Here is a 914,096-nt window from a genome sequence, read left to right on the forward strand (position 1 = left end):
CGCCTGACCATGCTGCGCTACGGTGTGAATGACCTGCGCCTGTTCTTTGACGGCGACATCCGCTTCCTGTCCCAGTTCCAGTCATAACAACAAGAAAAAGAACAAGGTAAGACCATGCAATTCCCAGAATCCTGGTTGCGCGAATTCTGCAATCCGCCGCTCAATACCCAGCAGCTCGCTGAAACCCTGACCATGGCCGGTCTTGAAGTTGAAGAGCTCAAGCCGGTGGCGCCGCCTTTCACCAAAATCGTCGTGGGTGAAATCAGGGAAGCCGCCCAGCATCCCAACGCGGACCGCCTTCGCATCTGCCAGGTGGATGTGGGCCAGGGCAGCCTGCTCACTATCGTCTGCGGTGCGCCCAATGCCCGTGTGGGCATCAAGGTGCCATGCGCGCTGGTCGGTGCTGAATTGCCGCCCGGCGAAGACGGCAAGCCTTTCCTGATCAAAGTCGGCACACTGCGTGGCGTGGAAAGCCAGGGCATGCTGTGCTCGGCGCGCGAACTCAAGCTTTCGGAAGACCATGGCGGTTTGCTCGAGCTGGCCGCAGATGCGCCCCTGGGTCAGGACATCCGCGAGCACCTGCAACTCGATGACACGTTGTTCACCCTCAAGCTCACGCCCAATCTGGCACATTGCCTGAGCGTCTACGGCGTCGCGCGTGAAGTCGCTGCCTTGACGGGTGCGCCCCTCAAGGCGCCGGCTTTTCCCGCTGTGCCGGTAGCCGATGCGACCCAATTACCCGTCAAAATCAGTGCGCCGGATTTGTGTGGCCGCTTCTCGGGCCGCGTGGTGCGTAACGTCAATACCCAGGCTGCCACTCCGTCATGGATGGTGGACCGCCTGGCGCGTTGCGGCCAGCGCAGCGTGACGGCATTGGTGGATATTTCCAACTATGTGATGTTCGAGCTGGGCCGTCCCTCGCATATTTTTGACCTCGACAAGATCCATGGCGGGCTTGACGTCCGCTGGGGCAAAGCCGGCGAGACGCTGAAGCTGCTCAATGGCAACACGGTGACGGTGGACGAGAAGGTCGGCGTGATTGCCGATGACGTACAGGTCGAATCCCTGGCCGGCATCATGGGCGGCGATGCGACCGCCGTGTCGGACGACACGAAGCATGTGTATGTCGAGGCCGCCTTCTGGTGGCCCAAGGCCATCGCCGGCCGTTCACGCCGCTACAACTTTTCCACCGATGCCGGCCACCGCTTTGAACGCGGTGTGGACCCGGGCTGCACCGTGGAGCACATCGAACGCATCAGCCAGCTGATCATCGACATTTGCGGCACGCCCGAGACGGTGTGCGGCCCCATGAACGATGCGCAGGTCAACCTGCCCCAGCCCACGCCCGTGACCATGCGCGTGGCGCGCGCGGCCAAGGTGATTGGTATGCCGCTCACGCAGGCGCAATGCCTGGATGTGCTTCAACGCCTGGGCCTGCCGGTGGCGCAAGGCGAGGGTACGCTGACGGTGACACCGCCCAGCTATCGCTTCGATCTGCAGATCGAGGAAGACCTCATTGAAGAGGTGGTGCGCATGGTGGGCTACAACGAGTTGCCCGAGACGCCGCCGCTGGCGCCCATCACGGCCCGGATCCGGCCGGAAGCCGAACGCAGCCCGTTTGCCGTGCGCCGCGCGCTGGCTTCGCTGGGCTATCAGGAGACGATCAATTTCAGCTTTGTGGAAGAGCGCTGGGAGCATGAGCTGGCCGGCAACCCCAACCCCATCAAGCTGCTCAATCCCATTGCCAGCCAGATGAGCGTGATGCGCTCCTCGCTGCTGGGCTCCCTGCTGCAGGTCCTCAAGTTCAACCTGGACCGCAAGGCTCCCCGGGTGAATGTTTTTGAGCTGGGTCGGGTGTTTCTGCGCGATGCGCAAAGCCTGAACACCGACACGACGGTGGCCGGCTTCCACCAGCCCATGCGTGTGGCAGGCCTGGCTTATGGCCCGCGCGCCGCGCTGCATTGGGGCCAGCCGGACAAGGCGGCGGACTTCTTCGACGTCAAGGGTGATGTCGAGGCCTTGCTGGCGCCATTGCAGGCTGTTTTTGTACCCGCAACCCACCCCGCCATGCACCCTGGCCGTTGTGCCAGCGTGTCGGTGGCGGGCCGGCATATCGGCTTCGTCGGAGAACTTCATCCGCAGTGGCGGCAAGGTTATGAAGTGGCCCAGGCGCCCCTGTTGTTTGAGCTGGAGCTCGACACCGTACTGCTGCGCCAGGTGCCTTCGTTCACACCGGTCAGCAAGCTGCAGCCCGTCGAGCGCGACATCGCCGTGATCGTTCAGGAAAGCGTCACGCATGCGGCGCTCATGGCGGCCGTTCATGGTGCCGACACGCGAGGCTTGCTCAAGGGTGCTACGCTGTTTGATGTCTATCGGCCGCAGCAGGCCAGTGCCGGCATGCTGCTGGGCGAGAAGAGCCTTGCTGTGCGCTTGGTGCTTTCCAGCGATGCCGCTACACTGACCGATGACGATATTGAAGCAGCCGTCCAGGCAGTGCTTGCCAATCTGCAGCAACAACTGCAGGCCCGTCTTCGTGCTTGAAGCGCGCATGCAGCCGCCACAAAAACAATAGCCGACTGGAGGATCGCCTCATGGAATTTTCTGTTGAAAGTCTGGAAACCCCAGCGCTGACCAAAGCGCATCTGGCTGAGTTGCTGTTTGAGCAGATAGGGCTTAACAAGCGTGAATCGAAAGACATGATTGACGCGTTTTTTGACCTGATTTCCGACAGCCTGGTCGACGGCAATGACGTGAAGATTTCCGGGTTCGGCAATTTCCAGATCCGTACCAAGGCGCCGCGTCCCGGCCGCAACCCGCGAACGGGTGAGGCCATTCCCATCCAGGCCCGCCGGGTGGTGACTTTTCACGCCAGCCACAAGCTTAAAGACCAAATCCAGGGCGACAGCGCTGCTGATATTGCAGAATAAATCATGCTTGCGTGGCTTTTAACGGCCTGTCAACTGGGTTTTTTCAGGGAAGCATGGGTTGTAACTAAATGTCATATTTGTGACATAACAACACATTTCAAAAAACTGCTATAACCCTTTGCGCTTACTTTCTACTTAGAGTAGATTTGGAGGTTTCCTCCTTAGCGCATTGATTTAATTGGAGAAAACCCTTCCCCCCATCCCCGCAAAACGCTACTTCACCATTGGTGAGGTCAGTGATTTGTGCGGCGTCAAGCCTCATGTTCTCCGTTACTGGGAGCAGGAGTTCACGCAACTGCGTCCGATGAAAAGACGCGGTAACCGCCGCTATTACCAGCACCATGAAGTGCTGATGATCCGCAGAATTCGCGATCTGCTGTATGACCAGGGTTTCACCATCAGCGGTGCCCGCAACAAGCTGCAGGAAATTGTTCAGGCTGAACGAGACAAACGACGCAACGGCGAAGTCATGCTGGAGGGCCTGGAAGTTCTCGAAGTGAGCGACTCCGTACTGGAGGATTTTGGCGACTCTATTGACTTTCAGGACAGCGAAGCCGAGAACACTGACCTGTCCACCGCCAGCGCTGCGCTGCAAAGACTTCAACTGGTGCGACGCGAACTCTTCGAAATACGCGATCTACTTAGCTCGACCAGCTAGAAGCTGTCTGGGCCGCGTTATAATCTAAAGCTTGTCGGTGTGTGGCGCAGCCTGGTAGCGCACTTGCATGGGGTGCAAGGGGTCGAAGGTTCGAATCCTTTCACACCGACCAATGACAGCAATAAAAGCCGGTTAGCGAAAGCTAACCGGCTTTTTTCTAGCCTGCAATCGCCACACTGCTGACGCGAACTGCGCTGGGGTTTGCTGGTCTTCGTTGGTGTCAAGCCCGCGACTCTTCACGCAAGCCAGGGCCATGGTGGCCGCCCCCTAAAACATCAAGAACTCAGGCCATCCACCGCCTGGAACAGCGACTGGCGTGCCTGGCTGACGATCTGGCCCTTCCACTCGTCGGTGTCCACGTAAAACGCATCCAGCATCTGCTGCTTGATCTGCTTGGCCAGTGCCGGCGGCGCGTCGCGGTGTAGGTTGAGCCAATGCTCGGCGCGCAGCGCCTGCATTATCTCGAACGGCGGCAGCGTGCCGTATTCCATCGCAATGCCGGTGTATTCGGCGTCGGGGCATTCCTCGTAGATCGAAGTCCACATCAGGCCGGTCAGAAACGCCGAGCTGGACGAGCCGTCGTAAATGGAAGTAACGGGTGTCGCGCCGCCGCCGTCCCACCAGGCCCGTGCCCGCGCCAATGTCGCCTGGTCGTCCCGGCAGGCACAAATGCGTTCGCCGACACCGCTGGGCCCCAGGCCGGTGTGGATGTCAATCCAGGCCACGCGTTGGGTGCGGCCGGCGTAGGTCCGCAGCACCTTGCGCAGGGTCTGGTTGCTCCAGGTCGGCGCGGTGCCGCCGTAAAACAGGCCCTCCGCAAATTCATGCTGGCCCCGCGTGATCGCGGTCTGGTAAGCGTCCATGCCTTTGTCGCCGATGTATTGGCCGGTTGCCGCAGCGTTGGCTTCGGTGGGCGGCCACTCATCGGGCAGCAGCAGGGGCTGCAATTCCCGGTAGGCCTCGTTGACCGGCAGCGCCTGGGAGAAGTCCTGGAAGTTGCGGTTCAGGTCCACGTTTTCATGCGTGGTGCGCCGGATATGCGAAAAGCCGTAGGGGTTGAGCGCATGCACGTAGAGCACCGCCACGCCCTGCGCTTTGGCCTTGGCGCGCCACTCGTCATCATGCAATGCAAACACCTGCACCCCGGAGCCGCAGTAGCCCTCGACGCCGTGGCAGGCGCTGGTCACGATCAGCAGCGACTTCGCATCTAGCGAGCCATCGAGCACCACATCCATCGCCAGAACCTCGCCATCGCGTCCCGGCTCGGGATGCAGGTGTGAGTCCACCTTCAGGCCGGCAGCAGCAGCGGCCTCCAGGAACTTGACACGGGCTTGCGCGTAACTGCTTGAAAAAGCCTCTGTAACGCCCATCATGCAGCGTCCTTGGCCAGCCAGCTTTCAGCCAGCCGCACCCAGAAGGTGGCGCCCAGCGGGATCAGGTCGTCATTGAAGTCGTAACTCGGGTTGTGCAGCATGCATGGCCCCCCGCCGTGACCCATCTCGCGGTGGGTGCCGTCGCCGTTGGCAATAAAGGCATAGCAGCCTGGTTTGGCCTGCAGCATGTAGGAGAAGTCTTCCGCTCCCATGGTCGGCTCCTGCTCAATCACGTTGTCCGCACCAACGATCTCGGCCATGACCTTGCGCGCAAACTCGGTTTCTTTGGCGTGGTTGATGGTGGGCGGGTAGTTGCGCACAAACCTGAACTCGCACTCGGCGTCATGCGCGGCGCAAATATGCTCGGCGATCTGTTTCATGCGTTTTTCGATCATGTCGAGCACTTCGATCGTGAAGGTGCGCACTGTGCCCTGCAGCTCGCAGCTGTCGGGAATCACGTTGGTGGCCTCACCGGCATGGATCATGGTGACCGAGATCACGCCGGCATCCACCGGCTTCTTGTTGCGGCTGATGATGGTCTGGAAGGCCTGCACCATCTGGCAGGCGATGGGCACCGGGTCAATGCCGTTGTGCGGCAAGGCGGCATGGCCACCCTTGCCGCGAACCGTGATCTTGAACTCATTGCTCGACGCCATCACCGGGCCGGTGCTGGCGGCAAACTTGCCGACCTGCGTGCCCGGCCAGTTGTGCATGCCGAACACGGCGTCCATGGGGAACTTGTCAAACAGGCCGTCCTTGATCATCTCGCGCGCACCGCCGCCGCCTTCTTCTGCCGGCTGGAAAATCAGGTAAACGGTGCCGTCAAAATTGCGGTTTTTGGCAAAGTGCTGCGCGGCTGCCAGCAGCATGGCCGTGTGGCCATCGTGGCCGCAGGCGTGCATCTTGCCCGGGTGCTGGCTGGCATGCTCGAAGGTGTTGAACTCCTGCATCGGCAAGGCGTCCATGTCGGCGCGCAGGCCGATGGCGCGATTCGAGCTGCCGTTTTTGATGATGCCCACCACGCCGGTGGTGCCCATGCCGCGATGCATGGGAATGCCCCATTCGGTGAGTTTTTGCGCCACCACATCGGCCGTGCGCACTTCTTCAAAGCACAGTTCCGGGTGGGCGTGAATATCGCGGCGCACAGCGGCAATGCCGGCGGCCTGCGTGACGATGGAGTCAATGACTTTCATGAAAACCTCTTGGTGGTCAGGCCTGCCGCTCTGCTAGTTCGCAGATGCTTTGCAAGCCCGGGGTTGGCTTTTGTACCACGCGTAGTCTGCCAGATTTAACCGCGGAACGTCGTCGAGGGAATCACCCTGAGCATGCCGGGTTGTCTGCGCACGCAGGCTGCGCGTCATTAATCTCAGAGCCTTGAATTGGTGCCCGCAAGCGCGCTTGGGTGAGGTGCTTTTTTTCTTTAACCCTAAAGTAAACCCTTGTGTCGGCACGGCACTTGCTCTGCTAGTATCCACCGGAACTTTTCTATTGACTGATGCTTGCTTTTATTTTGCGCCGCCTGATTCAGGCCGTGATCGTGATGATCGTGGTTGCCTTTATTGCCTTCATGCTGTTTCAGTATGTGGGCGATCCCGTGGTGTTCCTGCTGGGGCAGGATGCAACGCCCGCGCAAATCAAGCAGCTGCGCACCGATCTGGGACTCGACCAGTCGTTCTTCGTGCAGTTCTGGCATTTCCTGCTCAATGCCGCACGAGGCGAATTTGGCCTGAGCCTGCGCCAGGGTGCGAAGGTGTCGCGACTGATTTCCGAACGCTTTCCCGCCACGCTGGAACTTGCGCTGGTCGCAGCCCTCATGGCGCTGCTGATCGGCATCCCCATGGGTGTTTATTCGGCGCTGCGCCGCGGCTCGTTCCTGAGCCAGATGTTCATGACGATCTCGCTGCTCGGCGTCTCGCTGCCGACCTTCCTGATCGGCATCCTGCTGATCCTGGTGTTTTCCGTGGGCCTGGGCTGGTTCCCGAGCTTCGGCCGCGGCGAGACGGTGCAACTCGGCTGGTGGAGCACCGGCCTGGCCAAGGCCGATGGCTGGCATCACGTCGTGTTGCCGGCCGTGACGCTGGCGATCTTCCAGCTCACGCTGATCATGCGGCTGGTGCGCGCCGAGATGCTCGAAGTGCTGCGCACCGATTACATCAAGTTTGCCCGCGCTCGGGGTCTTTCCAATCGGGCCATTCACTTTGGCCATGCACTCAAAAACACGCTGGTGCCGGTGATGACCATTACCGGCTTGCAACTGGGCGGCCTGATCGCTTTCGCCATCATCACCGAGACCGTGTTCCAGTGGCCCGGCATGGGCCTGCTGTTCATCCAGGCCGTGACCTTTGCCGACATTCCGGTGATGGCGGCCTATCTGTGTCTGATTGCGCTGATTTTTGTGCTCATCAACCTGGTCGTTGATCTCTTGTATTTTGTGGTGGACCCCAGGCTGCGCGTTGGCCATGCTGGGGGCCACTGATGCTGGCCTGCCACTGAATCATTGAGCCGACAATTTTTACCCACCCCAAGCCCTCATCTCTTCCATAAGGAGTTCCCGATGAAATTCAAGCCAAACCTGCTCTCGGTCGCCGTGTTTTGTGCGGTAGCTGCTACAAGTTTTGCAGCGTCAGCGCAGACCCTGCGCGTCGCCAACCAGGGTGACGCGCTGTCCATGGACCCGCATTCGCTCAACGAATCGATGCAGCTCAGTGTGACGGGCAATGTTTACGAAGGCCTGGTGATTCGCAACAAGGACCTGAGCCTGGCCCCGGGCCTGGCGACCGCCTGGAAGCAGACCTCGCCGACCGTGTGGCGTTTTGAGCTGCGCAAGGGCGTGCAGTTTCATGACGGCACGCCTTTCACGGCCGATGACGTGGTGTTCAGCTTCCAGCGCACGCAGGTCGAAGGCTCCGACATGAAGAGCTACACCAACGACTTCAAGGAAGTGCGTAAGGTCAACGACCACGTGGTCGAAATCGAAACCAAGACGCCTTTTCCCATCCTTCCTGATGTGATCTCGCTGGTCTACATGATGAGCAAGAAGTGGTGCGAGACCAATCAGGCAGCCAAGCCGGTGGACCGTCGCAAGGGTGTCGAGAACGCCGCCTCGTTCCGCGCCAACGGCACGGGCCCGTTCCGTGTGCGCGAGCGCCAGCCCAATGTGCGAACCACCTTTGTCCGCAACGGCAACTACTGGGGCAAGATCGAGGGCAACGTTCAGGAGGTGGTCTTCACCCCGATCGGCAATGACGCGACCCGCGTGGCTGCCCTGCTGTCGGGCGAGATCGACGTCATGGAGCCGGTGCCGGTTCAGGATATCGACCGCGTCAACAGTGCCCCTGCCACCCGCGTGCTGGCCGGCCCCGAGTTGCGCACCATCTTTTTGGGCATGGACCAGAAGCGCGACGAGCTGCTGTATTCCAGCGTCAAGGGCAAGAATCCGTTCAAGGACAAGCGCGTGCGCCAGGCCTTCTACCAGGCCATCGATATCGAGGGCATCAAGAAGACTGTGATGCGTGGCGGCTCGAACACGACCGCGCTGCTGGTGGGCCCCGGCATCAATGGCTTCCAGGCCGATCAGAACAAGCGACTGCCGTATGACCCGGAAGCAGCCAAGAAGCTGATGGCGGAGGCCGGTTACCCGAACGGCTTCGAGGTCTCCATGAACTGCCCGAACGACCGCTATGTGAATGACAGCCGGATTTGCCAGACCGTGGCCGCCAACCTGTCGCGCATCAACGTTAAGATCAACCTGCAGGCTGAGACCAAGGGCAGCTACTTCCCTAAGGTGCTGCGCCGCGACACCAGCTTCTACATGCTGGGCTGGACGCCCAGCACCTACGACGCGCACAACGCGCTCAACGCGCTGCTCGCCTGCGTCGACGACAAAGGTGCCGGCCAATTCAACCTGGGGGCTTATTGCAATCCCAAGGTCGACGAGCTCACCAAGAAGGTGCAGGCCGAGACCGACAAGGCCAAGCGCAACGCCATGATCAAGGAAGCGTTCGAGATCCATTCGGCCGACATCGGCCACCTGCCGCTGCACCAGCAGGCGCTGGCCTGGGGCATGAGCAAGAAGGTCGAGTTGGTCCAGCTGGCCGACAACTTCATGTTCTACAAGTGGGTGAGCGTCAAAAAATAAGGGCGTAATGTCTTGGGCGCCGGCGGATCACACCCGCCAGCGCCCTCTTGGCTTTCGTACCTCTCTATCTCGCACCTCACGATGAAAAAAATCTTTGCCCGCTGGCTCGACAGCGATGTTGGTCACAGCTTTCGCACTTCGCCCGTAGCGATCACTGCCACTGTGGTCGCCTTCATCTGTATTTTTTGCTCGGTATTTGCCGGCTGGGTGGCGCCCCACAACCCGTTTGACTTGAGCACGCTGGAGTTGAGCGACGCCCGTTTGCCGCCGGCCTGGAGTGCGCAAGGTAGCTCAAAATTCCTGCTCGGCACCGATGACCAGGGGCGCGACATTTTGTCTGCTCTGATCTACGGCGCGCGCATCTCGCTGGTGGTTGGCGTGGCCTCGGTCATCCTGTCCATGATCGTCGGCGTGGCGCTGGGCCTGCTCGCGGGCTTTCGCGGCGGCTGGATTGACACCGTGCTGATGCGTCTGTGCGATGTGATGCTCAGCTTTCCCGCCATCCTGGTGGCGCTGCTGATCGCTGGCGTCGGGCGCGCGCTCTTTCCCAATGCCCACGACTCCGTGGCTTTCGGCGTGTTGATTCTCTCGATCACTCTGACTGGCTGGGTGCAATACGCACGCACCGTGCGCGGCTCCACGATGGTGGAACGCAGCAAGGAATACGTGCAGGCGGCCCGCGTCACCGGTGTGGCGCCGCTGCGTATCATGCGCCGCCATGTGCTGCCCAATGTGCTGGGCCCGGTGCTGGTGCTGGCGACCATTCAGGTGGCCACCGCCATCATCACCGAAGCCACGCTGTCGTTTTTGGGCGTCGGCGCACCGCCCACCTCGCCCTCGCTGGGCACCCTGATTCGCGTGGGCAACGACTACCTGTTCTCGGGCGAGTGGTGGATCACGGTGTTTCCGGGCTTGATGCTGGTGCTGATTGCACTGAGCGTCAATCTGCTGGGTGACTGGCTGCGCGATGCTTTGAATCCGCGGTTGAGATGATGGCCCCCACGTTTGTCACTTCGTGTACTGCACGAGGCCTTGCAGGCCGCGGCTCGCAGGACGCTTCACCTCTGTCGCCTGTCCAAACCTGCTCAAGCAGGTTTGGAGCCGCAGGCTCCAGCCCCTCGGGGGCGCAAGTCGCCTTGGGGCGGCCCGGCGGCGACCTGGTCGCCGGAGAAAGCATCGTATGAGTCTTTTGCAAGTCAAAAATCTGGTCGTTGAATTCCCTAACCGGCGTGGCACGCTGCGTGCGCTGGACGATATTTCGTTTGACATCGCGCCCGGCGAAATTCTCGGCGTGGTTGGCGAATCGGGCGCGGGCAAGTCGCTCACAGGCGCTGCCATCATCGGCCTGCTGGAGCCGCCGGGGCGCGTGGCCAGCGGGCAAATCCTGCTGGAAGGCCAGCGTATCGACAATCTGGGCTATGAGCAGATGCGCCATATTCGCGGCCGCAAGATCGGCGCCATCTTCCAGGACCCGTTGACCTCGCTGAATCCGCTGTACACCATTGGCCGCCAGCTCATCGAAACCATCCAGACCCATCTGCCGGTGAATGCCGGGGAGGCCCGCAAGCGCGCCATCGGCCTGCTGGAGGACACCGGCATCCCGGCGGCGGCCCAGCGCATCGACCATTACCCGCACCAGTTCTCGGGCGGCATGCGCCAGCGCGTGGTGATTGCCCTGGCCCTGGCGGCAGAGCCCAAGCTGATCGTCGCCGACGAGCCGACCACCGCGCTCGACGTGTCGATTCAGGCGCAGATCATCACGCTGCTCAAAAACATCTGCAAGGACCGCGGCGCCGCCGTGATGCTGATCACCCACGACATGGGCGTGATTGCCGAAACCTGCGACCGCGTGGCCGTGATGTATGCCGGGCGCATTGCCGAAATCGGCCCGGTGCACCAGGTGATCAACCAGCCGGCCCATCCCTACACCGACGGCCTGATGGCTGCGATTCCCGACATGTCAATTGACCGCGAACGCCTGAACCAGATTGACGGTGCCATGCCGCGCCTGAATGCCATACCGACCGGCTGCGCCTACAACCCGCGCTGCCCCAGGGCCTTTGACCGCTGCAAGGTCGCGCGCCCCGAGCTGCTGGAGGCAGGCGCCACGCGCGCGGCCTGCTGGCTGCATGATGCGGCAGGAGGTGCAGCATGAGCGTCGCCTGGCCGTCCCAAGGCGCGAAGGTCCCCGAGGGGCTGAGCCCCGCCGACTCTGGCGGCGGCCTGTCCAGCGCAGCACACGAAGTGGCAAGCGTGGGGGCACGTTCTGCACTTGTTCAGGCGCACGACCTCGCCAAGACCTTCGACGTCTCCGCTCCCTGGCTCAACCGCGTGCTCGAGCGCAAGCCGCGCACCCTGCTGCACGCCGTCGATGGCGTGAGTTTCGAAATTGAAAAAGGCACAACCCTGGCCCTGGTTGGCGAGTCAGGCTGCGGCAAGAGCACCGTGGCCCGCTTGCTGGTGGGGCTGTACGAGCCGACGCTGGGCGGCTTGACCTTTGATGGTCAGGATGCGCACGCTGCGTTCAAGACGCCAGCGGGCGGGCAGTTGCGCCGGCGCATCCAGATGATCTTTCAGGACCCGTATGCCAGCCTCAATCCGCGTTGGATTGTCGAAGACATCGTGGGCGAGCCCCTCAAGGAACATGGCCTGATCACCGACAAGGCCGAGCTGAAAGAACGGGTGGGGACGCTGCTGGAGTCGGTGGGCTTGTCGCCGCTGGACATGGTGAAGTACCCGCACCAGTTCTCGGGCGGGCAGCGTCAGCGCATCTCGATTGCCCGCGCGTTGGCCACCGAGCCCGAATTTCTGGTCTGTGACGAACCCACTTCGGCGTTGGATGTGAGCGTGCAGGCGCAGGTGCTCAACATCATGAAAGACCTGCAGCGAAAGCAGGGCCTGACTTACTTGTTCATCTCGCACAACCTCGCAGTGGTGCGCCATGTGAGCGACCAGGTCGGTGTCATGTACCTAGGCCGGCTGGTGGAACTGGCGGACAAGCAAACGCTGTTTGCCACCCCGCGGCACCCGTACACCCGGATGTTGCTCGATGCGATTCCGAAGATGCACGACACGGGCCGGGCCCGCACCCCTGTGCAGGGCGAAGTGCCGAATCCTTTGAACCCGCCCACGGGCTGCACCTTCCACCCGCGCTGTCCGCTGGTGAATGAGCGCTGCCGGGCGGAGCGGCCCCGGCTGCTGGACATCAAGGGCGTGAAGATCGCCTGCCACGCCGTGGAAGAAAATCGCATTTGAAATGCGGTTGACCTGGCGCAGGACCGCCAGGCGGGTATAGAAAACGATGCTCAGATCAGTGTGATCAAGCCGGGCAAGAAAAGGCGAGGACCCCCGGCCTGGGGACGGCAATCCTGTGCCGTCATTCCATTTCTAATTCAATGCGAGAGTAGGCGCTCCGCCGCAGACAGTGCTGTAGCACGGCAAGGTGGGGCAACGACCTATCGCTTTGAAGTAGCAATGGAATCAGGCGATGTCGACGGTGTGAATGCCGAATTTCCCCGTCCGCCGGTCTGCAAAGTAATGCTCCAGCGTTGCTTTGACTGTCTTGAAGGCAATCTCGTCCCAGGGAATTTCCGACTCGGTGAACAGCCTGGCTTCCAGGGTTTCATGGCCGGGCTTGAACTCGGTGCTTAGCAGGCGGGCGCGGTAAAACAGGTGGACTTGGCCAACGCGCACCACGTTCAGGACGGTGAAGAGGCCCTGCATTTCAAACTGCGCGCCGGCTTCCTCGTCGGTCTCGCGTGCGGCGCCCTCTGAAGTGGTTTCGCCCAGTTCCATGAAGCCCGCAGGCAGCGTCCATTTGCCCCAGCGGGGTTCGATATTGCGCTTGCACAGCAGCACCTGCCCGCCGTCTTCGCCCCAGATGGGCACGGTGCCCACCACATTGAGCGGGTTTTCATAATGCACGGTGTGGCAGGCCGGGCAGACAGCCCGCTCCTTGGTATCACCATCATCGGGGAGGCGGTAAGCGACAGCGGTACCGCAAACGCGGCAGTGTTTCAGGGGAGGGCGGTGCATACAAATAAGTGTAGCGGCTTTGCCTCTGACGGGCACCGCCCGCAACCCTGTCGGCCGAAGTGTTTGCTATTAAAAAAATAGCGTACGGCGACCAGCCAGTTAGGTTAAGGAGCTTAAAACAAAACGCCTGAGAAGCCGCCGCGGTCACTCCGGCTTGATGCCTGCGGTCTGGATGGTTTTGGCCCAAAAGTCGGTGTCCTTTTTGACCAGGGCTTCCAGCGCCGCCGGCGGGAGGTAGCGCAGTTCAACGCCGGCGCCATCGGCGCGGGTCTTGGTTTCCGGCAGCTCAAGCGCAGTCTTGATCTGGCCACTGAGTTTGCCCACAACATCGGCGGGTGTACCGGCCGGCGCGAAGATGCCGACCCAGGCCTCCAGCTCAAAGCCCTTGAGGCCTGCCTCCGCCGTGGTTGGCACGGCAGGAAGGCCGGAATGGCGGCTCTTGCCGGCCACGGCCAGTCCCTTGAGCTTGCCGACCTGCACCTGGCCCATCACCGAGGGCGGCGTGGTGATGAACACCTGCACCTGGCCTGAGAGCACGTCCTGAAGGGCGGGGCCGGAGCCGCGGTAGGGAATGTGCACCATGCTGGTCTGGGTTTGCAGCTTGAACATTTCGGTGCCGATGTGCGACAGCGAGCCGTTGCCCTGGCTGGCATAGCTGAGCTTTCCGGGGTTGGCCTTGAGGTACGTGATGAATTCACCAAGATTGTTCGCCGGTACCGACGGGTGAACCGTGATGACATTGGTGGCGACCGTGATCAGCGCCACGGGCACAAAATCCTTTTGCGCCCAGGGAAGCTTGGGTGTGAGGTTGGGGTTGCCAACGTGATAGGCCGAATAAGAGTTGAGCAGCGTGTAGCCATCGGGATTGGCGCGTGCCACGAACTGGTAGGCCACATTGCCGCTGCCGCCGCCGCGGTTGTCAACCACCACAGCCTGCCCCGTGACCTTGGCCAGCGAATCCGACAGGATGCGGGCCGAAGCGTCGACGAAGCCGCCGGGCGGGTTGGGCACCACCAGGGTCACCGGCTTCGAAGGGTAGCCCTGGGCGAGGGCAGCGCCCGCGAGCATGGTTCCGAGCACGGTGGTGGCTGCACCTGCCAGCATCCGGCGTAGCGGCACGTGTTGGGTAAGAGTGATCATGGGGAAAGTCTCCTGTATTAGTTGTGTGCTTGTATTGTTACTCGAGGGGTTGTGCGGGGGCGTCGGCTAGTAGCGGCCCGACAGCAAGGCGCCGGCGCCGGGCACGCGGCGCTCCAGCCCGAGGCTCTTGAGAATGGCATAAGTCGTGCAGACGGCGCTGGACACCACGGGCAGGCCGCTCGCAGCCTCGATGAGTGGCACAGAAGCGAGCGAAGGCATCTGCACGCAGGCCGAAGCGACGATGGCATCGGCGCCCTTGATGTTGAGCTGCTTCCACAACTCGGCCGGTGCCTTCGGGTCGCGCGCACCGACCGCGAGGTTGTCGTGGATTTCCAGCGAAATGCTGTCAATCACTTCAATCCCTTCGTTTTCGATGTAGTCAATGACGAGGCGGGTCAGCGGTTTCATGTACGGCGCGATGATGGCCACGCGCTTGGCGCCCATGGCCTGCAGGCCCTCGACCAGCGCGCCTGCGCTGGTGATCACCGGTGTGGGTGCGCCGTTGGCCACGGTGGCTTCGTGCAGACGACGCTGGGATTCACGGTGGTAGCCCTTGCCCATGCTCATGATGGCCACCAGGCAGGCGTAGCCCATGGCATCCATGCGGGCGTCTGACAGCTCGAGCGCACAGCGGTCCGAGTCGCGGTCCATGGCTTCCAGCTCTTCCTTGGTGACCGATTTCATGCGCATGCGGCTGGAGTGAAACGTGAAACGTTCGGGCAGCACCTGCTCGCGGGCGCGCAGCATGGCCGGGATTTCCGTCTCCATGGTGGTGTTGGAGCTCGGCACGATCAGGCCGACACGGTAATTGCTGGCGGCGGGCAGGGGGGCGGCTTGCGCTGCGGATGGCATGGACTTGTCTCCTGGGTGGCTGGGGATTTGCCTATTCTTGGTGGTTTGATCCATACTGGCAAATACATAATCAAGATAAATCCATACCTGAAACAGATCGATCATGGAACTGCGCCAGATTCGCTACTTCACCGTTCTCGCCGATGAGCTGAGCTTCACGCGGGCGGCGCGCCGGCTGCATGTGTCGCAACCGCCCCTGAGCTTTCAGATTGCCAGCCTGGAGGCCGAACTCGGTGCGCGCCTGTTTAACCGTACCAGCCGCAGTGTCGCGCTGAGCGAGGCGGGCAAGGCCTTTTTGCCGCATGCGCAAGCCGTGCTTGCGCGCCTGGAGGAGGCCCGCGGCCACGTGCAGCGTGTGGCCAGCGGCCTGCAGGGACGGGTGCAGGTGGGCCTGGCGGGTTCGCACTTTCTGGGGCCATTTCCGCAATTTATCCAGCAATTTCGCTTGCAGCGTCCCGCCGTCGAGATTGCGCTGCACGAGATGAAACCGTCCGACCATCTGCAAGCCCTGCGCGACGGCCGGCTGGACCTGTGCGTCTCGCGCAATCCGCTGGAGGACGCGCAGATCAGCGCCGCGCTGTTATGGCGTGATCCGGTCGTGGTGGCCCTGCCGCCGGGTCATCGGCTGGCGGCGCGCAGCCGCCTGCGGCTGGCCGAGCTGAAAGATGAAGAATTTGTCTTTCTGCGTCTGGACTCCTCGCCCTTCGCCGCACGCTTGTTCGAGGCTTGTGTGCAGGCGGGATTTGCTCCGCACATCGCACAACAGGTGGTCGAGGTGCCGGCCGCGCTCAACCTGGTGGCGGCGGGCCTGGGCGTGGCCCTGGTGCCGGCTTCATTGGCGCAGCTGCGTGCCGATGCGGTGGGCATATGCAGCCTCAGCCCATCCATGCCCAAGCGCGCACAGGCGGAAGGCAAGGCGAAAATGACGGGCGGCCTGAACGGGAACGCTCCGGGCGCCATCAATGGTGATGTGTACGTGCTGTGGCGTCGCGAGGACGCAGCGCCTGCGGTGGCGACGTTCAGGACGCAGCTGCTGGACTGGGCACGCGCTTTACCGCCGTAGACGGGGCGTTGATGGCCTGCGCTGATTTGCTATCAAGTTAATAGCTAATTGCCCCGTTTTTTTGGAAGCTGGGCGGCAAAAACCATAAAAAAAACCGGGCCACAGCCCGGTTCTTCTCATGTCCCCTTCACCGGGCGGGGGGTCAGGCCTTGGTGGCCTTGGTGTGCTTTTCAATGAGGCTGCGTGCCGTGTCCAGCAGTTTCTTGCCGTCAAAGCCTTTCTTGTTCATGTCTTCCACCCACTCGACTTCCACCGCACGCGACTTGCGGCGGAATTCCTGCGCCTCGGCCGCACTCACAGTGTAGATGGTGTTGCCGCGGTCGCTGGCGCTCTTGCGGCCGGCAGCGTCGTTGCCCTGCTGCACCTTGCCGAGCCAGGCCGAGGTGGCCATGCCCGAATTGTTGTCGATGACTTTCTTGAGGTCGGGCGGCAGTGAGTTGTACTTGGCCTTGTTCATCGCCATCACAAACGTCAGGGTGTACAGGGCACCACCGGCCGGGTCAAATTCCGCATGGAATTTGGTGAGCTCATGGACCTTGACCGAAGGCACCACTTCCCAGGGAATCACGCAGCCTTCGATGGTGCCTTTGCTCAGCCCGTCCGGAATTTGCGGCAAAGGCATGCCGACGGGGATGGCGCCCAGCACGCCCATCAATTTGGTGACCTGGCGGGTCGGTGCGCGCAGTTTGAGGCCGCGCATGTCATTGATGGACTTGACCGGCTTGTTGACGGTATGAATCACGCCGGGGCCGTGCACATGAAGCGCGAGGACCTGGGTGTCCTTGAACTCGTCAACGGCCACGGTCTGCACATATTCCCAGTAGGCTTTGGATGTGGCCTCGGCGTTGCTCATCATGAAAGGCAGGTCGAAGACATCGACGCGCGGGAAGCGGCCGGCGGTATTGCCGGGCAGGGTCCACACCACGTCAACCACGCCGTCCTTGACCTGGTCATAGAGCTGCACCGGCGTGCCGCCGAGTTGCATGGCGGGGTAGGCTTCAAACTTGATGCGCCCACCGGACTCTTTCTCGACTTTTTCCATCCAGGGCTTGTGCATGGACTGCCAGACGTTGGACTGCGGGGACATGAAGGTATGGAATTTGAGGGTGACGACCTGCTGGGCCAGGCCGCTCAGGGCAGGTGCGCCCAGGGCCACGGCGGCACCGGATTTCAAAAGGGTGCGGCGTTGAATCATGATGAAGTCTCCTTGTATCGGGATAGTTATTGAAATTAACGGTAAAAGCGGCCGGTGGTTTTCAGGACTTACCCGCGGATTTCACTTGATAAAGCCCACCAGCCACAGCGGAATGATGGGGAAGAACAGGAACAGCATGGTGCGCAGCACGTCGCTGAACAGGAAAGGCATCACCCCCCGGTAGGTTTCGCTCATGGGCACATTTTTGGCCAGGCCATTGACGATGTAGACATTCAGCCCGACGGGCGGTGCAATCAGGCCGAACCCCACGGTCATCAGCACCATGATGCCAAACCAGATGGCTACTAAATCTTTTGCCATGCCAAAGTCGAGCGCCATGACCATGGGGAAAAAGATGGGAATGGTCAAGAGCAGCATGGAGAGCTCGTCCATGACGGCGCCGAGCAACACATAGAAAAGCAGGATCGCGACCACCACCACCAGCGGCGAGAGTCCCCAGCCGCCGACCAGCGCGGCCAACTGGTTGGGAACCTGCGTGAGCGCCAGCGCCGAGTTCATCAGGTCGGCGCCGATGAAAATCAGGAAAATCATGGCGGCACTTACCGCCGTGCCGTAAAAGCATTCCTTGAATTTGTCCAGGGTCATCTCGCCCTTGAGCAGGGCGGTCAGAAACGTCGAAGCCGCCCCCACGGCAGCACCTTCGGTAGGGGTGAAAAACCCGCCGTAGATGCCACCAAAGACCAGCAGAAAAATCACGACAATGGGGGTCACGCCGATCAGGGAGTGCATCGTCACGCCCTGACGGTCTGCCTGAACCTCAGGTGCGTGGCCTGGCACAACGCGCACATAAATCGCCACTGCGATCATGTAGCCGCACATGGCAATAATGCCGGGAATTACCGCAGCAGCGAACAGCTTGCTGATGTTCTGCTCGGTAAGAATCGCGTAGATCACCAGCACGATGGAAGGTGGCAACTGGATGCCCAGCGTGCCGCCTGCAGCCAGCGTTCCGGTGGCCAGCCGGCCCGAATAGCCGTGGCGCTGCATTTCAGGCAAGGCAACCCCGGTGATGGTGGCCGCGGTCGCCACCGAGGAACCGCTGATTGCGCCGAACGCTGCGCAGGCCAGCAGGGAGGCCATGGCCAGCCCGCCCTTGAAGCGCCCCATGACACCTGCGGCAAATTCAAACAGCGACTTGCTGATACCGCCCTTGGTGGCAAAGTGCCCCATCAGGATGAACAGCGGAATCACCGAGAGGTCGTAGCCGGCAAAGCGTGCAAAAGCCTGGGTGTTCAGGAAACTTGCAAAAGGCGCCCAACCCGTTTGCGTGACATAGCCGATGGCACCCGCCCCGAACATGCTGACAGCGATGGGCACGCGCACGGCCATCAGGGCCAGCATGCTGCCAAAGATCAGCAGCGTCAAACTCAGTGAACTCATATCGTGGTCTCTCCAGCTTCTTCGGAGCCAAAACCAAACAGTGTCTGGCGCAGGGCAATCAGCCCTGTCAGGATAAAAGGCGGCACCATCATGGCGTAGACGATCCACTCGGGAAACCCCATGATCTGGGTTTCGGAATGCGCCGAATAGACATTGAGCCCGCCCAGCGTGGTGCGCCAGGCCAGCAGGCTAAAAATCAGCGCCAGCAGCAGGGTGCCGAAGCGGTCTAGTTTGTCGTTGACGGCGTCGCTCATCTTCGACGTGAAAAAATCAACAATGATGTTTCCGCGGCGCAGTTGGCACAGCGGCATGAAGAGCGCAATAGCCGCGCCAGCGGCGACACCTGTCAACTCGAATGCTCCGACGATGGAGTCGCCGGTGGTGTTGCGGCCTATCAGGCTGGCGCAGGTCATCAGGGTGATGCCGGTCAACAGCACGCCCGCGATGATGGCGCACAGTTTTGCGAGGTTTTCAAGAATCTTCAAACTTGTCTCCAGCCGGTGGATTCATGGGTTGAACAGAGGCGTTGCAAAGGCGTTGAGGTGAAGGTCGCAGCCCCCGGTGCCTTGCATTTGGCGGATTATGAAGAAACCCGCCGCGGCGGGGCAGGCGGGTTACCCCGAGCGGGCCGGGTATTTGCGCGATGATCGAAGCGGCTGCGCGTATACCGCACAAACTGCCCGCGAACGCCGCCCTGCACAACGCAGGTGCAAGGCGCTTGCCCGCAGGCAGTCGGGCTTACGCGACCTTGACGGTCAGCGTACCCAGGCCGGCCACGCCGCCGACCATGGTGTCGCCAGACACCACCGCCGCCACACCCTCGGGGGTGCCGGTGTAAATCAGGTCGCCGGGCTGCAGTTCCCAGGCCACGGACAGGTGTTCTATGGTTTCGGCAATGTTCCAGATCAGCTTGGAGACATTGCTGCGCTGGCGGTCTTTTCCGCCGACCTGCAGGTAGATCTCGGCGTTGCTCACATCGCCGGCCTGGGCGACGGGCGTGATGGGGCCGATGGGCGCGGAGTGGTCATAGGCCTTGCCGATGCACCAGGGACGGCCCTGTTTTTTCATCTCGCCTTGCAAGTCGCGGCGTGTCATGTCCAGGCCCACAGCGTAGCCGTAGATGTGCTTGTGGGCATCGGCGGCCTTGATGTTTTTGCCGCCCGTGCCAATCGCCGCGACCAGCTCGATTTCATGATGCAGGTTGTTGGTGAGACTCGGGTAGGGAATGGTGCCCGTGCTACCGGCGTCAATCACCACGAGGGCGTCTGCCGGTTTCAGGAAGAAGAAGGGTGGTTCGCGGCCAGTGAAGCCCATCTCCTTGGCATGCTCTTCGTAGTTGCGGCCCACGCAGTAAATGCGGTGGACGGGAAAGCGTTCTTTGACTCCCACAACGGGTACGGAAACCGTGGCGGGCGGGGTAAATACAAAACTCATGACAACCTTTCCTCTTTGTGTATGCCCAAGGCCTGATGCACCGGGCGGTCTGAAAAACTGAACAGCACACAACCTTGCTGCGAGTGCAGTTGGGCAGTGTGCCACGACGGAATCACAAAATGGTCGCGCGGGCCAAAGTCGAATGTCCAGGATTGGCCATTGCGCTCGATGGTGACGCTGCCGTGGCCTTCCACCACGCTGAATACGGCCCCATCGGTCTGGCGCCAGGGCTTGCCTTCAAAGCCCGCCGGCAGGCGCTGCATGAAGGTGGCCATGGTCGGCATGGGCGAGCCGCCCGTGGCCGGATTGACATAGCGCAGCTTGGTGCCGTCCCAGGCATCGATCTCGGCATGGGCTTCCAGCTGGTGCAGGGCCTCGCGTGTGCGCTCATAGGGGTAGCTGAAGATCGGAGAGGTCTGGCCAAAGGGCGCGTCGTAGCGCACCGGCAGCATGTTGGCGCCGTAGCGCTGGTAGCTGATGCCTTCAGCCTTGGTCACGGCTTGCTGTTTGGCGCTGCCGTTTTCCGCAAAGCCGGCGTCAAAGAAGCGCAGCATGGGGATGTCCAGGCCATCCAGCCAGACCACGGGTGCATCCGATTCCACATGGCCGGGGTGGCCATGGTCGTGCCATGTCCAGCTCGGGGTGATGATGAAATCGCCTGGCTTCATCTGTGTGCGCTCGCCGTCTACCGCGGTGTAGGCGCCCTGGCCTTCGACGACAAAGCGCAGTGCGCTTTGCGTGTGCCGGTGGCTGGGCGCGACTTCGCCCGGCATGATGACCTGCAGGCCGGCATAAAGCGACTGGGTCACGCAAGACTGCCCGCGCAGGCCGGGGTTTTCCAGGATCAGCACCCGGCGCACCGCCTCTTCGGCGGTGATAAGCTGGCCCGCCTGCATCAGGAACGGGTGTACCTCGGCGTATTTCCAGAGCGCGGGCTGGCATGGCGTCGTGGGGGACGGTGGCACCAGCGCGTGCAGCACCTCCCACAGCGGCGTCATGCTGTGGGACGAGATGGCGTCATAGAAGGCCTTGCGCGCCGCGTTGTCGGCGCGGGCCGGCTGGCCTGGTTTGGGGGGAGGTGTCATGTCCATGAGGGGGTTCCGCCGCTGATTTAATCCTGTTGACTCTCTGGCCGATGGCCGCTCAGTCGGCGCTTTCGTCGAGGTAAACGCCGTCCTGCCTGAGCAGTTGCTGAAGTTGCCGGATGTCGACGTCGGCAAAAGTCTGGTCTTTAGTCTGGTCTTTATTCAGCCGCGCCGCCGCCGTGCCCGCCGCCTGGCCCATCACAAAGCAGCCACCGCTGGCGCGGGCCGCAGACTGGCCTTCGTGGGTCATGGAGGCGCAGCGTCCGGCCACCAGCAGGTTGCTCACGGTGGTGGGCACCAGCATACGCCAGGGCAGGTCGTTGTAGGCGCGTCCTTCGGCCGCATCCACGTTGCGCGGGAACTGCCAGTCGATGCGGCCATCGGCATGCAGTTCCATCGGCCAGGCATTGATACCGATGGTGTCGTCAAAGCGGGCCGACGAAAGGATGTCTTCGCCACTCAGCGCGTACTGGCCCTGAATCCGCCGTGTTTCGCGTATGCCCACCTGCGGCGCAATGTCGACGATGGCTGATTGCTCAAAGCCCGGCACTTCGTTGCGCAGGAAGCGGAAATATTCCGTGATCTGGCGCCGGCCCTCCATCTCGCCGTCGCTGAGCTGGCGCGCGTCAGTGGCGTCCATGGCCGTGCCCTGGGCATTGCGGATTTGCGTGACGTTGGCACGCCATTCGGCCGGGTTTTTCTGGGGGCGAAGAATGGCGCCTTCGCGCGGGAATTTGTAGCGGCCTGGTTCGCGCACCTGGCTTTGCGCCATCAGCGCGTTGATGGCCTTGAAGTCACCCACTGCTGCCAGTGCGCGTGGTGCATCTACATGGCCAACGCGAAACATGGTCGAGGGAAACAGCGCACTGCCATGCCCGTCGCCCAGCTCAAACGGCACACCGGCAAAGTGCGCCACGTCGGCGTCGCCCGAGCAGTCGATAAAGCACCGCGCGCGAATCGCCTGGCGGCCGGATTTGGTTTCCACTACCAGCGCGCAGATCTGCCGGTCTTGCATGACCACAGCCGCAGCCCAGGCGTGAAACAGCAGCTGCACACCCGAGGCCAGCAGCAACTGATCGGCTGCGCATTTGTAGGCCGATACATCATAGGAGCGAACCCGGATGCGGCCCTGCATGCCGTCCTGCGGCGCGTTGAGGCCGCCCAGCGCGTCGATGCGCGCCAGCAGGTCATCGACCACGCCATGCACCACCTGCTGCATGGCGCCATTTTTGCGACCATACAGGCCCGCAAAATTGGTGACGCCGCCCGCCGTGCCCATGCCGCCCAGGAAGCCGTAGCGCTCCACCAGCAGGGTGCGTGCGCCATGCTTTGCGGCACTCACGCTGGCCGCCAGGCCGGCAGGGCCGCCGCCCACCACGACCACGTCAAATTCGCCATAGACGGGCAGGGTGCGAGCGGGTTCGGTGATGAAGTTCAAGTTGGACCCCCGTCCAGGCTCACTGCGTGTAGCCTGTTCCCCCCTCGAGGGGGCGGTGAATTAGCCCACCCCTGTCCAAGCTCACTGCGTGTAGCTTGTTCCCCCCTCAAGGGGGCGGTGCCTGCGGTCTGGCAAAGCCAGTCCCGCGGCACCCTGGTTGTGCTCCCTGAAGTCTTTAACCCAGCATGGACAGGCGACAGAGGCGGAGCGTCTCGCGAGCCGCGGCCTGCAAGGCCTCGAGAGCTACACGCAGTGAGCGAACGTGGGGGCTCTCCAACCCAGCAGGGGCCGCGGAACCGGCTTTGCCGGGCCGCAGGCGCAGCGGCCCCCTCGGGGGGCAGAGAGCTACACGCAGTGAGCGAACGTGGGGACTCTCCACCCCAGCAGGGGCCGCGGGACTGGCTTTGCCAGACCGCAGGCGCAGCGGCCCCCTCGGGGGGCAGAGAGCTACACGCAGTGAGCGAACGTGGGGGCTCTCCAACCCAGCAGGGGCCGCGGAACCGGCTTTGCCGGGCCGCAGGCGCAGCGGCCCCCTCGGGGGGCAGAGAGCTACACGCAGTGAGCGAACGTGGGGGCCTCATTTACTCGATCCTGATGCCGCGCGTCTGGATGATGTTGCCCAAAATGGCGGCCTCATCCCTGACGCGGCTCTTCAAGCCGTCGGGCGAGGTGCCAACGGCCTGCCAGCCCTGGTTGAAGAGTTTTTGCCGCGTGTCCGTGTCGCGGATGATGCGAGGCACTTCCTGCGCCAGCCGCGCCTGGGCGGCTTTGGAAAGGCGGGCCGGGCCGATCAATGCTGTCCAGACTTCCAGGTTGACGTTCTGCAAGCCTGCCTCCGAGAGCGGTGGCACGTCGGGCACCAGCGAGGAGCGCCCACCCGCCAGACCAATGGCCCTGAGCTTGCCGGAACGCACATGCGGCATGGCCACACCCGGCGGGATCAGCGCCATCTGGATCTGCCCGCCCAGCATGGCGGTCACCACCTGCGGGTTGCCCGGAAACGGCACATGCACCGGCAGCACGCCCGGCGCGCGGCTTTTGAGCAGTTCCATGCCCAGATGGGCGACCGAGCCGTTACCCACCGAGCCGTAGTTCCACTGCCCGCCACCCTCGCGGGCGGCTGTGAAGAACGCGGCCCCACCAGGCTGGCCGGCCGGCGCCACCAACACCAGCGGCGCGGTGGTCAGCAGCGAGATGGGGGCAAAGTCTTTGGCCGGGTCGTAGGGCAGCTTGGGGTACAGCAGCTTGGCCGAGGTCAGGTTGCCGTTGATGACGACTCCCAGCGTATGGTCGTCGGTGGCCTTGGCCACCTGGTCGGCGGCAATGTTGCCGGAAGCGCCGGGCTTGTTTTCAACAACGACTGGCTGGCCCAATGCTTTGGCCAAGGGCTCGGCAAGGGTGCGCGCGGCCATGTCGGGCGTCGAACCACCGGGAAAACCGACCAGAATACGGACCGGCCGGGTTGGCCAGGGGTTGGCAATCTCTGCTTTTTTTGAGCTATTTTGTGCTCCAACCCAGGCGGGAATGGTGCAGGCGGCTATCAAAAGTGTAGCGCGGATGGCGGCGTTGGAGAGCGCGGCAAGCGTTTTCATGGGATTCTCCGGAAGCTGTAAAACTTTCATTGGAACAGTTTTGACGGCTCGATTCCGTCGTACATCCACTTCAACCCGGCAAAACCGGCGCTCTCCGTTCCGCTCTGGAACAACTGGTTGCGCAGCTCGCGCTGTACCCCCGCCGCATGGTAAATGTCACCATAAAAGCGGGCTGTGAGCTGCACCCGGCCGGTGCGCAGGTAGCGGGCCTGCTGGTACTTCAAAAAGGCCTTCTGGATGTCGCCGCGGGTAAAGCGCAATGCTTCGCGCAGCACCACGGCATCTTCGATCGCCTGGCCGGCGCCCTGGGCCAGGTATTGCAGCATGGGGTGGGCCGCATCGCCGAGCAGCGTCACGCGCCGGTCGGTCCAGTTCTTCACGGGTTCACGGTCGCACAACACCCACATCTTCCAGGTTTCGATCTTGCCCAGCAGTTCCCTGACCTGCGGGCAGGCCTCGGCAAAACGCTCGTTCAGCTCGGCCGTGTCGCCAAAGGTGTTCCAGCCTTCGTCGTACTTGTTGCTGTGGAACACCGCCACCAGGTTGAACAGCTCGCCCCGGCGAAGCGGGTAATGCACCAGGTGGGTTTTTTCGCCGCCCCACAGCAGCACGTCGTCACTCCACAAATGGGCAGGCACGTCTTCGCGCTTGAGCACCGCGCGGTAGGCGATGTGGCCCGACACGCGCGGCTTGCCGTCACCCACAACGACTTCCCGTATCCTGCTCCAGAGGCCGTCGGCGCCAATCAATGCGCTGCCGTGCACGGTTTCGCCATCGGCCAGGCGCACGCTGACACCCCCTTCGGACTGGTCGAAGGACTCGACCTTGGCATGGGTGCGCAGGGTCACATGGGGCTGCGCCCGGCAGGCATCCAGAAACACCTGGTGCAGGTCAGCGCGGTAAATCACGCCATACGGAAAGCCATAGGCGGCCCGGGCCATGTCGCCCAGCGCCACGCGAATGACCTTCTCGCCGGTGCGCACATCGTTCATGCCCAGGCCCGCCGGGAAAAATGCCACGCGGTTGACGACTTCGGTCAAACCCAGGTAGTCAAACATCCGGAAGATGTTGGGACCGAGCTGGATGCCGGCACCGATTTCGCCGAACGCGGCGGCTTGCTCCAGCACGGTGACGGGGTGGCCATCCTGCGCCAGCACCAGCGCCGCCGCCAGGCCGCCGATGCCGCCGCCCGAGATGATGAGGGGAGATGTTTGTGCCATGATTTTTACAGGATGAAAATCGGGAAGGGTTCGGGAGAGGTTCGGGAATAGCCCGGGAAATACCAGGGCGCCCCTAAATGATAAGTATACATATCATTTATCGACTTGGTATTTACCCTGAACGTTTAAACTCCGCACATGGCAAAAAGCTTTGATTTCAGCGACGCCCCGGGGCACCTCATTCGCCGGGCACAACAACTTGCAGTGGCGATCTTCATGGAGGAGACGGCGGGTTTTGACGCGACGCCGGTGCAGTTTGCCATCCTGAACGCGCTGATGGATGACCCTGGCGAAGATCAGATCACGCTGTCAGGGCGGGTGGCGTTCGACCCGGCCACTTTTGGCTCGGTGATCGGGCGGCTTGAAGCCAAAGGCTGGGTCAAGCGCGAGGCGGATCCGGGCGACAGGCGCCGCAAACTGCTGTGGATCACGCCCGAAGGGGAGAAGGTTGCGCTGCAGATGAAACGCGCGGTGAACCGGGCCCAGCAGCGCATTGTGGGCCCACTGGATCCTGACGAGCGGGCACAACTGGGCGCGCTGCTCGGCAAGATGATCGCCGGGCACGAAAAAGCTGCCAGGCAATGATGGCATCTCAATGATGGCATTCTGAAGGCAGTAAATAAGAAAGACAAAGAAAAGCGGGGCAGAACAACCCCGCTTTTTTTGGTCGAACGGTTGGCTCAGGCCGATTTGGCCAGCAGGTCGAAATGCTCCACGGTGGGCGGGCCGGCAAAAAACGGCCCGACAATGGCACGCCAGTCGGCAAAGGCCGGGGACTGGCGGAAGTCGACGGTGTGATTTTCCAGCGTCTCCCAGAAGATTTGGAGGATGTAGCGCTCTGGGCTCTCAATGCCTTTGTTGACTTTGAAACCCTGAAAACCTTTGGCGTTCTGGATGACGGTGGTCAGGCCGCGCTGGATGGCTTCGTCAAAAGCGGCTTGCTGGCCGGGATGGATACGGATGTCGGCGAGTTCGAGAATCATGAAAAGTCCTGTTTTTGTGGCACTTGAATTAATACTGGGTGATCGGTAACTCTACCGTCAAACCGTTGAGCGCGTCGGTGAGTTTGATCTGGCAGCTCAGGCGGCTGTTGGGCCGGCTGGGTGTGGCGGTAAAAGCCAGCATGGCCAGTTCTTCGTCATCGGGTGGTGGCAACCGGGTGGCAAAGGGCTCGTGCACGTGGACATGGCAGGTAGCGCAGGTCATCAGCCCGCCACAGTCGGCGGCAATTCCCTCGATACCCGCGGCCAGGGCGGCCTGCATCAGGCTCTTGCCCGTTTGGGCTGTAGCCCCTGTCAGTTGTCCGTCGGAAGCTATGAAGTTAATGGTAATCATGAAGTGTTGAAGAAGGCGTTCAAATCCGGCTGAAATATTCACGGCGCTGCCAGTCGTCCTTGTCTTCAGCTTGCGCATAGCGGTCCAGCTCGGACCGCTTGACGCGCACGAGGTAGTCGACAAAGGCGCTGCCAAAGGCCTTGACCAGAATCGGGTCCGTTTGCAGGGCCTCCAGCGCTTCGCCCAGGCTGGTGGGCAGCAGGGTGCCGCTAGCCCCATAGGGTGCATCGGTGGCGGGCGGCGCCTTCAGCCGGCGCGTGATGCCGTCGAGCCCGGCATGAATCTGCGAGGCCAGGTACAGGTAGGGGTTGGCGGCGGGCTCGCCGATGCGGTTTTCAATGCGCGTGGCGCCGTCACCGCACTGGCCCACCACACGCAGCATGGCGCCGCGGTTGTCGCGGCCCCAGAGCACAGCCTGCGGCGCCAGCGCATTCGGGCGGTAGCGGCCAAAGCCGTTGATGGTGGGCGTGCAGAACACGGCCATGCCACGCGCATGCGCCAGCAGGCCGGCCAGGTAGTGCTCGCCCGTCTCCGACAGCGTGTGCCGGGCATCGGCTGCCGTGCTGCCCGGGGCCGGCGCTTCGCGCTGAAACACATTGCGGCCGGTTTCACTGTCGACCAGCGACTGGTGCAGGTGCCAGCCGCTGGACATGATGTTGGCAAACGGCGGGCGGCACATGAAGCTGGCGTGGTAGCCCGCCCGGCGCAGCGCCTGCTTGACCGCATTGCGAAACAGCACCATGTTGTCGGCAGCTGTCAGCGCGTCGGTGGCTTCGAACACTGCTTCCACCTGGCTGGGGCCCAACTCGATCTCGAGCGACAGCAAGGGCAGGCCCAGCGCCTGCGCCGTGTGCTGCACGATGCGCAAGGGCTCTTCGGCCAGGTCGTACCAGCCCTCGGTCAGCATGTTGTAGCCCGGGTGAACCAGGCTGACCTGCGGCGGCAAACCGGGCCAGCCGGCCTGGTTGGGGTCCAGCTGGTCCCGGGTGCCTTCCTCGGTGATCTTGTAAATGTGGAATTCGACTTCGAGCCCGCACTTCATGCCGTAGCCGGCCCGCGCCAGGCCGGCGAGCGCCTGCTGCAGCACGCGGCGCGTGTCCAGCTCCACCGGCTGGCCGTTTTGAAACCAGAGCTGGCCCTGAACCCAGCCGGTGGCGGGCGTCCAGGGCAGTTGCCGAAAGCTTGACGGGTCGGCCAGCAGCAGCAGGTTGCTGGCGAACTCGAAGCCCGGCAACCCGGCGGGGCCGCCACGCTCGAATACTTTGAATGCCGTGCTGCGGTCCGAGGTGTCCTTGAGGACCAGGGTGCTGACCAGGCCCACGCCTTCCTGCATGGCCTTTGCGGCGGCGCCGGCCACCAGGGTTTTACCGCGTGTGACACCGTGCAGGTCGCACCACGCAAAACGCACCAGCTCCAGGTCGCTGGCAGTGATCAGCCCGGAGGTGTGTTCCAGCGCTTGCTGGCGTGCGGCATCGCGGATTCCGCAGAGCTGCGCGAAGGTGGGCACGGCCCTCACCCCAGCCTGCTCCCAGAGGGAGAGGGAATGAAAGCAGGAATCTTGGCTCCCTCTCCCTCTGGGAGAGGGTTGGGGTGAGGGCTGCCCGTCCAAGGCGCACCGTCACGCTTGGTCCGCACCTGCTCGCGCCACCAGTCGGGCCACGCACCGGCTGGTGCAATGCCGTCCACCGTGTCCGGCCCGGTCATGGCTGCGGCCTGTGCTGCGTCGGCGATACCCGGCGCAACACCGCCGGCCTGCACCGTGGCGATGGCCTTGATCAGCACCCGCCGGTTGACCATGATGACCTTGTCGGTGGTGCCCAGGTGCTCGCGCGTGCGGTCGGCAATCGGGCCCATGCTTTCCACGGCCCACTGGTCATGCACGTTGATATCGTCCTCGCCCATGCCCAGATAGGTCTGGCTCAACTGTTCCTCGGCATCAAAGCCCCACCGGTTATGGCTGCCGGCCTTGGGGATGTAGTCGGGTAGCGAGATGAACTGCTGGCGCTGCGCGCGCATGCTCTCCTTGTCCAGCGGCCCGGCAAAGCTGGTGAAGAAGGAATACCAGTAGGTATGCGTGTCGTCCACGGGCAGGTGCATCTGCGTGATCGTCATGGTTTCCGACAGCGGAATCACAAAGGTGGCCGGGAAGATGGCCTGGGTCACGCGCACATGGGTCAGCTTGTCGGTCATGGGCCGCAACGCGGTGAGCTGCATGCCCCACGGTCTGGTTTCAAAGCTGATGTCGGGCTGCGCAAATTCGCGCATGATGCGCGTCATCGGCCATTGCTCGCCATCCATGGCGCCGGCGCTCGCACTGCGGAACTGTTTGCCCGCTGCGTTCTGGCCGATCTCGTCCAGCGGCTCGTCCTGCAGAAAACGGTGCAGGAAGGAGGGATGCGCCGGGTCAATGCCTACTTCAAAGGCCTGCAGCCAGTTGGCGTTCCACAGGCCCTTGAAGGCAAAGCTGTGGGTGGCCGGTGCGGCAAAGCAGTCAAACGCCGGGAAGGGCGGGGGTGTGCTGCCCTCGTCACCCAGCCAGGCAAACAGCACGCCGCTTTTTTCGATCACCGGGTAGCTGCGCTGTCTGATGCGTTCGCACAGCTTGCTGCCCGTGGGCTCGGCCGGCGTCTCCAGGCAGCGGCCATCAGCTGCAAACTTCCAGCCGTGAAACGGGCAGCGCAGGCCACCACCCTGTTCAAGGCTCTCGCGCCGGCCAAATGACAGGTCGGCCCCGCGGTGCGGACAGTCGCGGTCCAGCAGGCCCCAGGTGTTGCTGGCGTCACTGAACAGCACCAGGTCCTGGCCCAGCACGCGCACCGCCTTGACCGGGCGCTTGTCCATGCGCGGGTCCTGGCTGGGGTTGAATTCGTCGACCAGCGCCACCGGTTGCCAATACTGGCGCATCAGCTGCCCGCAGGGAGTGCCCGGGCCGATCCGGGTGATCAGTTCGTTTTGTTCTGCATTCATGGATGTCCTGCGGGATGGGGGTGATCAGGTGGGGGGTGTGAAAACGGTATACCGAAATTTGAATTCAGTGTACAGTCATCATCATGAGCTTGCAAGAAACGGTTTTGATGCAGTTACGGGACCTGATCCTGCGCGGGGAATTCGCGCCCGGCCAGCGTCTGGCCGAGCAGCAACTGGCTGAGCGCCTGGGTGCCTCACGCACGCCGGTGCGGGCCGCGCTGGTCACGCTGGAGCAGGAAGGGCTGGTGGAGGCCAACGACACGGGCAAATACCTGGTGCGCCAGTTCACACCGCGCGAAGTGGCCGATGCGATTGCCGTGCGCGGCCATCTTGAAGGCATGGCCGCGCGCCTGGTGGCTGAGCATGGGGTTTCTCGCCAGCTGCAGCTCGACCTGCAGTCCTGCCTCGACGAAGGCGACCGCGCGCTGGCGCCCAATCCGCTGGCTTATGAAAACTACGCGGCCTATGCCGTCATGAACGACCGCTTCCATGCGCTGATCCTGGAGGCCAGCGGCAACCGCGCCCTGCAGCGTGCCATCGAACTCAATGACAAGCTGCCTTTTGCTTCAGCGTCGGCCATGCTGCCGATGCAATCCACATTGGAGCAGGACCGCGACTGGATGCATTACGCGCACCGCCAGCACCATATGCTGTTTGCCGCCCTCAAGGCCGGCGAAGGCGCGCGTGCCCAGGCCCTGGCCGTGGAGCATACGGAAGTGGCCCAGATGAACATGCGCATGGCGCTGGAGCGGCGGGCCGAAACCGAACACCTGATGCCGGGCCTGCGTCTGGTGGTGGGGCGGTAAGCTAGGTCAGAGGCTGCTCCCAAGGCGGTGCGCCTGGTCCGCGCAGGCAAGTAGCCGGCAGGCAGGACGCGCAGCGCGTTTACCTGCTTACTCTTTGGCGACCTGCAGCACCAGCTTGCCAAAATTTTCCCCATTGAAAAGCTTGAGCAGCGTCTCGGGAAAGGTGTCCAGGCCGACCACCACGTCTTCCTTGCTTTTCATGGTGCCGGCTTTCAGGTAACCCGCCAGTTCAGCCACGGCCAGGTGGTAGCGGTCGGCGTAGTCAAACACGACAATACCTTCCATGCGCGCACGGTTCACCAGCAGCGACAGGTAGTTGGCGGGACCCTTGACGGGCGTGGTGTTGTTGTACTGGCTGATCGCGCCGCAGATGATGATGCGTGCGCCGCGTGCGAGTTTGGCCAGCACCAGGTCGAGAATTTCGCCGCCCACGTTGTCAAAATAAATATCGACGCCTTTGGGGCAATGTTCTTTGAGGCCGGCCCGCACGTCGCTGTTTTTGTAGTCGATGCAGGCGTCGAAGCCCAGTTCGTTGACCACCCAGTCGCACTTGGCCTTGCCGCCGGCAATGCCGACCACGCGGCAGCCCTTGAGCCTGGCGATCTGGCCCACGGTCTGGCCCACGGCGCCGGCTGCGCCGGACACCACCACGGTTTCGCCCGCCTTGGGCAGGCCGACTTCGAGCAGGCCGAAGTAACCGGTCATGCCCGGCAGGCCCAGCACATTGAGCCATGAGGTGAGCCCCAGGCGCGGATCGATCTTGAACATGCCGCTGCGCTTGATCTGGTCCGCCGGAATCAGGCAGTACTCCTGCACATCCAGCCCGGCATTGACATAGTCGCCCACGGCAAACGCCGGGTTTTGGGAGGCGATGACCTTGCCCACGCCGCCGGCGCGCATGACCGCGCCCAGCTCGACCGGCGGGATATAGCTTTTGGCGTCGTTCATCCAGCCACGCATGGCTGGGTCCAGCGAGAGGTAAAGGGTTTTGACCAGCACGCCGCCGGGGCCGGGTTCAGCCACCGGCTCGGTGGTGAAGTTCCAGTTGGCGCGGGTGGGTAGGCCCGCCGGGCGGCTGGCCAGGCGGACCTGGTGATTGACTAATTCGGTGATGGCGCTCATGAGGTGTCTCCATGGAAGGCAGGTTGCAGGTGACCGCTTTTTGCGGCAGCTGGGCATGGTAGCCGCGCCGGGCCGGGCGGAGAGTCGCGCAGGCGATTCGGCGGAACAGGTCGGCAACACTTTTGCAGCCTGTGCGGATGGCCGGCGCACGGCGTTTCAGTTTATGCTTTCGGTCATGAAGCTTCACAACTATTTCCGTTCTTCCGCCTCCTTCCGCGTCCGGATTGCGCTTGAACTCAAGGCCCTGGACTATGAGTACATTGCGGTGCACATTGCCCGGGGTGACCATAAAAAAGAGCCTTATGCAGCCCTTTCTGCCGACACTTTGGTGCCGCTGCTGGAAGTGGACGGTGAAAAGCTGTCGCAGTCGATGGCCATCATCGAATACCTGGACGAAAAGCATCCGTCGCCGCCGCTCCTGCCCGCCGATGCGGCAGGCCGCGCCAAGGTGCGTGCGCTGGCCCAGTCGATTGCCTGCGAGATTCACCCGCTCAACAACCTGCGCGTACTCAAGTACCTCGTGCGGGAACTCAAGGTGGAAGAAGAGGCCAAAAACACCTGGTACCGCCACTGGTGCCGCGAAGGGCTGGAGGCCTTCGAGCGGCAGCTGGCCCAGTTGCCGGCCTCCACCTATTGCTATGGCAATACCCCCACCCTGGCAGACTGCTGCCTGGTGCCGCAAATCTTCAACGCCAAACGCTTCAATGTGAACTTCGACGGCTTGCCCCGTACGATGGCGGCGTATGACGCCTGCATGGCGCTGCCGGCGTTCCAAAAGGCCCAGCCTTCGGCCTGCCCCGATAACGAAGCCTGAAAATGTGGCCCCCACGCTCCCCACTCCGTGTGGTTCGCTGCCCCCCGAGGGGGCTAATTTTCCTAGGGGCGGCCCGTCGGAAAATTGCTCTGCAGACCAGGTCGCTATGGATGCACGCTGGCTGATTCCTGACTGGCCCGCGCCACCGGGCGTGCGGGCGGTCTTCACCACCCGGCAGGGCGGGGTGTCAGACGTGCCTTATGACAGCATGAACCTGGGCGACCATGTGGGCGACCTGCCTGAGCGCGTGGCCGCCAACCGCTCGCTTTTGCAGCGTGCCACCGGCGCCCGCTCCATATTCCTCAAGCAGGTTCATGGCAGCGAGGTGCTGGAGCTTGGCCCGGACACCGCCGATGGCCAGCTGGCCGATGCCTGCGTCACGGTGCAGTCCGGGCTGGCCTGTACCATCATGGTCGCTGATTGCCTGCCTGTGCTGCTGGCCACGGAAGACGGGGCCGTGGTGGCCGCGGCGCATGCCGGCTGGCGGGGGCTGGCGGGGATCGACGGGCCGGGCGGGCAGGGGGTGCTGGAGTCGGTTTATCAGCATGTCAAGGCTATAACTCCCGAAAATACAGAAGATGACGCTACTAAAATGGTAGCGTGGCTGGGCCCCTGCATAGGGCCCTCCGCCTTTGAAGTTGGCCCCGAGGTGAAAGCGGCATTTGAAGCGGGACAGCCCGGTGCGGACCGCTTCTTTGTGCCGTGCGGGGCGGGCAAGTACCTGGCCAATCTGCCTGCACTGGCCCGCCTTCGGCTGCAGGCGCTGGGCGTCACGCAAATTTATGGCAACGACGGCAGCCTTCCCTGGTGCACGGTGAGCAACCCTTCAAGGTTCTTTTCTCATCGGCGCGATGCGGGCGTCGGCGGCAACGGCTTCGGTACCACGGGCCGCATGGCCGCCTGCATCTGGATGGAGTGATGGGGCAGCCGGGTCCGCGATCGCACCAGTGGCGGCAACATCATCACCTGCATCGGTGCGCGTTCGCTGCGCGAACTCTTCGGCATCGCGTTTTTTGATCGCCCTGCTGCGTGCCGGCGCACCCATTAGGTAAACCACCAATGCCGCAGGCCCCATTCCATAGAGTACAAAGGTAATAAGCGCCCCCAGCACCGTTCCGTTGCTGTTGGTGGCTTCAGCAACACTCATCATGAGCACGACGTAGATCCAGGCGATGACAATCAAATACATATAAAACTCTGAGTTCGGTCAGCAATTTAGAAGAAAACCCTACGATACTGAAAGCCTGTTTAAAAAGGCGAAAAAAGGGTCTTCAGGACTCCATACCGAGAAGGAGGCAAGATGAATTCTGACGCACAGTGGTCCCAGGCGGCCCAACAGATGCAGGAAACCTTTGGCGCGGGCTTCCAGCAGATGCTGGGCGCATTCGGAACAGGCAGCCCTCCGGCCGGTTTGCCGCAAATCGATCTGTCCACGTTCCAGCAGGCCCTGCCGTCCCTCCGCTTCGATCCCGTCAAGCTGCAAGAACTGCAGCAGCAATACATTCAAAACGCCTCAGTGCTCTGGAACCAGGGGGTTCAGGCTGGTGTCGACGCAGCCACCGCATCCGACCGGCGTTTTGCCGCCGAAGCCTGGAATGCCAATCCTGTCTCCAGGTTCTCGGCCTCCACCTACCTGCTCAATGCCCGTACCCTGATGGGGCTGGCCGAAGCGGTGGAGGGCGATGCGAAAACCAAGGCACGTCTGCGATTTGCGGTTGAGCAGTGGATGGCGGCAACGGCGCCCAGCAATTTTCTGGCGCTGAATGCCGAAGCCCAGCAAAAGGCCATCGCCAGCAAGGGCGAGAGCATTGCGCGTGGCATCCAGAACCTGCTGCACGACATGAGACAGGGCCATCTGTCGATGACCGACGAAAGTGTGTTCGAGGTGGGCAAGAATGTTGCCACCACGGAAGGCGCGGTGGTCTTTGAAAACGAATTCTTCCAGCTGCTGGAATACAAGCCGCTGACGGCGAGGGTCTATGAAAAACCCTTCCTGCTCGTTCCGCCCTGCATCAACAAGTTTTATATTCTGGATCTGCAACCCGACAATTCGCTGATCCGCTACGCGGTCAGCCAGGGCCAACGTACCTTCGTGGTGAGCTGGCGCAACCCTGACGAGTCCATGACCGGCAACACATGGGATGACTATATCGAGCACGGTGCCATCAAGGCCATCGAGGTGGTGCAGGAAATCACCGGTGCCAAAACCATCAATGCGCTGGGTTTTTGCGTTGGCGGCACTATTTTGGGAACGGCGCTTGCCGTGCTGGCTGCACGCGGCGAGAAGCCGGTGACCAGCCTCACGCTGCTGACTTCACTGCTTGACTTCACCGACACCGGCATCCTGGATATTTTCATTGACGAGAATTCCGTCAAATACCGTGAGGCGGAGATGGGGAAAGGGGGCTTGCTCAAGGGGCAGGACCTGGCGGCTACCTTCAGCTTTCTGCGACCCAACGATCTGGTCTGGAATTACGTCGTGGGCAATTACCTGAAAGGCGAAACACCGCCGCCGTTCGACCTGCTCTACTGGAACAGCGACTCCACCAACCTGCCGGGCCCGTTTTACGCCTGGTACCTGCGCAACACCTATTTTGAAAACAACCTGGTCAAACCTGGCAAAACCGTGGTGTGCGGCCAAAAGGTTGATCTGGGCAAGCTCGACATGCCCGTTTATATCTACGGCTCGCGCGAGGACCATATCGTGCCCATTGGCGGAGCCTATGCGTCAACGCAGCAGCTGCCGGGCAAAAAGCGTTTTGTGATGGGCGCTTCCGGCCATATTGCCGGCGTGATCAATCCGCCGGCCAAGAAAAAACGCAGCTACTGGACCAACGATAAGCTGCCGCAGGGCAAGTTTCCCGCGGAGCAGGCTGAGTGGCAGAAAAATGCCACAGAACACCCCGGCAGCTGGTGGACGGACTGGTCCGACTGGCTCGAGGGCCATGCCGGCAAGCAAATTGCCGCGCCCAAGGGCTACGGCGGTCGCCAGCACAAGAAGATCGAGCCCGCGCCGGGCCGGTACGTCAAGGTGAAGGCCTGAAGATGAGCGTCTCAATCTTCACCTCAAGCCTCCATAAAAGCGTGAAAAGCATCCAATAATTTACAGGGCTCAGGTATCGAAAAGCCCATGGCAGACGCTCAACCGACGGGTACCTCCGGGAGAGCGTCACAACAAGATTTCGCAACAAGACTTCACCACAAGGATAGACATCATGGAAGACATTGTTATCGTTTCAGCAGGCCGCACGGCCGTTGGAAAATTTGGCGGTTCCCTGGCGAAAATGCCTGCAACCGAACTTGGCGCGGCCGTGATCAAGGCGGTGCTCGAGCGTTCCGGCCTGAGCGCCGAACAGGTGGGCGAAGTCATCCTCGGCCAGGTTTTGGCCGCCGGGGTGGGACAGAATCCGGCGCGCCAGGCCGTGATCAAGGCGGGCTTCCCGCATGGCATTCCGGGACTGACGATCAATGCCGTTTGCGGCTCCGGCCTCAAGGCGGTCATGTTGGCGGCGCAGTCTGTGGCGACTGGTGACAGCGAAATCGTCATTGCCGGTGGTCAGGAGAACATGAGTGCGGCGCCGCACGTGTTGAACGGCTCGCGGGACGGCCAGCGCATGGGCGACTGGAAGATGATCGATTCGATGATTGTGGATGGCCTGTGGGACGTCTACAACCAGTACCACATGGGCATCACCGCCGAGAATGTCGCCAAGAAATACGGCATTGACCGTGAGTCGCAGGACGCGCTGGCGCTGGCCAGTCAGACCAAGGCCGCCGCTGCTCAGGACGCCGGTAAATTCAAGGACGAGATTATTCCGATTTCCATTCCGCAGAAAAAAGGCGACCCGCTGGTGTTTGCGGCCGACGAGTTCATCAACCGAAAAACCAATGCAGAGGGCCTGGCCGGCCTGCGCCCCGCCTTTGACAAGGCCGGTGGCGTCACGGCAGGCAATGCCTCGGGCCTGAACGACGGTGCGGCGGCGGTGATGGTCATGACAGCCAAAAAGGCTGCCGCGCTCGGCCTGAAGCCGCTGGCGCGTATTGCAAGCTACGCCACGACCGGCCTGGACCCGGCCTACATGGGCATGGGCCCGGTTCCGGCATCGACCAAGGCGCTGAAGCGCGCCGGCTGGAAGGCGCAGGATCTGGACTTGCTGGAGATCAATGAAGCCTTTGCCGCACAGGCCTGCGCAGTGAACAAGGAAATGGGCTGGGACACCAGCAAGGTCAACGTCAATGGCGGTGCTATTGCCATCGGCCACCCGATTGGTGCCTCCGGTTGCCGCATCCTGGTGACGCTGCTGCACGAGATGGCGCGACGCGATGCCAAAAAAGGTATTGCCAGCCTGTGTATTGGCGGTGGCATGGGGGTGGCACTCACACTGGAGCGCTGAGTCCCAGCTAAAACAGTCTGATGCCGGCGCAATTACCCCGCTGAAGGCTATTGAATAGATAGCCGATCGGAATGGAGCAAAGTAGATTAGGGTAAACAAGAGCAACTCAGAGCAAAGCAGAACAATTTCGCAAAATTGCATATCAAGGAGAGAACGACATGAGCAAAAAAGTAGCGTATGTGACCGGCGGCATGGGCGGTATTGGAACTGCCATTTGCCAGCGGCTGTCCAAGGATGGCTATACCGTGATTGCCGGATGCGGACCCACGCGTGATTTCACCAAATGGCTCGACGAACAGAAGGCGTTGGGCTACACCTTCTATGCGTCGGTCGGCAACGTGGGCGACTGGGACTCGACGGTGGCGGCTTTCGATAAAGTCAAGGCTGAGCATGGGCCGGTGAGTGTGCTGGTGAACAATGCCGGCATCACGCGCGACGGCCAGTTCCGCAAGATGAGCAAAGCCGACTGGGATGCGGTGATTTCGACCAACCTGGACAGCATGTTCAATGTGACCAAACAGGTCATCGAAGGCATGATTGAGGCGGGCTTCGGCCGCATCATCAACATTTCATCGGTCAATGGCCAGAAAGGCCAGTTCGGCCAGGTGAACTACTCCACCGCCAAGGCCGGCCTGCACGGCTTTACCATGGCGCTGGCGCAAGAGGTGGCGAGCAAAGGCGTGACGGTGAACACCGTCAGTCCGGGCTATATCGGGACGGACATGGTCAAGGCCATACGCCCTGATGTGCTGGAGAAAATTGTGGCCGGTGTCCCCGCCAAGCGCCTGGGCCAGCCAGAAGAGATTGCCTCCATCATTGCCTGGATTGCGTCTGAAGAAGGTGGTTATGCTACCGGTGCGGACTTCTCGCTCAATGGCGGTTTGCACATGGGCTGAGTGCCCGCATGCCTCATGAAAAAACCCGCTCCGGCGGGTTTTTTTATTGGGCACTTGACTTGATGGCTTGATGACTTGAGATCGGATCGGTCACGGTCAAATTTTTAGCGGAGGTTCAATCAGGCTTGATGCGCGCCTGCCGCACGATGTCCTTCCAGATGGCCTGTTCACCGCGAATGAAGGCCGCAAATTCTGCCGGCGGCTGCCCGCCGATGGTCGCGTTGTCGCCCGCAAAGCGCTCAGCCGTTGCGGGTGAATGCAGCGCCTTGGCCGACTCCAGCTGCAGACGCTGGACAATCTCGACGGGTGTGCCGGCCGGGGCCAGAATGCCGTACCACTGCACCGACTCGAAGTTGCGGTAGCCCATCTCGGCCACGGTGGGGACGTCCGGCAGGGCAGGCAGTCTGGCCGGCGTTCCCACGGCAATCGCGCGCAGGCGGCCACTGCGGATATGCGGCAGAAGCGCCGGTGTTCCGGCTGAAAAAACCTGCGTCCGCCCTGCCAGCAGGTCGGTCAGCGCCGGTCCGGTGCCGCGGTAGGGGATATGTGTCATGAAGGTGCCGGTGACCAGCTTGAGGTACTCCATGGCCAGGTGGCCAGCGCTGGCATTGCCGGCCGATGCGTAATTCAGCTTGCCGGGGTTCTTCCTGGCGTAAGCCACGAACTCGCGGAAGTCCCGGGCGGGCACATCGGGGTGGATGACAAAGAGGCTGGGGATTTTGGCCAGAAGCGTCACAGGCATGAAGTCCCGGTTCACGTCGTAGCCTGTGTTGGCAAAGATGTAAGGGTTGACCGCCAGTGAACCCACATGGCCGAGGATGATGGTGTGGCCGTCCGGGGCCGCCCGGGCCACTTCCTGCATGGCGGGCACGCCACCGCCGCCGGCCTTGTTGTCAATCAACACCGGAACGCCCAGCTGCCGGGTGAGCTCGTTGGCCACAGCGCGGGCCACGATATCGGAGGTGCCGCCAGGCACGAAAGGCACGACGAAGCGGATGGGCTTGCTGGGCCACGTCGACTGCGCGCGGCCTGGCCAGGGAGAAACCATTGCCGCCGAGACCATGGCCGTGCGTTGGAGCCAGTACCGGCGTTGTGGGGAAACGATGTTGTGCATGCTACGTCCCTGATTTTGTGGTGTGGCTGCCGGGCAGTACTTTGAACATGCTGCGAACCGTGTGGGTGAAGTGCGGCCTCATGCGGCTGCTCCAGTCTGTGGCACGTACCGCCAGCCAGGGTGCCGAACCCAGTGTTTCTTCGGTCACCAGGTCGTAACAGGCCAGCGACAGGGGGCCGTGGTCGTGGTTAAGAAAGCGTGCAGCGCGGATGCAGCCCGGCACCGCGGCCAGGCCGGGCATGTGCTCGGTGTCGTACCACTGCGCCAGCTCGGGCATCCAGCCGCTTTCGGGGTCCATCTCGACCACGTAATGAAACACGGGCTTGCTGCCGGCAGAAGCCCCTCTGGCCTCAAACACCTTTTGCAGCCGGGACACGCATACCTGTTGTAGCTGGGGCCATTCCCTTTCAAGCGCCAACTCCAGCGTGGTGGCGACGGCTTTGTCGAGTGGCACGCGCTCCGGTAAATGCAGATAGATGTACAGCATTTTGTGTGCGGCAGAAAAAGCGCTGTGCAGCTCTGCCGGTGATGGCTTCAGGGCGCCTCGCAAGTGCTGCATGATGGCCGGCAGGCAGTCGGGCAGGTGGTCGTTATTACCCGGAGACAGTGTGGCTTTCACCAGCAAGGCGTCCGTCGGGATGGTTGTGGCAGCGCTCATTGGGTAACCTCTGCGCTGCGCGTTGCGGTATTCGCCTTGGTAACGGCCGGGCGGCTCATGTCAGTGCCCAATCCTGAGGGCCACCAGAAAACGCGACACCATGTTGTAGGCGGCCACGGTGGCCACCAGGTCGATCAGCTGCTGCTCACTGAAGCAGGGCTTGATCGGGTCAAACACACTGTCGGGCACATCGATGTCGCGTGTCATCGCGTCGGTCAGCGCCAGCACCCGGCGTTCCTGATCTGAAAATCCCGTCAGCCCCTCTGGCCGCTGCAAGTCACGCAGGGCGTCGATTTTTTCCTGTGGCATACCCGCCTTGAGTGCATGCGGGACATGAGCCTCAAACTCGTAGGGCGCGCGGTTCAGCACCGCAACGCGCAGGATAATCATCTCGCGCAGGTCGGCGGGCAGGCTGCTGCGGTTGCGTACAGCGGTCAAAAGGCCCTCCCAGCCCTGTGCCAATGTCGGGCTGTTCAGCAGCACCTGGTACAGCAGCGACACGCGGCCGCGTTCGGCCTGAATGCCGGCTTCAATAGCCGCCAGCTCGGGCCGGGTGCCCGGTGCAATCGGTGAGATTCTCATGAGCGGGTCTATTCGGGTTTGATCTTTTTGTCACGAATCACCCGGCCCCATTTGGCCGTGTCATTTTTCAGCAGCAACGCGAGCTCAGCCGGGCTGGATGCCGCAGGCTCAGCGCCCGAGGCCTGCAGCCTGGCACGCACGCCTTCATGGGCCAGCGTGCGCCTGATGGCCTGGTTGAGGCGCTCTATGTCAGCCGCCGGCGTGGCTTTTCCGGCAAAAAGCGCGTACCAGTTGTCAGAGTCCACACCCGCCATGCCCATTTCCTGAAAGGTTTTAACGTCGGGCAGCAGCGGGTGGCGCCTGGGCGATGCGATGCCAATGGGCTTGAGCTTGCCTGCCTTGATAAAGCCGACGAGGCCGGGAATGTCGCCAAAAAAGCCATCCACATGGCCCGCAATCACGTCGGTGATGGCTGGCGCGGCACCCTTGTACGGTACATGCACCAGGTTGGTTTTGGTGGCGTCGGCCAGCAGCTCCATGGCCAGGTGCGGCACGCTGCCCGTGCCGGAAGACGCCATGGTGACCCCCTCTTTGCGCAGTTTGGCATTGGCGATGAATTCAGCGCCAGTCTTCGCCGGGTTGTTGGCGCCGACCACCAGCAGCTCCACGTTGTTGGCCACCAGCGATATCGGGGCCAAATCGCGTACCGGGTCGTAGGGCAGTTTTTCATACAGCGGTGGGTTGATGGCCACCGCGCCGACGCTGGTGAGCCAGATGGTGCTGCCGTCGGGCGCGGCCCGTGAGACAAAGTCGGCGGCGATGGCGCCGTTGGCGCCAGCCCGGTTTTCCACAATCACCTGGGTGCCCAGCTCCTTGCCAAGCTGTTCGCTGATGCTGCGCGCCACAAAATCCACCGGTCCGCCAGGCGGGAAGGCCACCACCAGCCGGGTGATGCTGGTTTGCGCCATGGCGCTTGTTGTCGTGAAGCCCCCGGAAAGGGCCAGCAGGACGCCTGGTAGCAGGCTGAGGATATTTCTGCGGAGCTTGTCTCGTGTTTTCATGATTTTTCCTTCATTCCTTCATTCCGTTAATCGCATCGAACCGACATGCCCCCATCGACCACCAGCTCGGTACCGGTGACGAAGCGGGCTTCATCAGAAGCCAGAAACAACGCCGCATTGGCGGTATCGCGGCCGTCACCCATGAAGGGCAATGGAATGCGCGACTGCCGCTGCTGCAGCAAGGCGCTGACGTCGCCCTCTGTGCGCTGTTTGGCCAGACGCGCGTCCACCATGGGGGTGTAGAGCTGGCCGGGCACCACGGTGTTGACGCGTATGCCCGTCTTGGCGTATTGCACGGCCACCACGCGCGAGAACTGGATCACGCCGGCCTTGGTGGAGGCGTAAGCCACCTGCGCCGAGCCCGTCCAGCGGATGCCCGACGTGGAGGCGATGTTGACGATAGCCCCTGAGGCACGCTCTTCCATGAGGGGCAGCACATGCTTGCAGGTCAAAAACACACTTTTCAGGTTGTGGTCAACCTGCGCGTCCCAGACTTCTTCCGTCATTTCTACCGGACCGCCCGCCGCCGAACCGCCGACGTTGTTGACGAGTATGTCGATGCGCCCGAAGCGCTCAAGGCAAGCCGTCACGACGGCGGCAACCGAATCGGATTGGGTCACGTCGCAGGCCGCCGTTTCGATCTCGCCGCCCGCTTCCTTGACCAGTCTCACGGTCTCCTGCATACGTTCGACATCGCGGTCTACCGCAAATACCCGGGCACCTTCCTGTGCAAAGCGCACGGCAATCGCACGGCCATTGCCCCAGCCCGGGCCGACGGACCCGGCACCGGTTACCAACGCTACCTTGTCTTGCAAACGTCCATTCACGGGGAGATCCTTTTGATGACGCTTCAGGCTGGAAATTGATAAAAGCGTTGCGGGTTTTGAACCAGCAGGCGATCCAGCAGCTCGGGCGTGGGGGCGATGTCGCGCAGCAGGTCCACCAGCACGCCGTCGTCGGGCACATGTGTGTGGTTGGGGTGCGGCCAATCGGTTCCCCACAAGCAGCGATCGGGAAAGGTTTGTACCAATTGGCGGGCAAGTCGCGCGCCTTGGGTGTAGGGCGGGGCGGGCGCAATGCGGTCCGCACCGCTGACCTTGACGTAAAAACGCGGGTCTTCCATCAAGCTGCAGAGCGCGCTGAAATCGGCGTGGTCAGGCCCCAGCGTGGCGTCAACGCGGCCCATATGGTCAATCACCACCGGTACGGCCGAGGTTTTGAGAATTGGCGCCAGCTCATGGATCAGGCTGCTTTCAAAATGCACCTGCAAATGCAGGCCCAGCGGCGCCAGGCGGTGCGTCAAATCCGCCACCTGCTGCGGCGTGGCGCCTTGCCCCAGGTGTGCCATGAAGTTGAAACGCACGCCGCGAAAACCGGCGGCCTTCAGGCGCCGCAGTTCGGCATCGGGCACGGTGTGCGGCACCAGCGCCACACCGAGGTAACGGCCTCCGCCTGCAGCAATCGCGTCTTCCACCACCGAATTGTCAAAACCGTGGCAGGCTGACTGCACGATCACGCAGCGGGAAATTCCCAGAAACCGATGCAGGGCAAACAGCGTCTCTTTCGGCGCATCTGCCGGGGTGAAGCTGCGAGTGTCAGCAAACGGAAAGCGCGCGGCGGGGCCGAAGACATGGACGTGGCTGTCGCAGGCCCCCACGGGTAGCTGCAGGCGAGGCCGCGACGGCCGCGGATTGAAGGTAAGGGTGGGTGTTGATGTCGTCATGGTGCTTGTCCGTATTCTGGCGGCGATGCCTCTGTTTTGGTTGGATGATTTTCAGATATCAGCTATTTGAATATTCAATATCACTGGGTACACTGTCGGGTACATCGGTCACCCGGATCCTCAGGATCCGTTCAGCAGGAGCCCATCATCGATTTACGCCGTCTTGAATATTTTGTGGCCGTTGCCGAGGCCGGCAGCTTCAGCAAGGCTGCAGCGGCGCTGGTGATGTCGCAGCCCGCGCTCAGCCAGCAGGTGGCCCTGCTCGAACAGGAAATCGGTCAACGCCTGCTCAACCGCACAGGGCGCGGCGCCGAGCCCACCGACGCGGGGCTGGCGCTGCTGACGCACGCGCGGGCGATTTTTGAGCTGGCGGAACGGGCCCGTGCTGACATGCAGGAGCGCAAGCTCATCCCCAGCGGCCGCATCACCATCGGCCTGCCGCCGCGCGTCGCCCACGCCATGACGGCGGATTTGGTGGAGCGCTTTCGCGCCGAGTTCCCTGATGCCGCCATCAGCGTGGAAGAGGGGCTCAGCATTCGTCTGCGTGAATGGCTGGTGGCCGGCCGCCTTGATGTGGCGGTGCTGTTTGACCCACCCGCGTCGCCGCTGCTGAATATTGAAACCATCGTGCGTGAGCCGTTGGTGCTGATGGCATCAACCCCCCTGCCACCACGCATCCGGCTGGCCGAGGTGGCGGCACTGTCATTGGTCCTGCCCAGCAAGCCCAATTCCTTGCGACAACTGCTTGAAAGCGAGGTCAAGCCCCGAGGTTACCTGCTCAAGGTGGTGGCGGAGGTGGATTCGATAAAAACCGTGCTGTCGCTGGTTGCGCGCGGCGTGGCCGCAACCGTGCTGCCGGCCAGCGCCATACGGGAATGGACGCATGACACACCGCCTTTCATGGCTGCCATCCATGCGCCGGTGATTCGCAACCGCCTGTGTGTTGCGGTTCCCAAGGCGCGCCCGGCTACCCGGCTGAGCCGGTTTCTCGTGAGCCTGACGCGGGAGCTGTGCGAACAGTATTACGGCGATGCTGTGCACCAGCGAAAGCCCTGAACCCGTTGCTTCAGAACGCGCACTATCACGCACTGTCGCGGACTATCGCGCACTATTTTTGCTTCACCTTGTTTCCTTCTGACTGTAGTAAATTAGATCGGCGCACTGCCTTGCGCGGCTTTCGTTCGCGCCCGCCTCTTCGCCTCTTGTTGAAGGAACCCCTCCCGCATGCCCCATAGCGTCTCCCTCATCAGCACTATCGCCGCCGGCCTGGGTCTGGCTTTGATCTTTGGCTTTGCGGCTGCACGGCTTCGCTTGCCCGCCATCGTTGGCTATCTGCTGGCAGGGGTGATCATCGGGCCCTTCACGCCGGGTTTTGTGGCCGATACCGGGATTGCCAGCCAGCTTGCCGAGATTGGCGTGATGCTGCTGATGTTTGGTGTCGGTCTGCATTTTTCGCTGGATGATTTGCTGGCGGTACGCAAGATTGCCGTGCCCGGCGCTGTGGTGCAGATGACTGTGGCGACTGCGCTGGGTATGGGGCTGGCGCACTGGTGGGGCTGGAACCTGGGCGGCGCGCTGGTGTTCGGGCTTTCGCTGTCGGTGGCCAGTACGGTGGTGTTGCTCCGCGCGCTTGAGAGTCGGGGGATTCTTGATTCCGTCAACGGGCGCATTGCCGTGGGCTGGCTCGTGGTGGAAGACCTGGCCATGGTGCTGGTGCTGGTCTTGTTGCCGCCGCTGGGCAGCTGGCTATCTGGTAAAACCGATGCCTCCGCCGATGTCAACATGCTGTGGAAAACGCTGGGCATGACGATGTTGCAGGTCGGCGGTTTTGTCGCGCTGATGCTGGTCGTGGGGCGGCGGTTTTTTCCGTGGGTGCTGTGGCATGTACAGCGCACGGGTTCGCGTGAGCTCTTTACCTTGTGCGTGGTGGCGGCAGCCGTCAGCATTGCGTTTGGTGCGACGGCGCTGTTTGGCGTGTCGTTTGCGCTGGGCGCATTTTTTGCCGGCATGGTGATGCGCGAGTCCGAGTTCAGTCACCGTGCCGCAGAAGAGTCGCTGCCGCTGCGTGACGCTTTTGCGGTGCTGTTCTTTGTTTCGGTCGGCATGCTGTTTGACCCCTGGGTGCTTCTGGAGCGTCCGCTGCAGGTGCTGGCGGTGGTGGGCATCATCATTGTCGGCAAATCGCTGGCGGCCGGCCTGCTCGTCGTGGCGTTTCGCTACCCGCTCAATACCGCGCTCACGGTGTCTGCCAGCCTGGCGCAGATCGGTGAATTTTCTTTCATCCTGGTGGCCCTGGGTGCGTCGCTTGGACTGCTGCCGCCGGAGGGGCAAAGCCTGGTGCTGGCCGGGGCGCTGATCTCGATTGCGCTGAACCAGCTGGTCTTCAAGGCGGTTGAACCTTTTCAGCAATGGATACTGGGCAAGTCCGCACTGGCGCGCAAACTGGAAGCACGTGACGACCCGACGGCCCAGCTGCCGGCCAGCACTGAAGCGAAGTATCTCTCGCACCATGTGGTGCTGGTCGGTTATGGGCGGGTAGGGCGGCGCATCGCGGAGGCGCTTGGGGCCCACCACATCCCTTTTGTCGTGGCCGAGCAAAACCGCGAGGCGGTTGAACGGCTGCGGGAGCAGGGGCTGCCTGCGGTCTCAGGTGATGCGTCGGAGCCTGATGTGCTGATTCAGGCGCATATCGCGCAAGCCCGCATGCTGGTGATTGCCACACCTGACACGCTCGATGTGCGGCAGATGATTGCGACGGCCCGGGCGCTTAACCCGGCGATTGAAACAGTGGTGCGCACACACAACGAGGCGGAGGCCAAGCTGCTGGATCAGGAAAATGCTGGTAAGGTGTTTCTGGGGGAGCATGAGTTGGCACAGGCGATGACGCGCCATGTGCTGGAGCGCTCCGCCGCCAGTGCTGCACATTAGCGGAGGCTTTTAAGCCCGCACACGAACGAAGCGCGGCGGATCACACCGCTGAACGCACCAGGTCCCTGCAGACGTGGGGTTGCTCATGAAGCAGCGTGGTCAATGAAGACCGAGAGGTGAGGGTGCTCACGCCTGATCAACTGGGCCTCGTGGCCGTCGGCCTGCATCATCTGGAAATCAGAAAAATCGAAGCCCGGTCCGACCATGCAGGCCACCAGGGTGAAGCCATCCGGGTGACCGGCCAGGGGTCTGGCGGCCTGCCAGAGGCCTGCCGCAATGACGTGTTGGGGTTGACGCGGCAGCGGCCCATCGAGGTTCTCTGCAACACTGACGGGACCCAGCGGGATACAGCTTGCCTGGTGAGTGGTGGCATCCCACGCCCAGAGGTCAAGCGGTGCGCCTTCGAGGTATACCCAGACCTCATCTGAAAGCACCTTGTGCCAACGGGAATGCTGTCCGGCCTCCAGCAGGAAGTAAATGGACGTGAGGGCATGCCGCGCCGGCCGCCCGTCCGCAGGTTGCACCTGCAGGTCCGAGCGGAAGACTTCGCGGTACCAGCCGCCCTCGGGATGGGGCCGCAGTTGCAGGTGCGCAACCAGCTGGCGGGCACGTTGCAGGCAGTCGGGGCGGTGCGCGGTCATGGGGCGAAGTTTGCCTCAAATCCGCAGGGGCCTTCACCGACCCTCATAGAGGTCCCACGGAATAAAGCCAGAGGCTATTCCAGATCCTCCATGGCCAGCGAGTGGTATCTCTGGGCATAGGAAAACGGCACCGTGCGCACCACGGCCATCACGCGCTCGGTGTCCTCCCCGGAGTGCACGGGAATCATCAGTCCATAGTGGCCTTCCCGTGCCAGATCGCCGAATTTGTGGACGGTCGCCCCCTCGGTACCCACGGACGGCAGATGTACATCTGAATGTCCATCGGCCGGGCTGATTTCCTTGAGAATGGTTTCCGGGCTCAGCAGCATGACGCCGTCGTTGCCTGCCTCGAGTTCGCTGGCGACCTTGCGGACGTCCGCGGCATCCGGAAACATGATGACCGCGTAGCCCGTCGGGTAAAAAACACCGCCCATATTCAGCATTTTTTTGGTCAGTTCAAAGTCTTTCATGGCCTGTCCTTTTTGCATCAACCTGATCATTAAGGCGCGAAAATCCTCTGCGCCCGGTCAGCCATGACATCCTCTTCCTGTCAGACACGAGCGTCAGGACCGTGGGCTGCCGGCTGGTGCACCGCTAATGGCTCAAGGCAGGTCCTCGAATTTGATGGCCGGCTCTGCCATCACGCGCACGGTGCTTTGCAGGCCATCCAGGATCTGGTTGGCAAAATAGCTGCTCTGTGTGTCGGGCTCCAGCGCGGCAAGCACGAGGTTGCCCAGAGGCTGGTTGAGCGGCACGTAGTAGCTGCCGCGCGGCACATCGACCACACCGCGCAGCAGGCTCACCTGTGCTTTGATGACCGGTGCGCCGCCGGCGATCGTGCCGCGCACGTCCTGCCGCTCGCCTGTCGTGCGCGAGCTTTCCCGGTAGCTGTCGCCCAGCAGGGAGCCGGGCTCTGCCACACGCAACACCTGTACGCCGTGCAGGCGCAGCCGGTCCACGGCTTTGCCCGAGTCTGCGGACAGCCAGTACCCGCAGGGACGTGCGCGCACCTTGACCTTGCGCAGCGCGAGCGCCGAGTCCCAGTCCACCGTGACGGCCTTGTCGGCACCGCTTACCGGGTCCAGCATGAGCAGCTCGTACTGGGCGGGCGTAGCTGCCGCTTCCACAATGGCTTCGTCCCTGCAGGCCTGGGCGCTGACTTCCTTGTCGAGGTAGGGGCGCAGCTGGTTCAGGTCGCTGGCGCGCTGGGCGGTGCTGGCGAGCACGCTGGTGATGGCCGTGACGTGGGTATGCACGCGCCGCTGTATGTGCAGCCGCCCGATGCCCACGCCGCGTGTTTCGATCAGCAGGCTCACGGAATTCTTCAGGCCGTTCACATTGCGGCCCGTATCAGGTTGGGTGCTGCCCATGGAGATCTTCCTGTCGGCCAGGTCGGTGGATGTGGTGTAGTACCACTCGGTGCTCAGGCCCTGGGTCTTGAGGGCTGCCAGCAGGGGGCGGCGGTACCACTCCTCGGCGGCTTTGGTCAAAAACTCGGGGATATTGGCGGTGGTGGCGTATTGCAGCAGCGTGTCGAACTTCTGCACCGTGCCAAACTTTTGCAGGAAGCGGCCCACCACGGTGTATTCGTGCGCATCCACGACCACCGTGGGACGGTAGTCCCGTGTGAGTTGAGCCAGCGCCTGGGTCTCGGGCGTGTTGAGCAGCAAATGATCGCGGTTCATGTCCAGCCCGCCGCTGGTCACACGCTGGTCAGTGGCTGCGCCGTCGGGGTTGGCGCGCGGAACAATGACCACATTGATGTGTTCCAGCACAGGCCGCAAACGGCCCTGTGCAAGCTCCCTGGCAATGATCAGCAGCGCCTCGCTACCGGCAGGCTCGTCGCCATGCTGCTGCCCGACCAGCAACACCGTCGGCCGGCCCGTAGCCTGGAGGGCGGACGGGTCTGTGCCGCTGGCATGGGTCAGGACCAGCGCCTCAAGGGGTTCGCCACGCTGGGACCTCCCGATGGGTAGAACGGCAGCTTTAACGCCAGGCGCTTGCGATGCGACCATCGCCTGATCGCGCAGCCAGGCCTGGATTTCCGCCAGGGTGGTGAAGCTGGTGCGGCCGGCTTGCAGGCCCGGTGTGTCGTAAATCACCGAAGGTGCCGGAAACCGGGCGGCGACAGCCGCGCTGTAGGGTGCTGGCGGGTCAGCGGGCGCTGAGGAGGGTGTTGCAGGTAGCCGCGAGGGCGGGGCAACCGGAGATATCTGTACCGCGGCCGGGGGCGCAGCCGGTCGTGGTGCGGTGACTACAGATGCGGGAGGGCTGGCGGGTGCACGCGCGACCGGCGGTGACGAGGAAGGTGTCCAGGGTGGCAGGGGTACCGATGTGCATGCCGCCAGCAAGGCCGCCAGTGGAATCGCCACCATGATTCGCCCGGTCCAGGGCCGGTTGTCTGGCGGCTGGGTGCCGGATGCGTGGGGTGGTGCCGCGGGTCTGCTCATCGCTGTCATTCCTTTGTTGTCTTGCGCGCTGGGCGTTTGTCGCCTGGCCGGGCCCGGGCTTGGGGCCGGCAGGTTCAAGGCATGTTACCCGGCTTGTGTGGCGGCTTGCCTTGGTGACTTCCCCCTGGCTGCCCATGGGCCAAGAGAAACACTGGGTTTTACTCTGCTGGGATAATTGGACTCATGTCAACGCCCGTTCCCGGCTCAGCCGGCTCTTTGCATTCTGTCACCGATAACCGTGCGCATTCGCCGTGGCGCCTGAGCGTGGCCCCGATGATGGACTGGACGGACCGGCATTGCCGCCACTTTCACCGCCTGCTGTCTGGCCACGCCTTGCTGTATACCGAGATGGTGACAACCGGTGCCCTGATACATGGCGACGTGGCGCGGCATCTTCGTTTTGGCGTGGAGGAGCACCCGGTGGCCCTGCAACTGGGCGGCAGCGAGCCGGCCGAACTGGCCCAGTGCGCCACGCTGGGCGAGCAGTGGGGCTATGACGAGATCAACCTGAACTGCGGCTGCCCCAGCGAGCGGGTGCAGCGCGGCTCCTTCGGCGCCTGCCTGATGGCCGAGCCGCAACTGGTGGCCGATTGCGTCAAGGCCATGGTCGACGTGGTGTCCGTTCCTGTGACGGTGAAGCACCGTATCGGCATCGACAAGGGCGAAAGCTACGGTTTTGTGCGTGATTTTGTGGGCGCGGTCAGCGAGGCGGGGTGCAGCACCTTCATCGTCCACGCGCGCAACGCCTGGCTCAAGGGCCTTTCCCCGAAGGAAAACCGCGAGGTGCCGCCGCTGCGCTATGAACTGGTGCACCGGCTCAAGGCCGAGTTTCCGCAACTCACCATCGCCATCAACGGCGGCATCACTACCAGCACGCAAGTGGCCGAGCAGCTGCAGCAACTCGACGGCGTGATGATTGGCCGCGAGGCTTATCACAACCCCTGGTGGCTCAGCGTTTGGGATGCGGCGTTTTACGGTGTGGCGGATGCTGGGCGGACGCGCGAATCCGTTGAAGCGCAGATGGTGGACTACATGGCACGCGAAGCCGCCGAGCATGGCACGCCCTGGAGCAGCATTGCACGTCACATGCTGGGTTTGCGCCACGGCCTGCCTGGGGCGCGGCGCTGGCGGCAGGTCTGGAGCAACCACAAGCTCAAGGCCCTTCACCCGCGCGACGTGATGGCGCTGGCGCATGAGGCTGTGCTGGAGGCGGCATAGGGCGGCTGCCTCGGGGCGCGTCCGGGCTACCCGGGCTATAGGGCTATAGGGCTATAGGCCGACGGCGCTGCGCCGGTCAATCTTGCGGCTAAGGACGATGGACGTCTGGGTGTGGTTCACGCCATCAATCAGGCCGATACGGTCCAGCAGCGCGTTGAGCTGTTCATGGGTTTCACAGCGCAGGAAAACCAGGTAGTCGAACTGCCCGCTGACGGCCGATACCTCTTCAATCTCGGGCATCTGGGCGAGCTCCTTGAGCACTGATGCGGTGGTCTTGGGCAGGATGCTCAGGCTGCAGTAGGCGCGCACGGCGGTGCTGTCCAGCCTTTGGCCCAATCGCACACCATACCCGGCCACCACACCGTCGCGTTCGAGTCGTGCAAGGCGCGCCACCACCGTGGTCCGCGCCAGCTTCAGCTTGCGCGCCAGAGTGGCTGCAGGCTCGCGCGCATTGGCCTGCAGGAGACTCAGCAGGCGCCGGTCAGTGTCATCCAGATGCATGCTCATATAAATTGACTATGAGTTATGTCGTTATGACCAATATAAAAACTCTTTTTGACGGAATTGTCAATACACATTGACATGGATGACGCATACGATAGAACCAAATGAGGCCAGGATTGCGCGTTGATAAAGGGGCGGAAATGGGGGGGTGGCCCCTAGTGCAGTGTTGCATGCTTGATGGGACGAATAAAAGCGATGGATTTTGGGTCAGGGCAAGGCGCAAACCACAGCGATACCCGCAGGTATCGCGCGGATTTGCAACGCCGCCATGGCGCAAAAGACGCGGTTTTATGTTCCAGATAGCGTGCAACACTGCACTAGCCGCAGGGCATGAAAGGAAAGGGTATGGTCACCAGCGTCAGGCCCATCACCATTCTGGGTGCCGGGCACATTGGTTTTGCCATGGCCGTGCTGCTCAGGCACGTCGGCGACTATGAGATCCTCGTGGCCGACCGAGACTGCAAGCGGCTGAAACCCCTGGCCGCCTTGGGCCTGGATGTGATGGTGGTGAATGACGAGGTCTCGCTGGCCCGTGCCGTGGCTGGGCGTTACGCCGTGCTGAACGCGTTGCCCTTTCATCAGGCCATTACCGTCTCCGGCCTCTGCGCCAGGGAGCATGTCCATTATTTTGACCTGACCGAAGACATCGGGAGTGCGCAGGCCATCCGCGGACTGGCGGCGGATGCCACCAGCGTGCTGATGCCCCAGTGCGGGCTGGCGCCGGGTTTCATTGGCATCGTGGGCCATGATCTTGCGCGCCGGTTTGACCGGCTGCTGGACCTGCACCTGCGCGTGGGTGCCCTGCCGCGCTATTGCCTCAACAGGCTGCGCTACAACCTGACGTGGAGCACCGAAGGACTCATTAACCAATACTGCAATCCGTGCAACGCCATCGTGGACGGCGAGCCCACGCAGGTCATGGCGCTGGAAGGCTACGAGACCTTTGCGCTGGACGGCGTCGAATATGAGGCCTTCAATACATCGGGCGGGCTGGGTACGCTCATGGAGACACTGCACGGGAAGGCGCGCAACGTGGACTACAAATCGGTTCGCTATCCCGGGCACTGCGCTGTCATTAAGTTGTTGCTGAACGATTTGCGTTTACGGGAACGCCGGGACCTGCTCAAGGATATTCTGGAGGCAGCGATCCCGGCAACGCGTCAGGACGTCATCGTGGTGTTTGCCTCGGCCTCGGGCTATCGCAATCAACGCCTCGTTGAGGAGTCGTATTTCTCGCGAATGGCGGGCGCCGAGATTGACGGAAACTCCCTGACCGCCATACAGTTGACGACGGCTGCCGGCATTTGTACTGCACTGGACCTGGTTGCGAAGGGGGCCTTGCCGCAATCCGGTTTTATTGGACAGGAGCAGATAGCGCTCGACGAATTCTTGCAGAATCGGTTTGGCCGCATCTGCACCGAAAATTTGACGGAGGCAAGACCTGCATGAAGGCAAGTGACGCTGAAACCAGAAGGCTGAAACTTGCGTGCAGGTCGCGCTGTCGAGCCGTTGCTGGCCAGCGATCTTCAAGCCGTTCCCGAAACAACGTGAAACTCTTTCGGAGCTATTTTTTTCGGGGGGTGCGCCATCTTGCTGTATGCCGGGGTTACGCTGCGCGCATCTGCTGTTGCATATTTGAAAAAAAGGAGAGCGCAGCAAGCGATGCCCTTTACCGGAACTTTTATCTGACCTTAAAATCTACCAAGCAATAAGATTTGAGGTATACATTCAAGTCATAGCGCAGTAAGCAAAGAAATTCTTTGCCGCCGGCCGAGAACCTTCATTTGCTGCGCACATAGGAGGTCCTATGGATGTCGTTCGAAATTTCCTGACGCGGTATGAGCAAACGCGGGAGGAGGAGTTGTCCATCGAGGAATACCTCGAGGCGTGCAAACACAACCCCCTCGTCTATGCAACCGCGGCTGAGCGAATTCTCGCAGCCGTTGGTGAGCCCGAGATGCTGGACACCCGGCATGATCAGCGCCTGTCACGCCTGTTTGGCAACAAGGTCATCAAGATCTACCCGGCATTCCGGGACTTCTACGGACTGGAAGATCCGATCGAGCAGGTGGTGTCCTACTTCCGCCATGCCGCACAGGGCCTGGAGGAGAAAAAGCAGATCCTGTATTTGCTGGGGCCTGTGGGCGGCGGCAAGTCGTCAATCGCCGAGCGGCTCAAACAACTGATGGAGCAGGTGCCTTTCTATGCATTGAAAGGCTCGCCCGTCAATGAGTCGCCGCTCAGCCTGTTCAACAATGCCGAAGACGCCCCGGTGCTCGAATCCCAGTACGGCATTGCGCCGCGCTATCTGCAGCGGGTGATGTCGCCCTGGGCGGTCAAGCGGCTTGACGAGTACGGGGGGGACATCCGCCAGTTCCGTGTGGTCAAGCGTTTCCCCTCCATCCTGAAGCAATGTGCCATTTCCAAGACCGAGCCTGGCGATGAAAACAACCAGGACATTTCTTCGTTGGTGGGCAAGATCGACATCCGCAAGCTGGAAACCTACGCCCAGGACGACCCGGATGCCTACAGCTATTCCGGCGGGCTGTGCCTGGCCAACCAGGGTCTGCTTGAATTTGTCGAGATGTTCAAGGCCCCCATCAAGGTGCTGCATCCGCTGCTCACTGCAACCCAGGAGGGCAACTTCAAGGGTACCGAGGGGTTTGGCGCCATCCCGTTCGATGGCATTGTGATGGCGCACTCCAACGAAAGCGAGTGGAAGGCTTTCAAAAACAACAAGAACAACGAAGCTTTCCTGGACCGCATCTACATCGTCAAGGTGCCGTACTGCCTGCGCGTGTCGGAAGAAGTCAAGATCTACGAAAAGCTGATCCGCAACTCTTCCCTGATCAATGCGATCTGCGCCCCGGGAACGCTGAAAATGATGGCGCAGTTTGCGGTGCTGACGCGCCTGAAAGAGCCAGAAAACTCGAGCCTGTTCAGCAAGCTGCAGGTGTATGACGGCGAGAACCTGAAGGACACTGACCCCAAGGCCAAGAGCTACCAGGAATACCGCGACTACGCGGGTGTGGATGAGGGCATGAGCGGCATCTCGACGCGTTTTGCCTTCAAGATCCTGTCCAAGGTGTTCAATTTCGATTCCACCGAAATTGCAGCCAATCCGGTGCACCTGATGTACGTTCTGGAGCAGCAGATCGAGCGCGAACAGTTCTCGCCCGAAACCGAGCAGCAATACCTGGCCTTCATCAAGGAAACCCTGGCGGTGCGTTATGCCGAGTTCATCGGCAAGGAAATCCAGACGGCTTACCTCGAGTCGTATTCGGAATATGGCCAGAACATTTTCGATCGCTACGTCACCTACGCCGACTTCTGGATTCAGGACCAGGAGTACCGGGATACCGATACCGGCGAAATCTTCGACCGTTCTGCGCTCAATGCCGAACTGGAGAAGATTGAAAAACCGGCAGGCATCAGCAACCCGAAGGATTTCCGCAACGAAATCGTCAACTTCGTGCTGCGCGCGCGGGCCAACAATGCGGGCAAGAACCCGATGTGGACAAGCTACGAGAAGCTGCGCAGCGTGATTGAGAAGAAGATGTTCTCGAACACCGAAGACCTGCTGCCCGTGATCTCGTTCAATGCCAAAGCCAGCGCGGACGAGCAGCAAAAACACGAGGACTTTGTCAACCGGATGGTCGCCAAGGGGTACACCACCCGCCAGGTCCGGTTGTTGTGTGACTGGTACCTGCGCGTTCGCAAGAGCTCCTGAAGTTCGCGGCCTGTGCCTGTAGTACGGGCGCGCCATTTAGCATCAGACCGGAGATCACTGTGCTCCAGCAAGTTATCGATCGGCGGTTGTCGGGGAAGAACAAGTCTATCGGCAACCGCGAGCGCTTCCTGCGCCGCTTCCGCGGGCAGATCCGGGAAGCCGTTCGCCGCGCCGTGGCGGGCCGCAGCATTCACGACATCGAGCAGGGCGAGGACATCACACTGCCACGGCGCGACGTGTCCGAGCCTGTGTTTGGGCACGGATCCGGCGGCATTCGCGAGACTGTCCACCCCGGTAACCGCGACTATGTGCGCGGCGACCGGATCGATCGGCCATCGGGCGGTGGCGCTGGTGGGTCGGGTCCGGGTGCCAGCCAGGACGCCATCGGCGAAGACGATTTCGTGTTCCGCATCACGCGCGAAGAGTTCATGCAGTACTTTTTTGATGATCTCGCGTTGCCTCATCTGGTGCGGACCCAACTCCTGCCCGATGCGCCGGAGTGGAAGTCCCGGCGTGCCGGTTTTATTTCTGAGGGAACGCCGACCAACCTGCATGTGGTGCGTTCGATGCGGGTGGCCCTGAGCCGGCGTATCGCCCTGGGTGGGGATACCCGGCGGCGGCTGCATGAACTGGAACTGCAACTGGCCGAAGCCATGCGCCAGACGCCGCCAATGCCTGGGGAGATTCATGCGCTGACAGTGCAAATTGAAATGCTACGCCGCCGGCTTGGGAAGATTCCGTTTTTTGATCCGTTTGACCTGCGTTACCGCAACCGGGTCAGGGTGCCCCTGCCCACCGCCAAGGCGGCGATGTTCTGCCTGATGGATGTCTCGGGCTCGATGGATGAGGCGCGCAAGGATATCGCCAAGCGTTTTTTCATTTTGCTGTACCTCTTCCTGAGACGCCATTACGAGAGAACCGACGTTATCTTCATTCGCCACCATACGCAGGCCACCGAGGTCTCCGAAGAGGAGTTCTTCCAGTCCACTGAAACCGGTGGCACGGTGGTGTCCAGCGCCTTGACGCTGATGCACCAGATCATCCAGGCCCGCTACCCGCCGGGCGAATGGAACATCTACGGAGCCCAGGCTTCAGACGGCGACAACTGGCATCAGGACTCGGCCAAGTGCCGTGAACTGCTGACTGGCAAGCTGCTGCCGGTATCACGGTACTTCGCTTATGTGCAGGTGGGCGAGGAAGACCAGAACCTGTGGGAAGAGTACACCCAGGTGCAAGACAGCAGCCCCAATTTCGCCATGCGCAAGATCAGCGATGCCGCGGAGATTTATCCGGTGTTCAGGGAGCTGTTCAAGAAAGGCGTCAGTACATGAGCCGGACAAAGCCGCGCCTGCGCTCCGGGACGTCGCAGGCGGAACTGCCGGCAAGCGAGCGTCGGCCTGCGCGCCTGCCCAGTCCGCCGGACTGGTCCTTCGAGCTGATAGAGACTTACCACACCGAGATCGCGCGGACCGCCCGGAACTTCGGCCTGGACACCTACCCGGTGCAACTTGAGGTGATCACGGCCGAGCAGATGATCGATGCCTATGCATCCGTCGGCATGCCGGTCAATTACCGGCACTGGTCGTTTGGGAAGCAGTTCATTTCCACCGAAAAAAATTACCGTCGGGGCCAGATGGGGCTGGCCTACGAAATCGTGATCAATTCGGACCCCTGCATCGCTTACCTGATGGAAGAAAACACCATGCCGATGCAGGCGCTGGTGATGGCTCACGCCTGCTATGGCCACAACTCCTTCTTCAAGGGCAACTATCTGTTCCGTATGTGGACGGACGCCAGCTCGATCATTGACTACCTCGTGTATGCCCGCAGCTACATCGCCGAGTGCGAGGAACATCACGGCTGGGAAGCGATTGAGGAGCTGCTGGACTCCTGCCACGCCCTGATGAGCCACGGTGTGGACCGCTATCGGCGGTCGCAGAAGCTCTCGCTGGCGGAAGAGGAGGCGCGGCGCAAGGACCGCGAGGCCTATTTGCAGCAGCAGCTCAATGATCTGTGGCGCACCGTGCCCAAGTCAGCGGACAAGCAGGTTGAAAAAACCAGCCGCCGCTTTCCGATAGAGCCGGAAGAAAATATTCTTTATTTCATCGAGAAGAACGCACCGCTGCTGGAGCCCTGGCAGCGCGAGGTGGTTCGCATCGTGCGCAAGATCGGCCAGTATTTTTACCCGCAGCGGCAGACCCAGATCATGAATGAAGGCTGGGCCACGTTCTGGCATTACACGCTGCTCAATTCCATGTACGACGAGGGCCTGCTGACCGATGGCTTCATGATCGAGTGCCTGCGGTCGCACACCAACGTCATTTACCAGCCGCCGGTCACACACCCGGCCTACAGCGGGATCAATCCCTATGCGCTGGGCTTTGCCATGTTCAGCGACCTCAAGCGAATTTGTGTTGCGCCGACCGAGGAAGACCGTCAATGGTTCCCCGACATCGCCGGAACCGACTGGCTCAAGACGCTGGATCACGCCATGCGGCACTTCCGGGACGAAAGTTTCATCGGCCAATACCTCTCGCCTCATTTAATGCGTGAGTTCCGGCTTTTCTCCATATTGGACGATGCCGCCGAGACAGAGCTGGAAGTAGCGGCGATCCACGACGAGGCGGGTTACCGGCGGGTGCGCGAAGCGCTGTCGCGCCAGCACGACCTGAATCACCGCGAACCCAACATACAGGTCTGGAATGTGGACGTTCGTGGCGACCGCTCCCTCACTCTGCGCCATTCGCGCAACAACGATCGTCCGCTCACTGACGAAGCCCAGGAAGTGTTGAAGCATGTTGCCCGCCTGTGGGGCTTTCGGGTGTTGCTCGAGAGCGTGGACAAGCACGGGAAGGTGCTGCAGCACTGGGAAGCACTGCCACACGTCTGAGACTTTGTGATCGGGACGCCACCCAGTGGTGGCTTCCTAGCCTGCCGCTTCCAGGCCATTCCTGAAATGTTCGCGCATGCGTTGCGCCGTGCCCTCGGCGTCGTGCGCCGCCAGCGCCTGCATGATGGCCCGGTGCTCCTGCAGCGATTCTTCAATGCGCCCGCTTTTGAGCAGGGAATTGTGGCGATTGAGCTTCATCACCTTGCGCAGGTCGGCGACCATCTGATCGCGCCAGCGGTTGTTGGCAATTTCGAGCAGGCGCATGTGAAACGTTTCATTGATCTGAAAAAAGCGTTCGCGGTCGACCACTGCTTTTTCCAGTTCCTGGTGCAGGCCCTGCAGTTCCTTGAGTTGGGCCTCGGTGGCGGTGGTGGCCACGACGCCTGCGGCATCGCTTTCGAGCAGGGCCAGCAGGTGGTAGACGTCCGCGAGGTCACGCTCGGATACCTCGGTGACATAGGCGCCGCGCCGCACTTTCATGGTGACCAGGCCTTCGGTGGCGAGCACCTTCAGGGCTTCACGCAGGGGAGTGCGGCTGATGCCGTATTCCTCCGCCAGCTTGAGCTCGTCTATCCAGCTTCCCGGGGCCAGTTCGCGATTGAAAATGCGCTGACGCAAAAGTTCGGCGACTTCCTCGTAAAGCGCTCGGGGGGTCAGGGACGTTGCTGCCATAGGGTGACTGGTTGGGTGCTGACGTGACGCTGGTTGGCGTCGGATTTTACATCTTACGTCAAACTGAATTTTGCATCAATAATTATAAATAATGTAAACTAGCCGAATTGTTAAAAAGCAAGGTAACAAGGTAAAGTGGATCGATAGCGTGCTTCGATCCTCTTGCCGCACATCCGTCATGAGCTCCAAAAAACCTTTCCCCCAGCCGGATTTCAATCCCGCCAGCCTCGAAGCATGGGCCAAATCGGCGGCCAAATCAGCGCCCGGCGGCAATGTGAACGCGCTGAACTGGCAAACACCCGATGGCATCAGCGTCAAGCCGCTTTATACCGCCGAGGATATCGAGGGCCTGCCCTACACCAACACCTTGCCGGGCTTTGAGCCCTTCATCCGCGGTCCACAGGCCACCATGTATGCCGTGCGTCCCTGGACGATTCGCCAGTACGCCGGGTTTTCCACGGCGGAAGAATCCAATGCGTTCTACCGCAAGGCGTTGGCTGCCGGCGGGCAGGGGGTCTCTGTCGCCTTTGACCTGGCCACGCACCGCGGCTATGACAGCGACCATCCGCGGGTAACCGGCGATGTCGGCAAGGCCGGCGTGGCGATCGACAGCGTGGAGGACATGAAGATACTGTTCGACCATATCCCGCTGGACAAGGTCAGTGTCTCGATGACGATGAACGGCGCGGTGCTGCCGGTGCTGGCCGGCTATGTGGTGGCCGCTGAAGAGCAGGGCGTCTCGCAGGACAAATTGAGCGGAACCATCCAGAACGACATCCTCAAGGAGTTCATGGTCCGCAATACCTATATCTACCCGCCCCAGCCCAGCATCCGCATCATCGGCGACATCATCGAGTACACGGCACAGAACATGCCGAAGTTCAATTCGATTTCAATCTCGGGCTACCACATGCAGGAAGCCGGCGCCAACCAGGCGCTGGAGCTGGCCTTCACGCTGGCCGACGGAAAAGAGTACGTGAAAACCGCGCTGGGCAAGGGCCTGGACGTGGATGACTTCGCCGGGCGCCTGAGTTTCTTCTGGGCCATCGGCATGAACTTTTACCTCGAAGTCGCCAAGATGCGAGCGGCGCGCCTGCTGTGGTGCCGCATCATGAAGGGCTTCAACGCCAGGAGCCCCAAATCACTCATGCTGCGCACGCACTGCCAGACCTCCGGCTGGAGCCTGACCGAGCAGGATCCCTACAACAATGTGGTGCGCACCACCATCGAGGCCATGGCGGCCGTGTTCGGCGGCACGCAGAGCCTGCACACCAATTCGTTTGACGAAGCGATTGCGCTGCCCACCGAGTTTTCGTCGCGTATCGCCCGCAACACCCAGCTCATCATCCAGGAAGAAACCCACATCCCGCACGTGATCGACCCCTGGGCCGGCAGCTACATGATGGAAAAACTCACCCAGGACATGGCTGATGCGGCCTGGGCCATCATTGAGGAAGTCGAAGCCATGGGCGGCATGACCAAGGCGGTGGACAGCGGCTGGGCCAAGCTCAAGATTGAGGCGGCCGCGGCTGAAAAGCAGGCGCGCATCGACAGCGGCAAGGACGTGATCGTCGGTGTCAACAAATACAAGCTCACAACCGAAGACGCCATCGAGTCGCGCGACATCGACAACGTGGCCGTGCGCGACGGGCAGATTGAGCGCCTGAAGGCCATCAAGGCCGGGCGCGACGGGGCCGCCGTGCAGGCCGCGCTGGACGCATTGAGCGCCGCGGCTGAAAATAACCACGGCAACCTGCTGGACCTGAGCATCAAGGCCGTACGCCTGCGCGCCACTGTGGGCGAGGTCAGCGATGCACTGGAGAAAGTTTACGGGCGCCACCGCGCCGATACGCAAAAGGTGACCGGTGTGTACGCTGCTGCCTATGACTCGGCCGAAGGCTGGGAAAACCTCAAATCTGAAATCAACGCTTTTGCCGAGGCGCAAGGCCGCCGGCCGCGCGTGATGATTTCAAAACTGGGCCAGGACGGCCACGACCGCGGCGCCAAGGTGGTGGCCACGGCCTTCGCCGACCTGGGTTTTGACGTCGATATGGGGCCGCTGTTCCAGACACCCGAGGAATGCGCCCGCCAGGCGATTGAAAACGACGTGCATGCGGTGGGCGTCTCGACGCTGGCCGCAGGCCACAAGACGCTGGTGCCGGCCATCATCGCCGAACTCAAGAAGCAGGGCGCCGACGACATCATCGTGTTTGTCGGCGGTGTGATCCCGCGGCAGGACTACGAAATGCTTTACGAGGCAGGCGTCAAGGGCATTTACGGCCCGGGTACACCGATTCCGGCCAGTGCCAAGGATGTGCTGGAGCAGATCAAGGCGGCGGTGAAGGCTTGATCCCGGTCATGCTCTCTCTTGCCCCCGTTGCTGCCTGCGATTTCGAGGAGATGCTAGCAATTCGCATGGAGACCCTGCGCGAAAGTCTTGAGCGCTTGGGGCGCTTTGACCCGGCCCGTGCACGCGAGCGCCTGGAGGCTGGATTTGCGCCGGAATACATGCGACACATTGTGCAGGATGACCAGCGTGTGGGCTACATCACGCTGCGTCCGGCATCCGGGCAGGTGCCGCGCACTTTGCAGCTGGATCACTTGTACATCCGGCCCATTTTCCAAAGCGGTGGCATAGGCGCATGGGCGCTGGATTGGGCCAAGGCGCAGGCTCTACTGCAAGACTGTGACATTACATTGTCTGCACTGAAACAAAGCGCAGCCAATCGCTTTTATCTGCGCCACGGATTCATTCAAGTTGGCGAAAGCGAGTTTGATCTTGATTACCGCTGGTCCCAATCACGCGGAGTGCCGGCGTGAGCACGCTTGAATCGATCATTCACGGCGCGGCGCTGGCCCAGCGTCGCGCCATCGCCAAAGCTATTACCTTGTTGGAGTCCACCCGCGCCGACCATCGAGCGCAGGGCGACGAACTGCTCACCGCCTTGCTGCCGTACACCGGCAAGGCGTTTCGCCTGGGTATCAGCGGCGTGCCGGGCGTGGGCAAATCGACCTTTATTGAGGTGCTCGGTCTGTACCTGATAGCGCAGGGCCACCGCGTCGCCGTACTCACCATCGATCCGTCTTCTACCGTCTCCGGCGGCTCCATCCTCGGAGACAAGACCCGCATGGAAAAACTGTCGGTCCACGAGCGCGCCTACATCCGCCCCAGCCCGTCCAGCGGCACGCTGGGCGGCGTGGCCGAGAAGACACGCGAGGCCATGCTGGTCTGCGAGGCGGCAGGCTATGACGTGGTGATTGTCGAAACCGTGGGGGTAGGCCAGAGCGAAACCGCCGTCGCCAACATGACCGACATGTTCGTGCTGATGCAGCTACCCAATGCCGGCGATGACCTGCAGGCCATCAAGAAGGGCGTGATGGAGCTGGCCGACCTGGTGATCATCAACAAGGCCGACCTGGATGCCGACGCCGCCATGCGTGCCGAGGCGCAAATCACCTCGGCCATGCGCCTGTTTGGCCTGGTCAACAACGCCATGGGAAGTGCACAGGCCGCACAGGCCGGTGAGTTTGACAAACACTGGCATCCCCGGGTCATTCAGCTCAGTGCGCTGCACAACAAGGGCGTCGACGCCTTCTGGGCGGCGGTGACACAGTTCAGAAACCTGCAAACCAGCGATGGCAGGCTCGCGGAACGTCGCCGCCACCAGTCGCTGTCGTGGATGTGGGAGCGCATTGATGCCGGGCTCAAACAGGCTTTCAGGCACGACCCGGCCGTCAGCGCGATGCTGCCCGCACTGGTGGCCCAGGTGGAGAACGGCAGCATTCCCGCCTCAACCGCAGCACGGAATCTGCTTGCAGCCCAATTGGGGCGTGCGCCGGCGGCCATCAAATAAAGAGCATTTCAAAGGGTACAGAAAGTAAATCATGCAAGACATCCTCGAACAACTCGAAAAAAAGCGTGCTGCAGCCCGCCTCGGCGGTGGCCAGAAGCGCATTGACGCCCAGCATGGCAAGGGTAAGCTCACCGCGCGTGAGCGCCTGGAGCTGCTGCTTGACGAAGGCACCTTTGAAGAATGGGACATGTTTGTCGAGCACCGCTGCACCGACTTCGGCATGGCCGACAACAAGATTCCCGGCGACGGCGTGGTCACCGGCTACGGCATGATCAACGGCCGGCTGGTGTTTGTCTTCAGCCAGGACTTCACGGTGTTCGGCGGTGCGCTCAGCGAAGCCCATGCCGAGAAAATCTGCAAGGTGATGGACCAGGCCATGAAGGTCGGCGCGCCGGTGATTGGCCTGAACGACTCGGGTGGTGCGCGCATCCAGGAAGGTGTGGCTTCGCTGGGCGGCTATGCCGACGTGTTCCAGCGCAACGTGATGGCCAGCGGCGTGATCCCGCAGATCAGCATGATCATGGGGCCCAGCGCCGGCGGCGCGGTGTATTCGCCCGCCATGACCGACTTCATCTTCATGGTCAAGGACAGCTCCTACATGTTTGTCACCGGCCCCGAGGTGGTGAAGACAGTCACGCACGAAGAGGTGAGCGCCGAGGAGTTGGGCGGTGCCATCACGCACACCACCCGCAGTGGCGTGGCCGACCTCGCCTTCGAGAATGACGTCGAAGCGCTGTTGATGCTGCGCCGCCTCTACAACTACCTGCCGCTGAACAACCGTGAGAAAGCCCCGGCGCGCCCCAGCGCCGACCCGGCCGGGCGCATGGACCTGAGCCTGGACACGCTGGTGCCCGAGAACCCCAACAAGCCGTATGACATGAAGGAGCTGATCGTCAAGACAGTGGACGACGGCGATTTCTTCGAGATCCAGCCCGAGTACGCCAAGAACATCGTCATTGGTTTTGCGCGCATGGAAGGCCAGTCGGTGGGCATCGTGGCCAACCAGCCGCTGGTGCTGGCAGGCTGCCTCGATATCAAGAGCTCGATCAAGGCCGCGCGCTTTGTGCGGTTTTGCGATGCCTTCAATATTCCGGTAATCACCTTTGTCGACGTGCCCGGCTTCATGCCCGGTACCAGCCAGGAATACGGCGGCATCATCAAGCACGGCGCCAAGCTGCTGTACGCCTATGCCGAATGCACCGTACCCAAGATCACCGTCATCACGCGCAAGGCTTATGGCGGCGCCTACGACGTGATGAGTTCCAAACACCTGCGCGGCGACGTCAACTTTGCCTGGCCCAACGCCGAGATCGCCGTGATGGGCGCCAAGGGCGCGGTGGAGATCATCTTTCGTGAAGACAAGGGTGACCCGGCCAAGCTGGCGGCCAAGGAGGCCGAATACAAGGCCCGCTTCGCCAACCCCTTTGTCGCGGGCGCTCGCGGCTTCATCGACGACGTGATCCTGCCGCATGAAACGCGTAGACGCATTTGCCGCTCGCTGGTGATGCTGCGTGACAAGAAGATTGAGAACCCGTGGCGCAAGCACGGAAACATTCCGTTGTGATGCAAATTGCCAAACCCATGAGCGTTCCTTTGACATGGCTAGCCTGAGCACCTGGCTTGACGCCAAACTGGCCGCAGGGTCCGTCAAGCAACATCGTCAAATTCAACCACCCGAGCTAAACACGCGGTGGCTGCAGACGCCCGCCGGCACGATTCGCGTATTTGACTCTGGTGGTGACAAGCCTTGCGTTGTCATGGCCCCCGACGGCCCGAACGTGCTTGAACATTACCAGGGCTTGTTCGCCTTGTTGGCGCCGCAGGTGCGCGTGGTGTGTTTTGACATGCCGGGCTTTGGATTTTCAGCGCCGAGTGCAGCTTATGACCACTCGCTGGAACAAGGCGCAGCGGCCATCCTCTCGGTTCTGGATCAGCTGAATATCGCCAAAGCGACGCTGGCCTTGAGTTGTGCCAATGGGTTCTACGCGATGCGGGTGGCGCAGCGTGCGCCGCATCGTGTCGCCAGTCTTTTGCTGTCACAAACGCCATCAGTCGAAGCCATGCACCGCTGGACCGAGCGGGTCGTGCCACGGCCTTTGACGTTGCCCGTGCTGGGGCAGGCGGTGAGTTGGGTATTTCGGCAAAAAATGGCGAAGTCCTGGTACCGCATTGCATTGCCCAAGACGACCGACGGCGCACCATTTCAACAAACGGCGCGCCATGCCTTGCGCTGCGGCGGCTGCTTCAGCCTGGCTGGTGTGGTGCAAGGTTTGATACGCGAGTCCGTCAATGCCACCCAAGGTATCAGCACACCCTGCACCGTGCTGTGGGGCAGTCAAGACCGTTCGCATCGGCTGACTGACCCACTGGCTATCCTGCGCGATGCACCGCATGCCGAGGTCGTTCGGTTTGACGGTTGCGGTCATTTTCCTGATCTGGAAAACCCGCAACTGTTCGTTCAGACGCTTTTGTCACAGATGGCCCGCTACACGCACGCTTGAAGTTGCCCGGCCCAACAACTCACCATGCCCAAAGCCGAAACCGCTGCCCTCGCCAAAGTCTTGACGGACATTCCGAACATTGGCGCGTCGATTGCGCAAGACCTGCATTCAGTCGGTATCAACACGCCGGCGGATGTGGCACACATGGACCCGCTGGCGGTGTTTGAAGCCCTGCGCACCCCCATGGGCCATCGCCATGACCTCTGTGTACTCGATACCTTTATGGCAGCCAAAAAGTTCATGAACGGTGGTCCACGCCAACCTTGGTGGGACTTTACGGCAGAGCGCAAGGCGCTGCTGGCAAAACACGATAGGAGATAAACATGTTTACGAAAATACTGATTGCTAACAGGGGAGAGATCGCCTGCCGCGTCATCCAGACCGCCCGCAAGATGGGCATCAAGACCGTCGCGGTCTATTCCGATGCCGACAAGGACGCCCGCCATGTGGAGCTCGCCGACGAAGCCGTCAATATCGGCCCGGCGCCCAGCCGCGAGAGCTATCTGCAGGCCGACAAGATCATTGCGGCCTGCAAGCAGACGGGGGCGCAGGCCATACATCCCGGCTACGGCTTTTTGAGCGAGAACGCCGAGTTTTCGAAGCGGGTGGAGGAAGAGGGCCTCGTCTTCATTGGACCCAAGCACTATTCGATTGCCGCCATGGGCGACAAGATCGAATCGAAAAAGCTGGCGGGAGCCGCTGGCGTGAACTGCATTCCCGGCGTCAACGACGCCATTGAAACGGCCGAGAAGGCGGTGGAGATCGCCAGGGGCATCGGTTACCCGGTGATGATCAAGGCCAGCGCGGGCGGCGGCGGCAAGGGTTTGCGGGTGGCCTTTAATGATAAGGAGGCGCTGGAAGGTTTTACCAGTTGCCGCAACGAGGCGCGCAGCAGCTTTGGCGACGACCGCGTTTTTATTGAAAAATTTGTTGAAGAGCCGCGGCATATTGAAATCCAGTTGCTGGGCGACAGCCACGGCAACGTGGTGTACCTCAACGAGCGCGAGTGCTCGATCCAGCGCCGCCACCAGAAGGTCATCGAAGAGGCGCCGTCGCCCTTCATCAGCGACGCCACGCGCCGGGCCATGGGCGAGCAGGCGGTGGCGCTGGCCAAGGCGGTGAAGTACCAGAGCGCCGGCACCGTGGAGTTCGTCGTTGGCAAGGACCAGAGCTTTTACTTTCTGGAAATGAACACCCGCCTGCAGGTGGAGCATCCGGTGACGGAGTGCATCACCGGGCTGGACCTCGTGGAGCTGATGATTCGCGTGGCAGCCGGCGAGAAACTGCCGATCGAACAAAAAGACGTTCAGCGCAATGGTTGGGCCATCGAATGCCGCATCAACGCGGAAGACCCATTCCGCAGTTTCCTTCCGAGCACCGGGCGGCTGGTGCGGTTCCAGCCGCCCAGGCAAACCATGTTTTCAGCCGACCCTTCGCAGCTTTTCGGCGTGCGGGTCGATACCGGTGTGCAGGATGGCGGCGAAATCCCGATGTTCTATGACTCGATGATTGCCAAGCTCATCGTGCATGGCAGGGACCGGAATGACGCCATTGCCAGGATGCGCGAGGCGCTCAACGCGTTTGTGATCCGCGGCATCAGCAGCAACATCCCGTTCCAGGCGGCGCTGCTGGCGCACCCGAAGTTTGTCGCGGGGGATTTCAATACCGGATTTATCGCGGAAAACTATGGCAAAGGTTTTCGTGCCGAGGATGTGCCACATGACGACCCGGACTTCCTGGTGGCGATGGCAGCCTATGTGAATCGCCGCTTGCTAGGCCGGGCTGCGGGCATCAGCGGCCAGCTGCCGGGCCACAGGTTGACGGTGGGGGAAGAGTTTGTGGTCATCAGCCTGGGGGCGGACGGGCAGAACAGCCCGCGTCCGGCGCTGGTTCGGGATTATCAAGCGGAGTCTGGCTCCAGCGTTGTGGAAACGGGCGACAAGTGCTATGAAATCTGTAGCGGTTGGCATCTGGGCGGCGCCCGCATCCGTGGCACGGCGAACGGCCAGCCCTTCGCGGCCCAGGTTGAGCGCGGCGTGGGCAAAAACCCGTTGGCCATCCGCATTGCGCACAACGGCACACGGCTGGATGCCCTGGTGCTGTCGCCTCGTGCCGCACAGCTTCATGCCCTGATGCCCTACAAGGCGCCTCCCGACATGAGCCGCTATGTACTGTCGCCCATGCCTGGCTTGCTGGTCGAAGTCGCCGTGCAGCCGGGGCAGAAGGTGCAGGCCGGAGAGCGCGTGGCGGTGATTGAAGCCATGAAGATGGAAAACGTGCTGTTTGCCGTGGCTGACGGCGTGGTCGGCAAGGTGCTTGCAGCCAAGGGTGAGTCGCTGGCAGTGGACCAGCCTATTGTGGAGTTCGCATGAATGTGGCCCCCACGGTCGCTCGCTTTGCGTAGCTTCCTGCCCCCCGAGGGGGCCACTGCGCCTGCGGCCCGGCGAAGCCGGTTCCGCGGCCCTTGCTTGGATAAGACCGCCCGCGCCTGTCACCTCGGGTTGATCGGTGGCGATGATTGTTCGTTGAGGAAAATAATATGACGCGTCCCTTTAAAGTGCTGGGCATCCAGCAAATCGCCATAGGCGCAACCAGCAAGGAGCGTCTGCGCACCTTGTGGGTGGACATGCTGGGCCTGGAAGTCACAGGCAATTTCGTCAGCGAACGCGAGAATGTCGACGAAGACATTTGCGCCATCGGCAGCGGCCCCTTCAAGGTCGAGGTGGATCTGATGCAACCACTGGACGTGGAGAAAAAGCCGGCCGTGCACACCACACCGCTCAATCACGTCGGGCTCTGGATTGACGATTTGCCCAAGGCGGTGGAATGGCTGACGGCGCAGGGCGTACGTTTTGCCCCCGGTGGCATACGCAAAGGGGCCGCCGGCTTTGACATCTGCTTCCTGCATCCGAAATCAAGCGACGAGTTTCCCATCTCCGGGGAGGGCGTACTGATCGAGATGGTGCAGGCGCCGCCGGAAGTCATCAAGGCCTTTGCCGCTATGGGCTGAACAGCCCCCATGCCGGCGGGCGGATCGGGCGGGCGGCACAATACAAGCTGCCTTTCTTACAAAAACCGATTCGTCTGGAGCATCGTTTCATGGACCTGAGCCGCTTTCCTCGTCGCCGTTACACCCAGGGGCCGACCCCGCTGGAGTTCCTGCCCCACTTCACTGAAGCACTCCGCGCCACCTGCCCCGAGGGCAGCGGCCCCAATATCTGGATCAAACGCGACGACATGCTGGGCCTGACGCCCGGCGGCAACAAGACGCGCAAGCTGGAGTTCCTGGCTGCTGACGCACTGGCCCAGGGTGCCGACACGCTGATAACCTGCGGCGCGCCACAGTCCAACCACTGCCGCGCCACACTGTGCGCGGCCATCAAGGAAGGGCTCAAATGCCGCTTCGTGATTGAAGAACGGGTGCCCAACAGCTACCGGGAAAATGCCAGCGGCAACAACTTTCTTTTCCGCCTGCTGGGCGTCGAGGCCATCACCGTCGTGCCTGCGGGCACCAACATGATGGAGGCCATGCAGAAAGTCGCCGCCGACCTGGCCAAAGAAGGCCGCAAGGGCTACATCGTGCCGGGCGGTGGTTCCAACGCCATTGGCGGTCTGGGTTATGTGGCCTGCGCGCAGGAGCTGCAGCAGCAGTTTTTCGAGCAGGGCGTGCAGATCGACAAGATCGTCGTGGGCTCGGGCAGCTCGGGCACGCACGGTGGCCTGCTGGCCGGCTTCCTGGGCAACCACATCCATATTCCCCTGATCGGCATTGGTGTGAGCCGCGACCCGGTGGACCAGGATCCCCTCGTGCACAAGGAGGCCCAGGCCGTGGCCGACCTGCTGGGCCTGAATATGACCATTCCGCGCGAAGCGGTCGTGAGCTATGGCGACTGGTGGAGGCCCAAGTATTCGGTACCCAACCAGGCCATGGTCGAAGCCGTGCAGATGCTGGCGCGCACCGAGGCCATTCTGCTGGACCCGGTGTACACCGGCAAGATCATGGCCGGGCTGATCGGACTGGCGCGCAAAGGCCATTTCCGCCGTGATGAAAACGTGCTGTTCATTCACACCGGAGGGGCACCGTCGCTGCATGCCTACGAAGCCGAGGTGCTGGGCCTGACCGAGCTGCCGGCCTGACCGTTTGCAGGACGGAGCCCGGGGCGAGCCCCGGGTAGCCGGTCTTTCTGTCAGGGCTTGTGTTGGCGTTGTGCCCGGGCGCGGGCCAGCGCCGCTTCAATCACCGCGCGCTTTCGCTCCACGATGGCTGTGTCTGATTCGGAGCGGGCAGGCCGGCCTATCACCGGGAGGTCTGCTTTCTTCTCCGGGTCTGCAGGTTTTTTAGCTTGCCGAGTCCCATCTTTTTCCAGTCGAATGCTATGAAAAGTATAGCGATGGAGGGCTGTGTCGGCAGCTTCCTGAGACCAGGCACTCCAGCCGGTGCGCGTGCCCGAGACATTTTCGAGGCTGATGCAGTCAACCGGACACACGGGGATGCAGAGCTCGCAGCCTGTGCAGTAAGGCTCAATCACGGTGTGCATCATCTTGTTGCTGCCCACAATGGCATCGGTCGGGCAGGCCTTGATGCACAGCGTGCAGCCTATGCACCAGGCTTCGTCGATGATGGCCACCCCGCGCGGGCCTTCGGTGCCGTTGGCCGGGTTCAGTGGCAGCACGGGCAAGCCGGTGATGTCTGCCAGCCGCTGGATACCCTCCGCGCCGCCCGGGGGGCACTGGTTGATGGCGGCGTCACCATGGGCAATGGCCTGTGCGTAGGCCGCGCAGTCAGGATAGCCGCAACGGGTGCATTGCGTCTGCGGCAAGGCAGCGTGGAGGCGTGCAGTTAAATCGTTCATGGGGAGTTTGCAGCGGCCGGTGATGATAAGCCGTCGTTGAGGCCGGCGCGCGAATTGGTTCAGGAATGTCGGGCTACTGCTGCGCCGGAAGGGAAATCACGCGTTGGCCGTCGGGCATGGTTTTGACCTGTGCCGGCTTGACGGTCTTTTTCGTTTTGCCGACTTGCACCGGGATGGCCAGCGCTTCAGCCATGCCACCGGAGCGCAGGTAGACATGGATGTAGTGCAGCCCTTCGCCTTGCGGCACCAGGTCCAGCACATAGTCCGCGGACGGCACTGTTTGCACCGCATGACCCCCCGGCAGTTTGCTGCCCAGGCGCAGGCCACCGCTGGGTGCCAGTTCGATTGTCAGTGGCGGCCCTGAGAAAGGGCGCTGCACGCTCAGGCGCACCTGGCTCCGACCGCCCACGGCAGGACTGTCGACCGTATAGCGGATGCGAACGCCCATGCTGGTTTTGGCAGTACGCGCCAGCCCGGTGATGGCCTGTGCCGGCTTCCTGGCGCCTGGCTGTTGGGCCGGCGTGGACTGGTCGGCTGCGATGCCGCCATTGGCGAGGGCCGGTGAGGACAACATGCAAGCCAGTACACAGAGCGGTATGAAGGGGGAAAGCAACTGGCTATTTTTCATGGCGAATTTCATGGTGAACTCCTGGTCCACGGCGTCATGGTCACTGGACCGTCAGGCTGAAGCAGGCGCTGGTATTGCCGCCGCTGGACGTCGGCCGGAAAAGCCGGAAATCGGTGATGGCCAGTACGTAGTCACCGGCCGGCAGACTCCAGCTCGCCGTTTCTGAATTTGACACGATCCCATTGGCCTCAAACAGTCGGCCCGCGTTGTTGTGCAGGACGAAATCAGGATCGCTCACATTGGTGGTGCTGCTGCTTTGCGTGACCGTGAAGGTGCGGTTGCCGGCCGGCAGCGTCAGTCGGACGTGGCGATATTCACCGGCCTTGTTGGCGTCAAGGTAGGGATCGACCGCATTGTCCACACACACATTGGTGAGGGCGGTATTGAGCGAGCCATAGGTCAGGTAGATCGGATTGATGTTGGCAATCGCCGGATTGCCGAAATTGGTCTCATTGTCGGCATAGGGCGTAGCGGGTAGAGCGATGCTCTGCGTGGCCAGAATGCTGGCGACGAGGGCGTTGTTGGATGTGTCGTTGGCAAGCGCCCGGGCAAATGAGTGGATGCTGGAGAGGGCCGCTGAAACCGTCAGGCCCGTCTTCAGGGTGCTCCAGACCTGGCTGAAGCCAATCGACGCGTGGTTGCTGAAATCCCAGAATATTTTCTCCACGCTGTGTTCCCTGAACCAGCCCGGGTTGGTGCTTTCGCCGACGGACACATTGAAGCTGCCGCCGCTGGCCTGGCTCGGCCCGATGGTGTCTGAGTAAATCGGGTTGTTGAGCGCAATGCCCGACCAGCCATTGCTCCAGCCTTCCGAAAATGCCACCCGCAGGTCAAGCAGGTCGTCCGGGCCGCCATGCAGGCCACCCACCGAGTCGTCGCGCGCGAAGGCTTCCTGCAGGTAGTGCCCGAGTTCATGCGCCACCACATGCCTGTCGTATTCGTCGGTGTCGTTGTCGGCAAATCCCAGGAAATAGAGGTTGCGGATCACCGTGCCACCGCTTGTTGTACGCTGGTAAAAAGACGTTCCTATTTGCCCCAATGCAATATCAATATCGCCACCTGACGCAATATTGTTGGGACTCCAGTTCGCATTCAATTTGGGAAAGCTGACGGCCGGATCTACCGAGATGATTTTCTGGGCGGCCTGGTAAATCGTATCCAGAATCGCGAACGGCCCGGCGGCACGTTCGGCGTCGATGTAGGTGCTGCCATTCCAGCCTGAAGCTGCGTTGAGGTTTTGGGTCAAGGCGGGGGTGACGCCGGTGACAAAGGGGGCACCGTCAATGGCCCATTGCGCACCGGCACTGGTGTTGTCGATCACCGATATGTCGGCCGCGTTGCTGCCGATCGCCTTCATCGCGGCTTTGGCACGGATAAATGCCGTTCGTCCCGCTGGCAGGGTCAGGGTGTAATCGCCTGCGGCATTGGTACTGACTGTGGCCAGGACTGACTGGGCGGCTGTGTCGACCGCTTCAACCACGACAGAACGCGCAGGCCGGCGGGCCGTGTTGTCATAGTCGAGCCGCGGCAGCGCGCCGGTGAGTGCGACGGGCACAAAATCGAAGGTGACCTTGCCGCTGACCACCGTCGGGCCGCCGGTGCCGGAGGACCCGCCGCCGCCGCCGCCGCAGGCAGCCAGCAGGAAACACAGCACACAGGCACCCGCCAGTTGTCGCATTTTTTCTCGTCCTCGAACGAAGTATTCACAGGCGCCACGACAAGCTTCGCCGTCATGGCGCGACCCGTCATGCCGGGGCCTCATGCCATCCACTGTTTAAGCGGCCCGGCGGGCATTGCGTGAACCCAATCCTTGACCCATGCCCGCACCGGCAACCGCTACCCAGGTTTAGGGTGATGCGGCTCCGTAAAGTTCAACCACCAGCTCAGCTTGTTTTGCGAGCCGTCTTTGCGGTCCCACGGCCTGACGGTTTTGCTGCCGGTTTTGCGACCGCTTTTGCTGGCGCTTTTGCCTTGGGGGCAGCTACTACGGCCACTTTGCCGGCATTGCGTTTCGTCGTGCCGGTTGATGGCGCGGCTGGCTTTGCCGGTTGCACTGCCAGAGGAGGCAATGTGTTGGTGGCCTTGCGCTGGCCGTGTTGCTCAAAAATAAAGGCTTTGACCTGCGGGTAAACGATCTCGCGCCAGCGACGGCCGCTGAAGATGCCATAGTGCCCGGCACCTTTGACTTCCAGGTGTTTCTGGCGGGCCTTCGGGACGTTGTAGCAAAGGTCGTGGGCAGCTTCGGTCTGGCCAGAGCCGGAAATGTCGTCCAGTTCACCTTCAATGGTGAAGTGGGCTGTCGTTTTGATGTCTTCGGGGCGCACGCGTTCGATCTTGCCGTCCACGCCCACGACATCCCAGGTACCGTTGACCAGCTTGAATTCCTGGAATACGGTGTTGATGGTGTCGAGGTAGTAGTCCGCGTCCATGTCGAGCACCGCGTTGTACTCGTCGTAAAACTTGCGATGGGCTTCCGCGCTGGCATCGTCGCCCTTGAGCAGATCCTTGAAATAGTCGTAGTGGCTGCTGGCGTGGCGGTCGGGATTCATCGCGACAAAGCCGGTATGCTGCAAAAAGCCGGGGTAGACCCGCCGTCCCGCGCCCGGGAAGTTGCTGGGCACCCGGTAGATTACGTTGTTTTCAAACCACTCAAAGCTCTTGTTCATTGCCAGGTTGTTGACCGCCGTTGGCGACTTGCGGGCATCAATCGGGCCGCCCATCATCGTCATGCTCAGGGGCGTCAACTCGCCGCGCGAAGCCATCAGCGACACGGCGGCCAGCACCGGCACCGTTGGCTGGCAAACGCTGATGACATGGCAGTTGCCGTAACTGCCCTGGATATGACGAATGAATTCCTGAACGTAATTGACATAGTCATCCAGGTGGAACGAACCCTCGGACAGAGGGACAGTGCGGGCGTTTTTCCAGTCGGTGATGTAGACCTTGTGGTCCTTGAGCATGGTTTTGACGGTGTCGCGCAGCAAGGTGGCGTAGTGGCCCGACAGCGGCGCCACGATCAGCACCGCCGGCTCGCCCTTCAGGCCGGTCAGCGTGGCGGGGTCGTCGGTGAAGCGCTTGAAGCGGCGCAGCTCGCAAAACGGCTTGTTGATTTCCACCCGTTCGTGGATGGTCACATCCGTGCCGTTCACATCGACGGTCTTGATGTCGAATGTTGGCTTTTCGTAGTCTTTGCCCAAGCGGTAAATCAGGCTGTAGCCGGCGGCCACACGCTGCGCAAAAGGGTTCTGCCCCACTGGCGACAAGGGGTTGCTGAAGAGTTTCGCAGCCGCCTGCGCAAAGTCAACAAAGGGCTCCATCAGTGTGCGCTGGGCTTCATAGACTTGGTAGAGCATGGGACAAACCTTCGTAATTTCTGGATTAATTTGGGGCGAGATCTGGGCGAAATCGGTGCATGTTGCAGTGCAATATAACAGGCATTGACCCTCTGGGTCTAAGGAGTACTACCCATTTTTGGGCCGTTTTAACAGGGATTCGGCCAAAGCGCTCCTGTGGGGCTGCTGACTCCACCCGGTGGCGCGGCTCTGGCCCCAGTAGTCCCGATTCCCCAAAAAGAACTGGCCGCTTCGCCCGCAGGCGACAAGTCCCTGTTTGCAAGGCTTAATATCTGGGCTCAGCAGTGAGCCAGTTCGGGCCGATGCCGTAACCCCCCTCGCAGGAGAAGCCCATGCTCCCCATCCCTGATGCCGCCACGCTGGACCGGCTCGCGTCCCTGAAGAAATCAGAAAGAATGCCGGTGCTTTTTCTCGGCCATGGCAGTCCCATGAACGCGCTTGGCGACAACGAATACCGGCGCAGCTGGCAGGTGCTGGGCGCCGAATTTGGATCGAAACTGCCCCGTCCGCAGCTGATTTTGTGCATTTCCGCGCACTGGCTGACCGAGGGCTGGTGGCTAACGGCCATGGCCCAGCCCAAGACCATCCATGACTTTGGCGGTTTTCCGCAGGAACTCTTTGACCAGCAATACCCGGCGCCAGGCGACCCCGCAGCGGCGCAGGCGCTCAGCCTGCTGGTGCGGCAGCGCGCCTCGGAACCGCTGGGGCTGGACGTGGGTGAATGGGGGCTGGACCACGGTAGCTGGTCTGTGCTCAAGCCCATGTTTCTGGGAGCGGACATCCCGGTCATCCAGCTCAGCATGGATTACAGCCGGGCACCCGACGAACACTATGCGCTGGCGCGACAACTCAAGGCCCTGCGCGACCGGGGCGTGCTGATTGTGGGCAGCGGCAACATCGTGCATAACCTGCGCCAGATGCAGCGGGGGGCCACTGGCAGCCAGGCCTACGATTGGGCCCTGGAATTCGACCAGACGATTGGCGGCTACCTGCAGCAGGGCAACCTCGCCGCCTTGCCTGGCTTCCAGAAACTCGGACAGGTGGCCAAAATGGCCCACCCGACCCACGAGCACTATCTGCCGCTGCTATACGCGGCAGGCGCTGTCGAGGCCCGGGAGCCGATGCGGTTTTTCAACACCAGCTTTCAGGGCGGCTCGATCTCGATGCGTTCGGTGGTCTGGGGCTAGGGCCTGGGCGGCGCCAGTCTTACATCACCTTCGCGATGGAGGCGCAGACGTAGTCGATGTTTTTGCTGTTCAGCGCCGCCACGCACATGCGGCCGGTGTCGGTGCCGTACACGCCAAACTCGTTGCGCAGGCGCACCATCTGGTCTTTGGACAGGCCCGAGTAGCTGAACATGCCGATCTGGGTGGTGATAAAGCTCATGTCCTGCTTGACACCGGCGGCCTTCAGGCCATCGACCAGTTTCTGGCGCATGGCCTTGATGCGCACACGCATCTCGCCCAGTTCCTGTTCCCACAGGGCGTGCAGCTCGGGGTTGTTCAGCACCGCAGCGACCACCGCACCGCCATGGATGGGCGGGTTGGAATAATTGGTGCGGATCACGATCTTGAGCTGGCTCAGCACGCGGGCTGCTTCTTCCTTGCTCTCGCACAGCACGCTCAAGGCGCCCACGCGTTCGCCGTACAGGCTGAAGCTCTTGGAGAACGAGGTCGAGACAAAGAAGTCCAGGCCCGCAGCCACAAATTTGCCGATGACCGCGCCGTCTTCGGCAATTCCATGGCCAAAGCCCTGGTAGGCCATGTCGAGGAAGGCGACGAGGTCTTTGGCCTTGACGGCGGCAATCACCTGGTCCCACTGGGCGGCGGTGATGTCGTAGCCGGTCGGGTTGTGGCAGCAGGCGTGCAGCACGACGATGGTGCCGGGCTCGGCGGCGTTCAGGCTGGCCAGCATGCCGTCAAAGTTCACGCCACGTTTGGCTGCATCGTAGTAGGCGTAGCTGTCGACCGTGAAGCCTGCATTGGTGAACAGGGCACGGTGGTTTTCCCAGCTCGGGTCGCTGATCAGCACCTTGGCGTTGGGGTTGAGGTGTTTGAGGAAGTCTGCGCCTATCTTCAGGCCACCGGTGCCGCCAATGCCCTGGACGGTGGCAATGCGGCCGGAAGTGACGGGTTCGCTGTCAGCGCCAAACACCAGGCCCTTGACAGCCGCGTCATAGGCGGCAATTCCGTCAATCGGCAGGTAACCACGCGGCGAGGGCGTGGCCATCATGGTTTTTTCAGCGGCCTGCACGCATTGCAACAGGGGCAGCTTGCCGTTATCGTCAAAATAAACGCCCACGCCGAGGTTGACTTTGGCCGGGTTGGTGTCGGCATTGAACTGCTCGTTCAGACCCAGAATCGGATCGCGCGGGGCCATTTCGACAGCGGTAAACAAAGACATGAAAAAATCCTCAGGAAGTAATGAAAGAAAGAATCAGCGGAAGAGAGCGGAAGAAGCAATCAATGCAGGCAGGCCGGTTTTACGGGGTGTTACTGCGGAGCGGGCATTTCGGGGGTTTTGAGCTTGTTATTTCAGATTTCGTCCGAATGTCGTATTCTGTTTAGTTGCCCCTGATTTTAACGGGCCCAGATTGAGGTTCTATGCCAGAAGTCACTGAAGTCATTACGGATTTGCCTGATTTATCCCCTGCCGGAGAATTTGTCAGCTTTCCCGATTCGCCCTTTGAGCTGTTCATGCCTTACCCGCCGGCAGGTGACCAGCCGACCGCGATTGCCCAGCTGGTGGAAGGCGTCAACGATGGCGAAGTGTTCCAGACCCTGCTGGGCGTCACGGGTTCGGGCAAGACCTTCACCATGGCCAACGTGATCGCGCGCCTGGGGCGCCCGGCAATCGTATTTGCGCCCAACAAGACCCTGGCAGCGCAGCTTTACAGCGAGTTCCGGGAGTTTTTCCCGAAGAACGCGGTGGAGTATTTCGTCAGTTATTACGACTACTACCAGCCCGAGGCCTACGTGCCGCAGCGCGATCTTTTTATCGAAAAAGACTCCGCCATCAACGAGCACATCGAGCAGATGCGCCTTTCAGCCACCAAGAGCGTGCTGGAGCGCCGGGACACCATCATCGTCGGCACCGTGAGCGCGATCTACGGCATTGGGGCACCCGAGGATTACACCCAGATGCGCTTCATCGCGCGTACTGGCGACAAGATGGGACAGCGCGACGTCATTGCCCGCCTGATCCGCATGCAGTACACCCGTAATGAACAGGATTTTGCGCGCGGCACCTTCCGGGTACGCGGCGACGTGATCGATATCTTTCCGGCCGAGCATTCCGAACTGGCCATCCGCATCGAGCTGTTTGACGACGAGATCGAAAGCCTGCAGCTGTTTGACCCGCTCACCGGGCGTATCCGGCAAAAAGTCCCGCGTTTTGTCGTGTATCCCAAAAGCCACTACGTGACGCCGCGTGACAAGGTCATGGCGGCGGTGGAGACCATCAAGCTGGAGCTGTCCGAGCGGGTGGGGCAGTTTGTGGCCGACGGCAAGCTGGTGGAGGCCCAGCGGATCGAGCAGCGCACCCGGTTTGACCTAGAGATGCTCAGCGAGATCGGGCACTGCAAGGGGATTGAAAACTACACCCGCCACCTGAGCGGATCGGCGCCGGGTTCAGCACCGTCAACCCTGTGCGACTACCTGCCCAAGGATGCGGTGATGTTCCTGGATGAGAGCCACGTCATGATCGGTCAGCTCAACGCCATGTACAACGGCGACCGGGCGCGCAAGACCACGCTGGTGGAATACGGCTTCAGGCTGCCCAGCGCGCTGGACAACCGGCCGCTCAAGTTTGACGAGTTCGAAGCCAAGATGCGCCAGGCCATCTTTGTGTCTGCCACACCGGCGGCCTACGAGCAGGAACACGCGGGCCAGGTGGTGGAGCAGGTTGTCAGGCCCACCGGGCTGGTGGACCCGCAGGTGGAGGTGCGGCCGGCCACGCATCAGGTCGATGATGTGCTGCAGGAAATCCGCATCCGGGTCGACCGGAACGAGCGGGTGCTGATCACCACCTTGACCAAGCGGATGGCCGAGCAGCTCACCGATTACCTGGGCGACAACGGAGTGAAAGTTCGCTATCTGCACAGTGACGTGGATACGGTCGAGCGCGTGGAAATTTTGCGCGACCTGCGGCTCGGTGCATTTGACGTGCTGGTCGGCATCAATTTGCTGCGCGAAGGCCTGGACATTCCCGAGGTCTCGCTGGTGGCGATTCTGGATGCGGACAAGGAAGGTTTTTTAAGGTCGGAGCGTAGCCTGATTCAAACCATTGGCCGGGCGGCCCGAAACCTGAACGGCCGTGCCATTCTGTATGCCGACCGCATCACCGATTCCATGAAAAAAGCCATGGACGAAACCGAGCGCCGCCGCAACAAACAAATTGCATTCAACCTGGAGCATGGCATTACGCCGCGAAGCATTGTCAAACGAATCAAAGACCTGATTGATGGCGTTTACAGCGAAAAATCCGGCAAGGAAGCTGAAAAGCTTGAAATGCAAAAGGCGCTCGTGGAAGACATGAGCGAGAAAGACATCGCCCGTGAGATCAAGCGGCTGGAAAAGCAGATGGTTGAACACGCCAGGAACCTGGAGTTCGAAAAAGCCGCCAGGATTCGAGACCAGCTGCACACGCTCAAGGAACAGGCTTTTGGCGCACCGGGCGCGGACAATGTGGAGGTTATTGCGGCTTCGGGTGCGGGGTCGCGCTAGCTTTCGGCGCGGGCACGCCTGTGCTTTCGCACCATGGCGGTGCATTGAGTGGGCTGGCGCCCCGGGCAGCGGGCCAGGGTGGGAAAACCCGGCCTGTGGTATACTTGACGAAAACAGTCAGGAACAACCTGACAGCAAAAAGAGCCCCCCGCGACATCCCGTTGACTGACTTGGGCTGCTGGAGGACGAGTTCCCTGAGGGTCACAAGCTTTCAGGGTGAAAACGACAGTCAAGCCAACTTAAAGGAGCTTGTTATGCGCCTCACAACCAAAGGCCGCTTTGCGGTCACTGCGATGATTGATTTGGGACTGCGCCAGAACAGTGGGCCGGTCACCTTGGCTGCGATCAGCCAGCGTCAGCAGATTTCCCTGTCCTATCTTGAACAACTCTTTGGCAAGCTGCGTCGGCATGAGCTGGTCGAGTCCACCCGTGGACCCGGTGGCGGTTACACCTTGGGCCGCAAGGCGTCTGAAATCACCGTTGCCGACATCATTGTGTCGGTGGACGAGCCGATTGATGCGACCCAATGCGGTGGCAAGGAGAACTGCCTGGGCGACGGCGGACGCTGCATGACGCATGAGCTGTGGGCCTCCCTGAACAGCCGCATGGTGGAGTTCCTTGATTCCGTGACTTTGCAGAAACTGGTGGATGACCAGTTGGCCAAAGGCGTGGTGGTCGAGAATACTCCTCAGGTGAAAAAGGCCGTTTTTGCTGCACCGGTGGTCAAACCCATCCGTGTCAATGCGCCCAACTCCGTGTTCGCCTTGGGGAACGCATTTTCCAAATCCTGAGGGCCTGAACGCAGTATTTTGCCGGGTTCGACCTGCGGATGAATCGAGGTCGTTGTTTTGAGCTGCCAGCCAACCTGTGAACTAAAAAAGCTAGCTAAATAAATGGATACCCCACACTTTCCGATTTATATGGATTACAGCGCCACCAATCCTTGCGACCCGAGGGTGGTGGATGCCATGATTCCCTGGTTGCGCGAGCATTTCGGCAACCCGGCTTCCCGCAGCCATGCCTGGGGCTGGGAGGCAGAAGCTGCGGTTGAAAATGCGCGCGAGCAGGTTGCCGCACTGATTGGCGCCGATCCGCGCGAAATCGTCTGGACCAGCGGTGCGACCGAATCCAACAATCTGGCGCTGAAAGGCGCCGCCCATTTTTACAAGACCAAGGGCAAGCACCTCATCACGGTCAAGACTGAGCACAAGGCTGTGCTTGATACCTGCCGCGAACTGGAACGCCAGGGTTTTGAAGTCACCTATTTGGATGTGCAGGCCGATGGCCTGCTTGACATGGAGGCCCTCAAGGCCGCCATGCGGCCCGACACCATTGTGGTCAGCGTCATGTACGTCAACAACGAAATTGGCGTGATCCAGGACATCCCCGCGATTGGCGCCCTGTGCCGCGAGCGGGGCATTATTTTCCATGTGGACGCTGCGCAGGCGACCGGCCGTGTGGACATCGACCTGGCGACACTGCCGGTGGACCTGATGAGCTTGACTTCGCACAAAACCTACGGCCCCAAAGGCATTGGCGCGCTGTATGTGCGCCGCAAGCCCCGCGTGCGCCTGGAGGCCCAGATGCACGGCGGAGGCCACGAGCGCGGCATGCGCTCCGGTACCTTGCCTACGCATCAGTGCGTGGGCATGGGCGAGGCCTACCGCATTGCCAAAGCAGAGATGCACGAAGAGAACAAGCGTATCGCCGCCCTGCACGAGCGCATGCTCAACGGCCTCAAGGATGTGGAGGAAGTGTTCCTCAATGGCCATGCTGAAAAGCGCGTGCCGCACAACCTGAACATGAGCTTCAATTTCGTCGAGGGCGAGTCGCTGATCATGGGTATCAAGGGCCTGGCTGTCTCCAGCGGTTCTGCCTGTACCTCGGCCAGTCTGGAGCCCAGTTATGTATTGCGCGCGTTGGGTCGCAGCGACGAACTGGCGCACAGCAGCCTGCGCATGACGATCGGCCGCTGGAGCACGGAAGAAGAGATCGATTACGCGGTTGAAACCATCAAGGAAAATGTGGCCAAGCTGCGTGAACTGTCCCCGCTGTGGGAGATGTTCAAGGATGGGGTTGACCTGTCCACCATCCAGTGGGCTGCCCACTAGACCGGCAGATCCAGCAGATCAGCAGACAAGACAGCTTTAAGAGGTAAACAAAATGGCATACAGCGAAAAAGTGGTAGACCACTATGAAAATCCCCGCAATGTCGGCTCTTTTGAAAAGGGCGACGACTCGGTAGGTACCGGCATGGTGGGTGCGCCCGCTTGTGGCGACGTGATGAAGCTGCAGATCAAGGTCAATCCGGCCACCGGTGTGATCGAAGATGCGCGTTTTAAAACCTATGGTTGTGGTTCTGCGATTGCTTCCAGCTCGCTCGTGACCGAGTGGGTCAAGGGTAAAACGCTGGACGAAGCGGCAAGTATCAAGAACAGCGCCATTGCTGAAGAACTGGCTTTGCCGCCGGTCAAAATTCACTGCTCCATTCTGGCGGAAGACGCCATCAAGGCTGCCGTGAACGACTACAAGCAAAAGCACGCACACTGATAGTCCTGCCTAATTTTTGAGTCATTGAAATGTCCGTTACTCTCACCGATGCTGCTGCCCGTCACGTGACCCGCTATATGGCCAAGCGCGGGAAGGGCGTGGGCGTGCGTTTGGGCGTCAAGACCACAGGCTGCTCGGGTCTGGCATACAAGCTTGAATATGCCGACGAGATCGCGCCTGAAGATGTGGTGTTTGAAGACAACGGCGTCAAGGTGCTGGTGGATCCCAAAAGCATGGCCTACATCGACGGCACCCAGCTTGATTTTGTGCGCGAGGGTCTGAACGAAGGCTTCAAGTTCATCAATCCCAACGAGCGTGATCGCTGTGGTTGCGGTGAAAGCTTTCGCGTTTGACGGGCGCACTTGCGCTAGCCCCGACATCCAGTACAGCCGTTTTTGCAGAGCCGCCTTCACTGACTGTGCTGGCGGCTTTTTCTTGACATGAACCTTCACTCCACCGATTTCGAACTGTTTGGCGTGCCTGTGCAGTTTGCGCAGGATCGTGCCGTGCTTGATGCTCGCTGGAAAGAGCTGCAGCGTGAGGCACATCCGGACAAGTTTGCAGTCCAGGGCGCGGCCGCCCAGCGTGTGGCCATGCAATGGTCGGTACGCATCAATGAGGCTTACCAGCGGCTCAGGGATCCCTTGAAGCGCGCCAGCTACCTGCGCGAGTTGCATGGGGCTCCGATCCAGGCCGAAAAAAATACGGCCATGCCACACGATTTTCTGGTCCAGCAAATGCAGTTGCGTGAAGCGCTGGATGAAGCCCAAACCGTTGAGGATCTGGAGGATATTGCCTCCGAGTCCCTATTGACTGCGGAAAAGCAGCTATCAAAAATAGAGCGCGCTCTTGACATCAACAAGGACTTTGCCACTGCGGCGCAGCAGGTCAGAAGCCTTATGTTTATTGAGCGTTTTGCCAGCGAGGTGGATGCGCGCATCGACCAGCTGGGACAATGAAGAATCATCCGAAGAACGACATGGCACTCCTGCAGATATCCGAACCCGGCCAGACGCCAGATCCGCACCAGCGGCGCATTGCCGTTGGCATCGACCTGGGCACGACGCACTCCCTGGTTGCCAGTGTGCGCAATGGTGTCTCTGAGTGCCTGCCTGACAACGAAGGCCGCGTGATTTTGCCCAGCGTGGTGCGCTATCTGGACGCCAATCGGCGCCAGATCGGTTTTGAGGCGCTGGCGGCACAGGTTGAAGACCCCGGCAACACCATTTCGTCGGTCAAGCGCCTGATGGGGCGGGGCATTGACGACATTGGCAGCCGCGCGCAGTTGCCCTACCAGCTCAACGACAAGCCGGGCATGGTCACGCTGCAGACTGTTGCGGGAGAAAAGAGCCCGGTCGAGATCAGCGCTGAAATTCTGGCTACGCTGCGTTATCGCGCCGAAGACACCTTCAATGATGATATTTACGGTGCCGTGATCACGGTGCCCGCGTATTTCGACGAGGCCCAGCGCCAGGCGACCAAGGACGCGGCGCAACTGGCCGGCCTGAACGTGCTGCGTCTCATCAACGAACCCACGGCGGCTGCAATCGCTTACGGCCTGGACAATGCCAGCGAAGGCGTCTATGCCGTCTACGACATGGGCGGGGGGACGTTTGATATTTCCATCCTGCGCCTCACGCAGGGCGTGTTTGAGGTGGTGTCCACCGGTGGCGACTCTGCGCTCGGAGGCGACGATTACGACCGCGCGCTGGTGGACTGGGTGCTGGCCAAAGCCGGCCTGGCGGCCGACGTCCTCACGCCCTCGGACAAGGCGGCCCTGCAACGGGCAGCGCGCGCCTGCAAGGAGGCCTTGTCTGCCGCAGATTCGGCCCCGTTTTCCGTGCAGCTGGCTAAGGCGCTGGTCAATCTGGAGATGAAGGCGGAAGATTTTGAGGCGGCAACCGCTCATCTGACGCAGCGCACACTGTCGGCCGTGCGCAAGGCCTTGCGCGATGCCAAACTGGGCAAGGATGAGATTCACGGCATTGTGCTGGTGGGCGGTTCCACGCGCATGCCTCAGGTGCGCAAGGCGGTGGCCAGTTTCTTTGGCCGTGAGCCTTTGACCAACCTCAATCCCGACGAGGTGGTGGCCCTCGGCGCTGCCATTTCTGCCAACCAGCTGGCTGGCAACCATGGCGGGAGTGATTTGCTGCTTCTCGATGTGATTCCACTCTCGCTGGGTATTGAGACCATGGGCGGACTGGTCGAGCGCATTGTGCCGCGCAACCAGACCATACCGACGGCGATGGCGCAGGACTTCACCACCTACCAGGACGGCCAGACCGCGCTCGCCCTGCATGTGGTGCAGGGCGAGCGTGATCTGGTGGCTGATTGCCGCAGCCTTGCCCGCTTCGAGTTGCGCGGCATACCCCCCATGGCCGCCGGTGCTGCGCGCATCCGTGTGACCTTCACCGTGGATGCGGACGGCCTGCTCAGCGTCAATGCCAAAGAGCAGGGCAGCGGGGTGGAGGCGCGCATTGATGTGAAGCCTTCCTACGGCCTGTCTGATGACGAGATTGCCCGCATGCTGCAGGAGAGTTTTTCCACCGCCCAGCAGGACATGCAGGCGCGTGCCCTGGCCGAGGCGCAGGTCGACGCCGACCGCATGATTCTTGCCACCCAGAGTGCGCTGGCGGCGGACGCGGACCTGCTGAGCCCCAATGAACGGGCGCAGATTGACAACCTGGTCGTCGGACTCACCGATGCGCGTGCCCATGGCGACGCCGCCACCATTGAAGCCGCCACCCAGGCGCTGGCCAAAGGCACCGAGTCCTTCGCGGCGCAACGCATGAACCGCGGCATTCGACAAGCCCTGGCGGGGAAAAACATCGAGGCGGTCTGAGCGAGCGTCTGCGCCAAGCCCCAACAAGTCAGGTTGACACCATGCCCATCATCAAAATATTGCCCCATTCCGAATACTGCCCCGAGGGCGCTGAAATTTCGGCGCCCGCAGGAACGTCCATCTGCGAGGCCTTGCTCGACAACCAGATCAATATTGAGCACGCCTGCGACTTGAGTTGCGCCTGTACCACCTGCCATGTGATCGTGCGCGAAGGTTTCAACTCCCTCAACGAGCTCGACGAAAGCGAGGAAGATCTGCTCGACCGCGCCTGGGGACTGGAGCCCAATTCCCGCCTGAGCTGCCAGGCGTTTCTGGCGCAGACCGATGTGACGGTTGAAATACCGAAATATTCCATCAATCACGCCAAGGAAAACCATTGACAGTGCGGCTGGCCTGAAGTGAAAAACCGGGTCTTCGGACCTGAAGGCGGCACTGCTGAAGAGCGATAATCCAGGCCATGCGACAAATCGTTCTAGACACAGAAACTACGGGTCTTTCCGCTGAAAACGGCGACCGCATCATTGAAATCGGCTGCGTGGAGCTGGTGGGTCGCAAGCTCACGGGCAACAACCGGCATTTTTACCTGAACCCCGAGCGCGACAGCCATGAGGATGCGCTCAAGGTGCACGGCATCAGCAATGAGTTTTTGAAGGACAAGCCCAAGTTTGCTGCCGTGGCCGACGAACTGCTGGAGTACCTGCAGGGCGCCGAGATCATCATCCACAACGCGCCCTTCGACGTGAGCTTCCTCAACAAGGAACTGGAGCTCATCGGTCGGGACCCGATCCGGCACTGCGTGGCCAAGGTGACGGACAGCCTGATGATGGCCAAGGAACTGTTCCCGGGCAAGCGCAACTCGCTCGACGCGCTGTGCGACAGGCTGGACGTTGACAATTCGGGCCGGACGCTGCACGGGGCTTTACTCGACGCCGAACTGCTGGCCGATGTGTACATCAATCTCACGCGGGGGCAAAACTCCCTGATGATGGACGTGGGTGGTCCGGCGCAGGACGGCGACACGCCCCCGCTGATTGACCTGAGTGCTTTTGCTTTGCCACTGCTGTTGGCCAATGACCAGGAAATTGCCGCGCATGAAGTATTGCTGGCCGATATTGACAAGGCCAGCAAGGGGAAAACAGTTTGGCGTGCCGCCACGGTCTAGGCCGGAAAATCACCCAAAAACAGCCTATAATCGAAGGCTGACCAAATAGGGCGGTTAGCTCAGGGGTAGAGCACTGCATTCACACTGCAGGGGTCGCAGGTTCGAAGCCTGCACCGCCCACCAGAATTCTTGAATTCAAAAGACTTGCGCTGACCGCAAGTCTTTTTTTTGCCTGCGTGAAGCAGTCACCAACCGGGCCAAAGACCGCTATATCGCTGCAGCATACGCTATCGGGCAAACCCGTCTGGTCTTCTTGCTGCTGCCTCCCGTGTTCCCCACGCTTGAAAAGCGTGCCCGGAGCAAATCAGGCGTCAGCCTCTTTGTTTGCGTGGCGGCTTTCCGGTTGCCGAGCTGCCGTCCGCTTCACCGCTGGTTCGGGACTGGTTCGAACGGTCCGGCTCGGCTGGCAGCGAGATATTTCCCAGGGAGGCGGCCACATCGGCATCTTTATCGGGGTCCTTGGCCGCAATATCGCCCAGGGAAATAATTCCGACCAGCCGATCCTGATCATCAACCACCGGTAACCGGCGAATCTGGCTCTCAGCCATCTCGCTGAGAACTTCGTCCACGTCCTCGTTCTCGCGCGCCGTGCGCACGTTCGTGCTCATCAAGTCCGACAGGTCTGTGGTCTTTGCATCGAGTTCCTGCGCCACGCCGCGCACGACAATATCGCGGTCGGTCACCATGCCCACCAGCTTCTCGCCGTCGCAGACCGGAATGACGCCCACGTTGAGTTCATCCATGGCCCGCGCGGCGGATGTCACGGTATCGGCGGGCGTCAAGGTCCGCACGCCGCGAGTCATAAGGTCGGAAACTGTTGTCATCTCGAACTCCTTGAGTCAGGCCGGCACAGCGCCAGCGCGTGATTCAAGCCTAATAGGACTATCAGTCGAGCCTGTCGGCAAGCTCGCAAACCGGCGTAGGACTGGCGCTAAGACGGCAAGGGGCATGTCTTTCGGCGGGGGCCTGAGGGGGCCAATGCGGCATCGCGGCATCGTGTTGTACGACGGGAACTGGCGCTGCGGGAAGTTCAGGCTTAACCGGGGCCGTATTTTCAGGACTGAATTTCGGACGTAAAAAAGGCCAGGTCATGCAACCTGGCCTTTTTACTTTTTACGTTTCCCGATTCGCTGTCGCGTTGCCCCGGCGGCTACAGCACCTCACTGGCAAAGTCGGCCAGCCGTGAGCGTTCCCCTCGCGCCAGCGTGATGTGCCCGCCATGCGGCCAGCCCTTGAAGCGATCGACCGCGAATGTCATTCCCGAGGAGCCTTCGGTGAGGTAGGGGGTGTCGATCTGCGCCAGGTTGCCCATGCAGATGATCTTGGTACCGGGGCCGGCTCGGGTGATGAGGGTCTTCATCTGCTTGGGTGTCAGGTTTTGTGCCTCGTCGATGATGACGTACTTGTTGAGGAAGGTGCGGCCGCGCATGAAGTTCATGCTCTTGACCTTGATGCGCGAACGGATCAGCTCGTTGGTGGCTGCGCGTCCCCACTCGCCGGAACCACTGTCGGTTTTACCCAGTACTTCCAGGTTGTCGTCAAGCGCGCCCATCCATGGACCCATTTTTTCCTCTTCGGTGCCCGGCAAAAAGCCAATGTCTTCACCGACCGAAACGGTTGCTCGCGTCATGATGATCTCGGTGTAGCGGCGGTCGTCAAGCACCTGCGTGAGACCGCTGGCCAGCGCCATCAGTGTTTTTCCGGTACCCGCCGTACCAGCCAGCGTCACGAAATCCACTTCAGGGTCCATCAGCAGGTTCATCGCAAAGTTTTGCTCGCGGTTACGCGTGGTCACGCCCCAGACCGCATTTTTCAAATGGTTGTAATCCTTGAGGGTTTTCAGCACAGCTGTTTTGGCCCGGATTTCCGTGACTCTGGCATACAGCGGGGGCTCTCCAGGGGCCTCAAAAAAGACAAACTGGTTGATCAGCAGGCTGGCCACGATAGGGCCGGTGATCCGGTAAAAAGTGTGGCTGCCCTGCTGCCAGCTTTCAATCGTCTTGCTCTGCCGTGTCCAGAAGTCAGCCGGCAGCGCGAGCGAACCGGCATAGAGCAGGTCGCCGTCTTCCAGCGTCTTGTCGTTCTGGTAGTCATCCGTGGCCAGGCCCAGCGCACGCGCCTTGACGCGCATGTTGATGTCCTTGGACACCAGCACCACTTCACGCGGCGCATATTCCTTGCGCAGGGCCTCGACCACGCCCAGGATCTGGTTGTCGGCCTTGCCCTGCGGCAGGCTCATCGGCAACGTGTAGTCCATCGGTTTGGTCTGGAAAAACAGGCTGCCGCCTGCCTCCGGGTGGCCGGTGGTGTCCAGTTTGAGGCCCTTGCCAATGTCGGCGCCTTGGGCGCCGGCCAGTGCATCCAGCGTGCGGCTGGTCTGGCGCGCATTGCGGGCCACCTCGGTCATGCCTTTTTTGTGCCCGTCCAGCTCCTCGAGCACGATCATCGGCAGAAAGATGTCGTGTTCTTCAAAGCGGAACAGGCACATCGGGTCGTGCATCAGCACATTGGTGTCGAGCACAAACAGCTTGGCGGGACCGACATGTTTGGTCTTTTTGGGTTTGAGTGCTGGCTGGGGCAGTGGAATGCTCTCTTTTTCATAGCTGTCTTCGCCAGTTCTTCCGGGGCGGGGAGGCTCTTTGCCTTTGTAAGCGACGGGATGATCGCCACCGCCGGCCGTGACTGTACGGTTGTCAAACAGATCCAGCACCGGGGGTTTGCGGCCTGAGTCGGCGTTGTCCGTCTTTCGTGCAGCCTTGGAGGGTGAACGGGCGGGAGCATCCAGGACGTCGGTGGAGAGCAGGGCGGCACGTTTGGTCGGGGCGGGGGGCAGGGGCATGGTGCTTAAAACTCTCTTGAAAGGTGGTTCCAGAAGCAAAAAAGCCGCCTCAAGGCCGGGGCGGCTTTTTGTTTTGACGCAGTTGCGAAGGTCAACAGCATGAGTTCATTATGCACAACTGATGTGGCAGGGCAATCCAGTGTTGCCGGGCACTGTTGCGAACTGGCGTCAACAGGCTTTCAGGCAGCCTTTTTAAGGGCTTTGACGGCCTTGAGGACATCGTCGACATGGCCAGGCACCTTGAGGCCGCGCCATTCTTCCTTCAGCTGTCCATCGGCGCCAATCAGGAAAGTGCTGCGCTCAATGCCCTTGACCTTTTTGCCGTACATGATCTTGTTCTTGACCACGCCGAACATGTGGCACATTTTTTCTTCGGTATCTGCAATCAGCTCGAAGGGGAGTTCCAGCTTGGACTTGAATTCGTCATGCGATTTCATGTTGTCGCGCGAGACGCCAAAGACGGTGGCGCCGGCTTTGACGAAGTCCTTGTAGTGGTCACGGAACTGCATGGCTTCGGTGGTGCAGCCGGGGGTGTTGTCCTTGGGGTAGAAGTACAGCACGACGACTTTTCCCAGATGGGACTGGTTGGACACCTTGATGCCACCCGTGGCGTTCGCTTCAAATTCGGGGAGTGGTTTATTGACGACGACTGCCATACTGAGTAGACCCTGACGAAAGTAGTTGTAATTAGCCGTGGCTATAGGCAATGCTTCATGCTCACAGCCGCGGTGTTGATCCCGACGGTCTGCGACCAAACGCAACCCTAGATTTTACCCTGAAAGAGCCGGTCTTTCAGTCGGCCGTCCCTTCTCTTTCAATCAGCAGGGCCGCGATGACCTGGCGGCCTTCGCCTGCGAGGATGTTGTAGGTACGGCAGGCTGCCAGCGTGTCCATGGTTTCAAGGCCTATGCGCTTGTCCATCAAAGCCCGTAAATAGGCCGGAGGCGGGAAGCGCAGGCGCGTACCGCTGCCGAAAATCACCAGTTCGGGCTGGGTTGTTGCAAGCAGCGCGAAATGCTCCGCGGTGAGTTCGTCAAAGCTTGCGCAATTCCAGTCGAATTTCTCGCCGCGCGAGCCAATCACGATGCTGTGTTCGATTTTTTCAGCCACGCCGTTGTGCCCCAGGCCAACCCATCCGGGGCCATAGCCGAGGATGGCTTGCACGTCGAGACGGTCTGGTTGAAGTTTCATGCGGGATTGGAGGGTTCAGGGATTCAGGGATTCAGAAGTTCAGGAAGACCTGTAGCGCTGGAAAATGGGCGGCGGGCAAGGGCCATTTGCCTGTGAAACGCGGGCGAAATACGCGTTTTATGTGGTCAAATTATAGATTCCGCCCGAATTTCCCGTTTTCGCACTGACCTTGCCCCGCCTGCCAGTGTGTTTGTCGGCCTGTTTGACGGTGTGGCCCCGGCCGCCTATCCCACAATGCAACATGAAACCGATCACTAAATCTGCCAAATTGGCCAACGTGCTCTACGACATCCGCGGCCCCATCATGGACGCCGCCAAGCAGATGGAAGAAGAAGGGCACCATCTCATCAAGCTCAACCTGGGCAATCTGGCAGTGTTCGGTTTCGATGCGCCCGAGGAAATCCAGCAGGACATGATCCGCAACCTGCCCTCGTCTGCCGGCTATTCAGACAGCAAGGGTATTTTTGCGGCGCGCAAGGCGGTGATGCACGAGACCCAGAAGCAGGGCATCAGCGGCGTGACGCTCGATGATATTTACCTGGGCAATGGCGCCAGCGAGTTGATCGCGATGGCCACCAACGCGCTGCTCGACGACGGCGATGAACTACTGCTGCCGACGCCTGACTATCCGCTATGGACCGCCTCCACCAGCCTGTCGGGCGGCAAACCGGTGCACTATCTCTGCGATGAGGACAACGGCTGGATGCCCAACCTTGACGATATTCGCGCCAAGATTACGCCCAAGACCAAGGGCATTGTGGTCATCAATCCAAACAACCCGACTGGCGCGCTGTATTCCGACGAACTTCTCAAGCAGATCGTGGAGATCGCCCGCACCCATGGCCTGGTGATTCTGGCCGATGAGGTCTACGACAAGGTGCTGTATGACGGGGCCCACCATACCGCCATCGCCAGCCTGTCGACGGACGTGCTCACGCTGACTTTCAATTCGCTGTCCAAGAGCTACCGCTCCTGCGGCTATCGCGCAGGCTGGCTGGTGGTGTCCGGCCCCAAGAAGCGGGCGGAGGACTACATCGAGGGCCTCAACATGCTGGCCAACATGAAGCTGTGCTCCAACGTGCCGGGCCAATGGGCCATCCAGACGGCCCTGGGTGGCTACCAGAGCATCAACGACCTGACGGGCGAGGGCGGGCGTCTGCGGCGCCAGCGCGATCTGGCGTACGAACTGATCACCGCCATCCCGGGGGTGAGCTGCGTGAAGCCGAGCGCTGCCCTCTACATGTTCCCCAAGCTCGATCCGAAGGTTTATCCGATCAAGGACGACCGGCAGTTCTTCCTCGAGCTGCTCAAGGAAACCAAGGTGATGCTGGTGCAGGGCACCGGCTTCAACTGGGCATCGCCGGATCACTTTCGCATCGTCTTTCTGCCCCATGAGGAAGATCTGCGCGAGGCCGTGGGCCGGATTGCAAAATTCCTCGAGAATTATCGAAACAACAACATCTGAGCCGGTACTGGCAAGGACTGCAGATATTTTTGACTATTGAGCAACATGAAACCGAAATCGACAAATCTCAAATCCATCCAGGTCGGCTTGCTGGGCATAGGCACCGTAGGCGGCGGCGTGTTCAACGTATTGCGGCGTAATCAGGAAGAGATCCTGCGCCGCGCCGGCCGCGGCATTGAAATCACCATGGTGGCAGACCTCGACACCGCCCGCGCCCGGGCGGCCGTGGGCGACGGCGTGCAGGTGGTGGCTGATGCCCGCGCGGTGATCGCCAACCCGGAAATCGACATCGTGGTTGAACTGATCGGCGGGTACGGCATTGCCCGTCAGCTGGTGATGGAAGCCATTGAGGCAGGCAAGCATGTCGTGACCGCCAACAAGGCCTTGCTGGCGGTGCACGGTACCGAAATCTTTGCCGCAGCGCACCGCAAGGGCGTGATGGTGGCCTTTGAAGCTGCGGTGGCCGGTGGCATTCCCATCATCAAGTCGCTGCGCGAAGGACTGACGGCCAACCGCATCGAATGGATCGCCGGCATCATCAACGGTACGACCAATTTCATCTTGAGCGAAATGCGTGACAAGGGCCTGGACTTCGACGTGGTGCTCAAGGAGGCGCAACGCCTGGGTTACGCCGAGGCTGATCCGACCTTTGACATTGAAGGCGTGGACGCGGCGCACAAGGTCACGCTGATGTCGGCGATTGCCTTCGGCATTCCGGTGCAGTTTGACAAAGCCTATGTCGAAGGCATTACCCGGCTAGGTGCGCAGGACATCAAGTACGCCGAGCAGCTCGGCTACCGCATCAAGCTGCTGGGCATCACCAAGAATACCGCCAAGGGCATCGAGCTGCGTGTGCATCCCAGCCTGGTGCCGATGAAGCGCCTGATTGCCAATGTGGAAGGCGCGATGAACGCCGTGATGGTGCATGGTGACGCCGTCGGCACCACGATGTATTACGGCAAGGGCGCGGGCAGCGAGCCCACCGCCAGCGCCGTGATTGCCGACCTGGTGGACATTGCCCGCCTGCACACCGCCGACGCGGCGCATCGCGTGCCGCATCTGGCGTTCCAGCCCGATTGGATGAGCGACGCGCCGGTGCTCGCCATGGGTGATGTGGTCACCAGTTATTACCTGCGTCTTAAAGTGGCTGACGAAGCCGGTGTGCTGGCCAAGGTCACTGGAATTCTGGCTGACGCCGGCATCAGCATAGACGCCGTGTTGCAGCGTGAAGCCGACGAAGTGGGCGGCGAGGGCTCCACGCAAACCGATCTCATCATCCTCACGCACGATTGTGCGGAGGCGAAGATGAACGACGCGTTGGCGCAGATGCAGGCACTGCCCACGGTGCTGGCACCGATCACGCGTATCCGCAAGGAGGAACTGGCTTAAATGAAATTCCCCCACGTTCACTTTGTTCTCGCCCCCCCGGGGGGCGCATCGGCCTTCGGGCGGCCGGGCGGTCGATGATGCGCTACATCTCCACCCGCGCCGCATCCGGCGATATGGCTGACCGCAAGCGCTTTTGCGAAATCCTGCTTGAAGGTCTGGCGCCTGATGGCGGTTTGTACCTGCCGGAGCGCTATCCGCAGGTGGACGACGCGACGCTGACGAAATGGCGCGGCCTGTCCTATGGCGACCTTGCGTTTGAAGTCCTGTCGCTCTATGTCGACGATATTCCGCCGGCGGACCTGAAGGCGATCTGCGAGAAGACCTATACCGAAGAGGTTTTTGGAACGAAAGAGATCGTTCCGCTGAAAAAACTGCAAGAGGGCCTGTACCTCGAAGCCCTCTCGAACGGCCCCACACTCGCCTTCAAGGACATGGCCATGCAATTGCTGGGCAACCTGTTCGAGTACGAACTGGCCCGCCGCGGCGAAGAGCTGAACATCTTGGGGGCCACCAGCGGCGATACCGGCAGTGCGGCCGAATACGCGATGCGCGGCAAAAAGGGCGTGCGGGTTTTCATGACCTCGCCGAATGGCCGCATGAGCCCGTTCCAGCAGGCGCAGATGTTCAGCCTGCAGGACCCGAACATCCACAATCTCGCGCTGGAAGGCGTGTTTGATGACTGCCAGGACATCGTCAAGGCGGTGTCCAATGACCTGGATTTCAAGCGCCAGTACAAGATTGGCACGGTCAATTCCATCAACTGGGCGCGCTTGATGGCGCAGGTGGTGTATTACTTCGCCGGCTATTTCGAAGCCACGACATCGAACACCGAAAAAGTCAGCTTTACCGTGCCGTCGGGCAACTTCGGCAATGTCTGCGCCGGCCATGTGGCCCGCATGATGGGTTTGCCCATTGCCAAGCTGGTGGTGGCGACCAACGAGAACGACGTGCTGGACGAATTCTTTCGCACCGGGGTCTACCGCGTGCGGGCCGGCGCCGACACGCATGAGACCTCCAGCCCGTCAATGGACATTTCCAAAGCCTCGAACTTCGAGCGTTTTGTGTTCGACCTGCTGGGCCGGGACGCGACGCGCATCGCCGAACTGTTCGGAAACCGGTTGTCGGCACAGGGCAGTTTTGACCTGAGCGGCGATGCCGCCTTCCAGGCAGCCGCGCAGCGCTACGGGTTTGCCAGCGGCACGAGCACCCACGCCGACCGGTTGCAGACGATTCGCGACACCTTCCAGCGCCTGGGTACCATGATCGATACGCATACCGCCGACGGCCTGAAGGTGGCGCGTACGCACCTGCAGGTGGGTGTGCCCATGATCGTGCTCGAGACGGCCCTGCCGATCAAGTTCGCCGAAACCATCGAAGAGGCGTTGGGCCGCTTGCCGACCCGGCCCGCAAAGTTCGAAGGCATAGAGGACTTGCCCAAGCGTGTGCAGGTCATGCCCGCCGATGTTGACCTGGTCAAGGCCTATATCGCCAACAATGTGCATTGAGTGGCTCTCCAGTCCTTTTCGGACGGGCATTACCAGCCATTGAATCAGTAGCAAACCAGGATCGGTGAAAAACTGTTTATGAACGTGGTTGCATTTGCCGGCTATTCCGGCTCGGGGAAGACGACGCTGGTGGAAAGGCTGATTCCCGCGCTCAAGCTGCGTGGCCTGCGTGTCTCGGTCGTCAAACATGCGCACCACAAATTCGACATCGACCACCCGGGCAAGGATACCTACCGTCACCGGGAGGCCGGGGCCTTCGAGGTGGTTGTCGCGTCGGAAAACAGGCTGGCGCTGATCCGCGAATTCGAGCAGCCCAAGACCCTGTCGGTGCACCACCTGATTGCCGAACTGTACGAGGGTGTGGACTGGGTGCTGGTGGAAGGCTTCAAAAGCAGCGACCTGCTGAAAATAGAAGTCTGGCGTGCATCGTCCGGCAAGCCTGCACGTTATCCGGACGACGATTTTGTGGTGGCCATTGCGACCGATTCGCCGGAGCAACTGCCGCAAACCACCCTCAGGCCGGTGCTGGATTTGAACGATGTTGATGCCCTGGCGCAGTGGTTGATTGACAATCAGGAACGCTTTGCCTACCGCCCCGAGTCGTATGCATGAACACCTCCCGAGCCACCCCTACATCCAGCCCCGCTGCACCAGCTGCCCGTCCCGCGCTCAGGCCGCTTGACGACGCGCTGGCCGAACTGCTGACCCCAGCCCTGCCGCTGGCTGGCCCGGAAACGGTCTCGACGTTCGAGGCCGATGGCCGCGTGCTGGCCGAAGATGTGGTTTCCGCGCTGCAGGTGCCGCCCGAAGACAACAGCTCGATGGACGGATACGCCGTGCGCGCAGCTGAAGTACAGCACGCCGGCACGGCTTTGCGTGTGTCGCAACGCATTCCCGCCGGCAGTGCAGGCAGTGCGCTGGAGCCGGGCACGGCCGCGCGCATCTTCACCGGCGCGCCTATCCCGGCCGGGGCCGACGCGGTGGTGATGCAGGAAGACTGCGAAGTGCTGGCGGACCCGCAAGGTTTTATCCGCATCACGCAGGCGCCCAAACCCGCGCAGTGGATTCGCCGTGCCGGCGAGGATGTCATGCGCGGCGCCGTCGTGCTATCAAAAGGGGAACGACTAACGCCTGCCGCACTTGGGCTGGCAGCCGGTATTGGCAGGAATTTTCTGCAAGTGGCACGTCGGCCGCGGGTGGCACTGTTTTCCACCGGCGATGAGCTGGTCATGCCCGGCGAAGTTGCTCCAGAGCAGATGCGGCCGGGCGCCATCTACAACTCCAACCGCTTCTTCCTGCGCGCCTTGCTGTCGCGTCTGGGCTGCGAGGTGACCGACATGGGCATCGTGCCGGACCGGCGCGATGCCACGCTGGACGCGCTGCGCAGCGCCAGCCAGGCGCACGATTTGATCCTGACCAGCGGCGGCGTGTCTGTCGGTGAAGAAGATCACATCAAGCCTGCGGTGCAGCAGCTTGGGTCACTCGATCTCTGGCAGATCGCGATCAAGCCGGGCAAGCCGTTTGCCTATGGCAAGGTCGGGCCGGCGCACTTCATCGGCCTGCCGGGCAACCCTGTTTCCAGCTTCGTGACCTTCCTGCTACTGGTGCGGCCCTTTCTGCTCAAGCTGCAGGGTGCGAGCCAGGTGGCCATGAAATCAGTCACTGTTCCCGCTCATTTCAGCTGGCCCAGGGCCGACAAGCGCCGCGAGTTCCTGCGGGTGCGACGCAATGCTGCCGGCGGGCTGGACCTGTTTGCCAATCAGAGTTCTGGCGTACTGACCTCGGCGGTCTGGGGCGACGGCCTGGTGGACAACCCGGCGGGGCAGACCATCGCGCACGGCGACAGCGTACAGTTCATCCCGTTTTCGGAGCTTCTCTCGTGAAAGCCCATTCATGAAAGTCACGGTCAGGTATTTTGCGTCCATCCGTGAGGCCATCGGGCGGGGTAGCGAGTTGCGCGAAACCGCCGCCGGCACGCTGGCGGCCCTGCGCGACGAACTGCTGGCCGCCAGCCCCGCGCATGCCGACAGCCTGGCACGCGGCAAGTCTGTGCGCATGGCGCTGAACCAGGTCATGAGTGACGAGTCGGCCGTTTTAAGCGAAGGCTGCGAAGTCGCTTTTTTCCCGCCCGTCACCGGCGGCTGATTTACCCGATCAACCCATCCAGCCGCTGCAGGCGTTCAACCAGCGCGCCAGAGGCCGGGGTCATGGGGCTGCGAAGTTCTTCGCGAACCAGTCCCCGGCGCGCGAGCAGGGCTTTCAGCGGGCCTGGGCTGGGTTCGGCGAACAAGCCTTCAATCAGCGGCAGCAGCGGCTCCCACAGCGTGCGGGCCTGCGCCTCATCGCCGGTCCTGATGAGATCCATCCCCTGGACGAAACGCCGCGTGTGCACATGGGCCGCCGCCGCAATCGCACCATGGCCGCCTTGCGCCAGGGTGGAGAAAATATGGCCATCCTCGCCGCACAAGACCTGCAGGCGGCCGTCCCTGATCAGCGCTTGCGTTTTGTCTGCGTCGCCACCGCAGTCCTTGATGGCGCAGATGCGTGGATGGCTGGCCAGCGCCCTCAGGGTCTCCAGTTCGATCTTCACACCGGTGCGGTAGGGAATGTCATACAGGATGACCGGCACGGCACTGGCGTCGGCCAGCTGGGTAAACCACTCGATCAGGCCGGCTTGGGCAGGCCGGATGTAGTGGGGCGCGGGCAGCAGGATGCCGGCAATGCCCAGCTCGCCCAGCACTTTGATGCGCGCCGCGGTTTTCCCCAGGTGGTAGCCCGACAGGCCCATGACCACCGGCAGTTCAGGTGCTTCCCGCATGACGGCCTGCAGCACGGCCAGCTGCTCTTCGTCGCTCAAGGCTGCTGCTTCGCCCGTGGAGCCGCAGGCCACCAGGCCGGCAATGCCGCTGCCGCGGTAGTGCGCCACCAGGCGCTTCAAGGACGCATGGTCAACCTGGCCGTGGTCAAAAGGGGTGACAAGCGGGATCCAGAGCCCCGAGAAATCCGGAGTTACCGGGGTTACCTGGTTTGCATTGCGCGCTGTTTGCATGAAGACACATCCTTAAAAACTGACCGGCTTGGAAGGCCATCGTCAAAACAAGAGGTGGTGCACGCAGGAAAGACCTGAAAGTAACTGGCGGCTCCATCGCTCATTCGACGACGGAACCGCAGCCCCGGTCAAATGAGCAACGGTTTTTTTGACTTGCTGGCGCACGCCTCATGGCCACGGCTGCCGTTGGGCATCCAGGCGGTGAGGAGGTTTGTGCAGCCAGTCATGCGACAAATCTTACGGTATGTATCCGGCTTTTGGGGGCTGGTGGCAAAATTGCAACTATGGCTCTATCCCGCGTTCTGATCACGACCGAAGACTTCAACCTGGCCGATGAGGTGGCTGTTCTGCGCGCGAATGACAGCCGGGTCGGCGCCGTATGCACTTTCACGGGCACCGTGAGGGACCGCAATATGGCCCCCACACTTGCCACTGCGTGTGCTGCGCTGCCCCCCGAGGGGGCTGAACTTGCTAGGGGCGGCCCGTCGCTGCGTTCGTCGGCCCAGCAAGGGGAGGTGCTTTCGATGGAACTGGAACACTACCCCGGCATGACCGAAAAAGCCATTGAGGCCATGATCGACGAGGCGATGGTGCGCTTCGATATTTTTGGCGTTCGGGTGATCCACCGTGTCGGACTTTTGCAGCCGCTGGATCAGGTGGTCATGGTGGCGGTGACTTCCGCTCACCGCGGTGAAAGCTTCAAGGCCTGTGAATTTTTGATGGACTACCTGAAAACCCAGGCGCCGTTCTGGAAAAAAGAGCAGACGCCAGAGGGCGCGCGCTGGGTCGATGCGCGCGTGAGCGACGATGCCGCACTGGCCAAATGGGGCATACAAGCCACCAATGGCTAGTACTTCTGGGTCGGAGTACCAAACATTACTTCGCCCCCGGCATACCCCTGGGCTCGTCCGTATCTTGCGCTGGAGGCACAAAAGGGGCCCGCGCCTCGTCTTCCAGCCCGGCTGTCAGCAACTGCAGCAGCTGGACCAGCTGGTTTTGCTGCGTATTGTCCAGCGGCGCCATCAGGCGGCTGTAGGCGCGCTCGGCGGGTTCCTGTGCCTGTTTCAGCAGGGCGAGCCCCTCGGGTGACAGGGAAATCGACAAGTTGCGCCGGCTCGAAGGTGCGGGCACGCGCTCTATCAGTCCCCGCGTTTCCAGGCCGCGCAACACGCGCAGCACCGTCACCTTGTCAAAACCCAGCGCGCGTGCCAGCGTGGACTGGTCCAGGCCAGGGCTGGCGCGCAGCACACTGAGCACGCCGAACTGCGCGGGTGTCAGCCCGACACTGCGGCATTCGTCTTCGAAAACGGCGGCCGAGATCTGGTGCGCGCGACGCAGCAAAAAACCGGGGCGCGCGTAAAGTTTGGAAAGGTTATGGAAGGCAGGCACAGTATCTGGTCAGAGCCGGTCAACTCAGGGGCTAAGGAAAGACTACGGTATCCAAGTATTCGGGGGCTCAGGGAATTCATGGATTGTGCCCTGTTGATTTTGCCAAATACTGGTTAGCATACAAACCAAATAAGACTTGTTGATGACGATTACCTTTTCGTGCCGTCGCCAGCTGGTGCTCAGGCTGGGCATGCTGCTGGCTGCGGCGGCCACCGGTGCAAATGTGCTGGCGCAGACCGCGGCGCTGCCCCAAAGCCCCATTCGCCTGATCGTTCCTTTCACCCCGGGCACCGGCATCGACCTGATTGCCCGCACCGTGGGCCCCCGGCTGTCCGAGCGCCTCGGGCGGCCGGTGGTGGTGGACAACCGCGCCGGGGCCTCCGGCAACATCGGCACCGAAGCCGTGGTGCGCGCGGCGCCCAACGGTGCCACCTTGCTGGTAACCGTCAATACGCTGGTGATGAATGCCAGCCTGTACCCGCAACTCCCGTTTGACCCGGTCAAAGACCTGACACCGGTCTCGCTGACCAGCTGGGGACAGCTTCTGCTGGTGGCAAACCCGAAAACCGGCTTCAAAACCGCGACGGACCTGGTCGCCGCCGCACGTAGAGCCCCCGGACGCATCAACTATGGCTCGCCCGGTGTTGGCACGCCGCACCACCTGGCCATGGAACTGCTCAAGACCACGGCTGGCGTGTTTGTCACGCATATTCCCTACCGCGGCACCGGCCCTGCGGTGACGGATCTGATCGGTGGCCAGATCGACGCCATGTTTTTACCCATCCATGTGGCCTTGCCGCATGTCAGGGCGGGCAGGCTGCTGGCACTGGGCCTTGGCAGCGACAGGCGCCACCCCTTGCTGCCGGAGCTTCCCACCTTGGCTGAAGGCCGGACCGGTAACGTCAACGTGGACATGTGGTACGGCATCTTCGCGCCCGCCGGCACGCCACCGGATCTGGTGGCCGTGCTGAACCGTGAGATCAGGGACATCCTGTTGAGCGACGAGGTGAAGAAAGCCTTCCAGGCCCAGGGCATGGACCCCGGCAGCAGCACGCCGGCGGACTTCCGGCGTCTGGTTGAAAAAGATGCGAAGCGCTGGGCCGAACTGATCAAGACACAGAACATCGCCGCGGACTGAGTCTGCTGCAAGCTCAATATGCTATCAAATGTGTAGCATAACTGTTTCGTATTTAAAAGACCGGTCTCTGTTCACCCCATAAGAGCCACTAACCGACGAGAACACCATGAAGATTGCAATAGTTGGCGGCGGCATAGGAGGCTTGAGCCTGGCGCTGGCAGTCAAACAACGCGGTCTGGCATGCGATGTCTTTGAAACCGTCCCGGAGGTCCGGGAGGTCGGTGTCGGTATCACCCTGTTGCCGCACGCGATGCGTGAATTGGCGGCGCTGGGCCTGCAGCCGCAGCTCGAAGCTGCCGGTATTGAAAACGAGGAAAGCGTGTTTTTCAACCGCTTCGGCCAGTTCATCTACAAAGAGCCACGCGGGCGCCATGCCGGCTATGACTTGCCGGAAATTGGCATCCCGCGCGGCAAGCTGCACCGGCTGCTGTACGAAGCGGCGCTGGAGCGCCTGGGCAGCGGCGCCGTTCACACCGACCACCGTTGCACCGGCGTGGACCAGGACGACAGCGGCGCCACGGTTCATTTCACGCAGACGTCAAGCGGTGCAGACTTGCCCTCCCGGCGAGCCGACGTGGTGATTGCCTGTGACGGTGTCAACTCGACCGTGCGCCGCCAGTTCTATCCTGACGAGAAGGTCGCTTTTGCCGGCATCAACACCTGGCGCGGCGTCACGCGCCACCAGCCCATTCTGACGGGCAAAAGTTATCTGCGCGTGGGCTCCCTCCACACCGGCAAGATGGTGATCTACCCCATCGTCGACCGGGTGGATGATGAAGGTACCCAACTGATCAACTGGGTCGCTGAAATCCGGCGTGACAACGCGGCGATGAACGACTGGAACCGCCCGGGCGACCTGAAGGACTTTCTGGACATCTTCAAGGATTGGCGTTTCCCCTGGCTCGATGTCGCCGCGTTGATTACCAGTGCCGGGCAGATCCTTGAATACCCGATGGTGGACAAGGACCCGGTGCCCCAATGGACGTTTGGCCGCGTCACCCTGCTCGGTGATGCGGCGCATCCGATGTACCCGCGCGGCTCCAACGGTTCGGCCCAGGCCCTGATTGACGCGCGGGTGCTGGCTGAACAGCTTGCGGCCCACGCGGGCGGCGATGCGCGCGCCGCGCTGCAGGCTTACGAGGAACTGCGGCTGGCTCCGACGGCACAGCTTGTGCTGACCAACCGCTCGGTGCCGCCCGACTTCATCAACATCAAGGTCGATGAGCTGAGCGGCGGCAAACCCTTTGCGAACATCGACGAGCTGATCAGCCAGCAGGAACTGCGCAGGATTTCAGAGTACTACAAGAAAGTCGCCGGCTTCTCGCTGGATATGCCCAAGGCGGGTTGAATAACCCACTGATCGAGTCCGCGAAGACAATGCACGCGGTCAGCGTGAGACACCCACCCAGACCAGCGTGCCACTGTCTGTCGCTGTCTGCCGTGGTCTGCTGTCATTCAGTTCAGGTACCTGGGCTTGGCGGGCTCAATGGCCAGCTCGGGCACCTCGGAGCTGCCGGCTGGCGTGAGGTTGGCGGGCGCCACAGGCTCCAGCCACTGTGAGGCGTTCAGGCTCTGGTGCAGCAGGTGCAGCAAGCCGTTGGTCAGCTGCCCATCCATCATGACCTGAAAATTTCGTACGGTGTCACTGCCTGGCAGTTTTTCAAGCATCTGCAGGCGCAGCTGACCACTGCTCATCAACGTGACCTTGACTTCGGTCAGCAGCAGCGGCTCGGGGCCCAGCACGGCATTGGCGGGCTGGCCCTGCCGGTCTTCGTAGGGCGTCTTGAAGTCGCCGGTGCGCAGCAATGCCTCTTTCTGGAAGGTGTCCAGCAGCTGGTCGCGCTGTTCGTCCAGGCTGGCCGCGGGCGCCGCGGGACCCGCGAGCTTGGTCATTTGGGCGGTTGCCGATTGGTTGAGTACTGGCAACAGGGCCAGGGCCAGGCGCCGGGTCAGCCAGGCGCGCAGCTCGCCGCCTTCCTTGCCATTGATCCGTATCAATAAACGGTCCTGTTCCGGCGCGTAATTGACCGAAACCTGATGTATGTTCATGTCAATGATTCTAGTCCGCTGCCCGCATGCCGGGGGGCCTCGGGGTAGCCGCTGGCCAGACCCGCCGGTTGTCGGCGCTATTGAAAAAGCTTTGGTCCAGCCCCAGATCAACAGCAATCAAATTCGAAGGGACGCCTCATGCGCCAGGACAAACTCACCACCAAATTTCAGGAAGCGCTCAGCGATGCACAGTCGCTGGCACTCGGCAACGACAACGGCTACATCGAGCCTGCTCATTTGCTGGCGGCCATGCTGCGCCAGGATGACGGCCCCCGCGCCTTGCTGGAGCGGGCCGGCGTCAATGTCAATGGGCTGACCCAGGCGGCCGATAGCGCCGTCAAAAAACTGCCCCAGGTGCAGGGTCAGGACCAGATCCAGGTCGGCCCCGAGCTGGCCCGGTTGCTGCAGGCCACCGAAAAAGAAGCGATCAAGCGCAATGACCAGTTCATTGCCGGTGAGCTTTTTTTGCTGGCCGTGGCCGACAGCAAGGCCGACGTGGGCAGGATCGCTCGCGAAAACGGCCTGACCCGCAAGTCGCTGGAAGCGGCGATTGACGCGGTACGCGGCGGGCAGGGCGTGAACAGCGCTGATGCGGAGGGCCAACGCGAAGCCCTGAAGAAATACTGCATGGACCTGACAGAGCGCGCACGCCTGGGCAAGCTCGATCCGGTGATTGGGCGCGACGATGAAATCCGGCGTGCCATCCAGGTGCTGCAGCGCCGCACCAAAAACAACCCGGTGCTGATTGGTGAGCCCGGCGTCGGCAAGACCGCCATCGTCGAGGGCCTGGCCCAGCGCATCGTGGCTGGCGAGGTACCCGATTCATTGAAGGGCAAGCGCGTGCTGTCACTCGACATGGCCGCCTTGCTGGCCGGGGCCAAATTCCGTGGCGAGTTTGAAGAGCGCCTGAAAACCGTGCTCAATGAATTGGCCAAGGATGAAGGCCAGACCATCGTCTTTATCGACGAGCTGCACACCATGGTCGGCGCCGGCAAGGCAGAAGGCGCCATGGATGCCGGCAACATGCTCAAGCCCGCGCTGGCGCGTGGCGAGCTGCACTGCGTGGGTGCCACCACCCTGGACGAATACCGCAAGTACATTGAAAAGGACGCCGCCCTGGAGCGTCGCTTCCAGAAGATACTGGTGGACGAGCCCACGGTGGAAGCCACCATTGCCATCCTGCGCGGGCTGCAGGAAAAATACGAAGTCCACCATGGTGTGCAGATCACCGACCCGGCCATCGTGGCTGCGGCCGAACTCAGCCACCGCTACATCACCGACCGCTTTTTGCCCGACAAGGCCATCGACCTGATTGACGAGGCAGCGGCCAAGATCAAGATCGAGATGGACTCCAAGCCCGAGGTGATGGATCGCCTTGACCGGCGCCTGATCCAGCTGCAGATCGAGCGTGAAGCCGTGCGCCGCGAAAAAGACGAAGCGTCGCAAAAGCGCTTTGGATTGATCGAAGTGGAGATCGCCAAGCTGCAGAAGGAGATATCCGATCTCGACGAAATCTGGCAGGCCGAAAAAGCCCAGGCGCTCGGCTCCAAGGACGTCATGGAAGAGATCGACCGCATCCGCTTCCAGATTGAAGAGTTCACCCGCAAGGGCGACTTCAACAAGGTTGCCGAGCTGCAATACGGCAAGCTGCCCGAACTTGAAAAACGCCTCAAGGCCGCGCAGGACACCGAGGCGCAGAAGGAAACCAGCGATGTGCCCAAGCTGCTGCGTACCCAGGTCGGCGCCGAAGAGATTGCCGAGGTTGTCGCGCGTGCCACCGGTATTCCGGTCAGCAAGCTGATGCAGGGCGAGCGCGACAAGCTGCTGCTGATGGAGGGAAAACTGCATGAGCGCGTGGTCGGCCAGGACGAGGCCATAGGCGCAGTCGCCAACGCGATCCGCCGTTCGCGTTCGGGTCTCAGCGATCCGAATCGGCCGACCGGCTCCTTCCTGTTCCTTGGCCCGACGGGTGTGGGAAAGACCGAGCTGTGCAAGGCGCTGGCAGGCTTCCTGTTTGACAGTGAAGACCACCTGATCCGCGTTGACATGAGCGAGTTCATGGAGAAGCACTCGGTCGCCCGCCTGATTGGGGCGCCTCCCGGCTATGTGGGTTACGAGGAGGGCGGTCATCTCACCGAGGCCGTGCGCCGCAAACCCTACAGCGTGCTGCTGCTCGACGAGATTGAAAAGGCTCACCCCGATGTGTTCAACGTACTGTTGCAGGTGCTTGACGATGGGCGCCTGACCGACGGCCAGGGCCGCACCGTGGACTTTAAAAACACCGTGATCGTGATGACCAGCAACATCGGTTCACCCATTATCCAGTCCATGGTTGGCCAGCCGGCCGAAGACATCAAGGACGCGGTGACCGACGAGCTGAAGAACTACTTCCGCCCGGAGTTCCTGAATCGCATTGACGAGACCGTGGTGTTTCATGCGCTCGACGCGAAGAACATCGAGTCGATCGCGCGTATCCAGCTCAAGGTGTTGATGGAGCGCCTGCAGAAAATGGACCTGGCGATGGAAGTCTCGGAGGCGGCAATTGCCGAGCTGGCCAAGGTCGGCTTCGACCCGGTGTTTGGCGCACGGCCACTCAAGCGCGCCATCCAGCAGCGCATCGAAAATCCGCTGTCCAGGCTGTTGCTGGAAGGGCGCTTTCCGCCCAAGAGCGTGATCCCGGTCGAGGTGGATCCCGTGCGCGAGCCGGGCGTTTTCAAGTTCGAGCGAGCCGCCCACTAGGCCCTGGTGCCCCAGGGTGCCATGGAGTTTGTAGCTTCCGGCGATCGCCATTTTCAATGGCTACGCATGTTTTGTCGCTGAGGATAAAACCCGATCCTGCGCAGACAGGATGCGGGTGCGGTGAGCGAGGCTTCAGTGAAATGCGCAGAGTGTTTGTGTAACCATGTGCTCGTTTGTGTAAAAGCCTTGAGGCCCGCGTCGAGTACTGCGCATTTCTGCCAGTGTTCGAGCCCTGGTGCGAAGGCAAACCAATCGTGAGCCCCCTGAGCACGAATGCCACCGTCTGCCGGCAAGGGCTTTTGGGCGATAAAAACAGGTACCGCCTGCGTGATGCCTGTACGGGCCGGTTGCACATGCTGAAAGCAGGACCCTTCAGCATCGTACGGAGTCCTGCGCCACAGCCTGTGCAGAGGCAGTGCAGGGTGTGGCAGTACCTGCCCACCTCGCACAAACGTGAACGAGCACCTCATTACATAGGGTTACCGCCGGGGAGCTCATGAGCGATAGAGTGGCTGCGTGCGCAACCGCTTTGGTCGAGCTTCTCACCATTTCACACGCGGTCGCACAAATGGCTGGCAAGTGCGCTTGCTTTTCCGATGCGCGTTGAATGTGCGACTGCACCCGTGACCTTTGTCCGGCGTGCCCTCCGGCATTCACCGTATTCCTTTTTACACACGGAACGTCAATGCCTTATTCTTACTGTGTTATAAATCAAGGCATTATCTGCACATCTTCAACTGAAAGGTGAGCCTTGATGGACGAACTGCAAGAGTTTGATCGCTACATGGCGCATCTGAGCGAAGGTCTGGGCCATGCGGACCGGCACGCCGGACTGCGTGGGTACTGCACCGGCCTGATGTCGCCGCTGCAGCGCAAGAGCGTCGAGCCGATGGCCGCGCACATGGACCCGCTGAAGGTGCGCTCGCGGCACCAGTCGCTGCATCACTTCGTGGCCGATGCGAACTGGTCGGATGGGCAGATGCTGCTGCGTGTGTGCCAATGGGTGGTGCCGCTGATGGACCTCAAGGACGGCGGCTGGTGGATCATCGACGACACGGGTTTCCCCAAGCAGGGCCGGCACTCGGTGGGCGTGGCACGCCAGTACTGCGGGATGCTGGGTAAGCAGGACAATTGCCAGGTGGCCGTGAGCGTGTCGCTGGCGTGCGAGGCGGCCAGCGTGCCGGTAGCGTGGCAGTTGTACCTGCCGCGCGAGTGGGCCGACGACCCGGCGCGCCGCGACAAGGCCGGCGTCCCCGAGGCACTGCAGTTCGCGACCAAGCCGCAGATCGCATTGCAGCAGATCGAGCATTTGATGGGTCAGGGTGCGCCCCGACACTGTGTTCTGGCCGATGCCGGCTACGGCGTGGACACGGCATTTCGCGCACGCCTGAGTGAGTTGGGCCTGCGCTATGCGGTGGGCGTCACCGGCAGCGTCACGGTCTGGCCGCCCGGGCGCGAGCCCTTGCCGCCGGCGGCCTACGGGGGGCGCGGGCGCCTGGCCAAGCGACTGCGCCTGGGCGGCACCGCTTTGCCGCAACACCATCCGCAATCGATCAAGGAACTCGCCCTGGAACTTGGAGCCAAGCATTGGCACACCGTCACCTGGCGCGAAGGAACGAACGCCAGGCTGCGTTCGCGCTTCGCCCGCGTGCGGGTGCGCGCAGCGCACCGGGACAACCTGCGCGAGGAATTGCGCGAACCCGAGTGGCTGCTCATCGAGTGGCCCAAGGGTGATGCAGAGCCGCTCAAGTACTGGCTGTCCACACTGCCCGAGGACACACCGCTGGCGCGCATGGTGTTTGAAGCCAAGATGCGTTGGCGTATCGAGCGCGACTACCAAGACCTCAAGCAGGATCTCGGCCTGGGCCACTACGAGGGGCGGGGCTGGCGGGGCTTTCATCATCACGCCAGCCTGAGCATCGCCGCCTACGGTTTCTTGCTCGCTCAGCGGTTGACCCACCCCGATGAAGCCGGGGGTAAAAAAAACGGCGCAAAACGCCAAGAGTCTGCCCTACCCACGCATTACAAGCCTCGGGGAAGCCCAGCGCACGCAGCGCCACGTCCCATCCTCGATCACCACCTTGCGGCTGCGCATCGGCGCGCTACTGGCTCGCAGTCTGCCTCGATGCCCTTGTTGCCTTCGAGTTCGGGACGGACCAATTAACTAACACAGTAAGATTATCGCCCTGTCATGAAATCCCGAAATCAGTGTCCCGGCTGCCTGTCGGATTCGCTGTCTGTCGTTTACGAAGAGTCGTATGGCGGCCCGGGCATCAGGAGCTATATGGCGAGGCACTACGAAGGCAATGCCAGCAGCGCTGCTGATGCCTGTTCCTATGAGCTGGTGCGCTGCAACAGCTGCACCCTGGCCTTTCAAAAGCAGGTGCCTGATGACCGATTGCTGGATGAAATCTACAACGGCTGGGTTCCTGGCACCGAGCTGGACCGGACCCATCGGAACTACAGTCTTGACGACTACCGCTACCTGGCTGAGCAGGTTCAGTATGTCATTCAATACTTCGGCGTTCCACCGGGCGAATTGAGTGTTCTGGACTTTGGGTTCGGATGGGCACACTGGTCCCGCATGGCCATGGCGTATGGCTGTGATGTGTATGGTGTTGAGCTGTCTGAAGAACGCATCCGGCATGGCCGATCGGTGGGAATCAAGGTTGTCGAGCTCGCCGATCTGCCCGCCAAAAAATTTCATTTCATCCATACAGAACAGGTCTTCGAGCACCTGACTGAGCCTCGGGCGGTTCTTGAGCGCCTGGCGCAGGCGCTGGCTGCGGACGGGCTCATCAAAATCAGCGTGCCCAACGCAGGGCCGTCGCTGAAAAAGCTGGCCCGGCACGGTGATTTCGGCGCGCTTTCGCCAGCGCATCAAATGCCCATCGCGCCGCTTGAACACGTCAACGCCTTCAATCACGATTCGCTGGTTGCGTTCGGTAAAACGCTGGGCCTGAAGCCGGTGCGACCCAATTTTTTCAAGCTGTACAACAGCGCATCCGGCATGCTCGCGGCCAAAAACCTGGCGCGTGTTCTTGCGCGCCCCTTCTATCGGCACATCTTTCCGCGCAGCACGTTCGTCTACTTTGCGCACGCCTAGTTTCTTGCTGAGGCCCAGGTGAAGTGCTGCGCGCTATAAAAAGTGTGTGTGCGGCCGCATGGATTTTGCAAAAGGGCTGATTGGCTAACCAGCTGCCCGCATCGGGGAGATTACCTGGCGACCTGGCTCATCAGGGCCGCAACGTCTGCGCGTGCCGGAATGCCGTCGATCGCGCCACGCCTGGTCACTGACAGGGCCGCCGCGGCATTGGCCCATTGCATGGCGCTCGCGAGTGGCTCGCCGCGTGCCAGGGCCGCTGCCAGCGTACCGGTGAAGGTGTCGCCTGCGCCTATGGTGTCCAGCACGGGCATGCTGCGTCCGGCCAGGCCGATCGGGGTCTGTCTGCCTTGATAAAGGCGACAGCCGGCAGCGCCCAGCGTCACCAGCACCGCACCGGTTCCGCCTGCCAGCAGGTGATTTGCGGCGGCGTCCAACGATCCTGAGTGCTCCGCACCGGCGAGCTGATACAGCTCGCTTTCGTTCGGCGTGAGAACGTCGACCAGTGCCAGCAACTCCTCAGGCAGGGGACGTGCCGGCGCGGGGTTCAGCAGGGTGATGGCCCCGGCTTCGCGGGCCAGCCGGAAGGCCTGCAGCGTGGCCTCTACAGGCACCTCGCAGGACGCCATCACGACGCGGCAGCTGCGCAGCACACCATGGGCCGCCTGTACCTGCGATGCGCCCAGGCCGGAGCCGGCGCCGGGGCAGACAGCAATGCTGTTGTCGCCATCGTCATACACCAGGATCTGGGCCACGCCGCTGCATTCGCCGGCGGCGTGCTCGACATGGTCGGTGGCGACGCCTTCGGCATGCCACAGCGTCATGCCCATACGCCCGAAGTCGTCGTCGCCGATGCGGGCGATGAGCGCTACGCGCGCGCCCTGGCGGGCGGCAGCGACGGCCGCATTGCTGCCTTTGCCGCCGGGGCTGATGCTGAATGCACTGGCCATCAGCGTCTCGCCGCGAGCGATAGGCCGTGCCACGTGCGACACCAGGTCGGCATTCCAGCTGGCCACGCAGACCACCTCGGCAGGCGCTTCGGTGGCTGTTATTGCTACGGGCTCTGCGGCGCCGGCGGGGCTATCCGGGTGGCTCACTATTTGCCTCCGTAGCCCATGGTTTGCGGCAGCCACAGCACAATTTGTGGAAAGCAGGTCATGGCGAGCAGCAAGAGCAGCAGCATGACCAGGAAATGCCAGCCTTCTTTCATCATTTCGCCAATCGGGATGCCGGTCAGCGCCTTGGTTACGAACAGCAGCATGCCAAAGGGCGGGTGGATCAGGCCGATCATCATGTTGAGCACCACCAGCACGCCAAAGTGCACCAGGTCCACGCCCAGCAGCTTGGCCGCGGGCAGCAGCATGGGCACAAACACCAGCAGCAGCACCGACACATCCAGAAAGCAGCCCAGCACCAGGAACATCACGTTGACCAGCAGCAAAAACTTGATCTGCGAGAGCTGCATGCTGTCGACCCACGTGGCCATGGCTTGCGGCACGCCTTCGGCGGTGAATGCGTAATTGAGCATGAAGGAGCCGGCCAGGATCATGGTGATGACGGCGCTGCCGCGGGTGGACTCCATGATCACGCCCCAGAAGGTGCGCCAGGTCAGCGCGCGGTAAACCACCCCCGCCAGCACCAGCGCATGAAAAGCAGCCACCGCGGCGGCTTCTGTGGGCGTGAAGGCGCCGGAGTAAATGCCACCGAGCAGCACGATGGGCATGGACAGCGGCAGGGCGCCGCGAAAGATGATGCTCGGCCATTCACTCAGCGGAATTTTGTCTTCACGCGGCATGTTGCGTTTCACGGCAATGAAATGCACCACTGCCATCATCAAAAATGCCATCAAAAAGCCCGGCACCACACCACCCAGAAACAGCGCCCCCACCGAAGCGCCCGACACCAGGGCGTAAATCACCATGGGAATGGAAGGCGGAATGATGGGTCCGAGTGTGGCGCTGGCCACCACCACGGCACCCGCAAAGCCGCGTGTGTATTCCGGCTTCTTGAGCATCTGGCGAATGGTGACCAGGCCGGGCCCGGCGGCGTCGGCAATGGCGCTGCCGCTCATGCCCGAGAACACCACGCTCACCAGAATATCCACTTGCGCCAGGCCGCCGCGCACGCGCCCGACCAGGATGCGGCAGAAGTCAAAAATGCGCTCGCTCACCGTGCCGGCGTTCATGATGTTGGCCGCAAACACGAAGAGCGGCACGGCCAGCAGCACATAGCTGTTGTAGAGGCCGTTGCCCACCTGCTCGGCCACCAGGCCGATGTCCTGCCCCTTGACCATCAGGTAGGCAATGCCCGAGGCCAGCATCGAAAAACCGATGGGCATGCGCAGCAGCATGCCGGCCACCAGCACGAGAACAAGAACGAGGATTCCGGATGTCATATGCGCAACTCCGCTTCAAGACCAACACCCCGAATCGCGTTCCAGATGGCCCACGCAGAGCGAACAACCAGTGCCGCCAGCAGCAGCACAAAAGGCAAAAACACCCACATGAAGGACAGGCCCAGCACGGGTGTTCCTTCCCGGGCCATGAAATGCACATAGTCCCAGCTGGCCGGAATGCCGCACAGCGCCAGCCCGCCAATCATCAGGTTGCCTGCGATCTGCATCACCTGCCGGGCGCGTCGGCTGACGCTGTTCCAGACCAGGTCGAACACCACGTGTTCACGCTCGGGCACGATAAAAGCAGCAGCCCACAGAATGACCCAGACATACAGGATCACGGCGGCTTCGTCGGTCCATGCCATCGGTTTGTTGAACCCGAAGCGTGCCGTGACCTGGATCACAAACACGATGAACAGAGTCAGGAATAACCCGCCGCCGATCAGGTCGGCAGCCTTTTTAGGCCAGGTTTTCATGGGGATGTGGCGTGCCGGATTTACTTGGTGGCGTTGATGCGCTCAAGCAGGCCTTTGGGCCAGGCTTTGGCGTACTCCGAGTTCAGGTAGGTGGCCTGCACCGACTTGCGGAAGGCATCCACATCGGGCGTGGTGACCTGCAGGCCCTGTTGCTTGAAGAAATCAACCAGCTGCGCTTCTTCCTTCAGGCGGTTCTCGTTGTTGTAGCTTGATGCCGCCTGCGCAGCCGCCTTGACCTTCTGCTTTTGCGTTGCGTTCATGGCGTTGTACGCCTTGTTGGAGATCGCAATGAAGATGCCGTCCACCAGATGGCTGGTCAACACGATCTGCTTGGTCACTTCATAGAACTTGGCGGCGCGCACGGAAGGCAGGGGATTGTCCTGACCATCGATGGTGCCGGTCTTCAGGCCCAGGTAGACCTCGCCAAAAGCCAGGGGCGTGGCGGTGGCGCCCAGCGCTTCACCGAGGAACAGCCATTCCTTGGAGCCGGGCATGCGCAACTTGATGCCCTTGAGGTCGGCAGGGGTCTTGACATTGCGCGCCTCACGCAGGTTGACCTGCCGGGTGCCGAGGTACACGGTGGACAGCGGCGTCACGTCCATTTTTTCAGACACCGTCTTGAACATCTCGGTGCCAATGGGGCCGTTGAACACCTTTTGCTGGTGGTCCGGGTCGCGCACGATATAGCCTGCAGTGAAGACCGAGAACTCGGGAATCAGCTTGGCAATGTCAAAGGCGGAGATCGAGGAGAGCTCCAGATTTCCGCGCGCCATGGCCGCCGGCTCGGTTCCCTGCTTGAACAGCGACGCGTTCAGGTTGATCTGCACGTCGAATTCGCCGGGCGCGCTTTTTTCCAGGTTGTCCTTGAAGACTGTCCACATCTTGGCATGCCAGTCGTCGGGAACGGCCGGGGTGGATATGCGCAGCACCATCTTGTTTTGCGCCTGTGCCTGTACCGGGATGCTGTGCAGCAGGGCACCCATCAGCATCACGGCGGAAGCGGTGGCCAGCAGGCTGCGGCGAAAAATGTTGTTCAGGGAAGTTTTCATGGTGTCTCCTTTGTCGTTAAGTCGCTTGCAAACTCGTTGAATGCGGATCAGGCTTGCCTGATGCGGGTCAGTCGGATTTTGTATCAATACCGAAAGCGGTGATGCTCTTTTCGAGGGCCTTGAACTCGTCAGGTGTCAGAGCAACCAGCGGCGCACGCACACGCAGCCAGGTCTGGTCACCGCTCAACATGGCCATGATGCCCTTGAGCGCCGGCATCAATGAGTAGCCTTCGAGCAGGCCAAGCAACTTGATGATGCGCTCGCGTTCGGCAGGCGTTGTTGCGGCGTCGGGCTGGGTCACCAGGCGCTTGACCACACGCGGCATGAAGTTGGCCAGGCCGCTGATGGCGCCGGTGCTGCCGCGCCGGCCCATTTCCGGCAGGTCCGGCTCGAAGCCGACGTACACCGTCAGGTCTTTCATGAACGCATTGGCCAGGCCGACGGAATGCTCTGTGCTGCAGGCGCTGTCCTTGATGCCCAGAATGGTATTGGGGTACATGTTTTTCAGCGTGCTGATCACGTGGTGTGACAGGCCGACGCCGGTGACCTGCGGAATGTGGTACAGGTAAAGCTTGAGCCTGTCATCGGCCAGCCCGTCAATGACATAGCGGTAGCAATCGATGACTCCCTGGTCTGAAACACCCTTGAGGAAGAAGGGCGGCAGCATCAGGCAGCCGTGCACACCGGCGTTCACCGCGTGGCGCGTGAGCTCCAGGGTTTCGGGCAGGGCCGCGCAGCTGGTGGAGACCATGATCTGACCGGCAGGGATGCCGTTTTTAATCAGCTGCTCAATCGCCTCCTTGCGCTCGGCCAGGGAAAACGAGGGCCCTTCGCCGGTGGTGCCAAAAGCAGTGACGCCGGGGCAGCCGCTGGCGATCAGCGACTTGCAATGGGCTGCCAATTTGGCGTGGTCAATGCTCAGGTCGGCATGCAGCGGCGTGAGCAGGGCGGGCCAGATGCCACGGAATGCCAGCGATTTGGTGGAAGTTTGGGGTTCGGTCATAAAAGTTTCTCCAAAGACCACGGCATGTCCGGCCGCGGCAGTCCGAGTACGCGACGGTGCGCACTCTCGATGTGGTGGCTCAGGCGGTCGACCACGGCTTGCGGGTCGCGCCGCTTGAGGGCGTCTATAAACCAGAGGTGCTCTTCCATGGCGGGAATCAGCACTTCGGGTGAAAGGGTGGAGCCTTCGAGCTTGATGAGGCGCACGCGCAGGCTGTTGATGCGGTAGACCTCGGAAATCAGCTCGTTGCCCAGTGCGTCAATCATCAGGTCGTGCAGGCCCCAGTCCACCGCGGTGGCGTCCTTGAGCAGGTCGTCGTCGATCGCCGTCAGGCGTGCGCGCCGCACGATGTCGAGGTGGGCCTGCTCGATGGCGGCCAGGTCGCGATCGGACACGGTGGTGACAAAGCGGCTCGCCGCCTCGCGCTCAAGCAGCCGGCGCAACTGGAAGGCGTTGTTGATCAGCTTCAGGTCGACATGGGCGACCTGCAGGCCGCGCTGCGGCACGGTCTTGAGCAGGCCTTCGGCCTCCAGGCGTGGAATCAGCTCGCGCACCGCGCCCAGCGGCATGCCCAGCAGCTGCATCAATTCGCGCTGCGAGATGAACTGGCCGGGCCGGATATTGGCATCGACGATCTGCTGCTGAAAGCTCTCGTAGGCCTGCGCGCGCAGGCTGGTGGGAGCGGGGTGGTGGGTGGTGGTGCTCATGCCTTGGTCATTCGTCGTCGCTGGCAATGACGCCTTTGCGCAGCACGATGTTGCCGTACTTGCGCTGCTCGCCGGTCTGCAGGATCAGGTAGGCTGACTGCGCGCGTTCGTAAAAATCAAAGCGCTCCAGGGAAACCGCAGGGCGCTCGCCGGCCTGGGCCAGCGCCGATGCAAATTCGGCCACCGGCGCGGGGATGGCCGTGGCATTGCCGACCACCTGCATGGTCCAGGCGGCATCGGGCACAAAATCGTCCAGCGGAAGCAACTGCAATACGGCGTTGAGAACTTGCGGTGCGCTGGTTCCGGCAAGTTGTACCAGGCGGGCGCCGCTTTGCTGGGCCACGCGGGCTGCCGGAAAGTTGGCATCGACAATGGCCACATCATCGCCATGGCCCATGCTGGCCAGCGCGTGAAGTGCGTCGGGCGTGAGGAGGGGCGGAATGTTTTTCAGCATGGCAGGGACAGGATGCGCAGGGGCGGGCGGGTTGTGGTCAGCTGTGGATGGTGGCTTGTGGACTTGTGGCTGGTGTTGACGTGCGCGGTGCTGCTGGAAGTTAATTAATTGCCAAACCACGGGATTTCCCCGTGTTGATGACTGACATGTTAGCTATACCATAGCTGAACTTTTATCGGGATTTACCCTGCCATGCCACCAGTTTTTCCTCCCTGCGCTGCCAGCCAGCTACGCCTTGGTCTCGGCGGTGCGCCCTTGGGCAACCTGTTTAGTGCCGTCACGGATGACGACGCCCAGGCGCTGGTTGACGCCGCCTGGGCCAGCGGTTGCCGCAGTTTTGATACCGCACCTCATTACGGACATGGCCTGTCGGAACGCCGGCTGGGCGATAGGCTGCGCCGCCATCCGCGTGATGATTTTGTGCTGTCGAGCAAGGTGGGGCGCGTCTTGGTGCCGGATGCCGGCGCGCCCCGCGCCCAGCATGGCTATGTCGATATTCTTCCTTTTCGCCAGGTTTGGGACTTCAGCGCGGCGGGCACGCGCCGCAGCGTGGAGGACAGCCTGCAGCGCCTGGGTCTTTCGAGGCTGGACGTGGCGTATGTGCACGACCCGGATGCGGCGACCCACGGCGCGCGCGCGCCCGAAGTGCTCAGGCAGGTGATTGATGAAACCCTGCCGGCGTTGCGCCAGCTCAAACAGGAGGGCCTGGTACGCGCCATCGGCCTGGGCACCAACGACGTGGATGTGGTGCTGCAGGTGCTGCGTGAGGCCGATCTGGATGTGTTGATGCTGGCCGGACGCTACAGCCTGCTGGACCACAGCGCGCTGCCCGAACTGTTGCCGCAATGCGTGGCGCGCGGCGTGCGCATTGCGCTGGGCGGCGTCTTCAACTCCGGCATTCTTGCCACAGGCACCCGGCACGGTGCGGCGACGTTCAACTACGCGCCGGCCGCAGGGACCTGGGTGGAGCGCACGGCAAGGATCGAAGCGGTGTGCGAGGCATACGGCGTGCCGCTGCGCGCGGCGGCGCTGCAATTTCCGCTGGCGCATCCGGCGGTGGAAATCGTGATGCTGGGCGCCCGTCAGGTCGCTGAATGGGAGGATGCGCTGGCCATGCTGCAGCACCGGATCCAGCCCGGCTTCTGGACGGCGCTGCGTGAGCAGGGCCTGTTGCCCGCCGAGGCACCTACGCCATGAGCATTGACGCGCACTTTCATTGTTGGCAGCTGGCGCGCGGCGACTATGGCTGGTTGAACCCCGCGCGAGATCCGGCGCTGGCACCCATCTGCCGTGATGTGGCCGTGACGGACTGGCAGGCCCAAGCTATGCCGCACGGCGTCACCGGCGGCGTGCTGGTGCAGGCCGCGCCGACGGAAGCTGAAACGCATTTCCTGCTGGCGCAGGCCGATGCGCATCCAGCGGTGCTGGGGGTGGTCGGCTGGGTGGATTTTCTGGCTGCTGATGCGCCTGCCCGCATGGCAGCGTTGGCAGGTCATCCGCGCCTGAAGGGCTTGCGCCCGATGTTGCAGGACATTGGCGACCCCGCGTGGATACTGCAACCGGCGCTGGCGCCCGCATTGCGCGCCATGTCCGATGGCGGCCTGGTGTTCGATGCCCTGGTCAAGCCAGTTCACCTGCCGCACATCCTGACGCTGGCGCTGCGCTACCCGGATTTGCGCCTGGTGATAGACCATGGAGCCAAGCCGGCGATTGCCGCCAACGAATGGCAGCCCTGGGCCGATGGGATGGCCCGGCTGGCTTCGCAAACGCAGGCCATGTGCAAACTCTCCGGGTTGATGACCGAGGCCGGCCCGGCACCGGCGCCCGGAGCGGTACGACGATGGGCTGAGCATGTGCTGGCGTGCTTTGGCCCCTCCCGCGTGGTGTGGGGCAGTGACTGGCCGGTACTGGAACTCGCCGGCAGCTATGGCCAGTGGTGGCGCGAAACGCAGCACCTGCTGACCGGGCTGGGCGTGCAGGAGCAGGCGGCCATCATGGGTGACAACGCAAAACGCCTCTATCGCCTCTGACTCGTTTCCGACTCGCCGGTGGCTGGCACAGCATCTGGAGGGGGTCTTTAAAATCACCTCATCATTTGTTGACCGGAAGAACCCCGCGTGACTGAATTTGCCTCCCCCAACCTGCACATTTGCCGGGCCGACTACGCCCATCCGGTACACGCCCGCGCAGTGGTCGAGTTGCTGGATGCCTACGCACGGGACGGAGCCGGTGGCAGCAAGGCCCTCAGTGACTTTGCAAAGACCCACCTGGTGAAAGAACTGGCTGCGCGCCCCCAAGCCTTCAGCGTGCTGGCTTTTGCTGGTGACCAGCCCGTGGGCCTGATCAACTGCATCGAGGGTTTTTCCACCTTTGCCTGCCGTCCGCTGGTCAATATCCATGACGTGGCCGTGCTGCCCGGCCACCGCGGGCAGCGGGTGGGCGAGCGCATGCTGGCGCTGGTCGACCAGATTGCCCGCGAACGCGGCGCCTGCAAGCTCACGCTGGAAGTCCTGCAAGGCAACCAAAGCGCCATCAGGCTCTATGAGCGCGTGGGCTTTGCCGGCTACCAGCTGGACCCGGCCATGGGGCAGGCGCAGTTTTTCCAGAAGTGGCTGGAATGATGGCCACCTGAGGCCATCGGCATACCTGAGGATTGATCAAGGGTGCTGCACTCCGTCCGCGTGGGGTTGCGCGCCGGTGGCACCCAGCCATCGACTGAGCAGCACACCTGCCACCGCCCCGGCGGCCTCAGCCACCGCAAAACCTGGCGCACTGATGGGCGCAATGCCAGCAAAGCTGTCTGACAGCATGCGCCCGAGCACAGCGGCCGGATTGGCGAACGAAGTACTCGCCGTGAACCAGTAAGCCGCGCCGATGTAGCAGGCCACCAGCGCCGCTGCCTTGCCTTTGGGCGCGCGCAGCACCACCAGAATCAGCCCGGCAGTGGCCACGCCTTCGGCCAGCCATTGACCCCAGCCGCTGCGCAGCTTGCTGCTGAACTGCAGCACGCTCATGTCGAACATGGCATGGGCCAGCCAGGCGCCTGACACCGCACCCAGCAATTGACCCGCTATAAGAAAGAGGGCGGTTGGCGTCCGTCCGCCATGGGTTGGGGTGCTTCTTGACCATAAAACGAGGGTTACCAGCGGGTTGAAGTGGGCGCCGCTTACGGGGCCCAACACTTCAATCAGCACGTAGAGGGCAAACACGGTGGCCAGCGTGTTGGCCAGCAGGGCTATGGCGGTGTTGCCGCCGCTCAGGCGCTCGGCCATGATGCCGGAGCCGATCACGGCGCACAGCAAGGCGGCGGTACCGAAAAACTCGGCCAGCAGCTGGTGCTTTAAACGTGGCGGGGCGGCCTGGGAATGCGCTTGACGGTCCGGGCTGGTCGACAGCTGGCTCATGAATCCGCCAAATTACGTGCGCTGTTTTGCAGCATCAATTTGCCAAGGCTGGCTGGCGGCAGATTGACCAGCAGTTCCAGACGGCGGTGGATCGCATGCAATGTCTGTCGGAAAGCCTCCAGCTTTTGCGCATCGTTGCCGTCGCCCGCTGACGGGTCGGCATAACCCCAATGGACGGTAGCGGGGTGACCTGGCCAGAACGGGCACGCTTCGCCTGCAGCGTCGTCACAGACAGTAATCACCAGGTCCATCACGGGGGCACCGGGCAAGGCAAACTCATCCCAGCTTTTGCTGCGCAGCCCCTGGGTCGGGATGCCCGCAGTTTCCAGAACCTGAAGCCCCAGTGGGTTGGGTTGCTGATTTTCCCGCGGCCTGCTGCCGGCTGAAAACGCCTTGAAGCGGCCTTGGCCGATATGGTTCAGCAGGGCTTCGGCCAGAATGCTGCGGGCCGAATTGTGGGTGCATAAGAACAGGACGTTGAGGGGGTGCTCGGGCATGAGAATTCTCCAGCGGTTTATGTTTTTTTCAGCAGACCGTGCCTGGGGCAGCAACGCATGCGCTGTCGCTTGCGGGCATGGTTGATCGGGGTGGGGGCAGGCGGCTGTCCAGGGCGGATAACACCACCACCGGGGAAAAACCGCCGCCGGCCGTTCGGAAGTTGGTGGTCTGGCCGGTGTAGGTGCGCGCCGCCAGCAATTGCACCTGGCCGCGCCAGGTGTAGGCGCGCAGGTCCAGCTTCAGGCGGGTGGCCACACCATCGACGTCCACCAGGCGCTCGCTGGGCGGCACCAGCGCCTGGGCCACAAAGCCGCCGGCCAGGATATCGCCCCAGACGCCGCGCGTGAGCTTGTCGCCGCGGTAGGCGGCTTTTGCGCCATAGCCCGCCACGGGTTTGAAGAACAGCTGGCGCCGTCGGGCCCAGAGTGCTTGGGCATGGTCGGCGGTGACCAGTTCGGTGTGCGGAATGGCGGCCTGCAGAATCCGGCGGTCCTCATCGGACACCCCCCACGACGCAAGCAGTGCGTCGTTGCCGAGTGTGATGAGGTTGCGTTTGTCCGCATACAGCGCATGGGCACGCGGATGCGGCGTGACGACCGCTGCACCCGCCACATAAGCGTCGTGCAGGGCCGCATGGGTCGGGTCGGACAGGCTGAAGTCGGTCAGGCGGTTGTAGACCAGATCCACCGGCTGGCCTGCAGGAAGGGCCGGGTGCCACAGGGCGTCGTCCTTCCACTGCAATTCGCGCGCATCTCCCACGGCGGCAACGAGGCCATGGGCGAGGAACAACTGCCGTGCCAGCGCAAACTCGGGCGCGAGGTACTGGGCGTGCGGCGCGTCATCGATGATCAGGATGGTGCGCAGCGGCCGTGCTCCGCGCTGGGCTTGCCACTCGGCGCGGAACATGTCCACAAAGCTCTGGTTGACCCGCGTCAGATCGGTTGACGCATCCATCAGGCCCTGCATGGGTTCGCAGCAGGCCCGGTGCGCGCGCGCCAGCGCTGCGTTCAGCAGGGCGCCACCAGCGTTGGTGTTGATTTCAATCAGGCGTGGGCCGTCGACGCCGAGGTGAAAGTCATAGCCCATGAACACGCCTGCGGGCCCGAAATCATGGCGGGCAATCTCGGGGGCGCAGGCCAGGGCCAGTTGCTGGTAGGCGGGCAGGGCGATCACGCGCTCGATGGCGGCGATGGCCTGGCCCAGCGTCGTGCGGATCGCGGGGTCCAGAAAGACGGCGGTTTCGGAGAACAGGTGGGGATGCGTGGTGGCCAGCCCGGCCACCATGCCTTCCAGGCTGGGGTCGGTCTCGAGCTGCTCGCGCAGCTGGTCCGGGTTCAGGGTGCGGCACAGGCACCCCAGGTTCAATGCCTCTGCGAGGTTCATGAGAGCTCCTGGGCGTTGTGAGTCAGCAGGCCCCGCAGGATGCGGTGTTGGTTACCTCACAGGCCTCGCCTTGGCAGCAATGCTCGGTCAGGTAAGTCAGCAGCGCGGTCATCTGGCCGAAGTTTGCGCGGTAAATCAGGTTGCGACCGCGCGCTTCGCTGCGGACCAAACCCGAATAAGCCAGCTCTTTCAAGTGGAACGACAGCGCGCTGGGCGCCACACCCAGTTGCTCCGCCATGGCCCCCGGCGTCAGGCCATCGGGCCCAGCCGCCACCAGGGCCCGAAAAGCCCGCAGCCGTTGGGCCTGGGCCAAGGCGGCCAGCGCCTTTACGGCGGCACTTTCGTCCAGTGGGGTCAGCTCAATGGGGTGTGCTAAATATTCCATAGTTCAAATATAATTGAATCATTGAATTGAAGCAACCCCGCAATCCACCCATTCCTTCAGGAGTCAAAGCGCATGTCTTCCGTCACGATCTATCACAACCCCCAATGCGGCACCTCGCGCAACGTACTGGCGCTGATCCGCAATACCGGCGTCGAGCCCGAAGTCATTGAGTACCTGAAAACACCGCCTACGCGGGAAAAACTGCTGGAACTGATCGCGCAGATGGCGGTGCCGGTGAGGGAGGTCATCAGGCAAAAAGGAACGCCGTATGGGGAGCTCGGCCTGGACGACCCAGCGCTGCCGGATGAGGCCCTGATCGACGCCATGCTGGCCCACCCCATCCTGATCAACCGGCCCATCGTGGTGACGCCGCTGGCCACGCGCCTGTGCCGCCCCTCGGAAGCCGTGCTGGACATCCTGCCCCTGCCGCAGCGCGGCGCGTTCGCCAAGGAAGACGGCGAACAGGTCGTCAATGAGCGGGGAGAGCGTGTTGCAGGCCGTTAGTCCCTCGCCGATGGATCTGCCGAACATCGATCCGGCGCTTTTTGTACAGCCGGTAACCGGGCTGCGAGGCCCAGCGCCCGGCATGCACGCGCCGCGCATCCTGCTGCTTTACGGTTCGGTGCGCGAGCGCTCCTACAGCCGCCTCGCCAGCGAGGAAGCGGCGCGCCTGCTGCAGGCCATGGGCGCGCAGACCCGGACCTTCGACCCCAGCGGCCTGCCGCTGCCCGACGATGCACCCGACACGCATCCCAAGGTGCAGGAACTGCGGCAATTGGCGCAATGGGCTGAGGGCATGGTCTGGTGCTCGCCCGAGCGGCACGGCGCCATGACCGGCATCATGAAGTCGCAGATCGACTGGATACCCCTGGCCGACGGCGCGGTGCGGCCCACGCAGGGCAAGACGCTGGCGCTGATGCAGGTCTCGGGCGGCTCCCAGTCCTTCAACGCCGTCAACCAGATGCGGGTGCTGGGCCGCTGGATGCGCATGCTGACCATTCCCAACCAGTCGTCAGTGGCCAAGGCTTTTCTCGAGTTTGACGAAGCCGGGCGCATGAAACCCTCGGCCTACTACGACCGCGTGGTGGACGTGATGGAAGAGCTGGTGAAGTTCACGCTGCTGACGCGCGATATGTCGGCCTGGCTGACGGACCGCTACAGCGAGCGCAGGGAGAGCGCGGACGCGCTGGCCAAGCGGGTCAACCAGCGCGCGCTAAGTGGACTCTGAGCTTCCCCGGGAGTGCGAAAAAACTATTTCCCTACAGCAACAACATCGCTGCCGCGATGATGGTTGGCAGCAGCGCACCGAGCAATAGCCCGCCGGCGCCGATGGATTCATCGTTAAAGCCCTGCTTGAGCAAGGCAATGCCGGCCGGGTTGGGAGCGTTCGCAATCACGGTCAGACCTCCGCCCGCGACGGCACCGGCAACCAGCATGTACTTGGCCGAATCACTCATGCCTTCAATCAGCGACCCCAGATAGGTTAGTGCAGCGTTGTCTGTGATGGCGGTCAGACCGAGGGCGCCAAAGAACAGGGCGGTTGGCTCCAGGCCGGACACGATGGGCTGCAGCCACCACTGCTGCATGCCCCCGAGCACCACCAGACCGGCAAGGAAGAAACCCACGAGTAAAGCCTCCTTCAGGATGAGGGGCGTCTGGTAGCGGGAATAGGCCTGCGTGAAACCGAGGAAGAGCAGGAACAGGCCGAGGAATATCACCGGGTGGTGGGCGAACGCCACGACGGTCGCGAGGAATGCCAGGTGAATCGCGCTGACGAGGGCTGGAATGCGCCGCTCACGGTCTTCGGGCGATGCTGGCTCAGCATCATCAAGATGCCGACGCAGCACCAGCGTAACAGCCGTGGCGTTGATAACGACAGCGATGACGGCCTTCCAGCCGAAGTGTGTCACCATAAAGGCACTGTCCCAGTTCCAGGTGGCGGCCACCATGAGAACAGGGGGTGCAGCGAAGGAGGTCAAGGTGCCGCCCACGGAGATGTTTACGAACAAGACCCCGAGTGCGGCGTACTTTAACCACTCCGGAATGCCGGCGCGGAACACCAGGGAGCCGAGCATCAGCGCAGCAAGCGTCATTGCCGCTGGCTCGGTAATCAAGGAGCCGATCAGGGGCACCAGAGCCAGGCAAAGCCAGACTTGAGCGACGACGGTTCGAACCGGTGCGAACCTGGCGAAAGAGGCCACCAACGCCTTGATGACTTCCACAACTGGCCGTGATGCAGCCACCACCATGATGACGAACACAAACAAAGGTTCGGTGTACTGCCGGGACTCGGCGTACTCGATGGCTTGTGAACCTCCGACCACGAGAGCCATAACGGTGATGAGCACGACGGCCCAGAAGCCGAAGACGACCTCCACTTCACCGAGCAGATGGAATAGGCCAGCATGGCGAGGGTGGCGGTGTGCCAGCCGCTCAAATAACTTTGTCGAGAAGGTGTGGACCAACGCGAATGCAAAGAGAATGGCTCCGATGATGTCGATATTTGGCATAGTGATTGACCTCGGAGCCAATCATACGGGGCGAATCAGCCTTCTAGACGCGGCTGCACAAGAGGCTCCTCAGCCAAGGAAATCTGGTCCACCGATTGTGGACGCGGCGATCAGTAAGGTTGCGCAATATGCTTCTGATGAAGCAAGGCACCTACTTGATCAGGATAACTGGCACCTCGACCAAGTGCACGACGCGAGTGGCGACAGAGCCGATCATGACGTTGGCGATCGGTCCCATGCCGCGTGTCCCCATGACTACCCCATCACAGCGTGTTTCACGCACTTGCGCTGCGATTTCGCTGGCGGCCGCGCCAACGCGGTAGTGTGCCTGATAGGGAATACCAGCTTGGTCGAGAATCTGTCGTGCCGGCTGAAGCACCTGATCCGCCTCACTCGCATACAGGTCATTGACCTCTATGTTGGTCAAGGTGGCGTGGGATCTGAGTGACATGGGATCAAGCACGTGCAGCAGTTCAAGTTCCAGGGTGGATTTTTCTTGCACCGCTGTGGCTGCATAGCGCACTGCGCGCAATGCATTGGGAGAGCCATCAAAAGGAATAAGTATTTTTTGCATGCTATTTTCCAAAAGGTTCTCGCTGAACCCGCATGTCGGCGCGCGCATCGCACAAGCCGCACCATTGCCAAGCTGTTCCTGCGAAGGATACTGCGACCGTGCAAGTTCTCTATTTGGTGCAGATCAAATCAATTCATACTGAGGCCAAGCACGGCCTTTCGTGTATGTATGGCCCCGACACCTTTTGCAAGATTTTTTTGGTGACTGGAAACAGTTTGCATGCATGTATACGGCTTGCTAATGAGCAAGTGCACACACGCCCGCAGCCTCGATGAGATTTGCACACCCAGTCCTCAGCAAATTGGCGGCTTGATCCCGAGGGACACCATCGCTGTGGCGGAGATGGGCTCAACGCCGTCGATTGCGGAGATCTTCTTGCACAGGGCCGAGCGTTTCATGAACGCTTTGATCCAGCCTTCAGCGCGCTTGACGCGTTGTTCCAATTCCTGAATCTGCTGCACCAACTCCAAGAGCATGGCTTGGCAAACGCTGGTCACCTTGCCTTCGCAATTGGCCAGAATCTGCGGCGCAGCACGCTTGAAAGCCTCTGGTGACTTGGCAATCGTCACGCCTCGCTTCCCCGGCAAGCCCTGAACTGACTGAGCGCGGTGCGCTGCTGGACCAGCAGCTCGCGTACGCACGCAATGGACCGCCTGTATATCCTGTTGCTCGACCGACTTCACCGTGACGAAGCGCATCGCCGGCCGGCTGGCAACCGTTGGTCAGTCACGAGGTGATCGTTCAGTTGATCGCCAACACGACCACCCAGGCCGGACTGAAAATTCGCGCCGAACTCGACACGGGCCATTACCCTACAGGCATCAGCGTCACCGACGCCGAGTTGGCCGCGTTGAATCTCAAGCGCGCCAACTTCCATGGTGACTGGAACTACACGTTGCTGCCGCTCTGGAAAAAATAATAGTCAACTTATTTTGCCGCGACTCCTTACCCCTGAACTCGCCGGGCTTCAATCCGCTAGAAATTTGCTAAAGGATGGAAAAGGACGGCAAGGCGGTCACCGATGCCGATGGGCAGGCAGGAGGCGGATTGTGGTAGTGCCTCCGGCATCGAGTCGTCACGGCCCGCTACAGGCGTCCTCCTTTGTAGTGTGAAACCTGTTCCAGTTGCGACATATCGCCAGAGGAAGTTGTGGTCTTTCCGCCCATGCCTATGGAAGAACAGCCGGCAGAAATAAGAACCACGACCACGAGGGCAATCGATGCGAGCTTGCTCATGAAAGTCTCCTTGCGATTCCAGGGATAAGGGAGTGCGGAATTCGCCGGGAACCAGGACGGCGAGCCCTGCAGAGCAGCAAAGGCAACCGCGACGCTCAAGGAACCAGCAAAGTTGGCCGCTTTTTGTGCAATTGCGAGTGAGACGCTCTAAACAGAAATTCGCTTGAAAGCGCCCGCCGGTTACGGGCCAGGGCAAAATTTGCAGAGGTATTTTTTTTGACCTCCTTGTAACCAACCCGCACCATGGAACGAATACGAGGGTTGGCCGTGATCATGGTGGCACTCCTCCAGGCTGGCAGTGAAGCTCAAACTGTCCTGTCTCGACCGCCTGCACCAGTTGCGTCGCTGTTCATCCGGCTGGCTGGGAAACGGTCACGATCTTCCCTTGAAGGCCCGCAGCAGTCGTGCCACTGAAAGGCCGAATAAGCCGGTCAGCGCAATGGCTGCAACAACCCAGTGCTCCCCTATGAAAGCACCAGCGGTCGTTCCGGCCAGCACGGCGGCGAGAACGGGTAGATGACAGGGGCAGGTCAACACGGCAAGCGCACCCCACAGGTAGCCAGAAAGTGGCTTGCGTGTCTCAACGGGAATACGCTCAGGACTGCTCATGGCGAAATCTCCGTATCGCGTGCCAGTTCGGTTAGCTGACAGGCCAGCTGCGCTTCCAAGCCTGCTGCGCCTGACGCCGGCGCTCCACGAGCTGGCGCAGATCAGTAAGATACGCCAGCGCTTCATCGCCGTCTGCGGCATCCAGCGCCCGACGCAGCCGCGTTAGCGTGTCGAGGCCGATGTCTGCTTCGAAAGCGGCCCGCACGAAGCACAGCCGCTGCAAAGCATCCGCATCGAGCAAGCCGTAGCCGCCTGCGGTGCGGTCCACAGGCCGCAACAACCCACGCAGCATGTAGTCGCGCACGACATGCACACTCACACCGGCATCCAGGGCCAGATGGGACACCGTGCAGGCGTTCATCGAACACCTTCTTTTCTTCATCCGGCGCAGCAGGAAAGCTGCGTTACGTCCTTGCTGAAGGTCTGTGCCGCGAGCTTCAGCCCCTCGACCATCGTCAAGTATGGGAACAACTGGTCAGCCAGTTCTTGCACCGTCATGCGGTTACGTATGGCGAGCACCGCCGTCTGGATCAGCTCGCCCGCTTCCGGGGCCACCGCCTGTACGCCGATGAGTCGTCCGCTACCTTCCTCAATAACCAGCTTGATAAAGCCGCGCGTATCGAAGTTGGCGAGCGCACGTGGTACGTTATCCAACGTGAGCAGCCGGCTGTCCGTCTCGATGCCGTCATGGTGCCCTTGCGCTTCGCTGTAGCCCACGGTGGCGACTTGCGGGTCGGTGAACACCACTGCCGGCATAACGCTTAGATCAATGGCAGCTTCGCCACCGGTCATGTTGATCGCTGCACGGGTGCCGGCCGCCGCTGCCACATAGACGAACTGCGGTTGGTCGGTGCAGTCGCCGGCAGCGTAGACGTGCGGGGTACTTGTGCGCATGAACTTGTCGATGACGATGGCACCCTGCGCATTAACGGTGACGCCCGCCGCTTCCAGTGCCAGGCTGTGCGTGTTCGGCGCCCGGCCGGTGGCGACCAATAGCTTGTCGGCACGTACTTCGCCGTGTCCCGTGGTAAGCAGGAATTCACCGTCCGCATAAGCGACGTGGCTGGCTTGCGTGTGTTCCAGCACCTTGATCCCTTCCGCACGGAAGGCGGCTGTGACGGCCTCGCCGATAGCCGGGTCTTCGCGGAAGAACAGCGTGCTGCGCGCCAGGATAGTGACCTGGCTGCCCAGTCGGGCAAAGGCTTGTGCCAGCTCCACCGCGACCACCGACGAGCCGATCACAGCCAGCCGCTGAGGAATCGTGTCGCTGACCAGCGCCTCGATGGAGGTCCAGTAAGGTGTGTCTTTCAGGCCGGGAATCGGCGGGACTGCCGCGCTGGCGCCGGTGGCGACCAGGCAGCGGTCGAACACCACCGCGCGCTCGCCGCCATCGTTCAAACCGACGGCAAGGCTTTGGCCGTCTTTGAAACGCGCTTCACCCTGCAGCACATTGATGGCCGGGTTGCTGTCCAGAATGCCCTCGTACTTGGCGTGGCGCAGTTCATCGACGCGAGCCTGCTGCTGCGCCAGCAGTTCGCGGCGGTCAATCGCAGGCACAGTCGCCTCGATACCGTCGTCGAATGGACTTTCACGGCGCAGATGGGCGATATGGGCGGCGCGGATCATGATCTTGGACGGCACGCAACCGACATTGACGCAAGTGCCGCCGATGGTGCCGCGCTCGATCAGCGTGACCTTCGCGCCTTGCTCGGCGGCCTTTAGCGCCGCCGCCATCGCAGCGCCGCCGCTACCGATGACGGCAATATGCAGTTTGCCTCCATCGCCGACTGATTTGTCGCCACCACTCAGCCATCCACGCGCTTTATCAAGCAGACCGCCGCGCTTCTCGGCTGTCGGTGCATCCGCGAGCGTGGCCTTGTAGCCGAGTCCGGCAACGGCGGCAGTCAGCGCATCCGGCGACGTGCCTAGCTCGGTGGCGAGCTGCGCAGTGCCCTTCGCGTAGGACACGACCGCAGAAAACACACCCGGCACCTTCTCCAAGGCTTCCTTGACATGCGCAGCGCACGAGTCGCAGGTCATTCCGGTGATCTTCAAGTCGGTCATGCAATAGTTCCTTTTTCTGTTTCGGCAACGGCCAATGCCGTCAGCCACGCCGGGGCGGCAGTGCGCAGCCGTCCGGTCCGCCGCGGCGCTTCGCTGGCGAGACGAAATCCCAGATCGATACGCTGAACATGAAGGCCAGGCCAACATAGAGCAGCAATTCGCTGCGCCAGCCAAAGGTCAAATACACCGCGGCCAGCACCAAGGCTGGACCGATCAGGCCGAGTGTTGTCCGTCGCCACTGCCGATGGCTGAACCAACCGAGCGCATTGGCGAGCAGTGCGATGCCGGCGAACAGCGGCAGCAGAATGCGAATGAATAGCCCTTCGTACTGGCTCAAGAAGCCCAGCCCGATGGCGGCGCCGAGGCTGGCGATGGCGGGAAAGCAGCTCGCGCAGCCCATTGCTGACACGATGCTGCCGAGGCCACCGGCCCTATCGGCCGCGCGTGCGATGAGTCCCATGTGTCGCTCCCGAGTCAGATCCAGCGGCTTACCGCTTGACGCTGGACGGATAGCCCGCATCTTCGGTCGACTTGGTCAGCTTCTGGACGCTGGTTTTGGCATCGTCGAAGGTGACGACGGCCTCACGCTTGTCGAAACTCACGTCGGTCTTGCTTACACCCGCTACTTTCGAGATGGCCTTTTTGACAGTGATTGGACAGGCAGCGCAGGTCATGCCCGGCACCGACAGCGTAACGGTCTGGGTGGAGGCCAACACGGGGGCAACGACGGCGACAAGTGCGAGGGAGGCAAACAGTTTTTTCACGGTGAACTCCTGATTAGTAGAAAAATGGCATGACATAGGGAAAACCGAGCGCGACCAAGACCAGCACGGCCACTATCCAGAAAATGAGCTGGTAGGTAGTCCGCACCTGCGGGATTGCGCAAACCTCGCCCGGCTGGCATGCCTGTACGGGCTGGAAAATGCGCAGCCAAGCGAAGGACATCGCCACCAGTGCCGCGCCGATGAAGATCGGGCGGTACGGCTCCACCGCCGTTAAATTGCCGATCCAGGCCCCACTGAATCCCAGTGCGACCAGTACCAGCGGCCCCAGGCAGCAAGTGGAGGCAAGGATGGCGGCCAGCCCGCCGGCGAAGAGGGCACCACGAACATTTTGTGGTTCAGACATGTGTTTGTGCTTTCGAAACTGGAATGAATGGCGTAACCTTATTTCCGTAGTAATGTACGGAGTCAAGCGATATGCAAAATATTTTTGGGAATTTGACCATTGGCGTTTTTGCCAAGGCGGCCGGGGTCAACGTGGAGACCATCCGGTTCTATCAGCGCAAGGGCCTGCTGCCGGAGCCAGACAAGCCTTACGGCAGCATTCGCCGGTATGGCGAGGCGGATGTAACGCGGGTGCGGTTTGTGAAATCGGCCCAGCGACTGGGCTTCAGCCTGGACGAGATCGCCGAATTGCTCAGATTGGAGGATGGCACCCACTGCCGCGAAGCCAGTAACCTGGCCGAGCACAAGCTCCAGGACGTGCGCGAAAAGATGGCTGACCTGGCGCGCATGGAAACCGTGCTATCCAAGCTTGTGTGCGCCTGCCATGCACGGAAGGGGAACGTTTCCTGTCCGCTGATTGCGTCGCTCCAAGGGGAGAAAGAAACTTCCAGCTCCGGGGCGAAATAGTTGAGGAACACGCGGGCCTTAGCGTGCTTTATTTTCCGTTTTTGAGGCGCCCCGAGAAGTTCGGTTGAACCGAAGCGTTCAGGTAGGTGCGGAGAGGGCTACCCTCGTTTTGCAGCCCTTGCTTTTGAGATTTCACGCCGACGGAGGCCAGTCGACGGTGGAGGTAACCCACGTCATGGGCAGGGTCGAACCTAAACGGCTTGACCTTCCCATGGGGGCAAGCACTATCTTCATGTTCATGGCTTGTTGTTCCCCCATGAAGACTATTGCACTTGAGCAACGCCTGCTGAGCGTCTATAAGCAGGCGGTCCGTCAACACAATTGGCTCGTCGCCGACCATCTGCTATCGGCCATCGAGGCCTGCGCACCGCCCGGCGCCGAACTGAGCGAGACGGTGGCCGAAGCCTACCGCGCCCTGGCCGCGCAGGCCACTGCGCCGGGCGAACGTCAATGACAGGGCAACGCCAGGCACTTGACCTTCGCCTTAGGACGAAGGTTTGCAGTTGTTCTTTTAAACCCTGTTTAAAGCACCGCTTCCCATGCTTACGATCGGCAAACTTGCGGCACTGGCGGGTACCACACCCAACACTTTGCGCTATCACGAGCGCGAGGGCTTGATTCCGCCAGCGTCCAAAGGCGACAACGGCTATCGCCTCTACGCGCAAGACGCGGCGCAACGTGTCCACTTCATAAGGCAAGCGCAGCAATGCGGCTTCGCGCTCGCGGAGATTCGAGCGCTGCTGACTATCCCGCGGCAGGCATCGGCCGGCTGCTCCGACGTTCGTACCTTTGCTATCGAAAAGAAACTCGCTCTGGAAGCAAAGATCAAACTGATGAAAGCAATGCCGGCGGAACTCGACCAATTGATCGGTGACTGCGTTGATGACAAACGCCCGCTGAATGATTGCCCTATTTTGAATGCGCTGAACCGCGTGCCCGTGGAGATAACACATTGAAGATCGAAGTCTTTTATGCCGATGGCTGCGGCAGTTGCAGCGCGGCCAGGCAAGAATTGAAGCAGGCGGTGCTTGAAGCGTTCCCCACCGGCGCAGCCTGGAGCGAAATCGATATTGTCAAAAATATTGACTATGCGGTGGAGCTGGGTGTACTCACCGTTCCGGCCGTTGCGATTGACGGGGCACTCGCGTTTGCCAAGCTGCCAACAGCGCAGCAGCTTGTCTCTGAGCTGGCGGCACGCGTGGAAAGCAACTGAATGAACACCGAAGTCTGGCTGCAGCTAGTCCAACAGGGCGGCATGACGGCGGTCATCGCTGCGTTTCTGACCGGTCTGGTCTCGAGCTTCAACCCCGTGGCGATGGCAGCCGTGCCAGTGGCGCTTGCGTATGTGACCAAGGCCCGGGAAACCCGACAGGCGGTGCTGTATGGCGCCATGTTTGTGGCCGGCATGCTTGTCACGCACACGGCACCTGGATTTTTGGCGGGCCTGGGCGGCAGCTGGGTCCAGGGCTTGCTGGGGCGGTTTTGGGGTCTTTTATTGGGCCCGATCCTGATCCTGCTTGGTCTGGTCTGGACCGGCTGGGTCCGGATTCCCTTGCCTGTCTTTGCCCTGCGAGACTCCCCCGCTAACAAAGCCATTTCCCTTCTTAAATCGCTGATGCTTTGACTTGTTTCTGGGGCAACCGTATCCATCTTCACGAAAAATGCGATGACCGCATGTCGAGAGACATTGAGATTTAATGATTAACTTATTTGCCAATCGTTGCATGGTGTCGCAATGTTCTGTCAACTCTCGTCGGACGCCAGGGTTTCGTTGTCGGGTTTAATATTGGTTGTCGTTTTCTGCCGATTTTTCCTGGAGCTTTTTCATGGTCCACCATTCCCGATCCGTTGCCCTCAGGGTCTTGGCAGCGTGCGTTGTGCTGGCTTTTGCGGGCGTGTCGCACGCGCAATCTGTTTTTCGCGTGACCACCATTCCCGAAGAGGCGGCGACCGAGCAGATGCGAAAGTTCGGCCCCATTGTGAAATACCTGGAGCAAAAGCTCGGAATGAAAGTCGAGTTCACACCCGTGAGCGACTACCCGGCTGCCGTCGAAACGCTGGTCAACAAGAACATCGATATGGCCTGGTTGGGCGGATTTACCTTTATCCAGGCGCAAAACCGCTCCGGCGGCAAAATCATTCCTATTGCCCAGCGGGAAGAAGACACGAAATTCCAGTCGGTGTTCATTGCCAAAACCAGCTCGGGCATCAAGACTCTGGCTGACCTCAAAGGCAAGCAGGTCAGTTTTGGCTCCCAGTCCAGCACCTCCGGTCACTTGATGCCGCGCAGCTTTTTGCTGCAAGCCAATATCGACCCCGACAAGGACTTCAAGCGGGTGGCCTACTCCGGCGCGCATGACGCCACGATTGCCTCGGTGGTGAGCGGCAAGGTTGAAGCTGCTGCGCTTGATATCACGGTGTGGAACAAGTTCGTCAAGGAAAACAGGGTCGATACCAAAGACGTCAATGTCTTCTACACCACGCTCGGCTACTTCAACTACAACTGGGCCGTGCATGCCGACATGCCGGCGGCCTTGCGTGAGAAGGTCACCAAGGCCCTGATTGATATCGACCCGGCCACCGCACAAGGCAAGGAAATTCTCGACCTCAACCGCGCAACGCGCTACATCCCGACCCAGGCGGGCAATTACAGAGGCATTGAGGCAGCCGCCCGCAGTGCCGGTTTGCTCAAGTAAAAATGCTATCAAATAAGTAGCCTCTCGCGCCCATCAATAAAGGGCTAGAGGTCGTTTTTGTATATGAATATCAAGCTAGACAAGGTATCGGCGCGGCATCCTGCGGCAAAACGCGATGCCGCGGCGGCGCTGCGCGGTGTGTCGCTGGAGGTGTCTGCTGGCGAACAGATCGCCGTGATCGGGCCTTCCGGCGCTGGCAAGACCACGCTGCTGCACGTACTGGGCTGTGCCCTGCCGCCGTCGTCCGGCAGCCTGCAGCTCAACGCGCGCGATCCCTGGCGGCTGCCCCGCAGCAAGCTGCAGCTTTTGCGCGGCGAGCTGTTTCTGGCACCGCAGGTGCCGCCCCTGCCGCCGCGTCAGCGCGTCGTCACCTCGGTGCTGGCCGGTCGCCTGCCGCATATCGGCCTGTGGCAGAGCTTGCGCAGCCTGTTTTACCCGACGGCGATTGCCCAGGCCGACGCCGCGCTGGCCCGGTTTGACTTGAGCGACAAGTTGTTTGCCCGGGTGGACCGGCTGTCGGGCGGTGAGCGTCAGCGCGTGGGCCTGGCCCGCGCGCTGGTCACCGAGGCCAGCTTGCTGCTGGTCGACGAGCCACTCTCTGCGCTGGACCCGACGCGCGGGCAGCAGGCCATTGCTTCTTTGACGCAAGCGGCACGCGAGCGTGGCGCCACGCTGGTCAGCACCCTGCACCATGTCGAGATGGCGCTGCAGAATTTTCCGCGCATCATCGGTCTGCGAGACGGAGAGCTGGCCTTCGATCTGCCGGCAGCCCAGGTGACGCCCGAGCGCCTGCAGGCGCTGTATGCGCAGCATTTGCATGAGCTCACTGGGCCAGCGCATGAGGCGTTCGATCTGCCTGCGGCAGCAACGCCTCCTGCGGTCATGCATTGCCGCTGACCGGCCCGACACTCCCATGACCAGTGCGACCGCCCGCCTGCCCATGCGCCCCGAGCTGCGCGACCCGGCCTGGCGCGGCCGCATTTTCTGGGCACTGGCTGGTCTGCTGTTGCTCTGGCCCGCGCTGGTGCTGACCGAATTCAAGCCCTGGGTGATGGTCGAGCCCGGCACGCTCAAATCAACGCTGAAGTTTCTCAGCGATTTTGTCCCGCCCAAGGTCGAGCCGGACTTTTTGCTGCTGGTGGCGCGGGAAACCTGGCGCACGGTGGCCATCGCCACCGCCGGCATGGCGCTGGCGCTGCTGCTGGCCCTGCCGCTGACCTTGCTGTCGGTGCGCGTGTTGTCAGTGTCTGCCTTGAGTGGGCGCATGGCGCCGGTGCCGGCCGCGCTGCGACAGCTGGTGCGCTGGCTGCTGATTGTGTTGCGCAGCGTGCCCGAGCTGATCTGGGCGCTGATTTTTGTGCGTGTGGTCGGGCTGGGCCCGACCGCCGGCGTGCTGGCCATTGCGCTGACCTACAGCGGCATGCTTGGCAAGGTGTATGGCGAAATCCTCGAAAGCGGGGAAAGCCACGTCACTGTTTCGCTACTGCGCAACGGATCGGGCCGCCTGCAGGCTTTCTTTTATGGCTTGCTGCCGCAAAACGCGGCCGAGCTGACCAGCTACAGCGTCTATCGCTGGGAGTGCGCCATCCGCTCGTCGGCGGTGCTGGGTTTTGTCGGTGCCGGCGGCCTGGGGCAGCAGATGGACGCCTCGATGAAGATGTTCACTGGCGCCGAGGTCAGCACCATGCTGCTGGTCTTCATGGCGCTGGTTTGGCTGGCAGACCAGGCCAGCGCCTGGCTGCGCAAGGCCCTGGGTTGACAGCCGGCTCTGGACACTGCCATGAATGAGCCTCGCCCGTCTGCACCTGCGGCCAACGAGGTCTATCGCCTGCCACCGCCACTTTTCGGTGCGCGTTGCAAGGCCTGCTGGCTGGTGGCTGGGGTGCTTGTGCTGGTGGTCCTGAGTTTCTTGACGCTGGACTTGAAGTGGGCGCAGTTCTTGTCCAGCGATGCATTGCGCAAGATGGCACGCTTTGTGGGCGAGCTGCTGCATCCCACGGGCGAGGCCGCTTTCCTGCAAAAGCTGCTGAAGGCCACGCTGGAAACCTTGGCCATGTCGGCCCTGGGCACCCTGATTGCGTCTGTGTCCGGCCTGCTGCTGGCTTTGCCTGCGAGCCGCACGCATGCCCACGACAGGGCCCGCTTCAAAGGAATCACGCGGCTGCTGCTCAACGCGCTGCGCAGCATTCCCGAGCTGGTGTGGGCGGCCCTGCTGCTGATTGCCGCCGGCTTGGGCCCCCTGGCCGGCACGCTGGCGTTGGCTCTGCACACCACGGGCGTGCTCGGACGGCTGTTTGCCGAGGCGGTTGAAAACGTTCCCGAAGGGGCCGGTTTCGCGCTGCGGATGCGCGGTGTGGGCGAGGGCCGGGTATTTTGCTACGCCACCTTGCCGCAGGTGTTGCCGCAGCTGCTGAGTTACACGCTGTACCGCTGGGAAAACAACATTCGTGCTGCCGCCGTGCTCGGCGTGGTGGGCGCGGGCGGCCTGGGGCAGATGCTGGCGTTTCACATGGGTTTGTTCCAGATGTCCGAAACCAGCGCCATTTTGCTGTCGATGATCGGGCTGGTGGCGCTGGTCGATGCCTGCAGCTACCTGGTGCGGCGGCTCATGGCACGCTGACAGAGCAGCACCCAAGTATTATTTGCCATATTGCATGGGTGCATATCACGACCAAAAAAAGGCCGAAGCCCGCATAAGCATTGGGTTGCGGCCGGATCGAGGGTCAAAGTTCGGTTTAACCGGACACTACTGACGATGCATATCTATTTCAACCTGCCGCACCTGAGACGTATGCCATCGTCAATTTATTCCGTGGCGTTTCGAAAAGGTTTCCGCACTGGCCAAACTCGATCAACTTTCCTACGCGCTCCGTCATCCAGAAGAATGCTGCGTAATTGGCGATGCGGCGGGCCTGCGCGAGGTTGTGGCTCATGGTGTTTCAGAACGCAACAATGGGCCATGATATATGTCAGCAACCAACGTCACGATGGCCGAATTTACGTTCGGTCAACCGGCAGGCACGCTGGAAGTGGTAGCAACCAAGACGCATCAGCGGAAATATTTCCTCAGCGAAGCACGAGAACCGGCACCGGGCTGGTCCGCAGCAAGGTGGTGGTGCTGCCCGCAATAAATTGGCGGATGCGGGAGTGCCCGGAAGCTGCTGCCACCAGTACCGGACGCCGCACCGAACGGATGGCCCGCTCGACCTTGTGGTCCAGATGGCGTTTTCCGCCCTGTTCGGCGTGGTGGTGTTGCCCGAGCACGAACAATCTGCCTTCAGGCTCCATGTCCAGGAGCGCTTCGACCAGGTTGCCGTGGCGCTGGCGGCTCTCCACCGCGGTCAGGCCCGCATCCATCACACGGCGAACCACGCCATCGAGCAGTTCGCGGCCATGACGTTGAGCCAGCGCGCTGCGTTTTTCATCCAGTGCAGCCAGTTCCTGCAACGACGACTCCTCGGGACCCAGGCCGATGTTTCCCCGCTGTAGTCGGTGACCGGCGCCGGTTCCGGTTCCGGATGCCGGTCAGGCACAAGTAAAAATTCCAGCGGAACAGCCAGCCGCTGCGCGGCCCAAGATTGTGCAGTCGCACACGATGAGCGTATAGGCCGCTCCATCTACACAGGCATGACGTAAATCATGGCACCGGACCGTTCGGGGCGAACGGTAATACGGCACTTGTCGCTATTTATGAAACGCTCAATGGGCAGGCGGTGATTCGGGCGATCCATGATCAAGAGGATCTTTTACTGGCTCTCGGTTGCCAGGGACGCGAAGTCAGCGCGGTGCGCTGTCATACAACTGCCATCGAACTGACACGAGCACGTCACCCCCGGCTTTCAGAATCACGCCATGACCAGCATGACGGAGCACGCGATGGAACTGTATTTGAACCACGCCCCTGAACAGGGCAAGCACGAGCAGGGCGCCGCCAGCGCCCTGAGCGCCGGCATCCATGACCTCAACCAGCAGTGCCTGCGCATCCTGCGCTGCACGGCCCAGGCGCTGGCCAACAGTCCGGGCGGATTGCGCTTCAAGGCGGGTACCCGGCCCTGGCTCGAAGGCCTTTCAAAAGCGCGGCCGGCGCTGATCACCGGCTTGGGGCGACGGGACGACGCGGTGTCGCTCGTCGTCGGCGATTGACAGAGTGAGAGCCGGAGCCCCCTTTATTGGGGCTTTTTTATAGCGCGCCTGATTTGAGTCGTGGAGTTGCTGAAGTTGTTGACACAAGGAACCAAGGAGTTAGCCATGAAAGAACTGCCCAATCCCACCTTTGCATTGTCGCCCGTCGCAATGCCACGGGGGTCACTTCATCAAAGCGGTCATGCTGTCAGCCAGCCCTCTACTCATGGGGTTCAAGGGTCTCAAAGGCCTTCAGTGGGGAAAATCCTGGTCAGCTGGGCCCGGCACCAGGACGAGGTCCGGCAGGCGCAACGCCTGAGGTACCAGGTGTTTGCTCTTGAAATGGGCGCCACCCTGTCCAGGACCTTGCCGGGTCACGACATTGACCTGTTTGACGATTATTGCGAACACCTGCTGGTGCGCGACGAGGCCAGCGGCGACGTGATTGGCACCTACCGCGTGCTCACCCCGACCCAGGCCAAGCGCGTGGGCAGCACCTACAGCGACACCGAATTCGACCTGACCCGGCTGCGCTCCCTGCGCGAGCGCATGGTGGAGCTGGGGCGCAGCTGCGTGCACGCAGACCACCGGCATGGCGGCGTGATTCTGGCACTCTGGGGCGCGCTGGCCGAGTTCATGGCGCGCAACCAGCTCGACACCATGATTGGTTGTGCCAGCATCCCAATGCAGCACAACGGTGTCTCCAGTGGGCAGGCGGCTGCCAGCATCTGGCGCCAGGTGCGGCAAACCCACCTGGCCGCCATCGAATACCGCGTGACGCCGCGCCTGGCCTTGCCGGTGGAGCAGCTCGACGACTCACTGGATGTGGAGCCGCCGGCGCTGATCAAGGGTTACCTGCGCCTGGGCGCCAAGGTGCTCGGGGCGCCGGCCTGGGACCCGGACTTCAACTCGGCCGATTTGCCCATGATGATGCGCATCGCCGACTTGCCGCCGCGTTACCTGAAGCATTTTTCGGGCAAGCCCCTTCCTGCCAATTCCGCGGAGGCTTGATGCGGCACATGTTTGACGCCCTCGCATCGTTCGGCAACGGGAATGTGCCGGGCCAGGACGACAGCGACGATGAGTCGTTGCGCAAGCGTTACCGCACGATTTTCATCTCTGACCTTCATCTGGGCACGCCCGGCTGCCAGGCGGCGGCGCTGCTGGACTTCCTGAAAGCCCATCCCAGCGACAACCTGTACCTGGTGGGCGATATCGTTGACGGCTGGCAGCTGCGCCGCAAGTGGTACTGGCCGCAGTCCCACAACGACGTGGTGCAAAAGCTGCTGCGGCGCGCCCGCAAAGGCTGCCGCATCATTTATGTGCCGGGCAACCATGATGAGTTTGCGCGTGAATTTATGGGCCACCAGTTTGGCGGCATTGAAGTGATGGAAGAAGCGGTGCACACCACGGTCGCCGGCTTGCAGTTGTGGGTGATCCACGGTGATTATTTCGATGCGGTCGTGCAATGCGCCAAATGGCTCGCCTACGTGGGCGACAACCTGTATGAATTCACGCTCAAACTTAACCGGCATCTCAACAGCCTGCGCGCCCGAATGGGTTTGCCCTATTGGTCGCTGTCGGCTTACCTGAAGCAAAAGGTCAAGAGCGCGCTGAACTACGTCACCGACTTCGAAGTGGCCGTGGCCAGCGAAGCGCGCCGCCGCGGCCACCAGGGTGTGGTGTGCGGCCATATTCATCGTGCCGAGATGCGCGACATCAACGGCGTCCTGTACTGTAACGACGGCGACTGGGTCGAAAGCCGCACGGCCTTGGTTGAAAATTTTGACGGCAGCCTGGAACTGGTGCATTGGGCGCCGGCCCATGAAACCCAGGGCCGTGGTCATGCCGTGCAGGCGGTGACCGCATGAAGATTGCCTTGGTCACGGACGCCTGGGGGCCCCAGGTTAACGGTGTGGTTACCACGCTTGTGGAGTTGGTGCGCGAACTGGAGCAACTGGGGCACGTGGTTGAGGTGATCCACCCAGGTCTTTTCAAGACCCGGCCTTGTCCCGGCTATGCGGGCATTGACCTGGCGATTCGCCCGGGCCGGGGCCTGACTGAAAAGCTCGATGCTTTTCAGCCTGACGCCATTCACGTCGCGACCGAGGGCCCGTTGGGCTGGGCGGCGCGCAGCTATTGCGACAAACGCGGCCTGAAGTTCACAACGGCATTTCACACCAAGTTTCCTGAAATCCTCCATGCGGCGCTCAGGATCCCGCTGTCGTGGGGCTACGCGCTGTTTCGTTACTTTCATAAACCATCATCCGGCGTGATGGTGCCCACGCAAGGCGTGTTGCGCATGCTGGAGCGGCGGGGCTTTCGCAATTTGCGCGGCTGGACGCACGGCGTGGACACGCAGCTTTTTGAATTTCAGGATGCGCCGCGTGTGTATCCGCCTGTGGGCACGCTGGTTCGACCGGTTTCGCTGTTTGTGGGGCGGCTGTCGTATGAGAAGAACATCGAGGCGTTTCTCAAGCTGGACATTCCCGGCACCAAGGTCGTTTGCGGCGTGGGGCCGCTGGAAGTCGCACTCAGGGAGCGCTATCCGCATGTGCGATGGATGGGTGTGATGCCCCGCAGTGAACTGGCCAAGGTGTACGCGGCCGCCGATGTATTTGTGTTTCCCAGCCGGTCGGAAACGTTCGGCCTGGTGATGCTGGAGGCCATGGCGGCGGGCACACCTGTGGCGGCCTACCCGGTGGATGGCCCGCTGGAGGTGCTGGGTAGCGAGGAAGGGAACTGTCACGGCGGTGTCATGAATACCGATTTGCAGCAGGCCTGCTACAGCGCGCTGGCGGTACCGCGGCATCAAGCCCGCAGGCGGGCATTGGACTTCAGTTGGGAACAGGCGACACAACAGTTTGAAAGTTACCTGGTTCTGGCCGTGAAAAGCACCTCTTGCAAGCCGGTCAGTGGGGGAATAGCATCAGTCAAAAGTACTGTCACGCCTTTGTCATCAAACCGGTAAACACTTGGATTGCCTTTGATTACAAAGACTTGTGTTGTTGATGTCCGATTTGCTCCCTTCATTTATTTTGTCCGCTCAATCCTCGGATGCTGCGCGACCTGTCAGGTTTCTCGACCGTGACCACAGTATTCTCGCTTTCAACGAGCGGGTGCTGGACTGGGCCAGGCGCCCGGATGTGCCATTGCTGGAGCGCCTGAGGTTTTTGTGCATTGTGTCGTCCAACCTGGACGAGTTTTTTGAGGTTCGCGCCGCGCCTCACCTGACGGCGGCCCAGGGCAACGAACAAAAAGGTCTGTACACCGTAGAGTCCTTCGCGGCGCTGTCGGCTGCGGCGCATGACATGGTGGCGCGCCAGTATTCCCTTTATAACGATGACCTGCTGCCGGAGTTTGAACGGCAGGGCATTCGCATCGTCTCGCATGGCGAGCGCAACGCCGCCCAGCGACGCTGGGTGAAGGCCTATTTTGAACGGGAAGTCCGGCCGCTGCTGATTCCGGTCGGTCTCGACCCTTCCCATCCTTTCCCGCAGGTGGCCAACAAGTCGCTGAACTTTATTGTGAGGCTCGGTGGCCATGATGCCTTCGGCCGCCAGAATGAAGTCGCGATTGTCAAGATTCCGCGTGTATTGCCGCGCATGATCCACATGCCGACCTCCGGCGACAGCAAGGGCAGGCTGTTTGTCTCGCTGTCCAGTGTGGTCCGGGCCCACCTGGCCGAGCTGTTTCCGGGCCGGGAGGTCGGGCAGTTTTCCCAGTTCCGCGTGACCCGGCACTCCGATCTGGCGGTGGATGAAGACGATGTGAAGAACCTGCGCACGGCCCTGCGCCAGGGCCTGGAGCAACGCCATTATGGCCAGGCTGTCCGGCTGGAAGTCGCGGCCGGATGTTCGGAATACCTGGCGAACTTTTTGCTCAAGCAGTTCGACCTGCCGGCGCTTTCCCTTTACAGGGTCCAGGGGCCGGTCAATCTGGTGCGGTTGACCCAACTGGTGGACCTGGTCAACGACCCCAAGCTGCTGTTTTCGCACTACAGCGCCAGCTATCCCACGCAGCTGCAACCTGGGCAGTCATTTTTTGAACGGCTCAAGCAGGGCGATGTGTCCATTCACCAGCCCTTCGAGAGTTTTGACGGTGTTCTGGCTTTTTTACGCGAGGCGGTCAACGACCCGCAGGTCCTGGCGATCAAGCAGACCATTTACCGCACCGGCACTGATTCGGAGCTGATGCTGTTGCTGCGGGAGGCTGTTCGGCGCGGCAAGGAGGTCACCGTCGTGGTGGAGCTCAAGGCACGGTTCGACGAGGAAGCCAATATCAATTGGGCGGAGATGCTGGAGTCGATTGGTGCGCAGGTGGTTTATGGGGTGGTGGGCCTGAAGACCCACGCCAAGATGCTGCTGGTGACCCGGCGTGAGGGTCGGCATCTCGTCCGCTATGCACATCTGTCCACCGGCAATTACAACCCGCGTACGGCGCGCCTGTATACCGACATCAGCTACCTGACAGCCGATCCCTTGCTGACGCTGGACATTGACAATGTCTTTGTGCACCTGGCCAGCCAGAGCCGGCTGCCCAAATTGCATCACCTCTGGCTGGCGCCGTTTCAGCTGCAGCGCAAACTGATTGAAAAAATCGATGCGGTAGGCGAAGCCGCCCTGCAGGGCAAGGATGCCCGCATTGTGGTGAAGATGAATGCGCTGACTGATGAAGACTTGATGCTGGCCCTGACCAGGGCCGGGCAGCGTGGCGTCAAAATTGACCTGATCGTGCGCGGCGCCTGCATGCTGCCCGCCGGTGTTCCGGGCGTGACAGACAACATTCGGGTCCGCTCGGTGATTGGCCGGTTTCTGGAGCACTCGCGGGTGTTTTATTTCCGCAGTGCCGAGGAAGAAACGCTCTACCTCTCCAGCGCCGACTGGATGAACCGCAACATGCTACGCCGGATAGAACTGGCCTGGCCGGTCAACGATCCCGTCATTCGCCAGCGCATCATCGACGAATGCCTGGTGGCCTATTTGCACGACGGTCGCGACGCCTGGGACCTGCAGCCTGACGGTACCTACCTGCGGGTGGATCAACGTGCCAAGACCGCGGGTCATGGCGCTCAGGCGGCCCTGATGGCGCGTTATTCACCACTCCACCACAGGGAAAAATAGCCATGGACCTCATCTTGTGGCGCCATGCGGAGGCAGAGGACTGGCCCGGAGGTGATCCCGAGGGAGGCAGTGATCTGGACCGGTCTCTCACACCGCGGGGAGAGAAGCAGGCGGCCCGCATGGCCGGCTGGCTGGACCGGCAGCTCCCGGAAGGCACACGCATTCTGGTAAGCCCGGCGCGGCGCTGTGAGCAGACGGTGCTGGCGTTGGGACGCAAGTACAAGATACGGACAGAACTGGCACCTGATGCAACGCCTGCGCAGTTGCTGGAACTGGTGCAATGGCCGCAGAGCCGGTCGCCGGTTTTGGTGGTGGGGCATCAACCCACACTGGGACAGACCATTGCCAAGCTGCTGGGGCTGCAGGAGAGCGATTGCCCGGTCAAAAAGGGCTCGCTCTGGTGGCTTCGCAGCCGAGAACGCGACGGACATACCCAGACCATTGTGGTCACCGTGCAGTCGCCTGAAGTGCTCTAGTGTGGTGTTGCATGCTTGACGGCACCAATAAAACCGATGGATTTTTGGTCAGGGCAAGGCGCAAACCACAGCAATAGTCCCGCTATTGCGCGGATTTGCAACGCCGCCATGGACGAAAAGACGCGGTTTTAGGTGCCGGATAGCGTGCAACACCACACTAGGTGTGGGGGGCTTCCATAAATCCAATTCTCGGGCGCATGGCCGCGTTGCGCGGTGCTCGGAATCCTCATGCACCCAAGTGCATTCCGGTTCCTGCGCTTCGTGCGCCTTGCCCTGCATCCCGATAATTGAATTTCTGGAAGCCCCCGGTAAAAACCTCTTTTGCTGTGGCTATATTTTTAGGGCAGGGCGGCCAGTCTTGATGGCTGGAACCTGCTCCAGCGCCATCAGGAAGGCGGCATCGGACAGGGCTGCCAGGGCTTTGATGCCGGCACGCAGCACTTCGCTTTTTTTGGCCGGGCGGGTTAATTGGGCTGCACGCTGTTTGAGACCCTCAAGCACCAGGTATTCGGCTTTGGGAATGGTAAAGCTGTCGCGTACCAGTTTGGGTTTCTTGGGCTTGGCTGCCTTTTCAGGCGTCGTTGCCGGCAGGACCTTGGGCAGCGGCGCTTTGGCGCCCGCTTTTTTGGCAACGGGCGTGGGGGAGGGGGCCTTGCCCGTGACGGCTTTTCGGACGGGTGACTTTTTCAGTTCAGGTTTTGCTGCGTTTGGCTTGGCCGGGGTTTTTCGCGCCGGGGCGGGCGAGGCTTTCTTTGTGGTTGCCATGAGAATGTCCTTTTCAATAAACGATATAAACCGTATATATAGTTTATATCGTTTGAAAATGAACCGTCAAGCCTCCTGGCTGCCACAGGGTTCCTGCTGTCTACAGACCGGAGACAATCAGGGTCCATGGCGTTTTTTGCCAGGCCAGCACTTCTTCGCGCAGCAAGTGCGCCGATTGAGGAAAGGCTTCAGCCCAGCCCGGCCTGCAGTTCAGCACAAAAATCCTGCCGGGTTCCGCGCTGCATTCGAGTTGCAGTCCCTTGAGGTCAGGGTCTCGCCGGGCGTGGCACAAAATGACCGCCATGCGCAGGCACAGCAGTTGCTGGACAAACACCCGGTCTTCGAAGTCAACTTCCAGCTTGCGCAGTTTCCCGCGATGACCCAGCACGAGCAGGCTCAGCCGGTGCAGCTCGGGGAGCGCAAAACCGGGCGCGTCGGCGTTGTCCAGAATATAGGCGCCATGCTTGTGGTAGTCGCTGTGTGAAATCTGGCTGCCAATCTCATGAAGCTGCGCAGCCCACTGCAGCTTGCGCTGGAAACGCTCCAGTGCCTCGCCTGGGAGGCCTGCGCCAGCCATCCGGAACAGGTGCTGCGAAACTCTGCTGACCCGCTGGGCCTGTGCTGCATCTGAGTTGAATTTGCTCGCCAGGCGCTGGACGCTGGTTGAGCGCAAATCGGTGGAGTCCTGCTCCCGGTCGAGGAGGTCATAAAGAACGCCGTGGCGCAGCGCGCCCTGGGCGGCTTCCATCTGTTCAATGCCCAGCAGCCCGAACACAGCCCTCAGCACGCTGACGCCACCGCCAATGACGGCGCGCCGGTCATCTTTCATGCCGTCGAGCTTCACGCGGTCGGCATGTTGCGCCTTGAGCAGGCGATCGAGCAGCCAGTCGAGGCCATCACGCGTGACAAGGCCGGCAGGCCAGCCCGCGGCAGTCAGTACATCGCTGACGGCGCCAATCGTGCCGGACGAACCATAGGCGACATCCCAGACGCCCGGCTGGTAGGCATTGACCGCTTCATCAAGCACCGCTTTGGCCGCAATTTCAGCCATCTCGAAAGCCCGCGGCGTGAACTGGCCGTCCGGAAAGTACTTCATGGACCAAGCCACGCTGCCGACGCGGTAGGACTCCATCGTGCGTGCATCGAAGCCCTTGCCCAGGATCATTTCTGTGGAGCGGCCCCCAATGTCCACAACCAGCCGGCGCTCATCCGACTGGGGCAGCAGATGGGCCACACCCTGGTAAATCAGTCGGGCTTCTTCGCTGCCTGAAATGACATCAATGGGGAATTCCAGAATCCGGAAGGCCTGCGCCAGAAATTCTTCCCGGTTGCGTGCCTCCCGCAAGGTTTGCGTGGCGACGGCCCTGACCTGCGTTTTTTTGAACCCGGCCAGCCGTTCGGCGAAGCGGGCCAGGCAGTCCCAGCCGCGCTGCATGGCGTCCGGCGTCAGGTTGCGGTCGCCGTCCAGTCCGTTGCCCTGGCGGACCGTTTCCTTGATGTATTCCGTGCGGTGGACCCGGCCATGATCAAGGCGGCCAATTTCAAGGCGAAAACTGTTGGATCCCAGATCTACAGCCGCGAGCAGTGTTCCGTTTTGCATGTCTGAGTTTCTTTGTCCGGGCCCAGCATAGCATTCACGCGGGCATCGGCACTCACCCCGGCATTCCTGCTGCTTAGCCAATCAGCCGGCCATCTATCGTCATCATGCTTTGCGTGACATAGCTGCCGCTCCTGCGCTGCGGGTTGAAACTGACGCGAAACCCGCCGATGTCCAGGCTGGAGCGCCGCTGAAAGGCGGCCAACGCGCTTTGGCGTGTCAGCGGGCCATCCATGTCATTGAGCACTTCATAGGTGTATCTGGCGGCAATGAAGCCGGCCAGGCTCAGCGGGGCCGGGGGCTCATCAAACAGGCGTGCCAGTGTTTCGCGGTAGCTTCTGACCACCGGGAGGCTGGCATTGACCAGCGGCACCGGCTGGGTCGCAATGACCGGCGTGCTGCGCGCCGCCCCCATTTGCAGCATGGTCTGCAGGTTGACGTCGGCCAGCGCGACGACGTAGCGCTGGCGCGCCTGCTTTTCCAGTCCTTGCGTGAAGGCGGCAAGTTCGGGCGTGCCACCCACAAAAAGAAGTACAGCCGGCGTGCCGGGTGTCAGCTTCTGGCCGAGCAGACGCAAGTCCCCGTCGCCCTGAAACGACTGCAGCTTGAGCTGCATGCCGGCAGCAATGCGTTCGACCTCGACGCGGTAGGCCGCGTGGTCCTTGGCCGTCGCATAAATCGCGCCCAGCTCTTTCAGACCCATGACCGACAGGGTTTTAAGCGCGTAGGCGATCTGTTCCTGGCGCGCCGCGAAAATCGGGAACGTCTTGTCATCGATTTCGAGGCTGGAGTTTTGCAGCCAGGGCGCTGCGTGAGCAATATCCAGACCCCCCTGGCGCGACGGGGTGGCGATCTGGCTGGCGATCTGGTCGCCGACACTGCCGGAGAGGACAACGCAGGATGGATTGTCCCGGACCGAGTCGAGGGCCGCGCGCAGGCTGGCTGGTGTGCCGTCCGTTTCGAGCGCAAGATGCTGCACCTGTCGGCCGCGTATGCCCCCCCGAGAGTTGATGTCCTGCCAGGCGGCGCGTGACCCGATCAGGAAATCTTTTGACACGTCCTGTTGCGCTTGTGAGAAGTCAACAACCTGCGCAACGACGACAGCGCGTGATGCAGCCGCTTTGCCAGGCTGCGCCCAGCCTGGTGCTACAGCACCGGCAGTCAGCATGCTGGCACCTTGCAGCAGTTGGCGACGGCTGATGGCTGGACTTTGTAAAGGCATGAATGAATCCCCAGGCGGTGCAGTTCCCGCCGTCCGGTTTAAAGTGCTATTGAATTTGTAGCGGTCAACGCGCTTCAGAAAGGGCGTTGACCTGAAAGAGCCGTGATGCAGGGCCCTGAAGCCTGGTAGTGGCTTAGCGCTTCGCAGGAGGAATCAAAACGCTGTCGACGATATGCACCATACCGTTGGTCGCAGAAATATCAGCGGTTTGAACCATGGCTTCTTCCACCGTGACAAAATCGCCCGCTCTGGAGATTGCCACATTGGCGCCGTTGACGGTTTTGCTGTTGCCATTCTTGACGTCGGCGGCTATGACCTTGACGGGCAGTACGTGGTAGGTCAGCACGGCCTTGAGTTTGGCCGGATCCTTGGCAAGATCGTCCATGGTTTTTGCCGGAACCTTGGCGAAGGCCTCATTGGTAGGCGCGAAGACGGTAAAAGGGCCCGTACCCTTGAGGGTGTCCGTCAGTCCTGATTTGGCGACCAGGCTGGTGAGGGTGCTCAATTGCGGTTTGGCGGCGATGGTGTCCGCTACCGATACCGGGGCGCTGGAAGTAGCGCAGCCGGCGAGGGCGGCAACGGTTGTGGCGACGAGAAGAATGCGGAATTTGGGCATGAAAATTCTCCTGATTAAGACAGCGCCAAGCGTAGGAGGTGTCGATGACAGATCCGTGACGAAAATTTGAAGGTTTTATGACAACCCTGTGGATTTCCATGCATTGCCCCGGGAGGGTGTCTGTCACATCGTTGTCACACAAGTTTTTTACAGTTCGTGCATCTTTCCTACCAACCCCAAAGGTGTTCCGATGAAATTGAGTTTCAAAGCTTCTGCGACTGCTGTGATGGGTGTTGCCATCATGTCGTTTGCCACGTTGTCGGCCGCGCAGGATGTCACGGGCGCTGGAGCCAGTTTCCCCGCTCCGCTGTATTCCAAATGGGCTGCTGACTACAACAAGGCCACCAGCATCAAGATTAATTACCAGTCGGTCGGCTCTGGCGCGGGTTTGCGGCAGATTGAGGCCAAGACCGTGGACTTTGGCGCATCAGACGCTCCCCTGAAGGATGAAGAGCTCGCCAAAAAAGGGCTGGTGCAGTTTCCGACCGTGATTGGTGGCGTGGTTCCTGTGGTCAATATCAAGGGCGTCGCTCCGGGCCAACTGAAGCTGAGCGGTCAGGTCCTGGGTGACATCTACCTGGGCAAGATCACCAAGTGGACCGACCCCGCCATCAAGGCGATGAATCCTGCACTGGCCTTGCCGGATGCGGCCATCGCGCCGGTCCGCCGAGCTGATGGTTCAGGTACCAGCTTCATTTTCACCAATTATTTGAGCAAGGCCAACGCCGAGTGGAAGGCCAAAGTGGGTGAAGGTACGGCGGTGAACTGGCCGGCGGGTGCTGGCGGCAAGGGTAACGAGGGCGTCGCGGCGTTTGTCGGTCGCCTGCCCAACTCGATTGGCTATGTGGAGTACGCCTATGTCAAGCAGAACAAGATGACGTTTGTCCAGCTGAAGAATGCTGCCGGCAATTTCGTGTCGCCGGATGATGCGGCATTCAAGGCTGCTGCTGCAGGCGCCGACTGGTCCAAGAGTTTTTACCAGATACTGACTGAGCAGCCCGGCAAGGATGCATGGCCTATCACGGGCGCCACCTTTATCCTGATGCAGAAGGCGCAGGACAAGCCCGCGCAGGCCGCTGCCTCGCTCAAATTCTTCGAGTGGGCCTATAAGAACGGCGACAAGATCGCTGACGACCTGGACTATGTGCCCATGCCCGCCAGCGTGAAGACGATCATCGAAAAATCGTGGGCTGACATCAAGGACACGTCGGGCAAGGCTGTTGCTTACAAATAAGCCTGCTGCTTGGCCTGTTTTCCCTGAAAGTGACGACGAATCATGGGGGTTTTATAAGTGTCCTCTACACTTCCGGCTAGCCGGGCCGCTTTTGATCACCCGGCGGATGCGACCGGACGTGACATGACCAATCCTCCTCCTGTAAATGGTATACGCAGAAGCTCCCTGGCAGACCGGCTTTTCGGCTGGGCCGCCCAGGGGGCGGCACTGCTGACGCTCGGTTTGCTGATCGGTATTTTGTTGTCGTTGATCGTCGGAGCGTGGCCAGCCATCAGCAAGTACGGACTCGGTTTTTTGACCAGCAGCGTCTGGGACCCCGTCAAAGACGAGTACGGCGGACTGATCATGATCTATGGCACGCTCGCCACGTCGCTGATTGCCCTGGTGATTGCCGTGCCCGTGAGCTTTGGTATCGCGCTGTTCCTGACCGAGCTGTCGCCCGCCTGGCTCAAAAGGCCTTTGGGCACCGCTATTGAACTGCTGGCCGCCGTGCCGTCCATCGTGTACGGCATGTGGGGCTTGCTGGTGTTCGGGCCCATCCTCGCCACCTACGTGCAGCAGCCGCTGCAAAGTCTGTTCAGTAATGTGCCTTACCTGGGGGCCCTGTTTTCGGGGCCGCCGGTGGGCATTGGCATATTGTCGGCCGGCATCATTCTCGCGATCATGATCATTCCGTTCATCGCTTCGGTGATGCGCGATGTGTTTGAGGTCACGCCGGTGCTGCTGAAAGAATCGGCTTACGGCCTCGGATCCACCACCTGGGAAGTGGTATTCAAGGTGGTGCTGCCCTACACCAAAGCCGGTGTGGTGGGCGGCATCATGCTGGGCCTGGGGCGTGCGCTGGGCGAGACCATGGCGGTGACCTTCGTGATCGGCAACTTCAACCAGCTCGATTCCCTGAGCCTGTTTCAGGCAGCCAACAGCATCACGTCGGCACTGGCCAATGAGTTTGCCGAGGCGGCTGACGGCTTGCATCAGGCCGCATTGATCTACCTGGGCCTGGTGCTGTTCTTTATCACCTTTGTGGTGCTTTCGCTGTCCAAGCTCCTGTTGGCCCAATTGAGGAAAAACGAGGGAGCCAAATCATGAGTGCCGTGATGCAGGATGCGCGCCTGGCCAAGTTTGCCCGCCGCAAACGTGTCAACCAGATTGCGCTGGTGCTCTCCCTGGCGGCCATGTCGTTCGGGCTTTTCTGGCTGTTCTGGATTCTGTGGGAAACGATACGCCTGGGCATCGGCGGCATTGCACTGGCGACCTTCACCGAAATGACGCCCGCGCCCAATGAATCCGGCGGCATTGCGAATGCGCTGTATGGTTCGTTCCTGATGGTGCTGCTGGCGACGTGCGTCGGCACACCGATCGGCATCATGGCCGGTATTTACCTGGCTGAGTACAACACCAAGGGTTGGTTGGCATCGGTCACACGCTTTGTGAACGATATTTTGCTCTCGGCGCCCTCCATCGTGATCGGCCTGTTTGTGTACGCTGTGGTGGTGTCGCGCTTCAAGTCCTTTTCGGGATGGGCCGGCGTGATAGCGCTTGCATTGATTGTGATTCCGGTGGTGATCCGGACCACGGAAAACATGCTTCAGCTGGTTCCGGCCGGGCTGCGCGAGGCTGCCTACGCGCTGGGTGCGCCCAAATGGAAGGTGATCACCAGCATTACGCTCAAGGCGGCCCGCTCGGGTGTGGTGACCGGCATCCTCCTGGCCGTAGCGCGCATCGCGGGTGAAACAGCGCCTTTGTTGTTCACGGCGCTCAACAACCAGTTCTGGACTTCGGACCTGAGCCAGCCCATGGCCAGCTTGCCTGTGACGATTTTCAAGTTTGCCATGAGCCCGTACGAGAACTGGCAGCAACTTGCCTGGGCTGGCGTGTTCCTGATCACGCTCGCGGTACTCGGCCTGAATATTCTGGCGCGTGTATTGACGCGCACCAAACACTGATGGGCTGACCGACGGTCGACCCACATACCAAGACAAGGTCAAAAGATGGATACCCTCACTGCGTCACGCGAAAAGCTGGCCGAGAAATCGAAAATATCGGTCAAAAACCTCGACTTCTTCTACGGAAAATTTCACGCCCTCAAAAGCATTAATCTGGAAATTCCCGAGAAAAAAGTCACAGCCTTCATTGGCCCCTCGGGCTGCGGAAAATCCACCCTGCTGCGGATCTTCAACCGCATGTATGAACTTTATCCCGAGCAGCGTGCGGAGGGGGACGTTACGTTTGACGGGGAAAACCTGCTGACCTCCAAAAAGGACGTGGCGCTGATCCGCTCCAAGGTCGGCATGGTCTTTCAGAAGCCCACGCCATTTCCCATGTCGATTTATGACAATATTGCTTTTGGGGTCAAGCTGTTTGAAAGCCTCAACGCCTCGGATATGGACGAGCGGGTCGAGTGGGCACTGCGCAAGGCGGCTCTCTGGGGGGAAGTCAAGGACAAGCTGAACCAGAGCGGTTCCAGCCTGTCCGGAGGCCAGCAGCAACGGTTGTGCATTGCCCGCGGCATTGCCATCAAGCCCGAGGTGTTGCTGCTCGATGAGCCTTGCTCGGCGCTGGACCCCATTTCCACGGCCAAGGTGGAGGAACTGATTGCCGAGCTGAAAAACGACTACACGGTGGTGATCGTCACGCACAACATGCAGCAGGCCGCCCGCTGCAGCGATTACACGGCCTATATGTACCTGGGCGATCTTGTTGAATTTGGTGCCACGGAAGACCTCTTCTTCAAACCCAAGCGCAAAGAGACGGAAGACTACATCACCGGCCGTTTCGGATGAACAAAGCTTCCCCCTGTCTCGGCTCACTGCGTGTAGCCGGAATCCCCCTCCGGGGGACGGCGCCTGCGGCCCGGCGAAGCCGGTTCCGCGACGCCCGCTGGCTCGGCACTGAGCGTCTCATGCGTTGCGGCTCCGATTGCAGCGGCAAATAAACCCAAAGGGAACAACATGCCTGATAAACACCTCTCGACCCAGTTTGACAGCGAACTCAACGGCGTGTCCTCGCGTGTGATGGAGCTCGGCGGCCTGGTTGAATCCCAGATCCGTCTGGCCATCTATGCGTTGTCGCAATTCAGCACCGAGAGCGCCAACCAGGTGATAGAGACTGAGGCGCGTGTCAACGCGATGGAAATCGACATTGACCGCGAGCTGTCTTCCATCATTGCCCGCCGCCAGCCTACTGCCCGCGATTTGCGCCTGCTGATCGCCATTTCAAAGACCACGGCCAACCTGGAGCGTGCCGGCGATGAAGCCGAAAAAATCGCGCGCATGGTCAATTCGATCATCAACAGCGGTTCGGCACGCGTCCTGCCGTCGTCCGATCTTCGCGTTGCCGCAGAACTGGCTTCCGGCTTGCTGCGCAAGGCGCTGGACGCCTTCGCCCGGCTGGATACCGCTGCGGCGGTATCCATCCTCAAGGAGGACGACCTGATTGACCAGGAGTTTGACGGTTTTGTGCGCAAGCTGATCACCTACATGATGGAAGATCCACGCACCATTTCAGCCAGCCTGGACTTGCTGTTTGTCGCCAAGGCCATCGAGCGTGTGGGCGACCACGCCAAGAATATCGCCGAGTTCATCATCTATATCGTCAAAGGCGCGGATGTCAGGCATACCTCCATGGACCAGATCGAGTCCGCCGTCAAGTAAGGCCGCATGAAACACCAAGCCCGCATACTGATTGTTGAAGACGAGCCAGCGATTGCCGAACTGATTGCGGTCAACTTGAGGCATGGTGGGTTTGAGCCCGTCGTGGTTCAGGACAGTGTGGCGGCCCAGCGCGAACTCGACGCGGTGCTGCCCGATGCCATCCTGCTCGACTGGATGCTGCCGGGGCAGAGCGGCTTGGCGCTGGCGCGTCATTGGCGCAAGCAGGTACGCACCAAGGCCATTCCCATCCTGATGCTGACCGCCCGCGGCGATGAGCCTGACAAGGTTGCGGGCCTGGATGCCGGTGCCGACGACTACATCACCAAGCCGTTTTCAACGCAGGAGCTGCTCGCGCGCATTCGTGCCGTGCTGCGCCGCCGCGCACCGGAGTCGGTGAACGACAGTGTGACAGTGGGTGCGCTGGTACTGGATGCAGGCACCCATCGCATTTCGTTCCAGAACCAGGAACTCAAGCTGGGCCCGACGGAGTTCAAGCTGCTGCATTACCTGATGAAACATGCGGAACGTGTGCACAGCCGCAGTACCTTGCTGGACAAGGTGTGGGGTGACCATGTGTTCATTGAAGAACGTACGGTAGACGTTCACGTCAAGCGCCTGCGTGAGGCGCTGGGCGCCGCCGGTACCATGGTTGAAACCGTTCGCGGGGCGGGTTACCGTCTGACTGCTGCGGCTGCCGCTACCACTCGGGTAACTGCTGCGGCACAATCCGGCACATGATCAACCGCTGGATCGCTTTTACCGCCTGCATGTTGGCCGGTGGCGCATTGGGATGGTTGACGACTGCGAAGGGTGGACCCGCATGGAGCCTGGGTGTGGGTCTTGGACTGGGCGCCTTGATATGGCTGATGATCGACAGCCTCTACCTGGCCCGGCTCCTCCGGTGGCTGCGCGCCGAGCAGGGCCGCGAAGCGCCGGCCATGGTGTCCAGCCAGCTACCCCGCTTGCCCGGTGTATGGGAGGAAGTGGTCGACCGGACCCGCAGGCTGCTGAAGAACCGCGACCAGCAGTTGCAGGAAAGCCAGGCACGACTGGACGAGTTTCTGGCGGCCATGCAGGCTTCCCCGAGCGGGGTGGTGCTGCTGGATACGCAGGGGCGCATCGAGTGGTGCAATCAGATGGCGACCCAGCATTTTGGTTTTGACGTGCAGCGCGATGTGATGCAGCATATTGCCAACCTGGTTCGCGAGCCTGCCTTCAAGGCCTACCTGGCGTCGGGTAACTATTCGCATGACGTGGTGATTCCCGGCAGCCTCAGCACACCGGCGCGACCCGTCAAGTTGTCAGTGCATGTGCATTCGTATGGCAAAGACCGCAAGTTGCTGCTGTCGCGGGACATCACCGCCGTCGAGCTGGCGGAAGCCATGCGCCGGGATTTTGTGGCCAATGTGTCGCATGAGATCCGTACGCCGCTGACGGTGTTGTCCGGCTTCATCGAGACGCTGCGAACCCTGCCTTTGGAGGAGCCCGAGCGCGCACGTTACCTGGCGCTGATGGCGCAGCAATCCCAGCGCATGCAGACGCTGGTGAATGACTTGCTGACACTGTCACGCCTGGAGGGAAGCCCGTTCCCCGGCGCCAATGACTGGATCACCACCAGTGCGCTGCTGGTGCAGTGCGAGCAGGAGGCCCGGGCCTTGTCGGCTGTGATTGCGCCGCGCGGGCATCGGCTGGAGTTTGACGCCGGGCCGGCCAGCGAAATCGCAGGCGTGCAAACGGAGCTGTACAGCGCCATGTCCAACCTGGTGACCAATGCGGTCCGCTATACACCGGAGACGGGCCTGGTCAGCGTCAGCTGGAAGCTGCTCAAGGATGGCCGCGGCCAGTTTGAGGTCAGGGACACCGGACCGGGTATAGAGCCCGAACATTTGCCTCGCCTGACGGAGCGCTTTTATCGCATTGACCGCAGTCGCTCGCGTGAAACTGGCGGAACGGGTTTGGGCCTGGCCATCGTCAAGCATGTCGCCCAGCGCCACGGTGCCGAACTGCATATCGACAGCCAGCCCGGGCACGGTTCGCGCTTTTCACTCATTTTCCCCGCGGCACGCATCCGCCCGGCTCACGCTGCCTGAGTTTTCCCCGGGATGGCCCGCTGGCTCTGCCAAACCACGCGCCACAGCAACCCCAGGAGGCAGGCGGCTGCCAGTCCGATCGCGATGGTGCTGGCAGCCCAGAAGCTGCTGGCCGATTGGGTGGCGGCACGGCCCGCGATACCTTCGTAGGCCAGCAGGTAACCGCCAAACAGGCCCAGCCCCCACAGGAAAATTCCATACAGTACCAGTGGCGTGAGCGTGATGCGGTAGCAGCGCAGCAAGAAGGCGCACAGTGCCTGGGTGGCATCGGCGACGTGGTAAAAAGCCACCCACACCAGCAGGGACGACGCCAGGGAAATGATCGCTGGGCTGCCGGAATACCAGCTTGCCAGCAGCTTCCCTGCTACCGAAATAGTCGCAGCCAGTACCAGGGCCGCCAGCCCTGTGAGTTTCAGGCCCAGCACGACCACCCGCCTGGCGTAGTCCGGCCGTTCCGCACCCAGCCAGAACGATACGCGCGCACTGCAGGCAATGGCCATGGACAGCGGCATCATGTAAAGCACCGCCGCCACGCTGGCCGCGATCTGGTGGCTCGCCGAGGCCGTCGTTCCCAATCGCGCGATGAACAGGGCCATCAGTGTGAAGGAGGTCACTTCCACCAGATAGGCCAGCCCACCGGGGATACCCAGCCGGGCAAAGCCGCGAATCTGCGGCCAGTCGGGACGCTCCATGCGCCGCCAGATGCAAAACGGCCTGTATAGCGCTTGTGAGCGCAGCATCACCAGCGCCAGCACCAGAAGCAGGTAGTTCACGATCAGCGTGGCCAAGGCGCAGCCGGCGACACCCATGGGCTCCACGCCGCCACCGCCAGCCACCAGCCAGATGGACAGCGGGATTTTGAGCGCCAACGCGCCTACCTGCAGCCAGGTGACCAGCAGCGGTTTTCCCAGGGACTGGTTGAACGTGCTGTAAACCCGGAACAGCAGCGAGGGAACAAACCCGAAGGCCAGAATGGCGAGGTAGTGCCGCACGTCATCCTGCATCAGTTCGGGCACCTGTGCCCAGCGCAGCAGCGGGCCGGGAAACAGCAGGGCAGCCATGCCGGCGGCCGTGATGAAGCTGCACAGGTAAAGACTTTGCCGCAAGGATTGTCCGACCGCCTCATACTGTCGGGCACCCCGCATCTCGGCCCAGATGGGGAGCAGGGCCTGGACAATGCCAATCAGCCCGACGTAAACACTGATGTAGATGGCGGAGCCTACCGACAGCGCAGCCAGGGCCTCGTCGCTGTAGCGCCCGGCAATCACGGTGTCTGCCACGCCAAAGGCCATCACGGCCAGCTGACCCACCAGCACCGTACCCGCGTGCTGGCTGATGATTTTGAGTTCGCTCAAGGGCGGGCGGGCAGACCGTCTCGCTTTGCCGCCCGGGCCTGGTTATCCGTGCTGACCCGTTTGAAAACCAGGACGTTCTCATTTTTGTCCGTCGGTCTGCGCACGGTGGCCAGGAACGCCCAGTCCGGCAAATTGACGGTGTTGCTGAGGGTCGACTGGGCATCGACATCGACGACCAGATAAGGACAGCTTGCATGGGAGGTCGCCTGGCGCAGTTCCAGCCGGCCGTGGTACTGCAGCGCAGCAGCCTGGGCGCTGTCCACGCCATAGATCTCGACACAGGCATTTTTGTCAACCAGGCTGGCGATCTGCCGCGACATCGGCGCATAGCTGCGCGCATAGTCGAGCAGGGGCATCCAGAGTGTCATCAGCAGCAGCCAGCAGAGGGTGGCGCCGCCGGCCGGCAGGACCAGCGACTTCCAGATGGCTGCGCGCTGTGCGCCGGCCCGCCACTTGACGAGCCAGGTCCAGGCCAGCGTGGCGGCCACCGCTGCCAAAAAAGCAAGCCACGAAAAGCTCGGTTCGAAGCCCGGCGCCAGCTTGGCAACATTGGCCGCGGGCTGCCGCGGCACGCCGGTCTGCATGGCAATCCAGACGACCCAGATGATGATGGCGCAGCCCGTAAAAAAGAGCAGGGTGAACCAGTCAATCAGCGAGGCCCAGCTACGCTTGAGCGTTGGCAGGGCAAACGCGGCCAGTGCCGCCAGCGGCGGCAAGCTCAGCAGCAGACTGCGGTCGGAGGCAGTGGTGGTCAGCGTGGCGGCGACAGCCATGCCGGCAAACCACAAGGGCAGGGCAACGTGGCGGCTGGCCAGTTGCCTGCGCCAGCGCCACAGCGTCCACAGCGCCAGCGGCCAGGTTGGCCAGGTAAACCACAGTAGCAAACGCCCTAGCCGGCGCCAGTCTCTCCAGGCTGGTTGATCACTGGCGCCGGGCAGCTGAATTCGCCAGCGCCACAGGTCCAGCGCATACGCCAGCAGTGCGGCCAGTAGCGTGGCGCCGGCAATCAGCAGCACCCAATGCCAGGACTGCCGTCTGCTGTCAGTGTTGGCCTGACTGCCCTGGCCATCCTGGTTGTAGCCCCAGTGAAGTTGAGCCCCTTCGACCAGTACGCCGCCCACACCCAGCAGCAGGGCCAGTGTGGGCGCGCCACTCAGGGCAAGTCCTGCGAGACCAATCAACAAGCCCAGTGCCGGACCCACAATTTTGGTTGCCCGGCGATAGGGGCTGGCAGACATCGCATAAAACACCAGGGCCGTAAAGCCCAGTTGCGCCAGCGCGGGCGTCGTCTCGTGTGACAACTGTGCCAGGCCCAGGCTGGCAATCAGCGCCAGCAAACCGGCGTCTGCAATGGCCCGGGCGTAGTCCACCGGGCTGGCTTCGCCGCCAAAGGCAAAGGCCACGGGCTGAGCCTGCGGGCTGCGGGCCAGATAGTAGATGGCGTACCAGGTGGTGATCAGCGTCATCGCCAGCAGCAGGCCAAACGGAATGCGTACCGCAAAAGCCGGGTCCAGGAAGGGCAGGCCCTTGATGGCGACGGCCCCCAGCCAATAAGGCACCAGCGCCTCAAACCCCGTGATCTGGCCGAGCAATTGAGGCTGCAGCCAGTTGGCCGCGGAGGTCGTCAGCTCCCGCATGACGCCGAAGGCGGCGATGTCCTCGTATTTCCAGGGGCCGCGGCCAAAAAATCCGGGCAGCACATAAGCCAGGCAAAACAGCAACAGCGCCAGCCGCGGCAGGCGGCGCACGGCAGACTGGGCAATGATGGCGGGCGAAGGCTTGTTCAAAACGGCTTGGTGATCAGGAGAGATGCCCGCAGGAGGGCTGGATAGCGATTTTCGCGGCAACCAGTGGCAGTTTTAGCCGAAAAAAAAGCAGCCTGAAATTCAGGCTGCTTCTTGCAGGCTGGCGAAAGAATGTTTCGAAGCTTACTCGGCAGCTGGTGGAGTGGCCTCTTTCGCAGCGGTTTTGCCGAAGCGGTTGCGGAATTTCTCAACGCGACCACCCATGTTGTCCACGGACTTTTGCGTACCGGTGTAGAAGGGGTGCGATTCGCTGGACGTATCGAGCTTGTACAGGGGCAGCTCGCGGCCGTCTTCCATTTTCACCATTTCTTTGGTGTTCACGCAGGAGCGGGTCACAAACTTGAAGTTGTTGGACAAGTCCAGGAAGCAAACTTCGCGGTAGTTGGGGTGAATGCCTTCTTTCATGATCTTTCCTTATTCGTTGCGGGAGCCACTCAAGCCAGTCTTGGGCACTTTCCGCTAAGCCTATGATTATGGCATAAATCAGGTATTTACAGCGGTTTTTAGCCCCCGTGAGGGCGAATTTGTGGCGAGGCCTCCCGAGGAGCCCGATTCAAACTCAGCCGGGGCCGCGGAACCGGCTTAGCCGGGCCGCAGGCGCAGCGGCCCCCTCGGGGGGGCAGGGAGCTACACGAAGTGAGCGACCGTGGGGGCTCTATTTCTAGCCGCCTCGCCGCATCATGTCGAAGAATTCGTGGTTGTTTTTCGTCGCTTTCATGTTCTTGAGCATGAGCTCCATGGACTCGATTTCGTCCATGTTGTACATGAATTGACGCAAAATGCGCGACTTTTGCAGGATTTCGGGCGCCAGCAGCAGCTCTTCCTTGCGGGTGCCGCTGCGGTTGAGGTGGATGGCCGGGAACACGCGTTTTTCGTAGAGGCGGCGATCCAGGTGAATCTCGCAGTTGCCGGTGCCCTTGAACTCCTCAAAAATCACTTCGTCCATGCGGCTGCCGGTATCGACCAGCGCTGTGCCAATGATGGTCAGGCTGCCGCCTTCTTCGATCTTGCGGGCCGCACCAAAGAAACGCTTGGGGCGCTGCAGTGCATTGGCGTCGACACCGCCGGTCAGCACCTTGCCTGACGAGGGCAGCACGTTGTTGTAGGCACGGGCGAGGCGGGTGATGGAGTCCAGCAGGATCACGACGTCCTTGCCGAGTTCGACCAGGCGCTTGGCGCGCTCGATCACCATTTCGGCCACATGCACGTGGCGCGCTGCGGGTTCGTCGAAGGTGGAGGAAATCACCTCGCCGCGCACGCTGCGCTGCATCTCGGTGACCTCTTCAGGGCGTTCGTCCACCAGCAGGACCATCATCACCACTTCGGGATAGTTGGCCGTGATGGCGTGGGCGATGTTCTGCATCATCACCGTCTTGCCGGATTTGGGGGGCGCCACCAGCAGGGCGCGCTGGCCTTTGCCGATGGGGGCAATGATGTCGATGATGCGGCTGGTCAGGTTTTCCTCGGCCTTGATGTCGCGCTCGAGCTTGAACTGCTCGCGCGGGAACAGCGGCGTCAGGTTCTCGAACATGACCTTGTGCTTGTTGTCTTCCGGCGCACCGTCGTTGACTTTGTCGAGCTTGTTCAGTGCAAAGTAGCGCTCGCCGTCTTTGGGGGTGCGCACTTCGCCTTCGATCATGTCGCCGGTGTGCAGGTTGAAGCGGCGGATCTGGCTTGGGCTGATGTAGATGTCGTCGGTGCTGGCGGTGTAGCTCGAGTCGGGCGCACGCAGAAAGCCAAAACCGTCCGGCAGCACTTCCAGCACGCCATCGGCGACGATGGTTTCGCCGGTTTTTGCCCGCTTCTTGATGATGGCAAACATCAGCTCCTGCTTGCGCATGCGGCCAACGTTTTCGATCTCCAGGGCTTCGGCCTGCTTGAGGACTTCAGACACGTGCAGTGCCTTGAGTTCGTTTAAGTGCATGGAATTACTCCTTGCGGAGTTCATTTAAAAAAACGGGGGAGGTTTGAAAAGAAGCCGCAGAGAGGGAAGGCTTACAAACCGGGAACTCGAACCAGCCGGTAACAACTGGCTGGTGAATAAAGCGCATTATGACAGGAAATTCAGGATGTAAATCGGGGTGCCAGGGCTGGCCCGGCGGGTGCCCGGCATGACGGGTTCAGCGGGCAGGGCAGTTGCGCGGGGCAGTCATCAAGGCGGTGCCGGATCAGGAAGCCGGGGTAATCCGGTTCCTGATGGCACGGCGACAGGTCCAGTCTCAGTGGCGCTCAGGCCAGTTGCTGGTCAATGAATGCGGTCAACTGGGCCTTGCTCATGGCGCCGACCTTGGTGGCTGCCAGCTGGCCGTCCTTGAACAGCATCAGCGTGGGAATGCCACGAATGCCGAATTTGGCGGGAATGTCGCGGTTTTCATCGACATTCATTTTGGCGATCTGCAACTTGCCGTCATAGCCGGTGGCCACTTCGTCCAGGATGGGGGCAATCATCTTGCAAGGGCCGCACCATTCGGCCCAATAGTCCACCAGAACGGGTGTTGAAGATTTCAGCACGTCGGCTTCAAACGTGGCATCGGTGGTATGTTTGATCAATTCGCTCGCCATGACGGCTCCTTTGGTCTAGTTACTAGATTAGATACGGCTAAAGTTGCAGTCATTGTGTCAGAAAGCAAGTAACCGGGTCGCTCATGCAGCCGCTATGGGCCCGATAGCCGTCTTCTGAAACACGCCCCGCGTCCCGCTTGCCATCCGTTTTTCCTGTTTCCGAGTTCCCTCATCAATCCATGCCGCCAGAGACCCTTGAGATCCCTGAGAACGCTGTACTGTCCCCGGATGTGCTGTGCTGGCAGCGCGTCATGGCGCAGCTGGCCGCGACGCTCAAGACGCGAAATGTGCACCCCGCCGAGGCCGTTGTCCTGCTTCCGTATGCGCAGTTGATCCAGCAGGCGCGCCGGGCCTGGGCCGGGGTTGCGGGCGAAACATTTTTTGTACCGCGATTTGAGACCACCATGAACTGGGCCAGCAGCCTGGGCGGCACGCTGGGGCTTTTCACGCCATCGGGTGATGATTTGCGCATGGACATGGCGGTCGACATGCTGACCGCCGCATCGCTGCTGGAACGGGCCGGCCTGGGCGCGCAGCAGGATGCCCTGGCCGGGCGCCTTGTCGAGGCGGCGTGGAGTCTGGGGCGTGTCGCGGCGGCGGTGCTGCCGGCTCAGCGCCAGGTCTGGAGCGAGCGCCTGGCGGTGTCGCTGCAGGCGGGCCTGGATTCTCCGGTGCTGGCTCTGGAAGCCGCAGTGGGTCAGATCGCGCTGGCCTGGGCCGCGGCTTCGGCCTATCCGTCAGATCGCCTGTTCCAGGCCACACCGGCGTTGCTGGCCGTGCTGGAAGGGTTTCAGGCTGAACCGCTGACCGATGCACTGAAGGCGCACTTCGGCGAGCGTTCCATCTCCATTGCGCTGTGCCTGCCGCAGGACCTGCGGGCTCCCGCGGAATTGCCCCTGCCGTCGCTGCACGCCGCGATGGACGCCGAGGATGAGGCCGGCCGTGCCGCCGCCTGTGTGCTGGCGCACTTGGCCCAGGGGCGCAGCCCGGTCGCGCTGATCGCCCAGGACCGGCTCCTGACACGCCGGGTGGGCGCCATGCTGGCCGGGCGCGGCATTGCGATGCGCGACGAAACAGGCTGGAAGCTGTCCACCACGCGTGCTGCGGCCAGCCTGATGGGCCTGCTGCGCGCCATGCCGTGGGACGCCTCCACCGACGCCGTACTGGACTGGCTGAAGAATGCACCCGGCGTCAGTCCGGGCGAGGTCACCGCAGCGGAAACCGAACTGCGCAAGGCTGGCCTGCGCGCCTGGCGCGATCTGCCGGCGACCCCGCAGCCGGCCTTCGCTGCGACCCAGCAACTCGCCTTGCAGGTCGACGCATTGCGCAAGGCCCTCGGGCGCACACGCCCACTGGCCTCGTGGCTGCGCGACCTGCGTGCTGCCTTGCAGTCGGCAGGGCAGTGGGACGCGCTGGAAATCGACAATGCCGGCCAGACGGTGCTGGAGGTGCTTCGCCTGCATGAGGGCGCCGAGGCGGAGTTCGACAGCGCACCCACGATGGCGCTGGCCTCGTTCACCAGTTGGGTGAACCAGGCCCTGGAAGGCGGCAAGTTTTCTCCCGAGCACCCGCAGGGGGAGCAGGTGGTGATCCTGCCGCTGGCACAACTCCTGGGGCGGCCCATGCAGGCGGTGGTGTTGCCCGGCTGCGATGAAATCCGCCTGCCGGTTTCGCCCGAGCCTGCGGGTCTCTGGACGCCCGGACAACGCGAAGTTCTGGGCCTGCCCTCGCGTGACATGCTGGCCAGCGCCAACCGGGCTGCCTGGCACTATGTCCTGCAACTGCCGCATGTGGACCTGCTTTGGCGCACCAGCGAGGCCGGTGAGCACCTGATTCCCAGCGGTTTTGTGCAGGAGCTGCTGCTCGCGCAAGCCGGGCACGGCGACAGTCCAGCCTTGGCGACTGACTCCCGCCGCTTGCGCCCGGTCGCGATCCAGCCCACGCCGCGTCCCATGCCCACCGGCGAGGCCTTGCCGGTGACCCGGCTGTCGGCCAGCGCCTATGAAGACCTGCGCCGCTGTCCCTACCGTTTTTTTGCACTGCGCCAGTTGCGCCTGCAGGAGTCCGGCGAGCTGGACAGCGAACTGGACAAACGCGACTTCGGCAATTGGCTGCACAGCGTTCTGCGCTATTTCCATGAGGCACTGAAAGCCGCGCCAACCCCCGAATTGTCTGCGCGTGAAGCCATGATTAACCTGGCGGCTGAACGGGTCACGCAGGCGATGGCCCTGAGCGACAGCGAGTTCCTGCCGTTTGCCGCGATCTGGCCGCGTGTGCGCGAGGGCTACCTGGCCTGGCTCACCGATCACGAGGCGGAGGGCGCCCGTTTTGAGGAGGCGGAAGCCGAGCGTGAAATGCCCCTGGGCAAGCTGCAGTTGATCGGCAAACTGGACCGCATCGACCGCCAGGCCGATGGCCATACGCTGCTGATTGACTACAAAACCGAGCCACGCACAGTGACGGTCGAGCGTATCAAGGACGGGCAGGAAGACACCCAACTGGCGTTCTATGCCGCGCTGATGCACGACGACACGCTGGCGGCGGCCTACGTCAACCTTGGCGAAAAAGAAGCCACCCGCACCTACGCGCAGCCCGGGATCGTGGGCCTGCGTGACGCGCTGATCGAAAGCATCCTGACCGACATGGACCGCATTGCGCGCGGCACGCCGCTGCCCGCGCTGGGCGAGGGCAAGGCCTGCGAATACTGTGCGGCGCGCGGCTTGTGCCGCAAGGATTTCTGGAATGAGTAGAGCCCCCACGCTTCTCGCTTCGCGTACTACGCTTCCCCCCGGGGGGGCCGCTGCGCCTGCGGCCCGGCGAAGCCGGTTCCGCGGCCCCTGCTGGTATGAAGAGCCCCCACGGTCGCTCACTTCGCGTAGTGCGCGAGGTCTTGCAGGCCGCGGCTCGCGAGACGCTTCGCCTCTGTCGCCCGTCCCAAGCTGGGCAGGCAGCTTTGGAGCCGCGGGCTCCAGCCCCTCGGGGGCCGCTGCGCCTGCGGCCCGGCCCTTTGACAGGCTCAGGGCAGGCCAAGGCCGGTTCCGCGACCCCGGGATGCCTGCGCCCGTCAGGAGGTTAGTGCGATGAAGGTCGTCCACTATGCCGCCTACGAGTGCAACGGCGAACCGATTTCCGCTGACGCGTTCTACGCCATCGCTTGCAACCCACGCCGCAGCGTCGCGGTCGAGGCCTGTGCCGGTGCCGGCAAAACCTGGATGCTGGTGTCGCGCATCGTGCGCGCCCTGCTGGATGGTGCAGGAGGCGGCCCTGATGCCCAGGTTCGCCCCCACGAAATCCTGGCCATTACCTTCACCAAAAAGGCCGCCGGCGAAATGCGTGAACGACTCGACGACTGGCTCAAGGCCTTTGTCCACGCCGACGACGCCACGCTGCAGCGCGAGCTTGAAATGCGCGGCGTCAGGTTCGGAGATTCAAGCGAAAAAGGCCTGAAAGCCGCGCTTGAAATGCGTAAGCAGCTCTCAAATTTATACCGTTCCATCCTGGCCAGTGGCCGGTCGGTGCAGATACGCACCTTCCACAGCTGGTTCGCCGCCCTGCTGCGCAGCGCGCCGGTGGCTGTGCTGCAAAGGCTGGGGTTGCCGGTCAATTATGAGCTGCTGGAGGATGATGCCCCCGCCCGGGCGCTGGTGTGGCGGCGCTTTTACGCCACGGTGGCGGCCAGTGATTCGCTCAAGGCGGATTTTGAGGCTGTCGTGCTGGCACATGGCCGCTTCCAGGCCGACAAGGCCCTGCAGACCGCACTCGACAAGCGCACCGAATTCACGCTGGCCGATGAGCTGGGCGTGGTCGATGCCTCGGTGCTGCCCTTTGGCGTGCAGTACCCCGACTTTGACGGGCTGGCTGCGCCTGGGGAATGGCTGGCCCATCCGGCCCGCCGCCAGACTTTGCTGGAAGCGGCGAAGGCGTTGGGCCGCGCCAGTGCGCCCACCTTCTCGGCCAAAGGCGTGGAGCTGGAGCAGGCCCTGACGGCGGGTGACATGTCCGCCGTTTTCAGTGCGCTGTTGACCGACAAAGGAAGTCCGCGCAAGTTTGGCGAGAAGATCGCCGGCATCGACATCGTGCGGCAGGCGCAGGACCTGGCGCTGCGCGCGGTGGCGGCCTGCCAGCAGCACGAGGCCTGGACCCACCAGCAGCGTATGGCCCGCCTCACCCGCGCGCTGATCGCGCAGTTCACCGGCCTCAAGCGCGAGCGCGGCTGGGTTGACATGAATGACGTCGAGCGCGCGGCGCTCGTCATGCTGGGCGACCCGGTGCTGTCGGGCTGGGTGCAGGAGCGGCTGGATGCCCGCATCAAGCATTTGATGATCGACGAGTTCCAGGACACCAACCCGCTGCAGTGGCAGTCGCTGTACGCCTGGCTGATCGGCTATTCCGGCGCCGGATCGGCGCCCAGCGTGTTTCTGGTGGGCGACCCCAAGCAAAGCATTTACCGCTTCCGGCGCGCCGAACCCCAGGTGTTCCGCGCCGCGCAGGCCTTTGTTGTGGAGGGCCTCGGCGGTGACCTGTTGAGCTGCGACCACACCCGCCGCAATGCCGAAGCGGTGATCGACACGGTGAACGCCGCCATGGCCACGGCCCGGGCCGCCGATGGTTATGAGGGCTTTCGCGAGCACACCACGGCGTCTGGCCGAATTGGCGCAGCGGGGCGGCTGCCGCCCATACCGCGGCAAAAAGACACGGATGAAGCGGCTCTGGCCGGTCCGGAATCGGGCTGGCGAGACAGCCTTACGACGCCGCGCGAGTTGCCTGAGGAAACCCTGCGCACGCGCGAAGCACTGCAGGCCGCTGCATGGATTTCCGGGCAACTGGCCAGCGGCCTCAAGCCGTCAGACATCATGGTGTTGTCGCGCAAGCGGGCCGGCCTGCTGCCCCTGCAGGACGAATTGCGGGCCTTGCATATTCCTGCCCAGGTGGGTGAAAAAACCGACCTGATCGATTGCTGCGAGGTGCTGGACGTCGTGGCGCTGCTGGACGCGCTGGTGTCGCCGCAGCACGATCTGTCGCTGGCCCGTGCCCTGCGCTCGCCGCTGTTTGGTGTGGCCGACGCCGGCCTGGTGCAGCTGGCCTTGTTGCAGCGTGAACTGCGGATGCCGTGGTATCAGGTGCTGCAAAAAACAGAGCTGCTTGCGCCTGAACTGCAAGGGCCGGGCGCCGTTTTGACCCGATGGAAAGGCTGGCTGGACCAGCTGCCGCCGCATGATGCGCTGCAAAGCATTTACGACGACGGCGATGTGCTGGCGCGCTTTGTGGCCGCTGCGCCGGCCGCCCAGCGCGGCACCGTGCTGGCCAATCTGCGCGCATTGCTGGGTGTTGCGCTGGACCGCGACGGTGGGCGCTATGCCACGCCCTATGCCTTTGTGCGTGCGCTGAAGGCGGGCGGCACGCTGGCGCCTGCGGCCGTCAGCAACGACGCCGTCCGGCTGCTGACCATTCACGGCGCCAAGGGCCTGGAAGCCGAAGCGGTGCTGCTGCTGGACACAGACACGCTGGAGCGCAATGCCGACAGCATGGGCGTGCTGGTCGACTGGCCCGGCGAAGCTGTCGCGCCGCATAAGTTTGTATTTCTGGTCAGCGAGAGCCGGCCACCCGCCTGCGCCGAAAAAGTGCTGGCCGACGAACTGCTGGCGCGCAAGCGTGAGGAGCTCAATGCCTTGTACGTCGCGCTGACCCGCGCGCGCCATACGCTGGTGATCTCGTCGATTGAACCGCACCGCGAGACCAGCGAGAGCTGGTGGCAGCGGCTGTACGGACTGGTTGGCGAGTTACCGGCACCGGTGGTTGAATCGATTGGCCCAGCCGCCGCTTCCGCAGCAAAGAGCCAGATTTTCTACCTGCCTGAACTGCCCGTCTTGCCGGACACAGCGATCCACAAGGTGTTGCCAGACACGCCTGAGGACGAGGACAGTACCGTCGCCCGAGTCGGCAAGGCCATGCACCGACTGCTGGAGTGGGGCGGCCCGTTTTCCGCCCAGCAGTTGGCGGCGGTGGCGCGCGAGTTTCGCCTCAGCCCGGCGCAGGCCGCGCGCGCCGGCGGGCTGGCGGAGCGCATCCTGACGGGTGAGGGTGCCTGGGCCTGGAATCCCAATGCGGTGGCCTGGCAGGGCAACGAAATTGATCTGGTGTACCAGGGCCAGCCCTTGCGGCTGGACAGACTGGTGCAGCGCAAGGACGCCGGCCATGAGGGCCACTGGTGGGTGCTGGACTACAAATCGGCTGGCGCGCCGCAGTCGCAACCGGCGCTGCTGGCGCAGATGCAGACCTACCGCGCGGCGGTGCAACAGATTTACCCGGCGGCCACGGTGAAGGCCGCTTTCCTGACGGGATCGGGAGCGGTGGTGGAGCTTTCCTGACCGGGCCGGCGCATTGCGCAGGTGGTGCGCGGCCAGCCTGCAATAATTGGGGTACCGTGTTGGCCGGCTGCGCGCCTGCCAGACCTGAATGGCCGGCTTTTTTACGCTGCTGATTTGTGGAAGACGCCAGCCGTCAAAAACAGCGCAACATGACATGCGTGCAGCACCCAAAAACCTCTGATACCGTGACTGCAGGTTTTGAGCCCACTTCTTGCAACGTACCCCAAACGTACCCCAACGTAGCCATTAGGCAGACGGAATTTCCTTGAACGACTCGACTCTTCCTGTTAAATCGCTGCAGTCCACGCAGCACTCCCCATTGCGGGTTGCCGTCATCGGGGGCGGCCCGGCGGGCCTGATGGCTGCGGAAGTGCTGGCCGGCGCCGGCGCTGCCGTGTCGGTCACGGTCTACGATGCCATGCCCTCGGTCGGCCGCAAGTTTTTGCTGGCTGGCAAGGGTGGCCTCAACCTCACGCATTCAGAAGAGCCGCCGGTTTTCCTGGGCCGCTACGGCGAGCGCAGCGGCGAGCTGCAGCCTTTGCTGGCGGCCTTTGGCCCGACCCAACTGCGGGTCTGGGCCGGGGCATTGGGTGTGGAAACCTTTGTCGGCAGTTCGGGCCGGGTGTTCCCCAAGGACATGAAGGCCGCGCCGCTGCTGCGCGCATGGCTGCATCGCCTGCGTGGCGCGGGCGTGCAATTTTCCATGCGGCATCGCTGGCTGGGCTGGACCGACGACAGCGAGCCCAAGGGGGCTTTGAAATTCTCAACACCCTCCAGTGAAATGCAGGTACAGGCCGACGCCGTGGTGCTGGCGCTGGGTGGCGCCAGCTGGGCGCGTCTGGGATCGGATGGCGCATGGGTGCCGATATTGGCGGAGCGCGGCATCGCGATCGCGCCCCTGAAGCCGTCCAATTGTGGTTTCGATGTCTTTGCCCCGCTGGCTGCCCTGGCGGCGCCGGGCATGCTGGGGTCGGGCGAGAGCCGCCGTGAGTTCCTGAAAGAACTGATTGGTCAGGCACCCCCACCCCGCGTGGGCTGGACTGAGCATTTCACCAGCCGCTTCGCCGGTCAACCCTTCAAGTCGGTTGCCATCCACTTCACGGATTCACGCGGCCGCACTTTTCACCGGAAGGGGGAGTTCGTGGCGACCGCAACGGGCGTCGAGGGCAGTCTCATCTATGCCGTCTCAAGCCTGCTGCGCGATGAGATTGCCATGCATGCCAGTGCCACCTTCACGCTCGATCTGCTGCCGGACAAGTCGCCCGAGCAGGTCCTGGTTGAGGTGCGGCACCCGCGCGGCTCACGCTCGCTTTCCAGCCATCTGAAAAGCCGCCTGAACCTTGATGGCATCAAGGCCGCCATTCTTTATGAATTGCTGGGCAAGGACGCCATCAACGACCCCATCCAGCTTGCCCACGCCATCAAGGCCTTGCCGGTGACGCTGCTGGCTCCCCGGCCGATCGATGAGGCCATCAGCAGCGCTGGTGGCGTGCCCTTCGAGGCGATGGATGCGCACATGCAACTTCGAGCATCAAAAGGTACAGCCCAGCCCGTGTTTTGTGCCGGCGAAATGCTTGATTGGGAGGCGCCCACGGGTGGCTACCTGCTCACCGCCTGTTTTGCCAGCGGGCATGCTGCCGGCCAAGGTGTCATCAATTATTTTGGCCTTTAGTTCAAGCGGGACGGGTGGAAGAAGTGATTGATTTGGCAGAAAAATTTGACTGAAAATATTTTCAGCCGGCATTTGTAAAAAAGGGAAAACCATGATCGTGCGTTTCAACATCGATCCGATTCAGCAGGACCAGTACGAATACCGCGTGACCTACGAAGGTGAGGATTTGTACGGCGACTCCGGCCTGGACAGCATGGAGGCCTGCATAGTCGCTGCCACCGAAGGCCTGGGACAGGATGCGATTGCGGCGGAAGTGGCTTACAAGGGCATCATCAGCGGCACCTATGCATTGGCGTCGCTGGCGCTGGTGTCTGCGCAGATTGCGGAGCATGCGCTGCAGACGACGGAGGCGATTGAAGAGGCCGGCAAGTAGCTGTGGCGCGCTCTCCTGCTATGGCCTGTTTGAATAAGGTGACGAGCCTTGACCCCGGCACTGACTCCACAGTTAGGGCTGCTTGGTTCCCCACCTGACCCGGTTGGCCGCTTTGTCATGCGGGAAGGCCCGTCACCGGTGATTGTAAAGGAGAAGGGACTCACCTTGCTGCGTGTTGTAGGCTGCGGTACCCATAAAACTGTCTTTCACCTCCCGTTTACGCAAAGACCCGAGGCGGCCCGCAAAAATGGCCTCAGGTGTCGTCCTGAATTAAAAAACTATCTGCCAAGCCATCGGGGCAAGGGCTGATGCCTGATGCGCGCCGCCTCGGCAGTGTCTACCGCCTCGTTCCGCGTCAAATTAGAATGGGTGAATGTCCTATCTAGTTCTTGCCCGCAAATACCGTCCCCGAAATTTCTCTGAAATGGTGGGTCAGTCGCATGTGGTGCAGGCACTTGGCAATGCGCTGAGCACGCGGCGCTTGCACCATGCCTATCTCTTCACCGGCACGCGGGGCGTCGGCAAGACCACCGTGTCGCGCATTCTCGCCAAGTCGCTCAATTGCACGGGTGTCGATGGGCAGGGCGACATTACCGCCGAGCCCTGCGGCGTTTGCCAGGCATGCATCGACATCGACAGTGGCCGCTTCGTCGACTACACCGAGCTCGATGCAGCATCCAACCGCGGGGTGGATGAAATTGCGCAGTTGCTGGAGCAGGCGGTTTACAAGCCGGTGGTGGGCCGCTTCAAGGTCTTCATGATCGACGAGGTTCACATGCTGACGAACACGGCGTTCAACGCCATGCTCAAGACGCTGGAGGAACCGCCCGAGTACCTCAAATTTGTGCTCGCCACGACCGATCCGCAGAAGGTCCCCGCCACCGTGCTGTCGCGCTGCCTACAGTTCAACCTGCGCCCCATGGCGCCTGAGACGGTGCTGGAACACCTGGCCCAGGTGCTGGGCACCGAAAATGTGCCGGCCGAACCACAGGCCTTGCGTCTGCTGGCACGTGCGGCCCGAGGCTCCATGCGCGATGCGCTGTCGCTGACCGACCAGGCCATTGCCTTTGGTTCGGGCCAGTTGCTGGAGGCCAGCGTGCGCACCATGCTGGGCAGCGTGGACCGCAGTTATGTGTTTCGCCTGCTGGATGCGCTGGCGCGCGGCGACGGCAAAACCGTGGTGGAAACCTCCGAAGCCTTGCGACTCAATGGCCTGAGCGCCGCTTCCACGCTCGAAGAGATGACGGCCGTGCTGCAGCGCATGGCGGTGCTGCAGGCTGTGCCGGACAGGGGGGGCGTTGATGATGCCGACCCCGAAATCGCCGAGACGGCCCGGCTGGCCCAGACCTTGCCGGCCGACGAAACCCAGTTGCTCTACAGCCTGTGCCTGCATGGCCGCGGCGAGCTGGGTCTGGCGCCCGACGAATATGCGGGCCTCACCATGGTGCTATTGCGCTTGCTGGCGTTCAAGCCTTCGTCCGCCATGGTGCCAGCCGTGCAGGCCAGGTCGCCGGCCTCCTCGCTGGGGAGCGCCGCCGAGCCCGCAAAAAAGCCGCAGCCTGAGTCGGCCATTGCCGGCGCGCGTGCGGTTCCTGAACCGGCGGCGACGGCATCGGTAGCCCAGCCGGTGCCTGTCGCTGTGCCGGAACGCTCCTCAAGCCAGAACCAGGGGAGAAAAGATGCTCCAGCCCATGTAAATGCTGAGTCTGTTGCTATTAATTCAGAAGCACCGGTTGGGCTGCCTGGCGTGCCGGCGCCCGCACCGCGGATCTTACCGACCGCGCCCGCACCCCTGGCGACCACGCCGCTGGGCGATGCATGGAGCCAGACCGTTAATCAGCTGGTGGTGGCCGAATTGGTTGCCGCGCTGACGCGTGAGCTGGCGCTGCAGTCAGAGCTGCGCAGTCAGGATGAGGGCATGTGGACCCTGCGCGTGGAGCGGGAGTCATTGAACCAGGCCGCCGCCCGCGAGAAATTGCAGGCTGCGTTGCAACAGGCGCTCGGCGACACGGCCATCAGGCTGACCGTGGAAATAGGCCCCGTGAGTGATACCCCGGCACGCCGCAATGCTGCCGCGCTGGCGGAGCGTCAGCGGGCCGCCGAAGAGATGATTCAGAACGACCCGTTTGTGCAGGACATGATTCGGGATTGGGGTGCCAGGATTGTTCCGGGCAGCATCAGGCCCCTTGCCCCCAAGCCGATATGATAGCCACCCGTTGTAAAGCCGGAATTTAAAGGAAAGAACCATGTTCAACAAAGGACAACTCGCAGGCCTCATGAAACAGGCGCAGGCGATGCAGGACAACCTCAAAAAAGCGCAGGAAGAACTGGCTTTTGTCGAAGTGACGGCGGACGCCGGCGCCGGCCTTGTCAAGGTCACGATGACCTGCAAGCACGACGTCAAGCGCATTGAGATCGACCCCAGCCTGCTGGCCGATGACAAGGATATGCTCGAAGACCTGGTGGCGGCCGCTTTCAACGCGGCCGTACGCAAGGCCGAGGAAGTCAGTCAGGAAAAAATGGGCAAGTTGACAGCCGGCATGCCGGGACTGCCCGGGGGCATGAAGTTTCCATTCTGATCGCCACCGTTCTGGCTGAGGCTGCCATTGCAGGCATGTAGCCGGGTATTCCTGCAAACCCAACACCCACGGCGGACGCGCATTTTCAATGGCTGACTCCAATGCCCTCGAAGGCCTGACCCAGGCGTTGCGCAAGCTGCCGGGGGTGGGGGTCAAGTCGGCTGCGCGCATGGCTTTTCATCTGCTGCAGCACGACAAGCCCGGCGCCCTGCAGATCGCGCGGGCCCTGGAGCATGCGGTGAACAGCGTCAGGCATTGCACCCTGTGCAACACACTGACCGAGCAGGAGGTTTGCGCCACCTGCGCCAATCCGCAACGCGACCGAAGCAAGCTGTGTGTGGTGGAAACCCCCGCGGACCAGGCAGCACTGGAGCGTACGCTGGCCTACAGGGGTCTTTACTTCGTGCTCATGGGCAAGCTCAGCCCGCTGGACGGCATTGGCCCCAACGACATCGGCCTGCAAAAACTGTTTGACCGGGTCGTACCCCGGGACGAGCATGGCGAGCCGCTGCCGCCGGCCTCGCGTGAGGTGCAGGAGGTCATCCTGGCCACCAACTTCACCGCCGAGGGGGAGGCCACGGCGCACGTGATTGCCCAGGCGCTGAAAAGCCGCGGCGTGCAGGTAACGCGCCTGGCCCGAGGCGTTCCCGTAGGCAGTGAACTGGAATACGTGGATTTGGGCACGATTGCCCACGCGCTGGTGGACCGCCGATGACGGCGGCGATACTTGCAGCTTAAAGCGCGGGCAGGCAAGCCGCTATCATTTTCATAGCCTGCGGGATGCATTGAATAAAAGCTGGGCGAAAGCCGGGAAAAAGCTGAGCCAAAAAAAACTGGACGAGGGATTCATCATGACGTTTGCACGTTTCACCATTGCCTACTGGTGTGTTCTGATCGCGGCCCTGTTGCCATTGGCCTGCGCCGGACTCGCGAAGTACGGCATGATGACGACGCCCAGACGCCAGGGTGGCTATGACAACAACAACCCGCGCGGCTGGCTGGCCCGGCAGACTGATTGGCGCGGCAGGGCCAACGCAGCACAAGCCAACACCTTTGAGGCTCTGCCCTTCTTCTTTGCGGCGGTCATCATTGCGCACCTGTTGCAGGCCGGGCAGACAAGCCTGGATATTCTGGCCCTGCTGTTCATCGTGCTGCGTATCGCCTACATCATGATGTACATCGCCGATTTGGCCCAGGCCCGCTCTGCGATCTGGGCCCTGGCGATGCTGGTCAATATTGGAATTCTTTTTTCCGGCTATCGATGAAACCAGGCGCGTCCGGCGCGCCGGACCTGTTCTGCCGGGCCATGGGCTGGTAACCACTGGTAACCGTGAGTCGCCGTTCGGTAAAAACCCGCACGGGATCACCCCGATGCGGGTTTTGTAACGTCCCGATATCCTTCTTTCTATATAAAAAGAGAGGATTTCGAATGACACGCCCCCCCTTGATTTCGCGCCGGATCTTTGCCGGTGGTGCCGCGCTGGCCGCGGCGACGTTGTCATGGCCGGCCCTGCGTGCGCAATCCAGGCTTGAAAAAACAAAAATCGCCCTTGCCGTGGGCGGCAAGGCTGCTTTTTATTACCTGCCCCTGACAATTTCCGAGCAGCTTGGCTACTTCAAGGCCGAAGGCCTGGATATCGAGATCAGCGATTTTGCGGGTGGCGCGCGTGCGCTCCAGGCTGTAGTGGGGGGTTCGGCCGATGTCTGCTCGGGTGCCTTCGAGCACACCATCAACCTGCAATCCAAGAACCAGATGTTCCGGGCTTTCGTGCTGCAGGGCAGGGCGCCGCAAATTGCGTTTGGCGTCTCCACCAAGAATATGCCAAATTACAGATCAATTGCCGACCTGAAGGGCAAGAAGATCGGTGTGTCGGCGCCCGGCTCATCCACCAACATGATGGCCAACCTGGTGCTGTCGCGCGGGGGCCTCAAGGCCGCCGACGTGAGTTTCATCGGCGTGGGAACCGCTGCAGGGGCGCTCACAGCGTTTCGCTCCGGCCAGATTGATGCCATGAGCAACACCGACCCGGTCATGACCATGCTGGAGCAAAAAGGCGAGGTCAGGATCATTTCCGATACCCGCACGCTCAAAGGGACGCTTGACGTGTTCGGAGGCCCGATGCCGGCAGCATGCCTTTACGCGCCGGTGGAATTCATCCAGAAAAATCCGAATACCTGCCAGGCGCTGGCCAATGCCATCGTCCACGGCCTGAAGTGGTTGCAGACCGCCGGCCCGGGCGACATCATCAAGACGGTGCCTGAAAGCTACCTGCTGGGTGACCGCGCGCTGTACCTCGCTTCATTCAACAAGGTGCGCGAGTCGATTTCGCTCGATGGCATCATTCCTGAGGACGGTGCACGCACGGCCCTGAAGGCCCTGGCCAGTTTTGACCCCAACATCAAAGCCGACAGGATCGACCTGACCAAAACCTACACCAATGAGTTCGCACGCCGGGCGAAAGACCGGTTCAAGGCTTGAGCAACACCCTGCAGATGCACCGCCGGCTACCTGCTGGACGGATAGCCCCGGGTAGGCTCACGCCATGGCAGACTTAGCCCACGTCTGTGCGCTGGAACTTCGCGACATCACCTGCACCTTCGTGTCGCAGGATGATGCCGGCCAGCGCTATACGGCTGTGAGTGACACCACGCTGCGCATCAAAGCGGGCGAGTTTGTCTCGGTAGTCGGTCCAACGGGCTGCGGCAAGTCCACGCTGCTCAATATTGGCGCGGGCCTGCTGCAACCTTCATCGGGTGAGGTGAGGGTGTTTGGCCAGCCGCTGCAAGGCATCAACACGCGCGCAGGCTATATGTTCCAGACGGAGGCCCTGATGCCCTGGCGCAGCGCCATCGGCAATGTCATGATGGGCCTGCAATACCGTGGTGTACCCGACAACGAGGCTCGCACGCGGGCGCAGGCCTGGCTGGAACGGGTTGGGCTGGGGGAATTCGGTGACCGCTATCCGCATCAGCTTTCAGGCGGCATGCGCAAACGTACGGCGCTGGCGCAGGTGCTGGCGCTGGACCCCGACATCATCCTGATGGATGAGCCCTTCAGTGCACTCGACATCCAGACGCGGCAGCTCATGGAGAACGAGGTGCTCGATTTATGGGCGGCCAAAAAGAAAGCCGTCCTCTTCATCACGCACGACCTGGACGAAGCCATTGCCATGAGCGACCGCGTGATGGTGCTCTCTGCCGGCCCAGGGACGCACCCCATCGGCGAATTTGTCATTGACCTGCCACGCCCCCGCGATGTGGCCGAGGTCCGTAGCCAACCGCGTTTTGTTGAACTGCACACCCAGATATGGAATGTGCTGCGCGACGAAGTGCTCAAAGGCTATGCGCAGCAGCTGAAGAAAGCCGCCTGAGCCCTTGTATGTGGCGCCATATCAAGCCCTCCGGAAAAAATCTGCGCATCTGGCAAGCGGGCTTGCTGGTATTCATGCTGGCGGGCTGGCACCTGGCCTCGCGTGACCAGCAAATCGCGTTTTTTCTCGGAGAACCCATCAAGGTCGCCGGCCGCGTCTGGAGCTGGTTCATGCCTTTCGGTTTTGGCGGCAGCCGCCTGTTTCCCGACGGTCTGCCTGGCAATGCCGATATTTATCTCCACCTTGGCACCACCTTGCTGGAGACCGTGCTGGCGTTCGGCATTGGCACCGTGCTCGGTTTGGTCTGCGGCCTCTGGCTGGCCCTGGCCCCCACGGCAAGCGCCATCCTCGATCCGTATATCAAGGCTGCCAATTCCATGCCCCGGGTGATTTTGGCGCCCATTTTTGCGCTGTGGTTTGGCCTCGGCATCTGGAGCAAAGTCGCGCTGGCGGTCACGCTGGTATTTTTCATCGTATTTTTCAATGTCTATCAGGGCGTGAAGGAAGTCAGCCCGGTGGTCCTGGCCAATGCCCGCATGCTGGGCGCCAACCACCGCCAGCTGCTGCGTACCGTTTACCTTCCCAGTGCCACGAGCTGGGTGTTTTCCAGCCTGCACACATCGGTGGGCCTGGCGTTTGTGGGTGCGGTGGTGGGCGAGTATCTTGGCTCGGCGCGGGGCGTGGGTTATCTCATCTTGCAGGCCGAAGGCACGTTTGATGTGAACACCGTGTTTGCCGGCATTGCGGTGCTCACCGCTTTCGCGCTGGTGCTCGATGGCATTGTGGGCAAGCTCGAAAAGCGGCTCATGAAGTGGCAGCCGCGTTCGGGCGAGACTGAAAAACTGTAGATATGGAATTCATTTGAACAAGCTCTCACCCCGCATTGCCGATGGCCCACGACATGATTGGCCTGTACTTCGCGGTCGGCAACGCCAACCACCTGCCGCCCTGGGGCGGACTGGACATGCTGCTGCCGACCAACCCGATTGCAGTGGCCGTACCTGCGGGTGAGGAGCCGCCCGCGGTGCTGGACATGGCTACCACGGTGGCCGTCTACGGCAAGGTCAAGGTCAAGAAGGCCAAGGCCCAGCGCGGCGCGGCGAAATGATGCCCCCCCGGCTGGATGATTGACCGGCTGGGCCAGCCCCTGCTGGACCCCAAGCGCGCCGACGAGGGCTTCCTTATGCCTATCGGCGGTTACAAGGGCTATGGCCTGTCGTTGATCTTGGGTTGCTGGCCGGCACGCTCAACAGAGCGGCTATGGGCTCCGAGGTGATTGATTTCAATCACGACGACACCACGACCACCAATACCGGCCAGGCCGTCATGGCCATTGACCTGAGCGCCTTTGGCGAGGTGGCCGGCTTCAAGGTGCGCGTCGACCCGACCAACTGGTGCGCGAGCTGCGCGGCAGCGAACGCATGCCCGGGGTGGACCGCATCTGGCTGCCGGGCGAACAAAGCCACGAGCGGCGCGCATTGTGGCGCAGAAGATGGGACAGAACATGGGGCAGGCGATCGTGATCGAGAGCCAGCCCGGCGCGGCCGGCCTGATCGGTGCGGGTAGTGTGGCCAAGGCCGCGCCCGATGGCTACACCCTGGGCGGGTTCAACGACAGCATCATGACCCTGCTGCCCAACCTTCAGGCCAAAATGCCGTGGGACATTTTGCGGGATTTCGAAGCAGTGTCGCTGGTGGCTACCGTCGAGTGGGGGCTGGTGGTGGGCGCTGACGCGCCGCAGCGCAGCGCAGCGGAACTGCTGGCGAGTGCCCGCAAGGCGCCTGGCCAGATCAACTACGGTTCGGGTGGCAACGGCAGCCCTCAGCACATTGCCATGGCCCTGTTCGCCTCGCAGGCTGGCGTGTCCATGACCCATGTGCCCTACAAGGGGGCCACCCAGGCGGCCATGGGCGTGGCCGGCAATGAAGTGCATGCAGCGTTCCAGGGCATCGCTACCGTCAACTCGCTGGTGCGCGCCGGCAAGGTGCGGCTGATTGGCGTGACCACGCCGCGCCGCATGCCGCAGTTTGCAGATGTACCCACGGTGTCCGAGTCCGGTCTGCCCGGTTTCGAGTTCAACTCCTGGTTTGCGTTGATGGCACCCGCTGGTACGCCCAAAGCCATTGTGCAGACGCTGCACAGCGAGATCAGCAAGGCCCTGGCTGACCCGGAGGTGCGCGAAAAATTGATCGGCCAGGGCCTCACACCGCGCGGCACCTCGCCGGATGAGCTGGCCAGAGACATGCGCACCCAGCTGGCTCGCTATGGCGCGCTGATCAAGCAGGCCGGTAGCACGGCAGAGTGAATCCGGTTCCGGCCGGCGTCCTGGTAAGCCCGGGTGCCTGCCAGGTTTGTGAAGCTCATCCTGCCGTCCTACAGCGGTGACCCGTGTGCTTCAGTACAGTCTAGGGTGTGCCCTCTGGCAATGAGCTTCGTAAGGACGGAGACTGCCACGAGTTGGCCGTAAAACCACAGGAGACACCATGAACGCCTCAATCAGCATCGGCCCGATCGTCTCCCTGACAGCCGGCATTCTGATCCTGCTCATTCCACGCCTTTTGAACTATATCGTGGCGGTGTACCTCATCGTCATCGGGCTCATTGGCCTGTTTGGGGTGGGGACTCTCAGGCTTTAAACCCCGCTGAGTCCAGCGCGCGGAAAACAGGCTTTATAGATGCGCCGCGTCACAGGGACGATGCGTCGGTGAGGGCTGCAGCGGTCAATCTTCAGGCCACCAGCGCTTGAGCCAGGATGGCGGCTGTTTTCCGGGCTCGGTCAGCGTCTTCGCGACTTGACAATGGTCTTGCTGGTGCTGCGCTTGACGGCTTTGACATTGCTGCGCCCGGAGGAAGCACGGCTCTTGACCGGCAAGAACACAACCACCTGTTGCCCCAGCTTGAAGGCGGCAGAAGCACTGACGCCATTCCATTCAGCCACGCTGGCCGCGCTCAATTTGTAGCGCCTGGCGATGGTGGCGACTGATTCACCTTTGCGTGCCTTGACGGTGGTACGCCGCGTGACCATTTCAGGCGCCAATGAAACCTGAGCGCTGTCGGCCAGGTGGCCTGTCACGTCATTTTCCATTTTTGCCGATCGCGGCACCAGCAGGGTGGAGCCTGCCTTGATCAACATGCGCGGTGGTATGTTGTTCACGCTGCGCAGATCGGTCTCGCTCATTCCGGTGCGTCGCGCTGCCTCGGCCGGACTCATGGTTGTCGGGGCTGTCCATGCGGTCCAGCTGGCATATTGGCCCTGGGTGTAGGCGTCAAAATTGCGTTGAAAGACGATGGCATTGTCCCAGGGCAGCAAGATGTGGGGCGTGCCAGCCGCGATGATGACCGGGCGATGGGCCGAGGGATTGAGCGCCTTGAAGTCTTCAAGCTTGACATCGGCCAGCCGTGCGGCCAGGGTCACATCGATGTCGCGCGTGATCATCACCTGCTGGAAATAGGGGTGGTTTTCGATCAGCGGCAGTTCCGTGCCGAACCCCTGCGGGTTCGCCACGATGTTTTTCACGGCCTGCAGCTTGGGCACGTAAAGCCGGGTCTCCGCCGGCATGTTGAGGTCGAGGTAACTGGTGCCCAGGCCGGCCCTCTGGTTTTTGGCGATCGCGCGGCCCACGCTGCCTTCACCCCAGTTGTAGGCGGCCAGCGCCAGGTGCCAGTCACCAAACATGCCGTAGAGCTTTTGCAGGTAATCCAGCGCCGCCCGGGTCGAGGCCAGAACATCGCGGCGGTCATCGCGAAAAGCGTTTTGCTTCAGGTCAAAGTACTTGCCCGTGGCGGGCATGAACTGCCACATCCCGGCGGCCTTGGCGCTGGAAACGGCCTGGGGGTTAAAGGCGCTCTCAATGAAGGGCAACAGGGCCAGTTCGGTAGGCATCTGGCGGCGCTCCAGCTCTTCAACAATATGAAAGAGATACTTGCTGGAGCGCTCGGTCATGCGCTGGATGTAGTCGGGCCGGCTGGCATACCACTGCTCACGGTCAGTCACCAGTTCGTTTTGCAGGTTGGGCATGGCAAAGCCGCGGCGAATCCGGTCCCACAACTCCCTGGGCGGCTCGGTGGACGCAATCTGGTGCGAGCCGGCTTGGCCCGGCGTGATGGCCTGCAGTGGACCGTTGGGGATCAGCGGCTTGAGGTCGGGCTCCTGCGCCGGCGCAGGCGCTTGCCCCGTCATGAGCACCGGATCACCCGGCATGCCCGGTGGGCTGGCGCAACCGGCCAGCACTGCGACCACGAGCAAGAACGCAAGCGAAACGAGGCGGGAGTGCAGGATGAAAGATCGGGGAGCAGCCGTAGTGCGTGGGGAGGGCATCATTTGAATTGGTTTTTCTAGTGCCTGATGGCAAACAGCGTGGTGTCGTCATGGGCCGGCGCGTCGAAGTGGCGGGCAGTTGCCATGATAGTGGCTTGCCGGGTGTGCAGAAACGGGTTTGCGTGCAGTTCCCGGCCGATGGACGCGGGCCTGGGTAAATGCTCGGGAAGGTACTCAGCGGCAGAACCAAGGACCCTGGCGCCGGTGTCGTCTCGCAGAGCGTCCACGCCTCCGGTATGGTCCGCAGGGTGGTGCGTGACTAGAATCGACTCTAATTGCAATGCGTGCTGCTCCGGTGCGCGAAGCACCGGCCCGGCATCACCTGGATCCACGACCAGGGCGCGCTTGCCGTCATGCAACAACCGCAGGTAGTTGTCGGTAAACGCGGGAATGGGAATCAAATACATGCAGTGGTTTCGATGAACTCGGAAATTATAGGATTGACCGACTGGCTGACGACTCCGCCTGGCGGATACCTGTTGCGCTGGGAACGGGCACATTTTGACCAGACGGTCAGTGATATTTTTGGCTTCCATGCCTTGCAGCTGGGCCTGCCCGAACTCGATGCCCTGCAAGCCAATCGCATGCCGCACAAGTGGCTGGCGCAAGAATCCCCCCTGATCGCAACCCCTTCGCCACCTCTGGCTGACAGAGCCTCTTCTGCGACCCCCGCGGCCACGGGAAGTTCCCCGCGCGCTGCCCTGATCACTGATTCTGCGGCACTGCCGTTTCCGGAAAGCAGCCTTGACCTGGTGGTCCTGCCGCATACGCTGGAGCTCAGCGGTGACCCCCACGCTACGCTGCGTGAAGTGGAGCGGGTCCTGGTGCCGGAAGGCCGCGTGGTCATCAGCGGGTTCAACCCGACCAGCCTTTGGGGTTTTCGCCAGTCGCGCGGCCATTTTTACCAGCGCCTGGGTTATCAGGACCTGTTCCTGCCAAAAACCGGTGAATTCATTGGCTACTGGCGTTTGCGCGACTGGCTCCGACTGCTTAATTTTGAGGTAGAGTCGGGGCGTTTTGGCTGCTACCGACCGGCGCTGACCAGCCAGAAATGGCTGGACCGCTTCGACTGGATGGATGCGGCCGGCGAGCGCTGGTGGCCCATCTTTGGGGCGGTTTACTTCCTGGTCGCGGTCAAGCGCGTGCGGGGTGTCCGCTTGCTGGAACCCGCCTGGAAGACCCGCAAAAACCCGGCTGCGGCGCCCACCGCCGTGGCCAACAAGCAGCGGGCAACGCGCTCCGGGCCGCAGGCCTGACTTTTTCAACCCCCGGGGCCAGACCTTCGCGTCTCCCCGGAATTCACGACAACCCATGACCGACACACAAGCAGGCACAACAACACAGACACAGGTGGTGATTTACACCGATGGCGCATGCAAGGGTAATCCCGGGCCCGGTGGCTGGGGGGTATTGCTGGCGATGGGCGATACCGAAAAAGAGCTGTTTGGCGGTGAACCCGTCACCACCAACAACCGCATGGAAATGACCGCTGTGATCGAGGCGCTGGCCGCACTCAAACGGCCCTGCCGTGTCACGCTGTACCTGGACAGCGAGTACGTCCGCAAGGGCATCACCGAGTGGATCCACGGCTGGAAGGCCAGGGGCTGGCGTACCGCCGCCAAGGCACCCGTCAAAAACGTGGATCTGTGGCAACGGCTGGATGCACTGGTGACTTCCAGCGGCCACAAAATCGATTGGCGATGGGTCAAGGGCCACAATGGCGACCCCGGCAACGAGCGCGCCGATGCGCTGGCCAACCAGGGTGTCGAGCGCGCGCTGGGCCGTCGCTGACTTCCTTGAACTGCCACGGATCATCCTGGGCATGAGAGGAAAAAGGAAGAATTCGCACCATAAGTAAGCGTACATAGCATTGTCGCAAGCGCGGTGCTGCGACGGTTTGGTAAAGCCGTTGTAAAGCTGTCCACAACTTCGTGGTCAAGGACCTGGATAGGCTGCGCCCGGCGCCGCGTCCTGCTACATTGAAAGCTTGTTTCTTTTCATAACAAGTTACTTCTTTCATGGCATCCAAAGCAATTTACACGGCGGTCGCGGTTGTGGGCATTGCGGTTGCCTCGGGCGCTGCATGGTGGTACCAGAAGCCCAAATCCAATGAGGGCCGCGCAGGGGGATCGTCCGCGGCATCACCTGCGGCTTCGCCGGTTCAGGGGGCTGCCAGCGCAAATGCAGGCGGCAAGCCGCCGAGCGTGGAGGTCGCCAGTGTGGAACTCACCCGCCTCGTGGACGATACCCAGGCCGTGGGGACTCTGCGTTCGCGCCGGGGGGTGGTGCTGCGTCCGGAGGTCAGCGGGCGTATTACCCAGCTCAATTTCGTTGATGGGCAGCGCGTGCACAAGGGCCAGGTGCTGGTGCAGTTTGATGACCAGCTGCCGCTGGCGCAAGTCCAGCAAAGCCTGGCTGAGCTGTCGATTGCCCGGGCCAACCAGAAGCGTAACCAGGAACTGGTGGCACAAAACTTTATCAGCCAGCGCTCTCTCGATGAAAGTGCCGCCAACCTGCAGGTCGCTGAGGCCAAGCTGGCGCTGGCCAGGGCCACTGCGGCACGCCTGAAAATCGTGGCACCGTTTGACGGCATCGTCGGTATCCGGCAGGTCAACGTCGGCGACTACCTGAAGGACGGTGCGGACATCGTAAATATTGAAGACATTGAAGCCATCTATGTTGACTTCAGGCTGCCGGAGCGTTTTCAGAGCAAGATCAAGCGCGGCCAGACGGCGCTGCTGGACATCGATGCCTTGCCAGGTCGACCCTACACGGCACAGATTCAGGCCATTGATCCACTGATCGACGCCAATGGCCGCTCAGTGGGGGTTCGGGGATGCATTGACAATCGCCAATTGCAGTTGCGACCGGGCATGTTTGCGCGCGTCAACACGGTCTTTGGCGTGCGCGATAACGCCAGGGTGATTCCGGAAGAGGCCATTGTGCCGCTGGGCGGCAGACAGTTCGTCATCAAGCTGCTGGGTAAACCGAACGATCCGACCAGGACGACCCAGCGCGTTGAAGTCAAGGTAGGTTTGCGCAGCCCTGGCAAGGTGGAAATCCTCGAAGGGCTGGAGCCCGGAGACACTGTCGTGACGACGGGCCAGCAGCGCGTGCAGCGTGACGGTACTGCCGTCGCTGTGGTGGATATGGCGAACACCCGATCGGCCCGCCCGGCGGCAGAGCGGCCCGCCACAGGCGCAGCATCCGCAGCCGCTGCAGCTCCGGCTGCAGCCAGCGCGGCATCATCGGCCGCTCCTCGTCCAGGCCGTGCAGTGGCCAATGCCCCGGCGGCGCTGTCGGGCCCCAACCCCTGTGGCGTGCTGGTCTCCGAGGCCGCCCCGGCGGCGCCTGCACCCATCCGCAACGCTGCAACACCCGAGCGTCGACCTGCCAGCCCGGCGGGCCGCGACCCGGCCTGAGCGTGAACCCCGGTGATTGACGCCATCAAGCCTTATGCAACTCGCTGAAGTCTCCATACGCCGCCCGGTATTTGCCACCGTGCTGTCGCTGCTCATCGTGTTGGTTGGCGCTGTGAGTTTCAATCGCCTCACGGTGCGTGAATACCCCAAGATCGACGAGCCCGTGGTCACCGTGAGCGTGCGCTACGCCGGGGCCTCCGCCGAGGTGATCGAGTCGCAGGTGACCAAGCCGCTGGAGGACTCCATCGCGGGCATTGATGCGGTGGATGTGATCACCTCCATCAGCCGGGCCGACCAGGCGCAGATCAGCGTGCGCTTCCGGCTCGAAAAAGACGCCGACTCAGCGGCCGCCGAGGTGCGCGACCGCACCTCGCGTGTGCGCAACCGCCTGCCGCAAGCGATTGACGAGCCCGTCATTGCAAAGGTCGAGGCTGACGCCTTCCCGGTCATTCAAATCGCTTTTTCCAGCGAGTCGATGACGCCGCTGCAGATCAACGACCTGGTCAACCGCATTGTCAAGCCACGCCTGCAGACCGTGACGGGTGTGGCCGATGTCCGCATTTTTGGGGAGCGCAAGTACGCCATGCGGGTCTGGCTGGACACCGACAGGCTGGCGGCCTACCGGCTGACCACCCAGGATGTCGAGGATGCGATCCGCCGCAGCAACCTGGAGTTGCCTGCCGGCCGGATCGAATCGCAGCAGCGCGAGTTCAGCGTGACCTCGCAAACCGACCTTGTGAAGCCTTCGCAATTTGGCGAGATCGTGATCAAGAACGTCAACGGGTTTTCCGTCAAGGTCCGCGATGTGGCCCGGGTGCAGGAGGGCCCGGCAGACGAGCGCACCGCCGTCCGGCTCAACGGCCGCTCGGTGGTGGCGGTGGGCGTGATTCGCCAGGCGACAGCCAATCCGCTCGACCTGTCCAAGGGTGTACGGGACGTCATTCCCAGGCTGCGGGCTGACCTGCCACCGGGCATGCTGATTGATATTGCCAATGACAATTCGGTCTTCATTGACCGTTCGGTCAGGAACGTCTACCGCACGATTGCCGAGGCGGTGGGACTGGTGGCCTTGGTGATTTTTGTGTTTTTGCGCACCTTGCGCGCCTCTCTCATTCCCATCGTCACCATTCCTGTCAGTCTGATTGGCACTTTTGCCCTGATGGCCCTGGCCGGTTTCACCATCAACACCCTGACGCTGCTGGCCCTGGTGCTGGCGATCGGCCTTGTCGTGGATGATGCCATCGTGATGCTGGAAAACATTTTTCGCCACATTGAAGAGGGCATGGATCCCTTCTCGGCCGGGATCCGGGGTGCGCGCGAAATCGGTTTTGCGGTGGTCACCATGACCGCCACGCTGGTCGCTGTGTATGCGCCGCTGGCCTTCACACCGGGGCGCACCGGGCGCCTGTTTGTGGAGTTTGCACTGGCGCTGGCCGGTGCCGTGGTGGTGTCCGGTTTTGTGGCGCTGACGCTGACGCCCATGCTGTGTACCCAGCTGCTCAGGCACAACCCCAAGCCCAATCTGTTTGACCGCACGATGGAACGCGTGCTGACGGCCACCTCTGACCGCTATGGCGCTGTGCTGCGCTGGCTGGTCACCATGCGCTACCAACCCGCGGCCGCTGGCGGCATGGGGCAGCGGATCAAGGGCTGGGTATTTCAGGCGCGCTGGTTGGTGGTGGGGGTGATGCTGCTCAGCGGACTGGCGATCGCGTTGGTTTTCCCGTCCATGAAGCAGGAACTCTCGCCCATCGAAGACCGCGGCGTGATCCTGGCCAACGTCAATGCGCCCGACGGCGCCACCCTGGACTACACCAACCGGTATGCCCAGGCGCTTGAGAAAATGGGGCAGTCCTTCAAGGAGTTTGACCGCATCTTCGCCAACGTGGGTAATCCGACGGTTGCGCAGGCCAGTGTGGTGTATCGGACGGTGGACTGGGACGACCGCAAGCGCACCACCATGGAGATGGCGCGTGAGTTGCAACCGAAATTCAACGCGCTGCCTGGCGTTACGGCCTTTCCGATCACGCCGCCTTCTCTCGGCCAGGGCTTTCGCGAGCGGCCCCTCAATTTTGTGATCCAGACCTCGGACAGCTACCAGAACCTGAACACGGTCGTGCGCCAGATGCTCGATGAGATTGCCAAAAATCCCGGCATCGTCTCTCCCGATGTGGACTTGCGCCTGAACAAGCCCGAACTGCGCATCGAGGTGGAGCGCGACAAGGCGGCTGATTTGGGCGTGAGCGTCGAAGTGGTGGCCAAGGCGATTGAAACCCTGCTGGGTGGACGCAATGTGACGCGCTACAAGCGTGATGCCGAGCAGTACGATGTGATCGTGCAGACCCAGGCCAGCGGGCGCAGCACACCCGAAGACATTGACCGCATATACGTGCGCGGCCGCAACGACGTGGTGATACCGCTGTCGGCCTTGGTGAAAGTGCATGAAAGCGTGTCACCACGCGAGCTGAACCACTTCGGCCAGCGCCGGTCGGTGTCGATTACCGCCAGCCTGGCGGCCGACTACTCGCTGGGTGAGGCCCTGAAGTTCATGGACCAGACCGCAGCCAAGGTGCTGAAGACGGGCTACAGCACCGACTTGAACGGCACCTCCCGCGAGTTCAGGAACTCCCAAGGCGCGCTGGCGATTGTTTTCGTGCTGGCGCTGGTGTTTATTTTCCTGGTGCTGTCTGCACAGTTCGAGAGCTTTATCGACCCGCTGGTGATCATGCTGTCGGTCCCGCTGTCCATGATTGGCGCGTTGCTGGCCCTGAAATGGAGCGGCGGCTCGCTCAACGTGTATTCGCAGATCGGGCTGATCACGCTGGTGGGGCTGATCACCAAGCACGGCATCCTGATTGTCGAGTTCACCAACCAGCTGCGCGGGCAGGGCATGGAGATGGTTGATGCGCTCGTGAAGGCGTCGTCGCAGCGTTTGCGCCCGATCCTGATGACCACCGGCGCCATGGTGCTGGGTGCCGTGCCCCTGGCGCTGGCGGATGGCGCCGGCGCTGAAAGCCGCATCCAGATCGGCTGGGTCATTGTGGGCGGCATGTCGTTGGGCACCTTGCTGACCATTTTTGTCGTGCCAACCATGTATTCGCTGTTTGCCCGCGCCAAAATCCCGGGTGCCAACAAGGCCGTGGTCAAGGATGCGGGAGCGCACCACAAGGGCGATCTGGTAGCAAAATAGGGCTGTCATGCCCACCGTTGAGTTCGCCCCGGCCCTCACACGCCATGCTGCATGCCCACCCCAGCAGGTGGCTGCAGCCACCTTGGGTGCGGCCCTCAATGCTGCATTTCTTGCGGCACCTGCCTTGCGCAGCTATGTACTTGACGAGCAGGGCGCGATACGCAAGCATGTAGCTGTTTTCATCAATGCGCACCAGATAGCCAGCCGGACGCAACTGGACGTTGCACTGCAGCCGCAGGACAAGGTGATGGTGATTCAGGCGCTTTCGGGAGGTTAGACATGGCAACCCCGACCCTGGCGGCGCAAGCCACCCCCGTGACTCCTGTGACGGCACACAGCGTCTGGGTGGGCACGCGCAAAGGCCTGTTTGTGGTGCGTCGGTCTAGTGCGGGCTGGCAGATCGGCGAGCCGCACTTTCCCGGCGAGCCGGTCACCCAACTGCTCATAGACCCGTATGACGGGGCCTGGTATGCGGCGCAGCGTCTGGGGCACTTCGGTGTCAAGCTCTGGAAAAGTGTCGATGCCGGTGTTCAATGGCAGGCCATCGCGGCGCCCGCGTTCCCGCCCAAACCCGACCATGGCTTCTGGAAGGACGACCCTACGCCGTGGAGCGTGGACATGGTGTGGGGCCTGGAAGCCGGGCCCGGCATTCTTTGGGCCGGCTGCCTGCCGGCGGGGCTGTTCAGCTCCACCGACGGCGGCACCAGCTGGCAACTGGCTGAAAACCTGTGGCTGCGGCCTGAGCGCAAGGACTGGTTTGGCGGGGGTTATGACCATGCCGGCATCCATTCGATATTGGTCGACCCGCGCGACCCCCAGCATCTGACGGTGGCCATCTCCTGCGGCGGGGTGTGGCAAAGCAGTGACGGCGGCGCCAACTGGCGCAATACCTCAGAGGGTCTGGAGGCCGAATACATGCCGCCGGAGCGCCGCACTGACCCCAACATCCAGGACCCGCACCGCGTCGTGCACTGCGCAGCCCAACCGGACGTGCTGTGGTGCCAGGACCACTGCGGTATCTGGCGTTCGACCAATGGCGGGGAGTTCTGGGACGCGGTCGCCGCGCCGCAACCCAGCGGCTTTGGTTTTGCCGTGGCCGCGCATCCGCTTGATCCCGCGCGCGCCTGGTTCGTGCCTGCGCATTCGGATGCCCAGCGCATACCCGTTGGGGGACGGCTGGTGGTGAACGAAACCCGCGATGGTGGCGTCACGTTCACCAGCCATGGCGAAGGACTGCCGCAGCAGGGGGCTTTTCATCTGGTGTATCGCCACGCCCTGGTGGCCAGCGAGGACGGCCAAACGCTGGCGATGGGTTCTACAACGGGCGGCCTGTGGGTCAGCGAAGACGCCGGGGTCTCCTGGCAGTGCCTGTCACGGGACTTGCCGCCGATCGCCGTGCTGCGGCTGGTTTAGTGGGCGGGTTAGAGGACGCCCTCGAACATCATCACATCAACCTCGTCACCCACCGCCACGCTGCCCTGACCGTGGTGCAACATGATCAGGCCGTTGGCCTCGGCCATGGAGCTGAGCACACCGGAGCCCTGGTTGCCGGTGGTCCTGACCTGCAGCGAGCCGTCGGGCGCTGTGGACACCCAGCCGCGCTGGTACTCGGTGCGCCCCGGTTTTTTGCGGATGGCTTCCGTGCTGCGCGCCCTGAGTAGCGGTGGTGCTGCCGCATTCGCGCCCATCATCTGCAGCAAGGCAGGGCGCACAAACGCCAGAAAAGTGACCATCACCGCCACGGGGTTGCCTGGCAGGCCAAACAGGATCGCACCGTGAGGGTTGCCATGTTGTTGATCGCCATCTTGCCCGGTTGAGTCTGGGCTGAGTGCGGATTTTGCCGGCAGGATGCGCCCGACCGCCATGGGACGGCCTGGTCGCATGGCAATGCGCCAGAAGGCGACGTCACCCAGTTTTTTCATCATGGCCTTGGTGAAGTCGGCCTCGCCCACACTGACGCCGCCCGAAGTGATGACGGCATCGGCCTGTGCCGCTGCGCGGGAAAATGTCGCTTCGAGCAGCGCCGGGTCGTCACGCACCACACCCATGTCTATCACCTGGCACCCCAGGCGGCTCAGCATGCCGAAGACGGTGTAGCGGTTGCTGTCGTACACGGCGCCTTCACGGGGTGCTTCGCCCAGCGACAAAATCTCGTCGCCAGTGGAAAAGTAGGCGACCCGCAGCGGCCGCCAGGTTTTCAGGGTTTCAAGGCCCAAGGAGGCCGCCAGCCCAAGGCGGGCGGGGGTCAGCAGCTCGCCTTTGCGTAGCGCGGGTTTGCCCCGAATCAGGTCTTCGCCGCGCAGGCGGCGGTTGTCACCGGCGCTCAACAAGCCGGGCGGAATGCTGGCGCGGGCGTTTTCAGCGGATTCGCGGCCAGGCTGCAGCTTGGTGAACTCCTGGGGCACCACGGTGTCCAGCCCCGGCGGCATGATGGCACCGGTCATGATCTTGACGCACTGGCCTGGCAGAACGCTGCCTTGCCAGGCCTTGCCCGCCAGCGCCGTGCCCACCACCTCGAGTTCAAGCGCGGCATTGGCTGCCAATTGGCGGCCGTCAAACGCGTAGCCGTCCATGGCCGAGTTGTCATGAGGCGGCACGTCAAACGGCGAAATCACATCGTCCGCCAGCACCCGGCCGAAGGCTTCGAACAAAGGCAACTCGACAACATCCTGAACGGGCACGGCCAGACGGGACAAAAATGCCAGCACATCGGCGGCCGACATGGCCTGCGGGTCATAGCCCTGCAGTTCGGTGGCAATCTGCTCCAGTGTTTTCACGGCAGGCGGGATTCCAGCTGGTGCAGCTCAGCCAGCGTGTTGGCATTGAAAAAGCCGCGCGCGTCGTCCGTGGGCCGGTCAAACGGCACAAGGACTGTCTTGTGCTGCGCGGTCCAGGCATCGATTTTTCGGCCACCATCTTTGGTGAATTGCACCAGGCTTTCGAGCATGCCGGTGCGCATCAGGCAAAACACCGGCTGCGGCCTCAGCTGCCCATCTTCTTCGGGCGCGCAAGCGACTGCAAAGTCGGCACCTTCCCGTACAAACGCTTCAGCCATGCGCGCCACCAGATCTTCCGGAAACAGCGGGGTGTCGCAGGGCACGGTGAGCATGTAGGGTGTCTCGCAGCGCTCCAGGCCGGTCAGGAAACCGGCCAGTGGCCCGGCGTAGTCGCCCAGGCCGGTGCTGTCGGGCCACACTGGAACACCAAACGACTCGTAAGCCGCCAGGTTGCGATTGGCGTTGATCATGATGTCGCCAACCTGTGGACTCAGCCGCAGCAGGGTGTGCAGCGCCAGCGGAACGCCGTTGAAGTTTTGCAGGCCCTTGTCAACGCCCCCCATGCGCGAGCCGCGCCCGCCTGCGAGGATCACGCCGGTAATGGCTTCCACATGGAGTGGGGCGGTGATGTCAGGGTTTGCCAAATCTGGCTCCGGTAGAAGGTGATGAAGAACGAGCGCAGTCACACTCAAGCCAATAATTTTCCGCGGGGACTCCCAGGAAAAGCAGTCCCACAGCAGGGTAGTGCATTATCCGCCGTGGAAAGCATGGCGGTCATATTTCCGCGGTCCTGGGTTCAGCCCCCGATGTAGCTCATTTCAACCCGCTTGAGCGTGCCATCGGGCGGGCTGGCGTCTGCCGGCAGGGCCGCGCGCAACTCCGAATAACGGTCGGTGCGGGCCTGCCAGATGTGGCTGACTGCCGCGGCGATCTGGTCGTCGGCAAAACCACCGCGCAGCAGGGCGCGCAGGTCATGCCCCTGACTGGCAAACAGGCACAGAAACAGTTTGCCTTCGGTCGACAGCCGTGCCCGGTTGCAGTCGCTGCAAAAGGCCTGGGTAACACTGCTGATCACGCCGATCTCGCCCGCGCCGTCGGCATAGCGCCAGCGCTCTGCCGTTTCGCCGGTGTAGTTCGGGTCGATGGCGACCAGCGGGAATTCGGCGTTGAGACGTTCAATCACCTGTGCCGACGGCAGCACCTCGTCCATGCGCCAGCCGTTGGTGGCGCCCACGTCCATGTATTCAATAAAGCGCAGCACTGCGCCGGTGTTCCGGAAGTGCCGCGCCATGGGGAGTATCTCGGCATCGTTGGTGCCGCGCTTGACCACCATGTTGATCTTCAGGGGGGCCAGGCCCACGTTCTGGGCCACTTCAATCCCCTTGAGCACATCGGCCACAGGAAAGTCCACATCGTTCATGCGGCGGAACGTGGCATCGTCCAGCCCGTCCAGGCTCACAGTGACGCGCTGCAGGCCGGCATCCTTGAGCGCCTGCGCTTTTTTGGCGAGCAGCGATGCATTGGTGGTCAGCGTGATGTCCAGCGGCCTGCCATCCGGTGTTTGCAGTTTTGCCAGCATCTCGATCAGCACCTCGAGGTGCTTGCGCAATAGCGGCTCGCCACCGGTCAACCGGATTTTCTCCACCCCATGTGCCACAAAAATTTTGGCCAGCCGGGTGATTTCCTCAAAGCTCAGCAGGGAGCTCTGCGGCAAAAAAGCGTAGTCCTTGTCAAAGACCTCGCGCGGCATGCAGTAGCTGCAGCGGAAGTTGCAGCGATCCGTCACGCTGATGCGCAAATCGCGCAGCGGCCGGCCCAGGGTGTCGCTCAACAGGCCCGACGGGGCCTGCAGACGGGCAGGGATATGCGGCACGCGGCTTGCGTAGCGGATATCTGCCAGCGGAATGATTTTGTCTGTCGTCATCGTGGTGGGCCCAAAGGGAGAATTTACTCCATTGGCCCGCCCAAGCGGCAAAGTTCCGCCCTTATCCCCAGGCGCTGAGCGTTATTGACCCTGACTTTGCGAGGAGGACGGCAATTTTCCGTCGGGCCGTCCCACCCTTGCATGGGGCTCTCTCCTCCCAGCAGGGGCTGCAGGCGACACGCAGTGGGGAGCGTGGGGCCAAGACCACACCAGCAGGGGCCGCGGAACCGGCTTAGCCGGGCCGCAGGCGCAGCGCCCCCTCGGGGGGCAGCGAACCACACGCAGTGGGGAGCGTGGGGGCTTTATACGAGCGTGGGGGCTCTATACACAGCGCGCGCCATCCACCTCGATGCAGACGCCACTGATGAAATCGGCCTCGTCGCTGGCCAGGTAAAGGGCCGCATTGGCCACATCCAGCGCCGTGGAAAAACGGCCCAGCGGGATGCTGGCGCGAAACCGCTCGCGGCGTTCTTCATCCAGTGGCCCCCCGGCAAATTCGGCCGACAGGCCGGTATCGGGGTTGAACACCGGGTTGATGCAATTCACCCGGATGTTGTCGGGCCCGAGTTCCGCCGCCAGGGATTTCGAGGTGGTGATGACCGCGCCTTTGGAGCCGTTGTACCAGGTCAGGCCCGGACGCGGGCGCACACCTGCCGTGGAGGCGATATTGATGAAGCTGCCGCCACCCTGGCGGCGAAACACCGGCGTTGCATGAATGGTGGCCAGGTAAATGCTTTTGACATTGATGGCGTAGCACTTGTCGAAGTCATCTTCACTCACGTCAAGCGCGGGCTGGTTGCGGTGCGTCCAGCCTGCGTTGTTGACCATCACGTCGAGCTTGCCGTAACGCTGCATGGCCGCATCGACCAGCGCCTTGACTTCTGCGGATTTCGTGACATCGGCGGCAAAAAATGAAGCGGTGCCACCGGCCTTGGTGATGGCTGCCACGACTTTTTCACCCATGGCCACGTTGATGTCATTGACGATGACCTTGGCGCCCTCGGCGGCCAGCCGTCTGGCAATGCCTTCGCCGATACCGCCGCCAGAGCCGGTGACGATGATGGATTTGTCTTTCACCCTCATTGGGTTGTCTCCAGGTTTTTATTGATACGTAAGCTTAGTACATCTGGCGGGCCGGGGAGCCTGTCAGCCATGCCGCACCGCCACGGTCTTCAGTGTGGTGAAGCCATACAGGGCTTCGAATCCCTTCTCGCGCCCATAGCCGGATGACTTCACGCCGCCAAAGGGCAGCTCCACGCCGCCGCCGGCGCCGTAGTTGTTGATGAACACCTGCCCGCTCTTGACACGCTGGGCCATGCGGAACTGGCGGGCGCCGTCGCGGGTCCAGATGCCTGCCACCAGGCCGAAGCGGGTGGCGTTGGCCAGTTCAACCGCATGGTCTTCGCCCTGAAAGCTCATGGCGCACAGCACCGGGCCAAAAACCTCTTCTTGCGCCAGCCGGTGCATCACCGGTACGTCGCGCAGCAAGGTGGGTGCCTGGTAAAAACCGGTATCGGGCGCTTCTTCCACGATCTGGCCCTGCGCCACCATGGGGATGTTGGCGACCTGCGCGTCGCTTAGAAAATCCCACACACGCTGCTGCTGGCTTTGCCGGATCAGCGGGCCGACGTCCAGGTCCATCGAGGCCGGTCCGACACGCAGGTTCTCGAAGGCCTGTCCCAGCCGCTCCAGCAGGGGCTCGTAGATGGCCTGCTCCACCAGCAGGCGGGAGCCGGCCGAGCAGGTTTGCCCGGCGTTTTGCACAATGGCGTTGATGATTGTGGGAATGGCCTCATCGAGGTTGGCATCGGCAAACACGATTTGCGGGCTTTTGCCGCCCAGCTCCAGCGTCACCGGGCAATGGCGCTCGGCCGCCACCTGCTGGATCAGCGTGCCCACCGAAGGACTGCCGGTGAAGCTGATGTGGTCGATGCCGGGATGGCGGGCCAGCGCGTCGCCGACCTCGTGGCCATAGCCCGTCACGATGTTGATCGCCCCTGCCGGAAAACCAACCTCGGCCGCGAGCTGCGCCACGCGGATCAGCGACAGACAGGCGTCTTCAGCCGGCTTGACGACGCAGACATTGCCGGCCGCCAGTGCGCCGCCCACGCTGCGCCCGAAAATCTGCATCGGGTAGTTCCAGGGTATGACGTGACCCGTGACGCCATGCGGCTCGCGCCACGTCATCACGCTGTAGCCGTCCTGGTAGGGAATGGTCTCGCCGTGCAGCTTGTCGCAGGCGCCGGCATAAAACTCGAAGTAGCGCACCAGCGCGGCCGCATCGGCCCTGGCCTGTTTGACGGGTTTGCCGCAGTCGCGCTGCTCGATCAGTGCCAGCTCATCGGCATGCTGTGCCACCTTGGCCGACAGGCGCATCAGCAGCCGGCCACGCTCTGCGGCGCTGAAGCGCCGCCAGACCAGCTCCAGGCAGCTGCGGGCGCTGCTGACGGCCGCATCAATATCGTAGGCATTGCTGCGCTGGATGACGTCAAAGACCTGGCCATCGGACGGGTCGAGAACGGGAATGGTTTTGCCGGAAGACGAGGGGACCGACGCGTTGGCAATGTAATTGAGTTGCATGGGTATGATTTTGCGTGAAAAGCACATGCCCCGGTCAAACCTCCATGGGTTATTGCCGGGACGGCGCATCCCGTTGCAAAAATGTATACATCGCTGCGCCCGCCTCGCCCGCACCCGCTCAGCGGAACCCGGGGACGAAGCTTAGGCTGGCAGCGGAACGCTGGCCCGTAGCTTGCCGGTCGCGTAAAAAGCGTCCAGGTTGTCCACCACCAGCTCGGCCATGGCCTGGCGTGTCTCATTGGTGGCGCTTGCCAGGTGCGGCAGCAATACCACTTGGTCCAGTGCCAGCAGCCGCTCGGGTATGCGTGGCTCATCCGCATACACATCCAGGCCGGCGCCGGCGATGGTGCCTTCTTCCAGTGCCTGAATCAGGGCGTCTTCGTCGATCACCGAACCCCGCGACACATTGATCAGAAAGCCTTGGGGGCCCAGTGCGCGTAGCACGCTGGCCGTTACCAGGTGGCGGGTTTCGGGGCCACCGGCGCTCACGACCACCAGAAAATCCGCCCAACGGGCCAGTGACTCGATGGACGATTCGTAGGTGTAGGGAACCGCCGGATTCGGGCGACGATTGTGGTAGCGCACTTCCATGTCAAAACCGCTGGCGCGGCGCGCGACGACCTGGCCAATGCGACCCAGCCCGAGGATGCCCAGCTGCTTGCCGCTGACCCGCGTGGCCAGCGGATAAGCGCCCTGCAGCCAGCGCCTGGCACGCACGAACCGGTCTGAGGCACTGAAGCGGCGCGCCACATCCATCACCAGTCCAAAAGCCGTGTCGGCCACGCAGTCATTCAGGACATCCGGTGTGTAGCCTACCGCGATGCCGCGGGCCTGGGCGGCCTCCAGAGGCAGGGTTTCAGTGCCCACGCCGAAGCTGGAAATCACCTTGAGGTTGGGCATCGCCGCCAGGGTGGCATCGTCCACACCAAAGCGCGCGCTGGTCACGTAGCCGGTGAATTCATGGCCATGCCGGGCGAGGAAGGCTGCGGGGTCGGCCTCCTTCCAGAGGGGATGCGCGTCATAGCGGGTGTTGAATTCGGTCGCGAGCAGGGGGGGTATGGCTACGTGCTGCAGGAGTCTGGGTTTCATGGGTTTGTAAGAGGGAGTCAAGGAGGCCGGGAGTCAAACAGTCAGTGGTTTGGGGTTTGGGGTTTTGCTGGCCTGGCGCAGCAGCAGGCGTCAGGCCCCAGCGTCAAATTGCCAGATCTGGCTGACCTGTACGTCAGATGTGCCGGGCTCGCCCCGGTTGAAGGTGTCGTAGAGGGCACGATGACTCACCAGCGCAATCTCGCCCGCCAGTTGCACGGACACATAGCACGGCCGCTTCTCGGCCGTGGGTTCGCGTGAGCCATTGGCCAGTACCTGGGTACTTGCCGGGGTGGTGTTGTGATTCATGCCGTGGTTCACGTATCAGTCCTCAGGCTATCTCGATAGCTATCCGGGCCTTACTCGGGCTGGATGTCGGCGTCCTTGGCCACCTTGGCCCACTTGACCATTTCAGACTGGATGAAGCTGCTGAATTGCTGGGGCGTGCCGCCGCCCACTTCAATCCCGGCTTCCTGCAGGCGCTGGCGCACGTCCGGCGCGCTGAGTGCCTTGTTGATTTCCGCGTTCAGCTTGGCAACGACGGCCTTGGGCGTGCCGGCGGGCGCCAGAATGCCGCCCCAGGTGCTGGTCTCGTAACCCGACATGCCCGCCTCGGCCATGGTGGGGACATCAGAGGCAACAGCGGACCGCTTGGCCGTGGTCACGGCCAGCGCGCGGACCTTGTCGCTCTTGACCTGGGTGTTGATGGCTGCCACCGTGTCAAACATCAGGGACGTGCGGCCGCTGATCAGGTCCGGATGGGCCAGCGTGCTGCCCTTGTAAGGCACGTGCACCATGTCGATGCCGGCCATGGTCTTGAACAGTTCGCCGCTGAAATGGGGCGCACCGCCCAGACCGCTGGAGGCAAAAGACAGCTTGCCGGGGTTGGCTTTGCCATAAGCCACCAGTTCCTTCAGGGTCTTGACCGGCAGCGTTGGCGACACCACCAGCATCAGCGGCACGACGTGCGTGATCACCACCGGCTCAAAGCTCTTGAGCGTGTCAAATGGCAGCACTTTCTTCATGCTCGGATTGATGGCGTGGCTGCTGGCTACGAGTGCCAGGGTGTGGCCGTCGGGAGCGGACTTGGCCACGAAATCCGTGCCGATGATGCCGGTGGCGCCGGCCTTGTTGTCAATCACCACCGGCTGGCCGGTGGACTCCGTCAGCTTCTGGCCGATCAGCCGAGCGGCCAGGTCAATGGCGCCACCGGGAGAGGCTGGCACGACGATGGTGATGGATTTGCTGGGGAAGGTTTGCGCATTCAGCGCGCTGCTGACTGACAGGGCAGAGACGGCAATGGCGGCAAGAAGTTTTTTCATCTGGATTCCTGGGGCTATAAAGGGGATGCGGTTGCTGTGGGGGTTGGAGAATCTTTTGGTTGTTCAAGCTATTCGATCGTGATGCCGCTTTCACGGATGATGCGACCGTAACGCTGCCGGTCTGCATCGATGCGTGCCTGGAAGGCTGCGGGTGTGAGCCCCAGGGGCGTGGCCCCCTGCATGATCAGGGTCTGGCGGGTATCGGGCTGGGCCAGCACTTCGCGGACATCGGCAGAGATTTTTTCGACGATGGCGGGTGGCGTGCCTGCCGGAGCCAGCATGCCGATCCAGGAGCCGGTGTCAAAGCCTGGCAGGCTTTCCCCAACGGTGGGCATGTCGGGCAGGGCGGGCGACCGGCTGGCGGAACTGACAGCCAGGCCGCGCAGCTTGCCCGACTTGATATGGCCGATGGATTCCAGCACCGTGGCAAACAGGATGTCGACGTGACCGGCCATCAGGTCGGTCACGGCGGGACCACCGCCTTTGTAAGGTACGTGCAGCATGTTGACGCCGCCGGACTTCCTGAATATTTCAGCCGCCAGGTGGGGCGCGCCGCCACTGCCGGAGCTGGCATAGCTGAGCTTTCCGGGCTCCGATCTGGCGGCAGCCACCAGGTCCCGGATCGACTGGTAGGGCAGGGACGGCGTGATCAACAGCACCAGCGGCAGCTCGGCGATCATGCTGACGGGGGCAAACGCCCGGTCCGGGTCGTAGCTCATTTTTTTGTACAGCGAGGGATTGACCGACTGCGTGCCGACATTGCCGACCAGCAGTGTGTAGCCGTCCGGCTTGGCCCTGGCGACGACATCGGCGCCGACCATGCCTGAGGCGCCGGCCTTGTTGTCGACCAGCACCGGCTGTCCCCATTTGAGCGAGAGTTTTTGGGCCACGAGACGGGCGCCGACATCGGTGCCGCCGCCGGGCGGAAAGGGCACCACCACCGTGACGGGTCGGGTAGGAAAGGGCTGCGCTGCGGGCGCTTGCGCCTGGGCGGGTGCTGCAGACCACGCGGCCAGCGTGGCGAGCAGGACGGACAGTAGGCGTTTCATGGTGTCTCCTCGCGGTGGGTAGGTCCTATCCGCTTTGGGCGGATGGATGGTTTCTCGGGTTATCGTACCGAAATTTCTTTGTAGTATTCTAGTATGCCAGAATACTACGAAAATCCAAGCAGTAAACTCACCCCATGGCCCGCTCACGACTGCAACTCCCTGAAATTCCTGCCAATTCCGCATTGACTGACAGGTCGGGCGGCCGGGGAATGATCAGCCAGGAAGCCTATGAAAGCATCCGCACGGCGATCCTCAACTGCTCATTCACACCGGGCATGGCGCTGTCGGAGCTGGCCGTGTCAGAGGAGTTGGGTGTGAGCCGGGCACCGGTGCGCGATGCGTTTCGCCGCCTGGTTGGCGAAGGCCTGCTGGAGGTCACGCCCCAGCGTGGCACGTTTGTCACGCGGCTGAGCCGGGCGCGCATTGAAGATGCCATCTTTGTGCGAGAGGCCATTGAATGCCTGGCGGCGGAACTGGCCTGCGAGGCGCCACTGGCGGAGCGCAAGAAGCTGCATGACGTGCTGGAGCGGCAGATTGCGGCTTCAGACCAGAAGGATTTTGGGGGCCACCTGAAAGCGGACGAAGACCTGCATTACCAGATACTGGTGCTGGCGCGGCATCCGCATGCCTGGAATCCGCTGATGCTGGCACGCACGGGCATGAACCGGATCCGCCACATCGCCATCCCGGAGCTGGGCGGCAACCGGATTGCCATTGAGCAGCACCGCCAGCTGGTGCGTGCGATTGTGGCCGGCGACCGCGCCAAGGCGCGGGAAACGATGCTGCTGCACATCCGCTCGCCGCTGCGCTTTGTGGACACCATCAGCGAGCGGTACCCGGAGTACTTTGTGCAGGAGTGAGATGAGGTTCTATCGCCCCTTGGCCTTGCGCCAGGCGGCGAAGTCGTCCTTCGATTGCTGCTCGGTGGGTGGATACAGGCCAATGATGGGCCGGCCCTTCAGGACTTCCTCGGAGACGAAGTCTTCAAAGGCGGTCATCTCCACCGCTTCGTCGGCAATTTCGTCGGCCAGGTGGGCCGGAATCACAAAGACGCCTTCCTTGTCGCCGACGATGACGTCGCCGGGAAACACCGCCACATCGCCGCAGCCAATGGGCACATTGATGTCCAGCGCCTGGTGCAGCGTGAGGTTGGTCGGCGCCGAAGGGCGGTGGTGATAGGTTGGGAACGGCATCGCAGCGATCTCGGGTGAATCCCGAAAGCCGCCATCGGTGACGATGCCGGCGGCGCCGCGCACCATCAGGCGGGTGATCAGGATGGAGCCGGCCGATGCGGCGCGAGCATTTTTGCGGCTGTCAATCACCAGCACCGCGCCTTCGGGGCATTGCTCGACCGCCACGCGCTGCGGATGTTTGGGGTTCTGGAACACCGTGATGGGGTTCAGGTCTTCGCGCGCCGGGATGTAGCGCAACGTGAAGGCCTCGCCCACCATGTTGGGCAGGTTGGCGTTGAGCGGGTGCACGTCCTGGATGAACTGGTTGCGCAGGCCGCGCTTGAAGAGGGCCGTGCACAGCGTGGCGGTGCTGACGGTTTTGAGCTTGTCGCGGGTTTCGGCTTTGAGGGTCATGGGAGTCCTTCCTATCACTTCGTGTTGTTCGTGTCTGTTCGTGTCAGTAAATGTCGGGCTCGCCCACCGGCGCGCCAAACGAGGTTTCCAGAAAATCAAAATCACAGCCCTGGTCGGCCTGCTGGATATGGCGCGCGGCCATCCAGCCGTAGCCGCGTTCATAGCGTTTGGGCAGCGGCGTCCAGGCGGCCCGGCGCTGCGCCAGTTCTTCGTCGCTGACCTCCAGGTGAATGCGCCGGCCTGGCACGTCCACCGAAATCAGGTCGCCGGTTTTGACCAGTGCCAGCGGGCCGCCGATGTAGGCTTCAGGCGCCACATGCAGGATGCATGCGCCGTAGCTCGTTCCACTCATGCGGGCGTCTGAAATGCGCACCATGTCTTTCACGCCCTGCTTCACCAGCTTCAGGGGAATGGGCAACATGCCCCACTCGGGCATGCCCGGGCCGCCCTGCGGGCCGGCGTTGCGCAGCACCATGACATGGTTTTCTGTGACGTCAAGGTTCTCGTCGTCAACGGCTGCCTTCATGGATGGGTAGTCGTCAAACACCAGGGCCGGGCCAGTGTGCTTCAGGAACTTCGGGGCGCACGCGCTGGGCTTGATCACGCAGCCGCCGGGCGCCAGGTTGCCGCGCAGCACGGCGAGCGCGCCTTCGGCATAAATGGGATTGTCCAGTGGCCGGATCACGTCGTCGTTGTAGACCTCGGCACCTTCCAGCGTTTCGCCCAGGGTGCGGCCGCTGACCGTCATGGCGTCCAGCTTCAGATGGCTGGTCAAGCGGCTCATCATGCCGCGCATGCCACCCGCGAAGTAGAAGTCTTCCATCAGGTAGGTGTCGCCGCTGGGCCGGATATTGGCGATCACGGGCACCTTGCGGCTGGCGGCGTCGAAGTCGTCCAGACCCACGGCGCAGTGCTCGCCGGCGCGGCGCGACATGGCCACCAGGTGAATGATGGCGTTGGTCGAGCAACCCATGGCCATGGCGATCACGATGGCGTTTTCAAACGAGGCGCGGCTGAGCATTTTGGCCGGAGTCAGGTCTTCCCAGACCATGCTGACCACGCGGCGGCCACATTCGCTGGCCATGCGGATGTGGTTGGCGTCCACTGCGGGAATGGACGATGCACCCGGCAGCGTGAATCCGCAGGCCTCGGCAATGCCCGTCATGGTGCTGGCCGTGCCCATGGTCATGCAGTGGCCGTGGCTGCGGGCAATGCCGCCTTCGACTTCCAGCCATTGGGCCGCGCTGATCTTGCCGGCGCGCCGGTCGTCCCAGTATTTCCAGGTGTCTGAACCCGAGCCCAGCACCTTGCCCTTGACGTTGCCGCTCAGCATGGGGCCAGCCGGCAGGTAGATGCAGGGCATGCCCGCGCTCATCGCACCCATCAGCAGGCCGGGCGTGGTCTTGTCGCAGCCACCCATCAACACCACGCCGTCGATCGGGTGGCTGCGCAGCAGCTCTTCGGTTTCCATGGCCAGCATGTTGCGGTAGAGCATGGTGGTGGGCTTGACGATGGATTCCGACAGCGAGATGGCCGGAAGTTCAATCGGGAAACCGCCGGCCTGCAGCACGCCGCGCTTGACGTCTTCCACGCGCTGCTTGAAGTGGCCGTGGCAGGTGCCGATGTCGCTCCAGGTGTTCACAATGGCGATCACCGGCTTGCCGACCCAGTCTTCGGGGCCATAGCCCAGCTGCATCACGCGCGAGCGGTGGCCAAAAGAGCGCACATCGTCGGGGGCGAACCAGCGCGCGCTGCGCAGCGATTCGTAGGTTTTTTTGCTCATGTCAATCCTTGGGTCTCGGGGTTCACAGCGTGTAATCCACCGCCGCCCATTCAAAGTAGGGCTTGAGGTCGGCGATCAGGGCCTGGTGCAATGGGTGGAACAGATAGTCGTTCAGGCCTCAACGTCCCGTTTGCGGCGGAACGGCGGAACATCACGAGGTGGTTCAGCATGGCTGTCCCTTGCGTGCCAGCAGCCAGGCTGGCGCGTCCTGCAGGGCCACGGGACGCAGAAAGCGCTCCATCGCCGCGTCACCCACCGAGGTGGTCATGGGCTGGGTCGACGAAGGCCATGGGCCGCCGTGCTGCTGCGCGGCCGTGACGGCCACACCTGTGGGCACACCGGCGAACAGCACGCGTCCCGCAATGGCTGTGGCGCCGCGCACCAGTGCGCGGGTGTCGGCATTGTCGTCTTCCGCACCCCAGAGGGTCACCGTCAGGCTGCCACCCACGGCGTGCAGCACGTCGAGCACCTGCGCGATGGAATCGGCACGCACGATCAGGCTGGAGGGGCCGAACACTTCTTCGCGCAACTCGGTCTTGGCGATGAAATTCACGGCGTCCACCTGGGCCAGGAAGGGCCGGGGCGCCTCGGCGCTGCCGGCTTCCTGCAGCAAGGGCTGCGCACCGGCGGAGGCCATGTGGGCTACACCGGCATCGAAGGCGCTGCGCATGCCCGGGGTCAGCATGGCATGGGGTTTTTGTGTGGCCAGGGCGCTTGTCAGTTGCTGCACAAACGCGTCGCTCGCAGGGTCCTTGAGCAGCACGATCACACCGGGGCTGGTACAGAACTGGCCGCATCCGAGGGAAATCGATCCGGCGAGCACGCCGGCCAGCTCGGCGCCGCGCGCAGCAAGAATGCCGGGCAGGGCGACAACGGGGTTCGTTGACCCCAGTTCGCCATAAAACGGAATCGGGCGTGGCCGCGCGTTGGCCTCGGCCTGCAATGCCGCGCCGCCGCGCGTCGAGCCGGTGAAGGCGCCGGCGGCCATCGCCGGGTGGCGCACCAGACGCACGCCCACATCGGAGCCGCCGCCCTGGATCATGCCGATCAGGCCTGCGGGCAGGTTTTGGGCCTTGAGGACTTGCTGGACCAGGCCAAATGCCCGGTTTGACAACACCAGGTGGCCCGAGTGGGCCTTGACGACCACCGGGCAGCCGGCAGCCAGTGCCGAAGCGGTGTCGCCACCCAGCACCGAGAACGCGAACGGGAAATTGCTGGCCGAGAACATGGCGACAGGGCCCAGCGGCACGCGCAGGCGGACCATGGCCGGGTGACCGGCGGGCGGGGGGCCGGCCACGGCGGGATCATCCGTGGTGGCAAAGGGCACGCCGCGCTCGGCGATATCGGCAAAGCGGCGCAACTGGAAGGCGGTGCGGTCGAGTTCGCCGTTCAGGCGCACCGGACCCAGCGCAGTCTCCTCGTCTGCCACGGCTACCAGTTCGTCCCGGTCAGCTTCCAGCGCTGCGGCCAGCGCGCGCAGCAGTGCTCCGCGGGTGGTGCCGGTACTGGCAGACCAGCTGGCGAAGGTGGCTTGGGCGGCAACGGCCGCGGCGTTGACCTGCTCCGGGGTGCTGGCGGGAAGAGGGGCGCCGAAGGCTTCGCCGGTGCGGGCTTTGAATGATTGCAGGGTGTTCATGGCAATTGAATGGTTCGGGGGCGAATGAAAGAGAGGATCCTGATCGGGACGGACAGGGCATCAGGGCGCTTCATTGGTGCTTGTCTTTGTCGTATGTTAGCGCTAACAGTTTGCCCGAGTATAAGTATAAACACTTGTCCGGCAGGAAAACGGGCGTCAACGGATGGAGGTTGGGCGCATTGCCCGAAAGGTGCACCGTTACGCCCGTTCTTGCGAGCCTTGCCCCCGCAGGCTTCGGGCTGCAAGACGCGCGGTAGGTTGCCTGCCGCATCCGGCCGGAGGTCATTCCGGCTTGATTTTTGCCTCGGTTACGACTTTTCCAGCTAGCCACGTCCTTCGAAGAATGCTCTCAATGGATCGGGCTTGTCGACGGCCAATAAAAAAGCCCGCCGAGGCGGGCTTTGAACGAGCAAGCGTCTTTATTGTCTTTATTTGGATGCTGATGCCGCGGGTGCTGCGGGCGCCATGGGTGTTGCCACTGCTGGCGCAGGCATCGCCGGAGCGGGGGCCGACACGGCTGCGGGCGCCGCCATCGGCATGACCGGCGCTGCGCTGGCCGGGCCGCCATGGAACTTCATCATCAAGGGCACGATCAGCAGCGCCACGATGTTGATGATCTTGATCAGCGGGTTCACGGCCGGACCGGCGGTGTCCTTGTAGGGGTCGCCCACGGTGTCGCCGGTCACGGCGGCCTTGTGCGCTTCCGAGCCTTTGCCGCCATGGTTGCCGTCTTCAATGTATTTCTTGGCGTTGTCCCAGGCACCGCCACCGGTGCACATCGAGATCGCCACGAACAGGCCGGTCACGATGGTGCCCATCAGCATGCCGCCCAGCGCCTTGGGGCCCAGCACGAGGCCGACCACGATCGGCACCACCACCGGCAGCAGCGACGGGATCACCATTTCCTTGATCGCCGCGGTGGTCAGCATATCGACGGCCTTGCCGTACTCGGGCTTGGCCGTGCCTTCCATGATGCCCTTGATCTCGCGGAACTGGCGGCGCACTTCCACCACCACCGAGCCGGCGGCGCGGCCCACGGCCTCCATCGCCATGGCGCCAAACAGGTAGGGGATCAGGCCGCCGATGAACAGACCCACGATCACCATCGGGTCGCTCAGATCAAAGCTGATGGCGTTGCCATAGCCTTCCAGCTTGTGGGTGTAGTCGGCAAACAGCACCAGCGCGGCCAGGCCGGCCGAGCCGATGGCGTAGCCTTTGGTCACGGCCTTGGTGGTGTTGCCCACCGCGTCCAGCGGGTCGGTGATCTCCCGTACGCTGGCGGGCAATTTGGACATTTCGGCAATGCCGCCGGCGTTGTCGGTGATCGGACCGTAGGCGTCCAGCGCCACCACAATGCCGGCCATGCTCAGCATGGCGGTGGCTGCGGTGGCAATGCCGTACAGGCCGGCCAGCGAATAGGCCGTCATGATGGCGATACAGACGCAGAGCACCGGCCACGCGGTGGAACGCATGGACACGCCCAGACCCGCAATGATGTTGGTGCCATGACCGGTGGTGGAAGCTTGCGCGATGTGCTGCACCGGCGAGTACTGCGTGCCGGTGTAGAACTCGGTGATCCAGACCAGCGCACCGGTCAGTATCAGGCCGACGGCGCAGGCGCCGAACAGGCGTATCTGCGTGCCTGAGGCGGCAATCGCGTTGTCAGGCATCAGCCACATCGTGACGAAGTAGAAGGCGATCAGCGACAGCACGCCGGCCACGGCCAGGCCCCTGTACAGCGCCGGCATCACGTTCTTCATGACGGGCGAAGCCTTGACGAAGAAGCAGCCGATGATGGACGCCACGATGGACACGGCACCGAGTGCCAGCGGGTAGACCACAGCGTTGAGCGGGGCAGCCGCCACCAGCAGGGCGCCCAGCACCATGGTGGCAATCAGCGTCACCGCGTAGGTTTCAAACAGGTCGGCCGCCATGCCGGCGCAGTCGCCCACGTTGTCGCCCACGTTGTCGGCGATCACGGCCGGGTTGCGCGGATCATCTTCGGGTATGCCGGCTTCGACCTTGCCCACCAGGTCGGCGCCGACGTCAGCGCCCTTGGTGAAAATGCCGCCGCCCAGACGGGCGAAGATCGAGATCAGCGAAGCGCCGAAGGCTAGGCCGATCAGCGGGTTGAGCAATTCGGCCAGCTTGCGGTCGGGCGTGTAGTTGCCGTTGCCCACCAGAAACCAGTAAAACGAGGTCACACCCAGCAGGCCGAGACCGACCACCAGCATGCCGGTGATGGCGCCGCCGCGGAAGGCGACATCCAGTGCGGGGCCAATGCCGCGGGTGGCGGCCTGTGCGGTGCGTACATTGGCGCGCACCGATACATTCATGCCGATGAAGCCGCAGGCCCCTGACAGCACGGCACCTACACAGAAGCCGATGGCGGTTTTGCCGTCCAGGAAAAAGCCGATCAGCAGGGCCAGGACCACGCCCACAATGGCGATGGTTTTGTACTGCCGGGCCAGATAAGCCGCCGCACCGGTTTGTATGGCGGCCGCGATTTCCTGCATGCGTGCATTGCCGGCGTCCTGGGAAAGAATCCAGCTGCGTGCCCAGAAGCCGTACCCCACGGCAATAAGCCCGCAGACGAGCGCAAGAATGAGCGCTGAGTTGCCTGTCATAGAGATCTCCTTGTTTTTCGCTTGGAGGGGGTAGCAACGCTAGTGTGGTGTGAAACCCCCGCTGCGTTGCTTCCTCGCTGCTTCCAACATGCTTGGAGACGATTGGCCAACTCGCGCAATTTACTGCCAAAACATGACAAATTGACGACCCGTAAGGTATGAATCAGTAAAATGAGGGTAAATCCTGAGTAGCTAAATCCAGCGGTTGACTCCCTCAACCAACGCCGCCTGCTGCAACGTTTCGTGTTCTTGTCTTTCCCTTTCTTTTTATCAACATCAATCGACCATGTCCCTAGATAAAGTTTCTCCCGGAAAAAACGTTCCTGATTCCTTCAATGTGATCATCGAAATCCCGATGAACGCTGACCCGGTGAAATATGAAGTCGACAAGGAGTCGGGCGCGATTTTTGTGGACCGCTTCATGAGCACGTCCATGCACTACCCGACCAATTACGGTTATGTGCCCAAAACCATCAGCGGTGACGGTGACCCCGTGGATGTGCTGGTCATCACGCCCGTGCCGCTGATTCCCGGCGTGGTGGTGACATGCCGCGTGATCGGCATTTTAAAAATGACCGATGAGGCTGGCGAAGACGGCAAGGTGCTGGCCGTGCCCATCGACAAGAAGTGCTCGCTCTATAGCCATTGGCAAAAGCCTGAAGACATGAACCCGTTGCGCCTGAAAACCATCGCGCATTTCTTTGAGCACTACAAAGACCTGGAAGAGGGCAAATGGGTCAAAGTGCAGGGATGGGAAGGCCCGGAGGCTGCGAAGAAGGAAATTACCGACGGCATTGCCAATTACGCCAAGGCGAACAAGGCCTGAGGTCCGGCAACTCACCTGATTGAATTTACCCAATCAAAAGCCAAAAGCCAAAAGCCAAAAGCGCGTGTACCCTCATCGGTACAGGCGCTTTTTCTTTTGGCGGTGATTCCTTTCGATACCAGCGCCGGTGCCGGACCAGCGGGGAAGGCTTCAGACCCTAAGCGTATGCCACCACCTGCTGGTACCAGAGGCGGTTCAGCCAGATACCCCGAGATACTCAGACCACAGCCATGCTGCTGCAGGACTCTGCACATTTTCGGCAAGCCCGCACGCACTCATCCATTTCGCCGATGGCCTCACAGCTGACTGCGCAGGCCGCGCAGATCTCGGCACACAGCACGCAAAGTTTGGGTACGAACTCGGAGCCGCTGAGTTGAAGATTGGCCGATGCCTGGCAGATTTCCGCACAGTTCATCATCAGGCTGAAATGGTCAGGGTCCAGATGCTTGCCGCCGATCTGCAGGCAATGCGTCATGGCTGTCTGAAGGCAAACGTGGTGGCAGTGGGTGCAGGCCTCGATACAAGGCTGCATGCTGGTGATCGTGTGGTCCATGATCGTCCCGCGATTCAGTGCATGATTTTTCATTATTCCCCTTGGGGTTCCCCGTGGCTGGCAGACAGCGTCAACTGCTCTTGTAGGAGCCGGCTGACGTGCCGAGAGCACTGAGCACTGCAATCACCGCCCGTGCGGGAACTTCAGCGATTGCGCGCCGGATCCGGGTAAATCAAGCCGTGGATGCGGCCTTTTTGGCCTTTGTCTTCTGCTGCAAAGGGGTGCCACTGGCCCTCGGCCTGCGCCAGGCGATCTGCGATGGCCCACCAGGCGCTGGGGTTGAGACCCAGGCCAATGTGGCTGGCCACCACCTCGATGTTTTCGGTGTGAGGGTTGTTCGTGCAGGGCGACTGAATGCTGCCTTGCCAGGCCACAATGCCATCGGTGCGCGAATAGATGCTGCTGGTCGGCACCGGCGGGGCGGCGGGCAGGTCGTAGTTTTCAGCCTCGCGCTCAATGTTGCGGCCACTCGCCAGCTCGTAGATGCGCCAGGCATTGGTGGACTTGTGTGAAGCGGAAAAGGGCGTTCCCAATGTGATCACGCAGCGCACCATGTGCGGCAATTCCTTGGCCAGTTCACGCGCGTACACCCCGCCAAGGCTCCAGCCGATCAGGCTCACTTTGCGGCCGTTGGTTTCAAAAGTGCGCGTCAGCCGGGCCCTGGCTTCATCAATCACGCCGGTGCGCGGGCCCAGATTGAAACCCTGTTCCCAGCCCCAGGCCTTGTAGCTGAGAGACTGCAGGTAATGGCGCAGCGGCACGGTGGATACATCGTTGGCCGAAAGGCCCGGAAACACCATCACGGTATGGCCATCACCCTTGGGCGCGCGTGCCAGCAGCGGCCATGAGGGCAGCAGGGCGCCAAATTCCCAGAAGGCACGCAGCTCCAGCGCCAGCAGCCAGGCGCTGGGCGGCGCAATGTCATGCTGGCCTGGGGGGTCTTGTGCGCTGGATTCGCGGGGTGCGGGCTTTTTGCGGGATGTGCTTGCCATGGCTCGAAGCATTGGACGTTTTGGTGTTGTTATGTATGGAAACAGTATCAGGGCGTCTGCTTCTTTTTCCAGAGGGAGGCCCCTCTAACTTGGTTGCGTTGGTCACGTTTACCACGGCAGTTCTGCGGGTTTTTACGGGTGTCTTGACCTTCGTTGGCCCGCTTGCAGTTGTAGCGGATGTTGTACCGGCCATCAATGCCTGCGCTTGCCCGAAAGCATCCTCGATCGCCTTGGCCAGGTCTTGCGCATGCGGCAGCGCTTTCTTGTCACCAATAATGCCGAAATCAACATGGCCGGCGTACGTCTGGATGGTGATGTTGAGTGCCAGGCCATGCATGATGATGGACAGCGGGTGGAAGGTCAGAAAGCGGGCGCCGGCCAGGTACAGGGGCACTGCGGATCCTGGCACATTCGAAATCGCGAGGTTTGCCACCATCGGCAGGTGGCTGGCCAGGCCACTTTTGCCATAGGCATTCAGCGCCAGCCTGGCCGCGCCGCCCACCAGCCACGGCGCCAGCAGCGACGGGTAGTCGGTCGGCAACAGGCCTTTCAAGCTTAGCAGGGAGTCTTTCACCCTGGTGGTGGACGCCATGATGGCATTCATGCGCTTGAGCGGGTGCGTCAGGTGCGTGCCCAACTCCACCAGGCTCATGCTCACCTGGTTGCCCAGTTTGCTGGCGTCGGTAGCGCCATCTTCGCGCAGCGAGACCGGCATGACCGCCACCAGCGATTTTTTGGGCAGGCTGTGGTGCTTCGTGAGGTAATCGCGCAGGGCGGTCGAGCAGATCCACAGCACCACGTCATTGAACGAGCCACCTACCGCCTTGCCCACTGCCTTGCATTCAGCCAGCGGAAGGGTGGCGGTGACGAACACCCGGCCCGAACCGATGCCCGCATTAAACGGTGTGGGTGGCGCCAGCTTCAGCGGCATCTTCGGCCGCACGCCGGTGGCCGAACTGGCAACAGACTGTTTGGCCAGCGTGCTGCCGAAGGTGCTGGCTGCTGCGGGCAATGACCTGGCCACCTTGACCAACTGGCCCAGCGAGCTGGAAAACACCGAGCCGATCATCTTGCCGAGCTTGAGGTCGGCCTCCAGCTTGCGGCGACGGCTCGGGTCGGGCGGGGGCACCTCACGCGGCACCGGGCTGAAGTCCAGCAGGGCGTTGGCCAGCAGCACGCCGCCTTTTCCGTCCAGCGCAGCATGATGGATTTTGGAAAAAAAGCCAGCCACAACCTTACCGCCCTGGCTGGCCGGCAGCATGATCCGGTCAAAAATATAGAACTCCCAGAGGGGAAAGTTGCGGTCAATCAGCTCGCCATGCAGTTGCGCGCACAGCTTGTGCACCTCGGCCAGCGTCATCGGCGCAGCGCCTTTTTTGGCGCTGTCGGCGCGGCGGATGTGAAAGCCGATGTCGACCGAGTCAGCCTCGACCCACAACGGATGACCGAGGTCCAGCGGCATGAACACCAGCTTGCGGCTGAACACGGGCGCCAGATGCATGCGCCTGGCAATATGTTGGGTGACCTCTTTGTGAAAGCTGCCCCTGAAACCGGCCGGTAACTCGCACAGGTTCAGTGAGCCCACATGCATGGGCATTTCCGGCGTTTCGAGGTAGAGAAAGGTCGCGTCGAGGCCGGTGAGGGATTTCATGGTGGTTGTCTCCGTGGGGGACGTTAACCGAGCGCGGCAAGTCGCGGCACTAGGGTTTGCCGTACGCGGGCCTGTCACAAAGGCGCTGGCCCCCGCAACGCAAAAGCCGGTGTCAAAGGCCGCTGACAAGGGAGGAGGACAGCTGCCCCCAACCGTCGCGCCTGTGCGCCTGTATGCAGCGGTTTCCGTCTTTTGTGAAACAAGCTGCAAAAATCGCCTGCTGCTCTTCAGAACCTAGACCATTCCCCCTAGAATTTGCTGCAGCGCAACAAAATCTCTTGCGCATGTTCTGGTTTTCTCCATAATAGAGTCTATGCTGCACTGCAACATAAATAACCCAAACCGGGTTCAGGCAGAGCAGGCATCCCGAATTTCCATTAACCCAGGAGCTATCAATGACCTATACCGCTGAGCAACTCATCGCGACCACCCAGTCCAACGTCGACGCCCTGGAAGGTCTGGCGACCCAGGCTTTTGCCGGATTCGAAAAACTGGTTGAATTGAATCTGTCCGCCTCCAAGGCGGCCTTGGCTGAGTCTTTCAGCAATGCACGTGCTTTGGCCGGCGCCAAGGATCCCCAGCAGCTGCTGGCCCTGCAAGCTGGCCTGTTCCAGCCCCTGGCTGAGAAGTCTGTGTCCTATGGCAATCAGGTGTACAGCGTTGCCGCTGAAACCGGAGCCGTCTTTACCAAGACTTTTGAAGCCAAAGTGGACGAGGCCAAAAAAGCCTTTGCCGTCGCGGTGGACAACATGACCAAGAACGCTCCGGCCGGAACCGAAGCTGCCGTGGCCGCTTTCAAAAGCGCTGTCAGCGCCAGCCAAAACGCCATCGAGACAGCCCAAGGCACGGCCAAGAAGGCCGTCGAATTGGCTGAGTCAAACTTCACCGCTGTGACCAAGCAGGCGGTCAGTGCGGCTACCACCAGCTCCAAAAAGCGCTAAGTTTGAGTTGGGCGTTGATCGCTTCGCGGCAGGGGCGTTGCCCTGTCCAGGCCGTGGGTGTGTGAGCCTCGAAACATCATCAAAAACCCCGCAATCGCGGGGTTTTTTTATTGGCGCGGGCTCCTTGCGTGTTGTCCAGCGATCAGATCGCCGACAGCAACGATGCCGGTCTCAATTTTGCTCAGCATCCGCGAGCAACCCCTGCTCGTCATCGATCAGCCCGGTCACAGGCGCAGCCTTGGCCAACGCCATCCATACGCCGACCGGCAGGGGCTGGCGGGAGCGCCGGGGCGCTGCGCGAGCGACGGTCAGGCGGTTGGCCTCCATCACCATGACGCCGCACTCCAGCGGGATCTCATCGGCAGTGCCAATGGGCCGGCCTTTGGCGTCGCAGCCCAGCACGTACCAGCATTCCCCACCCAGGTCCAGATAGGCTGCGCGCTTTTCGGGGCGGCGAAGGTCACCCAGCAGGTCGGCGCGATGGACCTTGATCTCGTGAACGATGGGGTCCACATACTCCTGCACCGAGGTATTGCGGATCGAGAACACATCGGGGCGTGCCATGCACCAGCGCGCGGGCCCGCCTTCCTCCGCAGGTGGCAGTTGCGCGCGCAGGCCCAGGCCACGCCAGGTGATGCGGCCCGCGCGCACCATCTCGCAGGCCACGTGTTCCACCAGGGCTTCGTGTTTCGACAAAGCCGCACGGTTGCGCACCAGTGTGACGGCGAGATAGGCCACGCCCGTATCGGTGACGCGCAGGGTTTCATGGCCCGCCGGGCCGGCTATGCGCTGCAGCAGGCCGGCGGCCAGCAATTCAATTTCCAGCACATCCTGGCAGGGCCAACCGGCAGAGCGGTAGATCTCGCGCAGGCGCCGGGCATGCGCGCGACCGAGCGGCGCAGGGAACGATGCTTCCAGGGTGGTGGTGGCGATGGCTCCGCCGGTGGACTTGTTTTCTGGCATGGCAGGGGAGGTGTCAATTTTGCCTCGCCGCCAGTGTGTTTGCACGGTGTGGCCAGGACGCAAGGCAATGGGCAGGCTCGCGGCGCCAATGAAATCACGTGCGTCCGGCCGCCACCCCACATGCTAATCTTGGCACTGATTCGTCCCCCTTTCTTCACATGGATTGATCATGGCCATACAGCACGCGGATATCAGGTATACCTCAACCAATCCTGTTGGCTTGGTGGCCCCTGGGCTGCAAGCCCTGCCGGATTCGTCGGACGCCAAAAGAGAGGTTCGGTATGCATAACCACGCCTGGTACTCCCGGTTTGCGAAGGCTGCGGCGCATTTCTGTGGCCGGCCCAGAGTGTTTGTCCTTGCCGTGGCCATCATCGCCGTCTGGGTAGTGACCGGGCCCCTGTTCGGCTTCAGTGACACCTGGCAATTGGTCATCAACACCGGCACCACGATCATCACCTTCCTGATGGTCTTCCTGATTCAGAACACCCAAAACCGGGATACGGAGGCCATCCAGGTGAAACTCGATGAACTCATTCGTGCAACCCAGGGGGCGCATAACGCTCTTCTCGATCTGGAAGAACTGGAAGAGGAGGATCTCGACGCATTCAGAACCCGGTATGAAGCACTTGCAACGGCAGCGAGGGTGGAGTTAAAGCGTGGATTACAGGACACCGGAACGCCAGAGCCCTGAAGCGTCGCGGGTGAAGCATTCTGGAGCGCTCGGAGCGGACAGGCGCTGGGCAACCACAGATTGGCGTGGGCCACTCTGCAGCCAGGTGGTGTGGTTTCAGCCGCGAATCTCGAACCGGGCGTTTCCCATCTCCTTGCCCAGCGGCCTGAACGCAGCCACGATGGCATCGGCCTCGGCCTTTTCCCACAGCGCGATGACCTGTTGCTCCGCCTCGGGGACAGATTCAGTTGGCGTGTCTTCGTTGAGTGTTCTCACGAGCAGGCAGGCCTGCAGCGTGGGCAGCACGCTATCGGGCCCGCCCAGTGCAAATTCAAGGGCCATGCGAAAGCGCAGCTCGGCCGCGCTGCGCTGGGCGGCGCTCAGGCCGGCGGCGTCGACCAGTTTGACGGTGTAGGTGGGGGCGGCAGTAGTCATGGCCAATTGTCGTGTGCGAATAGTGCCATCCGGGCGTCATCCGGGGGCCATCAGGCAGTGTGCGTCGGGCGGGTGCGTCGTCCTACAGTGAAATCACTGGTGTCTGACAGTAAGCGCGCATGCTAGTCTTTATATTGATTTATCCGAATCTCCAAACGATTGATCATGGCCATACAAAATGCAGACCTCAGCCGACCCGACGCCAAGCCTGCTACCCCGGCAGCCCCTGCGTCACAGACTTTGCCGGCTTCAGCGGGAAGACAGCCCGTACCGTCCGGAAAATCCGCCCACGCCTGGCCGTTCATGGTGAGTTCGGGAAGTGAGGCCGGGGCGCAGTGAATGACGGTAATCAGCCGTTACGAGGCCTGCCTGAACGGGCTGCGCCTTTCCAGTTCCTCCATGTAGTTCTCAATACCTTCGCCTTCGCGGGCGAGGAAGCGCTCCACGGCGTCGGCAAACGAGGGGTGTGCCAGCCAGTGGGCGCTGGTGGTTTTGACGGGCAGCAGGGCTCTGGCCATTTTGTGCTCGCCTTGCGCGCCGCCCTCAAAGCGCTGGTAGCCATGTTCTATGCACCAGGCCAGCGGCTGGTAGTAGCAGGCTTCAAAGTGCAGGCAGTCGACGCGTTCCATCGCGCCCCAGTACCGGCCGTAGGCTATTTTGGGTGATCTTTCTACGTCAGATTGACCTGTGGCCCCGGTAGATCCTGGATCAACAGCTATCAAACTTGTAGCTATTTTCCGGCCCCGGCGCTCCGCCACAAATAGCAGCCAATTTTCGGCCATGGTGTCGGCCATGCGCGCGAAGAAGAAGCGACTGAGATACGGCGCATTGCCGTGCTCGTAATAGGTGCGTTCGTAGCACTGGTAAAAGAAATCCCAGTCCTCTTTGCCGATGTTCTTGCCCAGCGACCAGCGGAAGGTCACGCCAGCTTCAGTCACCTTGCGACGTTCCTGACGGATTTTTTTGCGCTTTTCCTGGCTGAGGGTCATCAGGAAGTCATCGAAGTCGCGGTAGCCGTACCTGCCTTCCGTTTGGCAAGATGTATCTCTGGTGCTTGCGGCGCCGCTCTGCGCGGTCGAAGAGGTCGAAAAATTCACCGGGGCTGGAATGGTCTGGGCAGGTTCAGCCCGAACGGAACCGGTTTCAGCGGGGGCGGGCGCGCTTTTGCTTTTGTTCTGCCAGTGAAACTGCACGCTGTGGCGCAGCATCAAACCAGCTTCTTCGCAAGCGATTACGTCCTCGTCCGCAGCAAATAGCAGGTGCAGCGAAGAGAGCTTTTCCTGTTTGCACCAGGCTATCAGCGCCTGGACCAGCAACTGGCGCGCCGCTGCATCGCGCGCCAGCAGCCGCGCGCCCGGCACGGGGGTGAAAGGCGGGGCCACCACGGCTTTCGGGTAATAGGCCAGGCCGTGTTGTTGGTAGGCGTTGGCCCAGGCCCAGTCAAACACGTACTCGCCGTAGGAGTGGGTTTTGAGGTAGAGCGCGCAGGCGCCTGCCAGCCGCTTGCCTTGCCAGAGCGTGACGATGCGGGGCGTCCAGCCGGTCTCGGGTGTGGCGCAGCCGCTCTCATGCATGGCCACCAGATATTCATGGCGCATGAAGGGGTTGATGCCACCGTCCGGACTTTGCGTCATCAGCAGGGAATTCCACTCGCTACCGTCGATCTCCAGCGGTGAATCCAGCACGCGGATGACATAATTGTTTTCAGGCACGCAATCCTCCGTACACCCATGGTTCAGCCGACCCTGAGTTTGTCGCAGGGGCCAGGGGTTGTGTGCATTGATTGACCAAGGCTTCGACAGACTCAGCCCGAACGGAATTTGTTGTTTTCATGACTCTCAAAATCTGCGTTGCCCAATTGAACTACTGCGTGGGTGACATGCCGGGCAATGCGCAAAAAATCATTGACGCGGCCCGCACGGCCTATGCCGGTGGTGTCCGCCTGCTGCTCACGCCCGAGCTGGCGATCTGCGGCTACGCGGCTGAAGACCTGTTTTTGCGCCCATCCTTTATCCAAGCCTGTGATGATGCCGTGAATCTGGTGGCACGTGAGCTAGCCGGGTTAAAAGGCCTGACGGTGGTGGTGGGCACACCCACCGGTGGTGACAATGGCAAAGGCCTGCGCACCAAGAGCGTGGAGGTGCAGCAGCGCCACAATGCCGCCCGGGTACTGCGCGAGGGCCGGGTGCTCCAGACCTACGCAAAGCGCGAGCTACCCAATTACCAAGTGTTTGATGAGCGCCGCTACTTTACGCCGGGGCAGGGCGTGTGCGTGTTTCAGGCGGGGGACGGGGCAGACGCCATCAGCGTCGGCCTGCTGATCTGTGAAGACGCCTGGTTTGAAGAGCCGGCGCGGCTGGCCCAGGCGGCTGGCGCCGAGGTCTTGGCTGTCATCAATGCCTCGCCGTTTCACGTGGGCAAGGGCGGCGAGCGCGAGGTGATGATGCGCAGCCGGGTGCTGGCTACTGGCCTGCCATTGGTTTATGCGCATCTGGTGGGTGGCCAGGACGAGATTGTGTTTGAAGGCCATTCGTTTGCGCTGCAGGCCGATGGGGCGCTGGCCGGTCGGGCTGAAAGCTTCAAGGAAAATCTATTCTTGACCGAGGTGGAGCGTACATCAACAGCGATTAAGTTGATAGCAAATATCGAGCCCGGGCGGAGCCATGAGGCTGACTTGTGGGATGCCCTTGTCCTTGGTGTCAGGGATTACCTGGGAAAAAATGGCTTTCCGGGCGCGATTCTTGGCCTTTCCGGCGGCATCGACTCAGCGCTGGTGCTGGCGATTGCCGTGGACGCGCTGGGCGCCGACAAGGTGCGTACCGTCATGATGCCGTCCCCCTACACGGCTGACATTTCATGGGTGGATGCGCGCGAGATGGCGCAGCGCCTGAAGGTGCGCTATGACGAGATTTCCATCGTTCCCGAGTTTGAAGCTTTCAAGGCTTCGCTCGCCCATGAGTTCAAGGGGCTGAAGGAAGACACGACCGAAGAAAACATCCAGGCGCGCATTCGCGGGGTATTTTTGATGGCGCTGAGCAACAAGTTTGGCTCCATCGTGCTCACCACCGGCAACAAGAGCGAAATGGCCACCGGCTACTGCACGCTGTATGGCGACATGGCGGGCGGTTTCGCGGTGATCAAGGATCTGGCCAAGACGACGGTGTTCAAGCTGGCGCGCTGGCGCAACGAAAATGACCCGTATGGCACGGGCGCCAATCCGATTCCCGAGCGCGTCATCACGCGGCCGCCGAGCGCCGAACTGCGCCCCGACCAGACCGACCAGGACAGCCTGCCGCCCTACGAGGTGCTGGACGCGATTCTGGAGCGCTACATGGAAAACGACCAGAGCGTCGAAGCCATCATTGCAGCCGGCTTTGAGCGTGCGGTGGTTGAGTGCGTGGCCCGGCTCATCAAGATCAACGAGTACAAGCGCCGCCAGGCTCCGGTAGGAATCCGGGTCACACACCGGAGCTTTGGCAAGGATTGGCGCTATCCTATTACCAGCAAATTTCGCGCCTAGGGCGGGCCTTGGTGGCCTGCATTGGCGCTACATTCAAGGCAGTAGCCAATATTCAGAATTCAGAACCAACGGAGATCTTTCAGTGAAACAAATTACCGCGATCCTCAAGCCCTTCAAACTGGAAGAAGTCCGGGAGGCCCTGGCCGAATGCGGGGTCACGGGCCTCACCGTGACCGAAGTCAAAGGTTTTGGTCGCCAGAAAGGCCACACAGAACTCTACCGCGGCGCCGAGTATGTGGTCGACTTCCTGCCCAAGGTGAAGGTGGAAGTGGTTGTGAAAACCGACGACGTGGAACGCTGTGTGGACGCCATCGTGCGCGCGGCACGCACCGGAAAAATCGGTGACGGCAAGATTTTCATCACCGCCGTCGAGCGCACAGTGCGCATCCGTACCGGTGAAGAGGACGAAGCGGCCGTCTAACCGGCTCCCAGGCTCGTCACTTTGTGTGCTTCGCTGCCCCTCGAGGGGTAAGACTTGCTCGAGGCGGCTCTTCGCTGCTCGCTGCGTTCGGTGACTGCGGCGTTTTGCCCGGCAGCTTTAAATCTGGTCTAGCCGTGCGGTGGTGGCCGTCATACCCGCCGCTTGCACCAGTTGCCGGAGCAGCGCCTGCGCGTCGCTGCCGGTGCAGATCAGTTCCATCTGCCAGTCACTCATGAAGCCGCTTTTGACGGCAGAGTCCAGAAACGCCAGCAGGCTGTTGTAATGGCCTGCCATGTTGAGCAGGCCCACGGGTTTGTCGTGGTAGCCGAGCTGGCGCCAGGTCCAGACCTCGAAAAACTCCTCCAGCGTGCCGATGCCCCCCGGCAACGCCAAAAATGCATCGGCATGCTCGGCCATGATGCGCTTGCGCTCATGCATGGTGTCCACTATGTGCAGCTCCGTGCAACCGCTGTGGGCCCATTCCTTTTCCACCAGCGCCTTGGGAATCACGCCCAGCACGCGCCCGCCCGCGGCCAGTGCAGCGTCTGCCATGATGCCCATCAGCCCATTGCGGCCACCACCATAGACCAGTTGGCCGCCGTGCCTGCCTATCCAGCTGCCGACTTCACGTGCCACCACGGCAAATTCAGGGGTATTTCCGGGCCGGGAGCCGCAGTAAACGCAGACGGAAAAAGCGGGTTTCAGGGTGCTGGAATTCATGCTGCAAATCGCTGAAGCAGGGCCAGCGCCCAGGTGCCCGCGCAAAGCAGCAGGCTGAGCAGCACGGCCGCGCTGCCCATGTCCTTGGCGCGCTTGGAAAGGTCATGCCACTCGGGACCAATGCGGTCAATCGCGGTTTCAATCCCGGTATTGAGCAACTCGACAATCATGATGAGAATGACCGTGCCGGCCAGTAAAACGGTTTCGACCCAGGTTTGTCCCAACCAGAAGGCGGCTGGAACCAGCACTATGGAGGCAATGGCTTCCTGGCGAAAAGCCACCTCGTGCCAGCCGGCGCGCAAACCGGCGACAGAGTAGCCCAAGGCGTGCCAGACGCGGGAGAGGCCCTTGCGGTGTTTTTGAGGGTTGACCGGTTCGTCGGTGGTCACGTGAGGGCTGGAGCTGGTCGCTGCGGAAGCTGAAAACTGGACTGGTTGGGACATGGGTGCATTGTGTCGCAGCTTTGTGGCATGTTGATGTTAGGACGGGTCGGAAGCTACAGGCCGGTCTTTTGGCTTGCGCTTGCCTTCGTGCTTCTCTTCACGTTTTTGTTTTTCGGGCGCCACCCAGGTCACCAGCCTCGTGCCGGCCCAGGCGTCGTGCCAGAATTGCCGCTCCGGATGAAAGCGCGCCAAAATCGCCCAGATGGCAACCCAGCCCAGCGTCAATACGCCCCCTTCCGCACCCGAGAGGCCCAGCAGCCAACTCGCGCCGAGCGGCGGCAGGAACCACAGCCAGCTCAGCAGATAGCGCAGCAGGGCGCGTCGCTGGGTGATGGGAGCGCCGTTCACATCGACCACACGGATATTCCAGGTCTTCATGGCAAGCGTCTGGCCTTTGGCCCAAAACCAGACGAAGTAAATGCCGAAAATGACAAAAACAAAGGCCTGCAAGGCATGGCGATTGTCCAGCGCATTGCGCGTCTGGCTCAGCGTGCCGAACAGATAGCCGGCAATGAAGACCACCCCGAACATCAGCAGGCCTTCATATAGCCAGCAGGCCATGCGTCTGGGAAGTGATGGTATAGGCGTCGGCGTGTTAGCCGGAGTGTTGGATACTATCAATTTTATAGCGCAAAGTAGTTGCCTCAAAATGGCTGTGGCATCGATTGTTAAATAACCTTGGCCAGTCTGCGCACTGGCTGGTTGTCAGCGCTGGGGTGCGGTACCGGGCCGGCCGTCGGCGGCTTCAACCGGGCGCGGTGCCAACGGGTTGCCGGCCGCCGTCGGTGGTGGAGGCATGATTTTAGGCGCAGGCTTGGTCACTGGCTTGTTGGGATGGGGCGGAACGGCGGCGAGTTTCTGTCGTGCCACCGGTTTGACGGCCGTGGCGGCACCGGTGGGCTTGGGACTGGCCTTGGCGGCCAGCTTCTGTTTTTCCTCAGCGCTCAGGGCCTGGTAGGTCTCCCACTTGGCTTTTTTCTCCTCCGGCGTCAATTGCCCGGACAGCTCCCTGGTTTTGCCAAAGTTGAGCCGCGCTTGAGCCCGCTGCTGGGGGCTCAGCATGACCCATTCATTCATGCGGCTGTGCATGGTGGCTTGGCCTTCGGGAGGCAGCGAGGGGTAATTTTTGGAGATTTCCAGCCATTTGCGCTTTTGCCCGTCATTGATGGTGTTCCAGCTTGAAGCCAGCGGCTTGAGTGCATGCTGCTGCATGGGCGTGAGCTCTGTCCAAATAGGGCGAGAAATGGTGGCTGGCTTGACTTGGGGCGGCGCCACGGATGGCTTGCCGGTTACAAGTGCGCTGGCGGGGGCTGCTGGCTGGGCTGTTTGGGCAAAACAGAAGGGGGTCAAGGCCATCAGGCCGCTTACCAGCAACCCAAGCGACAGCAACTGCAGCCCCAAAGCCCGGCCACCCGGCGCTTGGCGTGTCAAATAGGGAGGAGGGTTGAAGGGCTGTTGGCCGTGTAAGACTGCTTGCGCGATCATTTTAGCAATGGGGAAGTCGGGGCTTAGCGCGTAGCCTTGAGAAACTGGACGAACCCGGGATCGGCGAATGCGTCGGGTGGTAGTTCATCGGTCAGCAGAGCCACGTCAACCTCGGCCAGTTCCTGGGCGCGGTTGTCGTCTTGAATCGAATTGATGACCAGCAAACCGACCACCAGCGCGATGAGCGGCAGCACTGAGGCAATACGGGACCACCAGTTCAGGCCGTCATCAGAAGAGCCCCAGGTGAGCGTGGCGGCACCGCCAGCATTGACAACGTTGCCGGCGGTTTCGGTTTTTGCGATTTTTCGCTGGAAAATCGCTTGGGCGCGGGCCGCACGCAGGCGTTCAGAGATATCGTAAGGCAAGTCTGCTGCCCCAGAGGACAGGTAAGAAGCAATTTTCAGGCCAAAACGATCCTGCAGGATATTGGCTCTTTTTTGTAGTGAATTGGTCATAGTTTTATCCCTTTGGCGCTCAATGCTCTACTGAGGGCCTGAACTGCGCGGGAACAGTGTGTTTTCACACTGCCTTCCGAGCAACCCATGGCTGCAGCCGTTTCAGCCACGTCCATCTCCTCCCAGTAACGCATCAGAAAGGCTTCCCGTTGACGGCCGGGCAGTTCCTTGACTTCCAGTTCGATTTCTCGCAATATCTGGGCCCGCTCCGTGGCATCCTGGGCGCTCTCCGTACCCTCAGAGTTGGTCAGGGCCTCTAAAGTTTCCAGAAGATCGAAATCTCCGTCTTCACCCGGCGATTCGAAGTCGCTCATGTTCGAAAACAGTGCGTTTCGAGTCTTGCGACGGCGAAACCAGTCCAGGGTGGTGTTGGACAAGATGCGCTGAAACAGCATGGGGAGTTCGGCGGCAGGCTTGTCGCCATAGTGCTGCGCCAGCTTCATCATGCTGTCCTGAACAATATCCAGGGCGGCTTCTTCGTCCCGTACGTGATAAACGCTGCGCTTGAAAGCGCGCTTTTCAACGGTTTTCAGGAAGTCAGAAAGTTCTTGTTCAGTTGCCAACGGTATGGGGTTCCGGTTTGTCCAGCACTGTCATTATTGTGGTTTGCGGATACCGCCTAAACATGCCTGCCTGGCATGCATCTCAAGGATTCAGCCCCAAAATTATCGCATCAGGGTACCCGCGCATAGCCCTTGGCCGGCACTTTTTCAGCCGTTGCTGCTATTGCGCAACGCGAAATGTCATAATACGGCTTGCAATTCAAACGGCAAACGGGTCATGGCTCGGCGGATTATGTTTCTGCTTATGGTTCTGGCCTCAAGTCTCAACGCTGCTTCACAAGAGTGGGCGAAGAGGCACCCAAGGTATTTCGTTAGAGAAATTCACAAAGGTTCATCATGGAAGTCTCCAAGGCGGAAATTGCTTCCGCGGCAGCCGCGTCTGCCAACACAAACGCAAATTCTCAAGAACTCCGGGGCGCAGAAATCCTCGTGAAGTCGCTTCAGGCCGAGGGTGTCAAGTACATCTGGGGCTATCCGGGCGGCGCAGTTCTCCACATCTACGATGCTTTTTACAAGCAGGACTCGATCCAGCACATCCTGGTGCGCCACGAACAGGCTGCGGTGCATGCGGCCGACGGTTATGCCCGTGCCACGGGGGATGTCGGTGTCGCGCTGGTTACCTCCGGCCCGGGCGTAACCAATGCCGTGACCGGCATCGCCACGGCCTATATGGACAGCATCCCGATGGTGATCATCACCGGCCAGGTGCCAACCCACGCTATTGGCCTGGATGCTTTTCAGGAGTGCGACACCGTCGGCATTACCCGTCCTATCGTCAAGCACAACTTCCTGGTCAAGGACGTGCGCCAGATGGCCGACACGCTTAAAAAGGCATTCCATATCGCCCGCAGCGGCCGGCCGGGCCCGGTGGTGGTTGACATCCCCAAAGACGTGTCGTTCAACAAGACGCTGTACACCGGTTATCCGCAGAGCGTCGAAATGCGTTCCTACAACCCGGTGCGCAAGGGACATGGCGGGCAGATTCGCAAGGCACTGCAACTGCTGATGTCGGCCAAGCGGCCATACATCTACACCGGTGGTGGCGTGCTGCTGAGCAATGCCTCGCAGGAGCTGCGCACGCTGGTGGACATGCTGGGCTATCCCTGCACCAACACGCTGATGGGGTTGGGCGCCTATCCGGCCAGCGACAAAAAGTTTCTCGGCATGCTGGGAATGCACGGCACCATTGAGGCCAACAATGCGATGCAGCACTGCGATGTATTGCTGGCAGTAGGGGCTCGTTTTGACGACCGCGTGATTGGCAACCCCAAGCACTTTGCGCAAAACGAGCGCAAGATCATTCATGTCGACATCGACCCTTCGAGCATTTCCAAGCGCGTCAAGGTCGATATCCCCATCGTGGGCGATGTCAAGGACGTGCTGACCGAGCTGATCAGCATGATCAGGGAGTCCGGTCTCAAGCCCGATGCCAATGCATTGGGCGGCTGGTGGGACACCATTGAAGGCTGGCGCAAGCGCGACTGCATGAAGTACAGCATGGGCAAGGGCGATGTGATCAAGCCCCAGCATGTGATCGAGACGCTCTGGAACCTGACCAAGGACGCCGATACCTACATCACGTCGGATGTGGGCCAGCACCAGATGTGGGCCGCGCAGTACTACAAGTTTGACGAGCCGCGGCGCTGGATCAATTCGGGTGGATTGGGGACCATGGGCGTCGGCATTCCCTATGCCATGGGCATCAAGCTGGCCAAACCCGACTCCGAGGTGTTCTGCATCACCGGGGAGGGCTCGGTGCAGATGTGTATCCAGGAGCTTTCGACCTGCCTGCAGTACAACACGCCGATCAAGATCGTGTCGCTCAACAACCGCTATCTGGGCATGGTTCGCCAGTGGCAGGAAGTGGAATACGCCGGGCGTTACAGCAGCAGCTACATGGACGCGCTGCCCAATTTCGTGAAGCTGGCCGAAGCCTATGGGCACGTCGGCATGCTGATCGAAAAACCGCAGGATGTGGAGCCAGCGCTTCGTGAGGCCCGCAAGCTCAAGGACCGCACGGTGTTCATGGACTTCCGCACGGATCCCACCGAGAACGTGTTCCCGATGGTGCAAGCCGGCAAGGGCATTACGGAAATGCTGCTGGGCTCTGAAGACCTGTAAACCCGCACCGTTCTATTTATCAACCGTCAACTGACGAATCTATTGTCTGCCAAGCCTGCGCATTACCGTGCGCGGGGGAGGGCAACGAAAAGAGGAATCTTCTTATGAAACACATCATTGCAGTTTTGCTGGAAAACGAACCAGGGGCGCTTTCCCGCGTCGTGGGCCTGTTTTCGGCGCGCGGCTACAACATCGAAAGCCTGACCGTCGCCCCCACCGAGGATCCGAGCCTGTCGCGCATGACCATCCAGACCACCGGATCTGATGACGTGATCGAACAGATCACCAAGCATCTGAACCGGTTGATCGAAGTGGTGAAGGTGGTCGACCTGACCGAAGGCTCCTACACAGAGCGAGAACTCATGATGGTCAAGGTGCGCGCCGTCGGCAAGGAGCGCGAGGAAATGAAGCGCATGGCTGATATATTTCGCGGGCGGATTATTGACGTGACTGAAAAAAGCTACACGATTGAATTGACGGGCGACCAGTCCAAAAACGATGCGTTTCTGGAGGCGATTGACCGCAGTGCAATCCTGGAAACGGTGCGAACCGGTTCAAGCGGCATCGGCCGTGGCGAGCGAATTCTGAGAGTTTGAAGTTGCCGGTAAAGGCATCGCTTGCGGCGCTTTTGCCGGATTTGTTTGATTTATTTGTGATTACTTAGGAGCCAGAGATGAAAGTTTTTTACGACAAGGATTGTGATTTGAGCCTGATCAAGGGCAAAACGGTTGCGATCATCGGCTACGGCAGCCAGGGTCACGCCCACGCGCAGAATCTGAACGACAGCGGCGTGAAAGTTGTCGTAGGACTGCGCAAAGGTGGCGCTTCGTGGCCCAAGGTCGAAAAAGCCGGCCTGAAAGTTGCCGAGGTTGCAGATGCCGTCAAGGCCGCCGATGTGGTCATGATTTTGCTGCCCGACGAACAGATCGGCGCGGTTTATGCCAACGACGTGGCACCCAACATCAAGCAAGGCGCTTCGCTGGTATTTGCCCACGGTTTCAATGTGCACTACGGCGCCGTGATTCCGCGCGCCGACCTCGACGTCTGGATGGTTGCTCCCAAGGCGCCAGGCCACACCGTCCGCAACACCTACACCCAGGGTGGCGGCGTGCCTCACCTGGTGGCTGTGCACCAGGACAAGAGCGGCAAGGCGCGCGATCTGGCACTCAGCTACGCAATGGCCAATGGCGGCGGCAAAGCTGGCATCATTGAAACCAACTTCCGCGAAGAGACTGAAACCGATCTGTTCGGCGAGCAGGCCGTTCTGTGCGGTGGCACGGTTGAACTGATCAAGGCCGGCTTTGAGACGCTGGTGGAAGCCGGCTACGCCCCTGAAATGGCCTATTTCGAGTGCCTGCATGAACTCAAGCTGATCGTCGACCTGATTTATGAAGGCGGTATCGCCAACATGAATTACTCGATCTCCAACAACGCCGAGTATGGCGAGTACGTGACTGGCCCGAACATCGTGACCTCCGCCACGAAGGAAGCCATGCGAAAGTGCCTGAAGGACATCCAGACCGGCGAATATGCCAAGAGTTTCCTGCTCGAAAACCGTGTCGGTGCGCCCACGCTGCTGAGCCGCCGTCGCCTGAATGCCGAGCACCAGATCGAGATCGTGGGCGAAAAACTCCGCGCCATGATGCCCTGGATCGCCAAAAACAAGCTCGTCGACCAGACGCGCAACTGATTTCCACTATCCATCAGGCCTTGTCCTGCAAAAAGCCGCGCAATCCGCTTGCGCGGCTTTTTTCATGTCAGCGTCAAACTCGACAGCGCTCCCTGTCGCTTTGCCTTTATCCGGGCAATTGATTTGGTATCCTCAGACAGTTAACTTTCAAAGGACACCTTTGTAACGCAGGGTGTGATTTCTCGGCCACGTTTGGCGGATATTGGTGTGCTATTCATCTGGTGTTTACCAGATGCCCATAGATGCTATGAATTAAGTAGCACGTAAACATTGCGCACAAGGCTTGTGCTTCAGGAGAATTTTTATGCATGACGGCGAGGAATCGATTTCAGTGCCCGACGAGATAGTTGTGCGCAAACGGCGTAAAGGCATTTACATACTGCCCAACCTGTTTACGCTGGCGGCGCTGTTTGGTGGCTTCTATGCCATCGTCATGGCCATGAACGGGCGTTTTGACCAGGCGGCCATTGGTGTGTTTTGGGCCATGGTGCTCGATAGCCTGGATGGCCGGGTGGCTCGCATGACCAATACCCAAAGCGCCTTTGGCGAGCAGATGGACTCCCTGTCAGACATGGTTTCTTTTGGCGCGGCACCGGCATTGATCGCCTATGTATGGGCGCTTACCAGCCTTGGACGCTGGGGCTGGATAGGTGCTTTTGTGTACTGTGCCTGCGCGGCGTTACGTCTGGCTCGCTTCAACGTCAACACCGCCGTGGTTGACAAGCGATTTTTTCAGGGCCTCCCGTCGCCGGCCGCCGCGGCGCTTGTGGCTGGCTTTATCTGGCTGATGACCGACGCGGGAGTCGATGGGCTGGAGGTTCGCTGGATTACCTTTGGCCTGACGCTTTACGCCGGTTTGACGATGGTGACCAATGTTCCGTTTTACAGCTTTAAGGATCTCAGCCTGAAGCGCAGTGTGCCATTTGCCGTCATTGTGCTGATCGCGCTGGGAATCGCGGTAATCAACATTCATCCTCCCACCGTGATGTTTGCGCTGTTTGTGATTTATGGGTTGTCCGGTTACGTCTTGTATGGCTGGCGCAGGGCCAAGGGTCTGCAGACCAGCGTGATCTCGACGTCCACGGATGAGCCTGACGAGCGCGGTCTTCACAAATAAAGTGTGGTATATTAATTTCATGAAACAAATTTCGCTTGCACTATTGCTATCTGCCAACGGGCGGAGACGGTAGCGCGCACGCGTACACCCAATTCAACGGCCCGTTTGCAACAGCAACGGGCCGTTTTTCTTTGGGTTGCTGGTTTTTGAAATCTTCAAAGTTGACGAGATGAACATGTTGAAAACACCTTCGAGCAAATACAAGTCCTTTCCCCCCATTCGCCTGGCCGACCGGACCTGGCCCGACGCGGTGCTGACACGCGCGCCGATCTGGTGCAGCGTCGACCTGCGCGACGGCAATCAGGCGCTTATCGAGCCGATGGACATTCCGCGCAAACTCAAGATGTTCGAGACCTTGGTGAAGATCGGCTTCAAGGAAATTGAAGTCGGTTTTCCCTCAGCCTCGCAAATTGAATTCGACTTTCTTCGCCACCTGATCGACGACAAGCTGATCCCTGACGATGTCACCATCCAGGTGCTTACACAGGCCCGGGAGCCGCTGATTCGCCGCACGTTCGAGGCGCTCAAAGGCACCAAGAAAGCAATCGTCCATCTCTACAATGCCACTGCTCCAGTCATGCGCCGTGTCGTACTGGGCATGGATGAGGACCAAATTGTCAAGCTCGCGACGGACAACGCGCGCCTCTTCATGCAATTGGCTGCCGAGCAGACCGGCACGCACTGGACGTTCCAGTATTCGCCTGAAATGTGGTCGGGAACCGAGCTTGAGTTTTCCAGGCGTGTCGTCGATGCGGTGACCGAGGTATGGCAGCCCACGCCCGGACACAAGTGCATCATCAACCTGCCGTCGACGGTTGAGCACTCCACTCCCAACATCTTTGCCGACATGATGGAGTGGATGCATCGGCACCTGGCGCGGCGCGATGCCATTGTTTTGTCCGTTCATCCGCACAACGACAGGGGAACGGGCACAGCGGCCGGGGAATTTGCCCTGATGGCCGGCGCCGATCGCATCGAAGGTTGTCTTTTCGGCAACGGTGAACGCACGGGCAACCTTGACCTCGTCAACGTTGCGCTCAACCTTTACACCCAGGGTGTGTCGCCGGGCCTCGATTTCTCGGAAATCGACGAGATACGCCGGACGGTGGAATACTGCAACCAGTTGCCCGTGCATCCGCGTCATCCTTATGCGGGTGACCTGGTTTACACGTCGTTTTCGGGTTCGCACCAGGATGCGATCAAAAAAGCGTTCGCCGCGCGCAAGGAGGGCGATATCTGGGACATGCCCTACCTGCCCATCGACCCGAAGGACCTCGGCCGCAGCTATGAAGCGGTGATTCGCGTCAACAGCCAGTCGGGCAAGGGCGGTATTGCCTACCTGCTCGAAAGCGAGTTCGGCCTGGAGCTTCCGCGCCGCCTGCAGATCGAATTCAGTCAGGTGGTGCAGGGCGTGATGGATGCCACAGGCAAGGAACTGACAGCGCAAGATATTTTTGCGTTGCTTGAAAAAGAATATGGCGTCCAGACTGTCGCCGCGCCTCAGCATCTCGTGATTGAGGAAACGGGCAACGCTGATGGCAAGTCGTTCAACATCAAGGCCCATGTACGAATCGCCGGGCGCAACCATCAGGTTGAAGGCAAGGGCACTGGCCCGATTGATGCCTTTGTCGCGGGCCTCAATGCGGCGACTGGCCATGCGGTTCGCGTTCTCGATTACCACGAGCACGCCATCGGCTCCGGTGCCAGCGCGCAGGCCGTGGCTTACCTGGAACTGCGCATCAACGACCAGACGCTCTTTGGCATTGGCATGGACGGCAATATCGTTTCGGCGTCGCTCAAGGCGATCGTCTCGGGCCTGCAGCGCAGCAGGGCCGGACAGGGCGCCGCTACGGCTACCATTGCACATTGAGACCTACAGTACAGCGACCAGCCCACCAGGAGCTTGCCATGACCGACAAACTGATCATTTTTGATACCACCTTACGCGATGGCGAGCAGTCGCCCGGCGCGTCCATGACGAAAGATGAAAAACTGCGCATTGCGCGCCAGCTGGAGCGTCTGAAAGTGGACGTTATCGAGGCCGGATTTGCAGCAAGCTCCAACGGCGATTTTGAGGCCGTGCAGGCGATCGCGAATACGATCAGGGATTCCACCATTTGCTCGTTGTCGCGCGCCAATGACCGTGATATTTCTCGCGCCGCTGAAGCACTCAAAGGCGCCAACAACGCCCGTATTCATACCTTCATCGCTACCAGTGCGCTGCACATGGAAAAGAAGCTGCGCATGACGCCGGAGCAGGTGCTGGAACAGGCCAGGCTCTCGGTGCGTTTTGCCCGCAATCTGGTGGCGGATGTCGAGTTCAGTCCCGAGGACGGCTATCGCAGCGACGTTGACTACCTGTGCCGCGTGCTTGAGGCTGTGATTGACGAGGGCGCCACGACGATCAATGTGCCAGACACGGTGGGTTATGCGGTGCCTGAGCTTTACGGCCACTTCATCAAAACGTTGCGCGAACGCGTCCCCAACAGTGACAAGGCTATCTGGTCCGTTCATTGCCACAATGACCTGGGCATGGCGGTTGCCAATTCACTGGCGGGCGTGATGATCGGCGGCGCGCGGCAAGTGGAATGCACAATCAACGGGCTCGGTGAGCGCGCCGGCAACTGCTCACTTGAAGAAATTGTCATGGCCGTGAAAACACGCAAGGACTATTTCAATCTTGAGATGAACATTGATCCGTTGCATATCGTGGCGGCCAGCCGCATGGTCAGCCAGACCACCGGTTTCGTGGTGCAGCCCAACAAGGCCGTGGTGGGTGCCAACGCATTCGCACACGCGTCGGGTATTCACCAGGACGGCATGCTGAAGGCGCGCGAGACGTACGAGATCATGCGTGCCGAAGATGTGGGCTGGAGTGCCAGCAAAATGGTACTGGGCAAGCTCAGCGGCCGCAATGCCTTCAAGCAACGCTTGCAGGACCTCGGTGTGGCGCTGGAAAGCGAGGCCGACATCAATACGGCATTTGCCAGATTCAAGGAACTGGCCGACCGGAAAAGCGAGATATTCGACGAAGACATCCTGGCGCTGGTCAGTGACGAAAGCATCACTCATCATGACCAGGAGCAGTATGGGTTCGTATCCTTGGCACAGCACAGCGAAACCGGTGAACGGCCGCATGCGGTCGTTGTGTTCACCGTGGCCGGCAAGGAAATTCGAGGCGAATCGGATGGTAATGGCCCGGTGGATGCTTCGCTCAAGGCCATCGAAACGCATGTGAAGAGCGGAGCGGAGATGGTGCTGTATTCGGTGAACGCCATCAGCGGATCCACCGAGAGCCAGGGTGAAGTCACCGTGCGGTTACAAAATAACGGACGCGTGGTGAATGGCGTTGGGGCGGACCCGGATATCGTGGTGGCGTCGGCAAAAGCCTACCTTAGCGCGTTGAACAAGCTTCAGAGCAAGGCTGACCGCGTTGCTGCACAGGGTTGATCTTCCGTCGTCTGCTTTAAATAATGTTTAAATTCAATGACTTAGATTAATGTTCTAGCGAGAATTTCGATCTGGGATATCGAATTCCTCCCGAAACTGATGAGTTTTTAGGAAAGTCGCGCAAGTTTTTGATATTGCGTGACTTTTTCTATTTGTATACACTGCATCCATTACTTACATTGCAATCCACGGCAGGCAAAATTCACCATGTCTCATCAGATTTTCAATCGCGCATTAAAAATCGTTGGATTCCTGGCTTTGTTTGCTGGACTTGCAATGCCGGTGTCCAATGCGGCAACTGACAAGACCGAAATTGTAAAAAAGCAGCGCGCCGCGAAGATAACTGTTACCAAAAAAGCTGTCACAGCCCGCAAGAGTGCCCGGTTTACAGCGGGCACAAAAGGTAGAACCATTGTTCGTGCGGCTATTCCCGCGAAACCTTCTTTCGGTCAGATGGCTGGCCTGCATGGGGCTCTGGATCCACTGGAGTTGAAGTCGAGCGTGGCGCTGGTCATTGACCAGGATACGCGTGAAGTGCTGTTCAGCAAAAATGACCACGCCGTTTTGCCGATCGCGTCGCTCACCAAATTGATGACCGGTGTCATCATCAGCGGTGCCAAGCTGCCCATGGACGAGATGATCACGGTGACGCAGGATGACGTCGACACCGAAAAAGGCAGCAGTTCGCGACTCAGGGTTGGCACTACGCTGACTCGTGGAGAGTTGTTGCATCTGGCCCTGATGTCGAGCGAAAATCGTGCGGCGCATGCCTTGGGTCGCACCTACCCCGGCGGCATGCCCACGTTCGTCAACCTGATGAACGCCAAGGCAAAAATGCTGGGCATGAATGACACCAGCTATGTCGAACCAACGGGCCTTTCCAGCCGCAACCAGTCCAGTGCGCAAGATTTGGCCACACTGGTCAATGCCGCGCATGGAGATCCGGTGCTTCGCGAATTGTCCACGTCCACTGGCTATCAGGTGGCTGTTGGCAAGCGCACGCTGCAATACAACAACACGAACCGCCTGGTGAAGAATCCGGACTGGGATATCGGTCTGCAGAAAACTGGCTACATCTCTGAAGCTGGTCAGTGCCTCGTGATGCAGACCAAAATCGCCGGCCGCAAGCTCATCATGGTGTTTCTCGATTCCGCCGGCAAGCTCAGCCGCCTGGGTGATGCCGAGCGCGTGCGCCGTTGGGTAGAGTCAACCCCTTTGACCGACAACAAGATAGACATCAGCGCTTCAGCCAGCCAGATTGGCGGTTGATGTTTCGTGCGGGTAGCCCGCACTATTTTCATCGCGACTTTCATCGCGACTCGACGCAGAGCCAAGGTGGCTCGCTTCCTTTTTACTTGGGTTTGTAGCCCAGTGCGGCTGAAATTTCGTTGGCAGTCGCCTGCAGTTTGGGTAGCCAGTGCTCATCGAGCCTGTCGGCGGGCGCCGAAATGGAAAGACCTGCCACCAATTGGTTCTGATCGTCGTAGATGCCGGCGGCCATGCAACGCACACCCAATTCCAACTCTTCATTGTCGCGCGCGATGCCGTATTGCCGCGCTTTGGCGAGTTCGCGTTCCAGTACCGATAACTGCGTGATGCTGTTTCGGGTCTGTCCCGACAGGCCGGTGCGAGTGGCATAGGTGCGCAGTCGTTGGGGATCGTCAAAAGCCAGAAACAGCTTACCCACCGAGGTTAAATGCAGCGGTGCCCGCCCACCGATGGCCCGCACCACCTGCATCCCGGATCGTTCGCTGTAAGCACGCTCCACATACACAATTTCATCACCTTGCCGCATGCTGAGGTTAACGGGCTGCTGAGTGAGCTTGTGCAATTCGCGCATCGGCGTAAGGGCTGCGTCGCGGACATTCAATCGCGCCTTGACGAGATTCCCGAGCTCCAGGAGGCGCATGCCCAGCCGATAGTTGCCCGCCGAGGGGCGGTCGACAAAACGTCCAGTGGCCAGGTCGTTCAGTATGCGGTGGGCGGTGGAGGGGTGAAGTCCGGATTTTTCGCTGATCTCCTTGAGGGACACCGCCTCTTCGCGATTGGCGAGAATTTCCAGCAGATTGAACATGCGTTCGATGACCTGAACGGTCGGGGTTGCGGCGAGGGTGGCGTCGGACTTTTTCATGTGCAGACTATACGCATTAAATTTTACGCTATGAAATCACAATGCATCTGCTGATTTTGTTTGCTGGTGTCCGGTTGTATTTCCTTTGGCCAGGTCAGTCCGTTTTAGGTCGCCGGGTAGCCGCATCAGAGGGAGTCCACTGACCATTCACGAGTATTTCGTGCGGCTTGAATCCGGCCTTGTAGTTCATCTTTGGACTTTGAGCTATCCAGTAGCCCAAATATACGTAAGGCAGCTCCAGTCTCCTGGCCTGCTCTATTTGCCAAAGTACGCTGTAATTGCCGTAGCTGGCTCGGGTGTCCGGTTCATAAAACGTATAAACCGCCGAGATGCCGTCTTCCAGCACGTCAAGAATTGAGACCATCTTCAGTGCGCCTGCCTCACCATTGGGCAGACTTTCCCGAAACTCCACGAGCCGCGAATTCACGCGGCTTTGCAGCAGGAATTGCGTGTACTGATCGATGCTGTCATGGTCCATTCCCCCGCCTGCATGCCTGCCGTTCTGATAGCGCAGATAGAGCTGGTAGTGCTCCGGCATGAAACACAGTTTGAGCACGCGAGCCTGCATTCCTTGATGGCGGCTCCACGCGCGACGCTGGCTGCGATCTGCCTTAAAGCTCTTGACCGGTACACGAAGTGGAACGCAGGCTTGGCATCCGTCGCAATAAGGGCGATAGGTGAACATGCCACTACGCCGAAACCCGTTGGTCACAAGCTCCGAGTAGGCGTCGTTGTGGATCAGGTGACTGGGCGTGGCAACCTGAGAGCGGGCCTGCTTCCCCGGCAGATAGCTGCAGGGATAGGGCGCTGTTGCATAAAACTGCAAGGTTTGCAGAGGCAGATCTTTGAGGTGCGTCACGGTAGCGTCGGCTTTTCAGCCGTCAGTATCTGTTTCCAGTATACGGGTTCAAATTGCCAGGGGGGAGTGGTTTTCTCCACGTTTTGAGCCAGATGCCTCACGAAGTCCGCGCGATCAATTTCAGCCGCGCCGAGCGAGGCCAAATGGCGGGTGTTTTGCTGGCAGTCAATCATGGCGATCTGGTGGGCACGGCAAAAACCCACAAGCGCAGCCAATGCAATCTTGGAGGCGTCGGTCTGATGGGCGAACATGGATTCGCCAAATACCATTCGTCCCAATTTCACGCAATACAGACCTCCTACCAGCTTGCCGCGCACCCATGTTTCTACACTGTGGGCATACCCGGCCCGATGCAGGCTGCTGTAGGCTTGCACCATATCCGGAACAATCCAGGTGCCCGGCTGGCCCGCACGGGGTTGGCTGGCGCAGGCTTTGATGACATGCTCAAAGGCACTGTCAAACTTTATTTCGCATTCCGGATCGTCCAGAAAATGAATCAGGCTTTTGCGCAGGGATCTATGCAGCTTGAATTTTTCGGTATGCAGCACCATCCGAGGGTCTGGGCTCCACCAGAGCACCGGCTGGCCCAGACTAAACCAGGGGAAAATTCCGCGCGAATAAGCTTGAATCAACGTTGGCACATCAAGCGCCGCGCCAGCGGCTAACAGACCGGGGGCAGGGTCGTGACGCCCCCAAGCGAATTCCAGCGGAGGAAAATTCTCCCCGGCGGCAAGCCAGGGTACGGGGCGCGGCAGTTTTCCCATGGCTCAAAATCTTGGCAACATCAGAGCTTTAAAAATGTTTCAGGAGAGACATCCACAGATGGTAGCTGAGCTGGCAGCTTTGAGTGGGCGCGGTGGATTGGCAGGGCTTGATGTTTTTGCTATTAAGTTAATAGCAAAATGTGTCCTGTTAAAAGATCGGAAATTTCTTTTTTCCGGAAAAAACTGTCGCGTCGTTGCCTTGCTGATGAGGTGTGTTGATAAGCAAAGCGAGAGACGGAAAATCGGAGAAAAATAACGCTATAATCTAAGGCTGCATTCCTCAATAGCTCAGTTGGTAGAGCGCCGGACTGTTAATCCGTAGGTCCCTGGTTCGAGCCCAGGTTGAGGAGCCAAATACAACCCTCATGGGTATTGGAAGGCCTGCTATTCAATAGATAGCAGGCTTTCTTTTTGGCGAATTGAAAAACTGATGCAGGCGTCTGTGCCGGCACCCACTGATCGACGGGTCTTCATGACCCGTTCGACGTGCTTGATCAGGTTCTTCAGCTAATCAGGTAATGCTTTGATCTGTCCTGATTTTGAACTTCTCGCGATCGGGCTTACCTGCGCGAAAAAGTCCGCCTCATTGGCGTCAGTATCGCTTGACCTGCTCCTTGCCAGCCGTACCAACGTAAAGTTCGAGAACTCCATCACCCAATCAACGGATGACGTGATCGGCCTGCATCGTGGCAGCCGGGATTTGCATGAACTCGAAGAAGGTCTCGGTCACGCGCTGGGTACGCGAGGGACTGGCGTTGCCCTTGTAAACCGTGTTGCGCAGCAGTTCCGACAGATTGAGTGATATGCCGAAGTAGGCGTGGCGGGTCGGTGGCATCAGCGCACGCGAGTTCGTGTCGAAGTTGCGCGCTCCGTAGCCGAGGTTAATCTCAAGGTACTTGAGAAGCGGGTGCTGCTTGAATGCCGGCACGCCGCTGGCCTTGAGCACCAGCAGGTAGCGCTGGCTGGAGTAGTCGCCAAACGGATCGAATTTGTGTCCTCCTGACGGCGAGCTGTATTGAAGTCGCAGGTCGATCAGCGCGTCCAGCTCGGGGTTCCGCTCCATCAGATAGGCCAGTGCGCCGCCTGCAAGATTAGCCACGGCATCTTCTTTTGAGAAGCGCCATTTTTTGGAAAAGCCGTCGATCAGCTCAACCCCCATCAAGGTGCCTACCGATGTCCATAGGCCCAGCTTCAGGGCGGTTGCTGAATCGTTTCCCGCCCATTCGAAGGCCCGCGTCAACAACCGGGTACCGGTGTAGGCAAACATGGCATGGCCGAGCTTGTCGGCGCCTCCATAGTTCGTGTCCTGGCCGAACCAGCCTTCATTGACGGTCTTGAAGCCACCGGCGAACCCGTCTTGCCACCACTTGGCCCGCCCGTAGGCCAGCGTTCCGCCGATGCTGGCGGCCATCAGCGCTGCCGTGCGAAAGCGTGTGGTTTTTTGATTGAGCACGGCAGGCTGCGCGGGTACGGGTTCTGCTGCAACAGGTACTTCGTCTGCAGGCGCGCGTGGCTCATCGGCTGCTGGCAGCGCAGCGGGAGCCCCGGTGGTATCCGGCGCCACCGCCACGGCTGTGGCGTCGTCCAGCACAGCTCCCCCCCAGTCATCTTGCTGCGCTATCGAAAGTTGCGAGGCGAAGATCTGTCTTTCGTCGATGGTGGACGGCGGCGATGCAATACTGGAAGCAGAAAATAGACTGACTGCGGCGATCAGCAAGCCAGCGCTGAGGTTTCGAGGCTTAAGGAGGATGTCCATACCGCTAGTCCTTGTTAATTGCCTGCAGGGATTATGAGTCTCAGTGTAATTTCAGCTATTCCTGTGTGGGAGCCAATATAAAACAATGGCCCGCACGGAAAGTGCGGGCCCTTGTTTTTCTGGCCAGGCCAGGCGCATGGCGAGTAATGACGTTGCTGCCATTTCCCGCGCTCAAGCCGAGGTGACGGGGGCAACAGGATTTGGATTTTGCGTTAAAAAAACGGGCATACCAATCTATCCCAAGTGGCGCAGCGAATGTCCTCCAGCACTCACTGCAGGCGCATCAACTCCTCACGCCGGCGCAATGCCCGCGCGAAGAAAATACCAATGCTCACCAACACGCCGCCTCCGAGCGCAATCACGGCGCCGGAGCCGATGCGGTCCACCAGGCCGGCGGCCAGCAGCACGCCCACCGACTGGCCCATGAACAGTGCCGAGGCGAACAGGGACACGCCTGTGCCGCGTGCCTTAGGCGCCATCTGCGTGGCATTGGTCTGCATGGTGTTGTGGAACATGAAGAAGCCAAAACCGGCCAGCAGGCATGCCGGAAGGCTGAGTAACCAGTGCGGCGTGAAGCCCAGCACTAGCGCAGACAGCCCCATCAGGCTGCCCCCCAGCAGGGTCAAACCCTGTTCACCCAAGCGCCGAATCAACTGGCGCGCCACCACCATGTAAAGCATGCCGCCCAGGCCGAACAGCGCCACAATGGCACCAGCTGCCGACAGCGACAGGCCCAGCGCCTGGTGCAGATGCGACGCCCAGATGGCCAGCACGCCGAAGCCTGCCGCGCCTTCGACAAAAGCGACCCCGAGCACGATGCGCGACCACGGTCCGGTGATGATGATCAGGGCCTGCGCCACAAAACCGGGCCGCACGACGGGTTCGGTGTTGGTGGTTGGCAGGCGTTCGGCCTGCTGGCGGCGCCGGTCGATGAAGAGAAGCGATCCCACCACGCCGAACAGCAACGTCATGAGTCCGAACGCCCAGCGCCAGCCCAGCGTATCGCTCAACAAGCCGCCCACCAGCTGGCCACACACAATACCCAGCGTGGTGCCCAGGCCGACGCGTGCCAGCGTTTCCTGGCGCAGCTCGTAGGCGACGGTGTCGCCGATCCATGCCATGGACAGCGGAATAATGGCCGCCGCGCCCAGCGCCACCATGACACGCGCCAGCACCAGCATGTCCAGGCTGACAGCAAAAGCCGACATGAGGCTGCCAGCGCAACACGACAGCGTGGCAAAAGTGACGATGCCGAACTTGCTCCGCCGGTCGCCCAGCGGGCCATAAAACAGCTGTGCCAGGCCGTACACCACCGCAAACACCGACACCACCTGCGCCGCCTGCGCCAGGCTCACGGAAAAAGTACGTGAAAGCTCGGGGAGCATCGCGTCGCAAATACGCTGTGCCGCCATGCTGGCGAAGGTGGCAAAAGACAGCAGCAGGACGGAACGTCGCGTAGCCGCGGAGAGGGTGGCGGAACCGGTGGTCATGGATGGATGAAGTCAGGCTGATCGGGTGTGCCAGTTCAGTACGGGCTGGAGCCTGACGTCTGTGCCGGTCGATTGTAGGCAGCGTAGGCAGCGCTGACCCACGTACCTGCCAGGGGATTGAGAGCTTACTGCCCGGTGCCGGCGTTTTCCGGTACCGTGGATTCACGCAGGATAGGGACTCCGCCGCGATCGGGCGGGGCGACCGGTCGGGAGGGGATGAACACGAACCGCGGATCCGTGGCGCCGGGCGGCGGCCCTGCTTGCGAAGGCGCGTTCGGCAATACAAGGACTGACGGCGCAGCGGGTGGAGACGGTGTGGGCGGCGTTGGCGGCGGGGCTGGTTCGGGTGCCAAAATGACCTCGGCGTCGGGGACGGGTGCTGGTTGCGGCGCCGGGCTGGCGGGGAACAGGCCGCTGAACCAGTCATTGACCTGACTTGCCATGCCACCAGTTTGCGGCGCGGAAAATCGTGCCTGCTGGTCAATCACCCGGCTGCGTAGCGACAGCGCAAAGAAGTCGCCGACGATGGGTAGTGCGCTGCGTGCGCCTGGTCCCCAGTAGTCGCCCATTGTCACCCGGTTATCGTTGAAGCCGACCCAGGCCCCAGCCACCAGCTGCGGGTGCATCAGGATGAACCAGCCATCGGTGTTGTCCTGGGTCGTGCCTGTCTTGCCTGCCACGTCGGCCTGAATGCCGAATCGACTCCGGATGGCGGCACCTGTGCCCTTGTCAATGACGCCACGCATCACATCGACCAGCGTTTGCGCATGGGCCAGCGACATGGCCTGCTCCTGCGGTTGGGCCTGAAACGCTTCAAGCACCTTCCCATGGCGGTCTTCAACAGCGGTGACCAGAATCGGCTCAATGTAGTTGCCGTTGTTGGCGATGGTGCTGTAGGCCGAGACCATTTCCTTCAAGGTGACAGGGCTGCTTCCCAATGCGAGCGAAGGCACTTGCTCCAGCCTGCTTTGGCGTACGCCCATGGCATGGGCCAGTTTGGCTACCTTCGCGGGCCCTACCGTCTGCATGACCTGGGCCGTGATGGTGTTCTTGGAATACACCAGCCCGTCGCGCAGGGTCATCGTCAATCCGCTGGGTGCACCGGCGTCGGTGGGCCGCCAGACGGCGCCGCCGCCCAGCGGGATCTCCACCGCCTGATCCACAAAACCATCGGTCGCCAGCGCGCCCTGCTCGAAGGCCGCAGCGTAAACAAAAGGCTTGAAGGTGGAGCCGGGCTGCCTGCGCGCCTGTTGCACATGGTCGAACTGGTCCTGTGCAAAGTCACGGCTGCCGACCCAGGCCATCACATGCCCGTTTCTGGGGTCCATGGCCACAAGGCCGGCCTGCAGGCGGGTCTTGTCTTCGCGCAATGCCCGCATCGTGGCCGCATCGGCCTGCACCTGTTTGAGCGCCTGCTCGTCGCTTTGGCCTGATTCACGTGCAGCTTTGTAGTCGCGCGTGTCCCGCACGAGGGCGCGTACCAGCTCTTTTTTGGTACCCCATGCCCGAGGCCCCCACTCGGCGTTGGCCGAGGCCTGCAGGCTGTCGGCTTGGCGTGCCACGGCCTGGCTGGCCAGCTTCTGCAGCCGCGAGTCGATGGTGGTGCGTACCACCAGGCCATCGGCGTAAATGTTGTAGTCGTTGCGATCGGCCCATTCGATCAGCCATTTGCGCAGGTGCTGGGCAACATGGGGCGCCATGCCCACCGGCTCGGTCTGCCGCTCGAAATCGATCTTCAGCGGCCTTTTCTTCAGCCCCTCCAGCTTTTTTTCGTCCAGCTTCTGGTGTTTGGTCATCTGGCCAAGAACGATGTTGCGTCGCTGCACGGCACGTTCCGGGTTCAACACCGGGTTGTAGTAGCTGGTGCCCTTCAACATGCCGATCAGCGTGGCGCTTTCCAGTACATCCAGCGCTTCAGCCGACTTGTCGAAGTAGGTGCGCGCAGCCATTTCAATGCCGTAGGCGTTGTAAAGGAATGGCACCGTGTTCAGGTAGGTCTCCAGGATCTCCTGCTTGGTGTACACAGCCTCGATTTTTAGTGCCGTGATGATTTCCTTGAACTTGCGCGTCAAACTCCGCGCGCGGCCCACCTCCTCGGGGTACAGGTTACGCGCGAGCTGCTGCGTGATGGTCGAGCCGCCCTGCAGATCGCCGGTAAATGTATGAAAAACCGAGGAAGCCGTTCGCCTGAGGTCCACCCCGTGGTGCTCATAAAAACGGTGGTCCTCGGTTGCAATCAGTGCCGCAACTACGTTGGGTGAAATGTCGGCGAGCTTGACCCAGTCGCGATTGGCGCGCTTGAACAGGGCCAGTTCCTTGCCGTCGACGGACATAACCACCGCAGGCTGCTGCGATTTGGCTTTCCTGACGTCTTTGATGCTCGGGGTGAAAGGAATCAGGATCAGCGCATACAGCAGCAACAGCACCGGCAGTGCAGCCAACGACAAGGCCACTGCGCGCCGGGTAGGGTGGCGCAGGTGGTGAAGAGCTTCGGTGGCGAAAGGTTGGACGCAGGCAAGGAGTTTTTTCATCAACCCCCAGTGTAGGGTGGAGCGAGTTCTGCGGCTGCAGGAGGGCAATGGAAGCGGGCTGACATGCTTTCCGGAACGGCCAATATCCGATATCCCGTGCAGCAGCACGGGTTTATCGGCTCAATGCAAAACTCAGCCCGCACCCGGCTTAAACGGGTGCCACAACATGCCGCGGCTCGTCGACCGCACGAGGCTGCGAGCGGGTCAGTGCGCTGTCCGGTCGCGCCACCAGCCGTTGTAGTCTTCGTCGGTCAACAGCGTCCATAGGGCAAGCGCGACGACCGCAATCCCAGCGATCAGTGCACTCAGCATGGCATTGCGATGCATGCTGAACCCGAGCGCCCAAGGAGACGCCATCAGCCACAGCCCGATTGCGCCTTCGGTCCACTCTTCCCAAGCGCGCGGAACGAAGGTTGCTCCCAGCCCTGCGGCCAGCAGGGCCACCCCGATGACGACTGCGTTCGCCATAGCCATTTGGATGTCCTGAAATCCCAGAGCCCAAGGGGAAAGAATGACCCATACCCCGATAAGGGCATTGAGGGGATCTTGCCAATGCTTCGGTTGCTTCATGATTACACCTCCTGTCACTGGAAACGCCAAGTGACGAGATTTAGACTGAGTATTCGCAACTTTGTTCCCCGTTTCCCTGGCGTCCCACTGCCCTGGTCAGCGCAATACACTTCAGTGGAGTCAGCCCTCCCGGATACAGTGGGCCGGCGGCAAGCGTAAAAAAGGACCGGAATCAGGAATATGAATCAAGCTTTTGAATTTGAATACCCGCGCGTACTTTCGATTGCGGGTTCTGACAGCAGTGGCGGCGCCGGCATTCAGGCGGATTTGAAAACCTTTGCCGCGCTGGGGTGCTACGGCATGACGGCGATCACCGCGCTGACCGCTCAAAACACCCTTGGCGTCAGGGCTATTCACGGCGTTCCACCAGCAATGCTGCGCGACCAGATTGATGCAGTGGTCGAGGACGTGGGTGTGGACGCGGTCAAGATTGGCATGTTGCATGCCCCGGATATTGTGCTAACCGTGGCGCAGGCAATCGATCGCCATGGGCTCAAAAACGTGGTGCTGGACCCTGTGATGGTCGCGACCAGCGGGGCCATGCTGATCGACAACCCGGCTATTACGGTGCTCGTGAGTGAGCTGTTTTGGCGTGCCGCCGTGGTCACACCAAATCTGGACGAGGCGTCGTTGCTGGTTGGGCGGCCGCTGGACAGCGAACACGCAATGCAGATCGCAGCACAGGAGTTGTTGGCAAAGGGTGCGCAGGCCGTTTTGCTCAAGGGAGGGCATCTGGCCGGCGAGGTGGTGAGTGATTTATTGGTTACCAGCAGCGGGGAGCTGCACTGGATGCGTGCCCCGCGCATTCATAGCCGCAACACGCATGGCACGGGCTGCACGCTATCGTCCGCGATTGCCGCGCATCTGGCGCTGGGGGCCACGTTGCTGGACGCGGTACAGCTGGCGCGGGCCTATGTGCGCGGGGCGTTGGAAGCGGGTGCCGCTGTGCGCACCGGTGCCGGCAGCGGGCCCCTCAACCATGGCTACGCACCCCAAGCCATGCGGCTCAGGCCTCTGCGCCAACCCGTGGCCGGCTCACACGGGTGAGGCTCGCCAGCGCAAACGTCAGCACCAGCGTGGGCAGGGCGGCGCCCCAGCTGGGCACCAGTTGCGCGCAGAGGTGGTAGCAGGCAATACCCAGCAGCCAGATCAGAACGGCGCTGGTGTTGACCTTGCGCTTTGTAACGAGCAGCGCCACGTCGGGATGCCCGGCCAGCCTCGCCAGAATGACGCCGTACAGCGGTACAAACACTGAACTGAGCATCAGCAAAAACGGCTCCAGGCTGTGCATGGGCAGCACCAGGGCCAGCACCGTGCACAGCAGAGCCAGCACCATGCCCCAAGCCCGCACGCTCCAGTTGGGCTTGAGGCTGTGGCCTGCGACCGAGCCTGAGTAAACATCGCCGTAGGCGTTGTCCACTTCGTCGATCAGAATCAGCCCCAGCGCAAGCAGGCCGCCTTGCGCCAGCAGCAGGGCCGCCACCAGGTCGGTGCCGGGTGTCGTCAGGGCCACCAGCACGCCCAGCGCATAGCACCAGGTATTGGCAATGGCATAGCCCAGCCAGGTGCCGCGCAGGGCGCTTTTGCCGTCACGCCCGTGGCGCGCAAAGTCTGCGACCAGGGGCAACCATGAGACCGGCATGGCGATCACCAGATCGAGCGCTTGCAGTGTGCTCATGCCGCCTTCGCCGGGGCGATTCCACAGCGCGGCGATGCCCTGATGGTTTGCCTTGGCAAGAAACTGCCAGGTCAGCCACAACAAGGAGGCGATCACCAGCGGCAGACCGTAGCGGCCTATGAATTTGCGCACCAGTTTCACCATGGAGCCCGACAGCAGGGCCAGCAGTATGCCGCCCCAGAGCACGGTGGCCAGGATGGGCCAGAAGGTGCCGGAAAAACCGCCGGACTGGCGTGCGATAGCCACCGTGCCGTCGCGCATGATGACGAGCTCGAAAGTGGTCCAGCCGATGAGTTGCACGATATTCAGCAGCACAGGCAGGCGCGCGAAACTGCTTCCGTAAGTGGCATGCATCAGGCCGGCGCTTGAGAGGCCGCTGTCACAGCCGATTCTGGCGGTCCAGGCCAACAAACCCGCGCCGATGACCGAGCCGCAGACAATGACCCCAAGGGCTGCCTTGGCGCCCAGTGCGGGCACGAGGTAGGCACCAACCTGCATGACGAGCAGGCCGACGCCGAGGCTGAGCCAGAGTGCGGCATGATCGCGCCAGCCGAACAGGCGTTCATTCGCCGCCAGTGGCGTGAGCGCGGTATTGCCTGCGCTGGAGGACTGGGGTGATGGAGATGATGGGCGTGACGTCGACATGGTGGCGATCAACAGTTCCGCTCGTCCATGACCGGTCGGCATGTTGGGCGCCGCGAGGGGGCAGCTGGACACATGCTTCCCTGCGCGAGGATGACTTCAATCGGGTTCAAAGGATCTTTCTCAGTCGCTGCGCGCCACTGCGGCAGGCAGCGACATTCCCAGCGGATGCACGATCAATGCGGTTTTTGATTCTAGATGATGACCCCACGGAGGGGCTAAACAACAGGCTAAACGACGGAAGGTGATGGATGGGTCAACTGATAAGCCAATTCGATGGGCGGTGACAGGCAGGTCCCGCGCAACCATCCACAGGCACAAAAAAGCCCGCACGCGGCGGGCTTTTTTTCGGAGGCATCTACCAGGGGATTCAGTCAAACACCGGCGATTCGACACCCAGCACCTTGTGCAGCTTGGGACTGGTGGTTGTGTATTGCAGATGGATTTTCTTGTCCGGGAAAATAAAGGGAGCGGCACCGAATGCGGCCAGGGCACATTCGTGAAATCCGCTGAGAATCAGTTTTTTCTTGCCGGGGTAGGTGTTGATGTCACCCACGGCAAAGATGCCAGGAATGTTGGTTGAAAACTTTTCAGTGTCCACCATGAGCTGCTTGCGCTCGATATCCAGCCCCCAGTGGGCAATGGGTCCCAGCTTGGGGCTCAGGCCAAAAAATACCAGCAGCACATCTAGCGGTACGACGCGGGTCACGCCATCGGCGCCCGTTACCTTGGCGCCGGTCATTTTTCCATTTTTTTCATCGTAGCCGGTCACCTGGCCGACGATGAACTGCATCTCGTACGCGTCGCAGAGTTCCTTCATTTTGGCCACGCTGGCAGGCGCCGCCTTGAACCCGTCACGGCGGTGAACCAGGATCACGCTTTCAGCCTTGTTGGGGCCTTCAGCCACAAAGTTCAAAGCCCAGTCAAGCGCGGAATCACCCCCGCCAACAATCACCAGATTCTTGCCGGCAAAGTCAGCCGGGTTTTTGACGCGATAAAACAGCTGGGTATTGTCAAACTGATCGAGGCCGTCGACACGCAGCAGCTTGGGCTGGAAAGCGCCCACGCCGGCCGCAATAAAAATCGTTTTGGTCAGGAATTTGGTGCCTTTGGACGTCTCGACAAAAAAGCGGCCGTCTTCCTGCTTTTCGACAACGCTGACTTCCTGTCCAAAGTGAAAGGTTGCGCCAAACGGCTCGATCTGCTTGAGCAGTGAGTCGGTCAGCTCTTTGCCTGTGCACATGGGCACTGCAGGAATGTCATAAATCGGTTTGTCGGGATAGAGCTCAATGCATTGCCCGCCGGGATAGGCGAGGGAATCGATCACGTGGGCCTTGATCTCCAACAGGCCCAGTTCGAACACCTGAAAAAGGCCGACAGGACCGGCGCCCACAATGACCGCATCGGTTTCGATCGGCCCATCGTGCTGTGCTGCGGTGTTGATCACTTCTTGATTCAGTTGAGGTTCCATTTTTTCTTGACTTGCTTATTAAATAGCTCGGGCTAAATAGCTCGGGCGGGACCGGCAGCGCGCGAGTTTCAGCGCACCAGTTCGTCCAGCTTTCCGGTCTTGTCTTTCCACTCTTCCGCGTCGGGCAGGGCGTCCTTGCGCTTGGTGATGCTTTTCCATCCTGCGGCGCGGCTCAGTTCGGCATTGAGCTTGATGAACTGCAGCTGGTCGGCCGGCACATCTTCCTCGGCATAGATGGCGTTGACGGGGCATTCCGGAATGCACACGGCGCAATCAATGCACTCGTCCGGATCAATCACCAGCATGTTGGGGCCTTCGCGGAAGCAGTCCACGGGGCAAACGTCAACACAGTCGGTGTATTTGCAGCGGATGCAGGATTCGGAGACGATGTGTGTCATGTTGTATTGGCTGATCGGTGGAAACCCTTGATTTTAAGAGGTTTCCAGTAGCAGCGTTGAAGCAGTGAATTGAAAGGGCCTTGGCAGCTTAAAGAACCAGTGCGGCGCCGGATGTTTTGTGCGACGCCGTGTCCACCAGTACCAGCGAGCCGAGGATGCGGGACTGCAGGTAAGGCCGTGCCGGAATCGGCTCCAGCAGGGCCAACTCGACGACACCGATGGCGTTCGCGTCCAGGTGTGTTGCGTCGTGGGTCTCCAGGGTATTGATGTTTACCTGGTGGACGATACGCTTGATTTTGGCCTTGACCCAGCGGTGGCCCTGCAAGGCCCAGTACATGCGGCCCGGTACCAGGGGTTCGTCGTCCATCCAGGCAACTTCCGCGGTGATTTCGCGCACGCCCAGCGGTGGCTCGAATCCGCCCTCCGCCAGCAGCCAGTCACCGCGTGACACGTCCAGTTCGCGGTCCAGGATGATGCCGGCGCTGTGCCCGGCCAATACAGCCTTGGGTTGGCGCGTATGGTCCAGTACTTGGGCCACTGTGGCGCTTTTCCCACCCGGCAGCACGGTAATCTGCTGGCCCGGTTGTACTGCACCGCTGGCAATGCGACCCCAGAAGATACGTCGTCCCTGCGAGGTGTCCGCGCTGGATGAAAACTTCTCCACCCACTGCACCGGAAACGCAAAAGCCTCCGACGTATCGGCCGGTGTGGCCGGCAGGTGCTCCAGAATCTCCAGCAGGCTGGGGCCCTGGTAATCGCACCAGCCGGGGTGGGCATCCACCACGTTGTAGCCAATCAGGGCCGACACCGGCACGATGGCCTTGACCGGAATCTGCGCCTCCTTGGCAAACTGGCTCAAGGCCGCGCTGATATGGGCGAAGGCCAGGGCCGGGTTGGCAACCGCGTCGAGCTTGTTGATGGCAAAGACGATGGACGGCACGCGCAGCAGATCGACCAGCAGCGAATGGCGGCGGGTTTGCGGCAGCAGCTCGGGCGAAGGCGCCTCCCAAGTCAGTTTGGTGGCATCAACCAGCACCACTGCGGCATCGGCGCTCGATGCCGCAGTGACCATGTTGCGGGTGTATTGCTCGTGGCCCGGGGCATCGGCAATGATGAACTTGCGGCTCTCGGTAGAGAAATACCGGTAGGCTACGTCAATGGTGATGCCCTGTTCGCGCTCGGCAGACAGGCCATCGGTCAGCAGGGCCAGGTCAGTCTCACCGCCGCGCTGCACGCCGGCCAGGTGATCCTGCAGCACGGCACGGCTGTCGACCAGCAGGCGGCCAATCAGGGTGCTCTTGCCATCATCGACGCTGCCGCAGGTGACAAAACGCAGGGCGGCACGCGTGTCCTGGGCAGTTGCAGCTGTGGTCAGGCTGACGGTTTCAACAGTGGGCGTGCTCATCAGAAATATCCTTCTTTTTTCCGCTTTTCCATGGAGGCATCGGAGGTTTTGTCGTCCATGCGGGTGGCGCCGCGCTCGCTGACATCGGCGGCCAGCGTTTCAATCACGATCTCGGCCGCTGTGGCCGCCGGGCTTTCCACCGGGCAGGTGCAGGTGATGTCGCCCACGGTGCGAAAACGCACGGTTCTTTCTTCGGCCTGTTCACCGTCGCGCAGTGGCGTCAATTCGGTCACGGGCACCAGCAGGCCCTTGCGCTCCACCACCTGGCGCTGGTGGGCGTAATACAGCGACGGCAGCTCGATCTTCTCGCGCTCGATGTACTGCCACACGTCCAGTTCGGTCCAGTTGGAGATCGGAAACACGCGGAAATGCTCGCCGGGTTGCAGGCGGGTGTTGAACAGCGTCCACAGTTCGGGGCGCTGCGCCTTGGGTTGCCACTGGCCAAAGGCGTCACGGTGCGAAAAAATTCGCTCCTTGGCGCGGGCTTTTTCTTCGTCACGCCGGGCGCCGCCGATCAGGGCGTCAAAGCGGAACTCGTCAATGGCTTCCAGCAGCGTCACCGACTGGTGCACGTTGCGGGACTCGCCCGGATGTGCCAGGCGCACCGTGCCGCGTTTCATCGAATCTTCGACACTGCGCACCACCAGGTTGGCACCCAGCTGTTTGGCACGATAGTCCCTGAAGTCGGTCACCTCATGGAAGTTGTGGCCGGTATCGATCATGAGCAGCGGGTAAGGAATGCTGCCGCCGCGCTCCTTGTCGATAAACGCCTTCTCGGCGCATTTAAGCAGGACCAGCGAGTCCTTGCCGCCCGAGAACAGCAGGGTGGGGCGCTCGAAAGCGGCGGCCACTTCACGCAGGATGAAGATGGCCTCCTCTTCCAGTGCGTCCAGGTGGGCGTTACTAAGAACATGGGGTGGATTACTGAGCATATAGGGTTCGGTGCGGGCGTTCATGTGGGGACCTGCCGGATGGGAATGATGCTGGACAGGGGTTCAAAGGCAGCGGGCTCCTGGGCTTCATGGGTGCCGTCGGCCGCCACATGCAGGCCGCACTCCTTGGCGCTTTCCTGCTCCCACCACCAGCGGCCGGAGCGGAAGTCTTCACCGAGCGTGACGGCGCGGGTGCAGGGGGCGCAGCCGATGCTGGGGAAGAATTGGTCGTGCAGCGGGTTGTAGGGAATGGCGTTCAGCGCGATGCAGTGCCATACATCGCCCCAGGTCCAGTCGGCCAGCGGATTGATTTTCACGCGTTCGGCCTGTTGCTCGACGTCGTGCACTTCAGCGCGGGCGCTGGACTGCTCGCGGCGCAGGCCGGTCAACCAGCCGTTTTTGCCGGCGAGGGCGCGCTCCAGCGGCTCCATCTTGCGGATGTGGCAGCAGGCCTTGCGCAATTCCAGGCTTTTGTACATCGCATCCGGGCCGTTCGTTTGCACGAAGGCCGAGGCGGCGTTTTCGACCGGGCGATACACGTCGACCTTGCGCTGGTAGCGCTCTTCGATGCGGCCAATCAGCGCCACGGTTTCGGCGTGCAGCATGCCGGTGTCCAGCACAAAAATGCTGCAGTCAATGCCGGCTTCCTGCAACAGGTGCGTGACCACCATGTCTTCAGCGCCCAGGCTGGAGGCCTGGGTCAGCGGGGAATAGGTCGCGGCGGAGGATTTCAGCAAGGCCAGGCTGTGCGCGAGTTTTTCGGCAAAGTCTGGCGACGCCTTGGCGTAAAGGGAAATGGCACCCATGGTCCGACTTTCAGGTTGCAGAGGATGTTGCCGCGGTCACAAAATGCGGCTGGATGTCGATTGCATCGCCCTGGTACTTGCCCACGCCGTAGCCGGGGTAGGCAGCCAGCACGCGCTGGGCGATCCCCATGTCCTGGTCGGCGCGCAGCACGGCCACGTCAAAGCCGCTGCGCTCCATTTGCGCCAGCTGGTCGACCAGCACATCGCCGGTGGCGCGGATTTCACCCTGGAAACCGAGCCGGCGACGCAGCAGGAAGGCCTGGCTGAAGGCCCGGCCATCGGTGAATTTGGGGAAGTTCAGGTCAATGCGGTCCACGCCCTCGAGCGAAACCTGGAACGGATCGGCGTCGTTTGCCAGTTCAATGACATTTTGGCCTGTAGCCCCAGTGGAGGGCTCGCTAGCAGCTATTAGTTTCATGGTAATTTTGTCCTTGGAAGGTGCAGCAGGGTGGCGCTTCAGGCGGCCGTTTCAGCCGTCTCGGCGCGGGCGGCGCTAAAACGCGCACCATTCGCAGCAGCCTTGAAGGGTTCGGCACCGACGCGACGCAACGTTGCAATAAAGGTCTCGCCACCTTCGCGCTGCTGGCGGTAGGTTTCCAGAACGGCTTCGATCACTTCGGGGACTTCAGCCGCCGAGAAAGAGGGGCCAACGGCCTTGCCGGGCACGGCAGGGCCAGACAGCGTGGAGCCGTCCGAGCCGCCCAGTGACACCTGGTACCACTCCTTGCCGTCCTTGTCGACACCCAGAATGCCGATGTGGCCGCTGTGGTGGTGGCCGCAGGAGTTGATGCAGCCGCTGATGTGCAGGTCGATCTCGCCGAGGTCGTGCAGCTCGTCCAGGTCCTGATAGCGCTCGGTGATGGCTTCGGCAATCGGAATGGAACGGGCGTTGGCCAGCGAGCAGAAGTCGCCGCCGGGGCAGGCAATCATGTCGGTCAGCAGCTTGATGTTGGGTTTGGCAAAGCCGGCCTTGCGGGCGGCGCGCCAGAGTTCGGGCAACTCGTCGCAGCGCACCCAGGGCAGCAACAGGTTTTGCTCGTGGGTGACGCGCATTTCACCGGCGCTGAAACGGTCGGCCAGGTCGGCCGCGACATCCAGCTGGGCCGCCGTGGCATCGCCGGGGGCCTGGCCCAGGCGCTTGAAGGACAGCGTCACGGCGCGCAGGTCCGGGTTTTGGTGCGGTGCGACGTTTTGCTGCAGCCAGCGGCCAAACTCGACATCGTCTTCGGCCGCAGCGCGCAGGATGTGGGCGATCTTGGCGTCGGCTTCCTTGCGGTCGCAGTTGAGGGTGGGCGCCACAAAGCAGGCGGCCACGCGGTCGTATTCGGCCTGTGTGATGGTGTGCGGGCCACCGTCATGCTCCATGATCTGCTTGTATTCGGCCTCGACGTCGTCGATGTAGCGTTGTCCTTCAGCCTTCACCAGAATCTTGATGCGGGCCTTGTAAATATTGTCACGGCGGCCATAGCGGTTGTACACGCGTACCACGGCTTCCAGGTAGTTCATGATCTGGTTCCAGGGCAGGAACTCGCGGATCACCGTGCCGATGATGGGCGTGCGACCCATGCCGCCACCGACCAGCACCTTGAAGCCCAGCTCGCCCTCGGCGTTGCGCAGCAGTTGCAGGCCCACGTCGTGCCAGCCAATGGCGGCACGGTCTTCCCTGGCGCCGCTGATGGCGATCTTGAACTTGCGTGGCAAGAAGGAGAACTCGGGGTGCAGCGTGCTCCACTGGCGCATGATTTCGCCAAACGGGCGTGGGTCGGCGATTTCATCGACCGCAATGCCGGCACGCTCGTCGCTGGTGATGTTGCGGATGCAGTTGCCGCTGGTCTGGATGCCGTGCATGTTGACGCTGGCCAGCAGGTCCATCACGTCGGCTGATTTGTCCAGCGGAATCCAGTTGTACTGGACGTTCTGGCGCGTGGTGAAGTGGGCGTAGCCCGTGGTCAGTTTCGAATGCACCGAGTGGCCGTTTTTCAGCGGAATGGCGCCCAGCTTGTCCTGGGTGGCCTGCGCGCCTTCGAGCAGGGCGGCGTTGGGCTGGTCGTATTCGCGGGCAATTTTGGCCAACACACGCAGTTGGGCGCTGGAGAGTTCGCCATAAGGTACGGCCACGCGCAGCATGGGGGCATAACGCTGCACATACCAGCCGTTTTGCAGGCGCAGCGGCCGAAATTCGTCTTCGGGCAACTGGCCGGCCTGCCAGCGCGTGAGCTGGTCGCGGAACTGGCTGGCGCGGGCTTTTACGAACTGGCGGTCAAATTCTGTGTATTGGTACATGGCTGTCGGGGTATCAAACGGTTCAGGATGAAACGGTTCAGGGGAGCAGCGTGAGCTACGGAAGGAAAAACAGTAGCCGACTATATCGAAATGAGCTTCACGCCGGCATAGGCCAGCAGGACGGACAGCAAGGAGCGGATCACGCGGTCAGGCGTTTTATGCATCAGGTGCGAACCCAGCCAGATGCCGGGCAGAGAGCCGGCCAGCAGCTTGATCAGCAAAGACCAGTCTACCGAGCCGATGGAAGCGTGTCCCAGGCCCGCCACCAGCGTGAGTGGTACCGCATGGGCAATATCGGCCGCCACAATGCGCGACAGGGGCAGGGTGGGGTACAGCAGCATCAGCACAATCACGCCAATGGCGCCCGCGCCCACAGAAGTCATCGTGACAAGGGTGCCGATGACGGCGCCAAACAGCACGGGCAATGCCCAGTGATGAGCGCGCGTAGCCTCGCCCAGCAGTTCGGCCGCGATCCTTTTGGGAACGGCTTTGCCGCGAAGCACTTTATAGAAGGTCGCAATGGCCGTCAGCAGCAACGCCAGGCCCAGCGTTGTCGTCATGATGGTCTGGGTCGTCGGGTTGGCCGGCCCCATCCGCTGCAGCACATACAGGGTGAGCAGCGACGCGGGCAGGCTGCCGGCAGCAACCTGGCCGACAATGCGCCAGTCCACGACCCGGGCGCGCGCCAGGCTGACGGTGCCGCCCATTTTGGTGAAGGCTGCGAACAGCAGGTCTGTTCCGATGGCCAGATGGGGCTTGATGCCGAAAAAGAAGATCAGCAACGGCGTCATCAGCGATCCGCCGCCCACACCCGTCAGGCCGACAACCAGGCCCACGGCAAATCCTGCAAAGACAAAGGCAAATTCATGCATAAGCCGGAAAATGTAAGTGTGCGGCTTATAAAAACAAACTACACATTTGTTCTACCTTTATGCGAATAAGCTTATTTGCGAGTCTTCATAAGGGTTTGGCGGAGTTGAGCGTGGACCCAGCCCGCTGAATTTTGTCTGTGGAGATGGAGTCTCATCAGGAGGCTGTTCGCACTGGTACAGTCCGTGCTTTTCCTGACTGGCTCCCGATGCGCCTGCCAGCACGCTGTCAAAGATGGGCCGAAATCGCTTGCTTTTGGAGAAAACCATGAAATCTACGAAATCTGCCATGTTTGGCAGTCTGTTGTTGGCGTTGGCTACCGCGGTGTTGGCCCAAGCCGGCTCGAAGCCGCCGATCAAAATCGGCGAAATCAACAGCTACTCGACCATTCCGCAGTTCACCCAGCCCTATCGCCAGGGCTGGCAGCTCGCCGTGGAAGAGGTCAATGTGGCAGGCGGGCTGCTGGGGCGCAAGGTGGAGGTGATTGCGCGGGACGATGCCGGCAAGCCAGAGGAGGCGCTGCGCCATGCCATCGAGTTGACATCGAAGGAAAAAGTGGATGTTCTGGCCGGTGGCTTCCTGTCCAATGTGGGCCTGGCACTGGCCGATCACGCACAGAAAAACAAGAGGGTGTATGTGGCCAGCGAGCCGCTGACCGACGCCCTGGTGTGGGACAAGGGTAACCGCTACACCTTCCGCCTGCGCCCCAGTACTTATATGCAGGCTGCCATGCTGGTCGAAGAGGCGGCCAAGCTGCCCGCCAGGCGCTGGGCTACCATCGCCCCCAACTATGAGTATGGGCAGAGCGCTGTCGCCAGCTTCAAGGAGCTGCTCAAGGCCAGGCGGCCGGATGTGGAGTTTGTGGGTGAGCAGTGGCCGGCGCTGGGCAAGCTGGATGCCGGCACCACGCTGCAGGCCACCATGCAGAGCAAGCCCGACGCCATCTTCAATGTGACCTTCGGCGCCGATCTGGCAAAGCTGGTCCGGGAAGGCAACCAACGCGGCATTTTCCCCAAGACGCCAGTGGTGTCCCTGCTTTCGGGCGAGCCCGAGTACCTGGATGTACTAAAAGATGAAACGCCCAAGGGCTGGATCGTGACCGGCTACCCCTGGGACCAGATCGATTCGCAGGAGCACGCCAGTTTTGCGGCCAATTACTACCGACGCTTCAATGAGTACCCCAAGGTGGGCTCGGTGGTGGGCTATGCCACCATGCAGGCCATTTTTGCAGCAATCAAAAAAGCCAACTCCACCGACAACGAGAAGCTGGTGACGGCCCTGCGTGGCCTGAAGTTCTCCACACCGTTTGGCCCGGCCGAATTCCGGGCGCTGGATCACCAGTCCACCATGGGGGCCTACGTGGGCAAGCTCGACCTGCGTGGTCACAAGGGCACGATGGTGCAGTGGCGCTATGCGGATGGCAAGGCTTATTTGCCCAGCGATGCCTATGTCAAGGCACGTCGTCCGCCTGATGCCATGAAGTGATCTGCCGGTGACGCGCTCTGAATTTTCGGGACACGAAAAAGCTGGCTGAATCCCCGCATAATCGTCTCCAAATGACATACATGGGCGATATGGGCGGCGAGGCATTTGATCGAATTTTTGTCAAGGTGTTCGGGTTCAGTGACGTTGAGCGCCACGCCCTGAACACGATGTTCCGCCTTTCCGAGAGCCGGTCAACGCCCTACGCACTCTGGACGGCGGCGGCTCCCAAAGCCGCAGAAATGGCGCTGATTGACGGAGACAGCTGGGAAGCCGCGCTGGAACTGGCCAACCCCGCTCATGACAACCTCAGGCTCATTTGGGTTGGCGACAGGGCGCCTGCCAGGGCAAGCCTTGCCGTGGCCCGCCCGCTTCAATGGGCAGCCGTGATTGATGGCATGGATGAGCTGTTTGCCCTGGAGATGTCGCCGGCAGTGCCAGCTGACCTCCCTGAATTCGACCTCGACTTGCCTCTTGGGCCTGAATCTTCCGCCTCGCCGGATCTGGACCTGGAGTTTGAGCTCACCACCTCCCCGGCACTGCTGGAGCCAGCGTCCGGAATCAGCCGGCCCCACGTTCTGGTGGTCGATGCCAGCCATGATGCCCGTCTGTATCTGCGGGCTCGGCTGGCGATGGCCGGGCTGATGCAGGTTGACGAGGCCGCCAGTGGTGCAGAAGCGCTGCAATGGCTGAATAACCGGCTCTACAAGCTGGTCATCCTAGACCTGGATCTGCCGGACATGGACAGCTGGCAGTTGGTCAAGCGGGTGGGCGAGGCACGCCCGGCAGTTGAATTCCTGATACTGACCGGGAGCAAGGCTTCACGATTCGATGCGGCGCGCGGCTGGTTTGCGGGTGCCCGCGCCTGCCTGTGCAAGCCTTTGCATCCGGGAAAGCTCGAGCAGCTGCTGCTCAGCCTGAGCTGACCCGGGCTACACACTCCCTCAGTCTTCAGACACCAGCTTCGCCTCGCCGTACTGAGGCCGCAGGGCCTCGGCCAGGCGCTGTTCCAGGGGCAGAGGCTCTGCATGGAGCCTGGCTGCCAGCAACTCCGCACAGAGCGCGGCAAAGGTCAACCCCCGCGATCCCATGCCACTGCACACCCACAGGTTGGGTGCCGCCAATGGCCCCAGCGCCGGCAGCCGACTGGGTGTCGCACAGCGCACACCGGCCCATGCCTTGACCTGTCCCATCTCCAGTTGGCCGGTCAGCCCAGGTGCCACATCCGGCAGCAACGTCCGCAACCGGTCAAGATTGTGCGAGTCGTCTTCAGGCTTGAGGTCGTTCAGGGCATTGTCCCGTTCAAAGGTCGAACCCGTGACCCACGCAAGCTCGTTGGCATTGCCGCTGAGGGGTAGCGCGGGAATCAGGCTGCCGTGGCCGTTGACCGGAAATGCCGGTAACGCATCAGCGGCGCCCGGTGGGTGCAGTGCCCATGAGACCTGGCCACGAATGGCTTGCAGGGCCAGTGGCGGGGATGTTGGCGGGACGGCGGCTTCAGCCAGTGCGCGGCTGGCGTAACCCGCTGCCAGCACCACCAGCTCGGCACACGCCAGCACATGCCCATTTGCATCCAGCACTTGCCAGGAGTCCGGCTGCCTGATGAGTTGACCCACCGACGCATGATCGTGAAATTCAACGCCTGGTGTGGTCAGCCAGGCTTGAACAAGGCTGGCGGGTTTGATCCAGCCCGCACGCACATGCCACAGGGCCGGTGCCGAGGCCGGCAGGCGGCAGTGGGCAAGTTGCCCGGATGTGGCCAGGCAGGTCCAGTCCTGCGCGGCCTCGGCCCAATCGGACTGCCAGGCGGCCGGCAGCTTGCGTGCATGGTCCACGCAATGTTCCAGCACGCCGGTGGGGTTCCAGTCAGTTCCAGCGTCCAGCAGCGCGTGCGCCTGCTGCAGCGTTGCCCTGACACCGCTGCGCGACAGGCGCGAAAGCAGGCTGTCGTCGGGCGATACATGCGGCGCCAGCACACCCGCGGGCAGGCCCGACGCACCACGGGCAGGTGCGTCCGCCGCATCCAGCACCACCACGCGCCAGCCGCGGCGCGCCAGGCTCGCCGCCACTGCCGCACCGGCCAGGCCGGCGCCGATCACGACGCAGCTGCCCGCCTGGCGACGGATCCCTGGCAGCATCGATTTTTTTGGTTCCCACGCGGGGTTGAACTCCCCCTGCAGGTTGTCGCGCTTGGGCGGAATGCCCGGCGTTTTCTTCACGACAAAGCCGCACTGTGCCAGTGCATCGCGCACGCTGCGCGCCACCGTCCAGGTCGCCACACGCGTGCCTCGCCTGCAGCAGCGCGCCACGGCCTTGAAGGTATGCAGGTCCCAGATATCCGGTGAATCTGCAGGCTTGAGCCCGGGGTTGAAACCGTCGAGGTAGACCGAATCGGCTTCAAACGATTGCTCACGCAGCATCGCTTTGGCGTCGCCAATGCATAGCGTCAGCATGACCCGGCCTTCCTCGAAGACCAGGCGATGAAACCCCGGCAGCAGGCCCCAGAGCTGGTCGTGCAACTGCCGGGCCAAGGGAAGTAATTCGGGGTGAACCTGAACGCTGCGCAGCACATCGGCCGCACTGGCCGGGAAGGCCTCGGTCGACACGAAATGCAGCAGGCGAGGGCGCAGCGGGTCGGTTTTCCAGGCCTGCCAGGTCACCAGAAAATTCAGGCCCAGGCCAAAGCCGGTTTCAAGAACGCACCACTGTGGTTGTCCGGCCCAGGCTGCAGGCAGGCCGCAGCCCTTGAGAAAGACTTCGCGGGCCTGGTCCAGGCCACCCGACTCACTGCGGTAGCGGTCACCAAAACGCGGGCTGTAGGGGGTGCCGTCTTCCAGCCACTCAATGCGTTCGGGCATCCGACGTCTTCGGGATGTCTATCGCGCTCAGGGCTTGGTGGGCGGCACGTAACCCTGCACCGCGTCGGCGCCTTCGCCGCCGCACATCGCTTTGCTCATGCGGCCGACCTCGGCTTTGCCGAGGTCCAAATGCTTTTGGCGAAAGCATTTTTTTTGGCAGCGCATGGCTTCGCTCATGCGCTGGGAGGTACGTAGCCTTGGACGGCGTCAGCGCCGTCCCCGAAAAAATGCTTTTCCATCTGCCGGGCCAGGTATTGGCGGGCGCGGGCATCGGCCAGGTTGAGCCGGTTTTCATTGACCAGCATGGTTTGCTGTTTCATCCAATCGGCCCAGGCCTCCTTGCTGACTTCTTCCCAGAGGCGCTTGCCCAGCGGGCCGGGGTAGGGGGGAAAGTCGAGACCTTCGGCTTCCCTGCCCAGTTTGATGCATTTGACCATGCGTGCCATTTGAATATTCTTTCGTGGTTATAAGATGTTTTAGGAATAACAAGCTGATTTCTTATTCGTTCCTGTTTTCAATGGCTGCTTCCAGAATCCAGTTTCCCGCATAAACATGCATTTTTGGACCGGAAAGCAACCATGAGTACACGCCGTCACTTTATCAATGTTTCCACCCATGCGGCATTGGCCGTAGCGTTGGCAGGGTCAGTCCTGGCCAGCCGTGCCCAGCAACCGGCGGTGACGCTTCTGAATGTGTCCTATGACCCCACCCGCGAGCTGTATGTGGAGTACAACGCCGCCTTCGCCAAACACTGGAAAGCCAAAACCGGCCAGGACGTGACCATCAAGCAGTCGCATGGCGGTTCGGGCAAGCAGGCCCGCTCCATCATCGATGGCCTGGATGCCGACGTGGCCACGCTGGCCCTGGCGGGAGACACCGACGCACTGGTGAAAAACGGCGGATGGCTCGCCCCCAACTGGCAAAAGAAACTGGCGCACAACTCCTCGCCCTACACCTCGACCATCGTGCTGGTGGTGCGCCAGGGCAATCCCAAGGGCATCAAGGACTGGGACGACCTGGTCAAGCCGGGCGTCAGCGTGATCACGCCCAACCCCAAGACGTCGGGCGGCGCCCGCTGGAACTACCTGGCGGTGTGGGAGTTTGCCAAGCGCAAATATGGCGGCGACGCCAAGGCCAAAGACTTTGTGGCCAAGCTGTACGGCAATGTGCCGGTGCTGGATACCGGCGCCCGTGGATCGACCATCACCTTTGCGCAGCGCGCCCAGGGGGATGTGCTGATTGCGTGGGAGAACGAAGCCTACCTGCTGGAAAAGGAATTTGGCACCAAGTTCGATGTCATCGCCCCGTCGCTCAGCATCCTGGCCGAGCCCGCTGTGGCCGTCGTCGACAAGAACGTCGACAAAAAAGGCACGCGTGCCGTCGCCGAGGAATACCTGAAGTACCTCTATTCGGAAGAAGGCCAGGACATCGCGGGCAAGAACTTCTACCGCCCGGCGGTTTCCGGGAAGGCCAAGGCCAAGTACGCCAAGCAGTTCGCCAAGCTGAACCTGTTCACCATCGACCAGGCCTTTGGTGGCTGGACCAAGGCAGACAGGGAACACTTCGCCGATGGCGGATCGTTCGACCAGATTTACACCAAGAAGTAACCCCCGAAGCGGCCCGCGGCCGCCTCCCCAAAGGGGGCGCCAACTGCGGCCCGGCAAAGCCGGTTCCGCGCTGGCACTGGTAGGGGAGAACAGTCACACGGCGCTTGGTTATCCAAGGCCCAGGGCACATCAAGGAAATAAAAAATGTCCGTACAACAATCCGTGCTGCTCATTGCCGGCAGCCCTTCCGAGCAGTCCCGCTCGGCAGCGCTGCTCGACTCTGTCAGCGACAGGCTGGTCCTGCGGGGCGGCCTGGTGGTCGACCGGCTGAACATCCGCGAGCTGCCGGCCCAGGCCTTGCTGCTGGCCGAGTGAGGCCATCCGGCCATCGTCAAGGCGATTGACCAGATCGCGCGTGCGCGTGCCATCGTGGTGGCCACGCCGGTCTACAAGGCGGCCTACACCAGCGTGCCTGAACTCGTCGCGGCCATCGACGAGTACGTCGCGCATCACAACACCAACCCCAAGCCGTTCATCTGGACCAAGAGCGCCCGCGACATCCTGCAGAAGGTCATTCGCGCCAACCGCCGCTTAAGTTCCAAACAGAATGGAACACTACACTAGATGCGCCGGTCACCAGCGCGCGCTTGCCGATGTTGACGGTTGCGTATGTACTCAAAATCGCTCTCCCTATCGTGTGGAGCGGCCAAGGAACTCCAAGGCCTGCGAGGTTTGCGTGTTCGAGTTGGGGGCCAATCGGGGACGTTTGATGCTCAACCTGCGAACATCGGATAGTCTGTGTAGCCCTTGGCGCCGGGGGTATAGAACGTGTCCGGGACAGGAGCGATCAACGGCGCGTCCTGGCGCATGCGCTCGACCAGGTCAGGGTTGGCGATGAAGGGCCTGCCTATGGCGATCAGGTCCGCGCGGCCTTCGCTCAACGCCTGTTGTGCGCTGGCTTTATTCTGTCCGCCGGCGAGGATGAAGGGGCCGTCGAACGCAGCCCTCAAATCGGACTTCAGCTTTGCCGGGACGGGCGGGGCGCCCATCGCCGAATGGTCCAGGACGTGAACGTACATGAGACCGAGTGCGGAGAGTTCCTTCACCAGCGCCAGGTACTGTTCGTCCACGCCTTCGAACGCGCCGGTGCTATTGACCACGCCGTGAGGCGACAGGCGGATGCCGACTCGCTCAGCGCCTATCTCCTTCACGGCAGCACGGGCGACCTCGAGCACCAGCCGGTTGCGCCCTTCGGCCGTGCCGCCGTAGCTGTCAGTGCGGCGATTGACGTTGGCGTTCAGGAATTGCTCAAGCAAGTAACCGTTGGCCGCGTGCAGCTCGATGCCGTCAAAGCCGGCTTGGATGGCAAGGCGCGCGGCCGTTGTGTACTCGCCGATCACGGCTTGGATGTCGGCCTCGGTCATGGCGCGCGGCGGTGTGTGCGGCTGGCTGCCTTGTGCATCAGTCCACATCTCACCAGGGCAGGTCTCGGGTGAGGGGCCAAGCACTTCGGCGCCGGCCGGCAGGTTGGCCTGGTGGGTCACGCGGCCGGTATGCATCAGCTGCACGACGATCTTGCCGCCTTTGGCATGGACTGCGTCAGTTACAAGCTTCCAGCCTTGCACCTGGGCGTCATTGAACAGGCCGGGGATGCGGGCATAGCCCAAGCCGTTGGGCGACGGCGAGGTTCCTTCCGTGATGATGAGGCCGGCGCTCGCGCGCTGGGCATAGTAGGTGGCCATCAGGCTGTTGGGTGTGTTGTTCTCGCTCGCGCGGCTGCGCGTGAGCGGCGACATCACAGTGCGATTGCTGAGTTGGGTGGCACGCAGGGGAAAGGCTTCGAAAAGCATGTCTGTCCTTGAGAAAATGGAAAATGGAAAATGGAAAATGGAAAATGGAAAATGGAAAATGGGGAGAAGAGGAAGAGCCGTAACGTTCCGTTAGCTGGACTCAGAGAATGTTGTAGCGAGGAGCCGGCGTTCCAACCTGGGTGCTCGCGAACAGTTCGGATCGGGCTGCCTCGTACTTGTCCCACAGGCTGGCATCGGCGACTGAGGGCCACGTGATCGTTTCACCCTGGTCGAAGCCCGCGAGCGCCGCATCGACCATGTGCTCGGTCGTCATCAAGGCCTCCTTGTTGAGGGCCGCCAGCGGGACGCCCGACAGGTCCCAGATCTCGGTGGCTGTCGATGCAGGCAGGACCAGCTGGACCTTCACCCCGGTTTCGGCAAGTTCTTGCTGCAGACCGCGGCTGTACTGCAGTACGAAGGCCTTGGTGCCGCTGTAGACGGCGCTGATGGGCATCGAATGGATGGCCAGGACAGAAGCGATATTGATGATTACGCCCTGGTTTCTGCCGATGAACGCGGGTACCACCGCCTGGGTCAGGCGCGTCAACGCTGTGATGTTGAGCGCAATCTGCGACAGTGCGTCGTTTGCAGACCTCTGAGCAAGCGGCCCCAGTCGCGCAATGCCGGCGTTGTTCACCAGGACGCGCACGTCCTCATTGGTGGACAGAATCGTCTCGATCCGCGCCAGATCCTCATCTTTGGTCAGGTCGGCCACGATCGGCTCGGCCTTGATACCGTGCGCCTTAGAGACCTGGGCGCAAAGGGCTGCCAGGCGATCAGCGCGCCGGGCGACAAGGATAAGATCGTATCCACGCGCGGCGAGGCGGTCCGCATAGACGGCTCCGATGCCGGAAGAAGCCCCTGTGACAAGAGCGATTTTCTTAGAACTGGGGTTTGTCATTGATAGTTTTCCAATAAAATTGAGTGCTCAACTAAAAGGTTGAGGGCTCAAATGTATGACCGATTGCGCGCAAACGATAAATAGTGCAGTACTCAACCATTCTGTTAGTATGGGAATTACCTCGAACGTTGTTGATGCGAAAAGCAACCCGGATGCGCCCGCCGCATATGAGCAGGACATCCTGGGTGGACGGGCCTGCACGGTCACACCACTGCGCCTTGCGGCTCGCAGACTTGAGCAGCTGTATGACGAAGCGCTGGCACCGTTGAACCTCAAAGCCACGCAGCTCGCGCTCATCGCAGGAATACACAGGCTCACGGGCGCCGATCAACAAGGACCGACGCTACAGGACCTGGCAGCCCTGCTCGCCATTCAACTTTCTGCTCTTACCCATGCGCTAAGGCCTCTGGTGCGCGACGGAATTGTTGAGTTGCGTCAGGACGCCCAAGACCGCCGGACCAAGCACAGCGTTCTCACTTCGCTTGGCAAGACCCGGCTTTCAGAAGGCGTGGTGCGCTGGGCAGCAACAAACGATCAAGTGGAAGCCGTTCTGGGTTCTGCCGCGGCTGCGCACTTGAGGGCCCTGACCGATCAGGTGGCTTCCGACGCGTTTCTGGTTGCCTATAGGGCGGAAGATCAGCCGCCGGCCCCCGTGGGTGTCCTCGGCTCCGAGCAAGCTGAGAAGAACGCCTGATTACAGCGGAGAAAGAGCCCCTGCTAGAAAGCGCATCAGCTCATCTCCTCCCGCTGGTCCAGTCGGTTTCGACCGATTACATTCCAAAGCATCCAACGCCCCGGGGCTGGCGCTGGCAGGTTCGACGGCTTTTGTTGCGGTTTCGTCGCCGGTTTGCCCAGTAGTGACGAGCGCAAGCAGCTATTAAAAAGATAGCAACTGCAGAACCGTTCCTGTCCTGAACGATGCAACGGCCGCATGCACGTGGGTCTTACTGCAGTTCGACGCCCGCCTTTTTCACCAGCTTCGCGTACTTCACCAACTCGCTGCGGAAAAACTGGGCGGCCACTTCCGGGCTGGTCGGGTTGATGGTATTGCCCTGTTTGGCCATGGCCTCTTTCACTTCGGGTGTGGCGTAGGCGGCGACCACGGCGGCCTGGATGCGCTTGACCTCTGCTGCCGGCAATTTCGCCGGGCCGATCACGGCGAACCAGCCTTCCAGGTTGTAGTTGCCCAGGCCCTGTTCGGCCAGGGTGGGGATGTCCGGTGCGGCAGCCACGCGGGCGCTGCCACCGACGCCGATGGCGCGCAGGGCGCCGCTCTTGAGGTGTGCCTGGATCGAAGGCAGCGCCAGTACACCCATCTCGACCTGCCCGCCAATCAGGTCGGCCACCATCGGGCCCACCCCTTTGTAGGGGATGTGTTTGGCCTTGACCTGGGCCTCGTCCAGAAACATTTCCGCCGCCAGATGCAGGATGGTGCCGTTGCCCGACGAGGCGTAGTTGTAGGCGTCGGGTTTGGCCTTGAGCAGGGCCACCAGCTCTTTCACATTGGTGGCCGCGACCTTGGCCGGGTTGACCACCAGCACCATCGGCGTGCTGCCGATCACGCTGATGGGCGTGATGTCGTTGATCGGGTCAAACGGCAGCGACTTGTAGACGCTGGGGTAGATCACGTGGTTGTTGGACACCACGCTCAATGTCATGCCGTCGGGGGCGGTCTTGATCATGGCGGCCGTGCCGACGATGCCACCGGCACCGGGCTGGTTTTCGATCACCACGGGGTGGCCCAGCGCCTTGCCCAGCGCAACGCTGGCGGCGCGAACAATGGTGTCCACGCCGGAGCCTGCGCCGACCGGCAGGATGAAGCGCACCACCTTGTCGGTGGTCTGGGCCAGCAGGGCCAGCGGTGTGCTCAGGAGCGTGCTGCTAAAAGCCAGGGCACCCAGGCGTTGCAGGGTCTGGCGCCGGGTCGTTTGTTTCGTGTTGAGGGTGGTCGTTTGAGTTGTCATTTTTTGTCTCCGTCTTTGGGGTGGGTTGCTGAAATCGTTTGGCCGTTCAGCTCACGGCCGCCTGCGAATGCAAATTCTCGATGGCGCTGGTGCTGTAGCCCAGTCCCGAGAGCAGTTCCTGCGTGTGTTCGCCCAAGGTGGGCGGGTGCAGGCGCACGCCCAGGCGCTGGCCCTGCATGGTGATGGGAAAAAGGGTAGTTTTAACGGTCTGCCCGGCTTTCGGGCCGTCGGGCAGGCGCACATCGGCCAGGCCCCCGGTGGCCAGCAGGTGCTCGTCGTCGAACAGGTCCTCGGGCCGGCGAATCGGCGCAAAGGGCAGGCCGGCTTTTTCCATCAGACTTGAGAGCTCGGCGGCGCTGCGCGGGGCCAGCCGTGCGGCCAAATCCTTGAGCAGCGCCGGGCGCACCTCAACGCGCTGGTTGTTGGTCACCATTGCGGCATCGCACTTCAGGTCGTCAAAACCCAGCACGGTGCAAAAGGTCTGCCACTGCGCGTCACTCACGGCGGCCAGGAATATCTGCTCGCCGTCTTTCACCGTGAAGACGTCGTACACCGCCCAGGGGTTGTCGCGGGCGGGCATGGGGGCAGGGTGTTTGCCGGTCATGGCGTACTGCAACATGTGCTGGCCCATCAGGAACACATTGTTTTCATACAGCGCCGACTGAACTTCCATGCCCTTGCCGCTGATGCCGCGCTGGATCAGCGCGCCCAGCGCACCGATGGCGCCAAACAGGCCGCCCATGATGTCGTTCACGCTGGTGCCGGCGCGCAGCGGGTCGCCGGGGCGGCCGGTCATGTAGGCCAGGCCGCCCATCATCTGCACCACCTCGTCCAGCGCGGTGCGGTGGTCGTAGGGGCCGGGCAAAAACCCCTTGTGGCTGACGTAAATAACGCGTGGATTGGCGGCGCTCAAGGTGGCGTAGTCGAGCCCGTATTTGGCCATGGTGCCGGGCTTGAAGTTTTCGGCCACCACATCGGCGCTGGCGCAGAGCTTGCGCGCCACTTCCACGCCCGCGGCATCGTGTAAATCAATGCCTATGCTTTTTTTGTTGCGGTTGAACAGCGGGAAAAATCCCGAGCCGGCGCCCAGCAGGCGGCGGGTGCGGTCGCCGTCGATCGGCTCGACCTTGATGACCTCGGCCCCCATGTCGGCTAGCACCATGCCGCAGGTGGGGCCCATGACCATGTGGGTGAATTCGACGACGCGCAAGCCGGCCAGGGGCTGGGGCGGGGTTGAAGCTGGATTGTTTTGCATACAGGTTTCTTCGGGATGGGGAGTGTTTACACCGTAGCGGTCAGCATGGTTTTGGGCAGGCCTGCGCGCCACAGCGTGCCGTGCAGCGTTTCGCCTTCCAGCCAGCCGGCCACCTGGGTGCGCAGCGCCATAAGCTTGTCGAAATCGATGCCGGTGCTGATGCCCATGCTGGCAAACATGTAGACCAGGTCTTCGCTGGCCACGTTGCCGCTGGCGCCCGGTGCGTGCGGGCAGCCGCCAATGCCGGCCAGGCAGGCGTCAAAGCGCGTCACCCCGGTTTGCAGCGCGGCGTACACATTGGCTACGCCCATACCGCGCGTGTCATGAAAGTGGCCGCATGCCAGCCGGTCGCCGGCTATGGCGAACGCAGCCTCGAACAGGTCTTGCACCATGGCCGGATCGGCATAACCCACGGTGTCTGCCAGGCCGACCCGGTCCACCCCGGCGTCCAGCACCAGCTGCAACAGGCGCAACACCTCGGACGGCTCGACCCGGCCCTGCAGCGTGCAGCCAAATGCCGTGCTAAAGCCCACCTCGATCAGGATTTTTGAGCCAGAGGCATCACGCGCCGCCCGGATGCGGCCAATCTCCTGCACCACTTCATCGGGCGTCTTGCGCAAGTTGGCCAGGCTGTGGGCATGGCTGGCCGAGATCGGCAGCAGCATCAAGTCGGCGCCTGATTCGATGGCGCGTTCGGCGCCTTTGAGATTGGGCACCAGCACGGAGGTGACGAGTCCAGGCAGGGTTTTGGCATAGGCCACCAGCTCCGCAGTGTCGGCCAGTTGCGGCAGCAGCCGGGCCGGGACAAACGAGCCGACTTCGATTTCGCGCTGGCCGGCGTCGTAGGCATCACGGATCCACGCCAGCTTGCGCGCGGTGGGCATGACGGTGGCAATGCTCTGCAGCCCGTCGCGCAGGCCTACTTCGCGAATGCTGACTTGCCGCGGCAGGGCCGGCTTTTCGGGCAGGGCGGCTTGGGGGGAAGCTGAAGCGCTTGAAAGCATGTTCACTGACTGTCTCCAGGTATTTTGAAATTCAGAGGCTCAGTTTAGAATTTCCCGGTTGGTTATAGTTATCAATTTTGGAACCTTCAGCGTTCCGTATCGGAATATCTAAAGCGAACAAGCGAGTCCTGCGCAACCGGAGCTGCCCCATGAGAGACCTGGACATGACCACTTTGCGGCTGTTTGCCGCCGTGTGCGAGACGCGCAGCATCGCCCGGGCCGCCGAGCAGGCCAACATTGTCGGTTCGGCCATCAGCAAGCGGCTGGCGCAGCTGGAAGACACCGTCGGCACGCCGCTGCTGGTGCGTCGGCGCCGCGGCGTCGAGCCCACACCCGCAGGTGAGAGCCTGCTGGAACACGCGCGCACCATGCTGGCCAGCGCTGAGCAGATCGAGCGCGACATGGCCGCCTATGCGCTGGGCGTGCGCGGCCAGGTTCGCATCCTGGCGACGGCATCTGTCATGGCGGAGTCGCTGGCCGATGATGTGGCGGCCTTTTTGCAGGTACCGGCGCATCACGACATCCAGGTCAGCATGGAGGAGCGAGTCAGTCCGGACGTGATTCGCGGCATCAAGGAGGGCGTCGCCTCGGTCGGCATCTGCTGGGATGCCGCGGACCTGAGCGGCCTGCAGTCGCGCGGCTACCGCCGCGACCACCTGGCCATCGTGGTCCATCCGTCGCATCCGCTGGCCCGGCACGAAACCCTGAGTTTCGAGCAGACGCTGGATTACGAGCATGTCAGCCTGCCGGTGCACAGCGCCGTGCAGATGCTGCTGCAGCGCGCAGCCGCACTCAAGGGCAAGGCCATCATGCACCGCGTGATCGTGTCCAACTTTGAAGCCGTTTTGCGCGTGGTGCGCGCCAACCTGGCCATCAGCGTGGTGCCGCGCGAAGTGGCCGAGCCGTATGCCCGCACTTATGGGTTGCGCGTGGTGCCCCTGCTCGATGCCTGGGCCAGTCGCCGTTTTGCCATCTGCTTTAGAGATGCGGCCGGCCTGTCAGCGGCGGCGCAACTGCTGGTGAGCCATTTGGCTGCAAAGGAGAGCGAGGGAGCGGGGTAGCGGTTTTGTGAGGAAAACAGGCCCAAAAGCGGCAGAGTTCGGCACATTACACCGTTTCATGCAAGCCCCGGTCGTGGCCGCTGATGCATTCCCGGATACGCATGAAAAGACCCCGGCAAAGCGGGGGAAAGCGGCCAGATCGCTTTTAGCGGTAAAATTGGTCTCCTACCCATGGCAGACAAGCACCGGAGGCTATGAAAAATATAGCATTCAGGGCACACCCGGATTATGCCGAAATGGCTCTGGCGACCGGCGCAAGGTGAACATGCTCCGGTGCCGCAAGTGCTTGTATTTTGGGAAGGAACCCTCAGTTTCTTTTCATGAACGCCACCAGATCACAGTCTCCCAAAACCAACCTCACGGTAACGCACGTGCTGGCCGAGTTGCTTGAGCGGCTGGAGCACAGTGCCGAGCCGGTGGGGGCCGAGCAGTACCTGTCCGTGGTACAGCACCTCGTTACTGAGCTCGGTGAAGTCGAGCCCGGCATGGCGCTGGGCGCCTTGCTCGATACCCATCCGGCTGCCGCTGAACTGTATGAAAACGTCAACTACCAGTATGCGGGTCTCTGCCGCTCCGCACTGGACGCTTCGCTGGCTGCAGAGCGCGAGGCTAAAGAGGCCATTCATCGGGCCATGAACCGTTCAACAACCCAACCCAAGGAAGATCCAAACAATGGCAAGAGCTGACGCCAAAACCGCTGTCCTCGCTGACGGCCTGCGCTACAAATCCAAGGTGTCGGGATCGCCGTTTGCCGCCACCACGTCTTTTGGCGCCGCCACCATGTCGTGTTTCATGTGCGGCAAGCATCGCGCCCGCTCCCTGATGGGCACCCGAAAGGTGCTCGGCAAGTCCCAGGCGGTGTGCTCCCCCTCGTGCAAGGCGCTGGATGAAGCGCTGGAGAATGCGGCCGGCTGAGCCCCGCATTGATGCATTGATCATGGGGCTGCCCCTGGCGCATACTGCCTGAAAAATGCACAGATAAAGGCGCACGTAAAAGGTGACTGCCATGAAAACCCGGGACTCGCTGCTAGCCCCTGACGGGGCAACCGATCACATCCGTGGCCAGTCGTTCGCCGCTGTCACGGTGATTGAGTATGGCGATTTTGAATGCGCGCTATGCCTGCAGGCCTACGCGGGGCTGAAGGTGATGCTTCCGCATTTCGGACAGCAGTTGCGCTTTGTATTTCGCCACTTCCCGCTGCGGGAAATGCATCCGCACGCCGAACTGGCCGCGGAAGCGGCGGAAGCGGCCGGCGCCCAGGGCAAGTTCTGGCCCATGTACGAACTGCTTTTCACGCACCAGCAACACCTGACGGAAAAGCACCTGCTCGACTATGCCGAGCAGGTGGGCCTGGACATGCCGCGGTACCGGAACGAAATGAGAGACCATGTCTACCTGCAGCGCGTGCAGGAGCACATACTGGGCGCAAGACACCTGGACATACGCTCGACCCCCGCCTTTTATGTCAATGGCGTGGTCACTGATGTTTCATTTGGCCTGCAGCACCTGCACGAGGCAATTGACAAGGTGCTGCTGGCCGCCTGACGCTCTTCGCAGCTCAGAGAGCAGGCGCCACCAGTGCGCCGGCCAGCGCGGCATTCCTGCTGTGCAAACGTCGTGCCTGCAGTGTCGCGCCAATGAAGAACAGCACAAACAGCACCCCGGTCACCATCTTCAGTTCCGGCGCTTCCGCGTTGGCCAGCAAAGGTGCGCCCAGCGGCAGGCGGGTCGATGTTTCAGTGATGGCGGGGATCAGGTGAAAGAGAAAAGTCGCTGAGTAGCTGACGGTTTCCACGTAGGGCGAGGCGCGGCCCAGCAGCCGGGTGCGGCCCGCCACGGCCGCCAGCAGCAACACCAGCAGCGTGACAATGCCCAGTGCATGGGGTTTGCCGAACCCGCCGTGCTGGAAGATGCCAAAGCCGGTCAGGCAGGTGACGATGGTGGTGACCACATAGACCTTGCCCAGCGTGGTCCTGTCCAGAATTTCCTTGTAGCGAAAAAAGGCCATTACACCGGCAGCGACAGCAACCAGGCTGATCGCGGTGTGGACGATACCCAGGGACGTTAAACCGAACATCTCGATCTCCTGTGAAGGGCAATGCCGTGGAGGGAAGCCGGCGCTCATGCAAGCAAATGCCATGCCGCGCCAATGGTGATCGCTGATTGCTTCCGGTGTTTTGGGCGAGTAGTGCCCGTGCCCGATAATCAGTTCATACCGTGGCAGCACCGCGCCACAGACCACAGAACAAGGCATACATGAGAAAAACCTACCTGCTCGCTATTGAGGGCAAGAACCGCGACCGCCTGCTGGACGCCGCGAAGCACGACATCCGCAAATACATCAAACGAGAACGCGCCAAGGCCTTGCCTGCGGGCGTGGATTTCTGGGACTTTGACTGCAAGTGCGGCGCCAGCGAGGCGACAGCTTCAGCGGTGCCCTTTGCCGACCTGATCAGTTCTGTGGATGCCCTGGTGAAAGAGGGCGGCGACCAGTTTTATGTGGAGGTGGTGAGAAAGCATGGCCACCGCGCTGCCCGGCCCACCGCTGCCGGGAGCGAAGCCGATGCGCAATAAGCAGTAAGCGGGCTTCGTTGCCCCCTCGTTGTTATTTATCCTGCGTCTGCGCGCGTGCGGCCGCTTCCCGCAGCTTGTCTTTCTTGCTCGGGCGCTTGCCCTTGATGCCACCGGTGGAGGCAGGGTCGGCAGCATTGGGCGCCAGCGTTTCAAGTGGCTCAAATCCTTCAACCTGCTCGCGCTGCACCTTGATACCCTGGCGCTTTTCGATCAGCTTGAAGTGCGCTTCAGTGCCCGCACTCACAAAACTCACAGCCAGCCCGCTTTCACCCGCACGTCCAGTCCGCCCAATGCGGTGCGTGTAGTCCACCGCTGAGCGGGGCAAATCGTAGTTCACCACCACCGGCATCTGCGCAATGTCGATGCCGCGTGCGGCCACGTCGGTAGCCACCACCACCTGCACGGCCTTGATCCTGAAGTCCTGCAAGACCTGGGTGCGCTTGCCTTGGCTCAGCTCGCCATGAAAGGGCTCGGCCTCGATGTGCACTTTACGCAGTTTGTCTGCCACGATTTCTGCGGCGTGTTTGGTCGCCACAAACACCAGCGCGCGTTCCCACTTCTCGGTTTGCACCAGGTGGCGCAGCAGTTGCGTCCGGCGGCTGGCATCGACTTGAATGGCGCGCTGCGCGATGTCGGGTTTGGTCTCGGGCACCGCCTGCACTTCAATGCGCAGCGGGTCGTGCAGCATGCTTTCAGCCAGCACCTCGATGGCTGGCGGGAACGTCGCCGAGAAAAAGAGGTTTTGGCGCCGGGGTGGAAGCAACTCCAGGATGCGGCCCAGTTCTTCGCCAAAGCCCAGATCCAGCAGGCGGTCTGCCTCGTCCAGCACCAAAGTGCTTACCTCAGAAATTTTCAGCGCATTGTGTTCGAGCAGGTCGAGCAGGCGGCCCGGCGTGGCCACTACGATGTCCGCGCCGCCGCGCAGGTTCATCATTTGCGGATTGATGGACACGCCGCCAAACACCACGGCCACCTTGACGCGCTGCGGCAGGTATTTGGCAAAGCCGGCGATGGCTTCACCCACCTGCGCCGCCAGCTCGCGCGTGGGCACCAGGATCAGGCCCCGGGTAGGCCGTGGTGTTCCAGTGGGCGCGTTTGCCAGTTGCTGCAGCATGGGCAATGCAAAGGCGGCTGTTTTGCCCGAGCCCGTTTGGGCGGACCCCACCACGTCGCGCCCCAGCAGGATCGCCGGAATGGCTTGCGACTGAATGGCGGTGGGTGCACGGTAGCCTTTGTCGCCAATGGCGCGCAGAAAAGCGGGCAAAAGCGCCGGCGAGAAGCCCAGTGAAGAAAATGGCATAGACAAAGGCTCAGGAAGGTGAAAGACGGGTGCGGGCCGACTTGCGGCGAGCGAGTGTGGTCGTCGGCTGGCGCGGTTTGAGGCCCCTGTGCGGGGGCGATACGTTGCCGCCCGAAGCTGTGAGTTTAAGTCCGGTGCCCGCAGTGCCCAAACAGCGTTGGCATAAATGGCGACATGGAGGTGTCATTTTCCCCGTGCAAGATTGAGCCTCGTCCTTTTTGGTTTCACATGCTTCCCGCAATTTCCACCGTTGTTTCCCGTCTCATGATTCGTACACGCTCCATTTCCGTCAAAGAAGCTTCCATCATCGCCGTTGCCGCCCTGGACGACCTCGTGAATGATCTTGTCAAGGCGAGTTGCCTCAACATGTCGCCGGCGTTTCTGGATTGGGTAGCCGACGAAGCGACACCGCTGGTGGATCGGTATGTCGCGCATTTTTTCAACAGCCCGCGGTTTGCTAACAGCCTTCGCATGGGTGACCCGAGGATTGCCATGGCCCGCTGGGTGCGCCACTGGGTGTGCCCCTGGATAGTGGTTAACTTCGACCAACTGGCCGGGTACCTGCCGGAGTTTTCGGAAAGCCGGCCTGCGGGCTTGGCTTCAAGGGCGCCGGCTGCCGCAGCATGTGCATGAATTGCCACGCCGCCGCCGCGCTGCGGCAGCGGGTCAGCTCGGGGGGCAAGCTGCCTTGCACAGACCAGCTAGGGCTTGTCGTGGTAAGTGAGGTCGCTGTGGGGCGCTGCCATGAACTCCGGCAGTTGCTCCGCCTGTAACGAGAATTCACGCAACGCGGGGTAGCGGCCCACGTCCAGCACTTCCGGAAACATCGCTTGCGTGAAGCGCCAGGCAATCGCCGTGCTCACGCCGTCCTGACCCATGGTGTCGCTGGTGGTCGCCAGCGGTTTGCGCTGAAGTTCTGATTCCAGCCCATCGAAGGCGGCCAGAAGCTGGCCGGTGACGCGGGTTACCCACGGCTGGTGCAATTTCTCGGCAGGCCGGAGCTTGCGCTCATAGACGATCTGAACGCTTTTCTCGCACGCAGCCAGGGCCAGGCCGATCACGCGCAACGCCTGCTGGCGCTCCGGCAGCGTGGCCGGCATCAGGCTCTTGGGCGCTGCAATGGCCTCGGCGTAGTCAATGATCAAGGTGGAATCCATGAGGACCTGGCCGTCATCGCAAATCAGTGAGGGAGCCTTGACAACGGGGTTGATTTGCTGGAACTGCGCAAAGGTGCTGAACACGGACAGCGACCGGTGTTCAAAACGCAGACCGAGAAGCTGCAGGGAAATAGCCACGCGGCGAACGTAAGGTGAGTCAAGCATTCCGATGAGTTGCATGGTTTCTCCTGTTGGAACCGGTTACAAGGATTCAGGGCTTGCCGGCAATGGCGGGCTTGTCTTTTTGCGGAAGTGGCGACAACTGAACAATGAGATCGCGCATCGAACCGAGGGCCAGCGCCAGGAACGCGGCGGCGCACAGTTTGTAGGTGGCCTTGGCCCACCGCGTGCCTGCGCGGCGAAAGATTCTGTCAACAACTGCCGCGCAGAAGAAAGCCCACACCACCGACGACACCATGAACCCCAAAAAGAAGATGGCGTAGTCGGAGGCCTTTGGTTCATGGATGCCGATGGCCCCAAGGGCGCTTCCCAGAGCGGCCCAATAGGCAATGTTTTGCGGGTTGGTCACGGACAGGAGAACGCCGGCACGCATGGCCCGTTTGGGCTCGACCGTCGCCGAGCCGGTTAAAGAGAACTCCTGGCTGGCGGAAACCCAGGAGTCGCGGGCAAGCCAGAAAAGGTACACGGCCCCAGCTATGCCGACGGGCCAGCGAATCCATTCCAATTGAAGGAGCAGTCCTATGCCTGCCAGCCCCAACAGGGCCCAGAGCGCATCTCCAGCCAGCGATCCGATTTGCACGGCAAGGGCAGGCCGGAACCCGCCGCGTACGCCCTGGCGCACGGTTTCGGCAAACACGGCGCCGGGCGCGGCGTTGAACAAAAGCCCGAGCAGGAAAGCGGAGATAAAGAGTGCGGCCATGAAGATGATGTGAAAAAAAAAGAAGACCTGACGTTTATACCGCGCAGGCCGCGGCCAGCTCCTTGAATTTCTCAACCTGCCACGCGAACTCGCCCTCAAAAGCCGTCGGATCGGTGACCGCATAGCCGCCATAGCCATAGACGGCAGCGTAAGCCGCGTAGCTGGCCGCTTCGAGGGCGCGGCCGGCCAGCGCGTTGGCTACGGCATAGGTAGCAGAGACGGCCGCATGCGCCGAGCCGTCAATGGAGTTGGAGCCCCGGTGGCTGTTGGCAAGCGCGGCAATTTCCTGCGTGGCCTGTACCAGGGCGGGCCTATCCAGTTTGCCGTTAACGAAGGCCTGAAGCATTGCGAGGTAATCGATGGCCTTGGGGTCTTCCAGCAGGTGCTGCACACGGGAAGCACAGGCAAGGCCAAAGGCCAGACGGAGCGCCTCGTGGCGTGGTTCATTGACGTGGATGGCGGCCGCCAGGCGCGATAGTTCGTGGTTCATGGCAATTTCCCCGGAGCATTTTGCCGAAATGATGGGCCGGATTTTCGGGGCAGGACTAGTGCCGCCAAATGCCGCTGGCGCCTGGTAATTTCCAGGATGAGCAATGGGAGCAGCACGCCTGCGGCAAGGCTTGCCGCACTGTTGAGGTGGCCGTTGTGGCTGATGCGGGAAAGTATCAGGAAGGTCCGTCCCTGGGCGAGGTAATGAAACACAAGGATGAGCAGGCTGCCAGATCCTATGTAGGTCAGCGGACGTCGCAATACCGCGTATTTCTGCAACAGCGAAGAGGTGCAGAGAACGATGTAGATGCCCAGGACGGCCTGTAAGGAAGAAATGAGCGGGTCGCCGTAGAACCTCAGATTCAAATCCATGGTTTCGTCAAAGTAGTAATGCAGCAAGGCGAATGCGATGGTCGAAACAAGAAACCCGATGGCGCTGAAATCCATCGATATCACCCGTTTCCTGAGCAGGAATCCGAACAGGATACAGGCCGAGCTGATGAATGTCAGGTCAAGGCTCCACGGAAGCCCGGGCAATCGGTTCAGGCCCATGAAGGGCAACTGCGAGGTATCGATTTGCCAGAACCAGTCTATGAGCCGGATCCCGATTACCAGAAGGGCCGAGGCAATCAGGAAGATCCAGGCCGGGCGGTTCCTGGCGGCCGTGGTGACGCGCAGGATTGCCATGGACACGAGCGACGCCACGAAGAGATGCGGCAAAAACCATAGCGGCGCCCACGCGATGGTGGGGGCGGTGGCATAAATGACACCGGAAAAATAAGCAAGCGGGGATGCATCGGCTGTTGGGACGGCTGCCGGATCGAATGCCTCTGCGATGCCCAGAAATATCAACACAACGAAATACGGCTTCAAAAGGGCGTCTGCCCGGGACAGCGCAAACTTCCCCAGGTGGTCGGAGTCCTTGAGAAACAAGCCCGAGAGAAAAAAGAACAGGGGCAGGTGAAACGAGTAAATAACCCGGAAGAGCTCGCCCTTGACCTGCAAAACCGCCCAGTTATGACCAAGCACAACCAGGATGATTGCGATGCCCTTGGTTATGTCTACGGTGGCGTTACGGCTGGTCATGGCAAGCGGTCAGTCAAGTGTCGTCATTCATGCGCGCCAAGACTCAGGAGGCGGTTGGCGGTAGAACTTGGACACACCATTTTTCCCCAGCTGGGTTTTTCACGGGATGGGCGGCCGATTTACTGTATTTAAATACTGCGGAAAGGGCGCGGGCGCGGGCACGGGCACGGGCACTGTCCTGCTTCGCAGTAGTTGCATTTTTCGATGTTAACTACTTAATAATCTATTAAACCTATTTAATATTCTTTTGGGTTTTTATGAGATGCCTCTAAATTCCCTACCTGTTCCAAAAAAAGAGCCCACCACGCTTCCATAAAAAGCGAGGGGTACAACAGGTTTTCATGATCGAGCTCAAGAGTATTTTTCAAACGTACAAGGGTCCCACGGGCCCGGTCGAGGCGCTGAGGGGCGTCGACCTTCAAATCAATCCCGGCGAGGTATACGGCATCATTGGCCGCAGCGGTGCGGGCAAAAGCTCGCTGGTGCGGGTGATCAACCTGCTGAACCGGCCCACCGCCGGCCAGGTGCTGGTGGATGGCCGGGAACTGACCTCGCTGAACGGCGATGCATTGCGTGTGGCGCGGCGCGACATCGGCATCATCTTTCAGCATTTCAACCTGCTCTCGTCGCGCACGGTGTATGGCAACGTGGCCTTGCCGCTGGAAATTGCGGGTCTGTCCGCTGGGGAAATCAAGGCCCGCGTCGAGCCGCTGCTCGACCTGGTAGGCCTGTCGGCGCTGGCAGACCGTTACCCGGCGCAGATCAGCGGCGGGCAAAAGCAGCGGGTGGGCATTGCGCGTGCGCTGGCGAACCGGCCCAAGGTGCTGCTGTCCGACGAGGCAACGTCTGCCCTGGACCCTGAAACCACGCGCTCCATCCTGGGTCTGCTCCAGCAGATCAACAAGGAATTCGGGTTGACGATTGTGCTGATCACGCACCAGATGCAGGTGATCAAGCAGGTGGCCGACCGTGTGGCGGTGATTGATGCTGGGCGCATTGTCGAAAGTGGCCCGGTGATTGATGTCTTCACCCGCCCGCAACATGACACCACGCGCAGCCTGATTGCCGAGATCGTGCCGCAGGACTTGCCCGAGAGCGTGCTGGCGCGCATACGCACGCTGATGAGTGCCGGGCACCCCGAAGAAGGGCAGTTGTTGCGCCTGGCGTTTGCGGGCGACGAGTCTGACAGGCCCTTGCTGTCGGACGTGATTCGCCGCTTTGGCATTGACCTGTCCATCGTGCATGGGCAGGTGGACGAGATCCAGGGCAAGCCTTTCGGCTCGCTGGCCGTGTTTGCGCGTGGAGCGCGCGAGCAGCTCAATGCAGCCGTGGCGCATTTGCGCGGCGCCGGCGTGCATGTGGATCAGGTCGATGGAGCGTTGCCAGGCGGGTTGGCGGGAGGTTTCAGCCATGTTCAGTAATTTTTCGCAGGCCCTGCTGGAGCTGTTTGTCAGCTCGCTGTGGGAAACAATCATCATGGTCGGCATTTCAGGCCTGGTGGGTGCGTTGATCGGCGTTCCGCTGGGCGTTTTCCTGCGGCTGACGGACGAGGGCGGCGTGCTGCAGAACGCGGGCGTGAACCGCGTGGTCGGTGGCATCGTGAACGCCGTGCGCTCCACGCCTTTCATCATCCTGCTGGTGGCCATCATTCCGCTGACGCGCCTTTTCACGGGTTCCTCCATCGGTACGGCGGCAGCCGTGGTGCCGCTCACGATTGCGGCGGCTCCGTTTATTGCGCGGCTGGTGGAAACCTCGCTGCGCGAGGTCGATCACGGCCTGATTGAAGCGGCGCTGGCCATGGGCGCGACCACGCGGCAAATCGTGCTCAAGGTGCTGCTGCCCGAAGCGCTGCCCGGCATTGTCGCGGGCCTGACGATCACCTTTGTGAGTTTGACCGGCTACTCAGCTATGGCCGGCGCCATCGGCGGCGGCGGGCTGGGCGACCTGGGTATTCGTTACGGCTACCAGCGCTTCTTGCCGGAGGTGATGCTGGCGGTGGTGCTGGTGCTGATCCTGTTTGTGCAGGCGGTGCAAAGCCTGGGTGACTGGGCCGTGCGCAGGTTGAGCCACAAATGAATCTGGTCTTGAATTGGTTTTTCTCCCACTCCCTCTGGGAGACGGCAGGGGTGAGGGCCGGCGGCGGTCGATCTGCTGCCACTGGTGCCAAAGCCGCGAGCCCTCACCCCAACCCTCTCCCAAGGGGAGAGGGGGCAAGACATGAATCGGCATTGCCACAGCGATGTTGATGAATGGTCAAGTTCCTCCCTCTCCCTCTGGGAGAGGGCAGGGGTGAGGGCCGGCGGCAGTCGATTTGCTGCCACCGGTGCCACAGCCGCGAGCCCTCACCCCAACCCTCTCCCAGGGGGAGAGGGAGCAAGACACAACAATTTTTCAATCATCCAAAGGAAACACCATGAAAAAACGCACCCTCATCCAGTCAGCCATCGCACTCGCGCTGGCCACATCGTTCTCCAGTGCCGTGCTCGCGCAAGACAAGCCGCTGAAAATCGGCGTCACCGCCGGTCCACACGCGCAGATTTTTGAGCAGGTCAAAAAGATCGCCGAAAAAGACGGCCTGAAAATCCAGATCGTCGAGTTCAGCGACTACATCCAGCCCAACGCCGCGCTGGCCGCCGGCGACCTGGATGGCAACAGCTACCAGCACAAGCCTTTCCTCGACCAGCAAGTCAAGGACCGCGGCTACAAGATCGTCAACGTCGGCTACACCGTCAACTTCCCGATCGGCCTGTATTCCAAAAAGGTCAAGAGCCTGGCCGAGCTGAAAGAGGGTGCGCGCTTCGGCATCCCGAACGACCCGACCAACGGCGGCCGCGTGCTGCTGGTGCTGCAGGACAAGGGCCTGATCAAGCTCAGGCCTGAGGCTGGCCTCAAGGCCACACCGCTGGACGTGATCGACAATCCGAAAAAACTCAAGTTTGTGGAACTGGACGCGGCGCAACTGCCGCGCTCGCTGGACGACCTGGACGCTTCGGCCGTCAATACCAACTACGCGCTGTCAGCGGGGCTGAACCCCCGCCAAGGACGCGATTGCCCAGGAAGCGGCCAAATCACCTTACGTCAACCTGCTGGCTGTGCGCGAGCAAGACAAGGACAAGCCCTGGGTGGCCAAGCTGGTCAAGGCCTACCACTCTGAAGAAATCCGCAAGTTCATCCAGACTGAGTTCAAGGGGGCGGTGCTGGCCGGGTTCTGACAGGCTTGCGTTTTGTAACTGGCGCGGGTGCAGGCGTTAAAAACATGGCCGCACAGGCTGCCGAGGCCAGCGCGCACAGCACGGCTGCCAGCACCACCCAGCGAAACGCGTGGATCAGCGTAGTCGCGGGTGCGCCGTCCAGGGGCCCGCCCAAGGCAGCGGCAAACACCACACCCAGCACGGCCACTGCGAGCAAGCCCGCCACCCGCGCCACCGCGTTGTTCACGCCCGAGGCCACCCCGGCGTGGGCCGGCGACACCGCGTTCATCACGGTGGTGGTGAGCGGTGCAATGGCAATCGTCATGCCCAGGCCCAGCACCACCATGGCCGGAAAAAAGCCCGCCCAGTAAGGCCAGCCCACACCCGGCAGCGCCATCAACGCCAGGCCGGCAGCGGCGATCACCGGACCGCAGATAAGCATGAGCCTGGCGCCAAAACGATCCATGGCCTTGCCGGCCGCAGAGGACAGCAAGCCCAAAATGATGGAGAAGGGCAGCAGCGTGGCACCCGCTGCGGTGGCCGAATAGCGGAAGGCGCCAATCAGCACAAAGGGCAGAAAAAACAGCACGCCGACCAGCGCAAAGTACAGCAGCAGTGTCAGCAGATTGGCACCGACAAAGTCGCGCGACCTGAAAAGCGCCGGCGGCATCATGGGCGCACGCACCCGCGCCTGCGCCACGGCAAAAGCAGCCAGCCCGACTACGCCCAACACCAGGGGCCACAGCACGCTCGCGTGGCCCCATCCGCGCTCGGGCGCCAGTGTCAGCCCATAGGTGAGGGCACCCAGCCCGCTGGCCACCAGCAACACACCGAGCCAGTCGAAATGCCGCGGCGCATCGGGGTCGCGGCTGTCGGGCACGGCATAGACGGCCAGCCAGATGGTGGCCACGGCCAGCGGTACGTTCAGAAAAAAGATGGCGCGCCACGACACTGCATCGACCAGCCAGCCGCCCAGCACCGGACCCGCCGCACCCGTGATGGACGCCCACGCCGCCCAAGCGCCAATCGCCTTGCCGCGTGCGTCGCCTTCAAATACGTTGCCAATAATGGCCAGGCTGGCTGGCACCAGCAGCGCCGCGCCCACGCCCTGCAGCGCCCGCGCGGCAATCAGGGCCAGCGTGCCGGAGGCCAGCCCGCAGGCCGCCGACGCGGCGGTAAAAAGCGCAATGCCGGTGATGAAAATGCTGCGCCGCCCGAACCTGTCCCCCAGCGAGCCGCCCACCAGCACTAGCGAACCCAGCGCCAGCAGATAGGCGTTGATGACCCACTGCATGGCCGCCAGGCTGGCGCCGGCGCTACTGGCAAAGTCGCGCTGGATGGCGGGCAGGGCAATGTTGACGACCGAGCCGTCGATGAAGGCCATGGACGAACCGAGGACGGTGGCGGCCAGGGCATAGCCTTTTCGGGCGGCGGCGTCTGCACCGGCAGAAGAGGGCTGCGAAGTCAGTAGGGAAGGGGCCAAGGAAGTGCTGGGCAAGCTGCGTTGTGCCTGAATGACTCCTTTGTCACAAGGAGATTGCGCGTTACCCAGCATGGACTTTTTCGTTGGTTAAGGAGTTAAGAGCCGCTAACAAAACCCAGCGCAGCGGTCCTGGCTAGGCGTGCCGCCGCAGACAGTGCTGTAGCACGGCAAGGCGGCACAACGACGCCAGGAGGGTTTTGTTAGCGGCTCTAAGTCGGGCATCGAACCGACAGCAGGCGGGAGGCTCTAAATGCGCAGAACGCCCGAGCGCTGTCGGCTGGTTTTTTGGGATTATGTCGGCGTCATGGCGGCGCTGTCTATCGCGCGCAAGCGTTGCGGCCTTCGTCGGACCGCGCTTGCTATTAATAAGTAGCTACCGCACGGCGGCGTCACCAGTGCAAGCTTTAATTCCCGGTCTGCGCAGAGCAGCGCGAGCGATCCGGCGCTAACGGATTACGACGATTTCGTAAAGAGCACGGAGGCGGCTTTTGCCAGCATGGCGGCCGGCAGCAGCATGAGTTCCGACGATGTTGCACAGGGCATTTACGGCGCCGCCACGGACGAACGCGACCAGTTGCGTTACCTGGTGGGTGATGGCGCCCACGGGTTCGTGAAGGCCAGGCGGGAGATGTCCGAGAACGACTACATCGCCTTCATGCGCTCGAAATTCCTGCCCCAGTCGTGAACTGAATCCAGGTTCGCCCGATAGATCGGGTTCTGAACGATTTTTGAGCGGGTGCCTGATTGATTGAACGTGAATCAGCGTGATGAGGCGTATTGTTGGCTTCAGTCCTACAAAGCACTTGCTCGAAGTGCTTTACATATGGGGACTGCCATTTCCCTTCCATCAACGTCTGATCGATTTCCCGGAGAAACTCATGGCCCAATACACCATTGCTGTCGTCGTCGGCAGTCTTCGCAAGGATTCTTTCAACAAGAAACTCGCCAAGGCGCTGGAAAAGCTGTTTCCGGCCGAGTTCAGCTTTACCCATCTGCGCATTGACGATTTGCCGTTGTACAACCAGGACGACGACGGCAACCCGTCCGAACAGGTCAAGCGCATCAAGGGCGAGATCGCCGCGGCGCAGGGCTTGTTGTTTGTCACGCCCGAGTACAACCGCTCACTGCCCGGCGTGTTGAAAAACGCCATTGATCACGCTTCGCGGCCCTACGGCCAGAACGCATGGGCGAGCAAGCCCGCGGGTGTGATCGGAATCTCCGTCGGCGCCCTTGGCACGGCACTGGCACAGCAGCATTTGCGCAACATCCTGGCTTACCTCGATGTGCCGGTACTGGGCCAGCCCGAGGCGTTCGTTCAGGCCAAAGAGGGGGTTTTCAATGCGGACGGCAGCGCTGGGGATGGCATCAAGAAGTTTTTGCAGGGCTGGGTGGACCAGTATGTGGCCTGGGTGAAAACGCACGTGGGTTAAGCGCATGGGTAAATTTGATCCCGGCGGCAGGCTCGCTCGGACATGCAAAAAAAAGCCCGCAACCGCGGGCTTTTTTGTGGGTGCCTGAAGACGTCAGGCGGCCAATGCGGCCAGGGGCTGGTTGGCTGCTACCGTGGTTTGTGCCTTGATTTCAACTTCAGCCGCTGCCAGCGCTGCGGCCTTGGCCCCTTCACCCATGGCCAGACCTTCGGCGCGCACAAAGCGTACGTCGGTGATGCCGAAGAAGCCAAAGATGGTCTGCAGGTAGCTTTCCTGGTGTTCCAGGGCACGCATCGCTTCGCTCGTTGAATACACACCGCCGCGGGTAGAGGCAATGATCACGGTCTTGCCGCCGGCCAGGCCCACGGGGCCTTTTTCCGTGTAGCTGAAGGTGCGGCCGACTTGCGCGACCCGGTCAATCCAGGACTTGAGCTGGGTCGGGATCGCGAAGTTGTACAGCGGAGCGCCAATCACGACCACGTCAGAGGCCAGGAACTGCGACACCAGCGCTTCGGAAACGGCGTTTTCACGTTTTTGCACGTCGTTCAGCTCTGTACCAGCGGGGGCCCGAAAGCCGAGGGATTCGGCCGACAGGTGGCTGGGGGATTCCACCGCCAGGTCCAGGTAGCTGACTTCGGTGCCGGGGTTGCTGGCGCGCCACGAAGCGACGATTTGCGCCGTGAGTTGGCGGGAAACCGAGTTGCCGCCAAGAATGCTGGAGTCGATGTGAAGCAGTTTGCTCATGATGAATTTCCTTGGGTTGAAGTTGAATCAGGTTGTTTGGCCGTATCCACCATGAATCGCAGCCATGGATAGATTGTGCTGGTGCATCGATTGTTTGATAAGTCGGCAAAATTGCGATAGATTGTCCTATTCATGTAGCGAATCCAAGAAAACGGAGAATTTCCCATGCAGGACCTGAACGACATGCTGTACTTTGCCGAGGTAGCGGAGCGGGGCGGTTTTGCCGCCGCCGGGCGCTCGCTGGGCCTGCCCAAATCGCGTCTGTCGCGCCGGGTGGCTGAGCTGGAGGCAAGGCTCGGCGTGCGACTGTTGCAGCGGACCACCCGCAAGCTCTCGCTGACGGAGATTGGCGAGATCTACCTGCGCCACTGCAGTGCCATGCGGGATGAAGCCCTGGCGGCCGCCGAAGCCGTGGCGCAGGTACAGGTGGAGCCTCGCGGCACCTTGCGCATCACCTGTCCGGTGACGCTGGCGCAAAGCACGCTCGGCTACCTGGTGCCGCGCTTCATGGCGCTGCATCCCCAAGTCAAGGTCGACATGCGCGTGACCAACCGCGTGGTGGACCTGGTGGAAGAGGGCATAGACATTGCGCTGCGCGTGCGGCCCACGCTGGAAGACAGTGGTAGCCTGGTAGTGAAAAACCTGGGCTCGAGCGGCGGCGAATTGCTGGCCAGCCCAACGCTGTTGGCCCGTCAGGGCCGGCCCGAAAAGCCGGAAGACCTGATGAAGCTGGACACCGTGGCCATGTCGTGGGTGGACGGCCGTTCATCCTGGACGCTGCTGGGCCCCGAGGGACAGGAGTTTGTGTTGCAGCACCAGCCGCGCTATGTGGCTGACGACTTGCAGACGCTCAAGCTGGCCGTGCTGGCGGGTACGGGCATAAGCTTTTTACCCAATTCGCTCAGCGCCGCAGAGCAGCAGGCCCAGTTGCTGGTGCCCGTGCTGCCCGGCTGGGCACCCAAACCCGGCGTAGCTCATGCCGTGTTTCCGTCGCGGCGAGGGCAGGTGCCTGCGGTGCGAAGTTTTCTGGATTATCTGGGGGAACGGATGAGGGGTGAGAGTCTGGTTTAAGGCTCAGGGCTTGGGCTCTTCTTAGGCTGGCTGGCCGGGGGTGCCCGAAAATCCAGACCATCGTTATGTGTAAATGAAGATAATTTAAGAGAAATATATTCTTTTGAGTTTTAAGGTCCGGTCCCCACAATGCCTTTCGACAACACAAATTGCAAAGGACCAGACCATGGCAACTCTCAGACTCGGCGACATCGCCCCTGACTTCACACAAGACTCCACGGAAGGGAAGATTTCCTTTCACGCGTGGGCGGGCGACTCCTGGGTTGTGCTGTTTTCCCATCCCGCTGACTTCACGCCGGTATGCACCACCGAACTGGGCAAAACCGCCGCTCTGAGCCGCGAATTTGCCAAACGCCATGTCAAACCCATCGCCATCAGCGTGGACCCGCTGGAGTCGCATGGCAAGTGGGTGCATGACATCAACGAAACGCAAAACACCACGGTGAACTTCCCCATCCTGGCCGATGCCGACCGCAAGGTGGCCAACCTGTACGACATGATTCACCCGAACGCCTTGAGCACCGGCCCCACGGCCACGGTGCGCAGCGTGTTCATCATCGACCCGAAAAAGGTGATTCGCACCACCTTCACGTACCCCGCCAGCACCGGCCGCAATTTCGACGAGATCCTGCGCGTCATTGACTCGCTGCAGCTGACCGACGGCTACAAGGTGGCCACGCCCGTGAACTGGAAAGACGGCGACGATGTGATCATCGTGCCCAGCCTGCAGGATCCGGCCGAGCTGGCCCAGCGTTTTCCCAAGGGATTCAAGGCCGTCAAGCCTTACCTGCGCATCACACCGCAGCCCAACAAGTAAATGGCCCCCACGCTTTTCGCTTTGCGTAATGCGCTGCCCCCCGAGGGGGCCGCTGCGCCTGCGGCCCGGCAAAGCCGGTTCCGCGGCCCCGGCTTGCAAACGGCAGTGCCGTTGCCCGCAGTGGCGCCTGGCTCACTTGCTTGAAACCCGCTGAGGATCACCATTTTGCGCTTCATCATTGTTCCCGGCTGGCGCGACTCCGGCCCCGGCCACTGGCAGAGCCTGTGGGCCGAGCGCCTGCATGGCGCGGTGCGTGTGCAGCAGGACGACTGGATCACGCCTTCCCGCAAGGCCTGGGTGGACACCATCGCCCGTACCATCGCGCTGCAGGACGAGCCGGTGGTGATCGTGGCGCACAGCCTGGGCTGCATTGCCAGCGCGCATTTGCCGCCTGAGGCGGTAGAGCGCATCAAGGGGGTCTTGCTGGTGGCACCGGCCGACCCCGAGCGGCGTGCCGTGTTCAGCGATTTCGCTCCAGTGCCTTACCAGAAGCTGCCTTACCGCAGTGTGCTGGTGGCCAGCAGCAATGACCCGTACTGCCCGGTGCGCCTGGCCGGGGCCTATGCCCGCGCCTGGGGCAGCGAATTGGTGCGGATGCAGGACGCGGGCCACATCAACATCGAGTCGGGCTATGGCGAATGGCCGCTGGGCATGGCCCTGTTGCAGTCGCTGGCAGGCGATGCGCCCCTGACGGCCCACCCTGGTTTTTCATCCTCATCTTCAACACCTCCTTCACCTTCTTCTTCTTCTTCCTCCTCTCTTGGATCCCTGGAAACGGCATGACTTCAAAATTCAAAATCGCTCTTGCAACCCTGGCGCTGGTCACGGGCGGTATCTCCTCGGCGCAAACCTTGCTCAACGGTTCGTACGACGTGGCGCGCGAGTTTTACAAGGACTACAACGCGGCCTTCATTGCCCACTACAAGAAAACCACCGGCAAGGATGTGAAGGTCGACCAGTCGCACGGCGGCTCCAGCGCCATTGCACGCTCCGTGGCCGATGGCCTGGACGCTGACGTGGTGACCATGAACACCAGCACCGACGTGGAGTTTCTGGCCAATGCCGGTGTCGTGGCCAAAGACTGGGCCAAGCGCTTTCCGGACAATGCCTCGCCCACCACCTCCACCATGCTGTTCCTGGTGCGCAACGGCAACCCCAAGGGCATCAAGGACTGGGATGACCTGGTCAAGCCCGGCATCCAGGTGATCGTGGTCAACCCCAAAACCGGCGGCAATGGCCGCTACGCCTACCTGGCGGCCTGGGGCTATGCGAAGAAGAAGGGCGCCAGCGATGCGCAGGCCGCCGAGTTTGTCGGCAAGCTGTACAAAAACGTGCCCGTGCTGGGCAAGGGTGGTCGCGATGCCACCACGGTGTTCCTGCAGCGCAATATCGGCGATGTGCTAATCACCTTCGAATCGGAAGTGCTGTCGGTGAACAAGGAGTTTGGCGAAGGCAAGGTGGACGCGATTTACCCGTCCATCAGCATCCTGGCTGAAAACCCGGTGGCGGTGGTCGAACGCACTGTGGCCAAGAAGGGCACGGCGGACCTTGCCAAGGCTTATCTCAACTACCTCTACTCGGACGAAGGCCAGGAAATTGCCGCCCGCCACGCGCTGCGCCCGCGCTCGCAGGCCGTGCTCAAAAAGTACGCCAACACCTTCAAGCCCGTGCAGCTGTTCACCGTGCAGGAGTTGTTTGGCTCCCTGAGCGAAGCGCAAAAAGTCCACTTCAATGACGGCGGACAGTTCGACAAGCTTTACACCGTCAAGTAAGCCTCCACGCCATGACTTCCCTGTCTTCTGTTGCACCGCCCGCCGCGGTGCTGCCGGGCTCGCCTGCGGGCGGCAAACGGGCTGCCCGGCGGGTGTTGCCCGGCTTTTACCTCACGCTGGGCTACACGGTTTTGTACCTCAGCCTGATCGTGCTGATCCCGATCTCGGCGCTGTTCTTCAAAACGTTCACGCTCACCCTGGATCAGTTCTGGGTGGCCGTGACCTCGCCGCGCGTGCTGGCCTCCTACCGCCTCACGTTTGGCGCGTCGCTGATCGCGGCGCTCGTCAACCTGGTGTTCGGCCTGCTGGTGGCCTGGGTGCTGGTGCGCTACACGTTTCCCGGCAAAAAACTGGTTGATGCGCTGGTTGATTTGCCCTTTGCGCTGCCCACGGCCGTGGCCGGCATTTCGCTCACAGCGCTGCTGGCGGGCAACGGCTGGCTCGGCCAGTACCTGGAGCCCATGGGCATCAAGCTGGCCTTCACGCCGGCCGGCGTGGTGATTGCGCTGATTTTTGTGGGTCTTCCGTTTGTCGTGCGCACGGTGCAGCCGGTGCTGGAAGATGCGGAGAAAGAACTCGAAGAAGCCGCAACGTCATTGGGCGCCACACGCCTGCAGATTTTCACCAGGGTCATCCTGCCGCACATCATGCCGGCGCTGCTGACGGGCTTTGCCATGGCCTTTGCGCGGGCGATTGGCGAGTACGGATCGGTTATCTTTATTGCCGGCAACATGCCCATGATTTCGGAGATCACGCCGCTCATCATCATCGGCAAGCTCGAGCAGTACGACTATGCTGGTGCTACCGCAGTGGCCGTGGTGATGCTGGTGCTGTCATTCATCCTGCTGCTGGTCATCAACGCATTACAGGCCTGGCAGCGCCGCAACGCAGGAGCGCCGGCATGAGCGATAAACAAGCCCCCACACTTGTCGCTACGCGAGCCTCCGGCGTTGCGCCGCCCCTTGCCGACAGAAAAGGGGCTGTGCTTGCTCGGGGCGGTCCTTCGCGGCGCACTCCTGCCCAACCGGTTCGCCGCGTCACGGCCGGAACGACTGAGTCGCCCTGGGTGCGTTACACGCTGATCACGGGTGCTCTTTTATTCGTGTTCCTGTTTCTCGTGCTGCCGCTGGCCGCCGTGTTCACCGAAGCCTTGCGCAAGGGCTTGGGTGCCTACATCGCCGCGCTGCAGGAACCCGACGCCTGGTCGGCCATCAAGCTCACCTTGATTGCCGCCGCCGTTGCCGTACCGCTGAATCTGGTGTTTGGCGTAGCCGCAGCCTGGGCCATTGCCAAGTACGAGTTTCGCGGCAAGTCGTTTTTGACGACCCTGGTGGACCTGCCGTTTTCCGTCTCGCCCGTGGTGGCAGGCCTGATCTATGTGCTGCTGTTTGGCGCCCAGGGCTGGTTTGGCCCCTGGCTGCAGGCGCATGACATCAAGATCATTTTTGCCGTGCCCGGCATTGTGCTGGCGACCGTGTTCGTGACCTTTCCCTTCATTGCGCGCGAGCTGATTCCACTGATGCAGGCGCAGGGCAACGACGAAGAGCAGGCAGCCATTGTGCTGGGCGCCACCGGCTGGCAAACCTTCTGGCATGTCACGCTGCCCAACATCAAGTGGGGTTTGATCTACGGCGTGATCCTGTGCAATGCGCGGGCCATGGGCGAGTTTGGCGCGGTCTCCGTGGTGTCGGGCCACATCCGCGGGCAAACCAACACCTTGCCGCTGCATGTGGAAATTTTGTACAACGAATACCAGTCGGTGGCCGCCTTTGCCGTGGCTTCGCTGCTGGCCATTCTGGCGCTGGTCACGCTGGCCATCAAGTCGGTGGCGGAATGGCGCCACGAAGCAGAAATGAAGGCTGCGGCTGATTTGCCGCCTGAACGCCCCGTGTTATCCCCTCTCCCCCTGGGAGAGGGCTAGGGTGAGGGCGCGGCCCCACCTCGTAGCCAACGCCGGCCCTCACCCCAACCCTCTCCCAGTGGGAGAGGGAGAAAGAGAAAGAGAAAGAAATGAGCATCGAAATCCGCAACGTCAGCAAACACTTTGGCGACTTCCAGGCGCTGGGCGACGTGAGCCTGGACATTGAGTCGGGCGAACTCGTCGCCTTGCTCGGCCCCTCGGGCTGTGGCAAGACCACGCTGCTGCGCATCATTGCCGGCCTGGAAACGGCCGACCGCGGCAGCATTCTGTTCAGCGGCGAAGACACCACCGACGTGCATGTGCGCGAACGGCAGGTGGGCTTTGTCTTCCAGCACTACGCGCTGTTCCGCCACATGACAGTGTTTGAAAACGTCGCCTTCGGCCTGCGCGTCAAGCCGCGCGGCCAGCGGCCCAGCGACGCGCAGATCAAGGAGAAAGTGCATTCGCTGCTCAACCTGGTGCAGCTCGACTGGCTGGCCGACCGCTTTCCGTCGCAGCTTTCAGGCGGGCAGCGCCAGCGTATTGCGCTGGCCCGCGCCCTGGCCGTGGAGCCCAAAGTGCTGCTGCTCGATGAGCCCTTTGGCGCCCTCGATGCCAAGGTGCGCAAGGAATTGCGCCGCTGGTTGCGCCGCCTGCATGACGACCTGCATGTGACCAGCATTTTTGTGACGCACGACCAGGAAGAAGCCCTGGAAGTGGCCGACCGCGTGGTGCTGATGAATGCCGGCAAGGTCGAGCAGATTGGGTCCCCGCAAGAGGTCTGGGACCATCCGGCCAGCCCGTTTGTCTACGGCTTTCTGGGCGACGTGAATCTTTTCCACGGCCGCGCCCATGAAGGCGAAGTGCATCTCGAAGGCCTGCGCATCGATTCCCCCGAGCATGCCGACGCACAGGACGCCAAGGCCTTTGCCTATGTGCGCCCGCACGACCTGGAAGTGCAGCGTTATTCACCCGGCGCCGAAGGCATCGTCGCGCATCTGGAGCGCGCCATCGTGATCGGCCCGATTGCGCGGCTGGAGCTGATGCCGGTCGAAGGCTACGAGCAGAAGGGGAACGCGTCAGGCGACTCCCTCATTGAAGCCCAGATGCCGTCGCAGCAGTTCAAGGACATGGGCTTGCGGGAAGGCGACATGCTGGTCGTGACGCCGCGCAAGGCGAGGGTGTTTGTGGAGGGCTGATGCCCCGCTCCTCATCCGGCGGGTTTGATCACCACCGACTCGGCCGAAGCGACGACGGGGCCGTGGTAGACCGCTTCGATGTTGTTGCCGTCCGGGTCCAGTGCGAAGGCCGCGTAGTAGCCGGGGTGGTATTTGCGCTCGCCCGGCGCGCCGTTGTCCGTGCCGCCAGCGGCCAGGGCGGCTTCGTAAAAGGCTTTAACGCCTGCCGTGTCCCTGGCCTGGAAAGCCAGGTGGACGTGTGAGCTGGCGCCGTCGGCCTGGTCTATCCACAACTCGTCGGCCGAAAAATGGCCCTCGGCTTCGCGGATGGCGTCGGCCCTGCCCAATGCCTGTAACACAGCGCGGTAAAAGCGCTTGCTGGCCGCCAGGTCATGAGCGCGTAAATGGATGTGGTCGACGAGGCGGCCGCGATGCAGTTCCATGGTCTAGCCCTGGTAAGCCGCTTGCAGCTTCGCGATGTCCAGCTTCTTCATTTGCAGCATGGCTTTCATGGCCCGCTCGGATTTGTCAGTGACTTTCTCGCCGAACAGCTCGCCGATGATGGACGGCACCACCTGCCAGGAGACGCTGTATTTGTCCTTGAGCCAGCCGCACTGCTGGGCGTTCTTGTCGCCGCCGGCTGAGAGCTTGTCCCAGTAGTAGTCGATTTCCTGCTGCGTGTCGCAATAGACCTGCAGCGAGATGGCTTCGTTGAACTTGAAGTCAGGGCCGCCGTTGAGGGCGGTGAATGTTTGCCCGTCGAGTTCGAACACCACGGTCATCACGGCGCCTTCGGGTTTTCTGTGGATCTCGTGGCCTTCTTTCCCGAAGCGGGAAATGTGGGTAATTTTCGAATTCTTGAAGATGCCGACATAGAAGTTGGCGGCTTCTTCACCCTGCGTGTCAAACCACAGGCAGGGAGCGATTCTGGACGTGATTTTCATGGTGTTCTCCGGGCGTGTACTTTTCAAGATCATTCAACAATGAATGCCCTGAAAAGATACGCGCCTTGGGAAACTGCTTCTGTAGGACGATGCCTCAGGTGGCTGCTGGATGGGCCCGGGTCAGGCACCCCGGGTGCGGCGCAACTGTGGGCTGACGGGCACGACTATGTACCTTTTAGAGCGGTTGGGCGTCCGAATGTGACCGCGGCGGTTACCTCGGGTGGTGCCGCGGCCGCCAGCTGCCAATCCGGTTCTGCTCCGAGCGCATCGTTGACGACGGAAAAGGCAAGCCTGAACGCTATGAAAAAGGTGGCCTCGGCGATCTCCCGGTCAGTGAAGCCGGCAGCGCGAAGTCTGGCTACATCCTCAGTGGTCGTTCCATTCGGCTGGGTCACGACCTTTCGCGCCCATACCGACAGCGCCTGGTCTCGCAAAGTGAGTTCGGCTGTGGCCCTGCCTTGCAGCACGGCTGCTGCGGACACGGGGTCCGAGGCCTCGGCAAGCTTCTTGCCCCACGCAAGCGCGCAGTACGAGTCACCAAGCGCAGCGGCGGTAGCGCATACGAGCACCGCCAGTTCCCGCTTGCCAAGGGAAGAGTTGTCGGTAAGTTGGGAGCGCAGCGCTGCGAATGCGTCAAAGACATCCGGCCTCCATGCCCAGCCTCTTGTCAGGTTCATCACGAATCCCTGACTGTCAAGGCTCGACTGGTAGACGCGTGAGGTCGCTTCGGATTCTGGGGGCGGAGGGATAAGCATGTTGTGACCTTGCTTGATGGTGGGCAGGGAATTCAGGCCGTTGAGGGTCAGTCCATATAGGAAGGGGTAGACGCCTTCGACATCGGTGAGTCAGACGGTGTTGAGCCTGACGACGGGCCGCTGTGGCTTGCGACGCGCGACTTCCTTGAAACCGGCCTTGTCGTACATGGACTTTGCCCCAAACCACATGAAGTCGTCGTTGGAACGAGCAGGTTTGTCCACAGGATAGGCCTCGACCAGCGAGGCGCCGTTCTTTCTGGCGTAGGCAACGGCTCCCTTGAGAAGCGCCTGCGCCATGCCCTGGCCGCGGTGCTCGGCGGGTACAACAAAGCAGACGATCGACCACACGGGTTGTTCGTCAACAGGCTTCATCACGGACGAGCGCTTGAGCCTGGCGAACTCCTCGCGTGGACCCATGGACACCCAACCGACTGGAACCTTGCCACGATAGCCGATGAGGCCTGGCGGATTGCCGGCATCGACGAGCTCTTTCAGCGCGGCACGATTCGCTTGTGCATGAGTCACTCCCGGAGGCGGCGATTCGCGTGACCCGCTGAGGCGGTAAGCCATGCACCAGCAGCCGCGAGCGATTGAACAGCCTTTGGCGCCAAATATCGCTTCAAGGTCAGGCCAGCGCTCGGGTGTGAGAGGCGCGACTGTGAGTTTCATGGGCGTCTCCTGAGGCGCCTAACTTTTTGAGATATCCCGCAAAGCTGCGCAATAACATGGCAGCCTGCTGGACAACATGGCGCGCAAAATTCGAAAAAACTGTTTGCTGTCATGCGCTTGGTTCGCTGATCTGCATGAATGCGAGGGTATATTGGTTTTGCCAAACCCCCAAACCAGACTTTGCAAGCTGCCGACTACTCAACTCCGTCCTTCTTCAACTGGTCGAGGGCCCAGCCTTTGTGTGATGTGAAGAAAAACATCTTCCACGTGCCCCCTTCCTTTCTCCATCGGCTGATTACCGGGTCACTCTCAAATACGGTCCTGTATTTTCCATCGGTCTTGGGCAGGTACGAGAGCACCTCACTCATGGCGACAGTGGCCGTACCATCCGGCATCATCCGTATCCGAACAACCTGTTGGGCCAGTTCTGAATCCAGAAAATTGGACTTGAACAAATTCACTGCGTTGTCTCGACCTTTTTGACGCCCGTAGCTGTCCCACGCCTGCGTGAACCAAATATCGTCAGTCAGGAATGACGACCACGCATTGGCATCATGGAGATTCCAGGCTCGTTCATAGTTACGCAATACCTCGCGCAGTTTCTGCTCCTCGGTGGCGGGCCCAGGCTGTGGATGCACCGCGATCGGCAAGGTAAGCGCCAAGACAGAGACGCCAAGAACAAGCAGGTGACGTTTGTTCATGATGTGGCCTTTCATCTACGTTCTCCAACATTGATATGTCCCGCAAATTCCGGAAGAACGTGGCGCATCGCGGGATAACATGTCGCGGAAAATTCAAGCAAGCCGTTTGCTATCACGCCCAGCTTATTGATCTGCATATGTGCAGAGGTAGCTGGTCCTGTCAAGATCCCCATTTCATTTTTTCATTTTTTCTCTTGCTGAACAAGCGGCGGGCCTGGCATTAATCGCGTTTCCGGTCCCTGGAATTGCTTTTTTGGGGTTTATTAAAAAAAAGCCGCACGCCTGCTCTCGGTACCCGTCCTGCCAATCAGATTTCCTCGCTCGGGAACTTATCCCCTGCCAAACCCACGAACCATCGGACAATTCACAATCAATCCAAAAAGAGGGTTCCCGATGTTTTTGACGTATTTCGACGCCATGCCACGCCGTGTGCTTGCCCTGGTGTCCCTGGCCTGTGTGGCCCTGCTGGCTTTTGGCTTGTACCTGCAGCATGTCGTTGGCCTGGAGCCTTGCCCCATGTGCATCGTGCAGCGTTATGCGCTGGTGCTGGTGGCTGTGGTTGCAGGCATCACGGCGGTGGCAAAAAGCAGGGGGCTGCTGATCACGGGCTCGGGCTTGCTGGTGCTGCTTTCCGGCTTTGGTGCATTTGTGGCGGCCCGCCAGAGTTTTCTGCAGTGGTACCCGCCTGAAGTGGCCTCCTGCGGCCGTGACTTTTACGGAATGATCGAAACCTTTCCGCTCAAGCGCGCGATTCCCATGATCTTCAAGGGCAGTGGCGACTGCACCAAAATTGACTGGACCTTTCTGGGCCTGTCGATTGCCAACTGGTCTTTCCTGTGCTTTGTGGCGATTGCCTTGGTGGGACTGGTCCTGATCACCCGCCTGGCTCGTCAGCGCTGAGGGCGGCGCTTTCTCTTTCTCCTCGGGCGCCGGGTCGATTGCACCCTGGCGCTTTTCGTTTTCACGTTTTTCTTTCATGAGATCAGTCCGTTAAACGGGCAGGGCGTTACACGCCCGAGCTGGGTGAAGGGGTAATTGCGCAGGGCGTGAGTCAGGCAATATACTGTACATAAATACAGTATTTAACTGGATTTTCACCCCCTGATTGAGCCCACCCATGCTTTCTCCGATTCCTGTGGCCCGCGCCGTGCCGGACCTCGCCCACGTGTGGCGCGCGGGCGAGCTGGGCAGCGCGAGCCTGCAGACCGTGGACACGGGCTATGCGGCGCTCAACCATGTGTTGCCCGGCGGCGGTTGGCCGCAGGGTGCGCTGGTGGAAGTGCTGCAGCCGCAGGCCGGGCTGCACGAATGGGGTTTGGTCGTGCCGGCCCTGGCTTGCGTGCAGGCGGCGGCGCCTGATTTGTTGACGGTGCTGGTGGGCGCGCCCTGGCTGCCCTTTGGCCCGGCCTTGGGCGCGCGCCAGTTGAATATGCAGCGCCTGCTCAGCATTCACGGCAAGCCTGGTGACGCGCCGTCGCTGCTGTGGGCCACGCGCGAAGCCTTGCAGTGCGCCGACGTGCACAGCGTGCTGGCCTGGCTGCCCGATGCGCGCAGCGCGCATGTGCGCCGCCTGCAGATTGCGGCCCATGCGCACAACAAGCTGCTGTTTGTCTTCAGGCCACTGCGGGCGCAGCATGAGTCGTCGCCCGCGCCGCTGCGTTTGCTGATTGAAGGCGCGGTGAACGAGGCGGGCAAGCTGCTGGTCAGTGTGCTCAAACGCCGCGGCCCGCCTCTGGCCGCGCCAGTGCTGCTCGATACCCGGCCGGCCCGGCTGGCGGCGCTGTTGGCCGCCAGCCGCGAAAGAGCGCGGCGCCAGCGGGAAGAAGCCGGTATTCCGGCGCCCATGCTGCAGCCTTCGCTGGTGTCGCCTCCTGTCACTTCACCTCAGGGCCCCATCCATGCGCTGCTGGATCGCATTGCACATCTCGACCACCACTGAGCCGGGCCTAGCCGCCCGCCCGGTGCTGGACGACGCAGTGGCGCAGCGGTTGGTACTGGACGCCGCTGCCATGCAGCGGGCGGTGGCCAGCATGGCGCTGGGCTTTACGCCGCGTGTGGCGCTGGTGGACGAGGCCGTGCTGATGGACGTGACGGGCAGTCTGCGCCTCTTTGGCGGGCTGGCGCAGCTGATGCAGCTGCTGGAGCAACGTTTGGCTGCTTTTTTTGAAGAAAACGGGTTGCAGGCCCAGGTAAAACGGGCGCAAGGCGCGACCTCCTTGATAGCGCTTGGTCGTTTGCGGCTGCAAGATGGACAGACTCAGACTCAGACTGATACCGTGAAAAAGCGCGTGGCCGAGCTGCCCATGCACACCCTGACGGCTGCCCGCCCGCATCTGGGCGTGCTGGAGCGCATTGGCTGCCGCAACTGGGGCGACTTGCTGCGCCTGCCGCGTGACGGTGTGGCCCGGCGCTTTGGCGCGGAGTTGCTGGAGGCGCTGGACCGCGCCCGCGGCAGCGCACCCGACAACTACGAGTGGCAGGTGCTGCCCGAGCACTTTGAGGAAAAGCTGGAACTCAACGCACTGGTCACCCACGCCCCCGCGTTGATGGCGGGTGTGGAGCGGCTGCTGGTCCACCTGCACGCCTGGCTGCTCGGGCGCCAGAGCGGACTGTGCGCCCTGAAAATCATCTGGCACCTGGACAAGCGCCGCGACGTGGCGCCCACCGGCGAACTGGAGATCCGCACGGCCCAGCCCGCACAAGACCTTCGCCATGTGGCGCGGCTGGTGGCCGAGCACCTGGCCCAGCAAAAGCTGCCGGCGCCGGTGCACAGCCTGACCTTGCAGTCACTGGCCACCGAGTTGCTGGCTGATTCGGCCGCCGCCACCGGCAGCCTGCTGATGGAGGCGCGCGAACAGGGTGACAGCGTGGTGGAACTGGTCGAGCGGCTGAGCGCCCGCCTGGGCGATGCGCAGGTGCAGGCCTGGCAGCCTTGCGCGGACCATCGGCCGGAGCTGATGCAACGCTGGGTTCATGCCAGGGGGGCGATTCAATCAATTGCTGCGCATAAAAATTCTGTCCGGGTTGGAGGGTTGAAACGCTCAAGAGATGCTTCAAAAAGCCCTGGTCCGGAGATCAAGACCGAAGCTTTGTACCCGACCTGGTTGCTGCCCGAGCCGCTCAAGCTGGCCACTGTCGGCAACAGCCCGGTCTACCAGGGCAAGCTGCATCGCCTGACGGGGCCGCAGCGGCTGGAGGCCGCCGAATGGCTGCTGGCCGACAGCGACGCCGCCCGCGACGCCGGGCTGTGTGAGAAGCCGTGGGCGCTTCGTGACTACTTTATTTACCGCAGCCAGCAGGGCGCCTTGCTCTGGATTTACAGCGAGAGGCTGGGCGCCACACCCGAGGCCGCGCGGCAACGCGCTTGGTACCTGCACGGTTTTTTTGCCTGAGGGGAACGCATGTCCTCCTACGTGCTGCCCGATTACGCCGAACTACATGCGCTGAGCAATTTCAGCTTTCAGCGCGGCGCCTCGCATGCTCAGGAGCTGGCCGAGCGGGCTTTCAAACTGGGCTACAAGGCGCTGGCCATCACTGACGAATGTTCGGTGGCCGGTGTGGTGAGGGCGCATGAAGTGACCCGGGAGCTCGGTCTGCAGTTGCTGCCGGGGGCCGAGTTCCTGGTGCAGGCCGCTAATGCGTTCCGGCTGGTGGTGCTGCCCCACAACGCCGCGGGCTGGGGCAACCTGTGCGAATTCATCACCGAAGCACGCCGCGCCGGTGACGAGGTGGACAAAGGCAGCTACCGCGTCGTGCTGGGCGAGACCGATTTCTCGCGGCTGGCCGATTGCGAAATCCTGCTGTCGCCCTTGCCCGATGCCATCCACACGCAAGCGCTTTGCGCGCATGCCGAATGGGCGACAGGGCTGTTTGGCCCGAATGCCTGGCTGGCCGTCGAACTGCTGCAAGGCCTGGACGACGCGCTGCGCCTGCAGCAGCTGCAGGAGGTTGCCGGGCACACCGGCATACGCCTGGTGGCGGCCGGCAACGTACTGATGCACAAACGCTCGCGCAAGCCGCTGCACGACGTGATGACGGCCATCAGGCTGGGCAGGCCGGTGCACGAATGCGGCTTTGCGCTGCAGGCCAATGCCGAGGCGCACCTGCGCCCGCGCATGCGGCTGGCCGACATTTACCCGGCCGGGCTGCTGCGTGCCACGCTGGAGGTGGCGGCACGCTGTAGCTTCAACCTCGACGAGATCCGCAACCTGTACCGCTACCCCCGGGAAGACATGGTGCCGCCTGCCGAAACGCCTGCACGGTGGCTCAGGCGGTTGACCTGGCAGGGGGCCCACACACGCTATCCGCGCGGCATTCCCCGCAAGGTCAGGAAGCAGCTGGGATTCGAGCTGGCCCTGATCGAAGAGCTTGAATACGAGATGTTCTTCATCACCGTGCACGACATCGTGCGGTTTGCGAATGAGCAGAAAATCCTGTGCCAGGGGCGCGGCTCGGCGGCCAATTCGGCAGTCTGCTACTGCCTGGGCGTCACGGCCGTCAACCCGGCTGAAAGCAAACTGCTGTTTGAGCGCTTCATCAGTCGCGAACGCCGCGAGCCGCCTGACATCGACGTGGACTTCGAGCACGAGCGGCGCGAAGAGGTCATCCAGTATATCTACGGCAAATACGGCCACGACCGCGCCGCCATTGCCGCCACCGTCATCCGCTATCGGCCGCGCAGCGCGATTCGCGATGTGGGAAAGGCGCTGGCGATGGCGCCCGGGCTGATCGAGCAGTTCGCCAAAGAGCATTTCTGGTTTGACGGCAGCGAGGTGCTGGAAGAAAAAATCAGGCAAGCCGGCCTGGCGGGCAGGGTGGGGCCGGTGTTGCAGTGGCTTGATTTGTCGGCGCAACTGATTGGCTTTCCGCGCCACCTGAGCCAGCACGTGGGCGGCTTTGTGCTCACGCAGGGCAAGCTCACGCGGCTGGTGCCGGTGCAACCTGCCTCGATGGAAGACCGCCGCATCATCCAGTGGGACAAGGACGACCTGGAGGCGATGGGTTTGCTCAAGGTCGATGTGCTGGCGCTGGGCATGCTGTCGGCCATTCGGCGCTGCCTGGCGATGGTGAACCAGACGCGAGGCAGCCAGTTGCAGATGCACCAGATCGCGCCGGACGAAGTGACCTACGACATGATCTGCGAGGCCGACACGGTGGGCGTGTTCCAGATCGAGAGCCGCGCGCAGATGTCCATGTTGCCGCGGCTGCAGCCGCGCAGCTACTACGACCTGGTCGTCGAGGTCGCCATCGTGCGGCCCGGCCCCATCCAGGGCGGCATGGTGCATCCTTACCTGAAAAACCGCGAAATCCTCAGGAACGGCGGCGAGATCAAGCCCGAGTACCCGGCGCTCAACCCGGCACTGGAGCGCACGCTGGGCATTCCGATCTTCCAGGAGCAGGTGATGCAGATCGCCATGATCGCCGCCGACTTCACGCCCGGCGAGGCCGACGATCTGCGCCGCTCCATGGCCGCCTGGAAGCGCAAGGGCGGGGTGGATCGCTTTCATGGCCGCCTGGTCAATGCCATGGTCAACAACGGCTACAGCGCCGAATTTTCAGAGCGCATCTTCAGCCAGATCCTGGGCTTCGGAGACTACGGCTTCCCTGAAAGCCACGCCGCCAGCTTCGCCAAGCTGGTCTACGTGAGCTGCTGGCTCAAGTGCCACGAACCGGCCTGCTTTCTGGCGGCCATGGTCAATTCACAGCCCATGGGCTTTTATTCGCCTTCGCAACTGGTGCAGGACGCCGTCCGGCATGGCGTGGAAGTGCGCGCCGTGGATGTCATGCACAGCGACTGGGACTGCACGCTGGAGCCTGCTGAAAACAAGGCCCTGCCGCAACACCCGGGCATTTACCCGGGCATCAAGGAAAACCAGCCCGCCGTCCGCCTCGGTTTGCGCCTGGTGTCCGGCCTGCGCGAAGACGCTGCCATTCGTCTGGTGGAGGCGCGAGCGCAGGCGGCTTTCAGCTCGACGGAAGACCTGGTGTCGCGCGCCCGGCTCAATACGCTGGAAATCAACGCGCTGGCCGCTGCCGATGCCTTGCTGCCCTTGTCCGGCCACCGGCGCCAGCAGGTGTGGGACGCCTCGGCCATCAAACCGGCGCCGGGCTTGCTCAAGTCCGTGCCCACGCATGAAACACCGCTTGAGCTGCCCGACACGCCCGAGGGCGAAAACATCCTGTTCGACTACCAGGCCACCGGCCTCACGCTGCGGCGCCACCCGGTCGCGCTGCTGCGGGAACGGCTGGCGCGCAAGGGCCTGCTGAGCGCCAGCGAGCTCAATGCCTTGCCCGACGGCGAAGAGGTGGCCGGCTGCGGCATCGTCACCGTGCGCCAGCAGCCGCAAACGGCCAATGGCACCATCTTCGTCACGCTGGAAGACGAAACCGGCCCGGTCAACGTGATCGTGTGGAAATCATTGCGGGAGGCGCAACGCGCCGAGGTGCTGTATGCCCGCCTGCTGGCGGTGTACGGCGTGTGGCAGCGCAGTGAAGAAAGCGGCACCGCCAAAGGCTATGGCGCAGTGCGCAACCTGGTGGCGCACCGGCTGGAAGACCTCACGCCGCTGCTGGGGCGGCTGGGCACCTCCAGCCGCGACTTTCATTGAGCCGTCCGGCGTCCGGCCCGCCCACCAAGAACCAGGCGTTTATTGCCTTCGCGCTTCGTCGATCTCGACCGTGCCCTGGTGCACGGCGTGCTCCAGCAGCTTGCTGTAGTTGTCCAGTTTTTTATACAGCAGACGGACTTCCAGCATGTTGTGGATGCGCGTCTTGACTTCAACCAGGTCAAAGGGCTTGCTGATGAAGTCCTTGGCGCCGGCCTCCAGGGCGCGCAGCTTGTGGCCCGGCTCCGCGGTCAGGACGATGACGGGCAGGTAGTCGTCGCTGGTGTTTTTCTTGAGCTCCTGCATCACCTGGAAGCCGTCCATGCCGGGCATCTTCAGGTCCAGCAGGATCAGGTCATAGCGGTGCTCCGCGTGCAGACCGGCCACCTCCAGTGGATTCATGGTGGAGCGGACGCGGGTGTAGCCGGTGTTGCTCAGAAGCTGCTCCAGCAGCTGCACATTGGCGGCCTGGTCGTCCACCACCAGGATGCTGGCGTTCAGAATGTCGAATTCGGTGTTCATGCGGTTTTCTCCGGTACGGAAGGGCGTGGGGACTTTGTTTTGGAAAACTTCAGCGCCAGGTCCAGGGTGTCCATGAATTCATTGATCCGGATGGGTTTGGTGAGGTAGCGGAAGAAGCCGGCCTCCATGCCTTTTTCAATGTCGCGGGGTATGGCGTTGGCGCTGAGCGCCACCACCGGAATATGCGCCGTCAAGGGGTCCGCGCACAAAATCTGCACCGCCTTGATGCCGCTGATGCCCGGCAGGTTGATGTCCATCAGGATGATGTCAGGCTGCGAGGCCTTGGCCATCGCGATGCCGCTGATGCCGTCCCGGGCCGACAGCAGCCGTATGTCGGAGCGGCGCGCGATGAGGTCTTCCACCAGCATCAGGTTGGCCGGGTTGTCTTCCACATACAGCAGGGTGTGGGCGCGGGGATCCGTCGGCACCTGGCTTTGCAGTGCCGGCGCCAGGCTTGTCAGCACCGGGTGAAGCTCACGCTCCTCGGTGAGGTCCATCTCGATCCAGAACACGCTGCCTTGGCCGACAATGCTTTCCACGCCGATGGCGCCGCCCATCAGCTCGATCAGCCGCTTGGTCATCACCAGGCCAATGCCGGTACCTTGTTCGGTATTGGCCTCCTGGCCCAGGCGGTTGAAGGGCTGGAAGAGCTGGGCGATTTTGGCCGGATTCAGGCCTTCGCCGGTGTCTTCCACGCAAATGCGGATGCGTTGGGGCGAAACGTTCACGCACTTGAGCACCACCGTTCCGCCGCTGGTGTTGTACTTGATCGCGTTGGACAGCAGGTTGATCAACACCTGCTTGAGCCGCGTGCGGTCGGCCTTGACGAAGCAGGGCAGGGAAAACTGCGGAAAAGTCACGCGGATGCCACGCTTGGCGGCCTGCGATTCGACCAGGGTTTCGCATTCGAGCATGACTTCCGCCAGCGACACCGGCTCCAGCGACAGCGAGAGCCTGCCGGACTCGATCAGCGCCAGGTCCAGGATTTCGTTGATCAGCTCCAGCAGGTACCAGCCGGCCTGGAGGATCTGGTCCACGCTGCGCTTTTGCGACGGCGTGGGCTGCGGCGTGCCGGACTCGATCAATTGCGCAAAGCCAAGGATGGCGCTGAGCGGCGTGCGCAGCTCATGGCTCATGCTGGACAGAAAATCCGATTTGGCGAGGTTGGCCTTTTCGGCCACCGCCATCGCTTCTTTCAAGGCCACTTCGACCTGCTTGCGCACTGAGTTGTCGGTGCCGATCAACAGGTAGCCGATGACGGTGCCGAAATCGTCACGCAGGGCGGTGATCGACACAATGGCCGGGAAGCGGCTGCCGTCCTTGCAGATGTAGGTCAGCTCGTAAATGTCCTCAATGCCGCGTGAGGCCTTGAAGGCCAGCGCCTCGAAACCGGGCGTGATGGTGGTGGCGAGCTCCACGCTCAGCGCCTGGGCCCGCGCCATCACTTCCTGCGGGTCATGGATGTCGCTGGGGTTGATCTTGTTGACGACTTCGGCCGCCATATAGCCCAGCATGCGCTCGGCGCCGACGTTGAAGAGCTGGATGATGCCTTTCTCGTCGGTCGCGATGATGGAGAAATTTTCGCTGGTCAGGATGGCGGTCTGCAGCGCGCCGGTCTTGAGCAGGGCTTCCTGGCGCTTGACCTCTATCCCGTCGGCTTTGGCAATGGCGTCAAGAACGCTCAGATTTGAAATGGGTGACATGGGCCATGTTCCTGTAAAAGTAACGACGATCCTGCGAAGTGCCGACTGTGGGGGGCGCTTCCAGGGTCCTGGCCGGGGGTGTGCGAAGTCTTTCGAAGACTCCGGAAGTCTTACAGATGCGCTGTGAAAAGTCCGTGCGCCAGCGCACATACCGAGCCCTGAAGATACCACGGGCGAACGAAATGAGACCGCCCGCAAGGTGCTGTGCGGTTTTTGTGGGCCGGCGCGCAATCTGATGGCGCACCAGCTGGAAGACCTGACGCCGTTGCTTGGGTGGCTGGGCGCTTTCAGCCGGGATTAGACGCCGGGATTAGATACCAGAGGGGAAGGTCTCTGGCGCTTCGCCCGTGTTCCAGACCGGGCCTTTGTCCAGCGGCTCCAGCGCGCTGGTCTCGTCCAGATGGATTACCGCATCAAACTGGCTGGCCAGGTGGGTGTGAAAGTAGTGGCTGTGGCGTTCCGTTTCGGGTCGGTAGATCACGCCGATGGCCCGTTGCAGCCGCAGCGGCGCCAGCAGGGGGCGCAGGGCCGCGTTGTCACGCAGCGCCAGCATGAAGCGGGCCGAGCCCGTCTGGTGAAACATGTCCTCCCAGCTGCCGGGCTGACCCGGACGCACCCGCTTGCGGTGTGCGGCTTCACCCCAATCCGATGCGGCCGTGACCCAGCCATGATGGGTGCTGAAGCCCACCAGCACGGCGTCGCCCGCGTAGCGGTCGCGCATGAGCTGGCCCACATTCCATTCGCCCCGTTCGCCCATCTGGGTGGCCGAGGCATCGCCCAGGTGGGAGTTGTGCGCCCAGACCGCAATACGCGGCGGCGGGCCGTTGGCGGTCAGGTGGCGGTCCAGCGCCTGGAGCGTCTCCACCATGTGGCTGTCGCGCAGATTCCAGGAGGAGACCCGGCCGTGAAACATGGTGCGGTAGTACTCTTCGGCGTTGCGTACCAGGCGTGCGTTCTGCTGGGCAAAGAAAGCCTCGTCCCACTCCAGCCCGTTGACCGGTGAAAACTCACCGGCGCGGCGATTCATGTCGCGCAGCTGCTGCACCACCTCGTCCTCGCAGCTCGCTCCCAGGCCAAAGGCGGCTGCGTAGCCGTAGGCCTGGCTGTCTTCTGCCGCATGGTCGAGGCAGGCATAACGGTAGCGGGCGCGGCGTGCCGCTTCAGGATCTGCCTGGTCGAGGTAAGCGAGCACCGCCTGAATGGAGCTGAACAGGCTGTAGAGGTCCAGACCGTAAAAGCCGGTCTGCTGCCTGGGTGCCAGACCGCTGTTGTGGTCACGCAGCCATTCAACGAAATCAACCACCACCGTATTGCGCCACATCCAGGCCGGAAACCGCTGGAAGCCCGACAGTGCGGCCACCGCGTCCTTGTCATCCGACAGGCCGCGCACATAACGGTTAACGCGCAGTGCGTCGGGCCAGTCGCCTTCGACGACCACGGCGTTAAAGCTCTTTTCGGTGATCAGCCGTTTGGTGATCTCGGCCCGTTCGCGGTAGAACTCCTGCGTACCGTGGGAGGCTTCACCGAGGAGGGCGAAGCGGGCCTGTCCGATCAGCCGCATCAGGGGGTCATGGGCGCCGGCACCGTCTTCCAGTGGCAGAAGGTGCCGGCGCAGTCCTTCGCGCACTGCGGTGTCGCGGGGACTGTGCTGGGTTGGATGCGGGTTCATGGTGGAGCGCTCTTTTGCGGGGGATGCTCAATGGCCGGAAGACGGGCTGACGATCGGGTTGCCCGGGGGGTGTTCCTGCCGGGCCTTTTTCAGCAGCAGGCTTACTTCCTCGTCAGTGGACTGGGGGAACTCCTCGTAGTGGAGTCCGACTGCGCGAAACGACTCGGGTTGGGCGGGGCAAATCACCTCGTCGGCATGTCTGCGCAGCATGGCGCAGGTATCACCCGCACCAACAGGGGCGGCTACGACGATGCGCCGGGGGTGGTGCTGGCGAATGGCCTGCACGGCAGCCTCCATGGTCATGCCCGTGGCCAGACCGTCATCCACCACAATAACCGTGCAACCCTGAAGCGGCAGGGCCGGCTGCTGCTGGCGGTAGAGCTGCTCGCGCCGCACCAGTTCGGCTTGTTCGCGCTCGATGGTCTGGGCAATCGCCTCCGGACTGACATGCATGCCGTGCTGGGGACTCATCACCCGCACGCCCCCGCTGGCAATGGCCCCCATGGCGTATTCCTCATGGCCAGGATAGCCCAGCTTGCGCACGACAAAGATGTCCAGCGGCGCCTGCAGTTTGTGGGCCACCTCGTAGCCTACGGCAACGCCGCCACGCGGCAGGGCCAGGACGACGAGGCCGTCGCGCCCGCGGTAATGCGCCAGTTTGCCGGCCAGCACCTGGCCCGCATGCTGGCGGTCACGATAAGGCAGGTGTACTGCTGCCGCGCCGTGCGCTGTGGCACGGCCCAGGTGAAGGCTGAACCAGGACGTGGCCAGGTCTGCGACTTCCTCGAGGGCCCCGGTTTCCTCAAACAGATGGGTGGCTCCGGGTACGATGACCAGGTCTTTCTCGCTTTGCAGGTACGGATAGGCAGCTTCGTTGAGTTCAATCACCTGGTGGTCGGCCCCGCCGACGATCATCAGCGTGGGCGCCTTGACGGCCGCCAATGCGGCCGGTCCGGCCAGATCAGGGCGTCCGCCGCGCGAAACGACGGCCGCAACACGATCCCCCAGCCGGGCCGCCGCTATGAGTGCGGCCGCGCTGCCGGTGCTGGCGCCAAAATAGCCAATGGCGGTATCTTGCAACTCTGGCTGGGCGGCGGCCCAAAGGGTTGCGTCCTGCATCCGCCGGGTCAGCAAGGGAATGTTGAAGCGGTGATGGCGCGTCTGCACCTCTTCCTGCTCTTCCTGCGCCGTCAGCAGGTCAAACAGCAGGGTGGCAATGCCCGCATCCTGCAGGTGCCGGGCCACCTGCCGGTTGCGGGCGCTATGGCGTCCGCTGCCGCTGCCGTGGGCGAACAGCACGAGGCCTGTGAATCCGGACGGCAGCGCCAGATCACCATAGAGCCAGGTGTTCTCGCCGACGGGGATGCGGACTTCACGAAAGGCCGGAGCCGTGTGAGTGCTGGGCATGATGTTCACCTCCTAAGGTGAAATTTGGCGCCGTGGTGTGCCCCCGTGTGTGTCAGAGCGGTTCAGTTTCGGTGTAGGGCTGCGCCAGGTGGCGCTATTGACAATAAAGACTGTACGCCAGAGGAAACGGGTGTCAATGGCTATAAAAACAGGAGCAACAGCTTGCCGCCCACCCGAAAGGTCAGGTGTTGGCCCGGCGGTACAGCGCGAGCGATGCGGCCAGCGCCAACAGGGTGCCGCCGCAGGCGCGATCCAGCCATTTGATGGCCCGGGCTTTGAAGAGGCGGATGGCGCGCGCGCCAATGAAGGCGTAACCCAGCATCACCGAGAAATCAATGCCGGCGAAGACAACGGCTATCGCCGTGTATTGCGGCGCCTGCGCGGTGGCTGGGTCAATGAACTGCGGCAGCAGGGCCGAGCAAAACAGGTAGCCCTTGGGGTTGGTCACGGCCACCAGAAACGACTTCATGAAAATCACGCGGCGGCCGTGCTGCGCCGTGGCTGCGCCCTGCGCAGGCAGATTAAACCCGCTCTTTGAGCGCAAGAGGCGAATGCCCAGCCAGGCGAGGTAGGCCGCGCCCACCCACTTCAGCACGGAAAACCAGAACTCCGAAGCCGCCAGCAGCGCGCCCAAGCCCAGCGCCACCGCACCCACGAGTACGAAATCCGACAGCACGGCACCCAGCATGCCCGGCAGCGAACGGCGCACACCGTAATGCGAGCCATTGGCCAGCGCCAGCAACACCGTGGGGCCGGGTGTGGCAATGGCGACCAGTGCCACGAGGGAAAAGAGCAACAGGGTGGTCGTGTTCATGGTGCCGCTCCACAGCCGTCGGGTTTGAACACGCGTTGGGTCGAGGGCGGATATTTGGCGAGCAGGTCTGCCGGACGGCGCGGCCTCGCGACAAACTCACCGCCGCAATTGGGGCAGACGCCCCTGAGCTTGGTGGTGACGCAATCGACGCAAAACGTGCATTCAAAGGTACAGATGCGTGCATCGGGTGACTCATTAGGCAAATCCCGGTTGCAGCATTCGCAGTTGGGGCGGATTTGAAGCATGTTGGTGATTCCCGGTTTGAATGGAATACCGGGATGCTAATGAAAAACCCCTGAAGATGAAAGCCAAATTGGCAAATTACCAAAAAGCAGCTCAATCCAGCTTCTTCACCAGCACCCGGCTTTTCCGGTCCCCGTTGTACTTACTGTACTTGCGCTTGCGCGCTTCGGGCTGCCAGTCCGGGTTGACCTGCACAACCTGCACAATACCGCGCTTGAGGAACCAGTGCATGGTGCGGGTGGTGAGCACGAGGATGCTTTGCAGACTCATGGCCGTGGCACGCTGCGCATGTTTTTCAGTGTGGCCAAACCAGCGACATTCTGTTTGGGGCAGGCCGAGAGATCGATATCCGCGCGGCTGTTGGCGGGATGGGCGGCCGAAAGTTCTATCCAAAAGTCAGTAGCATGGCAACGCCTCGGGGCGATGGCAACGCGGTGCCTGCGCGGCGCGCGCAGGCACTGGTCGAGGGTAAGGCAGTTCAGTCGCAGCTCAGTCGCCAAGGGGATTGAGCAGGTCTGCCCGGCCTTCAAAGGCGAAAAGCAGCAAGTCCGTCATGTTGAACCGGTCGCCCGGGTTTGTAACCAGCGCCGTGGGCCGGAAAGCGGGGTCGCGCACGATTGAGTGCTCGCTGCCCTCCATGGCTCGATGGAAGGTTTCGGCCGCGATCCTGCCGCCGACACCGGTCAGGCGGCCATTGTTTAGCTCGGCCTCGCGCAGGATGTAGTACCACAACGGGGTGTTGGTGGCGGCGTCCTTGAGGGCCACCGGCAAGCCCTTGCTCAGCTGCGCCGAGGTTAGCGGCGCCACCTCCAGGAGCGCGGCCATCTGCTGGCCGCTGGCCAGCTCGACCATATTGGCGCGCTGCAGGTTACGAAACGCCAGGTTCAGCTCGATCGCGGGTGTCGCGGCCGAGCCGCCGAGCGAACCGAACGGCAACGTCTTGAGCGGATCCACCAGCTGGGTGTCGATCTTCTTGGTGACGTTGGGCGCGCCTTCGGGCGGCGTGAGATCGGCACGGCCCACCTCGTTGAAGTTGTACAGGCGACGGAAATCAGCGATCCAGTTGGTCGGCAACCTTTCGAAGCTGCCCGATTCGCGGTCGTTCAGGTTGCCATCGGGCGACAGGATGCCGCTTGTGCCAGAGAAGGTGAACAGCAGTTCCAGCGAGGCAATCGGCCCCGGCCCGCCCGACTTGAAAACGCGGTTCCACTGGTACGCGCCACGGATCATGCTGTGGCCGAGCCGGTAGGCGGCCACCGAGAACTCGATCGGCATCGTCGGCATATGCTCGGGCGTCGCATCCTTTTCGAAGAACTTGCGGCCATTGGTGAACACGTCCTGCACGATGGCCGGGTCCACGATTCGCGGCAGAAAATCGGTCTTGATCATCCATTGGTAGTGCTTGACGACCAGCTCGCGCGCGCGCTTGAACAGGTCGGCGCTCGGCGTGGTCGGCGCAATGTGGTTCACCACGCGGTTGTGAAAGCGGATCATGGCCAGGTGGGTTTGCGCGACGACCAGGTTTTCATCGTTGCGGTGATCGGGGATCAGCGCGGCGCGGCGCGCCAGTTTGGTCGACCCCTGTCCCACGCGCGGCAGATCGAACCCGTCGCGCGGAACATTGGTTCCGCCGTCCGGAAATGGCGTGGGCGCGGTGGTTCCCATCTTGATGCGGATGCCGTCGCTATAGAACCTGGCGTCGTCCGCGTCATCGGGGCCTCGCCCGTACATGCAGTCCAGATCCAGCGCCGGCGAGCGGCCCTGCAGCAACTGGTTGATGGTGACGTTTTCGCCCAAGGCGGCGGCGGTCTTGTCCATGGTCAGGTCGTGGTCGATGAACTGCCCCAGATAGGTGAAGCCCGCCGGGATGGCGGGACCAGCCGAGTCGCCGCCATCTTCGGCGGTCATGGCTTGTGCGAGTCCTTCGACAATCGTCCGGTTAACGACCGCGCCCTTGGGCCCCATGCGCGAAAAGCGGAACTTGCGCATCTCGGGCACGTCGCCGGGCTTGGGGTCGGTGACGGGTTTCCCTTTAGGATCGCAATGCACCGTTCCTTCGCCGACGATGTAATAGCTGTCACGGATATGCCGCTTCATGATGTTCCTCCTGGTGTTAACCCATGAGGCGCAAAGGTAAGCCGCAGCACGTTATCTGTCATCATCCGAATGGATGAGGGGGTGCGCAATTCCTGGTAAGAGTCTGTGAGTTCTTCGCGGTGAAAGTGACAGCCAGACGGACTGTCTGTGGGAGGCAGTGCGTATGGCCTCGCGTCAACCCAGCTTCTTCACCAGCACCTGGCTTTTCCGGTCCCAGTTGTACTTGCGCTTGCGCGCTTCGGGCAGCCAGTCCGGGTCGACCTGCACAAAACCGCGCTTGATGAACCAGTGCATGGTGCGGGTGGTCAGCACAAAAATGCTTTGCAGGCCGGCGGCGCGGGCGCGCTGCTCGATGCGTTTGAGGATTTTCTCGCCGTCGCCCTGGCCCTGGCTTTGCGGCGACACCGTGAGCGCGGCCATCTCGGCGGTTTTGGCTTCGGGGTAGGGGTAGAGCGCGGCGCAGCCAAAGATCACGCCGTCGTGTTCGATGATGGTGTACAGGTCGGCGTCGCGCTCGATTTCCGTGCGGCCGCGTTTGACCAGGGTGCCGTCTTTTTCAAATGGCTCAATCAGCTGCAGGATGCCGCCCACGTCGTCGGCGGTGGCCTCGCGCAAGGACTCCAGCTTCTCATCGACCACCATGGTGCCTATGCCGTCGTGCACATAAATTTCGAGCAGCAGGGAGCCGTCGACCGCAAAGGGCAGGATGTGGCTGCGTTCCACGCCCGCCTTGCAGGCCTTGACGCAGTGCTGCAGGTAAAACGCGGTGTCGGTTGGCCGCTCGCCATTGGGCAGGGTGGTCAGCAGCTTTTCGGCGGCGGCCAGTGGCAACTCGGTGTCTATCGGGTTGTCTTCGCTGGCGGGCTGGTCGTGGTGGATACGGATGCCGGGGATCTCGGTCAGGAAAATCAGTTTGTCGGCCTGCATGGCAATCGCCACCGAGGTGGCGACTTCTTCCATGGTCAGGTTGAAGGCTTCGCCCGTCGGCGAGAAGCCGAACGGCGACAACAGCACCATGGCGCCGAAATCGAGCGTGCGGGTGATGCCCGCCACATCCACCTTGCGCACCATGCCGGAGTGCTTGAAATCCACCCCGTCCAGGATGCCCACCGGACGCGCGGTGAGGAAGTTGCCTGAAATCACGCGCACGGTGGAGCCCGCCATGGGCGTATTGGGCAGGCCCTGGCTGAAGGCCGCCTCGATTTCATAGCGCAACTGGCCGGCCGCTTCCTGGGCACAGTCCAGCGCCACCTCGTCGGTGATGCGCATGCCGTGGGAATACCTGGCCGCGTGGCCTTTGGCCTTGAGCTGTTCATTGACCTGGGGACGAAAGCCGTGCACCAGCACTATCTTCACGCCCATGCTCTGGATCAAGGCCAGGTCCTGCGCAATGTGCGGCAGCTTGCCGGCGGCAATCGCCTCGCCCGCAATGCCCACGACAAAGGTCTTGCCGCGGTGCGTGTGGATGTAGGGCGCCACCGAGCGGAACCAGGGGACAAAGGTGAAATTGAAAACGGTGGACATGGCGCGCTTTCGGGGACTGTAAGAAATCGGTTCAGGCAATTGGAAAAAAAGCAACTCGGTAAAAGCCACTAGCAGGTCGACAAAAACGTTTGCGCAAATGCAGATCGGCAAAAACAACCGGTCCAGACGTGAGATTTATCACGATATTGGCACCTTGCGGTGCTCCGTGGGGCTTGCCAGCCGGCAAAACGAAAAAGGTGCAATGAGTGTAAGGGAGGACGCGTGGTCTCCGGCGCCACACTGACTCCTGCCGCCAGATTGCTTTATAGCCAAGGGACAGGTATCGTTCACGCCCATGGAACAATTCGCCATCGGGTTTTGGGGCTGCTATTTCGGGGCGACAGGTTTGATGCTGGCCGGTTCGGTCTTTGCCTTCACTCGTTCCCTACGCCGGATTTCGCTCAATGCGGCCTTGTCGGCGGTCGTGTCAGCACTTTTTGTGGTGGCCTTTCTGGGCGGACTCCCGATAGAAAATGCCGACACGCAGGCACGATTTCTGGCTCATGTTGCCAGCGTGGTGTCTGCGCTGCTGGCCTATCAGCTGTTTTCCTTCCTGAGCCTCCTGCGGCAGCCCGAGGTCCGGTGGCTCACCATCAAGGCTTTGCTGGCGCTGGCGGCCACGGTCATAGTGATCGGCTGGTTGCTGGAGCCCCGGCAAGCGCTGGCCTTGAGCCTCACCATGGCTTGCCTGCTGGGGGTGACGGCGTTGATCCTCAGCATCCGCAGCGCGCTGCGCGGCGACCGGCTCGCCTGGGTGGCGGTGTCGGGCGTTACCTTCATGCTGCTGGCCATTGCCGGGCTCGGCTGGATTGCGCTGGACCGTGCCCATGTGCCCTGGCAGGCCCATGCGGTGAGCGCTCTCGCCGGAACGGCTTACCTGGCCACAATGGCGTCGGTACTGTGGACGCGTTACTCCTACCTCATCGAACTCAACCAGGTGATGGCGCACGGGCCCAGCTATGACCCGGTCACGCGCATGCGCTCGCACAGCGAGACGGGCAACATGGTGGGTGCAGCCTTCAAACACTACCGCGACGAGCCCGTTCCGCTGGGCGTGATTGTGGTGTCCATCGCCAACTTGTACGTACTTGAAAAACTCTACGGACTGGCGGCGATGAACCATGCGCTGTTTGTCTGTGCAGGCCGCTTGCGCCGCAGCGTGCCGGCCCATGTCGAGATGGGCAGGCTGGGCAAGGATGGGTTTTTGCTTTTGATGCGCAATTGCCATGACAGCGGCCGGCTGATTCATCTGGCGCATATGGTTCAGGCGCGCTTGTCCCGGTCGGTGGTGCTCAATATCACCCTGGACGCCGGCGTGCCGGGTCAGCAACAGACCGTTTGGGCCGCAGAGATCGGAGTGGGGGTGCAGCGGGTGTCCAAGACAGATGCGCGCGCAGCAACCGCGGTGGCCATGGGCCGGGGTATGTCGCGCACGGCCTGGAGCTACCCGAGCCGGATCGCCTGGTATGACGAGAAAAGCGGGGAAATTGTCGACATGCCCATTCTCGCGGCCTGACGGCGCGCCTCACGATTTGCTGACCGCCCTTGCTGCGCAACGGCGCATCCGAAAGGCGCTCACGCGCCGGCACTGGCAAGAACACCGATAATTGGCAGCTTTGACTGCTGACTCTTTCTTGCCGCTTTCCCCGTCTCCCTCCTTGATCCCCCTGGCCATTACCTTTCCCGAGTCGCTGCCGGTCTCCGGCAAGCGCGATGACATCACCGCTGCGCTTCAGGCGCACCAGGTGATCATCGTTTGCGGCGAAACCGGCTCGGGCAAAACCACCCAGCTGCCCAAGATCGCACTGGCCATGGGCCGGGGCAAGCTCAATTACCCGGCGGGCCAGGGAAAACTGATCGGCCACACCCAGCCGCGCCGCATCGCTGCCTCCAGCGTGGCCAAGCGGATTGCCGAAGAGCTGAAAACACCACTGGGCGAGGTGGTGGGTTACAAGGTGCGCTTTCAGGACCGGCTGAGCCGTGATGCGTCAGTCAAGCTGATGACCGACGGCATCCTGCTGGCCGAGACGCAGACCGATCCGCTGCTCAGGGCCTACGACACCCTCATCATTGACGAGGCGCACGAGCGCAGCCTGAACATCGATTTTTTGCTGGGCTATTTGCGCCAGCTGCTGCCGCGCCGGCCCGACCTGAAGGTGATCATCACCTCGGCCACCATTGATGCGCAGCGTTTTGCTGACTATTTCGCGTCAAGCGCGCCGGCGCCGGGCCGCCCCAAGCCGGGCGCAGCCCCTGAGGGGCTGGAGCCTGTGGCTCCAAGCCAGCTTGAGCAGGATTGGACAGGCGACAGAGGCGACGCGTCTCGCGAGCCGCGGCCTGCAAGGCCTCGCGACGACGCGCAGCGCGGAGCGTGGGGGCCAAAGATTCCCGCGCCCGTCATCATGGTGTCCGGCCGGATGTTTCCGGTCGAGCAGCGCTACCGGCCCTTTGAGGAGTCGCGTGACTATGACTTGAACGACGCGATCGCCGACGGCGTTGATGAACTCTGGCAAAACCCGCACAGCGCGGGCGACATCCTGGTGTTTCTGCCGGGCGAGCGCGAGATCCGCGAAGCTGCCGACCATTTGCGCAAGCATCTTGCCCACCAGCCACTGACCCGCAACGCCGAAGTGCTGCCGCTGTTTGCGCGCCTGAGCCAGGCCGAGCAGGACCGGATTTTTGACGGACACACCGGCCGGCGCATTGTGCTGGCCACCAACGTTGCGGAGACCTCGCTCACGGTTCCGGGTATCCGGTACGTCATTGACGCAGGCACGGCGCGCGTCAAGCGCTACAGTTTCAGGAGCAAGGTGGAGCAACTCATGGTGGAGCCGGTGTCGCAGGCGGCGGCCAACCAGCGCGCCGGGCGTTGCGGCCGGGTGGCGGACGGCATTTGCATACGTCTCTACGATGAGCAGGATTTTGTGGGCCGGTCCCGCTTTACCGACCCTGAAATCCTGCGCAGTTCACTGGCGGCGGTGATTTTGCGCATGAAGGCGCTGCACCTGGGCGCGGTGGAAGACTTTGCCTTCATCGAGCCGCCGCAGCGACGCGCCATAGCCGACGGTTACCAGTTGCTGGCCGAACTGGGTGCCGTGGACGATGACAACGAACTGACGCCGGTGGGCCGCACGCTGGCCAAGCTGCCGCTGGATCCGCGCGTGGGCCGCATGATCCTGGAGGCGAAGGACCGGCAGGCGCTGGACGAAGTGCTGGTAATTGCCAGTGCCCTGAGCGTGCAGGATGTGCGCGACCGGCCCATGGACAGGCAGGCACAGGCCGACCAGGCGCACGCCAAGTTTGACGACGAGAAAAGCGAATTCAGCGGTTATTTGAAGCTCTGGAAATGGCTGGGTGATTCGCGGGGAGGCAGGCCCTCACCCCAACCCTCTCCCAAAGGGCGAGGGGGTAAAACCGAATTACTCCCTCTCCCCCTGGGAGAGGGCAGGGGTGAGGGCTCCCCGGTCCACAAAATTTCCAACCGCCAGTACGAAACCCTGCTCCGCGAAAACTACGTCAACGTCCGCCGCGTGCGCGAGTGGCGCGACATTCATTCGCAACTGCACAGCGTGGTGGGTGAACAGGGCTGGCACCTGAATGAGCGGCCCGCCAGTTACGAGCAGCTGCATTTGTCCATGCTCTGCGGCCTGCTGGGCAACATTGGGTGCAAGAGCGACGAGGAAGACTGGTACCTGGGCGCGCGCGGCATCCGGTTTTATCGGCACCCCGGCGCCAAGCTCAGTAAAAAACCGGGCCGCTGGATTGTGGCGGCCGAACTGGTGGAAACCACGCGGCTGTTTGGCCGCGGCATCGCCAACATCGAGCCGCAGTGGATAGAGCAGGTGGCCGGCCATCTCTTGAAGAAGCAGCTGCTGGACCCGCACTGGGAAAAGAAGGCTGCACAGGTGACCGCGCTGGAGCGTGCGACGCTTTACGGACTGGTGGTTTACAACGGCCGGCGGGTCAATTTTGGCCGCGTTGACCCGGTGTCGGCGCGTGAAATTTTCATCCGCGAAGCGCTGGTCGCGGGCAACTGGGACACAAAGTTGACCTTCCTGGCGGCCAACCTCAGGCTGGTCCAGCAAGTGCAGGACCTGGAGCACAAGGCGCGCCGGCAGGACGTGCTGGTGGACGAAGAGCTGATTTACGCTTTTTATGACCAGCAGCTGCCTGCCGACGTGTGCAGCGGCGCGAGCTGCGAGAGCTGGTACAAGGACGAGGTCAAAAAGCAACCCAAACTGTTGCTGCTCACGCGAGAGGAGTTGATGCGCCACGAAGCGGCAGGCATCACGACACAGGCCTTTCCCAAAACCCTGCGTCTGGGCGGTGTGGACTGCATGGTCACTTATCTGCATGAGCCGGGTGACCCCAAAGACGGCGTGACGGTAGACGTACCGCTGTTTGCGCTCAACCAGGTCAATGAAGAGCGCTGCGAGTGGCTGGTTCCCGGCATGCTCAAGGACAAGGTGCAGGCGCTCATCAAGACCCTGCACCAGCGCCCGCGCTCACGTCTGGTGCCGCTGCCCGAGACCGCTGCGCGCATGGCGGGGCAGCTGCTGCAGCCCGAAGTGTTTGGCAGTGGATCGCTCACGGATGCGATCCTGAAGCTGGTGCGCGACGCGACCTCGCTCGACATCAAGCGCGCAGACATGAAGCTGGACATGCTGCCCGCCCATCTTTTCATGAACTTCCGGGTCATTGACGAGCATGGCCGGCAACTGGGCGCAGGCCGCAACCTGGGCGCGCTCAAAGGTGAGTTGGGCCCGCAGGCGCGCGGCGCGTTTCAGGCGCTGGCCGGGCTCAAGAATCTGGCCAGGCCTGCTGCTTCAGCGCCCAATGAAGAATCAGATCGACCTTCAGCTCAAGTGCCTACTGGGCAAGCGGCTATCAAAAATGTAGCCAAAGGAAGTACCCAATCCGAGAGCCATCCCGTCAAAGTGGCGGAGCGCTACACCAGCTGGAGCTTTGGCGAGCTGCCGGAACTTATGGAAATCCGCAAGGGAAGCCAGACATTGATCGGTTTTCCGGCCCTCATCGACCTTGGGGATGCCGTGACCATCGAGGTGTTTGACGAACCCGACCTGGCCGCGGTCAAACACCGCGCCGGCTTGCGGCGCCTGTTCTCGCTGCAGATCAAGGACGCACTCAAGTACCTCGAAAAGAACCTGCCCGATTTGCAGAAAATGGCCACGGCCTACATGCTGGTCGGGCGTGCCGCCGACAACTCCGGCGGCGGAACGCTGGAGGAGCTGCGTGCGCAAATCATCGAGGTGGCGCTGGACCGGGCGTTTTTGCTCGATCCCTTGCCGACGGGCGAGGCTGATTTCAAGCGACGGGTGGACGACGGGCGAGGGCGCCTGACCTTGATCGCCAGCGAAGTGGCACGGCTGGCGGCCGGCATTCTGACCGAATACGCCGTGGCCCAGCGCAAGATCAAGGACACCAAAAATGCGGCGGAGGCTGTGGCCGATGCCAGCCAGCAGCTGCAGCGCCTGATGCCCAAACGCTTTTTGACCACCACACCCTACCCGCAGCTGCAGCACTTTGTTCGCTACCTGAAGGCGATCACGTTGCGCCTGGAGAAATGGCGAGCCGACCCGGCACGTGACGCAGCGCGGCTGGCCGAGTTGCGCCCGCAGGAGCAGCGCTACTGGCGCCTGGTGGCCGAGCGCAAAGGCGCTACCGATGCACGCATGCAGGAGTTTCGCTGGCTGCTGGAGGAGTTGCGCGTGAGCTTCTTCGCACAGGAGCTGCGCACGCCACAACCGGTGAGCGTGAAACGGCTGGACAAGGCCTGGCAGCAACTGAATGGTTGATGTCAGCTACTCAGTGAAGGCTAACAACGGCCGACGGCTTGTCATGCCGTAACTACAAGGCGTGGGCGCAGATCAATAGTTGATGAGAGTTACCAGTGGATTGAGCTGTCAAAAGAAGACCCGGCAGGTGATCAGCTGCCGGGTCTTTTTTGTTCTTGGTGGTGTGCTGGCTAGATGCGACCCATCAGCAGCAGAATGACCAGGATGAGCACCACGAGGCCCACGCCACCGCTGGGAGCGTAACCCCAGCTTCGACTGTGGCCCCAGGTGGGCAGGGCCCCAACCAGGATCAGGATGAGGACAATGAGCAGTATGAGGGAGAGAGACATGGAAAGGCTCCTTGTTATATGCCTTGATTCTTGCCCGGGGCAGGGCGAAATCAAGCAGGAAGGAGGCCCGTTCAACCGTCAGGAGGCGCCTACAGTTTGGCCAGGCGCTCCAGCGCAGCGTGCAAGGTGTCGTCTTTTTTCGCAAAGCAAAAGCGCACCGCGCGCTGGCCAAAGCCGTTGCCATAAATAGCCGACGGAATCGCCGCGTCGCTGGCGGTGATGATGGCCTGCATGGCGCCCGCCGTGACGGTGATCGCCAGGTTGGCGTTGTGAGGGCCACATGGACCGAAGTCACGACTCCAAAAGGTGCTTGACTCGAAACTCAACCCGGACGCGCAAGCGAGTCGCTTCAATGAATAATCGTCACCGCTGATGGCATCACTGCCTTCAAGCCATCAAGGTAAATGTAATTGAGATAATTCGGCATTTCAGTCCTGCTTGTCAGCTTGTTCCTGATTGCCCACCGTGCCTCGTCCTCCAGGGCCAGTATCAAGCCCTGGTCCAGGGCCATGTTGAACCGGTACGACGGCCACGACGCTTTCAACTTCGTCGCATCCAGCATACCCGCGGCAATCAGTTCGCGTGCCGCATCGGGCGCGTCGCTGCAAAATCGCGCACCCTTGACCAACGCGCGCAGGACTTTCTTGATGGTCTCCGGCTGGCTGACGACATAGGTCCGCATTCCGGCAACGTTGTACAGGCTTTCGTAAATGCCCTGACTGTAGTGAATCACGCCGTTGCCGCCGAGCACCGTCAACGACGTATCCAGAAACGGTTCCCACGTCGCAATGGCGTCAACATCGCCTTGCGCGAGCGCTGTGGGAAGATCCTCCGGCTTATAGTTGCGCACCGTCACTCCATCTGACGACAACCTGTGCCGGCTGAGGAAAGCATGGAGAGTGAAGTGCCCTGAAGTGCTCAGCGTAACGCCTATGCGTTTTCCCTTGAGGTTCCCGGGCGTCACGACACCCCTGTCCCTTCGCCCGACAATTCCATGATCTTTCTCCGCCTTGAATATTGTTGCGATGACAGATACAGGCTGATCGTTCATGCCGGCGAACATGACAGGAATGTCGGCAACGGTCGCCAAATTGGCCTGTCCTTGCAAGACCGCTTCCATGGCAGCCTTGCCGCTAGAGTGAGGTTGAACAACGGCAAGTATTCCCTCGCTCGCGAAATAACCTTTTTCTCGAGCCACGATGACCGGACAGCTTCCAACATAGGCGGTATTTGTCGCGATGGTTACCTGTTCCGGCGGTTCTGCCTGAGATGCTGGCGACGTGCGGGTCATCCATCCATAGCCTCCGGCCAGTAACGCTACCGCAATGAGCAAGCCCGCGACCGCGGGCAGGGAGGTTTTGCCGCTGAAGTGTCTCTCCGACTTTCTTGTCATCGTGAATCTCCTTCAAGCCGTCAGAGTGCTCGCTGTCGTGAACAAGGGTACCGCAGCAAGCACTACAGGAGGACAAAGTTGCCGAAACTCAAGGAACTGGTTGTCGATGCGCTAAGGCCTTCAATAGAACGAAAAATAAATGAAGACTGAGCCTCAGTACGGGTAAGCAAGTTTCCAAGGCAAAAAAAGCTTGCGCCCGACTCTAACTCTTTCAACAAGCCTAGACAAGCAATCGCAGTTTTGTCGTCAAGATTTTTTCCTCATGCAACGCCGAAACCGAAACAGCGACAATGTTTGGTTCCGAAGCGGTCTGGCAAGTGAGCAAGTTTCCGAATACGCCGGCCGCTCTTTCACATGATGTTTAAGGGCCGGCATCTCCGTTCGGGTTGGCCCTTTGCTCACAACTTCGCCAGCCGCCCCAATGCCGAGTGCAGCGTCTCATCCTTCTTCGCAAAGCAAAAGCGCACCACGCGCTGATCGAACCCGTTGCCGTAGAAGGCCGACAGCGGAATCGCAGCCACGCCGATCTCGGTGGTGAGCCATTGGCAAAAGTCAGCTTCGTTGAGGTCGCTGACCTCTGAAATGTCCACGCACTGGAAATACGTGCCTTCGCTGGGCAGCAGCTTGAAGCGGGTTTTGGCCAGCCCGGCGCGAAAGAGGTCGCGCTTGCGCTCGTAGAACGCAGGCAGGTCCAGGTAAGGCTTGGGGTCGGCCATGTAGGCGGCTAGGCCGTACTGCACGGGCGTGTTGACAGTGAACACATTGAACTGGTGCACCTTGCGGAACTCGGCGGTCAAAGCGGCAGGCGCTGCAACGTAGCCGACCTTCCAGCCGGTCACATGGTAGGTTTTGCCGAAGCTGCTGACGATGAAGGCGCGTGCCGCCAGGCCCGGAAACAGGCTGGCGCTTTGGTGCATGCAACCTTTGGCCGCGTCAAACACCATGTGCTCATAGACCTCGTCGCTGATCAGCAGCACGTCGGTGGGGGCGAGGATGTCTTGCAGCTTGAGCATGTCGGCCTGCGTCCAGACCGTGGCACTCGGGTTGTGCGGCGAGTTGATGATGATGGCGCGGGTTTGGGGCGTGATGGCCGCCGCAATCTTGTCAAAGTCGGGGCGGAAGGTGCCGGGCGTCAAAGGCACGCGCACCACCTTGCCGCCGGCCAGCTCGATATTGGGCACATAGCTGTCGTAGCAGGGTTCCAGCACGATCACTTCATCGCCGGGGTGCACCACGGCCAGAATGACCGTGATGATGGCTTGTGTGGCACCGGCGGTGATGGTGATCTCGGTGTTGGCGTTGTAGCGATGGCCATACAGTTTGGCCACTTTGGCGGAGATGGCCTCGCGCAGCACCGGAACGCCCGTCATGGGCGGATACTGGTTCAAGCCTTTTGTCATGGCGTCCGTGACGGCATTGACCAGCTGCGGGTCGCATTCAAAGTCGGGAAAGCCCTGGCCGAGGTTGACGGCGCCTTTTTCGGCCGCCAGGGTGGACATCACCGTGAAGATCGTGGTGCCGACGGCGGGCAGCTTGGTTTCCAGTTTGGGGGTGCGTTCGAGGATAGTGGTCATGTCTGCAAAGTGAGGGTTTTTTCAAGCGGCCGCCGCGGAACCGGCTTCGCCGGGCCGCTAGCGGCGCCCCCTTGAGGGGGAAACGGCCGCAGGTCGGTTCGGGGGTGGATCAAATCTCATAGTCGTTGATGCGGCCTGCCATGGCCTTGGTGATAAGGGCGCGGTCCAGCTTGTCGCTGAGCAGCTCGGCAAATTTATAAACGAAATTGCGCAGGTAGGCGCTGCGCTTGAAAGCGACGCGGGCCACGTTCATGCCAAACAACATGCCGGCCGGCTTGGCCACGAGGTCGCTGTTGGTGCCGTCATCCATGAGTGCCATCTCGGCCACAATCCCCACGCCCAGCCCCAGGCGCACATAGGTCTTGATCACATCAGAGTCAATGGCTTCCAGGGCAATGCGCGGTTGCAGGCGTTTGGCCGCAAACGCGTGGTCAACCTTGGTGCGCCCGGTAAAGGATGGGTGGTAGGTGATCAGCGGTTCCTGCGCCAGATCCTCCAGCGTGATGTCATCCTTTTTGGCCAGCGGATGGTCGACAGGCATCACGAGCATGTGCTGCCATTCGTAGCAAGGCAGGGTCACCAGTTCTTCGTACTGGGTCAGTGATTCGGTGGCGATGCCGATTTCGGCGACCTCGTCGATGACCATGCGGGCCACCTGGTCGGGTGAGCCCTGGTGCAGGCTGACGTTGACCTTGGGGAAAGCTTCGCGCAGCTTCGCCACCGGTTGCGGCAGCACGTAGCGGGCCTGGGTGTGCGTGGTGGCGATCGACAGCGTTCCACTGTCCTGCGCCGAAAACTGCTCACCGATACGCCGCAGGTTACCCACCTCGCGCATGATGAGTTCTATGCTTTTGAGCACATGCTCGCCGGGTTCGGTCACGCGTTTGAGCCGCTTGCCATGGCGCGCAAAAATCTCCACCCCGAGTTCTTCTTCGAGTTCGATGATGGCCTTGGACACCCCGGGCTGCGACGTGTGCAGGGCGCGAGCGGTTTCGGTGAGGTTCAGGTTGCGCCGTATGGCCTCTTGAACGAATCGGAATTGGTGAAGGTTCATATCAAATTCAGGCTAATTATTGACTTTATTATGCCCGTTTGTACTAATGAATTGATGGTTGCACGCGCTGATTTTTCGTCGCCTGAAGAAGGTCAGGACAGGGCGATGTCGGCCATCAGGGTGGTGAGCTGCTGGTATTCACCGGCAGTCGGCAGAAGTTCAACCGCCACGCCGGGATGCGCGGCCCTGATTTGCTCGACAAGCAAGGGAAAATCCTCGCGTGCATGTTTACCAACACCAAGAAAAAGCGGAAATACCCTTATTCTTTGAACGCCTTCAGCTATCAAATCAGTAGCAGCTTCGGGCAGTGACGGCGCACTCAGCTCGAGGTAGGCACAGCGTACGGGTGTGCCGGGCTGGCGCGAGCGGATCTCCGCGGCGACGGCCTCAATGGGGGCCCGCCAGTGGGGGTCACGCGAGCCATGCGCAAACAGGACAATGCCTGTGCCTGCCGGCGTGGGGTTGGAAGGAGTCATGTTTGTCTTGCGGTGAGTGTGCGCCGGCCCGTCAGCGCCGCAGGACCAGCCAGCCAAACGCCCCCAGTGAAACGGCCATGTACATCAGCCCGGGTGTTGCAGCGGCCAGCCAGGGCTGCCAGTTGCGCAGGTTGCCGATGTAGCCGAACACGTTGTTGAGCAGAAAGAAGCTGATGCCAATCATAACGCCCGCAAAAACATAGCTGGCGATACCGCCGGAACGGAAATGCAGGTAGGCAAAAGGTAGCGCCAGCATCACCATCACCAGGCAGCTAAGCGGATAAAACACCTTTTTCCAGAATTCAATTTCATAGCGCTGGGCCGTCTGGCCGTTGGCGTTGAGATGGCGGACGTAGTTGAAAAGGTCCAGGGTGCTCATGCGCTCGGGCTTGAGCAGCGCCACCGACACCATCTCCGCGCTGATCTCGGTGGGCCAGCGAAAGGTCTGAAGGGTCGTCCGGCTGACCCTCGCGCCGTTCTGCGGTTTGCTGATATCGGCAGGGCTGGCGGGAACGTCAAATTCTGCGCGGCTAGCCTGCTTGAGCATCCAGGCGTCGCCTCCGGTGAATTGGGCCACGGGGGCCTGGGTGGTCGAGACAATCAGGCCCTTGTTGTCGAATTCGAAAATCTGCACGCCCTTCATTTCGTTGTTGGGCGTCAGCTCTTTGACGTTGACGACATAGCTGTTGTAGGGCTGTTTCTCCTTGAGCCAGGCGCCGGTCTGGCCGACGGTGATTTTGCTTTGATAGCGGGCTTTGAGCAATTGCGCCGCCCGCTCGCTGGTGGGGGCCACGTAGTCGCCCACGGCAAAACTGAGGGTCACAAAAGCGGCACCCAAGACCAGAAGCAGCCGCAGTGCCCGCCACGGCCCTAGTCCGCTGGTGCGCAGAATCGTGTACTCGGAGCTCTGGGCCAGCCGCGCCATGACAAAAATGGTGCCGATCAATACGGAAATCGGCAGGAGCTCGTAGAGGTGATTGGGAATCAGCAGGGCCACATACAGCAGCGCGTGGCGAATCTGGTAGATATCGGCAGCGGCGCTCAGGCCATTGTTTTTGCCGAGGTATTGCAACTCATCGACGAGGTCAAAAAAGAAAAACAGGGCCAGAAACCCGAGCGCAACCAGCGCAATGGCGGTGAGCACTTCCCCATAAATCAGCCGGCGTATGGTCCTCATGAGCTGCTTCCAAAGTCAGTGTCGCGCACGCCCAAGGGGCGGCGCACGACGCGCCGGGCCGGCCGGAGCACCCAATTGAAATGCCGTTTGGACAGCCACAGCAGCCCCAGCAGCAGCACACCGCCATGCAGCACCACCAGGAAGTTGGTGAAACTGATCAGGCCCACAAAAATCCAGCTTTGCCCCAGATTCACCAGGTTGTTGTAGACGACAAACGTCAGCAGCACAAAAATCATGTTGCCGCTGCGCCCGCCGCGCGGGTTCACGCTTGCCAGTGCGACCGCCAAAATCACGAAATTGACTGCGGCCATGGCCAGACCTAATCGCCATGCCAGCTCACCCAGGTTGCTGCGCGTAGGCTCCTTGATCAGCGAGCGTGTGGACAGGAGCTTGGCTTCGGGTGTGCGTTCGCCAAGGTAGGCGGAGTCGCCCGTCCGGGTGCCGTACTCTTCAAAATCGCTGATCTTCAGGGCCGCCTGCCCCACCACGTTTTCAAGCCGCTGGCCTTTTTCGAGCATCAGGAACTGGGCGTCGCCCCGGGTCTCGATACGGCCGGAACGTGCCGTGGTGACGGAGCTTTTTCCTTTTTCGGTCGCAGCAATAAAAACGTTGCTGCTGCTTTGCTCGCTTGCTAAATCCCGATCAATGAAAAATACCCGGTTACCGCTGGATGACTCCTGGAACTGGCCCGGGGCGACCCGGTTCAGGTCGCCGCGCTGGGCGTAGCGGTTTTGCATGTCCTTGGTCTGCTGGTTGGCCCATGGCCAGACAAAAAGCGCCATCAGCGCAATGACCAGCAGAACCGGCCAGGCAAAGCGAAAGAGCGGCTTGAGGAAGCCTCCCAGGCCCTGGCCGCTGGTGAACCAGACCACCATTTCACTGTCGCGGTACATGCGTGACAAGGTACTGACCATGGCAATGAAGAGCGACAGCGTCAGGATGGTCGGCAGGCGGCCCAGGGCCGAGTAGGCCATGAAGAGCATCACATCCTGGGGACTGATGGAGCCGCGCGAGGCCTGGCCGAGGGTGCGGATCAGCACGATGGTCATCACGATGGTGACCAGCACGACTAGCGTTGCGCCAAAGCTGCGGGCTAACTCTTTGCGAATCGAAGATTGGAATAACATGACTGACTAATTGCCGTAGCTATGCTTTATTGTTGTTTTATTTGCTCAACCCTGAATTATGGACTTTGAACTCAAACTGCTTCCCCTCGCCCGTATTTGCAGCGAAAAATGCGATGCGCTGCTAGTACTGATACCCCAGGATTTGAGCGCCGGAGGCGATGACCCCCTGTCCGCACTCGCAGCACTCGCCCTCAAGGCCGGTGACCTGGAGGCCAAGCCGGGCAAGCTGCTGAGCGCCTACCGTACGCCGGGCATTGCGGCAACGAGGGTGGTGCTGGCGGGTGTAGGCGACGCCAGTCCCCGAAATGTCCGGACCGCCGTGAATGCAGCGATGGCAAACCTGAAGAACGGCAATACGCAGCGGGTCGTCGTCAGTCTTGCCGCCATGAACAACGCGCAGCCAGAAATCGTCCGGGCCGCGGTGGTGGCCTGCAGCGAGGCTGCTTACGTTTACAGCACCACCAAATCCAAGGTCAGTCCTGTCAAATTGCAGCGGGTGGTGATTGGCGTGAACGAGCTGTCGGTGGCCAGGCCGGGTTTTGACAAGGCTCTGGCGCTTGTCAAGGGTATTGAATTTGCCAAGGAGTGGGCCAACCGGCCCGCCAACCATGCGACACCCACCCTGCTGGCGGGGGCGGCCAGGGAACTGGCGAGATTGCGCAACATCAAGGTGGAAGTTCTGGGCCCCAAGGAAGTCGCCAAACTGGGCATGGGGTCCTTCATGGCCGTGGCCCAGGGTACGTCGGAGCCCCTGCGTTTTATCGTGCTGCGTTATGAAGGCGCTGCCAAGTCGGTGGCGCCCGTCGTGCTGATCGGCAAGGGCATCACTTTCGATACGGGCGGCATCTCGATCAAGCCGGCGGCCGAGATGGATGAGATGAAGTTCGACATGTGCGGCGCAGCCAGTGTGCTGGGCACGTTCCGGGCACTGGCCGAATTGCAGCCTGCGCTGAATGTGGTCGGGCTGATCCCGGCCTCTGAGAACATGCCCGGCGGGCGGGCGCTCAAGCCGGGCGACGTGGTCACCAGCATGAGCGGGCAGACCATTGAAATTCTGAACACCGATGCGGAAGGTCGCCTGGTGCTGTGCGATGCCTTGACCTACGCGGAGCGCTTCAAGCCAAGGGCCGTGGTTGATATCGCTACGCTGACCGGCGCCTGCGTCATCGCGTTGGGTGGCGTCCGCAGCGGGCTGTTTTCAAACAATGACGAACTGGCCCAGTCGCTGGCGGCCGCGGGTGAGTCGTCGCTTGACCCGTGCTGGAGAATGCCACTGGACGACGATTACGCAGAAGGACTGAAAACGAATTTTGCCGATGTGGCGAACGTGGCGGGACGGGCGGGTGGCGCCGTGACCGCGGCGAAGTTCCTGCATCGTTTTGCAGGCAGTTTTCCGTGGGCTCACCTCGACATTGCCGGTACAGCCTGGAAAGGCGGAGCGGCCAAGGGTGCGACCGGCCGGCCTGTGCCCTTGCTGCTGGACTATTTGCTGGGCCAGGTCACCGCGGCCGCCCCGCGCAAGGCACAGCCCAAAGCCAGGTCCGCCAAGAGAAGCAAGCCTGTTTCCAGAACCCGGGCATGACCGAGATCGCCTTTCATTTCAACGTACCCGACAAGCTGGCCTACGGTTGCCGTTTGCTGCGCAAGGCGTATCTCAGCGGCGCCAGCGTGGTGGTGACGGCCGAGGCCGATGTGCTGGCGCAGCTTGATCAATCGCTGTGGAGCTTTTCCCCTACGGAATTCGTACCGCATTGCCGCAGCGATGCCGGGGAGGACAACCTCGCCGTGACACCGGTATTGCTTGCCGAGTCGCTGCAGGACTGCGCCCGTCATGAGGTGCTGGTCAATCTGGGGCAGGGCATTCCTGCGGGATTTGAGCGCTTTGAGCGCTTCATCGAGGTGGTTGCGCAGGGTGACGATGAGCGTCTGGCCGCGCGCAGCCGATGGAAGCATTACACCGACAGGGGTTACACCATGAAGCGACACGACCTTGCAACGGCCAAGGGAGGCGCATGAGGAGCTCATCGACGCCGCCGCGATTCGTGCCAACGCTGACCGAGGTGGTTCGCCCCACGGCGCCAGCGGGCACCTCCAGCGAGCCGGTAGCCCCCGCAGCGCCTCCGCTGGATTCGTCCGGCCTCGAAGAGCGGGTGGTGCTACGCGTCATGCAGCGGGTTGACCTGATTCTGGAAAGACGCTTGCGGGAAGTTGTCGGCCAACTGATCCTGGAGCAGACCCAGACGCTGGCCCCCCGCCTGCGCGGCGAAATCGAATTGGTCTTGCGTGAAACCGTGAGCCAGGCGTTGGCACAGGAAGCCTCAAAAACACCGGGCCGGCCCTAGTTCAGGCAGCCCGGGCAAGGTGGTTTTCGTGCCTGTGCCGGTCACGCAGCATGGCGATGAAGCAGTGTCGCGCATTAGACAATCTGCTCCCCGGGTAAACCCCCTTATCCAAAATGACCCTAGGGCCGTTGCTATGGTGCGGGCCCGGAAATTGCGTTATGTTCGGCCCCGTTGAGTTATAAAAATTGATCTCAACCTTTAACGGTAATTTCCTAATCGGAGTGTTTTTATGCAAATGAAATTAAAACTGACAGTAGTGGCCGCACTCGCAACTTTGGCCGGCATTGCCTCAGCTCAGGATGTCGTGGTCAAGATTGGCCACGTAGCGCCCATGTCCGGTTCGCAGGCTCACTACGGTAAAGACAATGAAAACGGTGCGCGGATGGCTGTTGAAGACCTGAACACGCAAAACGTTGTCATTGGGGGCAAAAAAATCAAGTTTGAATTGCTTGCGGAAGACGACGCCGCCGATCCAAAACAGGGCACCGCTGCTGCACAGAAACTGTGCGACTCCAAAGTAGCCGGTGTGGTGGGCCACCTCAATTCAGGTACCACGATTCCCGCCTCCAAGGTTTACAACGATTGCGGTATTCCCCACGTCACGGGTGCCGCGACCAACCCCAACCTGACCAAGCCCGGTTACAAAACCACCTACCGCATCATTGCCAACGACAATGCGCTGGGCGCCGGTCTGGCGTTCTACGCGGCTGACGCACTGAAACTGAAAAAAGTTGCCATCATTGATGACCGTACGGCCTATGGCCAGGGCGTTGCCGAAGTCTTCAAAAAGACGGCTTTGACGAAAGGCATGACCGTGGTTGACGAGCAGTTCACCACCGACAAGGCCACCGACTTCATGGCTATCCTCACGGCCGTCAAGTCGAAAAATCCCGATGCGATTTTCTTCGGCGGCATGGACCCACAAGGCGGCCCGATGTTGCGCCAGATGGAGCAGCTCGGCATGGGCAACGTGAAGTACTTTGGTGGTGATGGCATCTGCACGTCCGAACTTGCCAAGCTGGCTGCTGGCGCCAAGACCCTCAACAATGTGGTGTGCGCTGAAGGCGGTGCTTCGCTCGCCAAAATGCCTGGCGGTGAAGCCTGGAAAAAGCGTTACGACGCCAAGTACCCCAATCAGTTCCAGGTTTACAGTCCGTACACCTATGACGCTACCTTCGTTTTGGTCGACGCCATGAAGCGCGCCAATTCGACCGATCCAAAGGTCTACACCCCTGAGTTGATCAAAACCAACTACAAAGGCGTGACCACCACGATCGCTTTCGAGCCCAATGGCGAATTGAAAAACCCCGCCATCACTTTGTATGTTTACAAAGATGGCAAGAAATCCGCCCTGAACTGATCAGTTCGCGCGCATGAAAAAGCCACCGCAAGGTGGCTTTTTTTTGGAGGGTCCAACCGTTAGATGCTATCGGGCTGCGATCAGACCATCATCCTCGGCCGCAGTCCCGGGCAGGGCGTGTTCAATGGGCTTGCCTTGCCTTCGACAGTCTTCTGCGTTGGCGGAGAGGAAATGACGGCGAGAAAAACATTCTGCAATCGCGCAGGACTGGCGGATTGCCTTCCCGGCCATCAAGGTGGCCCTCCGTTGAGAAGAAGGCCGGAATGCCGGGAAAGGCGAAGGCGGGGGATCGAAAAAGGCAAAGAAAAAACGGGGCGCGAGGCCCCGTGTTTACTTGTTTTTGGCGGAAAGGGCGGGATTCGAACCCGCGGTGGGTATAACCCCACGCACGCTTTCCAGGCGTGTGACTTAAACCGCTCATCCACCTTTCCGCGAAGCCTTTGATTGTAGCAGTGCCAGAGGACTTGTCAGAATGTGGCGGCTCTTAAAGCTGCGCTTAATGAACAGCGCCCTGAAACCGGTGCTTTTCCAGTTGCGCCAGTGTGACAAATTCCAGCACGTTGGTGTGGGTGGCTTCCAGAATCACCGGTGGTGCCATGCCTGCCTCCAGGGCCTCCCGCCAGCGCTGGGCGCACAGGCACCAGCGGTCGCCTGGTTTGAGTCCGGCAAAACGGTACTGCGGCCGCGGCGTGACGAGGTCATTGCCGCGCGCACTGGAGAACGCGAGAAACTCCGGGGTGACCCGCACGCAGACCAGATGGGAGCCTAGATCGGACGCATCGCTGTTGCAGCAACCGTCCCGGAAGTAGCCCGTGAGCGGATCGTAAGAGCAGGGGACCAGCTCACCGCCCAAAACATTTTTTGCACTCATGGCTGTACCTGTAGTGAAGTATTGATCATGCCCTGCTGGACTGCACCATCTTCATGGCCGATGCGATCAGTGCAGACACCTCGGTCATGTTGCTTGGCACGATCAGGGTCGTGGTGGCGTCACCCGCGACGCTGGAATAGGCTTCGACGGCTTTTTCGGCCACTTTCAGCTGCACGGCCTGCTCACCACCGGGCTGGCGGATGGCCGCGGCCACCACTTCGATGGCCCTTGCATTGGCTTCCGCCACGGCCATGATGGCTGAAGCCTCACCCTGCGCATTGTTGATGGCCGCTTGTTTTTCACCCTCCGAGCGGGCGATGAAGGCCTCGCGCTCACCGGTGGCGATGTTGATCTGTTCCTGCTTGCGCCCCTCGGAGGCGGCAATCAGCGCGCGCTTTTCGCGCTCAGCGGTGATTTGCGATTGCATGGCATGGAGAATCTCCTTGGGTGGCGTCAAGTCCTTGATCTCGTAGCGCAAGACCTTCACGCCCCAGTTGAGCGCGGCTTCGTCAATGGCTGCGACAACTTGCGCGTTGATGATGTCGCGCTCTTCAAAAGTCTTGTCGAGCTCAAGCTTGCCGATCACGGAGCGCAGCGAGGTTTGGGCCAGCTGCGTCACGGCCACGATGTAGTTGGATGAGCCGTAGCTGGCACGCATGGGGTCGGTCACCTGAAAATACAAAATGCCGTCAACCTGCAGCTGTGTGTTGTCGCGGGTAATGCAGACTTGGCTCGGCACGTCCAGTGGGATCTCTTTCAGGCTGTGCTTGTAGGCCACCCTGTCGATAAAAGGCACCAGGAAGTTCAGGCCCGGGGTCAGGCTGCCGTGGTACTTGCCCAAACGCTCGATCACCCAGGCATTTTGCTGCGGAACCACCTTGATGCTGCGTACGATAAAGATGCCAGCCACGATCAGAATGACGAGTGCTATTTCCATGCTTCCTCCGTTGATTTAGATTGATTCAAATTGGTGTGCCGGGTGCCCGCCAGGCCGGCGAATCGGCAGCAGGGCACAAAAAGGCTACGAGAGCGCCTCACAGCTTTTCAAGTACCAGACGATTGCCCTGCATTTCCTTGATGCGAAAACTTCCGGTGGCGGCAGGTTCGGCCGGGTCGGCAGGTATGGCGGTCCAGAGGGCGCCGCGAAATTTCACGGTGGTGGTTCCATCGGAGTTCCATTGCGCGACCTGTACCGGCTCACCAATATCCAGGTTGACATCCCGATTGGCATTTGCGGGCAAGGGGGCGGGGGTCTTGCCGCGGTACCAGTGCCAGGCGGCCACCGCACCACCCCCTACAGCAGCAGAGATTACCATTTGGCCGATAATGGCAAGGCCCGAGTGAGCGGCAATGGCGCCTGCGACGAACCCGACGGCCAGCATCAGCAGGTAAAAGGTGCCGGTGACCAGCTCAACCGCGACCGCGCTACCTGCCAGCAGCCACCAGATGGTCGATTCGCTCATGTTTCTTCCTTTTGTCGGTGATGCGCTACATTTTGGGGCAATTAGACCCTCTCGCAAGCGTACAGCAACAATATTTCCTTACACTTCGCACTCGCCAGTCAAACCGTTCGGGCTCAACCTGTCTATGCCCATCCGAGCGTTTCCGTCATGCCCTCCGACAGGTTCAGGGCGCCCATGAACTGCTTCCATCCCCATGAAATTCCGCTTTCCGATTGTGATCATTGACGAAGACTTCCGCTCCGAGAATACCTCGGGGCTGAGTATTCGTGCGCTGGCCCAGGCCATTGAAAGCGAAGGCTTCGAGGTGCTGGGCGTGACCAGCTACGGTGACCTGTCGCAGTTCGCCCAGCAGCAAAGTCGTGCCAGTGCTTTTATCCTGTCAATTGATGACGAGGAGTTCACACCCGGCCCGGATCTGGATCCGGCCGTGCTGAATCTGCGCAACTTCATCGAGGAGGTACGCCGCAAGAATCTTGACGTGCCGATTTACGTCTACGGTGAAACCAAAACCTCGCGGCATATTCCCAACGACATCCTGCGCGAGTTGCACGGCTTCATTCACATGTTTGAAGACACGCCCGAGTTTGTGGCGCGCCACATCCTTCGTGAGGCCAAGAGCTACCTCGAAGGGGTGCAGCCGCCTTTCTTCAAGGCGCTGCTGGACTACGCCGAAGACGGCTCGTACTCATGGCACTGCCCGGGTCACTCGGGTGGTGTGGCATTTTTGAAGAGCCCGGTCGGGCAGATGTTTCACCAGTTCTTCGGCGAGAACATGCTGCGTGCCGACGTATGCAATGCAGTCGAGGAGTTGGGCCAACTGCTCGACCATGACGGCGCGATTGGCGCCAGCGAGCGCAATGCCGCGCGTATCTTCAATGCGGACCACTGTTTCTTCGTCACTAACGGCACCTCCACCAGCAACAAGATGGTGTGGCACCACACCGTGGCGCCGGGCGATGTGGTGGTGGTGGACCGGAACTGCCACAAATCCATTCTGCACGCCATCATCATGACGGGTGCGATCCCGGTGTTTTTGAAGCCAACGCGCAACCACTTCGGCATCATCGGCCCGATTCCGCAAAGCGAATTCGAGCCCGAAGCCATCAAGGCCAAGATCCGGGCCAACCCGCTGCTCAAGGGTGTCGATGCAGACAAGGTCAAGCCGCGCGTGCTCACGCTCACGCAGTCGACCTATGACGGCGTGCTCTACAACACCGAAACCATCAAGGGCATGCTCGATGGCTACGTGGACAACCTGCACTTCGACGAGGCCTGGCTGCCGCACGCTGCATTTCACCCCTTCTATGGCAGCTACCACGCCATGGGCAAAAACCGCATTCGCCCGAAAAATGCCGTGGTGTACGCAACCCAGTCAATTCACAAGCTGCTGGCGGGCATCAGCCAGGCCAGCCATGTGCTGGTGCAGGACTCGCAAAACACCAAGCTCGACAGGCACCTTTTCAACGAGGCCTACCTGATGCACACCTCGACTTCGCCGCAGTACAGCATCATCGCCAGCTGCGATGTGGCCGCCGCCATGATGGAGCCGCCCGGCGGCACCGCGTTGGTCGAGGAGAGCATTGCCGAGGCACTGGACTTTCGCCGGGCCATGCGCAAGATCGACGATGAATACGGCAGTGACTGGTGGTTCAAGGTCTGGGGGCCGGACAAGCTGGTGGAAGAGGGCATTGGCCTGGCCGAGGACTGGATCATCAAGGGTGAGTCGCGCAGTGCCAAGAGGGCCAAAAACGGCGCCAATAACTGGCATGGCTTTGGCCAGATGGCAACAGGCTTCAACATGCTCGACCCGATCAAGTCGACCATTGTCACGCCCGGGCTGGACCTCAATGGAAAATTCGCGAAAACCGGCATTCCCGCCAGCATCGTGACCAAGTTTTTGGCCGAGCACGGGGTGATCGTGGAGAAAACCGGGCTTTACAGCTTCTTCATCATGTTCACCATCGGCATCACCAAAGGCCGCTGGAACACCCTGCTCACAGCGCTTCAGCAGTTCAAGGATGACTACGCCAAGAACCAGCCGATGTGGCGCATCCTGCCCGAGTTCTGCCAGAAGTACCCGAAATACGAGCGCATGGGCCTGGCTGACCTGTGTCAGCACATTCATGCCCTTTACGCCAAATACGACATCGCGCGGTTAACGACCGAAGTCTATTTGAGTGACCTCGCACCGGTCATGAAGCCCAGTGACGCCTATGCCCACATTGCCCACCGCACGACAGAGCGGGTCGAGATCGACCAGCTGGAAGGCCGCATCACCGTCGGGCTGGTCACGCCTTACCCACCCGGCATCCCGCTGCTGATTCCTGGCGAGGTGTTCAACAAGAAAATAGTTGATTACCTCAAGTTTGCCCGTGAGTTCAACGCGCAATGCCCGGGGTTCGAGACCGATATCCACGGCTTGGTCGAAGAGGTGGATGCCAAAGGCAAGGTCCGCTACTACGCCGACTGCGTGAAGAAAGCCCGCTGAAGCGGCAATTGTGCATGCGCCGCCCGTTTCAGACGGGCTGGTCTTCTCTCACCCGCATGAAGCTGGCAAACCTGGGGACGCCGCTGCCGTTCAGGCCGCGAAAGCGGTAGGTGACAGTGCTGCCCAGGACTGGCGGGTTCTGGCGTTGCTCGTCGTTGAATCCGCTGCCAAGCTTGAAGCGTCGTCCAGGTTTGCCGTCCACCCCCGGCATCTCTACCAGCAGTGCACCCAAAACGCCGACGTATTTTCCCTTGCCAGGAATGTGCGCGACCACACGGGCTTCCGTGTCCTCATGGGTTTTGACCTTAAGGAGGTCGTCGGTGCGCTGGCCCATGTAGAGGGATGCGCCCCGGTGCAGCATCAGTCCTTCGCCGGCGTGTTTCTCGGTTGTGGCCAGCAGGTTCTGCAAAGCCCGGTGGTTGGCCACCTTGAATTGGGCGACCGCTTGCACCCAAGGCTGGTCAATCCGGCTCACCACGCCATTCAAGGCGGGAATCCGTTCGGTGAATGGGCCGCCTTGCGCGGGTAAGTCAAACACCATGAAACGCATGGCGCGCCAGGCTGCATCGTCAGGGGTTTGCTGGCGTACCGTGGACACCGCTTTCGCAAACTGGCCGCGGCCAGCCCAGAGTTCGCCATCCATGGCTACCTTGGGCCAATCCGCCGTGAACCAGGCCGGAGCCACGATGCGCTCGCCGCCGCGAGTCAGCAACTTCTCACCGTCCCAGTAGCCGCGCACGCCATCGTATTTTTCGCTGACCCAGTAATCGGCCAGCGAAACACCCACGTGATAAACCTTGGCCAGCATCAGCGGCGGGCTTGTCTCAGCTGCCAACAAGGGCAGGGCAGGCGTGAGCAGCCCGGCGAGCGCCAGCAGCAGCGCAAGCGTCTGGGCGCGAAAGGGGGCAATGGTCAGGCGGGTGTTGGCAGATGGCGTGTGTGCGGGCATGTGGTCGTCTGATGTTTATGAGTCATTCATACACATGGCCCAAGCAAAATGGGTGCCATCAGCTATCAAAATAAGAGTGTTTGAAATGCTTTGGCGACTGGCCGTCGACTGCGGGTGCGGCTGATGGCCGGAACTTGACTTGAAGCTGTACGTATGTACAGTGTAAATGCCCCACCCGGATTTGGGCAAGGTGATGCGGTACAACACGTACCAGTCTGTTGTAAAAATTCGAACTTCGGGCTCCCCGCGGGCCGTCTCATGAAAGAAAGGAATCAGGCCATGACACACAAAGGTAGCTGCCACTGCGGGCGGATCGCGTTCGAAGTTGACGGCGAGCCCACCAAGGTGCTGGCGTGCAATTGCTCCATCTGCTCGCGCAAGGGGTCGCTTCTCTGGTTCGTTCAGCGGGACACACTGCGCCTGCTAACGCCTGACGAAAATGCCAGCACGTATTTGTTCAACAAGCACGCCATCCGGCATCGTTTCTGCCCTACCTGCGGCATCCACCCCTATGGCGAAGGGGCCGACCCTTCGGGCCAGCGCATGGCGGCTGTCAATGTCCGCTGCCTCGAAGACATTGACCTGGCTGCGCTTGCCGTCGAACATTTCGACGGCCGCTCTTATTGAACAAAAAAACCTTGCTCCCGGCAGGCTGGCCCGCCTGCCAGCTCTCAGCCATTCACCCAGCAACCATGATCCCCAGCGATGTAGAAACCATAGAACGTGCAACGATTGCCGCCGTGTCACCCGAGGCCCTTGAGGAGCTGGAGGGCTGGCTGTTGCCATTCGACAGGGGAACGGTCAGTCGAGCCAAAAGTGCCGTTCCGCTTCGACATAAGGCCTGTGATGAAACCGTGCTGGACAAGATTGAGACACGCTACGAGGCACGTGGCCTGCCGCCAATTTTTCGTGTTGCGACAGAGCCGTGTTTCGACCTCTTGCGGCGAGCGCTGAAACGGCGCGGCTACAAGACGACGCGTCCGGTGCTGGTACAGGTGGCGTCAGTCAACGATATGCGTGCGGTATCCACGCAAACGCCAGCGGAAACGGCCCATTCACCTGACGAGGCGTGGGCGGCCCTGTTTCTGGGTGAAGGTTTCGACCCCGTTGACGGCGTAAGTCGCGTCAAAACGCTGAGCCGGGCTCGTGACTCTCTCTATGCAAGCGTTCGAGAGAGTGGGCGCACCGTGGCCGCAGGTGCCGCAGCCTTTTCCAACGGATGGTCCAGCGTGCACGGCATGCGCACCGACCAGGCTTGCCGGGGCCGCGGGCTGGCAGGGCGCGTTCTGGCAGGGCTGGCTGATGCCGCGATCCACAGAGGAATTGAGCGTACCTTCTTGCAGGTGGAGGACGGCAACGCGCCAGCTCTGGCGCTCTACAGGCGGGCGGGTTTCGAGACAGCCTGGTGCTACGAGTATTGGCGCCGGGCTTGACAGGGTTCAAGGTCAAGGACAAGTAGATTTGGCCCTCAGCTTTACATGCGTGGGCACCGTTTGCCATCAAAATGATAGCAAGTCGGGCTGCCAAGCCCGCCGTCGTGGCGTTCAGCCTGCTTCGGTTGGCTCGGCGATGCCGCCCACCACGTGGCTGAAACCACCATCCACGTAGGTGATTTCGGCGCTCACGCCACCAGCCAGGTCACTCAGCAAGAACGCAGCGACATTGCCGACGTCTTCAATCGTTACGTTGCGGCGAATGGGTGAGGCTTCGGCGACGACGCTCAGAATCTTGCCGAAGCCCTTGATGCCGCTGGCGGCCAGGGTCTTGATCGGGCCGGCGCTGATGCCGTTGACGCGCATGCCCTTGGGGCCCAGCGATTCGGCCAGGTAGCGCACCGAGGCCTCCAGGCTGGCCTTGGCCAGCCCCATGGTGTTGTAGTTGGGCACGGTACGTACCGCGCCCAGGTAGGTCAGGGTCAGCAGCGCCGACTTGTTGTTGAGGTAGGGCAGCGCCGCCTTGGCCATGGCCGGAAAGCTGTAGGCGCTGATGTCGTGGGCAATCTTGAAGCCCTCGCGGGTGAGGCCGTCGAGGAAATCGCCGGCAATGGCTTCGCGCGGTGCGTAGCCAATGCTGTGAACAAAGCCGTCAAACGTCGGCCAGGTCTTGGCCAGGTCGGCAAACAGCTTCTCGATTTGGGCGTCGTCGCCGACGTCGCAGTCAAAGATGAGTTTGGAGCCAAAATCGGCGGCAAACTCCGTGATGCGGTCCTTGAAGCGCTCCCCGACATAGCTGAAGGCCAGTTCGGCGCCTTGTGCGTGGCACGCCTTGGCTATGCCGTAGGCAATGGACCGGTTGGACAACACGCCCGTGATCAACAGTTTTTTGCCGGTAAGAAAACCCATGCTTGTGCTCCAGTGTGTACGAGTGGATCGGCCGATAGCGGTTGGTTGCATTGAATGGGGCAGCTGGCTTACCTGCTGGCCGCCAACCGTTGCCGACGTGAAGTAGTGCAGAATTGTCGCATGCGGGATTTGTCTTTTTTGCGGGCGCTGGTGATTGCTTTGATGACGACCCTGCTGGTCGGCCTTGCTTTATTCGCGCCGGCTTCCCGGGCTGCATATGCCTACGCCCAGTTTGGCGACATTAAATACCCGCCGGGCTTTACCCATTTTGATTATGTGAACCCGGCTGCGCCCAAGGGGGGCGAGATTCGCATGGTGCCGCCCACCCGGCCCACCAACTTTGACAAGTTCAACCCGTTCACGCTGCGCGGAACTGCCCCCTACGGGCTGGGAATCCTGCTGATTGAAAGCCTGCTGACCGGCAACTCCGAAGAGCCCACAACGGCCTACGGATTGCTGGCTGACGACGTGGAGGTGGCGGCAGACAAATTGTCGGCGACCTTTCGTATCAACAACAAGGCACGTTTTCACGATGGCACGCCCGTGCTGGCGGCTGATGTGCTGCATTCGTACACCCAGCTCATCAGCAAACTTGCCGCGCCCCAGTACCGCACGATTTACGCTGAAGTCAAGGGGGTGACTGTGGTCTCGGAGCGCGTCGTGCGCTTTGAGTTCCTGACGCCAAATCCCGAACTGCCGCTGGTCGTCGGCGGAATGCCGGTGTTCAGCCGGGGCTGGGGCCGGGAGGGAGGCAAGGTCAACGGGGCCAGCAAGCCTTTCGACCAGATCGTTTCGGAAATACCCATAGGCTCCGGGCCCTACAAAATCGCCAATCCGGCCATGGGCCGTGACATCACCTATGTGCGGGACCCGGCCTATTGGGGTGCGGATTTGCCGACACGCAAGGGGCAGTTCAATTTTGACCTCATCAGCTTTAAGATTTACCTGGACGAAACCTCCCGCTTCGAGGGCCTGAAGGCCGGTGAGTTCGATTTCCTGCGCGAATTCATCTCGCGCAACTGGGCGCGCCAGTACACCGGCAAGCAGTTCACCTCGGGCGAACTGGTCAAGCGCGCATTTCCAAATCGCAACCCCGGCGACTTCCAGGGTTATGTGTTCAATCTGCGCAATCCGAAGTTCCAGGATGTGCGGGTGCGCAAGGCGATCGGCCTGGCGCTGGATTTCGAGTGGATGAACCGGCAGCTGTTCTATGGCATCTACAAACGCGTGGACGGCTACTTTCCCAACAGCGAGTTTCACGCGGAGGGCCTGCCCAAACCGGATGAACTGGCCTTGCTCCAGCCTCTGCGCGCCCAACTCAAACCAGAGGTGTTCGGCGCCGTACCCGTGTCGCCCAGCACCACGCCGCCCGGCAGCCTGCGCGAGAACCTGCGCCAGGCCCAGGCGTTGCTGCGCGAGGCCGGCTGGACTTACCGTGACGGTGCGCTGCGCAATACCAGGGGCGAGGCCTTCACGATGGAGTTCCTGAACGACCAGCCCTCCCTGATACGCATCGTCGGGCCGTTCCAGAAAGCGCTGGAAAAGCTGGGCATCACCATGACATACCGGGTCGTGGATTTTTCGTTGTCCAAACAGAAGATGGATGCTTTTGACTTCGAAGTCACCACGTTGCGCCTGCCCGGCAGTACCGCACCGGGCGGCGAGTTGCTGGAGCTGTTTGGCTCGAAGGCGGCCCAGACACCGGGCTCCTCGAACGTCTGGGGCATTGCCGATCCGGCGGTCGATGCCCTGCTGCAAAAAGTCGTGACCGCCAAAACCCGGCCTGAACTGGGTGCCGCCATGCGCGCGCTGGACCGCGTGCTGACCCACGGCTACTACTCGGTGCCGCAGTACTACGGCGATGCGTTCCTGATCGGCTACCGCCCGGGTCGCTTTGTCCTGCCGCAGACGATTCCGCCGTATTACCAGGCGGACACCTGGGCCATGAGCACCTGGTGGAGTAAATGACCCCCACGCTTGTCACTGCGTGTACTGCGCTGCCCCCCATGGGGGCCGCTGCGCCTGCGGTCTGGCAAAGCCAGCCCCGCGGCCCCTGCTTGAAGGGATCGTTCGTGCGCTCACTTCAAGTACGCTCGAAAGGTTGACCATGGCCAGCTACATTCTCAAGCGCCTGCTGCTGATGATTCCCACCCTGTTGGGCGTGCTGCTTCTGACCTTCGTCATGGTGCAGTTCGTGCCCGGTGGGCCGGTGGAGCAAATGGTGGCGCAGCTGCAGGGCCGTGACTCCGGCGGCGAGCGCGCTGCCGCATCGGGTGCCGGTTACCGCGGGCGGCAGGGCGTGGACGCGCAGCGCATTGAAGAAATCAAGGCGCTGTACGGCTTTGACAAACCGGTGCACGAACGCTTTTTCCAGATGCTGGGGCGTTTTGCCCGCTTTGACCTGGGCAACAGTTTTTACCAGCACAAGGATGTCTGGCAACTGGTCAAGGAAAAGCTGCCGGTCTCCGTCAGCCTGGGCTTGTGGACCTTTTTCATCAGCTACCTGATCGCGGTGCCGCTGGGGGTGGCCAAGGCGGTCCGGGCGGGCACGCGCTTTGACTTTGTCACCACGCTCATCGTGCTGGTCGGCTATGCCATACCGGGCTTTGTGCTCGGCGTGGCGCTGCTGGTGGTGTTTGGCGGGCAACTGCAATGGTTTCCGCTGCGCGGGCTGACCTCGCCCAACTGGGAATCCCTGGGGTGGGGCGCACGGATCACCGACTACCTCTGGCATATCACCCTGCCCATCATCGCGATGGTGCTGGGCAGTTTTGCCGTGACGGCGGTGCTCACCAAGAACTCCTTCCTGGAAGAAATTCGCAAGCAGTACGTCTTGACGGCCCGGGCCAAGGGACTCAGTGAACGGCAGGTGCTCTGGAAGCATGTGTTTCGCAATGCGCTGATTCCCATCATCACAGGGTTTCCCGCCGCGTTTATCGGAGCTTTTTTCACCGGTTCGCTGCTGATTGAAACCCTGTTTTCGCTGGACGGCCTGGGCCTGCTCAGCTATGAGAGCGTGATCCGGCGGGACTACCCCGTGGTGCTGGGCACGCTCTATCTCTTCACGCTGATCGGCCTGGTGACCAAGCTGGTCAGCGATCTCTGCTATGTCTGGGTAGACCCGCGTGTTAAATTTGACTGACCCCCCCGAAGCGGCCGTTGGCCGCCTCCCCCCCGAGGGGGCGCCGCTGGCGGACGGGCGGAGCCCGATCCGCGGCGGCCTTGGTGAAAACCGTTCTGTGGTCAGTCTTAGTCCGGGTCGGCGGGCGTGGAAGCGTTTTCGCCGCAACAAGCTTGGGTTTTACAGCCTGATCCTGTTTTCGACTCTGGTGGTGCTCAGCCTCTTCGCCGAGGTGCTGTCCAACGACACGCCGCTGGTGGCCCACTACAAGGGCGAGTATTACTTTCCGCTGCTCAAGGACTATTCGGAAAAGACCTTTGACGGCGACTTTGAAACGCCCACCGACTACCTGGACCCTTTCATCCGCGAGAAGCTGGGGCAGGGGGGCAACTGGGCGCTGTACCCGCCCAACCCTTACGGCCCGCGCACGATCAACTATTTTGCAAAAGAACCCAACCCTTCGGCGCCTTCACGCGACAACCTGCTGGGCACGGACGACCGGGGGCGCGACCTGCTGGCGCAGCTGATCTATGGCTTTCGATTAAGCGTGCTGTTCGGTCTGGCACTGACAGTGATTGGCGTGGTGATCGGCGTGATCACCGGGGCCGTTCAGGGGTATGCCGGCGGCAAAACAGACCTCGCCTTCCAGCGGTTCATGGAAATCTGGGGCTCCATGCCCGAGCTTTATTTGCTGATCATCTTCAGCGCGGTGTTTGCGCCCAGCGTGGCACTGCTGCTGTTTCTCCTCAGCCTGTTTGGCTGGATGGGATTGTCCGACTATGTGCGCGCCGAGTTTTTGCGCAACCGCCAGATGGACTATGTGCGCGCAGCCAGGGCCCTGGGCGTGAGCAATCTGCAGATCATGTGGCGGCACATCCTGCCCAACAGCATGACGCCTGTGGTGACGTTTTTGCCCTTTCGCATGAGCGCGGCGATCTTGGCGCTGACCTCGCTGGATTTCCTGGGCCTGGGCGTGCCCCCGGGTACGCCCTCGTTGGGCGAGTTGCTCAACCAGGGCAAGGCGAACATCGATGCCTGGTGGATTTCGATGTCGACATTTGCCGTGCTGGTCGTCACGCTGTTGCTGCTGACCTTCATGGGCGACGCCTTGCGCGATGCCCTGGATCCCCGAAAGGCTGAGCTATGACCCCCACGCCTGTCACTGTGCATCCAGCGCTGCCGCCCGATGGGGGCTTCGCGACGGGTGGCGGATCTTCCGCGCCTGCCCATCCGCTGCTGAAAGTCGACGGCCTCAGCGTTTCCTTTGCCGGCAAAAGAGTCGTGCATGGAATTGATTTTTCCATCGCACCCGGAGAAAAACTGGCCCTGGTAGGCGAGTCCGGTTCGGGCAAGACGGTGACGGCCCTGAGCCTGCTGCGGCTGGTGCAAAACGCCAGCATCAGCGGGCAGGCCCGGTTTGCCGCAACAGAGGGCCTGCAAGGGCCGGTGAATCTGCTTTCCCTTCCTGAAGCCGAGTTGCGCGGCATTCGCGGCCGGGATATTGCGATGATCTTCCAGGAGCCGATGACGGCCCTGAATCCCCTGTTCAACGTTGGGGACCAGATTGCCGAGGTTGTCCAGCTAAAACGCGGCCTGACCCCTGCAGAGTCTGTGACGATGGCAATTAAATTGCTGGCAGACACCGGCATTCCGGAGCCTGACAGGCGGGCGCGCTCATTTCCCCATCAGCTCTCTGGTGGGCAACGCCAGCGGGCCATGATTGCGATGGCGCTGGCCTGCCAGCCCAAGCTGCTGCTGGCTGACGAGCCGACAACCGCACTGGACGTCACCTTGCGCGGCCAGATTCTGGACCTGCTCAGCGAGTTGCAGCAGCGAAACGGCATGGCGGTGCTCCTGATCACGCACGACCTCAACCTCGTCCGCCGCTTTGCGGACCGGGTGGCGGTGATGGAAAACGGATATCTGGTGGAGCAGGGCACCGTCGCGGAGGTGTTTGCCGATCCGCAGCACGCCTACACCCGTAAATTGATCGACAGCAAGCCGGTGCGCAATGTGAGCGAGGGCGTGGACTTCGGGCCGGGCGGGCCTTTGATGATGCAGGCCAGTCGTGTCTCCGTGACCTATCCGGTCGCCATTCCGGGTTTCAGGGGCTGGTTCAAAAGCGGTGGGTTTGTGGCTGTAAAGGATGCCACCTTCGATATTCCACCCGGTCAGACGCTGGGGGTCATCGGGGAATCGGGTTCCGGCAAGTCAACTCTGGCCCTCGCCAGCCTCGGCCTGCTGCCGTTTTCCGGTACCTTGCAGGCGGCAGGGCAGTCCTGGAGCCGTAATGGCGCCAGCAACAAGGCGATTCGCCGTGCGGTTCAGGTGGTTTTTCAGGACCCGTTTTCCTCCCTTTCACCGCGCATGACGGTGGGCGAGATCGTGGAGGAAGGCTTGCGTGTCCATGAGCCCTCGCTGGACGAGCTCGAAATGCGGGAGCGGGCGTCGCAAGCTCTGGCGGACGTGGGCATGAGCGAGGCGCAGTTTCCGGGCTTGCTGCAACGGTATCCGCATGAGTTCTCGGGCGGGCAGCGGCAGCGGGTGGCCATTGCACGGGCGCTGATCATCCATCCCGGCTTGCTGGTGCTGGACGAGCCGACCAGCGCGCTCGATGTGACGATCCAGAAGCAGGTTTTGTCGCTGCTTCAGCGGCTGCAGCGCGAACGGGGCTTGAGCTATCTTTTGATCACGCATGACGTGGACGTGATCCGTGCGATGGCCCATCAGGTGATGGTGATGAAAGACGGTGAGGTGCTGGAATCCGGCGCGGTGCTGGACGTTCTGGACAGGCCCCATCATCCCTACACGCAGGTATTGGTGTCGCAGGCCTGAGCTTGCACCCGGATTTATGTTTATAAATTACTTTAACTAATCAATATATCTATTTGATATGTATGGAATTTTTAATAAAATATATTCCATGCGTTCGGAGGAGGGGCGGATATGGAGTAGCCAGCCAGACCTGCCACGGTCTGGCCCAGCAGTCGGTGCGGTAAAGTCCGAATATTCACGGCGAAGATTCACGGTCGGGACAGTTCCCGGGATGGCTCGAATGCCAGGTCGCGCGTAGTCCGAACGCGCTCATTGCTTGGGCTCATTGCCTGTTGTCGGCGGAGTCGCGTAATAGGCATGAGAAGACGTGAAGAAAAGGCGCGAAGGCGTAAAGGGGTTTGCCCTGATCAAATCAGGCACGAAATTTGTTTGCACGGAAGGGTTGTCCGAGTTACAATATGCGCTTCACGACCAAATGGGCGGGTTTTCACCGCCCATTTTTTTTGGGCGTTTGTTTTTACAGACTGGTTTTAAGACAACTGAATGGCCTTGCAAGAAACGATTGAGCAGACTGTCACGGGACTGGGTTACGAGCTGGTGGAAATCGAGCGTACCGGCGGTGGCTTGCTGCGTGTCACGATTGACATGCCCTACGTTTCCGGTGCTGAGCAGTTCATCAATGCGGAAGACTGTGAGAAGGTCACGCGCCAGCTACAGTTTGTGCTGGAAGTCGAAGGTGCCGATTATTCGCGGCTGGAAGTCAGCTCGCCGGGTATTGACAGGCCTCTGCGCAACGAAAAAGATTTTGAGCGTTTTGCCGGTGAATTGGTTGACATCACCCTCAAAGCGCCGATTGGTGTGGCTGCCAGCGCCGGTTCGGCCGTGTCGGCCAACCGCAAGAAATTCCGCGGCACGCTGGAGCGGGCTGCGCCCAAGGATGGCGTTGCCGGCTGGCAGATCGTATGGAGCGACGAGCCCCCCGTCAAACCGGGCCAGAAAGTCAGCAAAAAGAAACTTCCCGCACCCCTGCAGGCGCTGGGTTTCACACTCGACGAAATTCACCAGGCGCGACTGGCGCCAGTGGTTGATTTCAAGGGCCGAAAACCCAAAATTGTCCCTGGTGCGGATAAATCTTCAGAGAAATAATTTAGAAAGGCAGGCTTGTGAAATGAATCGCGAACTGTTGATGTTGGTTGATGCCATCTCGCGTGAGAAAAATGTTGAACGTGACGTCGTTTTTGGGGCTGTCGAGCTTGCGCTCGCCTCGGCCACCAAGAAGGTGTACGAAGACGGCGTGGACATCCGCGTGGTGGTAGACCGTGACAGCGGCAATTACGAGACTTTCCGCCGCTGGCTGGTGGTGCCTGATGAAGCCGGCCTGCAAAATCCGGAAGCCGAAGAGCTGGTGAGCGACGCTCGCGAAGAAATTCCCGACATTGAAGAAGGCGACTACATCGAAAAACCGGTGGAGAGTCTGCCTATCGGTCGCATCGGCGCACAAGCCGCCAAGCAGGTCATCCTGCAAAAAATCCGCGATGCCGAGCGCGAAATGCTGCTCAACGACTTCATGTCGCGCGGCGACAAGATTTTTGTCGGCACCGTCAAGCGCATGGACAAGGGCGACATCATTGTCGAATCTGGCCGTGTCGAGGGGCGGCTGCGTCGCAGCGACATGATCCCCAAGGAAAATCTGCGTGCCGGAGACCGCGTCCGCGCCATGATCATGGAGGTCGACACCACCCTGCGCGGTGCCCCCATCATCCTGTCGCGCACCGCCCCAGAGTACATGATCGAGCTGTTCCGCCAGGAAGTGCCCGAGATCGAGCAGGGCCTGCTAGAGATCAAGTCCTGCGCCCGTGACCCCGGTTCGCGCGCCAAGATCGCCGTGTTGTCGCACGACAAGCGGGTGGATCCCATCGGCACTTGTGTCGGGGTTCGCGGCACCCGTGTCAATGGCGTGACCAATGAGCTCGCCGGCGAACGCGTCGATATCGTGCTGTGGAGCGAAGACCCGGCCCAGTTCGTGATTGGCGCACTGGCGCCTGCCAATGTGTCATCCATCGTGGTGGACGAAGAGCGCCACGCCATGGACGTCGTGGTCGACGAAGAAAACCTGGCCATTTCGATCGGCCGCGGTGGCCAGAACGTGCGCCTGGCTGCAGAGCTGACCGGCTGGAAGATCAACATCATGACGGCCGACGAGTCGGCCCAGAAGCAGGCGACCGAAACCGATACCAGCCGCAAGCTCTTCATGGAAAAGCTTGATGTGGACGAGGAAATCGCCGACATCCTGATCTCCGAAGGCTTCACCAGCCTGGAAGAAGTCGCGTATGTGCCGCTGCAGGAAATGCTCGAGATCGAATCGTTTGATGAAGACACGGTCAATGAGTTGCGCACCCGCGCCAAAGATGCACTGTTGACGATGGAAATCGCCAAGGAAGAAAATGCCGAAGGTGTTTCGCAGAACCTGCGTGACGTTGAAGGCATTACGCCCGAGCTGATCGCCAAACTTACCGAAGCGGGTGTCCATACCCGCGACGACCTGGCCGATCTGGCTGTGGACGAACTCACCGATATCACCGGCCAGTCTGCGGACGAAGCCAAGGCCCTGATCATGACTGCTCGCGCCCATTGGTTTACCAATGACGCAAGTGACACCGCTGCACCTGCAACGGCCCAAGAGCAATGATCATGGAGGCCAGCCAGGAAAACAAAATATGTCCAGTACCACTACCGTCGCTGAATTCGCAGCTGAATTGAATAAACCCACCGCCACCCTGATCGAGCAGTTGACCAGCGCGGGCGTCGCCAAGGTGCAGGCCAGCGACCACCTGTCAGAAGTCGACAAGCAGAAGCTGCTTGGCTATCTGCAGGCCAGCCATGGCACCGTGACGGCCGAGCGAAAAAAAATCACGCTGGTGAAGAAATCCACCACCGAGATCAAGCAGGCTGACGCCACGGGCAAGGCTCGTACCATCCAGGTGGAGGTTCGCAAGAAACGAACCTTCGTCAAGCGAGAGGACGGCTCTGACCTGCCTGCCGAGGAAGTTCAACCTGAAGTGGTGGCTGCGCCGCAGGTTCCCGTGATTGATGACGCCGAACTGATTCGCCGTGAAGAAGAAGCGAGCCGCCACGCCGAATTGCTGCGCCGCCAGGAAGCAGAACTGGCAGAAAAGCGCCGTTTGCGGGAAGAGCTGGATGCCAAAGAAGCCGCCCGCGAACTGGAACGCCAGGCTGCGGCGGAAAGCGCCAAGGCAGCCGCCGAGGCGGCTGAAGCCGCCAAAAAAGCCAAGCCCGTGACCGGGAAGGCCAAGGAAGTGGCCCAGCCTGCCGGCGCCGAGGCTTCCCGTGCTGCAGCCGAGACAGCGGTCGCAGAAGAAGCGGCCGCCACCAAGGCTGCCGATGCTGCAGTTGTACAGGCCGCTGCCAAGGCCAAGGCCACGGCAGAATTCCAGGCCGATGCCGCCAAGGCACAGGACCTGCAGGAACGTCGTCGCAAGGCCGAGGCCGAAGCCGCGGGAATTCGGGCAATGATGTCTGCGCCCAAGCGCGTACTGGTTCCGCATGTGGATCCCAAGGCCGCCATCAAGGGCACCTTGCACAAGCCAGCGGTTGCGCCAGGCGCAGCCAAGCCCGCCGCAGCGGCGGGAGCACCGGGTGCACCGGGTGCTGCAGGCAAAAAGGAAGTCAAGTCGGAGAACCTTTCTTCGACCTGGAAAGACGACGCCGCCAAGAAAAAGGGCATTCCCAGCCGTGGTGCGACGGCGGTTCCCGGACGCGGAAACTTCCGCAGCGGCCCGCGTGGCCGTCGCAGCAACGATCGCGATGCCCGTCCCGAGTCCACCTTCGTCGCGCCCACAGAGTTCAAGGTGATCGAGGTTCATGTGCCCGAGACCATCACCGTGGCGGAACTGGCGCACAAGATGAGCGTCAAGTCCTCTGAGGTGATCAAGCATCTGATGAAGCTCGGCCAGATGGTCACCATCAACCAGCCGCTGGACCAGGACACTGCCATGATCGTGGTGGAGGAAATGGGCCACAAGGCGATTACCGCCGCGCTGGATGATCCGGAAGCGTTCACCGACGACGACGTGCAGGGCCAGCAGGCAGAAGCGCTGCCGCGCGCGCCGGTGGTGACCGTCATGGGTCACGTCGACCACGGAAAAACTTCGCTGCTCGACTACATCCGCCGCGCGAAAGTGGCCGCAGGTGAGGCCGGCGGCATTACCCAGCACATTGGTGCGTACCACGTGGAAACGCCACGCGGCATGATCTCCTTCCTGGACACGCCGGGTCACGAGGCGTTCACCGCCATGCGTGCCCGTGGCGCGCAGGCGACCGATATCGTGATTCTGGTGGTGGCCGCTGATGACGGCGTGATGCCGCAAACCAAGGAGGCTATCAAGCACGCCAAGGCAGCCGGCGTTCCCATCGTGGTGGCGATCAACAAGATCGACAAGGCTGATGCCAACATGGACCGGGTCAAGGGCGAACTGGTCACCGAAGAAGTCATTCCGGAAGAGTTTGGCGGCGAATCTCCATTCGTGGGCGTATCAGCCCGTACCGGCGAAGGTGTCGACACGCTGCTGGAGCAGGTGCTGCTGCAGGCCGAGGTGCTGGAGCTCCGCGCGCCGGTGGAAGCACTGGCCAAGGGCCTGGTCATTGAAGCCCAGCTCGACAAGGGCCGGGGCCCGGTCGCTACCGTGCTGATTCAGTCCGGCACGCTGAAAACCGGTGACGTGGTGCTGGCCGGCTCGACCTATGGCCGCGTGCGTGCCATGCTCGACGAGAACGGCAAACCGATCAAGACCGCGGGTCCTTCCATTCCGGTGGAGATTCAGGGTCTGACCGAAGTGCCTCAGGCCGGTGACGAATTCATGGTGATGACGGACGAGCGCCGCGCCCGCGAAATCGCCACCTACCGCGCCGGCAAGTTCCGCAATACCAAGCTGGCCAAGCAGCAGGCTTCCAAACTGGAAAACATGTTTTCCGACATCTCGGCCGGCGAGGTCAAGATGCTGCCCATCATCATCAAGGCCGATGTGCAGGGCTCACAGGAGGCGCTCGCGCAGTCGCTGCTCAAGCTCTCGACCGATGAGGTCAAGGTTCAGCTGGTTTACTCCGGCGTCGGTGGTATTTCTGAATCCGACGTGAACCTGGCCATTGCGTCCAAAGCCGTGCTGATCGGGTTCAACACCCGTGCCGACGCGCAGGCGCGCAAACAGGCCGAGAACAATGGCATCGACATTCGCTACTACAACATCATTTATGACGCTGTGGACGAGCTCAAGGCCGCCATGTCAGGCATGCTGACGCCCGACAAGAAGGAAGAAGTCATTGGTACCGCCGAGATCCGCCAGGTGTTCAAGGTCAGCAAGATCGGCTCGATCGCCGGCTGTATGGTCACCGCGGGCATTGTTCGCCGCACGGCCCGGTTGCGCCTGTTGCGTGACAACGTGGTCATCTTCACGGGTGAACTCGACTCGCTCAAGCGCTTCAAGGACGACGTCAAGGAAGTCAAGGAAAGCTTTGAGTGCGGCTTGAACATCAAGAACTACAACGACATCCAGGAAGGCGATATTCTGGAGTTCTTCGAGATCAAGGAAGTGGCTCGTACCTTGTAAGCAAAATACTGGCAGTCGACCGGCCCTTCGGGGCTGGCTGCCGTCCTGATTGATCATTACAAGCCCAGACCTTTGTTCCATGCGTAAAAAATCATCCACCCCCAACCGCGGCTTTCGCGTTGCCGATCAGATCCAGCGGGATCTGACGGAGCTGATCGCGCGCGAGCTGAAAGACCCGCGGGTCGGGATGGTGACCATTCAGGCGGTTGAAGTTACGCCCGACTATGCGCACGCCAAGGTGTTTTTCAGTGTACTGGTTGGTGACCCCAAAGCGTGCGAAGAAGCGCTCAATCAAGCCGCTGGTTTTTTGCGCAACGGCCTGTTCAAGCGCCTGATGACGCACACGGTGCCCACCCTGCATTTCCACTTTGACCGTACCACCGAACGTGCGGCAGACATGAACGCCTTGATTGCCAAGGCGGTTTCTTCCCGCGCAAAAGACGACTGAGTTCGCGCCGTTCCCCTTGACAGGTTCGGGGACAACGGTGCCAACGGAGCACGCGGGCGAGTCCCGTTCGCTGAGCCTGTCGAAACTTTATGACGCAAACCTCTACTCATCGCCAGAAGATTCAGCGACGTCCCGTGCACGGCGTGCTGCTGCTCGACAAGCCGCTGGGCCTGTCGAGCAACCAGGCGCTGCAAAAAGCCAAATGGCTGTTGCGCGCCGACAAGGCCGGGCATACCGGTACGCTGGATCCGCTGGCCACTGGCGTGCTGCCGCTGTGCTTTGGGGCGGCGACCAAATTCAGCCAGATCCAGTTGGACGCCGACAAGACGTATGAAGCCGTGCTCCTGCTGGGCCGGAAAACCACGACGGCTGATGCCGAGGGCGACGTCATCGAGACGCGCCCCGTTCCCGAGATCACCCCCGAACTGCTGGCAACCCTGACCCGGCGTTTTACCGGCCCGCTGGCGCAGATTCCGCCCATGTATTCCGCGCTCAAGAAAGACGGCAAGGCACTGTACGAATACGCGCGCAAAGGCGAAGACGTGGAGCGGGAAGCGCGCCACATCACGATTTACAAGCTGGATATGGCTCTGACCCATGACGAGCGGGCGCCGGCAGCTATCAAAATCACCGTGACCTGCAGCAAGGGCACCTACATTCGCACGCTTGGTGAAGACATCGGCGAGGCGATCGGTTGCGGCGCTCACCTCGGGTCCCTGAGGCGGCTGGAGACCGGCGGCTATGTCGCTTCGCAGTGCGTGGGCCTGCCGGCGCTGGAAGCCATGAGCGAGCAGCAGCGCGAAGCCTGCCTGCTGCCAGTTCAATCACTCGTCGCCAACTATCCGGTTGTCACACTCGATGCCGATAATGCAGGGCGCTTTTTGAGCGGCCTGCGCCGTCGCGGCAGCCCCGGCCAATGGGGTCCGGACGCGGTGCTGGTGCAGGTGTACGGTAGCGACCCGGCGGCTTTTCTCGGCTCGGCCCATGTCATGGCTGACGAGTTGATTCCGGGGCGCCTGCTCAGCCCGATTGAAATCCAGGACATGCTGGCCCCGCGTCCGCCTGTTATTTCCAACCCTGCGGCAAGCGCCGCAACGGCTTAGTGCCACCGATTTGAAGTTTTTAGAAAGCGAACCATGAGTCATAAGCAAATCCGCAACATCGCCATCATCGCCCACGTGGACCACGGCAAAACCACCATGGTTGACCAATTGCTGCGTCAGTCCGGCACCTTTGCCGAGCATGAAAAAGTGGTCGACACCGTGATGGACAACAACGCCATCGAAAAAGAGCGTGGCATTACGATTCTGGCCAAGAACTGCGCCGTGACCTGGGAAGGCACGCACATCAACATCGTCGATACCCCCGGCCACGCTGACTTCGGTGGCGAAGTGGAACGCGCCTTGTCCATGGTTGACGGTGTGGTGCTGCTGATCGATGCGCAGGAAGGCCCCATGCCCCAGACGCGCTTTGTGACCAAGAAAGCGCTGGCCCTGGGCCTGAAGCCCATCCTGGTGGTGAACAAGGTGGACAAGCCCGGTGCGCGCCCCGATTACGTGGTCAATGCCGCATTCGACCTGTTCGACAAGCTCGGCGCCACCGATGAGCAGCTGGATTTTCCCGTGGTCTACGCTTCGGGCATTAACGGCTGGTCTTCGCTGGAAGAGGGTCCGCCAAACGAACAGTGGGGCCCCGACATGTCGGCCCTGTTCAATACCATCCTCAAGCATGTGCCTCACCAGGAAGGCGATCCAGCAGCGCCGCTACAGTTGCAAATTTCTGCGCTCGACTTTTCGACCTTCGTGGGGCGAATTGGCGTAGGCCGCATTAGCCAGGGCACGATCAAGCCCATGATGGACGTCGTGGTGATGGAAGGCCCGGATGGCAAGGCCGTCAAGGGCCGGATCAACCAGGTGTTGACCTTCCAGGGACTGGAGCGCGTGCAGGCCACGGACGCCGGTCCAGGCGAAATTGTGTTGATCAACGGCCTCACTGACATCGGCATTGGCGTGACCATCACCGACCCGGCCAATCCGGCGCCGCTGCCCATGCTCAAGGTCGATGAACCGACCCTGACCATGAATTTCTGCGTCAACACCAGTCCGCTGGCCGGGCGCGAAGGCAAGTTTGTCACCAGCCGCCAGATCTGGGACCGCCTGCAAAAAGAGCTGCAACACAACGTGGCTCTGCGCGTCAAGGAAACCGACGAAGAGGGCATTTTTGAAGTCATGGGCCGCGGCGAGTTGCACTTGACCATCCTGCTGGAAAACATGCGCCGTGAAGGCTTCGAGCTGGCCGTGTCCAAGCCGCGCGTCGTTTACAAGGATGTGGACGGCGTGCGCCACGAGCCTATCGAGCTCGTGACAGCCGACATCGAGGAAACCCATCAGGGCGGCGTGATGCAGGCTTTGGGCGAGCGCAAGGGCGACCTCGTCAACATGGAATCCGACGGCCGTGGCCGTGTGCGCTTGGAATACCGCATCCCGGCGCGTGGCCTGATCGGTTTCACCAACGAATTCCTGAACCTGACTCGCGGCTCCGGCCTGATCTCCAACATCTTCGACAGCTACGAGCCGCACAAGGGCGAGATCGGCGGCCGCAAAAACGGCGTGCTGATCTCCATGGACGATGGTGAAATCTTCACCTACGCGCTGGGCAAGCTGGACGACCGCGGCCGCATGTTCGTGCGGGCCAACGACCCGGTGTATGAAGGCATGATCGTCGGCATCCACAGCCGGGACAATGATCTGGTCGTCAACGCCACGCGTACCAAGCAGCTGACCAACTTCCGCGTTAGCGGCAAGGAAGACGCGGTCAAGATCACGCCGCCTATCGAACTGACGCTGGAATACGGCGTGGAGTTCATCGAAGAAGACGAACTGGTTGAAATCACGCCCAAGTCTGTTCGCCTGCGCAAGCGCCACCTGAAGGAAAGTGATCGCAAGCGCGCTGGAAGGTAAGCCCCCACGGTCGCTCACTGCGTGTAGCTTCCTGCCCCCCTGGGGGACGCTGCGCCTGCGGTCTGGCAAAGCCAGTCCCGCGGCCCCTGCTGGGTTTAAATCCACGGGGCGCGTCCGCTGAGGCCGGTGGCTTGAGGTTCGCCGCTTGAAGACCAGGCCGCTGCGCGAAAAGCTCCAGCGGCCTTTTTATTTTTGCACTGATGGCCGCTGAATCTGTCCCTGTCATTCCATGAAACTAACGCATTCCAAAGCCGTTGCCTTGATGATCCTCGTGACCCTGATGTGGTCGATCGCGGGCGTTGTCACGCGCCACCTGGAATCCGCCCGCAGCTTTGAAATCACCTTCTGGCGCAGTTTTTTCACCGTGCTCTCACTGCTGGTGATCCTGCCGGTGTTCCAGGGCAGGGCGGTGTTTTCAAAGATCCGCCAGGGCGGCATCACGTTCTGGCTTTCCGGCATTTGCTGGAGCGTGATGTTCACCGCCTTCATGGTGGCGCTCACCTTGACCACGGTGGCCAATGTGCTGGTGACCATGGCGATCGGGCCCTTCCTCACCGCGCTGCTGGCGCGCATCTTCATCGGTCACCGCATCCCCCCGCGAACCTGGTTTGCCATTGCCATGGCCGGTGCCGGCATTGCCTGGATGTACGGCGGGCAAATGGATCTGGCCAGCCATCTCGGCGGCACGCTGGTGGCACTGCTGGTGCCGCTGGCAGGCGCCAGCAACTGGACCCTCGTGCAGCATGGCCATGCGCACGGCCAGAGAATTGACCTGGTTCCCGCCGTGCTGCTGGGGGCGGTTGTTTCCTCGCTGGTGACCCTGCCGCTGTCGCTTCCCTTCTCGGCCACCCCGCACGACCTGGGTCTGCTGGCACTGCTGGGGCTGGTTCAGCTGGCCATTCCCTGCGTGCTGTCCGTGCTGTGTGCCAGTGTATTGAAAGCGCCTGAAGTGGCGTTGCTGGCCTTGCTGGAGGTGATTTTTGGCATTCTTCTGGCCTGGATCGGTGCCAATGAAGTGCCCGGGGCCAGCGTGCTGACGGGTGGGGCGCTGGTGATCGCTGCACTGGTCTTGAATGAACTGATTGGATGGAGGCAACGAGCATGAATGAAAAAAGCACCAGCGCGAAAGACCGCGACGTGGCCGGGAAGACGGCAAGCCAGGAGGCGGGCGCAGGCATCAAAAGCGACATTCTGGTGGAGCGGCGCGGAAGCGCCGGGCTGATCACGCTGAACCGGCCCAAGGCACTCAATGCCCTGTCGCTGCAAATGGTCAGGGATCTTTCGAGCATCCTGCGGACCTGGCGGGACGACCCGTCTGTTCTGCTGGTGGCAATCCGCGGTACCAACAAGATTGGCCGGCCAGGCACTCCGGAGAGCCTGTTTGGCGGATTTTGTGCCGGCGGGGATATCCGGTTTTTCCACCAGGCCGCGCTGGCAGGGGATTCTGCGGCACTGGACGATTTTTTTACCGAGGAATACACCCTCAACCACCTGATTCACAACTATCCTAAACCTTACATCGCCTTCATGGACGGTACGGTGATGGGCGGCGGGATGGGGATCAGTCAGGGGGCCAAAGTTCGCATCGTCACCGAACACACCAAAATGGCCATGCCCGAGACCCAGATCGGTCTGTTTCCCGACGTCGGAGGCGGCTACTTCCTGAGCCGTTGCCCGGGACACGCCGGCGAATACCTGGCGCTGACCGGGGAGGTGATCGGTGCCGACGCAGCCATTGCCTTCGGACTGGCAGACATCAAGCGTGATGCCGCACGGCTACCGGAGCTGTGGAACGAGCTGGGCAACCGGCCATTCACCTCAGCCTCTGACGTGCAGGCATGGATTGCTACTGAATTGATAGCTGAAAGCCCCGGTAAAAATGGGGTTGACAGCAAAATCGACGCCTGTTTTTCACTGCTCAGGGTGAAGCACATCATCGATGCGCTGGAGGGGGCCGAGGATCCGTGGGCGGCGAAAACTGCGGCCAAACTGCGCACACGCTCGCCGCTGATGCTGCATGTGACGCTGGAGCAGATTCGCCGGGCGCGCGGAATGAGCCTGGCCGACGATTTGCGCATGGAGCGGGACATGGTGCATCACTGCTTTCACCTGCATCCCGGCGCACAAAGCGAGACGGTTGAGGGCATACGCGCGCTGGCCATCGACAAGGACTACAAGCCCCGGTGGAATCCGGCACGCATTGAGGACGTGAAGCCGGGCATGGCAGATGCCTTTTTTGCCAGTCCCTGGACTGCAGAACTGCACCCGCTACGCGATCTTTGCTGAGGTGTCCATTCGCCAAAGGTTTGGGCGGCGCGTGGGCCTGGACAAAACAGGAAGTTCATCCCGCCCTGAAAGCGCCGGGAAATTAGAGTTGGCGTGGTGATGGAGCGAGATGCTTTAACCACGGTCAGACCGTCGGTCCCACGGATCGCCTTATTGAATAGAGGCGGAAACAGGGTCAGCGTCGATCGGCAAGCGCAGGCGCCGTCCGACTTTCAACTTGCCAAAGACATGCTGTAAATGGGTTTTCACTGTGTTATCGCTGATGGTCATCGCTCGCGCAATCTCTTTGTTGGTCATGCCCAAGCCAACCCAATGAACCACTTCCCATTCCCTCTTCGTTAGAATTTCCGGTTCCAGTTCAGCCAATAAGTTGTGGTGACCGGGCCGATGCGACAACACTTCCAGCGCTTCTGCCATCAACTTGCGATTGATCCAGATATCTCCAGCATGAACTACCCGAATGGCCTTCAGCCATTGCTCTGGCGGGGATTTTTTGGGTATCAGGCCTCTGACGCCGTGCGCCGTGGCATCAACCACCTGTCGAAGCCCCATAACGTCACAAAACAGGATCGTTTTTGTCTTCGGGCTGATCGTGTGTATACGAGGCAGCAGCGGCGATCCGTCATCGAATTGAAATCGCCAATCCAACAGGAAAACATCCGGTAACAAGCTTCGCGTGATGCGCAGGAGTTGCAGGGTATTTCTGACTTCATCTATCAGGCTGATATCCGCCTGAGAGGTCAAAGCAGCCCGCCAGGATTGATGAAGGGTGATGTCATCGCTGACATCCAGTACGGTAATAGTGGGCATGACATGTCGATCGTCATCCGAAATCGAGCCGGCGGTTGACTTCAGAGCCGATCTCCCCTTTTCTTTAACATTCTTTAACATTTCTACTTTAATCTTGAATAGATTTTCTAGCCATACGCCGGCGGCAATGGTTGCCCATTTGTTGATACAAAATGTGTATTTGGTAAAATCCAGTGCGATTTTCCGGCGCGATGAAGCATGCGCATCGCCAGCCCTCTCACACGGCCGGTTCCCATCGATTCCGCGTTAACGCGAAACCTGATTGATGGATAGCCGGCTTTCACCGCCTTCCGTTTGCATCCGGAGTGCTATCGTGCCGTCGGATATGTCGCCAGCAAACCTGGTAACCAGAATTTGACCTGTTGATGGCAGCCGGTGACGCGTGGAAAACGACAACTGGTTGCCCGCGATTTTTCCGTCCTCGATGCTGCCTTCCCCGACCGGGAAAGTGGCTGTGCCACTCAGTTGGCCGTCTGTCTCCCGCAGGTTAAAGCTGACTTGCACCCTGTTTCCACCGCCAACATCCAGCCCGCCGATCCAGCGACCGGTGACGCCGGCAGTTTCCGTCTTTTGCCCCGGCAGGCCAAAGGGCGACGCCAGCATGGCGGATTTTTCTCCCCCCATGTCAGCGGGAGCCTGCCCATTCGAAACCACTGCCGGGACTTCATGGCTGGTGCTCCCGACGTTCTGCCTGGTCACATACCATGACGATCCACCAAGGATGGTCAGCGCTACCAGCAGTACTGCAAAAGGTTTCCACCCTGACTTGTGATCCATGGCGATACCTCTTCAATGCAATGCGTTTAACAAGTTGACCAAATGGGGATGACGACTTCAGTCGCCATCCCCGGTTGGTTTGGGTCAATGCCAAGTCGCTATGAAATTACTTGCACAGCGGGCATGTGGCCTCGTTTGGCAGTGAGTTTTCTATGCCTCCGCCAACAATTGCCGGCTTGGTTCCACGGGCCATAACCTGGTCCTTGAACAGGGACAGTTCCGGATCGGCCAGTGTCGACAGGCCTCCCGCTGTCAATGCCTGCGTTGGGTAGTAAGACCCACTGTAAGGGGCCGACGCACTTGCAGCCAGGTTGCCGATGGAAATCGTGGTGTGGGTAACATCGCACGGCGTTTGAGTCCCTGTGTAGGTCTGCTCATGAGCCTCGCAAACCTCCACCCCGGTCAAGGCAAGGCCGCCGCTATTGGTCACTGAGCCACTGTAGTTGACCTTCAGCGCCAGCTTGCCGCTCACAAGCTCCAGATCCACGTCGCAGATCTTCGTCACGGACAGGCCTGCGTTGGGAGGCGTTGCGGTGCAAGTGGCACTTGCCGTGCCCGACACCGAGCCAGAACCAGTCGATGCACTTGCGGTCACCGTGTCAAGTGTTGACAGGGTATTGGAAGTGTATTTTCCCCGGTAGCATATCGAAGCACCGGATGCCAGCGTGGCGGGATCCTGGGGTGTTGCGGTCGGCAAACCATTGGCGTCGCAGGTGAAGAATCCAAAGGTGCCTGCATCGAACGTGGGGTTGTCGGTCAGCGTGACGTTCGTCAGGGGGCCGCCGCCATCATTCACGATACTGCCTCTGACGGTATTCAATATCGTATTGGTAGCCGATTGGTACGCAGCGCTCTCGCACGCCTTCGTCACTGTCAAATGGCACACCGGGAAGCTCGACAGGAGAAAGTTCTTGATCGATGCATTGGGCTGATCCGACGACCGGCTGGTTGCCATGAACGAAGAAAAGCAGGAGTCGCTGCCTGGCAACAGTTTCTGGATATTCACACCGCCTTCGAAGAACTGCCCCGCCTGTATCACCCCGTTCCAGGGAATGGTCAAAGCTCCGCCGTTGGTGGAGCCGCAAAGCTTGTCGTCCGCATCGCAGAACACCCCGGCAACGGAGGTCGCCGAGACCCCAATCGTTCCCATATCCTGCAGATGACCTGCGGTCCACTTATACCAATGCACATCGGTCACAGCGCCGCCATTGGTGTATTCAAAAGCCAGCAGTACATCTCCTTCCGCATGCGTCGCTGGCCCGTTGGTGACGGGGTTGATAAAGGTTCCTGTCGCGTCATTCCTTGCCACCGGATTTTTGAAGAACCAGAAGCCCAGGCTCGCCGTGCCATTAAAACTGGCGCGGTCAGCGCCGAAGTAAATCAGCAGATCGCCGGCCGTGGTAGTGGCGGTGGTGGTGGTGGCGGTATAGGCTGCCGCGTAGGCGTGGAGCATATCGTCTTTGGGTGGCGAGGAGCCCAAGTCATAGCGCCAGGCGCTAATGTCCTGTATATCCTTGGAGCCGCCGCGGAACACCGCCGGATTGGTATCGCTGATGATTCCGAGGTATGGGCCTCCACTCAGGTCAGGGTTGGTAATTCGCGTCGTGTGTCCCTGACCGGCAGGAAAGCTGTTCCAGTCGTCCGGCAGACTAGCGCCTGACGGATCGATGGTGTTACCGTCCAGCTCAAAGAAGCCATCACTCAGAACTGCATGCGCCGGCGTTATTCCCAGCGCCACAGCAATGAGCACGCCGGCGATAGCACCGAATAGCCGGCGACATGCATGGGTAACCGAAAAAGTGTTCATGACCTTCCCCCTTGCTAGAGTTAGTAAAGTTACGATCCCCAGCCTGGCATTGCGCCCGGGCAATACAGGACTCAAAAAACTTCCTGCATCAATGGAATGTTAGTAACGGGGGTAGGCATTAGCTATCATCCGTTCGGAGTACAAGCTGTTGCGGAAGACACAATCCACAATCGCCTCGCGCTCTCGTGATGGCTTTCCGGATCGGTCCGGGGCGTTGCGGAAATGTTCAGGGTATGGGGCCTACCCCCATGACGCGACTGGCCCAGCGGATTCAAGGCACCGTTCCTCAATCTCTGCTGGACCTGCAAGCCGGGACGGGCGACAGGATCTCAAATCCATGCCAAACGCGCGCGGGGTATTGGGGGGCAGGCGCGGGTTTCACCGTCACGCCACGCAAAGCATCACGGCCTGTGGGTTCCTGGTGACCGACCGACGCAAGGCTGGCAATAGTGCCAGCAGCAAAAAACCTCGCATAAAGCCAATCGCTGGCCGTTCCCGAGGATGTGTCGGAATCTATTCACGGGCAGACTTTAGCGAAGCGTGAGCGCAAGAAATTTCCATACTCCGAGCGGAGTATTGCGAGCCCAGAGTGCCCGTTCTAGCATCGGACTGTTCTCCGTTCGTTGTACGCGAGCTGCCAAAAACTCACAGGGTGAGCGCGGCAAGCGGGGTCTTTCGTGCGAAGGATAAAGGGAAGTTTTCAATGTAGTAAATGCTTATTACATGGAGGTTCAAATGAGAAAATTGTTATTAGCAACAGCGCTTGCTGTCATTGCTGGTTCTGCTCTGGCAGCCGCTCATTTCATGAGTGCAGAAGCCAGTGTCAACAGCGACGGCGCCCTTGTGGTGTCTTTCGATGAGACTGGCCTGGGTAACGGGAATGTGAGCTACACACTGTCTGCAAATGGTGCTGCTGTGTACGCTTGCTTTAACAAGGGTGGAAAACACCCTTCAGCGACCAACAAGGTGGGCCCATCAGCCCTGGATGTTGCAGAGGGCACGTTCAAGGCCAAAAATGGACGCGTCCAAGGCAGTCTTCTGGCTGGCCCCCCGGGGATTGGAACGTTCTCCTGCCCCCCTGGCCAGGACACGGTGTTAGCCTGCGTCAAATACACGAACGTGGTGCTAACAGACACGACCAATCAGGTCAGTCCAGATGAAATCACAGGAACTTTCGCAAGAATTTTCCGTGCCTCTTTGCAGCAATGCTCAACTCTTTGACCCGGGTGCCATACCAGGTGTCATATCGGGTGCCATAAGTGAATGCGGGATATCTTTTGCATCCCGCATTTTCAGATTTCAAATTGTTGCAGGCCGCGCGCGTTGAAGATGAATCGCCACATGGCCGCGTTGCTCCTGCTTGCTGCCAAATTTCCTGCCATTTGCTACCAAATAGCTTGTCAGGAAACAGCAGCTCCCTGACCAGGACTTGACCCGGCGCTGATCGCCTATCGGCTTCTGGACTTCATCGCGCGCTCCACCTCGCGCTTGCCTTCGCGGTCCTTGATGGTGTCCCGCTTGTCGTGCTCGCCCTTGCCCTTGGCCAGGCCGATCTCGCACTTCACCTTGCCCGCTTTCCAGTGCATGTTCAGCGGTACCAGGGTGAAGCCTTTCTGTTCGACCTTGCCGACCAAACGGCGAATCTCGTCCTTGTGCATCAGCAGTTTTTTGGTTCGCACTGAATCAGGGCGAACATGGGTGGATGCCGTCCCCAGCGGGTTGATCTGGCAGCCGATGATGAAGAGCTCGCCGCCGCGAATCACCACATAGCCATCGGTGAGCTGCACCTTTCCCTCGCGCACAGATTTCACCTCCCAGCCTTCGAGCACCATGCCGGCCTCAAAGCGCTCTTCGATGTGGTAGTTGAAGATGGCTTTCTTGTTGTCGGCAATACGCACTGCGGCCGCTGCTGCCTTGGCAGACGCTTTGGTGTCAGCTTTTCCGGAGGATGACGCCGCGGCTGTTTTTTTGGAGGGGGATGCTTCTTTGGTGGCCATGGCTAAAAAGGTAGGGGCGCCATCGGCTAATACAATTGCGCCCAGCCTTTGATTGTATGAAAACTGTTCACAAGTCCGTTTTGATCTGGTACAGCGCAGCCGAAATGTTTGCATTGGTCACCGACGTTGCCAGCTATCCGCAGTTTTTGCCGTGGTGCGACCAGGCATCCGTACTCGATGAAACCGAAGGCGGCATGACCGCCAAGGTGGGCATTTCCATCGCTGGCCTTTCGCAAAGCTTCACGACGCGCAATATTCACGAAAAAGACCGTAAGGTCAGCCTCAAGCTGGTAGACGGGCCTTTTTCAAAACTGGATGGCCATTGGGACTTTCACCCGCTGGGCAAGGGCAGCGAGCGTGCCTGCAAAGTCGATTTCACCTTGCGGTATGACTTTGACAATGCGGCGCTGGCAGCGATGGTGGGTCCGGTATTCGACAAGATTGCCGGCAGCCTGGTAGATGCCTTTGTCAAACGGGCTGCCGATGTTTACGGTGATACCTGAACCATTGCGTGGCTTAGCCTGACATGACCGGCCGAATGGCATGAAGATCTGGCTTGTTTATTCACCAGCCCCCCGACAGGTCCGCGAATGGGTTCTCGAGCTCGCTGCGGGTACTACCGCGGCCCAGGCGCTGGCGGTGTGCGGGATTTTTGAAGAATTTCCGTCGTTGCGGGATACCCGTCTCGTGATGGGTATCTGGGGCCGAAAAATCAGCCTGGGCCACACGCTAAATGACTCAGACCGGCTGGAAATCTACCGTGGGCTGGAGGTCGACCCGAAAGTGGCAAGGCGCGAGCGGTTTAAACGGCAGGGGGCCAGGACGGCGGGCCTGTTTGTCAAAACCCGCAAAGGCGGGAAGGCCGGCTACTGAGAGGATTAAAGACGTGATCTCCGCAGGGGCGGCTTATGGGGACCGCATGCGTTTGCCACGCCAGCTCCGGCTGACAGCCTCGTCTTATTTGCAATCGGCGGCGGTGATATCCCGCAACCGTTTGGTTTCAGCAGCGCGCGCATTGTCATCCATGAATTCGCGCTCGCCTTTCGAATTGGTGGTGGACACCCGCACACCGGACTCGAAGGTCAGCAGGCCGCGCTTGGCCCGGTCGCAGTTTTCGGCCTTGGCCTTGGCCACTTTTTCCTCGTCAGCCTTCTTTTTGGCGGCTACTTCGTCTTCCGCCTGCTTTTTCCTGGCCTCCAGCTGAGCATCCTTGCCCGACAGTTTGGGAGCGCCGGCCTTGCCCGCCGCTGACGCTGACGCTGCCGCCGCAGGCGACACGGCCGCCTCGGCCGTGGCCGCAGGCGCCACGGTGGCGGCAATCCGGGTGCCACCAGGTCGTTTCAGGATATCTTTTTCCTTGATATCGGCTGGCGGCGAGCGGTCGCTGAAGACTTTGCGGCCGTCCTTGTCGATCCATTGCCATTGGGCAAACGCCGTGACGGCAAATGATGCGCCGGCGAGCGCCAAAATCAGGGTTTTTGAAGCTAGTTTGAGGTCCATTCGGTCAGTGTAGCGCTGTGTGGGGCAGTTTCTGCATGTTTGCCAGGAACGCTGCTTTTTTGCAACTTGGGCAAAAAGTCAGGCCAAAATAGGCGCCAAGGGTTAGTACCGAGGGTTTTGGGGACAAGGGTACAATCGTGTTTTTGGAGCTATCCCTATGCGCCTACTCGGCAAAGCGCTCACCTTCGACGACGTATTGTTGGTGCCAGCGTTCTCCCAGGTCCTGCCCAAGGACACCTCACTTTCCACCCAGTTCTCCCGCAACATCCGCCTGAACCTGCCGCTCGTGTCGGCGGCCATGGACACGGTCACCGAAGCCCGGTTGGCCATTGCCATCGCGCAGGAGGGTGGCATCGGCATCGTCCATAAAAACCTGACGCCCCAGCAGCAGGCCGCAGAAGTGGCGAAAGTCAAGCGTTACGAGAGCGGCGTGCTCCGCGACCCGGTGGTCATCACGCCCACCCATACTGTCCGGCAGGTCATGGCCCTGAGTGAGCAGCTCGGCATTTCCGGCTTCCCCGTGATCGACGGCGGCCGGGTTGTCGGTATCGTGACCGGGCGCGACATGCGCTTCGAATCCCGTATGGATGTGCCGGTCAGCACCATCATGACGCCGCGCGACCGCCTGATCACCATTTCCGAAACCGCGTCCCTGGCCGACGCCAAGGCGCTGTTGAACAAGCACCGCCTGGAGCGGGTGCTGCTGGTCAATGACAACTTCGAGCTCAAGGGCCTGATCACTGTCAAGGACATCACCAAACAGACCACTTTCCCCAATGCGGCACGCGATTCGCATGGCCAGTTGCGCGTCGGCGCTGCCGTCGGGGTGGGTGAGGGCACCGAAGAGCGTGTCGAGGCGCTGGTCAAGGCCGGGGTGGACGCCATTGTGGTGGACACCGCCCATGGGCATAGCAAGGGCGTGATCGACCGGGTGCGCTGGGTCAAGCGGAACTACCCCCAGGTTGATGTCATCGGCGGCAATATTGCCACCGGCGCAGCCGCGCTGGCGCTGGCAGAAGCCGGTGCAGACGGCGTCAAGGTGGGTATTGGCCCTGGCAGCATCTGTACCACCCGCATCGTTGCGGGTGTCGGGGTGCCGCAGATCATGGCGATCGACAACGTGGCGATGGCTTTGCGTGGCACCGGCGTTCCCCTGATTGGGGACGGCGGCATCCGCTACAGCGGTGACATCGCCAAAGCCATTGCCGCGGGCGCCAATACCGTCATGATGGGCGGGATGTTCGCAGGGACCGAAGAGGCGCCGGGCGAAGTCATCCTGTACCAGGGGCGCAGCTACAAAAGCTACCGCGGCATGGGAAGCATTGGCGCCATGCAGCAGGGCAGTGCAGACCGCTATTTCCAGGAGTCGAGCACCGGCAACCCCAACGCTGACAAGCTGGTCCCCGAGGGCATTGAAGGCCGCGTGCCGTACAAAGGCTCCATGGTGGCCATCGTGTACCAGATGGCCGGCGGCTTGCGTGCCAGCATGGGCTACTGCGGCTGCGCCACGATTGAAGACATGCGCGACAAGGCCGAGTTCGTGGAAATCACCTCCGCCGGCATTCGCGAGAGCCATGTCCACGATGTGCAGATCACCAAGGAAGCGCCGAACTACCGGGCTGATTGATGTGACCCCCACGTTCGCTCACTTCGTGTAGCTCTCTGCCCCCCGAGGGGGCTGGCCTTGCTTGGGGCGGCCCGGCGCGGCGGCCGCAGTTGGCTTTCACGTTTCCCCAGGTTTGCCCTTGTCCGTAGCAACTGACTCAATCAAATGCAACACCAGAAAATCCTCATCCTCGATTTCGGCTCCCAGGTCACCCAGCTGATTGCCCGCCGCGTGCGCGATGCCCATGTGTTTTGCGAAGTCCATCCCTGCGATGTGACTGACGACTGGGTCCGCGACTACGCCAGGGACGGCACGCTCAAGGGCGTCATCCTGTCCGGCAGCCATGCCAGCATCTACGAAGAAACGACCGACAAAGCGCCCCAGGCCGTGTTTGAGCTGGGCCTTCCGGTGCTGGGCATCTGCTACGGCATGCAGGCCATGGCGCACCAGCTGGGCGGCAAGGTCGAAGGCGGCCACAAGCGCGAATTCGGTTCGGCTGACGTGCGGGCCCGCGGCCACACCGCGCTGCTCAAGGACATCGCCGACTACACCACGCCAGAGGGCCAGGGCATGCTGGACGTCTGGATGAGCCACGGTGACAAGGTCACCGAAATGCCGCCGGGCTTCAAGCTCATGGCATCCACCGAGTCCTGCCCGATCGCCGGCATGGCCGATGAAGACCGCCGTTTTTACGCGGTGCAGTTCCACCCGGAAGTCACGCACACCAAGCAGGGCAATGCCATTCTCAAGCGCTTTGTGCTTGATATTTGCGGCACCCGGCAAGACTGGGTCATGGGCGACTACATCAGCGAAGCGGTTGAAAAAATCCGCCAGCAGGTAGGCGACGAAGAGGTCATCCTCGGCCTGTCGGGCGGTGTCGATTCATCGGTGGCGGCGGCACTGATCCACCGCGCCATCGGCGACCAGCTGACCTGCGTATTCGTTGACCATGGCCTGCTGCGCCTGAACGAAGGCGACATGGTGATGGACATGTTTGTCGGCAAGCTGCATGCCAGAGTGGTCCGCGTCGATGCGAGCGAGCAGTTTCTAGGCCACCTGGCCGGGGTGAGCGAACCCGAGGCCAAGCGCAAAATCATCGGCCGGGAATTTGTCGAAGTGTTCAAGGCCGAGGCGGCTCGGCTCAAGGCTGGCGACGGCGGCCACAAGGGCGCCAAATGGCTGGCCCAGGGCACGATTTATCCTGATGTGATCGAGTCCGGTGGCGCCAAGAGCAAGAAAGCCGTCACCATCAAAAGCCACCACAACGTCGGCGGCCTGCCCGAGCAGCTGGGCCTGAAGCTGCTTGAGCCGCTGCGTGAGCTGTTCAAGGACGAGGTCCGCGAACTGGGCGTCGCGCTCGGCCTGCCGCATGACATGGTGTATCGCCATCCCTTCCCCGGTCCCGGCCTCGGGGTGCGCATCCTGGGCGAAGTCAAAAAAGAGTACGCTGACCTGCTGCGCCGCGCCGACGCCATCTTTATCGAAGAACTGCGCAACTTCAGGGATGCCGAGACCGGCAAGACCTGGTACGACCTGACCAGCCAGGCGTTCACCGTCTTCCTGCCGGTGAAAAGCGTGGGTGTGATGGGCGATGGCCGCACCTATGACTATGTGGTGGCGCTGCGCGCTGTGCAAACCAGCGACTTCATGACCGCAGACTGGGCAGAACTGCCCTACGCGTTGCTCAAAAAGGTCTCCAGCCGCATCATCAACGAGGTGCGCGGCATCAACCGCGTCACTTACGACGTGAGCAGCAAGCCGCCGGCAACGATCGAGTGGGAATAAAGGGCCGAGCCCATGCCCGAGCAACCGTCATTACCCGGGTTCGCCGCCTTGCCGCAGCAGCCGACGGACAGGCTGTTCTTTGCCATCTTTCCCGACGCGAACGCCTCGGTGCGCATCGCAGCGCTTGCGCAGCAGCTGCGTGGCGAGCATGAATTGCATGGCCGGCCGCTCGCGCGGGAGCGTTTCCATGTCACGTTGCATCACCTTGGCGACTACGTGGGTGTGCCGCGTGACGTTGTCGCCATGGCGGACAAAGCGGCAATGGCCGTCACCACCATGGCGCCGTTCGAGGTCGCGTTCGACCGCGCGGCGAGCTTCTCCAGCGCTCCGCGCAACCGGCCCTTCGTTCTGCGCGGGGGCGATGGCGTCGCCGCATTGATGGAGTTCCAGCAGGCGCTGGGGATGGCGATGAAGCAGGCCGGGCTCGGGCGCTGGGCCAAACCGGGCTACACGCCGCACGTGACCTTGCTTTACGATGACCGCTGTGTCGCCGAGCAGGCCGTCGAGACGATCAACTGGACCGCGCGCGAGTTCGTCCTCGTGCACAGCCTGCTCGGTAAAACCCGGCATGTGGCCCTCGCACGCTGGCCGTTGCACGGCTGACGGATCACGGGCAAGAGCTCCCTCGACCCGCCCCTCTGACAGGCGGCAGGAACGTTCGCGGTTGCCGGAGGGATGAGCCCAGGTTCAGTTCTTCTACTGGAGCTGCGCCCCGAGGCGAGTTCCTATTTTTCCCTGTCAACCACCAGGCGCGGTCCAGGCGCCAATGGAGACGGTGTTTGCCACAGCACCAGCTCTCGCATGATCATGTGAGCCCCCAGAACAATCAGGCTACCGAGGAAGCAGGCGCGAAACAGCGACGGTGACAGCAATCGGCGAAAATTCTGGCCCAGGTACATGCCCGCCAATGCAGGCAGCAGCAAGAGGGCGGACGCACCGGCAAGGGGTGCTGAATAGCTTGCGTTAAAGAAAAGGCCGGCCGCCAGGGCCAGCGTGGAAACGGTAAAGGACAGACCCATGGCCTGGATCAACGCGTCGCGCTGCAGCCCCAGCGCTTGCAGGTAGGGCACCGCAGGCACAACGAACACCCCTGTGGCGGCGGTGACCAGCCCGGTCACCACCCCCATCAGAGGGCCCAGCCATTCTTCTGCCTCTGGCGACACCGAGGGCTTGGTACCCGCGAGACTCCATAAAGCATAGGCGATGAGGACCACGCCAAGCGACACCATTGCCCAGGCGCCGGCGGGTGCGCCCAGTGCGAGCGCGCCCGCCCAGGTTCCCGCGCAAATACCGGCCTGCATGCCGCCCAGCCGCCGTAGCGCCGGGCCCAGCCCGGCCAGCGGCCGGAGCTGCCATGCATTGGTTACCAGTGATGGCACGATCAGCAGCGCTGCCGCTTCTGCCGGGCTGAACACAAAGGCCAACAAGGCCATGGACACCGTGGGCAGGCCAAGCCCCACCACGCCCTTGACGAGGCCGGCCAAAAGAAACACGGCAATCGCCCCCGACAGTGCTGCAGGGGACGCAGCAAGCGCTTCTGGAAGCATCGGGGCTTCAAACATGACTCGGCGCCATGGGGGCTGCGGCCCGCCTGGGCAGAAAGGGCGGGAAAGGATTTGGGGAAAAAGGCTGGCTCTGCATGGTTGTCATCGATGGCTCCTGTTCAATCAACCCGTGCAGCTGCACGTTGAGCGCCCATTTTGTTGAAGGCAGCACCAGGTGAAAATTCGGAAATGGCTGAGCCAGCCTCAGGCGGCTCCTGAGTCTTCTTGTGTTAACTTCATTGGCATGCGCTTCGATCTGACCGACCTGCGGCTCTTCCTGAACGTTCATGAGGCGGGAACGATCACGGGCGGGGCAGGGCGCAGCCACATGACGCTGGCTTCGGCAAGCGAACGCATCCGCAGCATGGAGGACACCCTGGGCGTGCCCCTGCTGGTGCGCGAGCGCCGCGGCGTGGCGGTCACGGCGGCAGGCCGCACATTGCTGTACCACGCGCGCGTGGTGTTGCAGCAACTGGAGCGCATGCGCGGAGAACTGGGTGATTACGGCGCCGGGCTCAAGGGGCATATCCGCCTGCTCTGCAATACGGCGGCCCTGAGCGAGTACTTGCCGCAGGCGCTCAGCCGTTTTCTCGCGAAATATCCGCAGATATCGGTCGATCTGGAAGAAAGGCCGAGCCAGGAGATCGTCGACGCTGTGCGGGCCGGGCTCTGCGACATGGGCGTGGTGTCGGACCTTGTGGACCTTCAAGGGCTGCAGGCCTTCAAATTCCGCTCCGATCCGCTGGTGCTCGTGGTGCCTGAGGGCCATGTGCTGGCCGGCCGCCGCACCATCAGACTGTCCGAAGTGCTGGATTGCGACTTTGTCGGCCTCGTCGATGGCAGCGCCTTGCAGGAACATGTGACCCAGCAGGCCCGTCGGCTGGGTGGGCAGCTAAGTTACCGCGTGCGCTTGCGCAGTTTCGAGGCGGTATGCCGCATGGTGGGGCTGGGCATCGGCGTTGGCATCGTCCCGCGGGCGGCGGCTGCCCGATGCGCGCGTTCCGCCAGACTCAAGCGAGTGACGCTCACGGATGCCTGGGCCAACCGGAGCCTGGTGCTATGCCTGCGTGACGTGGACCAATTGCCGCTTTACGCGCGACAAATGGTGCAGCACGTGCTGGCCGCCGAATCGCCGTAAAAAACGGTGCGGCAAGCCATACATGCCATTTTTCGCCTATGCTTTGAGACATGTACTTGTCCCCCCAATTCAAGGGCGACCGCGCGCAGGCCGCGGCGCTGATCAAGGACCATCCCTTCGCCAGTCTGATCAGCGTGGACGACGCCGGTCTGCCATTTGTCACCCATTTGCCGCTGCATCTGCAGGAGCGAAACGGCCAGTTGGTGTTGCTGGGCCATGTGGCCAAGCCGAATCAGCATTGGCGTTATCTGCAGGCCCGCCCGCAGGCTGTCGTGACGTTTCTCGGTCCGCACGCATACATGTCGCCCAAGGTCTACCCCGACCTGGCGCGTGTACCGACCTGGAACTACCTCGCCGTGCACTGCACCGTCCTGGCAAGCCTGATTGAAGAGCCCGTGGACAAAGACCGACTGCTGAAAAAGCTGATCGGTGACCATGAGCCGCCTTATGCCGAACAGTGGCGCGGCCTGGGTGACGAGTTTGCCCAGAAAATGCTGGCCGGTATTGTGGCGTTCGAGCTGCAGGTGACCGACGTGCAGTGCAAGCTGAAAATCAACCAGCACAGGCCCGAAGCGCATGCCGCGATGAAAGCGATCTATGCCTCTGGCAATGAAAATGAGCAGGCCCTGGCCCGCTGGATGGATCAGCTGGGCATGAATGCCGATACCCTCCAGCCCCGGAAAGATTGAAATGCGCGTTGTTTTGGGAATTCTGAGCCTGTTGATCGTGCTGGCCACGGTCGGGTTGCTGGCAAAAAAGCAGATGAGCGGCTTGTCGGCTGCGCCCGCCAGAGCGCCGGCGCCGGTAGAGGTTGACTCGAGGGCATCCGCGCAGGTGCCGCTTCCGGGCGCGACACCCCAGGCGCAGAGCCAGCAGATCCAGCAGCAGATCCTGCAAACAGTGGAGGGCACCCTGCAGCAGGCCCGCCCCATGCCCGATGACGAGTAAGCAGATAAAAAGCACTGCCTTCCCAGGTCGGGCTTGCTCGTAAAGCTATTAAAATAATAGCAATCATGGACGACGCCTTCTTTATGCAACTCGCGCTGGCGCAGGCCCGTGAAGCCGCAGCGGTGGGGGAGGTACCGGTGGGTGCTGTCGTGGTGCGACATGGCGAAGTCATTGCCACGGGTCGCAACGCGCCGGTTGACGCGAATGACCCGACGGCCCATGCCGAGATCGTCGCCCTTCGTGCGGCAGCGCAGGCGCTGGGCAACTACCGGCTGGATGAATGCGAACTGTTTGTCACGCTCGAACCCTGCGCCATGTGCAGCGGCGCGATGCTGCACGCCCGGCTCCAGCGCGTGGTGTTCGGCGCGACCGACCCCAAAACCGGTGCGGCCGGCTCGGTCATCAACCTGTTTGCGGAATCCCGGCTGAACCATCAAACCGGGTGGCAAGGTGGCGTATTGGCGGAGGAATGCGGCGAGTTGCTGCAGGCGTTTTTTCGCCGGCGCCGGGCCGACAAGCGCGAAAAGTTCCGGCTGAACCATCCGCTGCGTGACGATGCGCTGCGCACACCCGATGCGGCTTTCGATGATTTGCCGGGCTATCCGTGGCCGCCCCGCTATGTCAGCGACCTCCCGGCGCTGGACGGGCTGCGCATGCACTACCTTGACGAAGGCGAGGGCGGGCCGGGAGGCCTGACCTATTTGTGCTTGCACGGCAATCCCGCCTGGAGTTACCTGTACCGGAAAATGATCCCGGTCTTTTTGCAGGCAGGCCACCGGGTGGTCGCGCCTGACCTGATTGGTTTTGGCAAAAGCGACAAACCCAAGAAGGACAGCTTTCACAGCTTTGGCGTCCATCGCCAGATCCTCCTGGAACTGGTGGATCGGCTAGACCTGCAAAACGTCGTGCTCGTCGTACAGGACTGGGGCGGGTTGCTTGGCCTGACATTGCCAATGGTTGCTCCGTTGCGCTACAAGGGCCTGCTGGTCATGAACACCATGCTGGCTACCAGTGATGTGCCGTTGTCACCTGGTTTCAGAGCCTGGCGCGAGATGTGCGCCAAAAACCCGGATTTCGATGTGGCTCGCCTTTTTGCCCGTGGCAACCCGCAGATGAGTCCTGATGAATGCGCGGCCTACAACGCCCCGTTCCCGGACAAAGGCCATCGTGCAGCGCTGCGCGCCTTTCCGCTGATGGTGCCGGAATCTGAATGTGCCGATGGTGCCGCCATCTCCAGGGAGGCGCGCGAGTTTTGGCAGAGCCGCTGGACAGGGCAGACCCTCATGGCTGTCGGCGCCCAGGACCCGGTATTGGGCCTGCCGGTCATGCGTGCGTTGCAGGGCATTATTCGCGGCTGTGACGCCCCTCTCGTGCTGGAGCAGGCCGGGCACTTCGTGCAGGAGCACGGGGAGCCGATTGCCCGGCATGCGGTCGGCTTCTTCAAACGGTGACCTGAAACCACGCGTGAATGCTGATCAGCAATGGGATACTCCTGCCTGTGAAAAAACATATCTACATTTACTCGCCTTCCAGCGCCGTGCGCGACAAAGCGAGCTTCAAACGCGGCGTTCGGCGCCTGACGGCACTGGGCCATGAGGTTGAAATTGACGAAGCTGCGCTGGCCAGGCACCAGCGTTTTGCCGGCGATGACGAAACCCGGCTGGCGGCCATCCACCGCGCGGCTGCCAGCGGCGCCGATGTGGCTCTCATTACCCGCGGCGGCTACGGCCTTACGCGCATCCTGCCGGGCATCAACTACAAGGCTGTGGCCAAGGCCATCGACAAGGGCACGCAATTTGTGGGCCTCAGTGATTTCACGGCGTTTCAGTCGGCTGTGCTGGCCAAAACCGGTGCGGTCACGTGGGCGGGGCCTGCGCTGGGCGAAGACTTTGGCACCGAGGTCCCTCCCGACGACATCATGGAAGCCTGTTTTGACGACCTGATCACGGGTCAGGGCGAGGGCACCGGCTGGCAACTCCCGAAATCCGCCATGAATTCAATAGCCGACAACCCGGATTTGAAGGGGGCTGAAACTCAATTCAGCATCAAGAATGCCGTGCTGTGGGGAGGCAACCTGGCGATTTTGTCGTCCTTGGTGGGAACGCCCTACCTACCCATCGTCAAGGGCGGTATTTTGTTTGTCGAAGATGTTGGCGAGCATCCCTACCGGGTGGAGCGCATGTTCACGCAACTGCTGTATGCGGGTGTGCTGGCACAGCAAAAGGCGGTCATTTTTGGGCAGTTCACCAATTACAGGCTGGTGCCGCATGACAAGGGTTTCAAATTACCTTCGGTGGCAGCCTGGCTACAGAGCCAGATCAAGGCGCCGGTGCTGACCGGACTGCCGTTTGGCCACGTGGCGACCAAGGTGCTGCTGCCCGTGGGCTACAAAACAACGTTGGCGGTGGAGGGCAGGGATGCGTTTTTGCTGTGGGGCCACCAGCATTAGGCTGATGATCCAACCCACTGGCAGTCCCGCTCGCATGAGGGCGTACTGACGCGAAAGTCCAAAAATAAACCAGCACGAGGCTGGTTGATGGGTGTCAGGTGCTGGGCGCCAATTGCCGGGCGTCAGGCGGTGAGGGAACTGGGCCTTGAGCTCAGGCCGCGCGGTAACAGGCCCTTGAATTTGTCGTTGATACGGTTGATTTTTTCACGTGCAACGGTTTCGCCGTGGATGGCTGCCAGCACAGCCATCACATCACCGCGCGCATACCAGAGGCCTTGCGGGTCTTGGGCATACCGTATGCGGCGTGTAATTTTGGGATAGTGTTGTTCACCAAAGTCACCCAACTCATCCAGAATGAACTGGCGAATATCCTCGGTACGGTCTTCCAGCAGAGACGGTGAAGCCTCGCCAGAGCCGAGCAAGACCATCAAACTACTTTTCAAATGGGTTTTTAACCAATCCATGGAGTTCGAAACTTTCTGCCGGGGGCTATCCCGAGATATGTCTACGTTCACACCTGATGACTTCTTCTGCTAGATTAAGATCAATACAGCTTTGGCGCAAGTTTTTTCGCATGAAATGGTTAATGCAAAACAACAAATGAATCAAGGAGTTAGTAACCAAATGTCAGGTTGATTCTGGTTTTAAACATCTGCTAACTCTTTTGCGCTACACCGCAGCATGGGTGTAGCGAAAAGTTTCCATTCACGCTATTGCCATTACCCGGCCTTTTCCCGGCCATTCCCCAGCCTTTCAAGGCCGACACGACCATGCCCACGACCGCCTATCCAGCCCACTACATCAACGGCCAGTGGGTCACCGCCAGATCTTCGGAAACCCTGCCGGTTTACGACTCCAGCACCGAAGCCCTGATGGCGACGGTGCCCAGCGGCACCGCTGCTGAAGCTGAAGCTGCCGTGTTGGCGGCACGTGCCGCTTTTGACAGCTGGTCGACGTTGCCGGTGGAAACCCGCGCGGCTTATCTCGACAAAGTGGCGGCCGGCGTCAAGGCGCGCACGGAAGATCTGGCGCTCGCCATTGCCCGCGAAGTGGGCATGCCGCTGAAAATGGCGCGGGCTGTGCAGGTGGGCGGCCCGATCTGGCATTGGGGCAACTTTGCCAAAGTCGCGCGCAGCTTTGAGTGGGAGAAGAAGGTCGGAAACTCCCTGGTCGTTCGCGAAGCAGTGGGTGTCGTGGGCTGCATCACGCCATGGAATTTCCCGCTCAGCCAGATCACGCTCAAAATTGCCCCGGCCATGGCGGCAGGTTGCACCGTGGTGCTCAAACCCAGCGAAATTGCACCTGTCAATGCCATGATCCTGGCCGAGATCATTCACAAAGCCGGCCTGCCGCCCGGTGTTTTCAATCTGATCAACGGGATGGGGCCGGTAGTGGGTGAGGTGCTGGCCACACATTCCGAAATCGACATGGTGAGCTTCACCGGCTCGACCCGCGCCGGCAAGCGGGTGAGTGAGCTGGCCAGCCAGACTGTCAAACGCGTGGCGCTGGAGCTGGGTGGCAAGTCGGCGAGCGTCATACTGGACGATGCCAATCTGGAAGCCGCCGTTAAAGGCACGGTGTCGGCCTGCATGCTCAACAGCGGCCAGACCTGCTCGGCTCATACCCGCATGCTGGTGCCCGTCCATCGTTACGATGAAGTGAAGGCGCTGGCTCAGGCGGCCATCGCCAGGTTCAACATTGGCCCCAGCCTGGACGAAACCAGCAAACTGGGCCCCTTGGTCAGTGCGGCGCAACGCGACCGCGTACTGGGTTTCATACGTACCGGCATCGAAGAAGGTGCCGAGGTGATTGCGGGAGGCGCTGCGGCACCTGCGCTGGACAAGGGCTATTTTGTGCAGCCCACCATTTTGGGCATCAAGGCGACTGATACCCTGGCGCAGGAAGAGATTTTTGGCCCTGTCCTGGTTGTCATTCCTTACAAAGATGAAGACGAGGCCGTGGCGATAGTCAACAGCACCATCTACGGCTTGGGCGGCGCCGTCTGGAGCGGCTCTGACGAGCATGCCATGAAAGTGGCCCGCCGTATTCGCACAGGCCAGGTGGATATCAATGGAGGTCCCTTCAATGGCAGTGCGCCTTTCGGGGGTTACAAGCAGTCAGGCAATGGGCGGGAGAACGGCGTCTACGGGTTTGAGGAGTTTCTGGAATTCAAGGCGCTGCAATTCAAACCCAGCGCAAGCTGATGTAATGGGAGCACGGTTACTTTCAGTTGTGCCTATTTGTAATTTCGAGCTGTGTGCGTATGATTGAGTAACTCAAAACAACTACAAAAACACCAAAAAATCTATGGCAGAAGTCACCGTCGTTTTTGCCGATCTCGCAGGAAGCACTGGAGTTTTCGAATCACTGGGTAATGAAAAAGCTACCCGCGCCATTACGCGCCTGACTCACTGGATCGGCAAGGTCTGTAATGCCCACAGTGGGCGCGTCGTGAAATACCTCGGTGATGGCGTACTCATCGTGTTTCCCGAGAACAATGACGCAATTGAGGCCGTCACAGAACTGCAGCGGGTGCACCGGGAACGCATTCGTAACTGGCCTGAACTGCTCAAAATGCGGCTTCAGGTTGGTATGGCACGCGGCGAAATCGTGGAGCAGGACGGCGACTGCTTTGGCGATGCGGTCAATGTGGCCTCCCGGCTCAGTGATTTGTCCGGCCCGGGCCAGATTTTTGCCACCGAGACGGTCATCAGCCAGCTGGTGCCGGGCAGCACCGTGCGGTCCCGTAACCTGGGCGCCATGGAGATCCGGGGACGCAGCCAGGCTTGCGCGGTGCATCGGATCGAATGGCAAAACGAATTGCTGTCCGAGTTTTTTACCGTGGCAGACAATCTGGGCCCCCCTCCTGTTGCCGAGCCGGTTGCTCCCGCGGGTGCCATCGAGCTGTCCTGGAAGCAGGCGAATTCAACTTTTAGCTCGACACAGTTGCCAATTTTTATCGGCCGCGATCTTGAAGCGCAATTTGTCGTGCCGGATCCGCGGGTGTCCCGCATGCACGCCAAAATCGAGTGGCGGGCCGGCAAGTTTTATCTTGAGGATTTCAGCAGCTACGGAACCTGGGTACGGTTCACCGACAGCGCGGCTGCCGTGTCCCTGCGCCGGCAGGAATGCGCGTTGCTGGTCGACGGTGAAATTGCGTTGGGTGCGTCTTTCGAAGATGCCACGATTCCCTCGGTCCGTTTCAAATTCTCTGCCGATCGGCCGGGGGCTTAAAGACCATCAGATCCGCAGGTCTGACCGGGCGTCCGGCGTATCCTTGGGACATAGCGGAATTGAATCCAGACCCTGGCCCCCTGGCCGCCGACGAGGCTCAGGACTGTCAGCGGCAACACCTTATCCTTCAGCGGGCACCAACCTTGATCCGGTTCAGACTTGTTTTTGCGGCGTTGTCCCGGTTATTGATGGTGGCGCTTGTGCTGCTCCTTGCTGCCGCAGGGTTTTATGTCTACCGGGCTTTTCCTGATCTGGATGGTGAGTTGCAGGTCCCTGGCCTGGGTAGCCGGGTGACTGTGACGCGGGACCATGCCGATGTAACGCACATACGGGCCCAGTCGCCGCGAGACGCGTGGTTCTCGCTGGGCTACGTGCATGCCCAGGAGCGGGGCTGGCAGATGGAGTTCAACCGCCGACTGATACATGGCGAGCTGTCGGAAGTGTTTGGCCCTTCAACCCTGCACACCGACAAGCTGATGCGCACGCTGGGGATTGTGCGGGCGGCCGAGCGGCAATGGCAAAGCCTGCCGGAAGAGGGACGCATTGCGCTGCAGTCTTACAGCGACGGCGCCAATGCTTTTTATGCGAGCTCATCACAGGCACTCTCACCCGAATTCCACATGCTCGGCGTCAACCCCGGGGGGACTTCCGGCAAGGCGTGGTCGCCGATAGACAGCTTGGGCTGGTCGCTGATGATGGCCCTCGACCTGGGTGGCAACTGGGGAACCGAGTTCGCGCGTCTTGCCGCCGCCAGGGTGTTGGACACCCGCCAGCTGTGGGAGCTATTCCCCCCTTATCCCGGGGAGCAACCGGCCTCCCGGGTTGATTTCGCCAGACTTTATGCCGGCTTGGGGGTGTACCGCACGGGTGCAACGGATGCTCCTAAAACAATAGCACCCCCTGTCCGTGTTTCTGGTGCTGGATCAATTTTTGATACTGAACTCACCGTAAAAAAGGTGCTCGCCTTATCCGCCTTATCGTCAGGCATCAATGACTGGGCTGATGCGTTGGGTCAGGTGGATGGCAAGGGCTCCAACAACTGGGTGGTGGCGGGCAAACACAGCACGAGCGGCCAGCCGCTGCTCGCCAATGATCCTCATTTGGGGTTGTCGGCGCCGGCCACCTGGTACTTTGCACGGTTGCACGCGCCGGACGATCAGGCCACGCCTGCGCTCGATGCGCTGGACGTCATGGGCGCCACCTTGCCCGGCTTGCCGTTCGTGGTGCTGGGCCGCACCAGCAAGGTGGCCTGGGGCTTTACCAACACGGCGCCGGACGTGCAGGATTTGTATCTGGAGCAGCTCAACCCGGCCAATCCGCAGCAATACAGAGTGCCTGGCACGGGCGATGCCGGTAGCGCAGCGCGATGGGCGGACTTCACCGTCCGTGAAGAGACTATCCGGATCAAAGGAGAGCCGGATCTGCATTTGATGGTGCGGGAAAGCCGCCATGGCCCCGTGCTCAGCGATGTTCAAAAGTCGCATGCCGACCTTGTTGACACCCGCAAATACGTGATTGCACTGCGCTGGAGCGCCCTCGACGCAGACAACCAGACCGTACTTGCGGGATTGCGGGCGAACCGGGCGCAGTCGGTTGATGAGCTGATTGCGGCGTATTCGGCCTACCACGCCCCCATGCAAAACATGGTGGCGGCCGATGTGGCGGGCCGTACAGCCTTCAAGGCCATCGGCAAGGTGCCGCTGCGCAAGCCCGACAACGACATTCTGGGAATAGCGCCTTCGCCAGGATGGGATGCCCGCTACGACTGGGCCGGTTGGGTGCCTTACGCACAAACACCTCAAACCGACCATGCCGCCATTGCCGCCAAAGGCTGGCTGTCCACGGCCAACCAGCGCATCACCCCGCCGGGCTATCCCATCTTTATGGGGCAGGACTGGACCGTCCCCTACCGCCATGACCGCATTGAGCAGTTGCTCGCCGCTACACCGAGACACGACATGGATTCGATGCAGAACATCCAGGCTGACCAGTTCTCGGCAGCTACGGTTCGGCTGCTGCCCTTCATTCAGAAGTCGCTGTCGCAACCTTCTGCACACCCCTTGGCGGACGCCGCCCGGCGTGCCATGGACGGCTTTGACGGCATCATGCGGGCCGACAAGGCGGCGCCGCTCATTTTTGCGGCGTGGGCAGACGAACTCACGCGGGGCGTGATTGGCGGAAGGCTCGGCGAGAGGCCATTCGCAGCGCTCTATGGCAAGCGCCACTTCAGAAATACCCTGGAGAGCATCCTGGAAAGCAGTGACCCCGGCTGGTGCGGCAACGCCGGGTGTACGGCGCAATCCGCCGCCGCGCTTGACCGGGCGCTAACCCGGCTGCAGGCCGCTTATGGCGCCGACGTCAGCCGGTGGGCGTGGGGCAGGGCACACTACGCGCTGTCAGCGCACAAGCCCTTCGGCAACGTACCGTGGTTGGCGCAGTTTTTCGACGTGCGGGTTCCCACAGGCGGTGACACCTTCACGGTCAATGTGGGTCAGTACTGGGCCAACGGCGACAAAATGCCTTTTGCCAACCGGCAGGCCGCGTCGCTGCGGGCCGTCTACGACCTGGCAAATCTGGAAAACTCCCGGTTCATCTACCAGACGGGTCAGAGTGGGCTGGTGTTTTCCAGCCGTTATCGCGATATGCGCGACAGCTGGGCGCGGGTAGAGTACCGACCGTTGCAAATGAACCCGGCAGGGTTCGCGCACCAGTTGACCCTACAACCCTGAGACCCTGAGGTTCGCTACGCGGGCAACGTACCGAGCCTGCATATCCATGACTGCATGGTCAGGCCGGAATGGCGTCAATGTTGAGGCGGTCCCAGTGGCGGTGCAGTGCAATGGCGGCCATGAAGTCTTGTGACACCTGTCCATCCAGCACCTTGCGCCCGTCGGCAATCAGGACACCGACTGTGGGTACTGTTACCAGCTCGGGATTTTTCCCCTGGCTGAAGCCCAGCGTGCCGAGCAACTGCACGCCATCGTTCACCGCACAAATGGTCTTGCCGTGTTTGTAAGCCTCCAGCACAAAGTGAACCGCCTCGCCGAGCCCGCTCAGCGCTGCGGCGCTGGACGCACCACCGGGAATCAGCACGGCATCAAACATGACGGACGGCATGTTGGCAAAGGTATGGTCGACTGCCAGCTGGCGGCCGCTGGCGGTGCTGACTGTACCCAGGTGCTGGGCAACCAGCTTGCACAGGGCGCCGGCTTCCGTCAAATCCTGCTGGATGCGACGGAGAGGGGCGGATTCAACGCCATTGGCCACCAGAATGGCCACCTTGCGGGTCTTCACGCCACCGCCCGGCCTGCCAACCATGCGCAATGTGGGATCTTCGTCGACCTTGCTGGTGATTCGGTAATCCCGAAAGCCTAGCCGGCCCGCAGCGGCTTTGGGGTCCGGGGCGGCGATGCCCAAAGTCACAGCAACCCGGCCGGCAAGTTTCAGGTCCACATGCGCAAGGTTGTCCACGATGCGCTGCCGGATTTCCGGCACATCCACCTTGGACAGCTCAAACCTGAACGCTGCGACGATATGGTCTTTCTCGGCAACGCTCTGGCTGTTCCAGAACAGGGTAGCCTGCGAGAAATGATCGTCAAACGAGGGGCTGCGCCGCCGGATTTTGGGCGGCTCCAGTTGCTCGGGGTAAGACTGGAAGCCTTGCGCCGCGCCATCAACCCGGTACTCTGCGCCATTGCCCAGCGTATTGGGCTCGTACGCCACGCGTCCCTTGCTGATGGCCTGGCGATGCATCCCGTCGCGCTGGAAGTTATGCATTGGGCAAACTGCCCGATTGATGGGTAATTCATGGAAGTTCGCACCGCCGAGCCTGGACAGCTGGGTATCGGTGTACGAGAAGAGCCGCCCCTGCAACAGGGGATCGTTTGAAAAATCAATGCCTGGCACAAGGTGGCCTGGATGAAATGCCACCTGTTCGGTTTCGGCGAAAAAATTATCCGGATTGCGGTTGAGCACCAGCTTGCCAATGATCTGGACGGGAACCTGCTCCTCTGGAATGAGTTTGGTAGCGTCCAGAATGTCAAAGCCAAGCTCGCTCTCCTGGCCGTCGTCCACGATCTGAACGCCCAGCTCCCACTCGGGAAAATGACCGCTCTCAATCGCTTCCCACAGGTCGCGCCGGTGAAAGTCGGGGTCTTTGCCGGCAATCTTCTGCGCCTCATCCCAAGCCAGGCCATGCACCCCCAGTTTTGGCTTCCAGTGAAACTTGACGAAATGAGAATCCCCCCGCGCATTGATAAAGCGGAAAGCATGAACACCGAACCCTTCCATCATCCGAAAGCTGCGCGGCAGGGCGCGGTCTGACATCGTCCACATCAACATGTGGGTTGACTCGGGCATCAGCGACGCGAAATCCCAGAAAGTGTCATGGGCACTTGCTGCTTGCGGCATCTCATGGTGCGGTTCGGGTTTGACCGCATGGATCAGGTCGGGAAATTTGATGGCGTCCTGGATAAAGAAAACAGGAATGTTGTTGCCCACCAAATCGTAGTTGCCTTCGGCGGTGTAAAACTTGACCGCGAACCCCCGCACATCCCGCACCGTGTCTGCCGAACCCCGGGAGCCGGCCACGGTTGAAAACCTCACAAATACAGGCGTTTCAATGGCAGGGTCCTGCAAAAAGGCGGCGCTGGTGTACTGCACCATCGACTTGTAGGGCTTGAAATAGCCGTGTGCGCCTGAACCCCGGGCGTGTACGACACGTTCCGGAATGCGCTCGTGATCAAAATGCGTGATTTTTTCGCGGAGGATGAAATCTTCCAGCAGGGTAGGGCCGCGAACACCACCCTTCAGGGAGTTGTGATTGTCCGGAATCTGTAGACCCTGGTTGGTGGTCAAGACATTGGCTGAGCCGGCAGTAAAGGCATCAAGCTGGGTTTGCTTGTCTCTGGCGCCGTCCGCTGGCCGGGTGGGGCCAGCAGCTTTGCGCTTGGGTCGCGGCATGTAGATTCCTTGTTTGAGGGCTTGAGAATTGGAAAAAGACCCGCCTCGGCGTGTTGGAAGACCACTCCTTGTGGCCAGTGCAGAGACGGCTGTCGGGTAATTTATGAATCGAGCAGACCCTCGAGCATCTTCACGCTCGCCAGAAGGGCCAGTGTTGCAACCGTGCCGGCCAGACACCAGCCTATGAACTCCTGGGTACCTTCAGCCAAATCGTCGGGAAAAAACAGCGACAACAGAAAGAATCCTGCCGCCCAGACCAGCGCCGTCAGAAAGATACTAAGAAAATCGGTATGTTGGGGGTTGGCGTGAACTCTCCAGGCCGCCAGCATTCTTGCCGCCAGGTTGTTCAAAATGTTCAAAAGTTTCGCTCCAGATTTCATGATGGTTCCCGCTGAGTCAACGTAAGGGTCTGCGTCACACCTTACAGGTCGGCGGCACACACACCGGTAGCCGGACGCCCGTGTTGCGTGTAAGGGCTGTCTTCTTCTGACGTAAGACGTCGCTTACTGGTTCAAGGCCATCACAACCATCGCGGTGGGTCTGGAAACAGGAATCAGGCGTGGCATCGAGAAAGCCAACGCAAGGTCGCGAGACTGGCCTTGTGAAGGGCAATGGCGCCTTCTCCTACAGGCACTCGCTGGTACCTCCGGCAATTGAGTGGCCGCTCGTCACTTAAATTAGCGGGATGAACCTTGGCTAATTTCCTTCCGGGCGCCCGCTTAACAATGAAGATGAAAACCTACCTGGTCGAAGACAACCCGACCATTCGAGAAAACCTGATAAGCACGCTGGAAGAACTCGCGCCGATTGAGGCCGTCGGTACAGCCGATACTGAAGAGGAAGGCGCTGCCTGGCTCACCGGTAACAATGCCCAATGGGACCTGGCCATCGTCGACGTGTTTCTCAAAAGTGGCAGCGGACTGGGTGTGCTTGAAGCTTGCCGCACCCGTGGAACGCTCCAGAAATTAGTGGTTTTCAGCAATTACACGAGCCGCGAAATGCGCCTGCGGTGCATCCAGCTCGGCGTGGACGCCGTCTTTGACAAGTCAACGGAGATCGACGCCTTGCTGGATTACTGTGTAGCCCAAAGCGAGAATCTGGACGCGGCCTCGAGCAGTCGCTGCCAGAGCTATCAGAATGGATCCAACCTCCAGAGGGCCTGAACCCTTCGAGTGAAATCTTCGATGCAACCGTCTTCTTCCCCTCATCCGGTCAACTCCGCCGACCCACGCACTTCTGCTATTTTGGGTAAGACGCAGGCTCCGCGGCAACTCGAAGAGGAGGTGCTCCAGTCGGCTGAAGAGGCGGTCCTTGCAGAGGCGGGCGCCACGGAATCTGTCGCGGAACCGGAGAATCGCTCTGTCTCACGGGCCCTCCCTGAAACCATTCGCCTCCGTCATCTTCAAGACCCTTATCCTCGCTACGAGGACGCCGTCAGGCGTTACGTGGCAGTTCAACCCTGTCAGTCGGCCTTGCTGGCCGCGGTGGCCGGTGCGTTGGCTATGCTGGTGCTGCGTCTGGGCCGGCATCGCGGGCGCAGGGTGGTGAAGCAGGGCGCTCGCACACGCTAAAGCCTGCTGCAACAGCTCTACGGCAACCGCCATCGTCCCGCGGCCAAGCCCGGGAACTTGTGTACCCCATGAAATTCCGCCGCTGATCGTGCCGCCGGGCGGGCCCCGACCGCCTGAGGCTCAAGACCCCCGCCCCCAGAACCAACACGGCCCATCCGGGAGCCAGGTACCCGTTCATTACCCCAGCCGGTGTAGCGGGGCAGTCATCCAGAGAGAAGATAAAGGAGGCGGGCCGATTGTGGGGTTGCCGATGTCGATCAGTCAGATGAGGAACTCTTCTGTCGCTGGTATTCGGCCTTTTTCATGTTCAGGTAACTGTCCCGATTCACCTCATGCAACTGCTGGGGATACTCTTCAGTGGCATCAAACCAGTACCGCAGGCGCATGTTGAGTTGCTGCGTTGCCGGCTGGCCCAGTGAGGCGAGAAAGGCTTCGATGGCCAGGTAGTAGCGCATGGTGTTTCGCTCAATAGTGCCTCGCATGCCGCCCACGTAGCGGGATTTTTGGCCATCGTTAATTTGAGTAAAACCGACCTTTCCGCTTCCCACTGTTGCCAGATAGCCCTGCATCGCCAGTCGGCCAGCCATGCCATACCCATACGAGTAGCGAAAATGCATAAAGGTTTTCCCCTCTCCAAGCGGTACAGCCTGAAGCTCGATACGGTAATTGGTGGTGCCCAGGGGCCCTTCGGGGGCGTTGAGCTGGGCGGCGATGTAGCTGGGCGAGGCAGCCGCCAGCTGGTAGGTAAATTCAAGTGCGAATGCATCGTTGAGTTCCTGCGCGATTTTTTTGCCTATCCTCATCTTCAGTTTGCTGGGGCTGGTGTCTGCGCTTGCGCGGCAGTACTTGGTATTGAGATGCAGGATCAGCACGTCACACCAGTGATGGGGGCTTTTGAAGGTAGCGCTGAAGGTGCTGAAAGGCGAATCCAGCACAGCGTAGGCGTTGCCATTGACCGAATTGGGGGTTTCAGAGGAATCGAGGACCAGAGGGCGCCGGTACGGGTTGTGTGCCAGCTGCTCAGTCAGCACCTCATGCTTTTTAAGCAGCGCCGCTGCACTCTGTTCGCTGGCCAGCTCTTGCGATTGTCCCGCGGCAACATCAACCGCTATAAGCAATGCCAGAGCCAGCAATCCGTACAGGCTCTTTTTTAGCGCGGAGCGTCGAATCTGATTCATTCGGGCAGTTTGCCACCGCGCAGAACCGGTTATTGCAAGATGGTCTTTAGTCCTACAAGCATTCGCTGTCTGAGGCGGGGGTCAGGTGTCTGAGCGTCTCCCGCCCCCCGGGTGCCGCGGCATTGCGCGGCATTGATCTGCAGGGGCCAGTTGCACTCAAGCGCATGGCAGGCAGTCATGGTCATGACCGCGTTGTCGATTCCCGTCATTGGCCTGCCGCTGTGGTGCATATGACACGCCATTGAAGCGGCTTACCGGGCCCGCCCGCGCGACAAAAGGGCACATTCAGTTGCGCGCTGGGCACCTTCATGGCGATGGAGATCGACTACCTGAAGGCATTGCTGCCTGATCGGGCTGCAGAAGCGACGATCACTCACCATCATTTTCACACTTGGCATAAACAGCCGAAATGATTTATCCTGAGGCACAAAGTTTTGAACTGACCAGGTTTTTGCACCGGAACCACCAGTACAAGCCGAAGTGGGCCGCTCAGCAAGAAAAACAAGGGAACTCATGGAGTTGGTCATTTTTCGCCTGAACGGGCAGCGCTATGCGTTGCCGCTCCCGGCGGTGGAGCGCGTCATCCAGGCCGTGGAAGTGACCTCCTTGCCTGGTGCACCGGCTGTGGTGCTCGGCGTGATCAATGTGGCGGGCTGTGTTCTCCCGGTGTTCAACATCCGGCGGCGCTTCTTCCTGCCAGAGCGGGAGATTGTTCCCGCCGACCAGTTTTTGATTGCACGGACGGCCCGGCATACCGTGGCGTTGGTGATCGACGAGGTCCACGGCGTGATCGAACACGAGCCATCTGCCGTTGTTGGTGCGGACCGGATGGTACCCGGCCTCGAGCAGTTCCAGGGCGTGGTCAAGCTCGACGATGGCCTGGTGCTGATTCATGACCTGGAAAAATTCCTCTCGCTGGACGAAGCGCACGCGCTGGATACGGCGATGGAGGAGGTCGAATGATGCACGGCCAGGTCATGCCGGCGCAGTGGTCGCAGTTGAGCGAGCTCGTCGCCGGCACGATGGGGCTGCATTTTCCGCGCGAGCGCTGGGATGATCTGAAGCGTGGCCTGATTGACGCAGCGCAGGAGTTTGGCTTTGAGGACGCGGCAGCATGCATCGACTGGCTGCTGTCGGCGCCACCGACCCGGGCGCAGCTCCAGGTGCTGGCAGGCCATCTCACGGTCGGCGAAACCTATTTCTTCCGGGACAGGCAAACGCTGGAGGTGCTCACCGAGAGCATATTGCCCGAGCTGATCCGTGCCCGGCGCGGGGGAGAGCAGCGGCTGCGCATCTGGAGCGCGGGTTGCTGCAGCGGCGAAGAGCCTTATTCGCTGGCGATCCTGCTGCATGAAGCATTGCCCGATTTTGGAAACTGGCAGGTGACGATCACCGCGACCGATATCAACCCGCGCTTTCTGCAAAAGGCTGTCGCAGGTGTCTACGGCGAGTGGTCGTTCCGCAACGCACCAGCAGGACTCAAACAACATTACTTCCACCGCACCGAAGATGGCCATTACACCATCGTGCCGCAAATCAGGAAATTGGTGAACTTTGCGCACCTGAACCTGGCGGAGGACGCTTATCCCTCGCTTGAGACCGACACCAACGCGATGGATGTGATCTTCTGCCGCAATGTGCTGATGTACTTCACGCCGCTACAGACCCGCAAGGTGATCCGGAATCTCCATCATGCACTGGTCGAAGGCGGCTGGCTGGTGATGAGTCCCAGCGAAGACTCAAGTTCGTTGTTTCCAAACTTCGTCCCGGTGAATTTTCCCAGCGCGATCCTTTATCAAAAGAGCGATGTCGCGCCTCGGACCGAACCCGTAACGGTGACAGCCAACGGCGCACCGGAATCTGGTTTTCCTGCGATCGAGACGTCTTTGTCATGGGAACCATCGGCTGCCCCGGTGGCGGTTTTCGAGTCCCTCCAGCCGAAGGAAGACCACGCCGTGCCGGAGGCACCGGGCAGCGCCCTGGCGTTTGCCCAATCGCTCTACGAGCAGGGCCGTTATGCGGAAGTGGTTGACACGTTGCTGGCGGCCCTGGCCGAACATGCGCCCCTGACCGAGGCCTGTTCGTTGCTGGCCCGGGCACTGGCCAATCAGGGCAGACTTGCCGACGCGCTGACATGGTGCGATCGATGGATCGTCACCGACAAACTGGATCCCGCCGGCCATTACCTGCGCGCGGGGGTTCTGCTGGAGCAGGGCGAGCTCGAACAAGCGCGCTCCTCTCTCCAAAGGGCGACCTATCTCGAACCCGGGTTTGTTCTGGCCAATTTTGCGCTCGGTAATCTTGCGCGCAGGCGCGGCAAGACCGGCGAAGCGGGCAAACATTTCGCCAATACACTGCATCTGCTGCAAGGCTACCAACCGGGCGATCTTCTGCCCGAATCGGACGGTCTCACCGCCGGGCGTCTTGCGCAGACCCTTGCTTCGCTCACCGACCCGGAAATCGCGCCATGAATGACCCCGTCCATGCTTCCATGCCCGATGCCGGAGCCATCCTTCATGCCCGCGCGCGCGCGCTGGCGCGCCCCCCGGAAAGCGCCGCGATGGCGGATGCATCACTCGAGCTTCTGGAGTTTCGTCTCGCCCATGAGTGCTATGCGCTGGAGACCCGGTACGTGCGCGAGGTGTATCCCCTGAAGAGCCTGACACCACTGCCTTGCACACCGGCCTTCGTTGCCGGCATCGTGAACGTGCGGGGCCGGATCACACCGGTAATCGACATCAAGAAATTCTTCGATCTGCCCGACCAGGGCTTGACCGACCTGCACTGCGTCATTCTCTTGCGCAGCAACGATCTCGAATTCGGCTTGATGGCGGACGTCATCGTGGGCGTGCGAACCATCCCGCTAGAGAGTCTGCAGCCGACCTTGCCGACGCTCACGGGCATCCGGGCCGATTACCTGAAAGGCGTGACGGCGCAACGTCTCGTGGTGCTTGACCTGGATCGTCTCCTGGCGGACCCGAAAATCATTGTGCAGGAGGAGGTGGAGGACTGAATCCAGACCATGCAGGCCAGCGCAAGGAGTGGATGTCGTACTGAGTCGCCCTGACCAGAGGTTTGAACACCACACTAACCAAGGTCTGGCTGAACGGGGTAACGGATGTTCGAAGAAAAAGAAAGGAGAGAAATAATGAAAAGAGCCGCAGATATCAGAGGCGAGGGAGGCGAGGGAGGCAAATGGCGATGGCGCCGGGCAGCGACGCACGTCAGCCGTCTGGCTGCCGTAGCATGCGTGACGTTCAAGGTGGGCGCAGTCATCGCGGCAGATGCCACAACGGGGTCCTTGTCCTCCGTGGATTTTTCACGCATGACGCTTGAAGATCTGGCGAACATCGAGATCTCCTCGGTATTGAAGAGACCCGAGCGGCTGAGCGATGCGGCTGCGGCGGTCTACGTGATAACGAGCGAAGACATTCGCCGGTCCGGCTATACCAGCATCCCGGAAATACTGCGCCTTGCACCTAACCTCCAGGTCGCGCGCGAGGACTCAAGCAATTATGCGATTACGGCGCGCGGCTTCAACAGCAGGAGCGCCAACAAGCTGGAGGTGCTGATAGACGGCCGCAGCGTGTATACGCCGCTGAACTCCGGCGTGTTCTGGGACGTGCAGGATACCCTGATCGAAGACATAGAACGCATCGAGGTCATCAGCGGACCAGGCGGGACCCTGTGGGGCTCGAATGCCGTCAATGGCGTCATCAATATCATCACCCGCTCTTCACGAGATACCCAGGGTACCTTGCTGAGTGGCGGGGGCGGTACCAGGGAGCGTGGCGCCGGTGCTCGTTATGGCGGCAAGCTGGGCGAGGACACCACGTACCGTCTATATGCAAAGGGCTTTGATCGTGACGGCACGCAGACCAACAGTGGCACCGACCTGCAAAATTCGTGGAACATGCAGCAGGCAGGCTTCCGGATTGACTCGGCCCGCGCCACCGATACCTTTACCCTGCAGGGCGATGCTTACGATGGGTCGATTCATCAACGCACCCTGGCCGATAAGACCATTTCGGGTGCAAACCTGCTTGGACGCTGGAATCGCGCATTGGCGGATGACGCAAACATCCAGGTCCAGGCCTATTACGACCGGACTCAACGCAACTATCCGGGCTCCGCCGGCTTCGGCGAAGTGCTCGATACCTACGACATCGACGTGCAGCATCGTTTCCGGTGGCGCAAGGACCACGACATTGTGTGGGGCGGCGGCTACCGGCGGGAGCGCGACCATGTCGATAACAGCTTGTTCCTGCAGTTTCTGCCGAGACAGAAGACACTGAGCCGGGCCAACATCTTTGTCCAGGACAGCATCGCGCTCAGCGAGCGCCTCAAATTCACGCTGGGCCTGAAACTGGAGCACAACAACTACACCGGGCTTGAATGGCAACCCAACGCGCGGCTGGCCTGGAAGCTCAACGATCGCTCGCTGCTGTGGTCGGCTGTCTCGCGGGCGGTGCGCACGCCATCGCGCGTCGACCGCGAATTCTTTGTGCCGGCTGTCCCGGCCCTGGCTTTCCCGGGATTCATCGGCGGAGACTTTACCTCGGAGAAACTGACCGCCTACGAGATCGGTTACCGCGCACAACCGACTGCCGATACCTCGTTCTCCGTGTCCACCTTCTACAACGTCTACGATGACCTGCGCAGTCTCGAACCCTCCGCGGGTGCCGGGTCACCGCTTGTGATCGCAAACCAGATGGAGGGCAATACCTACGGCGTGGAAATGTGGGGAAACTACCGTGTAAACGACTGGTGGCGCTTGAGTGCCGGTTATAACTATCTCAAGAAAGATCTGAGCCTGAAGTCTGGCAGTAGCGATACCACCAGCCTGGCGGGCTCTGAAACTGATCCGCGACACCAGTTCTCGTTGCGGTCGGCGATGAATCTGGCGCACAACGTGGAGCTTGATGTCTCACTGCGCTCGATCGGCACATTGTCCTCCACCCAAGTCCCTCGCTATACCGCGCTCGATGCGCGCCTGGGCTGGAAGGTTGCCAAAGATGTCGAGGTTTCGTTGACCGCATTCAACCTGCTTGACAAGGGTCATCCGGAGTTCGGTTCCGGATCGGCGCGCAGTGAGATCGGGCGCAGCTTCTACGCAAAAATGCTATGGAAATTCTGATCAACATATTGCGCGCTGCAGCGCGCTTGCGCCCAGGCAGCGCCTTGGCTGTTGTGGCATTGGGCATGGTGCTCTTGCCCGGCAAGGCCAGCGCGGCCGACGAATCGGTGGAATACGCCGTCAAAGCGGCTTTTCTGCACAAGTTCGGCTCCTTTGTCGAATGGCCTGCAACAGCCTTTGCTTCACCGACCAGTCCGTTTCAGCTGTGCGTCGTGGGCGAGGATCCGTTCGGTGCCGCCCTCGACAAGGCCGTCAGCGGCCAGCAGATCGCCCGACGGCCGGTCGAGGTGCGGCGACTGAAGATGGTCAAACCGGACTCAGGCTGCCACATCGTGTACCTTGCCGCCTCGGAGGCGCAGCGCAGCGCCCAGATCATCGAAGCGCTACGCGGCAGCAGCGTGCTAACGGTGAGTGATGGCCGGTCGCCCGGGGCGGTCACGGGAATCATCAATTTCGTCATCAAGGATGATCGGGTGCGCTTTGACATCGACGACGAAGCCGCCGCGCAGAACAGGCTGGCCATCAGTTCCAAGCTGCTGAGCGTAGCGCTCAGCGTCAAGCCCAGACGGGTCGGGGAGGGCCGTTAAATGGACTGGCTTGCAAACGTTCCGATTCGCACCAAACTGCTGCTGATCAGCGTGCTGACCAGCGCGATTGCGCTGCTGCTGGCCGGTGCGGCCATCATTGTCTACGACACCATCACCTACACCGACCAGAAGAAACGTGAAATATCGGTTCAGGCCGAAACGCTTGCCGCCAGCGTCACTGCGGCGCTCGCTTTCAACGACGCGAAAGTGGCCGAGGAATACCTCAAGGCATTCGAAGCGAATCCGGAAATCGCGGCAGCCGGAATCTACACCACAGATGCCAGGCTCTTTGCCCGATACATGCGTTCCGGCTTATCCACCCGGGCGCTGCCCACGGCAGCGGAGCCTGCGGGAGAGCGATTCAAGGACGATGAACTGGAAGTGTTCCGACCCATCAAGGACGGCGCTCGCACGGTGGGAACCGTCTACCTGCGTGCGAACACCGAGTCGCTGGCCATCCGTATAGCGCGCTTCGGCGGAATCATTCTGCTGGTGCTGGTCGGTTCGCTGGTGATCACGCTACCGATATCCATACGCATGCAACGCGTGATCTCGCACCCCATCCAGGATATCTCAAGGGCAGCCTCACTCATCGCGGCCGGCGATCTCACGGCGACGCTGCCCGTGCAGCAGCGCTCCGATGAGATCGGTTTGCTGGTGGAAATGTTCACCCGCATGGCGGAGGGTCTTCGCGAGCAGATTCGCGGGCTGATCGAAGGCGCGACGGTGCTGGGTTCGGCCGCCAGCGATATCGTCGCGTCCACCACCCAGCTCTCCGTCAGCGCCAGCGAGTCGGCTGTGATCGTGAGCGAAACGACCGTCACCGTGGAAGAAGTGCGGCAAACGGCACAAGTGGCCAGCCAGAAAGCCAAAAACGTGGCCGACAGTGCGCAGAAAGCGGCGCAGATTTCCCAAAACGGGCGCAAGTCCACCGAGGACGTTGCGGCCGGGATGAACCGCATCCGGCTGCAGATGGAAGCCATTGCCGTCAGCATGACGCGACTGTCCGAGCAGAGCCAGGCCATAGGCCGGATCATGGCCACCGTCGAGGACCTCGCTGCGCAATCCAACCTGCTGGCTGTCAACGCGGCCATCGAGGCCGCCAAGGCCGGCGAGCACGGCAAGGGCTTTGGCGTGGTAGCGCAGGAAGTCAAAAGCCTGGCGGAGCAGTCGCGCCAGGCGACCAACCAGGTGCGCACCATCCTGGGGGACATCCAGAAGGCGACGACGACGGCCATGATGGCGACGGAACAGGGCAGCAAGGCGGTAGAGGCGGGAACCCGGCAGACCGAAGTGGCGAGCGAGTCAATCCAGGCGCTGACCGCCAGCGTCAACGAGGCGACGCAGGCGGCCACGCAGATCGCGGCATCGAGCCAGCAGCAGCTGGTGGGGGTGGACCAGGTGGCGGGCGCGATGGAGAGCATCAAGCAGGCGAGCACGCAGAACGTAGCCGGCGCCAGGCAGCTGGAAGTTGCGGCGCGCAACCTCAACGAACTCGGCCAGCGGCTCAAGCAGATGGTCGAACGTTACAAGGTGTAGTCAACCACAAACGCCATGAGCACCAAAGAAGACAACTTTCTCCAGCCACTCCGCGCGACCTTCCAGGTCAAAGCCACGGAGCATGAGCAGGCGATCGCAGCAGGTTTTCAGCCACGTGGAAAGCCGAAAAAAAAATGGAGGTCGGTGCCATGAAATGGAATGTCGGAACCAAGATGGGTGCAGGGTTTGGCCTGGCGATGGTTTTTTTTGTGATCGTCGGGGCGGTTTCCTATCGCAGCACAACGCAATTGATCGAGGCATCGGACTTGCGCCAGCACACCTACGAAGTGCTGAGTCGACTCGCGGAGATGGAATTGCTGTCGGCAGACATGCAAAATGGCTTGCGGGGCTACGTCATCACCGGGGAAGAAAAATACCTGGAACCGTATCAAACTGCGGTGGGAAAAATTGACAAAATCCTCCAGGAAGCCCGGAAATTGACCGAGGACAACCTGCGTGAGCAGCGACGCCTGGACGCGCTCGAACCGCTCGTCAAAAGTCGGATCGACCTCGCCAGGGAAACGATCGATGCCATACGGACCAAGGGAGAGGCGGCGGGCGTCGAACTCATCAAGACAGGCAAGGGCCGGACGCTCACGAGTGAAATTCGCAAGGTCATCGACGAGATGGAGCGCGAAGAAAAGGATTTGCTCAAACAACGCGCGGAGGCCGCGCAAAACGATGCCGACAACGCGAAACAGATCATCGTGTTGGGCACCCTCGCCGCCCTGGTGTTCGCGGCGCTGGCCGGATTCGTCATCACACGCAACATCGCCCGGCCTCTCCAGGACCTCACGGCTGTCGCGGAACGGATCACTTTGGGCGACCTGAGCGTCAATGTGCCGGTTGATGATACCCGCAGCGACGAGGTGGGAGCGCTGGCACGGACGTTTGATCGCATGGTGCAGTCTCTGCGTGCGATGGCGAGCGCAGCCGAGCAGATCGCCGCCGGTGATCTGCGCTCGACCATCAAGCCTCAATCCCCCGATGACGTATTGGGCACCGCCTTTGCGCGGATGTCGGAGAGTCTTCGCGAGCAAATTCGTGGCTTGGCTGAAGGAGCGAACGTGCTGGGCTCGGCCGCCAGTGAAATCGTTGCCTCGACCACCCAGCTCGCCGCCAGCGCCAGCCAGTCGGCCGCGGCGGTGAGCGAGACCACCACGACGGTCGAAGAGGTTCGGCAAACCGCGCAGGTGGCCAGCCAGAAGGCCAAGCAGGTGTCCGACAGCGCGCAGAAGGCGGCACAGAGCTCCCAGAGCGGACGCAAGTCCACCGAGGACGTTGCGGCCGGGATGAATCGCATCCGGCTGCAGATGGAAGCCATTGCCGCCAGCATGGCGCGACTGTCCGAGCAGAGCCAGGCCATAGGCCGGATCATGGCCACCGTCGAGGACCTCGCTGCGCAATCCAACCTGCTGGCAGTCAACGCGGCCATCGAGGCCGCCAGGGCCGGCGAGCATGGCAAGGGCTTTGGCGTGGTAGCGCAGGAAGTCAAGAGCCTGGCGGAGCAGTCGCGCCAGGCGACCAACCAGGTACGCACCATCCTGGGGGACATCCAGAAGGCAACGATTGCGGCGGTGCTGGCGACCGAGCAAGGCAACAAGGCGGTGGAGGCGGGGAGCCGGCAGAGCGAAGTGGCAGGTGCATCGATCCAGGCGCTGGCTGGCAGTGTGACGGAGGCGGCGCAGGCGGCCACGCAGATCGCGGCGTCGAGCCAGCAGCAACTGGTGGGGGTGGACCAGGTGGCCGGCGCGATGGAGAGCATCAGGCAGGCGAGCACGCAGAACGTAGCCGGCGCCAGGCAGTTGGAGGTTGCGGCGCGCAACCTGGACGAACTCGGCCAGCGGCTCAAGCAGATGGTCGCGCTCTACACGGTGTGAGCGCGCAAGAGGAATCCCATGCAGGGAGGCGCTGCTTATAGAACTGGACTGTCGGGACGAAGGGCGCCGAGAGGGCTGCGTGCAAGCTGCACCAGTTGGGCCAAAAAGCTCAAGCGGCTAGCGTAAAGGTAAAGACCGGGGAGATGCGTACGTAGGGGACGGTTTAATTTCCAAATGCCACTACAAGGAGATACGAGATGACTGAGAACCCAGGAACATCTTTCAGCAAGAAGCCCTTGCTTTACGCGATGGCAGGCGTACACATGCCCAATTACCTGAATTACGTCTCCCTCGACGCGCTCAAGGCAGTGTCGCCGGCGGCGGTAACGGTCATTCATTGAGGACGCCAAAATGAAGATTTCAACCAGACTCAGTCTTGCCGGAATATTCTCCGTTGGAGTCGTTGCGGTCATCGGCTTCGTGCTGCTGTCCGCAACGCATCAGGTGAGGCAAGAACTCACCAAGAACGAGACAGCCGGCGAAATTCTCAATGCAGCTACCGCCGTCAGATACCTCACACTGGAGTATGTGGCGAGTCATGAGGATCGCGTGCGTGCCCAATGGGAACTGAGGCACGCATCGCTATCGAAGCTGCTCGCGGGCGCGACGGAATTCACCGGCCAGGAGGAACAGTCCATCATAGAAGACCTCCGTCACACGCATCAAGGTGTCAACACCCTGTTCACCGAGCTCGCCGCGAACCAGCAAAACAGGGAAGCAGAGAAGGGGAAAGGCGCGATCCTCAAAGACCTGGAGAGCCGGTTGACCGGCCAGATCATGAACAAGGCTCAGGCCATGATTTCCGGCGCGCTAAGCCTTTCCGACCGAAGCCGGACGGGGGTCCTGGATGCGCAACAACGGACAAGCGCCGCGGTAGTGACGTTCGGCGGTGTCGTCGTGTTTGTCATTGCGGCGACGCTGTTTCTGGCGCTTGGAAGCGTGACCCGGCCGCTTGAGAAGCTGCGCGAAGGCATTGCAATCGTGGGTGCAGGCAATCTGGATCACCGGCTCGCCATCACTGCGAAGGACGAAATAGGGAGTCTGTCGCGCGCGTTCGACGAGATGACGGAAAAGTTGAAGGCGACAACTGTATCGCGTGACGAACTGGGGCAAGGCAACGCAGTCTTGCAGGCCGAAGTCGCCGAGCGCAAGCGGGTAGAAGAGAACCTTCGCCTGTTGATGCAGGAAACGCAGGAAATAGTGAATGTGCTTTCCTCTTTCTCCAGCGAAATCGTTGCCTCGACCACTCAACTTGCCGCCAGCGCCAGCCAGTCGGCTGCGGCGGTGACCGAGACCACCACCACGGTGGAGGAGGTTCGGCAAACGGCGCAGGTGGCCAGCCAGAAGGCCAGGCTGGTGTCCGACAGCGCGCAGAAAGCGGCACAGAGCTCCCAGAACGGGCGCAAGTCCACCGAGGATGTGGGTGCCGGCATGACCAGGATCCGTCAGCAGATGGAGGCGATTGCCGCCAGCATGACGCGACTGTCCGAGCAGAGCCGGGCGATCGGGCGGATCATGGCGAGCGTGGAAGACCTGGCCGCCCAGTCGAACCTGCTGGCCGTCAATGCCGCCATCGAGGCGGCCAGGGCGGGCGAGCACGGCAAGGGCTTTGGCGTGGTAGCGCAGGAAGTCAAAAGCCTGGCGGAGCAGTCGCGCCAGGCGACCACCCAGGTGCGTACCATCCTGGGGGACATCCAGAAGGCGACGATCGCGGCGGTGCTGGCGACCGAGCAAGGCAGCAAGGCGGTGGAGGCGGGGAGCCGGCAGACCGAAGTGGCGGGCGAGTCCATCCAGGCGCTGGCCGGCAGCGTGACGGAGGCGGTGCAGGCGGCCACGCAGATTGCGGCGTCGAGCCAGCAGCAACTGGCGGGGGTGGACCAGGTGGCGGGCGCGATGGAGAGCATCAGGCAGGCGAGCACGCAAAACGTGGCAAGCGCCAGGCAGTTGGAGGTTGCGGCGCGCAACCTGGATGAGCTGGGCCAGCGGCTCAAGCAGATGGCTGAGCGCTACAAGGTGTAATCAAAAAGGTCGTCATGAGCACCAAGGAAGACAACTTTCTCCTGCAACTCCGCGCGACCTTCAAGGTCGAAGCCGAAGAGCATCTGCAGACGATCGCGGACGGTTTGCTGGAGCTGGAAAGCACGCCTTCCGCGCAGGCCAAAGGCCAGATCGTGGAGACGGTGTTCCGCGCCGCGCACAGTCTGAAGGGGGCGGCACGGGCGGTGGGTTTCTCCGAGATCGAGTTGCTGTGCCAGTCGATGGAAGACGTGTTTGCCAGCTGGAAGCGACAGGAAAGCCTGCCGTCGCCCGATGCACTCGACACACTGCATCGCGTACTCGATGCCATCGCCTCGGCGCAGGCCGCGCCCGTCGGTTCCGACGGCACCGGTGACCAGCCCGCCTTGTCGTCGTTGCGCCAGGCCTTGCGCCAGTTGGGAATCGACTCCTCTTTGAGTCCCCGGGAGTCCGCTGCTACCGGGCTGTCGTCCAGCGCCGACGACGCAGCGATGGCACCGCCGGTGATCGAAGTTGCGAAGCCTGCTTTACCTTTACCGGTCGCGCCGGAAATCGGCCCCCAGGAAACAGTGCGCGTCACTGTCTCGAAACTGGAGGCGCGACTACTGGAGGCGGAGGAAATGCTCATGGCCAAACTGACCGTCGGCCAGCGGGTGACCGATTTGCGCGAACTGTCTGGCCGCTTTGACGCCTGGCGCAATGCCTGGGGGGAGGTTGAGCCGGAAGCACGCCAGTTGCGCCTGCTATCCGATCAGCCGGGCTCCCCGACACAGCGGCATTCCTCCGAGGGGCTGGCCCAGGTGCTGGATTTCTTTGACTGGAGCATGGACTACGTCAAAATCATGGAGAGCGAGGCCGTGGCACTGGAGCGGACGGCGCAGCACGACCGCTTTGCCATTGGCAAACTGGTGGATGACCTGCTGGAGGATTCGAAGCAACTGCTCATGTTGCCGTTTGCCTCGATTTCGGCATCGTTCCAGAGGCTGGTGCGCGATTTGTGCCGCGATCAGGGCAAGGAGGCTGAGCTCAAGATCTACGGCGAAAACACCGAGATCGACAAACGTATTCTGGAGGAGATGAAAGACCCGCTCATTCATTTGCTGCGCAACAGCCTGGATCATGGCATCGAAACCGCGGCCGAACGCAGGCGGCGCGGCAAACCATCGCGTGCGACGATCGAGCTGGCGGTGACCCAAATCAGCGGCAACAAAGTGCGGCTGATGCTGTCCGACAACGGCGCCGGCATCGATACCGGGAAGGTCAAAGCGTCGGCAATCAAGCTCGGGCTGATCTCGCCAGAAGAAGCGGCGCAGCTCAGCGAGCCTGAATCGCAGGCGCTGATTTTCCGCTCCGAAGTGTCTACCAGTCCGATCATCACGCAGCTGTCGGGCCGCGGACTGGGACTGGCCATCGTGCGGGAGAAAACCACCAAACTGGGCGGGGAGGTAACGGTTGACAGTCAGGCGGGCCTTGGAACCGTTTTCCAGATTGAATTGCCGGCGACGCGTGCAACCTTTCGCGGCATCCTGGTCAAAGCTGCCGGTCGGCTACTGGTGCTGCCGACCGCCCAGGTTGAGCGCGCCGCGCGCGCCACGCCCGACGACACCCGAACCGTCGAAGGGCGGGAGACCATCACGTTCGACGGGCGGGCTGTGTCCCTTGTGCGACTGGCCGACGTACTGGAATTGCCGTATGTTGAGCGCAAGGACATGTTCCCCAGCGGCATACCGGTACTCATTCTCGGCAGCGTCGACCAGCGTGTTGCATTCGCCGTGGACGAGGTTCTGGATGAGCAGGAAATTTTAGTCAAGCCGCTGCTCAAGCCCCTGTCACGCGTGCGCAACGTCGCCGCCGCCGCAGTCCTCAGTAACGGCAAGATCGCAACCATACTCAATGTGGACGACCTGCTTAAATCTGCCAGAAAGGTCGCCCGCACGGCACCACGGGCAGCCACGGGAACGAAGGCGGTAGAGGCCGGGATGGTACTCATCGCCGAGGACTCCATCACCTCCCGGATGCTACTCAAAAGTATCCTGGAATCCGCCGGCTACGACGTCAAAACAGCGGTGGACGGGATGGATGCGTTCACCCTGTTGCGCGCCGAAAAGTTCGACCTGCTTGTTTCCGATGTTGAAATGCCGCGGCTCAACGGCTTCGACCTGACGGCGAAGATACGCGCCGACAAAAGACTGGCCGAGCTTCCGGTGGTGCTGGTGACGGCGCTGGAAACGCGGGAGGACCGCGAGCGCGGCATCGACGCTGGCGCCAATGCGTATATTGTCAAGAGCAGCTTCGACCAGAGCAACCTGATCGAGGCAGTACGGCGGCTGATTTAACCGGGTGAACCTTTCATGACCGATGGCAAGATCAACGTACTGGTGGCGGAAGACTCGGCGATCGCACGCGTGCTTCTCGTGCGCCTGCTCGAATCGGATCCGCTGATTCGCGTTGTCGGCGCCGTCGGTGACGGCCAGGCGGCAATCGATTTCGTCAATCACAACAAGCCCGATGTCGTACTCATGGGCGTTCATATGCCACGGCTTGATGGTTTCGAGACGACGCGCCGCATCATGGAAACGCAGGCGGTGCCAATCATCATCTGCAGCGCCAGCAACAACGTCACCGATATCGCCGTGACGTTCCGCGCCATGGAAGCCGGAGCCATCGCCTGCATTGAAAAACCTTTTACTGGCGAGCAAGACGACTTCGAGGCGATGGCGGCGCACCTGCTGGAAACGGTCAAGCTGATGTCCGAGGTCAAGGTCGTGCGCCGCACGGCCCACAGGCGGCCGGCGCCATTGCCTTCAGCCTATCCTCCGGCCCCAGCCGCGCAGCGGCAGCGCGCTCCAGCGCAGATCAAACTCGTCGGCATCGGCGCGTCCACCGGTGGACCGCTGGCGCTGCAAACCATCCTCTCAGGTTTGCCAAAGGACTTTCCCGCGCCGGTGCTCGTCGTGCAGCACATTGCGCACGGTTTTCTGCCCGGAATGGCCGAGTGGCTGAACCAGACCACCACTTTGCAGATTCATATCGCCTCCTACGGTACAACCCCGCTGCCGGGTCATGTCTACCTGGCGCCGGACGATTTCCACATGGGCATCGGCACCGGTGGCAACATCATCCTGACCCGGGAGGCACCGGAGAATCACCTGCGGCCGGCCGTATCCTTCCTGTTCCGCTCGCTGGCAGAAACATACGGCCCGAACGCACTGGGCGTGTTGCTGACGGGCATGGGCAAGGACGGTGCCGAGGAACTGAAGGCGATGATGGCCAAAGGGGCTGTCACCATCGCACAAGACCAGGAAAGCTCGGTGGTGCATGGCATGCCGGGTGTTGCCATTGCCCTGGGCGCCGCCACACAGGTGTTACCGGCCGACAAGATCGCCGATGCGCTGATCGCGCTGGTCAGGCAAATTGATGGCGATGGCGATGGTCATGGTCATGGAATAGCGGGGGACTGAGACTATGAGTACAAGTACGCCATCGTCCGGTTCACCCGTGAAAATCCTGATCGTGGAAGACAGCCCCACCCAGGCCCAACAACTGCAGCATATCCTTGAACAGGAAGGCTACGAAGTTGGCATTGCCCGCAATGGCCGACTCGCGCTGAAAATGCTACCCCAGTTCCGGCCCGCACTGATCATCAGCGACGTGATCATGCCGGAAATGGACGGCTATGAGCTTTCCCGCCGAATCAAGACGCAGCCCGATCTTCGCAACATACCGGTCATCCTCGTCACCACCATGTCCGATCCGCAGGACGTGATCCGTGGACTGGAGTGCGGGGCTGATAACTTCGTCCTCAAGCCCTATGACGAGCGCTATATGCTGGCTCGTGTGCGTTATGTGCTCGTCAATCGGGAAATGCACCGGGAACAGGATATGGGCTTGGGGGTGGAAATCTACTTCAATGACCAGAGGCATTTCATCACTGCCGATCGTTTGCAGATCCTCAACCTCCTGCTGTCCACGTATGACGCCGCCATCCAGCGCAACAAGGACCTCACCCAAACCCAGGAATCATTGGGGCAGCGTTCGGCCGAGGTTGCGGCGGTGAACAGATTTCTCGATTCGGTGATCGAAACCATCCCCGACATGATTTTTGTCAAAGATGCAGCCGACCTGCGCTTTGTCAGATTCAACCGCGCCGGCGAAGAACTGCTGGGTTACTCCCGGGATGAGTTGGTTGGCAAAAATGACTATGACCTTTTCCCCGAGGCGGAGGCCGACGCCTTCACGTCCAAAGACCAGGAGGTGCTGACGCGCGGCATGGTGTTGGACATCCCGGAGGAGCCGATCCACACGCGCAATAAAGGCGACCGGATCCTGCATACCAAGAAAATCCCGATCTTCGACAGCAAGGGCCGGCCACTCTACCTGTTGGGGATCTCCCGAGATGTTACGGAAAAAAAGAAGCTGGAAGACGCACTGCGCAAGCGCAACGAGGAGCTCAGTAAAAGCCAGGAAGACCTGCAGTGGAGCAATTCCGAGTTGAACAAGTTGAGGCTCGCGCTGGAAGCGCGCGTGAACCAGAGAACCCAGCAGCTGACTGCGGTCGTTGAGGCGTTACGCGAGAGCGAGGCGCGTACCCGGCTCACGATTGACACGGCGCTGGATGCCGTGGTGGCCATGGATGCCCATGGACTTGTCAGGGAGTGGAATGCCCAGGCGGAAACCATTTTCGGCTGGAAGCGTGACGAGGCCATCGGCAAGCCGCTGGCTGGCCTTGTCATTCCGCGGCAACATCGTGAAGGCCATGCGCGCGGGTTGGAGCGTTTCCTGGCCACCAACGAGGGACCGATATTGAGCCAGCGCCTCGAACTTACAGCCTTACACCGGGAGGGTCGCGAGTTTCCGGTCGAACTATCCATTACCCCGATGCTGCTTCAGGGGGAGTGGACGTTCAGCGCGTTTTTGCGTGACATCACCGACCGCAAGCAGATGGAGGAACGAACCCTGAACCTGAACAGGGAGCTCGAGCAGCGCGTGGCGCAAAGGACGACCGAGCTCGTTGCCGCCCGGGAGGCAGCCGACACCGCCAACCGCGCCAAGAGCACTTTTCTGGCCACCATGAGCCACGAGATCAGGACGCCGATGAACGGCATGTTCGGCATGCTCGAACTCCTGGGCCTGACCGAGCTCGATACCGACCAACGCGCCACGCTTGCGATCGTGCGTGAATCGAGCCAGTCGCTGCTGTGCATCATTGACGACATCCTCGACTTTTCCAAGATTGAAGCAGGAAAGCTGACGGTTCGCCCCGAGGTCGCCTCGATCAAGGACGTTATTGAGCATGTAAGGAACATGTACGCCGGTAACGCCAGCGGCCGGGGCTTGCTGCTCAAGCACGGCACTGATCCGCAAATCAGCCCCGCGCTGATGTTTGATCCCTTGCGGCTGGGCCAAATACTCAACAATCTTGTCAGCAACGCCCTCAAATTCACCTCCCGCGGCTCGATCGAGATCAAGGCGGAACTCATAGCGCGAACCAACGGAGAAGACCAGGTGCGGTTTGTGGTGACCGACACCGGCATGGGCGTTTCCGCCGAGGATCAGCAGCGACTGTTTCAGCCCTTCACCCAGGGCGGGGGCGACACGGCGCGGTGGGCTGGTGGCACCGGACTGGGGCTCACGATCTGCCGGCGGCTAGCCGGGATGATGAATGGCACGGTCGAGATGGTGAGCGAGTTGGGCAAGGGCACGACCATGATCCTCACCTTGTCGCTGCCGATCGCCGACCCGAAGGAACTGGCGAAAATCAGACGGGCGCAGATGCAAGACTCGGCCCGGACCACCCACACGGCGCGTCGCGATGCGCCGACCGTTGCGCGCGCCGAGACGGAGGGAACGCTGGTACTGCTGGTGGATGACCATCCGGTCAATCGAATGCTCCTGATGCGGCAGGTGCATGTGCTGGGCTATGCCGCGGAGAGCGCAAAAAACGGTGTCGAAGCATTGGCCAAGTGGCAATCGCGCCGGTTCGGGATTGTCATCACCGACTGCAACATGCCGGAGATGAATGGCTATGACCTTGCGCGCAGCATTCGCGGGCTTGAGTCCGGTAACGAAGGCAAACACGTCCCGATCATCGCTTGTACGGCCAACGCACTAAGTGGCGAGGCCGAGAGCTGCTTTGCCGCCGGCATGGACGACTACCTTGTGAAACCGGTCGAGTTGTCCCAGCTACGGGAAAAGCTCGATCAATGGCTGCCGATTCCGGATGCCACCGTCATGCCGGAGGCGACATCCGGGACATCCAGCAAACACATGGCGGCAACGGCAGCGGCCGTCCCGGTCGACCGTTCGGTCATTGCCGAATTTTCGGGCGGCGACGCGTCAACCGAGCGCCACATATTCACAGAGTTTCGGAGCGCCAACGACGAAGATGCTGCCATGCTCAAGCGGGCCGTGGCAGCCAGTGATGGCGTGCAGATCACCCGCACCACCCACCGCATGCTGGGCGCCAGCAGGATGATCGGCGCGCGGGACTTTGCCAGAGTGTGCGAATCCATCGAGCACGCAAGCCGCACCAGTGACTGGGCGGCGGTCGAGGCTCACATGAGCGCGTTCCAGCACGAATTGCAACGCCTGAACGCCTATTTAGACGCTCTGTGAAGCGGGTGACCGGCAAAAACCCAAGAAAGGCCGCGGACGAAAGGATGTGAAATGTCGATCAACAACTTACATTTTCTGGTTGCCGAAGACCATGATTTCCAGCGCAGCACGGTGGTGAGGATGCTTGACGGCTTGGGCGCAAAGAGTGTCCATGAAGCGGCGGACGGCCATGACGCGTTGACCATCATCCGCGACCCCGATCGGCCCATCGATATCGTCATCTGCGACCTTGATATGCCGGGCATGGACGGCATGGAATTCATTCGCCGCCTGGGTGAGTGCGAGTCCCCGGTGTCGGTCATCATCGCCAGTGCGCTGGAGCGTAACCTGATCGCCTCGGTCGAGACCATGACAGAGGCCTACGGTATCCAGCTGCTGGGCGTTGTGGAAAAACCGCTCAACCCCGCAAAGCTGGGGCTGCTGATCGAACGCCATAAGGCAACACAGACCCGGCGGGACCAGCCTGGGACGACAGCTCCATCATTCACGCTGGAGGAGATCGTGGAAGGATTGAGGAACGATGAGTTCGAACCCTTTCTTCAACCCAAGGTCGAATTGGCCACCGGGAAAATCAAGGGGGCAGAAGCACTCGCGCGCTGGCGCCATCCTTATAGGGGTATCGTCGCCCCCCACGCGTTCATCGGCCGGCTCGAAGATAAGGGCATGATCGATACGCTCATGGAAGTCATGCTGAGAAAGTCAGCGGCACTGTGCAGGACCTGGCTCAGTGCCGGGCTGCAGGCCACCGTGTCGGTCAACCTGTCGCCCCAATCGCTGGGCGACGTGCACCTTGCCGACCGCGTGACGCAGCTTGTGCTCGACCAGGGGCTGGAGCCACGCCATATGGTCCTCGAGGTAACCGAGTCCGTGGCCACAACCAATGTAGGCAGAGCACTCGAGAACCTCGCGCGCCTGCGCATGAAGGGCTTCGGCTTGTCTATTGACGATTACGGCACCGGCTACGCCTCAATGCAGCAACTCACGCGAATCGCCTTTACCGAGCTCAAGATCGATCAATCCTTTGTGACAAACGCAACCAAGCAGGCATCGGCCAGGGTGGTCCTTGAATCGAGTCTCGACATCGCGAGGAAGCTCAACATCACAGCGGTAGCCGAAGGGGTTGAAACGCAGGCAGACTGGAATTTGCTGCGCCAGCTCGGCTGCGCCTTCGCACAGGGCTATTTCATCGCAAGGCCGATGGAGGCGGGGGCCTACCTCGATTGGGCTCGGGGTTGGAAACCGCCGGACCCGCAAGGTACTGTTTCCCCCAGCTAGCTGGTCAACGTTATTTCGCCGAAATGGTCAAACTTACTGCAGTCAGCCATGTGCCCCGTCATTAGCAGACCGCATTGCCATCGCCAGCACAGGGAAGCAAGTCAGATCAGTGAATTCGGAAAACCTGAAAAAAGACCGCTGGCCGTGTCGATCTGACGAGTCGCCATTCGTCGTGGTAGTAGAGGCACCAATCCACAAGGAGAAACGACGATGCGATTCATCATCACGGCACAAGCAGGCACGGACGAACCGAAAGCGGGCATGGAAGCGAGTTTCGACGAGAAACTTTTTATCGCTTACATGGGGTAATCGTATCTTTCGTGCAAATTGATACGGTTTGCGTGCAAAACCAAGCTGGATAAGGCTTGCGAGGTCACGCCTCGGTAGAAAGACCAGCAAATTTCAGCATCTGCACGCCCAACATCGCCGCTGAATACGCTATGCATTAAAGTCTGCCAATCATCCACTCTCCGATGATTTAAATGGCCAGTTTCGAATATCGGTACATAGGCGCCGAGAGTTTGCCGGCTCGACTCTCGGAATTTGACGTTCAGCAATACTTCCGGCTGTCCAAGGCGGATGTTGAGGCGATCAGTGCGCGGTTTCGGGCGGACCGGCGAGCTGGCGTGGCTGTCATGTTGCTCTTTTTGCGAGCGTCTGGGCGACCTCTTGATCGGGTGTCGACTTTGCCTAGAGCACTGCTGCACCATGTGGGAGAGGCTATTGGAGGGCGCGCGCCCACCATTGCTTCTCTGCGCAGCATCTATCAGCGTCGGCCAACCCACTATGAGCACCAGCTCTGGGCCAAGGAATACCTTGGGCTCAAAGATGTCGACAAATCCAATAGCGATCTGCTGGTTGCCTATCTAAACGCCCAAGCTAATGAAGTCAGTTCTGTGGATGAACTGGTGACCAGTGCCTGCCGCTGGCTGTATGAGCGCAAACTCCTGATTCCAAGTGACCGGCAGGTTCGCGATTTGGCGCGTAAGTGCTACGCCAACGTCGAAGCCGCCATATTGACCACGGTGCAGGCGACCGTACCTGCGAACTTGCTAGCGCGTTGCCGTGAAGTTGTTTTCAGCCCACGAAAGGACGGGGCGTCAACGACTCTGGAGTGGCTTAGAACCCCACCAAAACGCCATAGCCCAGGCACTTTCACTGAGACGCTTGAAAAAATCAGCTTCCTGAAAGGCTTGGGCACCCACGAGTGGACATTCGACTCCATCCCGCTGGAAAAACAGCGTGGTTATGCGCAAAATATTCAGGACAGAAGGCCGGTGATGACTCGCAGGCTGACGGACTCAAGCCAAGCCATCGAGCTGGTCTTTTTCCTGCGAATCACTTTGCTGGAACTGACTGACGGGTTGATGTACCAGTCGGCCCGCAGGGTGTCCGACCTGGTGCGCCACGCCTATGAAAAAACCCAGGCCAAGCAGGCCCGGTCTTCCGTTGAATACCGTGAGCGTCTCCTGTCGATCAAAGCACTGGTCAATGACACCAGCCAGCCAGCCGAACAGCGCCTGGCAGCTATTGGCGATATTGTCACGGATCTAAACCCGCTTTCGAGCACCAGTCATGCCGCGAGCGTGCGAGAAACCCTAACGGATGACCCGCACCGGATACGGTCGCTGCTCAGCAGCCTGCAGGACCTGGACTTCAAGGGATACTCGAACGACAACAGCCTGAAATTGCTGACGTCACTCAAGGAAATTTACGCAGGAAAGCTGACCGAGTTGCCTCAGGATCAGGCTTTTCCGGTGGACAAACCATGGCGCGATTTGGTCGACGACCCCGATCGCAAACGCGCGTTACAGGCGCTGGAGGCCTGCGCCATGGTTGGCTTGCGCAAGAGCCTGCGCCGCGGCTCGGTCTGGATTGACCACAGCTTCTCTTACCGGGAGCGCGACCAGATGCTGATCCCGACCAAGGAATGGCGCCAGGACAGGGAACGGCACTTGTCAATCTTGGGCCTGAGCGCTGATCCCGACGCTTTCTTGCGGCCGCTACTCAAGCATATTGAGGCGGGACTGAAGGCTGTTTCTGAAGCGAGACAGCAAGGTAAGCTGACCATCGATGCCCAAGGCATGCTGCATCTGCCCGCGCTGGAAGCCCTGCCCGAGGAAATCGATCCGAAACGCACCCGTGACCTGATGTTCAAGCAGATCGGCCGCGTCCAGTTTCCCGATCTGTTGCTGGAAATGGATGCGCATACGAATTTCAGCGAGATCCTGCTGGCGCGCCGTGCAACGGATGAAAGTGAGCTCGTAGCCTTGTACGCTGCCCTGATCGCCCACGGTACCGAAATTGATGCCAAGAGCGTGGCCGCGATGACGCCTCAGCTAGATCCTGACCAAGTGTCGGTAGCCATGCGGGCCCTGGAAGCCTCAGGTCGGCTACGCCGGGCCAATGAACGCGTGGTCGAGTTCCAGGGCAAGCACGCCATCGCCGAGCTGTGGGGCAGCGGCAAGACGGCTTCCAGTGACATGATGAGCCTCGATGCTTCCAAACACCTGTGGAATGCCCGTGTAGACCCGCGGCGGCGGACCCATGCGGCCGGCATGTACACCCACGTGCTGGACCAACACGGCATTGTCTACGACCAACCGATCGTTCTGAATGAGCGCCAGGCCGGCCCGGCGATTGAAGGGGTGGTCCGGTACAACGACAGCACCGAGCGCGTGCGGCTTTCCCTGCTGGCCGTCGACACCCACGGATACACCAATCCGGCCATGGCAATATCCAAGCTTCTAGAGTTCGATCTTTGCCCCAGGCTTCGGGATTTGTCCGAGAGAAAACTGTTTCTGCCGCGCAGTCTGGAGGCGCCAGAAGGCCTGGATCAGGTGCTTGTGCGCGATGTATCGCTCAAAGCAATCACCAAGGGATGGGACGAACTGCTGAGGCTGGCGGCCTCAATCCGTAGCGGCCGCGTCAGCGCCAATGTCGCTTTGCAACGCTTTGGCAGCGCGGCCCAAGGCGACCCGGTTCACAAGGCTGCAGATCAGCTTGGGCGCTTATTGAGGACGTTGTTCCTCTGCGATTACTTTAGCAACCCCGAGTTTCGCCGGGAAATTCACACCATTCTCAACCGGGGGGAATCGGTGCACCAACTTCAACGGGCGGTTTATTTTGGCAAAGTGGCATCCGAACGCGGCCGCCGGCGCGACGAGATGATTGCGATCTCCGGCTCGCACACGCTGTTGACCAATCTGGTGCTGGCATGGAACACCCATCACATGCAGGAGACTGCAGACCGCTGGCGCCGCACCGGACAAAAGCTGGAAGACACATGGCTAGCCCGCATGGGGCCTGCGCACTTTGCCAATGTGAATTTCCGGGGGACATTCAAGTTTGGCGTGTCGCGCTACGCCGAAATGCTCATAAGTGGATCAACTGACAAGCCGGCCAAGCGTGCCTAAATTTTTGCAGAAGTGTAAATAATCAGAAGTAATTATGGCAATCTTGGTAAGGTCCGAAATACAGGCCAACATGACACTTAATCTCAAAAGTAATGAAACATCTTTGTTTTATTAATTTTTGTCTGCTTAATTTTCACTCATTGGCTTGATCATTCCAAAGTCACGGAATCATTTGAAATGGATAATCGTACTTTCTGTGCCGTTTGGTGCGCTTCAGCGCGGAAGGTTCTTGCGTGACAAGGTGTTGAGGCTCACCCGCTAGCAAAGCCATTCCCCCTTCTGTAAGTCGCTGATTTTTAGACTCATTTCAGGGACGGCCGTGTCAATCCGCACCGAAAGTACGATTACCCCTTCATGCACTGACAGCTATCAAACATGTAGCAGAGTGCGGGTGCTTATTTGCCCTGCAGCAGCCGGATCACGCTGGAGAAGTCCAGCGCGCCGCTGCCGGCCAGGCTGTGCGCCGCATAGAGGCTGCGGGCCAGGCCGCCCAGCGGCGTGGCGGCGCGCACGGCGCTGGCGTTCTCCTGCGCCAGGCCCAGGTCTTTCAGCATCAGGTCGGTGCCAAAGCCGCCGGCGTAGCCCCGGGAGGCGGGCGTGTTCTCCATCACGCCGGGCAGGGGGTTGTATTTTTCCAGCGCCCAGTTGCCGCCCGAGCTGCGCCGCATGATCTCGGACAGCACCTTGGCATCCAGCCCGTTGGCCACGCCCAAGGCCAGCGCTTCCGAGGTACCTATCATCAAAATGCCGAGCAGCATGTTGTTGCAGATCTTGGCGGTCTGACCCGCACCGGCTTCGCCCGCGTGGAAAATGTTTTGCCCCATGGTCTCCAGCAGCGGTCGTGCGCGCTCCAGGTCGCGGGTCACGCCGCCCACCATGAAGGTCAGCGTGCCGGCGATGGCGCCGCCGGTGCCGCCGGACACCGGCGCGTCTACGCAGGCAATCTGCAACTTTGCCGCAGCGTCAGCGACCTTGCGGGCGCTTGTCGCGGCAATCGTGCTGCAGTCAATCACCAGCGTGCCGGCCGGCAACTGCCTCAGCAGGCCCGCTTGTCCATGGCCCAAACCATTGCCGAGGTAGAGTGCCTCCACATGTTGGCTGGCGGGCAACATGCTGATGACGACTTCAACACCGCGCACCACATTGCTGGCGGAGTCGGCAATGCGCACGCCCTCGTTGCCCAGCCGCTGGCAGGCTTCATCGGACAGGTCAAAGGCGGCGACCTGGTGGCCCGCCTTGTGCAGGTTCAGGGCCATGGGTGCGCCCATGTTGCCGAGGCCTATAAATGCGATTTTCATTGTGTTTCTCCTATGTTTATCAATGGCTCTGTGAATCATGATCGGCACTCCACGACCGTTCGCCCTGAGGTATCGAAAGGCTTCTGAGGCTTCGATACCTCAGCCCGAACGGTGGGACGTCATGACTGGTGAATGTCTCAATCATGGACGCTCAGCTCAGCTCAGCTCAGCTCAGCTCAGCTCAGCTCAGCTCAGCTCAGCTCAGCTCAGCTCAGCTCAGCGCCGCCAGCGGGTGCGGGGCGGCAAAACGGGGCTTGAAGTGGTCTTCAATCAGCTCAGGCGTGACCTGCTCCAGTACCGGAGGCGACCAGCGCGGCTGGCGGTCCTTGTCGATCAGCAGCGCGCGTATGCCCTCGGCAAAGTCGGGGTGGGCGCAGCAGCCCAGCGAGACCCGGTATTCCAGGCGGAACACCTCGGCCAGCGACAGGTGGTGCACCCGCTGCCACAGCGCGAAAGCCAGCGCAGCCGAGGTCGGCGAACCTTTGGTAAAGGTGGCGGCCGCAGCCGCCAGCCAGGGGTCGTCGCTTTGCAGGCTGCGCAGCCGCGCCGCGATGTCCAGCAGGTCATCGCCGGCCATCAGCGCGTTGATCTGGTCGAAGTGCAGGCGCAGCCTGGATTCAGCCTGTGTATCGGTTGCATGGCACGCCAGCAGGCGCGAGAGTTCGGCGTGGTTGTCGCCCGCCGCATCGCCCCACTTCGCCGCGCCGATGGCGGCCAGCAGCTCGGCCCGGCTGGTCGCGCCGACATGAAAGTCCGCCAGGCCGCAAAACAGCGCATCGGCCGCGTTGAGCGGCGCGCCCGTCAGCGCCAGAAACAGGCCGACCCTGCCCGGCATGCGGCGCAAAAACCAGCTGCCGCCCACATCCGGGTACAGGCCTATGCTGATTTCCGGCATGGCCAGCTTGCTGGTGGTGGTCACCACCCGGTGTGAGGCGCCGGCCAGCAGGCCGATGCCGCCGCCCATAACAATGCCGTGGCCCCAGCACAGCAGCGGCTTGGGGTAGCGGTGAATCAGGTGGTCGAGCTGGTATTCCTGCGCAAAAAAACCCTGCGCATAGGGGTTGGGGCCGGCGCCGCAGTCGCGCATGGACTGGTAAAGCTCGCGCAGGTCGCCGCCTGCGCAAAAGGCCTTGTCACCGCTGGCCTGCAGCACCACACCCGCCATGCCGGGGTCCGCCGCCCAGGCACGCAGCGCCGGTGTCAGTGCCTGCACCATGGGCAGGGACAGGGCGTTGAGCGTGGCGGGCGCGTTGAGCGTGGCCAGGCCAAAACGCCGGCCGCAGGCCGTAGGCAGCTCGTCAAAGAGTACAACGTCGGTCATTGCATCGGTCATGGTGGCCTCCTGCCGAGCCGCCTCAAAGGTGGCCTGGTCTTGCAGACCGCACTGCTGCGAGACGCAGCAGTTCTTCGTGCCGTCCAAGCCTGCGTCGGCAGGCTCGGAGCCGCGGCACTCAGCCCCCTCGCGGGGCAGCGAACGAATGTGAGCGTGGGGGTTCATATTTTCCTTCACGCATTGCGCCAGACCGGCGCGCGCTTGGCCAGAAAGGCGCTCACGCCTTCGCGCTGGTCCTGGCTGTCGAACAAGTCGACAAAAGCCTCGCGCTCGGCCACCAGGGTGGCGGCGGGCGACTGCGTGCGCGCCCCCTGAATCAGGCGCTTGCAGGCGGCCACGCTGGTCGGGCTTTGCTGTTCCACACGCGCTGCCAGCAGCAGGGCCTGCGCCAACGCCTGGCCGCGCGGCACGACTTCTTCGACCAGGCCGATGCGCAGCGCGGTGGCCGCGTCCACGCGCTCGCCGCACAGCACCATGCGCTTGGCCCAGGCTTCGCCCACGGCCCAGCTCAGCCACTGCGTGCCGCCGGCGCAGGGCAACAGGCCGACAGCGGCTTCGGGCAGCGCCAATTGGGCTTGCTCTTCGGCGATGCGCAGGTCGCAGGCCAGCGCGCATTCGAGCCCGCCGCCCATGGCGTAGCCGTTGATCGCGGCAATCGACAGGCCGCGAAAACCGGCCAGCGCTTCAAACGCCTCGCCGAAGCGGCGCGCCATCTCGCGCGCCACGGCCTTGTCGCCATCGGCAAACAGCTTGAGGTCGGCGCCGGCCGAAAAAAACTTCTCGCCCTGGCCGGTGACGACCAGGCTGTAGATCTCGCGCCTGGCGTTCAGCTCGCTCACCAGTTGCGTGAGCGCGGCCAGGCTTTGCGCTGTCCAGGTGTTGGCGGGCGGGTTGGCCAGGGTCAGCACGGCGGTGTGGCCGCGCAGTTCCAGTTGCAGGCCTGCGTAAGTTGTTGTTGTCATCGGATTTCCTCGGTGTTGTCTGTGTTGTCGGTTTCCAGCATGCGGCGCGAGACGATCACGCGCATGATTTCGTTGGTGCCTTCCACGATCTGGTGCACGCGCGCATCGCGCAGGTAGCGCTCCAGCGGGTACTCGCGGGTGTAGCCGTAGCCGCCGTGGATTTGCAGCGCCTCGTTGCAGACGCGAAAGCCGATGTCGGTGGCAGCGGCGCAGGAAATAAGCCTGCTGCTGTCACACCCGAGCAAATGGAGTTGGCCCGCCTGCGCGCAGAGGTTGCACGCCTGAGGATGGAGCGTGACATCGCAAAAAAGCCGCGGCTCACACGATGCGCAGGACACACTGCGAGGTACGCCTGGATTCACCAAATGAGGAAGCGCTATCCGGTGAGCATCTCCTGTGAAGTGCTGCAAGTGAGTGCCAGCGGGTACTTCACCTGGCAACGCCATCTGAATGGGAACCGATCTGCTCCACCAGGTCGCTATGGCGACGAGGCCTTGTTGGCCCACATGCGAGCCATCCATGCCGCGGTCAAACAGGAATACGGCTGGCCGCGCATGCACAAGGAACTTCTCGCCCGAGGTATTCGGGTGGGCAAGGAGCGCGTTCGGCGCCTGATGCAGCAGCACGGCATCAAGGCCAGGACCAAACGCAAGTTTGTGGTGACCACCGACAGCAAACACAACCTGCCCGTGGCCCCCGACCTTGTACAGCGGCGTTTCACTCCTGAGGCGCCCAACCAGCTCTGGAGTGGCGACATTACCTATATCGCCACCGATGCAGGCTGGGTGTACCTGGCGGCAGTCATCGACCTGTTCAGTCGCCAGGTGGTGGGCTGGAGCCTGAAACCCCACATGCAAACCAGTCTGGTCAAGGATGCGTTGACCATGGCGTGGTTTCGTCGGCGTCCAGACGCTGGCTTGATATTCCACAGCGACCGAGGCAGCCAGTATTGCAGCCACGAATTCCAGGATGCATTGAAAGATTGGAAGATGCGCTCATCGATGAGCAGGAAGGGCAATTGCTGGGATACTCCCCCACGGAGAGCTTCTGGGGACGACTGAAGATGGCCAGCTTGCCGGCAGAAAATTCGCTACCCGGCAGGAGGCCATGGATGCCGTTCTGGAACAAAACGACCCCGGAAGGCCCGGCCAAATTCGTTAGGCGCATAACACTTTTGCTACTTTTTCGCTTAAGTATCATTTTTACGCGTATCTCGGCATACCCCCCCATACCCCCCCATACAGCCAGGGGCGTTCGCACCCTAGCAATCCAGAAAGTAGGAATTACAAATGACTCACTCCACCTTCACGTTGGCATCGCGAATGATCTTTGCCCAGCGCTTGGATTCGCGGTCGACCTGCTGTTCGAATTCAGCAGGTGAGCTGTTGACTATGTTGAAGCCATCATTCTCCATTTTTGTCTTGACGGCTGGGTCGGCCAGCGTCTTTTGCAGGGCGGTCTGGATCCGGCTGAACACAGTTTTGGGCACTCCGGCCGGCACCATCATGCCGATCCAGGACTGCGCGATATAGCCCGGTAAGGCGGCGTCGATGGTTGGCACATTGGGAATCTGGGGCGCCGCCGTTTTGCTGCCGATGGCGACGATGTTGGCTTGCCCCGATTTGGAATAACCGATCACGGTGGGCAGGCTGCCAATCACCATGTCGACTTCGCCACCGAGCAAGGCTGTGAGCATCGGTCCGCCGCCGCGGTAGGGCACGTGCGTCAACCTCACGCCGGCCTGGCGCTCAAAGGCCAGGGGGTTCAGGTGGTTGGACCCGCCGACGCCCGAGGAGCCATAGTTAAGCTTGCCGGGGTTGGCCTTTGCGGCCTCCAAGAGAGCCGACACGGTCGTGATGCCCGATTTCTTTGACGTCACCAAGGCCATTGGCATAGTGCCGATCAGGCTGACATAGTCAAAGGACTTGAAGGTGTCGTACTTGAGGCTGTAGAGGCTGTTGTTGACTGCATGGGAGTCAAATACAAGGAGAAGCGTGTAGCCGTCCGATGCTGCCCGGGCTGCCTCGTAGGTTCCGATCGTTCCCGAGGCACCGCCCTTGTTGTCGACGATCACGGTCTGGCCCAGGTTTTCGGAGAACTTCTGCGAGATGGTGCGCGCGACATAGTCCACGGACCCACCCGGCGGGAAGGGAACTATCAGTCGCACGGGCCTGGTTGGGTAGTCCTGCGCATGCAGGGCCGTTACCGTGAGCGCGGCGATGCCGGCCAACAGTGCTTTGTTGAAGATGCGAAATGTCATGGTTTGTCTCCTTTGTCGTGCAGTGAAATATTTAACTGTGAACGTCGACGACGACCCGTCCCCGTACCCTGCCGGCCAGTAGCTCAGGGGCGACAGCCAGCGCCTCGCTCAAGCCGATGACGCGGGTGTTGCGCTCCACCAACTCGGGTGCAAGCTCCGTGGCCATGCGGCCCCATGCCGTCACACGGTGAGCGGGTGGCGCATAGACGCTGTCGATGCCGGCGAGTGTGACGCCTCGAAGAATGAAGGGCGCGACCGAGGCGGGTAGGTCCATGCCCTGCGCCAAGCCGCACGCCGCCACCACACCGCCGTATCGGGTGCTGGCCAGTACGTTGGCCAGCGTATGGCTGCCTACGCAGTCCACCGCGGCTGCCCAAGACTCCTTTTGCAGCGGCTTCCCGGGCTCGCCAAGTGGGCCGCGGTCCATCACGGCGGCAGCGCCCAGCGAATGAAGATACTCCGCTTCTGCAGGGCGGCCGGTCGAGGCGGTGACCGTGTAGCCCAGGCGCGACAGCAAGGCGATGGCGATGCTGCCCACGCCGCCATTGGCGCCAGTGACCAGCACCGGACCGGCGTCCGGCACGACGCCGTGTCTTTCCAGCGCCATCACGCACAGCATGGCGGTGTAGCCCGCCGTGCCGATGGACATGGCGCGTTGCGTCGTCATGCCTTCGGGTAGCGCAATGAGCCAGTCGCCCTTTACGGCGGCGTACTGGGACAGCCCGCCCCAGCTCGTCTCGCCCGCGCCCCAGCCGTTGAGCAGCACGGCATCACCGGGCTTGAAGCGCGGGTCCGCGCTGCGTTCCACGACTCCCGCAAAGTCAATGCCGGGCACCATGGGGAATTTGCGCACCACGGGGGATTTTCCGGTGATGGCGAGCGCGTCCTTGTAGTTCAGCGTGGAGTGGCTGATGCGCACGAGGACTTCGGCCTCGGGCAGGTCGTCCCGCTGGAGCAGTTGCACGGCGGCGCGGCTGGCTCCGCTTTCATCTTTGGTGATGTAAAGGGCTGAGAACGTAGTCATGGCCGTGTCTCCAGGAGAGGTTGAAGTGAGGCCGTCCGGGCTATCCTGCCGGAAGCTGCGCGCATAGCGCTGGAAAACCGAGGCGCCGAGGCGGTCGCGCATGATCTCGTTGGAGCCGTCGGCCAGGCACAAGGCCTTGGCGGCCAGCAGCTTTCGGGTCAGGCCCTGTTCGTGCGTCATGCCCCGGGCGCCCAGCGCCTGGATGCATTGGCCCACGGCGGGCAGGGTTTCATTGCCCGCGTACAGCTTGGCGCTGGCCGCCGCGTTCATGGCTTCCGGCGCGCCCTGCTGAATGAGGTCGGCCGCGCGGTGCGTCAGCATCTGCAGGATGTCGTGCGTCATCGCCACGTCCACCAGCGACCAGCGCAAACCCTGCTGGTTGATGACCGGCTGCCCGAACACCATTCTTGAGGCGGTGTACGCCGTGGCCTGCTGCAAGGCGCCGTGCAGCAGCCCGCAAGCCATGGCCGCCATGTGGACCCGCGCCTTGTTGACACCGGCCATGGCCTGCCTGAAGCCATCGCCGGGTGCGTAAAGCATGTCACTGTCCGGGGCGACATACGCATCAAGTTCAAAGCCGCCAATGCCCGCCAAAGCCAGGCCTTCCATGTCGCCACCGGCCACGCGCCGGCAGGCCGGATCATTCAGGTTGACGATGAAGCACGCGATGCCGGCCGATCCCAACGCGGGGTCTGTCTGAGCAAACACCAGCGCGACATCGGCGCCTCTCGCGCTGGCAATCCATTTTTTGGCGCCCGTCAGCGACCAGCCGCCTTCGACCTTTCGGGCCTGGGTGCCGATGGCGGTGAAATCACTGCCTGCGCCGTCTTCCGACATGGCGGTGCAGCCGATCAACTCGCCGCTCAGCATGGCGCCCACGTACTTCGTCCGCGCCGGCTCTGACCCTTTCTCGGCGATGCGCAAAATCGCGTTGTGGTGGTTGATGAAGGCGAAGGCGAACGCAAAGTCCACCTCGGCAAGCGCCTCAGCCACGCCAACGCGCACCGGGAAGGGCAGGCCGTGGCCGCCGTGCGCGACCGGCACTTCGATGCCCGCCAGGCCCAAGGCGCATGCCTGGCGCAAAGCGGTGCCCGCCCAGGTTTGCTGCGAGGCTGCTTGAGCCGCCAGCGGCGCCACCACGTTAATCGCGAAACGACGCACCAGCTCCAGCAAACGTGAGGCGGGCACAGCGTGCGAAGTGTCGCTGCCGAGCTGGGTCGTCATGGCTTGTCTCCATGCTGAGCCGCCACCGCAATCGCACGGGACTTGGCCAGTCGCGCGACCTGTTCGGGCGAATAACCGGCAATGCGCTCGAACACCTCGGCCGTGTCGGCCCCGAGCGCCGGGGGGTAGGCGAGGACAGGCGTGTCCGCATACTTGAAGGGGTTGCCGAGCATGGGAAGGGCGGCCGCGCCATCGGGTCTGGCCACCTGCTCGACCATCTGGCGCGCCTGAATTAAAGGGTGTTGCAAGGCCTCGTCAATCCCCTGGACCACCGCGGCGGGAACACGAGCGCTGCTGAAAATCACCATCCATTTGGCGGCCGGCTTCAGCGCGATGGCGCGGGCCAGCTCCCCGGTGAGTGCCTCCACATGGCGGATGCGAGCGGCAGCATCATTGAAGCGGGCATCGTCGGCCAGCTCGGGCCTGTCGATGGCGTCGCATAGCTTTCGCCAAAAGGCGTCTCCAGTCGGCGCCAGCGCCAGCCACTTGCCGTCGGCGGCGCGGTAGGTGTCGCTGGGCGCGATCATCGCGTGACGCGCACCGGTCGCACGGGGCACAGGGCCGCCGCTTAACCAGCCCTGCGCCTGCCAGGTGAGCATGGCGATCTGCGCGTCGAACAGGGAAATCTGGATCTGTTCCCCTTTGCCGGTCGTCAAGGCCTTCACCAATGCCGCGGTGGTGGCGAGCGCCAAGTACAAGCCGCCCGCCAGGTCCGCCACTTGGTAGCCAACGCGCACGGGCTTTCCCCCTTCTTCGCCAGTGATGCTCATCACGCCCGACATCGCCTGAAGCATCAGGTCGAACGCGGGCGCGTTGGCGTATTCGCCTTGGTCATCCAGGCCAATGATTTGGGCCACCACGATGCGCGGGTTGATGGCGCTCAGGGTGGCGAAATCCAGGCCTAGGCGCGCCGGCACGGCAGGCGCAAAGCCATAGATCACCGCATCCGCCTGGCGCACCAGATCGTCAAATGCCTTCTTGCCGTCAGCGGACTTCAAGTCAATGGCAATGCTGCGCTTGCCACGATTCACTGACAGGAAAAACGGTGAGTCCTGCTGCGGCGAGACCGGTGGCACACGGCGCGCATAGTCACCTTCCGGTGCCTCGACCTTTACCACTTCCGCGCCCAGTTGGGCCAAAAGCTGGCCTGCGAAAGGACCGCCTAGCACCCAACTGAGATCCAGAATCAATTTACCCGACAGCATGATGTCTCCATTCCATGTTTATAAAATTACTCACATGTGGCTGAAAGGCCAATGCGCTTTCTGAAGCCGTGCTGTATTCAATCACAGCGACACGCCCGCTTCAAACGATATAAACTGGCCTGATCTGCGAATAAAACTAACACTTAATGCAAAAACTACCGCCACTCAATTCGATACGCGCTTTCGAAGTCGCTGGCAGGTTGCGCAGCTTTTCGCGCGCTGCCGACGAGCTTTCAGTGACTCACGGCGCAGTAAGTCACCAGATCAGGTCGCTGGAAGAGTGGCTGGGGGTGGCCCTGTTTCGGCGGTTGGGGAAATCTGTGGCGCTGACGGACCAGGGGAGGCTCTACCTCGATTCGGTCAGCCCGGCATTGGCCGCCATTGCGTCGGCGTCGCGAAGCATCAGCGCGCATGAGGTTCTGCGCGTCAATGCGCTTCCCACGTTCACGATGCGCTGGCTGTTCCCCAGGCTCGCGCAATTCCGTTCGCAGCATCCCCACATCGAAGTGCAAATCTCCACGGGCCTCGAACCCATGAGCAAACTGCCCGCCAACATCGATGTGGTGATTCGCCGTGAACCCCAGGAGGTCACGGGCTTGACCAAGGTGCGCATGGTATCCGAATGCGCCTTCCCAGTCTGTTCACCCACCTTGCTGAGCCAGCTGCCGCTGGCGCACATCACCGACCTGGGTCTTCATACCATCCTGCAATGCCCAGCCCGGCCCCTGGCGTGGGACGACTGGCTGGCCTTCGCGCACCACAGTCGCGTGGTACCAGCCCAATCACTTGAACTCGAGCACCTGTATTTTTGCCTGCAGGCGGCCATAGATGGCATCGGCGTGGCCATGGGCTATTCCCCCTTGGTGGCCACAGACATCGCCGCCGGCCGCCTCGTCGCGCCCTTCGGTCGCGTGACCCTGGACACTCCAGGCTATTTCCTAATCACGCGGACCGAACGCCAGCATGATCCAGTAGTTAAAACTTTTTGTGATTGGCTGCTGGAACAAGGCGCCAATTTCGATGCCGAGATGAATGCCTTGCTAAAAGCAACACCGATTGACAACGACCTGCATCGCCATCAAACCATGTTGCCGTAGCATTGACTTCACTAACCGCGCACCACGCGAGCTGATTGGAAATGAACCGACTTGCGCACCATGGGGGAATCGTACTTTTTGGGCAAATCGGTGCGCTTGAGGTGGAAAGCGTTAATCAAATTAAAGGCTTACGCAGGAACACCTTGGCGTGCCCTCGTGCTTTCGTCAAGTGCTTGTTTTGCAACGGATCTTTCTTGCCATCCGCACCGATTTGCCTAAAAAATACGATTCCCCCAGGTTGCACTTGCTCAGGGACATCATCGGACACAACGCCAATGTAGGTGGTATATATAGCAGGCCGACTGGTCCGGCTTGCAGCGCTTGAGCCTCAAGTCGCACCTGAGACTGCTGGAGCTGGTCGAGACCAGCGATGCAAACGGTGTGGAGCGGCTCTGGCAGTAGCACATGAAGAAGGCTACCTGCTCAATAACTAGGGTGAGACCAAGGTCATCGACCTTTTCCGGTAGCGCCTGCTCCCAACCCAAAACAGGGGTTGCATCCCGCTTCAGCCCCGGCTTCGCTGAACCTCTTCGCGCACGGTGTCCGCCAACTCGGCCAGCGCAACAGCGCATCCGCTGTCCAGGCGCGCGCGGTCCTTGTCTTCGCCGCCGCGCACGCAGCCGATAACCTCGACCGAATCGGCGCCAAGTCATCCCCGCTGAGCTCACGGGAAAAATAGCGCGACGCGGCTACAGGGCATCAATTTGAGGGGCGTATTCCGCTTTCAGCATTGACGCCCTCAAATGGCGATTAAACAGTGAACAGGAAAACCAATGGAATCAAGGGCTTACCAGGCCACCCCTGCGCCAGTGCTCGTTCTCCTACCGTCACTTTTGACAACGAAAACAAATCGACCCCAACAGGATCCGACTGAGTGTGCCAACCAAGAGATTCGGGCATCCAGTCCAAGCGAAGGCGTGTTTGAGACTCGTGTGCATTCAATGTCGTGCGGCTGTACCTCAACCCGCCCGAGACCGCCATCGTCTCCAGCTGTGACAAGATAAGCCAGATCCAGGAGGTCAACCGCGCCCAGCCGGGCTTGCCGTTGAAGCCCGGAGACGCGCCTCCGATTACAAGCACCACGGCATCAGCACGCGTTGCTGCGCTCAACACGCTGGACAGCACCATGATCGCCATGTTCTTGTCCATGCCACAACGCCAAAACCGACAGCAAGGATCGCCCCTGCGGGTCTATCGTCAGCCACGCATTGCCGCGTAACGTATTGTCATCGCCCTTCGAGGCAAGTCCGTGAGATGTTCGACCGATCATCAATCCAGGTATTCAGTGGTTCGAGTCCGACGGCCGGCGCAATCTGCTGCTGAGTGCAATCGCACGGACGATGGAGGCGAACGCGCGCATCGGCGCCGTCTTGTCTACATCGCGCTTCCAGAGGATCCCTGGCGTACGCATGGGCGTTGGGCTCTCCAGTGGGACTGCGCGCAGCGTGGAGCGGTCCCGCACCGCGTTTTCGGAAACGATGGCGCCGATCTGCGTTCTTTCCACCAGTGCCAGCATGGGGGCGAGCGTATTCATTTCCACAACCACGAGAGGCTCGGCATCACATGCACGAAAGCACTCATCGAGCATGGCGCGGGTCGCGAAAGCTTCTGGCAGCAATACCAGAGGCTGCCGATGAAGCTCCACCAACCGGATTCGCTTCCGACCGGCGAGTGGATGCTGGGGCGAAACGACTAAGACCATTTGCTCGTTGTACAGGGGCTCGAACCAAAGGTCGCCCACGGTGCGTGGCCGGTAGGAAATCCCCAGATCTAGCGCCCCTGAGGCCAGCCTTTCTCCTATGTCGTCAGCAGTGAACTCACTCGCGGCCACTTTCACGGTGGGGTGCCGTACCAACAGGGTGGCGATGCATTCGGGAATGAATCCTTGGTTGAACGTATGTGTGGAGCCGATGCGCAATTTGCCTGTAAGGCCCCGGGCAGACTCTTTCAATGCGGCCACGCCCTGATCGACTTCCTTCAGCGCTTTGGCGGCGTAGCTGAGAAACAATTCTCCTCGTTCCGTGATCAAGACACGTTTGCCCACCCGCTCAAACAAGAGCTCCCCAATCTCCTCTTCGAGTTGGCGAATCTGGTGAGACAGGGTGGATTGTGTGATGTGCACCCGTTCTGCGGCGCGGGTGAAATTCAGGCATTCAGCCAAAGCCACGAAATAACGCAAGTGCCTGAGTTCCACTTTTTCTCCTGATGCCAAATCTATCGATGGTATCGATGATTTTTGTTGAAAATAATCATTGTTATCTTTTGTTGATTCGCCGTCAAATACGCCTACATCTGCAGACGTTGCAATGTAATTCGCTACAAAACCAGGAGACTCACAATGCAAGAGCGCCGCCGAAAATTCTATGGTTGGGGTAACGAAGGAGACACGGTTTCGCCGGCGGAAACCGCCGAGTTCGAATCCGCATGGAGCCGGTTGCTTGGTGTCGACCACTTCGAGGCTGTACCGTTCCCGAAGGAGGAAGACATTGACCTTCGCGCGCCGCGCATCCAGGCGCCGGCGTCCCTCGCGGCAATCTGCACGACCGACAAATACGATCGCCTGTACCACACCTATGGAGCGGGCACCGTCGACGTAGCGCGGGCATTGCGCAAGGAGTTTCGCAACCCGCCCGACGTCATCGCCTACCCCAGAACGGAAGAGGACATCGTTGATCTGTACGACTGGTGCGGCCGACACAACCTGGCTGCCATCCCGTACGGCGGCGGAACCAGCGTTGTCGGCGGCGTCAATCCACCTGAGTACGACCGATACCGAGGCGTCGTCACCATCGACCTGAAGCATTTCGACAAGGTACTGGAAGTGGATGCCAAGTCGCAGTCAGCGCGAATTCAGGCCGGTGTTCTCGGCCCTAGCCTGGAAAAGCAGCTCAAACCCACTGGACTGACCATGCGCTTCTTCTTGCAGGCGTGGGAGTTCTCATCACTCGGCGGGTGGATTGCCACCCGCGCCGCAGGCCACTTCGCGACGGCCTATACGCAGATCGACGACCATGTTCAAAGTCTCAAGGTGGTCACGCCCTCGGGCAACATCGAATCGCGCCGTTTCCCAGTTTCAGGCTCCGGTCCCAATCCCGATCGACTGTTTCTCGGCTCTGAGGGAGCCTTGGGCATCATCACCGAGGCCTGGGTCAGGCTCCATCGCCGGCCGGTCTTCCGCAAGATGACAACAGTGCGCTTCAGCGTTTATGAAAATGCGGTCGAAGCGACCCGCTTGCTCTCGCAGTCCGGATTGAATCCCTCCAATGCCCGCCTGATCGAACGGGAAGAGGCGGCCTACACCGGATCCAGCGACGGAAGCTACGACATTCTGGTGCTCGGCTTTGAATCAGCTGATCACCCGGTCGATGTCTGGATGAACCGCGCACTGGAAATCTGCGCTGAGTGCTCCGGCGAATGGGACGCCCAGACGCTGAACGACAAGGCGGCGGGATCGGACTCCGACACGGCCAACTGGCGCAACAAATTCCTGCGCGGACCCTTTCTGCGTGAATACGCAATCGCACGTGGTGTGATGCGCGAAACGATGGAGACCGCCGTCACGTGGGATAAATTTGCCGCATTGCGCGACCATGTCAAGGCCGAAACCCATCGCGCCATCCGAGAAGTGACGGGGCGCAAGGGGTCGGTCACCTGCCGCTTCACCCACCTGTATCCGGACGGCCCGGCGCCGTACTTCACCTGGTTTGCTTATGGCGACAAGTCACGCATTCCCGAGCAATACATGGCAATCAAGCGCATCGGCGAGCAGGCCATGGTCGATGCGGGTGGCACAGTCACCCACCACCACGCTCTGGGACGGGACCATCGACCCTGGTATGACAAAGAGCGGCCGGAACTGTTCTGCGCTGCGATGAAGGCTGCCAAGACAGTCTTCGATCCAAAGCAGATCCTGAACCCGGGCGTCCTGTTCGATCCGAGCTGATTGGTTACACAAAGAAGGCACATCATGGCAGGACCCTTATCCGGCATCAAGGTACTTGATCTCAGCCGAATCCTCGCGGGCCCGTGGAGCACGCAGCTACTTTCCGATTTGGGGGCCGATGTGATCAAAGTCGAGCGACCTGTAGGCGGAGACGATACCAGAGGGTGGGGGCCGCCCTTTCTTGAACGCGAGGATGGTTCGGCAACGGCCGAATCCGCCTATTTTCTCTCTGCCAATCGGGGCAAGCGATCAATCACCGTGGATATCAGTACGCCGGAAGGCCAGGGCATTCTGCGCGAAATGGTAAAGACAGTCGATGTGTTCGTGGAGAACTATAAACTCGGCGACATGAGGCGCTATGGCCTGGATTACGCCGCTCTCTGCGAGATCAATCCAGGCCTGGTTTACTGCTCGATCACAGGTTTCGGCCAAACCGGGCCCTACAGCAGCCGAGCGGGCTACGACTTCGTGATCCAGGCCATGGGGGGGCTGATGAGCATCACCGGGCAGAGTGACGACCAGCCTGGCGGCGGCGCCCAGAAGTGCGGCGTGCCGATCTCCGATCTGATGACCGGCATGTACGCATCGGTCGCCATCGTCAGTGCGTTGTTCGAGCGAACCCGCAGCGGCAAGGGCCAATACATCGACATGAGCCTGCTCGACACCCAGGTCGCCTGGCTCGCCAATCAGGCGTCCAACTACCTCGTATCGGGAAAGCCACCGAAGCGATGGGGCAATGCGCATCCCAATCTCGCCCCCTACCAGTCCTTTGCCGCCAGCGATGGAGAACTGATCGTTGCTGTCGGGAATGACCGCCAATTCGGCGCGCTGTGCCGCACGCTCGGCGTAGAAGGATTGACCAATGACGAACGGTACGCCACCAACGCCCAGCGGCTGCAGCACCGCGCAACGCTTATTCCCGCCTTGTCCGAATTGTTCGCCCATGCATGCAAGAGGCACTGGCTCGATCAACTCGAACGCGCGGGGGTGCCGTGCGGTCCGATCCAGTCTATTCCCGAAGCGCTGACGGACGAGCACGTGCTGGCCCGCGGCATGGTTTTTTCGCTGCCTCATTCCAGCGGCGCCATGGCGCCGCAAATCGCCAATCCCATCAAGTTTTCTAGAACCAGCATCCGCTATCGACGTGCCCCTCCAGCGCTGGGGGAGCACACCGAAGAAATACTGGCCACGGAACTGGGCTGGTCTGCTGAGCAAATTTCCGCCTCGAAGCAAAAGGGAGCGATTTGAGGCCATGACGAGATCGAGGTTCCCAAGGCAGTATTCACCAACGATTACCAGGAGACTTTCAATGACTCAATATCTTCGCCGGATTGCGACGGCGCTCATGCTCATAGGCGCCCTGTGCAGCGGTCAGGCCGCCATCGCCAAGGATTGGCCCACCCAGTCGATCCGCATTGTTCTTCCGTACCCGCCCGGCGGTGCCTCGGATGTCACCGCCAGGCTCTTGGGCATGAAGATGGGACAGGCCTGGGAAACAACGGTCGTCATCGAGAACCGGCCGGGAGCCAACGGCATCATTGCCAACGAAGCCGCGGCCAAATCCCCGGCCGATGGCTACACCATTCTGATGGCCAATCTCGGGCCGAATGCCATCAACCCGGCGGTTTACGCCAAGCTGCCCTACGACACGGTGAAGGATTTCGCGCCCGTCATTCTCACCACGATCGTTCCGCTGGTGATCGTGACCGCGGCTGATTCACCAGTGAAAAGTCTGGCGCAGCTGATTGCCCTGGCCAAGGAAAAGCCCGGGCAAATTACCTTCGGCTCTGCCGGCAAAGGGGCGGGCAGTCATCTTGCCGGTGAACTGCTCGCAGTGACGACCGGGGCCAAGATGCTACACGTGCCGTACAAGGGCGACGCACCAGCGATCATCGACGTGATGGGAGGGCAGCTCACGATCGCGCTGCCCACGGCGCTCGCCGGCGTGCCGCATGTCAAGAACGGGAAACTCCGGGCGCTGGCCGTCACCAGCCAAAAGCGGATCGCATCGTTGCCTGATGTCCCGACGGTGAACGAGGCACTCGGCATCAGCGGCTATGAAGCCGTGTCCTGGGGCGGGCTGATGGTACCCACCGGTACCCCTGCGGAGGTCATTGCCAAAATCAATGCGGAAACCAACAAAGCCCTGCAGATGCCCGATGTCAAAGTGAAGCTGATGGCGCAAGGCGCTGAGATTGTCGGCGGTACGCCGGAGGCCTTCAACACTTTCCTGCGAGCGGAACTCGTCAAGTGGAAGCATGTAGCCGACGTCGCTAAAGTCCGTCTCGACTGACGGAGCGTAGAAAACGGTGTCGGGGCCGCACTGCGCACAGTTGCGCAGTGCGGCCCCGACACCCGGATACTGTTGAGTTTTCCATAATCCATGACATCAACACAGCGTGGCCTGCATCCAGCAATAATGATAGAAGGACGGTTTTGAGCGTTTCTGAGTTTGTTGCGTGCAGTCATGTAGAACTCGCTCAAATTGTGCGGACAGTAGTTGGCCAACGCGTATCGCTTGACCGTCAGGGTGTAGCCCATGAGGTACTTCAACACTCCCATGATCACCATGACCAGGTTCGGCACATCGACACAGGCCACGGTGTCGTCTGGCTGGAGATCTTTGAAGAAGCGGGTGCCGCCGCAGTTCCGGCTCCATGCTGTCGCTGCCGGCGGTGAAGGTGCGGACGGAACGTCCGGGTGGTGAGGTGCAGATTTTTACATTCACCAACAAAGATGACTTCCTGGAGTCGCTGCAGGCTCAGTTGGCTTGCAAGGCGGCTCGGGCCAAGGCGTGAATGGCCAGCATCGAGCGTACCGCCTACCCACGCTTTCAGAGACTGCTGACGGCTCAGGATCTGCAGCGCCTGTTCAGCCCTGCCCCGGAGGAGCTGAACTGGGTCAACGGCTTCGCCCGCCAGGCCGACCGGCGTCTGGCCTTGATGGTGCAGCTCAAGTGCTTCCAGTATCTGCACTACTTCTGCACCATTGACCAGATCCCACCCGAGGTGATTGAACACATCTCGGCCTGCATGGGGTTGCCACCGCAACAGGAAATCACCTATCCGTCGGCCCACCGTTCGCTGTATCGCCATCACGAGGCCGTGCGCAAGCTGCTGGGCGTGCAGCCCTTCACCGGTCCCCGTGCGCGAAACGACGCGGTGCGGATCGCGCGCGAGGTTAGCCAGATCGTCAACACGCGCATCGACATCATCAACATCCTGATTGCCGAATTGGTACGGCTGGACTACGAATTACCGATGTTCGGCGCCCTCGTCAAGATTGCCGAGAAAGAGCACGAAGCCGCCGAGCAGGCGCTTTACACCGGGGTTTGGCAGCGCCTGACGGTCGTCCAGCGCCGCTGGCTCGACGAACTGCTGGCCAGCAAACTGCCCGAGCGACAAACCCGGTACAACGATCTGAAGCGCTCGGCCAAGAAGGCGTCACGCCAGCATCTCGATCAACTGCTGGAGCAACTGCGCTGGCTGGACTCGCTTCCTGACAGTGATGCGCTGTTGGAAGGCGTTCCGGCCACCCGCCTGAAGCACCTCTCCGAAATGGCGGCCGTGATGGACGCCGGCGAAATGAAGGATCTGTCGCCGCCCAAGCGCCACACGCTGACGCTGGCTCTGATGCGGCAGATGCGCGTGCGCGCCCGCGATGACATCGCCGAAATGTTCATTCGCCGCATCGGCGCCTGCCACAACAGCGCGCGCGACGAACTTCAGGCCATCCAGGCGCGCCAACGCGAACTCAGCGAGGAACTGGTCGCCAAACTCGACGATGTGCTCGAGTTGCTGGCGCAGGACCTGGACGACGCCGAGACCGGCCGGCGCGTGCGCGAACTGCTTGCCCCTCACGGCAGTCTGGAACAACTGCGTGCTGACTGCGAGGCGATCCGCGTGTGGAGCGGCAAGAATCATCTGCCGCTGCTGTGGAAACCGTTCAGCAGTTGGCGTGCAGCGATGTTCCGAATGGCGCGCGCCTTGCGCTTCGAGGCCACCACGCAGGACCGCCACCTGATCGACGCTCTTGAGATCGTACTGGCCAACGAGAACCGCAAGGCGGAGTGGGTGGCCGACGAAGTCAATCTGTCGTTCGCATCGCAGCGGTGGCACAAGCTGGTGCGCCGCTCTCACGGTCATGGCCATCCGACCAACCGGCGCCACCTGGAAGTCTGTGTTTTCAGCCACCTGAGCAGTGATCTGCGCAGCGGGGACGTCAGTATCGATGGCTCCGAAGCCTTCGCCGATGACCGCAAGCAGTTGCTGCCATGGGGGGAATGCCAGAAGCGGCTCGCCGTGTACTGCGAGCGCGCCGGCATTGCTGCCACGGCACAGGGATTCTGCGACTCGCTGAAGCGCCTGTTGACCGACACCGCGGCGGAGGTTGATCGGGAATTTCCGCATCACGCGGCTGACGTGACCATCAGCCCCGGCGGCGAACCCACCGTCAAGCGCACGACGGCCAAGGAAATCCCGGCGTCGGCCGTTGCGCTGCACACGACGATCGGCAACCGAGTCGCGCCGCGCAACCTGCTGGACATCCTGCTCAACATCAACCACTGGACCGATTTCACGCGACATTTCGGGCCGCTGTCGGGCGACGACGCACGGCTGCGCAACGCGCGTGCGCGTTACCTGCTCACCACCTTCTCCCTGGGCACAGGCCTGGGCGTCAACCAGGCGGCGCGGCATCTGGCCAACCAGGTGTCGCCTCACCAGCTGTCGTATGCCAACCGGCACCACATGGGCCTGGAGCAGTTGGACGCCGCGCACCGGGACATGACGGAGCTGTACCTGCGGCTGCAGTTGCCCAAGAAGTGGGGTGATGGCACCAAGGTCGCGGCGGACGGCACGCAGTACGATTTCTACGACCAGAACCTGCTGGTGGGCATGCATTTTCGTTACAAGAAAATGGGGGCGGTGGCCTACCGGCATGTGGCCGACAACTATATCGCGGTGTTCCATCACTTCATCCCGCCTGGCGTGCTGGAGGCGATCTACGTGATCGAGGGCCTGCACAAAGCCGGGCTGTCCGTCGAGGCCGACACGGTGTATTCCGACACGCATGGGCAGTCCGAGACGGTGTTCGCGTTCACGCATCTGCTGGGCATTCAGTTGATGCCGCGCATTCGCAACTGGAAGGACCTCAAGTTTTACCGGCCGAACAAGGGCACACACTATAAGCACATCGACCGAATCTTCACCGACGTGGTGAACTGGCAGCTGATCCTCGATCACTGGAAGGACCTGATGCAAATTGCGATCTCGATCCAGGCCGGACGGATTGCCTCGCCCATGCTGCTGCGCAAGCTGAGCAATGAGAGCCGTCACAACCGGTTGTTCGCGGCGGCGCGTGAGTTGGGCCGGGTGCTGCGCACCGTGTACCTGCTGCGCTGGATCAACAGCAAGGAGATGCGTCAGGAGGTGACGGGCGAGACCAACAAGATCGAGTCATATCATGCGTTCACCAAGTGGCTGAACTTCGGCGGCGACGTGATCACCGAGAACGATCCGGTCGAGCAGCAAAAGCGCCTGCGCTACATCGACCTGGTGGCCTCGGCGGTGATCCTGCAGAACACTGTCGACATGATGCGGGTGATCGAGGATCTGCGCGCCGAGGGCGTGGAGGTGGACGAAGCTGACGAGGTCTTCCTGAGTCCCTACGGAACAAGCACCACCAAGCGCTTTGGTAGCTTCCATCTGGACTTGAAGAAGCCGCCCGAGCCGTGGCTGCGCGAATCGCAGTTCAGACAGGCCGCCAAACAGGCGCGCGCCGCCAGCGATAAGATGAAGGACAACACCACGCCCACAAAAGGAAAACGAGGCAAAAAATGAGTGACTCACAGCCATTCATCAATACCGTCTATGGTTGCCTGGATCGGGTAGCCTTGGAGAAGTTGCGCGACAGCTACGACACGACGACCTTGCTGCGAGTGGTCGATGAGCTCGCCGAACTGTTGGGTGATGTGATCGGCGAGGAAGGGTGGCGTGACCGGATGCTGCGTCTACATGGCATGGCGCACACCGTTATCAACGACGCTGGTTTTGCCGGGGCGGCCGATGAGACCTTGCCGGAACTGGCATCGGAGATCACCGGACAAATGCGCGAAGCGATTGCGCGGCTCGAAACTTGGATTCAGCGCATTGAGCCGCTTGAGGAACTGGCGGCGCGGGACTGACGGCGCCGTAGATGCAAACAAATCGCATAAGAAGTGAGTTCTTAAGTTGTTTTTGGCTTAAGTATCATTTTGACCCGTATCCCGGCACGACCCCTAGTACGCCTGGTCAGGTTTTGAAATCGCAGCTGTAACTATGGTCACCTAGCGATCGCGCAGTGACGGTGACCATCAAACCGATGGAGATGGTCAAAGTTACTGCAGTCGGCCATGAATTTACGTAATCTTTCTATCAGACCGTCTAAACGTCGAGCTGACGATATTTAAAGGGGCGTCGACACTGCCGTCAGACACTGGCGTTGGCATTTTTACTTCCAAAAATGACGTCCAAATACGGCGGAAAAGGCGGCTTTCGGAAAACGGCGGATTCCTTAAAACAGTCTGCAGACCGCATGGGTAGTGGACTTGGCCCAGCTTGTTGTCACTTTTACTTCCAAAGTGTAGGCACTTTTATTTCGCCGGACGAGTTTCAACTTGCTCCAACGGTTGGCTGCCGGATTATTTGATTTAACATAATATACATCGTGGAATATCAAACGCGCAGCTGGCCGTACTCCGGCAGCTCGATGGCGGCTTGCATGATCGGCCGTGCCCATTCGAGGGTCGGCCGTGATTCCTGAAAATTTCGCAGAAACGCACTTAAGTCCTTGTCCCCGTTGGCTTTTTCGATTCCCTCTTCGCTGGTCGAACGGCCCCTTCAGCCGGGCTCACAACCACATCAGGCCCAGGCGCCGGCACACTGAAACGCTCCAGCATGCTGGCCACGACCTGCTCCTGAGCCGTGACGGATGACCTAGCCGTCGCCAGCGCCAGTTCCACCTGCTGCTTCGCGGTGAGCAGCTCGTCGACCTTGGCTTGCAACTGCTCGTTCGAGGTGCTGAGCTGCTGGACGGCACTGTCCTGCTCGACCAGGCGCCGGCCCAGCTCCTCGGTGCGCCGTTGCGCAAACCCCAGCTCCTCCTTGAGCGGCCGCAGGCCCCGCACCTCTTCCTGGGCCTGGTGCAGATCGCCCTGGGCGCGCGACAAATCGCCCAGCAAACGCGCGTTGTCCTGAAGGGTGTGGACCGCTTCCTGCTGCTTGGTGGCCAAGGTCTCGTTCACGGTGCGCAATTCGGCCTGCAGGTACTGCACCTGCTGCTCGTGCTTGCGCTGGTCCTGCTCGCGCTGCTCCTTGCTGGATTGCCGGAAATGCTCCAGCGCCTGGCGCGCATGCTGGTGCTTTTCTTCCAGGGATTGGCGATGGCGTTCTTCGGCCGCGATGCGCTCCTGCAGGTCGGCCACCTGCTGGGCGAGCTGCGTGCATTCAAGGGTCTTGCCGTTCAGCGCTTCGCTGGTTTTGCCGTGAGCGGTCTTTTCCTCGGCCAAGATCCGCTGGGTTTGCTCCAGCTGCTGGCGCGTGGACTGGGCCTCGGTTTTCAGGGCCGCAGCGGCTTGCTGGTGCTGGGTCAGCTGCTCGACGTGCCTGGCCTGCGCCGTGGTGACCCGCTCCTCCGCTTCCTCGTTGACCCGGGCCGCCAGGCGGCCCACCAGATCCTGGATCGCCTCGCTGACGGCCACCCGGCTGCCGGTGGCCGGCCCTTCCTCTTCCTCGATCTCCTTCAGGTAGCGATGGATCGTGGTTTTGGAGCCGCTGCCCAGCTCTTCGCGCACGGCGTCGATGGACGGATTGCGCCCCGTGGCCAGCAATTTATCGCGGGCGCGCAGCACTTCAGACTTGTAAATCCCGGCTCTGGCCATGGCCCACCTCTTTATTTCGTACTATAGTATGTACCATGATATTACATACTATTTATGAGGTCAAGGAGTTGGATATTTCGATAAATCTAACATTGGGTAATAGTGGATTATCCAATGTGATGCCGATTTTGGGCTGATTCAGGCGCGGCGTTGGTATGCGTGGACAGACCTGGCCACGGCTGCCATTCGGAAGGTCGGCCGCCAGTCGCACATTCAAGTTGACTGAGGTCAAGGTTCAGCCGGTTTTGGCTGGATGCTCTGCGCCGGGAAGCTCCTCGGGCGGTTGCACACGGCTGAACATGGTCAGCAGCAGGATGTCGTAGACGATCTTCAGGGCTCCACCCACGATCAGCGGCCATCCGAATGCAGACATGCCCAGGAGATAGCCTGCCAACGCGGGACTGGCGGCAGCAGCCAGGCTGCGCGGCACGGATGTCACGCTGGCTGCCGCGGCGCGCTCCTGCGGTGTCACGATGGCCATGACATAAGAGCTTCGCGTAGGCACGTCCATCTGTGACAGCGCGCTCCTGACCAGCAGCAGAATGACCGCGTAAGTCAGGTCGGCACAAAACGGAATCGCGATCAGGCACAGGCTGGACGGCAGATGGGTATAGACCATGGTCTTCACCAAACCAATGCGGCTCGCGATATGAGCCGCCGCCAAGTAGGAAAACGCGGTCAGCAGGCCGGCCCAGAAAAAGATCGAGCCGGCCACTTCGATCGAGAGGCCAAAGCGCTGGTACAGCCACAGGGCCACCAGCGACTGAACCACAAATCCCCCGCCGAAAGCGTCCAGGCTGAACAGCGTCGCCAGCAGGTAGACCCGCTTTTTGGAAGGACCCAGCGCCGAAACCGGTTCGGCGGCTTGCTCGGCAGGCCGTGACGGCAAACCGCGATACAGTCCGGCCATCACCAGAGCCAGCAAGGCATACAGGATGAACATCCCCTGGATGGCGGTCTGCGTCGTAATGCCCGCCACCGGAGCCGCCAATGCGGGCAAGGCCGCGGCCAGGGACCCAAAGGCCGCAAACAGGGTTCCCGTCAGGCTGTAGCGCGCAAAGACAGCCGTGCGGCTCGGGCCTTGGGCATGGCCGGCCAGCATCGCATGCTCCACCGGCATAAAAATGCTCACATCGCCGCCCGATGGATTCAGCGTGCCCACCAGCGCCACCAGCATCAGCGGCCAAAAGCTGTCCAGCGACGCGAAGCCCAGGCCCGTGAGCGCCATCAATGCCGAGGCCGCCAGCAGCAAGGGCCGGTGGTCGAAGCGCGACGCATGGAGGCCAATGAGGAGCGTCAGCACGCCGGACCCCAGCAAGGTCGTGGTCGCGATGAGGCCGACCTGAAAGGCCGACAGCCCAAGATTGAGCAGGTAGACCGGCAGCAGCAGGCTGACAAAGCCGTCGCCAAACCCCCTCATCGCCTTGGCGACCATCAGCCGGTTGAGAGGGGTGAGCCGAAAAACAGGCACGGCCGTTGAGTTCAAGGGGATATCCGGCGCCAGGTAATCGTCGACTCCAGCTGCGCCGGTCCCTCAAGCGGCACGCCATACGGGGCCAGGCTGGTCTGCGCATAGGTGCTCAGGACCAGGTTGGCGCCGGCGTCAACATGGAACACGTAAGTGACGGTTTTGATTTGATCGATCAGCGGCGGCAAGTGGATGCGCGAGGACTCCTGACGGGTCAGGGTGATGCGCCCGGCGCCGCTGCAGTTGAAATCCTTGCCGGCGGCCAATGTGCCCGCTGTGGAGCCCGATGAAATTCGCAGGCCTTCCGCACTCACGTCGATCTGCACCCTGCGGCCTTTTGATGGCGGCTTGCCCAACAGGAAATGGACGAGCGAATCGCCATTGGGCGCGCCCGCATCGCGGTAAAGGCCGCCCAGACCTCGGCAGTCGGCCGCCGCACTATCAACCGCGCGCGCCGCGGTCAGCGGGCCAGGGCCGGCGCAACCCTGCAGCAGCAGGGCCGCCAGCAGGCCATACAGGTCAAAATGCTTGCAGGACAACATGAATCGGTGTGATTTCAAGGCATGGAAACCGGCAAATCCTTCCACCATCAAGCCGCAAGCACCACATAGGGACCGTCGCAGCGGCGATAGCCGCTGCCCTCGGCCTCTTGGCATGTTCCGGCTGCGGCTTGCTGATTCGTTACCTCACCCTCGACTAGGAAGCGGCCAGCGACACGGCCGACTACAAATACTTCGTGATGTCCTTGAACTCGGCAATCGAAGAGCGCACGCTGGCCGGCCCAGCGCTCACCACATCCTCCAGACAGTGATCCAGGTGATCATGGATCACCAGCTTCTTGGCGGCGCTGATGGCTTTTTCCACCGCGTGGAGCTGCTGGGCAATGTCCACGCAGGGACGTTGGTCCTCAATCATGGCAATCACGTTTTGCAGGTGGCCACTGGCGCGCTTCAGGCGCTTGACGACGTCGGGATGGGCGGTGTGCAGGTGAGTTTCGGGCATTGCATATCCTATCCCCCAGGATAAGCTACAGTCAAGTCACCATACCGTTCCCCCTGCGGGCGGGTTTTGAATAGCAGCCGTCGGAGTTACCCCCATGCTCGAAGTCCTCGCCAACCGCACCTATCGGCACCTGTTTCTGGCGCAGGTGATTGCCCTCCTGGGAACCGGGCTGGCCACCGTCGCGCTGAGCCTGCTGGCCTTTGACCTGGCCGGCGCCAATGCCGGCGCCGTCCTGGGCACGGCGCTGGCCATCAAAATGCTGGCCTACATTGGCGTCGCGCCGGTGGCCTCGGCCCTGGCCGAACGCCTGCCGCGGCGCGCCGTGCTGGTCGCGCTGGACCTGGTCCGCGCCGGCGTTGCGCTGCTTTTGCCGTTCGTGACGCAGATCTGGCATGTCTATGTGCTGATTTTTGTGCTGCAGTCGGCGTCCGCGGCCTTCACGCCGACCTTTCAGGCGACCATTCCCGATGTGTTGCCGCAGGAAGAGGCCTATACCAAGGCTCTGTCCCTGTCGCGGCTGGCCTATGACCTGGAAAGCCTGGTCAGCCCGATGCTGGCGGCGCTCCTCCTGACCGTGGTGAGCTACCACAGCCTGTTCGGCGGCACCGTGGTCGGGTTTCTGGCATCGGCGGCGCTCGTGGTCTCGGCCATCCTGCCGCGCGCCAAGATGCCGCCCAAGCGCAGCATTTACGAGCGCACCACACGCGGACTGCGGATCTACCTGGCCACACCTCGCCTGCGCGGCCTGCTGGCGCTCAACCTGGCGATCGCTTCAGGCAGCGCCATGGTCATCGTCAACACCGTGGTGCTGGTGCAGTCCGGCTTTGGCATGACGCAGACCGCCACCGCCATCGCGCTGGCCTGTTTCGGTGCCGGCTCCATGCTGGTGGCGCTGGCCTTGCCCAAATTGCTCGACCGGGTGCCGGAACGCCGCGCGATGCTGGCCGGGGCCGGCTTGATCGCGCTGGGCCTTCTGGCCGGCTGGGGTCTGGCTGTTCACTACGCCGTCCTGTTGCCGCTGTGGTTTGTGCTGGGCCTGGGTTACTCCCTGGCGCAAACCCCCTCCGGGCGCCTGCTGCGCCGGTCGTCCGGCGACGCCGACAGGCCGGCGCTTTTTGCGGCGCAATTTGCCCTGTCCCACGCCTGCTGGCTCATCACTTACCCCCTGGCCGGCTGGCTGGGCGCCAAGTTCGGCCTGGCCGCCAGCTTTGCCACCCTGGGCTTGGTGGCCAGCGCCGCCGTGCTGCTCTCGGCCCGTCTGTGGCCTGCCGAAGACCCCATCGAACTCTTGCACCGACATGATGATTTGGCGCAGGACCACCCCCACCTGGTGCAGGACGATGCGGCCGCGTCAACCCGGCATTCGCATGCCTTTGTCATTGACGACGAGCACCAGCGCTGGCCGACCTGAGGCGGCTCGGGACGGCTGGGATGCCGGGATGCCGGGATGCCGGGATGCCGAGGCTGATTTATCCCCACCCCCAGGATAGGTAGGTACAATTCAGGGTTTTAATCCGGGGCGGCGCCGAGCCCAAACTTTCGGCCAGCCCATTTCCGCCGGAGCGCCCGAATGACCGATTTCTCGACCCTGATCCAGCAAGGAAGTGCCAGCGCCTGGCTGTTCATCCCCAGCGCCATCCTGCTAGGAGCCCTGCACGGGCTGGAGCCCGGCCACTCCAAGACCATGATGGCGGCCTTTATCGTAGCCATCCGCGGCACGGTCGGCCAGGCCGTCCTGCTGGGCCTGTCGGCCACGATTTCGCACACGGCGGTCGTCTGGGTGGTGGCCATGCTGGGCCTGTACTTTGGCCAGAAGTGGAGCGCCGAGGCCACCGAGCCTTATTTGCAGCTGGCGTCGGCCGTGCTGATCATCGGCGTGGCCCTCTGGATGATGGGGCGCACGTGGCGGGAAGAACGCCAGCGCCGCCAGGAGCATCAGCACCCCCATGGCCACCATGACGAAGTCCGGCACATCGACACCGGCCACGGCGTCGTCCGGCTGGAGATTTTTGAAGAAGGCGTTCCGCCGCGGTTCCGGCTTCGTGCCGGCGCCGCAGGCAGCCACCGCTGGGCGGCATCGCAGGTCAAGGTGCAGACCAAACGTCAGGACGGCAAGGTGCAGGTTTTCAGCTTCACCGACAAAGTTGGCTTCCTGGAGTCACGGCAGGAGATACCAGAGCCACACGAGTTTGCTGCCCAGCTTCAGCTGGGCCACGGCGATCACACGCACAACTATGACGTCCAGTACACGGAAGCGGACCACGGCCACAAGCACGAAGGCGTTGGCCTGGACGTCGCCTCCCCGGGCTTTCAGGACGCCCACGAGCGCGCCCATGCAGACCAGATCAGGAGCCGCTTCGCCAGCCAGCAGGTCACAACCGGGCAGATCATCGTGTTCGGGCTGACCGGAGGCCTGATTCCGTGCCCGGCGGCAATTACCGTGCTGTTGTTGTGCCTGCAGCTCAAGGAGGTCACCCTGGGTGCAGCCCTGGTTCTGTGCTTCAGCATCGGCCTGGCCCTGACGCTGGTGCTTTCCGGCGCGGTTGCAGCCATCGGCGCGCGGCATGCCGCGAAGAAATGGAGCGGTTTTGGCGAGATCGCGCGCCGCGCGCCCTATGTTTCCGGCGGGCTCATCCTGCTGGTCGGCCTGTATGTCGGATACCACGGCTACATCGGCCTGGCCGGAGGCTAAGCCATGCTGCTCGCTTCCATCGTAATGGCCTGCTTGCTGGGCGGCGTCCTGAGTGTGGTCGTTGCAGGTTTCCTGCTGAAGGGTTTGCCGCAGCACTGGCTGCCGCGCATGGTCGGCTTCTCGGCGGGCTTGCTGCTGGGCGCCGCAATGCTCTCGGTCCTGCCCGAGGCCTTTGAATCGGGGGCCGATGCCCATACGCTGTTTGTCGTGCTGCTGGCAGGGTTCGTCGGCTTTTATGCGCTGCAGCGCACGGCGCTCTGGCGCCATAGCCACAGCACGCCGGATGAGGCCGGCCAATCGACCCAGACGCACACCCATCACACGCACGCCCACGCCCCTGGCCTGGGGCGGGAAACCGTGCTGACCGTGTTGATCGGCGACGGTTTTCATAATTTTGTCGACGGCGTCCTGATTGCGGCCGCTTTTCTGACGGACCCTGCGCTCGGCTGGGCGACCGCGATCGCCGTCATCGCCCATGAGATCCCGCAGGAGGCCGGGGATTTTGTGCTGCTGCTGGCCTCTGGCTTGGGCTTTCGCCGGGCGCTGGCGCTCAATGCGCTGTCCGGACTGGCGTCGGTGCTGGGTGGCCTGGTCGGGTATTGGGGCCTTTCGCATGCGCAGGCTTTTTTGCCTTATGCGCTGGTGTTGGCGGCCGCCAGCTTTATCTACATCGCCATTGCGGATTTGCTGCCGTACCTGCGCCGCGAGCCTGCTGGCGCGCAGATCGCCTGGCAGACCGTGGCGCTGACGGCCGGTCTGGTGGCTGCTGCGTGGCTATCTGCGTCTCACGGATGACTCGCACAGGCTGAACCGCGCAGGCTCCATGGGCTACCATCTCCCAAAAAGGAGACAAGGATGAACATTCAACCAGCGCGGACCACTTGCATGCAAATGACCGTGTTCCTGTTGGCGCTGGCGACATCGCAGGCATTCGCCCAGCAAGCCATCTACCCATCCCCGTCACTGACACCGGACGCCGCCCTGAAGGCAGCGCGGGCAGCACTGGAGGCCTGCCGCAAGAATGGCCACCAGGCGGCCGTCTCAGTCAATGACCGCGCCGGCAACGCCCTGGTGATGCTGCGCGACCGGTTTGCCGGCCCACACACCGTCGACACGGCCATCAACAAGGCCTATACCGCCGTCACCTTCAAGCTCGACACCACGAGCTTTGCGCGTTCGACCCAGGCCGGCGAAGCGGCGTCGGGCGTGCGACACCTTCCCCGCATCGTGGCCATAGGGGGCGGCATCCCCATCGAATCGGCCGGTTCCATCGTGGGCGCTATCGGGGTTTCGGGCGCGCCAGGCGGCGATGCCGACGAGGTCTGCGCCAAAGCCGGTGTTGCCGCAATCCGAGACGAACTCGACTTCTGACTAGGTCGCCAAGCAGCGTTGTCGCAAATTCATCGCGCGAACATCGCGATCAGCGCGTCAATATCGTCCGCTGCGGCGGCACGTGACCGGCTCTCAATGGAACGGTAACGTTTGATGATTTCCTGTCCTACCGGCGTCAAGGCTGCGCCGCCGCCGCGCGCCCCGCCCGCCGTCGTGTTGACCGCAGGCAAGCTGAGCGCCCGATTCACCTCATCGATCAGCAACCAGGCGCGGCGGTAGGACATGCCGAGTTGCCTGGCCGCCGCGGAAATCGAGCCGGCCTCGGCAACGGCTTCAAGCAGCGCGACCTTGCCCGGGCCGATGGCGATGCTGTCGTCCCGGTAGATGCGCAGGCGGAACTGCACGCTGTATTTCATTCCCTGATTGTTGCAGGGTTGGCCATGGATTTAATTGGGAACTGCAGACACCTCTCGCCGCGTCTCTCTTATACTTTCGCTATATTCCATTAAATATAGCGAACCTGTGAAGGCTGTTGTCCCATGAACAACTCATCTTGCTGCCTTGCGCGCATTACAAAAGGGGTCGGCGTGATGCTGATCGGTGCCGCTGCTGTTGCGGCGCCGGCGGCACACGCTGCCGATGTCCTGCGTGTCGCCTATGCGGGTTCCATGGGGGTGGTGATGGACCGGTTTATCGGCCCGGCATTCGCCAAAGCCAATGGCGTGGAGTACCAAGGGGTCGGCCAAGGTTCTTTGGGCTTGGCCCGGCAGCTGGAGGGCCGGCTGATACAGGCGGATGTGTTCCTGCCCATCACACCGGGACCCATCGACATTCTGAAGAAGGCCGGCATGATAGGCCCGGCTGTCCCGGTGGCGAGTACTCAGATGGTGATTGCTTACAGCCCGAAGAGCAAGTTTGCCCCCGACTTTGAAGCGGCGGCCCAAGGCAAAAAAACCTGGTACGAAGTCATGAAGATGCCCGGCCTGCGCTTTGGGCGGACCGATCCCGCCACCGATCCACAGGGCCAGAACATCATTTTTACGATGCTGCTGGCGCAGAACTTTTACAAGCAACCCGGCCTGGCCGAGCGGATCCTGGGCGGCTACCAGAACCCGCAACAGATTTTCACGGAAACCTCCATGCTGTCGCGCCTGGAAGGCGGACAGATCGACGCGTCTTCAGGCTATCTGAGTGCGGTGAGCTCGCACCACCTGCCATTCGTCTACCTGCCGGACGAAATCAATCTGAGCAACCCCAATATGGATGCCAAGTGGTACAAAACCGTGCAATTCAGCATCACGCTGACCAGCGGCAAGGAAGCCACGCTGAACACCCAGCCGCTGGTGTTCTACGCCGCAGTGCTCAAAGACAGCAAACAGCCGGCGCTGGCTGAAAAGTTTGTGCAATTCCTGCAAAGCGCCGAAGGCCAGAAGTTATTCAAAGACAACGGCTACAGCCCACCCAAGGGCGGCCCGATTCAATAGCCAGCTGAACGCCGTGAACTCTCTATTCGACGCTGTGGGCCCAACCTCGACATCGCATAAGCATGCCGGGTGACATCTACGCGGCTGACGGCTTGCGGCACTCGCGCACACCGGCGCTGATAGGTGCGCTGACCTTAGCGCTTATCGCCGGGCCGTTCATCGGTTTGGCATTTGCCACGCAGTGGGGAAAATTTCACTTCGCGCCGGGCGACATGGGATCTATTGGGGTATCGCTGGGTTACAGCCTGATCGCGCTGGTCCTGATCATTGCCCTCGGTACGCCGCTGGCATGGTGGCTGGCGCGGCAATCGTTCCGCGGCAAGTGGGTGCTGGAGGCCATCATTCTGCTGGCCTTGCTCACCCCGCCGCTGGCAATGGGCATTTTGCTCACCACGCTGTTCGGTCCTTATGGTCCGATAGGCAATCTGGCTGCCCGCGCGGGCGTGGAGTTCACCAACTCGGCCCTGGCCTTTGTGCTCGCGCAGTTCTACGGGGCCTTGCCTTACTACGTGCTGGCGGCCCGTGCCGCGTTTGAAGGTGTGCCGCGCGAGCTGGAACACATCGCGCTGACCCTGGGCAAATCGCCGTGGCAGACATTCCTGCAGGTCAGCATGCCGCTGGCGCGACTGGGTTTGGCGGCCGGCATTGCTTTGGCCTGGGTGCGGGCGCTGGGCGAGTTCGGCATCGTGCTGATCCTGGCTTATTACCCGCAGGGCATACCGGTCAAGCTCTGGGTCAATCTGCAGGATATCGGGCTGTCTTCCGTGTACCCGCTGCTGTGGGCATTTTTTCTGGTGGCGATGCCTTTGCCCTTGATCCTTGGCTTGCTTTCGCGCCGCCAAGGCCTGTTCTGAGTTCATGCGCATCGACTATCAGATCGATCATCCGATACGGCTGCAGGCCAGCCTGGAGGTCGAGGGCTTTACCGTCCTGCTCGGGCAAAGCGGCGAAGGCAAGACCACGCTGCTGCGCGCCATCGCCGGCCTGCTGCCGGCCCAGGGCCAGCCTTTTGGTGGTTTACCACCGCAGCATCGGGCCGTCGGCTATTTGCCGCAAGGCTATGCGCTTTTCCCCCATCTGCGCGCCTGGGAAAACGTCGCGTTCGCGCTGCCACGCGGCCCGCAACGACGCGCGCAGGCGCAGGAACTCCTGGAGCGTGTGCGGCTGCTGGAGGTGGCCGACCATTACCCATCAGCGCTGTCGGGGGGACAGCAACAGCGGGTCGCGTTGGCACGGGCACTGGCGCGCAAGCCGCAGCTGTTGCTGCTGGATGAACCGACCTCGGCGCTCGACGCCGCCACACGCGACGAGGTCATGGCCGAGCTGATTTCCGAGGTGCATGAATTCGGGTTGCCCGCCCTTGCGGTCAGCCACGATCCGCATCTCGCGGCATTGGCTGACAGCGTGGCGATCATGAGCGGGCGGCGCATCGTGCAGCAGGGCGATCCTTCGGGGGTGCTGTCGCGGCCCGCCAGCATGGAAGTGGCGCGGCTGCTGGGGCATCGCAATCTGTTCAGCGCCCGTGTCGCCGGGCATGAATCCGGCGGCACCACGCTGCTGCACTGGGAGGCCGCCGGTGGCATCGTTTTGCGCCTTAAAAATCAGCCCGAACTGGCGGTGGGCCGGCGGGTGCAATGGATGATCACCCCGACGGAAGTGCGACTGCCGCCGCTCAAGCCCGAACTGCACCGCAGCGATAACCCTGTGACCGGCCGGGTGGAAAAGCGGCTTAATCTGGGCGCCTACTGCCAGGTCGCCTTGCGCTGCGGTACTGAGCGGCTGTGGCTGGCCGCGCAGCACAATCTGGTGCAGCACCACGGGCTGGAACCCGGGCGCGAAATCACTGTCAATTTGCGCAGCAGCGGCTTGCAATGCTGGACGCACCCTGACTGAGCTCCATGCCCGTTTTCAGTTCCAGTCACCTACGCAGCCGCCATTATTGACGCCATTCCTTGACCACCACGTCCTGAAAGTCATTTCCGTTGATCTGAAAAACCAGAGCCTGGCCTTCACGCACCACGCCCCAGCAATGATCCGAGCCGGCCCCGGCCGTGATGTTGATACACAGTTCATTGCCACGGATAACCCAACGGCCCTTGCGTGAACGCCCCATCTCCGTAGCTTCGATCGAGCCATCAGGTTTGAGGTAGTAACTCCAGTGGTAGCCGTCCGTGACCACCTTGCCCGCAAAGGTCTGCTGAATCTCGGCGGCCGTGAGCGTTTTGCGGGCCGGCGCCGCGGATGCGGCGCCCGGCAGCCACAGCAAGAACAGCCACGGCAACGCAAAGGCCACCATGCAGTGACGGCGCCGGCGAGCGGCGACGTCGTGTCTCTTTCGCATGCCCATCCTTTGCGCCTACGGGGTGCTTTTGGCCGCACCCGACTGGAAGGCGTCAAAAACCGTCACGCTGTCGGCCTTGGTCCACACGCCAACTTTACCGGCGGCCGCGATATGACCGTCGTCGGCCTCGATATAGCGCTTGCCGTCCAGAAACACCTTGATATGGGTGCCCTTGAACTCGGCCCGCAGCAGGTGCCAGGTGTTGGTCGCCACCGGTGCATCCACGTATTGAATGGTGGTGCGCCGGCCGCCGGTCGTGTAGTAAAGGGACACGTTGTTTTCGAGCGCGTTGGCCCGTGCGACATAGTAGTTGTCCCCATCCTGCCAACGCCAAACCACGCCGCCGGCCTGGTCCGCCTTGCCCGCCAGGGGTTTGAACCGGACCTCCACAAATCCATCGGCGATTTGTGTCTCCGGCTTCACGCACCAGGGGAAAGGAGCGCGGCCGGACTGCTTTAACACCGGCCGGCCGGACGGATCTGGCTCCAAAGTCCACTGGGGCGCACCGCCACCAGTGGAGCCACAATGCCAGCCGGCGGGAGAAGATGTCAGATTCTGTGCATTCATTTCGTCACTCCAGGTCATGCCAATCACAGTTGCCGTCAATACTGCGGCAATGGTGCAATTCATGCCGCAGCCTTTGGAACCAATGGCAGTTGTACGGCCCGCCAGGCTTCAATGCCGCCTTCCATAAACTGCGCGCTCACACCGCGCGCCCTGAGTGACAGGGCAGTGGACCGGCCAATGTCCAGGCCATGCAGGCAATACACGACAACCGGGCGCTCAGGGTCCAGCGTGCCAACCCAACCCGATACGTCCGCTGGATCTGCATAGCGTGCGCCCGTGATCATGTCGTTGGCGTCCGCGAAGGTCTCGGCGCGCCGCACATCAATCAACTGCGCGGTCGCCTGATTGACGGCTGAAGGCTCAACGCCGAAGCTCAAGGCGCTGGCCTTGACCGCAGCGCCATAGCGCGGATAAACGGTGTTCCAGTTGATGTTGCGCATGAACGCATCGACATAGGCGGCCGCTTTGGCGCCGAAGTCCAGGTGGTAGGCGTGCTCATACATGTCGAGTGCCAGGATTGGCGTGGCGCCGGCCAGCAGGTGCGTGTGGTCCGCCGCCCACTGGTTCACGAGCCGGCCTTCACGCGGCGACCAGTTGAGGATGGCCCAACCCGAGCCACCGCCCATGGCCTTGGCCAGCGCGGTGAATTCGCTGCGCCAGCGCTCGACCGAGCCGAAATCGCGGGTGAGCGCAATCGACAGCCCGTTCGACGGAAGAACACCGTCACCGCCCAGGTTCTCGAAATACAGCTCATGCAGGTAAACCGAATTGGCGGCGATCAACTCCTCGCGCTTGAGACCGTTGATGGTGAAAACCGGCGTTGTATCCCAAGCCAGTTGCGACAGTTGGCCGCGGATCGCATTCAGGCGCTTGGCTGCGCCGGTGTAGTTGTTGTCATAGTGGCTGCGCAGCAGCTGTTCAGACAGGCCATCGAGTTTTGCGGGGTCGAGAGAAAGGGGTTTGAGTTGAATGTCCATGGTATTTCCTATTTGTTCATCATGAGGGGATAGAGCGCCAGGCCGGCGAATGCGGCAACCAGCACGACAACGGGTTCGGGCAGTTTCTTGAAGCGCCAGAGAATGGCAGCGGTGCCCAAGGCAAGGGCCGCCGTCACCGCGTCGGTGATCGACCGCTGGCCCAGCACGATCACGGCGCCGGCGATCGCCCCGATGGCAGCAGCAGTTACACCATCAACGAAGGCAACGATGCCGGGGTGCTTGCCGTGCTTTTTGAAATAAGGTGCGGGGATCACGGTCAGCAGGTAGCAAGGCACGAAGGTTGCCAAAGCCGCCACCACCGCGCCCCAGAACCCGCTGGTCAGGTAACCGATAAAGCCCGTGGTGATAACGACCGGACCTGGGGTGATCATGGCCACCGCCACAGCGTCGACGAACTGGCGGTCCGTCAGCCAGGCATATTCCTTCACGACCCCACCGTAGAGGAAGGGAACGATGGCCAGGCCGCTGCCGAAGACAAACGACCCTGCATAGGCGAAGAATTTGGCGATTTGCCCGAGCTTGTGCCAGTCGACGCTATCGCTGGCCAGGGAGCCAGCCAAAGGAACGGCCGCGAAGGCAATTCCATTCAGGCGCCCGCCAGCGCCCTTGAGCGGGCCGCGCGCGGCCCAGACCAGCACGCCGGCACCCAGGAACACCCAAATCACCTCGGAGTGCGTGATGATGGTGATGGCTGCGCTGACGAGATAGATAACCCAGAGCAATTTGTCCTTGCCAACGCTTTTGGTGGTGAGCTTGTACGAGCTCAGGGCGATGATGCCAATCACCGAGGCGCCGACCCCATAGAACACCGCCTGCATCCAGCCGATGCCGCCGTAAGCGGTGTAGGCCGCACCCAGCGCCACCACCATGAGGAAGGACGGCAGGACAAAAGCCAGGCCCACCAGCGTGGCGCCGACAAGGCTGTAATGCACGTAGCCCAGGTAGATGGCCAGCTGCGCCGCCAAAGGGCCAGGCATCAGCTGGGCCAGCGCGACGCCTTCCTTGTACTCCGCTTCGGAGATCCAGTGGCGCTGTTCGACCAGGTCGCGGTACATGTAGCCAATCAAGGCGACGGGCCCACCAAAGCCTATGGTTCCCAGGCGCAGCATGTAGGCCACCATTTGCCACAGGGTGTAGCCGGGCGCGGCAGTAGCTGCCACGTCAGGGGTTTCGAGAGCTGGGTTCATGGCCGAGCCCTCCGTGGAGAGCGGGCGTGCGAGCCCGCAAGCGCAGAGATACGCTTGTGCGCCAGATGCGCTGTGCAAAAAAGAAGGAAAAAGCAAAAGACCAAGTGAGGCTCCTAATTGGGCGTGGTAACCCATCATCAGGAGCAGTACTTGGGGCACCGGACGGCACCCTTGGCAGACGGGGAGACCGCTCAAGTCCCCGTTGGTTGATATCTTACGTCATTTCAGATTCAAAGGAAGCAGAAATTTCATCCCCAGAGCGCTAACCCCGCAGCGTGATGAGCCGTTGAGCTAACGAGCTTGCGTCAGGTTTTTCATTTCAGGGAAAAGCGTGCCGTCCTGCTTGACCCAAAAATGGCAGTTGTAGGAAGCGCGGCAGTATTTGACCGACACCTCGTTTTGCACGATGTTCACCGAGAAGTTTTTGCCTGCCAGATAAATATGGGGATCGCGCGTGATAAAGGCATATTCCCAGCCTTCCGGGTTTGCAGCGAGCCAGCGCCTCACGGCCTGAACAGAGGGGGCGGTGTTTTCGAATTCCCGTTCTTGAATAGAGCGCTTTCCCTCGTAGACAGACAAGTGGACTTTTTCATTCACGGGTGGCGTGAAATCCAGGCGGCAGCCCGCAACAAGCACTGGCAAGAGAAGAATCAGAAAGCGGTTCATATGCTCGGCATTCAATCCACGTCTCCTGCAAAAATAAAGCCGACGTATCTTGCGATGTCGGCCTGTAACTGTCCTGAGACAGCCCACTGAGGGAGGGAAAAAAGTGGGAAGACCTTGCGGCCGTGGCGGAGTTTACTGCTGAATATGCTTTACGTCCAAAAAAACTAAAGCGCAATGCCACTAGAATTGCGCGATGGCCCGCAAGGTGTTGTCTTTCCTGCTAATTCTGTCGCTGTTCTGGCAGTCGGCCGCTATCGCCGGCGTCTACGCACTGACGGAGATCGAGGAAACAGGCCATGTGGTCTTGCATTGGCAGGACTCGGAGCACCATCACCATGATGACGGCGCTCTGCATGCCGACGACTCGGGCGGCACCGTCCAGCACATGCATGCGGACAGCGCGAGCAACTCCCCGGGCTTGCTGACCGCGGGCTGGGACACGCTGCCGGCGCTGCATTCCGGTAGACCGGCCATCCTGGCCGAACCACCATTTCCCTCTGCGTTCCCGCAGGGCCTTTTGCGGCCCCCGAGAACGCCCATCTGACCCACGGTGCGGCTGTGTCAGCCGTGGGCCTCGTCATGCTCAGTCGAGCGTGACGAGGCTGATCCCAATTTCCACCGCTCCCCAAACAACTGCGCCAATGGCGAGGGCCAAGGCTATGCGCCACGCAAGGCTGTTGCGTCTGCGCTGGTTTGTCCAAGGTCGTGTCATGGCTGTCTGCGGAGCGGGCATCCAACTCCCTGTTAATCGAAAGTTGAAATGATTCCATGCAAATAATAAAAACCCATGTCCTGCGCGTATTGATGGCGCTGGCGCTCTGCGCGCCACTGCTGGCGGCCGCTCACGGCATTTCCCTGGCCGACCAGGAGCGCATGCTCAGCGGCGGCTACGGGCTGTATGTCGTGCTCGGCGCCACCCATATGCTCACGGGTTATGACCACCTGCTGTTTCTCTTCGGCGTGGTGTTCTTCCTCACGGGCTTTCGGGATATCGCCAAGTTTGTGACCGCATTCACGCTCGGTCACTGCATCACCTTGATCGTCGCCACCTACCTCAAGATCACCTGGAATTTCTACCTGGTGGACGCGATCATCGCGCTCAGCGTGATCTACAAGGGCTTCGACAACAACGGCGGCTTCCAGAAGCATTTCGGCATGAAATCGCCCAATCTGCTGGCTGCGGTTTTCGCCTTCGGCTTGCTGCACGGCTTCGGGCTGTCCACCCGCCTGCAGCAGCTGCCGCTGGGTGACGACAAACTGGCCATGCTGGGCCGCATCCTGAGCTTCAACGTCGGCGTCGAGGCCGGACAGATCCTGGCGCTCTGCGCCATGGTCGGGCTGTTGGCGCTATGGCGCCGGCGGCAGTCCTTCCAGCGTTTCGCGTTCGCGGCCAATGCCGGCTTGATCTATGCCGGTGGCCTGCTGCTGCTCATGCAGCTGCATGGCTACCTGCACGACTCGGACCCGAACAGCTTCAGGTTCCCGGCGGACGAGCACCGCCATATTCACCAGGACCTGGATATCGAGAAAAGCGCGGACCCCAGCCGCGACGACCTCTAACCCTCTCGTTTTATTTCACTCAACTCAAGGAAATCTCATGAAAAACCTCCTCATCGCTCTCGCATCCGTCGCCGCTGTTGGCCTGTCAACTCCGGTACTGGCCTCCGAAGGCGGCGGCTGCCACTTCCACGGCAACACCCCGGCCAAAGAGGCCACCGTGGTGGGCTGCGCGGTGCAGCGCAAGGACACGCTGGCGACCAGCGGCAAAATCGATCCTTCATGGAAAGCCCTGAAGCATGACAAGGTCGAGCAGGTCGACGGCAAAAAGGGCAAGGAGTGGAAAGTGACCTTCAAGGACCCGGCAGTCAAGGACAAAGCCAAGGAGACCCTGTACGTGTTTTTCACCTTGCCGGGTAACTTCATTGCGGCTAATTTCACCGGTCAGTAACGCGAGCAATTTTCAGCACTCACTTGAGGGTGTTGTAGTCCCCTAAACTCGCAAGCAGGTGGTGCCGCAGGTGCGCACCATCTGCCCACCTCAATCGATGGTTCTGAACCAGAACGCAGGATATCTTGCAAGGAGAATTCGATGCAACTCAAAGCCATTGAAACCGTAAGCGTGGTGCAACAAATCAGATGTGACCGGTGCGGCAAAGAAGTTGAGCGTGGCGAAGCTGGCTTCGGGGACATGATCTCGATCGGCTTCGACGCGGGATATGACTCGATTTTTGGCGATGGAAATCGGGTCGAGGTCGATGTATGCGAACCCTGTCTGCGCGACACTCTGGGCGCCTGGCTTCGGGTTGAGGCGCCGGCCGACACGTCATTGGCAAAAAAGTTTGCGGCGTTCAAGCCCGAGATTCATGGAGGAGAGTTTCCCTCACCTGAATCCCCAGGGTCTTGAGGCCGCCGCTCTGGCTTCCAGTCGCAAGGGGCCTTCACGCGCATGCCGGCGCGTCCCCGCAGAAAATCCGCCGTCGCCATTTGGCCTTCAGAGAATTGACGGCGATATGTCTAAACGGGCATAATTGAGGTGATGTTGAAGCAAGCGCGCAAACCCATCAAATGGGTCGGTTCCACCAAGCGCGATCTGGATGCGATGCCGGAGGATGTCAAAGATGTCTTCGGTCATGCCATCGACCTGGCACAAGCCGGCGGCAAGCACCAGGATGCCAAGGTGATGACCGGCTTCGGCTCGGCCGGCGTGCTGGAGGTGGTCGAGGATCATCAGGGTGACACTTTTCGGGCCGTTTACACCGTCAAGTTCGCCGGGTGGGTTTATGTCCTGCACTGCTTCCAGAAGAAGTCCAAAAGCGGCATCGCCACGCCGAAGCCGGACATGGACGTGATCAATATCCGCCTGAAAGCCGCGAAGCAGGATTTCGAAGCATGGCAGGCACAGCAAGGAGCACGCAAATGAATGGGCACAACGAAATCACGATCGAAGAAGGCGGCGCCAATGTCTATGCCGACCTGGGTTATACCGACGCTGCGGAAATGCAGCGAAAATCCCAGCTCGCCGGCGAGATCGCCCGCGCGATCAAGGCGCGTCGCCTGACGCAAGAAGATGCGGCGACGCTGCTGGGCATTGATCAATCCAAGGTCTCGCGCATCACGCGCGGCCAATTCCGCGGCGTCAGCGAAGCCAAGCTACTGGAGCTGGTGGCCAGGCTGGGGCACGATGTAAAGATCGTGGTCGGCCCGGTGCGGCGGCGCGCCGGCAAGATCGAGCTGCAGTTTGCCTGAACTCGCCCTGCAGCGCCAGGCGCAACCAAACTTGCGGCACTCTCGCCTGTCAGCTGTCGCTCGCATATGGACCAGCGGGCGCCTGACGACAGTGACATGACGCGTCTTGCCCAATACATCGAGGCCTCCGAGCGCGACAACACGCGTCGGAGCTACGCTTCTGCCATACGCCATTTTGAAATAGAGTGGAAAGGCCTGCTGCCTTCTACCGCCGATGCCATCGCCCGCTACCTGGCCGACCACGCGCCCACCTTGGCCATCAACACACTGCGCCAGCGCCTGGCGGCGCTGTCCCGCTGGCATAGCGACCAAGGTTTTCCTGATCCCACCAAGTCACCCCTGGTGCGCCAGGTCCTCAAAGGCATTCGCTCGATTCACGCTGTGCCAGAAAAGCGCGCACGCCCCCTGGAACTGGCGGTACTCCAGCAGATCGATCAGTGGCTCGATGCCGCCATTAGCAACGCTCAGCGGATCGGCGACCGGCCGGCTTTGCTGCGCCACACGCGCGACCGCAGCCTGATGCTGCTGGGATTTTGGCGCGGCTTTCGCTCCGACGAACTGGTCAACCTGCACGTTGAAAACACCGAAGTCACCCCCGGCCAGGGCATGGCCTGCTACCTGGGCCGCAGCAAAGGCGACAGGCAGCTGCAGGGCCGAACCTTCCAATGCCCGGCTTTGTCCCGCCTGTGCGCTGTGGACGCCTTTAGTGCCTGGGTCAGCCTGGCCGGTTTGACCGAGGGTCCGGTGTTCCGCAAGATCGACCGCTGGGGGAATGTGGCCGACGAAAGTCTGCATGCCAACAGCCTGATCCCCTTGCTGCGCAGCCTGTTCGCCGAGGCCGGCGTCGAGGCACCCGAGGAATACAGCAGCCATTCCATGCGCCGCGGCTTTGCCGGCTGGGCCCGCGCCAGCGGCTGGGATATCAAGGAGCTGATGGAATACGTCGGCTGGAAGGACGTCAAATCGGCCATGCGCTACCTGGATGCGTCGGATTCCAGTCTGCAAGCCCGCTTCGAGCAGGGATTGCCTGCTCTGGCGCCGGCAGTTCCGCAGCCACCACCACCTTTGCTGTTGCTGACCGAACAGGCCGAAGTTCCCCGCCCGCTGGCCGAGGGAGCGACGCCCGTGGCGGTCCTGCGCGTCACGATGGTGCTGGCCCGCTTCAGCAAGCAGTCACGCGGCCTGGCCCGCGGCCACCGGCTGATCGAGCAGACCTGCTTCGAGCGTTTTGCCATGCAACGCCTGAACACCGAGGGCACGCTCTACGAGCTGGCGATTCCCTACCTGTCCCGCGACTTGCTGGACGAGGTGATCGCCACGCTGCTGGATGACATGTACCGCATCGCCGAGGACAACCAGTGCCTGCTGGAAACCTCGTTTCACGAGCCCGCCACTGATTCACACTGGGATTGAGGCCATGGGCAGCCAGGTGGGGTTGCATGAGCCGGCCTATCCCTGCTTGAAGCCCGATCCCAGAGTGCCCGGCCGCCTCGCCCGAAACTCCAGTAGAGTTCGAATCTGGTTCGCACCGTCCAAGCCCAATCGAGCGACTGCCCACTATGAGTGGTATCAACGACACCGCCTATCCGCAACTCAGGACCGAGATCAGTGACCAGGATCTGATCTCGGTGTTCACGCCGAGCGCGGCGGAGCGCCGCTTCATCGCGAATGCGTACAGTCGGGCCACGACCCAGGCCTTGATCGCGGTTCAGCTGAAGATGCTGCAGCGGCTGGGCTACTTCGTCACCCTGGACGACGTGCCCGGCACGATCATCAAACACATCTGCAAGCGTTACCAGGTCCAGCCGTTCTCTGCGGCGACGCTGCAGCGCTACGACCAGTCCGGTAGCAAGTCGCTGCACCAGCGGCGGCTGCGTGAGTTCGTCGGCCTGCGGCTCCTGGATACCGCCGCACAGGACTGGCTGGAGGCCGAGGCGGTGAAAGCCGCCCAAACCAAGCAGGAACTGCCCGACATCATCAACATCCTGCTGGAAGAACTGGTTCACCATCGCTACTTGCTGCCTGGATTCGCCACGCTGTCGCGCATTGCAAGCCGGGCGCGGGTAAAGGTCAACGACGATCTCTACAAACACATTGCCACGGCCTTGACCGAAGCGCAGCGGGCCGGGATTGACCAGATGTTTCGCACCCGCAAGGGCCGCAGCCAATGGGACCAGCTCAAGCGCGAGCCCAAGCAGCCCAGCGTGCGCGAGGTGGCCAGCTTCCTGACGCACATTCAGGCACTGCGCGAGCTGGCTGAAGGATTGCCGGTAATCGACGGCGTCTCGGTCCCCAAGCGCACTCAGTTCGTGCTCGAAGCCCGCGCGCTCAATGTGCGCGAGATGCAGGCACTCAAGCCAATCAAGCGCTTCGCCCTGGCCGTGCTGCTGATCCAGGCGCAGTTGCAAAAGGCCGTCGACGACATTGCCGACATCTTCATCCGGTCTGTGCGCAACATGCACAATGTCGCACGCGATCGCCTGAAGCAGTACCAGCTGGAGCATGTGGCACAGGGCGAAGCGCTGATCACCCAGTTCCGTGATGTGCTAACAGCCTTCGAAGACGACGGTACGGAGGCGCAGCGGGTTGGCAGGATGCGCAAGATGCTGGGCGACGATCCGGCCGCCTGGATCGAACGCTGCGATGAGCACATCGCCTATGCAGGCAACAATTACTACCCGTTCATGCTCCAGCCCTACCGCGCCAGGCGGTCGCTGCTGTTTCAGTGCCTCGATGCGATGGCACTCAAGTCCTCGTCGCCGGATGACTCTTTGCTGCGCGCCGTGAGCTGGAGCGCCCAGTTCCGATCCAGCCACAAGGAGTATGTTCCCGCCGACAGCGGCGCCAGCCCGCTAGATTTGGCTTGGCTGGCCGACAGGAAATGGCACACGCTGATTCAGGGTCAAGGCGAGGAAGCTGCCCCAGGCCTCGTCCATCGCAAGTACCTGGAACTGTGCATTCTTTCGCATGTGATGGACGAGTTGAAGTCCGGCGACCTGTATGTGCAGAACAGCGACCAGTACGACGACTACCGCGACCACCTGGTGAGCTGGGAAGAGTTTGATGCCGAGATCAGCCAGTACAGCGCCATGGTCGGCCTGCCGGCCGACGCTGACGACTTTGTCATGCAGCACAAGCAGCAGTTGACCAACCTGGCGCGCCAGGTCGACGCCCGTTTCCCGGACAACGAGCATGTGGCGATGACCGAGTCCGGCCTGCTGCTGCGGCGCAGCGAGCGGGCGCCGCCACCGGAAGGGCTGCCGGAGGTCGATCAGGCCATCACCGATTCGATGGCGACGGCCAGCATCCTGGACGTGCTGACCGAAACCGAACGCTGGCTGGACCTGCACAAACTGTTCGGTCCCTTGTCTGGCTTCGAGAGCAAGGTCGACGATCCGCGCAAACGCTTCCTAACGACGCTGTTCTGCTACGGCTGCAACTTGGGGCCGACCCAGACCGCGCTGTCGGTCAAGGGCCTGTCGCGCAAGCAGGTGGCATGGCTCAACCTGCACCATGTCACAGAAGAGCGTCTGGACAAGGCGATCTTCAAGGTGGTCAACGCCTACAACCGGTTCTCCCTGCCGCAATTCTGGGGCACCGGCAAAAGCGCGTCGGCGGACGGCACGAAGTGGAACGTCTACGAGCAAAACTTGCTGTCCGAGTATCACCTGCGCTATGGGGGTTACGGCGGCATCGGGTACTACCACGTGTCGGACATGTACATCGCGTTGTTCAGCCACTTCATTCCTTGCGGTGTGTACGAGGCCGTCTACATCCTCGATGGGCTGGTCAAGAACGAGTCCGACATCCAGCCTGACACGCTGCATGGCGACACACAGGCTCAGAGCGCGCCGGTTTTTGGGCTGTCGCACCTGCTTGGGATCAAGCTAATGCCGCGCATGCGCAACATCAAGGACCTGGTGTTCTTCAAGGCGGAATCAGGGGCGCAGTACAAGCACATCCAGAGCCTGTTTCGTGGGACGATCGATTGGGATCTGATTAAGCTGCACTACCGCGACATGCTGCGCGTGGCGGTTTCCATCAAGCTTGGCCGGATCACGCCGTCAATGATCCTCAGGCGGCTTGGGACTTTCAGCCACAAGAACAAGCTCTACTTTGCGTTCCGCGAGCTCGGTCGGGTGATCCGAACCCTGTTCCTGCTCGACTACATCAGCGACTTGGAGCTGCGCCGGTCGATCCATGCCGCGACCAACAAGAGCGAGGAATTCAACAATTTCGTCAAGTGGCTGTTTTTCGGTGGGGAAGGGGTGATCGCCGAAAACTTGCGCCACGAGCAACGCAAGGTCATCAAGTACAGCCAGCTCGTGGCCAATATGGTGATCCTGCACAACGTGCAGTGGATGTCGCGCAAGCTCAAGGAGCTGCAGAGCCAGGGATATCCGGTGGGCGAGCCGGTGCTCAAGGCCTTGTCGCCTTACCGGACCACCCATATCAACCGATTCGGGGACTACACACTGGATCTGGGGCGGGCCGTCGAACCCATCGATTACAAGATCAAATTTTCCTGAAATATCAATGAGTTAGCTTAGATCCTGCGAAATTTTCAGGAATCACGGCCGACCCTCCATTCGGGTGTCAGGTTCAAGGCCGCGGCATCCTCCCGCTCGGGAAATACCATTTGGCCGACTATTACCTCCAGCACCAGTATCGGGTCAGGAATGTCCTGCCCTGGTGTCGCTTCAGCGCTGTTGTCGAACACCTGCAAGCGGGCCAGCAGCGGTAACAGCTTGATCAGGTTCGCGCGTGACGCGACCCAGCGCTCGCGAATCTTGTTTTCCGGGATGTCGTGACCGCCTTGAACGACGCGAAATCGCACCCGCCCGATATGTTGCTCTGGCGACAAGAGACCACAAAAAAGCATCACGACGTCATGGCTGCGGCTTGCCTTGGCCAGCAACTCAGGGATGGTCCTGGCACCCAAGGTGGTCTCGAAGGCGTAATTCGTCCCGTCTGCAATGGCGGCCTCGAGTCGGGAACGGCCATGCTCCCACGCGAGACCATTCGCCTGGCCTTGTTCCAGGCCCAGTTGGGACATCAACTCACGCGCATAAGTATCCGGATTGAACCAAGTCAGGCCGTGTTCGGTCAGCATGGCGCCCCCCACCGAGCTTTTGCCGGCGCCGTTGACGCCGGCCAGCACAAAAATAAAAGGGCGCGCGGCCGCTTCGGGCATCAGAACGAAGCGCCTGCCTTGGGCCGCCGGGCGAGCTTGCCCTTGGCCTCGAACAGCGCCGTCACTTGCCCGGCCGCATCGGGTTGCTGGAGTACGGCCAGTCGCGCGTTGAAACGTTGGGCCAGCTCATCCAGTACCGACTGCTCACGGGCCTTGAACGCCTGGACATCATGGGCCAGCTGTTGGTACGTGGAGGCGTCCAGCAGGACCATCTCCACCGCTGCGTGATTGGTGATGGCCACGCTGCCCGACTGGCGGACCTGACGTACAACGTCGCCCCACTTGTTCTTTACATGGGAAGCATTCTGCCGAGGCAGTTCATCGAGACTGGGCAGTTCAGTGATCATGGGCACTCCCAACGGTTAGCGGATAGGTACATTATGGCAATAATATCCAGACTTCTCAAATCTGGCTATTTTTGCCAATACCGGGACGTTTTTACTGGAAACGCATCCGGTTCAGCCATACAAGAATTACCTTAGCTTCTTCGGGAGCCGCCTGGGAGTCGTGGACAGCTGGCATTTCCAGCCAGAGGCAAGCTGCTCACGCCGGAGCGCTGCACCATAGCCTGGCCGGAAACTCAGATTTCACCATTGGCCGGCAGGCCGCTTGCCACGTATGGCAGCTGCGATGGCATCGGCTGAATCCACCCGGTTGCCGCGTTGGGCGAACTGCAGTGCGGTCAGGCCTTGCTGGTTTTTGAGTTGCGGGTCGGCACCTTCCTGCAGCAACAGCTTGACGGCCGCGGGCGTCCCGTACATGGCGGCCATCATCAGGGGCGTGCTGCCGTTGGGTGATTCGGCGTCAATGTAGGCGCTGTTCTCAAGCAGCAGGCTGATGATGGCCAGGTGCCCGCTGCTGGCGGCGTAATGCAGGGGTGTCCAGCCGGTCTTGTTGATGTCGGCGCCCTTTTTGATCATCTTGGCAGCCAGATCCTGTTGGCCTTTGAGCGCTGCCATCATGAGTGGACTTTCGTCCTTGGCATTCAGGACGTTGACGTTGGTTTTGGGCCAGTCGATCAATACCTGCGCGGCTTTGGGCGAAGGCTCGCGAAGCGCGAGGTACAGGCCGTGCTGTCCTTTGGGGTCAATGGTATTGGCGTCAAAACCGCGCGCCAGGAGCTCCTTGATTTTGCCGGAGTCATCTTGTTTGATGGCAACGAAAAAATCATCGTACGATCCGGCAAATGCGACATTAAATCCAATAAAAACAATTAGGTATATTGTTTTTTTAATGTAATTCATGAAGTATTTTTTCATGCAACCACCCCGGTAAAGAGTTGCTCGAAGTTATGACTGGTGGCTTCGGCAATGGCCTGTACTGACTGCTGCTTCAGCTCGGCAATCTGCTGCGCCACAAACGGAACATAAGACGGATTGTTTGTTTTTCCCCGGTAAGGCACCGGCGCCAGGTAGGGGCTGTCGGTCTCGATCAGCAGGCGGTCCAGCGGAACAAACTCGGCAACTTCGCGCAAATCGCCGGCATTCTTGAAGGTCAGGATCCCGGAGAACGAGATGTAGAACCCCAGATCAAGCGCCGCACGCGCCACCGCCCGGGTTTCCGTGAAGCAATGAAAAACGCCCTTGGCGCACCCTGCCTGCCCGGCCTGGCCTCCCTCTTCTTTCAGGATGGCTATCGTGTCGTCCGAGGCGCTGCGGGTATGAATGACCAGCGGTTTGCCGGTCTGCCGCGCCGCCCGGATGTGCACCCGGAAACGCTCGCGCTGCCATTCCATGTCGGCCACGGTGCGGTCCCCCAGCCGGTAATAGTCGAGGCCGGTTTCACCAATGCCCACCACCTTGGGCAGGGCCGCACGCTGCAGCAGGTCATCAAGGCTGGGTTCACGCACATCCTCGTTGTCGGGGTGCACGCCCACGGTGGCCCAGAAATTGTCATAGCCGGTGGCGAGCCCATGGACGGTTTCAAACTCTTCCAGCGTGGTGCAAATGCACAGCGCCCGGTCGACCTGGGCGTCCCGCATGGCCTGGCGAATCTGTGGCAACTGTGCCTGTAGCTCCGGAAAGCTCAAGTGGCAATGAGAATCTGTGAACATTCAAAAAAACCGGTTTATGGAAAAACCACCTGAAGCGCGAAACAATCGGCGCAGGCAGCTATTAAAAATATAGCAGGCAGCAAAGACCCCTGCTCGCTTCGAGGTTGAAAACCCCGAACGGCAGGCGTTTATATAGTCTGTGTCGGCCGGTCCGAGGCCAGATGGGCGCCCAGGATTTCTTCAATCTTGATCTTGAGCAGGCGCGATTTCTCGTCCGAGGGAAACCGCACGCCCACGCCTTGGGTGCGGTTGCCCGCCGCGCGCGCCGGCGTGACCCAGGCCACCTTGCCGGCCACCGGATAGCGCTGGATATCTTCAGGAAGCGTCAGCAACACATAGACATCATCACCCAGCTTGTACTCGCGTGCCGTGGGAATGAACACGCCACCTTCCTTGAACAGCGGAATGTACGCGGCATAAAGTGCCGCCTTTTCCTTGATGGCCAATTGAACGACGCTGGGTCGGGCGGTGGCTGCTGCGTGGGAACTGGCAGAAGGCGTAGTACTCATGGCGTTAGTGTAGTGTTGCACGCTGGCAGGCACAAATAAAACCGGTGAACTGTTGTTCAAGGTCCCTATCAATCAGGCTTGAACAGGAGTCTGCCTGCAATTGCCGCCCTGAGGGACCTATTTCGAGCTGAGCGCCAGTTGGGCGCGGCTCGCCAGGGACTCCAGCATCAGTCCCGGGTTGTAGGGATGCTCCACAGTGCGGGCGGTGACGGCCAGTTCCCGGGACCAGCTGGCAAGCGCATAAAGACCCGGCACGCGCGCGGGGGGGCTACCAGGTTTGCCGGCCACCGGCTCCGGCAGATCTTTGGCGTTGAAAAAACGCGGAGACGCGCCCATCCTGACAGCCAGAACGTCATGGCAAAGCTTCTGCAAGGCATCAACGACCTGGGCCGGCGACCAATCGGCCAGCACACTGGCGTCACCGCGGGCCATCGCCTTGGGCAAGCCCTGCCAATGGCGGGCCGCCTCACCAGGGGCGCTGTTTTGCGCCCAGGCCAGGGCATCGGCAGGACGCCCCCCTGCCGCCACCAGCAGTGTCTGTAGATCTGCGGCCTCCGGAGGTACAGCCGCAGGCCCTCCCTTCTTTGGGTTGCTTTCGCCCTCGCCCGGGCTGGCGGCCTCCTGCTGGAGCCAGGCAGAAGCCTGCGCAAAATCGGGCCAGAGCATGGTGTGGCCAAGGCAGCGGCTGCGGATGGTGGGGAGCAGCTGGTGGGCCGCATCGGTCGCAAGAATGAATTTGACGGGCCCGGGCGGCTCCTCCAGCGTTTTGAGCAGGGTGTTGGCCGTGATGTGGTTCATGCGCTCGGCCGGAAACACCAGCACGACTTTGGTCGTGCCTCGCGAGCGCGTGAACTGCGTGAAAGACACGGCCTCGCGTGCCGCATCCACCTTGATCTCCTTGCTGGGCTTGCGTTTCTTGCTGTCCAACTCGTCCTGGGTTTTTTCGTCCAGCGGCCAGCCCAGGGCGAGCGACAGGGTTTCAGGCACCAGCAGGCAGAGGTCGGCGTGGGTATGCACGTCGACCGCGTGGCAACTGCCGCAGTGACCGCAAGCGCCCTGTGGGGTGGGCTGCTCGCACAACCAGGCGCGGGCCAGTGCCTGCGCCAGGTCAAACTGGCCCAGCCCCGACGGGCCGCTGAGCAGCCAGGCGTGGCCGCGCTGGGCCAGCAGGCTCTCCAGCTGGGTTTGCAGCCAGGGCGCCAGAGGCGCTTTTTTGACCACAGTACTTGTACTTATCTCGCTGGCGGCCTCACTCATGCCAGCCACCCTTTGGCCACAAACACCTGCCGCACCGCCTGCCAGACCACATCGCGCGGTTGTGAGGCATTGATCCGGGCAAAGCGTTCCGGATGGCCTTGCTGGCGGTCGGAATAGCCTTTCGCCACGCGACGGAAAAACTCCAGCGGTTGGGCTTCAAACTTGTCGGGCACGCGCGCGCCTTGCAGTCGCAGGGCGGCTTCTTCGGGCGGCAGGTCAAACCAGACCGTGAGGTGCGGTTCGATGACTGTCTCGACTTCAGGCTTCATGGGAAAGTTGCCGGCCGGATCGCCCAGCAACCCTTCGTCGGACTGCACCCACTGCTCCAGCGTAGCCAGCACAGCCAGGTCAAAACCACGTCCGGCCCCCTGGTAGGCAAAGGTGGCGTCGGTGAAGCGGTCGCACAACACAACGTCGCCGCGCACCAGCGCCGGCGCGATCACGCGCACGAGGTGGTCGCGCCGGGCCGCAAAAATCAGCAGTGCCTCGGTCAGCGAATCCATGGCATCGTTCAGTACCAGGTCGCGCAGCTTTTCGGCCAGCGGGGTCCCCCCGGGTTCGCGCGTCAAGGTCACGGCCCGGCCCTGTGCCCTGAAGGCGTCTGCCAGTCCTGCAATATGCGTGGACTTGCCCGCACCGTCTATGCCTTCAAAGCTGATGAACAGGCCGTGCATGTTTATTGACCCCGGATATATTTATTGACGGCACGGTTGTGCTCGTCCAGGCTGGCGCTGAAATGGCTGCTGCCGTCGCCCCGGGCAACAAAATAAATCGCCGGGGTCGCCGCCGGGTGCACTGCGGCCAGCAAGGCGGCTTTGCCAGGCATGGCGATGGGCGTGGGAGGCAAGCCAGCCCGGGTATAGGTGTTGTAAGGGCCATCCGTCAGCAGGTCGCGCTTGCGCAGGTTGCCGTCAAATTGCGGGCCCAGGCCATAAATCACGGTGGGATCGGTCTGCAGCATCATGCCCAGGCGCAGGCGATTGGTGAAGACGCCGCCGATCTGGGGACGATCCGAAGGTTTCCCGGTTTCTTTCTCCACAATGCTTGCCAGGATCAGGGCCTCCGCCGGTGTTTTGAGTGGTGTGTCCGCGTTGCGTTGAGCCCAGGCGGCTTCCAGCCGCTTGTCCATCGCGCGGGCGGCGCGCTTGAGCACGGACAGGTCGCTGGCCCCCTTGGCGTAGGTATAGGTGTCCGGAAAAAACCGGCCTTCCGGGTGCAGGCCCGGCCGGCCCAGCTGTTCCATGATGGCTTCCGGGCCAACCCCGAGCGTATCGGGCGCCAGATTCTCTGCTTTTTGCAGCGCTGTACGAACCTGGGCGAAAGTCCAGCCCTCAACCAGCGTGACGCTTTTGAGCGTTTCCTCGCCGCGCACCAGCATGCTCAGCAATCGGCGAGGTGTGGTACCCGGCACCAGCTCATAGCTGCCGGCCTTGATCTGCCGGGCCTGCCCCGAGAAACGGAACCACGCATGCAGCAGCACCACAGGCACCTGGGCGCCGCTGTCCACTACCACCTGCGCAACACCACTGGCGGGTGTGCCCGGCTCGATTTCGAGGTCCAGCACCTGGGTGCCGGGGACAAGCCGCAACGGAATCGGTTCATGCAGCCACCACAAAGCCGCACCAAACAACAGCAGGGCGCCGGCAAATACCAAAATCAGCAAACTTGTAAAGACACGACCCACAACCCGGCTACCTTTTCGACACTGGAACCCAAGAACACAGGGCTATGATAATTCAGGCCATCCTTACAACTACTGCGAACCGACCATGACCCTGTCCACAACTGACGCCGAAATTTCCGCCCCTGTCTCGGGCGTGGCCGAATTGGCTCACCTGGGCGTGATTCGTGTGGCGGGCGAAGATACCGTGAAGTTCCTGCAGGGCCAGCTGACGCAGGACGTGGCCCTGCTGAGCCTCTCAGAGGCCCGACTGGGCGCCTTTTGCAATGTGAAAGGCCGCATGCAGGCCAGCTTTGTGATTTTCAAGCGCAGCCCCGAGGAGGTTCTGCTGGTGTGCAGCCGCGACATTTTGCCGGCCACACTCAAGCGCCTGTCGATGTTCGTGCTGCGCGCCAAGGCCATGCTCAGCGATGCCAGCGCCGAGTTCGCCTTGTACGGCGTGGCGGGAAATGCCATTGAATTGATCGTTGGCGGCAACCGCCCTGTCTGGACAAAGTCCGACATTGGCGATGCAAGCCTGATGTTTTTACACCCCGGTGCCGGCCAGCCGCGCGCGCTCTGGTGCGCACCCGCCGGCTCGCCCCGCCCCGAGGGCCCGCTCCTGGACATTGCACGCTGGAACTGGCTGGAGGTGCGGTCCGGCATTGCCATGATCACCCAGCCGATCTTTGAGGCCTTTGTGCCGCAAATGCTCAATTACGAATCCGTGGGCGGCGTGAACTTCAAGAAGGGCTGCTACCCCGGGCAGGAGATCGTGGCACGCAGCCAGTTTCGCGGCACGCTGAAACGGCGGGCCTACCTGGCACATACCGCGGGCGTGCCGGCAGTGGGACAAGAGGTGTTTCATGCCTCCGACGCCGAGCAACCTTGCGGCCTGGTGGCCGCCGCCGCAGCCACCCCTTCGGGCGGTTTTGATGCCATTGTGTCGATGCAAACGTCGGCCGCCGCCGATGCGGGCGAGGGACGCCTCACCTTGGGAAGCGCCACGGGTACGCCGCTGGCATTGCTGCCACTGCCCTATCCCCTGCTTGAAGATATCTGAGCGAACGCCCAAAATCTGCAAGAAAGTCCGAAAGCTTTACCGTGTGCCTGATCGCATTTGCCATCAATGCCTCTGAACGTTGGCCGCTGGTGATTGCGGCCAACCGCGATGAGTATTTAAACCGCCCGAGCCTGCCGCTGGCCCGCTGGACAAGCGTTTCCGGCCGGGAAATCATTTCCGGCCGCGACCTGCGTGCCGGCGGAACCTGGCTGGGCATGACACCTGATGGGCGGGTGGCGTTTCTGACCAACGTGCGTGAAGGTTACCCGCAAGCAGCGGCGCCCCGCTCCCGGGGTGAACTGGTGATGCGCTGGCTGGAAGCGAACTGCGAGGCCGGCGACTTTATCAGGGTACTGGAAAAAGACGGCGCGGCCTACGGCGGATTCAATCTTGTGATGGGCGATTTTCAGCGGGATGCATGGACCTGGGTAACCAACAAGGCGGCTTTGGGCTGGCATGCCCAGCCGCTGGCGGCCGGAATTTATGGGCTCTCTAACGCAGCGCTGGATACACCATGGCCAAAAACCGTAGAGCTGAAGCAGACTCTCGCCACGGCCTTGTCGACCACCCCCGCTGCACATCAGCCGGAAGTGCTGCAGGCGCCGCTGTGGACTGCCTTGGGCAACCGCCAGCGCGCTCCTCTTGCGAGCCTTCCTGACACCGGCGTGCCGCTGGTCATCGAGGCGGCTTTGTCCAGCGCCTTTGTGGACTTTCCTGAAAACGCCTATGGCACCCGCTCCAGCACGGTGTTGCTGGCAAGCGCCGCTGACCATGGCGACGGCGTGCGGCGCTGGGACCTGCAGCTGGAAGAACGAACGCATGTACGCGCAAAAGCGGACGCGCAAGCCGCGGCCAATGCACCCAGGCGCCCTGCCAGCCGTTCGCTGGCCAGCCGCTACCAGACGGCCTGGCTCCAAACGGGTGTTTAGAGCCTGTTCACGATCTACAGGGGGTCGCGCAAGTGGATGTTCGGGATGGAATGCAAGGCGCAAAATCCAAGCCAAGGCTTGTGCCTTGGCTGATTTTGCAACGCCGCAGACCGCCCGAAAATCCACTTGCCCTACGGGTTGGGACGAAATCGGGCGATTTGCCCACCCAATTGCTTGCATGGGCACAAGCCCATGCGGCGCAACGTGGGCGAGCAACTCATCCCGATTGCGTCCCAACGCGGCCCCCTGTAGATCGTGAACAGGCTCTTAGAGCCTGGGCAGATAGGCCGCCGGGATTCTCTGCCGGACGGCGTCCCTCAGGTTGTGAGGTGCGGCCTTCAGGGCAGCCCGGTAGGATGCCAGCGCCCTGGCATCATCCTTTTTCTGTGCCGCGAAGAGATCGCCCAGTTTGAGCAATCCATCGATCTCCTGGTCAGGCCAGCCCTTGTTGCGCAACTTGATGGCCTCGATGGCCAGGTCAGGGTCGTTGTTCTGTGTGCCCAGCAGCCAAGCTGCGTTGAGCAGGTCGTAGTTGTAAGTACCGTCTTTCAGGTACTGTTTTGCCAGCCGCGTGGCTTCAGCCTCGTTGCCAACGTGCCCCAGCAGGATCACCTCCAGCGCGCGCACGGAAACGGCCTGCGGTTGCAGCTTTTTGCAGCGAGCCAGGTAGGCAAACGCCTTGTCGTTGTCCCCCTGCTGGGCGTAGCCACGCGCAATGTTGACCATGATGCCCACAATGTAGGGACGGGATGCCAGCACGGACTCCCAGATCCAGGTGGCGTTTTTCCAGTCCCCCCAGCGCGCCAGTTCGTCTGCCACGATGGGCGTGATCTTGCGGTAATGGGGGTTGATGGCGATGCCCTCCCCGATCAGGCGCAGCATGTGTTTTTTGGTTTGATTCCATTGCGGATGGCCGGGGTTGCCCGAGCCTGAAATCATGAGTGCCAATTTGACGGCGCCGATAATTTTCCGCTCACTTTCCGCCGCCTGCTGGCTGATGTACGTCGCCAGTGCCAGGCTCGCCGCCAGGGCCCACATGGCCGTGCGGGAAAGAACTGGATGCCACGGCAAACGCGAACCACCGCTGAACCCCCGGTAGCCCAGCCGCGCATCGGATGCCGCAAGCAGGCCCAGCAATACGGCAAAAAGCGCGCCAGTGGAGGCCAGCCGCCAGGCGAACCCCGCATTGCTGACCATCAGCAATGCCAGCAGACAGGCGAGCGCCGCGGCACGCACAGGCCCCTCATCCATGGCCTCGGGCCGGCGGTCGCCAAGGGTGCGCCAGGCGGCGAGGCCAAGGTAGCCCAACAAGCCTGCCAGGGCGAGCCAACCCACCAGGCCATACTCCGCCAGCAACTGCAAAGGTTCGTTGTGGGCGTAGTAATCGGTCTCAAGCTGCGAGCCGGCAGTCTGGTAAAGCGGCCCATTGACCTCCCAGGCTCCGGCGCCTACACCGCTCAATGGCCGGTCCTGGATCATCCTGCCAGTGGCCTTCCACATGGTCAACCGAACGGACAAGGAGCCCGTCCTGAATTCATCGCTGTCGGTAACGACAGAGACGGTGCGAAAGATGCCGCGCTCAAGCGCATTCCGTCCGTTGAGTTCTCCAGCAATCTTCGGGTTACCGGTATGGATCAAACCCAATCCAACGATGGTGACCAGCAGCAGGGCAATCACGGCCAGGCGCTGGGTGAGGTTCCACGCAAAACACGCCAGTTGCCTGCGATAGAAAAACCCGGCGAGCGGAAGAACAAGGAACAGCAGCACCCACAGGGTTGCCAGCGCCGAGCGGGTTCCCGTCATCAGCAAGGCCACGATGTTGAAAGCGGTCGTGAAGGTCAGCCATGCGATTTCTTGGGGCTTGCCCGCCCGCGCGATCAGCAGTGCCGAGAATGGAAGGGTGCAGACGACATATTCCGCAAAGAAATTGCGGTTGACAAAAGTGGAAGCCGGGTTGGGCCCCTGAGAAAAAAATCTGAAGTCGATCCAGAATTGCAAGGCCGTCCAGAGAGATGCCACCACGGCGCCCGCATGGATTCCCCAAAAGAGGGATGGTGACTTTTCCCGGGTGAAGGTGTTCAGGCCCAGCCACAGCAGCAGGCTGAAAATAAACCAGCGAATCGCCTCTACGCCTGCCAGGTAGGTGTGAGACCACACCATGCTGCCCAGCGCGTAGGCCATGAGCGCCAGCGGGAAGCCCATCAGGGCATGCCAGTGGAAGTATTCGTGGCGCTGGCGCTGGCGCCAGAAAAACAGCAGGCCTGCGCCGAGCGCCGCAAATGAAACGACGATCGACTTCAGGGTGTCCTGCAGCATTTCCTCGTAGGGCGCCCCGATGGCGGCCACGAGAAACAGCATGCAGGCAAAAATGATGACGGTCCAGTCATTCCGCGCGGCGGCGGCGGGTACCCCGGCTGGCCTTGCCAAGGGCGTGGCCTCGCCGGCAGTCGATGTGCCGGCTATCTTTCTTTTTTTCTTTGACATGAGAGACGGTGGTGATTCGCTGATGATTGACCAGGCCCTGAATCAAAGCATCATGAACATTTCAAGGTGCGCAATGCCCACTTCTTCAAAAGGCTCCCCACGCGGCGCAAAACCCAGGCGCCGGTAAAAGCCCTCGGCACTGCGCTGGGCATGCAGCACAATTTCGGTATCTCCCCGGCTTTTGGCGGCGTCCATCAGTGCGCGAAGTATCTCCTGCCCGATGTGCGAACCCCGCAACACCCGGTGAACCGCCATGCGGCCTATCCTGCCTGCTCCGTTCGCATGCCTCACCAGCCGTCCCGTGGCAACGCCCTGCCCCATCCCGTTGTAGGCCACCGCATGCACGGCTGTGCCGTCGGCCTCGTCCCATTCCATTTCTGGCGCAATGCCCTGCTCCTGCACAAACACGGCGGTTCGCAGTTTGGCGGCGTCCGTGCCCAGAGCGGCCCAATCGCCCACGCGGACATCAATCATGGCCTCGCCAGCCTCAAAGCGGCTCAGCAGGGTGCGAAGTACATCCGGTACCGGTTTGGATGTTTGCGATGCGGGGTCCGCAAACACATAAATCAGCTCGCTGGTGACGAGCAATTCGTCGCCCCGGAAAATCGCGCCCGTAAAAACCATGGACGAATTGCCAACGCGCGCGCATTTGAGCGCCACGTCCAGCATGTCGTCAAAACGCGCCGACCCGTGGTATTCGACGCTGGATTTTTTGACGTAGAGATCGCCGCCGAGCTGCTGCATTGCCTCTTCGTAAGGCAGGGCCAGCGCTCGCCAGTAGTCAGAAATCGCCGTATCGAAGTACATCAGGTAATGCGCGTTGAACACGATTTTCTGCATGTCCACTTCCACCCAGCGCACGCGCAGGCGGTGAAAAAAACGAAAGTCTTGACGTTTCATGCTCGTTTCATGCCCAGAAATTCCGCCTAAGGAGCCGATCCAAACGCACGCTGAATGGCCTGCGCGGCATCGGCGTGAGCTCGCCGGGCCTCGGGGATGACCCGGCCCATCTTGATGAACTCATGCGTAACGCCGCGGTAGATTTCCAGATCCACGGGCACACCGGCAGTACGCAGCTTGTCGGCATACATCACGCCTTCATCGACCAGCGGGTCGCATTCAGCCAAACCTACCCAGGCTGAGGCCACCCCGTCCACGTCAGGGGTGTGCAGCGGCGCAAAGCGCCAGTCCTCGCGGTCAGCCGGGCTGCGGACATATTGGCTGAAAAGCCAGCTGATATGAGTTTCTTCGAGCACAAAGCCCGTGGCAAATTTCTGGTGCGACGGTGTGTTCTGGTGGGCGGCACAGCCGGGGTAAAACAGCAGTTGCAAGGCCAGCGGCAGCCCCGCATCCCGCGCAAGCACCGCGCACGTCGCGGCCAGGGTACCGCCGGCGCTGTCCCCTCCCACGGCGATACGGGTGTTGTCAATGCCTTGGCTGGCGCCGTGGGTGGCGACCCAGTGCAACGCATCCCATGCGTCATGGCCAGCAACCGGAAATTTGTGCTCCGGCGCCAGGCGGTAATCGACCGAAATCACAGCGCAACCGGCAAGGTGGCTGAGCTGGCGACACAGCACGTCGTGCGTGTCAATGCCGCCTATGGTGAAGCCCCCGCCGTGAAAGTACACCAGTACCGGCAAGTGATCGCTGGACGGCGCATACAGCCTCGCTGCAATCGCGTGGCCATCTCGGGCAGGCAGCGCGAAATCCTCCACCCGGGCCAGCCGGGGTGAAGGTATCTCCAGCACATCGGCACCCGCAGCATAGGCCGCCCTCGCCTGCTGGGGCGTTAGCGTGTGCATTGGCGGACGGCCGGCCTTGGCCATGCGGCGCAGCACGTCCCGCATGGCGGGGGTCAGCAGCTTGTGGGGGTCAGCCGAATGCCGCATGATCACTATTTGAGGCAGTCAAACACACCACCACCAGGGCGGCCAAGATCAGGGTTTGCTTGCGGCCCATGCGCGCGTCCAGCCAGTAAAGTAAAGTCAATCCGTTTCGATAGATCACACCCGCATCGTACAACGCAGAAAGACAGCAAATCATGGCCTTCATTTACTACGTGACCCAGATCCAGTTTGAATTTGGCGCGGTCAAACTGCTCAAGCAGGAGTGCGAGCGTGTGGGCATCACCCGGCCCCTGATCGTGACTGATCCGGGTGTCAAGGCGGCAGGTATTTTGCAAAAAGCGCTCGATGCCCTGCCCGGCATCGCCGTCACGGTATTCGACCAGACGCCCTCCAATCCCACCGAAGCGGCGGTGCGCGCGGCAGCCGCGCTCTACAAGGCCGGCGGCTGCGATGGCCTGATCGCCGTGGGCGGCGGCTCGGCCATTGACTGCGCCAAGGGCGTGGCCATTGCGGCCACACACGAGGGCCCCCTGACCACTTACGCCACCATTGAAGGCGGTTCCCCAAAGATTTCGGATCGCGTCGCTCCGCTGATCGCCGTGCCCACCACCAGCGGCACCGGCAGCGAGGTGGCACGCGGCGCGATCATCATCGTCGACGATCACCGCAAGCTCGGTTTTCATTCCTGGCACCTGGTGCCCAAGACAGCCATTTGCGATCCCGAACTCACGCTGGGCCTGCCCGCCATGCTGACCGCCGCCACCGGCATGGACGCGATTGCGCACTGCATGGAAACCTTCATGTCGCCGGCCTTCAATCCGCCGGCCGACGGCATCGGGCTGGACGGCCTGGAACGGGGCTGGTCGCATATTGAGCGTGCCACGCGCGACGGCAGCGACCGCGAGGCGCGCCTGAACCTGATGAGCGCCTCCATGCAGGGTGCGATGGCTTTTCAGAAAGGCCTGGGCTGCGTCCATTCCCTCAGCCACAGCCTGGGCGGCGTCGATCCCCGGCTGCACCATGGCACGCTCAATGCCATGTTCCTGCCGGCGGTGGTGCGTTTCAATGCCAGCGCCGAGTCAGTTCAAAAAGAGCGCCGACTAGACCGCATGGCCCGCGCCATGGGCTTGCGTTCGGGCAGTGACATTCCAGATGCCATCAAGGACATGAATGCCCGCCTCGGCCTGCCTACGGGCCTGGCCGCCATGGGCGTGCAGCGCGACTGGTTTGACCGCATCATCGTGGGTGCGCTGGCCGATCACTGTCACAAGACAAATCCGCGCCTGGCAAGTCCCGAGGAATACCGGGAGATGCTGGAAACCTCGCTCTAATGCCGCCGCTCAGGGGGCGTTGCAGCCTCCGATTCAATCAGGCGCAGCATGAAGGCTTCACATTGCGCAATTTGTTCGAGGGTGGCGAATTCATTCGGGCGATGCGCCTGCTCGATATTGCCGGGGCCGCATATCACCGTGGGTATGCCGGCCTGCTGAAACAGGCCGCCCTCGGTGCCGTACGACACCGCCCCGTTCGGCTTGTTGCGTGACAGGGAGGCCGCCAGCTTCACGATGGCATCGCTTTCTTCCATGCTCATGCCGGGCGCAGAGGCCAGCATTTCGAACTGGATGGCGGCATTCGGCTCGACCCGTTTCATTTCCGGCAGCAGGGTTGCCGCAAAATCCTGGATTTCCTGGTACAGCCGGTCGGAGGACGCGCCCGGCATGGTGCGCGCCTCGAACTGGAACTCGCAGTCCCGGGGCACGATATTCGACGCCAGCCCGCCCTTGATGGTGCCGGTCTGCAGCGTGGTGAACGGTACCGTGAACGCATAATCGCGACTCTCGAGCTGGGCCAGCCGGTCCGCCATCTGGCGGATGTAGACAATGATGCGGGCGGCATATTCAATCGAGTTGACGCCTTGCGTGGTGTAGCTGGAGTGCGCTTCGCGGCCCGTGATGCAGCAGCGAAAACGGTGCGTTCCCTTGTGCGCAATGATCGGTTGCATCAGTGTCGGTTCTCCAACAATGCAGCCCGCGGTTTTCAGGCCGATCTCGGTCAAATCCTTGATCAGGCCGCGCACCCCGATGCAGCCGACCTCCTCGTCATAGGACAAGGCCAGATGCAGCGGTGCATCTGCCTTGGCAGCCAGAAATTTGGGGGCCATGACCAGCGCCGTGGCGATGTAGCTTTTCATGTCGGCGACGCCGCGGCCGAACAGCTTGTCGCCCACCACGGTCGCCTTGAAGGGATCGGTATCCCAGGCCTGCCCGTCCACCGGCACCACGTCGGTATGCCCCGACAGCACCAGACCCGGCCTGCGGCCCTCCCCCAGGGTAGCAAACAGGTTCGCCTTTTTGCCGGTCGAATCGTAGGTCAGCCGTGACTTGACACCCATCTGCGCCAAATAGTCGCGGGTCCACTCAATCAGCCCAAGATTGGAATCGCGCGACACGGTCGGAAATGCGATCAGGCGCTCGATCATGGCCATCAGTTCGGCCGAGGGCCGTTTCTCGTTGCTCGCCGTATCGAATGGGGTGCTCATGATGAATGGCCTTCAAAAAGGTTCAGTGTTGATCGTTCAGGTGACAGGCCGAAAAATGTGTCGGTGCCACCTCTTTCAGGGCAGGCTTTTCAGCACTGCAGCGCGGCATGGCATGCGGACAGCGCGGGTGGAAATGGCAGCCAGGCGGCGGATTCAGGGGCGACGGGATCTCGCCCTTGACCGCGAAAAATTCTGTTTTACGCGCTTCCAGCTTCGGCGCCGATGCCAGCAGCGCCTGCGTGTAGGGATGATTCGGGTGGGCAAACACGGCATCGGCGGGCGCCGACTCCACCACCCTGCCAAGGTACATGATAACCACGCGGTCTGAAAGATGCCGGACCACGCCGAGGTCGTGGCTGATGAACAGATAGGTCAGGTTCAATTCATCGCGCAGGCGAATGAACAGGTTCAGCACCTGCGCCTGGATGGAGACATCGAGCGCCGCAACGGCTTCATCGCACACCAGAAATTCCGGCTGCACCGCCAACGCCCGCGCAATGCCGACGCGGGCCCGCTGGCCGCCTGAAAACTGGTGTGGAAAGCGGCGCAGGACGGCAGGGTCCAGGCCGACCCGCTGCAGCAGCGCTTCCACATAGCCGGACTGCTCGCTTGCGGTGATCAGCTTATGTGCGACCGGTGCCTCACCGACGATATCGAGCACGCGCATGCGCGGGTTCAGCGACGCGTACGGATCCTGAAAGATCATCTGGATGCCGAGCTGCTTCTTGCGCCGCTGCGCCGGCTCCAGCCGGTCGATGTCCTCGCCTTTCCAGCGGCGCGTCCCGGACGACAGGCCATGCAAGCCAACTGCCATCCGGCCCAGCGTGGATTTTCCGCAACCGGATTCGCCCACCAGGCCAACAACTTCGCCGCGTTCAATGGTGAGGTCGACCTCGTCAACGGCATGGACGATTTCCTCTTTGGCGCTGGCACCCAGCAGGTTCGCAATGCGGGCGGCGGTATCGAGCGATTTGACGAAGCGCTTGCTGACATTGCGCAATTCCAGCAGGGATTCCCTTGAGTTTTCCATCAGGCAGCCTCCACCGGTATGGCCACCGCTTCGGTGACCGGATGAAAGCAGCGCAAGGCGCGGCCATCGAAAATCTCCAATGCCGGCTGAATGGTGCAGGCGGCGCTCGCCCGGTCGCAGCGTTCGCGAAAAGCACAGCCGGTCGGCAAATTCAGCAGCGACGGCGTCATGCCGGGAATCTGCCGCAAGGGCTGGCCGCGCGGATTGCGCGAAGGCGCCGACGCGATCAGGCCGTGGGTGTAGGGGTGGCGCGGCCGGTCAAGCACCTGCTCCACGGTACCGCTTTCCACGATTTTTCCGACATACATCACGCACACCGTATCCGCCAGTCCGGCCACCACCGACAGGTCATGCGTGATCCAGATCAGCGCGGTACCCGATTCACGGCAAAGCTTTTGCATCTCGTACAGGATCTGGCCCTGAATCGTGACATCGAGTGCGGTGGTCGGCTCATCGCAAATGATCAGGTCGGGCTTGTTGAGCAAGGCGATGGCAATAGCCACGCGCTGACGCATGCCGCCGGAGAACTGGTGCGGATACGCCAGCAGCCGTTCGTCCGGCGACGAAATCCCGACCCGCGCCAGCGCGTCGCGGGCCATCGCGCGGGCAGTGTCCTTGCTGACCGCATGATGGGCGAGCACCGCCTCCATCATCTGGGTGTCGATGCGCAGCACCGGATTCAAGGTCATCATCGGATCCTGGAAAATCATCGCGATGCGGTCGCCGCGCACCTGGCGCATCTCTTCGGGCGGCAAGCCGCGCAGCTCGCGGCCCTGCAGCAGGATGCTGCCCTCAACGACCCGGCCCGGGCTGTCGATCAGGCCCATGATCGAGTAACCGGTCATCGACTTGCCGGAACCGGACTCGCCGACCAGCCCCATGATCTGGCCGGGTAGGACCGAGAAAGACACATCATCGACCGCCTTGACAATGCCGGCGCGGGTGCTGAACTGCGTTTTCAGATGGGCGACGCTGAGCGTCGGTATCTGGGTCGGTATCTGGGGCGGTATCCGGGCTTGGGTTGAAGTCGTCATGGCGGTTTCCAGGCGGTTTTTATTGCGTCTGCAGCCGCGGGTTCAGCACATCGCGCAGCTGGTCCGCCACCAGGTTGATCGCCACCACCGTCAGCAGCAAGGCAATGCCGGGGAAGAAACTGATCCAGTACTTGCCGGACAGCAGGTACTGAAAGCCGTTGGCAATCAGTAATCCCAGCGATGGCTCGGTCACCGGCAGGCCGAGGCCGAGGAAAGACAAGGTGGCTTCGAGCGAGATCGCCGAAGCCACCTGCAGGGCGGCAATGACGATCAGCGGCGGCAGGCAGTTCGGCAGCAAATGCCGCAGCATGATGCGGGCCGGCGACAGGCCGAGAGCTGTGGCCGCTTCAATGTATTCTTTCTTGCGCTCCACCAGTGCCGCACTGCGCGCCGTGCGCGCATAGTAAGCCCATTGCACGGCGACCAGGGCAATGATGATTTTGCCGACACCCTGCCCCGTCAACGCCAGCAAAATCAGCGCGATCAGGATGGGCGGGAATGACAGCTGGATATCGGCGATCCGCATGATGAAGGCCTCCAGGCGCCCGCCCGAATAGCCGGCCAGCAACCCCAGCGTCAACCCGAGCAGCAAGGCGATCACGGTGCTCGAGACGCCGACCATCACCGAAATCCGGATGCCATAAAGAATGGCCGACAGCATGTCGCGGCCCTGCTCGTCGGTCCCGAGCAAAAACGTGAGCTGGCCGTCGACCGATGCCTTGCCCGGCTCCAGCCGGGAATCCATCACGTCCAGGCGCGACAGGTCATACGGATCCTGTGGCGACAGCCACGGTGCAAAGCTGGCGGCCAGCACGATCAGCACCAGCAGGACGAAACCAGCCGTGGCGATTTTGCTGCTGAAGAAGTTGCGTGCGAAACGCCGAAAAGGCGTTTCCACAAATGGTGTTTCGACAGCGGCGCGCTGCGGTAGGTCTTCCATGCTCAGCCTTTGCTATCGGACAAACGTACACGCGGATCGAGCAGTGAGTAGACCACGTCGACCACCAGATTGATGGCAATGAAAATCACCACGATGAGCATCAGGTAAGCCACGATCACCGGGCGATCCAGGAAGCGGATCGAGTCAATGATCAGCTTGCCCATGCCGGGCCAGGCGAACACCGACTCCGTGACGATGGCAAAGGCGATGATCGAGCCGAACTGCAGCGCGATCACGGTCACGATCGGGATCAGGATGTTTTTCAGCACATGCACGCCAATGATGCGGCGATTGCCCAGACCCTTGGCGCGGGCGAACTTGACGTAGTCCTGCAGTAGCGCCTCCTGGGCGCCGGCGCGCGTCAGCCGGATCACCAGCGCAATATTGAAGAGCGCCAGATTGAACGCCGGCATCAGCAGGTGCTTGAGCCCATCGAACGACAGAAAGCTGACGGGCACACCCAGCAGCAATTCGGTCGGGCCGCGTCCGCTGGACGGCAGCCAGCCCAGCTGAACAGCGAACACCATGATCAGCATCAGGCCGACCCAGAAAGTCGGCAGCGAAAAGCCCAGAATGGAAACAGCCATGATGGTCTTGCCGGCGATGCCATTGGGCCGCAGCCCCGCCCACAGGCCGAGCGGAATACCGAGAACGATGGACAGCACGATGGCAAACACCGCCAGCTCCATGGTCGCCGGCATGCGCTCGACGATCAGCGTCAGCGCCGGCGCAGAGAAGGCGAATGAGCGCCCCATGTCACCGGCCAGCGCGTTCTTCACGAACAGAAAATACTGCTGCCACAGCGGCTTGTCGAGGCCGAAGGCCGCAATGGTGCGGGCCCGGTCCAGCTGGTCGGCATCGGGACTGATCAGCATGTCGATGGGATTGCCGATCGCATACACGCCGACAAACACCAGCAGCGACATGACCAGCAGCACGACGACGCTTTGCAGCAGCCGCCGAATGATGAATACGAGCATCGAATAACCTGAATAACTGGGCTACGGGAAGCTGAAAAATCCGCCCGGTGTTTGCGGGCGGATGGTGGTCAGTCGTTTATTGCTGGATGAACCCGTAGGCGTGCGTACGCTCATCCGTGCGCGGAATGTAGGCAATTCCTTTTTTGGTCGCCCAGGTCGTGACCTGCTGATGAATCGGAATGAGGCCGCCATCGTTGATGGCAATGGCGCTGGCATCCTGCAGCAGCGCCAGTCGCGCCTTGTCGTCAACCGTGTTCAGGGCTTTTTGCAGCAGCTCATCCATCTTCGGGCTGCAGTATTTGAGCCAGTTGAAACCGCCCAGGCCTTTGGCCGGGTTGTCACAGGCCAGCAGGGCACGCAGCGGCGAGGAGACTTCGCCGGTTTGTGCGCCCCAACCCAGCAAACCCATGGAGTATTCACTTTTGGCACCGCGGGCTGAATACACCGACATCGGCAAGCCTTCAACCTTGGTGGCCACGCCAATGCGCGAGAACATCTGCGCAATGGTCTGTGCGATTTTTTCATCGTTCACATAGCGGTTGTTCGGTGTGTGCAGCGTCAGCCCGAATCCGTTCGGATAACCGGCCGTCGCCAGCAGCTTTTTGGCACCGTCCGGGTCGTACTTGACGGACTTCAAGGCCGGGTTGTGGCCGAACAGCGTTTTGGGCACCAGGTTGTTGGTGGGCTCCGACAGCCCTTCCATCACGCGGTCACGAATCGCCTCGCGGTTGATCGCCATCGACAGCGCGGCGCGCACGCGCTGGTCCTGCAGCGGGTTCTTGTCGAGGGCCTTGCCGTCCTTGTCGGTCACAAACGGAGACTTGTCGCGCTTGGTGTCGGGGTACAGATAGATCAGGCGGTGCGAGACTTTGGAGTACAGCGCAATGCTGGCATCGGAACGCACCTTCGCCAGGTCAGGCGTTGGCACGTTTTCAATTGCCTGCACATCGCCGGCCAGCAACGCCGCCAGGCGCGTTGCACCATTCGGAATGAAGCGCATGGTCACTTTGGACCAGGCCGCCTTTTTGCCCCAGTAACTGTCGTTGCGATCAAGCTCGATCCGGTCATCCCTCTGGTACCTGACAAACTTGAAGGGGCCGGTACCCACCATGCCCTTGCCGCTGGAAAAATCATCGCTCGTAATGCCCGTGGTGGCCTTTTTGGACACGATGTAAACGGAGGTCAAGTCGGCCAGCATGAGCGGGTAAGGCTCCTTGGTGGTGAAGCGGATGGTGTAGGGGTCGATGATTTTCTTGTTGATGATGGCCTTGGTGTAGACATCGAACTTGCCGGGGCTGCCAACGATGGTCGAGGGCCTGTCCATCGACCAGGCAATGTCTTCGGCGGTCATCTCGCTGCCATCGTGAAACTTGACGCCTTTGCGCAGCTTGAATTCCCAGGTCAGGTTATTGACCAGCGTCCAGGACTCGGCCAGACCGGGAATCACCCGGCTGTCGGCATCCATGGTAACCAGGGTTTCAAACACATGATCGGAAACATTCAGGTTCGGAAACAGGTTGTAGAAATGCGGATCCAGCGAGGTCGGCGGCGAGCTCATCGCCAGCTTGAATTCCTGCGCAGAGGCCATGGGCGCGGTGACCGCAAACAGTGCGGCGAGCACCAGCCCGAGCAAACCATTTTTCCCCGATTTCGATGCTGACGACAGACGCATAAAGGTCTCCATGAAGTTAAAAACACCCTGGAAGGTGTAGGCGTAATATACACATCTTGTATACCAAATCTGCTGGTAGAAGCCCTGCCTTTGCGCAAAAACCCAGCAGCAAAATCGGCAAACCCACTTTTAGTCATTCACAGGAATAGCCATGAAATTGATTGATCCCATCGTTGAATTCCATTCCGAACTGCAGGCCATACGACGCAATATCCATGCCCACCCGGAACTTTGCTATGAAGAGCAGCGCACCGCCGATATCGTCGCCCAAAAACTCACCGACTGGGGCATTCCTGTCCTGCGCGGCATGGGCGTAACCGGTGTTGTCGGCGTCATCAAGCGCGGCACCGGCACGGCGGCCATCGGCTTGCGCGCCGACATGGATGCGCTGCCCATGCAGGAATTCAATACCTTTCCCCATGCCTCCAGGCACGACGGCAAAATGCACGCCTGCGGCCATGACGGCCATACCGCGATGCTGCTGGGCGCGGCGCATCACCTGGCAAAGTACGGCAACTTCGACGGCACGGTTTACCTGATTTTTCAGCCCGCCGAAGAAGGCGGTGCCGGTGCCAAACGGATGATGGACGACGGCCTCTTCGAGCGCTGCCCGATGCAGGCGGTCTACGGCATGCACAACTGGCCGGGCGCGCCGGTCGGCACCTTTGGCGTGACGCCGGGGCCGATGATGGCATCGTCCAATGAATTTGAAGTCATCGTTCGCGGCAAGGGGGCGCACGCCGCGCAACCTCACAAAGGGACGGACCCCATCATGGTGGCGGTGCAGATTGCACAGAGCTGGCAAACCATCGTCTCGCGCAACAAGAACCCGATCGATGCGGGTGTGCTTTCCATCACGCAGATCCATGCGGGCAGCGCGACCAATGTCATTCCCGATGATGCAACGCTGATTGGAACGGTGCGCACCTTCACCATCGAGGTGCTTGATCTGCTGGAGCAACGCATGCGCGAGGTTGCCACCCACACGGCCGCCGCCTTTGGCGCCGGGGTTGAATTCAACTTCAAGCGCAATTACCCGCCGCTGATCAACCACCCCCAGCAAACCGCTTTTGCCGTTGGCGTGCTGCAACAGATTGTCGGCATCGACCAGGTCAATGCGCAGGTCGAACCAACCATGGGCTCAGAAGATTTTGCCTTCATGCTGCAGGCCAAACCGGGCTGCTATGTATTCATTGGCAATGGCGAGGGCGATCACCGCGACATGGGGCACGGCCTGGGCCCGTGCAATCTGCATAACCCGAGTTACGACTTCAATGACGACCTGCTGCCAATTGGGGCGACTTACTGGGTTCGCCTGGCTGAGGCCGCGCTGCCGGCGGCTTGAGCAGCCCTGTCAAAGACGGCCGACCAGCGCCATGTCCGGCCGCGCCAACCAGGCCTGCCACTCATGCGCCAACTGCTGACTCGCTGCAGCCGCCCTGCTCCACGCGCTCATCCGCGCCTGCAGATCGGCGCCATAGCGCATGAAGTCCGTCCGGTCGGGCAGTTTTCCGTTAGGCAGCATCTTGACCCACTGGGGGTCAGGCGCGAGCAGCACCATGTTGTCAAGAAAATGCGTGGCCTTGTGCCGCCATTTGAGGCCCTTGTCGAGCCAGCCCGGCACCACGGCTTTCTGGAAGTGGGGGTACAGCACCAGGCCGGTTTTTGCTGAGGGCTCAGGGCAGTCTTTTCCTTTGGACCGCGTCGCATCTTCACCGCCCGCTATCAAGTCAGAAGCGTAGTTCAGGTGCAGGTGGTAGTCCGTGATGCCGCCGTCCCAGTAGGCGCCAGGCGGTGCGCCGGGAACGTTGTGCACCGACTTGAGCATGAAGGGGATGGAGCAGCTGGCCTGCAGCGCCGGATTGAAGTTCGCTTCTTTGAGCGCCACCTGGCGTGTCCGGTAGTCGCTGGTGGAAAATGGCAAGGGCGCACCCTGGCTGGAAAACACCACCCGCTCCAGCCACGCGCCCATGGCCTTGCGGTGCACGGTGTTGGTCACGAAGGCGCCCAGATAACCGAGCGGGGTGCGCAAGCGGTGCTCTCGCCTGAGCAGGTGGCGGCCGCGCGACGTCACGATGTGCAGCTTGTAGCGCGGGTGTTGCAGCACCTCCTGCAATCGGCCACCATAGAAGTCCTGGAGGCTCTGACCAACTGCGCGCTGGGCCGCTTCTGGCCCGGCTGCACGTCAAAGTGCTGGCGGATGTAGTCGTTCTCCAGACGCTGGAAAGCTTGCGCCGGATCATTCAGACACGCAGTCGCCATGCGCCACGCGCCACGCGCCTATCGAGGCACCCACCAGATGCACCGGCTGCGAGCTGGAGGCCAGCCAGTCACCAAAAATAAAGCGGTCCAGCGGCCCGAGCACCAGGCCCTTCGGCCCGCCTGCCGCGGCAGGCACCACCCGCACATCCTGCGGACGCAGGCCATGTTGCTCGATGTGCCGGCGTGCCTGCGGACCGGCGTAAAGGCGAAGGGCTCTCATGGGATGTCTGTGGCGGGTGTCAGCGTTTTGTCGCGTCGCCGACAGTGTGAGATATGAATGCTTGCTGTGCAATTAATAGCGAATAGCGGCCCCAAGAAACTGATGGCTCGTATGACTTATTTGAGCACTTTTAGAGCCGCTAGCCTGTCATTGGCAAGACACCCCCAGGGGTGCTCCTTTGCCGTACTCATTGCTTATCCCAAAAATAACGCCACTCGGTGCCCATGTTGTCGTCCGTCACGAGGGTCTGGCCGGCGGTGCGTGCCAACACCTGCGCGCAGGGCTCAATCCAGTCGCCCGGGGCGTCCGGCACGCTCCGGGCGTGCACCGCATCTGGCTGCGTTTGGCCTTCGAGCGCCATCAGCCGCTCCAGGCCCTGGGCGTGCTCGGGGCGTGAGAGGTCGAGCATGGGCCGGCCATCGATGCGGTAGGCTTCAAGCGTGCGCCGCCACCGTATGAAGTCCCAGTCTATAGGTGTAGACGACAGCAGCAGGTGGTTGGTAAACCGCGCTCCGTGATTGAAACTCATACAGCCTGTGCGCTGAACCCGGCTGGAGTTGGTGGTGTTGTAGAACACGACGCCCCTCGGGTTCAGATGCTCCTTCAGGATCGCGTGGAAGTCGGCCGACAGCAAGTTCGTCGCGTTGGCGCGGAAGTGAAATGTGGTGTTTATAACGATCGCGTCGAAGCGCCGATGTGCATTCATCCTCAACCAGCGGCGGCCGTCATCCGTTACCAGCCGTACCTTGGGATGGGTCAGCACCGAAGCGACGCTGGTGTTGCCGGCTATGAGGCCCACATAGCCTGGATTGATCTCGACGATCGTGAGCAAAGTCACCTCGGGGTTGTTGGCCAGAACCTGAGCCCATGAGCCGGACGCGAGCCCGATCATCAGCACCTCGCGCGGCGCCGCATGGAACAGGCTGAGCGCATACGGGCGCACGATGCCGTTCACATCCCGGATCAAATCGACGTTGAAGTGACCGTCGTACGCCCCATTGCCATAGACAGTGCCCGAGCGATCGACCGTGACGATACCGCTGCGGTTTTCCACGACTTGTGCGAAGGCGACCTTGGCCTCGGGTCCGCCTTTCCATTGAAGCGCCTCCAGCACTTTGTCGCTGGCCCAAGGCAGGGTCAGCACGGCCAGCCCACCGGCCAGCGCAATAGAGCCCGCACGTCCGAGGTTGGCGCGGCGCGACGTCGGGATCGCCAGGCCCAGGATAAGCGCGCACCCCAGCCCCGCAACGACGAGCAACTGACCGACTTCCACCAAGCTCAGGTGGTCCATCAGCACAAAGCCCGTCAGCACCGAACCCGACGCGGCACCAAGGATGTTTGCAAGGTACAGCAGCCCGGTTCGCATGCCGGCCTGCGCGTCGGCGGCAACGCCGAGGTGCGCCAGGCATGGCAACACCAGACCCCATTGGCGCGCCAGCAGGTACACGAGCAGCAGGCCCACGCCGAGAATCCCGCCATTCAGCCACGCCAGGTGCGTGAGTACGGGCAGGAACGCGAACCCCACCAGGCTGGCGATGAGCAAGCCGCGCAGCATTCGGCGCATCAACACCTCGCCGCCCGGCCCCGCGCAGGCTTCGCCACCCAGCCGGGCACCGGAAGCCAGACCGATCAGAAAGGCCCCCAGCGTCGTCGCGAACGCGAACGAACTGCTTCCGCTGGCGTAGGACATAGCGCGAAAAAAGAAAATCTCGTACGACAGCGAAACAAGGCCCCCAGCGCCCGCCATCGCCAGCACAACCCCGAACGGCAGGCTGGTGCGAGGTGCTAGAGTTGCTGGCGACGGCTCGGGTTGCGCGACCGCGCGACGTACACGGCGACGATCAACCTCATGCGCCGAGACAGCCCCCAACGCAACCGCTGCGTTGAAGGCCACGGCAATCAGTACCGAGCTTTGCATGCCAAGCAACGGGAACAGCAGCACCGCACACACCAGGCAGGCAGCACCTGCGCCCAGGGTGTTGACATAGTAGAGTTGCCCAACCGCACTTCCGACGTTGCCGGAGCGCCGCACCAGGTGACCCACCAGCAGCGGCAGCGTCGCGCCCATCAGCAGCGTCGGCACCACCACCAGGGACAACGTTACCAGCGCCGTCAGCGGCAATGGTGCACCAAGGACCAGGTCGCCGACACGCTCGAAAATGGACAGTGAGAACAGCCCGAACGCGCCAGTGAGCGTCTCGATGGCAGCAAGCAGCAGCAGGAGCGGAAGGCCCTGGCGCTTCGACAGCCAGCCGCCCGCCAGCCCGCCGAGGCCCAGGCCGAGCATGAATGCGGTCACTACAATCGTCACCGATTCAATGTTGACGCCGAGGATGCGGAACAAGGCGCGCTGCCAGACCAACTGGTAGATCAGCGCCGGGAAACCCGAGAAAAAAAAGAGCACGCACAGTACGCGAACTTGCTGGCCCGGCGCTGCTTCACGGTGCGGCGGATCGCCGGACAACGCGACTGCGGGACGGTTCATCGGCGCAGGGTTCCCAACCCGCTCGCCGGCAGGGCCTTCACGGCCATCGCGGGGCGCGCGCCGCGCCGACGGTCAAGCTCGATCAGTCCGATGGCCAGCACGACACCAGCCAGCACGTCGACGAAATAGTGGCTTCCGTCGATCGGCGTCGATGCCAGCATTGCGGCGTTGAGGACGACAAATGCCGGCAAGAGGCGAGTTCCACGCATGGAATGGACTAGCAGCACTGCCATCGCTGAGTGCAGCGATGGGATCGAGATCAGGCCTTGCATGTTGCCCAGCGGAATGTCGCGCAAGTGGCCATCGCGCAATAGTTCGAAGTGGGACAAGGACGACAGGTTGAAAGGACCTGGCAGAGCATAATATTTCCAGGCCCCGGCCGCGGGAAACGGGCCCGACAAGATAATGGTCAGCAGCGTCGCGACGATGAACAAACGCATGAACTGATCGAGCCGTTCAGCCCGTGCAGTGAAACCGAGGAACAGAATCACAAATACCAGTTGAATCAGTCCACTCTGATAGGCAAAGCGAAGCGTCGCTTGTGCAGTCGGGTGGCTCTGGAGCCAGGATTGCAGCGCCAGCCAGTCGAAGCCCAGCGCACGATCCCACGCCGCCAGCGGCGCATCAATCAGCGCGGCGTTCGTGCTGATGACCAAGTAGCTTAACGTCGCACCAGCAGCCTGGAAGACGATCAACAATGCAGCAACCCGCACTGTGGTGTGGATACGGAGGTCGCGGCGATATCGGCTGATCGCCAGAGGTGCAAGGAAAGCTGCCGCCGCCAACGCGATCGCGGCAACGCCGCGCCCGGATATCGACCACCCCCCAAGCAGCAACCAGACGGCGTCGATGAAAAGCACGATCCAGGTAAGCGTCCACGCCATACCTAGCTGCCTCGCGACCCTAAGTCCGGGCTCAAGGAGTCCCGCGCTCGGTGTACTGCGCATATTTGCCATTAAGGCCGCCCATAACGGGTGTCGGACCCGCCAGCGGTACCCAAAAACAAAAACCGCGCCGAAGACTCTGGCAAGATACCCGGACCCGGACATGGCTTCCCTGCCTGCGGCTTCGCTGGTTCCGGGACCGAAATTGCCTGGAGATTGAGGGGCACGTCGCTACATCCTGTTTGAAAAGTTACAGTTCGGCCGTTGCGGTTTATTTTGTGGTGTTTTCCGATTCAGTGCAACTTTTCAGTGATTCGACTGCAGATTGAACCTGAAGTCGGCTGAATGGGGGTAGTTCCCAAGTTCCCATCCTTGCCGGTCGATTCTTGCCTACTTCTTGAGCGCCGCCAGCTTGCTGAACGCAGACTCCATCGCGGTTGCCGCCGAGGGCTGAGGTGCATTAGGTCGCGCGCCGTAGCTGCCGCCTCCACGGCTCTGCGACCCTGGCCGTGCGCTCTCAAAACGGTTATCCCGTGGACCATCACGCCTTGGGGGTGCGTCGCCCAGCTTCATGGTCAGGCCAATGCGCTTGCGCGCCACGTCCACCTCGGTCACGCGCACCTTGACGATGTCGCCGGTTTTCACCACCTCACGCGCATCGTTTACAAACTTGTTGGCCAGCTGGCTCACATGGACCAGGCCGTCTTGGTGCACGCCAATGTCCACAAAGGCGCCAAACGCAGCCACATTGCTGACCGTGCCCTCCAGCGTCATGCCCTCCTTTAAATCCCTGATGTCTTCCACGCCCTCATTGAAGCGCGCAACCTTGAAGTCGGGGCGTGGGTCGCGGCCCGGTTTTTCCAGCTCGGCAATGATGTCCCTGACGGTAATCACGCCAAATTTTTCGTTGGCAAACAGCTCGGGTTTGAGCGTCTTGAGCATTTCGGCGCGGCCCATGAGCTCAGCCACCGGCTTGCCGGTGTGCGCCATGATTTTTTCAACCACGGGGTAGGTTTCAGGGTGCACGCCTGTCATGTCGAGCGGGTTGCTGCCTGGACCCTGGGTACGCAGGCGCAAAAACCCGGCGCTCTGCTCAAAAGTCTTGGCGCCCAGCCCTGTCACTTTCAGCAAGTCGGCACGGCTGGCGAACGCGCCATTGGCATCGCGCCAGCGCACCACGGACTTCGCCACGGTCTGGCTCAGGCCAGAGACGCGCGCCAGCAGCGGCACGCTGGCCGTGTTCAGGTCCACGCCCACGCTGTTCACGCAGTCTTCGACCACCGTGTCCAGGCTGCGCGCCAGATCGCTCTGGTTCACGTCATGCTGGTACTGGCCGACGCCAATCGATTTCGGGTCAATCTTGACAAGTTCGGCCAGCGGGTCCTGCAGGCGGCGCGCAATGCTCGCCGCGCCGCGCAGGCTCACGTCCACGTCAGGCATCTCCTGCGAGGCAAATTCGCTGGCGGAATAGACCGAGGCGCCGGCTTCACTGACCACAACCTTTTCAATTGCCTGCTCGACCTTGGCCATCAGCTTGATCAGGTCGGCCGCCAGCTTGTCGGTCTCCCGGCTGGCCGTACCGTTGCCAATGGCGATCAGGTTCACGCCGTGTTTTTCGCAGAGCTTGGCCAGGGCATGGAGTGAGCCGTCCCAGTCCTTGCGCGGCTCGTGCGGGTAGACCGTGGCGGTTTCCACCAGCTTGCCGGTCGCATCGACCACCGCCACCTTCACGCCAGTGCGAATGCCCGGATCCAGGCCCATCACCACGCGCGGGCCAGCAGGGGCCGCCAGCAACAGGTCACGCAGGTTGTCGGCAAACACCTTGATGGCGACCTTTTCGGCTTCTTCGCGCAGGCGGGTAAACAGGTCGCGTTCCAGCGAGAGGCTGAGCTTGACGCGCCAGGTCCAGGCCACGCATTTGCGGATCAGGTCGTCAGCCGCGCGCATCTTGTGGCTCCAGCCCAGGTGCAGCGCAATCTTGCCTTCGGCCAAAGACACCGTAGGGGTCGCCTTCGCTCCCGTGGGTTTGCCGGACTCGGGTGGCTCCGGCAGCACTAGCTTGGCATCCAGAATCTCCAGCCCGCGGCCGCGAAACACAGCCAGAGCGCGGTGCGACGGCACGCGGCCGATGGGTTCGTCGTAGTCAAAGTAGTCGCGGAACTTCGCGTTGTCGGGGTGGTTCTCGTCCTTGCCCGTCACCATCTTGGATGAAAACAGGCCCTCATTCCACAGCCAGTTGCGCAGTGACTGCACCAGCGCAGCGTCCTCGGCCCAGCGCTCGCTCAAGATATCGCGCACGCCGTCAAGCACAGCCTGCACCGTGGTGAAATCGCTAACGTTGTGAGTGTCGCTTTCGTTCTTCTCAGTCTTCACAAAGGCCACGGCCTCTTCCGCCGGATTCAGCGAGGGATCTGCAAACAGCTTGTCGGCCAGGGGCTCAATACCCGCTTCGCGCGCAATTTGCCCCTTGGTGCGGCGTTTGGGTTTGTAGGGCAGGTACAGGTCTTCCAGATCCTGCTTGGTGGCCGCCAGCTCAATGGCCGCGCGCAGTTCAGGGGTGAGTTTGCCCTGCTCTTCAATGCTTTTGAGGACCGCTTCACGGCGCTCTTCGAGTTCGCGCAGGTAGCCCAGCCGGTATTCCAGTTCGCGCAGCTGGATATCGTCGAGCCCGCCAGTGGCTTCCTTGCGGTAACGCGCCACAAAGGGTACGGTGGCGCCGCCGTCCAGCAGTTCCACAGCTGCCTTGACCTGGTGCTCCTGGACTTTGATTTCTGTAGCGATCTGGCGGATGATTTTTTGCATGTTGAGAAAGAGAATTGGGGGCTGGAGCCATGAATGCGGGCTGGCATGGGGCCACCCCGCCACAGGGCGGGCCAGCGTCCGCAAACTGACGCTGAGGGTCGGCATTGTCCCACAGCCAAAAACCATCGGGACATTCATACTCACCAGTGACCTGGACACAAAATTTCACAACTGTTTTTGCAACCACTCCGGGAGACACGCATGCGTTTACGCACCCTTCTTTTAGTTCTGGCCATTATCCTGCTGGCAGCATTTGCTGCGTTGAATGTAGATGAGTTCACGCGCGTCAGCATGCTGAGCCTGGGCTTTACCACCATCCAGGTTCCGCTGGGCCTTGTCATGCTGTTGCTGCTTGTGGTCGCTACGGTCGTTTTTCTCGCCAGCACGCTTTACATGCAAAGCACCAACCTGCTTGAAACCCGGCGATATGCCCGTGAGTTGAACACCCAGCGCGAGTTGGCCGACCGGGCCGAAGCCTCGCGCTTTACCGAACTGCGCAATTACCTCGAGGTACAGGCCATCGCCGCCCAGCAGCGCGAGTCAGCTACCGGCACCGTACTGGCAGAGCGCTTTGCGCAACAACAGCAGGCCTTGCTGGATCGCATCGAGCAGTCAGACAACACGCTGGCCGCTTATATGGGCCAGCTGGAAGATCGCCTGGAGCGGCGCGCCGGCGGGTACAACAGCCGCGCGGACGACAGCGTCAACACCCCCCTGGTTTGACGCATTCACCCTCCGGGGGGAGCTTGGCCCGTCCTGAGCATGTCGAAGGAGGATGAAGCTGGCGAGGCAAGCATTTGTCAGCCAACACAGGACAGGCCGAAAGGCAGCACAAGCGCACCAGCTTTTGTCTGAAGGCTACGCTAAATAAAAACCGTCAAAGCGACCATTCGGGATGATTGCACCGTAGTTTCGTGCAAACGGTCCTGTTATGGCCCTCGGGCCTGTTGTATGAGGTTTTTCAGCCCTTTACCGCCCTCATGAACGAACCTGTGCCATCAGTCTTGATCGGCTAAGGTAAATATTGGCCAGCGCCAAGGCATTAAGCGCCCGGGGATCGTTCTTTTGCAGTCCACGGTAACGTCCCTTAAACGGAATGGCACTTACTTTGGCTCCCAGTCGTGACCATGTATCTTGATTTTCCGGCGAGCATACGCACGCGGGACCTTTAGCCACGGGTAGGGTTTGGGTCGTCGCTTTCGCATTCGCGGCTCCATGCGTGCGGATCGATTGCCCACCCTGCACTGGGCGATCAATGTGAACAGCCGCCCGCCTTCCTTCGTGGCCGACAGACCGCGCGAGACCCACTCGGTCCACAGTTGTACGGTGTGCTTGAAGCTCAGCTCACGCGGGTCTATGCCGACATTGCGGGCGGCCTGCGCCATGAGCAACCGAATCACGTTGTAGGCCAGCAGATGAACCCATAGCTGTTTTTCGTTCATCTGCGGCGTCTGGCAGCTCAGCACATCCATGCCCGTGGTGGTCTTGAGGTTGCGCAGATCGAGTTCGACGTTCCAGCGACGCGCGTACAGCGCCGAGAGATCGTTCTTGCTGACCTTGCGATAGTCAAGCAGTGTGGTGACCAATACCTGGTGAGCTACTTTGACTTCGCGCACCGTTAGCTCATCGGGAAAGCCCGTGTACTGCTCAGGCGTCATCCACTCTGGGCGGGGCGGTTTAGGCCAGCGCACGATGTGATCGCGTGGTCCCAGCGACTGACCACGGCGAAAGTCGGTGATGCGCGATCCGTTTTGCTCGAACAACACATCCACGCCTGCGGCCATCAGGGAGGCGATCAAGAAATAGTTGCAGTACAGGGCATCGGCAAGCATCACATCACCTGGGCAGAAGCCTGCGAGCAGACGGCGCACAAGCCCGAGTTCGCCGCTGCCCTTGCCGCTGTGTGGCCCTACCGCCATATCCAGCGCCGCGCCGGTTGCCAGACAAATCACCATGACCAGTCGCGCCAGCGGAAAGCCTACTCCAGGCGCCTGGGTGCTGGGCTGGGGATAACGTTCCTGGTTCTCGGGAGTATCGGGCATCGAGATGCCGGTGCCGTCCACCAGCTTGACCGCGCGCCCACGCCATAGCCATTGCGCCAGCGCCTTCTCGTGGAGCAAGCGGCCTGTTTCGCGTGTCAGCGTACCGACCATCTCCAGCGGCAGGCGCTGGCGAGCCCGGCAGTACCCGCCGGTACGAACGCTGCATGGCCTCAAACCATCGGCCGCGCGTTGCGCGGCCCAGCCATTGACCGCCTTCTGGCACGAGCCATCAGCCTCCAGCACCTGGCGCATGAACATCGACAGTGCAACCGTGGGCGGATACAGCCGCTCGCGGTGCTCGGGCAGCAGCGCCTCGGTCGTCTCCAGCAACTCAGGACTCGTCAGTACGTTGAAGAACTCCACCGCATGCGTCGCCTTGGTCTGGCGTTTGATACGGACTTGACGTTGATGAAAAGCGTTTCGGGCGTTACGATCCATGGTGGTTGGCCTTCGGAAAGATGGTTTGGGTGCGTAGTAACAACCATCCTATCAATCCACGGGTCAGCCACCTCCTTTTGCATTCAAATTCACGTGCTTACGCACGTGACTTCAACGTCATGCAGCTTATGTAAGTGCCATTCCCCTTAAACGTTCGCCAAGCCCTTGCCTTGATATACATTTCGAGGAAAGGGTTCGATATGCTTTTCTTTAGTCATGTAAGCAAGCGCATCGCAAATTGTCATGCCTGTTCTTTTCATGCGTATCGTGCAGGTCTGGCGACCGCCGGGCTCGCCCTGAACACACGCATAGTTGACTTTCCACAGCCAGCAGAACAGGTGACGCTTCGCGTTGAGTCCTGAACCAAGGTGCCTGCTCCATGAACTTAAAAACCACAACTGTTGCCGATGCTGGAACCACGGCGCAGCGCGCCACCTGGCTTTTTTCCTGGCCGCTGATTGTTGGGATGCTGGTTTATTGTTTCCTTATTCTGCGCGGCTATGGGCTGCTCAGAGATGACGACACTTACCTGCATATTGCCACCGGTCAGTGGATATTTCAGCACCAGTCCATTCCCACGCATGATCCGTTTTCACACACGATGCCCGACACACCATGGACGGCGCATGAGTGGTTGTCCCAAGTCCTCCTGGCCAGCGCCCATAACTTGGGGGGATGGGCGGGTGTCGTCGCCATCACGGCTTTAGCGTTTGCGGCAGCCTTGGCGCTGCTGACCCGGACCTTGCTGAAGTCTCTGGAGCCAGTTCATGCCGTGATGTTTGCGGCCTTAGCTCTTTTCATGACGGCAAATCACCTGCACGCCCGACCACACATACTCGCTATGCCGTTGATGGTGCTTTGGGCCGCCGGTTTGGTGCATGCCAGTGAATCTGGCCGTGCGCCGCGCCTGTGGCTACTACCCGTGATGACACTGTGGGCAAACTTGCACGGCGGCTTCACATTGGGGCTCGCACTCGCTTTTGTTTTTGCGCTGGAAGCCCTACTTGCCTGCAAACACAGGCATTACTTTGTAAGTACAGCGAAGTCGTGGGCCCTGTTCATCGTCCTTGCAATAACCAGTGCCCTCATCACACCCCATGGGATACAAGGCATTTCTTTAACCTGGCAACTCCTGTTTGAGCAACACTATGCCTTGGCGCGTATCAGTGAATGGCAGTCGCCGAATTTTCACATCTTCCAAGCGCTGGAAATTTGGTTGTTATGTGGATTGGCTCTGGTCATGCACAAGGGTTTTAAACTTCCGCCGATCAGGCTTTTGTTGCTTCTCGGCTTGCTGCATCTCGCCTTGAAACACGTTCGCTACATCGAGTTGCTTGGTTTGCTCGCCCCCCTCTTCTTTGCGACACCTTTTGCAGCCCAGTGGCGCCAGTCAATGCAAGGCCAGCAGAACGCAGAAACCGTAGACCGATTTTTCCGTAAACTGGCGACGCCCGCCGGTAAAGGGGCGCTCATGCTGGCCTTCGGCTTCTTGCTGTTACTTACCCAATGGATTGCTCATGCCCGTCCACCGCAACCGCCAGACTCCAGCAGCCTGGCTACGGCGATCCGGACAGTTCGTGAAGCCGGTATCAAGGGGCCCTTGCTCAATTACAACGGCTGGGGCGGCTATCTAATTTATGCAGGTATTCCCCCCTTCATAGACGGTCGTTCCGACATGTACAAGGACGATTTTATTAAGGAGTATTTGGAAGCGCTCGCCCTGACGAAGTCGACAGGCCTGGAAGATCTACTGGCCAAGTACAAGATAGGGTGGACCCTGTTACTGCCTGGCAGTCCAGCTGTTGCCTTGCTTGATCACCTTCCCAATTGGCGCCGCCTTTATGCCGACGAAATGGCCGTGGTTCATGTCAGAACCCTTATCGACTCAGATATCGTGTCAAGGAAGGAGTAAAAGCGGGCGATGTCATGAGTTACGAAAACATCCTTGGCGCCTGGCTTTCGGTATTTCGCAAAACCCGGAAACGACCAGTCGGCTTGTAAGAATCCCGCTTTGTGAGCGACCAATGGGGGCCACTGCCGCAGACCGCAAGCCTCTTCCGGGCCCTGCTTGGCGCAATACTGTTCAGTCAAGTTATTCACCCTGAATCGGAATGACCAAAAACCTTGACTTGTCATTGCGGGCTTGACCCGCAATCCATGGATCCCGGAGCAAGTCCAGGATGACAAACCAGGGCCAAGGGCTTAACTGAACCGTATTGCTGCTTGGCGCGTGGCTCAATCACGGAGATAACCCATGCCGCAAATCGCTACAAAACTCATGGCTACCACAACCCTGTTGATGGTGGCTTCCAGTACTTTTTCAGCACAGCACCAATGCGCAGCAAGCTCCGGCGCCACTATCACGCCGGTGATTGAGCTCTATACGTCCGAAGGCTGCAGCTCCTGTCCACCGGCGGACAAATGGGCATCAAGCCTCAAAGGCAAAGACGTGGTGGTCCAGGCCTTTCACGTCGGCTACTGGGACTACCTGGGCTGGGTCGACCGCTTTGCCGCGCCGGCTTACACCCACCGGCAGCGCGAGCTTGCGGCCCGCAACAATCTGCGCAGCATCTACACACCCCAAGTCGTGTTCAATGGCCGCGACTGGCCCAATTGGTCCAATTGGTCCGCCGGGCTTGTGAATCAACCCAGCGCCAGGGCTCCGGCACGTGCCAGCATCACCGTGCAACAGCTGGGTACAGACCAGTTTGAAGCCAGCGTGACACCCGTTACAAACCTCCCCGGGCAGCAAGCGGCCACCAGTTGGTCTGCCTACTGGACCATTACCGAGCATGGCCATAACTCCAGGGTGCAAGCCGGTGAAAACGCCGGTGAATTCCTCAAGCATGATTTTGTGGTGCGCCAGTACACGCAGGCCGGCGACTACAAAACCGGCAGTGCGGCGGCGCCCCAAAAGCTCACCTTTCGCAGCATTGCGCCTACCCCAGGCCATGCACGCCAGGTGAACCTGGTGGTGTTCAACACGAAAACCGGAGGCACGATGCAGGCCGTCAGCCTGCAGTGTGCGGGCTGAGACTGTCCGCGGTCTTGTCTTCCGCCGTCTTGGCTGGTTGGAGTTCTCTCGAAGTGGTCGATGGCTGCGGCAATGCCTGGTTTCCAGCCAGCGGCAGGACAAGGCGCACACGGGTGCCCGTACCGGCTTTGCTTGAAATCACCAGTTCGGCGCCAATGCTTTGCGCGCGGCGGCGCATGCCTTCCAGGCCCTTGCCGGATGGGCGTCCTTCTTTGCTGCGGGCAATGCCCTCACCGTTGTCGCGCACTTCCAGCACCATTTGCTGTGTTTCCGGCACAAAGCGGCACACCACCTCGACTACCGAGGCATGGGCGTGGCGCATGACATTGGACAAACTCTCCTGGGCAATGCGGAGTGCCTGCTGGGCCGGCTCCCCCCGCACGGCTTCCAGCTCATCGCAGATCTCCACCTTCCAGATCATGCGAATGCCCAGCGTGTCCAGTGAGTGCTGCACCCGGTAGCGCAAACGGCCCAGCGCTACAAGCACGTTGTCGTTGGCGCTGTCGATGGCGTCTACCGTCATCTTCAGGTCGACCAGGCATTGCTCCAGCGCCAGCGCCACGGCCTGCTGCTGCGGTGCATGGCTGTCCAGCGAGGACAGGATATTCACGATTTGCGAGCCCACGCCATCGTGCAGATCCTGCGCAATGCGGCGGCGCTCCAGGGCCACCACGGCTGCATCGTGCGCTGGCCCAAAACCTGTGAGAGGTTCAAGGTCGGTGCTGTGCTGAAAATCATGCATCAAGGCCGAGCGCAATTCAGGTGGCCTTACGCGCTGCGTCACCAGGTGCCATATCACCATCAAAAAAGCCGCGTATAAGTCATCCGACATCGTTGCAAAGCGCCGAGCATTGTCAGCCAGCGTTATCTGGTCAATGCACAGGCCCAGGCCAATCACGCAGCCCGCCAGTGCCAGCCAGGCGGGGTAACTGCGGCTCAGGTACACACGCCAGGCTACCGCAGCGCTCAGCAGTATGGCAGACAGGAGGTTGATGGCAAGCCAGGCCTCGTAAGCGGGCGTTGGCTCGCCCCCGGTCCAATAAGGCCAGTGCAGCGCCACCACGCCTGCCGCGCCCTGCACGACCAGCAGCAGGTACACCCGTGCACTGGTCACGCCAGCACTGGTTAGGAGAAAAAAACCAACGCTCACCATGAGGGCCTGATAGCCCAGCCGCGCCACATAAATCGAGGGAACCTCGACAGAAGGAAAGTTGCTGGCCACGAAATCGAACGACGTGGTCGCCAGCAAATGCACCAGCCATACACACGCCGCCACACTCATGGCCAGGTCAACAGGGTTGTGATGGTGGCGCCAGGTTTTACGCGAGCCCCTGAGTGCCAAAGACGCCAGTGGTATGCCGACCGCGGCGGCGGCCAGCGCCAGACCCTGTTGCGCCGCGTTGAACATGATGGGCTTTACAAAAGGCCGCGATGGGCCGCAAAGTTGACGGCCTGTGCCCGGCTGCGGACCTGCAGCTTGCGGTAGATGTTTTTGATGTGGGTGTTGACCGTCTGGCAACTGATCATCAGCCGCGAACCGATCTCACCGCTGGTGTAACCCGCCGCAACCGCCTTGAGCACTTCTTTTTCGCGGTCGGAGAGTTTGTCCCTTTTTTCAGCGGTGTGGGGGTGGGGCGCTTCCTGCGTGTGCTCCAGCCGGTGCAGCAGCCGGCGCGCAAGGTTGGGGGTGATGGACGCGCCGCCATTGACCACCTGCAACACGGCCTGGGGAAAGTTGCCAAACCAGGAGTTCTTGACCAGGTAGCCGGTGGCTCCCAGCTCAAATGCGCGCAGCGCGTGCTGCTCGTCTTCCATGGCCGAAATCACCACGGCTTCTGCCAGGGGGTGAACGGTTTTCATGTAATCAATCAGGTCTAGGCCATTGCCGTCGCCCAGATTCAGGTCGACCAGCATGACGTCGAACTCGTGCTGCGAAATCAGCCGGCGGCCCTCGCGCATGCTGGCGGCCTGGGCCACCAGATCGGTGCGCAAATCACCCAACAGCTCATGAGAGATGACCTTGCGCATGTGCGCGTCATCGTCAATCAGCACAACACGTACCGGCTTGCCGGGCTGGCCTGCCAGGAAGGCGGGCCACAACGAGGGCACAGCCTCCTGCGATGAACGTGCAGCCTGGGAATGACCATAGGTGCCACCAGGCGTGGGCATTAGCGTGGAGCCGCCCCTGCTTGAGTTGTCCATATGTCTCTCGCTTTCACCGTGTTGGCCCGACTGCTGAATCAAACAGCAAAGCCCATGCCGAAAACACTTTTAGTTACCAAAGTGACTATTTCACACAGCCATTTGACCTCAAAAGCACTTTTTATGAGTGTGATCTTTTCACGTTTATTCGAAGAATGAAAAAGATATCGTGATCTTCCGGATGAATTGTTGCTTTTTGGTTTATTTGATACGTTTTGTTACTACCGTTTTCATCCCCTTAACTACTCCCTAATTTGATAGCAACTCAAGCCCAGATAACCACAGCTTTTGGCTTCACACGGTTAAAAACTGATCTGGAGAAGCCCGATAACAGGGTACCCAATTAAAGCTATTGGCGCAACTGCTTGTAACGCGCAGACTGATCTCAGACAACGCGGAAAGTGTGAAGCAAGCCCTACAAGGCGCGCTTCTTGCGCAAGCGGTGTCGCTCAGGGGGTTGTTTACGCCTCACTCCTCGCCTCGGCGATGGGACAGGGTGTAAGACATAGCGAGAAGTCTGCGAGGGTGTCGCCAGTAATGTCGCTCCTCCAGACCCGTCCACTGAGGCGTGTTTGCAGCAAACCTTGGGAAACGTTAACTCTTTAATCTGAAAGGAAACCATCATGAACTTCATATATGGCCTGATCATGAACTTCATCCAGAAATTCATGCGCAAGGAAGACGGCGTGACGGCCATTGAATATGGCCTGATTGCGGCGCTGATTGCTATCGTGATCATCGCCGCGGTCACTATCGTTGGTACGCAGCTGTGCATCGTATTTAACTCGGTTGCTACAGCGTTGGGCGGTGCTGTGACTGTTTGCTGAGCTTAAGCAGATTCATTCTGCAAGCTGAAATCGCTCCCCGGTGGGGATTGATGCCGGGAGCGTTTTTCAAAAATAAAGTGGCGCAAAAAATGCAACACCATCCACTTGAAAACCTGCTGGCCGACGAAGCAGGCGTCACGGCGATTGAATATGCGCTGCTCAGTTCACTGATCGTAGTCGTGATTCTGGGGGCCGTCGGAGCAGTTGGGAGCAGCGTCTTGTCTTTATGGCGTTTGGTTTCGAACTGCGTGACTTTCGCGGCGACTGGTGCGGGTAGTTGTTCATAACTTTCTTACTAACCCATCCAAATAAGAAAGACGATCATGACCCACGACGGATTACTACACTTTGGTGGAATTCAAATCCACGTCATAGCCGCCGTATTGCTGGTATTGGTCGCTGTTGCGGCTGGGTTCGACCTCAAGTCACGGCGTATTCCTAACTGGCTTGTGCTCATGGGGTTGATCACGAGCTTGGCCCTCCAAATTATTTTCAGCGGCATCGGCGGCTTCAAGGCCTGGGGCTTGGGGCTGCTGGTCGGATTCGGGGTGTTTCTGCCCCTGTATCTGTTGCGCGCCATGGGCGCGGGTGACGTGAAACTCATGGCCATGGTCGGTGCCTTTCTCGGGCCGGTCTCAGCCCTGGGTGCGGTGCTGACAACGCTCGTCGTCGGCGGGGCGCTTGCCATTGCCGTGGCGCTGCGGTGTGGCATTTTAAAAAATACCCTGAAAAATATTCGGTTCGCACTGACGCTGGCGCTGTACAAAGGCTTGTCCGGTGGTGGGATGCAGTTAGAGCAGCCGTCGACCTCAGCAGGCAACCTGCCCTATGCGGTGGCGATTGCTGTAGGCACCTTGGGTCATCTTCTTTTAGTGGGTAGTGGTCGTGCGGTGTTTGCTTGAATGGCCGCCAAAACAGCAAACCAGACCAGACCAGACCATAGGAGATTAAAAAATGATTGCCGAAGCCAATACAGAACACACGGTGATTAGCCTCGACCCAGCCGTCGCCCCGCTACCCCGCGCACCGCGCACACCAGAAGAAACCGGCCTGCCTTTTTTGTTTCTGGTTGAACTTGTCGCCAAAATGCTTTTTGTGCGCGGGCAGGTACACCTGGTCGAGCTTTCTGCCCACCTGAAGCTCTCCGTCAGCGTGCTGGATCCGCTGATCACCTTCCTGCGTGCCGAAAAGCTGTGTGAAGTCACGCGCCGGGGCGACAGCGGCACCGATGCGGACCTCACCTACAACCTGACCGACCTGGGTCGCGCCAGGGCTGCGGAATTTTTGGCCCGCAACGCCTATGCCGGGCCCGCTCCCGTTACCCTGGCCGCATACAACGCGCAGATCATGGCCCAAAGCGTTGCGCAGATGTGTATCACCCGAGAAGACATGGCCAATGACTTCACCGGTGTTGTGGTGAGCCCGATTTTGCTGGAGCAACTGGGTGCCGCCGTCAACTCCGGGCGGGCTATTTTTATTCATGGTCCTGCCGGCGCCGGAAAGACCTATCTGGCCGAGCGCATGACCGGCCTTTTGAAGGGCAACATTTCGGTGCCTTATGCCATTTTGGTCGATGGCGAAGTCGTGCAGATCTACGACCCGATTGTGCACAAACCTGTTAATGATGCGTCAGAAAAGTCAACGTCATTCGACAAGCGCACGCCGCTCGACACCCGTTGGGTACGGTCCATGCGACCAGCGGTGGTCACGGGCGGTGAGCTGATGCTGGACATGCTGGATCTGCAGTTTGACCAGGGCACGCGTTTTTACCATGCACCGCCTCATCTCAAGGCCAACAACGGCATCTTCATTATTGATGACCTGGGTCGCCAGCGTTGTTCCGCGACCGAGTTGATGAATCGCTGGATTGTTCCGATGGATCGACGAGTGGACTACCTCTCGCTGCATACCGGCTACAAGTTTCAGGTGCCCTTCGATGTGATTGTGGTGTTCTCTTCGAACATGCCGCCCGAGCAGCTGGCAGATGGCGCATTCCTGCGGCGGCTGGGCTACAAGATCCATGTCGGATCGCTGACAGAGCAGCAATATGAACAAATATTCCGCCAGGTGTGTGAGGAATTCCAGGTGCCCTATACAGCAGAGGCCTTCCATTACCTGCTGAATGAGCTTCATTACAAGGAAATGCGTCCGCTGCTGGCCTGCTATCCGCGTGACATCCTCGCGCAGGTTCGCGATCTTGCCCGCTATGACGGAAAGGCGCCTAATCTGGACGCCAGGGTGTTGGACTGGGCCTGGAATAACTACTTTGTGGGTTCGTGATGCTAGCGGTCGGAAAAAAACTCATGCCGGAATCATCAACAGCAGTGATGAATAGATGATGAATAGGTGGTGGACCATGTTGGACTATGTTGGACTAAACAGAGGGGGTGAAAAATGAGAAACACACGTGCATTGGTGATGATCGCCGTGGCGGTCGTCCTCGCATTTGGAGCAGTCATCGTGGCTGCCCGCTGGATCAGTGCCCAGGCCTCTGCAGACACCAGCAAGGTTGCGGTGGCAGCGGTTGACATCAGCCTCGGCGCCAGGCTGAGCCCGGAAATGGTTCGCATGGTCGATTGGCCGGCGAGTGCCATGCCGCCCGGCGCCATCACCGATGCCAAGCAGCTCGAAACGCGCGTGACGCGCACCAGCATCCAGCGCGGCGAACCCGTCATGGAAGGCAAGCTTGCGCCGCCCGGCACCCAGGGTGGCCTTTCTGCCGTGGTCGCAGAGGGCAAACGTGCCATGACGGTGCGCGTCAATGATGTGGTGGGCGTAGCCGGGTTTGCCCTGCCGGGCAACTTTGTGGACATCCTGGTCAATACCCAGGATGAACCAGGAAAAGGCGGCGCGGGCAAGGACCAGACCATTTCGAAGATCGTGTTGGAGCGCATTCTGGTGCTGGCCATTGCCCAGGAATCAAGTCGCGACGAAACCAAGCCCAAGGTTGTCAATGCCGTCACCCTCGAATTGACACCCGACCAGGCAGAAAAACTTGATTTGGCGCGCAGCGTTGGCACCCTCTCGCTGGTTCTGAGGAACCAGGTCGATCCAAACCCGGTGAATACAAAAGGCGCGACCAAGACAACATTGCTTGATGTCAAGGCCCCCGCGCCCGAAGCCCGGCCTGCATCCGCGCCGAAGGCCGCAGTAAAGCCCGCGCCCAAGCGGGTGGTCAGGCCTGCACCCGCCACCCCAGACCGCGTTGAAGTGATCAAGGGGCTGGAGCGCAGCACCCAACAATTTTAAGAAACCGAAGGAGGTATTTGATGAAAACATATTCCACCGGGGCAAGACCGACTTTGTTGGGCGTGGCGCTTGCTGTAGCAGGCGTGATGGCTGCGTCAACGCTGGCGCATGGGCAGGTCGCTATCGAGGCAGGCAATCTCGCAGCGAAAAATCCACCGACAGCCACTTCCGGGCCAGGTAAACAAGCCGCAACCGCCCAGCCCAAGGCCGTGGTCACTCAAGCGCGAGCCCCGATCACCGGCAAGGTCGAATTGGCACCCCAAATCAACCTATCGGAGGGAAAATCCACCCTGATGCGCCTGCCCTCCCCGGCAACACGGCTTTCCGTGGGTGACGCGCGAATCGTCGATGTGATTCTGCTCAACCCCAGCGAGCTGTACATGCTCGGCAAATCTGTTGGCTCCACCAACCTCATCCTCTGGAACAAGGCCAACGACGCGACCATCATCGACATTGCGGTCGGCATGGACACCGTGGCGCTGCGCTCGCGGCTCGAGCAGATGTTCGCCAGCGAAAAAGATCTCAAGATCACAACGGCCGCCGACACCCTGATCCTCTCCGGCATGGTTTCCGATGTGGTCAAGGCTGATCAGATCCTTTCGGTCGCCAATGCCTACGTGCAGCGCAGCTCGCGCAGTGGGCAGGCTGGCGGCGCATCGGGCGGCTCGGCGGGTGGCCAGCAGTCCGACAGTGCCAAGGTCGTCAACATGCTCTCCATCGCTGCGCCGCAGCAGGTCATGCTGGAAGTGCAAGTTGCCGAGGTCTCCAAGACGCTGGCAGACCAATTGGGAGCCAGCATCGGCGGCCGCAAAACAACCGGAAGCTGGACCTACACCTTGCTGTCCAACCTGCTCACCGGCGCCGCCAGCAGTATCGGAGCTGTCAAGAACAGCGGGAATTTTTTGACCATTGATGCACAAAAAGGCGATGGCCTGCTCAAGATATTGGCTGAACCCACGATCATGGCCATCAGCGGACAGGAAGCCAGCTTTCTGGCTGGCGGGAAAATCTTCATACCCGTCAAGTCAGGAAACAACGGTGAAATCGCGCTGGAAGAGAAAGAATTCGGCGTTTCGGTGAAGTTCCTGCCCACCGTCCTGGAAGGCGGCCGGATCAACCTCAAAGTCGCGCCCGAAGTGTCGGATTTGAACCGCCAGGGCGTAGGCATTTCGGCCACCGGTTCGAGCACCACGGCAATTTTGCCTTCATTCACCACACGCCGCGCAAGCACCACCGTTCAGCTTTTTGACGGCCAGAGCTTCGCCATCGGCGGCCTGATCAAGAACAACGTCACAGCCAACATCAACGCCTTCCCGCTGCTCGGCGAAGTACCCGTGCTTGGTGCGCTGTTTCGCAGCAGCGACTTCCAGACCGACAGGTCAGAACTGGTGTTTATTGTGACCCCGCACCTGGTCAAGCCGCTGCCGGCAGATTACAAACTGCCGACCGACCCCTACATCCAGCCCAGCCGCTCCGAGTTCTTCCTCGGCGGAAAAATGGAAGGTGCCGCTCCGCCAGAAGGCAATAAGCCGGCTGGTCCCGCAACCGGCTTTGAAGTGAAATAAAGGAGGGCCATCATGAAACGCACTCACCTCTCTACCGCCACCACCTTGTGCGGGCTGTGTGGACTATTGCTCGCAGCATCGGGCTGCGTGTCGACAACGCCGAACCTGGACCATGATTTTGGCAAGTCTGTCTCCCTGCTCAAAGCGCAGCAAATACTTAACCCCGAAGCTTCACGCAATACTGATCCCGTGAAAGGGATTGATGGCAAGGCAGCCAAGAGCGGTTATGACGAATACCAGAAGTCATATAAAGCGCCTGCACCGCTAACCCCTTTGAGCATCAACATAGGGCAATAGGGCAATAGTGCGTTGCATTAAACCCCGTCGAAGAGGTGAGGACAATGAAAACGACATCGGGATATCGAAAAAGTGAACGGGGCGCCGTTGCCATCATCTTCGGCCTGACCGTTGTCGTCCTGTTTGCGATGGGCGGCGTTGTTCTTGACCTTGGCCACCTTTATATTGCCAAGGCGGAATTGCAAAATGCCGCGGATGCTGCAGCGCTGGCGGGTGCGAAGGACCTCAACGAAACCACCCCCGGCATAGACGCTGCGGTCGCCACGGCACAAACGATATCGGCAAAGAACAAATATAACTTTTCTACCGACGTGACACTGGCCTTGGCGAACATTGAGTTTGGCCCCAGCCCGGACGGCCCCTGGTCCAGCGTTGCCACGGCGCGGGCCGCTCCGCAAGGCATGACCTTCATCAAGGTGGATACCGGGCTCAAGGTGCTTGGCACTTATCTGATGCGCGTCGCGGGCGTCGACACGGTGAGCACATTTGGCCTTGCCGTCGCCGGTCGTTTTGTCAACAACGTTACTCCGATTGGCGTGTGTGCCGTCGATCCGGCCACCAAAACGGCAAAATACAGTTATACGCAACCCGATGGCACAGAATTAACTGAACTTGTCGAATTTGGATTTCGGCGCGGCGTAACCTACAACCTTTTCGGTTTGAATCCGCTGGCCGACGGTCCCTTCGATCCGTATTTACTCAACCCGGTCGACTCTCCACCCAGTGCATGTAATCCCGCGAATTCCAGCGCCAATTTCACGGCACCTTTCCTGTGCTCGGGGACCAGCGCCATCGTCTCCGCCGGCTCAGGCAAGGTGTATACCAACACCGGCTTGACTGCTCCTTTGGCAGATTCTCTGAATTCTCGTTTCGGTGACCCTAAAGCTCTAACGTCCGGCAAGTGCATAGCAGCATCCGCCCCGCCCGATACGAACATCAGGGAATACCCGTGCAAGGGTCCAGCCGACCAGGCATGTGTCAATCCGGGTGCTTCTACCCCTCCGCCAGTGAAATGGATGGAAAAGGGGGCTGACACTTTTCCTAACAGGGAGTTCGTGGCGTTGGCCGGGCCAAAGCCAAACTACAAACTGCCATCATCATCAACCCCGTCGGTGCCAGCCCCAAGCTCGACATTTGCCCAGTTCCCTGATTATGGTGTGCTATGGTCTTACGCCCCCCCCTACCAGTTCGACGCCACCCCTACCTCAAAGGTCGGGGCCGCCATCACACCCGAGCAGGCAAATCTGAATCCGATGTACAGCACGGCTACCCCCGCCGTCCCCTACTTTAATACTATTGATAATCCTACTGATCCGACGAACGTCGATCGTTATCCCGCCACTGCGGGTACCGGCTTTCCTGCTGGCACGCCCGCTGCCCCCTACAACCAAACAAGCGGGCCTTACTTCATGTCGGGTGGCGCATCAGGCGTGCGCAATCGCCGCATTCTCAATATCGTTCTGGTCGATTGCACCGTGGCTCCCGTTGGTCCCGCGGCTTGCGGTGAAATGACAGCAGTCGGCGTCGGCAAATTCTTCATGCAGGTCAAGGCCGACTTCAGCGGTGGTCCAACCAGACAATTGAGCGTGGAATTTGCCGGACTGGTCAGTCCGGTTCCAACATCCGTGATCATGCTCTATAAGTGACTAAGGAGATGAATAAGTCATCCGCTTTGCTAGTAAGACACGTACCGAGCCAGTGTGGCGGTGCGGCGGTGGAATTCGCCCTGATCCTTGCCTTGCTCATCAGCTTACTGGCCGGAATTTTCGAATTTGGCCGCGCTTTCTGGTACTACGATGCGCTGACCAAGGCCACGCGGGATGGGGCACGCCTGATGTCGGTCACGGACAAGGCAACCCTCAACACAGCAGATACTGGCGGTATAGCATTAACAAAAACGCTAGTGGTCAACGCCGTGACAAGCGCGGGCGTGCCCGATTTCGCGAATGGAAACGTTGAGGTCACTTGCCTCGATGCGACTTTCGCCGACGCCACATGCACCGATGGCACCGCCCCGGGTGGGGTGCGGGTTCGGATCGTGGGTTACTCCATGACCATCGGTCAGTTCATTCCTTTTCTGCTCGGCGGAAGTTCTTCGTACACGGCAAACCTCTCGCCGCACACCACCATGCGCTACATGCAATGAGGAGATGAAAATGCGAACCTCACCTCCACCGAAACACCCATCAGCGCATCGATCACCTTTCAAGCGACAAGGAGGTGTTGCCGCTGTTGAATTTGCCATCATCTCCCTGCTCTTTTTCACCATCTTGTTTGCCATCCTCGAGTTCGGGCGGATGCTTTACGTTTACAACACCATGCAGGAAGTGACCCGGCGCGCCGCACGTGAAGCCGTGGTGCGCTGGACCAATCAGGAGAGCGCGGTCAAATCGCTCGCCTTGTTCGGCGGCACATCGCTTCCTGCAGGCGCCGAAGTGACGTCAGGCAATATCAGCATCAGCTACCTGACCAAGAGTGGCGCAGCGGTCAATCCTCCACCGCTGAGTCCCGGCGACAACATCTCCGCATGTGGCGATGCCGACCGAGCACCTATCAGCTGCATCTACAGCGTGCGCGTCTCGATAGAGAACGTGACCTACAGCCCAATGGTCAGCCTGTTCAGTTTTCTGAACATCGGGTTGCCCACCTCTGTTGTCACCATGCATGCGGAAAGCATGGGATTTAATGGTAATTGATAGATACGCGCTACAACCCGCCCACACGGCCAAGGACCTGAATTGAAAATCGCAGTTGTATCAGGGAACGACAGGCATCTTGCAGAGATAGCCAGGCTGCTCCGAGAGCGTAGTCCCTCGGACGGCGTGGATGTCGTTTACGGCGCACTGGAAAAGCTGGCCGGAATCGCCGATCTATCGTCACCGGACGTACTGGTGCTCGACCAACCGTCGGTGGAAGGTGGCGACCTGGAGCGGCTTGAGCGCCTGAGCCACCTGTATCCGCGCATGGCATTCATTCTGCTTTGCCAGCAGAAAACACCAGAATTCCTCATTCAGGCCATGCGCGCCGGGGTGCGCGAGGTCTTGCCTTCGCCCGTGGACGCCAGCGAACTGGTGCCGGCTATTGAGCGCGTTGAACAAAAGCTCGAAAGCAGCGCTCAGGCCAACGGACAGGTGCTGGCCTTCGTTTCCTGCAAGGGCGGCAGCGGTGCCACCTTCCTGGCCACCAACCTCGGGTACGCCCTGGCGGTGCAGGAAAAAAAGCGGGTTGCGCTCATTGACCTGAACCTGCAGTTTGGCGATGCGTCGCTGTTTGTATCTGACCAAAAACCGCAAGTCACCCTTTCGGAAGTCTGCCAGCAAATACATCGGCTCGACCCTTCGTTTTTTGCATCGAGCATGCTCAGCATCGAACCAAACTATGGTGTGCTGGCGGCCCCTGAAGACCCGACGCATGCGAGCTACGTGAAGCCCGAGCATATCGACCTGATTCTCAAGCTCGCTCGGCGCCATTACGACTTCATTTTGCTGGACATGGGCCGCAGCCTGGACGCGGTGAGCATACGCGCGCTGGACCAGGCGGACATGATTTTCCCGATCCTGCAGACCACCCTGCCCTTCATCCGGGATGGCAAACGGCTCCTCAATGTTTTTCGTTCGCTGGACTACCGCAAGGACAAAATTCACCTGATCGTGAACCGGCACGAGAAAAACGGGGAAATCAGGCGGCAGGACCTGGAGGCTGCCTACGGCATGGAAGTCTACAGAAGCATACCCAACCACTATGAAGCCGCAGCGGCTTCAGTCAACCAGGGTGTGCCGATATTGAAGCTCGCGAAAAACAGCCCTGTTTCAAAGGCCCTGCAGGAATTCGCCAGGTCGCTGGTAGGAGACGAAAACCAGGCGTCCCAGGGTTGGTTTTCGCGGGTTTTCCAGCGTGCCTGATGTACTGAACGTTCAGGATTATTCAGGATGAGTTAGCCAACGGAGATATCGCCATGAATGCAGAAAACATCTCAATCAGGGAACGCCTGGGCACCGGGGGCGGCAGCGGCAATGTCAACGGCGCCATGAAGGGTACCGCGCAAATTTCCAGCTCGCGCCCAGGCGGCATCGACAACCGCGCCTATCAGGAGCTGAAGCACCACATCCACCAAACCCTGCTGGACCGGGTTGACCTGGAAAGCATGCAGCGCCTTTCGCAGGTGCAGATTCGGGAAGAGCTGCGGATGCTCGTCGAACGCCTGCTCGAGGAAGAAGTCGTCGTCATCAACGAGACCGAGCGAAAGAACCTGACGCGCGATATCCAGAACGAGATGCTCGGGTTTGGTCCGCTGGAGACGCTGCTGGCCGACCCAACCGTGTCCGACATACTCGTCAACACCTACAAGCAGGTGTACGTGGAGCGCAGGGGCAAGCTGGAGCTGACCGATGTGACGTTCTCCAATGACGCGCACCTGATGAAGATCATTGACAAGATTGTCTCGCGTGTTGGCCGGCGCATTGATGAGTCCAGCCCCATGGTGGACGCGCGACTGCCCGACGGCTCGCGTGTCAATGCCATCATTCCGCCGCTCGCCATTGATGGCCCCATCATGTCGATTCGCCGGTTTGCCGCCCAACCGCTGCGCCTGGCCGATCTGGTCGAATTCAAGAGCCTGACCGCTGAAATGGCGGAAATTCTGCGGGGGCTGGGCAAGGCCAAGGTCAACATCCTGATCTCTGGCGGCACAGGCAGCGGCAAGACCACCATGCTCAATGTGATCTCGGGCTTCATCAGCGAGGCCGAACGCATCGTGACCGTGGAGGATGCGGCCGAGCTGCAACTTCAGCAGCCGCACATCGTGCGCCTGGAGACACGCCCGCCGAATATCGAGGGCAAGGGCGAGGTGACCCAGCGGGCGCTGGTGCGCAACGCGCTGCGCATGCGACCAGACCGCATCATTCTGGGCGAGGTGCGCGGCGGCGAGGCGCTAGACATGCTGCAGGCCATGAACACCGGTCATGAGGGATCGATGGCCACCATACACGCCAACACCTCGCGCGATGCGCTCACCCGGCTGGAGAACATGGTCAGTATGGCCGTGGCGACCTTGCCCACCAAGGCCATGCGCCAGCAGATCAGCTCGGCGATCAGCGTGGTGGTGCAGGTGGCGCGGCTGACCGATGGCAAGCGCAAGATAGTTTCCGTCCAGGAGATCACCGGCATGGAAGGCGAAGTGATCACCATGCAGGAAATTTTTACCTTCAAACAGACAGGACTGGGCGAAAACGGCGCAGTTCTCGGGTATTTCTGTGCCACCGGTGTTCGCCCGCGATTTCTGGAGAGGCTGCAGGCGTTTGGTATCAGCGTTTCAGACAAACTGTTTGACCCCACACGGCAGTATCACTGAGCAGTATCACTGAGGCAGCACCACTGAACGACCATGGACTATCTCTACTACCTTTTTGCCACGCTGATTTTCATTGCGGTGGTCCTTCTGGTTGAGGGCCTGTACCTCAGCTGGAACTCTACCAAGGGGCCTGAAGCCGAGCGTGTGGCGCGTCGCCTGCGCGTCATGTCGGCGGGCGGACACGGTGATGCGCAAAGTATTTCCATTACCAAGGAACGACTGCTGAGCGAAACGCCAGTCATGCAGCGCATTTTGCTGGGGGTTCCGCGCGTTGGCACGCTGGACCGCCTGCTCCAGCAGTCAGGGCTGTCCTGGAGTGTGGGCGAATTCCTCGGAATGGCATTGATTGCCTTCCTGGTTGTTTTCTTTGCAGGCAGTTACCTTGCCGTGCCCTTGCTGCTGCGGCTGGCGCTGGCGGGCGCTGCTGCCCTGCTCCCATTTCTTTATGTCACGAGAGCCAAGCGCAAGCGTCTGGATCGCATCGAGCACCAACTGCCTGATGCGCTGGACTTGATGGGCCGCGCCTTGCGCGCCGGCCACGCCTTTCCGACGGCGCTGAAGATGGTGGGCGACGAGATGAACGACCCCTTGGCCGGAGAATTTCGCATCGCTTTTGACGAGGTGAACTTTGGCATTGCCATGCCGGATGCCCTGATGAACATGGCCACGCGGGTACCCAGCACCGATCTGCGCTACTTTGTGATTGCCGTGCTGATCCAGCGGGAAACGGGCGGCAATCTTTCAGAATTGTTAACGAGTATCAGCGCCATCATCCGGGACCGGATCAAGCTGATGGGGCAGGTACGGGTGCTGTCTGCCGAGGGCAAGATGTCAGCCTGGGTGCTGTCTCTGCTGCCGTTCGGAGCGGCATTCATGATCCAGCTGACGAACCCCAAGTTTCTTGAGGTGCTGTATACCGACCCCGCAGGCCGCAAGATGCTCGCCGCCGCCATCGTCATGATGGCGCTCGGCATCCTGGTCATGCGCAAGATCATTCGAATCCGGGTGTGATGTGAACAAACCAGATCTTTCAGGAGCCAAAGCGCCATGACCACTCTTCAACTTGCGTTTCTGGGGCTGATTTTTGTGGCTGTTTTCGGTGTCGTCATGCTGGCGCTGCGCCTGTTTGCAGCCAACCCTGTGCAGGACCGCCTGGATGTCGCCGTTGGCCGTTCGACCCCGATTGCCAACGACGAACCCAACCCATGGGTGGCACGCATCATCAAATTGAGCGGGCCGCTGGCCAAGCTTTCCTTGCCCAGCGATGGCTGGGAAATGTCAGCGCTGCGTACGCGTTTCATGAATGCGGGTTTTCGCCAGCCTTCTGCTCCGGCCATCTACTTTGCCGCCAAAACGACACTGGCCGCCGGCCTGCCGCTGATGGCGTTTTTTATCCTGAGTACGGGTGGTGCAAAGTACGGCACCAACACGCTGCTGTTCTGGCTGCTCAGTGCGGCAGCTTTCGGGTACTACCTGCCCAACGTTTTACTGAAGAACCTGATTTCGCGCCGCCAGCGGGAGATATTCGAGAGCTTTCCAGATGCCCTGGATTTGATGACCGTCTGTGTGGAGGCTGGGCTTGCCATGGACGCGGCGCTCGCCCGCGTTGCATCCGAGATTGGCCTGAAAAGCGCCGTGTTGAGTGAAGAACTCCAACTGGTCACACTCGAACTGCGTGCAGGCAGCTCCAAGGAAAAGGCCCTGCGCAACCTCGCGCTTCGTACCGGCGTCGATGATGTCGACGCCCTGGTCGCCATGCTGATCCAGTCGGAGCGTTTCGGCACCAGCATTGCCGACTCGCTGCGGGTGCAGTCAGACCAGTTGCGCACCAAGCGCCGCCAGCGCGCTGAAGAACAGGCCGCAAAAATTGCGCTGAAGCTGCTGTTTCCGTTGATATTTTTCATTTTCCCATCCCTGCTGGTCGTGCTGATGGGGCCGGCATTCATCCAGATTTACCGCGTACTGCTGCCCACCATGGCCGGCGGCAATTGAGAAGATTTTAGAAGGAGCTACATCATGTTCACACTCCGCCCGATCGTGATTGCCTTGGGTGCCGGCCTGTTGCAGGCCTGCGTGGCGCCCCCTACGCAGAAGGAACTCGCCATGCAGCCCGTGTTGCGGGTGCGCCATTCGGCCGACCAGACGGCTGCGACCTATTACCAGCTCGGCAAATACCACCAGGAGCGCGGCAATGTCGATCTTGCGCGCGCCGCCTATGCTTATTCGGTAGAACTGGATGGCCGGCAACTGGAAGCGCGCAATGCGCTCGCCGCCATTCACGCCCAGCAGGGCAGGCTTGAAGACGCCAAGGTGCTACTGCTTCAGCTTGTCGCCGAGTACCCGGCGGTTGCGCATCCGTACAACAACCTTGGCTTTGTTCACTATCTGCAGGGCAATTACGATGCCGCCGTGGCTACGCTACAGCGTGCGCTGGTGCTGGATTCGGAAAACCAGCGGACCCGCAACAATCTCCAGGCGGCAAAGGTGGAACTCGCAAAACTTGGTGAGCGTCCTGCCGTTGCGCGGGCACCTGCGCCAGCGACGATGGACACACAAGGCGTCCTGCCAGGACAAGCCACGGCAACCATCACTGAAAATCGCAAGGATGAGATGACGGCAACGGCAACGGCAGTCAGTACACCCGCCCCCGTACCCGCTCCCATACCCGTATCTGTGCCCACAGTCGCGGTGCAGCGCCCTGCCGAACTGGCTGTGTCGCCCGCGCCTGCACCACGAACGCAGGAACTTGCGGTTGCGATTTCGCCCTCGGTGCCGCAAGCCCGCATGGAGGTGGTGCAGGTCGTGCCTAATGTGTTTGAACTCAGGCCCAAACCTGCTGTTGCCGCTGTTGCTGCTGTTGCTGCTATTGCCCCCATCATTGCTGACAGGCAACCCGAGAAAGCAGTTGTGGGAGCGGCAACCCTTGTTCCCGTTCCTGCGCTTGCTGCTGCACGTGCTACAACTTCCCCCCCTTCTGTCGCCGCCACCAAAATGTCCAGAGTGGAAGTTTCCAACGGCAACGGCATCACCGGCATGGCCAAACGAATCAAGGGTGTGCTTGGCAGGTACGGCATTGCCGTGAGCCGGCTGACCAATGACCGCCCTTTCAAGCAGCAGGACACGAAAATACAGTACCGGGCTGGCTACGAACAGGCCGCAGAAAGCCTGAAACTTGCCCTGCGGGGCCATGCGGTGGTGGTGCCAGTCAATAAGCTGTCGGGCAATACCGATGTGCGACTGGTACTGGGAAAAGACGCCGTCGCGCACATGGCCCTGATTGAGGAATGGGCCAGCCAGTCGCGTTTGGCGTCAAATGGGGAAGGCGAAATCAGCAACCATTGAGTACCCGCGGAAGACTAATCGCCCGCAGGCGTTTACTGTGCAGGCGCGGCAGGCTGTCCGCCGGGATCCTTGAGGCCGAGCAATGCCGCGAGGGCCGGGGTGCGCAAGGCGCCTTCCTGCGTAACGAGGGCACCGGTCTGCGCATGCGTGCCGACGATGGTCGGGATGGAACCAAAGCCGAAACGTTTCATCAATGCGGTGTTCTTTGCCACCGCAGCCTTTTGCGTATCAATGTCGCTGCCAGCATTGATACCACCCCGCTTGGCGAGAAGCGAGGTTTCGTGTTCGTCCATTGCGGCAATAGGGTCGGCGGCTGCCAGCAGGGTGGCACCTTGCAAGGTGCTGGACGAATTCAGGATACCCACCGGTATCCAGACAAATTTGGCCTCTGACTTCAGTGGTTTGGCAGCGTTCCACAAGGCGGCGCAATGCGGGCACTGGGCGTCAAAGAAAACATACACGGTGCGCGCGCTGAGGGTTGAGCCGACGGTAAAGCCCTTGGCCTCTGCGGCAATCGCGTCTAGGGAGACTCGCGTGGCCGCAGTTGTGCCAGAGGCTGCGTTCGGAGCGTCATTGCAGCCCGAAAATAACAGGCATGCCGCAATGAGCGCGGTGGGGAAAATTTTGAATGTCATAGCAGTATGGAATGAGCCGCAGCAGAGAATTGAAAATAAAGAGCAACAAACGCGAGGATAGCGCAGGGCTGCGGTGTCCGCCCGTAATCGCATTCTGTACCCATCTCGATACCACCGTGTTTTCGAGGCAGGCGGTGCGCAGTGCCTATTTGCGTTGTTGGCCCATCCGGGGCTTGTCGGCAAGAGTGTCTGGCGAATTGCGCACTTGCTGGAGCGGCCCGTCACCGTCAAACAAGCCAGGCGCGTCGCCAATCTGCGCGCCCTCAATCTGCAGCATGCGCAGCTTGGTTGCCACGCCGCCGCCGGCCGAGAAGCCTCCCGAGCGGGCGCCCACGGCCAGCACACGGTGGCAGGGCACGACGGGCGCGAAGGGGTTGTGACCCAAGGCCTGCCCCACAGCGCGGGCAGCGCCCGGCTCACCGATCCGGGCGGCTACTTCACCATAGGTGAGCGTGCGGCCCGGCGGAATGGCGCGAGCGACCTCGTACACCCGCTGATGAAATGGCGGCACTTCGCTCATGTCCAGCGCGATGTCGCTCAGGTCGTCCCGCTCGCCGTTCAGGAGGGCCGTTATGCGGGTGATCGCGGCCTGGGCTTCGGGCACAGGAGGCATTTCATGCATCTGCGGATACAAGCGCTTCATGCGAGCGCGAGTCTGCGCCAGGCTGTGCTCGGGCAATAGCACGCCCACCAGCCCACGGTCGCCCCAGGCAATGCCGCAGTGGCCAAGGGGAGTGTCAAACAGCGCGAAGCCTTCGGTGCTCATGAATCAGATGATGGAAGCCCCTGCACCCGATCGCATCCGAATGCGCCCGAACGCACAGCCAGGAAAAAGTATATGTGTGTTGCCAGCCTCATATCCACGCATATCCGCGACTCAAGCCGCTCGCAACGCCTGCTTGAGCTGCTGTCCAATTTCAGGTTTGTCGGCAAACGGGTCGGTCGGGTTGCGGGCCTGCAGTACATCCTCGAGCCGGGTCTGCACGGAATGAATGGCCTTGGGATGGCTGTAGATGTAAAACTGGTTGGCTGCGATGGCGTCAAACACCAGTTGCGCAACGTGGGCGGCGGTAACCTTGCCAGAACCCACGGCCTTGCCGGTCATGGCCTGCTGGATGAGCTGGCTTTTGGTCGGTTTGTCGGTTGCCAGCTCAGCCGGGCGGTTGCGGTGGCTCATGCCGATGCCGGTGGCTACAAAAAACGGGCACAGCACCGATGCACCGATCTGGTCGGTCACCAGCGACAAATCCTGATACAGCGTTTCGCTCAGGGACACCACGGCATGTTTGCTCACGTTGTACACGCCCATATTGGGCGGGTTCAGCAGCCCGGCCATGCTGGCGGTGTTGACGATGTGACCCTGCCAGGCGGGATCTTTGGCCGCAGCCTCCAGCATCATGGGCGTGAAGATACGCACGCCGTGCACCACACCCATCACATTGACGCCCAGCACCCACTCCCAGTCCTTGACGCTGTTCTCCCAGATCAGTCCGCCGGAGCCGACGCCGGCGTTGTTGAATACAAAATGCGGTGCGCCAAAACGCTCAAACACCGCCTTGCCCATGGCCTCCATCTGTTCGGCACTGGCAACGTCCAGCCTGAAGGGCAGCACCTGGGCCCCGGTGGCCCTGATCTCGGCGCTTGCCTGATCCAGTGCATCCTGCTGCACATCGACCAGCACCAGGTTCATGCCCAGCTTGGCCCCTATGCGCGCGCACTCCAGGCCGAAACCTGACCCCGCGCCGGTCAGCACCGCAGTTTTTCCTTTGAAGTCCGTGATCATCCATCGCTCCTTGATACCTGAAATTTAAAAATCAACATTAGGCCCAATACGGTTCAGTCAAGCCCTTGCCCTTGGTGCGTCGTCCCGGACTTGATCCGGGATCCATGGATTGCGGGTCAGGCCCGCAATGACAGGTCAAGGTTTTGCTCATTCCGACATTCCGATTCAGGGTGAATAACTTGACTGAACAGCATTGACCTTAGGCCGGGCGCAGCATTTCGATGTGGGGAATGCCGTCTTCGCTGTAGGGCGCGCCCGTTTTCACAAAGCCATGCTGCCGGTAAAACTGCTCCAGCCGTGCCTGGGCGCCGATCCGGATGGGTTGTGGGCCCCAGTGCTGCGTCACACTCGTGATGGCCTGGCGCATCAGCGCATGTCCCGCGCCGCTGCCTCGCTGCGAGCCCTGCGTGACCACGCGGCCTATGCTGGCCTCCGCAAATTTCACGCCGGCTGCAAAGCAGCGGGCGTACGCCGCCAGTTGGCCGGACACCGTGCCCAGCAGGTGCATGGCCTGGACGTCCGCACCGTCCATGTCCTGAAAGACGCAGGCCTGTTCAACCACAAAAACCGCACTGCGCAGCTGCAGCACCTCGTACAGCTCCCGGCTTGTCAGCGCGTCAAAGGGAACAAATCGCCAGGTGATCTCGCTCATGCGGGTGTGGCCGCCTTCAGTGAATAGCCGATGCGCGGGAAGTGCACATGAACCGTGCCGGCCCGCTCGTCGGTGCGGCGCAGGGTGTAGTGCATGCGGGTGGCGGCGATCAGCTCGCCCTCGGTGGGCTCGGGGCCAAAGCTCTCGCCGCTGACCAGCACCCGGCTGCCCAGGGGGATGCCGTGCTCATCCTGAAAAATATCGTCATGCAGCGGCGCCGGCGTGGAGGCGGCGGCCACGGCAATGGCCCCGGTGGAGCTGAATTTCTCCATGCTGCCGTGGCCAATGGCGGCGACGCGGTCCATCCACTCCAGCACGGCGGGCGTGGCGTTCAGGATGTCAGCCAGCACGGACGTGCGCACGCGTGTGAACCACAGCGGGTGGTACATCGCAAAGTCGGCGATGCAGGGCACCTCCCCCAGCAGAAAAGGCAGGTCATCGAGCATGTCGGATATCCGGCGCAGGTAGGACCTGTAAGCCGCAGCCGCGTCGGCCGGGCGCAGGCGCGGCATGCCCGCGCTCATGGCCTTGCGGTCTTCGCCAAAGGCACGGGCCGCGTCGGGCCCGGCGTTGCCAAACATCTGAGCCATGCCCTTGGGCTGCGTGCTGAATGCCATCGACGTCCAGAACAGCGTGTGGTCGCCCCAGTGCGCGAGGATGCGCGCCAGACCCTTGCTCGGCTCCGGATAGAGCTCGGGCATGGGCCGCAGATGCTCCAGCACATCGCAGATCAGCGCGGAGTCGCAGTAAATGTCTGCGCCTATCTGCAGCACCGGGGTCTTGCGGTAGCCGCCCGTCAGTGCCAGCACATCGGGTTTGGGCATGATCATCGGGATGATGACGGACCTCCAGGGCAGGTTTTTATAGCCCAGGATCAACCGGATTTTCTCGGCGAAAGGCGAAGTCGGGTAGTGATGAAGAATCAGCTCTTGCATGGATGTCTCCTGAAGGTCTGCGTGTTTACCGGGGCATGGCCCGGGCGATGATGGTGTCGAAATCAGTGCCTGCAGCCAGCGTGCCGAAGGTCTGGCCCCAGTTGCCGGAAATGCGCGAGTCACAAAATGCGCTGAACACCGGCGCCGGTGCTGTCTGCAACAGTAGCGCAGCCTGCACTGCCAGCGCAACATCTTGCGCCAGCCGGCGCGCCTCCAGTTCCGTGGCCATCTGCTCCACCCGCGTGGGCAAGGCTGCGGCGAGCCGGTCCAGCGCCGGATGTGCGCCCCTGGCGGCAGAAAGCTCATGCTCCAGTGCCGCCACAGCATCGGCCTTGCGCAGGGCGCGCAGCAAGTCCAGCGCCATGATGTTGCCGGCGCCTTCCCAGATGGAGTTCAGCGGCATTTCGCGGTAGATGCGGGCCATGACGCCAACACCGCCCTCCTCCACATAACCGTTGCCGCCCAGGCATTCCATGGCTTCCTGCGCAAAGTGGCTGCCGCGCTTGCAGATCCAGAACTTGGCGATCGGGGTGAGCAGGCGCGCCATCACCGCTTCATGCGCGTCGGCAGCCCTGTCGAACGCACGGGCCAGGCGAAGGGCCAGCGCCGTGGCGGCTTCCGATTCGAGCGCCAGGTCGGCCAGCACATTGCGCATCAGCGGCTGGTCTATCAGCAATTTGCCGAAGGCCTTGCGCTGCGACGTGTGGTTGAGCGCGAGGCTCAGGGCCTGGCGCATCAGGCCGCTGGTGCCCAGGGCGCAGTCCAGCCGGGTCATGGTGCCCATCTCCAGAATTTGCGGAATGCCGCGGCCTTCTTCACCCACCAGCCAGGCCTGGGCACCCTCGAACTCTACTTCTGAACTGGCATTGGCCTTGTTGCCCAGCTTGTCCTTGAGGCGCTGGATGCGGATGGCGTTCAGGCTGCCATCGGGAAGAATGCGCGGCAGGAAAAAGCAGCTCAAGCCGCTGGTGGTTTGGGCCAGCACCAGAAAGGCGTCGCACATGGGTGCCGAGAAAAACCACTTGTGGCCCGTGAGGGTGTAACGCGCTCCCCAGCCGTCACTGCCCGCGGGCTCGGCCCGGGTGGTGTTGGCCCGCACATCCGAGCCGCCCTGCTTTTCGGTCATGCCCATGCCCATGGTGAGGCCGGCCTTGCCCTGCCATGGCTTGAGTTCAGAGTCATAGGCGCGACCGGTGAGCCCGGGAGCCCAGTCGGCATAGATGGCCGCATTGCTGCGCAGCGCCGGCGTGACCGCATAGGTCATGGAGATCGGGCACAGCACCGATGGTTCGAGCTCCGTAAAGAGCATGAAGCCAGCGGCGCGCAGCACATGCGGGGACAGGCCCTCACCCCTGCCCTCTCCCAGAGGGAGAGGGTGTCTGACTCGCTTCCCCTTTGGCGCAGGGTGTCCGGTTCCCTCTCCCTCTGGGAGAGGGCCAGGGTGAGGGCTGGCCCAAGGGGTGCCATGCAAGCCGGCACCGATCGCGAGTTTCATCAACTCGTGATAGCTCGGATGAAACTCCACCTGGTCCAGCCGTCGGCCAAAGCGGTCGTGGCTGTGCAGCTCCGGGGCATGAATATTGGCCAAGCGCGCGTGGGTTTGCATCCCGGTACTGCCCAGCATGGCGCCCAGGGCTGCCAGCTCGGTGGTGTCCAGTGCCGGTGCGTTGAACTTCAGCGCGTCGCGCAGGGGGCGGTTGGTGTCGAACAGGTTGTAGTCCGCCAGCGGCTCCGGCTGGTTGAAGACTTCATGGGTGATGTCCATGGCACGACTCCTGGCCTGATGGCTACAGGCTAAATGAGCTTGACCAGCTGTTTGCCGAAGTTTCTGCCCTTGAGCAGACCGAGGAAGGCCTCTGGTGCGGCTTGCAGGCCTTGCGCAATGGTTTCACGCGGCCTCAGCTTGCCGGTAGCCACCAGCGTGCCGAGTTCTTTCAGGGCTTCGGGCCAGACCTCCATGTGTTCGCTGACGATAAAACCCTGAACCTTCAGGCGGCTCCGCAAGATCAGCGCCGGATGCGTGATGGGCGTCGGCTCTCCGTCGTAGCCCGCGATCATGCCGCACACGGCAATGCGGCCAAAGTCGTTCATCAGCGGCAGCACGGCATTGAGCACCATACCGCCCACATTTTCAAAGTAGCCGTCAATGCCGTTGGGGCAGGCCTCTTTCAAAGCGGCTGAAAGCGATGCGGCATCTTTGTACAGCTTGTAGTCAATGCAGGCATCGAAACCAAGTTCGTTGACAGCGTACTGGCACTTGTCGGGGCCGCCGGCAATGCCTACCGTGCGGCACCCGCGTGCTTTGGCCAGCGCGGCAAAAGCGCTGCCCACGGCCCCCGTCGCAGCACTGACTGCAACGGTTTGGCCTGCCTTGGGCTCGATGATTTTCACCAACCCGTAGTAGGCCGTGACGCCCGGCATACCCACCGCGCCGAGGTAATGCGAGAGCGGCACCTGCGTGGTGTCCACCTTGCGCAGCGCCCCAGGCTGCTCGGCATCGACCACGCTGTACTGCTGCCAGCCGCCCATGCCGACGACCTTGTCGCCCGGTTGAAACTTCGGCGAGCGGCTTTCCATGACCTCGCCGGCAGTGCCGCCAATCATGACTTGCCCCAGTGGCTGGGCGGCGGCGTAGTTCCTGGTGTCATTCATGCGGCCACGCATGTACGGGTCCAGACTCAAAAAATGATGGCGCACCAGCACCTGCCCGTCTTTCAAGGCTGGTGTTTCGCTGCTGACCAGTTTGAAATTGCTGGCAACCGCCTCGCCGATGGGACGGTTGTCGAGCAGGATTTGTTGATTAAGGGGCATGGCAGTCTCCTGCAAAAAATGTTGGAATTTCCATCAATGCTATTGGTTTAATAGCTGACAGCCGATAACGGATATTCCTCAGGTACTTAAGGCAGATTTGATGCTCAAAAGGTTTAATCCGTCGAGATGGGACTGACAGGCGGATTGAGCCCGTTCACGGCTCCAGGCCCCGTCGGCAGGCGCTTGACGTATTTGAAGGTACCGGTGGCATGTGCGCAAGCACGGCCCTGGTCGTCGTACAGCGTGGCTTCGGTGAACGCCATCGTGGCGGTGCGGTGCATGAGCCGGCCCTTGCCCGTGAGCTTGCTGCCGTCGCCCGGTGCGGGCCGCATGAAGCTGGTCTTCATTTCGATGGTGACCACGCCCATGTCTTTTTGCACACTGCGCGCGGCCGTCGCCATGGTCACGTCCATCAGCGTCATCACCGCACCGCCGTGCGTGACGGAAAACGAGTTCAGGTGTTCGGGCCGCGGCGTGTAGCCAAGGACCGATTCACCGCCTTCAAACAGCTCCAGCGTGAAGCCAAGGTGGTGAACGAAAGGGATTTCAGCGCCAAAATTCATTGAAAAAATCCTCGCAGTGCAGTACCCGGAGCGACAAGCGCGATGGCCACGATTTTTCCGCCGGGCCGCCCCAAGGAAAAATGCGCCCCCTCGGGGGGCAGCGAAGTACGCGAAGCGACGAGCGTGGGGGCCATACCTCTAGCCGCCTGTGACTACCGAAACACCACCGTCCACCGCCAGCCACTGGCCAGTGATGTGCTTGCCCGCGTCTGACGCGTAAAGCACGCACAGGCCCTTGAGGTCTTCATCATCGCCCAGGCGGCCCAATGGCGCGTGAGCGGCGAGTTTTTCTTCGCCCAGCGCCTTGAGCGTTCCAACCGTCATCTTGCTGGGAAAAAACCCCGGGCAAATCGCGTTGACGGTGATGTTGTACTTGCCCCATTCGCAACCGAGGGCGCGGGTGAAGTTGATGACAGCACCTTTGGAGGTGTTGTAGGCGACGGTGGTCATCTCGGGCGGGTTGCCACCCAGGCCTGCGATGGACGCCACATTGATGATGCGGCCAGACTTGCGCGCGATCATGCTGTGCTTGGCGATGTGCTGCGAGAGGATGAAGTAACCGCGGATGTTGAGGTTCATCACCTTGTCCCAGGCCTCCACCGGATGGTCTTCGGCGGGTGCGCCCCAGGCCGCACCGGCGTTGTTGACCAGGATGTCCACGTGTCCGAGTCGCTTGATGGCCTCATCCGCCAGTGCGCGAATGTCTTCTTCCTTCGAGCAGTCGGCGGCAATCCAGTCGACGTCAATGCCGGCGGCTTTCAGCTCGGCGGCGGACTCGATCAGGTCTTCGGCTTTGCGCGAACTCAAAATAACTTTGGCACCGGCCTCACCCAACGCCTGGGCCAGTTGCAGACCCAGGCCGCGCGACCCGCCGGTGACCAGTGCGGTTTTGCCTGTGAGGTCAAACAGCTGTTGAATGGAACGGGGCTTGCTGGCAGTCATGGGTCGTCTCCTTGGATGGTTGAACTTCGTAATCAAGCACGGTTCGGGTGTCGCGCAAGGCGCCCAGGCCGCTACTGATCAGCTGGTGATGAGGGTGATCTTGGTAGGCAGCCAATGCTGCGCTGTTTTCAAACTCTGAGTAAAGCACAACATCGCAGTTGGCTTCCAGTCCGGGTGTCCTGATGGCGACTTCAAAGGCGTGCATTCCCGGCACCAGCTGGCGACAGGTGTCCAGGCGCGCCTTGAAATCCGGGGCATCCGCGGCGTCCTTGAGTTTCCACATCACGATGTGCCTGATCATGGCCGCACCTTGATTCGGGAGCGGACATAAATCAGGATAAAACCCACCGCGGCCACCAGCCCGCCACCGACCACCAGCGACCAGCCCAGCGCCTCATCCGTACGCTCCACCGACAGGCCCAGGACGAGCGTCAGCAGGCCGCCATAAATCAGGACCCAGATCAGGCCCTGCAGGCGCGCCACGGATTTGCTGGAAGCGGTTGCGGACGACGGTTTGAAAAAAGCCATTAAAACGCCTCCTCAGGCATGTCGGCACAGGTCAGGTCGCGCGTTTCAGCCACCCGGAGCCAGGCTTCTATTTTGGGTAACTCGTAATGATAAAAATAACGGGTGGCCGCCAATCTGCCCACAGTGGCAGCTAGCGATTTTGCAGAATCGGCGGCCAAGGCCGCCAGCGCCACGTCGAGCCAGACCCAAGCCAGCACAGTATGGCCAAAGCCCTGCATATAGGGTACCGCATTGGCGAGGGCCTCGCCAGCCTTGCCGCTGGCCCAGGCGGCCCGGGTGGCGCTCTCCACCTGCTGCAGGGCCGTGCCCAGCGCCTGGGCATAGCTGGCCAACTCCGGCACCCGCATGGCTTTTTCCACTGTGGCATTGATGCGCTCCCCCAGCAACTGCAGGCCCCTGCCTCCCTCCATCAGCACCTTGCGCCCCAGCAAATCCATGGCCTGGATACCGTGGGTGCCTTCGTGAATCATGTTCAGGCGGTTGTCGCGCCAGTACTGCTCCACCGGAAAGTCACGCGTATAGCCGTAGCCGCCGTGCACCTGGATGGCCAGCGAGTTGGCCTCCAGGCACCATTCGCTGGGCCAGCTTTTGGCAATGGGCGTCAGCACTTCCAGCAACAGGCGCGCGTCGTCGGCGGCCTGGGGCTCGCCGGTATGGTGTTCGTCGACCAGACGGGCGCAATACAGCTCCAGTGCCAACGCGCCTTCGCAGTAGGCCTTTTGCGCCAGCAGCATGCGCTTGACGTCGGCATGCTCGATGATACGGATTTGCGGCTGGGCGGCATCCTTGCCGCCGGGGCCGACGGGCCGGCCCTGCGGCCGGTTTTTGGCATAGTCCAGGCTGGCGTAGTAGCCGGCCATGCCCAGCATGGTCGCCGCGGTGCCCACCCCGATGCGCGCCTCGTTCATCATGTGGAACATGCAGCGCAGCCCTTCATGCGGCTTGCCGACCAAGTAGCCGATGGCCCCCGCCTCGCCGTTCACCGGGTACTTGCCTTCACCGAAATTGAGCAGGGTGTTGATCGTGCCGCGCCAGCCGAGCTTGTGGTTCAGGCCCGCCAACGCCACGTCGTTCCTGGGACCCAGCGTGACCTTCACGCTGCCCTTCTCACCCTCTCCCCCCGGGAGAGGGCCGGGGGGAGGGCTCTCCACGTTCACCAGCCACTTGGGCACGATGAACAGCGAAATGCCGCGCGTGCCCGGGATCAGCTTTCCGTCAGGCCCGGGTATCTTGGCCAGCACCAGATGAATGATGTTTTCAGTCAGCTCATGCTCGCCGGCCGAAATCCACATCTTGTTACCCTTGAGGCGATAGCGCGGGCCGAGCGGGTCGGCTTCAAAGCCCTCGCCATCCGGCACGGCACGCGTGACCACGTCACTGAGGGACGAACCGGCCTGCGGCTCCGACAGGCACATGGTGCCCGAGAAGCGCCCCGAAAACTCATTTTTGGCAAACACGTCCTTTTGCGCGTCGGTGCCGTGCACCATCAGCAAATTGGCATTGCCTGTGGTTAGCATGCCCGAGCCGATGCTGACCGAGGCCATGGCAAAAAAAGCATTGGCAGCCGCTTCCACGGTGTAGGGCAACTGCATGCCCCCAACGTCATAGTCCTGCGCGGCGCTGAGCATGCCCGAGGCCGCATAGGCCTTCTGGGCATCGTGCGTGACCTGCGGGAGGATGACTTTTTCGCCATCGAAGCGCGGCTCCTGGGTATCGACGGTGCGATTGAACGGTGCATATTTTTCGCGGGCAATGCGCTCGCAGGTGTCAAACACCGCATCAAAGGTCTCGCGCGAATGGTCGGCAAAGCGTTCGCGCCGGTTCAGCGACTCGGCATCCAGCCACTGGTAGAGCAGGAAATCAAGGGTAGGCCTGAGGCTCATGGCGACGGATCTCCAGGTCGGGGTTATGTCGGTCGGAGTTATGTCGGGCTGGCTTTGACGGGAAGCCGGGCTATCGTGCCTTGGGCCACGGCCCAGAGCTTTTGCTCGCTGATGTAGTTGATTTTGAACTCAACGGTAACAACTGCCCATTCCAGCAGGGTTCGCCGGCATAGGTCAGCGCGTGGTCGGCGGCGTAGCTGATCACGCCACCATGCACAAAGCCATTCTGCTGAAGAATCTTTTCGGTGATGGGAAGCTGCAACTCGCAATGCCCCGGTGACAACGCATGCAGTTCGGCGCCGATCAGCACACCGGCAGGCTGCAGGGCCAAAAACGCCTGCCCTTTCTGAAGGAGCAGGGTTTCGTTCATGGCACAGGATGCCTCTTACAGGACTTCGTAAATACCTGCAGCACCCATGCCGCCGCCAATGCACATGGTCACACAAACACGTTTGGCGCCGCGACGCTTGCCTTCGATCAGGGCGTGGCCGGTGAGGCGCTGACCCGTGACGCCGTAAGGGTGGCCGACGGCAATGGCGCCACCGTTGACATTGAGCCGGTCCATGGGAATGCCCAGCTTGTCGGCGCAGTACAGCACCTGCACGGCAAAGGCTTCGTTCAGCTCCCAGAGGTCGATGTCGCTGATCTTCAGGCCCAGTTTGGCCAGCACCTTGGGAATGGCGAAAACCGGACCGATGCCCATTTCGTCGGGCTCGCAGCCAGCCACCGCAAAGCCCAGAAAACGACCCAGCGGTTTCAGGCCCTTTTTTTCAGCTACTTTCTCGCCCATCACCACCACCGCGCCACCACCATCGGAGAACTGGCTGGCATTGCCGGCCGCAATGACACCCCCGGGGATGGCCGGCTTGATGCCGCTGATGCCCTCCTTGGTGGTGCCTTCGCGAATGCCCTCATCCTTGCTCACGGTGACCTGTTTGGTGATCAGGCCCATCACCGGATCGGCTACGCCAGCTGTGACGGTAATGGGTGCGATCTCGGCTTCAAAGCGGCCGGCAGCGAGTGCAGCCGCGGCCTTTTGCTGGCTGAGCGCGCCGTATTCGTCCATGCGGTCACGCGAGATGTTGTAGCGCTTGGCGACCTGCTCGGCGGTTTGCAGCATGTTCCAGTAAATCTCGGGTTTGTTTTTGGCAAGCCAGCTTTCCTGCAGCATGTGGGTATTCATTTCCTGCTGCACGCAGGAGATGCTTTCCACGCCGCCAGCCACGTAGATATCGGCCTCACCGGCGATCACGCGCTGCGCCGCCAGGGCGATGGTCTGCAGGCCGGATGAGCAAAAACGGTTAACGGTCATGCCCGACACGGTGACCGGGCAACCGGCGCGCAGCGCAATCTGGCGCGCAATGTTGGCGCCGGTGGCGCCTTCGGGTGTGGCGCAACCCATGATGACGTCGTCAACTTCGGCCGCATCAATGCCGGCGCGCTTGAGGGCATGCTCTACGGCGTGGCCGCCCAGGGTAGCACCGTGCGTCATGTTGAAAGAGCCCTTCCAGCTTTTGGCCAGGGGGGTGCGGGCGGTGGAAACTATTACGGCTGAGGTCATGGGAATCTCCGGAATTTGTTCTCAAATTAGTTGAAAGTCTTGCCTTCGGCTGCGAGCCGGGCCAGCAATGGGGCGGGCTTCCAGAAACTTGCATCATCCAGCGGGTTCTGGGCAAAGCGATTCATGCTCTGCACCACGTTGAAGAGGCCCATCTGATCGGCGTACAGCATCGGGCCGCCGCGGTGCAGGGGGAAGCCGTAGCCGGTCAGGTAGACCATGTCGATATCGCTGGCTTTGGAGGCAATGCCTTCCTCGAGAATGTGCGCGGCTTCATTGACCAGCGAATAGACGAGGCGCTCGACGATTTCCTCATCGGAAATCCTGCGCGGCGTCACGCCGATGTCCTTGCGGTGCTTTTCGATCATGTCAACAACCACCTGCGAGGGGATCGCGTCGCGCTTGCCGGGCACATAGTCGTACCAGCCTGCGCCGGTTTTCTGGCCGTAGCGCCCCATTTCGCAGAGTAAATCAGCGGTCTTGCTGTACTTCATGCCCGGCTTTTCCTGGTAGCGGCGCTTGCGGATCGCCCAGCCAATGTCGTTGCCCGCCAGGTCGCCCATGCGGAAGGGGCCCATGGCAAAGCCGAACTTCTCCACGGCCTTGTCGACCTGCGCCGGCGTTGCGCCCTCTTCCAGCAGGAAGCCAGCCTGGCGGCTGTATTGCTCGATCATGCGGTTGCCAATGAAGCCGTCACAAACGCCGGATACGACTGCGGTCTTTTTGATCTTCTTGCCCAACGCCATGACGGTGGCCAGCACATCCTTGGCCGTTTTTTCCCCGCGCACTACTTCCAGCAGCTTCATGACGTTGGCCGGGCTGAAAAAGTGGGTGCCGATGACGTCTTGCGGACGCTTGGTGAAACTGGCGATCTGGTTCATGTCGAGCGTGGATGTGTTGGATGCCAAAATGGCGCCCGGCTTCATCACGCGGTCCAGCTCCTTTAAAACCTTTTCCTTGACGCCCATTTCCTCAAAGACGGCCTCGATCACCATGTCGGCGTCTTTCAGGTCGTCGTAGCTCAAGGTGGTGCTGAGCAGGCTCATGCGCTGCTCGTACTTGTCCTGCTTGAGCTTGCCTTTTTTGACCTGCGATTCGTAATTTTTGCGGATGGTGGCAATGCCACGGTCCAGCGCTTCCTGCTTCATTTCCAGGATCTTGACCGGGATGCCGGCGTTCAGGAAATTCATGGAGATGCCGCCGCCCATGGTCCCGGCACCGATCACAGCAATCGATTTGATCTCGCGCCTGGGCGTATCTTCCGGCACATCAGGAATCTTGGAGGCGGCACGCTCGGCCATGAAAATGTGGCGCAGCGCGCGGCTTTCAGGTGTCCACATCAGGTTGATGAAGAGCTCGCGCTCAAACGCCAGCCCGTCTTCAAATTTCTTTTTGGTGGCAGCTTCCACGGCATCCACGCATTTGAGCGGAGCGGGGAAATTCTTCGCCATGCCCTTGACCATGTTGCGGGCGAACTGGAAGTAGGCATCGCCATCGGGATGCTTGCATGGCAGGTTGCGCACCAGCGGCAGCGGGCGGGTGTCGGCAATAGACTGGGCAAAGGCCAGCGCGTCTTCTGCCAGCGACTCCGGCGAGGCGGCCATCCTGTCAAACAGCTTCTGCCCCGGAATCTGCGCCAGCAATTCGCTCTTGACGGGCTCTCCGCTCACGATCATGTTCAATGCGGGCTCGACACCCACTGTGCGCGGCAGACGCTGGGTACCTCCTGCGCCAGGCAACAGACCCAGCTTGACCTCGGGCAATGCCACGCTGCAGCCAGGTGCCGCGATGCGGTAGTGACAGCCCAGGGCCAGCTCCAGTCCGCCGCCCATGCAGACCGTGTGGATGGCCGCCACCACCGGTTTGGAGGAATTTTCAACCGCGCGAATCACGCTGAGCAGGTTGGGTTCCAGGAGCGCTTTTGGGGTGCCGAACTCCTTGATGTCGGCACCGCCTGAAAAGGCCTTGCCTGCGCCGGTCAGCACAATGGATTTGACGGCCGCGTCGGCGTTGGCTTTTTGCAGGTTGTCGGTAATGCTGGAACGGGTGGCATAACCGAGGCCGTTGACGGGCGGGTTGTCCAGTGTGATCAGCGCCACCGTGCCGCGAACTTCGTAATGGGTTGTCATTGCCGTTGTCTTTCCTTGAGTGAAGTTTCAGTTGTTTCGGCCTCGGGGGTTAAGCACCCCGCCAGAAAAATAGTACGACCGTTCTTTTTCTTATTGTAGGGTGGCTGCGCAGCCGTACAAGCGCAATACCGCCCTGTTTGTCCCAGCGGTGACAACCTCCGGGACTTTCTTACACTTCGAGCCACTCTTTCCGGATGTAGGCGTCGGCCCGCAAGCTGTCGGGCGTACCGTGAAACACGATGCTGCCATGCCCCATGACCAGCGCCCGGTCGGAAATCGCCATGGCGATGGTGAGCTTCTGCTCGATCAGAAGCACCGAAACGCCCTTGGCCTTGAGCGTTTGCAGGTATTGGCCGACCAGCTCCACAATTTTTGGCGCCAGGCCTTCTGTGGGCTCGTCAATGATGATGAGGTCCGGGTCGCCCATGAGCGTGCGGCACAGCGTGAGCATCTGCTGCTCGCCACCCGACAAAACCCCGGCTTCGGTGTGCTGGCGCTCCAGCAGCCGCGGAAACATGGTGTACATGTCCTTGAAAGACCAGCGCGATCCTTTTCCAGACCCTTTTTGACCCAGAAGCAGGTTTTGATGCACTGTCAGCTTGGGAAAGATGTCGCGGTTTTCGGGCACGTAGCCAATACCGAGATGTGCAATCTGGTAAGCCTTCTTGCCCACGACTTCCTCTTTTCTCCAGAGGATGGAACCCTGGCAGTCCACCAGACCCATGATGGCCTTGGCCGTGGTGGAGCGTCCCGAGCCGTTGCGGCCCAGCAGTGCCACGATCTCGCCCGGTTGCACATCGAATGAGACGCCGTGCAGTACATGGCTCTTGCCGTAGAAGGCGTGGAGGTTTTGAATATTCAGCATGCAAGGCTCCGACGGGCCGCCCCCAGGCAGCCTTGAGCCCCTTCGAGGGGCAGCGTACTACACGGAGTGAAAAGCGTGGGAGTCATTCTCAATGCCCCCCTGCTTGTGCATCGGCAACAGATGAGCCCAGGTAAGCTTCCTGTACACGCTGGTCGGCACGCACTGCTTCCGGCGTGTCATAGGCGATGATTTCGCCATACACCACCACCGCAATCTTGTCGGCCAGGCCAAACACCACGCCCATGTCGTGCTCCACGGTCAGCAGCGTCTTTCCGACCGTGACTTCCTTGATCAGGTTGATGAAGCGGCTGGTTTCAGAGCGGCTCATGCCGGCCGTCGGTTCGTCCAGCAGGATCACGCTGGCGCCGCCAGCGATGGTGATGCCTATTTCCAGCGCCCGCTGCTCGGCATATGTCAGGTTGATGGCCAGCACGTCATGCTTTTTCTCGAGCTTGATCATCGCCATCAGTTCTTCGGCGCGTTGATTGGCATCATCCAGGTCGGCCAGGAACCGGAGGAAAGTGTATTTGTAGCCCAGGCTCCAGAGCACACCGCAGCGCAGGTTTTCAAACACGCTGAGCTTGGGAAAGATGTTGGTGATCTGGAAGCTGCGCGACAGGCCCATGCGGTTGATTTCGAAGGGCCTTTTTCCATTCAGGCGCTGGCCGTTAAGCAATACGTCTCCGCTGGTGGGTTCGAAGCGGCCGCTGATCAGGTTGAACAGTGTGGATTTTCCTGCGCCATTCGGGCCGATGATGCCGACACGCTGGCCTGCTGGAACCGCCAAATTGACACCGCGAATGATCTCCGTTTTACCAAAGCTCTTGCGCAGGTCTTTCAATTCAAGCGCGTAATTGGCCCCCACGCTTGTCGCTTCGCGCACTGCGCCGCCCTCCGAGGGGGGTATTTCACCTTGGAACGGCCCGGCATTGCGGTCCATGCTGGAGCTTTTGGCTGCTGTTTGGTTGGTAGTGAACGTCACAGCGTCTCCCTGCGCTTGATCTCTTTTTCTATGCTTTGCTGAATCTGGTCCCACTCCCGGGCGAACTGACGGCGACAGACTTCAAACAGACCCAAGCCCGTTAACGTCACAAACAAGGCGCCAATCCAGCTGTTCAGCCCTCTGGAGTCAAGCCGGGCACCCAGGAAGGTCAACTCCGGACCAAGCGCAGCATTGAGTTGCAGGTGGTAAATCATCTCGATCATCGCCGCAGCGCCTATCAGCACCACCAGCGCCGTCAGCGCCAACGCCAGATAGCCGACCCAGAGTTTTCGCAGGTGACCAAAGACGGCCACCCGCAGATTCATCATGATGAGCGACGCCACCCCTCCCGGCGCGTACATCACCATGAACAGGAAAATCAAACCGAGGTACAGCAGCCATGCCTTCGTGAACTCCGACAACAGGACAAAAGCCAGCACCATGAGAACGGCACCAATGATCGGCCCGAAGAAAAAAGTCGCACCCCCTAAAAATGTGAACAGCAAATACGCCCCCGAGCGATACCCGCTGACCACCTCAGATGTGACGATTTCAAAATTAAGCGCAGCCAGGCCACCCGAAATGCCTGCGAAAAAAGCCGCCACGATAAAGGAAAAGTACCGTACTTTCTGCGTGTCATAACCCACGAATTCGACGCGTTCCGGGTTGTCGCGTACCGCGTTGAGCATGCGGCCCAGCGGGGTGCGCGTGAAAGCGAACATGAGCGCTGTACAGACCAGGGTGTAGGCGGCGATCAGGTAGTACAGCTGTACCTGCGGGCCGTAGGTGATGCCCCAGACTTTAGCGCCTGTCACCCGGTTGCCCGACACTCCCCCCTCCCCGCCAAAGAACTCGGGGAACATCAGCGACATCGCCCAGATCAGTTCACCCACACCGAGGGTGATCATGGCAAACGTGGTGCCCGATTTTTTGGTGGTGACCCAGCCGAGCACCACGGCCACCAGCATGCTGGCCAGCCCTCCTGCAATGGGAATCAGGCTCACGGGCACCCCAAGTGCCCCGCTGCTGATCTTGTTTAGCGTGTGAATCGCCAGGAAGGAGCCCATCCCGGAATAAACGGCATGGCCGAAGCTCAGCATCCCACCCTGCCCCAGCAGGATGTTGTAGCTCAGACAAACAATGATGGCGATACCCATCTGGCTCAAAATGGTGTGGCTCAGGCTGGAAGTAAAGACCAGCGGAGCCAGTGCCAGCACCAGTGCAAAAAGAGACCACAACAGAAAACGCCCAACATTGAGGGGTTTGAATTGGTAAAACTGCCGTGTCATTTAGCCCTCCCGCGTGCCCAGAAGGCCTTTGGGCCGAAATGTCAGCATCAGGACCAGTAACAGATAGGGCAGGATGGGTGCTACTTGGCTTATCTTGAGCTTGAACAGCGCATAACCAAAGGTCTCAGGCGTCACTACCAGACCTACCGTACTGACAGCGGACATGACAGACCCATCCATCGCCACCGCGAAAGTTTGCAGAACACCAATCAGCAGCGAAGCCAGAAACGCACCGGCGAGCGAGCCCATGCCACCCACCACGACCACCACAAAAATCACCGAGCCCACGGTGGCAGCCATACCCGGCTCCGTGACAAAAGCATTGCCGCCGATCACCCCGGCCAACCCGGCCAGCGCCGCACCACCGCCAAACACGAGCATGAAGACGCGCGGAACGTTATGGCCTAGGGCCTCGGCCATCTCCGGGTGCGTCAGCGCAGCCTGGATCACCAGCCCGATGCGGGTGCGGGTGAGCAACAGCCACACGGCCACCAGCATTAATACAGCCACCAGCATCATGAAGCCGCGGTAGAGCGGGAACTGGGTGCCAAACAGCGTGAACAGCGGACCATCGAGCAGGGCAGGCACCCTGTAATCGACCGAACTGCGGCCCCAGACCAGCTGCACCAGCTCCAGCAGGATGTAACTCAGCCCAAACGTGATGAGCAGTTCGGGAACATGGCCAAATTGATGCACGCGACGCAGGCAGAATTTTTCAAACCCCGCCCCCAGCACGCCCACCAGTAGCGGTGCAAAAAGCAATGCCCACCAAAAACCGACCAGCGCCGTGATGCTGTAGGCGGCGTAAGCACCCAGCATGTAGAAGCTGGCGTGCGCAAAATTGAGCACGCCCATCATGCTGAAAATCAGCGTGAGACCGGAGCTCAACATGAACAGCAACAAGCCGTAGCTCATCCCATTGAGCAACGAGATCGTGAAGAACTCGATGAAGCCGGGGCTGAGGCCGAGAGATGTGAGGAAATCGAGCATGAATCAACGCCAACGGGAATCAGGCAACAGGAAACACCAGGGTGGCCGTGGGGTCACCTGGTGTCAGTCGTAGTGGATGCCTCAGGAGGGGCGTTTCATCTGGCAGCTGGTGGGGGTGCTGGCCACATAGGATTCGATGTACTTGACCGGCGCAAAGGTATAGCCTGTTTTTTCCACGCTGTATGGATACTTCTTGTCGACCTTCTGCCATTTGGAGATGTAAAGGCCCTGCTGCATCTGGTTGTCCGATTTGCGCATCTCGGAATCGCCGTTGAAGCCCTTGAAACGCAAACCGTTCATGACCGCGGCCACCTTGACCGGGTCAGTGGATTTCGCCTTGGCCATGGCCTCGCTCATCAGCAGGATGCCGTTGTAGATGGAGTAGGTGTAGAAGTCGTCGCCAAACTTCTTCTGATAGTCACTCGTGAGTTTGGCCAGCGCTCCAGTGTGGTTGGAATGGCCATACGAAATCTGGTAAACCTCGGTTTCGCCGCCGGCGGCCAATACCGTCGGCGTGCCCGACACGGCTGCATAGTAGGTGTACAGGGGCAGCTTGAGCCCCGCGTCGTTCAATGCCTTGACGAACAGGGTCAGGTCAGCACCCCAGTTGCCGGTGACGATGGTGTCGGCACCCGACTGCTTGATCTTGGCGACATAGGGGGAAAAGTCCTTGACCTGCCCAAGCGGCACCAGATCATCACCCACAATCGATGAGTCAGGCCGCTTGCGGGCCATGCCTTCCTTGAAATACTTGGCCACCTGCTGTCCGTGGGAATAGTTCTGGTTGAGCAGATAGACCTTCTTGACCATGGACTGGTCTTTCATGAAGCTGGTCAGCGCTTCCATTTTCTGGGAGGTGTCGGCATCCAGCCTGAAATGCCAGTAGTTGCATTTTTCGTTGGTCAGCGCCGGATCTACTGCGGCGTAATTCAGGTACACCACCTCTTTGCCCGGATTACGCTCATTGTGCTTGGCCACCGCATCAGACAGGGCCAGAGCCGCGCCTGAACCGTTGCCTTGCGCGATGTAGCGAAAGCCCTGATCGACCGCCGCCTTGAAAGTGTTGAGCGCCTCCTGGGGCGAGCCCTTGCTGTCCATGCCGACAATTTCAAACTTGACACCCGCTACGTTGTTTGCCGCGTTAAGGTTTTCTGCCAGGAACTGCCAACTTTTAAGTTGATTCTGGCCGACGTTGCCAAACGAGCCGGACAGGCCTTCAATCAGGGCGATCCTGACGGTCTCGCCTTTTTGGGCCCAGGTCGCGCCTGAACAGGCCAATACCGCACAAACAGCAACGACACGAATGACATTTTTCATGATCCAGTCTCCTTTAATTCACAAGCTTTGCAGCGTACAAGTAATTCGAATTGCCAACGCTAGGGGTTGTCCGCAGGACATATCGCCTAGGTGACAGCGCGCCAGGCTTTCCACGTGGTCGTCAAATACCAGGCAGCTTGTAGTCCTTCAGCAGCTCACGGAGCCTGGTCTTGAGCATCTTGCCGGTCGCGCCCAACGGAATGGCATCGACAAACACCACGTCATCGGGAATCTGCCATTTCGCCGTCTTGCCGTCGTAGAACCTGATCAGCTCTTCGCGCGTGACGTCCATGCCCGGCTTCCTGACCACCGCAATGATGGGCCGCTCATCCCACTTGGGATGGGGAACGCCGATACAGGCAGCCATGGCCACGGCCGGATGCGACACCGCAATGTTTTCCACGTCAATCGAGCTGATCCACTCGCCACCGGACTTGATGACATCCTTGCTGCGGTCCGTGATTTGCATGTAGCCATCCGCATCGATAGTCGCGACGTCACCGGTCGGGAACCAGCCATTGACCAAGGGGTCGCCCCCCTCCCCCTTGAAGTACTCGCGCACAATCCACGGCCCTTTGACATGCAGGTCGCCAAAGGTTTTGCCGTCCCAGGGCAGGTCCTTGCCGGCTTCGTCGACGATTTTCATGTCGACGCCAAAAATGGCGCGCCCCTGCTTGAGGCGGATTTTCATTTTCTCGTCGTCAGACAGCGCGTCATGTTTGTTTTTAAGCGTGCACAGCGTGCCCAGCGGGCTCATCTCGGTCATGCCCCAGGCGTGAAGCACCTCCACGCCGTAGTCATCCCTGAAAGCGTTGATCATGGCGGGCGGACAGGCCGAACCACCGATCACGGTGCGGCGCAGGGTCGAAAACCTCAGGCCCGCCGGCTTGAGGTGACCGAGCAGCATCTGCCACACCGTCGGCACGCCTGCGGCATACGTGACTTTTTCAGCCTCGATCAGCTCATACACCGACTTGCCGTCCAGTGCCGGGCCCGGAAACACCAGCTTGGCACCCGCCAGCGCCGCCGAGTACGGAATGCCCCACGCGTTGACGTGAAACATCGGTACGACCGGCAAGATGGCATCACGCGCCGAAATGCACATGACATCGGGCAAGGCGGCCGCGTACGCATGCAGGATGCTGGAACGGTGGCTGAATAGCGCTGCCTTCGGATTGCCCGTGGTGCCGCTGGTGTAGCACATGCTGGAAGCGGAGTTCTCGTCAAAAGCAGGCCAGGCGTAATCACCTGTCTGCCCGCCAATCCAGCGCTCGTAGCTCTGCAGATTCGGAATGCCGGTGTCTGCAGGGAGCTTGTCCGCATCGCACAGCGCAATGTAGTGTTTGATGGTGGGGCACTTGCCGTGGACGGCCTGCACCAGGGGCAAAAAGGTCAGGTCAAAACACAGCACCTGGTCTTCGGCGTGGTTGGCAATCCAGGCGATCTGGTCAGGATGCAGGCGCGGGTTGATGGTGTGCAGCACGCGGCCCGAGCCGCTGACGCCGTAATACAACTCAAAGTGACGGTAACCATTCCATGCCAGCGTGGCAACCCGGTCGCTGAACGCGAGCTTCAGGCCATCCAGCGCCTGGGCCACCTGCCGCGCGCGACAGGCCGCGTCCTTGTAGGTGTAGCGATGCAAGTCCCCTTCCACCCGGCGCGACACGATTTCAGCGTCGCCATGGTGACGCTCCGCAAACTCAATCAGCGACGAGATCTGCAGTGGCTGGCTTTGCATCAAACCTAACATCGTCTTTTCCTTTCTTGCCCTGCCGGGTCGTTTATGAATCTACATGTCTCGTGATTGCATGGTAGCGCGCACGCCACCAGAGCCGCCCCGGGAAAATCCGCATCCACGCCAGTCAAGGGCTACAGGCCCTCGCCTTCATATGCAATGCCCTACTGTCGGCCTGCGAGACCAAAGATGCAACTGTTGTCGTGCTCCCGACAGTTTCTAGGTACATACCCGGCCTGGCGAACGCACCTGCTACTCGCCATTCAGGCTGCGCCACCGGCGGGCTCCGCACCTCAAGGGTGGTGGACAATCAAAGCCATGCCCTTTGAAGCTGCCCTCGCCCACCACCGCTTCCTCAGCGGTCAGTCCTGGTTTGCCGACCTGCCAGCCGACGCACAGACCCGGCTGCTTGAGCGGACATTCACCATAGCTGGGCACAAAGGTGATGTCCTGCTGGCGGCTGGCGAGCCCGTCAAGGGCTGGTATGCCGTGCTGTCGGGTCTGGTCAAGCTGCAGAGCAAGTCGGCTGAAGGACGGGTGTCGGCCTTCCTGGGTGTGCCTGACGGTGAATGGTTTGGCGAGGGCTCGACACTCAAAACCGAGCCGCGCCGCTACGACGTGATTGCTTTGCGCGACACCACGCTGCTGTGCCTGCCGCGGACCCAATTCAACGAATTGCTTGCAAGCAGCCTGCCCTTCAACCACTTTCTGGTGGCCCACCTGAACCGGCGCCTCGGGCAGGCCATGACCATCATCGAGGCAGGCCGCCTGCGCGCCCCGGAGCAGCGCGTGGCCCTGTATTTGAGCCGTGTTTTCTGGCAGGGGCGGCGCAAGCTCCTGCTGTCGCAGGAGGAGCTGGGACACCTCGCCGGACTGTCACGACAAACCGTCAACCGGGCCCTGCAGACCCTCGAGGCGCAGGGGCTGGTGTCGCTCGAGTTCGGCCGCGTGGCCATACTGGACGAGCAGGCGCTCGCGTCCTGCGCCGCCCGGCCAGCGACAGACACGGTTTAACCCCGGCTGTGCAGGGCTGCTGGCGTGATAAGACAATAGGGTCATGACCGCTGCCCCAGACACCCCATCCGACCCGCTGGACCTTGCCGAACCGGGCCTGAAGTGGGGCAACAGTTTTGCCCGGCTGGGCCCTGGTTTTTACACCGAACTTCAACCCACTCCCCTGCCTTCGCCGTACTGGGTAGGCCGCAGCCAGGCGCTCGCCCGTGAACTGGGGCTGGAAGACCACTGGCTGGAATCTGCCGAGGCGCTTGAGGTGCTGACCGGCAACCGCAGCACGGCGGGATCCCGCCCCTTGGCCAGCGTGTACAGCGGCCACCAGTTTGGCGTGTGGGCCGGGCAATTGGGCGACGGACGGGCCATCCTGCTGGGCGATCTCCAGACGCCTGCGGGCCCCCAGGAAATCCAGCTCAAGGGTGCGGGCCGCACGCCCTACTCGCGCATGGGCGATGGCCGGGCCGTGCTGCGCAGTTCGATCCGCGAGTTCCTGGCTTCTGAAGCCATGCATGGCCTGGGCATACCCACCACGCGCGCCCTCTGCGTGACCGGTTCGGATGCGCCGGTGCGCCGCGAAGACATCGAGACGGCTGCCGTGGTGACGCGGACTTCGCCCAGTTTCATCCGCTTTGGCCATTTCGAGCACTTCAGCTACAGCAACCAGCATGACCGGCTCAAGACATTGGCCGATTACGTCATTGACGGGTTTTATCCGGCATGCCGCGAAGCAAAGCAGCCTTATGCCGCGTTGCTTGAAGCGGCCAGTGAGCGCACCGCGCGCCTGATGGCCGCATGGCAGGCAATCGGCTTTTGCCATGGCGTGATGAACACCGACAACATGAGCATTCTGGGCCTGACCATCGATTACGGCCCCTTCCAGTTTCTTGACGCGTTCGACCCCGGCCACATCTGCAACCACTCCGACCCCCAGGGCCGCTACGCCTACAACAAGCAGCCCAACATCGCTTACTGGAACCTGTTTTGCCTGGGCCAGGCCTTGCTGCCGCTGATTGAGGATCAGGAGCAGGCGCTGGCAGCCCTCGAATCCTACAAAACCGTGTTTCCCCAAGCCCTGGAAGCCCGGATGCGCGACAAGCTCGGCCTTGTCGAGACGCAGGCCGGTGACCGGGAGTTGATCGAGAGCACCTTCAAGCTGCTGGCCAGCAACAAGGTGGACTACACGATTTTCTGGCGCCGTTTATGCGGCTTTACCCCGCAAAGCGGCCACGAATCCGTGCGGGACCTGTTTTTTGACCGCGAATCCTTCAACGCCTGGGCCCTACAGTATTCAGAGCGGGTAGCCGGCGTGGATCAAGGGGTGCGGGCCAATTTGATGCTGAAAAGCAACCCCAAGTTCGTGCTGCGCAACCATTTGGGCGAGGAAGCCATCCGCGCGGCGAAACTAAAAGACTTTTCCGGTGTCAACACCTTGCTCGGCTTGCTCCAGGCCCCATTTGATGAACACCCGGGCCATGACAGCTTTTCCGATTTTCCGCCGGACTGGGCTTCATCCATTGAAATAAGTTGCAGTTCGTAACACCCTTAACTCAGGATACCCATGAGCACCAAAATCCAGAAAACAGACGCCGAATGGAAGGCCTTGCTGGCGGAAAAAGGCGCCGAGCCGGTTGCCTTCGAGGTCACTCGCCACGCCGCCACCGAGCGCCCTTTTACCGGGAAGTATGAGGACAACTATGCGCAGGGAACCTACCGCTGCATTTGCTGTGACGCCGAGCTTTTTGACTCGTCCAGCAAGTTTGACGCAGGTTGCGGATGGCCCAGTTTCTCCCAGGAATTAAACAAGGGCGCCATTGAAGAGCATGTGGACCGCGCGCACGGCATGACGCGCACCGAAACCGTCTGTGCGAACTGCGGCGCACATCTGGGCCATGTGTTTCCCGACGGTCCCACCCCGACCGGCTTGCGCTACTGCATGAACTCCGCGTCACTGGACTTTAAGCCAAAGTAATGGGCCCCCACGGTCGCTCACTGCGTGTAGCTCCCTGCCCCCCGAAGGGGCCGCTGCGCCTGCGGCCCGGCAGAGCCGGTTCCGCGGCCCTGGCTTGGATTGAAAACCCCACGATCGCCTACTTCACCCTCGATCGTCCTGAGCACGGCAGACTTTGCGATTTGTCTTCCCAATAACAACCCTGTGTAGCGAGACCGCGATAATCACTCTATGAAAATTCTCTTTGATTTTTTGCCGATAGCCCTCTTCTTCGGCATGTTCAAGTTCGCTGAAAGCAACAAGGACTGGGCTGCGGCCACTGCCACCGAGTGGCTGGGTTTCATGGTGTCCGGCGGTGTGGTCGGGTCTTCCGAGGCGCCGGTGCTGCTGGCCACTGTCGTCGTGATTGTCGCCACCTTCGGACAGATTCTCTGGCTGAAAGCCCGTGGCCGGAAAGTCGATGCCATGCTGTGGGTAAGCTTGGGCCTGGTCACGATGCTGGGCGGTGCCACCATTTATTTTCACAGCGAGAACTTCATCAAATGGAAGCCCACCGTGCTGTACTGGGTCATGGGCGGTGCATTGCTGGTGGGCCAGCTGGTGTTCAGGAAAAACGGCATCAAGTCATTGATGAGCGCGCAAATGGCTTTGCCTGATCCTGTCTGGCGCATCGTGAACCTGAGCTGGGTCGGCTTTTTCACCGTGATGGGGTTTCTCAATCTCTGGGTGGCCTTTAATTTTTCTACCAGCACGTGGGTCAACTTCAAACTGTTCGGCGGTCTGGGTCTGATGATGGTCTTTGTGCTGGCCCAGGCGCTTTATCTCAACAAGCACATCAAGCCAGGCACCACACCATGAGCGCAGCCGCACCTGCCGGCCTGCCGCGGCCTGTCCGCGTGCACGACATTGAACTGCAGCTCAGGGCGCAGCTTCAGCCTACGTATCTGGAAGTGCTGGATGAAAGCGCCGCCCATGCCGGCCATGTTGGCGCCAATGAACAGGGCTTTGGTACGCACTTTCGCGTCCGCATTGCCAGCCCCGCGTTTGCGGGCAAGAGCCGCGTGGCACGCCACCGGCTTGTGTATGATGCAATGCAAAATTTCATTGATCAGGGCCTTCATGCCCTGGCCATTGAGATGGTTGATTGAAACTGAAAACTGAACCCCGGTGGATGTGCTGTAAAGCCCGTAACCGCCGGCAATCAACTCCGCCCAAGATCCCAACCATTCACCAAGCGTCATCAAGGATTACCAACTCATCATGAAAAAGCAATTTTTACTGGCTACCGCCGTTGCAGGGCTGCTGGCCATGGGCGCGCAAGGCGCTTTCGCGCAGAACGTCGCCATCGTCAACGGCAAGGCAGTGCCCAAGGCGCGCCTTGATTCGCTGGCCCAGCAAATTGCCCGCTCCGGCCGTCCGGTGACCCCCGATATGGAAAACCAGCTGCGCGAAGAAGTCATTGCGCGTGAGGTGTTCATGCAGGAAGCCGAAAAACAGGGGCTGTCCGGCACCGACGACTTCAAGGTACAGATGGAACTGGCGCGCCAGACCATCCTGATCCGCGAACTGTTCGCGGACTATCAAAAGAAAAACCCGGTGACCGATGCTGATTTGAAAGGCGAGTACGACAAATTCGCCGCGGCCAACGGCGGCAAGGAGTACAAGGCCCGCCATATCCTGGTCGAGAAGGAAGCCGAGGCCAAGGCCATCATTGCCAGCCTGAAAAAAGGCGGCAAGTTTGAGGACATCGCGAAGAAACAGTCCAAGGATCCAGGCTCAGGAGCCAAGGGTGGTGACCTCGACTGGGCCAATCCGTCGGGGTATGTACCTGAGTTCAGCGAAGCGCTGCTCAAGCTCAACAAAGGACAGCTGACCGATGCGCCGGTGAAGTCGCAGTTTGGCTACCATGTGATCCGCGTGGACGACATCCGCAATGCCCAGCTGCCTTCGTTTGAAGAGGTCAAGCCGCAAATCGCCCAGCAAATGCAGCAGCAGAAGCTCGCCACCTTCCAGGAAGACCTGCGCAAAAAAGCGAAGATCGAATAAGCGTCAGTTGACGCTCCGGCGCGTTGTTCGCCATCTAAAAAAAACGCGGCTCAAGGCCGCGTTTTTTTGTTTCACCACACCATTACCCGACCCAGCGGCGCGCGTTATGCCACAGCTGCATCCACGGGCTGAATTCGCCCTTGTCGCCCATGGTCCAGCTCATCTGGACGTTGCGGAACACCCGCTCGGGGTGCGGCATCATGGCCGTGAAACGCCCATCGGCCGTCGTCACGGCGGTCAGACCGCCGGCACTGCCGTTGGGGTTTGCCGGATAGGTTTCGGTCGCCCGGCCGTGGTTGTCCGTGAAGCGCATGGCCGCAATCGCCTTTCCGGCGTCCCCGCGGTGAGCAAAATTGGCATAGCCTTCACCGTGCGCAACGGCAATCGGCAGGCGGCTGCCGGCCATGCCCTTGAAGAACAGGCTTGGCGAATCCAGCACCTCCACCATGGACAGGCGCGCCTCAAAGCGCTCGCTCCGGTTGGTGGTAAAGCGGGGCCAAGCCTCCGCGCCGGGGATGATGTCGGCCAGTTCGGCAAACATCTGGCAACCATTGCACACGCCCAGGCCAAAGGTATCCGGCCGTGCAAAAAAGCCCTTGAACTGCTCGGCCAGTACCGGGTTGAAGGTAATGGACCGGGCCCAGCCTATGCCTGCACCGAGCGTGTCGCCGTAGCTGAAACCGCCACAGGCGACCACGCCCTGGAAGTCCGCCAGCCGGGCGCGGCCGCTTTGCAGGTCCGTCATGTGCACGTCAAACGCCTCGAAGCCCGCTTCGGTGAAGGTGTAGGCCATCTCCACATGAGAGTTGACCCCCTGCTCGCGCAGCACCGCGACGCGCGGGCGCGAGAGCATCAGTCCGGGGGCGCGGGGTTCCGGTGAAAACGTGAGCTGCACATGCAGGCCCGGATCAGCAGGGTCGCCGACTGCGGTGTGCTCTGCATCGGCACAGGCCGGATTGTCGCGCTGCTGGCAAATCTTCCAGCTCGTGTTGTCCCAGACTTGCTGCAGGTCCTGGAGTTTGGCGCCAAACACCGCCTTGGTGTCGCGCCAGACCTGCACTTCACCCTTGCCGACTTCCAGCGAAGCATGTTGCGGACGGGTTTTTCCGATGAAATGGCTGAACCTGGACAGGCCATGCTCGCGCAGGGTCTGCATCACCTCGTTGCGGGCCTCGGTAGGCACCTGGATCACCGCACCCAATTCTTCATTGAACAGGGCCTTGAGTGTGAGCTCTTCACGGCGCGCCCCAACCTGGCTTGCCCAGTTTTTGCTGTCGCCCGCATCCATGCGGCTATCAGAAATGCCATCACCCTCGACCAGCAGCATGTCCACGTTCAGCGACACGCCCACGTGGCCGGCAAACGCCATTTCGCAGCAGCAGGCCAGCAAGCCGCCGTCGCTACGGTCGTGGTAGGCCAGAATCCGGCCTTGTTTGCGCAACGCGTTGATCGCATTGACGAGGTTGACCAGATCCTTCGGGTCGTCCAGGTCCGGCACCGCGCCGTCCTCAAGATTCAGGGTTTGCGCCAGGATGGAGCCACCCATGCGATTTTGGCCCTTGCCCAGGTCGATGAGGATCAGCGAGGTATCTGCTTCTGCCGTGTTCAGCTCGGGCGTGAGCGTGCCGCGCACGTCGGCCAGCGTTGCGAAAGCGCTGACGATCAGAGACACCGGCGAGGTCACTTTTTTACGCTCACCACTTGACTGGTCTTCAGTCCAGACGGTGCGCATGGACAGCGAATCCTTGCCGACAGGAATCGACACGCCGAGGGCCGGGCAAAGTTCCATGCCCACTGCCTTGACGGTTTCATACAGCGCCGCATCCTGCCCCGGCTCGCCGCAGGCCGCCATCCAGTTGGCAGAAAGCTTGACGCGCGGCAACTCGATCGGCGCGGCCAGCAGGTTGGTAATGGCCTCGGCGACAGCCATGCGGCCCGACGCCGCAGCATTGACAGCGGCCAGCGGCGTGCGCTCACCCATGCTCATGGCTTCGCCGGCAAACCCCCGGTAATCGGCCAGCGTGACGGCACAGTCGGCCACCGGCACCTGCCAGGGGCCCACCATCTGGTCGCGGTGCGTCAGGCCGCCCACGGTGCGGTCGCCAATCGTGATCAAAAAGCGCTTGGAAGCGACCGTGGGGTGGCTCAGCACGGCGATGACGCTTTGCTGGAGGTCCACACCGGTCAGGTCAATCGGCTTGACGCTGCGTGTCAGGCTTTTCACGTCGCGGTGCATTTTGGGTGGCTTGCCCAAGAGCACATTCATAGGCATGTCGACTGCCGCTTCGCCCCTCACCCCAGCCCTCTCCCCGAAGGGGCGAGGGAGCAAGGCGCTTGGGTCGGCCTTTTCAGTTTGGCCCCCTCTCCCACTGGGAGAGGGTTGGGGTGAGGGCTCCCCCGCGTCCGACAGCACCAACTGCTTTTCTTCGGTCGCTACGCCAATCACGGCAAAGGGGCAACGCTCGCGCTCGCAGAAGGCCTGAAACTGCGCCAGCGATTCGGGCGCGATCGCCATGACATAGCGTTCCTGGCTTTCGTTGCTCCAGATTTCCTTGGGCGACAGGCCGCTTTCTTCCAGCGGCACGGCACGCAGGTCAAAACGGGCGCCCCGGCCTGCGTCGTTCACCAGTTCGGGGAACGCATTGGACAGGCCCCCGGCGCCGACGTCGTGAATGGCCAGAATGGGGTTGGCCGCGCCAAGCTGGGCGCACTGGTTGATGACCTCCTGGGCACGGCGTTCGATTTCGGGATTGCCGCGCTGCACCGAATCAAAATCGAGCTGCGCCGCATTGGCACCGGAGGCCATGGAGCTGGCCGCGCTGCCGCCCATGCCGATACGCATGCCGGGGCCGCCCAGCTGGATCAGCAGCGTGCCGGCGGGAAACAGTATCTTTTTGGTGAGATTGGCGTCAATCGTGCCGACGCCACCGGCGATCATGATGGGCTTGTGGTAACCCCAGCGCTGGCCGCCCAGGGTTTGCTCGTATTCGCGGAAATAGCCAGCCAGGTTGGGCCGGCCAAACTCGTTGTTGAAGGCCGCGCCGCCCAGCGGACCTTCGGTCATGATCTGCAGCGGGCTGGCGATGTGCTCCGGCTTGCCGTACTCGCCGTCAAACAGGCGGGAGACCGTGAAGCCCGTGAGGCCGGCCTTGGGTCTGGAGCCGCGGCCAGTGGCGCCTTCGTCGCGGATCTCACCACCGGCACCGGTCGAAGCGCCAGGGAATGGCGAGATCGCCGTCGGGTGGTTATGCGTCTCGACCTTCATCAGCACGTGCATCAGCACATCGTCGGTGGCGCTGTAACTTTGATAGCTTTCATCCTTGGTATTTTCTGGGCTCGAGGCCGATTTTGCATAGAACCGCTGGACCCTGGACCCTTCCATGACCGAGGCATTGTCCGAATAGGCCACCACCGTGTGCTGGGGATGGAGCTTTTCGGTGTTGCGGATCATCGCAAACAGGCTTTTCTCTTGCGGCACGCCGTCTATCGTGAAGTCGGCATTGAAAATCTTGTGGCGGCAGTGCTCGCTGTTGGCCTGCGCAAACATCATCAGCTCGACGTCGGTCGGGTTGCGTTTGAGCTGGGTAAAGGCATTCACCAGGTAGTCGATCTCGTCGGCGGCGAGCGCCAGGCCGAATTCCGTGTTGGCGCGCTCAAGCGCCGCCTTACCGCCCTGCAGCACGTCTATGGTCTGAAGCGGCGCGCCCTGCAGTTCCGTGAAGAGGCCTGCTGCCTGCGTGCGATCAAACATCACGCTTTCGGTCATGCGGTCGTGCAGCAGCGCTGCAAGCTGCTCACGCTGGGCATCGGTGAGGCCGGCCTTGCCGAAGAGGCCAGATTTCAGGTGCAGGCGGTATTCGGTCAGGCGTTCAATGCGCTTGACGGCCAACCCGCAGTTGTGGGCGATGTCCGTGGCTTTCGAGGCCCAGGGGGACACCGTGCCGAAACGCGGTGACACGATGAACAGCACGGTATCAGCCGCTTTCACTGAAGCTGCGGGCTCTCCGTAGGTCAGCAGGGCCGCCAGCCGGATCTTAAGTGCATCCGAGGGTGGGGCCTCGGTGGCCACCAGGTGCACGAACCGGGCGCTGATGCCGGCAATCTTGTCGTGAACGGCTTGCAGGCGGGGAAGGAGTTGCTGGACGCGGAAGTCGCTCAGGGCGTTGATCCCGTGGGGTTCGCCCTCAAAAGTCGTCAGGTGCAGGGTCACGGTAGTGGTGGCCTTGTAGTGGGAGGTGGGCAGCTCATAGGCTGTTTGGTGGGGTTTAACACCGCCTGCAATCGCCAGTGCAGTGTTGCATGCTTGATGGAACCCATAAAAGCGATGGATTTCGGGTCAGGGCAAGGCGCAAACCACAGCGATACCCGCAGGTATCGCGCGGATTTGCAACGCCGCCATGGCGCAAAAGACGCGGTTTTATGTTCCAGATAGCGTGCAACACTGCACCAGGGTTTGCCGGTTACGCGTTAACCCGTAATTTTATCAGCGACTCGGTTTGTGCTGAATGAACGGGCTACTTTCATGGACGGACACCGCCATACCCGCAGCCTGACCCAATAGCCCCTCCTTTACCGTTCACTTTGTCTCGCCACATTTCCCCTTCAATTCCGCAAAAATACCCATGCATACCCATGACATGGACCAGTGGGATAATCGGAAATATGAGTATTACGTATAAAGATGCTGCGGGCATAGAGGGCATGCGTTTGGCCGGCAGGCTGGCGTCCGAGGTGCTGGACTACCTCACGCCCTTCGTCAAACCAGGCGTGACGACCAATGAAATCGACCGGCTGGCCCATGACTACATGACCCAGGTCCAGGGCACCATTCCCGCGACCCTGGGCTACGGCCCCCCCGGCTACGTGCCCTACCCCAAATCGCTGTGCACCTCGGTCAACCACCAAGTGTGCCACGGCATCCCCAACGACAAGCCCCTGAAAAAAGGCGACATCGTCAACATCGATGTGACCGTCATCACCAAGGACGGCTGGCACGGAGACAACAGCCGCATGTACCTGATCGGCGAAGCGTCGATTGCGGCCAAACGGCTGTGCAAGGTCACCTACGAGGCCATGTGGCAGGGCATCATGCGCGTCAAACCGGGTGTGCGTCTGGGTGACATCGGGTTTGCCATCCAGGCCTATGCAGAAAAACAGGGGTTTTCCGTCGTGCGCGAATTCTGCGGCCACGGCGTCGGCCAGAAGTTCCATGAAGAGCCGCAGGTGCTGCACTATGGCCGCCCCGGCACGCTGGAAGAACTCAAGCCGGGCATGACGTTCACCATCGAACCCATGATCAATGCCGGCAAGCGCGATATCAAGGACGGCCCGGAAAAAGACGGCTGGAGCATCGTGACACGAGACCATTCGCTGTCAGCCCAGTGGGAGCACACCATCCTTGTTTCCGAGACCGGTTACGAGGTGCTGACCGTCTCGGCGGGCAGCCCGGCCATTCCCGCATTTGTCGCAGACTTTGTTGCCCAAAACAATCCGGCGCAGGTCCTGGTCAGCGCCTGATCCGGTTGCTTTCAGTGCCGTCCTGCGCACCTTGATGCCCCCGCTCCCTACCCATGAGTGAACTGGTTCAGGTGCGGGAGCAATACCGTGCGGGTAAAACCGCCCTGCTCGCCTCGCTGGCCGGCAGCGGCGCCTCGTCCCGGGGCATTCACAGCCTGCTGCAAAAGCTGGCCAAGCATACCGATGCAACCTTGCAGCTGCTCTGGCAGCGTGCCGGCTTCCCGGCCACGGCCTGCCTGGTTGCGGCGGGTGGTTTTGGCCGGGGCGAGCTGTTTCCCCATTCAGACGTGGACGTCCTGCTTTTGCTGCCGGACGACGCCAATGCGGAGGACGATGCGCCCCTCAAAAGCAAGGTGGAGAGCTTCATCAGCAGTTGCTGGGACAGCGGACTGGAAATCGGTTCCAGCGTGCGCACGGTGGCCGACTGCGTGGAAGAGGCAGCCAAGGATGTCACCGTGCAGACCTCCCTGCTGGAAGCTCGACGGGTTGCCGGCTCGAAAAAGAATTTTCTGAGGCTGCAACAGCAGCTCGACGCGGTGCTCGACCCCAAGGCCTTTTATGTGGCCAAAACGCTGGAATTGCGCCAGCGCCATAACAAGTTTGAAAACACGCCCTACTCCCTGGAGCCCAATTGCAAGGAATCGCCGGGAGGCTTGCGGGATCTGCAGGTGGTGTTGTGGGTCGCGCGCGCCGCGGGTCTCGGAAAATCGTGGGATGACCTCGCTCGTAGCGGCCTCGCCACCGCCTTTGAGGTGCGGCAGATCAAGGCCAATGAGGCGCTGCTGAGCCTGATACGCGCCCGCCTGCACCTGATTTCAGGGCGGCGCGAGGACCGGCTTGTATTCGATCTGCAAACGGCTGTCGCCGAGTCGTTCGGCTATTCAAGCCATGCCGATGATGGCAGCAGGCTGCCGCGCCGTGCCAGTGAAGCATTGATGCGCCGCTACTATTGGGCCGCCAAGGCGGTGACCCAGCTCAACCAGATCCTGCTGCTCAACATTGAAGAACGCCTGAACCCCAACACCTATCCGCTGCAGCGGATCAATGAACGGTTCTGCGACAAGGCGGGCATGCTGGAAGTGACCAGCGATGACCTGTACGTGCGCGAGCCGCATGCGATTCTTGAAACCTTCCTGCTGTACGAAACCACCGTAGGCATCAAGGGGCTGTCGGCGCGCACCCTGCGGGCGCTGTACAACGCCCGTGGCGTCATGACAGCGAAGTTCCGCCGCGACCCCGTCAATCGGGACACCTTCCGGCGCATCCTGCAGCAGCCCGAGGGCATCACGCACGCCATACGCCTGATGAACCAGACCTCGGTGCTGGGCCGTTACTTGTGGGTATTCCGCAAGATCGTCGGGCAGATGCAGCATGACCTGTTCCACGTGTATACCGTGGACCAGCACATCCTCATGGTGCTGCGCAATGTGCGGCGCTTCTTCATGGCCGAGCACTCGCATGAATACCCGATGTGCTCACAACTCGCGGCGGGTTGGGACAAGCCCTGGATATTGTTCATTGCGGCGCTGTTTCATGACATTGCCAAGGGACGCGGCGGCGATCATTCCGAACTGGGCTGCAAGGATGTTCGCATTTTCTGCCGGCAGCACGGCATCGCCACCGGGGACGCCCGCCTGATCGAGTTCCTGGTGGGCGAGCACCTGAGCATGAGCCGGATCGCCCAAAAGGAAGACCTCAGCAATCCCGACGTGATTGCCGCCTTTGCCCGGCGGGTCGGCAATGAGCGCTACCTGACCGCCCTGTACCTGCTGACGGTGGCCGATATCCGCGGTACCAGCCCCAAAGTCTGGAACGCCTGGAAAGGCAAGCTGCTGGAAGACCTCTACCGCTACACGCTGCGCGTGCTGGGCGGGCGGGCACCCGATGCCGATGCCGAAGTGGAGGCCCGAAAGCGCGAGGCCCTGACCACGCTGGCGCTGCACGCCGAACCATTCGAGGCCCACAAGGCACTGTGGGATACGCTGGACGTGAGTTACTTCATGCGCCATGAGGCGGCCGACATTGCCTGGCACGCCCGGCAGCTGTCGCGCTACGTGGGCAAGGCCAAGATCATCGTGCGTGCGCGCCGCTCGTCGGCCGGCGAAGGCATGCAGGTGCTGGTCTACACGCCTGACGCGCCGGACCTGTTCGCGCGCATTTGCGGTTACTTTGACCAGGCAGGTTTCAGCATTCTGGATGCCAAGATTCACACTGCCAAAAACGGTTACGCGCTCGACACCTTTCAGGTAGTCAGTCCCGAGCTGGCTGACCATTATCGCGAGCTGGCCGCCATGGTCGAGGCCGACCTGGACCGCACCATTGAAGAGCCGGGCCCGCTGCCTCCTCCCGGCAAGGGCCGCGTGTCACGCCGCGTCAAAAGCTTTCCGATTGCACCACGGGTGGATCTGCAGCCGGACGAAAAAGCCCAGCGCTGGCTGCTCAGCGTATCGGCCAGCGACCGCGCCGGCCTGCTGTACCTGATTGCGCGGGTCCTGGCCCGCCACCGCATCAACCTGCAGCTTGCCAAGATCACCACACTGGGTGAGCGTGTGGAAGACACCTTCCTGATCGATGGCCCCGAACTTCAGCAGAACAAGGCGCAAATCGCCATTGAGACCGAATTGCTGGAAGCGCTCAATACCTGACGTGGCGGCTTCCGGAATTTCGCCCCCAGGCACTTCCGCCTGCACGCTTCAGAGATGTAAAGCGGTGGAAGTCCTCAGGTAGCGCAGCAATCGCCCCTTGTATTTGCCGCCGGTGCCAGGCAGTTGGGAAATACGTGTCTGCGTATGGGCGTAGCCCAGCAAATCCATGTTCCGGTTGAATGCAATCCGATTGCCCCGATCGGGATCGACGATCAGCACCTCCACGTCTGGCTGCGCATGCAGATCAATGAATTGCGACAGGGTCTGGGGCTGCCCGCGGTCATACAGAATATCGCTGCCAATGATCAGATCAAATCGTTCCAGCAGCGGATTGGCCCTTGACCAGTTGCCCATCTGGTATTTCATGGCCGGGAGCTGGTTGAGTTTGAGATTTTCCAGCAAAAATGCCGCTGCCAGCGGGTGACAATCGCTCGCCGTGATATCCCCGCCGCGCCGATGCACGATCAGGCTGGCCAAGCCCAGCCCGCACCCCAGCTCCAGAATGCGTTTGCCCTCCAGTTCAAAGGTCTGCATTACATGGGCCAGCACCCGGCCGGATGGCCATAGCTGACCAAAAAGCGGCCAGGCCGATGATGAAATGCCTGCTGCTTCAGCCTCGCCCTGAGGATCATAAAATTGTTGCCGATCCAGCAGGGAACGCATCTGAAGATCGTCGCCGCTTCCGCTGACCGTTTCAAACTTGAATTGATAGGGCGGAGGGGTTGGGGGTGTTGCAGACCCCAAGGAGGGGCGCCCAGAAACAGAGGTCATCCCGAAAACTCTTCCTGGCGTACAACACGCACAAACGGGCAAAAACTGCCAAAACTGTGGAATCCGACCAGCTCAGTGTACGCCTTTGAGTCTCAATCCTTCGGCTCAATCATCAGTCGATGCATCGAGTCCTGGAAACAGTACGTCGGTGTAACCAAACTGGGTAAAGTCCCGGATTCGCATGGGATAGAGCTTGCCCATCAAATGATCGCATTCATGCTGCACCACGCGGGCGTGAAAGCCGTCGACCGTGCGGTCAATGGGGTCGCCATACTGGTCAAAGCCGGTATACCGAATATGTGAAAACCGCGGGACCAGGCCGCGCAGGCCCGGCACGGACAGACAGCCCTCCCAGCCCTCCTCTTCATCGGCGCTCAGGGGTGTGATGACGGGGTTGAGCAACACGGTGCGAGGTACCAGGGGCGCATCGGGGTAGCGTGGATTGACCTGGTCGGCGCCAAAAATCACCACCTGCAAATTGACGCCAATCTGCGGGGCGGCCAGACCGGCGCCATCCGCGGCCCGCATGGTGTCAAACATGTCGGAAACCAGCAGGTGCAGCGCGTCCGTATCAAATGCGGCGACAGGTTGGGCAACTCGGAATAAACGCGGGTCACCCATTTTGAGAATTTCGCGAACGGTCATGGCCCATTATCGCGGGGCGGCAGGCTCACGTGCTCCTGACGAGGTAGCTGGGCGGGCAGCCCGCGTCAATTGCGATGCTGGCGACGCTGCCGCGTACAACAGCACTGCCGCCTGCTCAACGCCAGTGCCGGTAACCGCGGTAACCGCGGTAGCCATAGTACGGCGCAGGCACCACGACAACCGGTGCGGTCTCAACGTACACAGACGCGTCAGGATAAGTGGCATAGGGGCGATAGCCAACCGGGGCGACCACGCAGCCGGACAACAAGGCGGCCACGCCGGCGGTTGCCAGCAAACCGGATAAACGGATGTAGTTCATGAAAAGCTCCTGTTCTGAGCCTTTAACGTATCAGTGCCCGGCGTGGCGTGACGTCGGGTTTGCAAAGCCCTGTAATGATCTGTAAGCGGCGAGGACTACTTACGGCGTGGCCGCAGAGAGAATGCAGCGATAAATTACGCTTTATTCAGCTTCAGCAGAAGCCAGCAGGCGCATCAAGGCCGCTTCATCGATCACGGCGATACCAAGCTCCTGCGCCTTGACCAGCTTGCTGCCAGCCTCGGTACCTGCCACCACATAATCCGTCTTTTTGCTGACCGAGCCAGCTACCTTGCCACCGGCGGCCTCCACCTTGTCCTTGGCCTCATCCCGGCTCAGCGTGGGCAAGGTGCCGGTGATCACAAAGGTCTTCCCGGACAGCGGTTTGGGGGCAACGGCAGCAGGTTCTCCCTCCTCCCAGTGAACGCCACAGGCGCGCAGCTGCTCGACCACCTCACGGTTGTGGGGCTGGTCAAAGAAGGTACGTATGCTCTGGGCAACGATGGAGCCGACGTCGCTGACAGCCAGCAACTGCTCTTGCGTGGCATCCATGATGGCGTCCAGATTGCCAAAATGACGCGCCAGTTCCTTGGCTGTGGCTTCACCCACGTGGCGGATACCCAGGCCGAACAGAAAGCGCGGCAAGGTGGTCTGCTTGGATTTTTCCAGCGCCTTGAGCAGGTTATTGGCCGATTTTTCGGCCATGCGGTCCAGGCTGGCCAAAGCCGTCAGGCCCAGCTTGTAAAGGTCGGGTAATGTGCGAATCACATTGGCGTCCACCAATTGCTCCACCAGCTTGTCACCCAGGCCCTCAATCTCGACGGCGCGTCGGTGCGCATAGTGCAGGATGGCTTCCTTGCGCTGTGCGCCGCAAAAAAGCCCGCCGGTGCACCGGTAATCGGCTTCGCCCTCCTCGCGCACCGCATCGGAGCCGCAGACCGGACATTGGCGCGGCATCGTGAACATCGGCGCGCCCGGCAATCGCTTGTCGGGCAGCACGCTGACAACCTCGGGGATCACGTCGCCGGCACGGCGAACAATCACGGTGTCGCCCACCCGCACATCCTTGCGGCGCGCTTCGTCCTCGTTGTGCAGCGTGGCATTGGTCACGGTAACGCCACCCACAAAGACCGGTGCCAGCTTGGCCACCGGCGTCAACTTACCCGTGCGCCCGACCTGCACCTCAATGCCCAGCACGGTGGTGAGCTGTTCCTGCGCCGGGTATTTATGGGCCACAGCCCAGCGTGGTTCCCGGCTGACAAACCCCATCTGTTTCTGCAATGCCAGGCTGTTGACCTTGTACACCACCCCATCAATGTCGTAAGGCAGGCTGTCGCGCTGCTGGCCCATGGCCTGGTGAAACGCTATCAATTCAGAAGCACCATGCGCAATTTTTGTCTGGGCTGCCACTGGAAACCCCCATGACTTCAGCGCTTGCAGAAGCTCCATATGGGTCGCAACCCAAGGGTTCTTCGGGTTGGCTTGTTCGGCCTCCAGCACCACCTCGCCCACGCCATAGGCAAAAAAGCTCAACGGGCGCTGCGCGGCGATAGCGGGATCCAGCTGGCGCACCGCACCAGCGGCGGCGTTGCGCGGATTCACAAAGGTTTTTTCACCTTTGGCGCCCGCCGCGATTTTTTCTCGCTGTTTGTCGTTCAAGGCTTCGAAATCAGCGCGCCGCATATAAACCTCACCCCGCACTTCCAGCACAGGTGGTGCATCTGATGGCAGTTTGAGAGGAATTTGCCTGATGGTACGGATGTTCTGCGTCACCTCTTCCCCGACCTCGCCGTCGCCGCGGGTGGCCGCCTGCACCAGCACACCGTGCTCATAACGCAAGCTCATGGCCAGCCCGTCAAACTTCAGTTCAGCCACATACTCGACCGGCGGATTCGACTCCGTCAGCCCCAGTTCCTTGCGCACGCGGGTGTCGAAATTTTGCGCGCCGGTGGCCTCTGTGTCCGTCTCCGTGCGAATGCTGAGCATGGGCACCTTGTGGCGCACGCTGGCAAACTGGTCAAGCGGCTTGCCGCCCACGCGCTGCGTCGGGGAATCCGGTGTCAGCAACTCCGGGTATGCCGCTTCCAGGTCCTGCAACTCCTTGAACAGCCTGTCGTACTCGCTGTCGGGAATGGTCGGCTCGTCCAGGACGTAATAGCGATGAGCATGAGCGTGAAGTTCAGCGCGCAAGGCGGCCATGCGTTCAGCAGGGGACGCCGGCTGCCGCGAAGGCTCCGGCTGCGCAAACAGGTCTTTGGTGGCCATGAAAAAGGTCAAAAGTGAGCGGCAAGCCCGGGAAAGTCAGGAAAACAGACGCCTGCCCAGCACAGAGCCGGCCGACAGGTCGCGGCCGTCCAGCGTGTCATAGAGCTGTTCCAGGTCGGCATGGATCACGTCCATGGCTTCTGGCCGGATGAGGTTGCCGTTGTCGTCGATGATCACGCCATCCATGCTGGCGGCCAGGGCCATGGCGACCTCGCACATGCGCGCAAACGGCTGCTCGGAGCGCAGGACTTGCGGCACGTCCAGGGACAGCGTAAGCTCGCGCAACGCCGTTTGTTCGGGGTCGTCCGCCATGGCGGCCTGCGTATCGAAGGCCAGGCCCAGAATTGGCGCATGGCCCGGCTGACTGGCGGGCAGCACCATGCGGCCGGGGATGGAGCCGGCTACAAAACCGAGCCTTGCGGCGCTTTGCTGCACATAACCTGGGCTCCAGGCTGTGTGAATGGCGCGCAGGGTGAAGCTCAACTGGGCATCGTGCCCGCTGGCGAACTGGTCCAGTTCCCTGGCACGTGCAACCTCGTCGAGCATTTCAGGAAATTCTGGCTCGCCCCCAATGGCGTCGGCAAAGGCCTGCGCCTTCATGACGAATTCCGAGTACTCGATCTGGTTGAGCGCACCAGTTCGATTGGCCAGTTGCACGCCGCACTGGAAGGCGCTGTAGCGATGACCGGCGGTGGGAAACTCCCATTCGCCGGTGGTCACGCTGAGGCCCTCTACCCCGAAGGGTTTGCTGCCGACGCGGCGGGTACTGGGCATCGCGGCCAACGCGGCGTCACCCGACACCACCGACTCAAGCACCACCGGCGCCACGGCGTCGATCAGGACGTCCAGACCGGGTTTTCTGTCGGGGGGCGTGGTGAGGCTCGCCAGGGAGGGCAGGCCAGAGTCGCCATCCATATCTGTATCAAAGCTGGGCTCCTGTCGCTCGGCCAGTACGTCAGGCGCTGTAGTGGGTGCCTGCATTGGCGCCTGATGCTGTGCGGGCTCCTGTGCGGGAGGCACGGGTGGTGTGGCCCGCTTGGGCAGGTTTCTGCGCGACGACCAGGCGCTGTGAGCCACCACGCCTGCCAGCACCAAGCCGCCCACCACCGCCAAACTGACCTGGAGTGTGCTCATGCGAGACGCGCCCCCGCGCCAGCCTCGGCGCACTTATCGCACTTATCCCCCTTGTCGCCCGCTCCATCCCACGCAGGTGGGACGGGGGCGGCGCGCTTCCCGCCGGCAAGGGCTGATTTTCGTGGGGGCAAACCGGTGGTGCTCATGCTGCGATCTCGGAGAATCCGAGTGCCGCTTCCATGTCCACCGCCACGATGCGCGAAACGCCCTGCTCCTGCATGGTGACGCCGATCAGCTGCTCGGCCATTTCCATGGCGATCTTGTTATGGCTGATGAAGAGGAACTGGGTCTCCTTGCTCATGGAGCTCACCAGCTTGGCGTAACGCTCGGTGTTGGCGTCGTCCAGGGGCGCGTCGACCTCGTCCAGCAGGCAGAACGGTGCGGGATTGAGCTGGAAGATCGCAAACACCAGGGCGATGGCCGTCAGCGCTTTTTCACCGCCCGAGAGCAGGTGAATCGTCTGATTTTTCTTGCCGGGCGGCTGGGCCAACACCTGCACACCGGCGTCGAGGATTTCTTCGCCGGTCATGACCAGACGTGCGTTGCCACCACCAAACAGTTCGGGGAACATCTTGCCGAAATGGGTGTTGACGGTTTCGAACGTGCTTGCCAGCAGATCGCGCGTTTCCATGTCGATTTTTTTGATCGCATCTTCCAGCGTGCCCATGGCCTCGTTGAGGTCGGCGGACTGCGCATCCAGGAACTGTTTTCGCTCACGGGCCGCGCTCAACTCGTCCAGCGCAGCGAGGTTGACGGCACCCAGGGACTGGATTTCCCGGTGAAGGCGGTCAATCTCGCCCTGCAGGCCGGTCAGGCGCACATTGCCAGCCTGAATGGACTGCTCCACGGCCACCAGGTCAGCCTGTGCATCGTTCAGCAGTTGTTCGTATTGTTCAAAGCCCAGGCGTGCGGCCTGTTCCTTGAGCTGGAATTCCGTGATGCGCTGGCGCAAAGGATCGAGTTCCCGCTCAAGCTGCAAGCGGCGCTCGTCGCTGGCGCGCAGCTTGTTCGTCAGATCGTCATACTGGCTGCGTTTGGCGCCGAGGTCGGCTTCGCGTTCCAGCTTGACACTCAACGCGCTCTGCAGGCCGGCCTGCGCCGCGGCATCGGTCAGGCGCGACAACTCTTCTTTCGCACGCTCTTCTTCAGTTGCAATCGACGCGGCCTGCTGGGTGGCAATGGCAATGGAGCGGGCCAGCTCTTCGCGCCGCGAAGCCAGGCTACGCAGGGCAAACTGCGCTTCCTGCGCCTGGCGCTCCAGCGTGCGTTGCTGCTCGCGTGACTCACCCAGTTTGCGCTCGGTGTCGATCACCCGGTCATCGAACTGGGCATGGCGCTCCTGGCTGTCGGCCAGCTGCATGTCGAGCTCCTCAAAGCGGGCCTCGGCCGTGACCTTGCGCTCCTCCAGCTCACCGAGCTGGGCCTCAATTTCCGCCATGTCGCCCTGGATCTGCTCGCTGCGTGCACGGGTTTGTTCGGCCAGTTGCGTGAGGCGCAACACTTCCACCTGCAGTTCGTGGGCACGGCTCTGGCCTTCGGCCGCTTCACGGCGCGCCGTGACCAGCCGCTGGGCGGCGTCTGCATAAGTGGCTTCGGCGCGTACCAGCGCGCTTCTGGCTTCATCGCTGATCAGGGCCTGGGCCTTGAGCTGCTTGTCGAGGTTTTCGATTTCCTGCGCGCGGGCCAGCAAACCGGCCTGCTCGGAATCCTGTGCATAAAAACTGACGCTGTGCTGCGTGACGGCGTGGCCGCTCCTGACGTAAATCACTTCGCCTGCATCCAGCTTGTCGCGCGCCGCCAAGGCTTCGTCCAGGTTTAGCGTGGTGTAGCAGCCGTGCAGCCAGTCACCCAGCAGCGCCGACTGGCCGGCATCGTTCAGGCGAAGCAGATCGGCCAGGGGCTTGAGGCTGACGGATGGATTGGAGCGGGCGGGCACCGCGGCATGGGGCGCCGTATAAAACGAGAGTTTGGCCGGCGGCCCTTCACCGTCGCCGCGGCCATCGGTTCCGGCAAAGCCGCGCACCATGTCCAAGCGGCTGACTTCGAGCGCACCCAGGCGCTCGCGCAATGCGGCTTCCAGGGCGTTCTCCCAGCCCTGCTCAATATGAATACGGCTCCACAGGCCTTGCAGACTGCCCAAACCGTGTTTCTCCAGCCATGGCTTGAGCTTGCCATCGGTTTTGACTTTTTCCTGCAAGGCTTTGAGAGCCTCCATGCGGGCGGATAGGTCGGCGCGTTTGGCCGACTCGGTGTTAACGGTCTGCTGCAGGGTGCGCCGTTCCTCGTCAAGCTGCGGCACGGTTTCGGTCAACTCATGCAGGCGTGCCTCGGATTCCGCCTGTGCCTCTTGTGCGCCGCTGAATTGCGCAGTGAGGTTCGCCAGGCGCGCTTCATCGGGAGCATTGAGCGCGTTGCGGTCGGCCGTCAAGCGCTCATGGCGCAAGGCCAGCGTGCGCGATTGCTCTTCAATGTTGCGCTGGTCGGCGGCCAGCACCTGAATCTGCTGCTGGACCTGGGCCACACCGGTGCGCTGCTCGTTGGATTTGGCCTGGGCCTGGCGCAGCGCCTCTTCAAGTGCCGGCAGCTGGGTTTGGTGCTCTTCGGTTTGCGCCACCAGCAGCTCGGCTTTTTCTTCGGCTTCGATGGCCTGGGCTGCCAGGCTCTCCGTCTCGGCCGCGGCGTCTTCCTGGCGCGTCGCCCATTGGGCGGTCTGCTCCTTGAGTTGGGCCAGACGCTGCTCGACGCGCAGCCGGCCATCGACCACAAAGCGGATTTCTGCCTCCAGCCGCCCGACTTCCGCGCTGGCCTCATAAAGTTTGCCCTGCGCCTGATTGACCTGGTCGCCCGCGGCATAGTGCGACTGGCGAATGGTTTCGAGGTCGGCTTCGATATGGCGCAGGTCGGCAACACGACTCTCAAGATCGTTCACCGCCTTCTCGGAATCCACCTTGACCCGCGCCTGATCGGCCTGGCTCTCGGCACGCTTCAGAAACCACAGCTGATGCTGCTTGAGGGTGCTGTCAGCCTGCAAGGTGTTGTAGCGCATGGCCACTTCGGCCTGCTTTTCCAGCCGGTCGAGGTTGGCATTGAGCTCGCGCAGGATGTCTTCTACCCGCGTCAGGTTCTCCCGGGTGTCCGACAGCCGGTTGGCGGTCTCCCGGCGGCGCTCCTTGTATTTCGATACGCCTGCGGCCTCCTCCAGAAAGAGGCGCAACTCTTCCGGCTTGGACTCGATGATGCGGCTGATCGTGCCCTGGCCAATGATGGCGTAAGCCCGCGGGCCGAGGCCGGTCCCCAGGAACACGTCCTGCACATCACGGCGGCGCACCGGTTGGTTGTTGATGTAATAGCTTGAAGTACCGTCACGAGTCAGGACACGCTTGACGGCGATCTCGGCAAACTGACCCCACTGGCCACCAGCCCGGTGATCGGCATTGTCAAACACCAGCTCCACACTGGAGCGGCTGGCTGGCTTGCGCGTGTTGGTGCCATTGAAAATGACGTCCTGCATGGACTCGCCGCGCAGCTCGGAGGCCTTGCTTTCCCCCAACACCCAGCGCACCGCGTCCATGATGTTGGATTTACCGCAGCCATTGGGCCCCACCACACCGACCAATTGCCCCGGCAACACAAAATTGGTGGGCTCCGCGAACGATTTAAACCCTGATAACTTGATCGAATTGAGACGCACGGCAGTCCCTGTTTTCTTGAGCGTTTAGCTAAGTCGTTGATTCTTATAGCGCTTGACGGGGCGCTCGCACTGCCTGGCGCGCAGTGCACGGCCTGCAATGTTACCCGAGCATGGGATGCTTTTTTGCAGGAGAAAATGCCCAAAACCCGCGGCGGGTGAAACATTTTGAGTCCAGGGGTACGCAGGTGGAAAGACGGCAAGGGACCAATGCTGGCTCACGGAAGACGTCCTGACTGGGTAAAGAAGCATCAAATTGGCCTCTGGCCCCCGTCAAAAGGTCATGTACAGCTATTATTTTTGACTCGGCAAGCCACACACGATCGACAGCCGGGCCTGCTTTTTCGCGTCTTCAAAAATGCTTCCTTGAAGGATTCACCGGTATTTGCGCCCCATTTCGCGATGCGACATGGCGGCGTCATGCATTAACTTGCGAATGCTCCGGGAGCAGGTAATAGCGTGACAGCGGCGTATAGCGGGTCGGCGCCGGGTACATGGATAACGGGCCATGTCGGCAATGGACCCGTTGATGTATTGGGGCGAACCCAGGGGTGGATGGATGCGACTCGAAAAGATCGGTGCGTCTAGGGTTGATGTCCGGAGCTGGGGCTTCAGAATCAGATCGATGACTCAGTCGGTGGCAAACCGGGTTGGCCGTCGGCCTGCGTGTCTGGGGTCTGCTCACCCTCGTCTGCCGCGTCATCAGGCTTACCTTCGGCTTTGCGCTTGAGTTTTTCTTCTTTTTTACGTTTTTTCGCAAGCTCTTTCTGGCGTTTTTCGTAGGAATAATTAGGAGTTGCCACAGCGTGCTTTCGTGAATGATTAACCCTTACTGTACTGCATCGCCGTCAGGGCTTCATCAAGTCTTCAGCAGGCCCGAATCAAGCGATCAGGAGCGCCTGAGCCAGGTCTGCCCGCAGGTCTGCCACAGACTCCAGGCCGATTGAAAAACGTACCAAACCACCCCGATGCGACCACGGCGTGCGACGCATGGCTGGCACGTCATAAGGCACGCACAGGCTCATGGGCCCGGCCCAGCTGTAGCCCAGCTTGAACAACTGGAGGCTGTCGCAAAAACGGTCGATCCGCTCCTGTGTGAACTCGGGCTTGAACACGGCGCTGAGCAGGCAGGCCGCACCTGTGCAATCGCGCTTCCATGTGTCATGTCCGGGCGATCCGGGCAATGCGGGATGCAGCACGGCGGCGATTTGCGGCTGGGCCTGCAACCAGACCGCCAGCTGTTGCGTGGCGGCATCTTGTGCGGCGTAGCGCAAGGCCATGCTGTTCAAGCCGCGCAACACCAGTTCGGCATCGTTGCCGCTCACGCCATAGCCGACGCGCATGTGGCACAAATGAACCAGATGGTGCAGGACTTCATCGTTGGTGACCACTGAACCCATCAGCACGTCCGCGCCACCGCTGGGGTATTTGGTGAGGGCCTGCACGGAGATGTCCGCACCGAGCCAGAAAGCGTTGAACGCCAGGCCTGCGCCCCAGGTGTTGTCCAGCGCGGTAACCGTGCCCAATGGGTGGGCCATCTTGTCAGACTGGTTGTTCGCCTTGACGACGGCCACCAGCGCCGGAAGGTCAGGGAACTCCAGCGTGATGGAGCCCGGCGCTTCCAGCCAGACCAGCCGCGTTTTGCGGTTCAGTTTGGCGGCCAGATCGGCCGGATTCATGGCGTCATAAAACTGAAAACTGATATCCCAGGCTGCAAGCTCAGCCTGCGCAAATGCCTTGCTGGGCCCATAGGCATTGTCGGGAATCAGCACTTCATCACCGGACTTCAGCAGGGCCATGTCCACCAGCACCACGGCAGCCAGGCCGCTGGGCACCAGGGTGCAGAACTTGCCGCCCTCCAGGGTGGCAATGCGCTCTTCCAGCGTGAAGGTGGTGGGGGTACCGTGCAAGCCGTAGGTATAGCCCGTCTTGTGTTTCCAGTCGCGGTTGCGCAGCGCCGCAACGCTGGGAAAGATCACCGTGGAGGCCTTGTGCACCCCCGGTGCAACGGCCTCAAAGCCCGCCGGCGAGGTGTAAGGGTGATGGATTAGTTGGGTGGATGGATCGCTCATGCGCCGATGTTAACGGCATGCCCCGACAGGCGGTGGCCGTACCCGGGCCGTGAGCTTGGGGAACAGCGCCGCTTGCACATCGATAAATGGCCGCAATTTTCCGCCGGGCCGTCCCAAGGAAAATTAGCCCCCTCGGGGGCAGCGTTTTACACGAAGTGAAAAGCGTTGGTGGAGCCCATCAGATTTTCCACTTGGCCATCAGTTGCGCCGGTGTGAGCGAGTCGTAGCCTTCAAACGGCTGGTGAATCCAGGGATTGGTCGGCAGCGATTCCACTGAATAGTCGGGCTGGAAGGTGGAAACGCCCTTGGTCCAGATCACCGCGCTGCGCAGCTCGGTGATCGGTTTGTAGTTGGTGCGCAGCTGCTGGATCACCGCATTCAGGGTGTACCCCGAATCGGCAAGATCATCCACCAGCAATACCTTGCCGGCAATTTCGCCCTTTGGCGTGGTGATATAGCGCGCGATGTCGAGCTGGCCCTGCACGGTGCCGGCGTCGGCGCGGTAGGAACTGGTCGACATGATGGCCAGTGGCTTGTCGAAAATTCGCGAAAGAATGTCACCCGGCCGCATGCCACCGCGCGCCAGGCACAGGATGGTGTCGAACTGCCACTCCGATTGATGAATCTTGATTGCCAGTTTTTCAATCAGGTTGTGATATTCGTCATAGCTGACATACAGATGTTTGCCGTCTTCGGTCAACATGGGATTGCTCCTGATTTAATAGCCAGGCGCCGCAATGCATGGTCCGGGCGCCTGTTTTTTTGATTCAAAAATTACCGGGGTCAGGCGGCGTAGGGATTGCGCAGCAGGATGGTATGGTCGCGATCCGGGCTGGTGGAAATCATGTCAATCGGCACACCGGTCACCTCTTCGATCCGGTGGAGATATTTCTGCGCCGCAGCCGGCAGCTGGTCGTATTGCGTGACGCCCACCGTGCTCTGGCTCCAGCCCGGCAGGGTTTCATAAATGGGCTTGCAACGCTCGATGTCTTCGGCGCCCATGGGCAGGATGTCGGTAATGTGGCCATCGAGTTCATAACCGGTGCACAGCTTGAGCTCGGCAATGCCGTCGAGCACGTCAAGCTTGGTGATACACAGACCCGACAGGCCATTGACCTGGGCGGAGCGCTTGAGCAGCGCAGCGTCAAACCACCCGCAGCGTCGGCTACGACCAGTGGTCACCCCTTTTTCGGCGCCCACGGTGCTGAGGTGGTAGCCCACGGTGTCCGGCGTTTCCCAATCCAGCTCGGTCGGGAAAGGCCCACCGCCCACGCGCGTGCAATAAGCCTTGGTGATGCCCAGGATGTAGTGCAGCATGCCCGGGCCCACACCCGCGCCGGCAGCGGCATTGCCCGCCACGCAGTTGCTGGATGTCACGTAGGGATAGGTACCGTGGTCCACATCGAGCAGGGTGCCCTGCGCGCCCTCGAACAGCAGATTGGCACCTTCGCGGTTCGCATCGTTGAGTTCGCGCGAGACATCCGCCATCATTGGCTTGAGGAGTTCGGCGTGCCGCATGGCTTCGGCATACACGGTGTCAAAATCAATCGCCGGCGCGTGCAAATAACCGGTCAGCACAAAGTTGTGCAAATCCAGCAACTCGCGCAGCTTGGCGGCAAAACGCTCGGGGTATTTGAGGTCCTGCACGCGCAGCGCGCGGCGCGCGATTTTGTCTTCGTAGGCCGGGCCAATACCGCGGCCGGTGGTGCCTATCCTGGCGGTACCGCCCTTTTCGCGGTAAGCCTCGCGGGCAATGTCGAGCGCTGCATGAAAAGGCAGGATCAGCGGGCAGGCTTCGCTGATGCGCAAACGTGAGCGCACTTCCACGCCGGCTTTTTCCAGCCCTTCAATTTCTTCAAACAGCTTGGCCGCCGAGAGCACCACGCCGTTGCCGATGTAGCATTTCACACCAGGACGCATGATGCCGCTGGGAATCAGGTGCAAGGCAGTCTTGATGCCGTTGATGACCAGTGTATGGCCGGCATTGTGGCCACCCTGAAAGCGCACCACACCCTGGGACATTTCGGTAAGCCAGTCGACCAGCTTGCCCTTGCCTTCGTCGCCCCACTGGGTGCCCACGACCACAACATTGCGGCCCGCGGCTACGGTTGGTTTATATGTCATCTTCAATTTCTCGTTAAGGATTCGTTGGGAAAAACAGCATTGAAGGCCGGCCTGAGGCCCGGCTTCAGGCCGCCTTTTTCAAGGGCTGGACCACCCATTGGCCGGCCGCATGGGCCAGTTCGCGGTCGCAGTCAAATTCATTGACCTCATGTTCATGGCCCGGAAGCACACAGGCCACCGTCTCGCCGCCGGCCCGAAGGCGGGCGATGGCAGCGCGCAGGCCGGCATCTTCCCCCCATGGCGCACGAATGGCGGCCCTGAGCGGCCGGGGCGGCAGCACGCTGACCAGTTCCTTGAGATCCAGACTGAAGCCGACGGCCGGACGGTTGCGACCAAACACCGCACCGACCTCGTCATAACGGCCGCCACGCGCCAACTCGGCGCCCTGCCCATAGATGGCAAAACGGGTACCGCTGTAATAGGCGTAGCCTCGCAAATCGGCCAAGTCAAAGCTGACCTTGACATCACCCACGTGCGCGGCCAGCCACTTCAAATTTTGCAGCGCGTTCTGTGCATCGGGCCAGGATGAGAGGACTTTTTCAGCCTCCAGCAGGACTTTTTCATCGCCGTAAAGCTGCAACAATGCTTTCAGACCGTCACATGCCGCAGCGGAAAGGCTGCCCTTCAAGCTGGCCGTCAGGCTGTCGAGTTCGCTGGCATCCTTGGCCGCGAGCGCAGCATGGATAAGCGCCAGGGTTTTGGCATTCACGGCGGCGCCAGCCAGCAAGCTGTTGACAATGCGGGCATCGGCCATGTCAACACTCAACGCGGTCACACCCGCCGCCTTGAGGCCCTCCAGCGCCAGCGACTGCGCCTCCAGGTCGGCTTCCAGCCCGGCATGGCCATATATTTCAGCCCCGAACTGCAAAGGCTCCCGGGTGGCATGAGGGCGGTCGGCACGGGTATGCAGCACCGGGCCGCAATAACACAGACGGGCTACGCCACTGCGATTGAGCAGGTGCGCATCAATGCGGGCGACCTGCGGCGTGGTGTCAGCCCGCAAACCCAGCGTACGGCCCGAGAGCTGGTCAACGAGCTTGAAAGTCTGCAGATCCAGTGCCTCGCCGGTGCCGGTGAGCAGCGACTCGAGATGCTCCAGCAGCGGCGGCATGACCAACTCATAGCCATAGCTGCGAGCGGTGTCGAGAAACAGCCGGCGCAGCTCTTCGATGTGGCGCGCCTCGGAGGGCAGGACATCGGCAATTTGATCGGGCAATTGCCATGATGACAACCAGGCGGACATTGTAATTTTCGTGGGCTGTTAAAAACCAGATTTTACCGGGCTTGGAGGCCGCTTTTGGGCCAAGGGCGGCAAGAGGGGGTTGCCGGGTGCAAATAAGCACCTCAGTCAGTACTGGCTGGCTGCACGCTGTCAGGCCATCACCGCCAGCAAGATCAACCCGGCGCCGATACTGCAAAGCCCGAAAAAACGGATCTGCCCGTTGCCCAGCCGGAGTATCTGTTCAAACATGCCGCGCCAGCCGGACGGCGAGATCAGCGGCAACAGCCCTTCGATCACCAGCATCAGGGCCAGCGCCTGCCAGAAGGTATCACCGTCCACGCTGACTTATTTTTTGGCGGGCGCCGCTGCGCCACTACCCGATCCACGCATGGCCTTGAAGAATTCGGAGGATGGGTCGAGCACCATCACGTCGTTTTTCTTGCCGAAGCTGGCCTTGTACGCATCCAGACTTCGGTAGAACTGGGCAAACTGCGGATCACGGCCGAAGGATTCCGCATAGGTTCGGGCCGCTTCCGCATCGCCCTCGCCTTTGACCTTCTGTGCGTCGCGGTAAGCATTGGCAACCGCAACTTCACGCTGCCTGTCGGCATCGGCCCGGATTTTTTCACCTTCAGCCGCACCGGTTGAGCGCAACTCATTGGCCACGCGCTGACGTTCGGCCACCATGCGCTTGTAAACCGAATCGGTGATAGCCTCCACGTAGTCCACGCGGGTGATGCGAACATCGACCACGTCCACACCCCAGGGCTTGGCGCCCTGCACCACCTGCAGCACCTCGCGCTTGACGTCGGCCATCAGGGCCTCGCGTTTGAGCGACAGCAAATCCTTGACCGTGCGTTTGTTGATCTCTTCCTGAAACGCATTGCGCACCACGCGGCTCAACTGGTTGGCGCCGGCCTTTTCATCCAGGCCGACATTGCGGATGTATTCGGTAGGCTGCGTGATGCGCCAGCGAACATACCAGTCAATCACCACGCGCTGCTTCTCGGCGGTCAGCATCGGCTCGGCATCGACGCTGTCGAGCACCAGCAGACGCTTGTCGATGTATGACACATTCTGGAATGGCGGTGGCAGCTTGGCATGAAGCCCGGGGTCGGTAACGACCTCCTTGATCTGACCCAGCGCATAGACCACGCCAAACTGACGCTGGTCGACGACAAACAGGGTGGAACTCAGCAGCGCCAGCACCACCAGCAATGAAGATACGAAAAATCCAACTCTATTCACGTTTTTCTTCCTTAGCGTGTTTCACGGTCGCGGGTGCGGGAAGCATCGCGTGAACGGGCATCCAGGGGCAGGCTACCACCCGACGGCGAAGGGGCCGCGGCGGGCGGTGCCGTTCCACTGCCCGGCAGTAGCGGGATCTCGGCGCCTGCCGCTGCACCACCCTGCGCGGTCATCTGCATGATCTTGTCGAGCGGAAGATACAGCAGGTTGGAGCCCTGGCGGGACTCCACCAGCACCTTGGTGACATTGGTGTAGACCTGCTGCATGGCATCCAGGTACATGCGATCGCGGGTGACCTGAGGCGCCTTCTGGTATTCGGTCAGCACCGAGCGGAAACGCTGGGCATCACCCTGGGCCTGCGCCACAATTCGCGCCTTGTAAGCTTCCGACTCCTCCTTGAGGCGTGAAGCTGAACCCACGGCGCGGGGAATCACATCATTGGCATAGGCTTGGGCTTCGTTCTTTGAGCGCTCACGCTCCTGACCCGCCCTGAGCACGTCATCGAATGCAGCCTGCACCTGTTCGGGAGGACGCACACCGCTTTGCTGAAGATTGATGCCCACGACTTCAACACCCACCTTGTAGCGGTCCAGAATGATCTGCATCAGGGCCCGCACGCGGGGGCCGATCTGGTCGCGCTCGTCTGCAAGCGCCAAATCCATCTTCATTTTTCCCACCACTTCACGCACGGCCGTTTCGGCAGCCTGCACCACGGCGCTGGCCGGGTCCTTGCTTTCAAACAGGTAGGCACGCGCGTCACTCAAACGGTACTGGACCGCGAATTTGATTTCGACAATGTTCTCGTCTTCAGTCAGCATGGCCGAATCGCGAAGTCCTGTTGCCTTGATGATGGTGTCGCGCCCCACATCAACCGACCTTATCTGGGTGACCACGACCATTTCATGGCGCTGCACAGGGTACGGCAGGCGCCAGTTGAAACCCGCGCCCACGGTCGAGTGGTATTTGCCGAACTGAGTAATGACGGCCTGCTGGCCCTCTTGCACAATGAAAAACCCGGTGCCCAGCCAGATCAGGACGGCCACTGCGGCGATCAGGCCCGCGCCGATACCCGCACTTTTCATGTCGGGCTGAAAACCACCGCCATTACCGCCGTCACCCCCGTTGTTACCGCCCCCAAAGCCACCCCGCTTGCCGGCGCTTTTTGCGCCGCCAAAGAGGCCGCCGAGCTTGCGATTGAAATCGCGCCAGAGTTCGTCCAGGTCAGGTGGCCCCTGATTGGGCCCCTGGCCTTGTGGTCGAACTGGCCTGGAAGGCTGCTTGTCGTCACGAGGCATGTCTGGCTTGGTCTCATCGGATGAGGGCTTGTCATCGTCGCGGCCCCAACGTGGATCGTTGAGATTGAACATGCCTTGGGCGCGTTGTTTCAGCCGACCTGGCAAGGTCGTCAACGTCTGCAGCACGGGATTCAGGTTCATGGGATCAAACTCGCTTATTTTTGACTACACCGACATTGTGCCTAATGAAATTGCCCGATCAGGCAAGGTCGTCGGCTGTTTGGAGAATTTCTCCGGTCACCATGCTTGCCACATGACTGGCCAGAAGCTCACGCAGCAAAGGCAGGCCCTCACCCGTCAGCGCGCTGACAAATACGCGGTCCACGCTCCGGCTCGCCCCCTCAAATGCATCCCTGAGTTCGAACATGTCGCGCAAGGACAGAGGTGAGTTGCCCTTCTCAACAGCATCCAGCTTGTTGAACACGAGAATCTGCGGCACGTCAGCCGCGCCAATTTCTGCCAGGACCCGTTGCACTTGCTCAATTTGCTCCAGATAGTCGGGGTTCGAACCATCCACCACATGCAGCAGCAGGTCCGCGTCCGCAGCTTCCTGCAATGTAGCGGCAAACGCGTCAATCAGCCCGTGTGGCAAATCCCGGATGAAGCCTACCGTGTCAGAGAGGGAGACCGAACGTGCGGCGTCACCCAGGTAGAGTTGTCTCGTCGTGGTATCGAGGGTGGCAAAAAGCTGGTCGGCAGCGTAGGCGCGTGCCTTGACCAGCGCATTGAACAACGTGGATTTACCGGCATTGGTGTAGCCGACCAGCGAGATCGTGAACGAGTTGCGCCGCTCACGCTGCTTTCGCTGCGTTTGCCGCTGCTTCTTGACCTTGCCCAGACGCTCCTTGGTGCGCTTGATGGCGTCGCCGATCATGCGCTTGTCCAGTTCAATCTGCTTTTCGCCGGGGCCGCCGCGCACACCCGCCCCGCCGGTCTGGCGCTCCAGGTGAGACCAGCGGCGCACGAGGCGCGTTGAGACGTACTGCAGCCGGGCCAGTTCGACCTGAAGCTTGCCCTCGTGGCTGTGGGCGCGCTGGGCAAAAATCTCGAGAATCAGCAGGGTGCGATCATTGACCGGCAACTCCAGATGCCGCTCCAGGTTGCGTTGCTGGGCCGGACTGAGCGACTGGTCGAACAGGATTTCAGACGCGCCAGTATCCAGCGCCAGCATTTTGATCTCGTCGGCCTTGCCAGAACCTATGAACAGGGCTGCATCGGGGGCTTTTCGCCTGCACGTCACGCGTGCAACGGGCTGCAGGCCTGCGGTTTGCGCGAGCAAACCCAGTTCCTGCAGATCGGCATCAAAGTTCGGCAAACCCAGATCAACGCCAACCAGCAGGGCAAGAGTTGGTGTTTTCACCGGAGCATCATAGGAACTCAGCTGGCGGGGCTTTCTTCGGATTCGCCGGTCGCAAAACTCACAGCGCGTCCGGGAACGATGGTTGAGATCGCATGCTTGTAGACCATTTGGGTCACGGTATTGCGCAGCAGAACCACATATTGATCGAAAGACTCAATCTGGCCCTGCAATTTGATCCCGTTGACGAGATAAATGGAAACAGGAACATGCTCCCGACGCAAGGTGTTGAGAAACGGGTCCTGCAGCAGCTGACCTTTGTTATTGCTCACGATATTTTCCGTGTTCAAAAGTTAATAGAACTTGACCTTACCACAGCCGGTACGTCCAGCCTGTAGTTTTAGGCCGAATCCTTGTCCGTGAAGGGGTTGTGCGAGCTTTTCATCTGGATGCGCATAGGCGTGCCGACCAGATCGAACTCCTTGCGGAACCGCCCTTCCAGATAGCGTTTGTAGGCTTCGGTGACATGCTCCAGCGAATTGCCATGAATGATGATGATGGGCGGATTCATGCCGCCCTGGTGCGCATAGCGCATCTTGGGGCGGAACATACCCGAACGCTGCGGCTGCTGGAACTGGACGGCCTCAAGCAGCAGGCGTGTGAGCACGGGGGTGGACATTTTGCGGTTGGCCGAAGCGTGGGCCTGCACAATTGATTTCCAGACGGGAGCCAATCCCTGGCGCTTGATCGCCGAAATCTTGTGGATGGATGCAAATTTCAGGAAAGCAAGGCGGGTCTCGATCGACCGCTCCAGCGTCTCCCGCTGGTAGGCATCCACCGCATCCCATTTGTTGATGGCCAGCACCACCGCACGACCACTTTCAAGGATATACCCGGCAATATGTGCATCCTGGTCGGTCACGCCCTGCGTGGCGTCGAGCAGCAACAGCACGACGTTCGCACCTTCAATCGCCTGAAGCGTCTTGACGACGGAAAACTTCTCGATGGCTTCAAAAACCTTGCCTTTGCGGCGCAGACCGGCGGTGTCAATCAATTCAAACTTCTGACCGGCACGCTCAAAGGGCACGGAAATGGCATCCCGGGTGGTGCCAGGAAGGTCGAAGGACACCAGGCGCTCTTCCCCCAGCCATGTATTGATCAGCGTGGATTTCCCCACATTGGGACGGCCCGCCACAGCGAGCCGGATGACGGACGGGTCTTGCGGCTCGGCTTCTTCATCAGGATCGGCGAGATGGAGCGGCGCCAAGGCAAGATCGACCAGGGAACGCATGCCCTGGCCATGGGATGCCGAAACGGGCAGCACTTCGCCCAGGCCCAATTCAAAAAATTCGGAGAACTGGACGCCTTCCGTCATGCCCTCCGCCTTGTTGGCGGTCAGCACCGTCGGCTTGCCCAGCTTGCGCAGGAAGTTGGCGATATCGTGGTCCTGCGCGCTGATGCCGGCACGCGCGTCGACCACGAAAATCACCACATCGGCTTCAGCAACGGCCTGACGGGTCTGCTTGGCCATTTCCTTGTATATGCCGGACGCGGCATCGGGCTCAAACCCGCCGGTGTCAATGACGATGTACTCGTGGGAGCCCAACTTGCCATTGCCGTAATGACGGTCACGCGTCAGCCCGGCGAAATCGGCCACGATCGCATCCCGCGTCTTGGTCAGCCGGTTGAAAATCGTCGACTTGCCCACATTCGGGCGGCCGACTAACGCAATGACAGGTTTCATCGATCAGCTTCTGGAAAGGTTGTATTTCGTGTATTTCGTTTACTCAGGCTTGAAACCGTAAACCCCACCGTTGTGGGTCACGGCGATCAGCGTGTTGCCGGCGAGCACGGGAGCCGCGGCAATGGCCGAGCCGTCGGTCGGCAGGCGATTAAGGAGAGAGCCGTCTTCCCGCGACAGCAAATGGATAAAACCGCTGAAGTCGCCAATCGCCACGGAACGCCCCACGATCAGGGGTGCCGTCAGGCTGCGATAACGCAGGCGGTCTGTGGTCCAGCTTCGCTCGCCATCGGTGCGCCGCCAAGCGATCACCGTCCCGTCGGCTTCCGTGCCAAACAGCATGCGGTCATCGCCATGAATACCCTGCATGCCATTGGCCGGCTTGGCCCACAACAGGCTGCCGCGCGCGGCATTGACGCAGCCAATGCTGGCCTGGAAGGCCCGCGCACAGACATTGTCGCCGTCCCGGCTGACACGCCCTACCAGGTCAACCAGGCGTTCCACATCATTGATGCCGCGCGGCGAAGCAATGGGCGCCTCCCATCGAATGCTGCCGTTGGCGGGGTTCAGGCCCGCAAGGCGGCCAGCGAGGCCCACCACCAGCGTATCGCCAACCGCCAGCATCACGCCAGACTGGCGCAGCACCAGGGGTTCGGTGGGTCGTTGCTGCGCCCACAGCTTGCGCCCCGTCTGGCCATCAAAAGCAGTGACCGACCGGTCCGCTGCCAGGACGAACACCCGCGCACCGGCTACAAAAGGGGCGGTGAAGGCTTGCGCATTGAGTTTCTGGCGCCAGATTTCCCGCCCATCCTGCAGGGCAACGACCTCGTTGGCCTTCGTGACCACGGCCAAAACCTTGCCGTCGCTGCCCACACCTGCTGCAACCGGCGTATTGAGACTCGCGCGCCAGAACTCCCGGCCTGTCGCAGCATCCAAAAGGGCGATCGTACCGTCGCCGCTCGCAATGGCAACGCTGGTGCCCGAAACAGCCACGTCCAGAGGGAAATCGACCTGCCCAATGCGGGTGTTCCAGCTCTGGCGAGCGGATACCAGGGCCGTCACCGGCTGCAGTTCGGCCGGCTGGGGCTTGGTGGCGCCGCCAAAGCAGCCAGCCAGCAGAGCTACAAAACAAATGGCCAAGGGCAGCCGAGAAATCTGGGCCAGGGGCCTAAAAGACTGCATCATCATTTCTTCACCTCGGTATTGGCTGCGGTCGTTGTCAGTTTGGTGGAACCTGCGGTGGGATCAACGCCAAGCGCATTGAGTTTGACCTCCACCAGGCGCCGGTACTCGGCACGCTCGTCGAGCCCCTTGTAGGCTTTTTCATATTCCACCCGGGCTTCGGTTTTCTTGCCCTGGGCGGCCAGGATATCGCCGCGGCGGTCGGCTGCCAGAGCCGCAAAATCTTTCGGGAAAGAAGCGGACAGCTGCTGCAGGGCTTCGTCGTAGGCTTTCTTTTCCAGCAAAAGACCGGCTAGTCGCAACCGGGCAATGGCCTGATAACCCTCGTCAGAAGCCTTCTCGGCCACCCCGGTCAAGGCGGCGCGGGAAGCGTCCAGGTTGCCCTTGTCGTAATAGGCCCTGGCGGCGAGCAGACCGGCTTGCTGGGCATAGGTGGTGCGGCCAAAACGGTCTTTCATGTCCGCCAACGAACGGTCAATCCTGGCCTGATCACCCGACTGAACAGCGCGCTCGATTTCGTCGTACATCACGGAAGCCTGCGCCGCCTGGCTGCGCTGCCAGTACTGATAACCGTTCCAGGCCGCAAAAATGCCAAACACGGCGATCAGGCCCCAGGTGATCAGGTCGCCATACTGCTTCCAGAAATGCTTGAGTTCATCAAGTTGTTCCTGCTCTTCCAAATCGAGATGTTTTGCCATAAAAGTCTGCTTGTTCTGCCCGATAACGGCGCGGATTGAGGTGGGGTGATTGTAGGGGGGCGAAATGCAAGGCTAGGCGCGCAAGGCGTGAGCCCAGGCGGACACGTCGTCCAGTGGCTGCAAGGTTTGCACCTGCGCCACATCAGCCTTTTCCCCCCGCAGCGGTTTGACGGCAACGTGCCCCTGCGCCAGCTCGGCCGGACCGAAAATGAGGGCAAACCGCGCGCCGCTGCCATCGGCCTTCTTGAACTGGGACTTCATGCTGCCCATGCCGTCGGCGCTGGCACCGGCGTGCATCTGCACACTCACCCCCGCCGCGCGCAAGGCCTGCAGGGTTTGCAGAACGACGGGCAAGGCAGATGCCTCGGGAATCACCGCATAGGCATCGGGTACCGGCGGCGTGACGGCAGCGCCCTGCTCCTTGATGAGCTCCAGCACACGCTCTACGCCCAAGGCCCATCCCACTGCCGGCGCGGCTTTGCCGCCCATCTGCTCAATCAGGTAGTCATAGCGCCCTCCGGCGCAAATGGTGCCTTGGGCGCCCAGCCGGTCGGTCACAAACTCAAACACCGTGAGGTTGTAATAATCCAGCCCGCGCACCAGTCGGGGATTCAGGGTCCAGGGGATGCCGTTGGCATCGAGGATGGCTTTAAGTCCCTCAAAATGCGCCAACGACTGGGGCCCCAGAAAGTCGATCAGCCGGGGGGCGCTGTCTACCACTGCTTGCATGACCGGATTCTTGGTGTCAAGAATGCGCAGCGGATTGCTGTGCAGGCGCCGGCGTGCTTCCTCGTCCAGGACGTCGGCATGTTGTTCCAGGTGGGCGATCAGTTGGGCACGGTGCTGGGCACGCTCATCGGGCTGACCCAGGCTATTGATTTCCAGGCGCCAATCGCTCAGGCCCAGCTCCTTCCAGAGCGCCGCGGCCAGCAAAATCAGCTCGGCATCCACTTCCGGTCCGGCAAAACCCAGTGCTTCGGCGCCAATCTGATGAAACTGGCGGTAACGGCCACGTTGCGGGCGCTCCCGACGGAACATCGGGCCCATATAGTAGAGGCGCTTGCCGCCCTCATAGAGCAGGTTGTGTTCGGTGACCGCACGAACCACGCTGGCGGTATTTTCAGGCCGCATGGTGAGGTGGTCATGATCACCATACTTGTCCGCACGGTCTTCGAAGGAATACATTTCCTTTTCGACGATGTCCGTGACCTCGCCAATCCCCCGCACAAACAGCTGCGTGTGCTCAAGAATGGGGGTGCGGATATTACGGTAGGCATAGCGCCCCATCAGCGTGCGGACTTTGTCTTCGAGCCACTCCCAGCGCGCCGAATCCGGCGGCAAGATGTCGTTCATGCCCTTGACGGCGGTGAGTTTTTCGATTTTGGCCAAGGGTAATTTCTCCGTCTGGCCGGCATTCATTTTTTCAGGCATGGGATTCACGCGGCTTCGGCGACGGACTGCGTGCCAAAGCGTTTTTCAATGTAGTTTTCAACGATGACCTGGAACTCCTGCGCAATGTTGTCTCCGCGCAGGGTCAGCTTCTTCTCGCCATCAATAAATACCGGTGCGGCCGGCGCCTCGCCCGATCCAGGCAGACTGATGCCGATATCGGCATGCTTGCTTTCACCGGGGCCATTGACGATACAGCCCATCACCGCGACCTTGAGCGCTTCAACGCCCGGGTACTGCGCGCGCCAGACCGGCATCTGGGCCCGCAGGAAGTCGTCAATCTGCTTGGCAAGCTCCTGAAAGGTGGTGCTGGTGGTGCGGCCACAGCCGGGACAGGCGGTGACGCTGGGGACGAAGTTGCGCAGCCCCAGGGCCTGGATGATCTCCGAAGCAATCACCACTTCCTGGGTGCGGGCCTCGCCGGGCTGGGGGGTCAGGGAGACGCGAATCGTGTCGCCAATGCCTTCCTGCAGCAAAATCGACAGCGCGGTGGCGGAGGCGACCGTGCCTTTGGTGCCCATGCCGGCCTCGGTGAGGCCGAGGTGAAGGGCGTAGTCGCTGCGTTTGGCCAATTCGCGGTACACGGAAATGAGATCCTGGACACCGCTCACCTTGCAGGACAGGATGATCTGGTTACGCCGCATGCCCATTTCCTCGGCACGGCGGGCGGAATCAATGGCCGAGGTGATCAGCGCCTCATACATGACCTGCCTGGCATCCCACGGGGTGGCACGCGCACTGTTGTCGTCCATCAAGCTGGCCAGCAGTTCCTGGTCAAGGCTGCCCCAGTTCACCCCGATGCGCACGGGCTTGTTCCAGCGCATGGCGACTTCAATCATCTGGCCGAATTGCCGGTCGCGCTTGTCGCCCTTGCCCACGTTACCCGGGTTGATGCGGTATTTGGACAAGGCCTCGGCACAGGCCGGGTAATCCGTCAGCAGGCGGTGACCGTTGTAATGAAAGTCACCAATCAGCGGCACGTCGATGCCCATGCGATCCAGCTGCTCCCGAACGTGAGGCACGGCCTGCGCCGCCTCAGGCGTGTTCACGGTGATGCGAACCATTTCGGAGCCAGCCAGCGCAAGCTCCTTGACCTGAATGGCTGTACCAATGGCATCCACGGTGTCCGTGTTGGTCATGGACTGGATACGCACCGGCGCGTCGCCGCCCACGGTAACCACGCGGGAGCCCCAGGCAACCAGCGCCTGGGTAGAACGCCGTGCTTTCGGAAAAGCCGACTCGATGGGAAGGCAAGGCTCCACTATTTCACCTCGAAACGGGCCACGTTATCCCGGGCAACGGCGGTCAGGTCGAATGCCCGGCCGCGCACCTGCACCTGGGTGGCGTCGGCCCGGCCAACCACAGCCGCCAACGGCAAGGCGCCGGACGCGCCGGCGACCTCACCCGGAGCCAGCGTACGGCGCAGGACAACCGCCCCCTTGGCATCAGTCACTTCAACCCAGGACTCCTGCTTTGCGCGAAACGTCACAATGCCGCCGGGTACCGCGGTCACGGGTGCACTGGCGGCCAAAGCCGCACCAGGAGACGTCAACGTGGCAACAGCAGTAGCGACGGGAGCAACAGGCAGAGTTGACTGCATGGCAACCTGCGGCGTTACAGGGGCCCCTGCCACGTCTCCCGGCGGGGCAGCGGGAGCCAGGCCTTCTGCAGCGGAAGCACTGGCAACATTGATTGCAGCCGACACTTCCGGTGCGGCACCACTGGCAAGGCTTGCACCCGCCATGACCATCGTCGCAGGCAAAGACTGTGGCTTCTCAGTGGCGGCAACGGCCAGCCCATCCTCAGCCTCCCGCTTGACTGTGACCGGCTCTTCAGCAACTCCAGGCAGGAAAATCAAAACCAGGGCACCCAATAGCAAGGCAAGCACAGCCAATACAGCGGGCCGCGAGGCATGCTTCCAGGGGGAAGCGCGCGGGCCATCAGCAGGCGAACTAAACGGCGCGTTGATGCTGGCGCTTCGCTGGGCCAGCCTGGGGGCCGGCGATTGAGGCATGCGCTCAAGCACCTGCGTGGGATCTATTTTCAAGGTTCGGCACACGCTGGAGGCAAGCGCACGCACAAATACCGCGTCCGGCAGCAAATCAAAACGATCCTGCTCCAACGCTTCAAGCTTCTTGACGGGAACTTTCAGCGAGGCAGCCAGCGCCGCAATATGAAGGCCCGCAGCCTCTCTTGCATCCCGAAGCAGGTCACCGGCCGTGCACTGGGGCGCAGGCATGGCCTGGCTGTGGCTGAAGCTGGAACCCGCCTCCGAATCGAAGCTGGCTGCCAGCGCTGGGTCGAAGTTACTCATTGAAAGCACCTTTTTCGTAGGCGGCAGCTTGGGGAGACTGGGCAAAGCGCTTTTTCAGCTGATCGGCCAACTGCAGCACTGCCTCGCGATTATTCAGTTTCCGTTCGGTCTTGATGCCCAGCCAGAGCGTTTCGGCATTTGCGAGCTCGCTGTTGTTCAGACGGCGTATATAGAACTGCGCCCGAGTCAGATCACCACGTTCATAAAGAAGGGTCGCGAGGTTGTAGCCGGTCACTGGATTGCCGGCATCCAGCTCATAGGACTGCATCAGGCTCTGTTCCGCCTCGGCACGCTGCCCCGCGCGAACCTGGCAGACACCTTGCGCCATCAATGTTTTGGCCTTGCCGCCGTAGGTCGGATTGGCAACGGCCTGGGCAAAGGATCTGAAAGAATCTTCATAGCGGGCCTGCTGGCAAAGCAGCCACCCGTAGTTGTGCGCCACATCGCCATCGCGGGGGTTCAGCGCGAGCGCACGGCGAAAACTGTCTTCGGCCAATGGAATGTCATTGAGCCGCATATACACCAGCCCGCGCACGTTGTAGGCATCTACAAAAGTGGGGTCTATGGCAAGCGATTGCTTGATTTCATCCAGCGCAACATTGGGCTGGCCCTGTTCAAAATAACCGGTGGCCAACTCAAGCCGCAGGCGTGCACGCCTGCGATGGTCGGGTTCATCCGACTCGGTAACGATGTCGCTCCGGTTACCGGAGGGCCCGGACATTCCTTGCTGGCCGGCACACCCTGCCAGTAACACAGCCACCCAGCAGGCTGACATGCAGATCACATTGCCGGAAAACCTCATACATCCATCCCCTTTGCAACAACCACTTTGATGCCGCCGAGCATACCTTGCCGTTGCGCCGCGATGCGCCGGTCTACGCTGGTCCGGTCCTGAACATCGCCAGCGAGTTGACCACAGGCCGCGTCAATGTCATCACCGCGGGTCTTACGCACCGTGGTCACGATGCCCGCATCCATCAGGATTTTGGCGAAGGCGGCAACCTGCGGCATGGCTGAACGCTTCAGGCCCGACGCCGGAAACGGATTGAAAGGAATCAGGTTGAATTTGCACGACAGGCCACCTGCCGAATGATTTTGCATCAGCGCCACCAGCTGGCGCGCATGTTCGGGCTGGTCATTCACCCCGTCAAGCATGCAGTACTCAAACGTGATGAAGTCACGCGGCGCAGACGCCTGATAGCGGGTGCAGGCCTGCAGCAATTCAGCGATCGGGTATTTTTTATTGAGTGGCACCAGGCTGTCGCGCAGCGCGTCTTGCGGAGCGTGCAACGACACAGCCAGCGCCACCGGACAGTCCTTGGCCAGCCTGTCGATCATGGGCACGACGCCCGACGTCGACACTGTCACACGGCGACGCGACAAACCGTAACCATGGTCATCCAGCATGACCCGCAACGCGGGTACCAGTTGCGAGTAGTTCTGCAAGGGCTCGCCCATGCCCATCATGACCACATTCGAAATCACACGCTCCTGCCGGCCCAGGTGCTGGCGCAGGAAATGCTCTGCAAACCACAGCTGGGAGACAATTTCCCCCGTAGTGAGGTTGCGGCTGAAGCCCTGGTGCCCGGTCGAGCAGAACCGGCACCCCACGGCGCAGCCGGCCTGGGATGAAATGCACAGGGTTCCCCGATCCGTTTCGGGGATGAAAACGGCTTCAATGACGTCACCGGCGCCAACATCGAACAGCCATTTGATGGTGCCGTCTGCCGAGTCGTGACGGGACACCACTTTCGGCCCCTGGATATGGGCCGAACCGGCGAGTTTTTCACGCAGCGATCTGGCCAGATCTGTCATCTGCCCAAAATCAGAGGCGCCTTTTTGATGAATCCAGCGAAACAGCTGGGTTGCGCGAAAGCGCTTTTCGCCGAGCCCTTCGCAAAAGGCGGCCAAGCCCTCCAGATCGTAGTCAAGAAGGTTGGCTGTCATTGCAGAGGGCGACAGGCTGGACCGCCCCAGGCAAGCGACGACCCTGGCGGGGAGTAGCAACGCATGGGGGGCAGCATGATTAACGCGAGTAAATATTCATGCCCGGGAAGAAGAATGCAATTTCCGCCTGGGCAGTTTCGACGGCATCCGAACCATGGACGGCATTGGCATCAATGCTGTCAGCAAAATCGGCGCGAATCGTGCCGGCTGCAGCCTTCTTCGGATCGGTCGCGCCCATCAGGTCGCGGTTCTTCAGAATGGCGCCCTCGCCTTCCAGCGCCTGGATCATGACGGGACCGGAAATCATGAACGACACGAGGTCCTTGAAGAAGGGACGCTCCTTGTGCACCGCGTAGAAAGCCTCAGCCTCGCCCTTTGAAAGGTGAGCCATTTTGGCCGCCACGACTTTCAGGCCGGCGGCCTCAAAACGTGCATAAATCTGGCCAATGACGTTTTTTGCAACTGCGTCGGGCTTGATGATGGAGAGAGTGCGTTCGATCGCCATGAATTTTCCTTAACCTTGGATTTTTAAATGATTCAGAAACTGAATACAGCCTCTGATTTTAACCTGTGGGCTGATCTGTTCGAATCAACCCTGTGAAGTAAAGTGCTTCTGGCGCGCTCAACGATTTCCGCCGCGATTACCGCCACCACCACGATTGCCGCCTCCGCGGTTTCCGCCACCACCCCCGCCGCCACGGCGCTGCCCCCCACCGGCACCGCCCATGCCAGATCCCCCGCCGCCACTGCGGCGTTGCCCCTGACCTTGACCTTGACCTTGACCTTGCCGCTGCCGGGTGAAGGTATCCGCACCGATATAACCAAAGGATGTCTTCATCGGATCGGGCTGCTGGGCCCCCCCGGCGCTTTTGTCACCCCGGTCCCCACGGTCATCGCGCCGCTTTGGTCCCTGCGGACCATTTCCCGCAGCCTGTCCAAAGCGAGGGGGTGAACCGGGGTTACCCCCCTGCCCACGACCTTTCCCCCCGCGGCGCCTGTTGCCCCTGGGCGCAGAGTCCGTCCGGTGCATTGGCGGCTGCAGCTCATTGGGCTCCTGCTCGGCATCGGCATCGGCGGGCTGAAAGTCATCGGCTTGCCCGCTCTCGGGGGCCGGCAGGCGCCCGCGGTCACCGCGCGAGCGCTCATTTCGGCGAGGGCCGCGGCCTGGGCGGAATTCGCCACCTTCGTCGCCGCGAACATGACCCGGGTGTTTGGGCGCGCCCCGCGGATCCGCCCGGGACTCGGAGCGGGTGACCGCATTGGTCAGCGCCCAGATATCCCGTTCATCCAGTTCGACGAATGCGCCCCGCTTCAGTCCGCGCGGCAACAGCATGGCGCCGTAGCGGATCCGAATGAGACGGCTGACCGCGTGGCCCACCGCCTCGAACATGCGGCGAACCTCACGATTGCGCCCCTCGGATATGGTGACCCGGTACCAGCAATTGGCACCCTCGCCGCCACCGGCCTCGATGGAGCTGAACTGCGCCACGCCATCATCCAGGGTCACGCCTTCCAGCAGGCGCTTTTTCTCCTCGTTGCTCAGCGCACCCAACACCCGCACCGCATACTCGCGCTCTAGGCCAAAGCGCGGATGCATCAGCTTGTTGGCCAGCTCGCCCGAACTCGTCAACAAGAGCAAGCCTTCGGTGTTCAGGTCAAGACGCCCGACGGACTGCCATTTACCCTGAAACAATTTGGGCAAGCGCCGGAACACCGTGGGCCGGTTTTGCGGATCGTCGTGCGTCACAACCTCTCCGCTGGGCTTGTGATACGCAATCACGCGAGGCGGCGGCGGATCAATTCGCACGCGAATGGGCTTACCGTTGACCTTGACGGTGTCGCCGAACTGGATGCGCTGCCCGATGTGAGCCGGCTCGGCATTGACCGAAATGCGTCCCTCGAGAATAAGCTGCTCCATCTCCAGGCGGGAGCCCAACCCGGCTTGCGCCAGCACCTTGTGCAGCTTGGGGGTTTCCGGCTGAGGCGACAGCACCCGCTTGGGCAACTCGAGCGCCACATCGTCTTCATCAGCGTCAAACTGCCCGGTCACCACGTCCTCGAAACGGATAGTGCTGGTCGCAGGCTGCGCCACCGGCTGTCCGGCGGGCTGCGCTAACGCCACGGCCTTTTCTTGGGGCTTATCAGCTATTAAATCAGGGGCGTCCTGCCCGGATTTTTCTGTCGCAGCAGGTTTATTTTCATCTTCGCCCGGCTGAGTGGGCGGGAGGTCGGAAGCCGGGTGGTCTGGTTGATTCATGCTTTTACATTCATGCGTAAGGTTCGCTGTCGGTCCGGTCACGGGGCTCAGATTGGGAAAACTCACCGGCATTCGCCGCAGAAGCTTCCAGGACTTCCGGAATGTCCGGATCCAGTTCCAGCACGGCCGCCTCGTCGTCCACGATCTCGAGCGCGGGCGCATCTTGCGGCTCCGGCAACAAAGCGGGCTCTGCACTGCCGAGCTCAAATTGTTCGAGCATCGCAACCTGCCCTGCCGTACTATCCATGGCGGGCAGCTGATCCAGCGACTCAACGCCCAAATCATCGAGAAACTGCCTGGTCGTCGCATAAAGCGCTGGCCGGCCCACGGTTTCCCGGTGGCCAATCACTTCAACCCAGCCGCGATCCTCCAATTGCTTGAGGATCATGCTGTTGATCGTGACGCCGCGAATGTCTTCCATGTCACCACGCGTCACGGGCTGCCGGTACGCGATGATGGCAAGCGTCTCAAGCGTAGCCCGGGTATAGCGGGGCGGCTTTTCCGGATGAAGCCTGTCCAGGTACTCACGCATCTGTGGCCGGCTTTGAAAGCGCCAGCCGGTGGCGACATGAACGAGCTCCACCCCCCGTCCAGCCCAGTCGTTCTGCAAATCCTCAAGTACCAGCTTGAGGCTGTCGGCGGTTAATACCCCGTTAAACAGCACCCCCATCTCACGCAAAGGCAGCGGTTGCTGCGCGCAGATGAGTGCTGTTTCGAGGACGCGCTTCGCATCCGTCGTATTCATGATTGGTCGTTCCGAAAAAAGGCGGGGAAAAGCGCTTGTTCGCGCATTGCGTCCATGCGCAACCTCCTTGCCAGGGGCGCCATGTTGCGGGTAGCTGAAAACTACGAACTTTGATTGTATATCAGGCCGACATCCGCTATAGCCGCCCGTAAATCAGGCGGCGGCGGCGACCTGAATTCCATCGGGGCACCGGTCACGGGATGTTCAAATGCCAGCCGGCAGGCATGCAGCGCCTGGCGCTCCAACCCCGCAGCAACTGCCCCGCCGTACAACCCGTCGGATATCAAGGGGTGACCCAGAAGCGCCATGTGCACGCGAATTTGATGGGTGCGGCCGGTATGCAGCTTGCACTTGACCAGACAATGCCGCTCGCCGTTTTGCAGCAGGGATATCACCGTCAAGGCCGGCTTGCCGGCGTTTTTTTCCAGGTCAACGGCGGCCATGCGCAGGCGGTTGCGGGGATCCCGGCCGATGGCCGCGCTCACCTCCCGGGTCCGTGCCCCCTGCCATGCACCGTGGGCCAGCGCAATATATTCCCGGCTCACGCTCCGGGCGGCGATCATGCTCACCAGCTGATCCATCGCCTGTCGCTGGCGGGCGACCACCATCAGCCCGCTGGTATCCTTGTCGAGACGATGCACGATGCCGGCGCGCGGCAAAAAGGACGCCTGGGGATCACGCGCCAGCAAGCCATTGAGCAGGGTGCCGCTCCAGTTACCGGGTGCGGGGTGCACAACCAGGCCGGCCGGTTTGTCGATTACCAGCAGATAGGGATCCTCAAACACAATGTCCAGCGCCATGGCTTCCGGCTTGAAGGCCTGGCTTTGAGGTGTGGGCCGCAACTCTATGATGAGCTCATCGCCGGCCTTGACCTTGGCCGACGGCTTGGTGACTGCCCGGCCATTGAGCTGCACCACGGCTGCTTCGATCAGCTGTTGCAGATAGCTGCGGGAGAACTCAGGCACAATGCCGGCCAAGGCCCGGTCAAGGCGTGCGCCATGACTCCCCGCGGGAACCATCACCCGCCGTAACTCCAGCTCGACACTGCTGTCAGCTTCATCCTGAGCCTCATCAGAGGGGCTATTGGCCGCAACAGCGCCCGATATAATCAATTTGCTTTGTTCAGAATCAGTCATCAAGAAGGTCGATCGCAATGTTTTCCACCAAATTATCGGTTGTTCCCAATGCATCGCCGCTTGTCGCAGCCGTTTGCGCATTGTCTTTTGTAGTTGCAGGCTGCTCCACGACGCCCGAGCCGGATAAAACCGCCACCTGGAGCCCCAACAAGATTTACGCGGAGGCGAAAGACGAAGCCAGCTCAGGCGCCTACGACAAGGCCATTCCCCTTTACGAAAAGCTGGAAGGCCGGGCGGCTGGAACGCCCCTCGCGCAGCAGGCCCAGATTGAAAAGGCCTATGCCCAGTACAAAGGCGGTGAGCAGCCCCAGGCGATCGCAACCCTGGACCGGTTCATGAAACTGCACCCGGCCAGTCCTGCCATGGATTACGCGCTGTACCTCAAAGGCCTGGTGAACTTCAACGACAATCTTGGCCTTTTCTCGTTCATCTCGCGTCAGGATTTGTCAGAGCGCGATCAGAAGGCAGCCAAGGAATCGTTCGAGTCGTTCAGGGACCTCGTGAACCGCTTTCCAGACTCACGCTATACGCCGGATGCGCGCCTGCGCATGGCCTACATTGTGAATTCGCTGGCGCAATCGGAAGTGCACGTCGCCAGGTACTACTATTCCCGGGGCGCCTACGTTGCCGCCATCAATCGGGCCCAGGCCGCCATCGCGGAGTACCGCGATGTTCCCGCGCTCGAAGAGGCTACCTACATCCTCTACAAATCCTACGACGCACTGGGCATGGTGGAGTTGCGCGATGACATGCGCCGCATCATGGAAAAATCCTACCCACAGAGCCAATACATGAGCAAGGGCTTCAAGTCGGTAGACAACCCATGGTACAAGTTCTGGTAAGGGCCTCCAGCCTTTCCATTAACTCCTGCTCCGATGCCAGGCGCTGCATCGGCGGGAGCGCTCTCAGCAAACGCCGCCCATAGCCCATGGAGGCCAGCCGGCCGTCGCATACCACCAGGATGCCCTGGTCGGTTTCCCGCCGTATCAGGCGTCCCGCGCCCTGCTTGAGTGCCACGGCGGCCTCCGGCAGAAAGTAGTCGTTGAAGGCACTGCGCCCCTGGGACTCGAGCAGCTTGGCCCGGGCCTCTGCCAGCGGATCGTTCGGCGGAGGAAAAGGCAGTTTGTCGATAATCACCAGCTGAAGCGCATCACCAGGGACGTCAATGCCCTCCCAGAACGACGCCGACGCCACCAGTACACAGCCCCGGCCGCCCTGGGTGTTGCCCTCCCGAAAGCGCTCTATCAAGATCCGCTTCGGCATCGCCCCCTGAACAAGCACTTCCAGGTCACCCGACTCCTCAAAGGCAAGTTGAAGCGCCTCGCCGATCATCCGCAATGCCCGCAACGTGGTGGTCAGCACCATGGTGCGCCCGCCCAGTTGCTGCGCCCACGCCGCGGCAGATGCTGCCACCTTGGCCGTATGGGACGGATCTCCCGGCTTGGGGAAGTCTTGCGGCACATACAGCGCTGCCTGCCGCTCATAGTCAAAGGGACTGCCGACCTTCAGCACCTGGGCGTCAGCCAGTCCGCAAGGCTGGGTGAACCAGCTCAGCTTGTCGTCGTCCCCCAATGTGGCCGAGGTAAATACCCAGGATTTCACGCCCTCCTCGCCGGCCCCGAGCACCTTGCTTTTCATGGCCTTCGAGATATCCAGCGGTGACTCGACCAGCCGCAGCTGTGTACCCACATCAACCCACCGGACACAGCCAGGCTCGCAGGCCTGGACAAAACCTTCAGCACGCGCGGCCAGTTCTGCCGCACGCTCATGCAGACGGACAAAGTCGGGGGCAATCTCGCTGACCGTATCCAGCGCGGCGCAGGCCTGCACACAGGCGGCATGCACCGCCGCGACGGCCTCGCTCCAGCCGGAAGCGCTCAGGCCGTCGGGCGTCTCGCCGGTCCAGCGCAGCTTGGTGCCGGGGTATTGCTTGCCGGCGCACAGGCGCAACTCGCGGGCCGCCTGCTCGGTGGCGCCCACAACCTGCTGCCAATCCACGAGGCCGCGAGCCAATTGCAGCCCGGCCGCCAGCATGTCGCGGGCAAAATCCAGCAATTGGCCAGTCGTGAGGTTTCGCCCCAGAAACTGCACGCCCGTCTCGTTCAGCTGATGCGCTTCATCAAAGATCGCGATACGCACGGAAGGCAGCAGTTCTGCCACGCCAGATTCGCGAACCGCCAGGTCGGCGAAAAACAAATGGTGGTTGATGACGACCACGTCAGCCGCCATGGCCTCCCTGCGGGCAAGGTTCACATGGCAGGCTCGAAAGCGCGGACACTGCGCGCCCAGGCAATTCTCCCGCGTCGACGTGACCAGCGGAATCACCGGCGAACGCTCATCCAGGCCAGGCAGTTCCGCTAGATCACCCGTTCGCGTCGCCTGCGACCATTCTTCAATTTTTGCCAGCGTGCGCGTTGAAACACCGTCGGGCAGATGAGCATCTTGGCGGGCCATCTCCATGCGATGCAGGCACAAATAGCTGCCCCGCCCCTTGAGTAGCGCCGTGCGCACCGGCAAACCCAGCGCCTCGACCAGCCGGGGCAAATCGCGGCCAAACAGCTGATCCTGCAAGGCCTTGGTCGCGGTGGACAACAGCACCCGTTCACCGCTCAGCAAAGCCGGAACTAGATAGGAAAAAGTCTTACCCACACCGGTGCTGGCCTCCACGACGAGCGGGTAAGCACCTTCGATCGCGCGCGCCACTGCCAGCGCCATCTCGGTCTGGCCACTGCGCGGCACAAAATGCTCGGCAGCGCGCGACAAAACGCCATCCGTAGCGAATGCCTCTTCCACTTCAAACAGGAGATTCATCAGGCGGGCTCGGGAGGATCCAGCGAGGATTCGAGCTGCGAAATCTGGTCGCGCAGCAGCAGGCGGCGCTTTTTCAGGCGCCTGAGCAGGAGTTCGTCAATGGGCAGGGTGTGCACCGCCAGGTCAAGCAGGGCATCCAGGTCCGCATGCTCGATTTTGAGTTCGATCAGCTGCCGTTCCGGGGAATGTAAATTTAAGTCCAAGGTTTTTTGTCCGTACGCGCTGCTTCATCTGATAATACGTCGATTGAGGCCATAAATCGAGTCTTGCCGACTTGAACTATCAAACGATGTCCAAAGGTTATCGAATCACAGCGTCCACCGGAATCCATAAGGGCGACCGGGACTATCAACAAGACCAGGTCAACCTGTATACCCACATTCGTATTCCGGGTTGCATGCTGGGCATAGTGGCTGACGGCATGGGCGGACGAAGCGGCGGGCGCAAAGCCTCCGACCAGGTCATGCTCACCGCCAAACAGCTTTTTGAGCGCTATGCACCGGATATTGATGATGCGCCCTCCATGCTCAAGCAGATCATTGAAGAGGCTCATCTTGTCATCAAGCTGACAGCGCTTTCTGCTGAACAGGAGCCGCACAGCACGCTGGCAGCCTTTGTCATCAATCCTGGCGGAGACTGCCACTGGGCGCACACCGGTGACTCACGGATTTACCACTACCACGGCAACAAGCTGATCCACAGAACGGTGGACCATTCCTACGTACAGACGCTGGTCGACAAGGGTGAGATTACCGAAGAGGAGGCCAATGTCCATCCGCAATCCAACATCTTGATGGGTTGCCTGGGAACAGAAGAATCACCCCCCATCACCCTGCACTTCATCCCGCAATTGCGTCCGGATGATGTGTTGCTTGCATGCAGCGATGGGGTATGGCACTACTTCAGCACCAGTGAAATCGGATCGGCTTTGTCCATGCTGTCGCCGCGCGAAGCAACCGAGTTCCTGATCCAGAAAGCCAGATCGCGTGCACGGGGTGGCGGCGACAACCTGTCGCTGGTGATCGTCAAGCTCGAACCTTTGGGCCAGTAAGGCCAGGAGTCTGCGCCAGCCGAGGCAGCCTGGGTTCGCAAGACCTGGGCAGTGTGTATGCCCTTGCATGGGTTGCCAAATAGCAAAGCGGCCACTGGCGAAGCGCTTAGAACGTCCCCCTCCCATCCCCGCTGCCCGGCCCGGCATGACGCGGGGCCTGCGGACTTTACTCAGGCAGGGGCAGGGATTTCGCGGGAGGCTTGGTCCGTTTGAGTTGCTCGCTTTCGTGCTGGGCACGCCGCTCCCGGGCTTCCTTCTGGCGCTCATTGAATTTCTGGGTCCCCTCGGCGGCGGCAGCCTCCCTGTCTGCACGCGCCCGTGCTTTTTTCTGCTTGTTTCCGAGCTTGTCAGCTTGGGCCTCGCTGCTGGCTTTTTCACCGGCCTGGGTGTCAGCCCGGTTTTGCTGTTTTTCTTTTTCCCGCGCCAGCCGTGACTGGTAGTCCTCAAAGGCCTTGGCGCGCCGGTCTGCGGCTTCCTGCTGCTTTTCAGCGGATGATTTTTCTTCGGTCTTGCGGATTTGCTCCGCGCCCTTGATTCTTCGCTCCTCGTCATTGAGCAAAATCTCCTGCCGCCGCAGGCCCGCCATCGCCTCGCGCCGCCGGGCATTGACGTCACGCAGACAGCTGTTAACGGCAAACTTCTTGTAACACGCGGCATCTTCCGTCAAAAATCCCGCCTCCAGCCTGGCCCGCTCAGCGCTGATTCTTTCGCGTTCCGCATCAATGCTGCCGACCCGGGCCGCCGGTGCCGGTGCTTGCGCGAACGCAAACGCGCTCAAGGACGCAAGGAGAAAGGCAATGATCAATTTTTTCATGTGAGTGAGGTGTCGACGTCTCTTCGCTCCAGAGCCAGAAATTCCATGGATTGCATTTCACCCAGCCGCGACACAGTGCGGGGAAACTCATGCACCAAGGGCCCCTCCGTGTACAACGCATCGGGGGCAACGGCGGCCGACATGATCAACTTTACACGCCGGTCATAGAGCACGTCCACCAGCCAGGTAAAACGCCGTGCCTCGGAGGCCATCCTCACAGGCATGTGGGGCACATCACTCAACAGCACCGTATGAAACTGCGTGGCAATCTCAAGATAATCGTTCTGCGAACGCGGGCCGCCGCACAGGGTCTTGAAATCAAACCACACCACGCCTCCGGCCTTTCGCCGGGCATGAATCTGCCTCGATTCGATATGCAGTACAGGACTTTCGTCGTGTGATTCGGCCAGCCGGTTAAAGGTTTCCGTCATCTCGGCGTCCGCCTGCGGTCCCAGCGGCGTGTGATACAGCTTGGCCTGCTCCAGTGTGCGCCTTCGATAGTCAGTCCCGTTGTCGACGTTGATGACCTCCAGTCTGGCTTTCAGCAGGCCTATCGCCGGAAGAATGCGATCGCGGTGCAGGCCATGCGGGTAGAGCTGGTCGGGATGAAAATTCGAGGTCGTGACGAAGCCCACACCATTGTCGAACAGGGCCGCCAGCAGCCGATGCAGAATCATGGCATCGGTGATGTCCGACACATGGAACTCATCAAAGCAAATCAGCCGGTAGCGTTTGGCGATACGCTTGCCCAACTCATCAAGGGGGTTCACCGTGCCCTGCAGGTCCTGCAGCTCACGATGCACTTCGCGCATGAACTCGTGAAAATGCAGACGGATTTTTCGCCTGAGCGGTACCGCGCCATAAAAGCAGTCCATCAGGAAACTCTTGCCCCGACCGACTCCCCCATACATGTAAACGCCACGGGGAATATCGGGCCGGTTGATCAGCTTCTTGAACGCGTTTGAACGCTGCTCCTTGAACGCGGCCCACTCACCCGCACAGCGCTCCAGGGCATCGACCGCACGCAACTGGGCGGGGTCACTCGTGTAACCCCGCGCCACCAGTTCAGCCTCGTAGGCCGAGCGCACCAGCTGTGTCACCGGTCCGGTATCCAGGGTGTCAGAAGTTCAGGGTACGCTTGTCCACTGCCAGCGCGGCCTCTTTCGTGGCCTCGCTCAAGGATGGATGGGCATGGCAGATGCGCGCGATGTCCTCGCTGCTGGCGCGGAACTCCATGGCCACCACACATTCGGCAATCAACTCGCTGGCAAACGGTCCCACAATGTGCACGCCCAGGATTTCATCCGTGGCCGTATCGGCCAGCATCTTGACCATGCCGGTGGTGTCGCCCAAAGCGCGCGCCCGGCCATTGGCCATGAAGGGGAAGGTGCCAGCCCGGTAAGCGCGTCCTGCGGCCTTCAGCTGCTCTTCCGTCTGGCCCACCCAGGCGATCTCGGGGTTGGTGTAAATCACCCACGGAATGGTGTTGAAGTTGACGTGGCCGTGCTGGCCTGCAATGCGTTCAGCGACCGCAACGCCTTCTTCCTCGGCCTTGTGCGCCAGCATCGGCCCGCGCACCACGTCGCCGATGGCCCACACATTCGGCAAATTCGTCTTGCATTCATCGTCCACCACGATGGCGCCGCGCTCATCGAGCTTCAGCCCGACCGTTTCAGGCGCCAGTCCGATGGTGTTGGCAACCCGGCCAATCGAGACGATCAGCTTGTCCACATCAATTTTCTGGGCCTGGCCCTTCGCATCCACATAGGCCACGGAGACACCGTTTTTACCCGACTTGACCTCGCCCACCTGGACACCCAGCTCGATCTTCAGGCCCTGCTTGACGAAGGCCTTGTACGCCTCTTTGGCAATCTGCTGGTCAACGGCACCCAGGAACGTGGGCAGGCCTTCCAGAACCGTGACCTCGGCACCCAGACGGCGCCAGACTGAACCCATTTCGAGGCCGATCACGCCGGAACCGATCAAACCGAGCTTTTTGGGCACGGCACCGATGCGCAGCGCGCCGTCGTTCGACAGAATGCTCTCTTCGTCAAAAGGAGCGCCGGGCAGCGCGCGGGCATTCGAACCCGTGGCCACAATGATGTGCTTGCCCGAAAGCGTTTCTTCCGCAGCGCCCGCGACCTTGATGTCGTAGAGACCGTCCTTGGCAGCGGCAAAGGAGGCGCGGCCATGGAAGAAGGTGACCTTGTTCTTCTTGAACAGGTACACGATGCCATCGTTGTTTTGCTTGACGACCGTGTCCTTTCGACCCACCATCTTGGCCAGGTCCAGGCTCAGGCCCTTCACTTCAATGCCGTGGTCGGCGAAGTGGTGACCGGCCTGCTCGTAATGCTCGGACGACTGCAACAGGGCCTTGGACGGGATGCAGCCTACATTGGTACAGGTGCCGCCCAGGGCAGGCCCGCCCTTGGCATTTTTCCACTCGTCGATACAGGCGACGTTAAAACCCAACTGGGCGGCGCGAATGGCGGCAATGTAGCCGCCGGGGCCGCCGCCGATGACGATCACGTCGAATTGTTTGGACATGTTGTTCTTTCAATAAAGCTGCCGGTGGCAATACCTCGATTTGCTCTCGCACCGGCGAGCGAAGCAAAGCCTGTTCGCGAGACACCGCGGAACCGGCTTTGCCGGGCCGCAGGTGTCGCCCCCTTGAGGGGGGAGGCCGCTACACGCAGTGAGCGGCAACAGGGGCGTCAAATATCAAACAGCAAGCGGGCCGGATCTTCCAGCGCTTCCTTCATGGCCACCAGGCCCAGCACGGCTTCGCGGCCATCAATGATGCGGTGGTCATAGCTCATGGCCAGGTAGTTCATCGGGCGAACCACAATCTGGCCGTTCTCGACGACTGCCCGGTCTTTCGTGGCGTGCACGCCCAGAATGGCGGACTGCGGTGGGTTGATGATGGGCGTGGACAGCATGGAGCCGAACACACCGCCGTTGGAGATCGAGAAGGTACCACCCGTCATCTCTTCGATGCCCAGCTTGCCATCGCGCGCCTTGGCACCATATTCGGCGATCTTCTTCTCGATGTCGGCAAAGCTCATCTGGTCGGCATTGCGCAGGATGGGCACCACCAGGCCGCGCGGTGAACCGACAGCAATACCGATGTCGAAGTAGCCGTGGTAGACGATGTCGTTACCGTCGACCGACGCGTTCAGGACCGGGTACTTCTTCAACGCATGCACTGCGGCCTTCACAAAAAAGCTCATGAAGCCGATCTTGACGCCATGCTCCTTCTCGAATTTCTCCTGGAATCGCTTGCGCATTTCCATCACGGGAGCCATGTTCACTTCATTGAAGGTAGTGAGGATGGCGTTGGTGGATTGGGACTGCAACAGGCGCTCGGCCACGCGCGCACGCAGGCGGCTCATGGGCACACGCTGCTCGGGACGATCGCCCAGGTCAGCGGGCTTCACCTGCGCGGCGACCTGAGGCAAGGAAGTGGTCGGAGCCCCCGTAGGAACTGGGCTGGCAGCTACAGATTTGACAGCACCGGCTGCTGTTGCGCCGAGCACATCACCCTTGGTGACACGGCCGTCCTTGCCGGTCCCAGGCACAGAGCCGGCCGCCAGGTTGGCGTCCGCCATCAGCTTGGCAGCAGCCGGCATGGGCACACCGGCCATGGAACCACCCGCCGCAGGGGCCGGCACAGATGAAGCTGCAGCTGCAGGAGCAGCGGCCGCTGCCGCCGCTGGAGCCGGCGCACCAGCGCCTGCCTTGCCCTCGGTATCAATTCTCGCAATCACCTGGTCGGACACCACGGTGCCGCCATCGGCCACCACCAGCTCGGTCAGCACACCGGCCGAAGGCGCGGGCACTTCCAGCACGACCTTGTCGGTTTCGATTTCAATCAGGATTTCGTCGATGGCAATTGCCTCGCCGATTTTCTTTTTCCACTGCAGCATGGTGGCTTCCGCCACGGACTCGGACAATTGGGGGACTTTGACTTCTACGATAGCCATTTTGTTTCTTTCCGATATGTTCTTGTGTTCCGCGGGCGCACGAAGGCCCGGGGATCCTGGTTCTTACTTGGTCAGCACAAAGCCCTTGAGCTTGCCAAACGCGCCGTCCACCAGCGCTTTTTGCTGCTCCTGATGCAGGTACGAATACCCGGAGGCCGGTGACGCCGAGGCTGCACGGCCTGAGTAGCCGAGCTTCTGGCCTTCGAACATGTTCTCGTGGATGTAATGCTGCACAAAGAACCAGGCGCCCTGGTTTTGCGGCTCGTCCTGGCACCACACAAGGTCGGTGACATTCGGGTACTTTTTCAGCTCCGCCGCAAACGCCTTGTGCGGGAAGGGGTAGAGCTGCTCAACACGCAAAATCACCACATCGTCAGCGCCCTTTTCTTCGCGCTTCTTAGCCAGGTCGTAGTACACCTTGCCAGAGCAGGCAATGATGCGCTTGACCTTGTCGGCCTTCTTGATGATCTCTTCCTTGTTCTCGGGAATGATGGTCTGGAAGCTGCCTTTGGTGAACTCGGACAGCGGCGACGTGGCGTCCTTGTTGCGCAGCAGCGACTTGGGCGTCATGATCACCAGAGGTTTGCGCAGGTTGCGCACCATCTGGCGGCGCAGCACGTGGAAGATCTGGCTGGCGGTCGTCGGCTGAACCACCTGCATATTGGTATCGGCAGACAGCTGCATGAAGCGCTCCAGGCGTGCCGAGCTGTGCTCGGGCCCCTGGCCTTCGTAGCCATGCGGCAGCATCAGCGTGATGCCGTTGACGCGGCCCCACTTCACCTCACCGGAAGCGATGAACTGGTCAATCACGACCTGCGCACCATTGGCGAAGTCGCCGAACTGCGCTTCCCAGATCACCAGCGTATTGGGATCGTTGGAGGCATAGCCGTACTCGAAGGCCAGCACCGCTTCTTCCGAGAGGATGGAGTCGATCACCACAAACGGGGCCTGGTTCTCAGCCACATTCTGCAGCGGCACGTAGGTGCCGGTATCCCATTTTTCACGGCTCTGGTCGTGAATCACGGCATGGCGATGGGTGAAGGTTCCGCGACCGCAGTCTTCACCCGACAGGCGCACCGGGTAGCCGCTGGCCACCAGCGAGGCAAACGCCATGTGCTCGCCCATGCCCCAGTCCACGGGGATGTCACCGCGGCCCATGGCTGCGCGGTCGTCATACACCTTCTTGACGAGCTGGTGCGGTGTCACGCTGGAAGGGATGGCGGTGATTCTGTCGGCCAGGCGTTTCCATTCGGCCATGGGAATGGCGGTGTCCCCCGCGTCGGTCCACTTTTTGCCCAGATAGGGAACCCAGTCAACCGCATACTTGCTCTTGAAATTGGTCAGCACTGGGTCAAACGTGCTCTTGCCGGCGTCCAGCGCTGCGCGGGTGGCCTTGACCATGTCGTCGCCCAGCGTGTCGCCCATGCCCTGTGCAGACAGCTTGTCGGCATACAGGCGGCGGGTTCCAGGGTGCTGCGCAATCTTCTTGTACATCAGTGGCTGGGTCAGTGCAGGCGTGTCCTGCTCGTTGTGGCCCAGTTTGCGGAAGCAGATGATGTCCACGACGACATCTTTCTGGAATTCCATGCGGAACTCAAGCGCCAGCTGGGTAGCCAGCACCACGGCCTCCGGGTCATCGCCATTGACGTGCAGCACCGGCGCTTCAATCATCTTGACCACATCGGTGCAGTACAGCGTGGAACGGCTGTCACGCGGGTCGCTGGTGGTAAAGCCGATCTGGTTGTTGATCACGATGTGCACCGTGCCGCCCGTGAAATAACCGCGGGTTTCGGCCAGTGCCAGCGTCTCCATCACAACGCCCTGCCCTGCAAAGGCGGCGTCACCATGCACCAGAACCGGCAACACCTGCAGTCCTTTCGGATCGGCACGGCGGTCCATGCGGGCACGCACCGAACCCTCCACCACGGGGTTCACGATTTCCAGGTGCGAAGGGTTGAATGCCAGGCTCAGATGCACCGGGCCACCAGGGGTGGTCACGTCGGAGCTGAAACCCTGGTGGTATTTCACGTCACCGCTGGGCAGATCTTCAGGGGCGGTATGGTCAAACTCGGCAAACAGGTCAGCCGGCACTTTGCCCAGCGAGTTGACCAGCACATTGAGGCGGCCCCGGTGGGCCATGCCGATGACAATTTCCTGCACACCCTTGATGCCACCCTGCTGGATCAATTCATCCATGCTGGCGATGAAGCTTTCGCCGCCTTCGAGCGAGAAGCGCTTCTGGCCCACGTATTTGGTGTGCAAAAAGCGCTCAAGGCCTTCCGCTGCGGTGAGCCGGTCAAGGATGTGGAGTTTTTTCTCTTTTGTGAGATTGGGCTTGCTGCGAATCGATTCCAGCTTTTGCTGCCACCAGCGCTTCTGGTTCTGGTCGGTGGCATACATGTACTCGGCGCCGATCGTGCCGCAATAGGTCTCGCGCAGCGCGTTGATCAGCTCACGCAAGCTCATGGTGTCTTTGCCGAAGAAGGTGTTGCTGGTGTTGAACACCGTTTCCTGGTCGGCATCGGTGAAGCCGTAGAAAGACGGCTCCAGCTCGGGAATCTTGTCGCGCTCGGCGCGCTTCAGGGGGTCGAGATCAGCCCAGCGGGCACCGACGTTGCGGTACGCGGCAATCAGTTGCTGGGTGGCCGTGCGCTTGCGCCCCATTTCTGAGTCGGCACCGCTGGCCTCCCCGACTTTGGTCTGGCCCTGTTTGGCACGCTCGGCAAAGGCGTTGACGACGGGCAGGTGCGGCACGTCTTTGGCATTGCTGCCATCCACGGCGGGAACATGCTGGAGTGCGTCGAAGTAATCGCGCCAGTTATCGGGCACGCTGCCAGGATTGGCAAGATAGTTTTCGTACATCTCTTCGACATAGGGCGCATTGCCGCCGAAAAGATAAGTGTTGCCGTTATAGGCAGAATAGACAGATGCAGGTGTCTGCGAGCTGGAACTCATATCCGCTGACCTCCGTTTCCCTTGGGGAAACATTAGCTGGTTAAAGCTGGTTGATTAACCTTCCGCAACACGGCTGGACCGATTAGCGGATGCGACTGTGGCAGGAAGGGCCTTCAGAAACAGGCTAGATTGTGCCACCGAACTGCGGCAGCGCCAAAATTGGTTTGTTTCTTTACCGGACGAGGCGTTGTTTCCGGTCCGATTTTTGGGCCGATACCGCTGGTATTGCGGGTGTTTTACCGCACCAGCATGACCACAGCCCCTGAGAAAGCTCCAGGGGCCGAGCCCCGGGTTACAGCGCCAGGCCGAGCCCGGGGTTACCCGCAACGCCGAGCAGCTCGGGGGTATTGGGCTTGGCCGGTTTGATCACCTTTTGAGCCTTGAGATAGTGCTCGACCACCTCCCAGACGGGCGGCCCGGCATGTTTGCTGGCCTCGGCAACCGGCGCCCAGCCGGCCACCTTGTAAGTCTTGCCAGCCTCAATCAATTGGCCTTTCAGGCGCATGTTCTGGATGCGCGACCCCATTTTGGCTCCCGGCTCGCAGGTATAGGTCAGCCCGCCCACCCGCACCATGTCACCGCCCTGCTGGTAATAAGGATCGGGATTGAACAGGTTGTCACCCACGTCCTCCAGAATGGTTTTGATCGTCTCGCCGCGCATGTCCGTCAGGGTGGTCCACGGATAGGTGATCGCGGTCTGGTCCATCAGGTGTTCGCGCGTGATGGCCTGGCCGGGCAGCAACGATGTTCCCCAGCGAAACCCGGGGGAAAAGGCGATTTCGGCGCCGCGTACGTCCATCAGGGCGTCGAGGATGAGCTGGTCAAAGGTGCCGTTGAAATTGCCACGGCGGTACAGCGTGCCTTCGGTCAACGCCAGTTTTTCCGACAATTTGGCATCATAAGGCGCACGCACCCTGGAAATCAGCGCACTCATGGCGGAATCAGCCGGCAACAGACTGGAAAACACCGGCAGCAGGCGGTAGCTGAAACCCCGCACCTGCTTGTCCTTCACGTCCAGATCCAGCACGCCCAGAAACTTGCCATTGCTTCCCGCATTGGTCACGATGGTCTGGCCGCCCGGGTTTTTGACAATCACAGGCACCGGCACGCCGTCGTGAGTATGCCCACCCAGAATGGCGTCGATACCGGTAACGCGCGAGGCCATCTTCAGGTCCACGTCCATGCCGTTGTGGCTGAGCAGCACCACCGCCTGCGCGCCCTTGGCGCGCGCCTCATTGACCGTTTCCTGCATCTCGCTTTCGCGGATGCCGAAAGTCCAGTTTGGCGTTTGCCAGCCGGGGTTGGCAATGGGTGTGTAGGGAAAGGCCTGGCCCACGATGGCGACAGCCACGCCGTTCATCTCCCTGATCACATAGGGCTTGAACACCGGGTCGCCAAAGTCGCTGGTCTTGATGTTTTGCGCGATGAAGTCGACCTTGCCGGCAAAGTCCTGCTCGATGATTTTCTTGACACGTTCCTCGCCATAGGTGAAGTCCCAGTGGCCGGTCATGATGTCCACGCCCAGCAACTTCGCGGCGTCCACCATGTCCTGGCCCTGCGTCCAGAGCGCCGTGGCGCTGCCTTGCCAGGTATCACCGCCATCGAGCAGCAGCGCACCGGGGCGATCCGCCTTGAGTTGCCTGACCAGCGTAGCCAGGTGGGAAAAACCACCCACCTTGCCGTACTGGCGGGCAGACCGCTCAAAGTCCAGATAGGTAAAGGCATGCGCCTCGGGTGTGCCCGACTTCAGGCTGGCCGCTTTCAACAGTTGCTCGCCCACCAGATGAGGAACCTGCCCGCGCATGGCGCCGACGCCCAGGTTGACAGAGGGCTCGCGAAAATAACTGGGCAACAACTGGGCGTGGCAATCCGTCATGTGCAACAGGTGCACATTGCCGGAGCGCGGCAAGTTGTACAAGCCACCAGCCTGGGCAGCACTGGCCTCGCGCTGTAACGGAAAACCGGCAGCCAGGGCCGCAGCCATGACACTTGCAAATTCGCGGCGGGACAGATTCATGGCGTCAGGCATCCTGCCCGGCAAGCCGGGTGTGGGTTGAAACTACTATCAATTTGAGCTGTTTGCGCCCCTATTTCCCGGGCAGACAGCCAGAATCGCCGTTGATTATTTATTGACCGGCGATTGCGGATCCAGCAGCAGCGCCATCACGTCGCGAATCTGCTGCTCACCCAGGATGGCCGCATGGCCAAACCGGGGCATGCCGGAGCAGGCGTTGTAGGCCTTGGCGTTCCAGAGTTTTCCCCAGGTGTACTCAACAATGGGTTTGCTGGCAGCAGCGGCCGGGTCACTCACGCCGCGCAGCTTGCCGTAGTTGTAAAGGCTGGGGCCTATCGAGCCAAAAGACAGTTCCGCCTTGCTGATCTGATGGCAGTTGTAGCAGCTGCCACCGTTGGCTTCACCGGGCTTGTCGCTCCAGGTCAGGCCGCGCCCGTTCTGGGCAATTTTTTCGCCTTCGCGCCAGTTGCCGATAAATTTGCCATCCAAGGGAAACTTCACCGTTTTCAGGTTGGCCTCTTCAATGGCTTTGGCCAGTTTTTCATCGAGCGGCTTCCCCGCAGCCTCCGAACAGGCCTGGTTGGAGGCATCGAGCTTGAGCCGGTCCAGCCTGGCAATACCCTGTTCGCGGAACGAGCCCTTCAGCACTTGGGCGGTGGCTTCATCAACCGCCTGCGACGTGGGCGCCATCGCGCAACCGGCCAGCAGCACGGTCAAAGCGGTGCCGACTGCCAGCAGGGCTACTTTTTTTTGTGTCTTGTTCATGTCAATCCTTCTGCCCGGTTTAACGCTTGAGCGCAGGAGCGGTGGAGGCACCGCCCTTGCTGTTCACACCCATGTACACGCCCAGCGCAATGGTCGCGTCGGAGGCATAGCCCGGGAACGGAAAGCGCTGCTGCCGATAGCAGTCATTCAGGCGGCGCTGCATGCTCCACAAATCGCCGCTGGAAACACGGTAGGCCGGCCACGCGCCAAAACCGGTGCTGGCGCCAGGTTCTTTGGTCAGGTTGGGAAGGTCCTGCAGACGCACACGCTTGTTGTCCTCCCCATGGCAAGACGCACACGAAAAGTCATAGGGGCCGCCGCGCAGGTAGAACACCTTCTTGCCAACTTCATACATCAGCTTTTCCTGCGCATGGGCCTGCGGCAGGTTGAAGCTCATGCCGCGCGATTCGCCCGAAATATAGGCCACCAGCGACTCAATGGTCTTTTGCTCGCCTGTACCAAAGCTGGTTTTGGCGATGTCAGCCGCATTGAAACCCTGCAGTTGCTCCATACAGGTGAGCAGGCGCGACTCCAGGTCCTGCACGCGCCGGGTGTCCGCAAAAAAGCGCGGCAACTCGACAAAAGTGCCCTTCACCACGCCGGGGCCTTTGCCCAGGTCGCATTTTTCGAGCGAAGCATTCTTCGGGCCGCGCGCCTGTTTCCAGATCAGCTCACCCTTGGCCTCATACAGCTCGGCCGGGTTGCCATCGGCCAGCATCGCACGGTACTCGGCGATGCCCTCGGCGGTGCTTTTCTGCGCGGCGGCGGACAACGGGAACAGCGCCAGTGCCGTAAGTGCCGCCAGTGCCGCAGGCCCGTACAGGCTTGATTTCATCGTGGTCTCCTCAACCGTTTTCGTTATCAACCGTCTTCGTTATTGTGAGGTCGCACCGCTGAAGCTGGTGCGACGCCGGCGCGATGCAGATGCTGCCCTTCAGGCAACAAGCGCTTCGTCGCTGCGCTTGTCACCGTGGTTGTCGACCCAGTTCACCACGATCTTGTCGCCGGCCTTGCCGCCCTTGAAGCTGAACTGCACGAAGGGATTCTTCGACACCGCCGTACCCCATTGGGCACTCATCACGGTTTTCCCGTTCCAGGTGGCGTTGATGGTCTGGATAAACCAGGCGGGCACGGTCTTGCCTGCGGCGTCCTTGCGCTGACCGCTCTCCATTTCGTGGCTGACCAGCACTCGGACCGTGGTTTTATCGCCCTGGGCCTGGGCCCGGATTCGCATTGGATCTGACATTTTTTCTCCTGACTTGAACTGTGATTGACGTGAGACCGGGGCGCGGCAAGCTAGCCGCCGCAACCGCCCAGCGTGACTTTCACTTCTTTCACAGCGTAAAAATACTTGTCGCCGACTTTGGCCAGCGCATACACATTGGACGACTGACCCATCTTGATGTTGGTCGAGACGCTGGCATCGGTGCCGGCCGGAATATCGAACAGCGCCGCCAGCGCGCTGGGATTTTTTTCAACCACGAATGCAATCTGCGTGGTGTTGGCCATGCTGCTTTGCGCACCAACGCGCACCACGCTGCCGTTTTCGGCAATCTCCGGGGCCTGCAATACCAGTTCCTTGCTTTCAACCGGTGCGCTGGTGGCGCCCAGGGTCTTGGCGGCCTCCGCGAAGGATTTGCTGTCAAAAGCCACCTTGTTCCAGCCCGGCGCATTTTGCGCATAGGCCGGCACCAGGCCGGAGGCGGCAGCGAGGGCCAGCGCCGTGGCGCCAGAACTGCTGGTTAAAAATTCACGACGTTCCATGGATCGAACTCCTTAACTTGCTTATTGATCTAACTTTTTTTTGGTGTCTTGAAACCTGAGCGCCATTGGACACAAAAACCGACACCCGCGGGAGGGGATTTATCCCACGTCACCACCGCACTCACCAATTTTGACGCGTCACCATTCATGGTTTCGCCCCCAGCGCCAGCCACTGGGCAAGCTGAGCCGATTCGGCCAGGCTCAAGGACTGTGCTGGCATGGCCATGGAGCCCCAGACGCCCTGTCCACCTGCCCTGATTTTGCCCGACAGGTAATTCACCGCATCGGCGTGATCTTTATATTTCGCGGCGATCTCCCTGAACGACGGGCCGACGAGTTTACTGTCCATGCCATGGCAGGCAACACAGGCATTCTTCTGCAGCAGCGGCATGACTCCCGCAGTGCCCGCAGGGATGGGGGCCGTGGTCGCCGCAGCTGGCAACGCAGCCTTCGCTCCTTTTTCAGGAGCACTTGAAGACCGCTCGTATCGGGCTACATCGAGATTTGGCTCAAAATTCCGGGCCTGGGGCGGCCGTGTGGTATCGGCCCCGCGGCTGACGCCCACCAGGCGTGACTGGTCCACCAGGTTGCCGTGCGCATTGCGCGCATAGTCGGGCAAAAAGCTTTTGACGACGGCTTGCGCCTTGCAGTCTTTCATGCAGGCCAAGCCCTGTACATCGGGCCGCGCCGTGCCACCCAACTCCTTGCCGGGCCACAACGCGTGCGCGGTGGTCATGCCATGGCGGTTGGGCAGGCGGTCCTGCACCTCGCGGATGTTGCTGTCAGATAGCGTGAAGTCCGCGGGCAATACATTGCCCAGATGCAGGATGTAGGCAGTGGCGGCATACACCTCGTCGGCAGTCAATGTTTTGGGCGCATTCCAGGGCATGGCCCGGTTGATGTAGTCCCACAGGGTAGACAGCGTGGACAACTTCATCAGCGTGGTGCGATGCGGCTGGTTGGCACCCGGCAACAGGCTGTCCACCCGGCCGGCCCGGATGTCCTGGGCCGTCACGCCCCCGACCAGCGGTGTAAACACATCCGACGACTCGGCAAAACTGCCGTGGCAGGACGCACACTGGGCTTCCCACAAGACCTCACCCTGGCGTACCGAGCCCTGCCCCTTGGGAAGCCCCTTGAAGTCGGGCCGGACGTCAATGTCCCAAGCCCTGATTTCCGCGGGCGTGGCGGTTCGGCCAATGCCTGAAATACCCGCACCCGCCAGCGAAACCTGCGCTGCTGCGCGCTTTGGCGCTGGCAGGGATTGCGCCTGGCTTGCACCCACGCCCAGCATCCATACACAGGCGCAGGCGGTCAGCCGCCAGGCACCGGGGAGCAGCCTGGACCTAGATCTGGACATTTTTCACCTCGCCGTTTTCCTCCAGCAGCCACGACTGGATGGCGTTGTTGTGATAAATGCTGCGCGAGGCACGCACCTTGCGCAATTCAGCGTAGGTCGGCTGGACCTGCCCGGTTTCATCCACGGCCCGGCTCTGAAAAATCGCTGGTTTGCCGTCCCAGACAAAGTCGGCATTAAAACGCGTCAGGCATTTGGCAAGCACCGGGCCCTGGAGCCGGGCCGGTGCCCAATTGCGTCCGCCGTCAGTCGACACGTCCACCCGGCGGACCTTGCCGCGCCCGCTCCAGGCCAGGCCCGTGATGGTGTGAAACCCTTTTTGCAGCAGCACCTGGCCGCCACTGGGCGAGGTGACCACGCTTTTGACTTCCTGGATGCTGGTGTACTGGCGGTGCGTGCCATCGGGCAGCAAATCGACGTAATGGATGGTCTCGTCCTTCGCGCCGTAGGGCATGTCACCCACCTCAATGCGCCGCAGGTATTTGACCCAGCTCACGCCCTGCACGCCCGGCACGATCAGGCGCAAGGGGTAGCCGTTTTCGGGCCGCAGCATTTCGCCGTTTTGCCCGTACGCCACCAGCACCTCGCCACTCATGATCAGACTCATCGGAATGGTGCGCGTCATGCCTGAGCCGTCGGCGCCTTCTGCCAGGATGAATTTGGCGCGCCGCAAGTCCGCGCCGCACAACTCTAGAAGGGTGCGCAGGGGCACGCCGGTGAATTCGCTGCAGCTGAGCATGCCGTGGGTGTATTGCACCGTGGGCACCGCCGCATTGCCCCATTCCATGCCGGTGTTGGCTCCGCACTCAATGAAATGCATGCGGCTGACACTGGGCAGGCGCATCACGTCGTCCATGCTGAACACCATGGGGCGCTTGAGCAGGCCTTCGTCAGAGCCATTGACCATCAGCCGGTGCCTGGACGGATCGATATCCCACCAGCCCTGGTGGTGCCGTTCAAAATGCAGGCCACTGGGCGTGATGATGCCAAACAGCCCCTGGAGCGGACAAAAACTGACACTCGACTGGCCGACCCGCGTCAGGCCCGGGCTTTCACGGCGCTGCAGGTTTTTTTCAAATTCGCTGGGCAGGCCGTAGCCGCGTGCCGCAACCGGCTGACCCAGGCCCTTGCTATGGGGCGGCAGATTCAGGATGTTCGCGTCACCCCCCTCCCCTTGGGCACTGACGGACCCAGCCGCCGTAGCGGCAGCAGCTGTGGCAAAGGCCTTGGCCAGAAAGCCGCGCCGGCCGGCCCGCACATCTTGTATCTGCGTGCGGCTCAGGAAATTTTCAGGTGCGCGTTGCAGGAATCGACTGAACATGAAGCGGGTCTCCGGGCTCAGACTTTTAGCGAACTGGCTCGGTACAACAAGCTCTCTGATGCGGGCACTGCACCGGGCTCGTCCAGCTCAATCGCGATCTGGGTGCACACGCTGCGGCACAGCGCGACAGCTTTTTCGCTTTGCACCCGGTAAATCACCTGCGCGCCCTCTTTGCGTTTGGCCAGAACCCCCGTGCGATAGAGCACCGCCAGGTGCTGCGAAAGATTGGGCTGCGTGGTGTCAATTTCGGCAAGCAGCTCATTGACAGACTTTTCGCGCTCGCACAAGGCGCTCAACACACGCAAACGCATGGGCGTGGCCAGCACCGAAAACAACTCGGCGGCCAGTTCAAACACCCGACTGCTTTCAGTACTTCCCTTCGACGCGATCATCTGATTCATAAGTAAATCCGAATATAAGTATTTGATGATATTTTGAGCGTGAAAAGCCTCACCGCAATACCGTACTTACCCTTGGATGCGTCTGTTGCGCACAAACGTGAAGATTGCAAACGCTATCAATTCGAGAGCCGGTTTCTCCGGCCCAGCATGGCGGGAAAAACTTTTAACCTAGAAACGGCAGTTGGATGCGTCCGAGTGCGCCGTGATCGGCGTGCCAGGCAAGGCGTGACAACGCAGTGGGCTCCTGCCCACAAGGCGGAGCAACGCAGCATGGCGCGCCGAGCATGGTGCAATCGGGCGCATAGCGCTGTCACCCAGAAGGTAAACGCCATCGAAGAGGGGAAAGTCCATGGGCATGCGGCTTTCCTGAAGTTTGCGAGCGGTCAACTGCTGTTTCTAGGTTCAATGCCAGGAATGCGTCAGGAAGCCGACACCCGGTCGCGAATTTGCTGCAGCGCGGCAGGGTCGTCCATGGTGGTCAGATCTCCGGCATCTCGCCCTTCACACACGGCCTGGATGGCGCGACGCAGCAGCTTGCCGCTGCGGGTCTTGGGCAGCGCCGTGACAAAGCGCACCCTGGCCGGCCGCGCGACCGCACCCAGGTCACCATCAACGCGCTTCATGATCTCGCCCTCCAGCTTGAGCGTCGCCGCACCGTCTTGCAGCAAACTGGCATCCTTGAGCACGGCAAACGCCATGGCCACCTGTCCTTTCAGCGCGTCGGCCACACCCACCACCGCCACCTCGGCCACCAGCGGATGGCCGGAGATGCTTTCTTCAATCTCGCGCGTGCCCAGACGGTGCCCGGCGACATTGATCACGTCGTCAGTACGGCCCAGAATGAAGTAGTAACCGTCCTCGTCGCGTATGCCCCAGTCGAAGGTGCTGTAGACCATCTTGCCCGGCACGCTCTTCCAGTAGGTGTTGACAAAGCGCGCGTCGTCTTGCCAGACGGTTTGCATGAAGCCCGGTGGCGTGGGGCCTTCAAGGACCACCACGCCTTTTTCATTGGGCTGCGTGAGTTCTTCGCCCGTCGCCTCATGCAACAGCTTGACACGGTAGCCATACATCGGAACGCCGGGGCTGCCAAACTTGCTGGGCGTGCGCTCCACGCCGTTGGCCACCGTCAGCAGCGGCCAGCCGGTTTCGGTTTGCCAGTAGTTGTCGATGATGGGCACACCCAGCCCGTCACTGATCCATCGGGCGGTCGGCTCATCGAGCGGCTCGCCCGCCAGAAACAGCGCACGCAGGCTGGAAAGATCGTGTTTTTTCAGGAGCGCCGGATCCTGCTTTTTCAGCACGCGCACGGCAGTCGGAGCGCTGAACATCGCGGTGACCTTGTATTTCTCCACCAGGCGCCACCAGATGGCGCCATCGGCGTGGCCGTCCATGCCCTGCGTCGGCAGGCCTTCGTACATGATGGTCGCCATGCCGGCGATCAGTGGCCCGTAAATGATGTAGCTGTGGCCCACCACCCAGCCAATGTCGCTGGTGGAGAAATAGGTTTCCCCGGCACGGCCGTCAAAAATATGTTTCATGCTGGCCGCCAGCGCCACGGCATACCCGCCCGTGTCGCGCTGCACGCCCTTGGGTTTGCCAGTGGTGCCGCTGGTGTAAATCGTGTAGCTGATGGCCGTGGAGTCCAGCCACTCACATGGCACCTGCGCATCCAGATGCTGCTGACGCAAATCGCCCCATAGCTGGTCGCGCCCCGCCACCAGCGCCATGGGCGCCAGCTTGCGGTCCACCAGCAAAACCGACTCGGGCTGGTGGCGGGAAAGGCGTATGGCTTCGTCGAGCAGCGGCTTGTACGCCACCACCTTGCCGCCGCGCGAGCCGGCATCCGCGCTGACAATCACTTTGGGGGTGGCATCGTCGATGCGCGACGCCAGCGAACCGCTGGCAAAGCCGCCAAACACCACGCAGTGAATGGCGCCAATGCGTGCGCAGGCCAGCATGGCAAATGCCGCCTCGGCAATCATCGGCATGTAGATCAGCACCCGGTCGCCCTTTTGCACGCCCAGCGCCTTCAGGCTGGCCGCCATGCGCTGCACTTCCACATGCAGCTCGGCAAAGGTGTAGGTTTTTTCCTGGCCAGTCTCGCTCGAGACATAAATCAGCGCCGCCTGGTTCGCCCTGTCCTTGAGGTGCCGGTCTACCGCGTTGTGGCACAGGTTGGTCTGCCCGCCCTCATACCAGTGCACAAATGGCGGCTTGTCGTAGTTGCACACCCGGTTGAACGGCTTGTGCCAGTCAATCAGTTGAGCCTGCTCGGCCCAGAAGGCGTCAGGCTGGTCTATCGAACGCTGGTAGAACGCCTTGTAGGTTTCCGCTGTGCTGCTCATCGTGTGTCTCCGGTTTTATGGCTTTATGACTTGGTTGGCTTCATGCCCGCTTCAGATCTTGACGACCACGCGGCCGCGGACCTTGCCCGCCATCAGGTCGGCGGCTCGCGCGGGCGCCTCGGCCAGCGGCACTTCGTCAATGATGGCTTCGAGTTTGGCCGGGTCCAGATCCCGCGCCAGGCGGCTCCAGGCCTGCTGACGCCTCGCCAGCGGCGCCATCACGCTGTCTATGCCGGCCAGCGTTATGCCGCGCAAGATAAATGGCATCACGGTGGCCGGAAAATCCGCCCCCTGCGCCAGCCCGCAGGCAGTCACCACGCCGCCGTAGCGAGTCTGCGCGCAGGCGTTGGCCAATGTGTGCGAACCCACGGCGTCCACCACGGCCGCCCAGCGTTCTTTTTGCAGCGGCTTGCCCGGAGCCGACAGCTCGGCCCGGTCCATCACGCCCGCAGCGCCCAGCTGTTTCAGGTAGGGCTCTTCACTGGCCTTGCCGGTGGCTGCCACCACGGTGTAGCCCAGCTTGCCCAGCAGGGCCACCGCCACGCTGCCCACGCCACCCGTCGCCCCGGTGACCAGCACCTCGCCGTCCGCAGGCATAGTCCCATGCCGCTCCAGCGCCAGCACGCACAGCATGGCGGTGTAGCCGGCCGTGCCGATCGCCATCGCCTGCCGCGTACTGAAGGCTTCAGGCAGCTTCACCAGCCAGTCGCCCTGCAGCCGCGCCCGCTCCGACATCAGACCCCAACGCGTTTCACCCAGCCCCCAGCCGTTGTGCACAAACCGGTCCCCGGCCTTCCACGCCGCATGGCTGGACTCCAGCACAGTGCCCGCACCGTCAATGCCCGCCACCATGGGCCAGCTGCGCACTACCGGTCCCTTGTTGGTGATGGCCAGGCCGTCTTTGTAATTCAGCGTGGAGTACTCCACCTTGACCAGCACATCGCCCGCCGGCAATTGGGATTCCTCGATATCGGTGATGGCGGCGGCAAAACCGGCATCCGACTTGGTGAGTTGAAGCGCTTTGAACACGAGCTGTCTCCGTAATGTCTACCGTTAAACACGCGGTCAATCAAGGTAAAACCGTCAAACTGAATTCTTAATTATGGATAACGGGCTTGCGGCAAGCTGACGGCAGCAGTCATGGCACGGCGCGGTTCCCCTTGAAAACTATCAAATCAATAGCGGCCTGCTCTCGTATTTATTTAGCCAAAGCCATTTTGTTCTTAAAAAAATAAAAAAGATCTGACTGGAATCCAGCGCTTCGACCAGCCGAGGAGCCTGTCGACCTTGGGAGTTGTCGGCTCCAAATCCGGTCAAAACTGGCCTCGCTGGGAGCGATTCTGGCTACGAACGCTTTTGACGCCCCCGGTCCGACAGGCTCCAGGGGCCCACAGCTTGCCTGGCCGCTATGGCGCTATGGTGGATATCTGAGGCCAACTACCACCCATAGGCCTCAATGTTGCAATGTGTACCGCTGCCCTTCAGCAACTTGACGGGGCCAAACTGGCGCCAGACAATTTCCCGAAACTTTTTAAACCGGTTGTCCGGCGCCGAGCCGCTGTGTTGCTGATCGTCGCCGTGGAATTCGCCCCCGGCCTGCGCCGCCATGAGCAGCGCCCCCCGAGCTGGCGCACCATGTCTTTGACGACCAGTGCGCGGTGCGCAAGCATGTGGCCGCGTTCGTAAACCGGCAGACGGTGCCGGGCCGCAGCCATTTGAATCGGCCGCTTGTAGTCGGGGAGCTTGAAGCCGGGGATCGCGTGCTGGTCATCCAGGCATTGACCGGCGGCGTCAGGTTGCACACCAAGGAGTCACATCATGCACACACTGCTGGCTGGCAGCCGCAAGGGTTTGTTTGTCATCCGTGGCGAAGGCGCACGCTGGGGCATCGAGTCGCACCACTTTGCCGGCGACCCGGTCACCCAGGTGCTGGCCGACCCGCGCGATGGCGCCTGGTACGCCGCACTGCGCATGGGGCATTTCGGCGTCAAGCTGCGCAAGAGCACCGACCAGGGCGCGAACTGGCAGGAAATTACCGCCCCCGCTTTCCCGCCCAAACCCGAACAGGGCCCCTGGGCAGACGACCAAACGCCCTGGAGCGTAGACCTGATCTGGACGCTGGCCGCCGGCGGCGCCAACCAACCCGGCACGCTGTGGGCCGGCTGCATTCCAGCAGGCTTGTTCAAATCCGAAGACGGCGGGGCGAGCTGGGCGCTGAACACCGCCTTGTGGGAGGACCCCAAACGCCAGGGCTGGCTGGGCGGCGGCTATGACCATGCGGGCATTCACACCGTGCTGGTGGACCCGCGCGATGCTCGGCACCTGACCCTGGCCGTCTCATGCGGTGGCGTCTGGCAAACGCGCGATGGCGGCGCGAGCTGGGCGCTGACGGCGGCCGGCATGCGGGCCGACTACATGCCCGAAGAAGGCGCGTATGACGAAAACATCCAGGATGTGCACCGCATGGTGCAGTGCGCGACCCAGCCCGAGGTGTTGTGGGTGCAGCACCATTGCGGCATTTACCGCTCCACCGACGGCGCGCAGATCTGGCAGGCCATTGCCGCACCGAAGCCCTCGGGCTTTGGTTTTGCCGTGGCCTGCGACCCGCATAACCCGCAGCGCGCCTGGTTTGTGCCGGCGCAGGCCGACGCCGTGCGCGTGCCAGTCAACGGCCAGATGGTGGTCACCCGCACCGACGACGGCGGCGCCAGCTTCAAGGTGCTGACCGAGGGCCTGCCGCAGCGCCAGGCCTACCACCTGGTCTACCGCCATGCGCTGGACCTCACGAACGACGGCCAGACCCTGGCAATGGCCTCCACCACCGGCGGGCTCTGGCTCAGCGCCAACGCCGGCGAGGCCTGGCATTGTGTGTCGCGCGATTTGCCGCCGCTGGCGGCGCTGCAGTTTGTCAATCAGTCGCAACCGTAAAATCCCGGCACTGCCCACCATGACCGACCTTCACGACCTGCAGCGCTTCGTCCTGGCGCAAGACCCGGTCTACACCCAGGTGTGCGCCGAGCTGGCGGCCGGCGCCAAGACCAGCCACTGGATGTGGTTTGTGTTTCCGCAGTTCAAGGCCTTGGGCCGCAGTGCCACCGCGCAGCACTACGGCATCGCCTCCAGGGTCGAGGCACAGGCCTATTGGCAGCATCCTGTGCTCGGGCCGCGGCTGAAGGAATGCAGCGAGCTTGTCGTGGCCGTGGAAGGCCGGACGGCACTGCAAATCTTCCGCTCGCCGGACGACCTCAAGTTCCGATCGTGCATGACGCTGTTTGCGCAGGTGGCACCACAAGAGCCGGTATTTAACCGGGCGCTGGCAAAGTACTTCGACGGGGAAGGCGATGCGAGGACGCTTGATCTGCTGGAGTAGCGCGTGATCCACCGGGCTATTTCGACTGACACCCAATGGTAAAACGTGTGTCAACGAATGCCTGCTAGAAACTGGCTGCTGTCGGTCGAGATTGGCCTAGCGAATGACGGCTATTTCCGAAAGCTGCCGGTGGCGGATTTCGCGGCCAGTGACCGGTTCACCCTTGAAACCTGCCGTTCGCAAGACGCTTCGAGAGCATGACAGCCTTGCATGCGTGGTCGTGCCGGGAATGCCGAAGGCGAACGGCTGCGTTCGGAAGCGGCGAACTGGTACTGACGACCCAAAGCAGACCGATCTTGAGGTGCAGAGCGGACGTATCGCCGTCGAGCGTCTCGAGGCGCAGGCGATCACAAACGAAGCGTCCGGGCTGCTCGACTCAGCCTCCGGGGAGATTCCACTCAATCCTCATCGACCACGGGCCGGCTTGACCTAGAAGAAGGCGACGTGGCTGCCAAGTTCGGGAGCATAGGGCTCGAATTCAACGAAGCTGATCGAACCCCTACTGCGTCTCCGTCGCGGTCTTCGCCCTGTCGAAGGGGCAGTTCATGGAGAATGCCATGTACCGTAACACTCAAGCAGCATATTGGCACCGACCTACGTCCGCTGCCGAACCGCTCGCAAGCCATAAATGAAGAAGGAACGTCGTCCCATCGCCAAGGCCAAGAAAACCCAGGCAGCGGTCCCGCCCGGCGAAGGCGAGCGGCGAGCGCAACGCGGCTACGGTCGGCAGTACGAGGCGTCCGCGGCTGCAATATATGCTGGTCTGGACAGCGGCGATCTACAATGGGTGGGCCTCGCGGACAGGGCGGCCGGCATCGCGGACGACTTGGTTCTGGGCCTTACCGGTCGAGTGGTGGGTCACCAGTTCAAGACTTCACAGTTCGCTGACAGGTTCCGACTGCAGACGCTCCTGATGGGGGCGGAAGGTCTCCTGAAGCCGCTCGCCGCCGCGTGGCAATTCTTGAGAAAAAGTCATCCCGACGAGACAGTCGAGATTCGCCTGGTCACGAATGACTACCCATCAACCACCGATGTTCTGGTCAAGGGAGCCGGGAACCACAGCGCCGCCTTCCTGGTAGAGTTCGAGGCCCATCCACGGCGGACGCTTGCCGAGTGGCGGACCACAAAGTGGCAGCCCTTCATCGACACCCTTGTCGCTGCCAGCGGACTCGACGAACCGGGCTTCGAAGCCTTCTTGCAGGGGTTTCGGTTGCTTCACGGTGCAGCAGCCGACTTCGTGCGCACTCACAACCTTTCGCCAGACGGCGTTCGACTCGCCAGCGAGATCGCGAGGCTGCTGCCAAAGCTTGTAGCCGATGGGCGCGAAAAGGATCACTGGACGCGTGCCGAGCTGCTGCGTGACCTGGACTGGCGAGACACTGCGATCGCTCGCCATGTGCATCAGTTTCCCATCGGGGCGTACGTTCAACGCAATGTGGAGACCGAGGAAGCCCTGCGAGGCGCCATCCGGAGCGCCTCCAGCGGCTACATCTCTTTGGTAGGCCCCCCAGGCGCAGGCAAGTCCACGCTCTTGCAGACATCCATCGAAGCCGAAGGCGGGGTGTTTCTGGTCCGCTACCTCGCCTATGTGCCGGGTGTCGGCCAGGGTGTCGGACGAGGCGAGGCTGACGACTTCCTCGAGGACATCAGCACTCAACTCAAACGCAGCGGCCTGGCAGGCATTCGATTCCGGGACATCTCGCTGCATGAGCGACGAGGCCAGTTCGGCACGCTCTTGCGACAAGCGGGCGAGCGGTTCCAGCGGGAAGGCGTGCGCACGTTGATCGTCGTTGACGGGTTGGATCACGTTCCGCGCGAGGAAAGGCCGGAACGATCGTTTCTCGCCGAGCTACCGCTCCCGACTGCCATTCCCGAAGGTGTCCTGTTTATTCTGGGGACGCAGCGTCTCGACCTGCAGGACCTTAAGGCGGCCGTGCAGGACCAGGCAGGCGCCGATAGGCGAAAGGTTCTGGTGACGCCGCTCAGACCCGAAGCGGTGCATCGCATGGCCGATCTGGTGGGGCTTGATCCGAACGTCTCTCGTCAAGCGGTGTTCGAACTGTCGCATGGCCATCCGCTGGTGACCCGCTACTTGCTCGAGGCGCTTCGCGATGCTGACGCTTCTGGCCGCGATGCACTATTGGGCGGCTCCCTGACTTTCGAGGGTGACATTGAGACCGTCTATGAATCGGCTTGGCGGGGTATAAGCGACGACGAGGAGGCGCAGCGTGTCTTGGGGTACATCGCTCGAGCCGAGGAACCGATGCCACTGGATCTACTCGCCAGAGCTATCCCCGAGCACGCCATCGAGCGCGCCCTGAGGTCGACGAAACATCTCCTAAGCGACACTGCACAAGGGTGGAGTACTTTTCACAATAGTTTCCGGCTGTTCATTCTCCGCAAGCCGCGAATGAGATTCGGAAAACCGGACCCCTCGTACTCCGGTCAGGTGTACGGCGAACTGGCCAAGCTTGCCAGCGAGGCGCCCCCCACAACCACTCAACGTTGGCTGGAGCTGCGTTACCTTGCGCGCGCCAGTAGGCACGCCGAGGTACTGGCGCTAGCTCTGCCGGCACGGTTTCGGCAGCAACTCGCAGAGGGACGATCGTTCACCGAACTGGTAGCGGACATCCGGCTGGCCTTCGCGGCGGCTAGGGAGATCTACGACCCAGTCGTCGTCTTCCGGCTGTTGCTGGCCAGAGATGAGATCGGCAGGCGCTCAGGGGCACTGGAACAGGCGCCGGCCATCGTCGATGCCTTGTTGGCAATCGAGGACCTCGACGGCGCCCAGGCTTTCGCGGAGGAGATTGGAGCCGAGGGTTACAAGGTCGTCGATGCGCTAATTGCTCGGGGCCAGTTCGCCCGTGCGCGTGGGCTTTTCGACAAGCTCGAGCCACTGCAACAACTTCTTAGTGGACAACTGCAGGGGCACGACCTGCACCACCAGTCCTCGGAGTTGACTCAATGGGCGCAGCGTGTCGTTAACTTTCGCGACGCTGACCAAATCAACCTGGCAATCGATCGCCTCGCGAAGGCCGCAATACGCCCCGGCGTGGAGCAGGACGATGCCCCCAATGCCGAGCTAGCTCGAGAACTTCGCTACGGGGTTGTGATGGCCGTCGTGACGTCCCGTCCAGACAGCGACGCCGAGGAAGTGTGTCGCCTGTACGGTGCCCCTCGGGAGTTTGCCACTGCCCTGACTGTTCACGCCGCGCTGAGTGCAGCGAGGGCGGGTTCGCCTGCCAAGGCGATGGGGCTCTTGCGCAAGGCCCTGGCGCATGAGCACTTCGCAGATGTACCGAATTCTTGGCGTCGTCGTATCGGAATCGTCGCGGCCGTTCACGGCGACACCGAGATCGCGCGCACGATATTCGATGGCTTGGTTGTGCCCACGGTGGCTGAGATGGATAACCAGACGGACGATGCCTTGTCGGAACACACGGCGCGCGCAGTGCTTGAGCACGCCGAACTTGCCGCGATGCTGGGCCTGTCGGTCGCGGCAGTCTCAGCATCCAAGCGCGCGGTACTTCGTCCGCTTCAACTGCACGCAAATGCCATCGGAAGTCTGCTTGGCAAGGCTCGCGTCAAGGCCAGCGCGATCGCCTCCGGCGAGATTGCTCGCGCCGCCCGCGCAGCGCTTGGATATCTTGAGCAGGCCCAACCACGAGCCAGTGACGAGCACTATGCGATGTATCAGATTTCGGTAGCCACTCCGGTGCTTGGCAAGGCGTTGATCCAGGCTGCGGCGCTTTGCGGGCAGAACGAGTTCTTGGCCGTATTGGCAGAGTTCGATCGCGCGTTCGCGACTCCGAACGCCACCAGGGGGCGCCGCAACAGCCTTCGCAGAGAGGTCGCGGTCGAGGTCTTCCGGGTCAACGGCGACAGCGAGGAGGCATCACGCAGGCTGGAACCGCTTGTCGAGCAACTGGTGGAAGACACCCCATCCATGCAACTGGATAGCTTGGCGGTTCTGGCGGCTTGCTTCGCTCGAGTCGGCAACGTGCCACGCGCACGAGAGCTCCTCTCTCGGCTACCTGCCGAAACACTGGGCTACGCGCTAGCTGCGAAGAAGGACCCGCAATATGTGACGTGGATGGAAGTGCTCGAGTCTGCAAATGCCGCTGACCCGACACGCCGAGCTGAACGGGTCGCCTTTCTGCTGCGTCAGATCGACGGAATGATGCGTACCGAAGGCAGTGGCGCTGCGTACCGCATCGCCTCGCGACTGATGACAGAGGCATCGATATTCGACCCTGGATTCGGACTGGCTGCGGCAAGAGCTCTAGTCGAGTCGGGAACGACTGGCTGGGCCGCTCTCACGAACGCGCTGTTGCAGGGGATGGTGCGAAGGCGGCCGGGGCGAGTTCAAGCGTGCGTCGTCACGTGGTGTGCCCTTGCCCTGCCCTACTACATCGAGCCTCACTATCGCGAAGAGCGTTTGGGTGAGTTCTTGGACGCTGCAGTCGGTGCATCTACCAAAGAAGATGCCCCAGAGGTGGTCGCAGCGTTGAGAGCGGCAATCGAGGCCGAGTCCCGCGCGCATGAGCGTGTCGCTTTGCTCGAGCGACTCAGGACCGCTGCTCGGAAGAAGGAAGGCGCAGACGGCACGCTGGACGAAGCTGTCTTACGCTGGCAAGCCGAGTCACCGCCTCCGCGACACTCCTACACTCCGTCGCGTTATGACGACGTGACCACACTCGCCGAGCTGAAGGTTCACCTTGAACGTGACGGAGCTTCAAAGGATCTCGGCTATGAGGCCAACCGTGCCTTCAATCGATTGGCACCTGAGGCCGGTTTTGCCCAGGCAATGGAAGTTTTCGAACGCTGGCCATCGATCGGGCGAGACTCTCGTGCACGATTTGTCCTCATCACCTTGGCCATCGATGCGGATCAAACCGAGGTGGCAAAGCGCTTGATAAATGACTACGCCACTGAAACAGATGATCGAGCGACTTGGACCGAGTGGACCGGGGGCAGCACATTGCGCTACTTTCGGGCGCGCGTGCGGATGGAAGGTTCCGCCGTAAAGCGGGAGGCATATGAGAACCTGGCCGCGTCGCTGGCGGCAGACAGGGAGTCCATCACCTCGGTCATGCTTGAGTTGGACAACATCGTGCCAACCATTGCAGAAGCGCCGGACTGGCCGGCCATGTGGAACTGGCTCGCCGAACAGCTTGGCACCACGCGCGAGCACACCCTTGGCCGGCAGTTCGAAAGTGATGCGCAGGCGTCCCTGAGTGACGAGGATGCCCTTGCCGAACTCTTCCGTTGGGCAGCGGGCCTGCCATTGCCTGAGCTTCGTCGCCACGTACGAGTCGGTGCATTGCACCTCAATGCTCTGTCTGGCGGGGGCCTGGTCTTCGAAAAACTGGTGCGGCTGCTCCTCGCCGGCAAAAATGACGACCCCGCGGAGGCGATCCAGCTACTTCTCTTGGATACAACGGATTCCCTGGAGCATATGCTGCGAGACGAAATTGTCGCGCTGGCGGACCATCCCGACTATGCCGTGGCTGAGCCCGCGACAATCCTTGCGAGTCGCTGGGGACGCCAAGCGCAAATAACACGCGGCGAGCTGCCTGCGTTCTATCGCATTGTCCTAAACGAGAGCGACGAGGCATCGGAGCCACCTCAACTCGTCGATCCAGATTCGGGCGCCATGCTCGTGGAGAGCCCCTTCGGCTGGACCTTCCCGTTCGAGGGTCTGGTCAACATCTTGGCCCAGTCGGGCGTGTCTGAAGAACACGTTCGATATCGCTGCAGTATGCTGATCGATCAATGGGGCGGCTTGGAAGCGTTTGGTCAGCCAGCCACAGACCGGCTGCAGGCGGAACTGCGCCGTCTGGACATGAAAATGACGTTCAACAAGCCGCATGCCGTCGTGGCAGGTCGGGCGCTGCGCTACGTTGCGGGTGAGCTGCGACGGGCTGGCTTGATCGACTACAGGGCAGTACAGGCCCTGCTCTATCACATGGGGTTCCCCGCTCCTCGTCTGCTCGTGCCCTCTCCGTTGCCAAGACCACCCTATTTGCTCAGGCCTTCCGAGGACACCTCTGGTTGGGGGGAGGTCGTCGAAAAATGGCTGCAAGGCGTTACCGGGGACGTCCGCCGATGGACGGCGGGCGGTGACACCGTCATCGCGGAAGTCTGCGCGTTCTATGTTCGCAATGCGTTCCGTGAGTACAGGCTCGAGCGATTGCGCGCGCCATTCCTGGAAGTCGGTGTTCGTGACAGCTTAGCGGAATGGTTTGAACTTCTGCCGCGGGCGAGATGGGCTGACGGAGTCAAAGCTATGACCAGGGACCCTGCGCCGACGATCGTACGCCGCTTTTCCGATAGCGTCATGTCCTTGGTACCTCGGTACCAGCTTGTGATCTGCCCATACTGGCTACGACGCCTTGGTTGGCACTCCCACGAAAACAACTGGCTCGTCTATGTCGACGGGAGCGGCGACCTGATGGCGCGGATAGTGTGGTGGCGTGACGGCGGCCCGGTCGACGTCGACGACGACGTCATCTGGGGCGAAGGTGTCTACGTAAGCCTCACGGCTGAGGGGCGCCGACAACTTGAGGCCATCGCGGGGTCGTTGACCATCCTCGTCAATGCGCGCAGAGGCTTCAAGCCTCCTCCCAACGATGGCGAGGCTCAGTCGAGGGGCGCTTCGTCACGGGAATAGCGTTCAAGGCCCAACGCGATCGTCCTCGAAGGACAGAGGCATTAGACGGCGAAGTCCTCGATCTTCTGGCCTGCCTCGATGGCGCTGGCAAACCAGCGCGGCTTCGCGAGCAACACGGCGTCGCAGTTCGTGAGCGTCCGCTTTGAAGGAGACCTCCGAAAGTCTCCTTCTGGCCGAGAGTGTGAGGTCGCTACCGCGCCCGTAAGCTGCCCTACGCGGCGAGAGCCTGATCTTCCAAAGGCTGCTTTCGGCCAACATGGGGAACCACGGCTGACGGCCACAAGCCGACCTTCCCGAAGGTCCGCTATGGAACATTGAAACGAAGTATCAGTACAAGCTCGTTCTCACGACGTCTTCCGGCGAAACGCCGGTTCTCGTGAGTGTGAGGGCTGACGACATTTTGCCGGTCGAAAAGGCGCTCACAGATGCGATCGTCTATCGTGGCTGAGCGCTCCAACTTGTCAATCGACACGGACCCACACCTGCAGGAGGCGGCTTCGCCGCAAGAGGTGGTGGTCCGGTCATTTTTACGTTGACGCAGACCAGTGAGCGGCGCTACTATGAGCACGGCGTGAGAGCCATCATCATATGGTAAGCCGGCCGGCTGAATTGACCAGGATGCAATCCCGCCACACGAAAGACAGGAGGACCACGCCATGATGTCTCGGATGCTTCCTTTCCTCGCGGTTATTGTGCTCGTGTTTTCCGGCTGCGCGTCCCGGATGGCAGCACGCACACAGGGCTGGCAGCTGCCGCTCGGCAACGGCACGGTCTCGAGCTACGCCGAGTTCGACGACCAGGGTAATCCCGCCGCCATCGGCGTCCACTGGTCGGCGGCGGCGCTCGAAGGGCTTCCGAGCGGCTCCGACAACCATCGGTGCTTCAATCGCGACAAGGAAGGCAAGCTCTCCGCGGAGACCAAGTGCCAGCACACTTACGAGCACGTGATCCCACTGCCGGACACCGTCGTCCGTCGCGCCGACTTCCCGTTCAAGTGGGTGCTCTTGAACTGGAATCCGGCCGGCCACATTCCGCCCGGCATCTACGACGTCCCGCACTTCGACGTGCACTTCCAGATGGCGCCCATCGCGAAGATCTTTTCCATCGAGCCTGGTCCGTGTGGGCCCGAGTTCGTGCGCTGCGACCAGTTCCAGATGGGCAAGAAGGCGGTGCCGGCCAACTACATGCATCCTGACTTCAAGGACGTCGACGCGGTGGTCCCGGCGATGGGCAATCACCTGATCGACCTGACCGGCCCCGAGTTTAGCAAGCAGCCGTTCACTCGGAGCTTCATCTACGGTGTCTTCGACGGTCACGTGATCTTCTGGGAGGAGATGGTGACGCGCACGCATCTGCTCCGCAAGCCGAACACCTGCGTGCCCATCAAGGCGCCGCGGGCGGTGGCTCAGCGTGGCTTCTATCCGACGGTCTCGTGCGTGCGTCACGATGCCGCGACGGGCGGTTACACCGTCTCGATGGAGAAGTTTGTCCTCCGGGAGGCGAGCCCGCCGGAGCCGCAAGCGTCGAAATGACTTCGAAGAGGGCCCCTGCGCAATGAGCGACCAAACAGCTGGTCGCCGATTAAAGCCTTTAAGAGGTTGGTTGCCTGCCCAACAGGTCCGTCGACGGACGCGGAGCTTGCCTCGTTTTCGTTGGCACTTTCACCTAACGATCGACCGCTTTGGGGTGTTCAATCAGCGGGCGCGAATGCCCGCTCAGGGTCGGCAGTTCCAGTTGGAGCCCTTGACCAGCGGACATTCGATCGGCCTTCGACTTCGAATGGCGTCGGCCGCGATTGATCTGCCGTCCTGGAGCAGCTTTGCCGGGCGCCGGCGACCGGCTATGTCTGCAGTACCTTGGGACCAGCCATTAGTGCCGCAATCGCCTGGGTGCCTGAATGACCAGAAAGGAGCCGAGACCGTGAGCTCAGCCGCCGACCGCGATCGACCGGACACGCTGCATTACGGGCACTCAAGCGGGACGCGTTGACCGGCTAATGCGGGGTCGGAAGTTGCCTTTCGCCCCCAGCCGGAATCTGCCAGGTTCTCCGTTCGACACCCACACACCTAAGCGGTCATTCAGGCCGCTACCCTTGCACACCCACTTTGCGCGCAGGGGGGACTCTGCTCCGCGCTTGACCCCAAGCAGGGTTGGGGGCTTAGCATGGGTGACGTCCCTCAAGGGACCGCACCACTTGCCTGACTTCGAGGAGGACCATGTCCATTCAGCTGAATCACACGATTGTTCCGGCCCGCGACCCACAGGCGTCGGCGGCCTTCCTGGCCGAAATTCTCGACCGTCCGGCGCCCGTCATATTCGGCCCGTTCCACGGCGTCGAGCTTGACAACGGCGTCACCCTCGACTTCATGCGTGTCGATGGCGACATCGCTTGGCAACACTACGCCTTTCTCGTCAGCGAGGACGACTTCGATGAGATTTTCGGACGCATCCGCGAGCGCGGGCTCCCCTACTGGGCCGATCCCGGCCATCACCAGCCCGGCAAGATCAACCACGGCGATGGCGGCCGCGGTGTCTACTGGAGCGACCCTGACGGCCACAACCTCGAGATACTCACCCGTCCCTATGGCAGTGGCGGCAGCGGCGGCTGACCTGGCAGGTGTCCCGGGCTCTGTCGGCCCCAGCATCAGCCGGGCTCGGCATCCTCGAGCAGCGAGAACCGCACCGGCAGGATATCCCTGGTCGATACCGCATCGCTGGCGTCTTTCTCGACCAGGATGAGTTGCTGATCGTTGGGCAGACCGGCGGGTATCACCATCTTGCCGCCGGGTTTCAACTGGTAGATGAGCGGTGGCGGGATCAGATCGGGCGCCGCCGTGACGATCACCTTGTCGAACGGCGCGTGTTCGGGCCACCCGCCGCAGCCGTTGCCAATCTTGATATCGACGTTGGTATAACCGTGTCGGGCCAGCCGTTGCCGAGCCTGCACAGCCATCTCTTCAATGATTTCAATGCTGTAAACGTGCTGCGCAAGTTCCGCCAGGATGGCTGTCTGGTAACCAAGCCCGGTGCCGATCTCGAGGACCGTGTCGGTCGGGCGCAGCTCAAGCAGGTCGGTCATTACTGCGACGATGAACGGCTGCGAGATTGTCTTGTCGAAGCAGCTTGGCAGGGGCGTGTCGGCGTAGGCGTAGGGCCGCAGTTCGAGCAGAACGAACTCGTGGCGCGGCACCTTGGCCATGGCGTTCATGACCCGCGGATCCAGCACCGCTTTGCCCAACTGCGTGCTGACAAAAGCTGTCTTGGCGGCGATTTCCGCGATCATGGACTGGCGCAGGACAGAGAAGTCCGGTTCGGTCATGGTGCCTCCTGAAGGAAGTGGCACGGACACATTCATCCTACGCCCGCTTCCCGGGTAAATGCAAGGCACTGACTTGGCATGCAGTTGGCGTGCGCAAGCCCACTGCATGAGTCAAGTGGCGGCTGGCGGCCAGAAAGCAGACTCCCAACGACCGCGGTCGTCAGGTGAACGGACTATGATGAAGCAAGGGGAAATAAGAGCGAAGAGCGGTAGCGCTCTGCGCTGCCTCTGCGCACGCGCGCCACGGATTTCGTGACGCCGGGCCCGGTTCTTCTGGAGCGTTGACCCATGGGCAAAAACAGTCGTCAGTGGTCAGAGGCGTCGGAAGTCATTTCGATGTTTCCCAGCCTGGTCTGGAAGACCCAGATTGAGCCACGCCTGCGTGATGCCATGCGCGTACAAATCCTGGCAGCGCTGGCCGACATGAGGCAGGGTGCGCCCCCGCTTGAGGCGGGCCAGGGCTGGCAATCGGTACAGGATTTCCACCAACACGAGGCCATGCGCGAACTCGTCTCGTGCATCGACCACTGCGCGGCGGGCGTTCTCCGATTCCTGTGTATTGGCGCTGCGGACTACGAAATCACCGGCTGCTGGGCCACCGTTTTGGCACCCGGCGCATCCCACAAGCTGCACAGCCACCCCAACAATTTTCTCAGCGGCGTTTACTACGTCCGCACCGGCGAAGGTGCCAACACCATTAACTTCCACGACCCCAGAAAACAGGCCAACGTCATCAGGCCGCCAGTCACCGAACTCACGGCGCAGAACACGGACCAGGTCGTGGTCCAGGTGCGCGAGGGCACGCTTTTATTGTTCCCCTCCTACCTGGAGCACTCCGTCGATGCCAACGGGAGCGCTGACGAGAGAGTCAGCATCAGCTTCAATCTGATGTTCTCTTCGTTCGCGCAGCGGCTCAGCAAGCCGCTGTGGTGAGGGCGTTCGAAGCGCAAAGGAATCCAGGAGGCTGGCCGTACTACCGTACTACCGTACTACCGTCAGCCATCAGGCGCCCTACCCCTTTCAGGCAGATCGGCCCCGTTTCAACGCGGCGTGCCTTCACGCCAGCGAAGGGAAACGGCCACCAGGGAAATGCATGGCCATTGACGATTTCCCCTCGCACCTGAGCACAAAAAAACCGTCCCCAAAAAAAACGATCACGCACTGTCGCCAGACTTCATGGGATGCCCCAGTCAGGTCAGACGCTACTCACGCCTTCAGTTCGACTACATACGATATCAGGCGCTGAATCATTGAGCCCCGCATTTCAAAAACATCGCAGAAAACTGCGTCAAGAACACCCCCATCCCTCCTGGCGCATTGCACAGTACCCTCCGCCACCACGACGTCACCCTCTTCGGTCAGGCGAGTGACTCCTATGGTTGGCCTTCCCACGAATGCATCGTTCTCGATCTCCCTGTCAAAGGGCGCTTTTCCCCGCAGGTGAACCGCGCCCGGAATGATCCATTCCACATCATCGGTCAGGCACGAGAAAACGCCCGCATGGTCAGACCGGGCGAACCAATTGGCGGGTCTCCACCAGGCGAAGGAGTCAGGCGCCACCTTCGGTCTCCTTCCCCGGCTGCCGGGCGTAGCTGACCGTCAGGGCTTCCCACACGTGTCCGTCCGGCTCATTCCAATAGACGATCCGGCCGCCATGCTGGGTATTGACCTGCATATCAACCGGGCCGTGCGGGGTACTTCTGTACGCGATACCGCTGGCCCTGATTCTTGAAAGAATGCCGTCAAACTCGGCCTCGCTCACGCGAAAGCAGTAATGCAGGATGGGAAAGGAGCCGTCGGACTGGTCAAAGTCCAGGGTCAAGCCTTCGTTGACATAAACCGGGTAGAACGGGCCGACGCCGGACTCCGCCCACGGCACGCCCAGCAAAGCAGCCAGCAACTCAGCAGCAGCCCTGCTGTCCCGGGCCGGAACAATCGCGTGGTCAAGTTGAACGCTCATTGTGAATTCCTTCACCTGTAGCCGCGGATCGGCGGGTCGTGACGCCTGACGGGCGAAAGAGCCCTCCCCGTCCCGAGCCAGCCGCGCGTCGCGAGACTTGCGGTTTACGGCTTACGACATCAAAGTGCCACGGTGGAGAGCTGAAGCCCTTCACCAAACGCCTTCGGACGGGGCGATCATGGGAATTATCACCATCGGAGACGATCTCGCCAAGCGCACCTCTGCCATGCACGGAATGCGCCAACAGCTATGTCGACATTGCTCATGGGACGCCAACGACGCAGTTCACCGGGCGGCACGAGCGACGCTCGTACGAGGCCGGAGCATTCGATGGTTCGGCGTCATCGGGACGAAGCGCAAGCGCGCCCAGCCGCAGGGAATGGCTGCAGCCAAATTGGCGGGAGATGCGGCAAAGCCGCATTCCCGGCGGCTGCGATTTCAATCCTTTGTCGCGACGAGCGAGACGCTCTTCACGCCGTATTTTCGCGTCGCACCTTGGGCATTTTTCGAAATGAACTGGTACTGCGGGTTGTCCCTCACCTGCGTCACTCGCAACCCCGCGGCCTCGATCGCCGAGGTGTAATCGCCGACCTGCATCGCGCCTCCGATGCAAGCGGCCCAGAGCGTCGTGTCGCAGGTGATGCCTTCGGGCAACTGCGTTTCGGTGACGATATCGGCGAGGGCAAGCCGCCCTCCCGGCTTGAGCAGGCGCGCGGCCTCGCGAAAGACCGTCCTTTTGTCCGGCGCGAGGTTGATCACGCCGTTGCTGATGACCGCGTCGCACGACGCGTCAGCAAGTCCGGTCGCGTCGATGTAGCCCTTGCGGTAGGCGACATTGCCGAATCCCGCTGCGGCGCGCAGGCGATCCGCTTTGGCGAGTTGCTCGTCGGTCATGTCGACGCCGATCACGGTGCCAGTCTTGCCGACCTTGCCGGCGGCGATGAAGCTGTCCATCCCCGATCCGCTGCCGAGATCGACCACCGTCTCGCCTGCCTTCAGTTGGGCGAGGTCAAAGTAGTAGCCCACGCCCGCAAACGAATCTATGGCTTCGCTCGGGATGGCATCGAGGTCGGCGGGCGCATAGCCGAGCCGCTCCGCAAGCGCACGTCCCATTTCGAAGTGAAACTCGCCCCGTGGATTGAGGGCTACATCACGATACATCGCCTTGACCTTTTGCTCGAGCGCCGTTGTATCGAGGCGCCCTGTAAGTTCTGTTGCAGTTTCCATTTTCAAGATCTCCTTGGTGAGTTGACGTGTCCCAGAAACGCTGCCCTCATTGCCCAGGATATGGTCGCATCAAAATCAGCTTCAGCCGGGTGCCCCGTGACGCGCTAGGTGACGCTGGGTGACGCTGGACGACCTGACGCGGCCTCAAGCGGGATGAGCGTATTTCTTCTCAATGCTTCCTCCTCGTTGGTGCTGCCCGAACGCGCCTCATTTAAGTGGAGCGACGACTACGCCGCGCAGGCCGGCCCGCTCGATCGCGGACTTGACCAGCCCCGCCGCTTTCGCCTCCTCGACGAACTGGCCGACGTACACAGCAGCGGCGGCATTGCGCCCCTTGGGCACGCCCATGCTGATCGGCTCGACCAGAATCCGGCCGTCGAGAACCCGTGAGCCCGGCCGGCTCGCGGCCCCTTCGAAGAGAGCCGTTTTGGTAGCGGCAATCACGTCGGCCTTTCCGGTATCCAGCAGGGCATAGTTCTCGGGGAGGCTCTTGACGCGGACCAGCGCCGCATCCTTCAGAGAGTTTGAAAGATGGAGGTCGGCGCCAGATTTTTCGAGTACCCCGATCCGGATCCCGGCCTTGTCCACGTCCGACGCCCTGGCGATAGTGACACCGGCGCGAACAAGGTAACCCTGTTCGACTTCCATGTAAGGCGCCGAAAAATCCATCACCGCCGCGCGCTCGGCATTGATTCCCGTCAGCGCAACGTCCCATTCGCCGGACTTCGCGCCGCCGAGCAGCGCGGGCGGGTTGGGATAAACGACCGGCTGGAACGGCACGCCCACTCGGCGCGCGAGTTCCTTCCCGAGATCGACCGCAACACCTTTGAGCTCGCCTGTCGCGGAATCCTTGGTCGCATAGATCGGCGCCGAGAGGAATGCGACCCGGAGCTTGCCCGTCGGCGCTACTGCAGATCTTGTCTCCGGGGTCACACCACCGAGCATTCCCGCGCAGCCCCCAATGAACAGCCCGACAACCCCGACACATAACCAGTCACGTATTTGCATGGCGTCCTCCTCTGAAGTTACCGTTGCTCTCAACGAATTGAGGTGAGCGGCGGCCAACGAGGCTACAGACCAAGACGGAGCTCCCCAGTGTGCCCCACCGTTGGATGTCCGCTCGACTGATGGACTCCCCTGCTTTCTGCGTCACATTGGGGCGCTGCGCTCATTGGCGTGCAGATCAATGTCTCCAACAACGGGAGTCCGATATGAATGCTACTACCGTTCCCCTCGATCTTGCAATGTCTGTCTGCCATTTGGGGCCGATGAGCACTGGCGGCTTATTGAAACCCAGCGCCTGATGCGCACCCAGTTCGAGCGCTGGTTTGTCAGCGGAGCCAGGGCTGCTCATCATGGTGTCTTGCGGCTCGGTCCACACACAACTGGGCCCACTGACTCCATGAGCGGAGCATAGAGGTGAAGCTGCTGCCCGCCCGGTACATCCGTGCCTGCGTCAAACGCGACAAGACCCATGCCGCCGATGCGGCCGCGCTGCCTGAAGCCGCGCGAACCTCTGACATTCGCCCGTTGCACCTCATGAGGTACGCCCGTGTGCGCAAGGTCGCGGCGAGCGGAACGGCCAGCCCGCTGGACGCTCTGCCAGCCTGATTCGCTATATTTTCAGTAGCAAAACCGGCAATATCCGCAGAGGCTAAAACAAACTTTCTTTGACGTTTGAGCAAACGCCCTACTTCACCAGCGCCAGCACATCATTGAACGCCGGATGCTCCGCAGTCCGCAGCCACTCAAATGCCACCATCTCGGTGGTCACCAGCTCGGCGCCGTTGCCCGCCAGCCGGTCGAAAGCCGCATCGCGGTTGCGCTCGCTGCGGGAGCTGCAGGCGTCGGTCACCACCCACACCTCAAACTCTTCTTCCAGCAGGTCCAGCGCGGTCTGCATCAGGCAGACATGGGCTTCGCAGCCGGCGATGACGATGGTGCTGCGCCCGGCTTCTGCCTCTGGCGCGGCTTTTTGAAGATGCTTGGGCAGGCTGCGCGCATTGCCGCCGGCGGGCACCTTGCGCACCGGGGGTCGCAGCCAGTCGCTCAGGCCATCGGCCACGGCGCTGAAATGCATCTTGGCCAGCGTCTTGCCACCCGCGGCTTCGATGGCCGCTTGCACCTCGGGCACGTTGGGGCCGAGCCTGTCGGGATTTTCCGCAGTGCCCCACACCGGCACCTCCAGCGTCTGCGCCATGCGGGCCAGGCGCACGGCGTTGGCGATCACGAGTTCGTTTTCAAAAATGGCGGGCATCAGGCGGACCTGGTAGTCCACCAGCACGAGTTGGGAGTCATCAGCATCAAGCAGCATGTCAGGTTCCGGGTTTTGTGAAGGGTTCAATTCGCGCAGGCACTGCCCTGCAAATGCTCGACCAGGTTGCTACTGGCCTTTTTGATGCTTGTATTTTGGCATTGGCGCACTACCGGACAGGTAACTCCGCAAACTTGAGCAACTGGGTGGCCAGTAGCGTCTCGGCCAGAAAACACAGCAGCGCCAGCAGAAAACAGACCACGCCCGACAGAAAGCACACGGTGGCGATCTTGAGCGTGGGCAACTCGCTGGTCTCGCCCAAAAACAGCAAAATAATGGTCATGCCGATCAGCATCGCGCAAAAAGTCAGCAGGGCAATGCAGCTGTTGACCAGCCATCCGCGATGCCGCAGTTGCTGCAGCTCGGCGTACATCTTCATGGCGCGGGTCTCCTCAACGCCGCCCGCTTCCAGCCGGTTTTCAAGAAGCCGTGCCCGGTCAATGATGCGGGCCAGGCGGCCAGCCACGGCGGCGATCATTCCAGACACCGCGGTCAGCAAAAACACAGGCGCTACGGCCAGTTGGATGCCGTGGGTAACCGTCGCAAGGTCGGGCGCAAAAATCATTGGGGGGCTCCAGATTTCAAGGGTTTGAGATTGTCTAGCAAGCACCGTGCAAGCTTCAGGGTGCCACAGCCTTGCGGCCGGCACTGCCTGCGCGCCTGCGCCGCCAGCTCTGCACCGCGTCGCACGCTTCAAAATGCCGCAGCAGGTTGTGCTTTTGCTTGTCCAGCAGGCTGCTGGCTTCAATCAATGACGGCCAGGAGGCGCAGGCTTTGCCCACTGCGTCATTGAGCACGCCGCGCACGCGGGTCTCGAACATGCCGGTGGCGTTGCAAAAGCTGCGCACGGTCTGCGGGGTGAGCCGCGCCTGTTTTTCGCCACCGGGCACAAAGCGCAAGGCATGGCCGCGTCCCCCCAGGTAGGCGGCGTAGGCCACCACGTCGTAGGCTGGAGACAATTCCGGTGTGCGGCCATCGCGGTAGAGCACCCCGAAATTCTTCACATGCGCGTCGTAGTTGCCCAGCATCTCGTTGACCATCGCACGGCGGATCAGTTCTTCGGCAGCGGCCTCGCCCCGCTGTCCCAGACCCATGCCGCCGCGCAGCGTGCTGGCCATGGTGGCGTAGGTGGCAGCCGGGTGCGTATATTTTTCTTCGGGCTGTATGCGCAGGATCTGCGCGAAGTCTTCGCAGTGGATGTGCCCCCCGGGCCCGCGGTCAAAGCGCCTGACCACCAGAAAATGCCGGCTCTCGCCCAGCACAAAGGGCTGCTCGGCCACGATCTGCTCCAGCGGGGCCAGCCATGCGGCGCAGACATCTGCGCCGGCGGCCTGCGCAAGCCGCAGCGACAACTCTTCCACCTCGGGCAGCAAGGCATATTCAACCGTCGGCAGCTTGGCAATGATGTGCGTGCCCTGCACGTCCCGGGTCCGCGCCACATAACGCCCATGCTGCGCGACCAGTGCAAGCTTGGGTTGCACGCCCGACAGGGACGTGGCCTCGGGCAAGGGGTCGGCCGTGACGGACATCTCCAGCGCGTCGTTGTGCTGGGTCACCACGGCAGCGAGCGCGTCGGCATCGAGGTGGGCGGGGTAAGCGTAGACATTGCCCGGCAAGTCGGTGCCGCAGGCGGCCAGCAGGTCGAAGTGGTCGCCCGGCCCGCAGCCGCGCAGCTCTTCGAGGTGGCGGCGCAGCGGCCCCTCGGGCAGCAGGTTCTGGAAAAAAGCCGGCAGGCGGCCACCTTCCGCATTGAAAAAAGGCGTGCTGACGTAGCTGCGCCAGAAAATTTCACGGCGCTGGGGGTCGTCATCGGTGGCGGCCCACGACAGCACCGGCGCGTCGGGCCGCGACCAGAAGGAGGGGTCTGGAATGAAGCGCGTGAGCGCGGTGCTGCCCGTGCCGTACTGGAACAGCAGCCCGGCCCGCAGGGAGCCCACGTAGATATCGAGCGCCAGGACGTTCATTTGGGCAGCGGGCCTTTGGCGCCGGCCTGGGAGCGCAATCGGGTTTGCGCAATGATTCGGTCAACCTGGGAAAGCGCCGGCTCAGGGCCCTCTCCAGTACCCGCACCAGCGGGCGCCTCCAGCCCCGCCGCAAGGACTTTAGGCAGCAAAAGCACTTCCAGCCCGAGTTGGTCGGCAATGGCCATCAGTGTGGTGATTCGCGGTGCGGTACGGCCCTGCAAGGCACTGCGCACCGACAGGGACGTCAACCCGGTCTTCTCGGCAATGGCCTGGTAGTCGAGCTTGAGGCGCTGCCGCTCGGCCTCCAGCCTGGTAGCCACCTCAAACAGGGTTTTCATGATAGAAAAGTATCTCTTTCCATGTAATGGATAGTATTTTATCTATCAATCCTAGAAATGCAATATTTAACTATTCTTTTTTGCAAATAACAATACAAAACTATTGCTATGCTAAATGGCGGAGACCAGCCCCGTTCAGTCTTGAGGGCGAGGAATGCTGCGCAACTCCGGACTCTCCGGGCTCGATCAGGTGCTCTTGCCCTTCTTGACCTATCAGTGCTTTAGGTGCCCTGCTAGGCAAACTTGCGGCTGGCATCCAGCGCAAGCCCGGCTCCAATGCTGCCGAACAAGTCACCTTCCACCCAATGGGCGTCGGGCATCAGCGCAAGAATTCTCTCGCGCAGCAAAGGTACGCCGCTGGAGCCACCCGTGAAAAACACCGTGTCAATGCCTGAGGCCGCGACACCGGCGTCACGCAGCAGCCGTGCCACGGTTTGCGCTACGGAAGCCACTAGCCCCTCGATGGCACCATCCAGATCCGCCCGTTGCAGCGTCACCGTCTCCCCGGCAGCGATGCGGCCGATGTCAATCTGCGCCTCGGCTGCGTTCGACAGGGTGATCTTGGCCTCTTCAACCTGCAGCGCGAGCCAGTGGCCGGCGCGCTGCCTGACCACGCTCTGCAGCCGCTCCAGCTTGACCTTGTCACGCGCTTCGCGGTGCATGTCGCTGATCTGCGACCAGGACTTTTTGCTGTAGGCCTGGTTGATGGTGTGCCAGGTCGCGAGGTTGAAGTACTGTGCTGACGGTACTTCGCGGCCGCTTTTCAGCAGGCTGCCAAGCCCCAGGATCGGCATCATGCTGGAAAGGCTCAGGTACTTGTCGAAATCCGTGCCCCCAATATGCACGCCACCGCTGGCCAGGATGTCGTCGCGCCGCTCCGGGCGGCCGGCGCGCTCGGGTGACAGACGGATCAACGCAAAGTCGGAGGTACCGCCGCCAATGTCAACCACCAGCACCAGTTCTTCACGGGTGATTTGCGACTCATAGTCAAAGGCTGCCGCAATCGGTTCGTACTGGAAAGCGATCTCGCGCAGGCCGGCCTTGCGGGCAATCTCTTCCAGCGTGCGTTCGGCCCGCAGGTCAGCCTTGTGATCGTCATCCACAAAAAATACCGGCCGGCCAAGCACGGCACGGGTGAATTCACGCCCGGCCGCGTGCTCGGCACGGCGCTTGAGTTCGCCCACAAACTGCGCCAGCAAATCCCTGAACGGCAAGGCCCGGCCCATCACCTCGGTGTGATCGTCCATCATCGAGGTGCCGAGCAGGCTCTTGAGGGAACGCATCAGTCGGCCCTCATGCCCCGCCAGATAGTCCGCCAGTGCGGCACGCCCATAGCTGACGTGGGCATCTTCGGCGTGGAAAAACACCACCGAGGGCAGCGTCAGCTTGCCGTCTTCGAGCGGCAACAACAGAGAGGATGGAGCGCTTTGCCCGGGCCGCCTCCAGCCCGTGGTGGAGTTGGACGTTCCGAAGTCAATCCCGCATGCGTCAGCCAAGGTACTCACCGCTCAGCCGGCCTGCGAAAGTCGTTCTCGACCCAGGTCACCGCGCTGGCGCGGCTGAGCTTGAAGGACGGCAGCACACGGACCTGCGCCAGTTGCTCGCCTCCTTCATCATGGGCGCTGAGCAAGGCATGGGGGTTGTCTTCATCGGGCACGATATCGAGCGAGACGGTGACTCTGGATAATTTTGCCGTCACCGTGATGCGCTGGTGCAGCGTGGCATGCAGTTGCTGCTCGTGCCTGCGGACAAATTCCGAGGCGGTTTTGACCAGCGTGCTGAAGGCCGGCCCGTCAAGCGGTTTGGGGTTCTTTTTGTCGCGCCCCATGGTCCAGGGGCCAACCAGCGCCGGCTCCGGCTCGCCATCCTTGATCATGGCGACGGCCCAGCCGTCGTCGTCTTCGTTCTTGAGGACTTGCGCCGTCCATCCGTCGCCGCGCCACAGGCGGGCCTCTTGTATTTTGGGGAAATGCCCGGGAGCGGAATCGGAAGCGGGGTCTGCGGCCAGGTCAGGCGGCTGGATGCGGGAGTCGGTCAATGCTCAATCACTCAGGTCAGGAAGGCAGGCCCATGGCCGCTCGGTAAGCGGCACTGCGGGTTGGGGGCCAGATTTTACAGTTTGCCCCAGCCGGAGTGGCTGCCCGGCCAGGAGACCTTCAAACAGCGCCTCCCGCCCGCCTGTTCAAAGCCCCAGATCGCTCAGGCCCGGATGGTCGTCCGGCCGGCGGCCCAGCGGCCAATGGAACTTGCGGTCGGCTGGCTTGATGGGCAGGTCGTTGATGCATGCGTGCCGCACGGCCATCAGGCCATTGCTTTCAAACTCCCAGTTTTCGTTGCCGTACGAGCGGAACCAGTTGCCTGCGTCGTCGTGCCACTCGTAGGCAAAGCGCACGGCAATGCGGTTGCCGGCAAAAGCCCAGATCTCCTTGATGAGGCGGTAGTCCAGCTCGCGGGCCCATTTGCGTGACAACAAGCCGACGATTTCCTCCCTGCCGGTGACAAATTCGGCACGGTTGCGCCATGTGCTCTGCGGCGTGTAGGCCAGCGATACCCGCTCCGGGTCGCGCGAGTTCCAGCCGTCTTCAGCGGCACGCACTTTCTGCACTGCGGTTTCGAAGGTAAACGGTGGCAGTGGTGGCCTTGTTTCCATGAGGACTCCTTGAGTTTGAACAGTTGGATAGCTGAATGCACAGCAAGTAGACAGACTTGTCTACTTGCTGGAATTTTGACACAAGTAGACAGATCTGTCTACAATGCCCTCATCGCTATTTGAATGGATGCACCGATGGACGCTTCGACCCTGCCCGCGCGCGAACGCATCCTCGTGACTGCGCACGAACTTTTTTACCGCGACGGCCTGCGCGCCACCGGCATCGACCGCATCATTGCCGAGTCGGGCGTGGCCAAGCTCACCTTTTATCGGCACTTTCCCAGCAAGGACGAGCTGATTCGAACCTTTCTCGATTACCGCCACGAGCGCTGGATGGCCTGGTTTGTGGATGCACTGGGGCGCCATGGCGCCGCACCGGGCGGTGGCTTGCAGCCACTCTGGAAGGCTATGGCCGAGTGGTTCAATGAACCGGCATTCCGCGGTTGCGCCTTCATCAACGCGGTGGCCGAGGTGGGCGGCAGCCTGCCCGGCGTGCTGCAGATTGCGCAGAACCACAAGCAGGACATGCGACAGGTCATCACCGCCCTTCTGCCCGAGAACCCCGACCGCGCAGACGCTGCCGCCGCCGCAGCGCTGGCCGTTGACGGTGCGATTGTGCGGGCGCAAATGGACGGCAGTGCCCCGGCGATTGCCGGATTGCGCCAGTTGCTTGATGCGCTGGAGTCCGCAGCCACATCCGCCTCTGGCCGCTAATCCATTGCCGGATTCATTGTCTGATCAATTGCCTGATCCATTGCCGGGTTAGCCGGTTGTCGTTACGATGCAGCTTGAAAGCAAGTCATCTCTTGACAAAAAACCACTGAAGCCCAATAGCATCAATGGCGTATAGCTATATTTTCAATAGCAAAATCATTCTGGAGCATCTGCATGCAAGCGCACCTTACCAAGTCCCCACCGGAGGCCCGCCATGAGTGAATGGGTCACCAAGATGCTGGCACTGCTCAAAAGCGCCAATACGTCCGCAGCGCTGGCCCAGATCAAGGCCACCACCAGCAGCAAGGATTTGCGCCACCTGCATGCGGCACTGGACAAAGCCCAGTTGCTTGCGCGCTTGCCGGGCATCGACACCGCCATCAACGACCAGTTGCAAGCGCTGGCATCTCCGCGTTTGAGCCGCTCGCCTTAAACCGGGCGCCCGGGGGGCGCGCAGCGTTCAAGTCAGGGCGCGAATTTCGAACTGCGCATCGCCCATGTAGCGGTTGGGCCCCAGGGCGGCCGTCATGGCGGCAGACTCTGCAGCCTGCCACTGAGTGAAGATTTCAAGCTCTGCGGATGTCAGGACATCTTCAGCCGGGGCCTCGCCATAGGTCGCCACGAGCTTCATGTAAGCGGCGTACACGGGTGCGACTAGGCTCGCGTCACCCAGCGTGGCCTCCAGTGCCTGCCTGAAGCGCCGCTCTGCCGCCTGCAGTTCCTCGGGGGAGACGTCCTCGAAGGCGTACAGCTTGAGGGTGTAGCTCAACGGGTGTTCCTCACTTGTTTTCTTTCGGTATTTCTTTGGCCGCTTCCTGTGCAGCTTCTTTTACGGGCGCCTTTGCCCCGGAAGCGCTGCGCTGCGCGATGTCCATACGCCTGCGCAACCGGGCGGCTTCTTCGAGGTCTCCGCCCTGCTCTGCACGCTGCGCCTGCACGCCCAGCCACGCCAGCAGCGGACGCCGCCAGCCCTGGGCCGAGGCGGTGTCGATAGCCTGCGCGATGACAGCCGGGCTGGCCTTGCCGGTTTGCAGCAGCACACCTGCGGCGACCAGTTGCGACAGCGGATCGGTCATGGACTTCAGGGCACCGGCATCGCCCACTGCAGCGGCGCGTTGTGGCGCCGGGAGCAAGGCGACGTCCTGGGGCTGTACCCGACCGCCGAGGTAATCTGCATAGGCGCGCTGCGGCGCCGACACATCCTGGCGCAGTTTTTCAAAGCCGGCACAGGATTCAAACACGAGGCTGGCCACACGGGTGGCGCAGTGCAGCAGTTCTGCGGTGGCCAGCAAGTCGGCGCGGCCGGTGCGCGCGAGCTGGCTGCGCGCGCGCTCCAGCTCGGCCTGTTCCACACGGGAATTGCCTTCCATATAAGCGGCCACGGAACGCTCCATGGAACCTTTTGCTTCGAGTTGCCAGTCGGGCGGCTTCGGGCCGCTGGCGCACGCGCTGAGCAACAAGACGGCAATCGCTCCAACGGCCGCCGTTAATTTCAGGGGGGTGCTCATGGCGATACTCATGGCAGTTTCATCTCCGCGTCACGGGCAAACGGCCATTTGCGGTTGATCTCGTTGACCAGGCTGTCCACCTTGCGCAAGCTGGCCTCCACATCGGCCCGCAAGGCGCCCAGATCGGCCGTGGCCTCTTTGGCGTTGGATGTGACGGCCTGCGCGTCTTGCAGCAGGGCATCCACCTTCTTCAGGCTGGTGCGGGCCTCGCCCAGCATGGTGTTGAGTTGAACAATGGTGGCGCGGGTTTCAGGCATCACGCCGTTGGCGCCAAAGACCTGGGTGTCGGTCTTGGCGGCAATGGCGTCGAGCTTGGTCAGCAGCGCGTTGGTGCGGTCTAGCGTGGCGAGCAGTTTATTAGCCTCGGCTTCGCTGCCCAGCATCACGGTCAGTGCGCCGCCGGGGCCATTGAGCCGCTCGGTCAGTGTCTGCAGGTTGGCCATGCTGGCGCCCACCGCGCCGGTGCTTCCCGTCAAGGTGTTGAGGTTTTCGATCAGATCCTTGGCGGCGGCAATGACCTTGGGGACTTCCGCACTGGCGTCACCCTGGAGCACGGTTCGCACCGCGCCGTCCGGCAACGGCGGGTCTTTCAGCAGGCCGGTGTAGGCCCGAATGTTGGTGCCGCCCACAATGCCGCGAACCAGGGTAAAGACGCTGGTGGTGCGCAGCCAGTGGGCGTCCTTGCTGGCTACATCAACCAGGATACGGGCCTTGCCGTCTTCCGCGAGTTCAATACGCCTGACCCGACCAATCGGAAAGCCTGAAAAGGTCAGGTCCATGCCGACGACCACACCCTCGGAGTCGTCCGAGATCAACACGAGCCGCTGGGTTGTTTCAAAGGCGCCACGGGCGTATAGCACATACATGGCCGCGCCGCAAACCAGCAGCAGCATGAAGAGCAGCAGCATCCGGGCCTTGAACTCCAGGCTCGCCACCTGGGCCGGTGAAGACGCGCTCGCCTGCCCCGGCCGGAGGGGATCCACCGAATCAGGATCCGGTGCCGGTGCGGGCGGAGCGTTCGGAGGTAGCGGGTCTTGGGGTGGGCTCATGGGTATACAGGTTCCAGAGTCAATAGTAGTTGCCAACCAGTGAGGTCACTTCAATCAGCAGGATCACGGCAAACATGCGCACCAGTCCGCGCATTTCAGCGCTGGTGCGCACGCTCGCCTCGCGCATGCCGTACAGGGCGGAGGCCATGGGGATCAAGGCCACAGCGAGGCAAAAAAATAGCGTCTTGAGGACAAAGATCAGGGTCACGGCCGGGCTGAAGACCTGGCCAAACAGCCGCGTGTAGGCGGCGAGCCCCGACACAGTGAAACCATACACCGCCACATAGGCCACCACCAACGCGACCACGCTGCTGAGCGCCGCCAGCGTAATGCCCGAGAACATGCCGGCCACCACCCGCGGCAGCACCTCGCGGCGCACAGGGTCGCCCCCCTGGCGCCGCATTTCGTCGAGCTGGCCGCTGGCTTGCATGGCCGTCAATTCAGCCCCATCCGGGATGGTGCAACGCAGCGCCACAAACAGCGCGGCGGTCAAGGGAATCAGCTCCAGCACCAGCACACGGATGACGACCTGAAGCGCATATTGCGACAGGCCATAACTGAGCGCCGTGACCACCACAATGCGTGTGAGCACCACAGTCACCAACGCGCACAGTACGGTAAACCACAAGAGAATAGGAGCTGTATTCAGGTAGATGTGCCGTGACAGCACCAGCCGACTTTCCCGGCTGTAGCTTGAGGGCGACAGCGTCAGGACCAACAGCAGGGCCCCGAGGTGTATCAGGCGCCACCATTCGATGACCCACTGTTGCGCAGCGCGCCCAATTTGCGTGAGTCGACCTTGCCAGGATGCCGTTGAAGCCATTCAACCATGATACCTGTGGGTAAACTTGACGCATGTAGGATGGCGTGCGTTTTCGCGCCTCTCCATCCTCTCCGAACCGCTTCCGTACGCGTCGTCCCTGACCCCTCATCACCGCACAAAACCCATGGCCATTGACACCTGGACCGCCTATTTCCTCGCCTCCATCCTGATTGCGATTTCCCCGGGATCGGGCGCCGTCCTGGCCATGAGCCACGGCCTGAGCTACGGCGTTAAACGCACGCAGGCCACCATCGCCGGGCTGCAGGCCGGTTTGCTGATGATCCTGGTGGTTGCCGGCGCAGGTGTTGGCTCGCTGCTGTTGGCCTCGGAGCTGGCTTTCAACGTTGTCAAAATCCTGGGGGCCGCCTACCTGATGTACATAGGCTGGTCACAGTGGCGTTCATCGGACGCCATCATGACGAATGATGTGGGCGCACCGGCCACCGAAGCGAGCGTTCCGTCATCGCGCAAACGCTGCCTCACAGGCTTGCTGACCAATGCGACCAACCCCAAAGGCATCCTCTTCATGGTGGCCGTGCTGCCGCAGTTCATCAGCCAGGGCCGCCCGCTCTGGCTCCAGCTGCTGGTCATTGCCATAACCACGGTGGCGGTGGACACCGTGGTGATGCATGGCTATGCCTTTGCCGCCAGCAGACTGCAACCCCTGTTTAAAAATGCCCGCGCCATCAAGGTGCAGAACCGCCTGTTTGGCGGCCTGCTCATGGCGGTGGGTGCGGGCCTGTTTTTTGTCAAGCGCGGCCAGCAGGCTGCGCATTAGGCTTTTCTTTTCATTTGTCATTAAAGCGATAGCTGCCTGCATCAGAAAATAAAGGGCTTGGCAAAAGGCTTGATGAAAGGCTTGGCAAAAACCATGCGCATCCCCGCATAAACACGCGTTCAGACCGGAGGCTCCAGAACCTGCACCGACACGATGGCGGCCAGTTTGCGCAGAGCCTGATCGGCCGCACTGGAAAACGGAGAGCCGCAACTGATGCGCAGGAAGTGGTCAAAGCGGCTGGAGTTGGAAAACATCGAGCCGGGCGCAACCCGTATGCCCTGCCGGATCGCGGCGTCGAACACGGCTTGCGCGGAGGTTCCCGCCGGCAATTCAACCCACAGCATCATGCTGCCATTGGGCACTGACAAGCGGGTACCCGCGGGGAAGTGCGCCGCAATCGCGTCGGCCATCTGCTCGCGCTGCACATTGAGCAGGCGGCGCAGGCGGACCATGTGACGGTCGTAGGCGCTGGAGGCCATGAACTCGGCCACGGTGATCTGGGCAAGCGCCTCATTGGAGCGGCTCTGCGCGTACTTGAGCATCTGGATGCGGGCCTGCCAGCGCCCGCCGGCCATCCAGCCCAGGCGCAGGCCGGGTGCCAAAATCTTGCGCAGCGATGCACAATGAATCACCGAGCCGCTGCGGTCCCAGGCCTTGGCGGCTTTCAGTGGAATGTCGTCATGGCCCAGCGCGCCGTAGGTGTCGTCTTCAATCAGCGCCACCTGCTGGCGCTCGCACAGCGCGACCAGTTTTTCCTTCTCGGCGTCGGGCATCACGCTGCCCAGCGGATTGTGGAAATTGGGCATGACCACCACGGCCCGGATCCTGTCGTGCGTCTGGAAGGCGAGGTCCAGCGCTTCCACGGAAAGGCCCAGCTTGGGACTGGTGGGAATCTCCAGCGCGCGCAGGCCCAGGCTTTCCAGGACCTGCAGCAAGCCGTAATAGGTCGGGGATTCGACGGCGATGGTGTCACCCGGTTGCGCCACCGCCCGCAGCGCGATGTTGAGCGCTTCAATACAGCCGTGCGTCACCACAATCTCTTCGGCCGACAACTGCATGCCTGCGGCCAGCGCGCGCCGGGCCAGCACCGTCTTCAGCGGTGAATCGCCGGGCAGATCCACAGCGCTGACGAGTAGGTGGGGATGCTTGCGCAAGGCCCGGGTGGCCGCGTTCTTCAGAGCCTCGGAGGGATAGACCTCGGGTGGGCCATGTGCGGCGGCCAAGTTGGTGACCAGGGGGTACACATTGCATTTGGCCACATAGTCCGAGACACGGTCATGGATGCCGACATACTGCGCCGGATCCAGCTTGCGGCCGGCCTCGGGCTCACTGGGCGGCTGGATGTCCACGCGGCGCCGCTTGAGCACAAAGTAGCCCGAACGGGGCCGAGCTTCCAGCCAGCCTTCATCCTCCAGCGTATGGCAGGCCTCCACAGCCGTCGACAGGCTGACCTGATGCAACCGGGTCAGGGCCCGAACCGAGGGCATGCGCTGGCCGGGCAGCAACACACCAGACTGGATGGCTTGGCGGTAGTGGCTGGAGAGCCGGAGGTAAAGCGGTTGCGCACCCATAAACTAAATAAAACCGTAAAACCAGATGATCCGTGAAGGGACAGCAGTGACACAGCCACAGATGGGCCGAAATCGAACCATAACAGATGGATAAATGGCCATCTGTACCGATACAGAAAGGCATTGATTGCCTCTGTCGGGAATAAGGCGTCGTCACTAAGCTAAGGGCTTCCTTTCCTGAATGGAGCTCCCCATGCAAGTTCACCCGAAGCCGCTGCAAGCTCTCCAGCTTGGTGCTGGCGAATCCCTGTTTTTTTGGGCCAAGGCAGGGATCTCCCTGACCAGCACCTCAGGCAGCCTGATCGTGACCGGCACCCCGCTCTGGCTGGGCGAACAGGTTTTTCGTGCCAGGACGCCGCTGGAACCCGGGCAGGTGCACCTTATCGAGCAGAACGGCTGGATCACACTGACGGCTGGCCCGCAGGGGGAAGCCGTTTGCCTGGTGAGCCCGAAGGGCCGCCCATCATTGATGCGCGCTCTGGGCAAGGCGGGCAAGCAGCTTCTCAGGTGCTTTCCCGGAATCGCCAGGATCGCAGGCACCCGATTTCGCGGCGCCGAGCCTGTCTGATACTCCGGGTCGAAGTACCAACGACTGCCTTGCTAAGGTAAATTCCACTCCTGCCATTTCTCATTTCCGATTTCTCATTTTCGATTTCTCACCTCTGCGCCCATGACCCTCTCCGCCTGGCTCCTGTTCATCACCATTTCGCTGGTCACCGCATTCAGCCCCGGGCCGGGCATTTTGCTGGCCGTCTCCAACGCCGTCGCCTGGGGGCCACGCAAGACGCTGTGCAGTTCTGCCGGCAATGTGCTGGGCGTGTTCGCCGTCTCCGGCGCGGCAATGGCGGGCCTGGGCACCTTGCTGCACACCTCGGCCTGGCTGTTTGCGGTGCTCAAGATCTTGGGTGCGGTGTACCTGGTCTACCTCGGTTACCGTCAATGGACGAGCAAAACCTCGATGTTCGACAAGCCTTTGCCCACCGAGGCGCAGCCCGGAAAACCCAACGCCGTCCTGTTCCGGCAAGGCCTGCTGGTGGCGCTGACCAACCCTAAAAGCATCCTGTTCTTCACCGCGCTGTTTCCCCAGTTCATCCACCCGGACGCCCCGGTGCTGCCGCAATTCCTCGCGCTGACCAGCGCCTTCACCGCCTGCGTACTGACATCCCACCTCGCCTACGTGCTGCTGGCAAAGCGCACCCACCGCTGGTTCGGCACGGCCCACCGGGCCCGCCTGTTCAACCGTGTCTGCGGCGGCGCCTTCGGCCTGCTGGGTGTCAGCCTGTTGCGTTTAAAAACCCCCAACTGAATGGCCGCACCGCGCAACGCCACCGGCGACTCGTTTTTTGCCTGGGACGGGGATGTGCTGGTGGTCAACATCCTGGGCAAGCCCGCCGCCAGCCGCGACGCCATTGGCAAGCCCAAAGGCACGCAGCTCAAAGTCAGCGTCACCGCCGCGCCGAAGAGTGGCAAGGCCACCGACCACATGGTGCGCTTCCTGGCGCCGCTGTTCGGCGTGGCGGTGGCCGACATCGAGGTGGTGTTTGGCCAGGAAAACGTCAACAAGCAACTGCGCATCAAGGCCCCCAAAAAGCTGCCTGAGGTGTTCACCGCCAAGTGAAAACGCGGGAACCTTGCCCTCCGCCTGGATAGTTACCTGATTAATCAAGCTAATCAAGCGCTACCGACCACCCACAAAGGAGCCCACAGTTCATGGAAGACTCACGCGAAACCAGGTTCGCCGCCGCAGCAGCCGCACTCGGCTACAACTTCGACGGTGAAATCAAAATCGGCGGAAATTACGTCCCCGTCGTGCAACACGGCGACCAGGTCTACGTCAGCGGCCAGATCCCGCGCGTCGGAAATACCGTGGTCGTCACGGGCCGCGTCGGAACGGAAGTTTCAGTTCCTCAGGCCCAGCTGGCTGCCAAGGTCTGTGCCATGCGCGCGCTCGCACTGCTGCGGCAAAGCCTCGGAAGCCTGGAGCGGGTGAAACACATTCTTCGCATGACGGTCTACGTGCAATCGGCTCAAGACTTCACTCAGCAAAGCGAGGTCGCCGATGCCGCGTCAGCGGTGTTGTATGCCGTTCTGGGCCCTGCCGGCATTCACACGCGCACCTCGGTTGGCGTTGTCCAGCTCCCCAAGAACGCGTCCGTCGAGCTTGACCTCATTGCCGCAGCAGGGTAGCCCATCATTCGCGCAGACAGCCACTGGCCAGCCGGTGCCTGCCGCTTGTCACCCGCCAGGCAGCAGGCGTATCAGCTTGCCGTTGCGACTGTCCGTCAGCACATAAAGCAGGCCATCGGGGCCCTGCCTCACGTCGCGAATGCGCTCGCCCACCTCGACCAGAAGCTTGCTTTCACGAAGCACCTTGCCCCCGAAAGGCGCCGACAGCTCGATGCGGCCCAGGTAGGCAAACTTGAGCGAGCCTACAAACAGGTTGCCCTGCCAAGCCTTGCCGTAACGCTCGCTGGTCAGAAACGCCATGCCCGAAGGCGCAATCGACGGGACCCAGTAATGCAGGGGCTGCTCCATGCCCGCTTTGGCCGTCAGGCCCTCGCCGATCTTGCCGCCGCCATAATTTTCCCCATACGTGATGACCGGCCAGCCGTAATTGGCGCCGGCCCTGGGAAGATTGATTTCATCTCCACCCTGCGGCCCGTGTTCATGCATCCAGAAACTGCCATCGGGCGTGAGCGTGGCCCCCTGAGGATTGCGATGGCCGTAGCTCCAGATTTCCGGCAAGGCCCCGGCCTTTCCGACAAAGGGGTTGTCCGGGGGTACGGAGCCGTCCTTGTTGACGCGGACGATCTTGCCGTGGTGGTTGTCGAGTTTTTGGGCATCTTCCCGGCGCGAAAAACGCTCACCCAAGGTCAAAAACAACTTGCCATCAGGCCGGCCGTTCACGCCGGGGCTGCGGCTTTCAACGATGCGGCAGCCAAAGTGGGCCGAACTGGCGAATTTTGGCTTTTGGCTGAAGATGATCCTGACGTCGTCCAGGCGGGCCTGGTCTGCGCTCAGGGTAGCGCGTGCCAGGGCTGTGCTGTTGCCGTTGCCCGTGGCGGCCGGCTCGGAAAAACAGAAGTAAAGGCTGCGGTTGCTCGCAAAATCGGCATCAAGCACCACATCGAGCAAACCGCCCTGCCCGCCGGCGTCGATCCTGGGTAGCCCGGCAAGGGGGGCTCCCAGTCTGCCGTCCGGCTGAACCACCCGCATCCGGCCGGGACGTTCCGTCACCAGAAAACGCCCACCCGGTAAAAAAGCCACACCCCACGGGTGCTCCAGGCCCGCCGCCACAGTTTCCGGGCGAACAGGTGGCGCCTGGTTTTGGGCGCGAGCCGACGGTGCAGGCGTGAAAATTGCTACAAAAATAATAACTAAAAATGCCTGTTTCAACCCGGTTAATGCCATATTTTTCTCCATCAATAGCCTTTCCCGGCGTCCATTGTCTGGGTGACGGATGACGGTCTGGAATGAATTTGCATGCGGCTTTCCGACCAGATAATCCCACGGCGAGCCTGTTTTTGCCGCTCGGGTCAGTGAACGCATCGGGCTCCGATGTAGTTGTTTTCGTAAGCAAACATAGCACTTTCTCATTAGAAGATGCTTTATCGTCGTGTTGAGTCGTTTTAAGTCGTTTTAAGTCGTTACAAATCAATGGGTTGTAATCGCAATCAAGAAACAACATGAGATTGACGCAGGACCAATCCTTCAAGTAAGCTCCACGCCATGCGAATGTTTGCCCCTGCCCTCGTCATTGCCTCTGCCGCGTTGCTGGCGCTCAGTGCACACGCAGCGCCCGGCAACTCTGCTGATGACATGGACAAGCTGCTGGCCGACAAGGGCCTGCTCACCCGAATTGACCAAGTTCGCCAGAACGTCCGCGACAGGGCGTCCGAGCTGGTCGTCAATGCCATGGGCTTCCTGGGAGTGCCTTACAAACGGGGCGGCAACAACCTTGAGACCGGTTTTGACTGCAGCGGTTTTGTGCGTGCCATTTATGAGCAAAGCGTGGGCCTGTTGCTGCCGCGCAAGGCTGAGCAGCAGGCTGCGGCCACTCAAAGCATTGACAAAAACGACTTGCAGCCCGGCGATCTGGTGTTTTTCAACACCCTGAGGCGTGCCTTCAGCCACGTGGGCATTTACGTCGGCGACGGCAAGTTCATCCACTCCCCCAAGCCGGGCGCTGAAGTCCGGGTGGAGAGCATGGGCGTGGACTACTGGGCGCGCCGCTTTGACGGCGCCCGCCGCGTGCAAGGCAGCGCGCCGCCAGCCAACCCGGCTGGCGAATAGGTCCGCGCAGGCAGCATCTGCCTGTCCATTGATCAGTCGGCCTTGACGCCGGCATCCCTGATCACCTTCGCCCATTTGGCCGTTTCGGCCGCAATAAACGCATCAAACTCCTCCGGTGTGCCCCCGCCGGCAAAAGTGCCCATGGCGTCCAGCCGGGCCCGGGTTTCATCGCTGCGAATGATGCGCCCCACTTCTTCCGACATACGCCTGATGATGTCTTTCGGCGTGGCAGCCGGCGCCAGCATGCCGGCCCAGGTGCTGCCGGTGAAGCCGGCAAATCCCTGCTCGATGAAGGTCGGCACCTCGGGCACAGCCGGCAGGCGGCGGTCGCTGGACACGCCAATCAGCCGGACCTTGCCGGCCTTGCCCTGGTTGATCAGTCCGGTGGCGGCATCAAAAAACAACTGGATCTGCCCGCCCATCAAATCGGTGAGCGCCGGCACGGCGCCGCGGTAGGGAATGTGCACCATATAGGTTTTGGTGAGGGACTTGAGCAGCTCGGTGGTCAGGTGCGCGGCCGAGCCATTGCCGGATGAGCCAAAACTGACCTTGCCGGGATGGGCCCGTGCGTACTCAATCAGCTCTTTGGCAGTTTTGAAGGGTGCGTCGTTGTTGACGGCGGCCAGCAGCGGCGACACGCCCATCAGCGAGACGCCAGTTAAATCCTTGCGCGGGTCGTAAGGAAGTTTGGGGTACAGCGTGGTGTTGGCGGCATAGGCGGCAATGACCACCGCAAACGTACTGCCATCGGCCGGGGCCTTGGCCAACATGTCCACACCAATGATGCTGTTGGCGCCGGGCTTGTTGTCCACCGTGACGGTTTGCTGCAGGCGGTTTTGCAGACCGACCTGGACGATGCGCGCCATCTGGTCGGTGAAGCCGCCGGGCGTGTAAGGCACGATCAGGCGTATCGGCTTGTTCGGCCAGGCAGACTGGGCAAACAGCGGCGCGCACACCGCACTGGCGCCGGCCGTGATGGCCAGGTTGAAATGGCGGCGTGACAAACGACCCACGAAACGACCAACGGACCTGGCTTCGGACATGGCTTCTCCAGATAAGACCAGCCATTCTCGGCCAGGCAGCCTGCGACGGCCACCGGGTTTGCACCACAAGAGCGGATAGCATGAGGCCGAGCGTTTGATGGCCTAACGGCCTGGGCGTGCGACCGGAAAAGTTATGAATAGCGGCTACAGGACTTTTGTTTTGAATACCACTAAATTCAAGTCGACCGCATGCGCTGCTCCGGGAAACCGGCAACAAAAAGCCCGGACCTTCGCTGGTCCGGGCTGGCAGGGGGTTAGCAGGGTTGCTTACTTGCGCGCCGGCGGAATATCGGTACAGCTGCCATGCGCCACCTCGGCCGCCAGGCCCATGCTCTCGCCGAGCGTAGGGTGCGGATGGATGGTTTTGCCAATATCGACGGCATCCGCGCCCATTTCAATCGCCAGGGCAATCTCGCCAATCAGGTCACCGGCGTGCGTGCCCACAATGCCACCGCCGAGGATCTTGCCATGGCCATGCGCTTCGGGGCTGTCGTCAAACAGCAGCTTGGTGAAACCTTCATCGCGGCCGTTGGCAATCGCGCGGCCCGAGGCCGTCCAGGGGAACAGGCCTTTCTTGACCTTGATGCCCTGCGCCTTGGCCTGGTCTTCGGTCAGGCCTACCCAAGCAATTTCAGGGTCGGTGTAAGCCACGCTCGGGATCACGCGGGCATTGAAAGCGGCGCTCGCCAGTTCCTTGTTGCCCTGCAGCTCGCCCGCAATCACTTCAGCCGCCACATGCGCTTCATGCACCGCCTTGTGCGCCAGCATGGGCTGGCCCACGACATCGCCAATCGCGAAGATATGCGGCACGTTGGTCCGCATCTGGATGTCGACAGGGATGAAACCGCGGTCGGTCACGGTGATGCCAGCTTTTTCAGCCGCGATCTTTTTACCGTTGGGCGTGCGGCCCACGGCCTGCAGCACCAGGTCGTAGGTTTGCGGTGCGGGAGCGCCCTCGCCTTCAAAGCTGACTTCAATGCCAGCCGCGGTCGCCTTGGCCGCCACCGTTTTGGTCTTGAGCATGATGTTGTCAAAGCGCGGTGCATTCATCTTCTGCCAAACCTTGACCAGGTCACGGTCGGCGCCCTGCATCAGCCCGTCCAGCATTTCAACCACGTCCAGGCGCGCGCCCAGCGAGGAATAGACCGTTCCCATTTCCAGGCCGATGATGCCGCCGCCCAGAATCAGCATGCGCTTGGGCACTTCTTTCATGTTCAGTGCACCCGTCGAATCCACCACGCGCGGGTCCTCGGGCATGAAAGGCAGGCGCACCGCTTGCGAGCCCGCGGCGATCACGCAATGCTTGAAGGCAATGGTCTGCTTCTTGCCGGTGGTCTCTTGCGCGGCACCCGAGGTTTCCTGCACCTCGACATGGTGCGCACCGACGAAACTGCCGTAACCGCGTACCACGGTGACCTTGCGCATCTTGGCCATGGCGGCGAGCCCGCCCGTCAGCTTGCCGACGACTTTTTCCTTGTGCGTGCGCAGTTTGTTGATGTCCAGCACCGGTTCGCCAAAGCTCACGCCCAGGCTGTCGAAATGCCGGACTTCATCCATGACGGCCGCCACGTGCAGCAGCGCCTTGGATGGAATGCAGCCCACGTTGAGGCAAACTCCGCCAAGGGTCGCGTAGCGCTCTACCAGCACGACCTTGAGGCCCAGATCGGCAGCGCGAAACGCCGCCGAATAGCCGCCAGGGCCCGCGCCCAGCACCAGCACGTCGCAGTCGAGGTCTGCCGTGCCGGCGAAACTGGCGGCGGCCGGGGCCGGCGCTTGAGCTGCTGCACTCGCAGGAGCAGCCTGCCCGGAAGGAACGGGGGCTGGGGTCTGTTTTTCTTCGGATTTTGGAGCAAGTGCTGCGCCTGCGCCCTCCAGCAGCAGAACGATAGAACCTTGCTTGACCTTGTCGCCAATCTTGACCTTGACTTCCTTAACCACGCCGGCCTGGCTCGACGGGATTTCCATCGATGCCTTGTCGCTTTCCACGGTGATCAGGCTCTGCTCGGCCTTGATGGTGTCGCCGGCCTTGACCAGCACTTCAATCACGGACACTTCGTCAAAGTCGCCAATGTCCGGTACCTTGATATCGATGAGACTCGAAGATGCGCTCATTTGGAGGCTTTCAATTTGAGAGTAAATACTTCAATGGGTCCAGCGGAGTTCTTGTCGAACTCGCAGCCGGCATTCATGCCCGCCAGGGCTACTTCGCGGGCGGTTCTGGCCTTGTCCCAGCAGGCGTGCATGGCCCCCAGCGCAAAACTGCGGCCTGACCCAATGCCCCAAAACTCCTTGAATTCAAAGACTTCGCGGTAGCTGTAAAGGCCGTAGATGCCGCTGGCATTGGCGATCACCACGGTGAACTGGCTGGACTCGTAGGGGTCGTTGTCGTCTTCCTTGGTCTGCAGGAAAAACGTGTCTTTCAGCAGCGGGTGCAGCTTGATGAAGGTGTCAAACACCTCGTCGCGGGACCCCAGCTTGAGATCTTCCTTGGCCAGCGCGGACATCGCCTTGCGCAGCGCGGGAAAATGCGCCACCGTGCCGGCCATGCCGATGTAGCTGGTACCCACCACGGGCGCATCCACCTTGAATATCTTGCTGTTGGCCTCAAACCGGTGGGTCAGGCTGGTATCGCCAAACGTGACCAGCGTGTCAGCGGCAATGGCAATCTGGCCCGCCTTCTTCACAACCACCAACGTTGTCATAAAAGAACGCGGCGGAAGTCGGCGAGGATTTGTCCGAGATAGGCGTTGAAGCGCGCGGCGCCGGCGCCGTCGATCACGCGGTGGTCCCAGGCCAGCGACATGGGCAGCATCAGGCGCGGCTGGAAGGCCTTGCCATCCCACACAGGTTCCATCTGGCTCTTGGAGACGCCGAGGATGGCGACTTCCGGCGCGTTGATGATGGGCGTGAAGTAACGCCCGCCAATGCCGCCCAGCGACGAGATGGTGAAGCTGGCGCCCTGCATTTCGGCGGGCGTGAGCTTGCCGTCGCGCGCCTTCTTCGCGAGTTCGCCCATTTCCTGGCTGATCTGCAGCACGCCTTTTTTGTCGGCATCCTTGAGTACGGGAACGACCAACCCGTTGGGCGTGTCGGCGGCAAAACCGATGTGGTAGTACTGCTTGTAAACCAGTTGGTCGCCGTCCAGCGAGGCATTGAATTCGGGGAATTTCTTCAGCGCCGCAACGCTGGCCTTGATCAGGAAGGCCAGCATGGTGACCTTCAGGCCTGCCTTCTCGTTTTCCTTGTTGGTCGAAACGCGGAAAGCTTCCAGCTCGGTGATGTCGGCATCGTCATGGTTGGTGACGTGCGGGATCATCACGTAGTTGCGAAGCAGGTTGGCGCCGCTGATCTTCTTGATGCGGGACATGTCCTTGCGCTCGACTGGCCCGAACTTGGTGAAGTCGACCTTGGGCCATGGCAGCAGGTCCAGTCCCACGCCGGTACCACCGGACGATGCGGGTGCCTTGGCAGCCTGCGCCTGGGTGCGGGTATCGCCCGCCATGACCGACTTGGTGAAGGCCTGCACGTCGTCCTGCGTGATGCGGCCCTTCGGACCTGTGCCTTTGACCTCTGCCAGGGGCACGCCGAGCTCGCGGGCGAACTTGCGCACCGAGGGCGAAGCATGCGGCAAACTGCCTTGCTGGGCCGTGGCGGGCTCATGCGCCGGCATGACCGCAGCAGCCGGCGCGGCGGCCGCCGCAGAAACAGGTGCAGGGGCGGCGGCCGGTGCAGCCGGTGCGGGCGCCGGGGAGGTCCCGGTGGCTGCAACAGAGCCTTCCAGAATGGCCAGCAGATCACCGATGTTGACGATGTCGCCCAGCTTGACCTTGAGTTCCTTGAGTACGCCCGCGGCCGACGACGGAATCTCCATCGAAGCCTTGTCGGACTCCACGGTGACCAGGGACTGCTCGAGCTTGATGGTGTCGCCCGGCTTGACGAGCACCTCGATGACCGACACATCCTTGAAGTCGCCGATGTCGGGTACACGGACCTCGACCGGGCCGGCAGCTGCGGCCGGCGCCGACGCCGGGACTGGCGCCGGTGCGGGGGCAGGCGCCGGTGCTGCCGCCGTGCTCGCAGCGGGTGCAGCAGAAGCTGCCGCAGCCGATGCTGTTGCCGGTACTGCGGCGCCGGCCGCTTCCACCGTCAGCACGATGGAACCCTGCTTGACCTTGTCTCCGAGCTTGACCTTGAGCTCCTTGACCACGCCAGCCTGGCTGGACGGAATCTCCATGGAGGCCTTGTCGGACTCCACCGTGATCAGGGATTGCTCAGCCTTCACGGTATCGCCTGGTTTGACGAGCAACTCAATCACCGTCACTTCGTCGAAGTCCCCAATATCAGGAACCTGAATATCTACCACTGCCATGTTGTTGTCTCCGATTGCTTGCGGGCTAATGCATCAAACCTGCATCAGGCATAAAGGGGATTGATCTTGTCGGCATTGATACCGTACTTCTTGATGGCTTCGGCAACCTTGGCAACCGGAACCGTACCCTCTTCGCTGAGCGCCTTCAGGGCCGCGATCACGATGTAGTGGCGGTTGATTTCAAAGTGCTCGCGCAGCTTGCTGCGGAAGTCGCTGCGGCCAAATCCATCGGTGCCCAGGACCTTGTAGGTGCGCCCCTTGGGGATAAACGGCCGGATCTGCTCGGCGTAAGCCTTCATGTAGTCGGTCGATGCAACGACCGGGCCGGCGTGCTTGTCGAGCTGCTCGCCCACAAAAGGCACGCGGGGTTTGTCGGTCGGGTGCAGCAGGTTCCAGCGTTCGGCGTTCTGGCCATCGCGGGCCAACTCATTGAAGCTCGGGCAGCTCCACACGTTGGCGGCAACACCCCACTCTTTCTCAAGCAGTTCCTGCGCGGCAATCGATTCACGCAGGATGGTGCCGGAGCCCAGCAGTTGTACGCGCGGCGTGAGCTTGGCGCCTTCCTTGCAGAGGTACATGCCCTTGATGATCTGTTCTTCGGTACCGGGCTGGAGGCCTGGCATCGGATAGTTTTCATTGAGCAGCGTGAGGTAAAAATACACGTTGTCCTGCTTTTCCACCATACGCTTCAAGCCATGGTGCAGGATGACACCCACCTCATGGGCAAAGGTCGGGTCGTAGCTGATGCAGTTGGGAATCGTGCCGGCCAGGATGTGGCTGTGGCCGTCTTCGTGCTGCAGGCCTTCGCCATTCAGTGTGGTCCGGCCAGAGGTGCCGCCCAACAGGAAGCCACGTGCCTGCATGTCGCCAGCCGCCCAGGCCAGGTCGCCGATGCGCTGGAAACCGAACATCGAGTAGTACACGTAGAACGGGACCATGATCCTGTTATTGGTGCTGTACGAAGTGGCCGCTGCGATCCAGCTGCTCATGCCACCAGCCTCGTTGATGCCCTCTTGCAGGATCTGGCCCTTGGCGTCTTCCTTGTAATACATCACCTGGTCTTTATCGACCGGCGTGTACTTCTGGCCATCAGGGTTGTAGATGCCCACCTGGCGGAACAGGCCTTCCATGCCGAAGGTGCGGGCCTCATCGACCAGGATGGGCACCACGCGTGGGCCGAGTGCCTGGTCGCGCAGCAGCTGCGTGAGGAAGCGCACGTAGGCCTGCGTGGTGGAAATTTCACGGCCTTCGGCGGTCGGCTCGAGCACGGCCTTGAAGGTTTCGAGCGCAGGCACGGTAAAGCTCTCGTCGGCCTTGACGCGGCGGTGCGGCAGGTAACCGCCCAGGGCCTTGCGCCGCTCGTGCAGATAGCGCATTTCCGGGGTGTCATCGGCCGGCTTGTAAAACGGCAGGTCGGCCAGCTGGCTGTCGGGAATCGGGATGTTGAAGCGGTCGCGGAAGATCTTGATGTCATCGTCCGTCAGTTTCTTGGTCTGATGCACCGTGTTTTTGCCCTCGCCAATCTTGCCCATGCCAAAACCCTTGACGGTCTTGATCAGCAGCACTGTGGGCTGGCCGGTGTGATTGACGGCCGCATGGAATGCCGCATACACCTTTTGCGAGTCGTGGCCGCCACGGCGCAGGTTCCAGATGTCGTCGTCGCTCATCTTGGAGACCATCTCCAGCGTCTTGGGGTTCTGGCCAAAGAAATGCTTGCGCACGTAGGCGCCGTCGTTGGCCTTCATGGCCTGGTAGTCGCCGTCCAGCGTGTCAATCATGACTTTGCGCAAGGCGCCGTCCTTGTCGCGCGCCAGCAATGGATCCCAGTTGCTGCCCCAGATCAGCTTGATGACATTCCAGCCGGCGCCGCGGAACTCGCCTTCGAGTTCCTGGATGATCTTGCCGTTGCCGCGGACCGGGCCGTCCAGACGCTGCAGGTTGCAGTTGATGACGAACACCAGGTTGTCGAGCTTCTCGCGCGCGGCCAGCCCGATGGCGCCCATCGATTCGACTTCATCCATCTCACCGTCGCCACAGAACACCCAGACCTTGCGGTTTTCGGTGTTGGCAATACCGCGGGCGTGCAGGTACTTGAGGAACCTGGCCTGGTAAATCGCCATCAGGGGGCCCAGGCCCATGGAGACCGTGGGGAACTGCCAGAATTCGGGCATCAGCTTGGGGTGCGGGTAGCTGGAAAGCCCCTTGCCAGCAACTTCCTGGCGGAAATTGAGCAGTTGCTCTTCCGTCAGGCGGCCTTCAAGGTAAGCGCGTGCGTAGACGCCAGGCGACACATGCCCCTGGATGTAGAGGCAATCGCCGCCATGGTTCTCGCTCTCGGCATGCCAGAAGTGGTTGAAGCCCGCACCAAAGAGACTGGCCAGCGAGGCAAACGAGCCGATATGTCCACCCAGATCGCCGCCATCCGCGGGATGCAGGCGGTTGGCCTTGACCACCATGGCCATGGCATTCCAGCGCATGTAGGCGCGCAGGCGTTCTTCAATTTCGAGGTTGCCGGGGGAGCGCTCTTCCTGGTCGGTTTCTATGGTGTTGACGTAAGCGGTGTTGGCCGAGAAAGGCATGTCAATGCTTTTCTGGCGGGCATGTTCGAGCAGTTGCTCAAGCAGGAAGTGGGCACGTTCCGGGCCCTCGCTTTCAATGACCGCCGAGAGGGCATCCATCCACTCCCGGGTCTCCTGCTTGTCTTTGTCCAGGGTGTTCTCACCCAAGGCATCGTTCGCGGCGGCGCGTAGGTTGTCGGCACCGGCTTCATTTGGATTGGCAGCCATTTTTGTCTCCTGAGTAACGCTTGTTTGACCCGAACCACAACTTTGAGGCTGCGCACAAAGCTTGTGTCTGACTTGTCCCTAAGGCGTGTTTTAAACGCAATTTAGATTCAAGTCTCTAGTTTCTCATAATATTTACTAAATTTCAAATAGTGCTTATTGATTTTATATTATGAAATTTCAACTTCACCGCCTTTCTCACGAAAGTCAATGCGGGCAGAGAACACCCCTGCGACCAGACACTGAAGCTCACCCCAAAAGATCATGACCATGCGGGTATCGCCGGGATACATCTCACTTAAACTGTTACCTTCCTCTATGTCCAAGCCCTCCTCCTTTTCCGACTCCGTTGCAGCGAGTCCCGCACCCCTCGCTTTCTGGCACCGCTGGTGGGGCAAACAGTCGCCATCGCGGCAGGACCGTTTTATCACCTTGGGTCCGCTGCTGGCGGTGGTGCTGTTCCTGGCGGCTGTCATCGCGGCCTTCGCCTATCTGCGGATCGAGGAAATAGACCGCGAGCAGCAGGCCGTCAAACGCGATGTCGAATACGCCCAGCAAAGGTTGCGCCTGCGGCTGCTTGAGAGGCAGGAGCAGCTCATGCGCATTGGCCGGGATGTGTCCAACAAGGAGGTTGACGCCGAAGAGTTCATCGTCCAGGCCGAATCGCTGGTCAACCAGTACCCCGAACTGATGACTGTGACGTGGATCGACAGCAAGCGGCGCGTCAAGGTTGCCTATGCATCGCCCAGCGTCCATCCCAGCCAGTCGCGCGTCGCAGGCGAGCAGCTCAAGGTCGGCGAGACAGACGGCACGTATGAACTGGCGCGAGACCTGCGCCAGCCGGTTTACTCACGCCCCCTGGCAGCCAACGAACATAGCGGCCACAACGCACCTACCCTGCAATTGCAGGTGCCACTCGATGACCAGGGGAAATTTGACGGCGTCATCATGGGCGAATACTCCATCGATGGCTTGCTGCGCTTCGGCGTTCCCACCGAAGTGACCGCCAAATACGCGGTGACCCTGATCAATGACAAGAACCTCGTGCTGGCTGGCAACTTGCCACCCAGGCGCAATCCGGCGGCCCGGCTGCTGCCGTGGTCTGACGCTGCTGCCGAGTACGAGATCCCGGTTTCACCTGTGGGCAACGGGCTGCTGATTCGCGCAGAAGGCTACCGTGCCTCGCTGGGCGTTGTGGGCAGCGGCTTCTTCTGGCTGGTCAGCGCCCTCAGCGCCCTGACCGTCTGGATGCTTCTGGGCACCTGGCGCCACACCCGCCGCCGCGTCCAGGCGCAGCAGGCGCTGATATCCGAAACCAACTTCCGCCGAGCGATGGAAAATTCCATGCTCACCGGCATGCGCGCGCTGGATTTGCAGGGCCGCATTACCTACGTCAACCCCGCTTTCTGCGCAATGACGGGCTTTAGCGAAAGCGAGCTGGTGGGCCGTACCCCGCCCTTCCCGCACTGGCCTGAAGCCGAGATCGATATCCTGATGGCGCGGCTTGACGACGAGTTGCACGGCCGCACCCCTCCCGGTGGATTCGAAGTCCGTGTCAAACGCAAAAACGGCCAAATCTTTGATTCCCGCATGTATGTGTCGCCCCTGATTGACCCACGCGGGCAACAGACGGGCTGGATGACGTCGATGACGGACATCACCGAGCCCAAGCGCATTCGCGAAGAACTGTCAGCCTCGTATGAACGCTTCACCACGGTGCTGGAGGGGCTGGATGCAGCGGTCTCCGTAGCGCCGCTGGGCAGCGAAGAACTGCTGTTTGCCAACAAGCTGTACCGGTCCTGGTTCGGCGGCGAGGTGTCCGGGCACATGAACCTGATTGCGCAGGCCGGTGTGCCGGCTGCCATGCCCACCGAAGACGCCATCGATCCGGTGGACGGCATGGCCGGATTTCCGACCGACACCCTGACCACCGCCCAGACGGAAAACGCCGAAATATTTGTGCCCGACCTGGGCAAGTGGCTGGAAGTGCGCTCGCGCTACCTCACTTGGGTAGACGGCCGCCTGGCGCAAATGGTGATCGCGACCGACATCACGCCACGGCGCCATGCCGAAGAACAGGCCGCGCAGCAAAACGAGCGCGCCCAGACCGCGAGCCGGCTCATCACCATGGGCGAAATGGCATCCAGCGTGGCCCACGAGCTCAACCAGCCGCTGACCGCCATCAACAACTATTGCAATGGCATGGTGTCGCGCATCAAGGGCCAGCAAATCAGCAATGAGGACCTGCTGATCGCGCTCGACAAGACCGCCCGGCAGGCGCACCGTGCCGGCCAGATCATCCAGCGCATCCGCTCCTTTGTGAAACGCAGCGAGCCCAACCGAACCTCTGCCGATGTCGCCACCATGGTCAGCAACGCCATGGAGCTGGCCGACATCGAGTTGCGCCGCCACCATGTGCGGCTGAGCCACTACATCGCGGCCCGTTTGCCCAACATCATGGTGGACCCCATCCTGATCGAACAGGTGCTCATCAACCTGATGAAAAATGCGGCCGAGTCGATTGAGCAGGCGCACCTGCCCACGGCCCGCCGCAGCGTGGAATTGCGCGTCGTACCCAAGCACATCGAGGACCAGAGTGTGGTGGAGTTTTCGGTCCTTGACTCGGGCCGGGGCCTGTCGCCGGAAGTCAAGGCACGGCTCTATGAAGCCTTCTACTCCACCAAGGCTGAGGGCATGGGCATCGGCCTGAAACTGTGCCGCAGCATTGTCGAGTCCCACCAGGGCAGGATGGAGGCCGAGAACCTCTACAATGGGGACGAAGTGGTGGGGTGCCGGTTCACTTTCTGGATCCCCGTGACGCCCCTGCTTTCACCTGCACCTTCTGCTAGCGATACTGTAGCGGCCAAGGATGCCGGCGTTCACTAAAGCACCTTCAGGAATAGTTTCGAGAAGTTCACAAAAGAAAGTTTGGCATGAGCTTGATTCCCAAAAAAGGCACTGTTTACGTCATTGATGATGACGAGGGCGTGCGCGATTCGCTGCAATGGCTGCTCGAAGGCAAGGACTACCGGGTGCGCTGCTACGACTCGGCTGAAACATTTCTGAGCCGCTACGACGCGCGCGAAGTGGCCTGCCTGATCGTGGATATCCGCATGGGCGGCATGACCGGCCTGGAGCTGCAGGACCGGCTGGTCGAACGCAAGTCGCCGTTGCCGATTGTCTTCATCACCGGCCACGGCGATGTCCCCATGGCGGTCAACACCATGAAGAAAGGCGCCATGGACTTCATCCAGAAGCCTTTTCAGGAAGAAGCGCTGGTCAATCTGGTCGAGCGCATGCTGGAACAGGCCAAGGAAGCCTTCGCAGGCCACCAGCAATCCGCCAGCCGCGACGCCCTGCTGGCCAAGCTGACGTCGCGCGAAGCGCAGGTGCTCGAACGCATCGTGGCGGGCCGCCTGAACAAGCAGATTGCCGACGACCTGGGCATCAGCATCAAGACGGTGGAAGCCCACCGCGCCAACATCATGGAAAAGCTCAATGCCAATACCGTGGCTGACCTGCTGAAAATAGCGCTGGGCTCCAACGCGCCCAAGGCCTGAGAGCCACCGGAGCCGAATTCCCAGCCGCTAACTTTTTATAGCTGCTTGCGCCCGTAGTTCCTGGACTAGCGGGCGTTTTTACTTAGAAAATTGAAATCATGACTGCACAACTCATTGACGGGAATGCCCTCTCCAGACAACTGCGTGCGGAGGTCGCCCGGCGCGCGGCAGCGCTGCGCGCCCGCGGCATCACGCCGGGTCTGGCGGTCGTGCTGGTGGGAGAAAATCCGGCCAGCCAGGTCTATGTGCGCAACAAGGTCAAGGCCTGCCAGGACAACGGCCTGCATTCGGTGCTCGAGCACTACCCGGCCGCGCTCAGCGAGGCCGAGTTGCTGGCCCGGGTCCATGCCCTGAACAATGACCCGGCCATCCACGGCATCCTGGTTCAGCTCCCACTGCCTGCGCATATAGACGCGCACAAGGTCATTGAAGCCATTGCCCCCGGCAAGGATGTCGACGGATTCCATGTGGCCAGCGCAGGCGCCCTGATGGTCGGACAGCCGGGCTTCTGGCCCTGCACACCCTATGGCTGCATGAAGATGCTGGAAAGCATTGGCTACGACCTGCGGGGCAAGCACGCCGTGGTCATTGGCCGCAGCAACATCGTGGGCAAGCCCATGGCCATGATGCTGCTGCAAAAAAATGCCACGGTGACGATCTGCCACAGCGCCACCAAAGACCTGAAGGCCATGACGCTGCAGGCCGACGTGATCGTAGCCGCAGTCGGCAAACGCAATGTGCTGACCGCCGACATGGTCAAGCCGGGTGCTGTCGTCATTGACGTGGGCATGAACCGCAACGATGAAGGCAAACTCTGCGGCGACGTCGACTTTGAAGGCGTCAAGGAGGTGGCAGGCTACATCACGCCGGTGCCTGGCGGCGTCGGCCCCATGACCATCACCATGCTGCTGGTCAACACGCTGGAATCTGCTGAGCGCCTTTAATCGGGACTGGATGCTGCCGACGCGGCGCCTGCCGCGGGTCGGCTCAGGCGCCAGAGGCTCAAGCCCGCGCACAACCACTGGCCCAGGTACATGGCGCTTCCCAGGCCATGCCAGAGCTTGAGGTTGGCGCCTTCGGCCCGGGCACTGACGATACGCGGCGCCACGCCAAACTCCACCAGCAAGGCCAGCAACAGCCCTGCCACCACAAATTTTGTGGCCGCCGCCGCATAAAGGGCCGTGGCCGGATCGTCTTTTTTATTGAAAACCAGCAGCATCAGCATGGCACATGCCGTGCTGAGCCAGGTCTGCGCGCTGAAGAGTTTGGCGGCCATCGCACCGGCGGCTGCCGGACTGCCAAGGTGCATGAACAGCAGGGGCACCACCACAAAGCCCACGCCGGTGAGACTGCCCCACCAGAGCGCGGCCAGCAGGATGGCAAACCGTTGTTTCACGGATGCGGCCAGACCGCCGGGGCGAACGGCCGGGATTGCGCTTCAGCCACCAAGGCGGTCGACACCAGCCTGCCTGGGATCATGCCCCGGCAGCGAATTGTCACGCAAGGGACCCACAAAGACGCCATGCTTCAGATGTACATGACCGCCACAATCTCGTAGCGCTTCACGCCACCCGGCGCCTGCACTTCAGCCGTATCGCCCTCATCCTTGCCGATCAATGCACGTGCAATCGGTGAGCCGATGTTGACCCGGCCATGTTTGATGTCGGCCTCATCTTCCCCCACGATCTGGTAAGTCACGGTGTCGCCTGACTCCTCGTCCTGCAACTCAATGGTCGAGCCAAACACCACCCTGCCGCCCGCGTCCAGCTCCGACGGGTCAATGATCTGCGCCGCGGACAGCTTGCCTTCTATTTCCTGGATGCGCCCTTCGATAAAACCCTGGCGATCCTTGGCCGCGTCGTATTCGGCGTTCTCACTCAGGTCGCCTTGGGCGCGCGCCTCGGAAATCGAGTTGATGACCCAGGGACGGTCAACGGTTTTGAGCTGGTGCAATTCAGCCTTGAGTTTTTCTGCACCGCGCTTGGTGATGGGTAAGGTTGCCATGTTTTTGCTCCTGCAAAAGCGAAACCGCCACCAGTCACCTGGCGGCGGAATATTTAATCGGCTCAAGTTTAATGCAAAACCTGCGTCAGCCGTCCCGGTAATTAACCTAGTTGCGCGTGGAGTTCCTGCACGGAATACACGTTCAGGTTATCCAGGTATTTCATGCCTTCGACGGCGGCTTCGGCACCGGCAATGGTGGTGTAGGTGGTCACGCGGGCCAGCAGCGCCGAGGTACGGATCTGCCGCGAGTCGGCAATCGCATTGCGCCGCTCTTCCACGGTGTTGATGACCAGGGCAATCTCGTCGTTCTTGATCATGTCCACCACGTGCGGCCGGCCTTCGGTGACCTTGTTGACCACCGTGCAGGCAATACCTGCCGCCTGGATGGCGGCAGCCGTTCCCTTGGTGGCCACCAGCTCGAACTTCAGTGCCGCGAGGGATCGCGCCACTTCCACCGCGCGCGGCTTGTCGTTGTTCTTGACCGTCAGGAAGACCTTGCCCGATGTCGGCAGCTTGGTGCCGGCACCGAGCTGCGACTTCACAAAGGCCTCGCCAAAAGTCTTGCCGACACCCATCACCTCACCGGTGGACTTCATCTCGGGGCCGAGAATGGTGTCCACGCCGGGGAATTTGACAAAGGGGAAGACCGCCTCCTTCACGCTGAAGTAAGGGGGCGTCACCTCGCTGGTGACGCCCTGCGAGGCCAGCGACTGGCCAACCATGCAGCGTGCCGCCACCTTGGCCAGCTGGATGCCGGTGGCCTTGCTGACGAAGGGCACGGTACGCGATGCGCGCGGGTTGACCTCCAGCACGTAGATCACATCCTTGCCATCGATGTTCTGGATGGCGAACTGCACGTTCATCAGGCCGACGACGTTCAGGGCCTGGGCCATGGCGGCGGTCTGACGCTTGATCTCGGTCACCGTTTCGGCCCGCAATGAATAAGGCGGCAAGGAACAGGCCGAGTCGCCGCTGTGCACGCCGGCCTGCTCGATATGCTCCATCACGCCGCCGATGAAGGTCACGCCCTTATCGTCACGAATGCAATCGACGTCACATTCAATTGCGTCGTTCAAAAAGCGGTCCAGCAACACCGGCGAGTCATGGCTGACCTTGACCGCTTCGCGCATGTAGCGCTCCAGGTCGCGCTGCTCGTGCACGATCTCCATGGCGCGGCCACCCAGCACATAACTGGGGCGCACCACCAGGGGGTACCCCAGGGCAGCGGCCTTTTCCAGCGCCTCGGGTTCGGTACGGGCGGTGGCATTCGGCGGCTGGCGCAGCTTGAGCTCATGCAGCAGCTTCTGGAAGCGCTCGCGGTCTTCCGCCGCGTCAATCATGTCGGGCGAGGTGCCAATGATGGGCACGCCATTGGCTTCCAGGTCGAGCGCCAGCTTCAGGGGCGTCTGGCCACCGTACTGGACGATCACGCCCAACGGCTTTTCCTTGTCGACAATTTCCAGTACATCTTCCAGCGTCAGCGGCTCGAAGTAGAGGCGATCGGACGTGTCGTAGTCGGTGGACACGGTTTCGGGATTGCAGTTGACCATGATGGTCTCGTAGCCGTCTTCGCGCATGGCCAGGGCCGCATGCACGCAGCAGTAGTCAAACTCGATCCCCTGCCCGATCCGGTTGGGCCCGCCGCCCAGCACCATGATTTTCTTTTTATCGGTTGGCGCGGCTTCGCACTCGCTGCCCTCGGCCTCGTAGGTCGAGTACATATAGGCCGTGTTGGTCGAAAACTCGGCGGCGCAGGTGTCCACGCGCTTGTAGACCGGCCGCACGCCGAGTTCGCGGCGTTTTTCACGGATGGCGGTGTCGGTGGTCTTGAGCTGCTTGGCCAGGCGCCGGTCGGAAAAGCCCTTTTGCTTGAGCGCCCGCAGCGTGACCGCGTCAATCTTGTCAAGCGAGGTGGTTTCAAGCTCCAGCTCTATCTTGACGATCTGCTCGATCTGCACCAGGAACCACGGATCAATCCTGGTCAGCGCAAACACTTCGTCCACGCTCATGCCCAGGGCAAAGGCATCGCCCACGTACCAGATGCGGTCCGGGCCTGGCGCGCCGAGCTCTTTCTCGAGCACTTCGCGGTCCTGGGTCTTCTCGTTCATGCCGTCCACGCCGACTTCCAGGCCGCGCAGGGCTTTCTGGAAGGACTCCTGGAAGGTCCGGCCCATGGCCATCACCTCGCCCACCGATTTCATCTGCGTGGTCAGGCGCGAATCGGCAGTCGGGAATTTCTCGAAGGCAAAACGCGGGATCTTGGTCACCACGTAATCGATGCTCGGCTCAAAACTGGCCGGCGTCGCGCCGCCGGTGATCTCGTTGCGCAGCTCATCCAGCGTATAGCCGACCGCCAGCTTGGCGGCGACCTTGGCAATCGGGAAACCCGTGGCTTTGGATGCCAGGGCCGAAGAACGTGAAACGCGCGGATTCATCTCGATCACCACCATGCGGCCATCGACCGGGTTGATGGAGAACTGGACGTTGGAACCGCCGGTGTCCACCCCGATCTCACGCAGCACGGCCAGCGAGGCATTGCGCAGTATCTGGTATTCCTTGTCGGTCAGCGTCTGGGCTGGCGCGACTGTGATGGAGTCGCCGGTGTGCACACCCATGGGATCCAGGTTTTCGATCGAGCAGACGATGATGCAGTTGTCCGCGGTGTCGCGAACCACTTCCATCTCGTACTCTTTCCAGCCCAGCAACGACTCTTCGATCAACAGCTCGTTGGTCGGCGAGGCTTCCAGGCCGCGCTTGCAGATGACTTCAAACTCTTCCGGGTTGTAGGCAATGCCGCCGCCGGTGCCACCCAGCGTAAAGCTGGGGCGGATCACGGTTGGAAAGCCCACGGTCTTCTGCACCGCCCAGGCTTCATCCATGCTGTGCGCGATGCCCGAGCGGGCCGAACCGAGACCGATCTTGGTCATCGCTTCCTTGAACTTCAGGCGATCTTCAGCCTTGTCGATGGCTTCGGGCTTGGCACCAATAAGCTCAACCTTGTACTTTTCAAGCACCCCGTGGTGCCACAAGTCCAGCGCGCAATTAAGTGCAGTCTGGCCACCCATCGTTGGCAGGATCGCGTCGGGACGCTCTTTGGCGATGATCTTTTCAACCGTCTGCCAGGTGATGGGCTCAATGTAGGTCACGTCGGCCGTGGCCGGGTCGGTCATGATCGTGGCCGGATTGCTGTTGATCAGGATGACCTTGTAGCCTTCTTCGCGCAAGGCCTTGCAGGCCTGCACGCCGGAGTAATCGAACTCGCAGGCCTGGCCGATGATGATCGGGCCGGCGCCGATGATGAGGACGCTCTTGATGTCTGTGCGCTTAGGCATTCTTCTTCTCCCCTGCCTGTTCCATCAGCGCGGTGAAACGGTCAAACAAATACGAAATGTCATGCGGGCCGGGTGACGCTTCAGGGTGTCCCTGAAAGCAGAACGCGGGCTTGTCGGTGCGTGCCAGGCCCTGCAGCGTGCCATCAAACAGGCTGATGTGCGTGGGCCGCAGGTTGGCGGGCAGGCTTTTCTCGTCCACTGCAAAACCGTGGTTCTGGCTGGTGATGCTGACACGGCCGTTGTCGAGGTCCTTGACCGGATGGTTGGCGCCGTGGTGACCAAACTTCATCTTGAAGGTTTTGGCTCCGCTGGCCAGTGCCATGATCTGGTGGCCCAGGCAGATACCGAAGGTGGGAATGCCGGTCTCGATCAATTCGCGCACGGCAGCAATGGCGTAGTCGCACGGCTCCGGATCACCCGGGCCGTTGGCGAGGAAAATGCCGTCAGGCTTGAGCTTGAGCACATCGGCGGCCGGAGTTTGCGCCGGCACCACGGTGATACGCGCACCGCGCTCGGCCATCATGCGCAGGATGTTTTTCTTGACGCCAAAGTCATAAGCCACCACGTGGAATTTTGGGGTGATCTGCACACCATAGCCCGGCTTGCCTTCCAGGTTCATGAGCTTCCACTCGGTTTGCGTCCATTCGTAGGTCTGCTTGGCGGACACGACCTTAGCCAGGTCCAGGCCAGCCATGCTGGGCGCGCCGCGCGCGGCAGCCACGGCCTTTTCGATGGCAGGCTGGCTGACCTCTTCACCTTCAGGCAGCGCCAGAATGCACCCGTTTTGTGCACCATTGGTGCGAAGCAGGCGTGTGAGTTGGCGGGTGTCGATGCCGGCGATGGCCACCGTGCCCTCCTTGACCAGATACTCGGACAAGGTCATGGACATGCGGAAATTGGAGGCCAGCAGCGGCAGGTCCTTGATGATCAGGCCGGCGGCATGGACTTTGTCGGCCTCGATGTCTTCGGCGTTGATGCCATAGTTGCCGATATGCGGATAGGTAAGGGTAACGATCTGCTGGCAGTAGCTCGGGTCCGTGAGGATTTCCTGGTAGCCGGTCATGGCGGTGTTGAACACCACCTCGCCGATCGTGGAGCCTGGCGCTCCAATCGAATTGCCGATAAAGACCGTGCCGTCTGCGAGCGCCAGGATGGCGTGAGGGGGTTGTCCTGATATTCCCTGTAGAGACAAAAGCACTGGGTTCTCCGGGTTGGTTACGGTTCGCCCAAGCATGCACAAGAAACGTCTCTTAAGACTCTTGCGGGCTGCTTTTGTGAGGGTGTTGGCTTGGTATGCGCTCGGGCGAAGCTGTGATTTGAAAAGCCACTGATTATAGCCTGAGGCGCTAGGTGTAACCCCCAATTTTGCTTGCGGCCAGCAGCTCCCTGACCCCGCAGGAGGGTCAATTTCCTGCAGCGCCCCGCTCAGCAGCGGGCCGTGGCGCTCGCGTACAGGCAAATGGCGGCGGCGGCGGCCACATTCAGCGACTCCTCCCCACCGGGCTGGTCTATGCGCACCTTGAGGGCCGATCGGGCCATCAGGTCGTCGCTCACGCCCTGCCCCTCGTGGCCCATGGCCCAGGCACAGGGCCGGGGCAGCGGCTGCTGGTGCAGGAAGCTGCCCTGGTGGGAACTGGTGACCACGATGGGAACTGTCAGCGCCGCCAGGGCGGCAGGCTCCACACCTTCCACCAACTGCAAGGCAAAGTGGGCACCCATGCCGGCCCGCAGCACCTTGGGCGACCAGAGGGCGGCCGTGCCCTTGAGGGCGATGATCTGGCCAAAACCGAAAGCCGCCGCGCTGCGCAGGATGGAGCCGACATTGCCGGCGTCCTGTACCCGGTCCAGGATCACTGAGGCTGCGCCCGCCTCCAGCCCGCTGGCCGCCGGCAGTTCCAGCACGAAGCCCATGCGCGCAGGTGATTCCAGCCCGCTGATTTCGGGCAACAACGCATCTGGAATGACTATGTTTTTAATAGCTGCGCGCGACCATTCGACGGGAGCCGAGGGCCAAAAAGACTCTGAAAAAATCGCCAGGGTCGGTTTCTTCCCGCGGGCGAGCGCGGCACGGCACAGATGATCGCCCTCCAGCCAGACGCGGCCCTGCTTGCGGTAAGCCGTGCTGTCCTGCGACAGCTTGCGCAATTCCTTGATGAGCGTGTTGTCGCGTGACGTGATGTGCGTGACAGCGCCGGGACTGACGCTCACCGCAAGACCTCGGCGACCGGCGCAAAAGACCGGCGGTGCTGGGGACAGGCGCCATGCTCGCGCAGCGCGGCGAGATGTTCAGCTGTGGAATACCCTTTGTGACTGGCAAAACCGTACTGCGGATATTCGAGGTGAAACTCGGCGCACCAGCGGTCACGGTAGACCTTGGCCAGAATCGAAGCGGCCGAGATGGCCGGCACGATGGCATCGCCTCCGATCACGGCCTCCGACACGATGGCCAGCGTGGGCAAGCGATTGCCGTCGACCAGCACCTTGTTGGGCTTCAGGCGCAGGCTCTCCACCGCGCGCCTCATCGCCAGCATGGTGGCCTGCAGGATGTTCAGCCGGTCTATCTCCTCAGCCGTGGCCAGCGCAATTGAGCAGCACAGCGCTTTGGCGCGGATTTCGTCATACAACGCTTCGCGCCGCTGCGGCGTCAGTTTTTTGGAGTCGGCCAGGCCCTTGATGGGATTGAGCTCGTCGAGGATGACAGCCGCAGCCACCACTGGGCCCATCAGCGGGCCCCGCCCGGCCTCGTCCACGCCGGCCAGGAGACCGGGAGTGTCCCAGGACAAGGGAGTTTGCTCAGCTTTCAAGAATTTGCTGGATCGCATCGGTCGCCAATTGAGAAGTATCGCGCTGCAGTTCGGCATGCAGCGCCATGAATCGTTGTTCAACAGCCGCTATTTTGGCAGGAGCCGTTGATTTTGCATCCACCCATTGCAACAACCCGGCAGCCAACGCTTCTGGCGTCGCCGCTTCCTGCAGCAGCTCGGGCACAACGAAATCCTGGCACAGGATATTGGGCAGTCCAACCCAGGGCTGCAGCTTCTTGCGCCGCATGATCTGCCACGACAGCCAGTTCATGTTGTAGGCAATCACCATGGGGCGCTTGAACAAAGCCGCTTCCAGGGTCGCGGTGCCGCTGGCAATCAGGGTCACATCGCAAGCAGCGAGCGCGGTGTGCGACTGGCCTTCGATAATTTGCAGGTCGGCCCGCATGCCGGCCGCATCGGCCAGTCGCTCGATCACGGTTTTCAGCAAAGGGACGGCTGGAACTATAAATTTGATAGCCGGTTGTGCTCGTTTTACCAAGGCTGCAGCCCTGAAAAACCTCTCGGCCAAATATTGGATCTCGGACTTGCGGCTACCCGGCAAGATCGCGATGACCACGGCGTCATCCTGCAGTCCCAACTTGCGCCTCGCGGCGGCCCGGTCCGGCTGCAGGGGAATCACGCTGGCCAGCGGATGGCCGACATACGTGGCCGCAATGCCATGGGAAGCCAGCAAGGCTGGTTCGAACGGAAAAATGCACAGCACGTGGTCTACGCTGCGCCGGATCTTCTCGACGCGGTTCGCACGCCAGGCCCAGACGGAAGGACTGACAAAATGGACGGTCTTGATGCCCTGCGCCTTCAGAGCCGCTTCGAGGTCGAGATTGAAGTCGGGGGCGTCTACACCGATGAAAATATCAGGGCGCTGATCGAGCAGCCGCTTTTTCAGTTGCTCGCGTATGCCGACGATCTCACGGTAATGACGCAGCACCTCCACATAGCCGCGTACCGCCAGCTTGTCGTGCGGCCACCAGGCCTGAAAACCGCGCCCGGCCATGTACGGCCCGCCAATACCGCAGGTCTGCAAGCCCGGCCAGCGCTCACGCAGCCCGTCCAGCAGCAAGCCAGCCAGCAAATCACCGGAAGTTTCTCCGGCAACCATGGCGATCCTGGGTGCCGCGCTCATGGAGGCCGGCTACCGGACAATGCCGCGCTGCGGCGAGGTTTGCGCCAGGAATGACAGCATCATCTGGATATCGGGAGCCGCTTCCGGCTGCTTGTCGGCCAGTTCAGCGATTCGAGCCCGGGCCAGATCCAGTGTCAAATCATCCCGGTACAGCGCCTTGTGCATGGCCTTGACGGCCGAAAGGCGTCCGGCAGAAAAGCCGCGGCGCCGCAGGCCCTCAAAATTCATCGACCGCGCCTGCGCGGGCTGGCCTTGTGCCATGACGAACGGCGGCAAATCGGCAAACAGCAGCGAACACATGGCCGTCATGCTGTGGGCGCCCAGCCGGACAAATTGGTGCGCCACGGTAAAACCGCCCAGAATGACCCAGTCGCCCACATAAACGTGACCGGCCAGCTGGGAGTTGTTGGCGAAGATCGTGTGGTTACCCACCACACAGTCATGCGCCAGATGCACATAAGCCATGATCCAGTTGTCATCGCCCACGCTTGTCACACCGCTGTCACCCGGTGAGCCGATATTGAAAGTACAGAACTCGCGGATGGTGTTGCGGTCGCCAATGACCAGTTCGCAGGGTTCGCCCGCGTATTTTTTGTCCTGCGGAATCGCACCGAGCGAGTTGAACTGGAAAATCCGGTTGTCGCGACCTATCGTTGTGTGGCCCTCGATCACGCAATGGGCCCCGATGGTGGTGCCTGCCCCCACCCTGACATGGGGACCGATAACCGTGTAAGGGCCGACACTGACCGAGCTGTCCAGCTGGGCCAGAGGATCGACAAGGGCGGTGGCATGAATGCCCGGCGCGGGAACTGGCGCGGTCATGTCTTTCAAGCCACCTTCAGGCAATGGTGCGCATGGTGCACATCAACTCGGCCTCGCAGGCGATGGCCTCACCCACGCGCGTCACACCCTTGAATTTGAAAATGCCGGCCTTCATGCGCTCCAGCGTCACATCCATGATCAGCTGGTCACCGGGTTCGACCGGCCGCTTGAAACGCGCGCCATCAATACCGGCAAAGTAGTACACCGTCTTGTCGTCCGGTGTCACGCCCAGGGTTTCGAACGCCAGCAGGGCAGCGGCCTGTGCCATGGCTTCCAGCATCAGCACGCCCGGCATCACGGGGTGGTGAGGGAAGTGCCCCATGAAAAACGGCTCGTTCATCGTGACGTTCTTGAGGGCCTTGATTCGTTTTCCCTTTTCGATTTCGAGCACACGGTCGACCAGCAGAATCGGGTACCGGTGCGGCAGCTGCTTGAGAATTTGGTGAATATCCATCATGATTTTTCTTGAATGTTCGACAGCGATTTTTCTGCCTGTTTGAGTCTTTCCCGCAAGACGTGAAGCTGCTTGAGCGTGGCAGCATTTTTTTCCCACGCGGTATTGTCGTCGATAGGAAAGAGACCGGTGTAATGACCAGGCTTCAAAATGGACCGCGTCACCACCGACGCCGCCGAAATATGCACGTGATCAGCCAGGCTCAGGTGGCCCAGCACAATGGCGCCTCCGCCCACCGTGCAATGCGCGCCGATGGTGGCACTGCCCGCGACACCCGCGCAACCTGCCATGGCGGTGTGCTTGCCGATCCGCACGTTGTGGCCTATCTGCACCAGGTTATCCAGCTTGACACCGTCTTCCAGAACCGTATCTTGCAGCGCGCCCCGGTCAATGCATGTGTTGGCGCCGATTTCCACATCATTGCCGATCTTCACCGCGCCAAGCTGCTCGATCTTGATCCATTGACCCTGATGCGGTGCGAAGCCAAAACCGTCCGCGCCGATCACCGCACCGGGATGCACAATGCAACGCTCGCCGATGTAGCAGCCATCTGCGACGGTCACGCGGGCCGACAGCCGGCTTTCGGCACCAACATGCGCATCCCGCCCAATAACGCAATGCTCTGCAATCCGCGCGCCCGCGCCGATCACAGTGCCGGCCGAGATGCAGGCGAACGCGCCCACGGAAACACCCGGCGCGAGGGTTGCGGCGGGATCGATAAACGCGCTGGGATGAATGTGCGGCGCAGCCTGCAACACATGCCGGTACTTCCAGAGCTGGGTGATCAGGGCAAAGTAATGGTAGGGGTCGTCCACCACGATGCAGGCACCGCGGCTGACAGCGGCCTCTCGGGCAGCCGGAGCCACCACGACACAGGCGGCAGCCGACTGCGCAAGTTTGGCGAGATATTTGGGGTGGCTGAGAAAACTCAGGTCGTGGGGGCCGGCCGCGTCCAGCGTGGACAGCCGCTCTATCTGCACATCGGGGTTGCCGACGAGCTCGGCCTGCACCGTTGGGGCCAGGGACTGAACAATATCGGCCAGACGGAGCGTCACACTGCGCCTGCCATTTTCACAACGATGCTGGTGGTGAACACACCCCGCAATTAACGGGAGGCGTTCAGCGCCTTGATCACCTTGTCGGTGATGTCATGCTTGGGATTGACGTAGACCGACTCCTGAAGGATCAGGTCGTACTTTTCGGTTTCAGCCAGTGTTTTGACCACCTTGTTGGCGCGCTCGATCACCTGCTGAAGTTCTTCGTTCTTGCGGGCATTCAGGTCCTCCTGGAACTCGCGGCGCTTGCGCTGGAAATCCCGGTCCTGGTCGACCAGCTGCTTTTGCCGGGTGTTGCGCTGGCTCTCGGCCAGCGTGGGCGCCTCGCGTTCAAATTTGTCTGACAGGGTTTTCAGCTGCGTGGCGCTGTCGTTCAGTTCTTTCTCGCGCTTGCTGAATTCCTGCTCCAGTTTGGTCTGGGCGGCCTTGGCGGAATTGGCTTCACGGAAAATCCTGTCCAGGTTGACAACCCCAACCTTGAACTCCTGCGCACTGGCGGAAAAACCCGCCAATGCGATGACGCAGCCCAGGAAAATTTTGGTTGAAAAATGCTTCATTAGAAAGATGTACCAATTTGGAATTGCAACCGTTCTATTCTATCGCCTGCCATTTTGCGTATTGGCATGGCATAGGCAATTCGCAGGGGGCCCACCGGAGAAATCCAGCTGATGCCGATACCGGCGGAAGCCCTCAGGTCATTGACGCGATAGCTCTCCTTTTCGCCGAATACGTTGCCTGCATCGACAAATCCGTACATACGCAGCGTACGGTCGTTTCCGGCGCCCGGGAATGGCGCGATGAGCTCGGCATTGAGCGTCAGTTTTTTCGGACCACCCGTCGCCAGATCCGAGGCATCACGGGGACCCAGGGAGCTCTGCTCAAACCCGCGCACCGATCCCAAGCCACCCGAGTAGTAGTTCTTGAAAAGCGGGTAAGGCTGTCCGCTGAGGCCTTTGCCCCAGCCCAACTCGCCATTCAGCGCAACCGTGAACTGCTTGTTCAGCGGAATGTATTGCTGGACCTGGTAATTGGCGCGCACAAACTTGATGTCGCCCGCAACACCCCAATCCCCATACAAACGCTGGTACCGGCCCGAAGTGGGCACCAGTGCGCTGTCCCGGTTGTCACGCGACCAGCCGACCGTCAGGGGAATGGAGTTGCTCTTGAAGCCGAACTGATCGGCATAGGTCTGGTAGCTCACGGGAAGGTTGGTTCCCGGCACGATCGTCAGGGACTCGAAACCACTGCCAAAATAAACCGTGTCGTTCTCGGTGAAGGGAACGCCGAAACGAATGCTTGCGCCCCTCGTCTTCAGGCTGTAGTCACCGCCCTGGCCGGACAGCGGCTTGGACGTGCGGTCGTACACGTCAATGGTGCGGGAGATGCCATCGGCCGTGAAATACGGGTCGATCGTGCTCAGGACCATCTGGCGATTTGACTTGCTGGTATTGACTTCAATACCCAAGTAGTTGCCCGAACCAAAAACGTTTTCCTGCTTGATGCCGAACAGCAGGGAAACGCTGTCGGCACTTGAATAGCCCGCGCCAAGCTGCAGGTTGCCGGTGGGTTTTTCAACCACGGAAACATTGACATCAACCTGGTCGGCCGTACCCGTCACTTCCTGGGTATCGATATTCACCTCATTGAAAAAGCCCAGGCGGTCAACGCGATCACGCGACAGGCGGATCTTGTCGCCGTCATACCAGGAGGACTCGAACTGGCGAAACTCCCTGCGCACCACTTCATCGCGCGTGCGGTTGTTGCCCGACACATTCACGCGCCGCACATAGGCCCGGCGGGATGGCTCCGCCTGCAGCACAAAGGCCACACGGTTATTGACCCGGTCAATTTCAGGCACAGCTTCGACCCTGGCGAAAGCGAATCCGAAGGTGCCGAAGTAGTCGATAAAAGCCTTCCTGGTCTCGGCCACTGCGTCGGCGTTGTACGCCTCGGCAGGCTTGATGGTCACCAGGGATTTGAATTCTTCTTCCTTGCCCAGGTAATCGCCCTCAAGCTTCACGCTGGAGACCACGAAGCGTTCGCCCTCGGTGACGTTGACGGTGACAGCGATGCTTTGCTTGTCGGGAGAGATCGCGACCTGGGTTGAATCGACCTTGAACTCAAGGTAACCACGGGACAGATAGTAGGAACGCAGGGTCTCAATATCGGCATTGAGCTTGGCCCGGGAATAACGGTCAGACTTGGTGTACCAGCTGAGCCATCCGCCGGTGTCAAGGTCAAACAGGCCCAGCAGGGTGGACTCGCTGAACGCCTTGTTGCCGGTAATGTGGATTTCCTTGATTTTTGCCACGTCGCCTTCAACGACGCTGAAAGTCAGGTTCACGCGGTTGCGCTCGATCGGCGTCACCGTGGTGACCACCTCCGCGCCATACAGGCTCTTGTTGATGTACTGGCGCTTGAGTTCCTGCTCTGCCTTGTCCGCCAGGGCCTTGTCGAAAGGCTGGCCATCGGCAATGCCAACGTCGCGAAGCGCCTTTTTAAGGGCTTCCTTGTCAAATTCCTTGGTACCGACGAAGTCAACGTCCGCTACGGTAGGACGCTCTTCAACAATGACGACCAGCACGTCACCGCTGACTTCGAGCCGGACATCCTTGAACAGGCCGAGGCCGAACAGCGCTCGAATGGCCGTGGAGCCCTTCTCGTCGTTATAGGTTTCGCCGACACGAAAGGGAAGCGAGGCAAAAATCGTCCCGGGCTCAACGCGCTGCAAGCCTTCAACCCGGATGTCACGGACGGTGAAGGGATCAACTGCCCAGGCGGCATTGACAGCAAACAAACCAGCGGCAATGGCGCAGACCGCACGAATTTTGAATTTATTTAATTGTTTTTGCATGAAATGTATGAAATTGGCCTGAGTCCTGGTGTTAGCCCAATAGCCGGGTGAGATCATTAAAAAGGGCAATACACATCATGCCCAACAGGATCGCAACGCCACCGCGTTGCAGCCGGTCCATCCAGGCATCAGACACGCCTCGACCCGTAATCCCCTCCCAAAGATAATACATCAGGTGCCCACCATCCAGAACCGGCAGCGGCAGCAGATTCAGGACGCCCAGGCTCACACTGATCAGCGCCAGAAACAGCAGGTAGGCGCTCCAGCCCAGGCTGGCCGACTTGCCGGCGTAATCCGCAATGGTTAACGGCCCACTCAGATTTTTGAGCGAGGCTTCGCCGATCACCATTTTCCACATCATCTTGAGCGTCAGCTGGGACACTTCCCAGGTGCGCACAACACCCTGCCACAAGCCGTCGAGCGGCCCATAGCGCACCGTCACAAATTCAGGGGGCGCCCCCACATAGGCGCCGATTCGCGCCACTGCTACCCCCCTCTCCCGCTTGATCTCGGGAGCGACCTGCAGCACCAGCGTCTGGCCGGCACGCTGGACTTGCCAGTCCTGCGGTGCGATTGCCGCGCCATCGCCCCTGGAAGCCCGTGCAGAGCCCCGTATGGCCTCGCGCAGCTGCTGTCCATCCACAATGGCGGTGCTACCCATGCGCAGGACCACGTCACCCGCCCGAAGACCGGCTTTTTGCGCCGCACCGCCAGCCATGACCTCGCCGATCACCGGGCGGGTCCATGGCCCCAGAATGCCGATTTTGCGGAAAAGCTGGGCATCGGCCTCGGCGGCATCGAGCTTGCTGAGCTCCAGCGTGACAGTCCGTGACGAACTGCCCGAGTCGTTCCCCAGCACCAGCTGCAGATCACGGCCATCCAGCGCACCCTGCGTCAGTCGCCAGCGGAGGTCTTCAAAAGAACGGACCGCCTGCAACTCATCGCCATCAAAAGCAGCCTGCTGGACGGTCTCAAAGCCGCGCAACCCGGCCCGCTCTGCCAGGGAGCCGGCAACAGGGCTGGCCAGAACGGCCTTGGGCTCCTGCAGGCCGCTCCAGTTGACGATGGCGTAAATCAGCACGGCCAGCAGCAGGTTGGCAGCAGGCCCGGCGGCTACGACGGCCGCGCGGGACTTCAGCGGCTGGGTGTTGAAAGCGAGATGGCGTTCGGCCGGATCCACCGGGGCCTCGCGCTCATCGAGCATCTTGACGTAGCCACCCAGCGGCAGCATGCCGATCGCAAATTCCGTGGGCTTGTTTTTGAGCCGCCAGGTGTAAATGGGCTTGCCAAAGCCTATGGAAAACTTCAGCACCTTGATGCCGCAGGCGACGGCCACCCGGTAATGACCGTATTCGTGCACGGCAATCAGGATGCCGAGAGCGACCACAAAGGCAAGCAGCGTCAACATGTCATGGCTCCAGACGTTCAATGATTTGACCGGCAACAAGGCGCGCCCGCGCGTCCAGTGCCAGCAATCCCTCGATATCGTTCACATCTGAGACCGCCATGGCATCCAAAGTTGCATGATTTACATGGTGGATGTGGTCAAAGCGGATGCGCCGGTCCAGAAATGCGGCCACCGCCGCCTCGTTGGCCGCATTGAGCACCGCCGTGCTGCCCACCGGTGCATTGAGGACCTCCCAGGCCAGCGGCAGTCCAGGAAACCGCTCATGATCGGGCACCTCAAAAGTCATGGTCGCCAACGCGGTGAAATCCAGCGCCCGGGCCCCCGAGGTAATGCGGTCCGGCCAGGCCAGGCCATAGGCGATGGGCACGCGCATGTCGGGCGTCCCCAGTTGCGCCACGACCGACGTATCGCGGTACTGCACCATGGAGTGAATGATGCTCTGCGGATGGATCACCACCTCGATCTGCTGCGGCGTCAGGCCGAACAGGTACTTGGCCTCGATGACCTCCAGGGCCTTGTTCATCATGGTGGCGGAATCAACCGATATCTTGCGCCCCATCACCCAGTTCGGGTGCGCGCACGCTTCATCGGGCGTCACATGCCGCAGGCTGCCCGGCTCCCGGGTCCGGAAAGGCCCGCCGGACGCTGTCAGGATGATTTTCTCGACACGCTGCGGCCAGCTGGCCGGATCCTCCGGCAGGGACTGGAAAATGGCCGAATGCTCGCTGTCGATGGGCAGCAGCTGCGCGCCGCCCGCACGAACCGCCTGCATGAAGACCTCTCCGCCGACCACGAGCGCTTCCTTGTTGGCCAGCAACAGGCGTTTGCCCGCCCTGGCGGCGGCCATACAGGGCGCCAGGCCAGCCGCACCCACAATGGCGGCCATCACGGTGTCCACCAGCTCATGAGACGCTATCATTTCGAGAGCATCAGGCACCCATAAAACCTGGACAGGAAGCTGATTTTCCTTGACCTTTTCAGCCAGCAGGCGGGCATGCGGCTCGCTCACCATCACGGCATATTGCGGCCTGAACTGCATGCACTGCGCCAGCATCAGGTCGACCTGGGTTGCCGCACTGAGCGCAAACACCTCAAAGCGCTCCGGATGGCTGGCAATCACGTCAAGTGTGTTGACGCCAATGGAGCCGGTTGAACCCAGAACGGTGATACGCTGTTTTTTGAAAGACATTCAACAAGCCTAAAGAGTGGCCAGCATCATGGCCAGCGGCAAGGTCGGCAACAGCGCATCGACACGGTCAAGCACCCCGCCGTGGCCCGGCAGCAAGGCGCTGGAGTCCTTCACACCCGCGCTGCGCTTGATCAGCGACTCGACCAGGTCACCCACCACGCTCATGGCAGCCAGAAAAATAACCGCCAACAGCATCACGACGATGCCATGGCGCTCCGTCAGGCGGGCATACAGCGTCTGGCCGGCGCCAGCACCCGAGGCCCCCATGGTCACCCAGGCCAGCGACAGGGCCACCACACCCGCCATGCCGCCCCAGACGCCTTCCCAGCTTTTGCCGGGGCTGATGGATGGCGCCAGCTTGCCCCTGCTGAAGCGTCCCCCAAATGTACGCCCCGCAAAATAGGCAAAGATGTCGGCCACCCAGACCAGCGTCAGCACCGAAAGCAGGAAATTGACCCCGATTACCCGCGCCTGCGCCACGGCCAGCCAGGCCAGCCAGAGCGCCAGCAGTCCCCCCACCAGCCGCACGGCCTTCGGGATGCGCGGCCAGCCGGTCACACCATTGCGCAACAGCCACGCACCAGCCAGCACCCAGGCGGCTCCCGCGGTGGCCCACAGCAGGGGCAAGGATTGATCGAGCAGGCCGCCATACCACGATAGCCCGCAGCCCAGCACGCACAGCGCGGCAAGCCCCACGGAGCCACCCTGCCCCAATGAATTCAGGCGGCCCCACTCCCAGCTGCCAGCAGCCATCAACACCAGCGCGACAGCAGCAAAGGCCACCGGCGTCTTGTAGAAAAGTGCAGGCAGCAAGATGGCCAAAAGGACAATGGCCGTGATCACACGCTGTTTAAGCATCAGGCTGCCTTCGGAGTGGTTTTTTGGCCATGCCCGCTGACCTGCGCCGACGTCTGGCCAAAACGGCGCTCGCGGGTGCGAAAGACAGCAATCGCTTCATCGAGCGCAGCCTCATCGAATTCAGGCCAGAGCTTGTCGGAAAAATGCAGTTCTGAGTACGCAGCCTGCCACAACAAAAAGTTGCTGATCCGCAACTCGCCGCCCGTGCGGATCAGCAGGTCGGGATCAGGAACATGGGCCAGCGCCATGGCCCGGTCCAACGCAAGCTCGGTGATCGGTTCGCCACTGCTGGCGACCTTTTTCGCAGCCTGGGCGATATCCCAGCGTCCGCCGTAGTTGAAGCACACATTGAAAATCAGGCGATGGTTGCCCGACGTCAGGTGCTCGGCCTGCGCCAGCCCGGCCTGGACTTTTTCCGAGAGCCGCTGGCGGTCTCCGACGAAATGCAGCCGCACCCCGCTGGCGTTCAGGTTGGGGACCTCGCGGGACAAGGACAAAACCAGCAGTTCCATCAGGCCAGAGACCTCCTCGAACGGCCGGTTCCAGTTTTCCGATGAAAACGCAAAAACCGTCAGCACGGCAATGCCGCGCTCCAGGCACGCGCGAACGCAACGGCTCAGGGAATCTACGCCCTGCTTGTGGCCGGCAATGCGCGGCAAGAACCGCTTGGTCGCCCAGCGGCCATTGCCATCCATCACGATGGCCACATGATGCGGGACGATGAGAGAGGGAGTGGCCATGGTCAGTTCAGGCCAGACGGGATGGCGTCAAACCGCCATGATGTCTTGTTCCTTGCCGGCGACCAGTTTGTCAACCTCGGCAATGAAACGGTCCGTGAACTTCTGGATTTCATCCTGCGCACGGCGCTCGTCATCCTCTGAAACCAATTTTTCCTTGAGCAGCTTCTTGACGCCCTCATTGGCATCCCGGCGCAAGTTGCGAACGGCCACTTTGGCATGCTCGCCCTCTGCCCTGACGACTTTGGTGAGTTCCTTGCGGCGCTCTTCGGTCATGGCAGGCATCGGGACGCGAATCAGGTCACCTTGGGCCGCGGGGTTGAGCCCGAGGTCTGAGTCGCGGATGGCCTTTTCGATTTTGGCGCCCATGCCTTTTTCCCATGGCGAAACGCTGATGGTGCGGGCATCCAGCAGAGACACATTGGCCACCTGGCTGATGGGCACCATGGAGCCGTAGTAGTCCACGTGAACGGTGTCCAGCAAGCCAGGGTTGGCGCGGCCGGTACGGATTTTCGTCAGGCTGTTTTTAAACGAATCCACCGACTGCTGCATTTTTTGCTCTGCATTCTGCTTCACTTCAACAATGCTCATGGTCGAATCTCCGGATTGTTATCTGCAAAAAGTCCAAGAAATATGAAAACACGGCCGATGGCCGGGGAGCCGGAATCAAACGTGAACCAGGGTTCCTTCGTCCTCACCCTGCACCACGCGTTTGAGCGCTCCGTGCTTGAAAATACTAAAAACCTTGATCGGCAGCTTCTGGTCGCGGCACAGGGCAAACGCTGTAGCGTCCATGACTTCGAGGTTCTTGCCCATCGCCTCATCAAAAGTGATGTTGGTGTAGCGCGTTGCGCGTGGATCCTTCTTCGGATCCGCCGTGTACACGCCATCGACTTTGGTCGCCTTCAGGACGATTTCAGCCCCGATTTCGGCACCGCGCAGCGCAGCGGCCGTGTCGGTCGTAAAGAAAGGATTGCCTGTGCCGGCCGCGAAAATGACGACCTTGCCTTCTTCCAGGTACTGCAGCGCCTTGGGCCGCACATAAGGTTCGACCACGCGCTCGATGCCAATGGCCGACATGACGCGGGCAATCAGGCCCGCCTTGTCCATGGTGTCGCCCAGAGCCAGCGCGTTCATCACGGTCGCCAGCATACCCATGTAGTCGGCAGTCGCCCGGTCCATGCCGACCGAGCCACCCGCCACGCCGCGGAAGATGTTGCCGCCGCCGATCACCACCGCCACCTGGACGCCCATGCGGGTGACCTCGGCAATTTCTTCCACCATGCGCACGATGGTGGCGTGGTTGATGCCAAAGGCATCATCCCCCATCAAGGCCTCACCTGACAGTTTTAACAAGATCCGCTTGTAGGCTGGCATGTGAGGGCTCTCCGTAATTGGGTTGATCTGAAGTTTAGCGGCCTTCCGGCAGGGCTGAGTTGCTTAGGCTGCTTTGGCTGCAGCTATCTGGGCCGCAACTTCGGCAGCAAAATCGTCCGCCTTTTTCTCGATGCCCTCGCCCACCACGTACAGCGTGAAGGACTTGACCGTTGTGGCGCGCTCCTTGAGCATCTGCTCAACCGTCTGCTTGTCGTTCTTGACAAAGCTCTGGTTATACAGGCTGACTTCTTTCAGGTACTTCTGCACGCCGCCATCGATACGCTTGGCAACAATTTCAGCGGACTGAACCGGCTTGCCTTCGGCCTGGGCCTTGGCCGCATCTTCAGCCGCCTTGGCAGCCGCCACCGAACGCTCCTTGGCGACCAGGTCAGCGGGAACATCCGCGCTGGACAGGGACACCGGCTTCATCGCGGCCACATGCATGGCAACGTCCTTGGCGGCCGTTTCGTCACCGTCAAACTCGACCACCACGCCAATGCGCGTGCCGTGCAGGTACGAGGCCAGCTTGCTGCCGGCAAAACGCTTGAAACGGCGCACGCTCATGTTCTCGCCGATCTTGCCGATCAGGCCCTTGCGCACGTCTTCCACCGTCGGGCCAAAACCGTCGAGCGACAGGGCCATGGCGCCAATGGCATCCACATCAGCCGGATTGTTCTTGACGATGCCCTCAGCCACGGCCTTGGTAAACGCCAGGAAGCTGTCGTTCTTGGTCACGAAGTCGGTTTCGCAGTTGATCTCGACCAGCGCACCAATACCGCCTTCGCTGTGATAGGCGATCACGCCTTCAGCGGTCACGCGGGAAGCGGCCTTACCGGCCTTGTTGCCCAGCTTGACGCGCAGGATTTCTTCGGCTTTTTCGAAGTTGCCGTCGGCTTCGGTCAGTGCTTTTTTGCACTCCATCATGGGAGCGTCGGTTTTGGCGCGCAGTTCAGCGACCATGCTTGCAGTAATTGCCATTTTGATTCTCCGTTTGTCGTGTTGACAGGGATGCGGCGACAAAGCCACACCCTTTTTGATGCTTAAGTTGTGAAAAAGGGGCTACGCGAGCCCCTTTTTCGCGTCTGGCGCAGCGCCGAACTATCAGTTCGCTGCGTTTTCCACTTCCACAAACTCATCAGAGCTCTCGGCGGAGACCGCCTTGACAACGTCGTTGACGGCGTTGGCACGGCCTTCGAGGATTGCATCGGCGATGCCGCGGGCATACAGGGCCACAGCCTTGGACGAGTCGTCGTTGCCGGGGATCACGTAGTCGATGCCAATCGGGGAATGGTTGGAGTCAACCACGCCGATCAGCGGGATGCCCAGCTTCTTGGCTTCCAGGATCGCGATTTTGTGGAAGCCCACGTCGATCACGAAAATGGCGTCTGGCAGGGCGTTCATGTCCTGAATGCCGCCAATGTCTTTTTCCAGCTTTTCAATTTCGCGCTTGAAGGTCAGCTGCTCTTTCTTGCTAATGGAATCAAGGCCGGCTTCTTGCTGGGCCTTCATTTCCTTCAGACGCTTGATCGAGGTCTTGACCGTCTTGAAGTTGGTCAGCATGCCGCCCAGCCAGCGCTGGTCAACGTAAGGAACACCGGCACGCTTGGCCTCGGTGGCGACGATTTCGCGGGCCTGGCGCTTGGTGCCAACCATCAGGATGGTGCCGCGGTTGGCGGACAGCTGCTTGGCGAATTTCATCGCATCCTGGAACATCGGCAGCGATTTTTCCAGGTTGATGATGTGAATACGGTTGCGATGGCCAAAAATGTAGGGGGCCATCTTGGGATTCCAGAAGCGGGTTTGGTGACCAAAGTGGACGCCAGCTTCCAGCATTTCACGCATGCTTGTCGACATATAAAACTCCAAAGGTTGTGTCTAAAATCAGCGCTTATCGCCCGTAACATCTCTTTTTTTCGAGATCTTCCGGGCAACACCTTGAGTGGCTGATTTGCGATTGACTTTGCGAACAACAAAATCGTCATTTGCAAAGCCTGTCGAGTATAACACTCTCCTGCCCCGCCCTCTTACCCACTCACCCAGATGCACACCTCCAGCGCTCTTCCCGCCAACATTCACGTCACGCGCCACGCCCTGAGAACGGGCCAGGCCAGCCCATCGGAAATCGTCGAGCGCGCCACCAGCATCGCCCAAAGCGAGGTCTGCCGGTATGTATTCATGCCAGGCAGCCTTGCAGCCAGCCCGTTTTTGACCGCCAAAACACCCCAGGCCGAGCCTGTTGGAGCGGCCTTCAATGACCCGGCTCTGCCCCTGGCCGGCATTCCCGTGTCGATCAAGGACCTGTTTGACGTGGCCGGCCAGACCACCGCCGCCGGCTCGACCGTGCTCGCCAACGCCCGGCCCGCCGCCGAAGACTGCCCCGCCGTTGCGCGGTTGCGAGCGGCAGGTGCCGTGATTGCCGGCCGCACCAATATGGTGGAATTTGCCTTCTCGGGCGTGGGCATCAACCCGCATTACGGCACCCCTGTCAATCCGGCAGACACCGCCACAGAGCGGATCCCGGGCGGCTCCTCGTCAGGCGCCGCCGTGTCGGTTGCCACAGGGGCCGCCATGGTGGGGCTTGGGTCAGACACGGGCGGTTCAATCCGCATCCCGGCGGCGCTGTGCGGCATTGTGGGTTTTAAAAGCACGGCGCGTCTGGTGCCAACCAGCGGCGCCGTGCCGCTGTCCACCAGCCTGGACACGGTATGCGCTCTGACGCGTTCAGTAAGCGACGCAATCACCGTGCATGAGGTACTGGCGGCGCGCACCGTGACTCTGGCTGGCAAGCCCCTGTCCGCCTGCCGGCTCGCGGTGGCCCGCACCCAGATGCAGGATGGCCTGGACAGCACCGTCGCCAGTGCGTTCGAGCGGAGCCTGCGCGTGTTGCGCCAGGCCGGTGCGCGCATCGAGGAAATCGCACTCGAAGAAATCAACGAACTGCCTGCCATCAATGCGACCGGGGGACTCTCGGCTGCCGAGAGCTATGCCTGGCACCGCACGCTGATCGCCGCGCACCAGGCCGAGTACGACCCCCGGGTAGCGCTGCGCATCCTGCGTGGCGCCCAGATGAGCGCGGCCGACTACATTGACCTTGTCGCCGCCCGCCGGCAATGGATCGTCCGCATGGAAGCCCGGCTGGGCGGCTTTGACGCAGTACTCTCCCCCACCGTGCCCCTCGTCGCACCGGCAATCGCCAGTGCGCTGCACGATGACGAGGAATTCTTCCGGGTCAATGGGCTTTTGCTCCGCAATACGGCCGTGGTCAACATGCTCGACGGTTGCGCGATTTCGCTGCCTTGCCATACGCCCGGCCAGTTGCCGGTCGGCCTGATGCTCTGGCACGCAGCACTGCACGACGACCCGGTGCTGGACCTGGCGCTGCAGGTCGAAGCGGCCCTGGCTGGTTCACTGTAAAAACAGTCGCTGGCTGGCCCCGCTATATTGGGCTTGCAACCCGCTTTACCGATAAAACAATGCACACCAAGATTTCCCGCTACCCCATCGCCATCACCATTGCCTGTGCTGTCCACGGCATGTCCGCATGAGGGTGGCTGTCATCGGTGCCGGCATCATCGGCATCACCACCGCCTATGAACTGGCGGCAGACGGCCACGAGGTGACCGTTATTGAACGCCGGAGCGCCGCGGCAGAGGAAACCAGCTTCGCCAACGCCGGTGTCGTGGCGCCGGGGTATGTCACCCCCTGGGCCGCACCCGGCATGCCGGGCAAGGTCATCAGCTACCTCTTCAGCCGCCACGCGCCCGTCAAGCTCGGCCTGCCGCTTTCGCGCCGCGACATCGCCTGGATGTGGAAGTGGTCTCGTGCCTGCAAACTGGAAAGTTACCTGGCCAACCGCGCGCGGCTGCAGCGCCTGGCGTTTTACAGCCGCGAAAGGTTGCATCAGCTCACGGAGGAGCTGAAGCTCGAATACGACGGCAGCCCCGGATACATGGTGCTGCTTCGCTCTGAAAAAGACAGCAAGCTGGTGCAGCCTGGTCTGCAGATGCTGCGCGAGGCCGGCGTGGCGTTCAGGGAAATCGGTGCTCACGAGGTGCGCCAGATCGAACCCGCGCTCAACCCTGACACCGCTTTTCTGGGCGCGGTGCATCTGCCCGACGATGAAGTTGCCAATTGCCGGCAGTTTGCCCTGCTGCTGAAGAACGAAGCCCAGCGCATCGGCGTGGATTTCGTATTCAACACTGCGGTAGCCCGCTTGGATACTACCCAGCCAGCTACGCTTTTCTTAGCAGGAGACAACACACCGTATCGCTTTGACTCCGTCGTCATGTGCGCCGGCCTGGACTCCGCTGAGCTTCTTCGACCGCTTGGCCTGAACATTCCGATGACTGCCGTCTATGGATACTCCATTAGCGCGCCTATCCGTGAGCCGCTCAATGCGCCGCGCAGCGCGCTGATGGACGAGCGCTACAAAGTGGCGATTTCCCGCCTGGGCAACCGCGTGCGCGTGGCTGGCAGTGCCGAAATCGGCGGCTCGCTCGATCACAAGCGAGCATCCTCCATCCAGACCCTGTACAAAGTGCTGCAAGACTGGTTTCCCGGTGCGGCCCAGCTCTCCAACAAGGGGGCCAGCGTGCAGGAATGGAAAGGCGCCAGGCCGATGCTGCCCGACGGCCCGCCCATCATCGGCGACAGCGGCATTTCCGGCCTCTGGCTCAACCTGGGCCATGGCTCCAGCGGCTGGGCACTCAGCTGCGGCAGCGCGCGGGCGCTGGCAGACCTGATGGCGGGCAGGCCCGCAGACATCGACATGCAAGGACTGGACATCAGCCGCCTGGGCTGAACGCGCAGAACGGCCAGCGCCTGTTCTTGCCGGCTCCTTCTGTCTGAAAGTATCAGCCAGGAACGCCATAAGACCGCACAATCATCCGATGCACCATCTGATGCACCATTCGATGCAGAAAATCACCAACGCCGTCAGCCAGCCGCTTTACAGCGTGGCAGCCACCCGCGAGCTTGAATTGCACGCAGCGGCCGGCCTGCCCCCGCACACGCTGATGCAGCGGGCGGGCCTCGCGGTGGCCCGCCTCGCACTGGCGCTGGCTCCGCATGCGCGGCGCATCTGGATCGCCTGCGGACCCGGCAACAACGGTGGCGACGGCTTCGAAGCCGCCCTGCACCTGCACCAGTGGGGCAAGACGGTGGTCGTCACCTGGACCGGCCTGCCGCCCGGAAAAACCAGCCTGCCGGCGGATGCCGATGCCTCCCGCCAGCGGGCCCTTGCGGCAGGCGTTCCGATGTCGGCTCAGCCCCCGGAGGATTTTGATTTCTGCATCGATGCCCTGCTGGGTATTGGCGCCCGGCTGGAGCCGGCTCGCGCGGGCACGGGCTCGATGCAGCAATGGCTGGATGCGATGCAAGCCAGCGCCGCACCGCGGCTGGCCGTGGATGTACCGACCGGGCTGGATGCTGATACGGGCACCACAAACGCTGCAAAACCAATAGCACACGGCTCGCGTTTCACCACGGAAAATGATCTTTTTACCTTGAGTCTTTTGACACTGAAGCCAGGCCTGTTCACCGCCAGCGGGCGCGACCTGGCCGGCCAGGTCTGGTTTGATGATCTGGGGGTTGCAGCCAACCCCTCACTGGCGACAGTGCCTGACGCCTGGCTTCTGGGCGCGGATCGGGTGGCGCGATCCGCGCGAGCGGGTGCGGCCCACGCCAGCCACAAGGGCAGCTTTGGTGATGTCGCCGTCGTGGGTGGTGAATCCGCCTCCGGCAGGCATATGACGGGCGCCGCCCTGCTGGCCGCCCGAGCGGCACTGCATGCGGGCGCCGGCCGAGTGTATGTGGCTCTGCTCACCGGCGTCGGTGAGGCCTCCCTGAATGTCGATCCGGCGCAGCCAGAACTCATGTTCCGCAGCCCCGAAGCGCTGAACCTGAAGCAGCAGGTCGTGGTGTGCGGGTGCGGCGGCGGAGAAGCGGTCAAGACCGTCCTGCCCAAAATACTGTCAGCCGCCCCGCGGGTGGTGCTGGATGCCGACGCGCTCAATGCAATTGCCGCAGACCCACAACTGCAAACCCAGCTGAAGGCGCGCCATTACCGCGGGCTCGGCACGGTGCTGACACCTCATCCGCTGGAGGCCGCGCGCTTGCTTGGCACAACAACCCCTGACGTGCAGGCCGACCGCCTTGCAACGGCCCGGCAACTGGCCAGCCGGTTTCAGTGTGTCGTGGTACTCAAGGGCTCGGGCAGTGTCATCGCCGTACCGGGCCAGCCACCCTGCATCAACGCCAGCGGCAACGCCTTGCTGGCCACACCGGGCACCGGCGATGTGCTGGCAGGCATGATCGGAGCCGCCATGGCAGGCGGACAAGGTCCTTTTGAGGCGGCCTGCAGCGCGGTGTTTGCCCATGGAAACCTGGCCGACGCATGGGCCACCCGCCAGCCGGGCGTGACGCTGACTGCGTCGACGCTGGCGGGCAACGCCCGCTGCTAGACCAGCACCATCAAGCCGATTTGCAGTACCAGCAGCAGTACCAGTGCTGACAGGTCCAACCCACCGACGGTAGGAATCACACGCCGCAGCGGCGTTAACAGCGGCTCGGCAAGGCGGGCCAGCAAGCCATAAGCCGGTGAGCCGGGCTGGATCCAGGACATGATGGCATAGCCCAGTACCAGGATAAACAGCGTCTGCAACGCCACCCGGATCAGCATCTTCAACGCAAACGCCAGCAGGCTCACAAAGGCCGCGGGCCCCAACGCAGAGGCCCAGGAGGTCGCGCCAAGCACCACACCAAACAGCAGCCCCCACAACAGGGCGTAGCCCAGCGCCAACACGGCGGCGGCCAGCACACTCGCCCAGTCCACCCGGGACCGGGTCAGCGCCTTGGGCAGCGCACGCCGCAGCGGTTTGACCAGCCAGTCCGTCACCGCCATGACAAAGCTGCCCGGCTGCGCGCTCATGTTGACCCTCACCCAGTTCATCCAGGCGCGCAAGAGCGCAGCGGCGATCAGCAGGAAGAAAAATGTCTCAAGCAGGAAGTCCAGAATGCGGATCAGCATAAATTTTCAGGCAAGCCAAGAGGATTAAAAAAGCCGAAAACGTCAGCGGCGAGGCTTTTTTCCCTGCTTCCGACTGGCACTGCCGGCCGATTTTTTCACCGCAGCCTTGAGCGCCTGAATCGGCGATTCGGGTGTCCTGTCGGCGCCTCGGTCCGTGACGGCGTCTCGCCTTGCGGTCCCGCTACCCGTACCGCGGCCGCCGGAGCGCGCCTCGGAGCGTTTTCCTGCGCCCTTGCCTGCACGCTGCCCCCCGGCCTTGCGCGAAGAAGTACCCCGCTCCTGCGCCGGCAACTCCCCGGAATGGCCGCCGGTCTTGTCCTTCATGGCACGGCCCAGCAACGCTTCGCCCTCATGCACCAGGCGGAAATCGATCTTGCGGCCGTCCAGGTCGACCCGGCTGACCTGCACCCGCACCCGCGTGCCAATCGCGTAGCGGATGCCGGTGCGCTCACCGCGCAGTTCCTGCCGGGCCTCGTCAAAGCGAAAGTACTCGCCGCCGAGCTCGGTGATGTGCACCAGGCCTTCCACATACATGGCGTCCAGCGTGACAAAGATGCCAAAACCCGTTGCCGCCGTCACCACGCCGCCAAACTCCTCGCCCAGATGCTCGCGCATGTACTTGCACTTGAGCCAGGCTTCAACGTCGCGGCTGGCCTCGTCGGCACGCCGCTCGTTGGCGCTGCAGTGCAGGCCGGCAGCCTGCCAGGCCAGCTGGTCAGCACTGATTTTTTTGGGCTTTTCCGACGGATCCCTGACACGGGAGGCCAGCCGCTTGGACAGCTTGGCCTCGGCCTCGCCCGGTGTGGGCAATACCGGCAGCTGGTATTTGGACTTGGTCAGCGCTGCCTTGATCACGCGGTGCACCAGCAGGTCGGGGTAACGACGGATGGGGCTGGTGAAGTGGGTATAGGCCTCATAGGCCAGGCCAAAATGGCCGCTGTTGATCGGTGTGTAAATAGCCTGCTGCATGGAGCGCAGCAGCATGGAATGGATCTGCTGCGCATCGGGCCGGTCTTTGGTCGCAACGGCAATCTGCTGGAACTCACCGGGCGTCGGCTCCTCGCCAATCGTCATGCCCACGCCCAGCGCCTTGAGGTAGTTGCGCAACATCTCCTTCTTTTCAGGGGTCGGGCCTTCATGCACGCGGTAGAGACCCACATGCTTGCTCTGCTCGATGAAATCGGCCGAGCACACATTCGCCGCCAGCATGGCCTCTTCAATCAGGCGGTGCGCCACGTTGCGGGTGCGCGGCACGATCTTCTCGATACGCCCTGCTTCGTCGCACACGATCTGGGTCTCGGTGGTCTCAAAATCGACGGCGCCGCGCACGCCCCGCTCCTTCAGGAGAGCCTGGTACACATCGTGCAAATTCAGCAAGTGCGGAACCAGTGCCTTGCGTTGCGCCGCCTCGGGGCCGCGCGTGTTGGCCAGAATGGCGGCTACTTCGGTGTAGGTAAGCCGGGCATGGCTGAACATCACGGCCGGGTAAAACTGGTAGGCGTGAACCTCGCCCTTGGCGTTGATCAGCATGTCGCACACCATGCACAGGCGCTCAACATTGGGGTTGAGCGAACACAAGCCGTTCGACAGTTTTTCCGGCAGCATGGGAATCACGCGGCGCGGAAAATACACGCTGGTGGCACGGTCATAGGCATCGATGTCAATGGCGCTGCCGGTTTCCACGTAATGGCTCACGTCTGCAATCGCCACAAGCAGACGCCAGCCCTTGCCACGACCCACTTTGGCAGGCTCGCAATAGACGGCATCGTCAAAATCGCGGGCATCTTCTCCGTCAATGGTTACCAGGGAAATGTCTGTAAGGTCCACGCGGTGTTTTTTATCCGCCGGTCGCACCGCGTCGGGCAGGGTGCGCGCCAGGGCCAATGCTTCGTCGCTGAATTCGTGCGGCACGCCGTATTTGCGCACGGCGATCTCGATCTCCATGCCTGGATCGTCAATTTCACCCAGCACTTCCACCACCCGCCCCACCGGTTGGCCAAACAGTGCCGGCGGTTCGGTCAGTTGCACCACCACGACCTGGCCGCTCTTGGCCGTGCCCGTCGCCCCTTTGGGGATCAGGATATCCTGGCCGTAGCGCTTGTCTTCGGGCGCTACCAGCCAGACACCGCTTTCCTGCAGCAGACGGCCAATGATGGGGTTGGGCGAGCGCTCGATGATTTCGGTGACGCGTCCTTCGGGCCGGTTTTTCCGGTCGTGCCGCACGATGCGTGCCTTGACGCGGTCCTTGTGCAGCACCGCGCGCATTTCGTTGGGCGGCAGGTAAATGTCGGGTTCGCCGTCGTCGCGCAGAACGAAACCGTGGCCGTCGCGGTGGCCGGAAACCGTACCCTCGAATTCAGCGAGGAGTCCGGACGATGCGCCGGAATTTTGATGCGATGTTTTGATAGGAAATCTCTTTTCGTGAAGCGTCACAGGCAACAGCCTACAGCCTAACAGGCGGCAGGCCGTTAAACCGGGCTCTGAAAACCCGTGGACTTGAAGCTGGGTTGGCCATGTCTGAATCCATATTTATGTTTGTATCAGATACTGACCATGATTGATAAAAAGCGGTGCCGTGAAATCGGGATATACCGCTGTAGCAGTGGGAGCCTTGCGACACCGGCATCGTTCGCAGGATTTCATCGGGCTGGCTGGCCGTCTACGGCCCTTGCAATTTGGAAGCACCGAAAAAACGCCGGATTCCCATCTGAAATTTGAAATATTTTCGGGGACCAACTCGATAAGGTGCCGATGTAATGGTACACTGCTTGCTGTGCCCGGGTGGCGGAATTGGTAGACGCGCACGGTTCAGGTCCGTGTATCGCAAGATGTGGAGATTCGAGTTCTCTCCCGGGCACCAAAATTACTCAACGTACGCAAGTACAGCCAAATCAAGGCCACTGTCTCCAGTGGCCTTTTTTGCTTTTTGGCCGCTGCCCGCAATCGCGATTGTCTTCGTGATCGGGCCAATAAAAAGCGCCCGAATCCGAATTCATACGCTATTTTCGTCCGCCATATGGGCACGCAAGCTGGTGCGCATGGGGCGGCTGAAAATCCGCCCCGCTGAAGCGGGAAATGAATCAGACCGGTATGGCCACCAGGTCGTGGCCCTGGGTTCCGACAATACGGGCCCGGGTGAACTCACCCACCTTGAGTGTCTTGCTGATTTTCTCGGGCGGCAGCAGTTTGACCACGCCATCAATCTCGGGCGCGTCCGCATACGAGCGGCCCGTGCCGCCCTTGCGGCCCAAGGCCGGCGCTGAATCGACGAGCACCTGCATCGTGGCGCCGACGCGCTGCTGCAGCTTCAGGCTTGAAACCTCCTCAGCCACGGCCATGAAGCGCGCCCGCCGCTCTTCACGCACCTCCAGCGGCAGCATGCCGGGAATGTCATTGGCGGTAGCGCCCTCCACCGCACTGTAGGCAAAACAGCCTGCACGGTCGATGCGGGCCTCGCGCATGAACTCCAGCAAGTGCGCGAATTCAGCTTCGGTTTCCCCCGGAAAGCCGGCAATAAAGGTACTGCGAATCACAATTTCGGGACAGATCTCGCGCCAGCGTGCAATGCGCTCAAGATTTTTCTCGCCGCTGGCTGGGCGTTTCATGCGCTTCAAAACATCAGGGTGACTGTGCTGCAAAGGCACATCCAGGTAAGGCAGGACCTTGCCGGTGGCCATCAGCGGGAGCACCTCGTCGACGCTGGGGTAAGGGTACACATAGTGCAGGCGAACCCAGGCACCATAGGGCTCGGCAATATCGCCCAGCGCCTGGACCAGTTCCAGCATGCGGGTCTTGACCGGCTTGCCATCCCAGAAACCGGTGCGGTACTTCACATCCACGCCATAGGCGGAGGTGTCCTGGCTGATCACCAGCAGTTCTTTCACGCCCCCTTCAAACAACGCGCGTGCTTCGTTCAGCACATCGCCGATGGGCCGGGACACCAGGTCGCCACGCATGGAAGGGATGATGCAAAAGGTGCAGCGATGGTTGCAGCCTTCGCTGATCTTCAGATAGGCATAGTGCTTCGGTGTGAGCTTGATGCCCGCAATGCCAAACGCATTGGGCACCAGGTCCACAAACGGGTCATGCGGCTTGGGCAAGTTCAGGTGCACCGCATCCATGACCTCTTGCGTGGCGTGCGGGCCGGTCACAGCCAGCACGCTGGGGTGCATCTGGCGCACCAGGTTGCCAGCACCCTCGCCGCCCTTGGCCCCCAGGCAGCCGGTCACGATGACCCTGCCGTTTTCTGCCAGCGCCTCGCCGATGGTGTCCAGGCTTTCCTTGACCGCGTCGTCAATGAAGCCGCAGGTGTTGACGATCACCAGGTCTGCGCCCTCAAAGGTCTTGGACGTCTGATAGCCCTCAGCACTCAATTGTGTGAGTATCAACTCGGAATCGGTCAGCGCCTTGGGGCAGCCCAGGCTGACAAACCCGACACGGGGGGCCGGTTTGGTGGAGATTGCTGTCATCGGGGAAAGTACTTCGCTCATGGCCTCTATTGTCTCAGAGCAGGCAGAGCCGGGAGCGGACAGGGCCGCGATGGCCCTGCATGCACATCAGGCAGAAAATTGAGTGTTCAGCGCTTCAGGCCAAAAGCCGACAACATCTGCTCACTCTGCTTTTGCATTTGCTCTTGCATCTGCGTAAAAACGCTTTTGGACTGCTCGACATAGGTGCCCAGCATGCCCTGCATCATGGGTGACTGCGCATTCAGGAATTGCGCCCATTTTTCCGGGCTCAGTCCCTTGGACTGCTCAGCCATCTTCACTTGCAGATCCATGAAACTCTGGACGTTCTTCTCGAGGTAGGCGCCCATGAAGCTCTGCATTGCATTGCCGTAAAAACGGATGATGTTGGCCAGCACGGCCTCGGTAAACATCGGTGCGCCGCCGGTTTCTTCTTCCAGAATGATCTGCAGAAGGATGCTGCGCGTCAGGTCTTCGTTGTTCTTGGCATCGCGCACCACAAACGGTGCGCTGTCCATCACCAGCTGCCGCACTTCGGTCAGGGTGATGTAGGTTGAGGTTTCGGTGTCGTACAGCCGCCGGTTCGGGTACTTCTTGATGATCCGCGGTGCTGCAGCCTCGACAGCGGCAGCTTTGCCGCTGGTGGCATCGGGAGCGCCGTCCGCAGGGGACGAGCCCAGCGAAGGTGGCACACCCGGTTTCGGGCTGATGGATTTTCTTTTTTGCACTGATTACTCCTCTGAACGACGGCCTGCGTCAAAGCGACAGGGTTCGGTACATTCTAGGAAGTCTGGATATACACAATCCCCTTGGTTTACCCTGTGTAAATAGCGGCACCAAAAAAGTGATGCAGTATTTCCGGGTCAACCTTTTGAAGGATTGGTAGGCGCGATTGGACTCGAACCAACGACCCCCACCATGTCAAGGTGGTGCTCTAACCAGCTGAGCTACGCGCCTAAAAACTGTTCGAAGCTGCTATTGTAGCAGAGAGAATGTGGCCCCCACGCTCGTTCACTGCGTGTAACTCGCTGCCCCCCCGAGGGGGCGCATTTTTCCTGGGGGCGGCCCGGCGGAAAAACCTTGGCCCCCACGTTCGCTCACTGCGTCGGCTTCTATGCCAACTCAGCGCCTGCGAGCAGAACGCACGCCCGGCACGTCGGCCACGAGGCCTAGCACCTGGTTGAGGCGGCCCGACTGCGCCACTTCCACAGTGAATGTCATCCAGGCCGTGCCGCCGCGGTTGTCCTTGACCGATTGAGTCTGCACGCCGATCACATTCATTTTTTCCTTGGCGAAGACCTCGGAAATATCGCGCAGCAGCCCTTGCCGGTCGGCAGCCTCGACGGCCACATCTACCGGATAAACCGAGCCATCCGCGGTTTTCGACGAGCTCCACTGCACTTCGATCACGCGATCAGGACTTCCACTCGCCATGTTGCGAAAGTTGCTGCAGTCACTTCGGTGGATGCTCACGCCTTTACCCTTGGTGACGAACCCCAAAATCTCGTCCGGTGGTGCAGGCTTGCAGCACTTGGCCAGCTGGGTCAGCAGCGAATCAATACCGACCACAAGCACACTGCCCTTGCCGCCCTTGCCTGACTGGCTGGACTTGTCGGGCTGACGCGCTTTTTTGGCCAGCACGTAGTCATCCTGCGACAGCACCGGCTCCGGCGGCCTGAGCATGTTTTCTATGGTGCGCAACGACAGCTCGTCCTTGCCAACCACCTCAAACAAATCGTCCGCGGTCTTGAACCCCAGTTGCAGCGCAAGGTCGTCCAGCTTCATGGCGGTCTTGCCCTCGCGCTGGAGCAGCTTTTCAACCGCCTCCCGGCCTTTGGCAACGGTTTGCTCCATCGCCAGCGCATTGAACCATGCGCGCACTTTCGATTTGGCCCGGTGGCTGGCCAAAAAACCCAGTTCGGAATTGAGCCAGTCGCGCGAGGGGCCGCCTTCCTTGGCGGTGACCACCTCCACCGTCTGGCCGTTTTGCAGCGGTGTGTTGAGCGGCACCATGGCACCATCGATGCGCGCGCCGCGGCAGCGGTGCCCCAGGCTGGTGTGCACGCTGTAGGCAAAGTCCACCGCCGTGGCGCCCTGAGGCAACTCCACAATGGCGGCGTCGGGTGTGAGCACGTAGATGCGGTCCTCGAACAGGCCCTGCTTGGCCGCCGGGCCGGACAGGTCGCGCTCCCAGGCCAACAGCTGCCGCAGCACGGCGATCTTGGCGTCGTACTCGCTGCTGGCCGAGACGCCGCTGTAGCCCTTGGTGCCGGCCTCCTTGTACGCCCAGTGCGCGGCCACGCCATGCTCGGCATGGTCATGCATGGCCTGGGTGCGTATCTGGATTTCGACGGCCCGGCCGGCGGCGTCCCGCACCACGGTGTGCAGGGACTGGTACCCATTGGATTTTGGCTTGGCGATGTAGTCGTCAAATTCGCCCGCGACAGGCGTGAAGCGCGAATGCACAAACCCCAGCGCTGCATAGCAGCCATTGATGTCGGCCGCGATCACGCGCAGGGCGCGGATGTCAAACACCTGATCGAAACCGAGCGACTTGCCGCGCATCTTCTTGACAATGCTATAGATGTGCTTGGGCCGCCCCTGCACCAGTGCGGCAATGCCGTTCTGGTTCAGTTCGCGTTCAAGCTGCGCACGCAGGGACTCCATGAAGCCTTCGCGCTCGACACGCTTCTCGTCCAGCAGGCGCGCCGTGTGCTTGTAGGTGTCAGGCTCCAGGAAGCGGAAGGCCAGGTCTTCCATTTCCCATTTGATCTGCCAGATGCCCAGGCGGTTCGCCAAGGGCGCGAACACATGCAGTGACTCATGGGCCAGGGCGAGCGGAGCCGACTGCCGGGTTGCCGCGTAATAGCGCAAGGTCTGCAGGCGCGAAGCCAGCCGCAGCATGACTACCCGCAAGTCGCGCGAAAACGCCAGCAGCATCTTGCGCACGTTCTCGGTCTGGGCCGCCGGATCGTCCAGCAGTTGCGCCTTGGCGTCCGCCGTTCGGGCCTGCCGCTGCACATGAACGAGCTTGGTCGTTTCTATCGCCAGCGCAGCGTAATTGGCTCCGAAAGCCTTGGCAATCACTTCCTGCGGCTTGGTCAGATGCTGGCACGCATGCACCAGGTAGGTGGCCGCCTGCATGGCCTCCGAACCGCCGATGCCTTTGAGGATGGCCGCCACGGCATCGGCATGCGCCAGGATGTTTTCACCGGTATCCAACGTTTCGCCGGCAATCAGTGGCTCGGCAAAAGCACGCGCGCGCGCCAGCGCATTCGGCTGGTCAGGCGGGCTGTCGGCCGTGGCCGTGACGATGGAGGCGTTCGGCCTCTGGGGAGCTGTTGGGCCATCCGGCCCAAGCACATTGCTTTTCATGAAAACTCTATCCAATGGTTACCCGGGACTCATCCCGCATGATCGCGGTATCAGCCCAGCAGGAAGCCCGTTACTGCCGCGACCTGATCGTCCGCGATCAACGTGGGGACGTGTCCGATACCTTCAAACTCCACCAAACGGGCACGGGGACCGCGCTGCGTCATGGCATAGGCCGTCTCGGAGCTTAGAAGATCGGACAGCGCACCGCGTATCAGCAGCGTCCGGGCAGAAATATGGTCGTAAAGCTTCCAGAGCGCGGCTTCGCCCTGGAGCGTGGAGGCCTCGGTAGCCAGTTTGAACGGCACCGCAATCGCCGGGTCGTAATGCAGCCGCCACTTGCTGTCTGCAGACTGCGACACCGGCTTGACCATATGCCGCGACAAAGCCAGCCACTGCTCAGGGGTATGCGGGCCAAAGCTGGAGGAAACGGCCCGCATCGCATCGGCCGCCTCCTGCACTGAGCCGAAATGCCCCGCCTGGCCCAGGTAGGTGCCAATCCGCACAATCGCATTCCACTCAATGGCGGGACCGACATCATTGAGTACCAGGCACCGCACCGGAACAGGCAACGGCAGACCCGGCTGGCCGCACACCCCCATGCCGATCAGCCCGCCCATGCTGGAGCCTACCCAATCCAGCGTCGTAATGGGCGCCCGGGCGTGCAAATGGGCCAGCAGCACCAGCATGTCAGCCGCATAAGCCGGCAACTGGTAGCCCATGGGATCTTTCAGCCAGTCGCTTTCACCGCGTCCGACCACATCGGGGCAGACCACACGAAGGCCGCCGGATCCTGGCGCAGCCTGCTCGGCTTGCTGGCAAAGCGCCTGCGCCAGCACGTCAAAGTCACGCCCCTGACGCGACAGGCCGTGCACACACACCACCACATGCCCGCTATCAGGCCGGCCCCACTGCCAATAGGCCATGCGGTGGCCTCCCGAGGCATCCGGGCAAGTTACGTGGTTCAGGCTGGGTTCAGTCATGGTGCAGGCGTTCAGTTTCACAGGTTGGGTCAAAGGCTTGAATTTGAAAGGCTCGATAATTGCTTGAGAAATTTTTTGGCCCCCTGCCTGCAGGCGCCGTTTAGATCTCATGTCGACCATCGTAAATCATCCGGAGAAACACCATGCTCAAAGGTAAAACAGCTCTCGTTACCGGCTCCACCAGCGGCATCGGCCTGGGCATTGCCAAATCCCTCGCCGCACAGGGCGCCAACATCGTCCTCAATGGGTTTGGCGATGTGGACGGGCCCAAGGCGGAGATCCTGGCGCTCGGCGTCAAGGTGGCCTACCACGGTGCCGACATGAGCAAGCCCGCAGACATTGAAGACATGATGAAATTCGCCGCCTCGCAGTTCGGGCAGGTCGACATTCTCGTCAACAACGCGGGCATCCAGCATGTGGCCCGGGTAGAAAACTTCCCGGTTGAAAAATGGGATGCGGTCATCGCGATCAACCTGACCAGCGCCTTTCATGCCACACGCCTGGCGCTGCCCGCCATGCTGGCCGCGGACAATGGCAAGGGCTGGGGCCGCATCATCAATATCGCCTCGGTGCATGGCCTCGTCGGCTCCGCGGAAAAATCAGCCTATGTGGCGGCCAAGCACGGCATTGTCGGACTGACCAAGGTCACCGCGCTTGAGAACGCCACCAGCGGCGTGACCTGCAACGCCATCTGCCCCGGTTGGGTGCTGACACCCCTGGTACAAAAACAGGTGGATGCCAGGGCTGCGGCGGGAAATATTTCCATCGAGGCAGCCACCCAGCAGCTGCTGGGTGAAAAAGAACCTTCGATGCGATTCACCACGCCCGAAGAACTGGGCGCGCTGGCGGTGTTCTTCTGCTCTGCGGCGGGCAACAATGTACGCGGCGTCGCGTGGAACATGGACGGCGGCTGGACGGCGCAGTAATCTGAAGCCCGAAGCGCTCAGCCACAAACGCTCTTTCCACTGCGCCCACGGCGCCGGTACAGCAATCTCCAATCTCTACAGCAACCGGCTGACGTAGCTGCCAATCGCCAGCGAGCTGGTCAGGCCCGGCGACTCAATGCCAAACAGGTTCACCAGCCCGGGGATGCCATGCACATCCGGGCCCTGAATCAGGAAGTCCCTGGCCGGTTCGTCCGGCGCCTGGATTTTGGGGCGAATGCCGGCGTAACCCGGAATCAGCGCCCCATCCTGGAGCGCCGGCCAGTACTTGCGCACCTCCGCATAAAACGCCTCGCCGCGTGCGGGGTCCACCACCAGGTCATCGGGCGAGTTGACCCATTGCACATCCGGCCCGAATTTCGCCTGCCCGCCCAGATCGATCGTGAGATGCACGCCCAGGCCCGCAGCTTCCGGTACCGGATAAATCAGCCGGCTGAACGGTGAACGGCCCGACAGGGTGAAGTAATTGCCCTTGGCGTAATGACTGGGCGGCACATGGTGACCGGCCAGGCCGGCAAAACGCCGGGCGAGGGATTGCGCATGCAGGCCCGCGGCATTGACCACGGTTTTAGCTTGCAGTTCCGTACCGTCTTCAGCGATCAAAGTAATAGCATCTTGCGAACACACCGCGCGGTCCAACGGCGAATTCAACACCACAAGGCCGCCAGCATTCTCCAGATCTCCCTGCAGTGCCAGCATCAGGCCATGGCTGTCGACAATGCCGGTGCTGGGCGAATGCACAGCCGCCACGCACGCCAGTTGCGGCTCCAGCGACTGGGCTTCGTCACGCGTGAGCAGCACCAGGTCGCGCACGCCGTTGGCCGCAGCCTTGTCGATAATGCCGCGTAGCTGAGCCACCTGCGGCTCGGCGCTTGCCACGATCAATTTACCGCAGCGGCTGTGGCCTATGCCTCGCTCGGCGCAGTAGGCGTAGAGCAGGTCCTTGCCCTCCACGCACAGCCTGGCCTTGAGCGAGCCTTGCGCATAGTAGATGCCGGCGTGAATCACTTCACTGTTGCGCGAGCTGGTGCCGGAGCCAATCGCGTCTGCCGCCTCCAGCACCATCACCTCGCGGCCTTGCAATGCCAGCGCGCGCGCCACCGCAAGGCCCACCACGCCTGCACCTATCACCACGCAATCGATCTGGTCCATTCAGATGCCCTCAAATCCTTCAATCACATTCACCGCATTGGTGCCCAGCGCGGTGGCGGCATAACCGCCTTCCAGCACAAACACCGTCGGCAGGCCAAGCCTGCCCAAGCGCTCGCCCAGGCGGCTGAAGTCACTGGCCTGCAGGGCAAATTTGGAAATGGGGTCTTCGGCAAAAGTGTCCAGTCCCAGCGACACCACCAGCGCGTCACCCTTGAAAGCCGCGATACGAAGGCAGGCCTGCTCCAGCGCGTCAAACCAGCGCGCCGCTGTGCAGCCCGCCGGCAGTGGCAGATTCAGATTGAAGCCTGCGCCCTCGCCGGCGCCGGTCTCATCGGCATGGCCCAGGTAGAACGGGTATTCGGTCAGCGGATCACCGTGCAGGCTGACAAACAGCACATCGGCGCGGTCATAAAAAATGCTTTGCGTGCCGTTGCCGTGGTGGTAGTCCACGTCGAGCACGGCCACCCGCGCCGCGCCGCCATCGCGCAGTGCCTGGGCAGCCACCGCCGCGTTGTTTAAAAAGCAATAGCCACCCATGAAATCCGGCCCGGCATGGTGGCCGGGCGGGCGGCTGCAGCAAAACACGGCCTGCTCGCCACGTCGTCCACCTACCGCCAGCAAAGCAGCCGCGCTGGCTGCGGCATCCGCACCGGCCTTGGCCGCCGTCCAGGTGCCCGCGGCGAGCGGCGAGCCGTTGTCCATCGAATACAGGCCCAGCCGGGCAATGAAATTGACGGGCTCTACGTCGCTGCGCAGGGTACGCACGGGCCAGACCGAAGGAAAAGGCTGGCGCTGGTCATTGCCGGCTTCCAGCGCGACCCAGTCCCGCCAGGCATGTTCCAGAAATGCCAGGTAGCGCGGCGCATGCACCCTGGCCAGCACGGTGCGGCTGTCCATCTGCGGGCTGCGCAGCACATGGCCGCGTGATGTGAGGCTGGATTTGACGTACTCGGCGCGCGCCGGGGTCTCAAAGCATGGAACACGCTCTCCCCGGAAAAATTCGAATTCAGGGGCATGAGCCTGGTGGCTGTCATTGAAGAAAGTAATCATGTCTGCCAGGAGGTTGAATGCATTCGCCACGCAATATCAGGCTCCGCACCAGCGTTTGTTTGCCAGGGGAAAACATCAAGGCAATCAAAGCAGGCGCGGGTCGGTTTTCAGCAGGAGACTCACCAGCGAGCGCAGGTGTGCCTTCAGCGCCTCGAACCCCGGCGTGATCTCAAGCGTCGCCTCGTCCATGTAGAGCTTGCGATTGATCTCGAGCTGGATGCTGTGCCGGTGCTGGGCGGGATCGCTGTGTCGCCGCACCAGTTCCACACCCTTGTAGGGATGGTTGTAAGACACCGTGTAGCCAAGTTCCCCCAGATGCTGGCAGACAAGCCTGGACAAGGCCTTGTTGGCCGTGCTGCCATCGCGGTCGCCGACCACAAAGTCCGCGTGTTTTTCCCCCGGAAAGTCGGTGGACTGGCTGGACGCAATGGCGGGCATGGAATGGCAATTGATGTGAATGCTGTAGCCGTGCTGCTGGCATGCCGCATCAATGGCTTGCGCCACCGCAGCGTGGTACGGCGTCCAGCACCGCTCGATGCGCGCCTGCACCTCCGCCACCGCGAGCTTTCTCCCATAAATAGGTACACCGTCATCCGTGGTGCGCCAGATCAGCCCTTTGCCCAAGCGGACCTTGGACAGTATTTTCGAATCGGTTTCCACCGGGCCAGGCCAGGGTGCATCAAACAGCGTGACATCGATTTCGGTGGTATTGCGGTTGACGTCAAGGTAGCTGCGCGGAAAGTGGGCCTCGATCCAGTGCACGCCCAGGCCGGGCGCAAAGTCATAGAGCTTTTCAACATGCGTATCTTCGGCCTGCCGCAATGTCTGCATCTCGCACGCAGGCAGGAAATCCGGCGGATAAGCAGTACCGCTGTGGGGAGAATCGAGTACCAGGGCGCTGCTTCCCGGCAGGTGGGTGATGAACTGCATTGCCCAACTTTAGCAGCAGCCTTTGCGGCATGGCGCATAAACCATTCTCGGCAAATCACAAGCCGCGCGAGGTAATGCACCGCCCCATACCGGCAAATGCAAGGGGGTTGCCCAAATTGCCGTTTGTCCTACAGGAATTTACTTTTTATACCCACAACCACCAGGCAATTGGCCGAATAAATTTTTGAATGGAAATTCATAACAAGCAGCCTTCTGCCCGGAGGCTGTGATCAATCCATCCACTCAAGGAAGAAGGAAGCATCATGCAATCATTGACCCGAATGTTTTCAGGCACCGTACTGGCTGTTGCCGCATTGGCAGCCGTCACAGGTGCGCAGGCCCAAAGCAGTTCGAGCAGCAATTACTCTTTTTACTCACCCGGCGCCGGTTACGTCGGATTCAATGCCGGGCGATCTGACTTGTCGCTGAGCAATGGCACAGGCATTTTCCCCTCAGACAGACACGACACCGCCTACAACATTTACGCCGGAAGCTACTTCAGCAGCAATTTTGGTCTGGAATTGGGGTACACCGACTTCGGTAACGTCAGCCGTGGCGGCGGCAATACCAAGGCCAAAGGCGTCAACCTGAGCCTGGTGGGCAAGTTCCCGCTGAGCAACGCCTTCAACCTGCTGGGCAAGCTCGGGACGACGTATGGCCGCACCAGTGTTTCTTCCGCGCCCGGTTCAGGCATTGCCTCCGGCAGCGAGAGCGGCTTTGGCGTGTCGTACGGTGTGGGCGCAGAATATGCGTTCAATCCCAACTGGTCGGCTGTGCTGCAGTACGACGAGCACAAACTGAAGTTCGCCGGTGCAGGCCGCGACCGCATCAGCGCCACCACCGTCGGCGTGCGCTACCGCTTCTAAGCTACCGGCGGGTTCTCCCGCCCTTTCACGCCAAGCCTGCAGGCCACACAAGGTTTGCAGGCTTTTTCATGAGTGGCCGCCTGTTCCTCTTATTTCTGTTCCTTTATTTCTGTTCCTGTTATTTCCTGGACAAGGCCCTTACAGGCGGTGCCAGCGGCGCCAGCATCTCCTGCAGCAACCAGGTCCCGGCACGGCCCAAGGGGCGCTGCCGAGACCAGACGGCATCCACCGGCACGCGCTGCGGCCAGCCGCGCGCATCGAGTTCGTGCAGGCTGCCCACGGCGAATCGTGTCACCATCCAGCGCGGAATGGCCGCCCAGCCAAAACCCAACACAGCCATTTCCAGCAACATGAGGTAGCTGGGCGCCGACCAGGCACGGCGCGCCGAGGGAGCCGACTGGTCAGCCGGCTCCAGGTAGGTGTCCAGCCGTAGCTGGCGGAAATTGGCCAGCACCTCCGGCGTGATGTCTTTCAGACCGGCCAGAGGGTGGTTTGTGGCGACAAACAGCGTGATTTCCGATTGTTCAGCGAGCATGGCCGCGCCAATATCCGGCGGGTAAACGTTTTGCGCCGCGACCACGCCAATCTGGGCACGCCCGGTTTGCACCAGCGACACCAGGTCGCCGTGCTCGGCAATCAGGCACTCGAATTCGAGATCGGGGAAGCGCTGCTCAAAGGCCATCAGCATGTTTTCAAAACGATCCGACTGGTAGGTGTCCGACCACACCACGCTGAGCCGGGCCTCCAGGCCACCCGCCAGCTGGCTGGCTGCACGGTCCAGCCGGTCACTGGCGGCCAGAATCTCCTGCACCTTGCCCAGCACCACGCGCCCTCCTTCTGTCAGGGTGGGCTTGCGGCTGCTGCGATCAAAGAGCGCGAGGCCCAGGTCGATTTCCAGATTCGCAATGGCGCTGCTGACAGTCGACTGGCTTTTGCCGAGCTTGCGCGCCGCGGCGGAAAACGAGCCCAGGGTGGCGGCCTCGGCAAAGGCCGTCAGGGCTTCCGGGGAATGACGCATCGGGCTATCTCCTCATTCCATCACATCATCGCGTCAAACCATCAATTTTTTAGATGGTTATTGATTTAAATATATCCAAAATAACGATGAAAATCCATCCACAAACCATTCATTGGGACAAAAACCAGCCTTCGAAACGCACCATGAGTCTCCAAAAATCAGTCAAGGAACGTTTTTTCCACGCCCTCGGGTTTGAAGTGGTGGCGATCGCTATTTGCGCCCCATTGGGCACCTGGCTGCTCGGTTATTCGCTGGCGCACATGGGTTTGCTGACCTTGATGATCTCGCTGATCGCGATGACCTGGAACATGACGTTCAACGCACTTTTTGACCGGGCGCAGCGCCGCTGGGGATTCCGGCGGACCCTGTTGGCCCGCGGCGTTCATTCCGTCCTGTTCGAAACGGGCTTGATTGTGGCCGTCGTGCCGCTGGCCGCCTGGTGGCTGGACATTGGCCTGTGGGAAGCGTTTGTGCTGGACATTGGCATCGTGCTGTTTTTCCTGCCGTATACCTTCGCCTTCAACTGGATCTACGACCATCTGCGTGCCGTGGTTATTGCACGTAAAAACCGCCTGTCAGCGGCCTGAGGAATGCCCCCGAAAAGAGGGCGTATGCGAGCAACCCTCTACTTCATCTGAACTGATCCACTCACACTCACCAGCACCGTGCTCTTGCCAGCCTCCACCGGAATGGCCGCTTCCGCCATATCGCCCTTGGCCTGCATGGCCATCATGCGCGGACGAGGGGGGTAGCCCTGGTCGTTGGCGGTGATGGACACCTCGCGCAGCGTGTAGCTGTTAAAGCCGAAGCTTTTCGATACCTCGCCGGCTTTGGCCTTGAAGCGCTCGATCGCCAGCGCCTGGGCTTCGCCCTCCACCCTGGCACGCTGCTCACGACTCAAGGCGAAGCTGACATTGGCCAGCGTCAGGGTCTGGATCTTGCCAGCCGTGCTGGTAATGCGTGAAAAATCCCGGCCTTCAAGCACCAATTCGGTGGAACCCTGCCAGCCATTGATCTTGCCGTCCTTGCCGTAGCGCGGGTACAGGCTGAAGTTCCCGGTCCGCACATCCATCTGGCCGGGGGCTACGGCCTGCCGGGCCTGGGCCAATGCGGTGTCAAGCGCCTGCTTGAGCTGGGTTTGCACCGCACCTGCATCGGTGCCGCCTACCGTGGTGCTCATTGAAATTGACAGCAGATCCTGCTGCACCTCTACCGACCCGCTGGCCGACAGCTGAGCCACATTTTGCAGGGGCTCTCGCGGCGTGGTTTGCGCCAAAGCGCCTGCGGCCCCTGCCAGCAGCAAGCAAGCAGCTATCCATTTTTGAGTACGCATCGAGTGATTACCTTTCGGGCAGTGAAGAAAGAGTGAAGAGTGGAAATCATGTACAGAAACTGGCGCAACTCCACGCGGCCTCCCACCGTGTATGTGCCCGGCTTACACGTGTCAACACCGTACCAACAGACGAACGTACCAGTGACAGGCAAGCCTGAGGCAAGAGCCGGTCGAAGGATTTGCAGCTTGCATTTTGCTTCCTGTCCTGTGCGTGGCCCTGTTCCGTCGACTCACCATCGGGCCTGCCATATCGCAGTCACTGTGCGGCGGTGTGGAGATGGGAGATGGGCTTTTGATCACGTCCGTAAGACTGCACGACACTCCTATCCACTCTATGTGCCGCTTGCATTTCGCCGCAACTTTTGTAACAGTGTGTCAAAGCGAGTGAAAAAAGAGACATCGGGCGTTTTCAGCCTTCAAAATGGCTCTGTTACAAATTACCGGATGACTATGACCCAAGCTCAACCCACTGCCCGTGCCGACAAGATTCTCATCCTTGACGACGACGCCCGCATTCGCGACCTGTTGCGCCGCTACCTGGCCCAAGAGGGCTTCGAAGTCATTCTTGCCGAAGACAGCAAGGCCCTGAACCGCATCATGCTGCGTGACGCTGTCGACCTGATCGTGCTGGACCTGATGATGCCCGGTGAAGACGGCCTTTCCATTTGCCGCCGCCTGCGCGCCGCCAACGATCGCACCCCCATCATCATGCTGACCGCCAAAGGTGAAGACGTGGACCGCATCGTCGGCCTGGAAGTTGGCGCCGACGACTACCTGGCCAAACCCTTCAATCCCCGGGAACTGCTGGCCCGCATCCACGCGGTGCTGCGCCGCCGCCCCACAGCCGAAGTGCCGGGCGCGCCGTCCAGCGACCAGGAAGTGATTACTTTCGGGCCGTTTTCCTTCGACATGGGCCTGCGCACACTGCATAAAAATGGCGAAGAACTGCCGCTGACCACTGGCGAGTTCGCCATGCTGAAAACCCTGGTGCGCCATCCTCGCCAGCCGCTTTCCCGCGAAAAGCTGGCGCAACTGGCGCGCGGCCGCGAGTTCGAACCTTTCGACCGCAGCCTGGACGTGCAGGTCTCGCGCCTGCGCAAGCTGATCGAGGTGGATGCAGCCGTTCCCCGCTACATACAGACAGTCTGGGGTATCGGCTACGTTTTTGTACCGGATGGAACCAACTGACACACCAGGTCTCACCCACCTCACGTCTTGCAGGAGGTGCCAGCCGTCCACGCTGACCTGACCGGCACCCGGCGAGACTCACGTCCATCCTTGCGCCCTTGCGGCATGCCTACCCACCTTTATGGACGCCACCAACCCGATACCGCTTGAAACTGCGCCCGCTCCGCTGGAAATGCGCCCACGTCGGGGTTTCAGCCTGTTCTGGCGGACCTTTTTCTTTCTGGCACTGCTGCTGCTCGGCTCCATCGTGGCCTGGCTTCAAACCTTTCGCGCACTGGAATCGGAACCGCGCGCCATTCAAAGCGCGCAGCAACTGGCATCGATGGTGAACCTGAGCCGTGCGGCCCTGCGCTATTCGGACTCGATCGCCCGGGTCTCGCTGATCAAGACGCTGGCCGACGAGGAACGCGTACGCATCACGCCACGTGAACCCAAGGACAAGTTCGAACTCTTTGAAAGCGACGACGAACTGGGCGAGCGCATCACCCAGGAACTTCAGGCGCGCCTGGGCGGCAACACTGTTGTAGCCAGCACAGTCAATGGCCAGAAGGGTTTGTGGGTTGGCTTTGCGATTGACGGAGACGCCTACTGGCTGCTCACCGATCCTTCCAAGATGGGACCTTCCCGCGGCAGCACCTGGGTGATCTGGCTCATCACCGCGGCCATCCTGTCGCTGGCCGGAGCCGCCTTCATCGCGCGCCTGATCAACCGTCCGCTCAAGCAGCTGTCATTCGCGGCCAGCCGCATGCGGGACGGCGATTTTGACGCGAGCCTGCTCGACGAAAAAGTGGCCACCAGCGAAATCCGCGAGGTCAATATCGGCTTTAACCGCATGGCCGAACAGCTGTCCAAAATCGAGCAGGACCGGGTCATCATGCTGGCAGGTATTTCCCATGACTTGCGCACGCCGCTGGCACGCCTGCGGCTGGAAACCGAAATGAGCGTGGCCGACAAGGACGCGCGCGACCACATGGCGGCCGACATCACCCAGCTCGATGCCATCATTGACAAATTTCTCGACTACGCCCGGCCCGAACCGGCCCGCCTTGAGTCGGTGTCGCTCAATGCCGTGATCGACGCGGCGGTATACGCCGTGGGCGACTACGACGACATGCGGGTCACAGTGAGCGTTCCCGAGAACCTGGCCGTCCTCGCCGACGAGGTCGAACTCTCTCGTGTCATTTCCAACCTGCTTGAAAATGCCCGGCGCTACGGCAAAACAGCCGAAACCGGCGTGGCGGTGGTCGACATTGCGGCCAAGGTCCGGGACCAGTGGGTGCTGCTCAGGGTGCGCGACCACGGCATGGGCGTGGCGCCGGAAACCCTGCCCAAGCTCACACGCCCGTTTTTCCGTGGCGATGCAGCCCGCACGGCCGCAACCGGTGCAGGCCTGGGCCTGGCGATTGTCGAGAAAACAGTCCAGCGCATGGGCGGCGTGTTTGGCCTGACCAACACCGGCTCTGGCGGGCTGGCCGCGCATATCAAGCTGCGCAGAAGCTGAGGCCAGTGCCGGGTGCCCAACTCACCCAACTCACCCGAACCTGCGCGATCAAACGTATAGCCTCAATACAGCAACACCACGGCACGAGCCTCCATGCTCCGGCCCTCCCCGACCGGTCCCATCTTCTCGGCGGTCTTGGCCTTGACATTCACCTGCCCCGGTTCCAGGCCCAGTGCCTGTGCGATCCGCGCGCGCATAGCGAGGATGTGCGGCGCCAGTTTGGGGGCCTGCGCAATGACGGTGCTGTCTATGTTGCCGATACTGTAGCCCCGATCGGCCAGCAGCCGCCCGGCCTCAGCCAGCAGCACCATCGAATCGGCGCCTTTGAAACGCACATCGGTGTCCGGGAAATGGCTGCCAATGTCACCCAGCCCGGCAGCGCCCAGCAAGGCGTCGGTAATGGCATGCAGCAGTACATCGGCATCCGAATGCCCCAGCAAGCCCACCGGGTGCGGAATCTCGACGCCGCCGATGATGAGCTTGCGCCCGGCAACGAGTGCGTGCGTGTCCCAGCCTTCGCCGATACGGAAATGGGGAAGCGGGTTGGCTGGGGTGGACGGCACGGAATTCATGGCATGCGCTTTCACATGAAAATAAAAGTAAAAGGGAATCGTTTCCCGGGCGGTCAACGATGGCCCGGCAACGGCTTCAGGGTCTGCGGCTGCGCGTGAGCAGAATCGCCTCAGCCAGTGCAAAGTCTTCGGGGTAGGTCACCTTGAAATTTTGCGCACTGCCAGCCACCAATTTCGGCGCCAGGCCCAAGGCCTCCATGGCACTGGCTTCGTCGGTCACGGCGGGGCCGGCCAGGTCGAGTGCCCGGCTCAGCGCACCAATGCGAAACATCTGCGGCGTCTGGGCCAGCCACTTATCGTTCCGGTCAATGGTGGCCGCCACACGCCCGCCCACTTCCACCTTGAGGGTGTCGGGCAGCTTGTGCGCAAGCAAACCACCCACCTCGTCGTGTTCGCAGGCATCGATCAGCTGGTTGATTTGCGCAGGGGTAATCAGGCAGCGGGCCGCATCGTGGACCAACACCCAGTCGTGCTCCTCGGCGCCACTGTTGACCAGTGCCTGCAGGCCGTTGCGCACACTCGCGGCGCGGCTGGCGCCGCCGCAAGCGGCCACATCGAAACGCTTGTTCAAGGCCTGATCAAAAAACGGGTCACCGGGCGCCACCACCACCAGCATGCCTGAAAGACGTTCAACATCTGAAAAAGCCGCCAGCGTATGCAACACCATGGCCCTGCCGGCAATCACCTGGTATTGCTTGGCGCCGGGCGTTCCGGCGCGGCTGCCCTGCCCCGCACAGGGAATCAGGGCAAAAAAACGGGAAATGGACGAATTGAGGGAATTTGCGCTGGTTGCCGTCATCGCCTCATCATAGATTCTAAAATCCTCATTCTGCAGGCTGCGAGCACCCCACTCCGAATGGTTTGGGATGCTCGGCTTTTTTCCTGAATTTTCCTGCAACTTTTTCGCCGCATGATTTTTGCTTGCCTCACCTGACCCGACGATTCACCCGACCTAACGACGGCGCACCAATCGATGCATTTACCTCCACTCGTCAGCGGCAAACGCTACACCCTGCCGCAGCCCCCCGGTTCCGCCGATGCCCTGCTACTGGCTCGCCTGGGACAGCGCGAGCAAGCGGCCGGCAAGCTCACGGCCATCATCACGTCGGATGCCACCACCGCGCAGCGCCTGATGGACGAGATGGCGTTTTTTGCGCCCGACCTGCGCTACGCCCTGTTTCCCGACTGGGAGACCCTGCCCTATGACACCTTCTCGCCGCACCAGGACCTGATCAGCGAGCGGCTCGCCACGCTGTGGCGCATTTCACAGCGCGACAAGGACACCGGTGCCGACGTGGTGATCGTGCCGGCCACCACCGCGCTGTACCGCCTGGCGCCGCCGAGCTTTCTGGCGGGCTACACCTTCGAATTCAAGGTCAAGCAAAAGCTCGACGAGAGCCGCCTGAAGGCCCAGCTCACGCTGGCAGGCTACAGCCACGTCACCCAGGTGGTGGGCCCGGGTGAATACGCGGTGCGCGGCGGGCTGATCGACCTGTTTCCGATGGGCTCGCTGGTGCCCTTTCGCGTTGATCTGTTTGACGACGAGATTGACAGCATCCGCACCTTTGACCCGGACAGCCAGCGCAGCCTCTACCCGGTGCCCGAGGTACGCCTGCTGCCGGGCCGAGAGTTTCCGATGGACGACGATGCACGTGCCAAGTTCCGCAAACGCTGGCGCGAACTGCTGGACGGTGACCCGACCAAAAGCCGCATCTACAAGGACATGGGCAATGGCGTCGCCACGTCCGGCATCGAGTACTACCTGCCGCTGTTTTTTGACGAGACCGCCACGGTGTTTGACTACCTCGGCAGCGATGCCACGGTGGTGTTGCATGGAGACCTGGAACCGGCCTTCCAGCGCTTCTGGCAGGACACCAAGGACCGCTACCGGCTGGTGCGTGATGCGCCCGACCGGCCGGCCCTGCCGCCCGAGTCGCTGTTTCTGGGTGCGGAGCAGTTTTATGCACGGGCCAATGGCTATGCGCAGCTGGCGCTGAAAGCGGGGAGCCCTCACCCTAACCCTCTCCCAGGGGGAGAGGGGATCAAAGGGGATTTGCTCCCTCTCCAAGGGGGAGAGGAGAGCAAGGGAGATTTGCTCCCTCTCCCCCTGGGAGAGGGCAGGGGTGAGGGCTCCCCGTACACCGAATTCGACTCACTACCGGCAATGGCCGTTGTGCGCGGCGCCGAAGACCCGCTGGCCCGCTTCAAGGGGCATGTGCGCAACACGGCGCATCGCGTACTCGTGCTGGCCGAAAGCGATGGCCGCCGCGAAAGCCTGCTCGACTTTCTGCGCGCCAGCAATGTCAGCCCGCCCGCCTTCAACTCACTGCAAGACTTCCAGACCAGCGACGAAAAACTCGGCATTGCGACGGCCGCGCTGAACACCGGCTTCAGCTGGCTCGAAGAAGGCATCGACTTCATCACCGAGACCGAACTGTTTGCCGCGGGTGTCACGACTCGCCGGCGCAACAAAAAGCAGGAACAGGTCAGCGATGTCGAAGCCCTGATCAAGGACCTGTCCGAGCTCAATGTCGGCGACCCGGTGGTCCACAGCGCCCACGGCATCGGCCGCTACAGGGGCCTGCTCAACCTGGACCTGGGCCAGGACAAAAACCCGGACGGCTCGCCCTCGCTCCAGGAGTTCCTGCACCTGGAATATGCCGACAAGGCCACGCTGTACGTGCCCGTCAGCCAGTTGCACCTGATCAGCCGCTACACCGGCGTCAGCGCCGAAGAAGCGCCGCTGCACCGGCTGGGCAGCGGCCAGTGGGAAAAAGCCAAGCGCAAGGCGGCTGAGCAGATACGCGACTCCGCCGCCGAGCTGCTGAACATCTATGCCCGCCGCGCGGCGCGCGAAGGCCATGCTTTCCGCTATTCGCCGGGCGACTATGAAGCCTTTGCCAACGACTTCGGCTTTGAGGAAACCGCCGACCAGCGCGCCGCCATCCACGCCGTGATCCAGGACATGATCAGCCCGCGCCCCATGGACCGGCTGGTTTGCGGCGACGTGGGCTTCGGCAAAACCGAGGTTGCCCTGCGCGCCGCCTTCATTGCCATCACCGGCGGCAAACAGGTGGCCCTGTTGGCCCCCACCACCCTGTTGGCCGAGCAGCATTACCAGACGCTGGTGGACCGTTTTGCCAAGTGGCCGGTCAAGGTTGCCGAGATGAGCCGCTTCAGGTCAGCCAGGGAAATCACCGCAGCCATCAAGGGGCTCGCCGACGGCAGCGTCGACATTGTCGTGGGCACCCACAAGCTGCTCAGCCAGGACGTGAAGTTCCAGCGACTGGGCCTGCTGATCATCGACGAGGAGCACCGCTTTGGTGTGCGCCACAAGGAGACCATGAAGGCCATGCGGGCCGAGGTGGATGTCCTCACGCTGACGGCCACACCGATTCCGCGCACGCTGGGCATGGCGCTGGAAGGCCTGCGCGATCTGAGCGTGATCGCCACGGCGCCGCAGCGCCGGCTGGCCATCAAGACCTTCGTGCGCAGCGAAAACAATGGTGTGATCCGCGAAGCCGTGCTGCGTGAGCTGAAGCGCGGCGGGCAGGTTTACTTCCTGCACAACGAGGTGGAAACCATCCAGAACCGGCGCGAAAAGCTCGAAGAGATACTGCCGGAAGCACGCATTGCCGTAGCCCACGGCCAGATGCCCGAGCGCGAGCTGGAGCGCGTGATGAAGGACTTCGTGGCCCAGCGCTACAACCTGCTGCTGTGCTCCACCATCATCGAAACCGGTATTGACGTGCCCAGTGCCAATACCATCGTGATGAGCCGCGCCGACAAGTTTGGTCTGGCGCAGCTGCACCAGCTGCGCGGGCGCGTCGGCCGCAGCCACCACCAGGCCTATGCCTACCTGATGGTGCCCGACATCGAAGGCCTGACCAAGCAGGCCAGCCAGCGGCTTGAAGCGATCCAGCAGATGGAGGAGCTCGGTTCTGGCTTTTACCTGGCCATGCACGACCTAGAAATCCGCGGCACCGGCGAGGTACTCGGTGAAAGCCAGAGCGGCAACATGCTGGAGGTGGGCTTTCAGCTGTACAACGAGATGCTCAGCGAAGCCGTGGCGTCCCTCAAGGCCGGCCGCGAGCCGGACCTGCTGTCGCCCCTGAGCGTGACCACCGAGATCAACCTGCATGCCCCGGCGCTGTTGCCCAACGACTACTGCGGCGATGTGCACCTGCGCCTGAGCTTTTACAAAAAACTGGCCACCGCCAAAAACACCGACCAGATCGACGCGCTGCTGGAAGAAATCGTGGACCGCTTCGGCAAGCTGCCGCCGCAGGCACAGACTCTGATCGACGTGCACCGGCTGCGCGTGATCGCCAGGCCGTATGGCGTGGTCAAGGTGGATGCAGCACCGGGCCTGATCAACATCACCTTCAAGAAGGACCCGCCGATCGACTCGATGGCCATCATGCAGCTGATCCAGAAAAACCGGCACATCAAGCTGGCCGGCAACGACAAGCTGCGCATTGAGCGTGCGCTTGAAAACCCCAAGGACCGCGCGCAGATGGTGCGCGATGTGCTCAGGAGTTTGGGGCAGCCCAAACCCGTGACATATGCCGAGGCATAGGCTAAACTAACGCATATCCGCACTCATTGGAGAAGATCATGCATCACGTCGCTGAAAAAACTGCTGAATACCCAGTGGAAGCCCCGGCACGTCATGTCCGCCTGTTTCGCAACGGGGCGAATCAGGCCGTGCGAATTCCCAAAGAATTTGAATTGCCCGGCAAAGAGGCGGTCATGCACCGCGAAGGCGACAAGCTCATCATCGAACCGATTCAACCAAAGCATCCCAAGGGCAGCGCTGCGGCACTGCTGGCCGCGCTGGAAAGCATGAAAAGCTGGGAGCCCATGCTCGAAGAATTTCCCGACGTGGACGAGGGGCTCTTGCCGCTGGATGACATCAAGCTATGAGTAGAAGGTTTCTGCTCGACACCAATATCATTTCCAACATGATGCGTGACGCCAACGGCATCGCCGCCCAGCGCTTTGCACAAATCGCAAAAGAATTCGAGTCATCCGACGTATGCACCAGCGTGGTAGTTCAGTGTGAGCTGCGCTTTGGCCTGACGCGTAAATCCCATCCCCGGTTGGAGCTGGCCTATGAACGGGTGATGCAATCCCTGGAAATCCTGCCGCTGGGCAGTGAAGTGGCCGACTGTTACGCACAGCTTAGAACCGCGTTAGAACAACAGGGCACTCCCATAGGCCCCAACGACACCCTGATTGCCGCTCACGCGCTGGCGCTGGACTGCACGCTGGTGACGGATAACGAAGCGGAATTTCGCCGTGTGCCGGGTTTACGGGTGGAAAACTGGCTGAAAGAGGAAGTGGTCAAGGAAGTCGCGCAAGTTGGCCCGAAGTGACTCCACCGTGAAAACTTATACAAAATAGCCTCTAGCCGCAGCCAAAACTGCGCAAGAAGCTATCAAAACAATAGCGAATTTCACCCATGAACACCCCCGACGACCTGCTGCAAAACCTGGAGCACCTGAGCCGCGTGAAATCGTGGATGCGCAACACGCAGCCAGCCACACAGCGCGGTGTATCTCTTTAACCGTATTTTTTTAATCCATGCAACCCACTGAAATCTCCCCCGGCCTCGTCGTCAACGTCGCCACACCCGACCTGAAACTCAGCGATTTCAAGCTGATCGCCTTTGACATGGACTCTACGCTCATCAACATTGAGTGCGTGGACGAAATTGCCGACGCGGCCGGCCGCAAGGCGGAAGTGGCGGCCATCACCGAAGCGGCCATGCGCGGCGAAATCAGCGACTACAAGGAAAGCCTTCGCCAGCGCGTGGCCCTGCTCAAGGGCGTCAGCGTCGCCAGCATGGACGAGGTCTACCGCACGCGGCTCCGGTTGAACCCCGGCGCCGCCAGGCTGGTACAAGCCTGCAAGGACGCCGGCCTGAAGGTGCTGCTGGTCAGCGGCGGCTTCACCTTTTTTACCGACCGCATCCGGGACGAGCTGGGTATTGACTACACCCGCTCCAATGTCCTGGAGACCACGGACGGCCTGCTCACCGGCCGCATGGTGGACCAGCCTTGGGGCGATATCTGCGACGGCGAAGAAAAGCGCAAGATGCTGCTGGAGACCTGCGGCCAGCTGGGCATCAGCCCGCGGCAGGCCATTGCCATGGGTGACGGCGCCAACGACCTGCCCATGATGGGTGAAGCCGGTTTGTCGGTGGCCTACCACGCCAAGCCCAGGGTGCGCGAGCAGGCCATGGTGGCCATCAACGAGGGCGGGCTGGACCGGTTGCTGGAACTCGTGAAATAGGCCGGCGCCGCCGCCATGCCCTTATTCAGGAAATTCGAAAGGCTGCTGCACGCCTACCCGGAGGCCGAGCCAGCCGTACTGCCCAAGGGCTTCGTCGCCTTCATCTGGGCGTGCAGCCGCGGCGCCCGCGGCTATATCCTGATGCTGGCGCTGCTGGCTGCCGCGATATCGGCCTTTGAAGCGCTGATGTTTGCCATGCTGGGCCGCATCGTGGACTGGCTGGGCAAGGCCGAGCCGGCGCGCTTGTGGACTGATCATGGCGCCACCCTCACGGTGCTGGCGTGGATAGTGCTGGGCAGCGTTGTCGTGGTCGCGCTGCAGACCATCGTCAAGCACCAGACGGTGGCCATCAACTTCCCGATGCGCCTGCGCTGGAACTTCCACCGTCTGATGCTGGGCCAGAGCATGGCCTTTTACCAGGACGAATTTGCCGGCCGCCTGACCACCAAGGTGATGCAGACCGCACTGGCTGTGCGCGACACGCTGTTTGTGCTGGCCGATGTGCTGGTGGCCATGGTGGTCTATGTGGCGACCATGACCGTACTGGCCGCCGCCTTCGACACCCGGCTGATGGCCCCCTTCCTGGCCTGGCTGACGCTGTACATCGCGTCGCTCTGCTTCTTTGTACCGCGGCTGGGCCATATCGGCAAGCAGCAGGCCGATGCGCGCTCGCTGATGACCGGCCGCATCACCGACGCTTACACCAACATCACCACCGTCAAGCTGTTCTCGCATACCCAACGCGAAGCCGCCTTTGCCCGCTCCGCCATGCAGGAGTTCATGAAAACCGGCTACACCCAGATGCGGCTGGTGAGCGCGTTTGAAATCGTCAACCACGCCTTGAGCATGGGCCTGATCCTGGGCATGGCGGGCACCTCGCTGTGGCTCTGGAGCCTGGGCCAGGTGGGCGCCGGCGCCGTCGCGGCGGCCACGGCCATGGCCCTGCGCCTGCAGGGCATGTCGCACTGGATCATGTGGGAGATGACCAGCCTGTTTGAAAGCGTGGGCACGGTGCAGGATGGCATCAACACCCTGTCACGGCCGCGCGCGATTGTCGACAAGCCAGATGCCGCCGTGCTCGAGGTGCCGCGTGGCGAGATCCGCTTCGAGCAGCTTGGTTTCAGCTATGGCGAGGGGCCGCGCGTCATCGACGGGCTCGCGCTGACTATCAAGCCTGGTGAAAAAATCGGCCTCATCGGCCGCTCCGGTGCCGGCAAATCCACGCTGGTCAACCTGCTGCTGCGATTTCATGACCTCAACGCCGGCCGCATGCTGATCGACGGGCAGGACATTGCCGGCGTGACGCAGGACAGCCTGCGCAGCCACATCGGCATGGTCACGCAGGACACCTCGCTGCTGCACCGCTCGGTGCGGGACAACATCACCTACAGCCGCCCCGGCGCGACCGAAGCGCAGATGCAGACCGCCGCACGGCGCGCGGAAGCCGACGGTTTCATTGCCAACCTGACAGACCCGCATGGCCGCAAGGGCTACGACGCGCACGTGGGTGAGCGCGGCGTCAAGCTCTCGGGCGGGCAGCGCCAGCGCATCGCGATTGCCCGCGTCATGCTCAAGGACGCCCCTATCCTGCTGCTGGATGAGGCCACCAGCGCACTCGACTCTGAAGTGGAACTCGCCATCCAGGGCAGCCTGAACACCCTGATGCAGGGCAAAACGGTGATTGCGATTGCGCACCGCCTCTCGACCATTGCCGCCATGGACCGGCTGATTGTGCTGGACCAGGGCCGCATCGTGGAAGAAGGCAGCCACCGCACGCTGCTGGCGAGTGGCGGCCTGTATGCGCGGCTGTGGGCTCACCAGAGCGGCGGCTTTCTGACGGATGAACTCGAACTTGCGGCGTAGCGCGCCCTGGCAAGCTACCGCGTGAGCTGGCCACCATCAGCCATCAGAGCCATCAGAGCCATCAGCAGCACACGGCTTTTTCAGGACTCTGTGGCGGCCCGCCTGAACACCTGTCCGGGAGACCCAGCAGAGGCAGGCACAGTGCCCGCCGCATGCCGCTGGCCATTGCAGATCTCGTGGCTGATGGCCAGGTTCTCCGCATGGCTGTTGCCACCTGAGCTCAGGGGCTGAATGTGCTCGAGGGTCGCCGCCTGGGGGGTCACATGCTCGCCGCAGACCCAGCAAGGCACCGTGCCGTGGAGCTGCCGCGCCACAGTCTTGTAGATCTTGTCCCGGGTCAGTCCGAGCCGGCTCAAGACGTCGCCCTCATGCAGGGACGCAAGCCGGCCGGCAGTACCTCAACCGCGGTCATCGATGCGGTGCCTTAGTCAAGCTTGGCGGGCCGGGTGTCCAGCGGCTGGATGAATGAATCGTCCCACTGCACGGCAAACCGGTCTGCGTCGTCTGGCGACCGGATGGTGCCTGAGCCATCGGCGTTAAAACCGACATCGCTGTTTTTGCCAGGTTGTGCACCCTGGTAGCTGTCCTTGTTGAGCTCTTTCAAGGCGGCCTCTTTGGCAGTTTTGACCCGCTGCCGGGTAAAGGAATCCAGTTCCTCATGGAAACTGCTGTGATCGACGCGGGTCTCCTGATGGTCCTGCTCCTCTTGCCCCTGGTTCCCCGGGATTTCCCCCAAAAAGGCGGCACGCATTGCATCGACCGGTGGCAGGCGCGTCGTGAGAACAACGGTATAGGGTATGCCGCAATCCGACAGCAGCGAGTCCTTCAAGTCACGGCTGGACTTGCTCAGGCCGCGCTTGCCATGCACATCCACGCAACCCACCACCTTGCCCTCCGTGGTGCAGACGGTGAAGGTCGTATAAACACCGTTGAGCAATTCCAGCCACTGCTGGCCAGCGCCCGTACCCTCTTCCCTTTCGATCGGAATGGTAAACCGCAACACCGGGACCTTGGCCATCACGATATGGTCAGGAAAGGTGCTGCGCAGCCATTTCCAGACGTTGTGTTCCTGGGTCGTCACCACCCCGCGGGCCCTGAGCGGCCATGTGGCGGGTGGAAGCAACCTGACTTCGGATTGCCGTCGCAACCACCAGGCGTAGAGCAAGATGCCCGCCAGCACGCCCACGGCAATGCCCAGCAACGTCATCAGAAATGTCGTCAGGTTCACAATGTGTCCTCCTTTTTATGGGTGCAAGCCGCTTGGGCAGTGATGACGGGCCGCAGGCCACTGACGGCTTGCCGCCCCGGTCAAAATTCTGCGTCGGTCCCGCCCCGGTCCCTTCAAGGCGCTATTTAATCAGGAATTTTCCGCTTTGCAGCAATCGAGGAAAGGAAAACCACTCTCACCCATTGAATGCGGGGCTAATTAGCTACGCTTTTCATAGCAACCGGGAATTCCAGCCATTTCCTGGCCCTTGCGGCCACTGGGGAATTTACAGATGCTTTCAATCTGTCCGGCAGCGCGCCGAGATGCTGAAGGTTTGTCAGGAGCCGCTTATGACCCGAAAGACTGCCCAGGATTTTGACCAGGAACTGCTGATTCTGTTTGATGCCTATGTGCATGGCACGATAGACCGGCGCGGCTTTCTGGAGCGTGCCCAGAAATTTGCCACTGCTGGCATGACGGCCGGCGCGTTGCTCGCCGCCCTGAGCCCCAACTTTGCCGCGGGGCAACAGGTACCCAAAGACGACAGGCGGCTCAAGACCGCCATGCTGGACTACCCTTCAACGGCCGGGTCGGGCACCTGCAAGGGCTACCTGGCCAGGCCGGCCAACGCCTCCGGCAAGCTGCCGGGTGTACTGGTGATACATGAGAACCGCGGACTCAACCCGCACATTGAAGATATTGCTCGCCGCCTGGCGCTCGACAACTTCATCGCCTTTGCGCCCGACGCGCTCTCGCCGCTGGGCGGCTACCCGGGCGACGAAGACAAGGCCTGGGATCTTTTTGGCCGGCTGGACCAACCAAAGGTCATTGAGGATTTTGTCGCAGCTGCGACTTTTCTGCGTGGCCGGGAAGAGTGCACGGGCAAAGTAGGCGTCGTCGGCTTCTGCTACGGCGGTGGCGTGGCTCATACACTGTCGACCCGCCTGCCCGAACTCAACGCGGTCGTGTCTTTTTATGGCAACCACCCTCCGACAGAAGCCGCAGCCAAAGTCAAGGCCCCGCTGCTGATCCACTTTGCGGGGCTCGACGAACGCATCAACGCGTCCTGGCCGGCCTACGAGGCGGCCCTGAAAGCCGCCGGTGTGCGCTACACGGCCCATCAGTATGCCGGCACCCAGCACGGTTTTAATAATGACACGACACCGCGCTACGACGCCGCCGCAGCCCGGCTGGCATGGGGGCGCACGATGGAATTTTTCAACAAGCACCTGAGAACGCCCGGGGCCTGACGGCTCCTGGTCCTGGTCCTGCAGCTCACGCCGGTGCCGGATGCAGGCAGGTGTGCGCCTGCCCCATCCGTTACCGTCAACGAGCGTGTGCCCGGCTTGGCACGCGTTACCATTGGCATCTTTTCGATTTGCGGCCCTCAGCGGGCCGCTTGATGCGTTTTCCACCCCCACCTGTTTGGACTTACCCATGAATCTCTTGCAAAAAATAGCGGCTACGGCCGGACTGTTCACACTCGCGCTGGGCGGCGTCCATGCCCAGAACACCGAGCTGGTGGTCGGCTCCAGCGCCACCTACCGGCCGTTTGCCTATGAAAGCCCGAGCAAGGACATCGTCGGCTACGACGTGGACATGATCAAGGCCATCGCCCAGAAGGCTGGCCTGAAGATCAAGATCGTCAACACGCCCTGGACCGGCATCTTCGCCGCCCTCAACAACGGCGACCTGGACCTGGTGATCTCCGGCGTGACCATCAACGACAAGCGCAAGCAGTCCTACGACTTCAGCACCCCCTACTTCGAGGCGCGCCAGCTGCTCGCCGTGCACAGCAACAGCACCGCCAAAGGCCTGAAGGACCTGGCCGGCAAAAAGATCGGTGTGGTCACCGGCAGCACTGGCGACGACATGGCCTCGCGCGAGTTCGGCAAGACCAACCCCGACATCCGCCGCTTCGAGAGCACGCCCGTGGTGATCTCCGAGCTGGCCAACAACGGCCTGGATGCGGCCATCGGCGACAACGGCGTCATTGCCTTCCGCGCCCAGGAGCACAAGCAGCTCAAGACCGTCAGCGACCCGGCCTTTCCCAAGGAGTACTTCGGCATCGTCGTCAAGCAGGGCAACAAGGCCTTGCTGGACAAGCTCAACGCCGGCCTGGCCGCGGTGAAAGCCGACGGAAGCTACGCGCAGATCTACAAGAAGTGGTTCCAGGCTGAAGCCCCCGTGCTACCGGCCCAATAAGCACTGAGCCCAAGCTTTCCTTATGGAGCAAGTCCTCTGGTTCGGCTGGTTTCGCGCCGACATCATTTCGGAATACGCCGTGCTGTTCTGGCGCGGCCTGCAGATGACCATCACCGTCACGCTGATCTGCATTGTGCAGGGCACGGCGCTCGGCCTGGCCATTGGCATGGCGCGACTGGCGCAGGCACGCCACGCGCCCGCCCGGCAGCTCTGCCAGTACGCCTTGCGCTGGCCGTCCACCGTGTATGTCAGCTTTTTCCGCGGCACGCCGCTGTTCGTGCAGATCCTGCTGATCCACTTTGCGGTGCTGCCGCTGTTCATCAACCCGGCCGACGGCCTGCTGATTTCGGGCGAGACGGCCCGCAACATCAAACAGAACTACGGCGCCTTCCTGTCGGGCATTGTGGCGCTGACGCTAAACGCGGGCGCCTACATCTCCGAGATCTTCCGGGCTGGCATCCAGTCAATTGACAAGGGCCAGGTGGAGGCGTCGCGCTCGCTGGGCATGTCGTTTCCACGCACGATGTACCACGTGGTGCTGCCGCAGGCGTTTCGTCGCATGCTGCCGCCGCTGGGCAACAACGCCATTTCGCTGCTGAAAGACTCGTCGCTGATCTCGGCCATCGGCCTGGCCGAACTCGCTTACGCCGCGCGCACGGTGGCCGGCGCCTATTCACGCTACTGGGAGCCCTACCTCACGATTTCGCTCATGTACTGGGTGCTGACACTGGGCCTTGCATACGTTGTCAAAAAACTGGAGGCTCGTTATGGACGAGGTGATTCGCGTTAACCGGCTGACCAAGCAGTTTGGTCATCTTCCCGTGCTGCGCGGCATCGACTGCACCATCAAGGCGTCCGAGGTGGTGTGCGTCATCGGGCCGTCGGGCTCGGGCAAGAGCACGTTCCTGCGCTGCCTCAACGGCCTGGAAGAGGCCACCGGCGGCGAGGTGCTGGTGCATGGGGTGTCGGTGCATGAGCCCAAAACCGATGTGGATGCGCTGCGCTCGGAGATCGGCATGGTATTCCAGCGCTTCAACCTGTTTCCGCACAAGACGGTGCTGGAGAACATCACGCTGGCGCCGACCAAGGTGCGCGGGCTGACCGCCGCCCAGGCGCGCCTGCGGGCCAGCGAGCTGCTGGCCAAGGTGGGCCTGAGTGACAAGATCGATGCCTACCCGAACCAGCTCTCGGGCGGGCAGCAGCAGCGCGTGGCAATTGCCCGGGCACTGGCCATGCAGCCGCGCATCATGCTGTTTGACGAGCCGACCTCGGCGCTCGACCCGGAGATGGTCGGGGAGGTGCTCAATGTCATGCAGGCCCTGGCCGAGGAAGGCATGACCATGGTCGTCGTCACCCATGAGATGGGCTTTGCCCGCCAGGTGGCTGACCGGGTCATCTTTATCGATGAAGGCCTGGTGGTCGAAGAAGGCACGCCCGCCGCCATCTTCGACCAGCCGCAGGAAGAGCGCACGCGCAGGTTCCTCAGCAAGATCCTGTAACCCCCGTAACCCTGTAACCCTGTAACCCTGTAACCCTGTAACCCAGCGCTTCACCAAGGAAACGATCCATGAAAAAACTCCTGCTGCTGGTTTGCGTCCTGATGACGGGCTGCGCCGCCGAACTGGTCAGCTCCAGCGAAAAGCTCATCGTCGTGCAGGCGCGGCGCCAGGACGTTGCGAACGCTCAGGACATTGCTGAGGCCGAATGCCAGAAGCGTGGTCTGCATGCCAGGCTGACCAGCAAGCCCGCCAGCAACCAGTTTGGGTTTGATTGCGTGCGGTGATTTCAAAACATTCGCCTTTTCTTTAAGCAATTAAACGCGGCGACAGCCGACGATCGCTTGTAGCGGTGCGTGGTTCCTTGCAGCTTGCGCAGTCTTTCAGGGCCGGCCAGGCAGGCCCGATGGCGGGCTGGCTCCAGGTCGCCCCTGATTTACCCTGATTTTTCTTTCAGCATTGTTCCGGCTGTAAGAAACCGGCGTTCCCCTCGACCAACCGTCAACACGCAGCAAACCTGCCGTGGAGACCCTGGGAGTCCCAGGCTTTGTTGGCGAATGAGGAGCACCATGATGGATACCGGCAAGCAGGTGATTCACCCCGGGTGGCTGCGGGCCATGCACTGGCTCAATGCCCTTGCGGTCGTGGTCCTGATGATGAGCGGCTGGAGAATCTACAACGCCACTGCCTTCCTGGGCTTCACGATTCCGAAAGACATCACGCTGGGCGGCTGGCTGGGCGGTGCCCTCCAGTGGCACTTTGCCGCCATGTGGGTGCTGGGCATCAACGGCCTGCTGTACCTGGTCCTCAACCTTGCCACCGGCCGCCTGCTGCGCAAGTTCTTTCCGCTCTCTCCCCGGGCCCTGCTGGCCGATCTGCAGGCCGCGCTCAAGGGCCGGCTCGCCCATGCCGACCCGCGGCATTACAACATGGTGCAGCGCCTGGCCTACCTGTTTGTGATGGTCGACAGCGTCCTGCTGGTGATCTCTGGCCTGGTGCTCTGGAAGTCGGTGCAATTCCCCCTGCTGCGCGAGCTGATGGGTGGCTACGAAGGCGCCCGGCTGGTGCACTTTTTCGCCATGGCCGCACTGGCCGCGTTTGTGGCGGTTCACCTGGTGATGGTGGCGCTGGTGCCGCGCACGCTGCTGTACATGGTTCGCGGCCGCTAAGGAGCCTGACGTGATGATCAAAACCCCTCCCCGCCTGGCCATTGACGGCGACGCCGTGCTCAAGGAAGCCGTGAGCCGAATCAGCCACGCCAGTCGCATCAGCGAGCCCGCCCGCCGCGACTTCCTGCGCCGCTCGCTCACGCTCGGCGGCCTGTCCATGCTCACGGGTTGCACGCTGGTGGATGAAGCCAGCATAGACACGGCATTGATGCGGATTTCCCGCATGAATGACAAGGTGCAAGGCTGGCTGTTTGACCCCAACCGCCTGGCCCCCACCTACCCCGACTCGATGATCACGCGCCCCTTCCCCTTCAATGCCTACTACAACGAGAGCGAAGTGCGCCAGATCGAGGAAAGCAGCTACCGCCTGGAGGTCACCGGCCTCGTCGCCGACAAGCGCAAATGGGCGCTGCCGGAGCTGCGCGCCATGCCGCAGGTAGACCAAGTCACCCGCCACATCTGCGTCGAAGGCTGGAGCGCGATCGGCAAATGGGGCGGTGTGCCGTTTGCCAGCTTTCTGCGCCGGGTTGGTGCTGACCTGACTGCCAAATACGTCGGGTTCAAGTGCGCCGACGACTACTTCACCAGCATCGACATGCCGACCGCCCTGCACCCGCAAACCGTGCTGGCGCTCACCTACGACGGGCAGCCGCTACCCCCCAAATACGGCTTTCCGATGAAGCTGCGCATGCCCACCAAGCTGGGCTACAAGAACCCCAAACATATCCAGGCGATTTTCGTCACCAACACCTACCCTGGCGGCTACTGGGAAGACCAGGGCTACAACTGGTTCGGAGGTAGCTGAGCCTGCTCAGAGACCCTGCAACGCCGGCAATAGCTGAATCATCGACTTCAGCGTTGCCGTTTTATTCAACAACTGATTCATCACCACCAAGGAAACAACAATGAAAACACTGACCGCCTCCCTCCTGTCTGCCTGCATGCTTTTCGCCGGCGCCAGCGCCATGGCACAGGACGCCATGAAAAAGGATGACATGAAGAAAGATGCCATGGGCAAGGATGCCATGGCTAAAGACGCCATGAAAAAGGATCACATGGCCAAAGCTGGCATGGCCAAGGACGGCATGAAAAAAGACGCAATGGGTAAAGATGCTATGGGTAAAGACGCCATGGCCAAGGACGAGATGAAAAAGTAAGGCGATTGCGAAGGGCGTTCCGTGAGGGCTGTGCCTTGCAGGCCCCCTCCGGAATTTTCATTTCAAAAAAGGCCCTGTCGCCGATCAAAAACGCCACCCATCAACTATATTTTTGGAGCTTCGTTGAATTCACTGGGAGCTTTTCCTAGGCCATAGCCAAGTTCAACTTTCCACAATGAAACAGAATCCTTGCCCGGTAGTTGGTGAAGTTGCGAAACCCGCGCGCATTGGCTTTGATGAGCTGGATGGCACTATTGAAGCCTTCTGCACAGGCGTTGCTGATTCCATGTTGGCTATAGTTCAGCAGTCCTTCCTCGTGGCGTCGGAGCATCCTGACTACCTTTTTCACAGGCTCCAGGCGACTCCTCATCGCGTTATTCGACCAGGCTTTGAAGAAGCGCTTGGCAGCTCCTTTGTAGCTGTAGCTCCAGAACTGGGTAAAGTTCTCCTTGATGCACCAGGCCCGGCTTGTCTTCAAGTTGAGCTGGTTCAAGGCCCGAAACGAGACGGCTTCAGCGCTACGGCCATCGGGATACTTTCTCAACCACGCCCATTTGCTGCCTGCCAATGGCGAGGTGCCTGCTTGGGACAACTTGCGGTGCTCCTGTTTTCTCACAGCATCCACTGCCTCACCAAGGTACTTGGAGATGTGAAACTTGTCATGCACGATGTCCGCCTGCGGCATGCATTGCCTGGCCGCACTCATGTACGCCGGCCACATATCCATGGCCACCGCCTTGACCGACATGCGTTGCGCCGGAGAAAGCGTTTCCAGCAAGCTCACGGCCGCTCCCAGCTTCCTGTCTGGCACCAAGTCCAGCACCCGCGAGCGGTCAATGTCGGTCAGGATGCTGGCGTAGGTGTGGCCTCTCTCCGAACTCTTTTCATCGATGCCAAGGTACGAAATCTCTTCCTCGGTACGCCGCAGCATGCCTCGCGCCACGGCGCTGACCATGATGGCGTTGACCGTGCTCCAGGACAGTCGTGTGAGCGTACATACGGCTTGCGTGGTGGGACAGGCTTCAAGCAGTTTGATAACGAACGCAGCCATCAAGGTGGTGACCCGGCTGTAGCGCTCCGCCCAGGGCACCATCAACTCTTCGACAGTGCCGTCACTGAATTTGAGCTGGGGAATACGTGCCCTGATGATCGTCTCAAACTGGCATGTATCAAGGTGACGCCATTGGCGCTCGCTCCAGCCATTGATGTGAGCCCTCTTGGTCGCATCGGTGGAGTCAGCCCATACCTGACCCTTCTTCAACACGACTTCGACCACCACGCGCTGGTCTGTCAAAGAAAGGTCTACCTTCTTGACCGACCAGGGTGCCTTCAGTCCAAGAAGCTGCTCATACAGCGCCGTATCTTTCATGTTCAAGCTGGTAATTTTGAATCACTGGATTGTCCCGCAGCGAGCAAAAAATCACAGTGAAATTGATGAAGAACCATATTTTTAATAGCATTTTGGCGATCTTCGACAGACGGCGAACCCTATCGCTTGCGAAGCGGATCCAGTAGCGACGACAGGCCGTTGTGGTCGATCTCGTGCATCAGCGCCAGCAGGCGACCAATCTCGCCCTTCGGAAAACCTTCACGGGCAAACCAGTTGAGGTAGTTGCCCGGCAAGTCGGCAATCAGCCGCCCCTTGTATTTGCCATAAGGCATTTCGCGGGTCAGCAGGAGCTGCAGGTCTTCGGGGTTCACTAACCACCGCTCCGCTTGACGACATAACCCTGCTTCTTCAGCGCCTGCATCACCTGCTCGCAGTGCTCGCCCTGCACCTCGATCACGCCGTCCTTCACCGTGCCACCCGAGCCGCACGCTGTCTTGAGCTGCTTTCCCAGCTGGGCCAGCGCCAGTGCATCCAGCGGCAGCCCTTTCACCACAGTCACGCTTTTCCCGCCACGGCCTTTGCTCTCCCTGGAGACAAGGACCACACCGCCGGACTTTCCGTCCAATGTTGCCATGGCCTTGAGCTGACGGCAAACGCAGCCCGCCACGGGCTTGCGGCAATCGGGGCACATTCGTCCCGCGTCGGTGGAATAGACGAGTCCGCCGGATGGATTGCTTTTCATGAATGGGTTGAGCTTGGCAGCGATGAAAAAAACCAGGCCGGACGAATCGGCCACGGTGCAGTGAAGGCTTGAAACCTGCCGGCCGGTGCAGCGCCTTCGCAACCGCCCGGCTTGCGTCCCGACAGGGCACTTCGATAAGTACTTCGATAAGTACTTCGATAAGTATTATCGGGGTTGCAGCAAGAACTCCATCTCGGTTCCCGCCAGGTTCAGCACATCGTGGTGGCTCAAGGGAATCGCCTTGTACCCAATCGATTTGCCATTGAGCGTGGGCTGCGTCTCGCCGTCCATGTGGGCGACGTAGTAACCATCGCGCCGATGAGAGATGGCCACGACCGCCACGCCCGGCCGGCCAAAAGTCGTTACCGCCTTGACCACCGGAACCTCCAGCCCCGCAGAAGAACCCGACAAGACCTTGAGGCTGGCCTGCAATGCACCACTGGTGCCCGGAAAGCCAAGCGCCTCCAGCGGCATGGTGCCCGTTTTTTCGGATACGAGAGGCTGCTCATGCTCGGAGGCAGCGAGGTACTGAATCCTGAAATTACCGATGGCGATGATGTCATTGTCCAGCAGCAGCTGCCTGGACTTGATCATCTGGCCATTGATATAGGTGCCGTTGGTACTGCCCAGATCCTCGATGTAGACATCCGCGAGGCCCTTGAGCTCAAACACACAGTGCTCGCCGCTCACCACCAGGTTGTCAAGCACGATGTCGTTATAGGGCCTGCGGCCAAGCGTCGTTCTGTTGTTCTTCAGATAGACATGCTGGATTTCGACGCCTTCGACAGATGCGATGAGTTGTGGCATGGAACCTCCCCTCCTGCGTTATATGCCGCCAGACACGCCTGGCGCGGTGGCGACAATTAATGGTAGCCGTGCTGCCACAAAGGCACAAGGCCAAGACTATGACAAAGCCGTCCCCAGTATAAAAGCATGTGCGAGGACTTTGCTTGAAGGCCGTGCCGGGTCAGGCCGGTCAGTACAGCACAAAAACCTGGTGCGGGAAAACCGCCCGGTGCCTGTTGCGGGGTGACGGAAAAAGTTTGCAGGTGTCGGTGGCGCTGCTTTGTGCTGCTTTGTGCTGCCATGATGTGGGTTGCTCTCTTTCTATTTTGATGCATGGAACCCTATGACCGAGCATTTCGTAACACCTGGTAAAGATCAAATTGCGCTCCTGGAGCCTTTCGAGCGGCTGGGGCTGGCGCAGGTACAGGTGGTTTCAACGCCGCAGCAGGCCGGCAAGGCGCTGGAGGAACTCGCAGGCACCGCGGCCCTCGGGTTCGATACCGAATCCAGACCGACCTTTGCCAAAAACGAGGCATCCGACGGACCGCACATCGTCCAGCTGTCCACACTGGAGAAGGCCTATATCTTTCAATTGCAGGATGCGGACTGCCGCCGCGCCGTGGCCATGCTGATGGAGTCGCCGGCCATCATCAAGGCCGGCTTCGGCCTGGGGGACGACCGCCGGCGTCTCATCAGCAAATTCGGCGTTGACCCGCAGGGTGTGCTGGACCTGAACACCGTGTTCAGGAAAAAAGGCTACCGCAAGGACATGGGCGTGCGCGGGGCCGTGGCCGTGGTTTTCAACAAGCGGTTCATCAAATCCAGAAAAGCCACCACCTCCAACTGGGCCAACAGCAAGCTGTCCGACGCGCAGATCATCTACGCCGCCAATGACGCCTATGCTGCGCTCAGGGTCTTCATGGCGCTTGAGCTGGACTGACCGCGCAGGGCAAGCCGTGATTTCCGGCGGGATCCAGAGAAGGGCAATCGACAGCACGGTCATCAGCAGAGCCACCGGCAGGTGCACCCTTGCAGCCCTTGCATGCGGCAGCACATTGCCGCCACAATGATCCCGCACGACCTTGTCCAACCAGTCCCGAACGCGCAGGAGAATCTGCCATGGCACTGCCAACGCAACCTCAACAAGTACGTATCAGCCGCCGCGCCGCACTGGGCGCAGTGGCGGCACTGCCCGGCCTCTCGGGTATTGCCCTGGGTGGGGTCTTCGCAGGCGCCCTGCTCTCGCCCGCCACCGGGCACGCACAGACAACGGGCACCTCTCGCCTGCAATCCTGGCCGCTCAACACCCCGCGCAGCACAGGCATTCACGACGTGGCGCCCGCGACCGGTGGCGGGGTCTGGTTCTCGGCGCAGCGCAGCGGGCACCTGGGCTGGTTTGACCCGCGCACCGGCAAGTCCGAGCTGATCGCCCTGGGAAGCAATGGCGGCAGTTCGTCGCCGCATGGCGTCATTGCCGGGCCCGACGGCGCAGCCTGGCTGACCGACAGCGGACAAAACGCCATTGCGCGCGTGAGCTGGCCGGCGCGAGAGGTGAAGCTCTTCCCCCTGCCCGCCGGAACACCCTACGCCAACCTCAACACCTGCGCCTTTGATGGCGGCGGCGACCTGTGGTTTACCGGGCAAGGCGGCTACGTGGGCAAGGTGGCCGTGCGCACCGGCAAGGTCAGCGTGAAGGAAGCGCCACGCGGGCGCGGGCCCTACGGCATTTGCGCCACTCCAAAGGGCGACGTGTGGTGGTGCTCGCTGGCCGGGTCCTTCATTGCGCAGATAGACCGGAGCACCGGCGAGTCACGCGTCGTTGAACCACCCACACAGCGCCAGGGCGCGCGCCGCGTCTGGTCCGACAGCCGCGGCCGCATCTGGGTGGCCGAGTGGAACAGCGGCAACCTCTCGGTGCACGACCCGGCATTGGGCCTCGGCCCCAACAGCTGGCGCACCTGGAAAGCACCGGGCGCCAGCCCGCAGATCTACGCCGTGTATGTAGACGACAAAGACATCGTCTGGACCTCCGAGTGGAGCAACAACGCCATGCTGCGCTTCGACCCGCGCGCCGAGAAGTTCGACGTGATCCCCATGCACCGCCCCGCGGCCAACATCCGCCAGATACTCGGCCGGCCGGGCGAAGTCTGGCTGCCCGAAAGCGGCACGGAGTTTATTTCGGTGATCAGGACGGGGTGAATACCGCGAAAACTACAACGTTGATTTGTCATTGCGGGCTTGACCCGCAATCCATGGACCCCGGATCGAGTCCGGGATGACAAGTCAGGGGCAAGGGTTTGACTGAACTGCATTGCACTCAAGGCAGCGTGCCATCGGCCACGCGCCGGTAGCGCACCTGGCGCTTGCGAATATTGTCTGTACCGATGAATTCATTGCGTGACTCGAATCGGACCTCGAACGCGGCATACGGAAACTTGGGCGCAGAGGGCTTCTGCCCGTCAATGCTGGTGTAGCGGCGCTTCAGGTTGGTACCGTCAAAGTGCCATTCACCGGCGTGATGATGCTCGACCAGGACTCCGTCGCGCTGGGTGGCCTTGGACATTTCGCCAAAGTGGCCGTCCTGCCCCAGCACCAGCACACGGCGCACACGGGTGTCGTTTTCTTCACAGTCCCGCAGCCATGTTCCCGTCAGCTGCAGCTGGACATCTTCGGTGTGCGAATCGTCGGGCGGGCCGTTGCAGGCCGCCAGCGCGCCCAACGTCAGAACAGCGCAAAGCCTGAAGATCTTGTGCATGCCTGTCATTGTGGCGCGGGTTGGGAGTCCATGACGCCTCCGCGATTACCCATGAAATTACCCATGCAATTACCCATGCGATGACCCCCGCGAATCCTGGACGGGAACCGAATGCGGGCATCTTCATCCAATTTCAGTATCCGACGGGTGTTCCCCTGGTTCCCCCTCTGCTGCTCTTCTTCTGCTCCTCTTCTAAAAAAGAAAAGCGGCGCAAAAAGCAAAACCTGGCCTGATCTGGCTTGATGGGGTTCCTGGACTCAGCCTGTAAGAAACAGGCCCCCTCGCCGACCAACAGCCATGGCCCACTTTGGGCAACGCGAAAGGCAAATTCATGATGACCCGCAGAAACTCCTTGTTGAAATTTGGCGCACTCTCCGCCGGCGTAGCCGCTGCACTGGCCGGCATGCGCGGCCTGCTGGCGGCCACGCCAGCGCACGCGGCGCGGGTCTATGAAGTCACCCACAGCGATGCCGAATGGCAGAAACTTCTCAGGCCCGACCAGTACCGCGTCTTGCGCCAGGCCGGCACCGAGCCCCCCTACACCAGCCCGCTCAACAAGGAAAAGCGCGCAGGCGTTTTTACCTGCGCGGGTTGCGCCCTGCCCCTTTTCTCATCCACCACCAAGTTTGAAAGCGGCACCGGCTGGCCCAGCTTCTGGCAGCCCATGGACAAGGCCGTGGTGGAAGAAAGCGACACCACCTTGTTCATGAAGCGAGTAGAAGTGCTGTGCCGCCGCTGCGGCGGGCACCTGGGCCACGTGTTTGACGACGGCCCCAAACCCACCGGCCTGCGCTACTGCATCAACGGCCTGGCCCTTAACTTCAAGGCAGCATGATGATGAACAAATACCTCCTCACCCTTGGCGCAGTCGCACTGGCTGCCTGGGTTTTTGTGGGCGGCGGCATGGGCGTGAGCTCGGCAGAAGAAAAAGCCGTCAAACTGCCCGCCCCGGCCATGGACATGCCGGCCACCGCACAGGCAGGCCCGCAGGCGGGCAGCGCCACAGCGGTGTTCGCCGGCGGCTGCTTCTGGGGCGTGCAAGCCGTGTTCCAGCACACCCAGGGCGTCCTCAACGCCGTATCGGGCTATGCAGGCGGCGAAAAAGCGACCGCCAGCTACGAGATGATCGGCTCAGGCCGTACCGGCCACGCCGAATCCGTGCAGATCACCTACGACCCGAAAAAGATTTCATACGGCAAGCTGCTGCAGATTTACTTTTCAGTGGCGCACGACCCAACAACATTGAACCGCCAGGGCCCGGACAGCGGCACGCAATACCGGTCCGCCGTTTTCTACCAGGACGCCAACCAGAAAAAAGTGACCGAAAGCTACATCGCCCAGCTGGACGCCGCCAAGGTGTTCCCCAACAAGATCGTGACACAGCTCACGCCGCTAAACGGCTTCTATCCGGCGGAGGCTTACCACCAGGACTACGCGACCCTGCATCCGAACCAGCCTTACATTGCGCGGTTTGATTTGCCGAAGATCGCGAACCTGAAAACCGTGATGCCTGAGGTGTATCGGGACAAGCCGGTGCTGGTGTCGCAGGCCGGCAAGTAGAGCTGGCTTTAGGCAAAATTGAACAACCAGCTTGAGCCTAGAACCACCTTCCGCGTTTGCGGCCGGTGGACAAAAGTACGCCCGGCTCCTTATCCAAATTCAAGTTTTTTGTTAGCTGCGCATGTAAATCGGGAATTTCTTCCTTGGTAACTTGAAAGGCACCGCATTCATCCCTTAGCTGATCCCAAAGTGACCAACCACCGAAAGCAACTGCAGCTTGACCGATTATGCTCATCACCGCTGTGATTGCCTCATCAGCATCAGGTGTAGAACTGTCATCGTAGGCGAAAAGAATTGCGGTTGGTAAGCCGTCAGCGAAGCTCATAACCTTACCCAAGTAGCCAACAGGTCCGGTGGCTCTAATGCGCTCATCAAGAGATAGCGAAATTGCCTGAAGATCTAATTTAAAAGGAAGAGCCTTAAAGTCAAAAATAATTGCTACTGTGTTCATAAAGGCTGGTTGAGTAGGTAGATAGGAATCATTTTGACTAGCTTAGTCACTACATTTGTGGTCTGACGATGCTCACGGGGTGCCCCATTAGCAGACGCAATCCACGGAGCTAGACGTCGATTTGCTCAATGATTGATGATTAAACTGCTGCCGCCGGTGGTACAGGTTTGTCTTCATCTGGGACACGGCCAGCTGCTCGAAGTTGCTTCAGCACTGAATCCCTATCGTCGTAGAAGTCCTCTAGAATTCTTTGCGCGTAGTGTCGAGCAGCTTCCACATCTTCGACGGGAACGGCATGCCATTCATCGTGCAAGACATCATTCCCAAGGACGCGAATTTCGTCATGTGCACGCCGCCTGCGGGCCTCTGTTATGACCCCGTCCTTTGTTGCGGCATCAATCTGTTGTTCAAGTGTGGTTCCATTCTTTTCCTTATATCCGTTTGCGCGGAGAGTCTTATCCAGCACAGATCGGAACATTCCGGCTGCCGCCCGGATCGATTCTGTATCCAGACATTGCTCGCCTTCTCGGAACTCACTGACAATTCCGTTGGGTACAGATTTGGGCAGAGGTAACCTATCTCGAACTTCCGGATGAAAGCTGTAAAGCCGTCGATACTCGCCCGGATACGGTCCAGGATACGCAATGGCACCTAATCCGCCGCGGCCGCAGCCAGCACATCGAAACAGACGATAGTCGAGAGTCACATCGCCCCAATTTTGATGGCGGTGCTTTAACGTGATTGATCCAAATTGGCTGCCGTGCTCGCGCCACTCGAAGGTAGATAGCGCACCTTTACACCCCGGGCATCGCGCTCGAATGCTGCCTTGGTCGTTGATTTCTGCCATTGGATATGCCCAAGTTGCCCCCGTTCAGGTAACACGAGGATCTATAAATACAAAAGACACATACTACGGGGTTTGTTACAAACCTCCCCCTTCTAATTGGAGGATGAGCCATGAAAGAATTGGCTGCAGCGATCCTCTCACGCCCGTAATGCACGGCAAAAAGCGGTTTTGCTCACTTGGAAAAAAAGAAAGGGGCATCATAAGAGTGCCCAATTCCGAACTGAGTGGTTCCCCGAAGTTGTCGATTCTGAGAACTGGGAAGTTGAGCTATTCACCTAACCGTCAACATTGACTGTAGCTTGCCGCCAAAAGCAAAGTACGGTTCAAGTGATACTTTGCGCGCGATAGACGTCTTCGAACGCGTGGTCAGGTATCCAAGTCTCATATTGGTCTGGTGTACCGAGCTTCCTGATGACGAGATAGCCGCCGAAGATCCTTCCGTGGCTCGGTGGCGGCTTCATGTTGTTTGAATTGAGAAGGCGTTTGTACCTAGTACAACATCCCGTAAATAGCTTTAATAATTAGGATCGAAGTAGATTGCCAGCAAGGTCACCACCAGGTCAGCGGTGGTTGCAAGATCTCCGGTGCCAGGCAAGGGTTCCCAGCGGCCGGTATGGCTGCGAAAGGCTGAGGAGTAGGCGTTGCGCCCCGTCTCGGTGAGACGCGCAATGGTGTCAACGTTGTCGTCACGGTGCATCTGGATCAGCAGATGCTTGCCATAGGGTTTCACGTGGGCCAGGTCGTGGCCGGTGAGCGTTGCGAGTTGGCGCTGAAGCTCAGCGGCCTTTAGTTGTGCGTCGAAGGTGGGCATGGTCGTTGAATCTCAGGGGTTCGCCAGTTTGCAGCTCAAAGCCGGCGAATGTCCATTTAAAAGGCTTGGGCGCCTGATTGCGCTTGTTCATGAAGGCCTCGGTGCGCTCGCGCAAGTGCTGGATGGACGAATGACTGGCGTGTCGCAGCACGCGGCGCGCGTAGATGCCGAACAGCAGCTCGATCTGATTGACCCAGCTGGCGTGCAGTGGTGTGAAGTGAAAGACAAAGCGGTGATCGTGTCGGACATTGAAATCCTCCCATACGGCCTGCGCCCGGTGGGTGTTGAGGTTGTCCCACACGATGTGCACCCGGCCTTTGGGGTAGGCCTGCGCAACCTGCTCCATGAAGGCCACCAGGTCGGCTTGCGTGCGACGATCGGAGCAACTGCCGATGACGCGTCCCGAGTGCACGTCCATGGCGGCGATGAGGGCCTGCGTGCCGTGACGGATGTATTCGAATTCGCGCCGACGCGCGCGGCCCGGCGCCGGTGCGCGATCCGCGTGCTTGCGCTCGATCGCCTGGATCCCGGTTTTCTCATCGACCGACAGCACGACCGAACCTTTGGGCGCCTGGCGGTACAACGCGCAGATCTCATTGACCTTTTGCCGAAACTGCGGGTCGGGGCTGTGCAGCCACTGCCGAACACGATGCGGGCGCATGTCGCCGGCCTGCAGGATGCGCTGCAGGTGGCTGCGGCTGATCTGCTTGACCACACCGCGCAGGGCAGCGCGCTCAACCATCTCGTCCAGCGTCGGCGTTGCTCTGCCCTGCGCTTGAGCGGGCTCACACGCCAAGGCCAGCAACTCCAGCCGCTGCGTCTGGCCGATGCGCCTGGGCCGACCCGGGCGTGCCGCTTCTTGCAACCCTTCAACGCCACGCTTGGCCAGGCGGCTGCGCCAATGCGAGACAGTCTGCACCGACACGCCCAGCGCGTCCGCAATCGCCGTGGTCGTCTCCCCTTGATGGGCCATAAGCGCGATCTTCGCGCGGACAACCTGTCGCTGCTGCGCCGTTCCTCGCCGGGTCAACAACTCCAGCGACTTACGCTCTTGTCTGGATAGTTTGACCGCCTGCGCTTGTCGTCCTTGACTCATGCACCAGAGAATAACTCAATGGCCATTTATATGAAAGACATTTACGGGATGTTGTACTAGTGTCGTATTCAGCGTTACTCATCTCCATCGCTCGAACAGTCCGCCCGTAACGCGAGGCCACTTCACCATCGATAGCGGTGTAGAACGGAAACGTTGATGAATCCGCGAATGGTCTGTTGAAATCGTAGCCAGTCATCAAAGTTTCTCCTGTGGGTTCACGCATCCCCTTGCAACCGTCCGATCTTGTACTCTTGATAGGCGCTGATACAGTCCCCATGCGGTGGATCGAACCACAACTCTCAAAACCGATTCAAAATCACCAGCGCATCCAGCTAAAGCGCCTTGCCCAAGCGCCCCACGCCTTCCTCAATCTTCGCCACATCCGCCGTGGCAAAGCTGAGCCTCAATGTGGAGACATCCGGATTGCTCGCATAAAACGGCGCGCCCGGCACAAAGGCCACGCCCTGCTCAATCGCCTTCTTCGCAAACTCGCCGGCATCTTTCGTCTTGCCGCCGGCACCCGTGAGGCGGGCCCAGAAGAACAGGCCGCCTTGCGGCTGTACAAAATCGATCGCGTCGCCCAGTTCGCGCTTCAGTGCAGCGCCCATGGCCGCGGCGCGCTCGGCATACACCTGGCGCACACGGGTCAATGTGGAAGGCATGCGGCCGCATTTGAGGTATTGGGACGCCGTGGCCTGGGCAAAGGTGCTGGTGTGGGCGTCACTGAACTGCTTGCACATGGTGGCTTTGGCCAGCAGCTCGGGCTGGGCAATCAGCCAGCCAATGCGCAGGCCGGGTGACAGCACTTTGCTGAGCGAGCCGCAATGCGCCAGCAGGTCGCGGCTGCCGGGCACGGTGTCGCTCAAGGCCAATAAAGACGGTGGTGGTGGCTCGGAAAAATACAGGTCGCCGTAGGGGTCGTCTTCAACCATCAGCGTGTTGTATTTGACGGCCAGCTCCAGCACCTTCTTGCGGCGCTCCAGGCTCAACAGGGCGCCGCTGGGGTTGCCGAAAGTGGGAATCAGGTACACAAACTTCGGCTTGTGCTGGGCGATCAATTTTTCCAGCTCGTCTGTCTTCACGCCGTGGGCGTCGATGGGTGCGCTGATGAGTTCTGCGCCGTAGAGCCTGAAGCACTGGATGGTGGCCAGAAAGGTGGGGCCTTCCACGATCACCTTGTCGCCGGGCGAGATCATGGTTTTGCCGATCAGGTCCAGCGCCTGCTGGCTGCCGGTGGTCACGATCAGCTGGTCGGCAGCCACCAGGGAGCCCTTGGTGGCCATGAAGGTGCTGAGCTGGTCGCGCAGCGGCTGGTAGCCTTCGGTGGCGCCGTATTGCAGGGCCGGGCCGGCTTCTTCGTTCAGCACATTGCCGCTGGCTTCCTTGAGGCCCTCCACATCAAACATGGCAGGGTCGGGAAAGCCGCCGGCAAAGCTGATGATGCCGGGCTTGCCCAGCAGCTTGAAAAGCTCGCGGATGGCGGAGGTTTCGACGTTGTTAAGGCGGTCGGCAAATTGAAGCGGCATGGGAGAATCGATCCATGAAGAAGGAACACATCGAGCCGTTTTTTGCCACCTTGCGAGCAGCCAACCCACAGCCCGTTACTGAATTGAAGTATACGAGCGTGTTCGAACTGCTGGCCGCGGTGCTGCTTTCGGCGCAGGCCACGGATGTGGGGGTCAACAAGGCCACCCGCAAGCTGTTTGCGGTAGCCCCCACGCCCCAGGCCATTCTGGACCTGGGACTGGAAGGCCTGGAGAACTACATCAAGACCATTGGGCTGTACCGCACCAAGGCCAAAAACCTGCTGGCCACCTGCAGGATTCTGGTCGAGCAGCATGGCGGCCAGGTGCCGCGCACGCGCGAGGCGCTGGAGGCCCTGCCCGGCGTGGGCCGCAAAACGGCCAATGTGGTGCTCAACTCGGCATTCGGCGAAGCGACCATGGCGGTGGACACGCATATTTTTCGCGTGAGCAACCGCACCGGGCTGGCGCCGGGTAAAAACCCGCTCGAAGTGGAAAAGGGGCTGCTCAAGCGCGTGCCCGAGGCGTACCTGGTGGATGCGCACCACTGGCTCATACTGCACGGGCGCTATGTGTGCACTGCGCGCAAGCCGCTGTGCTGGCAGTGCGCGGTCGAGACATTCTGCGATTTTCAGCCCAAGACGCCACGGCCCTGAGCGGTGTCACCGGGCAGCCTACCGCAGGGCCTTTGGCTTGCCACGCACGCCGCTGGCGATATAGACCGCGCCCATGCAGCGGGTTTGCACATCGAAAGGGCCAACCAGCGCGGCCAGCTTGTCCCAGGGGCTGCCCAGTCCTTCGAGTGAGGTGGTGGAGTGCAGCGCAACCGGCAGCACGAACCAGTTGACCGGCCAGGCCCAGGGCCCGGCCCACTGGATTCCGGCGGCCACCACATGCGCCGCGGGTTTGAGATGAGCAACGACATTGGCGACGGCCTCGGGCGAGCGCAGGATGTCATGGGTGAAATGAAAGAGCGCCGCATCGGCCATTCGCTCGATGGCGGCCGTCTCGACGGGTGTGCACAGTAGCGTCACGTTGCTCCAACCCTGCTGCTTCACGCGGCGCTGCGCCAGCTCCAGCATTTCGGGGCACTGCTCGATGCCAATGACGCGCCCTTTCGGGCCGACCTCCTGCTGCAGCCGCCCCAGGCTCAGGCCCGTTCCGCAACCCACATCAAGCACGGTGTCACCATGCCTGAGTGCCAGCTGCGAGATGGCTTCCTGGCGAATAGGCTCGAAGAGGGCCAGCTCGAAATCATAAAAGCTGGCACGGCTGCGGTATTGTGCCAACGCGGCCGCTCGGTCAGGTGCTGCACCAGGCCACATGGCGGAGGTATCCATCAAGGGGTAATCACCACCAGCACGCTACAGGGCGCGTGCTCGATCAGGGCACCGGAGATGGAGCCGCGCCACCAGCGTGCGGCCCAGCTGTCCAGGTGCCTGTGGCCGACGACGATCAGGTCGGCGTCTATCCTGGTTGCGTAGCCGGTGATTTCGTCGACCGAGTCGCCCACCAGCACTTCGCCGCGGGCGGTGTGCCCCGACTGCGCGAGCCGCGCCAGTCCATCGTCCAGCACGGCCTGGTACTTCTTCTTCTCGCTGTCCTCGAACTCCTTGCTGTAAATGCCACCTTCGAGGCCAACGAGGCCCATCGACAAAGGCATGACGGCAATCAGGAACAGTTCGGCCTGGCTCCACTGTACAAGGTCATGGCAATCCAGCAGGGCTTTCTGCCCGGCATGAGACCCGTTGTAAGCCAACAAAATGCGCTTGTACATAAGTCACCTCCTGACTGGAAACTCACGCGGTTCAGGCCGCGCCTCCAGCATAGCCGCAATGAGGCCGGATAGGGAAATAACTGCGAGGAACTGCGAGGCAAGCACAGGACCGCCGGGATCCTGGTGCGTAACCGAATAACCGGCGCCCATTTTTTGTGCATTTGGCACCAACACCCGCCCGAGGCCGGGGCGAACGGCGTGAATCGGCGAAGCGGGTCAGGTCAAGCCGAAATGGCGTGTGCAGCTTTCAAACCACACCTGTCCACACCGGGCTTCTTTTGGCGACAAACGCCTCTACGCCTTCATGAAAGTCTCTGCTGCCGTAGCACCGGCGTATCAGGTCGTCACCGTCGGGCAAGCCCTGCACCAGCAAACGCCGCAGGGCTTCCTTGGTCACGCTCTGTGTGACGGGCGCCAGCGACGCGAGGCGCTCGCACAGACGGGCGGCCGCGGCGCCCAGCTCAGCAGGCTCGCACATCTGGCCGAGAAAGCCGCAGGCCAGGGCTTCGTCGGCATTGAGCAGTTCGGCGAGCAGCAGCATGCGCTTGACGCGCTGCGCGCCCCACACGGCACTGAGTCGCGCCAGGTTGGCCATCGACAGGCAATTGCCCAGGGTTTTGGCGATCGGCACGCCAAAGCGGGAGGCCGGCGTTGCAATGCGGAAATCGCAGGCGGTGGCAATCGCCAGGCCACCACCGATGGTCCAGCCGCTAATCACCGCCACGGTCGGCATCGGCAGTGATTCGATCAGGCCAATGCCGCGGTCAATGGTGCGTTCATAAGCCACACCGTCTTCACCACTCTCGAAAGCCTGGAACTGCTCGATGTCGGTGCCGGCCACAAAGGCCTCACCGCCAGCGCCCTCGAAGGTCACGACACGGACCGAGCGATCCGTTTGCAGCGCTTCGCAAATGCGGCCCAGTTGCCTGTACATGGCCCAGGTCATGGCATTGCGCGCCTGCGGACGGTCGAACACCACCGACGCCACGCCGGCATTGACCGTCAGGTGTACTGCTCCGTCACTCATGCTGCAAATGCCCCCTGTGCCTGCAGCTCGGCACATTCGGCATCACTCAGGCCCAACTCGTCCAGGACGTCCTGCGTGTGTTCACCCAGCAGCGGCGGATGGCGCCTGACCTGCTGCGGCGTGCCCGACATCTTGACCGCAAAGCCGATGTTCGGCACGGTGCCTTCAATGGGGTGATCGATTTCCATGCGCATGCCACGGGCGCGGCCATGCTCGCTTTCAAAGGCCTCGGGGTAGCTGAGGATGGGGCCGGCCGGGATGCCTGCCGCCAGCAAGGTGTCCACCCAGTAAGCCTTGGGGTGCTGGCGAAAGCTGCGCTCAAGCTCTTCTTCGAGCGCGGCCCGGTTCGCCAGGCGCAACGAGATGGTGCTGAAGCGGCCGTCTTCCAGCAACTCCGGACGATCCATCACCTGGCACAGCAGTTGCCACAGCTTCTGGTTGTTCGCGCCCATGACGAAGTAACCATCTGAACTGGCCATGGCCTGGTAGGGCGCGGTCATCTTGTTGGACGTGCCCAGCGGCTCGGGCGGGCGTCCGGTGCCCCAGTAATCGCAGACATCCCAGATCGAAAACGCCATGGCCGAATCAAACAGCGAAGCATCGATGTACTGGCCCTGGCCACCGGCTTTGACGCCAATGTAGGCGGACAGCGTGGCATAGATGGCAAACAGCGCACAGCCGATGTCGGCCACGGGCACTCCGGCCTTGACGGGCGGACCGCCCGGATAGCCGGTCACGCTCATCACACCCGACATGGCCTGCGCCATCAGGTCGAAGCCCGGCCGGTCGGCCCAGGGCCCGGTCTGGCCAAAGCCCGAAATGCTGGTGTAGACCAGGCGCGGGTTGACGCCCTTCAAGTCTTCATAGCCCAGGCCCAGGCGCTTCATCGCGCCGGGCCGGTAGTTCTCGATCAGGATGTCGGCGTCCTTGACCATTTTTCGCAACACCTCCCGCCCGGCTTCGGACTTGAGGTTCAGCACCATGCTCCGCTTGTTGCGGTTCATGTTCAGGAAGCCCAGGCTGTCGGGGCCCTTCATCTTGAATCCCATGGCGCCGCGCGTCTGGTCGCCCCCCCCGGGGGGTTCGATCTTGACGACATCGGCCCCCATGTCGGCCAGCAGCATGCAGGCATAAGGGCCTGCCATCACCTGGCTGACATCGAGCACCCGGACGCCGGCCAGCGGCAGCGGCCGCCCTGCACCGCTCGCCGCATCCTTCGCCGCCTGATTCGTTGACGCATCTATCACTCAGTAGCTCCTTGCCTGGTTTTCAAAACAATGCTGCAAGCTGCAGCGGCATGCCGCTCACGCCTCGCTCTTGACGCCGGCGTCTTTCACGACCTTGGCCCATTTCTTCGCCTCTTCCTGGATGAAGCTGCCAAATTTTTCAGTCGATCCGCCGCCGTCTTCGGCGCCGTACTGCTCGAACTTTTCCGCCACATCCGGCATGGCCAGCACCTTGTTGATGTCTTCGTTCATGCGTTTGGCGATGAGGCTGGGCAATTTGCCCGGGCCGACCAGGCCGTACCAGGTGGTCGCTTCAAAACCGGCAAAACCGGACTCCGCCATGGTCGGCACGTTGGGATGGCCCTTGGCCCGCTTCTGGCGGGTTTGCGCCACGGCGATGACCTTGCCACTTTTCACGTGCGGCGTCGCCGCGGTCATGGTGTCAAAGCTGTAGTCGATCTGCCCGCCAATCAGGTCGGTCAGCATCGGGCCTGAGCCCTTGTAGGGCACGTGAATGGCCTCGACCTTGGCGGCCAGCTTGAACATCTCGAGCGCCAGGTGCTGGGCAGAGCCCGTGCCGGCCGAGCCGAAGCTGATTTTTCCGGGGTTCTTCCGGCACAGCTCGACCATGTCCTTGACGGTCCGGGCCTGCTGCTTTTCGTTGCAGACCAGCAGGTTGGGCGTGACGCCCACCAGGGCAATCGGCGCGAAGTCGCGCTCAACGTTGTAGGTGATGTGCGGCGTCAGCGCGGGGCCAATGGCGTGGCTGTTGATGTGCGCCATCAACAGCGTGGTGCCGTCGCTGGGTTGCTTGGCCACATAGTCGGCGGCAATCATGCCGGCCGCGCCGGCCTTGTTCTCGACCAGGACGGTGGTACCCCACATGGCCGTGAGTTTTTGCGCCATGACCCGCGCAAGAATGTCGGTGCCGCCGCCGGGTGCGAAACCCACGACGATGCGAATCGGCCCATTGGGTAGCGTCTGCGCCATCAGCGAGGGGAAAGCGAGTGTTGCGGCGCTCGCGGCGCTAACGGTTACGAAGGTTCTGCGTTGCATGGTTTTGTCTCCAGGAATAGTTGTGATGTAGCGAAACTCGGCAAACGGGAAAGTGAAAAGTCGAAAGTGAAAAGTCGAAAGTCGAAAGCGGAAAGCGGAAAGCGAGGAAAGATATCGTCAGGCGGCCTTGCGCAGCGGCACCACGGCCGCGTGGCTTGAAAAATGGTCCATCGCAGCCTGTACGCCCGAACCCGCCAGCTTGACGCCGGCGAGCTTGAGGCCCATTTCGCAGCCCGACAGCGCCGCCATCAGGGTCAGGTCGTTGCAGTCGCCCAGGTGGCCAATGCGGAACATCCTGCCCTTGACTTTGCCCAGGCCCGTGCCCAGCGAGCAGTCAAAGCGTTCATAAATGATCTTGCGCACGGCGTCGGCGTCTATGCCTTCGGGGGTCATCACGCCGGTGAGAACGGGCGAGTACACGGCCGGGTCCGCGCACTGGATTTGCAGGCCCCAGGCCCTGACCGCGGCGCGCACGCCTTCAGCCCAGCGCAGGTGCCGCGCAAACACCACATCCAGCCCGTGTTCCAGCAGCATGTCGCAGGCTTCGTTGAGCCCATACAGCAGGTTGGTGTTGGGTGTCGACGGCCAGTAGCCAGTCTTGTTCATTTCAATGATCTCGTCCCAGGCCCAGAAGGATTTCGGGAGTCGGGCGGTTTTGCTGGCTTCAAGGGCCTTGGCCGACACGGCGTTGAAACTGATGCCGGGCGGCAGCATCAGGCCTTTCTGCGAGCCGCTGATGCTGACGTCCACACCCCACTCGTCGTGCCGGTAGTCGGCCGACGCCAGGCCGGAGATGGTGTCCACCAGCAGCAGCGCCGGGTGTTTGGCGGCATCGATGGCCTTGCGCACGGCCACGATGTTGCTGGTTACGCCGGTGGAGGTTTCGTTGTGCACCACACAGACTGCGCGGATAGCGTGCTGCGTGTCCGCCTTCAGCCGCTCCTCGATCATGTCGGCCCGCACGCCATGGCGCCAGGCTTCCGGGCCGGACAAGCTCATCACTTCGGTTTTCAGGCCCAGGCGCGCTGCGAGTTTGTGCCACAGTGCGGCAAAGTGACCGGTTTCGTACATCAGCACATGGTCGCCCGGGCTCAGCGTATTGGCTAGCGCCGCCTCCCATGCGCCCGTACCCGAGGCCGGGTAGATGATGACGGGCTGGCGGGTCTGGAAGATTTTGCGGATGTCGGCCAGCACCTTGAGGCCCAGCGCCGCAAACTCGGGCCCCCGGTGATCAATCGTGGGCAGGCTCATGGCCCGCAAAATGCGGTCAGGTACCGGTGACGGGCCGGGAATCTGCAGAAAATGGCGGCCGGTGGGGTGAAAGTCGAGCGTCAGCATGCGGGGTGGTTCCTGAAATGGCGATAATAGGCAAGACCGTATTTTTTGCATACAAAATTCATTTGTCAACCTAACCAAGGGTAAACGATGGATTTGACAGCTACTTTTTTTGCATACAGAATTTAACCATGTCCGCAAATGTCATTCCCATTCCGCGTGCCGCCCTGCATGAGCAGGTGGCGCACCGCCTGCGCGAGATGCTGGTGGAAAACCGCATACCGCCCGGCGCCAAGCTCAACGAGCGGGAGCTGAGCGAAGTACTCAACGTTTCGCGCACGCCGCTTCGGGAGGCGATCAAGATGCTGGCCGCCGAAGGGCTGGTCGAGCTGCTGCCCAACCGGGGAGCGATCGCGGTTGAGCTGACCGAAGCCGATATATTGAATACCTTCGAGGTCATGTCGGGGCTGGAGGCCCAATCCGGCGAGCTGGCGGCCCAGCGCATCACCGAGTCCGAACTGGCCGAGATCAAGGCCATGCATTACGAGATGCTGGCGGCCTACACGCGCCGCGACCTGCCGGGCTATTACCGGCTCAATGCGGCCATTCACAACGCCATCAACGCCGCCGCCAAAAACCCAGTGCTCACGGCGACCTACAACCAGGTCAACGCCCGGCTTCAGGCGCTGCGTTTTCGCTCCAACCAGGACGGGGAAAAGTGGAAAGACGCCGTGAAAGAGCATGAACTGATGATTGAAGCGCTCAGTGCGCGCGACCCTGCTGCCATGCGCGCCGTGCTGGCCAGCCACCTGATCCACAAACAGGATGTGGTGATCGAGCAGCTGCGCGCTGCCGGTAACACCCATCCTTCCGCAGCCAAAGCATGAACGCTCCCCTCCCCCTCAAGATCACCCAGGAAGCAGCCGCCCGGGCCTACGACGATGTCGCGCGTGTCAGCAATGAAGTCGCCGGCCGGCTGGCCGCCCGCCTGGCCAGTGAAACCCGCGGTGAAGTGCTGTTCTCGCCGGCAGACCGGGGCCGCTACGCGACGGACGCGTCCATTTACCAGGTGATGCCGGTCGGCGTGTTTGTGCCGCGCACGGCCGACGACGTAAAAACCGCGCTGGATATTTGCCGCGACCTGGCCGTGCCGATTGTTCCGCGCGGCGGCGGTACCAGCCAGTGCGGCCAGACCGTGGGCGCCGGCCTGGTGATCGACTATGCGAAACATATTCGCAGCATCCTGCATGTGGACCCGCAGGCGCGCACCGCCGAGGTCGAGCCCGGCATTGTGCTGGATCACCTCAATGCCGCGCTGAAACAATACGGCCTGTGGTACCCGGTGGATGTGTCAACCAGCGCACAGGCCACGCTGGGCGGTATGGCCGGCAACAACTCCTGCGGCAGCCGCAGCATCGCCTACGGCAACATGGTGCATAACGTGCTGGGCGCAACGGCCTGGCGCTCGGACGGCAGCCTGCTGGAACTGGGACGCTATGACGCCGCCAGCGGCCTGGCGCGCGCGACCGGCGACTACGTCAAGGCCCTGTCGGACCAGCTCCGGCCCGAACTGCAGGCGCACTGGCCCAAGGTGCTGCGCCGCGTGGCCGGCTACAACCTCGACATCTTCAACAACCAGAACGAAAAACCGTATACGCAAGACGGTTCCGTCAACCTGGCACATTTGCTGATTGGCAGCGAAGGCACGCTGGCGCTGACCAAATCACTCAAGTTGCGCCTCAGCGAACTGCCGCGCACCAGGGTGCTGGGCGTGGTGAACTTTCCCACCTTTTACCAGGCCATGGACTCGGCCCAGCACATTGTCAAACTGGCAAATTCAGACGGACACAGCGGCGTATCCGGGGCCACGCTGACGGCCGTCGAGCTGGTCGACCGCACGATGATCGAGCTGTCGCTGCAAAACCCGGCCTTTGCGCCCACGGTGCGTACCGCGCTGATCGGCCAGCCCGATGCCATCTTGCTGGTCGAGTTTTCAGGCGCATCCAAAGCTGAGCTCACGCCCAAGATCAAGCAATTGGTCGAACTGATGGGCGACCTGGGCCTGCCCGGCTCGGTGGTTGAAATGATTGAGGACGCGCCGCAAAAAAACCTGTGGGAAGTGCGCAAGGCCGGCCTCAATATCATGATGAGCCTCAAGGGCGACGGCAAGCCGGTCAGTTTTATTGAAGACTGCGCCGTGCCGCTGGAACATCTGGCCGAATACACCGATGCGCTCACGCAGGTGTTTCGCAAACACGGCAGCAAGGGCACCTGGTACGCCCATGCGTCCGTCGGCACGCTGCATGTGCGGCCCATCCTCGACATGCGCCGGGATGGTGGCGCCAAGATGCGCGCCATTGCCGAAGAAGCCTCTGCCCTGGTGCGCCATTACAAGGGCGCCTACAGCGGCGAACATGGCGACGGGCTGTGCCGCGGCGAATGGGTGCAGTGGCAGTTCGGCCCCAAAATCAACGAAGCGTTTGCGCAAATCAAGAACTACCTCGATCCGCTGAATTTGCTCAGCCCGGGGCGCATCGTTGCGTCAGCCGGGCATCCACTGCCCAAAATGGACGACACCCGGCTGATGCGCTTTCCGCCCGGGTACAAGGTGATACCGATCCGGACCGCGCTGGACTGGAGCGCCTGGGACGTGCAAAACGACCCCGTGACCGAGCAGACCAGCGCCCCCGGCACCGGCGGCGACCCCGCCCACGGCTTTGCCAAGGCGGTGGAGATGTGCAACAACAATGGCCATTGCCGCAAGTTTGACGCCGGCACCATGTGTCCGAGTTACCGCGTCACGCGTGACGAAAAGCACCTCACGCGAGGGCGAGCCAACACGCTGCGCCTGGCGCTCAGTGGCCAGCTGAACCCATCCAGTTCGCTCCCTCTTCCCCCGGGAGAGGGTTGGGGTGAAGGCGCGCTGGAAGCCGTGAAAGACGCACTGGACCTGTGCGTCGGCTGCAAGGGCTGCAAGCGCGACTGCCCCACCGGCGTGGACATGGCCAAAATGAAGGTGGAGTTTTTGCACCACTACAAGGCCAGGCACGGCTACACGCTCAAGGACAAGCTGGTGGCCTATTTGCCCGACTACGCCCACTGGGCCAGCCGCTTTGCGCCGCTGCTCAACCTGCGCGACAGCATTCCGGGTCTGGCGGCCCTGAGTGAAAGGCTGTTGGGCTTGTCTGCCCGGCGCACGCTGCCGCAGTGGAAGACGAAAACCTTCTTCAACTCGGCCCCCGTCAGCGCCACACGCGAAGAGGTGCTGGCCGCCAGCAAACCCGTGGTGCTGTTTGTAGACACCTTCAACGGCTACTTCGAATCCAGGAACGCGGTTTCGGCATTGAAAGTGCTGCAGGCCGCGGGCTATACGGTGCATGTAGCGACAAAAACCATAGCCGACGGCAAGAGCCTGTGCTGCGGCCGGACCTACCTCGCCAGCGGCATGATCGCCCAAGCCAAGGCCAAGGCGCGCGAACTGACAGACGCCCTGCTGCCCTTCGCCGAAAAAGGCATCGCCATCGTCGGGCTGGAACCCTCCTGCCTGCTGACCCTGCGCGACGAAGCGCTGGTGATGGGACTGCGCGACACTGCGCAAACCATCAGCCAGCACGCGCTGCTGCTGGAAGAGTTCCTGGCACGCGAGGCGGCCGCCGGCAAGCTGGAAACCCTGAAGGCCGCGCTTCAGCCAGTCACCCAGCCGATCCTGCTGCACGGCCACTGCCACCAGAAGGCTTTTGGCGCGGTGAGTCCCATCATCGACGTGCTCAAGCTGATTCCGGGCGCCCAGCCGGAACTGATCGAATCGAGCTGCTGCGGCATGGCTGGCAGCTTCGGCTACGAAGCCAGCCACTACGAGGTGTCCATGCAGATGGCCGAACTCAGCCTGTTGCCGGCGGTGCGCAAGCAGCCCGACGCGATTGTGGTGGCCGACGGCACCAGTTGCCGCCACCAGATCAAGGATGGTGCGCAGCGCGAGGCGATTCATGTCGCCGTGCTGCTGGCGCGGCAGCTGCGGGTCTGAGGCAGGGAAACACGGGAGCAAGTGAAGGCCATGACCGACATCCTGACCATCACCATGAACCCGGCCCTGGACGTCTCCACCTCGACCGACAAGGTCATGGACACGCACAAGCTGCGGTGCGCTGCCGCGCAATTGCATCCTGGCGGCGGCGGGATCAACGTGGCTCGCGTCGTGCAGCGGCTCGGCAGCGACTGCATTGCGCTCTTTCTGGCTGGGGGCATAAACGGGCAACTGCTGCGGCAACTGCTGGACCGGGAGCAGGTGCGCAGCCACTGGATCCCCATTGCCGGGGAAACCCGTGAGAGCTTTTCCGTCCACGAAACATCCAGCGGGAAGGACTTCCGCTTTGTACTGCCCGGCCCGACCCTGACGGCGCCGGAGTGGCAGGCCTGCCTGGACTTTGTCAGCAAGCTCGGCGTGCCTGCCGCTTATGTGGTGGCGAGCGGCGGCCTGCCCCCGGGGGTACCTGGCGACTTTTATGCTCAACTCACGCGGCTGACCCGCTCGCGCGGCAGCCGGGTGGTGGTGGACACGTGGGGGCCGGCGCTGGCGGCGGCCCTGGCAGAAGGGGTGTACCTGATCAAGCCCAGCCTTCAGGAACTGCGCGAGTTGACCGGCTTGCCGCTGGCTGACGAACCGCAATGGCGCGAGGCGGCAAAGCGGATCATCCTGGCGGGGCACGCGCAGGTCGTGGCGCTGTCGCTCGGCGAGGACGGCGCCCTGCTCGTCACCGCAGACCGGACTCTGCGGGCCCGGGCAGTACCGGTCAAGGTGGCCAGCACCATCGGGGCGGGTGACAGCTTTGTCGGCGGCCTGGTCTGGGCGCTGAACCGCGGCGACGACCTGGAGCAGGCGTTTCGTTACGGCATGGCGTCCGGCGCGGCGGCCCTGCTCACTGCGGGAACGGCCCTGGGCCAGGCGGCCGATGTTGAGCGCCTTAGCAAGGACGTGATCGTCGAACCAGCCTGAGCCTGGTCTTGCTGAGCCTGGTCTTGCTGAGCCTGGTCTTGCGTCCCTGGAAATAACAGCATCAAAAGTAGCGAACCCAGGGGCCCGTCTTTGATCTGGCGCAATACAGCGCCGCCCCGTTGCGCCTACCGTATGCCAAGGTAAAGGCAACAGCAACAACAACAGGAGACTGGCTGGCATCCGGCCACCCCCGTCATGACGAAAAACTACATTCGCTGGTTTTCGGAAATCGGTGTCGCCGATGTCGCGCTGGTGGGCGGCAAGAACGCGTCGCTGGGCGAGATGGTCCGCGAACTGGGGACGCAGAATGTGCGGGTGCCCAATGGCTTTGCGGTCACGGCCGAAGCCTATCGCTACGTGCTTGATCAGTCGGGGGCCTGGCCAGGCCTGCACGATGCACTCGACGGCCTGGACGTCAAGGACGTCGATGACCTGGCGCGGCGCGCACAGCGGGCGCGCGAGATCATCCAGGCCGCGCCGTTGCCCGAGGACCTTGTCGCCGGGATCGCCGCAGCCTACACCCGACTGCAGACCGAGTACGGCGAAGGGTTGACAGTGGCCGTGCGCAGCTCGGCGACCGCCGAAGACCTGCCGACCGCCAGCTTTGCCGGCCAGCACGAAACCTTTCTGAACATCTCGGGACAGGCGCGCCTGCTTGATGCGGTCCGCCAGTGCTTTGCCAGCCTGTTCAAGGACCGGGCCATCGCCTACCGCGTTGACCATGGCATCGATCATTTCAGGGTGTTCCAGTCGGTGGGCGTGATGAAGATGGTGCGCGCCGACCGCGCCGCCAGCGGCGTGATCTTCACCCTCGACACCGAGACCGGATTTCGCGACGTGGTTTTCGTCACCGGCGCCTACGGGCTGGGCGAGAACGTGGTGCAGGGCACGGTCGACCCGGACGAGTTTTATGTGTTCAAGCCCACCCTGCGGCAGGGCCACCGGGTCGTGCTCAGGCGCAAGCTCGGCGGCAAGGAAATTCGCATGGTCTATGCCCGGGCTGCCGGCCGCGAGACCACGCGCAACATGCCGACACCGCCGGAGGACCAGGCGCGTTATTGCATCAGCGACGATGAGGTGCTGGAACTTGCCGACGCCGCGATCAGGATCGAAGACCACTACAGCCGCAAGTCCGGCCACCCGACACCCATGGACATTGAATGGGCCAAGGATGGCCTGGACGGCAAGCTCTATATCGTCCAGGCGCGGCCAGAAACCGTGGCCTCGCGCAAACCGCTGGGAACCATCGACGAATACCGGCTGGGCGGCAAGGGTGCGCTGCGCGTCAGCGGCCGCGCCGTGGGCAGCAAGATCGCCTCGGGGCGGGCGCGCGTCATCAGCGACGTCGGCGAGCTCAACCAGTTCCAGCCCGGCGAGGTGCTGGTGGCGGACACGACCATGCCCGACTGGGGCACGGTAATGAAGATAGCCGCCGCCGTGGTGACCAACCGGGGCGGGCGGACCTGCCACGCGGCCATCGTTGCGCGCGAAATGGGTATTCCGGCGGTGGTCGGCTGCGGCCAGGCCACCACCGCGATCCGCACCGGTGACGAGATCACGGTGTCCTGCGCCGAAGGCAGCGAGGGCCGGGTCTACGCCGGGCTGTTGCCCTTCACGACAACGCACCTCGACGTGACCGGCCTGCCCAGGCCGCAGACACACATGATGGTCAACATCGCCAACCCCGACACCGCGTTCCAGACCGCGCTGCTGCCCAACGACGGCGTCGGCCTGGCGCGCATGGAGTTCATCGTCGCCGAACACATCCGCGCCCACCCGATGGCGCTGGTACACCCTGAAAAAATCGAGGATGCCTCGGTACGCGAGGAAATCGCCCGCCTCACGCGTTCGTATGCCAAGCCGGCCGACTATTTCGTCCGGCAGTTGTCTGAAGGCGTGGCCACCATTGCCGCGGCCTTCTGGCCCAAGCCGGTGATTGTGCGCATGTCCGACTTCAAGACCAATGAATACGCGAGCCTGCTCGGCGGACGCTGGTTCGAGCCGGTCGAAGCCAATCCCATGATCGGCTTTCGCGGTGCCTCGCGTTATGCGCACCCGGCCTATGCCGAGGGCTTCGCGCTGGAGTGCGCGGCCATGAAACGGGTGCGCGACGAGATGGGCCTGTCCAACGTCAGGTTGATGATCCCGTTTTGCCGCCGTGTCGAGGAAGGCGAGCGCGTGCTGCAGGCCATGGCCGGATACGGCCTGGCACGCGGCGGTCATGAAGCTGGCAAGGGGCTGGAAATTTACGTCATGTGCGAGATCCCCAACAACGTGATCCAGATCGATGCGTTTGCCCGGCTGTTCGACGGTTTCTCCATCGGCTCCAACGACCTGACGCAACTGGCGCTCGGGGTGGACCGCGACTCCGACATCGTGGCCTTCGACTTCGACGAACGTGACCCGGGCGTCAAAATGCTGATTCGCCAGACCATAGAGGGCGCGCGGCGCAATCACCGCCACGTGGGTATTTGCGGCCAGGCGCCCTCGGACTACCCCGAAATCGCAGAATATCTGGTAGAACTCGGCATCGACTCGATGAGCGTCACCCCGGATACGCTAATGAAAATCACGCGCGACGTGCTGGCCGTGGAAGCACGGCTGGGACGCGCGCCACGCAGCGCCGCGCCGGCGCGACATGAGCCGTCATCGGCGGCCAGGAGCATGCCATGAGCAAAAAAATATCGTCATTGATGCACCGTGAAGTGTGCCTGGTCGGCCTGGACGACACGGCGCAATCCGTCGAGGCCCAGATGGTGGCCAAGGGCCTGTCATGGGTGCCGGTGGCCAATGCCGACGGCGTGGTCCTGGGCGTCATCAGCAGCGCGGACCTGCTGCGCCTGCATGCCGAAGGCAAGCCCTTCCAGAAAGTCAGCGCCTGGCAGCTCTGCACCTACAAGCCGATCACCGTGCGCCCGGACGCCACCCTCAGCGAAGTCGCCAGCCTGATGGTCGCGATGAATATTCATCATGTGGTGGTGGCGGAGGGCACGCATATCAAGGGGGTCGTCTCCTCACTCGACTTCGTGCGCACCTTCGTGTAGGGGGCAGCAAGGCAGCTCCGGTGGCTCCGGGTGGCCTCAGGTAGCGCCGGCTTGCTCGAGGTGACTCCAGGCTTCTTCATAATCACCCCATGAAGTCTTTACCACGCCACCCCGGAAGCAGGCCCCCTGCATTTCGCCAAATCCATGCGCTGCTTGCCGCCGCCCTGCTCTGCGGCTGCGCCGCCACAAAGGCACCCAAGCCTGCCTCTGCCTTGCCAGCAGCACCCGCACCCCACCCCCTCGTGGGAACCTGGACCTGGACACCGCCCGGCAAGTCCTGTACCGAAACCTGGCAGTACCGCGCCAACGGCACCCGGCTGAGTACCAGCGGTGAAGAAGTCACACAGGGCAATTACGAAATACCGCGCGTGCCTGGCCTGCTGGGCTTCTACCGGCTCGCCGAAACAGTCACCACCAGCAACGGCAAACGCGACTGCTCGGGTGACCTGCATGAAAGCCCGGAAGATGGCGCCACAGAGAGCGTCACGCGCTTCATCCAATTCAACCCCCAGCGGGACCAGTTCATCGTCTGCAAGGCCGAGTCGCTCCAGGCCTGCTTTGGGCCCCTGAAGCGCGTCTCCGGTTAAGGGGTCGCTATCAGTGATTGCAAAACGCCCGGCTCAAAGTGCTGCTCTATGTAATCGGCCAGTCCGTCAAATACGGCATCCAGCGTGGGTACCGTGGCGCCAAAGAGCGCCTGCAGCACGGCCGGATCTTCAAACATGCCATGCAAATACAGGCCCAGCACATTGCCTCGAGTGTTTTGCCAGGCCAGGCCTTCGGCCATCACGCCATGGGCAATGTCCCCTGCAGCCGCCATGGCCGTGTGGGGCGCCGTTTGGCCGTGATGAATTTCGTAGCCCTGTAGGCCCACGCCTGACAAGGCCGCCCAGGCTCCGGCCAGCTCGCCAAACCGGGCTTGCCTGCGCTGCACGGTTTTGCCTTCTTCAAACACGGTGACCACAGGCAGCAGCCCCAGCCCCGGCGCATTGCCGTCAATGCCATGCGGGTCGATCAGCGCCTCGCCGAGCATTTGCAGGCCGCCGCAGACGCCCAGCACCGCACCGCCCTGCTCTGCATGGGCGGCCACCGCACGGTCCAGCCCCTGCGCGCGCAGCCAGGCCAGGTCGCCGCTGGTGTGCTTGGAGCCGGGCAGGATGATCCAGTCAACGCCGGCCAGCTCGCCGGGGCTGCGCACCCACTTCAGGTGCACGCCCGGCACATTTTTGAGCGGCTGAAATTCGTCCAGGTTGCTGATGCGCGGGTAGGCGATGACGGCGATCACAGGTCGCGGTGAACGCAGCGAAGGGCCGCCCCGAGCAAGTTCAGCCCCCTCGGGGGGCAGTGTGGACACGCCAGTGCCGAGCGTGGGGGCCATATCAAACACGCCGTCTTCTTCGGGCAGGCCATGCTGCCACCACATCGGCAGTGTCGCCACGGTGGGCACACCGGTCATCTCCTGCAACATTTGTGGTCCGGGCGCCAGCAGGCTGGCGTCGCCGCGAAACTTGTTGAGCACAAAGCCCTTGATCAGCTGGCGTTCCGCCTCATCGAGCATGGCCCAGGTGCCATACAGGTGGGCAAAGGCGCCGCCGCGGTCGATGTCGGTGACCAGCAGGCAGGAAGCCCCGGTGTGCTGCGCCACGCGCATATTGACGATGTCGCTGGATTTGAGGTTGATCTCCGCCGGCGAGCCCGCGCCTTCAATCACCACCACGTCATTCTCGGCCAGCAGTTCGTCCAGCGCCCGGGCGATGACCGGCCACACCGAAGCGCTGCGGCCGCGCCAGGGCATGCGCGAGAGCTCGGCATCGACCTGGCCCATCAGGATGACCTGGCTTTGCGTGTCTTTTTCGGGCTTGAGCAGCAAGGGGTTCATGCGCACATCAGGCTCGGCGCGCGCCGCCAGCGCCTGGAAATACTGGGCGCTGCCAATCTCGCCGCCCGCGACAACGCGGGCATTGTTGCTCATGTTCTGCGCCTTGAAAGGCGCAACCTTCAACCCCTGCCGCGCGTAGTAACGGCACAGTGCGGTGGTCAGCCAGCTTTTGCCGGCGCCGCTGGTGGTACCCAGAACCATGACGCTTCTGGCCAATGTGCCGCTCATGCTGACTTTCGTGTGATGTATTGCCATGCATTGTGCAATGCGTCCTGCGCAGCGGGCGGCTGGACGCTGATGCGCACATGGCCGGGCAGGCCGAAGGAGGTGGTGTCGCGCAGCTTGATGCCCTGGAGGCGCAATGCGGCCAGCACCTGCTGCAAAGCGAGGCCCGCCGGTAATACGGGCCGGGCGCAGAAAAAATTGGCATGGCTGGGCAGGCAGGTCCAGCCCAGGGATTCGCACAGCGCAATTTGCCGTGCTTTCCACTCGCGCAGGGTCTTCAGGCTGTCCACCAGCCAGTCTTGCACGTCAGGACGCAGCCAGGCATGCAGCATGGCCACGCCGTGCGCGCCCGCCGGCCACGAAGGACACAGCTGCTCCAGCGCAAGCACCTCCTCCTCCGCATCGACGGGTGCAATGGCGTACGCGGCACGCACGCCCGTCAAGCCCAGCGCCTTGTTCGGTGTCCAGAGTTGCCAAAATTTTTGCAGTTGCGCATCGGTGAGCGCCAGCGCGCCACTCAGTCGCAAGGGTTCGTAGGCCCGGTCGAGCACACTGATGGCGGGTGGGCCGGCTTCATTGACCAGATCGTCCAGACCCGCGTGCGCCGCTCCCAGCGGGCTGGATGGGTCGCAACTCCAGCGCAGCTGTGCGTTGGCAACCTGGTCCGCCACGGTCAAGCGATGTGCATGGGCCGCTTGCGCATAGTCGCCATAGCTGAGCGGCGGCAGCCAGACCGAACGCCCGCCCTCCTTCGCCACCAGCGCCATCAACGCCACCAAGGCGGTGACGCGGAAAATAAATTCGCTGGCGCTGCCGGCCAGCAATACACGCCGCACATCCACACCGTGAAACCCAGCCAGTTGCTGGCGCAGGGCGGTGTAGCTGGCGTCTGGGTATACCGTGGCGTCTGCCTGGCTGACTGCGGCTTGCGCCAAAGGGCACGGCCCGCAGGCGTTGCTGTTGGTGGAGAAGTCATGAAGCGGCACGCCATACGGGTCGGGGCCACCGTGAATTCGCAGGCATTGCGGTTGCTGCGTGCTCATCATGAAAAATGCGCGAACGCTATCAATATGATGGCTGTCGGCGCACATAAAACAAGGGAAAAAACCACTTTTGATGCGTGTTTTTGCGCGGAAACGGTGTCAGGAGCCTGTGGCGGTTTGCCCTCGGGGTTGAGCGTGTAAACACCGGGTTTGCGCAGGCTGACGCCCAGCGCCAGGGCCATGGCCGCCATCGGCCAGCCGCTGTTGGGCGATGGCGTTTTACGGGCTTCCCTTCGCAATGTTTCCAAGTTTTTAAAGGACAAGCCCCCCGCCACCAGGGCCAGCAGCAAAGCCGTCAGGCGCGCCGGAATCCATGACAACACATCGTCAGCCCGCGCCGCCCACTTGCCCGCCCATTCCCAATGCTCGCCCTTGTACATCCCGCGATAGCCCCACATCGCGTCTGCAGTATTGGCGAAGCGGTAAATGGCGGCGCCCGGCAAGCCGAACAGCACAAACCAGAAAATGGGTGCCACCACGGAATCGTTGAGGTTCTCGGCCAGCGATTCGATCGCGCTTTCGCGCACTTCGCTTTCGTTGAGCAGCACGGTGTTGCGGCTGACCAGCCACGACAACCGTTCGCGTCCTGCTTCCAGCGATTGCTGCAGCGCCGCTTCAACCGCATCGACTTCGCTGCGCAGCATGCGCCAGGCCAGCATGGGCTTGAGCAGCACGGCCATGAACACCGCAGCAATGACCGGATGCAGGCTAAAAACCATCTGCCGCTGGGCAAACCAGGCCAGGCCACCCACCAAAACCGCACCAGCCAGCCACGCCAAAGCCCCCGAGCCGAACGCCAGCGAGGGCTGCAAACCAGGCAAAAGCTTGCCACACCACGACAGGTACTTGCCCATGCCCACCACCGGATGCATCCAGGCGGGTGGTTCGCCGAATACGCCATCCATGAGCAAAGCGAGCAACAATGCTGCCGCCATGAGCAGCGCGCCATCACTCATGGGGTGAGGCATGAGGTAGGGCCGGCTTGGCCCAGTAGTCTTCAAAAACCATGTCGGCCAGCGGCGCACGGTGCGCCCAGTTTTCAGCCTGCAGCATGGGCTGGTCGTAAAACGCCTGGACCGGGCCCAGGCACAGCACGGCAATGGGTTTGCTGCCCTCGGGCATCTGCAGCAGTTGCGCAAGTTGCTGCGGGGGGAACATCGACACCCAGCCCATGCCCAGCCCTTCCGACCGCGCGGCCAGCCAGAGGTTTTGAATGGCACAGGCGGCGGAGGCCAGGTCCATTTCAGGCAGGGTACGGCGGCCAAAGACATGCTGCTCGCGCCCTGGCGGCAGCGCCACCACCAGCACTTCGGCGGCATCAAGCACGCCCTGCACCTTGAGCTTCATGAACTCGTCTTCGCGCTCGCCCAGCGCCCGGGCCGTCAGGATGCGCTCCTGCTCGATCAGCGCATGCACGGCGGCGCGCAGCGGCTGGCTGCGCACGCGGATAAAGCGCCAGGGTTGCATAAAGCCGACGCTGGGTGCGTGGTGGGCGGCAGCCAGGAGGCGCTGCAACACCTCATCGGCCACGACCCCGCCGCTGAAATGGCGCATGTCGCGCCGCTCATAAATGGCGCGGTACACCGCCTGCTGCTCGGGCAGGCTGAAGGCGTGGGGGACTGATGGAACACTCATTGGGACAACCTTGTTCTGCTTCTAATTCGGTGCGAGATCAGGCGCACCGCCGCAGGCAGTGCTTTGGCACGGCAAGGCGGGCAACGACATATCGCATTGAAGTAGAGACAGAATCAGTCCTCGATGCCGCGCTGGGCGGGGATGCCGGCATTGAACGCGTGCTTGACCTTGGTCATCTCGGTCACGGTATCGGCCAGCTCGATGATTTCGGGCGGGCAGCGCCGGCCGGTGAGGACCACATGCACGTCCTTCGGGCGATCGCGCAGCGTCTGCAGCACGTCGTCCAGTGGCATCCAGCCGTAAATCAGCGGATAGGTGATTTCGTCCAGCACCACCATGAAGTACTCACCGCTCAGGATGGCTGCCTTGGCTTTCTCCCAGCCATCGCGTGCCAGCTGCGCGGAATGTTCCAGGTCCTGGCTTTTCCAGCTGAAGCCGTCGCCCAGCCCTTCGATCGGTATGCCCAGCTGTTCGAACATGCGGTGCTCGCCAAAGCGGGCGCTGGGCACTTTCATGAACTGGAAAATCTTGACGGCCTTGCCATGCACATGGTGGCGCCCGTGCGCGCGCAGGGCCAGGCCAAAGGCAGCGGTGCTTTTGCCCTTGCCATCGCCGGTATTGACGATGACGATGCCGCGGCGTTCACCCCCGGGTTTGTCATAGGGCTTGTCGGACGGTGGGGTTTCAATCTGCATGGCAATCACCTAAAGGTTGAAATGGGGGCTGAGTTGCACGGTCTCACCAATGATGAGCAAGCCGGGCTGGGGACCATACGCCGGCGCGCGCGCCACCAGGTCGCGCAGCCCGGTGGCGATGACGGTCTGCGTGGCGCGGGCACCGTCGCGCACGATGGCGGCCGGGGTATCGGGTGCCAGGCCATGCGCGATGAGCTGGTGGGCAATCTGCGCCAGGCGCTGTACGCCCATGTAAAAAACACGGGTCTGGCCCGGACGCGCCAAGGCCTGCCAGTCGTGCGTGGCTTCGTCGTCAGCCAGGTGGCCGGGCAGAAATACGCAGCTGCCCGCCAGGTCGCGGTGGGTCAGCGGAATACCCGCCGCCGCCGAGCAGCCACTGGCTGCGGTCACCCCCGGCACCACTTCAAAGGCAATAGCCGCCGCCTGCAAGGCCTGCACCTCTTCGCCCCCGCGCCCAAACACATAGGGATCACCGCCCTTGAGGCGCACCACCCGTTTGCCCAGGCGCGCATGCTGAACCAGCAAGTCATGGATGCCGCCCTGCGGCACCGCATGGTTGCCCAGGGCCTTGCCCACATACACACGCTGGGCGGCCACGGGAATCAAAGCCAGTACCTCCGGCGCGATCAGGCGGTCGTGCACCACCACCTCGGCCCGCTGAAGCCGGTCGAATGCCCGCAGCGTCATCAAATCGACCGGGCCCGGGCCTGCACCCACGATGGACACGAATCCGCGGCCGGTGTGCTCCTGTGCCTCAAACGTCATGGCAGTCCCCCGGACCCTGATGGAACACCAGATCAGCCACGGGCTGCCCGCCCACCAGATGCTGGTCAATGATGCGGTCCATGTTGGCGGGCGTGACGTTGTAATACCAGGTGCCATCAGGCTGCACGCACATGACCGGCCCGCCCTTGCAGGCGGCAAAGCAGCTCACCCGGCTGCGCTTGACGCGCATCTCACCGTCGTGCAGCCCGGCCGCCTTGAACTTGTCGCCCAGGCTGTCGAACAGCTCCTGCGACGCACCATCCTGCGTACAGCGCGGGCCGGTGCAGATCAGCAAATGGCGTTTGTAAGCGCCAATTTTGGGTTTGACCACCGCTTCGCTCATGCTTCCGATTCCTCGGCACTGGCCGTTTCTTCCTTGACGGCCTCTTCTTCAATCGGCGCGGTCAGCACTGCCTCGATGTAGTCCGCAGGCAGCTTGTGGCGCAACGCCAGCGCAGCAACGCTCGCGCCTTCAGCATGGTCAATGCGCAGGTTTTCCATCCAGCCCAGCAGGCCGGTGGACAGCGAACGGCCAGGCCTTTCGCCCTCGCGCGTGCTGCCATCGCCGTGCAGCTCGTACTTGTTGGCGTAGCCGCGCGGCGTAACCATCAGGCCATGCCGTACAAAGGTGTGGCTGTTGCCGATCAGTACCGTGGTGAGCATGCCGATGTCGCAGTCGCTCATCTTGTCCAGTGTGGTGAACTCGATGCGCTCGCGTCTGCGGTAAGCCGACTTGACCACCGCCACCGGCGTGTCGGGCCTGCGGTGCCGCAAGAACAGCTGCTGTGCCTGCACGATTTGCTGGGTACGGCGGCCGCTCTTGGGGTTGTACAGCGCCACCACAAAATCCGATGCCGCCACCGCATCCAGCCGGCGTGCAATCACCGGCCAGGGCGTGAGCAGGTCAGACAGGGAGATCGAGCAGAAGTCGTGCGTCAGGGGCGCGCCCACCAGCGCCGCACAGGCGTTGATGGCCGAGGCCCCCGGCACGACTTCCACCTGCACGTCGGACTCGGGCGTCCAGCCGGCCTGGAACAGCACCTCATAGGTGGGCCCGGCCATGCCATACACCCCAGCGTCGCCACTGGAGATGAGCGCAACCTTCTTGCCTTCGCGGGCGCTGGCCAACGCGTGCACCGCGCGGTCCAGCTCTTCAGTCATGCCTTTGCGCACGACCTCTTTGCCTTCCAGCAAATCGGCCACCAGCTTGATGTAGGTGACGTAGCCCACCACCACGTCCGCCTCGGCAATGGCGGCACGGGCGCGCTGCGTCATATGGTCATGGCTGCCGGGACCAATGCCCACCAGCATGATTTTTCCTTTGGGGCCGGTCATGGGCTCACCGCCGTGCCGGCTGATGCAACCGGCTTCGAGCGTTCAAAAGTTGCTTCCAGCACCGGACGCAGCCAGCGCTGAAACGCCGCGCCGCATACCAGCCCCATGCAGGCCCAGAACGACAATGACACCCAGGTGGTGGCCCAGATGAACTGCGTGCCGAGTTCGCGCAAAGCAAGCTGCGCTGCGCCGCTGAAGCCGGCCAACGGGTCGGCGCTAATGTGCGGAGCACCCACCACAAAAGGCAAAGCCAGCCACGCCGCTGCGGCAGCCCAGCGCAAAGGATGACGCAGGCCCGCCAGCGAGGCACAGGCCAATGCTGCGCTGCCCGCAGCCAACACCCACCAGCCCTGGCGCGAGCCCAGACGGGCCGCATCCATGCCGGGAATCTCGGCGTGCAGGCCCAGTGATGGCCAGAAGTGAAAGCTGAGCCAGCCCGCCGCAGCCACCAGCAAGGCCAGCGGCAGCGAACGCACGGCGGTGCCGCGCCACAGGCAGACACCCATCACGGCAAACACCAAAAGCGCCATGCTGAAGGCGTGCAGAACGTTGGCCACCCAGGTCCAGAACATGCGCTCGGCACCATCAGCCGGCGCCCATTCCTCGGCGCTGCCATGGTCGTGCGCGTGTTCAGTTGCCACACCTTCGGCGTGGACGTGCGCAGCGGGTGCGGGCGGCTCTGCGGGTGCCTCGGCCTTTTGCCCCTCATACACCTCGGCCGCCAGAATAATCGGCACGGCCTGCCACTGTTGCACACCGGACTGCACACTGCCCCCCAGCAAGGCGGCAGCCAGGGCGGCCCAAATCAATCGTTGAAACAACATGAAAACCTCCCTGGCTCAGTGGCAGGGTTTGACAGTGACGTGGCGCACGTCGTGGGCGGCGTTGTGGGCCAGCGGGCTTTCAGCAAAAGCCACGCCGTACAGCACAACCAGGCCCAAAGCGGCACCGGCGGCCAATTGCAGCAGCAGGCTGCGGGTTGCGCTACCGCTCGCAACAAGGGAGATGGAAGATGCAGAAGATGCGTTCATGGGTTGCTCCATTTCAGGGTTGATAAACTAAAAAATTAAAAACAAAAAGAGTCACAGAGGGAAACCGTCACAGCGGGCAATGGAAACCGTGGCGTTACGCCCATCGGCGCCACGGTGTTTGAATTTTTCGACCAGCAAGGCGGTCATGGGCAGGGCTTCCGAACGCCCCAGCACCCCAGCGCCTGCCAGCAGGGCAGCCGCCTCACTGACCGAGGGCGTACCGGTGTACTGGCGCACCGTCTCCGACGGATTGGGCACCGGTACCGCCGCCAGTTGCGCGGGGGTGTAGAAGGTGATGGGCCAGCCCTGCGCTGCAGCCAGCGCCAACAGGCCCGCTTCATCGGCCTTGAGCGTGATGCTGGCGGCGGCTTTCACCTGCGCGCTGGTGGCGCCTATGCGCGCCAGCGCCGTGTCCACGGCAAAGGCAATCACATCCGCCGGGGTACCGCGGTCACACCCCAGACCCAAAGCGATGGCGTACGGCAGGGGTATGGCGTCTTTGTTTGTCATACCTCCTCCGGCTTGCGCATCACGATGCGCATGACAAACAGCGCCCCCAAACTCGCCGTCACAATGCCTACCGGCAACTCCTGTGGCGCCAGTACGGTACGGCTAACGAGGTCACTGCCCAGCAGCAGCACGGCTCCGGTGAGCATGCCCATGCCGAGTAGTCTTTGATGCAACGCGCCGACCCGGGCGCGTGCCAGGTGCGGCACCATCAGGCCCACAAATCCGATGACACCGGATACCGACACAAAGCACGCGGTAGCCAGGGCGCATACCACGAAGGTTTGCGCGCGCAGGCGCTCGGGCTCCACACCCAGGCTATGCGCAGTGTGATCGCCGGCCAGCATGGCATCCAGCGCGCGCGTTTTGAAAATGGCAAACCCTCCCACGGTGACCACACCGAGCAAGGGCAAGAACAGGTTGTCCCAGCGCGCGCCGCCCAGCCCTCCCATGGTCCAGAACAGCACTGACTGTGCCGCTCGCTGGTCGCCCAGAAACGTGAGGTAGTAGGTCAAGGCGGTGAACAAAAATGAAACCGAAAGCCCCGCCAGAATCAACTGGTCGGAGGAGTGGTTTGCGTACCCGCGCAACAGCAGCAGCACAGCAGCCACCGATGCCAGGCCGCCGGCCAGTGCCGCCAGCGGTAGCGACCACAGACCGAATGCCTCCCCGGTGAAGGTAATTGCTGCAACGGCTCCTGCGGCAGAACCGGAAGACAGACCGAACAGATAGGGGTCCGACAACTCGTTGCGGGTTACCGTCTGCAACAGCGTTCCCACCACAGCCAGTCCTGCGCCGACCAGCATCGCAAGAATGACTCTGGGCAGGCGCAGCTCTACGACGATGCGGTCCTCCATTCCGTAAAGCGCTTGTGGTGCACCGGACACCAGGAGCGACAGACTCTGCACCAATCGTTCCAGGCTCACAGGCACGGCGCCGGCTTTCACCGACACCACACACAAGACCAGCAGCACGCCCCAAAGCACCGCAGCTGTCAACCCGAAGGAGCGGGGCAAAGTGATCAAAGCTTGAGCGCCTTTGCCATTTTCTCGATGGCAGTGATGTTGGCGGGCCCAGGGGTTAACTCTTCATAGCGCAGCGCGACGAAGCGCCTGTTTTTCACGGCGTCGGTGTGCCGCATCAGCGGGTGGGCTTGCAAAAACTTCAACAGCTTTTCCGCGCCACCATCATTGGCGTAGTCAAGAAGGACCAAAAACTCCGGATTGCGTGCGGCCACGGCTTCCCAGGACACGGTGCCCCAGCTCGTATCCAGGTCCTCCATGACGTTGCGCCCACCCACGGTTTCCATCATGGCGGTAGGAATGGCGAAGCGCCCGGCGGTGAAAGGTTTGTCTTCCCCGGAGTCAAACAGGAACATGCGAACCGGCTCTTTGCCCCCCGGCTTGGGCAAGGCAGCCAATTGCTTTTTCCAGTCAGCCACCTGAGCGGTGGCTTGTGCCTGTTTGCCAAAAATGGTACCTAGCTTGATGAAGTCGGTGTAGAGCAGGTCCATGGAAGCGCGTGGGCGCGTTTTGTCAATGTGCACGCAGCTCTCGCTAAGCACCAGTGTGGGAATGTTGTACTTCTTCAGCGTTGCAGGCGTTACGTCGCCGCCCACCTTCATCCCGTAGTTCCAGCCGGCAAAGAAGAAGTCCGGCTTGACTGACAGCACGTTTTCCAGGGTCGGCTGCTTGGGGGCCACCTCGGGAATGCTGCCCAGTGCCTTCTTGAACTCCGGGGTCGGCTTGTACCAGCCGGTGATACCGGACACGGCGGCCATCTGACTCTGGAGCTTGAGCGCCAGCGCCATATCCGTCATGTTGAGGTCATGGATCATTGCGGCCTTGGGCGATGCATTGAACACCAGCTTTTCCCCGCAGCTGTCCACCGTCACCGGGAATGTTTGCGCCTGCGCCATGCAGCCAAGGCCCAAGCCCAGCAAGATGGCGCTTGCTGCGCGGTGAAGCGCGAGCTGCACAGGGCGTTGTTTAAAAAGCGGGACAGAATTCAGCATGGGGAGATCCCTCCAGGGATAGTGCTTGAGAGGTGGGGGGAATGCGCTTTGCGGGCGCAAGCCGGGGTGACTCAAAAACTGCCACGGGCGACACCCGCCCGGGAATAGGGACGTAATGCACGTCCATGGCAAACGTACGGCTGACATGTGACTGGCAGAGCGCGCGCGGAGGTACATCCAGGGCAACCACACGCCCTTGCTGCAGCATCAACACTCGATCAGCGAACCGGTGCACCAGACTCAGCTCGTGCAAGGCTGCAATCACGGTGACACCGATGTCTGCCACCATGTCCAGAATGTCGGCGCGCGCGCGCATGTCAAGGTGGTTGGTCGGCTCATCCAACAGCAATACCTTGGGCTGCTGTGTCAGCGCGCGTGCGATACATGCCCGCTGCTGCTCTCCCCCGGACAGCGCACCGACGCGCCGGTGGCGAAGATTCCACAGGCCGCAACGTTCCAACGCATGTTGCACCTGCGATGCGTTCTCTTCACGTTTGGCCGAGGCAAATGGCGTGCGTCCCAGCGCAACGTACTTGCTCACCGAAAGCAGTGCGTGGATGTGTTCTTTTTGCTGAACAACCGCAATGTGTTGTGCACGCTGCGCGGCGGGCAGCTGCGACAAAGCGGCCCCGCCCAACATGACACGCCCTGCTGGCGGGCTGATGCGGCCGGCCATGACATGCAAAAGGCTCGACTTGCCGGAGCCGTTGGGTCCGATCAATGCCAGGTGCTCGCCGAAGGGAACCTGCAGATCCAGTGCATCCAGAACCATACGGCCATCCCGCTGCAGCGACACGCCTTGCAGCTCCAGCCCGGGAGCATCCCCCACGCCAGGAATCATCATTGCGCGCCCTGCCCCAGCGGCGGACGGTACACCACCAGGCGCTCATGCAGTTCGGTCCAGCGGGTCTCCGTGACCTCCGCATCCGTAATCCACAAAACCGCCTTGAACCGCGCCAAATCCACATCCTCAAACCGCTCAAACTTGTGAATGCTTGCAGGCAGCGGCGTAGGCCGGGTCCACCAGTTCGGGCTGCCCACCTCCTGCACCACGGCAATCGGCTCGCCGTTGACCACATGGGCCGAGACACGGGTGATGTTGATCTTGGGGGCTTCGACCTTCCAGCCCAGCTCGCGGCCCAGAATGTCGACCGGAATGGTCTTGCCCACGTCGGAAGCGGTGGTCAGCACGGCGGTTGCGCCCAGCAGCGCGGCCACCTGCTCGGCCATGGCGTTGGCTCCGCCCACATGGCCTGACAGCACGGGAATCACAAACTGCGCCGCGTCATCCACCACCAGCACGCCCGGGTCTTCGTCTTTGCTTTTCAGGTGCGGGGCAATCAGGCGGACCACGGCGCCCAGCGAAACGAAAAATACCACCTGGTCAAAATCGGTAAACAGCGTTGCGATTTCGTCGCGAAAAGCCCCGCTGTAGGCGCGCACCGGATTGGGCAAACCGGCCATCAGCGGTGCGAACTTGTCGGCCACACAGACGCTGGCCTGGGGCAACTGGCGCGCCAGCTCTGCCGTTTGCTGGGCGCCGTGTTTGGTGATGGCGACCAGAACGACGCGCACATCCGAAGGTGTAGCGGAACTGGTTTCCGGCAAAGTGTTCGTGCTCATTCCTGGGTTTCCTCTTCAATTTCAGTGCTTGTTTTCTTGCGGCAGCCGCGCAGCATCTCGCCACGTTCGCGGTGGGGATTTTTGACCAGCAGCAGCGACAGATAATTGACCTTGGTGCCCTTGAGTTCGGCCACGTCGTGCACGATGCGCTCCACCGGGGAACCAGCCTTCTCGATAAAGCGGCTGTGCGCCAGCAGACCCCGGCGCGCCAGCAGATCAATCAGGTCATCGAGCAGCGGCTTGACCTTCATCAGCACCAGGGTGTCGAAATCGTCCAGCATGCGCTCCACCGCTGCAATGCCGTAGGCGGCCGGCACGATGGCAATCGTGTCGTCCTGCTCCGACAGCGGCATGTGCAGTTGAGCGCACGCCGCGTTGAACGAGGTCACACCGGGCACGATGTCGATTCGCGCGTCCGCATCGAGCTCGCGCAGAACGCGTGCCAGGTAACAAAAGCTGGCGTAGGTGGAGGCATCGCCTTCGACCAGAAACAGCACGTCCTGCCCGGTCGCCAACAAGTCGCGCACGGTCTCGGCGGCCTTGAGCCAATGGCGCGCCAGTTTTTCCACGTCATGCGTCATCGGGAACAGCAGTGACTGGTGTTTTTCGGGCAATGGCAGGCCAGCGCGCAAAGCGATGTCCAGCGCGTAGCTTTCCTTGCGCAGGCTGCGCACCGGGTAGGTCCAGACGGCATCGGCGCGCTCAAGCAAGGCCCAGGCGCGGCGGGTGATCAGGCCCGGGTCACCGGGGCCCAGCGATACGCCGTAGAGTTGACCGGGCTTAACCATGCTCAACTCCCGGCTGGGCGCAGACGATCCACACCGGGTTCTCGGCCGCCATGCGGTTCATGTGCAAAATAGGTTTGCTGCGCGAGGCCTGGAGCTGCAGTACGTCCCAGCCGGCGCCCAGGCTTTTGAGCGTTTCGACCGCCGTGCCCAGGTTTTCAATGGTCACAAAATTCATCACCAGCCAGCCACCCGGTTTCAGGCGTTTCAGGATCAGCGCAATCAGCTCGGCCAGTTCACCGCCTGAGCCACCGATAAACACCGCGTCCGGGTCAGCCCAGGCCGCCAGGCCCTCGGGGGCTTTGCCGTGCACCAGGGTATGGTTGCTGATGCCCATGGCCTGACGGTTACGGCCCACGATGGCGCTGTCGTCCACATTTTTTTCGATGGCATAGACATGGCCCTGGCGGCACAGCCGCGCCGCCTCCAGGCCGACCGAACCGGAGCCTGCACCGATGTCCCACACCACGCTGTCGGCACGCAACTGCATGCGCGCCAGCGAGACGGCGCGCACCTCGTTTTTGGTGATCAAGCCCTTATCCGGGTGACGCTGCTCAAAGCTGACATCGGGCAGGCCAAACAACACCTGCGGCGCACGCAATTTGCTGCGCCACAGCAGCACCACGTTGGGATCGGCAAACGGCATGTGCGCGGCGGCATGAATGCTGATTCCGCTGACGATGCGTTCATCGCTCTGGCAAAGGCGCTCGGCCACCGCCATTTCAAAGTCATCGGCCAGGCCTTCCGTCACCAGCATGCGGGCGATGCGATCGGGCGTGTTGTCGGGGCTGGTCAGCACGGCCAGGCGGTCGTGCTGGCGGATGTCGCGCAGCAGCGCATACAGGCCGTGGCCGGGCTCGGCGCCTGCCACCCAGTCGCCCGCGTCACGGCTGTGCACGGAAGAAAATTTCATTTCCTGCCACGGCAGCCCCAAGCGGGCACAAGCCAGCTGCAAGGTAGAGACATTGGGCAGCACCTCAATCGCCTCAATGCACAGCCGCGAGGCCAGGTAAGCCGCAATGCCGTGGCACAGCGGGTCGCCCGTGGCCAGCACCACCACGCGCTGCCCGGCGGCCTGCGCGGCACGAATCCACTCGGGGACCTGCGACAAGGCTCCGGTCAGGTCGCGCTGCACCGCATCAGGGGATATCTGTACGGCCAGCAACTGCAGCGTGCGTGCGCCGCCAATCACCAACTGAGCAGATTGCAGATGCGCCAGCGCACTCTGGCTCAGGCTGTTGATGCCGTCGTCCAGCACGCCGAGGATGCGGCATTTTTCAATGGCTTCCTTGGTTTCCATGGCTTCCATGGTTTCCATGGTTTCGATTGATTCAGAATTCAAGAGGCCTCCGCAATCTTGCGACCGTCAAAGTCGCAGACCAGCACTTTCAGTTCAAATTGATCGGGGTAACGCGTGCGCAGGGTCTGTATGACCCGCTGCGCCAGCGCGGTGTGAAAAGCCTGCCCCAGGCCCAGCGCGTCCATGCGCTCGCCGGCATAGCGGGCGGTTTCGTTGCCACGGATGGCGTCGCAGACGTCGGGCGGTGCGCCCACGCTGGCAGCGAGTTCGGCCAGCAACCCTGTGTCCACCTCGGCCCGGCCCGCGTGGGTGATGGTTTCGCCTTGGGCAATCTTGGTGAGCTTGCCGACCATGCCGCCGATGACGACTTTCTTCAGGCCCGCCTTGACTGCCGCACCCATGGCGTAGCGCAGGAAGTCGCCCATCTGCACGAACGCGGGTTCGGGCAGTTCGGGCATTTCTTCCATCACAAACTTTTCGGTACGCCCACCGGTGGTGAGCACCACCACGCCGTGGCCCAGCGTGCCGGCTACCTGCACGCCCTGCACCACGCTGGCGCGGTAGGCGGCAGTGGAATACGGCTTCACGATGCCGGTAGTGCCCAGGATGGAGATGCCACCCAGAATGCCCAGCCGCGCGTTCAAGGTCTTCTTGGTCATCTCCTCGCCCTGCGGCACGGAAATGGTCACTTCCAGACCCACTTCATCCAGCAGGCCCTGCCCCACGGCACGCACATTGGCCTCGATGTTGCGGCGCGGCACCGGGTTGATGGCCGGGCCGCCCACCGCCAGACCCAGGCCCGGCATGGTGACCGTGCCCACGCCAAAACCACCGGCTAGCAACACCTGGCCCGGCAGATCGTGGCGCAGCCGCACATCGGCGGTGAGGTGCGCTTTGTCGGTGCAATCCGGGTCATCGCCCGCGTCCTTGATGACCATGGCGTGGGCTGATACACCCCCACCCACGCCTCCACCCACGCCCTCAACGCGGCCATCCTGCACGGCGAAGGTCACCAGGTCGCCATTGGGCAGCAGGCATTCCACCGCGTCGGGCACCTGACCGGTAACCAGGCCAATCACCGCCGCACGCGCCGCCGCAGCAGAACACGCACCGGTGGTGAAACCAGTGCGGGTGCCGCGGGGCGCGTCTTTTTTCATCATGCGGCGAGTTCCCTCGCCTCAGCCAAACCGAGCAAGGCATGGATGGCTGCCACCACCAGGGTAGAGCCGCCTTTGCGCCCACGGATCACGACCCAGGGCACCTCGGTTTCCAGGGCCATCAAGTCCTTGGATTCGGCGGCTGAAACAAAACCCACCGGCATGCCCACCACCAGCGCCGGGCGGGCGCCCTCCTCATGGATCAGGCGCACGATCTCGATCAGCGCGGTGGGCGCATTGCCGATGCCGACGATGGCGCCGTCGATCAGGCCCAAGCTGTGTGCCTTGCGCATGGCCTGTACCGCACGGGTGGTGCCCTGGTCTTTGGCGGTCTCGATCACATCAGCATCGCTGATGAACTGGTGCGTGCGCATGCCGAAGTGCCCCAGGCGTGGCGCCGACAGACCGACGCAAATCATCTCGACATCGGCCACCACGCGGGTGGCGCGCGACACGATGGCGGCCACACCCGCATCCACCGCTGCGGGATGGAAATCGGTCAGCCCGTTGAAATCAAAATCCGCATTGGCGTGAATCATGCGACGCACAATGGGCCACTGGTCGAGGCTGTAGGCGTGCGGCCCCACTTCGCGGTCGATCACGGCAAACGAGTCGTGCTCGATGGCCCGGCCAGCAGCCGTGAGCTGCTCGGTGACAGTATTGACACTGCTCATGCCTGGGCCGCACTGGGGGCGTGCTCGTGATGCTCGTGATGCTCGTGATCGTGGGGATGATCGTGACCATGGTGAGCGTCATCATGGCGATGCCCTTGCCACTGCGCCGCTTCCGCGCTGACGGGCACCGCCGCCAGGCTGCCATTGATCAGGCCCTGCACCCGCCCGGCCAGCAGCCCGGCCACCTCGGGCTCGAAGCCGAAGTGCGAACCCAGCGCGAAGCGCACGCCGGGGTACTGCAGCCGCAAATGCGCCACCTGGCGCCCGATGCGCTGGATCAGCGTACCCGTGAACAGGTAGTACGGCAACACCACAATCTGGCGCAGACCGATGAGTGCCTGGCGCTGCACCACGCGCTCCAGCCGCGGGGTCGTGATACCCGTGAAAGCCAGGTCGACCAGCTCATGGCGACTCTCCTCCTGCAGCCAGCGCGCCATCTTGGCCATCTCGCCGTTGGCCAGGCGGTCCGACGAGCCGCGCCCCAACAGCACAACACCGGTGCCGCCGGGGTCGGGCATGTCCAGCGCCTGCATGCAATCGTGCAGCTGGCGCTGCAACACCGTCAGCAGCGGATCGCACACGCCCAGGTGCGGTGCGTAGTCAAAGCGCACACCGGGAAAGCGCTGGCGGGCCAGCGCGATGTGCGCCGGGATCTCCATCTTCACGTGGCCGGCCGCATTGAGGATCAGCGGCACCACGATCACCCGTTGCGCCTGTTGTGCAGAGCGCGCCAGCCCCTGGTCCACGCCGATCTCGGCGAACTCGATGAAACACAGCTCGGTATGCCATTGCGGATGGGCCAGGCGCCAGCGCGCGGTAAAGGCCTCGATCTCGTCGTTACCGGCGGGCTCGCGCGAGCCGTGGCCCACCAGCAAAATGGTTGTCATGGTCATGGGGTCTCCTGGATGAGGTTTGAGACTGGGACGCTGGCGCGCCGGAAGCGATGCGTGAAACTGGCGTCATACAGCTTTGACTTGGCCAGGGTCGTCCACTGGCGGGCGCCCAGCGTCGGGCTGGCAATGATCATGGCCTGGCTGACAATTTTGGCCTCGCGGCACAGGCTCTGGATGGTGCTCACTGTGCCGCGAACGATCTTCTCCTCGCCGGGCCAGCTGGCCTTGTGCACCACCACGATGGGGGCATCCGGCGACCAGCCCGCCACGGTCAACGCCGCGGTAACGCGCCCCATCAAGGTAATACTCAGGAAGATGCACAGCGTGCTGTGGTGCGCGGCCAGCACCTCCAGCGACTCGCCCTCGGGCATGGGCGTGCGGCCTTCCACTCGGGTAAAGATCACTGTTTGTGTCACCTCAGGCAGCGTCAGGCTTTCCACCGCAGCCGCAGCGGAGGCCATGGCGGACGACACACCGGGAACGACCTCGATGGCGATTCCAGCAGCGTCCAGCGGTTGCACTAACTCAATCAGCGCCCCATACAAACCGGGATCGCCGGTTTGCAGGCGTACCACGGTTTCGCAGCGCCCAGCCTGCTCAATCAGCCAGGCCGACATCTGCTCCAGCGTCATGTCCTTGCTGTCAACAATCACGCAACCCACCGGGGCCCAGCGCGTGGCAGCCTCGCTGACCAGCGAACCGGCAAACAGGATGGCGCCCGCACGTTCAATCAGCGCGCGGCCCTTGACGGTGATGAGTTCCGGGTCGCCCGGCCCTGCACCGACAAACCAGACCTTGCCCGGCGCAGCAGTGTCGCGATCAGCCTGTGGATGAGAAGTGAGAGTTTTCATGGTGTGTTGGGGTTTGAAGTTTGCTGGCGACACGCTAGATTTTTGGCAGGGTCACCCACTGGCCCGAGAGCTGGTGCACGGTGATGCGATGGTCAAACACCTCCTCCAGCGCGCGGTGCGTGGCCGCATCGGTGCAAGCCCCCTGGTGCGTCACCCGGCCCTGGTCCATGACGACCAATTCATCGGCCTGCAACGCGAGTGAAATTTCGTGCAGCACGCTGACCACCGTTTTGCCGCCCGCCACCAGCTCACGCACCATGAGCAGCCAGTCGGTCTGGTGCGGCGGATCCAGGTTGGCAAGGGGCTCGTCCATCAGCAGCACCTGGGCCTCTACCGCCAGCGCACGCGCCAGCAACACGCGCTGGCGCTCGCCGCCCGAGAGCTGGCTTAAGGGACGGCCGCGCCAGTCCCAAGCCTGCGTGGTGCGCAGGGCCCGCTCCACCGCCGCGCGATCCGCCGCGCTGGGCGGCGCCAGCCAGGCCTGGTGCGGCAGACGGCCCAGCATGGCGACGTCGTAGGCGGTCAGGTCTTCCGCCGAGCTTTCGTTCTGGCCCAGCCAGGACAGCTGCCGGGCACGCGCGCGCGCGCGCAGCGCGGCCAGCGGACGCCCCAGCAGGGCCACGTCGCCCGAGTGAGGCAGCAGGCCTGCCAGCACCTTGAGCAAGGTGGACTTGCCCGCACCATTGGGCCCCACGATGCTGCTCCAGCGCGCCAGCGGCAGCGCCAGCGTTATGCCATGCAACACTTCGACATTTCCGAGGCGAGCCCTGACGGCATGGGCGCCAACAGCTATTGAATTCATGGCGACCGGATCAATAGGAGCCATCACAATCCTGCCCCTCTTCCGGTATGCCGGTGCATCAGCCACAGCAGGTAGCCGCCGCCCAGCACCGCCGTGAGAACGCCCACGGGCAACTCTTGCGGCGCAATCAGCCAGCGCGCCAGAATATCGGCGGCCATCAGCAGCACCGCGCCCATCAGGCTGGACAGCACAATGAGCCGGCCGTGCGTCGTCTTGACGACCGAGCGCACCAGGTGCGGCGCGGCCAGGCCGACGAAGGCGATCAGGCCGGTTTGCGCCACTGCCGCGCCGGTGGCCAGCGCCAGCACCGCCACCAGCGCGGCCCGCATTTGCGGCAGCTGCAGGCCCAGGCTTTGCGCGGTGGCTTCGCCCAGCGCCAGGCCATCCAGCACATGGCTCATCATCCAGGCAGCAATCACGCTGACTGCCAGCACCAGGGCCATCACGGCACAGGCGGTCCAGTCCACAAACGCCGTACTGCCCAACATGAAAGACTGCATGGCCTGCATGATGTTTGGGCTCAGCAGCAAAATGAGCGAGCTGACGGCGCCCAGCACCACCCCCACGACCACACCGGCCAGCAGCAGCCGCAGCGTGTGTTGCACGCCCTTGGCCAGCACCAGGGTCAGCAACACGGCAAGCACGGCGCCGACAAAGGCAGCCCCCGTCAACCCAATCCGCACAAGCCAATGCGCGGCCAGAGGCGACACGCCCAGCAGCACCATCGCACACGCCTCACCCAGCAAAGCGCCCGAGGCGCTGCCCAGCAAATACGGGTCGGCCAACGGGTTGCGAAACAGGCCCTGCGCCACGGCGCCCGCCAGGCCGAACAGCGCCCCCGCCAGCCACGCACCGGCCGTGCGCGGCAGGCGAATCTCCCAGACGATTTGCATGGCCTGCGTGTCGTGCTGCATGTTCATCACGCTTTCAAAGCCGATGCTGCCCACGCTGGCGCCCAGCAGCAATAGCGCTGCGGAGGCCACCAGCAAGGCACCGGCCAGCCAGAAGGCCTTGCGGTGCTGGTCATGCACGGCAAAAGAACGGTTCGGCGCCCTCACCGCTGCTTGCCTTCAAGGCACTTGGCCATGATGCGCGCCGCCTCGGCCATGCGCGGGCCGGGACGCACCACCACGTCGGATTCGTCCACACCGAAGACACAAATACGCCGCTCCCTGACCGCCTTGATACTGCCCCAGCCGGGGTAAGGCTCCATGGCCTGCATGCTGCGGTTGCCGATCATGATCACGTCGGGATTGGCGCGCACCACAAATTCGGGATTCAGCTTGGGGAAGGGGCCGAGCGACGCCGGCACCACATTCTTCACGCCCAGCCGGGTCAGCGTTTCGCCAATGAAGGAGGACTCGCCGGCGGCATAGGGCCCCCGGCTCACCTCAAAGTAGACCCGGCTGTCCCTGGCTTTGGGCGAGAGCGATTGCGCGGCGGCCGAGACACTGCTGTCGATGACGCGCCACAGGCGATCGGCACCGGTGTCGTCGGGAACCTCCAGCAGCGCGCCGAGCTTGCGAAGCACGCGCCGCACATCGGCATGGGTTTTTGGCTCCAGCGCCACGACTTTTATGCCCAGCGCCTCCAGCCGGCCGGTGGCCCGGGAAGATGTGGCCACCAGGACCACATCGGGCTTGAGCGCCACGATGCCCTCGATGTTGGGGTCGATCCCGCCGCCCAGCACGGGCAGGCGCTTCACGCTGGCCGGGTAGTTGGAATAACGATCCACCCCTATAAGGCGATGGCACTGATCGAGCGCGCAAACGCTTTCGGTCAGCGAAGGCAGCATGCTGACGATGTGCTGCGGTGACTGCGCAAACGTGAGGGTCACGCCGCGGTCATCAGTCAATTGCAAGGGCAAGGCGCGGACCGGCGCCGCCAGCACCAGGCACAGCAAAACCAGCCAACCGGCGATGCGCTTCACGGCGAACCTTTCAGGGTGAGCGGCAAACCGGCTGCCATCAGCGTCACGCGTTCGCAGGCGCCAGCCACGTCCTGGTTGAGCCAACCCAGCGCATCGACAAAAGCGCGCGTCTCACGGCCCATCGGAATCACGCCCAGCCCGATTTCATTGCTGACCAGCACCACGGGACCGGCAGCCCCATGGATCGCGCCCGAAATCACGGCTATATCCCCGGATAAATCATGGGCTGGAGTTTCTTTTGGCCGTGAATTTTCAGCTGGCCTTTCCGCCGGCATCAAGCGATTGGTCAGCCACAGGGTCAGGCAGTCAACCACGACCAGGGTGCTGCTGCGGCTGTGCTGCGCGATGGCCTGCGCAAGGTGCAGCGGCTCCTCCACAGTGACCATGCCGGGCAGGCGTTCGGCCCGGTCCCGCTGGTGGCATGCAATGCGTTCGCGCATCTCGTCATCCCAGGCCTGCGCGGTGGCGATGAACACGGCGCCATGGTCCGGCGAATCAGCCAGCCAGGCTTGCGCGAGCCTTTCTGCGCGGCGCGACTTGCCGCTTCTCTGGCCACCCAGAATCAGTTCACTGCGGACCACCGACATGTTCGTCATGGCGTGCTTTCGGGGGGCAAGGACGACCCGCCCGTGTCGGCCGTAGCGCCCACGGTCCGGCTCCAGGCCATGATGATCCGGTGCAATTGCTCCACGCCATCTGTCAGGGCGGCCGGACCTGGCTGCAGGATCTCGGCGGACTTGATCTCGAACAGCTGCCTGTTTCTGACGGCATTGACGTTTTCCCAGCCGGGGCGCGCCACCACATGCTCGGGGCGGAACTTGCGGCCGCACCAGGAGCCGAAAATAATGTCGGGGTTGCGCCGCACGATCTCGCTGCCGTCGGCAATGATGCGGTCCTTGCCCATGGCCTTGGCGGCGAGCTCGGGAAAGCAGTCGTCACCCCCGGCAATGCCGATCACTTCCGACACCCAGGCAATCCCGCTGATTTGCGGGTCGTACCACTCTTCAAAATACACGCGCGGGCGGCGCTTGAGCGTGGCCGCGGCCTGCTCTATCTCCAGCAGGCGGCGCTGCATGCCCTGCATTAACTCCAGGCCCCGCGCTTCCTGGCCCACCATGGCCGCCAGCTGGTACATCATGGAAAAAATCTCGGCCACGCTGCGCTGGTTGAAGATGGTGACCTGAATGCCCTTTTTGACCAGTTGCGACGCAATGTCGGCCTGCAGATCGGAAAATCCGATCACGCAGTCGGGCTGCAACTCCACAATCTTGTCTATCTTCGCGCTCAGGAACGCGCTGACCTTGGGTTTTTCTTCGCGCGCGCGCGGCGGGCGCACGGTGTAGCCGGAAATGCCGACAATGCGGCGTTCTTCACCGAGCAGGTACAGCCATTCGGTGGGCTCTTCCGTCAGGCAGACGATGCGCTGCGGGCCATACATTTGACGGACTGCCGAGGTGTCCTGCTGGTCAGCCAGCGCACGCCAGCCCATTTTCTTGTCAGTCATGGCGATCTTTCAGAAACAGGCGCGCCAAACAACTGCGCGGTCGCAGCCGGGCAGGAGGCGAACCAGGCGTGAAAATAACTGGCCCTCACCGAGGAGGTCGGCCCGGCCACAAACAGCGCCTCGCCCTCACCACGCAGCGTGCGGCCGGGGGCCGCCCGGGTTCGCGCGACGGCTTGCAGCGGCGTGGCGCAGGTGGAGTAATGAAAAGCATGGCCGCGCAAGGTACCGCCCGCCACATCGAGCTGCTGGGGGCCCAGGGCGGCGAGACGTTTTTGCATGCTGACGTTGCCGGGCAGCACGCCCCACATGGGGTAGCTGGCGCCATCGACTGTCACGAGCTGCTCAAACAGCGCCATCATGCCGCCGCATTCGGCCCAGACCGGCCTGCCGGCCTGCACATGGGCGGTGATACTGCTTTTCATGGCGCGGTTGGCCGCCAGGGTTTCGCCGTGCAGTTCGGGGTAGCCGCCGGGCAGCCAAAGGGCATCGCATTCAGGCAAAGCCGTGTCTGCCAGGGGCGAGAAAAACACCAACTGAGCCCCCAGCGCACGCAAACAGTCGAGGTTGGCAGCGTAGAGAAAACAGAAGGCCGCATCACGCGCTACCGCGATGGTACGGCCCTGCAATGCACCGGCGGGGAAAGCTTCGCCCAGCGTTTCAGGCGCTTCGAAGGCCACGGACCAGGCCTGCAGCTCTGTCGCTCCCATCTGCCCCAGCGGCGTACCCGCCAGCGCGTCGGCGGCCGCGTCCAGCCGCGGCAGGGCGTCGCCCAGTTCATCCGACATGACCAGGCCCAGATGCCGCTCGGGCAGCGTAAAAGCCTCGCTGCGCATCAGCGCGCCCTGCCACTGCGCTGCATCGCGCAGGCCGCCTTCCAGCATCGCGGCATGACCCGGCGAGGCCACGCGGTTGGCCAGCACGCCGGCGAACCGCAGGCCTTCGCGGTAATGCTGCAGGCCCCACGTCAGCGCGCCAAAGGTGCCGGCCATGGCGCTGGCGTCAATCACCGCCAGCACCGGCAGGCCAAAGCGCTGCGCCAGGTCCGCGGCGCTGGGCTCACCGTCAAACAGCCCCATGACCCCTTCCACAATGATGAGGTCAGCCTCCTGCGCGGCGGCATGCAGGCGCTGTGCGCAGTCGGCCTCGCCGGTCATCCACAAATCGAGCTGGTGCACCGGCGCGCCGCTGGCCAGGGTCAGCCAGTACGGGTCCAGAAAATCCGGCCCGCACTTGAAGACACGCACCCGCCTGCCCTGGCGTGTGTGCAACCGCGCCAGGGCGCAGGCCACCGTTGTCTTGCCCTGGCCGGAGGCCGGGGCGGCGACAAGAATGGCGGGGCAGGTGGAGGCGGACATGGTCTGTTGGGATTGCGCTTAACGATCCGGCATGGATGACTTACTCCAGAACCTCTAGAACTTAATCCGCACCGCAGCGACGATTGCACGCCCCGCTTCAGGATAGATGGAATTCGTCACGCCAGCGGCGCATCGAAAAGCCTGCGTATAGAACTTGCGGTCAAACAGGTTAGTGATGCCGAGTGAAACTTCGGCCTTTTGCCACTGGTACGCGTAGCGTGCATCTGCCGTGGTGTAGGCTGGGATGGAACACTGGTTTGCAAAGTCTGGATGCTGCGACGACACCCAGTTCAGACCGCCGCTGACAAGATGTCCGGCCACAGGCGTCCAATCCGCATGCGCTGCAAAGGTTCGATTGGGTGCGAGCGGTACATCCTTACCGGCATACGGACCCGATGAAAATGTGGATTTTCGCAGCGCGGCATTCACGCGCAGCTTCAGGTTTTCTGCGTAAGCGTAGCTGCCATCGAGTTCAAGACCAGAGCGGCGGGTCGGGTCAAAGTTCACGTTGGCGCCGCGGCCGAATGGACCTGCCGCATTCGGATCGAAGCCGATCTCATTGGTCAAGGAACTGCGGTACAAGCGTGCCTCCATTTTCACTCGCCCCGAGGCATAGCGCGAGCCAATCTCGACATCGGTGGAGCGCTGCGGCAACAAGGTCACGCCGGGCGAGGTGAAATTAAATTCATCAGCATTGGCCAGTCGAAAGCTGCGGCCCACGCGCCCATAAACGGAAACCTCTTTATTCAATGGCTGATTCAGTCCCAGCTCCCAGGCATTCTGGCGATCGGCAAGACCTGACGAAGTACCTGCGATGTCTTTTTTAATGCGCTCTGTACGTGCCCCCACTGACAAGACGGTGCCTATGGAAGCAACTGTCAGCTCATCACGAAAATAAAACGCGCGTGAAGCCTGCGTTGCGGTGGAACCACCGAGCACCTCGCGCTGCCAGCTTGCATAATCGGTCCCGAGCACGAGCCTGTTTGAAAAGACGGACTGTTTGGCACTGTGCACAGCGCGCAGTCCGTAGTTGGTGGCCTTGACGTCATAGTCGAAGGCGCCAAAAGCTGACACACTGCGCAGTTTTTTGTCACGCCAGCCAGCATCGGCCAAAAGTTGCCAATCGCCCAAAGCGGCTTCAGCAAACAGGCCATTGCGAACATTGTCAATGGACGCCTTGCTTTGGGGGGTCGTGGTCTGACGGGGATTATTTTGGTACTGCGCCGCCGTCAGCCCGCCAGGCAGCCCGGTGTCCAGACTGTCTTGTGCCCGACTTGCGCCCAGGCGCAGCCACTCGTTGCTCCACTGTGCAACCGCGGATACCGCATCGGTTTCAGAGCGGAAGTTATCGCGGTGGTTGTCAGCCTTGCGGTTCATTGCATTGACATCCAACGAAAATCCTCCGCTGGCCAGCGTCGCGTTGGCACGCCCCTCGCGCAGCCCGTAGCTCCCAGCGCCGGCATACAGAGACGCCGCATTTTTACGAGCCGCGCCGGCTCCTGCCTTGGTGGTGACGATAATGACGCCGCCGGTCGCGCCCTCCCCGTACAAGACCGCGCCGCTGCCGCGAATAACTTCGATTTGTAATACGGATTCAATCGGGATGCCAGCCAGGCGGGTGCCACTCAAATCGGCCTCATTGATGCGAACACCGTCCACAATCACGACCTGGTTACTGCTGGCGGTGCTCCCGAAGCCCCGCAAATCCAGGGCATAGTCTCCACCGCCGTAGAAATCCTGACGGCCAACGACACCCAGCAGGCGCATGATGGCATCGTTCACGGTGGCGGCCCCAATCCGCTGAATATCTACATCCGTGATGACACTTGTGCCAAAGGGCTGCGATTCGCGGGGCCCGGCCACGCGGCTGCCCGTCACCACCACTTCGTTCAAGGCGGGGGCCGGGCCGGTTTGCGCCAGCACCGCAGAAACGGCGGGCAACGACAAGACAAGCACGGAAAGACGTACGGGAAAAACACTGATTTTCATGGGGTCAGACAATCAACAAAATGCCCTCACCGGCTTCCCCGCCAGTGCATGAGCGTTACAAATGCCTGCGTCAAATGATCGACGCACACGTTCACCTTGTTGGCCGGTATCCGGGCTGGCGGAACTGCTTTCATCGCCTTCCCAAGCGCGTGTTCAAGACGCTCAGTGGCTAATGATGAAAGCTGAATGCGTCCTCCACTGTGAAGTGGGGAGCCGCATTCGTCCGTTTACCGTTGCGGGGGCAGCGCAGGTTAAAAGTCGCAGCGCCTGCGGCCTAGGGTTGACCCTGGCCGAATGGCTTTGACTTCCTCCTGCTTCCCGTTGAACTGCGGCATGTGAACCACACCGCGAGCACCAACAAACAAGGATTCTACGCCGCCCCATGCGGCAAACCATACAATCAACATTGCCATGTCGAATCAAACCCAAATCGACCAGATCACCGAACGCGTTGAACGGCTGTTGGTGCGCTACGAGGAATTGCAGCGGACCAATGCACTGCTCAGCGAACAGGTCAGCGTCCTGACGCAGGAGCGGGATTCACTCCGATCGCGGCTCGCCGCGGCGCGCGCGCGCGTCGACGCCCTGCTGGAACGCCTTCCCGAAAACGGCGATCATGCGGCCCAAACGCCCGTGGGAACCGAATGATGAAACAGCTTGAAGTGCAAATCATGGGCCAGAGCTATCTGCTCAGTTGCCCCGAAAATGGCGATGCCCGCATGCTCGATGCGGTCAACCGGGTCGACCTCGCCATGTGCAAAATCCGCGATGCCGGCAAGCTCAAGGCGCGCGACCGGATTGCGGTTCTGGCGGCCCTGAACCTGGCGTTCGAACTGTCTGACCGCCCGGGCCAGGCGCCGGCTCCGGCTGCGAAAGCCGCAACGGCCGGCAGCAGCTCCCCCACCAGCGCGGAACACACAAGCCAGCCGCAACTGACTGCCTTGCTGCAGCGGCTTGACAATGCCCTCGGCATTGACGGCCGCCTGCTCTGAAGCGGTTTCCCGCACGCCGCCCATGGTAGGCGGCATCCACCATCTTCCGGGCACGATCTGCGGCGAGGGCCTACAATCGGGCCTGTCTGCGATGCGCACCGGGCTTTATATTTCCTTGAACCAATGCTCATAGAGCTCGGGCTTGGTAAATTGTTTGGCAGGCGTGATCGTCTCGCGTCAGGCGAACCCGAAACCAAACTGCCCTCGCCCACCTGAACCCTGCGTTCAGGATGACGGTCCGGTGGCACTCGCAGACACCTTTATCCCTTTACCGGACGGTGTACCGCCGACCCGCGCCGCATCCTTCGCCCGCATTCTTCCGCCTTCCTTTTCCGGGCGCTCTCTTTCACCTGTCAACAGGGTCTTCAGGCTCTGGTAAAACATGACCCTCGAACCCCTGCTCATCCTTGAAATGGCCCTGCTGGGTGTCTGCACCGGCTTTCTGGCGGGCCTGCTGGGCATCGGTGGCGGCATGCTGATGGTGCCTTTCATCACCCTCATCCTGACTTCCCAAGGCTATCCGCCGGAGTACACCGTGAAGATGGCCGTGGCCACGTCGCTGGCCACGATCTGCTTCACCTCGCTGTCGTCGGTACGCGCGCATCACCAGCGCGGCGCGGTGCTGTGGCCCATCGTTCGCCTGCTGGCGCCCGGCATCCTGCTGGGCTCACTGGTCGGCGCGCAGGTGGCGGTGGCGCTGCCGGGCAAGATCCTCGGGGTGCTGTTCGCGATCTTCGTGGCCTTCTCCGCCACCCAGATGTTCCTGAACCGCAAGCCCAAGCCCAGCCGCACCTTGCCTGGTCGCCTGGGAACCTTCAGCATGGGATGGGTGATCGGCATGCTGTCCTCGCTGGTGGGCGCCGGCGGCGCCTTCGTCTCGGTGCCCTTCATGACCTGGTGCAACGTGAAGATCCATGACGCCGTGGGCACATCGGCCGCGCTGGGGTTTCCGATCGCGCTGGCGGGTACGCTGGGCTACATGTGGGCCGGTCAGGACCTGCCGCAGATGCCGGCTGGCTCGGTGGGCTACCTCTATTTGCCCGGCCTGCTGGTGATCTCGCTGGCCAGTATCAGCACGGCGCCGCTGGGCGCGCGAACAGCCCACCGCATGGACATACAACCGCTGAAAAAGGTCTTCGCAGGAGTGTTGTACGTTCTGGCAGGCTACTTCCTGCTGCGCTGACGCAGAAGCCCAGGCAGCGTCAGCGCTTCAGACTGAAGCCGACCGTCTGTTCGATCCAGGCAGCGCCGTCATTCAGCAAAAAGCTCTTGAAGGCCTGTGCCACGGGCGGCAGGCGCTTGTGCTTGCGGTGCACCACATACCAGTGAAGCATCAGCGGAAAGCCCTGTACGTCCAGCACCGCGAGGCTGCCCGCCTGCAGCTCCCGGCTCACGGTGTGGGCTGACAGAAAGCTCACGCCCATACCGGCGATCAGCGCCTGCTTGATGGTCTCGGTACTCTTGATCTCCATGGCGATATTGAGGTCGGCCAGGTGCCCCCTGAAACCCTCCTCCATGGAATTCCAGGTGTCAGAGCCTTTTTCGCGCACCACGAAGGGCTCGCGGGCCAGGCGCGACACTGGGATGCGCTTTTTGCTGGCCAGCGGATGGTCGGGCGGCGCCACGATGACGTAGGGGTGCGGCGCAAACGGCTCGCTCACGGTGTCCATATCCAGCGGCGGGCGCACCATGATGGCGAGGTCGGTGACGTTGTTGGCCAGCTGGTCCAGCAGCTCTTCGCGGTTGCAGACACCGAAGTTCAGCGTCACACCCGAGTGGCGCCGCGCAAATTCCACCAGCAACCGCGGGAAGAAATAGTCGCCGGCGCTGATGACGGCCACGTTCAGCTTGCCGCCAGAGACGCCCTTGAATTGCGTCATGGCTTCCTCGACTTCCTTGAACTGCTGGATGATGAGCCGGCTGGAGTGCAGCATCTCCACCCCTGCGGGCGTGAGGTGAATTTTCTTGCCCAGCTGCTCGAACAGCGGAAGGCCTGCGTGGTCTTCCAGCTTCTTCACCTGGATGGACACCGCTGGCTGTGTCAGGTGCAGCTCCTCGGCGGCCCGGGAAAAGCTCAGGTTCCGCGCTACCGACTCGAACACCTTGAGTTGACGCAATGTGGCGTTTTTCATGCGGCTCCTTCTGCCTTGGTTGCTTATATATAACTTAATAGTTATCAATATTATTAAATACTTTAACTATCGCTAATCGTTATTTTTTTCTACATTTGCGTCAGACCGGTGCAAGACGCATCGGCAAGTGCCACCCAAGCGACCGATCACCGAAGGAGAAATTGCCATGTTCAATACCTTGCTCGAACACGCCACCGACCAAGCCGTCGAAGCCCACCGCCACGCCTACAACGCCGCATTCGGGGAACTGGGCCTGAACTGGCACTGGGATGCCGCCACCTACGCCCGCCTCCAGGCCCACGGCCGTGACGGCGTACGCATCTACCTGGAAACCGAGCAGTCGCACCTGCTGCGTGCCTATGAGGCGGACTTCCTGGTTGCCGCCATCGAAACCGCAAAGGTTCGTTGCTACGCCAGCATGGCGAATATCCCGGCACGCCCCGCTCCCTGCGTCAGTTGGGCCCGTGATTCGCGCGCCCGGCTGACAGCCTGAACCGCTCATTGGCCACGCCAAAACGCGCAGACCGGGGTGCCGTTACCCGGTCTGCGCCGACTTTTTTTAAACTTGAGAGGTTGGTATGTCAAAACAATGGGTGAGATTTCAAGACGGCAACACGATTCGCTTTGGAACCCTGGAGGGCGAGCGCGTGAGGATGTGGGACGGCGATATGTTCGCCGGCGCAACACACACGGACCGGATATTCCCGCTGGCCGACGTGACGCTGCTGATGCCTGTGCAGCCCGGCAAAGTCATTGCGCTATGGAACAACTTCCGCGCGCTGGGCGACAAGCTCAACCTGCCAGTGCCCGCCGAGCCGCTGTACCTGCTCAAGGCTCCGAATTCCTACCTGAATCCCAACGAAACCATCCGCAAGCCGGCATGCGACGGAAAGGTGGTTTTTGAAGGTGAGCTCGGCATTGTGATTGGCAAGACCTGCAAGGAAGTCGCCGAACAGCAGGCGCTGGATCATGTGTTTGGCTACACCTGCGCCAACGACGTGACCGTCGCCGATATCCTGAACCGCGACGCGTCCTTTGCCCAATGGGTGCGCGCCAAGGGTTTCGACACCTTTTGCCCTCTCGGGCCGGTGGTGGCCACCGGTCTTGACCCGACAAAGCTGGTGGTGAAAACCATCCTCAACGGAGACATCCGTCAGGACTACCCCGTCAGCGACATGCGATTTTCAGTCCAGCAACTGGTGAGCCTGATTTCGAAAGACATGACGTTATACCCCGGCGATGTCATCCTGTGCGGTACATCCATCGGTGTGGGGGCCATGAAGCCAGGAAGCACCGTTGAAGTCGAGATTGCCGGTATCGGCAAGCTCAAAAACCGGTTCGAGTAACGTTTTTATATTGGAGCACCGTGTGAAAATTGCGATCATTGGAGCAGGAGCCATTGGCGGCTACGTGGGGGTAAAGCTGGCGCTGGCCGGCGAGGACGTCACCTTCATCGTGCGAGGCGCCAATCTGGAGGCCATCCGGAAAAACGGCATGAAGCTCATCATGCATGACGGTGTGGAGCATGTGGCCTCCAGCGTCAAGGCCACCAATGACTATGCCGAAGCCGGCCCGCAGGACCTGGTGATCCTGGCGATGAAGGCTCATCAGGTGGAAGCCGTGGCCAAGGATCTGCCCAAGCTGTTCGGCCCCGACACGCCCGTAATAACCATGCAAAATGGCATCCCCTACTGGTATTTCCACAAGCACGGCGGCCCTCACGAAGGCAGCCAGGTGCACAGCGTGGATCCCACGGGCATGATCACGGAGATGATTCCGCCCAAACGAGTCATCGGCTGCGTCGTCTATCCGGCCTCAGAACTGGTAGCGCCCGGTGTGGTCAAGCACATTGAAGGCGACCGCTTCCCGATCGGCGAACTGGATGGCTCGACCAGCGAGCGTGTCACACGCATTTCGGAGTGCTTTGGCAGGGCCGGCTTCAAGGCGCCGGTGCTGGACAATATCCGCTGCGAGATCTGGCTCAAGCTGTGGGGGAACCTGACCTTCAACCCGATCAGCGCCCTGGCCCACTCCACCCTGGTAGATATTTGCCAGTTCCCGCTGTCGCGCGAACTGGCCGCCAGCATGATGCGCGAAGCGCAGGAAGTGGCCCAGAAACTGGGTATCGAATTCCGGGTGACGCTGGACAAGCGCATCGCTGGTGCCGAGAAGGTGGGCAAGCACAAGACGTCCATGCTGCAGGATATCGAAGCCGGTCGCGCGCCCGAGATCGACGCACTCGTGGGATCGGTGGTGGAACTGGGCCGCCTCACGCAAACGCCGACACCCCACATTGATACCGTGTATGCGCTGGTCAGGCTGCTTGCCAAAACCATGGAAGAAGAACGCGGCCAGGTGCGGCTTCAGCCCGCGGCCTGAAAGCGGTGCAGAAGGCTCAGGCCTGCGGCCAGGTCGTCTCGCGACGAGAGGTTTGATGCTGCAGGCCGCAAGGCTGCGCCAGGCGGCAACATCCCCGCCATTCGGTCCTGCGCCCGCAGGCCTGGATGGCTAATCCACCAGCCCGGCAAACATCACAGGAAAATCTTGTTCAGGGCGCTGTACCCAGCGACAGCTTCATTGCCTGGACGGATTTTTCGGAGGGCGTGGCGAACTCGTATTTGCTGCCCAGGTCCAATGCCCGCAGCAGCGAGGGATTGCTTGTCTTGAGGGACGTGAACTGGTTGGCGACCTTTTTCAACGCGTCACCCGGAACGTCGGGATGGACATAGATGCCGTAACCCCAGCTGGGATTGGCTGCAGGCACGACCACCAGCCGCGCCAGATGAATCCGCTCGTCGGTGCCGTAGTGGTTCTTCATGGTGGAAGCCTGGGCGGTCTGAAGCCGGGTGATCAGGCCCACCCACCGGTCCGCCTGCCAGTGAAAGGCTGCCTTGGTGGGCAGATAGCTCTGCCCCAAACCTTGCTGGGGCATCACTTCGACCACCGTGCCGCAAAGATTTTCAGCCTTCACCAGCGTGGTGGTGACGCCGCTTTTCATGCCAAAGCAGCTGGTGGCCTTGAGCCTGGCGAGTATCTTCGCCTGCTCGTCAATGGGCAAGTTCTTCAATTCGACCGGCTTGCCATCCTTCACCGAACCGATGTCCGCAAGAATAAGCACTGCCGACTGGATCGGTTCCATGTTGATCGCCACGGGGCGATAACCCGAGGCCAGGCCCACGACCGGGTTGCCGTAGACCCAGCACGGAGGCGCTGGCCGCTTGACGGCCGTAAGGACGTCCTGGGTTTCCCTGATGTTGAGAACCGGCGAGACCGATAGCCCGGCAGGCCGGACAAACTCGATCAGTTCCTTGAGCGCACTTTCAGTTTGAGACGATCCCTCACCGCGAATGACCTGCGGATTGAGGTACAGGCCGCCTTCACAGGACTGCGCATGAACCTGCACCCCACAGAGCAACGTGCCAGCCAGCAGCAACAGCTTTTTCATCGTTTTTCACCCTTGTCAAAACGCGTTTCATCCCCACCTCACGGCAAGGGTGCCAGCCCTCTGCTCGTGTTCGTGCTCATGGTAATGCGGGTGCGACTAATCTCTTCTAGGCGAATACGCTACCCTCCTCCCCGTGAAAGCCGCGACCGCCCCCCGGAGAAACCCTAAAACGGTTCGAAATTTGGACAAACTTGATCATCGTCAAGAGCTTTTCCACCTACTTGGGAAGACCATACGTGCGTGATACGTTCAAGCCATGGGATCAGCAATGAATTCCAGGTCAGAACCAGGCATAGTTACCAAACACAGGAGACAACGAGATGAATATCAGACTCGCAAACATCAGGAGTGGACTGGCGATGGCCTCCACAGGGGCAATTGCAGCGGCAATGCTAACGGTCGCAGCACCGGCCCAGGCGGCCTGGGAGCCAACCAAACCGGTTGAGTTCGTGGTACCAGCGGGTACCGGTGGCGGTGCCGACCAGATGGCCCGCCTGATCCAGGGGATTGTCATCAAGCACAAGCTGATGAAAGAGCCGCTGATCGTTGTCAACAAATCCGGTGGCGCAGGCTCCGAAGGCTTTCTCGAGGTCAAGAATGCCAAGGGCGATCCCCACAAGATCATCATCACGCTGTCCAATCTGTTCACCACACCCCTGGCAACCGGGGTGCCTTTCAACTGGCGCGACATGACGCCAGTGTCCATGATGGCGCTTGACCAGTTCGTTCTGTGGGTCAACGCCGAGGCGCCCTACAAAACCGCCAAGGACTACCTGGCAGCCGTGAAGGCCGCAGGTCCCAGCAAAATGAAGATGGGTGGTACCGGCTCCAAGCAGGAAGACCAGATCCTGACCGTCGGCGTCGAGCGCGCCACTGGCACCAAGTTCATTTACATTCCGTTTAAAGGCGGCGGCGAAGTGGCTGTGCAACTGGTTGGCAAGCACATCGACTCCTCCGTGAACAACCCGATTGAAGCCGTGGCGCAATGGCGCGCTGGCCAATTGCGCGCCCTCTGCGTCTTCGATGACCAGCGCATGACCTACAAGACCAAGGTGACCGATACCATGTCGTGGGCCGACATTCCCACCTGCAAGGAAGCGGGCGTACCAGCCGACTACACGATGCTGCGCGGCATCTTCATGGCGCCGGGCGTGTCCAAGGATCAGCTTGAGTTCTACAACACCCTGCTGAAGAAAGTCCGCGACACCCCCGAGTGGAAGGACTACATGGAAAAAGGCGCCTTCAACCAGACGGCCATGTCGGGCGAAGAGTTCACCAAGTGGCTCGGTAGCACCGAAAACACACATCGCGAACTGATGAAAGAAGCGGGCTTCATCGCGAAATAAGGATTGCCCCCCTCACGAGGGGGCTCTTCCACCACGAGCCGGGCAGCCCCTGCGCCGGCCTCTCATTCAGCCAATGTCGCCCTCTCCGGGCAATTCAATTCAGCGGGAGTTCCTGATGGAGCCAAACGAGCAATCCGGCGCGGAGCGCCGCACGGGTGTCGCCACCAATATCATCGAAGCCATAGTCGCAGTGGGCGTTATCGTCATGGGCCTTGTGGTCATCCAGGGCAGCCGGGCGCTAGGGTCCGGCTGGACCACCGATGGCCCGGGCTCTGGCTACTTCCCCTTCTATATCGGCATCATCCTCTGCATTTCCGGCGCAGGCACCCTGTACCAGGCCCTGTTTGGGAAAAACCGCAATACCGAAATTTTCGTCGACGGCGAACAGCTCAAGCGCGTCTTGTCCGTGCTGTTGCCGGCACTGCTTTATGTCCTGGTCGTTCAGGTCATTGGCCTGTATGTGGCCTCGGCTTTTTACATTGCCCTCTTCATGATCATCCTGGGCAAGTTTTCCCCGATCAAGAGCGTGATCACCTCACTCATCGTGGTCGTGCTGTTTTTCTGCATGTTCGAGGTCTGGTTCAAGGTTCCCCTGTTCAAGGGCTACTTTGACCCCCTGAGTTTCCTCGGCTACTGAACCACACCCCACCCGCATCAAGCTCACTGAACCTTTACTGACCGGACAATGAAATGGACGAACTAAACGCGCTTTTTCACGGATTCAGCGTCATCTTGACGCCGATGAACATCGTACTGATGTTCGTGGGCATCATTCTTGGCGTACTGATCGGGGTGCTGCCAGGCCTGGGCGGCGCCAACGGCGTGGCCATCCTGCTGCCGCTGACCTTTACCATGTCGCCGACTTCGGCCATCATCATGCTGTCGTGCATCTACTGGGGCGCACTGTTCGGCGGGGCGATCACCTCCATCCTGTTCAACATACCGGGTGAGCCCTGGTCGGTGGCCACCACCTTCGACGGCTACCCCATGGCCCAGGACGGACGCGCCGGCGCGGCGCTGACGACAGCCTTCACGTCGTCTTTCATCGGCGCTTTCGTGGCCGTGTTGATGATCACCTTCCTGGCTCCGCTGGTTGCCAAATTCGCGCTGAAGTTCGGTCCGCCTGAATTTTTTGCCGTCTACCTGCTGACCTTCTGCAGCTTTGTGGGCATGGGCAAAGGTTCCCCCTTCAAGATCCTGGCCTCCATGGCCATCGGTTTTGCACTGGCTGCCGTCGGCATGGACACGGTGACCGGCCAGCTGCGCCTGACCTTTGGCATCCCTGACCTGATGCGTGGCTTCGACTTCCTGATCGCTGTGATTGGCCTGTTCGGTATCGGCGAAATCCTGCTGTCGATGGAGGAAGGCCTGGCCTTCTCGGGCAAGAGCGCCAAGATTGACCCCAAGGTCGTTCTGGAAACCTGGAAACAGTTGCCCAAATACTGGATGACCTCGCTGCGCAGCTCGCTGATCGGCATCTGGATGGGCATCACCCCGGGCGGCGCGACGCCTGCGTCGTTCATGAGTTATGGCCTGGCCAAGAAAATGTCCAAAAACGGGGCCAAGTTCGGCACCGGCGAAATCGAGGGTGTCATTGCTCCCGAAACCGCTGCACACGCCGCGGGTACCAGTGCCCTGCTGCCCATGCTGGCCCTGGGTATCCCGGGCTCGCCGACCGCTGCCGTGTTGCTGGGTGGTTTGCTGATCTGGGGCCTGCAGCCCGGCCCGCTGCTGTTCGTGGAGCAAAAAGACTTTGTATGGGGCCTGATTGCCAGCATGTACCTGGGTAACCTGGTCGGACTGATCGTCGTGCTGACCACCGTGCCGCTGTTTGCATCCATCCTGCGCATTCCGTTTTCGATCATCGCACCTGTGATCGTGGTGATTTGCGCAATTGGCGCCTACACGGTCCACAACGCCATGCTTGACATCTGGTTCATGATGCTGTTTGGTGTGGTCGGCTACCTCTTCAAGAAGCTGGACTACCCGCTGGCTCCGCTGGTCCTGGCACTGGTGCTGGGCGACAAGGCCGAAGATTCGTTCCGCCAGGCGATGCTGGTTTCCCAGGGCGAGGTGTCCATCATGTGGTCCAACCCGCTGGTTGGTGGCATCAGCACGCTGGCCGTGATCCTGCTGCTCTGGCCGCTGATCTCCCGCATTCTGGCCAAAATTCGCCCTCCAAAGCATGCGGCGTTCACAACAGAACAACCTGTTGATTGATTAATCAGGGAAAGACACCATGCCAGTAATCGCCATGACCCAGGAGATGGGCTCCCTCGCCAAGGACGTCTCCCTGCAGCTTGCCCAGACAGCCAATCTGGCTGTGATGCGCCATGAGGTGCAGGAACATGTGGCCGATCGGATGCACGTGCCCAGCAGCCTGATCAGCCGGCTGCGCGAAGGCAAGGCCGGCCTGGTCGAGCGCCTGACCACGGACAAGGAGCGGGTGGCGGTGTACACGGCGCAGGAAGTTTTTGCGCTGGCCGATCAGGGCAATATCGTGCTGCGCGGCTGGGGAGCGACCTGCCTGTTGCGTCCGGTTCCGCATGTGGTGCGAGTGCGGGTAACCCGCCCGTTCAGGAAGCGCGTGGCGTGGCTGATGGACCATCTGGGAACAGACGACGAGGCGTTCGCCGAAGCCGAGGTCCATCGCAGCGACAGCGCCCACGCTTCCCGGATGCACGAACAGTTCGGCGTGACCTGGGGTGACCCGCTGCTCTACGATCTGGTACTCAACACCGATCGTGTGTCCGTGGACAGCTGCGTGGCCCAGATCCAGCATCTGGCCAGCCGGCCGGAATTCCAGGAAACCGCGGCGTCAAAGGCAATGCTGGCAAACCTGGCGCTCAACGCGCGCGTCCGCGCGGCACTGAAAGACCAGGAATCGACCCGCGATATCAACATCAGCATCGATTCCGACGCAGGCCAGATGGTCCTCAGCGGGATCGTCCTGAACGCGCAGGAAAGCGCGGAAGCGGCCAGGGTCGCCGGCACGGTGCCCGGCGTCACCCGCGTTGACAACCAGTTGCGCCTGATGGCCACAACCCGGCGTTTCGCTGCAGCCAAGCACTGAATGCTGCCTGTCATTGCGGGCTTGACCCGCAATCCATGACCCCCTGAATTCATGGATGCCGGATCGAGTCCGGCATGACAGCCGGGGAGCATGGATGCAGGTCAAGCCATGTCAAGCCCGCAATGACGAGTTCCGGCTCAGATCTTGCCGCGCTGCTTGAGCCGGCTCAGGGTTTCCGCCGACAGGTTCAGGTAGGACGCCAGCTCCTTCTTGGGAATGCGGTCAAACAGCTCGGGATGCTTGCGCAGGAAGCGCTGTACCCGACCCGGTGCGTCAAGCAGGTGCAGCGTGATGGTGTGGGCCATGATCTCGCTCATCAGCTGCATGACGTAATACTCGAAGGATTTCTTGATCTCGTGGTGGCGCTCCAGAAACACCACCCACTCTGGCAGCGGCAGCTTGGCCACCCGCACCTTGGTCACGCAAACGGTGCTGTAAGGCGTGGGCGTACCCAGCCGCCAGGCTGCGTAGCTGGTTTCCATGTCACGCTCATCGGCGAAACGAAGAATCATCTCCTTGGCCTCCTGATTGGTCACAACCCGCTTCAGGATGCCCTCCAGGATGAAATACTGCTCCATCTCGTGCGCCCCCTGATGCAGGAGCGTCTCCCCCTTCTGGCAGTCAACAATGACCAGGTGTGACTCAAGTTCAGCGCTTTGCTCTGCGGTCATTCCCTTCAGAACGATGTTCTGCGCCAGCTGGACGCGAATGACGTTTCTCTCAGGATGGTTTTGTATGGATGACATGAATACGTTAGGGTAGGAGAAATGCAGTCTTCATCCTTTCGCGTAATTCGAATACAGCGAAAATTGACCGTGGTCAATGGTGAGAACCGGATCAATTCCTATGATACCCCGACGGTGCAAATGACCCGCCTGAGCAGCCGAGCGAAGCGGGAAATCCACCTTCGGAGGCGTTGGCTTGGGTCAACGGTTTTTTTCTGGCGCCAACCGATATTGCCAGCCGCTAGCTCAACCTTTATCGAAGTCAAACGAAGAGACTTTTCATCATGACAAACGACACTCAATCACCAGAACTGACCGACGGGTTTCATCTTGTAATCGATGCCCTGAAACTCAACGGGATCGACACAATCTTCGGTCTGCCCGGTATTCCCATCACCGATCTGACGCGTATGGCACAGGCCGAAGGCATGCGGGTCATTTCATTTCGTCACGAGCAGAACGCCGGCAACGCCGCTGCCATTGCCGGCTTTCTGACGCAAAAGCCGGGCATCTGCCTGACGGTTTCCGCCCCCGGCTTCCTCAACGGCCTGACCGCGCTGGCCAACGCCACGACGAATTGCTTCCCGATGATCCTGATCAGCGGCTCCAGCGAACGCGAAATCGTCGACCTGCAGCAGGGCGACTATGAAGAGATGGATCAGCTGGCCATCGCCAAGCCCCTGTGCAAGGCAGCTTTCCGCGTGCTGAACGCCGAAGACATTGGCGTGGGCATCGCGCGCGCCATTCGCTCCGCTGTCTCTGGCCGCCCGGGCGGCGTCTATCTGGACCTGCCGGCCAAGCTGTTCGCGCAGACCATGGACGCGCAAGCCGGCAAGGATTCCCTGATCAAGGTCGTCGATCCGGCCCCGCGCCAGATTCCGGCGCCCGACGCCGTCCAGCGCGCGCTGGACCTGCTCAAGGGCGCCAAACGCCCGCTCATCCTGCTGGGAAAGGGCGCAGCCTATGCCCAGGCCGATGCCGAGGTCCGTGCCCTGGTCGAGAAGACTGGCATCCCCTACCTGCCGATGTCCATGGCCAAGGGCCTCCTGCCCGACACGCATGAACAGTCCGCCGCGGCCGCGCGCTCCTATGTGCTGCCCGAAGCCGACGTGGTGCTGCTGGTCGGCGCGCGCCTGAACTGGCTGCTCTCGCACGGCAAGGGCAAGACCTGGGGCGGCAAAGACCACAAGGACTGGGGCCGCCAGAAATTCATCCAGATCGATATCTCCCCCACCGAGGCAGACAGCAACGTGGCCATCGACGCCCCGCTGGTCGGCGACATCGGCTCCTGTGTCTCGGCCCTGCTGGCCGGCATCGGTTCGGGCTGGGCCAAGCCGCCGGCCGATTGGCTGAATGCCATTGCCGAGCGCAAGAACAAGAACATCGCGAAGATGGCCGAGACCCTGAACAGGAACCCGTCGCCGATGAATTTCCACAGCGCCCTGGCCGTGGTCCGCGACATCTTCAAGGCCCACCCGGAGACCATCATGGTGAACGAAGGCGCCAATGCGCTGGACTTCACCCGCAGCATCGTGGACATGTACCAGCCGCGCAAGCGCCTGGACGTCGGCACATGGGGCATCATGGGCATCGGCATGGGCTTTGCCGTGGCTGCCGCCGTGGTCACCAAAAAGCCGGTTGTTGCCATCGAGGGCGACAGCGCCTTCGGCTTCAGCGGCATGGAAGTCGAGACCATCTGCCGCTACAACCTGCCGGTCTGCGTGGTCATCATGAACAACAATGGCGTGTACCGCGGCACCGATGTCAATACGTCCGGCACCCCCGACGTGGCCCCCACCGTGTTCGTCAAGAACGCCCGCTACGACAAGCTGATGGAAGCCTTCGGTGGTGTCGGCGTGAACGCCACCACCCCGGGCGAGCTGCGCCGCGCCATGGACGAAGCGATCAAGTCCGGCAGGCCAACCCTGATCAATGCCGTCATCGACGAGACAGCCGGCACCGAGAGCGGCCGCATCACCAGCCTGAACCCGCAAAGCGCGGCCAAAAAGAAGTAAATTAGCAAAGCAATCCACTAGGAGTTATGAAGATGTCAAACAAACCACTCAACGGCATAAAAATTATTGACTTCACCCACGTCCAGGCCGGTCCCGCGTGCACGCAGCTGCTGGCGTGGTTCGGTGCCGACGTCATCAAGGTCGAACGCCCGGGTTCCGGCGACGTCACCCGCAGCCAGCTGCGCGACATCCCCGAGGCTGATGCGCTGTACTTCACCATGCTCAACAGCAACAAGCGCGGTCTGACGCTGGACACCAAGAAGGCCGAAGGCAAGGAGGTGCTCGAGCGGCTGATCAAGGAATCCGACGTCATGGTCGAGAACTTCGGACCCGGCGCGCTGGACCGCATGGGCTTCACCTGGGAGTACATCCAGAAGCTCAACCCCAAGATGATCCTGGCTTCGGTCAAGGGCTTCAGCGAAGGCCACCACTACGAAGACCTCAAGGTCTACGAGAACGTGGCCCAGTGCGCCGGCGGCGCCGCCTCCACCACCGGCTGGTGGAAGGGCGAGAACTCCGAGCCCACGATTTCCGCTGCTGCCCTGGGTGACACCAACACCGGCATGCACCTGGCCATCGGCATCCTGACGGCAATCATCGGCCGCCAGCAGACCGGCAAGGGCCAGAAGGTGGCCGTGGCCATGCAGGACGCCGTGCTGAACCTGTGCCGCGTCAAGATGCGCGACCAGCAGCGCCTGGAGAAGGTGGGCTACCTCGAGGAATACCCGCAGTACCCGCACGAGATGGAAGCTTTCGCCGACAAGGTGACGCCGCGCGGCGGCAATGCCGGCGGCGGCGGCCAGCCGGGCTGGATCCTGAAGTGCAAGGGCTGGGAAACCGACCCCAACGCCTACATCTACTTCACGGTCCAGGGCCACGCCTGGGAGCCGATCTGCGACGCACTGGGCAAACCAGAGTGGAAGACCGATCCGGCCTACAACACGCCCAAGGGTCGCCAGCCGCACATCATGGACATCTTCGCCACCATCGAAGACTTCATCAAGGACAAGACCAAGTTCGAAGCGGTCGACATCTTCCGCAAGTTCGACATTCCTTGCGCCCCGGTGCTGTCCATGAAGGAACTGCTGCGCGACGAGTCGCTGCGCAAGAGCGGCTCCATCGTCGAAGTGCCGCACAAGGTGCGCGGCAGCTACTGGACCATCGGCAGCCCGATCAAGTTTTCCGACCTCAAGCCTGAAGTCACGGCGTCTCCCCTGCTGGGCGAGCACACCGACGAGGTGTTGGCCGAACTGGGCTATAGCAAGGACCAGATCGCAACAATGCACGCCAACAAGGCTGTCTAAAACGGTCATCTGAACAGCGACCCTTCAATGTGGAACGGCGCCCGACCCAGGCGCCGTCTTTACTTCAGAGACCTTTTTTCAGCACAAGGAGCAGGCCCATGGAATCCGGAATTGATATGAAACAGCTCGTGGAGGCAATCGGCGATGCGATCGTGGCCTCCGACGCCGGTGGCGCCATCGTGCTGTGGAACCCTGCCGCCGAGCGCATGTTCGGCTTCACCGAAAGCGAGGCCCTGGGCCAGTCGCTGGACCTGATCATTCCGCAGCGCCAGCAACAGCGTCACTGGGATGGCTACCACAAAACCATGGCAACGGGGCAAACCCGGTACGGCAATGACGTGCTGCGGGTACCTGCCATGCACAAGGACGGGCATGCGATCTCCATTGCGTTTACGGTTGCCCTGCTTCACTCCGCGGACGGCAAGGTGTCGGCCATTGTTGCGGCCATCCGCGATGAAACCAGCCGCTTCGCCGAGGAGCGCAACCTGCGCAAACGCCTCACGGAACTTGAAATCCAGCACGGCACAGGTGTCAAAGGCACGTCGCTGGCGCAGTGATTAACATAGGGGGATAAACCGGCCGCTTGGGCGTCCGGCACCATGGCTCAAACCGTGTACCAGTAACCGATTCAACTTCCCAGCAGGATTTTTTCATGAGCAAAGCGTTAGACGGCGTTCGCATACTTGATTTCACCCACGTCCAGTCGGGCCCCACCTGCACCCAGTTACTGGCTTGGTTCGGCGCCGACGTGATCAAGGTGGAGCGCGCTGGCGAAGGCGATGCGACGCGCGGGCAGCTGCGTGACATCCCCGGAGTGGACAGCCTGTATTTCACCATGCTGAACCACAACAAGCGCTCGATTACCCTGGATACCAAGAGTGCCAAGGGCCGGGAAGTCCTGGACAGGCTCATCAAGCAGTGCGACGTGATGGTTGAAAACTTCGCCCCCGGTGCGCTGGACCGCATGGGCATCACCTGGGAACACATCCAGGCCATCAACCCCCGCATGATCGTGGCTTCGGTGAAAGGCTTCGGGCCAGGCCCCTACGAAGACTGCAAGGTCTACGAAAACGTCGCCCAGTGCGCCGGCGGCTCCGCCTCGACCACGGGCTTCGACGACGGCCCGCCCATGGTCACCGGCGCCCAGATCGGCGACAGCGGCACCGGTCTGCACCTGGCGCTGGGCATTGTCGCGGCCCTCTACCAGCGCAACACCACGGGCCGCGGCCAGAAGGTTCTGGCCCCGATGCAGGACGCCGTGCTGAACCTGTGCCGCGTCAAGCTGCGCGACCAGCAGCGCCTGGAGCGCACCCACACCATGCATGAATATCCGCAGTACCCGGATGGCAAATTCGGCGAAGCGGTGCCACGCGCGGGCAATGCTTCGGGTGGCGGCCAGCCCGGCTCGATCCTGAAGTGCAAGGGCTGGGAAACCGACCCCAACGCCTACATTTACTTCATCACGCAAGCGGCCGTGTGGCCCGCCGTGTGCAAGGTGATCGGCGAGGAAGACTGGATCACCGACGAGGCGTTCGAAACCCCCGCGGCGCGTCTGCTGCACCTCAAGCCGATCTTCGCGCGCATCGAGCAATGGACCATGACCAAGACCAAGTTCGAGGCCATGGAAATCCTCAACAAGTACGACATTCCCTGCGGACCGATTCTGTCGATGAAGGAGATCGCCGAGGAACCTGCCCTGCGCGAAACCGGCACCATCGTCGAAGTTGACCATCCCACGCGCGGCAAATACCTGACCGTGGGCAATCCGATCAAGATGTCGGACAGCCCCACCGAAGTGACGCGCTCTCCCCTGCTGGGCGAACACACCGACGAGGTTCTGGCGCAATTGGGTTATGGCGCAGGGTATATCGCGGAATTGCGCGCAGAACGGGTGATCTGAACCACGCGCAAAGTACCGGCGAGCCCGCGGCGCGAGCGTCCTGCGAGTCGATTCCAAACAAAATGCAAATGTAAGCGAGCCCCCATGAACCATCCCATCATCCCTATTGCCGTCGTGCAAGCCGCTTCCAAAGAGCGAAAACGCCAGGCACCCAAGGGACGCCGCGTGGAGCCGAGCGCGCTGGCCGACGTGCAACGCCTGCTGGGCTCCGAGTCGCGTCAGGCCGATCTGCTCATAGAGCACCTGCACAAGATCCAGGATCACTTTGGCCACCTGTCGGCAGCCCACCTGGCGGCGCTGGCGCAAGAGATGCGCCTGGCGCAAACCGAGGTGTATGAGGTCGCAACTTTTTACCATCATTTCGACGTGGTCAAGGAAGGCGAAGCCGCGCCGGCGCCCCTCACCGTGCGTGTGTGCGATGGTCTGTCCTGCGAGATGGCGGGCGCACGTGATTTACTGGACCGGCTCCCGGCCCTACTGGGCCGCGAGGTACGCGTGATCGCGGCACCTTGCATCGGCCGCTGCGAGCAGGCGCCTGCCGCGGTGGTTGGCCAAAACCCCGTACCGAACGCCACCGCAGAGGCCGTCGTGGCCACCGTGGCAGCGAGGGCTGTACAGCACGCCCCCGAAGGCTTTTTCGACTTTTCCAGCTACCGGGCCGCCGGCGGTTATGCGCTGCTCGCGCAATGCGTCTCGGGAGACCGCGACGTCGAATCAGTCCTCAAGACCATGGAAGATTCGGGCCTGCGCGGCCTGGGTGGTGCCGGTTTTCCGGCCGGCCGCAAGTGGCGCATCGTCCGCGCCGAAGCCGGCCCGCGCCTGATGGCGGTCAACATCGACGAGGGCGAACCGGGTACCTTCAAGGACCGTGTCTACCTCGAACGCGACCCGCACCGCTTCCTTGAAGGCATGCTGATCGCCGCCTGGGCGGTGGGTATCGAGAAGATCTACATCTACCTGCGCGACGAATACCATGGCTGCCGCGCCATGCTCGAAACCGAGCTGGACAAACTCAGGCTGGCACCGCCGATGGCCGGCATGCCGCAAATCGAGTTGCGCCGTGGCGCCGGCGCCTACATCTGCGGCGAAGAGTCGGCCATGATCGAATCGATCGAAGGCAAGCGCGGCATGCCGCGGCTGCGCCCACCCTATGTGGCGCAAGTGGGCCTGTTCGGCCGCCCGACGCTGGAACACAACTTCGAGACCCTGTTCTGGGTCCGCGAGATCCTGGAAAAAGGCGGCGCCTGGTTTACCTCGCACGGCCGCAATGGGCGCAAGGGACTGCGCTCGTTCTCGGTCTCGGGTCGCGTGAAGAGCCCGGGGGTCAAACTGGCGCCGGCGGGCATCACCATCCAGGAACTGATCGACGAACACTGCGGCGGAATGCAGGACGGGCACACCTTCTACGCCTACCTGCCGGGCGGCGCCTCGGGCGGCATCCTGCCGGCCACCATGAACAGCATCCCGCTGGATTTCGACACACTGCAGCCCTACGGCTGCTTCATCGGGTCGGCCGCCGTGATCGTGCTGTCCGACCAGGACACCGCCACCAATGCGGCGCGCAACATGATGCGCTTCTTCCACCACGAGTCCTGCGGCCAGTGCACGCCCTGCCGCGTCGGCACGGCCAAGGCCGCGCACCTGATGGAAAAGCCCAAATGGGACCTCGCACTGCTGGCAGACCTGTCGCTGGTCATGCGCGACGCATCGATCTGCGGGCTGGGCCAAGCGGCGCCCAACCCGATGGACTGCGTCGTCAAATATTTTCCGCACGAGCTGGCCTGACCGCCACACGGCCAACAAGACAAAGGGCAACGTCATGAATGCAATTACCCGACAGGAACTCGCCGAACTCGACGTGCCGCTCGTGAGCTTCAGCCTCAACGGCCGTGAAGTGACCGGACGGGCCACCGAAACCCTGCTGCAGGTGGCCAAGCGCGAAGGCGTGGAGATTCCCCACCTTTGCTACAAGGAAGGCATGGAGGCGGTCGGCAACTGCCGCTCCTGCATGGTCGAAATCAACGGGGAACGGGTGCTGGCGCCCTCCTGCTGCCGCGCGCCTACGGCCGGCATGAAAGTCGTCACCGACAGCGAGCGCGCCGTGGCCTCGCAGAAAATGGTGCTTGAGCTGCTGCTGTCCGACATGCCCGAGAAGGCATACACCCGCAACAACGAGGTGGACCAGTGGGCCAGCAAAATCGGCGTCGGCAAGCCGCGCTTCGAGGCCCGCCAGCAGGTGCGCCAGGACCTGTCGCACCCGGCCATCGCCGTCAACCTCGACGCCTGCATCCAGTGCACGCGTTGCCTGCGCGCCTGCCGCGACGAACAGGTCAATGACGTGATCGGACTGGCATTCCGGGGCGACCAGGCCAAGATCGTTTTTGACATGGACGACGCCATGGGCGCCTCCACCTGCGTGGCCTGTGGCGAGTGCGTGCAGGCCTGCCCCACGGGCGCGCTGATGCCGGCCCGCGAGGCCGCGCTCGCGGTGCCCGACAAACAGGTGGCTTCTGTCTGCCCCTACTGCGGCGTCGGCTGCCAGCTGACCTACAACGTGAAAGACGACAAGATCCTGTTCGTCGAGGGCCGTGACGGCCCGGCCAACCACAACCGGCTGTGCGTCAAGGGCCGCTACGGCTTTGACTATGCCCACCACCCGCAGCGCCTGACCAAGCCGCTGATCCGCCGCGAAGGCGTGCCGAAAACCGGCGACTTCACCATGGACCCTGACCGCGTGATGGACGTGTTCCGCGAAGCCAGCTGGGAAGAAGCACTGGCCTTCGCCGGCGGCAAGCTTGCCGCCATTCGTGACCAGTACGGCAAGAAATCCCTGGCCGGCTTCGGCTCCGCCAAGGGCAGCAACGAAGAAGCCTACCTGTTCCAGAAGCTGGTGCGTACCGGTTTCGGCAGCAACAACGTCGACCATTGCACCCGCCTGTGCCACGCCTCATCCGTCGTGGCACTGCTCGAAGGCATAGGCTCTGGCGCCGTATCCAACCCCGTGATGGACGTCACCAAGGCCGATGTGGTGATCATCATCGGTGCCAACCCGACGGTGAACCACCCGGTGGCCGCGACCTGGATCAAGAACGCGGTGAAAAACGGCACCAGGCTGGTCATGCTCGATCCCCGCCGCTCGGACCTGACACGCATGGCGCACCGGCACCTGCAGTTCAAGCCCGATACCGACGTGCCGATGCTCAACGCGATGATGAACGTCATCGTGACCGAGGGCCTGGTGGACGAGGAATTCATCGCCAGCCGCACCATCGGCTACGAAGAGCTGCGCAAGAACGTGGAAGGCTACACGCCCGAGCTGATGGCGCCGATTTGCGGCATCGACGCCGACACGCTGCGCTATGTCGCACGGCTCTACGCCACCTCGAAGGCCTCGATGATCCTGTGGGGCATGGGCGTGTCGCAGCACGTGCACGGCACCGACAACGCGCGCTGCCTGATCGCCCTGTCGCTGATGACCGGCCAGATCGGCCGGCCCGGCACCGGGCTGCATCCGCTGCGCGGCCAGAACAACGTGCAGGGCGCCTCCGACGCGGGCCTGATCCCGATGATGTTCCCCGACTACCAGCATGTGTCCGACCCGAAGGTGCGCGCCACCTTCGAAAAGGCCTGGGACGTGCCGGCCGGTACGCTGGATGACCAACCCGGCCTCACGGTGGTGGAGGTGATGCACGCCATCAAGAAGGGCGGCATCCGCGGCATGTACGTCCAGGGCGAAAACCCGGCAATGTCCGACCCGGACGCCAACCATGCGCGCGAGGCGCTGGCGGCGCTCGACCACCTGGTGGTGCAGGACATCTTCCTGACCGAGACCGCGTATCTCGCCGACGTGATCCTGCCGGCCAGCGCCTTCCCGGAAAAGGACGGCAGCTTCACCAACACCGACCGGCTGGTGCAGATGGGCCGCAAGGCCATCAACCCGCCGGGCGATGCGCGCCAGGACCTGTGGATCATCCAGGAAATCGCCAAGAGGATGGGCCTGGACTGGCACTACAACCACGTGAGCGAAGTGTTCGACGAGATGCGGCACACCATGCCCAGCATCGGCGGCATCACCTGGGACCGGCTGGACCGCGAGCATTCCGTCACCTATCCTTGCATGAAGGAGGGCGACCCGGGCGAGTCGGTGGTGTTTGTGGAAGACTTCCCGCGTGAAGGCGGCCGGGCGCGCTTCGTGCCCGCCGACATCATCCCGGCGGCCGAACGCCCGGATACCGAATACCCGATGGTGCTGATCACCGGCCGCCAGCTCGAGCACTGGCACACCGGCAGCATGACGCGGCGCGCCACGGTGCTGGACGCGATCGAGCCCGATCCGGTGGCCCTCGTCCACCCCCTGGACCTCGCTGACCTGGGCGGCAAACCGGGCGATGTCGTGACCATCGCGTCGCGCCGCGGGGAAGTCACGCTGTACGCGCGGGCCGACGAAAGCTCGCCGCGCGGCGCGGTGTTCGTGCCCTTTTGCTACTACGAGGCGGCCATCAACAAGCTGACCAATGCGGCGCTGGACCCGTTCGCCAAGATTCCCGAATTCAAGTACTGCGCCATCAAGGTTTCGCTGGGCGGCACGCCGCCCCTGCAGGCCAGCTATGGGGGTGGCCAGGCCCTGGAAAACGCCATCGCCCTCGCCTCGGCCTGAGCCCGGCCAGGCGCACGGCCTCAGCCGTGCGCCTGGCGCGAATCGGCCGGCGCCTGCTCACGTTCATTCAGCCCGTAGTCGCGCGTCACCTCGGCGATGCGCAGCCGATAGTCCTTGAACATGGTGCTGCGGCCCGCAGCCTGCGCGGCCCGGTGCGCTTCCAGATTGCGCCAGGCCGTCAGGCAGGCGTCGTCCCGCCAGAACTGAAGGGACAGCAGCTTGTCGGGTTCGCTCAAGCTCTGGAAGCGTTCGATGGAAATAAAGCCGTCCATCTTCACCAGCTCGCTCTTGAGTTCGGCCGCCCAGTTCAGGTAGCCCTCGCGGTGCGCCGGATCGGGCCAGACTTCGAAAATCACGGAGACCATCATGCTTCCTTTCTGCTTGCAAATAAGGGTATGCGGGCGTTGGCCAGCGGCCAGAAACCCGCCAGAGCTCCAAAACAACCATCAAATTGGCTTGTAGCCCGCATCCATTGGATACAAGCAGCTACCATTTCGATGGCGATTGCGGCGCCGGGGCAGGCATGAGCGCCTGCACCGAAGCCCATGCTGCGGCGTTCGCCGCGCTGCGGATCGAACTGGTCGGGCCTGGGATTCAGTAGCCCGTCGCGGTTGGCGCTGGCCAGCACGAGCACCACGCCCTGCCCTGCCTCGATCGACTGGCCCGCCAGCACCACGGGATCGGCGGCAAAGCGCCGCGTGTTCTGGATAGGCGCTTGATGGCGCTCGACCTCGGCGACGAACCCGCGCATGGCTTGCGGCGACTGATCAGCCAGGAGCGCAAGGTCGGGGTATTGCGCGAGCATCAGCACGGTATGCCCCATCAGCCCCGCTGTGGCATCGAGCGACTGCTGCATGAAGGCGATGCGGTTGGCCGCCTGCACAGTCGACAAACCCAGCGCCCGGCCCTGGTCCATCAGGGCCTCGGCTGCGCCAGCCGCCAGCGCCACGGCCTGCGTCGACGCGCCAGGTGCAATGCCCTGCACGAACTGCCGGACCCAACGGCAGGAGTCGTCAAGCAAGCCGTCAGGCAGGCCCAGCAGGCGCGCCATAGCCTGCACCGGCAGCACACCCATGAGGTCGTTGACGGTCAGACACCGAAATTTGGCCCCCACGCTACGCTGCCCCCCAAGGGGGCCATGTTTGCCTTGGGGCGGCCCGGCGGCAAACAGATCCCTTGCAGCCGCTTCGCTGGCCCGCGTCACATCGGCCAGGCTCCAGCGGCGCGCAGCTTGCTCCACCGCGGGCTTGTGGACTGCGTGAAATTCACCGTCCGTCATGCGTACCAGCTGGGCAAAAACCTCGCCCGCTGCTGTACCCAGCAGGGCCTGGGGCACCGGCTCTGCCGGCGGACGCACACGCAGCGCCACGTTGTGAAAGGCCTCATCTATCACGGAATGGCTGCTGGCCACCCAGAGCTTCAGGCCTTCATCAAAATACAGCGGCCGCTGTTCCCGCAACTGCCGGTAGTAGGGGTACGGGTCGACATGGGTGACCGCCTCGATCGGGTTGCCAGGCTGTGGAAGAACGCCGTCACTCACGGGCAGACGCCGGCTCACCACGCGCTTCCATTTTGACCGGGTTGGCGATGGAACATTCTGCGCCGGCTTCGTGGTGGAACTGGTCAATCTGCCCACGCATCGGCATAACAATCCACGCCAAACTTGCGTTTGGCGGCGATGGCTGGCTGTAACGGTTGCCAGGAAAATCCCGTTCACCGCGCTGCCAGAGAATCTCTGCGCTGTACTGGGCCATGGTTGCTCGCTCTGTTTGTTTGACAAGACCTCCAGTGTCGCCAGCCTTCCCCCGCTTGTCGAGCAACAACAGTTTGGTTAGGATCAAACCATGAATGCAGAACCCGACCTTGCCAGGCTGGCATCCACCGTGGGCGATCCGCGCCGCATCCAGATGCTGGCACTGCTGATGGAAGGCCGCGCACTCACCGCAAAGGAACTGGCGCTCGGCGCGGGGATTGAGCCCGCCACAGCCACGTCGCACCTCAAACGGCTGCTTGACGATGGCCTGCTGGTATCCACGTCACAGGGCCGCCACAAGTATTTCCGCCTGGCCTCAGAGCACGTGGCCCATCTGGTGGAGTCGCTGATGCGCGTTGCGCCGCGCACGACAGAACCCGCGAGCCCTGCAGGTCTTGAGCCGATCCGCCGGGCACGCTACTGTTATGACCATCTCGCCGGCGAACTCGGTACCACCCTGCTGGCCGTGATGCGCCGCAAAAGCTGGCTGGTGGCAGACACCAGCCAGAACCTGCCGAAGGCCCTTGCACTTTCGCCCAAAGGCGATCAGGCCCTCGGCGCGCTGGGCATCGACGTCACCGAGGTGCGCGGCAGGCGCCGGCAGTTTGCCTGCACCTGCCTGGACTGGTCGGAGCGGCAGGACCACCTCGGCGGTGCGCTCGGTGCCGCGCTGGCAACGCACTTCACGCAGCAGCGCTGGATAGAGCGTAAAAAACACACGCGCGTGGTGAGCATCACCGCCGCAGGCACAGAGCAATTAAAGCGCCTCGGCATCAAGCTGCGGACCTGAGCCGCAACCGCTGTGCGGTGAAACTCAAGCGTCAGGCGTCCAGCGGCGGCATCACAGCAACGCCGTCATGTCGGCATAGAGCCAGTCACCACCGGGGTAGACCCAGATGCCCTGAACCTGCACCGCCACATCACGTTGGCCCTGTCATTTCCCCGTGACCTTGTTGATCGCGGGTTTGATGTTTTCCCTGCGGGCAGGCAGCACAATGGCGTTCTCACGAGGGGCGTTGAGCACAATCGCGGTAGAAGTCTCGGTCAGGATGCAGAATTTGGTCACGACTGCATCCAGATGCGAAACGTCAATGACCGCAATTTCCAGCACCCAGCTGTCTTCTCCGGTGACGTTGTAGGCGTTGATCACCTCCGGCGTCTGCTCAATCAGCTTGACCACCCGGGCGTACTCGGCCCGTGCCACGCGCATGATGGCGCGAATCCCATAGCCCAACCGCGCCAGGTCGACCTCGGCGCGGTAGCCCCTGATCACACCGCCCAGCTCCAGTTTGCGGACGCGCTCAGTCACCGCGGGCTGACTCAAATGGACGCGTCGTCCCAGCTCCGCCATGGTGATGCGGGCGTCCCGCTGCAGTTCGGTCAGGATGCGGCTGTCGTAGTGATCGTATTCGTCAGTTTCTGTCATCATGCTTTTCAAGCGTTAAATTAAAAGCGATCTCCGTTCTTCACCTTTAATTCTGCATGGCTTGGCCGTTATTGGCAATTTACGATGGCGTGGATGAGCTCCGCAATCTCCCTCCCTTCCCCGACCGCCCGGGCTGCACCGCTGCTGGTCCCCGCCCTGATCGCCTGCTATGTGGTGTGGGGTTCCACCTACCTGGCGATCCGTTTCGCACTGGTGAGCTTCCCGCCTTTTTTCCAGATGGGCACCCGCTTCCTGGTGGCGGGCATGCTGGTCATGGCCTGGGTGATCATTCGCAAGCAACAGCTCCCTACCCTGCGCGAATGGCGCAATGCGCTCGTGATCGGCACCTTGATGCTGGGCGGCGGCATGGGGCTCACCGCCAGTGCAGAAGTTCACATTGGCTCCGGCCTGATCGCCACCTTCATTGCGGTGGTTCCCCTGATGGTTTGCGCATGGGGTCTGTTGTTGGGCCAACGCCCCAGCCGGCTGGAACTGGCCGGCATGGCCGTGGGGCTGGCTGGCGTGCTGCTGCTGGTGAGAGGCGCCAGCTTTTCCGCGGCGCCCGTGGGCCTGGCCTGCATCGCCGGTGCAACCCTGCTGTGGTCGCTGGGCTCCGTGTTGTCCACCGAACGACTGCCCCTGGCCAGCGGCCCCGCGGGTTTCGCGAGTGAAATGTTGTGTGGCGGCGCGGTGTTAATGGCGATCTCTCTTGCACTGGGTGAGCAGCACGAGGTCGCCAGCAACTGGCCTTTCCAGCCCGCAGCCCTGGTGGCCTGGCTGTACCTCGTGGTGTTCGGCTCGCTGATTGCGTTCAGCGCCTACATGTACTTGCTGGCCAATTCCTCCCCTGCTGTGGCCACCAGCTATGCCTTCGTGAACCCGCTGATCGCGATTTTTCTGGGTGCGTTTTTTGCCGGCGAGCATGTCACCCGTGGCGAGTGGATCGCTTGCGGCGTGATTCTCACAGGCGTTTTTTTGATTTTCAGAGGTAAATCTGCAACAGGCGGGCGCAAATAAAGTGCTTTTTCGCTATGAAACTGCGTTTTTCTCCAGTAGCATCCGCATTGCCGCAAGGAAGTAGTTATCCCTGTGGTGATTTATCAACTTCTAGAAGGAAAATCAATCATGGCAACTGCGAAAAAAGCACCGGCTAAAAAAGCGCCTGCAAAAAAGGCTGCTCCGGCAAAGAAAGTAGCTGCGAAGAAAGCAGCTCCTGCCAAGAAGGTCGCCGCCAAAAAAGCAGCGCCCGCCAAAAAGGTAGCTGCGAAGAAAGCAGCGCCTGCCAAGAAAGTTGCGGCCAAAAAGCCAGCAGCGAAAAAAGCGCCCGCCAAAAAGCGTACGCCCAATGCAGCGTTCATGAAAGCGCTGACCTTGAGCCCCGCCCTGGCTGCCGTGGTGGGCGACAAGCCTTTGCCACGCACGGAAATTGTCAGCAAGCTGTGGGTTTACATCAAATCCAAGGGCCTGCAGGACAAGGTCAACAAGCGCATGATCAACGCCGACGAAAAGCTCAAAGCCGTTTTCGGCAAACCGCAAGTGTCGATGTTCGAAATGGCCGGCCTGATTGGCAAGCACGTCAAGTAATCGGCTTTTGCCGACTCCCCAAAGGCCGGTTTCCACCGGCCTTTTTTTATGCTCCGACGCATTGCCTGTCGGAAGCGGCGCCACGAAACGAGTCGACGGATCCGGTGCTGTTCACTGGCTTCCTGTGGCACGCTTCCTGCGTAACCCCGTGGCCTCGCGATCACCAAAAGCTTCACGAAGCAATACGGGTTACTCGGTAGCAGATTGCCGACACGTCTGCCAGGAATAAACGGGTTTGTTGATAAGATAAAAATTGCTCGCGACGCCATCGGCGCGCGACGGTACAAACCAGAATTTCATGCTCATGCACCCAATAAAAACCAGCGCAACGAAGATTTTCATTGCCCCGACCTGCCACTTCTGTGACGAATTTTCCGCTGCCCGCGTGAATGCCTGTCTGGGTCACCCGAAATAATGCTTCGCTTTATTTTTACCCGACTCAGCCTGATCATTCCCACGTTTCTGGGCATGACGCTGCTGGCCTTTTTTCTGATTCGCCTGGTGCCGGGCGACCCCATTGAAACCCTCGCCGGCGAGCGTGGCATCGATCCGGTGCGGCATGCGCAGCTGCTCAAAGAATACGGCCTGGACCGGCCGGTTCTGGTGCAGTACGGCATCTACATCGGCCGCGTGCTCAATGGCGATCTCGGCAAATCCCTCATCACGCAGGAACCCGTGCTGCGTGAATTCCTCACGCTCTTCCCCGCCACCATCGAACTGGCCCTCTGCGCCATCGTGTTCGCCCTGGTGATTGGCATTCCCGCCGGCATTCTGGCTGCGGTCAAGCGCAACTCGATACTGGACCACGGGGTCATGGGCGTCTCGCTGACCGGTTACTCCATGCCGATTTTCTGGTGGGGCCTGCTGCTGATCCTGCTTTTCTCGGTACAGCTCGGCTGGACCCCTGTCTCGGGCCGCATGGCGGTGCAGTACTTCATTGAACCCACGACCGGCTTCCTGCTCATCGACTCGCTGCTGTCAGAGGACAAAGGCGCATTCTGGTCGGCTGCATCGCATCTGATTTTGCCGATGATTGTGCTGGGGACCAACCCGCTGGCGGTGATTGCCCGCATGACGCGCTCGGCCATGCTGGAAGTGCTGGGTGAAGACTACATCCGCACCGCGCGCGCCAAGGGGCTTTCCAACCTGCGCGTCGTCGCCCTCCATGCCCTGCGCAATGCCTTGATCCCGGTGGTAACCGTGATTGGCCTGCAGGTCGGCGTCCTGTTCACGGGGGCCATCCTCACCGAGACCATCTTTTCCTGGCCTGGCGTCGGCAAATGGCTGATCGAAGCCATCAGCCGCCGCGACTACCCGGTCCTGCAGGGCGGCATCCTGCTGCTGGGCGTGATCGTGATGGCCGTCAATCTGCTGGTGGACATCACCTACGGCATCATCAACCCACGCATCAGGTACCAGCGATGAGCACGGCCACCTTGAAAAAAGCCACCGTGGTGCCCGGTACACCACCGGCACCGCCGCATCCGTTGCGCGAATTCTGGAACTACTTCAGCGCCAATCGTGGTGCACTCATGGGCCTGATCATTGTGGTCGGGGTGCTGCTGGTCGCGCTTTTTGCGCCTTGGCTGGCCCCCCATCCACCCAACATCACCAACAATGCGGTGTTTCTCAAACCCCCGGCCTGGCAGACGGGCGGATCGTGGACCTATCCCCTGGGCACCGATGCGATCGGCCGCGACATCCTGTCGCGCCTGATGCACGGCGCCCGCCTGTCCCTGGTGATCGGGCTGGCCGTGGTTACGCTGTCGGTCGTGGTCGGGACCGTGCTGGGCCTGCTGTCGGGTTTTTTCCGCGGCGTCTTCGAGATCGCGGTCATGCGCCTGATGGACATCATCCTGACCCTGCCCAGCCTGCTGCTGGCCATCGTCATCGTGGCCATCCTGGGCCCCGGCCTGATGAATGCGATGCTGGCCGTCGCCATCGTGGTGCTGCCGCATTACGTGCGCATTACCCGCGCTGCGGTGATTTCCGAGGCCTCCCGCGACTATGTGACCGCGGCACGCATGAGCGGCGCAAGCCGCATCCGGCTGATGGTCAGCGAAATCCTGCCCAACTGCACTGCGCCGCTGATCGTGCAGGCCTCGCTGGGGGTGTCCACCGCCATCCTGGACGCTGCGGCGCTGGGCTTTCTGGGTCTTGGCGCCCAGCCGCCCTCCCCGGAATGGGGCACCATGCTGGCTGACGCCCGCGAATTCGTACTGCGTGCCTGGTGGGTGGTAACTTTCCCCGGCCTCGCGATTTTGATCACTGTGCTGGCCTTCAACCTGCTCGGAGACGGACTGCGCGATGCGTTCGATCCAAAACTTAAACGATGAACAGGATCCACCCACCCTTCATGAGCCTCTTCGCAAGTAACAGCGCGGAACCGGCTTCGCCGGGCCGCAGCTGTTGCCCCCGGAGGGGGGATCCGGCTACACGAAGTGAGCCGAGAAGGGGGAGTTACTAAATATGGCCCTGCTTGAAATAGAAAACCTGTCCGTCGAGTTTCCCTCGCAAAACGGGATCATGTATGCCGTTGACGGCGTCAGCCTGTCGCTCGAAGAGGGCGAAGTGCTGGGTATCGTCGGTGAATCCGGCTCCGGTAAAAGCGTCACGATGATGGCGCTGATGGGGCTCGTGGCCTATCCGGGACGGGTGCGCGCCGACAAACTCCGCTTTGCCGGCCATGACCTGCTGGCCCTGTCGGCCAGCGAGCGCAGCAAGCTCACCGGAAAAGACGTGGCCATGATTTTTCAGGAGCCCACAACCAGCCTGAACCCCTGCTTCACCATCGGCTTTCAAATCACCGAAACCCTGCGCCTGCATTTAGGCATGGACCGCAAGGCCGCCACGCGCAAGGCCATAGAACTGCTCGAGCAGGTTGGCATCAATTCGCCCGAAAGCCGCCTGAAAGCCTATCCGCACCAGCTGTCGGGCGGCATGAACCAGCGCGTGATGATCGCCATGGCCATCGCCTGCAACCCGCGGCTGCTGATCGCCGACGAACCCACCACAGCCCTCGATGTAACCATCCAGGCGCAAATCCTGGACCTGCTGCGCAGCCTGCAAAAGGAGCGCGGCATGGCCCTGGTGCTCATCACCCACAACATGGGCGTGGTGTCTGAAATGGCGCAACGCGTGGCCGTCATGTATGCCGGCCAGATCATGGAAGAGCAAAGTTCCCACGCGCTTTTCAACACTCCCCAGCACCCCTATACCGAAGCGCTGCTGTCAGCCCTGCCGGAGCGCAGCGATGGCAGCACCCGCCTGGCGACCATCCCCGGCATGGTGCCCGGCCTGTACGACCGGCCCACCGGCTGCCTGTTTGCGCCGCGCTGCGCCTATGCCACCGAGCATTCGCGCAATGAGCGCCCGTTGCTACGCGCCTGGAAAGACGGCAAGGTGCGCTGCCACTATCCGCTGGGCGACCCCGACCGTGAAGCAGCCATACTGCGCGACACCCCGGTACTGGCCGCGGAGGAAGCGCCATGAACGCGCCACAAGACGCTTCTGCGCTGTCAGCGCTGGCTGCGCAACCCGTGGTGGAGGCCCGGGATCTCAAACGCGTTTATGAAATTCGGCGCGGCTTCATGCGCCCCCCCGATCACCTGCAGGCCGTGGGCGGCGTCTCCTTCGTTGTCCATGCCGGCAAGACGCTGGCCGTCGTGGGTGAGTCGGGCTGCGGCAAGTCCACGCTGGCGCGCATGGTTTCGCTGATTGAAACCCCTACCAGCGGCCAGTTGCGCATCAAGGGCGTAGACGCGGTCACCGCGCCCCACGAAGAACGCCAGAACCTGCGCAAGGCTGTGCAGCTGGTGTTCCAGAACCCCTACGGTTCGCTTAATCCTCGCAAAAAGGTCGGCGCCATTCTGGAGGCGCCGCTCGAGATCAATACCGACCTGTCTCCCGCTGACCGTGCCACCCGCGCGCGCGCCATGCTCGCCATGGTGGGCCTGCGCCCCGAGCACTACGACCGCTATCCCCACATGTTTTCGGGGGGGCAGCGCCAGCGCATCGCCATCGCACGTGCGCTGATGCTCAACCCCACCCTGGTGGTGGCCGACGAACCGGTGTCGGCGCTGGACGTGTCAATTCAGGCCCAGGTGCTGAACCTGCTGGCCGATCTGCAGCAGTCGATGGGACTGGCCTACCTGTTCATCTCGCATGACCTGGGCGTGGTCCGCCACATTGCCCACGATGTGCTGGTGATGTATCTTGGCCATGCGGTCGAGCAAGGTGAAAAAAACGCTCTGTTCGCGCAGCCGCTGCACCCTTACACCCAGGCCTTGCTGGCATCCACACCAGGCCTGGCTGGCAGCACTGGCGTCAGGCAGCGCATCGTGCTCAAGGGCGAATTGCCCTCGCCGCTCAATCCGCCCACGGGCTGCGTCTTTTCCACCCGCTGCCCGCACGTGACCGACCGCTGCCGTGCCGAAAGGCCGGTGCTGCGTGAAGTGGCGGGTCGTCAGGTAGCCTGCCACTATGCTGAAGATTTCATCACCGCGTGATATGGTGCAGTACAAACCACGTGCTGACCCATGCCACGTTTTTCAAAGACCGGGGAGCGCAGAACACAATTCGCGCAAACTGGCCGCCAGCCCGCTGCATCGCAGCATTAACCCCCAAAGGGAGTCCGTCAAATGATTCAGACCAAACCAAGTGCAAGCCGGCTACGCCCGGTCCAGCGCGCATTGCTGTGCGCGATCGCCCTGCCAGCATTGCTGGCGCTCACGCCGGCGTCCGCCAAGACGCTGGTGTTCTGCTCTGAAGGCAGTCCTGAAAACTTCTACCCCGGTATCAACACCACGGGTACCTCGTTTGATGCCAACGAACCCATCTACAACCGTATCGTGGAGTTTGAGCGTGGCGGCACCAAGGTAATGCCGGGACTGGCCGAGAAATGGGATATCTCTGCCGATGGCAAGGAATACACCTTCCATCTGCGCAAAGGCGTGAAATGGCATAACACCAGCAAGAGCTTCAAGCCCACCCGCGACTTCAATGCCGACGACGTACTGTTCATGTTCGAGCGTCAGTGGAAAGAAGACAACCCATTCTTCAAGGTCACCAGTCCCAACCACTCCTACTTCAGCGACATGGGCATGCCCAAGCTGCTGAAATCGGTGCAAAAAGTCAACGACTACACCGTCAAGATCACGCTCGACAAACCTGAAGCACCGTTCCTGTCCAACCTGGCCATGCCTTATGCAGCGGTGCAGTCCAAGGAATATGCCGACGCCATGCTCAAGGCCGGCACCCCCGAAAAAATTGACCAGGATCCTGTTGGAACCGGCCCCTTCTACCTGGTGCAATACCAGAAAGACGCGATCATCCGTTACAAGGCCTTCCCTCAGCATTTTGCGGGCAAAGCCAAGATCGACGACCTCGTCTACGCGATCACGCCGGACGCCTCGGTGCGATGGGCGAAGCTGCAAAAAGGCGAGTGCCATGTGATGCCCTACCCGGCTCCGGCTGACCTCGAAGCCATCCGCAAGGACCCGAATATCCAGGTCATCGAGCAACCCGGTTTGAACGTAGGGTATCTGGCTTACAACACCACGAAAAAGCCGTTTGATGACGTGCGCGTGCGCAAGGCCATCAACATGTCCATCAACAAGAAAGCCATTGTTGACGGCGTGTACCTCGGCACCGGCATTCCCGCGAAAAACCCGATTCCACCGTCGATGGCTGCCTACAACGACAGCATCAAGGACGACGCCTACAACCCTGAAGCCGCCAAAAAACTCCTGGCAGAAGCAGGCTACCCGAACGGCTTCACCACCGATTTGTGGGCCATGCCGGTGCAGCGCCCCTACAACCCCAACGCCAAACGCATTGCCGAGCTGATGCAGGCGGACCTGGTCAAGGTGGGCGTCACGGCCGAGATCAAGAGCTTTGAGTGGGGCGAGTACCGCAAGCGCCTGCAGGCCGGCGAGCACCAGATGGGCATGCTGGGCTGGACCGGCGACAACGGCGATCCGGACAACTTCATGTACACCCTGCTTGGTTGCGCTTCAGCCCAGTCCGCCAGTGGTTCCAACATCGCCAAGTTCTGCTACCAGCCTTATGAAGATCTGGTCCTGAAAGCCAAGACCGTCACCAACCCGGCCGAGCGCACCAAGCTGTACCAGCAGGCCCAGGTGATCTTCAAGGAGCAGGCGCCCTGGTTCACGATTGCCCATGCGGTGCAGCTCAAGCCGGTACGCAAGAGCGTGATCGACTTCAAGAACAGCCCATTCGGCCGACACAACTTCTACGGCGTCGACATCAAGGAATAAGCCCTCCAAGGCCAATACGGTTCAGTTAAGCCCTTGCCCCTGGTTTGTCATCCCGGACTTGACCCGGATCCATGGATTGCGGGTCAGGCCCGCAATGACAAGTCAAGGTTTTGGTTATTCCGATTCAGGGTGAATAACTTAACTGAACAGTACTGCCTCTAAGGCTTACACCAGCGCCACGCTGGAGCTGGCGTGCCAGACAAAAGGCCGGGCTATCCCGGCCTTTTTCATTTCCTCAAGCCTTTTCAGCTTGAATCCGCCCTCGATTAGGCATTCAACATATAGCTATGATTTTTGCAGCGACTGAGTCAATGCAGCCTGGGTAATCGATGACAGCGTGCCCCGCGTGGTGATGACCTCAGGATCCAGTGTCACCTCGATCACCGTGCCTTCCTTGCGCGCCAGCGCGGCCAGCAGTTCGGCTTCAAATTCGGCGGTCCGCGTGATGCGAACACCCGCATAACCGTAGGCGCGTGCCAGGGCGGCAAAGTCCGGGTTGTTCAGGCGCGAGCCGCTCACGTGCTGCGGATACGTCTTTTCCTGGTGCATGCGAATGGTGCCGTACATGCCGTTGTTGAGCAGCACGATGATGCTTTTGGCGCCGTGCTGAACGGCTGTCGCCAGCTCCTGGCCATTCATCAGGAAGTCACCGTCCCCGGCAATGGTGAAGGCCGTTCGGCCCGAGACGATATTGGCCGCGATGCCGGCCGGCACGCCATAGCCCATGGCGCCCACAGTGGGCGCCAGTTGCGTCTTGTTCCCTTTGACCAGCCCGTGGTGTTTGAAAAACCGGTGCACCCAGCTGGCAAAGTTGCCCGCGCCATTGGTCAGTACCGCATCTTGCGGCAAATGCTTTTGCAACAGGCCGACGATGGCCGCCATGTCGATATCGCCGGGCAGCTTTTGCCCTTCCTGGGTTTGCAGGTTGGCCAGGTAATCGTTGTTGGCCGATGCGGTCCAGGCCTCCCAGGGCAACTCGGCTGGTGCCGTTAGCACCTCCAGCGAGCGCGCAGCGGCATTCATGGTGGCGTTGATGGCCAGGTCGGCCTGGTAGACGCGGTTGAGTTCTTCGGCGCTGGAGTGGATGTGCACCAGCTTCTGCCGGGGCCGAGGTGCCTCCAGCAAGGTGTAATTGCCGGTCGTCATTTCCCCCAGGCGCGGGCCGATGGCGATGATGAGGTCGCTGGCCTTGATACGCGCTGCCAGTTTGGGGTTCAGGCCGATGCCCACGTCACCGGCATATTGCGGGTGGTGGTTGTCAAACGTGTCCTGGAAACGAAAGGCGTTGCCCACCGGCAGCTTCCAGTTTTCGGCAAAGCGCTGCAGTGCCTGCGCCGACTGCGGCGTCCAGCCGCCGCCTCCGGCAATGACAAACGGCCGCTGCGATTGGAGCAGCATCTCGCGCAGCGTACGCACGGAACCGGGGTCGCTCCAGGCCTGGACCGCCTCCACGCGGGGCAAGGGCTGGGCGCCGGTCATCTGCGTCAGCATGTCTTCAGGCAATACCAGCACGACCGGGCCGGGCCGGCCGTTCACGGCCGTCGCAAAGGCGCGCGCCACATACTCCGGAATGCGGTCCGCATCGTCGATGCGCTCCACGCGTTTGGCAAAGCCCTTGGTGCTCGGCCCGAAAAAGCTGGCGTAATCCACCTCCTGAAAAGCTTCCCGGTCGCGGCAGTCGCTGGCCACATCGCCCACCAGCAGCACCATGGGCGTCGAGTCCTGAAACGCGGTGTGGACACCGATGGAAGCGTTGGTAGCACCCGGTCCGCGCGTCACCATGCAAACGCCCGGCCGGCCGGTGAGCTTGCCGTGCGCCTCGGCCATGAAGGCAGCACCGCCTTCCTGGCGGCAGGTGATGAATTCAATCTGGCCCTGGCGTGCATGCAAGCCATCAAGGACGGCGAGGTAGCTTTCACCGGGAACGCCAAACGCATGGGTAACGCCCTGGGCAATCAGGCAGTCAACGAGAAGGTGGCCCGCAAGTTGTGTAGTCATGGGGCGTATTGTGCGCTGGAGTGTTGCCCCCACGCTTGTCACTTCGTGTACTGCGCGAGGCCTTGCAGGCCGCGTCTCGCGAGACGCTTCGCCTCTGTCGCCTGTCCAAACCTGCTCAAGCAGGTTTGGAGCCGCAGGCTCCAGCCCCTCGGGGGCCGCTTTTTCCTTGGGGCGGCCCTGCGGAAAAATGCCGCCGTGCTTTCAGGCTCCCGTTCGTCCTGAGCCCGTCGAAGGATGCTCCAAGGGGGCTGTGCTTGCCCGGGCCGCCCAATCGGATCAGTTCGGATAGGGGGTCGCGCTGCTGCCGTATCGACCGGGGGAAATGGCGCTACTCGGGCGTGCTGTTGTCGCTGTCTGTACCACCGGCCTCCAGCGCCTGCCTGGCCAGTTCCTCGTCACTCAGCGGCGGTGCATCCTCAAGCGCCGCCAGTTCTTCAAGAAACTCCTGGGTCGGCTCTTCATGCTCCAGCAGCACCTCTTCAAGCTTTTGCTCGCCAGTCTCCACGTGTACCGAAGGTGAATGCAGCTCGGTGGGCGGCACCGGGAATTTCTCGCCGAGTTCGAATTTCAGCGCCTGTGATTTCTCGTCGATCCAGTGCGCGAAATCACCATCTTTGGGCGGGTTCGAATTACTCATGGACGTCTCCTTGGGTGCGTTGCGGTTCCGGCGCGGGTGGCCGGCGCTGCTCAGACTTCATTATGGCGCTACGTTTGACGCAGTGGTAGTACCCCTATAGATTCACGCGTCAGGGCTTGTCAGCGTCAATAAGCGGTCAGCCGTCCGGTGACCGTGAAGCGCCCGCCGCCCTGGGACGTGAGCACCACCATCTCCGCCGTGCCGGGTGAAATGCCGGTTAGCGCCGCGATGGTGGAGCGGCGCGAAACCAGCACCGTATTGCCGTGCGCCTTGTCCCTGTGTTAGTGTGGTGTTGCACGTTATCAGGCATATAAAACCGCGTCTTTTTGCCCATGGCCGCGTTGCAAATCCTCGCCATAGCTGGGCTATGGCTGCGGTTGTCGCCTTGCCCTGAACAAAAATCCATCGGTTTATGGGTACCTGCAAGCATGCAACACCACACCGGTCTGGAAAAATGAGACGCCGCACCCTGCTGCTGCACCTGCTTCCCGCGTCAAGCGCGCTAGGCGTGGTGGGCGCCTACGCGCAAAATGCTGCGCCGTCACTGCCGATGTCCAGGCCCATTCCCTCGTCCGGCGAACAGATTCCGGTGGTCGGGCTGGGCAGCTGGATCACCTTTAACGTCGGCAACGACCACCCGGCACGCGCGCAATGCGCCGAGGTCATGCGCCACTTCTTTGATGCCGGCGGCCGCCTGATCGATTCCTCGCCGATGTACGGCTCCTCGCAGGGCGTGATCGGTGACGGCTTGCAAAAACTCTCGGCGCAGCAGCGCGTCTTTGCCGCCGACAAGGTCTGGACTTCCTCGGCCGGCGCGGCACAAATCGAGATGTCGCGCCGGCACTGGCGGCTGCCGCGCTTCGACCTGCTGCAGGTCCACAACCTGGTGGCCTGGCAGGAGCAGCTGCCGCTGCTGCAGGCCATGAAAACGGCAGGCAAGCTGCGTTACGTGGGAATCACCACCTCGGAGGGCCGCCGCCACCGCGAGATCGAACAGATCATGCGCGGCCACCGCATCGACTTCGTCCAACTCAGCTACAACCTGCTCGACCGCGAGGCTGAAGAGCGGCTGTTGCCGCTGGCGCGTGAGCGTGGCATCGCCGTGCTGGCGAACCGGCCGTTTCGCCAGGGCGCCCTGCTGCATCAGCTGCAACGCCATCCGCTACCGGCCTGGGCCAGCGAGATCGACTGCGCGAACTGGGCCCAGTTCGCGCTGAAGTTCATCGTCTCTCACCCCGCGGTGACCTGCGCGATTCCGGCCACCAGCAACGTGGCCCACGTGCGCGAAAACATGGGTGCAGCCTTCGGCCGGATGCCTGACGAGGCGTTTCGCAGGCGCATGGTCACCCACACCCTGGGGCTGTGAGCCATGTCCGAGTGGTGGACCTACCGTCTCTCGGACTTCCTGATGTTTTCACCCGGGACGTATTGGCGCCTGGTCGAGCTCTACAACCGCGATGTCTGGCCAGCGCAGCTGGTCGCACTCGCTACCGGTCTCGCCTCGCTTTGGCTGGCCGGGACCCGGCGCGCCGGCGCCGGCCGCGTGCTCGCTGCCCTGCTCGCCGCAGTCTGGCTCTGGGTGGGCTGGACCTTTCACTGGCAGCACTACGCCACGATCAACTGGGCGGCGCCCTACTTCGCCGCGGCCTTCGGCATCCAGGCCGTGCTGCTGGTTGGCCTGTGCATCTTGTCCCGCGACGCGCACCCACCGAGCCCTGGTGTTGTGACGCGAAACCTCGGCTGGCTGCTGGCCGTGACCGGCGTGGTGCTCTACCCGCTGGCCGGGCTGCTCGCTGGCCACCCGTTGAGCCAAGCGGAGGTGTTCGGCATGGCGCCGGAGCCGACGGCGCTGGCCAGCCTGGGCCTGCTGCTGGCCAGCGGTCAGCCGCCATCACGCGCCCTGCGCTACTTGCTGGCCATCATTCCCACGCTCTCCCTGCTGGTGGGCGCGGCGACGTTGTGGTCGATGGCTGGCTGATCGCCTTATTCCTCTTTCAGTACGCCACCGCGTAGCGATAGCCGCGGTACCGCAGCACTGCGGTCCTGGCACGGATCTGCTCCAGCACCACGCCCGGGGCCAGCTCTGCGCCTTCGCCCACCACCTGGCCGTTGACGATCATCATGCGCTGCGCGGGGTTGTCGGAATAGACGCCGCCGCTGATGGCCAGCTTGGGCAAGTCACGCTGTACATCGGCCGGCAATTCATTGACGGACAGCAAGCGATCAGGGGCTGCCGCTGCGGGCGCCGGTGAGGAAGCCGCCAGCGCCGGAGCCGGCTTTCGCGCTTCACGCAAAGGAGCCGCGGGCAGGGCCACAGGCGCGGCGGGCGGTGGTGCTGCGGGCAGCACCTCGGTCGCAGGCAGGGCCGGCGCTGCCGTGGGCACCGGCGGAGGCCTGATCACGGCAGGCGCTGGGGACATTCCGGCCCCTGCGGCTGGCAGATGAACCACCGGTGGCGCGACCGATACAGCGACCGGTGGCGCGGCGGGCCCGGCCAGCTGCCATGCCGCCACGGCCAGCAGGCCGGCGCCAATGACCACCACCCCTCCCAGCCAAAACCGGGTCTGATGACCTTCAGGTGGCTCAAGCGGCGACACCTGCACGGGCTGGGCATGAATGCCCCGTGCCGGGTCGCGTTCGCGCTGGGCGTCGGCCTTCCGAAGTGCGTCGAGAATGTAAGACATGGGGTCAGGGCCCGGTTCGAAGGCGCGGCTCGTCCACGCCGGCCGTGCGATTGAGCTGCATAAAAGTTAACGGCCCGAGTCGGCCGTCGGTGGGCAGGCCCTGGGCCAATTGAAAAGTGCGCAGGCGGGCTCTGAGCGAGGCATCCAGCACGGGCCGGCCCGCCTGCGCCGTGCCATCCACTGCGGTCAACCGGGCCGCAACCCATTCGACCACCGGGCCGCTCTGGCTATCAAGGGGGCGGCCTCCATAACCGGCGGGTGAACGCCAGAGCGTGGAAAAGTCGCCTTGCCAGCGCGCGGCCAGCGCGGCCAGTGTGACGGTCTGCTCGATGCCCCCGGCGCGCAAGGTGGCGCTGTCGTCTGTCAGGGCGGTGAGCAAGGCATAAGAAGGCGAGCCGCTTTGGCTGTCGAGCTTGACGATGCCGGGGCGGCCCAGCTGGCGGATCAGGGCCAGGCTGGTGTTGCTGCTGAAGCACCGCACCTGCTCGCGCTGCAGCGCCTGGCAGGGGTCGCCCTCCCCGGGGGTCAGTTTCCAGGCCTGCGCCAGTTCGCGCCAGGCCTGGCCTTCGTCGCGCAGCAAGATGGGGGGCTGCGCGGGCGGCGCGGGTGGCGTGGGCGGGGCGAGGGTTGCGTCGGCTGCCGCAGCGGCCATCACCGGTCCGGAGGCCGCAACCGCTGCGGGTGCGGCTGCGTCAGTTGGCGTGGCAACTGCTGCGATCTCGGGTGCATGCGGCGCTTGCGGCGTCTGCGTCGCAAGGCGGGCCGTGGCGAGCAGCCCGGCGCCGGCGGCGACACTCAAGCCCACCAGGGCAAGGCTGCGCTGCCAGCGCCATGTTAAAGATGATGCGCGCACCGGCGGGTCAAACACCTCGTCCGCCGCCTTGTTGACGATGCCGCGGTTGACCGTGGCCTGGCCGCCCGCAAAGGCTCCCAGCAAAGCACGGTCGCACAACAGGTTGATGCGGCGGGGCACGCCGCGCGCGCGCTGGTGGATGCGTTTGAGGGCCTTGCGATCGAACGGCAGCGCGCGATTCAGGCCGGACACTTCAAGGCGATGCAGGATGTACTGCGCCGTCTCGGCCTCGGTGAGTGCGTCGAGGTGAAAGCGTGCGATCACGCGCTGAGCCAGTTGCTCCAGTTCGGGCCGCTGCAGCATGGTGCGCAGCTCGGGCTGGCCGATCAGGACGATCTGCAGCAGCTTGCGCTCGCTGGTTTCCAGGTTGGTGAGCAGGCGCAGCTGCTCCAGCACCTCGGCAGACAGGTTCTGCGCCTCGTCAATGATCAGCACGTTGTTCTGCCCGGCGGCATGGGCCTGCAGCAGGAAGGTGTTGAGCGGATCGAGGTAATCCTTGACCGTGAGCGGCAGCAGCTCTTTTTGCGGCACCGTGACATGGAACTCGTCGCAGATCGACTGCAGCAGCTCGGTTACCGTGAGCTTGGGATTGAAGATGTAGGCGACGTTGCAGTGGGCCGGAATCTGCTCCAGAAAGCAGCGGCACACCGTGGTCTTGCCAGTGCCGATCTCGCCGGTCAGCAGCACAAAGCCACCTCCGCCACCCAGCCCGTACAGCAGGTGCGCCAGCGCTTCGCGATGCCGGTCGCTCATAAACAGCAGACGCGGGTCCGGAGCGAGCGAAAACGGCGCCTGTGTCAGGCCGAAAAATGGCATGTACATGGGTGCAAAGGATACCGCACCACCATCGTTGGGTGCTAGTAATAACCCGCGCCGCGCTGGCGATCAGTGCCCGGTGCCATGAATAGGTGGGGTCAGCGACACCGCCAGTACCTGCACCCACACGCGCAACTCAGCGCTCCCGCCCGGCGCGCCTCAGTACCTGCGTCACCGGCTCGACCAGGTACTGCAACGGCGTGCGTTCCTCGCCCTTGATGAAGACCTCGGCTGGCATGCCGGCCTGCAATTTGACCTCGCCAGCTTGCGCCAGCGACGCGGCGTCTGCTTCGACCAGCGCCACGTAGTAGGCCTGGTTGGTGGCACGATCGACGGTGCGGTCGGGCGCGACGTAGAACACCTTGCCCTCAAGCTGCCGGCTGGTGCGGTACTTGAAGACAATAAGCGGGTGGGTCTCAACTCCCAAGTACAGCAACAGGGGTACCAGACGCTCCACACCATCAAAGTCAGTCGCAAAGTTCAACTAAGCGAATCCCACCTGCGCTATCCGGTAGCGCTGACAAGGGCCAGACAAGACAGTCAAAACTATACAGCCGATGCACCTAAGGCAGTGAACAGCACAAGCGCCGCGCTGCTGGACAGAGCGCCCTGGAGCCTGCGGGATTGGGGTTCTCGGAACATAGAATCTGGGTTCGGGCAGCGCTCAAACCTCACTGGAGCCAGTGTCGCGCGATTCTTCCAGCGCAGTCCAGGAAGGATTTATTCGCACTCGCAGAAATGCATCGCCAGCGCTGATACATTTCCCGCGTTAACGCCGGGGATCCTCAGGCGTTAGCCAGCGCAGTTCGCCGCACCTTGCGCACATTGAACGCGTTGGCAATCAGCACCGCCTGCACCAGCGCCAAACCCAGCAGCACGCCGCGGTACTGGCCGTGGTCCATCATCACGCCAAAGATCAACGGTGCGACGGCCTGGCCAATGTCGAGCCCCGCATACACCACGCCGTAGACGCGGCCGGAGGCATTGTCTGGCGTGGAGCGCTTGACCAGCAAATCCCGCGAAGGCGCCGCAATGCCCGATGCAAAACCCATGGCGCCGAACAGCACGGGCACCATCCACGCGGCAAAACTGCCCAGGGCCAGCAGCAGTGCAACGACGGCCGCCGCCCCGAAGCCAATGCCGACAATGCGCTCGCAACGGGCGGGTTCCGCGGCCAGAAAGCCGCCCAGCACCATGCCGCCCGCGCTGCACACCATGTAGATCGTCAGGCACATTGCCACCAGCGCCAGGGGAACGCCGTGCAGATAGCGGGCAGCTTCGGGTGCGAAGGCCTGCACCACGCTCAGCACAATGGCGTACCAGAAGAAGAACGCAAAGCACATCCACACCGCGGGAATCCTGAGAAAGCTCAAGGAGTTGTCGGGGCCTGCACCACCCTTGCCAGGCGGCGTCACATCGAGTGTCAACTTGTCGCGATTCAGCAGCAGCGCCCCCATCACCGCAAAGACCAGCAAACCCGCGGCGACCAGCGCCACGCGCCATGACCAGGCAAAGGTCAGCGTGACCACCAGCGCCGGCGCCAGCGCCCAGCCCAGGCTGCCGGTGATGCCGTGCACACTGTAGGCGTGGCCCAAGCGCGATGGGCTCACCTTGCGGTTGATCAGCGTGTAGTCCACCGGATGAAACACGCCGTTGCCCACACCGGCGATCACGGCAAATCCGGCCAGCATCCAGTAGCTGGTGCTGATGGAATAGCCCAGGGCGGCGATGCCGAGCAGGCTTAGCCCGCCAAACAGAACGGGGCGCGGGCCAAAACGGTCCACCGCAAAGCCCGACAGAGCCTGCACCGCGCACGAGACGACGAAAAAGATCGTCATCAAAAAACCCAGTTCCGCGTAGCTGACGCTGAATTCCTCCTTGAGCCAGGGAAACAGGGGCGCCAGCAACAGCTGGCTGAAGTGGCTGATCAGGTGGGCGGTGCCGACCAGGCCAATGATGCTGGCGTCCTGCCGCAGCGAAACAGCGGTGGCCGGAGTAGTGGCAGTGGCTGCAGCACCAGCCACGTTCGCAGTGCTTGAAGTATTCATGGCGCCATCGTAGTATTGGGCTCGCTTGCTGAAACGCGACAAAAAGCCATGATTCAGCGAATTTCAGACAAACCATCAACAACCCTCCCCTCAAGGACGCCGCAGCACCGTGGCCCGTAACACCCGCCTTCAGTTCATGCCGGTGGACGACACCGATAACTTCACGCCCAGCCGGCAGCGCCCCGTGCGCGTGCGTGCCCGCGCCATGCCGGTCGACACGCACTTTCAGCCGCACTCCCATGCCTGGGCACAACTGGCCTATTGCGCCACCGGTGTCGTGCAGGTCACGGCCGAGCAAGGTGGCAACGCCGGCGGCGAGATCACCTACATCGTGCCGCCGTCGCGCGCGGTCTGGATTGCCCCCGGTGCGCGGCATCACGTCACGGTGCTGGAAGCCGCCGAGCTGCGCACGCTCTACATCGATGCGAGCGTCACGCCCGGAGGCTGGGAAGGTTGCCGCGTCATGGTGGTGTCGCCCTTGCTGCGGGAGTCGATTCATGCGCTGGACACATCCTCCGGCCCGCCCCTGACCGCGGCGCGCGAACAGTTGCTCAGCGCCCTGGTGCTTGACGAGATCACCCATGCCGACACCCAGGCGCTGGGCGTGCCGCTGCCGCATCCGCAAACCGGTGACAAGCGGCTGCGCGCGCTGTGCACGGCCGTTTTGGGTGCCCCCTCGGAACGCGCGACGCTGGCGGAATGGGCCGCCGAAATTGGCGCCAGCGAGCGCACGGTGGCGCGCCTCTTTCGCGACGAACTGGGCATGAGCTACCAGCAGTGGCGCCAGCAGGCCGTCCTGGCGCACGCCCTGCCCTTGCTGGCGCGCGGCACACCGGTGAGCCTGGTAGCCGCTGCCAGTGGCTATGCAAGTGACAGTGCGTTTTCAGCGATGTTCAAATCCGCGATGGGTCAGACCCCTAGCCACTTTCAAAGCAAGTAGCCCGTCGACCTCATTAAAACCCGGGAAATTAACTATCAAAATAATAGCGCTCGCCTATTCATTCGCCGGCGTGACTCCGGGAGCGGCAGGTCATCCGCGAACCACGCGTTTCTTTACCGGACGTTTACGCGGAGCTTTCGATCGGTATACCTGCCCGCGCAGGCTAGCAGTGATAATTAATTTGTGAGCATGCAACCCAAGCCTGGCATGACGCCGATACCCCCATCAAACACCATAAACAATAAGTGCCGCGGCAATCCCGTCGTCGTGGCGGGCAACAAGGACAGCTGATGGACCCGAGAGCCGCAACGCCGCACACCGGCGCCAATCCACCACCCGGTAAACGATTGAGCCGCCGTGCATCCATCATCGGCGCCGTGATCGCCATCCTGGCACTGGCCGGTACCGGCTGGCTGGCCTGGCACCTGACACATCCTTCGCCGGAAGCCGGCAGTACAGCGGCAGGACCTGGTGGACCAGGAGCCCCTGCCGGACGGCGTGGCCCGCCAGCCACCACCGTGGGTGTGGCCACTGCCGAGCGGGCCAGCATTCCAGTGATTCTGGAGGCGCTGGGTACCGTCACCCCGCAGGCTACCGTCAAGGTGCGCCCCCAGGTGTCCGGTGTCATGGAAAAAGTACTGTTCAAGGAAGGCCAGATGGTCAAGGCCGGCGATCTGCTGGCCACCATTGACCCGCGCCAATTTGAAATGGCGCTGATGCAGGCTTCCGGCCAGCGCCAGCGTGACGAAGCGCAGCTCGACAGCGCCCGCGTCACCCTGCAGCGCTTCAAGACCCTGCTGGAGCAGGACTCGATTGCCCGCCAGGAAGTCGACACCCAGGCCGCGCTGGTCAAGCAGCTGGAAGGCACGGTCGTCATTGACAAGGCCTCCGAGGGCACGGCCCGCCTTAACCTGGGCTACACCCGGGTGGTAGCGCCAATCAGTGGCCGGGTGGGCCTGCGCACGGTGGACGTCGGCAATGTGGTGAGCAGCAGCGACGCCAATGGCATCGCGCTGATCACCCAGGTCAGCCCGATTGACGTGGTGTTTTCCATTCCGCAGGACCAGGTCGGCGAGCTGCAGCAAAGCGCCAGCGGCAGTGCGGCCATGAAGGTCACCGCGTTCGACCGGACGCGCTCCACCACGCTGGACACCGGTATGTTTGCCTCGCTGGACAACCAGGTCGACACGCAGACCGGCACGGTCAAGGCCAAGGCGCGCTTTGCCAACAGCAAGCTGGCGCTCTTCCCCAGCCAGTTTGTCAATGTGCAGCTGCTGGTCAGGACCATTGACAACGCTGTGGTGGTGCCGGTGACGGCACTGCGCCACGGCAGCACCGGCGACTATGTGTATGTGGTCAATACCGCCGAGCGCACCGTGAGCCTGCGGCCCGTGCAGCGCGGCCAGGCCACGGTCGACAAGATAGTGATCGCATCCGGCCTGCAGCCCGGCGAGCGCGTCATCACGGAAGGCGCCGACCGCCTGAAGGACGGCGCCAAGGTGATCTTGCCCGGTGACCAGCCCGGCGGCGGCGGCGCCGGATCTACCGGCAAGCGCCAGCGGCCCGGCGGGCCTGCTTCCGCGCCGGCAGCTGGGGCCTCCAGCCCGGCGGCAGCCGATGCCCCCGCGGCCGATGCATCCAGCCCACGGCGGCGGCGCCGCGCTTCGCAAGCTGAGGGCTCATGACAGGCGTGTATTGCTCCTTTCCCTGCCCGGGGAAGGTCGAGGCGGGAGTTGCTGGCTGTGGTAGCGCTGCTGGCCCCCACTCACGCCCTGCCCCGGCAGCGGAGGGAGTAACTCCGGCAACTCCGGCAAGAGCGAGAGTCAGGACAGCATGAGCCCGTCAAGCCCCTTCATCCTCCGGCCGGTAGCCACCTCGCTGCTGATGGTGGCCATCGTGCTGGCGGGCCTGGTTGGCTTCAAGTTCCTGCCGCTGTCAGCCTTGCCGCAGGTCGATTACCCGACGATCCAGGTACAAACGCTCTACCCCGGCGCCAGCCCCGAAGTCATGGCGCAAACCGTGACGGCGCCGCTGGAGCGCCAGTTCGGCCAGATGGCCGGGCTGCAGCGCATGAGCTCGACCAGCGCCGCCGGCGTGTCCATCGTCACGCTGCAGTTTGGCCTGGGCCTCACGCTCGATGTGGCCGAGCAGGAGGTGCAGGCCGCCATCAACGCCGGGGGCTCGCTGCTGCCAGCCGACCTGCCCGCCCCACCGGTGTATGCCAAGGTCAACCCGGCGGATGCGCCGGTGCTCACGCTGGCCATCACCTCCGACACCATGCCGCTCACGGAGGTGCAGAACATTGTCAATACACGCCTGGCCCTGAAAATCAGCCAGGTCAGCGGCGTCGGCCTGGTGACGCTCAGCGGCGGGCAGCGCCCCGCCGTGCGCATCCAGGCGGACACCCGGGCGCTGGCCTCTTACGGGCTGGCGCTTGACTCGCTGCGCACCGACATCAGCGCCGCCAATGCCAACGGCGCCAAGGGCAGCATCGACGGTCCGACCCGCGCCTATTCCATCAACTCCAACGACCAGCTGCTGGCGGCGGCCGACTACAAGAACCTGATCGTTGCCTGGCGCAACGGCGCGGCCGTTCGCCTTTCTGAAGTGGCCCAGGTGGTTGACAGCGCCGAGAACATCAAGCTTGGCGCCTGGAGCGGTGGAGATTGCCCCCCCCTGACCGCTTCGCGTCCTCCCCCCGAAGGGGACAACTGCCTGGGGGCGGCCCGTCGGCAGTTAACACCAGCCATCATCCTGAACGTGCAGCGCCAGCCCGGCGCCAATGTCATCGCCACGGTTGATGCCATCAAGGCGCGCCTGCCCGAGTTGCAGGCCGGCTTGCCGGCGTCGATGAAGGTCGATGTGCTGAGTGACCGCACCACCGGCATACGCGCCTCGGTGCTGCATGTGGAGATTGAACTGCTGCTGGCCGTGCTGCTGGTGGTGCTGGTGATCTTTGTCTTTTTGCACAGCGTGCGCGCCACCGTGATTGCCAGCCTGGCCGTGCCGATCTCGCTGATCGGCACCTGCGGCGCCATGTACCTGCTGGGTTACAGCCTGAACAACCTCAGCCTGATGGCGCTGACGATTGCCACCGGTTTTGTGGTGGACGACGCCATCGTGATGATTGAAAACATCTCACGCTACATCGAGCAAGGTGAAGAGCCCCTGGCCGCCGCGTTCAAGGGCGCCAGGCAGATCGGTTTCACCATCATTTCGCTCACCGTCTCGCTGATTGCCGTGCTGATTCCGCTGCTCTTCATGGGCGACGTGGTGGGGCGGCTGTTCCGCGAGTTCGCGGTCACGCTGGCCATCACGATCCTGATCTCGGCGGTGGTCTCCCTCACGCTGGTTCCCATGATGTCGGCACGCTGGCTCAGGCACCTGCCTGCGGGCGAAGGCAGCAAGACAGGCGCGCGGCTGCAGGCCCTGACGGACCGCGTGATTGCGCGTTATGACCGCTGGCTGAGCTGGGTACTCCAGCGCCAGGGCGCCACCTTGCTCGTGGCGCTGGCCACGCTGCTGCTGACGGTGCTGCTCTATATCGTGATTCCCAAAGGCCTCTTTCCCACGCAGGACACCGGCCAGCTGCAGGCACGCATCGAAACCGCGCAGTCCGTCTCGTATGCCCGCATGGCCGATTTGCAGCAAGCGACGGCCAGGGCCATTCTGGAAGATCCCGATGTCGACACGCTGAGTTCCTTCATCGGCGTGGATGCCGCCAACAACACCATGCTGCACACCGGCCGCATGCTGATCAACCTCAAGCGCGAACGCAGCGGCAGCCAGCAGGCCACCATGGATCGCCTGAAGGAGCGCGTAGGCAAGATCGCGGGCGTGACGCTCTACCTGCAACCCACGCAGGACCTGACCATTGATGCCGAAACCGGCCCGACCCAGTTCCGCGTGTCCATCGAAGGTGCCGACGACGCCACGGTCGTGCAATGGGCCACCAAACTCGCGCAGCGCATGCAGACGCTTGGCAGCGTGCGCAATGTGGCGTCCGATGCCGGCTCCAGCGGTGCAGCGGCCTACATCACGGTAGACCGCGACACGGCGTCACGGCTGTCCATCACGACATCCTCCATCGACGACGCGCTGTACAGCGCCTTTGGCCAGCGCATAGTCTCCACGATTTTTACCGAGACCAACCAGTACCGCGTGATCCTCGAAGCCATGCCCGATCAGCTGACGACACCGGCCGCGCTCGGCAACCTGCAACTGAAAACAGGCTCAGGCATCACCACCCCGCTCTCGGCGATTGCCACCATTGCAGAGCGGCCCGCCCCCCTGCAAATTACCCACGTGGCCCAGTACCCCGCCACCACGCTGGGCTTTGACACGGCCCCGGGTGTTTCGCTGGGCAAGGCCGTGAGCGAGATCAAACAGGCAGCCAAAGACATCGCCATGCCGGCCAGCGTGAGCATGACCTTCCTGGGCGCGGCCGGCGCCTACCAATCGTCCCTGGCCAACCAACTCTGGCTGATCCTGGCGGCGATCGTCTGCGTCTACATCGTGCTGGGCGTGCTCTATGAAAGCTACATCCACCCGCTGACCATTCTGTCCACCCTGCCCTCCGCCGGCGTCGGCGCATTGCTGGCGCTGATGATCAGCGGCTCCGACCTGGGGGTGATTGGCATCATCGGCATCATTTTGCTAATCGGCATTGTGAAAAAGAACGCCATCATGATGATCGACTTTGCGATTGACGCCGAGCGCAACGAAGGCAAGTCAGCGCAGGAGGCGATCCACCAGGCGGCCCTGCTGCGCTTTCGCCCCATCCTCATGACGACGCTGGCGGCGCTCTTTGCGGCCCTGCCGCTGATGCTGGGCTGGGGCGAAGGCGCCGAGCTGCGGCGGCCGCTGGGCCTCGCGATCTTCGGCGGCCTGATCGTGAGCCAGATGCTGACGCTGTTCACCACGCCGGTGATTTACCTGGCGTTTGATCGGATGGGGCGCAGGTTTGGACGCAAGAAGGAGATTCTTGCGTGAAGGCCTCTTTCTGCCTTCAAGCCGGGCGGTCTTTGCTGAGGACTGCTGGCCGGGGGTTGCCCGGCCAGCGATGGCTCATGGGTGCTTATACCGGGGTTCTTGTGAATGCTGCTGGCCGGGACTCGCCCCGGCGGGCGACTTACTTTTCTTTGCTTCGCCAAAGAAACCTAAGGAAAAGAAAGGCGACCCGCAGTCTGGGTCCCTGCGCTGCGCTTCGGGCAACCTGTGCTGCTCGACTCCGGCGGGGGTCCGCAGAACTCGCCTGCGGCTCAAACAGCTGCGGCCCTGATCCCGCCTCCATCTGCGCTGCTCGGCCCAGCCAGGACGGGTGGGGCGCGGATACCAATACCGAATACCTGAAGAAACAAGGACACGCCATGGCGTGTCCTTGTTTGTCCTTGTCTTTTTTGTCTTGGGGTTCGGTATTTGCTATTCGGACTGCCCCGTTCTGGCTGGGCCGAGGAGCGCAGAGGCAAGCGGATGAGGGCTCGCGATTGTCTGAGCCGAAGGCGAGTTCGAGCGAGACCCCGCTTGCCTCGAGCACCGCAGGTTGCCCGCAGCGCAGCGCAGGGACCCAGACTGCGGGTCGCCTTTTCTTTGGTGACTTTCTTTTGGCGAAGCAAAAGAAAGTTACTGGCCGCCGGGCCACTCCCGGCCAGCAAGCCTCAGCAATGAGCGCACTCGCCAAGACAAGAGCAGGCTTCGCCCCCTTCGTCTTCGCTCAGGACAGGCACCTCAACCCGAACGGTGAAGGCAGGTCCGCATGAACCTCTCCGAACCCTTCGTCCGCCGCCCGGTCGCCACCGTCCTCCTGACCATAGGCATCGCCCTGGCCGGCATAGGCGCATTCTTTGTACTGCCCGTCTCGCCCCTGCCGCAGGTCGATTTCCCGGTCATCTCGGTCAGCGCCTCGCTGCCCGGCGCCAGCCCCGACACCATGGCCAGCAGCGTCGCCACGCCGCTGGAGCGGCGCCTCGGCGTGATTGCCGGCGTGAACGAAATGACCTCCAACAGCGGCACGGGCTCCACCCGTGTCAGCCTGCAGTTTGACCTCAACCGCAGCATCGATGCCGCCGCGCGCGAAGTGCAGGCCGCCATCAATGCCTCGCGCGCGGACTTGCCGGCCACGCTGCGCAGCAACCCGACCTACCGCAAGGCCAACCCGGCTTCGGCGCCCGTCATCATCCTGGCGCTCACCTCCAAAACCCGTTCACCGGGGCAGATCTACGACGAAGTGTCGAATGTGGTGCAGCAAAAAATCGCCCAGGTGCCGGGGGTGGGCGATGTCGAGCTGGGCGGTGGTTCGCTGCCTGCCGTGCGCGTCGAGTTGAACCCGTTCGCCCTCAACCGCTATGGCGTCAGCATGGAAGATGTGCGGGCGGCCCTGCAGGCATCCAACGCCAACCGGCCCAAGGGAGCGATTGAAGGCAATGGCCAGCGACTGCAGATTTACTCGGGCGCCAACACCGCCACGGGCGGGCTCAAGGCGGCCGACTACCGCGGCCTGGTGGTGGCCTGGCGCAATGGCGCGGCCCTGCGGCTGGGCGATGTGGCCGAGGTGGTGGATGGCGTGGAAAACACCAACACCCTGGGCCTGTTCAATGGCAGCCCGGCCGTCATTGTGCTGATCACGCGTCAGCCCGGCGCCAACGTGATCGAGACCGTGGATGGCGTGCGCGCCCTGCTGCCCGAGTTGCAGGCCCAGTTGCCGCAGGATGTGCAGTTGCAGGTGGCCTCGGACAGTACCAACTCGATACGCGCCTCGCTCCGCGAGATTGAGCTCACCCTGCTGATCTCGATTGCACTGGTGGTGCTGGTGGTCAGCGCATTTTTGCGCAGTGCGCGCGCCACAGTCATTCCGGCGGTGGCCACCATCGTCTCCCTGCTCGGCACCTTTGGCGTGATGTATCTGCTCGGGTTCAGCCTCAACAACCTGAGCCTGATGGCGCTCACCGTGGCCACCGGCTTTGTGGTGGACGACGCCATCGTCGTGCTGGAGAACACCAGCCGCCACATCGAGGCCGGCATGGACCGCTTCAAGGCCGCGCTGCTGGGTGCGCGCGAAGTCGGCTTCACGGTGCTGTCCATCAGCCTGTCGCTGGTGGCGGTGTTCATTCCGCTGCTGTTCATGGGCGGGCAAACCGGACGGCTGTTTCGCGAATTTGCCGTGACGCTGTCGGCGGCGGTGATGATTTCCCTGCTGATTTCGCTGACCACCACACCGATGATGTGTGCCTGGATGCTCAAGCCCACAACCGTGGCCGGGCAGGCACGCAAGCGGCCCGGGCGCCTGGCCTTCATCCCGCGCTGGCTTGAAAGCGCTTATCAGCGTGTGCACCGCAGCTACGAGGTGAGCCTGGACTGGGCGCTGGCCAGCAAGCTGCTGGTCATGCTGATTTTGCTGGCGGTGGTTGCGCTCAATGTCTACCTCTACATCAAGGCGCCCAAGGGCTTTTTCCCGCAACAGGACACCGGGCAGATCAACGCCGGCCTGCGCGCCGACAGGAGCATTTCCTTTCAGGCCTTGCAGGCCAAGCTGCGGCAGCTGGTCGACATCATCCGGCGCGACCCGGCGGTGGACACCGTGGTCGGCTTCACCGGCGGCTCGCGAGCGGGTGGTGGCTTCATGTTCATCAACCTCAAACCTGTGGCCCAGCGCACCGAATCCGGCCAAGCCGTCATTGCCCGGCTGCGCCCGCAGCTGGCGCAAGTCACTGGCGTCAGCCTTTTCCTCAACACCGTGCAGGACCTGCGGGGTGGTGGCCGCCAGAGCAGTTCGACCTACCAGTACACCCTCAAAAGTGACAACGCGGCCGACCTGCGCGACTGGGCGACGCGGCTGGCCGACCAGATGAAGCGCCAGGACGCGCTGACCGACGTGGACACCGACCAGCAGGAAAACGGCGTGGAGACCATGGTCACGGTGGACAAGGACAGCGCGGCACGTCTGGGCATCAGCTCGCGCGACGTCGACAACGCCTTGTACAACGCCTTCGGCCAGCGCCAGGTGGCCACCATCTATGCCGACCTGAACCAGTACCGGGTGGTCATGGAGGTGGCGCCACGCTTTATCCGCAGCCCCGAGGCGCTCAAGGACATCTACGTTCCGGCGAAGGCCAGCAGCCTCACCACTTCCGGCACAAATTCAAGCACCACCTCGGGCACCAGCTCCACCACGACTACCGCATCCGGCTCATCCGGTACTTCCAGCGCATCCACAACCGTCATCAACCCGGCCTTGCGCGACCCGTCCAGCGGCCAGGCCCTGAGCTCGTCGGCCACCACCATGGTGCCGCTGTCGGCCATTGCGCGCTTCAGCGAAAACGCCAAGGCCGCATCCGTCAGCCACGAGGACGGCGAACTCTCCACCACGATTTCCTACAACCTGGCGGAGGGCAGCACACTCAGCGATGCCCAGGCTGCCGTGAAACAGGCCGAAGCCGAGATTCGCCTGCCCAACAATGTGCGCGGCAGTTTTGCCGGATCGGCGCGTGATGCCCAGGAATCGCAAAGCAAGCAGCCGCTGCTGATACTGGCCGCGCTGGTGGTGATCTACATCGTGCTTGGCATTTTGTACGAGAGCCTGATCCATCCGATCACCGTGCTGTCTACCCTGCCCTCGGCTGGCGTGGGCGCGGTGCTGGCGCTGCTGCTGTTCAAGATGGACTTTTCCATCATCGCGCTGATCGGCATTTTCCTGCTGATCGGTATCGTGAAGAAAAATGCCATCCTGATCATCGACTTTGCGCTGGAAGCCGAGCGGGCACGCGGCCTCACCGCCACGCAGGCGGTGCGCGAAGCCTGCCTGCTGCGCTTTCGCCCCATCCTGATGACCACGCTGGCCGCCATCCTCGGTGCGCTGCCGCTGGCCATAGGCTTTGGCGAGGGCGCCGAGTTGCGCCGCCCGCTGGGCGTCTCCATCATTGGCGGGCTGATTGCCAGCCAGCTGCTCACCTTGTTGACCACGCCGGTGGTTTATGTACTGCTCGACAAGCTGCGCCACCGCAGCCCGTCCGAGAAGCAGCTGAGCCGCCATCCGGATGACTCCAGCGAACCGCCTTCCGGCGCCCCGCTGCAACTGCAATGAATGATGACCGCCATAAACAATACTTGGCTTTGCCTCTTGCTCCTTCCCCCGCTGGTGGAAGGAGCAAGCGTGACGGTATGACACCCAAAGGTGGAAAAGTATGTACAAGGAATTGAAATTTCGCCGCTACCACTACGTGATGGCCGCGGCACTGGCCCTGCTGGCCACAGGCTGCGCGGTCGGCCCGGATTACAAGCGCCCGGCCACCGCCGATGTCAGCGCCTTCAAGGAAGCCGAAGGCTGGGTGCCCGCCGCGCCGGCCGATGCGCTGGAGCGCGGCCCGTGGTGGACGCTGTTTGGCGACCCGGTGCTGGACCAGCTGCAGTCGCGGGTCGAGGTGTCCAACCAGAACGTGGCGCTGGCGGTGGCCGCCTATGCGCAGGCGCGTGCCCTGGTACGCGAGCAGCGGGCATCGCTCTTTCCTTCGGTCACGCTCGATGGTGGAGCCAGCCGTTCGAAGAGCAGCGGCAGTGGCAGCAGCAGTTCTGGCGCTGGCGCTGGCGGGCGCATTGGCAACAACTACCAGCTCAGCATAGGCGGCAGCTGGGAGCCCGACGTCTGGGGCCGGCTGGGCCGGGCCGTCGACGGCGCCAGTGCCGGCGCCCAGGCGAGTGCGGCAGACCTGGCCTCGGCCAAGCTGTCGGCCCAGGGCGAACTCGCCGTCAATTACCTTTCGCTGCGCCAGACCGATGCGCAAAAGGCCTTGCTGGAAAGCACGATTGCCGGCTACGAGCGTGCACTGGAGATCACGCAAAACCGCTACGCGGCCAGCATTGCCGCCAAGACCGATGTGCTGCAGGCGCAAACCCAACTGGCCAACGCCAGGGCTGAAGCCGCAGGGCTGGTGCGCCAGCGCGCCCAGCTCGAGCATGCCATCGCGGTGCTGGTGGGCGAGGCGCCCGGTAATTTCACGCTCGCACCCGCCGCCTGGACACCCGTGGTGCCAGAGATTCCGGTCGGCGTGCCTTCCACGCTGCTGCAGCGCCGGCCCGATATCGCGGCAGCCGAGCGCCGCGTGGCCCAGGCCAACGAGCAGATCGGCATCGCCAAAAGCGCCTACTTCCCCAGCCTGTCCTTGAGCGCATCGGCCGGCTCTGGCGCCAGCCGCCTCGCGGACCTGTTCAAGGCCTCCAGCAGTGTCTGGTCGCTGGGCATTTCGGCCGCGCAGGTGCTGTTCAATGCTGGCGCGACGGGGGCCCGCGTCGAAGGTGCGCAGGCCTCGCACGAGCAGGCAGTGGCGCGCTACCGGCAGGCCGTGCTGACAGCATTCCAGGATGTCGAGGACCAGCTTTCCGCCACCCGCGTGCTGCTGGTCCAGCAGGACTTGCGGCGCCAGGCCTCTGACGCCGCCGACCAGGTCGAGCAACAGGTGTTCAACCGCTACCGCGGCGGTCAGGTCGGCTACACCGAGGTCATCACCGCGCAGGCCACCGCGCTGAGCGCGCGCCGCGCGCTGGTGCAGGCCATGGCCGACCGCCAAACCACCGCCGTGGCCTTGATCCAGTCGCTGGGCGGCGGTTGGCAGGATGGACGGTAAAGCGGCCACGCGGCGGCAGTCACTATAATTTTGATAGCAAATTACACCCAAATCCATTGGGCTGGGCACTGACTTCCCATCAAAACCCGGCCAAACGTGTAACGAGGCGCGGCAGAAGGCAGAACCGATGACCGGGCGGCTTCACGAACCGGCGTGAAGCGACTACAGTGGATGAACAGCCCGTGCCGCTCCCACTGCCGGGCTCACATGTCGCAACACGCCAATGGGGGCTGCCATGAGATATGAAAGCATCCTGGACGCGATCGGCCACACGCCGCTGGTGCGCCTGAACCAGCTGACTCGGCACCTGTCCTGCGCGGTCTACGCCAAGCTGGAGTTCCTGAGCCCGGGTGGTTCGGTCAAGGACCGCATCGGCATGTACATGATCCAGCAGGCCGAGCGGCGCGGCGAGATCGGCCCCGGCGCGACCATCGTGGAATGCACCTCGGGCAACACCGGCATGGGCCTGGCGCTGTTCGCCGCCGGGCGCGGCTACAAGACGGTGTTCACCATCGCCGACAAGCAATCGAAGGAAAAAGTCGACATGCTGCGGGCCATGGGCGCCGAGGTCATCGTCTGCCCCACCGACGTGCCGCCCGACGATCCGCGCGGCTACATCCAGGCGGCGCAGCGGCTGGCGCGTGACATCCCCGGCGCCTTCCTCTGCAACCAGTACGACAACCCGGACAACACGCTGGCGCACTACGCGAGCACCGGCCCCGAAATCTGGAACGACACCGGGGGCATGGTCACCCATTTCGTCTGCGGCATGGGCACTTGCGGCACCATCAGCGGCGCCGGCCGCTACCTCAAGGAACAAAACGCCATGGTCCGGGTGATTGGCGTCGATCCGCAGGGCTCGATCTTCCATGAGCTGTTCCACCGCGGGGTGACGGTGCAGCCCCACGTCTACCGGCTCGAAGGCATAGGCGAAGACTTCATCCCCAAGGCGCTGGACTGGCACGTCATCGACGACGTGATCCAGGTCAGCGACCAGGGCAGCTTCCTGATGGCGCGCCGGCTCGCCCGCGACGAGGGCATCTTCGCCGGCGGCTCCTCGGGCGCCGCGATGCTGGCCGCGCTGCAGGTGGCTGAAAAGCTGGGCCCGAACGACCTCATGGTGGTGCTGCTGCCCGACGGCGGCCGCCAGTACCTGGGCAAGCTCTACAACGACGACTGGATGCGGGAGCATGGCTACCTCGACGCCAAGCCCGATTCAGCACCGCGATCCTGATTTCAGATTCAGTGAGGCACGCCATGCGCTTTTCCACCCAAGCCATTCACGCCGGCCAGCCGGCGGACCCGACCACCGGCGCGATCATGACGCCGGTGTACCTGAGTTCAACTTTCGTGCAGCAAGCGCCCGGCCAGCACAAGGGCTACGACTACGGGCGCACCGCCAATCCCACACGCAGCGCGCTGGAGGCGAACATCGCGGCGCTGGAGGACGGGACTTACGGCCTGGCCTTCGCCAGCGGCCTGGCGGCGGAGTCCACCGTGCTGCAATCGCTCAGCAGCGGCGACCATGTGGTCTGCGGGCAGGACCTGTATGGCGGGACCTACCGGCTGATGACCAAGGTCTTTGCGCGCTTCGGCATCGAGGCCAGCTTCGTCGACGCGACTTCGCCGGGCGCGATCCGCGCCGCGCTGCGCCCGCAAACCCGGCTGGTCTGGCTGGAGACCCCGAGCAATCCGCTGCTGACCGTGTGCGACATCGCCGCCATCGCCCAGCTCGCGCACGAACACCAGGCCAGGCTCGCGGTCGACAACACCTTCGCCTCGCCCTACCTGCAGCAGCCGCTGCGCCTGGGCGCGGACATCGTCATCCACAGCACCACCAAGTACCTGGGCGGCCACTCGGATGTGATAGGCGGCGCCCTTGTGATGAATGACGAAGCGCTGTACCAGGAGCTCAAGTTCCTGCAAAACGCGGTGGGCGCGGTGCCGGGTCCGCTGGACTGCTTCCTCGTGCTGCGCGGCATCAAAACCCTGGCCGTGCGCATGCGCCAGCATTGCGACAACGCGCTGCAGCTGGCGCGCCACCTGGCCGCCCACCCCGAGGTCAAACAGCTCGCCTACCCCGGCCTGGAGTCCAGCCCCCATCACGCGCTCGCCAGCCGGCAGATGCGCGCCTACGGCGGCATGATCTCGCTGGAACTGCAAGGCGGCGTGGAGCGTAACATTCGGTTCACGACCCAGACGAAGCTGTTCGCGCTGGCCGAGAGCCTGGGCGGCGTCGAGTCCCTGATCGGCCTGCCCACGGTGATGACGCACGCCGCTATCCCGCCCGCGCAACGCCAGCAGGCCGGATTGCCCGACGCGCTGGTGCGCCTGTCGGTCGGTCTCGAAGACATCGAGGACCTGATCGAAGACGTGGACCGGGCGATCGAAACATCGCGCTAAGGGCGGTGTTGCGGCATGATCCAGTCGCCGGGCGGCGGCTGGCCGGGTTTCGATGCGACGTTTCATAGGGGGCATAACGGATGCTCCGGCAGACCTGCGCACTTACACTGATGCGATGCTGATTTCACCCACAACCAGCCCCACTTTCGGGGACACAACCGCCGAATCCAGCACACCAGCCGTGAAGCAGTTTCGCCAATCCCTGCTTTGGCCGTTGCGTCTTATAGCGGCGGCAGACGCTGAGCGCCTACACCACGGCCCCTGGGAGGTTCTTCGGGAGCTGGGTGATGCCACACCCTGGCGCGAAGAGTTTGACGAGTACACCGGCGACCGGGAAGATTTTCATGAGCGCCACTACAGCGAGTTTGTGAGCTTTTTGCCCTATGTGCAGCGCTTTCTGTATGGCGAAGGACGCTCGCAAAACCAGGGCAGCAAAGCGCCCGGCAGCGATGGCGATTCACCCATGCGGGTCTTCCGGCGCCGCGACATCGCCGCGGTACGCGTGGTGGCGCAGCCCGGTGATGCGCCAGTCACGCTCGCCGTGGAGCATTGCAACCTCCATTTTTTCTTTGATATCGACGTGGTGCTGCTCAACCTTGAGATTTGCGCCAACGACCTGAGCCTGGCGCAGGCCCAGGATCTGCTTTACCGCTTTGGCCGCGCCTACCCCGCTGGCTGGGATGCCGAAGGTGCCGCGCAGCACTGCATGGCCAGCGTGGAGTGGCTGGCCGCCGACGGCACCGTGCTTGCCAGCTCCGACGCGCAGCAACGCGAAACATTTCTGTCGCATGTCGCCCAGCACCGGGCGCCGCGCATTGCCGCCCACTGGGCCTATCTGATGCAGCCCTTGGTGAGCGACCATTCGGAGGAGCCCGGCGCCCTGCGCTACCGCCAGATTGAGTACTACCGGATGCCGCTGATGGCCTACCTGTCGCTCGACGACCCGCGCCGTCTCACGCGTACCGACTTCGTCCGGCTCGGGCTGGTCACTGGCGCGGGCGCGACCGACGGAAATCTGCCTTACGCCGCACAACACCTGGCTGATTTTGAGCAGCGCTACTGCTACGACCGCTTCTGGGGCGATACCGGCGCGGCGCCCAACACACGCTACCTGTGCAACGGCCACGCCCTGATTGTGGTGGGCGACGCACGCTCAGCCTTTTTTTGCTGCGGCGACCGCGGCGTGCTGGCGCAGTTTCGGCACCAGCACTTCCTGCTGTTCCTGATTGCGCACTTTCAAAAAGCCGCCTTGCTGATGTTTTCAGACCAGTTGGTCGAGGCGCTCAAGCAGCTGGACATCCACCACACGCCCAGCGTCAAGGACTTCAAGCGCGCCATTCGCGCCAGTTTTGAGCGCTTTCTGCGCTTCACCCACCGCTACTGGTTTCACGAGATTTCAGAGCAAGCCCAGGTACGCGCACTGTCACACCTGTGCACCACCCACCTGGGGCTCGACCCGCTCTACAACGAGGTCAAGGAGCGCATTGCCGACATGAACACCTACCTGGACGCCGACAGCCTGCGTCGCCAGGCCAGCACGGTGGTGCGGCTGACCGTGGTCACGTTGTTCGGTTTGATAGGCACCGTCACGACCGGCTTTCTGGGTATGAACCTGCTGGCCGAAGCGGACGCGCCGCTGTGGCGCAAGGCAATCTGGTTTTGCGTGGTGTTTGTCGCCACCACCACGCTTACGCTGTACACCATGGTCAAGTCAAAACAGCTGTCCGACTTTATCGACGCACTGTCGAACGACCGCCTCAGCGTGCGCGGCAAGCTCGCTACGCTGGCGCGGGTGTGGCGGTCGGGGGCGGATTGAATTTCAGGTAGCTACACCCCATCGGCAAGGCCAGACGGCGCCCGCTGGTGCAGCGCCCCGAGGAAAAACCGCGCCGCCTCGCTGAGCGGCCTGTCCTTGCGGGTGATGGAGCCGAACGACTCCATCTTGTGCCGGATCTCGCAAGGCAGGACCTTGAGCAGGCCGTGTTGGGCATAGGTGTCGGCAATCGACCGCGGCATGACGGCAATCATGTCCGTCTTGTCGATCAGGTCGGTGGTGGTCAGGATGGAAGCGGTTTCAATCAGGCTTCGGGGCGCCGGCATCTGCAGCATGCGAAACTCCTGGTCCAGCACCTCACGCATCGGGCTGCCGGTAGGCTGCAATATCCAGGGGTAGTCCAGCAGGCTGGCAAACTTCACCGATTTTTTGTGGCCCAGCGGGTGGTGCGCCCCCACCACCACCGACAGCGCTTCGTTATCCAGCGACGCAAAGCTGTAGTCCTGCCAGTGTTCATCACGCATACGGCCAATCGCCACGTCCAGCGCGCCTTCGCGCAGCAACTCCAGCAGTCGGTCGCTGGTGTCCATGGTGATGCCGACCGACAACAGTGGGTAGGCCTTCTTGAGCGCAATGATGGCGTTCGTCAGCAAGGTGGGTGACGGCGCCATGATGGTACCGATTGAGAGCCGCCCCGAAGAGCCCAGCTGCAACTCGGCCAGCTCGCGCGTCATCGATTCCATCGAGCCCCGCATGCCGCGAAAGTAGCCCAGCACGCTGGTGCCCGCTGCGGTGAGCTTCTGCCCGCGCCCGACCCGTTCAAACAGGCGCTGACCCAGGGCCGACTCCAGCTCCTGGATCATTTTGGTGGCCGCCGGCTGCGTCATGCCCAGCTCGGCCGAAGCCTTGCGCAGGGTGCCGTGCTCGCCCACCGCCAGGATGAGGGCCACCTGGCGCATGCGCAGGCGGTTGAGAAGCTGGGGAATGGGTGCAGGATGGGACATGGAAGCAGCGCAGAAAAAAGATGATGACCTTGATGACCTTGATGACCTTGAGGGGGCCTCGATGAGCATCTTTTGAATGATAACCACAGATTATCAAATAATCATCAATTTTCAATTTACGTTAACTGTCAGGGTCTCTACCATCAGCGCATTCGTTCACAACAATGATCTGGAGACACCTGATGATGAAACCCTCGCAACTATCGAGAATATTTCCCGCCGTTGTGCTGGCCGCCTGCGCGCTGGCCAGCGCAACCCAGGTGCTTGCCCAGGATTGGCCGACCAAGTCCGTCCGCATCCTGGTCGGTTCGGCCCCCGGTGGCGGCACCGACGCCATGGCCCGTGCCGTGGCGGACCGGCTGGGCCCGCTGCTCAAGCAACCGGTGGTGGTGGAAAACCGCCCCGGCGTGTCCAACACGCTGGCCGCCGACGTCACCGCCAAGGCCACCGACGGCCACACCATGGTGATGGGTGTTTCCACCGCTCACGCCATCGCACCGCACCTGCTCAAGCTCGGCTACGACAACAACAAAGACCTGGTGCCGGTGGTGTTTGTCGGTGCGGTGCCCAATGTGCTGGTGGTCAACAACGCCCTGCCCGCGGATTCGGTCCAGTCGCTCGTCAAGCTCGCCAAGAGCCAGCCCGGCAAACTGAACTACGCCACCAGCGGCGCCGGCAGTACCCAGCACATCGCGGCCGAGCTGTTCAAGGACCAGGCTGGCGTCTTCATCACGCACATTCCATACCGCGGCAGCGGCCCGGCGCTGGTCGACCTGGTCGGTGGTCAGGTGCAGCTGAGTTTTGACACCATGCCCTCAGTCATCGGGCAAATCAAGAACGGCCGCATCCGTGCCCTGGCCGTGGCGGCTTCCCGCCGCAACCCGCAGCTTCCCGATGTGCCCACCATGGCCGAAGCCGGTCTCAAGGGTGTGGAAATGAGCGCCTGGTACGGCATCTACATGCCGGCGTCCACGCCGAAAGCCGTGCAGGATCGCGTCCATGCCGAAGTCACAAAAATTCTGGCCATGCCCGAAACGCAGACCCGCCTGGGCGCCATCGGGGCGGACCTGACACCGATGACGCAGGCGCAATTCGCCCAGTTTCACACTGCTGAAAACAAACGCTACGGCGACCTGATCGCCAAAAAGAACATCAGACTGGATTGAACCCATGAGCCAACAAACCACACCGGCAACTACACCGGCAGCCACACCGGTCATTGCCCTGACGTTGGGCGATGCTGCAGGCATCGGCCCCGAGCTGATTGCGCGGCTGCTGAGCCAGCCCGGCATCACCGCCAACGCCAATATCGTGCTGGTCGGCGACCCCTGGCTCTGGCAGGACGGCCAGGCCATTGCCAAACTCACCGTGCCCACGCAGGCCGTTGCCAGCCTGGCCGAGGTGCGAAAACGCCCCGCCCAGCGCCTACCAGCCTTCCTTGCCGTCGACACCATTCGCCCGGAGCAGGTGCAGCGCAGCCAGGCGCAGGCCGCTTGCGGCAGCGCGGTGCTGCGGGTGCTCAACCTGTGCATGGACGGCGCCAAGCGCGGCGAGGTCGACGCCATTTGCTTTGCCCCGCTGAACAAGCAGGCGATGAAGCTGGGCGGCCTGAAGCACGAGGACGAACTGCACCACTTTGCCGAATATCTGGGCGTGACCGGCTACTTCTGCGAGTTCAACACCCTCGGCGACTTGTGGACCTCGCGCGTGTCCTCGCACATCCCGCTGAAGGACGCGGCGTCCATGCTCAGCAAGGAGCGCATCGTGGATGCCGCCCGCCTGATTTACCGGTCGCTGCAGGCCAGCGGCACCGCCAGCCCCAAAGTGGCGATTGCGGCCTTCAACCCGCACGGCGGGGATGGTGGTATGTGCGGACGCGAAGAGATTGACATCATCGAGCCGGCCGTGCGCGAGTTGCGCGCCAGCGGCTTTCCGGTCGATGGCCCCTTCCCCGCCGACACCATCTTTCTCAAGGCGCGCGATGGTCAGTACCAGGCCATCGTCACCATGTACCACGACCAAGGGCAGATTGCCATCAAGCTCATGGGCTTCAGCAAGGGCGTGACGGTGCAAGGCGGCTTGCCGGTGCCCATCACCACGCCGGCACACGGCACGGCTTATGACATTGCGGGTCAGGGTGTGGCCGATGTGAATGCCACGCTCAACGCCTTTCAGATTGCCCAGCGCATGGGTACCGCCCGGCGGGAGCAGACTGCTTGAGTGTTCACAGTCTCGCTACAACAAGCGACACATTCATTTTTTTAATCCGTTAAAGAATCATCATGAAAATCAAATCAGTTCGCGCGCGTGTGTTTGAGTGGAAAGGCAAAACCGTTCCGCCGCAGGGTAATTTCTGCTCCAACGCCATGGACCTGCTCTACTCCAACAAGGAGACCATGAGCACCTTCCGCTTCCACTCCTGGACGGTGGTTGAAATCGAAACCGACGACGGCATCATCGGCCTGGGCAACGTGGCGCTGGCGCCCGCCATCGCCAAAGCCATCATTGACCAGTACCTCACGCCGCTGGTGCTGGGCCAGGACCCGTGGGATTACGAATACCTGTGGCAGCGCATGTACCGCGCCACGCACGCCTGGGGCCGCAAGGGCGTGACCATGGCCGCCATCTCGGCGATTGACCTGGCTATCTGGGACATCCTGGGCAAATCGGTGAACAAGCCGGTGTTCAAGCTGCTGGGCGGCCGCACCAAGGAAAAAATCCCCTGCTACTACTCCAAGCTCTACCGCACCGACATCAAGGCCATGCAGGACGAAGCGCAGAAATACCTGGACCAGGGTTTCACCATGTTCAAGTCGCGCTTCGGCTATGGCCCGGCGCACGGCACCAGGGGCGTGGCGGAAAACCTGAAGGCGGTGGAAGCGATTCGCGAAGTCATTGGCTACGACAACGACCTGATGCTCGAGTGCTACATGGGCTGGAACCTGGAGTACGCCAAGCGCATGCTGCCCAAGCTGGAGAAATTCCAGCCGCGCTGGGTGGAAGAACCGGTGATCGCCGACGACATTGACGGCTATGCCGAACTCAACCAGCTCACCAGCATCCCGATCTCTGGCGGCGAGCATGAGTTTTCGCTCTACGGCTTCAAGCAGCTGCTCGACAAAAAAGCGGTGTCGGTGGTGCAGTACGACACCAACCGCGTGGGCGGCATCACGGCGGCCCACAAGATCAATGCCTTGTGCGAGGCCTACAGCGTGCCGGTGATTCCGCATGCCGGGCAGATGCACAACTACCACCTGACCATGAGCACGCTGGCCTCGCCCATGAGCGAGTACTTCCCGATGTTCGACGTGGAAGTAGGCAACGAGCTCTTCTATTACATCTTCGACGGCGAACCGGTGGCAGAAAACGGCTTCCTGCAGCTTGACGACAACAAGCCCGGCCTGGGCCTGACGCTCAAGACCGAGTTCCTCGAAGACTTCAACATCATTGAGTGAGCACCATGGCAGCCAGGTTCAAGGGCGTATTTCCGGTGGTGCCCACCACCTTCAACGATGCGGGCGAGCTGGACCTCGAAAGCCAGAAGCGCTGCATCGACTTCATGATTGACGCGGGCTCGAACGGCCTGTGCATTCTGGCGAATTTTTCCGAGCAGTTTTTGCTGTCGGATGACGAGCGCGAAACGCTCACGCAAACCATCCTCAAGCACGTCGCGGGCCGGGTGCCGGTGATTGTGACCACCACGCACTTTGGCACGCGGGTATGCGCCGAGCGCAGCCGCCGCGCACAGGATGCCGGCGCCGCCATGGTGATGGTCATGCCGCCGTATCACGGCGCCACACTGAGAGCGAGCGAGGAGAAGATTTACGAGTTCTACGCCGCGCTATCCAACGCCATCGACATCCCGATCATGATCCAGGATGCCCCCATGAGCGGCACGACGCTGTCTGCAGCCTTTCTGGCACGCATGGCCAAGGAAATCAAGCAGGTCTCCTATTTCAAGATTGAAACTGCCGGCGCAGCATCCAAGCTGCGCGAGCTGATTCGCCTCGGCGGCGATGCCATTGAAGGCCCCTGGGATGGCGAAGAAGCCATCACGCTGCTGCCCGACATGGATGCCGGTGCGACAGGCGCCATGACTGGCGGGGGCTACCCCGACGGCATACGCCGCATTGTTGATGCCTATGCCGCAGGCCGCCGTGAAGAGGCGATCGCGCAATACACACGCTGGCTGCCGCTGATCAACTACGAAAACCGCCAGGGCGGCATCCTGACGGCCAAGGCGCTGATGAAGGCCGGTGGCGTCATCGCCTGCGAAGCCCCGCGCCATCCGTTTCCCGCCATGCACCCCGAGGTACGCAAAGGCCTGATCGAAACCGCCCGGCGGCTTGATCCCTTGGTCTTGCGCTGGGGTAAGTAATTTTCTCGTTAGCTCCTTAAAAAATTCCAGATATATATATAGAGAGACAAATCATGAAAACCCGTTCCTTTCTCAAACTCGCCCTGTCTGTGGCTGTGCTTGCATCCACCCTGAGCACCAACGCGCAAACCACCAAAATCCGCTTTGCCCATGCCGGGCCGGAAACTGCGTCGCAACACCTGGCAGCGCTGGAATTTGCCAAGCTGGTCAAAGACCGCAGCAAGGGGCAATTGGAGATTCAGGTCTACCCGGGCAGCCAGTTGGGTAATGACTCGACCGTTTTAGGCGCTGTGCGCGGCGGCACCATCGACATGATGATGGCAGGCAGCGGCAACTTCTCGGGCATGGCCTCGCATTTCGAGGTGCTCGACATTCCATTTTTATTTCGTAACCCGGCCCATGCCTATGCCACGGTGGACGGTGTGGTCGGTCAGGGCCTGATGAAAGAGCTGGAAGGCAATGGATTGAAGCAACTGGCATTTTGGGAAGTCGGCTTTCGCTCCATCACGACCAAAACCCGCCCGGTCAAGACACCGGCCGATGTCAAGGGTTTGAAGATTCGCACCATGCCTAACCCGATTCACCTGCAAGCCTGGAAACTGCTCGGCACCAACCCGGTTCCGATGCCTTTGGGCGAGTTGTACCAGGCGCTTGAATCGGGTGCGGTGGATGCACAGGAACACCCGGTCGATATCACCTACGCGGCCAAGTTTTACGAAGTGCAAAAGCATCTCACCCTGACCCGGCACGCCTTTACCGCGATGCCTGTTGTCTTCAGCAAAACCAAATTTGACGCGCTCAGCCCGGACCTGCAAAAGGTGCTGCTGTCATCGGCCGCCGATGCAAAGCTTTTCCAGCGCACCATGAACCAGAAAAACGAGGCAGGAATCATTGCCGATCTCCGCAAAAACGGCATGAACGTGATCGAGACCTTTGACCCGACCCCCTTCAAAGCCGTGGTGGGCGAAGAAGTACGAAAAACTTACACCGCCAAAAACGGGCCCGACCTGCTTGTCGCAGTCGAAGCCGTCAAGTAAGCAGCCAATCGTTAATGCTTTATGGCAGTCAAAATGTTCACCCGCGCCGTGGACTGGTTGCTCATCGTCCTGCTTGGAACGATGGTCGTCCTGATTTTCGGCAACGTGGTTTTGCGCTACGGGTTTAACTCCGGCATCGTATTTTCTGAAGAGGTCTCGCGCTTTGTTTTCATGTGGCTCACCCTGATAGGCGCGCTGGTGGTGATGAAGGAAAACGCTCATTTGGGCATGACAAGCCTGATAGACCGCCTGGGCGAGAAAGGCCAGCGTATCTGCCGTTTTTTGGCCGACAGCCTGACATTTACATGCTGTGCCCTGCTGGCCCACGGCACCTGGAAACAGGTGGTGCTTGGCATGGATAACCGGGCCCCTGTGACCGATATCCCTTTGGGCCTGATCTACATGAGCCTGTTCATCAGCAGCGTCGGCATGGCTCTGGTCCTGCTCTGGTCGCTTTGGCGGCAAGTCACGGGACGGATGCCCAGAGAAGAGCTCGTTCCCCATAGCGGCGACGGCGGCGAGTAAACGCGAAAGACCTTCATGACCATTGCAATCTTTTTGACATCCCTGATGGGAGCCATGACGCTGGGCGTTCCCATTGCCTTTTCCCTGCTGGTGTGCGGCGTCGCCCTGATGGTGCACCTGAACAGTTTTGACACACAAATCCTGGCGCAAAACCTGCTCGAAGGCGCCAACAACTACCCGTTGATGGCTGTGCCGTTCTTCATGCTCGCCGGCGAGCTGATGAACGCTGGTGGCCTGTCCCGGCGAATCGTTGATGTAGCCAACGCGCTGGTCGGCCATGTTCGGGGCGGGCTGGGTTACACCGCCATCATTGCGGCGGTCGTGATGGCCAGTATCTCTGGCTCTGCGGTCGCTGATACGGCCGCTTTGGCCGCGCTGCTGATACCCATGATGCGCAAGGCGGGCTACAACGTGCCGCGTGCTGCAGGCCTCATTGCCTCTGGCGGCATCATTGCGCCCATCATTCCGCCCTCGATTGGCTTTGTGGTCTTTGGAGTAGCCGCGCAGGTGTCCATCACCAAACTTTTCATGGCGGGCATTGTTCCAGGTGTGATGATGGGCGTGGCCCTCGGGATCACGTGGTGGTTTTTGGCCAAGAAGGAGCCGCTGGTCAACGGCGGCGAGTTCAGCCTGGCCAAAGTGGCCAGCGCCATCGTAAGTGGCACCTGGGCGCTGGCATTGCCCATCGTCATCATCGGCGGCATGAAATTTGGTGTGTTCACGCCAACCGAAGCGGCCGTGGTTGCGGTGGTGTATTCCCTCGGGGTTGGCCTGTTTGTCTATGGCGAGCTCAAACTGGCAGAGCTGCCCGAACTAATGCTAGCCGCCGCCAAGACCTCCAGCACCATCATGTTTTTGGTGGCTACCGCACTGGTCTCTGCCTGGCTCATCACCATCGCCGACATTCCAGCACAGGCCGTTGCGTTGCTGCAGCCGTTCATGGACAGCCCCAGGCTGCTCATGCTGGTGATGATGCTGCTGGTCATTGTGGTGGGCACCGCGCTGGACTTCATGCCCACCGTCTTGATCTTGACGCCCATTTTGATGCCGGTGGTCAGGCAAGCGGGTATTGACCCTGTCTATTTCGGCGTGATGTTCATCATCAACAACGCGATTGGTTTGCTGACACCCCCCGTGGGAACGGTACTCAATGTGGTGGCAGGCGTCGCCAGGGTCAACCTCGACAAAGTCATCAAGAGCGTCTGGCCCTTCCTGCTGGCGCAAACGGTTTTGCTGTTTCTGTTCGTGTTGTTCCCGCAACTCATCACGGGGCCGGCGGCCTGGTTCCGCTGAACACCCGGCGAGTGCTTCCAACCCCTTCCACCCCTTCATGCCAGGAATCACCATGCGCACCGTCCATCGCCTCGCGCTGTGCTCACTGCTGGGGTTTTGCAGCCTCACGGTGTCTGCCCAGACCATCTTGCGCCTCAGCCACGCAGGATCTCTGAGTTCCAGCCAACACCTGGCGGCACTCAGGATGGCCGAGGTCGTGAAGGAAAAAACGCAGGGCGCGCTACGCATTGACGTTTACCCAGAAAGCCAGCTGGGCAACGATGCCAAGGCAATTGCCGACACGCAAAAGGGCGCACTGGACATGGTGATGGCCGGCAGCCCCAATTTCGTGCCACTGGCGCCGCGGCTGGTCGAGATCGACCTGCCCTATTCATTCGACACGCCGCAGCGGGCCTACGGGGAGCTGGACTCGAAATTCTATGGCCAGTCACTGCTCAATGAGCCACTGGCCAAAGGCATCAAGGGTCTGGCCTTCTGGGAAGTGGGCTTTCGCATCATCACCAGCAACAAAGGGTTTGTGAAAACGCCCGATGACCTGAAGGGACTCCGGCTGCGTGTGGTGGGCAACCCTGAACAACACGAGTTTTTCAAGGCCCTGGGGGCACAGACCGTGGCCATGCCGCTGGGTGAGGTCTACGAAGCCATACGGGCCGGCAAGCTCGATGCACAGGACCATCCGCTGCCCATCACCTACAGCTCCAGGCTCTATGAAGTGCAAAAGTACGTCACGATGACGCGGCATGCCTACACGGCGTTGATGGTAGCGATCAACGCGGGCCGCTTCGAATCGCTGACCGCGGTGCAACAAAAAGCGCTGATGGAAGCGGCCGTGGCCGGTCGCAATTTCCAGCGGGAGCTGAATGCAAAGAACGAAAAAACCATTCTGGCCGACCTCAGGCGTCAGGGTGTGAACGTGCTGGAGTCGGTGGACTCCAGGCCGTTCCGCCTGCTGGCCACCAAGCAGAGCGCAAACTATTTCTCCCGCAGGCTCGGCTTACCCGAGCTGGCCCAAAACAAATAATCCATCAACGAATCTCACGAAAGTTTGCCATGTCATCCCGCGAAACCTTGCTCCTGGTGCAGAAATGCGCCCACACCTTCAGCTTTTACGACCTGGCCACCGGTCAGGCTAAAAAACACATCGTGCTGCCCAACTTTCCGCACGAGTTCACGGTAGACCCGGTGCGCCGGCGTGCCTATGTGGGCCACTACGGCATCGAGACCGCCAGCCACCTGGGCGACGTGGGCGGGCACTCGGTCTTCGTGATCGATCTTGACAAGCAAGAGCATGTGGCAACGCTGAATATCTGGCCCTTTTACCGCCCGCACGGCCTGACGGTAGATGCCGAAGGCCGTCTGTACGTGATGTCGGAGGCACACAACACGCTGCTGCGATTCTCCGACCCGATCAACCGTCATGTACCCGACCTGGCCGTGCCCTCCGGCGGCTACAAGACCCATTTGTTTGCATTGACGAAAGATGCACAGACAGCCTATGCGCTGAACCTGCTGTCGAACACGGTCACCAAAATCAAGCCGCACGACCCGACCTTCACACCGGTGGCCATGGTGCCGGGCCCGGTGCCCGAGGGCAATGTGCTGTCAGCGGATGAGTCGCTGCTGTATGTAGCCAACCGGGGCGACGACACCATCGTCGCCGTCGACACGGCCAGCATGAAAGTCGTTGCGTCGGGCAAGACGCGGCGCGACCCGAACCGGGTCTACCGATTCCGCGGTGCGCAGGGCCAGGACCTGTTGCTCACCACCAATTCGGGCGAGCAGTCGCTGTCCATCTTCGGCACCAATCTGCAGGAGCAGCGCTGCTTCGCCCTGCCCAGCAACCCGCTGGCCCTGTCCTTTCATCCGATGGACCGTGCGGTCTACATCTCGTTCCAGGACGAGACGGTGCGCCGCCTCAACCTCGACAGTTTCGAGTTCGAACAGGAGATCAAGACCCTGCGCGAACCGGATTCTTCCTACGTGTGGCAACACTGACGTTCGCCCCACCTCATAAAGAAGCCGGGTACCCCCAATGAACCCCTCGCCCGCATCCAGAAATGTCATCTCCGTTGTGGACGCCCACCATCATCTGTGGGACTTGTCGCTGGGCCGCTATCCCTGGTTGCAGCAGGCGTATGACCCAAAGACCTTCTTTCTGGGCGACTATGCCGCGTTGCGCCAGGACTTTTTGCCAAAGGACTACCGCGCCGCCAGCGCTGGTGTTCAGGTGCTGGCGACGGTGCACGTAGAGGCCGAACGCGACCGCAGCGAGCAGGTGGCAGAAACCGCCTGGCTGCATGACATGAACGCCGCGCACGGCATCCCTAACGCGGTGGTGGCGCATGCCTGGTTCGACCGGCCAGATACGGAAGAGTACCTGCTCAGCCATTTGCGCTATCCACTGGTGCGAGGTATTCGCAGCAAGCCTGTGACTTCTGCAACGCCAGCGCAAAGCGTGGCCGGGCAACCGGGCTCCATGCAGGACGAAGCCTGGTTGCGCGGCTTCTCACTGCTGCGAAAACACGGTCTGAGCTGGGACCTGCGGGTACCGGCCTGGCATTTGCCCGAGGCTGCGCAGGTGGCGCAGATGTTCCCGGATGTGCCCATGGTGCTCAATCACCACGGCTTTGCCTGGGACCGCAGCGAGGAAGGCCTCAAGCGCTGGCGTGGCTGGATGGAAGTGCTGGCACGACAGCCCAACGTGCATGTGAAGCTGTCCGAATTCGGCCTGCGCGACCAGCCCTGGAATGAACAGTCCAATGCACGCATAGTGCGCGACACGCTGGCCATCTTCGGCTGGGAGCGCTGCATGTTCGCCAGCAACTTTCCGGTGGCCAGCTTGCGCATCGGATTTCGACCCCTGGTAGAGGCTGTGTGGCGCATGCTGGACAAGCTCGCACCCGATCAGCGCCAGGCCGTGATGAGCGGTAACGCGCTGCGCTTTTACCGTATCAATCTTCCACCTGCCCAGACCTGACTCCATGAACAACTTCAACAACCTCATCAATGGCCAATGGTTGGCCGGCAACAGCACCAGCGCCAACCGGAACCCATCCAACCTCGCTGACGTCATCGGCGAGTACGCGCAAGCCGATGCTGCAGGCCTTGATGCGGCCGTGCAGGCGGCGCAAGCGGCCTTCCCTGCCTGGTCCACCTCCGGCATCCAGGCCCGCTCGGACGCGCTCGACAGGATCGGCACCGAGATTCTGGCGCGCCGCGAGGAGCTGGGCACCCTGCTCTCGCGCGAAGAAGGCAAAACGAAACCGGAAGGCATTGGCGAAGCCACCCGCGCCGGCCAGATCTTCAAGTTTTTCGCCGGTGAATGCCTGCGCCTGTCGGGTGAAACCGTTCCATCGGTGCGTCCCGGCATCGGCGTGGAAATTACCCGCGAGCCCGTCGGTGTGGTTGGCCTGATCACGCCCTGGAATTTTCCGATTGCGATTCCGGCCTGGAAGGTTGCACCGGCGCTGGCCTTTGGCAACTGCGTGGTCCTGAAGCCGGCCGACCTGGTGCCGGGCAGCGCGTGGGCCCTGGCCGAGATCATTTCGCGCTCCGGCATTCCGGCGGGTGTCTTCAACCTGGTGATGGGGCCGGGACGCGTGATCGGCGACGCGCTGGTCAACCACCCCGGCATCAACGCCATCAGCTTCACCGGCTCGGTCGGGGTGGGCAGCCGCATTGCGGAAGCCTGCGCAAAGAACCTCAAGAAGGTGCAGCTTGAGATGGGCGGCAAAAACCCGCAGGTCATCCTGGACGATGCGGACCTCACCCAGGCGGTGGAACTGAGCGCGCAGAGCGCGTTTTACTCGACCGGCCAGCGCTGCACGGCATCCAGCCGCCTCATCGTGACCGACGGTATTTACCCGGCCTTTGTCAAAGCCCTGCAGGAACGCATGACCCGGATCAAGGTGGGCGATGCGCTGACCACTGGCACCGACATGGGTCCCGTGTCCTCCCAGGCACAGCTGGAGCAGGATCTGAGCTACATCGCGATCGGCAAAGCCGAAGGCGCCACGCTGGCATTCGGCGGCAACCGCGTGCCGTGCCACACCGGCAGCGGCGCCGAGGGTTACTTCATGGCGCCGGCGCTGTTCAGCGAAAGCACGGCCGGCATGCGCATCAACCGCGAGGAGATCTTTGGCCCGGTCGCCAGCATCATCCGCGTCAAGGACTACGAGGCCGCCCTGGCCGCCGCCAACGACACGCCGTTTGGCCTGTCTGCGGGCATTGCCACCACGTCGCTGAAGTACGCCACGCACTTCAAGCGCCACAGCCAGGCCGGCATGGTGATGGTCAACCTGCCCACCGCCGGGGTGGACTACCACGTGCCGTTCGGCGGGCGCAAGGGCTCCAGCTATGGCCCGCGCGAGCAGGGCAGGTATGCGCAGGAATTCTTCACGACCGTCAAGACCGCCTACACGCTGGCCTGACGCAGCAGTGCCCGCTCGGCGAACTGGTCCCACCGCAGGGGGCGTCCCAATTGTTCTGCCCTCAAATTTTAATAACGGAGACACCATGAACATCCCCCTGACACTCGCTCGCACGGCTCGCGCTTTGACCCTTGCCCTGCTACCACTGGCCACTTCGGCAGCGCTGGCCGCCGATTACCCGACCCGTCCGCTCGAACTGGTCGTTGCGGCCTCGGCCGGCGGCGGCACTGACGTGATGGCGCGGGCCTTCGCCGATGCGGCGCGCAAGCACTTCCCGCAACCTATCGTTTGAGTTCAGCGGCTGCCGTAGGCAGTCCGCTGGAACGGAATACGAAGGGACTTCCCACTTCCGGGTAACGGCATCGAGTGCCAAGATTGGTTTTGGAAAGTCAATCTGAAACCTTTGGAAGGAGAAGTCCCATGAGCGAGATTACACGAGTTGGCGTTGATCTGGCAAAGCGCGTCATCCAGGTTCACGCCGTCAATGCCGCCGGCCAACGGGTTACCAGCCGTGCGCTGGCCCGCGACAAGTTCATGGCCTGGTGTGCGCAATTGCCCGCAGGCTGCCTGGTTGCCATGGAAGCCAGCTCCAGCGCCCACCACTGGGCTCGCCGGCTGGTTGCATTGGGGCTGGATGCGCGCATCATCGCCGCCCACCTGGTGGCGCCCTACCGGCTGCAGGGCAAGTCTGGCAAGAACGACGCCAATGACGCCGCCGCCATCTGCGAAGCCGCCTCGCGCCCGCAAATGCATTTCGTGCCCGTCAAGAGCGTGGAGCAGCAAAGCATGCTGTGCATCCATCGCCTGCGCGAGGGCTTCAAGGCCGAGCGCACTGCCTGCGTCAACCGGATTCGCGGTCTGCTGGCCGAGTTCGGTCTGGTGTTCGCGCAAAAGCCCGCTGTCTTGCGTCAAGCTTTGCCCGACGTGATCGAAGATGCCTGCAACGAACTGGGCACCCTGGCACGCCTGGCGCTGCAACGCGCCTGGGCGCAGTGGCAGGAACTCGATGCCCATCTGGCCTGGTGCGACGAGCGCATCGCCGCCCACCTCAAAGTCAATGAGCAGGTACGCCAGGCGGAACAGCTCATGGGTGTAGGGCCTGTCACAGCCTCTGCGGTGGTGGCCACGGTGGGCGACTTCAAACAGTTTCGCAACGGCGCGCAGTTCGGCGCCTGGCTGGGGTTGACGCCACGGCAAAACTCCAGCGGTGGCAAAAACAATCTCGGTGCCATCACCAAGCGCGGCGACATGTACTTGCGCATGCTGCTGATTCAAGGGGCCAAGTCGGCGGTGATGACGGCGCACCGGCGGGATGACCCGATTTCAAAATGGTTGCACCAACTGCGCGAGAAGTCAGGCTGGCAAAAGGCGGCTGTGGCCCTGGCCAACAAGAATGCACGCATTCTGTGGGCGGTGTTCGTGCGGGGCAAACCATTTGATGCGCGCCATGTGAGTGTGAAGCCAGGGATGGCTGCCGCAGCTGTGTAACGCCGCCCCAGAAAAATTGTTCGTTTCCCTGCAAGACGTGAGTTCGAAGATGCAGTAGACAGGTCAGACCGGCAGCGGGCAAGCTCGACTAACCCTTTGTGGCATTCCATTGGCAATGACCACGGGATCGGAATGGAGCCCCGCTGAGCGGTTCGTATCTGGGTCCGCACTGAAAAACCAGTGCAACAAGGCCGACAGTAGATGTGCAGTCTGTTCCTCGTTTCACCGCCGCTTCACTTCACGCCAGTGCAGGAAAATACCGTCACCAAGGAAAAAATATCGCGACCGCTACTTGACTTCGTGGGAAGTCCCAGTAAAGGGTTAGGCGTCAGTTGGCACTAGTTCGGAAGGCCTTCAACCACATAGGAGCGCCAGTTCGACGACTTGTCGCGGCCAGCCTTGAGCGCCACGTAGGCTGGAGATGTGTCGAAGGCCAACGCGTCGTCGACGCTGGGGAACTTGATGAGGGTGATGGTCTTTGGGGGGTCCCCGGCGAGCGGAACGCCCTTGGTGGCACGCACGATGAACGTGCCGCTGGTTGGAAGAGCGCGAGCGGCATCGACATACGTTTTCCAACCGACCGGGTCAGTGACTTGAAACTCGACGACCAGGTAACCGGGATGATCTTGTCCCCAAAAAACGTACTCCATAGCTGATGTGAAAATTCAGCAATTGGAGATGAGGAATGAGCAAGAGGAAAGACGGACAGGCCAGGGGCAAATACACCCTGGAATTCAAGCTGGAGGCGGTGCGGCTGGTCAAGGGCGGGCAGGCCGTGCCGGTGACGGCCAGGGTGCTGGGCGTGCCGGTGCAGACGCTGGGCAACTGGGTGCGCCTGAGCGAGAAAGGCCAGCTCAAGGGCGCAGGCGACAAGCCTGTGTCGCCTGAGCAAATGGAGCTGGCGCGGCTGCGAGCGGAGAACGCGCGGCTGCGCATGGAGCGCGACATTTTAAAAAAGGCCACAGCGTACTTCGCCAAGGAATCGCTGTGAAGTACGCCTGGATTGCGAAACACAAGACGAGCTGGCCGGTGACGGTGGCATGCGAGGCGCTCGGCGTGAGCGCCAGCGGCTACTTCGAGCACTGGCGGCGCAAGGATGCGAGCAAGCCCAGCCGGCCGGGAGCGAACAAGCGCATCAGCGACGAAGCCCTGCTGGTTCACATCAAGGCCATCCATGCCGAGGTCAAGCAGGAATATGGCTGGCCCAAGGTGTGGAAGGAACTGCTGGCCCGGGGCGTTCGGGTGGGCAAGGAGCGTGTGCGCAAGCTGATGCAGCGCCACGGCATCAAGGCCAGGGGCAAGAGGAAATTTGTCGTCACCACCGACAGCAAACACGACCTGCCCATTGCGCCGAACCTGCTGCAGCGCAACTTCGCGCCTGAGGCGCCGAACCAAGTGTGGAGCAGCGACATCACTTACATCGCCACCGATGAGGGCTGGCTGTACTTGACAGCAGTGATCGACCTGTTCAGCCGCCAAGTGGTGGGCTGGAGCATGAGGGAACACATGCAGGCCAGCGTGGTGACGGATGCGTTGCGCATGGCGTGGTTTCGCCGCCGCCCTGCACCGGGCCTGATCTTTCATTCGGATCGGGGCAGCCAGTATTGCGGCCATGAGTTCCAGCAGGCCCTGCAGGGCTACGAGATGAAGTCCTCAATGAGCCGCAAGGGTGACTGCTGGGACAACGCGCCCACCGAGAGCCTGTGGGGGCGCCTGAAGGTCGGCAGGCTATATGGCAGAAGGTTTGCCACACGGCGCCAGGCCATGGACGAGGTGATGGACTGGATCAATTTCTACAACCACAAAAGATTGCACTCGACGCTGGGCTATGTCAGCCCGATGACGTTTGAGCAACGCTGGATCGCGGCCCAGCAGCAAGAAAGAAAGTCCGCATAATGGGCAGCCTATGGAGTGCGGACAACAGGGGCAAGGTCAGGAGGCTTGCTTTGAGCTCGACTACTCTCGATGCCAACTGCACAGATGGCAACGCCGGCGAGCATGGCGCCAATGAGCTTGAGGTTAGCGTTCACGTGTTTTCCTTTGGTTCGTTGGAGGTAGGGAGTACCGCGAACGCCGACTGTTTCGACGTGCCGGTGCTTGGCAGTGTGCCTGAAGGCACGTACTTATGCTGTGTGACGCCTAACGTCGTGATCAACAAGCCCGGCGCCGCCAGCGCGATCGGCTTCGGCGATGTGGCCAATGCAAAACCTGACGGCTACAAGGTCGCCGTAGTCAGCGTCAACCTGGTGATCCTGCCGGCGCTGAACCTCATGAAGCTGACCAGCGATGATTTCATTCCGATCGCTCGCCTGAACTACGACCCCTCGGCGATCACGGTGCGGGCCGATGCTCCCTGGAAGACGATTGAGGAATTCATTGCCGACGCCAAAAAGCGGCCGGGCGCGATGCAGGTTGGCAACGGCGGTGTCGGCGACATCTGGCATGTGGCAGCCGCCGCTTTTGAGGACCGAACCGGCACCCAGTTCAATCATGTGCCGTTCCAGGGCGCGTCGCCGGCCATTCTCAGCCTGCTGGGTGGCCACGTGGACGCCGTCTCCGTCAGCCCCGGCGAGGTGATGTCGCACGTGCAGAGCGGCAAATTGCGCACGCTGGCGGTGATGTCCGAACAGCGGCTGGGCGGCGTGTTTGCCGATTCGCCGACGCTCAAGGAAAGGAAGATCGACCTCACCATCGGCGTGTGGCGTGGTCTTGCCGTGCCCAAAAATACGCCGCCAGACGTGGTGGATGTGTTGAAGAATGCAGCGCGCAGCACGGCGAGCGACGCGGCTTACAAAGAGACGCTGGTCAAGGCCAACCTGGGTGAGGCTTATCTCGATGCAGCGCCCTTCAAGGCATCGATCGAGAGGGACCGCGAGTCACTGAAGAAGGTGCTGGCGAAGCTGGTCATCCAGAAGTAAACGCGACACAAGCGCTTGTCAGGAGCGCACCGTATCGGCCACACGCTCGGCACAGGCCTTGGCCTGCCGGGCGTCGCGCGCTTCAACCATCACCCTTAGCAGCGGCTCGGTGCCGCTAGCACGGATCAGCAAGCGGCCGGTGTCGCCCAGCTCAGCCTCCACGGCTTTGGTCTCCAGCGCCAGTTTCTCGCTGGCTTTCCAGTCCTGCCCGGGCTTGAGCCGCACATTGACCAGCGTCTGGGGGAAGAGCACCACATCGCCCAGCAACTGGGCAATGGTCTTGCCGCTGCGCACACAGGCCTGCAGCACCTGCAGCGCGCTGATCAGGCCATCGCCGGTGGTGTGTTTGTCCAGGGCCAGCAAATGGCCGGATCCTTCACCGCCCAGCAACCAGCCGCGCTTTTCCAGTTCCTCCAGCACATAGCGGTCGCCCACCTTGGCGCGCACAAATTCAACCCCCCTGCTTTTCAGGGCCAGCTCCACGGCCATGTTGGTCATCAGGGTGCCGACAGTGCCAGGCACTTTCTCGCCGCGCGCCAGTCGCTCGCTGACCATCAGGAACAGCACTTCATCGCCGTTGAAAAGCCGTCCGTCAGCGTCCACCATCTGCAGGCGGTCGGCATCGCCATCGAGTGCAATGCCGTAATCGGCCTGGTTGGCCTTGACTGCCGTGATCAGCGCTTCAGGGTGGGTAGCGCCGACCTCGTGGTTGATGTTCAGGCCATCCGGCGCACAGCCGATGGCGATCACTTCGGCACCCAGTTCATGAAACACCTTGGGCGCAATGTGATAGGCCGCGCCGTGGGCGCCATCCACCACGATCTTCAAGCCCTTGAGCGTCAGGTCATGGGCAAACGTGCTCTTGCAAAACTCGATGTAGCGCCCCGCCGCGTCGTCCAGGCGGCGCGCCTTGCCCAGCGTGGCCGAATCCACCCAGACCGGCGGCTCCTCAAGCGCGGCCTCCACGGCCAGTTCCCACTCGTCGCTGAGCTTGGTACCCTGGGCGCTGAAAAACTTGATGCCGTTGTCAGGGTAGGCATTGTGGCTGGCACTGATGACCACGCCCAGGCTGGCGCGCTGGGCCCGCGTGAGGTAGGCCACGCCCGGCGTAGGCAAAGGCCCGAGCAGCACCACGTCGACGCCGGCGGAATTGAAACCGGACTCCAGCGCACTTTCGAGCATGTAGCCGGAAATCCGGGTGTCCTTGCCGATCAGTACGGTCGGGCGAGACTCCACCCGGCGGAGCACCCGGCCCACCGCATGTGCAAGCCGCAGCACGAAGTCTGGCGTGATGGGCGGCTGGCCCACCGTGCCGCGGATGCCGTCGGTGCCGAAGTATTTTCTGGTCATGTGTTGTTTCCGGTAAACCTGGTTTTACAGCAGGTGTGACTCTATTTTAAGTTTGCAGGACTGGCGGCTTGCCTCGTCGAAATACGAGAGTGTTTTGAAACCCTCCCCAGCGGAAAAGCTCCCGATCGCGACAGCAGCGCAGGAGGAATTTATTGCCCCAGGCTTTTAACTTGCAGCCGCCCAGACTTTGAGGGCCTGAACGGTTTCGCGCACGTCGTGAACGCGTACCACCCGGGCACCACGCTCCACGGCCAGCAAGGCCGCCGCCACGCTAGGCACCAGGCGGTCTTCAATGGCCAGGGGGGCGTCGGCTGGCGAGGTGCCGCTCACAGCCGCCAGTGACGATTTGCGCGACCACGCAGCCAGCAGCGGATAGCCAGCCGCAAGGAACTCACGCTGGTGCGCCAGCAGCGAGAAATTCTGTGCCACGGTTTTACCAAACCCGACTCCCGCGTCGAGCACGATACGGGCCCTGTCAACGCCGGCAGCTTGCAGATCACCTGCGGCACCCACCAGAAACGACAGCACCTGAGGCACCACATCCCCTTCCATGGGGGCCATCTGCATGGTTTGCGGCTCGCGATGCATGTGCATCAGGCAGACTCCGCAACTCGGGTGACCGGCCACGATCTGCCTGGCGCCCGGCTGGCGCAGGGCCCAGATGTCGTTGATGATGTCGGCACCCAAATCCAGCACCGCCTGCATGACTTCGGGCTTGTAGGTATCTACCGAAAGCGGTACGCCGAGGGTAGCCGCGTGGCGAACCACCGGCAACACGCGCGCTAGCTCTTCCTGCAGCGGCACCGGCGGCGCGCCCGGGCGAGTTGATTCGCCACCAATGTCGAGCAAGTCGGCACCGTCGCGGATCAACTGCTCGCAATGCGCGAACACCCCCGAAAAACCGCCGCTTGGCGTGAAGTACTTGCCGCCATCGGAAAACGAGTCGGGCGTGACATTGACGATGCCCATCACGCGCGGCTGCGACACATCAATTTGAAAGCGGGAGGTTTGCCAAATCACGAAGCAGCTTTCCTGAAAATGGTCCATGAGGCTGTTGCGGCGCAATGCCCGCAACAAAGAAAAAACCGGGGACTAGCCCCGGTTGTCATAATTTTTACGGACTGTCTTCAGCAGACCATCAGGCCACCGTGGGCGCGGGATCCGTGCTCACCGCCGGAGTACCGCCGCTGGGGCCACCGCCGCCGCCCACGGAGGAGTTGCGTGGCGTCCAGTCTTTGGGAGGACGCGGCTCCTTGCCGGCAATGATGTCATCAAGCTGCTCGCCGTCGATGGTTTCCCACTCGAGCAGGGCTTTGGCCATGGCGTGTATCTTGTCCTTGTTGTCTTCGATCAGCTTGCGCGCCTGGGCGTATTGCTGGTCAATGATGCGGCGCACTTCGCCGTCGACCTTTTGCAAGGTTGCTTCACTCATATTGTTCGTCTTGGTGACCGAGCGGCCCAAAAACACTTCGCCTTCGTTCTCGGCATACACCATGGGGCCCAGGGCCTCGGTCATGCCGTAGCGCGTGACCATATCGCGGGCCAGCGCGGTGGCGCGTTCGAAGTCGTTGCTCGCGCCGGTTGTCATCTGGTTCATGAAGACTTCTTCGGCAATACGGCCGCCAAACAGCATGCTGATCTGGCTGAGCATGTACTCGCGGTCATAGCTGTAGCGGTCTTGTGCCGGCAGGCTCATGGTCACGCCCAGCGCGCGGCCACGTGGAATGATGGTGACCTTGTGCACCGGATCACACTTAGGCAGCAGCTTGCCGAGCAGCGCGTGACCGGACTCGTGGTACGCGGTGTTGCGACGCTCTTCTTCGGGCATCACCATGCTCTTGCGCTCAGGGCCCATCAGGATTTTGTCTTTGGCTTTTTCGAAGTCCTGCATTTCCACAGTGCGCGCATTGCGGCGCGCCGCCATGAGGGCGGCTTCATTGCAGAGGTTGGCCAGGTCGGCACCCGACATGCCGGGGGTGCCGCGGGCAATCACGCTGGCGTTCACGTCCTGGCCAAGCGGGACCTTGCGCATGTGCACATTCAGGATCTGCTCGCGACCACGGATATCGGGCAGCGTGACATACACCTGGCGGTCAAAACGGCCGGGGCGCAGCAAGGCGGCATCCAGAATGTCGGGGCGGTTGGTGGCGGCCACCACGATCACGCCCACATTGGTTTCAAAGCCGTCCATCTCGACCAGCATCTGATTCAGCGTCTGCTCGCGTTCGTCGTTACCGCCGCCCAGACCGGCGCCGCGCTGGCGGCCGACCGCGTCGATTTCATCGATGAAGATGATGCAGGGGGCGTTTTTTTTGGCATTCTCGAACATGTCGCGCACGCGGGCCGCGCCCACGCCGACGAACATTTCGACGAAATCAGAGCCGGAAATCGAGAAAAACGGTACTTTGGCTTCACCGGCAATGCCTTTGGCGAGCAGGGTTTTACCGGTCCCCGGAGGGCCGACCAGCAGCAACCCGCGCGGAATGCGGCCACCCAGCTTCTGGAATTTTTGCGGATCTTTCAGGAAATCAACGACTTCCTTGACCTCTTCCTTGGCTTCGTCGCAGCCGGCCACATCGGCAAAGGTCACGGGATTGGTGGACTCGTCGAGCATGCGGGCCTTGGACTTGCCAAAGCTGAACGCACCACCCTTGCCGCCGCCCTGCATTTGCCGCATGAAGTACACCCAGACACCAATCAGCAGCAGCATCGGGCCCCAGCTGACCAGCAACGTCATGAGCAGGGAGCCTTCTTCGCGGGGTTTGACGTCAAATTTCACGTCGTTGGCGATCAGGTCGCCCACCAGGCCACGGTCCAGATAGGTTGCCGTGGTGCGCACCTTGCGGTCGTCGGTCGTCGTGGCGGAAATCTCGGTGCCGCCCTGACCTTCTGCAATGGTCGCGGTCTTGATGCGCTTGCTGCGCACTTCTTCCAGAAACTCGGAATAACCCAGGTAATTGGAGCCTGCGCCACCACGTGTATCAAATTGCTTGAAAACGGTGAACAGCACCATGGCGATCACCAGCCAGATTGCAATTTTTGAAAACCACTGATTGTTCAAGGACTACTCCGATGAAAGGGCCGAAAGAACCCAAAGCCGATGAGATGGCAGATGCGCCTGATTTTAGGCGTTTCAAGGACAAAAACGACATTAACCGGAGTACGCCCCTTGGTTTGAAGCGGTTTTAAGTGACTTTTGGCACTTCCGAGCGGCTTTCAGGCCAGTTCGGGCACTGTTTCCGCCCGCTTTTTCAGCCCCTTGCCGACCAAAAAGGTTTCGGAAGAATTGGAACGCGAGGCTTTGGGCTTCATGGGTTTGACCACCTTGAAGGTGGCCCGGAACAGTTTGACCAGCTCGTCATAGCCGCTGCCGTGAAACAGTTTGACCACCAGCGTGCCGTCCGGTTTCATCCGGTTCTGGGCAAATTCCACCGCCAGCTCGACCAGGTGGACAATGCGTGCGGCATCCGCCGATTCAATGCCCGAAAGATTCGGGGCCATGTCCGAAATAACCAGGTCAACCTTGACCTGACCCTTGTCCGTCGCCAAAGCCTGCTCCAGTTTCTGCAGCACTTCGGGCTCCCGAAAATCGCCCTGGATGAACGCCACCCCCTCGATGGGCTCCATCGGCAGCATGTCCAGGCCGATGATGCGGCCATTCAGTTCTCCCGCCGCAGCGCCCGTGGGCGACAGCTTGCGCCGCACATACTGGCTCCAGGCGCCGGGCGTGCTGCCCAGGTCCACCACGCAATCACCCGGCTTGATCAGGCCCAGGGTTTCGTCAATTTCCTTGAGTTTGTAGGCGGCCCGGGCGCGGTAGCCCTCTTTTTGGGCCAGTTTCACGTAAGGATCATTGATGTGGTCATGCAACCACGCTTTGTTCACCTTTTTGCCCCTGGCGCTCACCTTTGGGCTGTCTTTGAGGTTGTCCTTGGGGCTGTTCTTGGGATTTACTTTCATGCTGGCTATTGTCCTCCTGTGGACTCCACCGATAATTGAGGCATGGCTCAAATTCAACTTACCCCCGCCCAGCGCAAAGAACACCGCGCCGAGGCCCATCATCTCAACGCGGTCGTCATGATCGGCTCCGACGGGCTGACCCCTGCCGTTCAGAAAGAAACTGATGCGGCGCTGAATGCGCACGGGCTCATCAAGGTAAGGGTGCAGTCCGATGACCGCGCCGGCCGCGAAGAAATCTTTCAAACCCTGGCGAACGAACTCAATGCCGCGCCTATCCAGCACATCGGCAAGCTGCTGGTGTTGTGGCGGCCCATGCCGGAAAAAGAAAAAAAGGTCAACGAAGACCGCATGCCGGGCCCGCGCGACATCAAAGTGCTGAAAAACAGCTCGCGTTATGGCCAGCGGCCCGAGGTGAAAACCCTGCGCGTGCTCGGCAACCAGCGCCTGACGCCGGGCGGCACCGTCAAACGCGCCAAGCCCAAGCAGCGCAGCATCAAGAAAAGTTCGCAGGACTAGCCCGCCGGTCGCCAGTGGTGCGGGGGTACGCCACCGCGCAGAAACAGCAGGCGCAATCGCCACGATAGCGACATTCCTGTTGCGCGGACCTGGCGAGCCCTTTAGATTTAAAGCTTTCGCCCACAGTTAGACACCATGACCAATCCCCTGCTCGACTTCTCCGACCTCCCGCTGTTTGACCGTATCCTGCCCGAGCATGTGGGCCCAGCGGTTGACGAATTGCTGGTCAAGGCGGATGCCGCGCTGGAGGAGGTGACAGCGCCCGGCTTCCCGGCCTCCTGGACCGGCATTGCCCGTGTGCTGGACGTGGCCACCGAGAACCTGGGCCGCGCCTGGGGGGCGGTGAGCCACCTAAACAGCGTGGCCGACACGCCCGAGTTGCGCGCCGCCTACAACGCTGCCCTGCCGCGCGTGACCGAATTCTGGACACGCCTGGGTGCCGATGAACGCCTTTACGCCAAATACAAGGCCATTGATGTGGCCACGCTCAACGCCGAGCAGCGTCAGGCCCACAAAAACGCCATCCGCAACTTTGTGCTGTCGGGCGCAGAGCTCACCGGTGCCGCCAAGGAACGCTTTGCCAAAATCCAGGAACGCCAGGCCGAACTGAGCCAGAAATTCAGCGAAAACGCACTGGACGCCACCGACGCCTTCGCCTACTACGCCAGCGCGGATGAAGTGGCCGGCATTCCTGCCGACGTGCTGCAGACCGCCCGCGCGCAGGCCGAGGCCGAGGGCAAGCCCGGCTACCGCCTCAGCCTGAAGATGCCGAGCTACCTGCCCGTCATGCAGTTTGCCCACAGCAGCGCGCTGCGTGAAACTCTCTACAGGGCCTACACCACCCGCGCCAGCGACCAGGCGCCAGCGGAATTCGCCCGGTTTGACAACAGCGCCGTCATGCGCGAAATTCTTGCGCTCCGCCTCGAGGAAGCCCAGTTGCTGGGTTACCGGAATTTCGGCGAAGTGTCGATCGTGCCCAAGATGGCCAAATCCCCCGATGAGGTCATCGGTTTCCTGCGTGACCTGGCCCGGCGCGCCCGCCCGTATGCCGAAAAAGACGTCGCCGACCTGCGCGCATTTGCGGCCGAAACGTTGAGCCTGAGCGATCCCCAATCCTGGGACTTCGCCTACATTGGCGAAAAGCTCAAGGAAGCCCGCTATGCCTTCAGCGAGCAGGAAGTCAAACAGTATTTCACTGCCCCCAAGGTGCTGGCGGGCCTGTTCAAGATAGTCGAGACCCTCTTTGAAGTGACTCTCCGCAAGGATTCCGCACCTGTCTGGACACCCGGCGTGGCGTTTTATCGCATTGAACGCAACGGCCAGCTGGTAGGCCAGTTCTACCTGGACCAGCCGGCCCGCACCGGCAAGCGCGGCGGGGCCTGGATGGACGATGTGCGCGCACGCTGGCTGCGCCCCGACAACGGCAAGCTGCAAACCCCCGTGGCGCATCTGGTCTGCAATTTTGCCGACGGCGTGGGCGGCAAGCCTGCCCTGCTGACCCATGACGACGCAACCACGCTGTTCCACGAATTCGGCCATGGCCTGCACCACATGCTCACGCAGGTCAACGAGCGTGACGTTTCGGGCATCAGCGGTGTTGAATGGGATGCGGTGGAGTTGCCCAGCCAGTTCATGGAAAACTTCTGCTGGGAGTGGGATGTGCTCAAACACATGACATCCCATGTCGAAACGGGCGACCCCCTGCCTCGCGCGCTGTTTGAAAAAATGCTGGCGGCCAAGAACTTCCAGAGCGGGATGCAGACGCTGCGCCAGGTCGAGTTTTCGCTGTTCGACATGCTCCTGCACACCGCGCACAACCCTTCGGACAACCTGATGGACCTGCTCAATGAAGTGCGCAGGGAAGTGGCTGTGATTCCGGCTCCGCTCTACAGCCGTACCGCACACACCTTCAGTCATATTTTTTCGGGTGGCTATGCAGCGGGTTATTACAGTTACAAATGGGCCGAGGTGCTGTCGGCTGACGCTTATGCTGCTTTTGAAGAGACCGCGGCCGCGGCGCAAGCCTCAAGCGCGGGCGAGGCCGCAGGCACAACGACAGTGACGGTGCAAACGGGTAGAAAATACCGCGAGGCCATTCTGGAAGCCGGCGGAAGCCGCCCAGCCATGGAATCGTTCAAGGCCTTCAGGGGCCGGGAACCTTCCATTGACGCATTGCTGCGTCATCAAGGCATGGGTTAGAAACGTTATAAGCTCTGGACTGAAAAACTTGTACTTGCGACCAACGGGGAAAACATGAGACTCAATGCTGCCAAATCCTTGATGCCCAACGCTCTCCTGGCCCTGGCACTCGCCGCAGGCAGTCTTTTTTCACCCCTGTCACAAGCCCAGCAGGTGTACCGCATCGTGGGGCCTGACGGCAAAGTGACCTTTTCCGACCAGCCACCACCCGCCTCCAGCAACGCCAAAGTCAGCGGCGCCAACACCAGTCCGGGTGGAAGCGCCGCTCCGACGGGCCTGCCCTTCGAGTTGAGGCAGGTTGCCACCAAATATCCGGTCACGCTGTATTCAGGCGAGAACTGCAGTCCCTGCGGCGCTGCCCGCTCCATGTTGACCAGCCGCGGCATTCCCTTCACCGAAAAAACGGTCACCACCAATGAGGATATTCAGGCGCTGCAGCGTTTGAGCGGTGCTGCATCGCTGCCATTCGCAACCATCGGAAGCCAGCAACTGAAGGGGTTTTCCGACTCCGAGTGGACACAGTTCCTGAACGCAGCCGGCTACCCGCCGTCGTCGGTCTTGCCTTCCAGCTATCGTCGTCCGGCGCCTACGCCCCTGGTAAGCGTGGCGACCGCGCCTCCCGCGCCGGCGGGCGGCGGAAACCCTGCATTCGTGGAACGCCCAATCCCGGCTCCCGCAGCAACCCAGCCGAACGATAATCCGGCCGGCATCAAGTTTTAAGCACGCTGGCTTGCCACCTCGGGCCAAAAACCGCGGTTAAAACACCAGGGTCCTGACACCGTCCGACGCCCCCAGCAGGCACACATGAGCCTTCTGGAAGGCAAACACCCCCACCGTAACAACCCCTGGCCACTGGTTTACCTGGGACTCAAACCCCAAGGGGTCGGTGATCTTCAGGCCCGTCACGTCCAGAATATGCTGGCCGTTGTCGGTCACCAGCGGTTCGCCGCTCTCCGCTCCACCTTTAGACCGCAAGGTCGCCGTACCGCCCAGCGCGGCAAACTGGCGAGCAATGCGCCTGGCGGCCATCGGAATCACCTCCACCGGCAAGGGAAAGCTGCCCAGCGTTTGCACCAGTTTGGACTCGTCGGCAATACAGACAAATTTGCGTGACTGGGCCGCCACGATTTTTTCGCGCGTGAGCGCTGCGCCACCACCCTTGATCATGTAGCCCGCGTGGTCGATCTCGTCGGCTCCGTCGATGTACACGGCCAGCTCATCCACCTCAGTGGCATCAAACACCTTGATGCCGATGGCCTGCAGACGTTCGGTAGACGCCACCGAACTGGAGACCGCGCCGGCAATGCGGTCCTTCATCGTTGCCAGTGCATCTATGAATTTGTTGACAGTGGAGCCGGTGCCCACGCCGACAATGCTGCCGGGTTCCACGTATGGCAGGGCGGCCTGGCCGACCAGGGCTTTGAGTTCGTCTTGAGTCATGTTGGGCTTGTAAGGATGAGAGGTTGGTTTTTGCGACAATCGGAGCCGATGTCCGGGCCACGCCCGGTCAACTCACAGCAAGTAGCTTCAAATCAAGTCGAATTATCCAATGTCCCTGCTCCCCTATGCCCTGGCCCGTCCCTTTTTATTTGGGCTCGACCCTGAAACGGCCCACGAGCTGACCATGGCCTCGCTGGCACGCACCCAAGGCACCCCGCTGTCGCTGGCATGGTGCTCCAGCCGCGTGAACGACCCGATCGCGCTGGCCGGCCTGAAGTTTGCCAACCGCGTGGGCCTGGCAGCCGGACTTGACAAGAATGCCCGCTGCATCGATGGCTTGGCGGCCATGGGGTTTGGCTTTGTCGAAGTCGGCACCGTCACGCCCAAGGGGCAGCCCGGCAACCCCAAGCCACGCATGTTCCGCTTGCCCGAGGCCAATGCGCTGATCAATCGCCTGGGCTTCAACAATGACGGGCTGGACGCCTTTTTAGCCAACGTGCAGCAGTCCCGCGTTCGCAGGCAGAACACGCCCAACCCGCTGATCCTGGGCCTGAACATCGGCAAAAACGCCGTCACGCCGATTGAAAACGCGGTGGATGACTACCTGACCTGCCTGGATGGCGTATACCCCCATGCCGACTACGTCACCGTCAACATCTCCAGCCCCAACACCAAAAACCTGCGCGCGCTGCAAAGCGACGAAGCCCTCGACGCATTACTGGGCCGGATTGCCGAGCGGCGCGAATCCCTCGCCAGACAACATGGCAAACGCGTGCCAATTTTTGTGAAGATCGCCCCCGACCTTGACGAAGCCCAGGTCGACGTGATTGCCGCCACGCTGAAGCGCCATGCCATGGACGGCGTGGTTGCCACCAACACCACGCTGAGCCGCGATGCGGTCAAAGGGCTGCGTCACGCCGAAGAGGCCGGTGGACTAAGCGGCGCCCCCGTACTCGAAGCCAGCAACCGCGTCATCCGCCAGCTGCGTGCCGCGCTCGGTGCAGGCTTTCCCATCATTGGCGTTGGCGGTGTGATGAGCGGACAGGATGCCGTCTCCAAAATCAGGGCCGGTGCGGACGTGGTGCAGATTTACACCGGCCTCATCTACAAAGGCCCGGAACTGGTGAACGAAGCGGCACTTGCGATCAAAAAGAATCGTTGACCCCACACGTTTGTGAGCCGTGTCTTGAAGTCGCGCATTGGAGCTGCGCATTGAGGTGTCAGAGGGATCGCTTGCGTTTGCACCTGTTTGGAATCAAACTGCCTACGGTGCGATTTTCCCAAGGGATACTTCATGAGCACACTGAACCCGGAACAGTTCAAGACAGCTACCAGGCAAGCTTGGGACAAGTCTGCCAGCGGGTGGAACGATCAAACACAGCATATCCATGACTGGCTCGCCGAGGCAACCCCGGCCATGCTCGATGCGGCCCGCATCACAGTCGGTATGCGGGTACTGGACATCGCCGCAGGCGCAGGGGACCAGACGCTGGACATCGCCCGGCGGGTTGGGCCCGGTGGTTATGTGCTGGCCACCGACATTTCCGCAGGAATTTTGGAATTCGCAAAAAACAATGCGCGCCATGCCGGCTTGCTGAACGTGGAGACCAGCGTCTGCGATGCCGAAAATCTGGATGTCGATGCTGCGAGCTTCGATGCTGCCGTGTCCCGGCTCGGCCTCATGTTCTGCCCAAACCCCTTGCTGGCGCTGCAGCAGGCTCACCGCGCCCTGAAACCCGGCGGGAGTGCATCGGTACTGGTGTTCTCGGAGCCGCAATACAACCCCTGCATCGGCATCCTGATGTCAACGGCACTCAAGCATGCAGGCCTGCCGCCGCGCGATCCCTACCAACCAGGAAGCTTGATGAGCCTGGGCAAGCCGGGCCTGCTTGATGAGTTGTTCCTCGCTGCGGGATTTACAGACGTGGCAACCACCCGGGTCTCCGCGCCCTTCCGCCTGCCCTCGACGCGGGATTATTTGACTTTCATCCGCACTTCGGCGTCACCGATCGTGCAGATTCTGGGCAACCTGAACCAGGAAGCGCAGGACGCCGCTTGGGCGGAGATGGAAAGCAGGCTTGGTGCATTTCAGTCACCAGGCGGCTGGGAAGGGCCAAATGAGCTGCTGGTGGCCCGTGGAACCCGGCTGTCCAGTTGATCTGTCGGCCAGCTCGGGATAGACGTAAAAAAGCCGCCCGAAGGCGGCTTTTTGTACTGGCGGAAACGGAGGGATTCGAACCCTCGATGAGGCTCTACACCCCATACTCCCTTAGCAGGGGAGCACCTTCGGCCACTCGGTCACGTTTCCAATAAAGCGATTATCTCACGACTTAAAGCCGGTTTTCAGGCGGCGGGCTGGTCCAGGTCAAAAGCCTTGTGCAAGGCACGAACGGCCAGCTCCATGTATTTTTCATCAATGACCACGGAGGTCTTGATTTCGCTGGTGGAAATCATCTGGATGTTGATGCCCTCTTCGCTGAGCACGCGGAACATCTTGCTGGCAACACCCACATGGCTGCGCATGCCGATGCCTACGATGCTGACCTTGCAGATCTTGGCGTCGCCGGTGACTTCCTGCGCGCCGAGTTTGGGCAGCACCTGGGTTTTCAGCAGGTCAACGGCTTTGGAATAGTCGTTGCGGTGCACGGTAAAGCTGAAGTCGGTCTTGCCGTCCTTGCTGATATTCTGGATGATCACATCGACTTCGATGTTGGCGTCAGCCACGGCGCCGAGGATCTGGTAGGCAATGCCCGGAGTGTCTGGCACGCCGAGGACGGAGATTTTGGCTTCATCGCGGTTGAAAGCGATGCCCGATACGATGGCTTGTTCCATGTTTTCGTCTTCCTCAAAACTGATCAAAGTGCCTGATCTGGCTTCTTCGTTGATGTCGATGTCCCAGTCGGTGAAGCTGGACAGCACGCGCAGCGGCACCTTGTACTTGCCGGCAAATTCCACCGAGCGGATCTGCAGCACCTTGGAGCCCATGGAGGCCATCTCCAGCATTTCCTCGAAACTCACGGTATGCAGGCGGCGTGCCTCGGGCACCACGCGCGGGTCGGTCGTGTACACGCCGTCCACGTCGGTGTAAATCAGGCACTCGTGGGCTTTCAGGGCTGCCGCGATCGCCACGGCAGAGGTGTCGGAGCCGCCGCGGCCCAGCGTGGTGACGTTGCCGCCCTCGTCCACACCCTGGAAGCCGGTGATGATGACGACCTTGCCGGCGTCCAGGTCGGCGCGCACGCGCTCGTCGTCAATCGACTCGATGCGGGCCTTGGTGTAGGCGTTGTTGGTCTTGATGGTGACCTGCCAGCCGGCGTAGCTCACGGCCTGCATGCCTTCGGACTGCAGGGCAATGGCCAGCAGCGCGCTGGAGGCCTGCTCGCCGGTCGCGGCCAGCGCGTCGAGTTCACGATGATAGTCGTCACCGGGCCGTGCGGGGGCCAGCTCTTTGGCCAGGCCCAGCAAACGATTGGTTTCGCCACTCATAGCGCTGGGAACCACGACCATCTGGTGGCCGGCCCGCGCCCACTTGGCGACGCGCTTGGCCACATTGCGGATGCGCTCGGTTGAGCCCATCGATGTGCCGCCGTATTTATGAACGATCAAAGCCATTGCAGGATGTCAATTCAGGAGTTGGTTGCGAACATTGCGTGCTGCTTTTTGCAGGCCTCTCATGCCCTTTCTGCATTCTGCAGGGAAGGCTTTGGCTGCCAGCAAAGCCTTTAATTATACCTAGGGCTATTACCTAATCGTCCGTCTGACCCGCCCCGGCGGTGTAGTGCAGCACCGTGCCGACGCGCGTCACGTGGCCTGTCGCCACCTTAAGGTGGATCTGGTGCCCGCGGGTGGTGCAGGCGGCCACTTGCGTCAGCAGTTGATCGAGTTGCGCCGCGCTGGGTGTGGCCTGTTGCAGCTGCAGCCAATGGCGCAGCACATTGGCCTGGCGTGGCTGCGACAAACCCTGCAGGGCCGTGATGGCAGGCGGCAGGCCGACCGTGGCCAGATCCTGCTGCGCCACCTCCACCAGCAGCGCCTGGGCCTGGGCCGCGTGTCGGGCACTGCGCGCAAAGGTCTCGCGGAACTGCGGAAAGGCGTCCGCCAGCGCGGGCAACAGCCGGGCCCGAATGCGGTTACGCGTGAACCGCTCATCGGTATTGGTCGGATCTTCCACCCAGGGCAAGCCCCGTTCGACCAGCCAGGCTCGCACCAGCGCCCCGGGCACCGCCAGCAGCGGGCGGTGGTAGACGATGCCGTCCCGCTCCCACCGCGCCGGCATGGCGGCCAGCCCCGGCAGCCCTGCCCCGCGCGACAGCGCCAGCAGCATGGTTTCAACCTGGTCATCGGCATGCTGGGCTATTGCTATGTCTTTGATGGCATGCTGCGCCCATTCTTCACGAGCAACAGCCCCAAAAGCCGCATAACGGGCCTTGCGGGCCGCGTCCTCGGGACTTTCCCCGGGTGCATGGCGGGCCTGCACGCGTTTCACGGCAAGCGGCACGTTCAACTGCGCGCACAGGGCCTGGCAGTGCCGTTCAAAGTCGTCGGCTGCAGCCTGCAGGCCGTGATGGATATGAACGGCCCGGACCTGACCAGGCCATTTCTCGGCGCAGCCCACCAGCAAGGCGGTTGAATCGGCGCCGCCGCTGAGCGCTACAGCGAAAGGCAGGCCCGGAGAGAAAGAAGCCAGCGCTTCGGGTAAGCCTTGCGCCGTCGCGCTACGAGCCACGGTGGCCCACCGAGAAATCATTGCGCCCTGTCCGGTCCTCGCCCCGGAGCAGCCACAAAGGCCGCGTAGCAAAGCTGACCGGGACGCCGGTCTCGCCGTCCGATGGGCGCAGGCTGCGGTCGAACAATGAAGTGCCCGGCATATAGCGCAGCGCCACGCCGGTGCGCCGGATGCCGGAGGTATTGGCCTGGGCGCCATGGATCATGTAGATGTCGTGCAAAGACATCTGGCCGGGCTCAAGTTCCAGATCCACCGCGTCGTTCACGTCAAAGCTGCCTTCGGCCATGCGCTGGTTCAGCGTCAGATCGGTGCGGTCTTCATGCAGGTGAGGATGAAGCACTTTGGCGGCGTGCGAACCGGGGATCACGCGCAGGCAGCCATTCTCGCGCGTGCTCGGCTCCAGCGCCACCCAGACGGTGCAGTTGGCCAGCGGGCGGATGGGCCAGTAATGGCCGTCCTGGTGCCAGGGCGTTTCAAAACCTTCGCTGGCCGGCTTGCAGAATACGTGGCAGCCCCACAGGATGACGTCGGGCCCGATCACCTGCGTGACCAGGTCAACGATATCCGGGTTCATGGCGAGATCGAAAAAATCCCGGTTGCCCCGCACGCCCTCATCGTTGTGGCCCTCGATATGGGCGCTCACCAGTTTTTCGGGGCGCACGCCCGGGTTGTTGCGGATCAAGGTGTTCAGCGCATCCTGCATGCGGCGGACCCAGGCATCGCTGAGCCGGAACTGCGGAATGACGTAGCCCTGGTCCCGATAGTGCCGGATTTCCTGGTCGGACAGGCTGGCCATGGGCTTGTTCGCTTGGGCTTGCCGTAGCGCCCTATTTGCCGGCGTCGGCTTTGGTGTCGGTGAAACGGCCATAGCTCTGCAGCCGTTCGTAGCGGCGGTCCAGCAGCTCCTTGACCTTCAGGTCGCTGACCTGCCGGAATGCGTCGTTGAGCGCCCGCTTCAAAAATGCGGACATCTGCTTGTGGTCGCGATGGGCGCCGCCCACTGGCTCATTGACGATCTTGTCGATCACGCCCAGGGCCTTGAGCCGGTGCGCCGTGATGCCCAGCGCGTCGGCGGCTTCTTGCGACTTTTCCGAGGTTTTCCAGAGAATGGATGCGCAGCCTTCCGGGCTGATCACGGAGTAAATCGAATACTGCAGCATCACCACCTGGTCAGCCACCGAAATGGCCAGCGCGCCGCCGGAGCCGCCCTCTCCGATGATGGTGGTGATGATGGGCACTTCGAGCTGCGCCATTTCAAAAATATTGCGGCCGATGGCCTCCGACTGGCCGCGCTCTTCTGCGTCGATGCCGGGGTAGGCACCGGGGGTGTCCACAAAGGTGAACACCGGCAGCTTGAACTTCTCGGCGGTCTTCATGAGGCGCAAGGCCTTGCGGTAACCCTCGGGCTTGGTCATGCCGAAATTGCGCAGGCCGCGCTCCCGGGTGTCGCGCCCTTTCTGGTGGCCCAGCACCATGCAGGCAGTGCCGTTGAAGCGGGCCAGGCCGCCCACAATGCTCAGGTCGTCCGAGAAATGCCGGTCGCCGTGCAGCTCCACAAAATCGGTGAATATGTCGTTGACGTAATCCAGCGTGTAAGGCCGCTCCGGATGACGGGCGATCTTGGTGATCTGCCAGGGGTTGAGGTCGCTGTAGATGTCTTTGGTCAGTTGCTGGCTCTTTTTGGCCAGCTGGTCGATTTCTTCCGAGATATCGACTGCCGACTCGGTCTGCACGTAGCGCAGCTCTTCAATTTTCCCTTCAAGCTCCGCAATGGGCTGCTCAAAATCGAGAAAGGTCTTTTTCGCCATGTCATGCTCCTCAAGGCTTCTTAAAACTTAAGGCCTGTTACCGTTATTTTTGCTCGGTACCCAGAACCGGTAATGGGTCCAGCGAGCGCCAAATATACCAAGTTGCGACACTGCAATACGGCGCCCAGGCCGCAGCCACCTCGCGCGCATCACTGCGGCTGACGGATTCACCCGAAAAATAGTTCTGGCTGATGCCGTTGATCAGGCCGAGATCGTCCAGCGGCAGCACGTTGGGACGCATCAGGTAAAAAATCAGGAACATCTCGGCGGTCCAGCGGCCAATGCCGCGGATGGCCACCAGCTCGGCAATGATGGCTTCGTCGTCCATCGCCTGCCAGTCCTTCACATGGACCGTGCCGGTGTCGAAGTGTATCGACAGGTCTACCAGGTACTCCACCTTGCGCGCACTCAGGCCCGCAGCCCGCATGTCGTTAACCTTGAGCCTGAGCACGTTGGCGGGAGTGATTTTCTTGGGCAGGGCCGAGAACTTTGTCCAGACGCTCTGGGCCGCTTTCACGGAGATCTGCTGCCCCACGATGCTGCGCGCCAGCGTGCTGAAGGCATCCCCCCTTGCATGAAGACAGGCGTCGCCAAACTGGGGAATCAGCCGCTTCATCACCCGGTCTTTCTTGACCAGGTGCCTGCAGGCGTCGCCCCAATACTCGGGCACCGTGGTGGCGGGCTCGGGAACATCGGCCAGCTCAACACTGGCAGGGCCGGTTTTTACTATCTTTTTCATAACTGCCCGCACCCGCGCTGCAGCAACTGGTGGCCAGAATGATCTGAATATTTAAGCCCCAACCTCACGATTGCACTTCCCAGGTGGTGCCTGCCGGTGAATCCTTGAGCACAATGCCCTGACCCAGCAAATCATTGCGGATGCGGTCTGCCTCGGCGAAGTTTTTCGTTTTCTTGGCATCGGCGCGCTGAGCGATCAGCCGCTGGATGCTGGCATCGTCCAGCCCGGCGCCGGCCTGGAGGTAGCTGCCGGGGGCGCTCTGCAGCAAGCCCAGGCAGCCGCCCAGGCTCTTCAGCAAACCAGCCAGCTCGGCAGAACGGGTTTTGTTGACTTCACCGGCCAGATCGAACAGCACCGCCACCGCTTCCGGTGTGCCGAAGTCTTCATCCATGGCGGCCTTGAAGCGCGCCGCAAACGGGTTGGTCCAGTCAATCGCCACCACGGCAGGGCTGACGAGGTCCAGCGCGGTATAGAGGCGCTTGAGCGAATTGCGGGCGTCATCCAGGTGAGCATCGCTGTAATTGAGCGGACTGCGGTAGTGGGCTCGAATGATGAAAAAACGCACGGTCTCGGCGTCGTACTTCGCCAGGATTTCACGGATGGTGAAAAAATTCCCCAGTGACTTGGACATCTTTTCGTTGTCCACCCGCACGAAGCCGTTGTGCATCCAGGTGCCGGCCAGGGGCTTGCCAAAGGCTCCTTCCGACTGGGCAATTTCGTTTTCGTGGTGCGGGAACTGCAGATCGGCGCCGCCGCCGTGGATGTCAAACGACTCCCCGAGCAACTCGCAGGCCATGGCCGAACATTCAATATGCCAGCCGGGCCGGCCGGGGCCGTAGGGGCTGTCCCACTTGGCGTCATCGGGCTCGCTCGGCTTGGCGCTTTTCCAGAGCACAAAGTCCAGCGGATCGTCCTTGCCATCAAGCACTTCCACCCGCTCACCGGCCCGCAACTCATCCAGCGACTTGCCGGACAGCTTGCCGTAGCCGTCAAACTTGCGCACGGCGTAGTTCACGTCGCCCTGGCCCGAGCCGCTTTGGGTTTGATAGGCCAGTCCCTTTTTCTCCAGGGTGCCGATCAGGCTGAGCATCTGCGGCACAAAGTCGGTGGCGCGCGGCTCGTGGGTGGGGCGCTCAATGCCCAGCGCATCTGCATCCTGGTGCAGGGCGACCACCATGCGGTCGGTCAGCGATCGGATGGTTTCACCGTTTTCCACGGCCCGCTTGATGATCTTGTCGTCAATGTCGGTCACGTTGCGCACGTAAGTCACCTTCAACCCGCTCACCTTGAGCCAGCGCTGGACCACATCAAAAGCCACCATGGCGCGTGCATGGCCCAGATGGCAGAGGTCATACACCGTCATGCCGCACACATACATGCGCACGTGGCCGGGAAGCAGTGGAGAAAAAACTTCTACGTCACGCGACAGCGTGTTGTAAATGCGAAGGCTCATGGAGTGTCTGAATGCGTGGCCTGACGAGAATCGGTCGATCGGTCAGAAGGGGACAAGAAGCGAAATACAACGAACGGTTACAGGCGCAGGCAAAGGTAAAAAAGAATGCGAAAGAACCTGGAAGAAAGGGGGGAAAGCGCGATTTCCGCGCGGCAACGAACTATACCCCCTCAGCTACAATTGACCAGTATATCCAGCCGACCTGACAGCATGCAGCATGCGGCAATTCCGGGGGCCACTGAAGAGCCAGGCTGTTTCATGGTGATTTCCCGCCCAACGGGTATCCAACGCTTCAAAACAATAGCGAGACTTCTCATGCCCACGCGCGCACCATCGTTCTCAAGCAACTCAAGTAACTCACGCAAGCCCTTGCCGGCGGCACTGCGCGTGCTGTTGCTGGCCGCCATGCTGTCGGTATCCGCAGCTCATGCCGACGACTACGCCGATGTCAGCCGCCTGATGCGTGCCGGCCAATACCCCGAAGCGCTTGCCAAGGCCGACCAGTACATCGCCAGCAAGCCACGCGACCCGCAGATGCGTTTCTTCAAGGGTGTGATCCAGACTGAAACCGGCAAGACCAGCGACGCGATCGCCACCTTCACCAAAATCACGGAAGAATATCCTGAGCTGCCTGAGCCTTACAACAACCTGGCCGTGATCTACGCCGGCCAGAACCAGTTTGACAAGGCCAGGGCCGCGCTTGAAATGGCGATCCGCACCAACCCCAGCTATGCCACCGCCCACGAAAACCTGGGCGACGTCTACGCCAAGCTCGCCAGCCAGGCCTACGACAAAGCCCTGCAGCTTGACCGTGGCAACACCAGCGTGCCGCCCAAGTTGGCGCTGATCCGCGAATTGTTCTCAGCCGGCACCAAAAACCAGAAGTCGGCCGCCACCGGCGTGCAGATATCCGGCCCGATGGTTGTCAAGCCAGCCCCTGCACCCGTGGCATCGCCCCGATAGTGCCGTCCTACCAAGTGCACCAGCCGCTGCAGACGATCGGCGCTGGACCGACAGCAGCGACACGATGGTGGTAACCTTTAGCAAACTGGTCAGGGGCGTTGGAACAGGCCGGACCAGGCACCCGTAGTGGTAGTGGCCCTCGCCGGGGCAGCCAGTGAAAAATATTTTCTTGAAGAGGTAATTTGATGGCATTTGCCAAGCTCGCCATGTCCGCCATGTCCGCCACGTTGACCCCATTCAGCGCGGCTCGCCGCGCAGCGCTCGCGGCAATGGCTGTCTCTGCCGTCATCACCGGCCTTGCCGGCCCCGCCTCGGCGCAGGGCGCACCCAAGGTGAAGTTTGTCACCAGCGAAGGCGATTTCGTGGTCGAGGTCTACCCCGACAAAGCGCCCAAAACGGTCGATAATTTTTTGCAGTACGTCAAGGACAAGCACTATGACGGCATCATCTTTCACCGGGTCATCAGCAACTTCATGGTGCAGGGCGGTGGCTACGATGCGAAATATGCCGAGAAAAAGACCCGCCCCCCGGTGGTCCACGAAGGCCGCGAAGCCCTGGCCAAAGGCGGCGCCAAAAACGTGGTGGGCACACTGGCCATGGCCCGCACCAGCGACCCCCATTCGGCGTCATCGCAGTTTTTCATCAACGTCAAGGACAACGACTTTTTGAATCCGACGCTGATCCCGCCGGGCGACCCGGTGCCCCGGTTTGAGTACCAGGGCCAGGTCTATGAAAACACACCACGCGCGCAACTCGTCAACGCACCCCAACTCTACGGTTACACGGTGTTTGGCAAAGTCATCAGCGGCATGGACGTGGTAAACAAAATCAAATTGGTTCCCACCGGCCCCGGCGGCCCCTTCCCCACGGACGTGCCTAAAACGCCCGTTCTCATCAAATCTGCAACCCTCGTCAATTAATCAATTGACTCACTGATACAGGAACCACCATGAGCAACCCGAAAGTAGAACTCCATATCAAGAACTACGGCGTCATCACGCTGGAGCTCGATGCCGCCAAGGCACCCAAGACCGTCGCCAACTTCCTGAGCTATGTCAACAAGGGCCACTACACCAACACCGTGTTTCACCGCGTGATTCCCGGCTTCATGGTGCAGGGTGGCGGCTTTGAAGTCGGCATGAAGCAAAAGCCTACCGACGCCGAGATCGAGAACGAAGCCAGCAACGGCCTGAAGAACGACAACTACACCGTCGCCATGGCCCGCACCAACGCGCCCCACTCGGCCAGCTCGCAGTTTTTCATCAACGTGGCAGACAACGGCTTTTTGAACCACACTGCGCCCAGCGCATCAGGTTGGGGCTATGCCGTGTTTGGCAAAGTGGTGGCGGGCGCCGAGGTCGTTGACAAGATCAAGGCCGTCAAAACCGGCCGCAAGGGCTTTCATGATGACGTGCCCCTCGAAGACGTGGTGATCGAAAAAGCAGTGGCACTGGCCTGAAGCCCCTTCGGACTGAGCCTGCCCAAGTCCGGCCCGTGACCTCCTCCTTGACCGTGCCCCAGATCGCGGAGCTCCATGCACCGCCTTCCTGGCGCACGGTCGATTTCATTGCAGACCTGCATTTGCAGGCCGGGGAGCCCGCCACCTTCACGGCCTGGCGGCATTACCTTGAGAGCACGCCTGCCGATGCGGTGTTCATCCTGGGAGACCTGTTTGAGGTCTGGGTCGGCGACGATGCGGTGAGCGCTGATTTACCGGCCCTGGCGACCGGCATGGAGACCCAGCCGGAGACCAGCTTTGAAGACCGCTGCGCCCGCCTGCTGGGCGAGACAGCAGGCCGGCTGGCTGTTTTTTTCATGCACGGCAACCGCGACTTCCTGGTCGGCCAGACACCGGCCGGCCCGACGCTGATGGACCTGTGCAACATCACCTTGCTGGACGACCCGACCGTGCTGGTGTTTCAAGGTCAGCGCTGGCTGCTGTCACATGGCGACGCGCTGTGCCTGGGTGATGTGGACTACCTGCAGTTTCGCCAGCAGGTACGCAGCGCGGATTGGCAGAAGGCGTTTTTGGCCAGACCCCTGGCCGAACGCCAGGCCATTGCGCGCGGGCTGCGCCAGCAAAGCCAGCAACAGCACGAACGCCGCAGGCAGTCGGGAGCCGGCTATGCCGACGTGGACACCGAGGCCGCCCGCCAGTGGCTAGAGGCCGCGGGCGCGCGCACCCTGATTCACGGCCACACCCACCAGCCGGCAGTGCATGACCTCGGCCAGGGCTTTGCCCGCGTGGTGCTCAGCGACTGGCATGCCGAGGGCAAGGTACCGCGCGCCGAAGTGCTGCGCCTGTCCGCCGACGGCTTGCGGCGCATTCCCCTGCTATAGGCCTGGCTGCCGGCCTGCTCACAAAGCCTGCGATCAAGACGAAGACGCCTGCCTCATGCTGAACTGGCTGCGAACACTGCTGGGGCGCGTCCGCGCCGATCCCGACACCATTCCCGAGACCCTGTGGCAGCACACGCTGGCCCAGTACCCTTTCCTGGCCCAACGCGCAGCGGCCGAGCAGTCACAACTGCGAACCCTTGCCGGCCAGTTTCTGGCCGGCAAGGAATTCAGTGGCGCGCAAGGCCTTGTTGTCACCGATGAAATGGCGGTCGCGATTGCTGCGCAGGCCTGCCTTCCGGTGCTGCACCTGGGCCTTGACTATTACGACGACTTCAAAGGCATCGTGGTGCACCCGGGAGCCATGCTGGCGCGCCGCGAGGTGATGGACGACAGTGGCGTGGTGCACCGCTACAGCGAAGTCCTGCTGGGTGAAGCCATGGAGCGCGGCCCGGTTACCCTGAGCTGGCAGGATGTGGCTGCGGCAGGTGAATCAGCCAGCCAGGGCTACAACGTCGTGGTTCACGAATTCATTCACAAGATCGACATGCGCGACGGCACTGCCAACGGCTGCCCACCCTTGCCCTCGCGTACGGCACGCGAGGCCTGGCAGGCCGTGATGCAACCAGCCTACGACGACTTTCGAGAACAGGTGGCCATGGCCGAACGTTTTGGCGGTGCGCCACCCTGGCTGGACAGCTATGCGGCAACGTCACCAGCCGAATTCTTTGCCGTGACCTGCGAGGCGTATTTTGTGAACCGCCCGCGGTTTGCGCAGGACTTCGCAGCTCTGGCTGGGTTGTTTGATGAATACTTCAGACGAAACAGACTTTCAACCCAGTAAGGCAAAGGGGAAATAGCTATTTATTTGATAGCACCTCTGCATCATGCGGTGCGACAGTGAGCATCCAGCGCTCCCCAAGCCCGAGGGCTGCGAGAGGCTAGTTCACAGGTCAGCTCATCGCTTGAGCAGCACCTTCAGCACGTTTTGCACGCGCCTGGCGTTGCCGGCATCGAAGTCAGCTGCCAGCACCTGAGCGGCGTCTTCACCCCAGGTTTCAGCGGGTGCGGGTGCGTTGCGCCGGGTCAGCAGCTGCAACTGCAACATGCGGCGGGCACTGAGGTGCTCGGCAGGCGTGGGCAGTTCGGCGGCGATCTCCAGACGCAACAAGGCTTCGGACGCATCCTTGCCTGAGGGCACGCCAACCGCCTGAACCCAGCGGTTGCGCACAGCGGGAGCGACCTGCTTGCCCAGTTCCTGCGCGCCGGGCAACAGCGACGGATCGCGCTTTTCCCAGGCGGTGATCAAGTGGGTCAGCACTTCACCATGGGCCTGCATGGCGAGCTTTTTGAGCGCGTGGTTGGCGGCCTCAAAGGCTTCGCGCTGGGCGCGGAAAGCGGCATCGCCCAGGCGCGGACCGCGGTCTTCGAAGGCCGGGCGGTCATTGTCACGAGGGCCCCGGTCGTCACGGCCGGAACGGCTGCCATCGCGGTCGGGGCGGTAAGGCTCGAACTTGTTGTCCGTGCTTTGGCGCGGGCCGCCCGGGCGCGAATCCTTGCGGTCACCGAATTTACCGCCTCGTCCTGCGGGCGCTGCTTCAGCCTTGCGCATGCCGGGGCGGTCGTCACCGCGCATGGCCACGATGGGCCTGGGTGCGGCTTTGGGCGGTGGTGGGGGTTCAGCGGGTGCAGAGGCGGGCTCGCCGGCTTGCGCAAACTCGGTGGCGGCCGCTTCAGAAGCGGCTTCCATGACGGGCGATTGGTCTGCTACTGTTTCTGTAGCTTCCTGCGTAGATTCAACGGAGGCTTCGGCATCATCTCCTGCTGCAACAGGTGTTTCGTTGGCGGCGGCAAGCACAGCCTCGACCGAAGCCGCCGACGGCACTTCGGACTCCGATGTAGCCGCAGGTGCAGGCACGGGCGCAGGGGCCGGCACGGGAACCTGGCCACGAACAATCGCCTCAAGCGCCTTGGCGGCGGCGTGGATTTTTTGCGCATCGCCGCTGGCCGTGGCGGCCTCCACCGCTTTGGAGGCCTCGAGCACCATGCGGTCGAACTCGCCGAGCGCAGCTGCTGCTTTTTCGCGCTCGGCGGTTTTCCGCTGGAAGGCGTCATCAATCGGCTTGCGAAAAGCGTCCCACAGTTTTTGCTCCTGCTTGCGCTCAATCGGCACACTTTGCGCCTCATGCTGCCAGCGCTGCTGCAGGGTCTTGACGGCATCAATGCGCAACTGGGGCTCAGCCCCCAGAACTTGCGCCTCTTCAATCATGGCCTTGCGGCGCGCCAGGCTCTCGTTGCGGGCGGCCGTCAGCGGTGCATCAGCCGCATCCATGGCGGCTTTCCAGACAGGCTGGATTTCGGCAAAGGCCTTTTCACCCAGGTGCCCCGCTTCGCGCCATTTCTCCACAAACCCGTTGAGGCTGCGAATGTGGTGCTTCCAGTCGGTGTTGGTCTTGTGGGCTTCGGCCCAGGCCAGCACTTCTTCAATCAGTGCGTGGCGCTGCGCCTTGCTGGCCTCCGTCTGCTCCTTGACTTTTTCGAGCCAGGTTTCGACCACTTTATGGGCTTCATTGCAGGCATCGTCAAAGCGCTTCCACAGCGCATGGTTGGGCGTGCCGCCCTGGTCGCTGGTCTTCCACTGCTCGCGCATGGCGCGCAGGGCTTCCTGCTGCTTGCGGCCGCCCATGGGGTGTGCCACCAGCGCTTCGGCTTTCACGACCAGCTCTTCGCGGATCTGGTCGGCGCGCCAGCGCTGCCAGCCTTCCAGTTCGCCGGCCGCCGTCAGCGCAGCGTGCGCAGCGGCTTCGAGCTTGCTGTCGATGTGGCGGATATGCTCTTTCAGCGCATGGCGCAGGTCAGCCGCGACTTTGGGCGTGGACTTGCCATGGCCTTCCGTCACTTCGTGCTCCAGCCTGGCCAGCGCTTCCTGCACAGCCGCCGTCGCCTTCTCGCGCATGTCCTTCAAGACAGCAGGATCGATTTTGGCCTTGGGCGCGCGCGCCGGCTGCTCGCCCGCGGGTGCCGGAACGCCACGCGCGGCGCGCAACTCGTCGGCCCACACGGGCACGGCGGGCAGTGGCGCCGCCGCATCCTCCGCAGCTTTCACGGCCACGGCCAGTGCTCCCTGGAAGGCCTCCCAGACAGCCAGCAACTGGCCACGCGAGGCGTCCAGCAGCGGAGGAAATTTCGCGTCGACGCTGGCCCAGTTGGCGTCGTGCATGATTTCGTCGGCCTGGTTCTGCCAGTGCGTCACGTCGGTGCGCAGGGTATCGAGCGCGGCTTGCGCATCGCGCCAGGGTTTGATGGACAACACCTCGATGCGCTGCGCAATCAGCACGGCGGCTTCGCGCTGCACCTGGGTGCGGTGCTGCAGGTCTTCGATGGTCTTGACGCGCTCGGCCAGTTGTACCTTCAGGCCGGCCAGCGGTTCCCGGGACAAGGGCGCTCCAGCCTTGGCGGCGTCACGCTGCCAGGCCAGGGCATCAGCCAGATTGAGTTTGGGCAAGGCCAGCAGGCCCTGCGCTTTTTCAGCCCATTCGGCCGCCACGGCTTCCTGGCCCTTGCTGCGCTTGACCTCGTCGAGCTTTTCCTTGAGGGGTTTGGCGGCGCCCTTGTCGCGGTTGGCCAGGTCCTTGTAAACCTCGGCCATCTGCTCCGCTGTGGGTTCCGTCGCCAGCCACTGACGGATGCGCGCCGCGCGCTCGCCCGAGGTGGGCGCTGAAAACGCGCCGCCCGTCAGGCCGTCCAGCGGATGGGCTTCGGCCGATTTGGCCGGGCCGGTTTTCACGGTGGATGCATGTGCCGGAGTAGCGTCGGCTTTGGAAGATTTGGACATGGGAAAACGCAGCATAAAAAAATTAATAACACTCGGTTCGAGAAAACAGCCGAAGACGGCACGCGAGCCGGAGCGCCCTATGCTCCGGGATGCTTGCGCCTGCCAGCACTTGCTGCCATGGTCAGGGCAATGGGTGGTGAACCGTCAGCGGGGAAAGCGGGTCGCGGCGTACAAGGCCTTTGCCTCTTGCGCCCCGCCCTCACGCTTTAAAAATAAAGCACTGGGCGTATTTTCGCTGTTTTTAGGGCATCGCCAAATTAAGTTCAGCGCGTGGCGTCCATTTGGCCTCTGGCGGCACCGCTTTGGCGGCCCCCAGAAAGAGGCGATCAGGTGGCAGATTTCGGGTGGCGAGGTAGTCCTTGACGGCCATGCCGCGCTGCACCGCCAGCTCGCGCATGGCGTCATCGCTCACCTTGATGTCGGCCAGCAGCAGACTTTCCATCTCGGACACGGGCAGCTCTTTGGCCAGGCCGATGAGGTTGCGCGGTTTGGGCATGTCCGCGCGTTTGTACACCTCCTTGATCAAGGCGGGGTACTCGGCGGCGCTGATGCTGACCGCGGCCCCGGCGGTACCGCCCTCTTTGACCGTGCTGCGGCGCTTTTCGGCCCCCACCAGTTCATCAAGCCGCTCGCGCTTGAAACCCTCACGCTCGGCCTCCAAACTGCTGGTGCCAACGACCGTGAGCTTGAGGGCTGGTCTATCTGCCAGCGCCTTGGCCACCTTGTCGAGCCCTGCCCTGGCTTCTGGCCCCAGCTGGGCGCTGCCGGCCTTGAAACTGACGGTGCTCAACTCCTCTCCACCACCGCCCAGCGCACTGGTCAGCAGGCTGAACGGTGCGGTAATTGCCTTGACGATCACATTGACAATGACCTTGACGATGATGGGGCCGAGGCTGAACTGCGGGTCGTTCAACGAGCCGCTGATGGGCAAGTCCAGGTCAATCACGCCATTGCGGTCGGCCAGCAGCGCTACCGCCAGCTTGACCGGCAGGCTGGCGGTGGAACCCTCGACCTTGTCACCAAAACTGAGCTGATTGAGGATGAGCTTGTTTGTGGCGGTGAGCCGCCCGTCAGGCAGAACCACATAGTTGACGTCCATACTGAGCTTGCCGCGGCTGATACCGTACCCGGCGTACTTGACGGCATAGGGCGAAAGTGGCGGCAGCTCCAGGTCGCGCACCTTGCCGGTGATGTCAAGCGCGAGCGGCTTGGCCAGCGGGTTGAGCTTGCCCAAAATCTCCAGCGACGCCGTGCCCTCGGCCCGGCCTCGCAACTCCAGGTCGGCCATGTTGGGCGTCGTAGCCGTGCCACTGCCCGGCGTGCTGGATGGCACCGCCGGGGACACCGAGGAGAACGCGCTGAGCTTGCCGGTCAGGTCGCTCAGGTTGGCCGAATAGTTGGGTTTAACAAAACGGTCCGAAAACAGCACCTTGCCGTTGACCAGGCTCATGGGGCCAAAACTCACTGCCGGAGGCGGGCCGGGGCTGGCGGCGGCAGGGGCCGAAGCAGGCGATTGCGCTACGGTTTGCGAGCCTTTTGGCGCTACAGCCTCTGTTTGACGGGCACCACCAGCTATGGTTTTAGTAGCAGTTTGAGATGCAGGCGTGAAAGCGGCGATCGTTGCCGTGCCCCCCGCGGTGCTGGCAGAGGTGGCCGGCTTGAGCAGGTCCTGCAGGTTGATGCGGCCCTCGGGTGTGACGATCACGCGGGCGAAGAAGTCGGTCAGCACCGTTTCCGTTACGTCCACCCGCGTCGCCTTGGCCGGGTCCAGTGCCACATTCAGGCCGCGCAGGTTCAACGCCTTCCAGGCCAGCAAGTCCTCGCTGGGTGCCAGGGTATTGGCCCTGAATTCTTTCAGTGCCACATCGCCGGCAACCTGGGCCTGCGGCCCCGCCGGGGTCTGGCGGTAGGCCACGCGGCCCTTGAAGCTGGCGTCGGCGCGCAGCAGCTCGATGTTGAGCGCGTCGGCGAAGTAAGGCTCAAACGCCTGCGCCGGCAGCCGGTCCACCACCAGCTGCCCCTGAGCCTGCAGCGGCACGAGGCCCACATTGCCCTTGAAATCAAGCTTGCCGGGTTCAAAATGCCCGGTGGCCAGACGCAAGGAGGCGGTGAGCGGCATCGGTTTGGCCGCTTGCGCCCTGGCCGAGGGCCGGTCATCAAGCACCAGCCCACCCAGTTGGGCCCTGGCCGCCGAGACCTCAAACACCACCGGCTTGGCGCCGGCCTTGTCGGAAAACGATATGGCGCCCCCCTCGAGCAGCACCTCGTTGATGGCCACGGCCCAGGAAGGTGCGTCGGCTTTGGGGGCCGTAAGCGCTGGCGACGGCGGTGGCGGCGATGACATGCCGCGGCTCACCATCCAGCGCTCGTACATCCAGCGTTTGTCGCTATCGCGGTCGACCTTCGCCCTGGGCTGGGTCAGCTGCATTTTGGCGGATTTGAAGGTCTGGCCGGCCACATCGATGCCCACCTCAAACAGGTCCACACGCTTGATGGACACCAGCGAGGTTTTGCCTTGCGCCAGCAACACGCCGCTGACGGCGATCTGCGGGGCCGTGACCTGCAGCGCCTGGCCCTTGTCGCCGCTAGCAGCCTGCCATGTCACGCCCAGTTGGGCATCGAGCTGGCCGTTCAACGCCGGCAGCAAAAACTGGCCAACGTACCTGGCTGCCATATTGAGTGGCCAGGCAGCCACCGTGGCAGTGACCTGGGCCGCCTGGTCCGTGGCCGTTCCGCTGAAGGTCAACAACGCGGGGGTGGCGGCCGGCTCGGGCGCGATGGCTTTCACGGAAACCCCGGCCGCCATCGCCTTCGCCTTTGTCTGTGCTTTTGTGTTGGCACCTGCCGCTGCAGCGAGCGGCTCCTGGACGGACTGATCCAGCCCTATCGATCCATTGAACTGCAGGGGGGCGCCGGCGGCAAACGGCACGGCAATTGCCGACGCGTCCAGTGCGATGCCTGCCAGCCGGATCTGGGCAGGCGAGCTCAGGGTTTCATCCAGCCAGTTCAGCGCGCCACCGCGCACGGTGACCTTGCCCACTTGCACTTTCCAGGGCGTCGAGGCCGTGGAAACCGCTGCGGCGGACGGGGCCGCCGGTTCGCTGACCGCGGCCTCTGGTTGGACATCGTTTGGCGGGTTTGCGCCCAATTTTTGGTCGTTAGCAGCTATGTTTTTTGTGGCGCCTTGTGTACTGGAGGGCAGTACATTCAGTCGCCCTGCCCGGTCCCGCGTGATCTGCACCGTGGGCGCGGTGAGCTCCACGGCAAAGAGTTTGACGAATTGCTCCAGCGGGCGCACGTCGTCCATGCTGATCTGCAGCCGGTCGAAGGACAACAAATCCTGGCTTGACGAGGAAGCCGCCGGCAGGCCGGGGCCCGGGCTCGTCAGCAGGCGGACCTTCTCTGCCGTGGCAGTTCCCGATATCCTGACGACGGCGTCCGGGGTTTGCTCGAACGCCACCTTGGCATCGGCATGCAGCACCGCGCTTTGCAGCCGGAACGGCAGGCTGGCCGGCCAGTATGCCAGGTAGGGGCTCAGGTCAAAACCGCTGAGCGTGAAGCGGGCGTCGGTCTTGCGGGTCTGTGCAAAGGGCGTACCGACCGCCGCCGTGTCAAAACGGCTGCCATTGAGCCGGAAAGCCAGATGCGGCGCGGTTTTGATCTCGCGCTGGGACTTCAGGTTGCTCAAAAAAGGCACTGTGAGCTGCAGGTCCCGCAGCACGTGGGTCTTGCTCACCGACTGGTCGATAAAGTCCAGTTGACCGCCATTGAGCTCCAGGTTGTAGTGGGCAAACCGCGGAGGCTCGCCAGGCACCTCGCCTGCGGAGGCCTTGAAACGGTCCAGGATGTCGTCAATGTCGTAACGCCCTTCCCCAAGATAAGTCAGCGAAGCCGCGGGTTCCTGCACCACGATCGCATCGGCCACCGGTGCCAGCCGCAGCAGGGACTCGAGTTCCGCATCTATATAGATACGCTTGATCGTGAGCTGAGGCGCTGCGCCGGCCTGGGCGCTGCCGGCTGTAACCGGTGTGGTGGCGCCGGCTGGGCTGGTTTTGGCGATGACGAGGTCGTTGAGTGTCAGCTCCAGCGACCACGGCTTGAAGTCCACTTGCCCCACGGTCACCCGGCGACCCAGCTTTTCAGAGGCAATTTTTTCCAGCTGCGATGTCAGGATGACGGGGACCGCCGCATAGGCCAGCGCCCACAACAGCAACAGCCCCCAAAAAGCCCAGCTCGCACGGCGCCGCCACGACGGTGACCGGACCCAAACGCCAACCTTGGCCTGAAATTTCCGCCCCCCCTCCCACCACTTGTTCTTCAATTCATTGCTTGGCATAAGACCCGAGTTTTTTATGGCCGGGCCAAAAGGTCAATGATTTATTTGAAAAAAGTGGTGATTCAAAACGAAAAACCCCGACCAGCTTGACTGACCGGGGTTGACGGCGGGCGTAATGCTCATGCCGTCGGGCTTCGCAAAGGAGAGAGTAATCGTCTCACAGTGCGATAGAAGCAAGTGATTGCTTCCAGTTTTACCGGGGTTGGTTACCCAGTGGGAGCCTGAATCAATCAGGCAGATAAAGATTAAACCTTCGGTAGGCGACGGGCAAGTCCAAATTTTCAATCGCGGAAATGGAAGTGATTGCCGTTTTCTTCGGGATGCCCGGGAGCCCCACGCCGACCACGGGGAGAAATCTCACAGCCACACGGGATCCTGGATGACATTGAAATTTGGGTAAGTAAATTTAACTGGGGCAGCCCGTCAAAAGGCAGCGCGGCGGCCCACTCTTAGGCTGCTTTTTGATATAAAACCGAGTGTTTATCAAGAAAATTGCATATCAAACTGATTTGTTATTCTTGACAGGTTATTAAAGCGGCCACTAAAATTCGACCTGTTCCCAAAACCTAGGGGCAACCCGAACCCGCTGCCGAACCCGGCAACGTCAAACAAGGGGTCAACACCCACAAGGCCAGGCCTTGGTTTGATGGCGACCCAATCAAAGTCTGCATGGCCCCCGCGGCTGCGCAGGCGTAGAAAGGAGTGCTATGACAGCGCTAGGAAACCATGGCTTGATGCCGCACCTTGAGGCGCACTTTAAAAGTGTACGCAGCAGTCTTTCAAATATTGCTGACGATATTGCCCAGGGCTTTTTCGAGATCATCCACAACAGCTTTGCCCTCCTGGGGCTGGCCGTCGTGTTTGCGGTGATCACCCTTGTCGCCCGACCCGATTTGCGTCAGGCGGGTGAATCCGAGCTGATCACCTGGCTGCAGGAGCGCCGGGAGGCGGCGATCGGCTTTACCGAGCCCGCCGCCATTGACCGGGCCACCGCGTCCAACCCGAAAGACCTGCCATCCCAACAGGCAGCCGTGGCTTACTGGCTGAGCAAAAAGTACGGCGTGGCACCGGAGCCTCTGAGCGTTCTGGTGTCAGAGGCATTCGAGATTGGCCAGAAAGCCAAGCTCGACCCCACCCTGATTCTGGCCATCATGGCAATCGAGTCGGGTTTCAACCCCTTTGCTCAAAGCCCGGTCGGCGCGCAGGGCTTGATGCAGGTGATGACCAAGGTGCATCACGACAAGTATGAAAACTTTGGCGGCAAACTGGCGGCGTTTGACCCGGTGACCAACCTTCGTGTCGGTGTCAAGGTGCTGCAGGAGTGCATTGCCCGGGCCGGCTCCATCGAGGGAGGTCTGAAATATTACGTGGGCGCGGCGAACATGGAAGATGATGGCGGTTACGCCGGAAAAGTCATGGCCGAGCACGCTCGCCTGCTGACCGTGGTGGGGAGCAAGCGCCTTCTGCCCTCGCCGTTCTTCGCCAATCCGGCTCCGGCCCGCCCTATCCCGGCGTCCTTGCCGGCAAAACCTGGCGCCGGGGACGCTGGCGACGGCAGCAAAATGCCTGAAAAGGTAGCCTTCCTCAGTCAGTCCTGACCCCTCGTCCAGCCCCCTGCCTTGGCTGGGTGGCTTGGGCTTGTAGAGCGCATCCTCGACGCCGGGCTCCATCCCGGCGTTCTTTTGCCCTCGCCCGCCGCACCAACCGCTCGTCAGTTACACTAGGGAGGTGCGCGACTGGCGATAGGTATCATGGTCTTGCCGGCCATTGATGCTGACGTGGGGACACCACTGGGAAGCGCACCGCTCAAAGCCGTTTGGCCACAGCGTTCAGCCGTTCGCCTGGGCAGCCCTTGCTTCCTTGCTACCCAAGGACAAGGATCAAAGTCTTGAAGGACTGCCATGTACCATCGCAATATTCTGGTCGAACAGACCGACCCCGAAATTTTCGCTGCCATCCAGGCTGAAAACGCCCGGCAGGAACACCACATCGAGCTGATTGCCAGCGAGAACTACGCCTCGCCCGCCGTCATGGCAGCCCAAGGCTCGCAGCTCACCAATAAATACGCCGAAGGCTACCCCGGCCGCCGTTATTACGGTGGTTGCGAGTATGTGGACGTGGCGGAGCAGCTGGCGATTGACCGCATCAAGCAGATTTTTGGCGCGGATGCCGCCAATGTGCAGCCGCATTGCGGCGCTTCCGCCAATGAGGCGGTGTTTCTTGCCTTCCTGAAGCCCGGCGACACCATCATGGGGATGAGCCTGGCCGAAGGCGGTCACCTGACCCACGGCATGGCACTCAACATGAGCGGCAAGTGGTTTAACGTTGTCTCCTACGGACTCAACGACAAGGAAGAGATCGACTACGACGCGATGGAGCGCAAGGCGCACGAGACCCGCCCCAAGCTCATCATCGCCGGCGCCTCGGCCTACAGCCTGCGCATCGATTTCGAGCGTTTTGCCAAAGTCGCCAAAGCCGTAGGCGCCATCTTCATGGTTGACATTGCGCACTACGCGGGCCTGGTTGCTGCGGGCGTGTACCCGAACCCGGTGCCGCACGCCGACGTCGTGACGTCCACTACGCACAAGAGCCTGCGCGGCCCGCGCGGCGGCATCATCCTGATGAAAGCCGAGCACGAGAAAGCCATCAACAGCGCGATCTTCCCCGGCCTGCAGGGTGGCCCGCTGATGCACGTGATTGCCGCGAAGGCGGTGGCTTTCAAGGAAGCGCTCTCCCCCGAATTCAAGACATATCAGCAGCAGGTGCTGACGAACGCGCGCATCGTGGCCGAAACGCTGACGCAACGCGGTTTGCGTATTGTCAGCGGCCGAACAGAGAGCCACTTGATGCTGGTCGACCTGCGCGCCAAGGGAATCACCGGCAAGGAAGCTGAAGCCGTACTGGGAAGCGCCCACATGACTATCAATAAAAACGCGATTCCGAATGACCCGGAAAAGCCGATGGTCACCAGTGGCGTGCGCATCGGTACACCAGCGATGACCACGCGCGGCTTCAAGGACGAAGAGGCACGCGTCACGGCCAACCTGATTGCAGATGTGCTGGACAACCCCCGCGATGCCGCCAATATCGAAGCGGTTCGCGCCAAGGTCAATGCCCTGACCAGCCGCTTCCCTGTTTACCGCTGAAGCGCATTTCGACGTCTTGGCAAACCAATGAAATGCCCTTTCTGCGGCAACCTCGAGACCCAGGTGGTCGAAACCCGGGTGTCGGAAGATGCAGATTTCATACGCCGCCGCCGCCAGTGCGGCGCGTGTGAAAAGCGCTTCACGACCTATGAACGGCCTGACGTCAATTTTCCGGCGATTGTCAAAAAAGATGGGCGCCGCATTGAATACAAGCGCGGCAAGATCCTCGGCTCGATGAACCTGGCGCTGCGCAAGCGACCGGTGAGCACAGAGCAGATCGACTCTGCCATCGAACGGATTGAAGAAAAACTCCTGAGCCTGGGCGTTCGGGAAGTGCCCTCCAACCGCCTCGGCGAATTGGTGATGCGTGAGCTTAAAAAGCTCGACAAAGTCGCCTACGTGCGCTTTGCCAGCGTCTATCGGTCTTTTGAAGACATCGACGAATTCAAGACACTGGTGGACGAGGTCCGGCGCTGATCTGGGCTGCCCGATCTAAACGCAGGTGGCGACTACGACTTTCTGCACCCGGGGCCGACCCGCGCTGTTGATGACGATCTGCCTGGCCTCGCCATTCAACGCCGATTGCCGGCACAACGTCAACGTGCCCGCCTGGAAAGCCCCTGAAACAAGCCTGGTGCCGCCCGTGGCGTCGAATGACACGTACGTGGCAACATTCGAATTGCCGACCAGTTGAAAGCTCGCCGGCAGGGCCGGCGACTGATGCACCATCACCTCCGTGTCGTCCTTCGCGGCATTGTGGTTGGGGTCGTGAAAGACGATCCAGCCCTGCTGCCAGCCGCCGCCTTCCGTGCAGCTCAACCCGTCAGCGGACTTGCATACGGTCATTCTGCTGTTGCGTTTGATCGCCTCGCTGCGCGTCAGGTGCAGCGCCGAGAGATAGGCATTGGCTTGTGAGGTCAGCCGCATCGAGTCGGCGAAGGTCCCAACCCATGGCACAGCCACGCCCAGCAAGATGCCCAGGATGGCGATCACGGCCACCAACTCGACCAACGTGAACCCGCGCATCGAGCGCTTGCGCAAAAGGGATTGCGGGCTCGATTCCGGCGCGGCAGGGAGGTTTGACTGTTTCGGCATATACCGAAAGATAGCCAGAATGTGCTAAACCCACATCCTCCAAAGTAATGAAAAAAAGATTTAATTAATGTGATAGAACCACTGAAGAATTATTTATTTACGAGCAAATGCCGGTTCTGGTCGTGCTCACCGAGACACGACCCGTCGTGCCGACGCCGATGGTCCGCTCCTGCGATCCCGCAGAGGGCGCCAAGCGGCACAAGTTCAGGCTGACAGTCGAAGCGACCAGGCCCGACGGTTGGAAAGCGATCGAATAATTGTTGCCCGTGAAGGAATACTCGGTGGAAAGGGCTTGCTGATAGGAGATGCGAGTCTCGTCGCTGTCCACAGTGCCGTTGTCGGCGTTACCACCCGCGCCGTTGTCGCTGAAAATGATCCAACCCTGCTGCCAACCGCCCGCGGTCGCGCAACTTGTGCCGTTGGACGATCGGCACATCTTGACCACGGCATTGCGCTTTATTGCCTCGCTGCGCGCGAGCTGGGCGCTCGCGATAAAGGAGTTGCTGAACGACGCCAGCCGGTTACTCAGGAAAGCCTCGTTGAATGACGGCACCGCGATGGCGGCCAGAATGCCGAGCACGGTCATGCTGACCAGCAACTCGATCAGGGTAAAGCCGCGAGACGCCCTCGTTCCGGATGCGGATCGCTGAAGCCGTAAAGCCATCTTGCTTGTCATTTCTTTTCAAGGTACCAGTAGAGGCGCCCCTTGGGCATGGTGCTTGAAGACGAGGTCGTCGGTTGCTTCGATTCGAGAGGCGAGTCTCCGGTACAGCCAATGCAGAAAGGAACGGTCTGGCCTGTGTCGAGCGTGACTAGGCCCGCTGTCGCCGAAGGCGGGAGGCCGTCACCCACCACGTCCTCATAGCGAAGGTCGTCCACGGGTTTGGCGTACTCATAGCCCACGTTGTAGACACGTGTGGTGCCCAGATTGCTACAGGAGCCGGAACTGACGACTCCCGTAACAGCCGGCTCATGAGTGCTGAAGGTGACGACGCTGAATATGGTCAGGGGTTGGGTCACGACCTGCTCTGTTGAATGAAGAGCCAGGTACCAGCCCTTCTTGGTTCCCAGGCTCGAGGGCGACGCCGCGTCCCGCTCGATCTTGAGCAGGGAATTGAGGCACACCACGGCGATCCCGCAATCCGTGGTGCCAGGGTAGGAGGTGTCATCGGGCTTGTCCTTGAACATGAAGAAGTAATTAGTAACCGCCGTTGCCGCCGTATAGCCGGTGATCGGCTTCTCACGGTCGCCGGAGCCCACCAGCAGCGTGTACTCGCCTGTCGCCGTATTCACCACGCTGGGTGAGAACATCAGCTTGCGGTTCGCCGGGCAGCTGGTGGTGGTCGTATCGCAGCCGAACGACGCAATCTGCTTCATCGTCCAGGCTGACGGGGCGCCGGTCATGGTGATGCGAAATATGTTGCCGCCCAGGTCGGCAATGTAGGCGTATTTCGCATGACCGTCGCTGCCCGAAACGATGGCCATGTCGGCGATGACTCCGCGATACTTGTTGAACGAAGTCAGGACCGAGGCCGAGGTATCGAAGCTCTTTTCAACGGCACCCGTGTCGCCGTTGACGATATAGACATGGTTGCCGGTGGAACTTGACGTGCAGTTGTGGTTCGCGCCGGTCGTGCTGAACTGGTCGTAGTCTTCGCAGGCATCGTACCCACCGCCGAAGATCAGCAGGGGCGTATTGCCGGAACTGAAGCTGCCGTGCGTGAACGTCTTGATCGAGCCCCAGGTCTGGCCGATGCCACTCATGCCGCTGGAGCAGGTGCCGTCCGCGGTGCAGCCGATCCGCCATTTGAGCGACGGGCTGGTCGGCGCGGTGTCGGCATTGCTCACGTCGAACGCGTAGATCGATCTTCCGCCGCGGCGCATGGTGGCATAGAGGAATGTCTTGGTGGCGGTTGAAGCGCCGATCGTCCCTCGGTACGCGGTGATTGGGCCATCGATGGCGTAGTCCTTCTTCTGGGTGCCCGTCGCCGGCGTGTTGAGATAGTAGTTGAGCGGCGTTTTTTCGCGGAGCCTGGAGAACTTCGACAGAAACTCAGGCGGCGCGAAAGACCAAAGCTCGCCCCCGGCTGGAACCGCGCCGATCGCGTCCGCTCGATTGCCGTTCACCGCCCTGAACCAGCCGTCGTTGGCGCCGTAAAAAACGACGACCTTGGGCGCCACCGTGGTTCCGAAATTCAACGCCACGGGGCGAGAATGAACCACATCACCGTGCATGGACAACCTGTGGTCGGTAAAGGAGCCGTCGATATCTTCGTCATCCTTGTTGTCCATGCCCCCGGCCCAATTGATCACATTATCGCGGTCAGTCGTGGTGCTCACGCCAAGCTGTGTCTGCGAAACGTTCGTATTGTTGAAGGTGACGAGGCTCGTGCAAGTCGCGTCATTGCAAGTGAGCGAAGTCCTGGTGGAACTCAGTCTCAGCTGGTAAGCCTGCGCGCCTTTGGCAATGACGTTGCCATCCGGATAATTGGACGACTCCGCGCCCGCCACCGTGAGACAGTCGCTTTCCTGCGCGCTGTTCCACTCGGTATCCACCGTCGTCGGGGTCCAGTAACTTCGCGCGCACTCCGTAATGAACCCAGTCTGGCCGTTGATGGCCGCAGTTCCGTCTGCGTCGACCAGCTTCAACTCATTGTTGATGAATGCCATCTTGTACTGTTTGAGGTTTCCCTTCCAGCGCGGCATACTGTCGCCGTCGGGCCGGAACATCCCCACGAACACCTGGTTCAGGTAGGTGCCCTGCGTGTTCACGCTCACGGGAAGACTGACCGACGCGAACACGCTGTTCACGGACTGGATCTCGGAGAGGATGGAGTTGATGGCGTCCGCGATACCTGAGGTGCTCACATCAAAATATCGCCCACCGCTTTGCGATGCCATGCTTTTCAGCAAGGCCGTCCATCCAGGACCCTGGCCCGAAGTTCCCTTGTTCACGTCGAGCGTGTACACCACCCCCTTGATCGCACTCTTCTTGAGAAACCGCGCCCATTCGTCGGCCGGGTTGTCCTGCGAACCGCTGGGGTTGAGTGAAATGGCGGTCGTCTTGCCGCCGGCGGCGGCAAGCGCGGTCGTCGCAGTCTCAATGTCGGAACTGTTGTCTTGAGCCGGGCCGTTGCTGATGTAGATGATGTAGTTTTTGACGCAATCACCCGAGCCCGGCTTGACGTAGGTGGTGCTGTTCTTCGATGCCAGTGCGTTGCCGGCAAGCGCATGCATAGCATCGTCGGATGCATTGCCCGCGGTATTGAGGGCATAGTCGGTCTTGTTCTTCTGGTTACCGGCGTGCGGCGTGCCCCCGCTGAGATAGTAGTACGCTTCCATCATGGCCTTAGCAACCTTGCCGCCGTTGGATTTGTCGCCGGTAATGTCCAGACTGTCGATCAGGTTGGCGTAGGCGGTCTTGTTGCTGCTTGTGATCGTTCGAGCTGCCGCCCGAACATAGGCACCGTCATTACCCGAGTTTCCACCGCCCGTCTCGTTGAACATCATCAAGCCGACCCGGAACTTGTCAACCGGCATCCCCTGGAAGACCGACACGAGCGCGGCTTTTTCGTTCACGAAGGCCGTGTTCCAGTTCGCCGTGTTGTCCAGAACAATCAGCACATTCGGTGTTTCAGCGGTAGTGGGTGGAGTGCCCACGAACAATTCAATGTCCTCCGCGAGGCTGGTGGACACATGCGCCACGAACACGAGCAGCACGGCGATGCATTGAAATATTTTTTGTTTCATGGGATTTTCCAACGGGGACTCAGGTGGACGGTGTGGCACAGACCGCGGTTTTTTGACTATTACTGAGCTTCGCGCGCACGCCCTGGTGCACAACGACGGATGTGCCGCTGGCGGTATCGCCGACAGTGGCTTGAAGTTCCCACTCGGTGTACCAGTTGTTCTCGGCACACAGCGCCTTGAGGTTTTCCTCGCATTTGTCCGGGTTGGGTACTTCTATGGCCCGCACGCATTTGGGCAGCGCAATGCTGACGGTGTAGTCCGTCGCGCCGTCCTTGTTCATGTCGACATTCAGTTCCTGCGCCACGGGCGCGTCGGTGAAGGAGGAACTCACGACCAGTTCGATGGCCTGGTTGGCAGCAGCGATCGCCTCGTCGCGCGCCTGCATGTTGCCGACGGCCTTGAGATTGGATGAACTGAGCGTGAATGCATTGACCACCAGAAGGGTGATCAAGGTCAGCATGATCAGCGCGACCACCAGCGTGGCGCCTCTCTGGCCCCGCCCAGGTCGCGAGCCTCTAACCATCGAACTCATGGCGTCTCCCTGCGCGTGGCTACGTTGGTCAAGCGGATGGTCTGGGTAAACAGGTGGCGCTTGTAGCCGTCGTTGAACGGGCCCATGTAGTCCGTCGGATTGGTACAGGAACTGGCCAGGCAGTATTGCTTGGTGTCCGTATGGCCTGGCGTGGTCCTTTCCGCTCGCACCAGCACGTACAGCTTGACCACCGTCACGTTCACCAGCTGATCCGCAGTACAGGGCGTTGCTTGCGAGCAGCGGATGTATTCGTCCGGCAGACCATTGCCGCGATTCGTGGGGGTGTTCAGCACGGTGGCGCCTGTCGGCCACGCGATCGGCAAGGCCAGCGCCGCCAGGTCGACCGTGGCGGCGGTGTCGCTCCTGTTGTCCACTCCATATTCCACCCTGAAGCCCTGTACCCCCTCCACCAGCGCCTGGGCGGACAGGAATTGCGGGGTACCGTTGACACCAAAACGCGCGCGCATCAGTGTCGGTATGCCGTCTCCCGCCGCGTTGGCGTGATCGCGTACGTAGTAGATGCTGGAGGAGAACCGCCTGATGGGGGCATCCGCGGTACAGTCGCCCGCCTTCAAGGTGAAGCCAGTGGTGCCCAGCACAAGAGTCGTGGTGTCGTCCCCGCACCGGGACGCCTGAACATACACATGCGGTGAGGTGGCGGCACGGGTGTCAGAACAGTCGTCCGTACCCGAGCCGACGAGGCATGGTTCCGCATGGCGCACCACAAGTAGGTCAGTATTTCGCTGGGGATTTGTAACAACGCCGGCGCAGACCGGCGCCGACGGGGATGACACGTCCAGGATGTCGGTTCCTTGCACCGCCATACCGATCAGGTTGGTCTTGTACGCCGCGTCCCACGCCGCGAAGGCCTGACACGGATCGGGCACGGCTGTCGGCACGTCCGTCGGCCCGACGGTGGTCGAGCCCGTCAAATTGTCGAACTCGGGAACATGGCCGGACCAGTAGCCCGCATGCGCCACGTCGGACGACAGCAGCTGCACGGCAAAGCGTCCGTTCTCGATGAGCCGGTTCGTGGAGCTCAGTTCGCTGTTGTTGCGATTGACGTTGATCAGCATGGTGAGGAGAGCCAGGATGATCAGCAATCCGAGGACCAGCGAAATCATCAACTCCACCAAAGTGAAGCCGCGCTGCGTGCGGAGGGTTTTGTTCATAGGGTGGCGACTCGAACCAAGGTGGTCACGGCACGTCGGCACAGGTCGTTCTTGCAACTGGACGCGCTGTCGCCATTGAACTGGCCGGCGCCGCAAGCGACGGATGCCGGTGGTGCCGAAATCGGCGTGAGACCCTGCCATACCACGGTCACCAGGTAGTCGCCGCTGGCGGTTTGGATGCATCCGCGGCCGCCGACCATCGCACCCACCTTGTCCGTGCCGGACACCTCGGCGGCCCCCTGCAAGGCTTCGCACCATTGCCGCAGGTCCTGCTGCCCTATGGTCGCGGTCGCCGTGGGACAGGTCATCCCCGTACCTAGCGCCGTGGTCCCCATGACATATAAGCTGGCATTGTTGCGGTTTGCAGCGATGCGGTTGGCCATATCGTTGAGCAGCAGAAGCGCCTGGCTGCGCTGGTAGGCCTCCATCTCCGAACTCTGCATGCGCATCTGCAGCCCCGCCATCCCGAGCAGGCCGAAGGCGATGATGATCATGGTGACCAGCACTTCGATCATCGAAGCGCCGAGTTGTTGACGCGGGATGCGGGACGGCACGCGGGCTACCATTTGCCCACCGGGTCCTTCACCCCTTCGCTGGTGAGCGTCAGGTTGCCATCTTCGGCCTGGCCGCCAATGGCCGTGAACGTGATGGTGAATCCGGGCGCCGTAGTCGTACCGCCGACCAGGGCGATCGTGGGCGTGTACTTGGCAGTGAGGTCAGTGGGCAGCGAATAGCCACTGAGCATCAACGTATCGTAGGAGGCGAAAGTACGGTTGGCCAGCAGGTATTGCTGCTCCCGATTGGCGATATCCATCATCTGAGCCTGGGCCGCCCGCCGCACGCCTTTCCTGATGTGGCTGGTGTAGGAGGGATAGGCCACCGCAGCCAGGATTCCGACGATAGCCACCGTGACCATCAGTTCGATCAGCGTGAACCCATTTTGCTTGCCGACGCGCATGCCATCTCCGGTTGTTAGGTTATTTCAGGCTGAACCTTAGCGCAGGCGACTTCCGAAAGCACCTACTGCCCGACAACCGGTCGCTTTACCCGAACGAGTGGTTCGCGCGGCGGGCCACCGGGACGGATTAAGATGAGCAACCTTCACCCTTGCAAACTCCAAACAACGCTGCCCCACTCAGGATGAAGCCCCCCCCTCCATTCATCGACCAGGCCCTGGAGCTGGCACGCCATGCCGTAGGCCGGTCCGAACCCAACCCCCGGGTGGGCTGCGTCATCGCCTCCGCCGATGACCAGCGGGTGCTGGGCACCGGCGACACCCAGGCCGTGGGCGGGGCGCATGCAGAAATCATGGCCCTGCGCGATGCGGCGGCCAGGAGGCATGTAGTCGCTGGCGCAACCGCCTACGTCACGCTCGAACCCTGCTCCCACCACGGCCGCACCGGCCCCTGTTGCGACGCGCTGATTGCAGCAGGCATCAAAAAGGTGGTGGCATCCATTGCGGACCCCAACCCCTTGGTGTCAGGTCAAGGGTTTGAGCGCATGCGTGCCGCTGGCATTGAGGTGGTAGTGGGCCCCGGCGCTGCGGAATCGCGTGAGCTGAACATCGGGTTTTTCAGCCGCATGATCCGGAAAACGCCCTGGGTGCGCATGAAAATTGCCGCCTCACTGGATGGCAAAACGGCGTTGGATAATGGCGCAAGCCAGTGGATTACCTCGGAAGCGGCACGCACGGACGGGCATGCCTGGCGTGCGCGTGCCAGCGCCATCCTCACCGGCATCGGTACGATCCTCGAAGACAACCCGCGTCTGGATGTCAGATCGGTTGCCACGCCTCGCCAGCCCCACCTGGTGGTGGTGGACAGCCGACTTCAACTGCCATTGAACGCCAATCTTTTCACAGGTAACCGCACGATTTATGTCTATGCGGCCGTGCCAGATGATGCCAAGAAGACCGCATTGGAAGAGCGCGGAGTCACCGTGATCTATCTGCCCGGCCGGCAGACCGGAGCGCCGGACAAAGTAGACCTGACCGCCATGCTGCGTGATCTGGCGCAGCGTGAAGTCAACGAGGTGCACGTAGAGGCAGGCCACAAACTCAACGGATCCTTGCTCCGGGAGGAGCTTGTCGACGAATTTCTGGTCTATCTGGCCCCGAAACTGCTGGGCTCCGGCAATGGCATGGCTTCATTTGGCCCCCTGCAGCAGCTTTCGGACGCCGTTCCGCTGGAATTCCTGTCCGCCCAGCCGGTGGGCGTTGATTTACGGGTAATGGCCCGGGTCGCAGGACGAGACCGGTTCTAGCGCAGATTGAGCCTCAAAACCTGGGGACAGCGCGCTTTTTCCGGGCCTTTAGAGCCCTTGCCGGGCGGCACGGCTCGATTCCCTGCGAAAATGGCAGGATGTTTACCGGAATCATCACCGGCGTGGGGCGCATCGTCGCCATCCATAGCCTGGGCAGCTCTTCAGACCATGGCAAGCGACTGACCATTGAAACGCCCGCGGGTTATCTCGACGACGTGGGTCTGGGCGACAGCATTGCACTCAGCGGAGCCTGCATGACTGCGGCTTCACTGGACAGCGCCAACAACCGCTTCTGCGTCGACGTCTCGGCCGAATCCCTTTCCAAAACCAGCGGCCTGACCCAAACCGGCATCATCAACCTGGAAAAAGCCCTTCGCGCAAATGACCGCCTCGGCGGGCATATCGTCGCAGGTCACGTCGATGGCATTGGCCGTGTGACGCACTTTGCCCAGATGGGCGAAAGCTGGGAACTGCGCATTCGTGCACCGCGGGAACTGAGCAAATACCTGGCCTACAAAGGCTCCATCACCGTCAATGGGGCAAGCCTGACGGTGAACCGCGTCGTGGATCTGACCGAAAATACCGGTGGCAGCGAGATCAGCATCAACCTCATTCCCCACACCGTGCAAAACACGGCACTGGGCCAACTGGCGGCAGGCTCTGAGGTCAATCTGGAAATCGACCTGATCGCGCGCTATGTTGAACGCATGCTCAAAGACACCCATTCACCCCGAAAAAGCTGACCCATGACCACTGTAATTTCCCCTGTTGAAGACATCGTTGCCGACATGCGCGCCGGCCGCATGGTTATCTTGATCGACGAAGAAGACCGCGAAAACGAAGGCGACCTCGTCCTGGCAGCAGACCACGTCAGCGCAGAGGCCATCAACTTCATGGCCCGCTTCGGTCGTGGCCTGATCTGCCTGACACTGACGCGCGAACGCTGCGAGTTGCTGCAATTACCCCCCATGGCCACCCGTAACGGCACCAAGCATTCGACCGCCTTTACCGTGTCCATTGAAGCGGCCGAAGGCGTCACCACGGGTATTTCTGCCGCTGACCGGGCTCGCACGGTACAGGCCGCCGTAGCCAAAGACGCCAAGGTCAGCGATTTGGTGCAACCCGGCCATATCTTTCCCCTCCAGGCTGTCGATGGCGGCGTTCTGATGCGCGCTGGCCACACCGAGGCGGGCTGTGACCTGGCGAGCATGGCCGGCTGCTCGCCGGCCGCCGTAATTTGCGAGATCATGAAGGACGACGGCACCATGGCCCGCCTGCCTGACTTGCTCCTATTTGCCGCTGAACACGGCCTGAAGATTGGCACCATTGCCGACCTGATCGAACACCGCAGCCGCAACGAGTCGCTGATTGAGAAAATTGGCAGCCGCACGCTGCAAACCGCATTCGGCGAATTTACCGTGCATGCGTTCAAGGATAAGCCCAGCCAGGGCCTGCACCTGGCACTGGTCCGGGGTCAGTGGTCAGCGGACGATACCGTCGCCGCGCGGGTGCATGAGCCGCTGTCGGTCCTGGACGCGCTGGAGGTCCAGCGTTCCATGCATTCGTGGAGCCTGGACCAGAGCCTGAACCATATTGCCAGGGAAGGCAAAGGCGTGGCCGTGCTGCTGAACTGCGGCGAAAGCGCGGCGCAGTTGCTGGCCCAGTTTGAAGGCACGGCCCGTGCCAGCCAGGCGCCCGAGCGCGGCCGCATGGACCTGCGCACCTATGGCGTGGGCGCGCAGATCTTGCGCGAATGCGGCGTGCACAAAATGAACCTCCTGGGCAACCCGCGCCGCATGCCCAGCATGACCGGCTATGGCCTGGAGATCGTCGGCTACATCACTCAATAATTCAATCATTCAAATAATTCAATCAAGGGAGTTCATTGTGTTTGGTGCAGAAAAAGGTTCAACCGACAAGCTTGACGGCCGGAAATTTTCCATTGGCATTGTGCAGGCGCGCTTCAATGAAAGCGTTACCAACGCCCTCGCCGAAGCCTGCAAACAGGAGCTTGCAGCCTTGGGCGTGGAAGAAAAAAACATCAAGCATGTCAAGGTGCCCGGCGCGCTCGAAGTGCCTTGCGCACTGCAGGCCATGGCCGAAAGTGACAAGTACGATGCCCTGATCGCCCTGGGCTGCATCATTCGCGGTGAGACCTATCACTTTGAGCTGGTGGCCAACGAAAGCGGCTCGGCCGTGACACGCCTGGCGCTGGATTACCAATTGCCGATTGCCAACGCGATTTTGACGACCGAGAACCTGGCGCAGGCCGAGGCGCGCCAGATTGAAAAAGGGCGTGACGCGGCGCGCGTTGCCGTCGAAATGGCCAATCTGCTGGACGAGCTTGCATAAGCCCCTGTTTCAAAAAACCTTTATTACCAACCGGCGCTTCATGGCTGAACCCCTCAACAAACCCAAACGACCACCCCAAATCCGCACCGGCCTGACCGACACGGGTGTCAAAAAAGCGGCTGACAAATCGGCGCGTACCCGGGCGCGCGAATTCGCCCTGCAGGCGCTGTACCAGCATCTGGTGGGCCGTAATGACGCCGACTCGATTGATGCCTTTACCCGCGACCTGGTCGGTTTTCACAAAGCAGACTCGGCGCACTACGACGCGCTACTGCATGGCTGCATTGAGGGCGCCAGCGCCCTTGACGCGGTCATTACCCCCCTGCTGGATCGGCCCATGGCCGAAATTTCACCGGTTGAACATGCCGTGCTCTGGATGGGCGCTTACGAATTCAGGCAATGCCTGGATGTCCCCTACCGCGTCGTGATCAACGAGTGCATCGAGCTGGCCAAGGCCTTCGGCGGCACCGACGGGCACAAATACGTCAACGGAGTCCTGCATAAAATGGCACCCTCCCTGCGCGCCGCCGAAGTTGCCGCTGACCAGACAAAATAAATCGCAGACCATGAAAGGCTTGCCGTGAAAATCGCCCAGCGGGCTCAGCGGATTGAGCCGTTTTACGTCATGGAGGTTGCCAAGGCAGCCTCGGCGCTAGCCCAGGAATTTGCCGGCAGCGGCAAACCCATGATCTTCCTGAACATTGGCGAGCCGGACTTCACGGCTCCGCCGCTGGTGCAGGAAGCAGCCGCACGCGCCATCGCCCAAGGCACCACGCAGTACACCCAGGCGACGGGCCTGCCGGCTTTGCGCGAACGCATCAGCGGCTGGTATGCCTCACGCTTTGGCGTACAGGTGGCTCCCAGCCGCATCATCGTTACGGCGGGTGCGTCGGCCGCGCTGCAGCTGGCCTGCCTGGCACTCATCGAGGCGGGGGACGAAATCCTGATGCCCGATCCGAGCTATCCGTGCAACCGGCATTTCGTCAGCGCGGCGGAAGGCAATGCAGTGCTGATTCCGACCACCGCCGAGGAGCGATTTCAGCTCACGCGCGAGAAGGTGCAGGCAGCGTGGAATGACAAGACCCGCGGCGTGCTGCTGGCCTCGCCCTCCAACCCGACGGGCACCTCTATTGCCCCCGAAGAACTGCAGCGCATCCATGAGTTTGTGCATGGCCAGGGCGGCGTGACCCTGATTGACGAGATCTATCTGGGCCTCAGCTATGAAGAACACTTCGGGCATTCCGCGCTGGCCATGCCCGGCGAGCTGGGGCAAAGTGTGATCAGCATCAACAGCTTCAGCAAATACTTCAACATGACGGGCTGGCGACTGGGTTGGCTGGTGGTGCCCGAGGCACTGGCGCCCGTCGTGGAGCGCATTGCGCAAAACCTCTTTATCTGCGCCAGCACCGTGGCGCAATATGCCGCGCTGGCCTGCTTTGAGCCCGACAGCCTGCAGGAATACGAGCGACGCCGCGCGGAATTCAAGGCGCGCCGCGATTACTTCATTCCCGAACTCAACCGCCTGGGCCTGCGCGTTCCGGTGATGCCGGACGGGGCGTTCTATGCCTATGCCGACTGCACGGAAACCGCCGCACGGTTGGGCGTCAGCGGCAGCTGGGACCTCGCGTTCGAGCTGATGAAGCGCGCCCATCTGGCCGTCACGCCCGGACGCGACTTCGGACAGGCCGCACCAGAGAAGTTTGTGCGTTTCTCAACCGCCAACTCCATGGAGCAATTGCGGGAAGCGGTGGCGCGGCTCAGGACCTTGCTGGCATGAGCGCATTCGTTCGTCCCCAGCCTGTCGAGGGGTTGCAGCAGCGCCAGCCCCAACAGGTCTTCGAATGGCCGCTCAGGGTGTACTGGGAAGACACCGACGCCGGCGGCATCGTTTTTTACGCCAACTACCTGAAATTTTTTGAACGTTCGCGCACGGAATGGCTCAGATCACTGGGCATAGAACAGCAGCGCCTGAAGGACAGCACGGGGGGCATGTTTGTGGTGAGCGACACCCAGATCCGCTACCACCGCCCTGCCCGGCTCGACGATGAACTGATTGTTACGGCATGCATGGTCGAAACAGGCCGCGCGTCTTTGATAATCAGGCAGCAGGCGCTATTGAAAACAGAGCAGGCGGTCGGGCAATCGCCCCTCTTGCTTTGTGACGGCACGATCAGGATTGGCTGGGTCGAGGCCGCCAGCCTCAAGCCCGCGCGCATACCCGAATCGATTATTTCCTGCTTTCTTTCCTGACAGCTTAAACCGGGCAAAGCTTCAACATGAACCAAGACCTCTCCATCGTCAGCCTCATCCTCAACGCCAGCTGGGTCGTCCAGCTGGTGGTGGCGCTGCTGGTTGGCGTTTCCATAGCCAGCTGGGCCGCGATTTTCAGGAAAATCGTGGCGCTTAAAAAAGTTCAGAAACTCAACGACGACTTCGACCGCGAGTTCTGGTCCGGCACCAGCCTGAATGATCTGTTTGCTGGCGCCGCGCAAAACGCCAAGCACTCGGGTGCCATGGAGCGTATTTTTGCCAGCGGCATGCGTGAATACCAAAAACTGCGCGAGCGCCGCATCGCCGATACGGGCACGCTGCTCGATGGCGCGCGCCGGGCAATGCGCGCCAGCTACCAGCGCGAACTCGATGCCATTGAAGTCAACCTGTCGTTTCTGGCAACCGTCGGCTCGGTGTCGCCTTACGTCGGCCTCTTCGGCACGGTCTGGGGCATCATGCACGCCTTCACCGGGCTGGCGGCCCTGGAGCAGGTCACGCTGGCCACGGTAGCCCCCGGCATCGCCGAAGCACTGGTGGCCACGGCCATCGGCCTTTTTGCGGCCATTCCCGCCGTGGTGGCCTACAACCGCTTCGCCCACGACATTGACCGCGTTGCAAATCGCCTGGAAACCTTCATCGAAGAGTTCTCCAACATCCTGCAGCGCAACCTGGGCGCCCAGTCGCCCTCGGGTCACTGAAATGTTGGCCCCCACGCTTTTCACTTCGTGTAATACGCGAGGCCTTGCAGGCCGCGGCTCGCGAGACGCTTCGCCTCCGTCGCCCGTCCGAACCTGCTCAAGCAGGTTCGGAGCCGCGGGCTCCAGCCCCTCGGGGGCTGGCCTTGCTCGGGGCGGCCCTTCGCGGCGGCCGTCCGCCTAGGAGATCGCCATGCCTGCAGTCACCTCCCGCGGCCGCGGCCGCGGCCGCCGTACCATCAGCGAAATCAACATGGTGCCGTTCATCGACGTCATGCTCGTACTGCTGATCATCTTCATGGTCACCGCGCCGCTGATCACCCCCAGCATGATTGCCTTGCCCAAGGTTGGCAAGGCCAGCAGCAAGCCGCCCAATCCGGTGCAGATCGAGATCGGCAAGGACGAGAAGGTCCAGATCAGGATCAAGACGGACGCCCTGCCCAGCAACGTGCGCAACGTGGCCGCCGACATCGTGAAGCGGGAGCCGGCCGTCAAGGCAGCGGGCGCCGATGCGGTCCCGGTCGTCATCAGTGCCGACAAGTCCATCAAGTACGAAACCGTGGTCCAGGTCATGGACAACCTGCAGAAGGCCGGTGTGTCGCGGGTCGGCCTGTCGGTGCAAACCGGCAACTGATCCAAAGCCGCTACCAGCACACCATGCCCAGCGCAGCAGACCGCCTTGAATTTGGCCCACCTCGCGATACGGGCTACTTGCGCGCTTTCGCCCTGGCGCTGCTTGCCCACATTCTGTTGATGGCCGCGCTGACCTGGGGCGTCCACTGGAAACGCAGTGACCGGGCCGCCTCGTTTGAAGCCGAGTTGTGGTCCAGCGTGCCGCAGGAGGCGGCGCCCAAGCTGGTCGAAACGCCTCCACCCCCTCCACCACCACCGGAGCCCAAAGCGCCGGAAGTCAGGGTGACTCCACCCACGCCGAATGTGGACATTGCCCTGGAGCAGGAGAAAAAACGCAAGTTGCTGCAGCAGCAAAAGGAAGCCGAGACGCTGAAGGCGCAGAAGCTGCAGGAAAAACTGAAAGCCGAGCTGCAGGCCAAAAAGGAAAAAGAGCAAAAGGCCAAGGAGGAACTGGCCAAACGCAAGGCCGCTGAAGAAGCCCAGAAGACTGAAGCCAAAAAGCAGGACGCCAAAGACCTGGAGAAGAAAAAGCAGGCTGAAGCCCTGGCACAAAAGCAGCGGCAGGATGCACTGAACCGCATGATGGGACTGGCGGGCGCCACGGGTGACGCCAATGCGAAAGGTTCAGGCCAAAAATCCAGCGGACCGTCTGCCGGCTATGCCGGAAAAGTCAGGGCCAGGGTCTTGCCCAATGTGGTGTTCACCGAAGATATTGCCGGCAACCCCACGGCCGAAGTTGAAGTGCGCAGCACACCCGACGGCGTCATCCTCGGCCAGCGGCTGGTCAAGTCAAGCGGCAACAAGGCTTGGGATGAGGCGGTGATCAAAGCCATCATTCGTACCGGCACCCTGCCGCGAGACGATGATGGGCGGGTTCCCACTCCGATGATTCTGGAATTCAAACCCAAAGGCTAGCACGCGCCGGCAAGCGCCCGCATGCCGATACGATGGCCGCCGCCATCCATCCATCAGCTTGCCGCCCGCCCCTGTACCGATCGGGTCATGGGGTTCTGGGTTCAGGCCCTGTTTCACTCATAAACAATCTGCACCAGCCCCCGGTCGGCCTGCGCCATCCAGCTGGCCAGCGCGGCATCGGTCGGAAAGAACCGGGCGGCTTCACCCAGATGAAGTTCGGCGGTGGCGCCCACCCTGCCGTCTTGTCGGCGCAGGCTCAGGCGCACCGGTAAACCGCGCTTCAGTTCCCCCTGCTCCGTCATTTCGGGGCGCGGTGGAAAGTCGCGGACCAGCCGTGAAATATCGGGCGCTGCGCCATTGACCGCCACGCGCAAATATTTGCCGAACTTGCAGCGCGCGGTTTCAAGGTCCCACACCTGCGTGACCTTGAAGCGCCGCCCGAAACGCTCGGAGGCGCCCTGCAGCGTGCCCTGCACAATCACCAGCTCGTCGTCTTTCAGCAGGTTGCGGTTGGCGTTGAAGACGGTCTCGTCCACCGAGGCTTCCAGTACATCGGTTTTGTCGTCTAGCTTGAATATGATCAGCTTGCCCCGGTTGCCGTTGATCACGCGCAAGTCACTGAGGATGGCAGCCAGCAGCTGCGGCTCGCGGGAGTCGATCAGGTCTTCAATCTTGCGCTTGGCAAACTGCCGCACTTCGGCCTCGACCTCATCGAACAAGTGGCCTGACAGGTAAAAACCGATGGCGGTTTTTTCAAGTACCAGACGCGCCTTCACACCGAATGGCACGGCCTCGACCAGCGGCGGCTCCTGCGTGCTGGCGGCATGCGAGTCGGACATGTCAAACAGCCCGCCCTGGTTGGCATTGGCCTCGGTGGCGGCGGCAAATTCGAAGGCACGGTCTACCGACGCCAGCAGCTCGGCACGGTTCAGATGCAGGTTGTCAAACGCCCCGCCCTTGATGAGCGCCTCCACCGTGCGCTTGTTCAGCTTGCTGCGGTCGACCCGCACGCAGAAGTCGTAGAGCGAGGTGAAAGGCCCTCCTTCCTGTCGAGCCGCCACGATGGCCGCAATCGCCTGCTGGCCGGTGCCCTTGACGGCACCCAGGCCATAACGCACGGCGGTAGCGCTGATGGGTTCAAACCGGTAGTCGCCGCGGTTGATGTCGGGCGACTCGAACTGGATGCCCATTTTTTGCGCATCGCCAAACAGTATTTTGAGCTTGTCGGTGTCGTCCATCTCCACGGTCATGTTGGCCGCAAAGAATTCGGCGGTGTAGTGCACCTTGAGCCAGGCCGTGTGGTAGGCCAGCAGGGCGTAAGCGGCCGAGTGCGACTTGTTGAAGCCGTAGCCCGCAAACTTTTCCATCAGGTCAAAAACTTCGTCGGCTTTTTCCTGGGTCAGGCCATTGACGCCTGCACCTTTGCGGAAGATATCCCGCTGCGAAGCCATCTCTTTCTCATCTTTTTTACCCATGGCGCGGCGCAGCATGTCGGCACCGCCCAGCGAGTAACCGCCCAATATCTGCGCGGTCTGCATCACCTGCTCCTGGTAGACCATGATGCCGTAGGTCTCCTCCAGAATCGGCTTGACGCGGGGGTCCGGGTACTCGGGCACTTCCTTGCCCTGTTTGCGGGCAATGTAGGTCGGAATCAGGTCCATCGGGCCGGGGCGGTACAACGCGTTCATCGCGATCAGGTCTTCGAGCCGGTTCGGTTTGGCGTCTTTGAGCATGCGCTGCATGCCGATACTTTCAAACTGGAAAACGGCTTCGGTATTGCCCTCGGCAAACAGTGCATAAACCCGCGCATCGTTGAGCGATAGGTTCTCAAATTTGAAATCTTTTTGCGAGGGGTGGCGCTGAATGATGAACTCTCTGGCGATTTCCAGAATGGTCAGCGTGGCCAGGCCCAAAAAGTCGAACTTGACGAGGCCAATCGCCTCCACATCGTTTTTGTCAAACTGGCTCACCGCCGAGCCGCTGCCGGGCTGCAAATACAGCGGGCAAAAGTCAGTCAGCTTGCCGGGCGCAATCAACACCCCCCCGGCGTGCATGCCGACGTTGCGCGTCAGGCCTTCCAGCTTGCGGGCCAGGTCCAGCAGCGTGTGCACGTCTTCTTCCTTGCGCTCGCGCTCGGCCAAAACCGGTTCGGCTTCCAACGCATAGACCATCTTGTCATTTTTTTTGCGTTCGGCGGGGAGCAATTGCAGCGTCACGGCCTGCCCCGGCTTGTTCGGAATCAGCTTGGAAATTCCATCGCAAAAACCATAGGGAAAATCAAGCACACGGCCCACATCGCGAATCGCCGCGCGCGCCGCCATGGTGCCAAAGGTCACGATCTGGCTGACCGCATCATGGCCGTATTTGTCTTTCACATAGTCAATCACGCGGTCACGATTGCTTTGGCAAAAATCAATATCAAAGTCGGGCATGGAGACCCGCTCCGGGTTCAGGAAGCGCTCGAACAGCAGGTTGTATTGCAGCGGGTCCAGGTCGGTAATCCTCAGCGCATACGCCACCAGCGAGCCCGCACCCGAACCGCGCCCCGGCCCCACCGGGCAGCCATTGTTTTTGGCCCAGTTGATGAAGTCGCCCACGATCAGGAAGTAGCCCGGGAAACCCATCTTCAGAATGGTGTTGATCTCGAACTCCAGCCGCTCCACATACACCGGCCGTTTCTGGTCCCGCAATGCTTCGTTGGGATACAAGTGCGCCAGGCGCTCTTCCAGCCCTTCAAACGAGGCATGGCGAAAGTAGGCATCGATGGGCATGCGCACGCCCTCGACTTCCGGCGTGGGGTAATCAGGCAGCATGGGCTTGCCCAGCTCGAGCTTGAGGTTGCAGCGCCTGGCAATTTCCAGCGTATTGGCCAGCGCCGACGGCACATCGGCAAAGAGCTGCGTCATTTGCGCTGCCGACTTGAAATATTGCTCGCGCGTGAACTTGCGCACACGGCGTGTGTTCCCCAGTATTTCACCTTCGGCAATGCAGACCCGCGCCTCGTGCGCCTCGTAGTCGTCGTAGGTGAGGAACTGCACGGGATGCGTGGCCACCACCGGCAGCTTGAGCCGGGCAGCCAGCTGGACGGCCGCCGCCACATGGCGCTCGTCGTCAGGGCGCTGGGCGCGCTGCAGCTCCAGGTAAAAGCGGTGGGGAAACAGACCCGCCAGGTGCAGGGCGCATTCCAGCGCCCGTGCGTCGTCCCCCTGAAGCAGGGCCTGGCCCACGGCGCCCCCCTGGGCACCCGACAGCGCAATCAGGCCCTCGTTCAGCTCTTCAAGCCATTCCAGCTTGATCACGGCCTGGTCGCGCACCACGTTTCTGGTCCAGGCGCGCGTGAGCAACTCGGACAGGTTGAGGTAACCCCTGTGGTTTTGCACCAGCAGCAGCAGGCGGGCCGCAGGCGCCGCAGCATCTTTGCCTGGAACCTGAACCCAGACGTCGGCGCCTATCAAAGGCTTCACCCCGGCGCCGCGGCCTTCCTTGTAAAACTTGACCGTGCCAAACAGGTTGCTCAGGTCGGTAATGGCCAGCGCCGGCTGCTGGTCTGCGGCGGCAGCCTGGACGATTTCATCAATGCGGTTGGTGCCGTCGACGACTGAAAACTCGGTATGGATACGTAAATGGACAAACATGCGCTTCATTTTAGGGCTGGGGCCCACGCGCATTTTGCTGATTACCCGCATTGCCCATGGACACCTTGCCTACAATGAGCGGCAACATGCAAATTCTGAATATTGCAGCCTATAAATTTGTCGCACTGGACCGCCTGCCCGAGCTGCAGGCGGCCGTGCTGACGGCCGCGCAATCGCGCGGCATCAAGGGTACCGTGCTGCTCGCGGAAGAAGGCATCAACCTCTTTCTGGCCGCCGGCCGCGCCGACATTCATGATTTTTTGGCATGGCTGCGAACCGACGCCCGTTTTCATGACCTGGAAACCAAGGAAAGCTGGTCAACGGCACAGCCCTTTCGCAAGTTGCTGGTCAAGGTCAAGCCTGAGATTATCCGCATGAACCACCCGGCTATCCGGCCCTCTGCCGGTCGGGCACCAGCGGTTAACGCCACCACGCTCAAGCGTTGGCTGGACTGCGGGCACGACGACGAGGGGCGCCCCGTGGTGACTTTGGACACACGCAACGCCTTTGAGGTCGATGTGGGCACCTTCAGGAATGCCATCGACTGGCGCATCGACAAGTTCACCGAGTTTCCGCAGGCCTTGCTGGATCACCGTGATGAGCTGCAGGGCAAGACGGTGGTGAGTTTTTGCACGGGCGGGATCCGCTGTGAAAAAGCCGCGATTCTCATGCAGGAGGCCGGCGTCAACCATGTTTACCAGCTCGACGGTGGCATCCTGAAATATTTTGAAGAGAGCGGTCACGCCCATTTCGAGGGCGAGTGTTTTGTGTTCGACGAACGCCGGGCGCTGGATCCGGCGCTCACCCCCCGGGTGCATGTCGGCGCCTTGTCTGACACCTGACACCGGCAAGGCATGGAAAGCTGTGGAGCTCACTCCCCCAAGGCGATAACCCATGGCTCCCTCACAACCCGCTCTTCGCACCGTCACCCCGGGTTCTGACCTCGGGAAATGCTTTCAACAGGTCCGCGCCCAGACCGAGGTGCTCATACAGCCGCTAAGTGCTGAAGATTGCCAGCTCCAGTCCATGCCGGATGTGAGTCCCGCCAAGTGGCATCTGGCGCACCTCACCTGGTTTTTTGAGACCTTCGTCCTCGAGAGATTCGAGCCGGGCTTCACACCTTTCAATCCTGGCTTTCGCGTACTGTTCAACAGCTATTACAACGGTGTTGGGGCTAAATACCCGCGGCCACAGCGCGGCCTGATCAGCCGCCCTTCGCTTGAGGAAATACTGGCTTACCGTGCACAGGTCAATGAACGTGTGCTGGCTGCGGGCCGGCTGGCCGACCAGGGCGAACTCGCGCAACTCGTCACGCTGGGCCTGCATCACGAGCAACAGCACCAGGAGCTGCTGCTCACCGACATCAAGCATGCCCTGTCCTTCAATCCGCAGCATCCGGCCTATGCCAGACGCTGGCCGCTGGCCGGCATCCATCCCCAGCCGATGCGCTGGCATGGCTACGCTGGCGGCCTGACGGACCACGGATTTGACGTCGGGCAGGACGGCGGGTTTGCGTTTGACAACGAAACGCCGCGTCATCGCGTCTACATTGCCCGTTTGATCTGGCGAACAGGCTGGTGACCAATGGGGAAATGATGGCCTTCATCGCCGATGGCGGCAATCAGCGGCCCGAGTTATGGCTGTCCATGGGCTGGGACTGGGTGGAGGCCGGCCAGCGCCATTTGCCGTTGTACTGGCAGGGCGATCCCCTCGATACATACGCAGATGGCAACTACCGCAACTTCACGCTGCAAGGACTGGTGGAAGTGGACCCGAACACCCCCGCGTGCCATCTGAGCTACTTTGAGGCCGATGCGTTTGCGCGTTGGGCCGGTGCACGGCTTCCTACCGAGTTCGAATGGGAAGCGGCGGCCCGCGCCCTGCCCGTGTCAGGCGAAAGGTCGGGAAACTTTGTCGAGAATGCTGCCTACCACCCCTTGCCGCTGCAGCAGCCCAGCCAGGGCGCTCCCGCGCAGATGTTTGGCGATGTGTGGGAGTGGACACAGTCCAGCTACAACCCCTACCCCGGCTACAAGCCTTGGGAGGGGCTGGTGGGCGAATACAACGGCAAGTTCATGTGCAACCAGTTTGTGCTGCGCGGCGGCTCGTGCGCCACGCCGCAAAGCCATCTCCGCGCGAGCTACCGCAACTTCTTCCCGCCCGATGCCCAATGGCAGTTCAGCGGCCTGCGGCTGGCGCGCGACATCACCTGAGAGTTTCAACGAAGAGAAAATTCTCCGCCGGGCGTGCGCCGCGCAGGGCCGCCCCAAGCAAGCACAGCCCCCTCGGGGGGCAGCGCAGCACACGAAGTGGCAAGCGTGGGGGCTACTTACTCCCGCAAGACACCCAGCACATCCGAGTCAAACTCGCGGTTGTAGAGAATGAGCACCACCACAGCCGTGGCCAGTGCGAAGGCGATGGTCGAGAAAAACCACGCCATGATGGCAAAACTGAAGTAGTAGCCACGCAGCCCGTCGTTGAAGGTTTCGGCAGCCAGGCCCACCAGGCGGCTGGCCCGCCTGGCAAACACTTCACGGTCAAACTTGCCCTGCTCGAACTCCTGCGGCGACGGCATGGAGCCGATCACCAGCGCGACAAAGGTGTATTGGCGCATGGACCAGCTGAAACGGAAAAAAGCGTACACAAACACGCCCACCATCATGATGACCTTGAGGTCAAAAATCAGCACAGAGGTCCGGACCGCGAAGGGGATTTCCCGCACCAGCTCGGTCGCCTTGTCGGTCGTCCCCAGCAGCGCGAACAGGCCACCGATGATGATGATGGTGGTTGACGAAAAAAAGGCCGGCGTGCTCGACAGGTTTTGCGTGATGATGCCGTCGATGACGCGCGGGTCGCGGGCGGTGGCCTGCAACAGCCAGTAGTGCCGGTAGCGGTTGGTGGTTTGCAGCAGCGAAGGCCGCTTCACGCCGTAATGCCAGGCAAACCAGGCATAGCCTATCCAGCCCGAAAAAAACCAGGCGATGGCCAGCCAGTCACTCCAGGGAAGCAGCGCGAAGATTTTCATCGCACCATCTTACGTGCAAGATACTTCCAAAAAATCGACGCGAAAAGGCAGTTCCTAACTGACGGCGAACTTTCGTTCAGGCAGGGGAATGAATTCGGTTTCCCCGCCCACATGACCCATGGCTTGAGCCTCCCAGTCATCACTGGCTTGCACAATGCGCGCCTTCTGGCTGGACACAAAGTTCCACCAGATAAACCGGGGGGCATCGAGCGGCTCACCGCCTATCACCACCAGCCGCGCCGGCGCGCTGCTACCGATGGTCACGACAGTACCAGCCGCCAAAGTGGCCAGGGTGCCAGCCACAACCGGCTCGCCGTCCACTGTCACATCCCCCTCCACGGCATAAAGCGCAAGCTCCTCGGCCAGCGCCGGCAATTGCAGCGCCGCATTTGCCGCGAGTTGGATATCCAGGTAAATCGTTTTGGAGAATGTCTTGACCGGCGATGTTGCGCCAAACGCCTCGCCAATCAGCACGCGCACGTCGGCTCCGCCCACCGACACCGCGGGAATGGCCGACGCGGGAGTGTGTGAAAAGCAGGGGGCCGCTTCTTCATAAGCCTGCGGCAAGGCAGCCCACAGCTGCAGGCCATGGTTCACATAAGCCTTGTTCCGCAGATCCTCGGGCGCGCGCTCGGAGTGCACGATGCCGCGCCCGGCCGTCATCCAGTTGATCGCGCCAGGCTCGATGCGCTGGACAGAGCCCACGCTGTCGCGATGCATCATCGCGCCTTCAAACAGGTAAGTGACCGTGGCCAACCCGATATGCGGATGCGGCCGCACATCATGGCTGGCGCCCGGCTGCACCGTGACCGGGCCGAAGTGATCAAAAAAGATGAAAGGCCCCACAGACTGCCTCTGCACCGCAGGCAACAGGCGCCGCACCACGAAGCCTCCGCCCAGATCCTTGTTGTGCCCGGTCAGCTTGAGTTGCACGCTCATGACAGCCTCTCCACATTGGTTGTGATTTCAGTGGTAACGGTGGTCATCAGTTTGTGGACGGGGCATTTTTGCGCAACCGCCTGCAACTCCTCCAGCTGGGCATCCGTCAGGTCACCCTGGATCCGCAAGGTGGTCGCCAGCCGGTACACGCCGCTGCGCTCGCCGGAGTCGTCGCGCTCCACCACGGTATGGATGTCGTCGACCGGGATCCCTTTCTTGCGGGCGTACCACATGAGGGTAACGGCCTTGCATGCGCCCAGCGCGGCATCGTACAAATCGTGCGGGCTGGGGCCAGTGTCGGCGCCGCCCTCGGCCACGCTCCCGTCAACCATCAGCGCATGGCTGCGGATGCTGAGTTTCTGGGCCATTGCCGCCGAGCGGTCGCGGTGCAGTTCGATGGACATGAAGAATTCCTGTGCGAATGAAAGGTAAACGGGAAATAAGGTGGTGCGTACCTGACTTTAACGCTGAAACTTTCCCGCCACCTCGGCCACACGTTCACCCAGGCTCCGGGCCGTCTCCAGGTCGCCTGGAAACATTTCGCCGGCACCCGCATCCGACGGCGACTGGGCGATGGCACCGCGGTAGGAGCCCAGGTAATTGGCATCATCACGCTGCGCGGCCTTGCTGGTGCTGGGCAAGACGCCCTGGCTGACCCAGATACCCCCATGCTGCATGGCCAGGGTAAAAAGGTAATTGAGCGTCGACATCTTGTCGCCATCGAGTGCCGCGCTGTTGGTGAAGCCGGCAAACAGCTTGTCTTTCCAGGCCTGCGTGTACCAGGGCTTTGAAGAAGCGTCGGCGAACTTCTTGAACTGCCAGCTCACGCTTCCCATGTAGGTGGGAGAGCCCATGATGATGGCGTCTGCCGCATTGAGCGTTTCCCAGCCGCCGTCGGGCAGGTTGCCATCGGCGTCAATGGCCAGGAGCTCGGCCCCAGCGCCTTGCGCCACCGATTGCGCCATGCGCTGGGTATGGCCATACCCGGAGTGGTAGAGCACTACGACTTTCGGCATTCTTGTCTCCGTTGAAGAAAGCTGAAGAATAGATCAGGAAGAATCCGAAACATCAACCGCCGCGGCAGGGCTCCACACCTGCCGCGGCAGCGGCCCACGATTAGTCTGCGCGCTTGGCGTCCAGGCTCCAGGCACCGGCACCCCATGCGGCCACCGTGAGCAGGCCACCGACCACGGCAATGTTCTTGAAGAAGGCCTGCTGCTGCATCATGACCTGCTCAGCCGGCACCGCCCAGTACTTGTGAAAGATAAAGGTGATCACGACGGTGAACAGGGCGATGCCCAAGGCTGCCCAGCGGGTTTGCAGACCGACCAGCAGCAGCAGCCCCAGGCCCAGCTCGACACCAATCGCGGCCGCAGTGGCCAGTTCAGGAAATGGAACGCCCTGGGATGCGATGTAACCGGTGGTGCCGGCAAAGCCGCCAACCTTGCTGAAACCCGCAGGCACAAACAGCAACGCCAGCAAGACGCGGCCAATCAGCGACAGGGGATTTTGGAGAGATGCAAACATGATGAGTCCTTATTAAAAATACAAACGAGAAAAATGATGGATTAAAAAAATACGATAGGCAAGCACTATTAATTTGAGCCTGCCTTTAGGCTTTCAGTCGGGCAACGCTTCAGGGTGCCAGGTCAAATACCAGCACTTCGGCGGACTGCCCGCGAGCGAGCTGCAACCGGCTTTCCGATTGCAGCGCGGCCGCATCCCCCGCGCGAAGCAGTTGCCCATTCACCTCAAGCTGCCCCCGGATCAGGTGCACATAGGTTTTACGCGAAGGATCCAGCGCCAGCGTGGCAGATTCATCACCGTCAAACAACCCGGCACGAATTCTGGCGTCGGCATGAATGATGACCGACCCCTGTGCCCCGTCCGGCGAAGCCACCAGGCGCAGTGCGCCGCGCTTCTCGGTGTCCAGAAAAGTTTTCTGCTCGTAGCTGGGAGGGATCCCAGTCACGTTCGGTTCGATCCAGATCTGCAGGAAGTGCGTGGTCTGTCCCTCGGCATGGTTGAATTCGCTGTGCTGCACGCCCGTGCCTGCGCTCATGCGCTGAACATCACCGGGCGGGATACCCTTCACGTTACCGATGCTGTCCTTGTGCGCGAGTTCGCCACTCAGTACGTAGCTGATGATTTCCATGTCGCGGTGGCTGTGCGTGCCAAAGCCCCTGCCCGCCGCGATGCGGTCTTCATTGATGACGCGCAGATTGCCAAAGCCCATGTGGGCCGGGTCGTAATAGCCGGCAAACGAGAAGGAATGGAAGGACTTGAGCCACCCGTGGTCGGCATAGCCGCGTTCGCTGGAAGTTCTTAAGGTCATCATCCGGTGCTCCTTTCAAGGTGCGTTGCAATGACTCCACTGTAAGTTCCGGCACCCTTGTGGCCGTTGCCTTCATTTGATGGCATCATTCAAATTATTTGAATCATCAGACCCTAAATGATTAACAATGCAGTCCGTGACGCCCTCACCCCCGAAGCCATTGGACTGATCGGTGCCGTGCACCGCACTGGAAGCATGGCTGCGGCCGCCCGCGAACTGGGCGTCGTGCCCAGCGCCCTGACCTACCGGATTCGACAGGTGGAAGATGCGCTCGATGTCCTGCTGTTTGACCGCTCCTCGCGCCAGGCCAGACTGACCGAAGCCGGCAAGGAGCTGCTTCGCGAAGGCAACCGGCTGCTGGCTGAGCTCGATGCGGTGGCCAATCGCGTCAAGCGGGTGGCCACCGGCTGGGAACCGGAACTCACCCTGGCCGTCGACAGCGTCATTTCGCGCACCACCGTTATGGAGCTGTGCGAGGCATTTTTTGCGCTGGATCCACCCACCCGCCTGCGGATTCGCGAAGAGGCGCTCTCCGGCACGCTGGAGGCATTGACCTCCGGCCAGGCCGACCTGGCGATCGGCGTCGCGATTGACGTGGAAACCAAGTCGATGCCCAACAAGTCGCTGCAAAGCAGGCCGCTGGGCACCATCCATTTCGTCTACGCCGTGGCACCGCATCACCCGCTGGCCCTGGCCACTGAACCCGTCACGGACGCAATGCTGATGCCGCACCGTGCGGTGGCTGTCGCCGACTCGGTGCAGCGGGGCAGCGGTGTGACGATGGGCCTGCTGGGCGGGCAGGACATATTTACCGTGCCAGGCATGCAGGAAAAGCTCGATGCGCAGCTGCGCGGCCTGGGTGGAGGCTTCCTGCCGGAATACCTGGCCAGGCCCCACATCGCGACTGGCCGGTTGGTGGAAAAGAAGATGCAGCGGGCCGCACGCCTGGTACCCGTGAGTTACGCCTGGCGCCCCTCGACCGACGGCAGCGGAGGGCGCGCCCTGCAGTGGTGGCTGGGGCAACTGGAGCGCCCCGCCACCCGCAAAGCGCTGCTGGAGCGCGAGCAATCGCTGTAAAACCCGCCGGCAGACCGGCTTGCGGCCTCCTGCGTGTAGAGTGCGCTTATGGTTTTCGTTTATGGTTGCGCTGTAACTGTTTTTTTAAACGATGGATAGCCGAGTCAACACCCCTTCACCCAACCAGAAAAAGTAAAGAGACATGACAAAGAAATCCCGCAAAGCCTCGCCTGAAAAATCCAAACAACGCCACATCGCCGTGGTGGGTGCCGGCATTGCCGGCATCGCCTGCGCGCGCACGCTGATGCAAGCCGGGCATCAGGTCACCGTCTTCGAGAAAAGCCGGGGTGCGGGCGGACGCATGGCCACGCGAGACAGCGAATTTGGCGGATTCGATCATGGCACCCAGTACTTCACGGTGCGTGATGCACGCTTTGAGAAAGCATTGGCCACAGCCCCCGGGCTGGTACGCCCCTGGAGCGCCAACACCGTTCGCATTCTTGATGAGCTGGGCCGCGTCGTGGCCTCTTCGCTGCCGTCCAAGGAGGCCCACTGGGTTGCCACCCCTGGCATGAACGCGCTGGTTCGCCGGTGGGCAGAGCCCTTGGCTGCCGCTGGCAAACTGGTGCTTGAAACCGAAGTGGTCCGGCTGGAACCCGACAAGCTGCACCCGGAGCGCTGGCAACTGCAGACCGAAGGCCCTGGCGCCGGCAACCGGGTTCAGTCGGGTTTTGACGCCGTGGTGTTGGCCGTGCCCTCGTCGCAGGCGCATGCCTTGCTGCTGAACTCACAGCAGGGCAAGCCCCTGATGGCGGCGATTGCCGACGTCACCGTGGCGCCCTGCTGGAGCCTGATGCTGGCCTTTCCGCAAGCCCTCCAGCCCACGCTGTCACATCTTGGCCCGCAGTGGAATGCGGCGCGCAGCACCCACCACCGCATTGCGTGGCTGGCCCGCGAGTCGTCCAAGCCCGGACGCAGCCCCATCGAGCGCTGGACAATCCAGGCCAGCCCGGAATGGTCCGAGCGCCATCTGGAGGACGACACCGAGCGCGTGAAAGCCAAACTGCTCAAGGCTTTCACAGAAGTGACCGGCATACGCGCACAGCCTCCCCACGCCGTGGCCCACCGCTGGCGCTATGCCCAAACCATCGAGCCGCTGGGGAAAAGTCATGCCTGGGACCCGAAATCGCGCATTGGCGCCTGCGGCGACTGGTGCCTGGGCCATCGGGTTGAAGACGGTTTCCTGTCAGGCCTGGAAATGGCCCTGGCCATCGCTTAGGCAGTGCCTATGGCCGGGGGCGGTGCTGCACGCGAGGTGACGGCCGTGGGAAGCACCTACATTGGCCGGTTTGCCCCCTCACCAACCGGCCCGCTGCACGCAGGCTCGCTGGTGGCCGCATTGGCCAGCTGGCTCGATGCGCGCGCCCACCACGGCCAGTGGCTGGTGCGCATCGAGGATGTCGATACACCCCGTTGCGTACCGGGTGCAGACCAGACCATTCTCGCGCAGCTCGCCGCCTGCGGGCTGATGCCCGATGAAGCGCCGGTGTACCAGTCGCAGCGCGGCGCCCTGTACCAAAAAGCGCTGGATCAACTCGTGGCACGGCGCCTGGCCTACCCCTGCGCCTGCACGCGGCAGGACATTGCCAGAGCGCACGCCGCCAGCGGGAAGGCGCGGGAACGCCATGGCGAGCTGGTGTATCCCGGCACATGCCGCCAGGGCCTGCACGGCCGCCCTGCACGTGCCTGGCGCTTCCTCACCGAAACATCGCAAGAAAACACACGGCTGGCCGAATCTCCACAAACAAAGTCAGCTAATAAATCAATAGCAAAAACAATAACAACCGCAGGGACTGCGGGCGAGGTCGCGTGGCACGACAGGCTGCTCGGTCTCCAGACGCAAAACGTGGGCCGCGAGGTCGGCGACTTTGTACTCAAGCGCGCTGATGGCTTCTGGGCCTACCAGCTGGCCGTGGTGGCAGATGACGCCGCCCAAGGCGTCACGGACGTGGTACGTGGCCAGGACCTGGCCGACAACACGGCGCGGCAAATCCTGTTGCAACGTGCGCTCGGCCTGCCCCAGCCGCGTTACCTGCACACACCGCTGGTACTGGGGTCCAACGGCGAAAAACTGTCCAAGCAAAACGGCGCCCGGCCACTGGACACCACTCGCCCGCTTGCCGTGCTTCGGCAGGCTGGTCAGCTGCTGGGCCTGCAGGACAATGCGACGGCCAGTACACCGGCGGCATGGCTGCAGCAGGCTGTGCCCCAGTGGGCAAGCCGTCATGCAGACGCGGCGCACTAAAATTGCGTTGTGATTGAAAACCCCTCCCCCAGCGCTGCCAACCTCCCCGAGCACCCGTCCACCGACGCGAGCCACCCCCGCAACATCCGCAGTTTTGTCCGGCGCACCGGCCGCACGACCGTCGGCCAGGCCAAGGCCTTTGCCGACGTGGGGCCACGGTTTTTACTCGCCTACAAAGCGGAACCCCTGGACTTCGCAGCCGCCTTTGGGCGTGTGGCCCCCACCATCCTCGAGATCGGCTTCGGCATGGGCGAGGCCACGGCGCATATTGCGGCCCTGAGCCCCGATAAAAACTTCCTTTGCTGCGAAGTACACACACCCGGCGTCGGCGCGCTGCTCAAGCGCATTCAGGAGCAGACCCTGGGCAACATCCGCATCCTGCAGCACGATGCGGTCGAAGTCATTGACAACATGTTGCCAGCCGGCAGCCTGGACGGCGTTCATATCTTCTTTCCCGACCCCTGGCATAAAAAGAAACACAACAAGCGCCGGCTGATCCAGGCGCCCCTGATTGCCAAGCTGGCGGCCAGGCTCAAACCCGGCGGCTACCTGCACTGCGCCACCGACTGGCAGCCTTACGCCGAACAGATTCTCGAAGTCCTGAGCGCTGAAGCCCTGCTGAAAAACACGGCTGATGCATCGGGTGGCGGTTACGCGCCCAAGCCCGACTACCGCCCCCTGACCAAGTTCGAAAACCGCGGCATCAAGCTCGGGCACGGTGTCTGGGATGTGGTGTTCACCCGTGTGTGAGACATTCCGACAGCCGGTCACGCAATGAATGCCGAAAGCCTGATGATTCACGGGCTTCCCACCCGCAACGGCGTGAGTCCGAGTTGCGTGGGCCTGCCCGCAGGCCACTGGCCCACCATCACCGATTTTCTGGTGGAGCGCTTTCCCGCCATCGCGCGCGAGGTCTGGGTTCAGCGCATGCAGGACGAGCTGGTCACGGATGAGTTCGGCGAGGCGGTAACACCCGGTCGCCCTTACCGCGGCCACATGCGCGTGTACTACTACCGCGCGCTGGGCGACGAGCCGCGCGTGCCGTTTGAAGAAACCGTGCTGCACCAGGACGAGCATCTGGTAGTGGCCGACAAGCCGCATTTTTTGCCCGTCACACCGTCGGGCCACTACCTGCAGGAGACACTGCTGGTACGGCTTAAAAACCGTCTGGGCATCGACAGCCTGGTTCCCATTCACCGCATCGACCGCGAAACGGCAGGCCTGGTGCTGTTTTCAGTGAACCCCGCCGAGCGCGACGCCTACCAGGCCCTGTTCAGGCAGCATGCGGTCAGCAAGCACTACGAAGCTTTGGCCCCTTGGCGTGAAGACCTGCGCTTCCCGCTGACGCGCAAAAGCCGCATCGTGCAGGATGAACCCTTCTTCCGGCAACGCGAAGTACCGGGCGAGCCCAATAGCGAGACGCATCTTGAATTGCTGCAAATCAGCGGCGAGCAGGCACGTTACGCGCTGAGCCCGGTGACCGGCAAGAAACACCAGCTGCGGGTGCATATGAATGCGCTGGGCCTGCCCATCACCAACGACCGGATGTATCCGCCGGTGCAACCAACGCCCGATGACGACTACCGCTACCCGCTGCAGTTGCTGGCGAAGTCCATCGCGTTTACCGACCCGCTCACCGGACAGGCCCGATATTTCCAGAGCCGGTTTGGCCTGGATTTTCCCTGACCGGGGAAGTGGGGCGGCCCGCGAAGGGCCATTCACGCCATGATTTCGCGGGCCGTGATCTGGTACTTGAAATCGTCCGGCGCGTAGAGTCAACACGCCCCTCCGTGTTTTCGGCGATCGGATACATGAAGAAACCCAGCTTCTCGCCGCTTGACTTGGGCAGGGCCACGTCATGCGCAGCGTTGTAGGCCATCCAGTTGCCTTCCCAGCCGCCAAACAGGGCCTTGTTGACGGGCGCGACGACAGGGTCCGTGATGTTTTTGATCCAGTTGGCGGTTTCCAGGCGCATGACCTTGGCCACGTCGGCCGGATCCATCGCCGCCCAGCCGTATCCCTTGAGATAAACCTCGGAGCGGCACAGGCCGACAAACAGTGCGTTCAAATCGGCGCATTTGCCGCCAAGGTTGCCGGTTTCCAGCATGGTCTTGATGTCGCCTTCGCCGCAGCCGCGGATCTTGGGTTCACGGTAGGTATTGGCCACGATCCAGTCGTAGAGTTTTTGCGCCTTTTCAACATCGGTCCTGGCCCCCCGCGTGGCTGACAGCGCCATTTTCCGGACGATGCCGTCCGTCGGGATCAGCGCCGTGGGGCGCGTGAAATAGCGCAGGGTGTCGGCCTCCTCCGGCGCGGCGGTTTTCTGCGACCAGTCGACCGCACGGCCCTGGGTCTGGACCCGGCTGGTCAACTCAACAAAGGGCTTGCCTTGCGCGGCAGGGAATTCCGCATACAGCATCTTGACGCCGTCCCGTCCGTCTTGCGTGAGCCGTGTCGTGCCGTTGCTGGAAAAACTGTTCTCCAGCGAACGCTGGTAGTCGGCGTTGACCGAAGGAATCGGCAGCCACACCTGGGTCACGCCCTGCGGCCTGAGGATGTCAACGCGTGTTGTGACCTCGAAGGTGCGCCAGCTCCCGCTTTGCGGGCAAAGGTCTGGCGGGCGGGCGTCTGCGCGAAATTCAGGGCAGGCCAGGCGGCCGAGGTGCCTGCCAGGGCGGCGGCGGTGTTCTTGAGAAAGGTGCGGCGTACGGTGGTCATGAAAAGATCTCCGGATGAGGAAAGGGTAACGTGCATCAAGGCAGGTAAAGGTACCTCGAGACGTTGTTTTTTGCCGGTGGGCCGACCCTGCACTCAGGCCTTGAGCAAGCCGGCGATCAACTTTTCCGCCGCGCTGCTGGTCCAGTCCACTTCTCCCTGCACACGGTGCCTTGGCTGGCCCCGGCTGTCTATCGTCAGCGTGGTCGGGAAGACTTTCACGCCCCATTGGCGCGCAGCCTTGCCGTCCACGTCCAGCAGCACCAGCATCGTCACACCCGTCGTTTTGGCGAACTGGATCGCACGGGCCACTGGCTCCTTGAAGTTAATGGCCAGTACCAGCAGCTTGTCGGGGCCATAGAGATCGGCCACCTGCTGAAGCGTTGGCATCTCCGCGCGGCACGGTTCACACCAGCTGGCCCAGAAGTTCAGCAGCACAGCCCGGCCCTGCAGATCGGCCGGGCGCCAGGTTTTCCCGGTCGTGTCCACCAGCCCAAACGCGGACACCGGGCCGGACCACCTGGACACCTCATACGCAGGCCCGGTCAGACCCTGCGCCACCGCCGGCGGGACAGAAATTCGATAGGCATGGGGGTAGAAAGCCGGATGAGGAATAAGCAGGAAATCTAGCGGCGAATTCGCTGGGAAGAGACTACCAGAGCGCCCGACAATCTGCAGCGCCACGGGGAAAGCCACGCAGCTCGTCAAGTATTCCTCAACTCCTGATCAACTGCGGATCAACTCCCGGTCAAGCCTGCCGCGTTGCAGCCCGGCGAATCCGTGGATAACACCCCTTGCATTCAAAGCGATTCAGTCCTACAAATGCAATCATCAAACTGCTTTTAAATCGCTTTTTTATTATCCACGCAGCCAAGTCCATATTTTGAACCTGCCCCTCAACCTTGCCGGCCTGTCAGTTCCCCTGCCACCCGCCTCTCCGCAGTTCATCAACCTCTACACCGAGTCGCAGCCGAGGCAAGCCCTCAGTACCGCGCGGGAGCTGACGGAAGGCCTGATTGCCGGGAGGGCCAGCGTGGCGCCGAAGTTCTTTTACGACGGCCTGGGCTCCAAACTGTTTGAGGCGATCACTGAACTGGATGAGTACTACCCCACCCGCACAGAGGCCGGTATCTTCGAGGCATGCCACGCACAGATCGCCGCCACGCTGGCAGAGGCCGGCATCCACAGGCCGTGCCTGATCGACCTCGGCGCGGGTAACTGCGCCAAGGCCACGGCACTGATTCCCCATTTACGCCCGCATCAGTACGTGCCAATCGACATTTCGGTAGAGTTTTTGAAAGGCGCCGCCGAACAGGTGCAAAACAGTTTCCCGACCCTGGACATCGTGGGGCTCGGCATGGACTTTTCAGCCCGACTGGTGTTGCCCGAGGAGGTTCAAAGCCACGACCGGGTATTTTTCTACCCCGGCTCCAGTCTGGGCAACTTCTCGCCCGACGAGGCTTTGCAGTTTTTGCAGCACATCGCCAACCCCGCACAAGGCAAGGCGCGCGGCCTGCTGCTGGGGATTGACCTGGTCAAGGACACGGTCACGCTGGAGGCCGCTTACGACGATGCGCTGGGCGTGACGGCAGCGTTCAATAAAAACCTGCTGCTCAACGTCAACACACTGCTGCAGTCGGATTTTGAGGTGCGCCAATGGCGGCATGTGGCGCTGTTCAATGTGGCCCAGTCACGCATTGAAATGCATCTGGAAGCAAGCTGCGACCTGACCGTTCGCTGGCCGGGTCATGCGCGCCGGTTCAACGCCGGTGAGCGCATCCACACCGAAAACTCCTACAAATACACGCTGGAGGGCATGACGGCGCTGCTGCACCAGGCCGGGTTCAGGCATGTGGAGCACTGGACCGACCCGAAGCACTGGTTTGCCGTGTTCTGGGCAGCAGTTTAAGGTTCAGCGGTTTTTACACAAAAACGGCCTTCAGCCCAGCCATAGCACGGGGAACAAACCATCAATAAGATAGCAAACCACCCCGCTACCTGAACACCGGTCCGATCAGGCGCGCTCGGTCACCCAGGCTCGCACCGATTTCAGCGCGTCATCCAGCCGGGAGGCATCGGTGCCGCCAGCCATGGCCATGTCGGCCTTGCCGCCGCCCTTGCCACCCACCTGCTGGGCGACAAAGTTGACGAGCTCGCCGGCCTTGACCACAGTCACACTATCAGCGGTGACGCCCGCGGCGATTTGCACCTTGTTGCCATCCACTGCAGCCAGCACGAAGACTCCGGTCTTCAGCTTGTCCTTGAGCTTGTCCATGGTTTCGCGCAAGGTCCTGGCGTCGGCACCTTCCAGCCGGGCGGCCAGCACTTTCAGGCCCTTGACGTCAAAGGCCTGAGCCATGAGCTCGTCGCCTTGCGACGACGCCAGCTTGCCTTTGAGGGCGGCAATTTCTTTCTCCAGCGACTTGACCTGGTCCAGCACCTGGCCAATACGCTGCTGCAGTTCTGTCGGGCTGGCCTTCAGCGAGCCAGCGGCGGCCTGAACCGTGGATTCGAGCGACTGCAGGTAAGCCAGCGCGTTCTCGCCGGTGACGGCTTCGACACGGCGCACCCCGGCGGCCACGCCGCTCTCGGCCACAATTTTGAACAGGCCGATGTCACCTGTACGCGTCACGTGGGTGCCGCCGCACAGCTCCTTGCTCGAGCCAATGCTCAGCACGCGCACCTTGTCGCCGTATTTCTCGCCAAACAACATCATGGCGCCGGTTTTCTGCGCCGCTTCCATATCCATCACGCTGGCGTCGGTCGCCACGTTGGACAGGATCTCGGCATTGACGCGCGCTTCGATCTCGCGAATCTGGTCGTCGGTCACGGGTGCGTTGTGCGCAAAGTCGAACCGCGTGCGCTCGGCATTCACCAGGCTGCCCTTTTGCTGCACATGCTCGCCCAGCACTTCGCGCAAGGCCTTGTGCATCAGGTGGGTGGCGCTGTGGTTGCGCACGGTGGCGGCGCGCACGGCCAGATTGACACGCGCGTTGACATGGTCACCGACATTCAGCGTGCCCTGCTCCACCGTACCATGGTGACCGTACACGTCCGACTTGATCTTGAGCGTGTCGCCCACGGCAAAGTGCGCCGAGCCGCTGATCAGCTCGCCCTCGTCGCCGACCTGACCGCCGCTTTCTGCGTAGAACGGGGTGGTGTCCAGCACCACCACGCCGCTTTGACCTTTTGTCAGCGCAGCAACGGGCACACCGTCTGCGTAGAGCGCGACGATTTTTGCGGTTTCTTCCAGGCGCTCATAACCAGTGAAGGTATTGCCGCTGCCTGCGTACTCCAGCGCGCGGTCCATCTTGAACTTGCCGGCGGCACGCGCCTGGTTTTTCTGCCTGTCCATGGCGGCGTTGAAACCGGTCTCGTCCACATCCACGCCCCGCTCGCGGCAAACGTCGGCCGACAGGTCCAGCGGAAAACCATAGGTGTCATGCAACTTGAAGGCGACATCGCCGGGCAACACCTTGGCCCCGCCGGCGAGCGCCGTGTCCAGAATCGTCATGCCGATTTCGAGCGTCTCGAAGAAGCGCTCTTCCTCGGCCTTGAGAACGGCAGTGATGCGCGCCTCGTCGGTCCTGAGTTTGGGATAGGCATCGCCCATCAGCCTGGCCAGGTCGGCCACCAGCTTGTGGAAAAACGGCGTCTTCTTGCCCAGCTTGTAGCCATGGCGGATCGCGCGGCGGATGATGCGGCGCTGCACATAACCGCGGCCTTCGTTGGACGGGTTGACGCCGTCGCTCACCAGAAACGCCGTGGCGCGAATGTGGTCGGCAATCACGCGCAGCGACTTGTTGTTCAGGTCTTTCTCGCCCGTTTCGCGGGCGGCGGCCTTGATCAGCGCATCGAAAACATCGATCTCATAGTTGCTGTGCACATGCTGCAGGATGGCGGCGAGGCGCTCCAGCCCCATGCCGGTGTCCACACAGGGCGCAGGCAGCGGCTTGACCGAGCCGTCGGGCTGCATGTCGAACTGCATGAACACGTTGTTCCAGATCTCGATGTAGCGGTCGCCGTCCTGCTCGGGCGAGCCCGGCGGGCCGCCGGCAATCTCGGGGCCGTGGTCGTAAAAGATCTCGCTGCAGGGCCCGCAGGGGCCGGTGTCGGCCATCATCCAGAAGTTGTCGCTGGCGTACTTGGCGCCCTTGTTGTCGCCGATGCGCACCACGCGCTCGGGCGGCAGGCCAATCTCCTTGGTCCAGATGTCGTAAGCCTCGTCGTCATCGATGTAGACGGTAGCCCAGAGCTTGTCGGCCGGCAATTTGTAGACGTCGGTCAGCAGTTCCCAGGCCCATTTCAGCGACTCACGCTTGAAGTAGTCGCCAAAGCTCCAGTTGCCCAGCATCTCGAAAAAGGTATGGTGGCGCGCGGTGTAGCCGACGTTTTCCAGGTCGTTGTGCTTGCCGCCGGCGCGCAGGCAGGCCTGCACACTCGCGGCGCGCACGTAGCTGCGCTTGTCGGTGCCCAGGAACACGTCCTTGAACTGCACCATGCCCGAGTTGGTGAACATCAGCGTCGGGTCGTTGCCCGGCACCAGCGAGCTGGACGGCACCACGGTGTGGCCCTTGGACGCGAAGAAATCAAGAAAAGACTTGCGAATATCTGCGACGGTGAATGCGGGCGTGGAAGTGGGATGGCTCATGGTCTGGGAAATTGGTTTTGGCAAGGCAGGCGCCCTCGGGCTGACCCGCTTCGGCTGAGTCATCGATTATAGGTTTGAGGGCACGCCCCCACTTATTGGGCGGTCTGCCGGCCCAGATCAATTCGTCGGGACAAAAACCGCCATAAACGTTCATCGTCGCTGAAAGCCACGTTAAAGCGAAGCCAGCCCGTGGGATGGGGTTCGAGCAAAAACAGTTGCCCCGGCCCGAGCATGATGCCCTCGGTCGTCGCGTCCTGGGAAAGCACGGCGCTATCGGGGAGATCAGGGTGCCGGGCCCACAGGTACATGCCGGCCCCCGGCTCATGAAAGAGCTCAAACCCAAGACCGGTCAGGCTTTTCTCTGTCTTGCGGTGCGCCAGGGCCAGGCGCTCGCGAAGCGACTTGAGGTGTTTGCGCCAGCGGCCATCGGTGACCACCCCAAAAGTGAGCCGCTCGGCGATGTCCGAGGATGTGAGCCCCGAAATCATCTTGAGCTGGGCCAGATCCTCAATCAGGTCGCGCCCGGCCAGCAGGTAGCCTACGCGCAGGTTGGGCGAAATTGTTTTTGAATAGCTGCCGATGTACACCACGCGCCGCAACTGGTCTAGGCTCGCCAGGGTGGACCGGGGCATCGGGTCCATATCGGCGTAGATATCGTTCTCCACCAGAGTGAACCCGTGGGTTTCAGCCAGTTGCAGCAGGCGGTGCAGATGGGCCGCCGACGCAATTGAGCAGGTCGGGCTCTGCAGGCGGGGTTGCGTGAAGAAAGCCCTCGGCTTGTGGGTGGCCAGCAGGGACTCAAGAGCGGCGAGATCGTAACCCGTGGGGGTACGCGGCACGCCTATCAGGTTGGCGCCCAGAAAGCGCAGCATGAACATCAGGTTGGGGTAACCGGGGCTGTCCACCAGCACCGTATCGCCCGGCTTGACCAGTTGGCGAGCCACCAGGTCAAGCGCCTGGCTGGACCCCTGCGTCAGCAGCACCTGGTCCACTTCGACCGCGATCTGGTTTTCGGCCAGCGCCTCCGCAATGACCATGCGCAAGGCCATGTGCCCGTAGGGAAGGCCGTAACCCTCCAGCGAGGACCCGTCGGCCGACAGGTGCCGCATGCTGCGCCGCAGCGCGTCACCGAAGAGAAAGTCGTGCGGCAACCAGCCGCACCCTGGCTTCATCGGCAGATTACGGTTCTCAAAAATCTGCTTGAGGTACCAGCGCGCATCAAATTTAGGCTGCTCGGGCTGCGCATACGGAGCGCCCGATGCACCATCATCGCCCCTGCGTTTGACGAAAAAACCGGCGTTGGCACGTGAAACGAGCCAACCCTGGGCGACGAGGCGGTCGTAGGCCTCCACCACCGTGAAGACGCTGACCCCGTGCGCGGCGGCGAAACCGCGGATAGAGGGCAGTTTGACCCCAGGTTTCAGGGTTTGCCCGGCAATCATTCCACGCAGACCGTCGACGATCTGGCTCACCAGTGGAGTCTGGAGTTCCGGGCGAAGTGTGAGCATCAAAAAACCAAAAAAGCCAAATTGTGCATTGCGTGCCCCATGCACCGGGTTGGGGAATCCATGTACAGCATTCTAGACCCGCACAGTGTGTTGAAAACACCGCAAAGCTGTACATGGACGGGCCTTGAACTGACTTCTACAGTCCAGACGTCCCACCACCAAATTCATTTTTTCACCACCATGCCGTCAAATCAACCTACCACCAACGCCGCCCTCATGGCTCGCCGGAAAGCCGCCGTCGCACGCGGCGTCGGCCAGACGCATGAGATTTTTGTCAGCCGGGCACGCAACGCCGAGTTCTGGGACGTTGAAGACCGCCGCTACATCGACTTTGCCGGCGGTATCGCCGTCCTCAACACCGGCCACCTCCATCCGCAAGTGATTGCCGCCGTCAAAACCCAGCTTGACCTTTACACACACACCTGCTTTCAGGTCGTCGCCTATGAGCCCTACGTCGAACTGTCGGAAAAGCTCAACGCGCTGGCGCCCGGCAACTTTGCCAAGAAAACCCTGCTCCTGAGCACCGGCGCCGAAGCGGTCGAAAACGCCGTGAAGGTGGCCCGCGCCTACACGAAACGTCCGGGAATCATCGCCTTTACAGGCGGCTACCACGGCAGGACCAACATGACGCTGGGCATGACCGGCAAAGTGGCGCCCTACAAGCTGGGTTTTGGCCCGTTCCCGGGGGAAGTTTTCCATGCCCTGTATCCCAACGTGCTGCACGGCGTGAGTGTGGACCAGGCGCTGCACTCCGTCGAACTGATCCTTAAAAACGACATTGAAGCCGAACGCGTGGCCGCCTTCATCCTCGAGCCCGTACAAGGCGAGGGTGGGTTTTACATTGCACCGCCGGAATTCATCACCGGCCTGAAGGCACTGGCAGACCGTCACGGCATCCTGCTGATTGCCGACGAGGTGCAAACCGGTGCAGGCCGCACTGGAACCTGGTTTGCCAGCGAACAATGGCCTGTGGCTCCGGACCTGATCACGACGGCCAAGTCGATGGCGGGCGGCTTCCCCATCTCCGGCCTGGTCGGTCGCGCGGACGTCATGGATGCGCCGGCCCCCGGTGGGTTGGGAGGTACCTATGCGGGAAGCCCCATCGGCTGCGCCGCAGCACTGGCCGTACTCAAGGTTTTCGAGGACGAAAAACTCCTCGAACGCAGCAAGGCTCTGGGCGCCCATCTGCTCAAAGGTTTGCGCGCCATCGCGGAGAAAGAAGTGACCATTGGCGACGTGCGGGGCCTGGGTGCCATGGTGGCGATGGAGCTGTTTGAAAACGGAGATGTCGCCCGCCCCAACGCCGCATTGACGCAACGCGTGGTCGCCGAAGCAGCGCGGCGCGGGCTGATCCTGCTGTCGTGCGGCACCTACGGCAATGTGATCCGGATTCTGGTTCCCCTCACGGCAAACGACGCCTTGCTAGACGAAGGCCTGAAAATTCTGGCAGACAGCTTTTCCGCATTGCGCTAATGTGCATGACCAGCGTGTATGACCAGCCCGGGAACGACGATGACTAAAAACGATTTCCTTGTACGCTTTTCAAGCGTGCAAAAAACCTATGACGGCGAGCAGCTTGTTGTGCAGCAGCTCGACCTCGACATTCATCGCGGGGAATTCCTGAGCCTGCTTGGGCCGTCCGGCTCCGGAAAAACCACTACGCTGATGATGCTGGCCGGTTTTGAATCCCCGACGGCGGGCGAGATTTTCCTGAACGGCTCGCAGATCACGAGCACGCCACCCCACAAGCGCAATTTCGGCATGGTGTTCCAGAACTATGCGCTGTTCCCGCATCTCACGGTGGGGCAGAACGTGGCCTATCCGCTCACGGTGCGCAAGGTGTCCCGGGCGGATCAGGATCGCCGCGTGCAGCGCGCCCTGGACATGGTTCGCCTCACAGGGATGTCAGACCGGCTGCCCGGACAGCTTTCCGGCGGCCAGCAGCAGCGCGTCGCACTGGCACGGGCACTGGTATTTGAGCCCCAGCTGGTGCTGATGGATGAACCGCTGGGCGCGCTCGACAAGCAGTTGCGCGAGCACATGCAGATTGAGCTGAAAGAGTTGCACCGGCAACTGGGCGTGACTTTTGTCTATGTCACGCACGACCAGGGCGAGGCCCTGACGATGAGCGACCGGGTGGCCGTCTTCAACGACGGCGCGATCCAGCAACTGGCCCCCGTGGAAGAACTGTATGAGGCACCCTCAAACCGTTTCGTCGCCGGTTTCGTGGGCGACAGCACCCGGCTCAAAGGAAAACTTTTCGGCGGGCAGCCCGGCGGCGAGAGCCGGGCCGGCATTGAATTGCCGGATGGCCGCGTGCTCCACGGCATCAACGTCAATCACCCGACCGCGGGTGCGCAGGTAGAGGCTTACATCCGGCCGGAGCGCATTGTGCTGCACCGCCAGACGCCCGCCTCATCTGCCGATGTGCTGCCTGCACGCGTGGCACGCGTGATTTATTTTGGCGATCACCTGCGACTGCTGTGCGAAGTCGGCCCAGGCCAGGCAGAAGCCACGGTCAAGCTACCCCTGACCCTCCTGAACGGCTTGGCGCCACCGCAGCCCGGCGACGCTGTTCATCTCGAATTTCCGGCTGCGTTTACGCGGATCTATGCGGTGTAACCGCTTTCTCCCTTCACGGGTTTTCGACGTTCACCTTCACTTTCACTTTTCATCAACCACCGAGGAAATAGCACCATGAAGAAACACATCATTGTCGTCAGCGCGGCCTTGTGCCTGTCGCTGCCCGCATTGGCGCAGCAGCAAATTACCGTCGTCAACTTTGGCGGCGCCAACGCCAATGCGCAGAAAAAAGCCTACTACGAGCCCTATGAAAAGGCAGGCACAAAAGTTGTTGCCGTCGAATACAACGGTGAGCAGGCCAAGATCAAGGCCATGGTCGAAACAAAGAAAGTCACCTGGGACGTTGTCGAGGTCGAAGCGCCCGATGTCCAGCGCGGTTGCGACGAGGGACTGTTTGAAAAAATTGACTTCAGCAAAATCGGCACCAAGGCGGACTTCCTTCCAGCCGCCGTCACCGAATGCGGTGTGGGCGTTTTCGTCTGGTCCACCGTGATGGCCTGGAACGCGGACAAGGTCAAAACCGCCCCCGCCAGCTGGGCTGATTTCTGGGATGTCAAGAAGATTCCCGGCAAGCGCGGCATGCGCAAGGGAGCCCGCTACAACCTGGAGTTCGCCCTGATGGCCGACGGTGTCAAACCCGCCGACGTCTACAAGGTCCTGGCTACCAAGGACGGCGCCGACCGCGCATTTCGCAAGCTGACCGAGCTCAAGCCCAACATCCAGTGGTGGGAAGCCGGCGCCCAGCCCGCCCAGTTTCTGGTGGCTGGCGACGTGGCACTCAGCACCGTGTACAACGGCCGCATTGACGCCGCCAACCGGGAAGGCCGCAACCTGAAAATCTACTGGCCAGGCGGCATTTACGACCTGGACTACTGGGTCATCCCCAAAGGCGCCCCCAACAAGGATGCGTCGATGAAGTTCATCGCCTTCGCCAGCCAGCCCGCCACGCAGGCCGTGTATGCCCAGAACATTGCCTATGGCCCGGTCAACACCAAGGCCCTGAGCAAGCTCGACAAAAAGGTACTGGACGACTTGCCGACATCGCCGGCCAATGCGAAAGAGGCCATCCAGATGAACGTCGGCTTCTGGGCCGATCAGGGTGAGGCGCTTGAAAAACGCTTTGCCGCCTGGGCCACGCAATAAGCCGCAGGAGCAACACCCCATGAGCAGTATCACCAGCACCGTCCTTCAGGTTGGCGACGCCTGGGCGTTGCGCCGGGCACTGTCGCGCGCCGATGCCCGCCGAAAATGGCGCGCCTTTGCGCTTACGATGCCCTTGCTGGTGTTTCTGCTGCTGACCTTGCTGATTCCGATTGCCGCCCTGCTGCAGCGCGCCGTTGAAAACCCCGAGGTCGTGGCAGCCCTGCCGCGGACGGTGCAAAGCCTCAAGGGCTGGAACCCCGAGACCACGCCAGCACCCGCAAGTTACGCGGCGCTGGTGGAAGACCTGGGCCACCTTTCAGACAGCGCGGATGCCGGTGCGCTGGCGCGGCGGCTCAACTCCGAAGTGGCGGGAGCGCGCTCCCTGGTGATGGGGGCGTACCGTGCGTTGCCCGTCACCGGTTCTCCGGAGGAGATTCAGGCAAAGCTTCTCCAGCTCGATCAACGCTGGGGAGAACAACCCTTCTGGCAGGCCATCGCCAAAAACAGCTCTCGCTGGACGCCCGATTATTTGCTCGCTTCGGTCGACCTGCGACGCAGCAGCCAGGGTGCTGTGGAACGCATGCCCGAAGACCAGCGCGCGTTTGGCACCATCTTGCTACGCACTTTTTACATCAGCTTTGTCGTCACGCTGTTTTGCCTGGTGCTGGCTTACCCGCTGGCCTGGTGGCTGGCGTCATTGCCGGCACGCAAAGCGAACCTTCTGATGATTCTGGTGCTGGTGCCCTTCTGGACCTCAATCCTGGTTCGTGTCGCGGCCTGGATCGTTTTGCTGCAATCCGAAGGTCTGGTGAACCGCGGGCTGATGGGCATAGGTCTCATCGACAGCCCGCTGCCCCTGTTGTTCAACCGCGCCGGCGTGGTGATTGCCATGGTGCACATCCTGCTCCCCTTCATGATTTTGCCGCTGTACAGCGTGATGAAGAACGTGCCCGCGACCTACATTCGCGCCGCGGTCTCATTGGGGAGCGCGCCCCTGTCAGCGTTCTTTCGTGTGTACGTGCCGCAAACCTATCCCGGCATCAGCGCCGGGGCCTTGCTGGTCTTCATTTTGTCGATTGGCTACTACGTCACCCCCGCGCTGCTGGGCGGCGCCGACGACCAGATGCTGAGCTATTACATCGCCCGCTACACCAACGTGGAAGTCAACTGGGGCATGGCCTGCGCCCTGGGGGCACTGCTGTTGACGGCCACCATGATTCTTTACGGCGTTTACCGGCGCATCGGCAAATCCGAACTCAACCTCGGTTGATATCCTCTTACAGGCGTCAATACATCATGTTCAAAATCAAAGGGCCAGTGTTCCCGCGCTATGCCACCTTGTCGGACAAGGCCGGCTGGTGGCTGCTGCGCGCCGCCTGCGTTGCCACACTCGCCTTCCTGCTGGCACCCGTGCTGGTCATGGTGCCGCTGTCATTTTCTGACAGCTCTTTTTTGACTTACCCCATACCGGGCTGGTCATTGAAGTGGTATCGCAACCTGCTGGAGTCGCCGGAGTGGGTAAGGGCCGCCAAAAACAGTTTCATCGTGGCACCCGCCGCAACCGTGATTGCCACTGCGCTGGGCACGCTGGCCGCCGTGGGTCTGTCCAGAACCAACTTTCGCTTTAAAAGCCTGCTCATGGGCATTCTCATCGCGCCCATGGTGGTTCCGATTGTGGTGGTGGGTGTCGCGACCTACCTGTACTTTGCACCGCTTGGCCTCACAGACAGCTACATCGGACTGATCGCCGTACACGCCGCGCTGGGAGCCCCTTTTGTCCTGACCACGGTGCTGGCGACCCTGTCGGGCTTCAACCATAACCTGGTGCGCGCCTCACTGAGCCTGGGTGAGACGCCGGTCAATACATTTTTCAGGATCACCTTGCCGGTCATTGCGCCCGGTGTCATCTCGGGTGCGCTGTTCGCGTTTGCCACCTCGTTTGATGAAGTGGTCGTCACACTTTTTCTGGCTGGCGCCGAACAGGTAACACTACCCAGGCAAATGTTCACCGGCATCCGTGAAAACATCTCGCCCACGATCGCAGCCGTGGCAACCCTGCTTATTTTGTTCACCACCACCTTGCTCGTGCTGCTGGAATGGCTACGCGGACGCCGGAGCTGAGAAGACTCTTCGTGCTGGCTTACTTCTCGCTGCGGCAGGGCAAATGGCTAGGCACGGAAAGAGGCATGTCTCAAACCTTTCCCCCGCCAACAGCGAACGCAGGTCTGCGGCGTAGAGTACCCGGGTGATCTGGCACTGGTGCGCAACATGGTGCTCGATCGCAGGATCACCCGGATTGCGAAATGGGAACAACCCCCCCCTGGGGCGTCGAAAAAGACCCGAAAAACCGTCTGACCTGAAACCGGTCAAAATCGTCCTATCACCCGACAACACCCCTTTTGCAGGAAATTTACCCATGGACATGAAAACCTCCCCCATCTCCCTTCTCAAAGACCCGAGCCTTTTCAAGACCGACGCCCTGATCAACGGCCAATGGGTGGCGGGTGGCTCGCGTTTCGACGTCAACGACCCCTCCAATGGGCAAAAACTCGCCGACGTGGCGAACCTCGGGTCGCAAGACGCCGAGGCGGCGATTGCCGCGGCCAACGCGGCCTGGCCCGCCTGGCGCAGCAAAACCGGCAAGGAGCGCCACGCCATTTTGATGAAGTGGTACCAGTTGCTGATGGCCAACCAGGAAGACCTGGGCCGCATCATGACCGCCGAGCAGGGCAAGCCTTTTGCCGAGGCCAAGGGCGAAGTGGCCTATGGCGCGAGCTTTGTCGAGTGGTTTGCCGAAGAAGCCAAGCGCGTCAACGGCGAGACCCTGCCCCAGTTTGACAACAACCGCCGCCTGATGGTCATCAAGCAGCCCATCGGTGTGTGCGCCGCCATCACACCATGGAACTTCCCGCTGGCCATGATCACCCGCAAGGTCGCCCCGGCCCTGGCCGCAGGCTGCCCGGTGGTCATCAAGCCCGCCGAGCTCACGCCGCTGACCGCGCTGGCGGCCGCCGAACTGGCCGTGCGCGCCGGCATCCCGGCGGGTGTGCTCAATGTGCTCACCGCCGACAGCGCCAACAGCATTGCGGTGGGCAAGGTGTTCTGCGCCAGCGACGTGGTGCGCCACATCAGCTTCACCGGCTCCACCGAAGTCGGCCGTATCCTGATGGCCCAGAGTGCCCCGTCCGTCAAGAAGCTCTCCCTGGAGCTGGGCGGCAACGCACCCTTCATCGTGTTTGACGATGCAGACATTGACTCGGCTGTCGAAGGCGCGATGGCCAGCAAGTACCGCAACGCCGGCCAGACCTGCGTCTGCGCCAACCGCATCTATGTGCAGGACGGTGTCTATGACCAGTTCGTCGAAAAATTCGCCGCCAAGGTCAAGCTGCTCAAGGTCGGCAACGGTTTTGAAGACGGCGTGGTGCAAGGCCCGCTGATTGAAGACTCCGCCGTAGACAAGGTGCAGCGCCATGTGGCCGACGCCCTGGCCAAGGGTGGCAAACTGCAGGCAGGCGGCCACAAGCTGCAGGGCCAGTTTTTCGAGCCGACCGTGATCTCTGAAGCTACTGCCGACATGCTCTGCGCCCGGGAGGAAACCTTTGGCCCGTTTGCGCCGGTGTTCCGCTTCAAGGCCGAACAGGAAGCCATTGACGCGGCCAACAACACCGAGTTTGGCCTGGCCAGCTACTTCTACAGCCGCGACATCGGCCGCATCTACCGTGTGGCAGAAGCACTGGAATATGGGATGGTCGGCATCAACGCCGGCGTGATCGCGACGGAACACGTGCCCTTTGGCGGCGTCAAGCAGTCGGGCCTGGGCCGCGAGGGCTCCAGCCACGGCATGGAAGAGTACGTGGAGATGAAGTACCTGTGCCTCGGGGACATCCTCAAATAATCAAATAGTTAAATAGGAATAAGAAGGCGGCAAAGCGGCGGCTTGTGCGCCGCATTGGCCGCCCTGCAGGGCGGGGCCTGCCTGCGGCCTTGAACCCCGGTAGCCGCGCAGCATCATTCGGTCGCAGGCCTTTCGGCAGGCCTCGCCCTTGTCGACGCATCGCAGTACCATGGCTTATTGCGTGCTCCTGCTGAATGCGACGGCAATGGAAATCGAACTCAAGCTGCGTTTGCCCCCGTCTGCGCTCGATGCGCTGCGGGCCGATCCACTGCTGGCGCCCGTCCGTGCGACCCACAAGCAGCTCGACAACATCTACTTCGACACACCGCAGCGCAGACTGGCGCGCGCCGGCATCGCGCTGCGCCTGCGTCGCGACGGCAGGCGCTGGCTGCAGACTGTCAAGGGCGGCAGTAACAGCCAGGCCGGCTTGCACCAGCGCGAAGAAATCGAGTTCAGCGTGGCTGGCCCGGCCCTCGAATGGAAGCCGCTGGCTGGCACGGCTTTCGAGCCCGTCCTCAAACCGCTGAAGAACCAGCTGGATGTCCAATTTCGAACCCGCTTCAAGCGCGAGATCCGGCAGCTGCGCGGGGCTACGGGCGCGGAGATCGAGCTGGCCATCGATCAGGGGGAAATTCTTGCCGGCAGCCATAGTGAGCCCCTGTGCGAAGTAGAGATGGAGCTCCTCAACGGTTCAGTCGATGACCTGTTCACGCTGGCCCTGCAGTTGGCCGAACGCCACCCGCTGGTACTGGATAGCCGCAGCAAGGCAGAGCGCGGCAGCCGGTTGGCCCAAGGCGCGCCGCTGGCACCGCCCGTCAAGGCAGCCATGCCGCAGTTGCCCCCGGATGCCGGCGCACAAACAGTGGCACGCCTGGCCATTGAAGAATGCCTCGCCCACTGGCAGGCCAACGAAGCAGGCTTTCTGGCTCAACCCGGCAACAGCGAATACCTGCACCAGGTACGCGTCGCGGTGCGGCGCTTGCGTGTGGCCTGCGGTCCGCTGGCCCGTGCAGCCCACTGGCGCAATGAAGCGCTCACACCGGCTAGAAGCAGCCTGCGCGAGCTGGGCCAGCGGTTGGGCGCGGCGCGTGATTGGGATGTGTTCATCGAAGAAACCTGGCCACAGCTGGCCAGCCACCTGAACGACGCTGCAGCGCGTCAAGCCCTGCAGGAGACTGCAGAGCTGCTGCGTGACACCGCCCGCCTGCAGGCCCGGGCTGCATTGGAAGGGCGAGAGACCCAGCGCCTGTTGCTGCAACTGGGCCGATGCCTGGCGCGACCGGACGATGCCGCCACCCATTCACCGGACGATCTCACAGCCCGGCTGGACCAACTCGACCACACGCTGCGGCGGGCGTTGCCCAGGCTTGCACGCCTGAGCCCGGCGCGTCTGCACCGCTTGCGCATCGCGGCCAAGAAGCTGCGCTATCTGACCGAGTTCGTCGGCAGCCGCTACAACCTCGGCGCCGTCGACGACTGGCTGGCGTGGCTGAAGCACGCGCAAACCATCTTCGGCGGGCGCAACGACCAGGTGGTGGCGCAAACACGAATCGAGGCCCTGTGCGCCAGCGCGGAGCCCCCATCAAACAAGGCCCATCACGCGCTCCTGGCGGCGCTGCGCAAACAGCCTCTGCCCGATCTCTGCCTGCCGCCGCTTCCCGAGGCTTATTGGCGGAAGAAAACGGCCTCCCCATAACAGGACTCACCAAGCGGGTGTAGTTCAATGCCAGAACTGAGCCCTCCTCTATAAATGGCATTTTTTAATAACTACCTACGCCCAAACCTGCGCCACGTGAAGCGCAACGCTCGCTCGATTTCAGGCGCCCGGATTGATTGGCCTTGGCAAACTATTCCTTAGCCATCTCCCACTTTGAGCGCGCTACGGTAACGCCATTCGCAACCCCGACGACACGCCCCACCCCCGAAGACATCGGCGCCACCTTCCAGGTCAGCTTGTCCCTGGACTTGCCTGCCTACAAACCGAAACCGGCGATTGGCCCGCTGCAGCACGGCCTCTTTGTGATCAGCGGCCAAGTTGCGGCCGGCCAATGGTCCCTTATCCCCAACACGTCGCCCACCAAGAGGCCCACCGGGACAGACGGCCGGCCGCTGAACCAAATAACCGCCGAAGCGAGGGAATGCGCACATACCCGCGATCAAGAAATGTGACTGCAATGCGTTCCGGTCAAAGACAAACTGATCCAAATTGGACTGAACCCCGCGGACTGCATCACCAACCCAACGCCGGTCTCTTGCACACCACGGTGAGGCAACCGTACCGCTTTTTTCAGCCCGGCTTGCCGGCCCTGCTCATCTCACTTCACTTCACGAGTTCCAGGACCTCACCCTTCTTCTTTTTGATGAGCACCACCAGGAACTTTGCGGGCTGGGTGGTGCTGGCATTGCGGCCAACGGTGTGAATGTCATTGGGGCCTTCATAAAAAGTCTGCCCCGGTGTCAGCGTGACTTCTTTGCCGCCCTTGACCTGCATCACGATGGAGCCTTCGAGCACGTAGATAAAACCGTGTGCGCGGTGGCGGTGCACAGGGTCGGCAGCGCCGGGAGCGTAGTCCACGGTGATGACCAGGCCTTCCTTGCCGGGCAGATCGGAAAGATCTTTTGACATGAGCGGCGCGACGCTGACGCCGTCGATGCCGCTGGCCAAGGCTTGCTGGGCGAGCAAGGCGCTTGCCGCCAGAAACAGGGGTATACAGATTTTCTTCATGGTTTGACTCTTCAAGTTTGTTGGCGAGACCGGGCCCACGCGCAGGCACGCGAGCCCGCTCCCGACGGGATGAATTTCAGATGCCGGGTTGCGGATCAAGGGATTCCGGTCACTCCAGCGGCTTGCCGGACGGCGGTTGCCGCATGCCCACCGCCATGCGGTTCCAGGCGTTGATCAGCGCGGCCACCCAGGTGAGTTCGACAATTTCCTGCTCGCTGAACTGACCCTGCAGCGCCGTGAAAGCGGTGTCGTGGTCGCCATGCTCGCCGGCGAGCCGGGTCATCGTTTCGGCCCAGGCCAGTGCGGCGCGCTCACGCTCGCTGTAAAAGCCGACTTCGCGCCAGGTCGAAAGGCTGTTGATGCGTTGCCAGGTTTCCCCGTGCTTGCGCAGATCGCGCGCATGCATGTCGACGCAAAAGGCGCAGCCGTTGATTTGCGACACACGGCTCTGCACCAGTTCGATGAGGGGCATGCCCAGGGTGGAGGTGGCGGTTACGGCACCCACGCTGGCCATGGCCTGGTAGGCCTTGGGTGCGAGTTGGGTCCAGGGGAGTCGAGCTTCGGTCATGTGTTTCCTTCGGGTTTAAGTGACTCGGAATTGAGATTCACATACCTACAAGGCGGCTGTCAGTGCCGTTTTGTGACACAAACTGCCCTGCCTGCTGAAATTTCAGCGACTTTTTTCAGAAAAACGTTTTTTCAGCAGTTCAGGATGCAACCGGCTGCGCGAGCTTGTCGGGGTGCACTGGCAGGGATGCGCACCATGCGTTCGCCGTTGGTCTTAAAAGACTGCACCTTGTGATCGCTGCCAGCGCCGCGAGATTGCGGACCCATGCTGCCATTGCACATACCGGTAGGAGAGCGTAAAAAGGTCTATTCAACTTGCATTTGAAATGGCGTCGCTGTCACAAGACGGTGGCGTCAAACGTCTAGGTAGCTATGAACGACGCCACCGACACATTCAACCGCCTCCGCCCTCGCTTGCAGGGTATTGCCTACCGCATGCTGGGCTCCTCGGCCGAGGCCGAAGAAGTCGTCCAGGATGCGTGGCTGCGATGGCACGAGGCCGACCAGGATCACCTGGAGAACACGGAGGCCTGGCTCGTTTCCGTCACCACGCGCCTGGCCATTGACAGACTGCGCACGGCCAAGATCCAGCGCGAGCACTATGTCGGCACATGGCTGCCGGAGCCCCTGCTCTCCGATTCCCCAGTCTCGCCGGAGCAGATGCTGGAGCGAGTCGACGACGTCTCGGTTGCCTTCCTCGCACTGCTGGAGCGCCTTGCTCCCGAGGCCCGTGCGGCCTATTTGCTGCGCGAAGTGTTTGATGCCGACTATGGTGAAGTGGCCGAGGCCCTGGGCAAGACCGAGCCCGCCTGCAGGCAACTTGTTCACCGCGCCAAGGTGCAGCTACAGGACCAGCGGCCGCGGTACACCGTCGCTCGAGAGACCCAACTGCGGCTGCTGCGGGGGTTCGCTGATGCTGCCGTGCGCGGCGAGTTCGCTGCGCTCAAAACCATGCTTGCTGACGACGCGCAGCTGATCGGCGATGGCGGCGGCAAGGTGCCCAGCTTTGGAGTCCCGCTGGTGGGCGGGCAGCGCATCGCACAGCTGTATCTCGCCACCAGCCTGCGCTACCCCAACCTGGTGCGATTCGAAGTGGTTGTGCTCAATGGTCAATGGGGCTTGCTGCGCTTCATCGATGGCGCCCTGGAGTCGGCGCAGTCGCTCGAAACGGATGGGGAGCGCATCGTGCGCATTCACGCGCAGCGCAACCCGGACAAGCTCGCCCGCATCGCCCAGGCATTGGGCCGCGATCTCAATGTCACAAGTCAGCCCCCTCAAACGTCTTGAGTCTGTGTATCCCAACCATGACTCAAAGGTAAAACCATGAACGAACCCCGCCTCCACTGGACCGACATCTCTCCCAAGGCCTATCAGGCCATGGCCGGCGTCGGCGCCGCCACCTCCAAGTCTTCGCTCGGCCCCGTCCTGATGGAACTCGTGCAGACGCGCGTGTCCCAGCTCAATGGCTGCGCCTTCTGCCTGGACATGCATGCGCGCGATCTGCGCAAGCATGGCGAGACCTGGCAGCGCATCAACAGCCTGTCGACCTGGCGCGAAACCGGCCTGTACAGCAAGCGCGAGCGCGCCGCGCTGAACTGGGCCGAGACCACGACCAGGCTGGTCGAGTACCACGGCAGCCGGGATGCCGACTTCGATGCACTGAAGAGCCAGTTCAGTGACCAGGAAATCGTCGAACTCTGCTGGACGATCGCACAGATCAACGCCTGGAACCGCATGGCCATCAGCATGCAGGTGCCGGTGCCTGAAAAGCCCATCCAATGAGTGCCCACCGAAGACGCTTTCTCGCTCGCTGAACGAGATCCAGGCGATTTATGCAAGGCACGATGGTTTTCTTCAACGGCGGGGACAGCAGATTTCACCCCGCGTTGTCACAACCGACCATCGTCAAACGTCTTGTGTTGTATGGATGGTTGCAGGGTGTCGCCGTCTTTAATTCTCCCTATTTAATGAAGGACTGACATGAAAATCGTCATCATCGGAGGCAGCGGCCTCATCGGCAAGAAACTTGCGGCCTTGCTTCAGCAGGCCGGGCATGAGGTGGCTGCGGCATCGCCGTCGTCGGGCGTCAACGCGGTGACCGGAGAAGGACTCTCTCAGGCGCTGGCCGGCGCTAAGGTCGTGGTTGACGTGACGAACTCGCCGTCGTTCGAAGACGAGGCCGTGATGAATTTCTTCAAGTCGTCGACCCAGAACCTGCTCGCCGCCGAACTCACCGCGGGCGTGCGCCATCATGTGGCGCTGTCAGTTGTGGGGTCTGAGCGCGTGCCCGAAAGCGGCTACTTCCGCGCCAAGGTGGCCCAGGAGTCAATCATCAAGGGCTCCACGGTGCCGTACACGATTGTCCGGGCCACCCAATTTTTCGAGTTCCTGGCATCCATTGCCTATGTGAGCACCCAGGGCCAGACGGTGCGTGCGTCGTCGGCCCGGTTGCAGCCGATCGCGGCTGATGACGTCGCTGCCGCGCTTGCGAAGGTTGCCACCGAGGCACCGCTGAACGACACCTGTGAAGTCGCAGGGCCCCAGTCATTCCGTCTCGACGAACTGCTGCGACGCACCTTGCAAGCCAGCAAGGACCCGCGGGAAGTCGTCAAGGATGACGACGCGCTGTATTTTGGAACGCGCCTCGATGACAAGTCCCTAACGCCCGGCGCCCATGCGCGGATCGGCACGACCTCGCTGGAAAGCTGGCTGGCAAACGCGGCCGCCAAATAGATCGGCATCTTCCCGGCGAGAGAAGCCAGCCGCTAAGTTCAACTCCTTCCAAAAATGACCCAACAAGGCAAACCCCATGACAAGCTGCTGGCTCATGAAATCCGAACCCGAGGAATGGTCGGTGAACGACGCGCTGGCTGCCCCCAGCTGTGTCGAGCCGGGCATCGTGGGCATGGCGCTGCGCAGCGCGTAAACGCAATCCCGTGACAACCTGCTGGCTGATGAAATCCAAACCAGCAGCTTGCCTGGCACAAGCCTCTCACCCTGCCAGTCAGCTTATTTGAGTCGCCAGACGTCCGGCCTGTCCGAAATGCGTCGCTGCAAGCCCATGGTCGGGGTCAGCGGGTACATTGGTACGAATCACTCACTGGCACCTTATGGACACCATCAATCTGCACCGAATCGCCGTCGAGGCGATGCACTCCCGAGGTTTGCTGCCCGCCTTTGCACCGCAAACCTTGCAAGAGGCCGAAGCCGCGCGCCGGACGGGCCCTGAACGCAATGGCACCATCCACGACCTGCGGCATCTGACCTGGTTCTCGATTGACAACGACGACACGCGCGACCTTGACCAGCTGAGCGTGGCCGAGCCGCTGGCCGCTGGCAGCACGCGCCTGCGGGTGGCCGTGGCCGATGTCGATGCCATGGTGCGACCCGGCGGTGCGGTGGATGGCCATGCGGCCGTCAACACCACCTCGGTGTACACGGCGGCCGGCGTGTTTCCGATGCTGCCGGAGGTCCTGTCTACCGACCTCACCTCGCTGCACGAAGGCCAGGAGCGCCTGGCGGTGGTAGTCGACATGCAGGTAGAAGCAGACGGCACGGTGTCCGAGTCAACCATCTACCGGGCGGCGGTGCTCAATCGCGCCAAGCTCACCTACGACGCCGTCTCGGCGTGGCTTGACGATGTGGGGCCACCACCGTCGCAGACCGCCAGCGTGCAGGGACTGGAGGATCAGGTGCGTTTGCACGACGCATTGGCCAGCCAGTTGCGGCAATGGCGCCAGACGCGCGGCGCGCTGAATGTCAACACGGTGTCCGCCCGCCCGGTGTTCAAGGACGGGCAACTGACGGACCTGCGCCCGGACGAGAAAAACCGCGCCAAGGACCTGATCGCCGACCTCATGATCGCGGCCAACGGCGCAACGGCCCGCTTTCTGGTCGACATGGGCTTCCCCTCGCTGCGCCGCTTCCTGCAGGCGCCGCGCCGCTGGGACCGCATCGTTGCGCTGGCGGCGAGCCATGGCGTGCAGCTGCCTGCGGCGCCCGATGCGCTGGCGCTCGACCGCTTCCTGTGCGCGCGGCGCCTGGTCGATCCGGCCGGTTTCGCCGATCTGTCGCTGGCGGTGGTGAAGATGCTGGGCTCGGGCGAGTACGCGGCTGCGCCCGCTACCTCGCCCAGTGCGGCCGGCGCGGCGGGTACCACGGGACTGGGGCACTTCGGGCTCGCGGTGAACGACTACGCGCATTCCACCGCGCCCAACCGGCGCTTTCCCGACCTGGTGACGCAGCGCCTGTTGAAGGCCGCCCTCGCCGGCGAGGTGCCGCCCTATTCGGCCGAACAGCTCACCGGGATCGCCCGGCATTGCACGCTGCAGGAAGACAACGCCAGCAAGGTCGAGCGCCAGGTGCTGAAGGCCGCGGGGGCCTGGCTGCTGCAAGGGCGCATTGGCGAGGTGTTCGGCGCCATCGTCACCGGCGCCGCGGCCAAGGGCACCTACGTGCGCATCAGCAGCCCCATGCTGGAAGGCCGGGTGGTGCGCGGTTTCGAAGGGCTGGATGTGGGCGACACGGTGCGCGTCAGGCTGGTGGCGGTGGATGCAGAAAAAAGCTTCATCGATTTCGAACGCGCTTGATTGGGCGGAATGTAACGCCCGGTGAACAAGCCCTTGCAGCAGGTACGGCCGGCGCCATTTGGGCTGAACACGGCCCGCTGGGGCCAGTCATCGAGGAGCTGCCATGTTGAAACGCCTGACCCTGCTGTGGGCCGTGCTGCGCGGCGACGCGCGGCAGCTGTGGTTTGCACTGCGCCACCCCAGCGCACCGGGCTGGCTGAAGCTGGGCACCGCGCTGATTGTGCTGTACCTCTTCTCGCCCATTGATCTCATCCCAGATGTGCTGCCCGTGATTGGCGTGGTTGATGACCTGGTGCTGGTGCCGCTGGCGATCCGCTGGCTGCTCAGGCGCCTGCCGCCGGATATTGCCCAGGCAGCGGCGAGGCGCCGCACCGGCTGACACCAGGCCGGTGTTCGGCTAAGCTGGGGGCTGAAACGCCCCCTCACCCTCTTTTTGCGCCAGGGCTGCGGTACAGGATCTGCGCCGCGCACTGATGCGTACTGACGTGTAGGGATGGCGCCCTTATTCGTGCAGATCGTGAAACCTTGACACCCACAAAACCATGAACTACTGGCTCATGAAATCCGAACCCGAGGAATGCTCGGTAGACGACGCGTTGGCTGCGCCCAAAGCCACGGTGCCCTGGGTGGGCGTGCGCAACTACCAGGCGCGCAACTTCATGCGCGATGCGATGCGGGTGGGCGATGGCGTGCTGTTCTACCATTCCAGTTGTGCCGAACCGGGCATCGTCGGCATTGCGCAGGTGGCGTCCACGCCCTACCCTGACCCGACACAGTTTGACCCGAAGTCGCCTTATTACGACGCCAAGTCAAAACCGGAGGAGCCGCGCTGGCTGCTGGTGGATGTGCAGGTGCTGCGCAAGACGCGCAACCTCGCCCTGCCCGAGCTGCGCGCCCATGAGGATCTGCAGGGCCTGGTGGTACTGCGCAAGGGCAACCGCTTGTCGATCACGCCGGTTGAGCCGAAGCACTGGCGGGTCATCTGTAAACTGCTGGGCATCCCGTAGCGCTAAGACCAAGCTGCGGATGACCTTTGCTTCGGTGGGCGCGAGGAGGCGGATGATGCGTGCATTCCTGGCCAGCCCCTATCAACACGTCAAAGACAACACGTCAAAGACGATACAACTTTAAGGAACATGAATCATGGGTGCACAGTGGAAAGCAAAAGGCAAGGCGCAGGCCGCCGATGCCCGGGGCAAGCTGTTCGGAAGACTGGCCAAGGACATCATGGTCGCCGCGCGCGGCGGGGCCGACCCGGCGTCCAATTCGCGCCTGCGGCTGGTCGTGGAGCAGGCGCGCAAGGTGTCCATGCCCAAGGACACGCTGGAGCGGGCCATCAAGAAGGGTGCGGGGCTCACGGGCGAGGCGGTGCATTTCGAGCACGTGATGTACGAAGGCTTTGCGCCGCACCAGGTGCCCGTGATGGTTGAATGCCTGACCGACAACGTCAAGCGCACCGCGCCTGAAATGCGGGTGCTGTTTCGCAAGGGTCACCTGGGCGCTTCCGGCTCGGTAGCGTGGGATTTTGACCACGTGGGCATGATCGAAGCCGAGCCCGTGGTTGCGGGCAGCGACCCCGAAGTGGCCGCCATTGAAGCGGGCGCCGAAGACTTTGAGCCGGGCCACGAAGAGGGCACCACGCTGTTCCTGACCGCCCCCACCGACCTTGACCTGGTGAGCCGCGCCCTGCCTGCCCAGGGCTTCACGGTCATTTCTGCCAAGCTGGGGTACAAACCCAAGAACCCGATTGACCCGGCGAGCCTGGACCCCGCACACCTGGAAGAAGTCGAAGCCTTCCTGGCCGCCATCGACGCAAACGACGATGTGCAGAACGTGTTTGTGGGCCTGGCTGGCTAAGCTCAATACGGTTCAGTCAAGGACTCGTGAAGCTCCCTCCCCTTCCGGGGGAGGATTGGGGTGGGGGCCAGCGACGACCAGGTCAGCACGGTGGCCCGACGCTCACGCCGTGAGCCCCCATCCCGGCCTTCCCCCAGCGGGGGAAGGAGATGATCGGCACTGCGCTAGCGAGCGGGTGACCCCGCGGCGGATTGCTGGCCTTCCAGCAACTTCACCAAGGCCCACAACACCCGGTTTGCCGGCGTGGCAACGCCCAGCGCCTCGCCGCGCTGCACAATCAGGCCGTTGAGGTAGTCGATCTCGCTGCGCTTGCCGCGCGCCAGGTCTTGCGCGGTGGATGAAAACTGGCTGGGCATGGTTTCAGCGATCTTGCGCACAGCGGCGTCCACGTCGCCGGGCACCTGCACGCCCTCGGCCTTGGCCACGGCCAGGCATTCGGCCACCACGTCGCGCATCACGTCTTTCACGCCCTCGCCCTGCACCGTTTTGCCATACGGCAGCTGGGCGATGGCCGAGACGGCGTTGTAGGCACAGTTGAGGATCAGCTTGGCCCACAGCGCGCCGCGCACGTTGCCAGAAATCTCGGTCGGCACGCCGGCGGCAATCAGGGCTTGCGCCACGACTTCGCTGGAAAAGGAGGCGGAACTGGCGGGCTCGATCACCAGCTCGCCGCGGCCGTGGTGCTTGACGTGGCCGGGGCCGGCCATTTCGGTGGCGACATAGACCACTGCGGCGGCCACGGCGTGCTGCGGCAGCACGGTGCGCAGGCGGTCGGCGTTGTCCACGCCGTTTTGCAGGCACAGCACCAGGGCGTCGGCCGACAGGTGCGGCCGTATCTGGGCGCCGGCCGATTCGGTGTCGGTGGACTTGACGCTGAACAGCACCAGGTTGGCGCCCTGCACCGCGCCCGGGTCTGCGCTGGCGGCCAGGCGCACGTGCTCGTCGAAGGTTTTGGTTTCCATGCGCAGGCCGTCGCGGGCGATGGCTTCCACATGCTGGGGCCGGGCGATCAGCACCACCTCGTGCCCGGCGCGAGCGAGCATGCCGCCGAAGTAGCACCCGACGGCGCCTGCGCCCATCACGGCGACTTTGAGGGATTGGGTCATGAGGTGGCTTTCAGAGAGATGCGAAGACAAGGATTGTGGGTCAAGTCCGCCGTATTTGCAGGCCGCCTAACCGAGGCTGCCGGCAAAGCGCCGGCCCAGCTGATCGCGCTCGAAAGCCTCGACCACAAAATCAATGAACACGCGGGTTTTGGCAGGCATCAGGCTGCGCGTGGCGTAATAGATCGAGATCGCGCCGGCATCCACATACCAGCGCGGCAGCAGCCTGACGAGTTCGCCGCGTTCAAGCCACGGCAGCACGTCGGGCACGGCAAGCAGCGTCACGCCCAGGCCCAGCAGCGCTGCGGCGCGCATGGCGGTCGGGTCGTTCACGACCACGGACTCGGTAAGGCTTGCCGGGATTTCGGTGCCGGCCGCATCGCGCATGACCCACTGGCGAACCCGGCTCGTTCCGCTGGAACGCAGAGCGATACCTTTGAACCCGGCCAGGCCCGCAGGGTCGGCTGGGGCCTGCTGGCCTGCCATATAGGCGGGCGACGCCACGGCGACCAAGTGGATCGGGGCCAAGGCGCGCGACACCACGCCCGGCGACAGCTCGAAGCCGCCGCCGATAGCTGCGTCATACCCCTCGGCGATCAGGTCGACCGGGCGATTTTCAAAGTGCCAGTCAGGGCGAATCAGCGGATAACGGTCCAGAAAAGCCGGCAGCAAGGGCACGATGTACTCGATGCCAAAGGTAGGCGACATGCTGACCTTGAGCGAGCCGACGGGGTCGCCGCTGTCGCTGGAGACGGCCGCGATGGCGGACTGCAGTGCGATGAGGTTGCCGCCAATCGAAGCCAGAAAGCGTTCACCGGCTTCGGTCAGCGTGAGTTTGCGGGTTGAGCGCTGAAACAGCCGCACGCCCAGGTTTCGCTCCAGCATGGCCACATTGCGGCTCACGGCGGCAGGCGTCAGCTCCAGGCGCCGCGCCGCCACGGAAAAGCTGCGGCCTTCGGCGCTGCGAACAAACGATTCGAGGTTGGCCAAGGTTTCCATTTCGCCATCTTAAAGCAATGCTTGAAAATAATTCAATCAATTACTGTCTTATCAAAAGGCAATCAAAAACCCATCATTCACCCATCAACAACCAAGGAGTGAATTTATGTCTACCCCCTCAACCACAAGCAACACCCCCACCATCGGGATCATCGGCGCCGGAGCCATCGGCTCGGCATTTGCCAAAGCCCTGGCCCGCCAAGGCATCCATGCCACGCTGTCCAACAGCCGCGGCCCGGACTCGCTCAAGGACATCGTGCGCGAACTTGGCCCCACCATCCACGCCGGCACCGTCAAGGAGGCTGCCTCAAAAGACATCGTGCTGGTAGCCGTCAACTGGGGCCGCCTGCCTGCCGCGCTGGCCGGTTTGCCCAACTTTGGCGGCCGTGTCGTCATTGATGCCAACAACGCGGTCGAAATACCTTCGCTCACGCCCGTAGACCTGAACGGCCGCGTGTCCAGCGAAGTGTTTGCCGAGCTGGTGCCCGGCGCGCGCGTGGTGAAGGCCTTTAACCACCTTGTCGCGCAACTGCTGGCCACAGACCCCGCCGACCAGGGCGGCAAGCGCGTGCTGTTTTTCTCGGGGGACGATGTCAAGGCAAAGGCGACCGTGGCTGCACTGATCAGCCTGCTCGGATTCTCGGGAATCGACCTCGGCTCTTTGGCTGTGGGTGGACGCCTGGCGCAGTTTCCCGGCGGCCCGCTGCCAATTCTCAACCTTGTGCATTTCAGCTGAAGTCAATGCGCTGGCGCCCGGCACAAGATACACGGCCGGGTCCGCAGCTTCTTCTGCTCACAATCCCGGCCGGCCGGCGCCTGACTGGAGGCCGCGCCTCGTTTACCATGAAGAAATACTGAACAAACTTGCCAGGGGCTTGCTGTGGACCCCATCAAGGGCTGCCAACCTACAATGAATGAATGTGCGCATCGGCCACTGGCCTTCCATCCCTTGCGGACTGACCATTCAATGACAGCAAGGTACTGGCGATGAACCCAATCCATAAGGCAAGCCCACAGGGCATGCAACGCAGGCAAGTGCTGGCCGGGGCCATGGCGGCAGCGCTCCCCTGCCTGCCCGCCGTTTCCTCGGCTGCAGCAGCAAAGTCGATTCTGGTCGGCGGCCTGCCTGTTACCTGCAACCTCACCCTGCCCGTCGCCTGCGTGGCCAAGGCCGCCAGCAATGCCAAGGGCGGCGGCCCGGCGTTTGAGTTTGAATACAGCAAGTACAGCGGCTGGCCGGAGATCAAGGAGTCCCTGATGACGGGCCGCATCCAGGCGGCCTACATGCTGGCGCCGCTGGTGATGGACCTGACCGACAAGAAAATTCCCCTCAAGATCGTCTCGCTGGGGCACCGCTCGGGCGCGGTCATCATGGTGCGCACTGATTCCGCGCACAAGCGATTTACCGACCTGAAAGGCAAAAGAATCGCCATCCCGAGCCGCTTTGCTGTCGATTTTTTGTTCCTGCGCAAGATGCTGGCCAAAGAGGGCATGACGCCCAAGGACATCGAAATCATCGAGATGGCTCCGCCCGACATGCCTGCCGCCCTGTACGCCAAAGCGGTGGATGCCTATTGCACCGGCGAGCCCTTCGGGGCGGCGGCGCAGCGCGCGGGCTATGCCCGTCCGCTGTCCATGACACGCGACGAATGGCGCAACTACATCTGCTGCGTGCTCACGGTGCGCGAAGAACTGATCAAGGACAACCGCCCGCTGGTCCAGGAGCTGGTGAACTACGTGCAGGCGGCCGGCACCTGGCTTGACCTGGGGCCGGCCAGCCGCAACAAGGCCGTGGATATTGCTGCGGGCCGCAAATTTTTCAACCAGGACCCGAACATCATCCGCTTTGTCATGGAAAACCCGGCGGACCGGGTGACCTATGGCGACCTGCGCATGATCAAGGCGGAGTTTGACGATTTGATGAAGCTGTCGCTCGAAGCCGGCACCATCAAGCGCCCGGTCGCTTACGAATCCTATGTGGACGAGAGTTTTGTCAAAAACATCAAGCCCGTCACCATCACACTCTGACTTCAGGACACCCCTTGAATCGCGCACTACCCGTCTTTTTTTCGCTGCTTCTTTTCGCCGCCACAGCTGGCGCGGCTGCCAGTTCGGGCCTGAAGTCCGGCGTGTTCGAGCCGCCGCGCATGGCGCCGGACTTCAGCTTGCGCAGCACAGCCGGCACCGACCTGCAACTGAGCCGCTACCGCGGCAAGCTGGTCATTCTTGAATTCGGCTACACCTCCTGCCCCAACGTTTGCCCGGAGTCGCTGGCGATGCTGGCGCAGGCACGCCAGAAACTGGGCGCGCTTGCCAGTCAAGTGCAGGTGGTTTTCGTCACCGTCGATCCCGAACGGGACACGGCGGACCTCCTGCGCAAGTACCTGGCGGCTTTTGACTCCAGTTTTGTGGGCGTCACCGGCACGCCGGCCCAGATGGAGAAGGTGCGCCAGGACTACGGCATCACCGCCACAAAAGAAATGGTCGAGGGCAGCAAGACCAACTACGCGGTGCACCACTCGTCTTACCTCTATTTTGTGGACCGCCAGGGCAGCCTGCGCGGGCTGATGCCTTTCGGGCGCACTGCCGACGACATCGTGCATGACGCCAGAATTTTGCTCAAGAAATAAGCGTGCCAAGACAGGTGAAGTCCCTGCGCCGCGTCTGGCCCCTGCTGCTGTTGATGCTTGCCGCCTGCACGCTGGGCGCATTCGGATGGGCCGCGCTCGCCCCCGTCTCCGCCGTGTCCAGGGACGAATTGTTCGAAATCCCCAAGGGCACCTGGGCGCGCCGGATGGCCGGCGACAAGCTCGAGATTCTTCCTTCCGAAGCCCGCCTCACGCTGGGCCTGAACGACGTGCTGCTCTTGAAAAACCTGGACGATGTACCGCAGGTATTCGGGCCGGTGCTGATCATGCCCGGCCAGAGTTTCCGCCTGCCGTTTGAGGTGGCGTCAGACTATCAGTTTGCCTGCACCGCGCATACCAGCGGGCAGATGAGCGTGGTGGTTGTTCCCAAGCCGGAAACCGCCTGGGAGCGGCTGCAGTGGCGTGCGGCTACAGCGTATGCGGCGCTAAGAAACCAATTGTTGTAAGCGAAGGGATTTGGTGGAAAAACTAAAAAACATCCTCGCGCCGCTGGCCGTGCTGGTGGCGTTGATCGCCTGCTGGTGGGTGATCGTGCTGCAGACCGAGAGCGTGATTTTCCCCACGCCGCTGCAGGTGGTGACCGGCACCATGGAGCTGGTCGCAGACGGCACGCTGTGGGAGCATATAGGCGCGTCGCTGTTTCGGGTGGGCACCGGCTTTTTGAGCGCCACCCTGGTCGCCTTGCCCATGGGGCTGTGGATGGGCCGTGTGGAGGGCGCCTACCGCACGCTCAACCCGATCTTCCAGATCCTGCGGCCCATATCACCCATCGCCTGGATTCCGCTGGCCATCCTGTGGTTTGGCGTGGGTAATGTCTCGCCGATTTTCCTGATTTTTATCGCGTCGGTCTTCCCGATGATTGTGCAAACCGCTGCCGGCGTGCACACCATCGAAAGGCGCTATCTGCGGGCGGCCGACAATTTTGGCGTGTCGCGTTACACCCTGTTCCGCCAGGTCATCATTCCCGCCGTGCTGCCCGAAATCATCGTTGGCATGCGCATTGGCCTGGGCGTGGCGTGGCTGGTCGTGGTGGCGGCAGAAATGATCGCCCTGCGCTCCGGCCTGGGCTACCTCATCATGGACTCACGCAACGCGGGCAACCGCTACGACCTGGTGATCGCCAGCATGGTCATCATTGGCGTCATCGGACTTTTGCTGGACGGCACGATGCGCCGCCTGGAAGGCCTCAAATCGATCAGGTGGCGCTATGGACGTTAAAGACGCCAAGATTTCAGTCAAGGACATTCGCAAGAGCTTTGCCCCGGGCAAGGCGTCGCTGCCGGTCGTCGATGGCGTCAGCCTGTCGGTTGCCGACGGTGAGTTTGTGGCCATCGTCGGGCCGTCGGGCTGCGGCAAATCAACCCTGATAAAAATCATCGCGGGCTTTGAGCGCGCGGATTCGGGCAGCATCAGCATCGACGGTGCGCAGCGCAACGGGCCCAGCCCCAAGGGCATTGTGATCTCGCAGCACGGCTCGGTGTTTCCGTGGCTGACGGTGCAGCAAAACCTGATGTTCGGGCTCAACGGCAACGGCCATGGCGACAAGGCCGCGCTGGCCGACCACTACACCGACATGGTGGGTCTCAAGGGCTTTGAAAAGAGCTACCCGCACGAACTCTCGGGCGGCATGCTCAAGCGGGTGGAGCTGGCGCGTGCGCTGGTGGTCAAGCCCGAGATTTTGTACATGGACGAGCCCTTCTCCGCGCTGGATGCGCTGATGAACCTGCGCATGCGCACCGAGCTGATGCGAATCCTGTCGGAAGAGCGCCATACCGTGCTGCTCATCACGCACGACGTGGAAGAGGCCTTGTTCATGGCCGACCGCATTCTGGTGCTGTCGCCGCGCCCGGCGACCATCCAGGCGACTTTCGAGGTGCCGTTTGCGCATCCGCGCAAACTGTCCAGTCCGGCAATGCAGCAGATGAAAGAGCAGATTTTGGGTGAACTTGGGGTGAGCTGACCGGTCAAACCCTCGCAGTCACTTCGCCAACAACACCACCGCCCCAATGGAGGGCACGAACCCGTTACGATTGAAGCTGCAGCGCTGTGAGGCGCAGCTTTATTTCACCTCCCATGCCTGAATTCCTGACTGCCGCCCTCTACAAATTCGTCGAGCTCCCCGACTTTGCCGAGCTCCAGGCGCCCCTGCTCGCCTGCTGCGAGTCCCATGGTGTCAAAGGCACCCTGCTGCTGGCCGCAGAAGGCATCAATGGCACGATTGCCGGCCCGGCCAAGGGGGTACATGCCGTGCTGGCTTTTTTGCGGCAGGATGCGCGCCTGACCACGCTGGAGCACAAGGAAGCCTGGGCAGCCCACATGCCGTTTTACCGGATGAAGGTGCGGCTCAAGCGGGAGATCGTCACACTGGGCGTGCCGGAGGTGCACCCCGCCCTGATGGCCGGCCAGTATGTCAAGCCCGAGGACTGGAACCACCTGCTCGACGACCCCGAGGTGGTGCTGGTTGACACGCGCAACGACTATGAAGTGTCCATTGGCACCTTCCAGGGCGCCATCAACCCGGCCACCCGCAGCTTTTCGGAACTGCCGGGCTGGGTGGAGCGCGAGATGGCCGAAGGCGGCCGCCTGGCCCCGGTGGAAGGCAAAAAGCCCAAGGTGGCCATGTTCTGCACCGGCGGCATCCGTTGCGAGAAATCCACGGCCTTCCTGCGCTCCAAGGGATTTGACGAGGTTTACCACCTGGAAGGCGGCATCCTCAAATACTTGGAAACCGTGCCTGAAGCCCAAAGCTACTGGCAGGGCGAGTGCTTTGTGTTCGATGAACGCGTCTCGGTAGGCCACGGCCTGCACGCGGGCCACTACACGCTGTGCCGCTCCTGCCGCGATCCGCTGAGCGAGGAAGACCGGGCCTCCCCGCTGTTCGAGTTGGGGGTGAGCTGCGCGCGCTGCCATGCGACAACGACCGAGCAACAAAAGCAGGGCTACCGCGAGCGCCAGCGCCAGGTCGAGCTGGCCCAGGCGCGCCAGCAGCCGCATATTGGCGTGCGGCAGCAGGACAAGTCCTGAACCTCACCGTGACGCCTGCCTCAACCGCCCCGGCAGACCGTCCCCTGCCGGTGTTGTACTCCTTTCGCCGCTGCCCCTACGCCATGCGCGCGCGACTGGCGCTCGTCGTGAGCGGCCAGCGCTGCGAGCTGCGCGAGGTGGTGCTGCGCAGCAAGCCACCCGAGATGCTGGCCGCATCGTCCAAGGGCACGGTGCCGGTACTTGTTTTGCCGGGTGGCGAGGTGATCGATGAGAGCCTGGACATCATGCTGTGGGCTTTGCGGCGCCATGACCCGCAGCATTGGCTCACACCCGAACGCGGCACGCTGCAAGACATGCAGGTGCTGATCGACGGCAACGACGGCGCGTTCAAGCGCAACCTGGATCGCTACAAATACCCCAACCGCTATCTCGAGGAAGCAGCCGAAGAGACCGCCGGTGATGAAGCCGTTTTCGCCGAGGCGCATCGCACGGCAGGCGCCGCCTGGCTGGGCCGGCTTGAGTTGATGCTGGAGCAGCATGGCTGCTTGTTCGGCGCGCAAGCCAGCCTGGCCGACATGGCGCTGCTACCTTTCGTGCGGCAGTTTGCGCACACCGATGCTGCGTGGTTTACGGCCCAGCCCTGGCCGCGGTTGCAGGCCTGGCTGGCGGGGTTTGAGGCGAGTGCGCTTTATCAAAGCGTTATGGAGAAGCATGCGCCTTGGCGGGCTGCGAGCGAGTGATGCTATTAATTTAATAGCCTCATTCCCTGGTATTCATTGAGCTATATGTCTATTTGACTCCAGAGAAACAAGGCACCTGGGGGGAAGACAAATACCGAAGCGGGAACGGCCCTCATCCCAGCCTTCTCCCAGAGGGAGAAGGAGCAAGAAGGGGCACTCTTGCAACAAGGCGCGTTGTGCGGTTTGTGCGGTTTGTGCGGTTTGTGCGAATTACACCCTCTCCCCCTGGGAGAGGGCTGGGGTGAGGGCTGAACCCGAGTCCGGCCATCAATTGCGACAAACGAAGCTGAGCTACAGCTCTGGCGCAATCGCCTCCGCGTAGTCATACAGCGCACCCAAAATCGCCTGGCCGCGCTCGTCGGTCGTTTCTGAAAGCGTGTCGATCTCTGCAAACAGCGCATCGACGTTGCGGGCGCCGCCCTCGCCTTCCAGCAGGCGCGCGGCCCGGTGCGCTTCCCAGCGCTCGGCCTCTTCCGGCGTCAGGGTTTCGGCAAAGTTGCGGGCACGGTAGCGGAACAGCAGCTCTTGCAGGCGGTCATCGTCAAAGCCGGTGCGACTGTGGGCCAGCTCCGCGGGAGACAGCGCGCGCAGCTGGTTCAGCCGCCGGCGGTCGGCATTGCCGACAAAACCGCCATACAGGTCTTCATCCACATCGGGCGCGGCTTCTTTCGGGCGTTGAAACACCTCGGGCCAGATGGCGCTCATGTCGGGCAGGCCGGCAGCTTTTTCGGCATTGCGCAGTGCCGCGTCCATGTCCACACCCCACTTCACCGCCATCTCGGGGGTCAAGGTCTGCAGCTTGCGCACCACCATGGGTGACTTGTTGAGGTGCACCGACTTTAGCGGCAGGCGCAACACGCCTTCGGGCAGATCAGCCGACCTGGTGAACAGGCGCTGGCGCAGCGTGGCCACATCCAGCAGCGGCAACTCGCTCGGGTCATGCGCGAGGTCCCAGGCGAGCAACTCGTTTTTATTGGTGGGGTGCGTCGCCAGCGGCCACATCACGGCCAGACAGCCGCGCTCCGGCGGGAACATGCCTGATACATGCAAAAACGGGGTGGCGCTTTGCCGGCTGGCGGGCAGGCCGAGTTCGGCGGCCACCCGGTCCTTTTTGTGCAGGCCCAGGCAAAAATCGAACAGCTTGGGCTGGGCTTTGCGAATCAGCCGGGCCAGGGCAATGGTGGCGCGCACGTCCGACAGGGCGTCGTGCGCCGCTTCGTGCAGCAGGCCGTTGGCGCGCGCCAGGTCTTCCAGCTTGAAGCTGGGTTTGCCGTCTTCCTTGGTGGGCCAGACAATGCCCTCGGGGCGAAGTGCATAGGCCATGCGCACCACGTCCAGCAGATCCCAGCGGCCGCAGTCGTTTTGCCACTCGCGCGCGTAGGGATCAATCAGGTTGCGCCAGAACAGGTAGCGTGTCACCTCGTCGTCAAAGCGGATGGTGTTGTAACCGACGCCGATGGTGCCGGGCTCGGCCAGCAGCTGCTCGATCTTGGCGGCGAACGCGTGCTCGGGGATCCCGCGCTCCAGGCACAGCTGAGGCGTGATCCCGGTGATCAGGCAGGAGGCCGGGTCGGGCAGGTAGTCGTTGGCAGGCTGGCAGTAGAGCATCAGCGGCTCACCCACCTCGTTCAGTTCGGCGTCCGTCCGGATGCCGGCAAATTGCGAAGGCCGGTCGCGCCGGGTATTGAGGCCAAAGGTTTCGTAGTCGTGCCAGAGGAAGGTGTGCGGCGCCATGGAATGATTATTGGAATATTTATAGGGAGAAATTGAGCCCTGCCCCCGGTAGTCCGGTCGCAGGCAGCTATTACTTTGATAGCTGCATGAAAAAGGCCGATAGCATGATGCTACCGGCCTTTTGGGGATACGCTGAAAAATCCGCGTGGTCAGTTGGTCTCTGCGGCCTCCGCCTCGGGCCTGGCTTTGCCCTCTTTCTTCGGCAGCGGCTGGATGTCGAGCTGGACCTCGCCGGTCTCGACGCCCTTCTCGTCCGTCGTGACCTTCATGTCGACCGTGAGGCGGCCGCCATCGATCAGGCGCCCAAACAGCAGCTCGTCAGCCAGCGCGCGACGAATCGTGTCCTGGATCAGGCGCTGCATCGGGCGAGCGCCCATGAGCGGATCGAAGCCCTTCTTGGCCAGGTACTTGCGCAGCCCGTCGGTGAAGGTGACTTCGACTTTCTTCTCGGCCAGCTGCGTCTCCAGCTGCAGCAGGAACTTGTCGACCACGCGCAGGATGACGACTTCGTCCAGCGCCTTGAAGCTCACCACCGCATCGAGGCGGTTGCGGAACTCTGGCGTGAACAGGCGTTTGATGTCCGCCATCTCGTCGCCCGCCTCACGCGGGTTGGTAAAGCCGATGGTCGCCTTGTTCATGGTCTCGGCACCGGCATTGGTGGTCATGACAATGATCACGTTACGGAAATCGGCCTTGCGCCCGTTGTTGTCCGTGAGCGTGCCATGGTCCATCACCTGCAGCAGCACGTTGAAGATGTCGGGGTGCGCCTTCTCGATCTCGTCGAGCAGCAGCACCGCGTGCGGCTTCTTGGTGATCGCCTCGGTCAGCAAACCGCCCTGGTCAAAACCGACGTAGCCCGGAGGCGCGCCGATCAGGCGGCTCACGGCATGGCGCTCCATGTACTCCGACATGTCGAAGCGGATCAGCTCGATGCCCATGATGTAGGCCAGCTGCTTGGCGGCCTCGGTCTTGCCGACACCCGTGGGGCCGGAGAACAGGAAGCAGCCAATCGGCTTGTCGTCCTTGCCCAGGCCGGAACGCGCCATCTTGACAGACGACGCAAGCACGTCCAGCGCCTTGTCCTGGCCGAACACCACGCTTTTGAGGTCGCGTTCCAGGGTCTTGAGCTTGCCGCGGTCATCATTGGAGACGTTGGCGGGCGGAATGCGGGCAATCTTCGCCACGATTTCCTCGACCTCGGTCTTGGTGATGGTTTTCTTGCGCTTGTTGGCGGGCAGGATGCGCTGGGCGGCGCCCGCCTCATCAATGACGTCGATCGCCTTGTCGGGCAGATGGCGGTCATTGATGTACTTGGCGCTCAGCTCGGCCGCGGCCTGCAGGGCCGCCACGGCGTACTTGACGCTGTGGTGCTCTTCAAAGCGCGACTTGAGACCCTTCAGAATCTCGACTGTTTCCTGCACCGTCGGCTCGACCACATCGACCTTCTGGAAGCGCCGCGACAGGGCCGCATCCTTCTCGAAAATACCGCGGTATTCCGTGAAGGTGGTCGCGCCAATGCACTTGAGCTGGCCGGAACTCAGCGCAGGCTTGAGCAGGTTGGACGCGTCCAGCGTACCGCCCGAGGCCGCACCGGCACCGATCAGGGTGTGGATTTCGTCAATGAACAGGATGCCGTTGGGCTTGTCTTTCAGCGCCTTCAGCACGCCCTTGAGGCGCTGCTCAAAGTCGCCGCGGTATTTGGTACCGGCCAGCAAGGCACCCATGTCGAGCGAATACACGTTCGCCTCGGCCAGGATTTCCGGCACATCTTTTTGCGTGATGCGCCAGGCCAGGCCCTCGGCAATGGCGGTTTTACCCACGCCAGCCTCACCCACCAGCAGCGGGTTGTTCTTGCGGCGACGGCAGAGAATCTGGATCACCCGCTCGACTTCGTACTGGCGGCCGATCAGGGGATCGATCTTGCCATCCTTGGCGAGCTGGTTGAGGTTCTGCGTGAACTGCTCCAGCGGAGAAGCCTTTTCGTTCTTTTCGCTGCCTTCCTCGTTCTCGGCGGCGCTTTCGCCGCTCTTGGCGGGCTCGGGCGGATCGCTTTTCTTGATGCCATGGGCGATGAAATTCACCACGTCCAGGCGCGTCACGCCCTGCTGGTGCAGGTAATACACCGCGTGGGAATCCTTCTCGCCAAAAATGGCGACCAGCACATTGGCACCGGTGACTTCTTTTTTACCGTTGCCGGTGGACTGCACATGCATGATGGCGCGCTGGATCACACGCTGGAAACCCAGCGTGGGTTGCGTGTCGACGTCGTCGGTGCCTGCCACCTGCGGCGTGTTGTCCTTGATGAAATTGGCAAGCGACTTGCGCAGATCATCCACATTGGCTGAACAGGCGCGCAGCACTTCAGCCGCACTGGGGTTGTCCAGCAAGGCGAGCAGCAGGTGTTCCACCGTGATGAACTCGTGACGTTGCTGCCGCGCTTCGACAAAGGCCATGTGCAAGCTGACTTCTAGTTCCTGGGCAATCATTGATTTTCCTTTCGGCTTGCTGACGTTTTACTTCACTGACTTCTGAATGGAATATTGGCCGGATTTGTCATTATTCAATGGGCTCACTGACACATTGCAGCGGGTGCCCGTTTTTTCGGGCTGCTTCTGTCACTTGGTCGACTTTGGTGGCCGCCACGTCTTTGGAGAACACACCGCAAACGCCTTTGCCGTCCAGGTGGATCTTCAACATGATCTGCGTGGCGGTTTCATGGTCTTTGTTGAAAAACTCCTGGAGGATGACCACGACGAACTCCATCGGGGTGTAATCGTCATTGAGAAGAACCACCTGGTACATCTGGGGCGGTTTGGTCTTTTGGGGGCGACGCTCCAGAACGACCGAATCCCCGCCATTGACCTCGTCAGGCCTGACGACAGGCGTCGGCGGCAACGCCGGGGATTTGGGAGATTTGCTGGCCATGGAATTCATTCTAGCGACCGATATAGCCCAGTGCGCCTAATAGGGAAATTGGTGGCGGGAACGCGACATTCAATCGTGACTCATTCGGCTATTCTGCGCCCATAAAAAAAACCGCCTCGGAATCGCTCCCGGGCGGTTGGTAGGGGCAAGCCTGGCTGGCTTACATGTGATCGATCATCACCTGGCCGAAACCGGAGCAGCTGACCTGGGTCGCGCCCTCCATCAGGCGGGCAAAGTCGTAGGTGACTTTCTTGGATTCAATCGACTTTTCCATCGAGCTGATGATCAGGTCGGCCGCCTCGGTCCAGCCCATGTGGCGCAGCATCATTTCTGCGGACAGGATCTCGGAGCCGGGGTTCACATAGTCCTTGCCAGCATATTTCGGAGCGGTACCGTGGGTGGCCTCGAACATGGCCACGGTGTCGCTCAGGTTGGCGCCGGGGGCAATGCCGATACCGCCGACCTGTGCAGCCAGGGCGTCGGACACATAGTCGCCGTTCAGGTTCAGCGTCGCAATCACGCTGTACTCGGCCGGGCGCAGCAGGATTTGCTGCAGGAAGGCGTCGGCAATGCTGTCCTTGACGATGACGTCCTTGCCGGTCTTCGGGTTCTTGAACTTGCACCATGGGCCGCCGTCGATCAGTTCGGCACCGAATTCCTTTTGCGCCAGGGCGTAGGCCCAGTCACGGAAACCGCCTTCGGTGAATTTCATGATGTTGCCCTTGTGAACGATGGTCACGCTGGGCTTGTCATTGTCAATCGCGTACTGGATGGCCTTGCGCACCAGGCGCTCGGTACCTTCGCTGGAGACCGGCTTGATGCCGATGCCGGAGGTGTTGGGGAAGCGGATCTTCTTGACGCCCAGTTCATCCTGCAGGAACTTGATGAGTTTCTTGGCCTTGTCGCTGCCCGATTCGAACTCGATACCGGCGTAGATGTCTTCCGAGTTTTCACGGAAGATGACCATGTTGGTCTTTTGCGGCTCTTTCACGGGGGAAGGCACGCCGGCAAAGTACTGGATGGGGCGCAGGCAGACGTACAGGTCCAGCTCCTGGCGCAATGCCACGTTCAGGCTGCGGATACCGCCGCCCACGGGGGTCGTCAGCGGGCCCTTGATGGACACCACGTAGTCGCGCACGGCGTGCAGCGTTTCTTCCGGCAGCCAGACGTCCGGGCCGTACACCTTGGTGGACTTCTCACCTGCAAACACTTCCATCCAGTGGATCTTCTTCTTGCCGCCGTAGGCTTTGGCCACGGCTGCATCCACCACTTTCAGCATGACCGGCGTAATGTCTGCGCCGGTACCGTCGCCCTCAATGAACGGAATGACCGGCTCGTCAGGCACATTCAGTGAATTGTCGGCATTGACGGTGATTTTCTGGCCTTGGGCGGGCACCTTGATGTGCTGGTACATGTTTAAGAAGTCTCCGGTGAGCGCTGATGGCGTCAACAAAAAACGCCGCTTTCAGCAGTTAGGTAAAAACCCCTAAATTCTAGCCGCAAATCAATATTGCGAAATTTATCCAGGCTGCGTGTCAACCGGGGAGAAAGCGTTTTCGTTACGGTACAGTCCACGAGTTTTTTCGGGGGCATTTTTTCCAATAACGTTATTTCAGGAAACTCCAAATGAACAAAATCCTCGCTGTACTGATTTCCGCCCTGTTCGCCACCGGCGCTTTTGCCGCCAGCCACGCTGGCGCGCCTATGGGTGCTGCTTCCAAGCCAGCCGCTACTGCAACCCCAGCTACGCCTGCAACCCCAGCCACCGCAGCAACCCCAGCTGCCAAGGAAGACAAAGCCGCTGCCGCTAAAGCTGCCAAAGCTGAAAAAGCTGCTGCCGCCAAGAAAGCCAAGGAAGAAAAAGCTGCTGCTGCCAAGAAAGCCAAAGAAGAAAAAGCTGCCGCCGCTGCCGCCAAGAAAGCAGAAATGCCTGCTGCCAAAGCTTCTGAAGCCAAGAAGTAATTCCGCGTTACTTCGGTCAAAATGCCCGCCCTGTGCGGGCATTTTTCATGGGCGTCGTTTATGCTGCCAGTCAACTCCACTTCTTCATGTCATGAATCCATGTTCATAAAACTTGCTGCGCACCGAATCGTCCGAAGCGTGACCCTGGCACTGACAAGCTGCGCCCTGGTGACGTCAGGCCTAGTGTTCGCCCAGGACGCCCCCCAAATCGACCTCCCCCGGATAACGCTGGGCGCCGGCATGCACAAGATAGACGCCCAGGTCGCTTCGACACCCCAGCAAAGACAGATCGGACTGATGTACCGCACAACGATGCCACAGCACGAAGGCATGATCTTCATCTTTGAACAGCCCTCGCAACAGTGCTTCTGGATGAAGAACACACTGCTGCCGCTGACCGCTGCGTTTGTCGCTGACGATGGCACCATCGTGAATCTTGCAGACATGAAGCCCCAGACCACTGAGTCGCATTGCTCGGCTCAACCGGTGCGCTACGTGCTGGAGATGAACAAGGGATGGTTTGCAAAAAAAGGCATCAAGGCGGGCACGCGCCTGAATGGCGCACTTTTTGAGGCCAGGCGCTGAACAGCGGCTGACAGCGTCCACCTGACCCGTCCTGCCATAGGTCAACCCCATGAAAAAAGCCGACGCGAAGTCGGCTTTTTCATGCAAGGCGCAAATGCCTGCAGGGGTCACCTGTCAGGCGTCAGGCGTCAGGCGAAGTTGGCTTCGGCAAAGCCCCAGTTCACCATGTTGGACAGGAAGGTTTCAACAAACTTGGGACGCAGGTTGCGGTAGTCGATGTAGTAGGCGTGCTCCCACACGTCCACCGTCAGCAATGCCTTGTCGGCGGTGGTCAGCGGCGTGCCTGCAGGGCCGGTATTGACGATATCCACAGAGCCATCGGCCTTCCTGACCAGCCAGGTCCAGCCGGAACCGAAATTGCCGACGGCCGATTTGACAAAGGCTTCCTTGAACGCCGCGTAAGAACCGAATTTGGCGTTGATGGCCGCTGCCAGTGCGCCGCTGGGCTCGCCGCCGCCCGCAGGCTTCATGCAATTCCAGAAAAAGGTGTGGTTCCAGATTTGAGCGGCGTTGTTGTAGATGCCACCGCTGGATTTTTTGATGATCTCTTCCAGCGTCATGGCTTCAAACTCGGTACCTTTTTGCAGGTTGTTGAGGTTCACGACATAAGCGTTGTGGTGCTTGCCGTGGTGGTACTCGAAGGCTTCCTGGCTGTAATGCGGCGCAAGAGCGTCGATCGCGTAGGGGAGTGGGGGGAGCTTGTGTTCCATGATTTTCCTCGTGGTGGTTAAAAACTTGTCCGGGCCATTGTAAAAACTAAATGAGGCGGGGTGCAGAGACGGTCAAATCGACCTCCCCGTCCGCGAGGGTAGCGCGAACAGCCTGCCCTGGATGCGTTGCCCTTGCTCGGGTGATGGGGTGGCCCTGCATGTCCGCCAGCCAGGCGTAGCCGCGCTGCAGGACCAGCTTGGGGTCCAGCAGTTCGAGACGCAACTGCGCACGCTCAACCCGCTGCCGGCTGTGCTGCAGGCTTCCCGCAACCTCCCGGGGCAGTTCCGCGCCCAGTGCCTGCACCCGGAGCGTTTCGTGCGTCAGGGCGGACCGCATGGCGTGCCGCAGGTTTTGCGCAAGCCCGGCCAGCCGCGCCTGCTGGCGGGTCACCAGATGCGATGGCCGGCTGACCCGGTCCGCGGCCCAGTCCAGCCGCTGGGCGTGCGACTGCAGTTGCCGGTCCACCGCGCGTTGCATACGCTGCAGTACAAGGCCCAGGGTATCCAGCCAAACAGTTTGCGGCTGCGCGCACAGCTCCGCGGCAGCAGTCGGGGTAGGCGCCCTCACATCCGCACAGAAATCGGCAATGGTGAAGTCCGTCTCGTGTCCCACACCGCTGATCACCGGCACCGGCGAGCTCACGATCGTGCGTGCGAGTTGCTCGTCGTTAAAGGCCCACAAATCCTCCATGGCCCCGCCTCCGCGAACCAGCAGCAGGACATCCACCTCATCACGCCGGTAGGCCTTGAGCAGCGCTTCGCGCAATTCCCCGGCGGCCTGCCCGCCCTGCACGCTGGCCGGATAGATCACCACCGGTATGTGCGGCACGCGGCGCTGCAGGGCGCTCACCACATCATGCAGGGCCGCAGCGCCCAGCGAGGTGACGACCCCAATGGCGCGCGGCAGCATCGGCAACGCCCGCTTGCGGCCCGCGTCAAAAAGGCCCTCGGCTTCGAGTTTTGCCTTGAGCACCAGGAACTGCTCAAACAGGTTGCCCTGCCCTGCCTGCCGCATGGATTCGACGACCAGCTGCAGCTCGCCGCGCGGCTCATAAACACCCAGCCGGCCCCGCAACTCGACCAGTTGCCCGTCACGCGGCGCAAAGTCGAGCAGGCTGGCCGCGCGGCGAAACATGGCGCACCGAACCTGCCCCTGCTCATCTTTCAGCGAAAAATAGCAGTGCCCACTCGCCGCGCGCGAAAACCCAGTAATTTCCCCCTGCACGGCAACCGGGTTGAAGCGGGCCTCCAGGCTGTCTGCAATGGCCCGCAGCAAGGAGCCCACCGGCCAGACCCGAACGCCGGGTTCGCGTGCCGGGACCGGCGGTTTTTCGGGACGGGACGACGCGTCAAACAAGGCCAAACCCCTTGAAAACCAAGGGGCAATACTCCACAGCGCATGGCCTGGCGTGGAAGAAGGCCGCAATTGCACTCGGACATCGCGATGAATTCGTGTAACTCATTGATTTTGAATAACTTAATTCTGCTCAAATTTTCATCGTTTTGTCACAAGCCCGATCTGGCGCGGCTCGCGAACCCCATGGCGCCTACTTGCTCACAAAGTTATCCACATGTTCTGTGAGTTAAGTCTTACAGGAACGCCATTTTTGAAACAGGTTTGCGGGCCACACATAAAACAGCGGCCCGGATTTGGTGGGCCATAATCCAGACAAATTATTTGCCTGGAGATGTGCATTGTTTTCGATCATACAAGCCGCAGGCTGGCCGATATGGCCTTTGCTTGCCTGCTCCGTCTTGGCGCTTGCGCTGGTCATTGAGCGTTTTACCAGCCTGAAAACCCCCAAGGTCGCGCCGCCAAGACTGC

841 protein-coding genes, 7 tRNA genes, 1 other RNA gene, 14 pseudogenes and 2 riboswitches (2 of these 865 running past the window's edge) are annotated in these 914,096 nt (G+C 61.6%); of the genes and pseudogenes, 413 read left to right on the plus strand and 450 right to left on the minus strand.

Annotated elements, in window-relative coordinates; all coding sequences use genetic code 11:
• The 5 genes from pheS to BPRO_RS10500 form a co-directional block, all read left to right on the plus strand.
• Positions 1 to 87, plus strand: partial view of a phenylalanine--tRNA ligase subunit alpha gene (gene pheS, locus BPRO_RS10480; protein ID WP_011483031.1) — the end only. It extends 978 nt beyond the left edge of the window; 87 of the gene's 1,065 nt are visible here — the last part of the coding sequence; the start codon falls outside the window, past its left edge; its stop codon occupies positions 85 to 87.
• Between the two features lie 27 nt (positions 88 to 114).
• Positions 115 to 2,541: a phenylalanine--tRNA ligase subunit beta gene (gene pheT, locus BPRO_RS10485; RefSeq protein ID WP_011483032.1), complete on the plus strand. Its 2,427-nt coding sequence runs from the start codon at positions 115 to 117 to the stop codon at positions 2,539 to 2,541.
• Positions 2,542 to 2,591: 50 nt separating this feature from the next.
• The gene (locus tag BPRO_RS10490) at positions 2,592 to 2,927 is read left to right on the plus strand and encodes an integration host factor subunit alpha (protein WP_011483033.1); all 336 of its coding nucleotides are present in this window, start codon (positions 2,592 to 2,594) and stop codon (positions 2,925 to 2,927) included.
• 178 nt (positions 2,928 to 3,105) lie between these two features.
• Positions 3,106 to 3,585, plus strand: a complete 480-nt coding sequence (locus BPRO_RS10495) for a MerR family transcriptional regulator (protein WP_011483034.1) — start codon at positions 3,106 to 3,108, stop codon at positions 3,583 to 3,585.
• Positions 3,586 to 3,620: 35 nt separating this feature from the next.
• Positions 3,621 to 3,697, plus strand: a tRNA-Pro gene (locus tag BPRO_RS10500).
• Positions 3,698 to 3,860: 163 nt separating this feature from the next.
• On the opposite strand, the gene BPRO_RS10505 is transcribed toward BPRO_RS10500, so the two are convergent.
• Together BPRO_RS10505 and BPRO_RS10510 are read right to left on the minus strand one after the other, a co-directional pair.
• Positions 3,861 to 4,958 carry a M14 family metallopeptidase gene (locus BPRO_RS10505; RefSeq protein WP_011483035.1) on the minus strand — a complete coding sequence of 366 codons (1,098 nt, stop codon included), beginning with the start codon at positions 4,956 to 4,958 and terminating at the stop codon, positions 3,861 to 3,863.
• Positions 4,955 to 6,151, minus strand: a complete 1,197-nt coding sequence (locus tag BPRO_RS10510; protein WP_011483036.1) for a M20 aminoacylase family protein — start codon at positions 6,149 to 6,151, stop codon at positions 4,955 to 4,957. The genes BPRO_RS10505 and BPRO_RS10510 overlap by 4 nt, the downstream gene beginning before the upstream one ends.
• Positions 6,152 to 6,453: 302 nt before the next feature.
• Between BPRO_RS10510 and BPRO_RS10515 the strand changes: the two genes are divergently transcribed.
• The 5 genes from BPRO_RS10515 to BPRO_RS10535 all read left to right on the plus strand — a co-directional run bounded on the left by BPRO_RS10515 (position 6,454) and on the right by BPRO_RS10535 (position 12,351).
• Positions 6,454 to 7,434 carry an ABC transporter permease gene (locus BPRO_RS10515; RefSeq protein WP_011483037.1) on the plus strand — a complete coding sequence of 327 codons (981 nt, stop codon included), beginning with the start codon at positions 6,454 to 6,456 and terminating at the stop codon, positions 7,432 to 7,434.
• Positions 7,435 to 7,512: 78 nt separating this feature from the next.
• Positions 7,513 to 9,096 (plus strand): ABC transporter substrate-binding protein, encoded by a 1,584-nt coding sequence (locus BPRO_RS10520; RefSeq protein WP_011483038.1) that lies wholly within the window; start codon positions 7,513 to 7,515, stop codon positions 9,094 to 9,096.
• Positions 9,097 to 9,177: 81 nt separating this feature from the next.
• Complete coding sequence (locus BPRO_RS10525) at positions 9,178 to 10,089, plus strand: ABC transporter permease (RefSeq protein WP_041388714.1); 912 nt, start codon at positions 9,178 to 9,180, stop codon at positions 10,087 to 10,089.
• Between the two features lie 187 nt (positions 10,090 to 10,276).
• Entirely contained in the window at positions 10,277 to 11,251 is a 975-nt protein-coding gene (locus tag BPRO_RS10530; protein ID WP_011483040.1) for an ABC transporter ATP-binding protein, read from the plus strand.
• Between the two features lie 98 nt (positions 11,252 to 11,349).
• Positions 11,350 to 12,351, plus strand: a complete 1,002-nt coding sequence (locus BPRO_RS10535; RefSeq protein ID WP_011483041.1) for an ABC transporter ATP-binding protein — start codon at positions 11,350 to 11,352, stop codon at positions 12,349 to 12,351.
• A 225-nt stretch (positions 12,352 to 12,576) separates the two neighbouring features.
• On the opposite strand, the gene BPRO_RS10540 is transcribed toward BPRO_RS10535, so the two are convergent.
• The 3 genes from BPRO_RS10540 to BPRO_RS10550 form a co-directional block, all read right to left on the minus strand.
• The gene (locus tag BPRO_RS10540; RefSeq protein ID WP_041388716.1) at positions 12,577 to 13,131 is read right to left on the minus strand and encodes an NUDIX hydrolase; all 555 of its coding nucleotides are present in this window, start codon (positions 13,129 to 13,131) and stop codon (positions 12,577 to 12,579) included.
• Positions 13,132 to 13,275: 144 nt separating this feature from the next.
• Positions 13,276 to 14,271, minus strand: coding sequence for a Bug family tripartite tricarboxylate transporter substrate binding protein (locus BPRO_RS10545; RefSeq protein WP_011483043.1), 996 nt, complete (start codon positions 14,269 to 14,271; stop codon positions 13,276 to 13,278).
• Positions 14,272 to 14,337: 66 nt separating this feature from the next.
• Positions 14,338 to 15,123, minus strand: coding sequence for a maleate cis-trans isomerase family protein (locus tag BPRO_RS10550; protein WP_011483044.1), 786 nt, complete (start codon positions 15,121 to 15,123; stop codon positions 14,338 to 14,340).
• 103 nt (positions 15,124 to 15,226) lie between these two features.
• On the opposite strand from BPRO_RS10550, the gene BPRO_RS10555 reads away from it, so the two are divergent.
• Positions 15,227 to 16,186, plus strand: a complete 960-nt coding sequence (locus BPRO_RS10555; RefSeq protein ID WP_011483045.1) for a LysR substrate-binding domain-containing protein — start codon at positions 15,227 to 15,229, stop codon at positions 16,184 to 16,186.
• Positions 16,187 to 16,328: 142 nt separating this feature from the next.
• On the opposite strand, the gene BPRO_RS10560 is transcribed toward BPRO_RS10555, so the two are convergent.
• The 8 genes from BPRO_RS10560 to BPRO_RS10595 all read right to left on the minus strand — a co-directional run bounded on the left by BPRO_RS10560 (position 16,329) and on the right by BPRO_RS10595 (position 25,551).
• The gene (locus BPRO_RS10560; RefSeq protein WP_011483046.1) at positions 16,329 to 17,381 is read right to left on the minus strand and encodes a TRAP transporter substrate-binding protein; all 1,053 of its coding nucleotides are present in this window, start codon (positions 17,379 to 17,381) and stop codon (positions 16,329 to 16,331) included.
• A gap of 81 nt (positions 17,382 to 17,462) precedes the next feature.
• Entirely contained in the window at positions 17,463 to 18,782 is a 1,320-nt protein-coding gene (locus tag BPRO_RS10565) for a TRAP transporter large permease (RefSeq protein ID WP_011483047.1), read from the minus strand.
• Positions 18,779 to 19,267, minus strand: coding sequence for a TRAP transporter small permease (locus BPRO_RS10570; RefSeq protein WP_011483048.1), 489 nt, complete (start codon positions 19,265 to 19,267; stop codon positions 18,779 to 18,781). Before BPRO_RS10570 ends, BPRO_RS10565 begins: the two co-directional genes overlap by 4 nt.
• A 253-nt stretch (positions 19,268 to 19,520) precedes the next feature.
• On the minus strand, positions 19,521 to 20,216 hold the full coding sequence (locus BPRO_RS10575) for a fumarylacetoacetate hydrolase family protein (RefSeq protein ID WP_011483049.1): 696 nt from the start codon (positions 20,214 to 20,216) through the stop codon (positions 19,521 to 19,523).
• Entirely contained in the window at positions 20,213 to 21,307 is a 1,095-nt protein-coding gene (gene gtdA, locus BPRO_RS10580) for a gentisate 1,2-dioxygenase (protein WP_011483050.1), read from the minus strand. The genes BPRO_RS10575 and gtdA overlap by 4 nt, the downstream gene beginning before the upstream one ends.
• Positions 21,308 to 21,359: 52 nt before the next feature.
• Entirely contained in the window at positions 21,360 to 22,739 is a 1,380-nt protein-coding gene (locus BPRO_RS10585; RefSeq protein WP_011483051.1) for an FAD-dependent oxidoreductase, read from the minus strand.
• Between the two features lie 581 nt (positions 22,740 to 23,320).
• Complete coding sequence (locus tag BPRO_RS10590; RefSeq protein WP_011483052.1) at positions 23,321 to 24,331, minus strand: Bug family tripartite tricarboxylate transporter substrate binding protein; 1,011 nt, start codon at positions 24,329 to 24,331, stop codon at positions 23,321 to 23,323.
• Positions 24,332 to 24,357: 26 nt separating this feature from the next.
• Positions 24,358 to 25,551, minus strand: a complete 1,194-nt coding sequence (locus BPRO_RS10595; RefSeq protein WP_011483053.1) for a 3-hydroxybenzoate 6-monooxygenase — start codon at positions 25,549 to 25,551, stop codon at positions 24,358 to 24,360.
• Positions 25,552 to 25,689: 138 nt separating this feature from the next.
• Between BPRO_RS10595 and BPRO_RS10600 the strand changes: the two genes are divergently transcribed.
• The gene (locus tag BPRO_RS10600; RefSeq protein ID WP_011483054.1) at positions 25,690 to 26,136 is read left to right on the plus strand and encodes a MarR family winged helix-turn-helix transcriptional regulator; all 447 of its coding nucleotides are present in this window, start codon (positions 25,690 to 25,692) and stop codon (positions 26,134 to 26,136) included.
• A gap of 95 nt (positions 26,137 to 26,231) precedes the next feature.
• Here the strand turns inward: BPRO_RS10600 and BPRO_RS10605 are convergent, their stop codons facing one another.
• From BPRO_RS10605 to BPRO_RS10620, 4 genes are read right to left on the minus strand one after another with little or no spacing between them, the layout of a single operon-like run.
• Positions 26,232 to 26,534 (minus strand): antibiotic biosynthesis monooxygenase family protein, encoded by a 303-nt coding sequence (locus BPRO_RS10605; RefSeq protein ID WP_011483055.1) that lies wholly within the window; start codon positions 26,532 to 26,534, stop codon positions 26,232 to 26,234.
• 28 nt (positions 26,535 to 26,562) lie between these two features.
• On the minus strand, positions 26,563 to 26,886 hold the full coding sequence (locus tag BPRO_RS10610) for a 2Fe-2S iron-sulfur cluster-binding protein (RefSeq protein WP_011483056.1): 324 nt from the start codon (positions 26,884 to 26,886) through the stop codon (positions 26,563 to 26,565).
• A gap of 19 nt (positions 26,887 to 26,905) precedes the next feature.
• Entirely contained in the window at positions 26,906 to 28,393 is a 1,488-nt protein-coding gene (locus BPRO_RS10615) for a glutamine synthetase family protein (protein WP_157045777.1), read from the minus strand.
• A 5-nt stretch (positions 28,394 to 28,398) separates the two neighbouring features.
• A complete protein-coding gene (locus BPRO_RS10620; RefSeq protein WP_011483058.1) occupies positions 28,399 to 29,853 on the minus strand; it encodes a Rieske 2Fe-2S domain-containing protein in 1,455 nt (484 codons plus the stop codon).
• 83 nt (positions 29,854 to 29,936) lie between these two features.
• On the opposite strand from BPRO_RS10620, the gene BPRO_RS10625 reads away from it, so the two are divergent.
• Complete coding sequence (locus BPRO_RS10625) at positions 29,937 to 30,659, plus strand: GntR family transcriptional regulator (protein ID WP_011483059.1); 723 nt, start codon at positions 29,937 to 29,939, stop codon at positions 30,657 to 30,659.
• An 87-nt stretch (positions 30,660 to 30,746) separates the two neighbouring features.
• On the opposite strand, the gene BPRO_RS10630 is transcribed toward BPRO_RS10625, so the two are convergent.
• Positions 30,747 to 31,781 (minus strand): NADP-dependent oxidoreductase, encoded by a 1,035-nt coding sequence (locus tag BPRO_RS10630; RefSeq protein WP_011483060.1) that lies wholly within the window; start codon positions 31,779 to 31,781, stop codon positions 30,747 to 30,749.
• 175 nt (positions 31,782 to 31,956) lie between these two features.
• Here BPRO_RS10630 and maiA point away from each other — a divergent pair, with 175 nt between their 5' ends.
• On the plus strand, positions 31,957 to 32,595 hold the full coding sequence (gene maiA / locus BPRO_RS10635) for a maleylacetoacetate isomerase (protein ID WP_011483061.1): 639 nt from the start codon (positions 31,957 to 31,959) through the stop codon (positions 32,593 to 32,595).
• Positions 32,596 to 32,701: 106 nt separating this feature from the next.
• Positions 32,702 to 33,514 carry a peptidoglycan editing factor PgeF gene (gene pgeF / locus BPRO_RS10640; protein WP_011483062.1) on the plus strand — a complete coding sequence of 271 codons (813 nt, stop codon included), beginning with the start codon at positions 32,702 to 32,704 and terminating at the stop codon, positions 33,512 to 33,514.
• Here pgeF and BPRO_RS28545 read toward each other — a convergent pair.
• Positions 33,422 to 33,784 (minus strand): hypothetical protein, encoded by a 363-nt coding sequence (locus BPRO_RS28545; RefSeq protein WP_011483063.1) that lies wholly within the window; start codon positions 33,782 to 33,784, stop codon positions 33,422 to 33,424. The genes pgeF and BPRO_RS28545 overlap by 93 nt on opposite strands.
• 111 nt (positions 33,785 to 33,895) lie before the next feature.
• Between BPRO_RS28545 and BPRO_RS10645 the strand changes: the two genes are divergently transcribed.
• The 3 genes from BPRO_RS10645 (at position 33,896) to phbB (ending at position 37,885) form a co-directional block, all read left to right on the plus strand.
• Positions 33,896 to 35,638 carry a PHA/PHB synthase family protein gene (locus BPRO_RS10645; RefSeq protein ID WP_011483064.1) on the plus strand — a complete coding sequence of 581 codons (1,743 nt, stop codon included), beginning with the start codon at positions 33,896 to 33,898 and terminating at the stop codon, positions 35,636 to 35,638.
• A gap of 172 nt (positions 35,639 to 35,810) precedes the next feature.
• Positions 35,811 to 36,989 (plus strand): acetyl-CoA C-acetyltransferase, encoded by a 1,179-nt coding sequence (locus tag BPRO_RS10650; protein WP_011483065.1) that lies wholly within the window; start codon positions 35,811 to 35,813, stop codon positions 36,987 to 36,989.
• A 158-nt stretch (positions 36,990 to 37,147) separates the two neighbouring features.
• Entirely contained in the window at positions 37,148 to 37,885 is a 738-nt protein-coding gene (phbB, locus tag BPRO_RS10655) for an acetoacetyl-CoA reductase (protein ID WP_011483066.1), read from the plus strand.
• A gap of 115 nt (positions 37,886 to 38,000) precedes the next feature.
• On the opposite strand, the gene BPRO_RS10660 is transcribed toward phbB, so the two are convergent.
• Genes BPRO_RS10660 through BPRO_RS10685 form a run of 6 tightly spaced genes read right to left on the minus strand, consistent with a single transcriptional unit; the run spans position 38,001 to position 42,963 of the window.
• On the minus strand, positions 38,001 to 38,999 hold the full coding sequence (locus BPRO_RS10660) for a Bug family tripartite tricarboxylate transporter substrate binding protein (RefSeq protein ID WP_011483067.1): 999 nt from the start codon (positions 38,997 to 38,999) through the stop codon (positions 38,001 to 38,003).
• 1 nt (position 39,000) lies between these two features.
• Positions 39,001 to 39,657 (minus strand): hypothetical protein, encoded by a 657-nt coding sequence (locus BPRO_RS10665; RefSeq protein ID WP_011483068.1) that lies wholly within the window; start codon positions 39,655 to 39,657, stop codon positions 39,001 to 39,003.
• A 60-nt stretch (positions 39,658 to 39,717) separates the two neighbouring features.
• Positions 39,718 to 40,239, minus strand: coding sequence for a carboxymuconolactone decarboxylase family protein (locus tag BPRO_RS10670; protein ID WP_011483069.1), 522 nt, complete (start codon positions 40,237 to 40,239; stop codon positions 39,718 to 39,720).
• 8 nt (positions 40,240 to 40,247) lie between these two features.
• Complete coding sequence (locus tag BPRO_RS10675) at positions 40,248 to 41,240, minus strand: Bug family tripartite tricarboxylate transporter substrate binding protein (protein WP_011483070.1); 993 nt, start codon at positions 41,238 to 41,240, stop codon at positions 40,248 to 40,250.
• Positions 41,241 to 41,266: 26 nt separating this feature from the next.
• Complete coding sequence (locus tag BPRO_RS10680; protein ID WP_011483071.1) at positions 41,267 to 42,067, minus strand: SDR family NAD(P)-dependent oxidoreductase; 801 nt, start codon at positions 42,065 to 42,067, stop codon at positions 41,267 to 41,269.
• A gap of 23 nt (positions 42,068 to 42,090) precedes the next feature.
• Positions 42,091 to 42,963 (minus strand): amidohydrolase family protein, encoded by an 873-nt coding sequence (locus BPRO_RS10685; RefSeq protein ID WP_011483072.1) that lies wholly within the window; start codon positions 42,961 to 42,963, stop codon positions 42,091 to 42,093.
• Positions 42,964 to 43,137: 174 nt separating this feature from the next.
• Here BPRO_RS10685 and BPRO_RS10690 point away from each other — a divergent pair, with 174 nt between their 5' ends.
• Positions 43,138 to 44,019 (plus strand): LysR substrate-binding domain-containing protein, encoded by an 882-nt coding sequence (locus BPRO_RS10690; protein WP_232291525.1) that lies wholly within the window; start codon positions 43,138 to 43,140, stop codon positions 44,017 to 44,019.
• A 168-nt stretch (positions 44,020 to 44,187) separates the two neighbouring features.
• Entirely contained in the window at positions 44,188 to 45,891 is a 1,704-nt protein-coding gene (gene ybaL, locus BPRO_RS10695; RefSeq protein WP_011483074.1) for a YbaL family putative K(+) efflux transporter, read from the plus strand.
• Between the two features lie 83 nt (positions 45,892 to 45,974).
• Here the strand turns inward: ybaL and BPRO_RS10700 are convergent, their stop codons facing one another.
• The 3 genes from BPRO_RS10700 to BPRO_RS10710 all read right to left on the minus strand — a co-directional run bounded on the left by BPRO_RS10700 (position 45,975) and on the right by BPRO_RS10710 (position 48,982).
• Positions 45,975 to 46,532 carry a cupin domain-containing protein gene (locus BPRO_RS10700; RefSeq protein ID WP_011483075.1) on the minus strand — a complete coding sequence of 186 codons (558 nt, stop codon included), beginning with the start codon at positions 46,530 to 46,532 and terminating at the stop codon, positions 45,975 to 45,977.
• Between the two features lie 74 nt (positions 46,533 to 46,606).
• Positions 46,607 to 47,002 (minus strand): hypothetical protein, encoded by a 396-nt coding sequence (locus tag BPRO_RS10705; RefSeq protein WP_011483076.1) that lies wholly within the window; start codon positions 47,000 to 47,002, stop codon positions 46,607 to 46,609.
• Positions 47,003 to 47,134: 132 nt separating this feature from the next.
• A complete protein-coding gene (locus BPRO_RS10710; RefSeq protein ID WP_011483077.1) occupies positions 47,135 to 48,982 on the minus strand; it encodes a M14 family metallopeptidase in 1,848 nt (615 codons plus the stop codon).
• Between the two features lie 183 nt (positions 48,983 to 49,165).
• Here BPRO_RS10710 and dusA point away from each other — a divergent pair, with 183 nt between their 5' ends.
• A complete protein-coding gene (gene dusA, locus BPRO_RS10715; protein ID WP_011483078.1) occupies positions 49,166 to 50,200 on the plus strand; it encodes a tRNA dihydrouridine(20/20a) synthase DusA in 1,035 nt (344 codons plus the stop codon).
• Positions 50,201 to 50,251: 51 nt separating this feature from the next.
• On the opposite strand, the gene BPRO_RS10720 is transcribed toward dusA, so the two are convergent.
• On the minus strand, positions 50,252 to 50,707 hold the full coding sequence (locus tag BPRO_RS10720; RefSeq protein ID WP_011483079.1) for an Lrp/AsnC family transcriptional regulator: 456 nt from the start codon (positions 50,705 to 50,707) through the stop codon (positions 50,252 to 50,254).
• 342 nt (positions 50,708 to 51,049) lie between these two features.
• Between BPRO_RS10720 and BPRO_RS10725 the strand changes: the two genes are divergently transcribed.
• The 4 genes from BPRO_RS10725 to BPRO_RS10740 all read left to right on the plus strand — a co-directional run bounded on the left by BPRO_RS10725 (position 51,050) and on the right by BPRO_RS10740 (position 57,324).
• Entirely contained in the window at positions 51,050 to 52,153 is a 1,104-nt protein-coding gene (locus tag BPRO_RS10725; RefSeq protein ID WP_011483080.1) for a saccharopine dehydrogenase family protein, read from the plus strand.
• 358 nt (positions 52,154 to 52,511) lie between these two features.
• The gene (locus BPRO_RS10730) at positions 52,512 to 54,434 is read left to right on the plus strand and encodes a PrkA family serine protein kinase (RefSeq protein WP_011483082.1); all 1,923 of its coding nucleotides are present in this window, start codon (positions 52,512 to 52,514) and stop codon (positions 54,432 to 54,434) included.
• 53 nt (positions 54,435 to 54,487) lie between these two features.
• On the plus strand, positions 54,488 to 55,765 hold the full coding sequence (locus BPRO_RS10735) for a YeaH/YhbH family protein (protein ID WP_041388724.1): 1,278 nt from the start codon (positions 54,488 to 54,490) through the stop codon (positions 55,763 to 55,765).
• A complete protein-coding gene (locus tag BPRO_RS10740; RefSeq protein WP_011483084.1) occupies positions 55,762 to 57,324 on the plus strand; it encodes a SpoVR family protein in 1,563 nt (520 codons plus the stop codon). The genes BPRO_RS10735 and BPRO_RS10740 overlap by 4 nt, the downstream gene beginning before the upstream one ends.
• A gap of 36 nt (positions 57,325 to 57,360) precedes the next feature.
• On the opposite strand, the gene BPRO_RS10745 is transcribed toward BPRO_RS10740, so the two are convergent.
• The gene (locus tag BPRO_RS10745; protein ID WP_011483085.1) at positions 57,361 to 57,996 is read right to left on the minus strand and encodes a GntR family transcriptional regulator; all 636 of its coding nucleotides are present in this window, start codon (positions 57,994 to 57,996) and stop codon (positions 57,361 to 57,363) included.
• Positions 57,997 to 58,174: 178 nt separating this feature from the next.
• Between BPRO_RS10745 and scpA the strand changes: the two genes are divergently transcribed.
• The 9 genes from scpA to BPRO_RS10790 all read left to right on the plus strand — a co-directional run bounded on the left by scpA (position 58,175) and on the right by BPRO_RS10790 (position 68,488).
• On the plus strand, positions 58,175 to 60,346 hold the full coding sequence (gene scpA, locus BPRO_RS10750) for a methylmalonyl-CoA mutase (protein WP_011483086.1): 2,172 nt from the start codon (positions 58,175 to 58,177) through the stop codon (positions 60,344 to 60,346).
• Positions 60,347 to 60,354: 8 nt separating this feature from the next.
• On the plus strand, positions 60,355 to 60,816 hold the full coding sequence (locus BPRO_RS10755; RefSeq protein WP_041388726.1) for a GNAT family N-acetyltransferase: 462 nt from the start codon (positions 60,355 to 60,357) through the stop codon (positions 60,814 to 60,816).
• A complete protein-coding gene (meaB, locus tag BPRO_RS10760; protein WP_011483088.1) occupies positions 60,813 to 61,850 on the plus strand; it encodes a methylmalonyl Co-A mutase-associated GTPase MeaB in 1,038 nt (345 codons plus the stop codon). Before BPRO_RS10755 ends, meaB begins: the two co-directional genes overlap by 4 nt.
• Before the next feature lie 31 nt (positions 61,851 to 61,881).
• Positions 61,882 to 63,414, plus strand: coding sequence for an acyl-CoA carboxylase subunit beta (locus BPRO_RS10765; RefSeq protein ID WP_011483089.1), 1,533 nt, complete (start codon positions 61,882 to 61,884; stop codon positions 63,412 to 63,414).
• Between the two features lie 34 nt (positions 63,415 to 63,448).
• On the plus strand, positions 63,449 to 64,351 hold the full coding sequence (locus BPRO_RS10770) for an alpha/beta fold hydrolase (protein WP_011483090.1): 903 nt from the start codon (positions 63,449 to 63,451) through the stop codon (positions 64,349 to 64,351).
• A gap of 24 nt (positions 64,352 to 64,375) precedes the next feature.
• A complete protein-coding gene (locus BPRO_RS10775) occupies positions 64,376 to 64,672 on the plus strand; it encodes a helix-hairpin-helix domain-containing protein (protein WP_011483091.1) in 297 nt (98 codons plus the stop codon).
• Positions 64,673 to 64,674: 2 nt separating this feature from the next.
• Complete coding sequence (locus BPRO_RS10780; RefSeq protein ID WP_011483092.1) at positions 64,675 to 66,723, plus strand: acetyl-CoA carboxylase biotin carboxylase subunit; 2,049 nt, start codon at positions 64,675 to 64,677, stop codon at positions 66,721 to 66,723.
• A 167-nt stretch (positions 66,724 to 66,890) separates the two neighbouring features.
• The gene (locus BPRO_RS10785) at positions 66,891 to 67,361 is read left to right on the plus strand and encodes a VOC family protein (protein WP_011483093.1); all 471 of its coding nucleotides are present in this window, start codon (positions 66,891 to 66,893) and stop codon (positions 67,359 to 67,361) included.
• Positions 67,362 to 67,450: 89 nt separating this feature from the next.
• Positions 67,451 to 68,488, plus strand: coding sequence for a D-cysteine desulfhydrase (locus BPRO_RS10790; protein WP_011483094.1), 1,038 nt, complete (start codon positions 67,451 to 67,453; stop codon positions 68,486 to 68,488).
• Between the two features lie 50 nt (positions 68,489 to 68,538).
• On the opposite strand, the gene rsxB is transcribed toward BPRO_RS10790, so the two are convergent.
• The 4 genes from rsxB to BPRO_RS10810 form a co-directional block, all read right to left on the minus strand.
• On the minus strand, positions 68,539 to 69,204 hold the full coding sequence (gene rsxB, locus BPRO_RS10795; RefSeq protein ID WP_011483095.1) for an electron transport complex subunit RsxB: 666 nt from the start codon (positions 69,202 to 69,204) through the stop codon (positions 68,539 to 68,541).
• Between the two features lie 73 nt (positions 69,205 to 69,277).
• On the minus strand, positions 69,278 to 69,844 hold the full coding sequence (locus BPRO_RS10800) for a hypothetical protein (protein WP_011483096.1): 567 nt from the start codon (positions 69,842 to 69,844) through the stop codon (positions 69,278 to 69,280).
• Positions 69,845 to 69,872: 28 nt separating this feature from the next.
• Positions 69,873 to 71,510, minus strand: a complete 1,638-nt coding sequence (locus tag BPRO_RS10805) for a hypothetical protein (protein WP_011483097.1) — start codon at positions 71,508 to 71,510, stop codon at positions 69,873 to 69,875.
• A gap of 205 nt (positions 71,511 to 71,715) precedes the next feature.
• Positions 71,716 to 73,185: a polyhydroxyalkanoate depolymerase gene (locus BPRO_RS10810; protein WP_011483098.1), complete on the minus strand. Its 1,470-nt coding sequence runs from the start codon at positions 73,183 to 73,185 to the stop codon at positions 71,716 to 71,718.
• A gap of 332 nt (positions 73,186 to 73,517) precedes the next feature.
• Between BPRO_RS10810 and ygiD the strand changes: the two genes are divergently transcribed.
• Positions 73,518 to 74,372, plus strand: a complete 855-nt coding sequence (gene ygiD / locus BPRO_RS10815; protein WP_011483099.1) for a 4,5-DOPA dioxygenase extradiol — start codon at positions 73,518 to 73,520, stop codon at positions 74,370 to 74,372.
• A gap of 19 nt (positions 74,373 to 74,391) precedes the next feature.
• Here ygiD and BPRO_RS10820 read toward each other — a convergent pair whose 3' ends face one another.
• On the minus strand, positions 74,392 to 75,588 hold the full coding sequence (locus BPRO_RS10820; protein WP_011483100.1) for an amino acid aminotransferase: 1,197 nt from the start codon (positions 75,586 to 75,588) through the stop codon (positions 74,392 to 74,394).
• 200 nt (positions 75,589 to 75,788) lie between these two features.
• On the opposite strand from BPRO_RS10820, the gene uvrB reads away from it, so the two are divergent.
• From uvrB to BPRO_RS10870, 10 genes are all read left to right on the plus strand, one after another.
• Positions 75,789 to 77,909, plus strand: a complete 2,121-nt coding sequence (gene uvrB, locus BPRO_RS10825) for an excinuclease ABC subunit UvrB (RefSeq protein WP_011483101.1) — start codon at positions 75,789 to 75,791, stop codon at positions 77,907 to 77,909.
• 254 nt (positions 77,910 to 78,163) lie between these two features.
• Positions 78,164 to 78,700, plus strand: a complete 537-nt coding sequence (gene iscR, locus BPRO_RS10830) for a Fe-S cluster assembly transcriptional regulator IscR (RefSeq protein WP_011483102.1) — start codon at positions 78,164 to 78,166, stop codon at positions 78,698 to 78,700.
• Positions 78,701 to 78,802: 102 nt separating this feature from the next.
• On the plus strand, positions 78,803 to 80,020 hold the full coding sequence (locus tag BPRO_RS10835; protein ID WP_011483103.1) for an IscS subfamily cysteine desulfurase: 1,218 nt from the start codon (positions 78,803 to 78,805) through the stop codon (positions 80,018 to 80,020).
• A 52-nt stretch (positions 80,021 to 80,072) separates the two neighbouring features.
• Entirely contained in the window at positions 80,073 to 80,459 is a 387-nt protein-coding gene (gene iscU / locus BPRO_RS10840; RefSeq protein ID WP_011483104.1) for a Fe-S cluster assembly scaffold IscU, read from the plus strand.
• Positions 80,460 to 80,488: 29 nt separating this feature from the next.
• Positions 80,489 to 80,812, plus strand: a complete 324-nt coding sequence (gene iscA, locus BPRO_RS10845; RefSeq protein ID WP_011483105.1) for an iron-sulfur cluster assembly protein IscA — start codon at positions 80,489 to 80,491, stop codon at positions 80,810 to 80,812.
• 87 nt (positions 80,813 to 80,899) lie between these two features.
• Positions 80,900 to 81,418 (plus strand): Fe-S protein assembly co-chaperone HscB, encoded by a 519-nt coding sequence (gene hscB, locus BPRO_RS10850; protein ID WP_011483106.1) that lies wholly within the window; start codon positions 80,900 to 80,902, stop codon positions 81,416 to 81,418.
• A gap of 20 nt (positions 81,419 to 81,438) precedes the next feature.
• A complete protein-coding gene (gene hscA / locus BPRO_RS10855; RefSeq protein ID WP_011483107.1) occupies positions 81,439 to 83,301 on the plus strand; it encodes a Fe-S protein assembly chaperone HscA in 1,863 nt (620 codons plus the stop codon).
• Positions 83,302 to 83,342: 41 nt separating this feature from the next.
• Positions 83,343 to 83,681 carry an ISC system 2Fe-2S type ferredoxin gene (gene fdx / locus BPRO_RS10860; RefSeq protein ID WP_011483108.1) on the plus strand — a complete coding sequence of 113 codons (339 nt, stop codon included), beginning with the start codon at positions 83,343 to 83,345 and terminating at the stop codon, positions 83,679 to 83,681.
• A 77-nt stretch (positions 83,682 to 83,758) separates the two neighbouring features.
• On the plus strand, positions 83,759 to 84,463 hold the full coding sequence (dnaQ, locus tag BPRO_RS10865; protein WP_011483109.1) for a DNA polymerase III subunit epsilon: 705 nt from the start codon (positions 83,759 to 83,761) through the stop codon (positions 84,461 to 84,463).
• Between the two features lie 48 nt (positions 84,464 to 84,511).
• Positions 84,512 to 84,586, plus strand: a tRNA-Val gene (locus tag BPRO_RS10870).
• Positions 84,587 to 84,774: 188 nt separating this feature from the next.
• Here BPRO_RS10870 and BPRO_RS10875 read toward each other — a convergent pair.
• From BPRO_RS10875 to BPRO_RS10890, 4 genes are all read right to left on the minus strand, one after another.
• On the minus strand, positions 84,775 to 85,287 hold the full coding sequence (locus BPRO_RS10875; protein ID WP_011483110.1) for a CBS domain-containing protein: 513 nt from the start codon (positions 85,285 to 85,287) through the stop codon (positions 84,775 to 84,777).
• A 326-nt stretch (positions 85,288 to 85,613) separates the two neighbouring features.
• Entirely contained in the window at positions 85,614 to 87,302 is a 1,689-nt protein-coding gene (locus BPRO_RS10880) for a PhoH family protein (protein WP_011483111.1), read from the minus strand.
• Positions 87,303 to 87,481: 179 nt separating this feature from the next.
• Positions 87,482 to 87,958, minus strand: a complete 477-nt coding sequence (locus BPRO_RS10885) for a peroxiredoxin (protein WP_011483112.1) — start codon at positions 87,956 to 87,958, stop codon at positions 87,482 to 87,484.
• A 136-nt stretch (positions 87,959 to 88,094) separates the two neighbouring features.
• Positions 88,095 to 88,493, minus strand: a complete 399-nt coding sequence (locus BPRO_RS10890; RefSeq protein ID WP_011483113.1) for an Mth938-like domain-containing protein — start codon at positions 88,491 to 88,493, stop codon at positions 88,095 to 88,097.
• A 241-nt stretch (positions 88,494 to 88,734) separates the two neighbouring features.
• On the opposite strand from BPRO_RS10890, the gene BPRO_RS10895 reads away from it, so the two are divergent.
• The 6 genes from BPRO_RS10895 (at position 88,735) to BPRO_RS10920 (ending at position 94,997) form a co-directional block, all read left to right on the plus strand.
• A complete protein-coding gene (locus BPRO_RS10895; RefSeq protein ID WP_011483114.1) occupies positions 88,735 to 89,958 on the plus strand; it encodes a pyridoxal phosphate-dependent aminotransferase in 1,224 nt (407 codons plus the stop codon).
• Positions 89,959 to 90,003: 45 nt separating this feature from the next.
• Positions 90,004 to 91,347, plus strand: a complete 1,344-nt coding sequence (locus BPRO_RS10900) for a homoserine dehydrogenase (protein WP_011483115.1) — start codon at positions 90,004 to 90,006, stop codon at positions 91,345 to 91,347.
• 77 nt (positions 91,348 to 91,424) lie between these two features.
• A complete protein-coding gene (gene thrC / locus BPRO_RS10905) occupies positions 91,425 to 92,852 on the plus strand; it encodes a threonine synthase (RefSeq protein ID WP_041389618.1) in 1,428 nt (475 codons plus the stop codon).
• Positions 92,853 to 92,930: 78 nt separating this feature from the next.
• Positions 92,931 to 93,464, plus strand: a complete 534-nt coding sequence (gene mobB / locus BPRO_RS10910) for a molybdopterin-guanine dinucleotide biosynthesis protein B (RefSeq protein WP_011483117.1) — start codon at positions 92,931 to 92,933, stop codon at positions 93,462 to 93,464.
• Positions 93,461 to 94,735, plus strand: a complete 1,275-nt coding sequence (gene glp / locus BPRO_RS10915) for a molybdopterin molybdotransferase MoeA (protein WP_011483118.1) — start codon at positions 93,461 to 93,463, stop codon at positions 94,733 to 94,735. Before mobB ends, glp (BPRO_RS10915) begins: the two co-directional genes overlap by 4 nt.
• 10 nt (positions 94,736 to 94,745) lie before the next feature.
• On the plus strand, positions 94,746 to 94,997 hold the full coding sequence (locus BPRO_RS10920) for a MoaD/ThiS family protein (protein ID WP_011483119.1): 252 nt from the start codon (positions 94,746 to 94,748) through the stop codon (positions 94,995 to 94,997).
• Between the two features lies 1 nt (position 94,998).
• On the opposite strand, the gene dapA is transcribed toward BPRO_RS10920, so the two are convergent.
• The gene (gene dapA / locus BPRO_RS10925) at positions 94,999 to 95,901 is read right to left on the minus strand and encodes a 4-hydroxy-tetrahydrodipicolinate synthase (RefSeq protein WP_011483120.1); all 903 of its coding nucleotides are present in this window, start codon (positions 95,899 to 95,901) and stop codon (positions 94,999 to 95,001) included.
• A gap of 284 nt (positions 95,902 to 96,185) precedes the next feature.
• Here dapA and BPRO_RS10930 point away from each other — a divergent pair, with 284 nt between their 5' ends.
• On the plus strand, positions 96,186 to 96,752 hold the full coding sequence (locus BPRO_RS10930; protein ID WP_011483121.1) for a molybdenum cofactor biosynthesis protein MoaE: 567 nt from the start codon (positions 96,186 to 96,188) through the stop codon (positions 96,750 to 96,752).
• 25 nt (positions 96,753 to 96,777) lie between these two features.
• On the opposite strand, the gene BPRO_RS10935 is transcribed toward BPRO_RS10930, so the two are convergent.
• On the minus strand, positions 96,778 to 97,290 hold the full coding sequence (locus tag BPRO_RS10935; RefSeq protein ID WP_011483122.1) for a MarR family winged helix-turn-helix transcriptional regulator: 513 nt from the start codon (positions 97,288 to 97,290) through the stop codon (positions 96,778 to 96,780).
• A 142-nt stretch (positions 97,291 to 97,432) separates the two neighbouring features.
• Here BPRO_RS10935 and BPRO_RS10940 point away from each other — a divergent pair, with 142 nt between their 5' ends.
• The gene (locus BPRO_RS10940) at positions 97,433 to 98,428 is read left to right on the plus strand and encodes a tripartite tricarboxylate transporter substrate binding protein (RefSeq protein WP_011483123.1); all 996 of its coding nucleotides are present in this window, start codon (positions 97,433 to 97,435) and stop codon (positions 98,426 to 98,428) included.
• Positions 98,429 to 98,534: 106 nt separating this feature from the next.
• A complete protein-coding gene (locus tag BPRO_RS10945) occupies positions 98,535 to 99,776 on the plus strand; it encodes a flavin-dependent oxidoreductase (RefSeq protein ID WP_011483124.1) in 1,242 nt (413 codons plus the stop codon).
• A 107-nt stretch (positions 99,777 to 99,883) separates the two neighbouring features.
• Here the strand turns inward: BPRO_RS10945 and BPRO_RS10950 are convergent, their stop codons facing one another.
• Positions 99,884 to 100,477: a hypothetical protein gene (locus tag BPRO_RS10950; RefSeq protein ID WP_011483125.1), complete on the minus strand. Its 594-nt coding sequence runs from the start codon at positions 100,475 to 100,477 to the stop codon at positions 99,884 to 99,886.
• A 138-nt stretch (positions 100,478 to 100,615) separates the two neighbouring features.
• Here BPRO_RS10950 and clpB point away from each other — a divergent pair, with 138 nt between their 5' ends.
• From clpB to BPRO_RS10965, 3 genes are all read left to right on the plus strand, one after another.
• Complete coding sequence (gene clpB, locus BPRO_RS10955) at positions 100,616 to 103,216, plus strand: ATP-dependent chaperone ClpB (RefSeq protein ID WP_011483126.1); 2,601 nt, start codon at positions 100,616 to 100,618, stop codon at positions 103,214 to 103,216.
• 754 nt (positions 103,217 to 103,970) lie between these two features.
• Complete coding sequence (locus BPRO_RS10960) at positions 103,971 to 105,380, plus strand: IS701-like element ISPosp2 family transposase (protein WP_011483128.1); 1,410 nt, start codon at positions 103,971 to 103,973, stop codon at positions 105,378 to 105,380.
• A gap of 27 nt (positions 105,381 to 105,407) precedes the next feature.
• Positions 105,408 to 106,322, plus strand: a complete 915-nt coding sequence (locus BPRO_RS10965; protein WP_011483129.1) for a class I SAM-dependent methyltransferase — start codon at positions 105,408 to 105,410, stop codon at positions 106,320 to 106,322.
• A gap of 110 nt (positions 106,323 to 106,432) precedes the next feature.
• Here the strand turns inward: BPRO_RS10965 and BPRO_RS10970 are convergent, their stop codons facing one another.
• From BPRO_RS10970 to BPRO_RS11000, 7 genes are all read right to left on the minus strand, one after another.
• Entirely contained in the window at positions 106,433 to 107,416 is a 984-nt protein-coding gene (locus BPRO_RS10970; protein ID WP_011483130.1) for a ribokinase, read from the minus strand.
• Positions 107,416 to 108,714, minus strand: coding sequence for a TRAP transporter large permease (locus tag BPRO_RS10975; protein WP_011483131.1), 1,299 nt, complete (start codon positions 108,712 to 108,714; stop codon positions 107,416 to 107,418). The genes BPRO_RS10970 and BPRO_RS10975 overlap by 1 nt, the downstream gene beginning before the upstream one ends.
• Positions 108,711 to 109,190, minus strand: coding sequence for a TRAP transporter small permease (locus BPRO_RS10980; protein ID WP_011483132.1), 480 nt, complete (start codon positions 109,188 to 109,190; stop codon positions 108,711 to 108,713). The genes BPRO_RS10975 and BPRO_RS10980 overlap by 4 nt, the downstream gene beginning before the upstream one ends.
• A gap of 20 nt (positions 109,191 to 109,210) precedes the next feature.
• A complete protein-coding gene (locus BPRO_RS10985; protein ID WP_011483133.1) occupies positions 109,211 to 110,239 on the minus strand; it encodes a sialic acid TRAP transporter substrate-binding protein SiaP in 1,029 nt (342 codons plus the stop codon).
• 67 nt (positions 110,240 to 110,306) lie between these two features.
• A complete protein-coding gene (locus BPRO_RS10990) occupies positions 110,307 to 111,242 on the minus strand; it encodes a dihydrodipicolinate synthase family protein (protein WP_011483134.1) in 936 nt (311 codons plus the stop codon).
• Positions 111,239 to 111,949 (minus strand): GntR family transcriptional regulator, encoded by a 711-nt coding sequence (locus BPRO_RS10995; RefSeq protein WP_011483135.1) that lies wholly within the window; start codon positions 111,947 to 111,949, stop codon positions 111,239 to 111,241. The genes BPRO_RS10990 and BPRO_RS10995 overlap by 4 nt, the downstream gene beginning before the upstream one ends.
• 7 nt (positions 111,950 to 111,956) lie before the next feature.
• Complete coding sequence (locus BPRO_RS11000) at positions 111,957 to 112,403, minus strand: RbsD/FucU family protein (RefSeq protein ID WP_011483136.1); 447 nt, start codon at positions 112,401 to 112,403, stop codon at positions 111,957 to 111,959.
• Between the two features lie 192 nt (positions 112,404 to 112,595).
• Here BPRO_RS11000 and BPRO_RS11005 point away from each other — a divergent pair, with 192 nt between their 5' ends.
• From BPRO_RS11005 to BPRO_RS11015, 3 genes are all read left to right on the plus strand, one after another.
• Positions 112,596 to 113,600 carry an aldo/keto reductase gene (locus tag BPRO_RS11005; RefSeq protein WP_011483137.1) on the plus strand — a complete coding sequence of 335 codons (1,005 nt, stop codon included), beginning with the start codon at positions 112,596 to 112,598 and terminating at the stop codon, positions 113,598 to 113,600.
• Positions 113,597 to 114,433: an amidohydrolase family protein gene (locus BPRO_RS11010; protein WP_011483138.1), complete on the plus strand. Its 837-nt coding sequence runs from the start codon at positions 113,597 to 113,599 to the stop codon at positions 114,431 to 114,433. The genes BPRO_RS11005 and BPRO_RS11010 overlap by 4 nt, the downstream gene beginning before the upstream one ends.
• A gap of 87 nt (positions 114,434 to 114,520) precedes the next feature.
• Complete coding sequence (locus BPRO_RS11015; protein ID WP_011483139.1) at positions 114,521 to 115,024, plus strand: GNAT family N-acetyltransferase; 504 nt, start codon at positions 114,521 to 114,523, stop codon at positions 115,022 to 115,024.
• Positions 115,025 to 115,060: 36 nt separating this feature from the next.
• Here BPRO_RS11015 and BPRO_RS11020 read toward each other — a convergent pair whose 3' ends face one another.
• From BPRO_RS11020 to BPRO_RS11035, 4 genes are read right to left on the minus strand one after another with little or no spacing between them, the layout of a single operon-like run.
• Positions 115,061 to 115,807 carry an aquaporin gene (locus BPRO_RS11020; protein ID WP_011483140.1) on the minus strand — a complete coding sequence of 249 codons (747 nt, stop codon included), beginning with the start codon at positions 115,805 to 115,807 and terminating at the stop codon, positions 115,061 to 115,063.
• A complete protein-coding gene (locus BPRO_RS11025) occupies positions 115,804 to 116,304 on the minus strand; it encodes an arsenate reductase ArsC (protein ID WP_011483141.1) in 501 nt (166 codons plus the stop codon). Before BPRO_RS11025 ends, BPRO_RS11020 begins: the two co-directional genes overlap by 4 nt.
• Before the next feature lie 28 nt (positions 116,305 to 116,332).
• Positions 116,333 to 117,688 carry a hypothetical protein gene (locus BPRO_RS11030; RefSeq protein ID WP_011483142.1) on the minus strand — a complete coding sequence of 452 codons (1,356 nt, stop codon included), beginning with the start codon at positions 117,686 to 117,688 and terminating at the stop codon, positions 116,333 to 116,335.
• A 22-nt stretch (positions 117,689 to 117,710) separates the two neighbouring features.
• Positions 117,711 to 118,073: an ArsR/SmtB family transcription factor gene (locus BPRO_RS11035; RefSeq protein WP_011483143.1), complete on the minus strand. Its 363-nt coding sequence runs from the start codon at positions 118,071 to 118,073 to the stop codon at positions 117,711 to 117,713.
• Between the two features lie 72 nt (positions 118,074 to 118,145).
• Here BPRO_RS11035 and arsC point away from each other — a divergent pair, with 72 nt between their 5' ends.
• Together arsC and arsH are read left to right on the plus strand one after the other, a co-directional pair.
• Positions 118,146 to 118,577, plus strand: a complete 432-nt coding sequence (gene arsC / locus BPRO_RS11040) for an arsenate reductase (glutaredoxin) (RefSeq protein WP_011483144.1) — start codon at positions 118,146 to 118,148, stop codon at positions 118,575 to 118,577.
• The gene (gene arsH / locus BPRO_RS11045) at positions 118,546 to 119,301 is read left to right on the plus strand and encodes an arsenical resistance protein ArsH (RefSeq protein WP_304412238.1); all 756 of its coding nucleotides are present in this window, start codon (positions 118,546 to 118,548) and stop codon (positions 119,299 to 119,301) included. The genes arsC and arsH overlap by 32 nt, the downstream gene beginning before the upstream one ends.
• 31 nt (positions 119,302 to 119,332) lie before the next feature.
• Here arsH and BPRO_RS11050 read toward each other — a convergent pair whose 3' ends face one another.
• The 3 genes and pseudogenes from BPRO_RS11050 to BPRO_RS30900 form a co-directional block, all read right to left on the minus strand.
• A complete protein-coding gene (locus tag BPRO_RS11050; protein WP_011483146.1) occupies positions 119,333 to 120,583 on the minus strand; it encodes a putative Na+/H+ antiporter in 1,251 nt (416 codons plus the stop codon).
• A gap of 151 nt (positions 120,584 to 120,734) precedes the next feature.
• Positions 120,735 to 121,157, minus strand: a complete 423-nt coding sequence (locus tag BPRO_RS11055) for a universal stress protein (protein ID WP_041388731.1) — start codon at positions 121,155 to 121,157, stop codon at positions 120,735 to 120,737.
• Between the two features lie 320 nt (positions 121,158 to 121,477).
• Positions 121,478 to 121,870 (minus strand): annotated as a pseudogene (locus BPRO_RS30900) (IS110 family transposase); the annotation flags it as partial.
• Between BPRO_RS30900 and BPRO_RS11065 the strand changes: the two are divergent.
• Positions 121,870 to 122,076, plus strand: a pseudogene (locus BPRO_RS11065) (ISAzo13 family transposase); the annotation flags it as partial. The pseudogenes BPRO_RS30900 and BPRO_RS11065 sit on opposite strands and share 1 nt — an antisense overlap.
• A gap of 166 nt (positions 122,077 to 122,242) precedes the next feature.
• Here the strand turns inward: BPRO_RS11065 and BPRO_RS29550 are convergent.
• The 8 genes and pseudogenes from BPRO_RS29550 to merT all read right to left on the minus strand — a co-directional run bounded on the left by BPRO_RS29550 (position 122,243) and on the right by merT (position 126,193).
• Complete coding sequence (locus BPRO_RS29550; protein WP_157045778.1) at positions 122,243 to 122,392, minus strand: hypothetical protein; 150 nt, start codon at positions 122,390 to 122,392, stop codon at positions 122,243 to 122,245.
• A gap of 95 nt (positions 122,393 to 122,487) precedes the next feature.
• Positions 122,488 to 122,667 carry a hypothetical protein gene (locus tag BPRO_RS29555; protein ID WP_157045779.1) on the minus strand — a complete coding sequence of 60 codons (180 nt, stop codon included), beginning with the start codon at positions 122,665 to 122,667 and terminating at the stop codon, positions 122,488 to 122,490.
• A 97-nt stretch (positions 122,668 to 122,764) separates the two neighbouring features.
• Positions 122,765 to 123,001 carry a broad-spectrum mercury transporter MerE gene (merE, locus tag BPRO_RS28550; protein ID WP_011483150.1) on the minus strand — a complete coding sequence of 79 codons (237 nt, stop codon included), beginning with the start codon at positions 122,999 to 123,001 and terminating at the stop codon, positions 122,765 to 122,767.
• Positions 122,998 to 123,362 (minus strand): annotated as a pseudogene (gene merD, locus BPRO_RS11070) (mercury resistance co-regulator MerD). The gene merE and the pseudogene merD overlap by 4 nt, the downstream one beginning before the upstream one ends.
• A gap of 17 nt (positions 123,363 to 123,379) precedes the next feature.
• Positions 123,380 to 125,065 carry a mercury(II) reductase gene (gene merA, locus BPRO_RS11075; protein ID WP_011483152.1) on the minus strand — a complete coding sequence of 562 codons (1,686 nt, stop codon included), beginning with the start codon at positions 125,063 to 125,065 and terminating at the stop codon, positions 123,380 to 123,382.
• A 40-nt stretch (positions 125,066 to 125,105) separates the two neighbouring features.
• Positions 125,106 to 125,525 (minus strand): organomercurial transporter MerC, encoded by a 420-nt coding sequence (gene merC / locus BPRO_RS11080; protein WP_011483153.1) that lies wholly within the window; start codon positions 125,523 to 125,525, stop codon positions 125,106 to 125,108.
• 28 nt (positions 125,526 to 125,553) lie between these two features.
• Complete coding sequence (merP, locus tag BPRO_RS11085) at positions 125,554 to 125,829, minus strand: mercury resistance system periplasmic binding protein MerP (protein ID WP_011483154.1); 276 nt, start codon at positions 125,827 to 125,829, stop codon at positions 125,554 to 125,556.
• 13 nt (positions 125,830 to 125,842) lie between these two features.
• A complete protein-coding gene (merT, locus tag BPRO_RS11090; RefSeq protein ID WP_011483155.1) occupies positions 125,843 to 126,193 on the minus strand; it encodes a mercuric ion transporter MerT in 351 nt (116 codons plus the stop codon).
• 71 nt (positions 126,194 to 126,264) lie between these two features.
• Here merT and merR point away from each other — a divergent pair, with 71 nt between their 5' ends.
• The 9 genes from merR to phnE all read left to right on the plus strand — a co-directional run bounded on the left by merR (position 126,265) and on the right by phnE (position 132,015).
• Entirely contained in the window at positions 126,265 to 126,699 is a 435-nt protein-coding gene (gene merR, locus BPRO_RS11095; protein WP_011483156.1) for an Hg(II)-responsive transcriptional regulator, read from the plus strand.
• A 256-nt stretch (positions 126,700 to 126,955) separates the two neighbouring features.
• Positions 126,956 to 127,153: a hypothetical protein gene (locus BPRO_RS29560; protein ID WP_157045780.1), complete on the plus strand. Its 198-nt coding sequence runs from the start codon at positions 126,956 to 126,958 to the stop codon at positions 127,151 to 127,153.
• Positions 127,154 to 127,238: 85 nt separating this feature from the next.
• A complete protein-coding gene (locus BPRO_RS11105; protein WP_011483157.1) occupies positions 127,239 to 127,655 on the plus strand; it encodes a heavy metal-responsive transcriptional regulator in 417 nt (138 codons plus the stop codon).
• Positions 127,652 to 127,912, plus strand: a complete 261-nt coding sequence (locus tag BPRO_RS11110; protein WP_011483158.1) for a glutaredoxin family protein — start codon at positions 127,652 to 127,654, stop codon at positions 127,910 to 127,912. The genes BPRO_RS11105 and BPRO_RS11110 overlap by 4 nt, the downstream gene beginning before the upstream one ends.
• Entirely contained in the window at positions 127,913 to 128,323 is a 411-nt protein-coding gene (locus tag BPRO_RS11115; RefSeq protein WP_011483159.1) for a cytochrome c biogenesis protein CcdA, read from the plus strand.
• Positions 128,324 to 128,525: 202 nt separating this feature from the next.
• Positions 128,526 to 129,395 carry a putative selenate ABC transporter substrate-binding protein gene (locus tag BPRO_RS11120; protein ID WP_011483160.1) on the plus strand — a complete coding sequence of 290 codons (870 nt, stop codon included), beginning with the start codon at positions 128,526 to 128,528 and terminating at the stop codon, positions 129,393 to 129,395.
• Between the two features lie 63 nt (positions 129,396 to 129,458).
• Positions 129,459 to 130,292: a phosphonate ABC transporter ATP-binding protein gene (locus tag BPRO_RS11125; protein ID WP_011483161.1), complete on the plus strand. Its 834-nt coding sequence runs from the start codon at positions 129,459 to 129,461 to the stop codon at positions 130,290 to 130,292.
• A gap of 16 nt (positions 130,293 to 130,308) precedes the next feature.
• The gene (locus BPRO_RS11130) at positions 130,309 to 131,154 is read left to right on the plus strand and encodes a PhnE/PtxC family ABC transporter permease (protein WP_011483162.1); all 846 of its coding nucleotides are present in this window, start codon (positions 130,309 to 130,311) and stop codon (positions 131,152 to 131,154) included.
• Between the two features lie 21 nt (positions 131,155 to 131,175).
• Positions 131,176 to 132,015, plus strand: a complete 840-nt coding sequence (phnE, locus tag BPRO_RS11135) for a phosphonate ABC transporter, permease protein PhnE (RefSeq protein ID WP_011483163.1) — start codon at positions 131,176 to 131,178, stop codon at positions 132,013 to 132,015.
• Positions 132,016 to 132,163: 148 nt separating this feature from the next.
• Here phnE and BPRO_RS28555 read toward each other — a convergent pair whose 3' ends face one another.
• Positions 132,164 to 132,328, minus strand: coding sequence for a hypothetical protein (locus BPRO_RS28555; RefSeq protein WP_198141003.1), 165 nt, complete (start codon positions 132,326 to 132,328; stop codon positions 132,164 to 132,166).
• 133 nt (positions 132,329 to 132,461) lie between these two features.
• Positions 132,462 to 132,842: a universal stress protein gene (locus BPRO_RS30445; protein WP_011483164.1), complete on the minus strand. Its 381-nt coding sequence runs from the start codon at positions 132,840 to 132,842 to the stop codon at positions 132,462 to 132,464.
• 405 nt (positions 132,843 to 133,247) lie between these two features.
• On the opposite strand from BPRO_RS30445, the gene BPRO_RS11145 reads away from it, so the two are divergent.
• The 6 genes from BPRO_RS11145 (at position 133,248) to BPRO_RS11170 (ending at position 139,116) form a co-directional block, all read left to right on the plus strand.
• Complete coding sequence (locus tag BPRO_RS11145; protein WP_157045782.1) at positions 133,248 to 133,538, plus strand: hypothetical protein; 291 nt, start codon at positions 133,248 to 133,250, stop codon at positions 133,536 to 133,538.
• 105 nt (positions 133,539 to 133,643) lie between these two features.
• Positions 133,644 to 134,528, plus strand: coding sequence for a GNAT family N-acetyltransferase (locus BPRO_RS11150; protein WP_011483166.1), 885 nt, complete (start codon positions 133,644 to 133,646; stop codon positions 134,526 to 134,528).
• Positions 134,528 to 135,388 (plus strand): UDP-2,3-diacylglucosamine diphosphatase, encoded by an 861-nt coding sequence (locus tag BPRO_RS11155; protein WP_011483167.1) that lies wholly within the window; start codon positions 134,528 to 134,530, stop codon positions 135,386 to 135,388. The genes BPRO_RS11150 and BPRO_RS11155 overlap by 1 nt, the downstream gene beginning before the upstream one ends.
• Positions 135,385 to 136,488, plus strand: a complete 1,104-nt coding sequence (locus BPRO_RS11160; protein ID WP_011483168.1) for a glycosyltransferase family 4 protein — start codon at positions 135,385 to 135,387, stop codon at positions 136,486 to 136,488. The genes BPRO_RS11155 and BPRO_RS11160 overlap by 4 nt, the downstream gene beginning before the upstream one ends.
• 40 nt (positions 136,489 to 136,528) lie before the next feature.
• On the plus strand, positions 136,529 to 138,640 hold the full coding sequence (gene ppk1, locus BPRO_RS11165) for a polyphosphate kinase 1 (RefSeq protein ID WP_011483169.1): 2,112 nt from the start codon (positions 136,529 to 136,531) through the stop codon (positions 138,638 to 138,640).
• Between the two features lie 2 nt (positions 138,641 to 138,642).
• Positions 138,643 to 139,116, plus strand: coding sequence for a SixA phosphatase family protein (locus BPRO_RS11170; RefSeq protein WP_011483170.1), 474 nt, complete (start codon positions 138,643 to 138,645; stop codon positions 139,114 to 139,116).
• 330 nt (positions 139,117 to 139,446) lie between these two features.
• On the opposite strand, the gene BPRO_RS11175 is transcribed toward BPRO_RS11170, so the two are convergent.
• The 4 genes from BPRO_RS11175 to BPRO_RS11190 form a co-directional block, all read right to left on the minus strand.
• Positions 139,447 to 139,881 carry a hypothetical protein gene (locus tag BPRO_RS11175; RefSeq protein WP_011483171.1) on the minus strand — a complete coding sequence of 145 codons (435 nt, stop codon included), beginning with the start codon at positions 139,879 to 139,881 and terminating at the stop codon, positions 139,447 to 139,449.
• Positions 139,882 to 139,981: 100 nt separating this feature from the next.
• On the minus strand, positions 139,982 to 141,481 hold the full coding sequence (ppx, locus tag BPRO_RS11180; RefSeq protein ID WP_011483172.1) for an exopolyphosphatase: 1,500 nt from the start codon (positions 141,479 to 141,481) through the stop codon (positions 139,982 to 139,984).
• A 73-nt stretch (positions 141,482 to 141,554) separates the two neighbouring features.
• Positions 141,555 to 142,700, minus strand: a complete 1,146-nt coding sequence (locus BPRO_RS11185) for an ABC transporter substrate-binding protein (RefSeq protein WP_011483173.1) — start codon at positions 142,698 to 142,700, stop codon at positions 141,555 to 141,557.
• A gap of 133 nt (positions 142,701 to 142,833) precedes the next feature.
• Positions 142,834 to 143,316, minus strand: a complete 483-nt coding sequence (locus tag BPRO_RS11190) for a fasciclin domain-containing protein (protein ID WP_011483174.1) — start codon at positions 143,314 to 143,316, stop codon at positions 142,834 to 142,836.
• 190 nt (positions 143,317 to 143,506) lie between these two features.
• Between BPRO_RS11190 and pstS the strand changes: the two genes are divergently transcribed.
• From pstS to phoR, 7 genes are all read left to right on the plus strand, one after another.
• Entirely contained in the window at positions 143,507 to 144,550 is a 1,044-nt protein-coding gene (gene pstS, locus BPRO_RS11195; RefSeq protein ID WP_011483175.1) for a phosphate ABC transporter substrate-binding protein PstS, read from the plus strand.
• 57 nt (positions 144,551 to 144,607) lie between these two features.
• Positions 144,608 to 145,639 (plus strand): phosphate ABC transporter permease PstC, encoded by a 1,032-nt coding sequence (pstC, locus tag BPRO_RS11200; RefSeq protein ID WP_011483176.1) that lies wholly within the window; start codon positions 144,608 to 144,610, stop codon positions 145,637 to 145,639.
• Positions 145,636 to 146,496 carry a phosphate ABC transporter permease PstA gene (gene pstA / locus BPRO_RS11205; RefSeq protein WP_011483177.1) on the plus strand — a complete coding sequence of 287 codons (861 nt, stop codon included), beginning with the start codon at positions 145,636 to 145,638 and terminating at the stop codon, positions 146,494 to 146,496. The genes pstC and pstA overlap by 4 nt, the downstream gene beginning before the upstream one ends.
• Positions 146,497 to 146,541: 45 nt before the next feature.
• On the plus strand, positions 146,542 to 147,333 hold the full coding sequence (gene pstB / locus BPRO_RS11210; RefSeq protein WP_011483178.1) for a phosphate ABC transporter ATP-binding protein PstB: 792 nt from the start codon (positions 146,542 to 146,544) through the stop codon (positions 147,331 to 147,333).
• Positions 147,334 to 147,501: 168 nt separating this feature from the next.
• On the plus strand, positions 147,502 to 148,203 hold the full coding sequence (phoU, locus tag BPRO_RS11215) for a phosphate signaling complex protein PhoU (protein WP_011483179.1): 702 nt from the start codon (positions 147,502 to 147,504) through the stop codon (positions 148,201 to 148,203).
• A 6-nt stretch (positions 148,204 to 148,209) separates the two neighbouring features.
• Positions 148,210 to 148,941, plus strand: a complete 732-nt coding sequence (gene phoB, locus BPRO_RS11220; RefSeq protein WP_011483180.1) for a phosphate regulon transcriptional regulator PhoB — start codon at positions 148,210 to 148,212, stop codon at positions 148,939 to 148,941.
• On the plus strand, positions 148,938 to 150,293 hold the full coding sequence (gene phoR / locus BPRO_RS11225; RefSeq protein WP_011483181.1) for a phosphate regulon sensor histidine kinase PhoR: 1,356 nt from the start codon (positions 148,938 to 148,940) through the stop codon (positions 150,291 to 150,293). Before phoB ends, phoR begins: the two co-directional genes overlap by 4 nt.
• Here the strand turns inward: phoR and BPRO_RS11230 are convergent.
• The 5 genes from BPRO_RS11230 to trxA all read right to left on the minus strand — a co-directional run bounded on the left by BPRO_RS11230 (position 150,281) and on the right by trxA (position 156,015).
• Complete coding sequence (locus BPRO_RS11230) at positions 150,281 to 151,648, minus strand: MATE family efflux transporter (protein ID WP_011483182.1); 1,368 nt, start codon at positions 151,646 to 151,648, stop codon at positions 150,281 to 150,283. The two genes, phoR and BPRO_RS11230, sit on opposite strands and share 13 nt — an antisense overlap.
• Positions 151,645 to 153,435, minus strand: a complete 1,791-nt coding sequence (locus BPRO_RS11235) for a membrane protein (RefSeq protein WP_041388741.1) — start codon at positions 153,433 to 153,435, stop codon at positions 151,645 to 151,647. Before BPRO_RS11235 ends, BPRO_RS11230 begins: the two co-directional genes overlap by 4 nt.
• Before the next feature lie 141 nt (positions 153,436 to 153,576).
• Complete coding sequence (locus tag BPRO_RS11240) at positions 153,577 to 153,858, minus strand: type B 50S ribosomal protein L31 (protein WP_011483184.1); 282 nt, start codon at positions 153,856 to 153,858, stop codon at positions 153,577 to 153,579.
• A 256-nt stretch (positions 153,859 to 154,114) separates the two neighbouring features.
• A complete protein-coding gene (rho, locus tag BPRO_RS11245) occupies positions 154,115 to 155,377 on the minus strand; it encodes a transcription termination factor Rho (protein WP_011483185.1) in 1,263 nt (420 codons plus the stop codon).
• A gap of 305 nt (positions 155,378 to 155,682) precedes the next feature.
• On the minus strand, positions 155,683 to 156,015 hold the full coding sequence (gene trxA, locus BPRO_RS11250) for a thioredoxin TrxA (RefSeq protein ID WP_011483186.1): 333 nt from the start codon (positions 156,013 to 156,015) through the stop codon (positions 155,683 to 155,685).
• 179 nt (positions 156,016 to 156,194) lie between these two features.
• Here trxA and BPRO_RS11255 point away from each other — a divergent pair, with 179 nt between their 5' ends.
• The 4 genes from BPRO_RS11255 to BPRO_RS11270 all read left to right on the plus strand — a co-directional run bounded on the left by BPRO_RS11255 (position 156,195) and on the right by BPRO_RS11270 (position 164,428).
• The gene (locus BPRO_RS11255) at positions 156,195 to 158,765 is read left to right on the plus strand and encodes a PD-(D/E)XK nuclease family protein (protein ID WP_011483187.1); all 2,571 of its coding nucleotides are present in this window, start codon (positions 156,195 to 156,197) and stop codon (positions 158,763 to 158,765) included.
• A gap of 330 nt (positions 158,766 to 159,095) precedes the next feature.
• Positions 159,096 to 162,383, plus strand: coding sequence for a UvrD-helicase domain-containing protein (locus tag BPRO_RS11260; protein WP_011483188.1), 3,288 nt, complete (start codon positions 159,096 to 159,098; stop codon positions 162,381 to 162,383).
• Between the two features lie 265 nt (positions 162,384 to 162,648).
• The gene (locus BPRO_RS11265) at positions 162,649 to 164,055 is read left to right on the plus strand and encodes a TIGR03862 family flavoprotein (RefSeq protein WP_011483189.1); all 1,407 of its coding nucleotides are present in this window, start codon (positions 162,649 to 162,651) and stop codon (positions 164,053 to 164,055) included.
• Between the two features lie 91 nt (positions 164,056 to 164,146).
• Complete coding sequence (locus BPRO_RS11270) at positions 164,147 to 164,428, plus strand: hypothetical protein (RefSeq protein WP_011483190.1); 282 nt, start codon at positions 164,147 to 164,149, stop codon at positions 164,426 to 164,428.
• 37 nt (positions 164,429 to 164,465) lie between these two features.
• Here BPRO_RS11270 and ffs read toward each other — a convergent pair.
• An RNA gene (gene ffs / locus BPRO_RS28155) (signal recognition particle sRNA small type) lies at positions 164,466 to 164,562 on the minus strand.
• Between the two features lie 239 nt (positions 164,563 to 164,801).
• Between ffs and dnaX the strand changes: the two genes are divergently transcribed.
• The 10 genes and pseudogenes from dnaX (at position 164,802) to BPRO_RS28570 (ending at position 173,014) form a co-directional block, all read left to right on the plus strand.
• Entirely contained in the window at positions 164,802 to 166,634 is a 1,833-nt protein-coding gene (dnaX, locus tag BPRO_RS11275; RefSeq protein WP_011483191.1) for a DNA polymerase III subunit gamma/tau, read from the plus strand.
• A gap of 40 nt (positions 166,635 to 166,674) precedes the next feature.
• A complete protein-coding gene (locus BPRO_RS11280) occupies positions 166,675 to 167,007 on the plus strand; it encodes a YbaB/EbfC family nucleoid-associated protein (RefSeq protein ID WP_011483192.1) in 333 nt (110 codons plus the stop codon).
• A gap of 88 nt (positions 167,008 to 167,095) precedes the next feature.
• The gene (gene recR / locus BPRO_RS11285) at positions 167,096 to 167,722 is read left to right on the plus strand and encodes a recombination mediator RecR (protein WP_011483193.1); all 627 of its coding nucleotides are present in this window, start codon (positions 167,096 to 167,098) and stop codon (positions 167,720 to 167,722) included.
• A 136-nt stretch (positions 167,723 to 167,858) separates the two neighbouring features.
• Positions 167,859 to 168,272, plus strand: coding sequence for an MAPEG family protein (locus tag BPRO_RS11290; protein ID WP_041389638.1), 414 nt, complete (start codon positions 167,859 to 167,861; stop codon positions 168,270 to 168,272).
• A 164-nt stretch (positions 168,273 to 168,436) separates the two neighbouring features.
• On the plus strand, positions 168,437 to 169,486 hold the full coding sequence (locus BPRO_RS11295; protein ID WP_011483195.1) for an ABC transporter substrate-binding protein: 1,050 nt from the start codon (positions 168,437 to 168,439) through the stop codon (positions 169,484 to 169,486).
• 64 nt (positions 169,487 to 169,550) lie between these two features.
• Entirely contained in the window at positions 169,551 to 170,378 is an 828-nt protein-coding gene (locus BPRO_RS11300) for an ABC transporter ATP-binding protein (protein ID WP_011483196.1), read from the plus strand.
• Positions 170,379 to 170,386: 8 nt separating this feature from the next.
• Positions 170,387 to 171,226: an ABC transporter permease gene (locus tag BPRO_RS11305; protein WP_011483197.1), complete on the plus strand. Its 840-nt coding sequence runs from the start codon at positions 170,387 to 170,389 to the stop codon at positions 171,224 to 171,226.
• Positions 171,227 to 171,279: 53 nt separating this feature from the next.
• Positions 171,280 to 171,654 (plus strand): annotated as a pseudogene (locus tag BPRO_RS30450) (Ldh family oxidoreductase).
• 216 nt (positions 171,655 to 171,870) lie between these two features.
• The gene (locus BPRO_RS11315; protein ID WP_081430573.1) at positions 171,871 to 172,683 is read left to right on the plus strand and encodes a Bug family tripartite tricarboxylate transporter substrate binding protein; all 813 of its coding nucleotides are present in this window, start codon (positions 171,871 to 171,873) and stop codon (positions 172,681 to 172,683) included.
• Between the two features lie 178 nt (positions 172,684 to 172,861).
• Positions 172,862 to 173,014, plus strand: a complete 153-nt coding sequence (locus BPRO_RS28570) for a DUF3096 domain-containing protein (protein ID WP_011483199.1) — start codon at positions 172,862 to 172,864, stop codon at positions 173,012 to 173,014.
• 140 nt (positions 173,015 to 173,154) lie between these two features.
• Here the strand turns inward: BPRO_RS28570 and BPRO_RS11320 are convergent, their stop codons facing one another.
• Together BPRO_RS11320 and BPRO_RS11325 are read right to left on the minus strand one after the other, a co-directional pair.
• A complete protein-coding gene (locus BPRO_RS11320; RefSeq protein WP_049764110.1) occupies positions 173,155 to 174,699 on the minus strand; it encodes a transglycosylase SLT domain-containing protein in 1,545 nt (514 codons plus the stop codon).
• Positions 174,700 to 174,845: 146 nt separating this feature from the next.
• A pseudogene (locus BPRO_RS11325) lies at positions 174,846 to 175,103 on the minus strand (MBL fold metallo-hydrolase); the annotation flags it as partial.
• A 12-nt stretch (positions 175,104 to 175,115) separates the two neighbouring features.
• Here BPRO_RS11325 and BPRO_RS11330 point away from each other — a divergent pair.
• The 6 genes from BPRO_RS11330 (at position 175,116) to BPRO_RS11355 (ending at position 182,721) form a co-directional block, all read left to right on the plus strand.
• Positions 175,116 to 175,952 carry a class I SAM-dependent methyltransferase gene (locus BPRO_RS11330; RefSeq protein ID WP_011483201.1) on the plus strand — a complete coding sequence of 279 codons (837 nt, stop codon included), beginning with the start codon at positions 175,116 to 175,118 and terminating at the stop codon, positions 175,950 to 175,952.
• Between the two features lie 55 nt (positions 175,953 to 176,007).
• Positions 176,008 to 176,487 carry a ribonuclease HI gene (rnhA, locus tag BPRO_RS11335; protein WP_011483202.1) on the plus strand — a complete coding sequence of 160 codons (480 nt, stop codon included), beginning with the start codon at positions 176,008 to 176,010 and terminating at the stop codon, positions 176,485 to 176,487.
• A 227-nt stretch (positions 176,488 to 176,714) separates the two neighbouring features.
• Positions 176,715 to 178,118: an efflux RND transporter periplasmic adaptor subunit gene (locus BPRO_RS11340; protein ID WP_011483203.1), complete on the plus strand. Its 1,404-nt coding sequence runs from the start codon at positions 176,715 to 176,717 to the stop codon at positions 178,116 to 178,118.
• A 34-nt stretch (positions 178,119 to 178,152) separates the two neighbouring features.
• Positions 178,153 to 181,308 carry an efflux RND transporter permease subunit gene (locus BPRO_RS11345; RefSeq protein ID WP_011483204.1) on the plus strand — a complete coding sequence of 1,052 codons (3,156 nt, stop codon included), beginning with the start codon at positions 178,153 to 178,155 and terminating at the stop codon, positions 181,306 to 181,308.
• A gap of 7 nt (positions 181,309 to 181,315) precedes the next feature.
• On the plus strand, positions 181,316 to 181,585 hold the full coding sequence (locus BPRO_RS11350; protein WP_011483205.1) for a MoaD/ThiS family protein: 270 nt from the start codon (positions 181,316 to 181,318) through the stop codon (positions 181,583 to 181,585).
• A gap of 2 nt (positions 181,586 to 181,587) precedes the next feature.
• Positions 181,588 to 182,721, plus strand: coding sequence for a WD40/YVTN/BNR-like repeat-containing protein (locus tag BPRO_RS11355; protein ID WP_011483206.1), 1,134 nt, complete (start codon positions 181,588 to 181,590; stop codon positions 182,719 to 182,721).
• Positions 182,722 to 182,729: 8 nt separating this feature from the next.
• Here the strand turns inward: BPRO_RS11355 and glp (BPRO_RS11360) are convergent, their stop codons facing one another.
• From glp (BPRO_RS11360) to BPRO_RS11400, 9 genes are all read right to left on the minus strand, one after another.
• Positions 182,730 to 184,085 (minus strand): molybdopterin molybdotransferase MoeA, encoded by a 1,356-nt coding sequence (gene glp, locus BPRO_RS11360; RefSeq protein ID WP_011483207.1) that lies wholly within the window; start codon positions 184,083 to 184,085, stop codon positions 182,730 to 182,732.
• Positions 184,082 to 184,648 carry a molybdenum cofactor guanylyltransferase MobA gene (gene mobA, locus BPRO_RS11365; RefSeq protein ID WP_232291558.1) on the minus strand — a complete coding sequence of 189 codons (567 nt, stop codon included), beginning with the start codon at positions 184,646 to 184,648 and terminating at the stop codon, positions 184,082 to 184,084. The genes glp (BPRO_RS11360) and mobA overlap by 4 nt, the downstream gene beginning before the upstream one ends.
• A gap of 233 nt (positions 184,649 to 184,881) precedes the next feature.
• On the minus strand, positions 184,882 to 186,009 hold the full coding sequence (gene moaA / locus BPRO_RS11370) for a GTP 3',8-cyclase MoaA (RefSeq protein ID WP_011483209.1): 1,128 nt from the start codon (positions 186,007 to 186,009) through the stop codon (positions 184,882 to 184,884).
• A gap of 321 nt (positions 186,010 to 186,330) precedes the next feature.
• Positions 186,331 to 187,092, minus strand: a complete 762-nt coding sequence (locus tag BPRO_RS11375) for an SDR family oxidoreductase (protein WP_011483210.1) — start codon at positions 187,090 to 187,092, stop codon at positions 186,331 to 186,333.
• A 63-nt stretch (positions 187,093 to 187,155) separates the two neighbouring features.
• Positions 187,156 to 188,589: an aldehyde dehydrogenase family protein gene (locus BPRO_RS11380; RefSeq protein WP_041389650.1), complete on the minus strand. Its 1,434-nt coding sequence runs from the start codon at positions 188,587 to 188,589 to the stop codon at positions 187,156 to 187,158.
• A 141-nt stretch (positions 188,590 to 188,730) separates the two neighbouring features.
• Entirely contained in the window at positions 188,731 to 189,678 is a 948-nt protein-coding gene (locus BPRO_RS11385; RefSeq protein WP_011483212.1) for a 2-hydroxyacid dehydrogenase, read from the minus strand.
• A 90-nt stretch (positions 189,679 to 189,768) separates the two neighbouring features.
• A complete protein-coding gene (locus BPRO_RS11390; RefSeq protein ID WP_011483213.1) occupies positions 189,769 to 189,984 on the minus strand; it encodes a hypothetical protein in 216 nt (71 codons plus the stop codon).
• A gap of 50 nt (positions 189,985 to 190,034) precedes the next feature.
• Positions 190,035 to 190,997 (minus strand): tripartite tricarboxylate transporter substrate binding protein, encoded by a 963-nt coding sequence (locus BPRO_RS11395; protein WP_011483214.1) that lies wholly within the window; start codon positions 190,995 to 190,997, stop codon positions 190,035 to 190,037.
• Between the two features lie 68 nt (positions 190,998 to 191,065).
• Positions 191,066 to 192,046, minus strand: coding sequence for a Bug family tripartite tricarboxylate transporter substrate binding protein (locus BPRO_RS11400; protein WP_011483215.1), 981 nt, complete (start codon positions 192,044 to 192,046; stop codon positions 191,066 to 191,068).
• 134 nt (positions 192,047 to 192,180) lie between these two features.
• Here BPRO_RS11400 and BPRO_RS11405 point away from each other — a divergent pair, with 134 nt between their 5' ends.
• Positions 192,181 to 192,906, plus strand: coding sequence for a GntR family transcriptional regulator (locus BPRO_RS11405; protein ID WP_011483216.1), 726 nt, complete (start codon positions 192,181 to 192,183; stop codon positions 192,904 to 192,906).
• A 9-nt stretch (positions 192,907 to 192,915) separates the two neighbouring features.
• Here BPRO_RS11405 and BPRO_RS11410 read toward each other — a convergent pair whose 3' ends face one another.
• The 4 genes from BPRO_RS11410 to BPRO_RS11425 form a co-directional block, all read right to left on the minus strand.
• On the minus strand, positions 192,916 to 193,632 hold the full coding sequence (locus BPRO_RS11410; protein ID WP_011483217.1) for a ribonuclease activity regulator RraA: 717 nt from the start codon (positions 193,630 to 193,632) through the stop codon (positions 192,916 to 192,918).
• 43 nt (positions 193,633 to 193,675) lie between these two features.
• The gene (gene araD, locus BPRO_RS11415; protein ID WP_011483218.1) at positions 193,676 to 195,415 is read right to left on the minus strand and encodes an L-arabinonate dehydratase; all 1,740 of its coding nucleotides are present in this window, start codon (positions 195,413 to 195,415) and stop codon (positions 193,676 to 193,678) included.
• Between the two features lie 163 nt (positions 195,416 to 195,578).
• Entirely contained in the window at positions 195,579 to 197,051 is a 1,473-nt protein-coding gene (locus BPRO_RS11420) for an aldehyde dehydrogenase (NADP(+)) (RefSeq protein ID WP_011483219.1), read from the minus strand.
• A 428-nt stretch (positions 197,052 to 197,479) separates the two neighbouring features.
• Positions 197,480 to 199,678, minus strand: coding sequence for a sodium-translocating pyrophosphatase (locus BPRO_RS11425; protein WP_011483220.1), 2,199 nt, complete (start codon positions 199,676 to 199,678; stop codon positions 197,480 to 197,482).
• Positions 199,679 to 199,964: 286 nt separating this feature from the next.
• Between BPRO_RS11425 and ppa the strand changes: the two genes are divergently transcribed.
• Positions 199,965 to 200,504 (plus strand): inorganic diphosphatase, encoded by a 540-nt coding sequence (gene ppa / locus BPRO_RS11430; RefSeq protein WP_011483221.1) that lies wholly within the window; start codon positions 199,965 to 199,967, stop codon positions 200,502 to 200,504.
• 217 nt (positions 200,505 to 200,721) lie between these two features.
• Here the strand turns inward: ppa and BPRO_RS11435 are convergent, their stop codons facing one another.
• The 3 genes from BPRO_RS11435 to BPRO_RS11445 all read right to left on the minus strand — a co-directional run bounded on the left by BPRO_RS11435 (position 200,722) and on the right by BPRO_RS11445 (position 203,700).
• Positions 200,722 to 201,057, minus strand: a complete 336-nt coding sequence (locus BPRO_RS11435; RefSeq protein ID WP_011483222.1) for a four-helix bundle copper-binding protein — start codon at positions 201,055 to 201,057, stop codon at positions 200,722 to 200,724.
• A gap of 143 nt (positions 201,058 to 201,200) precedes the next feature.
• A complete protein-coding gene (locus tag BPRO_RS11440; protein WP_011483223.1) occupies positions 201,201 to 202,049 on the minus strand; it encodes an alpha/beta hydrolase in 849 nt (282 codons plus the stop codon).
• Positions 201,979 to 203,700: a wax ester/triacylglycerol synthase family O-acyltransferase gene (locus tag BPRO_RS11445; protein WP_011483224.1), complete on the minus strand. Its 1,722-nt coding sequence runs from the start codon at positions 203,698 to 203,700 to the stop codon at positions 201,979 to 201,981. The genes BPRO_RS11440 and BPRO_RS11445 overlap by 71 nt, the downstream gene beginning before the upstream one ends.
• Before the next feature lie 395 nt (positions 203,701 to 204,095).
• On the opposite strand from BPRO_RS11445, the gene BPRO_RS11450 reads away from it, so the two are divergent.
• Positions 204,096 to 204,641, plus strand: coding sequence for a phasin family protein (locus BPRO_RS11450; RefSeq protein WP_011483225.1), 546 nt, complete (start codon positions 204,096 to 204,098; stop codon positions 204,639 to 204,641).
• 171 nt (positions 204,642 to 204,812) lie between these two features.
• On the opposite strand, the gene BPRO_RS11455 is transcribed toward BPRO_RS11450, so the two are convergent.
• Positions 204,813 to 205,604 carry a hypothetical protein gene (locus BPRO_RS11455; RefSeq protein WP_011483226.1) on the minus strand — a complete coding sequence of 264 codons (792 nt, stop codon included), beginning with the start codon at positions 205,602 to 205,604 and terminating at the stop codon, positions 204,813 to 204,815.
• A gap of 295 nt (positions 205,605 to 205,899) precedes the next feature.
• Between BPRO_RS11455 and BPRO_RS30905 the strand changes: the two genes are divergently transcribed.
• Complete coding sequence (locus BPRO_RS30905; protein ID WP_369794706.1) at positions 205,900 to 206,019, plus strand: hypothetical protein; 120 nt, start codon at positions 205,900 to 205,902, stop codon at positions 206,017 to 206,019.
• The gene (locus tag BPRO_RS11460; RefSeq protein WP_369794708.1) at positions 205,967 to 206,296 is read left to right on the plus strand and encodes a low affinity iron permease family protein; all 330 of its coding nucleotides are present in this window, start codon (positions 205,967 to 205,969) and stop codon (positions 206,294 to 206,296) included. Before BPRO_RS30905 ends, BPRO_RS11460 begins: the two co-directional genes overlap by 53 nt.
• Before the next feature lie 96 nt (positions 206,297 to 206,392).
• On the opposite strand, the gene BPRO_RS11465 is transcribed toward BPRO_RS11460, so the two are convergent.
• Together BPRO_RS11465 and BPRO_RS11470 are read right to left on the minus strand one after the other, a co-directional pair.
• A complete protein-coding gene (locus BPRO_RS11465; protein WP_011483228.1) occupies positions 206,393 to 206,710 on the minus strand; it encodes a hypothetical protein in 318 nt (105 codons plus the stop codon).
• Between the two features lie 356 nt (positions 206,711 to 207,066).
• The gene (locus BPRO_RS11470) at positions 207,067 to 208,422 is read right to left on the minus strand and encodes a GNAT family N-acetyltransferase (protein WP_011483229.1); all 1,356 of its coding nucleotides are present in this window, start codon (positions 208,420 to 208,422) and stop codon (positions 207,067 to 207,069) included.
• 119 nt (positions 208,423 to 208,541) lie between these two features.
• Here BPRO_RS11470 and BPRO_RS11475 point away from each other — a divergent pair, with 119 nt between their 5' ends.
• Positions 208,542 to 210,230 carry an NAD+ synthase gene (locus tag BPRO_RS11475; protein WP_011483230.1) on the plus strand — a complete coding sequence of 563 codons (1,689 nt, stop codon included), beginning with the start codon at positions 208,542 to 208,544 and terminating at the stop codon, positions 210,228 to 210,230.
• A gap of 82 nt (positions 210,231 to 210,312) precedes the next feature.
• Entirely contained in the window at positions 210,313 to 210,651 is a 339-nt protein-coding gene (locus BPRO_RS11480; protein WP_011483231.1) for a P-II family nitrogen regulator, read from the plus strand.
• A 117-nt stretch (positions 210,652 to 210,768) separates the two neighbouring features.
• Here the strand turns inward: BPRO_RS11480 and BPRO_RS11485 are convergent, their stop codons facing one another.
• The 6 genes from BPRO_RS11485 to BPRO_RS11510 form a co-directional block, all read right to left on the minus strand.
• Positions 210,769 to 211,371, minus strand: a complete 603-nt coding sequence (locus tag BPRO_RS11485; protein WP_011483232.1) for a TIGR00730 family Rossman fold protein — start codon at positions 211,369 to 211,371, stop codon at positions 210,769 to 210,771.
• Complete coding sequence (locus BPRO_RS11490) at positions 211,368 to 211,814, minus strand: diacylglycerol kinase (protein ID WP_011483233.1); 447 nt, start codon at positions 211,812 to 211,814, stop codon at positions 211,368 to 211,370. The genes BPRO_RS11485 and BPRO_RS11490 overlap by 4 nt, the downstream gene beginning before the upstream one ends.
• Positions 211,815 to 211,850: 36 nt before the next feature.
• Positions 211,851 to 212,375: an RDD family protein gene (locus tag BPRO_RS11495; RefSeq protein ID WP_011483234.1), complete on the minus strand. Its 525-nt coding sequence runs from the start codon at positions 212,373 to 212,375 to the stop codon at positions 211,851 to 211,853.
• A gap of 144 nt (positions 212,376 to 212,519) precedes the next feature.
• On the minus strand, positions 212,520 to 213,026 hold the full coding sequence (locus tag BPRO_RS11500) for a DUF3106 domain-containing protein (RefSeq protein WP_232291526.1): 507 nt from the start codon (positions 213,024 to 213,026) through the stop codon (positions 212,520 to 212,522).
• Positions 213,027 to 213,322: 296 nt separating this feature from the next.
• Positions 213,323 to 213,754, minus strand: a complete 432-nt coding sequence (locus BPRO_RS11505; RefSeq protein ID WP_011483236.1) for a DUF3619 family protein — start codon at positions 213,752 to 213,754, stop codon at positions 213,323 to 213,325.
• Positions 213,751 to 214,317: an RNA polymerase sigma factor gene (locus BPRO_RS11510; RefSeq protein WP_011483237.1), complete on the minus strand. Its 567-nt coding sequence runs from the start codon at positions 214,315 to 214,317 to the stop codon at positions 213,751 to 213,753. Before BPRO_RS11510 ends, BPRO_RS11505 begins: the two co-directional genes overlap by 4 nt.
• Before the next feature lie 336 nt (positions 214,318 to 214,653).
• Between BPRO_RS11510 and BPRO_RS11515 the strand changes: the two genes are divergently transcribed.
• The 7 genes from BPRO_RS11515 (at position 214,654) to pbpG (ending at position 223,964) form a co-directional block, all read left to right on the plus strand.
• Positions 214,654 to 216,438, plus strand: a complete 1,785-nt coding sequence (locus tag BPRO_RS11515; protein WP_011483238.1) for an acetolactate synthase 3 catalytic subunit — start codon at positions 214,654 to 214,656, stop codon at positions 216,436 to 216,438.
• A gap of 104 nt (positions 216,439 to 216,542) precedes the next feature.
• Positions 216,543 to 217,034, plus strand: coding sequence for an acetolactate synthase small subunit (gene ilvN / locus BPRO_RS11520; RefSeq protein ID WP_011483239.1), 492 nt, complete (start codon positions 216,543 to 216,545; stop codon positions 217,032 to 217,034).
• A 77-nt stretch (positions 217,035 to 217,111) separates the two neighbouring features.
• Positions 217,112 to 218,128 (plus strand): ketol-acid reductoisomerase, encoded by a 1,017-nt coding sequence (gene ilvC, locus BPRO_RS11525; protein WP_011483240.1) that lies wholly within the window; start codon positions 217,112 to 217,114, stop codon positions 218,126 to 218,128.
• Positions 218,129 to 218,432: 304 nt separating this feature from the next.
• Positions 218,433 to 219,245: a CDP-diacylglycerol--serine O-phosphatidyltransferase gene (pssA, locus tag BPRO_RS11530; protein ID WP_011483241.1), complete on the plus strand. Its 813-nt coding sequence runs from the start codon at positions 218,433 to 218,435 to the stop codon at positions 219,243 to 219,245.
• Positions 219,246 to 219,420: 175 nt separating this feature from the next.
• Positions 219,421 to 221,115 (plus strand): 2-isopropylmalate synthase, encoded by a 1,695-nt coding sequence (leuA, locus tag BPRO_RS11535; RefSeq protein ID WP_041389658.1) that lies wholly within the window; start codon positions 219,421 to 219,423, stop codon positions 221,113 to 221,115.
• Between the two features lie 38 nt (positions 221,116 to 221,153).
• The gene (locus BPRO_RS11540) at positions 221,154 to 222,695 is read left to right on the plus strand and encodes a 2-isopropylmalate synthase (protein WP_011483243.1); all 1,542 of its coding nucleotides are present in this window, start codon (positions 221,154 to 221,156) and stop codon (positions 222,693 to 222,695) included.
• Between the two features lie 207 nt (positions 222,696 to 222,902).
• Complete coding sequence (pbpG, locus tag BPRO_RS11545) at positions 222,903 to 223,964, plus strand: D-alanyl-D-alanine endopeptidase (RefSeq protein ID WP_011483244.1); 1,062 nt, start codon at positions 222,903 to 222,905, stop codon at positions 223,962 to 223,964.
• Positions 223,965 to 224,046: 82 nt separating this feature from the next.
• On the opposite strand, the gene BPRO_RS11550 is transcribed toward pbpG, so the two are convergent.
• The 3 genes from BPRO_RS11550 to aat form a co-directional block, all read right to left on the minus strand.
• Complete coding sequence (locus BPRO_RS11550) at positions 224,047 to 224,826, minus strand: IclR family transcriptional regulator (RefSeq protein ID WP_011483245.1); 780 nt, start codon at positions 224,824 to 224,826, stop codon at positions 224,047 to 224,049.
• 94 nt (positions 224,827 to 224,920) lie between these two features.
• Positions 224,921 to 225,685, minus strand: a complete 765-nt coding sequence (locus BPRO_RS11555) for an arginyltransferase (RefSeq protein WP_011483246.1) — start codon at positions 225,683 to 225,685, stop codon at positions 224,921 to 224,923.
• Positions 225,682 to 226,449 carry a leucyl/phenylalanyl-tRNA--protein transferase gene (aat, locus tag BPRO_RS11560; RefSeq protein ID WP_011483247.1) on the minus strand — a complete coding sequence of 256 codons (768 nt, stop codon included), beginning with the start codon at positions 226,447 to 226,449 and terminating at the stop codon, positions 225,682 to 225,684. Before aat ends, BPRO_RS11555 begins: the two co-directional genes overlap by 4 nt.
• Here aat and BPRO_RS29570 point away from each other — a divergent pair.
• The gene (locus BPRO_RS29570; RefSeq protein WP_157045783.1) at positions 226,448 to 226,705 is read left to right on the plus strand and encodes a hypothetical protein; all 258 of its coding nucleotides are present in this window, start codon (positions 226,448 to 226,450) and stop codon (positions 226,703 to 226,705) included. The genes aat and BPRO_RS29570 overlap by 2 nt on opposite strands.
• 21 nt (positions 226,706 to 226,726) lie before the next feature.
• Positions 226,727 to 226,802 (plus strand) — tRNA-Asn (locus BPRO_RS11565).
• A 305-nt stretch (positions 226,803 to 227,107) separates the two neighbouring features.
• Here BPRO_RS11565 and BPRO_RS28000 read toward each other — a convergent pair.
• From BPRO_RS28000 to BPRO_RS11585, 4 genes are all read right to left on the minus strand, one after another.
• Positions 227,108 to 228,205 carry a DUF2279 domain-containing protein gene (locus BPRO_RS28000; RefSeq protein WP_011483248.1) on the minus strand — a complete coding sequence of 366 codons (1,098 nt, stop codon included), beginning with the start codon at positions 228,203 to 228,205 and terminating at the stop codon, positions 227,108 to 227,110.
• A 269-nt stretch (positions 228,206 to 228,474) separates the two neighbouring features.
• The gene (locus BPRO_RS11575; RefSeq protein WP_011483249.1) at positions 228,475 to 229,695 is read right to left on the minus strand and encodes an MFS transporter; all 1,221 of its coding nucleotides are present in this window, start codon (positions 229,693 to 229,695) and stop codon (positions 228,475 to 228,477) included.
• A gap of 125 nt (positions 229,696 to 229,820) precedes the next feature.
• Complete coding sequence (locus BPRO_RS11580) at positions 229,821 to 232,226, minus strand: penicillin-binding protein 1A (RefSeq protein ID WP_011483250.1); 2,406 nt, start codon at positions 232,224 to 232,226, stop codon at positions 229,821 to 229,823.
• 204 nt (positions 232,227 to 232,430) lie between these two features.
• Entirely contained in the window at positions 232,431 to 232,796 is a 366-nt protein-coding gene (locus BPRO_RS11585) for an SPW repeat protein (RefSeq protein WP_041388758.1), read from the minus strand.
• 180 nt (positions 232,797 to 232,976) lie between these two features.
• On the opposite strand from BPRO_RS11585, the gene thiD reads away from it, so the two are divergent.
• Complete coding sequence (gene thiD / locus BPRO_RS11590) at positions 232,977 to 233,843, plus strand: bifunctional hydroxymethylpyrimidine kinase/phosphomethylpyrimidine kinase (RefSeq protein ID WP_011483252.1); 867 nt, start codon at positions 232,977 to 232,979, stop codon at positions 233,841 to 233,843.
• Here the strand turns inward: thiD and BPRO_RS11595 are convergent.
• From BPRO_RS11595 to BPRO_RS11635, 9 genes are all read right to left on the minus strand, one after another.
• The gene (locus tag BPRO_RS11595; RefSeq protein ID WP_011483253.1) at positions 233,803 to 235,119 is read right to left on the minus strand and encodes a purine-cytosine permease family protein; all 1,317 of its coding nucleotides are present in this window, start codon (positions 235,117 to 235,119) and stop codon (positions 233,803 to 233,805) included. The genes thiD and BPRO_RS11595 overlap by 41 nt on opposite strands.
• A gap of 367 nt (positions 235,120 to 235,486) precedes the next feature.
• The gene (locus BPRO_RS11600; RefSeq protein WP_011483254.1) at positions 235,487 to 236,587 is read right to left on the minus strand and encodes an NAD(P)/FAD-dependent oxidoreductase; all 1,101 of its coding nucleotides are present in this window, start codon (positions 236,585 to 236,587) and stop codon (positions 235,487 to 235,489) included.
• Positions 236,588 to 236,655: 68 nt separating this feature from the next.
• Positions 236,656 to 236,985 (minus strand): ferredoxin FdxA, encoded by a 330-nt coding sequence (gene fdxA, locus BPRO_RS11605; protein ID WP_011483255.1) that lies wholly within the window; start codon positions 236,983 to 236,985, stop codon positions 236,656 to 236,658.
• Positions 236,986 to 237,073: 88 nt separating this feature from the next.
• A complete protein-coding gene (locus BPRO_RS11610; protein ID WP_011483256.1) occupies positions 237,074 to 238,390 on the minus strand; it encodes a sulfate adenylyltransferase subunit 1 in 1,317 nt (438 codons plus the stop codon).
• Positions 238,390 to 239,346 carry a sulfate adenylyltransferase subunit CysD gene (gene cysD, locus BPRO_RS11615; RefSeq protein WP_011483257.1) on the minus strand — a complete coding sequence of 319 codons (957 nt, stop codon included), beginning with the start codon at positions 239,344 to 239,346 and terminating at the stop codon, positions 238,390 to 238,392. The genes BPRO_RS11610 and cysD overlap by 1 nt, the downstream gene beginning before the upstream one ends.
• Positions 239,343 to 240,128 (minus strand): phosphoadenylyl-sulfate reductase, encoded by a 786-nt coding sequence (locus BPRO_RS11620; RefSeq protein WP_011483258.1) that lies wholly within the window; start codon positions 240,126 to 240,128, stop codon positions 239,343 to 239,345. Before BPRO_RS11620 ends, cysD begins: the two co-directional genes overlap by 4 nt.
• Positions 240,129 to 240,138: 10 nt before the next feature.
• Positions 240,139 to 240,546, minus strand: coding sequence for a DUF934 domain-containing protein (locus BPRO_RS11625; protein ID WP_011483259.1), 408 nt, complete (start codon positions 240,544 to 240,546; stop codon positions 240,139 to 240,141).
• Positions 240,547 to 240,584: 38 nt separating this feature from the next.
• Entirely contained in the window at positions 240,585 to 242,411 is a 1,827-nt protein-coding gene (locus tag BPRO_RS11630) for a nitrite/sulfite reductase (protein WP_011483260.1), read from the minus strand.
• A gap of 80 nt (positions 242,412 to 242,491) precedes the next feature.
• The gene (locus tag BPRO_RS11635) at positions 242,492 to 243,283 is read right to left on the minus strand and encodes a sulfite exporter TauE/SafE family protein (RefSeq protein ID WP_011483261.1); all 792 of its coding nucleotides are present in this window, start codon (positions 243,281 to 243,283) and stop codon (positions 242,492 to 242,494) included.
• A gap of 265 nt (positions 243,284 to 243,548) precedes the next feature.
• On the opposite strand from BPRO_RS11635, the gene BPRO_RS11640 reads away from it, so the two are divergent.
• Together BPRO_RS11640 and BPRO_RS11645 are read left to right on the plus strand one after the other, a co-directional pair.
• Positions 243,549 to 244,766, plus strand: coding sequence for an ABC transporter substrate-binding protein (locus BPRO_RS11640; protein ID WP_011483262.1), 1,218 nt, complete (start codon positions 243,549 to 243,551; stop codon positions 244,764 to 244,766).
• A gap of 71 nt (positions 244,767 to 244,837) precedes the next feature.
• Entirely contained in the window at positions 244,838 to 245,689 is an 852-nt protein-coding gene (locus tag BPRO_RS11645) for a response regulator (RefSeq protein WP_011483263.1), read from the plus strand.
• An 18-nt stretch (positions 245,690 to 245,707) separates the two neighbouring features.
• Here BPRO_RS11645 and BPRO_RS11650 read toward each other — a convergent pair whose 3' ends face one another.
• Genes BPRO_RS11650 through BPRO_RS11655 form a run of 3 tightly spaced genes read right to left on the minus strand, consistent with a single transcriptional unit; the run spans position 245,708 to position 248,067 of the window.
• Positions 245,708 to 247,621 carry a bifunctional tRNA (5-methylaminomethyl-2-thiouridine)(34)-methyltransferase MnmD/FAD-dependent 5-carboxymethylaminomethyl-2-thiouridine(34) oxidoreductase MnmC gene (locus BPRO_RS11650; RefSeq protein WP_011483264.1) on the minus strand — a complete coding sequence of 638 codons (1,914 nt, stop codon included), beginning with the start codon at positions 247,619 to 247,621 and terminating at the stop codon, positions 245,708 to 245,710.
• A gap of 27 nt (positions 247,622 to 247,648) precedes the next feature.
• Positions 247,649 to 247,786, minus strand: coding sequence for a hypothetical protein (locus tag BPRO_RS29575; RefSeq protein ID WP_157045784.1), 138 nt, complete (start codon positions 247,784 to 247,786; stop codon positions 247,649 to 247,651).
• Between the two features lie 8 nt (positions 247,787 to 247,794).
• Entirely contained in the window at positions 247,795 to 248,067 is a 273-nt protein-coding gene (locus BPRO_RS11655; RefSeq protein WP_011483265.1) for an oxidative damage protection protein, read from the minus strand.
• 132 nt (positions 248,068 to 248,199) lie between these two features.
• Here BPRO_RS11655 and BPRO_RS11660 point away from each other — a divergent pair, with 132 nt between their 5' ends.
• Together BPRO_RS11660 and BPRO_RS30455 are read left to right on the plus strand one after the other, a co-directional pair.
• Entirely contained in the window at positions 248,200 to 249,228 is a 1,029-nt protein-coding gene (locus BPRO_RS11660) for a sulfate ABC transporter substrate-binding protein (protein WP_011483266.1), read from the plus strand.
• Positions 249,229 to 249,372: 144 nt separating this feature from the next.
• A pseudogene (locus BPRO_RS30455) lies at positions 249,373 to 249,639 on the plus strand (NAD(P)H-dependent oxidoreductase); the annotation flags it as partial.
• A 302-nt stretch (positions 249,640 to 249,941) separates the two neighbouring features.
• On the opposite strand, the gene BPRO_RS11670 reads toward BPRO_RS30455, so the two are convergent.
• Both BPRO_RS11670 and BPRO_RS11675 read right to left on the minus strand, forming a co-directional pair.
• Entirely contained in the window at positions 249,942 to 251,018 is a 1,077-nt protein-coding gene (locus BPRO_RS11670) for an alkene reductase (protein ID WP_011483267.1), read from the minus strand.
• 100 nt (positions 251,019 to 251,118) lie between these two features.
• Complete coding sequence (locus BPRO_RS11675) at positions 251,119 to 251,919, minus strand: SDR family NAD(P)-dependent oxidoreductase (RefSeq protein ID WP_011483268.1); 801 nt, start codon at positions 251,917 to 251,919, stop codon at positions 251,119 to 251,121.
• Positions 251,920 to 252,028: 109 nt separating this feature from the next.
• On the opposite strand from BPRO_RS11675, the gene BPRO_RS11680 reads away from it, so the two are divergent.
• Positions 252,029 to 252,613 carry a MarR family winged helix-turn-helix transcriptional regulator gene (locus BPRO_RS11680; RefSeq protein ID WP_049764114.1) on the plus strand — a complete coding sequence of 195 codons (585 nt, stop codon included), beginning with the start codon at positions 252,029 to 252,031 and terminating at the stop codon, positions 252,611 to 252,613.
• Positions 252,614 to 252,863: 250 nt separating this feature from the next.
• On the opposite strand, the gene BPRO_RS11685 is transcribed toward BPRO_RS11680, so the two are convergent.
• Genes BPRO_RS11685 through BPRO_RS11695 form a run of 3 tightly spaced genes read right to left on the minus strand, consistent with a single transcriptional unit; the run spans position 252,864 to position 256,142 of the window.
• The gene (locus BPRO_RS11685) at positions 252,864 to 253,883 is read right to left on the minus strand and encodes a Bug family tripartite tricarboxylate transporter substrate binding protein (RefSeq protein WP_011483270.1); all 1,020 of its coding nucleotides are present in this window, start codon (positions 253,881 to 253,883) and stop codon (positions 252,864 to 252,866) included.
• Positions 253,884 to 253,929: 46 nt separating this feature from the next.
• The gene (locus BPRO_RS11690; protein WP_011483271.1) at positions 253,930 to 255,138 is read right to left on the minus strand and encodes a CaiB/BaiF CoA transferase family protein; all 1,209 of its coding nucleotides are present in this window, start codon (positions 255,136 to 255,138) and stop codon (positions 253,930 to 253,932) included.
• 26 nt (positions 255,139 to 255,164) lie between these two features.
• Entirely contained in the window at positions 255,165 to 256,142 is a 978-nt protein-coding gene (locus BPRO_RS11695; RefSeq protein WP_049764115.1) for a hydroxymethylglutaryl-CoA lyase, read from the minus strand.
• Between the two features lie 149 nt (positions 256,143 to 256,291).
• Between BPRO_RS11695 and BPRO_RS11700 the strand changes: the two genes are divergently transcribed.
• The 4 genes from BPRO_RS11700 (at position 256,292) to BPRO_RS11715 (ending at position 258,749) form a co-directional block, all read left to right on the plus strand.
• Positions 256,292 to 257,203: a LysR family transcriptional regulator gene (locus tag BPRO_RS11700; RefSeq protein ID WP_011483273.1), complete on the plus strand. Its 912-nt coding sequence runs from the start codon at positions 256,292 to 256,294 to the stop codon at positions 257,201 to 257,203.
• A 320-nt stretch (positions 257,204 to 257,523) separates the two neighbouring features.
• A complete protein-coding gene (locus tag BPRO_RS11705) occupies positions 257,524 to 257,889 on the plus strand; it encodes a hypothetical protein (protein WP_041388763.1) in 366 nt (121 codons plus the stop codon).
• Entirely contained in the window at positions 257,876 to 258,118 is a 243-nt protein-coding gene (locus BPRO_RS11710; protein ID WP_011483276.1) for a hypothetical protein, read from the plus strand. Before BPRO_RS11705 ends, BPRO_RS11710 begins: the two co-directional genes overlap by 14 nt.
• 91 nt (positions 258,119 to 258,209) lie before the next feature.
• Positions 258,210 to 258,749, plus strand: a complete 540-nt coding sequence (locus tag BPRO_RS11715; protein WP_011483277.1) for a DsbA family protein — start codon at positions 258,210 to 258,212, stop codon at positions 258,747 to 258,749.
• A gap of 13 nt (positions 258,750 to 258,762) precedes the next feature.
• Here the strand turns inward: BPRO_RS11715 and BPRO_RS11720 are convergent, their stop codons facing one another.
• A complete protein-coding gene (locus tag BPRO_RS11720) occupies positions 258,763 to 259,281 on the minus strand; it encodes a hypothetical protein (RefSeq protein WP_041388765.1) in 519 nt (172 codons plus the stop codon).
• A 179-nt stretch (positions 259,282 to 259,460) separates the two neighbouring features.
• Between BPRO_RS11720 and BPRO_RS11725 the strand changes: the two genes are divergently transcribed.
• Complete coding sequence (locus BPRO_RS11725; protein ID WP_011483279.1) at positions 259,461 to 259,778, plus strand: DUF6172 family protein; 318 nt, start codon at positions 259,461 to 259,463, stop codon at positions 259,776 to 259,778.
• A gap of 31 nt (positions 259,779 to 259,809) precedes the next feature.
• Here the strand turns inward: BPRO_RS11725 and BPRO_RS11730 are convergent, their stop codons facing one another.
• Positions 259,810 to 261,078, minus strand: coding sequence for a DEAD/DEAH box helicase (locus BPRO_RS11730; protein WP_011483280.1), 1,269 nt, complete (start codon positions 261,076 to 261,078; stop codon positions 259,810 to 259,812).
• A 174-nt stretch (positions 261,079 to 261,252) separates the two neighbouring features.
• Between BPRO_RS11730 and BPRO_RS11735 the strand changes: the two genes are divergently transcribed.
• Positions 261,253 to 261,711, plus strand: a complete 459-nt coding sequence (locus BPRO_RS11735) for a hypothetical protein (protein ID WP_011483281.1) — start codon at positions 261,253 to 261,255, stop codon at positions 261,709 to 261,711.
• Between the two features lie 68 nt (positions 261,712 to 261,779).
• On the opposite strand, the gene BPRO_RS11740 is transcribed toward BPRO_RS11735, so the two are convergent.
• The 4 genes from BPRO_RS11740 to BPRO_RS11755 are packed head-to-tail and all read right to left on the minus strand — an operon-like array spanning position 261,780 to position 264,690.
• The gene (locus BPRO_RS11740; RefSeq protein ID WP_011483282.1) at positions 261,780 to 262,415 is read right to left on the minus strand and encodes a glutathione S-transferase; all 636 of its coding nucleotides are present in this window, start codon (positions 262,413 to 262,415) and stop codon (positions 261,780 to 261,782) included.
• 31 nt (positions 262,416 to 262,446) lie between these two features.
• Complete coding sequence (locus BPRO_RS11745) at positions 262,447 to 263,115, minus strand: LysE family transporter (RefSeq protein ID WP_011483283.1); 669 nt, start codon at positions 263,113 to 263,115, stop codon at positions 262,447 to 262,449.
• A 34-nt stretch (positions 263,116 to 263,149) separates the two neighbouring features.
• Positions 263,150 to 263,605, minus strand: a complete 456-nt coding sequence (locus BPRO_RS11750; RefSeq protein ID WP_011483284.1) for a putative immunity protein — start codon at positions 263,603 to 263,605, stop codon at positions 263,150 to 263,152.
• The gene (locus BPRO_RS11755; protein WP_011483285.1) at positions 263,602 to 264,690 is read right to left on the minus strand and encodes an acyltransferase family protein; all 1,089 of its coding nucleotides are present in this window, start codon (positions 264,688 to 264,690) and stop codon (positions 263,602 to 263,604) included. Before BPRO_RS11755 ends, BPRO_RS11750 begins: the two co-directional genes overlap by 4 nt.
• Before the next feature lie 341 nt (positions 264,691 to 265,031).
• On the opposite strand from BPRO_RS11755, the gene BPRO_RS11760 reads away from it, so the two are divergent.
• The 3 genes and pseudogenes from BPRO_RS11760 to BPRO_RS11770 all read left to right on the plus strand — a co-directional run bounded on the left by BPRO_RS11760 (position 265,032) and on the right by BPRO_RS11770 (position 267,902).
• On the plus strand, positions 265,032 to 266,111 hold the full coding sequence (locus tag BPRO_RS11760) for a methionine ABC transporter ATP-binding protein (RefSeq protein WP_011483286.1): 1,080 nt from the start codon (positions 265,032 to 265,034) through the stop codon (positions 266,109 to 266,111).
• Complete coding sequence (locus tag BPRO_RS11765) at positions 266,101 to 266,766, plus strand: methionine ABC transporter permease (RefSeq protein WP_011483287.1); 666 nt, start codon at positions 266,101 to 266,103, stop codon at positions 266,764 to 266,766. The genes BPRO_RS11760 and BPRO_RS11765 overlap by 11 nt, the downstream gene beginning before the upstream one ends.
• Positions 266,767 to 267,103: 337 nt before the next feature.
• Positions 267,104 to 267,902 (plus strand): annotated as a pseudogene (locus tag BPRO_RS11770) (MetQ/NlpA family ABC transporter substrate-binding protein).
• Here the strand turns inward: BPRO_RS11770 and BPRO_RS11775 are convergent.
• Positions 267,874 to 269,436, minus strand: a complete 1,563-nt coding sequence (locus BPRO_RS11775; RefSeq protein ID WP_011483289.1) for an MFS transporter — start codon at positions 269,434 to 269,436, stop codon at positions 267,874 to 267,876. The pseudogene BPRO_RS11770 and the gene BPRO_RS11775 overlap by 29 nt on opposite strands.
• Positions 269,437 to 269,878: 442 nt before the next feature.
• Between BPRO_RS11775 and BPRO_RS28010 the strand changes: the two genes are divergently transcribed.
• A complete protein-coding gene (locus tag BPRO_RS28010; protein WP_157045785.1) occupies positions 269,879 to 270,049 on the plus strand; it encodes a hypothetical protein in 171 nt (56 codons plus the stop codon).
• A 193-nt stretch (positions 270,050 to 270,242) separates the two neighbouring features.
• Entirely contained in the window at positions 270,243 to 270,794 is a 552-nt protein-coding gene (locus BPRO_RS11785) for an NADPH-dependent FMN reductase (protein WP_011483290.1), read from the plus strand.
• Between the two features lie 93 nt (positions 270,795 to 270,887).
• On the opposite strand, the gene BPRO_RS11790 is transcribed toward BPRO_RS11785, so the two are convergent.
• The gene (locus tag BPRO_RS11790) at positions 270,888 to 271,538 is read right to left on the minus strand and encodes an FMN-dependent NADH-azoreductase (RefSeq protein WP_011483291.1); all 651 of its coding nucleotides are present in this window, start codon (positions 271,536 to 271,538) and stop codon (positions 270,888 to 270,890) included.
• A 165-nt stretch (positions 271,539 to 271,703) separates the two neighbouring features.
• Between BPRO_RS11790 and BPRO_RS11795 the strand changes: the two genes are divergently transcribed.
• The 7 genes from BPRO_RS11795 (at position 271,704) to BPRO_RS11825 (ending at position 278,297) form a co-directional block, all read left to right on the plus strand.
• Entirely contained in the window at positions 271,704 to 272,609 is a 906-nt protein-coding gene (locus BPRO_RS11795; protein ID WP_011483292.1) for a LysR family transcriptional regulator, read from the plus strand.
• A gap of 166 nt (positions 272,610 to 272,775) precedes the next feature.
• Positions 272,776 to 273,426: a peroxiredoxin gene (locus tag BPRO_RS11800; RefSeq protein ID WP_011483293.1), complete on the plus strand. Its 651-nt coding sequence runs from the start codon at positions 272,776 to 272,778 to the stop codon at positions 273,424 to 273,426.
• A 165-nt stretch (positions 273,427 to 273,591) separates the two neighbouring features.
• Positions 273,592 to 274,209 (plus strand): RBBP9/YdeN family alpha/beta hydrolase, encoded by a 618-nt coding sequence (locus BPRO_RS11805; protein ID WP_011483294.1) that lies wholly within the window; start codon positions 273,592 to 273,594, stop codon positions 274,207 to 274,209.
• Positions 274,206 to 275,198, plus strand: a complete 993-nt coding sequence (locus BPRO_RS11810) for a sulfate ABC transporter substrate-binding protein (RefSeq protein ID WP_011483295.1) — start codon at positions 274,206 to 274,208, stop codon at positions 275,196 to 275,198. Before BPRO_RS11805 ends, BPRO_RS11810 begins: the two co-directional genes overlap by 4 nt.
• Before the next feature lie 11 nt (positions 275,199 to 275,209).
• Positions 275,210 to 276,103, plus strand: coding sequence for a sulfate ABC transporter permease subunit CysT (gene cysT / locus BPRO_RS11815; protein ID WP_011483296.1), 894 nt, complete (start codon positions 275,210 to 275,212; stop codon positions 276,101 to 276,103).
• Positions 276,100 to 277,119, plus strand: coding sequence for a sulfate ABC transporter permease subunit CysW (cysW, locus tag BPRO_RS11820; protein ID WP_011483297.1), 1,020 nt, complete (start codon positions 276,100 to 276,102; stop codon positions 277,117 to 277,119). Before cysT ends, cysW begins: the two co-directional genes overlap by 4 nt.
• 89 nt (positions 277,120 to 277,208) lie before the next feature.
• The gene (locus BPRO_RS11825; protein ID WP_011483298.1) at positions 277,209 to 278,297 is read left to right on the plus strand and encodes a sulfate/molybdate ABC transporter ATP-binding protein; all 1,089 of its coding nucleotides are present in this window, start codon (positions 277,209 to 277,211) and stop codon (positions 278,295 to 278,297) included.
• 11 nt (positions 278,298 to 278,308) lie between these two features.
• Here the strand turns inward: BPRO_RS11825 and BPRO_RS11830 are convergent, their stop codons facing one another.
• The 5 genes from BPRO_RS11830 to BPRO_RS11850 all read right to left on the minus strand — a co-directional run bounded on the left by BPRO_RS11830 (position 278,309) and on the right by BPRO_RS11850 (position 281,360).
• The gene (locus BPRO_RS11830; RefSeq protein ID WP_011483299.1) at positions 278,309 to 278,719 is read right to left on the minus strand and encodes a VOC family protein; all 411 of its coding nucleotides are present in this window, start codon (positions 278,717 to 278,719) and stop codon (positions 278,309 to 278,311) included.
• 3 nt (positions 278,720 to 278,722) lie between these two features.
• A complete protein-coding gene (locus tag BPRO_RS11835) occupies positions 278,723 to 279,220 on the minus strand; it encodes a VOC family protein (RefSeq protein WP_011483300.1) in 498 nt (165 codons plus the stop codon).
• 164 nt (positions 279,221 to 279,384) lie between these two features.
• Positions 279,385 to 279,897: a carboxymuconolactone decarboxylase family protein gene (locus BPRO_RS11840; RefSeq protein WP_011483301.1), complete on the minus strand. Its 513-nt coding sequence runs from the start codon at positions 279,895 to 279,897 to the stop codon at positions 279,385 to 279,387.
• A gap of 168 nt (positions 279,898 to 280,065) precedes the next feature.
• Entirely contained in the window at positions 280,066 to 280,644 is a 579-nt protein-coding gene (locus BPRO_RS11845) for a GNAT family N-acetyltransferase (protein ID WP_011483302.1), read from the minus strand.
• A 194-nt stretch (positions 280,645 to 280,838) separates the two neighbouring features.
• A complete protein-coding gene (locus tag BPRO_RS11850) occupies positions 280,839 to 281,360 on the minus strand; it encodes a nuclear transport factor 2 family protein (RefSeq protein ID WP_011483303.1) in 522 nt (173 codons plus the stop codon).
• Between the two features lie 378 nt (positions 281,361 to 281,738).
• Here BPRO_RS11850 and BPRO_RS11855 point away from each other — a divergent pair, with 378 nt between their 5' ends.
• The 4 genes from BPRO_RS11855 to BPRO_RS11870 all read left to right on the plus strand — a co-directional run bounded on the left by BPRO_RS11855 (position 281,739) and on the right by BPRO_RS11870 (position 287,953).
• A complete protein-coding gene (locus BPRO_RS11855) occupies positions 281,739 to 282,245 on the plus strand; it encodes a disulfide bond formation protein B (RefSeq protein WP_011483304.1) in 507 nt (168 codons plus the stop codon).
• Positions 282,246 to 282,462: 217 nt separating this feature from the next.
• Positions 282,463 to 283,284, plus strand: a complete 822-nt coding sequence (imuA, locus tag BPRO_RS11860) for a translesion DNA synthesis-associated protein ImuA (protein ID WP_011483305.1) — start codon at positions 282,463 to 282,465, stop codon at positions 283,282 to 283,284.
• A complete protein-coding gene (locus BPRO_RS11865; protein WP_081430511.1) occupies positions 283,244 to 284,737 on the plus strand; it encodes a Y-family DNA polymerase in 1,494 nt (497 codons plus the stop codon). Before imuA ends, BPRO_RS11865 begins: the two co-directional genes overlap by 41 nt.
• A 9-nt stretch (positions 284,738 to 284,746) precedes the next feature.
• On the plus strand, positions 284,747 to 287,953 hold the full coding sequence (locus BPRO_RS11870; protein ID WP_011483307.1) for an error-prone DNA polymerase: 3,207 nt from the start codon (positions 284,747 to 284,749) through the stop codon (positions 287,951 to 287,953).
• A gap of 39 nt (positions 287,954 to 287,992) precedes the next feature.
• Here BPRO_RS11870 and BPRO_RS11875 read toward each other — a convergent pair whose 3' ends face one another.
• The 10 genes and pseudogenes from BPRO_RS11875 to argA form a co-directional block, all read right to left on the minus strand.
• Positions 287,993 to 288,472 (minus strand): response regulator, encoded by a 480-nt coding sequence (locus BPRO_RS11875; protein WP_011483308.1) that lies wholly within the window; start codon positions 288,470 to 288,472, stop codon positions 287,993 to 287,995.
• Positions 288,469 to 290,175 (minus strand): PAS domain-containing hybrid sensor histidine kinase/response regulator, encoded by a 1,707-nt coding sequence (locus BPRO_RS11880; RefSeq protein WP_157045786.1) that lies wholly within the window; start codon positions 290,173 to 290,175, stop codon positions 288,469 to 288,471. The genes BPRO_RS11875 and BPRO_RS11880 overlap by 4 nt, the downstream gene beginning before the upstream one ends.
• A 310-nt stretch (positions 290,176 to 290,485) precedes the next feature.
• On the minus strand, positions 290,486 to 291,844 hold the full coding sequence (locus tag BPRO_RS28580; RefSeq protein WP_011483310.1) for an erythromycin esterase family protein: 1,359 nt from the start codon (positions 291,842 to 291,844) through the stop codon (positions 290,486 to 290,488).
• A gap of 27 nt (positions 291,845 to 291,871) precedes the next feature.
• Positions 291,872 to 292,516: a phosphoribosyltransferase gene (locus BPRO_RS30130; RefSeq protein ID WP_232291559.1), complete on the minus strand. Its 645-nt coding sequence runs from the start codon at positions 292,514 to 292,516 to the stop codon at positions 291,872 to 291,874.
• 45 nt (positions 292,517 to 292,561) lie between these two features.
• A pseudogene (locus BPRO_RS29300) lies at positions 292,562 to 293,251 on the minus strand (dienelactone hydrolase family protein); the annotation flags it as partial.
• Between the two features lie 181 nt (positions 293,252 to 293,432).
• The gene (locus BPRO_RS11900) at positions 293,433 to 294,065 is read right to left on the minus strand and encodes a LysE family translocator (protein ID WP_011483312.1); all 633 of its coding nucleotides are present in this window, start codon (positions 294,063 to 294,065) and stop codon (positions 293,433 to 293,435) included.
• A complete protein-coding gene (locus BPRO_RS28585) occupies positions 294,062 to 294,310 on the minus strand; it encodes a DUF1272 domain-containing protein (protein ID WP_011483313.1) in 249 nt (82 codons plus the stop codon). The genes BPRO_RS11900 and BPRO_RS28585 overlap by 4 nt, the downstream gene beginning before the upstream one ends.
• A 91-nt stretch (positions 294,311 to 294,401) precedes the next feature.
• Positions 294,402 to 294,593, minus strand: a pseudogene (locus BPRO_RS28590) (hypothetical protein); the annotation flags it as partial.
• Positions 294,594 to 294,797: 204 nt separating this feature from the next.
• Positions 294,798 to 296,405 carry a peroxidase family protein gene (locus tag BPRO_RS11905; RefSeq protein ID WP_011483314.1) on the minus strand — a complete coding sequence of 536 codons (1,608 nt, stop codon included), beginning with the start codon at positions 296,403 to 296,405 and terminating at the stop codon, positions 294,798 to 294,800.
• A 174-nt stretch (positions 296,406 to 296,579) separates the two neighbouring features.
• Positions 296,580 to 297,929 carry an amino-acid N-acetyltransferase gene (gene argA / locus BPRO_RS11910; protein ID WP_011483315.1) on the minus strand — a complete coding sequence of 450 codons (1,350 nt, stop codon included), beginning with the start codon at positions 297,927 to 297,929 and terminating at the stop codon, positions 296,580 to 296,582.
• A 295-nt stretch (positions 297,930 to 298,224) separates the two neighbouring features.
• On the opposite strand from argA, the gene BPRO_RS11915 reads away from it, so the two are divergent.
• Both BPRO_RS11915 and BPRO_RS11920 read left to right on the plus strand, forming a co-directional pair.
• Positions 298,225 to 299,445: a diguanylate cyclase domain-containing protein gene (locus tag BPRO_RS11915; RefSeq protein ID WP_041388777.1), complete on the plus strand. Its 1,221-nt coding sequence runs from the start codon at positions 298,225 to 298,227 to the stop codon at positions 299,443 to 299,445.
• A gap of 151 nt (positions 299,446 to 299,596) precedes the next feature.
• Positions 299,597 to 303,745 carry a DUF3418 domain-containing protein gene (locus BPRO_RS11920; RefSeq protein WP_049764236.1) on the plus strand — a complete coding sequence of 1,383 codons (4,149 nt, stop codon included), beginning with the start codon at positions 299,597 to 299,599 and terminating at the stop codon, positions 303,743 to 303,745.
• A gap of 170 nt (positions 303,746 to 303,915) precedes the next feature.
• Here BPRO_RS11920 and BPRO_RS28595 read toward each other — a convergent pair whose 3' ends face one another.
• From BPRO_RS28595 to lptF, 8 genes are all read right to left on the minus strand, one after another.
• Positions 303,916 to 304,074 carry a DUF3309 family protein gene (locus BPRO_RS28595; protein ID WP_011483318.1) on the minus strand — a complete coding sequence of 53 codons (159 nt, stop codon included), beginning with the start codon at positions 304,072 to 304,074 and terminating at the stop codon, positions 303,916 to 303,918.
• Between the two features lie 89 nt (positions 304,075 to 304,163).
• Positions 304,164 to 304,427 (minus strand): hypothetical protein, encoded by a 264-nt coding sequence (locus BPRO_RS11925; protein WP_157045787.1) that lies wholly within the window; start codon positions 304,425 to 304,427, stop codon positions 304,164 to 304,166.
• Positions 304,424 to 305,467, minus strand: coding sequence for an NrtA/SsuA/CpmA family ABC transporter substrate-binding protein (locus tag BPRO_RS11930; protein WP_011483319.1), 1,044 nt, complete (start codon positions 305,465 to 305,467; stop codon positions 304,424 to 304,426). The genes BPRO_RS11925 and BPRO_RS11930 overlap by 4 nt, the downstream gene beginning before the upstream one ends.
• A gap of 398 nt (positions 305,468 to 305,865) precedes the next feature.
• Entirely contained in the window at positions 305,866 to 307,041 is a 1,176-nt protein-coding gene (locus tag BPRO_RS11935; RefSeq protein ID WP_011483320.1) for a pyridoxal phosphate-dependent aminotransferase, read from the minus strand.
• A 109-nt stretch (positions 307,042 to 307,150) separates the two neighbouring features.
• Entirely contained in the window at positions 307,151 to 308,095 is a 945-nt protein-coding gene (locus BPRO_RS11940) for a CysB family HTH-type transcriptional regulator (protein WP_011483321.1), read from the minus strand.
• Between the two features lie 92 nt (positions 308,096 to 308,187).
• Positions 308,188 to 308,571 (minus strand): sirohydrochlorin chelatase, encoded by a 384-nt coding sequence (locus tag BPRO_RS11945; protein ID WP_011483322.1) that lies wholly within the window; start codon positions 308,569 to 308,571, stop codon positions 308,188 to 308,190.
• A 31-nt stretch (positions 308,572 to 308,602) separates the two neighbouring features.
• Positions 308,603 to 309,748: an LPS export ABC transporter permease LptG gene (gene lptG, locus BPRO_RS11950; protein ID WP_011483323.1), complete on the minus strand. Its 1,146-nt coding sequence runs from the start codon at positions 309,746 to 309,748 to the stop codon at positions 308,603 to 308,605.
• Positions 309,745 to 310,875, minus strand: coding sequence for an LPS export ABC transporter permease LptF (lptF, locus tag BPRO_RS11955; RefSeq protein WP_011483324.1), 1,131 nt, complete (start codon positions 310,873 to 310,875; stop codon positions 309,745 to 309,747). The genes lptG and lptF overlap by 4 nt, the downstream gene beginning before the upstream one ends.
• Positions 310,876 to 310,933: 58 nt before the next feature.
• Between lptF and BPRO_RS11960 the strand changes: the two genes are divergently transcribed.
• The 4 genes from BPRO_RS11960 (at position 310,934) to BPRO_RS11975 (ending at position 314,577) form a co-directional block, all read left to right on the plus strand.
• Positions 310,934 to 312,457, plus strand: coding sequence for a leucyl aminopeptidase (locus BPRO_RS11960; protein WP_011483325.1), 1,524 nt, complete (start codon positions 310,934 to 310,936; stop codon positions 312,455 to 312,457).
• Complete coding sequence (locus BPRO_RS11965) at positions 312,454 to 312,891, plus strand: DNA polymerase III subunit chi (protein ID WP_011483326.1); 438 nt, start codon at positions 312,454 to 312,456, stop codon at positions 312,889 to 312,891. Before BPRO_RS11960 ends, BPRO_RS11965 begins: the two co-directional genes overlap by 4 nt.
• Positions 312,888 to 313,217 (plus strand): hypothetical protein, encoded by a 330-nt coding sequence (locus BPRO_RS11970; protein WP_011483327.1) that lies wholly within the window; start codon positions 312,888 to 312,890, stop codon positions 313,215 to 313,217. Before BPRO_RS11965 ends, BPRO_RS11970 begins: the two co-directional genes overlap by 4 nt.
• 229 nt (positions 313,218 to 313,446) lie before the next feature.
• Positions 313,447 to 314,577: a branched-chain amino acid ABC transporter substrate-binding protein gene (locus BPRO_RS11975; RefSeq protein ID WP_011483328.1), complete on the plus strand. Its 1,131-nt coding sequence runs from the start codon at positions 313,447 to 313,449 to the stop codon at positions 314,575 to 314,577.
• 341 nt (positions 314,578 to 314,918) lie between these two features.
• Here BPRO_RS11975 and BPRO_RS11980 read toward each other — a convergent pair.
• The 4 genes from BPRO_RS11980 to BPRO_RS11995 form a co-directional block, all read right to left on the minus strand.
• Positions 314,919 to 315,008: transfer RNA gene (locus BPRO_RS11980), tRNA-Ser, on the minus strand.
• A gap of 65 nt (positions 315,009 to 315,073) precedes the next feature.
• Positions 315,074 to 315,448 carry a DUF2237 family protein gene (locus BPRO_RS11985; RefSeq protein ID WP_011483329.1) on the minus strand — a complete coding sequence of 125 codons (375 nt, stop codon included), beginning with the start codon at positions 315,446 to 315,448 and terminating at the stop codon, positions 315,074 to 315,076.
• A gap of 25 nt (positions 315,449 to 315,473) precedes the next feature.
• Positions 315,474 to 316,385 (minus strand): SPFH domain-containing protein, encoded by a 912-nt coding sequence (locus BPRO_RS11990; RefSeq protein ID WP_011483330.1) that lies wholly within the window; start codon positions 316,383 to 316,385, stop codon positions 315,474 to 315,476.
• A 97-nt stretch (positions 316,386 to 316,482) separates the two neighbouring features.
• The gene (locus tag BPRO_RS11995; RefSeq protein ID WP_011483331.1) at positions 316,483 to 316,911 is read right to left on the minus strand and encodes an NfeD family protein; all 429 of its coding nucleotides are present in this window, start codon (positions 316,909 to 316,911) and stop codon (positions 316,483 to 316,485) included.
• 193 nt (positions 316,912 to 317,104) lie between these two features.
• Between BPRO_RS11995 and BPRO_RS12000 the strand changes: the two genes are divergently transcribed.
• Complete coding sequence (locus BPRO_RS12000; RefSeq protein ID WP_011483332.1) at positions 317,105 to 319,399, plus strand: arginine/lysine/ornithine decarboxylase; 2,295 nt, start codon at positions 317,105 to 317,107, stop codon at positions 319,397 to 319,399.
• A gap of 28 nt (positions 319,400 to 319,427) precedes the next feature.
• Here the strand turns inward: BPRO_RS12000 and BPRO_RS12005 are convergent, their stop codons facing one another.
• On the minus strand, positions 319,428 to 320,348 hold the full coding sequence (locus BPRO_RS12005; protein WP_011483333.1) for a DNA ligase: 921 nt from the start codon (positions 320,346 to 320,348) through the stop codon (positions 319,428 to 319,430).
• Positions 320,349 to 320,627: 279 nt separating this feature from the next.
• On the opposite strand from BPRO_RS12005, the gene BPRO_RS12010 reads away from it, so the two are divergent.
• Positions 320,628 to 320,975, plus strand: coding sequence for a GFA family protein (locus tag BPRO_RS12010; RefSeq protein WP_011483334.1), 348 nt, complete (start codon positions 320,628 to 320,630; stop codon positions 320,973 to 320,975).
• Positions 320,972 to 321,781 (plus strand): GNAT family N-acetyltransferase, encoded by an 810-nt coding sequence (locus BPRO_RS12015; RefSeq protein ID WP_232291527.1) that lies wholly within the window; start codon positions 320,972 to 320,974, stop codon positions 321,779 to 321,781. Before BPRO_RS12010 ends, BPRO_RS12015 begins: the two co-directional genes overlap by 4 nt.
• A 111-nt stretch (positions 321,782 to 321,892) precedes the next feature.
• On the opposite strand, the gene fabI is transcribed toward BPRO_RS12015, so the two are convergent.
• Positions 321,893 to 322,690, minus strand: coding sequence for an enoyl-ACP reductase FabI (gene fabI / locus BPRO_RS12020; RefSeq protein ID WP_011483336.1), 798 nt, complete (start codon positions 322,688 to 322,690; stop codon positions 321,893 to 321,895).
• Between the two features lie 120 nt (positions 322,691 to 322,810).
• Here fabI and BPRO_RS12025 point away from each other — a divergent pair, with 120 nt between their 5' ends.
• From BPRO_RS12025 to BPRO_RS12080, 12 genes are all read left to right on the plus strand, one after another.
• The gene (locus BPRO_RS12025) at positions 322,811 to 324,658 is read left to right on the plus strand and encodes an extracellular solute-binding protein (RefSeq protein WP_232291528.1); all 1,848 of its coding nucleotides are present in this window, start codon (positions 322,811 to 322,813) and stop codon (positions 324,656 to 324,658) included.
• 139 nt (positions 324,659 to 324,797) lie between these two features.
• Entirely contained in the window at positions 324,798 to 325,832 is a 1,035-nt protein-coding gene (locus BPRO_RS12030) for a microcin C ABC transporter permease YejB (RefSeq protein WP_011483338.1), read from the plus strand.
• Between the two features lie 97 nt (positions 325,833 to 325,929).
• Positions 325,930 to 326,958 (plus strand): ABC transporter permease, encoded by a 1,029-nt coding sequence (locus tag BPRO_RS12035; RefSeq protein WP_041388782.1) that lies wholly within the window; start codon positions 325,930 to 325,932, stop codon positions 326,956 to 326,958.
• The gene (locus BPRO_RS12040; RefSeq protein WP_011483340.1) at positions 326,955 to 328,646 is read left to right on the plus strand and encodes an ABC transporter ATP-binding protein; all 1,692 of its coding nucleotides are present in this window, start codon (positions 326,955 to 326,957) and stop codon (positions 328,644 to 328,646) included. The genes BPRO_RS12035 and BPRO_RS12040 overlap by 4 nt, the downstream gene beginning before the upstream one ends.
• 483 nt (positions 328,647 to 329,129) lie before the next feature.
• Positions 329,130 to 329,732, plus strand: a complete 603-nt coding sequence (rimP, locus tag BPRO_RS12045) for a ribosome maturation factor RimP (RefSeq protein ID WP_011483341.1) — start codon at positions 329,130 to 329,132, stop codon at positions 329,730 to 329,732.
• A 22-nt stretch (positions 329,733 to 329,754) separates the two neighbouring features.
• The gene (gene nusA, locus BPRO_RS12050; RefSeq protein WP_011483342.1) at positions 329,755 to 331,275 is read left to right on the plus strand and encodes a transcription termination factor NusA; all 1,521 of its coding nucleotides are present in this window, start codon (positions 329,755 to 329,757) and stop codon (positions 331,273 to 331,275) included.
• Positions 331,276 to 331,303: 28 nt separating this feature from the next.
• Positions 331,304 to 334,210 (plus strand): translation initiation factor IF-2, encoded by a 2,907-nt coding sequence (infB, locus tag BPRO_RS12055; protein ID WP_011483343.1) that lies wholly within the window; start codon positions 331,304 to 331,306, stop codon positions 334,208 to 334,210.
• Between the two features lie 79 nt (positions 334,211 to 334,289).
• Positions 334,290 to 334,658 carry a 30S ribosome-binding factor RbfA gene (gene rbfA / locus BPRO_RS12060; RefSeq protein WP_011483344.1) on the plus strand — a complete coding sequence of 123 codons (369 nt, stop codon included), beginning with the start codon at positions 334,290 to 334,292 and terminating at the stop codon, positions 334,656 to 334,658.
• A gap of 89 nt (positions 334,659 to 334,747) precedes the next feature.
• Positions 334,748 to 335,761: a tRNA pseudouridine(55) synthase TruB gene (truB, locus tag BPRO_RS12065; RefSeq protein ID WP_011483345.1), complete on the plus strand. Its 1,014-nt coding sequence runs from the start codon at positions 334,748 to 334,750 to the stop codon at positions 335,759 to 335,761.
• A 33-nt stretch (positions 335,762 to 335,794) separates the two neighbouring features.
• A complete protein-coding gene (gene typA / locus BPRO_RS12070; protein WP_011483346.1) occupies positions 335,795 to 337,618 on the plus strand; it encodes a translational GTPase TypA in 1,824 nt (607 codons plus the stop codon).
• Between the two features lie 229 nt (positions 337,619 to 337,847).
• Positions 337,848 to 338,723, plus strand: coding sequence for a DMT family transporter (locus tag BPRO_RS12075; RefSeq protein WP_011483347.1), 876 nt, complete (start codon positions 337,848 to 337,850; stop codon positions 338,721 to 338,723).
• Complete coding sequence (locus tag BPRO_RS12080) at positions 338,720 to 339,904, plus strand: enoyl-CoA hydratase/isomerase family protein (protein ID WP_011483348.1); 1,185 nt, start codon at positions 338,720 to 338,722, stop codon at positions 339,902 to 339,904. Before BPRO_RS12075 ends, BPRO_RS12080 begins: the two co-directional genes overlap by 4 nt.
• 150 nt (positions 339,905 to 340,054) lie before the next feature.
• Here the strand turns inward: BPRO_RS12080 and BPRO_RS12085 are convergent, their stop codons facing one another.
• The 3 genes from BPRO_RS12085 to BPRO_RS12095 form a co-directional block, all read right to left on the minus strand.
• The gene (locus BPRO_RS12085) at positions 340,055 to 340,714 is read right to left on the minus strand and encodes a LuxR C-terminal-related transcriptional regulator (protein ID WP_198141007.1); all 660 of its coding nucleotides are present in this window, start codon (positions 340,712 to 340,714) and stop codon (positions 340,055 to 340,057) included.
• 246 nt (positions 340,715 to 340,960) lie between these two features.
• The gene (locus BPRO_RS12090; RefSeq protein WP_011483350.1) at positions 340,961 to 341,491 is read right to left on the minus strand and encodes a hypothetical protein; all 531 of its coding nucleotides are present in this window, start codon (positions 341,489 to 341,491) and stop codon (positions 340,961 to 340,963) included.
• A 106-nt stretch (positions 341,492 to 341,597) separates the two neighbouring features.
• Positions 341,598 to 343,298 (minus strand): hypothetical protein, encoded by a 1,701-nt coding sequence (locus BPRO_RS12095; RefSeq protein ID WP_011483351.1) that lies wholly within the window; start codon positions 343,296 to 343,298, stop codon positions 341,598 to 341,600.
• 735 nt (positions 343,299 to 344,033) lie between these two features.
• Between BPRO_RS12095 and BPRO_RS28600 the strand changes: the two genes are divergently transcribed.
• Entirely contained in the window at positions 344,034 to 344,519 is a 486-nt protein-coding gene (locus tag BPRO_RS28600) for a hypothetical protein (protein ID WP_081430575.1), read from the plus strand.
• Positions 344,520 to 344,746: 227 nt separating this feature from the next.
• Here BPRO_RS28600 and smpB read toward each other — a convergent pair whose 3' ends face one another.
• Entirely contained in the window at positions 344,747 to 345,295 is a 549-nt protein-coding gene (gene smpB, locus BPRO_RS12100; protein WP_081430512.1) for an SsrA-binding protein SmpB, read from the minus strand.
• Positions 345,296 to 345,351: 56 nt separating this feature from the next.
• On the opposite strand from smpB, the gene BPRO_RS12105 reads away from it, so the two are divergent.
• Positions 345,352 to 345,798, plus strand: a complete 447-nt coding sequence (locus tag BPRO_RS12105; RefSeq protein WP_011483354.1) for a type II toxin-antitoxin system RatA family toxin — start codon at positions 345,352 to 345,354, stop codon at positions 345,796 to 345,798.
• Between the two features lie 40 nt (positions 345,799 to 345,838).
• On the plus strand, positions 345,839 to 346,168 hold the full coding sequence (locus BPRO_RS12110) for an RnfH family protein (RefSeq protein WP_011483355.1): 330 nt from the start codon (positions 345,839 to 345,841) through the stop codon (positions 346,166 to 346,168).
• 84 nt (positions 346,169 to 346,252) lie between these two features.
• Here BPRO_RS12110 and BPRO_RS12115 read toward each other — a convergent pair whose 3' ends face one another.
• A complete protein-coding gene (locus BPRO_RS12115; RefSeq protein ID WP_011483356.1) occupies positions 346,253 to 346,795 on the minus strand; it encodes a DUF4124 domain-containing protein in 543 nt (180 codons plus the stop codon).
• 157 nt (positions 346,796 to 346,952) lie between these two features.
• On the opposite strand from BPRO_RS12115, the gene guaB reads away from it, so the two are divergent.
• The 3 genes from guaB (at position 346,953) to BPRO_RS12130 (ending at position 350,789) form a co-directional block, all read left to right on the plus strand.
• Positions 346,953 to 348,422 (plus strand): IMP dehydrogenase, encoded by a 1,470-nt coding sequence (gene guaB, locus BPRO_RS12120; protein ID WP_011483357.1) that lies wholly within the window; start codon positions 346,953 to 346,955, stop codon positions 348,420 to 348,422.
• A 144-nt stretch (positions 348,423 to 348,566) separates the two neighbouring features.
• Positions 348,567 to 350,186, plus strand: a complete 1,620-nt coding sequence (guaA, locus tag BPRO_RS12125) for a glutamine-hydrolyzing GMP synthase (RefSeq protein ID WP_011483358.1) — start codon at positions 348,567 to 348,569, stop codon at positions 350,184 to 350,186.
• 12 nt (positions 350,187 to 350,198) lie between these two features.
• Complete coding sequence (locus BPRO_RS12130) at positions 350,199 to 350,789, plus strand: 2'-5' RNA ligase family protein (RefSeq protein WP_011483359.1); 591 nt, start codon at positions 350,199 to 350,201, stop codon at positions 350,787 to 350,789.
• Positions 350,790 to 350,911: 122 nt separating this feature from the next.
• On the opposite strand, the gene BPRO_RS12135 is transcribed toward BPRO_RS12130, so the two are convergent.
• Positions 350,912 to 351,748, minus strand: a complete 837-nt coding sequence (locus BPRO_RS12135; protein WP_011483360.1) for a sulfite exporter TauE/SafE family protein — start codon at positions 351,746 to 351,748, stop codon at positions 350,912 to 350,914.
• A gap of 226 nt (positions 351,749 to 351,974) precedes the next feature.
• Between BPRO_RS12135 and BPRO_RS12140 the strand changes: the two genes are divergently transcribed.
• From BPRO_RS12140 to BPRO_RS12160, 5 genes are all read left to right on the plus strand, one after another.
• The gene (locus BPRO_RS12140; RefSeq protein WP_011483361.1) at positions 351,975 to 352,868 is read left to right on the plus strand and encodes a LysR substrate-binding domain-containing protein; all 894 of its coding nucleotides are present in this window, start codon (positions 351,975 to 351,977) and stop codon (positions 352,866 to 352,868) included.
• 50 nt (positions 352,869 to 352,918) lie between these two features.
• Positions 352,919 to 353,557 carry an FMN-binding negative transcriptional regulator gene (locus tag BPRO_RS12145; protein WP_011483362.1) on the plus strand — a complete coding sequence of 213 codons (639 nt, stop codon included), beginning with the start codon at positions 352,919 to 352,921 and terminating at the stop codon, positions 353,555 to 353,557.
• Position 353,558: 1 nt separating this feature from the next.
• A complete protein-coding gene (locus BPRO_RS12150; RefSeq protein WP_011483363.1) occupies positions 353,559 to 353,816 on the plus strand; it encodes a hypothetical protein in 258 nt (85 codons plus the stop codon).
• Positions 353,817 to 353,881: 65 nt separating this feature from the next.
• Complete coding sequence (tadA, locus tag BPRO_RS12155) at positions 353,882 to 355,267, plus strand: tRNA adenosine(34) deaminase TadA (protein ID WP_011483364.1); 1,386 nt, start codon at positions 353,882 to 353,884, stop codon at positions 355,265 to 355,267.
• A 17-nt stretch (positions 355,268 to 355,284) separates the two neighbouring features.
• The gene (locus BPRO_RS12160) at positions 355,285 to 356,265 is read left to right on the plus strand and encodes an LD-carboxypeptidase (RefSeq protein WP_049764118.1); all 981 of its coding nucleotides are present in this window, start codon (positions 355,285 to 355,287) and stop codon (positions 356,263 to 356,265) included.
• A 122-nt stretch (positions 356,266 to 356,387) separates the two neighbouring features.
• Here BPRO_RS12160 and BPRO_RS12165 read toward each other — a convergent pair whose 3' ends face one another.
• On the minus strand, positions 356,388 to 356,729 hold the full coding sequence (locus BPRO_RS12165; protein WP_011483366.1) for a hypothetical protein: 342 nt from the start codon (positions 356,727 to 356,729) through the stop codon (positions 356,388 to 356,390).
• A gap of 306 nt (positions 356,730 to 357,035) precedes the next feature.
• Between BPRO_RS12165 and BPRO_RS12170 the strand changes: the two genes are divergently transcribed.
• The 3 genes from BPRO_RS12170 (at position 357,036) to BPRO_RS12180 (ending at position 362,228) form a co-directional block, all read left to right on the plus strand.
• Positions 357,036 to 358,469, plus strand: coding sequence for an aldehyde dehydrogenase family protein (locus BPRO_RS12170; protein WP_041389698.1), 1,434 nt, complete (start codon positions 357,036 to 357,038; stop codon positions 358,467 to 358,469).
• A 103-nt stretch (positions 358,470 to 358,572) separates the two neighbouring features.
• Positions 358,573 to 359,499, plus strand: coding sequence for an adenylate/guanylate cyclase domain-containing protein (locus BPRO_RS12175; protein ID WP_011483368.1), 927 nt, complete (start codon positions 358,573 to 358,575; stop codon positions 359,497 to 359,499).
• 188 nt (positions 359,500 to 359,687) lie between these two features.
• Complete coding sequence (locus tag BPRO_RS12180) at positions 359,688 to 362,228, plus strand: penicillin acylase family protein (protein WP_049764119.1); 2,541 nt, start codon at positions 359,688 to 359,690, stop codon at positions 362,226 to 362,228.
• Positions 362,229 to 362,286: 58 nt separating this feature from the next.
• On the opposite strand, the gene BPRO_RS12185 is transcribed toward BPRO_RS12180, so the two are convergent.
• Both BPRO_RS12185 and BPRO_RS12190 read right to left on the minus strand, forming a co-directional pair.
• Positions 362,287 to 364,461, minus strand: coding sequence for a catalase (locus BPRO_RS12185; protein WP_011483370.1), 2,175 nt, complete (start codon positions 364,459 to 364,461; stop codon positions 362,287 to 362,289).
• A 101-nt stretch (positions 364,462 to 364,562) separates the two neighbouring features.
• Positions 364,563 to 364,841, minus strand: coding sequence for a hypothetical protein (locus tag BPRO_RS12190; protein WP_157045788.1), 279 nt, complete (start codon positions 364,839 to 364,841; stop codon positions 364,563 to 364,565).
• Between the two features lie 345 nt (positions 364,842 to 365,186).
• Here BPRO_RS12190 and BPRO_RS12195 point away from each other — a divergent pair, with 345 nt between their 5' ends.
• Positions 365,187 to 365,624 (plus strand): response regulator, encoded by a 438-nt coding sequence (locus BPRO_RS12195; protein WP_041388794.1) that lies wholly within the window; start codon positions 365,187 to 365,189, stop codon positions 365,622 to 365,624.
• A gap of 665 nt (positions 365,625 to 366,289) precedes the next feature.
• Here BPRO_RS12195 and BPRO_RS12205 read toward each other — a convergent pair.
• Positions 366,290 to 367,210, minus strand: a complete 921-nt coding sequence (locus BPRO_RS12205; protein ID WP_011483374.1) for a hypothetical protein — start codon at positions 367,208 to 367,210, stop codon at positions 366,290 to 366,292.
• A gap of 513 nt (positions 367,211 to 367,723) precedes the next feature.
• Here BPRO_RS12205 and BPRO_RS12215 point away from each other — a divergent pair.
• The 15 genes from BPRO_RS12215 to BPRO_RS12275 all read left to right on the plus strand — a co-directional run bounded on the left by BPRO_RS12215 (position 367,724) and on the right by BPRO_RS12275 (position 389,675).
• Positions 367,724 to 368,173 (plus strand): chemotaxis protein CheW, encoded by a 450-nt coding sequence (locus tag BPRO_RS12215; RefSeq protein ID WP_011483375.1) that lies wholly within the window; start codon positions 367,724 to 367,726, stop codon positions 368,171 to 368,173.
• Positions 368,170 to 369,681, plus strand: coding sequence for a CheR family methyltransferase (locus BPRO_RS12220; RefSeq protein ID WP_198141008.1), 1,512 nt, complete (start codon positions 368,170 to 368,172; stop codon positions 369,679 to 369,681). The genes BPRO_RS12215 and BPRO_RS12220 overlap by 4 nt, the downstream gene beginning before the upstream one ends.
• Positions 369,678 to 370,223: a chemotaxis protein CheW gene (locus BPRO_RS12225; protein WP_011483377.1), complete on the plus strand. Its 546-nt coding sequence runs from the start codon at positions 369,678 to 369,680 to the stop codon at positions 370,221 to 370,223. The genes BPRO_RS12220 and BPRO_RS12225 overlap by 4 nt, the downstream gene beginning before the upstream one ends.
• Before the next feature lie 312 nt (positions 370,224 to 370,535).
• Positions 370,536 to 372,347: a TonB-dependent receptor plug domain-containing protein gene (locus tag BPRO_RS12230; protein WP_198141009.1), complete on the plus strand. Its 1,812-nt coding sequence runs from the start codon at positions 370,536 to 370,538 to the stop codon at positions 372,345 to 372,347.
• On the plus strand, positions 372,335 to 372,934 hold the full coding sequence (locus tag BPRO_RS12235; protein WP_011483379.1) for a YfiR family protein: 600 nt from the start codon (positions 372,335 to 372,337) through the stop codon (positions 372,932 to 372,934). The genes BPRO_RS12230 and BPRO_RS12235 overlap by 13 nt, the downstream gene beginning before the upstream one ends.
• Positions 372,935 to 374,473 carry a methyl-accepting chemotaxis protein gene (locus BPRO_RS12240; RefSeq protein WP_011483380.1) on the plus strand — a complete coding sequence of 513 codons (1,539 nt, stop codon included), beginning with the start codon at positions 372,935 to 372,937 and terminating at the stop codon, positions 374,471 to 374,473.
• Positions 374,474 to 374,488: 15 nt separating this feature from the next.
• Positions 374,489 to 374,626 (plus strand): hypothetical protein, encoded by a 138-nt coding sequence (locus BPRO_RS29580; protein ID WP_157045789.1) that lies wholly within the window; start codon positions 374,489 to 374,491, stop codon positions 374,624 to 374,626.
• Positions 374,623 to 376,353 (plus strand): methyl-accepting chemotaxis protein, encoded by a 1,731-nt coding sequence (locus BPRO_RS12245; protein WP_011483381.1) that lies wholly within the window; start codon positions 374,623 to 374,625, stop codon positions 376,351 to 376,353. The genes BPRO_RS29580 and BPRO_RS12245 overlap by 4 nt, the downstream gene beginning before the upstream one ends.
• A 197-nt stretch (positions 376,354 to 376,550) precedes the next feature.
• Complete coding sequence (locus BPRO_RS29585; RefSeq protein ID WP_157045790.1) at positions 376,551 to 376,694, plus strand: hypothetical protein; 144 nt, start codon at positions 376,551 to 376,553, stop codon at positions 376,692 to 376,694.
• A 10-nt stretch (positions 376,695 to 376,704) separates the two neighbouring features.
• Complete coding sequence (locus BPRO_RS12250) at positions 376,705 to 378,372, plus strand: methyl-accepting chemotaxis protein (protein ID WP_011483382.1); 1,668 nt, start codon at positions 376,705 to 376,707, stop codon at positions 378,370 to 378,372.
• A 14-nt stretch (positions 378,373 to 378,386) separates the two neighbouring features.
• Complete coding sequence (locus BPRO_RS12255; RefSeq protein ID WP_011483383.1) at positions 378,387 to 380,705, plus strand: hybrid sensor histidine kinase/response regulator; 2,319 nt, start codon at positions 378,387 to 378,389, stop codon at positions 380,703 to 380,705.
• 15 nt (positions 380,706 to 380,720) lie between these two features.
• Entirely contained in the window at positions 380,721 to 381,830 is a 1,110-nt protein-coding gene (gene cheB / locus BPRO_RS12260; RefSeq protein ID WP_011483384.1) for a chemotaxis-specific protein-glutamate methyltransferase CheB, read from the plus strand.
• 52 nt (positions 381,831 to 381,882) lie between these two features.
• A complete protein-coding gene (locus tag BPRO_RS28015) occupies positions 381,883 to 384,984 on the plus strand; it encodes a response regulator (protein ID WP_232291529.1) in 3,102 nt (1,033 codons plus the stop codon).
• A 51-nt stretch (positions 384,985 to 385,035) separates the two neighbouring features.
• Positions 385,036 to 386,259, plus strand: a complete 1,224-nt coding sequence (locus BPRO_RS12270; protein ID WP_011483386.1) for an EAL domain-containing response regulator — start codon at positions 385,036 to 385,038, stop codon at positions 386,257 to 386,259.
• 482 nt (positions 386,260 to 386,741) lie between these two features.
• A complete protein-coding gene (locus BPRO_RS12275; protein WP_011483387.1) occupies positions 386,742 to 389,675 on the plus strand; it encodes a Tn3 family transposase in 2,934 nt (977 codons plus the stop codon).
• A gap of 395 nt (positions 389,676 to 390,070) precedes the next feature.
• Here the strand turns inward: BPRO_RS12275 and mmsB are convergent, their stop codons facing one another.
• The 4 genes from mmsB to BPRO_RS30460 all read right to left on the minus strand — a co-directional run bounded on the left by mmsB (position 390,071) and on the right by BPRO_RS30460 (position 393,435).
• A complete protein-coding gene (gene mmsB / locus BPRO_RS12280) occupies positions 390,071 to 390,973 on the minus strand; it encodes a 3-hydroxyisobutyrate dehydrogenase (RefSeq protein WP_011483388.1) in 903 nt (300 codons plus the stop codon).
• A gap of 211 nt (positions 390,974 to 391,184) precedes the next feature.
• Complete coding sequence (locus BPRO_RS12285; RefSeq protein ID WP_011483389.1) at positions 391,185 to 392,294, minus strand: enoyl-CoA hydratase/isomerase family protein; 1,110 nt, start codon at positions 392,292 to 392,294, stop codon at positions 391,185 to 391,187.
• A 185-nt stretch (positions 392,295 to 392,479) separates the two neighbouring features.
• On the minus strand, positions 392,480 to 393,268 hold the full coding sequence (locus BPRO_RS12290; protein WP_011483390.1) for an enoyl-CoA hydratase: 789 nt from the start codon (positions 393,266 to 393,268) through the stop codon (positions 392,480 to 392,482).
• Positions 393,265 to 393,435, minus strand: coding sequence for an acyl-CoA dehydrogenase family protein (locus BPRO_RS30460; RefSeq protein ID WP_232291560.1), 171 nt, complete (start codon positions 393,433 to 393,435; stop codon positions 393,265 to 393,267). The genes BPRO_RS12290 and BPRO_RS30460 overlap by 4 nt, the downstream gene beginning before the upstream one ends.
• Here BPRO_RS30460 and BPRO_RS12300 point away from each other — a divergent pair.
• Positions 393,358 to 394,393 (plus strand): annotated as a pseudogene (locus BPRO_RS12300) (IS3 family transposase); the annotation flags it as partial. The gene BPRO_RS30460 and the pseudogene BPRO_RS12300 sit on opposite strands and share 78 nt — an antisense overlap.
• Before the next feature lie 169 nt (positions 394,394 to 394,562).
• On the opposite strand, the gene BPRO_RS12305 reads toward BPRO_RS12300, so the two are convergent.
• From BPRO_RS12305 to BPRO_RS12315, 4 genes and pseudogenes are all read right to left on the minus strand, one after another.
• On the minus strand, positions 394,563 to 395,528 hold the full coding sequence (locus tag BPRO_RS12305) for a tripartite tricarboxylate transporter substrate binding protein (protein ID WP_011483392.1): 966 nt from the start codon (positions 395,526 to 395,528) through the stop codon (positions 394,563 to 394,565).
• Between the two features lie 31 nt (positions 395,529 to 395,559).
• Positions 395,560 to 396,552 carry an MDR family oxidoreductase gene (locus BPRO_RS30465; RefSeq protein WP_041389711.1) on the minus strand — a complete coding sequence of 331 codons (993 nt, stop codon included), beginning with the start codon at positions 396,550 to 396,552 and terminating at the stop codon, positions 395,560 to 395,562.
• A 135-nt stretch (positions 396,553 to 396,687) separates the two neighbouring features.
• Positions 396,688 to 397,776 (minus strand): annotated as a pseudogene (locus BPRO_RS30470) (acyl-CoA dehydrogenase family protein); the annotation flags it as partial.
• Positions 397,773 to 398,981: a CaiB/BaiF CoA transferase family protein gene (locus BPRO_RS12315; RefSeq protein ID WP_011483394.1), complete on the minus strand. Its 1,209-nt coding sequence runs from the start codon at positions 398,979 to 398,981 to the stop codon at positions 397,773 to 397,775. The pseudogene BPRO_RS30470 and the gene BPRO_RS12315, both read right to left, overlap by 4 nt.
• A gap of 146 nt (positions 398,982 to 399,127) precedes the next feature.
• Between BPRO_RS12315 and gcvA the strand changes: the two genes are divergently transcribed.
• Positions 399,128 to 400,078, plus strand: coding sequence for a transcriptional regulator GcvA (gene gcvA / locus BPRO_RS12320; RefSeq protein ID WP_011483395.1), 951 nt, complete (start codon positions 399,128 to 399,130; stop codon positions 400,076 to 400,078).
• A gap of 750 nt (positions 400,079 to 400,828) precedes the next feature.
• Here gcvA and BPRO_RS30910 read toward each other — a convergent pair.
• Together BPRO_RS30910 and BPRO_RS12330 are read right to left on the minus strand one after the other, a co-directional pair.
• Positions 400,829 to 401,227, minus strand: coding sequence for a hypothetical protein (locus BPRO_RS30910; RefSeq protein WP_041388801.1), 399 nt, complete (start codon positions 401,225 to 401,227; stop codon positions 400,829 to 400,831).
• 133 nt (positions 401,228 to 401,360) lie between these two features.
• The gene (locus tag BPRO_RS12330; RefSeq protein WP_011483397.1) at positions 401,361 to 402,272 is read right to left on the minus strand and encodes a LysR substrate-binding domain-containing protein; all 912 of its coding nucleotides are present in this window, start codon (positions 402,270 to 402,272) and stop codon (positions 401,361 to 401,363) included.
• A gap of 144 nt (positions 402,273 to 402,416) precedes the next feature.
• Here BPRO_RS12330 and BPRO_RS12335 point away from each other — a divergent pair, with 144 nt between their 5' ends.
• The 6 genes from BPRO_RS12335 (at position 402,417) to tnpC (ending at position 410,205) form a co-directional block, all read left to right on the plus strand.
• A complete protein-coding gene (locus BPRO_RS12335) occupies positions 402,417 to 404,021 on the plus strand; it encodes an FAD-binding oxidoreductase (RefSeq protein WP_041388802.1) in 1,605 nt (534 codons plus the stop codon).
• Positions 404,022 to 404,045: 24 nt separating this feature from the next.
• Positions 404,046 to 405,269 carry a CaiB/BaiF CoA transferase family protein gene (locus BPRO_RS12340; protein ID WP_011483399.1) on the plus strand — a complete coding sequence of 408 codons (1,224 nt, stop codon included), beginning with the start codon at positions 404,046 to 404,048 and terminating at the stop codon, positions 405,267 to 405,269.
• Positions 405,270 to 405,330: 61 nt separating this feature from the next.
• A complete protein-coding gene (locus BPRO_RS12345) occupies positions 405,331 to 406,314 on the plus strand; it encodes a Bug family tripartite tricarboxylate transporter substrate binding protein (RefSeq protein ID WP_049764121.1) in 984 nt (327 codons plus the stop codon).
• Positions 406,315 to 406,678: 364 nt separating this feature from the next.
• On the plus strand, positions 406,679 to 406,819 hold the full coding sequence (locus tag BPRO_RS30135; protein ID WP_198140929.1) for a hypothetical protein: 141 nt from the start codon (positions 406,679 to 406,681) through the stop codon (positions 406,817 to 406,819).
• The gene (locus BPRO_RS12350; RefSeq protein WP_011483401.1) at positions 406,820 to 409,861 is read left to right on the plus strand and encodes a Tn3 family transposase; all 3,042 of its coding nucleotides are present in this window, start codon (positions 406,820 to 406,822) and stop codon (positions 409,859 to 409,861) included. It abuts the gene before it with no gap.
• Entirely contained in the window at positions 409,858 to 410,205 is a 348-nt protein-coding gene (gene tnpC / locus BPRO_RS12355; RefSeq protein WP_011483402.1) for a Tn3 family transposase post-transcriptional regulator TnpC, read from the plus strand. The genes BPRO_RS12350 and tnpC overlap by 4 nt, the downstream gene beginning before the upstream one ends.
• 636 nt (positions 410,206 to 410,841) lie before the next feature.
• Here tnpC and BPRO_RS12360 read toward each other — a convergent pair.
• From BPRO_RS12360 to BPRO_RS12375, 4 genes are all read right to left on the minus strand, one after another.
• The gene (locus tag BPRO_RS12360; protein ID WP_011483403.1) at positions 410,842 to 411,939 is read right to left on the minus strand and encodes a DNA-binding protein; all 1,098 of its coding nucleotides are present in this window, start codon (positions 411,937 to 411,939) and stop codon (positions 410,842 to 410,844) included.
• A 235-nt stretch (positions 411,940 to 412,174) separates the two neighbouring features.
• Complete coding sequence (locus BPRO_RS12365; protein ID WP_232291396.1) at positions 412,175 to 413,425, minus strand: MFS transporter; 1,251 nt, start codon at positions 413,423 to 413,425, stop codon at positions 412,175 to 412,177.
• Positions 413,422 to 413,949 carry a hypothetical protein gene (locus BPRO_RS12370; RefSeq protein WP_157045791.1) on the minus strand — a complete coding sequence of 176 codons (528 nt, stop codon included), beginning with the start codon at positions 413,947 to 413,949 and terminating at the stop codon, positions 413,422 to 413,424. The genes BPRO_RS12365 and BPRO_RS12370 overlap by 4 nt, the downstream gene beginning before the upstream one ends.
• 181 nt (positions 413,950 to 414,130) lie before the next feature.
• On the minus strand, positions 414,131 to 414,409 hold the full coding sequence (locus tag BPRO_RS12375; RefSeq protein ID WP_011483406.1) for a metal-sensing transcriptional repressor: 279 nt from the start codon (positions 414,407 to 414,409) through the stop codon (positions 414,131 to 414,133).
• 94 nt (positions 414,410 to 414,503) lie between these two features.
• Here BPRO_RS12375 and BPRO_RS12380 point away from each other — a divergent pair, with 94 nt between their 5' ends.
• The 4 genes from BPRO_RS12380 to BPRO_RS12395 all read left to right on the plus strand — a co-directional run bounded on the left by BPRO_RS12380 (position 414,504) and on the right by BPRO_RS12395 (position 418,472).
• The gene (locus tag BPRO_RS12380; protein ID WP_011483407.1) at positions 414,504 to 415,820 is read left to right on the plus strand and encodes an MFS transporter; all 1,317 of its coding nucleotides are present in this window, start codon (positions 414,504 to 414,506) and stop codon (positions 415,818 to 415,820) included.
• A gap of 159 nt (positions 415,821 to 415,979) precedes the next feature.
• Entirely contained in the window at positions 415,980 to 417,101 is a 1,122-nt protein-coding gene (locus BPRO_RS12385; RefSeq protein ID WP_011483408.1) for a nickel/cobalt efflux transporter, read from the plus strand.
• A 3-nt stretch (positions 417,102 to 417,104) separates the two neighbouring features.
• Entirely contained in the window at positions 417,105 to 417,896 is a 792-nt protein-coding gene (locus tag BPRO_RS12390) for a ZIP family metal transporter (protein WP_011483409.1), read from the plus strand.
• Between the two features lie 60 nt (positions 417,897 to 417,956).
• Positions 417,957 to 418,472 (plus strand): GlcG/HbpS family heme-binding protein, encoded by a 516-nt coding sequence (locus tag BPRO_RS12395; protein ID WP_011483410.1) that lies wholly within the window; start codon positions 417,957 to 417,959, stop codon positions 418,470 to 418,472.
• Between the two features lie 29 nt (positions 418,473 to 418,501).
• Here BPRO_RS12395 and BPRO_RS12400 read toward each other — a convergent pair whose 3' ends face one another.
• The gene (locus BPRO_RS12400; RefSeq protein WP_011483411.1) at positions 418,502 to 418,849 is read right to left on the minus strand and encodes a winged helix-turn-helix domain-containing protein; all 348 of its coding nucleotides are present in this window, start codon (positions 418,847 to 418,849) and stop codon (positions 418,502 to 418,504) included.
• A 123-nt stretch (positions 418,850 to 418,972) separates the two neighbouring features.
• Here BPRO_RS12400 and BPRO_RS12405 point away from each other — a divergent pair, with 123 nt between their 5' ends.
• From BPRO_RS12405 to BPRO_RS12415, 3 genes are all read left to right on the plus strand, one after another.
• Positions 418,973 to 419,917 (plus strand): extracellular solute-binding protein, encoded by a 945-nt coding sequence (locus BPRO_RS12405; RefSeq protein WP_049764122.1) that lies wholly within the window; start codon positions 418,973 to 418,975, stop codon positions 419,915 to 419,917.
• Positions 419,918 to 419,979: 62 nt separating this feature from the next.
• Complete coding sequence (locus tag BPRO_RS12410; RefSeq protein WP_011483413.1) at positions 419,980 to 420,771, plus strand: ABC transporter permease subunit; 792 nt, start codon at positions 419,980 to 419,982, stop codon at positions 420,769 to 420,771.
• A gap of 4 nt (positions 420,772 to 420,775) precedes the next feature.
• A complete protein-coding gene (locus tag BPRO_RS12415; protein WP_011483414.1) occupies positions 420,776 to 421,810 on the plus strand; it encodes an ABC transporter ATP-binding protein in 1,035 nt (344 codons plus the stop codon).
• A gap of 43 nt (positions 421,811 to 421,853) precedes the next feature.
• Here the strand turns inward: BPRO_RS12415 and BPRO_RS12420 are convergent, their stop codons facing one another.
• The 5 genes from BPRO_RS12420 to BPRO_RS12440 form a co-directional block, all read right to left on the minus strand.
• Positions 421,854 to 422,258, minus strand: coding sequence for a hypothetical protein (locus BPRO_RS12420; RefSeq protein WP_011483415.1), 405 nt, complete (start codon positions 422,256 to 422,258; stop codon positions 421,854 to 421,856).
• Positions 422,259 to 422,273: 15 nt separating this feature from the next.
• The gene (locus BPRO_RS12425) at positions 422,274 to 422,825 is read right to left on the minus strand and encodes a hypothetical protein (RefSeq protein ID WP_157045792.1); all 552 of its coding nucleotides are present in this window, start codon (positions 422,823 to 422,825) and stop codon (positions 422,274 to 422,276) included.
• Positions 422,826 to 422,884: 59 nt separating this feature from the next.
• Positions 422,885 to 423,802 carry a Fe-Mn family superoxide dismutase gene (locus BPRO_RS12430; RefSeq protein WP_011483417.1) on the minus strand — a complete coding sequence of 306 codons (918 nt, stop codon included), beginning with the start codon at positions 423,800 to 423,802 and terminating at the stop codon, positions 422,885 to 422,887.
• Between the two features lie 8 nt (positions 423,803 to 423,810).
• Positions 423,811 to 425,010, minus strand: coding sequence for a chromate transporter (locus tag BPRO_RS12435; protein ID WP_011483418.1), 1,200 nt, complete (start codon positions 425,008 to 425,010; stop codon positions 423,811 to 423,813).
• A 291-nt stretch (positions 425,011 to 425,301) separates the two neighbouring features.
• On the minus strand, positions 425,302 to 425,691 hold the full coding sequence (locus BPRO_RS12440; protein ID WP_157045793.1) for a hypothetical protein: 390 nt from the start codon (positions 425,689 to 425,691) through the stop codon (positions 425,302 to 425,304).
• A 178-nt stretch (positions 425,692 to 425,869) separates the two neighbouring features.
• Here BPRO_RS12440 and BPRO_RS12445 point away from each other — a divergent pair, with 178 nt between their 5' ends.
• The 8 genes from BPRO_RS12445 (at position 425,870) to BPRO_RS12480 (ending at position 433,451) form a co-directional block, all read left to right on the plus strand.
• Positions 425,870 to 426,220, plus strand: coding sequence for a hypothetical protein (locus BPRO_RS12445; RefSeq protein WP_011483420.1), 351 nt, complete (start codon positions 425,870 to 425,872; stop codon positions 426,218 to 426,220).
• Positions 426,221 to 426,444: 224 nt separating this feature from the next.
• A complete protein-coding gene (locus BPRO_RS12450; protein ID WP_011483421.1) occupies positions 426,445 to 427,236 on the plus strand; it encodes a HupE/UreJ family protein in 792 nt (263 codons plus the stop codon).
• A 37-nt stretch (positions 427,237 to 427,273) separates the two neighbouring features.
• Entirely contained in the window at positions 427,274 to 427,624 is a 351-nt protein-coding gene (locus tag BPRO_RS12455) for a DUF6488 family protein (RefSeq protein ID WP_011483422.1), read from the plus strand.
• 141 nt (positions 427,625 to 427,765) lie between these two features.
• A complete protein-coding gene (locus BPRO_RS28020; RefSeq protein WP_011483423.1) occupies positions 427,766 to 428,080 on the plus strand; it encodes a hypothetical protein in 315 nt (104 codons plus the stop codon).
• Between the two features lie 132 nt (positions 428,081 to 428,212).
• Positions 428,213 to 428,596, plus strand: a complete 384-nt coding sequence (locus BPRO_RS12465) for a type II toxin-antitoxin system RelE/ParE family toxin (RefSeq protein WP_011483424.1) — start codon at positions 428,213 to 428,215, stop codon at positions 428,594 to 428,596.
• A complete protein-coding gene (locus BPRO_RS12470) occupies positions 428,593 to 428,922 on the plus strand; it encodes a helix-turn-helix domain-containing protein (protein WP_011483425.1) in 330 nt (109 codons plus the stop codon). The genes BPRO_RS12465 and BPRO_RS12470 overlap by 4 nt, the downstream gene beginning before the upstream one ends.
• 96 nt (positions 428,923 to 429,018) lie before the next feature.
• On the plus strand, positions 429,019 to 430,335 hold the full coding sequence (locus BPRO_RS12475; RefSeq protein WP_041389728.1) for a site-specific integrase: 1,317 nt from the start codon (positions 429,019 to 429,021) through the stop codon (positions 430,333 to 430,335).
• Between the two features lie 146 nt (positions 430,336 to 430,481).
• Positions 430,482 to 433,451: a Tn3 family transposase gene (locus BPRO_RS12480; RefSeq protein WP_011483427.1), complete on the plus strand. Its 2,970-nt coding sequence runs from the start codon at positions 430,482 to 430,484 to the stop codon at positions 433,449 to 433,451.
• Between the two features lie 35 nt (positions 433,452 to 433,486).
• Here the strand turns inward: BPRO_RS12480 and BPRO_RS12485 are convergent, their stop codons facing one another.
• The 8 genes from BPRO_RS12485 to mltG form a co-directional block, all read right to left on the minus strand.
• Positions 433,487 to 434,035, minus strand: coding sequence for a hypothetical protein (locus BPRO_RS12485; RefSeq protein WP_232291397.1), 549 nt, complete (start codon positions 434,033 to 434,035; stop codon positions 433,487 to 433,489).
• Positions 434,036 to 434,115: 80 nt separating this feature from the next.
• Positions 434,116 to 434,463: a type II toxin-antitoxin system prevent-host-death family antitoxin gene (locus tag BPRO_RS12490; RefSeq protein WP_011483429.1), complete on the minus strand. Its 348-nt coding sequence runs from the start codon at positions 434,461 to 434,463 to the stop codon at positions 434,116 to 434,118.
• Between the two features lie 240 nt (positions 434,464 to 434,703).
• Positions 434,704 to 435,360 carry an ankyrin repeat domain-containing protein gene (locus BPRO_RS12495; protein ID WP_232291398.1) on the minus strand — a complete coding sequence of 219 codons (657 nt, stop codon included), beginning with the start codon at positions 435,358 to 435,360 and terminating at the stop codon, positions 434,704 to 434,706.
• An 11-nt stretch (positions 435,361 to 435,371) separates the two neighbouring features.
• The gene (locus tag BPRO_RS12500; protein ID WP_011483431.1) at positions 435,372 to 436,169 is read right to left on the minus strand and encodes a TatD family hydrolase; all 798 of its coding nucleotides are present in this window, start codon (positions 436,167 to 436,169) and stop codon (positions 435,372 to 435,374) included.
• 128 nt (positions 436,170 to 436,297) lie between these two features.
• Positions 436,298 to 436,678 (minus strand): PilZ domain-containing protein, encoded by a 381-nt coding sequence (locus BPRO_RS12505; protein WP_011483432.1) that lies wholly within the window; start codon positions 436,676 to 436,678, stop codon positions 436,298 to 436,300.
• A gap of 117 nt (positions 436,679 to 436,795) precedes the next feature.
• Positions 436,796 to 437,935, minus strand: coding sequence for a DNA polymerase III subunit delta' (locus tag BPRO_RS12510; RefSeq protein WP_011483433.1), 1,140 nt, complete (start codon positions 437,933 to 437,935; stop codon positions 436,796 to 436,798).
• Positions 437,932 to 438,609 carry a dTMP kinase gene (gene tmk / locus BPRO_RS12515; RefSeq protein WP_011483434.1) on the minus strand — a complete coding sequence of 226 codons (678 nt, stop codon included), beginning with the start codon at positions 438,607 to 438,609 and terminating at the stop codon, positions 437,932 to 437,934. The genes BPRO_RS12510 and tmk overlap by 4 nt, the downstream gene beginning before the upstream one ends.
• Before the next feature lie 2 nt (positions 438,610 to 438,611).
• On the minus strand, positions 438,612 to 439,619 hold the full coding sequence (gene mltG / locus BPRO_RS12520; RefSeq protein ID WP_081430514.1) for an endolytic transglycosylase MltG: 1,008 nt from the start codon (positions 439,617 to 439,619) through the stop codon (positions 438,612 to 438,614).
• An 85-nt stretch (positions 439,620 to 439,704) separates the two neighbouring features.
• Between mltG and BPRO_RS12525 the strand changes: the two genes are divergently transcribed.
• Together BPRO_RS12525 and BPRO_RS12530 are read left to right on the plus strand one after the other, a co-directional pair.
• Complete coding sequence (locus BPRO_RS12525; protein WP_011483436.1) at positions 439,705 to 440,658, plus strand: YgfZ/GcvT domain-containing protein; 954 nt, start codon at positions 439,705 to 439,707, stop codon at positions 440,656 to 440,658.
• A gap of 41 nt (positions 440,659 to 440,699) precedes the next feature.
• Positions 440,700 to 441,587, plus strand: coding sequence for an NRDE family protein (locus BPRO_RS12530; RefSeq protein ID WP_011483437.1), 888 nt, complete (start codon positions 440,700 to 440,702; stop codon positions 441,585 to 441,587).
• A gap of 267 nt (positions 441,588 to 441,854) precedes the next feature.
• Here the strand turns inward: BPRO_RS12530 and BPRO_RS12535 are convergent, their stop codons facing one another.
• From BPRO_RS12535 to BPRO_RS29595, 4 genes are read right to left on the minus strand one after another with little or no spacing between them, the layout of a single operon-like run.
• Positions 441,855 to 444,071, minus strand: a complete 2,217-nt coding sequence (locus BPRO_RS12535) for an O-antigen ligase family protein (RefSeq protein WP_011483438.1) — start codon at positions 444,069 to 444,071, stop codon at positions 441,855 to 441,857.
• A 42-nt stretch (positions 444,072 to 444,113) separates the two neighbouring features.
• Positions 444,114 to 444,971: a YbgC/FadM family acyl-CoA thioesterase gene (locus BPRO_RS12540; RefSeq protein WP_011483439.1), complete on the minus strand. Its 858-nt coding sequence runs from the start codon at positions 444,969 to 444,971 to the stop codon at positions 444,114 to 444,116.
• A gap of 26 nt (positions 444,972 to 444,997) precedes the next feature.
• The gene (locus BPRO_RS12545) at positions 444,998 to 445,960 is read right to left on the minus strand and encodes an alpha/beta hydrolase (protein ID WP_011483440.1); all 963 of its coding nucleotides are present in this window, start codon (positions 445,958 to 445,960) and stop codon (positions 444,998 to 445,000) included.
• Positions 445,944 to 446,123, minus strand: coding sequence for a hypothetical protein (locus tag BPRO_RS29595; RefSeq protein ID WP_157045794.1), 180 nt, complete (start codon positions 446,121 to 446,123; stop codon positions 445,944 to 445,946). The genes BPRO_RS12545 and BPRO_RS29595 overlap by 17 nt, the downstream gene beginning before the upstream one ends.
• Here BPRO_RS29595 and BPRO_RS12550 point away from each other — a divergent pair.
• Positions 446,113 to 447,249 (plus strand): iron-containing alcohol dehydrogenase, encoded by a 1,137-nt coding sequence (locus tag BPRO_RS12550; RefSeq protein WP_011483441.1) that lies wholly within the window; start codon positions 446,113 to 446,115, stop codon positions 447,247 to 447,249. The two genes, BPRO_RS29595 and BPRO_RS12550, sit on opposite strands and share 11 nt — an antisense overlap.
• Here BPRO_RS12550 and argE read toward each other — a convergent pair.
• The 6 genes from argE to BPRO_RS12580 form a co-directional block, all read right to left on the minus strand.
• On the minus strand, positions 447,246 to 448,457 hold the full coding sequence (gene argE, locus BPRO_RS12555; RefSeq protein WP_011483442.1) for an acetylornithine deacetylase: 1,212 nt from the start codon (positions 448,455 to 448,457) through the stop codon (positions 447,246 to 447,248). The genes BPRO_RS12550 and argE overlap by 4 nt on opposite strands.
• A gap of 22 nt (positions 448,458 to 448,479) precedes the next feature.
• Positions 448,480 to 449,487 carry an ABC transporter ATP-binding protein gene (locus BPRO_RS12560; RefSeq protein ID WP_011483443.1) on the minus strand — a complete coding sequence of 336 codons (1,008 nt, stop codon included), beginning with the start codon at positions 449,485 to 449,487 and terminating at the stop codon, positions 448,480 to 448,482.
• Positions 449,487 to 450,521: an ABC transporter ATP-binding protein gene (locus BPRO_RS12565; protein WP_011483444.1), complete on the minus strand. Its 1,035-nt coding sequence runs from the start codon at positions 450,519 to 450,521 to the stop codon at positions 449,487 to 449,489. The genes BPRO_RS12560 and BPRO_RS12565 overlap by 1 nt, the downstream gene beginning before the upstream one ends.
• 19 nt (positions 450,522 to 450,540) lie before the next feature.
• The gene (locus BPRO_RS12570) at positions 450,541 to 451,461 is read right to left on the minus strand and encodes an ABC transporter permease (protein ID WP_011483445.1); all 921 of its coding nucleotides are present in this window, start codon (positions 451,459 to 451,461) and stop codon (positions 450,541 to 450,543) included.
• A gap of 2 nt (positions 451,462 to 451,463) precedes the next feature.
• Positions 451,464 to 452,441: an ABC transporter permease gene (locus BPRO_RS12575; RefSeq protein WP_011483446.1), complete on the minus strand. Its 978-nt coding sequence runs from the start codon at positions 452,439 to 452,441 to the stop codon at positions 451,464 to 451,466.
• A 76-nt stretch (positions 452,442 to 452,517) separates the two neighbouring features.
• Positions 452,518 to 454,113: an ABC transporter substrate-binding protein gene (locus tag BPRO_RS12580; protein WP_041388806.1), complete on the minus strand. Its 1,596-nt coding sequence runs from the start codon at positions 454,111 to 454,113 to the stop codon at positions 452,518 to 452,520.
• Positions 454,114 to 454,264: 151 nt separating this feature from the next.
• On the opposite strand from BPRO_RS12580, the gene BPRO_RS12585 reads away from it, so the two are divergent.
• On the plus strand, positions 454,265 to 455,458 hold the full coding sequence (locus BPRO_RS12585) for a M20 aminoacylase family protein (protein WP_011483448.1): 1,194 nt from the start codon (positions 454,265 to 454,267) through the stop codon (positions 455,456 to 455,458).
• A gap of 9 nt (positions 455,459 to 455,467) precedes the next feature.
• Here BPRO_RS12585 and BPRO_RS12590 read toward each other — a convergent pair.
• From BPRO_RS12590 to BPRO_RS12605, 4 genes and pseudogenes are all read right to left on the minus strand, one after another.
• Positions 455,468 to 456,595: pseudogene (locus BPRO_RS12590) on the minus strand (phospholipase).
• 187 nt (positions 456,596 to 456,782) lie between these two features.
• Entirely contained in the window at positions 456,783 to 459,080 is a 2,298-nt protein-coding gene (locus BPRO_RS12595) for a spermidine synthase (RefSeq protein WP_011483449.1), read from the minus strand.
• Positions 459,077 to 459,964, minus strand: coding sequence for a phosphatase PAP2 family protein (locus BPRO_RS12600; protein ID WP_232291399.1), 888 nt, complete (start codon positions 459,962 to 459,964; stop codon positions 459,077 to 459,079). The genes BPRO_RS12595 and BPRO_RS12600 overlap by 4 nt, the downstream gene beginning before the upstream one ends.
• A gap of 390 nt (positions 459,965 to 460,354) precedes the next feature.
• Positions 460,355 to 462,766, minus strand: coding sequence for a Tex family protein (locus BPRO_RS12605; protein ID WP_011483451.1), 2,412 nt, complete (start codon positions 462,764 to 462,766; stop codon positions 460,355 to 460,357).
• Positions 462,767 to 462,967: 201 nt separating this feature from the next.
• Between BPRO_RS12605 and BPRO_RS12610 the strand changes: the two genes are divergently transcribed.
• Positions 462,968 to 463,489, plus strand: a complete 522-nt coding sequence (locus tag BPRO_RS12610) for a hypothetical protein (RefSeq protein ID WP_011483452.1) — start codon at positions 462,968 to 462,970, stop codon at positions 463,487 to 463,489.
• 255 nt (positions 463,490 to 463,744) lie between these two features.
• Here the strand turns inward: BPRO_RS12610 and BPRO_RS30480 are convergent.
• Positions 463,745 to 463,855 (minus strand): annotated as a pseudogene (locus tag BPRO_RS30480) (IS5/IS1182 family transposase); the annotation flags it as partial.
• Positions 463,856 to 463,869: 14 nt separating this feature from the next.
• Entirely contained in the window at positions 463,870 to 465,246 is a 1,377-nt protein-coding gene (locus BPRO_RS12615; RefSeq protein WP_011483453.1) for an IS4-like element ISPosp1 family transposase, read from the minus strand.
• 379 nt (positions 465,247 to 465,625) lie between these two features.
• On the opposite strand from BPRO_RS12615, the gene BPRO_RS12620 reads away from it, so the two are divergent.
• Both BPRO_RS12620 and BPRO_RS12625 read left to right on the plus strand, forming a co-directional pair.
• Positions 465,626 to 467,158, plus strand: coding sequence for a hypothetical protein (locus tag BPRO_RS12620; protein ID WP_011483454.1), 1,533 nt, complete (start codon positions 465,626 to 465,628; stop codon positions 467,156 to 467,158).
• Positions 467,159 to 467,524: 366 nt separating this feature from the next.
• Positions 467,525 to 468,280: a DUF1223 domain-containing protein gene (locus BPRO_RS12625; RefSeq protein ID WP_157045795.1), complete on the plus strand. Its 756-nt coding sequence runs from the start codon at positions 467,525 to 467,527 to the stop codon at positions 468,278 to 468,280.
• Here the strand turns inward: BPRO_RS12625 and BPRO_RS28025 are convergent.
• Together BPRO_RS28025 and BPRO_RS12635 are read right to left on the minus strand one after the other, a co-directional pair.
• Entirely contained in the window at positions 468,258 to 469,688 is a 1,431-nt protein-coding gene (locus BPRO_RS28025) for a sensor histidine kinase (RefSeq protein ID WP_011483456.1), read from the minus strand. The genes BPRO_RS12625 and BPRO_RS28025 overlap by 23 nt on opposite strands.
• An 8-nt stretch (positions 469,689 to 469,696) precedes the next feature.
• A complete protein-coding gene (locus BPRO_RS12635) occupies positions 469,697 to 470,482 on the minus strand; it encodes a response regulator transcription factor (RefSeq protein WP_081430515.1) in 786 nt (261 codons plus the stop codon).
• A gap of 623 nt (positions 470,483 to 471,105) precedes the next feature.
• Between BPRO_RS12635 and BPRO_RS12640 the strand changes: the two genes are divergently transcribed.
• The 15 genes from BPRO_RS12640 (at position 471,106) to BPRO_RS12700 (ending at position 485,112) form a co-directional block, all read left to right on the plus strand.
• Positions 471,106 to 471,309, plus strand: coding sequence for a Flp family type IVb pilin (locus tag BPRO_RS12640; protein WP_011483458.1), 204 nt, complete (start codon positions 471,106 to 471,108; stop codon positions 471,307 to 471,309).
• On the plus strand, positions 471,303 to 471,596 hold the full coding sequence (locus BPRO_RS28610) for a Flp family type IVb pilin (protein WP_011483459.1): 294 nt from the start codon (positions 471,303 to 471,305) through the stop codon (positions 471,594 to 471,596). The genes BPRO_RS12640 and BPRO_RS28610 overlap by 7 nt, the downstream gene beginning before the upstream one ends.
• 36 nt (positions 471,597 to 471,632) lie before the next feature.
• Entirely contained in the window at positions 471,633 to 472,211 is a 579-nt protein-coding gene (locus tag BPRO_RS12645) for an A24 family peptidase (RefSeq protein WP_011483460.1), read from the plus strand.
• Positions 472,212 to 472,263: 52 nt separating this feature from the next.
• A complete protein-coding gene (locus BPRO_RS12650) occupies positions 472,264 to 473,589 on the plus strand; it encodes an ATPase (protein ID WP_011483461.1) in 1,326 nt (441 codons plus the stop codon).
• A 114-nt stretch (positions 473,590 to 473,703) separates the two neighbouring features.
• Positions 473,704 to 474,558, plus strand: a complete 855-nt coding sequence (gene cpaB, locus BPRO_RS12655; protein WP_011483462.1) for a Flp pilus assembly protein CpaB — start codon at positions 473,704 to 473,706, stop codon at positions 474,556 to 474,558.
• Positions 474,559 to 474,578: 20 nt separating this feature from the next.
• Entirely contained in the window at positions 474,579 to 476,123 is a 1,545-nt protein-coding gene (locus BPRO_RS12660) for a type II and III secretion system protein family protein (RefSeq protein WP_011483463.1), read from the plus strand.
• 12 nt (positions 476,124 to 476,135) lie between these two features.
• On the plus strand, positions 476,136 to 476,420 hold the full coding sequence (locus BPRO_RS28615; protein WP_011483464.1) for a hypothetical protein: 285 nt from the start codon (positions 476,136 to 476,138) through the stop codon (positions 476,418 to 476,420).
• 44 nt (positions 476,421 to 476,464) lie between these two features.
• The gene (locus BPRO_RS12665) at positions 476,465 to 478,066 is read left to right on the plus strand and encodes a pilus assembly protein TadG-related protein (protein ID WP_011483465.1); all 1,602 of its coding nucleotides are present in this window, start codon (positions 476,465 to 476,467) and stop codon (positions 478,064 to 478,066) included.
• Positions 478,067 to 478,134: 68 nt separating this feature from the next.
• On the plus strand, positions 478,135 to 478,566 hold the full coding sequence (locus tag BPRO_RS12670; protein WP_232291400.1) for a TadE/TadG family type IV pilus assembly protein: 432 nt from the start codon (positions 478,135 to 478,137) through the stop codon (positions 478,564 to 478,566).
• 10 nt (positions 478,567 to 478,576) lie between these two features.
• Entirely contained in the window at positions 478,577 to 479,116 is a 540-nt protein-coding gene (locus BPRO_RS12675; protein WP_011483467.1) for a TadE/TadG family type IV pilus assembly protein, read from the plus strand.
• A gap of 126 nt (positions 479,117 to 479,242) precedes the next feature.
• Positions 479,243 to 480,322, plus strand: a complete 1,080-nt coding sequence (locus BPRO_RS12680; protein ID WP_232291401.1) for an AAA family ATPase — start codon at positions 479,243 to 479,245, stop codon at positions 480,320 to 480,322.
• A gap of 53 nt (positions 480,323 to 480,375) precedes the next feature.
• Complete coding sequence (locus BPRO_RS12685) at positions 480,376 to 481,770, plus strand: CpaF family protein (RefSeq protein WP_011483469.1); 1,395 nt, start codon at positions 480,376 to 480,378, stop codon at positions 481,768 to 481,770.
• A gap of 33 nt (positions 481,771 to 481,803) precedes the next feature.
• On the plus strand, positions 481,804 to 482,781 hold the full coding sequence (locus BPRO_RS12690; protein WP_011483470.1) for a type II secretion system F family protein: 978 nt from the start codon (positions 481,804 to 481,806) through the stop codon (positions 482,779 to 482,781).
• Between the two features lie 36 nt (positions 482,782 to 482,817).
• Positions 482,818 to 483,762, plus strand: coding sequence for a type II secretion system F family protein (locus BPRO_RS12695; protein ID WP_011483471.1), 945 nt, complete (start codon positions 482,818 to 482,820; stop codon positions 483,760 to 483,762).
• 24 nt (positions 483,763 to 483,786) lie between these two features.
• Entirely contained in the window at positions 483,787 to 485,112 is a 1,326-nt protein-coding gene (locus tag BPRO_RS12700) for a LytR C-terminal domain-containing protein (RefSeq protein ID WP_011483472.1), read from the plus strand.
• Between the two features lie 32 nt (positions 485,113 to 485,144).
• On the opposite strand, the gene BPRO_RS12705 is transcribed toward BPRO_RS12700, so the two are convergent.
• The 21 genes from BPRO_RS12705 to BPRO_RS12805 form a co-directional block, all read right to left on the minus strand.
• Positions 485,145 to 485,747 (minus strand): DsbC family protein, encoded by a 603-nt coding sequence (locus BPRO_RS12705; protein ID WP_041388807.1) that lies wholly within the window; start codon positions 485,745 to 485,747, stop codon positions 485,145 to 485,147.
• A gap of 145 nt (positions 485,748 to 485,892) precedes the next feature.
• Positions 485,893 to 486,513: a methylated-DNA--[protein]-cysteine S-methyltransferase gene (locus tag BPRO_RS12710; protein ID WP_011483474.1), complete on the minus strand. Its 621-nt coding sequence runs from the start codon at positions 486,511 to 486,513 to the stop codon at positions 485,893 to 485,895.
• Positions 486,514 to 486,624: 111 nt separating this feature from the next.
• Positions 486,625 to 487,530 carry an SDR family oxidoreductase gene (locus tag BPRO_RS12715; protein WP_011483475.1) on the minus strand — a complete coding sequence of 302 codons (906 nt, stop codon included), beginning with the start codon at positions 487,528 to 487,530 and terminating at the stop codon, positions 486,625 to 486,627.
• Positions 487,531 to 487,729: 199 nt separating this feature from the next.
• Positions 487,730 to 488,182 carry a GNAT family N-acetyltransferase gene (locus BPRO_RS12720; protein WP_011483476.1) on the minus strand — a complete coding sequence of 151 codons (453 nt, stop codon included), beginning with the start codon at positions 488,180 to 488,182 and terminating at the stop codon, positions 487,730 to 487,732.
• The gene (locus BPRO_RS12725) at positions 488,179 to 489,117 is read right to left on the minus strand and encodes a glutathione S-transferase family protein (protein ID WP_011483477.1); all 939 of its coding nucleotides are present in this window, start codon (positions 489,115 to 489,117) and stop codon (positions 488,179 to 488,181) included. Before BPRO_RS12725 ends, BPRO_RS12720 begins: the two co-directional genes overlap by 4 nt.
• Positions 489,118 to 489,142: 25 nt before the next feature.
• A complete protein-coding gene (locus tag BPRO_RS12730; RefSeq protein ID WP_011483478.1) occupies positions 489,143 to 490,882 on the minus strand; it encodes an acyl-CoA dehydrogenase family protein in 1,740 nt (579 codons plus the stop codon).
• Positions 490,883 to 490,911: 29 nt separating this feature from the next.
• Positions 490,912 to 491,928, minus strand: coding sequence for an NADP-dependent oxidoreductase (locus tag BPRO_RS12735; RefSeq protein WP_011483479.1), 1,017 nt, complete (start codon positions 491,926 to 491,928; stop codon positions 490,912 to 490,914).
• Between the two features lie 113 nt (positions 491,929 to 492,041).
• Positions 492,042 to 492,491 (minus strand): PaaI family thioesterase, encoded by a 450-nt coding sequence (locus BPRO_RS12740; RefSeq protein ID WP_011483480.1) that lies wholly within the window; start codon positions 492,489 to 492,491, stop codon positions 492,042 to 492,044.
• 138 nt (positions 492,492 to 492,629) lie between these two features.
• Positions 492,630 to 493,433 carry an SDR family oxidoreductase gene (locus BPRO_RS12745; RefSeq protein ID WP_011483481.1) on the minus strand — a complete coding sequence of 268 codons (804 nt, stop codon included), beginning with the start codon at positions 493,431 to 493,433 and terminating at the stop codon, positions 492,630 to 492,632.
• The gene (locus BPRO_RS12750) at positions 493,393 to 493,716 is read right to left on the minus strand and encodes a Dabb family protein (RefSeq protein WP_369794572.1); all 324 of its coding nucleotides are present in this window, start codon (positions 493,714 to 493,716) and stop codon (positions 493,393 to 493,395) included. Before BPRO_RS12750 ends, BPRO_RS12745 begins: the two co-directional genes overlap by 41 nt.
• 14 nt (positions 493,717 to 493,730) lie before the next feature.
• On the minus strand, positions 493,731 to 493,961 hold the full coding sequence (locus BPRO_RS12755) for a hypothetical protein (protein WP_011483483.1): 231 nt from the start codon (positions 493,959 to 493,961) through the stop codon (positions 493,731 to 493,733).
• Positions 493,961 to 495,844, minus strand: coding sequence for an acyl-CoA dehydrogenase (locus tag BPRO_RS12760; protein WP_011483484.1), 1,884 nt, complete (start codon positions 495,842 to 495,844; stop codon positions 493,961 to 493,963). The genes BPRO_RS12755 and BPRO_RS12760 overlap by 1 nt, the downstream gene beginning before the upstream one ends.
• 70 nt (positions 495,845 to 495,914) lie before the next feature.
• Complete coding sequence (locus tag BPRO_RS12765; RefSeq protein ID WP_011483485.1) at positions 495,915 to 496,214, minus strand: PaaI family thioesterase; 300 nt, start codon at positions 496,212 to 496,214, stop codon at positions 495,915 to 495,917.
• A 15-nt stretch (positions 496,215 to 496,229) separates the two neighbouring features.
• A complete protein-coding gene (locus BPRO_RS12770) occupies positions 496,230 to 497,405 on the minus strand; it encodes an acetyl-CoA C-acyltransferase (protein WP_011483486.1) in 1,176 nt (391 codons plus the stop codon).
• Between the two features lie 26 nt (positions 497,406 to 497,431).
• A complete protein-coding gene (locus BPRO_RS12775; protein ID WP_011483487.1) occupies positions 497,432 to 499,531 on the minus strand; it encodes a 3-hydroxyacyl-CoA dehydrogenase NAD-binding domain-containing protein in 2,100 nt (699 codons plus the stop codon).
• Between the two features lie 169 nt (positions 499,532 to 499,700).
• On the minus strand, positions 499,701 to 500,396 hold the full coding sequence (locus BPRO_RS12780; protein WP_011483488.1) for an ABC transporter ATP-binding protein: 696 nt from the start codon (positions 500,394 to 500,396) through the stop codon (positions 499,701 to 499,703).
• A gap of 88 nt (positions 500,397 to 500,484) precedes the next feature.
• Entirely contained in the window at positions 500,485 to 501,261 is a 777-nt protein-coding gene (locus BPRO_RS12785; protein ID WP_011483489.1) for an ABC transporter ATP-binding protein, read from the minus strand.
• A 113-nt stretch (positions 501,262 to 501,374) separates the two neighbouring features.
• The gene (locus tag BPRO_RS12790; RefSeq protein WP_011483490.1) at positions 501,375 to 502,667 is read right to left on the minus strand and encodes a branched-chain amino acid ABC transporter permease; all 1,293 of its coding nucleotides are present in this window, start codon (positions 502,665 to 502,667) and stop codon (positions 501,375 to 501,377) included.
• Complete coding sequence (locus BPRO_RS12795) at positions 502,668 to 503,657, minus strand: branched-chain amino acid ABC transporter permease (protein WP_011483491.1); 990 nt, start codon at positions 503,655 to 503,657, stop codon at positions 502,668 to 502,670. It lies immediately after the preceding gene.
• An 81-nt stretch (positions 503,658 to 503,738) separates the two neighbouring features.
• Positions 503,739 to 504,974, minus strand: coding sequence for a branched-chain amino acid ABC transporter substrate-binding protein (locus BPRO_RS12800; RefSeq protein WP_011483492.1), 1,236 nt, complete (start codon positions 504,972 to 504,974; stop codon positions 503,739 to 503,741).
• A gap of 121 nt (positions 504,975 to 505,095) precedes the next feature.
• Positions 505,096 to 506,724, minus strand: a complete 1,629-nt coding sequence (locus BPRO_RS12805) for a 3-(methylthio)propionyl-CoA ligase (protein ID WP_011483493.1) — start codon at positions 506,722 to 506,724, stop codon at positions 505,096 to 505,098.
• 303 nt (positions 506,725 to 507,027) lie between these two features.
• Between BPRO_RS12805 and BPRO_RS12810 the strand changes: the two genes are divergently transcribed.
• From BPRO_RS12810 to BPRO_RS12835, 6 genes are all read left to right on the plus strand, one after another.
• Positions 507,028 to 507,723: a Crp/Fnr family transcriptional regulator gene (locus BPRO_RS12810; protein ID WP_011483494.1), complete on the plus strand. Its 696-nt coding sequence runs from the start codon at positions 507,028 to 507,030 to the stop codon at positions 507,721 to 507,723.
• A gap of 43 nt (positions 507,724 to 507,766) precedes the next feature.
• Positions 507,767 to 509,257, plus strand: coding sequence for a protein adenylyltransferase SelO (locus tag BPRO_RS12815; protein WP_011483495.1), 1,491 nt, complete (start codon positions 507,767 to 507,769; stop codon positions 509,255 to 509,257).
• A gap of 21 nt (positions 509,258 to 509,278) precedes the next feature.
• Positions 509,279 to 509,689 (plus strand): peptide-methionine (R)-S-oxide reductase MsrB, encoded by a 411-nt coding sequence (gene msrB / locus BPRO_RS12820; RefSeq protein ID WP_011483496.1) that lies wholly within the window; start codon positions 509,279 to 509,281, stop codon positions 509,687 to 509,689.
• A gap of 210 nt (positions 509,690 to 509,899) precedes the next feature.
• Positions 509,900 to 510,526: a septation protein A gene (locus BPRO_RS12825; protein ID WP_041388808.1), complete on the plus strand. Its 627-nt coding sequence runs from the start codon at positions 509,900 to 509,902 to the stop codon at positions 510,524 to 510,526.
• Positions 510,523 to 510,816, plus strand: coding sequence for a BolA family protein (locus BPRO_RS12830; protein WP_011483498.1), 294 nt, complete (start codon positions 510,523 to 510,525; stop codon positions 510,814 to 510,816). The genes BPRO_RS12825 and BPRO_RS12830 overlap by 4 nt, the downstream gene beginning before the upstream one ends.
• Before the next feature lie 112 nt (positions 510,817 to 510,928).
• Positions 510,929 to 511,714, plus strand: a complete 786-nt coding sequence (locus BPRO_RS12835) for a peptidylprolyl isomerase (RefSeq protein ID WP_011483499.1) — start codon at positions 510,929 to 510,931, stop codon at positions 511,712 to 511,714.
• An 82-nt stretch (positions 511,715 to 511,796) separates the two neighbouring features.
• Here BPRO_RS12835 and purL read toward each other — a convergent pair whose 3' ends face one another.
• On the minus strand, positions 511,797 to 515,924 hold the full coding sequence (purL, locus tag BPRO_RS12840; protein ID WP_011483500.1) for a phosphoribosylformylglycinamidine synthase: 4,128 nt from the start codon (positions 515,922 to 515,924) through the stop codon (positions 511,797 to 511,799).
• Positions 515,925 to 516,376: 452 nt separating this feature from the next.
• On the opposite strand from purL, the gene map reads away from it, so the two are divergent.
• Both map and BPRO_RS12850 read left to right on the plus strand, forming a co-directional pair.
• Positions 516,377 to 517,231: a type I methionyl aminopeptidase gene (gene map, locus BPRO_RS12845; protein WP_011483501.1), complete on the plus strand. Its 855-nt coding sequence runs from the start codon at positions 516,377 to 516,379 to the stop codon at positions 517,229 to 517,231.
• Positions 517,232 to 517,284: 53 nt separating this feature from the next.
• Positions 517,285 to 519,876, plus strand: a complete 2,592-nt coding sequence (locus BPRO_RS12850; RefSeq protein ID WP_011483502.1) for a [protein-PII] uridylyltransferase — start codon at positions 517,285 to 517,287, stop codon at positions 519,874 to 519,876.
• Between the two features lie 48 nt (positions 519,877 to 519,924).
• On the opposite strand, the gene BPRO_RS12855 is transcribed toward BPRO_RS12850, so the two are convergent.
• From BPRO_RS12855 to BPRO_RS12985, 28 genes are all read right to left on the minus strand, one after another.
• The gene (locus BPRO_RS12855) at positions 519,925 to 520,647 is read right to left on the minus strand and encodes a class I SAM-dependent methyltransferase (RefSeq protein WP_011483503.1); all 723 of its coding nucleotides are present in this window, start codon (positions 520,645 to 520,647) and stop codon (positions 519,925 to 519,927) included.
• 105 nt (positions 520,648 to 520,752) lie between these two features.
• On the minus strand, positions 520,753 to 521,292 hold the full coding sequence (def, locus tag BPRO_RS12860; RefSeq protein ID WP_011483504.1) for a peptide deformylase: 540 nt from the start codon (positions 521,290 to 521,292) through the stop codon (positions 520,753 to 520,755).
• A gap of 115 nt (positions 521,293 to 521,407) precedes the next feature.
• Entirely contained in the window at positions 521,408 to 521,611 is a 204-nt protein-coding gene (locus BPRO_RS12865; protein WP_011483505.1) for a hypothetical protein, read from the minus strand.
• Positions 521,612 to 521,752: 141 nt separating this feature from the next.
• The gene (gene ligA, locus BPRO_RS12870; RefSeq protein ID WP_011483506.1) at positions 521,753 to 523,873 is read right to left on the minus strand and encodes an NAD-dependent DNA ligase LigA; all 2,121 of its coding nucleotides are present in this window, start codon (positions 523,871 to 523,873) and stop codon (positions 521,753 to 521,755) included.
• A 36-nt stretch (positions 523,874 to 523,909) separates the two neighbouring features.
• A complete protein-coding gene (locus BPRO_RS12875) occupies positions 523,910 to 525,007 on the minus strand; it encodes a cell division protein ZipA C-terminal FtsZ-binding domain-containing protein (protein ID WP_011483507.1) in 1,098 nt (365 codons plus the stop codon).
• A gap of 142 nt (positions 525,008 to 525,149) precedes the next feature.
• Complete coding sequence (gene smc, locus BPRO_RS12880; protein WP_011483508.1) at positions 525,150 to 528,698, minus strand: chromosome segregation protein SMC; 3,549 nt, start codon at positions 528,696 to 528,698, stop codon at positions 525,150 to 525,152.
• A gap of 614 nt (positions 528,699 to 529,312) precedes the next feature.
• Complete coding sequence (locus BPRO_RS28620; protein WP_081430516.1) at positions 529,313 to 529,498, minus strand: hypothetical protein; 186 nt, start codon at positions 529,496 to 529,498, stop codon at positions 529,313 to 529,315.
• Between the two features lie 78 nt (positions 529,499 to 529,576).
• Entirely contained in the window at positions 529,577 to 530,767 is a 1,191-nt protein-coding gene (locus BPRO_RS12885; protein ID WP_011483509.1) for a PLP-dependent transferase, read from the minus strand.
• Positions 530,768 to 530,945: 178 nt separating this feature from the next.
• Complete coding sequence (locus tag BPRO_RS12890; RefSeq protein ID WP_011483510.1) at positions 530,946 to 531,470, minus strand: phosphoribosyltransferase; 525 nt, start codon at positions 531,468 to 531,470, stop codon at positions 530,946 to 530,948.
• 80 nt (positions 531,471 to 531,550) lie between these two features.
• Positions 531,551 to 532,891, minus strand: a complete 1,341-nt coding sequence (locus BPRO_RS12895) for an adenylosuccinate synthase (RefSeq protein WP_011483511.1) — start codon at positions 532,889 to 532,891, stop codon at positions 531,551 to 531,553.
• A gap of 64 nt (positions 532,892 to 532,955) precedes the next feature.
• Positions 532,956 to 534,122, minus strand: coding sequence for an ATP phosphoribosyltransferase regulatory subunit (locus BPRO_RS12900; protein WP_041389757.1), 1,167 nt, complete (start codon positions 534,120 to 534,122; stop codon positions 532,956 to 532,958).
• A 141-nt stretch (positions 534,123 to 534,263) separates the two neighbouring features.
• Positions 534,264 to 534,452, minus strand: a complete 189-nt coding sequence (locus BPRO_RS12905; RefSeq protein WP_011483513.1) for a DUF2065 domain-containing protein — start codon at positions 534,450 to 534,452, stop codon at positions 534,264 to 534,266.
• A gap of 6 nt (positions 534,453 to 534,458) precedes the next feature.
• Positions 534,459 to 535,361: a protease modulator HflC gene (gene hflC, locus BPRO_RS12910; RefSeq protein ID WP_011483514.1), complete on the minus strand. Its 903-nt coding sequence runs from the start codon at positions 535,359 to 535,361 to the stop codon at positions 534,459 to 534,461.
• Positions 535,362 to 535,372: 11 nt separating this feature from the next.
• Positions 535,373 to 536,797, minus strand: coding sequence for an FtsH protease activity modulator HflK (gene hflK / locus BPRO_RS12915; RefSeq protein WP_011483515.1), 1,425 nt, complete (start codon positions 536,795 to 536,797; stop codon positions 535,373 to 535,375).
• Positions 536,798 to 536,855: 58 nt separating this feature from the next.
• Positions 536,856 to 538,016 (minus strand): GTPase HflX, encoded by a 1,161-nt coding sequence (hflX, locus tag BPRO_RS12920; protein ID WP_011483516.1) that lies wholly within the window; start codon positions 538,014 to 538,016, stop codon positions 536,856 to 536,858.
• Positions 538,017 to 538,033: 17 nt separating this feature from the next.
• Positions 538,034 to 538,303: an RNA chaperone Hfq gene (gene hfq / locus BPRO_RS12925; RefSeq protein ID WP_011483517.1), complete on the minus strand. Its 270-nt coding sequence runs from the start codon at positions 538,301 to 538,303 to the stop codon at positions 538,034 to 538,036.
• A gap of 50 nt (positions 538,304 to 538,353) precedes the next feature.
• The gene (gene der / locus BPRO_RS12930) at positions 538,354 to 539,697 is read right to left on the minus strand and encodes a ribosome biogenesis GTPase Der (protein ID WP_011483518.1); all 1,344 of its coding nucleotides are present in this window, start codon (positions 539,695 to 539,697) and stop codon (positions 538,354 to 538,356) included.
• Positions 539,698 to 539,736: 39 nt separating this feature from the next.
• Positions 539,737 to 540,882, minus strand: coding sequence for an outer membrane protein assembly factor BamB (gene bamB / locus BPRO_RS12935; RefSeq protein ID WP_011483519.1), 1,146 nt, complete (start codon positions 540,880 to 540,882; stop codon positions 539,737 to 539,739).
• The gene (locus tag BPRO_RS12940; RefSeq protein WP_011483520.1) at positions 540,879 to 541,574 is read right to left on the minus strand and encodes a YfgM family protein; all 696 of its coding nucleotides are present in this window, start codon (positions 541,572 to 541,574) and stop codon (positions 540,879 to 540,881) included. The genes bamB and BPRO_RS12940 overlap by 4 nt, the downstream gene beginning before the upstream one ends.
• A 72-nt stretch (positions 541,575 to 541,646) precedes the next feature.
• Positions 541,647 to 542,954, minus strand: coding sequence for a histidine--tRNA ligase (hisS, locus tag BPRO_RS12945; RefSeq protein WP_041389759.1), 1,308 nt, complete (start codon positions 542,952 to 542,954; stop codon positions 541,647 to 541,649).
• Positions 542,955 to 543,010: 56 nt separating this feature from the next.
• Positions 543,011 to 544,285 (minus strand): flavodoxin-dependent (E)-4-hydroxy-3-methylbut-2-enyl-diphosphate synthase, encoded by a 1,275-nt coding sequence (ispG, locus tag BPRO_RS12950; RefSeq protein WP_011483522.1) that lies wholly within the window; start codon positions 544,283 to 544,285, stop codon positions 543,011 to 543,013.
• The gene (locus BPRO_RS12955; RefSeq protein ID WP_011483523.1) at positions 544,285 to 545,337 is read right to left on the minus strand and encodes a helix-turn-helix domain-containing protein; all 1,053 of its coding nucleotides are present in this window, start codon (positions 545,335 to 545,337) and stop codon (positions 544,285 to 544,287) included. Before BPRO_RS12955 ends, ispG begins: the two co-directional genes overlap by 1 nt.
• Positions 545,330 to 546,139: a type IV pilus biogenesis/stability protein PilW gene (gene pilW, locus BPRO_RS12960; protein WP_011483524.1), complete on the minus strand. Its 810-nt coding sequence runs from the start codon at positions 546,137 to 546,139 to the stop codon at positions 545,330 to 545,332. The genes BPRO_RS12955 and pilW overlap by 8 nt, the downstream gene beginning before the upstream one ends.
• Complete coding sequence (rlmN, locus tag BPRO_RS12965; protein WP_011483525.1) at positions 546,136 to 547,284, minus strand: 23S rRNA (adenine(2503)-C(2))-methyltransferase RlmN; 1,149 nt, start codon at positions 547,282 to 547,284, stop codon at positions 546,136 to 546,138. Before rlmN ends, pilW begins: the two co-directional genes overlap by 4 nt.
• A 79-nt stretch (positions 547,285 to 547,363) precedes the next feature.
• Positions 547,364 to 547,789, minus strand: a complete 426-nt coding sequence (ndk, locus tag BPRO_RS12970; RefSeq protein ID WP_011483526.1) for a nucleoside-diphosphate kinase — start codon at positions 547,787 to 547,789, stop codon at positions 547,364 to 547,366.
• Positions 547,790 to 547,906: 117 nt separating this feature from the next.
• A complete protein-coding gene (locus tag BPRO_RS12975) occupies positions 547,907 to 549,541 on the minus strand; it encodes a pseudouridine synthase (RefSeq protein WP_011483527.1) in 1,635 nt (544 codons plus the stop codon).
• A 10-nt stretch (positions 549,542 to 549,551) separates the two neighbouring features.
• Positions 549,552 to 550,286 (minus strand): SMC-Scp complex subunit ScpB, encoded by a 735-nt coding sequence (scpB, locus tag BPRO_RS12980; RefSeq protein ID WP_011483528.1) that lies wholly within the window; start codon positions 550,284 to 550,286, stop codon positions 549,552 to 549,554.
• A gap of 101 nt (positions 550,287 to 550,387) precedes the next feature.
• Positions 550,388 to 551,422 carry an RluA family pseudouridine synthase gene (locus BPRO_RS12985; protein WP_011483529.1) on the minus strand — a complete coding sequence of 345 codons (1,035 nt, stop codon included), beginning with the start codon at positions 551,420 to 551,422 and terminating at the stop codon, positions 550,388 to 550,390.
• A 17-nt stretch (positions 551,423 to 551,439) separates the two neighbouring features.
• On the opposite strand from BPRO_RS12985, the gene BPRO_RS12990 reads away from it, so the two are divergent.
• Positions 551,440 to 552,264, plus strand: a complete 825-nt coding sequence (locus BPRO_RS12990; RefSeq protein WP_011483530.1) for an outer membrane protein assembly factor BamD — start codon at positions 551,440 to 551,442, stop codon at positions 552,262 to 552,264.
• Here the strand turns inward: BPRO_RS12990 and BPRO_RS12995 are convergent.
• Both BPRO_RS12995 and BPRO_RS13000 read right to left on the minus strand, forming a co-directional pair.
• Positions 552,227 to 554,233, minus strand: coding sequence for an ATP-dependent DNA helicase (locus BPRO_RS12995; protein ID WP_011483531.1), 2,007 nt, complete (start codon positions 554,231 to 554,233; stop codon positions 552,227 to 552,229). The two genes, BPRO_RS12990 and BPRO_RS12995, sit on opposite strands and share 38 nt — an antisense overlap.
• Positions 554,233 to 554,436 carry a DUF465 domain-containing protein gene (locus BPRO_RS13000; protein ID WP_011483532.1) on the minus strand — a complete coding sequence of 68 codons (204 nt, stop codon included), beginning with the start codon at positions 554,434 to 554,436 and terminating at the stop codon, positions 554,233 to 554,235. The genes BPRO_RS12995 and BPRO_RS13000 overlap by 1 nt, the downstream gene beginning before the upstream one ends.
• Before the next feature lie 86 nt (positions 554,437 to 554,522).
• Here BPRO_RS13000 and BPRO_RS13005 point away from each other — a divergent pair, with 86 nt between their 5' ends.
• Positions 554,523 to 555,284: a PP2C family protein-serine/threonine phosphatase gene (locus BPRO_RS13005; protein WP_011483533.1), complete on the plus strand. Its 762-nt coding sequence runs from the start codon at positions 554,523 to 554,525 to the stop codon at positions 555,282 to 555,284.
• A 166-nt stretch (positions 555,285 to 555,450) separates the two neighbouring features.
• Here the strand turns inward: BPRO_RS13005 and BPRO_RS13010 are convergent, their stop codons facing one another.
• The 16 genes from BPRO_RS13010 to BPRO_RS29605 form a co-directional block, all read right to left on the minus strand.
• Positions 555,451 to 556,098, minus strand: a complete 648-nt coding sequence (locus BPRO_RS13010) for a hypothetical protein (RefSeq protein WP_011483534.1) — start codon at positions 556,096 to 556,098, stop codon at positions 555,451 to 555,453.
• A complete protein-coding gene (gene zapE / locus BPRO_RS13015; protein ID WP_011483535.1) occupies positions 556,095 to 557,198 on the minus strand; it encodes a cell division protein ZapE in 1,104 nt (367 codons plus the stop codon). Before zapE ends, BPRO_RS13010 begins: the two co-directional genes overlap by 4 nt.
• A 19-nt stretch (positions 557,199 to 557,217) precedes the next feature.
• Positions 557,218 to 558,645 (minus strand): dihydrolipoyl dehydrogenase, encoded by a 1,428-nt coding sequence (gene lpdA / locus BPRO_RS13020; RefSeq protein ID WP_011483536.1) that lies wholly within the window; start codon positions 558,643 to 558,645, stop codon positions 557,218 to 557,220.
• A 167-nt stretch (positions 558,646 to 558,812) separates the two neighbouring features.
• Positions 558,813 to 560,081 carry a 2-oxoglutarate dehydrogenase complex dihydrolipoyllysine-residue succinyltransferase gene (odhB, locus tag BPRO_RS13025; RefSeq protein ID WP_011483537.1) on the minus strand — a complete coding sequence of 423 codons (1,269 nt, stop codon included), beginning with the start codon at positions 560,079 to 560,081 and terminating at the stop codon, positions 558,813 to 558,815.
• A 63-nt stretch (positions 560,082 to 560,144) separates the two neighbouring features.
• A complete protein-coding gene (locus BPRO_RS13030) occupies positions 560,145 to 563,036 on the minus strand; it encodes a 2-oxoglutarate dehydrogenase E1 component (RefSeq protein WP_011483538.1) in 2,892 nt (963 codons plus the stop codon).
• Between the two features lie 292 nt (positions 563,037 to 563,328).
• Positions 563,329 to 565,053, minus strand: coding sequence for a thiosulfohydrolase SoxB (gene soxB / locus BPRO_RS13035; protein WP_011483539.1), 1,725 nt, complete (start codon positions 565,051 to 565,053; stop codon positions 563,329 to 563,331).
• Positions 565,054 to 565,158: 105 nt separating this feature from the next.
• A complete protein-coding gene (gene soxX, locus BPRO_RS13040; RefSeq protein WP_011483540.1) occupies positions 565,159 to 565,815 on the minus strand; it encodes a sulfur oxidation c-type cytochrome SoxX in 657 nt (218 codons plus the stop codon).
• Positions 565,816 to 565,834: 19 nt separating this feature from the next.
• Positions 565,835 to 566,650, minus strand: a complete 816-nt coding sequence (gene soxA, locus BPRO_RS13045) for a sulfur oxidation c-type cytochrome SoxA (protein WP_011483541.1) — start codon at positions 566,648 to 566,650, stop codon at positions 565,835 to 565,837.
• A gap of 99 nt (positions 566,651 to 566,749) precedes the next feature.
• Positions 566,750 to 567,061, minus strand: a complete 312-nt coding sequence (gene soxZ, locus BPRO_RS13050; RefSeq protein ID WP_011483542.1) for a thiosulfate oxidation carrier complex protein SoxZ — start codon at positions 567,059 to 567,061, stop codon at positions 566,750 to 566,752.
• A 50-nt stretch (positions 567,062 to 567,111) separates the two neighbouring features.
• The gene (gene soxY / locus BPRO_RS13055) at positions 567,112 to 567,579 is read right to left on the minus strand and encodes a thiosulfate oxidation carrier protein SoxY (protein ID WP_011483543.1); all 468 of its coding nucleotides are present in this window, start codon (positions 567,577 to 567,579) and stop codon (positions 567,112 to 567,114) included.
• Positions 567,580 to 567,724: 145 nt separating this feature from the next.
• Positions 567,725 to 568,939, minus strand: a complete 1,215-nt coding sequence (locus tag BPRO_RS13060) for a c-type cytochrome (RefSeq protein ID WP_011483544.1) — start codon at positions 568,937 to 568,939, stop codon at positions 567,725 to 567,727.
• On the minus strand, positions 568,926 to 570,257 hold the full coding sequence (soxC, locus tag BPRO_RS13065) for a sulfite dehydrogenase (RefSeq protein WP_011483545.1): 1,332 nt from the start codon (positions 570,255 to 570,257) through the stop codon (positions 568,926 to 568,928). Before soxC ends, BPRO_RS13060 begins: the two co-directional genes overlap by 14 nt.
• Positions 570,258 to 570,274: 17 nt before the next feature.
• Positions 570,275 to 570,658, minus strand: a complete 384-nt coding sequence (locus BPRO_RS13070) for an ArsR/SmtB family transcription factor (RefSeq protein WP_011483546.1) — start codon at positions 570,656 to 570,658, stop codon at positions 570,275 to 570,277.
• A gap of 419 nt (positions 570,659 to 571,077) precedes the next feature.
• On the minus strand, positions 571,078 to 573,003 hold the full coding sequence (locus BPRO_RS13075) for a propionate--CoA ligase (RefSeq protein ID WP_011483547.1): 1,926 nt from the start codon (positions 573,001 to 573,003) through the stop codon (positions 571,078 to 571,080).
• A 51-nt stretch (positions 573,004 to 573,054) separates the two neighbouring features.
• On the minus strand, positions 573,055 to 574,032 hold the full coding sequence (locus tag BPRO_RS13080) for an MDR family oxidoreductase (RefSeq protein WP_011483548.1): 978 nt from the start codon (positions 574,030 to 574,032) through the stop codon (positions 573,055 to 573,057).
• Positions 574,033 to 574,440: 408 nt separating this feature from the next.
• Entirely contained in the window at positions 574,441 to 574,611 is a 171-nt protein-coding gene (locus BPRO_RS29605; RefSeq protein ID WP_157045797.1) for a hypothetical protein, read from the minus strand.
• Between the two features lie 210 nt (positions 574,612 to 574,821).
• Between BPRO_RS29605 and BPRO_RS13085 the strand changes: the two genes are divergently transcribed.
• The 5 genes from BPRO_RS13085 (at position 574,822) to BPRO_RS13110 (ending at position 585,655) form a co-directional block, all read left to right on the plus strand.
• Positions 574,822 to 575,931 carry a WD40/YVTN/BNR-like repeat-containing protein gene (locus tag BPRO_RS13085; RefSeq protein WP_011483550.1) on the plus strand — a complete coding sequence of 370 codons (1,110 nt, stop codon included), beginning with the start codon at positions 574,822 to 574,824 and terminating at the stop codon, positions 575,929 to 575,931.
• A 19-nt stretch (positions 575,932 to 575,950) separates the two neighbouring features.
• Positions 575,951 to 576,373, plus strand: coding sequence for a DUF1810 domain-containing protein (locus BPRO_RS13090; RefSeq protein WP_011483551.1), 423 nt, complete (start codon positions 575,951 to 575,953; stop codon positions 576,371 to 576,373).
• Between the two features lie 628 nt (positions 576,374 to 577,001).
• Positions 577,002 to 583,046 (plus strand): ATP-binding protein, encoded by a 6,045-nt coding sequence (locus BPRO_RS13100; protein WP_011483552.1) that lies wholly within the window; start codon positions 577,002 to 577,004, stop codon positions 583,044 to 583,046.
• A gap of 656 nt (positions 583,047 to 583,702) precedes the next feature.
• Positions 583,703 to 584,578: a hypothetical protein gene (locus BPRO_RS13105; protein WP_011483553.1), complete on the plus strand. Its 876-nt coding sequence runs from the start codon at positions 583,703 to 583,705 to the stop codon at positions 584,576 to 584,578.
• 684 nt (positions 584,579 to 585,262) lie between these two features.
• Positions 585,263 to 585,655 carry a VOC family protein gene (locus BPRO_RS13110; protein ID WP_011483554.1) on the plus strand — a complete coding sequence of 131 codons (393 nt, stop codon included), beginning with the start codon at positions 585,263 to 585,265 and terminating at the stop codon, positions 585,653 to 585,655.
• Between the two features lie 35 nt (positions 585,656 to 585,690).
• On the opposite strand, the gene BPRO_RS13115 is transcribed toward BPRO_RS13110, so the two are convergent.
• A complete protein-coding gene (locus BPRO_RS13115) occupies positions 585,691 to 586,365 on the minus strand; it encodes a protein-L-isoaspartate(D-aspartate) O-methyltransferase (protein WP_041388812.1) in 675 nt (224 codons plus the stop codon).
• A gap of 288 nt (positions 586,366 to 586,653) precedes the next feature.
• Between BPRO_RS13115 and BPRO_RS13120 the strand changes: the two genes are divergently transcribed.
• On the plus strand, positions 586,654 to 587,298 hold the full coding sequence (locus BPRO_RS13120; protein ID WP_011483556.1) for a 2OG-Fe(II) oxygenase family protein: 645 nt from the start codon (positions 586,654 to 586,656) through the stop codon (positions 587,296 to 587,298).
• A 273-nt stretch (positions 587,299 to 587,571) separates the two neighbouring features.
• Here BPRO_RS13120 and BPRO_RS13125 read toward each other — a convergent pair whose 3' ends face one another.
• The 4 genes from BPRO_RS13125 to BPRO_RS13140 all read right to left on the minus strand — a co-directional run bounded on the left by BPRO_RS13125 (position 587,572) and on the right by BPRO_RS13140 (position 590,560).
• The gene (locus tag BPRO_RS13125; RefSeq protein WP_011483557.1) at positions 587,572 to 587,925 is read right to left on the minus strand and encodes a nuclear transport factor 2 family protein; all 354 of its coding nucleotides are present in this window, start codon (positions 587,923 to 587,925) and stop codon (positions 587,572 to 587,574) included.
• Complete coding sequence (locus tag BPRO_RS13130; protein ID WP_011483558.1) at positions 587,915 to 588,325, minus strand: VOC family protein; 411 nt, start codon at positions 588,323 to 588,325, stop codon at positions 587,915 to 587,917. The genes BPRO_RS13125 and BPRO_RS13130 overlap by 11 nt, the downstream gene beginning before the upstream one ends.
• A 438-nt stretch (positions 588,326 to 588,763) precedes the next feature.
• Positions 588,764 to 589,552, minus strand: coding sequence for a methyltransferase domain-containing protein (locus tag BPRO_RS13135; RefSeq protein WP_011483559.1), 789 nt, complete (start codon positions 589,550 to 589,552; stop codon positions 588,764 to 588,766).
• Between the two features lie 207 nt (positions 589,553 to 589,759).
• On the minus strand, positions 589,760 to 590,560 hold the full coding sequence (locus BPRO_RS13140; protein ID WP_011483560.1) for an ABC transporter substrate-binding protein: 801 nt from the start codon (positions 590,558 to 590,560) through the stop codon (positions 589,760 to 589,762).
• A 411-nt stretch (positions 590,561 to 590,971) separates the two neighbouring features.
• Here BPRO_RS13140 and BPRO_RS13145 point away from each other — a divergent pair, with 411 nt between their 5' ends.
• Positions 590,972 to 591,163: a hypothetical protein gene (locus tag BPRO_RS13145; RefSeq protein WP_041388814.1), complete on the plus strand. Its 192-nt coding sequence runs from the start codon at positions 590,972 to 590,974 to the stop codon at positions 591,161 to 591,163.
• Between the two features lie 79 nt (positions 591,164 to 591,242).
• Here BPRO_RS13145 and BPRO_RS13150 read toward each other — a convergent pair whose 3' ends face one another.
• The 7 genes from BPRO_RS13150 to BPRO_RS13180 form a co-directional block, all read right to left on the minus strand.
• Positions 591,243 to 591,866 carry an isochorismatase family protein gene (locus BPRO_RS13150; protein WP_011483561.1) on the minus strand — a complete coding sequence of 208 codons (624 nt, stop codon included), beginning with the start codon at positions 591,864 to 591,866 and terminating at the stop codon, positions 591,243 to 591,245.
• Positions 591,867 to 591,975: 109 nt separating this feature from the next.
• Positions 591,976 to 592,431 carry a DUF2721 domain-containing protein gene (locus tag BPRO_RS13155; RefSeq protein WP_011483562.1) on the minus strand — a complete coding sequence of 152 codons (456 nt, stop codon included), beginning with the start codon at positions 592,429 to 592,431 and terminating at the stop codon, positions 591,976 to 591,978.
• A gap of 55 nt (positions 592,432 to 592,486) precedes the next feature.
• A complete protein-coding gene (locus BPRO_RS13160; protein WP_011483563.1) occupies positions 592,487 to 593,830 on the minus strand; it encodes a type II toxin-antitoxin system HipA family toxin in 1,344 nt (447 codons plus the stop codon).
• The gene (locus BPRO_RS13165; protein ID WP_011483564.1) at positions 593,827 to 594,168 is read right to left on the minus strand and encodes a helix-turn-helix domain-containing protein; all 342 of its coding nucleotides are present in this window, start codon (positions 594,166 to 594,168) and stop codon (positions 593,827 to 593,829) included. Before BPRO_RS13165 ends, BPRO_RS13160 begins: the two co-directional genes overlap by 4 nt.
• Positions 594,169 to 594,401: 233 nt before the next feature.
• Positions 594,402 to 595,664: an Hsp70 family protein gene (locus BPRO_RS13170; RefSeq protein ID WP_011483565.1), complete on the minus strand. Its 1,263-nt coding sequence runs from the start codon at positions 595,662 to 595,664 to the stop codon at positions 594,402 to 594,404.
• 5 nt (positions 595,665 to 595,669) lie between these two features.
• Positions 595,670 to 596,206: a hypothetical protein gene (locus tag BPRO_RS13175; RefSeq protein ID WP_011483566.1), complete on the minus strand. Its 537-nt coding sequence runs from the start codon at positions 596,204 to 596,206 to the stop codon at positions 595,670 to 595,672.
• Positions 596,207 to 596,350: 144 nt separating this feature from the next.
• On the minus strand, positions 596,351 to 596,818 hold the full coding sequence (locus BPRO_RS13180) for a DUF1348 family protein (RefSeq protein ID WP_011483567.1): 468 nt from the start codon (positions 596,816 to 596,818) through the stop codon (positions 596,351 to 596,353).
• Positions 596,819 to 596,953: 135 nt separating this feature from the next.
• Here BPRO_RS13180 and BPRO_RS13185 point away from each other — a divergent pair, with 135 nt between their 5' ends.
• Positions 596,954 to 597,532, plus strand: coding sequence for a TetR/AcrR family transcriptional regulator (locus tag BPRO_RS13185; RefSeq protein WP_041388815.1), 579 nt, complete (start codon positions 596,954 to 596,956; stop codon positions 597,530 to 597,532).
• 214 nt (positions 597,533 to 597,746) lie between these two features.
• Positions 597,747 to 597,965: a hypothetical protein gene (locus BPRO_RS13190; RefSeq protein WP_011483569.1), complete on the plus strand. Its 219-nt coding sequence runs from the start codon at positions 597,747 to 597,749 to the stop codon at positions 597,963 to 597,965.
• Positions 597,966 to 597,992: 27 nt separating this feature from the next.
• Here BPRO_RS13190 and BPRO_RS13195 read toward each other — a convergent pair whose 3' ends face one another.
• From BPRO_RS13195 to BPRO_RS13210, 4 genes are read right to left on the minus strand one after another with little or no spacing between them, the layout of a single operon-like run.
• A complete protein-coding gene (locus tag BPRO_RS13195) occupies positions 597,993 to 598,301 on the minus strand; it encodes a hypothetical protein (RefSeq protein WP_011483570.1) in 309 nt (102 codons plus the stop codon).
• 10 nt (positions 598,302 to 598,311) lie between these two features.
• A complete protein-coding gene (locus BPRO_RS13200; RefSeq protein WP_157045798.1) occupies positions 598,312 to 599,040 on the minus strand; it encodes a hypothetical protein in 729 nt (242 codons plus the stop codon).
• An 8-nt stretch (positions 599,041 to 599,048) separates the two neighbouring features.
• Positions 599,049 to 600,089, minus strand: a complete 1,041-nt coding sequence (locus BPRO_RS13205) for an MlaD family protein (protein WP_011483572.1) — start codon at positions 600,087 to 600,089, stop codon at positions 599,049 to 599,051.
• Between the two features lie 19 nt (positions 600,090 to 600,108).
• Positions 600,109 to 600,912: an MlaE family ABC transporter permease gene (locus tag BPRO_RS13210; RefSeq protein WP_011483573.1), complete on the minus strand. Its 804-nt coding sequence runs from the start codon at positions 600,910 to 600,912 to the stop codon at positions 600,109 to 600,111.
• A gap of 124 nt (positions 600,913 to 601,036) precedes the next feature.
• On the opposite strand from BPRO_RS13210, the gene BPRO_RS13215 reads away from it, so the two are divergent.
• Positions 601,037 to 601,690, plus strand: a complete 654-nt coding sequence (locus BPRO_RS13215) for a LysE family transporter (protein ID WP_011483574.1) — start codon at positions 601,037 to 601,039, stop codon at positions 601,688 to 601,690.
• A 119-nt stretch (positions 601,691 to 601,809) separates the two neighbouring features.
• On the opposite strand, the gene BPRO_RS13220 is transcribed toward BPRO_RS13215, so the two are convergent.
• Entirely contained in the window at positions 601,810 to 603,261 is a 1,452-nt protein-coding gene (locus BPRO_RS13220) for a PLP-dependent aminotransferase family protein (RefSeq protein WP_011483575.1), read from the minus strand.
• A 193-nt stretch (positions 603,262 to 603,454) separates the two neighbouring features.
• On the opposite strand from BPRO_RS13220, the gene BPRO_RS13225 reads away from it, so the two are divergent.
• From BPRO_RS13225 to BPRO_RS13240, 4 genes are all read left to right on the plus strand, one after another.
• Positions 603,455 to 603,829, plus strand: a complete 375-nt coding sequence (locus BPRO_RS13225) for a hypothetical protein (RefSeq protein ID WP_041388816.1) — start codon at positions 603,455 to 603,457, stop codon at positions 603,827 to 603,829.
• Between the two features lie 102 nt (positions 603,830 to 603,931).
• On the plus strand, positions 603,932 to 604,567 hold the full coding sequence (locus BPRO_RS13230; protein ID WP_011483577.1) for a LysE family translocator: 636 nt from the start codon (positions 603,932 to 603,934) through the stop codon (positions 604,565 to 604,567).
• The gene (locus BPRO_RS13235) at positions 604,568 to 604,879 is read left to right on the plus strand and encodes a DUF167 domain-containing protein (protein ID WP_011483578.1); all 312 of its coding nucleotides are present in this window, start codon (positions 604,568 to 604,570) and stop codon (positions 604,877 to 604,879) included.
• Positions 604,880 to 604,971: 92 nt separating this feature from the next.
• Positions 604,972 to 605,448 (plus strand): RidA family protein, encoded by a 477-nt coding sequence (locus tag BPRO_RS13240; RefSeq protein ID WP_011483579.1) that lies wholly within the window; start codon positions 604,972 to 604,974, stop codon positions 605,446 to 605,448.
• A gap of 48 nt (positions 605,449 to 605,496) precedes the next feature.
• On the opposite strand, the gene BPRO_RS13245 is transcribed toward BPRO_RS13240, so the two are convergent.
• On the minus strand, positions 605,497 to 606,684 hold the full coding sequence (locus BPRO_RS13245) for a PQQ-dependent sugar dehydrogenase (protein WP_011483580.1): 1,188 nt from the start codon (positions 606,682 to 606,684) through the stop codon (positions 605,497 to 605,499).
• Between the two features lie 306 nt (positions 606,685 to 606,990).
• Between BPRO_RS13245 and BPRO_RS13250 the strand changes: the two genes are divergently transcribed.
• Positions 606,991 to 607,554, plus strand: coding sequence for a C40 family peptidase (locus tag BPRO_RS13250; RefSeq protein WP_011483581.1), 564 nt, complete (start codon positions 606,991 to 606,993; stop codon positions 607,552 to 607,554).
• Positions 607,555 to 607,586: 32 nt separating this feature from the next.
• On the opposite strand, the gene BPRO_RS13255 is transcribed toward BPRO_RS13250, so the two are convergent.
• The 6 genes from BPRO_RS13255 to BPRO_RS29610 all read right to left on the minus strand — a co-directional run bounded on the left by BPRO_RS13255 (position 607,587) and on the right by BPRO_RS29610 (position 616,075).
• Positions 607,587 to 608,597, minus strand: a complete 1,011-nt coding sequence (locus tag BPRO_RS13255) for a tripartite tricarboxylate transporter substrate binding protein (RefSeq protein WP_011483582.1) — start codon at positions 608,595 to 608,597, stop codon at positions 607,587 to 607,589.
• A 267-nt stretch (positions 608,598 to 608,864) separates the two neighbouring features.
• A complete protein-coding gene (lpdA, locus tag BPRO_RS13260; protein WP_011483583.1) occupies positions 608,865 to 610,709 on the minus strand; it encodes a dihydrolipoyl dehydrogenase in 1,845 nt (614 codons plus the stop codon).
• The gene (locus tag BPRO_RS13265; protein WP_011483584.1) at positions 610,706 to 611,299 is read right to left on the minus strand and encodes an MFS transporter; all 594 of its coding nucleotides are present in this window, start codon (positions 611,297 to 611,299) and stop codon (positions 610,706 to 610,708) included. Before BPRO_RS13265 ends, lpdA (BPRO_RS13260) begins: the two co-directional genes overlap by 4 nt.
• Complete coding sequence (aceF, locus tag BPRO_RS13270; protein ID WP_011483585.1) at positions 611,296 to 612,966, minus strand: dihydrolipoyllysine-residue acetyltransferase; 1,671 nt, start codon at positions 612,964 to 612,966, stop codon at positions 611,296 to 611,298. The genes BPRO_RS13265 and aceF overlap by 4 nt, the downstream gene beginning before the upstream one ends.
• A 44-nt stretch (positions 612,967 to 613,010) precedes the next feature.
• On the minus strand, positions 613,011 to 615,644 hold the full coding sequence (gene aceE, locus BPRO_RS13275; protein WP_369794710.1) for a pyruvate dehydrogenase (acetyl-transferring), homodimeric type: 2,634 nt from the start codon (positions 615,642 to 615,644) through the stop codon (positions 613,011 to 613,013).
• A gap of 275 nt (positions 615,645 to 615,919) precedes the next feature.
• Positions 615,920 to 616,075 carry a hypothetical protein gene (locus BPRO_RS29610; RefSeq protein ID WP_157045799.1) on the minus strand — a complete coding sequence of 52 codons (156 nt, stop codon included), beginning with the start codon at positions 616,073 to 616,075 and terminating at the stop codon, positions 615,920 to 615,922.
• Here BPRO_RS29610 and BPRO_RS13280 point away from each other — a divergent pair.
• The 3 genes from BPRO_RS13280 (at position 616,068) to folD (ending at position 620,253) form a co-directional block, all read left to right on the plus strand.
• Positions 616,068 to 618,635, plus strand: coding sequence for a PAS domain-containing sensor histidine kinase (locus BPRO_RS13280; RefSeq protein ID WP_041388817.1), 2,568 nt, complete (start codon positions 616,068 to 616,070; stop codon positions 618,633 to 618,635). The genes BPRO_RS29610 and BPRO_RS13280 overlap by 8 nt on opposite strands.
• Positions 618,636 to 618,682: 47 nt before the next feature.
• Positions 618,683 to 619,309, plus strand: coding sequence for a response regulator transcription factor (locus tag BPRO_RS13285; protein WP_011483588.1), 627 nt, complete (start codon positions 618,683 to 618,685; stop codon positions 619,307 to 619,309).
• A gap of 98 nt (positions 619,310 to 619,407) precedes the next feature.
• Entirely contained in the window at positions 619,408 to 620,253 is an 846-nt protein-coding gene (gene folD / locus BPRO_RS13290; protein ID WP_011483589.1) for a bifunctional methylenetetrahydrofolate dehydrogenase/methenyltetrahydrofolate cyclohydrolase FolD, read from the plus strand.
• Here folD and BPRO_RS13295 read toward each other — a convergent pair.
• The 20 genes from BPRO_RS13295 to rpsB all read right to left on the minus strand — a co-directional run bounded on the left by BPRO_RS13295 (position 620,250) and on the right by rpsB (position 641,201).
• Positions 620,250 to 620,705: a DUF4149 domain-containing protein gene (locus tag BPRO_RS13295; RefSeq protein ID WP_011483590.1), complete on the minus strand. Its 456-nt coding sequence runs from the start codon at positions 620,703 to 620,705 to the stop codon at positions 620,250 to 620,252. The two genes, folD and BPRO_RS13295, sit on opposite strands and share 4 nt — an antisense overlap.
• A 131-nt stretch (positions 620,706 to 620,836) precedes the next feature.
• Positions 620,837 to 621,313, minus strand: a complete 477-nt coding sequence (gene greA / locus BPRO_RS13300) for a transcription elongation factor GreA (protein ID WP_011483591.1) — start codon at positions 621,311 to 621,313, stop codon at positions 620,837 to 620,839.
• A gap of 101 nt (positions 621,314 to 621,414) precedes the next feature.
• The gene (gene carB, locus BPRO_RS13305; RefSeq protein ID WP_011483592.1) at positions 621,415 to 624,645 is read right to left on the minus strand and encodes a carbamoyl-phosphate synthase large subunit; all 3,231 of its coding nucleotides are present in this window, start codon (positions 624,643 to 624,645) and stop codon (positions 621,415 to 621,417) included.
• Positions 624,638 to 625,843, minus strand: coding sequence for a glutamine-hydrolyzing carbamoyl-phosphate synthase small subunit (gene carA / locus BPRO_RS13310; RefSeq protein ID WP_011483593.1), 1,206 nt, complete (start codon positions 625,841 to 625,843; stop codon positions 624,638 to 624,640). Before carA ends, carB begins: the two co-directional genes overlap by 8 nt.
• A 227-nt stretch (positions 625,844 to 626,070) precedes the next feature.
• Positions 626,071 to 626,853, minus strand: a complete 783-nt coding sequence (locus BPRO_RS13315; protein WP_011483594.1) for a TrmH family RNA methyltransferase — start codon at positions 626,851 to 626,853, stop codon at positions 626,071 to 626,073.
• Positions 626,850 to 627,467 (minus strand): ribonuclease HII, encoded by a 618-nt coding sequence (rnhB, locus tag BPRO_RS13320; protein ID WP_041388818.1) that lies wholly within the window; start codon positions 627,465 to 627,467, stop codon positions 626,850 to 626,852. Before rnhB ends, BPRO_RS13315 begins: the two co-directional genes overlap by 4 nt.
• Positions 627,439 to 628,593 (minus strand): lipid-A-disaccharide synthase, encoded by a 1,155-nt coding sequence (gene lpxB / locus BPRO_RS13325; protein WP_081430517.1) that lies wholly within the window; start codon positions 628,591 to 628,593, stop codon positions 627,439 to 627,441. The genes rnhB and lpxB overlap by 29 nt, the downstream gene beginning before the upstream one ends.
• 9 nt (positions 628,594 to 628,602) lie before the next feature.
• On the minus strand, positions 628,603 to 629,415 hold the full coding sequence (lpxA, locus tag BPRO_RS13330) for an acyl-ACP--UDP-N-acetylglucosamine O-acyltransferase (protein WP_011483597.1): 813 nt from the start codon (positions 629,413 to 629,415) through the stop codon (positions 628,603 to 628,605).
• Positions 629,416 to 629,431: 16 nt separating this feature from the next.
• Positions 629,432 to 629,872: a 3-hydroxyacyl-ACP dehydratase FabZ gene (gene fabZ, locus BPRO_RS13335; protein WP_011483598.1), complete on the minus strand. Its 441-nt coding sequence runs from the start codon at positions 629,870 to 629,872 to the stop codon at positions 629,432 to 629,434.
• Positions 629,869 to 630,924: a UDP-3-O-(3-hydroxymyristoyl)glucosamine N-acyltransferase gene (gene lpxD / locus BPRO_RS13340; RefSeq protein WP_011483599.1), complete on the minus strand. Its 1,056-nt coding sequence runs from the start codon at positions 630,922 to 630,924 to the stop codon at positions 629,869 to 629,871. Before lpxD ends, fabZ begins: the two co-directional genes overlap by 4 nt.
• Positions 630,925 to 630,974: 50 nt before the next feature.
• Positions 630,975 to 631,481 (minus strand): OmpH family outer membrane protein, encoded by a 507-nt coding sequence (locus BPRO_RS13345; protein ID WP_011483600.1) that lies wholly within the window; start codon positions 631,479 to 631,481, stop codon positions 630,975 to 630,977.
• Positions 631,481 to 633,778, minus strand: a complete 2,298-nt coding sequence (bamA, locus tag BPRO_RS13350; protein WP_041388819.1) for an outer membrane protein assembly factor BamA — start codon at positions 633,776 to 633,778, stop codon at positions 631,481 to 631,483. Before bamA ends, BPRO_RS13345 begins: the two co-directional genes overlap by 1 nt.
• Positions 633,779 to 633,809: 31 nt before the next feature.
• Positions 633,810 to 635,186, minus strand: a complete 1,377-nt coding sequence (rseP, locus tag BPRO_RS13355) for an RIP metalloprotease RseP (protein ID WP_011483602.1) — start codon at positions 635,184 to 635,186, stop codon at positions 633,810 to 633,812.
• A 1-nt stretch (position 635,187) separates the two neighbouring features.
• Positions 635,188 to 636,375 carry a 1-deoxy-D-xylulose-5-phosphate reductoisomerase gene (ispC, locus tag BPRO_RS13360; protein WP_011483603.1) on the minus strand — a complete coding sequence of 396 codons (1,188 nt, stop codon included), beginning with the start codon at positions 636,373 to 636,375 and terminating at the stop codon, positions 635,188 to 635,190.
• 9 nt (positions 636,376 to 636,384) lie between these two features.
• Positions 636,385 to 637,233, minus strand: a complete 849-nt coding sequence (locus BPRO_RS13365) for a phosphatidate cytidylyltransferase (protein ID WP_011483604.1) — start codon at positions 637,231 to 637,233, stop codon at positions 636,385 to 636,387.
• Positions 637,233 to 637,973 carry a polyprenyl diphosphate synthase gene (gene uppS, locus BPRO_RS13370; RefSeq protein ID WP_011483605.1) on the minus strand — a complete coding sequence of 247 codons (741 nt, stop codon included), beginning with the start codon at positions 637,971 to 637,973 and terminating at the stop codon, positions 637,233 to 637,235. Before uppS ends, BPRO_RS13365 begins: the two co-directional genes overlap by 1 nt.
• Positions 637,974 to 638,000: 27 nt before the next feature.
• Positions 638,001 to 638,561: a ribosome recycling factor gene (gene frr / locus BPRO_RS13375; protein ID WP_011483606.1), complete on the minus strand. Its 561-nt coding sequence runs from the start codon at positions 638,559 to 638,561 to the stop codon at positions 638,001 to 638,003.
• Positions 638,562 to 638,636: 75 nt separating this feature from the next.
• Positions 638,637 to 639,347 (minus strand): UMP kinase, encoded by a 711-nt coding sequence (gene pyrH, locus BPRO_RS13380; protein WP_011483607.1) that lies wholly within the window; start codon positions 639,345 to 639,347, stop codon positions 638,637 to 638,639.
• A 63-nt stretch (positions 639,348 to 639,410) separates the two neighbouring features.
• Positions 639,411 to 640,325: a translation elongation factor Ts gene (gene tsf / locus BPRO_RS13385; protein ID WP_011483608.1), complete on the minus strand. Its 915-nt coding sequence runs from the start codon at positions 640,323 to 640,325 to the stop codon at positions 639,411 to 639,413.
• Positions 640,326 to 640,448: 123 nt separating this feature from the next.
• Positions 640,449 to 641,201, minus strand: a complete 753-nt coding sequence (gene rpsB, locus BPRO_RS13390) for a 30S ribosomal protein S2 (RefSeq protein ID WP_011483609.1) — start codon at positions 641,199 to 641,201, stop codon at positions 640,449 to 640,451.
• Between the two features lie 186 nt (positions 641,202 to 641,387).
• Between rpsB and BPRO_RS13395 the strand changes: the two genes are divergently transcribed.
• The 3 genes from BPRO_RS13395 to BPRO_RS13405 all read left to right on the plus strand — a co-directional run bounded on the left by BPRO_RS13395 (position 641,388) and on the right by BPRO_RS13405 (position 645,808).
• A complete protein-coding gene (locus BPRO_RS13395; protein ID WP_011483610.1) occupies positions 641,388 to 642,761 on the plus strand; it encodes an amidase in 1,374 nt (457 codons plus the stop codon).
• A gap of 127 nt (positions 642,762 to 642,888) precedes the next feature.
• Positions 642,889 to 644,148: a D-amino acid dehydrogenase gene (locus BPRO_RS13400; protein ID WP_011483611.1), complete on the plus strand. Its 1,260-nt coding sequence runs from the start codon at positions 642,889 to 642,891 to the stop codon at positions 644,146 to 644,148.
• Positions 644,149 to 644,260: 112 nt separating this feature from the next.
• Entirely contained in the window at positions 644,261 to 645,808 is a 1,548-nt protein-coding gene (locus BPRO_RS13405) for a bifunctional ADP-dependent NAD(P)H-hydrate dehydratase/NAD(P)H-hydrate epimerase (protein ID WP_041389775.1), read from the plus strand.
• Here the strand turns inward: BPRO_RS13405 and BPRO_RS13410 are convergent.
• Complete coding sequence (locus tag BPRO_RS13410) at positions 645,805 to 646,374, minus strand: YggT family protein (protein WP_011483613.1); 570 nt, start codon at positions 646,372 to 646,374, stop codon at positions 645,805 to 645,807. The genes BPRO_RS13405 and BPRO_RS13410 overlap by 4 nt on opposite strands.
• Positions 646,375 to 646,416: 42 nt before the next feature.
• Positions 646,417 to 648,780: a ribonuclease R gene (rnr, locus tag BPRO_RS13415; RefSeq protein WP_041389777.1), complete on the minus strand. Its 2,364-nt coding sequence runs from the start codon at positions 648,778 to 648,780 to the stop codon at positions 646,417 to 646,419.
• Positions 648,781 to 649,149: 369 nt separating this feature from the next.
• Here rnr and BPRO_RS13420 point away from each other — a divergent pair.
• Positions 649,150 to 649,234: transfer RNA gene (locus BPRO_RS13420), tRNA-Leu, on the plus strand.
• A gap of 220 nt (positions 649,235 to 649,454) precedes the next feature.
• Here BPRO_RS13420 and rimO read toward each other — a convergent pair.
• The 5 genes from rimO to BPRO_RS13445 all read right to left on the minus strand — a co-directional run bounded on the left by rimO (position 649,455) and on the right by BPRO_RS13445 (position 655,195).
• Positions 649,455 to 650,864 (minus strand): 30S ribosomal protein S12 methylthiotransferase RimO, encoded by a 1,410-nt coding sequence (gene rimO, locus BPRO_RS13425; RefSeq protein ID WP_011483615.1) that lies wholly within the window; start codon positions 650,862 to 650,864, stop codon positions 649,455 to 649,457.
• A gap of 86 nt (positions 650,865 to 650,950) precedes the next feature.
• Complete coding sequence (phaR, locus tag BPRO_RS13430; RefSeq protein WP_198140930.1) at positions 650,951 to 651,568, minus strand: polyhydroxyalkanoate synthesis repressor PhaR; 618 nt, start codon at positions 651,566 to 651,568, stop codon at positions 650,951 to 650,953.
• Between the two features lie 152 nt (positions 651,569 to 651,720).
• Positions 651,721 to 651,797: transfer RNA gene (locus BPRO_RS13435), tRNA-Val, on the minus strand.
• Between the two features lie 165 nt (positions 651,798 to 651,962).
• On the minus strand, positions 651,963 to 654,215 hold the full coding sequence (locus tag BPRO_RS13440) for a RelA/SpoT family protein (RefSeq protein ID WP_011483617.1): 2,253 nt from the start codon (positions 654,213 to 654,215) through the stop codon (positions 651,963 to 651,965).
• A gap of 50 nt (positions 654,216 to 654,265) precedes the next feature.
• Positions 654,266 to 655,195: an alpha/beta fold hydrolase gene (locus tag BPRO_RS13445; RefSeq protein ID WP_011483618.1), complete on the minus strand. Its 930-nt coding sequence runs from the start codon at positions 655,193 to 655,195 to the stop codon at positions 654,266 to 654,268.
• A 143-nt stretch (positions 655,196 to 655,338) separates the two neighbouring features.
• On the opposite strand from BPRO_RS13445, the gene BPRO_RS13450 reads away from it, so the two are divergent.
• Positions 655,339 to 656,121 (plus strand): 3-hydroxybutyrate dehydrogenase, encoded by a 783-nt coding sequence (locus tag BPRO_RS13450; protein WP_011483619.1) that lies wholly within the window; start codon positions 655,339 to 655,341, stop codon positions 656,119 to 656,121.
• Between the two features lie 75 nt (positions 656,122 to 656,196).
• Here BPRO_RS13450 and BPRO_RS13455 read toward each other — a convergent pair whose 3' ends face one another.
• The 3 genes from BPRO_RS13455 to BPRO_RS13465 form a co-directional block, all read right to left on the minus strand.
• Positions 656,197 to 657,291, minus strand: coding sequence for an NAD(P)/FAD-dependent oxidoreductase (locus BPRO_RS13455; RefSeq protein WP_011483620.1), 1,095 nt, complete (start codon positions 657,289 to 657,291; stop codon positions 656,197 to 656,199).
• Entirely contained in the window at positions 657,292 to 658,341 is a 1,050-nt protein-coding gene (locus BPRO_RS13460) for a histone deacetylase family protein (protein ID WP_041389779.1), read from the minus strand.
• Positions 658,342 to 658,425: 84 nt separating this feature from the next.
• On the minus strand, positions 658,426 to 659,271 hold the full coding sequence (locus BPRO_RS13465; protein WP_011483622.1) for an N-formylglutamate amidohydrolase: 846 nt from the start codon (positions 659,269 to 659,271) through the stop codon (positions 658,426 to 658,428).
• A gap of 263 nt (positions 659,272 to 659,534) precedes the next feature.
• Here BPRO_RS13465 and BPRO_RS13470 point away from each other — a divergent pair, with 263 nt between their 5' ends.
• Positions 659,535 to 660,137 (plus strand): outer membrane beta-barrel protein, encoded by a 603-nt coding sequence (locus BPRO_RS13470; RefSeq protein WP_011483623.1) that lies wholly within the window; start codon positions 659,535 to 659,537, stop codon positions 660,135 to 660,137.
• 118 nt (positions 660,138 to 660,255) lie between these two features.
• On the opposite strand, the gene BPRO_RS13475 is transcribed toward BPRO_RS13470, so the two are convergent.
• Positions 660,256 to 661,155: a LysR family transcriptional regulator gene (locus BPRO_RS13475; protein WP_011483624.1), complete on the minus strand. Its 900-nt coding sequence runs from the start codon at positions 661,153 to 661,155 to the stop codon at positions 660,256 to 660,258.
• Between the two features lie 143 nt (positions 661,156 to 661,298).
• Between BPRO_RS13475 and BPRO_RS13480 the strand changes: the two genes are divergently transcribed.
• Positions 661,299 to 661,742: a multidrug/biocide efflux PACE transporter gene (locus BPRO_RS13480; protein WP_041389783.1), complete on the plus strand. Its 444-nt coding sequence runs from the start codon at positions 661,299 to 661,301 to the stop codon at positions 661,740 to 661,742.
• Positions 661,743 to 661,780: 38 nt separating this feature from the next.
• Here BPRO_RS13480 and BPRO_RS13485 read toward each other — a convergent pair whose 3' ends face one another.
• Positions 661,781 to 662,488 (minus strand): SIMPL domain-containing protein, encoded by a 708-nt coding sequence (locus tag BPRO_RS13485; protein ID WP_011483626.1) that lies wholly within the window; start codon positions 662,486 to 662,488, stop codon positions 661,781 to 661,783.
• 450 nt (positions 662,489 to 662,938) lie between these two features.
• On the opposite strand from BPRO_RS13485, the gene ompR reads away from it, so the two are divergent.
• Together ompR and BPRO_RS13495 are read left to right on the plus strand one after the other, a co-directional pair.
• Positions 662,939 to 663,676 (plus strand): osmolarity response regulator transcription factor OmpR, encoded by a 738-nt coding sequence (gene ompR, locus BPRO_RS13490; protein WP_011483627.1) that lies wholly within the window; start codon positions 662,939 to 662,941, stop codon positions 663,674 to 663,676.
• 121 nt (positions 663,677 to 663,797) lie between these two features.
• The gene (locus BPRO_RS13495; RefSeq protein ID WP_011483628.1) at positions 663,798 to 665,177 is read left to right on the plus strand and encodes a sensor histidine kinase; all 1,380 of its coding nucleotides are present in this window, start codon (positions 663,798 to 663,800) and stop codon (positions 665,175 to 665,177) included.
• Between the two features lie 62 nt (positions 665,178 to 665,239).
• Here BPRO_RS13495 and ispF read toward each other — a convergent pair whose 3' ends face one another.
• Complete coding sequence (ispF, locus tag BPRO_RS13500; protein WP_011483629.1) at positions 665,240 to 665,749, minus strand: 2-C-methyl-D-erythritol 2,4-cyclodiphosphate synthase; 510 nt, start codon at positions 665,747 to 665,749, stop codon at positions 665,240 to 665,242.
• A gap of 76 nt (positions 665,750 to 665,825) precedes the next feature.
• Entirely contained in the window at positions 665,826 to 666,548 is a 723-nt protein-coding gene (ispD, locus tag BPRO_RS13505; RefSeq protein ID WP_011483630.1) for a 2-C-methyl-D-erythritol 4-phosphate cytidylyltransferase, read from the minus strand.
• A 174-nt stretch (positions 666,549 to 666,722) separates the two neighbouring features.
• Between ispD and mfd the strand changes: the two genes are divergently transcribed.
• From mfd to BPRO_RS13530, 5 genes are all read left to right on the plus strand, one after another.
• On the plus strand, positions 666,723 to 670,328 hold the full coding sequence (gene mfd, locus BPRO_RS13510) for a transcription-repair coupling factor (protein WP_011483631.1): 3,606 nt from the start codon (positions 666,723 to 666,725) through the stop codon (positions 670,326 to 670,328).
• 38 nt (positions 670,329 to 670,366) lie between these two features.
• Positions 670,367 to 670,675 carry an antitoxin gene (locus BPRO_RS13515; RefSeq protein ID WP_011483632.1) on the plus strand — a complete coding sequence of 103 codons (309 nt, stop codon included), beginning with the start codon at positions 670,367 to 670,369 and terminating at the stop codon, positions 670,673 to 670,675.
• A 38-nt stretch (positions 670,676 to 670,713) separates the two neighbouring features.
• Positions 670,714 to 671,127 carry a type II toxin-antitoxin system VapC family toxin gene (locus BPRO_RS13520; protein WP_232291405.1) on the plus strand — a complete coding sequence of 138 codons (414 nt, stop codon included), beginning with the start codon at positions 670,714 to 670,716 and terminating at the stop codon, positions 671,125 to 671,127.
• Positions 671,128 to 671,335: 208 nt separating this feature from the next.
• Positions 671,336 to 672,046 (plus strand): phosphoserine phosphatase SerB, encoded by a 711-nt coding sequence (gene serB / locus BPRO_RS13525; protein ID WP_011483634.1) that lies wholly within the window; start codon positions 671,336 to 671,338, stop codon positions 672,044 to 672,046.
• 15 nt (positions 672,047 to 672,061) lie between these two features.
• A complete protein-coding gene (locus BPRO_RS13530) occupies positions 672,062 to 673,909 on the plus strand; it encodes an ABC transporter ATP-binding protein (protein ID WP_011483635.1) in 1,848 nt (615 codons plus the stop codon).
• Positions 673,910 to 673,989: 80 nt separating this feature from the next.
• Here the strand turns inward: BPRO_RS13530 and BPRO_RS13535 are convergent, their stop codons facing one another.
• Together BPRO_RS13535 and BPRO_RS13540 are read right to left on the minus strand one after the other, a co-directional pair.
• A complete protein-coding gene (locus tag BPRO_RS13535) occupies positions 673,990 to 674,265 on the minus strand; it encodes an HNH endonuclease (protein ID WP_011483636.1) in 276 nt (91 codons plus the stop codon).
• 68 nt (positions 674,266 to 674,333) lie between these two features.
• Positions 674,334 to 675,137: a DUF2726 domain-containing protein gene (locus BPRO_RS13540; protein ID WP_011483637.1), complete on the minus strand. Its 804-nt coding sequence runs from the start codon at positions 675,135 to 675,137 to the stop codon at positions 674,334 to 674,336.
• Between the two features lie 329 nt (positions 675,138 to 675,466).
• Between BPRO_RS13540 and BPRO_RS13545 the strand changes: the two genes are divergently transcribed.
• The 8 genes from BPRO_RS13545 to BPRO_RS13580 all read left to right on the plus strand — a co-directional run bounded on the left by BPRO_RS13545 (position 675,467) and on the right by BPRO_RS13580 (position 681,143).
• A complete protein-coding gene (locus tag BPRO_RS13545; RefSeq protein ID WP_011483638.1) occupies positions 675,467 to 676,366 on the plus strand; it encodes a dienelactone hydrolase family protein in 900 nt (299 codons plus the stop codon).
• 187 nt (positions 676,367 to 676,553) lie between these two features.
• Positions 676,554 to 677,321: a basic amino acid ABC transporter substrate-binding protein gene (locus tag BPRO_RS13550; protein ID WP_011483639.1), complete on the plus strand. Its 768-nt coding sequence runs from the start codon at positions 676,554 to 676,556 to the stop codon at positions 677,319 to 677,321.
• 22 nt (positions 677,322 to 677,343) lie between these two features.
• On the plus strand, positions 677,344 to 678,111 hold the full coding sequence (locus tag BPRO_RS13555; RefSeq protein ID WP_011483640.1) for an amino acid ABC transporter permease: 768 nt from the start codon (positions 677,344 to 677,346) through the stop codon (positions 678,109 to 678,111).
• The gene (locus BPRO_RS13560; protein WP_041389787.1) at positions 678,098 to 678,820 is read left to right on the plus strand and encodes an amino acid ABC transporter ATP-binding protein; all 723 of its coding nucleotides are present in this window, start codon (positions 678,098 to 678,100) and stop codon (positions 678,818 to 678,820) included. Before BPRO_RS13555 ends, BPRO_RS13560 begins: the two co-directional genes overlap by 14 nt.
• A 68-nt stretch (positions 678,821 to 678,888) precedes the next feature.
• Complete coding sequence (locus BPRO_RS13565; protein WP_011483642.1) at positions 678,889 to 679,104, plus strand: hypothetical protein; 216 nt, start codon at positions 678,889 to 678,891, stop codon at positions 679,102 to 679,104.
• Positions 679,105 to 679,386: 282 nt separating this feature from the next.
• Positions 679,387 to 679,986 carry a cytochrome b/b6 domain-containing protein gene (locus tag BPRO_RS13570; RefSeq protein ID WP_011483643.1) on the plus strand — a complete coding sequence of 200 codons (600 nt, stop codon included), beginning with the start codon at positions 679,387 to 679,389 and terminating at the stop codon, positions 679,984 to 679,986.
• 13 nt (positions 679,987 to 679,999) lie between these two features.
• Positions 680,000 to 680,791 (plus strand): molybdopterin-binding protein, encoded by a 792-nt coding sequence (locus BPRO_RS13575; RefSeq protein WP_011483644.1) that lies wholly within the window; start codon positions 680,000 to 680,002, stop codon positions 680,789 to 680,791.
• A 100-nt stretch (positions 680,792 to 680,891) separates the two neighbouring features.
• Positions 680,892 to 681,143: a pentapeptide MXKDX repeat protein gene (locus tag BPRO_RS13580; RefSeq protein WP_011483645.1), complete on the plus strand. Its 252-nt coding sequence runs from the start codon at positions 680,892 to 680,894 to the stop codon at positions 681,141 to 681,143.
• Positions 681,144 to 681,288: 145 nt separating this feature from the next.
• Here BPRO_RS13580 and BPRO_RS13585 read toward each other — a convergent pair whose 3' ends face one another.
• From BPRO_RS13585 to BPRO_RS13600, 4 genes are all read right to left on the minus strand, one after another.
• Entirely contained in the window at positions 681,289 to 682,512 is a 1,224-nt protein-coding gene (locus BPRO_RS13585) for an ISL3 family transposase (protein WP_011483646.1), read from the minus strand.
• Between the two features lie 119 nt (positions 682,513 to 682,631).
• Positions 682,632 to 682,844: a DUF3820 family protein gene (locus tag BPRO_RS13590; protein ID WP_011483647.1), complete on the minus strand. Its 213-nt coding sequence runs from the start codon at positions 682,842 to 682,844 to the stop codon at positions 682,632 to 682,634.
• A complete protein-coding gene (locus BPRO_RS13595) occupies positions 682,844 to 683,215 on the minus strand; it encodes a translation initiation factor Sui1 (RefSeq protein WP_041389789.1) in 372 nt (123 codons plus the stop codon). Before BPRO_RS13595 ends, BPRO_RS13590 begins: the two co-directional genes overlap by 1 nt.
• A gap of 165 nt (positions 683,216 to 683,380) precedes the next feature.
• On the minus strand, positions 683,381 to 684,022 hold the full coding sequence (locus BPRO_RS13600; RefSeq protein WP_011483649.1) for an FHA domain-containing protein: 642 nt from the start codon (positions 684,020 to 684,022) through the stop codon (positions 683,381 to 683,383).
• Positions 684,023 to 684,344: 322 nt separating this feature from the next.
• Here BPRO_RS13600 and BPRO_RS13605 point away from each other — a divergent pair, with 322 nt between their 5' ends.
• The gene (locus tag BPRO_RS13605) at positions 684,345 to 684,941 is read left to right on the plus strand and encodes a 3'-5' exonuclease (RefSeq protein WP_011483651.1); all 597 of its coding nucleotides are present in this window, start codon (positions 684,345 to 684,347) and stop codon (positions 684,939 to 684,941) included.
• A 179-nt stretch (positions 684,942 to 685,120) separates the two neighbouring features.
• Entirely contained in the window at positions 685,121 to 686,200 is a 1,080-nt protein-coding gene (locus tag BPRO_RS13610; RefSeq protein WP_011483652.1) for a Vgb family protein, read from the plus strand.
• A gap of 118 nt (positions 686,201 to 686,318) precedes the next feature.
• Here BPRO_RS13610 and BPRO_RS13615 read toward each other — a convergent pair whose 3' ends face one another.
• Complete coding sequence (locus tag BPRO_RS13615; RefSeq protein WP_041388820.1) at positions 686,319 to 686,756, minus strand: hypothetical protein; 438 nt, start codon at positions 686,754 to 686,756, stop codon at positions 686,319 to 686,321.
• A gap of 331 nt (positions 686,757 to 687,087) precedes the next feature.
• On the opposite strand from BPRO_RS13615, the gene msrB (BPRO_RS13620) reads away from it, so the two are divergent.
• Both msrB (BPRO_RS13620) and msrA read left to right on the plus strand, forming a co-directional pair.
• Entirely contained in the window at positions 687,088 to 687,591 is a 504-nt protein-coding gene (msrB, locus tag BPRO_RS13620; RefSeq protein ID WP_011483654.1) for a peptide-methionine (R)-S-oxide reductase MsrB, read from the plus strand.
• Positions 687,588 to 688,316 (plus strand): peptide-methionine (S)-S-oxide reductase MsrA, encoded by a 729-nt coding sequence (gene msrA, locus BPRO_RS13625; protein WP_011483655.1) that lies wholly within the window; start codon positions 687,588 to 687,590, stop codon positions 688,314 to 688,316. The genes msrB (BPRO_RS13620) and msrA overlap by 4 nt, the downstream gene beginning before the upstream one ends.
• Positions 688,317 to 688,353: 37 nt before the next feature.
• On the opposite strand, the gene BPRO_RS13630 is transcribed toward msrA, so the two are convergent.
• From BPRO_RS13630 to BPRO_RS13650, 5 genes are all read right to left on the minus strand, one after another.
• A complete protein-coding gene (locus BPRO_RS13630; protein WP_011483656.1) occupies positions 688,354 to 688,767 on the minus strand; it encodes a hypothetical protein in 414 nt (137 codons plus the stop codon).
• Between the two features lie 139 nt (positions 688,768 to 688,906).
• Positions 688,907 to 689,614, minus strand: a complete 708-nt coding sequence (locus tag BPRO_RS28625) for a DUF4145 domain-containing protein (protein WP_081430518.1) — start codon at positions 689,612 to 689,614, stop codon at positions 688,907 to 688,909.
• Between the two features lie 514 nt (positions 689,615 to 690,128).
• Positions 690,129 to 690,425, minus strand: a complete 297-nt coding sequence (locus tag BPRO_RS13640) for a hypothetical protein (RefSeq protein WP_041388822.1) — start codon at positions 690,423 to 690,425, stop codon at positions 690,129 to 690,131.
• Positions 690,391 to 691,521 carry an IS630 family transposase gene (locus BPRO_RS13645; RefSeq protein WP_011483659.1) on the minus strand — a complete coding sequence of 377 codons (1,131 nt, stop codon included), beginning with the start codon at positions 691,519 to 691,521 and terminating at the stop codon, positions 690,391 to 690,393. The genes BPRO_RS13640 and BPRO_RS13645 overlap by 35 nt, the downstream gene beginning before the upstream one ends.
• Positions 691,522 to 691,853: 332 nt before the next feature.
• Positions 691,854 to 693,047: a PLP-dependent aminotransferase family protein gene (locus tag BPRO_RS13650; RefSeq protein WP_011483660.1), complete on the minus strand. Its 1,194-nt coding sequence runs from the start codon at positions 693,045 to 693,047 to the stop codon at positions 691,854 to 691,856.
• Positions 693,048 to 693,061: 14 nt separating this feature from the next.
• Here BPRO_RS13650 and nth point away from each other — a divergent pair, with 14 nt between their 5' ends.
• Positions 693,062 to 693,700: an endonuclease III gene (gene nth, locus BPRO_RS13655; RefSeq protein ID WP_011483661.1), complete on the plus strand. Its 639-nt coding sequence runs from the start codon at positions 693,062 to 693,064 to the stop codon at positions 693,698 to 693,700.
• Positions 693,701 to 693,718: 18 nt separating this feature from the next.
• On the opposite strand, the gene BPRO_RS28030 is transcribed toward nth, so the two are convergent.
• The 6 genes from BPRO_RS28030 to BPRO_RS13685 form a co-directional block, all read right to left on the minus strand.
• On the minus strand, positions 693,719 to 694,384 hold the full coding sequence (locus tag BPRO_RS28030) for a class I SAM-dependent methyltransferase (RefSeq protein WP_011483662.1): 666 nt from the start codon (positions 694,382 to 694,384) through the stop codon (positions 693,719 to 693,721).
• Positions 694,384 to 694,821: a universal stress protein gene (locus BPRO_RS13665; RefSeq protein WP_011483663.1), complete on the minus strand. Its 438-nt coding sequence runs from the start codon at positions 694,819 to 694,821 to the stop codon at positions 694,384 to 694,386. The genes BPRO_RS28030 and BPRO_RS13665 overlap by 1 nt, the downstream gene beginning before the upstream one ends.
• 247 nt (positions 694,822 to 695,068) lie before the next feature.
• On the minus strand, positions 695,069 to 695,848 hold the full coding sequence (locus BPRO_RS13670) for an enoyl-CoA hydratase/isomerase family protein (protein WP_011483664.1): 780 nt from the start codon (positions 695,846 to 695,848) through the stop codon (positions 695,069 to 695,071).
• A complete protein-coding gene (locus tag BPRO_RS13675; RefSeq protein ID WP_198141040.1) occupies positions 695,845 to 696,993 on the minus strand; it encodes a CaiB/BaiF CoA transferase family protein in 1,149 nt (382 codons plus the stop codon). Before BPRO_RS13675 ends, BPRO_RS13670 begins: the two co-directional genes overlap by 4 nt.
• A gap of 159 nt (positions 696,994 to 697,152) precedes the next feature.
• On the minus strand, positions 697,153 to 698,130 hold the full coding sequence (locus tag BPRO_RS13680; RefSeq protein WP_011483666.1) for a Bug family tripartite tricarboxylate transporter substrate binding protein: 978 nt from the start codon (positions 698,128 to 698,130) through the stop codon (positions 697,153 to 697,155).
• Between the two features lie 117 nt (positions 698,131 to 698,247).
• Positions 698,248 to 699,468, minus strand: coding sequence for a pyridoxal-phosphate-dependent aminotransferase family protein (locus tag BPRO_RS13685; RefSeq protein WP_011483667.1), 1,221 nt, complete (start codon positions 699,466 to 699,468; stop codon positions 698,248 to 698,250).
• A 128-nt stretch (positions 699,469 to 699,596) separates the two neighbouring features.
• On the opposite strand from BPRO_RS13685, the gene BPRO_RS13690 reads away from it, so the two are divergent.
• The 6 genes from BPRO_RS13690 to BPRO_RS13715 all read left to right on the plus strand — a co-directional run bounded on the left by BPRO_RS13690 (position 699,597) and on the right by BPRO_RS13715 (position 708,029).
• A complete protein-coding gene (locus tag BPRO_RS13690; protein WP_011483668.1) occupies positions 699,597 to 700,292 on the plus strand; it encodes a GntR family transcriptional regulator in 696 nt (231 codons plus the stop codon).
• Positions 700,289 to 703,429, plus strand: a complete 3,141-nt coding sequence (locus tag BPRO_RS13695) for an FAD-binding and (Fe-S)-binding domain-containing protein (protein ID WP_011483669.1) — start codon at positions 700,289 to 700,291, stop codon at positions 703,427 to 703,429. Before BPRO_RS13690 ends, BPRO_RS13695 begins: the two co-directional genes overlap by 4 nt.
• A 30-nt stretch (positions 703,430 to 703,459) precedes the next feature.
• Complete coding sequence (locus BPRO_RS13700; protein WP_011483670.1) at positions 703,460 to 704,398, plus strand: 1-phosphofructokinase family hexose kinase; 939 nt, start codon at positions 703,460 to 703,462, stop codon at positions 704,396 to 704,398.
• A gap of 195 nt (positions 704,399 to 704,593) precedes the next feature.
• Positions 704,594 to 707,071 carry a phosphoenolpyruvate synthase gene (gene ppsA / locus BPRO_RS13705; RefSeq protein ID WP_011483671.1) on the plus strand — a complete coding sequence of 826 codons (2,478 nt, stop codon included), beginning with the start codon at positions 704,594 to 704,596 and terminating at the stop codon, positions 707,069 to 707,071.
• Positions 707,068 to 707,442, plus strand: coding sequence for a CBS domain-containing protein (locus tag BPRO_RS13710; RefSeq protein WP_011483672.1), 375 nt, complete (start codon positions 707,068 to 707,070; stop codon positions 707,440 to 707,442). The genes ppsA and BPRO_RS13710 overlap by 4 nt, the downstream gene beginning before the upstream one ends.
• 89 nt (positions 707,443 to 707,531) lie before the next feature.
• Complete coding sequence (locus BPRO_RS13715) at positions 707,532 to 708,029, plus strand: hypothetical protein (RefSeq protein ID WP_011483673.1); 498 nt, start codon at positions 707,532 to 707,534, stop codon at positions 708,027 to 708,029.
• Here BPRO_RS13715 and BPRO_RS13720 read toward each other — a convergent pair.
• From BPRO_RS13720 to BPRO_RS13855, 28 genes are all read right to left on the minus strand, one after another.
• Positions 708,026 to 709,576 carry a cobyric acid synthase gene (locus tag BPRO_RS13720; RefSeq protein ID WP_369794574.1) on the minus strand — a complete coding sequence of 517 codons (1,551 nt, stop codon included), beginning with the start codon at positions 709,574 to 709,576 and terminating at the stop codon, positions 708,026 to 708,028. The genes BPRO_RS13715 and BPRO_RS13720 overlap by 4 nt on opposite strands.
• A complete protein-coding gene (locus BPRO_RS13725; RefSeq protein WP_011483675.1) occupies positions 709,546 to 710,589 on the minus strand; it encodes an aminotransferase class I/II-fold pyridoxal phosphate-dependent enzyme in 1,044 nt (347 codons plus the stop codon). Before BPRO_RS13725 ends, BPRO_RS13720 begins: the two co-directional genes overlap by 31 nt.
• On the minus strand, positions 710,589 to 711,557 hold the full coding sequence (gene cbiB, locus BPRO_RS13730) for an adenosylcobinamide-phosphate synthase CbiB (protein WP_041388823.1): 969 nt from the start codon (positions 711,555 to 711,557) through the stop codon (positions 710,589 to 710,591). The genes BPRO_RS13725 and cbiB overlap by 1 nt, the downstream gene beginning before the upstream one ends.
• Entirely contained in the window at positions 711,538 to 712,224 is a 687-nt protein-coding gene (gene bluB / locus BPRO_RS13735) for a 5,6-dimethylbenzimidazole synthase (RefSeq protein ID WP_011483677.1), read from the minus strand. Before bluB ends, cbiB begins: the two co-directional genes overlap by 20 nt.
• Positions 712,225 to 712,337: 113 nt before the next feature.
• A complete protein-coding gene (cobO, locus tag BPRO_RS13740) occupies positions 712,338 to 712,919 on the minus strand; it encodes a cob(I)yrinic acid a,c-diamide adenosyltransferase (RefSeq protein ID WP_011483678.1) in 582 nt (193 codons plus the stop codon).
• A gap of 9 nt (positions 712,920 to 712,928) precedes the next feature.
• Positions 712,929 to 713,684, minus strand: coding sequence for a uroporphyrinogen-III C-methyltransferase (gene cobA / locus BPRO_RS13745; protein WP_011483679.1), 756 nt, complete (start codon positions 713,682 to 713,684; stop codon positions 712,929 to 712,931).
• Positions 713,674 to 714,027 (minus strand): (2Fe-2S) ferredoxin domain-containing protein, encoded by a 354-nt coding sequence (locus BPRO_RS13750; RefSeq protein ID WP_011483680.1) that lies wholly within the window; start codon positions 714,025 to 714,027, stop codon positions 713,674 to 713,676. The genes cobA and BPRO_RS13750 overlap by 11 nt, the downstream gene beginning before the upstream one ends.
• Complete coding sequence (gene cobJ, locus BPRO_RS13755; protein ID WP_011483681.1) at positions 714,024 to 715,019, minus strand: precorrin-3B C(17)-methyltransferase; 996 nt, start codon at positions 715,017 to 715,019, stop codon at positions 714,024 to 714,026. The genes BPRO_RS13750 and cobJ overlap by 4 nt, the downstream gene beginning before the upstream one ends.
• Entirely contained in the window at positions 715,016 to 715,843 is an 828-nt protein-coding gene (locus tag BPRO_RS13760; protein WP_011483682.1) for a CbtA family protein, read from the minus strand. Before BPRO_RS13760 ends, cobJ begins: the two co-directional genes overlap by 4 nt.
• A 15-nt stretch (positions 715,844 to 715,858) precedes the next feature.
• Positions 715,859 to 716,050: a CbtB domain-containing protein gene (locus tag BPRO_RS13765; RefSeq protein WP_049764243.1), complete on the minus strand. Its 192-nt coding sequence runs from the start codon at positions 716,048 to 716,050 to the stop codon at positions 715,859 to 715,861.
• A 51-nt stretch (positions 716,051 to 716,101) separates the two neighbouring features.
• Entirely contained in the window at positions 716,102 to 716,560 is a 459-nt protein-coding gene (locus tag BPRO_RS13770; RefSeq protein WP_011483683.1) for a cobalamin biosynthesis protein, read from the minus strand.
• The gene (locus tag BPRO_RS13775) at positions 716,557 to 717,582 is read right to left on the minus strand and encodes a FecCD family ABC transporter permease (RefSeq protein ID WP_041388824.1); all 1,026 of its coding nucleotides are present in this window, start codon (positions 717,580 to 717,582) and stop codon (positions 716,557 to 716,559) included. Before BPRO_RS13775 ends, BPRO_RS13770 begins: the two co-directional genes overlap by 4 nt.
• Entirely contained in the window at positions 717,579 to 718,571 is a 993-nt protein-coding gene (locus tag BPRO_RS13780; protein ID WP_011483685.1) for an ABC transporter substrate-binding protein, read from the minus strand. The genes BPRO_RS13775 and BPRO_RS13780 overlap by 4 nt, the downstream gene beginning before the upstream one ends.
• Positions 718,546 to 719,415 (minus strand): ABC transporter ATP-binding protein, encoded by an 870-nt coding sequence (locus BPRO_RS13785; RefSeq protein ID WP_011483686.1) that lies wholly within the window; start codon positions 719,413 to 719,415, stop codon positions 718,546 to 718,548. The genes BPRO_RS13780 and BPRO_RS13785 overlap by 26 nt, the downstream gene beginning before the upstream one ends.
• Positions 719,412 to 720,194 (minus strand): cobalamin biosynthesis central domain-containing protein, encoded by a 783-nt coding sequence (locus BPRO_RS13790; protein ID WP_011483687.1) that lies wholly within the window; start codon positions 720,192 to 720,194, stop codon positions 719,412 to 719,414. Before BPRO_RS13790 ends, BPRO_RS13785 begins: the two co-directional genes overlap by 4 nt.
• The gene (gene cobI, locus BPRO_RS13795) at positions 720,191 to 720,982 is read right to left on the minus strand and encodes a precorrin-2 C(20)-methyltransferase (RefSeq protein ID WP_011483688.1); all 792 of its coding nucleotides are present in this window, start codon (positions 720,980 to 720,982) and stop codon (positions 720,191 to 720,193) included. The genes BPRO_RS13790 and cobI overlap by 4 nt, the downstream gene beginning before the upstream one ends.
• The gene (locus tag BPRO_RS13800) at positions 720,975 to 722,279 is read right to left on the minus strand and encodes a bifunctional cobalt-precorrin-7 (C(5))-methyltransferase/cobalt-precorrin-6B (C(15))-methyltransferase (protein ID WP_041389805.1); all 1,305 of its coding nucleotides are present in this window, start codon (positions 722,277 to 722,279) and stop codon (positions 720,975 to 720,977) included. The genes cobI and BPRO_RS13800 overlap by 8 nt, the downstream gene beginning before the upstream one ends.
• 38 nt (positions 722,280 to 722,317) lie before the next feature.
• The gene (locus BPRO_RS13805; protein WP_011483690.1) at positions 722,318 to 723,439 is read right to left on the minus strand and encodes a cobalt-precorrin-5B (C(1))-methyltransferase; all 1,122 of its coding nucleotides are present in this window, start codon (positions 723,437 to 723,439) and stop codon (positions 722,318 to 722,320) included.
• Complete coding sequence (locus BPRO_RS13810) at positions 723,436 to 724,110, minus strand: precorrin-8X methylmutase (protein WP_011483691.1); 675 nt, start codon at positions 724,108 to 724,110, stop codon at positions 723,436 to 723,438. The genes BPRO_RS13805 and BPRO_RS13810 overlap by 4 nt, the downstream gene beginning before the upstream one ends.
• Complete coding sequence (locus BPRO_RS13815; protein ID WP_011483692.1) at positions 724,107 to 725,003, minus strand: sirohydrochlorin chelatase; 897 nt, start codon at positions 725,001 to 725,003, stop codon at positions 724,107 to 724,109. The genes BPRO_RS13810 and BPRO_RS13815 overlap by 4 nt, the downstream gene beginning before the upstream one ends.
• Complete coding sequence (gene cobM / locus BPRO_RS13820; RefSeq protein WP_011483693.1) at positions 725,000 to 725,854, minus strand: precorrin-4 C(11)-methyltransferase; 855 nt, start codon at positions 725,852 to 725,854, stop codon at positions 725,000 to 725,002. Before cobM ends, BPRO_RS13815 begins: the two co-directional genes overlap by 4 nt.
• Before the next feature lie 34 nt (positions 725,855 to 725,888).
• Positions 725,889 to 726,656, minus strand: coding sequence for an ABC transporter ATP-binding protein (locus BPRO_RS13825; RefSeq protein WP_041389809.1), 768 nt, complete (start codon positions 726,654 to 726,656; stop codon positions 725,889 to 725,891).
• Between the two features lie 23 nt (positions 726,657 to 726,679).
• Complete coding sequence (locus BPRO_RS13830) at positions 726,680 to 727,714, minus strand: FecCD family ABC transporter permease (protein WP_011483695.1); 1,035 nt, start codon at positions 727,712 to 727,714, stop codon at positions 726,680 to 726,682.
• Complete coding sequence (locus BPRO_RS13835; protein ID WP_011483696.1) at positions 727,711 to 728,586, minus strand: ABC transporter substrate-binding protein; 876 nt, start codon at positions 728,584 to 728,586, stop codon at positions 727,711 to 727,713. Before BPRO_RS13835 ends, BPRO_RS13830 begins: the two co-directional genes overlap by 4 nt.
• The gene (locus BPRO_RS13840) at positions 728,583 to 729,182 is read right to left on the minus strand and encodes a bifunctional adenosylcobinamide kinase/adenosylcobinamide-phosphate guanylyltransferase (RefSeq protein WP_011483697.1); all 600 of its coding nucleotides are present in this window, start codon (positions 729,180 to 729,182) and stop codon (positions 728,583 to 728,585) included. Before BPRO_RS13840 ends, BPRO_RS13835 begins: the two co-directional genes overlap by 4 nt.
• On the minus strand, positions 729,179 to 730,075 hold the full coding sequence (locus tag BPRO_RS13845; RefSeq protein ID WP_049764245.1) for a cobalamin-binding protein: 897 nt from the start codon (positions 730,073 to 730,075) through the stop codon (positions 729,179 to 729,181). Before BPRO_RS13845 ends, BPRO_RS13840 begins: the two co-directional genes overlap by 4 nt.
• A gap of 11 nt (positions 730,076 to 730,086) precedes the next feature.
• A complete protein-coding gene (locus tag BPRO_RS13850) occupies positions 730,087 to 731,445 on the minus strand; it encodes a cobyrinate a,c-diamide synthase (protein ID WP_011483699.1) in 1,359 nt (452 codons plus the stop codon).
• Positions 731,446 to 731,499: 54 nt separating this feature from the next.
• Positions 731,500 to 733,434 carry a TonB-dependent receptor gene (locus tag BPRO_RS13855; RefSeq protein WP_011483700.1) on the minus strand — a complete coding sequence of 645 codons (1,935 nt, stop codon included), beginning with the start codon at positions 733,432 to 733,434 and terminating at the stop codon, positions 731,500 to 731,502.
• An 83-nt stretch (positions 733,435 to 733,517) separates the two neighbouring features.
• Positions 733,518 to 733,808: riboswitch (cobalamin riboswitch) on the minus strand.
• Between the two features lie 37 nt (positions 733,809 to 733,845).
• Here BPRO_RS13855 and BPRO_RS13860 point away from each other — a divergent pair.
• The 3 genes from BPRO_RS13860 to BPRO_RS13870 all read left to right on the plus strand — a co-directional run bounded on the left by BPRO_RS13860 (position 733,846) and on the right by BPRO_RS13870 (position 735,609).
• Complete coding sequence (locus tag BPRO_RS13860; RefSeq protein ID WP_011483701.1) at positions 733,846 to 734,082, plus strand: hypothetical protein; 237 nt, start codon at positions 733,846 to 733,848, stop codon at positions 734,080 to 734,082.
• Complete coding sequence (locus tag BPRO_RS13865) at positions 734,082 to 734,426, plus strand: cell division protein ZapA (RefSeq protein ID WP_041388826.1); 345 nt, start codon at positions 734,082 to 734,084, stop codon at positions 734,424 to 734,426. The genes BPRO_RS13860 and BPRO_RS13865 overlap by 1 nt, the downstream gene beginning before the upstream one ends.
• A 382-nt stretch (positions 734,427 to 734,808) precedes the next feature.
• Positions 734,809 to 735,609, plus strand: coding sequence for a sulfite exporter TauE/SafE family protein (locus tag BPRO_RS13870; protein WP_011483703.1), 801 nt, complete (start codon positions 734,809 to 734,811; stop codon positions 735,607 to 735,609).
• A 19-nt stretch (positions 735,610 to 735,628) separates the two neighbouring features.
• Here the strand turns inward: BPRO_RS13870 and BPRO_RS13875 are convergent, their stop codons facing one another.
• Entirely contained in the window at positions 735,629 to 736,558 is a 930-nt protein-coding gene (locus BPRO_RS13875; protein WP_011483704.1) for a LysR family transcriptional regulator, read from the minus strand.
• Positions 736,559 to 736,724: 166 nt separating this feature from the next.
• Between BPRO_RS13875 and BPRO_RS13880 the strand changes: the two genes are divergently transcribed.
• The 3 genes from BPRO_RS13880 to BPRO_RS13890 all read left to right on the plus strand — a co-directional run bounded on the left by BPRO_RS13880 (position 736,725) and on the right by BPRO_RS13890 (position 738,937).
• Entirely contained in the window at positions 736,725 to 737,051 is a 327-nt protein-coding gene (locus tag BPRO_RS13880) for a hypothetical protein (protein ID WP_011483705.1), read from the plus strand.
• Positions 737,052 to 737,136: 85 nt separating this feature from the next.
• Positions 737,137 to 737,904 (plus strand): fumarylacetoacetate hydrolase family protein, encoded by a 768-nt coding sequence (locus BPRO_RS13885; protein WP_011483706.1) that lies wholly within the window; start codon positions 737,137 to 737,139, stop codon positions 737,902 to 737,904.
• Positions 737,905 to 737,926: 22 nt separating this feature from the next.
• On the plus strand, positions 737,927 to 738,937 hold the full coding sequence (locus tag BPRO_RS13890) for a 2-dehydropantoate 2-reductase (RefSeq protein WP_011483707.1): 1,011 nt from the start codon (positions 737,927 to 737,929) through the stop codon (positions 738,935 to 738,937).
• Between the two features lie 169 nt (positions 738,938 to 739,106).
• Here BPRO_RS13890 and BPRO_RS13895 read toward each other — a convergent pair whose 3' ends face one another.
• Positions 739,107 to 740,003, minus strand: coding sequence for a hypothetical protein (locus BPRO_RS13895; protein ID WP_011483708.1), 897 nt, complete (start codon positions 740,001 to 740,003; stop codon positions 739,107 to 739,109).
• 320 nt (positions 740,004 to 740,323) lie between these two features.
• Between BPRO_RS13895 and BPRO_RS13900 the strand changes: the two genes are divergently transcribed.
• The 4 genes from BPRO_RS13900 to BPRO_RS13915 all read left to right on the plus strand — a co-directional run bounded on the left by BPRO_RS13900 (position 740,324) and on the right by BPRO_RS13915 (position 744,422).
• A complete protein-coding gene (locus tag BPRO_RS13900; protein WP_011483709.1) occupies positions 740,324 to 741,349 on the plus strand; it encodes a Bug family tripartite tricarboxylate transporter substrate binding protein in 1,026 nt (341 codons plus the stop codon).
• A gap of 115 nt (positions 741,350 to 741,464) precedes the next feature.
• Positions 741,465 to 741,986, plus strand: a complete 522-nt coding sequence (locus tag BPRO_RS13905; protein ID WP_011483710.1) for a tripartite tricarboxylate transporter TctB family protein — start codon at positions 741,465 to 741,467, stop codon at positions 741,984 to 741,986.
• Positions 741,987 to 742,039: 53 nt separating this feature from the next.
• Positions 742,040 to 743,569, plus strand: a complete 1,530-nt coding sequence (locus tag BPRO_RS13910; protein ID WP_011483711.1) for a tripartite tricarboxylate transporter permease — start codon at positions 742,040 to 742,042, stop codon at positions 743,567 to 743,569.
• 19 nt (positions 743,570 to 743,588) lie between these two features.
• The gene (locus BPRO_RS13915) at positions 743,589 to 744,422 is read left to right on the plus strand and encodes a cytidylate kinase family protein (protein ID WP_011483712.1); all 834 of its coding nucleotides are present in this window, start codon (positions 743,589 to 743,591) and stop codon (positions 744,420 to 744,422) included.
• Between the two features lie 137 nt (positions 744,423 to 744,559).
• Here the strand turns inward: BPRO_RS13915 and BPRO_RS13920 are convergent, their stop codons facing one another.
• On the minus strand, positions 744,560 to 745,168 hold the full coding sequence (locus BPRO_RS13920) for a Crp/Fnr family transcriptional regulator (RefSeq protein WP_011483713.1): 609 nt from the start codon (positions 745,166 to 745,168) through the stop codon (positions 744,560 to 744,562).
• A gap of 263 nt (positions 745,169 to 745,431) precedes the next feature.
• Here BPRO_RS13920 and oxc point away from each other — a divergent pair, with 263 nt between their 5' ends.
• The 6 genes from oxc to fdhF all read left to right on the plus strand — a co-directional run bounded on the left by oxc (position 745,432) and on the right by fdhF (position 755,023).
• Complete coding sequence (gene oxc / locus BPRO_RS13925; RefSeq protein ID WP_011483714.1) at positions 745,432 to 747,162, plus strand: oxalyl-CoA decarboxylase; 1,731 nt, start codon at positions 745,432 to 745,434, stop codon at positions 747,160 to 747,162.
• A gap of 32 nt (positions 747,163 to 747,194) precedes the next feature.
• Positions 747,195 to 748,466: a formyl-CoA transferase gene (gene frc, locus BPRO_RS13930; protein ID WP_011483715.1), complete on the plus strand. Its 1,272-nt coding sequence runs from the start codon at positions 747,195 to 747,197 to the stop codon at positions 748,464 to 748,466.
• A 98-nt stretch (positions 748,467 to 748,564) separates the two neighbouring features.
• Entirely contained in the window at positions 748,565 to 749,023 is a 459-nt protein-coding gene (locus BPRO_RS13935) for a PAS domain-containing protein (RefSeq protein WP_011483716.1), read from the plus strand.
• A gap of 95 nt (positions 749,024 to 749,118) precedes the next feature.
• The gene (frc, locus tag BPRO_RS13940; RefSeq protein WP_011483717.1) at positions 749,119 to 750,366 is read left to right on the plus strand and encodes a formyl-CoA transferase; all 1,248 of its coding nucleotides are present in this window, start codon (positions 749,119 to 749,121) and stop codon (positions 750,364 to 750,366) included.
• An 84-nt stretch (positions 750,367 to 750,450) separates the two neighbouring features.
• Positions 750,451 to 752,151: an NAD(P)H-dependent oxidoreductase subunit E gene (locus BPRO_RS13945; RefSeq protein ID WP_011483718.1), complete on the plus strand. Its 1,701-nt coding sequence runs from the start codon at positions 750,451 to 750,453 to the stop codon at positions 752,149 to 752,151.
• Between the two features lie 34 nt (positions 752,152 to 752,185).
• Positions 752,186 to 755,023 carry a formate dehydrogenase subunit alpha gene (fdhF, locus tag BPRO_RS13950; protein ID WP_011483719.1) on the plus strand — a complete coding sequence of 946 codons (2,838 nt, stop codon included), beginning with the start codon at positions 752,186 to 752,188 and terminating at the stop codon, positions 755,021 to 755,023.
• A 20-nt stretch (positions 755,024 to 755,043) separates the two neighbouring features.
• On the opposite strand, the gene BPRO_RS13955 is transcribed toward fdhF, so the two are convergent.
• From BPRO_RS13955 to BPRO_RS13965, 3 genes are read right to left on the minus strand one after another with little or no spacing between them, the layout of a single operon-like run.
• Positions 755,044 to 755,388: an antibiotic biosynthesis monooxygenase family protein gene (locus tag BPRO_RS13955; protein WP_011483720.1), complete on the minus strand. Its 345-nt coding sequence runs from the start codon at positions 755,386 to 755,388 to the stop codon at positions 755,044 to 755,046.
• Positions 755,388 to 756,563: a cytochrome P450 gene (locus tag BPRO_RS13960; protein ID WP_011483721.1), complete on the minus strand. Its 1,176-nt coding sequence runs from the start codon at positions 756,561 to 756,563 to the stop codon at positions 755,388 to 755,390. The genes BPRO_RS13955 and BPRO_RS13960 overlap by 1 nt, the downstream gene beginning before the upstream one ends.
• Positions 756,556 to 756,864 carry a hypothetical protein gene (locus BPRO_RS13965; protein ID WP_232291407.1) on the minus strand — a complete coding sequence of 103 codons (309 nt, stop codon included), beginning with the start codon at positions 756,862 to 756,864 and terminating at the stop codon, positions 756,556 to 756,558. Before BPRO_RS13965 ends, BPRO_RS13960 begins: the two co-directional genes overlap by 8 nt.
• Positions 756,865 to 756,867: 3 nt before the next feature.
• Here BPRO_RS13965 and BPRO_RS13970 point away from each other — a divergent pair, with 3 nt between their 5' ends.
• Positions 756,868 to 757,566, plus strand: coding sequence for a winged helix-turn-helix domain-containing protein (locus BPRO_RS13970; RefSeq protein WP_011483722.1), 699 nt, complete (start codon positions 756,868 to 756,870; stop codon positions 757,564 to 757,566).
• A gap of 144 nt (positions 757,567 to 757,710) precedes the next feature.
• Here BPRO_RS13970 and BPRO_RS13975 read toward each other — a convergent pair whose 3' ends face one another.
• Positions 757,711 to 758,205 carry an Lrp/AsnC family transcriptional regulator gene (locus BPRO_RS13975; RefSeq protein WP_011483723.1) on the minus strand — a complete coding sequence of 165 codons (495 nt, stop codon included), beginning with the start codon at positions 758,203 to 758,205 and terminating at the stop codon, positions 757,711 to 757,713.
• An 81-nt stretch (positions 758,206 to 758,286) separates the two neighbouring features.
• On the opposite strand from BPRO_RS13975, the gene yedA reads away from it, so the two are divergent.
• From yedA to BPRO_RS14010, 7 genes are all read left to right on the plus strand, one after another.
• On the plus strand, positions 758,287 to 759,219 hold the full coding sequence (gene yedA, locus BPRO_RS13980) for a drug/metabolite exporter YedA (RefSeq protein WP_011483724.1): 933 nt from the start codon (positions 758,287 to 758,289) through the stop codon (positions 759,217 to 759,219).
• A 108-nt stretch (positions 759,220 to 759,327) separates the two neighbouring features.
• Positions 759,328 to 759,786 (plus strand): SWIB/MDM2 domain-containing protein, encoded by a 459-nt coding sequence (locus tag BPRO_RS13985; RefSeq protein ID WP_011483725.1) that lies wholly within the window; start codon positions 759,328 to 759,330, stop codon positions 759,784 to 759,786.
• Between the two features lie 414 nt (positions 759,787 to 760,200).
• Positions 760,201 to 761,211 (plus strand): ABC transporter permease subunit, encoded by a 1,011-nt coding sequence (locus BPRO_RS13990; protein ID WP_011483726.1) that lies wholly within the window; start codon positions 760,201 to 760,203, stop codon positions 761,209 to 761,211.
• Positions 761,208 to 762,122, plus strand: coding sequence for an ABC transporter permease subunit (locus BPRO_RS13995; protein WP_011483727.1), 915 nt, complete (start codon positions 761,208 to 761,210; stop codon positions 762,120 to 762,122). Before BPRO_RS13990 ends, BPRO_RS13995 begins: the two co-directional genes overlap by 4 nt.
• Before the next feature lie 133 nt (positions 762,123 to 762,255).
• The gene (locus BPRO_RS14000; protein WP_011483728.1) at positions 762,256 to 763,278 is read left to right on the plus strand and encodes an ABC transporter ATP-binding protein; all 1,023 of its coding nucleotides are present in this window, start codon (positions 762,256 to 762,258) and stop codon (positions 763,276 to 763,278) included.
• Positions 763,275 to 764,294 (plus strand): peptide ABC transporter ATP-binding protein, encoded by a 1,020-nt coding sequence (locus tag BPRO_RS14005; RefSeq protein ID WP_011483729.1) that lies wholly within the window; start codon positions 763,275 to 763,277, stop codon positions 764,292 to 764,294. The genes BPRO_RS14000 and BPRO_RS14005 overlap by 4 nt, the downstream gene beginning before the upstream one ends.
• Before the next feature lie 132 nt (positions 764,295 to 764,426).
• Complete coding sequence (locus tag BPRO_RS14010) at positions 764,427 to 766,064, plus strand: ABC transporter substrate-binding protein (protein WP_011483730.1); 1,638 nt, start codon at positions 764,427 to 764,429, stop codon at positions 766,062 to 766,064.
• 285 nt (positions 766,065 to 766,349) lie between these two features.
• Here the strand turns inward: BPRO_RS14010 and BPRO_RS14015 are convergent, their stop codons facing one another.
• Together BPRO_RS14015 and BPRO_RS14020 are read right to left on the minus strand one after the other, a co-directional pair.
• On the minus strand, positions 766,350 to 768,062 hold the full coding sequence (locus BPRO_RS14015) for a thiamine pyrophosphate-binding protein (RefSeq protein ID WP_011483731.1): 1,713 nt from the start codon (positions 768,060 to 768,062) through the stop codon (positions 766,350 to 766,352).
• 328 nt (positions 768,063 to 768,390) lie between these two features.
• Positions 768,391 to 768,699, minus strand: coding sequence for a hypothetical protein (locus BPRO_RS14020; protein ID WP_011483732.1), 309 nt, complete (start codon positions 768,697 to 768,699; stop codon positions 768,391 to 768,393).
• 454 nt (positions 768,700 to 769,153) lie between these two features.
• On the opposite strand from BPRO_RS14020, the gene BPRO_RS14025 reads away from it, so the two are divergent.
• Both BPRO_RS14025 and BPRO_RS14030 read left to right on the plus strand, forming a co-directional pair.
• Positions 769,154 to 770,065, plus strand: a complete 912-nt coding sequence (locus BPRO_RS14025) for an aldo/keto reductase (protein ID WP_041388828.1) — start codon at positions 769,154 to 769,156, stop codon at positions 770,063 to 770,065.
• Between the two features lie 3 nt (positions 770,066 to 770,068).
• The gene (locus tag BPRO_RS14030; protein WP_011483734.1) at positions 770,069 to 770,677 is read left to right on the plus strand and encodes a DUF6064 family protein; all 609 of its coding nucleotides are present in this window, start codon (positions 770,069 to 770,071) and stop codon (positions 770,675 to 770,677) included.
• 16 nt (positions 770,678 to 770,693) lie between these two features.
• On the opposite strand, the gene BPRO_RS14035 is transcribed toward BPRO_RS14030, so the two are convergent.
• The 4 genes from BPRO_RS14035 to BPRO_RS14050 all read right to left on the minus strand — a co-directional run bounded on the left by BPRO_RS14035 (position 770,694) and on the right by BPRO_RS14050 (position 775,100).
• Entirely contained in the window at positions 770,694 to 771,383 is a 690-nt protein-coding gene (locus BPRO_RS14035) for a general secretion pathway protein GspB (RefSeq protein WP_011483735.1), read from the minus strand.
• A gap of 4 nt (positions 771,384 to 771,387) precedes the next feature.
• A complete protein-coding gene (locus tag BPRO_RS14040; RefSeq protein ID WP_011483736.1) occupies positions 771,388 to 773,058 on the minus strand; it encodes an ExeA family protein in 1,671 nt (556 codons plus the stop codon).
• A 130-nt stretch (positions 773,059 to 773,188) separates the two neighbouring features.
• Positions 773,189 to 773,536 (minus strand): hypothetical protein, encoded by a 348-nt coding sequence (locus BPRO_RS14045; RefSeq protein ID WP_041388829.1) that lies wholly within the window; start codon positions 773,534 to 773,536, stop codon positions 773,189 to 773,191.
• A gap of 301 nt (positions 773,537 to 773,837) precedes the next feature.
• Positions 773,838 to 775,100, minus strand: a complete 1,263-nt coding sequence (locus BPRO_RS14050; protein WP_011483737.1) for an MFS transporter — start codon at positions 775,098 to 775,100, stop codon at positions 773,838 to 773,840.
• A gap of 109 nt (positions 775,101 to 775,209) precedes the next feature.
• On the opposite strand from BPRO_RS14050, the gene BPRO_RS14055 reads away from it, so the two are divergent.
• From BPRO_RS14055 to BPRO_RS14095, 8 genes are all read left to right on the plus strand, one after another.
• The gene (locus BPRO_RS14055; RefSeq protein WP_041388830.1) at positions 775,210 to 776,040 is read left to right on the plus strand and encodes an AraC family transcriptional regulator; all 831 of its coding nucleotides are present in this window, start codon (positions 775,210 to 775,212) and stop codon (positions 776,038 to 776,040) included.
• Between the two features lie 290 nt (positions 776,041 to 776,330).
• Positions 776,331 to 777,725, plus strand: coding sequence for an efflux RND transporter periplasmic adaptor subunit (locus tag BPRO_RS14060; protein WP_011483739.1), 1,395 nt, complete (start codon positions 776,331 to 776,333; stop codon positions 777,723 to 777,725).
• 148 nt (positions 777,726 to 777,873) lie between these two features.
• Entirely contained in the window at positions 777,874 to 781,032 is a 3,159-nt protein-coding gene (locus BPRO_RS14065; protein ID WP_011483740.1) for an efflux RND transporter permease subunit, read from the plus strand.
• A 763-nt stretch (positions 781,033 to 781,795) separates the two neighbouring features.
• On the plus strand, positions 781,796 to 785,119 hold the full coding sequence (locus BPRO_RS14075) for an efflux RND transporter permease subunit (protein ID WP_011483741.1): 3,324 nt from the start codon (positions 781,796 to 781,798) through the stop codon (positions 785,117 to 785,119).
• Positions 785,120 to 785,219: 100 nt separating this feature from the next.
• Positions 785,220 to 786,656 carry an efflux transporter outer membrane subunit gene (locus BPRO_RS14080; RefSeq protein ID WP_011483742.1) on the plus strand — a complete coding sequence of 479 codons (1,437 nt, stop codon included), beginning with the start codon at positions 785,220 to 785,222 and terminating at the stop codon, positions 786,654 to 786,656.
• Between the two features lie 235 nt (positions 786,657 to 786,891).
• On the plus strand, positions 786,892 to 787,890 hold the full coding sequence (locus BPRO_RS14085; protein WP_011483743.1) for a PLP-dependent cysteine synthase family protein: 999 nt from the start codon (positions 786,892 to 786,894) through the stop codon (positions 787,888 to 787,890).
• A 23-nt stretch (positions 787,891 to 787,913) separates the two neighbouring features.
• Positions 787,914 to 789,059 carry a cystathionine gamma-synthase gene (locus BPRO_RS14090; protein ID WP_011483744.1) on the plus strand — a complete coding sequence of 382 codons (1,146 nt, stop codon included), beginning with the start codon at positions 787,914 to 787,916 and terminating at the stop codon, positions 789,057 to 789,059.
• A 115-nt stretch (positions 789,060 to 789,174) separates the two neighbouring features.
• Entirely contained in the window at positions 789,175 to 790,875 is a 1,701-nt protein-coding gene (locus BPRO_RS14095) for a hypothetical protein (RefSeq protein WP_157045802.1), read from the plus strand.
• A gap of 11 nt (positions 790,876 to 790,886) precedes the next feature.
• Here the strand turns inward: BPRO_RS14095 and BPRO_RS14100 are convergent, their stop codons facing one another.
• Complete coding sequence (locus BPRO_RS14100) at positions 790,887 to 791,837, minus strand: LysR family transcriptional regulator (protein ID WP_041388832.1); 951 nt, start codon at positions 791,835 to 791,837, stop codon at positions 790,887 to 790,889.
• A 182-nt stretch (positions 791,838 to 792,019) separates the two neighbouring features.
• Here BPRO_RS14100 and BPRO_RS14105 point away from each other — a divergent pair, with 182 nt between their 5' ends.
• The 13 genes from BPRO_RS14105 to BPRO_RS14165 all read left to right on the plus strand — a co-directional run bounded on the left by BPRO_RS14105 (position 792,020) and on the right by BPRO_RS14165 (position 804,988).
• Positions 792,020 to 793,003: a Bug family tripartite tricarboxylate transporter substrate binding protein gene (locus BPRO_RS14105; RefSeq protein WP_011483747.1), complete on the plus strand. Its 984-nt coding sequence runs from the start codon at positions 792,020 to 792,022 to the stop codon at positions 793,001 to 793,003.
• A gap of 4 nt (positions 793,004 to 793,007) precedes the next feature.
• A complete protein-coding gene (locus BPRO_RS14110; RefSeq protein WP_011483748.1) occupies positions 793,008 to 794,057 on the plus strand; it encodes a 4-hydroxythreonine-4-phosphate dehydrogenase PdxA in 1,050 nt (349 codons plus the stop codon).
• A gap of 62 nt (positions 794,058 to 794,119) precedes the next feature.
• The gene (locus BPRO_RS14115; RefSeq protein ID WP_011483749.1) at positions 794,120 to 795,292 is read left to right on the plus strand and encodes an L-rhamnonate dehydratase; all 1,173 of its coding nucleotides are present in this window, start codon (positions 794,120 to 794,122) and stop codon (positions 795,290 to 795,292) included.
• A gap of 5 nt (positions 795,293 to 795,297) precedes the next feature.
• Positions 795,298 to 796,215, plus strand: coding sequence for a dihydrodipicolinate synthase family protein (locus tag BPRO_RS14120; RefSeq protein ID WP_011483750.1), 918 nt, complete (start codon positions 795,298 to 795,300; stop codon positions 796,213 to 796,215).
• Between the two features lie 53 nt (positions 796,216 to 796,268).
• Complete coding sequence (locus BPRO_RS14125) at positions 796,269 to 797,252, plus strand: TRAP transporter substrate-binding protein (RefSeq protein ID WP_011483751.1); 984 nt, start codon at positions 796,269 to 796,271, stop codon at positions 797,250 to 797,252.
• A gap of 33 nt (positions 797,253 to 797,285) precedes the next feature.
• Positions 797,286 to 797,777, plus strand: coding sequence for a TRAP transporter small permease (locus BPRO_RS14130; protein WP_232291408.1), 492 nt, complete (start codon positions 797,286 to 797,288; stop codon positions 797,775 to 797,777).
• A gap of 15 nt (positions 797,778 to 797,792) precedes the next feature.
• On the plus strand, positions 797,793 to 799,070 hold the full coding sequence (locus tag BPRO_RS14135; protein ID WP_011483753.1) for a TRAP transporter large permease subunit: 1,278 nt from the start codon (positions 797,793 to 797,795) through the stop codon (positions 799,068 to 799,070).
• A gap of 52 nt (positions 799,071 to 799,122) precedes the next feature.
• Positions 799,123 to 800,091: a TRAP transporter substrate-binding protein gene (locus tag BPRO_RS14140; RefSeq protein WP_041388833.1), complete on the plus strand. Its 969-nt coding sequence runs from the start codon at positions 799,123 to 799,125 to the stop codon at positions 800,089 to 800,091.
• 29 nt (positions 800,092 to 800,120) lie between these two features.
• Complete coding sequence (locus BPRO_RS14145) at positions 800,121 to 801,065, plus strand: YncE family protein (RefSeq protein ID WP_011483755.1); 945 nt, start codon at positions 800,121 to 800,123, stop codon at positions 801,063 to 801,065.
• Between the two features lie 37 nt (positions 801,066 to 801,102).
• On the plus strand, positions 801,103 to 802,047 hold the full coding sequence (locus BPRO_RS14150; RefSeq protein ID WP_011483756.1) for an amidohydrolase family protein: 945 nt from the start codon (positions 801,103 to 801,105) through the stop codon (positions 802,045 to 802,047).
• Between the two features lie 4 nt (positions 802,048 to 802,051).
• Positions 802,052 to 803,500, plus strand: coding sequence for an aldehyde dehydrogenase family protein (locus BPRO_RS14155; RefSeq protein WP_011483757.1), 1,449 nt, complete (start codon positions 802,052 to 802,054; stop codon positions 803,498 to 803,500).
• A gap of 85 nt (positions 803,501 to 803,585) precedes the next feature.
• Positions 803,586 to 803,792, plus strand: a complete 207-nt coding sequence (locus tag BPRO_RS30140) for a hypothetical protein (protein WP_198140932.1) — start codon at positions 803,586 to 803,588, stop codon at positions 803,790 to 803,792.
• A 128-nt stretch (positions 803,793 to 803,920) separates the two neighbouring features.
• Complete coding sequence (locus BPRO_RS14165; RefSeq protein WP_011483758.1) at positions 803,921 to 804,988, plus strand: IS110 family transposase; 1,068 nt, start codon at positions 803,921 to 803,923, stop codon at positions 804,986 to 804,988.
• Positions 804,989 to 805,326: 338 nt separating this feature from the next.
• Here the strand turns inward: BPRO_RS14165 and BPRO_RS14170 are convergent, their stop codons facing one another.
• Positions 805,327 to 805,638, minus strand: a complete 312-nt coding sequence (locus tag BPRO_RS14170; RefSeq protein WP_011483759.1) for a DUF1330 domain-containing protein — start codon at positions 805,636 to 805,638, stop codon at positions 805,327 to 805,329.
• A gap of 35 nt (positions 805,639 to 805,673) precedes the next feature.
• Between BPRO_RS14170 and BPRO_RS14180 the strand changes: the two genes are divergently transcribed.
• Both BPRO_RS14180 and BPRO_RS14185 read left to right on the plus strand, forming a co-directional pair.
• Positions 805,674 to 806,884, plus strand: a protein-coding gene (locus tag BPRO_RS14180; RefSeq protein ID WP_369794575.1) for an IS3 family transposase whose coding sequence is annotated in 2 segments (ribosomal slippage) — positions 805,674 to 805,950 and positions 805,950 to 806,884 — 1,212 coding nt in all. Because the reading frame shifts where the segments join, the coding sequence is not laid out codon by codon here.
• Positions 806,885 to 806,934: 50 nt separating this feature from the next.
• Complete coding sequence (locus tag BPRO_RS14185) at positions 806,935 to 807,906, plus strand: tripartite tricarboxylate transporter substrate binding protein (protein ID WP_198140933.1); 972 nt, start codon at positions 806,935 to 806,937, stop codon at positions 807,904 to 807,906.
• 18 nt (positions 807,907 to 807,924) lie between these two features.
• On the opposite strand, the gene glmM is transcribed toward BPRO_RS14185, so the two are convergent.
• From glmM to BPRO_RS14205, 4 genes are all read right to left on the minus strand, one after another.
• The gene (gene glmM / locus BPRO_RS14190; RefSeq protein WP_011483763.1) at positions 807,925 to 809,256 is read right to left on the minus strand and encodes a phosphoglucosamine mutase; all 1,332 of its coding nucleotides are present in this window, start codon (positions 809,254 to 809,256) and stop codon (positions 807,925 to 807,927) included.
• Positions 809,257 to 809,421: 165 nt separating this feature from the next.
• A complete protein-coding gene (gene folP / locus BPRO_RS14195; RefSeq protein ID WP_041389828.1) occupies positions 809,422 to 810,276 on the minus strand; it encodes a dihydropteroate synthase in 855 nt (284 codons plus the stop codon).
• A 118-nt stretch (positions 810,277 to 810,394) separates the two neighbouring features.
• Positions 810,395 to 812,317 carry an ATP-dependent zinc metalloprotease FtsH gene (ftsH, locus tag BPRO_RS14200; RefSeq protein ID WP_011483765.1) on the minus strand — a complete coding sequence of 641 codons (1,923 nt, stop codon included), beginning with the start codon at positions 812,315 to 812,317 and terminating at the stop codon, positions 810,395 to 810,397.
• 155 nt (positions 812,318 to 812,472) lie between these two features.
• Positions 812,473 to 813,216 (minus strand): RlmE family RNA methyltransferase, encoded by a 744-nt coding sequence (locus BPRO_RS14205; protein ID WP_011483766.1) that lies wholly within the window; start codon positions 813,214 to 813,216, stop codon positions 812,473 to 812,475.
• Between the two features lie 42 nt (positions 813,217 to 813,258).
• Between BPRO_RS14205 and BPRO_RS14210 the strand changes: the two genes are divergently transcribed.
• From BPRO_RS14210 to BPRO_RS14220, 3 genes are all read left to right on the plus strand, one after another.
• On the plus strand, positions 813,259 to 813,732 hold the full coding sequence (locus BPRO_RS14210) for a YhbY family RNA-binding protein (RefSeq protein ID WP_011483767.1): 474 nt from the start codon (positions 813,259 to 813,261) through the stop codon (positions 813,730 to 813,732).
• Positions 813,733 to 813,867: 135 nt separating this feature from the next.
• Positions 813,868 to 815,931 (plus strand): M3 family metallopeptidase, encoded by a 2,064-nt coding sequence (locus BPRO_RS14215; protein WP_011483768.1) that lies wholly within the window; start codon positions 813,868 to 813,870, stop codon positions 815,929 to 815,931.
• A gap of 54 nt (positions 815,932 to 815,985) precedes the next feature.
• Positions 815,986 to 816,651: a glutaredoxin family protein gene (locus BPRO_RS14220; protein WP_011483769.1), complete on the plus strand. Its 666-nt coding sequence runs from the start codon at positions 815,986 to 815,988 to the stop codon at positions 816,649 to 816,651.
• A 36-nt stretch (positions 816,652 to 816,687) separates the two neighbouring features.
• On the opposite strand, the gene rpiA is transcribed toward BPRO_RS14220, so the two are convergent.
• On the minus strand, positions 816,688 to 817,371 hold the full coding sequence (gene rpiA / locus BPRO_RS14225) for a ribose-5-phosphate isomerase RpiA (RefSeq protein WP_041388835.1): 684 nt from the start codon (positions 817,369 to 817,371) through the stop codon (positions 816,688 to 816,690).
• 109 nt (positions 817,372 to 817,480) lie between these two features.
• Here rpiA and BPRO_RS14230 point away from each other — a divergent pair, with 109 nt between their 5' ends.
• Both BPRO_RS14230 and BPRO_RS14235 read left to right on the plus strand, forming a co-directional pair.
• Positions 817,481 to 818,533: a quinone-dependent dihydroorotate dehydrogenase gene (locus BPRO_RS14230; RefSeq protein ID WP_011483771.1), complete on the plus strand. Its 1,053-nt coding sequence runs from the start codon at positions 817,481 to 817,483 to the stop codon at positions 818,531 to 818,533.
• A gap of 132 nt (positions 818,534 to 818,665) precedes the next feature.
• A complete protein-coding gene (locus BPRO_RS14235; RefSeq protein ID WP_011483772.1) occupies positions 818,666 to 819,529 on the plus strand; it encodes a class I SAM-dependent methyltransferase in 864 nt (287 codons plus the stop codon).
• A 57-nt stretch (positions 819,530 to 819,586) separates the two neighbouring features.
• Here BPRO_RS14235 and BPRO_RS14240 read toward each other — a convergent pair.
• From BPRO_RS14240 to cysS, 7 genes are all read right to left on the minus strand, one after another.
• Positions 819,587 to 819,679 (minus strand) — tRNA-Ser (locus tag BPRO_RS14240).
• A 35-nt stretch (positions 819,680 to 819,714) separates the two neighbouring features.
• Positions 819,715 to 820,983, minus strand: coding sequence for an aspartate kinase (locus BPRO_RS14245; protein ID WP_011483773.1), 1,269 nt, complete (start codon positions 820,981 to 820,983; stop codon positions 819,715 to 819,717).
• A 133-nt stretch (positions 820,984 to 821,116) separates the two neighbouring features.
• The gene (gene tilS / locus BPRO_RS14250) at positions 821,117 to 822,118 is read right to left on the minus strand and encodes a tRNA lysidine(34) synthetase TilS (protein ID WP_049764127.1); all 1,002 of its coding nucleotides are present in this window, start codon (positions 822,116 to 822,118) and stop codon (positions 821,117 to 821,119) included.
• Complete coding sequence (locus tag BPRO_RS14255; protein ID WP_011483775.1) at positions 822,087 to 822,893, minus strand: phytanoyl-CoA dioxygenase family protein; 807 nt, start codon at positions 822,891 to 822,893, stop codon at positions 822,087 to 822,089. Before BPRO_RS14255 ends, tilS begins: the two co-directional genes overlap by 32 nt.
• Before the next feature lie 31 nt (positions 822,894 to 822,924).
• Positions 822,925 to 823,905 (minus strand): acetyl-CoA carboxylase carboxyltransferase subunit alpha, encoded by a 981-nt coding sequence (locus BPRO_RS14260; protein ID WP_011483776.1) that lies wholly within the window; start codon positions 823,903 to 823,905, stop codon positions 822,925 to 822,927.
• A gap of 43 nt (positions 823,906 to 823,948) precedes the next feature.
• Positions 823,949 to 824,644 (minus strand): DNA-3-methyladenine glycosylase family protein, encoded by a 696-nt coding sequence (locus BPRO_RS14265; protein WP_011483777.1) that lies wholly within the window; start codon positions 824,642 to 824,644, stop codon positions 823,949 to 823,951.
• Positions 824,645 to 824,708: 64 nt separating this feature from the next.
• Positions 824,709 to 826,097, minus strand: coding sequence for a cysteine--tRNA ligase (cysS, locus tag BPRO_RS14270; RefSeq protein ID WP_011483778.1), 1,389 nt, complete (start codon positions 826,095 to 826,097; stop codon positions 824,709 to 824,711).
• A 315-nt stretch (positions 826,098 to 826,412) separates the two neighbouring features.
• Here cysS and BPRO_RS14275 point away from each other — a divergent pair, with 315 nt between their 5' ends.
• From BPRO_RS14275 to BPRO_RS14295, 5 genes are all read left to right on the plus strand, one after another.
• Entirely contained in the window at positions 826,413 to 827,060 is a 648-nt protein-coding gene (locus BPRO_RS14275; RefSeq protein WP_011483779.1) for a tetratricopeptide repeat protein, read from the plus strand.
• Positions 827,061 to 827,245: 185 nt separating this feature from the next.
• Entirely contained in the window at positions 827,246 to 827,980 is a 735-nt protein-coding gene (locus BPRO_RS14280) for a peptidylprolyl isomerase (RefSeq protein WP_011483780.1), read from the plus strand.
• A gap of 29 nt (positions 827,981 to 828,009) precedes the next feature.
• A complete protein-coding gene (locus tag BPRO_RS14285; protein ID WP_011483781.1) occupies positions 828,010 to 828,519 on the plus strand; it encodes a peptidylprolyl isomerase in 510 nt (169 codons plus the stop codon).
• 35 nt (positions 828,520 to 828,554) lie between these two features.
• On the plus strand, positions 828,555 to 829,400 hold the full coding sequence (locus BPRO_RS14290) for a UDP-2,3-diacylglucosamine diphosphatase (RefSeq protein WP_157045803.1): 846 nt from the start codon (positions 828,555 to 828,557) through the stop codon (positions 829,398 to 829,400).
• 55 nt (positions 829,401 to 829,455) lie between these two features.
• Positions 829,456 to 830,241, plus strand: a complete 786-nt coding sequence (locus BPRO_RS14295; RefSeq protein ID WP_011483783.1) for a zinc-dependent peptidase — start codon at positions 829,456 to 829,458, stop codon at positions 830,239 to 830,241.
• Between the two features lie 114 nt (positions 830,242 to 830,355).
• On the opposite strand, the gene BPRO_RS14300 is transcribed toward BPRO_RS14295, so the two are convergent.
• Both BPRO_RS14300 and BPRO_RS14305 read right to left on the minus strand, forming a co-directional pair.
• Positions 830,356 to 833,232, minus strand: coding sequence for a DUF349 domain-containing protein (locus BPRO_RS14300; protein ID WP_049764246.1), 2,877 nt, complete (start codon positions 833,230 to 833,232; stop codon positions 830,356 to 830,358).
• A 241-nt stretch (positions 833,233 to 833,473) separates the two neighbouring features.
• Positions 833,474 to 837,568, minus strand: a complete 4,095-nt coding sequence (locus BPRO_RS14305) for a DUF748 domain-containing protein (protein WP_011483785.1) — start codon at positions 837,566 to 837,568, stop codon at positions 833,474 to 833,476.
• Positions 837,569 to 838,302: 734 nt separating this feature from the next.
• Here BPRO_RS14305 and BPRO_RS14310 point away from each other — a divergent pair.
• From BPRO_RS14310 to nrdR, 3 genes are all read left to right on the plus strand, one after another.
• On the plus strand, positions 838,303 to 839,166 hold the full coding sequence (locus tag BPRO_RS14310) for a lytic transglycosylase domain-containing protein (RefSeq protein ID WP_049764128.1): 864 nt from the start codon (positions 838,303 to 838,305) through the stop codon (positions 839,164 to 839,166).
• Between the two features lie 124 nt (positions 839,167 to 839,290).
• A riboswitch (ZMP/ZTP riboswitch) is annotated at positions 839,291 to 839,422 on the plus strand.
• 47 nt (positions 839,423 to 839,469) lie between these two features.
• The gene (gene glyA / locus BPRO_RS14315; protein ID WP_011483787.1) at positions 839,470 to 840,714 is read left to right on the plus strand and encodes a serine hydroxymethyltransferase; all 1,245 of its coding nucleotides are present in this window, start codon (positions 839,470 to 839,472) and stop codon (positions 840,712 to 840,714) included.
• Between the two features lie 27 nt (positions 840,715 to 840,741).
• Complete coding sequence (gene nrdR, locus BPRO_RS14320; protein ID WP_011483788.1) at positions 840,742 to 841,191, plus strand: transcriptional regulator NrdR; 450 nt, start codon at positions 840,742 to 840,744, stop codon at positions 841,189 to 841,191.
• A gap of 15 nt (positions 841,192 to 841,206) precedes the next feature.
• On the opposite strand, the gene BPRO_RS14325 is transcribed toward nrdR, so the two are convergent.
• The 7 genes from BPRO_RS14325 to BPRO_RS14355 form a co-directional block, all read right to left on the minus strand.
• Positions 841,207 to 841,755 carry a GspH/FimT family pseudopilin gene (locus BPRO_RS14325; RefSeq protein ID WP_198140934.1) on the minus strand — a complete coding sequence of 183 codons (549 nt, stop codon included), beginning with the start codon at positions 841,753 to 841,755 and terminating at the stop codon, positions 841,207 to 841,209.
• A 151-nt stretch (positions 841,756 to 841,906) separates the two neighbouring features.
• Entirely contained in the window at positions 841,907 to 842,485 is a 579-nt protein-coding gene (locus BPRO_RS14330) for a GspH/FimT family pseudopilin (RefSeq protein WP_011483790.1), read from the minus strand.
• Positions 842,482 to 845,559, minus strand: a complete 3,078-nt coding sequence (locus tag BPRO_RS14335) for a pilus assembly protein (RefSeq protein WP_011483791.1) — start codon at positions 845,557 to 845,559, stop codon at positions 842,482 to 842,484. Before BPRO_RS14335 ends, BPRO_RS14330 begins: the two co-directional genes overlap by 4 nt.
• A gap of 19 nt (positions 845,560 to 845,578) precedes the next feature.
• A complete protein-coding gene (locus BPRO_RS14340) occupies positions 845,579 to 846,091 on the minus strand; it encodes a PilX N-terminal domain-containing pilus assembly protein (RefSeq protein ID WP_011483792.1) in 513 nt (170 codons plus the stop codon).
• Positions 846,088 to 847,263, minus strand: a complete 1,176-nt coding sequence (locus BPRO_RS14345; protein ID WP_011483793.1) for a PilW family protein — start codon at positions 847,261 to 847,263, stop codon at positions 846,088 to 846,090. Before BPRO_RS14345 ends, BPRO_RS14340 begins: the two co-directional genes overlap by 4 nt.
• Complete coding sequence (gene pilV / locus BPRO_RS14350; RefSeq protein ID WP_011483794.1) at positions 847,260 to 847,829, minus strand: type IV pilus modification protein PilV; 570 nt, start codon at positions 847,827 to 847,829, stop codon at positions 847,260 to 847,262. Before pilV ends, BPRO_RS14345 begins: the two co-directional genes overlap by 4 nt.
• Positions 847,823 to 848,221 (minus strand): type IV pilin protein, encoded by a 399-nt coding sequence (locus tag BPRO_RS14355; RefSeq protein ID WP_011483795.1) that lies wholly within the window; start codon positions 848,219 to 848,221, stop codon positions 847,823 to 847,825. Before BPRO_RS14355 ends, pilV begins: the two co-directional genes overlap by 7 nt.
• A gap of 182 nt (positions 848,222 to 848,403) precedes the next feature.
• Here BPRO_RS14355 and ribD point away from each other — a divergent pair, with 182 nt between their 5' ends.
• The 10 genes from ribD (at position 848,404) to tolA (ending at position 856,391) form a co-directional block, all read left to right on the plus strand.
• Positions 848,404 to 849,525 (plus strand): bifunctional diaminohydroxyphosphoribosylaminopyrimidine deaminase/5-amino-6-(5-phosphoribosylamino)uracil reductase RibD, encoded by a 1,122-nt coding sequence (ribD, locus tag BPRO_RS14360; protein WP_011483796.1) that lies wholly within the window; start codon positions 848,404 to 848,406, stop codon positions 849,523 to 849,525.
• A 98-nt stretch (positions 849,526 to 849,623) separates the two neighbouring features.
• On the plus strand, positions 849,624 to 850,268 hold the full coding sequence (locus BPRO_RS14365) for a riboflavin synthase (RefSeq protein ID WP_011483797.1): 645 nt from the start codon (positions 849,624 to 849,626) through the stop codon (positions 850,266 to 850,268).
• Between the two features lie 3 nt (positions 850,269 to 850,271).
• Positions 850,272 to 851,375 (plus strand): bifunctional 3,4-dihydroxy-2-butanone-4-phosphate synthase/GTP cyclohydrolase II, encoded by a 1,104-nt coding sequence (gene ribBA, locus BPRO_RS14370; protein WP_011483798.1) that lies wholly within the window; start codon positions 850,272 to 850,274, stop codon positions 851,373 to 851,375.
• 37 nt (positions 851,376 to 851,412) lie between these two features.
• Positions 851,413 to 851,877 carry a 6,7-dimethyl-8-ribityllumazine synthase gene (ribH, locus tag BPRO_RS14375; RefSeq protein ID WP_011483799.1) on the plus strand — a complete coding sequence of 155 codons (465 nt, stop codon included), beginning with the start codon at positions 851,413 to 851,415 and terminating at the stop codon, positions 851,875 to 851,877.
• A 40-nt stretch (positions 851,878 to 851,917) separates the two neighbouring features.
• The gene (gene nusB, locus BPRO_RS14380; protein ID WP_041388839.1) at positions 851,918 to 852,433 is read left to right on the plus strand and encodes a transcription antitermination factor NusB; all 516 of its coding nucleotides are present in this window, start codon (positions 851,918 to 851,920) and stop codon (positions 852,431 to 852,433) included.
• 24 nt (positions 852,434 to 852,457) lie between these two features.
• Positions 852,458 to 853,654: a pyridoxal phosphate-dependent aminotransferase gene (locus BPRO_RS14385; protein WP_011483801.1), complete on the plus strand. Its 1,197-nt coding sequence runs from the start codon at positions 852,458 to 852,460 to the stop codon at positions 853,652 to 853,654.
• Positions 853,651 to 854,127, plus strand: a complete 477-nt coding sequence (gene ybgC / locus BPRO_RS14390; protein WP_011483802.1) for a tol-pal system-associated acyl-CoA thioesterase — start codon at positions 853,651 to 853,653, stop codon at positions 854,125 to 854,127. The genes BPRO_RS14385 and ybgC overlap by 4 nt, the downstream gene beginning before the upstream one ends.
• Before the next feature lie 26 nt (positions 854,128 to 854,153).
• Positions 854,154 to 854,846 carry a protein TolQ gene (gene tolQ, locus BPRO_RS14395; RefSeq protein ID WP_011483803.1) on the plus strand — a complete coding sequence of 231 codons (693 nt, stop codon included), beginning with the start codon at positions 854,154 to 854,156 and terminating at the stop codon, positions 854,844 to 854,846.
• A 190-nt stretch (positions 854,847 to 855,036) separates the two neighbouring features.
• Positions 855,037 to 855,477: a biopolymer transporter ExbD gene (locus BPRO_RS14400; protein WP_011483804.1), complete on the plus strand. Its 441-nt coding sequence runs from the start codon at positions 855,037 to 855,039 to the stop codon at positions 855,475 to 855,477.
• A gap of 23 nt (positions 855,478 to 855,500) precedes the next feature.
• Complete coding sequence (gene tolA / locus BPRO_RS14405; RefSeq protein WP_011483805.1) at positions 855,501 to 856,391, plus strand: cell envelope integrity protein TolA; 891 nt, start codon at positions 855,501 to 855,503, stop codon at positions 856,389 to 856,391.
• 113 nt (positions 856,392 to 856,504) lie between these two features.
• Here the strand turns inward: tolA and dnaE are convergent, their stop codons facing one another.
• The gene (dnaE, locus tag BPRO_RS14410; RefSeq protein WP_041389844.1) at positions 856,505 to 860,026 is read right to left on the minus strand and encodes a DNA polymerase III subunit alpha; all 3,522 of its coding nucleotides are present in this window, start codon (positions 860,024 to 860,026) and stop codon (positions 856,505 to 856,507) included.
• 86 nt (positions 860,027 to 860,112) lie between these two features.
• On the opposite strand from dnaE, the gene BPRO_RS14415 reads away from it, so the two are divergent.
• Both BPRO_RS14415 and egtB read left to right on the plus strand, forming a co-directional pair.
• Positions 860,113 to 860,868: a sulfurtransferase gene (locus tag BPRO_RS14415; RefSeq protein WP_041389846.1), complete on the plus strand. Its 756-nt coding sequence runs from the start codon at positions 860,113 to 860,115 to the stop codon at positions 860,866 to 860,868.
• A gap of 52 nt (positions 860,869 to 860,920) precedes the next feature.
• Positions 860,921 to 862,239: pseudogene (gene egtB, locus BPRO_RS14420) on the plus strand (ergothioneine biosynthesis protein EgtB).
• A gap of 116 nt (positions 862,240 to 862,355) precedes the next feature.
• Here egtB and BPRO_RS14425 read toward each other — a convergent pair.
• From BPRO_RS14425 to BPRO_RS14450, 6 genes are all read right to left on the minus strand, one after another.
• The gene (locus BPRO_RS14425; protein WP_011483808.1) at positions 862,356 to 863,051 is read right to left on the minus strand and encodes a DUF599 domain-containing protein; all 696 of its coding nucleotides are present in this window, start codon (positions 863,049 to 863,051) and stop codon (positions 862,356 to 862,358) included.
• A gap of 54 nt (positions 863,052 to 863,105) precedes the next feature.
• Positions 863,106 to 863,990 (minus strand): pirin family protein, encoded by an 885-nt coding sequence (locus BPRO_RS14430; RefSeq protein WP_011483809.1) that lies wholly within the window; start codon positions 863,988 to 863,990, stop codon positions 863,106 to 863,108.
• Positions 863,987 to 864,394: an OsmC family protein gene (locus BPRO_RS14435; protein WP_011483810.1), complete on the minus strand. Its 408-nt coding sequence runs from the start codon at positions 864,392 to 864,394 to the stop codon at positions 863,987 to 863,989. The genes BPRO_RS14430 and BPRO_RS14435 overlap by 4 nt, the downstream gene beginning before the upstream one ends.
• 57 nt (positions 864,395 to 864,451) lie before the next feature.
• Positions 864,452 to 865,006 carry a flavodoxin family protein gene (locus BPRO_RS14440; RefSeq protein WP_011483811.1) on the minus strand — a complete coding sequence of 185 codons (555 nt, stop codon included), beginning with the start codon at positions 865,004 to 865,006 and terminating at the stop codon, positions 864,452 to 864,454.
• A 100-nt stretch (positions 865,007 to 865,106) separates the two neighbouring features.
• Complete coding sequence (locus BPRO_RS14445) at positions 865,107 to 865,517, minus strand: DoxX family protein (protein ID WP_011483812.1); 411 nt, start codon at positions 865,515 to 865,517, stop codon at positions 865,107 to 865,109.
• A gap of 109 nt (positions 865,518 to 865,626) precedes the next feature.
• Positions 865,627 to 866,328: a pirin family protein gene (locus tag BPRO_RS14450; protein WP_011483813.1), complete on the minus strand. Its 702-nt coding sequence runs from the start codon at positions 866,326 to 866,328 to the stop codon at positions 865,627 to 865,629.
• A gap of 114 nt (positions 866,329 to 866,442) precedes the next feature.
• Here BPRO_RS14450 and BPRO_RS14455 point away from each other — a divergent pair, with 114 nt between their 5' ends.
• From BPRO_RS14455 to BPRO_RS14475, 5 genes are all read left to right on the plus strand, one after another.
• Entirely contained in the window at positions 866,443 to 867,402 is a 960-nt protein-coding gene (locus BPRO_RS14455; RefSeq protein ID WP_011483814.1) for a LysR family transcriptional regulator, read from the plus strand.
• A 142-nt stretch (positions 867,403 to 867,544) separates the two neighbouring features.
• Positions 867,545 to 868,621: an NAD(P)/FAD-dependent oxidoreductase gene (locus BPRO_RS14460; RefSeq protein ID WP_011483815.1), complete on the plus strand. Its 1,077-nt coding sequence runs from the start codon at positions 867,545 to 867,547 to the stop codon at positions 868,619 to 868,621.
• Positions 868,622 to 868,630: 9 nt separating this feature from the next.
• Entirely contained in the window at positions 868,631 to 869,647 is a 1,017-nt protein-coding gene (gluQRS, locus tag BPRO_RS14465; protein ID WP_011483816.1) for a tRNA glutamyl-Q(34) synthetase GluQRS, read from the plus strand.
• Positions 869,648 to 869,656: 9 nt separating this feature from the next.
• The gene (trmB, locus tag BPRO_RS14470; protein ID WP_011483817.1) at positions 869,657 to 870,397 is read left to right on the plus strand and encodes a tRNA (guanosine(46)-N7)-methyltransferase TrmB; all 741 of its coding nucleotides are present in this window, start codon (positions 869,657 to 869,659) and stop codon (positions 870,395 to 870,397) included.
• A gap of 24 nt (positions 870,398 to 870,421) precedes the next feature.
• The gene (locus BPRO_RS14475; protein ID WP_011483818.1) at positions 870,422 to 871,333 is read left to right on the plus strand and encodes an RluA family pseudouridine synthase; all 912 of its coding nucleotides are present in this window, start codon (positions 870,422 to 870,424) and stop codon (positions 871,331 to 871,333) included.
• Here BPRO_RS14475 and BPRO_RS14480 read toward each other — a convergent pair.
• From BPRO_RS14480 to BPRO_RS14485, 3 genes are all read right to left on the minus strand, one after another.
• Positions 871,281 to 872,186 (minus strand): transglutaminase-like domain-containing protein, encoded by a 906-nt coding sequence (locus BPRO_RS14480; protein WP_011483819.1) that lies wholly within the window; start codon positions 872,184 to 872,186, stop codon positions 871,281 to 871,283. The genes BPRO_RS14475 and BPRO_RS14480 overlap by 53 nt on opposite strands.
• Positions 872,183 to 872,365, minus strand: a complete 183-nt coding sequence (locus BPRO_RS30915; protein ID WP_369794579.1) for a hypothetical protein — start codon at positions 872,363 to 872,365, stop codon at positions 872,183 to 872,185. Before BPRO_RS30915 ends, BPRO_RS14480 begins: the two co-directional genes overlap by 4 nt.
• Positions 872,366 to 872,458: 93 nt before the next feature.
• Positions 872,459 to 873,058 carry a TlpA family protein disulfide reductase gene (locus BPRO_RS14485; RefSeq protein ID WP_011483820.1) on the minus strand — a complete coding sequence of 200 codons (600 nt, stop codon included), beginning with the start codon at positions 873,056 to 873,058 and terminating at the stop codon, positions 872,459 to 872,461.
• Positions 873,059 to 873,245: 187 nt separating this feature from the next.
• Here BPRO_RS14485 and egtD point away from each other — a divergent pair, with 187 nt between their 5' ends.
• Positions 873,246 to 874,271 carry an L-histidine N(alpha)-methyltransferase gene (gene egtD / locus BPRO_RS14490; RefSeq protein WP_011483821.1) on the plus strand — a complete coding sequence of 342 codons (1,026 nt, stop codon included), beginning with the start codon at positions 873,246 to 873,248 and terminating at the stop codon, positions 874,269 to 874,271.
• 105 nt (positions 874,272 to 874,376) lie between these two features.
• On the opposite strand, the gene alaS is transcribed toward egtD, so the two are convergent.
• Positions 874,377 to 877,013, minus strand: a complete 2,637-nt coding sequence (gene alaS / locus BPRO_RS14495; protein WP_011483822.1) for an alanine--tRNA ligase — start codon at positions 877,011 to 877,013, stop codon at positions 874,377 to 874,379.
• Between the two features lie 92 nt (positions 877,014 to 877,105).
• The gene (locus BPRO_RS14500) at positions 877,106 to 878,521 is read right to left on the minus strand and encodes a PLP-dependent aminotransferase family protein (RefSeq protein ID WP_011483823.1); all 1,416 of its coding nucleotides are present in this window, start codon (positions 878,519 to 878,521) and stop codon (positions 877,106 to 877,108) included.
• Between the two features lie 180 nt (positions 878,522 to 878,701).
• Here BPRO_RS14500 and gabT point away from each other — a divergent pair, with 180 nt between their 5' ends.
• From gabT to BPRO_RS14540, 8 genes are all read left to right on the plus strand, one after another.
• The gene (gabT, locus tag BPRO_RS14505; RefSeq protein WP_011483824.1) at positions 878,702 to 879,994 is read left to right on the plus strand and encodes a 4-aminobutyrate--2-oxoglutarate transaminase; all 1,293 of its coding nucleotides are present in this window, start codon (positions 878,702 to 878,704) and stop codon (positions 879,992 to 879,994) included.
• A gap of 39 nt (positions 879,995 to 880,033) precedes the next feature.
• The gene (locus BPRO_RS14510; RefSeq protein WP_011483825.1) at positions 880,034 to 881,143 is read left to right on the plus strand and encodes an ABC transporter ATP-binding protein; all 1,110 of its coding nucleotides are present in this window, start codon (positions 880,034 to 880,036) and stop codon (positions 881,141 to 881,143) included.
• A 75-nt stretch (positions 881,144 to 881,218) separates the two neighbouring features.
• Positions 881,219 to 882,247 carry an ABC transporter substrate-binding protein gene (locus tag BPRO_RS14515; protein ID WP_011483826.1) on the plus strand — a complete coding sequence of 343 codons (1,029 nt, stop codon included), beginning with the start codon at positions 881,219 to 881,221 and terminating at the stop codon, positions 882,245 to 882,247.
• A 19-nt stretch (positions 882,248 to 882,266) separates the two neighbouring features.
• Positions 882,267 to 883,517: an ABC transporter permease gene (locus tag BPRO_RS14520; RefSeq protein ID WP_011483827.1), complete on the plus strand. Its 1,251-nt coding sequence runs from the start codon at positions 882,267 to 882,269 to the stop codon at positions 883,515 to 883,517.
• 26 nt (positions 883,518 to 883,543) lie between these two features.
• Positions 883,544 to 884,368: an ABC transporter permease gene (locus BPRO_RS14525; protein ID WP_011483828.1), complete on the plus strand. Its 825-nt coding sequence runs from the start codon at positions 883,544 to 883,546 to the stop codon at positions 884,366 to 884,368.
• A 295-nt stretch (positions 884,369 to 884,663) separates the two neighbouring features.
• Positions 884,664 to 886,142: an NAD-dependent succinate-semialdehyde dehydrogenase gene (locus BPRO_RS14530; protein WP_011483829.1), complete on the plus strand. Its 1,479-nt coding sequence runs from the start codon at positions 884,664 to 884,666 to the stop codon at positions 886,140 to 886,142.
• A gap of 205 nt (positions 886,143 to 886,347) precedes the next feature.
• Positions 886,348 to 887,838, plus strand: a complete 1,491-nt coding sequence (locus BPRO_RS14535; RefSeq protein ID WP_041388841.1) for a CYTH and CHAD domain-containing protein — start codon at positions 886,348 to 886,350, stop codon at positions 887,836 to 887,838.
• Positions 887,839 to 887,981: 143 nt separating this feature from the next.
• Entirely contained in the window at positions 887,982 to 888,311 is a 330-nt protein-coding gene (locus BPRO_RS14540) for a hypothetical protein (RefSeq protein ID WP_157045804.1), read from the plus strand.
• A gap of 151 nt (positions 888,312 to 888,462) precedes the next feature.
• On the opposite strand, the gene BPRO_RS14545 is transcribed toward BPRO_RS14540, so the two are convergent.
• A complete protein-coding gene (locus tag BPRO_RS14545) occupies positions 888,463 to 888,867 on the minus strand; it encodes a cupin domain-containing protein (RefSeq protein WP_011483832.1) in 405 nt (134 codons plus the stop codon).
• 109 nt (positions 888,868 to 888,976) lie between these two features.
• Positions 888,977 to 889,435, minus strand: coding sequence for a carboxymuconolactone decarboxylase family protein (locus BPRO_RS14550; RefSeq protein WP_011483833.1), 459 nt, complete (start codon positions 889,433 to 889,435; stop codon positions 888,977 to 888,979).
• 371 nt (positions 889,436 to 889,806) lie between these two features.
• On the opposite strand from BPRO_RS14550, the gene BPRO_RS14555 reads away from it, so the two are divergent.
• The 8 genes from BPRO_RS14555 to BPRO_RS14585 all read left to right on the plus strand — a co-directional run bounded on the left by BPRO_RS14555 (position 889,807) and on the right by BPRO_RS14585 (position 895,880).
• On the plus strand, positions 889,807 to 890,721 hold the full coding sequence (locus tag BPRO_RS14555; RefSeq protein ID WP_011483834.1) for an RNA polymerase sigma-70 factor: 915 nt from the start codon (positions 889,807 to 889,809) through the stop codon (positions 890,719 to 890,721).
• A gap of 36 nt (positions 890,722 to 890,757) precedes the next feature.
• Positions 890,758 to 891,216: a carboxymuconolactone decarboxylase family protein gene (locus tag BPRO_RS14560; protein ID WP_011483835.1), complete on the plus strand. Its 459-nt coding sequence runs from the start codon at positions 890,758 to 890,760 to the stop codon at positions 891,214 to 891,216.
• A 198-nt stretch (positions 891,217 to 891,414) separates the two neighbouring features.
• Positions 891,415 to 892,167: an SDR family oxidoreductase gene (locus tag BPRO_RS14565; protein WP_011483836.1), complete on the plus strand. Its 753-nt coding sequence runs from the start codon at positions 891,415 to 891,417 to the stop codon at positions 892,165 to 892,167.
• 94 nt (positions 892,168 to 892,261) lie between these two features.
• A complete protein-coding gene (locus BPRO_RS30500; protein WP_232291410.1) occupies positions 892,262 to 892,360 on the plus strand; it encodes an EVE domain-containing protein in 99 nt (32 codons plus the stop codon).
• Between the two features lie 184 nt (positions 892,361 to 892,544).
• Complete coding sequence (locus tag BPRO_RS14570) at positions 892,545 to 894,023, plus strand: RNB domain-containing ribonuclease (RefSeq protein WP_011483837.1); 1,479 nt, start codon at positions 892,545 to 892,547, stop codon at positions 894,021 to 894,023.
• Positions 894,024 to 894,126: 103 nt separating this feature from the next.
• A complete protein-coding gene (locus BPRO_RS14575) occupies positions 894,127 to 894,402 on the plus strand; it encodes a YkvA family protein (RefSeq protein ID WP_011483838.1) in 276 nt (91 codons plus the stop codon).
• A 163-nt stretch (positions 894,403 to 894,565) separates the two neighbouring features.
• On the plus strand, positions 894,566 to 895,030 hold the full coding sequence (locus BPRO_RS14580; RefSeq protein ID WP_011483839.1) for an EVE domain-containing protein: 465 nt from the start codon (positions 894,566 to 894,568) through the stop codon (positions 895,028 to 895,030).
• 136 nt (positions 895,031 to 895,166) lie between these two features.
• Positions 895,167 to 895,880 carry a YebC/PmpR family DNA-binding transcriptional regulator gene (locus BPRO_RS14585; protein ID WP_011483840.1) on the plus strand — a complete coding sequence of 238 codons (714 nt, stop codon included), beginning with the start codon at positions 895,167 to 895,169 and terminating at the stop codon, positions 895,878 to 895,880.
• A gap of 164 nt (positions 895,881 to 896,044) precedes the next feature.
• Here BPRO_RS14585 and BPRO_RS14590 read toward each other — a convergent pair whose 3' ends face one another.
• Both BPRO_RS14590 and BPRO_RS14595 read right to left on the minus strand, forming a co-directional pair.
• Entirely contained in the window at positions 896,045 to 896,986 is a 942-nt protein-coding gene (locus BPRO_RS14590; protein ID WP_011483841.1) for a ketopantoate reductase family protein, read from the minus strand.
• Between the two features lie 66 nt (positions 896,987 to 897,052).
• Positions 897,053 to 897,982 carry a LysR family transcriptional regulator gene (locus BPRO_RS14595; protein WP_011483842.1) on the minus strand — a complete coding sequence of 310 codons (930 nt, stop codon included), beginning with the start codon at positions 897,980 to 897,982 and terminating at the stop codon, positions 897,053 to 897,055.
• A 106-nt stretch (positions 897,983 to 898,088) separates the two neighbouring features.
• Here BPRO_RS14595 and BPRO_RS14600 point away from each other — a divergent pair, with 106 nt between their 5' ends.
• The 8 genes from BPRO_RS14600 to BPRO_RS14635 all read left to right on the plus strand — a co-directional run bounded on the left by BPRO_RS14600 (position 898,089) and on the right by BPRO_RS14635 (position 904,355).
• Positions 898,089 to 898,718 (plus strand): NADPH-dependent F420 reductase, encoded by a 630-nt coding sequence (locus BPRO_RS14600; protein WP_011483843.1) that lies wholly within the window; start codon positions 898,089 to 898,091, stop codon positions 898,716 to 898,718.
• A 284-nt stretch (positions 898,719 to 899,002) separates the two neighbouring features.
• The gene (locus tag BPRO_RS14605; RefSeq protein WP_232291412.1) at positions 899,003 to 900,010 is read left to right on the plus strand and encodes an ABC transporter substrate-binding protein; all 1,008 of its coding nucleotides are present in this window, start codon (positions 899,003 to 899,005) and stop codon (positions 900,008 to 900,010) included.
• Between the two features lie 14 nt (positions 900,011 to 900,024).
• On the plus strand, positions 900,025 to 900,612 hold the full coding sequence (locus BPRO_RS14610; protein ID WP_011483845.1) for an SCO family protein: 588 nt from the start codon (positions 900,025 to 900,027) through the stop codon (positions 900,610 to 900,612).
• A 2-nt stretch (positions 900,613 to 900,614) separates the two neighbouring features.
• Positions 900,615 to 901,076, plus strand: a complete 462-nt coding sequence (locus tag BPRO_RS14615) for a cupredoxin domain-containing protein (protein ID WP_011483846.1) — start codon at positions 900,615 to 900,617, stop codon at positions 901,074 to 901,076.
• Positions 901,077 to 901,089: 13 nt separating this feature from the next.
• Entirely contained in the window at positions 901,090 to 901,848 is a 759-nt protein-coding gene (locus BPRO_RS14620) for an ABC transporter permease (protein WP_011483847.1), read from the plus strand.
• A complete protein-coding gene (locus BPRO_RS14625; protein ID WP_011483848.1) occupies positions 901,838 to 902,590 on the plus strand; it encodes an ABC transporter ATP-binding protein in 753 nt (250 codons plus the stop codon). Before BPRO_RS14620 ends, BPRO_RS14625 begins: the two co-directional genes overlap by 11 nt.
• Positions 902,591 to 902,703: 113 nt before the next feature.
• Entirely contained in the window at positions 902,704 to 903,654 is a 951-nt protein-coding gene (locus BPRO_RS14630) for a rhodanese-related sulfurtransferase (RefSeq protein ID WP_011483849.1), read from the plus strand.
• An 8-nt stretch (positions 903,655 to 903,662) separates the two neighbouring features.
• The gene (locus BPRO_RS14635; RefSeq protein ID WP_011483850.1) at positions 903,663 to 904,355 is read left to right on the plus strand and encodes a glutathione S-transferase; all 693 of its coding nucleotides are present in this window, start codon (positions 903,663 to 903,665) and stop codon (positions 904,353 to 904,355) included.
• 291 nt (positions 904,356 to 904,646) lie between these two features.
• On the opposite strand, the gene sbcB is transcribed toward BPRO_RS14635, so the two are convergent.
• From sbcB to icd, 4 genes are all read right to left on the minus strand, one after another.
• Positions 904,647 to 906,089 carry an exodeoxyribonuclease I gene (sbcB, locus tag BPRO_RS14640; protein WP_011483851.1) on the minus strand — a complete coding sequence of 481 codons (1,443 nt, stop codon included), beginning with the start codon at positions 906,087 to 906,089 and terminating at the stop codon, positions 904,647 to 904,649.
• A gap of 149 nt (positions 906,090 to 906,238) precedes the next feature.
• Entirely contained in the window at positions 906,239 to 908,575 is a 2,337-nt protein-coding gene (gene clpA, locus BPRO_RS14645; RefSeq protein WP_011483852.1) for an ATP-dependent Clp protease ATP-binding subunit ClpA, read from the minus strand.
• 70 nt (positions 908,576 to 908,645) lie between these two features.
• Entirely contained in the window at positions 908,646 to 909,014 is a 369-nt protein-coding gene (gene clpS, locus BPRO_RS14650; RefSeq protein WP_041388842.1) for an ATP-dependent Clp protease adapter ClpS, read from the minus strand.
• Between the two features lie 160 nt (positions 909,015 to 909,174).
• Entirely contained in the window at positions 909,175 to 910,428 is a 1,254-nt protein-coding gene (gene icd / locus BPRO_RS14655) for an NADP-dependent isocitrate dehydrogenase (protein WP_011483854.1), read from the minus strand.
• Positions 910,429 to 910,640: 212 nt separating this feature from the next.
• Here icd and BPRO_RS14660 point away from each other — a divergent pair, with 212 nt between their 5' ends.
• Positions 910,641 to 910,976: a hypothetical protein gene (locus BPRO_RS14660; RefSeq protein ID WP_011483855.1), complete on the plus strand. Its 336-nt coding sequence runs from the start codon at positions 910,641 to 910,643 to the stop codon at positions 910,974 to 910,976.
• A gap of 99 nt (positions 910,977 to 911,075) precedes the next feature.
• A complete protein-coding gene (locus tag BPRO_RS14665) occupies positions 911,076 to 911,561 on the plus strand; it encodes a DUF192 domain-containing protein (protein ID WP_157045805.1) in 486 nt (161 codons plus the stop codon).
• Positions 911,562 to 911,689: 128 nt separating this feature from the next.
• Here BPRO_RS14665 and BPRO_RS14670 read toward each other — a convergent pair whose 3' ends face one another.
• Entirely contained in the window at positions 911,690 to 912,271 is a 582-nt protein-coding gene (locus BPRO_RS14670; RefSeq protein ID WP_011483857.1) for a superoxide dismutase, read from the minus strand.
• A gap of 46 nt (positions 912,272 to 912,317) precedes the next feature.
• Entirely contained in the window at positions 912,318 to 913,628 is a 1,311-nt protein-coding gene (xseA, locus tag BPRO_RS14675; RefSeq protein WP_011483858.1) for an exodeoxyribonuclease VII large subunit, read from the minus strand.
• 338 nt (positions 913,629 to 913,966) lie between these two features.
• Here xseA and BPRO_RS14680 point away from each other — a divergent pair, with 338 nt between their 5' ends.
• Positions 913,967 to 914,096: the 5' end (the start) of a MotA/TolQ/ExbB proton channel family protein gene (locus BPRO_RS14680; RefSeq protein WP_011483859.1), read on the plus strand. 509 nt of this gene lie beyond the right edge of the window; the window shows 130 of its 639 coding nt (coding positions 1-130); the start codon lies at positions 913,967 to 913,969; its stop codon lies beyond the right edge, outside the window.

The organism is Polaromonas sp. JS666, from assembly GCF_000013865.1.
Classification (GTDB): domain Bacteria; phylum Pseudomonadota; class Gammaproteobacteria; order Burkholderiales; family Burkholderiaceae_C; genus Polaromonas.

Coding starts and splice junctions, on each gene's coding strand:
- BPRO_RS12435 (WP_011483418.1), bottom strand. CDS start 425,010: ATGAACCCAGCTCTCGAAACCCCTGACGTGGCAGCTACTGCCGCGCCC.
- BPRO_RS13595 (WP_041389789.1), bottom strand. CDS start 683,215: ATGAAAAGCAATCCATCCGGCGGACTCGTCTATTCCACCGACGCGGGA.
- iscR (WP_011483102.1), top strand. CDS start 78,164: ATGCGCCTCACAACCAAAGGCCGCTTTGCGGTCACTGCGATGATTGAT.
- BPRO_RS10660 (WP_011483067.1), bottom strand. CDS start 38,999: ATGCACAACATCGTTTCCCCACAACGCCGGTACTGGCTCCAACGCACG.
- BPRO_RS14205 (WP_011483766.1), bottom strand. CDS start 813,216: ATGAAAGTAAATCCCAAGAACAGCCCCAAGGACAACCTCAAAGACAGC.
- fdx (WP_011483108.1), top strand. CDS start 83,343: ATGCCCATCATCAAAATATTGCCCCATTCCGAATACTGCCCCGAGGGC.
- iscU (WP_011483104.1), top strand. CDS start 80,073: ATGGCATACAGCGAAAAAGTGGTAGACCACTATGAAAATCCCCGCAAT.
- BPRO_RS13805 (WP_011483690.1), bottom strand. CDS start 723,439: ATGATGAAAAAAGACGCGCCCCGCGGCACCCGCACTGGTTTCACCACC.
- BPRO_RS10965 (WP_011483129.1), top strand. CDS start 105,408: ATGAAATCCCGAAATCAGTGTCCCGGCTGCCTGTCGGATTCGCTGTCT.
- BPRO_RS13520 (WP_232291405.1), top strand. CDS start 670,714: ATGATGCGTGACGCCAACGGCATCGCCGCCCAGCGCTTTGCACAAATC.
- BPRO_RS13515 (WP_011483632.1), top strand. CDS start 670,367: ATGCATCACGTCGCTGAAAAAACTGCTGAATACCCAGTGGAAGCCCCG.
- BPRO_RS14090 (WP_011483744.1), top strand. CDS start 787,914: ATGCGCTTTTCCACCCAAGCCATTCACGCCGGCCAGCCGGCGGACCCG.
- BPRO_RS13550 (WP_011483639.1), top strand. CDS start 676,554: ATGAATCTCTTGCAAAAAATAGCGGCTACGGCCGGACTGTTCACACTC.
- BPRO_RS13005 (WP_011483533.1), top strand. CDS start 554,523: ATGTCCAAAGGTTATCGAATCACAGCGTCCACCGGAATCCATAAGGGC.
- BPRO_RS13060 (WP_011483544.1), bottom strand. CDS start 568,939: ATGTCCAGATCTAGGTCCAGGCTGCTCCCCGGTGCCTGGCGGCTGACC.
- BPRO_RS13230 (WP_011483577.1), top strand. CDS start 603,932: ATGACCCTCTCCGCCTGGCTCCTGTTCATCACCATTTCGCTGGTCACC.
- BPRO_RS11490 (WP_011483233.1), bottom strand. CDS start 211,814: ATGTCCCAACCAGTCCAGTTTTCAGCTTCCGCAGCGACCAGCTCCAGC.
- BPRO_RS14165 (WP_011483758.1), top strand. CDS start 803,921: ATGAGCGAGATTACACGAGTTGGCGTTGATCTGGCAAAGCGCGTCATC.
- hflK (WP_011483515.1), bottom strand. CDS start 536,797: ATGAACCTGAATCCCGTGCTGCAGACGTTGACGACCTTGCCAGGTCGG.
- BPRO_RS12780 (WP_011483488.1), bottom strand. CDS start 500,396: ATGCTGAATATTCAAAACCTCCACGCCTTCTACGGCAAGAGCCATGTA.
- rlmN (WP_011483525.1), bottom strand. CDS start 547,284: ATGACAGCCAACCTTCTTGACTACGATCTGGAGGGCTTGGCCGCCTTT.
- odhB (WP_011483537.1), bottom strand. CDS start 560,081: ATGGCTATCGTAGAAGTCAAAGTCCCCCAATTGTCCGAGTCCGTGGCG.
- BPRO_RS12695 (WP_011483471.1), top strand. CDS start 482,818: ATGACCACTCTTCAACTTGCGTTTCTGGGGCTGATTTTTGTGGCTGTT.
- tadA (WP_011483364.1), top strand. CDS start 353,882: ATGGACGACGCCTTCTTTATGCAACTCGCGCTGGCGCAGGCCCGTGAA.
- BPRO_RS12345 (WP_049764121.1), top strand. CDS start 405,331: ATGACTCAATATCTTCGCCGGATTGCGACGGCGCTCATGCTCATAGGC.
- msrB (WP_011483496.1), top strand. CDS start 509,279: ATGAGCACCAAAATCCAGAAAACAGACGCCGAATGGAAGGCCTTGCTG.
- BPRO_RS13530 (WP_011483635.1), top strand. CDS start 672,062: ATGCCCTTATTCAGGAAATTCGAAAGGCTGCTGCACGCCTACCCGGAG.
- BPRO_RS10885 (WP_011483112.1), bottom strand. CDS start 87,958: ATGGCAGTCGTCGTCAATAAACCACTCCCCGAATTTGAAGCGAACGCC.
- BPRO_RS12810 (WP_011483494.1), top strand. CDS start 507,028: ATGCCCTTTGAAGCTGCCCTCGCCCACCACCGCTTCCTCAGCGGTCAG.
- clpB (WP_011483126.1), top strand. CDS start 100,616: ATGCGCCAGGACAAACTCACCACCAAATTTCAGGAAGCGCTCAGCGAT.
- rimO (WP_011483615.1), bottom strand. CDS start 650,864: ATGAGCGAAGTACTTTCCCCGATGACAGCAATCTCCACCAAACCGGCC.
- BPRO_RS12085 (WP_198141007.1), bottom strand. CDS start 340,714: ATGCCCACTATTACCGTACTGGATGTCAGCGATGACATCACCCTTCAT.
- BPRO_RS14330 (WP_011483790.1), bottom strand. CDS start 842,485: ATGACAAGCAAGATGGCTTTACGGCTTCAGCGATCCGCATCCGGAACG.
- BPRO_RS12800 (WP_011483492.1), bottom strand. CDS start 504,974: ATGAAAAATGTCATTCGTGTCGTTGCTGTTTGTGCGGTATTGGCCTGT.
- BPRO_RS12770 (WP_011483486.1), bottom strand. CDS start 497,405: ATGACCTCAGCCGTAATAGTTTCCACCGCCCGCACCCCCCTGGCCAAA.
- BPRO_RS13725 (WP_011483675.1), bottom strand. CDS start 710,589: ATGAGCACGCAGCAACCGCAATGCCTGCGAATTCACGGTGGCCCCGAC.
- BPRO_RS12415 (WP_011483414.1), top strand. CDS start 420,776: ATGCGCATCGACTATCAGATCGATCATCCGATACGGCTGCAGGCCAGC.
- BPRO_RS28010 (WP_157045785.1), top strand. CDS start 269,879: ATGAGTTCCGACGATGTTGCACAGGGCATTTACGGCGCCGCCACGGAC.
- gcvA (WP_011483395.1), top strand. CDS start 399,128: ATGCAAAAACTACCGCCACTCAATTCGATACGCGCTTTCGAAGTCGCT.
- BPRO_RS14065 (WP_011483740.1), top strand. CDS start 777,874: ATGAGCCCGTCAAGCCCCTTCATCCTCCGGCCGGTAGCCACCTCGCTG.
- BPRO_RS14565 (WP_011483836.1), top strand. CDS start 891,415: ATGAAAATCGTCATCATCGGAGGCAGCGGCCTCATCGGCAAGAAACTT.
- BPRO_RS11870 (WP_011483307.1), top strand. CDS start 284,747: ATGTCCTCCTACGTGCTGCCCGATTACGCCGAACTACATGCGCTGAGC.
- BPRO_RS14150 (WP_011483756.1), top strand. CDS start 801,103: ATGAACCCCTCGCCCGCATCCAGAAATGTCATCTCCGTTGTGGACGCC.
- BPRO_RS14525 (WP_011483828.1), top strand. CDS start 883,544: ATGTTCAAAATCAAAGGGCCAGTGTTCCCGCGCTATGCCACCTTGTCG.
- ispD (WP_011483630.1), bottom strand. CDS start 666,548: ATGACGGCAACCAGCGCAAATTCCCTCAATTCGTCCATTTCCCGTTTT.
- BPRO_RS13285 (WP_011483588.1), top strand. CDS start 618,683: ATGAGCTTGATTCCCAAAAAAGGCACTGTTTACGTCATTGATGATGAC.
- pstS (WP_011483175.1), top strand. CDS start 143,507: ATGAAATTGAGTTTCAAAGCTTCTGCGACTGCTGTGATGGGTGTTGCC.
- BPRO_RS11320 (WP_049764110.1), bottom strand. CDS start 174,699: ATGATGCCCTCCCCACGCACTACGGCTGCTCCCCGATCTTTCATCCTG.
- truB (WP_011483345.1), top strand. CDS start 334,748: ATGACGCAAACCTCTACTCATCGCCAGAAGATTCAGCGACGTCCCGTG.
- BPRO_RS11260 (WP_011483188.1), top strand. CDS start 159,096: ATGAAGGTCGTCCACTATGCCGCCTACGAGTGCAACGGCGAACCGATT.
- BPRO_RS13495 (WP_011483628.1), top strand. CDS start 663,798: ATGGACGCCACCAACCCGATACCGCTTGAAACTGCGCCCGCTCCGCTG.
- BPRO_RS11300 (WP_011483196.1), top strand. CDS start 169,551: ATGGCAGACTTAGCCCACGTCTGTGCGCTGGAACTTCGCGACATCACC.
- BPRO_RS13840 (WP_011483697.1), bottom strand. CDS start 729,182: ATGACGAACATGTCGGTGGTCCGCAGTGAACTGATTCTGGGTGGCCAG.
- BPRO_RS11390 (WP_011483213.1), bottom strand. CDS start 189,984: ATGAATCACAACACCACCCCGGCAAGTACCCAGGTACTGGCCAATGGC.
- BPRO_RS10890 (WP_011483113.1), bottom strand. CDS start 88,493: ATGAAACTTCAACCAGACCGTCTCGACGTGCAAGCCATCCTCGGCTAT.
- ribBA (WP_011483798.1), top strand. CDS start 850,272: ATGACCACTGTAATTTCCCCTGTTGAAGACATCGTTGCCGACATGCGC.
- BPRO_RS11715 (WP_011483277.1), top strand. CDS start 258,210: ATGAAAACCCGGGACTCGCTGCTAGCCCCTGACGGGGCAACCGATCAC.
- BPRO_RS14460 (WP_011483815.1), top strand. CDS start 867,545: ATGACAAAGAAATCCCGCAAAGCCTCGCCTGAAAAATCCAAACAACGC.
- ybaL (WP_011483074.1), top strand. CDS start 44,188: ATGCCCCATAGCGTCTCCCTCATCAGCACTATCGCCGCCGGCCTGGGT.
- gluQRS (WP_011483816.1), top strand. CDS start 868,631: ATGGCCGGGGGCGGTGCTGCACGCGAGGTGACGGCCGTGGGAAGCACC.
- BPRO_RS10710 (WP_011483077.1), bottom strand. CDS start 48,982: ATGAGCAGACCCGCGGCACCACCCCACGCATCCGGCACCCAGCCGCCA.
- BPRO_RS14425 (WP_011483808.1), bottom strand. CDS start 863,051: ATGAAAATCTTCGCGCTGCTTCCCTGGAGTGACTGGCTGGCCATCGCC.
- BPRO_RS14015 (WP_011483731.1), bottom strand. CDS start 768,062: ATGACTACACAACTTGCGGGCCACCTTCTCGTTGACTGCCTGATTGCC.
- BPRO_RS14670 (WP_011483857.1), bottom strand. CDS start 912,271: ATGGAACACAAGCTCCCCCCACTCCCCTACGCGATCGACGCTCTTGCG.
- BPRO_RS11145 (WP_157045782.1), top strand. CDS start 133,248: ATGACCAGCATGACGGAGCACGCGATGGAACTGTATTTGAACCACGCC.
- BPRO_RS10875 (WP_011483110.1), bottom strand. CDS start 85,287: ATGACAACAGTTTCCGACCTTATGACTCGCGGCGTGCGGACCTTGACG.
- oxc (WP_011483714.1), top strand. CDS start 745,432: ATGACAAACGACACTCAATCACCAGAACTGACCGACGGGTTTCATCTT.
- BPRO_RS13900 (WP_011483709.1), top strand. CDS start 740,324: ATGAATATCAGACTCGCAAACATCAGGAGTGGACTGGCGATGGCCTCC.
- BPRO_RS12645 (WP_011483460.1), top strand. CDS start 471,633: ATGACCCACGACGGATTACTACACTTTGGTGGAATTCAAATCCACGTC.
- BPRO_RS11835 (WP_011483300.1), bottom strand. CDS start 279,220: ATGAAAATCACGTCCAGAATCGCTCCCTGCCTGTGGTTTGACACGCAG.
- BPRO_RS12475 (WP_041389728.1), top strand. CDS start 429,019: ATGACGCGTCTTGCCCAATACATCGAGGCCTCCGAGCGCGACAACACG.
- BPRO_RS14400 (WP_011483804.1), top strand. CDS start 855,037: ATGCCTGCAGTCACCTCCCGCGGCCGCGGCCGCGGCCGCCGTACCATC.
- BPRO_RS12130 (WP_011483359.1), top strand. CDS start 350,199: ATGCCCGAGCAACCGTCATTACCCGGGTTCGCCGCCTTGCCGCAGCAG.
- BPRO_RS12815 (WP_011483495.1), top strand. CDS start 507,767: ATGACCGCTGCCCCAGACACCCCATCCGACCCGCTGGACCTTGCCGAA.
- BPRO_RS12495 (WP_232291398.1), bottom strand. CDS start 435,360: ATGAATTACATTAAAAAAACAATATACCTAATTGTTTTTATTGGATTT.
- BPRO_RS12110 (WP_011483355.1), top strand. CDS start 345,839: ATGAAGATCTGGCTTGTTTATTCACCAGCCCCCCGACAGGTCCGCGAA.
- BPRO_RS11935 (WP_011483320.1), bottom strand. CDS start 307,041: ATGACCACTATCCTCGAACGCACCCCCAAACTGGAAACCAAGCTGCCC.
- BPRO_RS11240 (WP_011483184.1), bottom strand. CDS start 153,858: ATGAAAGAAGGCATTCACCCCAACTACCGCGAAGTTTGCTTCCTGGAC.
- BPRO_RS12745 (WP_011483481.1), bottom strand. CDS start 493,433: ATGACTGCCAGCAAGCCCCGTTCCATTCAACAGCTGTTTGACCTCACA.
- BPRO_RS14020 (WP_011483732.1), bottom strand. CDS start 768,699: ATGAGTAATTCGAACCCGCCCAAAGATGGTGATTTCGCGCACTGGATC.
- BPRO_RS12600 (WP_232291399.1), bottom strand. CDS start 459,964: ATGGCGTGGACGCTTACCTGGATCGTGCTTTTCATCGACGCCGTCTGG.
- BPRO_RS12370 (WP_157045791.1), bottom strand. CDS start 413,949: ATGTTGTCCTGCAAGCATTTTGACCTGTATGGCCTGCTGGCGGCCCTG.
- BPRO_RS13955 (WP_011483720.1), bottom strand. CDS start 755,388: ATGGTCTCCGTGATTTTCGAAGTCTGGCCCGATCCGGCGCACCGCGAG.
- BPRO_RS13345 (WP_011483600.1), bottom strand. CDS start 631,481: ATGAAGCATTTTTCAACCAAAATTTTCCTGGGCTGCGTCATCGCATTG.
- BPRO_RS13700 (WP_011483670.1), top strand. CDS start 703,460: ATGACCGACATCCTGACCATCACCATGAACCCGGCCCTGGACGTCTCC.
- greA (WP_011483591.1), bottom strand. CDS start 621,313: ATGGCAACCTTACCCATCACCAAGCGCGGTGCAGAAAAACTCAAGGCT.
- BPRO_RS14535 (WP_041388841.1), top strand. CDS start 886,348: ATGGAAATCGAACTCAAGCTGCGTTTGCCCCCGTCTGCGCTCGATGCG.
- BPRO_RS11400 (WP_011483215.1), bottom strand. CDS start 192,046: ATGAAACGCCTACTGTCCGTCCTGCTCGCCACGCTGGCCGCGTGGTCT.
- BPRO_RS11785 (WP_011483290.1), top strand. CDS start 270,243: ATGGCCCAATACACCATTGCTGTCGTCGTCGGCAGTCTTCGCAAGGAT.
- thrC (WP_041389618.1), top strand. CDS start 91,425: ATGCGCTACATCTCCACCCGCGCCGCATCCGGCGATATGGCTGACCGC.
- BPRO_RS11595 (WP_011483253.1), bottom strand. CDS start 235,119: ATGTCGACGTCACGCCCATCATCTCCATCACCCCAGTCCTCCAGCGCA.
- BPRO_RS14000 (WP_011483728.1), top strand. CDS start 762,256: ATGGCCCTGCTTGAAATAGAAAACCTGTCCGTCGAGTTTCCCTCGCAA.
- phnE (WP_011483163.1), top strand. CDS start 131,176: ATGAATGAGCCTCGCCCGTCTGCACCTGCGGCCAACGAGGTCTATCGC.
- dnaE (WP_041389844.1), bottom strand. CDS start 860,026: ATGTTTGTCCATTTACGTATCCATACCGAGTTTTCAGTCGTCGACGGC.
- BPRO_RS13630 (WP_011483656.1), bottom strand. CDS start 688,767: ATGAACACAGTAGCAATTATTTTTGACTTTAAGGCTCTTCCTTTTAAA.
- BPRO_RS14050 (WP_011483737.1), bottom strand. CDS start 775,100: ATGAATACTTCAAGCACTGCGAACGTGGCTGGTGCTGCAGCCACTGCC.
- BPRO_RS12685 (WP_011483469.1), top strand. CDS start 480,376: ATGAATGCAGAAAACATCTCAATCAGGGAACGCCTGGGCACCGGGGGC.
- BPRO_RS28570 (WP_011483199.1), top strand. CDS start 172,862: ATGAACGCCTCAATCAGCATCGGCCCGATCGTCTCCCTGACAGCCGGC.
- BPRO_RS30915 (WP_369794579.1), bottom strand. CDS start 872,365: ATGACCACCGTACGCCGCACCTTTCTCAAGAACACCGCCGCCGCCCTG.
- fdhF (WP_011483719.1), top strand. CDS start 752,186: ATGAATGCAATTACCCGACAGGAACTCGCCGAACTCGACGTGCCGCTC.
- BPRO_RS11660 (WP_011483266.1), top strand. CDS start 248,200: ATGAGTACACGCCGTCACTTTATCAATGTTTCCACCCATGCGGCATTG.
- BPRO_RS10940 (WP_011483123.1), top strand. CDS start 97,433: ATGACGATTACCTTTTCGTGCCGTCGCCAGCTGGTGCTCAGGCTGGGC.
- ppsA (WP_011483671.1), top strand. CDS start 704,594: ATGACGAAAAACTACATTCGCTGGTTTTCGGAAATCGGTGTCGCCGAT.
- BPRO_RS12985 (WP_011483529.1), bottom strand. CDS start 551,422: ATGACTGATTCTGAACAAAGCAAATTGATTATATCGGGCGCTGTTGCG.
- BPRO_RS13845 (WP_049764245.1), bottom strand. CDS start 730,075: ATGGGCTGGCGTGCGCTGGCTGACCAGCAGGACACCTCGGCAGTCCGT.
- BPRO_RS14445 (WP_011483812.1), bottom strand. CDS start 865,517: ATGTTTGCATCTCTCCAAAATCCCCTGTCGCTGATTGGCCGCGTCTTG.
- BPRO_RS11540 (WP_011483243.1), top strand. CDS start 221,154: ATGACCGACAAACTGATCATTTTTGATACCACCTTACGCGATGGCGAG.
- BPRO_RS10740 (WP_011483084.1), top strand. CDS start 55,762: ATGAGCCGGACAAAGCCGCGCCTGCGCTCCGGGACGTCGCAGGCGGAA.
- BPRO_RS12585 (WP_011483448.1), top strand. CDS start 454,265: ATGAAATTGATTGATCCCATCGTTGAATTCCATTCCGAACTGCAGGCC.
- BPRO_RS12380 (WP_011483407.1), top strand. CDS start 414,504: ATGCTCGAAGTCCTCGCCAACCGCACCTATCGGCACCTGTTTCTGGCG.
- BPRO_RS10800 (WP_011483096.1), bottom strand. CDS start 69,844: ATGAAATTCGCCATGAAAAATAGCCAGTTGCTTTCCCCCTTCATACCG.
- BPRO_RS14575 (WP_011483838.1), top strand. CDS start 894,127: ATGTTGAAACGCCTGACCCTGCTGTGGGCCGTGCTGCGCGGCGACGCG.
- BPRO_RS10685 (WP_011483072.1), bottom strand. CDS start 42,963: ATGACGACATCAACACCCACCCTTACCTTCAATCCGCGGCCGTCGCGG.
- argE (WP_011483442.1), bottom strand. CDS start 448,457: ATGAGCACCCCATTCGATACGGCGAGCAACGAGAAACGGCCCTCGGCC.
- rpsB (WP_011483609.1), bottom strand. CDS start 641,201: ATGTCGACAAGCATGCGTGAAATGCTGGAAGCTGGCGTCCACTTTGGT.
- BPRO_RS11355 (WP_011483206.1), top strand. CDS start 181,588: ATGGCAACCCCGACCCTGGCGGCGCAAGCCACCCCCGTGACTCCTGTG.
- BPRO_RS11840 (WP_011483301.1), bottom strand. CDS start 279,897: ATGAACCTGACAAGAGGCTGGGCATGGAGGCCGGATGTCTTTGACGCA.
- BPRO_RS28545 (WP_011483063.1), bottom strand. CDS start 33,784: ATGTATTTGATTGTCATCGCCTGGATCTACGTCGTGCTCATGATGAGT.
- BPRO_RS11115 (WP_011483159.1), top strand. CDS start 127,913: ATGAACACCGAAGTCTGGCTGCAGCTAGTCCAACAGGGCGGCATGACG.
- BPRO_RS11635 (WP_011483261.1), bottom strand. CDS start 243,283: ATGCATGAATTTGCCTTTGTCTTTGCAGGATTTGCCGTGGGCCTGGTT.
- BPRO_RS10565 (WP_011483047.1), bottom strand. CDS start 18,782: ATGAGTTCACTGAGTTTGACGCTGCTGATCTTTGGCAGCATGCTGGCC.
- BPRO_RS14125 (WP_011483751.1), top strand. CDS start 796,269: ATGAAAACCCGTTCCTTTCTCAAACTCGCCCTGTCTGTGGCTGTGCTT.
- BPRO_RS28000 (WP_011483248.1), bottom strand. CDS start 228,205: ATGGACATCCTCCTTAAGCCTCGAAACCTCAGCGCTGGCTTGCTGATC.
- BPRO_RS12620 (WP_011483454.1), top strand. CDS start 465,626: ATGAACTTAAAAACCACAACTGTTGCCGATGCTGGAACCACGGCGCAG.
- tilS (WP_049764127.1), bottom strand. CDS start 822,118: ATGATTTCTCGGTGGGCCACCGTGGCTCGTAGCGCGACGGCGCAAGGC.
- BPRO_RS11640 (WP_011483262.1), top strand. CDS start 243,549: ATGAAATCTACGAAATCTGCCATGTTTGGCAGTCTGTTGTTGGCGTTG.
- merR (WP_011483156.1), top strand. CDS start 126,265: ATGCAAAATATTTTTGGGAATTTGACCATTGGCGTTTTTGCCAAGGCG.
- soxA (WP_011483541.1), bottom strand. CDS start 566,650: ATGAAATCAAGCCTGTACGGGCCTGCGGCACTGGCGGCACTTACGGCA.
- BPRO_RS11055 (WP_041388731.1), bottom strand. CDS start 121,157: ATGCAAAAAATACTTATTCCTTTTGATGGCTCTCCCAATGCATTGCGC.
- BPRO_RS14245 (WP_011483773.1), bottom strand. CDS start 820,983: ATGGCTTTGATCGTTCATAAATACGGCGGCACATCGATGGGCTCAACC.
- scpA (WP_011483086.1), top strand. CDS start 58,175: ATGAGCTCCAAAAAACCTTTCCCCCAGCCGGATTTCAATCCCGCCAGC.
- BPRO_RS12570 (WP_011483445.1), bottom strand. CDS start 451,461: ATGGAAGACCTACCGCAGCGCGCCGCTGTCGAAACACCATTTGTGGAA.
- soxZ (WP_011483542.1), bottom strand. CDS start 567,061: ATGTCAGATCCAATGCGAATCCGGGCCCAGGCCCAGGGCGATAAAACC.
- BPRO_RS12115 (WP_011483356.1), bottom strand. CDS start 346,795: ATGGACCTCAAACTAGCTTCAAAAACCCTGATTTTGGCGCTCGCCGGC.
- tmk (WP_011483434.1), bottom strand. CDS start 438,609: ATGCACGGCCTGTTCATCAGCTTTGAAGGCATAGACGGTGCGGGCAAG.
- BPRO_RS11700 (WP_011483273.1), top strand. CDS start 256,292: ATGAGAGACCTGGACATGACCACTTTGCGGCTGTTTGCCGCCGTGTGC.
- BPRO_RS11020 (WP_011483140.1), bottom strand. CDS start 115,807: ATGAGCCAGCTGTCGACCAGCCCGGACCGTCAAGCGCATTCCCAGGCC.
- BPRO_RS10990 (WP_011483134.1), bottom strand. CDS start 111,242: ATGACCGAACCCCAAACTTCCACCAAATCGCTGGCATTCCGTGGCATC.
- cobI (WP_011483688.1), bottom strand. CDS start 720,982: ATGGTTAAGCCCGGTCAACTCTACGGCGTATCGCTGGGCCCCGGTGAC.
- BPRO_RS11985 (WP_011483329.1), bottom strand. CDS start 315,448: ATGAGTGCAAAAAATGTTTTGGGCGGTGAGCTGGTCCCCTGCTCTTAC.
- BPRO_RS12625 (WP_157045795.1), top strand. CDS start 467,525: ATGGCTACCACAACCCTGTTGATGGTGGCTTCCAGTACTTTTTCAGCA.
- ppa (WP_011483221.1), top strand. CDS start 199,965: ATGTCCCTAGATAAAGTTTCTCCCGGAAAAAACGTTCCTGATTCCTTC.
- BPRO_RS10775 (WP_011483091.1), top strand. CDS start 64,376: ATGCCCAAAGCCGAAACCGCTGCCCTCGCCAAAGTCTTGACGGACATT.
- BPRO_RS12755 (WP_011483483.1), bottom strand. CDS start 493,961: ATGGCTTTTTTCAAACCGTCGTCCGCAACCGCTTCCAGCAAATCCGTG.
- BPRO_RS13470 (WP_011483623.1), top strand. CDS start 659,535: ATGCAATCATTGACCCGAATGTTTTCAGGCACCGTACTGGCTGTTGCC.
- BPRO_RS11795 (WP_011483292.1), top strand. CDS start 271,704: ATGCAGGACCTGAACGACATGCTGTACTTTGCCGAGGTAGCGGAGCGG.
- BPRO_RS12485 (WP_232291397.1), bottom strand. CDS start 434,035: ATGCTGACCGAACACGGCCTGACTTGGTTCAATCCGGATACTTATGCG.
- BPRO_RS14300 (WP_049764246.1), bottom strand. CDS start 833,232: ATGTCCAAATCTTCCAAAGCCGACGCTACTCCGGCACATGCATCCACC.
- BPRO_RS10945 (WP_011483124.1), top strand. CDS start 98,535: ATGAAGATTGCAATAGTTGGCGGCGGCATAGGAGGCTTGAGCCTGGCG.
- gabT (WP_011483824.1), top strand. CDS start 878,702: ATGCCGTCAAATCAACCTACCACCAACGCCGCCCTCATGGCTCGCCGG.
- smpB (WP_081430512.1), bottom strand. CDS start 345,295: ATGGCCACCAAAGAAGCATCCCCCTCCAAAAAAACAGCCGCGGCGTCA.
- leuA (WP_041389658.1), top strand. CDS start 219,421: ATGTTGAAAACACCTTCGAGCAAATACAAGTCCTTTCCCCCCATTCGC.
- BPRO_RS11315 (WP_081430573.1), top strand. CDS start 171,871: ATGGGACAGAACATGGGGCAGGCGATCGTGATCGAGAGCCAGCCCGGC.
- BPRO_RS12390 (WP_011483409.1), top strand. CDS start 417,105: ATGCTGCTCGCTTCCATCGTAATGGCCTGCTTGCTGGGCGGCGTCCTG.
- BPRO_RS12335 (WP_041388802.1), top strand. CDS start 402,417: ATGCAAGAGCGCCGCCGAAAATTCTATGGTTGGGGTAACGAAGGAGAC.
- BPRO_RS10745 (WP_011483085.1), bottom strand. CDS start 57,996: ATGGCAGCAACGTCCCTGACCCCCCGAGCGCTTTACGAGGAAGTCGCC.
- BPRO_RS12740 (WP_011483480.1), bottom strand. CDS start 492,491: ATGAATTTTGGCGCTGAAATCCCTTTCGTTCACCACCTTGGCTTCACG.
- cysD (WP_011483257.1), bottom strand. CDS start 239,346: ATGAACGCCCGCACCGAACCCTATATGCTCAGTAATCCACCCCATGTT.
- BPRO_RS13485 (WP_011483626.1), bottom strand. CDS start 662,488: ATGCGTACTCAAAAATGGATAGCTGCTTGCTTGCTGCTGGCAGGGGCC.
- BPRO_RS12160 (WP_049764118.1), top strand. CDS start 355,285: ATGCTGATCAGCAATGGGATACTCCTGCCTGTGAAAAAACATATCTAC.
- BPRO_RS13220 (WP_011483575.1), bottom strand. CDS start 603,261: ATGGGTGCGCAACCGCTTTACCTCCGGCTCTCCAGCCACTACCGCCAA.
- pstB (WP_011483178.1), top strand. CDS start 146,542: ATGGATACCCTCACTGCGTCACGCGAAAAGCTGGCCGAGAAATCGAAA.
- BPRO_RS13860 (WP_011483701.1), top strand. CDS start 733,846: ATGTCGAATCAAACCCAAATCGACCAGATCACCGAACGCGTTGAACGG.
- BPRO_RS13765 (WP_049764243.1), bottom strand. CDS start 716,050: ATGAACGCATCTTCTGCATCTTCCATCTCCCTTGTTGCGAGCGGTAGC.
- BPRO_RS14475 (WP_011483818.1), top strand. CDS start 870,422: ATGAATGCCGAAAGCCTGATGATTCACGGGCTTCCCACCCGCAACGGC.
- hscA (WP_011483107.1), top strand. CDS start 81,439: ATGGCACTCCTGCAGATATCCGAACCCGGCCAGACGCCAGATCCGCAC.
- BPRO_RS13945 (WP_011483718.1), top strand. CDS start 750,451: ATGAACCATCCCATCATCCCTATTGCCGTCGTGCAAGCCGCTTCCAAA.
- tnpC (WP_011483402.1), top strand. CDS start 409,858: ATGAGTGACTCACAGCCATTCATCAATACCGTCTATGGTTGCCTGGAT.
- BPRO_RS29585 (WP_157045790.1), top strand. CDS start 376,551: ATGACTGAGAACCCAGGAACATCTTTCAGCAAGAAGCCCTTGCTTTAC.
- BPRO_RS11775 (WP_011483289.1), bottom strand. CDS start 269,436: ATGCTGGGTAACGCGCAATCTCCTTGTGACAAAGGAGTCATTCAGGCA.
- BPRO_RS11965 (WP_011483326.1), top strand. CDS start 312,454: ATGACCGAGATCGCCTTTCATTTCAACGTACCCGACAAGCTGGCCTAC.
- BPRO_RS14120 (WP_011483750.1), top strand. CDS start 795,298: ATGGCAGCCAGGTTCAAGGGCGTATTTCCGGTGGTGCCCACCACCTTC.
- BPRO_RS14310 (WP_049764128.1), top strand. CDS start 838,303: ATGCCGCACCTTGAGGCGCACTTTAAAAGTGTACGCAGCAGTCTTTCA.
- BPRO_RS11880 (WP_157045786.1), bottom strand. CDS start 290,175: ATGTCACCCATTTCAAATCTGAGCGTTCTTGACGCCATTGCCAAAGCC.
- BPRO_RS13070 (WP_011483546.1), bottom strand. CDS start 570,658: ATGAATCAGATGATCGCGTCGAAGGGAAGTACTGAAAGCAGTCGGGTG.
- BPRO_RS12545 (WP_011483440.1), bottom strand. CDS start 445,960: ATGCGGCATTCGGCTGACCCCCACAAGCTGCTGACCCCCGCCATGCGG.
- BPRO_RS28600 (WP_081430575.1), top strand. CDS start 344,034: ATGAGAAAATTGTTATTAGCAACAGCGCTTGCTGTCATTGCTGGTTCT.
- BPRO_RS12660 (WP_011483463.1), top strand. CDS start 474,579: ATGAAAACATATTCCACCGGGGCAAGACCGACTTTGTTGGGCGTGGCG.
- BPRO_RS28030 (WP_011483662.1), bottom strand. CDS start 694,384: ATGGATACCTCCGCCATGTGGCCTGGTGCAGCACCTGACCGAGCGGCC.
- uvrB (WP_011483101.1), top strand. CDS start 75,789: ATGCCAGAAGTCACTGAAGTCATTACGGATTTGCCTGATTTATCCCCT.
- imuA (WP_011483305.1), top strand. CDS start 282,463: ATGCTTTCTCCGATTCCTGTGGCCCGCGCCGTGCCGGACCTCGCCCAC.
- trxA (WP_011483186.1), bottom strand. CDS start 156,015: ATGGCGAGCGAATTGATCAAACATACCACCGATGCCACGTTTGAAGCC.
- BPRO_RS13645 (WP_011483659.1), bottom strand. CDS start 691,521: ATGAGTCAAGGACGACAAGCGCAGGCGGTCAAACTATCCAGACAAGAG.
- BPRO_RS12375 (WP_011483406.1), bottom strand. CDS start 414,409: ATGCCCGAAACTCACCTGCACACCGCCCATCCCGACGTCGTCAAGCGC.
- BPRO_RS12850 (WP_011483502.1), top strand. CDS start 517,285: ATGAGTGAACTGGTTCAGGTGCGGGAGCAATACCGTGCGGGTAAAACC.
- BPRO_RS14280 (WP_011483780.1), top strand. CDS start 827,246: ATGGCATTTGCCAAGCTCGCCATGTCCGCCATGTCCGCCACGTTGACC.
- arsC (WP_011483144.1), top strand. CDS start 118,146: ATGTCTTCCGTCACGATCTATCACAACCCCCAATGCGGCACCTCGCGC.
- BPRO_RS13600 (WP_011483649.1), bottom strand. CDS start 684,022: ATGCCACAACTCATCGCATCTGTCGAAGGCGTCGAAATCCAGCATGTC.
- ligA (WP_011483506.1), bottom strand. CDS start 523,873: ATGGCCACCAAAGACCTGTTTGCGCAGCCGGAGCCTTCGCGGCAGCCG.
- BPRO_RS12720 (WP_011483476.1), bottom strand. CDS start 488,182: ATGAGCGAGATCACCTGGCGATTTGTTCCCTTTGACGCGCTGACAAGC.
- BPRO_RS12640 (WP_011483458.1), top strand. CDS start 471,106: ATGAACTTCATATATGGCCTGATCATGAACTTCATCCAGAAATTCATG.
- BPRO_RS12795 (WP_011483491.1), bottom strand. CDS start 503,657: ATGCTCGATTTCCTCACATCTCTCGGCCTCAGCCCCGGCTTCATCGAG.
- BPRO_RS11185 (WP_011483173.1), bottom strand. CDS start 142,700: ATGCCTTTACAAAGTCCAGCCATCAGCCGTCGCCAACTGCTGCAAGGT.
- BPRO_RS11450 (WP_011483225.1), top strand. CDS start 204,096: ATGACCTATACCGCTGAGCAACTCATCGCGACCACCCAGTCCAACGTC.
- rnhA (WP_011483202.1), top strand. CDS start 176,008: ATGACCGACACACAAGCAGGCACAACAACACAGACACAGGTGGTGATT.
- BPRO_RS12400 (WP_011483411.1), bottom strand. CDS start 418,849: ATGAAATACAGCGTGCAGTTCCGCCTGCGCATCTACCGGGACGACAGC.
- BPRO_RS28025 (WP_011483456.1), bottom strand. CDS start 469,688: ATGTTCAACGCGGCGCAACAGGGTCTGGCGCTGGCCGCCGCCGCGGTC.
- phbB (WP_011483066.1), top strand. CDS start 37,148: ATGAGCAAAAAAGTAGCGTATGTGACCGGCGGCATGGGCGGTATTGGA.
- BPRO_RS11005 (WP_011483137.1), top strand. CDS start 112,596: ATGCCACCAGTTTTTCCTCCCTGCGCTGCCAGCCAGCTACGCCTTGGT.
- BPRO_RS11030 (WP_011483142.1), bottom strand. CDS start 117,688: ATGAACCTCGCAGAGGCATTGAACCTGGGGTGCCTGTGCCGCACCCTG.
- BPRO_RS10920 (WP_011483119.1), top strand. CDS start 94,746: ATGAAAGTCACGGTCAGGTATTTTGCGTCCATCCGTGAGGCCATCGGG.
- BPRO_RS11395 (WP_011483214.1), bottom strand. CDS start 190,997: ATGAAAAAACTTCTTGCCGCCATTGCCGTCTCTGCCCTGTCAGTCAGC.
- BPRO_RS10505 (WP_011483035.1), bottom strand. CDS start 4,958: ATGATGGGCGTTACAGAGGCTTTTTCAAGCAGTTACGCGCAAGCCCGT.
- BPRO_RS13995 (WP_011483727.1), top strand. CDS start 761,208: ATGAGCACGGCCACCTTGAAAAAAGCCACCGTGGTGCCCGGTACACCA.
- lpdA (WP_011483583.1), bottom strand. CDS start 610,709: ATGAGCGCATCTTCGAGTCTCATCGATATCAAGGTACCGGACATTGGC.
- BPRO_RS11830 (WP_011483299.1), bottom strand. CDS start 278,719: ATGGAACTGCATCGCGGCCGCCTCGTCGACCACATCCATTTACGCGCT.
- glyA (WP_011483787.1), top strand. CDS start 839,470: ATGTACCATCGCAATATTCTGGTCGAACAGACCGACCCCGAAATTTTC.
- BPRO_RS11620 (WP_011483258.1), bottom strand. CDS start 240,128: ATGGGTGCCATTTCCCTTTACGCCAAGGCGTCGCCAGACTTTGCCGAA.
- BPRO_RS12505 (WP_011483432.1), bottom strand. CDS start 436,678: ATGAGTACTACGCCTTCTGCCAGTTCCCACGCAGCAGCCACCGCCCGA.
- BPRO_RS11995 (WP_011483331.1), bottom strand. CDS start 316,911: ATGAGCGAATCGACCATCTGGTGGCTGCTGGCAGGTAGCGCGGTCGCG.
- yedA (WP_011483724.1), top strand. CDS start 758,287: ATGGCGTGGATGAGCTCCGCAATCTCCCTCCCTTCCCCGACCGCCCGG.
- BPRO_RS12480 (WP_011483427.1), top strand. CDS start 430,482: ATGAGTGGTATCAACGACACCGCCTATCCGCAACTCAGGACCGAGATC.
- uppS (WP_011483605.1), bottom strand. CDS start 637,973: ATGGCCACTCCCTCTCTCATCGTCCCGCATCATGTGGCCATCGTGATG.
- soxC (WP_011483545.1), bottom strand. CDS start 570,257: ATGTTCAGTCGATTCCTGCAACGCGCACCTGAAAATTTCCTGAGCCGC.
- BPRO_RS13245 (WP_011483580.1), bottom strand. CDS start 606,684: ATGGAGAAAAATATGGCATTAACCGGGTTGAAACAGGCATTTTTAGTT.
- BPRO_RS13915 (WP_011483712.1), top strand. CDS start 743,589: ATGCCAGTAATCGCCATGACCCAGGAGATGGGCTCCCTCGCCAAGGAC.
- rho (WP_011483185.1), bottom strand. CDS start 155,377: ATGCACTTAAACGAACTCAAGGCACTGCACGTGTCTGAAGTCCTCAAG.
- BPRO_RS13120 (WP_011483556.1), top strand. CDS start 586,654: ATGGGCAAAAACAGTCGTCAGTGGTCAGAGGCGTCGGAAGTCATTTCG.
- ilvN (WP_011483239.1), top strand. CDS start 216,543: ATGAAACACATCATTGCAGTTTTGCTGGAAAACGAACCAGGGGCGCTT.
- BPRO_RS13570 (WP_011483643.1), top strand. CDS start 679,387: ATGATGGATACCGGCAAGCAGGTGATTCACCCCGGGTGGCTGCGGGCC.
- scpB (WP_011483528.1), bottom strand. CDS start 550,286: ATGAATACGACGGATGCGAAGCGCGTCCTCGAAACAGCACTCATCTGC.
- BPRO_RS14340 (WP_011483792.1), bottom strand. CDS start 846,091: ATGAGTTCGATGGTTAGAGGCTCGCGACCTGGGCGGGGCCAGAGAGGC.
- BPRO_RS11655 (WP_011483265.1), bottom strand. CDS start 248,067: ATGGCACGCATGGTCAAATGCATCAAACTGGGCAGGGAAGCCGAAGGT.
- BPRO_RS13850 (WP_011483699.1), bottom strand. CDS start 731,445: ATGTCCGCCTCCACCTGCCCCGCCATTCTTGTCGCCGCCCCGGCCTCC.
- BPRO_RS10515 (WP_011483037.1), top strand. CDS start 6,454: ATGCTTGCTTTTATTTTGCGCCGCCTGATTCAGGCCGTGATCGTGATG.
- BPRO_RS12180 (WP_049764119.1), top strand. CDS start 359,688: ATGGTGGCGCTTGTGCTGCTCCTTGCTGCCGCAGGGTTTTATGTCTAC.
- BPRO_RS13465 (WP_011483622.1), bottom strand. CDS start 659,271: ATGCAGTTCATCACCCACCTGCCGGGAAGCAGCGCCCTGGTACTCGAT.
- BPRO_RS12710 (WP_011483474.1), bottom strand. CDS start 486,513: ATGAGCACCGAAGGCTTCGCGCTGTTTGACACTCCCCTTGGCCACTGC.
- BPRO_RS11385 (WP_011483212.1), bottom strand. CDS start 189,678: ATGAAACCCAGACTCCTGCAGCACGTAGCCATACCCCCCCTGCTCGCG.
- BPRO_RS10960 (WP_011483128.1), top strand. CDS start 103,971: ATGGACGAACTGCAAGAGTTTGATCGCTACATGGCGCATCTGAGCGAA.
- lpxA (WP_011483597.1), bottom strand. CDS start 629,415: ATGACCGCGCCAGTTCCCGCGCCGGGCATTCATGCCACCGCCCTTGTC.
- infB (WP_011483343.1), top strand. CDS start 331,304: ATGTCCAGTACCACTACCGTCGCTGAATTCGCAGCTGAATTGAATAAA.
- BPRO_RS11990 (WP_011483330.1), bottom strand. CDS start 316,385: ATGGAAATAGCACTCGTCATTCTGATCGTGGCTGGCATCTTTATCGTA.
- BPRO_RS13920 (WP_011483713.1), bottom strand. CDS start 745,168: ATGTCATCCATACAAAACCATCCTGAGAGAAACGTCATTCGCGTCCAG.
- BPRO_RS10700 (WP_011483075.1), bottom strand. CDS start 46,532: ATGACCGCGCACCGCCCCGACTGCCTGCAACGTGCCCGCCAGCTGGTT.
- BPRO_RS13440 (WP_011483617.1), bottom strand. CDS start 654,215: ATGAAAAGCAATGTGCTTGGGCCGGATGGCCCAACAGCTCCCCAGAGG.
- clpA (WP_011483852.1), bottom strand. CDS start 908,575: ATGATTGCCCAGGAACTAGAAGTCAGCTTGCACATGGCCTTTGTCGAA.
- BPRO_RS13160 (WP_011483563.1), bottom strand. CDS start 593,830: ATGAACGTCCTGGCGCTCGATATCTACGTGGGCTCCCTGCGGGCCGGG.
- BPRO_RS12835 (WP_011483499.1), top strand. CDS start 510,929: ATGAAAAAGCAATTTTTACTGGCTACCGCCGTTGCAGGGCTGCTGGCC.
- fdxA (WP_011483255.1), bottom strand. CDS start 236,985: ATGACACACATCGTCTCCGAATCCTGCATCCGCTGCAAATACACCGAC.
- BPRO_RS11735 (WP_011483281.1), top strand. CDS start 261,253: ATGGAGGTGTCATTTTCCCCGTGCAAGATTGAGCCTCGTCCTTTTTGG.
- BPRO_RS11690 (WP_011483271.1), bottom strand. CDS start 255,138: ATGCAAAACAATCCAGCTTCAACCCCGCCCCAGCCCCTGGCCGGCTTG.
- mmsB (WP_011483388.1), bottom strand. CDS start 390,973: ATGAAAATCGCATTTATAGGCCTCGGCAACATGGGCGCACCCATGGCC.
- BPRO_RS12205 (WP_011483374.1), bottom strand. CDS start 367,210: ATGAATCAGATTCGACGCTCCGCGCTAAAAAAGAGCCTGTACGGATTG.
- BPRO_RS11305 (WP_011483197.1), top strand. CDS start 170,387: ATGTGGCGCCATATCAAGCCCTCCGGAAAAAATCTGCGCATCTGGCAA.
- BPRO_RS28595 (WP_011483318.1), bottom strand. CDS start 304,074: ATGTCTCTCTCCCTCATACTGCTCATTGTCCTCATCCTGATCCTGGTT.
- BPRO_RS12150 (WP_011483363.1), top strand. CDS start 353,559: ATGCGCGTTGTTTTGGGAATTCTGAGCCTGTTGATCGTGCTGGCCACG.
- BPRO_RS12665 (WP_011483465.1), top strand. CDS start 476,465: ATGAAAACGACATCGGGATATCGAAAAAGTGAACGGGGCGCCGTTGCC.
- BPRO_RS14040 (WP_011483736.1), bottom strand. CDS start 773,058: ATGTACATGCCATTTTTCGGCCTGACACAGGCGCCGTTTTCGCTCGCT.
- BPRO_RS13580 (WP_011483645.1), top strand. CDS start 680,892: ATGAAAACACTGACCGCCTCCCTCCTGTCTGCCTGCATGCTTTTCGCC.
- BPRO_RS12975 (WP_011483527.1), bottom strand. CDS start 549,541: ATGAATCAACCAGACCACCCGGCTTCCGACCTCCCGCCCACTCAGCCG.
- BPRO_RS10755 (WP_041388726.1), top strand. CDS start 60,355: ATGCTCTCTCTTGCCCCCGTTGCTGCCTGCGATTTCGAGGAGATGCTA.
- BPRO_RS12235 (WP_011483379.1), top strand. CDS start 372,335: ATGGAAATTCTGATCAACATATTGCGCGCTGCAGCGCGCTTGCGCCCA.
- BPRO_RS14580 (WP_011483839.1), top strand. CDS start 894,566: ATGAACTACTGGCTCATGAAATCCGAACCCGAGGAATGCTCGGTAGAC.
- BPRO_RS10630 (WP_011483060.1), bottom strand. CDS start 31,781: ATGAGCGCCATCACCGAATTAGTCAATCACCAGGTCCGCCTGGCCAGC.
- BPRO_RS13215 (WP_011483574.1), top strand. CDS start 601,037: ATGGCCATTGACACCTGGACCGCCTATTTCCTCGCCTCCATCCTGATT.
- pstA (WP_011483177.1), top strand. CDS start 145,636: ATGAGTGCCGTGATGCAGGATGCGCGCCTGGCCAAGTTTGCCCGCCGC.
- BPRO_RS12095 (WP_011483351.1), bottom strand. CDS start 343,298: ATGAACACTTTTTCGGTTACCCATGCATGTCGCCGGCTATTCGGTGCT.
- nth (WP_011483661.1), top strand. CDS start 693,062: ATGAAGAAGGAACACATCGAGCCGTTTTTTGCCACCTTGCGAGCAGCC.
- BPRO_RS13720 (WP_369794574.1), bottom strand. CDS start 709,576: ATGGCAATACATCACACGAAAGTCAGCATGAGCGGCACATTGGCCAGA.
- BPRO_RS12790 (WP_011483490.1), bottom strand. CDS start 502,667: ATGACACGGCAGTTTTACCAATTCAAACCCCTCAATGTTGGGCGTTTT.
- BPRO_RS13810 (WP_011483691.1), bottom strand. CDS start 724,110: ATGAGCAGTGTCAATACTGTCACCGAGCAGCTCACGGCTGCTGGCCGG.
- BPRO_RS11190 (WP_011483174.1), bottom strand. CDS start 143,316: ATGCCCAAATTCCGCATTCTTCTCGTCGCCACAACCGTTGCCGCCCTC.
- BPRO_RS13445 (WP_011483618.1), bottom strand. CDS start 655,195: ATGACTGAACCCAGCCTGAACCACGTAACTTGCCCGGATGCCTCGGGA.
- BPRO_RS13190 (WP_011483569.1), top strand. CDS start 597,747: ATGAGTGAATGGGTCACCAAGATGCTGGCACTGCTCAAAAGCGCCAAT.
- BPRO_RS28555 (WP_198141003.1), bottom strand. CDS start 132,328: ATGAGCCACAACCTCGCGCAGGCCCGCCGCATCGCCAATTACGCAGCA.
- hscB (WP_011483106.1), top strand. CDS start 80,900: ATGAACCTTCACTCCACCGATTTCGAACTGTTTGGCGTGCCTGTGCAG.
- BPRO_RS10595 (WP_011483053.1), bottom strand. CDS start 25,551: ATGGCACAAACATCTCCCCTCATCATCTCGGGCGGCGGCATCGGCGGC.
- BPRO_RS11475 (WP_011483230.1), top strand. CDS start 208,542: ATGACTCTCAAAATCTGCGTTGCCCAATTGAACTACTGCGTGGGTGAC.
- frr (WP_011483606.1), bottom strand. CDS start 638,561: ATGAGCATTGTTGAAGTGAAGCAGAATGCAGAGCAAAAAATGCAGCAG.
- BPRO_RS10705 (WP_011483076.1), bottom strand. CDS start 47,002: ATGAAAGACTTTGAACTGACCAAAAAAATGCTGAATATGGGCGGTGTT.
- BPRO_RS12805 (WP_011483493.1), bottom strand. CDS start 506,724: ATGTTAGGTTTGATGCAAAGCCAGCCACTGCAGATCTCGTCGCTGATT.
- BPRO_RS12000 (WP_011483332.1), top strand. CDS start 317,105: ATGAAATTCCGCTTTCCGATTGTGATCATTGACGAAGACTTCCGCTCC.
- BPRO_RS12410 (WP_011483413.1), top strand. CDS start 419,980: ATGCCGGGTGACATCTACGCGGCTGACGGCTTGCGGCACTCGCGCACA.
- BPRO_RS14665 (WP_157045805.1), top strand. CDS start 911,076: ATGTTCATAAAACTTGCTGCGCACCGAATCGTCCGAAGCGTGACCCTG.
- soxY (WP_011483543.1), bottom strand. CDS start 567,579: ATGGAACGTCGTGAATTTTTAACCAGCAGTTCTGGCGCCACGGCGCTG.
- guaA (WP_011483358.1), top strand. CDS start 348,567: ATGCAACACCAGAAAATCCTCATCCTCGATTTCGGCTCCCAGGTCACC.
- BPRO_RS10720 (WP_011483079.1), bottom strand. CDS start 50,707: ATGAGCATGCATCTGGATGACACTGACCGGCGCCTGCTGAGTCTCCTG.
- BPRO_RS12190 (WP_157045788.1), bottom strand. CDS start 364,841: ATGAAATCTGGAGCGAAACTTTTGAACATTTTGAACAACCTGGCGGCA.
- BPRO_RS10730 (WP_011483082.1), top strand. CDS start 52,512: ATGGATGTCGTTCGAAATTTCCTGACGCGGTATGAGCAAACGCGGGAG.
- BPRO_RS11730 (WP_011483280.1), bottom strand. CDS start 261,078: ATGCCATTTTCTTCACTGGGCTTCTCGCCGGCGCTTTTGCCCGCTTTT.
- BPRO_RS14075 (WP_011483741.1), top strand. CDS start 781,796: ATGAACCTCTCCGAACCCTTCGTCCGCCGCCCGGTCGCCACCGTCCTC.
- BPRO_RS10835 (WP_011483103.1), top strand. CDS start 78,803: ATGGATACCCCACACTTTCCGATTTATATGGATTACAGCGCCACCAAT.
- dnaX (WP_011483191.1), top strand. CDS start 164,802: ATGTCCTATCTAGTTCTTGCCCGCAAATACCGTCCCCGAAATTTCTCT.
- BPRO_RS14510 (WP_011483825.1), top strand. CDS start 880,034: ATGACTAAAAACGATTTCCTTGTACGCTTTTCAAGCGTGCAAAAAACC.
- BPRO_RS11485 (WP_011483232.1), bottom strand. CDS start 211,371: ATGAATTCCAGCACCCTGAAACCCGCTTTTTCCGTCTGCGTTTACTGC.
- BPRO_RS14260 (WP_011483776.1), bottom strand. CDS start 823,905: ATGGCGAAAAAGACCTTTCTCGATTTTGAGCAGCCCATTGCGGAGCTT.
- BPRO_RS12010 (WP_011483334.1), top strand. CDS start 320,628: ATGACACACAAAGGTAGCTGCCACTGCGGGCGGATCGCGTTCGAAGTT.
- BPRO_RS12875 (WP_011483507.1), bottom strand. CDS start 525,007: ATGAGCACACTCCAGGTCAGTTTGGCGGTGGTGGGCGGCTTGGTGCTG.
- BPRO_RS11280 (WP_011483192.1), top strand. CDS start 166,675: ATGTTCAACAAAGGACAACTCGCAGGCCTCATGAAACAGGCGCAGGCG.
- BPRO_RS13785 (WP_011483686.1), bottom strand. CDS start 719,415: ATGATGATTCCTGGCGTGGGGGATGCTCCCGGGCTGGAGCTGCAAGGC.
- BPRO_RS11680 (WP_049764114.1), top strand. CDS start 252,029: ATGGGAATTACCTCGAACGTTGTTGATGCGAAAAGCAACCCGGATGCG.
- BPRO_RS10810 (WP_011483098.1), bottom strand. CDS start 73,185: ATGCTCTACCAAGTCTATGAAGCCCAGCGCACACTGATGGAGCCCTTT.
- BPRO_RS12030 (WP_011483338.1), top strand. CDS start 324,798: ATGGCCAGCTACATTCTCAAGCGCCTGCTGCTGATGATTCCCACCCTG.
- BPRO_RS13030 (WP_011483538.1), bottom strand. CDS start 563,036: ATGAGTTCCAGCTCGCAGACACCTGCATCTGTCTATTCTGCCTATAAC.
- thiD (WP_011483252.1), top strand. CDS start 232,977: ATGAATCAAGCTTTTGAATTTGAATACCCGCGCGTACTTTCGATTGCG.
- BPRO_RS11495 (WP_011483234.1), bottom strand. CDS start 212,375: ATGGCCTGCTGGCTATATGAAGGCCTGCTGATGTTCGGGGTGGTCTTC.
- BPRO_RS12700 (WP_011483472.1), top strand. CDS start 483,787: ATGTTCACACTCCGCCCGATCGTGATTGCCTTGGGTGCCGGCCTGTTG.
- BPRO_RS13585 (WP_011483646.1), bottom strand. CDS start 682,512: ATGAAAGATACGGCGCTGTATGAGCAGCTTCTTGGACTGAAGGCACCC.
- BPRO_RS10605 (WP_011483055.1), bottom strand. CDS start 26,534: ATGATTCTCGAACTCGCCGACATCCGTATCCATCCCGGCCAGCAAGCC.
- BPRO_RS14520 (WP_011483827.1), top strand. CDS start 882,267: ATGAGCAGTATCACCAGCACCGTCCTTCAGGTTGGCGACGCCTGGGCG.
- lptF (WP_011483324.1), bottom strand. CDS start 310,875: ATGTTATTCCAATCTTCGATTCGCAAAGAGTTAGCCCGCAGCTTTGGC.
- icd (WP_011483854.1), bottom strand. CDS start 910,428: ATGTACCAGCACATCAAGGTGCCCGCCCAAGGCCAGAAAATCACCGTC.
- BPRO_RS10895 (WP_011483114.1), top strand. CDS start 88,735: ATGAAACCGATCACTAAATCTGCCAAATTGGCCAACGTGCTCTACGAC.
- BPRO_RS12465 (WP_011483424.1), top strand. CDS start 428,213: ATGTTGAAGCAAGCGCGCAAACCCATCAAATGGGTCGGTTCCACCAAG.
- BPRO_RS28615 (WP_011483464.1), top strand. CDS start 476,136: ATGAAACGCACTCACCTCTCTACCGCCACCACCTTGTGCGGGCTGTGT.
- BPRO_RS13140 (WP_011483560.1), bottom strand. CDS start 590,560: ATGCAAATACGTGACTGGTTATGTGTCGGGGTTGTCGGGCTGTTCATT.
- merT (WP_011483155.1), bottom strand. CDS start 126,193: ATGTCTGAACCACAAAATGTTCGTGGTGCCCTCTTCGCCGGCGGGCTG.
- BPRO_RS13480 (WP_041389783.1), top strand. CDS start 661,299: ATGAGTCTCCAAAAATCAGTCAAGGAACGTTTTTTCCACGCCCTCGGG.
- BPRO_RS12715 (WP_011483475.1), bottom strand. CDS start 487,530: ATGATCACGGACTTCAAAGGAAAAACTGCGGTGCTGACCGGCGCGGGG.
- BPRO_RS12340 (WP_011483399.1), top strand. CDS start 404,046: ATGGCAGGACCCTTATCCGGCATCAAGGTACTTGATCTCAGCCGAATC.
- BPRO_RS10985 (WP_011483133.1), bottom strand. CDS start 110,239: ATGAAAACTTCCCTGAACAACATTTTTCGCCGCAGCCTGCTGGCCACC.
- BPRO_RS11645 (WP_011483263.1), top strand. CDS start 244,838: ATGACATACATGGGCGATATGGGCGGCGAGGCATTTGATCGAATTTTT.
- BPRO_RS11160 (WP_011483168.1), top strand. CDS start 135,385: ATGAAGATTGCCTTGGTCACGGACGCCTGGGGGCCCCAGGTTAACGGT.
- BPRO_RS14500 (WP_011483823.1), bottom strand. CDS start 878,521: ATGCTCACACTTCGCCCGGAACTCCAGACTCCACTGGTGAGCCAGATC.
- BPRO_RS11440 (WP_011483223.1), bottom strand. CDS start 202,049: ATGGCAAGCACATCCCGCAAAAAGCCCGCACCCCGCGAATCCAGCGCA.
- BPRO_RS14115 (WP_011483749.1), top strand. CDS start 794,120: ATGAAAATCAAATCAGTTCGCGCGCGTGTGTTTGAGTGGAAAGGCAAA.
- BPRO_RS13250 (WP_011483581.1), top strand. CDS start 606,991: ATGCGAATGTTTGCCCCTGCCCTCGTCATTGCCTCTGCCGCGTTGCTG.
- BPRO_RS11755 (WP_011483285.1), bottom strand. CDS start 264,690: ATGACCAGCCGTAACGCCACCGTAGACATAACCAAGGGCATCGCAATC.
- BPRO_RS11025 (WP_011483141.1), bottom strand. CDS start 116,304: ATGCCCGAGCACCCCCTCAACGTCCTGTTCTTATGCACCCACAATTCG.
- BPRO_RS11900 (WP_011483312.1), bottom strand. CDS start 294,065: ATGAACACGACCACCCTGTTGCTCTTTTCCCTCGTGGCACTGGTCGCC.
- BPRO_RS11960 (WP_011483325.1), top strand. CDS start 310,934: ATGGACTTTGAACTCAAACTGCTTCCCCTCGCCCGTATTTGCAGCGAA.
- BPRO_RS10930 (WP_011483121.1), top strand. CDS start 96,186: ATGGCTCTATCCCGCGTTCTGATCACGACCGAAGACTTCAACCTGGCC.
- BPRO_RS30500 (WP_232291410.1), top strand. CDS start 892,262: ATGAAATCCGAACCCGAGGAATGGTCGGTGAACGACGCGCTGGCTGCC.
- glmM (WP_011483763.1), bottom strand. CDS start 809,256: ATGACCAGAAAATACTTCGGCACCGACGGCATCCGCGGCACGGTGGGC.
- BPRO_RS14455 (WP_011483814.1), top strand. CDS start 866,443: ATGATTAACAATGCAGTCCGTGACGCCCTCACCCCCGAAGCCATTGGA.
- BPRO_RS12385 (WP_011483408.1), top strand. CDS start 415,980: ATGACCGATTTCTCGACCCTGATCCAGCAAGGAAGTGCCAGCGCCTGG.
- BPRO_RS12500 (WP_011483431.1), bottom strand. CDS start 436,169: ATGTTCACAGATTCTCATTGCCACTTGAGCTTTCCGGAGCTACAGGCA.
- BPRO_RS13200 (WP_157045798.1), bottom strand. CDS start 599,040: ATGAGCACCCCCCTGAAATTAACGGCGGCCGTTGGAGCGATTGCCGTC.
- BPRO_RS13800 (WP_041389805.1), bottom strand. CDS start 722,279: ATGGAAACCAAGGAAGCCATTGAAAAATGCCGCATCCTCGGCGTGCTG.
- BPRO_RS13615 (WP_041388820.1), bottom strand. CDS start 686,756: ATGCACAAGATCTTCAGGCTTTGCGCTGTTCTGACGTTGGGCGCGCTG.
- maiA (WP_011483061.1), top strand. CDS start 31,957: ATGAAGCTTCACAACTATTTCCGTTCTTCCGCCTCCTTCCGCGTCCGG.
- BPRO_RS14365 (WP_011483797.1), top strand. CDS start 849,624: ATGTTTACCGGAATCATCACCGGCGTGGGGCGCATCGTCGCCATCCAT.
- BPRO_RS12470 (WP_011483425.1), top strand. CDS start 428,593: ATGAATGGGCACAACGAAATCACGATCGAAGAAGGCGGCGCCAATGTC.
- BPRO_RS11790 (WP_011483291.1), bottom strand. CDS start 271,538: ATGAGCAAACTGCTTCACATCGACTCCAGCATTCTTGGCGGCAACTCG.
- BPRO_RS14080 (WP_011483742.1), top strand. CDS start 785,220: ATGTACAAGGAATTGAAATTTCGCCGCTACCACTACGTGATGGCCGCG.
- BPRO_RS13400 (WP_011483611.1), top strand. CDS start 642,889: ATGAGGGTGGCTGTCATCGGTGCCGGCATCATCGGCATCACCACCGCC.
- BPRO_RS30135 (WP_198140929.1), top strand. CDS start 406,679: ATGCTGTCGCTGCCGGCGGTGAAGGTGCGGACGGAACGTCCGGGTGGT.
- BPRO_RS14035 (WP_011483735.1), bottom strand. CDS start 771,383: ATGTCTTACATTCTCGACGCACTTCGGAAGGCCGACGCCCAGCGCGAA.
- BPRO_RS12650 (WP_011483461.1), top strand. CDS start 472,264: ATGATTGCCGAAGCCAATACAGAACACACGGTGATTAGCCTCGACCCA.
- BPRO_RS12735 (WP_011483479.1), bottom strand. CDS start 491,928: ATGCCCCTTAATCAACAAATCCTGCTCGACAACCGTCCCATCGGCGAG.
- BPRO_RS11725 (WP_011483279.1), top strand. CDS start 259,461: ATGAGAAAAACCTACCTGCTCGCTATTGAGGGCAAGAACCGCGACCGC.
- BPRO_RS11150 (WP_011483166.1), top strand. CDS start 133,644: ATGAAAGAACTGCCCAATCCCACCTTTGCATTGTCGCCCGTCGCAATG.
- BPRO_RS10590 (WP_011483052.1), bottom strand. CDS start 24,331: ATGAAAACGCTTGCCGCGCTCTCCAACGCCGCCATCCGCGCTACACTT.
- BPRO_RS14570 (WP_011483837.1), top strand. CDS start 892,545: ATGGACACCATCAATCTGCACCGAATCGCCGTCGAGGCGATGCACTCC.
- BPRO_RS10790 (WP_011483094.1), top strand. CDS start 67,451: ATGGACCTGAGCCGCTTTCCTCGTCGCCGTTACACCCAGGGGCCGACC.
- BPRO_RS11515 (WP_011483238.1), top strand. CDS start 214,654: ATGGAAGTCTCCAAGGCGGAAATTGCTTCCGCGGCAGCCGCGTCTGCC.
- BPRO_RS14155 (WP_011483757.1), top strand. CDS start 802,052: ATGAACAACTTCAACAACCTCATCAATGGCCAATGGTTGGCCGGCAAC.
- aat (WP_011483247.1), bottom strand. CDS start 226,449: ATGGGAAAACTGCCGCGCCCCGTACCCTGGCTTGCCGCCGGGGAGAAT.
- BPRO_RS12175 (WP_011483368.1), top strand. CDS start 358,573: ATGGCAGAAGTCACCGTCGTTTTTGCCGATCTCGCAGGAAGCACTGGA.
- cheB (WP_011483384.1), top strand. CDS start 380,721: ATGACCGATGGCAAGATCAACGTACTGGTGGCGGAAGACTCGGCGATC.
- aceF (WP_011483585.1), bottom strand. CDS start 612,966: ATGGCAGTGGTAGATATTCAGGTTCCTGATATTGGGGACTTCGACGAA.
- BPRO_RS13685 (WP_011483667.1), bottom strand. CDS start 699,468: ATGCTGACGCTCGACTTTCACCCCACCGGCCGCCATTTTCTGCAGATT.
- BPRO_RS11630 (WP_011483260.1), bottom strand. CDS start 242,411: ATGTACCAATACACAGAATTTGACCGCCAGTTCGTAAAAGCCCGCGCC.
- BPRO_RS13715 (WP_011483673.1), top strand. CDS start 707,532: ATGAAGTCTTTACCACGCCACCCCGGAAGCAGGCCCCCTGCATTTCGC.
- mfd (WP_011483631.1), top strand. CDS start 666,723: ATGCATTTACCTCCACTCGTCAGCGGCAAACGCTACACCCTGCCGCAG.
- BPRO_RS13475 (WP_011483624.1), bottom strand. CDS start 661,155: ATGCGTCATTCCCCGGAAGCCCTGACGGCCTTTGCCGAGGCCGCCACC.
- ndk (WP_011483526.1), bottom strand. CDS start 547,789: ATGGCGATCGAACGCACTCTCTCCATCATCAAGCCCGACGCAGTTGCA.
- BPRO_RS11945 (WP_011483322.1), bottom strand. CDS start 308,571: ATGACTCCTTCCAACCCCACGCCGGCAGGCACAGGCATTGTCCTGTTT.
- BPRO_RS12215 (WP_011483375.1), top strand. CDS start 367,724: ATGGAGTTGGTCATTTTTCGCCTGAACGGGCAGCGCTATGCGTTGCCG.
- BPRO_RS11290 (WP_041389638.1), top strand. CDS start 167,859: ATGACGTTTGCACGTTTCACCATTGCCTACTGGTGTGTTCTGATCGCG.
- BPRO_RS12760 (WP_011483484.1), bottom strand. CDS start 495,844: ATGAGCCTCAGGCCTACCCTTGATTTCCTGCTCTACCAGTGGCTGGAT.
- BPRO_RS14345 (WP_011483793.1), bottom strand. CDS start 847,263: ATGAACAAAACCCTCCGCACGCAGCGCGGCTTCACTTTGGTGGAGTTG.
- BPRO_RS10900 (WP_011483115.1), top strand. CDS start 90,004: ATGAAACCGAAATCGACAAATCTCAAATCCATCCAGGTCGGCTTGCTG.
- BPRO_RS12940 (WP_011483520.1), bottom strand. CDS start 541,574: ATGGCAAAACATCTCGATTTGGAAGAGCAGGAACAACTTGATGAACTC.
- BPRO_RS13750 (WP_011483680.1), bottom strand. CDS start 714,027: ATGAGCGAAGCGGTGGTCAAACCCAAAATTGGCGCTTACAAACGCCAT.
- pheT (WP_011483032.1), top strand. CDS start 115: ATGCAATTCCCAGAATCCTGGTTGCGCGAATTCTGCAATCCGCCGCTC.
- BPRO_RS11255 (WP_011483187.1), top strand. CDS start 156,195: ATGCCGCCAGAGACCCTTGAGATCCCTGAGAACGCTGTACTGTCCCCG.
- BPRO_RS12195 (WP_041388794.1), top strand. CDS start 365,187: ATGAAGATGAAAACCTACCTGGTCGAAGACAACCCGACCATTCGAGAA.
- BPRO_RS13010 (WP_011483534.1), bottom strand. CDS start 556,098: ATGAAAAAATTGATCATTGCCTTTCTCCTTGCGTCCTTGAGCGCGTTT.
- BPRO_RS29550 (WP_157045778.1), bottom strand. CDS start 122,392: ATGAGCAAGCTCGCATCGATTGCCCTCGTGGTCGTGGTTCTTATTTCT.
- BPRO_RS11500 (WP_232291526.1), bottom strand. CDS start 213,026: ATGCAGCAGCATGCACTCAAGCCGCTGGCTTCAAGCTGGAACACCATC.
- BPRO_RS12580 (WP_041388806.1), bottom strand. CDS start 454,113: ATGCGTCTGTCGTCAGCATCGAAATCGGGGAAAAATGGTTTGCTCGGG.
- BPRO_RS14110 (WP_011483748.1), top strand. CDS start 793,008: ATGAGCCAACAAACCACACCGGCAACTACACCGGCAGCCACACCGGTC.
- BPRO_RS13165 (WP_011483564.1), bottom strand. CDS start 594,168: ATGAAAACCCTGTTTGAGGTGGCTACCAGGCTGGAGGCCGAGCGGCAG.
- fabZ (WP_011483598.1), bottom strand. CDS start 629,872: ATGATGGATATTCACCAAATTCTCAAGCAGCTGCCGCACCGGTACCCG.
- BPRO_RS14515 (WP_011483826.1), top strand. CDS start 881,219: ATGAAGAAACACATCATTGTCGTCAGCGCGGCCTTGTGCCTGTCGCTG.
- nrdR (WP_011483788.1), top strand. CDS start 840,742: ATGAAATGCCCTTTCTGCGGCAACCTCGAGACCCAGGTGGTCGAAACC.
- iscA (WP_011483105.1), top strand. CDS start 80,489: ATGTCCGTTACTCTCACCGATGCTGCTGCCCGTCACGTGACCCGCTAT.
- BPRO_RS11905 (WP_011483314.1), bottom strand. CDS start 296,405: ATGAAGCGGCATATCCGTGACAGCTATTACATCGTCGGCGAAGGAACG.
- guaB (WP_011483357.1), top strand. CDS start 346,953: ATGCGCCTACTCGGCAAAGCGCTCACCTTCGACGACGTATTGTTGGTG.
- BPRO_RS10820 (WP_011483100.1), bottom strand. CDS start 75,588: ATGTCTTTGTTTACCGCTGTCGAAATGGCCCCGCGCGATCCGATTCTG.
- BPRO_RS13105 (WP_011483553.1), top strand. CDS start 583,703: ATGATGTCTCGGATGCTTCCTTTCCTCGCGGTTATTGTGCTCGTGTTT.
- BPRO_RS14450 (WP_011483813.1), bottom strand. CDS start 866,328: ATGATGACCTTAAGAACTTCCAGCGAACGCGGCTATGCCGACCACGGG.
- tolA (WP_011483805.1), top strand. CDS start 855,501: ATGCCCAGCGCAGCAGACCGCCTTGAATTTGGCCCACCTCGCGATACG.
- BPRO_RS13235 (WP_011483578.1), top strand. CDS start 604,568: ATGGCCGCACCGCGCAACGCCACCGGCGACTCGTTTTTTGCCTGGGAC.
- BPRO_RS13085 (WP_011483550.1), top strand. CDS start 574,822: ATGCACACACTGCTGGCTGGCAGCCGCAAGGGTTTGTTTGTCATCCGT.
- BPRO_RS10645 (WP_011483064.1), top strand. CDS start 33,896: ATGAATTCTGACGCACAGTGGTCCCAGGCGGCCCAACAGATGCAGGAA.
- BPRO_RS11975 (WP_011483328.1), top strand. CDS start 313,447: ATGCAAATGAAATTAAAACTGACAGTAGTGGCCGCACTCGCAACTTTG.
- merA (WP_011483152.1), bottom strand. CDS start 125,065: ATGACCGACTTGAAGATCACCGGAATGACCTGCGACTCGTGCGCTGCG.
- BPRO_RS14130 (WP_232291408.1), top strand. CDS start 797,286: ATGTTCACCCGCGCCGTGGACTGGTTGCTCATCGTCCTGCTTGGAACG.
- argA (WP_011483315.1), bottom strand. CDS start 297,929: ATGTCCACCGTTTTCAATTTCACCTTTGTCCCCTGGTTCCGCTCGGTG.
- BPRO_RS11940 (WP_011483321.1), bottom strand. CDS start 308,095: ATGAACCTTCACCAATTCCGATTCGTTCAAGAGGCCATACGGCGCAAC.
- map (WP_011483501.1), top strand. CDS start 516,377: ATGAGTATTACGTATAAAGATGCTGCGGGCATAGAGGGCATGCGTTTG.
- BPRO_RS10670 (WP_011483069.1), bottom strand. CDS start 40,239: ATGAGAATCTCACCGATTGCACCGGGCACCCGGCCCGAGCTGGCGGCT.
- BPRO_RS14555 (WP_011483834.1), top strand. CDS start 889,807: ATGAACGACGCCACCGACACATTCAACCGCCTCCGCCCTCGCTTGCAG.
- BPRO_RS11445 (WP_011483224.1), bottom strand. CDS start 203,700: ATGAAATCCCTCACCGGCCTCGACGCGACCTTTCTCTACCTCGAAACG.
- BPRO_RS29555 (WP_157045779.1), bottom strand. CDS start 122,667: ATGATCACGGCCAACCCTCGTATTCGTTCCATGGTGCGGGTTGGTTAC.
- ppk1 (WP_011483169.1), top strand. CDS start 136,529: ATGTCCGATTTGCTCCCTTCATTTATTTTGTCCGCTCAATCCTCGGAT.
- BPRO_RS13155 (WP_011483562.1), bottom strand. CDS start 592,431: ATGATTTTTGCGCCCGACCTTGCGACGGTTACCCACGGCATCCAACTG.
- BPRO_RS13460 (WP_041389779.1), bottom strand. CDS start 658,341: ATGATTACTTTCTTCAATGACAGCCACCAGGCTCATGCCCCTGAATTC.
- BPRO_RS12990 (WP_011483530.1), top strand. CDS start 551,440: ATGTTTTCCACCAAATTATCGGTTGTTCCCAATGCATCGCCGCTTGTC.
- BPRO_RS13130 (WP_011483558.1), bottom strand. CDS start 588,325: ATGAGCGTTCAACTTGACCACGCGATTGTTCCGGCCCGGGACAGCAGG.
- BPRO_RS12170 (WP_041389698.1), top strand. CDS start 357,036: ATGCCCACGACCGCCTATCCAGCCCACTACATCAACGGCCAGTGGGTC.
- BPRO_RS10665 (WP_011483068.1), bottom strand. CDS start 39,657: ATGAGCGCTGCCACAACCATCCCGACGGACGCCTTGCTGGTGAAAGCC.
- BPRO_RS12245 (WP_011483381.1), top strand. CDS start 374,623: ATGAAATGGAATGTCGGAACCAAGATGGGTGCAGGGTTTGGCCTGGCG.
- der (WP_011483518.1), bottom strand. CDS start 539,697: ATGAAACCTGTCATTGCGTTAGTCGGCCGCCCGAATGTGGGCAAGTCG.
- BPRO_RS13455 (WP_011483620.1), bottom strand. CDS start 657,291: ATGGACCAGATCGATTGCGTGGTGATAGGTGCAGGCGTGGTGGGCCTT.
- BPRO_RS13075 (WP_011483547.1), bottom strand. CDS start 573,003: ATGAGCAGCACAGCGGAAACCTACAAGGCGTTCTACCAGCGTTCGATA.
- BPRO_RS13410 (WP_011483613.1), bottom strand. CDS start 646,374: ATGCTGATCCGCATTCTGGACTTCCTGCTTGAGACATTTTTCTTCCTG.
- BPRO_RS11765 (WP_011483287.1), top strand. CDS start 266,101: ATGTTCAGTAATTTTTCGCAGGCCCTGCTGGAGCTGTTTGTCAGCTCG.
- BPRO_RS12540 (WP_011483439.1), bottom strand. CDS start 444,971: ATGAAACGTCAAGACTTTCGTTTTTTTCACCGCCTGCGCGTGCGCTGG.
- BPRO_RS11610 (WP_011483256.1), bottom strand. CDS start 238,390: ATGAGCACGCCCACTGTTGAAACCGTCAGCCTGACCACAGCTGCAACT.
- BPRO_RS12430 (WP_011483417.1), bottom strand. CDS start 423,802: ATGGACATTCAACTCAAACCCCTTTCTCTCGACCCCGCAAAACTCGAT.
- BPRO_RS13970 (WP_011483722.1), top strand. CDS start 756,868: ATGAATGCAGAACCCGACCTTGCCAGGCTGGCATCCACCGTGGGCGAT.
- BPRO_RS12750 (WP_369794572.1), bottom strand. CDS start 493,716: ATGTGGAAACTCAAGGACGCCGCGGATGCCCCGGATTTCAAGGCGCGC.
- glp (WP_011483118.1), top strand. CDS start 93,461: ATGAACACCTCCCGAGCCACCCCTACATCCAGCCCCGCTGCACCAGCT.
- BPRO_RS12560 (WP_011483443.1), bottom strand. CDS start 449,487: ATGGAAAACTCAAGGGAATCCCTGCTGGAATTGCGCAATGTCAGCAAG.
- BPRO_RS11915 (WP_041388777.1), top strand. CDS start 298,225: ATGGAACAATTCGCCATCGGGTTTTGGGGCTGCTATTTCGGGGCGACA.
- BPRO_RS10880 (WP_011483111.1), bottom strand. CDS start 87,302: ATGCCCCTGCCCCCCGCCCCGACCAAACGTGCCGCCCTGCTCTCCACC.
- BPRO_RS12525 (WP_011483436.1), top strand. CDS start 439,705: ATGACCCTGTCCACAACTGACGCCGAAATTTCCGCCCCTGTCTCGGGC.
- BPRO_RS13555 (WP_011483640.1), top strand. CDS start 677,344: ATGGAGCAAGTCCTCTGGTTCGGCTGGTTTCGCGCCGACATCATTTCG.
- BPRO_RS12885 (WP_011483509.1), bottom strand. CDS start 530,767: ATGAGCGATCCATCCACCCAACTAATCCATCACCCTTACACCTCGCCG.
- BPRO_RS14585 (WP_011483840.1), top strand. CDS start 895,167: ATGGGTGCACAGTGGAAAGCAAAAGGCAAGGCGCAGGCCGCCGATGCC.
- arsH (WP_304412238.1), top strand. CDS start 118,546: ATGAGCGGGGAGAGCGTGTTGCAGGCCGTTAGTCCCTCGCCGATGGAT.
- BPRO_RS12775 (WP_011483487.1), bottom strand. CDS start 499,531: ATGACAACCCATTACGAAGTTCGCGGCACGGTGGCGCTGATCACACTG.
- BPRO_RS11410 (WP_011483217.1), bottom strand. CDS start 193,632: ATGACCCTCAAAGCCGAAACCCGCGACAAGCTCAAAACCGTCAGCACC.
- bamA (WP_041388819.1), bottom strand. CDS start 633,778: ATGCAAAAACAATTAAATAAATTCAAAATTCGTGCGGTCTGCGCCATT.
- BPRO_RS11930 (WP_011483319.1), bottom strand. CDS start 305,467: ATGACAAGAAAGTCGGAGAGACACTTCAGCGGCAAAACCTCCCTGCCC.
- BPRO_RS12255 (WP_011483383.1), top strand. CDS start 378,387: ATGAGCACCAAGGAAGACAACTTTCTCCTGCAACTCCGCGCGACCTTC.
- alaS (WP_011483822.1), bottom strand. CDS start 877,013: ATGAGCCATCCCACTTCCACGCCCGCATTCACCGTCGCAGATATTCGC.
- BPRO_RS13985 (WP_011483725.1), top strand. CDS start 759,328: ATGGCAACTGCGAAAAAAGCACCGGCTAAAAAAGCGCCTGCAAAAAAG.
- BPRO_RS13450 (WP_011483619.1), top strand. CDS start 655,339: ATGCTCAAAGGTAAAACAGCTCTCGTTACCGGCTCCACCAGCGGCATC.
- BPRO_RS13565 (WP_011483642.1), top strand. CDS start 678,889: ATGAAAAAACTCCTGCTGCTGGTTTGCGTCCTGATGACGGGCTGCGCC.
- BPRO_RS11580 (WP_011483250.1), bottom strand. CDS start 232,226: ATGAAAAAACTCCTTGCCTGCGTCCAACCTTTCGCCACCGAAGCTCTT.
- nusB (WP_041388839.1), top strand. CDS start 851,918: ATGGCTGAACCCCTCAACAAACCCAAACGACCACCCCAAATCCGCACC.
- cysW (WP_011483297.1), top strand. CDS start 276,100: ATGAGCGATAAACAAGCCCCCACACTTGTCGCTACGCGAGCCTCCGGC.
- lpxB (WP_081430517.1), bottom strand. CDS start 628,593: ATGAGCGCGGCACCCAGGATCGCCATGGTTGCCGGAGAAACTTCCGGT.
- BPRO_RS11175 (WP_011483171.1), bottom strand. CDS start 139,881: ATGGCAACCACAAAGAAAGCCTCGCCCGCCCCGGCGCGAAAAACCCCG.
- BPRO_RS14600 (WP_011483843.1), top strand. CDS start 898,089: ATGTCTACCCCCTCAACCACAAGCAACACCCCCACCATCGGGATCATC.
- BPRO_RS10525 (WP_041388714.1), top strand. CDS start 9,178: ATGAAAAAAATCTTTGCCCGCTGGCTCGACAGCGATGTTGGTCACAGC.
- BPRO_RS11375 (WP_011483210.1), bottom strand. CDS start 187,092: ATGAGGGTGAAAGACAAATCCATCATCGTCACCGGCTCTGGCGGCGGT.
- BPRO_RS11455 (WP_011483226.1), bottom strand. CDS start 205,604: ATGCCAGAAAACAAGTCCACCGGCGGAGCCATCGCCACCACCACCCTG.
- BPRO_RS10980 (WP_011483132.1), bottom strand. CDS start 109,190: ATGAAAACCTGGCCTAAAAAGGCTGCCGACCTGATCGGCGGCGGGTTA.
- BPRO_RS12690 (WP_011483470.1), top strand. CDS start 481,804: ATGGACTATCTCTACTACCTTTTTGCCACGCTGATTTTCATTGCGGTG.
- rpiA (WP_041388835.1), bottom strand. CDS start 817,371: ATGACTCAAGACGAACTCAAAGCCCTGGTCGGCCAGGCCGCCCTGCCA.
- BPRO_RS29580 (WP_157045789.1), top strand. CDS start 374,489: ATGAGCACCAAAGAAGACAACTTTCTCCAGCCACTCCGCGCGACCTTC.
- BPRO_RS14095 (WP_157045802.1), top strand. CDS start 789,175: ATGCTGATTTCACCCACAACCAGCCCCACTTTCGGGGACACAACCGCC.
- BPRO_RS10490 (WP_011483033.1), top strand. CDS start 2,592: ATGGAATTTTCTGTTGAAAGTCTGGAAACCCCAGCGCTGACCAAAGCG.
- BPRO_RS11420 (WP_011483219.1), bottom strand. CDS start 197,051: ATGAACACCCTGCAATCATTCAAAGCCCGCACCGGCGAAGCCTTCGGC.
- BPRO_RS13255 (WP_011483582.1), bottom strand. CDS start 608,597: ATGTCCGAAGCCAGGTCCGTTGGTCGTTTCGTGGGTCGTTTGTCACGC.
- BPRO_RS10520 (WP_011483038.1), top strand. CDS start 7,513: ATGAAATTCAAGCCAAACCTGCTCTCGGTCGCCGTGTTTTGTGCGGTA.
- BPRO_RS11350 (WP_011483205.1), top strand. CDS start 181,316: ATGCCCACCGTTGAGTTCGCCCCGGCCCTCACACGCCATGCTGCATGC.
- BPRO_RS14355 (WP_011483795.1), bottom strand. CDS start 848,221: ATGCGCGTCGGCAAGCAAAATGGGTTCACGCTGATCGAACTGATGGTC.
- tolQ (WP_011483803.1), top strand. CDS start 854,154: ATGAACCAAGACCTCTCCATCGTCAGCCTCATCCTCAACGCCAGCTGG.
- BPRO_RS10675 (WP_011483070.1), bottom strand. CDS start 41,240: ATGAAAACACGAGACAAGCTCCGCAGAAATATCCTCAGCCTGCTACCA.
- BPRO_RS12080 (WP_011483348.1), top strand. CDS start 338,720: ATGAATGAAAAAAGCACCAGCGCGAAAGACCGCGACGTGGCCGGGAAG.
- BPRO_RS11130 (WP_011483162.1), top strand. CDS start 130,309: ATGACCAGTGCGACCGCCCGCCTGCCCATGCGCCCCGAGCTGCGCGAC.
- pilV (WP_011483794.1), bottom strand. CDS start 847,829: ATGGTAGCCCGCGTGCCGTCCCGCATCCCGCGTCAACAACTCGGCGCT.
- merE (WP_011483150.1), bottom strand. CDS start 123,001: ATGAGCAGTCCTGAGCGTATTCCCGTTGAGACACGCAAGCCACTTTCT.
- BPRO_RS13865 (WP_041388826.1), top strand. CDS start 734,082: ATGAAACAGCTTGAAGTGCAAATCATGGGCCAGAGCTATCTGCTCAGT.
- BPRO_RS11155 (WP_011483167.1), top strand. CDS start 134,528: ATGCGGCACATGTTTGACGCCCTCGCATCGTTCGGCAACGGGAATGTG.
- cbiB (WP_041388823.1), bottom strand. CDS start 711,557: ATGCCTCACCCCATGAGTGATGGCGCGCTGCTCATGGCGGCAGCATTG.
- BPRO_RS12565 (WP_011483444.1), bottom strand. CDS start 450,521: ATGACGACTTCAACCCAAGCCCGGATACCGCCCCAGATACCGACCCAG.
- BPRO_RS14255 (WP_011483775.1), bottom strand. CDS start 822,893: ATGGCCAGCCTGTCCGACCAGGAAATCCGGCACTATCGGGACCAGGGC.
- BPRO_RS14265 (WP_011483777.1), bottom strand. CDS start 824,644: ATGAAAAAGATAGTAAAAACCGGCCCTGCCAGTGTTGAGCTGGCCGAT.
- BPRO_RS14275 (WP_011483779.1), top strand. CDS start 826,413: ATGCCCACGCGCGCACCATCGTTCTCAAGCAACTCAAGTAACTCACGC.
- pbpG (WP_011483244.1), top strand. CDS start 222,903: ATGTCTCATCAGATTTTCAATCGCGCATTAAAAATCGTTGGATTCCTG.
- BPRO_RS11405 (WP_011483216.1), top strand. CDS start 192,181: ATGGCCCGCTCACGACTGCAACTCCCTGAAATTCCTGCCAATTCCGCA.
- BPRO_RS13110 (WP_011483554.1), top strand. CDS start 585,263: ATGTCCATTCAGCTGAATCACACGATTGTTCCGGCCCGCGACCCACAG.
- clpS (WP_041388842.1), bottom strand. CDS start 909,014: ATGGCCAGCAAATCTCCCAAATCCCCGGCGTTGCCGCCGACGCCTGTC.
- BPRO_RS13895 (WP_011483708.1), bottom strand. CDS start 740,003: ATGAAAAAGCTGTTGCTGCTGGCTGGCACGTTGCTCTGTGGGGTGCAG.
- BPRO_RS14415 (WP_041389846.1), top strand. CDS start 860,113: ATGCAAATTCTGAATATTGCAGCCTATAAATTTGTCGCACTGGACCGC.
- BPRO_RS29560 (WP_157045780.1), top strand. CDS start 126,956: ATGAAGACTATTGCACTTGAGCAACGCCTGCTGAGCGTCTATAAGCAG.
- BPRO_RS12450 (WP_011483421.1), top strand. CDS start 426,445: ATGCAAATAATAAAAACCCATGTCCTGCGCGTATTGATGGCGCTGGCG.
- BPRO_RS12225 (WP_011483377.1), top strand. CDS start 369,678: ATGAATGACCCCGTCCATGCTTCCATGCCCGATGCCGGAGCCATCCTT.
- BPRO_RS14005 (WP_011483729.1), top strand. CDS start 763,275: ATGAACGCGCCACAAGACGCTTCTGCGCTGTCAGCGCTGGCTGCGCAA.
- cpaB (WP_011483462.1), top strand. CDS start 473,704: ATGAGAAACACACGTGCATTGGTGATGATCGCCGTGGCGGTCGTCCTC.
- BPRO_RS13790 (WP_011483687.1), bottom strand. CDS start 720,194: ATGAGCACGAACACTTTGCCGGAAACCAGTTCCGCTACACCTTCGGAT.
- BPRO_RS13975 (WP_011483723.1), bottom strand. CDS start 758,205: ATGATGACAGAAACTGACGAATACGATCACTACGACAGCCGCATCCTG.
- BPRO_RS11340 (WP_011483203.1), top strand. CDS start 176,715: ATGGCATCCAAAGCAATTTACACGGCGGTCGCGGTTGTGGGCATTGCG.
- BPRO_RS12350 (WP_011483401.1), top strand. CDS start 406,820: ATGGCCAGCATCGAGCGTACCGCCTACCCACGCTTTCAGAGACTGCTG.
- bamB (WP_011483519.1), bottom strand. CDS start 540,882: ATGATGATGCAGTCTTTTAGGCCCCTGGCCCAGATTTCTCGGCTGCCC.
- BPRO_RS14605 (WP_232291412.1), top strand. CDS start 899,003: ATGCAACGCAGGCAAGTGCTGGCCGGGGCCATGGCGGCAGCGCTCCCC.
- moaA (WP_011483209.1), bottom strand. CDS start 186,009: ATGACGACAGACAAAATCATTCCGCTGGCAGATATCCGCTACGCAAGC.
- lptG (WP_011483323.1), bottom strand. CDS start 309,748: ATGAGGACCATACGCCGGCTGATTTATGGGGAAGTGCTCACCGCCATT.
- BPRO_RS12290 (WP_011483390.1), bottom strand. CDS start 393,268: ATGACAACAACAACTTACGCAGGCCTGCAACTGGAACTGCGCGGCCAC.
- BPRO_RS10625 (WP_011483059.1), top strand. CDS start 29,937: ATGAGCTTGCAAGAAACGGTTTTGATGCAGTTACGGGACCTGATCCTG.
- BPRO_RS11600 (WP_011483254.1), bottom strand. CDS start 236,587: ATGGAACCTCAACTGAATCAAGAAGTGATCAACACCGCAGCACAGCAC.
- phoR (WP_011483181.1), top strand. CDS start 148,938: ATGATCAACCGCTGGATCGCTTTTACCGCCTGCATGTTGGCCGGTGGC.
- BPRO_RS13405 (WP_041389775.1), top strand. CDS start 644,261: ATGCAGAAAATCACCAACGCCGTCAGCCAGCCGCTTTACAGCGTGGCA.
- BPRO_RS14235 (WP_011483772.1), top strand. CDS start 818,666: ATGAGCACACTGAACCCGGAACAGTTCAAGACAGCTACCAGGCAAGCT.
- BPRO_RS11465 (WP_011483228.1), bottom strand. CDS start 206,710: ATGACTACTGCCGCCCCCACCTACACCGTCAAACTGGTCGACGCCGCC.
- BPRO_RS11650 (WP_011483264.1), bottom strand. CDS start 247,621: ATGCCCGAACGCATTGAGTGGCTGGAAGACGGCACCCCCTACAGCCCG.
- BPRO_RS11550 (WP_011483245.1), bottom strand. CDS start 224,826: ATGAAAAAGTCCGACGCCACCCTCGCCGCAACCCCGACCGTTCAGGTC.
- recR (WP_011483193.1), top strand. CDS start 167,096: ATGGCTGACTCCAATGCCCTCGAAGGCCTGACCCAGGCGTTGCGCAAG.
- BPRO_RS10545 (WP_011483043.1), bottom strand. CDS start 14,271: ATGATCACTCTTACCCAACACGTGCCGCTACGCCGGATGCTGGCAGGT.
- cysS (WP_011483778.1), bottom strand. CDS start 826,097: ATGAGCCTTCGCATTTACAACACGCTGTCGCGTGACGTAGAAGTTTTT.
- BPRO_RS14335 (WP_011483791.1), bottom strand. CDS start 845,559: ATGAAACAAAAAATATTTCAATGCATCGCCGTGCTGCTCGTGTTCGTG.
- BPRO_RS11345 (WP_011483204.1), top strand. CDS start 178,153: ATGCAACTCGCTGAAGTCTCCATACGCCGCCCGGTATTTGCCACCGTG.
- BPRO_RS11625 (WP_011483259.1), bottom strand. CDS start 240,546: ATGAAACTAATAGCTGCTAGCGAGCCCTCCACTGGGGCTACAGGCCAA.
- BPRO_RS12425 (WP_157045792.1), bottom strand. CDS start 422,825: ATGAATGCACAGAATCTGACATCTTCTCCCGCCGGCTGGCATTGTGGC.
- BPRO_RS12250 (WP_011483382.1), top strand. CDS start 376,705: ATGAAGATTTCAACCAGACTCAGTCTTGCCGGAATATTCTCCGTTGGA.
- gtdA (WP_011483050.1), bottom strand. CDS start 21,307: ATGGACATGACACCTCCCCCCAAACCAGGCCAGCCGGCCCGCGCCGAC.
- BPRO_RS14010 (WP_011483730.1), top strand. CDS start 764,427: ATGATTCAGACCAAACCAAGTGCAAGCCGGCTACGCCCGGTCCAGCGC.
- BPRO_RS13670 (WP_011483664.1), bottom strand. CDS start 695,848: ATGAGTGACGGAGCAGTACACCTGACGGTCAATGCCGGCGTGGCGTCG.
- BPRO_RS11575 (WP_011483249.1), bottom strand. CDS start 229,695: ATGACCACCGGTTCCGCCACCCTCTCCGCGGCTACGCGACGTTCCGTC.
- BPRO_RS14085 (WP_011483743.1), top strand. CDS start 786,892: ATGAGATATGAAAGCATCCTGGACGCGATCGGCCACACGCCGCTGGTG.
- BPRO_RS13640 (WP_041388822.1), bottom strand. CDS start 690,425: ATGCCCACCTTCGACGCACAACTAAAGGCCGCTGAGCTTCAGCGCCAA.
- BPRO_RS14550 (WP_011483833.1), bottom strand. CDS start 889,435: ATGACCGAAGCTCGACTCCCCTGGACCCAACTCGCACCCAAGGCCTAC.
- BPRO_RS11705 (WP_041388763.1), top strand. CDS start 257,524: ATGAACGCCACCAGATCACAGTCTCCCAAAACCAACCTCACGGTAACG.
- BPRO_RS14590 (WP_011483841.1), bottom strand. CDS start 896,986: ATGACCCAATCCCTCAAAGTCGCCGTGATGGGCGCAGGCGCCGTCGGG.
- ilvC (WP_011483240.1), top strand. CDS start 217,112: ATGAAAGTTTTTTACGACAAGGATTGTGATTTGAGCCTGATCAAGGGC.
- BPRO_RS12535 (WP_011483438.1), bottom strand. CDS start 444,071: ATGTCAAAGAAAAAAAGAAAGATAGCCGGCACATCGACTGCCGGCGAG.
- BPRO_RS12220 (WP_198141008.1), top strand. CDS start 368,170: ATGATGCACGGCCAGGTCATGCCGGCGCAGTGGTCGCAGTTGAGCGAG.
- pssA (WP_011483241.1), top strand. CDS start 218,433: ATGCATGACGGCGAGGAATCGATTTCAGTGCCCGACGAGATAGTTGTG.
- BPRO_RS13855 (WP_011483700.1), bottom strand. CDS start 733,434: ATGAAAATCAGTGTTTTTCCCGTACGTCTTTCCGTGCTTGTCTTGTCG.
- BPRO_RS10770 (WP_011483090.1), top strand. CDS start 63,449: ATGGCTAGCCTGAGCACCTGGCTTGACGCCAAACTGGCCGCAGGGTCC.
- BPRO_RS14030 (WP_011483734.1), top strand. CDS start 770,069: ATGTCCGAGTGGTGGACCTACCGTCTCTCGGACTTCCTGATGTTTTCA.
- BPRO_RS12165 (WP_011483366.1), bottom strand. CDS start 356,729: ATGGATTGGTTAAAAACCCATTTGAAAAGTAGTTTGATGGTCTTGCTC.
- BPRO_RS13240 (WP_011483579.1), top strand. CDS start 604,972: ATGGAAGACTCACGCGAAACCAGGTTCGCCGCCGCAGCAGCCGCACTC.
- BPRO_RS11380 (WP_041389650.1), bottom strand. CDS start 188,589: ATGCAACTCAATTACATTGCCAACGCGTCGGTCCCCTCGTCTTCCGGC.
- msrB (WP_011483654.1), top strand. CDS start 687,088: ATGATGACCCGCAGAAACTCCTTGTTGAAATTTGGCGCACTCTCCGCC.
- folD (WP_011483589.1), top strand. CDS start 619,408: ATGACTGCACAACTCATTGACGGGAATGCCCTCTCCAGACAACTGCGT.
- BPRO_RS12550 (WP_011483441.1), top strand. CDS start 446,113: ATGGCCTTCATTTACTACGTGACCCAGATCCAGTTTGAATTTGGCGCG.
- BPRO_RS11810 (WP_011483295.1), top strand. CDS start 274,206: ATGACTTCAAAATTCAAAATCGCTCTTGCAACCCTGGCGCTGGTCACG.
- cobM (WP_011483693.1), bottom strand. CDS start 725,854: ATGAAAACTCTCACTTCTCATCCACAGGCTGATCGCGACACTGCTGCG.
- BPRO_RS12725 (WP_011483477.1), bottom strand. CDS start 489,117: ATGCAAGAGCTGATTCTTCATCACTACCCGACTTCGCCTTTCGCCGAG.
- serB (WP_011483634.1), top strand. CDS start 671,336: ATGCAACCCACTGAAATCTCCCCCGGCCTCGTCGTCAACGTCGCCACA.
- ispF (WP_011483629.1), bottom strand. CDS start 665,749: ATGAATTCCGTGCCGTCCACCCCAGCCAACCCGCTTCCCCATTTCCGT.
- BPRO_RS13135 (WP_011483559.1), bottom strand. CDS start 589,552: ATGGAAACTGCAACAGAACTTACAGGGCGCCTCGATACAACGGCGCTC.
- BPRO_RS28580 (WP_011483310.1), bottom strand. CDS start 291,844: ATGAACCCGCATCCAACCCAGCACAGTCCCCGCGACACCGCAGTGCGC.
- BPRO_RS12090 (WP_011483350.1), bottom strand. CDS start 341,491: ATGGATCACAAGTCAGGGTGGAAACCTTTTGCAGTACTGCTGGTAGCG.
- rnhB (WP_041388818.1), bottom strand. CDS start 627,467: ATGCGATCCAGCAAATTCTTGAAAGCTGAGCAAACTCCCTTGTCCTGG.
- BPRO_RS10600 (WP_011483054.1), top strand. CDS start 25,690: ATGGCAAAAAGCTTTGATTTCAGCGACGCCCCGGGGCACCTCATTCGC.
- ppx (WP_011483172.1), bottom strand. CDS start 141,481: ATGCAAAACGGAACACTGCTCGCGGCTGTAGATCTGGGATCCAACAGT.
- BPRO_RS14440 (WP_011483811.1), bottom strand. CDS start 865,006: ATGCCGAAAGTCGTAGTGCTCTACCACTCCGGGTATGGCCATACCCAG.
- BPRO_RS12455 (WP_011483422.1), top strand. CDS start 427,274: ATGAAAAACCTCCTCATCGCTCTCGCATCCGTCGCCGCTGTTGGCCTG.
- BPRO_RS10610 (WP_011483056.1), bottom strand. CDS start 26,886: ATGATTACCATTAACTTCATAGCTTCCGACGGACAACTGACAGGGGCT.
- BPRO_RS11425 (WP_011483220.1), bottom strand. CDS start 199,678: ATGACAGGCAACTCAGCGCTCATTCTTGCGCTCGTCTGCGGGCTTATT.
- BPRO_RS13150 (WP_011483561.1), bottom strand. CDS start 591,866: ATGCTGCTTGATGCTGATGACTCCCAACTCGTGCTGGTGGACTACCAG.
- BPRO_RS11125 (WP_011483161.1), top strand. CDS start 129,459: ATGAATATCAAGCTAGACAAGGTATCGGCGCGGCATCCTGCGGCAAAA.
- BPRO_RS14285 (WP_011483781.1), top strand. CDS start 828,010: ATGAGCAACCCGAAAGTAGAACTCCATATCAAGAACTACGGCGTCATC.
- BPRO_RS10975 (WP_011483131.1), bottom strand. CDS start 108,714: ATGACATCCGGAATCCTCGTTCTTGTTCTCGTGCTGGTGGCCGGCATG.
- BPRO_RS11435 (WP_011483222.1), bottom strand. CDS start 201,057: ATGGACCACACGATCACCAGCATGCAGCCTTGTATCGAGGCCTGCACC.
- BPRO_RS11800 (WP_011483293.1), top strand. CDS start 272,776: ATGGCAACTCTCAGACTCGGCGACATCGCCCCTGACTTCACACAAGAC.
- BPRO_RS13090 (WP_011483551.1), top strand. CDS start 575,951: ATGACCGACCTTCACGACCTGCAGCGCTTCGTCCTGGCGCAAGACCCG.
- BPRO_RS12420 (WP_011483415.1), bottom strand. CDS start 422,258: ATGCGAAAGAGACACGACGTCGCCGCTCGCCGGCGCCGTCACTGCATG.
- BPRO_RS14545 (WP_011483832.1), bottom strand. CDS start 888,867: ATGAAGAAAATCTGTATACCCCTGTTTCTGGCGGCAAGCGCCTTGCTC.
- araD (WP_011483218.1), bottom strand. CDS start 195,415: ATGAGCAAAAAAACCTACGAATCGCTGCGCAGCGCGCGCTGGTTCGCC.
- BPRO_RS12040 (WP_011483340.1), top strand. CDS start 326,955: ATGACCCCCACGCCTGTCACTGTGCATCCAGCGCTGCCGCCCGATGGG.
- BPRO_RS11585 (WP_041388758.1), bottom strand. CDS start 232,796: ATGAAGCAACCGAAGCATTGGCAAGATCCCCTCAATGCCCTTATCGGG.
- BPRO_RS13885 (WP_011483706.1), top strand. CDS start 737,137: ATGTCAAAACAATGGGTGAGATTTCAAGACGGCAACACGATTCGCTTT.
- aceE (WP_369794710.1), bottom strand. CDS start 615,644: ATGGATGCCCTCTCGGCGGTCATTGAAAGCGAGGGCCCGGAACGTGCC.
- BPRO_RS14230 (WP_011483771.1), top strand. CDS start 817,481: ATGTCCCTGCTCCCCTATGCCCTGGCCCGTCCCTTTTTATTTGGGCTC.
- BPRO_RS14220 (WP_011483769.1), top strand. CDS start 815,986: ATGAGACTCAATGCTGCCAAATCCTTGATGCCCAACGCTCTCCTGGCC.
- mobB (WP_011483117.1), top strand. CDS start 92,931: ATGAACGTGGTTGCATTTGCCGGCTATTCCGGCTCGGGGAAGACGACG.
- BPRO_RS13115 (WP_041388812.1), bottom strand. CDS start 586,365: ATGACCGAACCGGACTTCTCTGTCCTGCGCCAGTCCATGATCGCGGAA.
- BPRO_RS11295 (WP_011483195.1), top strand. CDS start 168,437: ATGACACGCCCCCCCTTGATTTCGCGCCGGATCTTTGCCGGTGGTGCC.
- BPRO_RS13680 (WP_011483666.1), bottom strand. CDS start 698,130: ATGCAACGCAGAACCTTCGTAACCGTTAGCGCCGCGAGCGCCGCAACA.
- rsxB (WP_011483095.1), bottom strand. CDS start 69,204: ATGAACGATTTAACTGCACGCCTCCACGCTGCCTTGCCGCAGACGCAA.
- BPRO_RS14660 (WP_011483855.1), top strand. CDS start 910,641: ATGAACAAAATCCTCGCTGTACTGATTTCCGCCCTGTTCGCCACCGGC.
- BPRO_RS12635 (WP_081430515.1), bottom strand. CDS start 470,482: ATGGACAACTCAAGCAGGGGCGGCTCCACGCTAATGCCCACGCCTGGT.
- BPRO_RS11010 (WP_011483138.1), top strand. CDS start 113,597: ATGAGCATTGACGCGCACTTTCATTGTTGGCAGCTGGCGCGCGGCGAC.
- frc (WP_011483715.1), top strand. CDS start 747,195: ATGTCAAACAAACCACTCAACGGCATAAAAATTATTGACTTCACCCAC.
- mobA (WP_232291558.1), bottom strand. CDS start 184,648: ATGGGGGGCGTTGACAAGGGCCTGCAAAACTTCAACGGCGTTCCGCTG.
- BPRO_RS12315 (WP_011483394.1), bottom strand. CDS start 398,981: ATGCTGTCGGGTAAATTGATTCTGGATCTCAGTTGGGTGCTAGGCGGT.
- BPRO_RS11760 (WP_011483286.1), top strand. CDS start 265,032: ATGATCGAGCTCAAGAGTATTTTTCAAACGTACAAGGGTCCCACGGGC.
- BPRO_RS12185 (WP_011483370.1), bottom strand. CDS start 364,461: ATGCCGCGACCCAAGCGCAAAGCTGCTGGCCCCACCCGGCCAGCGGAC.
- BPRO_RS11120 (WP_011483160.1), top strand. CDS start 128,526: ATGGTCCACCATTCCCGATCCGTTGCCCTCAGGGTCTTGGCAGCGTGC.
- BPRO_RS13870 (WP_011483703.1), top strand. CDS start 734,809: ATGACCCTCGAACCCCTGCTCATCCTTGAAATGGCCCTGCTGGGTGTC.
- BPRO_RS29605 (WP_157045797.1), bottom strand. CDS start 574,611: ATGGCGGCGCAGGCCGGGGGCGAATTCCACGGCGACGATCAGCAACAC.
- BPRO_RS11695 (WP_049764115.1), bottom strand. CDS start 256,142: ATGCTTTCAAGCGCTTCAGCTTCCCCCCAAGCCGCCCTGCCCGAAAAG.
- BPRO_RS10620 (WP_011483058.1), bottom strand. CDS start 29,853: ATGAATGCAGAACAAAACGAACTGATCACCCGGATCGGCCCGGGCACT.
- ygiD (WP_011483099.1), top strand. CDS start 73,518: ATGCTCCCCATCCCTGATGCCGCCACGCTGGACCGGCTCGCGTCCCTG.
- BPRO_RS13395 (WP_011483610.1), top strand. CDS start 641,388: ATGCACACCTCCAGCGCTCTTCCCGCCAACATTCACGTCACGCGCCAC.
- BPRO_RS11745 (WP_011483283.1), bottom strand. CDS start 263,115: ATGGCCGCACTCTTTATCTCCGCTTTCCTGCTCGGGCTTTTGTTCAAC.
- BPRO_RS12825 (WP_041388808.1), top strand. CDS start 509,900: ATGAAAATTCTCTTTGATTTTTTGCCGATAGCCCTCTTCTTCGGCATG.
- BPRO_RS14625 (WP_011483848.1), top strand. CDS start 901,838: ATGGACGTTAAAGACGCCAAGATTTCAGTCAAGGACATTCGCAAGAGC.
- BPRO_RS10950 (WP_011483125.1), bottom strand. CDS start 100,477: ATGAACATACATCAGGTTTCGGTCAATTACGCGCCGGAACAGGACCGT.
- BPRO_RS11670 (WP_011483267.1), bottom strand. CDS start 251,018: ATGCTTTTCGAAGCCTTTCCCCTGCGTGCCACCCAACTCAGCAATCGC.
- BPRO_RS13695 (WP_011483669.1), top strand. CDS start 700,289: ATGAACGCTCCCCTCCCCCTCAAGATCACCCAGGAAGCAGCCGCCCGG.
- BPRO_RS12145 (WP_011483362.1), top strand. CDS start 352,919: ATGTACTTGTCCCCCCAATTCAAGGGCGACCGCGCGCAGGCCGCGGCG.
- BPRO_RS12575 (WP_011483446.1), bottom strand. CDS start 452,441: ATGCTCGTATTCATCATTCGGCGGCTGCTGCAAAGCGTCGTCGTGCTG.
- cobA (WP_011483679.1), bottom strand. CDS start 713,684: ATGACGTTTGAGGCACAGGAGCACACCGGCCGCGGATTCGTGTCCATC.
- BPRO_RS10510 (WP_011483036.1), bottom strand. CDS start 6,151: ATGAAAGTCATTGACTCCATCGTCACGCAGGCCGCCGGCATTGCCGCT.
- typA (WP_011483346.1), top strand. CDS start 335,795: ATGAGTCATAAGCAAATCCGCAACATCGCCATCATCGCCCACGTGGAC.
- BPRO_RS11675 (WP_011483268.1), bottom strand. CDS start 251,919: ATGACAAACCCCAGTTCTAAGAAAATCGCTCTTGTCACAGGGGCTTCT.
- BPRO_RS13990 (WP_011483726.1), top strand. CDS start 760,201: ATGCTTCGCTTTATTTTTACCCGACTCAGCCTGATCATTCCCACGTTT.
- BPRO_RS12995 (WP_011483531.1), bottom strand. CDS start 554,233: ATGAATCTCCTGTTTGAAGTGGAAGAGGCATTCGCTACGGATGGCGTT.
- BPRO_RS12610 (WP_011483452.1), top strand. CDS start 462,968: ATGCGTTTACGCACCCTTCTTTTAGTTCTGGCCATTATCCTGCTGGCA.
- BPRO_RS13935 (WP_011483716.1), top strand. CDS start 748,565: ATGGAATCCGGAATTGATATGAAACAGCTCGTGGAGGCAATCGGCGAT.
- BPRO_RS12830 (WP_011483498.1), top strand. CDS start 510,523: ATGAGCGCAGCCGCACCTGCCGGCCTGCCGCGGCCTGTCCGCGTGCAC.
- BPRO_RS12675 (WP_011483467.1), top strand. CDS start 478,577: ATGCGAACCTCACCTCCACCGAAACACCCATCAGCGCATCGATCACCT.
- phoB (WP_011483180.1), top strand. CDS start 148,210: ATGAAACACCAAGCCCGCATACTGATTGTTGAAGACGAGCCAGCGATT.
- BPRO_RS14210 (WP_011483767.1), top strand. CDS start 813,259: ATGGCTCAAATTCAACTTACCCCCGCCCAGCGCAAAGAACACCGCGCC.
- BPRO_RS30140 (WP_198140932.1), top strand. CDS start 803,586: ATGAACATCCCCCTGACACTCGCTCGCACGGCTCGCGCTTTGACCCTT.
- pilW (WP_011483524.1), bottom strand. CDS start 546,139: ATGAGGTTTTCCGGCAATGTGATCTGCATGTCAGCCTGCTGGGTGGCT.
- BPRO_RS10540 (WP_041388716.1), bottom strand. CDS start 13,131: ATGCACCGCCCTCCCCTGAAACACTGCCGCGTTTGCGGTACCGCTGTC.
- BPRO_RS14025 (WP_041388828.1), top strand. CDS start 769,154: ATGAGACGCCGCACCCTGCTGCTGCACCTGCTTCCCGCGTCAAGCGCG.
- BPRO_RS13210 (WP_011483573.1), bottom strand. CDS start 600,912: ATGGCTTCAACGGCATCCTGGCAAGGTCGACTCACGCAAATTGGGCGC.
- BPRO_RS13880 (WP_011483705.1), top strand. CDS start 736,725: ATGTTCAATACCTTGCTCGAACACGCCACCGACCAAGCCGTCGAAGCC.
- BPRO_RS10995 (WP_011483135.1), bottom strand. CDS start 111,949: ATGAGCACCACCACCCACCACCCCGCTCCCACCAGCCTGCGCGCGCAG.
- BPRO_RS11270 (WP_011483190.1), top strand. CDS start 164,147: ATGATCGTGCGTTTCAACATCGATCCGATTCAGCAGGACCAGTACGAA.
- BPRO_RS11710 (WP_011483276.1), top strand. CDS start 257,876: ATGGCAAGAGCTGACGCCAAAACCGCTGTCCTCGCTGACGGCCTGCGC.
- BPRO_RS14060 (WP_011483739.1), top strand. CDS start 776,331: ATGGACCCGAGAGCCGCAACGCCGCACACCGGCGCCAATCCACCACCC.
- BPRO_RS13265 (WP_011483584.1), bottom strand. CDS start 611,299: ATGACAACGTTGGTGGTTGTGAAGAAGGCGGGCCAGATTGCCATTGCC.
- nusA (WP_011483342.1), top strand. CDS start 329,755: ATGAATCGCGAACTGTTGATGTTGGTTGATGCCATCTCGCGTGAGAAA.
- bluB (WP_011483677.1), bottom strand. CDS start 712,224: ATGAGTGTTCCATCAGTCCCCCACGCCTTCAGCCTGCCCGAGCAGCAG.
- BPRO_RS12305 (WP_011483392.1), bottom strand. CDS start 395,528: ATGACATTTCGCATCTTCAACAAAGCACTGTTGGCCGGCATCGCCGCG.
- BPRO_RS12615 (WP_011483453.1), bottom strand. CDS start 465,246: ATGGATCGTAACGCCCGAAACGCTTTTCATCAACGTCAAGTCCGTATC.
- tsf (WP_011483608.1), bottom strand. CDS start 640,325: ATGGCAATTACTGCAAGCATGGTCGCTGAACTGCGCGCCAAAACCGAC.
- BPRO_RS14135 (WP_011483753.1), top strand. CDS start 797,793: ATGACCATTGCAATCTTTTTGACATCCCTGATGGGAGCCATGACGCTG.
- pgeF (WP_011483062.1), top strand. CDS start 32,702: ATGGATGCACGCTGGCTGATTCCTGACTGGCCCGCGCCACCGGGCGTG.
- BPRO_RS11825 (WP_011483298.1), top strand. CDS start 277,209: ATGAGCATCGAAATCCGCAACGTCAGCAAACACTTTGGCGACTTCCAG.
- ompR (WP_011483627.1), top strand. CDS start 662,939: ATGACCCAAGCTCAACCCACTGCCCGTGCCGACAAGATTCTCATCCTT.
- BPRO_RS12705 (WP_041388807.1), bottom strand. CDS start 485,747: ATGACATTCAAAATTTTCCCCACCGCGCTCATTGCGGCATGCCTGTTA.
- BPRO_RS14305 (WP_011483785.1), bottom strand. CDS start 837,568: ATGCCAAGCAATGAATTGAAGAACAAGTGGTGGGAGGGGGGGCGGAAA.
- BPRO_RS10530 (WP_011483040.1), top strand. CDS start 10,277: ATGAGTCTTTTGCAAGTCAAAAATCTGGTCGTTGAATTCCCTAACCGG.
- BPRO_RS10805 (WP_011483097.1), bottom strand. CDS start 71,510: ATGCGACAACTGGCGGGTGCCTGTGTGCTGTGTTTCCTGCTGGCTGCC.
- BPRO_RS13205 (WP_011483572.1), bottom strand. CDS start 600,089: ATGAGCCCACCCCAAGACCCGCTACCTCCGAACGCTCCGCCCGCACCG.
- BPRO_RS10575 (WP_011483049.1), bottom strand. CDS start 20,216: ATGAGTTTTGTATTTACCCCGCCCGCCACGGTTTCCGTACCCGTTGTG.
- merC (WP_011483153.1), bottom strand. CDS start 125,525: ATGGGACTCATCGCACGCGCGGCCGATAGGGCCGGTGGCCTCGGCAGC.
- BPRO_RS12605 (WP_011483451.1), bottom strand. CDS start 462,766: ATGCAAAAAATCATCCGCCAGATCGCTACAGAAATCAAAGTCCAGGAG.
- ybgC (WP_011483802.1), top strand. CDS start 853,651: ATGAGCGCATTCGTTCGTCCCCAGCCTGTCGAGGGGTTGCAGCAGCGC.
- BPRO_RS13185 (WP_041388815.1), top strand. CDS start 596,954: ATGGACGCTTCGACCCTGCCCGCGCGCGAACGCATCCTCGTGACTGCG.
- BPRO_RS12765 (WP_011483485.1), bottom strand. CDS start 496,214: ATGAACGAAACCCTGCTCCTTCAGAAAGGGCAGGCGTTTTTGGCCCTG.
- BPRO_RS13760 (WP_011483682.1), bottom strand. CDS start 715,843: ATGTTGTTTCAACGATTGATTTGGGCCGCCCTGGCTGCCGCCTTGCTG.
- BPRO_RS29570 (WP_157045783.1), top strand. CDS start 226,448: ATGGCTCAAAATCTTGGCAACATCAGAGCTTTAAAAATGTTTCAGGAG.
- pyrH (WP_011483607.1), bottom strand. CDS start 639,347: ATGCCAGCCTACAAGCGGATCTTGTTAAAACTGTCAGGTGAGGCCTTG.
- def (WP_011483504.1), bottom strand. CDS start 521,292: ATGACCGTTCGCGAAATTCTCAAAATGGGTGACCCGCGTTTATTCCGA.
- BPRO_RS13710 (WP_011483672.1), top strand. CDS start 707,068: ATGAGCAAAAAAATATCGTCATTGATGCACCGTGAAGTGTGCCTGGTC.
- fabI (WP_011483336.1), bottom strand. CDS start 322,690: ATGGGTTTTCTTACCGGCAAAAAACTGTTGATCACGGGCGTGTTGTCC.
- BPRO_RS10765 (WP_011483089.1), top strand. CDS start 61,882: ATGCAAGACATCCTCGAACAACTCGAAAAAAAGCGTGCTGCAGCCCGC.
- BPRO_RS13825 (WP_041389809.1), bottom strand. CDS start 726,656: ATGAATTCAATAGCTGTTGGCGCCCATGCCGTCAGGGCTCGCCTCGGA.
- phoU (WP_011483179.1), top strand. CDS start 147,502: ATGCCTGATAAACACCTCTCGACCCAGTTTGACAGCGAACTCAACGGC.
- BPRO_RS14560 (WP_011483835.1), top strand. CDS start 890,758: ATGAACGAACCCCGCCTCCACTGGACCGACATCTCTCCCAAGGCCTAT.
- BPRO_RS11850 (WP_011483303.1), bottom strand. CDS start 281,360: ATGAAAGGCCACATCATGAACAAACGTCACCTGCTTGTTCTTGGCGTC.
- BPRO_RS13610 (WP_011483652.1), top strand. CDS start 685,121: ATGGCACTGCCAACGCAACCTCAACAAGTACGTATCAGCCGCCGCGCC.
- BPRO_RS28585 (WP_011483313.1), bottom strand. CDS start 294,310: ATGCTTCAAATCCGCCCCAACTGCGAATGCTGCAACCGGGATTTGCCT.
- BPRO_RS12510 (WP_011483433.1), bottom strand. CDS start 437,935: ATGAGTGAGGCCGCCAGCGAGATAAGTACAAGTACTGTGGTCAAAAAA.
- BPRO_RS12075 (WP_011483347.1), top strand. CDS start 337,848: ATGAAACTAACGCATTCCAAAGCCGTTGCCTTGATGATCCTCGTGACC.
- rseP (WP_011483602.1), bottom strand. CDS start 635,186: ATGTTGACGCTGCTTGCCTTTGTGGTCGCTCTCGGCATCCTGATTGCC.
- BPRO_RS13770 (WP_011483683.1), bottom strand. CDS start 716,560: ATGACAAACAAAGACGCCATACCCCTGCCGTACGCCATCGCTTTGGGT.
- BPRO_RS12490 (WP_011483429.1), bottom strand. CDS start 434,463: ATGATCACTGAACTGCCCAGTCTCGATGAACTGCCTCGGCAGAATGCT.
- ispC (WP_011483603.1), bottom strand. CDS start 636,375: ATGTCTTTCAAAAAACAGCGTATCACCGTTCTGGGTTCAACCGGCTCC.
- BPRO_RS12855 (WP_011483503.1), bottom strand. CDS start 520,647: ATGACCTCTGTTTCTGGGCGCCCCTCCTTGGGGTCTGCAACACCCCCA.
- BPRO_RS14100 (WP_041388832.1), bottom strand. CDS start 791,837: ATGTCCCATCCTGCACCCATTCCCCAGCTTCTCAACCGCCTGCGCATG.
- BPRO_RS12135 (WP_011483360.1), bottom strand. CDS start 351,748: ATGTTTGAAGCCCCGATGCTTCCAGAAGCGCTTGCTGCGTCCCCTGCA.
- BPRO_RS12005 (WP_011483333.1), bottom strand. CDS start 320,348: ATGCCCGCACACACGCCATCTGCCAACACCCGCCTGACCATTGCCCCC.
- BPRO_RS14145 (WP_011483755.1), top strand. CDS start 800,121: ATGTCATCCCGCGAAACCTTGCTCCTGGTGCAGAAATGCGCCCACACC.
- BPRO_RS14530 (WP_011483829.1), top strand. CDS start 884,664: ATGGACATGAAAACCTCCCCCATCTCCCTTCTCAAAGACCCGAGCCTT.
- BPRO_RS11035 (WP_011483143.1), bottom strand. CDS start 118,073: ATGGAATATTTAGCACACCCCATTGAGCTGACCCCACTGGACGAAAGT.
- BPRO_RS12865 (WP_011483505.1), bottom strand. CDS start 521,611: ATGAACTACATCCGTTTATCCGGTTTGCTGGCAACCGCCGGCGTGGCC.
- BPRO_RS14140 (WP_041388833.1), top strand. CDS start 799,123: ATGCGCACCGTCCATCGCCTCGCGCTGTGCTCACTGCTGGGGTTTTGC.
- BPRO_RS11750 (WP_011483284.1), bottom strand. CDS start 263,605: ATGAACCACGAACTATCGCGCCTGGCGGCCGCCATCCACGTCAATGAA.
- BPRO_RS12240 (WP_011483380.1), top strand. CDS start 372,935: ATGGACTGGCTTGCAAACGTTCCGATTCGCACCAAACTGCTGCTGATC.
- BPRO_RS12595 (WP_011483449.1), bottom strand. CDS start 459,080: ATGAACCGTCCCGCAGTCGCGTTGTCCGGCGATCCGCCGCACCGTGAA.
- BPRO_RS12275 (WP_011483387.1), top strand. CDS start 386,742: ATGGCCAGTTTCGAATATCGGTACATAGGCGCCGAGAGTTTGCCGGCT.
- BPRO_RS29595 (WP_157045794.1), bottom strand. CDS start 446,123: ATGAAGGCCATGATTTGCTGTCTTTCTGCGTTGTACGATGCGGGTGTG.
- BPRO_RS13675 (WP_198141040.1), bottom strand. CDS start 696,993: ATGGCAGGCCCTTATGCCTGCATGCTGCTGGCCGACATGGGGGCCGAT.
- BPRO_RS13100 (WP_011483552.1), top strand. CDS start 577,002: ATGAAGAAGGAACGTCGTCCCATCGCCAAGGCCAAGAAAACCCAGGCA.
- BPRO_RS11970 (WP_011483327.1), top strand. CDS start 312,888: ATGAGGAGCTCATCGACGCCGCCGCGATTCGTGCCAACGCTGACCGAG.
- BPRO_RS30465 (WP_041389711.1), bottom strand. CDS start 396,552: ATGACTACGTTCTCAGCCCTTTACATCACCAAAGATGAAAGCGGAGCC.
- BPRO_RS13690 (WP_011483668.1), top strand. CDS start 699,597: ATGTCCGCAAATGTCATTCCCATTCCGCGTGCCGCCCTGCATGAGCAG.
- dapA (WP_011483120.1), bottom strand. CDS start 95,901: ATGCAAACAGCGCGCAATGCAAACCAGGTAACCCCGGTAACTCCGGAT.
- BPRO_RS12405 (WP_049764122.1), top strand. CDS start 418,973: ATGAACAACTCATCTTGCTGCCTTGCGCGCATTACAAAAGGGGTCGGC.
- BPRO_RS14630 (WP_011483849.1), top strand. CDS start 902,704: ATGCCTGAATTCCTGACTGCCGCCCTCTACAAATTCGTCGAGCTCCCC.
- BPRO_RS12285 (WP_011483389.1), bottom strand. CDS start 392,294: ATGACCGACGTTGTACTCTTTGACGAGCTGCCTACGGCCTGCGGCCGG.
- BPRO_RS11170 (WP_011483170.1), top strand. CDS start 138,643: ATGGACCTCATCTTGTGGCGCCATGCGGAGGCAGAGGACTGGCCCGGA.
- BPRO_RS13545 (WP_011483638.1), top strand. CDS start 675,467: ATGACCCGAAAGACTGCCCAGGATTTTGACCAGGAACTGCTGATTCTG.
- BPRO_RS13815 (WP_011483692.1), bottom strand. CDS start 725,003: ATGACCATGACAACCATTTTGCTGGTGGGCCACGGCTCGCGCGAGCCC.
- BPRO_RS10650 (WP_011483065.1), top strand. CDS start 35,811: ATGGAAGACATTGTTATCGTTTCAGCAGGCCGCACGGCCGTTGGAAAA.
- dnaQ (WP_011483109.1), top strand. CDS start 83,759: ATGCGACAAATCGTTCTAGACACAGAAACTACGGGTCTTTCCGCTGAA.
- BPRO_RS10725 (WP_011483080.1), top strand. CDS start 51,050: ATGGTCACCAGCGTCAGGCCCATCACCATTCTGGGTGCCGGGCACATT.
- BPRO_RS12270 (WP_011483386.1), top strand. CDS start 385,036: ATGTCGATCAACAACTTACATTTTCTGGTTGCCGAAGACCATGATTTC.
- BPRO_RS28625 (WP_081430518.1), bottom strand. CDS start 689,614: ATGGCAGAAATCAACGACCAAGGCAGCATTCGAGCGCGATGCCCGGGG.
- BPRO_RS28020 (WP_011483423.1), top strand. CDS start 427,766: ATGCAACTCAAAGCCATTGAAACCGTAAGCGTGGTGCAACAAATCAGA.
- frc (WP_011483717.1), top strand. CDS start 749,119: ATGAGCAAAGCGTTAGACGGCGTTCGCATACTTGATTTCACCCACGTC.
- BPRO_RS14215 (WP_011483768.1), top strand. CDS start 813,868: ATGACCAATCCCCTGCTCGACTTCTCCGACCTCCCGCTGTTTGACCGT.
- BPRO_RS13605 (WP_011483651.1), top strand. CDS start 684,345: ATGACCGAGCATTTCGTAACACCTGGTAAAGATCAAATTGCGCTCCTG.
- lpdA (WP_011483536.1), bottom strand. CDS start 558,645: ATGTCCAAACAATTCGACGTGATCGTCATCGGCGGCGGCCCCGGCGGC.
- BPRO_RS12895 (WP_011483511.1), bottom strand. CDS start 532,891: ATGACATATAAACCAACCGTAGCCGCGGGCCGCAATGTTGTGGTCGTG.
- soxB (WP_011483539.1), bottom strand. CDS start 565,053: ATGAATCTGTCCCGCCGCGAATTTGCAAGTGTCATGGCTGCGGCCCTG.
- BPRO_RS12445 (WP_011483420.1), top strand. CDS start 425,870: ATGGCCCGCAAGGTGTTGTCTTTCCTGCTAATTCTGTCGCTGTTCTGG.
- sbcB (WP_011483851.1), bottom strand. CDS start 906,089: ATGGCGCCGCACACCTTCCTCTGGCACGACTACGAAACCTTTGGCCTC.
- dusA (WP_011483078.1), top strand. CDS start 49,166: ATGTCAACGCCCGTTCCCGGCTCAGCCGGCTCTTTGCATTCTGTCACC.
- BPRO_RS12140 (WP_011483361.1), top strand. CDS start 351,975: ATGCGCTTCGATCTGACCGACCTGCGGCTCTTCCTGAACGTTCATGAG.
- BPRO_RS10560 (WP_011483046.1), bottom strand. CDS start 17,381: ATGATTCAACGCCGCACCCTTTTGAAATCCGGTGCCGCCGTGGCCCTG.
- msrA (WP_011483655.1), top strand. CDS start 687,588: ATGATGATGAACAAATACCTCCTCACCCTTGGCGCAGTCGCACTGGCT.
- cobO (WP_011483678.1), bottom strand. CDS start 712,919: ATGCAGATTGAAACCCCACCGTCCGACAAGCCCTATGACAAACCCGGG.
- BPRO_RS12025 (WP_232291528.1), top strand. CDS start 322,811: ATGCGGGATTTGTCTTTTTTGCGGGCGCTGGTGATTGCTTTGATGACG.
- BPRO_RS29575 (WP_157045784.1), bottom strand. CDS start 247,786: ATGCGCTGCCAAAAAAAATGCTTTCGCCAAAAGCATTTGGACCTCGGC.
- BPRO_RS13180 (WP_011483567.1), bottom strand. CDS start 596,818: ATGGAAACAAGGCCACCACTGCCACCGTTTACCTTCGAAACCGCAGTG.
- soxX (WP_011483540.1), bottom strand. CDS start 565,815: ATGAACAAGACACAAAAAAAAGTAGCCCTGCTGGCAGTCGGCACCGCT.
- BPRO_RS11875 (WP_011483308.1), bottom strand. CDS start 288,472: ATGAACACCGAATTCGACATTCTGAACGCCAGCATCCTGGTGGTGGAC.
- BPRO_RS13280 (WP_041388817.1), top strand. CDS start 616,068: ATGTCCAAGCCCTCCTCCTTTTCCGACTCCGTTGCAGCGAGTCCCGCA.
- BPRO_RS11720 (WP_041388765.1), bottom strand. CDS start 259,281: ATGTTCGGTTTAACGTCCCTGGGTATCGTCCACACCGCGATCAGCCTG.
- BPRO_RS12360 (WP_011483403.1), bottom strand. CDS start 411,939: ATGGCCAGAGCCGGGATTTACAAGTCTGAAGTGCTGCGCGCCCGCGAT.
- BPRO_RS12230 (WP_198141009.1), top strand. CDS start 370,536: ATGACGCTTGAAGATCTGGCGAACATCGAGATCTCCTCGGTATTGAAG.
- BPRO_RS12105 (WP_011483354.1), top strand. CDS start 345,352: ATGAAAACTGTTCACAAGTCCGTTTTGATCTGGTACAGCGCAGCCGAA.
- BPRO_RS11050 (WP_011483146.1), bottom strand. CDS start 120,583: ATGCCAAATATCGACATCATCGGAGCCATTCTCTTTGCATTCGCGTTG.
- BPRO_RS11505 (WP_011483236.1), bottom strand. CDS start 213,754: ATGACCAATTCACTACAAAAAAGAGCCAATATCCTGCAGGATCGTTTT.
- BPRO_RS12730 (WP_011483478.1), bottom strand. CDS start 490,882: ATGGACATCACCCATGAAGTCTTCAACCAGCCGGAGCCGCTGGCGGAC.
- BPRO_RS11105 (WP_011483157.1), top strand. CDS start 127,239: ATGCTTACGATCGGCAAACTTGCGGCACTGGCGGGTACCACACCCAAC.
- BPRO_RS14595 (WP_011483842.1), bottom strand. CDS start 897,982: ATGGAAACCTTGGCCAACCTCGAATCGTTTGTTCGCAGCGCCGAAGGC.
- ribD (WP_011483796.1), top strand. CDS start 848,404: ATGAAGCCCCCCCCTCCATTCATCGACCAGGCCCTGGAGCTGGCACGC.
- BPRO_RS13910 (WP_011483711.1), top strand. CDS start 742,040: ATGGACGAACTAAACGCGCTTTTTCACGGATTCAGCGTCATCTTGACG.
- BPRO_RS12395 (WP_011483410.1), top strand. CDS start 417,957: ATGAACATTCAACCAGCGCGGACCACTTGCATGCAAATGACCGTGTTC.
- BPRO_RS11845 (WP_011483302.1), bottom strand. CDS start 280,644: ATGAAACTCACAGTCGCGCCTCTCACACCCGAGCGCTGGCCTGACCTT.
- BPRO_RS14295 (WP_011483783.1), top strand. CDS start 829,456: ATGCTGAACTGGCTGCGAACACTGCTGGGGCGCGTCCGCGCCGATCCC.
- BPRO_RS14170 (WP_011483759.1), bottom strand. CDS start 805,638: ATGGAGTACGTTTTTTGGGGACAAGATCATCCCGGTTACCTGGTCGTC.
- BPRO_RS10780 (WP_011483092.1), top strand. CDS start 64,675: ATGTTTACGAAAATACTGATTGCTAACAGGGGAGAGATCGCCTGCCGC.
- BPRO_RS13905 (WP_011483710.1), top strand. CDS start 741,465: ATGGAGCCAAACGAGCAATCCGGCGCGGAGCGCCGCACGGGTGTCGCC.
- BPRO_RS13665 (WP_011483663.1), bottom strand. CDS start 694,821: ATGTACAAGCGCATTTTGTTGGCTTACAACGGGTCTCATGCCGGGCAG.
- BPRO_RS30910 (WP_041388801.1), bottom strand. CDS start 401,227: ATGGACAAGAACATGGCGATCATGGTGCTGTCCAGCGTGTTGAGCGCA.
- rimP (WP_011483341.1), top strand. CDS start 329,130: ATGGCCTTGCAAGAAACGATTGAGCAGACTGTCACGGGACTGGGTTAC.
- BPRO_RS13225 (WP_041388816.1), top strand. CDS start 603,455: ATGCAAGTTCACCCGAAGCCGCTGCAAGCTCTCCAGCTTGGTGCTGGC.
- carB (WP_011483592.1), bottom strand. CDS start 624,645: ATGCCTAAGCGCACAGACATCAAGAGCGTCCTCATCATCGGCGCCGGC.
- BPRO_RS10555 (WP_011483045.1), top strand. CDS start 15,227: ATGGAACTGCGCCAGATTCGCTACTTCACCGTTCTCGCCGATGAGCTG.
- BPRO_RS14435 (WP_011483810.1), bottom strand. CDS start 864,394: ATGTCCATCGAACTGCACCGCGACCGCTCGGCGGCAATGGCCCAGAAA.
- cysT (WP_011483296.1), top strand. CDS start 275,210: ATGACTTCCCTGTCTTCTGTTGCACCGCCCGCCGCGGTGCTGCCGGGC.
- BPRO_RS13875 (WP_011483704.1), bottom strand. CDS start 736,558: ATGAAAAACGCCACATTGCGTCAACTCAAGGTGTTCGAGTCGGTAGCG.
- BPRO_RS11685 (WP_011483270.1), bottom strand. CDS start 253,883: ATGACAACTCAAACGACCACCCTCAACACGAAACAAACGACCCGGCGC.
- BPRO_RS10550 (WP_011483044.1), bottom strand. CDS start 15,123: ATGCCATCCGCAGCGCAAGCCGCCCCCCTGCCCGCCGCCAGCAATTAC.
- BPRO_RS10785 (WP_011483093.1), top strand. CDS start 66,891: ATGACGCGTCCCTTTAAAGTGCTGGGCATCCAGCAAATCGCCATAGGC.
- BPRO_RS13780 (WP_011483685.1), bottom strand. CDS start 718,571: ATGCTGAATTCTGTCCCGCTTTTTAAACAACGCCCTGTGCAGCTCGCG.
- BPRO_RS12955 (WP_011483523.1), bottom strand. CDS start 545,337: ATGAGTAACTTCGACCCAGCGCTGGCAGCCAGCTTCGATTCGGAGGCG.
- BPRO_RS11000 (WP_011483136.1), bottom strand. CDS start 112,403: ATGCTGAAAAACATTCCGCCCCTCCTCACGCCCGACGCACTTCACGCG.
- BPRO_RS14105 (WP_011483747.1), top strand. CDS start 792,020: ATGATGAAACCCTCGCAACTATCGAGAATATTTCCCGCCGTTGTGCTG.
- BPRO_RS11330 (WP_011483201.1), top strand. CDS start 175,116: ATGAACTCGGAAATTATAGGATTGACCGACTGGCTGACGACTCCGCCT.
- BPRO_RS14430 (WP_011483809.1), bottom strand. CDS start 863,990: ATGAGCGTGCAACTCAAGCTGACCGGGCACAACAAGGATCTGGGCGGA.
- BPRO_RS11740 (WP_011483282.1), bottom strand. CDS start 262,415: ATGCAACTCATCGGAATGCTTGACTCACCTTACGTTCGCCGCGTGGCT.
- BPRO_RS13365 (WP_011483604.1), bottom strand. CDS start 637,233: ATGCTTAAACAGCGTGTGATCACGGCCATTGTCCTTTTGGCCATCTTG.
- BPRO_RS12890 (WP_011483510.1), bottom strand. CDS start 531,470: ATGTTGACCGAAGACGGCAAACATCTGTATGTCAGCTATGACGAATAT.
- BPRO_RS13650 (WP_011483660.1), bottom strand. CDS start 693,047: ATGCCGCTTCAATTTGCCGACCGCCTTAACAACGTCGAAACCTCCGCC.
- cobJ (WP_011483681.1), bottom strand. CDS start 715,019: ATGACCGGCCCCAAAGGAAAAATCATGCTGGTGGGCATTGGTCCCGGC.
- rbfA (WP_011483344.1), top strand. CDS start 334,290: ATGCGTAAAAAATCATCCACCCCCAACCGCGGCTTTCGCGTTGCCGAT.
- BPRO_RS11865 (WP_081430511.1), top strand. CDS start 283,244: ATGCGCTGCTGGATCGCATTGCACATCTCGACCACCACTGAGCCGGGC.
- BPRO_RS11855 (WP_011483304.1), top strand. CDS start 281,739: ATGTTTTTGACGTATTTCGACGCCATGCCACGCCGTGTGCTTGCCCTG.
- BPRO_RS13575 (WP_011483644.1), top strand. CDS start 680,000: ATGATCAAAACCCCTCCCCGCCTGGCCATTGACGGCGACGCCGTGCTC.